General features: G+C 68.8%; 849 protein-coding genes, 8 tRNA genes, 5 pseudogenes and 5 riboswitches (2 of these 867 running past the window's edge). Of the genes and pseudogenes, 307 read left to right on the top strand and 555 right to left on the bottom strand.

Going from position 1 to position 922,746, the window contains the following annotated elements; all coding sequences use genetic code 11:
- The 3 genes in view from OG558_RS33090 to OG558_RS33080 are tightly spaced (at most 13 nt apart) and all read right to left on the bottom strand, a layout consistent with a single transcriptional unit that may run on beyond the window.
- Positions 1-428, bottom strand: partial view of a phosphatase PAP2 family protein gene (locus tag OG558_RS33090; RefSeq protein ID WP_405066489.1) — the 5' portion only. 157 nt of this gene lie to the left of the window's left edge; 428 of the gene's 585 nt are visible here — the first part of the coding sequence; its start codon is at positions 426-428; the stop codon falls past the left edge of the window.
- A 13-nt stretch (positions 429-441) separates the two neighbouring features.
- A complete protein-coding gene (locus tag OG558_RS33085) occupies positions 442-660 on the bottom strand; it encodes an amphi-Trp domain-containing protein (protein ID WP_328521065.1) in 219 nt (72 codons plus the stop codon).
- Positions 660-1,958, bottom strand: a complete 1,299-nt coding sequence (locus OG558_RS33080; protein WP_405066488.1) for a diacylglycerol/lipid kinase family protein — start codon at positions 1,956-1,958, stop codon at positions 660-662. Before OG558_RS33080 ends, OG558_RS33085 begins: the two co-directional genes overlap by 1 nt.
- Positions 1,959-2,193: 235 nt before the next feature.
- Between OG558_RS33080 and OG558_RS33075 the strand changes: the two genes are divergently transcribed.
- The 3 genes from OG558_RS33075 to OG558_RS33065 all read left to right on the top strand — a co-directional run bounded on the left by OG558_RS33075 (position 2,194) and on the right by OG558_RS33065 (position 7,913).
- The gene (locus tag OG558_RS33075; protein WP_405066487.1) at positions 2,194-4,548 is read left to right on the top strand and encodes an arylsulfatase; all 2,355 of its coding nucleotides are present in this window, start codon (positions 2,194-2,196) and stop codon (positions 4,546-4,548) included.
- Positions 4,549-4,697: 149 nt separating this feature from the next.
- Positions 4,698-6,194 carry a DUF2252 domain-containing protein gene (locus tag OG558_RS33070; RefSeq protein WP_405066486.1) on the top strand — a complete coding sequence of 499 codons (1,497 nt, stop codon included), beginning with the start codon at positions 4,698-4,700 and terminating at the stop codon, positions 6,192-6,194.
- Positions 6,195-6,209: 15 nt separating this feature from the next.
- Positions 6,210-7,913, top strand: a complete 1,704-nt coding sequence (locus OG558_RS33065) for a SulP family inorganic anion transporter (RefSeq protein WP_405066485.1) — start codon at positions 6,210-6,212, stop codon at positions 7,911-7,913.
- On the opposite strand, the gene OG558_RS33060 is transcribed toward OG558_RS33065, so the two are convergent.
- The 3 genes from OG558_RS33060 to OG558_RS33050 all read right to left on the bottom strand — a co-directional run bounded on the left by OG558_RS33060 (position 7,891) and on the right by OG558_RS33050 (position 9,493).
- A complete protein-coding gene (locus OG558_RS33060) occupies positions 7,891-8,373 on the bottom strand; it encodes a hypothetical protein (RefSeq protein WP_405066484.1) in 483 nt (160 codons plus the stop codon). The genes OG558_RS33065 and OG558_RS33060 overlap by 23 nt on opposite strands.
- A 121-nt stretch (positions 8,374-8,494) precedes the next feature.
- Positions 8,495-8,974: a hypothetical protein gene (locus OG558_RS33055; protein WP_405066483.1), complete on the bottom strand. Its 480-nt coding sequence runs from the start codon at positions 8,972-8,974 to the stop codon at positions 8,495-8,497.
- A 15-nt stretch (positions 8,975-8,989) separates the two neighbouring features.
- A complete protein-coding gene (locus OG558_RS33050) occupies positions 8,990-9,493 on the bottom strand; it encodes a DUF1269 domain-containing protein (RefSeq protein ID WP_405066482.1) in 504 nt (167 codons plus the stop codon).
- A gap of 222 nt (positions 9,494-9,715) precedes the next feature.
- Between OG558_RS33050 and OG558_RS33045 the strand changes: the two genes are divergently transcribed.
- A complete protein-coding gene (locus OG558_RS33045) occupies positions 9,716-10,015 on the top strand; it encodes a hypothetical protein (RefSeq protein ID WP_329477577.1) in 300 nt (99 codons plus the stop codon).
- Positions 10,016-10,067: 52 nt separating this feature from the next.
- Here the strand turns inward: OG558_RS33045 and OG558_RS33040 are convergent, their stop codons facing one another.
- Positions 10,068-11,336 (bottom strand): cation:proton antiporter, encoded by a 1,269-nt coding sequence (locus OG558_RS33040; RefSeq protein ID WP_405066481.1) that lies wholly within the window; start codon positions 11,334-11,336, stop codon positions 10,068-10,070.
- Positions 11,337-11,507: 171 nt separating this feature from the next.
- Here OG558_RS33040 and OG558_RS33035 point away from each other — a divergent pair, with 171 nt between their 5' ends.
- Entirely contained in the window at positions 11,508-13,859 is a 2,352-nt protein-coding gene (locus OG558_RS33035; protein WP_329477579.1) for an arylsulfatase, read from the top strand.
- A 346-nt stretch (positions 13,860-14,205) separates the two neighbouring features.
- Positions 14,206-14,691: a hypothetical protein gene (locus OG558_RS33030; protein ID WP_405066480.1), complete on the top strand. Its 486-nt coding sequence runs from the start codon at positions 14,206-14,208 to the stop codon at positions 14,689-14,691.
- Positions 14,692-14,700: 9 nt separating this feature from the next.
- Here the strand turns inward: OG558_RS33030 and OG558_RS33025 are convergent, their stop codons facing one another.
- The 5 genes from OG558_RS33025 to OG558_RS33005 all read right to left on the bottom strand — a co-directional run bounded on the left by OG558_RS33025 (position 14,701) and on the right by OG558_RS33005 (position 18,767).
- Entirely contained in the window at positions 14,701-15,417 is a 717-nt protein-coding gene (locus tag OG558_RS33025) for a neutral zinc metallopeptidase (RefSeq protein ID WP_405066479.1), read from the bottom strand.
- Complete coding sequence (locus OG558_RS33020) at positions 15,404-15,838, bottom strand: hypothetical protein (protein ID WP_405066478.1); 435 nt, start codon at positions 15,836-15,838, stop codon at positions 15,404-15,406. Before OG558_RS33020 ends, OG558_RS33025 begins: the two co-directional genes overlap by 14 nt.
- Positions 15,839-15,971: 133 nt before the next feature.
- Positions 15,972-16,622, bottom strand: a complete 651-nt coding sequence (locus tag OG558_RS33015) for a hypothetical protein (protein ID WP_405066477.1) — start codon at positions 16,620-16,622, stop codon at positions 15,972-15,974.
- The gene (locus OG558_RS33010; protein WP_405066476.1) at positions 16,606-17,430 is read right to left on the bottom strand and encodes a hypothetical protein; all 825 of its coding nucleotides are present in this window, start codon (positions 17,428-17,430) and stop codon (positions 16,606-16,608) included. The genes OG558_RS33015 and OG558_RS33010 overlap by 17 nt, the downstream gene beginning before the upstream one ends.
- A gap of 32 nt (positions 17,431-17,462) precedes the next feature.
- Positions 17,463-18,767 carry a hypothetical protein gene (locus OG558_RS33005; RefSeq protein ID WP_405066475.1) on the bottom strand — a complete coding sequence of 435 codons (1,305 nt, stop codon included), beginning with the start codon at positions 18,765-18,767 and terminating at the stop codon, positions 17,463-17,465.
- Positions 18,768-19,016: 249 nt separating this feature from the next.
- Here OG558_RS33005 and OG558_RS33000 point away from each other — a divergent pair, with 249 nt between their 5' ends.
- From OG558_RS33000 to OG558_RS32980, 5 genes are all read left to right on the top strand, one after another.
- A complete protein-coding gene (locus OG558_RS33000) occupies positions 19,017-19,943 on the top strand; it encodes an HAD family hydrolase (protein WP_405066474.1) in 927 nt (308 codons plus the stop codon).
- A gap of 286 nt (positions 19,944-20,229) precedes the next feature.
- On the top strand, positions 20,230-20,592 hold the full coding sequence (locus OG558_RS32995) for a hypothetical protein (RefSeq protein ID WP_405066473.1): 363 nt from the start codon (positions 20,230-20,232) through the stop codon (positions 20,590-20,592).
- Positions 20,593-20,679: 87 nt separating this feature from the next.
- Positions 20,680-21,078 (top strand): hypothetical protein, encoded by a 399-nt coding sequence (locus OG558_RS32990; RefSeq protein ID WP_405066472.1) that lies wholly within the window; start codon positions 20,680-20,682, stop codon positions 21,076-21,078.
- Positions 21,079-21,240: 162 nt separating this feature from the next.
- Positions 21,241-21,918, top strand: a complete 678-nt coding sequence (locus OG558_RS32985; protein WP_329477597.1) for a hypothetical protein — start codon at positions 21,241-21,243, stop codon at positions 21,916-21,918.
- A gap of 48 nt (positions 21,919-21,966) precedes the next feature.
- Entirely contained in the window at positions 21,967-23,436 is a 1,470-nt protein-coding gene (locus OG558_RS32980) for a glycoside hydrolase family 3 protein (RefSeq protein ID WP_405066471.1), read from the top strand.
- Positions 23,437-23,441: 5 nt separating this feature from the next.
- Here the strand turns inward: OG558_RS32980 and OG558_RS32975 are convergent, their stop codons facing one another.
- On the bottom strand, positions 23,442-24,104 hold the full coding sequence (locus OG558_RS32975) for a hypothetical protein (RefSeq protein WP_405066470.1): 663 nt from the start codon (positions 24,102-24,104) through the stop codon (positions 23,442-23,444).
- A gap of 84 nt (positions 24,105-24,188) precedes the next feature.
- Here OG558_RS32975 and OG558_RS32970 point away from each other — a divergent pair, with 84 nt between their 5' ends.
- Positions 24,189-24,656, top strand: a complete 468-nt coding sequence (locus tag OG558_RS32970; protein ID WP_405066469.1) for a MarR family winged helix-turn-helix transcriptional regulator — start codon at positions 24,189-24,191, stop codon at positions 24,654-24,656.
- A 155-nt stretch (positions 24,657-24,811) separates the two neighbouring features.
- Positions 24,812-25,393, top strand: coding sequence for a dihydrofolate reductase family protein (locus OG558_RS32965; RefSeq protein WP_329477612.1), 582 nt, complete (start codon positions 24,812-24,814; stop codon positions 25,391-25,393).
- 60 nt (positions 25,394-25,453) lie between these two features.
- On the opposite strand, the gene OG558_RS32960 is transcribed toward OG558_RS32965, so the two are convergent.
- Complete coding sequence (locus tag OG558_RS32960) at positions 25,454-27,565, bottom strand: AAA family ATPase (protein WP_405066468.1); 2,112 nt, start codon at positions 27,563-27,565, stop codon at positions 25,454-25,456.
- A 180-nt stretch (positions 27,566-27,745) separates the two neighbouring features.
- On the opposite strand from OG558_RS32960, the gene OG558_RS32955 reads away from it, so the two are divergent.
- Positions 27,746-29,167: an FAD-dependent oxidoreductase gene (locus OG558_RS32955; protein WP_405066467.1), complete on the top strand. Its 1,422-nt coding sequence runs from the start codon at positions 27,746-27,748 to the stop codon at positions 29,165-29,167.
- Positions 29,168-29,187: 20 nt separating this feature from the next.
- Entirely contained in the window at positions 29,188-30,027 is an 840-nt protein-coding gene (locus tag OG558_RS32950; RefSeq protein WP_405066466.1) for an alpha/beta fold hydrolase, read from the top strand.
- Positions 30,028-30,031: 4 nt separating this feature from the next.
- Here the strand turns inward: OG558_RS32950 and OG558_RS32945 are convergent, their stop codons facing one another.
- From OG558_RS32945 to OG558_RS32910, 8 genes are all read right to left on the bottom strand, one after another.
- The gene (locus OG558_RS32945) at positions 30,032-31,168 is read right to left on the bottom strand and encodes an XdhC family protein (RefSeq protein ID WP_405066465.1); all 1,137 of its coding nucleotides are present in this window, start codon (positions 31,166-31,168) and stop codon (positions 30,032-30,034) included.
- A 6-nt stretch (positions 31,169-31,174) separates the two neighbouring features.
- A complete protein-coding gene (locus OG558_RS32940) occupies positions 31,175-31,651 on the bottom strand; it encodes a (2Fe-2S)-binding protein (RefSeq protein WP_405066464.1) in 477 nt (158 codons plus the stop codon).
- 7 nt (positions 31,652-31,658) lie between these two features.
- On the bottom strand, positions 31,659-33,983 hold the full coding sequence (locus OG558_RS32935; protein WP_405066463.1) for a molybdopterin cofactor-binding domain-containing protein: 2,325 nt from the start codon (positions 33,981-33,983) through the stop codon (positions 31,659-31,661).
- Between the two features lie 122 nt (positions 33,984-34,105).
- Positions 34,106-35,350 carry a PucR family transcriptional regulator gene (locus OG558_RS32930; protein WP_405066462.1) on the bottom strand — a complete coding sequence of 415 codons (1,245 nt, stop codon included), beginning with the start codon at positions 35,348-35,350 and terminating at the stop codon, positions 34,106-34,108.
- A gap of 86 nt (positions 35,351-35,436) precedes the next feature.
- The gene (locus OG558_RS32925; RefSeq protein WP_405066461.1) at positions 35,437-36,012 is read right to left on the bottom strand and encodes a PH domain-containing protein; all 576 of its coding nucleotides are present in this window, start codon (positions 36,010-36,012) and stop codon (positions 35,437-35,439) included.
- Between the two features lie 96 nt (positions 36,013-36,108).
- Positions 36,109-37,326: a serine hydrolase domain-containing protein gene (locus OG558_RS32920; protein ID WP_405066460.1), complete on the bottom strand. Its 1,218-nt coding sequence runs from the start codon at positions 37,324-37,326 to the stop codon at positions 36,109-36,111.
- Positions 37,327-37,497: 171 nt separating this feature from the next.
- Entirely contained in the window at positions 37,498-38,751 is a 1,254-nt protein-coding gene (locus OG558_RS32915) for an NAD(P)/FAD-dependent oxidoreductase (protein WP_405066459.1), read from the bottom strand.
- A gap of 13 nt (positions 38,752-38,764) precedes the next feature.
- Positions 38,765-39,748 carry an ornithine cyclodeaminase family protein gene (locus OG558_RS32910; RefSeq protein ID WP_405066458.1) on the bottom strand — a complete coding sequence of 328 codons (984 nt, stop codon included), beginning with the start codon at positions 39,746-39,748 and terminating at the stop codon, positions 38,765-38,767.
- A 170-nt stretch (positions 39,749-39,918) separates the two neighbouring features.
- Here OG558_RS32910 and OG558_RS32905 point away from each other — a divergent pair, with 170 nt between their 5' ends.
- Positions 39,919-40,803, top strand: a complete 885-nt coding sequence (locus OG558_RS32905; RefSeq protein WP_405066457.1) for a proline racemase family protein — start codon at positions 39,919-39,921, stop codon at positions 40,801-40,803.
- On the opposite strand, the gene OG558_RS32900 is transcribed toward OG558_RS32905, so the two are convergent.
- Both OG558_RS32900 and OG558_RS32895 read right to left on the bottom strand, forming a co-directional pair.
- On the bottom strand, positions 40,804-42,054 hold the full coding sequence (locus tag OG558_RS32900; RefSeq protein WP_405066456.1) for a PucR family transcriptional regulator: 1,251 nt from the start codon (positions 42,052-42,054) through the stop codon (positions 40,804-40,806).
- Between the two features lie 68 nt (positions 42,055-42,122).
- Positions 42,123-42,803: a pyridoxamine 5'-phosphate oxidase family protein gene (locus OG558_RS32895; protein ID WP_405066455.1), complete on the bottom strand. Its 681-nt coding sequence runs from the start codon at positions 42,801-42,803 to the stop codon at positions 42,123-42,125.
- A gap of 226 nt (positions 42,804-43,029) precedes the next feature.
- Between OG558_RS32895 and OG558_RS32890 the strand changes: the two genes are divergently transcribed.
- Complete coding sequence (locus tag OG558_RS32890) at positions 43,030-43,794, top strand: pyrroline-5-carboxylate reductase family protein (RefSeq protein WP_405066454.1); 765 nt, start codon at positions 43,030-43,032, stop codon at positions 43,792-43,794.
- Position 43,795: 1 nt separating this feature from the next.
- Here the strand turns inward: OG558_RS32890 and OG558_RS32885 are convergent, their stop codons facing one another.
- From OG558_RS32885 to OG558_RS32855, 7 genes are read right to left on the bottom strand one after another with little or no spacing between them, the layout of a single operon-like run.
- Positions 43,796-45,610 (bottom strand): MOSC domain-containing protein, encoded by a 1,815-nt coding sequence (locus OG558_RS32885; RefSeq protein ID WP_405066453.1) that lies wholly within the window; start codon positions 45,608-45,610, stop codon positions 43,796-43,798.
- Positions 45,607-46,389: an enoyl-CoA hydratase-related protein gene (locus OG558_RS32880; RefSeq protein WP_329477648.1), complete on the bottom strand. Its 783-nt coding sequence runs from the start codon at positions 46,387-46,389 to the stop codon at positions 45,607-45,609. Before OG558_RS32880 ends, OG558_RS32885 begins: the two co-directional genes overlap by 4 nt.
- A 12-nt stretch (positions 46,390-46,401) precedes the next feature.
- Positions 46,402-48,246 carry a CocE/NonD family hydrolase gene (locus OG558_RS32875; protein ID WP_405066452.1) on the bottom strand — a complete coding sequence of 615 codons (1,845 nt, stop codon included), beginning with the start codon at positions 48,244-48,246 and terminating at the stop codon, positions 46,402-46,404.
- Complete coding sequence (locus OG558_RS32870) at positions 48,243-49,289, bottom strand: dipeptidase (RefSeq protein WP_405066451.1); 1,047 nt, start codon at positions 49,287-49,289, stop codon at positions 48,243-48,245. Before OG558_RS32870 ends, OG558_RS32875 begins: the two co-directional genes overlap by 4 nt.
- 13 nt (positions 49,290-49,302) lie before the next feature.
- Positions 49,303-50,496 carry an acyl-CoA dehydrogenase family protein gene (locus tag OG558_RS32865; protein WP_405066450.1) on the bottom strand — a complete coding sequence of 398 codons (1,194 nt, stop codon included), beginning with the start codon at positions 50,494-50,496 and terminating at the stop codon, positions 49,303-49,305.
- Positions 50,497-50,521: 25 nt separating this feature from the next.
- Positions 50,522-52,087: an AMP-binding protein gene (locus OG558_RS32860; RefSeq protein WP_405066449.1), complete on the bottom strand. Its 1,566-nt coding sequence runs from the start codon at positions 52,085-52,087 to the stop codon at positions 50,522-50,524.
- Entirely contained in the window at positions 52,084-52,779 is a 696-nt protein-coding gene (locus OG558_RS32855) for a TetR/AcrR family transcriptional regulator C-terminal domain-containing protein (RefSeq protein ID WP_329477658.1), read from the bottom strand. The genes OG558_RS32860 and OG558_RS32855 overlap by 4 nt, the downstream gene beginning before the upstream one ends.
- 138 nt (positions 52,780-52,917) lie before the next feature.
- On the opposite strand from OG558_RS32855, the gene OG558_RS32850 reads away from it, so the two are divergent.
- Positions 52,918-54,156: an amidohydrolase family protein gene (locus OG558_RS32850; protein WP_405066448.1), complete on the top strand. Its 1,239-nt coding sequence runs from the start codon at positions 52,918-52,920 to the stop codon at positions 54,154-54,156.
- A 24-nt stretch (positions 54,157-54,180) separates the two neighbouring features.
- Here the strand turns inward: OG558_RS32850 and OG558_RS32845 are convergent, their stop codons facing one another.
- The 7 genes from OG558_RS32845 to OG558_RS32815 are packed head-to-tail and all read right to left on the bottom strand — an operon-like array spanning position 54,181 to position 62,512.
- Positions 54,181-55,353, bottom strand: coding sequence for an acetyl-CoA acetyltransferase (locus OG558_RS32845; protein ID WP_405066447.1), 1,173 nt, complete (start codon positions 55,351-55,353; stop codon positions 54,181-54,183).
- A gap of 8 nt (positions 55,354-55,361) precedes the next feature.
- Positions 55,362-56,753: a hypothetical protein gene (locus OG558_RS32840; protein WP_405066446.1), complete on the bottom strand. Its 1,392-nt coding sequence runs from the start codon at positions 56,751-56,753 to the stop codon at positions 55,362-55,364.
- A complete protein-coding gene (locus tag OG558_RS32835; protein WP_405066445.1) occupies positions 56,754-57,914 on the bottom strand; it encodes a dipeptidase in 1,161 nt (386 codons plus the stop codon). It abuts the gene before it with no gap.
- 35 nt (positions 57,915-57,949) lie between these two features.
- Positions 57,950-59,293 (bottom strand): serine hydrolase domain-containing protein, encoded by a 1,344-nt coding sequence (locus tag OG558_RS32830; protein WP_405066444.1) that lies wholly within the window; start codon positions 59,291-59,293, stop codon positions 57,950-57,952.
- A gap of 13 nt (positions 59,294-59,306) precedes the next feature.
- The gene (locus OG558_RS32825; RefSeq protein WP_405066443.1) at positions 59,307-60,548 is read right to left on the bottom strand and encodes a serine hydrolase domain-containing protein; all 1,242 of its coding nucleotides are present in this window, start codon (positions 60,546-60,548) and stop codon (positions 59,307-59,309) included.
- Between the two features lie 52 nt (positions 60,549-60,600).
- The gene (locus tag OG558_RS32820; protein ID WP_405066442.1) at positions 60,601-61,938 is read right to left on the bottom strand and encodes an ABC transporter substrate-binding protein; all 1,338 of its coding nucleotides are present in this window, start codon (positions 61,936-61,938) and stop codon (positions 60,601-60,603) included.
- 46 nt (positions 61,939-61,984) lie between these two features.
- Entirely contained in the window at positions 61,985-62,512 is a 528-nt protein-coding gene (locus tag OG558_RS32815) for a hypothetical protein (RefSeq protein WP_405066441.1), read from the bottom strand.
- Positions 62,513-62,639: 127 nt separating this feature from the next.
- Here OG558_RS32815 and OG558_RS32810 point away from each other — a divergent pair, with 127 nt between their 5' ends.
- A complete protein-coding gene (locus OG558_RS32810; protein ID WP_405066440.1) occupies positions 62,640-63,473 on the top strand; it encodes an SDR family oxidoreductase in 834 nt (277 codons plus the stop codon).
- Positions 63,474-63,485: 12 nt separating this feature from the next.
- Here the strand turns inward: OG558_RS32810 and OG558_RS32805 are convergent, their stop codons facing one another.
- The 3 genes from OG558_RS32805 to OG558_RS32795 are packed head-to-tail and all read right to left on the bottom strand — an operon-like array spanning position 63,486 to position 69,109.
- A complete protein-coding gene (locus tag OG558_RS32805; protein ID WP_405066439.1) occupies positions 63,486-66,404 on the bottom strand; it encodes an ABC transporter permease subunit in 2,919 nt (972 codons plus the stop codon).
- Positions 66,401-68,611: an ATP-binding protein gene (locus OG558_RS32800; RefSeq protein WP_405066438.1), complete on the bottom strand. Its 2,211-nt coding sequence runs from the start codon at positions 68,609-68,611 to the stop codon at positions 66,401-66,403. The genes OG558_RS32805 and OG558_RS32800 overlap by 4 nt, the downstream gene beginning before the upstream one ends.
- Positions 68,612-69,109 (bottom strand): hypothetical protein, encoded by a 498-nt coding sequence (locus OG558_RS32795; RefSeq protein ID WP_405066437.1) that lies wholly within the window; start codon positions 69,107-69,109, stop codon positions 68,612-68,614. It lies immediately after the preceding gene.
- Positions 69,110-69,397: 288 nt separating this feature from the next.
- On the opposite strand from OG558_RS32795, the gene OG558_RS32790 reads away from it, so the two are divergent.
- Genes OG558_RS32790 through OG558_RS32760 form a run of 7 tightly spaced genes read left to right on the top strand, consistent with a single transcriptional unit; the run spans position 69,398 to position 78,625 of the window.
- Entirely contained in the window at positions 69,398-71,476 is a 2,079-nt protein-coding gene (locus OG558_RS32790; protein ID WP_405066436.1) for a hydantoinase/oxoprolinase family protein, read from the top strand.
- Entirely contained in the window at positions 71,473-73,188 is a 1,716-nt protein-coding gene (locus OG558_RS32785) for a hydantoinase B/oxoprolinase family protein (protein WP_405066435.1), read from the top strand. Before OG558_RS32790 ends, OG558_RS32785 begins: the two co-directional genes overlap by 4 nt.
- 35 nt (positions 73,189-73,223) lie before the next feature.
- The gene (locus OG558_RS32780) at positions 73,224-74,552 is read left to right on the top strand and encodes an MFS transporter (RefSeq protein WP_405066434.1); all 1,329 of its coding nucleotides are present in this window, start codon (positions 73,224-73,226) and stop codon (positions 74,550-74,552) included.
- Positions 74,549-75,103: a cysteine hydrolase family protein gene (locus OG558_RS32775; RefSeq protein ID WP_405066433.1), complete on the top strand. Its 555-nt coding sequence runs from the start codon at positions 74,549-74,551 to the stop codon at positions 75,101-75,103. Before OG558_RS32780 ends, OG558_RS32775 begins: the two co-directional genes overlap by 4 nt.
- Positions 75,100-76,284, top strand: coding sequence for a glycine C-acetyltransferase (locus tag OG558_RS32770; protein ID WP_405066432.1), 1,185 nt, complete (start codon positions 75,100-75,102; stop codon positions 76,282-76,284). Before OG558_RS32775 ends, OG558_RS32770 begins: the two co-directional genes overlap by 4 nt.
- Positions 76,281-77,075, top strand: coding sequence for an SDR family NAD(P)-dependent oxidoreductase (locus OG558_RS32765; protein WP_405066431.1), 795 nt, complete (start codon positions 76,281-76,283; stop codon positions 77,073-77,075). Before OG558_RS32770 ends, OG558_RS32765 begins: the two co-directional genes overlap by 4 nt.
- 53 nt (positions 77,076-77,128) lie before the next feature.
- Positions 77,129-78,625 carry a CoA-acylating methylmalonate-semialdehyde dehydrogenase gene (locus OG558_RS32760; protein ID WP_405066430.1) on the top strand — a complete coding sequence of 499 codons (1,497 nt, stop codon included), beginning with the start codon at positions 77,129-77,131 and terminating at the stop codon, positions 78,623-78,625.
- 64 nt (positions 78,626-78,689) lie between these two features.
- Here OG558_RS32760 and OG558_RS32755 read toward each other — a convergent pair whose 3' ends face one another.
- The gene (locus OG558_RS32755) at positions 78,690-79,460 is read right to left on the bottom strand and encodes a GntR family transcriptional regulator (protein WP_405066429.1); all 771 of its coding nucleotides are present in this window, start codon (positions 79,458-79,460) and stop codon (positions 78,690-78,692) included.
- 158 nt (positions 79,461-79,618) lie between these two features.
- Between OG558_RS32755 and OG558_RS32750 the strand changes: the two genes are divergently transcribed.
- Entirely contained in the window at positions 79,619-80,740 is a 1,122-nt protein-coding gene (locus OG558_RS32750) for a pyridoxal phosphate-dependent aminotransferase (protein WP_405066428.1), read from the top strand.
- A 52-nt stretch (positions 80,741-80,792) separates the two neighbouring features.
- Entirely contained in the window at positions 80,793-81,155 is a 363-nt protein-coding gene (locus tag OG558_RS32745) for a hypothetical protein (protein ID WP_405066427.1), read from the top strand.
- A gap of 335 nt (positions 81,156-81,490) precedes the next feature.
- Here the strand turns inward: OG558_RS32745 and OG558_RS32740 are convergent, their stop codons facing one another.
- A complete protein-coding gene (locus OG558_RS32740; RefSeq protein ID WP_405066426.1) occupies positions 81,491-81,964 on the bottom strand; it encodes a DUF1269 domain-containing protein in 474 nt (157 codons plus the stop codon).
- A gap of 270 nt (positions 81,965-82,234) precedes the next feature.
- Here OG558_RS32740 and OG558_RS32735 point away from each other — a divergent pair, with 270 nt between their 5' ends.
- The 3 genes from OG558_RS32735 (at position 82,235) to OG558_RS32725 (ending at position 85,038) form a co-directional block, all read left to right on the top strand.
- The gene (locus OG558_RS32735) at positions 82,235-82,576 is read left to right on the top strand and encodes a hypothetical protein (RefSeq protein WP_405066425.1); all 342 of its coding nucleotides are present in this window, start codon (positions 82,235-82,237) and stop codon (positions 82,574-82,576) included.
- 270 nt (positions 82,577-82,846) lie between these two features.
- On the top strand, positions 82,847-83,278 hold the full coding sequence (locus tag OG558_RS32730) for a MarR family transcriptional regulator (RefSeq protein ID WP_329477707.1): 432 nt from the start codon (positions 82,847-82,849) through the stop codon (positions 83,276-83,278).
- Positions 83,279-83,310: 32 nt separating this feature from the next.
- Positions 83,311-85,038, top strand: coding sequence for an MFS transporter (locus OG558_RS32725; RefSeq protein ID WP_405066424.1), 1,728 nt, complete (start codon positions 83,311-83,313; stop codon positions 85,036-85,038).
- Between the two features lie 124 nt (positions 85,039-85,162).
- Here OG558_RS32725 and OG558_RS32720 read toward each other — a convergent pair whose 3' ends face one another.
- From OG558_RS32720 to OG558_RS32675, 10 genes are all read right to left on the bottom strand, one after another.
- A complete protein-coding gene (locus OG558_RS32720; RefSeq protein ID WP_405066423.1) occupies positions 85,163-85,654 on the bottom strand; it encodes an RNHCP domain-containing protein in 492 nt (163 codons plus the stop codon).
- Between the two features lie 68 nt (positions 85,655-85,722).
- Positions 85,723-86,778, bottom strand: coding sequence for a Gfo/Idh/MocA family oxidoreductase (locus OG558_RS32715; RefSeq protein ID WP_329477713.1), 1,056 nt, complete (start codon positions 86,776-86,778; stop codon positions 85,723-85,725).
- A 93-nt stretch (positions 86,779-86,871) separates the two neighbouring features.
- Positions 86,872-87,960 carry a mandelate racemase/muconate lactonizing enzyme family protein gene (locus OG558_RS32710; protein WP_405066422.1) on the bottom strand — a complete coding sequence of 363 codons (1,089 nt, stop codon included), beginning with the start codon at positions 87,958-87,960 and terminating at the stop codon, positions 86,872-86,874.
- Positions 87,957-89,066: an amidohydrolase family protein gene (locus OG558_RS32705; protein ID WP_405066421.1), complete on the bottom strand. Its 1,110-nt coding sequence runs from the start codon at positions 89,064-89,066 to the stop codon at positions 87,957-87,959. The genes OG558_RS32710 and OG558_RS32705 overlap by 4 nt, the downstream gene beginning before the upstream one ends.
- Positions 89,067-89,074: 8 nt before the next feature.
- Positions 89,075-90,169 (bottom strand): amidohydrolase family protein, encoded by a 1,095-nt coding sequence (locus OG558_RS32700; RefSeq protein WP_405066420.1) that lies wholly within the window; start codon positions 90,167-90,169, stop codon positions 89,075-89,077.
- A gap of 31 nt (positions 90,170-90,200) precedes the next feature.
- A complete protein-coding gene (locus OG558_RS32695; protein WP_405066419.1) occupies positions 90,201-91,151 on the bottom strand; it encodes a PDR/VanB family oxidoreductase in 951 nt (316 codons plus the stop codon).
- A 22-nt stretch (positions 91,152-91,173) separates the two neighbouring features.
- Positions 91,174-91,620 (bottom strand): Rieske (2Fe-2S) protein, encoded by a 447-nt coding sequence (locus tag OG558_RS32690; protein WP_405066418.1) that lies wholly within the window; start codon positions 91,618-91,620, stop codon positions 91,174-91,176.
- Between the two features lie 23 nt (positions 91,621-91,643).
- Positions 91,644-92,564 (bottom strand): carbohydrate ABC transporter permease, encoded by a 921-nt coding sequence (locus tag OG558_RS32685; protein WP_405066417.1) that lies wholly within the window; start codon positions 92,562-92,564, stop codon positions 91,644-91,646.
- Positions 92,561-93,502, bottom strand: coding sequence for a carbohydrate ABC transporter permease (locus tag OG558_RS32680; protein WP_405066416.1), 942 nt, complete (start codon positions 93,500-93,502; stop codon positions 92,561-92,563). The genes OG558_RS32685 and OG558_RS32680 overlap by 4 nt, the downstream gene beginning before the upstream one ends.
- Entirely contained in the window at positions 93,499-94,902 is a 1,404-nt protein-coding gene (locus tag OG558_RS32675; RefSeq protein ID WP_405066415.1) for an extracellular solute-binding protein, read from the bottom strand. Before OG558_RS32675 ends, OG558_RS32680 begins: the two co-directional genes overlap by 4 nt.
- Before the next feature lie 276 nt (positions 94,903-95,178).
- On the opposite strand from OG558_RS32675, the gene OG558_RS32670 reads away from it, so the two are divergent.
- Complete coding sequence (locus tag OG558_RS32670; RefSeq protein WP_405066414.1) at positions 95,179-95,934, top strand: IclR family transcriptional regulator; 756 nt, start codon at positions 95,179-95,181, stop codon at positions 95,932-95,934.
- Between the two features lie 24 nt (positions 95,935-95,958).
- Here the strand turns inward: OG558_RS32670 and OG558_RS32665 are convergent, their stop codons facing one another.
- Positions 95,959-96,432 carry a phosphotransferase gene (locus OG558_RS32665; protein ID WP_405066413.1) on the bottom strand — a complete coding sequence of 158 codons (474 nt, stop codon included), beginning with the start codon at positions 96,430-96,432 and terminating at the stop codon, positions 95,959-95,961.
- Between the two features lie 360 nt (positions 96,433-96,792).
- Between OG558_RS32665 and fes the strand changes: the two genes are divergently transcribed.
- A complete protein-coding gene (gene fes, locus OG558_RS32660) occupies positions 96,793-98,031 on the top strand; it encodes an enterochelin esterase (RefSeq protein WP_405066412.1) in 1,239 nt (412 codons plus the stop codon).
- A gap of 377 nt (positions 98,032-98,408) precedes the next feature.
- On the opposite strand, the gene OG558_RS32655 is transcribed toward fes, so the two are convergent.
- Positions 98,409-98,909: a DUF2461 family protein gene (locus OG558_RS32655; protein WP_405066411.1), complete on the bottom strand. Its 501-nt coding sequence runs from the start codon at positions 98,907-98,909 to the stop codon at positions 98,409-98,411.
- A gap of 696 nt (positions 98,910-99,605) precedes the next feature.
- Complete coding sequence (locus tag OG558_RS32650) at positions 99,606-100,934, bottom strand: hypothetical protein (RefSeq protein ID WP_405066410.1); 1,329 nt, start codon at positions 100,932-100,934, stop codon at positions 99,606-99,608.
- On the opposite strand from OG558_RS32650, the gene OG558_RS32645 reads away from it, so the two are divergent.
- Positions 100,901-102,772 carry a M4 family metallopeptidase gene (locus tag OG558_RS32645; RefSeq protein ID WP_405066409.1) on the top strand — a complete coding sequence of 624 codons (1,872 nt, stop codon included), beginning with the start codon at positions 100,901-100,903 and terminating at the stop codon, positions 102,770-102,772. The two genes, OG558_RS32650 and OG558_RS32645, sit on opposite strands and share 34 nt — an antisense overlap.
- A gap of 222 nt (positions 102,773-102,994) precedes the next feature.
- On the opposite strand, the gene OG558_RS32640 is transcribed toward OG558_RS32645, so the two are convergent.
- Positions 102,995-103,801: a hypothetical protein gene (locus OG558_RS32640; RefSeq protein ID WP_405066408.1), complete on the bottom strand. Its 807-nt coding sequence runs from the start codon at positions 103,799-103,801 to the stop codon at positions 102,995-102,997.
- 164 nt (positions 103,802-103,965) lie between these two features.
- Here OG558_RS32640 and OG558_RS32635 point away from each other — a divergent pair, with 164 nt between their 5' ends.
- Positions 103,966-104,748, top strand: coding sequence for an alpha/beta fold hydrolase (locus tag OG558_RS32635; RefSeq protein WP_405066407.1), 783 nt, complete (start codon positions 103,966-103,968; stop codon positions 104,746-104,748).
- A 109-nt stretch (positions 104,749-104,857) separates the two neighbouring features.
- Here OG558_RS32635 and OG558_RS32630 read toward each other — a convergent pair whose 3' ends face one another.
- The 21 genes from OG558_RS32630 to OG558_RS32530 all read right to left on the bottom strand — a co-directional run bounded on the left by OG558_RS32630 (position 104,858) and on the right by OG558_RS32530 (position 129,218).
- Positions 104,858-105,748, bottom strand: a complete 891-nt coding sequence (locus tag OG558_RS32630; RefSeq protein ID WP_405066406.1) for a phosphotransferase family protein — start codon at positions 105,746-105,748, stop codon at positions 104,858-104,860.
- Entirely contained in the window at positions 105,745-106,371 is a 627-nt protein-coding gene (locus OG558_RS32625) for a hypothetical protein (RefSeq protein WP_405066405.1), read from the bottom strand. Before OG558_RS32625 ends, OG558_RS32630 begins: the two co-directional genes overlap by 4 nt.
- A gap of 1,153 nt (positions 106,372-107,524) precedes the next feature.
- A complete protein-coding gene (locus OG558_RS32620; RefSeq protein ID WP_405066404.1) occupies positions 107,525-110,713 on the bottom strand; it encodes a lantibiotic dehydratase in 3,189 nt (1,062 codons plus the stop codon).
- Positions 110,710-112,002: a lanthionine synthetase C family protein gene (locus OG558_RS32615; RefSeq protein WP_405066403.1), complete on the bottom strand. Its 1,293-nt coding sequence runs from the start codon at positions 112,000-112,002 to the stop codon at positions 110,710-110,712. The genes OG558_RS32620 and OG558_RS32615 overlap by 4 nt, the downstream gene beginning before the upstream one ends.
- On the bottom strand, positions 111,999-112,343 hold the full coding sequence (locus tag OG558_RS32610) for a hypothetical protein (protein WP_405066402.1): 345 nt from the start codon (positions 112,341-112,343) through the stop codon (positions 111,999-112,001). Before OG558_RS32610 ends, OG558_RS32615 begins: the two co-directional genes overlap by 4 nt.
- A complete protein-coding gene (locus OG558_RS32605) occupies positions 112,327-113,973 on the bottom strand; it encodes a tail fiber domain-containing protein (protein WP_405066401.1) in 1,647 nt (548 codons plus the stop codon). The genes OG558_RS32610 and OG558_RS32605 overlap by 17 nt, the downstream gene beginning before the upstream one ends.
- Before the next feature lie 32 nt (positions 113,974-114,005).
- Positions 114,006-114,257, bottom strand: coding sequence for a hypothetical protein (locus OG558_RS32600; RefSeq protein WP_405066400.1), 252 nt, complete (start codon positions 114,255-114,257; stop codon positions 114,006-114,008).
- A gap of 1 nt (position 114,258) precedes the next feature.
- Entirely contained in the window at positions 114,259-115,965 is a 1,707-nt protein-coding gene (locus OG558_RS32595; RefSeq protein WP_405066399.1) for a hypothetical protein, read from the bottom strand.
- Between the two features lie 28 nt (positions 115,966-115,993).
- Entirely contained in the window at positions 115,994-117,694 is a 1,701-nt protein-coding gene (locus OG558_RS32590) for a phage tail protein (RefSeq protein ID WP_405066398.1), read from the bottom strand.
- A gap of 29 nt (positions 117,695-117,723) precedes the next feature.
- Positions 117,724-119,919 (bottom strand): baseplate J/gp47 family protein, encoded by a 2,196-nt coding sequence (locus OG558_RS32585; protein WP_405066397.1) that lies wholly within the window; start codon positions 119,917-119,919, stop codon positions 117,724-117,726.
- Entirely contained in the window at positions 119,919-120,308 is a 390-nt protein-coding gene (locus OG558_RS32580) for a GPW/gp25 family protein (protein ID WP_405066396.1), read from the bottom strand. Before OG558_RS32580 ends, OG558_RS32585 begins: the two co-directional genes overlap by 1 nt.
- Positions 120,305-120,667: a hypothetical protein gene (locus OG558_RS32575; RefSeq protein ID WP_405066395.1), complete on the bottom strand. Its 363-nt coding sequence runs from the start codon at positions 120,665-120,667 to the stop codon at positions 120,305-120,307. Before OG558_RS32575 ends, OG558_RS32580 begins: the two co-directional genes overlap by 4 nt.
- A 19-nt stretch (positions 120,668-120,686) precedes the next feature.
- On the bottom strand, positions 120,687-122,270 hold the full coding sequence (locus tag OG558_RS32570; RefSeq protein WP_405066394.1) for a phage baseplate assembly protein V: 1,584 nt from the start codon (positions 122,268-122,270) through the stop codon (positions 120,687-120,689).
- On the bottom strand, positions 122,267-123,046 hold the full coding sequence (locus OG558_RS32565; RefSeq protein WP_405066393.1) for a LysM peptidoglycan-binding domain-containing protein: 780 nt from the start codon (positions 123,044-123,046) through the stop codon (positions 122,267-122,269). The genes OG558_RS32570 and OG558_RS32565 overlap by 4 nt, the downstream gene beginning before the upstream one ends.
- 1 nt (position 123,047) lies before the next feature.
- Positions 123,048-123,983: a DUF4157 domain-containing protein gene (locus OG558_RS32560; RefSeq protein ID WP_405066392.1), complete on the bottom strand. Its 936-nt coding sequence runs from the start codon at positions 123,981-123,983 to the stop codon at positions 123,048-123,050.
- Positions 123,984-124,005: 22 nt separating this feature from the next.
- Positions 124,006-124,140, bottom strand: a complete 135-nt coding sequence (locus OG558_RS32555; RefSeq protein ID WP_405072246.1) for a DUF6760 family protein — start codon at positions 124,138-124,140, stop codon at positions 124,006-124,008.
- 11 nt (positions 124,141-124,151) lie between these two features.
- A complete protein-coding gene (locus tag OG558_RS32550) occupies positions 124,152-124,526 on the bottom strand; it encodes a hypothetical protein (protein ID WP_405066391.1) in 375 nt (124 codons plus the stop codon).
- Positions 124,523-124,963 carry a phage tail protein gene (locus tag OG558_RS32545; RefSeq protein WP_405066390.1) on the bottom strand — a complete coding sequence of 147 codons (441 nt, stop codon included), beginning with the start codon at positions 124,961-124,963 and terminating at the stop codon, positions 124,523-124,525. Before OG558_RS32545 ends, OG558_RS32550 begins: the two co-directional genes overlap by 4 nt.
- Positions 124,964-125,026: 63 nt before the next feature.
- A complete protein-coding gene (locus OG558_RS32540) occupies positions 125,027-126,172 on the bottom strand; it encodes a phage tail sheath family protein (protein WP_405066389.1) in 1,146 nt (381 codons plus the stop codon).
- A 55-nt stretch (positions 126,173-126,227) separates the two neighbouring features.
- Positions 126,228-127,052, bottom strand: coding sequence for a DUF4255 domain-containing protein (locus tag OG558_RS32535; RefSeq protein WP_405066388.1), 825 nt, complete (start codon positions 127,050-127,052; stop codon positions 126,228-126,230).
- 6 nt (positions 127,053-127,058) lie between these two features.
- On the bottom strand, positions 127,059-129,218 hold the full coding sequence (locus OG558_RS32530; RefSeq protein ID WP_405066387.1) for an ATP-binding protein: 2,160 nt from the start codon (positions 129,216-129,218) through the stop codon (positions 127,059-127,061).
- 244 nt (positions 129,219-129,462) lie between these two features.
- Here OG558_RS32530 and OG558_RS32525 point away from each other — a divergent pair, with 244 nt between their 5' ends.
- Complete coding sequence (locus tag OG558_RS32525) at positions 129,463-133,002, top strand: DUF4157 domain-containing protein (RefSeq protein WP_405066386.1); 3,540 nt, start codon at positions 129,463-129,465, stop codon at positions 133,000-133,002.
- A 437-nt stretch (positions 133,003-133,439) separates the two neighbouring features.
- On the opposite strand, the gene OG558_RS32520 is transcribed toward OG558_RS32525, so the two are convergent.
- A complete protein-coding gene (locus tag OG558_RS32520) occupies positions 133,440-134,756 on the bottom strand; it encodes an acyl-CoA dehydrogenase family protein (RefSeq protein WP_405066385.1) in 1,317 nt (438 codons plus the stop codon).
- 101 nt (positions 134,757-134,857) lie between these two features.
- Here OG558_RS32520 and OG558_RS32515 point away from each other — a divergent pair, with 101 nt between their 5' ends.
- The 5 genes from OG558_RS32515 to OG558_RS32495 are packed head-to-tail and all read left to right on the top strand — an operon-like array spanning position 134,858 to position 139,433.
- The gene (locus OG558_RS32515; protein ID WP_329477947.1) at positions 134,858-135,604 is read left to right on the top strand and encodes a TetR/AcrR family transcriptional regulator; all 747 of its coding nucleotides are present in this window, start codon (positions 134,858-134,860) and stop codon (positions 135,602-135,604) included.
- A complete protein-coding gene (locus OG558_RS32510) occupies positions 135,601-136,878 on the top strand; it encodes an acetyl-CoA C-acetyltransferase (protein WP_405066384.1) in 1,278 nt (425 codons plus the stop codon). The genes OG558_RS32515 and OG558_RS32510 overlap by 4 nt, the downstream gene beginning before the upstream one ends.
- A gap of 8 nt (positions 136,879-136,886) precedes the next feature.
- Complete coding sequence (locus OG558_RS32505; protein WP_405066383.1) at positions 136,887-138,233, top strand: 3-oxoacyl-ACP reductase; 1,347 nt, start codon at positions 136,887-136,889, stop codon at positions 138,231-138,233.
- Between the two features lies 1 nt (position 138,234).
- Positions 138,235-139,092 (top strand): MaoC/PaaZ C-terminal domain-containing protein, encoded by an 858-nt coding sequence (locus tag OG558_RS32500; RefSeq protein ID WP_405066382.1) that lies wholly within the window; start codon positions 138,235-138,237, stop codon positions 139,090-139,092.
- 56 nt (positions 139,093-139,148) lie between these two features.
- Positions 139,149-139,433: a hypothetical protein gene (locus OG558_RS32495; protein ID WP_405066381.1), complete on the top strand. Its 285-nt coding sequence runs from the start codon at positions 139,149-139,151 to the stop codon at positions 139,431-139,433.
- Here OG558_RS32495 and thrS (OG558_RS32490) read toward each other — a convergent pair.
- The 3 genes from thrS (OG558_RS32490) to OG558_RS32480 all read right to left on the bottom strand — a co-directional run bounded on the left by thrS (OG558_RS32490) (position 139,375) and on the right by OG558_RS32480 (position 142,773).
- On the bottom strand, positions 139,375-140,652 hold the full coding sequence (gene thrS, locus OG558_RS32490) for a threonine--tRNA ligase (protein ID WP_405066380.1): 1,278 nt from the start codon (positions 140,650-140,652) through the stop codon (positions 139,375-139,377). The genes OG558_RS32495 and thrS (OG558_RS32490) overlap by 59 nt on opposite strands.
- Before the next feature lie 170 nt (positions 140,653-140,822).
- Positions 140,823-141,668: an acyl-CoA thioesterase II gene (locus OG558_RS32485; RefSeq protein WP_329477959.1), complete on the bottom strand. Its 846-nt coding sequence runs from the start codon at positions 141,666-141,668 to the stop codon at positions 140,823-140,825.
- Positions 141,669-141,858: 190 nt separating this feature from the next.
- Positions 141,859-142,773, bottom strand: a complete 915-nt coding sequence (locus OG558_RS32480; RefSeq protein WP_329477961.1) for a PAC2 family protein — start codon at positions 142,771-142,773, stop codon at positions 141,859-141,861.
- Positions 142,774-142,946: 173 nt separating this feature from the next.
- Between OG558_RS32480 and OG558_RS32475 the strand changes: the two genes are divergently transcribed.
- From OG558_RS32475 to OG558_RS32465, 3 genes are all read left to right on the top strand, one after another.
- Entirely contained in the window at positions 142,947-143,963 is a 1,017-nt protein-coding gene (locus OG558_RS32475) for a hydroxyacid dehydrogenase (RefSeq protein WP_405066379.1), read from the top strand.
- A gap of 115 nt (positions 143,964-144,078) precedes the next feature.
- Positions 144,079-145,986, top strand: a complete 1,908-nt coding sequence (locus OG558_RS32470; protein ID WP_405066378.1) for a DUF2264 domain-containing protein — start codon at positions 144,079-144,081, stop codon at positions 145,984-145,986.
- A gap of 50 nt (positions 145,987-146,036) precedes the next feature.
- Complete coding sequence (locus OG558_RS32465) at positions 146,037-146,564, top strand: ferritin (protein ID WP_329477967.1); 528 nt, start codon at positions 146,037-146,039, stop codon at positions 146,562-146,564.
- 4 nt (positions 146,565-146,568) lie between these two features.
- Here the strand turns inward: OG558_RS32465 and OG558_RS32460 are convergent, their stop codons facing one another.
- Positions 146,569-148,449, bottom strand: a complete 1,881-nt coding sequence (locus tag OG558_RS32460; protein ID WP_405066377.1) for a DUF2207 domain-containing protein — start codon at positions 148,447-148,449, stop codon at positions 146,569-146,571.
- Positions 148,450-148,594: 145 nt separating this feature from the next.
- Here OG558_RS32460 and OG558_RS32455 point away from each other — a divergent pair, with 145 nt between their 5' ends.
- Complete coding sequence (locus OG558_RS32455; RefSeq protein WP_405066376.1) at positions 148,595-150,727, top strand: elongation factor G-like protein EF-G2; 2,133 nt, start codon at positions 148,595-148,597, stop codon at positions 150,725-150,727.
- A 15-nt stretch (positions 150,728-150,742) separates the two neighbouring features.
- On the opposite strand, the gene OG558_RS32450 is transcribed toward OG558_RS32455, so the two are convergent.
- The 3 genes from OG558_RS32450 to OG558_RS32440 are packed head-to-tail and all read right to left on the bottom strand — an operon-like array spanning position 150,743 to position 153,320.
- Positions 150,743-152,002 carry a tetratricopeptide repeat protein gene (locus tag OG558_RS32450; RefSeq protein WP_405066375.1) on the bottom strand — a complete coding sequence of 420 codons (1,260 nt, stop codon included), beginning with the start codon at positions 152,000-152,002 and terminating at the stop codon, positions 150,743-150,745.
- A complete protein-coding gene (locus tag OG558_RS32445) occupies positions 151,999-152,874 on the bottom strand; it encodes a tetratricopeptide repeat protein (protein WP_405066374.1) in 876 nt (291 codons plus the stop codon). The genes OG558_RS32450 and OG558_RS32445 overlap by 4 nt, the downstream gene beginning before the upstream one ends.
- Entirely contained in the window at positions 152,871-153,320 is a 450-nt protein-coding gene (locus OG558_RS32440; protein ID WP_405066373.1) for a hypothetical protein, read from the bottom strand. Before OG558_RS32440 ends, OG558_RS32445 begins: the two co-directional genes overlap by 4 nt.
- Before the next feature lie 111 nt (positions 153,321-153,431).
- On the opposite strand from OG558_RS32440, the gene OG558_RS32435 reads away from it, so the two are divergent.
- The 4 genes from OG558_RS32435 to OG558_RS32420 are packed head-to-tail and all read left to right on the top strand — an operon-like array spanning position 153,432 to position 155,954.
- Complete coding sequence (locus OG558_RS32435) at positions 153,432-153,836, top strand: HIT family protein (protein ID WP_405066372.1); 405 nt, start codon at positions 153,432-153,434, stop codon at positions 153,834-153,836.
- A 60-nt stretch (positions 153,837-153,896) separates the two neighbouring features.
- Positions 153,897-155,099: an MFS transporter gene (locus OG558_RS32430; protein ID WP_405066371.1), complete on the top strand. Its 1,203-nt coding sequence runs from the start codon at positions 153,897-153,899 to the stop codon at positions 155,097-155,099.
- 4 nt (positions 155,100-155,103) lie between these two features.
- Positions 155,104-155,724: an RNA polymerase sigma factor gene (locus OG558_RS32425; protein ID WP_405066370.1), complete on the top strand. Its 621-nt coding sequence runs from the start codon at positions 155,104-155,106 to the stop codon at positions 155,722-155,724.
- Positions 155,721-155,954, top strand: coding sequence for an anti-sigma factor family protein (locus OG558_RS32420; protein ID WP_405066369.1), 234 nt, complete (start codon positions 155,721-155,723; stop codon positions 155,952-155,954). The genes OG558_RS32425 and OG558_RS32420 overlap by 4 nt, the downstream gene beginning before the upstream one ends.
- A 45-nt stretch (positions 155,955-155,999) precedes the next feature.
- Here the strand turns inward: OG558_RS32420 and OG558_RS32415 are convergent, their stop codons facing one another.
- The 3 genes from OG558_RS32415 to pgsA (OG558_RS32405) are packed head-to-tail and all read right to left on the bottom strand — an operon-like array spanning position 156,000 to position 158,648.
- Positions 156,000-157,100 carry a glycosyltransferase family 4 protein gene (locus tag OG558_RS32415; RefSeq protein ID WP_405066368.1) on the bottom strand — a complete coding sequence of 367 codons (1,101 nt, stop codon included), beginning with the start codon at positions 157,098-157,100 and terminating at the stop codon, positions 156,000-156,002.
- 10 nt (positions 157,101-157,110) lie between these two features.
- Positions 157,111-157,980 (bottom strand): phosphatidylinositol mannoside acyltransferase, encoded by an 870-nt coding sequence (locus tag OG558_RS32410; protein WP_405066367.1) that lies wholly within the window; start codon positions 157,978-157,980, stop codon positions 157,111-157,113.
- Between the two features lie 2 nt (positions 157,981-157,982).
- Entirely contained in the window at positions 157,983-158,648 is a 666-nt protein-coding gene (gene pgsA, locus OG558_RS32405) for a phosphatidylinositol phosphate synthase (RefSeq protein ID WP_405066366.1), read from the bottom strand.
- 114 nt (positions 158,649-158,762) lie between these two features.
- On the opposite strand from pgsA (OG558_RS32405), the gene OG558_RS32400 reads away from it, so the two are divergent.
- The gene (locus OG558_RS32400) at positions 158,763-159,722 is read left to right on the top strand and encodes a hypothetical protein (protein WP_405066365.1); all 960 of its coding nucleotides are present in this window, start codon (positions 158,763-158,765) and stop codon (positions 159,720-159,722) included.
- A 112-nt stretch (positions 159,723-159,834) separates the two neighbouring features.
- Here the strand turns inward: OG558_RS32400 and OG558_RS32395 are convergent, their stop codons facing one another.
- Positions 159,835-160,440 carry an HIT family protein gene (locus OG558_RS32395; RefSeq protein ID WP_405066364.1) on the bottom strand — a complete coding sequence of 202 codons (606 nt, stop codon included), beginning with the start codon at positions 160,438-160,440 and terminating at the stop codon, positions 159,835-159,837.
- Positions 160,437-162,458: a threonine--tRNA ligase gene (gene thrS, locus OG558_RS32390; protein ID WP_405066363.1), complete on the bottom strand. Its 2,022-nt coding sequence runs from the start codon at positions 162,456-162,458 to the stop codon at positions 160,437-160,439. The genes OG558_RS32395 and thrS (OG558_RS32390) overlap by 4 nt, the downstream gene beginning before the upstream one ends.
- Before the next feature lie 175 nt (positions 162,459-162,633).
- On the opposite strand from thrS (OG558_RS32390), the gene OG558_RS32385 reads away from it, so the two are divergent.
- From OG558_RS32385 to OG558_RS32375, 3 genes are read left to right on the top strand one after another with little or no spacing between them, the layout of a single operon-like run.
- Complete coding sequence (locus tag OG558_RS32385) at positions 162,634-163,551, top strand: ABC transporter ATP-binding protein (protein WP_405066362.1); 918 nt, start codon at positions 162,634-162,636, stop codon at positions 163,549-163,551.
- A complete protein-coding gene (locus OG558_RS32380) occupies positions 163,548-164,195 on the top strand; it encodes a DedA family protein (protein WP_405066361.1) in 648 nt (215 codons plus the stop codon). The genes OG558_RS32385 and OG558_RS32380 overlap by 4 nt, the downstream gene beginning before the upstream one ends.
- Complete coding sequence (locus OG558_RS32375; RefSeq protein WP_405066360.1) at positions 164,192-164,944, top strand: ABC transporter permease; 753 nt, start codon at positions 164,192-164,194, stop codon at positions 164,942-164,944. Before OG558_RS32380 ends, OG558_RS32375 begins: the two co-directional genes overlap by 4 nt.
- Here the strand turns inward: OG558_RS32375 and OG558_RS32370 are convergent.
- The gene (locus OG558_RS32370; protein ID WP_405066359.1) at positions 164,903-165,586 is read right to left on the bottom strand and encodes an FMN-dependent NADH-azoreductase; all 684 of its coding nucleotides are present in this window, start codon (positions 165,584-165,586) and stop codon (positions 164,903-164,905) included. The two genes, OG558_RS32375 and OG558_RS32370, sit on opposite strands and share 42 nt — an antisense overlap.
- Positions 165,587-165,649: 63 nt before the next feature.
- On the opposite strand from OG558_RS32370, the gene OG558_RS32365 reads away from it, so the two are divergent.
- Complete coding sequence (locus OG558_RS32365) at positions 165,650-166,525, top strand: sigma-70 family RNA polymerase sigma factor (protein WP_405066358.1); 876 nt, start codon at positions 165,650-165,652, stop codon at positions 166,523-166,525.
- Here OG558_RS32365 and OG558_RS32360 read toward each other — a convergent pair.
- The 4 genes from OG558_RS32360 to OG558_RS32345 all read right to left on the bottom strand — a co-directional run bounded on the left by OG558_RS32360 (position 166,509) and on the right by OG558_RS32345 (position 171,529).
- Positions 166,509-168,014 carry an AAA family ATPase gene (locus tag OG558_RS32360; RefSeq protein WP_405066357.1) on the bottom strand — a complete coding sequence of 502 codons (1,506 nt, stop codon included), beginning with the start codon at positions 168,012-168,014 and terminating at the stop codon, positions 166,509-166,511. The genes OG558_RS32365 and OG558_RS32360 overlap by 17 nt on opposite strands.
- A 151-nt stretch (positions 168,015-168,165) precedes the next feature.
- Positions 168,166-168,831, bottom strand: coding sequence for a response regulator (locus OG558_RS32355; RefSeq protein ID WP_405066356.1), 666 nt, complete (start codon positions 168,829-168,831; stop codon positions 168,166-168,168).
- Positions 168,828-170,396: a sensor histidine kinase gene (locus OG558_RS32350; protein WP_405066355.1), complete on the bottom strand. Its 1,569-nt coding sequence runs from the start codon at positions 170,394-170,396 to the stop codon at positions 168,828-168,830. The genes OG558_RS32355 and OG558_RS32350 overlap by 4 nt, the downstream gene beginning before the upstream one ends.
- A 47-nt stretch (positions 170,397-170,443) precedes the next feature.
- Positions 170,444-171,529, bottom strand: coding sequence for a GntR family transcriptional regulator (locus tag OG558_RS32345; protein WP_405066354.1), 1,086 nt, complete (start codon positions 171,527-171,529; stop codon positions 170,444-170,446).
- Positions 171,530-171,606: 77 nt separating this feature from the next.
- Between OG558_RS32345 and OG558_RS32340 the strand changes: the two genes are divergently transcribed.
- The 4 genes from OG558_RS32340 (at position 171,607) to OG558_RS32325 (ending at position 174,171) form a co-directional block, all read left to right on the top strand.
- Positions 171,607-171,804 (top strand): SDR family NAD(P)-dependent oxidoreductase, encoded by a 198-nt coding sequence (locus tag OG558_RS32340; RefSeq protein ID WP_405066353.1) that lies wholly within the window; start codon positions 171,607-171,609, stop codon positions 171,802-171,804.
- Entirely contained in the window at positions 171,783-172,004 is a 222-nt protein-coding gene (locus OG558_RS32335) for a hypothetical protein (protein WP_405066352.1), read from the top strand. The genes OG558_RS32340 and OG558_RS32335 overlap by 22 nt, the downstream gene beginning before the upstream one ends.
- Before the next feature lie 79 nt (positions 172,005-172,083).
- Positions 172,084-173,544, top strand: coding sequence for an ArnT family glycosyltransferase (locus OG558_RS32330; RefSeq protein WP_405066351.1), 1,461 nt, complete (start codon positions 172,084-172,086; stop codon positions 173,542-173,544).
- Between the two features lie 18 nt (positions 173,545-173,562).
- Complete coding sequence (locus OG558_RS32325; RefSeq protein ID WP_405066350.1) at positions 173,563-174,171, top strand: formylglycine-generating enzyme family protein; 609 nt, start codon at positions 173,563-173,565, stop codon at positions 174,169-174,171.
- 581 nt (positions 174,172-174,752) lie between these two features.
- On the opposite strand, the gene OG558_RS32320 is transcribed toward OG558_RS32325, so the two are convergent.
- From OG558_RS32320 to OG558_RS32310, 3 genes are all read right to left on the bottom strand, one after another.
- A tRNA-Val gene (locus OG558_RS32320) sits at positions 174,753-174,824 on the bottom strand.
- Between the two features lie 39 nt (positions 174,825-174,863).
- Positions 174,864-174,934: transfer RNA gene (locus OG558_RS32315), tRNA-Cys, on the bottom strand.
- A gap of 32 nt (positions 174,935-174,966) precedes the next feature.
- Positions 174,967-175,039, bottom strand: a tRNA-Gly gene (locus OG558_RS32310).
- Positions 175,040-175,214: 175 nt separating this feature from the next.
- Between OG558_RS32310 and OG558_RS32305 the strand changes: the two genes are divergently transcribed.
- Entirely contained in the window at positions 175,215-176,033 is an 819-nt protein-coding gene (locus OG558_RS32305; RefSeq protein ID WP_405066349.1) for an aminotransferase class IV, read from the top strand.
- Between the two features lie 80 nt (positions 176,034-176,113).
- On the opposite strand, the gene OG558_RS32300 is transcribed toward OG558_RS32305, so the two are convergent.
- Positions 176,114-176,680, bottom strand: a complete 567-nt coding sequence (locus tag OG558_RS32300; RefSeq protein ID WP_405066348.1) for a CGNR zinc finger domain-containing protein — start codon at positions 176,678-176,680, stop codon at positions 176,114-176,116.
- 125 nt (positions 176,681-176,805) lie between these two features.
- Between OG558_RS32300 and OG558_RS32295 the strand changes: the two genes are divergently transcribed.
- Positions 176,806-176,877, top strand: a tRNA-Val gene (locus OG558_RS32295).
- Positions 176,878-177,450: 573 nt separating this feature from the next.
- Here OG558_RS32295 and OG558_RS32290 read toward each other — a convergent pair.
- Positions 177,451-178,707 carry an MFS transporter gene (locus tag OG558_RS32290; RefSeq protein WP_405066347.1) on the bottom strand — a complete coding sequence of 419 codons (1,257 nt, stop codon included), beginning with the start codon at positions 178,705-178,707 and terminating at the stop codon, positions 177,451-177,453.
- Between the two features lie 49 nt (positions 178,708-178,756).
- Between OG558_RS32290 and OG558_RS32285 the strand changes: the two genes are divergently transcribed.
- Together OG558_RS32285 and OG558_RS32280 are read left to right on the top strand one after the other, a co-directional pair.
- A complete protein-coding gene (locus OG558_RS32285; RefSeq protein WP_405066346.1) occupies positions 178,757-178,954 on the top strand; it encodes a hypothetical protein in 198 nt (65 codons plus the stop codon).
- 36 nt (positions 178,955-178,990) lie between these two features.
- Entirely contained in the window at positions 178,991-179,308 is a 318-nt protein-coding gene (locus OG558_RS32280) for an ArsR/SmtB family transcription factor (RefSeq protein WP_405066345.1), read from the top strand.
- 163 nt (positions 179,309-179,471) lie between these two features.
- Here OG558_RS32280 and OG558_RS32275 read toward each other — a convergent pair whose 3' ends face one another.
- The 3 genes from OG558_RS32275 to OG558_RS32265 all read right to left on the bottom strand — a co-directional run bounded on the left by OG558_RS32275 (position 179,472) and on the right by OG558_RS32265 (position 182,259).
- Positions 179,472-179,894, bottom strand: coding sequence for a hypothetical protein (locus tag OG558_RS32275; RefSeq protein WP_405066344.1), 423 nt, complete (start codon positions 179,892-179,894; stop codon positions 179,472-179,474).
- 308 nt (positions 179,895-180,202) lie between these two features.
- A complete protein-coding gene (locus OG558_RS32270) occupies positions 180,203-180,979 on the bottom strand; it encodes a hypothetical protein (RefSeq protein ID WP_405066343.1) in 777 nt (258 codons plus the stop codon).
- Positions 180,980-181,005: 26 nt separating this feature from the next.
- Positions 181,006-182,259 carry an FAD-dependent monooxygenase gene (locus tag OG558_RS32265; RefSeq protein WP_405066342.1) on the bottom strand — a complete coding sequence of 418 codons (1,254 nt, stop codon included), beginning with the start codon at positions 182,257-182,259 and terminating at the stop codon, positions 181,006-181,008.
- Between the two features lie 80 nt (positions 182,260-182,339).
- Here OG558_RS32265 and OG558_RS32260 point away from each other — a divergent pair, with 80 nt between their 5' ends.
- Positions 182,340-182,930 (top strand): TetR/AcrR family transcriptional regulator, encoded by a 591-nt coding sequence (locus OG558_RS32260; protein WP_405066341.1) that lies wholly within the window; start codon positions 182,340-182,342, stop codon positions 182,928-182,930.
- On the opposite strand, the gene OG558_RS32255 is transcribed toward OG558_RS32260, so the two are convergent.
- Entirely contained in the window at positions 182,897-183,199 is a 303-nt protein-coding gene (locus OG558_RS32255) for a hypothetical protein (protein WP_405066340.1), read from the bottom strand. The genes OG558_RS32260 and OG558_RS32255 overlap by 34 nt on opposite strands.
- 4 nt (positions 183,200-183,203) lie before the next feature.
- Positions 183,204-184,121: a cyclase family protein gene (locus tag OG558_RS32250; protein WP_405066339.1), complete on the bottom strand. Its 918-nt coding sequence runs from the start codon at positions 184,119-184,121 to the stop codon at positions 183,204-183,206.
- A gap of 70 nt (positions 184,122-184,191) precedes the next feature.
- Between OG558_RS32250 and OG558_RS32245 the strand changes: the two genes are divergently transcribed.
- Positions 184,192-185,142 carry a LysR family transcriptional regulator gene (locus tag OG558_RS32245; RefSeq protein ID WP_405066338.1) on the top strand — a complete coding sequence of 317 codons (951 nt, stop codon included), beginning with the start codon at positions 184,192-184,194 and terminating at the stop codon, positions 185,140-185,142.
- Positions 185,143-185,177: 35 nt separating this feature from the next.
- Here OG558_RS32245 and OG558_RS32240 read toward each other — a convergent pair whose 3' ends face one another.
- The gene (locus OG558_RS32240; RefSeq protein ID WP_405066337.1) at positions 185,178-186,152 is read right to left on the bottom strand and encodes an alpha/beta hydrolase; all 975 of its coding nucleotides are present in this window, start codon (positions 186,150-186,152) and stop codon (positions 185,178-185,180) included.
- A 229-nt stretch (positions 186,153-186,381) separates the two neighbouring features.
- Positions 186,382-187,518 (bottom strand): PucR family transcriptional regulator, encoded by a 1,137-nt coding sequence (locus OG558_RS32235; RefSeq protein ID WP_405066336.1) that lies wholly within the window; start codon positions 187,516-187,518, stop codon positions 186,382-186,384.
- Positions 187,519-187,647: 129 nt separating this feature from the next.
- On the opposite strand from OG558_RS32235, the gene OG558_RS32230 reads away from it, so the two are divergent.
- Positions 187,648-188,130, top strand: a complete 483-nt coding sequence (locus tag OG558_RS32230) for a nuclear transport factor 2 family protein (RefSeq protein WP_405066335.1) — start codon at positions 187,648-187,650, stop codon at positions 188,128-188,130.
- A 33-nt stretch (positions 188,131-188,163) separates the two neighbouring features.
- On the opposite strand, the gene OG558_RS32225 is transcribed toward OG558_RS32230, so the two are convergent.
- Positions 188,164-188,613 (bottom strand): pyridoxamine 5'-phosphate oxidase family protein, encoded by a 450-nt coding sequence (locus OG558_RS32225; RefSeq protein ID WP_405066334.1) that lies wholly within the window; start codon positions 188,611-188,613, stop codon positions 188,164-188,166.
- A gap of 39 nt (positions 188,614-188,652) precedes the next feature.
- Here OG558_RS32225 and OG558_RS32220 point away from each other — a divergent pair, with 39 nt between their 5' ends.
- The 4 genes from OG558_RS32220 to OG558_RS32205 all read left to right on the top strand — a co-directional run bounded on the left by OG558_RS32220 (position 188,653) and on the right by OG558_RS32205 (position 190,061).
- On the top strand, positions 188,653-189,588 hold the full coding sequence (locus OG558_RS32220) for a sigma-70 family RNA polymerase sigma factor (RefSeq protein WP_405066333.1): 936 nt from the start codon (positions 188,653-188,655) through the stop codon (positions 189,586-189,588).
- 186 nt (positions 189,589-189,774) lie between these two features.
- Positions 189,775-189,847, top strand: a tRNA-Gly gene (locus OG558_RS32215).
- 32 nt (positions 189,848-189,879) lie between these two features.
- Positions 189,880-189,950, top strand: a tRNA-Cys gene (locus OG558_RS32210).
- Positions 189,951-189,989: 39 nt separating this feature from the next.
- Positions 189,990-190,061 (top strand) — tRNA-Val (locus OG558_RS32205).
- An 85-nt stretch (positions 190,062-190,146) separates the two neighbouring features.
- Here OG558_RS32205 and OG558_RS32200 read toward each other — a convergent pair.
- The 4 genes from OG558_RS32200 to OG558_RS32185 form a co-directional block, all read right to left on the bottom strand.
- Positions 190,147-190,995, bottom strand: coding sequence for a DMT family transporter (locus OG558_RS32200; protein ID WP_405066332.1), 849 nt, complete (start codon positions 190,993-190,995; stop codon positions 190,147-190,149).
- A gap of 176 nt (positions 190,996-191,171) precedes the next feature.
- Entirely contained in the window at positions 191,172-191,915 is a 744-nt protein-coding gene (locus OG558_RS32195; protein ID WP_405066331.1) for an SDR family NAD(P)-dependent oxidoreductase, read from the bottom strand.
- A 31-nt stretch (positions 191,916-191,946) separates the two neighbouring features.
- Entirely contained in the window at positions 191,947-193,014 is a 1,068-nt protein-coding gene (gene rsgA / locus OG558_RS32190; protein ID WP_405066330.1) for a ribosome small subunit-dependent GTPase A, read from the bottom strand.
- A gap of 151 nt (positions 193,015-193,165) precedes the next feature.
- On the bottom strand, positions 193,166-194,464 hold the full coding sequence (locus OG558_RS32185) for a YihY/virulence factor BrkB family protein (protein WP_405066329.1): 1,299 nt from the start codon (positions 194,462-194,464) through the stop codon (positions 193,166-193,168).
- 18 nt (positions 194,465-194,482) lie between these two features.
- Here OG558_RS32185 and OG558_RS32180 point away from each other — a divergent pair, with 18 nt between their 5' ends.
- Both OG558_RS32180 and OG558_RS32175 read left to right on the top strand, forming a co-directional pair.
- On the top strand, positions 194,483-196,108 hold the full coding sequence (locus OG558_RS32180) for an acyl-CoA dehydrogenase family protein (RefSeq protein WP_405066328.1): 1,626 nt from the start codon (positions 194,483-194,485) through the stop codon (positions 196,106-196,108).
- 86 nt (positions 196,109-196,194) lie between these two features.
- Positions 196,195-196,274: riboswitch (ZMP/ZTP riboswitch) on the top strand.
- Positions 196,275-196,302: 28 nt separating this feature from the next.
- Positions 196,303-197,751 carry a glycine hydroxymethyltransferase gene (locus OG558_RS32175; RefSeq protein ID WP_329478057.1) on the top strand — a complete coding sequence of 483 codons (1,449 nt, stop codon included), beginning with the start codon at positions 196,303-196,305 and terminating at the stop codon, positions 197,749-197,751.
- Here the strand turns inward: OG558_RS32175 and OG558_RS32170 are convergent.
- The gene (locus OG558_RS32170) at positions 197,744-199,297 is read right to left on the bottom strand and encodes a DHA2 family efflux MFS transporter permease subunit (RefSeq protein ID WP_405066327.1); all 1,554 of its coding nucleotides are present in this window, start codon (positions 199,295-199,297) and stop codon (positions 197,744-197,746) included. The two genes, OG558_RS32175 and OG558_RS32170, sit on opposite strands and share 8 nt — an antisense overlap.
- A gap of 61 nt (positions 199,298-199,358) precedes the next feature.
- Here OG558_RS32170 and OG558_RS32165 point away from each other — a divergent pair, with 61 nt between their 5' ends.
- Positions 199,359-199,829, top strand: a complete 471-nt coding sequence (locus OG558_RS32165) for a GbsR/MarR family transcriptional regulator (protein ID WP_405066326.1) — start codon at positions 199,359-199,361, stop codon at positions 199,827-199,829.
- Positions 199,830-199,835: 6 nt separating this feature from the next.
- Here the strand turns inward: OG558_RS32165 and OG558_RS32160 are convergent, their stop codons facing one another.
- The 3 genes from OG558_RS32160 to OG558_RS32150 form a co-directional block, all read right to left on the bottom strand.
- Positions 199,836-201,005, bottom strand: a complete 1,170-nt coding sequence (locus tag OG558_RS32160; RefSeq protein WP_405066325.1) for an amidase — start codon at positions 201,003-201,005, stop codon at positions 199,836-199,838.
- A gap of 305 nt (positions 201,006-201,310) precedes the next feature.
- Positions 201,311-202,525 (bottom strand): MFS transporter, encoded by a 1,215-nt coding sequence (locus OG558_RS32155; protein WP_405066324.1) that lies wholly within the window; start codon positions 202,523-202,525, stop codon positions 201,311-201,313.
- Positions 202,522-203,088, bottom strand: coding sequence for an ArsR/SmtB family transcription factor (locus OG558_RS32150; protein ID WP_405066323.1), 567 nt, complete (start codon positions 203,086-203,088; stop codon positions 202,522-202,524). Before OG558_RS32150 ends, OG558_RS32155 begins: the two co-directional genes overlap by 4 nt.
- Positions 203,089-203,499: 411 nt before the next feature.
- Here OG558_RS32150 and OG558_RS32145 point away from each other — a divergent pair, with 411 nt between their 5' ends.
- From OG558_RS32145 to OG558_RS32120, 6 genes are read left to right on the top strand one after another with little or no spacing between them, the layout of a single operon-like run.
- Positions 203,500-205,194, top strand: coding sequence for a nitrite/sulfite reductase (locus OG558_RS32145; protein WP_405066322.1), 1,695 nt, complete (start codon positions 203,500-203,502; stop codon positions 205,192-205,194).
- Complete coding sequence (locus tag OG558_RS32140; RefSeq protein ID WP_166665480.1) at positions 205,191-205,340, top strand: hypothetical protein; 150 nt, start codon at positions 205,191-205,193, stop codon at positions 205,338-205,340. The genes OG558_RS32145 and OG558_RS32140 overlap by 4 nt, the downstream gene beginning before the upstream one ends.
- The gene (locus OG558_RS32135; RefSeq protein WP_405066321.1) at positions 205,337-206,023 is read left to right on the top strand and encodes a phosphoadenylyl-sulfate reductase; all 687 of its coding nucleotides are present in this window, start codon (positions 205,337-205,339) and stop codon (positions 206,021-206,023) included. The genes OG558_RS32140 and OG558_RS32135 overlap by 4 nt, the downstream gene beginning before the upstream one ends.
- Positions 206,020-206,934 (top strand): sulfate adenylyltransferase subunit CysD, encoded by a 915-nt coding sequence (cysD, locus tag OG558_RS32130; RefSeq protein WP_405066320.1) that lies wholly within the window; start codon positions 206,020-206,022, stop codon positions 206,932-206,934. The genes OG558_RS32135 and cysD overlap by 4 nt, the downstream gene beginning before the upstream one ends.
- Positions 206,934-208,220, top strand: coding sequence for a sulfate adenylyltransferase subunit 1 (locus tag OG558_RS32125; RefSeq protein ID WP_405066319.1), 1,287 nt, complete (start codon positions 206,934-206,936; stop codon positions 208,218-208,220). Before cysD ends, OG558_RS32125 begins: the two co-directional genes overlap by 1 nt.
- Entirely contained in the window at positions 208,217-209,011 is a 795-nt protein-coding gene (locus tag OG558_RS32120; RefSeq protein WP_405066318.1) for a sirohydrochlorin chelatase, read from the top strand. The genes OG558_RS32125 and OG558_RS32120 overlap by 4 nt, the downstream gene beginning before the upstream one ends.
- Here OG558_RS32120 and solA read toward each other — a convergent pair.
- Positions 209,008-210,132, bottom strand: coding sequence for an N-methyl-L-tryptophan oxidase (gene solA, locus OG558_RS32115; RefSeq protein ID WP_405066317.1), 1,125 nt, complete (start codon positions 210,130-210,132; stop codon positions 209,008-209,010). The two genes, OG558_RS32120 and solA, sit on opposite strands and share 4 nt — an antisense overlap.
- A gap of 82 nt (positions 210,133-210,214) precedes the next feature.
- Between solA and OG558_RS32110 the strand changes: the two genes are divergently transcribed.
- Both OG558_RS32110 and OG558_RS32105 read left to right on the top strand, forming a co-directional pair.
- Positions 210,215-210,442, top strand: coding sequence for a ribbon-helix-helix protein, CopG family (locus OG558_RS32110; protein ID WP_405066316.1), 228 nt, complete (start codon positions 210,215-210,217; stop codon positions 210,440-210,442).
- Positions 210,442-211,530 carry a Clp protease N-terminal domain-containing protein gene (locus OG558_RS32105; RefSeq protein WP_405066315.1) on the top strand — a complete coding sequence of 363 codons (1,089 nt, stop codon included), beginning with the start codon at positions 210,442-210,444 and terminating at the stop codon, positions 211,528-211,530. Before OG558_RS32110 ends, OG558_RS32105 begins: the two co-directional genes overlap by 1 nt.
- Positions 211,531-211,562: 32 nt before the next feature.
- On the opposite strand, the gene OG558_RS32100 is transcribed toward OG558_RS32105, so the two are convergent.
- Both OG558_RS32100 and zapE read right to left on the bottom strand, forming a co-directional pair.
- Positions 211,563-212,432 (bottom strand): polyphosphate kinase 2 family protein, encoded by an 870-nt coding sequence (locus OG558_RS32100; RefSeq protein ID WP_405066314.1) that lies wholly within the window; start codon positions 212,430-212,432, stop codon positions 211,563-211,565.
- Positions 212,433-212,483: 51 nt separating this feature from the next.
- On the bottom strand, positions 212,484-213,539 hold the full coding sequence (zapE, locus tag OG558_RS32095) for a cell division protein ZapE (RefSeq protein WP_405066313.1): 1,056 nt from the start codon (positions 213,537-213,539) through the stop codon (positions 212,484-212,486).
- Between the two features lie 130 nt (positions 213,540-213,669).
- Here zapE and OG558_RS32090 point away from each other — a divergent pair, with 130 nt between their 5' ends.
- From OG558_RS32090 to OG558_RS32065, 6 genes are all read left to right on the top strand, one after another.
- The gene (locus tag OG558_RS32090; RefSeq protein WP_405066312.1) at positions 213,670-214,983 is read left to right on the top strand and encodes an ABC transporter substrate-binding protein; all 1,314 of its coding nucleotides are present in this window, start codon (positions 213,670-213,672) and stop codon (positions 214,981-214,983) included.
- Between the two features lie 4 nt (positions 214,984-214,987).
- On the top strand, positions 214,988-215,962 hold the full coding sequence (locus tag OG558_RS32085; protein ID WP_405066311.1) for a carbohydrate ABC transporter permease: 975 nt from the start codon (positions 214,988-214,990) through the stop codon (positions 215,960-215,962).
- A complete protein-coding gene (locus tag OG558_RS32080) occupies positions 215,959-216,798 on the top strand; it encodes a carbohydrate ABC transporter permease (protein ID WP_405066310.1) in 840 nt (279 codons plus the stop codon). Before OG558_RS32085 ends, OG558_RS32080 begins: the two co-directional genes overlap by 4 nt.
- Positions 216,799-216,816: 18 nt before the next feature.
- Positions 216,817-217,596, top strand: coding sequence for a VOC family protein (locus tag OG558_RS32075; RefSeq protein WP_405066309.1), 780 nt, complete (start codon positions 216,817-216,819; stop codon positions 217,594-217,596).
- Entirely contained in the window at positions 217,593-218,525 is a 933-nt protein-coding gene (locus OG558_RS32070; RefSeq protein ID WP_405066308.1) for an aldo/keto reductase, read from the top strand. Before OG558_RS32075 ends, OG558_RS32070 begins: the two co-directional genes overlap by 4 nt.
- 105 nt (positions 218,526-218,630) lie before the next feature.
- A complete protein-coding gene (locus tag OG558_RS32065; RefSeq protein ID WP_405066307.1) occupies positions 218,631-219,977 on the top strand; it encodes a GH1 family beta-glucosidase in 1,347 nt (448 codons plus the stop codon).
- Between the two features lie 883 nt (positions 219,978-220,860).
- On the opposite strand, the gene OG558_RS32060 is transcribed toward OG558_RS32065, so the two are convergent.
- Positions 220,861-222,081: an ROK family protein gene (locus OG558_RS32060; RefSeq protein ID WP_405066306.1), complete on the bottom strand. Its 1,221-nt coding sequence runs from the start codon at positions 222,079-222,081 to the stop codon at positions 220,861-220,863.
- A gap of 92 nt (positions 222,082-222,173) precedes the next feature.
- On the opposite strand from OG558_RS32060, the gene OG558_RS32055 reads away from it, so the two are divergent.
- Positions 222,174-223,148: a zinc-binding dehydrogenase gene (locus OG558_RS32055; protein ID WP_405066305.1), complete on the top strand. Its 975-nt coding sequence runs from the start codon at positions 222,174-222,176 to the stop codon at positions 223,146-223,148.
- A gap of 15 nt (positions 223,149-223,163) precedes the next feature.
- On the opposite strand, the gene OG558_RS32050 is transcribed toward OG558_RS32055, so the two are convergent.
- Both OG558_RS32050 and OG558_RS32045 read right to left on the bottom strand, forming a co-directional pair.
- A complete protein-coding gene (locus tag OG558_RS32050; protein WP_405066304.1) occupies positions 223,164-223,298 on the bottom strand; it encodes a hypothetical protein in 135 nt (44 codons plus the stop codon).
- A 41-nt stretch (positions 223,299-223,339) separates the two neighbouring features.
- Positions 223,340-224,248: an AraC family transcriptional regulator gene (locus tag OG558_RS32045; RefSeq protein WP_405066303.1), complete on the bottom strand. Its 909-nt coding sequence runs from the start codon at positions 224,246-224,248 to the stop codon at positions 223,340-223,342.
- Between the two features lie 131 nt (positions 224,249-224,379).
- On the opposite strand from OG558_RS32045, the gene OG558_RS32040 reads away from it, so the two are divergent.
- The gene (locus OG558_RS32040; protein WP_405066302.1) at positions 224,380-225,141 is read left to right on the top strand and encodes a phytanoyl-CoA dioxygenase family protein; all 762 of its coding nucleotides are present in this window, start codon (positions 224,380-224,382) and stop codon (positions 225,139-225,141) included.
- Here OG558_RS32040 and OG558_RS32035 read toward each other — a convergent pair whose 3' ends face one another.
- The 5 genes from OG558_RS32035 to OG558_RS32015 all read right to left on the bottom strand — a co-directional run bounded on the left by OG558_RS32035 (position 225,142) and on the right by OG558_RS32015 (position 227,617).
- Complete coding sequence (locus OG558_RS32035) at positions 225,142-225,477, bottom strand: YnfA family protein (RefSeq protein WP_405066301.1); 336 nt, start codon at positions 225,475-225,477, stop codon at positions 225,142-225,144.
- Positions 225,474-225,896: a MerR family transcriptional regulator gene (locus OG558_RS32030; RefSeq protein WP_405066300.1), complete on the bottom strand. Its 423-nt coding sequence runs from the start codon at positions 225,894-225,896 to the stop codon at positions 225,474-225,476. The genes OG558_RS32035 and OG558_RS32030 overlap by 4 nt, the downstream gene beginning before the upstream one ends.
- Positions 225,893-226,207, bottom strand: coding sequence for a hypothetical protein (locus OG558_RS32025; RefSeq protein ID WP_405066299.1), 315 nt, complete (start codon positions 226,205-226,207; stop codon positions 225,893-225,895). The genes OG558_RS32030 and OG558_RS32025 overlap by 4 nt, the downstream gene beginning before the upstream one ends.
- A gap of 41 nt (positions 226,208-226,248) precedes the next feature.
- Entirely contained in the window at positions 226,249-226,815 is a 567-nt protein-coding gene (locus OG558_RS32020) for an FHA domain-containing protein (RefSeq protein WP_405066298.1), read from the bottom strand.
- A gap of 67 nt (positions 226,816-226,882) precedes the next feature.
- Positions 226,883-227,617, bottom strand: a complete 735-nt coding sequence (locus OG558_RS32015) for a hypothetical protein (protein ID WP_405066297.1) — start codon at positions 227,615-227,617, stop codon at positions 226,883-226,885.
- An 87-nt stretch (positions 227,618-227,704) separates the two neighbouring features.
- Here OG558_RS32015 and OG558_RS32010 point away from each other — a divergent pair, with 87 nt between their 5' ends.
- The 3 genes from OG558_RS32010 to OG558_RS32000 are packed head-to-tail and all read left to right on the top strand — an operon-like array spanning position 227,705 to position 230,131.
- The gene (locus tag OG558_RS32010) at positions 227,705-228,781 is read left to right on the top strand and encodes an ATP-dependent DNA ligase (RefSeq protein ID WP_328521266.1); all 1,077 of its coding nucleotides are present in this window, start codon (positions 227,705-227,707) and stop codon (positions 228,779-228,781) included.
- A gap of 15 nt (positions 228,782-228,796) precedes the next feature.
- On the top strand, positions 228,797-229,561 hold the full coding sequence (gene uppS, locus OG558_RS32005) for a polyprenyl diphosphate synthase (RefSeq protein ID WP_405066296.1): 765 nt from the start codon (positions 228,797-228,799) through the stop codon (positions 229,559-229,561).
- Positions 229,562-229,585: 24 nt separating this feature from the next.
- Positions 229,586-230,131, top strand: a complete 546-nt coding sequence (locus OG558_RS32000; RefSeq protein ID WP_405066295.1) for a hypothetical protein — start codon at positions 229,586-229,588, stop codon at positions 230,129-230,131.
- A gap of 2 nt (positions 230,132-230,133) precedes the next feature.
- Here the strand turns inward: OG558_RS32000 and OG558_RS31995 are convergent, their stop codons facing one another.
- Positions 230,134-232,020: an ABC transporter ATP-binding protein gene (locus OG558_RS31995; RefSeq protein WP_405066294.1), complete on the bottom strand. Its 1,887-nt coding sequence runs from the start codon at positions 232,018-232,020 to the stop codon at positions 230,134-230,136.
- A gap of 167 nt (positions 232,021-232,187) precedes the next feature.
- Between OG558_RS31995 and OG558_RS31990 the strand changes: the two genes are divergently transcribed.
- Genes OG558_RS31990 through OG558_RS31980 form a run of 3 tightly spaced genes read left to right on the top strand, consistent with a single transcriptional unit; the run spans position 232,188 to position 233,409 of the window.
- Positions 232,188-232,616 (top strand): SRPBCC domain-containing protein, encoded by a 429-nt coding sequence (locus OG558_RS31990; protein WP_329478131.1) that lies wholly within the window; start codon positions 232,188-232,190, stop codon positions 232,614-232,616.
- A complete protein-coding gene (locus OG558_RS31985) occupies positions 232,613-232,942 on the top strand; it encodes an ArsR/SmtB family transcription factor (protein ID WP_405066293.1) in 330 nt (109 codons plus the stop codon). The genes OG558_RS31990 and OG558_RS31985 overlap by 4 nt, the downstream gene beginning before the upstream one ends.
- A gap of 20 nt (positions 232,943-232,962) precedes the next feature.
- Positions 232,963-233,409: an SRPBCC domain-containing protein gene (locus tag OG558_RS31980; protein ID WP_405066292.1), complete on the top strand. Its 447-nt coding sequence runs from the start codon at positions 232,963-232,965 to the stop codon at positions 233,407-233,409.
- Positions 233,410-233,412: 3 nt separating this feature from the next.
- On the opposite strand, the gene OG558_RS31975 is transcribed toward OG558_RS31980, so the two are convergent.
- Positions 233,413-234,183 carry an enoyl-CoA hydratase/isomerase family protein gene (locus OG558_RS31975; protein ID WP_405066291.1) on the bottom strand — a complete coding sequence of 257 codons (771 nt, stop codon included), beginning with the start codon at positions 234,181-234,183 and terminating at the stop codon, positions 233,413-233,415.
- 25 nt (positions 234,184-234,208) lie between these two features.
- Positions 234,209-235,807 carry a ribosomal protection-like ABC-F family protein gene (gene abc-f, locus OG558_RS31970; protein WP_405066290.1) on the bottom strand — a complete coding sequence of 533 codons (1,599 nt, stop codon included), beginning with the start codon at positions 235,805-235,807 and terminating at the stop codon, positions 234,209-234,211.
- Positions 235,808-236,210: 403 nt separating this feature from the next.
- On the opposite strand from abc-f, the gene OG558_RS31965 reads away from it, so the two are divergent.
- Positions 236,211-237,110, top strand: a complete 900-nt coding sequence (locus OG558_RS31965) for a neutral zinc metallopeptidase (RefSeq protein ID WP_405066289.1) — start codon at positions 236,211-236,213, stop codon at positions 237,108-237,110.
- Between the two features lie 1,431 nt (positions 237,111-238,541).
- Here OG558_RS31965 and OG558_RS31960 read toward each other — a convergent pair.
- The 13 genes from OG558_RS31960 to OG558_RS31900 all read right to left on the bottom strand — a co-directional run bounded on the left by OG558_RS31960 (position 238,542) and on the right by OG558_RS31900 (position 250,418).
- Positions 238,542-241,556, bottom strand: a complete 3,015-nt coding sequence (locus OG558_RS31960) for a hypothetical protein (RefSeq protein ID WP_405066288.1) — start codon at positions 241,554-241,556, stop codon at positions 238,542-238,544.
- A gap of 21 nt (positions 241,557-241,577) precedes the next feature.
- A complete protein-coding gene (locus OG558_RS31955; RefSeq protein WP_329478145.1) occupies positions 241,578-242,525 on the bottom strand; it encodes a hypothetical protein in 948 nt (315 codons plus the stop codon).
- A gap of 109 nt (positions 242,526-242,634) precedes the next feature.
- Entirely contained in the window at positions 242,635-243,282 is a 648-nt protein-coding gene (locus OG558_RS31950; protein ID WP_405066287.1) for a hypothetical protein, read from the bottom strand.
- 20 nt (positions 243,283-243,302) lie between these two features.
- Positions 243,303-244,046: a TadE/TadG family type IV pilus assembly protein gene (locus OG558_RS31945; RefSeq protein ID WP_405066286.1), complete on the bottom strand. Its 744-nt coding sequence runs from the start codon at positions 244,044-244,046 to the stop codon at positions 243,303-243,305.
- A complete protein-coding gene (locus OG558_RS31940; protein WP_329478151.1) occupies positions 244,033-244,494 on the bottom strand; it encodes a TadE/TadG family type IV pilus assembly protein in 462 nt (153 codons plus the stop codon). Before OG558_RS31940 ends, OG558_RS31945 begins: the two co-directional genes overlap by 14 nt.
- A gap of 8 nt (positions 244,495-244,502) precedes the next feature.
- Positions 244,503-244,919: a TadE family protein gene (locus OG558_RS31935; RefSeq protein ID WP_405066285.1), complete on the bottom strand. Its 417-nt coding sequence runs from the start codon at positions 244,917-244,919 to the stop codon at positions 244,503-244,505.
- A 7-nt stretch (positions 244,920-244,926) separates the two neighbouring features.
- Complete coding sequence (locus OG558_RS31930; RefSeq protein WP_328521282.1) at positions 244,927-245,145, bottom strand: hypothetical protein; 219 nt, start codon at positions 245,143-245,145, stop codon at positions 244,927-244,929.
- An 80-nt stretch (positions 245,146-245,225) separates the two neighbouring features.
- Positions 245,226-246,146, bottom strand: a complete 921-nt coding sequence (locus OG558_RS31925; protein WP_329478155.1) for a type II secretion system F family protein — start codon at positions 246,144-246,146, stop codon at positions 245,226-245,228.
- Entirely contained in the window at positions 246,143-247,048 is a 906-nt protein-coding gene (locus tag OG558_RS31920) for a type II secretion system F family protein (protein ID WP_405066284.1), read from the bottom strand. The genes OG558_RS31925 and OG558_RS31920 overlap by 4 nt, the downstream gene beginning before the upstream one ends.
- A gap of 4 nt (positions 247,049-247,052) precedes the next feature.
- Positions 247,053-248,369 carry a CpaF family protein gene (locus OG558_RS31915; protein ID WP_405066283.1) on the bottom strand — a complete coding sequence of 439 codons (1,317 nt, stop codon included), beginning with the start codon at positions 248,367-248,369 and terminating at the stop codon, positions 247,053-247,055.
- Entirely contained in the window at positions 248,360-249,163 is an 804-nt protein-coding gene (locus tag OG558_RS31910; protein WP_405066282.1) for a hypothetical protein, read from the bottom strand. The genes OG558_RS31915 and OG558_RS31910 overlap by 10 nt, the downstream gene beginning before the upstream one ends.
- Positions 249,163-249,903 carry a hypothetical protein gene (locus OG558_RS31905; RefSeq protein WP_405066281.1) on the bottom strand — a complete coding sequence of 247 codons (741 nt, stop codon included), beginning with the start codon at positions 249,901-249,903 and terminating at the stop codon, positions 249,163-249,165. The genes OG558_RS31910 and OG558_RS31905 overlap by 1 nt, the downstream gene beginning before the upstream one ends.
- 53 nt (positions 249,904-249,956) lie before the next feature.
- Positions 249,957-250,418 carry a hypothetical protein gene (locus OG558_RS31900; protein WP_405066280.1) on the bottom strand — a complete coding sequence of 154 codons (462 nt, stop codon included), beginning with the start codon at positions 250,416-250,418 and terminating at the stop codon, positions 249,957-249,959.
- A gap of 169 nt (positions 250,419-250,587) precedes the next feature.
- On the opposite strand from OG558_RS31900, the gene OG558_RS31895 reads away from it, so the two are divergent.
- Genes OG558_RS31895 through OG558_RS31885 form a run of 3 tightly spaced genes read left to right on the top strand, consistent with a single transcriptional unit; the run spans position 250,588 to position 258,796 of the window.
- Positions 250,588-257,667, top strand: a complete 7,080-nt coding sequence (locus OG558_RS31895) for a hypothetical protein (protein WP_405066279.1) — start codon at positions 250,588-250,590, stop codon at positions 257,665-257,667.
- A gap of 4 nt (positions 257,668-257,671) precedes the next feature.
- Positions 257,672-258,232: a hypothetical protein gene (locus OG558_RS31890; RefSeq protein WP_405066278.1), complete on the top strand. Its 561-nt coding sequence runs from the start codon at positions 257,672-257,674 to the stop codon at positions 258,230-258,232.
- 3 nt (positions 258,233-258,235) lie between these two features.
- Entirely contained in the window at positions 258,236-258,796 is a 561-nt protein-coding gene (locus OG558_RS31885) for a hypothetical protein (RefSeq protein WP_405066277.1), read from the top strand.
- On the opposite strand, the gene OG558_RS31880 is transcribed toward OG558_RS31885, so the two are convergent.
- The 9 genes from OG558_RS31880 to OG558_RS31840 are packed head-to-tail and all read right to left on the bottom strand — an operon-like array spanning position 258,778 to position 265,943.
- Complete coding sequence (locus OG558_RS31880; protein WP_405066276.1) at positions 258,778-259,401, bottom strand: acVLRF1 family peptidyl-tRNA hydrolase; 624 nt, start codon at positions 259,399-259,401, stop codon at positions 258,778-258,780. The genes OG558_RS31885 and OG558_RS31880 overlap by 19 nt on opposite strands.
- On the bottom strand, positions 259,398-259,784 hold the full coding sequence (locus OG558_RS31875; RefSeq protein ID WP_328521293.1) for a metal-sulfur cluster assembly factor: 387 nt from the start codon (positions 259,782-259,784) through the stop codon (positions 259,398-259,400). Before OG558_RS31875 ends, OG558_RS31880 begins: the two co-directional genes overlap by 4 nt.
- Positions 259,777-260,235, bottom strand: coding sequence for a Fe-S cluster assembly sulfur transfer protein SufU (gene sufU / locus OG558_RS31870; protein ID WP_328521294.1), 459 nt, complete (start codon positions 260,233-260,235; stop codon positions 259,777-259,779). The genes OG558_RS31875 and sufU overlap by 8 nt, the downstream gene beginning before the upstream one ends.
- Before the next feature lie 31 nt (positions 260,236-260,266).
- The gene (locus tag OG558_RS31865; protein WP_405066275.1) at positions 260,267-261,523 is read right to left on the bottom strand and encodes a cysteine desulfurase; all 1,257 of its coding nucleotides are present in this window, start codon (positions 261,521-261,523) and stop codon (positions 260,267-260,269) included.
- On the bottom strand, positions 261,520-262,281 hold the full coding sequence (gene sufC, locus OG558_RS31860) for a Fe-S cluster assembly ATPase SufC (RefSeq protein WP_328521296.1): 762 nt from the start codon (positions 262,279-262,281) through the stop codon (positions 261,520-261,522). The genes OG558_RS31865 and sufC overlap by 4 nt, the downstream gene beginning before the upstream one ends.
- 38 nt (positions 262,282-262,319) lie before the next feature.
- Positions 262,320-262,655: a non-heme iron oxygenase ferredoxin subunit gene (locus tag OG558_RS31855; protein WP_405066274.1), complete on the bottom strand. Its 336-nt coding sequence runs from the start codon at positions 262,653-262,655 to the stop codon at positions 262,320-262,322.
- Positions 262,652-263,854 carry a Fe-S cluster assembly protein SufD gene (gene sufD, locus OG558_RS31850; RefSeq protein ID WP_405066273.1) on the bottom strand — a complete coding sequence of 401 codons (1,203 nt, stop codon included), beginning with the start codon at positions 263,852-263,854 and terminating at the stop codon, positions 262,652-262,654. Before sufD ends, OG558_RS31855 begins: the two co-directional genes overlap by 4 nt.
- Positions 263,854-265,266 (bottom strand): Fe-S cluster assembly protein SufB, encoded by a 1,413-nt coding sequence (gene sufB / locus OG558_RS31845; RefSeq protein WP_405066272.1) that lies wholly within the window; start codon positions 265,264-265,266, stop codon positions 263,854-263,856. The genes sufD and sufB overlap by 1 nt, the downstream gene beginning before the upstream one ends.
- Positions 265,263-265,943, bottom strand: a complete 681-nt coding sequence (locus OG558_RS31840; RefSeq protein ID WP_405072244.1) for a helix-turn-helix transcriptional regulator — start codon at positions 265,941-265,943, stop codon at positions 265,263-265,265. The genes sufB and OG558_RS31840 overlap by 4 nt, the downstream gene beginning before the upstream one ends.
- A gap of 235 nt (positions 265,944-266,178) precedes the next feature.
- Between OG558_RS31840 and OG558_RS31835 the strand changes: the two genes are divergently transcribed.
- From OG558_RS31835 to OG558_RS31825, 3 genes are read left to right on the top strand one after another with little or no spacing between them, the layout of a single operon-like run.
- Positions 266,179-266,898: an ABC transporter ATP-binding protein gene (locus OG558_RS31835; RefSeq protein ID WP_405066271.1), complete on the top strand. Its 720-nt coding sequence runs from the start codon at positions 266,179-266,181 to the stop codon at positions 266,896-266,898.
- Positions 266,898-267,680 carry an ABC transporter permease gene (locus OG558_RS31830; RefSeq protein WP_329478188.1) on the top strand — a complete coding sequence of 261 codons (783 nt, stop codon included), beginning with the start codon at positions 266,898-266,900 and terminating at the stop codon, positions 267,678-267,680. The genes OG558_RS31835 and OG558_RS31830 overlap by 1 nt, the downstream gene beginning before the upstream one ends.
- A 19-nt stretch (positions 267,681-267,699) precedes the next feature.
- Positions 267,700-268,626, top strand: coding sequence for a COX15/CtaA family protein (locus OG558_RS31825; RefSeq protein ID WP_329478191.1), 927 nt, complete (start codon positions 267,700-267,702; stop codon positions 268,624-268,626).
- A gap of 26 nt (positions 268,627-268,652) precedes the next feature.
- Here the strand turns inward: OG558_RS31825 and OG558_RS31820 are convergent, their stop codons facing one another.
- Both OG558_RS31820 and OG558_RS31815 read right to left on the bottom strand, forming a co-directional pair.
- On the bottom strand, positions 268,653-269,747 hold the full coding sequence (locus OG558_RS31820; protein ID WP_405066270.1) for a ScyD/ScyE family protein: 1,095 nt from the start codon (positions 269,745-269,747) through the stop codon (positions 268,653-268,655).
- Between the two features lie 1,000 nt (positions 269,748-270,747).
- Complete coding sequence (locus OG558_RS31815; protein WP_405066269.1) at positions 270,748-271,713, bottom strand: heme o synthase; 966 nt, start codon at positions 271,711-271,713, stop codon at positions 270,748-270,750.
- Between the two features lie 304 nt (positions 271,714-272,017).
- Between OG558_RS31815 and tkt the strand changes: the two genes are divergently transcribed.
- From tkt to OG558_RS31770, 9 genes are all read left to right on the top strand, one after another.
- Positions 272,018-274,189: a transketolase gene (gene tkt, locus OG558_RS31810; protein ID WP_405066268.1), complete on the top strand. Its 2,172-nt coding sequence runs from the start codon at positions 272,018-272,020 to the stop codon at positions 274,187-274,189.
- Positions 274,190-274,225: 36 nt separating this feature from the next.
- Complete coding sequence (gene tal, locus OG558_RS31805) at positions 274,226-275,335, top strand: transaldolase (RefSeq protein WP_329478197.1); 1,110 nt, start codon at positions 274,226-274,228, stop codon at positions 275,333-275,335.
- On the top strand, positions 275,332-276,915 hold the full coding sequence (locus OG558_RS31800) for a glucose-6-phosphate isomerase (protein ID WP_405066267.1): 1,584 nt from the start codon (positions 275,332-275,334) through the stop codon (positions 276,913-276,915). Before tal ends, OG558_RS31800 begins: the two co-directional genes overlap by 4 nt.
- A 22-nt stretch (positions 276,916-276,937) precedes the next feature.
- Entirely contained in the window at positions 276,938-278,485 is a 1,548-nt protein-coding gene (gene zwf, locus OG558_RS31795; protein WP_405066266.1) for a glucose-6-phosphate dehydrogenase, read from the top strand.
- 43 nt (positions 278,486-278,528) lie between these two features.
- Positions 278,529-279,692: a glucose-6-phosphate dehydrogenase assembly protein OpcA gene (locus tag OG558_RS31790; RefSeq protein ID WP_405066265.1), complete on the top strand. Its 1,164-nt coding sequence runs from the start codon at positions 278,529-278,531 to the stop codon at positions 279,690-279,692.
- Entirely contained in the window at positions 279,689-280,465 is a 777-nt protein-coding gene (gene pgl, locus OG558_RS31785; RefSeq protein ID WP_405066264.1) for a 6-phosphogluconolactonase, read from the top strand. The genes OG558_RS31790 and pgl overlap by 4 nt, the downstream gene beginning before the upstream one ends.
- Positions 280,466-280,531: 66 nt before the next feature.
- Complete coding sequence (locus OG558_RS31780) at positions 280,532-281,341, top strand: isocitrate lyase/phosphoenolpyruvate mutase family protein (RefSeq protein ID WP_405066263.1); 810 nt, start codon at positions 280,532-280,534, stop codon at positions 281,339-281,341.
- Between the two features lie 63 nt (positions 281,342-281,404).
- Entirely contained in the window at positions 281,405-281,983 is a 579-nt protein-coding gene (locus OG558_RS31775) for a hypothetical protein (RefSeq protein ID WP_405066262.1), read from the top strand.
- Positions 281,984-282,083: 100 nt separating this feature from the next.
- A complete protein-coding gene (locus tag OG558_RS31770; RefSeq protein WP_405066261.1) occupies positions 282,084-282,491 on the top strand; it encodes an SRPBCC domain-containing protein in 408 nt (135 codons plus the stop codon).
- Here OG558_RS31770 and OG558_RS31765 read toward each other — a convergent pair.
- On the bottom strand, positions 282,481-283,941 hold the full coding sequence (locus OG558_RS31765; protein ID WP_405066260.1) for an AAA family ATPase: 1,461 nt from the start codon (positions 283,939-283,941) through the stop codon (positions 282,481-282,483). The two genes, OG558_RS31770 and OG558_RS31765, sit on opposite strands and share 11 nt — an antisense overlap.
- A 46-nt stretch (positions 283,942-283,987) precedes the next feature.
- Here OG558_RS31765 and OG558_RS31760 point away from each other — a divergent pair, with 46 nt between their 5' ends.
- Positions 283,988-284,800: an LLM class F420-dependent oxidoreductase gene (locus OG558_RS31760; RefSeq protein ID WP_405066259.1), complete on the top strand. Its 813-nt coding sequence runs from the start codon at positions 283,988-283,990 to the stop codon at positions 284,798-284,800.
- 77 nt (positions 284,801-284,877) lie between these two features.
- A complete protein-coding gene (gene def, locus OG558_RS31755; RefSeq protein WP_329478218.1) occupies positions 284,878-285,483 on the top strand; it encodes a peptide deformylase in 606 nt (201 codons plus the stop codon).
- 4 nt (positions 285,484-285,487) lie between these two features.
- Here the strand turns inward: def and OG558_RS31750 are convergent, their stop codons facing one another.
- From OG558_RS31750 to cobT, 5 genes are read right to left on the bottom strand one after another with little or no spacing between them, the layout of a single operon-like run.
- Positions 285,488-286,042 carry an AAA family ATPase gene (locus OG558_RS31750; RefSeq protein WP_405066258.1) on the bottom strand — a complete coding sequence of 185 codons (555 nt, stop codon included), beginning with the start codon at positions 286,040-286,042 and terminating at the stop codon, positions 285,488-285,490.
- Positions 286,021-286,548 carry a GNAT family N-acetyltransferase gene (locus OG558_RS31745; protein ID WP_405066257.1) on the bottom strand — a complete coding sequence of 176 codons (528 nt, stop codon included), beginning with the start codon at positions 286,546-286,548 and terminating at the stop codon, positions 286,021-286,023. The genes OG558_RS31750 and OG558_RS31745 overlap by 22 nt, the downstream gene beginning before the upstream one ends.
- An 8-nt stretch (positions 286,549-286,556) precedes the next feature.
- Positions 286,557-287,366 carry a TrmH family RNA methyltransferase gene (locus OG558_RS31740; RefSeq protein WP_405066256.1) on the bottom strand — a complete coding sequence of 270 codons (810 nt, stop codon included), beginning with the start codon at positions 287,364-287,366 and terminating at the stop codon, positions 286,557-286,559.
- The gene (gene cobA, locus OG558_RS31735) at positions 287,363-288,604 is read right to left on the bottom strand and encodes a uroporphyrinogen-III C-methyltransferase (protein ID WP_405066255.1); all 1,242 of its coding nucleotides are present in this window, start codon (positions 288,602-288,604) and stop codon (positions 287,363-287,365) included. The genes OG558_RS31740 and cobA overlap by 4 nt, the downstream gene beginning before the upstream one ends.
- Entirely contained in the window at positions 288,601-289,641 is a 1,041-nt protein-coding gene (gene cobT, locus OG558_RS31730) for a nicotinate-nucleotide--dimethylbenzimidazole phosphoribosyltransferase (protein ID WP_405066254.1), read from the bottom strand. The genes cobA and cobT overlap by 4 nt, the downstream gene beginning before the upstream one ends.
- Before the next feature lie 132 nt (positions 289,642-289,773).
- Here cobT and OG558_RS31725 point away from each other — a divergent pair, with 132 nt between their 5' ends.
- Positions 289,774-290,304, top strand: a complete 531-nt coding sequence (locus tag OG558_RS31725; RefSeq protein WP_405066253.1) for a YbhB/YbcL family Raf kinase inhibitor-like protein — start codon at positions 289,774-289,776, stop codon at positions 290,302-290,304.
- A 20-nt stretch (positions 290,305-290,324) separates the two neighbouring features.
- Here OG558_RS31725 and OG558_RS31720 read toward each other — a convergent pair whose 3' ends face one another.
- Positions 290,325-291,110 (bottom strand): class I SAM-dependent methyltransferase, encoded by a 786-nt coding sequence (locus OG558_RS31720; protein WP_405066252.1) that lies wholly within the window; start codon positions 291,108-291,110, stop codon positions 290,325-290,327.
- A 127-nt stretch (positions 291,111-291,237) separates the two neighbouring features.
- On the opposite strand from OG558_RS31720, the gene OG558_RS31715 reads away from it, so the two are divergent.
- Positions 291,238-292,158, top strand: a complete 921-nt coding sequence (locus tag OG558_RS31715) for a LysR family transcriptional regulator (protein WP_405066251.1) — start codon at positions 291,238-291,240, stop codon at positions 292,156-292,158.
- On the opposite strand, the gene OG558_RS31710 is transcribed toward OG558_RS31715, so the two are convergent.
- The 9 genes from OG558_RS31710 to OG558_RS31670 all read right to left on the bottom strand — a co-directional run bounded on the left by OG558_RS31710 (position 292,145) and on the right by OG558_RS31670 (position 303,760).
- Complete coding sequence (locus OG558_RS31710; protein ID WP_405066250.1) at positions 292,145-292,735, bottom strand: class I SAM-dependent methyltransferase; 591 nt, start codon at positions 292,733-292,735, stop codon at positions 292,145-292,147. The genes OG558_RS31715 and OG558_RS31710 overlap by 14 nt on opposite strands.
- A 133-nt stretch (positions 292,736-292,868) precedes the next feature.
- The gene (locus OG558_RS31705) at positions 292,869-294,299 is read right to left on the bottom strand and encodes a serine hydrolase domain-containing protein (protein ID WP_405066249.1); all 1,431 of its coding nucleotides are present in this window, start codon (positions 294,297-294,299) and stop codon (positions 292,869-292,871) included.
- Positions 294,300-294,402: 103 nt separating this feature from the next.
- Complete coding sequence (locus OG558_RS31700; protein ID WP_405066248.1) at positions 294,403-294,960, bottom strand: GNAT family N-acetyltransferase; 558 nt, start codon at positions 294,958-294,960, stop codon at positions 294,403-294,405.
- 800 nt (positions 294,961-295,760) lie between these two features.
- Positions 295,761-296,975, bottom strand: coding sequence for a M20 family metallopeptidase (locus tag OG558_RS31695; RefSeq protein ID WP_405066247.1), 1,215 nt, complete (start codon positions 296,973-296,975; stop codon positions 295,761-295,763).
- A 102-nt stretch (positions 296,976-297,077) separates the two neighbouring features.
- Positions 297,078-297,962, bottom strand: coding sequence for a carbohydrate ABC transporter permease (locus OG558_RS31690; RefSeq protein ID WP_405066246.1), 885 nt, complete (start codon positions 297,960-297,962; stop codon positions 297,078-297,080).
- Positions 297,962-298,924 (bottom strand): carbohydrate ABC transporter permease, encoded by a 963-nt coding sequence (locus tag OG558_RS31685; RefSeq protein ID WP_405066245.1) that lies wholly within the window; start codon positions 298,922-298,924, stop codon positions 297,962-297,964. The genes OG558_RS31690 and OG558_RS31685 overlap by 1 nt, the downstream gene beginning before the upstream one ends.
- Positions 298,921-300,207 carry an ABC transporter substrate-binding protein gene (locus OG558_RS31680; protein WP_405066244.1) on the bottom strand — a complete coding sequence of 429 codons (1,287 nt, stop codon included), beginning with the start codon at positions 300,205-300,207 and terminating at the stop codon, positions 298,921-298,923. The genes OG558_RS31685 and OG558_RS31680 overlap by 4 nt, the downstream gene beginning before the upstream one ends.
- Positions 300,208-300,407: 200 nt before the next feature.
- Complete coding sequence (locus OG558_RS31675; protein WP_405066243.1) at positions 300,408-302,543, bottom strand: 3-hydroxyacyl-CoA dehydrogenase NAD-binding domain-containing protein; 2,136 nt, start codon at positions 302,541-302,543, stop codon at positions 300,408-300,410.
- Positions 302,540-303,760 (bottom strand): acetyl-CoA C-acetyltransferase, encoded by a 1,221-nt coding sequence (locus tag OG558_RS31670; protein ID WP_405066242.1) that lies wholly within the window; start codon positions 303,758-303,760, stop codon positions 302,540-302,542. Before OG558_RS31670 ends, OG558_RS31675 begins: the two co-directional genes overlap by 4 nt.
- A gap of 84 nt (positions 303,761-303,844) precedes the next feature.
- Between OG558_RS31670 and OG558_RS31665 the strand changes: the two genes are divergently transcribed.
- Complete coding sequence (locus OG558_RS31665) at positions 303,845-304,579, top strand: MerR family transcriptional regulator (protein WP_329478253.1); 735 nt, start codon at positions 303,845-303,847, stop codon at positions 304,577-304,579.
- A 23-nt stretch (positions 304,580-304,602) separates the two neighbouring features.
- Here the strand turns inward: OG558_RS31665 and OG558_RS31660 are convergent, their stop codons facing one another.
- The 8 genes from OG558_RS31660 to OG558_RS31625 form a co-directional block, all read right to left on the bottom strand.
- Positions 304,603-304,830, bottom strand: a complete 228-nt coding sequence (locus OG558_RS31660; RefSeq protein WP_329478256.1) for a hypothetical protein — start codon at positions 304,828-304,830, stop codon at positions 304,603-304,605.
- Between the two features lie 112 nt (positions 304,831-304,942).
- Positions 304,943-306,169, bottom strand: a complete 1,227-nt coding sequence (locus OG558_RS31655; protein ID WP_405066241.1) for a sugar ABC transporter permease — start codon at positions 306,167-306,169, stop codon at positions 304,943-304,945.
- Positions 306,166-306,933: an ATP-binding cassette domain-containing protein gene (locus OG558_RS31650; protein WP_405066240.1), complete on the bottom strand. Its 768-nt coding sequence runs from the start codon at positions 306,931-306,933 to the stop codon at positions 306,166-306,168. Before OG558_RS31650 ends, OG558_RS31655 begins: the two co-directional genes overlap by 4 nt.
- Positions 306,933-307,991, bottom strand: coding sequence for a sugar ABC transporter substrate-binding protein (locus OG558_RS31645; RefSeq protein ID WP_405066239.1), 1,059 nt, complete (start codon positions 307,989-307,991; stop codon positions 306,933-306,935). The genes OG558_RS31650 and OG558_RS31645 overlap by 1 nt, the downstream gene beginning before the upstream one ends.
- 284 nt (positions 307,992-308,275) lie before the next feature.
- A complete protein-coding gene (locus tag OG558_RS31640) occupies positions 308,276-308,551 on the bottom strand; it encodes an acylphosphatase (RefSeq protein WP_405066238.1) in 276 nt (91 codons plus the stop codon).
- A gap of 7 nt (positions 308,552-308,558) precedes the next feature.
- Entirely contained in the window at positions 308,559-308,825 is a 267-nt protein-coding gene (locus tag OG558_RS31635) for a DUF6510 family protein (protein WP_405066237.1), read from the bottom strand.
- Between the two features lie 76 nt (positions 308,826-308,901).
- Positions 308,902-309,654 carry a ferredoxin reductase gene (locus OG558_RS31630; RefSeq protein WP_405066236.1) on the bottom strand — a complete coding sequence of 251 codons (753 nt, stop codon included), beginning with the start codon at positions 309,652-309,654 and terminating at the stop codon, positions 308,902-308,904.
- A complete protein-coding gene (locus OG558_RS31625; RefSeq protein WP_329478270.1) occupies positions 309,624-310,220 on the bottom strand; it encodes a sulfite oxidase-like oxidoreductase in 597 nt (198 codons plus the stop codon). The genes OG558_RS31630 and OG558_RS31625 overlap by 31 nt, the downstream gene beginning before the upstream one ends.
- A gap of 206 nt (positions 310,221-310,426) precedes the next feature.
- Here OG558_RS31625 and OG558_RS31620 point away from each other — a divergent pair, with 206 nt between their 5' ends.
- From OG558_RS31620 to OG558_RS31610, 3 genes are read left to right on the top strand one after another with little or no spacing between them, the layout of a single operon-like run.
- Positions 310,427-310,558, top strand: coding sequence for a hypothetical protein (locus tag OG558_RS31620; RefSeq protein ID WP_405066235.1), 132 nt, complete (start codon positions 310,427-310,429; stop codon positions 310,556-310,558).
- Positions 310,559-310,600: 42 nt separating this feature from the next.
- A complete protein-coding gene (locus OG558_RS31615) occupies positions 310,601-311,464 on the top strand; it encodes an ANTAR domain-containing protein (RefSeq protein ID WP_405066234.1) in 864 nt (287 codons plus the stop codon).
- A gap of 26 nt (positions 311,465-311,490) precedes the next feature.
- Positions 311,491-312,195, top strand: a complete 705-nt coding sequence (locus tag OG558_RS31610; RefSeq protein WP_405066233.1) for a GAF and ANTAR domain-containing protein — start codon at positions 311,491-311,493, stop codon at positions 312,193-312,195.
- Positions 312,196-312,443: 248 nt separating this feature from the next.
- Here OG558_RS31610 and OG558_RS31605 read toward each other — a convergent pair whose 3' ends face one another.
- From OG558_RS31605 to OG558_RS31570, 8 genes are read right to left on the bottom strand one after another with little or no spacing between them, the layout of a single operon-like run.
- Positions 312,444-313,586, bottom strand: coding sequence for an acyl-CoA dehydrogenase family protein (locus OG558_RS31605; protein ID WP_405066232.1), 1,143 nt, complete (start codon positions 313,584-313,586; stop codon positions 312,444-312,446).
- A gap of 13 nt (positions 313,587-313,599) precedes the next feature.
- Positions 313,600-314,721 (bottom strand): CaiB/BaiF CoA transferase family protein, encoded by a 1,122-nt coding sequence (locus OG558_RS31600; RefSeq protein ID WP_405066231.1) that lies wholly within the window; start codon positions 314,719-314,721, stop codon positions 313,600-313,602.
- 34 nt (positions 314,722-314,755) lie between these two features.
- Positions 314,756-315,145 (bottom strand): hypothetical protein, encoded by a 390-nt coding sequence (locus tag OG558_RS31595; RefSeq protein WP_329478282.1) that lies wholly within the window; start codon positions 315,143-315,145, stop codon positions 314,756-314,758.
- Positions 315,142-315,912, bottom strand: coding sequence for an SDR family oxidoreductase (locus OG558_RS31590; RefSeq protein ID WP_405066230.1), 771 nt, complete (start codon positions 315,910-315,912; stop codon positions 315,142-315,144). Before OG558_RS31590 ends, OG558_RS31595 begins: the two co-directional genes overlap by 4 nt.
- 15 nt (positions 315,913-315,927) lie before the next feature.
- Positions 315,928-316,836, bottom strand: coding sequence for an RNA polymerase sigma-70 factor (locus OG558_RS31585; protein WP_405066229.1), 909 nt, complete (start codon positions 316,834-316,836; stop codon positions 315,928-315,930).
- Between the two features lie 4 nt (positions 316,837-316,840).
- Entirely contained in the window at positions 316,841-317,404 is a 564-nt protein-coding gene (locus OG558_RS31580; protein ID WP_405066228.1) for a DinB family protein, read from the bottom strand.
- The gene (locus OG558_RS31575) at positions 317,401-318,852 is read right to left on the bottom strand and encodes a cobyric acid synthase (RefSeq protein ID WP_405066227.1); all 1,452 of its coding nucleotides are present in this window, start codon (positions 318,850-318,852) and stop codon (positions 317,401-317,403) included. Before OG558_RS31575 ends, OG558_RS31580 begins: the two co-directional genes overlap by 4 nt.
- A 9-nt stretch (positions 318,853-318,861) precedes the next feature.
- Complete coding sequence (locus OG558_RS31570) at positions 318,862-320,439, bottom strand: MFS transporter (protein WP_405066226.1); 1,578 nt, start codon at positions 320,437-320,439, stop codon at positions 318,862-318,864.
- A gap of 89 nt (positions 320,440-320,528) precedes the next feature.
- Between OG558_RS31570 and OG558_RS31565 the strand changes: the two genes are divergently transcribed.
- The 5 genes from OG558_RS31565 to OG558_RS31545 all read left to right on the top strand — a co-directional run bounded on the left by OG558_RS31565 (position 320,529) and on the right by OG558_RS31545 (position 325,098).
- Positions 320,529-320,837, top strand: a complete 309-nt coding sequence (locus tag OG558_RS31565) for a GNAT family N-acetyltransferase (RefSeq protein ID WP_405066225.1) — start codon at positions 320,529-320,531, stop codon at positions 320,835-320,837.
- 37 nt (positions 320,838-320,874) lie between these two features.
- Positions 320,875-321,393, top strand: coding sequence for a YbaK/EbsC family protein (locus OG558_RS31560; protein ID WP_405072243.1), 519 nt, complete (start codon positions 320,875-320,877; stop codon positions 321,391-321,393).
- 22 nt (positions 321,394-321,415) lie between these two features.
- Complete coding sequence (locus tag OG558_RS31555; RefSeq protein WP_405066224.1) at positions 321,416-322,972, top strand: LuxR C-terminal-related transcriptional regulator; 1,557 nt, start codon at positions 321,416-321,418, stop codon at positions 322,970-322,972.
- A gap of 78 nt (positions 322,973-323,050) precedes the next feature.
- A complete protein-coding gene (locus OG558_RS31550) occupies positions 323,051-324,148 on the top strand; it encodes a flavin-containing monooxygenase (RefSeq protein ID WP_405066223.1) in 1,098 nt (365 codons plus the stop codon).
- A gap of 125 nt (positions 324,149-324,273) precedes the next feature.
- Complete coding sequence (locus OG558_RS31545) at positions 324,274-325,098, top strand: helix-turn-helix transcriptional regulator (RefSeq protein WP_329484928.1); 825 nt, start codon at positions 324,274-324,276, stop codon at positions 325,096-325,098.
- On the opposite strand, the gene OG558_RS31540 is transcribed toward OG558_RS31545, so the two are convergent.
- Together OG558_RS31540 and OG558_RS31535 are read right to left on the bottom strand one after the other, a co-directional pair.
- Positions 325,099-325,530, bottom strand: coding sequence for an organic hydroperoxide resistance protein (locus OG558_RS31540; RefSeq protein ID WP_329478304.1), 432 nt, complete (start codon positions 325,528-325,530; stop codon positions 325,099-325,101). It abuts the gene before it with no gap.
- Positions 325,531-325,548: 18 nt separating this feature from the next.
- Complete coding sequence (locus tag OG558_RS31535; RefSeq protein WP_329478306.1) at positions 325,549-326,502, bottom strand: zinc-binding dehydrogenase; 954 nt, start codon at positions 326,500-326,502, stop codon at positions 325,549-325,551.
- 50 nt (positions 326,503-326,552) lie between these two features.
- Between OG558_RS31535 and OG558_RS31530 the strand changes: the two genes are divergently transcribed.
- Positions 326,553-327,203, top strand: a complete 651-nt coding sequence (locus OG558_RS31530; RefSeq protein WP_405066222.1) for a TetR/AcrR family transcriptional regulator — start codon at positions 326,553-326,555, stop codon at positions 327,201-327,203.
- On the opposite strand, the gene OG558_RS31525 is transcribed toward OG558_RS31530, so the two are convergent.
- The 4 genes from OG558_RS31525 to OG558_RS31510 form a co-directional block, all read right to left on the bottom strand.
- Positions 327,187-327,933, bottom strand: coding sequence for a sulfite exporter TauE/SafE family protein (locus OG558_RS31525; RefSeq protein WP_329478310.1), 747 nt, complete (start codon positions 327,931-327,933; stop codon positions 327,187-327,189). The genes OG558_RS31530 and OG558_RS31525 overlap by 17 nt on opposite strands.
- 172 nt (positions 327,934-328,105) lie before the next feature.
- A complete protein-coding gene (locus OG558_RS31520; RefSeq protein ID WP_405066221.1) occupies positions 328,106-329,272 on the bottom strand; it encodes an SPFH domain-containing protein in 1,167 nt (388 codons plus the stop codon).
- 404 nt (positions 329,273-329,676) lie between these two features.
- Positions 329,677-330,216 (bottom strand): NfeD family protein, encoded by a 540-nt coding sequence (locus OG558_RS31515; protein ID WP_329478315.1) that lies wholly within the window; start codon positions 330,214-330,216, stop codon positions 329,677-329,679.
- Positions 330,217-330,288: 72 nt separating this feature from the next.
- Complete coding sequence (locus OG558_RS31510) at positions 330,289-331,071, bottom strand: ABC transporter ATP-binding protein (RefSeq protein WP_329478317.1); 783 nt, start codon at positions 331,069-331,071, stop codon at positions 330,289-330,291.
- An 87-nt stretch (positions 331,072-331,158) separates the two neighbouring features.
- Here OG558_RS31510 and OG558_RS31505 point away from each other — a divergent pair, with 87 nt between their 5' ends.
- The 5 genes from OG558_RS31505 (at position 331,159) to cphA (ending at position 338,140) form a co-directional block, all read left to right on the top strand.
- Positions 331,159-331,893 carry a hypothetical protein gene (locus OG558_RS31505; RefSeq protein WP_405066220.1) on the top strand — a complete coding sequence of 245 codons (735 nt, stop codon included), beginning with the start codon at positions 331,159-331,161 and terminating at the stop codon, positions 331,891-331,893.
- Between the two features lie 53 nt (positions 331,894-331,946).
- Positions 331,947-333,164 carry a phosphoserine phosphatase SerB gene (gene serB / locus OG558_RS31500; protein ID WP_405066219.1) on the top strand — a complete coding sequence of 406 codons (1,218 nt, stop codon included), beginning with the start codon at positions 331,947-331,949 and terminating at the stop codon, positions 333,162-333,164.
- Between the two features lie 57 nt (positions 333,165-333,221).
- Positions 333,222-334,115, top strand: a complete 894-nt coding sequence (locus tag OG558_RS31495) for a GNAT family N-acetyltransferase (protein WP_405066218.1) — start codon at positions 333,222-333,224, stop codon at positions 334,113-334,115.
- 159 nt (positions 334,116-334,274) lie between these two features.
- The gene (locus OG558_RS31490; protein ID WP_405066217.1) at positions 334,275-335,339 is read left to right on the top strand and encodes a cyanophycinase; all 1,065 of its coding nucleotides are present in this window, start codon (positions 334,275-334,277) and stop codon (positions 335,337-335,339) included.
- Positions 335,339-338,140, top strand: a complete 2,802-nt coding sequence (cphA, locus tag OG558_RS31485) for a cyanophycin synthetase (protein ID WP_405066216.1) — start codon at positions 335,339-335,341, stop codon at positions 338,138-338,140. The genes OG558_RS31490 and cphA overlap by 1 nt, the downstream gene beginning before the upstream one ends.
- 13 nt (positions 338,141-338,153) lie before the next feature.
- Here cphA and OG558_RS31480 read toward each other — a convergent pair whose 3' ends face one another.
- The 5 genes from OG558_RS31480 to OG558_RS31460 all read right to left on the bottom strand — a co-directional run bounded on the left by OG558_RS31480 (position 338,154) and on the right by OG558_RS31460 (position 342,555).
- Positions 338,154-339,005, bottom strand: a complete 852-nt coding sequence (locus OG558_RS31480; protein ID WP_405066215.1) for a hypothetical protein — start codon at positions 339,003-339,005, stop codon at positions 338,154-338,156.
- Between the two features lie 37 nt (positions 339,006-339,042).
- Complete coding sequence (locus OG558_RS31475) at positions 339,043-340,728, bottom strand: Mur ligase family protein (protein WP_405066214.1); 1,686 nt, start codon at positions 340,726-340,728, stop codon at positions 339,043-339,045.
- Between the two features lie 3 nt (positions 340,729-340,731).
- Positions 340,732-341,502: an enoyl-ACP reductase FabI gene (fabI, locus tag OG558_RS31470; RefSeq protein ID WP_329478334.1), complete on the bottom strand. Its 771-nt coding sequence runs from the start codon at positions 341,500-341,502 to the stop codon at positions 340,732-340,734.
- A gap of 29 nt (positions 341,503-341,531) precedes the next feature.
- Positions 341,532-342,236, bottom strand: coding sequence for a 3-oxoacyl-[acyl-carrier-protein] reductase (gene fabG, locus OG558_RS31465; RefSeq protein ID WP_328521371.1), 705 nt, complete (start codon positions 342,234-342,236; stop codon positions 341,532-341,534).
- A gap of 106 nt (positions 342,237-342,342) precedes the next feature.
- A complete protein-coding gene (locus tag OG558_RS31460; RefSeq protein ID WP_405066213.1) occupies positions 342,343-342,555 on the bottom strand; it encodes a dodecin in 213 nt (70 codons plus the stop codon).
- A 74-nt stretch (positions 342,556-342,629) separates the two neighbouring features.
- Here OG558_RS31460 and OG558_RS31455 point away from each other — a divergent pair, with 74 nt between their 5' ends.
- The gene (locus OG558_RS31455) at positions 342,630-342,989 is read left to right on the top strand and encodes a DUF3099 domain-containing protein (protein WP_329478336.1); all 360 of its coding nucleotides are present in this window, start codon (positions 342,630-342,632) and stop codon (positions 342,987-342,989) included.
- 198 nt (positions 342,990-343,187) lie between these two features.
- Positions 343,188-343,391, top strand: a complete 204-nt coding sequence (locus tag OG558_RS31450) for a hypothetical protein (RefSeq protein ID WP_329478339.1) — start codon at positions 343,188-343,190, stop codon at positions 343,389-343,391.
- A 48-nt stretch (positions 343,392-343,439) separates the two neighbouring features.
- Here OG558_RS31450 and moaA read toward each other — a convergent pair whose 3' ends face one another.
- Entirely contained in the window at positions 343,440-344,459 is a 1,020-nt protein-coding gene (gene moaA, locus OG558_RS31445) for a GTP 3',8-cyclase MoaA (protein WP_405066212.1), read from the bottom strand.
- A 69-nt stretch (positions 344,460-344,528) separates the two neighbouring features.
- On the opposite strand from moaA, the gene OG558_RS31440 reads away from it, so the two are divergent.
- The 3 genes from OG558_RS31440 (at position 344,529) to OG558_RS31430 (ending at position 347,914) form a co-directional block, all read left to right on the top strand.
- The gene (locus OG558_RS31440) at positions 344,529-345,317 is read left to right on the top strand and encodes an SURF1 family protein (protein ID WP_405066211.1); all 789 of its coding nucleotides are present in this window, start codon (positions 344,529-344,531) and stop codon (positions 345,315-345,317) included.
- Positions 345,250-347,088 carry a glycoside hydrolase family 15 protein gene (locus OG558_RS31435; RefSeq protein WP_405066210.1) on the top strand — a complete coding sequence of 613 codons (1,839 nt, stop codon included), beginning with the start codon at positions 345,250-345,252 and terminating at the stop codon, positions 347,086-347,088. The genes OG558_RS31440 and OG558_RS31435 overlap by 68 nt, the downstream gene beginning before the upstream one ends.
- 70 nt (positions 347,089-347,158) lie before the next feature.
- Positions 347,159-347,914 carry an SDR family oxidoreductase gene (locus OG558_RS31430; RefSeq protein ID WP_405066209.1) on the top strand — a complete coding sequence of 252 codons (756 nt, stop codon included), beginning with the start codon at positions 347,159-347,161 and terminating at the stop codon, positions 347,912-347,914.
- Positions 347,915-347,917: 3 nt separating this feature from the next.
- Here the strand turns inward: OG558_RS31430 and OG558_RS31425 are convergent, their stop codons facing one another.
- The gene (locus OG558_RS31425) at positions 347,918-348,391 is read right to left on the bottom strand and encodes a carboxymuconolactone decarboxylase family protein (protein WP_405066208.1); all 474 of its coding nucleotides are present in this window, start codon (positions 348,389-348,391) and stop codon (positions 347,918-347,920) included.
- Between the two features lie 80 nt (positions 348,392-348,471).
- Positions 348,472-349,563, bottom strand: coding sequence for a DNA polymerase domain-containing protein (locus OG558_RS31420; protein ID WP_405066207.1), 1,092 nt, complete (start codon positions 349,561-349,563; stop codon positions 348,472-348,474).
- Positions 349,564-349,731: 168 nt separating this feature from the next.
- On the opposite strand from OG558_RS31420, the gene OG558_RS31415 reads away from it, so the two are divergent.
- The 7 genes from OG558_RS31415 to OG558_RS31385 all read left to right on the top strand — a co-directional run bounded on the left by OG558_RS31415 (position 349,732) and on the right by OG558_RS31385 (position 358,877).
- Positions 349,732-350,193 (top strand): hypothetical protein, encoded by a 462-nt coding sequence (locus OG558_RS31415; protein ID WP_405066206.1) that lies wholly within the window; start codon positions 349,732-349,734, stop codon positions 350,191-350,193.
- A gap of 70 nt (positions 350,194-350,263) precedes the next feature.
- A complete protein-coding gene (locus OG558_RS31410; RefSeq protein ID WP_405072241.1) occupies positions 350,264-350,527 on the top strand; it encodes a M4 family metallopeptidase in 264 nt (87 codons plus the stop codon).
- 222 nt (positions 350,528-350,749) lie between these two features.
- Complete coding sequence (locus OG558_RS31405) at positions 350,750-352,453, top strand: FAD-dependent oxidoreductase (RefSeq protein ID WP_405066205.1); 1,704 nt, start codon at positions 350,750-350,752, stop codon at positions 352,451-352,453.
- Complete coding sequence (locus OG558_RS31400; RefSeq protein ID WP_329478360.1) at positions 352,446-353,828, top strand: adenylate/guanylate cyclase domain-containing protein; 1,383 nt, start codon at positions 352,446-352,448, stop codon at positions 353,826-353,828. Before OG558_RS31405 ends, OG558_RS31400 begins: the two co-directional genes overlap by 8 nt.
- Before the next feature lie 82 nt (positions 353,829-353,910).
- On the top strand, positions 353,911-356,301 hold the full coding sequence (locus tag OG558_RS31395) for a lamin tail domain-containing protein (protein WP_405066204.1): 2,391 nt from the start codon (positions 353,911-353,913) through the stop codon (positions 356,299-356,301).
- A gap of 67 nt (positions 356,302-356,368) precedes the next feature.
- On the top strand, positions 356,369-356,785 hold the full coding sequence (gene msrB / locus OG558_RS31390) for a peptide-methionine (R)-S-oxide reductase MsrB (RefSeq protein WP_405066203.1): 417 nt from the start codon (positions 356,369-356,371) through the stop codon (positions 356,783-356,785).
- Positions 356,786-356,828: 43 nt separating this feature from the next.
- A complete protein-coding gene (locus OG558_RS31385) occupies positions 356,829-358,877 on the top strand; it encodes an AAA family ATPase (protein ID WP_405066202.1) in 2,049 nt (682 codons plus the stop codon).
- Between the two features lie 5 nt (positions 358,878-358,882).
- Here the strand turns inward: OG558_RS31385 and OG558_RS31380 are convergent, their stop codons facing one another.
- From OG558_RS31380 to hemE, 5 genes are read right to left on the bottom strand one after another with little or no spacing between them, the layout of a single operon-like run.
- On the bottom strand, positions 358,883-359,260 hold the full coding sequence (locus tag OG558_RS31380) for a VOC family protein (protein ID WP_405066201.1): 378 nt from the start codon (positions 359,258-359,260) through the stop codon (positions 358,883-358,885).
- A 4-nt stretch (positions 359,261-359,264) separates the two neighbouring features.
- Positions 359,265-359,963, bottom strand: a complete 699-nt coding sequence (gene hemQ / locus OG558_RS31375; RefSeq protein WP_329478368.1) for a hydrogen peroxide-dependent heme synthase — start codon at positions 359,961-359,963, stop codon at positions 359,265-359,267.
- Positions 359,960-361,360, bottom strand: coding sequence for a protoporphyrinogen oxidase (hemG, locus tag OG558_RS31370; protein WP_405072240.1), 1,401 nt, complete (start codon positions 361,358-361,360; stop codon positions 359,960-359,962). The genes hemQ and hemG overlap by 4 nt, the downstream gene beginning before the upstream one ends.
- A gap of 5 nt (positions 361,361-361,365) precedes the next feature.
- Complete coding sequence (locus OG558_RS31365) at positions 361,366-361,872, bottom strand: GNAT family N-acetyltransferase (RefSeq protein WP_405066200.1); 507 nt, start codon at positions 361,870-361,872, stop codon at positions 361,366-361,368.
- Positions 361,859-362,923 carry a uroporphyrinogen decarboxylase gene (gene hemE / locus OG558_RS31360; protein WP_405072239.1) on the bottom strand — a complete coding sequence of 355 codons (1,065 nt, stop codon included), beginning with the start codon at positions 362,921-362,923 and terminating at the stop codon, positions 361,859-361,861. The genes OG558_RS31365 and hemE overlap by 14 nt, the downstream gene beginning before the upstream one ends.
- 228 nt (positions 362,924-363,151) lie before the next feature.
- Here hemE and OG558_RS31355 point away from each other — a divergent pair, with 228 nt between their 5' ends.
- Both OG558_RS31355 and OG558_RS31350 read left to right on the top strand, forming a co-directional pair.
- Positions 363,152-363,754: a DUF3000 domain-containing protein gene (locus OG558_RS31355; RefSeq protein WP_329478374.1), complete on the top strand. Its 603-nt coding sequence runs from the start codon at positions 363,152-363,154 to the stop codon at positions 363,752-363,754.
- Positions 363,751-365,019 (top strand): ribonuclease D, encoded by a 1,269-nt coding sequence (locus OG558_RS31350; RefSeq protein ID WP_405066199.1) that lies wholly within the window; start codon positions 363,751-363,753, stop codon positions 365,017-365,019. The genes OG558_RS31355 and OG558_RS31350 overlap by 4 nt, the downstream gene beginning before the upstream one ends.
- Here the strand turns inward: OG558_RS31350 and OG558_RS31345 are convergent, their stop codons facing one another.
- The 6 genes from OG558_RS31345 to OG558_RS31320 form a co-directional block, all read right to left on the bottom strand.
- A complete protein-coding gene (locus OG558_RS31345) occupies positions 365,020-365,505 on the bottom strand; it encodes a VOC family protein (protein WP_405066198.1) in 486 nt (161 codons plus the stop codon).
- Between the two features lie 57 nt (positions 365,506-365,562).
- Positions 365,563-366,801 carry an MFS transporter gene (locus OG558_RS31340; protein WP_405066197.1) on the bottom strand — a complete coding sequence of 413 codons (1,239 nt, stop codon included), beginning with the start codon at positions 366,799-366,801 and terminating at the stop codon, positions 365,563-365,565.
- A complete protein-coding gene (locus tag OG558_RS31335; RefSeq protein WP_405072238.1) occupies positions 366,798-367,328 on the bottom strand; it encodes a winged helix-turn-helix domain-containing protein in 531 nt (176 codons plus the stop codon). Before OG558_RS31335 ends, OG558_RS31340 begins: the two co-directional genes overlap by 4 nt.
- Before the next feature lie 154 nt (positions 367,329-367,482).
- Positions 367,483-367,971 (bottom strand): glutathione peroxidase, encoded by a 489-nt coding sequence (locus OG558_RS31330; RefSeq protein ID WP_405066196.1) that lies wholly within the window; start codon positions 367,969-367,971, stop codon positions 367,483-367,485.
- Complete coding sequence (locus OG558_RS31325) at positions 367,968-368,612, bottom strand: dienelactone hydrolase family protein (RefSeq protein WP_405066195.1); 645 nt, start codon at positions 368,610-368,612, stop codon at positions 367,968-367,970. The genes OG558_RS31330 and OG558_RS31325 overlap by 4 nt, the downstream gene beginning before the upstream one ends.
- A gap of 54 nt (positions 368,613-368,666) precedes the next feature.
- A complete protein-coding gene (locus tag OG558_RS31320) occupies positions 368,667-369,347 on the bottom strand; it encodes a hypothetical protein (RefSeq protein ID WP_405066194.1) in 681 nt (226 codons plus the stop codon).
- Positions 369,348-369,475: 128 nt separating this feature from the next.
- Here OG558_RS31320 and OG558_RS31315 point away from each other — a divergent pair, with 128 nt between their 5' ends.
- The 4 genes from OG558_RS31315 (at position 369,476) to OG558_RS31300 (ending at position 373,535) form a co-directional block, all read left to right on the top strand.
- Positions 369,476-369,772 (top strand): hypothetical protein, encoded by a 297-nt coding sequence (locus tag OG558_RS31315; protein ID WP_405066193.1) that lies wholly within the window; start codon positions 369,476-369,478, stop codon positions 369,770-369,772.
- A 10-nt stretch (positions 369,773-369,782) separates the two neighbouring features.
- Complete coding sequence (locus OG558_RS31310; RefSeq protein ID WP_405066192.1) at positions 369,783-370,130, top strand: hypothetical protein; 348 nt, start codon at positions 369,783-369,785, stop codon at positions 370,128-370,130.
- An 88-nt stretch (positions 370,131-370,218) separates the two neighbouring features.
- The gene (locus OG558_RS31305; RefSeq protein ID WP_405066191.1) at positions 370,219-371,418 is read left to right on the top strand and encodes a thiolase family protein; all 1,200 of its coding nucleotides are present in this window, start codon (positions 370,219-370,221) and stop codon (positions 371,416-371,418) included.
- On the top strand, positions 371,415-373,535 hold the full coding sequence (locus OG558_RS31300) for a 3-hydroxyacyl-CoA dehydrogenase NAD-binding domain-containing protein (protein ID WP_405066190.1): 2,121 nt from the start codon (positions 371,415-371,417) through the stop codon (positions 373,533-373,535). Before OG558_RS31305 ends, OG558_RS31300 begins: the two co-directional genes overlap by 4 nt.
- A 39-nt stretch (positions 373,536-373,574) precedes the next feature.
- Here the strand turns inward: OG558_RS31300 and OG558_RS31295 are convergent, their stop codons facing one another.
- The 5 genes from OG558_RS31295 to dxs form a co-directional block, all read right to left on the bottom strand.
- Entirely contained in the window at positions 373,575-374,885 is a 1,311-nt protein-coding gene (locus OG558_RS31295) for a hypothetical protein (protein ID WP_405066189.1), read from the bottom strand.
- A gap of 60 nt (positions 374,886-374,945) precedes the next feature.
- Entirely contained in the window at positions 374,946-376,427 is a 1,482-nt protein-coding gene (locus tag OG558_RS31290; protein ID WP_405066188.1) for an APC family permease, read from the bottom strand.
- 69 nt (positions 376,428-376,496) lie between these two features.
- Positions 376,497-377,864: a hypothetical protein gene (locus tag OG558_RS31285; RefSeq protein ID WP_405066187.1), complete on the bottom strand. Its 1,368-nt coding sequence runs from the start codon at positions 377,862-377,864 to the stop codon at positions 376,497-376,499.
- 65 nt (positions 377,865-377,929) lie between these two features.
- Positions 377,930-379,279, bottom strand: a complete 1,350-nt coding sequence (locus OG558_RS31280; protein WP_405066186.1) for a hypothetical protein — start codon at positions 379,277-379,279, stop codon at positions 377,930-377,932.
- On the bottom strand, positions 379,272-381,164 hold the full coding sequence (gene dxs, locus OG558_RS31275) for a 1-deoxy-D-xylulose-5-phosphate synthase (protein ID WP_405066185.1): 1,893 nt from the start codon (positions 381,162-381,164) through the stop codon (positions 379,272-379,274). The genes OG558_RS31280 and dxs overlap by 8 nt, the downstream gene beginning before the upstream one ends.
- 147 nt (positions 381,165-381,311) lie before the next feature.
- On the opposite strand from dxs, the gene OG558_RS31270 reads away from it, so the two are divergent.
- Both OG558_RS31270 and OG558_RS31265 read left to right on the top strand, forming a co-directional pair.
- Positions 381,312-381,824, top strand: coding sequence for a DUF402 domain-containing protein (locus OG558_RS31270; protein ID WP_329478410.1), 513 nt, complete (start codon positions 381,312-381,314; stop codon positions 381,822-381,824).
- Between the two features lie 197 nt (positions 381,825-382,021).
- Entirely contained in the window at positions 382,022-382,516 is a 495-nt protein-coding gene (locus OG558_RS31265; RefSeq protein ID WP_405066184.1) for a DUF402 domain-containing protein, read from the top strand.
- Here OG558_RS31265 and OG558_RS31260 read toward each other — a convergent pair.
- Positions 382,495-384,009, bottom strand: a complete 1,515-nt coding sequence (locus OG558_RS31260) for a CocE/NonD family hydrolase (protein ID WP_405066183.1) — start codon at positions 384,007-384,009, stop codon at positions 382,495-382,497. The two genes, OG558_RS31265 and OG558_RS31260, sit on opposite strands and share 22 nt — an antisense overlap.
- 132 nt (positions 384,010-384,141) lie before the next feature.
- Between OG558_RS31260 and OG558_RS31255 the strand changes: the two genes are divergently transcribed.
- Positions 384,142-386,043: a Na+/H+ antiporter gene (locus OG558_RS31255; protein ID WP_405066182.1), complete on the top strand. Its 1,902-nt coding sequence runs from the start codon at positions 384,142-384,144 to the stop codon at positions 386,041-386,043.
- A 12-nt stretch (positions 386,044-386,055) separates the two neighbouring features.
- Positions 386,056-386,472 carry an HIT family protein gene (locus OG558_RS31250; protein WP_405066181.1) on the top strand — a complete coding sequence of 139 codons (417 nt, stop codon included), beginning with the start codon at positions 386,056-386,058 and terminating at the stop codon, positions 386,470-386,472.
- Here OG558_RS31250 and OG558_RS31245 read toward each other — a convergent pair.
- The 6 genes from OG558_RS31245 to OG558_RS31220 all read right to left on the bottom strand — a co-directional run bounded on the left by OG558_RS31245 (position 386,469) and on the right by OG558_RS31220 (position 398,975).
- The gene (locus OG558_RS31245; RefSeq protein ID WP_405066180.1) at positions 386,469-387,038 is read right to left on the bottom strand and encodes a HEAT repeat domain-containing protein; all 570 of its coding nucleotides are present in this window, start codon (positions 387,036-387,038) and stop codon (positions 386,469-386,471) included. The two genes, OG558_RS31250 and OG558_RS31245, sit on opposite strands and share 4 nt — an antisense overlap.
- Positions 387,039-387,082: 44 nt before the next feature.
- Entirely contained in the window at positions 387,083-389,857 is a 2,775-nt protein-coding gene (gene acnA, locus OG558_RS31240) for an aconitate hydratase AcnA (RefSeq protein WP_405066179.1), read from the bottom strand.
- A gap of 272 nt (positions 389,858-390,129) precedes the next feature.
- Entirely contained in the window at positions 390,130-391,062 is a 933-nt protein-coding gene (locus OG558_RS31235; protein ID WP_405066178.1) for an LLM class F420-dependent oxidoreductase, read from the bottom strand.
- Between the two features lie 10 nt (positions 391,063-391,072).
- Complete coding sequence (locus OG558_RS31230; RefSeq protein WP_405066177.1) at positions 391,073-395,596, bottom strand: hypothetical protein; 4,524 nt, start codon at positions 395,594-395,596, stop codon at positions 391,073-391,075.
- A 143-nt stretch (positions 395,597-395,739) separates the two neighbouring features.
- Entirely contained in the window at positions 395,740-396,948 is a 1,209-nt protein-coding gene (locus OG558_RS31225) for a class I SAM-dependent RNA methyltransferase (RefSeq protein ID WP_405066176.1), read from the bottom strand.
- On the bottom strand, positions 396,945-398,975 hold the full coding sequence (locus OG558_RS31220; RefSeq protein WP_405066175.1) for an APC family permease: 2,031 nt from the start codon (positions 398,973-398,975) through the stop codon (positions 396,945-396,947). The genes OG558_RS31225 and OG558_RS31220 overlap by 4 nt, the downstream gene beginning before the upstream one ends.
- Positions 398,976-399,067: 92 nt before the next feature.
- Between OG558_RS31220 and OG558_RS31215 the strand changes: the two genes are divergently transcribed.
- Positions 399,068-399,730 (top strand): potassium channel family protein, encoded by a 663-nt coding sequence (locus OG558_RS31215; protein WP_405066174.1) that lies wholly within the window; start codon positions 399,068-399,070, stop codon positions 399,728-399,730.
- Positions 399,730-400,407: a TrkA family potassium uptake protein gene (locus tag OG558_RS31210; protein ID WP_329478431.1), complete on the top strand. Its 678-nt coding sequence runs from the start codon at positions 399,730-399,732 to the stop codon at positions 400,405-400,407. The genes OG558_RS31215 and OG558_RS31210 overlap by 1 nt, the downstream gene beginning before the upstream one ends.
- A gap of 6 nt (positions 400,408-400,413) precedes the next feature.
- Here OG558_RS31210 and OG558_RS31205 read toward each other — a convergent pair whose 3' ends face one another.
- The 4 genes from OG558_RS31205 to dut all read right to left on the bottom strand — a co-directional run bounded on the left by OG558_RS31205 (position 400,414) and on the right by dut (position 402,807).
- A complete protein-coding gene (locus tag OG558_RS31205; RefSeq protein ID WP_405066173.1) occupies positions 400,414-401,226 on the bottom strand; it encodes a DUF3159 domain-containing protein in 813 nt (270 codons plus the stop codon).
- Entirely contained in the window at positions 401,219-401,608 is a 390-nt protein-coding gene (locus tag OG558_RS31200; protein WP_405066172.1) for an OB-fold nucleic acid binding domain-containing protein, read from the bottom strand. Before OG558_RS31200 ends, OG558_RS31205 begins: the two co-directional genes overlap by 8 nt.
- 18 nt (positions 401,609-401,626) lie before the next feature.
- Positions 401,627-402,277 (bottom strand): DUF3710 domain-containing protein, encoded by a 651-nt coding sequence (locus tag OG558_RS31195; protein WP_405066171.1) that lies wholly within the window; start codon positions 402,275-402,277, stop codon positions 401,627-401,629.
- Between the two features lie 77 nt (positions 402,278-402,354).
- Positions 402,355-402,807 (bottom strand): dUTP diphosphatase, encoded by a 453-nt coding sequence (gene dut, locus OG558_RS31190; RefSeq protein WP_329478440.1) that lies wholly within the window; start codon positions 402,805-402,807, stop codon positions 402,355-402,357.
- A gap of 53 nt (positions 402,808-402,860) precedes the next feature.
- Here dut and OG558_RS31185 point away from each other — a divergent pair, with 53 nt between their 5' ends.
- Both OG558_RS31185 and OG558_RS31180 read left to right on the top strand, forming a co-directional pair.
- A complete protein-coding gene (locus OG558_RS31185) occupies positions 402,861-403,316 on the top strand; it encodes a DUF3093 domain-containing protein (RefSeq protein WP_405066170.1) in 456 nt (151 codons plus the stop codon).
- A 29-nt stretch (positions 403,317-403,345) separates the two neighbouring features.
- Entirely contained in the window at positions 403,346-403,672 is a 327-nt protein-coding gene (locus OG558_RS31180) for a DUF4235 domain-containing protein (RefSeq protein ID WP_405066169.1), read from the top strand.
- Positions 403,673-403,748: 76 nt separating this feature from the next.
- Here OG558_RS31180 and OG558_RS31175 read toward each other — a convergent pair whose 3' ends face one another.
- From OG558_RS31175 to OG558_RS31165, 3 genes are all read right to left on the bottom strand, one after another.
- Positions 403,749-404,048 (bottom strand): DUF4193 domain-containing protein, encoded by a 300-nt coding sequence (locus tag OG558_RS31175; protein ID WP_130379292.1) that lies wholly within the window; start codon positions 404,046-404,048, stop codon positions 403,749-403,751.
- 295 nt (positions 404,049-404,343) lie between these two features.
- Positions 404,344-405,144: an inositol monophosphatase family protein gene (locus OG558_RS31170; protein WP_329478447.1), complete on the bottom strand. Its 801-nt coding sequence runs from the start codon at positions 405,142-405,144 to the stop codon at positions 404,344-404,346.
- On the bottom strand, positions 405,141-406,220 hold the full coding sequence (locus OG558_RS31165; protein ID WP_405066168.1) for a ferrochelatase: 1,080 nt from the start codon (positions 406,218-406,220) through the stop codon (positions 405,141-405,143). Before OG558_RS31165 ends, OG558_RS31170 begins: the two co-directional genes overlap by 4 nt.
- 48 nt (positions 406,221-406,268) lie before the next feature.
- Between OG558_RS31165 and OG558_RS31160 the strand changes: the two genes are divergently transcribed.
- Positions 406,269-407,468, top strand: a complete 1,200-nt coding sequence (locus OG558_RS31160; RefSeq protein ID WP_329478451.1) for an MFS transporter — start codon at positions 406,269-406,271, stop codon at positions 407,466-407,468.
- Positions 407,469-407,507: 39 nt separating this feature from the next.
- Positions 407,508-408,236 carry a MerR family transcriptional regulator gene (locus tag OG558_RS31155; RefSeq protein ID WP_405066167.1) on the top strand — a complete coding sequence of 243 codons (729 nt, stop codon included), beginning with the start codon at positions 407,508-407,510 and terminating at the stop codon, positions 408,234-408,236.
- Here the strand turns inward: OG558_RS31155 and OG558_RS31150 are convergent.
- Positions 408,219-408,836 carry a trimeric intracellular cation channel family protein gene (locus OG558_RS31150; RefSeq protein WP_405066166.1) on the bottom strand — a complete coding sequence of 206 codons (618 nt, stop codon included), beginning with the start codon at positions 408,834-408,836 and terminating at the stop codon, positions 408,219-408,221. The two genes, OG558_RS31155 and OG558_RS31150, sit on opposite strands and share 18 nt — an antisense overlap.
- Positions 408,837-408,893: 57 nt before the next feature.
- Between OG558_RS31150 and OG558_RS31145 the strand changes: the two genes are divergently transcribed.
- From OG558_RS31145 to OG558_RS31135, 3 genes are all read left to right on the top strand, one after another.
- A complete protein-coding gene (locus OG558_RS31145) occupies positions 408,894-409,898 on the top strand; it encodes a phosphotransferase family protein (RefSeq protein WP_405066165.1) in 1,005 nt (334 codons plus the stop codon).
- A gap of 17 nt (positions 409,899-409,915) precedes the next feature.
- Positions 409,916-410,743, top strand: coding sequence for a formate dehydrogenase accessory sulfurtransferase FdhD (fdhD, locus tag OG558_RS31140; protein ID WP_405066164.1), 828 nt, complete (start codon positions 409,916-409,918; stop codon positions 410,741-410,743).
- Between the two features lie 108 nt (positions 410,744-410,851).
- A complete protein-coding gene (locus OG558_RS31135) occupies positions 410,852-411,127 on the top strand; it encodes a hypothetical protein (RefSeq protein WP_405066163.1) in 276 nt (91 codons plus the stop codon).
- A gap of 32 nt (positions 411,128-411,159) precedes the next feature.
- On the opposite strand, the gene OG558_RS31130 is transcribed toward OG558_RS31135, so the two are convergent.
- On the bottom strand, positions 411,160-414,111 hold the full coding sequence (locus tag OG558_RS31130) for an AAA family ATPase (protein WP_405066162.1): 2,952 nt from the start codon (positions 414,109-414,111) through the stop codon (positions 411,160-411,162).
- A gap of 166 nt (positions 414,112-414,277) precedes the next feature.
- On the opposite strand from OG558_RS31130, the gene OG558_RS31125 reads away from it, so the two are divergent.
- Positions 414,278-414,553 carry a hypothetical protein gene (locus tag OG558_RS31125; protein ID WP_405066161.1) on the top strand — a complete coding sequence of 92 codons (276 nt, stop codon included), beginning with the start codon at positions 414,278-414,280 and terminating at the stop codon, positions 414,551-414,553.
- Positions 414,554-414,583: 30 nt separating this feature from the next.
- Here the strand turns inward: OG558_RS31125 and OG558_RS31120 are convergent, their stop codons facing one another.
- The 4 genes from OG558_RS31120 to OG558_RS31105 are packed head-to-tail and all read right to left on the bottom strand — an operon-like array spanning position 414,584 to position 421,459.
- Positions 414,584-415,288 (bottom strand): LuxR C-terminal-related transcriptional regulator, encoded by a 705-nt coding sequence (locus OG558_RS31120; protein ID WP_405066160.1) that lies wholly within the window; start codon positions 415,286-415,288, stop codon positions 414,584-414,586.
- Complete coding sequence (locus OG558_RS31115) at positions 415,278-417,539, bottom strand: ATP-binding protein (RefSeq protein WP_405066159.1); 2,262 nt, start codon at positions 417,537-417,539, stop codon at positions 415,278-415,280. Before OG558_RS31115 ends, OG558_RS31120 begins: the two co-directional genes overlap by 11 nt.
- A gap of 42 nt (positions 417,540-417,581) precedes the next feature.
- The gene (locus OG558_RS31110) at positions 417,582-420,332 is read right to left on the bottom strand and encodes an AAA family ATPase (protein ID WP_405066158.1); all 2,751 of its coding nucleotides are present in this window, start codon (positions 420,330-420,332) and stop codon (positions 417,582-417,584) included.
- On the bottom strand, positions 420,329-421,459 hold the full coding sequence (locus OG558_RS31105; RefSeq protein ID WP_405066157.1) for an exonuclease SbcCD subunit D: 1,131 nt from the start codon (positions 421,457-421,459) through the stop codon (positions 420,329-420,331). The genes OG558_RS31110 and OG558_RS31105 overlap by 4 nt, the downstream gene beginning before the upstream one ends.
- Positions 421,460-421,591: 132 nt before the next feature.
- On the opposite strand from OG558_RS31105, the gene OG558_RS31100 reads away from it, so the two are divergent.
- On the top strand, positions 421,592-422,149 hold the full coding sequence (locus OG558_RS31100; RefSeq protein ID WP_405066156.1) for a GNAT family N-acetyltransferase: 558 nt from the start codon (positions 421,592-421,594) through the stop codon (positions 422,147-422,149).
- A complete protein-coding gene (locus OG558_RS31095) occupies positions 422,142-422,639 on the top strand; it encodes an HAD family acid phosphatase (RefSeq protein ID WP_405066155.1) in 498 nt (165 codons plus the stop codon). Before OG558_RS31100 ends, OG558_RS31095 begins: the two co-directional genes overlap by 8 nt.
- A 4-nt stretch (positions 422,640-422,643) precedes the next feature.
- On the opposite strand, the gene OG558_RS31090 is transcribed toward OG558_RS31095, so the two are convergent.
- From OG558_RS31090 to OG558_RS31070, 5 genes are read right to left on the bottom strand one after another with little or no spacing between them, the layout of a single operon-like run.
- Entirely contained in the window at positions 422,644-424,326 is a 1,683-nt protein-coding gene (locus tag OG558_RS31090; RefSeq protein WP_405066154.1) for an ABC transporter substrate-binding protein, read from the bottom strand.
- Positions 424,323-425,321: an ABC transporter ATP-binding protein gene (locus tag OG558_RS31085; RefSeq protein ID WP_405066153.1), complete on the bottom strand. Its 999-nt coding sequence runs from the start codon at positions 425,319-425,321 to the stop codon at positions 424,323-424,325. Before OG558_RS31085 ends, OG558_RS31090 begins: the two co-directional genes overlap by 4 nt.
- Positions 425,318-426,316 carry an ABC transporter ATP-binding protein gene (locus tag OG558_RS31080; protein WP_405066152.1) on the bottom strand — a complete coding sequence of 333 codons (999 nt, stop codon included), beginning with the start codon at positions 426,314-426,316 and terminating at the stop codon, positions 425,318-425,320. The genes OG558_RS31085 and OG558_RS31080 overlap by 4 nt, the downstream gene beginning before the upstream one ends.
- On the bottom strand, positions 426,309-427,307 hold the full coding sequence (locus OG558_RS31075; RefSeq protein ID WP_329478481.1) for an ABC transporter permease: 999 nt from the start codon (positions 427,305-427,307) through the stop codon (positions 426,309-426,311). Before OG558_RS31075 ends, OG558_RS31080 begins: the two co-directional genes overlap by 8 nt.
- 1 nt (position 427,308) lies before the next feature.
- Complete coding sequence (locus OG558_RS31070) at positions 427,309-428,238, bottom strand: ABC transporter permease (protein ID WP_329478483.1); 930 nt, start codon at positions 428,236-428,238, stop codon at positions 427,309-427,311.
- 145 nt (positions 428,239-428,383) lie between these two features.
- On the opposite strand from OG558_RS31070, the gene OG558_RS31065 reads away from it, so the two are divergent.
- The 3 genes from OG558_RS31065 to OG558_RS31055 are packed head-to-tail and all read left to right on the top strand — an operon-like array spanning position 428,384 to position 430,630.
- Positions 428,384-429,256, top strand: a complete 873-nt coding sequence (locus OG558_RS31065) for an alpha/beta fold hydrolase (protein ID WP_405066151.1) — start codon at positions 428,384-428,386, stop codon at positions 429,254-429,256.
- Entirely contained in the window at positions 429,253-429,963 is a 711-nt protein-coding gene (locus OG558_RS31060; protein ID WP_405066150.1) for a nucleotidyltransferase domain-containing protein, read from the top strand. Before OG558_RS31065 ends, OG558_RS31060 begins: the two co-directional genes overlap by 4 nt.
- Before the next feature lies 1 nt (position 429,964).
- Positions 429,965-430,630 (top strand): nucleotidyltransferase domain-containing protein, encoded by a 666-nt coding sequence (locus OG558_RS31055; protein WP_405066149.1) that lies wholly within the window; start codon positions 429,965-429,967, stop codon positions 430,628-430,630.
- Positions 430,631-430,756: 126 nt separating this feature from the next.
- On the opposite strand, the gene OG558_RS31050 is transcribed toward OG558_RS31055, so the two are convergent.
- From OG558_RS31050 to OG558_RS31035, 4 genes are all read right to left on the bottom strand, one after another.
- Positions 430,757-432,838: a hypothetical protein gene (locus tag OG558_RS31050; protein ID WP_405066148.1), complete on the bottom strand. Its 2,082-nt coding sequence runs from the start codon at positions 432,836-432,838 to the stop codon at positions 430,757-430,759.
- Positions 432,839-433,045: 207 nt separating this feature from the next.
- Positions 433,046-433,714, bottom strand: coding sequence for a hypothetical protein (locus tag OG558_RS31045; protein WP_405066147.1), 669 nt, complete (start codon positions 433,712-433,714; stop codon positions 433,046-433,048).
- Positions 433,715-433,763: 49 nt separating this feature from the next.
- Entirely contained in the window at positions 433,764-434,432 is a 669-nt protein-coding gene (locus tag OG558_RS31040; RefSeq protein WP_405066146.1) for a hypothetical protein, read from the bottom strand.
- Positions 434,429-434,938: an RNA polymerase sigma factor gene (locus tag OG558_RS31035; protein WP_405066145.1), complete on the bottom strand. Its 510-nt coding sequence runs from the start codon at positions 434,936-434,938 to the stop codon at positions 434,429-434,431. Before OG558_RS31035 ends, OG558_RS31040 begins: the two co-directional genes overlap by 4 nt.
- 113 nt (positions 434,939-435,051) lie before the next feature.
- Here OG558_RS31035 and OG558_RS31030 point away from each other — a divergent pair, with 113 nt between their 5' ends.
- Together OG558_RS31030 and OG558_RS31025 are read left to right on the top strand one after the other, a co-directional pair.
- Complete coding sequence (locus OG558_RS31030; RefSeq protein ID WP_405066144.1) at positions 435,052-436,563, top strand: TldD/PmbA family protein; 1,512 nt, start codon at positions 435,052-435,054, stop codon at positions 436,561-436,563.
- Positions 436,560-437,969, top strand: coding sequence for a metallopeptidase TldD-related protein (locus OG558_RS31025; protein WP_405066143.1), 1,410 nt, complete (start codon positions 436,560-436,562; stop codon positions 437,967-437,969). The genes OG558_RS31030 and OG558_RS31025 overlap by 4 nt, the downstream gene beginning before the upstream one ends.
- Positions 437,970-438,018: 49 nt before the next feature.
- Here the strand turns inward: OG558_RS31025 and OG558_RS31020 are convergent, their stop codons facing one another.
- Positions 438,019-438,435: a DUF805 domain-containing protein gene (locus OG558_RS31020; protein ID WP_405066142.1), complete on the bottom strand. Its 417-nt coding sequence runs from the start codon at positions 438,433-438,435 to the stop codon at positions 438,019-438,021.
- Between the two features lie 163 nt (positions 438,436-438,598).
- Positions 438,599-439,261 (bottom strand): class I SAM-dependent methyltransferase, encoded by a 663-nt coding sequence (locus OG558_RS31015; RefSeq protein ID WP_405066141.1) that lies wholly within the window; start codon positions 439,259-439,261, stop codon positions 438,599-438,601.
- Positions 439,262-439,395: 134 nt separating this feature from the next.
- Between OG558_RS31015 and OG558_RS31010 the strand changes: the two genes are divergently transcribed.
- The 3 genes from OG558_RS31010 to OG558_RS31000 all read left to right on the top strand — a co-directional run bounded on the left by OG558_RS31010 (position 439,396) and on the right by OG558_RS31000 (position 443,102).
- Positions 439,396-440,733 carry a DUF2157 domain-containing protein gene (locus tag OG558_RS31010; RefSeq protein WP_405066140.1) on the top strand — a complete coding sequence of 446 codons (1,338 nt, stop codon included), beginning with the start codon at positions 439,396-439,398 and terminating at the stop codon, positions 440,731-440,733.
- The gene (locus OG558_RS31005; RefSeq protein ID WP_405066139.1) at positions 440,682-441,485 is read left to right on the top strand and encodes an SCO7613 C-terminal domain-containing membrane protein; all 804 of its coding nucleotides are present in this window, start codon (positions 440,682-440,684) and stop codon (positions 441,483-441,485) included. The genes OG558_RS31010 and OG558_RS31005 overlap by 52 nt, the downstream gene beginning before the upstream one ends.
- Before the next feature lie 75 nt (positions 441,486-441,560).
- Positions 441,561-443,102, top strand: coding sequence for a carbohydrate kinase family protein (locus OG558_RS31000; RefSeq protein ID WP_405066138.1), 1,542 nt, complete (start codon positions 441,561-441,563; stop codon positions 443,100-443,102).
- On the opposite strand, the gene OG558_RS30995 is transcribed toward OG558_RS31000, so the two are convergent.
- The gene (locus tag OG558_RS30995; RefSeq protein ID WP_405066137.1) at positions 443,099-444,064 is read right to left on the bottom strand and encodes a hypothetical protein; all 966 of its coding nucleotides are present in this window, start codon (positions 444,062-444,064) and stop codon (positions 443,099-443,101) included. The genes OG558_RS31000 and OG558_RS30995 overlap by 4 nt on opposite strands.
- 364 nt (positions 444,065-444,428) lie before the next feature.
- Here OG558_RS30995 and OG558_RS30990 point away from each other — a divergent pair, with 364 nt between their 5' ends.
- Together OG558_RS30990 and OG558_RS30985 are read left to right on the top strand one after the other, a co-directional pair.
- Positions 444,429-444,584: a hypothetical protein gene (locus OG558_RS30990; protein ID WP_328521459.1), complete on the top strand. Its 156-nt coding sequence runs from the start codon at positions 444,429-444,431 to the stop codon at positions 444,582-444,584.
- A 76-nt stretch (positions 444,585-444,660) separates the two neighbouring features.
- Positions 444,661-446,055 carry an amidase gene (locus OG558_RS30985; RefSeq protein ID WP_405066136.1) on the top strand — a complete coding sequence of 465 codons (1,395 nt, stop codon included), beginning with the start codon at positions 444,661-444,663 and terminating at the stop codon, positions 446,053-446,055.
- Between the two features lie 3 nt (positions 446,056-446,058).
- Here OG558_RS30985 and OG558_RS30980 read toward each other — a convergent pair whose 3' ends face one another.
- The 7 genes from OG558_RS30980 to OG558_RS30950 all read right to left on the bottom strand — a co-directional run bounded on the left by OG558_RS30980 (position 446,059) and on the right by OG558_RS30950 (position 454,898).
- Complete coding sequence (locus OG558_RS30980; RefSeq protein ID WP_405066135.1) at positions 446,059-446,835, bottom strand: hypothetical protein; 777 nt, start codon at positions 446,833-446,835, stop codon at positions 446,059-446,061.
- A 268-nt stretch (positions 446,836-447,103) separates the two neighbouring features.
- Positions 447,104-448,144, bottom strand: a complete 1,041-nt coding sequence (locus OG558_RS30975) for a hypothetical protein (protein ID WP_405066134.1) — start codon at positions 448,142-448,144, stop codon at positions 447,104-447,106.
- 84 nt (positions 448,145-448,228) lie between these two features.
- Positions 448,229-449,953 (bottom strand): IucA/IucC family protein, encoded by a 1,725-nt coding sequence (locus OG558_RS30970; protein ID WP_405066133.1) that lies wholly within the window; start codon positions 449,951-449,953, stop codon positions 448,229-448,231.
- Entirely contained in the window at positions 449,950-451,212 is a 1,263-nt protein-coding gene (locus OG558_RS30965) for a lysine N(6)-hydroxylase/L-ornithine N(5)-oxygenase family protein (RefSeq protein WP_405066132.1), read from the bottom strand. Before OG558_RS30965 ends, OG558_RS30970 begins: the two co-directional genes overlap by 4 nt.
- A gap of 1 nt (position 451,213) precedes the next feature.
- Positions 451,214-451,738 (bottom strand): GNAT family N-acetyltransferase, encoded by a 525-nt coding sequence (locus tag OG558_RS30960; RefSeq protein WP_405066131.1) that lies wholly within the window; start codon positions 451,736-451,738, stop codon positions 451,214-451,216.
- 17 nt (positions 451,739-451,755) lie between these two features.
- Positions 451,756-453,375 (bottom strand): IucA/IucC family protein, encoded by a 1,620-nt coding sequence (locus tag OG558_RS30955; protein ID WP_405066130.1) that lies wholly within the window; start codon positions 453,373-453,375, stop codon positions 451,756-451,758.
- The gene (locus OG558_RS30950; RefSeq protein ID WP_405066129.1) at positions 453,372-454,898 is read right to left on the bottom strand and encodes a pyridoxal phosphate-dependent decarboxylase family protein; all 1,527 of its coding nucleotides are present in this window, start codon (positions 454,896-454,898) and stop codon (positions 453,372-453,374) included. The genes OG558_RS30955 and OG558_RS30950 overlap by 4 nt, the downstream gene beginning before the upstream one ends.
- Before the next feature lie 177 nt (positions 454,899-455,075).
- Between OG558_RS30950 and OG558_RS30945 the strand changes: the two genes are divergently transcribed.
- Positions 455,076-455,843, top strand: a complete 768-nt coding sequence (locus OG558_RS30945; protein ID WP_405066128.1) for a hypothetical protein — start codon at positions 455,076-455,078, stop codon at positions 455,841-455,843.
- Here the strand turns inward: OG558_RS30945 and OG558_RS30940 are convergent.
- The 11 genes from OG558_RS30940 to OG558_RS30890 all read right to left on the bottom strand — a co-directional run bounded on the left by OG558_RS30940 (position 455,817) and on the right by OG558_RS30890 (position 466,516).
- Positions 455,817-457,139 (bottom strand): serine hydrolase domain-containing protein, encoded by a 1,323-nt coding sequence (locus OG558_RS30940; RefSeq protein ID WP_405066127.1) that lies wholly within the window; start codon positions 457,137-457,139, stop codon positions 455,817-455,819. The genes OG558_RS30945 and OG558_RS30940 overlap by 27 nt on opposite strands.
- Before the next feature lie 508 nt (positions 457,140-457,647).
- Positions 457,648-460,488: an aminomethyl-transferring glycine dehydrogenase gene (gcvP, locus tag OG558_RS30935; protein ID WP_405066126.1), complete on the bottom strand. Its 2,841-nt coding sequence runs from the start codon at positions 460,486-460,488 to the stop codon at positions 457,648-457,650.
- Between the two features lie 82 nt (positions 460,489-460,570).
- Positions 460,571-460,660, bottom strand: a riboswitch (glycine riboswitch).
- Between the two features lie 124 nt (positions 460,661-460,784).
- Positions 460,785-461,399 (bottom strand): MerR family transcriptional regulator, encoded by a 615-nt coding sequence (locus OG558_RS30930; protein ID WP_328521475.1) that lies wholly within the window; start codon positions 461,397-461,399, stop codon positions 460,785-460,787.
- A gap of 188 nt (positions 461,400-461,587) precedes the next feature.
- On the bottom strand, positions 461,588-462,082 hold the full coding sequence (locus OG558_RS30925) for a bifunctional nuclease family protein (RefSeq protein ID WP_329476130.1): 495 nt from the start codon (positions 462,080-462,082) through the stop codon (positions 461,588-461,590).
- Between the two features lie 53 nt (positions 462,083-462,135).
- Positions 462,136-462,831: a MerR family transcriptional regulator gene (locus tag OG558_RS30920; protein WP_405066125.1), complete on the bottom strand. Its 696-nt coding sequence runs from the start codon at positions 462,829-462,831 to the stop codon at positions 462,136-462,138.
- Entirely contained in the window at positions 462,818-463,354 is a 537-nt protein-coding gene (locus OG558_RS30915) for an FHA domain-containing protein (RefSeq protein WP_329476128.1), read from the bottom strand. Before OG558_RS30915 ends, OG558_RS30920 begins: the two co-directional genes overlap by 14 nt.
- A 146-nt stretch (positions 463,355-463,500) precedes the next feature.
- A complete protein-coding gene (gene gcvH, locus OG558_RS30910) occupies positions 463,501-463,905 on the bottom strand; it encodes a glycine cleavage system protein GcvH (RefSeq protein ID WP_328521479.1) in 405 nt (134 codons plus the stop codon).
- Positions 463,906-463,914: 9 nt separating this feature from the next.
- On the bottom strand, positions 463,915-464,748 hold the full coding sequence (locus OG558_RS30905) for a DUF881 domain-containing protein (protein WP_405066124.1): 834 nt from the start codon (positions 464,746-464,748) through the stop codon (positions 463,915-463,917).
- A gap of 1 nt (position 464,749) precedes the next feature.
- Positions 464,750-465,082, bottom strand: a complete 333-nt coding sequence (locus OG558_RS30900; RefSeq protein ID WP_131352136.1) for a small basic family protein — start codon at positions 465,080-465,082, stop codon at positions 464,750-464,752.
- Positions 465,079-465,915: a DUF881 domain-containing protein gene (locus OG558_RS30895; protein ID WP_405066123.1), complete on the bottom strand. Its 837-nt coding sequence runs from the start codon at positions 465,913-465,915 to the stop codon at positions 465,079-465,081. Before OG558_RS30895 ends, OG558_RS30900 begins: the two co-directional genes overlap by 4 nt.
- A gap of 4 nt (positions 465,916-465,919) precedes the next feature.
- Positions 465,920-466,516 carry a CDP-alcohol phosphatidyltransferase family protein gene (locus OG558_RS30890; protein ID WP_329476125.1) on the bottom strand — a complete coding sequence of 199 codons (597 nt, stop codon included), beginning with the start codon at positions 466,514-466,516 and terminating at the stop codon, positions 465,920-465,922.
- 204 nt (positions 466,517-466,720) lie between these two features.
- On the opposite strand from OG558_RS30890, the gene OG558_RS30885 reads away from it, so the two are divergent.
- Together OG558_RS30885 and OG558_RS30880 are read left to right on the top strand one after the other, a co-directional pair.
- Complete coding sequence (locus OG558_RS30885; protein ID WP_329476124.1) at positions 466,721-467,089, top strand: YciI family protein; 369 nt, start codon at positions 466,721-466,723, stop codon at positions 467,087-467,089.
- A complete protein-coding gene (locus tag OG558_RS30880; protein ID WP_405066122.1) occupies positions 467,089-468,273 on the top strand; it encodes an RNA polymerase sigma factor in 1,185 nt (394 codons plus the stop codon). The genes OG558_RS30885 and OG558_RS30880 overlap by 1 nt, the downstream gene beginning before the upstream one ends.
- Here OG558_RS30880 and OG558_RS30875 read toward each other — a convergent pair.
- From OG558_RS30875 to OG558_RS30860, 4 genes are all read right to left on the bottom strand, one after another.
- Positions 468,270-469,037, bottom strand: coding sequence for a class I SAM-dependent methyltransferase (locus tag OG558_RS30875; protein WP_405066121.1), 768 nt, complete (start codon positions 469,035-469,037; stop codon positions 468,270-468,272). The genes OG558_RS30880 and OG558_RS30875 overlap by 4 nt on opposite strands.
- 36 nt (positions 469,038-469,073) lie before the next feature.
- Positions 469,074-470,810 carry a phosphatidylglycerol lysyltransferase domain-containing protein gene (locus tag OG558_RS30870; RefSeq protein WP_405066120.1) on the bottom strand — a complete coding sequence of 579 codons (1,737 nt, stop codon included), beginning with the start codon at positions 470,808-470,810 and terminating at the stop codon, positions 469,074-469,076.
- A 436-nt stretch (positions 470,811-471,246) separates the two neighbouring features.
- Positions 471,247-472,845 (bottom strand): DNA polymerase Y family protein, encoded by a 1,599-nt coding sequence (locus tag OG558_RS30865; RefSeq protein WP_405066119.1) that lies wholly within the window; start codon positions 472,843-472,845, stop codon positions 471,247-471,249.
- Positions 472,845-473,756 (bottom strand): hypothetical protein, encoded by a 912-nt coding sequence (locus OG558_RS30860; protein ID WP_405066118.1) that lies wholly within the window; start codon positions 473,754-473,756, stop codon positions 472,845-472,847. Before OG558_RS30860 ends, OG558_RS30865 begins: the two co-directional genes overlap by 1 nt.
- A 64-nt stretch (positions 473,757-473,820) precedes the next feature.
- On the opposite strand from OG558_RS30860, the gene OG558_RS30855 reads away from it, so the two are divergent.
- Together OG558_RS30855 and OG558_RS30850 are read left to right on the top strand one after the other, a co-directional pair.
- Entirely contained in the window at positions 473,821-474,285 is a 465-nt protein-coding gene (locus OG558_RS30855; RefSeq protein ID WP_405066117.1) for a PPOX class F420-dependent oxidoreductase, read from the top strand.
- On the top strand, positions 474,275-475,033 hold the full coding sequence (locus OG558_RS30850; RefSeq protein WP_405066116.1) for a PIG-L deacetylase family protein: 759 nt from the start codon (positions 474,275-474,277) through the stop codon (positions 475,031-475,033). Before OG558_RS30855 ends, OG558_RS30850 begins: the two co-directional genes overlap by 11 nt.
- Here OG558_RS30850 and OG558_RS30845 read toward each other — a convergent pair.
- From OG558_RS30845 to OG558_RS30790, 12 genes are all read right to left on the bottom strand, one after another.
- Positions 474,996-475,688: a GntR family transcriptional regulator gene (locus OG558_RS30845; RefSeq protein ID WP_328521491.1), complete on the bottom strand. Its 693-nt coding sequence runs from the start codon at positions 475,686-475,688 to the stop codon at positions 474,996-474,998. The two genes, OG558_RS30850 and OG558_RS30845, sit on opposite strands and share 38 nt — an antisense overlap.
- Positions 475,689-475,841: 153 nt before the next feature.
- Complete coding sequence (locus tag OG558_RS30840) at positions 475,842-476,780, bottom strand: alcohol dehydrogenase catalytic domain-containing protein (RefSeq protein ID WP_405066115.1); 939 nt, start codon at positions 476,778-476,780, stop codon at positions 475,842-475,844.
- 141 nt (positions 476,781-476,921) lie between these two features.
- On the bottom strand, positions 476,922-477,821 hold the full coding sequence (locus tag OG558_RS30835; protein ID WP_405066114.1) for an amidohydrolase family protein: 900 nt from the start codon (positions 477,819-477,821) through the stop codon (positions 476,922-476,924).
- A gap of 1 nt (position 477,822) precedes the next feature.
- Positions 477,823-478,212, bottom strand: a complete 390-nt coding sequence (locus OG558_RS30830) for a cupin domain-containing protein (protein WP_405066113.1) — start codon at positions 478,210-478,212, stop codon at positions 477,823-477,825.
- Positions 478,209-479,768, bottom strand: coding sequence for an FAD-dependent monooxygenase (locus tag OG558_RS30825; RefSeq protein WP_405066112.1), 1,560 nt, complete (start codon positions 479,766-479,768; stop codon positions 478,209-478,211). Before OG558_RS30825 ends, OG558_RS30830 begins: the two co-directional genes overlap by 4 nt.
- 3 nt (positions 479,769-479,771) lie before the next feature.
- A complete protein-coding gene (locus tag OG558_RS30820) occupies positions 479,772-480,500 on the bottom strand; it encodes an SDR family NAD(P)-dependent oxidoreductase (protein ID WP_405066111.1) in 729 nt (242 codons plus the stop codon).
- Positions 480,497-481,225, bottom strand: coding sequence for a GntR family transcriptional regulator (locus OG558_RS30815; RefSeq protein WP_405066110.1), 729 nt, complete (start codon positions 481,223-481,225; stop codon positions 480,497-480,499). The genes OG558_RS30820 and OG558_RS30815 overlap by 4 nt, the downstream gene beginning before the upstream one ends.
- Positions 481,226-481,385: 160 nt before the next feature.
- Positions 481,386-481,781 (bottom strand): RidA family protein, encoded by a 396-nt coding sequence (locus OG558_RS30810; RefSeq protein ID WP_405066109.1) that lies wholly within the window; start codon positions 481,779-481,781, stop codon positions 481,386-481,388.
- Positions 481,781-482,869 (bottom strand): Ldh family oxidoreductase, encoded by a 1,089-nt coding sequence (locus tag OG558_RS30805; RefSeq protein ID WP_405066108.1) that lies wholly within the window; start codon positions 482,867-482,869, stop codon positions 481,781-481,783. Before OG558_RS30805 ends, OG558_RS30810 begins: the two co-directional genes overlap by 1 nt.
- 118 nt (positions 482,870-482,987) lie before the next feature.
- Positions 482,988-483,767 carry an ABC transporter permease gene (locus tag OG558_RS30800; protein ID WP_405066107.1) on the bottom strand — a complete coding sequence of 260 codons (780 nt, stop codon included), beginning with the start codon at positions 483,765-483,767 and terminating at the stop codon, positions 482,988-482,990.
- The gene (locus tag OG558_RS30795) at positions 483,764-484,576 is read right to left on the bottom strand and encodes an ABC transporter ATP-binding protein (RefSeq protein WP_405066106.1); all 813 of its coding nucleotides are present in this window, start codon (positions 484,574-484,576) and stop codon (positions 483,764-483,766) included. Before OG558_RS30795 ends, OG558_RS30800 begins: the two co-directional genes overlap by 4 nt.
- 11 nt (positions 484,577-484,587) lie before the next feature.
- A complete protein-coding gene (locus OG558_RS30790; RefSeq protein WP_405066105.1) occupies positions 484,588-485,613 on the bottom strand; it encodes an ABC transporter substrate-binding protein in 1,026 nt (341 codons plus the stop codon).
- A 377-nt stretch (positions 485,614-485,990) separates the two neighbouring features.
- Between OG558_RS30790 and OG558_RS30785 the strand changes: the two genes are divergently transcribed.
- Positions 485,991-487,352, top strand: a complete 1,362-nt coding sequence (locus OG558_RS30785) for a sensor histidine kinase (protein WP_405066104.1) — start codon at positions 485,991-485,993, stop codon at positions 487,350-487,352.
- A gap of 1 nt (position 487,353) precedes the next feature.
- Positions 487,354-488,010, top strand: a complete 657-nt coding sequence (locus OG558_RS30780; RefSeq protein ID WP_405066103.1) for a response regulator — start codon at positions 487,354-487,356, stop codon at positions 488,008-488,010.
- 27 nt (positions 488,011-488,037) lie between these two features.
- Here OG558_RS30780 and OG558_RS30775 read toward each other — a convergent pair whose 3' ends face one another.
- Positions 488,038-488,589: a MarR family winged helix-turn-helix transcriptional regulator gene (locus OG558_RS30775; protein ID WP_405066102.1), complete on the bottom strand. Its 552-nt coding sequence runs from the start codon at positions 488,587-488,589 to the stop codon at positions 488,038-488,040.
- 117 nt (positions 488,590-488,706) lie between these two features.
- Here OG558_RS30775 and OG558_RS30770 point away from each other — a divergent pair, with 117 nt between their 5' ends.
- Positions 488,707-489,369, top strand: coding sequence for an FMN-dependent NADH-azoreductase (locus OG558_RS30770; protein WP_405066101.1), 663 nt, complete (start codon positions 488,707-488,709; stop codon positions 489,367-489,369).
- A 40-nt stretch (positions 489,370-489,409) separates the two neighbouring features.
- Here OG558_RS30770 and OG558_RS30765 read toward each other — a convergent pair whose 3' ends face one another.
- From OG558_RS30765 to OG558_RS30725, 9 genes are all read right to left on the bottom strand, one after another.
- Positions 489,410-490,243 (bottom strand): putative RNA methyltransferase, encoded by an 834-nt coding sequence (locus OG558_RS30765; RefSeq protein ID WP_405066100.1) that lies wholly within the window; start codon positions 490,241-490,243, stop codon positions 489,410-489,412.
- A gap of 12 nt (positions 490,244-490,255) precedes the next feature.
- Positions 490,256-491,110 (bottom strand): ABC transporter permease, encoded by an 855-nt coding sequence (locus OG558_RS30760; RefSeq protein ID WP_405066099.1) that lies wholly within the window; start codon positions 491,108-491,110, stop codon positions 490,256-490,258.
- Complete coding sequence (locus OG558_RS30755) at positions 491,097-492,023, bottom strand: ATP-binding cassette domain-containing protein (RefSeq protein WP_405066098.1); 927 nt, start codon at positions 492,021-492,023, stop codon at positions 491,097-491,099. The genes OG558_RS30760 and OG558_RS30755 overlap by 14 nt, the downstream gene beginning before the upstream one ends.
- Before the next feature lie 140 nt (positions 492,024-492,163).
- The gene (locus OG558_RS30750) at positions 492,164-493,282 is read right to left on the bottom strand and encodes a LolA family protein (protein WP_405066097.1); all 1,119 of its coding nucleotides are present in this window, start codon (positions 493,280-493,282) and stop codon (positions 492,164-492,166) included.
- Positions 493,283-493,418: 136 nt separating this feature from the next.
- The gene (locus OG558_RS30745) at positions 493,419-494,021 is read right to left on the bottom strand and encodes a hypothetical protein (RefSeq protein ID WP_405066096.1); all 603 of its coding nucleotides are present in this window, start codon (positions 494,019-494,021) and stop codon (positions 493,419-493,421) included.
- On the bottom strand, positions 494,018-495,418 hold the full coding sequence (bluB, locus tag OG558_RS30740; RefSeq protein ID WP_405066095.1) for a 5,6-dimethylbenzimidazole synthase: 1,401 nt from the start codon (positions 495,416-495,418) through the stop codon (positions 494,018-494,020). The genes OG558_RS30745 and bluB overlap by 4 nt, the downstream gene beginning before the upstream one ends.
- Positions 495,415-496,767 (bottom strand): cobyrinate a,c-diamide synthase, encoded by a 1,353-nt coding sequence (locus OG558_RS30735; protein ID WP_405066094.1) that lies wholly within the window; start codon positions 496,765-496,767, stop codon positions 495,415-495,417. The genes bluB and OG558_RS30735 overlap by 4 nt, the downstream gene beginning before the upstream one ends.
- 25 nt (positions 496,768-496,792) lie before the next feature.
- The gene (gene cobO / locus OG558_RS30730; RefSeq protein ID WP_405066093.1) at positions 496,793-497,407 is read right to left on the bottom strand and encodes a cob(I)yrinic acid a,c-diamide adenosyltransferase; all 615 of its coding nucleotides are present in this window, start codon (positions 497,405-497,407) and stop codon (positions 496,793-496,795) included.
- A 1-nt stretch (position 497,408) separates the two neighbouring features.
- Positions 497,409-499,502, bottom strand: a complete 2,094-nt coding sequence (locus tag OG558_RS30725; RefSeq protein WP_405066092.1) for a putative cobaltochelatase — start codon at positions 499,500-499,502, stop codon at positions 497,409-497,411.
- Between the two features lie 92 nt (positions 499,503-499,594).
- Positions 499,595-499,688: riboswitch (cobalamin riboswitch) on the bottom strand.
- 340 nt (positions 499,689-500,028) lie between these two features.
- Here OG558_RS30725 and OG558_RS30720 point away from each other — a divergent pair.
- Positions 500,029-502,968, top strand: coding sequence for an AAA family ATPase (locus tag OG558_RS30720; protein ID WP_405066091.1), 2,940 nt, complete (start codon positions 500,029-500,031; stop codon positions 502,966-502,968).
- Here OG558_RS30720 and OG558_RS30715 read toward each other — a convergent pair.
- The 4 genes from OG558_RS30715 to OG558_RS30700 all read right to left on the bottom strand — a co-directional run bounded on the left by OG558_RS30715 (position 502,962) and on the right by OG558_RS30700 (position 505,267).
- Positions 502,962-503,234 carry a hypothetical protein gene (locus OG558_RS30715; protein WP_405066090.1) on the bottom strand — a complete coding sequence of 91 codons (273 nt, stop codon included), beginning with the start codon at positions 503,232-503,234 and terminating at the stop codon, positions 502,962-502,964. The two genes, OG558_RS30720 and OG558_RS30715, sit on opposite strands and share 7 nt — an antisense overlap.
- 133 nt (positions 503,235-503,367) lie before the next feature.
- Positions 503,368-504,012 carry an LLM class flavin-dependent oxidoreductase gene (locus OG558_RS30710; RefSeq protein WP_405066089.1) on the bottom strand — a complete coding sequence of 215 codons (645 nt, stop codon included), beginning with the start codon at positions 504,010-504,012 and terminating at the stop codon, positions 503,368-503,370.
- Entirely contained in the window at positions 504,009-504,236 is a 228-nt protein-coding gene (locus OG558_RS30705) for a hypothetical protein (protein WP_405066088.1), read from the bottom strand. Before OG558_RS30705 ends, OG558_RS30710 begins: the two co-directional genes overlap by 4 nt.
- Before the next feature lie 11 nt (positions 504,237-504,247).
- Complete coding sequence (locus OG558_RS30700; protein WP_405066087.1) at positions 504,248-505,267, bottom strand: aldo/keto reductase; 1,020 nt, start codon at positions 505,265-505,267, stop codon at positions 504,248-504,250.
- Positions 505,268-505,368: 101 nt separating this feature from the next.
- On the opposite strand from OG558_RS30700, the gene OG558_RS30695 reads away from it, so the two are divergent.
- Positions 505,369-505,950, top strand: a complete 582-nt coding sequence (locus OG558_RS30695; protein WP_405066086.1) for a TetR/AcrR family transcriptional regulator — start codon at positions 505,369-505,371, stop codon at positions 505,948-505,950.
- A 106-nt stretch (positions 505,951-506,056) separates the two neighbouring features.
- On the top strand, positions 506,057-508,969 hold the full coding sequence (locus OG558_RS30690) for an AAA family ATPase (RefSeq protein ID WP_405066085.1): 2,913 nt from the start codon (positions 506,057-506,059) through the stop codon (positions 508,967-508,969).
- Between the two features lie 6 nt (positions 508,970-508,975).
- Here OG558_RS30690 and OG558_RS30685 read toward each other — a convergent pair whose 3' ends face one another.
- From OG558_RS30685 to OG558_RS30660, 6 genes are all read right to left on the bottom strand, one after another.
- The gene (locus OG558_RS30685) at positions 508,976-509,833 is read right to left on the bottom strand and encodes an alpha/beta fold hydrolase (RefSeq protein ID WP_405066084.1); all 858 of its coding nucleotides are present in this window, start codon (positions 509,831-509,833) and stop codon (positions 508,976-508,978) included.
- Entirely contained in the window at positions 509,830-510,597 is a 768-nt protein-coding gene (surE, locus tag OG558_RS30680) for a 5'/3'-nucleotidase SurE (RefSeq protein WP_405066083.1), read from the bottom strand. The genes OG558_RS30685 and surE overlap by 4 nt, the downstream gene beginning before the upstream one ends.
- A 22-nt stretch (positions 510,598-510,619) precedes the next feature.
- Entirely contained in the window at positions 510,620-514,327 is a 3,708-nt protein-coding gene (gene cobN / locus OG558_RS30675; RefSeq protein ID WP_405066082.1) for a cobaltochelatase subunit CobN, read from the bottom strand.
- 35 nt (positions 514,328-514,362) lie between these two features.
- A riboswitch (cobalamin riboswitch) is annotated at positions 514,363-514,519 on the bottom strand.
- A gap of 70 nt (positions 514,520-514,589) precedes the next feature.
- On the bottom strand, positions 514,590-515,567 hold the full coding sequence (locus tag OG558_RS30670) for a DUF3500 domain-containing protein (protein WP_405066081.1): 978 nt from the start codon (positions 515,565-515,567) through the stop codon (positions 514,590-514,592).
- A complete protein-coding gene (locus OG558_RS30665; RefSeq protein ID WP_329476083.1) occupies positions 515,558-516,238 on the bottom strand; it encodes a phosphoglycerate mutase family protein in 681 nt (226 codons plus the stop codon). Before OG558_RS30665 ends, OG558_RS30670 begins: the two co-directional genes overlap by 10 nt.
- The gene (locus OG558_RS30660) at positions 516,229-517,158 is read right to left on the bottom strand and encodes a cobalamin biosynthesis protein (protein WP_405066080.1); all 930 of its coding nucleotides are present in this window, start codon (positions 517,156-517,158) and stop codon (positions 516,229-516,231) included. The genes OG558_RS30665 and OG558_RS30660 overlap by 10 nt, the downstream gene beginning before the upstream one ends.
- 42 nt (positions 517,159-517,200) lie before the next feature.
- Between OG558_RS30660 and OG558_RS30655 the strand changes: the two genes are divergently transcribed.
- From OG558_RS30655 to OG558_RS30625, 7 genes are all read left to right on the top strand, one after another.
- Positions 517,201-518,004 (top strand): serine hydrolase, encoded by an 804-nt coding sequence (locus tag OG558_RS30655; protein ID WP_405066079.1) that lies wholly within the window; start codon positions 517,201-517,203, stop codon positions 518,002-518,004.
- A complete protein-coding gene (locus tag OG558_RS30650) occupies positions 518,001-519,065 on the top strand; it encodes a mandelate racemase/muconate lactonizing enzyme family protein (RefSeq protein ID WP_405066078.1) in 1,065 nt (354 codons plus the stop codon). Before OG558_RS30655 ends, OG558_RS30650 begins: the two co-directional genes overlap by 4 nt.
- On the top strand, positions 519,062-519,928 hold the full coding sequence (locus OG558_RS30645; protein WP_405066077.1) for an NlpC/P60 family protein: 867 nt from the start codon (positions 519,062-519,064) through the stop codon (positions 519,926-519,928). Before OG558_RS30650 ends, OG558_RS30645 begins: the two co-directional genes overlap by 4 nt.
- A gap of 22 nt (positions 519,929-519,950) precedes the next feature.
- Positions 519,951-521,234: an ADP-ribosylglycohydrolase family protein gene (locus tag OG558_RS30640; protein ID WP_405066076.1), complete on the top strand. Its 1,284-nt coding sequence runs from the start codon at positions 519,951-519,953 to the stop codon at positions 521,232-521,234.
- 29 nt (positions 521,235-521,263) lie between these two features.
- A complete protein-coding gene (locus OG558_RS30635; RefSeq protein ID WP_405066075.1) occupies positions 521,264-522,055 on the top strand; it encodes a class I SAM-dependent methyltransferase in 792 nt (263 codons plus the stop codon).
- The gene (locus tag OG558_RS30630) at positions 522,052-522,315 is read left to right on the top strand and encodes a hypothetical protein (protein WP_405066074.1); all 264 of its coding nucleotides are present in this window, start codon (positions 522,052-522,054) and stop codon (positions 522,313-522,315) included. Before OG558_RS30635 ends, OG558_RS30630 begins: the two co-directional genes overlap by 4 nt.
- 64 nt (positions 522,316-522,379) lie before the next feature.
- Entirely contained in the window at positions 522,380-522,796 is a 417-nt protein-coding gene (locus OG558_RS30625) for a pentapeptide repeat-containing protein (RefSeq protein ID WP_405072237.1), read from the top strand.
- A gap of 469 nt (positions 522,797-523,265) precedes the next feature.
- On the opposite strand, the pseudogene OG558_RS30620 reads toward OG558_RS30625, so the two are convergent.
- The 4 genes and pseudogenes from OG558_RS30620 to OG558_RS30605 all read right to left on the bottom strand — a co-directional run.
- Positions 523,266-523,364, bottom strand: a pseudogene (locus tag OG558_RS30620) (lytic murein transglycosylase); the annotation flags it as partial.
- Positions 523,365-524,422: 1,058 nt separating this feature from the next.
- On the bottom strand, positions 524,423-525,529 hold the full coding sequence (locus tag OG558_RS30615; RefSeq protein WP_405066073.1) for a TerC family protein: 1,107 nt from the start codon (positions 525,527-525,529) through the stop codon (positions 524,423-524,425).
- Between the two features lie 251 nt (positions 525,530-525,780).
- Complete coding sequence (locus OG558_RS30610) at positions 525,781-526,140, bottom strand: MmcQ/YjbR family DNA-binding protein (RefSeq protein WP_405066072.1); 360 nt, start codon at positions 526,138-526,140, stop codon at positions 525,781-525,783.
- 12 nt (positions 526,141-526,152) lie between these two features.
- Positions 526,153-526,521, bottom strand: a complete 369-nt coding sequence (locus OG558_RS30605) for a VOC family protein (RefSeq protein WP_405066071.1) — start codon at positions 526,519-526,521, stop codon at positions 526,153-526,155.
- 67 nt (positions 526,522-526,588) lie between these two features.
- On the opposite strand from OG558_RS30605, the gene OG558_RS30600 reads away from it, so the two are divergent.
- On the top strand, positions 526,589-527,518 hold the full coding sequence (locus tag OG558_RS30600; protein WP_405066070.1) for a nitrilase-related carbon-nitrogen hydrolase: 930 nt from the start codon (positions 526,589-526,591) through the stop codon (positions 527,516-527,518).
- A gap of 8 nt (positions 527,519-527,526) precedes the next feature.
- Here the strand turns inward: OG558_RS30600 and uvrB are convergent, their stop codons facing one another.
- From uvrB to coaE, 6 genes are all read right to left on the bottom strand, one after another.
- A complete protein-coding gene (gene uvrB / locus OG558_RS30595; protein ID WP_405066069.1) occupies positions 527,527-529,632 on the bottom strand; it encodes an excinuclease ABC subunit UvrB in 2,106 nt (701 codons plus the stop codon).
- A 1,257-nt stretch (positions 529,633-530,889) separates the two neighbouring features.
- Positions 530,890-531,684 (bottom strand): hypothetical protein, encoded by a 795-nt coding sequence (locus OG558_RS30590; protein ID WP_405066068.1) that lies wholly within the window; start codon positions 531,682-531,684, stop codon positions 530,890-530,892.
- 34 nt (positions 531,685-531,718) lie between these two features.
- On the bottom strand, positions 531,719-532,609 hold the full coding sequence (locus OG558_RS30585) for a hypothetical protein (protein ID WP_405066067.1): 891 nt from the start codon (positions 532,607-532,609) through the stop codon (positions 531,719-531,721).
- Positions 532,606-533,664, bottom strand: a complete 1,059-nt coding sequence (locus tag OG558_RS30580) for a hypothetical protein (protein WP_405066066.1) — start codon at positions 533,662-533,664, stop codon at positions 532,606-532,608. The genes OG558_RS30585 and OG558_RS30580 overlap by 4 nt, the downstream gene beginning before the upstream one ends.
- Complete coding sequence (locus OG558_RS30575) at positions 533,661-534,866, bottom strand: zinc ribbon domain-containing protein (RefSeq protein WP_329476066.1); 1,206 nt, start codon at positions 534,864-534,866, stop codon at positions 533,661-533,663. The genes OG558_RS30580 and OG558_RS30575 overlap by 4 nt, the downstream gene beginning before the upstream one ends.
- A 137-nt stretch (positions 534,867-535,003) precedes the next feature.
- Complete coding sequence (coaE, locus tag OG558_RS30570) at positions 535,004-535,621, bottom strand: dephospho-CoA kinase (RefSeq protein WP_405066065.1); 618 nt, start codon at positions 535,619-535,621, stop codon at positions 535,004-535,006.
- Between the two features lie 102 nt (positions 535,622-535,723).
- Between coaE and OG558_RS30565 the strand changes: the two genes are divergently transcribed.
- Positions 535,724-536,317, top strand: a complete 594-nt coding sequence (locus OG558_RS30565; RefSeq protein ID WP_405066064.1) for a hypothetical protein — start codon at positions 535,724-535,726, stop codon at positions 536,315-536,317.
- 76 nt (positions 536,318-536,393) lie between these two features.
- Here OG558_RS30565 and rpsA read toward each other — a convergent pair whose 3' ends face one another.
- Together rpsA and OG558_RS30555 are read right to left on the bottom strand one after the other, a co-directional pair.
- Complete coding sequence (gene rpsA / locus OG558_RS30560) at positions 536,394-537,872, bottom strand: 30S ribosomal protein S1 (RefSeq protein ID WP_405066063.1); 1,479 nt, start codon at positions 537,870-537,872, stop codon at positions 536,394-536,396.
- 252 nt (positions 537,873-538,124) lie between these two features.
- Positions 538,125-539,015, bottom strand: coding sequence for a phosphotransferase family protein (locus tag OG558_RS30555; protein ID WP_405066062.1), 891 nt, complete (start codon positions 539,013-539,015; stop codon positions 538,125-538,127).
- Between the two features lie 25 nt (positions 539,016-539,040).
- On the opposite strand from OG558_RS30555, the gene OG558_RS30550 reads away from it, so the two are divergent.
- A complete protein-coding gene (locus OG558_RS30550) occupies positions 539,041-539,832 on the top strand; it encodes a class I SAM-dependent methyltransferase (protein ID WP_405066061.1) in 792 nt (263 codons plus the stop codon).
- 1 nt (position 539,833) lies between these two features.
- Here the strand turns inward: OG558_RS30550 and OG558_RS30545 are convergent, their stop codons facing one another.
- Positions 539,834-540,910 carry a DUF3068 domain-containing protein gene (locus OG558_RS30545; RefSeq protein WP_329476060.1) on the bottom strand — a complete coding sequence of 359 codons (1,077 nt, stop codon included), beginning with the start codon at positions 540,908-540,910 and terminating at the stop codon, positions 539,834-539,836.
- 100 nt (positions 540,911-541,010) lie between these two features.
- Between OG558_RS30545 and OG558_RS30540 the strand changes: the two genes are divergently transcribed.
- Complete coding sequence (locus OG558_RS30540) at positions 541,011-542,771, top strand: hypothetical protein (RefSeq protein WP_405066060.1); 1,761 nt, start codon at positions 541,011-541,013, stop codon at positions 542,769-542,771.
- A gap of 35 nt (positions 542,772-542,806) precedes the next feature.
- Here the strand turns inward: OG558_RS30540 and OG558_RS30535 are convergent, their stop codons facing one another.
- On the bottom strand, positions 542,807-543,799 hold the full coding sequence (locus tag OG558_RS30535) for an RNA-guided endonuclease InsQ/TnpB family protein (RefSeq protein WP_405066059.1): 993 nt from the start codon (positions 543,797-543,799) through the stop codon (positions 542,807-542,809).
- 104 nt (positions 543,800-543,903) lie between these two features.
- On the opposite strand from OG558_RS30535, the gene OG558_RS30530 reads away from it, so the two are divergent.
- Positions 543,904-545,127, top strand: coding sequence for an acyltransferase family protein (locus OG558_RS30530; protein WP_405066058.1), 1,224 nt, complete (start codon positions 543,904-543,906; stop codon positions 545,125-545,127).
- A 1,952-nt stretch (positions 545,128-547,079) separates the two neighbouring features.
- Here OG558_RS30530 and OG558_RS30525 read toward each other — a convergent pair.
- Positions 547,080-549,089, bottom strand: a pseudogene (locus OG558_RS30525) (DUF3367 domain-containing protein); the annotation flags it as partial.
- The gene (locus tag OG558_RS30520) at positions 549,086-549,832 is read right to left on the bottom strand and encodes a class I SAM-dependent methyltransferase (protein WP_405072236.1); all 747 of its coding nucleotides are present in this window, start codon (positions 549,830-549,832) and stop codon (positions 549,086-549,088) included. The gene OG558_RS30520 and the pseudogene OG558_RS30525, both read right to left, overlap by 4 nt.
- Before the next feature lie 117 nt (positions 549,833-549,949).
- Here OG558_RS30520 and OG558_RS30515 point away from each other — a divergent pair, with 117 nt between their 5' ends.
- Positions 549,950-551,134, top strand: a complete 1,185-nt coding sequence (locus tag OG558_RS30515) for a glycosyltransferase family 4 protein (protein WP_405066057.1) — start codon at positions 549,950-549,952, stop codon at positions 551,132-551,134.
- Here OG558_RS30515 and OG558_RS30510 read toward each other — a convergent pair.
- Together OG558_RS30510 and OG558_RS30505 are read right to left on the bottom strand one after the other, a co-directional pair.
- A pseudogene (locus OG558_RS30510) lies at positions 551,097-551,186 on the bottom strand (DUF2613 domain-containing protein); the annotation flags it as partial. The gene OG558_RS30515 and the pseudogene OG558_RS30510 overlap by 38 nt on opposite strands.
- Positions 551,174-552,871 carry a hypothetical protein gene (locus OG558_RS30505; protein WP_405066056.1) on the bottom strand — a complete coding sequence of 566 codons (1,698 nt, stop codon included), beginning with the start codon at positions 552,869-552,871 and terminating at the stop codon, positions 551,174-551,176. The pseudogene OG558_RS30510 and the gene OG558_RS30505, both read right to left, overlap by 13 nt.
- A gap of 37 nt (positions 552,872-552,908) precedes the next feature.
- On the opposite strand from OG558_RS30505, the gene OG558_RS30500 reads away from it, so the two are divergent.
- Positions 552,909-554,162, top strand: a complete 1,254-nt coding sequence (locus OG558_RS30500; protein WP_329476055.1) for a polysaccharide biosynthesis protein — start codon at positions 552,909-552,911, stop codon at positions 554,160-554,162.
- A gap of 1 nt (position 554,163) precedes the next feature.
- Here the strand turns inward: OG558_RS30500 and OG558_RS30495 are convergent, their stop codons facing one another.
- The 3 genes from OG558_RS30495 to OG558_RS30485 all read right to left on the bottom strand — a co-directional run bounded on the left by OG558_RS30495 (position 554,164) and on the right by OG558_RS30485 (position 557,969).
- The gene (locus OG558_RS30495) at positions 554,164-555,153 is read right to left on the bottom strand and encodes an ABC transporter permease (RefSeq protein ID WP_405066055.1); all 990 of its coding nucleotides are present in this window, start codon (positions 555,151-555,153) and stop codon (positions 554,164-554,166) included.
- A 126-nt stretch (positions 555,154-555,279) separates the two neighbouring features.
- Positions 555,280-556,218, bottom strand: a complete 939-nt coding sequence (locus OG558_RS30490) for a carbohydrate ABC transporter permease (protein ID WP_405066054.1) — start codon at positions 556,216-556,218, stop codon at positions 555,280-555,282.
- Complete coding sequence (locus OG558_RS30485) at positions 556,215-557,969, bottom strand: hypothetical protein (protein WP_405066053.1); 1,755 nt, start codon at positions 557,967-557,969, stop codon at positions 556,215-556,217. Before OG558_RS30485 ends, OG558_RS30490 begins: the two co-directional genes overlap by 4 nt.
- 243 nt (positions 557,970-558,212) lie before the next feature.
- On the opposite strand from OG558_RS30485, the gene OG558_RS30480 reads away from it, so the two are divergent.
- Positions 558,213-558,692: an NUDIX hydrolase gene (locus tag OG558_RS30480; RefSeq protein WP_405066052.1), complete on the top strand. Its 480-nt coding sequence runs from the start codon at positions 558,213-558,215 to the stop codon at positions 558,690-558,692.
- A gap of 948 nt (positions 558,693-559,640) precedes the next feature.
- Here OG558_RS30480 and polA read toward each other — a convergent pair.
- Positions 559,641-562,343: a DNA polymerase I gene (gene polA, locus OG558_RS30475; RefSeq protein ID WP_329484902.1), complete on the bottom strand. Its 2,703-nt coding sequence runs from the start codon at positions 562,341-562,343 to the stop codon at positions 559,641-559,643.
- Between the two features lie 119 nt (positions 562,344-562,462).
- Here polA and OG558_RS30470 point away from each other — a divergent pair, with 119 nt between their 5' ends.
- On the top strand, positions 562,463-562,882 hold the full coding sequence (locus OG558_RS30470) for a hotdog fold thioesterase (protein WP_405066051.1): 420 nt from the start codon (positions 562,463-562,465) through the stop codon (positions 562,880-562,882).
- Here OG558_RS30470 and OG558_RS30465 read toward each other — a convergent pair.
- Complete coding sequence (locus OG558_RS30465; protein WP_405066050.1) at positions 562,845-563,486, bottom strand: GNAT family N-acetyltransferase; 642 nt, start codon at positions 563,484-563,486, stop codon at positions 562,845-562,847. The two genes, OG558_RS30470 and OG558_RS30465, sit on opposite strands and share 38 nt — an antisense overlap.
- Before the next feature lie 127 nt (positions 563,487-563,613).
- On the opposite strand from OG558_RS30465, the gene OG558_RS30460 reads away from it, so the two are divergent.
- Positions 563,614-564,354 (top strand): DUF554 domain-containing protein, encoded by a 741-nt coding sequence (locus tag OG558_RS30460; RefSeq protein WP_405066049.1) that lies wholly within the window; start codon positions 563,614-563,616, stop codon positions 564,352-564,354.
- Positions 564,355-564,398: 44 nt separating this feature from the next.
- On the opposite strand, the gene OG558_RS30455 is transcribed toward OG558_RS30460, so the two are convergent.
- From OG558_RS30455 to OG558_RS30410, 10 genes and pseudogenes are all read right to left on the bottom strand, one after another.
- Positions 564,399-565,115, bottom strand: coding sequence for an ABC transporter ATP-binding protein (locus tag OG558_RS30455; protein WP_405066048.1), 717 nt, complete (start codon positions 565,113-565,115; stop codon positions 564,399-564,401).
- A gap of 115 nt (positions 565,116-565,230) precedes the next feature.
- Positions 565,231-566,112, bottom strand: a complete 882-nt coding sequence (locus OG558_RS30450; RefSeq protein WP_405066047.1) for an ABC transporter ATP-binding protein — start codon at positions 566,110-566,112, stop codon at positions 565,231-565,233.
- The gene (locus OG558_RS30445; RefSeq protein WP_329476045.1) at positions 566,109-567,821 is read right to left on the bottom strand and encodes an ABC transporter permease subunit; all 1,713 of its coding nucleotides are present in this window, start codon (positions 567,819-567,821) and stop codon (positions 566,109-566,111) included. Before OG558_RS30445 ends, OG558_RS30450 begins: the two co-directional genes overlap by 4 nt.
- Positions 567,818-568,738: a branched-chain amino acid ABC transporter permease gene (locus tag OG558_RS30440; RefSeq protein WP_405072235.1), complete on the bottom strand. Its 921-nt coding sequence runs from the start codon at positions 568,736-568,738 to the stop codon at positions 567,818-567,820. The genes OG558_RS30445 and OG558_RS30440 overlap by 4 nt, the downstream gene beginning before the upstream one ends.
- A 42-nt stretch (positions 568,739-568,780) precedes the next feature.
- Positions 568,781-569,134 (bottom strand): annotated as a pseudogene (locus OG558_RS30435) (branched-chain amino acid ABC transporter permease); the annotation flags it as partial.
- Between the two features lie 84 nt (positions 569,135-569,218).
- Positions 569,219-570,460: a branched-chain amino acid ABC transporter substrate-binding protein gene (locus OG558_RS30430; protein WP_329476043.1), complete on the bottom strand. Its 1,242-nt coding sequence runs from the start codon at positions 570,458-570,460 to the stop codon at positions 569,219-569,221.
- Between the two features lie 178 nt (positions 570,461-570,638).
- Positions 570,639-571,229, bottom strand: a complete 591-nt coding sequence (locus tag OG558_RS30425) for an ANTAR domain-containing response regulator (RefSeq protein ID WP_405066046.1) — start codon at positions 571,227-571,229, stop codon at positions 570,639-570,641.
- 15 nt (positions 571,230-571,244) lie between these two features.
- Complete coding sequence (locus OG558_RS30420) at positions 571,245-571,559, bottom strand: hypothetical protein (RefSeq protein WP_405066045.1); 315 nt, start codon at positions 571,557-571,559, stop codon at positions 571,245-571,247.
- A gap of 129 nt (positions 571,560-571,688) precedes the next feature.
- A complete protein-coding gene (locus OG558_RS30415) occupies positions 571,689-571,814 on the bottom strand; it encodes a hypothetical protein (RefSeq protein WP_405066044.1) in 126 nt (41 codons plus the stop codon).
- A gap of 234 nt (positions 571,815-572,048) precedes the next feature.
- Positions 572,049-572,132 (bottom strand) — tRNA-Leu (locus OG558_RS30410).
- A gap of 218 nt (positions 572,133-572,350) precedes the next feature.
- On the opposite strand from OG558_RS30410, the gene OG558_RS30405 reads away from it, so the two are divergent.
- Positions 572,351-572,707, top strand: a complete 357-nt coding sequence (locus OG558_RS30405) for a VOC family protein (RefSeq protein ID WP_405066043.1) — start codon at positions 572,351-572,353, stop codon at positions 572,705-572,707.
- Between the two features lie 45 nt (positions 572,708-572,752).
- Here OG558_RS30405 and pyk read toward each other — a convergent pair whose 3' ends face one another.
- From pyk to gltB, 4 genes are all read right to left on the bottom strand, one after another.
- Positions 572,753-574,204: a pyruvate kinase gene (pyk, locus tag OG558_RS30400; RefSeq protein ID WP_329476039.1), complete on the bottom strand. Its 1,452-nt coding sequence runs from the start codon at positions 574,202-574,204 to the stop codon at positions 572,753-572,755.
- 99 nt (positions 574,205-574,303) lie between these two features.
- Positions 574,304-575,854 carry a metallophosphoesterase gene (locus OG558_RS30395; RefSeq protein ID WP_329476038.1) on the bottom strand — a complete coding sequence of 517 codons (1,551 nt, stop codon included), beginning with the start codon at positions 575,852-575,854 and terminating at the stop codon, positions 574,304-574,306.
- An 82-nt stretch (positions 575,855-575,936) separates the two neighbouring features.
- The gene (locus OG558_RS30390) at positions 575,937-577,403 is read right to left on the bottom strand and encodes a glutamate synthase subunit beta (protein ID WP_405066042.1); all 1,467 of its coding nucleotides are present in this window, start codon (positions 577,401-577,403) and stop codon (positions 575,937-575,939) included.
- A complete protein-coding gene (gene gltB / locus OG558_RS30385) occupies positions 577,403-581,926 on the bottom strand; it encodes a glutamate synthase large subunit (protein ID WP_405066041.1) in 4,524 nt (1,507 codons plus the stop codon). Before gltB ends, OG558_RS30390 begins: the two co-directional genes overlap by 1 nt.
- Before the next feature lie 248 nt (positions 581,927-582,174).
- Here gltB and OG558_RS30380 point away from each other — a divergent pair, with 248 nt between their 5' ends.
- Entirely contained in the window at positions 582,175-582,999 is an 825-nt protein-coding gene (locus OG558_RS30380; protein ID WP_405066040.1) for a phosphotransferase, read from the top strand.
- 446 nt (positions 583,000-583,445) lie between these two features.
- Here the strand turns inward: OG558_RS30380 and OG558_RS30375 are convergent, their stop codons facing one another.
- On the bottom strand, positions 583,446-584,264 hold the full coding sequence (locus OG558_RS30375) for a hypothetical protein (protein WP_405066039.1): 819 nt from the start codon (positions 584,262-584,264) through the stop codon (positions 583,446-583,448).
- 56 nt (positions 584,265-584,320) lie between these two features.
- Between OG558_RS30375 and OG558_RS30370 the strand changes: the two genes are divergently transcribed.
- Positions 584,321-585,370, top strand: a complete 1,050-nt coding sequence (locus tag OG558_RS30370) for a 1-aminocyclopropane-1-carboxylate deaminase (RefSeq protein ID WP_405066038.1) — start codon at positions 584,321-584,323, stop codon at positions 585,368-585,370.
- Here the strand turns inward: OG558_RS30370 and OG558_RS30365 are convergent.
- From OG558_RS30365 to hisI, 12 genes are all read right to left on the bottom strand, one after another.
- Positions 585,331-586,056 carry a VIT1/CCC1 transporter family protein gene (locus tag OG558_RS30365; protein WP_329476032.1) on the bottom strand — a complete coding sequence of 242 codons (726 nt, stop codon included), beginning with the start codon at positions 586,054-586,056 and terminating at the stop codon, positions 585,331-585,333. The genes OG558_RS30370 and OG558_RS30365 overlap by 40 nt on opposite strands.
- Positions 586,049-587,170 (bottom strand): prolipoprotein diacylglyceryl transferase, encoded by a 1,122-nt coding sequence (gene lgt / locus OG558_RS30360; protein ID WP_405066037.1) that lies wholly within the window; start codon positions 587,168-587,170, stop codon positions 586,049-586,051. Before lgt ends, OG558_RS30365 begins: the two co-directional genes overlap by 8 nt.
- A gap of 72 nt (positions 587,171-587,242) precedes the next feature.
- A complete protein-coding gene (locus OG558_RS30355; RefSeq protein WP_405066036.1) occupies positions 587,243-587,950 on the bottom strand; it encodes a thioredoxin domain-containing protein in 708 nt (235 codons plus the stop codon).
- Entirely contained in the window at positions 587,947-588,423 is a 477-nt protein-coding gene (locus OG558_RS30350; protein WP_329476029.1) for a MauE/DoxX family redox-associated membrane protein, read from the bottom strand. Before OG558_RS30350 ends, OG558_RS30355 begins: the two co-directional genes overlap by 4 nt.
- A complete protein-coding gene (locus OG558_RS30345) occupies positions 588,420-589,079 on the bottom strand; it encodes an SCO family protein (protein ID WP_405066035.1) in 660 nt (219 codons plus the stop codon). The genes OG558_RS30350 and OG558_RS30345 overlap by 4 nt, the downstream gene beginning before the upstream one ends.
- A gap of 6 nt (positions 589,080-589,085) precedes the next feature.
- Positions 589,086-589,910: a tryptophan synthase subunit alpha gene (trpA, locus tag OG558_RS30340; RefSeq protein ID WP_405066034.1), complete on the bottom strand. Its 825-nt coding sequence runs from the start codon at positions 589,908-589,910 to the stop codon at positions 589,086-589,088.
- Complete coding sequence (gene trpB / locus OG558_RS30335) at positions 589,903-591,114, bottom strand: tryptophan synthase subunit beta (RefSeq protein ID WP_405066033.1); 1,212 nt, start codon at positions 591,112-591,114, stop codon at positions 589,903-589,905. The genes trpA and trpB overlap by 8 nt, the downstream gene beginning before the upstream one ends.
- 74 nt (positions 591,115-591,188) lie before the next feature.
- Positions 591,189-591,995: an indole-3-glycerol phosphate synthase TrpC gene (trpC, locus tag OG558_RS30330; RefSeq protein WP_328521588.1), complete on the bottom strand. Its 807-nt coding sequence runs from the start codon at positions 591,993-591,995 to the stop codon at positions 591,189-591,191.
- A 13-nt stretch (positions 591,996-592,008) separates the two neighbouring features.
- Complete coding sequence (locus OG558_RS30325) at positions 592,009-592,266, bottom strand: HGxxPAAW family protein (protein WP_329476026.1); 258 nt, start codon at positions 592,264-592,266, stop codon at positions 592,009-592,011.
- A gap of 56 nt (positions 592,267-592,322) precedes the next feature.
- Positions 592,323-592,853 (bottom strand): Trp biosynthesis-associated membrane protein, encoded by a 531-nt coding sequence (locus OG558_RS30320; RefSeq protein WP_405066032.1) that lies wholly within the window; start codon positions 592,851-592,853, stop codon positions 592,323-592,325.
- Positions 592,850-594,343, bottom strand: a complete 1,494-nt coding sequence (locus OG558_RS30315) for an anthranilate synthase component I (RefSeq protein ID WP_405066031.1) — start codon at positions 594,341-594,343, stop codon at positions 592,850-592,852. The genes OG558_RS30320 and OG558_RS30315 overlap by 4 nt, the downstream gene beginning before the upstream one ends.
- Before the next feature lie 118 nt (positions 594,344-594,461).
- On the bottom strand, positions 594,462-594,791 hold the full coding sequence (gene hisI, locus OG558_RS30310; protein WP_329476023.1) for a phosphoribosyl-AMP cyclohydrolase: 330 nt from the start codon (positions 594,789-594,791) through the stop codon (positions 594,462-594,464).
- An 89-nt stretch (positions 594,792-594,880) separates the two neighbouring features.
- On the opposite strand from hisI, the gene OG558_RS30305 reads away from it, so the two are divergent.
- Complete coding sequence (locus tag OG558_RS30305; RefSeq protein ID WP_405066030.1) at positions 594,881-595,990, top strand: dipeptidase; 1,110 nt, start codon at positions 594,881-594,883, stop codon at positions 595,988-595,990.
- 84 nt (positions 595,991-596,074) lie between these two features.
- On the opposite strand, the gene OG558_RS30300 is transcribed toward OG558_RS30305, so the two are convergent.
- Entirely contained in the window at positions 596,075-596,941 is an 867-nt protein-coding gene (locus tag OG558_RS30300; protein WP_405066029.1) for a GNAT family N-acetyltransferase, read from the bottom strand.
- Positions 596,942-597,113: 172 nt separating this feature from the next.
- Here OG558_RS30300 and OG558_RS30295 point away from each other — a divergent pair, with 172 nt between their 5' ends.
- Both OG558_RS30295 and OG558_RS30290 read left to right on the top strand, forming a co-directional pair.
- Positions 597,114-598,124: a hypothetical protein gene (locus OG558_RS30295; protein ID WP_405066028.1), complete on the top strand. Its 1,011-nt coding sequence runs from the start codon at positions 597,114-597,116 to the stop codon at positions 598,122-598,124.
- 129 nt (positions 598,125-598,253) lie between these two features.
- The gene (locus OG558_RS30290; RefSeq protein WP_328521596.1) at positions 598,254-598,562 is read left to right on the top strand and encodes a Fe-S cluster assembly protein HesB; all 309 of its coding nucleotides are present in this window, start codon (positions 598,254-598,256) and stop codon (positions 598,560-598,562) included.
- A gap of 244 nt (positions 598,563-598,806) precedes the next feature.
- Here OG558_RS30290 and OG558_RS30285 read toward each other — a convergent pair whose 3' ends face one another.
- Together OG558_RS30285 and OG558_RS30280 are read right to left on the bottom strand one after the other, a co-directional pair.
- A complete protein-coding gene (locus tag OG558_RS30285; protein ID WP_329476019.1) occupies positions 598,807-600,603 on the bottom strand; it encodes an ABC transporter ATP-binding protein in 1,797 nt (598 codons plus the stop codon).
- The gene (locus OG558_RS30280) at positions 600,600-602,447 is read right to left on the bottom strand and encodes an ABC transporter ATP-binding protein (RefSeq protein ID WP_405066027.1); all 1,848 of its coding nucleotides are present in this window, start codon (positions 602,445-602,447) and stop codon (positions 600,600-600,602) included. Before OG558_RS30280 ends, OG558_RS30285 begins: the two co-directional genes overlap by 4 nt.
- Before the next feature lie 99 nt (positions 602,448-602,546).
- Here OG558_RS30280 and OG558_RS30275 point away from each other — a divergent pair, with 99 nt between their 5' ends.
- Entirely contained in the window at positions 602,547-603,188 is a 642-nt protein-coding gene (locus OG558_RS30275; RefSeq protein WP_329476017.1) for a TIGR03085 family metal-binding protein, read from the top strand.
- On the opposite strand, the gene OG558_RS30270 is transcribed toward OG558_RS30275, so the two are convergent.
- The 4 genes from OG558_RS30270 to OG558_RS30255 form a co-directional block, all read right to left on the bottom strand.
- Complete coding sequence (locus tag OG558_RS30270) at positions 603,174-603,770, bottom strand: DedA family protein (protein WP_405066026.1); 597 nt, start codon at positions 603,768-603,770, stop codon at positions 603,174-603,176. The genes OG558_RS30275 and OG558_RS30270 overlap by 15 nt on opposite strands.
- Positions 603,767-604,531: an MBL fold metallo-hydrolase gene (locus OG558_RS30265; protein ID WP_405066025.1), complete on the bottom strand. Its 765-nt coding sequence runs from the start codon at positions 604,529-604,531 to the stop codon at positions 603,767-603,769. Before OG558_RS30265 ends, OG558_RS30270 begins: the two co-directional genes overlap by 4 nt.
- A gap of 3 nt (positions 604,532-604,534) precedes the next feature.
- On the bottom strand, positions 604,535-606,655 hold the full coding sequence (locus OG558_RS30260) for an alkaline phosphatase family protein (protein ID WP_405066024.1): 2,121 nt from the start codon (positions 606,653-606,655) through the stop codon (positions 604,535-604,537).
- A 203-nt stretch (positions 606,656-606,858) separates the two neighbouring features.
- Positions 606,859-606,987, bottom strand: a complete 129-nt coding sequence (locus tag OG558_RS30255; protein WP_405066023.1) for a hypothetical protein — start codon at positions 606,985-606,987, stop codon at positions 606,859-606,861.
- 275 nt (positions 606,988-607,262) lie between these two features.
- Here OG558_RS30255 and dacB point away from each other — a divergent pair, with 275 nt between their 5' ends.
- From dacB to OG558_RS30240, 3 genes are read left to right on the top strand one after another with little or no spacing between them, the layout of a single operon-like run.
- Positions 607,263-608,834 carry a D-alanyl-D-alanine carboxypeptidase/D-alanyl-D-alanine-endopeptidase gene (dacB, locus tag OG558_RS30250; protein ID WP_405066022.1) on the top strand — a complete coding sequence of 524 codons (1,572 nt, stop codon included), beginning with the start codon at positions 607,263-607,265 and terminating at the stop codon, positions 608,832-608,834.
- A 45-nt stretch (positions 608,835-608,879) separates the two neighbouring features.
- Positions 608,880-609,833 carry a GNAT family N-acetyltransferase gene (locus tag OG558_RS30245; RefSeq protein ID WP_405066021.1) on the top strand — a complete coding sequence of 318 codons (954 nt, stop codon included), beginning with the start codon at positions 608,880-608,882 and terminating at the stop codon, positions 609,831-609,833.
- Complete coding sequence (locus OG558_RS30240) at positions 609,830-610,777, top strand: GNAT family N-acetyltransferase (RefSeq protein WP_405066020.1); 948 nt, start codon at positions 609,830-609,832, stop codon at positions 610,775-610,777. Before OG558_RS30245 ends, OG558_RS30240 begins: the two co-directional genes overlap by 4 nt.
- On the opposite strand, the gene OG558_RS30235 is transcribed toward OG558_RS30240, so the two are convergent.
- Positions 610,767-611,366 (bottom strand): hypothetical protein, encoded by a 600-nt coding sequence (locus OG558_RS30235; protein ID WP_405066019.1) that lies wholly within the window; start codon positions 611,364-611,366, stop codon positions 610,767-610,769. The two genes, OG558_RS30240 and OG558_RS30235, sit on opposite strands and share 11 nt — an antisense overlap.
- On the bottom strand, positions 611,359-611,859 hold the full coding sequence (locus tag OG558_RS30230) for an RNA polymerase sigma factor (RefSeq protein WP_405066018.1): 501 nt from the start codon (positions 611,857-611,859) through the stop codon (positions 611,359-611,361). Before OG558_RS30230 ends, OG558_RS30235 begins: the two co-directional genes overlap by 8 nt.
- Positions 611,860-611,983: 124 nt before the next feature.
- Between OG558_RS30230 and OG558_RS30225 the strand changes: the two genes are divergently transcribed.
- Complete coding sequence (locus OG558_RS30225) at positions 611,984-612,571, top strand: winged helix-turn-helix domain-containing protein (protein ID WP_329476007.1); 588 nt, start codon at positions 611,984-611,986, stop codon at positions 612,569-612,571.
- A gap of 22 nt (positions 612,572-612,593) precedes the next feature.
- Complete coding sequence (locus OG558_RS30220) at positions 612,594-613,850, top strand: MFS transporter (protein WP_329476006.1); 1,257 nt, start codon at positions 612,594-612,596, stop codon at positions 613,848-613,850.
- Here the strand turns inward: OG558_RS30220 and OG558_RS30215 are convergent.
- From OG558_RS30215 to hisF, 4 genes are all read right to left on the bottom strand, one after another.
- Positions 613,847-615,454, bottom strand: coding sequence for an MDR family MFS transporter (locus OG558_RS30215; protein ID WP_405066017.1), 1,608 nt, complete (start codon positions 615,452-615,454; stop codon positions 613,847-613,849). The genes OG558_RS30220 and OG558_RS30215 overlap by 4 nt on opposite strands.
- A complete protein-coding gene (locus OG558_RS30210; RefSeq protein WP_329476004.1) occupies positions 615,454-615,960 on the bottom strand; it encodes a MarR family transcriptional regulator in 507 nt (168 codons plus the stop codon). The genes OG558_RS30215 and OG558_RS30210 overlap by 1 nt, the downstream gene beginning before the upstream one ends.
- Positions 615,961-616,117: 157 nt before the next feature.
- Positions 616,118-616,600 carry a MarR family winged helix-turn-helix transcriptional regulator gene (locus OG558_RS30205; protein WP_329476003.1) on the bottom strand — a complete coding sequence of 161 codons (483 nt, stop codon included), beginning with the start codon at positions 616,598-616,600 and terminating at the stop codon, positions 616,118-616,120.
- The gene (gene hisF / locus OG558_RS30200) at positions 616,597-617,358 is read right to left on the bottom strand and encodes an imidazole glycerol phosphate synthase subunit HisF (protein ID WP_405066016.1); all 762 of its coding nucleotides are present in this window, start codon (positions 617,356-617,358) and stop codon (positions 616,597-616,599) included. The genes OG558_RS30205 and hisF overlap by 4 nt, the downstream gene beginning before the upstream one ends.
- Positions 617,359-617,467: 109 nt before the next feature.
- Here hisF and OG558_RS30195 point away from each other — a divergent pair, with 109 nt between their 5' ends.
- Positions 617,468-618,661 carry an SGNH/GDSL hydrolase family protein gene (locus OG558_RS30195; protein ID WP_405066015.1) on the top strand — a complete coding sequence of 398 codons (1,194 nt, stop codon included), beginning with the start codon at positions 617,468-617,470 and terminating at the stop codon, positions 618,659-618,661.
- A gap of 58 nt (positions 618,662-618,719) precedes the next feature.
- On the opposite strand, the gene OG558_RS30190 is transcribed toward OG558_RS30195, so the two are convergent.
- The 5 genes from OG558_RS30190 to priA are packed head-to-tail and all read right to left on the bottom strand — an operon-like array spanning position 618,720 to position 625,511.
- Positions 618,720-619,652 carry a lysophospholipid acyltransferase family protein gene (locus OG558_RS30190; protein WP_405066014.1) on the bottom strand — a complete coding sequence of 311 codons (933 nt, stop codon included), beginning with the start codon at positions 619,650-619,652 and terminating at the stop codon, positions 618,720-618,722.
- Entirely contained in the window at positions 619,652-621,232 is a 1,581-nt protein-coding gene (locus OG558_RS30185) for a lactate racemase domain-containing protein (RefSeq protein WP_329475999.1), read from the bottom strand. The genes OG558_RS30190 and OG558_RS30185 overlap by 1 nt, the downstream gene beginning before the upstream one ends.
- A gap of 33 nt (positions 621,233-621,265) precedes the next feature.
- Positions 621,266-622,462: a zinc-binding dehydrogenase gene (locus tag OG558_RS30180; protein ID WP_405072234.1), complete on the bottom strand. Its 1,197-nt coding sequence runs from the start codon at positions 622,460-622,462 to the stop codon at positions 621,266-621,268.
- On the bottom strand, positions 622,462-624,777 hold the full coding sequence (locus tag OG558_RS30175) for an HAD-IB family hydrolase (RefSeq protein WP_405066013.1): 2,316 nt from the start codon (positions 624,775-624,777) through the stop codon (positions 622,462-622,464). The genes OG558_RS30180 and OG558_RS30175 overlap by 1 nt, the downstream gene beginning before the upstream one ends.
- Positions 624,774-625,511, bottom strand: coding sequence for a bifunctional 1-(5-phosphoribosyl)-5-((5-phosphoribosylamino)methylideneamino)imidazole-4-carboxamide isomerase/phosphoribosylanthranilate isomerase PriA (gene priA, locus OG558_RS30170; RefSeq protein ID WP_405066012.1), 738 nt, complete (start codon positions 625,509-625,511; stop codon positions 624,774-624,776). Before priA ends, OG558_RS30175 begins: the two co-directional genes overlap by 4 nt.
- A gap of 123 nt (positions 625,512-625,634) precedes the next feature.
- On the opposite strand from priA, the gene OG558_RS30165 reads away from it, so the two are divergent.
- On the top strand, positions 625,635-626,750 hold the full coding sequence (locus OG558_RS30165; protein WP_405066011.1) for a cytochrome P450: 1,116 nt from the start codon (positions 625,635-625,637) through the stop codon (positions 626,748-626,750).
- Here OG558_RS30165 and OG558_RS30160 read toward each other — a convergent pair.
- The 5 genes from OG558_RS30160 to OG558_RS30140 are packed head-to-tail and all read right to left on the bottom strand — an operon-like array spanning position 626,728 to position 631,103.
- Positions 626,728-627,486: an SDR family NAD(P)-dependent oxidoreductase gene (locus OG558_RS30160; RefSeq protein ID WP_405066010.1), complete on the bottom strand. Its 759-nt coding sequence runs from the start codon at positions 627,484-627,486 to the stop codon at positions 626,728-626,730. The two genes, OG558_RS30165 and OG558_RS30160, sit on opposite strands and share 23 nt — an antisense overlap.
- Positions 627,483-628,724, bottom strand: coding sequence for a class I SAM-dependent methyltransferase (locus tag OG558_RS30155; RefSeq protein WP_405066009.1), 1,242 nt, complete (start codon positions 628,722-628,724; stop codon positions 627,483-627,485). Before OG558_RS30155 ends, OG558_RS30160 begins: the two co-directional genes overlap by 4 nt.
- On the bottom strand, positions 628,721-629,473 hold the full coding sequence (locus tag OG558_RS30150; RefSeq protein ID WP_405066008.1) for a DUF1365 domain-containing protein: 753 nt from the start codon (positions 629,471-629,473) through the stop codon (positions 628,721-628,723). Before OG558_RS30150 ends, OG558_RS30155 begins: the two co-directional genes overlap by 4 nt.
- A complete protein-coding gene (locus OG558_RS30145) occupies positions 629,470-630,735 on the bottom strand; it encodes an NAD(P)/FAD-dependent oxidoreductase (RefSeq protein ID WP_405066007.1) in 1,266 nt (421 codons plus the stop codon). Before OG558_RS30145 ends, OG558_RS30150 begins: the two co-directional genes overlap by 4 nt.
- Positions 630,732-631,103, bottom strand: a complete 372-nt coding sequence (locus OG558_RS30140) for a hypothetical protein (protein ID WP_405066006.1) — start codon at positions 631,101-631,103, stop codon at positions 630,732-630,734. Before OG558_RS30140 ends, OG558_RS30145 begins: the two co-directional genes overlap by 4 nt.
- Positions 631,104-631,201: 98 nt before the next feature.
- On the opposite strand from OG558_RS30140, the gene OG558_RS30135 reads away from it, so the two are divergent.
- Positions 631,202-632,113, top strand: a complete 912-nt coding sequence (locus OG558_RS30135) for a MerR family transcriptional regulator (protein WP_405066005.1) — start codon at positions 631,202-631,204, stop codon at positions 632,111-632,113.
- On the opposite strand, the gene OG558_RS30130 is transcribed toward OG558_RS30135, so the two are convergent.
- Positions 632,094-632,858 carry a class I SAM-dependent methyltransferase gene (locus tag OG558_RS30130; RefSeq protein WP_405066004.1) on the bottom strand — a complete coding sequence of 255 codons (765 nt, stop codon included), beginning with the start codon at positions 632,856-632,858 and terminating at the stop codon, positions 632,094-632,096. The genes OG558_RS30135 and OG558_RS30130 overlap by 20 nt on opposite strands.
- A gap of 46 nt (positions 632,859-632,904) precedes the next feature.
- Here OG558_RS30130 and OG558_RS30125 point away from each other — a divergent pair, with 46 nt between their 5' ends.
- Complete coding sequence (locus tag OG558_RS30125; RefSeq protein ID WP_329475987.1) at positions 632,905-633,393, top strand: GAF domain-containing protein; 489 nt, start codon at positions 632,905-632,907, stop codon at positions 633,391-633,393.
- A gap of 3 nt (positions 633,394-633,396) precedes the next feature.
- On the opposite strand, the gene OG558_RS30120 is transcribed toward OG558_RS30125, so the two are convergent.
- The gene (locus tag OG558_RS30120) at positions 633,397-634,173 is read right to left on the bottom strand and encodes a sulfite exporter TauE/SafE family protein (RefSeq protein ID WP_405066003.1); all 777 of its coding nucleotides are present in this window, start codon (positions 634,171-634,173) and stop codon (positions 633,397-633,399) included.
- Positions 634,174-634,279: 106 nt separating this feature from the next.
- On the opposite strand from OG558_RS30120, the gene OG558_RS30115 reads away from it, so the two are divergent.
- Positions 634,280-635,080, top strand: a complete 801-nt coding sequence (locus OG558_RS30115) for a hypothetical protein (RefSeq protein WP_405066002.1) — start codon at positions 634,280-634,282, stop codon at positions 635,078-635,080.
- A 304-nt stretch (positions 635,081-635,384) separates the two neighbouring features.
- On the opposite strand, the gene OG558_RS30110 is transcribed toward OG558_RS30115, so the two are convergent.
- The 11 genes from OG558_RS30110 to OG558_RS30060 form a co-directional block, all read right to left on the bottom strand.
- Entirely contained in the window at positions 635,385-637,148 is a 1,764-nt protein-coding gene (locus tag OG558_RS30110) for a proline--tRNA ligase (protein WP_405066001.1), read from the bottom strand.
- Between the two features lie 97 nt (positions 637,149-637,245).
- On the bottom strand, positions 637,246-637,623 hold the full coding sequence (locus OG558_RS30105; protein WP_405066000.1) for a DoxX family protein: 378 nt from the start codon (positions 637,621-637,623) through the stop codon (positions 637,246-637,248).
- 24 nt (positions 637,624-637,647) lie between these two features.
- Positions 637,648-638,472 carry a GNAT family N-acetyltransferase gene (locus OG558_RS30100; protein ID WP_405065999.1) on the bottom strand — a complete coding sequence of 275 codons (825 nt, stop codon included), beginning with the start codon at positions 638,470-638,472 and terminating at the stop codon, positions 637,648-637,650.
- Positions 638,473-638,520: 48 nt separating this feature from the next.
- Positions 638,521-639,774 (bottom strand): MFS transporter, encoded by a 1,254-nt coding sequence (locus OG558_RS30095; protein WP_405065998.1) that lies wholly within the window; start codon positions 639,772-639,774, stop codon positions 638,521-638,523.
- A gap of 17 nt (positions 639,775-639,791) precedes the next feature.
- A complete protein-coding gene (locus OG558_RS30090) occupies positions 639,792-640,274 on the bottom strand; it encodes a GNAT family N-acetyltransferase (RefSeq protein ID WP_405065997.1) in 483 nt (160 codons plus the stop codon).
- Positions 640,271-640,915, bottom strand: coding sequence for a VOC family protein (locus OG558_RS30085; RefSeq protein ID WP_405065996.1), 645 nt, complete (start codon positions 640,913-640,915; stop codon positions 640,271-640,273). Before OG558_RS30085 ends, OG558_RS30090 begins: the two co-directional genes overlap by 4 nt.
- Complete coding sequence (locus OG558_RS30080; protein WP_405065995.1) at positions 640,912-641,064, bottom strand: ribbon-helix-helix protein, CopG family; 153 nt, start codon at positions 641,062-641,064, stop codon at positions 640,912-640,914. The genes OG558_RS30085 and OG558_RS30080 overlap by 4 nt, the downstream gene beginning before the upstream one ends.
- Positions 641,065-641,141: 77 nt before the next feature.
- The gene (gene trxA / locus OG558_RS30075) at positions 641,142-641,477 is read right to left on the bottom strand and encodes a thioredoxin (protein ID WP_329475978.1); all 336 of its coding nucleotides are present in this window, start codon (positions 641,475-641,477) and stop codon (positions 641,142-641,144) included.
- The gene (locus OG558_RS30070) at positions 641,474-641,842 is read right to left on the bottom strand and encodes a MerR family transcriptional regulator (protein ID WP_405065994.1); all 369 of its coding nucleotides are present in this window, start codon (positions 641,840-641,842) and stop codon (positions 641,474-641,476) included. Before OG558_RS30070 ends, trxA begins: the two co-directional genes overlap by 4 nt.
- 65 nt (positions 641,843-641,907) lie before the next feature.
- Positions 641,908-643,518, bottom strand: a complete 1,611-nt coding sequence (locus tag OG558_RS30065; protein WP_405065993.1) for a thiamine pyrophosphate-binding protein — start codon at positions 643,516-643,518, stop codon at positions 641,908-641,910.
- A complete protein-coding gene (locus OG558_RS30060; RefSeq protein WP_405065992.1) occupies positions 643,515-644,300 on the bottom strand; it encodes a cyclase family protein in 786 nt (261 codons plus the stop codon). The genes OG558_RS30065 and OG558_RS30060 overlap by 4 nt, the downstream gene beginning before the upstream one ends.
- Positions 644,301-644,374: 74 nt before the next feature.
- Here OG558_RS30060 and OG558_RS30055 point away from each other — a divergent pair, with 74 nt between their 5' ends.
- Positions 644,375-644,881, top strand: coding sequence for an NUDIX domain-containing protein (locus OG558_RS30055; RefSeq protein ID WP_405065991.1), 507 nt, complete (start codon positions 644,375-644,377; stop codon positions 644,879-644,881).
- Here OG558_RS30055 and OG558_RS30050 read toward each other — a convergent pair.
- From OG558_RS30050 to OG558_RS30025, 6 genes are read right to left on the bottom strand one after another with little or no spacing between them, the layout of a single operon-like run.
- Entirely contained in the window at positions 644,862-645,410 is a 549-nt protein-coding gene (locus OG558_RS30050; protein ID WP_405065990.1) for a nucleosidase, read from the bottom strand. The two genes, OG558_RS30055 and OG558_RS30050, sit on opposite strands and share 20 nt — an antisense overlap.
- Positions 645,403-645,618, bottom strand: a complete 216-nt coding sequence (locus OG558_RS30045; protein ID WP_405065989.1) for a hypothetical protein — start codon at positions 645,616-645,618, stop codon at positions 645,403-645,405. The genes OG558_RS30050 and OG558_RS30045 overlap by 8 nt, the downstream gene beginning before the upstream one ends.
- Before the next feature lie 40 nt (positions 645,619-645,658).
- Positions 645,659-646,810 (bottom strand): flavodoxin-dependent (E)-4-hydroxy-3-methylbut-2-enyl-diphosphate synthase, encoded by a 1,152-nt coding sequence (ispG, locus tag OG558_RS30040; RefSeq protein ID WP_329475971.1) that lies wholly within the window; start codon positions 646,808-646,810, stop codon positions 645,659-645,661.
- Positions 646,811-646,834: 24 nt separating this feature from the next.
- Complete coding sequence (locus OG558_RS30035) at positions 646,835-648,145, bottom strand: M50 family metallopeptidase (RefSeq protein WP_405065988.1); 1,311 nt, start codon at positions 648,143-648,145, stop codon at positions 646,835-646,837.
- Positions 648,142-649,353: a 1-deoxy-D-xylulose-5-phosphate reductoisomerase gene (gene dxr / locus OG558_RS30030; RefSeq protein ID WP_405065987.1), complete on the bottom strand. Its 1,212-nt coding sequence runs from the start codon at positions 649,351-649,353 to the stop codon at positions 648,142-648,144. The genes OG558_RS30035 and dxr overlap by 4 nt, the downstream gene beginning before the upstream one ends.
- Positions 649,354-649,399: 46 nt before the next feature.
- Positions 649,400-650,236 (bottom strand): FHA domain-containing protein, encoded by an 837-nt coding sequence (locus tag OG558_RS30025; RefSeq protein ID WP_405072233.1) that lies wholly within the window; start codon positions 650,234-650,236, stop codon positions 649,400-649,402.
- An 86-nt stretch (positions 650,237-650,322) separates the two neighbouring features.
- On the opposite strand from OG558_RS30025, the gene OG558_RS30020 reads away from it, so the two are divergent.
- The 5 genes from OG558_RS30020 to OG558_RS30000 all read left to right on the top strand — a co-directional run bounded on the left by OG558_RS30020 (position 650,323) and on the right by OG558_RS30000 (position 653,648).
- A complete protein-coding gene (locus OG558_RS30020) occupies positions 650,323-651,078 on the top strand; it encodes a type 1 glutamine amidotransferase (protein WP_405065986.1) in 756 nt (251 codons plus the stop codon).
- A complete protein-coding gene (locus OG558_RS30015) occupies positions 651,075-651,653 on the top strand; it encodes a DUF1707 domain-containing protein (protein WP_405065985.1) in 579 nt (192 codons plus the stop codon). Before OG558_RS30020 ends, OG558_RS30015 begins: the two co-directional genes overlap by 4 nt.
- Before the next feature lie 31 nt (positions 651,654-651,684).
- Entirely contained in the window at positions 651,685-652,848 is a 1,164-nt protein-coding gene (locus OG558_RS30010) for an acyl-CoA dehydrogenase family protein (RefSeq protein WP_405065984.1), read from the top strand.
- A gap of 78 nt (positions 652,849-652,926) precedes the next feature.
- Positions 652,927-653,223, top strand: a complete 297-nt coding sequence (locus OG558_RS30005; RefSeq protein ID WP_329475965.1) for a DUF6458 family protein — start codon at positions 652,927-652,929, stop codon at positions 653,221-653,223.
- Between the two features lie 41 nt (positions 653,224-653,264).
- Complete coding sequence (locus OG558_RS30000; RefSeq protein WP_329475964.1) at positions 653,265-653,648, top strand: nuclear transport factor 2 family protein; 384 nt, start codon at positions 653,265-653,267, stop codon at positions 653,646-653,648.
- Here OG558_RS30000 and rny read toward each other — a convergent pair.
- Together rny and OG558_RS29990 are read right to left on the bottom strand one after the other, a co-directional pair.
- Positions 653,629-655,320 (bottom strand): ribonuclease Y, encoded by a 1,692-nt coding sequence (gene rny / locus OG558_RS29995; RefSeq protein ID WP_405065983.1) that lies wholly within the window; start codon positions 655,318-655,320, stop codon positions 653,629-653,631. The two genes, OG558_RS30000 and rny, sit on opposite strands and share 20 nt — an antisense overlap.
- Before the next feature lie 775 nt (positions 655,321-656,095).
- The gene (locus OG558_RS29990) at positions 656,096-656,554 is read right to left on the bottom strand and encodes an antitoxin (RefSeq protein WP_405065982.1); all 459 of its coding nucleotides are present in this window, start codon (positions 656,552-656,554) and stop codon (positions 656,096-656,098) included.
- A gap of 357 nt (positions 656,555-656,911) precedes the next feature.
- Here OG558_RS29990 and OG558_RS29985 point away from each other — a divergent pair, with 357 nt between their 5' ends.
- Entirely contained in the window at positions 656,912-657,667 is a 756-nt protein-coding gene (locus OG558_RS29985) for an alpha/beta hydrolase (RefSeq protein WP_405065981.1), read from the top strand.
- Here OG558_RS29985 and OG558_RS29980 read toward each other — a convergent pair.
- The 5 genes from OG558_RS29980 to recA all read right to left on the bottom strand — a co-directional run bounded on the left by OG558_RS29980 (position 657,664) and on the right by recA (position 662,706).
- Positions 657,664-658,062, bottom strand: a complete 399-nt coding sequence (locus OG558_RS29980) for an MmcQ/YjbR family DNA-binding protein (protein ID WP_405065980.1) — start codon at positions 658,060-658,062, stop codon at positions 657,664-657,666. The two genes, OG558_RS29985 and OG558_RS29980, sit on opposite strands and share 4 nt — an antisense overlap.
- Before the next feature lie 487 nt (positions 658,063-658,549).
- Positions 658,550-659,332, bottom strand: a complete 783-nt coding sequence (locus OG558_RS29975; protein ID WP_405065979.1) for an IS630 family transposase — start codon at positions 659,330-659,332, stop codon at positions 658,550-658,552.
- Positions 659,221-659,679: a helix-turn-helix domain-containing protein gene (locus tag OG558_RS29970; protein ID WP_405064857.1), complete on the bottom strand. Its 459-nt coding sequence runs from the start codon at positions 659,677-659,679 to the stop codon at positions 659,221-659,223. Before OG558_RS29970 ends, OG558_RS29975 begins: the two co-directional genes overlap by 112 nt.
- A 155-nt stretch (positions 659,680-659,834) precedes the next feature.
- Positions 659,835-661,643 (bottom strand): regulatory protein RecX, encoded by a 1,809-nt coding sequence (locus tag OG558_RS29965; RefSeq protein ID WP_405065978.1) that lies wholly within the window; start codon positions 661,641-661,643, stop codon positions 659,835-659,837.
- Positions 661,630-662,706, bottom strand: a complete 1,077-nt coding sequence (gene recA, locus OG558_RS29960) for a recombinase RecA (protein ID WP_329475957.1) — start codon at positions 662,704-662,706, stop codon at positions 661,630-661,632. The genes OG558_RS29965 and recA overlap by 14 nt, the downstream gene beginning before the upstream one ends.
- A gap of 249 nt (positions 662,707-662,955) precedes the next feature.
- Here recA and OG558_RS29955 point away from each other — a divergent pair, with 249 nt between their 5' ends.
- The 3 genes from OG558_RS29955 (at position 662,956) to OG558_RS29945 (ending at position 666,622) form a co-directional block, all read left to right on the top strand.
- Positions 662,956-663,747, top strand: coding sequence for a hypothetical protein (locus tag OG558_RS29955; protein ID WP_405065977.1), 792 nt, complete (start codon positions 662,956-662,958; stop codon positions 663,745-663,747).
- 42 nt (positions 663,748-663,789) lie between these two features.
- Entirely contained in the window at positions 663,790-664,350 is a 561-nt protein-coding gene (locus OG558_RS29950) for a GrpB family protein (protein WP_329475955.1), read from the top strand.
- A gap of 157 nt (positions 664,351-664,507) precedes the next feature.
- Positions 664,508-666,622: an MMPL family transporter gene (locus OG558_RS29945; RefSeq protein WP_405065976.1), complete on the top strand. Its 2,115-nt coding sequence runs from the start codon at positions 664,508-664,510 to the stop codon at positions 666,620-666,622.
- A gap of 10 nt (positions 666,623-666,632) precedes the next feature.
- On the opposite strand, the gene OG558_RS29940 is transcribed toward OG558_RS29945, so the two are convergent.
- On the bottom strand, positions 666,633-666,827 hold the full coding sequence (locus OG558_RS29940; protein ID WP_328521670.1) for a DUF3046 domain-containing protein: 195 nt from the start codon (positions 666,825-666,827) through the stop codon (positions 666,633-666,635).
- Positions 666,824-667,969 carry an LppM family (lipo)protein gene (locus tag OG558_RS29935; protein ID WP_405065975.1) on the bottom strand — a complete coding sequence of 382 codons (1,146 nt, stop codon included), beginning with the start codon at positions 667,967-667,969 and terminating at the stop codon, positions 666,824-666,826. Before OG558_RS29935 ends, OG558_RS29940 begins: the two co-directional genes overlap by 4 nt.
- A gap of 108 nt (positions 667,970-668,077) precedes the next feature.
- Here OG558_RS29935 and OG558_RS29930 point away from each other — a divergent pair, with 108 nt between their 5' ends.
- From OG558_RS29930 to OG558_RS29920, 3 genes are all read left to right on the top strand, one after another.
- A complete protein-coding gene (locus OG558_RS29930; protein WP_405065974.1) occupies positions 668,078-672,673 on the top strand; it encodes an ATP-dependent helicase in 4,596 nt (1,531 codons plus the stop codon).
- Positions 672,674-672,788: 115 nt separating this feature from the next.
- A complete protein-coding gene (locus OG558_RS29925) occupies positions 672,789-673,574 on the top strand; it encodes a DNA-formamidopyrimidine glycosylase family protein (RefSeq protein ID WP_329475950.1) in 786 nt (261 codons plus the stop codon).
- 105 nt (positions 673,575-673,679) lie between these two features.
- Entirely contained in the window at positions 673,680-674,132 is a 453-nt protein-coding gene (locus tag OG558_RS29920; RefSeq protein ID WP_405065973.1) for a DUF4262 domain-containing protein, read from the top strand.
- Positions 674,133-674,235: 103 nt separating this feature from the next.
- On the opposite strand, the gene OG558_RS29915 is transcribed toward OG558_RS29920, so the two are convergent.
- Positions 674,236-675,171: a LysR family transcriptional regulator gene (locus OG558_RS29915; protein ID WP_405065972.1), complete on the bottom strand. Its 936-nt coding sequence runs from the start codon at positions 675,169-675,171 to the stop codon at positions 674,236-674,238.
- A 70-nt stretch (positions 675,172-675,241) separates the two neighbouring features.
- Here OG558_RS29915 and dapA (OG558_RS29910) point away from each other — a divergent pair, with 70 nt between their 5' ends.
- Positions 675,242-676,162 carry a 4-hydroxy-tetrahydrodipicolinate synthase gene (dapA, locus tag OG558_RS29910; RefSeq protein ID WP_405065971.1) on the top strand — a complete coding sequence of 307 codons (921 nt, stop codon included), beginning with the start codon at positions 675,242-675,244 and terminating at the stop codon, positions 676,160-676,162.
- Between the two features lie 95 nt (positions 676,163-676,257).
- Here dapA (OG558_RS29910) and OG558_RS29905 read toward each other — a convergent pair whose 3' ends face one another.
- From OG558_RS29905 to OG558_RS29865, 9 genes are all read right to left on the bottom strand, one after another.
- Positions 676,258-676,548, bottom strand: coding sequence for a helix-turn-helix transcriptional regulator (locus tag OG558_RS29905; protein WP_328521677.1), 291 nt, complete (start codon positions 676,546-676,548; stop codon positions 676,258-676,260).
- Positions 676,549-676,711: 163 nt separating this feature from the next.
- A complete protein-coding gene (locus tag OG558_RS29900; RefSeq protein WP_405065970.1) occupies positions 676,712-677,212 on the bottom strand; it encodes a CinA family protein in 501 nt (166 codons plus the stop codon).
- 87 nt (positions 677,213-677,299) lie between these two features.
- Complete coding sequence (gene pgsA / locus OG558_RS29895; RefSeq protein ID WP_329475945.1) at positions 677,300-677,923, bottom strand: CDP-diacylglycerol--glycerol-3-phosphate 3-phosphatidyltransferase; 624 nt, start codon at positions 677,921-677,923, stop codon at positions 677,300-677,302.
- Positions 677,920-679,620: a MiaB/RimO family radical SAM methylthiotransferase gene (locus OG558_RS29890; protein ID WP_405065969.1), complete on the bottom strand. Its 1,701-nt coding sequence runs from the start codon at positions 679,618-679,620 to the stop codon at positions 677,920-677,922. The genes pgsA (OG558_RS29895) and OG558_RS29890 overlap by 4 nt, the downstream gene beginning before the upstream one ends.
- An 83-nt stretch (positions 679,621-679,703) precedes the next feature.
- Positions 679,704-680,456 carry a helix-turn-helix domain-containing protein gene (locus OG558_RS29885; protein ID WP_405065968.1) on the bottom strand — a complete coding sequence of 251 codons (753 nt, stop codon included), beginning with the start codon at positions 680,454-680,456 and terminating at the stop codon, positions 679,704-679,706.
- A 118-nt stretch (positions 680,457-680,574) separates the two neighbouring features.
- Positions 680,575-681,141, bottom strand: a complete 567-nt coding sequence (locus tag OG558_RS29880; protein WP_329475942.1) for a hypothetical protein — start codon at positions 681,139-681,141, stop codon at positions 680,575-680,577.
- A 3-nt stretch (positions 681,142-681,144) separates the two neighbouring features.
- Positions 681,145-683,778, bottom strand: coding sequence for a DNA translocase FtsK 4TM domain-containing protein (locus OG558_RS29875; protein WP_405065967.1), 2,634 nt, complete (start codon positions 683,776-683,778; stop codon positions 681,145-681,147).
- Positions 683,779-683,905: 127 nt separating this feature from the next.
- Positions 683,906-684,436 (bottom strand): DinB family protein, encoded by a 531-nt coding sequence (locus OG558_RS29870; protein ID WP_405065966.1) that lies wholly within the window; start codon positions 684,434-684,436, stop codon positions 683,906-683,908.
- A 40-nt stretch (positions 684,437-684,476) separates the two neighbouring features.
- Positions 684,477-684,845 (bottom strand): VOC family protein, encoded by a 369-nt coding sequence (locus OG558_RS29865; protein WP_328521685.1) that lies wholly within the window; start codon positions 684,843-684,845, stop codon positions 684,477-684,479.
- A gap of 96 nt (positions 684,846-684,941) precedes the next feature.
- Positions 684,942-685,055: riboswitch (SAM riboswitch) on the top strand.
- Positions 685,056-685,070: 15 nt separating this feature from the next.
- Between OG558_RS29865 and OG558_RS29860 the strand changes: the two genes are divergently transcribed.
- Positions 685,071-686,435 carry an aminotransferase class V-fold PLP-dependent enzyme gene (locus tag OG558_RS29860; RefSeq protein ID WP_405065965.1) on the top strand — a complete coding sequence of 455 codons (1,365 nt, stop codon included), beginning with the start codon at positions 685,071-685,073 and terminating at the stop codon, positions 686,433-686,435.
- Between the two features lie 16 nt (positions 686,436-686,451).
- Here the strand turns inward: OG558_RS29860 and OG558_RS29855 are convergent, their stop codons facing one another.
- Both OG558_RS29855 and OG558_RS29850 read right to left on the bottom strand, forming a co-directional pair.
- Complete coding sequence (locus OG558_RS29855; protein WP_405065964.1) at positions 686,452-688,509, bottom strand: prolyl oligopeptidase family protein; 2,058 nt, start codon at positions 688,507-688,509, stop codon at positions 686,452-686,454.
- A 116-nt stretch (positions 688,510-688,625) separates the two neighbouring features.
- Positions 688,626-690,152: an alkaline phosphatase D family protein gene (locus OG558_RS29850; RefSeq protein ID WP_405065963.1), complete on the bottom strand. Its 1,527-nt coding sequence runs from the start codon at positions 690,150-690,152 to the stop codon at positions 688,626-688,628.
- A gap of 218 nt (positions 690,153-690,370) precedes the next feature.
- On the opposite strand from OG558_RS29850, the gene OG558_RS29845 reads away from it, so the two are divergent.
- Together OG558_RS29845 and OG558_RS29840 are read left to right on the top strand one after the other, a co-directional pair.
- Positions 690,371-691,450, top strand: a complete 1,080-nt coding sequence (locus tag OG558_RS29845; RefSeq protein WP_405065962.1) for a fatty acid desaturase family protein — start codon at positions 690,371-690,373, stop codon at positions 691,448-691,450.
- A gap of 55 nt (positions 691,451-691,505) precedes the next feature.
- On the top strand, positions 691,506-692,591 hold the full coding sequence (locus OG558_RS29840; protein ID WP_405065961.1) for a fatty acid desaturase family protein: 1,086 nt from the start codon (positions 691,506-691,508) through the stop codon (positions 692,589-692,591).
- Here OG558_RS29840 and OG558_RS29835 read toward each other — a convergent pair.
- The 4 genes from OG558_RS29835 to OG558_RS29820 all read right to left on the bottom strand — a co-directional run bounded on the left by OG558_RS29835 (position 692,568) and on the right by OG558_RS29820 (position 697,377).
- Positions 692,568-693,581 (bottom strand): LacI family DNA-binding transcriptional regulator, encoded by a 1,014-nt coding sequence (locus OG558_RS29835; protein ID WP_405065960.1) that lies wholly within the window; start codon positions 693,579-693,581, stop codon positions 692,568-692,570. The genes OG558_RS29840 and OG558_RS29835 overlap by 24 nt on opposite strands.
- 204 nt (positions 693,582-693,785) lie before the next feature.
- Positions 693,786-695,480 carry a ribonuclease J gene (locus OG558_RS29830; protein WP_329475932.1) on the bottom strand — a complete coding sequence of 565 codons (1,695 nt, stop codon included), beginning with the start codon at positions 695,478-695,480 and terminating at the stop codon, positions 693,786-693,788.
- A complete protein-coding gene (gene dapA, locus OG558_RS29825) occupies positions 695,477-696,391 on the bottom strand; it encodes a 4-hydroxy-tetrahydrodipicolinate synthase (protein WP_405065959.1) in 915 nt (304 codons plus the stop codon). The genes OG558_RS29830 and dapA (OG558_RS29825) overlap by 4 nt, the downstream gene beginning before the upstream one ends.
- 197 nt (positions 696,392-696,588) lie before the next feature.
- On the bottom strand, positions 696,589-697,377 hold the full coding sequence (locus tag OG558_RS29820; protein WP_405065958.1) for a metal-dependent hydrolase: 789 nt from the start codon (positions 697,375-697,377) through the stop codon (positions 696,589-696,591).
- Positions 697,378-697,502: 125 nt separating this feature from the next.
- Between OG558_RS29820 and argG the strand changes: the two genes are divergently transcribed.
- Complete coding sequence (argG, locus tag OG558_RS29815; RefSeq protein ID WP_405065957.1) at positions 697,503-698,936, top strand: argininosuccinate synthase; 1,434 nt, start codon at positions 697,503-697,505, stop codon at positions 698,934-698,936.
- A 46-nt stretch (positions 698,937-698,982) separates the two neighbouring features.
- On the opposite strand, the gene paaE is transcribed toward argG, so the two are convergent.
- The 5 genes from paaE to paaA are packed head-to-tail and all read right to left on the bottom strand — an operon-like array spanning position 698,983 to position 702,531.
- Positions 698,983-700,068, bottom strand: a complete 1,086-nt coding sequence (paaE, locus tag OG558_RS29810; RefSeq protein WP_329475927.1) for a 1,2-phenylacetyl-CoA epoxidase subunit PaaE — start codon at positions 700,066-700,068, stop codon at positions 698,983-698,985.
- The gene (paaD, locus tag OG558_RS29805) at positions 700,069-700,599 is read right to left on the bottom strand and encodes a 1,2-phenylacetyl-CoA epoxidase subunit PaaD (protein ID WP_405065956.1); all 531 of its coding nucleotides are present in this window, start codon (positions 700,597-700,599) and stop codon (positions 700,069-700,071) included.
- Positions 700,593-701,333, bottom strand: coding sequence for a 1,2-phenylacetyl-CoA epoxidase subunit PaaC (gene paaC / locus OG558_RS29800; protein ID WP_405065955.1), 741 nt, complete (start codon positions 701,331-701,333; stop codon positions 700,593-700,595). Before paaC ends, paaD begins: the two co-directional genes overlap by 7 nt.
- Positions 701,330-701,608: a 1,2-phenylacetyl-CoA epoxidase subunit PaaB gene (gene paaB, locus OG558_RS29795; RefSeq protein ID WP_131351625.1), complete on the bottom strand. Its 279-nt coding sequence runs from the start codon at positions 701,606-701,608 to the stop codon at positions 701,330-701,332. Before paaB ends, paaC begins: the two co-directional genes overlap by 4 nt.
- On the bottom strand, positions 701,605-702,531 hold the full coding sequence (gene paaA / locus OG558_RS29790; RefSeq protein WP_405065954.1) for a 1,2-phenylacetyl-CoA epoxidase subunit PaaA: 927 nt from the start codon (positions 702,529-702,531) through the stop codon (positions 701,605-701,607). Before paaA ends, paaB begins: the two co-directional genes overlap by 4 nt.
- A 175-nt stretch (positions 702,532-702,706) precedes the next feature.
- Here paaA and OG558_RS29785 point away from each other — a divergent pair, with 175 nt between their 5' ends.
- A complete protein-coding gene (locus OG558_RS29785; protein WP_405065953.1) occupies positions 702,707-703,888 on the top strand; it encodes a DUF418 domain-containing protein in 1,182 nt (393 codons plus the stop codon).
- A 111-nt stretch (positions 703,889-703,999) separates the two neighbouring features.
- Entirely contained in the window at positions 704,000-704,605 is a 606-nt protein-coding gene (locus OG558_RS29780; protein ID WP_405065952.1) for a GNAT family N-acetyltransferase, read from the top strand.
- Here OG558_RS29780 and OG558_RS29775 read toward each other — a convergent pair.
- Positions 704,594-705,565, bottom strand: a complete 972-nt coding sequence (locus OG558_RS29775; RefSeq protein WP_405065951.1) for a GlxA family transcriptional regulator — start codon at positions 705,563-705,565, stop codon at positions 704,594-704,596. The genes OG558_RS29780 and OG558_RS29775 overlap by 12 nt on opposite strands.
- A gap of 53 nt (positions 705,566-705,618) precedes the next feature.
- On the opposite strand from OG558_RS29775, the gene OG558_RS29770 reads away from it, so the two are divergent.
- Both OG558_RS29770 and OG558_RS29765 read left to right on the top strand, forming a co-directional pair.
- The gene (locus OG558_RS29770; RefSeq protein WP_405065950.1) at positions 705,619-706,005 is read left to right on the top strand and encodes a cupin domain-containing protein; all 387 of its coding nucleotides are present in this window, start codon (positions 705,619-705,621) and stop codon (positions 706,003-706,005) included.
- Positions 706,006-706,231: 226 nt separating this feature from the next.
- The gene (locus OG558_RS29765) at positions 706,232-708,013 is read left to right on the top strand and encodes an alpha/beta hydrolase (RefSeq protein ID WP_405065949.1); all 1,782 of its coding nucleotides are present in this window, start codon (positions 706,232-706,234) and stop codon (positions 708,011-708,013) included.
- Between the two features lie 504 nt (positions 708,014-708,517).
- Here the strand turns inward: OG558_RS29765 and OG558_RS29760 are convergent.
- The 12 genes from OG558_RS29760 to OG558_RS29705 form a co-directional block, all read right to left on the bottom strand.
- Complete coding sequence (locus OG558_RS29760; RefSeq protein ID WP_405065948.1) at positions 708,518-711,031, bottom strand: ATP-binding protein; 2,514 nt, start codon at positions 711,029-711,031, stop codon at positions 708,518-708,520.
- Between the two features lie 131 nt (positions 711,032-711,162).
- Complete coding sequence (locus OG558_RS29755) at positions 711,163-711,609, bottom strand: hypothetical protein (RefSeq protein WP_405065947.1); 447 nt, start codon at positions 711,607-711,609, stop codon at positions 711,163-711,165.
- Between the two features lie 36 nt (positions 711,610-711,645).
- Entirely contained in the window at positions 711,646-712,392 is a 747-nt protein-coding gene (gene dapB / locus OG558_RS29750; protein ID WP_405065946.1) for a 4-hydroxy-tetrahydrodipicolinate reductase, read from the bottom strand.
- Between the two features lie 69 nt (positions 712,393-712,461).
- Positions 712,462-714,294: a hypothetical protein gene (locus OG558_RS29745; RefSeq protein ID WP_405065945.1), complete on the bottom strand. Its 1,833-nt coding sequence runs from the start codon at positions 714,292-714,294 to the stop codon at positions 712,462-712,464.
- Between the two features lie 18 nt (positions 714,295-714,312).
- A complete protein-coding gene (locus OG558_RS29740; protein ID WP_329475915.1) occupies positions 714,313-715,326 on the bottom strand; it encodes a dipeptide ABC transporter ATP-binding protein in 1,014 nt (337 codons plus the stop codon).
- On the bottom strand, positions 715,326-716,327 hold the full coding sequence (locus OG558_RS29735) for an ABC transporter ATP-binding protein (RefSeq protein ID WP_405065944.1): 1,002 nt from the start codon (positions 716,325-716,327) through the stop codon (positions 715,326-715,328). The genes OG558_RS29740 and OG558_RS29735 overlap by 1 nt, the downstream gene beginning before the upstream one ends.
- A 115-nt stretch (positions 716,328-716,442) precedes the next feature.
- Positions 716,443-717,339, bottom strand: coding sequence for an ABC transporter permease (locus OG558_RS29730; RefSeq protein ID WP_405065943.1), 897 nt, complete (start codon positions 717,337-717,339; stop codon positions 716,443-716,445).
- Positions 717,332-718,258 (bottom strand): ABC transporter permease, encoded by a 927-nt coding sequence (locus OG558_RS29725; protein ID WP_405065942.1) that lies wholly within the window; start codon positions 718,256-718,258, stop codon positions 717,332-717,334. Before OG558_RS29725 ends, OG558_RS29730 begins: the two co-directional genes overlap by 8 nt.
- Positions 718,255-719,835 carry an ABC transporter substrate-binding protein gene (locus OG558_RS29720; RefSeq protein WP_405065941.1) on the bottom strand — a complete coding sequence of 527 codons (1,581 nt, stop codon included), beginning with the start codon at positions 719,833-719,835 and terminating at the stop codon, positions 718,255-718,257. Before OG558_RS29720 ends, OG558_RS29725 begins: the two co-directional genes overlap by 4 nt.
- Positions 719,836-720,133: 298 nt before the next feature.
- Positions 720,134-720,490 carry a hypothetical protein gene (locus OG558_RS29715; RefSeq protein WP_405065940.1) on the bottom strand — a complete coding sequence of 119 codons (357 nt, stop codon included), beginning with the start codon at positions 720,488-720,490 and terminating at the stop codon, positions 720,134-720,136.
- A 192-nt stretch (positions 720,491-720,682) separates the two neighbouring features.
- Positions 720,683-722,065, bottom strand: a complete 1,383-nt coding sequence (locus OG558_RS29710; RefSeq protein ID WP_405065939.1) for an FAD-binding oxidoreductase — start codon at positions 722,063-722,065, stop codon at positions 720,683-720,685.
- A gap of 159 nt (positions 722,066-722,224) precedes the next feature.
- Complete coding sequence (locus tag OG558_RS29705; RefSeq protein WP_405065938.1) at positions 722,225-722,863, bottom strand: TetR/AcrR family transcriptional regulator; 639 nt, start codon at positions 722,861-722,863, stop codon at positions 722,225-722,227.
- Between the two features lie 102 nt (positions 722,864-722,965).
- Here OG558_RS29705 and OG558_RS29700 point away from each other — a divergent pair, with 102 nt between their 5' ends.
- Complete coding sequence (locus OG558_RS29700) at positions 722,966-723,622, top strand: hypothetical protein (protein ID WP_405065937.1); 657 nt, start codon at positions 722,966-722,968, stop codon at positions 723,620-723,622.
- 2 nt (positions 723,623-723,624) lie between these two features.
- Positions 723,625-724,845 carry a cytochrome P450 gene (locus OG558_RS29695; protein WP_405065936.1) on the top strand — a complete coding sequence of 407 codons (1,221 nt, stop codon included), beginning with the start codon at positions 723,625-723,627 and terminating at the stop codon, positions 724,843-724,845.
- Here the strand turns inward: OG558_RS29695 and OG558_RS29690 are convergent.
- The 4 genes from OG558_RS29690 to OG558_RS29675 form a co-directional block, all read right to left on the bottom strand.
- Positions 724,835-726,148 carry a M16 family metallopeptidase gene (locus OG558_RS29690; protein ID WP_405065935.1) on the bottom strand — a complete coding sequence of 438 codons (1,314 nt, stop codon included), beginning with the start codon at positions 726,146-726,148 and terminating at the stop codon, positions 724,835-724,837. The two genes, OG558_RS29695 and OG558_RS29690, sit on opposite strands and share 11 nt — an antisense overlap.
- The gene (locus tag OG558_RS29685) at positions 726,145-728,367 is read right to left on the bottom strand and encodes a polyribonucleotide nucleotidyltransferase (protein WP_405065934.1); all 2,223 of its coding nucleotides are present in this window, start codon (positions 728,365-728,367) and stop codon (positions 726,145-726,147) included. The genes OG558_RS29690 and OG558_RS29685 overlap by 4 nt, the downstream gene beginning before the upstream one ends.
- Positions 728,368-728,649: 282 nt before the next feature.
- Complete coding sequence (rpsO, locus tag OG558_RS29680; protein WP_328521718.1) at positions 728,650-728,922, bottom strand: 30S ribosomal protein S15; 273 nt, start codon at positions 728,920-728,922, stop codon at positions 728,650-728,652.
- Positions 728,923-729,039: 117 nt separating this feature from the next.
- A complete protein-coding gene (locus OG558_RS29675) occupies positions 729,040-730,002 on the bottom strand; it encodes a bifunctional riboflavin kinase/FAD synthetase (RefSeq protein WP_405065933.1) in 963 nt (320 codons plus the stop codon).
- Between the two features lie 119 nt (positions 730,003-730,121).
- On the opposite strand from OG558_RS29675, the gene OG558_RS29670 reads away from it, so the two are divergent.
- Positions 730,122-731,126, top strand: coding sequence for an SGNH/GDSL hydrolase family protein (locus OG558_RS29670; RefSeq protein ID WP_405065932.1), 1,005 nt, complete (start codon positions 730,122-730,124; stop codon positions 731,124-731,126).
- Positions 731,127-731,192: 66 nt separating this feature from the next.
- Here OG558_RS29670 and OG558_RS29665 read toward each other — a convergent pair whose 3' ends face one another.
- The 11 genes from OG558_RS29665 to rimP form a co-directional block, all read right to left on the bottom strand.
- On the bottom strand, positions 731,193-732,071 hold the full coding sequence (locus OG558_RS29665; RefSeq protein ID WP_405065931.1) for an NAD-dependent protein deacetylase: 879 nt from the start codon (positions 732,069-732,071) through the stop codon (positions 731,193-731,195).
- Between the two features lie 28 nt (positions 732,072-732,099).
- A complete protein-coding gene (locus OG558_RS29660; protein ID WP_329484898.1) occupies positions 732,100-732,774 on the bottom strand; it encodes a response regulator in 675 nt (224 codons plus the stop codon).
- Positions 732,774-734,201, bottom strand: a complete 1,428-nt coding sequence (locus OG558_RS29655) for an ATP-binding protein (RefSeq protein ID WP_405065930.1) — start codon at positions 734,199-734,201, stop codon at positions 732,774-732,776. Before OG558_RS29655 ends, OG558_RS29660 begins: the two co-directional genes overlap by 1 nt.
- Before the next feature lie 55 nt (positions 734,202-734,256).
- Positions 734,257-736,248, bottom strand: coding sequence for an APC family permease (locus OG558_RS29650; protein WP_405065929.1), 1,992 nt, complete (start codon positions 736,246-736,248; stop codon positions 734,257-734,259).
- A gap of 97 nt (positions 736,249-736,345) precedes the next feature.
- Positions 736,346-736,552: a hypothetical protein gene (locus tag OG558_RS29645; RefSeq protein WP_405065928.1), complete on the bottom strand. Its 207-nt coding sequence runs from the start codon at positions 736,550-736,552 to the stop codon at positions 736,346-736,348.
- 140 nt (positions 736,553-736,692) lie between these two features.
- Positions 736,693-737,601 carry a tRNA pseudouridine(55) synthase TruB gene (gene truB, locus OG558_RS29640; RefSeq protein WP_405072232.1) on the bottom strand — a complete coding sequence of 303 codons (909 nt, stop codon included), beginning with the start codon at positions 737,599-737,601 and terminating at the stop codon, positions 736,693-736,695.
- Positions 737,602-737,627: 26 nt separating this feature from the next.
- Positions 737,628-738,062, bottom strand: a complete 435-nt coding sequence (gene rbfA, locus OG558_RS29635; RefSeq protein ID WP_329475899.1) for a 30S ribosome-binding factor RbfA — start codon at positions 738,060-738,062, stop codon at positions 737,628-737,630.
- A gap of 98 nt (positions 738,063-738,160) precedes the next feature.
- Positions 738,161-741,304, bottom strand: a complete 3,144-nt coding sequence (infB, locus tag OG558_RS29630) for a translation initiation factor IF-2 (protein WP_405065927.1) — start codon at positions 741,302-741,304, stop codon at positions 738,161-738,163.
- Positions 741,305-741,416: 112 nt separating this feature from the next.
- A complete protein-coding gene (locus OG558_RS29625) occupies positions 741,417-741,752 on the bottom strand; it encodes a YlxR family protein (RefSeq protein WP_405065926.1) in 336 nt (111 codons plus the stop codon).
- A gap of 52 nt (positions 741,753-741,804) precedes the next feature.
- The gene (nusA, locus tag OG558_RS29620) at positions 741,805-742,797 is read right to left on the bottom strand and encodes a transcription termination factor NusA (RefSeq protein ID WP_329475897.1); all 993 of its coding nucleotides are present in this window, start codon (positions 742,795-742,797) and stop codon (positions 741,805-741,807) included.
- Position 742,798: 1 nt separating this feature from the next.
- Positions 742,799-743,320, bottom strand: coding sequence for a ribosome maturation factor RimP (gene rimP, locus OG558_RS29615; RefSeq protein WP_405065925.1), 522 nt, complete (start codon positions 743,318-743,320; stop codon positions 742,799-742,801).
- A gap of 153 nt (positions 743,321-743,473) precedes the next feature.
- Here rimP and OG558_RS29610 point away from each other — a divergent pair, with 153 nt between their 5' ends.
- Genes OG558_RS29610 through OG558_RS29600 form a run of 3 tightly spaced genes read left to right on the top strand, consistent with a single transcriptional unit; the run spans position 743,474 to position 744,826 of the window.
- Positions 743,474-744,022, top strand: a complete 549-nt coding sequence (locus OG558_RS29610) for a cell division protein FtsK (protein WP_405065924.1) — start codon at positions 743,474-743,476, stop codon at positions 744,020-744,022.
- On the top strand, positions 744,019-744,429 hold the full coding sequence (locus OG558_RS29605) for a ferritin-like domain-containing protein (protein WP_405065923.1): 411 nt from the start codon (positions 744,019-744,021) through the stop codon (positions 744,427-744,429). The genes OG558_RS29610 and OG558_RS29605 overlap by 4 nt, the downstream gene beginning before the upstream one ends.
- A 1-nt stretch (position 744,430) precedes the next feature.
- A complete protein-coding gene (locus OG558_RS29600) occupies positions 744,431-744,826 on the top strand; it encodes a YchJ family protein (protein ID WP_405065922.1) in 396 nt (131 codons plus the stop codon).
- A gap of 19 nt (positions 744,827-744,845) precedes the next feature.
- Here the strand turns inward: OG558_RS29600 and OG558_RS29595 are convergent, their stop codons facing one another.
- On the bottom strand, positions 744,846-746,024 hold the full coding sequence (locus OG558_RS29595) for an ROK family protein (protein WP_405065921.1): 1,179 nt from the start codon (positions 746,022-746,024) through the stop codon (positions 744,846-744,848).
- Between the two features lie 121 nt (positions 746,025-746,145).
- Here OG558_RS29595 and OG558_RS29590 point away from each other — a divergent pair, with 121 nt between their 5' ends.
- The 4 genes from OG558_RS29590 (at position 746,146) to OG558_RS29575 (ending at position 750,777) form a co-directional block, all read left to right on the top strand.
- The gene (locus OG558_RS29590) at positions 746,146-747,066 is read left to right on the top strand and encodes a carbohydrate ABC transporter permease (RefSeq protein WP_405065920.1); all 921 of its coding nucleotides are present in this window, start codon (positions 746,146-746,148) and stop codon (positions 747,064-747,066) included.
- Between the two features lie 9 nt (positions 747,067-747,075).
- Positions 747,076-748,032, top strand: coding sequence for a carbohydrate ABC transporter permease (locus OG558_RS29585; RefSeq protein WP_329475889.1), 957 nt, complete (start codon positions 747,076-747,078; stop codon positions 748,030-748,032).
- 10 nt (positions 748,033-748,042) lie between these two features.
- Positions 748,043-749,425, top strand: a complete 1,383-nt coding sequence (locus OG558_RS29580; RefSeq protein ID WP_405065919.1) for an ABC transporter substrate-binding protein — start codon at positions 748,043-748,045, stop codon at positions 749,423-749,425.
- Positions 749,426-749,583: 158 nt separating this feature from the next.
- Positions 749,584-750,777, top strand: coding sequence for a cation:proton antiporter (locus tag OG558_RS29575; RefSeq protein WP_405065918.1), 1,194 nt, complete (start codon positions 749,584-749,586; stop codon positions 750,775-750,777).
- 11 nt (positions 750,778-750,788) lie between these two features.
- Here the strand turns inward: OG558_RS29575 and OG558_RS29570 are convergent, their stop codons facing one another.
- From OG558_RS29570 to hisD, 13 genes are all read right to left on the bottom strand, one after another.
- On the bottom strand, positions 750,789-752,684 hold the full coding sequence (locus OG558_RS29570; RefSeq protein WP_405065917.1) for a glycoside hydrolase family 15 protein: 1,896 nt from the start codon (positions 752,682-752,684) through the stop codon (positions 750,789-750,791).
- A 138-nt stretch (positions 752,685-752,822) separates the two neighbouring features.
- Positions 752,823-754,199 carry a glucose-6-phosphate dehydrogenase (NADP(+)) gene (locus tag OG558_RS29565; protein ID WP_405065916.1) on the bottom strand — a complete coding sequence of 459 codons (1,377 nt, stop codon included), beginning with the start codon at positions 754,197-754,199 and terminating at the stop codon, positions 752,823-752,825.
- Positions 754,200-754,233: 34 nt separating this feature from the next.
- On the bottom strand, positions 754,234-755,811 hold the full coding sequence (locus OG558_RS29560; RefSeq protein WP_405065915.1) for a GMC oxidoreductase: 1,578 nt from the start codon (positions 755,809-755,811) through the stop codon (positions 754,234-754,236).
- 57 nt (positions 755,812-755,868) lie between these two features.
- Entirely contained in the window at positions 755,869-756,852 is a 984-nt protein-coding gene (gene cydB / locus OG558_RS29555) for a cytochrome d ubiquinol oxidase subunit II (RefSeq protein ID WP_405065914.1), read from the bottom strand.
- Positions 756,853-756,873: 21 nt separating this feature from the next.
- Positions 756,874-758,271: a cytochrome ubiquinol oxidase subunit I gene (locus OG558_RS29550; protein WP_405065913.1), complete on the bottom strand. Its 1,398-nt coding sequence runs from the start codon at positions 758,269-758,271 to the stop codon at positions 756,874-756,876.
- A 71-nt stretch (positions 758,272-758,342) separates the two neighbouring features.
- Positions 758,343-760,055, bottom strand: coding sequence for a thiol reductant ABC exporter subunit CydC (cydC, locus tag OG558_RS29545; protein WP_405065912.1), 1,713 nt, complete (start codon positions 760,053-760,055; stop codon positions 758,343-758,345).
- Positions 760,052-761,713, bottom strand: a complete 1,662-nt coding sequence (gene cydD / locus OG558_RS29540; RefSeq protein WP_405065911.1) for a thiol reductant ABC exporter subunit CydD — start codon at positions 761,711-761,713, stop codon at positions 760,052-760,054. The genes cydC and cydD overlap by 4 nt, the downstream gene beginning before the upstream one ends.
- Positions 761,700-762,992: a DUF2254 domain-containing protein gene (locus OG558_RS29535; protein ID WP_405065910.1), complete on the bottom strand. Its 1,293-nt coding sequence runs from the start codon at positions 762,990-762,992 to the stop codon at positions 761,700-761,702. The genes cydD and OG558_RS29535 overlap by 14 nt, the downstream gene beginning before the upstream one ends.
- Before the next feature lie 17 nt (positions 762,993-763,009).
- Positions 763,010-764,401, bottom strand: a complete 1,392-nt coding sequence (locus tag OG558_RS29530; RefSeq protein ID WP_405065909.1) for a glutamate decarboxylase — start codon at positions 764,399-764,401, stop codon at positions 763,010-763,012.
- Between the two features lie 119 nt (positions 764,402-764,520).
- Positions 764,521-765,162 carry an imidazole glycerol phosphate synthase subunit HisH gene (gene hisH, locus OG558_RS29525; protein WP_405065908.1) on the bottom strand — a complete coding sequence of 214 codons (642 nt, stop codon included), beginning with the start codon at positions 765,160-765,162 and terminating at the stop codon, positions 764,521-764,523.
- Complete coding sequence (gene hisB, locus OG558_RS29520) at positions 765,159-765,758, bottom strand: imidazoleglycerol-phosphate dehydratase HisB (RefSeq protein ID WP_329475876.1); 600 nt, start codon at positions 765,756-765,758, stop codon at positions 765,159-765,161. The genes hisH and hisB overlap by 4 nt, the downstream gene beginning before the upstream one ends.
- Entirely contained in the window at positions 765,755-766,873 is a 1,119-nt protein-coding gene (locus OG558_RS29515) for a histidinol-phosphate transaminase (RefSeq protein WP_405065907.1), read from the bottom strand. The genes hisB and OG558_RS29515 overlap by 4 nt, the downstream gene beginning before the upstream one ends.
- Positions 766,873-768,210, bottom strand: a complete 1,338-nt coding sequence (hisD, locus tag OG558_RS29510; protein WP_405065906.1) for a histidinol dehydrogenase — start codon at positions 768,208-768,210, stop codon at positions 766,873-766,875. Before hisD ends, OG558_RS29515 begins: the two co-directional genes overlap by 1 nt.
- A 101-nt stretch (positions 768,211-768,311) precedes the next feature.
- Here hisD and OG558_RS29505 point away from each other — a divergent pair, with 101 nt between their 5' ends.
- The 3 genes from OG558_RS29505 (at position 768,312) to OG558_RS29495 (ending at position 769,606) form a co-directional block, all read left to right on the top strand.
- Entirely contained in the window at positions 768,312-768,983 is a 672-nt protein-coding gene (locus OG558_RS29505) for an LON peptidase substrate-binding domain-containing protein (RefSeq protein WP_329475873.1), read from the top strand.
- 81 nt (positions 768,984-769,064) lie between these two features.
- Entirely contained in the window at positions 769,065-769,301 is a 237-nt protein-coding gene (locus OG558_RS29500; RefSeq protein ID WP_329475872.1) for a YlcI/YnfO family protein, read from the top strand.
- Positions 769,301-769,606: a type II toxin-antitoxin system PemK/MazF family toxin gene (locus tag OG558_RS29495; RefSeq protein ID WP_405065905.1), complete on the top strand. Its 306-nt coding sequence runs from the start codon at positions 769,301-769,303 to the stop codon at positions 769,604-769,606. The genes OG558_RS29500 and OG558_RS29495 overlap by 1 nt, the downstream gene beginning before the upstream one ends.
- 1,356 nt (positions 769,607-770,962) lie before the next feature.
- Here the strand turns inward: OG558_RS29495 and ilvD are convergent.
- Entirely contained in the window at positions 770,963-772,813 is a 1,851-nt protein-coding gene (gene ilvD / locus OG558_RS29490; RefSeq protein ID WP_405065904.1) for a dihydroxy-acid dehydratase, read from the bottom strand.
- A gap of 123 nt (positions 772,814-772,936) precedes the next feature.
- On the opposite strand from ilvD, the gene OG558_RS29485 reads away from it, so the two are divergent.
- From OG558_RS29485 to OG558_RS29470, 4 genes are all read left to right on the top strand, one after another.
- Complete coding sequence (locus OG558_RS29485; protein ID WP_405065903.1) at positions 772,937-773,776, top strand: helix-turn-helix domain-containing protein; 840 nt, start codon at positions 772,937-772,939, stop codon at positions 773,774-773,776.
- Between the two features lie 5 nt (positions 773,777-773,781).
- Entirely contained in the window at positions 773,782-774,201 is a 420-nt protein-coding gene (locus OG558_RS29480) for a VOC family protein (protein WP_405065902.1), read from the top strand.
- A gap of 58 nt (positions 774,202-774,259) precedes the next feature.
- Positions 774,260-776,095, top strand: coding sequence for a DNA helicase RecQ (gene recQ / locus OG558_RS29475; protein ID WP_405065901.1), 1,836 nt, complete (start codon positions 774,260-774,262; stop codon positions 776,093-776,095).
- A 97-nt stretch (positions 776,096-776,192) separates the two neighbouring features.
- Positions 776,193-776,774 (top strand): dihydrofolate reductase family protein, encoded by a 582-nt coding sequence (locus OG558_RS29470; protein ID WP_405065900.1) that lies wholly within the window; start codon positions 776,193-776,195, stop codon positions 776,772-776,774.
- 17 nt (positions 776,775-776,791) lie between these two features.
- On the opposite strand, the gene OG558_RS29465 is transcribed toward OG558_RS29470, so the two are convergent.
- Both OG558_RS29465 and OG558_RS29460 read right to left on the bottom strand, forming a co-directional pair.
- Positions 776,792-777,949, bottom strand: a complete 1,158-nt coding sequence (locus OG558_RS29465) for a serine hydrolase domain-containing protein (RefSeq protein WP_405065899.1) — start codon at positions 777,947-777,949, stop codon at positions 776,792-776,794.
- A gap of 25 nt (positions 777,950-777,974) precedes the next feature.
- Positions 777,975-778,856, bottom strand: a complete 882-nt coding sequence (locus tag OG558_RS29460) for a LysR family transcriptional regulator (RefSeq protein ID WP_405065898.1) — start codon at positions 778,854-778,856, stop codon at positions 777,975-777,977.
- Positions 778,857-778,957: 101 nt separating this feature from the next.
- Between OG558_RS29460 and OG558_RS29455 the strand changes: the two genes are divergently transcribed.
- Both OG558_RS29455 and OG558_RS29450 read left to right on the top strand, forming a co-directional pair.
- On the top strand, positions 778,958-779,677 hold the full coding sequence (locus OG558_RS29455) for an SDR family oxidoreductase (RefSeq protein WP_405065897.1): 720 nt from the start codon (positions 778,958-778,960) through the stop codon (positions 779,675-779,677).
- Positions 779,678-779,694: 17 nt separating this feature from the next.
- The gene (locus OG558_RS29450; RefSeq protein ID WP_405065896.1) at positions 779,695-780,462 is read left to right on the top strand and encodes an SDR family NAD(P)-dependent oxidoreductase; all 768 of its coding nucleotides are present in this window, start codon (positions 779,695-779,697) and stop codon (positions 780,460-780,462) included.
- Here OG558_RS29450 and OG558_RS29445 read toward each other — a convergent pair.
- The 11 genes from OG558_RS29445 to OG558_RS29395 form a co-directional block, all read right to left on the bottom strand.
- Entirely contained in the window at positions 780,453-780,824 is a 372-nt protein-coding gene (locus OG558_RS29445) for a VOC family protein (protein WP_405065895.1), read from the bottom strand. The genes OG558_RS29450 and OG558_RS29445 overlap by 10 nt on opposite strands.
- A gap of 87 nt (positions 780,825-780,911) precedes the next feature.
- Positions 780,912-782,756 (bottom strand): DUF3352 domain-containing protein, encoded by a 1,845-nt coding sequence (locus OG558_RS29440; RefSeq protein WP_405065894.1) that lies wholly within the window; start codon positions 782,754-782,756, stop codon positions 780,912-780,914.
- A gap of 46 nt (positions 782,757-782,802) precedes the next feature.
- Positions 782,803-783,444: a hypothetical protein gene (locus tag OG558_RS29435; RefSeq protein ID WP_405065893.1), complete on the bottom strand. Its 642-nt coding sequence runs from the start codon at positions 783,442-783,444 to the stop codon at positions 782,803-782,805.
- A 175-nt stretch (positions 783,445-783,619) separates the two neighbouring features.
- Positions 783,620-787,168, bottom strand: a complete 3,549-nt coding sequence (gene dnaE / locus OG558_RS29430; protein ID WP_329475856.1) for a DNA polymerase III subunit alpha — start codon at positions 787,166-787,168, stop codon at positions 783,620-783,622.
- A 273-nt stretch (positions 787,169-787,441) separates the two neighbouring features.
- Complete coding sequence (locus OG558_RS29425; protein WP_405065892.1) at positions 787,442-789,100, bottom strand: glycoside hydrolase family 13 protein; 1,659 nt, start codon at positions 789,098-789,100, stop codon at positions 787,442-787,444.
- Positions 789,101-789,226: 126 nt separating this feature from the next.
- Positions 789,227-791,539 carry an ATP-binding protein gene (locus OG558_RS29420; RefSeq protein ID WP_405065891.1) on the bottom strand — a complete coding sequence of 771 codons (2,313 nt, stop codon included), beginning with the start codon at positions 791,537-791,539 and terminating at the stop codon, positions 789,227-789,229.
- A gap of 54 nt (positions 791,540-791,593) precedes the next feature.
- On the bottom strand, positions 791,594-792,211 hold the full coding sequence (locus OG558_RS29415) for a Type 1 glutamine amidotransferase-like domain-containing protein (RefSeq protein ID WP_405065890.1): 618 nt from the start codon (positions 792,209-792,211) through the stop codon (positions 791,594-791,596).
- On the bottom strand, positions 792,208-793,116 hold the full coding sequence (locus tag OG558_RS29410) for an RluA family pseudouridine synthase (protein WP_329484892.1): 909 nt from the start codon (positions 793,114-793,116) through the stop codon (positions 792,208-792,210). Before OG558_RS29410 ends, OG558_RS29415 begins: the two co-directional genes overlap by 4 nt.
- A 14-nt stretch (positions 793,117-793,130) precedes the next feature.
- Positions 793,131-793,814 carry a signal peptidase II gene (gene lspA / locus OG558_RS29405; protein WP_405065889.1) on the bottom strand — a complete coding sequence of 228 codons (684 nt, stop codon included), beginning with the start codon at positions 793,812-793,814 and terminating at the stop codon, positions 793,131-793,133.
- Positions 793,787-794,476 (bottom strand): TraR/DksA family transcriptional regulator, encoded by a 690-nt coding sequence (locus OG558_RS29400; protein WP_329475851.1) that lies wholly within the window; start codon positions 794,474-794,476, stop codon positions 793,787-793,789. Before OG558_RS29400 ends, lspA begins: the two co-directional genes overlap by 28 nt.
- A gap of 181 nt (positions 794,477-794,657) precedes the next feature.
- Entirely contained in the window at positions 794,658-794,933 is a 276-nt protein-coding gene (locus tag OG558_RS29395) for a DUF167 domain-containing protein (RefSeq protein WP_405065888.1), read from the bottom strand.
- A 276-nt stretch (positions 794,934-795,209) separates the two neighbouring features.
- On the opposite strand from OG558_RS29395, the gene ileS reads away from it, so the two are divergent.
- The gene (gene ileS / locus OG558_RS29390) at positions 795,210-798,362 is read left to right on the top strand and encodes an isoleucine--tRNA ligase (protein ID WP_405065887.1); all 3,153 of its coding nucleotides are present in this window, start codon (positions 795,210-795,212) and stop codon (positions 798,360-798,362) included.
- Between the two features lie 817 nt (positions 798,363-799,179).
- Here the strand turns inward: ileS and OG558_RS29385 are convergent.
- The 6 genes from OG558_RS29385 to OG558_RS29360 form a co-directional block, all read right to left on the bottom strand.
- Positions 799,180-799,938, bottom strand: coding sequence for a DivIVA domain-containing protein (locus OG558_RS29385; protein ID WP_328521776.1), 759 nt, complete (start codon positions 799,936-799,938; stop codon positions 799,180-799,182).
- A gap of 246 nt (positions 799,939-800,184) precedes the next feature.
- Positions 800,185-800,490, bottom strand: a complete 306-nt coding sequence (locus OG558_RS29380; RefSeq protein WP_329475847.1) for a YggT family protein — start codon at positions 800,488-800,490, stop codon at positions 800,185-800,187.
- Between the two features lie 38 nt (positions 800,491-800,528).
- A complete protein-coding gene (locus OG558_RS29375; protein ID WP_329475846.1) occupies positions 800,529-801,095 on the bottom strand; it encodes a cell division protein SepF in 567 nt (188 codons plus the stop codon).
- Positions 801,096-801,165: 70 nt separating this feature from the next.
- Positions 801,166-801,879, bottom strand: coding sequence for a YggS family pyridoxal phosphate-dependent enzyme (locus tag OG558_RS29370; protein ID WP_405065886.1), 714 nt, complete (start codon positions 801,877-801,879; stop codon positions 801,166-801,168).
- Positions 801,876-802,613, bottom strand: a complete 738-nt coding sequence (gene pgeF, locus OG558_RS29365) for a peptidoglycan editing factor PgeF (RefSeq protein WP_405065885.1) — start codon at positions 802,611-802,613, stop codon at positions 801,876-801,878. Before pgeF ends, OG558_RS29370 begins: the two co-directional genes overlap by 4 nt.
- Before the next feature lie 9 nt (positions 802,614-802,622).
- On the bottom strand, positions 802,623-803,606 hold the full coding sequence (locus tag OG558_RS29360) for a S41 family peptidase (RefSeq protein ID WP_405065884.1): 984 nt from the start codon (positions 803,604-803,606) through the stop codon (positions 802,623-802,625).
- A gap of 57 nt (positions 803,607-803,663) precedes the next feature.
- Here OG558_RS29360 and OG558_RS29355 point away from each other — a divergent pair, with 57 nt between their 5' ends.
- Positions 803,664-804,185 carry an ArsR/SmtB family transcription factor gene (locus OG558_RS29355; RefSeq protein ID WP_405065883.1) on the top strand — a complete coding sequence of 174 codons (522 nt, stop codon included), beginning with the start codon at positions 803,664-803,666 and terminating at the stop codon, positions 804,183-804,185.
- A gap of 442 nt (positions 804,186-804,627) precedes the next feature.
- Here OG558_RS29355 and ftsZ read toward each other — a convergent pair.
- The 13 genes and pseudogenes from ftsZ to mraZ all read right to left on the bottom strand — a co-directional run.
- Positions 804,628-805,911 (bottom strand): annotated as a pseudogene (gene ftsZ / locus OG558_RS29350) (cell division protein FtsZ); the annotation flags it as partial.
- Positions 805,912-806,113: 202 nt separating this feature from the next.
- A complete protein-coding gene (locus tag OG558_RS29345; RefSeq protein ID WP_405065882.1) occupies positions 806,114-806,854 on the bottom strand; it encodes a cell division protein FtsQ/DivIB in 741 nt (246 codons plus the stop codon).
- 18 nt (positions 806,855-806,872) lie between these two features.
- On the bottom strand, positions 806,873-808,333 hold the full coding sequence (murC, locus tag OG558_RS29340) for a UDP-N-acetylmuramate--L-alanine ligase (protein WP_405065881.1): 1,461 nt from the start codon (positions 808,331-808,333) through the stop codon (positions 806,873-806,875).
- Positions 808,330-809,418, bottom strand: a complete 1,089-nt coding sequence (murG, locus tag OG558_RS29335; protein WP_328521784.1) for an undecaprenyldiphospho-muramoylpentapeptide beta-N-acetylglucosaminyltransferase — start codon at positions 809,416-809,418, stop codon at positions 808,330-808,332. Before murG ends, murC begins: the two co-directional genes overlap by 4 nt.
- Positions 809,419-809,447: 29 nt before the next feature.
- Entirely contained in the window at positions 809,448-810,686 is a 1,239-nt protein-coding gene (ftsW, locus tag OG558_RS29330; protein WP_405065880.1) for a putative lipid II flippase FtsW, read from the bottom strand.
- A 15-nt stretch (positions 810,687-810,701) separates the two neighbouring features.
- The gene (gene murD, locus OG558_RS29325; RefSeq protein WP_405065879.1) at positions 810,702-812,141 is read right to left on the bottom strand and encodes a UDP-N-acetylmuramoyl-L-alanine--D-glutamate ligase; all 1,440 of its coding nucleotides are present in this window, start codon (positions 812,139-812,141) and stop codon (positions 810,702-810,704) included.
- 118 nt (positions 812,142-812,259) lie between these two features.
- Positions 812,260-813,309 (bottom strand): phospho-N-acetylmuramoyl-pentapeptide-transferase, encoded by a 1,050-nt coding sequence (gene mraY, locus OG558_RS29320; RefSeq protein WP_405072231.1) that lies wholly within the window; start codon positions 813,307-813,309, stop codon positions 812,260-812,262.
- A 29-nt stretch (positions 813,310-813,338) separates the two neighbouring features.
- A complete protein-coding gene (gene murF, locus OG558_RS29315; protein WP_405065878.1) occupies positions 813,339-814,733 on the bottom strand; it encodes a UDP-N-acetylmuramoyl-tripeptide--D-alanyl-D-alanine ligase in 1,395 nt (464 codons plus the stop codon).
- The gene (locus OG558_RS29310) at positions 814,730-816,256 is read right to left on the bottom strand and encodes a UDP-N-acetylmuramoyl-L-alanyl-D-glutamate--2,6-diaminopimelate ligase (protein ID WP_405065877.1); all 1,527 of its coding nucleotides are present in this window, start codon (positions 816,254-816,256) and stop codon (positions 814,730-814,732) included. The genes murF and OG558_RS29310 overlap by 4 nt, the downstream gene beginning before the upstream one ends.
- A gap of 50 nt (positions 816,257-816,306) precedes the next feature.
- Positions 816,307-818,088 carry a peptidoglycan D,D-transpeptidase FtsI family protein gene (locus OG558_RS29305; RefSeq protein ID WP_405065876.1) on the bottom strand — a complete coding sequence of 594 codons (1,782 nt, stop codon included), beginning with the start codon at positions 818,086-818,088 and terminating at the stop codon, positions 816,307-816,309.
- A gap of 466 nt (positions 818,089-818,554) precedes the next feature.
- Entirely contained in the window at positions 818,555-819,229 is a 675-nt protein-coding gene (locus tag OG558_RS29300; RefSeq protein ID WP_405065875.1) for a hypothetical protein, read from the bottom strand.
- Positions 819,229-820,194, bottom strand: coding sequence for a 16S rRNA (cytosine(1402)-N(4))-methyltransferase RsmH (gene rsmH / locus OG558_RS29295; protein ID WP_405065874.1), 966 nt, complete (start codon positions 820,192-820,194; stop codon positions 819,229-819,231). Before rsmH ends, OG558_RS29300 begins: the two co-directional genes overlap by 1 nt.
- 245 nt (positions 820,195-820,439) lie before the next feature.
- Entirely contained in the window at positions 820,440-820,871 is a 432-nt protein-coding gene (gene mraZ / locus OG558_RS29290; RefSeq protein WP_132144096.1) for a division/cell wall cluster transcriptional repressor MraZ, read from the bottom strand.
- A gap of 648 nt (positions 820,872-821,519) precedes the next feature.
- Between mraZ and OG558_RS29285 the strand changes: the two genes are divergently transcribed.
- The 3 genes from OG558_RS29285 to OG558_RS29275 all read left to right on the top strand — a co-directional run bounded on the left by OG558_RS29285 (position 821,520) and on the right by OG558_RS29275 (position 826,281).
- Positions 821,520-822,458 (top strand): AAA family ATPase, encoded by a 939-nt coding sequence (locus OG558_RS29285; RefSeq protein ID WP_405072230.1) that lies wholly within the window; start codon positions 821,520-821,522, stop codon positions 822,456-822,458.
- A gap of 3 nt (positions 822,459-822,461) precedes the next feature.
- Positions 822,462-823,748 (top strand): DUF58 domain-containing protein, encoded by a 1,287-nt coding sequence (locus OG558_RS29280; protein WP_329475831.1) that lies wholly within the window; start codon positions 822,462-822,464, stop codon positions 823,746-823,748.
- A 172-nt stretch (positions 823,749-823,920) separates the two neighbouring features.
- The gene (locus tag OG558_RS29275; RefSeq protein ID WP_405065873.1) at positions 823,921-826,281 is read left to right on the top strand and encodes a transglutaminaseTgpA domain-containing protein; all 2,361 of its coding nucleotides are present in this window, start codon (positions 823,921-823,923) and stop codon (positions 826,279-826,281) included.
- 150 nt (positions 826,282-826,431) lie between these two features.
- Here the strand turns inward: OG558_RS29275 and OG558_RS29270 are convergent, their stop codons facing one another.
- The 8 genes from OG558_RS29270 to OG558_RS29235 form a co-directional block, all read right to left on the bottom strand.
- Positions 826,432-826,845 (bottom strand): DUF3040 domain-containing protein, encoded by a 414-nt coding sequence (locus OG558_RS29270; protein ID WP_329475829.1) that lies wholly within the window; start codon positions 826,843-826,845, stop codon positions 826,432-826,434.
- A gap of 217 nt (positions 826,846-827,062) precedes the next feature.
- Positions 827,063-827,809, bottom strand: coding sequence for a methyltransferase domain-containing protein (locus OG558_RS29265; RefSeq protein ID WP_405065872.1), 747 nt, complete (start codon positions 827,807-827,809; stop codon positions 827,063-827,065).
- A gap of 90 nt (positions 827,810-827,899) precedes the next feature.
- Complete coding sequence (locus OG558_RS29260) at positions 827,900-828,742, bottom strand: ABC transporter permease (RefSeq protein ID WP_405065871.1); 843 nt, start codon at positions 828,740-828,742, stop codon at positions 827,900-827,902.
- The gene (locus OG558_RS29255; RefSeq protein ID WP_405065870.1) at positions 828,739-829,554 is read right to left on the bottom strand and encodes an ABC transporter permease; all 816 of its coding nucleotides are present in this window, start codon (positions 829,552-829,554) and stop codon (positions 828,739-828,741) included. The genes OG558_RS29260 and OG558_RS29255 overlap by 4 nt, the downstream gene beginning before the upstream one ends.
- On the bottom strand, positions 829,551-830,585 hold the full coding sequence (locus OG558_RS29250; protein ID WP_405065869.1) for an ATP-binding cassette domain-containing protein: 1,035 nt from the start codon (positions 830,583-830,585) through the stop codon (positions 829,551-829,553). The genes OG558_RS29255 and OG558_RS29250 overlap by 4 nt, the downstream gene beginning before the upstream one ends.
- Positions 830,586-830,735: 150 nt before the next feature.
- Complete coding sequence (locus OG558_RS29245; protein WP_405065868.1) at positions 830,736-831,947, bottom strand: DUF480 domain-containing protein; 1,212 nt, start codon at positions 831,945-831,947, stop codon at positions 830,736-830,738.
- 438 nt (positions 831,948-832,385) lie between these two features.
- A complete protein-coding gene (locus OG558_RS29240) occupies positions 832,386-832,859 on the bottom strand; it encodes an SAV_6107 family HEPN domain-containing protein (RefSeq protein ID WP_405065867.1) in 474 nt (157 codons plus the stop codon).
- On the bottom strand, positions 832,856-833,422 hold the full coding sequence (locus tag OG558_RS29235) for a DUF6504 family protein (protein WP_405065866.1): 567 nt from the start codon (positions 833,420-833,422) through the stop codon (positions 832,856-832,858). The genes OG558_RS29240 and OG558_RS29235 overlap by 4 nt, the downstream gene beginning before the upstream one ends.
- A 349-nt stretch (positions 833,423-833,771) precedes the next feature.
- Between OG558_RS29235 and OG558_RS29230 the strand changes: the two genes are divergently transcribed.
- Both OG558_RS29230 and OG558_RS29225 read left to right on the top strand, forming a co-directional pair.
- Positions 833,772-834,317 carry a DM13 domain-containing protein gene (locus OG558_RS29230; protein ID WP_405065865.1) on the top strand — a complete coding sequence of 182 codons (546 nt, stop codon included), beginning with the start codon at positions 833,772-833,774 and terminating at the stop codon, positions 834,315-834,317.
- A 10-nt stretch (positions 834,318-834,327) separates the two neighbouring features.
- Entirely contained in the window at positions 834,328-834,798 is a 471-nt protein-coding gene (locus OG558_RS29225) for a YbaK/EbsC family protein (protein WP_405065864.1), read from the top strand.
- Here the strand turns inward: OG558_RS29225 and OG558_RS29220 are convergent.
- Both OG558_RS29220 and OG558_RS29215 read right to left on the bottom strand, forming a co-directional pair.
- The gene (locus tag OG558_RS29220; protein WP_405065863.1) at positions 834,791-835,522 is read right to left on the bottom strand and encodes a hypothetical protein; all 732 of its coding nucleotides are present in this window, start codon (positions 835,520-835,522) and stop codon (positions 834,791-834,793) included. The genes OG558_RS29225 and OG558_RS29220 overlap by 8 nt on opposite strands.
- Before the next feature lie 10 nt (positions 835,523-835,532).
- Positions 835,533-837,455, bottom strand: a complete 1,923-nt coding sequence (locus tag OG558_RS29215) for an N-acetylmuramoyl-L-alanine amidase (RefSeq protein ID WP_405065862.1) — start codon at positions 837,453-837,455, stop codon at positions 835,533-835,535.
- A gap of 172 nt (positions 837,456-837,627) precedes the next feature.
- On the opposite strand from OG558_RS29215, the gene OG558_RS29210 reads away from it, so the two are divergent.
- From OG558_RS29210 to OG558_RS29195, 4 genes are all read left to right on the top strand, one after another.
- The gene (locus OG558_RS29210; protein WP_329475817.1) at positions 837,628-838,239 is read left to right on the top strand and encodes a DUF4126 domain-containing protein; all 612 of its coding nucleotides are present in this window, start codon (positions 837,628-837,630) and stop codon (positions 838,237-838,239) included.
- Positions 838,239-839,546 (top strand): phytoene desaturase family protein, encoded by a 1,308-nt coding sequence (locus tag OG558_RS29205; RefSeq protein ID WP_405065861.1) that lies wholly within the window; start codon positions 838,239-838,241, stop codon positions 839,544-839,546. Before OG558_RS29210 ends, OG558_RS29205 begins: the two co-directional genes overlap by 1 nt.
- Positions 839,547-839,636: 90 nt before the next feature.
- A complete protein-coding gene (locus OG558_RS29200; protein WP_405065860.1) occupies positions 839,637-841,838 on the top strand; it encodes a HelD family protein in 2,202 nt (733 codons plus the stop codon).
- Positions 841,839-841,948: 110 nt separating this feature from the next.
- A protein-coding gene (locus tag OG558_RS29195) for an IS5 family transposase (RefSeq protein ID WP_405065859.1) occupies positions 841,949-842,840 on the top strand; the annotation gives its coding sequence in 2 pieces (ribosomal slippage) (positions 841,949-842,304 and positions 842,303-842,840; 894 coding nt in all).
- An 11-nt stretch (positions 842,841-842,851) separates the two neighbouring features.
- On the opposite strand, the gene OG558_RS29190 is transcribed toward OG558_RS29195, so the two are convergent.
- Together OG558_RS29190 and metF are read right to left on the bottom strand one after the other, a co-directional pair.
- Positions 842,852-843,382 carry a histidine phosphatase family protein gene (locus OG558_RS29190; RefSeq protein ID WP_329475814.1) on the bottom strand — a complete coding sequence of 177 codons (531 nt, stop codon included), beginning with the start codon at positions 843,380-843,382 and terminating at the stop codon, positions 842,852-842,854.
- A 4-nt stretch (positions 843,383-843,386) separates the two neighbouring features.
- A complete protein-coding gene (gene metF / locus OG558_RS29185; protein WP_405065858.1) occupies positions 843,387-844,304 on the bottom strand; it encodes a methylenetetrahydrofolate reductase [NAD(P)H] in 918 nt (305 codons plus the stop codon).
- Between the two features lie 57 nt (positions 844,305-844,361).
- Between metF and OG558_RS29180 the strand changes: the two genes are divergently transcribed.
- Positions 844,362-845,432 (top strand): polyprenyl synthetase family protein, encoded by a 1,071-nt coding sequence (locus OG558_RS29180; protein ID WP_405065857.1) that lies wholly within the window; start codon positions 844,362-844,364, stop codon positions 845,430-845,432.
- A 1,059-nt stretch (positions 845,433-846,491) separates the two neighbouring features.
- Here the strand turns inward: OG558_RS29180 and OG558_RS29175 are convergent.
- The gene (locus OG558_RS29175) at positions 846,492-846,911 is read right to left on the bottom strand and encodes a helix-turn-helix domain-containing protein (RefSeq protein WP_405065856.1); all 420 of its coding nucleotides are present in this window, start codon (positions 846,909-846,911) and stop codon (positions 846,492-846,494) included.
- Between the two features lie 76 nt (positions 846,912-846,987).
- Here OG558_RS29175 and OG558_RS29170 point away from each other — a divergent pair, with 76 nt between their 5' ends.
- Entirely contained in the window at positions 846,988-847,344 is a 357-nt protein-coding gene (locus tag OG558_RS29170) for a DUF4180 domain-containing protein (protein WP_405065855.1), read from the top strand.
- On the opposite strand, the gene OG558_RS29165 is transcribed toward OG558_RS29170, so the two are convergent.
- From OG558_RS29165 to thiE, 3 genes are read right to left on the bottom strand one after another with little or no spacing between them, the layout of a single operon-like run.
- Positions 847,327-847,761 (bottom strand): barstar family protein, encoded by a 435-nt coding sequence (locus OG558_RS29165; RefSeq protein ID WP_405065854.1) that lies wholly within the window; start codon positions 847,759-847,761, stop codon positions 847,327-847,329. The genes OG558_RS29170 and OG558_RS29165 overlap by 18 nt on opposite strands.
- Positions 847,758-848,186: a ribonuclease domain-containing protein gene (locus OG558_RS29160; RefSeq protein WP_405065853.1), complete on the bottom strand. Its 429-nt coding sequence runs from the start codon at positions 848,184-848,186 to the stop codon at positions 847,758-847,760. The genes OG558_RS29165 and OG558_RS29160 overlap by 4 nt, the downstream gene beginning before the upstream one ends.
- The gene (gene thiE / locus OG558_RS29155; RefSeq protein WP_405065852.1) at positions 848,183-848,830 is read right to left on the bottom strand and encodes a thiamine phosphate synthase; all 648 of its coding nucleotides are present in this window, start codon (positions 848,828-848,830) and stop codon (positions 848,183-848,185) included. The genes OG558_RS29160 and thiE overlap by 4 nt, the downstream gene beginning before the upstream one ends.
- A 164-nt stretch (positions 848,831-848,994) precedes the next feature.
- On the opposite strand from thiE, the gene thiO reads away from it, so the two are divergent.
- From thiO to OG558_RS29130, 5 genes are all read left to right on the top strand, one after another.
- Positions 848,995-850,143: a glycine oxidase ThiO gene (gene thiO, locus OG558_RS29150; RefSeq protein ID WP_405065851.1), complete on the top strand. Its 1,149-nt coding sequence runs from the start codon at positions 848,995-848,997 to the stop codon at positions 850,141-850,143.
- Between the two features lie 167 nt (positions 850,144-850,310).
- Positions 850,311-851,267 carry a LysM peptidoglycan-binding domain-containing protein gene (locus tag OG558_RS29145; protein ID WP_405065850.1) on the top strand — a complete coding sequence of 319 codons (957 nt, stop codon included), beginning with the start codon at positions 850,311-850,313 and terminating at the stop codon, positions 851,265-851,267.
- 73 nt (positions 851,268-851,340) lie between these two features.
- Complete coding sequence (gene pknB, locus OG558_RS29140) at positions 851,341-853,290, top strand: Stk1 family PASTA domain-containing Ser/Thr kinase (RefSeq protein ID WP_405065849.1); 1,950 nt, start codon at positions 851,341-851,343, stop codon at positions 853,288-853,290.
- A 43-nt stretch (positions 853,291-853,333) separates the two neighbouring features.
- On the top strand, positions 853,334-854,215 hold the full coding sequence (locus tag OG558_RS29135; protein ID WP_329475803.1) for a DMT family transporter: 882 nt from the start codon (positions 853,334-853,336) through the stop codon (positions 854,213-854,215).
- 17 nt (positions 854,216-854,232) lie between these two features.
- The gene (locus tag OG558_RS29130) at positions 854,233-855,444 is read left to right on the top strand and encodes a glucoamylase (RefSeq protein WP_329475802.1); all 1,212 of its coding nucleotides are present in this window, start codon (positions 854,233-854,235) and stop codon (positions 855,442-855,444) included.
- On the opposite strand, the gene OG558_RS29125 is transcribed toward OG558_RS29130, so the two are convergent.
- Positions 855,441-856,511 (bottom strand): glycoside hydrolase family 172 protein, encoded by a 1,071-nt coding sequence (locus tag OG558_RS29125; protein ID WP_405065848.1) that lies wholly within the window; start codon positions 856,509-856,511, stop codon positions 855,441-855,443. The genes OG558_RS29130 and OG558_RS29125 overlap by 4 nt on opposite strands.
- A gap of 155 nt (positions 856,512-856,666) precedes the next feature.
- On the opposite strand from OG558_RS29125, the gene OG558_RS29120 reads away from it, so the two are divergent.
- Positions 856,667-856,870, top strand: coding sequence for a hypothetical protein (locus tag OG558_RS29120; RefSeq protein WP_405065847.1), 204 nt, complete (start codon positions 856,667-856,669; stop codon positions 856,868-856,870).
- A 199-nt stretch (positions 856,871-857,069) separates the two neighbouring features.
- Here OG558_RS29120 and OG558_RS29115 read toward each other — a convergent pair whose 3' ends face one another.
- The 9 genes from OG558_RS29115 to OG558_RS29075 form a co-directional block, all read right to left on the bottom strand.
- Positions 857,070-857,597 (bottom strand): hypothetical protein, encoded by a 528-nt coding sequence (locus OG558_RS29115; RefSeq protein WP_405065846.1) that lies wholly within the window; start codon positions 857,595-857,597, stop codon positions 857,070-857,072.
- Between the two features lie 66 nt (positions 857,598-857,663).
- Positions 857,664-858,785, bottom strand: a complete 1,122-nt coding sequence (locus OG558_RS29110) for a Gfo/Idh/MocA family protein (RefSeq protein WP_405065845.1) — start codon at positions 858,783-858,785, stop codon at positions 857,664-857,666.
- A gap of 83 nt (positions 858,786-858,868) precedes the next feature.
- A complete protein-coding gene (locus tag OG558_RS29105; RefSeq protein WP_405065844.1) occupies positions 858,869-859,135 on the bottom strand; it encodes a hypothetical protein in 267 nt (88 codons plus the stop codon).
- 9 nt (positions 859,136-859,144) lie between these two features.
- A complete protein-coding gene (locus tag OG558_RS29100) occupies positions 859,145-859,447 on the bottom strand; it encodes a flavodoxin family protein (protein ID WP_405065843.1) in 303 nt (100 codons plus the stop codon).
- 102 nt (positions 859,448-859,549) lie between these two features.
- Positions 859,550-860,419, bottom strand: coding sequence for an SDR family oxidoreductase (locus OG558_RS29095; protein WP_405065842.1), 870 nt, complete (start codon positions 860,417-860,419; stop codon positions 859,550-859,552).
- 102 nt (positions 860,420-860,521) lie between these two features.
- Entirely contained in the window at positions 860,522-861,004 is a 483-nt protein-coding gene (locus OG558_RS29090; protein ID WP_405065841.1) for a MarR family winged helix-turn-helix transcriptional regulator, read from the bottom strand.
- Positions 861,005-861,062: 58 nt separating this feature from the next.
- Positions 861,063-861,680 carry a zinc-binding dehydrogenase gene (locus OG558_RS29085; RefSeq protein ID WP_405065840.1) on the bottom strand — a complete coding sequence of 206 codons (618 nt, stop codon included), beginning with the start codon at positions 861,678-861,680 and terminating at the stop codon, positions 861,063-861,065.
- A 59-nt stretch (positions 861,681-861,739) separates the two neighbouring features.
- Positions 861,740-862,078, bottom strand: a complete 339-nt coding sequence (locus OG558_RS29080) for an alcohol dehydrogenase catalytic domain-containing protein (RefSeq protein ID WP_405065839.1) — start codon at positions 862,076-862,078, stop codon at positions 861,740-861,742.
- A gap of 36 nt (positions 862,079-862,114) precedes the next feature.
- On the bottom strand, positions 862,115-862,486 hold the full coding sequence (locus OG558_RS29075) for a MerR family transcriptional regulator (RefSeq protein WP_405065838.1): 372 nt from the start codon (positions 862,484-862,486) through the stop codon (positions 862,115-862,117).
- A gap of 182 nt (positions 862,487-862,668) precedes the next feature.
- Here OG558_RS29075 and OG558_RS29070 point away from each other — a divergent pair, with 182 nt between their 5' ends.
- The gene (locus OG558_RS29070) at positions 862,669-862,920 is read left to right on the top strand and encodes a hypothetical protein (protein WP_405065837.1); all 252 of its coding nucleotides are present in this window, start codon (positions 862,669-862,671) and stop codon (positions 862,918-862,920) included.
- Positions 862,921-862,980: 60 nt separating this feature from the next.
- On the opposite strand, the gene OG558_RS29065 is transcribed toward OG558_RS29070, so the two are convergent.
- From OG558_RS29065 to OG558_RS29055, 3 genes are all read right to left on the bottom strand, one after another.
- On the bottom strand, positions 862,981-863,958 hold the full coding sequence (locus OG558_RS29065; RefSeq protein WP_329475791.1) for a ribose-phosphate pyrophosphokinase: 978 nt from the start codon (positions 863,956-863,958) through the stop codon (positions 862,981-862,983).
- Between the two features lie 72 nt (positions 863,959-864,030).
- A complete protein-coding gene (locus OG558_RS29060; RefSeq protein ID WP_405065836.1) occupies positions 864,031-865,053 on the bottom strand; it encodes a threonine aldolase family protein in 1,023 nt (340 codons plus the stop codon).
- The gene (locus OG558_RS29055) at positions 865,050-866,423 is read right to left on the bottom strand and encodes a class II 3-deoxy-7-phosphoheptulonate synthase (RefSeq protein ID WP_405065835.1); all 1,374 of its coding nucleotides are present in this window, start codon (positions 866,421-866,423) and stop codon (positions 865,050-865,052) included. The genes OG558_RS29060 and OG558_RS29055 overlap by 4 nt, the downstream gene beginning before the upstream one ends.
- A 199-nt stretch (positions 866,424-866,622) precedes the next feature.
- On the opposite strand from OG558_RS29055, the gene OG558_RS29050 reads away from it, so the two are divergent.
- Complete coding sequence (locus OG558_RS29050) at positions 866,623-867,606, top strand: type IV toxin-antitoxin system AbiEi family antitoxin domain-containing protein (protein ID WP_405065834.1); 984 nt, start codon at positions 866,623-866,625, stop codon at positions 867,604-867,606.
- Between the two features lie 65 nt (positions 867,607-867,671).
- On the opposite strand, the gene OG558_RS29045 is transcribed toward OG558_RS29050, so the two are convergent.
- Together OG558_RS29045 and OG558_RS29040 are read right to left on the bottom strand one after the other, a co-directional pair.
- On the bottom strand, positions 867,672-868,064 hold the full coding sequence (locus OG558_RS29045) for a DUF2237 domain-containing protein (RefSeq protein ID WP_329475786.1): 393 nt from the start codon (positions 868,062-868,064) through the stop codon (positions 867,672-867,674).
- 35 nt (positions 868,065-868,099) lie between these two features.
- The gene (locus OG558_RS29040; RefSeq protein WP_405065833.1) at positions 868,100-868,882 is read right to left on the bottom strand and encodes a lysophospholipid acyltransferase family protein; all 783 of its coding nucleotides are present in this window, start codon (positions 868,880-868,882) and stop codon (positions 868,100-868,102) included.
- Positions 868,883-869,155: 273 nt separating this feature from the next.
- Between OG558_RS29040 and OG558_RS29035 the strand changes: the two genes are divergently transcribed.
- From OG558_RS29035 to OG558_RS29005, 7 genes are all read left to right on the top strand, one after another.
- Complete coding sequence (locus tag OG558_RS29035; RefSeq protein WP_405065832.1) at positions 869,156-869,926, top strand: alpha/beta hydrolase; 771 nt, start codon at positions 869,156-869,158, stop codon at positions 869,924-869,926.
- Complete coding sequence (locus tag OG558_RS29030; protein ID WP_405065831.1) at positions 869,919-870,704, top strand: hypothetical protein; 786 nt, start codon at positions 869,919-869,921, stop codon at positions 870,702-870,704. Before OG558_RS29035 ends, OG558_RS29030 begins: the two co-directional genes overlap by 8 nt.
- Before the next feature lie 50 nt (positions 870,705-870,754).
- The gene (locus OG558_RS29025) at positions 870,755-871,984 is read left to right on the top strand and encodes a TIGR00300 family protein (RefSeq protein ID WP_405065830.1); all 1,230 of its coding nucleotides are present in this window, start codon (positions 870,755-870,757) and stop codon (positions 871,982-871,984) included.
- Between the two features lie 11 nt (positions 871,985-871,995).
- A complete protein-coding gene (locus OG558_RS29020; protein WP_329475781.1) occupies positions 871,996-872,418 on the top strand; it encodes a nuclear transport factor 2 family protein in 423 nt (140 codons plus the stop codon).
- A 22-nt stretch (positions 872,419-872,440) separates the two neighbouring features.
- Complete coding sequence (locus tag OG558_RS29015; RefSeq protein ID WP_405065829.1) at positions 872,441-873,190, top strand: enoyl-CoA hydratase-related protein; 750 nt, start codon at positions 872,441-872,443, stop codon at positions 873,188-873,190.
- A gap of 72 nt (positions 873,191-873,262) precedes the next feature.
- Positions 873,263-873,853 carry a FadR/GntR family transcriptional regulator gene (locus OG558_RS29010; protein ID WP_405065828.1) on the top strand — a complete coding sequence of 197 codons (591 nt, stop codon included), beginning with the start codon at positions 873,263-873,265 and terminating at the stop codon, positions 873,851-873,853.
- A gap of 41 nt (positions 873,854-873,894) precedes the next feature.
- Positions 873,895-874,638 carry a phytanoyl-CoA dioxygenase family protein gene (locus OG558_RS29005; protein ID WP_405065827.1) on the top strand — a complete coding sequence of 248 codons (744 nt, stop codon included), beginning with the start codon at positions 873,895-873,897 and terminating at the stop codon, positions 874,636-874,638.
- A 101-nt stretch (positions 874,639-874,739) separates the two neighbouring features.
- Here OG558_RS29005 and OG558_RS29000 read toward each other — a convergent pair whose 3' ends face one another.
- The 7 genes from OG558_RS29000 to OG558_RS28970 form a co-directional block, all read right to left on the bottom strand.
- Positions 874,740-875,480: an endonuclease/exonuclease/phosphatase family protein gene (locus OG558_RS29000; protein ID WP_405065826.1), complete on the bottom strand. Its 741-nt coding sequence runs from the start codon at positions 875,478-875,480 to the stop codon at positions 874,740-874,742.
- A complete protein-coding gene (locus OG558_RS28995) occupies positions 875,477-876,619 on the bottom strand; it encodes an ROK family glucokinase (RefSeq protein WP_405065825.1) in 1,143 nt (380 codons plus the stop codon). Before OG558_RS28995 ends, OG558_RS29000 begins: the two co-directional genes overlap by 4 nt.
- A gap of 64 nt (positions 876,620-876,683) precedes the next feature.
- Positions 876,684-877,658, bottom strand: coding sequence for an ROK family glucokinase (locus tag OG558_RS28990; protein ID WP_405065824.1), 975 nt, complete (start codon positions 877,656-877,658; stop codon positions 876,684-876,686).
- Positions 877,649-878,050 (bottom strand): hypothetical protein, encoded by a 402-nt coding sequence (locus tag OG558_RS28985; protein ID WP_405065823.1) that lies wholly within the window; start codon positions 878,048-878,050, stop codon positions 877,649-877,651. The genes OG558_RS28990 and OG558_RS28985 overlap by 10 nt, the downstream gene beginning before the upstream one ends.
- Positions 878,047-879,360 carry an ArsA family ATPase gene (locus tag OG558_RS28980; protein WP_329475773.1) on the bottom strand — a complete coding sequence of 438 codons (1,314 nt, stop codon included), beginning with the start codon at positions 879,358-879,360 and terminating at the stop codon, positions 878,047-878,049. Before OG558_RS28980 ends, OG558_RS28985 begins: the two co-directional genes overlap by 4 nt.
- 6 nt (positions 879,361-879,366) lie before the next feature.
- Complete coding sequence (locus OG558_RS28975) at positions 879,367-879,798, bottom strand: SRPBCC family protein (protein ID WP_329475772.1); 432 nt, start codon at positions 879,796-879,798, stop codon at positions 879,367-879,369.
- An 11-nt stretch (positions 879,799-879,809) separates the two neighbouring features.
- The gene (locus tag OG558_RS28970) at positions 879,810-880,277 is read right to left on the bottom strand and encodes a hypothetical protein (RefSeq protein WP_405065822.1); all 468 of its coding nucleotides are present in this window, start codon (positions 880,275-880,277) and stop codon (positions 879,810-879,812) included.
- Positions 880,278-880,381: 104 nt separating this feature from the next.
- Here OG558_RS28970 and OG558_RS28965 point away from each other — a divergent pair, with 104 nt between their 5' ends.
- The 6 genes from OG558_RS28965 to OG558_RS28940 all read left to right on the top strand — a co-directional run bounded on the left by OG558_RS28965 (position 880,382) and on the right by OG558_RS28940 (position 886,554).
- The gene (locus OG558_RS28965; protein ID WP_405065821.1) at positions 880,382-882,169 is read left to right on the top strand and encodes an AMP-dependent synthetase/ligase; all 1,788 of its coding nucleotides are present in this window, start codon (positions 880,382-880,384) and stop codon (positions 882,167-882,169) included.
- A gap of 32 nt (positions 882,170-882,201) precedes the next feature.
- Positions 882,202-882,642, top strand: coding sequence for an STAS domain-containing protein (locus OG558_RS28960; protein ID WP_405065820.1), 441 nt, complete (start codon positions 882,202-882,204; stop codon positions 882,640-882,642).
- A gap of 102 nt (positions 882,643-882,744) precedes the next feature.
- A complete protein-coding gene (locus tag OG558_RS28955) occupies positions 882,745-883,680 on the top strand; it encodes an ABC transporter ATP-binding protein (protein WP_405065819.1) in 936 nt (311 codons plus the stop codon).
- A gap of 236 nt (positions 883,681-883,916) precedes the next feature.
- Positions 883,917-884,681: an ABC transporter permease gene (locus OG558_RS28950; protein ID WP_405065818.1), complete on the top strand. Its 765-nt coding sequence runs from the start codon at positions 883,917-883,919 to the stop codon at positions 884,679-884,681.
- Positions 884,682-884,693: 12 nt separating this feature from the next.
- Positions 884,694-885,929: a sensor histidine kinase gene (locus OG558_RS28945; protein ID WP_405065817.1), complete on the top strand. Its 1,236-nt coding sequence runs from the start codon at positions 884,694-884,696 to the stop codon at positions 885,927-885,929.
- Positions 885,922-886,554 (top strand): response regulator transcription factor, encoded by a 633-nt coding sequence (locus OG558_RS28940; RefSeq protein WP_329475765.1) that lies wholly within the window; start codon positions 885,922-885,924, stop codon positions 886,552-886,554. The genes OG558_RS28945 and OG558_RS28940 overlap by 8 nt, the downstream gene beginning before the upstream one ends.
- On the opposite strand, the gene OG558_RS28935 is transcribed toward OG558_RS28940, so the two are convergent.
- From OG558_RS28935 to OG558_RS28920, 4 genes are read right to left on the bottom strand one after another with little or no spacing between them, the layout of a single operon-like run.
- On the bottom strand, positions 886,555-887,436 hold the full coding sequence (locus OG558_RS28935; protein ID WP_405065816.1) for a carbohydrate ABC transporter permease: 882 nt from the start codon (positions 887,434-887,436) through the stop codon (positions 886,555-886,557). It abuts the gene before it with no gap.
- Positions 887,433-888,479 carry a sugar ABC transporter permease gene (locus tag OG558_RS28930; RefSeq protein WP_329475763.1) on the bottom strand — a complete coding sequence of 349 codons (1,047 nt, stop codon included), beginning with the start codon at positions 888,477-888,479 and terminating at the stop codon, positions 887,433-887,435. Before OG558_RS28930 ends, OG558_RS28935 begins: the two co-directional genes overlap by 4 nt.
- 8 nt (positions 888,480-888,487) lie before the next feature.
- Positions 888,488-889,747: an extracellular solute-binding protein gene (locus OG558_RS28925; protein ID WP_405065815.1), complete on the bottom strand. Its 1,260-nt coding sequence runs from the start codon at positions 889,745-889,747 to the stop codon at positions 888,488-888,490.
- The gene (locus tag OG558_RS28920) at positions 889,744-890,985 is read right to left on the bottom strand and encodes a hypothetical protein (RefSeq protein ID WP_405065814.1); all 1,242 of its coding nucleotides are present in this window, start codon (positions 890,983-890,985) and stop codon (positions 889,744-889,746) included. The genes OG558_RS28925 and OG558_RS28920 overlap by 4 nt, the downstream gene beginning before the upstream one ends.
- A gap of 102 nt (positions 890,986-891,087) precedes the next feature.
- Between OG558_RS28920 and OG558_RS28915 the strand changes: the two genes are divergently transcribed.
- Together OG558_RS28915 and OG558_RS28910 are read left to right on the top strand one after the other, a co-directional pair.
- Positions 891,088-892,809, top strand: coding sequence for a glycoside hydrolase family 36 protein (locus tag OG558_RS28915; protein ID WP_405065813.1), 1,722 nt, complete (start codon positions 891,088-891,090; stop codon positions 892,807-892,809).
- A gap of 14 nt (positions 892,810-892,823) precedes the next feature.
- Entirely contained in the window at positions 892,824-893,825 is a 1,002-nt protein-coding gene (locus OG558_RS28910; RefSeq protein ID WP_405065812.1) for a LacI family DNA-binding transcriptional regulator, read from the top strand.
- On the opposite strand, the gene OG558_RS28905 is transcribed toward OG558_RS28910, so the two are convergent.
- A complete protein-coding gene (locus OG558_RS28905) occupies positions 893,774-895,003 on the bottom strand; it encodes an MFS transporter (protein ID WP_405065811.1) in 1,230 nt (409 codons plus the stop codon). The genes OG558_RS28910 and OG558_RS28905 overlap by 52 nt on opposite strands.
- Before the next feature lie 67 nt (positions 895,004-895,070).
- Here OG558_RS28905 and OG558_RS28900 point away from each other — a divergent pair, with 67 nt between their 5' ends.
- Genes OG558_RS28900 through OG558_RS28890 form a run of 3 tightly spaced genes read left to right on the top strand, consistent with a single transcriptional unit; the run spans position 895,071 to position 897,787 of the window.
- On the top strand, positions 895,071-896,048 hold the full coding sequence (locus tag OG558_RS28900; protein WP_405065810.1) for a DUF5937 family protein: 978 nt from the start codon (positions 895,071-895,073) through the stop codon (positions 896,046-896,048).
- Positions 896,049-896,074: 26 nt separating this feature from the next.
- Positions 896,075-896,749 carry a hypothetical protein gene (locus OG558_RS28895; protein WP_405065809.1) on the top strand — a complete coding sequence of 225 codons (675 nt, stop codon included), beginning with the start codon at positions 896,075-896,077 and terminating at the stop codon, positions 896,747-896,749.
- A 45-nt stretch (positions 896,750-896,794) separates the two neighbouring features.
- On the top strand, positions 896,795-897,787 hold the full coding sequence (locus OG558_RS28890) for an EamA family transporter (RefSeq protein ID WP_405065808.1): 993 nt from the start codon (positions 896,795-896,797) through the stop codon (positions 897,785-897,787).
- Positions 897,788-898,662: 875 nt separating this feature from the next.
- Here the strand turns inward: OG558_RS28890 and OG558_RS28885 are convergent.
- From OG558_RS28885 to OG558_RS28855, 7 genes are all read right to left on the bottom strand, one after another.
- Positions 898,663-899,814 (bottom strand): alanine--tRNA ligase-related protein, encoded by a 1,152-nt coding sequence (locus OG558_RS28885; protein ID WP_405065807.1) that lies wholly within the window; start codon positions 899,812-899,814, stop codon positions 898,663-898,665.
- Positions 899,815-900,010: 196 nt separating this feature from the next.
- The gene (locus OG558_RS28880) at positions 900,011-901,129 is read right to left on the bottom strand and encodes a glycosyltransferase family 4 protein (protein ID WP_405065806.1); all 1,119 of its coding nucleotides are present in this window, start codon (positions 901,127-901,129) and stop codon (positions 900,011-900,013) included.
- Positions 901,126-902,370, bottom strand: a complete 1,245-nt coding sequence (locus tag OG558_RS28875) for a M48 family metallopeptidase (RefSeq protein ID WP_405065805.1) — start codon at positions 902,368-902,370, stop codon at positions 901,126-901,128. The genes OG558_RS28880 and OG558_RS28875 overlap by 4 nt, the downstream gene beginning before the upstream one ends.
- Positions 902,363-903,814, bottom strand: coding sequence for a hypothetical protein (locus OG558_RS28870; RefSeq protein WP_405065804.1), 1,452 nt, complete (start codon positions 903,812-903,814; stop codon positions 902,363-902,365). Before OG558_RS28870 ends, OG558_RS28875 begins: the two co-directional genes overlap by 8 nt.
- A 142-nt stretch (positions 903,815-903,956) precedes the next feature.
- Positions 903,957-905,006: an NlpC/P60 family protein gene (locus OG558_RS28865; RefSeq protein WP_329475749.1), complete on the bottom strand. Its 1,050-nt coding sequence runs from the start codon at positions 905,004-905,006 to the stop codon at positions 903,957-903,959.
- A 215-nt stretch (positions 905,007-905,221) separates the two neighbouring features.
- Positions 905,222-905,497 carry a hypothetical protein gene (locus OG558_RS28860; RefSeq protein WP_329475748.1) on the bottom strand — a complete coding sequence of 92 codons (276 nt, stop codon included), beginning with the start codon at positions 905,495-905,497 and terminating at the stop codon, positions 905,222-905,224.
- Positions 905,498-905,579: 82 nt separating this feature from the next.
- Entirely contained in the window at positions 905,580-906,887 is a 1,308-nt protein-coding gene (locus tag OG558_RS28855) for an NYN domain-containing protein (protein WP_405065803.1), read from the bottom strand.
- Positions 906,888-907,061: 174 nt separating this feature from the next.
- Here OG558_RS28855 and OG558_RS28850 point away from each other — a divergent pair, with 174 nt between their 5' ends.
- The gene (locus OG558_RS28850) at positions 907,062-908,855 is read left to right on the top strand and encodes a DEDD exonuclease domain-containing protein (protein WP_329475746.1); all 1,794 of its coding nucleotides are present in this window, start codon (positions 907,062-907,064) and stop codon (positions 908,853-908,855) included.
- Positions 908,856-908,862: 7 nt separating this feature from the next.
- Here the strand turns inward: OG558_RS28850 and OG558_RS28845 are convergent, their stop codons facing one another.
- Complete coding sequence (locus tag OG558_RS28845; protein WP_329475745.1) at positions 908,863-909,276, bottom strand: hypothetical protein; 414 nt, start codon at positions 909,274-909,276, stop codon at positions 908,863-908,865.
- 121 nt (positions 909,277-909,397) lie between these two features.
- On the opposite strand from OG558_RS28845, the gene OG558_RS28840 reads away from it, so the two are divergent.
- The 4 genes from OG558_RS28840 (at position 909,398) to OG558_RS28825 (ending at position 915,842) form a co-directional block, all read left to right on the top strand.
- Complete coding sequence (locus tag OG558_RS28840; RefSeq protein ID WP_405065802.1) at positions 909,398-910,198, top strand: helix-turn-helix domain-containing protein; 801 nt, start codon at positions 909,398-909,400, stop codon at positions 910,196-910,198.
- A gap of 87 nt (positions 910,199-910,285) precedes the next feature.
- A complete protein-coding gene (locus tag OG558_RS28835) occupies positions 910,286-910,573 on the top strand; it encodes an Lrp/AsnC family transcriptional regulator (RefSeq protein ID WP_405065801.1) in 288 nt (95 codons plus the stop codon).
- A 51-nt stretch (positions 910,574-910,624) separates the two neighbouring features.
- Complete coding sequence (locus OG558_RS28830) at positions 910,625-913,879, top strand: hypothetical protein (protein ID WP_405065800.1); 3,255 nt, start codon at positions 910,625-910,627, stop codon at positions 913,877-913,879.
- Positions 913,880-915,155: 1,276 nt separating this feature from the next.
- Complete coding sequence (locus OG558_RS28825; protein ID WP_405072229.1) at positions 915,156-915,842, top strand: hypothetical protein; 687 nt, start codon at positions 915,156-915,158, stop codon at positions 915,840-915,842.
- 33 nt (positions 915,843-915,875) lie between these two features.
- Here the strand turns inward: OG558_RS28825 and trpD are convergent, their stop codons facing one another.
- The 3 genes from trpD to OG558_RS28810 are packed head-to-tail and all read right to left on the bottom strand — an operon-like array spanning position 915,876 to position 918,315.
- Entirely contained in the window at positions 915,876-916,925 is a 1,050-nt protein-coding gene (gene trpD, locus OG558_RS28820; protein ID WP_405065799.1) for an anthranilate phosphoribosyltransferase, read from the bottom strand.
- A gap of 6 nt (positions 916,926-916,931) precedes the next feature.
- Positions 916,932-917,351, bottom strand: coding sequence for a hypothetical protein (locus OG558_RS28815; protein WP_328521886.1), 420 nt, complete (start codon positions 917,349-917,351; stop codon positions 916,932-916,934).
- A gap of 46 nt (positions 917,352-917,397) precedes the next feature.
- Positions 917,398-918,315, bottom strand: a complete 918-nt coding sequence (locus OG558_RS28810) for a cytochrome c oxidase assembly protein (protein WP_405065798.1) — start codon at positions 918,313-918,315, stop codon at positions 917,398-917,400.
- Positions 918,316-918,397: 82 nt separating this feature from the next.
- Here OG558_RS28810 and OG558_RS28805 point away from each other — a divergent pair, with 82 nt between their 5' ends.
- Genes OG558_RS28805 through OG558_RS28790 form a run of 4 tightly spaced genes read left to right on the top strand, consistent with a single transcriptional unit; the run spans position 918,398 to position 922,636 of the window.
- Complete coding sequence (locus tag OG558_RS28805; RefSeq protein ID WP_405065797.1) at positions 918,398-919,060, top strand: heme-copper oxidase subunit III; 663 nt, start codon at positions 918,398-918,400, stop codon at positions 919,058-919,060.
- A complete protein-coding gene (locus tag OG558_RS28800; protein ID WP_405065796.1) occupies positions 919,057-919,923 on the top strand; it encodes a c-type cytochrome in 867 nt (288 codons plus the stop codon). Before OG558_RS28805 ends, OG558_RS28800 begins: the two co-directional genes overlap by 4 nt.
- Positions 919,920-920,972 carry a Rieske 2Fe-2S domain-containing protein gene (locus OG558_RS28795; RefSeq protein ID WP_329475736.1) on the top strand — a complete coding sequence of 351 codons (1,053 nt, stop codon included), beginning with the start codon at positions 919,920-919,922 and terminating at the stop codon, positions 920,970-920,972. Before OG558_RS28800 ends, OG558_RS28795 begins: the two co-directional genes overlap by 4 nt.
- Before the next feature lie 5 nt (positions 920,973-920,977).
- Positions 920,978-922,636: a cytochrome bc complex cytochrome b subunit gene (locus OG558_RS28790; RefSeq protein ID WP_405065795.1), complete on the top strand. Its 1,659-nt coding sequence runs from the start codon at positions 920,978-920,980 to the stop codon at positions 922,634-922,636.
- 48 nt (positions 922,637-922,684) lie between these two features.
- Here the strand turns inward: OG558_RS28790 and OG558_RS28785 are convergent, their stop codons facing one another.
- Positions 922,685-922,746, bottom strand: the final stretch of a protein-coding gene (locus tag OG558_RS28785) for a MarR family winged helix-turn-helix transcriptional regulator (RefSeq protein ID WP_405065794.1). Its footprint extends 403 nt past the window's final position; the window shows 62 of its 465 coding nt (coding positions 404-465); the start codon falls outside the window, past its right edge; the stop codon is at positions 922,685-922,687.

Genomic DNA, 922,746 nt, shown 5'->3' with positions numbered 1-922,746 from the left:
GCCGCCGCACCGCGCAGTGCCGGCCGAAGCGTGGGCACGACCTCCCCGACGGCGACGGCGAAGGCCGCCGCGGACGCGGAGTGTCCGGACGGAAAGGATCCCGACGAGGGCATACGCACCCAGCGCTGCACGGGGACACCGAGGCCGACCCGGTCGGGCCGGTGGCGTTCACCGACCATCTTCTTGAGTGGCTGGTTCACCAGCAACGACGCCGCCCCGATCGCCCCGAGCCCCGCGACCGCGGCCCGCCGGCCCTGCGGGCCGCCGAACAGCGCGAGGGCGCCGGCCACCAGGAACCATGGCTTGGAGAAGTTGGCGAAGTCGGACACCCGTCGTAGCGGCTCGTCCAGGACGGGCGTCGACAGTTCTGCCACCGACCGGTACAGCGCGCGGTCGTAGGCAGAGAGCCGGTGCGATGAGCCGATCACGCAACGGTTTCCGTCACCATGTGAGCTCGACCTCGAGCTCACTCCCGTCGTCCCCGAGCTCGAACTCGAGCTTCAGGAACACCTCGTCCGGAACGTGCACCCTGACTCGCAGGCCGCCTCGGTCGAACTCGACATCGTTCTCCTTGGTGAGGCTGTCGGCAAGAGCGCGCAATCGGGCCGCGGCGGCCTCCCGGCTCATCGGCTCCTTCTCGTGGATCTCGATCAGATCCATTACGGCCTCCCAGGGGTTGAGCTTGCCGAGTGCCGGTCGCGGCCCAGAGCGATGCGCACCAGCGCGGCCAGGCCGTCGCGGAGGCCCTCGGGAAGCATCGCCGACGGCGATGCGCCCGGGTGCTGGGGCGCGATACGGACCCGGAGAACTCCGGGCCGGATCTGAAAGCGCAGCGGCGCGTCGAAGATGAGCGCCTCGCCGTCGACGCCGGCCGGCAGTGGCCGATCGGCATCGACCTGGAAGGACGGAGTCGTCCACTCGCGCATAGGACGCTGAAGGCGGCGTTGACCTTCATCCGCGGGCGCGCCCATGACGGTGATGCCGAGCAGACCGTCGTCGATGCGCGGGCGGGTGCCGGAACCGACCGCACGACCGAGGCGGTAGCGGTTGTTCGAGACGAGCACGGCGGCTCCCCCGCGGTGTTCCTGCCCTTCCGGCCCCGCCCAGCGCATATCGAGGTCGCTGCCACCGGCGCCGAGGGCGTCGGGCACGGTGTCGAGCAGAGTGCGGATCTTCGCCGCGCGGTAGCCGGTGCGCTGGACGGCTTCGGCGTACACGCCGAGCGACACGTTGTTGACGAACACCCGCCCGTTGACCTCCGCGAGATCCACCAAGCGCTCGCCGCCGTTGACGAAGGCGTCCAGCGCACCGACCACGTCGTCACGGTCGACCCCGAGGTCGAGCGCGAAGTGGTTGCGGGTGCCGGCCGGCACGCACGCGTAGGGCAGCGAGAGTTCGGCGGCGACCGCGGCGACGACCGCCTGTGAGCCGTCCCCACCGGCCATCGCGAGTCCGTCCGCGCCCCGCGCGACCGCGCCGCGGACCAGGGTCTCGAGATCGTCCCCGCGCTTCAGCTCGATCGGCTCGATCCCGCGGTCACGCGCTTCCTTGGCGACTGCGAAGCGTTCTGCCTTCCCGCCACCGGATTTCGGGTTGTAGAACAGCACCGGATGCTGCGGTGCCGGCGCGGATGGGAGATCCACGCGGGAGGTGAAGCTGGCCCGGGTGGCTGCCAGAGTGACCAGCAGTCCCACGATGAGCAGAAGGTCGCGGCCGAAGTCCCCACCCAGGACAATGACGAGCAGCGCACCGACGAGCGCCAGACCGGCCACGTACAACCCAGCCGTGCGCGCGATCCCTCGCCGCAGTACGCCGTAACAAGCCGCTACGACCGCAATCACCACGCACGCCAGGAAGATGAGGCCGCGCGGAAACTCATTCACGGCGTTCACGACACCGAACACCAGCGTCGCGGCCCCCACCACCAACGCGACCACCGCCGCAATCCGCCGCCTCACGAATTCCACCCCATCGGCCAGCCCTCAGAATCTCCGGTTCAGCGCCGAGCCCCGACACCACGGCCATCCTGTCCGGCCCCGACCCTCGAGGGCATCCCACAGCCCGGATGATCTACCCGCCCGTTTGCCACGTGGGGATACCGGTTCATCCGTGGCGGGTGGCGACTCGAATTCGGGCTCGATCGAGGCTGTCTTGAGGCCGACTGCTGTCAGCAATCAATGAGGAGTGGACGTTATGCCTGTGCCGTTCCGAGGAACGATCAATGTCGATATCCGCGACTCCGTAGCGGATTGGACGCCGTTCGAGCCGGCGAAGGCCCCGGACGGTGCGCCGAACGTCGTCTACATCGTCCTGGACGACGTCGGCTTCTCGGCAATGAGCTGCTACGGCGGCCCGATCGAGACGCCCAACATCGACGCGATCGCCTCGCGCGGGGTGCGCTTCACCCAGTGGCACACGACGGCGCTGTGCTCGCCGACCCGGTCGTGTCTGCTCACCGGCCGTAACCACACCCGCAACAGCATGGCCTGCATCACCGAGGCAGCGATCGGATTCCCGAACGCCAGCGGCACGATCCCACCGGAGAACGGGATGCTGCCGGAGATCCTCGGCGAGCGTGGCTGGAACACGTACATGGTGGGCAAGTGGCATCTGTGCCCGACCGACGAGATGAACCTCGCGGCCACGCGCCGGAACTGGCCGAGCGGCCGCGGCTTCGAACGCTGGTACGGGTTCCTCGGGGCCGAGACGAACCAGTGGTACCCCGACCTGGTCTATGACAACCACCCGGTCGATCAGCCGCGCTCGCCCGAGGAGGGCTACCACCTGACCGACGACCTCACCGACAAGGCGATCGAGTTCATCAGGGACGCCAAGGCGATCGCTCCGGAGAAGCCATTCCTGCTGTACTACGCACCCGGCGCCTGCCACGCGCCCCACCACGCGCCGAAGGACTGGATCGACAAGTTCGCCGGGCGCTTCGACCAGGGGTACGAGGCGATGCGGCAGGAGACCCTGGCCCGCCAGAAGAAGCTCGGTGTGGTTCCGGCCGACACCGAACTGCCCGCACTGAATCCGATCGGCACACCCGAGACTCGCAGCGGCCCGGATGATTTGCCGTTCCCGACGCTGGATTACACCCGTCCGTGGGACACACTGAACGCCGACGAGCGGCATCTGTTCGCCCGGATGGCCGAGGTGTACGCCGGATTCCTCGCGCACGCCGACCACCACATCGGCCGGTTGCTCACCTACCTGGAGCAGACCGACCAGCTGGACAACACGATGATCGTCGTCGTGTCCGACAACGGTGCGAGCGGCGAAGGCGGCCCGAACGGCTCGGTCAACGAAATGAAGTTCGCCAACGGGATCGCCGACGACCTCGCGGAGAACCTCGCCAAGCTGGACGACCTCGGTGGCACGAAGACCTACAACCACTACCCCAACGGCTGGGCGATGGCGTTCAACACGCCGTTCAAGATGTGGAAGCGCTACGAGTTCAACGGCGGTACGGCGGACCCCTGCATCATCTCGTGGCCGGCGGGTGCGACAGCCCGCGGCGAGATCCATCACCAGTACCACCACGCGATCGACATCGTCCCGACCATCCTCGACGTCCTCGGCGTCGACGCCCCGGAGACGATCAAGGGACACACCCAGAGCCCCATCGACGGGATCAGCATGCGGGCCAGCGTCGACGACGCGTCAGCCGACTCCGGACGGAGGACACAGTTCTACTCGATGCTGGGGTCCCGCTCGATCTATCACCAGGGCTGGAAGGCGGTCACCACCCACCCGACCGTGTCGGGCTGGGCGCACTTCAACGCCGACGAATGGGAGCTTTACCACGTCGAGGTCGACCGGTCGGAGATCAAGAATCTCGCGGCGGAGCAGCCGGAGAAGCTGCGCGAACTGGTGAACATCTGGTTCGCGGAGGCGGGCGCGAACGACGCCTTCCCGCTCGACGACCGCTCACCACTGGAGATCCTCGGTACCCCCCGGCCGCAGCTGAGCGCACCGAAGGATCGGTACGTCTACTACCCCGACACCGCCGCGGTCTCGGAGTGGCAGGCGGTCAACACCCGCAACCGCTCGTTCTCGATCGGCGCCCTGGTCGACATCCCGGCACCAGGAGCCGAAGGCGTGCTGTTCGCGATGGGCGCCAGGTTCGGTGGCCACGCGCTGTACGTGAAGAACAACCGGCTGCACTACGTGAACAGTTTCGTCGGCGCGCTCGAGCAGCAGATCGTCGCGACGAAAGACATCCCGACCGGCGAGAACCTGATCCTGTCGGCCTCGTTCGACAAGGAAGGGATGGACCCCGACGCCGCAACCGGCACACTCTCGCTCTACTACGGGGACGAGAAGGTCGGTGAGGGACACATCAAGACTCAGCTCGGTGCCTTCGCCATCGCAGGTTCAGGTCTGTACGTCGGCAGGCACAACGGTGAGCCGATCACCGACGACTACCCGGGCGAGCCGCCCCACACCTTCACCGGCGGCACGATCAACCGGGTGGCAGTCGACGTCAGCGGCGACCCGTACCTGGATCTTGAACGCGAGGCCGCTCTGATGCTGATGCGCGAGTAGAAGTTCCACATCCGACGAGGATTCACCGAGGCCCGGCCCCGCCGGGCCACGGTGACGTTCCGGCAGCCGGAGCCTGATCGTCCCTCAGGGGTGATGCGGCGACCAGAGTCCTGCTGAATCGTCGGCAACGGAGAGAAAGGCGGCCGATCATGGCGACGAAGGTTCAACATCTGACTCTGGACGAGCGGTATGCGCGCGGTCTCGAGGCTCGCACCCGAGCGATGCCGGACAGTCACGCAGGGTGGATGCCCGCCGCGGACCGGCCGGATCCGGTGGCACTCATCGAGGAGCAGAACCTACGGCGTGATGCCGATCTGGTCCCGGTACGGCATGGCCGGATGATGGCCTCGCCGTTCACGTTCTACCGCGGTGCGGCCAAGATCATGGCCGTGGACCTTGCCGAGACACCCACGTCCGGCCTCGAGGTCCAGTTGTGTGGCGACGCCCATCTGTCGAACTTCGGCGTCTTCGCCTCGCCGGAGCGAAATCTGGTGTTCGACATCAACGACTTCGACGAGACCCTCCCCGGCCCGTTCGAGTACGACGTCAAACGGCTGGCCGCGAGTTTCATGGTGGCGGCACAGAACAACGGGTACTCGGAGGCGGACGGTCGTGCGATCACGAAGGCCTGTGTCACCTCCTACCGGGAGACTATGGCCGAGTTCGCCGCTCAGAAAACCCTCGACGTGTGGTACGCCCACATTTCCGAGGACGAGATCAACCAGTCGGTGAATGCCCTCCTGGCCGGAGTCGACAGTAAGGGCAAGGGATCCAAGAAGGGTAAGGGCAAGAACAAGACCGCCGGCGCGGACGGCATGGACGAGATGACGCCGAAGCAGGTGAAAGAGGCCCACAAGCGCTTTACGAAGAATGCGCTGAAGGCCCACTCCCGCAACAGCAATCAGGCGCTGTCCAAGCTCGGCGAGGAGGTCGACGGCCGCTATCGCATCGCCAGCGTCCCGCCGGTGATCGTTCCCGCGCGCGAACTCCACGCGACGTACGGACTCGAGCCCGGAGTTCTCGAGGACGTCGTCCTCGACTTGTTCCGGGACTACCGCTCCACCCTTCGGCCCGACGTTCGGCAACTGCTCGAGCGCTTCGAGATCATCGACTGGGCCCGGAAGGTCGTCGGCGTCGGCAGCGTCGGAACGCGAGCGTTCGTCGTCCTGCTGCAGGGCCGTGACCGCGGCGATCCGCTGTTCCTCCAGGTCAAGGAGGCGACCAGGTCGGTTCTCGAAGGAACGTTGCGCAAGAGTGCGTTCAGGCAGCCGGGCGAGCGGGTGGTCCAGGGCCAGCGATTGATGCAGGCCAGCAGCGACATCTTCCTCGGCTGGTCCAAAGGGGTTCAGGCCGACCGCTACTTCTACTGGCGCCAGCTGCGCGACATGAAGGGCTCAGCGCTCGTGGAGATGATGTTGCCCGCGGTGATGACCTTCTACGCCCGCACGTGCGGATGGACCCTGGCCCGTGCTCACGCACGATCGGGTGACGCGGTGTCCATCGCTGCCTACCTGGGCGACAACGATGCCTTCGACAAGTCGATCACCGACTTCTCCGAACGCTACGCAGCCCAGAACGACCAGGACTTCGCAGACTTCACCAAAGCCATCAGCTCGAACCGAATCGAAGCCATCCAGAACGTCTGACCACCGCAGGACGACATGAGGCTGATCCCAGAGTCGCTGCGTGGATACCAGCGGCCCTGGCTGGCGCGCGACGTCATCGCCGGCCTGACCCTGTCGGCGGTGGCGATTCCCGAGGTGATGGGTTACACGTCCATCGCCGGTACGCCGATCGTGACCGGGCTCTACACGGTCATCTTCCCCACCCTGCTCTTCGCGCTGCTGGGCTCTTCGCGGCTGCTCGTGGTGGGGGCGGACTCGGCCACCGCCGCGGTGCTCGCCGCGGGTCTGACCGGTCTGGGCATCGCCGGCGTCACACCCGGATCGCCCGAGTGGCTTGCGCTCGCCAGCCTCACGGCGCTGGTCTGCGGCGGTCTGCTGATCGTGGCGCGGCTGCTGCGGCTGGGCTTCATCGGAGACTTCCTGAGCACGTCCGTGCTGATCGGGTTCCTCACCGGCGTCGGCATCCAGGTGCTGTCCGGCCAGATTCCGGACCTGCTCGGCATCTCGAAGGGCAAGGGAATCTGGTTCGAACAGCAATGGCACTGGATCAGCTCGCTGTCCTCGATCCAGCTCGCCACGTTCGCTTTCGGGCTCAGCACGATCGCGATCATCCTGATCTTCAAGCGTTTCATCCCGGTCGTCCCGGGTGCCATCGTCGCCGTCGTACTGCTGACCGCCATCTCCGCGCTGACCGATGCACAGGCGCACGGCGTCGCCGTGGTCGGCGCCGTCCAGGGCGGCTTCCCACCGATCGGCCTGCCGTCGGGCATCTCCTGGCCGGACGTGACCAAGGTGCTGCCGACCGCGTTGTCGTGCTTCGTGCTCATCATCGCCCAGAGCGCCGCCACCTCCCGCAGCTTCGCGTTCCGGCACGGCGACGCGGTCGACATCAACCGGGACATCGTGGGGCTCAGCGGCGCCAACCTCGCCGCCGGGCTCAGCGGCACCTTCGTGGTCAACGGCAGCCCGACCAAGACGCAGATCCTCGACGAGCAGAAAGGGCGCACCCAGCTCGCCAACATGACGATGTCGGCCGTCGTACTGCTGTTCACGCTCTTCTTCACCGGGCTGCTGGTGGACATGCCCAAGGCGGTGCTCGGCGGGATCGTCTTCCTCATCGGCGTCAGCCTGATCGACATCCCCGGCCTGCAGCGGCTGTGGATCCGGCGCAGGAACGAGTTCGTGGTCGCGGTGATCACCACGGTCACCGTCTTCGCCGTCGGCGTCGAGCAGGGAATCGTCCTCGCCATCGTCCTCTCGATGCTCGACATCATCCGGCGGCAATACAAACCGGGCGACTACGTGATCGGTCAGGACCAGGCCGGCGAGCCGACGTACCTGGCGGCCCGGCCAGGCGTCCAGAGCCTGCCCGGGCTGGTGGTCTTCCGCTACGACGCGGAGCTCTTCTACGCCAACGCCAACCGCTTCGTCGACCATCTGGAGCTGATCATCGCCAACGCTCCAGATCCGGTCCGCTGGGTAGCGCTGGACTGCGGCGCGATCGACGACATCGACTACTCGGCCGGGGTAACCCTGGCGAACCTCGTCAACTACTGCCAGGCTCACCACGCCCGTTTCGTGCTCGTCCGGCCGGACACCCAGCTGCTTGCCACGCTCCGCTCGTACGGGACCTTGGCCGAGATCGGCGAGGGCAACATCTACCGGACCGTCGCCGACACCTTCCGTGCCTATCGAGCCGACCCGGGATCTGCGGCTCTCAACGCTGGAGCGGAGGCGTAGTCCGCTCGGCACCCGACATGTCGGGTGCCGGCTCGCCGCCCCAGGCCTCCACGCCGGTGTCTCCGAGCCGGTCTCGTACGTCGGACCACCGGACGGTGAGCGCGAACAGGATGACGACGTCCAGTGCGATCATCAGCAACGACCAGACCGGGTAGGCACCGATCCAGGCGATCTGCGTCACCGCGTGCAGGCCGACGACGACGATGCCCGCGATCCTGGCCCATGTCTGCACCGCGAGCAGGCCGACGCCGACGGCCATCATGATCAGCCCGGAGATAATCAGGAACCATCCCCAGCCGGTCACGTCCACAATGACGAATTTGTTCCGCGTCACGACCAGACGCTCGTCCGAGAACAGCGCGATGAATCCCTGGAAGATGTTGACCAATCCGACCACCAGGAGCAGCGATCCGGCGAAGACGACCGAGCCGGCCATCACCGCGCCACCTTTCGCAGCCATCGTGGTATCTCCTCTCGTAGCGTCGGCCGCCGCGGAATCGGCGGCGGCTCGCACCTGATGCTGGCCCGCGCGACCCCAGGTTCGCCTCACCCACCACGGATGAGCTGGTGACAGCCGGCGATCAGCCTGCCGGACAGCTCTGTGTCAGCGTGGTGGCGAACGACGTGGCCGCGCTGCCGACTTGCTGGAGCGCCGAGTTGATCTGCGGCGCCTTCTGCCTGAGGTTGTCCGCACTCAGGCCACTCGCCGCGGTCTCCAACTGTGAGAACGCCGCTTTGACACTCTCGACGGCAGGCTGCAGAGCAGCCGATGCCGCGGCTACCGCGACACCCAGGCTGCTCTTGACGTTGGCCATCGCTGTGGTCAGTGCGGTGAGACCGTCCTGCAGGGGCTTCACATTCGCCAGATCCGCCAGCGAGGACTTCAGTGCGGACGCGGCAGCGCAGTCCGCCGTGGACGCACCTGTCGTCGGTGGAGCTACCGTCACTGACGGACTTGACTGGCCCTGCGTCGAGTTGTCACTGCACGCCATCGGTACGACGAGCAGGGCAACGGTCACCAGCGCGGCGACCATCGATCGACGTCCGGCGATTCGCAACACAGCTTCCCCCCTGGCCTACTTGCCGGCCGCCTCTTTGACCTCCGTCGCGCTGTCCGCGTCGACCTCGTTCTTGGTGACCTTGTCCGCGTGCGACAGCGCCTTGTCGACGTCGGCCACCCACACTTCCTCGAACAGCGCCACGATGCCCGAACTGTTCGGCGGCAAGGCGTCTTCGACGTCGGCCTTGATCGCCGCCTTCTCCCGGTGGGACTTGAGAGCACCGATGCCCAGCCCCGCGCCCGCACCGACCGCCGCGCTGGCCAGCAGGCTGGGTGGGAAGATGAGGCCGATCACCGCGCCACCGACCGCGCCCCACTTGGCGCCTTTGCGGGCCGTGTGGAAATCGTCGTCGACGTTGATCTTGCCGTCGGCATCGCGGCTGACGAGGACGAGCCCGTCGACCTTGATCACGTCGTCCGACGCGGCTTGCTTGATCGCGTCCCAATCGCCTCGCGCCGCGTCCGCGTCCATGTAAGCGGCGATGTACAGGTCGACGGGAGCGTTGCTGTCAGATCCCACGGGTCTCTCCTCCTGATCGGGCGACCGCACGCGGTCCGAGGTACATGTCGCCCCGACGATGCCTCCGGTCCCGGCCGGAACACCTCACCCCGGGCGGACTAGCTGCAGCACACCCGGATCAATTCACCCCGCCAGGATGAGGCTCGCCGTCGGCCCGCACGCAACGATCCAAGTCCACCATCGCCGCACTGCGGCGATCAGGCGCGCGCGAGAGGAACGACCATGGGGTGCTTCTTCGCTCTGCTTGCCGGAGTCTTTCCGCGCCTGGCTCTGTTCATCGTGTGGGTGGCGCGCCCCAACCTGGTCGACTCCGCCTTCGACACGTGGATCTGGCCGCTGCTCGGCATCATCTTCCTGCCCTTCGCGACGCTCATGTACGTCATCCTCTACACGGGCGGCGGCCTGAGCGGCGGCGACTGGTTCTGGATCGTCCTGGCCGCCATCCTCGACGTCGTGCACTGGGGCTCCGGCTGGACCCAACGCCGCGCGGCTCCCGGCTACCCGGGCACCGCCCAGGCGTGACCCGGCACCCCATCCTGGCCGACCGACGCGAACGGCCGCTGCACGTCGTCCGCTAGTGGTGGGCGGAGCGTCGTGACCGGGGGGCCGAGCCCGGATCGTCGGCCGCCCGCTCGACGTGGACGTAGCGGCTGCCGAACGGACCGGCCGTGACACCGTGCAGCGCCACACTCAACAGCACGGTCAGCGCGATGACTGCGACGGCGTGCTCGACCACAGAGGCTTCGCCGAGCTGCTCGACCGCCAGCAGCGCGAACACGACCGAGGCCAGGCCGCGCGGCCCGAACCATCCCACGAACAGGACGGTGCTGCGATCCAGCCCGGCTCCGAGCAGAGCCAACGCGACCGGAACCATGCGGACCACAGTCAGACTCAGTACGGCGTACGCGAGCAGCGTGAGGTCGAAGTTGTGCACGGCGATCGGCACCAGCGCCGCTCCGAAGAGGAACCAGACGGCGAGTGCCAGGACCTCACCGAGACGTTCCGGTAGCTCGACGGCGCTGGCCGCGCCGGCATCATCCGCGGAAAGTGCCGCTCCGAAGGCGATGCCGGCCACGAACGCCGCGATGAACCCGTTGCCGCTGAGCGTGACAGCGAGTTCGAAGCTGCCGAGTGCGGCGGCGAGTGTTGCGAGCCGCCCTGCCCCCTTGCTCATCCAGTGCCGTCGGGAGGCAACCATGATGAGTCTGGCGCTCGCTGTTCCGACCGCCAGGCCGATGACGAGACCGATGCCGAGTTCGAGCAGCGCACCGCCGCCGTGGTCGGAGCCGCTGTCGTGACTCCCGATCCCGAGTTCGCCGGCAGCGACGGCCAGCGTGAACGTGACGACCGGCGTGACGATGCCGTCGTTGAGTCCACTCTCCACATTGAGTGCGCGACGCAGCCGCATAGGTATCCGGCGGTCGTTGATCACCTGCGCGCTGAGCGCAGCGTCGGTGGGAGCGAGTGTGGCGCCGACGAAGCCGGCGAGTGCCCAGGTGAAATCGGCGAAGAACCACGCGGCGAAGAGAGAGCCGAGGATCACGGAGAGGGGAAGGCCGACCGCCAGCAGCCGGCCGGGCAGGCGAGCATCTGCCTTCAGCCTCGAGAGGTTGACCCTGGCAGCGTCCGAGAACAGCAGGAGTGCCAGCGACAGCTCCGCGATCCGATGGACAGACGGGGCCTCGACGTCCACCGAAAGCGGACCCCAGTCAGGATTCCCCAAGACGTAGCCGGAGATGGCGAACACCAGCGGACCGGTGATGTTCAGGCGGGCCAGGAGATCCGAGGTCACTGCCCAGGCAAGGACGAGGAGCGCGAGCACCGCGGACGTGCCCTCTGTCACCGCCCCGCCTCCGCCCTGCCGAATCGCGTACAGCTCGGATCTTCCCCACCCTGACAGCTGCCGCCCACCCCCCACCTCATCCCTCAGAGAGGGTTTCGAACGGTCAGCAGGCTGGCATCGTCGGCTGGAGAGTCCGCCCCGTACTGCGTTTTCAAGCGAAAGGGGGCTGTCGTGGCGATCGAGGAGTATCCGTCCGGGACTCCGTTCACCGGTGTGGTGGGACGGACAACCGACGAGTCGAGTCCGGCATGGCCGGCCATCACCCGGGCGAAGGCCGGCAGCCCGAACGTGGTGTTCGTGGTGCTGGACGACACGGGTTTCGGTCACCTGGGCTGCTACGGGAGTCCGATCGAGACACCGAACTTCGACGCGCTGGCCGCCGCCGGGCTGCGGTTCACGAACATGCACACCACGGCGCTGTGTTCGCCGAGCCGGTCCTGCATCGTCACCGGGCGGAACCACCACAGCAACGGCATGGCCGCCATCACCGAACTTGCGACCGGCTTCCCTGGCTACAACGGGGTCATCCCGTTCGAGAACGGGATGCTGTCGGAGATGCTGGTGGAGCAGGGCTACAGCACGTTCATGATCGGCAAGTGGCACCTGACCCCGAGCAATCAGGAGACAGCGACGGGGCCCTACACCCGCTGGCCGCTCGGTCGCGGGTTCGAGCGCTTCTACGGCTTCCTCGGGGGCGACACGAGTCAGTGGTATCCCGACCTCGTGTACGACAACCACCAGATCGAGCCGCCGCGCACGCCGGAGGAGGGATACCACCTCACCGAGGATCTGGTCGACCGGTCGATCGAGTTCATCGCCGACGCCAAGCAGATCGACCCTGGCAAGCCGTTCTACCTGCACCTCTGCTTCGGGGCCACTCACGCGCCACACCATGTGCCGAAGGAGTGGGCCGACAAGTACGCGGGTGCTTTCGACGAGGGCTGGGACGCCTATCGGGAGAAGGTCTTCGCCCGGCAGAAGGAACTCGGCATCATGCCCGCCGACGCGGAGCTGTCCCGGCACGACCCCGACGTACCGGACTGGCCGTCGCAACCACCCGAGGCGCGCAGGCTGTTCAGCCGGATGATGGAGGTGTTCGCGGGCTTCCTCAGCCACACCGACCACCATCTCGGCCGGCTGCTCGACTTCCTGCGTGAACAGGGCGAGCTGGACAACACGATCGTGATGGTGATCTCGGACAACGGGGCGAGTGCCGAGGGCGGCCCGACCGGAACCACGAACGAGGCGCAGTTCTTCAACAACGCTCCGGAGTCACTCGAGGACAGCCTCAAGGTCATCGACGAGATCGGCGGCCCGAAGCACGTCAACCACTATCCCTGGGGCTGGACCTGGGCGGGCAACACCCCGTTCCGGCGCTGGAAGCGGGAGACCTACCGGGGCGGATCCTGCGACCCCTTCATTCTCTCGTGGCCGGCCGGCGTGCAGGCGAAGGGCGAGATCCGCCACCAGTACGCCCACCTCATCGACATGGTGCCGACTGTCCTGGACCTACTCGGCACCCAGCCGCCGCCGACGATCCGCGGAGTCACGCAGTCGCCGCTGCACGGCGTCAGCTTCGCGCACGCCCTCGACGACGCAGCGGCGCCCAGCAAACATCACACCCAGTACTTCGAGATGCTCGGCCACCGTGCCATCGACCACGACGGGTGGCGCGCGGTCTGCCCGTGGCCCGGCCCGTCGTTCGCCGAGGCGGGTGTCGGCTTCGGTCAGCCGATCAGTGCGGCGAGATTGTCTCAGCTCGACAGCGCGGGCTGGGAGCTCTATCACGTGGCGGAGGACCCCGCGGAGACCCACAACCTCGCCGCCGGCGAACGCGATCGGCTGATCGCGTTGATCTCCACCTGGTACGCCGAGGCCGGGAAGCATGGCGTCCTGCCGATCGACGGGAGTGGGTTGGCACGCCTGATCGCAGACAAGCCGTCGATCGCGCCTCCGCGCGATCAGTACACGATCTGGCCGAACACCCAGCCGGTCCCGTTCTTCGCGGGCCCGCGCGTCCTGAACCGGCCGCACAGCATCACGGCCTTCGTCGAGATCCCCGACGGCGGCGCCGAAGGAGTTCTCCTCTGTCAAGGCACCGCGGCCGGCGGCTACTCGCTGTACATGAAGGATCAGCGGCTGCACTACGTCCACAACTACGTCGGCAGGAGCCTTTTCGAGGTGTCGTCACCCGACCCGGTCGCGCCTGGCGAGCACAAGCTCCGCTTCGAGTTCGAGCCGACGGGAAAACCCGACCTGCCCAACGGAAAGGGTGCGCCCGGTCACCTGCAGTTGTACGTCGACGGAAACCTGGTGGCCAGCGCCGATGCGGCCGTGACGACGCCGTTCGTCCTCAATCCCGGTGCACTCACCTGCGGCGCCAACCCCGGCTCCGCGGTGACCCCGGACTACATCAGCCCGTTCAAGTTCACCGGCACCATCCACAAGGCCGTCATCGACCTCAGCGGCGAGCTCATCCACGATCCCGAGCTCGAGTTGCGGGCCCACCTGGCCCGGCAGTAGCTGTGCCGGCCCCCGTTTCACCCCGGACGGAGGAGGCGCGGACCTGCCGGCGAGAGGCATGCTTTGGTCTGAATGAACTCGATGGGGAGTCGAGAACCGGGGCAAAGGAACTGACAACGTGAGTGAGACGACGCGGTCATCAGGCGCCGGGGGGCGTGATTCCGGCGCTCCCCGCAGCAAGGGTCAGAGTGTCCGGACGTGCTGTATCTACGTGGCCACCACAGTCGGGCTCATCTGCGCGATCGCCAGCTGGGGGGTGGGCGGAACCATCATCAGCGCGGTCGTGGTCGGGATGTCGACCGCCGTCGTCGCGTCGTCCATGTGGGGAGCGGACGGGAAGAGCGAGGTGCCCAGGATCCTTCGGGTCACCTTCGCCGGCGCGCTGATCACGCCGGCCGCCGTGGGGCTGATCGCGGTCTTCAAGTTCGCCGGCGTCTTGGTAGTGGTGGCACTCGCAGTGACGACGCCGGCTCTGACAACGAAGTTCCCGGGAAGGCACGCCAAGGGGGATCCTCCCGCCCGTCAGCCGGAGCCGGCAACACCTGCCGTCTCCGCGACGCCATCCGCGGACGGTCCCGCCGACGACGCGGCGCGAGAGCTCGGTTCCCTCGACGATCAGGCCTTGTGCCTGGCCTGGCGCCGGAGTTTCCGCCTGCTGGAGACCGCCCCTTCGGCGGCGATACGCCTGGCCATCGTCGACCAGCGGCAGAAGTACCTCGACGAACTCCAGCGGCGATCTCCGGAGGGGCTCACGGCCTGGCTCGCCTCCGGAGCGCGGGCCTCCGGTAACCCATTTCCGTACGTCGAGGACGCCCGGCGCCGGGCGAGCTGAGTCAACGACTCAGATGCACGCCCCGACGCCGCCTTCCGCGCCGGTGTTGAACGCGGAGGTCCGCTGCTCGGCGTTCCCGTGATCGCTTTCCTTGGTCCAGGGATAGTCGTCGGCGACCGCGGCGAGGGTTTTGGCGATCTCCTCGCTGTCGCCGGGCTCGATCGTGATCAGGCCGTCGTCGGCTGCTCCTTGCAGCGTGGCCCCGGCCAGGCAGTCCGCCTGGAGTTCGGCCGCGACCGAGACCCGGTCGCTGCGCAGCCTCGCCTGGATGGCGTGGCCCCACTCGTGGGCGATGATCAGGTACACCCACGCATCGCCGATCTGGCTGTAGCCGGCCGCCATCAGATCGTCGTCCCAGGCCACGAAGTCACCGGGCCGGCAGTAGACGGCGTTGAACGGCACGGATTCCGGTTCGCCCCCGCACGGCGGTCCATGCGTACCGATGTAGGCCCCGGCAACACGAGGACTCTGGTACGGCTGTCCGGACTGCTCGGTGAAGTGGCGGTGCCAGAACGAGTCCACCGCCTTGACCGCGGTGTCCTGGTCCTCCTTCATCGCCTCCCGGTCGACCGCCGGGACGGTCTGATCCGCCGACGTCGGCGGTGTCTCGGTGGTGGCCCCCTCTGGCAGGGCGGACGTCGGCGCACCGCAGGCGGCTGCGACCATCGCGATCGTCAGCCACCCGAGGACGGTGCGCTTTCTGCGGGTGCCGTCAGGCAGCGACATCGCGACCGTGCGCGGCCAGCGCCCAGATGACGAAGACGTCGATCGCGATGACGGTCAGTGCCCAGAACGGGTAGTACGGGATGAAGGTGAAGTTCGCCAGTGCGCTCAGGATGGCCAGGACGATGCCGACCACCCGGGCCCAGGTCTGGCCCGCGATGACCGCGAAACCGGCCAGCAGCACCAGCAGGCCACCGATCAGGTGGATCCAGCCCCACGCGGTCGCGTCGAACTGGAACATGTAATTGCGGGTGGCCACGTAGAACTCGTTCTCGAACAGTGCCACCAGACCGGAGAAGATCTGGAAGCCTCCGGACATGATCATCATCAGGCCGGCGAACAGGACGAACCCGACCGCCCAGCCGCTGACCTCGTGTTCCTCGCCCGCCGCGTCGTAATGCGATGCCGCTGCACCTTGTGCCACTGTGGTTCACTCCCCTGGTCTCTCGCCGCTACGCGTTGCGTAATCGGACCGCTCCGCCACCGCGGAGTGACACAAGGCTGGCGAACCACGTCAGGTCCGGCATCATCCGCAGCGGACGACTGTCCGACCCTGCTCAGACGTGGAAGCTGACCGGAAAGGTGGCGATCCACGCGATGGCGCCGACCAGGACGAGACAGCCGGCCCCGGCCAGGATCCATCGCAGCCGCGGGTTGGCGATCTTGGTGCTCATCCCGGCGAAGAACAGGACCACGGCGTACAGGACGACGGTGAGCACGTAGTCGCTGGCGATCTGGATGTCCCGTCGTACCTCGGCCGCGGAGCTCTCGGCGGCCGCGTCGAGCCGTGCGGCCTCCTGCCGCGATGCGAGCTGGTACTGCGGCATGGCGAAGGGCGTCGGCGGCGCACCCGGGTTCGTCAACGGGTGGGTCGCCATCCAGGCGTTGAACGCGGGCCGGAACTCCGCGCGGAACCGGTCGGCGTAGAAGGCGGCGACGGCAGCCTCACCCCGGCGGTCCGCATCCGCCCAGGCGATGAACGTGGCGACGTCGACCTGGCTCTGGGCCTGGGACAGGCCTTGGGCCCGGGCAGCGTCGATCCTGATCGCGTTCGTACGGGAGGCCGCCTTGGCCTGCTCGCCGTTCCACCGCGTGGCCTGGTAGCTGCTCCACGAGGTCCCCAGGGCAGCGACCACCAGCAGGACGGTGACCAGCACCTCCTGCGCGGTGCGGCCACGGCTGGGCTTCTCCTCAGCGGCGGTTGCCATGCTCGTCACACGGAGGTGTCACGTCGAGCCCGACCACCTTGAGCTGGGTGTCGATCAGGCCGATGGTTCGCACCATCGCGGTCGGCTGCAACCTGCCCACACCCGCTCCGTGCGGATGGTCGAAGAACACGAGCAGGAGCAGCAGAAGTGTGATGACCACCGTGACGCTGCCCATCAGAACGCCCTGTGTCACCGCGCCCTCGGCCCGGTCGGCGAAGAACAACAGGTACACGAAGATCACCACCGAGATCACCGACAGGACCAGCCACAAGGGCGTCGGGATGATGCCCTCCGCCCCGTGCACCCGGTCGATGCGCGCCTGCTCCCGTTGGGTTGTCTGATCCATCCACCGGTCGTACGCCGACTGCTCGGTCGGCGTTACCGGGTTGACAGCCCGGATCGTCTGGAACATCGCCACACCCCACGGGTTGATGGAGTTCCCGAGCGAACCGGTGTCCTGGGCGTCCCACTCCGGCCCGGCGACGGTCCGCGCGTAGCAGACCAGTTCGCCGGTGAGCTCCGACGCGGTCTTGCCGGGCATGAACTGCGCCGTCTCAACCTGCTGCGCCACGATCGTTGCCTCGGCCTCGGCGCCGGCCCGCGACTGGTCGTACGAGGTGAACGACAAGAAGATGATGAAACCGAGGAGTACCGAGAACCCGGTGGCGAGCACCCCGAAGACGCCGGAGGCGCGGTCACCGTCGGTGAAGTAGCTGCCCTCCGGCGCCCGCCTGCGCACGAGGAGCATCGCCGTGACGGTGACCGCGGTCACGAGGACCGTGATCAGAGCAGCCCAGACGATGTTCATCGAGGCCTGCCCGCCCCCGTTGTCACAGTCTGCTACTTCGCCGTTCCGGGTACAGCTCCGGGCGGCGCGACGGGGCCGGAGGCAACTGGTGTCCGGCCGGCGCCGACCAGGACCTGCAGAACTGCCAGCAACCCGACCACCAGAGCGAGTGACCAGAACAGGCGCGACAGCGAGATGTTGTTGCCCCAGAGCAGGACGACGACGCCCAGCAGCGCGACGACGACGCGCAACCACCGGACGTTGGCCGCGACCCATCGGCCGGCGCCACCGACCGGGCTGTCGGCCAAGGCTCCCCCGATGCCTTCCAGACCGCCGGTCACGCCACCGCGAACGGCGGTGCCGTACCGGTTGGATCCCGCGAACCAGCCGATCACCACGAGGCTCAGACCCAGCCAGAAGAACACTTGCCGGCCGCGATCGAGGTAGGAGAGCAACTGGTCGTAGAAGACCCTGCTCGCCGGACCGAACGTCGTACCGGCCAACGCGTCGATGAACAGCTGCCGCCCGACGGACAGCGCCAGCGCGAGCAGCAGCGCGTTCGCCGCCAGTAGTGCCCCGATGATCACCGTCATCCGCGGACGCCGGCGCGCGAGCACCAGAGCGGCCAGATACAGAGCCGCGACCAGCACGATCAGCCACTGTGCCAGCGGGTTCGCGAAGGCGTAGATCGTCCGGATCTGCTTCAGTTGCGGCGCTTCCATCAACACGATCTGCTTGTCGACGTTGGGGATCGGCACGTTCTGCAGGATCGTGAGTCCCCGGTCGACCAGGCGTTGCTTGACCTGGTCGATGACGTCGGAGAGGTCAAGGACGACCTGATCACCCTGCAGCTGAACAGCGCCGGATTGATCCCCCTTCAATATCCGCTGGAGGGACTGCTGCGCCCGCGTGTTGGCCGCGATCCAGAGGTCGGCGAACTGGTCCGAGGCGAGGAACTCCCGGACCTGTCGGTCGATGAAACTGTTGATCGCAGCGGCGAGCGGACCAACCAGTCGCTGCAGCCGGGGCCGGTCGGTGATGACGCCGGAGAACACCTGGTTGAGGAGTGCCTCGACGTCGACCTCTTTCTGGATCGTGTCGGTGACCTTGGTCGCGATGGCGTCCTGCACCTCTGGCGAGTTCACCAGCGGGCCGACGGTGTTCACGTAGCGGGTAGCGTCGTTCAGCGTGCGTTGTCCCCAGTACGCGATCGCCGCCGGTGTCGTCAGCAGGGCCGCCAGCACCACGCAGATGATCACCGCGGCCGACCGCCCCTTGGACGACCGCTTCGCGGTGGGTGCCTCCTCAGGCACGCTGCGTTCTGGACCAGCTGACAGCGCGGCGTCCGGGTCAGACATGCTGTGCCTCCTCGAGTGTCGGCTGCACGTCGGCGATTCGATCGTCGCTGCCACAGCCGTCCAGGACCTCACCCCGCGCGGATGATGCAGCGAAATCCGACGAGGGACGTTGCGGTGTCGATCGCCTGGGGCATCCCGGAAGTCCTCAGTCTGTGGTCGGCCGGCTGAGCGCGGAATCACCCGGCGGGGGTGAGGCACTCCTGACGAGGCCGCGGCGATCCTTGACCCGGCGTACGAAAGGAGCCGGGGATGCCTGATCCGTTGCCGAGCTGGAACGAGAGCCGGAGCAAGGACGCTATCGTCGACTTCGTACGGCAGGCCCGCGGCGACGGCTCCGGACCGGGATTGGCGATGGCGGACCGGGTGGCGGTCTTCGACAACGACGGCACGTTGTGGTGCGAGAAGCCGATGCCGATCCAGCTCGACTTCTTTCTGCGTCGCCTCGTCGAGATGGCGGAGGCGGACCCCGACCTGCGGGAGCGCCAGCCGTGGAAAGCCGCCCGCGAACGAGACTACGGCTGGTTCAGCAAGGTGATGGATGAGCACTACGCGGGCGACGACACCAACGTCGCAACGGTGGCAGCCGGCGTGCTGGCGGCGTACGGAGGAATCAGCGTCGAGACGTTCGCCGCGAAGGCAGAGGAGTTCCTGCGCGCCGCTCGCCATCCCACCCTCGGTCGCGGCTACCTCGAATGCGCCTACGCGCCGATGGTCGAACTGCTCGCCTACCTGGCCGACAACGGTTTTTCGAACTACATCGTCTCCGGCGGCGGCCGCGACTTCATGCGACCGATCACCGACGAGGTGTACGCCGTACCGAGCGAGCGGGTGATCGGCAGCAGTATTGCGCTCACCTACAAGCCGGACGAGCACGGTGGCACGATCATGCGTGTGGCTGCAGCCGACTACCTCGACGACGGGCCGGAGAAGCCGGTGCGGATCTGGTCGCGGACCGGACGACGACCGGTGCTCGCCGGCGGCAACTCCAACGGCGACGTCCCGATGCTCGAGTACACCCAGCATGGCGACAAGCCCTTCCTGCGGCTGCTGGTGCTTCATGACGACGCCGACCGGGAGTTCGAGTACACGTCCGGCGCCGAGCAAGCCCTCGACCGCGCCTCCGCGGCCGGCTGGACCGTCGTCAGCATGAGAAACGACTGGGCAAAGGTCTTCTAGCAGCACGCATTTCGGCCCTCACCGTATCCGCAACCCGTCGGCGAATATTCCCGCGCCAAGCTGAACCACAGCTGGTAAGGCCGGTCTCGTCATCTACTACTGGGCCAGGGCAGTAGCCCTCCCAGCCGCCCAGATCCAGCAGATGATCGACCAGGTAGTGGTCCCGGAAGAATCCGAAATCCACTGACCCCGCCGCCTCTGCTCGACGTTACCGGTCGCTCACGTGCCCGCTCATCCCCCTTGACGCGCGTGACCGCCCGGTCGATCGTCGAGGACGAGGGCGCTGATGAAGACGAGTGCTGGACCAACCGCCGACGACCGTGTGCTGGTGTACACACGGGTCGTGTCGCTGTGCATCGTGCCGTTCCTGGTCGCGGGATTCGTGATTCTGTACCTGTTCCCTCAGCACACCGCGCGGCTGTGGGCGTGGCCGCTGCACCCGACCATGACCGCCATGGTCCTCGCGTCGGCGTACCTCGGCGGCGCCTACTTCTTCGTCCGGGCAGCCCTCGAGCGACGATGGCACGTCCTCTCGCCCGGCTTCTTGTCAGTCACGCTGTTCGCGACGCTCCTCGGTGTCGCGACGGTGCTGCAGTGGAACAAGTTCACCCATGACAACCCCGCCTTCTGGATCTGGTCCGCCCTCTAGTTCACCGCCCCGCTCCTCGTTCTCGGTGCATGGCTCGCGAATCGGAGGTACGCCGACCCCGCGAGCGGCGACCTGGTCGCTCCAGCTGTGCGTGCCGCCGTCACAGCCATCGGCGTACTCGCGCTGATCCAGGGGGCCGCCATGTTCATCTCGCCCTCGACCTTCCTGGACGTGTGGCCATGGACCCTCACCCCGCTGTCCTGCCGCACCCTGGCAGCCGTGTGCTGCCTGGGCGGCGCCGGAATCGGCATCTGGAGCGACCCCCGCTGGTCGACGCCACGGCGAATGCTCGAGGTCGAGATCCTGATGGTCGGCTCCATCCTGCTCGCCACCCTCCGGGCGCACGACCAACTCGACTCCTCGAAGCCACTCGCATGGCCACTGCTGGTCGGCTTCTCACTCCTCTTCTTCGCCTCGATCATCGTCTGGTCACGCCACAGCCTGCATTCGCGTCGCACGCTGGACCACCCGGCACCGATCGCCTGAAACCTCACCCAGCGAGCGCAGCAATTCGGCGGTCCGTTGCCTGTGGATGCCGCTTCGGCGTAGCTTGACGAACGGGGAGGGGCACATGGTTCGATCACGTGGGTTCGCGTGGCTTGAGGGGCTTCGGCAAGCCTCTCAGCCGGCTGCACAGGCAGTGACGATGTGAACGCCGACGCACCGAGGCTGGAGGCACGATTCTGGCGAAGTCGACGGTCAGCAGCCGTCGCAGGCATCGTGTTTGCGATCCTGCTCCTGGCAGCGTTGACGATGGTCCGCCTCGCACTGTCCGCGGACAGCCTTCAGTCGCTCCAATCCGACGCAGCGCGCCGGAGGCTGATCGGGATCAGCCTCCAGCTCGTGCCGTTTGCCGGAATCGCCTTTCTGTGGTTCATCGGCGTCATTCGTGATCAGCTCGGCGACGTCGAGGACCGGCTGTTCTCCACCGTCTTCCTGGGCAGTGGGCTCCTCTTCCTGGCCATGCTCTTCATTGGCGCCGTCAATGCGTCCAGCATGACGGCAATGCTCGCGGGACCGGACATCAACGCCGACCTCTGGGCGTTCGGCCGCACCAGCACACAGGGGCTCATTTCCGTCTACGCCATGCGCATGGCCGCAGTGTTCACCCTCTCGGTGACTACCGCGGGTCTGCGCACTTCAGCCTTCCCCCGGTGGCTGGTGATCCTCGGATGTCTCGTCGCACTGACGCTGATTGTGGCAGCCGGTGAACACAAGTGGACCCAACTGGTGTTTCCCGTTTGGGTTCTCGTCGTCAGCGTAGTCATCCTCGTCACTCGTCCAACCCGTGAAGTCGCCGCCGAGCAGACGGAGAGCCCGTCATGATGGTGTCACCAGCGGCGCCGTCGAGGGATGAGCCACCGGAGGATGTTTGTGAACTCAGAGCTCGACCGGCTCGCGTACGGCGTACTGTTCCCCGCGCTCGGTCGGCCCAAGCTGCCGAACTGGGTGGGACCGCGGATCGAGGCCGGCCTCGGCGGCTTCGTGATCTTCGGCAAGGACATCGTCGACGGCGACCAGTTCCAGCGGCTGGCTGCGGAGCTGCACGGGCTGCGTGACCACGTGCTGCTGTCGATCGACGAGGAAGGCGGCGACGTCACCCGGCTGGAGAACCACGGCGGATTCTCGATGCCCGGCAACCGGGCGCTCGGCGAGCTGGACGACCTCGAGCTGACCCGCCAGGCAGCCTTCCAGATCGGCCTGTCACTGGTCGAGGCAGGGATCGACTGGGACCTGGCCCCGGCGGTCGACACCGCAGTCAACCCGATGAGCCCGAACGGAATCCGCTGCTTCGGCTCCGACCGCGACGTGGTCAGCCGGCACACCGCTGCCTGGGTGAAAGGCCTGCAGGCAGCCGGCGTCAGCGCCTGCGCCAAGCACTACCCGGGCCACGGTCTCAGCGGTACGGATGCGCACCTCGCGACCCCACTCGTCGACGTCTCCCGCGCTGAGCTGCTGGACAGCTATCTCAATCCATTCCGGGCCGCGATCGCGGCCGGCGTCGACAGCATCATGGTGTCGCACGATCTGGTGCCGCAGGTGGACGACGTACCGTCGACGATCAGCAAGGTGCTCCTCACCGACATCCTCCGCGGACAGCTCGGGTACGACGGGGTGGTGATCACCGACGCCCTGGAGATGTACGGGATCGCCGACGTGGCGCCGTTGGCGGAGGCCGCCGTACGTGCGATCGAGGCCGGGGCTGACGCGCTCTGCCTTGGAGCGTGGGCGTTCCTCGACGACGTGGACGTGGCGGCCGCCGCTCTGGTCGAGGCGGTCGAGAGTGGACGGTTGCCGGTGGAGCGGTTGCGGAGCGCCAACGAGCGACTGGCTCGATTGGGGACGCGCCCGAAGGCAGATGTCGCGCTGCGGGACAACGCGCTCGGTCAGCGGCTCGCGGACCAGGTGGCGGTGACTCACGGGGACCCCGTACTGCGGAGCAACGCCGTACTGATCATCCGGCTGGAACCGACCCACTCCCCCGCCGCCGGCTCGGCGGGCTGGGGTGTCGAGCAACTGCTGCGCGACGCCGGAAAGGTTGTCGAGAGCATCGGTTTGTCGGGGCAGACCTACAACGGACCCGGGATGGCTCGGGCCGGCGTCGGCGAGTTCCGGTCGGAGTACGGCGCGGACAGCCAAGTCGTACTGCTGGTCAGGGGCGCACACCGCTTCGACTGGCAGGAGAAACTCATCGGCGAGTTGCAGACCCAGCACCCCGACCTGATCGTCGTCGACATGGGCGTCCCCGGCACGGACTACTCCGCCTTCGCCGGCTGGATCCAGACCTTCGGCAGCGCCCCAGTCTGCGCCCGGACCGCCGCCCACCGGTTGCTGGGTTCATAACCAGGTCAGTTGGTGTGGGTCGCTACCGCTTGGACCGGCGGGAGGGCGGGCGGCTCGGTCGGGTCGCCGGTTGGGACCATGCGGCGTACTGCCTCCGGCATCGCGCCGACGGTGAAGGCGCGAACGGCCGGCCCGGCGGACACGGTGACGAACGACGCGACGGTCGGCACGTCGGCGGGGAGCGGGATGAGGTGCTCCCCCGCATCGAAGTGGGAGTCGACTACGCGCATCGACGTGCTCGTTGGTTCGGGTGGCGTGAACGACGTGGCCCACCAAGCCTCGACGACCACTCGGGACGGCTCCTTCAGGGTGAGCCGCACCGTCCGCCGAGTCGTGTCATAGGCCACGTCATTGTCGTCCTGGGCGGTCGACATCGCGCCCTCGACCTGGGCCGCGACAAGCCCTGCGATGCCGCCGAGACCCTGCACGAAGGTGACGTGACCGTTGCCCTTGGAGATCTCCTCCCTGAGGTACCGCTTGGTGGCGGGCGGAACCATTCCGCCGAACACGACGACGTCGAACTGCGTGGTGTCGTACGCCGTCAGCACCTCGTCGAACTGGTTGGTCGCGTCGGCGTGGAAGCCCTTGTCCCGCAGGATGCCGGCGGCCTCGAGAATCACGCTCGGGCTCCTGCCGATGATCAGAATGCTGGCGCTTGATGCGTCCATGAGCCGGTCTCCCCGGAGAGATTGAGTGTTGGTGTTGCCAACATAGCAAGTGTTGGCCGCGCCAACAACTGATATCGTCGGCTCATGCCGATGGATCACCCGCCGAGCCGTACTCCCGCCCGCGTCAAGGATCGTCCGACCTGGCTCATCAGCCGGACCTTCGCGCGCTCGTCGGGTCTCCTCGCCGCCGGGTTCGAGTCGCACGGCCGCGGACTTCGCAGCTACCACTACCGCCTGCTGGCCGCGCTCGAGGAGTGGGGACCCGCGAGCCAGGCCGAGCTGGGCCGCGGGACCGGGATCGATCGCAGCGACGTCACGGCGGCTCTGACCGAGCTCGAGTCGCGCCAGCTCGTCGAGCGGACTGTCGACCCCGGGCACAAGCGCCGCAACATCGTCACCATCACGCCGGCGGGAGTCGCCCAACTCCTGGAACTCGACGAGGTCATCGACGACATCCAGGAGCAGGTCCTGGAGCCCCTGACCGCCGCGCAACGCCGTCAGTTCATCGCGTTGATGGCGAAGCTCCTCGCACCCGAGCCGCCCAAAAGCTGAGCGTGCGCCATGACAACCATGACTCCGCCACCCTCACCAGAAACCACCTGGTCGCGAGCTCCTGAGAAGGGAGGCGGTGTCGGATCGGGGCCGCTGTCTTCGTAGCAGGGGTGAGCGGCCGCCGCGAGGGCGCCGCCGTACGCAAGGAGGACATCATGACCGCGACCTACACCTTCGACATCTTCTCCAGCCTCGACGGCTTCGGCTCGTACGACGGCGGCGACTGGGGCGGCTACTGGGGCAAGCAAGGCCCCGAGTTGCTCGAGCATCGCCTTGCCGTGTACGGCGCGGAGCAGCGGATGATCTTCGGAGCCACCACGTATCGGGCCTTCGCGCAGATGCTGGCCTCGAGCACCGCGGAGTCCGAGGTCCGCGACCCTTGGGTCACCCGGATGAGAAGCCTGCCGGCAACGGTGGTGTCGACGACACTCGAAGGACCCCTCGACTGGCCGGACGCGACCGTCGTGAGCGGTGACGCCGTCGACGTCGTCACCCGGCTCAAGGAGGAGTCCGACGTGCCGCTGCGCTCCCACGGCAGCCTGTCCCTGAACCGCGCGCTGATGGCCGCCGGCCTGGTCGACCGCATCCAGGTAACGCTCTTCCCGGTGATCGCCGGTCAGACCGGGGTGCAGCCGATCTTCCAGGGCGCCGCGGACTTCGACCTCGAACTGCTCGAGAGCCGGACCCTCGACGGCCGCACCCAAGAGCTCACCTACCGCCCCACCCTCCACGTGTGAGTCTGGTATTTGCCCATAGCAACTTCCAGGGCGGCTCGGTGAGCTCCGGGCGGTGCGCCCCTACGGGCCATGGACTTCGCGCGCCCACAGCCAGTCGATGATGCGGTCGACGCCCCGGGCGAGCTGGCGGCGGTAGGTGGTGAACGGCAGGCCGAGCACCTCCGCTGCGCGTTCCTGGGTGGCGGCGGGCCGGAGGAAGGTGCGGTCGACAGCCCGGAAGGGTCTGTCGTCACGCGGGTCGGCCCGGAGTGACTCGGCGGCCTCCAGGACGAGGGTACGAAGCGTGTCGGCGGATGAGTCTCCGTGGTCACGGACCAGCCTGGAGCGCAGGAGCGGATTGCCGGCGAGCCGGTCCGGCCGGTGCAGCGACCGCAGGGCGGCACGGACCGCGTGGGCGAATTCGGGCTGCGAGAGCACCAGCTCCGGGTCGGCGCCGGTTGGCGGTCCGGCAGGGGCGCCGATCTCCCGATCGGCCATCAGCTCCAGCCAGTCCAACGGCCCCAGCCGCCGGAAGTCGTGGGCGTACACGGCGTAGTGGTGACCGCCGATGTCGTACTCCGCCTCGTGGGCCCGGTGGTAATCGATGTAGGCGAAGAAGGGCTCCCAGAATGCCGCGTCCTCGAAACACGCAATGAAGTCCCAGGACAGTCCCGGACTGGTGAGCACGTGCTGGACATGCCGTGCGGTGATCACGTTGTTCGACGCCGACGGCTTCTGGTAGGCCTCGCGATCCATGAAGAACCTGGCCGCGTAGACGGTCTCGCCCGGGCGCGGCGGGCCGTGTCGCTGTGCGTACTCCCAGATCGCCGCGGCGGCGGGGTCGGCGGCGAGGTCGGATTCGCCGGCCTGCTCCAGGTTGATCTCCCCGGCGTAGCCGATCGGGTCACCGGCACCGGCCCGGAAGGCCACGAACTTCGCCGCCGGATGCTCCACCCAGTGCGCCACAAGCTCGGCCTGCTCGACTCCCTGGTGCCGCCTGGTCATCGCGAGGATCGGAGCCCGGTCCTCGTCGCGGAGCTCGTCCGGGAACGCCTGGCCGAACGTCTCCCAGTCCCAGAAGCTCCTCATCAGCGGGTTGTTGCGGTGCAGGAAGATGATGTCGGCGGACCACCGGTGCTGTTCCAGGCCCGTCGTACGACGGGCCTGTTCCACCAGGTGCCGCCGTACCCGCCGGTGCAGGTCGGCGTACGACGCACGGTCCCGCCAGCGCAGGTCCGCGTCGAGGACATCCCGCGCCACATCATGCGGGAACACGCCGTACTGGTCCTCCTCGATGAACGACAGACCACGCAGCCAGCCGAACAACTCATGCGCGTCGTCGCCACCGAGCGCAGTGCGCAGCAGGTCTTCCGTGGTGAACCGGGCGTGCGCGCACGCCTCCAACGCTTCCCGGTGCCGTGGGCTGGGGACCCACTCGACGAAGTGCTCGAGCAGCACCCGAACCACGTCCGGCGTCTCCTGCAGGGACAGGCCCGGCGCGAGGGCACCTCGGTGCTGCTCGACGACATCCACCAACAGGGACAGTGCGAGCGGATGACCGTGCGTCATCTCGAGCACCCGTCCATGCAAGTCCTCGGGCACACCCGCGGCGCGCAGGTAGGCGCGCGCGTCGTCGGGTTGCAGGTTGCGCAGGGCAACCACTCGCAGCAGCTCGCCCCAGCCGGGATCGCTGGCCCACTGCGGCGACGGCGGCGTCCGCCCGGCCGCCACGACCAGCGCGTCCGCGGGAAGCGCCGGCAGGAACTCCTCCCGCAGCCAGTTGTCCAGCGGCATCAACTGCTCGTAGGTGTCGATGAAGAGAATCGGGCGCGGGCGCGCGGCGAGGCTCTCCAGTGGTGCTGCTCGGTCCGATACGCCGAGAGCCGCGCCGAGTGCGGCGTAGAACGCGGGCGGCGACGGCTCGATCGTCCGGGCGTCCAGCCGCACCGCCGTGGCATTCGCCTCCTCAGCGGCCTCGGCGAGAGCGCCGAGCAAGGTGGTCTTCCCGATCCCACCCGGACCGTGAACGAACAACACAGCGAAGCCGGACTCGCCCGGCGTCAACGCTGTCCGGAACAGCTCGAGTTCACCGGTCCGCCCCACGAACCGGCGGCGCCGCGCCTGCCGAAGCCGATCGGCAACCGTGATCGCACCGAGCTCTGCCGCCGGCGTCGACTTGCCACGGCTCGTCATGCGCCACCCCCTCCGGCACTCCGAGCACCCTCAGTCCAACCTGCCCCTCGCCCGGCCGGCGGTCAAGACGGACGGACAGCTCGTACGGCGTTCGGACAGCGATTGGACAGTGATTGGTCTGGAAGGTGAGCAGGTCGATGCCGCACGCTGCCCGCACTGAGACAGCTCCGGAGGTGCGACATGGCGGAAATCCTCGTACTGGGCGCCGGCCTGAACGGCCTGGTCACCGCGATGCTCCTGGCCCGCGACGGCCACAGCGTCACGATCCTGGAACGCGACGAGGCCCCGCCCGGCAACGATGCCGAGAACGTCTGGCTCGAGTGGCAACGACCAGGCGTCAACCAGTTCCGCCAGTTGCACTTCATGCTGCCGCGCTGGCGAACGCTGATGCAGCGCGAACTGCCGGCCGTGCTGGATCAGTTGATCGCCTTCGGCGGCTCCCGCCTGAACGTGTTCGACCAACTGCCCGCCACCGTGACCGGCGGCCGGCGCGACGGCGACGAGCGGTTCGAGACGGTGACCGCCCGGCGCCCGGTCCTGGAGGCAGCAGCCGCAACCGTCGCGCAGCGGACCCACGCTGTCTCGATCCGCCGCGGTGTCAAGGTCACCGGATTGCTCACCGGGCCCGCAATCATCGCAGCGGCACCACACGTGACCGGTGTCGTGATCGACGGCGGCGCAGTACTCCGTGCCGATCTCGTCGTCGACGCGACCGGCCGGCGGTCGCCGGTCGGCGCGATGATCGAGTCCGCCGGCGGCCGCCGCCCCCACGAGGAGCGCGAGGATTCGGGATTCGTGTACTACGCCCGCCACTTCCGTTCGACCGACGGGTCCCGTCCCGCGGTCCTTGGCCCACTGCTCCAGCACTTCGACAGCCTGTCGGTCCTGACCCTTCCCGCGGACAACAACACGTGGGGCGTCGGGTTCACCACGTCCGCCCGGGACAAGCAGTTGCGCGGGCTGCGCGACGCCTCTGCCTGGCAGGCCGCGCTGAAGCTCTACCCGACCGCCGCCCAGTGGGGCGAGGCCGACCCGATCACCGACGTCCAGGTGATCTCCGGTATCGAGGACCGCTACCACCGGTACGTTGTCGACGGCGAACCGGTGGTCACCGGGCTCGTCGCGATCGGCGACGCGTGGGCGTGCACCAACCCGTCGCTCGGGCGCGGCGCGTCGATCGGGATGCTGCACGCCTGCGTACTCCGCGATCTGCTCCGCGACGTCGGCCCGGACCAGCCGGAGAAGCTCGTACGCCGGTTCGACGAGATCACCGAGAGCACTGTCACCCCGCTGTACCGGATGACCCTCGCCTTCGATCGGCACCGCCTGAACGAGATCGCCGCCGATGTGGCCGGCGAGACCTACCAGACATCCGACGCGAGCTGGGCGATGACCAAAGCGCTGTACGCGGCGGCGCCCCAAGATCCCGACGTACTGCGTGCCTACGTGTCCGTCGCGTCGATGCTCTGCACTCCCCCGGAGGCACTGGCAGCACCCGGCATGGTCGCCAAGGTCCTCACGCTCGGCGCCAACGCCCCCCAATACCCAACCCCTGGCCCCAACCGCGCAGAACTCCTCGCCACTATCGCCACCGCACGCTGACGCCACTGAAGGAGTTCGCCATGCGCTTGGACATCAACGGAACAATCCTCGAGGTAGCGGACGTCGGCGACGGCGAGCCCGTCCTCCTGCTCCACGGCTGGCCCGACAGCCACGAGGTCTGGCGCCACCAGATCACCGCCCTCGGCGAGGCCGGCTACCGAACCATCGCGCCCGATCTCCGCGGCTTCGGTCAGTCCGACAAACCCGGCACCGTCGCGAGCTACGGAATGATGCAGATGGTCAGTGACCTGATCGGGCTCCTCGACGTCCTCGGGACAGGCCCGGCCCACGTCGTCGGCCACGACTGGGGTGGTGCGATCGGCGCCGTACTCGCGGCACTGTCGCCCGAACGGGTCGCCAGCCTGACCTGCCTGTCGGTCGGCCACCCGGCCGCGTTCGCCGCCGCAGGCTGGGAACAACGCGAGAAGTCCTGGTACATGCTGCTGTTCCAGTTCCCGGGCATCGCCGAACGCTGGCTCGCGGCCGACGACTTCGCCAACCTGCGCAACTGGAGCCGGCACCCGGACATCGACTCCGTCATCGCGCACCTCCGCGACCCCGAGGCCCTCACCGCGAGTCTCGCCGTGTACCGGGCGATCCTGCCACCGGAATCGCTGATCCGGCCTTCGACCGAGCTCCCGCGCATCCAGGCACCGACCATGGGGATCTGGAGCAGCGAAGATCTTGCCATCACCGAAAAGGCGCTGACAGGCACCGCAGCTTTCATCGACGCCCCATGGCGGTACGAGCGGATCAACGGCATCGGCCACTGGGCACAACTCGACGCACCCGGCCAGGTGAACGCCCTGCTGCTCGACTTCCTGACCAGCCTTCCTGCTCCCACAGCGGCGTACTCCTGATCGTCTACGCCACGCCTGCGGCCCATCCCGCGGTTTCGCCGTGGATCCGTCCCGTGGTCGTCGACAGGCGCTGTCCGCTGGCCGAGGATCGTGCTGCGATGATCTCCGCCGCGATGGAGATCGCGGTCTCCTCAGGCGTCCGCGCGCCCAGATCCAAACCGGTGGGTGACGACAGCCGGGCGAACTCTGCGTCAGTCACACCCGCCGCTCGCAACCGGGACAGCCGATCCTCGTGAGTACGGCGCGATCCCATCGCGCCGATGTAGCCGGCGTCGGTGCGCAACGCCACTTCCAGCAACGGCACGTCGAACTTCGGGTCGTGGGTCAGCACACACAACACGCTGCGCCGATCCACCACGCCCTGTTCGAGCGCCTCCGCGAGGAAACGGTGGGGCCAGCACACCACCACCTCGTCCGCCTCGGGGAAGCGCTGCCGAGTGGCGAACACTCCGCGCGCATCACACACCGTCACGTGGTAGCCGAGAAACTTGCCGACCCGAGCCACAGCGGCCGCGAAATCGATCGCGCCGAACACGAACATCCGCGGCGGGGGCGTGAACGCCTGGACGAACACTGCGATCTCGGCACGCTGACACTCCCCCTGCGCGCCGTAGTACCGGATCGCGGTGGCCCCCTGGTCGAGCATGGCCACGGCGTCCTCGACGACGGCGGCGTCCAGGCCCGAGTCACCGAGACTGCCAGTGACTCCGTCCGGCCAGACGATCAACCGCTGCCCCAGGCGCTCTCCGGTCGTGACCACGGTCGCGACAGCGACCGGCCGACCTGAGTCGACCGCGTCGGCAATCGCATCGAACTCGGTGAACGCGGCCAGGTCGACCGGCTGCACCAAGACCTCGATCACTCCCCCACAGGTCAGGCCCACAGCGAAGACATCATCGTCGGAGACGCCGTACCGCCGCACAGTCGGTAGGCCGGTCTTGATGACCTCACGAGCCACCTCGTACACGTCGCCTTCAACACAGCCGCCGGACACGCTGCCTACCACAAGGCCGTCGCCGGACACCGCCATCGCCGCGCCCGGTTGGCGAGGCGCCGAGCGGAACGTGTCGATCACGGTGGCCACGGCGAACGGCGCGCCATCGGCGTACCACTGCCGGAGGTGCGGGAGCAGGTCACGCACGTCGCCTCACATGTTCTCGGCGCCGGCCTTGACGGCGTCGCGGATCCGGGAGTAGGTGCCACACCGGCAGATGTTGCGCAGCTCGTCCAGGTCCGCGTCGGTGATCTCGTGGCCCTCCGCGCGGGCCTGTTTGACCTTGGCCACGGCCGCCATGATCTGGCCGGGCTGGCAGTAGCCGCACTGGGCGACGTCATGGTCGAGCCAGGCCTGCTGCATCGGGTGCAGGTCCTTGCCGACGGTCGCCGGCAGACCCTCGATGGTCGTGATCTCGTCGGCCGGCTCGATGTCCTTGACCTGCACGGAGCACGGGTTGAACGCCTTGCCGTTGATGTGCGAGGTGCAGGACTTGCAGACCTCGAGCGCGCATCCGTACTTCGGGCCGGTGACGCCGAGCAGGTCGCGCAGAACCCACAGGAGACGAACGTTGCCCTCGGCCTCGACGCTGATCTGCTTGCCGTTGAGCTTGAAAGTGTGCGTTGCCATGGCTTCCTCAGAAGGTGTGGTCGAGACCGTCGGTCGGTGACTGCGGGGTGGACGGCTCCAGCGGCAGCGGCTCGAAGCCGAGCGTGCCGTGGTTGATCGGGAAGTACGTCGGCATGGTCCCGGTGGCGCGGGCGTAGGCACACGCGATCGCGGCGAAGGCCGGTGCCACCGCCAGCTCGCCGGCGCCGCTGGGATTGTCACTGGTGTTCGGCATGATGATCACCTGGACGTCCTGCGGCGTGTTCCACTGCCGGGTGTAGAAGTAGTTGTCCCAACTGCCCTCGAGAGGCATGCCGTTCTTGATGTGCAGGCTCGACGTCAGCGCCAGCGCGATGGCGTCCTGCAGGCCACCGATCATCTGGGCTTCCAGCCCGCGGGGGTTGATGCAGAAGCCTGGATCGACCACGATCAGCGCCTTCGTCACCCGCGGGCCGCTCACGCCGTCCGGAATCGGCCTGTTCACCGTCTCCGGCCGGCAGTCGATCTCGACCAGGGTCGCGACCGCGCCGCGGTACTCCGCGTGCAGCCCGACGCCCTGCGCCATGCCTTTCGGCATCGTCTTGCCCCAGTCGCCGACCTCGGCGGCCTTGTTCAGCACCGCCAGCAATCGCTGGTCCTTGAGGAAGTTGCGCCGGAACCGGACCGGGTCCTGGCCCAGCTTCGCGGCGAGCCGATCGACCACGAGTTCCTCGGCACACACCACGTTCGGCGAGTAGATGTTGCGCATGCTGCCGGTGTTGAACTCCAACGGGATCTCGTTCAGCAACTGCGTGGTGACGCCGAAGTTGTACGGCGATGACTGGCTCAGCGCGAAGATCGTCTCGGCGAACGAGAGATTGCCGCCGACCGGCAGGTGTGCCGCGGTCGAGGTGATCATCTCGCCGAGCCCGTGACCGAATTCGGTCTGCACACTGGTGTGCCGCTGCTCGTAGCTGAGCACATTGCCGGCCAGGTAGTTCACTCGCACGCGCGACGTACACATCGGGTGGACGCGTCCCTGCCGGAAGTTGTCCGTGCGCGACCAGGACAATCTGACCGGCTTGCCCATCTTCTGGGAGATCTCCGCCGCCTCGGCGGCCACATCGTGGAACAGGCGCCGGCCGAACGAGCCACCGCCCTGGATCACGTGCACCTTCACCGCGTCGATCGGCAGGCCGAGCCGTTTGGCGATGTCCTCCTGGGCGACGATCGGCACCTTGAGGCTGGCCCAGATCTCCGCGCTGTCCGGGCGAACGTCGGCAATCGCGCAGTCCGGTTCGAGCGGGCTGTTGCTGGCGAAGGCGAAGACGAACTCGGCGTCGATCGTGCTCGACAGCAGCGGCGGCACGGCCATCGGCAGCTGAGCCGCGCGCAGCTTCGCCAGCACCGTGGCATCGGACTCGTCGTCCACCGTCCCCGGGCCCCAGGTCGCGTCGACCACCTGGATGGCGTCGATGCACTGACCGAACGTCTCGCCCCGGATCGCCACGCCGTGGGTGATGGCGACCACGTCGGTGATGCCGGGCATCGCGCGTACGGCGGCGAGATTGTTGACCGCCTTCACCGTGCCGTTGATCGTCGGTGGCCGGGCCACCATCGTCGGCTTGGCGTTCGGGACCTCCAGGTCCAGCCCGAACTGCTTGCGGCCGGTGACGATGTCGAGAGCGTCGACGCGGTTGTGCGGGCGCCCGAGGATGGTGAACTCGGACTGGGGTTTGAGCTCGGCGGACACCGTGATCGTCCGGGAACTGGCCGCGGCCTTGGCCAACGACCCGTACGTCGCCGTCCGTCCGCTCGGCCCACTCACCACACCATCGCGAGTGGTCAGCTTGCCTGCGGCGCACTGTGCGGCGGCCGTTTCCACCAGGCGTTGCCGAGCGATCGCAGCGGCCGTGCGGACCGGGATGTACATGCTGCGCATCGAGTTCGAACCGCCGGTCAGCTGATTCATCAGCAACTCCGGCCGCGCGTCGGCGAGCCCGATGGTGATCTTGTCCATCGGCAGGTCCAGCTCCTCGGCGACCATCATCGCGATCGATGTGGTCACGCCCTGGCCGACCTCTGCCCTGGGTACGGCGAAGAACGCGGTGCCGTCGGTCTTCAGTTCGACCGAGATCAGGCCGGACGTGGGCGCGGCCGCGAGGTTCTGCAGATCGCCGAGGTCGAAGATGTCCTCGGGCTGCGGCAGCGAGGGAACCGCGGCATCCGCCGGCCGGGGGTCGGAGGTGTTGGCGATCCAGCTCACTCCGACCGCCAGGGTCGGCGCGGCGAGAAGGTACCCGAGGACCCGACGGCGCCCCAGCCGGCCGCGCTGCTCTGTTGACTCGTCAGGCGACCGACGGTGTTCGGCCATGAAGATTCCTCCGTGTTCGACCAATGCTGGGAACGCAGTCTGACAGCGCGGAAGCTGCCGCGGCATGGCCAGAACGCCTACGTTTGGCCCAGCCTGACTGTGCACAACGCACAGCGGCGGGATCAGCTGCTCTGCGGCGGAAACAGCCTGATGGCACGGAGCGCGAGGCCAAGATCCAGGTGGTAGGCGGCGTCGGTCAGGTCGCGTCCGGTGATCTGCTGGATCCGGTGGAGCCGGCTGATCACCGTGTTGCGGTGGCAGTGCGCCAACTCCGCCGTACCGCGAACGGAACCGCCTGCCGCCACCCACCTCTCGAGGGTGTCGAGCAGTAGTTCCCGCTCGGACGCGGGCACCTCCATGAGCGGCACCAGCCACGTCTGCACGAGTTGTTCGGCCAGCTCCGGGGCACTGAGCAGCAAGGCTTCTGGGAGCCGCTCGGTCAGCGACGCGACCCCGATCTCGCCAACCGGCAGAGTTCGCCGGGCCAGCGTCGCCTGGCGGTATGCGACGCCGACGTTGGCAAGCCCGGATACCACGCCCGACACGCCGGCAGGCGCGCGTACGGCGGCGCGCAGCGACCGGAGTACTGTGTCCGGAACTTCCGTGCCCAGGGCAAGCAATCCGACGACGGTGTGCACCCGCACCTGCCACGCCGAGCCGACCCGGACGCCGGCCAGCCGCCGTTTGAGCGAAGCGGTCGTGCAGTCGTCGTCGACCAGGTTGTCGATCGCCACCACCGCATAGCGGCCGTTCACCGGGATGTCGAGAACCGTTGCCGCCTCCTGGACGAACGCCCGGTCCTTCCCTCGGCCATGTAGCAAGCCTTGCCAGAGCGTCGATCTGCGTCGCTCGTCGGCACGGACGAGCTGGCGTTCCGCGGCGTGATAGGCGGCCGCGACCTGCGAGGACGTGCTGTCGACGACCTCCCAGACCTTGCTCGCGACATCCAGCAGCGCATCGGAGTCGACCACGCCCTGCGCACGGGCCTCGTCGATCAGCGCCTCCCAGACCAGCCGCCCGCCGAGCCGGAACGAGCGGAGCACGTCGTCCAGCGGCATCCGCTGCTCTGCCCGCCGCCGTCCCGCCGCCCGCGCCGCGTCGAAGTAGTCGTCGGTCGCGGACCGGCCCAGGCAGCGGTCCGCGTCGGCGACCATCTGCACAACCCGGGCGACATTGTCATGACATGACTGCCACAGATCATCCGGCGGAACCGAGTTCACCTCACGGTAGGCAGGGTTCTGCTCGTAGATGGTTCGCACCAGCGCGTCGGTCACCGTATTCAGCTGGAGCAGGACGCTCCCAGCCAATGACTCCGCAGTCCGCGGCGCCACCGGCCGCGCGACGTACCGCCGTGCCACCTCACTCATAGTCGGCACAGCATCGCACACCGTCGCCAAACCTCACACCCCGGACGGGCTCCGGCTGCTGCCGAAGCCCGGCGGCCATGAGACCGCTAGGCCTGATTGGTGACGAGTAGGACGCCGAGCGCTATGAGCAGGACCAGGATCATGCCGAGTACCGTGGGTGCGCGCCGGCTGAGTGATGTGTCCGGCGGTACGAAGCGTGCGGCTGGATCCGTGCTGCGCTCCCACCACCTGACGATCCGCGCGAAATCCCGGTGGAAGTAGAAGTAGGGGTCCATGCTGCTGTGCCGAAGCGCGGGCAGCGAGCGACGCCGCCCGTCCGCGAGGGCGATTCGGACCACCCGGAACGTCCCGTGGTTATTGGTGGTCTCGCGGATGTCGACCCACCGGATCTCCTGCCACGGATGGGTACGACCACGCCGCCCGAAGCCGTGGCAGACGGTGATTCCGGCCGCCCCGACCCTGGTCCAGCTCCGGAGCGCGATGAAGCTGCCGAGGCTGACGAATGCGGCTCCCGCGCCCATCATCCAGCAGGTGACCGCGGGGTTGCCGAGTCGAAAGACGACGGAAGATCCTCCGACGATCAGCCCGAAAGCCAGCACCACAAGGGGCATTCGGGAAAGCTGGCGGTACCGATCCTTCCCGCGGAAGGTGAGTTCCTTCATTGAAAACACATTACAACTACTGCCCTCTGCCTGTTAGTCGTTTACGGATCACACCCGGCAGGAGGTGCGGCGCGCACCTCCTACCGGGCGAGTCCGTCAAGCGAGGCAGGCCTTGACCGCGGCGGCCAGGCTCGACGCGCGCGGTTCGCCGATGCGGAACGACCAGAGGTTCATCACGTAGCCGAAGCCGACACCGGCGTCGGGGTCCGCGAAGCCGATCGATCCGCCGGAGCCCGGGTGACCGAAAGACTTCGGTCCGAGCATCGGCTGCGGCGGGCACGACCGCCAGAACCCGAGCGACATGTAGAAGGAGCGGTCGGCCGGGATGTCCAGGCCCGGCGGGAGCCCGTACATCCGCGTCTTGTCGGTCTGGACCTCGATCGCCCGCTCGACCGTGGCCGGCTCCAGCAGCCGGATGCCGTCGACGTCGCTCACCGTGGCGGCGTACATCCGGGCCACCGACCGCGCGTCGGCGACCATGTTCGCGGCCGGAACCTCGGCCGCCCGCCAGGCACGTTTGGTGAAGTAGTCGGAGGTCGGGTCGAACGCGCCGCCGAGAGTGCCGGCGGCGGCCTGGACCGAGCCCTCGCCCCACACCGAGGTCATCCAGGCGTTGACCGTGTCCGCGTCCAGCCCGGTGGTCTCGATGATCCCTTCGGTCATCTCCTCCAGGGTGAACGGAGCGGCGTACTCGATCGTGGCCACCTTCTCTTCCTGCTCCTCGGGCAACCCGATCCAGGCCTGCAGACCGAGCGGACCGGCCACCTCGTCGGCGAAGAACGTGCCGAGCGACTTGCCCGAGATCCGGCGCACGACCTCACCGACCAGGTAGCCGAAGGTCATGGCGTGGTAGACGTGCTCCGTGCCCGGCTGCCACAGCGGCTTCTGCGCCTCGAGCGCCCGGATCACCGGGTCCCAGGCGTACGCCTCCTCGAGCGTCAACGGTCCGTCGATGACCGGCAGACCGACCTGGTGCGACAGCAGCCAGCGCACCGGGATCTGGTCCTTGCCCGCTGCCCCGAATTCCGGCCAGTACTTGACCACCGGGGCGTCCAGGTCCAGTTCACCGCGCTGCGCCAGCATGTGTGCGCAGATCGCGGTGGCACCCTTCGTCGTGGAGGCGACCTGGGCGATGGTGTCCTCGTTCCACGGCCGCTTGGACGCGCTGTCGGCGAAGCCGCCCCACAGGTCGACGACCGGGCGACCCCCCGCGTAGACGCAGCACGACGCGCCCGCCTCGCCGGGGTTTCCCTCGAAGTTGGCGCGGAACGCGTCCGCGACCTTCCCCCAGCCGTCCTCAACGTGTCCGTGCACGTTCGGTGTGTTCATGCTGCTGTTACCGCCCTTTCGAGAGTTGTTCGGTCTTCCTGGCGACCACGATCGCCAGCCGCCCTGACGCCGAGCAGTCACCGCACTGACACGGCGTCAGCTTGGTGAGGTCGATCGGCGCCCCGGACCTGGCCGGCAAGCTTCTCAACGAACATTTCAGCGACGCGTGATGCGTTCGGGTGCGAAAGGCTTCAGCAGGTCGGCCGCCTGGCCGGTCATGATGAGTTCGGACAGGAAGAAACCAGTCGCCGGCGCCAGGGTGATGCCGGACATCGAGTGCCCGGTGGCCAGGTAGACGTTCTCGAAACCCGGCAGGCGTCCCAGGATCGGCAGGCCGTCGGCGGCGAGCGGCCGCATCCCGACCCACTCGTCGTCGACGGTGCCGTCGGGCCACTCCGCCATGTACTTGCGCGCCCCGACCTGGATGGCGCGTAGGCGGCGCCGGTCCAGGTTCAGATTGAGGCCACTCAGTTCCATCGTTCCGGAAACGCGCACCTTGCCGTCGGAGAACGGCGTGACGACCACCTTGGACTCACCGAAATGGATGGGCCGCAGCGGCTGAATCCGGGGACGGACAGAAAAGCTGTAGCCCTTGCCGGCTTGCATCAAGAGCTTGACACCGAGCATCCGCGCCAGCGGTTCGGTCCAGGCCCCGGCGGCGAGCACCAGGTCGTCGACTTCAAGCCTTCCCGACGAAGAGTGCAATGCGGTCACTCGCCCATTGCGGTGGTCGATCCCGATCACCTCGGTGCCCTCGAGGATCTCTCCCCCGACCTGGACGAGGCCGTCCGCGAATCCACCGGCTATCCGCGCCGGGTCGACGTGCGCCTCGCCCTCGATGACGAACCCGGCGGCTACATCGTCGGAGAGGAACGGTTCAGCCTCGTGAAGCTCGTCTCCGGTCAGGACTGCGTCGGGCAACGGGTACCCGTAGGCGGACAAGACCCTCAGGCGGTCGAGATCACCCTCGAGCGACGCGGCGTTCAGGGCGACCATCAGAATCCCCGCACGCTGGATTCCGAAGTCGATTCCGCGCGCGGTGAGCTCGGAGTACAGGGCATGGGTGCTTTCGCCCAGCTTGGCCGTCGCATGCATTCCGCGCTGGAAGGCTCCGTCGTTGCAGTGCCGCCAGAACTTCCAGGACCAGCGGACGAAGTCCCGGTCCGCTCGCAGGGCGAAGTAGATCGGCGATGCAGGGTCCAGGAGCGACTTCATCGTGTAGCTGACCAGACCCTTCGCGGGTACCGGTCCAGCGAACGAGGGCGCGATCCAGCCGCTGTTGCCCCACGATGCTCCGCTCCCGGTTCGACGGGCCTCGATCACCTGGACTGCCGCGCCCGCCTGAGCGAGGTAGTAGGCAGTGGCCAGGCCGATGGCCCCGCCGCCAACCACGGTCACCTCTTTGGTCACGGTCGTCTGCTTCTCACGAGAAGTCGATGACGATGCCGACGCCCTCACGCTGCGCACGCGCGACGATCGATGCCGCCGCCGCGACGTCCTGGATCGCCAGTCCCAGCGACTCGAACACGGTGATCTGGTCCTTGGCCGTCCGCCCGGCCCGGGCACCGACGAGCAACTCGCCGAGCTCGGGAGGGTCGAACGACTCGGCCAGTGCGCCTTCGGCGAGCGGGATCAGCATGTCGCCGGCATTGGCGAAGGCACCTTCGCGGCTGTCGACGGCGAAGACAGCCGCAGTGCGAACCAGGTTGGAGCAGAGTTCGCGACCGTCCCGGTGAAAGGCGCCGACGGCGTTGAGGTGGGTTCCCGGTGAGATCCAGTCTCCGTCGATCAAGGGGTCCGTGGACGATGTCACGGAGCAGATCAGGTCCGCTCCGTCCACAGCAGACTGCACGGTGCGGCACACCTCGACACTGAAGTCGTGAGATTCAGCCCACCGGACGAACTCGAGCGCCCGTTCCTCGGTACGGTTCCACAAGCGAATCCGTCGGAGTTCGCGGACCTCGGCCATCGCCAGCAGATGGCTCCGCGCCTGGACTCCCGCGCCGATGATGGCGAGATCGCCCGCGTCCGGCGTGGCCAGCAGATCGGTTGCGGCAGCCGAGGTGGCGGCCGTCCGGAGCTCCGTCAGCACACCGCCCTCGAGAAGCGCCAGCAGCACGCCCGTCACGGGATCGAGTAGCGCAACGAATGCCTGAATCACCTCCAGGCCACGGTGCTGGTTCCCAGGAAAGATGGTGAGCACCTTGACCCCGAGACCGCCCGCATCCCCCTGAACCGATGCGGGCTTGAGCCACACGGACCCTTCGAGCGCCGGCGGCTCAAGCACGACCCGAGCAGGCTGAAACACCTCTCCCCTGCCATGCGCCACCATCGTCGAGCGCATCAACTCGACAGCGTCGCTCAGGGGAAACGCCCTGCGTACGTCCGCGGCGGTCAGTACCAGCATCCCGACGTCTCCATCTCGAATCGCCACCGAGCACGACAGCCGGCGGTTGCCCAGCTGACCACGCTATTCGCCCGCCCGCGACGAAGCATTCTCCATTCGTCGCAAGCCGGCGACCCGCTCTCCTCGTTCTGTAGGTCGCGGGTCATCAGGCACCGGCCCAGACTCGGTGCGTGACCGAGTTGACCAGCGCCAAATTCGTTGCCGAGGGCACCAGCGAGGGACAGCCCGTCGCCTGCTACGACTTGACTCTCCCGGAGCATGATGACACCGCCGAGCTCGCAGGGTGGCTGGAACTGATCCGCGTGGACTACTTCGAGACGCGAGGAAGTGACCCGTCAGCGATTGTCGCGGTGGTGGTCGCGCCGTCGACGAGCTTCGTCGACTACGGGCTGCGATTCGTCGCCGCGGCAGGACCGCTCGGTGGATGTGGCGAGGCGACGCTGTTCGCGACGTACGCGTGCACCAATCCGGATGTGTACCCCTCCGTCACGTTCGAGACGTCGGGCGGTCAGATCGTGGGGAGCAACCTCGGGTCCGGGCGGATCGCGATCCAGATGCCGGCAGTGGCGCCCGCATCGGTGGTTCAGCAGGTCGAATACGAGGACGAGTTCCTTCGGATCAGGTCAGTCATGGCCGGCGGCAACCGCTTCGCGGCCGTCAGCGCCGACGACCTCGGTATCCGGCTCGATCAGCCCTCGCTCGATGAGCTCACAGTGACAGGGAGCGACCTACTGCGCTGGCTCCGTCGGCGCGCCAGTACGTCGAGCGAGCAGCAAGCGCCGGACATGCTGCTCATCACCGAACCAGTGGCCGGATCGTCGACCCGCAGCGCCGTCATCTGGGGTGACTCGGTGCTCAACCGTGGTCCTTGTGGAACCGGGACCTGCGTTCGCTACGTCCTCGCCGTCGAAGACGGCGACGTCAGTCCGGGATCGCACCTCGTGCACGAAAGTCCCTTCGGCTATTCCTTCGAGGCGCACTCGATCGCGGTGGGAGCCGACAGCACGACCGACGGGCTGAACATCGTGCTCAGCGGCGTTGTCGAGATGGTGTAATCAAGCCTCTGGATCATCGCCACGAGGATGTCTGACACCGATCAGCCGCGCGATCTTCAGGCCCAGGTGGTACATGAGGCGGTCTTCCCCGTCCGAGAGTCGCGCACCGGTCAGTTCCTCGATGCGTTGGAGTCGGTAGTACAGGGTGGTGCGATGCACGAACAGTTGCTCCGCCGTCGTTTGTACGTCTCCCGCGTTCTCCAGGAACGCCTCGAGGGTGTCGACCAGTTGGGCCCCTTTCGGACCTGATCGGATCAACCGGAGGAGGCCGGGCGGCAGGCATGTCTCGTCGAGTTCACGATCCGGGATCCTGGTGAGCAGTCCATAGACGCCGAGCTCCTCGTGGGACACCACGCGATCCGGGCCGCCCATGCTGCGCGCTACCCGCGCTGCTCGTTGTGCCGTCTCGTACGAGCTGTGCGCGTCGGCCAGATCGCCGGCCAGGGTACCGATTCCGGCGTACGGATCTCTGTCGGGCAGATCCGCCAGGATGCTCGACACCAGATCGCGCGCCAGCGAGACCTTCTCCTTGCCGCCGAACATCGGATCCTTGTCCGACAGCAGCAGGAGCCCATGCTCGCGCCGAACCAGGCAGACGTGCCGGCGATCGCTCAGTCGGCGCCCCGTGCGATCGAGCCAACCACCCAGCACGTCTCGCTCACTGTCCGACAGTCCACGACCGTCGGCATCGAGCGTGACCAGCACGACGCACACCGGCTCGGACGCCACGAAGTAGCCGGCGTCCACGAGCTCGCCGGCGGCGTGCCGACGGGCGGCCGCGTCACCGGCCACCATCAGCTCCTGGGCGAGTTCGCGGGCCTTGCTCCTGCTGAACTCCTCTTCCAGTTGGTCCCGATACAAGGCGACGGCCAACGGGTCGATCGTCTTCAGAACCGTCTCGAGCTCGGTATCGGTGAGCCCGGTCCCGCCCTCGACGATCCAGACGTACCCGAGCAGCGCGCCCTGCCGCCGGATGGGGACCACCAGTCGTTGCTCGGTGCAACCGATTTGCGGATCGAGCGGGGGCCGGAACGGTTTCACCGCGGTCCGTGCGCCGGCCGCCCGCGTCCAGGCCAGGACCTCGGGGCGCACATCGCGTTGCTGGAAGATCGACTGCCGGCGGAGCCGGTCGACCGGACCGTACTCATGGGAGGAGAAGGCCAGCTGGCGCATCCGGGCATCGTCGATCGTCACGTTGCGCTGAATCTTGTGGCCGAGAGCATCAACCAACCGTTGGAGCTCTGACGTCATACCGCTGACGATATCGTCCGCGGGGCGGCGTCGCATCGGACTCCCCTGCCGTCAACCGTGGCTGCGTGTCACACGCCCGTTCGACCCAGGCCCCACGACCGCAGGTACTCGGGGACGGCCGTTCCGGCCGGCACGTGCTCGTCCGCGACCGCCTGACCAGGTACGACGCGCAGCGGGAGCTCACCCGCCCAGACCGGCAGGGCGCGATCCGCTACGGCGTCGTCGCCATCGCCGGTGCGCACCTTGACGGAGCATTCGTCGAGTGGGATGGACACCAGCAGGACACTGGCCAGCTCGGCGTCCGTCAGGGGTCGCAGATCCGGCAATCGGCCCGGGATGAATTTCTCGACGAGCGCCAGCATTCGCTCCAGCTTGGCCTCGGGATCCTCCACCGCCGTACCTGTGCCCAGGACTACGACCGACCGATAGTTCACCGAGTTCTGCAGAACCGAGCGCCCCATCGCAAGGCCGTCGAGAACCGTGGCCTCCACGCAGACCGGCGCGCCGTCAGCGATGAGGTTGAACATCCGGTTCCGGCGTGAGCCGTGGATGAGCAGCGAATCGCCGACTCTCACATGAAGGGTGGGCAACACGTACGGCTGGTCGTCGACGACGACGCCGACATGACACATGAGAGATTCGTCCAGGATCTCGTGGACCCTGTCGAGGTCGTAGGAGGCTCGGGCGGGACGGCGCCGAACCCGGACCCGCGGACTCGCGGGCCCCGCAATCGCATCACTTCTCGACATCTGGGCGGCCTTCCTCACGATCGTCGTACGGCGATCTGGGTCGCGTGACGGACGACCCTCGCAGCAGCGTCGTCCCTGCATCGATCATCGACATCCCGACCCACGAATGCCAACGACAGCGGTCGCAAGTGTGCGGCCGCTTGCTCGGCATCTGTCGGAGTCGACAGCGGCTCGGGCGACCTATGGTTCCAGTGACCGATTCGTTCCGCCTGACAGAGGATTCCCCATGCTCGGCTTCGTTGGTGCAGGAAACATGGCCGGTGCGATCGCGCGCGGGCTCGGTGAGCCGATCTACGCGACAGACAACGGTTCCGGGCGAGCGGCGGCCCTGGTGGCCGAGTTGGGCGGAGAGGTCATGCCCTCCAACGCCGACCTCTTCCGGCGTTCGGACATCGTCTTCCTGGGGCATCGTCCCGACCAGCTGGCGGCGATCGCCGAAGGTATCGACGCCACGGGAAAGCTGGTGATCTCGATGATGGGCCCGACCACCATCGCTCAACTCCAGGACGCCTATCCCGGCGCCACCGTCGTACGGACGATGCCCAACACGCCGGTCGAGGTCCGCAGAGGCGTGGTGGCCGTGGCCGAAGGCGGTGAGCCCGCCGTCGACCTTCTCTCCAGGCTCGGAACGGTCGTGGTTCTGCCCGAGCGCCAGATGGATCTCGCCACGGCGACGGCCGGGGTGATGCCCGCGCTCATCGCCGTCCTTGCGGAGGCAGCGATCGATGCCGCGGTCTGCCACGGTCTTGACTTCGAAACCGCGAGAGACATGTTTCTCGAGACGATGGCCGGCACGGCCGAGCTTCTGATCAAGCGGGACGGCGACACTCTCGCCGTACGCCGAGAGGTCGGCACACCGGGTGAGTCGACGGTCCGTGGGGTCGCTGCCCTCGAACGAAACAACGTCCGTACGGCGTTCATGGACGCCTTCCACGACGTCCTGACCCGCCTGAGCCGTCCCTACCTGGGCGGGTCCGTAGTCGTGGACTGACCTACGACACGTCGTCGGCGAGCGTTCGCCGCCGTAGCACCACACTCCCGGTCGGCACCGCGGAGCAGGCCAGCACCGCGCGCGAACCCGGTGGGAGTGCCGGCTCGATCAGGTACGAGACTTCGCCGCGCACGAGGTCGAGCGTGCAGCTGCCGCAGGCGCCGGACCGGCAGGCGGAGAGCACGGGCACCCCATGTTGCTCGGCCAGCTCGAGCAGCGTGCCATCAGCGTCCGTCCACGTCGCCGCGGTGCCTTCGGGCAGGTAGGTCACCGAGTACGGGCCGGGACCCGGTGCGGGCCGTCGGACCGGCGGATCGGTCGCCGGCGAGACGAATGGGTCGGCATGGATCCGATCCCGGTCCACTCCCGCTGCTTGGAGGGCTGTGGACGCCATGGTCACGAACTCGGTCGAGCCGCACACCAGCGCCTCTGCGTCGACATGGCCTTCGTTGGGCAGGTGCTCGAGGAGGTCGCGCGCGGTGGGACGTCGTGCGGCTGCGTTCGAGGGACGGGTCTCGAAGAGCGCGGCCGTCCCGCCGGACAGCCGAGCGTGCTCGACCACCTGGGGCCACAGCGTCGCGCTCGGCTGACTGGCGTCGACGTGCAGCACGGAGACCGGGCGCCGGTCGGCAGCCGCCACCAGCTGCTGCAACGCCGCAGCCACGGGCGTGATGCCGATGCCGGCACTGACCAGGTACAACGGCCGCTGCTCTCGGGAGAGCGCCGGGACTCCGAACGGACCTGAGACGAGCAGGCGGTCTCCGCCGGCCAGCAACGCGAGGCGCTTCGAGACCTCGCCGCGCAGCCGCACCGAGATCCGAATCCGGTCGTCCTGCCGTCCGGAGACGCTGTAGGCGCGCCAGGTCAGGCCGTCGTTCGCGGTGGGCAGATGCACGCGGATGTGCTGGCCGGCCGCCACCGGCAGACCGAAGGGGTCGCGGAGCCACAAGCTGATCGTCCGGGCGTCCTCGCGAACCGTCTCGAGAACCTGCGCCTCCCGCGGCCACGCCTGCGGCACCTCGCGGCGTTCCCGCAGCCCGTCGACGAGCCGAGCCGGATCCGGCCGGCCACCGGTGACCACCGTCGCGCCGGCGCGAAGCCGGGCGGGCTTCGCTACACGCGCGTACACGCCAAGGTTCGGGTGGCCGACGGCTCGGGCGAGCAGGGAGGGGAACTCGAGGTCCCGCGCTCCGGTCGCCGGGTTCGCGGACGTCGCGCGGCAGCGGGCGGTGGGCCGGATCACCTCGACCTCGCAGTCGCCGAGCCGGACGCGTCGGCCGACCCACGAGAGCTCCGCGAACGCGGGCAGGCCGTCGAGGTAGACGTTGGCGCGGAATCGCCGGGGATCGAGCGTGCATCCGGTGAGCCGCTCGAGGGCGCGGACCGAGGCAAGGTTGATCAGCGAGAGTTCGGCATCGGACAGGTCCCACAAGGCCACCGCATCCGCGTGGACAAGGCGCAGCCCTGGTTCGCCGAACCAGCCGCGCAGGACGGCGTCCTGGTCCTCTTGGGAGTGATCCGAACGCACCGACGGCCCAGCTGGGTGAGCACGGTGGCAGAGCTCGACCGCGCCGGACCCGAGCATCGTCACCGTCACCTGTGTCATGTCGGGATCGCGTGCCACTTGCTTGAAGGCCGATCGTGCCAGCCACTTCGTCCGGGGCGGCATCGGCTGATCGCCGCGCGCGATCGCCAGTGAACGGTCGTGCAGCACGCCGGTGCCAGGCAGGACGTCGACCTCGTCGACCGCAACGCCCACAGCACCCTTGACCGGGTACACCCACAACGAGTCGACGAGTCCGGTCGCCGTACTCACGACCGTCCCAACCGGTCGCTGTAGACCGGCGCCCGGTTCTCGCGGACCGCGGCGATCGCCTCCTTGGCGTCGGCCTCGGCGGCGAGTCGCCCGGTCATCCGTTGCTCGAACTCGTAGCCGGCCTTCAGGTCCATGAACTCGACCGTGTTCAAGGCCTCCTTGGCATGGCGAAGCGCGGCCAGGCTGTGCCGCGTCATCTTCTCGGTCAGTTCGAGCGCGCTGTCGAGTACGTCGTCGTCCGCCACGACCCGCAGTACGGACCCGAACCCGACGAGATCCGCCGCCGGCCACGGCTCGGCCGTGAAGTACATGGCCCGCACGATCGGTTGGGGAATCAGGCGGGCCAGGTGCGCAGCTCCACCCATCACACCGACGCTCACTTCCGGCGTACCGAACCGGGCGCTCTCACCAGCCACGACGACGTCGCACGACGCGGCGATCGCCAGACCGGTCCCGAGCGCCACTCCACGGACGGCGCCGACCACCGGTACCGGACAGTCGTAGATCGAGGCGAAGGCATCGCGGACCAGCCGCATCCGCCCCGCGGAGTTGAGCTCGGTCAGAGTGAGGAACTCCTCGAGCTCGTTCCCCGCGCAGAAGTGCTTGCCGGCGCTGGTGATCACCACCGCCTTCGCACCGGGCAGCGTCTCGTCGAACCGGCCGAAGAGGTCGCGGATCTCCTCGTACATGCTGAGGTTCACCGCGTTGACGGGTGGCCGGTTGAGTGTCACGACGGTGGTCGCGCCACGGTCTTCGGTGCACAGAAACTCGTAGGACATCTACTGCTCCGATCAGCTGGCCGGGCAGACGGGCAGGATGACGTGGGAGGGATGTGACGTATCCCGGTAGATGGTCTGGGTCGCAGGCACCGGATCGCCCGGCGCGCCGCCCAGGTTGGTGTTCCGGTCGAACCGCGGGAAGTCCGCGGAACTGACGTCGATCCGGATCCGGTGGCCGGCCTTGAACCGGTTCGCAACCACCCACATGTCGATCTCCAGCGGGTAGATCACACCGGGCACGAGCGGCTCGGCGCCTCGATCGAGGTCGCGGTACCTCGCCCGCAGCAGGCCGTTCTGCAGCTGGACCGCCCGCCCGTCCGGCCCGACGTCACTCAGCCGTACGGCGAAGTCGGTGTCGACCGCGGACGAGCTCGCGTGGAGCACCGCGCGAAGCTTGCCCACGACATCGACGTCGTGCTCCAGCGGCTCTGTCGAGTATGTGAGGACGTCGCCGCGCTGCTGGACCGCGCTCACATCCACGCTCCCGGGCGGATAGACCCAGGAGACGATGCTGCCGCCCACGGTCGGAGTCGGATCGAGCGGGTCGTAGACGTACTCGTCCACATCCTGCTGCTCCGGCGGAGGCGTGCTGCTGAGCATCCCGTCGGCCCCGAGATAGAAAGGGGTGTCGACGGCTTCGGGCAGCGGCCAGTCGTCCGCGCTCCGCCACTCGTTCGCGCCCATCAGGTAGTAGATGACGCGCGGCCACTCGTCAACGGCGTCGTCCCGAACGGTTTGGTACCAGCGCAGCGTGAAGTCGACGTTGGACCAGTGGTTGTGCTGCAGCTCCGGGTGCTCCCCCATCCGCTCCTTGTAGCCGATCGAGTTGTGGGAGGAGGGAGTGATGATGATCCGGGCTTTGGAGCGCAGCGGTTCGGGGGCGTGCTTGCGCAGCAGCTCGAAGGTGGCCAGCGCGTCGTTGATGAACCAGTCGTACCAACCGGTGCGCAGCAGCGGGATCGCCTGGAACTCGGCGACCTGCCGCGTGGGGTCGACCGACGGCAACGTGTGCCGGTCGAGCGAGATGCCCTGACCGAAAAGGGGCCCGATGTTCTCGGCATCGACGATGGTGACGTGGGCCGACCCCGTGATACCACGGACGAACTCGGCCCGTTCCGCACAGGTCAGCGAGCAGTAGTGCGCCCACAACCAGTCCTGCGCCTCCACCGGCGACAGGTCTTTGATCGCGGGCAACGACTCCGCCAGCTCGGCCAGCATCGGACTGACGAAAGGCTCGTTGAAGAAGCCCGTCGACAACGTCTCGTCCAGCATCATCGGCTCGAGCTGCCAGTGCGGCACCTCGGTCTTCTCCTCGCCGTGGCCGATCGTGTGCGCGAGCGCATTGACCACCATGTGGAGGGACGCGGTCTTGGTACCGACCCCGATCCCGCTGACCTCGGGAACGATCGTGGTCATCTTCGGATGCCGTGCCATCGGCCACTGCACCTGACCGACGTACGAGCCACCGAGGGAGCCGATGAACCCGTCGCACCAGTCCTGCGCGCTGACCCAGTCGACGAAGTCGTAGCCGTCCTGCGGCTCGAACATGTAGAAGTCGTGGTCGTCGGGTTCACTGTCACCCGTACCGCGAAGGTCCTGTACTGCCACGACATAGCCCCGGCGTGCGAACGAGATGAAGGGGGCCACGAGAGCGTCGCCGTCGCGTCCGTACGGCGTACGCACCGCGATCACCGGCGCGGGCAGCCGCGGCGGCAGGTAGAGATCGGTCGCGAGCCGAACGCCGTCCCGCATCGGCACCTGCACCGTTTCGAGCCGGATCTCGGTCACGGCGAACTCGGCCGGCGTCCGGACGTCCTTGCTCCGCAACGCGAACTGGAGATCAGCTGACACGGTCATCTGGCCGGCCGTCCCATCACGTCACGGAGAACGCGCAGCACGTTCTCGCCGAGTACCTTGCGAATGTCTTGCTCCTCGAACCCGCGGCGCACCATCGCCTCGGTGATCTTCGGCAGGTCCGACGGGCGGGAGATCTCGGCGGGCCGGTAGGCCAGGTCGCCGGTCGGCAGCGCCCACTCGCCGAGCCAGCCGCCGTACACGTTCTGGTAGTAGTCGTCGATGAAGTCCGGGCCCAGGCCGACGTGATCGATGCCGGCGACCCCGATGATGTGCTCGATGTGGTCGACGACGCGATCGGCCGTCGGAGCGTCGGCATCGATGAAGAACGGGATGGCCGCCGCGACTCCGACGACTCCGCCGAGCTCGGCGATGGCCTTGAGCTGTTCGTCGCCGAGATTGCGGTGGATGTCGGTGATGCCGAGACAGGCCGAGTGCGTCGCCAGGAACGGCCGGGTCGCCAGCGAGAGGACGTCCTCGACACCGGCGATCCCGAGATGGCTGATGTCGAAGACGATGCCGAGCTCCTCCATCTCGCGGAGCGCGGTGATGCCCTCCGGAGTCAGGCGGCCGCGCGAGGTCTCGTCGAGCCCGCTTCCGTCGGCCAGGAAGGTCCGGCCGAAGTGCGCCATCGAGACCACCCGGACGCCGACCCGCGCCATGGTGCGCACCAGCTCCGGGTCCTGCCCTACGCCATGGGCTCCCTCGAGCGCGATCACCAGGGCCATCCGCCCGGACGAGGTGGCGTCGTCGATGTCCGCGCCGGTCAGGCACAACGCCACGTCGTCGCTGTGCTCCGCGGCGAGCTGATGGATCCGTTCGACGAGCAGCAGCGTCCGGCGCAGCGCTCCTTCGGACTGGAACTGCTCTTCGATACAGATGGGCAGGACCTGTACGTCGACGCCGCCGGCCCGCAGCTCCGGCAGCCAGAACCGGGCGAAGTGATCAGGCTGGTCCCTGCGGTCGAAATGGTCCACCAGGACGATCAGGTCGTTGTGCGTGTCGACGACCACGGCGTCGTCGTGCAGCCAGTGCGGATCTGTCATACGCAACTCCTGCTCAAAGCGATCGGGAGATGAGGTCCTTCATGACCTCGTTGGTTCCGCCGTAGATCTTCTGGGCCCGTGCGTCGGCATACAGACGGGAGATGAGGTACTCGCGCATGTAGCCGTAGCCACCGAACAGCTGCAGGCAACGGTCCATGACGTCGCACTGGTTCTGGGTCAGCCACCATTTCGCCATCGACGCGGTCGTGCGATCGAGGGTGCCGGCGATGAACCGCTCGATGCAGTCGTCCAGGAAGACACGCGAGGTCCGGACCACGGTGGCCAGCTCGGCGAGCTCGAGCTTGACGTGCTGCATGGCGAACAAGGGCGCACCGTAGACGTGGCGGGTCTTGGTGTACGCGATCGTCTCTTCCAGCGCGCGCTCCATGGCCGCTACTGCTGCGACGCCGATGACGAGCCGCTCGCGGGGCAGCTCGCTCATCAGGATGCGGAAGCCCGCACCTTCGTCCCCGAGCAGGTTCCCGGCCGGCACCGCCACGTCGTCGAAGAACAGCTCCGCGGTGTCCAGGGCGCGCTGACCGAGCTTGTCCAGGACACGTCCCCGCCGGAACCCCGGTGCGTCGGCCGTCTCCAGGACGAGCAGGGAGATCCCGTCGCGTCCGGCCGCGGGATCGGTCTTGGCGACGACGATGACGAGATCGCACTGCCCGCCGTTGCTGATGAACGTCTTGGACCCGTTGAGCACATAGTGGTCGCCGGTGCGGACGGCACGGGACTTGATGTTCTTGAGGTCGCTGCCGGCGTCGGGTTCGCTCATCGCGACGGAGCCCATCACCTCACCGGTCGCCATCCCCGGCAGCCAGCGCGCTCGTTGCTCGTCGGTGCCGTACGCCGCCAGGAAGTGGGCGACCACCCCGCTGTGCACCATGTTGCCGAACCCGGTGTCGCCGCAGCGCGCCTGCTCGCTGAACACGACGGCATCGTGGGCGAACGTACCGCCGCCCCCACCGAACTCCGCGGGGACTTCGCAGCACATCAGGCCGAGCGCTCCGGCCTTCCGCCACACCTCGCGGTCCACATGCTTCTGCTGGTCGAAGCGCTCGAAGTGCGGGACCACTTCGTCGGAGAAGAAGCGGCGGGCGACCGCGCCCAGCGCGACGGCCTCGTCGTCCATCCAACGCGGCCGTCCCTCGTGCCCGGGCGGGGCGCCGGCATCGACGGGCCGCCCGGCGGTTTCGGTGCTCATCGGTTCTCCTTCAGGGAAAGGGGGTTCAGTTCACGGCCCGGTCGTGCTCGGCCCAGAACCGCGCCCGCAGTTGCTTCTTGTCGACCTTGCCCAGCGGGGTGAGCGGTACGGCGTCCACGAACTCCAGCCGCTTCGGGGCGTGCACAGGTCCCTTGAGCTCACGGACGAGAGCGATGAGCTCGGCCGGCGTCGCGGTCGCATCGGGGGTTCTGACCACGAAGGCCGTCACCGCCTCGCCCCACTTCGGATCGGGGACACCGATCACGGCCGCGGCCGCGACCTCCGGGTGTGTCACCAACGCGTCCTCGACGTCGCGCGGGTAGACGTTGAACCCGCCGGTGATCAGCATGTCCTTCTTGCGGTCGGTGAGATACAGGAAGTTGTCCTCGTCGAAGCGGCCGACGTCACCGGTGTGCAGCCACCCGTTGCGCAGCGTCTCGGCGGTCACCTCCGGCTGCCGCCAGTACCCGTCCATGAGGAGCGGCCCGCGGACGCAGACCTCCCCCAGTTCACCGACCGCGCAGGGCTGGTCGTCGTCGTCCAGTACGGCGACGTCCAACGCCGGGTGCGGTCTGCCGCAGGAGGCGAGCCGCTCGGGTCGGGCCAGGTCATGGTCTTCCTTCGAGAGCGTGGTGACCGTGTTCGGCGCCTCGCTCTGACCGTAGAACTGGACGAACACGGGCCCGAACACGTCGAGGGCCTGCTCGAGCCGATCGGGTGCCATCGGCGCCGCGCCGTACAGGATCGTCTGCAGGCTGGACAGGTCGACCGAGTGCTCGGCGACGTAGTCGAGCAGCACGTAGATCATGCTCGGAACGAGGAAGGTCGCGGTGATCCGGTGGGTCTGCACGAGCTCGCAGAACTCGGCCGGATCGAAGCCCCTGGTGAGGACGACGGTGCCGCCCTGATGGAACACCGGTGGCACCATGCCGAGGAGCGCATGGGTCAACGGCGTCGAGCCCAGGAACCGTAGGTCGGTCGGCAGCTCCCAGTGCGCGAGGGTGAGGAAGAGGTGGGTGACCAGCGAACGATGGGAGAGCATCACTCCCTTGGGCCGCCCGGTCGTCCCGCCGGTGTACCCGAGCAGAGCGAGGTCGGATTCGCGTGCCAGCGTGGGAATGTCCCCGTCGGAGCCACGGGCCACCAGGACGTCGGCCGCCGATCCCCCGCCGAGCAGGAAGACCTGCGGGCGTGTCTCCAGCTGTGCGGCAAGAGCCGCCGCATGCTCGGCGTACTGCGGCTCGTCGGCGATGATCGCGGTGATGCCCGCGTCGGCGCACACCGTGACGTGGTCCGCCATCGATCCCATCGGATGCAGCGGTGTGTAGTGCGCACCCAGCGACTGAGCGGCGATCAGCGCGGCAAAGGCCTCGGGCCGGTTCGGCGAGAGCAGGGCCAGGCCGTCTCCGGACTTCACCCCGCCGTCCTGCAGGGCGGCCGCGATCCGGGCGATCATCCGCCGCAACTCGTCGTACGACGTCTCACCGCTCGACGTGACGAAGGCGACCCGGTCCGGATACCGCTGGAGCGAGCGCGAGACCAGGTCGACGAAGGTCGGCCGGCGGTAGAGGTCACTCGTCTCCGCGATCACCGCTGACCGGCCCGTCGCCGGATCCGCCGCAGCTCCGCCTCGAAACCGTCGAGGATGGCCCTGACCCCGAACATGTATTGCGCCTCCGGGTCCTCGGAGACCACTTCGCTCAGCCGCCGCATCGGCGAGTCCTCCGGCGTGTCCTCGTGCACGAAGTTGACGTCCACCTCGCGGGCGAACTCCTCGCTGCCGCGGCGGAAGCGCGAGACCTCCCAGGCCATGGCGCCGATGATGTGGTTCCGCAGGGCCATGAACCCGCGGATCGACGAGTCCTCGTCGAACCCGGCCTCGTGCAGCATCGCGATCATGTCGAGCCCGACGGCGGCCGCGCTCGGACCGCGGACGTAGGTCTCGAGGACGATCTCGATCAGCGCCGGATGGCGCAACGCGCACGTCCGCGAGTCGAGCGCGAACTCTTCGAGGCGCACCCGCCAGGACCGCCCGTCCTGGGGAATGGCCGGGATCTCGGACACCGCGAGATCGGCCACGGCGTCGAGCAGCTCCTGCTTGTCGCTCAAGTGCCGGTAGAGCGACATCGGGCTGCCGCCCAGCGCCTCCGCCACCCGGGCCATCGTGACGCCGCTGAGACCGTCGCGGTCCGCGATCTCGAGCGCTGCGGCGACCACCGTCTCCCGGTCGAGCGCCCCGCGCGCCAACCGCGCTGACTTCTGCACCTTGGGCTGTGTCGCCACGGCCTTCCTCCTGTCCGGTCCTGCCTGGATACCTCTTGCACCGCTCTTTGCGTATCAGCATAGTGTATGTGTGTACGTAAGCGAATGGTTCGACCGTCAGGAATCCGTACGCCGCAACGCCGAAGGAGCACCCTGCCCATGACATCCACCCACTGGCTCCACGGCGCCACCCTCATCACAGCGACCGGGCACGACCCCGAACCGGCGGGAATCCTGGTCGACGACGGGAGGATCGCCCAGATCGGCGGATCCGCACCGCGCGAGGCCGAAGTCGTCGACTGCACCGGCCTCACGCTGACCCCGGGCCTGATCGATGCACACGTCCACCTCGGCCTGTCCAGCCCGCTCCTGCAGAGCATCGGGTACGGCATGTCCGTGGCGGAGCTCGCCGCTGACATGTTCGCCAACTGCGCCCAGACACTGCGCGCGGGATTCACCTCGGTCCGGGACTGCGGCGGCATCGACGCCGGCATCGCCAACGTCGTTGCCTCAGGCAAGATCCCGGGACCCAGGATCGTGCAGTGCGGGCCGATCCACTGCCAGACCGGCGGACACGGCCACTACGCTCCCGAATGGGAGCCCACCGAGGTCTGGCGGGGCCAGGAGATTCCCGGTCTGCGGACGATGGCGATGCTGTCGGACGGGCCGGACGAGATGCGCAGGAACGCGCGCGAGTCGTTCCGGCGTGGCGCTCAGTTCCTCAAGCTCTGCGTCACCGGCGGCGTGATCTCCAACCACGACAAGCTCACCGACACCCAGTTCAGCTCGGCGGAGATCGCGGTAGCCGTCGCCGAGGCCGCGGCCCGGGGCACCTACGTCACCGTCCACGCCCACAACGTCGAGGGCATCCGCAACGCCGTCCTGGCCGGCGTGCGGTGCGTCGAGCACGGCACCGGCATCGACGAGGAGACCGCCGCGCTGATGGCCGAGCGCCAGGTCTCCCTTGTGCCCACGCTCGCAGCCGTCGAGGCGCTGATCACGAATGTCGACGGACTCGGCCTGCCCAGCCATTTCGCCGAGCGAGCGATGCGGGTACGCGCGGCCATGGTCGACGGACTCCTCGCGGCCAAGGCCGCCGGCGTCCGGGTCGGACTCGGGTCCGACGTCATCGGCCCCGACCAGACCGGTCGGGGTGCGGAGCTCACCCTGCGCGCCGCGGCCGAATCGCCCATGGAGGCGTTGATCGCGGCCACCCGGGTCAACGCCGGCCTGCTCGGACTCGACAGCGAGATCGGCACCCTCGAGGTGGGGAAGCGGGCGGACATCGTCGCGTTCGCAGGGAACCCGCTGGACGACCCGAAGCTGTTCGCCGATCCGGACAGCGTCGTCCTCGTGCTGCAGAACGGCGTGGTCGCGAAGGACGAACGAGCAGCCTGAGGCTGAGCCCGCCGGCCGGCGGGCTCAGCCCGGCTCGTTGCCGAAGATACCGACGAACGAGATGAACTCGCCGGGGAGTCCACCCATGTTGTGCGTGAGGCCGAGCCGTGGCGACGCCACCTGCCGTAGGCCGGCCTCGCCGCGCAACTGCAGCCACAGCTCGAAGATCATCCGCAGGCCACTCGCGCCGACCGGATGGCCGAACGACTTGAGGCCGCCGTCGGGGTTCACCGCCAGGGTGCCGTCGAGGTCGAAGTCACCGTCGAGGACGTCCCGCCAGGCCCGGCCACGCTCCGAGAAGCCGAGGTCCTCCATCAGGATCATCTCGGTCGGGGTGAAGCAGTCGTGCACCTCCGCCAGCGAGATCTGCTCGCGGGGATCGGTGATCCCGGCGTCGGCGTACGCCGAGGCCGCGGACTGCACCACCTCCGGGAAGGACGCGTGCTGCACGCCCGCGGTCGCGGCGCCGTTGCTCATCCCGGCGTACAGGGACATGCCCTTGAGGTAGATCGGCTTGTCGGTGTACTGGAGCGCATCCTCGGCACGCACGATGAGCGCCGCGGCGGCGCCGTCGGAGACCCCTGAGCAGTCGAACACGCTGAGGTCGCCGGCGATCCTGGGTGCCTTCTCGATCTTCTCCTTCGGCACGACAGAGGTGTACTGAGCGCGCTCCGGGTTCCTGGCTCCGTTGGCGTGATTGCGCCACGCGATGTGGGTGAGCGCCCTGCGGACGTCACCCGGGTCCACGCCGTACGCCCGGCTGTACGCCGCCGGCAGCATCGCATAGGCGGCCGGGTTGCTGACCTCGGTGGCGGTGTTGTCGCCTGGCGGCACGTTCAGCGTCAGGCCGGAGTACCCGCTGTCCTTGATCTTCTCCACGCCGACGGCCATCGCCACGTCGTACACCCCTGCCGCCACCGCGAAGGCCGCGTTGCGGAAGGCGTCGGAGCCACTCGCGCAGAAGTTCTCCACTCGCGTCACCGGGCGTTCGACCTTCAGAGCCTTGGCCAGCGGGAGTCCGGCGTGGCCCGAGGCCACGGTCGAGTACCAGTAGGCCTCGACGTCGTTCTTGCGCAGGCCGGGGACGGACGCGATCGCATCGAGCGCGGCCTCGATCAGCAGGTCGTCGGCCGACTTGTCCCACAGTTCACCGAACCTGGTGCATCCCATCCCGACGATGGCGATACGGTCGCGCATGCTTCCGGTCACTGCGGGCTCCTGTCCTTGGGCCGGGCCTTCCAGAAGTAGTTGGGTACGTCGTCAACGGCGTACGTACGCCGGAAGGTCATCTCGACCTCGGCGCCGTCCGCGACATCGGCCGGTGACGCGTTGGTGAGCTCGAGCAGGAGACGTCCGGTCGTACCGAAGTCGATCAGCGCTGCCAGTGCCGGGGGCGCTGGGCTGTCGGACACCCCGTCGGTCGTCTGCGTCACGATCGTCCCGGTGAGATCAGCGATGCTGAACGGCTTGGTCTGATCAACCGCTCCGCAGGCGCACACCCGCGCGGGCGGCAGGTAGACCTTCCCGCACTCCAGACACTGCGAGCCCGTCAGGCCGAACTTCCATCCGCTATTGCGGTACGCCGGTGGCGGAGCGACCGAGGGCCGTTCGGGACGACGAGCAGGTTCTCGCGCGACCAGGCCTCGCCACGTGAGGTACTGGTGATACCCGATCTCTCTTCCCGCACTGTCCGGCCGCCGATCACCGGCGAACGGGCCGTCCTTCAGCACTCGGAGGAGCAGCGCATCGGCTCCCCCGCCGGCCGAAACCACCAGGATCGTGTCGCCGGCCTTGGCCGTGTCGAGAGCGCTCGCCAGCAGCAGACCTAGGTCCGCCGCTCCGCAGTACCCCGTGTTCTCGCGGTGGGCATCCTGCGCCTCTGAGCCACCTTCGGAACCGATCGAAGCCCTCAGCGAGCTCGCGAGACGCCGGTTCAGCGTGGACACCACGGACGTGGTCGGCGTCTCGGTGTGCCCAGAGCGTTTGCCGATCTCGGTCACGACCTCTTGTACGGCCTGTGCCAGCACGTGGTCGACAAAGCGGTCCTCGCCGATCAGCGCGTAGCTGGTGCCGGGCGTCCGCCACGCATCCATGACCTCTTTCGGCACGGACGCCGATCCGAGGACCTCGGCGATCGCGTCGTCACCGTCACTGTCACCGAAGAGGAAGGCGGCGGCTCCGTCACCGCCGTCGGCCTCCTCAGCGGATCCCGGCCTGCCGGTCCGCAGATCCGCGGCTGCCGCCACGCCTCCGGACTCGGAGGCAGCCTTGAGAGCGCCGAGGCCCGACCGCAGCCCGGTCAGGTCCAGCGCGAAGGCTCGACCGTGCATCCCACTGGCGGCGTGCACGATCAGCGAGCAGGACTTGTCCAGCAGCGGCGAGTTGGTGGTCGCGAAGTACAGGTGATCGGCCTCGCCGACCCCTGCGCCGAGTGCACGGATGGCCGCCACGGCCATGGACACCGCATCCTCGTCGTATCCCGCCACTGTGCGTGCCCCGGAGCCGCGAGGGATGCCTGTCAGGGCAGCGTTGACAGCGCTGCGGGTGAGTCGGTAGTGGGGCAGGTAGGTCGCGTAGGCGAGCAGTCGCTTGGTCATTCAGCCGCAGACCGCCCCCATCACGCGCACGAAGTTCTCGCCGAGCACCTTGGCGATGTCCTCGTCCGACCAGCCACGTCCGACCAGGCCGCGGGTGATGTTCGGGAAGTCCCGGTAGTCGTCGAACCCGGCCAGCTGCTGCGTCGCGACCAGCTTGTCCTCCGGCCGGAAGCCGGTCTCGGCGAAAATCGGCTGGAGGAGATCGCTGAGCATCCACTGGGGCAGCTGCATCGGCCAGTCGGTACCGATGGCGACGTGGTCCACGCCGGCGACGTCGGCGACGTACTCGACATGGTCGAGCATCGCGTTGATCGTGACGGAGGGTCCGGCGCCCAGGAAGAACGGGACGGTCACGATGCCGATCAGACCTCCGGTGGCTGCGAGCGCCCGCAACTCTTCGTCGCTCTTGCCACGCGCGTGGTTGAACACACCTTGCGCCGCGGTGTGGGAGGCGACGACCGGCGCCTCGGACACCTCGCAGGCGTCGAGCGTGGTCATCCGGCCGACGTGACCGGTGTCGACGATGATGCCGAGCTCGTTCATCGCCTTGACGCTGTCGACACCGAACGCCGACAGCCCCGCGTCCGTGCGCTCGGTGGATCCGACGCCGACCGCCGTCATGTTGTTGTAGGTGAGCTGGCACATCCGCAGCCCGGAGTCATGTGCCCAGGCCAGCGCGTCGAGATCGCGCCACGGCCCCAGCATGACCTGTGAACTCATCAGGCCGGCATGGGTGCCGGTCTCGTGCGCACGACGGATGTCACCGGCGGTCAGGGCCTTGGTCAGCCAGGGAAAGTAGTCGAACTGCTTCTGCACGAACGCGAAGCTGCGCTCGCGGATATGGCGGACGTCCGACATCTCCACCTGCCGGTTCCCACAGGTGATGCCGCTGGCGTCCCAGTGGTCCTTCACCTCGTCCATCCGGCCCGCGAACGCACGCCGGATCGGCGCCTCGAGACCATAGGAGAAGGTCCCCAGGGTGTCGTGGGTCTCCTTCAGCCGTGTTTGCAGCTCCTTGTTCATCTCGTCGTCGAACACCCGGTACCCGACCGGGCCCTGGAACAGGACGTCGACGATGACGCACTCGCGATGCAGCCGCGCGGCACGCCCCTCCTGGGCCTCGTCCAACCCGAAGTCGAACGTGCCGAACTGTTCCGTCATCAATATCCTCCAGAGCCTCGTGTGCAGTAGTGATCTCAGCTGTCGCCGATGCGGCGGGTGAGTTGGTCCATCACGAACAGGTACTTCGGGTGACCCGCACCGTCGTCGCCGATGCCGTAGGCGAACGGCGGTTGGCCGGCGTGATCGGCCAGGACCAGGGCCTGTGGGCCGGCCGGCCGGAGCCGGACGACGGGGAACCCGGGCCGGTCTCGCTGCAGAATCTCCTCGGTCCACCTCGGCAGGCATGACAGCGCGTCGCGGTCGTCGGTGATCCGGATCTCGCCACCCCAGCTCCGGTACACGCCGTGGTAGCGGGACGGGTCGGCCGCGGGCCCGGACAGGTCGGGCGAGTCCTGCGGCGGCAGGCCGAACCGCTTCTCCAGGATCGCCTCGGCGAGCTCCTGATGGAACGGCATCGAACCGGCTCCGCCGTTCGCGAACGCGATGTACGCGGTGCCCTGGTCGGGAACGACGGCGACCATCGCGACGCCGCCGTACGAACCGCCGCCGTGCGTGAGTACGACGCGCGACCCGTGCTGCTTGCGTAGCCAACTGAGCCCGCACGAGCCGGTGGCGGGGACCGGGAAGTCGAGGTGATGCGCGGCCATCCGGTCGACCGATTCGTCGGTGAGGAAGCGCGGCCCCTTCGGCAGATGGGTCTGGACGAACGTCAGCGTGTCCTGGACCGTGGTGATGAACGTCGTACCCGCCGGGCCGAGGCACTCGGGCAGGAGGAACCGCTTCGTCGGCACATAGCCGCCTTCACCTGGATAGTGCCCGATCGCCATCCGGTGCAGGATCGCCTCCTTGGCCGTGAACATGCTGCGTTCCAGACCCAGTGGCGCGAACAAGCGGTGCCGCATCGCGTCCGAGAAGCCCTCGCCGGTGACGACCTCGATGATCCGGCCGGCCAGCACGAAGCCGGCGTTGTTGTAGGAGAAGTACTCCCCCGGCTCGAACAACTGGCCCTTGTCGCTCAGCAGGTCGACGAAGTTCGCGATCGCTTCGTCGCCGTCGCCCACGTCGGCGAGGAAGATCGCCGCATCGATGCCGGACGAGTGCGTGGCGAGGTGACGCACGAGCAGGGCATCCGCGACGCCGGGCTCGCCGAGCGCGAAGCCCGGCAGGTAGCGCTTGACCGGCGCCTCGAGGTCGACCAGCCCCTCGTCGACGAGCGACATGAGCAGCGTCGTGGTCCAGACCTTGGTGATCGAGCCGGTCAGGAACAGCGTGTCCGGCGTCATCTCCACGCCGCTGTTCAGATTCGCGATGCCGGCGGCCGCCGCCTCGATCCGGCCGCCTTCGAGGACACCCACCACAGCGCCCGGGATCCCGTGCCGTGCGACCAGTTCTTGCACTGTCTCCTGAAGTTCCGTCATGCGAGGTCTCCCGTCATCCGAGGCACGCCCGGACGGCATCGGTCAGGTTGCGTGCCCGCCGTTCGCCGGCCTGGTAGGACCAGAGGTTCATGACGTAGCCGAAGCCGAGCTCGGCATCGGGGTCGCCGAAGGCGACCGATCCGCCGGAGCCCGGGTGGCCGAACGAGTTCGGCCCGGCCATCGGCAGCGGCGGGCAGGAGCGCCAGAACCCGTGCGACATGTAGAAGGAGCGGTTGGCCGGCAGGTCCAGATCAGCCGGTAGCGAGTGCATCCGGGTCTTGTCGGTCTGGACCTCGATCGCCCGCCCGAGAGTGACCGGATCAAGCAGTCGTACGCCGTCGACGTCGCCCACCGTGGCGGCGTACATCCGTGCCATCGACCGGGCGTCCGTAAGCATGTTCCCGGCCGGGATCTCCGCCGCTCGGTAGGCACGCTGAGCGTTGAGGTCGTCCTTGTACTCGAACGCGCCGCCGAGCACGCCGGCGCGAGCCTGGACCGAGCCCTCGCCCCAGACGGCCTGGATCCACTTGGTGACCGTGTCGGCGTCGAGCCCGGTGTGCTCGATCAACCCGGCGGTCAGGTCCTCCAGGGTCACCGGTCCGGTGTACTCGATCCGAGCCGCTTTCGGCTCCTGCTCCTCGGGCAACCCGATCCAGGCGTTCAGCCCGAGCGGGCCGGCCACCTCGTCGGCGAAGAACGTGCCGGGTGACTTGCCGGAGATCCGGCGTACGAGCTCGCCGACCAGGTAGCCGAACGTGATGCTGTGGTAGACGTGCTCCGTCCCCGGCTCCCACAGCGGCTTCTGCGCCTCGAGCGCACGAATCACGGGATCCCAGGCGTACGCCTCCTCCAGCGTCAACGGCGTATCGATCACCGGCAGGCCGGCCTGGTGCGACAGCAGCCACCGCACCGGGATCTGATCCTTGCCGTTAGCACCGAACTCTGGCCAGTAGTCGACCACCGGCGCGTCCAGGTCGAGCTCACCGCGTTGCGCCAGCATGTGCGCACAGATCGCGGTGGCGCCCTTCGTCGTCGACGCGACGATCGCGATGGTGTCCTCGCTCCACGGCCGGTTCGTCTCACTGTCGGCCAGGCCGCCCCAGACGTCGACGACCGGGCGGCCGCCCACATAGACGCAGCAGGCTGCGCCCACCTCGCCGGGGGTTCCCTCGAAGTTCGCCCGGAACTCGTCCGCGACCTTCCCCCAGCCCTCCTCGACGTGTCCGTGCACTGCTACCTCGCTCGTCGTGGTCATCGTGGTGCTCCGCCTTTCGAGAGTTGTGCCGGCAGTCCGGTCGTCGTGGGCGTCACCCGATCGGCGCCGGCGGAGTCGCGTAGGTGAAGCACTTGCAGCCCAGGTCGTAGCTGGAGACGGCCGTCAGTTCCATGCCGGTGTGGTGGCCGGGCCCGAACTTGGTGGCACCGTTCAGAGTGAGGGCGCTGACGAAGCTCGTGCCGATCTTCTCGATCCCGGGTACGAGCTTCTCGGTCCCGCCCAGGCCACCGCTGTTGATCAGGCCCTGCTCCAGCAGCCGGACCGCGTCGCAGGCCTGGAAGACGGTGATCTGATCCGTGATCTTCTGCACGGCCAGGCCGGCGGTGCGGGCGTTCGCCAGGCAGTCGTTGCGCACCTTGGCCTGGGCCGCGGACGGCGCCGGCGGCTGAGTCACGTCGAGATCGGGGAAGCCGCCGAAGCCGCGCATGTTGGTCAGCTGGTCGACCGGGTAGATCTTCATGCTCCCGGCGCCGCCCTGCGAGTGGAAGAGCAGGTACTGCGGTGACCACTTCTGCGTGTGGGCCCCTTGGGCGAAGTAGTAGACCAGTCCGTTCTCGTACATCGTCAGGAACATGACGCTGTCGATGTCCTCGGACTTGAACTTCAGGGCGAGCGATTGGATCAAGGCGAGGGTCGGACCGTTGTCGGCGTACCCGTGCGCGCACTTGACGCCGGCCTTGACGAGCTCGATGCCGGCCTTGTCGGCGATGGGCTTGAGGGTCGAGTCGTACACGCGATCGTTGTAGGGGCAGTCCTCGATGACCACGCCGACCTTGCTGCCCGACGGCAGGTACTTGGCCGCGATGGCCTTGTTCATGATGCTCTTGACCCGGTCGTCGACGCTCACGGCGTTGGCGGCGATCACGCCCGGGTAGTTCTTGAGGTCGGTCTCGTCACCCACCGGCGACCCCGTCTGGCCCATGAACACGATCGGCACGCCCGCCTTCGACAGGCAGCCGTTGAAGCTGTCGTTGTAGATCAGGCCGTCGTAGACCACGGCCTGCACGTTCTTGTCCTTGGTGAACCGCTGGCAGATCGCCTCGAACGCCGTGTCGTGGTTGGGACTGCTGAAGTCGATGGCTTCGTCGACGATCTCCAGCTTCCGGTCCTTGACACCGCCGCGGGCGTTGATCGCATCGATCATGGCGTGGGCAGCATCGCGGTACGGGCTCACGATCCCGACCCCGTTCCGTGCGGTCTCGGCCCGGGTGTCGGTGATCAGCACCCCGACCTGGATCGGTCCGGAGGTCGTCGGCGTGAAGCCGGAGCCCCCGCCCTGCGGACCTGCACTGCTGCCTTGCACCCCGCCACACGCGGCGAGGAGGACAACGCCGCACACCGCGAGCGCGGCGTTCCGAATACGCATCATGGATCCTGACTCCTTCATCTCAACGCCGGACTCGCGCACGGCGGGGTCAGCCGACCACTCGGGCGGCCAGGTCCTTCAGAATGTCGATCGCGCCGCTTCCGGTGCCGAGGAACGCGGAGAACGAGTACCAGGTGTCGCCGTCCAGCACCTGCACCTCGCTGGGCGACGCGTACGCCTGGTCGCCGAGGTTGACGGACACGGACTTCGGGTACGCCGCCTTGGTCTGCTCGAACAGTTGCGCCACGGTCTGGCCGCTGGATTTGAGCGCGCCGTCGAGGCTGTCCTGGCGCAGCACGGTGATCGAGAACGTCTTGGCCGGCGAGGCATTCGTGCTCGTCCAGACGCACAGGTCGGCACCGGTCTCCTGGTGGGTCGGCACGCCGTCGCCGAAGGCGGTGCCGAACTTCGCCCCCAGCTCGGCCGGCGTCAGCAGCTTGCAGGCGCCCTCGCTCTTGCCGCCGGCCGAGGCGGAAGGGGTGGCCTTCGTGGCCCCGGCCGAATCGTTGCCTCCACACCCTGAAAGCACGAGTGCGAGGACGAGGAGAGCCCCGGGGAGACCGATACGGATCCGCATGGGCGCAACTCCTTCAAGTCGGCGTACGCGATGTCGTACGTACATACACTATGCTGATACGCCTGGGGTGAACGCAAGGCCTCGCGAGCAATCCGCGCCGCGAGAAGCTGCGAATCAGGAGGAGACCATGGATTCCCTCGCAGGGCGCACGGCCTTCATCACCGGCGGAGCACGCGGCATCGGGCTGGCCGTCGCGCGCTCGCTCGCCGGCCGTGGGGTCGCGGTGGCGGTGGCCGACCTCGACGGTCCAGCCCTCGAACAGGCCGAGGCCGAGTTGTCGGCGGTGACGAGCGCGCGCTGCTACCGGCTCGACGTCCGCGATCGGCAGCGGTACGGCGAGATCGCCGACACCGCGGAGGCGGAGCTCGGCCCGGTGAGCATCGTCGTCAACAACGCCGGCGTCCTCGATTCGGTCACGCCGTCGCGGATGGACCACACGATGTGGGACTACGTGATGGGCGTGAACGCGAACGGCGTCTACAACGGCATCCAGGCCTTCGTGCCGCGGATGATCCGGCGCAGGCTCGGCGGCCACGTCGTCAACACCGCCTCGGCGGCCGGTCTCTTCGTCGACAGCCACTCGTTCCTGTACCGGTCGGGATTTCTCTACCATGCTTCGAAGTTCGCGGTCGTCGGCCTGAGCGAATCGTTGCGCGTGGAGTTGGCACCGCACGACATCGGGGTGAGTGTGCTGTGCCCCGGACCGGTCGCCACCGACGGTGTGGAGAACGCCCGGCGCCTGCGTCCGGCGGATGCGCCGGAACACTCCGCCAAGATCGCGGCGATCCTGGACCAGGCCCAGGACATCGTGCGCGATCAGGGCGTCCAGCCGTCCGTCGTGGGCGAACTCGTCGTCGACGCGATCCTTGGCGACCGCCCGTACATCCTCACGGCCGCGGACAACGCCGCCCCGATCCGGGCCCGGATGGAAGCGTTGCTGGACGCGGTGCCGACCGAGTAGACCCGCGCACCCTCATCGGTCGGCCGCGGCCAGTCGCACGTCCGAGCGTTCGATCGCGGTGATGCTGCCGCCGAGATAGGCGTCGACGACCTGCGGGTCGGTCCGCACCACGTCCGGCGTACCTTCGGCGATGATGTTGCCGTCGGCCATCGCGATGATCCGGTCCGAGATCCCCATGATCAAAGGGATGTCGTGCTCGATGATCACGAGCGTCAGGTCGAGCTCGCTCTTCAGCTCGGCGAGCAGGTGACCCAGCGCCTCGGTCTCGCGCTGGGCGACGCCGCTGGACGGTTCGTCGAGCAACAGGCACAAGGGCTGCAACGCCACCAGGCAGGCGATCTCGGTGATCCGGCGGGTGCCGGTCGACAGTTCCTGGATCGCCTTGTCCCGGTAGTGGTCGAGGCCCATCGCGGAGATGAGTGCGCGGGCCTGGCGCTCCTTCGTCCGCTCGCCCAGGGTCACCCCGAGCGTCGACATCACGAAGCTGGTCGGCCGGACTCGCTCGAGTGACAGCATCACGGTCTGTTTCACGGTCATCGTCGGGAACAGCGCGGCATCCTGGAACGACCGGATCAGACCGCGCCGCGCGCGTCCCTCCGGGCCTGCGTTGCTGATGTCCTCACCGTTGAAGAACACCTGGCCGGTCTCCGGTTTCGTGAAGCCGCCGAGCAATTCGAATGTCGTCGTCTTGCCGGCCCCGTTCGGCCCGATCAGTCCGACCGTCTCGCCGGCAGCGACCTCGAACGACACACCGCGCACGGCATGCACGCCGCCGAAGCTCTTGCGCAGGTCGCGCGCTTCGAGCAGTGGCGTGCCCGCCGGGACAACCGCCCGCTTCGAGGCAGCGGTGTCCGATTCGCTGACACGCAGGTCGCTGATCCGGACCCCCTGAGCGGTCGCGCCGGTCTCCCCTGCGTCCTCGCCGGCGTACAGTGGGTCGGGATCGATGCCGTGCCGGCGGGCGATGAACTTCACGATCCAGTCCCGGATCGGCGCGACGACCTGGATCAGACCGCCGGGCTTCCACAGCACCAGGAGCAGCGCCCCGAACTTCGTTGCCGCCAGCCCGATGTTGCCGATGTCCAGCAGTGGCAGGCCGAGGACCCAGGCCGCACCGAGCAGCGGACCACCGAGCGTGGACACGCCACCGAGCACCGTCATGACGACCACGTCGATACTGGCGGACGCCGGGAAGGATCCGGCGCTGATGGTGGACAGCGAATGACCGTACGTCGCGCCGCCGATGCCCGCGATGAACCCGGCGACCATGTAACCCTGGAGCTTGACGAGACTCGCCCGTACGGCGAACGCGCGTGCGTTGTCCTCGTTGTCGCGGATCGCGACGAGCAGGCGGCTGAAGCCACTGCGCCGGATGTTCCACACCAGCACCAGGGCCACCGTGAACAGCACCAGCGCGCAGTAGTAGTACTCGCGGCCGGTGTCGAGCGGACCCTTGAGCGGCCAGCCGACCGGCTTGCCGGGATCCTTGCCATCGCCAAGCATCCACGGCTGCGCGAGCAGCCAGATGGGAGTGGCGAGCGCGAAGCCGAGGGTCGTCACGGTGAGCATCAGACCGCGGATGCGCAACGCGGGCAGGCCGATGACGACCGAGACGAGCCCGGCCGCCAGACCGGCCAGCAGCAGTGCGAGCGGGAAACCACCGGCGCTGGTCGCCACCTTGTAGGAGACGACGGCGCCGATCGCGGCGACGGCGAACTGGCCGAGCGTCAACTGTCCACCGAGGCCGGTCAGGACACTGATCGACAGGCCGACGATCGCGAAGGCGATGATGCCGGTCAGCGTCACCGACTGACCGTTGGAGATGAACACTGGCATCAGCGCGAGTACCGCGATCGTCACGACGGCGAAGACCGGGCCCAGCGCACGCACTGTCCACAGCCTCTGCAGCCGGTCCGGGATCGGGCGCAGGCCCTGCACCGCGGCCCAACTGCCCTTCTCCTCGTCGCGGCCGGTACGCCGGCGCTGCACCAGCAGGGCCACCAGGATGATCACGAACATCGCCACCTCGACCAGCCCCGACTGCGGATAGTTCCACAACAGGATCTGCTCGAGGATGCCCAGACCGATGCCGCTGACCAGGGCGATCGGCAGGCTCTGCATCCGGCCGATGACGGCGGCTGTCAACGCCCGTAGCAGCAACGCGGGACCGAAGCTGTCCGCGCCGACGAAGCCCTGTGTCGGCGCGGTGAGGATCGCGGTGAACGCCGCGAGTGCGCCGGCGATCGCCCACGCCAGTGTCGACATCCGGCTGGCGAAGATGCCGGACATCCGCGCGGCTTCCGGGTTGGCCGCCGCCGCGCGGATCGCCAGGCCGAACCGCGATCGCTTGAGGAACAACGCGATCGCGAGAACGAACAACGGCGACAGGAGCAACATGCCGGAGTACGCCGGTGTCACGCGCAACTGGCCGACGTTGAAGACCGGCAGCCACGTCGGCTGCGGATACAACGGCCCGGACGCGGTGGAGTTGATCAGCGACGCGAAGACGACCAGGAACTGGCCGACGCCCAGCGTCGCGACGATGGACACGATCCGCGGCGCGTTACGGAGCCGTCGTACGACGCCGGCCTCGGCGCCGGCCGCGGTCACCGCGGACACGATCGCCGCCAGCACGAACGCGATCCAGTACGGGATGTGCCACTTCACCGCGGCGACACCGAAGAACGCCGCCCCGAAGGCGCCGATCTGGCCGTGCGCGAAATTGATGATGCGGTTGCTCCGGAAGACCAGCACGATGCCGACCGCCAGCAGACCGTACGTCATTCCGACGATCGTGCCGAGCAGGATGACCGGCATCGGTGTCTCGGCCTTGATGACGCCGTGGCCGGCCAGGATCGCGGAGACGATCTTCGCCACGACGACCGCGACCACGAAGGCCGCGAGGTGGAGGAGCGGCTTCCGCGCCTTCATCGCGCCGCTCCCGCACCCTGGAGGAAGACCGCGCGCAGCAGGTCGTCACGAGCCAGCAGGTCATCGGCACGGCCGTCGAAACGCATCTCGCCCTTTTCCATGAAGTAGGCGTGGTCAACGAGGTTCAGCGCGATGTTCACCGACTGCTCGACCAGCACCACGGCCGTACCGTCGGCGTTGATCCGGCGAACCATCTCGAGGAGCTGACCGACGATCACCGGCGCCAGGCCGAGCGAGAGTTCGTCGATCAGCAGCAGCTTCGGACGCAGCATCAACGCCTTGGACAGCCCGAGCATCTGTTGCTCACCACCCGACAACGTCGATGCGAGCGAGTTGCGGCGTTCGTAGAGCCGCGGGAACGCCTCGAAGCAGGACTCGATCGCGCGCCCGGCCGATCCCCGCTCCTTGGCCATCGTGTAGCCGTAGCTGCGGAGGTTCTCGACGACCGTCATCGGCCCGAAGACCGCGCGGCCACCGGGGATCTGGGTGATGCCCAGCCGCATCCGCCGCTCCGCGTCGAGATACGTGATCTCCTGCCCGCGGTAGCGCACGCTGCCCGCGCTCGGCAGGCAGACGCCGGAGATCACCTTGAGCAGCGTCGACTTGCCGGCGCCGTTCACGCCGAGCAGAGCGACCATCTCCCCGTCGTCGATGGTGAAGTTCGTGTCGAACAGGACCTGCAACTGGCCGTAGGAGAAGTCGACGCCGCGACAGGCCAGCATCGGCAAGCGCCCACCGCTGCGCCTGATCCGGCGGATCTCCTCCTCCTCGACCACCTCGTCGATCATCCGGTCGAGGTCCGCCTCGATGAACCGTCCCGCACTGGCGATGATGAACGCACCGATCACCCCGGGGATCGCGATGGCGACCATCGTGCCGCCGACGCCGTACTGGTCCTGGACGCCACCGAGCAGCAGGGCGCCGACCGAACCGCCGATCGCGACGAAGATCCCGGCGAGCGCCTGCGCGTGCGGCCGCATCTGCGCCGGCACGATCGACAGCATCGAGATGCCGAGCATCGGGTGCAGCAACCCGATACAACCACCGGCGATGCCGAAGCAGATCAGCATCAGCACGAGCACCGGCATCACCCCGCCCAACGCGATGAAGACCACCGCCACGGCCAGGAGCAGACCGGCGGACCGCAGGACTCGCGCCGGCGACTGCCGGAACTGCTTCTCGCCGCGTCCGCCGTAGACGACCAGCGCGACGACACCGATCCCGAAGAAGGCCGAGAAGAACAGACCGCGCTGCCCCGGACCGAGGTTCCACCGGTAGTCCAGGAACACCGAGATGAAGGTCCCGAGCGGGACCGTGAGTACGCCGTACACGGCGAATCCGGCGTACACCCGCCGGTTCGTCGGGATGAGCAGGACCCGGCGGCAGATCTCCCAGAAGCCGAGCGCGACGTCGTCGGCGGACAGCCCGGTCGTTGCCGCCTCATCGTGTACTTCACGCACCTCGGCGCGCAACCGCTCGGTGTCCCACTTCCCGAAGCCCGGGTCGCGCAACCCGATAGCGGCCAGGGCCATCGCGATCGACGCACACCCCAGCGCCAGGAAGACACCACGCCAGGTCAGGCCGACGATCGAGGCGAGCAGACCCACCAGCAGCGGCACGAGCGCCTGGCCGAAGGTCCCGATCGCGCTGTACGCCGACAACGCGCGGACCCGCGTCGACGGCGGGTAACTGTCGACGATCAGCGGCGCATGCAGCGCGTACGCCGACCCGGTGGCAAGGCCGTCGAGACACAGGATGGCGATGAGGCTGACCAACGAGGTCACGAAGCCGGTCGTCAACGTGATGACGCTCCACACGATCCCGGTGCCGACGCAGATCATCGCCCGCCACGCGCGCGCCTGCGACAGGCCCGCGATCGGCAGCGGCGCGATCGCGATCGCGAGTTGGTACAGCGCCCGCGCACCAGCGAGGGCGGCGATCGAGATGCCCAGCGAGCCGCTGATCTCCGGCGTCAGGACCGTGAACGCATAGCTCTGGAAGGAGACCGCCGCCAGCAACAGTCCGAGTGCGATGACCGGGTAGTAGCTCAGGCCATGCTCCCGCACCAGGGTCCGGAAGCTCTCGGTGTCCTTGTCGCCGGTGACGCCCAGCGTGGCGCGGGCCTTGTCGCGCAACGCCGTACTGGTCTGCTCGACCTCCGCGAGCACGGCCTCCTCGGCGGCCCGCGAGTTCCTCGAGTCGGCCATTCAGGCACCGACCTTCCGCGCCCGGAGGTCGAGTTGCCAGGCTGATTCGCCGATGCGATGGCCCGCGGTGTCCATGAGCACGATCGTGATGGTGTGCAACTGCAACTCCTCCTCGCTACCGGGGATGTCGGAGATCACCGGGAGCTCGAGTGACGTCGCCGTCGTCGTGTAGACGTCGTGATCGACGAGGTAGGCCTTGTCCGGGCAGTCCGGCCGCCCTTCGCACAGGGTGTCGCCGTCGGCGACGTCGGCCAGCGTGTGGCGGGGCTCGATCGGCGACTGATCGACGAAGACCGCGAAGTAGCCGGCGTCGCGCGACGGCGGCTCGCTGTCCGGCGCCGCGATCCGGAAGTCCTTCATCGTCCACGTGACGGTGACCGGGGCCTGCACGGTCGACCGGGCTCCGGGGCTGACGAAGTCGAGCCGGTCGTCGACGCGGAAGTCCAGGTCGTCGAGATGGGTGAGTCCACATCCGGCCAGTGCGACGACGGCGGCCATCGCCATCGCACCCCGCGCAAACCATCGTCCGCCAGCCACTGTGCACCTCCGCGTCGGTGACCATCTAGCTTCGTCTTCGGTGATCCGGTGGTGCGCAGTGCCCGCATCGGCGCACTGATGTATGCAGATACACTATGGTGGTACGCAACGGTTCCCGCAAGAGCCGCGGTCGGACCAGGGCGCGCAGCGTCTATCACACGTCTGAAGAAAAACAGCAACTAGGTCTTGCTGATATCTCAACTCGCTCCTACTGTGATTTCAACCGGTCGCCGAGCGAAGGAGATCCCAGTGCCTCCCAGTCCCGATCCGCGCACGCCCGGCTGGCGAGTCGGCGCCGACATCGGCGGCACGTTCACCGATGTCATCGCACTGGGCCCAGCGGGCGAGGTGGTGCCGATCAAGGTCCCGTCCACTCCTCCCGACTTCGGCTCCGGCGTCGTGGCGGCGACCATCGGCGTACTCTCGTCGGCCTCCGCCGAGCCGGAATCCGTGGTCGGCATGCTGCACGGGACAACCGTGGCCACCAATGCGATCCTGGCGATGAACGGTGTCCGCACCGCGGTGGTGACGACGCGCGGTTTCCGCGACGTACTGGAGATCGGGCGCCTGCGACGGCCGGTGCTGTACGACCTGTCGTGGTCCAAGCCCGTGCCGCTCGCGCGACGCCGGCATCGGTACGAACTCGACCAGCGCATCACGGCCGACGGGCGTCTCGAGCCACCGGCCGATGACGAGGAGGTCCGTACGTTGGCCGCGCGGTTGCGAGCGGACGGCATCGAAGCAGTCGCCCTCTGCCTGATCAACTCCTACGTCCGCCCGGACGAGGAGCGCCGAGTCGCCGAACTGCTGCGGGCCGAGCTGCCGGGCGTCTATGTCACAGCATCGGTCGATGTATCCCCGCAGCCGCACGAATTCGAGCGCACGAGCACCGCGACGGTCAACGCGTACGTCGGTCCCGCGGTGCACGGTTACCTCACCCGGCTGGAGGAGGGGCTGCGAGCCGTGAAGGTGAGCGCCCCGCTGATGGTGATGCAGTCCAGCGGAGGACTGCTCGATGCGGCGTCCGTCGCACACCGGCCGGTGCAGATCATCGAGTCCGGGCCGGCGGCCGGGGTCACCGCCGTACAGAAGCTCGCGCAGCTGATCGGATTGTCGACAGTGGTCGCGTTCGACATGGGCGGGACCACGGCGAAGGCGTCCCTGATCGAGCACGGTGAACCGTTCGTGTCGGCCGACTACGAGGTCGGCGGCGGGATGAATGTTGCCCGTGGCATCAGTTCCGGCGCCGGGTATCCGGTGCGGGCGCCATCGATCGACATCGCCGAGGTCGGCTCCGGCGGCGGCAGCATCATCTCCGTCGACGCCGCCGGCGCGCTCCATGTCGGACCGGCCAGCGCCGGGTCGCGGCCCGGCCCGGCCTGCTACGGCCAGGGCGGTGAGCTGCCGACTCTGACCGACGCCAACGTGACGCTGGGCTATCTCAGCCCGCACGACCTCGCCGGTGGCCGGGTGGCGATTCATCCGGAACTGGCAGTGAAGTCGCTGTCGCCGGTCGCCGAGCAGCTCGGTGGCGACGTACCCGGCACGGCGCGCGGGGCGTACCAGGTGGCTGTGTCGAGCATGACGACCGCGGTCAAGGCAGTGACCAGCGAACGTGGCCGTGATCCTCGCGAGGCGACCATGGTCGCCTTCGGTGGCGCCGGCCCGCTCTATGCCGCCGCCCTCGCCAAGGAGCTGGGGATCTCGACCGTCATCGTGCCCGTGTATCCGGGCCTGTTCAGCAGCCTCGGCCTGCTCGTCGCCGACACCGAACGCCACGAGCTCACGCCGTACCGGGAGGAGTTCGCCGAGGTGAGCGCACTCGCCACGGAGTTCGGGCTGCTGGCAACGAAGGTGAGCGCAGACTTGGGACCCGGCGCCGTTGTGGATCGGCTGCTGGACATGCGCTACCACGGCCAGCGCTTCGAGCTCCGTATCCGGGTGCCCGACGGCCACCTCACCGACGACCTGCTCGCCGAGGTACGGGCCCGGTTCCATGCCGAGCACAAACGTACGTACGGCAGGGCCGGCTCGGACGAACTGGTCGAGCTGGTCAATCTCCGGGTCCGCGGCAGGCTGCTGACCGATGTGTCGATCGCCGACGTGCTCGACTCCCCCGTCGTCCGGACTCACGAGCCCACGACCCGCGACTGCCGGTTCGCCGAGACCGTGCGTACGCCGGTGGTGTCGCGCTCCGATCTCGGCACCGAGCCCGTGGACGGTCCGATGATCATCGAGGACATGGACGCCACCACCCTCGTCCCGCCAGGTGCGCGAGTACACCGTGACCGGTTCAACAACATCGTCATCACCTGGAGTCCCGAATGATCCGCGACGCCGTGACCTTCGAGGTCTTCCGCAATGCCGTCACCGGACTCGCCGACGAGATGGCGATCACGATCCTGCGGACGGCGCACTCGCAGCTTGTTGCCTCCAGCATGGATTTCTCCGCCGCGCTGTGCGACGCGCAGGGCCGGGTGATCGCCCAGGCCAACACCCTGCCGCTCCACCTCGGGTCCATTCCGGGCGCGATGGAGGCGATCTTCGACGCGTTCGGCGGCGCCATACGGCCAGGAGATCTCTACCTGCTGAACGACCCGTCCCTGGGCGGCATGCACCTGCCGGACATCTTCGCGGTCGCCCCGGTCTTCGCCGGCGAGGTCCTGCTGGGCTTCTCGGTCACGGTCGTCAACCACACCGACGTCGGCGGGTGGGCGGCCGGTTCGATGGCCGTGCAGTCGACCAGCATCTTCGCCGAAGGTGTGCAGATCCCGCCGTCGCGGCTGATCGACGCCGGCGTCCTGAACGAGACCTTCCTGCAACTGATCCTGCGCAACGTCCGCGAGCCCGAACTGCTGCGCGGGGACCTCGAGTCGCAACTGGCGGCCTGCCACACCGGGGCCGAAGGCCTGCGCGCGCTCGCGGCACGCCACAGTACCGAACGACTCGTCTCCCTCATCGACGAGTTGCTCGACTACTCCGAGACGTTGCTGCGAGCCGCGCTGGCCGAGGCGGTCCCGGGCACCTACGAGTTCACCGACCACATCGACGACGACGGCCTCGGTTCGGACCCGATCCCGATCCGGGTGGTGGCCACGCTGTCCGAGGCCGGGATCGAGCTCGACTTCACCGGTTCCGCGCCGCAGGTCAACTCCGCGCTCAACGCGACGGAGTCCTTCACCCGCTCGGCCGGCTATGCCGCCCTGCAGGGTGTCCTCTCCTCGGACATCCCGGCCAACAGCGGCTTCTACCGGCCGTTCACGTTCGTCATCCCCGAAGCCTCGATCCTGAACGGACAGCGGCCGGCCGCACGCGCTGCCCGTGGCCTCGTGGGCTTCCGGATCGTCGACGCGGTGCTCGGGGCGCTCGCTCCGGTCTTCCCCACCCGGGTGCCCGCCGCCGGAGACGGTGGGCCCAACGGGATCGCGATCGGCATCGTCGAGGCTGACGGCGACTCCACCGTGCTGTGGGATCCGCTGGCCGGAGCCTGGGGCGCGCGGCCCGATCGGGACGGTGTGGACGGGATCAGCGCGCTGGGCTCCAACCTGACGAACACCCCGATCGAGGAACTGGAACGCTCAGGTCACCTCCGCATCGACGGGTACGGCTACCTCCCGGACTCGGGTGGAGCAGGTCGCTGGCGTGGCGGCCTGGCGACGTTCCGGGACATGACGCTGCTGGCACCCGAGGCCACCGTGCAGATCAGGTCGGACCGGCGGATGTTCCTGCCCTACGGGCTGGCCGGCGGCGCGCCGGGGACACCTTCCCTCAACATCCTCGACCCCGACGGTCCGGACGAACGGGTGCTGGCGTCCAAACCGCATTTCGTGATGACAGCAGAAGACCGTCACCGGCATGTGACCGCCGGCGGCGGTGGGCACGGTCCGGCCTTCGAGCGCGCCCCGGAAAGGGTCCTCGAAGACGTCCTCGACGGCAAGGTCACGCACGCGGGGGCCGCCCGGGACTACGGCGTCGTCGTCAGCCAAGACGGCGTCATCGATGCGAGCGCCACGGCCAGGTTGCGCGGCCGGGTGCGCTGAAGCCCCACCCTTCCTTTCCACCGATTGGACCTGCGATGAGTTCGACCGCAGCTACCACCCAGACCTCCGTCGCACCTCAGACCTGGCGCAAAGTCAGCCTCCGGATCACCCCGCTGATCGGCCTCGCGTACGTGGTGAGCTTCACCGACCGCGCGAACCTCGGCTACATCGCCGCACCGATGTCGCGTGACCTGCACCTCACCAAGTCGCAGCTCGGCCTCGCCGCCGGCCTGTTCTTCATCGGCTACGTCCTCGTCGAGGTGCCGAGCAACATGCTGCTGCGCCGGTTCGGCGCACGGATCTGGATCGCCCGGATCATGATCACCTGGGGCCTCGTCACCGCCGCGACGGCGACCGTCGACTCGGAGGCCACGCTGTACGTCGCACGGCTCCTGCTCGGGTTCGCCGAAGCCGGCCTGGGCGCCGGAATCCTGCTCTACATCACGTACTGGTTCCCGCGCCGCCAGCGTTCCTGGGCCCTGTCGCTCTTCATCCTGATGACCCCGGTGTCGGCGATCATCGGCTCCCCCCTGGCCGCCGCGGTGCTCAAGTGGGGAGAGCAGGTGCTCGGTATCACCGGCTGGCGGGCGCTGTTCCTCATCGAGGGCGCGCTGACCGTCGTCGTCAGCATCCTGATCTTCTCGTTCCTGCCGGACCGCCCGAGCGACGCACGCTGGCTCGACGACCGGGAGAAGGCCGGCATCGAGAACACGCTGGCCGCCGAGGCCGCCGAACACCGCGCCAACGGTGCGCTCACCGGGCTGCGCGAGGCGTTGACCAGCGGCCGGGTCTGGGCGATGGCCGTGACGTGGTTTGCGATCGCGTTCGGACTGTATCCGCTGGCGTACTTCCTGCCCACGATGATCGCGTCCATCACGCACAGCATCGGTCCGGCCGGCGATGTCAGCAGCGTGCTGCTGTCGGCGATCCCGTGGGCGGTGTCCGTGGTGGCCCTGCTCACCTGGGCTCACTTCGCCGGCCGCAAGACCGCCGTCACGGCGACGGCCGTACCGTTGGCCTGTGGTGCGGCGGGGCTCGTGCTGGCGACCTTTACCAGCAGCGGCGTCCCGTTCGTCCTCGCGGTCTGCCTGAGTGTCGCCGGGATCATCTCCGCGATGCCCCAGTTCTGGCGGATCCCGGCGATCGGTCTGACCGGCGCGGCCGCCGCCTCCGGGATCGCGCTGATCAACTCCGTCAGCAACCTCAGCGGATTCGTCGGTCCCTACATCACCGGGGCCATCGCGGATGCGACCGGTAGCTTCTCCTACGCACTACTGACCATCGCAATCATCATGCTCACCGCCATGGCTGTCCTGCTGACCACAGGGCGCCGGATCGAGCGGCTGGACGGGAGCCGGTCTTGACCACTGCACTGATCATCGGCGATCTCCAACAGGGGATCACGAGCAACTACCCCTTCGCCCGGCAAGTCGTCCCGCCAGTCACCGACGTGCTGTCACGCGCCCGCGCGGCCGGAGTGCTCGTGGTGTTCGTGCACTTCGCCTTCCGGGCGAACGGGACCGACGTGCCGCCGGACAGTGCCCTGCTGAGATCGTTCTACGAGGCCGGGGACGCCTTCCACGAGGGATCGCCCGGAACCGAGGTCGACCTACCGGTCGCCGACGGGGACGTCGTCGTACTCAAGCGCCGCGCGAGCGCCTTCGCCGGCACAGATCTTGACCTGGTGCTGCGCGCGGCTGGTGTCAACAGTCTCGTGATCGCCGGCGTCGCGACCAGCGCGATGGTGGCCGCGACGTGCTACGACGCCGCCGACCGCGGCTACCAGGTGACCGTACTGCGGGACGGGTGCGCCGACGGCGACCAGGCAATGCACGACTTCTTCATGGACGCGGTCTTCCCCAGCCGCGGATTCGAGGTCGTCGATTCCACCGACTGGAACGGGTTGGACGCGTGAACGCCACGTTGCTGGACCGGCTCCGGACAGACCTCGACGTACGCCGGGAGTCCACCGGGTTGCGCCGCGATCTCGTTGCCTCAGGCATCCAAGGGCCGACCCTGCGCGTCGGCGGGGAGATCCTTGTGAACTTCGCCTCGAACGACTATCTCGGGCTCGCCGCCGACCCGGAGGTGCTCGAATCGGCGCAGCGGGCGCTGCGCGACCTGGGACTCGGGGTCACCGCGGGACGCGTACTGTGCGGCACGCGGGAGATCCACGGCGAGCTCGAGGCGGCCATCGCGGACCTGGTCGGAGCCGAGGACGCAGTGCTGTACAGCTCCTGCTTCGATGCGAACCTCGGCACCTTCGACGCCCTGCTCGGCCGGGACGACGCCGTCTTCAGTGACGCGCTGAACCACGCCAGTCTGATCGACGGCATCCGCTTGACGTCGGCCCGCCGGTACGTCTTCGGCCATGCCGACCTCGACGAGCTCGAACGCCACCTCGCCGCCTGCGCGGATGCCCGCCACCGGCTCATCGTCACCGACGGAGTCTTCAGCATGGACGGCGACATCGCCGCCTTGCCGCAGCTCGCCGAACTCGCGCAGCACTACGACGCGGCGCTCATGGTCGACGACTCCCACGCCACGGGTGTACTTGGCGCCACCGGTGCAGGCACAGCCGAGTACTACGGACTGGACGGCCGCATCGACGTACTGACAGGGACGCTGGGGAAGGCGCTCGGCGGTGGCGCCGGCGGTTTCGTCGCCGGGTCCCATGCTGTCGTGGAGACACTGCGCCAGGTCTCACGCCCGTACATCTTCACCAACGCGATGTCACCGCCCCTGGCCGCCGCGGCACTGACAGCGATCCGGATCGCGCGAGCACACCCCGAGCTTCGGGAACGTCTGGCCGCCAACACGTCCTGGCTCCGGACGGCACTGCAGGATCTCGGGTACGACCTACTGCCCGGTGAGCACCCCATCATCCCGGTGATGCTCCGCGGCGGCTCGCTCGCCCGCGACGTAGCAGCCGCCCTCCGGCGAGATGGTGTCCTCGCCTTCGCCTTGTCACATCCAGTCGTGCCCGCGGGCGAGGAGCGGATCAGAGTGCAGGTCTCGGCATCACACACCACCAACCAACTCGAACTCGCGGCGGCCGCCTTCGGTCGCGCGTACGCCGTCATGGCGGGCGTATGAGCGCCGACGAGGGGCTCCGCGCACCCACCAGCGCGGACAGTGCCGAGCTGGAGGGCCGGGTCGCGATCGTGACCGGCGGTGCGAGCGGCATGGGCCTCGCGACCGTGCATGCACTGGCGCGCCGCGGCGCGACCGTCGCAGTCTTCGATCTCGCCGCGCCTGGCCGCACCGAGCTGGCGTCGATGCTGGATGTGGGGGTGGACCGGGTCCGGTCGGTCGCGGTGGACGTCACGGACAGCGGCCAGGTCGACCGTGCGGTCGCCTCTGTGTTGGCGGAGCAGGCGCGGCTCGACATCCTGGTCAACGCTGCGGGCATCGCACCGCCGACGCCGTTCGAGGACATCACCGAGGACGAGTGGAGCCGCGTGCTCGCGGTCAATGTGAACGGCACATTCCTGTGCTGCCAGCGAGCGCTTCCCGCGATGCGCGACGGCGGCTGGGGGCGGATCGTCAATTTCTCCTCCACCGCCGGTAAGACCATCAGCACCGCCGGCGGCGCGCACTACACGACCGCGAAGCACGGCGTCCTCGGGCTCACCCGGCACCTGGCGAAGGCCTACGGGCCGGTCGGGGTCACGGTGAACGCCGTGTGCCCGGGTCTGATCGACACACCGATGGCGCGCGGCCTGTTGCCCGAAGGGTCGCTCGAGCGCGCGACCGCGTCCTACCCGGTGCCCCGGGTCGGCCTGCCCTGGGAGGTCGCCGAGCTCGTCGCCTTCCTCGCCTCCGACCGGGCCGCCTACATCACGGGCGCGGCCGTCGACATCAACGGCGGTGATCTCATCGTCTGAACCGACGGCGAACCGCAGAACTCCTTGGGAACTCAGCAGAAGGGCGAGCACCAGTGAGCACCATCAAGACCATTCATCACCGCATCGGCGGCCGGAAGACCGTCGGCGAGTCGAGCCGCACCGCCCCGGTGTGGGATCCCGCGACCGGTGAGCGCCAGGCCGAGGTCTACCTGGCCGAAGCCGCCGACGTCGACGCCGCGGTGCGGGCGGCCCGCGCCGCGCTGCCGGGCTGGGCCGAGAGCTCGGTCATGCGCCGCTCGCGGCTGATGTTTGCCTTCCGCAACCTTGTTGAGAAGTACCTCGACGACCTGGCCCGGATCGTCTGCTCCGAGCACGGCAAGGTCCTCGACGACGCCCGGGCCGAGGTCCTGCGCGGCATGGAGGTGGTCGAGTTCGCCTGCGGGATCCCGCAGTTGCTCAAGGGCGAGTACTCCGACCAGGTCTCGACCGATGTCGACCTGTTCTCCTTCCGCCAGCCACTCGGCGTCTGCGCCGGCATCACGCCGTTCAACTTCCCCGCGCTGGTCCCGCTGTGGATGCACCCGATCGCGATCTCGACCGGCAACACGTTCGTCCTCAAGCCCTCCGAGCGCGACCCGTCGGCATCCAACTTCCTCGCCGAGCTGTATGTGGACGCCGGCCTGCCCGACGGCGTCTTCAACGTCGTCCACGGCGACAAAGTCGCGGTCGACGCGATCCTCGACCACCCGGACATCGCCGCGGTGTCGTTCGTCGGCTCGACGCCGATCGCGCAGTACGTGCACGAGCGGGCGACCCGGAACGGCAAGCGGGTGCAGGCACTCGGTGGCGCCAAGAACCATGCCGTCGTACTGCCGGACGCCGATCTCGACCAGGCCGCCGACCACCTGATCGCCGCCGCGTACGGCTCCGCGGGCCAGCGCTGCATGGCGATCTCCGTCGCCGTCGCGGTCGGCGACATCGCCGACCCGCTCGTCGAGTTGGTGGGCAAGAAGGCGCAGGCCGTCAAGGTCGGTCCGGGGCTGGAGGCCGGGGCCGAGATGGGTCCGGTCGTGTCGCCCGAGGCGCTCGAGCGGATCAGGGACTACATCGGCCTCGGCGTCGACGCGGGCGCCGACCTCGTCGTGGACGGGCGCAAACTCGATGTCCAGGGCAACGGTTTCTTCGTCGGCCCGACCGTGTTCGACCACGTCACACCCGCGATGGACGTCTACCGCAACGAGATCTTCGGTCCGGTGCTGGTCGTCGTCCGGGTCGGCACGCTGGAGGAGGCGATCGACCTCGTCAACCGCAACCCCTGGGCCAACGGCACGGCGATCTTCACCGCGAGCGGCCAGGCGGCGCGCACCTTCCAGCGCTCCGTGCAGGTCGGGATGATCGGCGTCAACGTCCCGGTCCCGGTGCCGATGGCGTTCTACTCGTTCGGCGGCTGGAAGGACTCGCTCTTCGGCGACCATCACGTCCACGGCCCCGAGGGCATCGCGTTCTACACCCGTGCGAAGGCCGTCACCACTCGCTGGCCCGAGGAGACGACAGACGGCCCGCGCCTCCACTTCCCCACCGCGGTCTGACCCCTCCAGGCCGCGTCCCGGCACCCGATCCCCCGCGGGTGCCGCAGGTGCCGGCCCGCGCGAGCTACTTCGGGCGGGCCGGCACCGGCATCTCGATGCTGGCCCTGCTGACCGAGGCGCTCTTCGACAGGACCTGGAGGACGTCCTGACGCACGCGCTCGCAGCGCTTGTGCGAGGCGGCCCGGGTGGCGTCGGCGTCCCGGTCGCGCAGTCGCTCGAAGATGGCTTGCAGCTCCCCCGGCGGACTCGCGATGTCGGGCGAGATCAAGGTGGCCATCCGCAGGACCCGCTCCAGCTCGTCGAGCAGGTCCACGATCGCCTTGGCCAGCCGGTTGTTGCCGCTGTAGTTGGCGATGATGGCCTCGAACTCGATCCCGGCCTGCAGCGACTCTTCGAGTCCCACTTCGCCCGCGGCGAGCTCGAAAGACACCTTGGACAGGACTTCGAGCCGCCTGAGCGCCGGCGCCTCGACGCCTCGGCTTGCAGCGGCAGCGGCGGCCTCGCTGCACAGCAGTGTCCGCACCGCACACAGATCATCGGTGTCCTGGAGTGTGATCGGGCTGACGACGTACCCCGCGCGCGGAAGCGCGTTCACGAGTCCGTCCCGCCGCAGCCGCGCGAGTGCCTCCCGGACCGGCGTCTTGCTGATGCGCCATTGCTGCGCGAGCGACGTTTCGGTGAAGCTGCTCCCGGGCGGCAAGGTCAGATCGATGATCTGGCGCCTGATCGCCCGATAGGCCTGGCTGGTGCGGTCGAGGCCGCTCGCTTCGCTACCGACCAGCAGGAGCGCGGGAACGTGAGGCGTTCCCCGGATCACAGAATGGGTATCTGGCACTCCGTCAGCGTACCACCGAGCTGAATTGATACAGCAGCACCAGCGAATGGGCATGTCTTAAGATGTTTATGTTCCTTTTTGATATCTCAATGGGATAAACTCTGCTTGTGCAGCGATCTTGGACTCCCCCCGTGCGCGACCTCCCGACCATGGGTGCGATGAGCGCGCGCGACCGCGCGGCACGAAGCACCCACGACGGCGTGCGGGTCCTCCCGCTCGTGGGCGCCCCGGTGCTTCCCATGCCGGCGCATGTACGGCAGGCGGTCGCGGACGCGATGGACCAGCCCGACCCACGCAACAGCCGTGGCCTCCCCGAGTTGCGGATGGCGATCGCCGCCGAGCTCAGGCGCGACCACGGCCTCCGCGTCGATCCCGACCGTCGCCTGCTCATCACCCACGGAGCGATGCACGGCCTCTCATTCGTCCTGCGAACGATGCTCGCTCCGGGCGACGAGGTCATCGTCCCGACGCCTACCTTCTTCTTCGACGGCCTCATCCGCGAATCCGGCGCGACGCCGGCGTACGTCCCGTCCCTCGAGGGCGATGGCTGGGCGCTCGACCCCGCCAGGCTGGAGGCCGCCATCACGCCACACAGCCGCGCGATCCTCCTGTGCAACCCGAACAACCCGACGGGCTACCTGCCCGACGCCGCGACCATCGCGGCGGTGGTCGACATCGCGGCGCGCCACCGGCTCCTCGTCGTCTCCGACGACTCCTGGCAACACTTCACGTACGACGGTCGCCACTACCAACCCGTAGAGGCCTTCGCCGACCGCTGGCCGCACATCGTCACCATCACCAGTCTCAGCAAGTACTACGCACTAGCGACCTGGCGTCTCGGCTATGTCGTAGCGCCGCCGGCCATCATCGACGCGCTGGAGCGCCGCCTCCAATGGGAGGCGGTGTGTTGCGGCGTGGTTCCACAACGGGCCGCGGTCGCCACCCTGACCGGGCCACGCGACTGGCTCGACCGCGCGCTTTCGACCTACCAGGCCAAGCGGGACCTCGTCTGCGACGGCATCGCGGCGAGCGGCCTCCCCGATCCCGTGCGACCCGCCGCCGGCGCCTTCCTGCTCGCCGACTTCTCTCGCCTCGGCAAGACGCCGGCCGACATCGACCGCACGCTTCTGCGCCACGGCATCGCGACGATCCGCGGCGCCGACATGCACGCCCCCGACACCCACGTCCGCCTCACCTTCGGCTCAAGCAACCAGGTCCTCAACGAGCTGGTCAACGCCCTCACCCAAGCCCACCAAGAATCCGCGACAGTCCGCCCGTAGACGCGCAACGCTTCGCGGCGCACGAGAAGTTCTTCGTCGAGGACGTCCGCGGGTGGACGCAGTCGCGTTTCGACGTCGCACTACCAGCCGAACGTACGGCGTGTTCGGTGTCTCAGCGAGTGGCGAACTGGCGCTAGCTATTGGCCTTCGCCATCCGGACGTCTACGGCGCGATCTTCTCCGCGTCGCCCGGTGGGGGTTACAAGCCCCCCGGCGACATGCAGAGCACGCTACCGCGCACCTACCTCGTCGCAGGCACCGAAGAACCGTTCTTCCAAGAGAACGCGACCCGCTGGGCGGACGCACTCCGCGACGCAGACGCCGACGTCGTCATCACAGAACGGCCCGGATCACACGGCGACCCGTTCTGGCGCGACGAACTCCCGCTGATGGCGGCGTGGGCATTCACACAATGAAGCCACCGCCGTAGGTTGGCCGGCACAGGCCAAGGCCCTGCCGCGCCCGCAGATTCCTCTCATCCACCTCGAGCGGCAGGAGCGGGCAGGCCGCAGTTTGCCCTGCCGACTGGACCTGGATCGTGCCGCCGATGTCGGGCTCGCAGACCCCCGTCTTCCACCGCTACTACGACGCCGAAGGCAAAGTGCCGAACTTCTCCGCCGACGACGATGCAGCCCGCCGGTCGCTCGAGGGCGGTCCCCCGCCTTCCGCTGACCCAGTTGCCCAACGCAACTATCCGGCCGGCCACGGTCCGCGTCGCGGACCGTGGCCGCGATCGGCCCCAGCGGCGCACCTAGGACGCGACAGGCGCGGCCTTGTCGGCTTCGTCGAGATCCTCGTCGGTGACTGTGTGCGACTCCGACGTACCGCCCAGCTCTGTCAGCTTGTCCGACACCGCGGTCGCTTCATCAACCGGCGCCAGCACTCCGACGGCGGCCTTGCCATCGGTGAGCGCGGACCCGAGGCGTTCACGGGCGGCCTTGTCCATTCCGAGCCCCTTGTGGTGCAGCGCACCGACAAGTCCACCACCGACTACTCCGACAGCGAGGCCGACGGGGGTGAACAATGCCAGCGCCAGACCGATCCCCGCTCCCTTGCCAGTGCTGCGTTTGCCGACCTTTTCAGCCTTGACCTCGCCCTTCTCGTTCAGGACCAGAACCCCGATCGCATCATGCTTAGCGAGCCCGGAGTCTTTGAGTGACTGCGCAGCGGAATCCGCCGCGGCCTCGTCCCCGAAAATTGACAACACAACGATCTTGTTTCCCATGGGAATCCCTCGATAGGTGGCCAATCGCAACTGCGACATACTCGTTCTAGTGCGTCGGCCAGACCTACCGCCTCACCCCCGACGGATAGTTGGCTGATCAGCCGCCGCTGCCGGCAGCCACTGTGCGTCGCGAACTCGTCACCGAAGTAATCAACGCCGAGACGCTCGTACGACGTACTGGCCAGGCATCCCCGGACTTGCCGCCGAGACCTTCCGTGAGCGACCGTTCCGGCACATGATGCAATCGAGACCGACGGAAGGACCGGTTCGATGTCCAGCCTGGCGAGCTACACAACTTTGTACGTGACTGCGATCGGGCTGGCCGGGGACTCGGGCCTCGAGAACATCTTCGCGGTGCGGTGGGACGCCGGCGGGCGCGATCCGGAAGAGTCGTCGGCAGCAGACTTCATTCGGTGGCTCGACCATGGCGACGGCCGAGCATTTGTACGACGTACCGACGGCAGTAGAGGCCCCCGGGTTCGCGTCGCCTCCGACCGAGCGAGGCGCTACCTCCGCAGCCGCGACGATGAGGCCTCGCAGCAAGACGAACTGCTTCTCCTGCCGCACTGGAACGCCGGCAAGCACTCCACCAAGCACCTCAGCCGAAGCTAGCCCCGGGCAGTCGTTGGCACCTTCGTCAGTGCTCCAGCGCCCAGCCGATGCGGAGCGGCCGCGGAACGAGTAGTTGCCTCCAGCAACCTCAGCGCCGAAGCTGTGAGGCACAGCGCCGGATGCCTCGACGAGTCGAACGACTGGCGCCGGCCCCCCCCCGGCTGAGTCGGTCGCCCGCTGGAAGTGCCCGGCGTGCGACCTGGGAAGTGAGCTCCGTCTCTCTTTCAGGGTGGCGGTGATTTTCATAAGGAGGTTATGCATAATGGGGTTATGCAATCGGATGCCTCCGGCACTGAGTTGGTCGTGGTGCTCGAACACCTGGTGACGTTCATCCGCCAGGTCTCCACCGCCGGCGACCTCAGCGCGGCAGCCTCGTCCGCCCTGCACCGCCTTGGACGTGACGGACCACTCGGGCTGACGGAGCTGGCTCACGCCCAGCGCGCCTCCCAGCCGGGGATGACGCAGTTGGTCACCCGGATGGAACGCGAGGGCCTGGTGCGCCGCACCGCGAAGAGCGACGACCGCCGCACCGTGCTGGTGGAGGCGACCGAAGCCGGCCTCGAGCTCCTCAGGCGCAGGCGTGCGGAGCGCGCCGAGGCGCTGCAGCACCTGCTCAATCGCCTCGATCCGCAGGATCAGGCCGCTATCGCCGCCGCCCTACCCGCGCTCGCCCGACTCGTCGAGTCGCGGGCATCCGACTGACTGAACACGCCCACCGTGAGGAGAACCTGCAGATGACCGCGTCCCACGGGACAGCTCCGAGCCCGTTCAAGCAGCCGCGTGCCGTCTGGGCCGTGGCGTTCGCCTGTGTCGTCTCGTTCATGGGCATCGGGCTCGTCGATCCGATCCTGCCCGCACTGGCCGGCAGCTTGCACGCCACGCCGAGCCAGGTGTCGCTGCTGTTCACCAGCTACCTGGTCGTGACCGCGGTCGCGATGCTGGTCGTCGGCTGGGTATCCAGCCGCATCGGCGCAAAGCGCACGCTGATCGTCGGACTGATCCTGATCGTCGCGTTCGCCGCGCTCGCCGGCACCTCGAACACCATCGGCGGCATCGTCGGGTTCCGCGCCGGCTGGGGACTGGGCAACGCCCTGTTCATCGCGACCAGCCTCGCCGTCATCGTGGCCTCGGCCAGCGGCGGCTTCGCCGGGGCGATCATCCTGTACGAGACCGCGCTCGGCCTCGGCATCGCGGTCGGGCCACTGCTCGGCGGCGAACTCGGCAGCATCAGCTGGCGCGGGCCGTTCTTCGGCGTCGCGGTGCTGATGTTCATCGCCCTCGTCGCGACCGTCGCGTTCGTCCCGAACCTGCCGAAACCAGAGCGCAAGACATCGCTGGCCGCGCCACTCAAGGCGTTGCGGCACCGCGGCCTGCTGACCATGGGCATCATGGCGCTGCTCTACAACTGGGGATTCTTCACCATGCTCGGCTACGCGCCGTACCCCATGGAACTCAACGCCCACAAGCTCGGCCTGGTCTTCACCGGTTGGGGCCTGCTGGTCGCCGCCTTCAGCGTGTTCTTCGCACCGCGGCTGCAGGCGCGCTTCGGCACCGCGCCGGTGCTCTACGTCAACCTGTTCTGCCTCGGCATCGTCATGGCCGTGATCGCGATCGGCGTGAACACTCCGGCGGCGGTCATCGTCGCGGTCATCGTCAGTGGCGCGTTCATCGGCATCAACAACACGTTGACCACCCAGGCGGTCATGCTCGTCTCGCCGGTGGAGCGGCCGGTCGCCTCCTCGGCGTACGGCTTCGTCCGGTTCATCGGCGGCGGCCTCGCGCCGTTCGCCGCGGGCAAGCTCGCCGACGCCACCAACCTCAGCGTCCCCTTCTACCTCGGCGGCGTCGCCTTCATCCTGGCCATCGTCGTACTCGCCTCCGGCCACAAACTGGTCGCCGCAGCCGAGCAGGGCATGGTCGAGGGCGAGACCGTACGCCCGAGCCTGCATCCCGTCGGCGACACACCGACTGCTGCGTACCGACCGGTCATCGTCGCGGTCGGCGCCACCGACGACGCCGCCGAGATCGTCGACGCGGCGGCCATGATCGCCCGCGACGCCGGTCGCCCCCTGGAGGTCGTCCACGTCCTCGAGACCGCCGTAGTCGAAGAACTGGCCATCGACGCCGAGGACGCCGAGCAGGCACACGCCGCGGTCCTGGACCACCTCGACCGGCTGTTCGCGCAAGGCATCGCCGCCACCGGTCAGGTGCTCACCAGCCTCGGCGACCACGCCGCCGCTGGTCGGGTCCTCGCTCAGCACGCCGACGACGTCGACGCGCGCACGATCGCGGTCGGCCGGTCCCCGCGCGGGCCGGTGGCCCAGTTCGCCGACGGCAGCTTCACCAGCGCATTGACCCACGCCGCGGCCCGCACGGTCGTACTGGTCGAACCCGGCAAAAGCGCCGTACCGGTTGCCAGCCTGATAGCAGCGTCGCCAGGCACTGCACAGCAGAACCCCTAAGGCAGGCAGGCGATGAGACTCCGAGCGACGGTCGGTGTCATTGCCAACGCAACTATTCGGCCGGCCGCGTTCGTCGGGCCCGTGGTCGGCGTCCAAGCCGCCGCCACGGGCCTGACGGCTTCACTCAGGCCTTGGTTTTGCGGGCCCTCGGCTTGCGGGCGGCGGGATGCGAGCCGTTGCCGTTGCTCTCGGGCTCGGGCTCGGCCGCGAATGGGATGAACGGCATGGTCAACGGCAGGGCCGCCAGCCGCATCAGGAGTAGGACATTGTCGTCACCGGCGGTCTTGTTGAGACGGAGGCGCCCACAGTTGGTGCACCTGTGGATGAGGACCCAACGGCCCTCGCCACGGACCGTGACCGCGATCGGCTCCATGCCGCCGGCGCAATCGGCCTTGCGATCACCCGGGACGTTGCGGTCGAGATGGCGCGACCACAGACAGCTCGGGCAATGGTTGCGATGGGTAGTTCCAGGGGCGTCGAGAGAAACCTCTACGCCGCAGTGCTCACAGCTGAACGAACGTGCGAATACCAAACCGAAGAACCTTTCAGAGCGAAGCTGCTGGACAGGACAGACATCGGCTTCCCTCCTTCCGGTCCGCGCCGGCTCATCCGGCACACCGCCTCCAGCAGATCAGCCCGCCTCCACCAGCGTCAATCGATTAACTCCTGAGAACCATCGACGATTCATCCCCGTGCCGCTCCGCGGACGGTCGCCTGTTGCTGGGCTGTCAGGGCCAGGCGCATGGTTTCGAAGGTGTGCTCCTGCGGCGCGGCCGAGGCGGTTCGATCCCGTACGTCGCGAACCAGGTCCGCATAGTAGGTGGTCTCCACCTGCGAGCAGTCGACGTACTGCATACCTTCCTGGTTGACCAAGAACAGATGGTCACCACCATCCCGGCCTGCGATATCGACGTACTTACGCAACTCGATGTAGCCGTCCGTGCCGAGGATCATCAGGCGGCCGTCGCCCCAGGTGGGCAGACCGGCCGGCGTATACCAGTCGACCCGGATGTAGCCCTGGGCGTTGTCGCTGCGCAGCAGGATCTCACCGAAGTCCTGCAGACCGGGCTCGTCGGGGTTGGCGAAGTTCCCCACCGTGCTCGCCACGATCTCGGCCGTCCGTGCGCCGGTGAACCACAGGAACTGGTCGATCTGGTGGGAGGCGATGTCGGTCAGGATCCCGCCGTACCGGTTGTTGTCGTAGAACCAGTCCGGGCGACCCGCCCCACCACCGAGATGACCGCGGTCCCCCACGCGATGCGGCCCGATCCCCAGCGTCTGCACCACGGTCCCGATCCGGCCCTCGCGGACCAGCTCACCGGCCTTGATCACGCTGGGCACCTCGAACCGCTCCGAGAACGTCACCGACCAGAACCGCCCGGTCTGACCGACCGCCTTCTCGATCTCCTCCAACTGATCCAAACTCACACAGCCAGGCTTGTCGGTCATCACGTCCTTGCCGGCCCGCAACGCCGCCACGGCGATCGGCCCCCGCCGATCCGGTACGGCGGCGGTCACGATCAAGTCGATCCCGTCCCGGCCGAGCAACTCGTCCGGACTCTCGACCACCGCAACATCCGGATACCGCTCCCGGACCCGGGCCGCGATCGCAGCCGACGGGTCGTCGGTCGCCATCCCGACGAACTCTGCACCAGCCCCGATCAGGCCCGCGATCTGACCGAAGATGTGCGCGTGATCAAGCCCGACCGCGGCGAACCTGACAGCCTGCGTGGAAGTCACTCGTATTCCTCCCGGCTCGACGAACCTTCGACTGCCACTCACCCTATGCCAGTTTGGCAAGCGCTTGCCAACCCCTGGCGAGCCGTGGACGGGTCAGAGGGACGACACCCTTCGCTCCATCCGCTGCAAGGCGGAGCCGGAAATCTCCACTCCCCAACCAGGTGCGTCGGACAGCACCACCTCGCCGTCCCGCGCGACCGGGAACGGCTCGTAGACCCGCATCGCCGAGGCGTCCTCGATGGTCCACTCGTGGAAGAGGTTGCACGCCGGCATCGCTGTCACCAGATGCGCGGTGAAGATCGCCGTCAGCGATCTCCCCGACGAATGCGGTACGCACGGGAGCCCGGCAAGGTTGGCCAGATCCGCGACCTGCCGGGCGCGCGTGATGCCGCCGATGTAACAGACATCGGGCTGGATGACATCGGCCACGCCGTCCCGCACGATCCGTCCCATGTTCTCGACCGAGAACTCCTGCTCCCCCAGTCCGACCGGGATGTCAAGGGCGGCCGCGACGCTCCTGGTGTTCTCGTACTCCCAGAACGGCACCGGCTCCTCGAAGTGCAGGTAGTCGTGCTCCTCGAGCAGTCGCCCGATCCGGACCGCCTGGCCCGGGGAGTAGGCGCCATTGGCATCCGCGCTGATCTCGATGTCGTCGCCGAGCTCCTTGCGCAGCAAGGGAACCAGCTGCCAGGTCCGGCCGGTACGCGACTCCGCATCGCGACCGTTGCGCTCGCCGATCTTGATCTTCACGGCACGGAAGCCGTGCGCAGCGACGGCGGCGACGATCCGATCGACCTCCTCCGCCGGCGTTGTGTCGCGACGCATGGCCGAACCGTAGACCGGCACCGATGGCCGGAACTTTCCACCGAGCAACTGGTAGACCGGCTCGGACTTCGCCTTGCCCACCAGGTCCCACAGCGCGGTGTCCACGCCGGCCAGTGCCCGGAACAGGAAGCTGCCGAAGTACTTGTACTCGGCCCGTGCGCACTCCTCGGCCAGGGTCGTCACATCGAACGGGTCGCGACCGAGATAGTTCGGCGCGATCAGAGTGTGCAACACCTCCCCCGTGATCCGGGCCTCGGAGTGCGCGGTCTGTCCATACCCCACCAGCCCGTCGTCGGTACGGACGCGGACGATGCAGCCGTGGCCGTCGAACGTCTCGATCGAGATGATCTTGGTCAAAGCGACTCCGCCCTGGCCGGCAGCTTGTAGAAGGCCCGGGCGTTCTCCGTGTAGATGCTGTCCCGCTGGGCCGCGGGCAACCGGACCTGGAAGGCGTGCGCGGGATGGTCGAAGTCCCAGTGCGGATAGTCGGTGGAGAACATCACCTTGTCGGTTCCGCCGAGGTGTGCGAACACCTTGTGCAGGTCGGCCGGCCGATGCGGTTCCTCGATCGGCTGCGTCGTCATCCAGAAGTGCTCGCGCAGGTACTCCGACGGCCTGCGGCGAACGTGCGGAACCTCGGCGCGGAAGCGCTCCCAATGGGTGTCCATCCGCCAGGCCAGGGACGGCAGCCAGCCGAACCCGCCCTCGATCAACGCGATGCGCAGGTTCGGAATCCGCTCGAAGATCCCACTGAAGATCAGGCTCGCCACGTGGGCCTGGAACGCGCCGGACATCCCGGCGTGATCCTCCAGGTAGAAGGACGGCCAACCTGCCGCGCTGATGGGTACGCCTCGAACGCCACCGCCGTAGTGAATGCCGACGGGCAGATCGTGCCGGGCGGCAGCCTCGTACATCTTCCAATAGCGGCGATCGCCAAGCGGTGCGGAACTGCGTGCAACCAGAAGGATCTGCACGAACCCCGGGTGGCCCGCGAGCCGCTCGATCTCGGCGACCGCCTGCTCGCTGTGCTCGGCCGGCACGATCATGCCCGCTCGCAGCCGCGGCTCCGGCTCGAGCCACTCCTTGATCTGCCAGTCGTTGGTCGCCGCCGACAGGGCCGCGGAGAACTCGGGATCCATTTGGCTGCCGGAGGAACTGAGCGGACCGAGGATCCCGAACTCGACATTCAATCCGTCGAGATGTTGTTTCTGCATGAACCCCAGATCGGCACCCGCGGGCAGTCCGGACGGCGGGAAGGCGTCGTACCGGGCCGGCGATCCCTTGGGATACACGTTCCCCGAGTGCTGGCGCGAGCCGAAGGTCTTCAGATGGTTGAGCCAGCGATTCGAGAGGTAGGGATGCAGTGCGCCCGGTGCCATCACGTTGTGGATGTCGCAGTCGATGATCATCTGCTTCGCAGCGGTACGGCGTACGGTCCGCGGCTGCGTCTGTGTCTCAGTCATGTCTCTCCTCATCCCAGCCGGTACGTCGCGTGCGCGTTGCCGGACATGATCTTGGTCTGCAGATCCCCGGAGATCCCCTCGGGCAGCGCGTCGGCGGCGTTCGCGAAGTGCGCATGCGGGTAGTCGGTGGAGAACATCAGCATCTCGTCGCAGAGAAGCTGGTCGATGACCTCGACGAGGAACTCCGGGGTGTCGGGCCGGTCGAGCGGCGCGATGGTCATCCGAACGTGCTCGCGCAGCACCTCCGACGGAGGACGTTCCACCCACGGAACCTCACGTCGCAGGCCCTTCCAGTCCTTGTCGAACCGCCACATCAACGGCGGCAGCCAACTGAAGCCGCCCTCGATCGTCGCGACGGTCAGCTCGGGGAACTCGACGAACACACCTTCGGTGACGAAGCTCAGCAGCTGTGCCTGGAATGCCAGCGGAACATTCACGTAGTCCTCGACGAAGTACGTCGGCCAGCCGACCGGCGTCACCGGGTTGCCGCTGAGCCCGCCGGCCTGGACACCGACGACGAGCCCGGCGTCTCGCGCGGCTTCGTAGATCGGCCAGAATCCGCGCCGGCCGAGTGGCTCACGGCTGCGGGACGGGACGGTCACCTGGACGAACTGACTGTGCTGCGAGGCCCATTCGACCTCCTTGGCCGCGAACGCCGGATTCTGCAGCGGAAGCACAGCCGATCCGCGGAGCCGGGGGTCCTGCTCCAGCCACTCGTGCAACTGCCAGCGATTCAGCGCCCGGGCGAGCGCGGCCGCCAGGTCGTCGTTGTGGATCGAGTCGATGGCGTAAGTGCAGTTGAGGATCGCGTACTGCAGCTCCCACGGGTCGAGCAACTGACTCCGGAGGAGCTCGAGGCTGGACCCGGATGGTCCCTGCTCCGGCCGGGAGCCCTCGAGGAAGACATTCGGCGCGTTGGACGGATAGAGAGTCGAGGCCAGCCCGCCCATCCCGGACTCGGTGATGTAGTCGCGCCACCGCGCCCCGAGGTAGGGGAACAGGCTCTTCAGGCTGTCGAGGTTGATGTGTACGTCGGTGTCGACCAGGTCGAGTCCGGCCCACTGCTGGGGGCGTGCGTAGTTCTCGAGTTGTTGGATGGCCACTTGTGCTCTCACCTTCGTGGTTGTGGGGAACTCACAGGTCGAGGACCAGCCGGGACGAGAGCGCGCGCGAGACGCAGATCATCATCGTGTCGTTCGCGGCGCGTTCGTCGTCGTCGAGAACCGAGTCCCGATGATCCGGAATGCCTTCCAGCACGGTCGTCTGACAGGTGCCGCAGGTTCCCTCTTCGCAGTTGGACAGGACGTAGACACCGGCCTCGTCCACGACCTCGAGGATGGACTTGTCCGGCGGTACGACGAGGACCTCGTCACTGTCGACGAGTTCGATCTCGAAGGACGTGTTGGGAGCGACCTCGGTCAGCGGTCTCGGCGCGAACCGCTCCACCTGAAGGGTCCTGTGCGGCCAGTGCGCGCTCTTCGCCTCGACGGCCGCGATCAGCGGTTCGGGACCACAGCAGTAGATCAACGTCCCGGGCTGTGGTTCGGCGAGAAGCTGATCCAGTTCGATCAAGCCGCGACGATCCTGCGGCCATTCGAGTACGCACTCGGGACCGTAACTCCCGACCTCGTCCCGGTAGGCCATCGATGCCTCGCTGCGACCGCCGTAGACCAGGCGCCACTCGGCGCCCGCTGCGTGCGCGGCGGCAATCATCGGGATGATCGGAGTGATTCCGATGCCGCCGGCGATGAACAGGTACTGCGGGGAATCGTGGAGCGGGAAGTGGTTACGCGGGCCGGTGGCCGTCAGCACGTCACCGGGCTGGACGCGCTCGCACAATGCGGCGGATCCACCTCGACTCTCGGGCTCCCGCAGTACGGCGATGCGCCACTGGCTGCGATCCTCGGGATCGCCACACAGCGAGTACTGCCGAACGAGCCCGGGGCGAACCTGTACGTCGATATGACTCCCCGGGGTCCACGACGGCAGCTCCGAGGAATCGTCTGCGACGAGCACCAGCTCGCTCACGCCGGACGAGACCTGCTGGTGGGACTTCACCCGCAACGGCATGCTCGTTTCGCGCACCAACTCCGCTCCCCCACGGGCGTCAGATATTGACAATGACATAGTCGCGGTCGACCTCGACCTCGTAAGTTTCGCCGGAGTACGGACCGGGTTGGAACCCGGCGGCGGAGAGCTCCGGATTCTTGACCAGTGCCTCACCGGACTCCACCCCGGTCGGATACGCCTTGACCTTGGTCTTCGCGGGGTCGAACCAGGACTGCCCGGTGGCGATCTCGAACTCCCAGCCGTGCCATGGGCAGCGGATGATCTCCCCGCGCATGATGTAGTCGTAGTTCCCGGGCTTGTCCGAACGGACCAGTCCCGAGGTCACGCCCTCACACATCGGTCCGCCGCCGTGCGGGCACTGGTTGCGGATCGCGTAATAGTTGCCCTTGACGTTGAAGACGCCGATCGACCGCTTGGCGATCTCGACCACCTTGCGGTGGCCGGGTGGGATCTCGTCGACCGTCGCCACTACGTACTTCGTCACGTTGTCTCCTTGTCCAGAAGGCATCATTTGATTCCGGTCATCGAGATTCCGCGGCTGAAGTACTTCTGCGCGAAGACGAAGACCAGGACGGTCGGGATGATGGCCAGCGTCGCTCCGGCCATCAGCGGGCCGTACTGGGTGCTGTCCTGCGTCTGGAAGAACGCCAGCCCGACCGGGACGGTGAACTTGTTGACATCACTGAGGTAGACCAACGGGCCGAAGAAGTCGTTCCACACGTTGACGAAGGTCAGCACCGCGAGGGTGGCCAGGGCCGGCTTCGACAACGGCAGGATGATGCTCACGAAGATCCGGAAATGGCTCGCACCGTCGACGAGGGCGGCTTCGTCGTACTCCTTGGGGATGGTCAGGAAGAACTGCCGGAGCAGGAAGGTGCCGAACGTGTTGGCGACGATCGGCGGGATGATCAACGGGAAGTGGGTGTCGATCAGACCGGCCTTGACGTACGCCGAGTACAGCGGCAGCACCATCAGCATGTCCGGGATCATCAGCGAGGCGAGCAACAGCCCGAAGGCGGCGTCCCGCCCGCGGAACTGCAGTCTCGCGAAGCCGTAGGCGCCCAGCGCACAGACGAACAACCGGCCGATGATCACCAGCACCGTGATGTAGGCGCTGTTCCCGAGGAACCGGAGGAAGGGCAGGACGCCGTTGTTGATCAGGTAGGCGTAGTTCTCTCCGGTGAACGGGTGTGGGAGCAGGTGCGGCGTCAGGCTGATCACGTCGCCCGGCTCCTTGAACGAGCTCGACAGCATCCACAGGAACGGGCCGATGGCAACCAACGCCACTATGACGCAGACGACGTACGTCGCCGTCGGTATCACGATCCGGCGCGGCCGACGTCGCTGTTCGACGCCGGTGTCGCCCGGCGGCATCGGCGACCGCGGTGGCGCGAGCTGTTGGGGAGCACGAGTGTCTTCGACCGTCATTGGTAGAACACCCACCTCTTCGAAAGCCGGTTCTGGATCCAGGTGACCGCGAGCAGCACAGCGAAGAGCACGATCGCGAGCGCCGAGGCGTAGCCCATCCGTCGGAGCGTGAAAGCCTCGTACCAGAGGTGGTAGATGTAGACGTACGTGCCGTCGCCCGGTCCGCCGCCCGTCATCACCAGGATGAGCGCGAAGACCTGGAAGGAGCCGATCGTCTGCAGGATCAGCAACAGGAAGATCGTCGGCGTGAGGAACGGCAGCGTCACGTGGACGAAGCGTGAGAATCGGCCGGCCCCGTCGAGGGTGGCAGCCTCGATCAGCGTCTCCGGGACCCCTTGCAGGCCGGCCAGGACGATGATCATGTTGAAGCCCATGTTCGCCCAGATCGCGGTGGCGATCACCGCGGCCATGGCCGATCCGGGTTCACCCAGCCAGTGCGGTCCGGTGATGCCGAACGACGCCAGCACCGCGTTGATGACGCCGTACTGATCGCTGAACACCCACCGGCTGACGACGCCGACGGCGACCAGGGACGTCACGTACGGCAAGAAGATCAGCGCCCGGATGACGGCCATGCCTCGAAGCCGGTTGTTGACCAGCAGGGCCAGGGCGATCCCGATGATGATCCCGACCGGGACGTACCCGACCGTGTAGATGACCGTGTTGATCAAGCTCTTGCCGAACAGCGGATCCTGCCCGGAGAACATCTCCTGGTAGTTGGCCAGGCCCTTGAACGTCGGCGCCGCCAGGCCGTCCCAGTCGGTGAAGCTCGTCACCAGCGTGGGCACGACCGGGATGACGTTGAAGAGCAGCGTCCCGAGCACGACCGGACCGATGAACATCCAGCCGCGGAGGTTGCGGCGCCGCGCTCCGCGGTGTCGCACCTGCCGGTCGGCTGCCTTGCTGTCCGGTGCCTGGATGGTCTGTGCGGCCGTCACTTCGCCGCGACCTTCAGTTCGGGATCGGTGAGCGCTCCTCCCTTCTCGAGCAACTCCTTGCCCTTGGTCCCGTTCCAGCCGCGCTTCTTGATCTCAGCGTTGACCGCGGCCCGGCCACGATTGATGTAGTCGGCCGTGGCGAGCTTGCCGCTCATCAAGTTGTTGGCATTGGTGCCCTCGACGAAGGAGTCGGCGAGCACCGTCCCGATCGGCCCACGTGGGAACGGCACGTCGACCGGGTGGCCCGCGGCGTTGCCCAGCGCTTCGGCCCAGACGTTGGCGGTCTTCGGCCGCGGATGGTCGGTGAACGCGGCGCTCTTCGCCACCTCGGTCAGCGCCGGGACGGCGAATTGCGCCTTGGCCATCACCTCCGACGCCGCCTTGCCGCACAGGGCCTTCATCGCCAGGAAGGCGGCCTGCGGATCCTTCGCGGTCTTCGGGATCACCCAGGTCCGGGCGTAGTTCTTCGTCATGGCGAAGAGCGGCGTCTTGGGCCAGGGCATGACGTCCCAGTCGATGCTCTTGCTGATCTGCGCGCTGATGTCCATGGCCTGCCACGTCATGGCGAGTTTTCCCGCGTTGAACAACGGCAGGTACTCCACGTCGACGGTGGGGGCGTAACCGTCGCGGATGTAGGAGACCTGCTTGTCGATCGCGGCCGCCGTCTCCGGCTTGCCGTACCCGCATTCGGTCTGGTTGTTGTAGAGCGCGGTGTCACCAGCACCGTACGCCGTGGCCTGGACCGTGTTGACGGCGTACTGCAGACCGTAGGTATCGGTCCGGCTGCCGTTCTTCTTCGTCAACGTCTTGACGGCTGCGTCGAACTCGTCCCAGCTCCACGCCTCGGACCACGAGGTCGGCGCCGTGAGCCCGGCATCGGCGAACAACTTCTTGTTGTAGTACAGCGCGTTGGCACTCATACCGGGCGTGATGGAGAACTGGTACCCCTCGACAGCGACCTTGGTCGTGAACGTCGGGCTGTACTTGGTCAGGTCGAACCCGTTGGTGGCGTCCCGCATCATCTTGTCCAACTGCAGGATCTTGCCGTTCGTCGCCAGGTCGTACACCCGGTCGTCGTCGATGCGCTGCAGGTCGGCCGCAGTACCGGACGCGAACTGCAGCATGACGCTCGCCCAGTCGTCTCCAGGGGCGGGCTTCCAGACGATCTTGATCTTGTGCTCGTCGAGGCTCTCCTTCTGAGCAGCCGCGATCATGTCCTTGAACATCTTCTGGGTGGTGGGATCACCGACGGAACTGAAGGTCACCTCGGTCCATCCGGTGGGCGTCCCGGACGCCCCCGATCCGCAGGCGATCAACGAGTTGCCGGCAACGCCGGCGGCGGCCAGTCCAAGGCCTCCTTGGAGTAGTCGGCGGCGGGTGAACAACGAGCCGGAGGTCATGGCGATGGTCTCCCTTGACAGGCGGTTCGCCCGGCACAGGCCCCAGAGTCTGCGCAACAACAGCCATCTACACCGATGTACTACACGGCGCTGACAGCAGCGGGCTGTGGATCTTGGGTGTGCCCCAAGTGTTCGCCTGCCAGACCAGGGTGTCAACACTATGCGGAATGGAACTTCCAATATTCGGAAGTCTGAAGCTCGCCTGCCGGCCCGCTCGGAGGGGGTGGGCGGAGCACTTATGCTTGAGTCCCGATCGGGTCAGAGACAGAGAGCAGGATGGTGGAGAACAGGACGTCGGGAAGTGTCCAATCCGTCGAACGGGCCTTCCACCTTCTCGAGCTACTGGCCGACAGCGGCGATTCGTCGCTGACCGATCTCTCGGCCGCCATCGATGTGCCGGCGCCGACCACGCACCGGTTCCTGAAAACGCTGGTCGCGCTCGGATACGTCCGCAAGCTGCCGAACCGCCATTACGGGCTCGGGCTCAGGATGGCGAGACTGGCGGGCCGGGTCGACTTCGGCCCGATCGTGAAACCGCACCTGGACACGCTCGCCCGGGAGATCGGCGAGTCGGCGAATCTGGCGGTGCTGGAAGGCGACATGGTCGTCTACATCGCCCAGTCCCCCTCCCCGCACGCGATGCGAATGTTCACCGAGGTCGGGCACCGCGCGCACACCCATTCGACGGGGGTCGGCAAGGCGATCCTCGCCGGACTGTCCAACGACCAGGTTGCCCGCATCATGAGCAGGGTCGGGATGCCGGCCGCGACCAAGCACAGCATCACCGACCTGGCGAAGCTCCGCACCGAACTGAACCGGATCCGCCGCACGGGCTACGCGAGGGACAACGGCGAACAGGAGATCGGTGTCGTCTGCTACGCCGTCCGGATCCCCGACGTACCGGTCTCGATGGCGATCTCGGTCTCCGGGCCGGCCTTCCGGATGACGCAGGAACTCGGCAAGGCGGCGGTCCCCCTGCTGATCAGCGAGGCACAGGCGATCTCAGCGGAACTGCTCGGCGCCCTGGACTGACCCGAGCCGTCGGGTGGTGCAGCCTCACATCGCGGCTCTCAGCACGTCGAACTCGCAGCCTGGAGAGTCTGGGTCGAAGCCGTGCTCGACCAACCAGCGGGCCGCCCCCAGGCTTCGCAACGACCACCACGCGCGAATCACCTCGAGGTCGACGTCGGCGGCGCCGTAGCCGGCGACGAGGTCACCAAGGCGCTCCTCGTGTCCGAGCGTCAAGCTGGCGAGGTCAAACATCGCATCGCCCTGGCTCGCCTCGGACCTGTCGATGACGCCGGTGATCTTGTCACCGGCAACGAATACATGGGTGATCTGCAAATCGCCGTGCGCGAAAACCGGTGTCCATGGCCAGAGCGCTGCCTCCGCAATCTCGCGATTGCGCGTGACCAAGTCGGTGGGAAGGACGCCGTTCGTGATGAGCCACTCGCATTCGGCATCGAGGTGCGACGCGATCTCCTCGCGACTCCGACCGGGCCATGGCGGCAGCGGCGCGTCGTGCAGCATCCGTACGGCGGCACCGTGTGGATCCTGAACTCAGGTATGAGGCCGGGCTCCGTTGTCGTGTCCCGCACCCGAGCCGTCCACGCACTCGCCGCTCTTACCCCGCGTGCAGGCTAGGAGCCTTTCGCGCCGGGTGTCGTTGTCGCGTAGCGACAGGGGCATGCGACCGGCGGTCGACCAGTGGGGCTTGCCAGATCGCGAGACGTAGGCAGCCCGAGTCTGTTCCGCCCTCCACGCGCTACCCCCGGCCCGCTTCCAGCTGGGACCGTGAATCCATCGGTCCTGGTACGCGTGACGCCACCGGTTCGACATGTCGTTGGCCCGAGGGTGTCCTACTGTAGGGGGACGGCGAAGGGGTGATGCATGTCCGACCTGCTCGACAGTCCGCGTCTGCAGAAACTTGATTCGGACGGAACCGAGGAATTCTGGGCCGAAGTCGCCGAGCAGGGTGCGCCAATGGTGGAGCCCGTGCTGGATGACGACCGCGATGTCTGGCTGACTTTTCTCTATCGGTCGAGCGAGTTGAATGGCAGCGTCTCGGTGTTCGGCGGCCCAGCAGGATGGGAGGCACCGGGCAACTTGATGCACCACTTGGACGGCACCGACGTCTGGTACCTCACCTGCCGGGTCCGCGCCGATCTGCGCTGCACCTACCGCCTGGCGGTCGATGACGTGGACGGCTCGGCGGCCAAGGCCGAGGATTGGCAGGAACGTACGGCGCACTGGTTCTCCGATCCACTCAACCCGGCAACGTTCTCCTATCCCGAGGACGAATTCCTCGGCACTGACGAGACTGTCGTGTCACTGGTCGAGCTACCGGCCGCGCCCGCGCAGCCGTGGCTGACTCCGCGTGCCCACGGCAACCATGGCGAGCTCGTCCAGCATCTGCACCGTAGTGAGATCCTCGGCAACGAGCGCCGCATCTGGGTCTACACCCCGCCCGGTTATCGACCCGACGACGAGCCGTATCCGCTGCTCGTGCTGTTCGACGGCGACGTCGTAGGCGGCCCAATGCCGTTCCCTACGATCCTGGACAACCTCATCGACGATGGCCGCATCCCGCCGATGGTGGCCGTCCTCGTCGACAGCCTGACCCAGGAAGTCCGCAACCGAGAACTCCCTTGCGGCAGACCATTCCTGGAGTACCTGACCGACGAGCTGCTGCCCTGGGCCCACGAGCAGTACCGGATCACGACCGATCCCGCGCGCACGATCGTGGCCGGTCAGAGCCATGGCGGTCAGGCCGCCGCGTTCGCGGCGCTCAGTCGCCCGGATATCTTCGGCAACGTGATCTCGCAGTCGGGATCGTTCTGGTGGAGCCCCGAGGATGATCACGAACACGAGTGGCTGACCCGCCAGTATGCCGAGTCCGAGCGACAGCCCGTGCGGTTCTACATCGAGGCCGGCCTGCAAGAACGCGGTCAAACCCCCGACCACGGCCCATCCATCCTTGTCGCAAACCGCCACCTTCGAACTATCCTGCGCAGCAAGGGCTACGAAGTGAAGTACACGGAGTTCAACGGCGGCCACGACTACGCCTGCTGGCGCGGCTCGCTCGCCGACGCGCTGACCACCGTTACTGCCCCTTCGTTGACGCAATGACATCCGAGGCCGACCAACCAGGAAAGGGTTCCTGGCGGGCGAAGGCGATTCGTTGATACCGGCAACGTGGAGCCTGGTCCGATAGCGCGCCGCGAGTTCGTAGTACCGGGTGGCTCGCAGCCGTAGGGACGTCGTGCGATCAGAGCGGACTCGGCAAGCTTGCGGCGCTCCTGCATCCCGCGTCCGTCCACCGGGAGGGCAACCCGATACCTCACCACGTCGAGTCGGCGTTCCGCCCCGAAGCTGCATCCTCTCAGCGCCCTGTCTGATGACGCAGCCCGGCGCCGCACGGCCGGAACGTAAACGCTCTCCATGGGCGGTGCGTGGCGGACCATCGCGACGTCACCTGCGACCATTCGTCGAGCCGGCACAACGCGTCACAGTCGCGGCCCGGACACATTCTTGACGAGCCAGCGTGCCAGCGGGCGTAGTTGAGAGAAGGCGGCGAGTACGTGATCTGCCGCGGCGGGAGTGTGAATCCATTCCTCGCAGCCGAGGGCGCGGCTTGCGATGACCGACCTGTGCCGCAGTAGCTTCGCTCGCGGATGGTCGGCGGGATGGACGCGCAGCGGTCGCGTCAGCAGGTCGCCCGTGATCACGAATCCGCCCCGCTCGAGATGCCGCATGATGGCAACCAGGCGCGGCCCGGAACCCGGATCCGCCACCGCGGCGCGATACCGCTCGATCTGCACCGACGGCCCGTACCACCACGCCACCCCGACCTCCAGGCCGTCCAGATCGAACCGGATTCCCAGTTCGATGTTCCGAGCCAGCCGGACGATCGCGTGCTGCCGCTGCCAGGCTTGCACCAGTACATCGCCGTAGCCCCAGACCGCGAAGTCCTCGTACTCCGGATCCGCGTCAGCCACCGCATTCATCAGCTCAACCATCGGTCGGCGAACCAGGTCTTCCCGGTCCCGCCGGCATCGCCGCCTCACATCCGCCGGAGGATCACCGTCAAGCTCCAGCAGCACATCGAACGCAGACCTCGGCCACCCCTCGAAAGCCCCAGTCACATCACGCAGCTTAGCGATCGCATCCGCACGGCCTGGTGCGTGACGCTCGCTGCCAGAGCAACTCGCGAGCCGTCGACACGAATGCCGAACGCCCAGCCAGTGCTGGCGACACAACTCGCCAGGCTGCACATTCGAGTTCGGCAGCCGAGCCGGGGCGCGATTGTTCATTGATCCCGGCTGGCGCGACCACGGGGCAGTCGCCCGCGAGCGCTAGCGAGCCCCTCGCGGGCGACAGCCCGCAGGTCCCCGGCGGCAGCCGGGGGCGGGTGGGAGCACTCGCCGCACGCGCTTCTGCTGGCAGAAGCCATCTGGACTCTCTGCTATCGAGGGAGATCGCGAATATATGTACCGCCGTCGATCAACTCGCGATAAAGGGGCATCACCGCGAAGCGTGGGGGAAATGGCGGACACAAAGTTGGAATCGGAATCGGCTGACGAGATCGGTCGATCTGGTTATCGGGTATGGATTCGTGAACGAGCACTTGCGTCCGCCGGGTGGCTTCGTATCCTCGTCGGCGCGAACTGGTCGGCTGTCATTGTCGCTGGTGATGGCGAGCATCAGTCGTTGGTCACGGTGAGCGTGTCGCCGATCGTTCCCTGGATTCGGGCCGACCCGACCGCGGTTCCCGACGCCTTAACGAGGCTGTCGAGCGGGTCTATCACCCAGTACGCGATCGTCGCGGTCCCGAGTAGGTCGAAACGATCCTTGCGGACCTTGCGGTCGTCGGTCAGTTGGTCGATCGACCCGCCGGCTCCCTTCACGAACAGGACCGCGGCGAAGCGGTCCGCGGCGCCTGCGGTCCCGTGCAGCCCTTCGTGCAACGCCGCGGTCACCAGCGGCGAGCGGGCACTTCCTGACGGGACGACATGGATAGCGGTCCGGAAATCATCAATCCCCTTGATCACGTCCAGCACCTGCTCGGCGTTCCGGGTCTTCTGCACCAGAAGGGCCGCGGCGTGGTCGCGTGCCTTGGTCGCGTTGTCGATCTCCTCCTGTGCCGCCGGCTCTTCCGGGTCCTGTTGATGCTTGCTGAGTACGGTGTCCAGGGCCGACTGCTTGACGGCTGCCTCGGCTTCCGCCTCAGCCTGGTCCGAGTCCGCTCCTGCCTTTTCGTCGAGCAGCAGGCCGCGCTTGTCCATCAACTCCCTGTCCAGCTTGACCACACCGTCTTGAGGCACAGTGCGGAAGTCCGCCAGCATGATGTCGCGGGCACCCACCAGCCGGCCGGCCACGTCGGCAAGGATCACCGGGTCGTCCAGACTCATGGCGTGGCTGGAGACACTTCGGGTCGGAGCGAAGAACGAGATGAGCCCGGGAATCGCCGCCACCACCCCTGCGACAATGGCAGGGGCGATGCCGTCCGGATTCGGCAGCAGGGCGTCGGCGGCGTCGTGCAGCATCTTGAGGCCCTGCTCCACCTCGACATAGACACCGTCGAGCGAAGCGAGATCATCGGCCGAGGTGAGGAGGACCCGGCCGGCGCCCTTAGCCGGTAACGACGCGGCCACCGCATCCGCGAGTGCCTTCGCCGCATTTCCCAGCGCCTTATGGGTGACCCGGGAGCTGAACAGTGACTGATCGCCGGAAACCTTTAGCTCGGGCACGGTGGCTTTCGACAGGTCCGGGATCAATGCGGCCACCCGAGCCTGCTGGGTGTCGAAGTCGGACTTCTGCGCCTCGGCGATCGCCTTGTGGGCCGCGGCTTCCCGTTGCTCGCGGCCGAGAGCGCCGGACGCCTCCGCTTCCTCGCGTTGCGCCTTCGCGGCGTCCACGGCCGCCTTCTGCGCATCCGATTTCGCCTTCTCCGCGTCGGCTTTTGCTTTTGCGGCCTCCGCGAGCGTCTGCTCGAGCTTTGCTTGATCGATCTGTTCCTGGTCGACCGGCATGGTCAACACCCCCCCGGGTCTCCGCGCATCGCGCATTTCAGTATCAGCCTGACCGCCCGGATGGACAATGGCGTAGCCGGCCGATGACAACCCAAGGACCTCAGGACTACCCTTCAGCTCATCGGGGGGCAATTATGGCCGACGGATTTCACCACCTGTCGCGGGGCGCCGAGGATCTGGCCGAGGCACGGCCGCGGATGCTCGAGCTGAACCTCCGGGCAATTGAGTCCGGCGCGGGACGGCTGAACAACGAGTTGGTGGCGCGGCGCTATCTAGACAGCGCCTTGGAGACCGAGCCTGAGCGCCGTGCCTTCCGCGCGCTCCGTGCCTCTGACTCGCCGGCCTGGGTGCCGGCGCTCACCCTGTTGGAAGAACTCAGGTCGCCCTTCGACGAGGGATCGGTCGTCCGCTTTCGCCAGCTGTTCAGAGGCGTGCCGGTGCACGGCGCCCGCGCGATGGTGGAGCTTTCCGGAGATCAGGACCTGGCCCATCTGAACGTCGAAGTCGCCGACGAGGCCGAACTCGCCGAGTCCGCACCGTTCCCGCCGCGGGTACACCCGGAGCTGGCGGTCGACATCGTTGCCAACAGCACCGACGCCCCATTCCCCTGGCCCTTCCAACCTACTGTCCCGGAACTGGGGTTCGTCCACGTCCCTGATCGCGGGTTCGTCCTGTGCTGGCGGGTCACTGACGTGGAGATTTCGAGGCGACCCGACACTGTTGACGAGCACGCCGGCGGCTGGGAGTCCCCGCTGTATCGGCCCGCACGGTTCGACGTGTACGTCGACGCGATCGCCGGCGAAATCGTGCTGCAGCTCTCGCAGTCCAGGGCGGTCGCGCCGGCTTTCGTCCAGCCCGTCGTCTGCACCGGCGACAGCGAGGATCAATCCGACTGCCGCTTCGACGGATCGCAAACCGGCCAGGACTTCCAGATGCTGGACCCGGGCCGAAACACCGTCACCCACGACTTCGCTCTCCAGCCGTACAACCTCCGGCTGCCGCCACCAGGCCTCGGCGCTCCCGTTTCAAGCCCCACACCCGCCTGGGCCGCCACGAACCGAGCCGCGGTCACCGCCACCGTCAACGCACAGATCGTCCACGACTTCCTGGAGAGCCTCCTCCACCGCCAGAGCATTGACGGCCGGCAGATGACCCTGGTCAGCGTGGTCAACTGCGCCCGGTCAAACGGTGCCACAGACTTCCCCCAGGCCTACTGGAATGGCGACCGGATGGTCTATGGACAAAGCTCCACGGGCGGGCAGCTGGTGAGCACGGCCAGGCACCTCGAGGTCGTCGCCCACGAACTGTGCCACGGACTGACCGACCACACCGCCAAGCTGCGCTACCGGGACGAGAGCGGCGCCCTCAACGAATCGATCAGCGACATCCTCGGCGTCATTGTCGCGAATCGCACCAACCGAGGACAGAACACCTCCACCTGGTCCTGGGACATCGGCCCGGGACTTGGACAGAAGGGTGGCCTACTCCGCAACCTGGCAAACCCCAGTCTTGGAGATCCCTCACAACCGCAACACATGAACGACTACGTGTACACGGGCCAGGACAACGGTGGCGTCCACTACAACTCCGGCATCCACAACCGCGCGGCATTCCTGATGCTGACGACGACCATGCCTGACGGTTCGCCGATACTGCCCCCGGACGAGATCGCCAGGATGTACTACTACATCCTGCTTCAGCTCACAGACAATGCGACCTTCGCCGACGCCCGGAAGACGCTCGTCGAAAGCATCACGAACCGACACCAGGTCTTGCCCGACATCGCCGACCGGGTAGCCGCCGTCGAGGCCGCGTACGACTCCGTAGGCATCGTCTGACCACCTGCCCACGACGGTGACTGATGGAGTCAAGATGGGCAGATGATCCACTGGCCAATGGCTCTCAACGGCGCCGGCGGGCTGCCCACCCTGGACAGCCACTCTTCCCGCGAGGGCGGGGCCGATGTCGATCCACCACGTCGAGCCCATCCAGCAGGTTCAGCGCCGCCTCGGCCCCCGGGTGAACTCCCCCTGGTGCGTGCGATCGCGGTTACACGATTTCTAGGACCGTGAGTCGAGGACCGGATCGGGTTCGCGAACGGTCGAGTCACGGGCGTGGATGGCCGCATGGTCGACGTCGCTGTGGGTCACGGTCAGGTAGGCGACGAACACTACAAAGAGCAGCAGCCCGACCAGGGTGACGGGCCCGATACCCCAGCCGACGCCGCCGTCGTGGGTGCCTTTGCCGAGCCAGTCGGCGATCGAGGCGCCGAGCGGTCGGGTCAGTACATACGATGACCAGAAGGCGACAGTGACGTTGAGGCCGAGTTTCCACAGGCCGAGCGGCACTACGATCAGCACGGCGAACAGGAGGATCGACCAGGTGAAGCCGAGGCCGAAGTCGATGGCGGTCGCGTCGCCGACGGCGGTGCCGAGGCCGAAGGTGATCAGGACGACGCCCCAGTAGAACCGCTCGCGCCGGGCGGTGGTGATCGAGTGCACCGAGATCGTGCCCTCGCTTCGCTTCCACCACGTCAGAAGGGCGCAAAGCAGTACGAGGTAAACGATGGAGTCGAACCAGTACGGCGTGCCGAGCGCGACGTGCGGTCCGTCGGCGATCATCGTGCCGAAGAGAGCGACGCCGAGCACGGTGACCCAGTAGCGCGCCGGGCGGTAGGTCTGGGCCTTCAGTTGCAGGTAGAGAGCGGTGAAGAAGCTACCGATCCCGATGACGGCGGCGAGTGGAATGCTGACGGTGCCGAGGTAGTCCGAGGCGGTCTCGCCGATTCCGGTGGTCAGCAGCTTGACCACCCAGAACATGAGGAAGACCGCGGGGACCTTCGGGGCACGGAACACTCGGGTTTGCATGGTCTCGGAGGATAGGCACCACAAGCTGAGAGTCACCTGATAGTGATGCCGACCTCTTGTGAGGACTTTCCCACCACCAGCGACAGCAGCAGTTGGCGCTCGGAAGAGTTCAGTCAACCGGCCGGCGCGCGCGTGTTGCGCTATTGTCCGCAACCATGTTCGGCGTGCGAGGCAGGACGGCCCATCTGGCGTGGTACCGGACCGATGAGGCGGCGCCCGAGGTCGCCTTCCTGCACGGCTTCTCCGACTCTGGGCAGTGCTGGGAGCCACTGATCCGTGCGATGCCCGGGATTCGGGCGCTCGCGATCGATGCGCGCGGGCACGGAGAGTCCGGGCTACCAGAGGAACCTATCCGCTATGCCGCACACCGCGACGATGCTGCCCTCGTGCTGTCGAGCCAGCCCCGTGACGGCGGGATGGTAGTGGTCGGCCACTCGATGGGCGCGATGTCGGCCGCCCACCTCGCCGCGTCGAGGCCGGACCTGGTCCGGGCGGTTGTGCTGGAGGACCCGCCGACTGGAGCGCCGTCCGCTGGCCAACAGGACGAACCGTGGTCCGTGCCGCGTTGGCTCGCGGACCTACGAGCCCTCGACCTGCCGTCACGAATCGCGCGGGGCCGATCCGAGGACCCCGACTGGCCCGATGACGAGCTCGAGCCCTGGGCCGTGTCGAAGGCGCAAGTCGACCCGCACCTGTTCGATCTGCCGTTTCGCGAAGCGGGCCCGCTGACCGACCTGCTGGCCGCGATAGCGTGCCCGGTACTGCTGATCCACGGGGACACTGACCGCGGCTCGCTGATCTCCACCGAGTACGCGGTGCGCTGCGCCCGAGCGGCCGCCGGCGAGTTCCGGGCGGTACACATCGCCAGTGCCGGCCATTCGGTCCACCGCGACAACCGCCGGCAGTACATCGCGGAACTCAGCAGGCTCCTCGACCGATACCGCTGACCGTCGGCGCATCGGGCTCCTGGCGACGCAGCGAAGGAGTCAGTGGAGCGCTCCAAGGACGCAGAGGCTACGGATCAGCCGCGACTCTCTCCTAGACCGGTGCCGACAGCTACTTGTATCGGTGCCACAGTTCGTTGGCGCCCGATCTGAGTGTGGCCAGCCGATGCGCGTGGACCTTGGCGATGTCGGGGCGGTTGCGGAGGTCGGTGATGACGCTCCTCACGAGGACCAACGATCGGATGCGGCTGAGGGTTGCCCAGGAGGGAAGGGTGGTGACGTCGAGGCCGTAGCTGGTAGCCAGAGCTTCGTGGCCTTGGGTGGCGCCGAAGCGTAGAGCGCTGACAGCGGCGACAACCAGGTCGTAGGCGAGGGGGCCGATGCTGGTGCCGTCGAAGTCGCAGAGGACGAAGCGGCCGGTGGGTTCACGTAGGAGGTTGCCGATGTAGGCGTCGCCGTGGAGTAGGCCCATCTGGAGGTCGGGCGTGAGGGCGCGGTAGTCGGCTTCGATGTTGGCCCATTGTTGGGTGAGCCAGGCGTGGTCGTCGGCCGTGAGGCCGTCGGCCAAGGCGAGCCGGCTGCGCGCGCTGCTGAAGGGGTCCCAGGGCTTGAGGCCGGGCATGGGCTCGAGTTTGTGCCAGCCGAGCAAGGGTGCTGCCAACTCGGCGCCGGTCCATGCGGGGTTGCCGCCTTCGAGGAGCTGCCAGATTGTTGCCGAGTAGTTCTCGAACAAGACGGGCTGGATCAGACCTGGCTCGAGCCTGACAGCCGGCGCGTCGTGGAGCTCCAGCCAGGTGGCGATTCGCGCGACGTGGTCGGCTCGCTGACTGGCCAGGTCGCCAGCACCGAATCTGACAACGACGCTCTGGCTTGGAAGCCGGTAGACGGCGTTGTTCGTGTACTTGATCAGCTCCGCTTCGTCTGGCAGAAGACCAGCCTCTTGGCAGATTCCCTTGAGCGCGTGCTTAAGCCGTTGGTCGAGCTCTGGGGACAGGTTCGTCATGCGGTGAGTGCCTTCGGCGCGTTTGTGCGGACGGATTCGAGCTGGTGTAACAAGTCCACCGCGTCGGACTTCCCAGAGTGTTGTGAGGCTGCGGTGCCGATCTCGGCCAGGCGGCTGAGTCCGCGGCCGCTGCGGAGATGCTGCGCTTTATTGATCACGTCACGAGCCACGTCGATGCCGACGTCCAGCTCGTTCGTACGCAGCAGGTTCGTCGACAAGATGATCCGATCGAAGGTCCGGCTTCGGCGCGATCTGTCGGGGCCGGATTCGGTGATCGCTTGCTGCGCGAATGCGACCGCGCGTACGGCGTACTCGCGGGCTTGCGCGTCGTCTTTCGCGTAGGCCGACAGCGAGTTGTACACCAGTGCTTGATGCCCGGTGTAGTCGCCGGGCGTGAAGTACAGCGTCGTCCACGGGGAGACACGGTGCTTGTCTGCACGGCCCATTTCGTGTTCCGCACGAGCGACAGCATCGACGACATGATCGTGCTTACCGAGCATCGCGTAAGCCAATGCTTCGTTGGCGTGCGGCCTGGCGACTTCGGCTGGATCACCCGCATCCTGCGCGGCGAGCTGGCCAAGCTGCAGCATCTTCAACGCCTCCACAGGCTCGGCTTCTTGCATGCTCGCCAGTCTCTCGACGACCCCGGAATCAGTCTCTGACCTGCGCAAACGCCTACCTGATGCGCATGCCGGAGATGGCGCGCGCGATCACCAATCTCTGGATTTCGGACGTGCCTTCGAAGATGGTGTAGATCTCCTCGGTGCTCGCGGGGACCTCGGCTGCGCAGGCTGCGAATCCGCCCTGACCTGCGGATTCGTGTCTCGACGCTTGTCACCAATTGCCGCCGCTTGCCAGCGTCTCACGGAACAGTGACGGAACAGCGGTTCAGCGATCCCATGAGCCAAAGCGTCACGCCTTCACCGCTCGGCTAGCTGGCAGGCTGGCGAGACAGCCCGACAACCCACGCCGGCAGGCCGCGATCGAGGACCATCTCGACGAGGTGATGCAGCACCTTGCCTTCGCGGCCTCGCTGGCCGAACTCGTCGAGCGAGCCGGGGATCGAAGCCTGCCGATATCGCAATCACCGATGCCGACGCCATGGCCACCGACGGCGACGTGACCATTCGCGGAGGCCGTCTGGCTGCCAGTCGCGACATCCATCAAACCGAACCGGATGCGTTCGCCGTCCTGATGGTGTCGTCGTGGCGTCCGCGGCCGCATCGTGTGGCTACGAGGTACGTCAGAACGCCGACACCTCCCCCGATCCCACCCTTGCTGACCACGAGCGATCCAGCACTCGGTCCATTCGAGTCGATCCCATCCAGGCTCCGGGTCCGTTCCACCCATCCCCGAGTCCGTCCCGAGTAGCTCTGAGTGGGTCCCAACCGGCCCGGAGTCCGTCGCTCCAGGGCACCCCAGGTCGCCGACGTCGACCCGGGGTGCGCCTAGCGTCGGTCCGGTCACCAGGACGTGATGAAAGGTGCCACAAGCAATCATTCGGGATCCACCAAGGCACCGTCCCCACGCGGGTGCGGCATCCGACCGGCCACGCTGCGGACGGCAAGATGCTCCAGACCGTCACCTTCCCGGATCCAGGACGTCATCAATATCCGGAGACGAAGCGGACGCCCACGGTGGTGCTCAGAAGGTCGGTGAGCGCGCCATCGAGGGGTTCGTCGACTCCGCTGCGGTGGATCCGAGGGGACGGTGCCTCTGCGCGGTGCGCACTCGAGGTGCGGTTGCGTGATGGTCAAGTCGAAGTGGGTGTACACGTCACGAGGGACTCGTGTGCTTGTGGCTGCTGGTGGGTGGGTAGGCGAGCAGGGAGCGTAGCGTGCGGTCGAGGAGTCCTAGTGTCGTTTGCTCGTCGGCGCGGTCCAGGCCGAGGCGGTTCGCGTGCATGTGCATGATGCTCGCGGCCAATTGTTCTGGTGATTGCGTGCCAACACCGTCCGCCCAGAGAGCACGCAGCGCCGACACCAGCGGCGCCAGCGCCGCCCGTCGCCGCGCGAGGACCTCACCGACCAAGTCCCCGTTTTCACTCCATGGCTCGCCGGCGTCACCCCACGACCCATCGCCTGCTGCGCGCACCAGCGCCCGCATCCGAAGCTTGCGCTCGCGGAACAAATCGCTCGCCTCTCTCGCTGCGCTGGCAAGCCTCTTGGCCCACTCTGATTGCGTGGCGCCGTCATCACCGGCCAACAAAGCCAGCATGTCGGCAGCGCTTACGAGCCCCAGCTCCACCAGATTGAACTCGCTCGAGCGTCTGACCGACCGTGCAATGCCGAGCAGGCCCCGGACGGCCGTGCTGTCCGCACAGGCCATTGCCTCGCACACGGCGGTGGTTTCAGGTCCTCCATATCGCTCGAGTTCGCGCTCGTACGGCAGCACCTGCAGGCATGCCCGGGTTCCGGCCGCGATTGCCTCGCTCCCCCACCGGGTCACTGCGGGGAGAACCCGGTCGATCAGCACACCGGGCTCGCCGTGTATCCGCAGCCGCAGTTGCCGCTGCGGATCGGCGTACCGAAGAAAGAACCAGCCGTCGGCCAGGCCGCGCTCGACCAGCCCGTCGGCCATCTCCCCCAGGGACCCGGCAATCAGTTGATCCTCGGTGCGCCGGGGGCCGTCCAAGGTCAGGTACAGCCACTCTGAGCCCGGTGGACGGCGCCGCTGCTCATTGCTCCAAGTCGCGGCCTTGGGGCTGTGCGAGCCCTCGGCTGGGCGCGGCTGCTCAGACAACGCACGCACCAGCGGAACAACCAACTCCACGAGATGTTCGCCATGGGGCCCTATAAGCCACGCGTCGTCCGGGCCCGGAACTCCTTCGTGCAGAACAAGTGGACGGCGATCTGCTGCGCGAAGCGCCTCCATCAGCTCAGCACGGTGTGTGTCCTCGTCAAGATCCAGAAGCAGTCTGTGGTCGCCCTTGACGAGGTAGACCAGTCGCGGGACGCGCCACCGCCGGCGCCATTCGTCGAGGCGAGCATCGAGCTCCTTCGGCGCGCTCCGATCGGTCGGGAGGTCCGTCGAGCCAAGCCGCCATCGCGCCGGTGACAGCACAACGCGCCCGTGCCGGACCCGCGGCAAGAACGGCATCGCCGTCATCGGCCCCCAGTCGAACGAGGGGAGGTGAGTTCTGCCGTCGGAGGTCAGCTCCATCACGGCGCGGCACACCGGCGGGGCGGCTGCCGGGTTCAGCATGTGCCCGGCGGCGAGAAGCAACGGCCGCTCCGCTTTGTCCCACCACACTCGGAACCGTCCGTCCTCGAGTCCGACCGACAGCTCATCGACCCGCACAACCCGGTCGGGCGGCAGGCTCGGGGGTACGCCGATCGGCAGCTCGTAGCCGCGCACCAGCGGACGTACGGCGACATTCGCCGAACGTGCCGGCAATGGCCGGTACACGAGCTCGGCGACGATCGGCCCGGTTCGAGCGCCGGCGCCGACGGCCGCGTCCTCAGCCCCGGCGCTCTCGGCCAGCAGGTCGTTGGCCGCAGGGCTGAGCAGATCCGCGAATCGGCCGATCCCTCGTCCGGCCGCCTGTGCACCGAGATTCGGTCCGACGAAGAGCAGGTACTCACCATGGTCGAGATCCGCCCGCGTGCGCGCCGAGACGAAGGCGCTCAGCTCCACAGACGACGGCAATTGGCCGGGGTCGGGCTTCCAGGTCGAGAGCTGCTCGAGGAGCCGCTTGTCGAGCACCACTTCGCCACAACCGTCCCGGATCGCGGTCGAGGCAAGGTTGCGCAGTACGTCGGCCCGCCGGTCCTCCACCTCGACCGGCAAGGCGCCGTGCGTGTGTCGAAGGTCGTCTCCCGGCGCGCCCAGACCGAACCTGGGGTCGAGCAGCTCGAGCAGACCGACGCGGCGTTGATCGCCGTACCTCTCGTGGAACGCTGCGCGGTATCCCGCCAGGGGCGCCCAAGTCGGGTTTGGATGCAGGCGGAAGAGAAGGTCGACGGCCTGGCCGGCGTCCGCCGCGATCCGCCGGGTCACGCCGGTTCCGGACAGTGGCAGCGCGGAATCGACCTGCACGAGCTGTCGTCCGGAACCGCTCGGTGCGGGCAGGAGCTGGGCGGCGTCCTTCAACTGCGCTGCAAGCGCTTTGATCCTGCCCGTGGCTGCCTCCGGGTCCGCGTCGTCGACCGCACGGCACGCGCTCGCGGCGGTCGTCAACCGGGCCGACCATTCGACGGCCGTCGGTACGTTGCCGACGCCATCCAGGCCTTTGACGACATGAGCCAGCGGATCCGCGGTCAGAGTCGGCAGCAGTTCCGGCAACAGGAACTGCTGCTCTGCCAACTGTGCGAGCAGACGCTCCACCTTCGCTGGGGTGGCATCGCTCCGCGCCTGGATCCGCCTGGCTAGCTCGTCCCGGGTCACCCCGGCGCGCGCAAGCTTCAGGGCAAGGCGCACCACCGACGTAGCCCGGACCGACACGTCCGGCCCGCGGTGGGCTCCCCCGGTACCGAGGTCGGCCAGGTAGACCCGGCCGTCGCGCTCGAGCGCACACGTGTTGGCGTAGACCCGTAGGCCCGGCCGGCACTTCGGGTCGGCAGCCAGCCGGACGGCCACCTCGGTGAGCCACCCCATGTCAACGCGCGTACGGGTCGGGCGGCGGCCCGGCGCGATGGCGAGGTCAGTGTGGTCCGCCCAGTTGGCCAGGCCCACCGCGGCGAAGCCTCCGAACGGCGTGGGACGAGTGGCGGCCCGGATCAAGTAGCGCCGCAGCGCGGCCTGCGCTGCGCCGGCGGTCAGGCGAACCGCTGGTGCCGCCTCCAGCGCGTCGGCCAGGTCGGGGGATGCCACCGCCACCGCGAAGCGGATCTCGGGGTCAGACCACCAAGCGTCCAGCTCGGCTCCGATCTGCCGAAAGGTCTTGGCAGGTAGCAGCGGAGCCCGGACCGCCAGCCAACTCAATGGCCGGTACAGCGGCTCCGCAGGCTGTGAGTTCGCCGTCATGACAGCAGGAACATCCGGTCCCAGTCCGGACGTTGGTCGCCGTCCGGGCAGACCCCCAGCAGTGCGAGCGCGATCCCCGGTGCGCCGTCCAGCAGACCTGGATGATCGACGAGTACCCCCTCCGGCTCAACGCCGCGCACACCCAGGACCGATGCCGGGTCGAAGCCGGCTACCAGCTCGGCCGCCAGGGTGTCGGCCGTGGCCGTAAGGCACGGGTCGGCTAGGTCCACCGCGAATCGCCGCAGTACTTGCAGTTGGCCGGCCGAGCCGTGACAGAACGTCGGCGTGAACAGCGACCAGCTTGGCCGCGGCCGGGTCGCGACGGCCCGGACCGTACGCGCAGCAAGGCTCTGCCACTCTGCCTCCCCCACGGCCGCGCCTGCCAGCCACAGACTGCGCGCCACCCCGAGAGCGCCGTAACACCAAGCGGCCCGGCCTGGTGCTGACGCGTCCGTGGGCCGGTCGGCAGGGTCGAGTGCGACGGCGTCCGGCCAGTCCGGTTGCTGCGACGCTCCGGTCCGGTGCTCGACCAACCAGCTGGCCGCAACCTCGATCGCCTGCCGCCCCAGCGGCACTCGCAGTCCGGCCAGTAAGCCCAGCGACAGCAGCGCCAGCGGACCCGAGACCCCGTGGGCCATCCCGCAGTTGTAGTGCCCGCGAGGGAACGCCTCTCGAAGCGACCCGGTGGCCAACGCGGCGGGCGTGTGCCAGGCGCGAGGGTCGTCGGTGCTGACCAGCAGCCGGGCCAGGCCAGACAGCGCCAGGATCATGGTCTGGTCATCCACTCCGCCTACCGAACGCCTGTACTGATATCGCGTCAGCAGGTACACACCGACGCCGGTGAGCCCGGATACGAGATCGGCCTCGGCGGCAGCGCAACCCCGTGCCGTGGCCAGTCGCTCCGCCTCCGCCTGGACTCGAGGGGCGAGCACAGCGTCCACGCCCTCGAGCAACCGGAGATAGCGCCGCCGGCCGGCCGCCAGCTGAATCGCCGCGAAACCCACCCCCGCCAACCCGGAGAACAACGAGACGTCGTTTGGCCCCGCCGCGGCCACCGCGACAGAGAGGTGGTGATGGCCCGCCCGGTCCCAGCCGTGACCGGGCTCGCGGCGGTCCAGTTCAGCGCAGAGCAGGGCGATCCCCGCGTGACCTTGGGCCAGGCCCGCCGGCCGCCACGGGAGTACGTCGGCATACCGGGACTGCCGCGCCGCGGCGGCGATCGCCTCGGCCAAGATGGTTGGATCCGCCGCCCGGTCGGCGATCTGCGTCGCAACCACTGACGTCGTCATGGCTGCTGGCAGCCCGAATGGCAGGTGAAGCAGTGCGTCTGTGCCTGGGTCACACAGTCGCAGGTGGCGTGACAGGTCGCCTCGCAAGTCGCCTTACAGGTGTTCGCGCAGGTGGCCTGGCACGTCGCGTGACAGGTGTTGGCGCAGGTGTGGGCACACGTCGCCGGACAGGTGCCGTGACAAGTGGCAGGACACGTCGCGTTGTGCGTATCGCAGGTCTCGCCGGGGATCTCCCGTCCGGTCGGCAGATACAGCTCCAGCCCGCCCTGCGGGTCGAGGTCGCCCCAGGCCAGGTCGAGGTCGAACTCGTCGAGGCCTACGTCCTCATCCTCGGTGAACATCGTCGTTCCCGTTGCCCCGGTGTTCGAGGTCGTCGATCCGGGAGGCGAGAGCGGCGTTCGCCGTCCCTAGTTCGTTCACCGCGCCGACCAGAACGCCGGCCAGCCCGGCGTAGTCGACCGCCATCAGGCCGTCCGGCCCCATCGGGATCACCAACTCAGGAAAGACGTCCACAACTTCCTGGGCCAGTACTCCGGCCTGCCGCCGGGCGGGCGCTCCGGCATCGGAACCACGCGGCGTGAAGGTTACGGCTCGCACCTGCGCCAGGCGATCGACCACGTCGACGAGGTCGACGACGGCTGACTTGAGCCGCAGGTCCGACGGATTGCAGAACGTCACGGCGCAGACGGTGCCGTTCACGTGGACGTCGAAAGCTGGAGCGGAGGTCTTGACCCCCACCTGCCCGGATACGATCACGTTCCGCGAGACCTCGAGATCGGCCGGTTGGGCTCCTCCCACATGCACTGTCTGGGTGTTGTTCCAATTGAGGAACAGGCCGTCCGGACCGTCGTCATTGACTCGTTTGCCGTTCACGTGCCGGGTGGTCAGCGCGCCGTTGGCCCCAGCACCGATGACGGCGTCCGAATGCACGGCCAGACCGTCGAGCACTCCCTGGCCTGCGCTGAGGTTCCCGTCCACTCCGAGATTCGACCGCAGGTGAACCGGACCGCCCACGTCGGCGCCTCCCTGCACGGTCGCGCTGCCGCTGACCGCGAGGTCGCCATCCATCGCGACGTTCGCAGCCATTGCGACATCGCCACCCACGGTGAGATTGCCCGCCGTAGTCAGGTCGCCGATCGCCTCGACCCCGCCGGAGACCGTCAACCCGGAGGCCAGCGCGGTCGCCCCGGAGACGCGCAAGCCCGCTCCGAGATCGACGTCAGCCGCACTCCCGACCACCGACAGCGCCCGGCGCGCGGGCCCGTTCGACAACAGGTTGATGTCCAGTCCGCCGTCCGTACGGGGAGTCAGTTCGACGGTCGGCACCTGTCCGACCGGTAACGCGGTGGTCGAGTCACCGGTCGGAAGACGGAACTCCAGCCGTCCTGCCAGGGACCCGCTGAGGCGCCGCGGGCCGACCTCGAGGGCATCGACCAGACCGCTGCTGTCAAGGCTCACTGCGGCGAGCACGAGTTGGAGCCCGTCGTCGACGTACGTGACGGGATCGACCAGCCTGAGCCAGGGAGCCTGTCGCAGCACGAGCAGCCCGGCGTTCGCCTCCTCCACTTCACGCCAGGTCAGCGTGACCAGGAGTGCACCGGTCAGGCCAGTGGTGTCGACCGTGACCCCGGTAGCTGTGACCGGAACGGTCGGGATGTTCTGCACCCCGCTCGGGCCGACGAGTGGGTCGACGATCGCCGTACCACCTGCGGCCAGCACCACGACCCGCCCCGTCAGGTCGAGGGCTGTGCCAGGCGCGATCGTCACCCCGGCCGCGCCGACCGTCGCCGAGACCTGCAGGCCGGCAGCGACCCCGGAGCCGTGAAATGCCGAATTCCGCGCGTCGTCCGAGGCGAGCAGGTATCCCTCGACGTCCGTGCGGGACTCCGCCTTCGAGGTGAGACCCGTGCGCGGCGTGGGGTTCGGGCCGCTGACATTCCAGTACTGCGTCCGGACCAGTCCTGTGCTCATCGTTCTTCCTCTCACTCTCCCCCGGGGTACGGCTACGAGACGCTCTGGACTTGCGAACCCCGCCGGTCTTCGTCGCCGGCGTGGCCGGGGCCGGAGCCGGCTGTGTCATCGCTGCCGGCGCGCAAGAGTTCCTCGAGCACCTGGATCGCGCCGCTGATCCGCAGCAAGGTCTCCCGCAGCGCCGTCTCCTGCTGCAGCAACTCGCGCAGCCGGCCGTCGCCCACCTGGTATTCCCGCCTCAGTTCGTCCAGGCGTGCCTGGACCTGTTCGTCGGCCACGGTCATCTCATTCCTCCGCGTCGTCGGTAGTCGGGCGCCGGTAGTCGAGCAGACTCCTGTCGGGCGACACACCGAACAGCGACGGATGCAGGTAGCGGCCCACCGCCTCGTCCGGTTTCGCACGCTCGGTCACGATCCGATGGGCTTCGGCCCACATGTCCTGCCGTACGCCGGTGACCAGCCAGCACACCTTGACCTCACCCGGCTCGGAGCGAATCGCGAATCGGTTGTCCGCCACCTCCTCGGCCACCGTCAAGCGAGCCTGTAGGCCGACAGCTGTGAGCTGGTAGGTGAGATCCCGGTTGAGTGCCTCGAAGTACTCCGGCAGCTCGACCCAGGCCAGGCCGTCGACATCGGTGACCGCCGTACCCGTGTAGACGTTGAGCATCTCCGAGGACTCGACGAAGGAATGGGACAGAAACTTCTCCGCGGGTTCGAGCGGATGGTCGATGGTGAAGCCGCCACCCCCCTTGGACAACGTCCCGGTGACCTGTACGTCGCCGTCGAACGTTCCGGCCCACGGGGTCCCGGTCGCCCGGATGCCGATGTTGCCGCTGGCATCGATCCCGACCCCGGGGCGCAAGAACCCCGGGATCCCATGGTTCACGTCGCCGCGGGCCCGTACCGCGATATGCCCGCCAACATCGAGCCGCGCCGACGGCTCGGTGAGTCCGAGACCGAGCCCGACATTTCCGGAGGCGGTACTCATGGCCAGTCCCCACCCCGCCCCGTTCGCGCCGAAGAAGCCCACGTGGGTGGTGTCGCCCATCCCGACGAACGCGCGGTCGGCGTCCTCGTGGAACCAGACCCCGGCCGAGAAGGGGCCGTTGGCCCGCACCCGCATCCGGTGGAACACGTCGAACCCCGTCCCTTCGGAACCGTCCCCGGCCGCGACCGTCAGGGTTCCCGCGACGGTCGTGTCGCCCCCGACGGTGAGCGCCGACGGGACCTTCAATGCGCCGGCCAGCCGGGTGTCCCCGGTGCCGGCGGCGATCGTCAGCGCCTGCACCGGCGCCGGCTCACCAGGCAGGGCGAGCACCAGGTCGCCGCCGGCCGCCGCAGCCAGCGTGGCGACCTGGACCTGGCCCACACCCGCACCGGGCACCGAGGCGGGCGCCCGCAACTCGATGCGCCCGCTGGGTGTGCCCGCCAGTCGCCGCGATCCCGGAACCAGGTTGCCGACAAGCCCGCCGGGCTCGACGGTCAGGCCGGCCAGGACGAGCTGCTGACCGTCGTCCGTGAACCCGTCCACCGGCACCAGCCGAAGCCAGGGCGCGTGCGCGAGCACGAGCAAGCCCGCCTCCACTTCCTCGACCTCTCGCCAGGTCAGCGTCAGCAGCAACGCCCCGAGGTGGGGAGCGGTGTCCAGTTGCACACCATCCGGGCCGACGGCAACGGTCGGGATGTTCTGCACCCCAACCGCCCCCACTGATGGGTCGACCACCGCGAGGCCGCCGGCCGCCAGGGTGACCACCCGGCCCCGCGCGTCGACCGCCGTACCGGTGGAGATCTTGAGCGCGTCCGCGCCGTCGGGCGCGGAGACCTGCAGGCCCGCGCTCACGCCCCAGGTCTGCAGGCCCAACGTGCGGGCCTGGTCGAACGGGAGCAGGTACTCCTCGACATCCGTCCGGCTCTCGGCCCGCGCTGCCGGCCCGGAGATCGGCGTGGGGTTGGGCCCGCTGAGGTTCCAGTACTGCGTTCGCCTCAGCATCATGGGGTCTCCTTGTCCGGTGGCGGTGCGGTCAGAGAATCGAGGTGGTCAGGGTCCACAGCGTGTGGGCCGGCTTCTGCTCGGTGACGATGGCGCTGATGTTCCCCACCGCCTGGTCGAGGACGCGCTTGCGGGCCGCGGTGTCAGCCGGCAGCCGGGAATCGGTGAAGTGGATCGCCACGTCGAACTGGAACGGTCGCACCCTTCCCCAGTAGGGCTCGAGCCCGGACACCTCGGGCTGCCCGGGGTCGCTGACCACCAAGTGGTCGCCGACCGAGGCGAGTCCGGTCGGGTAGACGAACTGCCCGGGTGCCGTGATCCGTAGCAGCGCCGGAGGCTTGGCGCTGACGTCGACGGCATAGATCGCCGCCGGTTCGGCCACCGGGCCGATGAAGGGGTCGGTGGGCGAGGGTGCGAAGGGTTTGAGCCCGACGTCGAGCACGTACAGGGTGCTCCCGACGCCGACCATCCCGGTCGGCGCGATCAACGGGTTGGCCGCGGCGTCAGCGGGCAGCAGAAGCGTCTCGGTCCACGGGGCTGTCCGCCGATCCACCCGGACCACGTTGGCGGGGAACTCCGCGGCAACGCTCGGTTCCTGTTCGCCACCGTCACCGATCAGCAGCGTTCCACTCGACTCCACGACGAGAGACAACGGCTCGACCACCTTCGCGAGCTTGGTGCGCGTCACCGCCAACGGACCGGGCCGCACAGTCAACAGCGTCGGTACGGCGGCCTGCGGAGACCTCCCGCCACGGTCCAGCACCAGCAGATCGCCCGTCGCGGGCTCGACGGTCATCGCGACCATCCAGACCGCCGTACCGGGGACCGAGAGCGTCGTCACCAACGTCGCTTGCACTCCGTCGAAAGGAGCCGGTACGGCGAACAACCGCCCGGTCCGGGTCACGGCGTACAAGGTCTCAGGCGCAGCGGCCAGCGCCGGGCGAACGGCCACCGCCACGACATCCTTGAGCGTGGCCTGGTCCACCGCCAGGGGCTGCGGCCTCGGCGAGACACCCGCCAGGTGGTAGCGACCGGCCGGGTCGAGGTGCCACAACCGGCTCGGCAGCGGCACCGACGCCCCTTCGGGGAGCCCGATGTCCCCGACGAACAGGCTGCCGTCCGTGGCCGCGGTCACGCACCAGGGCCGAGTGAGCCCCTCGGAACGCACCTTCGAGCCGATCACCACCGGGCCTTGCGAGACGAGAGAGCTGACCTCGGACAGCGCGCCGGGCCGTGGGGTCACCACGAGCAGGCGCCCTCCGTCGTCCACGCTCACCCGAGGGCGCGCCTGGCCCACGGCGTACAGCTCGAGATACTGGTTCAAGCCGGCTCGGCGGCCCCGCAGCCGATAGATCTGTGCGATCTCCGCAGTGACCTTGCGTCGCTGGTATTCCGCCCACAGCGGTTGCCCCTGCAGCGTTGGGAACTCCAGCGCTACCCATGAGGCCAGCCAGGGCAAGAACGCGATGGGCGTCGTCCACGGATCGAAGAGCCGATGCAGGTCCGCGATCTCCTCGGTCAGCGCGGAGTGCTCGTGGTCGTTGCCTGGGTGTTCGGCGTCATGGTGTAGCAGCGTGACCGCGTCGGGCAGACCGGTGGCGACTTTCTCGAAGATCCTCAAGGCGGCGCCGAGCCCGAGCCGGACGTCGGACGCCTCACTCGTCGAGGGCGGTGCGTCGTTCGCCCACAGCACCGGCGGCAGATAGTTCAGATAGCTGCTCACGTCGCTCATCTGCCCAGCTCCGCTGTCCGTCATCGCGCTCACGCCTGAACCGGCGTCGTCTTGACCAGCTGAACCGCATCGGCCGCGGCGCAGACCAGCTCGTAGTCGGCCAGCCGGACCGACGCCCCGAACGGCGACAGCGCGAACGGCCGCTCCAGGTCGGGCTTGTAGACCCCGCCTGGACCCACCGGCGGGAAATGGTAGGCGGGAGTGTCCGGACGCACCTGGAGAACACTGATGTAGCCGATGTCCTCGGTCGGCATCAGAGCCTGGAACAAGTCCGACGTGAACACGGGATCGCCGACGTTCCAGCCCTTGCCCTCCGGTCCACCCCGGGTCGGATGCAGGAAGGCCCTGATCCGCTGCCGCGTGTCCGCCTCGATCGTTGCCCGGTCCGCGCCGGCGTCGAGCGCGAACTGCCAGACGATGATCTCGACGTTGACGATCACCGGCAGGTACCGGGGCGCGACGACCTCGAGGCGGGCGGTCAGATCCCGCCGGCTGTCGAGATAGGACTGCACCAGCCGGATCTGGTCCGGGGCGGGCTCCGGCCTGGGGACCTCGAGCCCTCGGTCGGGGACCACGATCAGGTTCGCCGTCCCCGGCGCGCGGACCAACCCGCCGAACTCCCATGGGTCTCCGGCGAGCCATGGCGGCGGCTGCCCCGGTGCGTCGGCGGTGTGCACGCGCGGCGGCAGGCATCGACGGATGACGAGGTCGTTGCTCGCCTCCCGGGCGAGGAACTCGTAGTCGTCCACCGTCACGGCTCGATAGCGGATCCGAAGCTCCTCGGGCGCACGACGCATCGTCTCCTCGATCGGCTCCTCGTCCGCGCCACCCCGCGCGGGCCCCAGATTGCTCACGGCCCGGACCCCGTCAGGCATGGCCACGCTCGGGGTTGTGCCCAGCACACTGACCTGACTCGGCCCGACGTTTCCTCCGGCGCCGGAGTCCACATAGCGGTAGCGGGCGGCTTGGATCCGGCGACCGGCGGGTGGTACCGAGCCGCTGCCGGTACCACTGCGGTCGTCGAAGTTGCCGAAGCGAATCTCGCCGGCCACGGGATCCACCCGGTAGACGTCTCCCGCTCCCGGGGGAAACTCGTCGACGAGGACCCACTCCTCCCAGGTCTCCGGTGTCACGGATTCGACCTGTACGACGAGATCGGCGTACGGCGTGGCGAGTCCCGGCCGGCGGAACAGCGGCCGGTACCGCAAGGGGAACACCTGGAAGGCCTGCCCGGTGCTCACCCCGACCACCTCAGCCGACCGGACGGTGAGTGCTGTCCGCGCGGAAGCGGCGTTGAACAGCAAGCGATCGATACCGACTGTCAGCGCCGGAGCCGCGTCGTCCGGCGCGCTGACACTCAGGCCCATCCAGAACAGTGGCTCCGCGACGGCGTCCGCCCCGGTCGCCGGGAGAACCGAAGTCCATGGCGCCGGCGGACCTTGGCCGGCCGCGCGCTGGGCCGCCCAGTCCGCGGGGATCGACAAGCGCAACGTTCCGTCGTGCCGCAGACCCTCGGTACCGTCGCCGAGCGCGGTCACGAGTGGCCAGTCCAAGGGCTCGAGCGTGCCCTTGGAGTAGGTACAGCTCACTGCCGCCGGCCCGAGCGCCGGAGCCGCCTGGTAGAGGCGCAGGTCGATCGACAACTCGGCCGTGCTGGCCTGGTCGAAGCCGAGGCACAGCTGGACGGTCTCGCCCGGCGGCACATCGAGCAGGTAGCTACCCGTCGGCGGACCGATCAGGGTGGCCGAGTTGTTGCTGTAGGCCCCTGGATCGTCGCCGGCCGAGAACGGCCCGAACGCCAGCGCCGCGGTGAGGGCGGCCGGCAGGACCACGAGATCCTCGTCAGTCTCGAAAGTCACCGGCTGCCCGCCGGGCGGCGCTACCGTCTGGGCCTGTGTCCCGGCGGGGACCACGACCGGTACGGCGGCCCCCGAAGTGAAGGTCAGGTGGGTCCTGGCCGGGCTCGGCGGATCACGGGTGATGCCGAGCAGATTGAGGAACGCGAGGTAGTTCTTCTCCGGGGTCTGGTTCAGCCGGAAGATGATCCCCTCACCCAGCCACGCGAACAGCTCGATCAGGGTGATGCCGAGGTCGCTCGGGTTGTGGTCGGTCCACTGGGGGGCGTACTTCGGGATCAGCGCCCGCATCTCGTCGACGAGGTCCTGCCAGGTCCGGTCGTCGAGGTCCGGCGGGATGATCCGGCCGCGGCGCGATTCCAGCGTCATCAGGCACGCTCCAGGGGGAAGGGGTACACCAACTGGTGCTCCTGCGCAGTCGCCCGCAACTGGTAGCGGATCTCGATCACGAGGATCCCGCGGTCGAGGTCGTTGGTCACCAGGACGTCGAGGACCTCGATCCTCGGTTCCCAGCGGGTCAGTGCGTCACTCACGTAGTAACCGGCGAGGCTGGCCGTGGTCGCGTTGTTCGGCGCGAAGATCAGGCTCTTGAGGTTCGCACCGAATCGGGGACGCATCAGGCGCTCGCCGTACTGCGTGCCGAGGATGATCCGGATCGAGTCCTCGACCTTGGCCACCCCAGCGGCTTCCCCGAGCCCGGTGGCGCCGATCTGCAGCGGAAAGGCCAGCCCCCGGCCGAGCAGCTCCCCGGCCATCATCCACCCACCGCGGCGCGCAACCGAGTCTGATTAGCCACTGCCGCGGCCAACGGTGGTCCGGGCGGCGGGGGCGGCTGACCGCTGGAGAACCCGGCCAGCACGTCGAGCAGCACCGACGTCCCCCCGACTGTCAGCTTGGACGTCTCCCCTGCCGTGACCGACGAGACTTTGGCGCAGTGAACCGTCGAGGTGTTCGGATTGTCGACGACCGTGCAGCCATTGATGGTCTTACCGGCCACGGACGCGAGCAGCACCGGCACCCCGGCCACAGTGAGCCGGGAGCTGCTGTCCGCCGCAACCGTGCCGGAATGGGCACACGTCACGTTGCTGTTCGAGGTCAGGACCGCAGGCGTGCTCATCGGCCGGCTCCGTCCGTCGTCATGTCACGTCCACCCCATCCGTGGCCAGCGTGATGGCAGTGCCTCCGGCTGCTGCCTCCAAGGTGATCTGCCCGGTGGCTTTGATCGAAAGATCTCCCGCGGCGCTGATGGTGAGTGTCCCTTTGCCGGCGTCATCGAAGGTGATCTCGTGGCCGGACCGGCTCTTGAGCACGCGCTTGCTGTTCGTCCCGTCGGCGTTCCCGGCCGGTGGCCGCTGGTTCGCCGTCCATAACGCGCCCAGCACATACGGTTTCGAGAGGTCGCCGTGCTCGAACGCGACGAGCACCTGGTCACCTTTGTCCGGCAGGGCGTAGAACCCGGCGCCGTCACCGGCCATCGGGCGCGCGCAGGGCGCCCAGCCGCTGATGAACGACTTGGGCAGGAGCCCGGGGTACCTCACCTTCACCCGTCCGATCGGCACCTGGGGCAGCGGGTCCAGCAGTTCGTTGTTCTCCTCCACCTCGGCCAGCACGACACCGAAGACGGGCTGAGCGCCGTTCGGTGACGGTTCCTCCAGCAGCTTCTTCCGCAGCATGCCCAGCAAACTGGAATGCCCGCGCGCGCTGATCGAGAAGTCGGTCGAGAACCCGTTCTGGTCGATCCGATGCGTCACCTTGCGCAGCCGGTACGTGCCGCTGAACCGACGGCCGACCCCGGCGATCCGGACGTACTGCCCGGCCGCCAGGTCCGCGATCCCGATGCACGACCCGGTCCCCTCGTACAGCCCCTCCAGCAGGTTCTGCAGGACTGCCTTGGCGACCATCGCCGCCTGGACCGGATTGCCGATCGCCTCGTGCCGGATCCCCTTGCGCACGAACGATGTCAGCAGTTGCATCGCCGAGGAGCCGAGCCGCTCGACCAGGTTCTCGGGATCGACGTCCAGCGCCAGGATGGTGATCGTGAGCGCCTGTGCCAGTTCCTGGCTGTAGACCCGGACTTCTTGTACGCCGGCCAGCCCCGCAGCCGAGATCCGCGGTTTGAAGCTGGACAGATTCTTCCCCCACTGCAGAGTGTGCGCGGCGAACTGCGGACGCGGGAAGTGGAAGTGGAGCCGGTCCCATTCGACGTACACGTCGAAGAAGTACTGGTCGGCGCACGCCTTCAGGAAGGCCATGTCGCTCTCGAGCTTGACCCGGGTCGTGATGAACGGGGCCGGATCCACCACCGGGATCAGAGCGTTCTCGGCTGCGATCTGTGCCGCGACGATGCTGTCGTTGATGGCAGGGTAGCTGCGCGGCTCCGGCTGGGTACGCCGCAGCAGGTACGACTTGTCGTAGCCGGACACGGCGATCGTCGGCGGACCGTCGGCGGGGAAGGACGGCTCGATCGCCGCCACCTCGCCGAGGAACGCCGGCACTAGGTCGTGCCCGTACCCGAGGTGGATCTCGACCGTCTTTCCCAGGTCCAGCAGCGCCGAATCGAGCAGCCGGTTGTCGGGGTTGCGCAGATTCAGCGTGAAGGAGCCGGCCAGATCGAGGTCCGTCTCCACGGTCAGGCTCAGCACCTGGCCGGCGAGGTCGGCCGCCAGCGTCACGCCGGACACTCGCACCTCGAACCGTGGGGCGAAGGGTGGCGCGCTCATGGCGTCCGCCCCGACCCGACGGCCGATGGGATGACAAGGGTCGCCCCGGTCACCAGCGAGAACGGGTCGACGACGCTGTTGGCGCGAGCGATCTCCCGCCACCGCCCGGGATCGCCCAGGTAGGCGCCAGCGATCCCGCTGAGCGTGTCTCCCTGCAGGACGACGTGAACGGCGCCCGAGACGCTCGCGGACAACCTCTCTACCGTGGCAGCGACGCCGGGGATCGCCGAAACCAGCGCGGACGCGGTGGGCGATCCCAGGAAGAGTCCCTGCTGGATCTCGAGCGACATCTCGACGTACTCCTGCAACCGCACCGACATCGTCGAGCGGACGGGGGTGCCGTCGCGGCCGAACATCGTGAATCGCTGGCCCGCGTCGGTCAGCACGCAGCGGAACTGCACCCACCCGAGCGAGAACAGCAACACCGGCGGTGCCAGGGTCTGCGGCTCGGTGTCCAGCAGGCGGACGATCGGCGCAGTGTACGCGCGGACATCCTCACCGGTCTCGTAGGTGTCGAAGAACAACTCCATCGTGAGGACGCGGTTCTTCCCGCGGACGTACTGCAGCGGAGACGCGTTCAGCCCAGGGATGCCGACCTCGGCGAACTGGTTGCCCTGCTCGAGCTTCAGCTCCTCGGGGTTGTACATCACCGGGTGGCCGACACCGGTCGTGGTGTCGATCAGGATCGCCTTGGCCAGCTCGTTGGCGATCGGCCGGTCGACGAGCCGCTTGGTGGTCCGCAGCGAGACCGGCCGTGGTGGTGTCGGTGTCGCCATCTCAGCCTCCTCGTTCGAAGTCGGTGCGCAGCCGGTGCATCACGTCGTCGATCAGGCCCTGGCGAAGTGCCTCGAGGTCGACCGGCTCCGGCGCGGTGTCGTCCGCACGATCCACCTCGGCCCGCATCGGAGTGGCCGCGGCACTCGACGTCGCCGCGGCGACCGGAAGCGGCCGGAGCGTGGACACCTCCGGCGGGCGAGACGCGAGCCTTCCAGCTCGGGACCCTGCCCCGTACGGCGGCGTCGACGTGTGATCGTTGTGCCCGGCACCCAGCGGGTCCCGTCGTGCCAGCCACTCGACCTGCCCGGCTGTCCTCTCCTCGGCGGTGACTCCCGCAGGGCTGGTCCGACGACCCGCGCCGCCCGGCGCCAGCAGGGCGGTGACGTGACTCGCCTCGTGCGCCAGCAGGGCGAAGCCGGCTGGGGTGTCCGGCCGGAACCGCCCGGCGCGCAGATGAACGTCGGCGCCGATCGTCACCGCATCGGCTCGTTGGGACCGCGCAGTGGCATCGGCGGCGGCATCAGCCCGGACCCGGAACTGGTCGGCGCCCGGCCCGGCCACGTTCCGCAGCCGCGCGCGCAGGTCGACCGGCAGTATGCGCTCGGGACTCTCGGGCCGACGTACCGCGGCGGCGGGTTCGGCCGTGGCGTCGGCCGGTTGCGGGCGGCCGGTCAGCGCCGGGTCAGCCGGGAATCGGATCGATCGCGGCGGTCGCGGGGTCATCGCCCGTGGTTCCCCGCTCTCGTCCCGTTCGAACCGCCGCTCCCATGACTGGCTCAGCGACTCGACCCGGGCGAGCACCGGGGCGAACCCGGCCGCCCACGCATAGACCGGCAGGTGACGGCGCCGCAGCAGTTCCCCGACGACGGTGAGCCGCTCGCCGAGCAAGAGCGGCCGCGGAACGTCGTCGTGAACGTCGTCGTCCGGCTGCGTCACTCCGCCACCCCCTCCGGTGTCGTCAGCTCGACTCGAGCTGACCTGTGATCTCTTGCACCCAGCGCATGCGCTGCGCATGGTCCAGGGTCAGCACCTCCGTGAGGGTCCAATGTGCGTGTCGACCGAGAAAGGCTGCCTCCTGGTGGACCCGATCCAGGGGGTAGCCGACTATCCCCCCAGGAGTGGGACCTCCACCTCGTGGACCTCACCGCAGTGCGGGCAGGCGACGGTCAGCACCTGCGGAGTGAGGCCGTTGATGCGGTTGTAGAGGTCCTGCAGGTGCGCCAGATCCTCCGAGAACAAGCCCTCGACGACGCCCGCGTTGATCTCCCGCAGGCTGCCGAGCCGGGTGACCACCCGGGTCAGCAGCAGGATGATCAGGTAGGCCGGCCAGTTCTGAACTCGCGGATCGCGCAAGGGATAGATCTCGTCCGCCGCGGTCGCCAGCCGCATCGTGCCCGCACGATGCAGAGTGCCCTCGGCGTCGACGTACCCCTTGGGGAGCTCGAACGGCACCTCGGTGACCAACGGACTCGCGATCATGCCCGGGTCAGCCCTTCGTGCGCCAGAACCAGAGTCTCGATCAGAATCTCGCTGCCCTTGGCGTTGAACGCCGAGCTCTCCCATTTAGTCGGCCAGGCCCGGGCGAAGTTCCATCGCGTCACCTCGGAACTGTTGCTCAGATCGAAGACGACGATCGAGCCGTTCTTGCGCAGGACCAGGCCCTGCACGATCTGCAGCCGCCACTCCCACAGCTCGGTGGAGGTCGTCGCTCCCCACTTGAGCGAGATATCGGTGTACGTCGTCTTGCCCGGCAACTTGCGCACGGTGACGTTGTCGCCGCCCTCGCGGTTCTCGATCACCTCCGTGGTCGAGCCGAGCCCGGTGCATTCGGTGAAGCTGGCCTGCGCGATCCCGTCGAGCTCGACCAGGAAGTTGAAACTGCGGTACGGATCGACGCGTTGCCCTGTCTGCGGCATCTCCTTGCCTCCCAACCCTGAGTTGCCGGCCCGGCCGAGTCGCGCTCCGCCGGGACCGAGCGGTCAGCCCTCGGTGACCTTCGCCCCGCCGTCCCACAGGCCGATCCGGAGGATGATGTGCTCGGCGGGCCGGGTCACGGCCAGCCCGATCTCTACGTACACCTCGCCCCGGTCGCGCACCGGCGCCGGGTTGATGGACTCGTCGATGGTCACGTAGAACGCGTCCTTCGCGGTCCGCCCGAACAGGCCGCCCGCCTCCCACACCCTGGTCAGGAACTCGGTGATCGAGCGCTCCAGACCTTTCCACAGCGCGATGTTGTTCGGCTCGAAGACAGCCCAGCGCAGTCCCTCGATCAGCGAGTCCTCGATGTAGGACACCAGTCTTCTCACGTTCACGAACCGCCACGGCACGTCAGCGGTCAGGGTGCGTGCCCCCCACACCAGGGGCGGCCCGCCCGGGAACCTGCGCAAGCCGTTGATGTTCTTGTTGTTCAGGAAGCCTTGCTCGATCTCGTTCAGCGTGTAGTCGAGACCGACGGCGCCACGCAACTGCTCGTTCGCCGGCGCCTTGTGCACCCCGACGGTGCTGTCGCAGCGGGCCATCACGCCGGCGATGTGCCCCGACGGCGGGACCGCGATCGGGGCGGCGGTGGCATCGCCGCCGGGATCCGGAATCAGGATCCACGGCCAGTAGAGCCCAGCGAATCCGCTCTCCGACAGCAGTCCGCCGCGCTGGGTCAATAGCGGCCCGTCGGCCTTCAGCGGATTCGTGTCCTGGACGCCGTCCAGGATCGCGAACCGATCGCGCATGTCCTCACAGTGCTTGATCACCTTGTCCTTCTGGGCCGCGGCATCGACCAGGCCGGGCACGCACACGAGCCCGACATCGGGCAGCCTGGTGAGCTCGTCCAGTGCGCCGTCCAGACCGGCCGCGTCCTTCGTCGGTACGACGTACGCCAATGTCCCGCCGTTGTCGAAGAAGCCGCGGACGGCGTACGGCAGGTTCAGACCGGCCTTGTATTCGCCCAGCGCCTCCTTGTACGCGTTCCAGCTCGTCACCGCGACGGGCTTGCCGAGCGCGTTGCCGGTGGGGAGCGTGGCGGTGGTGCCGATCAGGGCGGCCACACTCGTTCCCGCCCCCTCGATCGGGCCCGCGGGAGTGATCTCCTCCAAATGGATCCCGGGTGCCGCTGTCGCATAGTCGACCATCGCTTGTCCTCCGCCTCCCCTTGTCTTCGACCGGTGGAAAGAACTGCTCTAGCTGTCAGGGTCCGGACAGGACCACGGTGTGGGTCTGATGGTCTGCCGCATACGTCACGGTGACTTGTTCGACGGGCTTCGCCGGCGCTTGCACACTCAACGTGTAAACGCCGAAGCCGAGCCCGGGCACGATGAACGTCCCGTCCCTCGCCGAGGTGGTCTGCGCGCCGGTCTCGACCACTGTGACGACGACCGCCGGCACCGGTGTGAGGGCGTGATCGAGCACCCGCCCGGCCAGCGTGGGATCCGGGATGGACGTGCTGGTGATCTGAATACTCTCCACCTGCGGGAGATCCTCGACCTGGTCGAACGGCTCGACGGTCAGGGTGACGGTGACCGAGAAGGCGGGTCGGGGTGCGATCCCGAGAGCGCTCCAGAACTCGCCGTTCGACCGTCCTTCCTGGGTCTGAGCGACGACCGTCGGCAGCGGGTAGAGCTGGGGCGGATTCTTCAGCGAACCACGCAGGAAACGATCGTCCACGATCGGAAACCGGCTCAGCCACCGCAGCGCGAGGCCAAGGAGGTGATGCTCCTCAGCGGCCTTGAGTGCACCGGCTTGGGCCGACCACGCCGTGGTCAGATAGGTGCAGTCCACGCGAAGCGGCGGCATTCGCGAGGTGTACCCGTCGCCGACCCGCTCCATCACCCGTGCCTCGTCGCGCAGCGTCCGATTCTCGGTCACCTCGTGCAGGAACAGGTTCACGGTGGCCTGCGCCGGCTTGTAGTCCTTGTCCGGGGTGTCGAAGCTGACGTCCGCCGCTTGCAGTTCGGCCGGGCCCGCGGCGTCGTCGAGCAGCGCCTTCAAGGTGGCATCCAAGTCCTGGAACACGGCCGCTCACCGCCCTTGGTCCGCGAATGGTTCCGGCGGAAGCCGGCCCATCTTCTGGAACTCGCGCCGGATCGCCCGCAGTACGGTCGCCCTCTCGATGGGCCGGCCCTGCGCGGCAGCCAGATAGGCCGCATGCAGTACGGCGTTCTTGATCCCGGCGCCGGACAACCGGAAGTCGCGGGCCAGCGCGGCGATGTCCACGTCGTCGTCCACCGGGGCTTCCGCGGGGAAGCTGACCCGCCAGATGCCCTCCCGCTGCGTCTCGTCCGGAAAGGGAAAGTCGACGACGAACTGGAGCCGGCGGGTGAACGCCTCGTCGAGGTTCTCGCGCAAGTTGGTGGCCAGGATCGCGATGCCGTCGTACTGTTCCATCCGCTGCAGCAGGTACGACGTCTCGATGTTCGCGTAGCGATCGTGCGCGTCATGAACCTCGGACCGCTTGCCGAACAACGCATCCGCTTCGTCGAACATCAGGATCGCGTCGGCCTCGGCAGCGGCCGAGAAGATCTGCTCGAGGTTCTTCTCGGTCTCGCCGATGTACTTGCTCACCACCGCCGACAGGTCGATCGACAACAGGTCGAGGGCCAGCTCACCGGCGACCACCTCGGCCGCGGTGGTCTTGCCGGTCCCCGGCGGCCCGGTGAACAGCGCGCTGGTTCCCTGGCCGCGCGGCAGCTTCCGGTCGAACCCCCATGCGTGCAGAACCGTCGATCGCAGCCTGACCCGCGAACACAACTCCTCCAGCTGCGTCGTGGTGTCGGGCGGCAGGACGAGGTCGGCCCACGAGCACGCCGGCTCGATCCGGCGGGCCAGCGCCGTGAGCCGGTGGCCGGTCTGCCGACGCGCGGTCGCGAACAGCTGGTTCTCGGTCGGCTGCCCGGTCCCGCCCGCGACCACCACAGCGCTCGCTACGGCCTCGGCGATCCGCGCTGGTCCGAAGGAGAATCGACCGGCCAGCGTATCGACCAGTTCAGGTGACGAGGCGACCCCCGACTGGTCGAGACATCGCGCCCAGGCGGCGCGCCGGGTGGGCAGATCCGGTCGGCCGAACGCCACCTCGAGTAGACCGATCGGTCGGTCTCCGATCGCCGACCATGGCTGGCTGCCCGCGAGCACACTAATGCCGCTGTGCTCGACCAACAACTCGACCAATGTCTCGACAAGGCCCGCCGGGCCGTCCGAGGGGAGCGCGTCGACATCACTGATGAACAACAGTGCGCCCTGCAATTCGGCTTCGCGAAATGCTCGGGTCACAACGGTCGCGGCCTCGCCGTACGCGCTGGGAAGGTACGCCGTGCTCAGGGTCAGCACCGGAAGCCGGAGCTCCCCCGCCAAAGCCTCGGCGGCGGCCCGCCGACCCGAGCCCGCTGGGCCGTGCAGATGGATTCGCAGCGGGTGCCGGCCGTTCGCCGCCCGGGCTGCGTGGAGAACCGCCTGCCGGACCTCCGGCGGCAGCGGTGTCTCCGCCCAGCGGCCCCGCGGCGAAGTCGTGAGCCTGCAATGGGCGGCCAGCTGTCGATCGAGACCATGCTGCAGCAACAGCAGGCTGGTCACTTGCTCGTCGACCACGACCGTCTGCGCCAGCAGCGGCGTGAGCGGGACGCGCTCCTCCCCCGCCAGCCGAAGCAGCAGGCGGTCGAGCAGTGGGGCGTCGGCGGCGAACAAGGCCCGGCGAGCAAGCTTCTCCCCGGCCGAAGAGCTGACCAGGTCGAGTACCAGGTCGACCGTCGGGCGCCGCCGGCTCACATCGTCCTGCAGATAGCCATAGAGGCGCTCGTAGCGAAGATCGGCCTCAGGGGCTAGCGCTATCAGGAGGACGTCGAGTTCGACATCGGTGAGGCCGATGGTGTCGCGCAGCCACGCCCAGCCCTCGTGATGCGCCGCGATGTCCGCCCAGGCCGGCTCGAGCGAGCGGTCCGGCACACCCGCCCGGTGCGCGCACAACGGCTCTCCCAATGGTCGGCTCAGTACGTCGGCGGCCTGATCGTCGCTGATGTAGAGCCCACGGAATGAGTCGTGGCCGGCCGCGCTGCCGAACCTCACGCGAGCCTCGGCGACTGCCGCAGCCAGCAGGCTGTCAAGTCGCTCGAACGGTCGGCGCCAATCCGCGGCCGGCCCGGCCGGCGACGCGGCGAGAGCGCGCAGCGAAGACACGACGTCGCCCATGTGCCACCCCCGGCCCCTACGCGCCGATCGGCGGAGGAGACGAGGCTTCCGCCTGATGTACGCGCCTTATCGACGCTAGGGAGGGGCCGAGTTGGTGTCAAGGCGTCAGGCGGGAACCACACACGGTTTGCCCGCGTCGTGGATCTCCCCGCAGATGCCGGGTCCTCGACCTTGCCCGGACCCTCCGTCGAATTCATCCTGGAGCCGGAGGGAACCACGGCCGAACACTCGGCCTGGAACCTGGGTGGGGCTACGAGTGATCCAGCAGAAGGCAGCGCCGCAGCCGGACCGGGCAACCGAGGGGCAGTCCCGGCAACCGGCGCAGGCGGACGTCGCGCCGCCGCGGGGAATGCACGCGTCGATCCTCGCGATGCAGCGCTCGGTCGGGAACCAGACGGTCACCGACCTCCTGCAGGCAGCCACCCGCCCGCAGCCGGCCGAGAGCCCGCGGCCGGCCGAACGTCACCTCGAGCCGGAAGCAGTCCCCGCAGCGTTCACGGTGGTACGCACCCCACCCCCACCCGACAATCACGAGGAAGAGGCCGATCGCCTGGCCGACGAAATTCCGGCGGAGCCTCTCGACCTGGACTCGGTCCGCGTCCACAGGGACGCCGCATCGGCGTCGGCCGCGGACTCCCTGGACGCCGAGGCGTACACGATCGGCTCGGACATCCACCTCGGTCGTGACGCCCCCGCACTGACGTCCCCCGAAGGGCGTCGCCTGATCGGGCACGAGCTCGTCCACGTACGACAGCAGGCGGCCGGCGCCGCACCGCGCGGAGTCCCGCAGCCGAAGCGCCGGAAGCCGAAGCAACGCAAGGCAGAGAGCTTCCGGATCGTGGTCGACCACGCCATGGGCCCCGACGAGCTCCTCCGGGCCTTCGTGGCGCAGTACTACCGCATCACCGACACCCATGAGCTCAACCGCGTTGTGGCGCGATGGCATTGGACGCCGAATCCGCGCTCGGCGCGAGACAAGGATGTCGCCCAGGGATTCGTGCAGGTCAATGTCTATGACACCGCCCGGACCGAGTTCGACGCACTCGCCGCCAAGGACAAGAAGGCGGTCAACGACGAGACCGACCGAAGGTTCTTCGCCGAGACCGGGCTCGACCCGACGACCAAGCTGAGCGCCGGCCCCGAGGACAAGGAACTGGCCGCACGCTGGCGGGGAATCCGCGCCAACCTGCTGGCCGAACAGGCGCAGGCACGCGCCCTGCTCGCCCTGCCCGAGGACATCAAGAAGGTCCTCTTCGCCGGCGGACGGCAGATCAAACCGGAGGAGTACGAGCAGGCGCTGACGCTCGCCGAGCGGCTGGGGCGGCTGAGCAAGTCCGAACGAGCGCAGTACCTCGCCCAGGTCAACGCGAGTACGGACGACCTCAACGCCCTCTCCAAATCGATCGAGGGGTTCGAGCGGGCCCAGCGGATGCGCGAGTTCGACGCGGAGCAGATCGACGCCGCGGCCGCGGAGATCTTCGGCTTCGAGGATCTCTACGATCTCTACAAGGCAAAGCAGGAAGCCGACCAGCTGGCCGCGATCGCCCCGTACATCGGAGCGACGGTCATGCTGACCTCCCCCGCAGCCTTCGCGACAACCACCCGGTACGCCGAGGCGCAGGAGGCGGCCGACAAGAAGTTCCGCGAGGCCGTCGCCCGCAGCAAGTTCCATACGATCGAGGCTTTCGAGGCGGCCCTCGTCAACTACCAGCGGCGGTTCCGGACCGCCGCCGTCAACCTCGCCCTCGACGTACTCGCGGGCTACGACCACCTGCTCTATGTCGCGAAGCTGAAGTTCCGCGACACCGATGCCGCGAGCAAGCTCGTGACCGCGATCGCCGGGTCGAACGCGGCCGCCGGCTTCCGGGCCGCCGAGAACAAGGAGGCGGCGGCCTCGCTCGCCGAGATGCGGGTGGCCGACGACCTGCCCGGCAGGTCGATGCGTCTCTATCCTGGCGACCCGTTCCAGCTCCGTGCAGAAGGTAAGGCGTTGCGGGCGTCCGCGGAGGAGGCGGTCGTCGAGGCCTCGGGGCACGAGCCGCTGATCGACCCCAACATCATGGGCCGTGGCACCAGCCTGGAGAAGCTGGCCAGGCTGAGTGCGCCGGAGGCGCGGGACTATCTGCTCGAGGTCATCGACGAGCGGCTGCACGACACGGCGCGGGCGCGAGCCGAATTCTACCAGGATCCCGAGCGGATCTTCAGCCTGCCCGATCTCGTGCTCGCCACCATGGAGAACCAAGGGATCGAAGAGAAGACCATCTACGGGCGGATCATTCGTGACCACGTCGCCGACATCCGCAGCGCCCACATCTTCTCCGCCATCGTGCTGGGAATCATCGCGCTCGTGCTCGCCGTACTCGTGCCCGGCGGCGGCTGGCTAGCGGCAGCGGCTCTGGTCGCCAACGCCACCATCAGCTCGGTGCAGGCGATCCAGGCCATCGACGAGTACCGCAGGCAGTCCCGCGACTTTCGGCTCAACTTCATCTCCGACGAGCCATCCCTGCTCTGGGTCGGGGTGGCGGTCGCCGCGGCCGCCCTCGACCTCGGCCTCACTGCCGCCCAGCTTCTCAAGGCATCGGCGAAGGGCCTGGCCGAACTGGAGGGCCCGCTGCGGGAGTTCGCGGCCGCCAAGGACGTCGAAACTGCGGCCAGCAGGCTGGAACAACTCACGGCCCGCATCGACGCCGCGACCGGTCTCGAGGAAGAGCTCAAGACCGCGCTGAAGGCGCGCGCCGCCGCAGAGCTCGGATTCACCCGTGCGCTGGGCAAGACCATGTCCCTGAAGGCCGGAGTCGATCCGACGCCACTGTTCGAGGCGCTCTACTACAGCATCAAGAAGGGCGCGGACACCATCACAAAGCTGCGCAAGGAAGCACAGCTGATGGCCGTCCTCGGTGACATCACCAAGCTGCCCGGCGGGTCGCTCGAGGAGCTCACGCTCGCGTTCCAGCGGGTGAAGAAGGTCATCTCGATCGCCAAGCGCAGGAGCATGGACGAGGCCACGATCCTCAAGTACGTCGACCGGCTGGCCGCAGAGCGGGCAGGCGGCGAGGGCGCGTTCGAAGTGCTCACCAGCGAGATGGGCGCGTGGAGACCAATGACGCCGCAGCAGGCGCGGGCGGATGCGGCGCTGGCCGCGGCGCACACGGAGCTCCTCGACCGGCGCAAGATGCTGCAGGAACTGGAGTTGGAGCTCGAGGCTCGCCCCAAGCGCCCGGACGGTACGCCCGACGTCGAGCGGATGCGGGAGATCGAGGACGACCTGCGCTGGCTCAAGGGTGAGACCAAGCAGACGCGGACCGGCTCACATCGGGTGCCGGGCGCGATCGACGAGGCGCAGAAGGCGTTCGAGAACGCGATGCGGCTCGCCGAGCAGGCGCGGCTGGACCCCAAGATCCTGATGCGACGTGCCTTCGCGGCATCCCCCGAGCGCGCCGCCGTCCTCGATGCCTCGAAGGGCGTGGACCAGGTTGGTGGGCTGCTGCCGCCCGCGTCCGGCATCCATCCCGACCACATCGTGTCACTGCAACGAATGACCGAACTGGAGGGCTTCGAGAAGCTGACCCTCCTCGAGCGCGGGCACTTGGCGACCTTGGAGAAGAACCTCGTTGCCATGGACGCAGCCGCCAACCTGTCCAAGGGCGAACGCTCGTGGTCGTTGTGGAAGCAGGCATCATTCTTCTACCCCGCCGAGACGATCCAAAGGATGGCGGCCCGCGAGGCCGGTCTCCTCACCGAGATCCAGGACTGGATCAAAGGCGTCGTAGCCGGACGCCCCTAACCACCGCTCACCGCGGATCTCGAGCTGGACTCGCATGAGCAGGTTCCTCCGCGGCCGGCATCGTAGCGAGCGTGTTGCGTGGACGGCGCTGTGCTGCGGACCGTAATCGCCGCCTCGCCGACGCACTCATCCCGTCGGCTCGGGCGTCTCGTCGGTCGAGCCGACCGCATGCGCTGTGCACTTGGGCCTCAACGGACCAGGTTCGCCCGATCGCGGCCTGCCCTGACAGTGCTCTCCCCACTCGGCGGCCAGCCTCCGGACCTTCGCGGTGCCCTCCAGCGTGCGGTCCAATGCACCGCGGCCCAGCCACTTGAACATCCGGTCCCAAGCCCAATTGAAATGCTTCTGCGTCGGCGTGGCACCTTCGTGTGGTGTCCAGCCGGACGCCGACTACTGATCCAGACAACCCTGGAATCAGCCTCTGACCTGCGGAAACGTCAGCGGATTCTCATCCCAGAGATCGCGCGGGCGATCACCAAACGCTGGATCTCTGAGGTGCCTTCGAAGATGGTGTAGATCTTGGCGTCTCGGTGCATGCGTTCTACGGGGTACTCGCGGGTGTAGCCGTTGCCGCCGAGGATTTGGATGGCTTCCTCGGTGACGCGTACGGCGACCTCGCCGGCCTTGAGCTTTGCCATCGAGCCTTCGCCGTGGCTGTAGTCGGGGGTTTCGCCGCGCATCAGGCCGGCGGACATGTTGGCGGCGCGCCAGACCAGGAGCCGGGCGGCGTCGATCTCCATCGCCATGTCGGCGAGTTTGAAGGCGATGCCCTGGTTGTCGATGATCGGGCGGCCGAACTGTTCGCGGCTCTTGGCGTAATCCAACGCCACTTCATAAGCAGCCCGCGCGATGCCGATCGCCTGGGCGCCGACGATGTGGCGGGTCATCTCGAAGGTGGCCATCGAGGCGTTGCGGCCCTGCCGGCCCTCAGCAGAGCGGGCGCGAGCGAGGCGCTCGTCCAGCTTCTCTTTGCCACCCAGCACATTGGAGGCCGGGATGCGCACGTTGTCGAAGAAGACGTCCGCGGTGTGCGACGCCCGCAGGCCGTGCTTGCGCAGCTTCGTGCCCTGCTCCAGACCGCGCACTTCGGACTTGGGTACGACGAAAGCCGCCTGCCCCTTGGTTCCAAGAGACGGATCGACCGTCGCGACGACCACGTGGATGTCGGCGATCCCGCCGTTCGTCGCCCACGCCTTCTGTCCGTTGATCACCCACTCATCGGTCCGAGAGTCGTACGTCGCCCGCGTACGGATCGCGGACACGTCCGAGCCCGCCCCGGGCTCCGACGAGCAGAAGGCCGCAACACGGACGTCATCCGGCGTGCCGTAGCACCGAGGCATCCACTGACTCCACTGCTCCGGCGTACCGTTCGAGAAGATCGCCGACGACGCCAGCCCGGTGCCCTTCAGCGACATCCCGATGCCGGCGTCACCCCAGAACAGTTCCTCGTGGACCAGCGGCATCAGCAGCCCGGACGGATCCACGAACAGGTTCACGTTCGCGTCCAGGCCGTACAGACCGATCTTCGCGGCCTCCTGGATCACCGGCCACGGTGTCTCCTCGCGCTCGTCCCACTCGGCGGCTGCGGGGCGGATCACCTCGGCGGCGAAGGTGTGGGCCCAGTCGCGGATCTCGCGCTGTTCGTCGTTCAGAGCGAGCGAGAACGTGCTCCAGCCCGGCTTGGACCGCTCGGCGCCCAGTTCACCGGCGAGCGCCATCACGTCGGCGGCGACAGTCGCCTTGGGGGTGGTCATCAAACATCCTCCGAAGCAGGGGAAGACTCAACAGCCAGATGTTACCCACGAGTGTAACCGTCGTTTGCACCAGGGGGTACCGGTGTGGCTAAGATCGATCCATGAGCTCCGCGCTGCTCGCGATCGGACGCCGCCGGACCACGGCGGAGCGTCGTCGCGACCGGGAGCGGGACATCATCCGGGCGACCCGGGAGCTGTTCGACGAGCGCGGCACGATCGACGCGCAGATCGACGATATCGCCAAGCGGGTCGGCATCAACAAGGCGCTGATCTACCGGCACTTCGCGGGCAAGGAGGAACTGTTCGCGCTCACCCTGGTCGACTACCTGGCCGAGCTGGACGACCGCCTGTCCACAACAGACAACCCGCGCAAGGCACCGCTCAACCGGCTGAAAGCACTGAGCGAGGTCTTCGTCGACTTCTGCCTGGAGTATCCGGCGTTCGCGGACTGCGCGATGAGCCTGCTCCGCCGGACCGGTGAGGAACTGTTCGGCGAGATCACCGAGCCGGTGATGATGAAGCTCGGTACGGCGATGGCCACGGCGCTGGCGCGGATCGCGGCGATCCTCAAGGCCGGGCAGCGGTCAGGTGTGTTCGACGACGTCGACACCGACTACCTGGCCAACCACCTGTACACGCAGACGCTCGGATCGTTGCACATGGCAAGGGTCGGGTTGATCGTGTCGAGCGGCCAGCCGGGGCATCCGGTCGTGCATCATGCCGATATCGCCACCGTCCGGGCGACCGCGATCACCGCCACCCTCGCGACCGCAGTAGGCCGGAAAGCTCTCAACCACAGCAGCCGGGCTCCGAGAAGCAGAACCACCAGAGCAGGAGAGACATCGTGACCGAACCGCGCAAGGTGGCCGTTGTCGCCGGGAACAGGATTCCCTTCGCCCGGCAGGACAAGACCTACCGGCACGCCTCCAACTCCGACATGCTCACCGCCGCGCTCAACGGCCTGGTCGACCGGAGCGGCCTCGGCGGCCAGGAGCTCGGTGAAGTGGTCGCCGGCGCGGTGCTGAAGCACGCCCGCGACTGGAACATGGTCCGGGAGGTGGTCCTCGGCTCGAAGCTCGCCCCGACGACCCCGGCGTACGACATCCAGCAGGCCTGCGGCACCGGACTCGAGGCGGCGATCCTGGTCGCCAACAAGATCGCCCTCGGCCAGATCGAGGCCGGCATCGCGGGTGGTGTCGACACCGCGTCCGACGCGCCGATCGCGGTCAACGACCGCCTCCGCGGCATCCTGCTCGACCTCAACCGGGCCAAGACCTACCCGGATCGCCTTCGGGTCCTCGCGCGCGTCCGCCCGAAGGACGTCGTACCGGAGGTCCCACGCAACGTCGAGCCGCGGACCGGGAAGTCGATGGGCGATCACGCGGCCCTGACCGCGCTCGAGTGGGGCATCACGCGGGCGGCGCAGGACGAGCTCGCGTACCGCTCCCACATGAACCTGGCCAAGAGCTACGACCGCGGCTTCCAGCAGGACCTGATCACGCCGTACCTGGGCCTCGAGAAGGACCAGAACCTCCGCCCCGACACCTCGCTGGAGAAGCTCGCCACACTCAAGACGGTGTACGGCAAGGGCGAGACCGCGACGATGACGGCCGGCAACTCGACCCCGCTCACCGACGGCGCGTCGACCGTACTGCTGGCGACAGACGAGTGGGCCACGAAACACAGCCTCAAGCCCCTCGCCTACCTGACCCACTCGCAGACCGCGGCGGTCGACTACGTGAAGGGTGCCGAGGGGTTGCTGATGGCTCCGGCGTACGCCGTGCCACGCATGCTGGCCAGGGCCGGACTGAGCCTCCAGGACTTCGACTACTACGAGATCCACGAGGCGTTCGCATCCCAGGTGCTCGCCACCTTGAAGGCATGGGAGGATCCGATCTTCTGCAAGGAACGGCTCGGCCTGGACGCGCCGCTCGGTGAGATCGACCGGGACAAGCTGAACGTGAACGGCAGCTCGCTGGCCGCGGGCCACCCGTTCGCGGCGACCGGCGGGCGGATCGTGGCCGCGCTGGCCAAGCAACTGGACGAGAACGGCGGCGGCCGGGGCCTGATCTCGATCTGCGCCGCGGGCGGCCAGGGTGTCGTCGCCATCCTCGAGAAGTAGGAGCTGAGATGACGGATCGCTACCAGACCTTCACCCGGACGCCGCTCGGCCAGACCCTGGTGAAGAACCTGGGTCTGCCCGACCCGGCACCGCTGCCGCGCTGGACCGAGGGTTCGCCGGTGATCGACGGGCCGGTGGTGTTCGGCGCGATCTCCGAGACCGACACCGGTAAGGCGATCCAGGCGCTGCTGCGGGACATCGGAGCCTCCTTCAGTACGGCGACCGAGGGCGTGGCGTCGAGCGAGATCCGGCCGAAGGCGCTGGTCTTCGACGCCACGGGCGCGACGTCGACGGCCGAGCTCACCAGCCTGCAGCGGTTCTTCTCCCCCGTGATCCGCCAGCTGGCGCCGGCCGGGCGAGTGATCGTGGTCGGCCGTACGCCGGAGCTCGCGCAGACCACCGGGCAGCAGATCGCGCAGCGCGCCCTCGAGGGCTTCACGCGAAGCCTCGGCAAGGAGGTCAAGCGCGGCGCCACGGTCAACCTCGTGTACGTCGCTCCGGACGCGCACGAGCAGCTGGATTCGACACTCCGCTTCTTCCTCTCCCCCAAGTCGGCGTACGTCGACGGCCAGGTCGCGCGCGTCGGGACCGGACCGCTGGTCAGCAACGACTCGGCTCGTCCACTGGCCGGCCGCGTCGCGCTGGTGACCGGCGCGGCCCGCGGGATCGGCGCGGCGATCGCCGACACGCTGGCCCGGGACGGCGCGACCGTGATCGGCGTCGACGTACCGCAGAACGCGGACGCCCTGCGCAAGGTGATCTCGAAGATCGGGGGCACCGAGCTCCTCCTCGACGTGACCGCGGTCGACGCACCGCAGCGGATCGGGGCGCACGCACAGGAGCAGCACGGCGGCCTCGACATCGTCGTCCACAACGCCGGCATCACCCGGGACAAGCGGCTGGCCAACATGCGCACCGACGCGTGGGACGCCGTACTCGACGTGAACCTGCGCGCCCCCGAGCGCATCACGAAGCATCTGGTCGAGTCCGGCGCGCTGAGGGACGGCGGCTCGATCGTCGGCGTCGCTTCGATCGCGGGCATCGCCGGCAACAACGGCCAGACGAACTACGCGACCTCGAAGGCCGGCGTGATCGGCTTGGTCCAGGCACTCGCGCCGACGCTGACCGACCGGCAGATCCGGATCAACGCGGTAGCGCCCGGGTTCATCGAGACCGAGATGACCGCGAAGGTCCCGTTCGCGATTCGCGAGGTCGGCCGCCGGATCAACTCGCTGCAGCAGGGCGGGCTGCCGATCGACGTGGCCGAGACGATCGCCTGGTTCGCCGATCCGGCCTCAGCGGGTGTGACCGGCAACGTGGTCCGCGTCTGCGGCCAGAGCATGCTGGGCGCCTGACATGCCGACCCGACGGTACGACGACTCCCCCGGCCTCGGCTCGCTCTACGCGCGGACGGTCAAAGCCACGCTGCGACGGGCCGACTACGAGCCGGACGCGGACGGCCTCACGCTGGAACTCCCCCGCTCCGCGATCGACCAGGACCACTTGTCGGCGTACCGGGATGTCACCGGGTTCCCGGCCGGTCCGGCGCTGCCGGCGACGTACCCTCATGTGCTCGCGTTCCCGCTGCACCTGGACCTCATGTCCGACCCGTCGTTCCCGTACAAGCCGATGGGGATCGTGCACCTGTCCAACACGATCAGCCAGCGGCAGCCGATCCCGATCCACGCGGAGCCGGCGATCCGGGTGCACAGTACGCCGGAACGCCCGCACCCCAAGGGGACCGTGTTCGACGTGGTCAGCGAGGTGCGGGTCGACGGTGAGCTGGTGTGGACCGATCTCACCACGCTGCTCAGTCGCTCGTCCGGGACGGAGTCGGCACACGTCGACCTACTGAAGAACCCCGAGCTGAACCCGACCGCATGGTGGGACCTGCGCGGCAACCTCGGCCGCCGGTACGCCGCCGCGTCCGGCGACCGGAACCCGATCCACCTGTTCAAGCTGACCGCTCAGGCGTTCGGGTTCCCGCGCCAGATCGCGCACGGCATGTGGGCCAAGGCCGCCGCGCTCGCCTCGATCGAGCGCGCCGGGAAGCTGCCGGACACCTTCACCGTCCGCGTCGACTTCCGCAAGCCGCTGCTGCTGCCGTCGCGCGTGCAGTTCGGCTACCAGCAGACCGGCAAGACCACCGACTTCGCCCTGTACGACGAGCAGCACGAGCTCACCCACCTGATCGGCCACCTGCAGGCCCACTGACCCACTCGACTCCGCCTGGAATGTGGAGGACACTCCGAGCCATAGGAGGGGTGGACATGATAGGAGCATTGCTACTCGGCCTGGTCTGCGGTGCCGTGGCCCGGATGCTCGTCCCCAATGATGCCTTCCGGCACATGAGCGGGCCGAAGTCCTGGCTGGTTTCGATCGGACTCGGCCTGCTCGGCGCCTTGCTCGGCTACGTGATCTTCACGCTGGGCCTCGGCATCGGTGACGACGACATCTTCGACTGGGGCGGACTCCTGAGTGCCCTGATCGGGACGATCATCGTGGTACCGGTCGCGACCTGGATCCTGCGCCGGCGCGCACAGAATCCGACCTGAGTGCGGCAGGTTGGCAGTCGTCGCGCAGGTCGTCGAGGACCTTCCCGATGTCCGCCGGGTCGAGCTGCTGACCATCCCGTCGGCGAACGGCGATGAGACCGGCCGCCGCCTCGCGGGCACCGATGACGGCCTGGTACGGCGCCAACCGGTTCTCGCGGATGCGTGCGCCGAGACTGCCCTCGTCCGCATGCGCGATCTCGACCCGCAACCCCCGATCCGACGCCCGCCGGGCGACCTCGGCGGCGACCTTCTCCTCGTCGTCGGAGATCGGGAGTACGACGAGCTGGACCGGCGCGAGCCAGGCCGGGAACGCGCCGCCGTGCACCTCGATCAACTGCGCGACCGCGCGTTCGATACTGCCCACGATCGCGCGGTGCACCATCACCGGACGGTGTTTGTTGCCGTCGGCGCCGACGTACTCGAGGCCGAACCGCTCCGGCTGATGGAAGTCGATCTGCACGGTCGACAGGCTGAACTCGCGGCCGGCCGAATCCTCCATCTGGATGTCGATCTTCGGTCCGTAGAACGCGGCGTCCCCGGGCGAGTCCTCGTAGTCCACGCCGGCGTTGTCGAGAACCTCACGAAGGAGTCGCGCGGCTTCGGCCCAGCTCGCGGCATCACCGACGTACTTGCCGGCCGGGCTGTCGAAGTCGGCGTCTTCAGCGGGCAGTGCCAGGACGTAGCGGGACGGGCTGATCTCCATGTCGCTGTAGGCCTGGTTGATGAGAGCGAGCGCGTTGCCGGCCTCCTCGGCGACCTGGTCGAGGCGGCAGAAGATGTGCGCGTCGTTGAGCTGCATCGCGCGGACCCGGCTCAGGCCGCCGATCGCGCCGGAGAGCTCGGCGCGATACTGGCCGCCGAGCTCGGAGATCCGCAGTGGCAGCTCGCGGTAGCTGTGGGAGCGGGAGCGGTACATCAGCGCGTGGTGTGGACAGATGCTCGGCCGTAGCACCAGTTGCTCGCCGCCCATATCCATCGGCGGGTACATGTCCTCGTGGTACTTGGCCCAGTGGCCGGAGATCTCGTACAGCTCACGCTTGGCGAGCACGGGCGAATAGACCTGCTGGTAGCCGGCTCTTCGTTCCACCTCGGCGATGTAGCTCTCCAAGGCGCGCCGGATCGCGGCACCGGCGGGCAGCCAGCAGGGCAGGCCCGCGCCGATCAGCGGGTCGGAGTCGAACAGGCCGAGTTCACGGCCGATCTTGCGGTGGTCGTACATGGTGTTTCCTCCACGAGTTGGGGGCGAGCAACCCACGGAAGGCACGAAAAAGCCCCGGGGCACTCGCCCCGGGGCTTTGTCAGACAGTCAGGTGTCAGCGCGCCGGGACGAACTCCGGCGTCGTCGTAACTACTGCGCGCTGCAACATGCCTCCACGATATCAGAAGTTGCTACGCGTTCTCGTCCAAGTTCAGGCCTACCGGGCGGATGAGGCCTTCCTGCGCTACTGAGGCGATGAGGCGCCCGTCGACGGTGTAGAGGCGGCCGGTGGCGAACCCGCGCGCACCGGACGCGGACGGGGACGCCTGGTCGTAAAGGAGCCACTCGTCGGCGCGGAACTCGCGATGGAACCAGAGGGCATGGTCCAGCGACGCGGGCTGGATCCGGCGGTCGCCGATCACGATGCCGTGCGGCAGCAAGCTTGCCCCGAGCAACGTCAGATCGCTCGCATAGGCGAGAACGCAAGCGTGCAAGGCAGGATCGTCAGGAAGTTTGCCAGCAGCCCTTATCCAGAACTGGCGGCCGGTGACTCCGGCCAGGCGTACGTCGAGGGCCGCCCACTCCTTGTCCCAGTCGGCGGCCGAGCGGCCCGACCGAGCCTCGAGGACGGTCGCCAGCCGCGGCGCCTCGTCCGGCGGTACGACGTCGTCCGGCATCGGATCCTGGTGGTCGAGACCGGGCTCCGGCCGCTGGAACGACGCCGACATGTAGAAGATCGGCTTCCCGTTCTGCGACGCGACCACGCGCCGGCTGCTGAACGAGCCGCCGTCGCGCGTCGGCTCCGGGCGGTAGACGATCGGTACGGCGGTGTCGCCCGCCCGCAGGAAATAGCCGTGCAGGGAGTGCACGATGCGCTCGGGGTCGACGGTCCGGCTCGCGGCGGCCAGCGCCTGACCGAGCACCTGGCCGCCGAACACCCGTTGCATCGACGTGTCGGGCTGACGCCCGCGGAACAGGTCGACGTCGATCATCTCCAGGTCGAGCAGCTCGACCAGATCCTCCAGCGACTCAGGCATGCCTCATCCTGACAGGCGGGGCCTCGCCCACGAACCGGGGGCCTGGGACAAGAAATAACCTGCCCCAGGCCCCCAGAACCTGTCCGAGCCCCCACCCGGTGTCCCAGCGCTGGGACCGGGCCCAGCCGCGGTGCTCGCTCCGCGGACGAGCGCCGGTCGGCGGACTTGCCGTACTGCCTGGTGGCGAGGGTTATTCGTCGTCGTTGCGGTTGAGTTCGGCCAGGAACTGTTCGACCTCGGCGCCGAGCTCTTCGGCCGACGGGGTGGAGTCGGCCAGGAGGCTCTTGCGGCTCAGGGAGCCGGCGGCTGCGTCGTACTGGGTCTCGAGAGCGTTCACCACCGCGCTCGCGTCCTCCGAGGCCTCGACCTGCTCGTCGACAAGCCGGCCGGTGACGGCGGCCTCGTCGAGGAGGGCCTTGCTAGGGAGGAGCAGGCCTGTCGCCGCGGAGATCGCGTGCACGAGGGCCAGCGCGGCGCCCGGGAACCGGTTCTCGGCCAGGTAGTGCGGCACGTGGACCGCGAAGCCCATCGCGTCCTTGCCGGCCTCGCCCAGGCGCACCTGCAGCATCGTGCCGGCGCTCGCGGGCAGCCGCATCTCGCCGTCCCAGATGTTCGAACGGGTGACCAACTCGGGCCGGGTCGCGTGCGCGGTCAGGCCGAGCGGACGGGTGTGCGGGACGCCCATCGGGATGCCGTGCACGCCGACCGTCAACGTCACGTTGTACTGCTCGATCAGCTGCCGGACGGCGCTGGCGAACCGGTCCCACTGGTTGTCCGGCTCGACACCTTCGAGCAGCAGGAACTCGACACCGGCGTCGTCGGTGAGCAGATGCAGGCTCAGGTGCGGCGGCGTGTAGTCGATGAACCGGTCCTCGGCGAACGTCACCTCAGGCCGCCGGGCCCGGTAGTCGTGCAGGAGATCGATGTCGAACCGCGCGAGCAGCCGGCTGTCCAGCACCTCGAGCAGGTGGTCGGCCGTGACCCGGCCCGCCTGACCCGCGTCCATGAACCCGTCCAGCGAATGCACCAGCACCTTCGGCGTCGCCGCCGGGCCGGTCGCCACCGACTCGTCGACGATCTCGTAGAGGTCGTCCGGTCGCAGCATGGTCGTCTCCTTCACACAGTGGCCAACAGGGCGGGTAGGCTCCTCTATCCTGCCCTCTCACCTGTTAACGCCTGAGATGCGGGCCCACATTCCGGCAGTCCGGAACTTTCAGCATCTTCCAAGATTCGGCACTCGGGAAGACACGTTGGAAAGCGCTTGCTAGGTTGGCTGTCGTGAGCAGCGAACCAGACTCTCCCCTGACCGTCATGCTGGCGATGAGCGACGCGAGCCGGGAGCGTGTCCTGATCCCGCGCGTCCGGCAGCGCCTGGAGACGGCCGCGACCGTCCTCCCGGTCGGTCCTGGGACCAGCTTCCTGGCCGACCCGGCGATCCGGGCCGCGCTGGCGGAGGTCGACGTACTGCTCACCGGTTGGGGCTGCCCGCGGATCGGGCCCGAGGTGCTCGACGCGGCGCCGAAGCTGCAGGCGATCCTGCACGCGGCCGGCTCGGTGAAGGCGATCGTCGACCCGGCCGCGTTCGACCGTGGGATCCAGGTGTCGTCGGCGGCGACCGCGAACGCGTTGCCGGTGGCCGAGTTCACCGTCGCCGCGATCGTGCTCGCCGGGAAGCGGGCGTTCCGGCTGGCCGCGCAGTACCGGATCGAGCGGCGGAAGGCGGACCCGCACGGGATGCCGGGCAACTACGGTACGACGGTCGGCCTGCTGGGCGCGTCGCGGATCGCCAGGATGGTGGCCGAGCGGCTGCGCGGATTCGACCTGCACGTGCTGATCAGCGATCCGTACCTGACCGCGGCCGAGGCGGCCGGGCTCGGCGCGGAGCTGGTCGACAACGACACGCTCTTCCGTCGGAGCGACATCCTCAGCGTGCACGCACCGCTGATCCCGGAGACCGTCGGCCTGGTCGACGCCCGTCTGCTCGGGCTGCTCCGGGACGGTTCGGTCCTGATCAACACCGCCCGCGGCAAGATCATCGACTCCGAAGCCCTGGTCCGCGAATGCGTGTCCGGCCGGATCGACGCCGTCCTCGATGTGACCGATCCCGAGCCGCTGCCGCCCGACTCTCCGCTGCTCGACCTGCCCAACGTCTTCGTCACCCCCCACGTCGCCGGTGCCGTCGGCAACGAAATCGCCCGCCTCGGCGAACTCGCCGTCAGCGAGCTCGAACGCCTCGCCACCGGCCAACCGCTTCTGCACGCCATCAGCGCCACCGAACTCGGGAGACTCGCATGACAGTGCTTTTGGCCGCGCCTCCGGCGCGACGGTCATGGGGCTTCAACTCCCGGCCTTCCCTCGTCGCTCCAGTCGCTTCGCTCCCTCCACTCCTCAGTCCAGACCGGGAGGCCCCATGACACGCCTCGTACTGCCTGACACCGATCGTGTTCTGTCGCGCCAGACGGGATGGAGTCGCGCGCACTGGGAGGCCTTGGCGGATCACCTGCTTGATTCGCTCGTGCCGTACTTCTCCCCCGGCGCGTCGCTGATCGCATTGCCGGGTCGGCCGAGTCGGTCGGGGACGGCGTCTGATGCGTTGGAGGGGTTTGCTCGGTCGTTCATGCTGGCCGCGTTCCGGATCGCCGGCGTGCAGGGCAAGGGCTGCGAAGAGCTGATCGAGCGGTACGCGCGGGGTGTCGCGAACGGAGCGAATCCGGACCACCCCGAGGCGTGGCTGCGGCTCACTCCGCGCTCCCAGCAGATGGTCGAGGCGGCGGCGATCGCGGTCGCGCTGCACGAGACGCGGGAGTGGATCTGGGACCGGCTCGACACCCGTGCGCAGGAACACGTCGCGGAGTGGCTGGGTGGCTTCAACGGCTCGACCACGCACGACAACAACTGGCGGCTGTTCCAGGTCGTGAGTGAGCAGTTCCTCGCGTCGGTCGGAGCGCCGTACTCGCAGGAGGACATCGACAGCGGGCTGGACCGGATCGAGGACTGGTACGTCGGCGACGGCTGGTACTCCGACGGCGACGGGCAGAACTTCGACAACTACATCGGCTGGGCCATGCACCTCTACCCGGCCCTGTGGACCCGGATGGCTGCTGCCACGCCGGGGGCGGCGTACGAGGACCGGTTGAAGCTGTACCGCGAGCGGTTGAGCCTGTTCCTCGAAGACGCGGTGCATCTGGTCGGCAACGACGGCGCACCGATCTACCAGGGCCGCTCACTGACCTACCGGATGGCCGCTGCGACGCCGTACTGGATCGGGGCGCTGCTGGACGCCACTCCCCTGTCGCCCGGGCAGACGCGGCGGCTGTGCTCGGGGATCGCGCGGCACTTCGTGCAGCACGGTGTGCCGGATGAGCGTGGTCTGCTGACACTGGGGTGGTACGACACGTTCCTGCCGACGACACAGCAGTACTCCGGGCCTGGCTCGCCGTACTGGGCCTCGAAGGGTTTCATCGGGCTGGTGTTGCCGCCGGACCACCCGGTGTGGACGGACCCGGAGGACTCGATCCCGCTGGACGACGCGGATCAGGTACGGGCGATGCCGGCGCCGGGGTGGATCGTGCACGCGAGCCGGCACGACCAGATCGTGCAACTGGTCAACCATGGCGCGGACCACGCGCCGGTCGCCGAGCCCAAGGGTGTGGAGCCGGAGGGCGACCCGCACTACAACCGGTTGGCGTACGCGAACCACGCTGGGCCGGAGCTGTCCGACCAAGCACCGCACATCGACAACCTGATCTCGCTGGTCGACGCGGATGGCCGGGCGAGCTCGCGTGGGCGGATCCGGCGGATCGCGGTCAGCGGGCGTACGGCGTCCTCGTGGCACAAGGCGTGGCTCGGCACGGACGGACCGTGGCGGATCGAGACCGCGTCGGTCGTCCACGGCGGCTGGGAGATCCGGTGTGCACTCGTCGAAGGACCGGCCGGAGCGATGGTGCGCAGCGGCGGCTTCGCGGTCGCCGGCGAATCCTTGCCTGAGGCAACCGCTGGAGCGCGGACGGCGTCGGCGCGGAACGACGACGGCTTGCTGACCGCGGTCGTCGGACTGCACGGGTACGACGAAGCCGGTGTGCACCGGGATCTGGGGGCGAACCCGTTCGGTGTGCACTCGGCGACGCCGTACCTGACGGCTGCGCACCGCGGCGATCCGCTGGTGCTGGTGAGCGCCGTACTGCTGACCCGGGATGCGCTCCGGCCGGAAGCGCTTGCCGAGGGCATCGATGTCGCGGTGGACGGGACGTCGGTCCGGATCAGCCTGCCCGGCGGCGGCACCGAGGTGGTCGAACTGGCACAAAATCGAGTCGGTTAGGGGAGGCCCCCAACGATGTGGAATCCGGTCGTGCCCACTAGATTGACGGGATGAGCACGTACGAAAAACTTCTGCAAGAACAGATCCGTAACGAATTCACGGCGTCCCAGCAGTACACGGCGGTGGCTGTCTGGTACGACGATCAGGACCTGCCGCAGCTGGCCAGGCACTTCTACAAGCAGGCGCTGGAAGAACGCAACCACGCGATGATGATGGTGCAATACCTGCTGGACAAGGACATCCGGCCGCAGATCCCGTCGGTCGGCGAGGTGGAGTCGGACTTCAAGACCGCGCTCGAGCCGCTGGAGCTCGCACTGGCGCAGGAGATCACCGTCACCAAGCAGATCGAGACGCTGGCCCGGACCGCGCGGGACGAGAGCAACTACGTCGGCGAGCAGTTCATGCAGTGGTTCCTCAAGGAGCAGGTCGAGGAGGTCGCCACGATGAAGACGCTGGTCAACGTCGCGAAGCGGGCCGGTGACAACCTGTTCAACCTCGAGGACTTCCTGGCTCGCGAGGTGGCCGGCGACGCAGGCAATGACCCGACAGCTCCCCCGGCTGCCGGCGGCGCGGTCTGAGTTCCTACCAGCTGCCGCCGCCTCCGCCGCCCCCGCCACCGCCGGAAGAGCCCCCGCTGAAGCCGGAGGAACTGCCGCCGCCTCCCCCGCTGCTGGCCGGGGCGGGCGGCGGGTCGAAGGTTTGGGCGAGGGTGGAGCCGACCAGGCCGGCGGTCCAGCCGGAGGTGTAGTACGACGGCCCGCTGTACCAGTACGGGTCGGGCGTCAGGCGGCCGGCGGCGACCAGTTGCTCGCAGACCTTCTGCCAGCGGTCGGCCAACTCGAACGCGATCGCCCACGGGAGGTACTTGCTGAAGATGTCCTCCCCCTCCTCGAACCGCAGCTGGTCAGCCTCGGCGGTGGCCAGGTACTTCCGGAACCCGATCAGCTGGTCCGCGACCGCCCGGCCGGCCGGGTTCCGCTGCCCCTTGCCGCGCTTCGCGATCCAGATGCCGACGGCAACGAGTACGGCGACCACCGGAACCACGATCACGATGCCGCGCCCGAGCCCGCCGGTCGCCGCACCGGTGATCGTTCCGGCCAGCCCGGCCCCGAACACCCAGATCGCGATCATCCCCATGCACGCGCAGCCAAAGCCGTTCTTGAAGACCGATCCGCCGCCCGCCCGCGGCATCCGCAGGTACCATCCGCGCTGCTTCACCTGATCCCGCAGCGCCGCGATCATCCCGTCGTGCGCCTGCTCCATCCTGTGGTCACCCACCTTGCCGCGGCGCAACTTGATCTCCGACCCCGGCTGCAGCGACGGGAACAGTCCCGACATCAGCACCTGCTCGTGCGGCGCCGTCGCGACCGCCGGGTTCAGCAGCACGGCCTTCTGCTTCTCCCCCGTGCTCTCGATCCGTATGCCGCCACGCACCGCCATGTCGATCAGCGTTGCGGCTGTCTCCGTGGTGGTCGCCTTCGCGTCGATCAGCAGGCCGCCCTCGGCCACCGGGATCCGCGGCGGCGCGAACGCGACCGGGATCTGGTCCTCGGTCAGGTCGTCCTTCACGGGCTCGGCCGCGACTCCGTTCGGTGGGAACGTGCCAGGCGGCATCCCGGCGAATCGCTGGTCCTTGTTCCCGTTCCGCGAGTACAGCACCGCCACGGCGATCGCGGCCAGGCTCACCGCGCCCGATCCGATCAGCGCGAGCCAGGACAGCCCGTTGCGCTCCATCCAGCTCGGCGGGTCGACCACGATCGGGGCGTCGTTGCTGACCACGCCGGCCTTGATCCCGGCAACGATGGTCATCTGCTCGCCCGGAGCGAGGTTGGCAGCGCCGAAGATCCCCTTGCCGTCGCTCACGGTGTTCAGACAGTCCTGCGTCGAGCCGGCGGTCCCCTGGAAACACTGGGTCTGCTGCACACCTTCCGGCACAGTCACGGTGACGTCGACCCGCTTGAGCTCGGCGTCCCAGGCCGATCCGGTCGCGTCCCAGTAGAGCTCGCTGTGGTCCGCGAAATGCCGGAGTGCGCCGCGGACGTCGTACGTGATCACGTACGTCGCGTCGTACCCGGAGATCGTCTTGTCCGCCGAGCCGATCTTGATCCGCATCGTCTCGTACCGGTCCTGGTTGGACGACGTCGTCTCGGTGCTGAACTCGCTGGACACGCCCGGGCTCGCGGACACCTTGATGTTCGAGACCTCGTACTCCTGGTCCTTCGAATCGTCGTCCTTGTACGGCTCCCGGGTCACCAGGTCGCGGTAGATGCCGTGCCGGCCGGTGCTTCCGAAGGTGTACGCGATGGTCTCCTTCACCTGCAGCACGCCGTCAGGGGTCACGGTGTAGTCGATCGTGAAGTTCTTCACCTCGTCGCCACTGGCGGCCGACGCGGGAAGTGCGAAGCCGGCCAGGGCCAGTGCGGTGACGAGCATGGCGATCGCGGTGAGAAGTGCCCTACGCATGCTGTGACAGTACCGACGGCGGGGGTCCGCCGGTGGGAGGCGGCCCGCGGCGGCCAGCGGCCGACGGGTCAGGCGAATCCGGAACGTGATGGCTCTTGTGCGAAGTGGCCGTTGGGGGAATGGTGGGTGGACCAGGAGGAACGTCATGGCAGACAAGGCGAACACTTCCCAAGGCACCGGAGCCGCGCCCGCTGTGGACAGCCCGGACGCCATCCGCAACGTGGTGCTCGTCGGCCCGTCCGGGTCCGGCAAGACCACTCTCGTCGAGGCCTTGCTGGTGGCCTCCGGCGTCCTGAACAGACCCGGCACCGTCCTGGACGGAACCACGGTGTGCGACTTCGACGACGCCGAGATCCGGCAGCAGCGCTCGGTGGGCCTGTCGCTCGCCTCGCTGCCGCACGACGGCGTCAAGGTGAACCTGATCGACACCCCCGGGTACGCCGATTTCGTCGGCGAACTGCGGGCCGGACTCCGCGCCGCCGACTGCGCGCTGTTCGTGATCTCGGCGAGCGAGGGCGTCGACGAGCCGACCAAGGCGCTGTGGCAGGAGTGCGACCAGGTCGGGATGCCGCGGGCCGTCGTGGTCACCAAGCTCGACCACGCCCGCGCCAACTACCAGAACGCGCTCGCCACCGCGCAGGCCGCGTTCGGCGACAAGGTGCTGCCGCTCTACCTGCCCGCTGGTGACGGGCTGATCGGGCTGCTCTCCCAGACGTACTACGGCTACGCCGGGGGCAAACGCACGACCTCGGCCCCGGAGTCGTCGTACGGCGACCAGATCGAGGAACTGCGCGGCACTCTGATCGAGGGCATCATCGAGGAGTCCGAGGACGAGTCGCTGATGGATCGGTACCTCGAGGGCGAGGAGATCGACCAGAAGGTGCTGATCGACGACCTCGAGCGGGCCGTCGCGCGAGGTTCGTTCTTCCCGGTCATCCCGGTCTGCAGCGCGTCCGGGGTCGGCACGTCCGAGCTGCTCGAGGTCGCGACCAGCGGGTTCCCGTCGCCGCTCGAGCACACGCTGCCCGAGGTGTTCAGCCCGCACGGTGTGGCGCGCAAGGGCCTGACCTGCGACCCGGACGGACCGCTGCTGGCCGAGGTGGTGAAGACGACGTCGGATCCGTACGTCGGCAGGGTCAGCCTGGTGCGGGTGTTCTCCGGCACCATCAGGCCCGACACGACGGTTCACGTGTCGGGCCATTTCACGTCCTTCTTCGGTGCGCAGAACTCGCACACCGATCACGACGAGGACGAGCGGATCGGCTCGCTGTCGTTCCCGCTGGGCAAGGTGCAGCGGCCGGCGCCGGCCGTGGTCGCGGGCGATCTGTGCGCGATCGGGCGGCTGACCAGGGCGGAGACCGGCGACACGCTGTCCGACAAGGCGGATCCACTGCTGCTCAAGCCGTGGACGATGCCCGAGCCGTTGCTGCCGATCGCCGTCCAGGCGCATGCGAAGACCGACGAGGACAAGCTGAGTGGTGGGTTGCAGCGGCTGGCGGCCGAGGACCCGACGCTCCGCATCGAGCAGAACCCGGAGACCCACCAGATCGTGCTCTGGTGCATGGGCGAGGCCCACTCCGACGTCGTACTCGACGCCTTGGCCAACCGGTACGGCGTGACCGTGGACACCGTGGAGTTGCGGGTGCCACTGCGGGAGACATTCGGCGGGAAGGCGAAGGGCCACGGGCGGCACGTCAAGCAGTCCGGTGGCCACGGTCAGTACGCCGTCTGCGACATCGAGGTGGAGCCGCTGCCGCAGGGGTCCGACTTCGAGTTCGTCGACAAGGTGGTCGGCGGCGCGGTGCCGCGGCAGTTCATCCCGAGCGTCGAGAAGGGCGTGCGGGCGCAGATGGAGAAGGGTGTCCACGCCGGGTATCCGATGGTGAACATCCGGGTCACGCTGCTGGACGGGAAGTCGCACAGCGTCGACTCGTCCGACATGGCGTTCCAGATGGCCGGCGGGCTGGCCTTGCGCGAGGCCGCGGCCGCTACCAAGGTGAACCTGCTGGAGCCCGTGGATCTGGTGTCGGTGCTGGTGCCGGACGACCTGGTCGGCACGGTGATGAGCGATCTGTCCGGCCGGCGCGGGCGGCTGCTCGGCACGGACAAGGTCGGCGACGACCGGACCCTGGTGAAGGCCGAGGTACCCCAGGTGGAGATCACCCGCTACACGATCGACCTGCGGTCGCTGTCGCATGGCTCGGCGTCGTTCAGCCGGCAGTTCTCCCGGTACGAGCCGATGCCGGAGTCGGCAGCGGCGAAGGTGAAGTCGACCTGACGACTGTGAGCCGGCTCAGCCCTTGGTGTCGCGGCTGAGCCGGCGGCGGACGTCGCGGGACTTCAGGTACGCGGCGACGTCGTCGTACCGCTCGCTCTGGTTGGCGAACTCGATGTACGAGCGGACGCGGTGCAGCCAGTCGAGTGTCGACGGCTTGACCGTTGGCAGCGCCTCGGTCAGGTGCCGCATCGCGAGCGGCGGCTCGCCACCGCCGGCGAGCGCCTCGTCGATCACCCGGTCCACACCGCACTCGATCAGCGCGCGCAGGTCCGCGCCGCTGAACATCGGCGTCTGACCGGCGAGCGCCTTCAGATCCAGTCCGTCGGCCGGTACCTCCGTCACCAGCACGGACAGGATGTCGGCCCGCGCGGGCTCGTCCGGCGGCGGCACGAAGATCACCCGGTCGAACCGGCCGGGTCGCAACATCGCCTCGTCCACGTCCCAGGGCGCGTTGGTCGCGGCGAGGACGAGCAGGCCTTCGTTCTCGGAGCCGATCGCGTCGAGCTCCTGGAGCAGTACGTCGACCAGCCGGCGGGCCTCGGATCCGCCGTGCTTGTGCCGGGCGAAGGCCAGTGCGTCGAGCTCGTCGAGGAACAGGACGCACGGCGCGATCGCGCGGGCGCGCTCGAAGGCTTCGTGCAGGTTGCGCTCGGAGACGCCGAGGTACGGGTCCATCACGTCCTCGATCCGGACGTTGACGAACGGGAGACCGCACTCCCCCGCGGTCGCCCGCGCCAGCAACGTCTTCCCGCAGCCAGGCGGGCCGTAGAGCATCACGCCGCCGCCCGACTTCCGCCCGTACTTCTCGTACAGCTCCGGGCGGCTCAGCGGCAGGATGACCATCCGGTGGATGACCCGCTTGATCTCCTCCATCCCACCGACCTGGTCGAAGGTTGTGGTCTCCTTCGGCGTCTCCACGTCGTACGGCGTCCCTGCCTCGGGACCGACCTTGATCCGCACCCCGCTGCGCTCCGCGATCATCCCGTCGACCAACTGCTGCAGCCGACCGGTCCCCTCGACCACGCCCTGCAGACGGGCCGCCTCGAGCAAGCTCCGCAGCAGCGCAAGCCGCCCGTTCGCCGCCGCCAACTCGCCGACCGGCACGAACTGATCGTCCGGAAGCCCCTGCTGATCGAGGAGTACGACGTACTGGTCGAGCGCCTCCTCGGTGTCACCGGCAGTCACCAGCGACTCAGCCAGGACGAGCCGCAGCAGGACGTCGTCCGGGTTGGCCTCGACCGCCTTACGCAGCGCGACAATCCGGTCGTTGGTCATGTTCCCCACCTTCGGTTGAGCCAGCGGCGGACGAGGGGTGGGACCACCCAGGAGTACACGCAGAAGCCCAGCCAGATCATCGCGAACGCGAACGACAGCGGTCCCAGACCGGCGATCCGGAGACCGTAGATGATCGCCACCGCGCCGATCCAAACGACCAGCGGGTTGAGCCGCGCGAACGGCCGCAGCGGCAGCATCAACGGATGGTTGATCAGCTTGGCCTGACGAGCAGCAGCACGCAGGTCCGCGTCGCCGGGCTGGGACGCGGCCGCGGAGGCGAGCGAGGTGTACCCGGATCGCGAGTCGCCGGTGAGCATCGACGCCGTACCGTGCAGGGCCCGTGCGTTCGGGTCCTCGGGATCGTGGGACAGGGCCTCGGTGCTGTGGCGGTGCATGTCGCGGTCGTTGCCGAGGGCGAACGCGACCTGCGCGCGAGCGGCGGAGACGGCGGCGCTCTCGGGAGCGTGCGAGGCAGCGCGCTCGACCAGAGCGCTCGCCTTCTCGGCCTGACCGGCAGCGAGGCAGACGCGGGCGTAGCCGATCAGGAGGTCGGGGTCGTTTGGGTCCAGGCTGAGGCCCTGGAGGAAGGCGGCCTCGGCTTCGGGGAGTTGGCCCTCGGAGCGCAACGAGGAGCCCAGGACCTGGAGGAGCGGCGGGAAGGGGCCGTACTGGGCCAGGCCGTCGCGGAGTACGTCGATGGCCTCGGCGTTCCGGTCGAGGGTGTGCAGAGCGGCGCCGCGGAACAGGTACGCCCGGTAATCGAGGGCCGCGTTACCCGTCAGGCCCTGGAGCTCGTCCAGGGTGCGCTCGGGATGGCCGATCTGGAGCCAGTGGCCGGCCATCTGGAGACGGGCCTCGGTCGGTTCGTTCACAAGACCCTCGCAGCGATGAGCAGGATCAGGGCTTCGGCGACGGCGCCGCCGATCGTGGCCGCGGTGCCCGGCCCCCACAGCGACCCGTAGTCGGTGCCGCGGAGCTGGAAGGCGCGGTCCATCGGGCGCTGGAGCCGGAGCTGGGCGAGGCAGGTGAGGATGGCCACGACGCGGATGCCGACACCGAGACCGGACGCGAGGTCGTCGTCGCCGTTCAGCAGGCTGGAAACGGCGATCACGGCCACGAGGCCGCCGGCGCCGATGAGGAGGATGAGGCGGCGCTTGGCCGCGTCCACGCCGAGGCGGCGGGCGTTGAGCGAGGCGATGATCGTCGAGCCGATCACGCCGCCGAAGAAGGCGACGTACGCCTGCGACATCAGCCGGCACGGGCGCACCGACATGTCCACACCGGCGCCGATCGTCGGGCGCAACAGTTCGTCCGGCATGGGGCTCCTCGGCGGGCAGGGTTCGGCTCGCGCAGTGTATAGCCTGAGGCGATTCCGCCCTCCCCGTTCCTCCCGGCCGGGGCCGGCGCGGCGGGGCACTAGCCTGGGGCGATGAGCGAGAACTGTGTCTTCTGCGGGATCGTGGCCGGCACCAGTCCGTCGACGCCGGTGGCCGAGACCGACCGGGCGATCGCCATCATGGACATCAATCCCGCGACGGCCGGTCACCTGCTCGTGATCCCGCGAGCGCACTCGACCGACCTGCGGACGGCGGACGCCGAGGATCTGACCGCGGCGACCCTGCTCGCGCAGTCGCTGGTCGGCCGGGTGATCGAGCGCCTGAACGCCGACGGCGCCAACCTCCTCAGCTGCATCGGCGCGGCCGCGTGGCAGTCGGTCTTCCACACCCACCTGCACGTCATCCCCCGCTACCAGGACGACCCGCTCCAACTCCCCTGGCACCCGACCCCGGGTGACTTCGACCAGATCAACGCCATCGCCGCGAAACTGGTGTAACACTTCCCCACCCCCAAGACACTGCGGGGCTGACCGCACCTAACCAGCCCTGGAGTTGTCATGCTGCAGACAGCAACCGCACCCCGTTCGCGCGTGGGCGCGCGACTCGCGCCGCTCTGGGTCGCCGCCTTCCTGCAAGGGGTGGGCTTCTGGGTGCCGGTCGAGAAGCTGTTCCTCACTGGCATCGGGTTCGATGCGGCATCCATCGGGCTGATGGCCGCCGCGTACGCCGCGATGACGCCACTGGCCGAGGTCGTGTCCGGAGTGCTGGCAGACCGGTGGTCGCGGCGCGGGGTACTGATGGTCGCGGGCGTCGCGCTGGCGGTAAGCGTCTTCATCGGTGCGGTGAGCCAGAACGTGGCGACGTACATCGTGGCGGCGCTCATCCTCGGGATCTACTTCGCCATGTACTCCGGCACCGTCGAGGCGATCGTGTACGACGTGGTGCTCGAGGAGACCGGTGACAGCGCGGAGTACGAGCGCCGGATCGGCCGGGTCCGCTTCGTCGAGAGCATCGCGCTCGTCGGCAGCGCCCTCGCGGGCGGCTGGATCGCCGCAGCCCTCTCGCCCCGAGCGACCTACTTCCTCACCCTCCCGTTCGCACTCCTCTACCTCGTCGCCCTGACCCGGCTGCGTGAACCCAAGCTGCACCAGACCGCCGAGCGCACCGCGCTCCGAGACCACCTCCGAGTCACCTACCGCGCGATCACCAACCGCGGCCGGCTGATCCCGATCGCGGCCGCCACAGTGATGGCCGCGATGATCCTGCAGGCGATGTTCGAGTTCGGCCCGCTGTGGTTGATCACGCTCAAGACCGAGGCCGGGTACTACGGCCCGTTCTGGGCACTCCTGGTCGGCACGCTGGGCATCGGCGGCCTGCTCGCGAACCGGATCCACCTCGAGCGACCGCTTCCGCTCGCGATCGTCGTCCTGACCATGCTCGCGGCCTGCGTGACGATGACCACGAGCCGCAGCCTGGCCGCGCTGACGGCCGCGATGACCGCGCTGACCTTCCTGCTCGTCGTGATCGAAATCCACCTCAGTCGCCTGCTGCACGACGCGGTACCGTCGACGATCCGGACCGGGGTGGCATCCGGGATCAGTGCGGTCTCGTGGATGCTGTTCACGCCGTTCGCGCTCGCGTTCGGTGCCGTGAGCAAGCATGCCGGTGTGTACGTGTCCGGCTGGATGATCACCGCTGCGGTCGCGCTCGGCGGGGCCGCGCTCGTCTGGGTTCAGCGGCATGCTGACGCACTACGCTGAGCCGATGACGGACGACGCCCTCCTGGAGCGGTTGCGCGCCGGGGACGAGGACGCGTTCGGGGCGCTCGTGGACGGGTGGTCCGGCGGGATGCTGCGGCTGGCCCGGTCGTTCGTGTCGACCGAAGAATCGGCCGCGGACGTCGTCCAGGAGACGTGGCTCGCGGTGATCGAGGGCATCGACCGGTTCGAAGGCCGGTCGTCGCTGAAGACCTGGGTCTACCGGATCCTCACCAACACGGCCAAGCGGCGCGGCGTCCGCGAGCACAAGGTCGTCCCGATGAGCAGTGTCGACGACAGCGGCCCGACCGTGGACCCGAGCCGCTTCCGGCCGGCGGGCGATCCCTTCCCCGGTCACTGGTGGGATTTCCCGCCGGCCTGGCCGTCCCCCGAGCAAGGCCTGCTCACCGCCGAGGTTCGCACCCACCTCACCAACGCCCTGGCCGAACTCCCCGAGCGCCAGCGCCTGGTCGTCGTACTGCGAGACGTCGAGGGCTGCCCGTACGACGAAGTCTGTGAACTGCTCGGGATCACGCCGGCCAACCAGCGGGTCTTGTTGCACCGGGCGCGCGCGTTCCTGCGCGGCAAACTGGAGGAGTACTACCGACGGGAAGGTGATGACTCATGAGCGACCTCGAGTGCCGTGAGTTCGTCGAGCAGGTCACGGCGTTCCTCGAGGGCGCCCTGAGCACCGAAGCCGAGCAGGACTTCGTCGACCATCTCGCTCTGTGCGACGGCTGCGAGCGTTACCTCGACCAGATCCGCCAGACGTCGCAGGCACTCACCGACCTGCCCGCCGCCGCTCTGCCGGGTGACGCCCGCAGCGCACTCCTCAATGCGTTCCGCGATCGCCGCTGACCGACCCGAAGAACTCGCGCACGTCCTGCAGCGACTAGCCGAGCGCTACCGCCGCGCGACCAGCTCGTAGACGGACAGCAACTCCGGGAGCAACACCGACCAGTCATAACGCGGTACGGCGCTCAGTCCCGCGGCGCGGAGCTTGTCACGCTCGTCCGGCGAGCTGAGGAGCCTCAGTGTGCGAGTGGTGAGCTCATCCGCGTCGCCTGGCTCGAACAGCTCCCCCAGCCGTCCGCCGTCGAGCACCTGGCGGAAGGCGGCCAGGTCACTCGCCAGCACGGGCGCCCCGGCGGCCATGGCCTCGAGCAGGACGATGCCGAAGCTCTCACCGCCCAGATGCGGCGCGACGTACAGATCCGAACCGGCCAGCATGTCCGCGCGGGCCTCGTCGTCGACAGCGCCCAGGAACAGGACGTTGTCGCGACAGTGCGCCGGCAGCAGGCGGCGGGCCTCGTCGGCCTGACCGGCGCCGGCGACCAGGATCTTCAGTCCGGGACGTTCGGCGACCAGCGCCGGCACAGCCTTCATCAGAACGCCGAGGCCCTTGCGATGCTCGTCCAGCCGGCCGAGGAAGCTGATCGTGCCGTCGGCGCCCAGCCACTCCCGCCGCGGACTGCCCTTGAAGTGAGCGGTGTAGAGCCCGTTCGGGATCACCACGGCCTCGCCGCCGATGTGCTGGACCATCATCGAGCGAGCGTTCTCCGAGACCGCGATCCGGGCGTCGATCTTCTCCAGCGCCGGCCGGAGCAGACCGGCCGCCGCACTCATCGCGCGCGACCGGACCTGCCAGGTGTGGAACGTCGCGACGAACGGCCCCTCCGCCGACCAGAGCGCGATGATCGACGCACTCGGCGTGGTCGGTTCGTGCACATGGACGACGTCGAAGTCACCCTCGGCCAGCCAGCTCTTCACTCGGGCGGCCGTACGCGGCCCGAAGGTGACCCGGGCGACCGACCCGTTGTACGGGACCCCGACCGCCCGGCCGGACGAGACGACGTACGGCGGAGCCGCGTCGGCGTCGTCGACCGGCGCCAGGACCGACACCTCGTGGCCCAGCGCCAGCAGCGCCTCGGCGAGGTCGCGCACGTGGTTCTGCACCCCGCCGGGCGTGCCCAGCGAGTACGGGCACACCACACCGATCCTCACGAAACGATTCTTACTGGTCCAGGAAAATCCTCTGCAGCATGTGCCAGTCCTGCGGATGTGCCGCAATCCCCTGGGCGAACGCGTCCGCGCAGCGCTGCGTCATCGCGGCCATGCCGCCGTCGGGGTCGATGGCGTCGTGGAAGGTGATGACCAGGTCGAGCCCGTCGTAGTGCAGGGTCACCGGGATGACCGGTGCACCCGTCCGCAGGCTCAGCGCGGCCGGACCGGCCGGCATCCGGGACGGACGGTCGAAGAACGTCACCGGGACCCCCCGCTCGGACAGATCCCGGTCGGCCACGAGGCAGACGAATGCGCCCGCGCGCAGGCGTTCCGCGAGTACGCCGATGACGTCCTCATCACCGCCCGTCAGCGGGAGGACCTCCATACCGAGCTTCTTGCGATAGGCGATGAAGCGATCGAACAGCGACTCAGGCTGCAAACGCTCGGCCACGGTCGACACCGGCATCCCGGTCAGGCCCGCCCAGGCGCCCGCGTGGTCGTAGTTCGCGAGGTGCGGCAGCGGGCAGATCACACCGCGCCCGGCGGCGTACGCGTCACGCACCAGCTTCTCGTTGACCGTCCGGACCCGCCCGACGATCTCCTCATCGCTCCACTCCGGCAGCCGGAACGCCTCCTGCCAGTAGCGCAGGTACGACCGCATCCCCGCCCGCGTCAGCGCGTCGAGCTCCGCCTCGGTCGCGTCCGGACGGACCACGGCCAGATTGCCGCGCAACCGCCGTACGCCGCGCCCGTTCCGGCGTACGGCGCGGTCCGCGGCCTGGTGGAACAGCCACGTGACGGTCCGCTCGGGCAGGCGTCGTACCAGCGCCCAGGCGAGCGCGAACGCCAGATCGACCGCCCACTGACGGAGGCCGCCCATCCTCAGCTCTGCGCGTCGGGTTCGGCCGGCGGCGGCGTGTCCAGGCCGGCATTGGCCGGGTCGGCCAGGACCTGCTTGCGGACCCCGAGTATCCGCTGGATCACGGTGATCGTGCTCGCGACGGCGACCGCCCAGAGCACGATCTCCAGCAGGATCGGGAGGTTCAGGACGTCGGAGAAGAAGGCCAGGATCAGGGTGAACACGAGCCGGTCCGCGCGCTCGGCCAGACCGCCGCTCGCCTTCAGTCCGAGGCTCTCGGCCTTGGCCCGCGCGTACGACGTGACCGCGCCCATCACCAGCGCCCACAGCGTCACCGCCGCCATCAGCGTCGAGTCGCCCGCCTGCGAGTTGGCGTAGTACAGCACCAGGCCGCCGTAGATCGCACCGTCGCCGATCCGGTCCAGGGTCGAGTCGAGGAACGAGCCCCACTTCGACGACGTCCCCGACGTCCGGGCCATGTACCCGTCGATCATGTCGGAGAACACGAAACAGGTGATGACCACGACGCCCAGCCAGAGCTGGCCGCGCGGGAAGAAGATCAGCGCGCCGGCGCACACCCCGATGGTGCCCACGAGCGTGACCGCGTCGGCGCTCACGCCGAGCTTGAGCAGGAGGTTGGCGATCGGCGTGATCACCTTGGTCCAGAACTGCCGGAATCTGTTAAGCATGGCGACGCGATCGTAGTCCAGCCGGATCACCATCAGGTGACAAGCCACCCGATTCCGCCTGCGAAAGACCTCGATTCGCGCGATCCTGGAGGCAGTGCGGCAGGAGGTGAGTGGATGCGGGCCGGGAGCCGGAGCGTGCTGGCGGGTGTGCTGGCCGTGCTGATCGCAGCCGGCGGGTGCTCGGTCGCGCGCAAGGCCAACGAGTCCCAGCCGCGGATCAGGCCGCTTCCGACCGTCGTCCCGACGGTCGTCGCTCCCCCGCAGGCCGAAGGCCTGGACGGTACGGCGGGCGCCCCCGGACCACAGGTGTGCACGGCGATCACCGGCACGCTGACCGCGAAACTCCGCCTCCCCGTCACCGCGAAGCCCAACGCCTGGAACGACGGCGGCCTGCCGTCCATGGATCTGTGCACCCTGCTCGTCCAGAACCGCATGGTGACGATCGGCGTCAGCGCGCTCCCGAGCCAGCCCGACACGCTCACCCGCCTCATGCACGGCGCCGCGACCATCCAGGCGCTGCCCGAGCTCGGGCCGCGGGCATTGATCGCCGACTCGCAACTCGCCTTCATCACCGGTGACCGGGCCGTCCGGATCACCCCGGCCGGTGGCATCGACAGCGGTGCTCTGAACGGAATCGACCGGGAGAAGGCTGTCACGATCGCGGTTGCGGCGCGGGACGCCGTACCTCGGAACCTGCGGCCGGCGCGACAGGTGGACGCGGCCTGTCAGCTGTCGAACTCGGCGGCCGAGCGGTTCGTCGGGTTGCGTGTGCAGTTGCGTCGGGACTACCGGGTCAAGGGCGCGTTGACCTGCATCTGGGGGACGTTCGACGCGACTGTGTCGATCGTCGAGGCGTTCGACCAGCCGAGCATCCCAGAGGCGGAGCAGGTGCCGCCGCCCCGGCTCGCCCCGATCGGCCAGCCGGGCTACTACCTGCCCGAAGCGGGCGAACTCGTCTTCCGCCAGGGCCGCCGGGTCGTCCGGGTCACCGCGCTGACCAACCCGCCGCGCGCAGTCTCCCTCGACGCCCTGACCGGCATCGTCGACCCACTGCTGCCCTTGTTCATACGCTGAAATGACCCGCGGCACCCTGTCGACTTCCATCGGAAGAACTTCACCGACCCCAACCTCGCCGGCGAGTGATCCATCGCGTCACCCCGTGTTTGCTGAGGCGGCGATCCGCAGGTCAGGGCTCGGTCGGCCAGGACTTGGCGAGCAGCGCCCGAGTGTCGGGCAGCAACTGCGGCAGGACCTTGGTGTGCGCGATGGCGGGCATGAAGTTGGTGTCACCTTCCCAGCGCGGTACGACGTGCTGGTGCAGGTGGGCCGCGATCCCGGCGCCGGCGATCTGCCCTTGATTCATGCCGATGTTGAAGCCGTGCGCACCCGAGACTGTGCGGACCGCCTGCATCGCTTCACGCGTCAGCGTGGCGACGTCGGTGACCTCTTCGGCGGTCAGCTCGGTGTAGTCGGCCACGTGCCGGTAAGGCACGACCATGAGGTGACCGGGGTTGTACGGGTACAGGTTCAGCACCGCGTACGCCGCCTCACCCCGGTGCACGATCAGCGCCTCGGCGTCCGGCAACCCCGGCAGCCGGCAGAACGGGCACCCCGACCCGGCCTCCGAGCTGGTCGGCTTGTTCTCCCCCTCGATGTACGCCATCCGATGCGGCGTCCACAACCGCAGGAACTCGTCCGGCACCCCGACCCCGTCCCGCAGCACGACCTCGTCCGGCGCGTACGGCGAGTCAGGTACGTCGCTGGAGGACGGGTTGTCGGGGGTTCCCGTCATACTTGGACGCGCTTCTGGACTGCTTCGACGATCTCGGCGACCGCGTCGGCGATCGGTACGCCGTTCTTCTGCGTGCCGTCGCGGTACCGGAACGACACCGACCCGGCGGCCATGTCGTCGTCACCGGCGATCAGCATGAACGGCACCTTGGATTTCTGCGCGTTCCGGATCTTCTTCTGCATCCGGTCGTCGGACGAGTCGACCTCGACCCGGATCCCGAGCGCCTTCAGCTGCGCGGCGACGTCGTACAGGTAGTCCACGTGGCCGTCGGTGATCGGGATGCCGATCACCTGGACCGGCGCCAGCCAGGGCGGGAAGGCGCCGGCGTAGTGCTCGGTCAGCACCGCGACGAACCGCTCGATCGACCCGAACAGCGCACGGTGGATCATCACCGGCCGCTGCCGGGAGCCGTCCGGCGCGGTGTACTCCAGCTCGAACCGCTCCGGCAGGTTGAAGTCCAGCTGGATCGTCGACATCTGCCAGGTCCGGCCGATCGCGTCCTTGGTCTGGACCGAGATCTTCGGGCCGTAGAACGCGGCGCCGCCCGGGTCCGGGACCAGCTCGAGACCGGAGCCCTCGGCAACTTCCCGCAGGGTCTCGGTGGCCTCGTCCCAGACCTCGTCGGACCCGACGAACTTGTCCGGGTTCTTGGTGGAGAGCTCGAGGTAGAAGTCGTCCAGGCCGTAGTCGGCGAGCAGGCCGAGCACGAACGTCAGCAGGTCGCGCAGCTCGTCGCGCATCTGCTCGCGGGTGCAGTAGATGTGCGCGTCGTCCTGGGTGAAGCCGCGGGCGCGGGTCATGCCGTGCACGACGCCGGACTTCTCCAGCCGGTAGACCGTGCCGAACTCGAACAGCCGCAGCGGCAGCTCCCGGTAGGACCGGCCGCGCGCGGCGAAGATCAGGTTGTGCATCGGGCAGTTCATCGGCTTCAGGTAGTAGTCCTGGCCCTGCTTGCGGATCTGCCCGTCAGAGCCGCGCTCCTCGTCCAGGTGCATCGGCGGGTACATGCCGTCGGCGTACCAGTCCAGGTGACCCGAGGTCTCGAACAGCTGGGCCTTGGTGATGTGCGGTGAGTAGACGAACTCGTACCCGTCCTCGACGTGGCGCTGGCGGGAGTAGTCCTCCATCACCTTCCGCAGCACGCCGCCCTTCGGGTGGAACACCGCGAGGCCGGAGCCGATCTCGTCCGGGAAGCTGAACAGGTCGAGCTCACTGCCGAGCTTGCGGTGGTCGCGCTTGGCCGCCTCCTCCAGCCGGGTCAGGTACGCCTTCAGCTCGTCGCGGGACTCCCACGCCGTCCCGTAGATCCGCTGGAGCTGCGGGTTCCGCTCGCTCCCGCGCCAGTACGCCGCGGCCGTCCGCATCAGCTTGAAGTTGCCCAGGTAGCCCGTGGCGGGGACGTGCGGACCACGGCACAGGTCCTTCCAGGCGACCGAGTCGTCGCGCCGGACGTTGTCGTAGATGGTCAGCTCGCCGCCACCCACCTCGACACTCGCGCCCTCGGCGGCGTCGGCCGCGGAGCCCTTGATGCCGATCAGCTCGAGCTTGTAGGGCTCGCTCGCCAGCTCGGCCCGCGCGTCGTCGTCGGAGACCACCCGGCGGCTGAACCGCTGCCGCTCCTTGATGATCTGCTGCATCTTCTTCTCGAGCTTGCCCAGGTCCTCGGGCGTGAACGGCGTGGGCACGTCGAAGTCGTAGTAGAACCCGTTCTCCACCGGCGGGCCGATGCCGAGCTTCGCCTCCGGGAACAGGTCCTGCACGGCCTGCGCGAGCACGTGCGCGGTCGAGTGCCGGATGATCGCCCGGCCGTCCTCGGACGACGCCTTGACCGGCTCGATCTGGTCGCCGTCGGCGACCACCCGGGACAGATCCCGCAGCTCGCCGTTGACGCGGGCGGCGATGGCGGAGCGGTCCTGACCGAAGATCCCGGCGAACAGCTCCCCGATCGTCGTCGTCTCGGTCACACTCCGCTCAGCCTCGCCCTCGACGCCGATCAGATGGACCTTGACTTCCGACACGTTCACTCCTCGGGTACGGCGACCAGCCGGTTTGCCGGTCAGCACAGATGGTATCCACTCCGGCGCCGCGCCCCGACGGCGTATCCACAGGCCCGCGGCACCTGACGAAAGTCGGGGGTCGGCCCAGCCGTTGGTCCGATGTGCCGGGGGTGCCCGGATTCCTAGGTTCTAGAGCGTGATCACCCTCGAAGGACTCACCAAGAGGTACGGCGCCACCCGTGCGGTGGACGCACTCGACCTGACCGTCTCCCCCGGCCGCGTCACCGGCTTCCTCGGCCCGAACGGCGCCGGCAAATCAACCACCATGCGGATGATCCTCGGCCTCGACACCCCGACCGAAGGCACCGCTCTCGTCGACGGCCGCCAGTACGCGGCGTGGCCGGCACCACTGACCAAGGTCGGCGCTCTGCTCGACGCCAAGGCCCTGCACCCGCGGCGGAGCGCACGCAACCACCTGATTGCGATGGCCCGGAGCAACGGCATCCCGGTCAGCCGGGTCGACGAGGTGCTGTCCGTCGTCGGCCTGGACCCGGTCACCCGGAAGCGGGCCGGACAGTTCTCGCTCGGCATGGGCCAGCGCCTCGGTATCGCCGGTGCCCTCCTCGGCGATCCCGAGGTGCTGATATTCGACGAGCCGGTGAACGGCCTTGACCCGGACGGCGTCCGCTGGGTGCGCCAGCTGATGCGCTCGCTCGCGGCGGAGGGCCGGACGGTATTCGTCTCCAGCCATCTGATGAGCGAGATGCAGCTGACCGCCGACCAGCTCGTCGTGATCGGCCGCGGCCGGCTGATCGCCGACGCACCGGTCGCGGAGGTGATCGCCGGCTCGTCCCGGACCACGGTCGCCGTCCGCGTCCCCGATCAGACGCACCGAGCCGTACTGCGCGATCGGCTGACGACCGAGGCCGAGCGGGTCGAGTCCACGGACGACCGCCTGGTCGTCACCGGCGTACCGGCGGAGCGGGTAGGCGATCTGGCTCACGAGCTCGGCGTACGGCTACACGAGCTGCACACCGAGCGGGCCTCGCTGGAGGAGGCGTACATGGAGCTCACCGCGGACAGCGTCCAGTACGGCGTGGCGGTGCCCTCGTGAGTGATCAGCTCCTGCACTTCGCCGACGAGCTGATGTCCTCGTGGTGGATCTACCTCGCGCTGTGGGGTTTCGCCGCGCTGGACGGCTTCTTCCCGGCCATCCCGAGCGAGACGCTGGTCGTCACCGCGGGCGTGTTCGCGGCAGCCAACGGTGAACCCAATCTGTACGCCGTGATCGTGGTCGCGGCGATCGGCGCGTTCGTCGGGGACCATGTGTCCTATGCGCTCGGCCGCGGCGCCGGTGGCCGGCTGCTCGATCGGATGAAGGCTGGTAGCAAACGGCATGCGGCTGTGCTCTGGGCCCGGCGAGCGTTGGCAGAGCGAGGCGGACTGGTCCTCGTGGTCGCCCGGTACGTCCCTGGCGGTCGCACGGCCGTCACTCTGACCATGGGGTCGGTGCGCTATCCCCTGCGGAAGTTCTCGGCGTACGCCGGACTGGCCGCGGCCAGCTGGGGTCTGTACTGCACCTTGGTGGGCTACATCGGCGGTAAGGCCTTCGAGGACAACCCACTGAAGGGCGTGATCCTCGGCATCGGCCTCGCCCTCACGGTGACGGTGATCGTCGAGGTCGTCCGGCACCGCCTGCGCAAACGGAAGCCTCAAGCTCAGGTAGAGCCTCAACTCGTGGAAGCGGGAGAACGATGAACGCAGTGGGGTCGGAGTGGACCAAGTTGTGGACGGTCCGGTCAAGCTGGCTGAATATCGCGGCGGCTGTGCTGCTGACCACGCTCCTCGGCGTGCAGTACGGGTTCGGCCTCGCCTACGACAACACCCATCTCCAGCCGGGTGACCTCGCGGAGAAACAGGCGGTCGGCGATTTCGGCAGCTCGGTCATCCTGATCGTGCAGGTGGTCGTGGCGGCCTTCGCACTGCTGACCGTGACGTCGGAGTACGCGACCGGCAGCATCCGCTCGACGCTCCAGTGGACTCCGGTACGGCGGAACGTCGTGCTGGCGAAGGCGATCGTGCTAGCACCCGTCCTGTTCGTCTACGGACTGTTGATGGCAGGCATCGCGGCCGTGGCGGGCGGGCTGGCCGCGGGCTCCTGGGCTGACTGGAGTGGGCGCGGGTTCGTGGTCGATCTGCTGTCGGTCGGCTTCTACGCAACCGCAGCCGGTCTGTTCACTGCCGGGATCGCGTGGGTGGTCCGCAGTACGGCCGGGACGCTGACCGCGGCATTCCTTCTGCTGCTGGTCGTCCCACTGATGCTCAGCCAGAGCTCTCTGCGCCCGCTGATCTGGATTGGGGCACTCCTGCCGGGCGGTGCCGGCCAGAACTATCTGACCGGCACTACCGACCCGATCTCCCCCACTCTGAGCGCCATAGTGCTCGTCGCGTGGGCTGTCGGGGGTCTAGCGCTTGGCACCCGCGTGCTCAGCCGCCGCGACGCTTGAGATCACCTCTTCGCACGCCGCGGCCAGCGAACGCGCCGCCGACGGACGCTGGTCCGCGAACCGCGGGATCAGGTCGGCCAGAGCGAGCTCGGCACTGATGAAGCGGAGGTTGTCGCCGGGGACTCCGTAGTTGGTGAAGTACGCCCGCAGATAGGGAAACTCGTAATCCCAGCCCTCCCGGCGAGCTCCCGGACCGTAGGCACCGCCACGGCTGCTGATCACGACCACTTCGGTGTCGCTGAGGACCCCGTCGCGGAAGGCACCGGGGAAGGTGATCCGGTCGATCCAAGCCTTCAGTGCGGCCGGAAGCGAGAAGCTGTACATCGGCGCACCGATCAGGATCGTCCGACTCGACACCACCTCGTCGATCAGCGGCTTGGTCAGCGCCCAGGCGTTGGCCTCGGCGGTGCTCTCGATCAGTGTGCCGACCAGCGTGAGCGGTACGACGCCCTGCCGCTCGGACCGCTGGCCGAGCTGGCAGTACGCCGTGTCGATCGGCGGCACCGGGTCCACGGCGAGGTCGCGGTAGCGGTACCCGGCCGAGCCGTGGACAGCCTGCCAGCGGTCCGCGAACAACCGGGTCAGCCGCCGCGTCACCGACTCGTCGGAGCGATTGGCACTGGAATCCAGATGGAGCAACATGGTCACCTTCGTCGGGTCGTGGTCGTCAGACTGGGTGACGGACCGGAGCGGGAAAGGTGACCAGTGATCGGCGACGAACTGACCGAGGCCTTCGAAGCGGAGCGCGGCAAGCTCGAGGCGGTCGCCTACCGGCTGCTCGGCTCGCGGAGTGAGGCCGAGGACGCGGTGCAGGAGGCCTGGATCCGGCTAGATCGAGTCGACGATGTCGAGAACCTCGGCGCCTGGCTCCGGACCGTGGTCACCCGGATCTGCCTCGATGTGCTGCGGGGACGCAAGGTTCGCCCGGAGGATCCCACCGGACCTGAGTTGCTCGAGCAGGCGCCCGCGATCTGGAGCACGCCGGAGGACGAGGCGCTGGTGGCCGACTCGGTCAGCCGGGCGCTGCTCGTCGTCCTGGACACGTTGGCGCCGGCCGAGCGGATCGCGTTCGTGCTGCACGACATGTTCGCCGTACCGTTCGCGCAGATCGCGCCGATCGTCGATCGGACCCCGGTCGCGACCAAGAAGCTCGCCAGCCGGGCTCGTCAGCGGGTCCAGGGCACCCCCGTCGTACCGGCGGCCGAGCTCGCCCGGCAGCGGCGCGTCGTGTCAGCCTTCCTCGACGCAGCCCGGGCCGGTGATCTCGCGGCCGTCCTGGATGTGCTGGACCCCGACGTCGTACGCCGGGTCGACGCAGCCGCCCTGGCACCTGGCATGGCCGCGGAGCTGCGGGGTGCGCGCGCCGTCGCCGAGGGCACGGTCGTCCTCGCGAGTCGCTCTCAACTGGCCGAGGTGGCCCTCGTCGACGGCCAGGTCGGCCTCGTCCTGGCCCCGCACGGGCAGCTGTTCCTGGCCATCGTCTTCACCAGCGAGGCGGACCGGATCACGTCGTACGACGTCATCGCCGATCCGGACCGCCTCAGCCGGTTGAGCCTCGCCGTCCTCAGCGCGGAACGTTGAGGGCGATAGTGATCTGCTCCGACACCTTGGCCGCGAGCTCCAGGCCGGCGCGCCGGGTGGCCGGCTGCAGGGCCGAGTGGTCGAGCGGACCCTCGGCGGCGATGTGCATGTCGGTGGGGATGTCGATCACGGCCGCCGCGCGGGACTCGAAGTACGGGCGGAGCTGCTTCTCGACCTCCTTGTTCACGTCGCCGGGACCGTTGGAGACCGCAATCACCGCACGGCGGATCAGCCGCTGCGCCTCCGGGCCCTGGTTGTCGAGCTCCTCGAGCATCTGCACCGCGGCCGCGCAGGACAGGCTCTTCCACTTGATCGGGATGACGAGGGCGTCGGCCGCCTTCATCGCCTCACGCCAGTTGCTGGAGCCCTCGTTGTTCCCGGTGTCGATCACGAGCACCTTGTAGAAGCGGCTCAACAGCCGGTGGATCTGGTCGAAGTCCTTGGCCTCGATCTGTGCGTACGTCGTGGTCGCGGACGTGAGCACGTCGTACTGACCGGCGACCTGGTGCCGCAGGTACGCCGCGACGTCGCCGAGCCGGGCGTCCGGCTGGGTCAGCATCTGCATCGCCTGGAGCATGTCCGTGACGGTGGACCGTGCGTTCGTGTCGTGCGTGCGCAGGTGCATGTTGCCGCGCAGCTCGTTGTTGTCCCACGCCACGACACCGCCGCCACGGGCCAGACCGAGCGCACCGGCGAGCAGCAGCGTGGTCGGCGTCTTGCCCGAACCACCCTTGGGGTTCGCGACGACGATCGTCACCGGACGGCGGAACGCGGTCGCCGCGGTCGCCCGCGCGATCCGCTCCGACCGCTCGGAGCTGCCCGGACGCAGCTTCAGCACACTCCGTACGCCGCGCTCGGCCGGAGCCTCCCGCGGCAGCGGCAGGGCCTGCATCAGCTCGTCGGTGCGGTAGGACACCTCGCGCTGCTGCGGTGCCTGCTGACCGGGGATGCCCTGCGGGAAGAAGTGCTGAGCGGCCGGAGACAGCTGCTGACCGCCCTGCGCCGGGCCACCGGCGGCGGGAGTGCCAGGAGCGCTGTAGCCGGAGCCTGAGCCGTGGAATGACGCGCCGCCGAAGACCGGGCTGCTCGGGCCTGCGGTTGGCGTCGTACCGGGGTCAGCCTGAGCAGCTGCCCCGCTGGTCTCCTGGTCGTCCGCCGTACTGTCGCCGGCTTCCTCGAGCTCATCGGGCTCGGCTGCTGGTTGGGTCCACGAGGCGGCGGACTCGGCGACGGGCTGCGTCCAGGACGGGGTTGACTGCTGAGGCTCGGGCTGAGTCCACGGCGCAGGTTGGTCGGCGGGCCGGGACCACGAGTCGACCGGGTAGTCCGCCGACAAGGCATCCGGCTTCTCCTCGGTGGCGGGCTCGGGGTCGCCTTCCCGGTTCGGGTCCGGCTGGGTCCAGGAGGGGGTCGGTTGCCACATTCTCCGGACCTCGGCCGCCGCCGCTTCCCGGTCCTTGTGCTGTCCGGAGTTGTGCGAGTCGGTCACGACCTGGATCCCCGATTCTGTCAGTGGGGGCGGTGCCCCTGGAGGCTGCTGGTTCGATTCCGGAGGTGAGGTCTCCGGGAGAGGTCCACTATCCCATGACACGGTGTCCACACAATGTCACGACCCGGAGCGTCGCTCGGCCGTTGACGACTCAAGATGTCACCAATCCCGCCTCGTAGGCGACGATGGCGGCCTGGACCCGGTTCTTCACCGCGAGTCGTAGCAGGACGGCGCTGACATAGGCCTTCACGGTCCCTTCGACCAGGTAGAGCCGCGCGGCGATCTCGGCGTTCGACAGTCCGGCGCCGACCAGGCCGAGCACCTCCAGCTCGCGGGGACTCAGGACGGCCACCTGCTCCTTGGCGGCCGCGGCCCGGGCCATCGCACCGCCGCCGGATCCGGCACTCAGCTCGGCGATCACCCGCTGGGCGACGCGCGGCGACAGATACGCGGCGCCTTCCGCCACCGCCTTCAGGCCGGCGATCAGCTCCCGCGGGTCCCCCGACTTCAACAGGAACCCGCTCGCGCCGTCGCCGAGCGCGCGGGCGATGTACGCGTCCTCAGAGAAGGTCGTGAGCATCACCACCGCGGTCTCGGGCACGGTCCGCCGGATCTCGGCACCGGCCGCCAGTCCGTCCATCCGCGGCATCCGGATGTCGAGTACGGCGACGTCCGGCCGATGCCGCCGTACCGCCTCGATCGCTGCCACGCCGTCGGCTGCCTCCGCAACGACCTCGATCGCGTCATCGGTGCCGAGGATCGCGCGGACGCCGCCCCCCACCATCGCCTCGTCGTCGGCCAGCAGCACCCGGATCATCCGGTCGCCTCCGGGGTCGGTGTGACGGAACCGCTCTGCACCAGGTGCTTGGCGACGAGCGCGCCGTCGGCGAAGCAGAGGCGATAGACATATGTGATGGAGAACGGGGCGTCCGGGCGGTAGTAGCGGCAACTCCAGCCGGCCGGTGGGTGATAGCCCTCCCCCGGCGGGTCGATCATCTCCATCGCGGGTAGCACCCTCTCCACGTCGTCCTCGCGCTGGCCGATCGTCAGTGCGTCGTACTGCGCGGGCCGCAGGATCGAGCTGTAGCCCGCGACGAGGTAGTAGCCGAGGGCAACCACTCCGACGACGGCGCCGAGGATCAGCGGCGCGGCCACCACGGTGATCAGTCCGCGGCGGGCGGACCGTCGTACCGTGGCTCGTTCTTCCGCCGTGTCGGTCGGCTTCTCAGCTTCGGGGCGGCCGCCGGCGCTCGGCATCGTCGCGACCACCTCGAATCCACCACCGGACCGGAGTCCTGCGGTCAGCGTCCCGCCGACCAGCCGCACGCGCTCCCGCAACCCGTCCAGGCCGCGACCGCTTGACGGCACTGCCTGCTGTGGCCGCGTCGCACCGGTATTGACGATGCTTATCTGCACATTGTCCTCGTGGGAGGTCACGGACACAGTCACCGCAGCACCTGGCGCGTGCTTGTTCGCGTTCGTCAACGATTCCTGGACGACGCGGTGGACTGCCCGGTCCACCATCGGTGAGAGCTCACCGATGCCCTCCTCAACCAGTCGCACGTTGAGGCCTGACGCGGCCGCTCGGTCGACCAGTGCGGCCACAGTTTCGTCATGCGGCATGACGGGCGCGTCCGCGTCCCGCAGTACACCGACGATGTCGCCGAGTCGCTCGGTCGCGGTGGCCGCTGCCTCACGCAGCGACGTCGCGGCCCGCCGATGCTCCTCCGGCAGAGTGGGATCGAGCTCCAGCGCGGCGGCCCGCAGCGCGATCAGGCTCAGCTCGTGACCGACCGAATCGTGCATGTCCTCGGCGATCCGGGACCGTTCGCGCAAGCGCTCTTGGTCGATCGCCATCCGCTGCTCGCGTTCGATCCGCTCGGCCCGCTCCCAGCCGGCCGAGGCCAGCAGCGCCTGCTGGGCGCGGTACCGGCCGACCAGCCATGGCAGCACGACCAGCAACAAGGCCAGCAGAAGCATCACCAGCCAGGACAGGATCGACTCCGTGGCCCGGACCTGCCGTCTCATCACCACCGTCAGCGCGAGGCCCCCGAGCAGCGACCAGCTGCACACCATGACGAAGTGCTTCAGCTGCGTCTCGCGCCGGCCGGCCAGATAGCTCAACAGGCTGATCGCCGGGACCAGTGCGATCTGCACACCGTGCGTCGTACCGAGGGCAAAGATCAGAATGAGGATCTGCGCCCAGGCGACCACGGCCAGTGCGGCCAGCGGCCACCTGCACCGACCGAACGCGGCCAGGAGCAGTACGCCGACGCACGCCGCACGCACCCAGTACGGATCACCGCGTGTGCCGCTCTCGGCGAGCACGAGGAAGCTCAGCGCGGCCCACAGGCCGACGTCCCCCAGGCGCCGCCACGTCATGCCGTAGACGCTACACAGTCGCTTGCATGTCGCCGTACTGCCGAAAGTCAGGTGTTGCTGTCGGCATCGACCAGCTCAAAGGGGACCATGGACAGGTTCGGCACCGGCTCCCCGCGCAGCTGGGCGAGCAGCAGGTCGACTGCGCGCCGGCCCATCTCCGCCTGGTTCTGCCGGACATGCAGGTACGGCGGTCCGCCGATGGAGTCGCCTGGTGAGTCGAAACACGCGACCACTCCGTCGCCGCCCAGTGCGCGGTCGACCATCCGGGCCAGGTTGTACTCACAGGCGAAGTACGCCGTCACTTCCGGCAGCCGCTCCCGGAACGCGCGGATCACCTCCATGTCCGCCCGCACACTCTCAGTGGTCGTCGAACCGGGCAGAGTGCTGCGCAGGTCGGTCAGTTCGTAAGCCTGTCCCCTGCCTTCGAACGCCGAGCGGAAACCCTCCAGCCTCTCCTCGATCGACGACGTGTTGACGGGCGGTGGGGAGAGGAAGGCGATGTGACGGTGTCCCTGGTCGAGCAACCGCGCCGTCAGCGCCCGCGCGGCCGCCACGTTGTCGGTGTGCACGGCCGCGACCGGAATTCCGGACAGATGCCGGTCGACGAGGACAACTGGGTAGCCGTCCAGCACCTGTCGGAGCAGGCTGGCGTTGTAGAAGTCGCCGTGGACCGGGAACACGATCAGACCGTCGACACTCGCCACGAGCGAGTCCACGGCCTTCTCCTCGTCGGTCTGCCGCCCGTGGGTTCGCCGTACGACCAGATGGGCGCCGTACTCCGCGCAGCGCTCCTCGATGGCGTTCAGGAGATCCAGACCGTAGGCCTCCGACACGTCCGGCACGATGAGCGCGATCGAACGAGCCTCCTGCCGCGGACCCGGGCGGCCGCGCAGAGGCATCGTGATCCGGCTCAGATCGGGCAGGCGCCGTACGACGAACGTCCCCTTGCCGCGGATGCGTTCGACCAGGCCGGCCTCCCGCAGGACCTCGAGAGCGCGCTTCGACGTGATCCGGCTGACCTCGAACTGCGCTGCGAGCTCCATCTCGGACGGCACGCGGTCACCGGGCCTCAGTGCACCGCGCCGGAGCTGCTCCAGGACGTGGTTGCAGATCCGCTCGTACAGCAATGCCACGCCGCCACCTCACCTGTTGTCCGGTTGACATATCAAATCATCCCCTACTGTCGGTGGGCGGTGGCAGCGTGACTGTCATGCGAATCGATGGGAAACGCGCAGTGGTCACCGGAGGTGCGGTCGGGATCGGCCGCGCCATCGCCCTGCGCCTGGCCGCGGCCGGCGCAGAGGTGGTGGTGACCGACATCGACGTCGCGGGCGGTAGTCGCACGTGTGAGCTGATCGGCTCATCGGCGCGGTTGTGCAGGTCGACATGCGCGACGACGCGGCGGTGACCGACCTGATGGCATGTCAACCGCAGATCCTGGTCAACAACGCCGGCGGCGGGGCCGCTCTTCCGGTGGCTGAACGTGGCCCTGAGTTGGTCCCACTCGAGGTCCTGACGGACGCCGTTGTGCGCTTCGTCGAGGACGAGTCTCTGGCCGGTCGGGTGGTGCTGCTGGATCGCGGTGCGGAGCCACGCTTTCTCGAGTGACATCGATGCCGGAAAAAGTCTGGAGGAGTTCCGGATCAGATCCTGGTGAGGGGACCCGATGGGCTGACAACATTCCGGCATGACCCGCCCAGCAGTGCCTGCCTTCGCAGCTCGTCCCGTGGTGTCCGTCGCGGTCGCCGTCGGGCTCGTGCTGACGGCGCTGTCCGGGCGGTACGGGTTCCACCGCGACGAGCTGTACTTCATGGTCGCCGGCCGCCGGCTGAGTTGGGGGTACGTCGATCAGCCGCCGCTCACGCCCTTGCTGGCGCGGCTCTCGACCTCGGTGTTCGGGGACACGGTGATGGGCCTTCGGGTGCTGTCGACGGTGAGCAGCGTGATCACGATCATCGTGGTGGCGCTGATCGCCCGTGAGTTCGGCAGCGATCGGCGTGGGCAGGTGCTGGCGGCGGTGTGTGCGGCCGTGTCCGGGTTCGTCCTCGGCGTCGGGCATCTCGTGTCGACGGCGACGTACGACCTGCTGGCGTGGATGCTGATCGGACTGTTCGCGGTCAAGCTGCTGCGGACCCGCGACGGGCGGTGGTGGCTCGCGCTCGGGCTGACGGTCGGGATCGCCTTGGAGAACAAGTACCTCGTCGTTCTCCCGGTCGGCGCGTTGCTGGTCGCGTTGCTGATCGTCGGTCCGCGAGAGGTGCTGCGGTCGTGGTGGCTGCTGGCCGGCGTCGCGCTGGCCGGGCTTGCCGCTCTGCCCAACGTGGTGTGGCAGTTCCAGCACGACTGGCCACAGCTCACCGTCGCGGGCGGGATCAGCGAGGACGACGGCACCGAGAACCGGCTCATGTTCATCCCGCTGCAGATTCTGCAACTGTCGCCGTTCCTGGTGCCGATCTGGGTGGCCGGGTTCCTGCGGCTGTGGCGGACTCCGTGGGCCCGGTCCATCGCGTTGGCGTACCCGCTGCTGTGTGTCGTCGTACTGGCGGTCGGCGGGAAGTCGTACTACGCGCTGCCGTTGCTGCTCGTCCTGGTGGCGGCCGGGAGCGAGCCGGCGCTGGGCTGGATCGACCGCCACAGGCCGCTTGCGGTGGTCGGGCTGGTGCTCACCGCTTTGACGTCCGCACTGTTCACTTTGCCGGTGCTTCCGGCGTCGGCGGTGGACTTCGTCATCCCGGTGAACAAGGAGCAAGGCGAGCAGATCGGCTGGCCTTCGATGGCGGCAGCCGTCGCGACGGCGTGGGAGCGAATCCCAGCGGACCAACGGTCGTCGGCCACGATCTTCGCCGGCAACTACGGCGAGGCCGGGGCGTTGCTCCGCTACGGGCCTGCACATGGGCTGCCATCGGCGTACTCGGGACACATGAGCTTCGCCGACTGGGGCCGCCCGCCGGACAGCAACACCGGGCCTGTTCTGCTCGTCGAGATCGAGCGGACGCCGTCGTTCGAGGCGAACTTCCGGGACTGCTCGCAGGTCGGCACGATCGACAACATCGTCTCGAACGACGAGGACGGCACCGCGCTCGTGCTGTGCTCGGCGCCGACCGAGCCGTGGTCCACGCTGTGGCCGAAGCTGAGGAGGTACTACTGACGCACGTACGGTTGGACGATGCTCCCTCTGGTCGACCTCCCGGCGGGCTCCATCGCCCTCCGAGACGACCGCCTCGGCACCCGCTGGCAGGTCTCGCTGGCCGCGTTCCGGCTCGGCCGCTACCCGGTCGTCGGGGCGGACGACGTACCGCTCACCGGCATCAGCTGGTACGACGCCGTTGCCTTGTGCAACAAGTTGTCCGCTGAGGACGGTCTGCCCGCCGCGTATGTGATCGACGGGGAGGAGGTCACGTGGTCGTCGAGCTCGCCCGGGTACCGGCTGCCGACGGAGGCCGAGTGGCAGTACGCGTGCACCGCGGGTGTGCCGGCCTACCGCTACGGGCCTGTCGACGACATCGCCTGGTATTTAGGAAATTCCGACGGTCACCCACATCGTGTCGGGCTCAAAACGTCGAACGACTGGGGTCTGCACGACATGCTCGGCAACGTCTGGGAGTGGTGCTGGGACCTCTACGACCCGGCGACGTACGGCGCGTACCGCATCTTCCGCGGCGCCGGCTTCGACGACCCGGAACGCTCAGTCGGTTCCACCGTCCGGCGCCGCTCCCACCCAACCTTCGCCATCGAGGACCTCGGCCTACGCATCGCCCAATCAATCACACTCTGAGCGGCGACCATCCGTGGGTCACCCGTGCCCTCATCTCGGCCAGCGCCTTCGGCCCGCTTCGCTGTACTCAAGACGCACTCACCCTCGACGCAGGCCGACCCACACCCGCGCTTCCACGACCCGGCGACCGCCCTCGATCTCGTCCCCAGCCCGGCCGCAGCAGCCGCAACCAATCCCAGGCCGCCGATGGCCGCATACCAGCGCAACCACAGCCAACGGTCACACTCCCGGCGCAACCACAGCCGTAGAGCACGCCGCAGCGCGCAACCACCGCCAGCAACCCTTCAGGACCCGGCAGCAGACCGCGACGAGAAACCGGAGCCGACAACTGTCCAAGAGTGGGCCACCAGACCCGGGTGCTATCCAGCGGCGGGCAACCACCGCCGGGAACGTTCAGCGACGGGCAACCCCAGCGCGGAACCGTCCGAGCGGCGATCAACCACAGCAGCCGAGCGAAGCGAAGGCGCAAAGGGGGTGCGGGTGGCGGAGCCCCCGCTCGCGGCGAGCGAAGCGCTGCCGCACAAACGACGAAGGCGACCCGGTCCGCGCTTTCCGCGGACACGAGTCGCCTATCGCCTTCGTGGACGATACTGGGATCGAACCAGTGACCTCTTCCGTGTCAGGGAAGCGCGCTACCGCTGCGCCAATCGTCCAAACAACACCACACAACACACTCTCACGTGACGGTGTCGAGGTGGAGACGGGATTCGAACCCGTGTACACGGCTTTGCAGGCCGTTGCCTCGCCTCTCGGCCACTCCACCAGTGAGAAAGCTGGCCCGCCGAACCCTCTCCGAGCGGACGACCGGGTTCGAACCGGCGACCTCAACCTTGGCAAGGTTGCGCTCTACCAACTGAGCTACGTCCGCATCGCGACCGGGTTTTCGACTCCCCCGGCGCGAGAAGAACACTAGCCCATCTCGCCCGGAGTTCAAAAATCGGGGTCCCTCAACGTCGACGTACCGTCATCGTCCGGTCACCTTCGGACCGCCCGTCGGACCCGGATCGCCTGCGCACTAAGGTGTTCCGCGGAAGGAGCGGCACATGCGTATCTGGCTCAACGGCGCCTTGCAGGACGACGAGGCGACGGTCTCGCCACTGGATCACGGGCTCACCACCGGTGACGGTGTGTTCGAGACGATCAAGATCGTCGACGGGCGTCCGTTCGCGGTGACGAGGCATCTTGAGCGGCTGGTTCGGTCCGCGGTCGGCCTCGGCCTGCCGGAGCCGGACGTGGCCCAGCTCGAGGAGGGCATCGCGGCGGTCGTGAAGGCCGATCCCGACATCCCGTTCGGCCGGCTGCGGATCACGTACACGGGTGGTGTCTCACCGTTGTCGTCCGATCGCGGTACGTCGGGACCGACGATCCTGATCGCGACGCAAGCCATCAAGCGCCCCGGGCCGACGTCGGCGATCGTCACCGTGCCGTGGGTCCGCAACGAGCGCAGCGCGGTCGCCGGCCTGAAGACGACGTCGTACGCCGAGAACGTCCGTGCACTCGCCTACGCGAAGGAACGCGGCGGCAGCGAGGCGATCTTCGCGAACACGATCGGCAACCTGTGCGAGGGCACGGGCTCGAACATCTTCTGCGTGTACGACGGCGAGCTCGTCACGCCGACCTTGGAGTCGGGGGCGCTGGCCGGCGTGACCCGCGCGCTGGTGCTCGAGTGGTTCGGCGGAGTGGAGCGCGATGTACCGCTCGAGCGCCTGCACGACACCGAGGAGGTCTTCCTCACCTCCACCACGCGCGACGTCCAAGCGATCCACCGCGTCGACAACCGCGACCTCCCGGCACCCGGCGCCATCACCGCCCAGGTCACCAAGATCTTCACCGAACGCTCAGCCGAAAACCCCAACCCCTAACGGACGCACTTTCCGGATGATTTCTGCCGCCTGGCGCAGAGAATGTTCCGAAAAGCACGACCCGATGCCCACTTCAGGGGCTACTCGCCGGAGGCTTTGCGGCGTTCGCGGTAGGCGGCTACGTGCAGACGGTTGCCGCAGGTGCGGGCGTCGCAGTACCGCTTGGAACGGTTGCGGGACAGGTCGATCAGGGCGTCATCACAGTCCGGTGCCTCGCAGCGACGGAGGCGTTCGCGTTCGCCGGCGGAGATCACCTGGGCCAGCGCGATCCCGCACTCCACCGTGATCCGGCACGCCAGTGACGCACCGTCCCGCGAGTAGTGGATGTGCCACGGGTGCCCGTCGTGATTCGTCAGCCGCGGCGTCGTCGTACCGCGGGCGACGATCGCGTTGATCATCACCGCTGCCGTCGCGTCGGAATCCGTGGTGAACACCGGCGAGAACAACGGACGCAGGTCGCGGACCTCGGCAAGGTCCTTCTCCGTCAGCGTGTCGACCGCACTGACCTCGCGCTCGTGGACGAACTTCTCCAGCTCCTCGAGCGTCTCCATCGTGTCGACCTGGCTGTTCGGTCCGGGCAGGGTGTTGACGAGCCGGACCAGCGTGCCGAGCGCCTGCTCGGTGTCGTGCGAGAAAGTCACAATCACGTCTCCAACGCGACGGGGTCTCCGTCCTGCAGCAAGAGTAGCCCGGGCCGATTAGATCGTCGCTCCATGATGCGCTAAGGTTTCACCCGCAAGGCACCAGAAAGCAACAACAGCACCAACAGTACGGGCGATTGGCGCAGTGGTAGCGCGCTTCGTTCACACCGAAGAGGTCACTGGTTCGAACCCAGTATCGCCCACGCAGTCGACAGGCGACGTGTGCTCGCGGAAAGCGCGAGCCGCGTCGCCTGCTTCGTGTTGTGCGGCTGCGCTTCGCTTGCCGCGAGCGGGGGCTTCGCCACCCGCACCCCGTTGCGCCTGCGCTTCGCTCGGCTCCCTGGTTGCTCGCCGACGTCGGGTTTGCGCCTGCGCTTCGCTCGGCTCCCTGGTTGCTCGCCGCTGTCGGGTTTGCGCCTGCGCTTCGCTCGGCTCCCTGGTTGCTCGCCGACGTCGGGTTTGCGCCTGCGCTTCGCTCGGCTCCCTGGTTGCTCGCCGCTGTCGGGTTTGCGCCTGCGCTTCGCTCGGCTCCCTGGTTGCTCGCCGCCGCCGGGTTTGCGCCCACGCTGCGCTCGGCTCCGCGATCCCGCCCGCCTAAGCACGCGGGCTCCTGTGGTCGCGCGCTAGATCGAGAACCCGTGGCCCCGCCGCCCTCACCATCTCCGCGCAGCAACTGCGCCACAGATCAACCGACCGGGGCGTCCGGGTTCTGTCGGTGTGGTCCCGAGTTCGATCGGCGTGCGTCGCAGGCGCAGTTGATCATCGGGTCATTGGCATCAAGTGCGGGCGGGAGTGGTGCCGACGGGCGTGTCGCGTTGGTTCCTGCGTGTGGCGGCGTGGTTTGCGACGGCTGCGGTTGCGGTGCCGGTGGCTGCGAAGAGGGTGCCGAGGGCGATCCAGCCTGGTGTGCCGTGGTCGATGGCGGTTGTGGTGACGACGGCGGGGGCGAGCATCAGGGCGAGTGCGTTGCCGGTTTGGCTGAGGCCTTGGTAGGCGCCGGCGCGAGTGGGGTCGGCGAGTTCAAAGGCCATGCCCCAGCCTCCGGCCTCGCCCTGCGTCTCGGCCGCGGAGGAGGCGAGAGCGGCGAGGACCAGGACGGCGATTGCTGCCGCGGCGCCGAGATGGCCTGCTAAGGCGAACAGCAGGCAGGCGGTGAGCAGGAGCAGGCCCGCTCGGCGTACTGACCGCCCGGCGGTGCGCAGGTTCTGCGTGCCGCGGGAGGCACGGACCTGGAAGAGCGCTACGTAGGCGGTGTTGACGATCAGCAGCGCCGAGACCACGACCGTCGGGGCATCGGTGTGGTCTGCCACCCACAGCGGTACCCCGACCGTGGTCAGCCCGAAGTGGATCGCGAGTACGGCGTTGAGGACTGTCGAGGCGACGTAGGTGCGATCCCGCAGCGGTGAGCGCCCGCGTGACGCCCCGGCGGTGCCGGCGGCGTCCATCCGTGCCGCCAGCCCGGCGACCCTGCGCCGCAGACCGATCAGGGGGACCGTGCCAAGGATCGTGATCGCGCCGACGAGGACCACCGTCAGGCGGTAGGCCATGGTGGTGTCGGCCAGCAGAGCCAGTCCCGCGAGCAGGGTGCCGACGCCGATGAAGACGTTCATCACCACCCGCAGTCGGGCGCGGACAGCGACCCGCCCCGGGCCGACGTACCACCGGGCGAGCAACGTCATCTGAGCCGTGCTCATCAGGCCGCGGCTGGCCGAGACACACGCCGCGACCAGCACGAAACTGACGACGTTGCCGGCCAGGGCATAGGCCAGCAGCGAGACGCCGTTCGCGGCCAGCGCCCACTGCTGCAGCCGATCGGCACCCCAGCGGTCGCTCAGCCGACCACCGGCGTACGACGCCACCACGCCGACCCCTCCAGCGGCGGTGAGACCGATCCCGACGACGGCCGCAGACAGCCCGACTCCGCGGGTGAAATTCAGGGCGCTGACGGCGAAGAACATGCCACGCGACAGCGACATCGCGGCCACCGCGCTGGCCAGCGCGCGCTCGAGCGGATCGCGGAGGAGTTCAGACACCCGACAGTTGTCGCACCCGGACCTCCCCCGACACCAGAGATGTAGCGTATTGCTTCATGATCGAGTACGAGCCGCGCACCTGAAGAACGTCACCTACACCGTTGCTCGCGGGCACGACCTCGGCGAAGTACGGTTCGCGATCTCGCCGCTGAACGTGACCCACACGTCCGCCTCGACCACACCGTCCTGCGGGTACGGCTGCGCAGCGACCACTCCTACCGCACCTCGACCGCCGGCCGCGGCCTGACCCCTCACCCCCTCGCTCTTCAGCCGACGCGGATCGGTGCCAATCTCCCCCGACGAACCACCGGACCTCATCTACCCGGCACGCGGCCTCGGCACGCTCTGGGAAACCCAGACGAGCACACCGCCAACCGCCCTGGTAGGCCTGATCGGCCGTGTCCGCGCCCAACTGCTGAGGCTGCTCGAGACGCCGACATCGTCAACCGAACTCGCCGTCCGCCTCAACGTCACAACCACCGCCGCCAACCAGCACCTGCGCGCACTGCGCGCCGCCGGCCTGCTCATCTCGGCCCGGCACGGCCGCTCGGTCCTCTACCGCCGCTCAGACCTCGGCGACCGGCTCGTCCGTGGGATGTAGATCATGTCTTCGGCACGCCTGGGGTTTTCCGACGTCAACTCGAACCCGCGCCGCGAGAGCGGGCCGGACCGACGCGACAGGGCGGTTCGACCCGTTAAGTCTGTACGACCTGGGCGATGACGACGCCGACAACTATGAGCAGAGCTATGGTCACGCCGGGCATCTAGGGCGCCAGCCGGGTTCGCAACGTCAGCCGTGGCTGGAACCGTGCGGCTGGGTCGGTGCTGAACTCCCACCAGGCGACGACTCGCCGGAAGTCCTCGGGAAAGGTCGGCTGTGGGTAGGCGCTGGTGCTCGCGAGCGCAGGCAGCCTGAGACGCCGCCCGTTCGCGAGGGTTATCCGGGCCGCGCGTCCGAGGTGTGCACCGCTGCTTTCCCATACGTCGATCCATCGGATCTCCTGCCAAGGAAAGGTTCGACCACGCCGCCCGATGCCCCAGCAGACGGTGATTCCTTCCGGCCCGACCCTGGTCCAGCTCCGCCGCGCCGCGCCGATGCCGAGACCGACCACAGCGGCCGTCAGGCCCGCCAGCAAGCAGAGTCCCACGACGCCGACGTGACCGATGATCGCACGAACGATCAGCACAAGCCCAACGACTGAAAACACCCGCCAGGAAGGGCGGATTCGGTCCTTCCCTCGGAAGATCAACTCACTCACGGAAAGCACGCTACGCCTGCAGCCAGGGGGCGGTAATTTATTTACAAGTGAGAAGGATCACCGCCGGACGACGCAACCTTTTGGGGCACGTTCCGCCGGATCGGTGCTCGCCGCGACCCGCAACTACTGCGATGGAGCCGAGAGCCAGTTGGCGAGGTCTGCGAAGTCGGTTGCCCGGCGCAATCACGTGGCGGTGACTCAGCACGTCGGCCTCCAGCTCTGAGCCCAGGGCGGCTTCAGGTCAAGTTGGAGTGTGCGGGTGAGACAATTGATGGGGGCGAATGAGCGAGCGAAGTTGGCATCTCATCGACGGCAAGTTCGACAAGCTCATGGCAATTTGCCTGTGCGCACTCGCAATCGAAGACGCGAACCGCGTGGTGTCCGTTCTCCTTGTCGCCTCCCAATCGCAGTCTTTCGGTCGCCTGTTCAGCGAGTTGGCGATTGCTGATACGAATCAAGGACTGTCGCTCATCGGTGGTGCGCGCTGTGGGGAAAGATCTCAAAATTGCGCTGAACCTCTGCTCTACCGCGAGGATTGTTTGCTCGACCGTCTGGCCGTCGACCACGACGATGCTTGCGCCGGTTCCCTCAAGTTGGCTCCGCACCAGCCCCCAGCCCCAGATCTGACCTCGATGGTCACCGCCCGGCCGCCTGTGTTCCAGTCGTGCGAGCTGTTCCTCCCTGGACGGCATCAGCCACACTGCGTTTTCGGAAATCCCAGCCATTTCGGGAGTGACGAATGCACCTTCGACGACAACCGATGTATCCACTGGCAGCGACTGGATGTCTGCCAGGATCATCGGCCGGCGATCAAAGTCTCCGGGCCCAGTACCCATGACATGAATCCCGGCCGCAGCTGCGCGCTTCTCGTGAGCGAATGCATGAGCATCTACGCTGTACCAGAGAAATCCATGCTTTCGGGCGAGTAGCCGGCTCACCGTGGTCTTGCCCGCCGCCGCCGGACCACCCACCCAGAAGATACCCGCGTGCTCGTAGTTCGGTTCTTCATTCATATGGCTCCAGCCTAACCTCAGCGCTTTCAGGTGAGCGGCCGATCCGCTCCGCGAGGCCGACCCGCGTTGGTGATCCGGCGGGCGACGGGGTAGTCGTCGACCGTCATGGAGTTGTAGACGCGCGCGCTCTTGGTGGTGAGACGCAGGAGGGCGCGGCTAGGCCCCGCGGGCAGGGCAGAGATCAGGCGGGCGCCATGAGCCAGTCCCGACACGCCGAGGCGCGACGTAGGGATCAGGGTCTTCGCGGCGCTCAGCGCGACCGCGCGGCTGCCGCGCACGTGCTTCGCCATCGCGCGCTCGTACGCCGGGAAGGCGCGCTCGTGGTCGCCGCCCGCCCGCGCCAGCTCGCCGGCGAGGACGTATGCGCCGACGACGGCCAGGCTGGTACTCCCACCGACGGCCGGGCCTGGGCAGTAGCCCGCGTCGCCAACGAGGGTCACCCGCCCTCGCGACCAGGTGTCCACGCGGACCTGGGTGATCGAGTCGAAGTAGAACGCCGGCGTGCGATCGAGCTCGTCCAGCCAGCGGTCCACGTCGGCGTGAAGGCCGCGGAACGCACCGCGCAGCAAGTCCTTCTGCCGGGGCACGTCGCGGTGGTGGTAGTCGAGCTCGCGCTCGCTGCGAAAGAGGAACAGCGCGCGCGCCTCGTCGAGGTGCCGAGCGCTGTAGATGCCGGCCGTGCGGCCGACGCCGACGTGGATCAGCAGCTCGCCGTCGAGGCTGAAGGTGTTGGGCAGGGTCAGCACCCCGAAGTTGGCCCCGATGAAGTCGCTGAAGCGAGACTCGTCACCGAAGACGAGACGGCGCACGTTGGAGTGCAGCCCGTCCGCGCCGACGACGAGGTCGAAGCGGCGCGGCGCGGCGTTCTCGAAACGCACCTCGCCGTCGGGCGAGATCGCGGTGATCGAGTCGCCGAAGAGATACTCGACGTCGTCGCATGCGGCGTCGTAGTAGATCCCGCTCAGGTCGTCACGCATGATCTCGACGTGCTCGTCCGGCGTGGCGCTGAAGATCTTGGAGAGGTCCACCCGGACGGGACGCCGTACGCCCTCCCGCTTCAGGGTCATCCGGTTCGTGCCGGTGGCCCGCTCACTGACGCGCGCGAGCACGCCCATCTTGTCCGAGATGGCCATCGCGGGCCGGAACAGGTCAACCGAGTGGCCACCGGTCTTGCGCAGAGCCGGCGCGCGCTCGACGACCGTGACGGAGAAGCCGTGCCTGGTGAGCCAGTACGCCAGTACCGGACCGGCGACGCTGGCGCCGGAGATGAGAATTCGCATGCTCATGCCTCCTTACCTAACGATAGGTAGGTACGGTAACACGGCCACCTACCTATCGTTAAGTAAGATAGGCTGGCGACATGACTCGTCCCCCTGGCACCAAGCAGCGAATCCAGGAGGTCGCCCGCGAGCTGTTCGCACAGCAGGGTGTGCAGCGGACCAGCCTGCAGGAGATCGCCGACCGGCTGGGCATCACCAAGCCGTCGCTCTACTACCACTTCTCCTCACGCGAGGAACTGGTCCGCAGCATCGTGCAGCCGATCCTCGACGAGGAAGAGGCCTTCCTCGTGGGCCAGGAGGCGCTGGGCGAGGTCGAGCCCCGCGCCCTGCTGGAGGGCTACTTCGACTTCCATTACCGCCACCGCGCGGAGATGGTGCTCATGCTCAGCGAGCTGACCACGCTCGCCGACCTGGGCCTGATCGACCTCGTACTGGAGTGGCGCCGGCGGCTGGTCAAGCTGCTGCAAGGCCCCGAACCCACGCTGGAGCAGGCGGCCCGGGCCGTGATCGCCTTGGGCGGCCTCCAGGACTGCACCATCCAGTTCGCCGATGTGCCAAAGGACGAGCTCCGCCGGGTGGCCGTGGACGGCGCCTGCGCCGCCCTGGGCATCGAGCCGCGGCGCAGGGCCAAGGCGGCTCATGGTGATACGGGAAGATCCTCTGCGTCGTGACGGTCGGGTGCGGCGACGTCCGCACTCCCCACAGACGTTGAGCGACGGCTCAGCGCCACCATGCCGATCGTGATCCACGCGGCATTGAGCACGGCCGAGGGCCACGCCCGGTGGCAAGCCGAGTTCACGGTGAGCGCCACGGCACCCAGCAGGTTCATCACCTGGAATACCTGCCCGCCTGCCGCGATCCGTTCAGCCGAAGCCAACGCATAGGCGGCCAGCAGCACTCCAGCGCCGGTCCAGCCGACCAAGGCGATGACGGCTTCCATCGGACTAACGGTCCTGGTCCACGACGGCGTACGCACGGACCGGGAATGTCCCCATGCCTTCGATGGCCGGAGGCGCGGCATGGAACCGGAAACCGTACGGCGGCAACTGCTCCAGCCCACGCAGATGCTCCACGATGGGAATTCCGGCATCCAGCAGTGCCGTGTGCGCCGGACGGCTGTCGTCGCCTGCGTCGTCGATGTTCAGCGAATCGATTCCCACCAATGCGGGCCGCTGCGCTGCAAGCCACGCCGCCGCGTCCGCGGTCAGGAAGGGATAGCCGCTCGCATAGCGTTCGGTGCCCCAGTTCCGGTCCCAGCCGGTGTGGATCAGCACAGCTTTCCCCGCGACGTCGTAGGGAAGCAGCACACTCCGCTCGATGGCCCGCTCCCTGCTGCCGAGAACTCGGATCACAACACCGTCGAGATCGGTGAGCCGGGACAGGGACAGGGCTGCTATGTCGGCCCCCTCGGCGAAGCGGTGGAAAGGGCTGTCGAGATATGTGCCGGTATTGGCGACCATCGAGATGCGGCTGATGCTGAACTCGGTGCCGGCCGCATAAATCTCGCGGGACGCCTGCCGCGAAAGGTGATCGCTGATTTCCGGGGCAGGTAGGCCTGGGTAGGTGATCATCCCGTCACGGATGCCGTGACTGAGGTCGACCGTCCGCGGTCCACTTGCCGGCTCGGCCGCCGTACCCCGGGATCCCTTGTGTGGCTCCCGAAGCAACCGCTTGTTGCTGATGGCAACCTTGTCGACCATCAGGAGGCCAAGGTGCCGCACGAACAACTCACCCAGGGCGCCGTCGCTGATGCCGGGACCCGGCACATCCAGCCGGAAGTCCTGGGCCTGGAGACCGCCCCCGTTCGCGAAGGTCACGCCGGCGTCGAACTGCACCCGCCACTCGTCGGTGTTGTCGCTCATGACTCGATGTTCCGTGAAGGAATACTTGATGACAAGCGAGATTATCTGAAGCGTTGCTACAGTGATGCTTATGGAGCTCGATCCCCGCCGCCTCCGGGTGCTGCGCGCGGTAGCGCTGCGGGGTGGCATGGCGGCCGCGGCGCAGCTGCTCCACCTGACCCCGTCCGCGGTCTCCCAGCAGCTTGCACAGCTCGAGCGGGAAGTCGGCCAGCCGCTGATCGATCGCTCTCGCCGGACGGCGAGCCTCACACCGGCCGGCCAACTGCTGGCCGCCCGCGCAGAGCGCATCGAACAGGAACTCACCGAGGCCCGCCGAGAGCTGACCGAGCTGAATGGCAGGCTGAGCGGCCCGGTGACGATTGCGGCGTTCTCCTCGGCGGTCTGCCATCTCGTCGTTCCGGCGCTACGCGAACTGGCGACTACTCATCCCGATCTCGAACCAGAGGTCGTGGAGCTGGAAGGTCTTCCGGCGCTGACCGAGTTGCGCACTGGAGCAATCGACCTGGTGATCGCCGAATACGACGCCGACGACTCAGGGTCGCCTGGCCCACTGCGCGGCCTGTCCGCCGCGCCGGTCGCCGACGACGAGTACTGCATTGTCACGCCGTCGGCGTGGTCGCCTCGTCCCGGCTCGATCAAGGATCTGGCTGCTCGCCCGTGGGTCGCCAGTCCGCCGGACACCGCATGCGGCCGGGCATTGGACAGGATCGCCGGTCAGTACGGATTCACCGCGCACCGCGCCCACACATGCCTGGAGTTCCCCACCGTCCTGGCGCTGGTCGCGGGCGGATTCGGCGCCGCGGTCATTCCGAAGCTGGCCCTCGCGAGCGCGTCGCCCCTGGCGATCGCGTTGCCATCGGTACCGGTCGCGGGCCACCGCCGCATCACTGTCCTGCGGCGCGACCTGCCGGCCGGCCCCGAACCACGGACCCAAGCCCTGGTCGACGCCCTTCAGACAGTCGCGTTCGACCTTGGCCTGACTCCCGTCGCGATGCCGCGCACACCACTGCACCACAGCTGACGGTAAAGGCCGACAGTCGCAGCGACGAGGGTCGGTCAGTCACCGAGGCGGTCCCGGAGGAACTCCAGGATCTCCGCCCGTGCGGGCTTTGCTTGCGGAACCACGCTCGGCATGCTGAGGAACGCGTGCGTTGCGCCGGGGAATTCGGCCAGGCGAGCCGGGGTCCCGGCGTCGCGCAGGCGCTCTGCATACCGACGGCCCTGATCGGAGACCGGGTCGAACGTCGGCACGACCAGAAGTGCTGGAGCCAAACCGCTCAGGTCGTCAGCCTGCAGCGGTGACAGCGGGCGAGGGTCCGTCCCCTCTGGCACAGCGAGACGACAGAACAGTTCCATCTGCGTCCTCGTGAGGGTCGGACTGTCGGCGTAGGTGGTCATCGACGCGTGGTCGTACAGGGCTGGGGTGACGTCGACGGCGGCATTCACCAGGACCTGTGCCCGCAATTGCAGGCCGCACTCCCTGGCCCTGATCGCTGCCAGGGCGGCGATCAGGGCGCCGGTGCTTTCACCGAAGACAGCGGCGCGGGCTGGGTCGATCCCCCACTGCCTGGCCTGCCGCACCACGGTCTGCAGCACGTCCCAGCCATCGTCGGCCGCCGCGGACAGCGGAGTCCCCGAGCTGAGGAGGCGGTGCTCGACAGAGACGACCACCGCTGGCAGCCGCGCGGCGAGGTGGCTGTTCACCCAGTCGCTCTGGACCGCCGTACCGACGAATCCGCCGCCGTGGACGTGGACCACCAACGGGAGGCCGGCGCCGCCGGCCGACGGCCGGTACACCCGGACCCTGAGGTCGCGCCCGGGCAGCGCCATCTCCTGCCACTCGATCACGGCGCCGCGGTCCGGACGGCCGGTGATCACCCGGGCCAGCGGGGACATCCGCTTGCGATTCTCGGCGTCACGAAAGGCGGCGAGTTCCTGGTCGGTCATCGTCAACCAGGACGGTTCCTTGCCTAGGGCATGCATCAGCCGGATGCCCAGCGGCGGCTGCTCGATGTGGGTGCTGTCGCTCATCATTTCCTCCTGCGTTGCTGACGTCCCGGCACCGTCGGACGGCACCAACTGGGTGACCACTGCGCGGGCCGGGGGCAACCAGCTCCATACCGGTCACGAAGCTCCCCCGAAACGGCGGCGTGTGGCCGCGACGCGCGTCATTTGGATGGGACGCCACGACAATGCGCCGTTGGTCCCTCGGTTCGCTACGAACGCCGGTCCAACGCTGGCAGAGCTGGTTCGTAGCCAGCTACGAGGCAGGTGCTCCGTAGAGGACGCACGACAACTCCACGATCGTGTCGGTGTCCTGCAGCGAGCGGCCGGTCAACTCCTCGAAGCGCGACAGCCGGTAGCGCAAGGTATTGACGTGGACATGCAGGGCCGCCGCGCTCTGGGGGATGCTCCGGCCATGGGACAGGTAGCAGCGAAGCGCCTCGATGACCTGGTCGCCGAAAGCACCCGCGCGGTGAAGCGGCTCGAGGTAGCGCATCCGTAGCAGCTCACCCAACTCACCAAGCGTCGGCACGGCGAGCCGCCAGCCCAAGGTCTCCGGGGTGTGCACGCCCTCGCGGTACTGCAGCAGGGCGGCGGCCAGGACATCCTGCGCGCTCCGATAGGACGTGGCGAGCCGGTCCACCGGCGCCGGAACTCCCAGCGCAATGAGCTGACCCGGCACAGGCGTGGGCAGATTCTCCATGATGCCCACCAGCCGATCGCGCGTCGGAGCCATCAGCACACCGTGCCCGTGGTGCTCGGCGAGTGCACGCTGAACCTGTTCGATCCTCTGCTCTTCGCCCGGGCCGGTGCAGAAGGCGCGGTACGTCGTGTCCCGGCGCAGCTGATAGACCGTGTATCCCCTCTCCAGTTGTGCATGGTCGAGGTCGCCCGCGAGTGCGCCTGCCAGCCACTCGTCCCGGCGCCGCTGGTCCGCCATCGCGAGGGCCAGTCCCTGCCGGTGATAGTCGGCCGCAGCCCGCGCCGAGAACGCGTCGCTCAGCCTCCACAACAGTGAGGTCAACGCCACCACATCGGCCCCGTCGACTCCGCACTCCACCGCCAACTCGACCAGACGGCCCTGGATGCTCGCGATCGTGACGCGGAACCCGGCCATGATGTCCTCGATCGGCACACCGGCCCCGAGCCGTTCGACCGTGGCTCTTTCGGCCTCCCAGAACTCGTCCGGAGGAGGCACCTCCCCCGCCCGCAGCGTGCGGCACACCCGCCTGAGGATCCGGTGGACGCTCGCGACGATCTGCTCACGACCGACCGCCTGGTAGCTGGGGATCTCGCTCCGCACCCGCCGCAGGATCGGCTCGACCACTTCATCGTCGCTCTCGAGGGCCGCGATCAGGCGGATCACCTGACTCTCGCGAACCCCTTCGACCATGTCCGCCATCTTGCCTCATCTGCGCGTGCAGCTGACCAGGCTCCGCGTTGCCTGACATTCCGGGTGGCCGTGTCGTCGTAGTGGACGGAAGAACCTGCCAACTAAAGAACAGAGCCTCGGAGGAAACCGATGAATGACCTTCAGGCCACTGCCGACCGCGTCGAGATCGAGGCACTGCGCGGCGAGTTCAGCGACGCGGCGATGATGGGCGACTACGACCGCTTCGCGTCACTGTTCACCCACGACGCCGTGTACCGGATCCCCGACGCCGGCATCGCCCAGACCGGCAGAGACGAGATCCGCGCCGGAACCGAACGACTCGCAGACGCCTGGGAGTACTTCGTCCAGACAACGCATCCAGGCGCGATCAAGCTTGATGGCGACACCGCGTCCGGTCGCGCCTACGTCTCCGAGATCGGACGTCTGCACGACGGCACCTCGATCTACAACTACGCCCTTTTCCACGACCAGTACCGGCGCACTCCGGACGGCTGGAAATTCAGCGAACGCGTCTTCGAAGTCAGGTACTTCGACACCACACCACTGCCCGGCTCACCCCAGGTAGCTTGGGCCGCGACCGACGGCGATCCCTCAGTGGAAGCAACTCAGTAAGCAGAGCTCACTGGGCCGAGGGCTGGTGACCGGCTACACCAGCCAGGAGCTGGATTCCATCAGGACTCGGTCTTTCAGTTCGTTGACTTCGCGCCAGGCTTGGATCTTGGTGGGGGTGGCGCGGAAGTAGAAGTAATTCGCGAGCGGACGCGGGTCGAAGCCGGCCTTCTCGGCGAACGCGTCGCCTTCCGCGTCCGTGAGATCGCCAGCGCGCAGAGTCTCAGTCGTGGCGGTGATGTGGACGACGTCCCGGGTGTGGCCGAGCGTCAGCTGCAGAGTCGGGCTCTTCGCGAGATTGCGGGCGGTCGGGTTGCCTGCCGCGGTGGACAGGAGGAGTGTCTCGCCGTTCCAGAGGAAGGACAGTGGCATCAGGTACGGCGTACCGTCCGGGGAGGCGGTGGCGACCCAGGCGTCGACGTCGTGCTCCAGCCGGCGGAGGGTGTCCTGCTTGCGTTCGGAGAGCGGGCGGGCCGGGTCCGTCATGGTGGGCTCCTCTGGATTCTGGTGTCACATGTGCGGCGGGTGAACCGTCAATCGGATGACGGCGGCGGGCCGGAGAGTGTGACACAGGAGAAGGACGTGGTCGGGATGGGTGAGGACAACTGGCTGGCGACCCAGTTCGAGGAGAACCGGGACCGCCTGCAGGTCGTCGCGTACCGGATCCTAGGCTCCGAGCCCGAAGCCGAGGACGCGGTCCAGGAGGCGTGGATCCGGCTCAGCCGCTCGGACACCGGCTCGATCGACAACCTCGGCGGGTGGCTGACCACGGTGGTCGGCCGGATCTGCCTCGACATGCTGCGGACCCGGCGCCGGCGGCCCGAGCAGCCGGTCGGCGACCAGTCCCCCGCGTTCGCGGACGACGCCGTACCCGATCCCGAACTGGAAGCCGTGCAGGCGGATTCGGTCGGCCTCGCGCTGCTCGTCGTACTCGAGACGCTGACGCCGGCCGAGCGGCTCGCGTTCGTGCTGCACGACATGTTCGCCGTGCCGTACGACGACATCGCGCCGATCCTGGGTAAGTCGCCGACCGCGGTGCGGCAGCTCGCCAGCCGGGCGCGGCGTCGAGTGCAAGGTACGCCGGAACCGTCCGGAACCGACGCGATCCGGCAGAAGGAGATCGTCGGCGCGTTCCTCGCGGCATCACGCAGTGGCGACTTCGAGGCGTTGCTCGAGTTGCTCGACCCCGGCGTCGTCGTGCGGGCCGACTCGGCCGTCGCGGCGCGTGGTGCCGCCGCCATGGCGTCCGGCGCGAGGGCGGTCGCGGCGTCGTTCGCCGGGCGCGCGCAGGCAGCCAGGCTGACGTTGGTCGACGGTCTGGCCGGGCTGGTGTGGTCGCAGTACGGCCAGCCGCAGGTCGTGTTCGTGTTCACGGTCGTCGACGGCCGCATCACCGCGATCGATCTGCGCGGCGACTCGGACTACCTCCGCGATGTCGACCTCGCAGCGCTGGAGAGTTGAGGCCGCGCGGCCCGGCGTGGCAGGTGGACAAACGGCGTCTTGCCGGGTGGGGCTGTTGTGACGGATGAGGTGAGAATCACGCTCGGACTGTCCGCATCGCGACACCCTGGAATCCGGTTTTTGCGTAGGCGAAAAGTGCGCTACTGTTCTGCTCTCGCACCGAGCGGAAACAGTCGCCGGAGCGATGCGGACGTAGCTCAGTTGGTAGAGCGCAACCTTGCCAAGGTTGAGGTCGCCGGTTCGAACCCGGTCGTCCGCTCGGAGAGGGTTCGGCGGGCCAGCTTTCTCACTGGTGGAGTGGCCGAGAGGCGAGGCAACGGCCTGCAAAGCCGTGTACACGGGTTCGAATCCCGTCTCCACCTCGACACCGTCACGTGAGAGTGTGTTGTGTGGTGTTGTTTGGACGATTGGCGCAGCGGTAGCGCGCTTCCCTGACACGGAAGAGGTCACTGGTTCGATCCCAGTATCGTCCACGAAGGCGATAGGCGACTCGTGTCCGCGGAAAGCGCGGACCGGGTCGCCTTCGTCGTTTTGTGCGGCAGCCCCGCGGTCGGGTTGTTACTCCCGTCGTGCGTGTTGGACTACCGCGGCCAGTAGTACGGCGGCGCCCACCAGGCTGAGGGTGGTCAGGTGCTCGTGGAAGAGGAGTAGGCCGAGGGCTGTGGCTACTACGGGTTCGATGAGCGCTATTACTGCGGCGGTGGAGGCGCGGAGCGTGGTGAGGCTGGCGTAGAACAGGGTGTACGCGAGGGCGGTGGGGACGAGGCCGAAGTAGGCGATCAAGGGCCAGCCGGGCGCGGTGGGGATGATGCCGTCGATGGTTGCTAACGGCAAGAGGAGTGCGGCGCCGGCAACGAAGCCCAGGAAGGCGCCGGAGATGGGGTCTGGCTCGTTGCGGTTGAGCAGAGTGGTCAGGGCGTAACCGGCTGCGGACAGAAGTGCGAAGGCGATGCCCAGCAGGGCTGCCGAGCCGGCTCCTGCACTGGGCACGAGGAGGGCCAGGCCGGCTACTGCGGCTAGTAGAGCCGGGGTGATGCGTTCCCGGGCACCTAGGGCGATGAAGAACGGGCCGGCGCCCAAGGCGACGACGGTGGCTACAGCTACCCCGACCTGTGGGATGGCGGCGAAGTAGCCGAGTTGGCAGACGGCGAGGCCGAGGCCGGTCAGTAGGTAGCGGACTGGCGATGCGGCGAGCAGCGGGCGGATCGGGGCTCGGCGGAGAACGAGGCGGGCCAGGGCCAGCCACAGAGCGGCGGCGGCGAGGCGCCAGAAGGACACGGCGGTGGAACCCAGGGCGGCGTGGTCGAACAACAGCGCGCCGGTCGGGCCGCCGGTGCCCCAGGCGATGCCGGCCAGGGTGACGTAGAGGAAGCCGCGCCTGGATGAGGACGCGAGACGGTGATGCATTGCAGACTCCGGGGTGTGTTCGCAAGGTGACGTGGGGCTTCTGCGAACAGCCCGAAGGAGCCCAGGTCGGAGCCTGGGCACTACCGGTCGACCGTCCGCCTAGGCGGCGGTCGGCGGGGTGATGATGCGATGCATGATCAGGACCTTAGCCAGTCCGGGCGCGTCTGCCGACTGAATTACATCCGGAGTTGGGAGGCGCCGTTGAAGTCGAGGACGGTGCCGGTCGCGAACTCGGCTTCCGGGGAGGCGAGATAGAGGATCGCGGCGGCGACCTCCGAAGGGTCGGCTACTCGTTCGAGCGGGCTTTCCAGGCGGCGGCGGTCGTAGCCATCGCCATCCAGGTGTACGGCGGCCATGTCGGTGACCGTCCAGCCGGGGGCGATCGCCGTCACCGCGATCCCCTCTGGCCCGAGCGCCCGGGCCAGGGACTGGGTGAAGGAGACGATCGCTGCCTTCGAGGCGCCGTACGCGGGCTGGTTGGGCTCGCCGCGGAACGCGCCGCGGGAGGAGACGTTGACGATGCGGCCGCCGCGGCTCATGTGGCGGACGGCGCACCAGGTGACGTTCGACGGGCCGACCAGGTTCACGGCCAGAGTGTCGGCCCACGCCTGCTGCCATTCGGCGTATGTCGTCTCGCGGATGCGGTGCGGATGGTAGACGCCGGCGTTGTTGACCAGTACGTCGATGCCGCCCAGAGCGGTCGCCGCGTGGTCGACCATCGTCTGGATCGCGACCGGGTCGGCGAGATCGGCGTGTGCCGGCACGTGTCCGGTCCCCGGCAACTCCTTCAGTACCTGGGCCGCTGCGTCGGCCGATGCGCTGTAGTGCACCGCCACGCGATCCCCCGCGGCGGCGAAGGCCCGCGCCGTCGCCGCACCGATCCCCCGCGAGGCTCCCGTCACCAGTACCGAACGATTCATGCTCCCGATCCTTTCATCACGGGAGCACGGGCTACGGCCGCGGGTTCACGTCCCGGCGGTACGACTTGGAGGCACGCGCCCACTGTTTCTTGGTCTCGGCGCGGAGGCGGAGGTCGTTGCGGCGGGCCATGAACGCGGCCTCGCGCTGCAGCTTCGTCCAGCTCTCGTAGCGACGGACCGGGAGCGTCCCGTCCGCCAAGGCCGCCTGGACCGCGCAGTCTGGCTCTGTGAGGTGCGCGCAGTCCTTGAACTTGCACTGCTCGGCCAGCGCCGTGATGTCCGGGAACGCAGCTGCCAGCCCCTCCCCCGACTCTTGCAGGCCGATTCCCCGCAGCCCTGGCGTGTCTATGACGATCCCACCGGTGGGCAGCACGATCAGCTCGCGCCGCACCGACGTATGCCGTCCCTTGCCGTCGTCACGGATGTCCTGCACATCCAGAAGCTCCACACCGGCCAGTGCGTTCACCAGCGAGGACTTGCCCGCGCCACTCGATCCCAGCAACGCCATAGTCGCGTTGCCGTCCAGCAGCGACCGCACTGCCTCCAAACCGTCGCCAGTGGTCGCACTGCACACCAGTACGTCGGCACCAGGCGCAGCGTTCGCCACGTCCTCGGCAACAGCGTCGGCGTCGCCGACAAGGTCGGCCTTGGTCAGTACGACGACGGGCCGCGCACCGCTCTCCCACGCCAGCGCGAGGAAGCGTTCGATCCGGCCGATGTTCGGCTCGGGATGGAGGCCGACCACGATCGCGATCACGTCGACGTTGGCGGCCAGCACCTGGCCCTTCGACGTACCGCTGACCTCGGCGCGGACGATCGCCGAACGACGAGGCGCCAGGGACTCGAGCGTGATCCGCTCGTCCGGCCAGAACCGCAGTACGGCCCAGTCCCCTGTGCAGGGGCCGGCCTGGGCGTCACCGGCCATCGCCGCGAGGATCGCACCGGACCAGGTCGCGCGGACCGGCCCGTCCTCGGTGAGTACCGTCGCCACGCCCTTGTCGACCCGGGCGACGCGTCCCGGTACGAGCTCATGCGGGACGGACTGCAGGAAGTCGGCCGTGGAACTGTCGAGTCCCAGGGCCTGGAGTGTGGCGGACATGCGGCGAACCTTTCGGAGGGTCCGGCCGCGAGATCAGCTCAGCGGACGGACGGTGTGGGAGACATCGGCCCGGTGGGCCCGATGGAAGCTCATGGCGGTGCCTCCCTTCCAGTCCTGCGGTCCTGATCGAGGACCGCTTGTCGCGATGCCGTCAGCGTAGGTCGTCGCCCTCACGTTGCGCACCGGATTTTCCGACCGAGGCAGGTTTGCGATCCGCCTCGTCGGCAGGGTCCGCCGGCTTCGCGCCGTCCGCACCAGGCACGTCGTCCACGACAGGCACGCCATCCGCACCAGGCAGGGCCGGGGCGGCAGAAGCGGCGGGCGCAGCAGGAACGGCGGGCGCGTCAGAAGCCGCGGGCGCCTCGACGACGCGCGGCCGATGCTCACTGAGCCCCTCGACCTTCCGCGCAATGGCGGTCTCCGGCCGCTCCTCCACCGTCAGCGGGGTCACCGGGTGCTCGTGGTGGTGCCGCTCCGGCTCCGCCTTCATCACCGGCTCGACCTCGCCCTCCTCGGCCTGCTTCTGGTCGGCGAGCTCCACCACCCGCGCCTTGTGCGGCCACAGGCGGTCGACGACGGCATTCAGCGCCGCACCGATCAGTACGGCGATCGCAGTCATGTACAGCCACATCAGTACGGCGATCGGCGCCGCTAGCGGACCGTAGATCGACGTACCGCCGACCGTGCTCTGCAGGATCCACCGCAGCACGAAGCTGCCCAGGATCCAGATCGACAACGCCAGGAACGACCCCGGCAGGTCCGACACCCACGGTGTGCGCAGCGGCACCGACAGGTGGTAGAGGGTGTTCAAGAAGCCCGCGGACAGGATCGTCACGACGGGCCAGTACAGCTGGTTCAGGAAGTCCAGCCGGTGCGGCAGCAGCGCGTCGACCGCGTTCGGGCCGGCCAGCACCAGCGGCAGGACGATCACACCGATGACGAGGGCGGCGCAGTACAGCGAGAACGACAGCGCCCGGGTCCGGACGATGCCGCGCCGGCCGCCCATCCCGTACATGATCGTGATCGTGTCGACGAACACGTTCAGCGCGCGACTGCCGGACCACAGCGCCAGCACGAAACCGATCGAGATCACATCTGGCCGGCCGCCGTTGAGCACCTGGTTCAGGGTCGGCACGATCACGCTCTGCACCGACTCGTCGGTGAGCGCGCGGGCGGCGAGCGTGGCGATCTGCTGCTTGATGTCGGCGATCGTCTCGACTTCGAAGTACTTGCTCGCGATGTAGCCGAGACTTCCGGCCAGCCCGAAGATCAGCGGCGGCAACGAGAGGATCGCGAAGAACGCCCCCTCGGCCGCGAGTCCGGTGACCCGGTAGCGCAGGCAGACCCCGATGGTCTGGGTGATCAGCTTCCAGGTCGTCGCGGGGACATTGCGGACCCATGCCAATGAGAGGGAGCTCCCACCACGGGGTCCTGCCCCTGAACGTGCCATACCGCTTACCGTACTGACATGGCGGACCCATTTGCTGTAATGAACCAGGCTCCTCCGCTGCGGGGGGTGAACTTCTTCACCGACGACACCCCGCTCGGTGACGCTCTGCGTCCGTACGCCGATCTCGCCGGCGACCCGGGTCTGCACCGGATCGGCGCGGTCGCGGGCTCCGAGGAGGCACTCGCGCAGGCCCTCCCGGCCAACCAGCACCCGCCGGTCCTGCGCACCCACGACCGCTACGGGAACCGGATCGACGAGGTCGAGTTCCACCCGTCCTGGCACTGGCTGATGGAGCGTGCGGTCGGGTTCGGGCTGCAGGCCGCGCCGTGGACGAGCGACCGTCCGGCGCCGCATCTGACCCGGGCCGCCGGGTTCTACGTCTGGTCCCAGGTCGAGCCGGGTCACGGCTGCCCGATCTCGATGACGTACGCCGCGGTCCCGGCACTCAAGGCGGACGAGCGGCTCGCGAAGGAGTGGATCCCGCAACTCGCGGCCACGTCGTACGACGTACGCCGGTTGCCCGCGGCCGAGAAGACCGGCGTCCTCGCGGGGATGGGGATGACCGAGAAGCAGGGCGGCTCGGACGTCCGGGCCAACCTCACCACCGCGACGCCGACCGGACCGGACGGTGAATACCAGCTGAACGGTCACAAGTGGTTCTGCTCGGCGCCGCAGGTCGATGTCTTCCTCGTACTCGCGCAGGCGCCGGACGGACTGAGTTGCTTCGTCGTGCCGCGGGTGCTTGCCGATGGCAACCGGAACGCGTTCGCGCTGCAACGGTTGAAGGACAAGCTCGGGAACCGGTCGAACGCGTCCAGCGAGGTCGAGTTCCACGGCACGATCGGCTACCGCCTCGGCGACGAGGGCGCCGGCGTCCGCACCATCATCGAAATGGTTGCCGCCACCCGCCTCGACTGCGTCCTCGGCTCCGCCGCCCTCCAACGACGAGCGCTCGTCGAAGCCAGCTGGCACACCCGCCACCGCTCGGCCTTCGGCGGGCTCCTCGCCGACAAGCCCGCGATGCAGAACGTCCTGGCCGACCTGGCCCTGGAGAGTGAGGCGGCAACCGCGCTGGGGATGCGGCTTGCGGCTGCGGCCGACGCGTCGGTCGGTGGAGACGAGCAGGCCGCAGCGTTCCGGCGGATCGGGCTGCCGTTGGCGAAGTTCTGGGTGTGCAAGCGAACGCCTTTCATGGTGGCGGAGGCGCTGGAGTGCTTGGGTGGTAACGGGTTCGTCGAGGAGTCCGGCCTTCCCCTCCTGTTCCGCGAGTCGCCGCTGAACTCGATCTGGGAAGGATCGGGGAACGTCAATGCGCTCGACGTCCTCCGTGCGCTCAGAAGGCCGGAGTCGCTCGACGCGTGGCTGCTCGAGGTCGGCGCGGCACGGGGTGCGGACGACCGCCTCGATGCCGCCGTGAACGACGTACTGGAAACGCTTGCCGATGTGTCCGAGGCGGAGGCCGGCGCACGCCGCCTCGCCGCCCGGATGGCCGTCTGCCTCCAGGCGTCCCTGCTCGTCCGGCACTCGGCACCCGAGGTCGCCGACGCCTTCGTCGCGTCCAGGCTGGCCGGCGACTGGGCCGGCGTCTTCGGCACCCTCCCCCGCACCACTCCCTTCACCCCGATCCTCGCCCGCGCCCTCTGATCGCGTTGCGTCCGAAGATCCGAGGGTTACAGGCCACGGTTCTTCGGACACAAGCCGCAAGAGAAGGGTGTGTACGCGATAGGGTGAGCGGGTCGCGACTGGCGCGCTGAGGTGGAGAACCACCGGGGAGCGAAGACCGTCGGCACCGTGCGCCTGGGTGCCTTCGACCCACTGCAACCGCAGGAGAGACAACGATGACTCAACCCTTCGATGCCGCCGCCGCATCGGCCGCGTACCGCAACGCGCTCGAGGTGATCGGCGCGGTGGAACCCACGATCGCCGGCGCGATCAAGGCCGAACTGGCCGACCAGCGCTCGTCGCTGAAGCTGATCGCGAGCGAGAACTACGCCTCCCCCGCCACCCTGCTCACGATGGGCAACTGGCTCTCGGACAAGTACGCCGAGGGCACCATCGGGCACCGCTTCTACGCCGGCTGCCAGAACGTCGACACCGTCGAGCAGGCCGCGGCCGACCACGCCGAGGCCCTGTTCGGCGCACCGCACGCCTACGTCCAGCCGCACTCCGGCATCGACGCGAACCTGGTCGCCTTCTGGGCGATCCTGGCCCAGCGGATCGAGTCCCCGGCGCTGGCCGAGGCGGGCGCCAAGCACGTCAACGACTTGTCCGACGAGGACTGGACCAAGCTCCGCAAGGCGCTCGGCGACCAGAAGATGCTCGGCATGTCGCTGGACGCCGGCGGTCACCTGACCCACGGCTTCCGGCCGAACATCTCCGGCAAGATGTTCAACCAGCACTCCTACGGCACCGACCCGGAGACCGGGCTGCTCGACTACGACGAGGTTGCCCGCAAGGCGCGCGAGTTCAAGCCGCTGATCCTGATCGCCGGCTACTCGGCGTACCCACGGAAGGTGAACTTCGCGAAGATGCGCGAGATCGCCGACGAGGTCGGCGCGACGCTGATGGTCGACATGGCCCACTTCGCCGGCCTGGTCGCGGGCAAGGTGTTCACCGGCGACTTCGACCCGATCCCGCACGCGCACGTCACCACGACCACCACGCACAAGTCGCTGCGCGGCCCGCGCGGCGGCATGGTGCTGTGCCAGCCCGAGTACGCCGACTCCGTCGACCGCGGTTGTCCGATGGTGCTGGGTGGTCCGCTGAGCCAGACGATGGCGGCAAAGGCGGTCGCGCTGGCCGAGGCCCGGCAGCCGTCGTTCCAGGTGTACGCGCAGGCGGTCGCCGACAACGCAGTCACGCTGGCCGAGGGCCTGATGAAGCGTGGCGTGAAGCTCGTGACGGACGGCACCGAGAACCACCTCGTGCTGCTCGACGTCTCGTCGTACGGCATCACCGGCCGGCAGGCCGAGTCCGCGCTGCTCGACGCCGGCATCGTGACCAACCGGAACGCCGTACCGCGCGACCCGAACGGCGCCTGGTACACGTCGGGTGTCCGGATCGGCACGCCGGCGCTGACCACCCGTGGTTTCGGCGGCGACGAGTTCGACCGGGTCGCCGAGCTCATCGTCGACGTCATCTCCGCCACGACGCCGACCACGACGTCGGCCGGTGCCCCGTCCAAGGCGAAGTACGTGCTCGCCGATGGCGTTGCGGACAAGACCAAGGCCGCCTCGTCCGAACTGCTCGACAAGCACCCGCTGTACCCGGGCCTCGAGCTCAGCTGACTCGCGCAGCGCCCGCTTCCACACTGTTGGGAGCGGGCGCACGCCGTTGTGGCATCAACACGGCGGCGAGTACGGCGCCTGCGACTGCGATTCCCGCCGACACCCACATGGTGGTGTTGAGACTGGTCATGAACGCGTCCCGGACATCGCTCAGCAGGTCGGCGGAGCCCGACTTGGCCGCAACGGCGAGCCCGCCACCAAGCCCCTTCTCGATCGCATCCGCGGCCTGCGCGGGCAGTCCGGTCGTGTCGACTCCTGCGCGGTAGACCGAGTTCAGCACCGTGCCGAGAACCGCGACACCGACCGTGCCGCCGACCTGGCGGAACGCCTGCAGCAGACCGGATCCGGTCCCGGCCCGCTCCGGGTCGAGCACACCCAACGCCGCGTTCATTGCCTGAGGCATCGAACACCCGAGACCGAAGCCGACCACCACGAACCAGATCGCGGTGTACCCGTACCCGGTGCCGAGCTCCGTGAAGGCCCCGAGCACGAACCCGACGGCCATCACCACGAACCCGGCCATCACCACCAGCCGGGTTCCGGCCTTCTCCTCCACCGGCTCGGCCACCTTCGCGCCGAGCGTCATCCCGCCGATGAACGGCAGCAACTTGAGCCCGGTGTGCAGCGCGTCCGATCCGTTGATGCCTTGGAAGTACTGCGGCATCGTGAACAGCAACCCGAAGATCGCGAACACCGACACCGTGAGCAGCACCGCGCCGCCGGTGAATGTCTTCTCGCGGAACAACCGCAGCTCGATCAACGGCCGCGTGGTCCGCCGCTGCCAGAACAGGAACCCGGCGATCAGTACGACGGCCAGTCCGAGGAACAGCACAGTGACACTATCGGTCCACGACGTCTCGCCGGCCTTGGTCACGCCGTACACCAAGCACGCCAGACCAGCACTGGAGAGCACGATGCCGAGCCAGTCGATGGCCGGTCGCCGCGAGCTTCGGGTCTCTGGGACGAGCAGCGTGACCGCAAGGGCCGCAATCAACGCGATCGGGACGTTCATGAAGAAGATCCACTGCCAGCCGGCGTGGTCGAGCAGCAGTCCGCCGACGATCGGGCCGAGCGGCATACCGATGCTGTTGGCAACGACGAAGAACCCGATCGCTTTCTTCCGGTCCTCCTCGGTGCGGAAGAGCACGGTGATCAGCGACAGCGCCACCGGAACGATCATCGCCGCACCGACGCCCAGGAACGCCCGAGCGGCGATCAGGCCCTCGGCCGAGTCGGCCAGGCCGCAGGCGAGCGAGGCGGCGCCGAACAGGGTGAGCGCGATCGCGATGATCTTGCGCCGCCCGTACCGGTCGCCGAGGAGACCGGCGGGCAACAGGAGGGCCGCGAGGACGAGGTTGTAGCTGTTCGCCATCCACTGCAACTGGCTGGTGGAGGCGTCGAGGTCGGACGCCAGCGTCGGCAGTGCGACGTTGAGCACGGTCGTGTCCAGGCCGAGGACGAGGACGGCGAGGCAGAGCGCGATGAGTACTCCGAAGCGGCGCGCGCCGGTCAGCGTCGGCCGTTCGGCGTGGGAGGTCGAGGTCATGATTCAAATTATCAAAAGTTTGTGATAGTTGCGATATATCAAATTATTGTAAGCTTCAACCATGGCGCAGGAACCGAGCCCGGAAGAGATCAGCCAGTTCGTCGAGCGCTTCGCCGGCGTGCTGGCCAACAGCGGCGTCCCGACGATGTCGGCCCGGGTGATGGGCCGGATGCTGGTCAGCCCGACCGGCACGATGACCGCCGCGGAGTTGGCCGAGTCGCTCAAGATCAGCCAGCCCGCGGTCTCCGGTGCGGTCCGGCAACTGCTCCAGGTGTCGTTCATCTCCCGCGAGCGGCTGCCCGGGTCCCGCAAGGACCACTACCGGATCCGCGACGACGTCTTCGCCGCGATCCTCGAACGCCGCAACGACGCCCTCGGCGAATGGGAGGCCAGCAGCCGCGCCGGCGCCGACCTCTTCGGCCCCGACTCCCCCGTCGGCCACCGCCTCACCGAAGCCGCCGACTTCTTCGCCTTCATCAAGACCGACCTCGACCAGATGATCAAGCACTGGCGGTCGGAGCACCCGCGCTGAGACCCGTCAGCGGATCGGTGGTGGCGGCAGGACAACCTGCATCCGCCGTGCCACCGCGAGCGCGACGTCGTCCGATCCATGCGGCGCCACAACCTGAACACCCACAGGCAATCCGTCCGCCAGACCGGCAGGGACGCTGACCGCGGGGTGCCCGGTCACATTGAAGGTCCAGCACGGGTCGCCGGTGACGATGCTGGACTCGTGCTGGTCGTAGCCGTGCGCAACAGTCAGCGTGGTCGGGGTGATCAGGGCATCCACTTCGGCGAAGAGATCGGCGAGCGCGGTGTTGTTGTTGTCGCGCACCTCGCGAGCCCGGTTCGCCGCGGCCGCTTCCGCACCGCGGCCGGCATCCAGACCCGACAGCACAGGCCACGCCTCATCAGTCGGGAGAAGCTCGAGCGGTACGTCGACCACGGTGACGCCGGCGTGAGTCAGCCGCTCGCGGATCACGTGGTCGACCGCAGGGTCCGCCAGATGACAGCCGAGGGTGGAGCGATACGCAATCCGCCACGAACGATCGTGAACTGTCGGGACCGGCCACGCCGGCAGCGCGGTCGGGTCCAGGCGGTGTGGACCGCTGGCGATGCTCGTCGCCACGATCACGTCGTCGAGATCGGCGCCGATGAAGCCGGCGGTGGTGAGCCCGCCGAGGGCGCGACCGACCGGGCGCGGGATGCGGCCATACGTGCCTTTGAAGCTGACCACTCCGCAGAACGCGGCCGGGATCCGCAGTGAGCCGCCGGAGTCTCCACCAGTTGCCAGCGGTACGACGCCGGCCGCGACCGCCGCCGCACCACCAGCGGTCGAGCCACCTGGCGATCGCGACAAGTCCCACGGGTTGCGGGTGTAGTCCTGGCCGTTCCATCCGAAGGTCTGCGACACCGCGCCGGGTCTGGCGCGCGTCGCCGTACCGATCGGGATCGCGCCGGCCGCCACGAGCCGGCTGATAATCGGCGAGTTGTCCGGCGTCCTTGCCTTGATGAAGAACGGGACACCCGCGAACGGACCGGTGGGCTCGAGTCGTTCGGCTGCTGCGCGGGCGCCAACGACGTCCAACTCGTCGACGAAATGGAGCAGCGGGTCGAGGCGCAGTGCAGCCTCGAGCGCTTGGTCGATCACCTCGAGTGCAGTCCGCTCGCCGGATCGCACCTGAGCGGCGATCGACGCCGCGGTCACGCAGCCCCAGCGACGCGGGGCGCGAGGGTGAACTCGCGTACGTTGTCCCAGTCGACCTGAAGCACCAGGTGAGCTTAGCGTCAGCGGGTCGGTGCGTAGACGGCGATGGCGGCGAAGTCGTCGGCGGGCTCCGAGGCCTGCCAGGACCGTACGTCGTCGACGTACCGCGAGCCGTGGCCGGTGAACACGGAGTGAGTACGTTCCCGGTGATGTTCGCGATCTGGTGATGCGGGCACCGCTCGGCGTTCCGCCCGACGCCGACCATGAACGACACACCCCACGCGTTCGCGCCCCGAGTGCAGACTTCAGCCCCGCAAGCGCGAGGCGGACCACACCATCAGTACTGCGAATGCGGTCCCGAGCAGCGCACAGGCCACGGCGACGTCGGTCAGCGAGATCAGCGCGCCGAACCCGGTCATGGCGATGGGCATCAGGCCGTCGTCGGACAGGCTGACGATGCTCGACGTCCGCCCGAGGAACGCCGGTTCGATGGTCTGCTGGAAGGCGCCGGACAGGAAGGCCGAGGCGAGTCCGGCGGTGAATCCGATCATCGCCATCGCGACGAACACGCCGGCCCGCGGCACCAGCCCGATCATCACGCATCCGGCCGCCTGCACGATGAGCAGCAGCAGTCCGGCACGGGCGGGCAACCGCGGCTTCCAGCGCAGGGCAACCACCGCGCCGACCGCGGCACTGATCCCGGAGCACGCCTGGAACCACCCGAGCGCCGCCGAGCCCCAGCCGTCCAGATGGACACGCTGAACCAGGCCGACGGCCAGCACCGGTCCGACACACAGGTTCAGCCCGAAGAACGCGATGACCAGGGTCCGGGCGATCCGATCGCGCCGGAGGTAACCGAAGCCCGCGGACAGGTCGCGCCGGATCGAGTGCCCACTGGGCGCCGGCCGTGGGAAGCGCGGCCGGACGACGAACGCCAGCGCCACGGCGATGACCCCGAACGAGATCGCATCGGCGACCATTACCGCGACCAGACCGCCCTGCGCGACCAGTAGGCCGCCGAGGGGAGCACCAACGAACACCGCCAGCCGGTTGGCCAACTGCCGGGTTGCGGCCAACCGAACGAGGTCGTCGGAGCGGACCATCCGGCGCGGCAGCGTGCCCGACGCAGGGTTGTAGAGCGCGTCCACGGCGCCGAAAAGGATCGCGACCGTCAGCAGCAGAGCCATCGACACCCCGGCCGCAGCGACGACGAGCGCGGCGGCGACGAGTACGACGATCCGGCCGAGGTTGGCGGCGATCATCGTGCGCCGGGCGTCGAGCCGATCGGCGAGCGCGCCGCCGAACAGCAGGATCAGGGCCCTCGGCAGCGCACCGATGCCCATCACCAGACCGGCACCGGCGGGCGAGGCGACTTGTGCCGCACTCCACGCGAGGCCGACGTACCAGGCCACGTCGCCGGCCTCCGAGACCGCTCCCGACAGGATCCACGCGTGCACCCGGCGATCCCGGCCCAGCGGCGGGATGCCGGTCGTGTCCGCGACCGCCGCGGCGCCGGTCATGGCCGGGCCGGCACGCCGTGCGCGAACACGTACACCGGCACCGCGGACGAGTCGTCCGACGGATCCTCGTAGTACTCCTGGATCAGGTCCCGGATCCGGTCCGACAACTCGGTCAGCCGCTCCGGCGTCAGCGTCAGCCAACTGTCGGTCGCGAACGCAGCCCGGACCCACTCCTCGCCGTACTCGTGCCGGGCCTCGAACCACTGCCGGACCTTGTCCGCGTGGTACGTGACATTCCTCTCCTCGGAAACGGTTGCAATCAGCTCACGGGCCGGTTCGCCGCCCGCGTCAGCGACCGACCAGGTCCACGACGACCGGGCGCTGCGCCACCAGCGCTCCCGGCGATCCTTGGCCAGCTCCGGCGCCTCCTCGATCACTCCGGCGACCGCCAGCACCTTCAGGTGATGACTGATATTGCCGACCAGTTCGCCGGTGCGTCCGGCCAGTTGTGAGGCGGTCGCGGGGCCCTCGACGCCGAGCAGGTCGATCAGCCGTCGGCGCAGCGGATGGTGGATGGCGGCGATCACCGAGGGGTCGGCCGGGCGCCGGTTCGCGGGGGTCATGCGAGCCACCATAAATTGCACAAGAGCTCTTGTACAAGAGTTCTTGTGGAACAGGGTCCGAGCGCGAAGCAATCTCCACCAGACTTGTAGAGATAGCCGTATCGTGAGATCCGGTCTCACGATGCAGGATTGACAGTTGCAATGTCCGGCTCTGGGACTGACGCTTGTGAGCATGCTCGCTGCCCGCTCCACTCACCTCGTAGGTCGGATTCATGTCGACCTCGGGCGGATGCGCAGCGCCATCTGTTGTCCTTCGATGTTCTGACAGCCACCCCGCCGGGCCCGACGACGGCCCCTGATCACCCCCGATCACCGCTGGGTGCGCACCGCGCGGAACGCATCGAATCGACGACGCTTCGATCCCGCCGCCCTCGGTGAGCACCTGTCACGAGGACAAGGACACCCCTCCGGATGACTGGCGTCACGTCTCCTCCTGCTGCTCCCCGTAAGCCCGCCCGCCCGCGCAAGGGCAAAGGCGAGGGCCAGTGGGCGCTCGGCTATCGCGAGCCGTTGAACAAGAACGAAGAGAACAAGAAGAACGACGACGGCCTGAACGTCCGGGCCCGGATCGAGAATGTCTACGCGCACCGCGGCTTCGACTCGATCGACCCGGCCGACCTGCGTGGCCGGTTCCGCTGGTGGGGCCTCTACACCCAGCGCAAGCCCGGCATCGACGGCGGCAAGACGGCGACGCTGGAGCCCGAGGAGCTGGACGACCGCTACTTCATGATGCGGGTCCGGGTCGAGGGCGGCCAGCTCAGCACCGAGCAGCTGCGGGTGATCGCGGAGATCTCCACCGAGTACGCGCGCGACACCGCCGACATCACCGATCGGCAGAACATCCAGCTGCACTGGATCCGGATCGAGGACGTGCCGGCGATCTGGCAGAAGCTGGAGGCTGTCGGGCTCTACACCACCGAGGCCTGCGGCGACGTACCGCGCGTCGTGATCGCCAGCCCGGTCGCCGGGATCGCCGCGGACGAGATCATCGACCCGACCCCGGCCATCGACGACATCGTCGAGAAGTACATCGGCTCGACCGAGTTCTCCAACCTGCCGCGGAAGTTCAAGACCGCGCTCACCGGTCACCCGTCGCACGACGTCGTACCGGAAGTGAACGACATCGCCTTCGTCGGCGTGGTGCACCCCGAGCACGGGCCCGGCTTCGACCTGTGGGTCGGCGGCGGGCTGTCGACGAACCCGATGCTCGCGCAGCGGCTCGGCGCGTGGATCCCGCTCGAAGAGGTGCACGAGGCCTGGTGGGGTGTCACCAGCATCTTCCGCGACTACGGCTACCGGCGGTTGCGGACCCGGGCCCGGCTGAAGTTCCTGGTCGCGGACTGGGGCGTCGAGAAGTTCAGGGAAGTTCTCGAAACGAAGTACCTCAAGCGGAAGCTGATCGACGGACCCGCGCCCGAGGTGCCCTCCGTACAGGGCGATCACATCGGCGTACACAAGCAGAAGGACGGCAAGTACTTCGTCGGCGTCGCGCCGATCGTCGGACGCGTGTCGGGTACGTCGCTCGCCAAGGTCGCCGACGTGGTCGCGGCGCACGGGTCGAACCGGATCCGGACGACAGCGCAGCAGAAGCTGCTCGTGCTCGACGTCGAGGAGGCGCAGGTCGACTCGCTGATCGCCGGCCTCGACGCGCTCGGGTTCCAGGCGAACCCGTCGGCCTGGCGGCGGAACACGATGGCCTGCACCGGCATCGAGTTCTGCAAGCTCGCGATCGTCGAGACCAAGGCGAAGGCGGCCCAGCTGATCGACGAGCTGGAGGAGCGGATCCCGGAGCTCGACGTACCGATCACCGTGAACGTGAACGGCTGCCCGAACTCCTGCGCCCGGATCCAGGTCGCCGACATCGGCCTGAAGGGCCAGTTGGTGATGGATGCCGACGGCAAGCAGGTGCCGGGCTACCAGGTCCACCTCGGCGGCGGGCTCGGGCTGGACGCCGGCTTCGGCCGGAAGCTCCGCGGCCACAAGGTCACCGCGGACGGTCTCGCCGACTATGTGGAGCGTGTCACCCAGAACTATCTGAAGGAACGCAACGCCGGCGAGCGTTTCGCCGAGTGGGTCACCCGTGCTGACGAGGAGGCTTTGCAATGAGTGAGCGTGCTGCGCCGCTGTACTGCCCCTATTGCGGGGACGAGGACCTTCGTCCTTCCGAGGAAGGCCATGGCGCGTGGGAGTGCCGGCCGTGTGCACGGGTGTTCCAGCTGAAGATGATCGGACTGCGGGTGACGGTGGAATGAGCACAGATCTGAAGACGCTCGCCGAAGAGGCGAACGAGCGACTAGCCGACGCCTCGGCGCAGGAACTGCTGGCGTGGGCGCGGGAGACCTTCGGTGACGAGCTGGTGGTGACCGCCTCGATGGCAGACGGGGCACTCCCCCACCTCGCGGCCGAGGCGGCCCCCGGCGTCGACGTCCTGTTCCTCGACACGGGCTACCACTTCGCCGAGACGATCGGCACCCGGGACGCGGTGGCGGCGACGCTGCCGATCAACCTGATCAACGCCCTGCCGAAGCAGACGGTCGAGGAGCAGAACGCCGAGTACGGCGAGAAGCTCTACGAGCGCGAGCCCGACAAGTGCTGCGCGCTCCGCAAGGTCGAGCCGCTCAACCGGTACCTGTCCGGCTACAAGGCCTGGGTCACCGGCATCCGCCGCGAGGAGGCGCCGACCCGGGCGAACACCCCGGTCGTCGAGTACGACGCCAAGCGCGACATGGTCAAGCTCAACCCGCTCGCCCCGTGGACCCAGGAAGACCTGGACACCTACATCGCGGACAACGGCGTACTGGTCAACCTGCTGCAGTACGACGGCTACCCGTCGATCGGCTGCGAGCCGTGCACCCAACGAGTCGCCCCCGGCGAAGATCCGCGCAGCGGCCGCTGGGCCGGCCAGGGCAAGATCGAATGCGGGTTGCACACATGACCGCCGCAGTCGAGACGCCCGTGGTCACTGAGTTGGACGCTCTGGAGAGCGAGTCGATCTTCGTCTTCCGTGAGGTGGCGGCGGAGTTCGAGCGGCCGGTGATCCTGTTCTCCGGCGGCAAGGACTCGATCGTCATGTTGCACCTGGCCCGCAAGGCGTTCGCGCCGGCCGGGGTTCCGTTCGCGCTGCTGCACGTGGACACCGGGCACAACTTCCAGGAGGTGCTGGACTACCGCGACGCGACCGTGAACACGCTCGGCCTGCGGCTCGAGGTGGCCAGCGTCGAGGACTACATCGCGGATGGCCGGCTGCGGGAGCGATCGGACGGGACGCGGAACCCGCTGCAGACGGTCCCGTTGCTCGACGCAATCAACGGGCACCGGTTCGACGCCGTCTTCGGCGGCGGCCGGCGGGACGAGGAGCGGGCCCGGGCGAAGGAGCGGATCTTCAGCCTGCGCGACGAGTTCGGCCAGTGGGACCCGCGGAACCAGCGGCCGGAGCTGTGGTCTCTCTACAACGGCAAGCACCGGCCGGGCGAGCACGTGCGCGTCTTCCCGCTGTCCAACTGGACCGAGCTGGACGTGTGGAACTACATCGAGCGCGAGGGCATCGACCTCCCGAGCATCTACTACGCGCACGAGCGGGACGTGTTCGAGCGCGACGGCATGTTGCTTGCCGTCGGCCCCTACTCGCAGCCTCGCTCGGGTGAGGTGGTCGAGCGCCGGGTGGTTCGCTACCGGACCGTCGGCGACATGTCCTGCACCGGCGCGGTCGCGTCGACCGCTTCGTCCGCGGCCGAGGTGGTCGTCGAGGTCGCGGCCAGCGAGCTGACCGAGCGCGGCGCCACCCGGGCCGACGACCGCGTCAGCGAAGCCGCGATGGAAGACCGCAAGCGAGAGGGGTACTTCTGATGAGCACACTTCTCCGGCTTGCCACCGCGGGATCCGTCGACGACGGTAAATCCACGCTGGTCGGGCGACTGCTGCACGACTGCAAGGCGATCCTGGCCGACCAGATCGCCCACGTGAAGACGGTGTCGGAAGCCCGTGGTGGCGACTTCGACTTCGCCCTGCTCACCGACGGCCTGCGGGCCGAACGCGAGCAGGGCATCACGATCGACGTCGCCTACCGGTACTTCGCCACCGACAAGCGCTCGTTCATCCTGGCCGACTGCCCCGGGCACGTGCAGTACACCCGCAACACGGTCACCGGCGCCTCGACCGCGGATGTGGTGATCATCCTGGTCGACGCACGGCACGGCGTCCTCGAGCAGACCCGGCGGCACCTCGCCGTGGCCGGTCTGCTCCGGGTGCCACACGTCGTCCTCGCGGTGAACAAGGTCGATCTGGTCGGCTACGACGAGACGGTGTTCACCAAGATCGCGAAAGACGTCAACGAGGTCGCCGACCAGCTCGGGATCGCCGACGTCAAGGCCATCCCGGTCTCCGCACTCGTCGGTGACAACGTGGTCGAGCCGTCGACCGAGACATCCTGGTACGACGGACCGACGCTGCTCGAGGTGCTCGAGAACGCGACCGGGCGGATCGACTCCTCCGACCAGCCGCTGCGGTTCCCGGTGCAGTACGTGATCCGGCCGCAGACCGGGGACGAGTACCGCGACTACCGCGGCTACACCGGAACCGTTGCCTCCGGCACCGTAACCGTCGGTGACCCGGTGATCGTGCTGCCGACCGGCCGCCGTACGTCGATCGCCGGCATCGACCGGCCCGTCGTCACGTCGACGAGCACCGCGGTGGTCGAGCGGCCGTCCGCGGTCGCCGGCGAGGCCGTCACCGTTCGGCTGACCGACGACATCGACGTCGCCCGCGGCTCGGTGATCGTCGCCGCGGACGCCTCCCCCGGCACCCGCCGGGAACTGGCCGCCACCGTGTGCTGGCTGTCGGACCGCCCACTGGCCGTGGGCGCCCGGCTGCTGATCAAGCACACCACGACCACCGCCCAGGCGATCGTCACCAAGATCACCGGGGCGCTGGACCTCGACACGCTCGGAGTCATCGACGCCACCGGGCTCGACCTGAACGACATCGGCAAGGTGCAACTCAAGATCGCCGCACCGCTGGCCGCCGACCCGTACTCCAGCAACACCATCACCGGATCGTTCCTGCTGATCGACGCCCACGACGGGTGGACGCTGGCAGCCGGCATGATCGACAACGAAGAAGGGGAACTGCTGTGACTGCTCCAGCGCTCGTGATCCTCGCCCACGGCAGCCGCGACCCGCGCTCGGCCGCCACCGTCCACGCTCTCGTCAAGTGCCTGCGCGACCTGCGTGACGACCTCCGGATCGAAGCCTCCTTCCTCGACCACTGCCCGCCCACGCCGTACCAGAAGCTCGGCAAGCTCGCCGCCGAGGGCGTGGAGGAAGTCGTCATCCTGCCGCTGCTGCTGTCGTCGGCGTTCCACGCCCGGGTCGACATCCCGGCCGTCGTCGACGAGGCACGCACCCGGTTCCCGGCGCTGCGGATCATCGCCTCCGACGTCCTCGGGTACGACGAGTCGCTGCTCGACGTACTGGATCGCCGGATGCGGGCCGAGCTCAAGGACGGCCGGGTGCGGGAGCTGGACGCGCTGGTGCTGGCGTGCGCCGGATCGAGCGACTCGCAGGCGAACGCGAGCGTGACCCGGCTCGCGCGGCTGTGGGGTCAGCGGCACAAGCTGCCGGTGACCGCGGCCTTCACCTGCGCGGCGTCGCCGTCACCGGCCGAGGCCGTGCTGCAGTGGCGGCTCGAGGGCCGGCGTCACGTGGCCGTCGGATCCCTCTTCCTGGCCCCGGGCGTCCTCCCGGACCGTGCCGAGTCAACCGCCCGCCGCGCCGGCGCCGTCGCCATCTCGCGCCCGCTGGGTGTCAGTGCCGAGGTAGCCCGCCTGGTCCTCCTCCGCTACGGCGTAGCCGGCCTGGACCTGCTCACCCTGACCCCGGCCCCGCGCCCGGTCATCGCCCGCCCGGAGCTCGTCCGTACCGCCTAGAACCGCAGCGGATCAACGAAGGAGACGTCGGTGTACGGCGTCTCCTTCGTTGTGATCTGAGCCAGCAGCTCACCCACACCGGCGCAGTGCTTGAAGCCGTGGCCGCTGTCACCGCCCGCGATCACCAGGCGTTCGTCGTACCGGCCGACCAGGAACTGGCCGTCGGGTGAGTCCGTCACCATGCAGGGCATCAGCTTGACCGGCTCGGGATCGAGGTCCGGGAAGGCGTGACTGATCGCCTCCGAGAGCTCGGCGATGTCCTCGCGCGGGTGGATGTAGCGATCGAGTTCGTCCGGATCGACGCCGCGCTCGCGCTCGGCACCGTCGAGGCCGACCTTCACCAGGAAGTCCTCGTCGGACCCGTGTCCCCACAGCCCGCGTCCGTCCGCGAACTCCCAGATGAATGACGGGAAGTTGCTCAGCCGAAAGGCCTCCGACGCCGGATCCTTGGCCTGGAACCAGAACAGCGGCGTACGTCGCGGCGACAGCGGCAGACCTGGAACCAGCTTGCTCAGCCAGGCGCCCGTGGCGACGACGACCTGATCCGCGGTGATGCTGATCGTCGGCGTCCGCACGGTCACCTCGTCGCGGCCGAGGTCGATCGCCGTCACCATCGTGTGCGGGAAGACCGTCGCACCCAGCCGTTGCGCCTCCGCGACGTGCGCGCGGACGGTCGGCTCGGCGTAGCAGATCCCCGCGCCGGAATCCCAGACGGCAACGTCCTCGGCGGCCAGGTCGTACTGCGGGAATCGCTCGACCAGCTCGTCGTGGGTCAGGTCCGTCGTCGGCGCCGCCGCCTCGGCGGCCGCCTGCCGGGCACCCCTGACCGGACTGCTTTTCGGGCCGCCGACGTTGAGAGAGCCGGTCTGACGGACGTAGACCTCGCCGGTCCCCTCCCCCAGCTGAGTCCACAGCTCCAGCGACCTGCGAGCGATCGGCGTCAACCCGGGGTGTTCCATGCAAGCGACCCGGAACAGTCGCGTGGTCCCATGCGACGAACCGAACGGATGCCCGATCCCTTGTCGCTCGATCCCCACCACATTCACCCCACGCGAAGCCAGCCGCCACAACGCCGCCGACCCGAACGCGCCCAGCCCCACCACCACGACATCCGCTCGCATTCCCCCACCCTGCCCCACTCCCAGGCTCACGAGTCCCGGCAGCCCAGGTTCTGGACTGAGATAGCGTGATATCTTGCTATCTATGGTGAAGGACGGGACGAAGAACATCCTGTTGCGGCTTGATCCGGAGTTGGCCGAGCGGCTGCAGACGGTGGCGTCGGTGGAAGGCCGGTCGGTGTCGGATGTCGCGCGAGAGGCGATCACGGCGCTGGTCGATCAGCGGCGGCAGGACACGCGGTTCAGCCGCCTCCTGGAGGAAAACCTGGCCCGCCACGAGGAGTCCCTACGCCGCCTCCGCGGAGACGCCTGATGCGCTACCTCGGCCGGTACGACGTACTCGCGGTGGCGGCTCGCGTGTTGCAGTGCGAGTCGGAGGACGCCGTACGCCGGACGGACCTGGACACGATCGACCGAGTGCTGGCCGATGTCCGGCGTACCCCTGGGATGGCTGAGGCGGCCGGGGTGTTGCTGGCAGGGCTGGTCCGGGAGCGCCCGTTCGACGGGCCTAATCGGGTGGTGGCGGTCGCGGTCGTCCTGCAGTTCACCGCGCTGAACCGGGCTGAGCTGCGGCTCGAGCCGGTGTCGGAAGTGGACGACTTGCTGGATCGGATCACAGCCGGCGCTGCGACCGCACCCGAGGTTGCCGAGTTTGTCCGGGCCCGGCTCGAGCAGGAACCGGTCACGGCCGGCGACCTGCAGGAACATCTGCGGCTCGACCTGGTGCTGGAGGACGCGGTCGCCGAACTGACTGTCGACAACGAGTGGCGGAGGGGAATCCGGATGTTCGAGCGATTCAGTGATCCAGCCAAGCGAGTCGTCGCGCTGGCCCAGGAGGAGGCGCGGAAACTCGGCCATGTCTACATCGGGACCGAGCACCTGCTGCTCGGGCTCATCGAGGAGGGACAGGGCATCGCGGAGCGGGTGCTGGCCGGGTTCGGGATCACGGCTCCAGCGGTCCGTGACCTGATGGTGGAGATCCTCGGCCGTGGGCGCGGGGAGGCCGGGACCATCCCGTTCACGCCGCGGGCGAAGAGCACGTTCGAGCACGCGTGGGACGAGGCCCGGCGGCGGGGCTCCGACCAGCTCGGCACCGAGCATCTGCTGCTCGGCCTGCTGCGCGACGGTGAGGGCGTCGCCGGCCAGATCCTGACCAAGCTCACCTCCGACCCGGACGCCATCCGCCGCAAGGTCGAGGATCGGATCGATCGCCGCCGGCGGTCCGAGTCCGCCGTCGCCGGCATGCTCGCCGACGACGCATCGGGCTGGACCACCTTCGGCCGTCGCCACCATCTCCTGGGCGAGCTCAACCATGTCCTGGACGAGAACGAACGCCTGCACGAGCAGGTGGCTCACCTCCGCAACCTGCTGCGGGAGCACGACATCGATCCGGACGCCTGATCCCTTGGCCGGGCATCAGGCGTCCGCTCAGATCAGGTGGCGGCGAGGCGCTTCTGCTCGGTGACGATGTCGTAGTCGGCGACCGGCCACTCGGGGTCCAGCTCCTTGAGCGTCTCGAGGAGGATCGTGGTGACGGCCCAGTTGCGGTACCACTTGCGGTCGCTCGGGATGACGTACCACGGCGCCTCGGGCGTGTTACAGCGCTCGATCGCCGCATGGTAGGCGTCCATATAGTCCGGCCAGAACTTCCGCTCGTCAACGTCGCCCGGGTTGTACTTCCAGTGCTTGGTCGGATCGTCCAGCCGGGTCTCGAGCCGGGTCCGCTGCTGGTCCGCCGAGATGTGCAGGTAGCACTTCAGGATCGTCGTGCCGTTCGCGGCCAGCTCCGCCTCGAAGTCGTTGATCTGGTCGTAGCGCCGGTCCCACACGTTCGGGGTGACGAGGTTGCGCACCCGAGCGATCAGCACGTCCTCGTAATGCGACCGGTCGAAGATCCCGACGATCCCCTCCTCCGGCAGCGCCTGCTTGATCCGCCACAGGAAGCCGCGTCGCTTCTCGGCCGCCGTCGGCGCCTTGAACGACGTGATCTTCAGGCCCTGCGGATCCATCAGTCCCGCGCCGTGCCGGATCACTCCGCCCTTGCCGGACGTGTCCATCCCCTGCAGGACCAGCAGCACGCTGCGCTGTCCGTCCTTGCGTCCCTCGGCGAACAGCCGCTCCTGCCAGTCGGAGACCTCACTACCGAGGCTCTTCAGCGCAGCCTTGCCGTCAGCCTTGCCCCCACTGAACCCGGGCGTGGCTCGCGTGTCGTACTTCGTCAGGTCCACCGGGCCGGACGGCACTCGCAGCTCAGCGCGCAGTCCACCGTCCTCCGCCTTCTGACCCTTCTTCTGCTTCGCCATTGGCCCATACTGCCTCATCAACCGCTGAGATGAGCGGAGCTGGTGCGGATCTCAGGACGTGGCGTGATCGACCGACTCGCGGGTCAGGGCGATCAAGCGGGACAGCGCGCGGAGGTACTTCTTGCGGTAGCCGCCCTTGAGCATCTCCGGGGAGAACAGCTGGTCCAGTGCTACGCCGCCGGCCAGGAGCGGCAGGTTCCGGTCGTACATGCGGTCGGCCAGGACGACCATCCGGAGGGCGACGTTCTCGTCGGTGAGTGGGCGGATGTCTGTGATCGCGACAGTCTCGACGCCGTCGAGTAGAGCGCCGTACTTGCTCGGGTGCAGTTCGGCCAGGTGGCGGTGCAGGTCGACGAAGTGGTCACAGGACGCGCCGGGGCGGTCGGCCGCGGTCTGCTCGACCCGCTCGTCCGGCCACGGCTCGGGCGCCACCGGAAGGCCGCGATGCCGGTAGTCCGGTCCGTCGATCCGGCGTACGTCGAAATGCGCGGCGAGCGCCTGGATCTCGCGGAGGAAGTCGATCGCCTGGAACCGGCCCTCGCCGAGCTTGTCCGGCAGCGTGTTCGACGTCGCGGCCAACTCGACCCCGGCGGCGACCAGCTGGCCGAGCAGCCGGGAGATCAGCATCGTGTCGCCGGGATCGTCCAGCTCGAACTCGTCGATGCAGATCAGCCGGTACGACGACAACGCCTCGACGGCGGCGCGGAGACCGAGGGCGCCGACGAGGTTGGTGAGCTCGACGAAGGTGCAGTACATCTTCGGTCCGGAGGCTTCGTGCCAGAGTGACGCGAGCAGGTGCGTCTTGCCGACTCCGAACCCGCCGTCGAGATAGATCCCGGGCTTGTCCACCGCCGACTCTCGTGCGCCCGACGACGAACCGCCGCGGCCTCCGCGGAGCCGGGACCACAGCGTCGGCGCCGGGCGCGGGCGGGCCAGCTTCGTCGCGCGTTCCGACAGCACCTCGAGCGCCTCGGCCTGGGAGGGCTCGTCCGGATCCGGGCGGTACGTCGCGAACCGGACGTCGGCGAACCGCGGCGGAGGCACGCACTCCGACAGCAACCGATCCGAACTCACCTCCGGCCACCGCTCGCTCAGCCGAATCACCATGCCCCAACCCTAGGGGCCGGACCGCAGCTCCGGAAAAGTCGGAAAGCGCAGTCCCGGACCTTGACCACTTTCTTACTTTCAGTTAGGAAGTTGATGTGAGGTTCGTGAGGTGAGCGACTAGGAGTCGGCGATGGGCGAACGGCACGTACGGCGGCGGACGGTACTCAAGGGCGCGCTGGGTGGTGGCGCGGCGGCCCTCGGACTGGGGTCCACGCTGGCCGCCTGTGGCGGCAGTGACAGCGGCGGCGGGACCACGAGCGGCGGAAAGGCCGTGGTCCGGATGTGGTCCTGGTACAACGACCAGGAGGACCAGTTCCCGAAGCTGATCGAGAAGTTCCAGGCAGCACACAGCAACATCACGATCGAGAACCGGATCTTCGGCACCCCGGATCAGTACCTGCCCGCGTTGCAGGCCGCGGTGGCCGGTGGCGATGTCCCGGAGATCTTCGCGCCGCACACCCGGGCGCTGACCTACGGCACCGGCGGCATCTCCGCCGACCTGAAGCAGGAGCTCGGCGACGACTTCCTGAAGGACTTCTTCGACTCGGCCAACCAGGAGTACACCCTGGACGGCAAGCAGTACGCGGTCGGCTGGATGGCACAGACGTTCGGCCTGTTCTACAACCCGGACCTGCTGAAGAAGGCCGGCGTCGGCGAGGACGAGATCGAGACCTGGGACGACCTGATCGCGGCGGCGGCGAAGATCAAGGCCACCGGCAAGTTCCCGGTGGCGCTCAGCTGCAACCCGACGACGAGCTCCCTGGACTTCTTCCTTCCGCTCATCACGCAAGTTGCCGACGACCCGACCTTCTACCTCAAGCTCGACCAGCTGAAGGACGGGGCGACGTACGAGGATCCGAAGGTCGTCCAGGCGATCGAGCTGCAGCAGAAGATCGTGAACGGCGGCGTCTTCCAGCCCGGCACCACCGGGACCAGCGGAGACCAGGCGCCGCAGATCTTCTACACCGAGAAGGCCACGATGCTGTTCAACGGCAGCTGGACGCCACAGGGCCTGACCAAGGACGCGACGCCGGCGTTCAACAGGAAGTACAAGGTGATGAAGACCCCGGCCATTGCCTCCGGCAAGCGGCACTGGACCGCGAACCAGGCCGGCGCCGGCTGGGCCGTGTCGGCGAACAGCAAGAACAAGGACGCCGCGCTGGAGTTCCTGAAGTTCATGTACTCCGCCGACCAGTACTCCCCCACCATGAACGAGTCCAACTCGATGCCGGCGACGAAGAGCGCGGCGAGCCGGATCGAGCTGCCGATCATGAAGCAGATGACATCCTGGCTGCTCGACGGCGACGGCTGCCCGCACATCCCGTTCGGCCCCGGCTCCGTGGCGGCCGGCGATCCGCTCGCCAAGATCTTCGACGGCAAGGGAGAACCGGCCGCGGTCGCCAAGGAGATGCAGCAGGCCGTGCAGAACGCCAAGGGCGGCTGATCGGATGGCGACTGTCCTCTCGAGCAAGAACGTCGCTCCGGCCGATCGGCGACCGCTCCCCCGGCGGCCGCCGTACCGGTTCGGTTCGCCGCTGAGGAAATCGCAGCGCATCGCCGGCTACCTGTTCGTGCTGCCGACGTTCGCGCTGTTCCTCGGGTTCGTGCTCTGGCCGATCCTCTACACGGCGTACCTGAGCCTCACCTCCTGGGGCGGCTTCGGTACGCCGAGATTCGTGAACTTCGACAACTACAGCCGGATGCTGAACGACCCGGTGGCCCGGCGAGCCCTGATCATCACGCTGGTGCTGACGGGTGTCACCACGGCAGTGCTCACGTTCCTCGGCCTCGTCATCGCCGTACTGGTCAACGTGGTCTGGTCGAAGGTCGGCATCGTGGTCCGGACCATCCTGTTCATCCCGGGCATCGTGTCGTTCGTGGTGTCCGCAGTGCTGTGGAAGCTGATCTACGACCCGAACATCGGCACGCTCAACCGGTTGCTCGGGGCAATCGGTTTGGACAGCCTGCAGCATCCTTGGCTGGCCGATCAGAAGACGGTGCTGCCGGCCATCGTCGTGGTGACGGTCTGGGGCGGTCTCGGCTTCACCATGCTGATCTACTTCGCCGGTCTGCAGAGTATCGACCCGAACCTCTACGAGGCGGCGGCGATGGACGGCGCCAACACCGTCCAGCAGTTCCGGCACATCACGGTCCCGAGCCTGCGCGTGGTCACCGGTCTGATTGTCAGCCTCGGCCTGCTCAACGGGTTCAAGGCGTTCGACGTGATCTTCGTGATGACCGGCGGCGGGCCGAACCACGCCAGCGAGGTGCTCGGCACCTACCTCTACTCGCTCGCCTTCGGCTCGACGTCGGGCTCGATCCCGCAACTCGGCTACGCCAGCGCGTTCAGCGTCGTGACGATGGTGCTCTGCACGCTGGCCGTCATCGCCCAACTCTGGCTGACGAGGAGGGCGGACCGGTGAGTATCACCAATGCGCAGAAGCCTTGGGTCGGCAGGTCGTTCGCGACCTTCGTGCTGTTGCCGTTCTGCGTGCTGATGGCGTTCCCGTTCGTCTGGATGGTGGTCACGTCGCTACGCGAACAGCACACGATCTTCAACGGACCGATCATCCCGCGGAAGTTCACGGGTACGGCGTACAAGGAAGCCTGGACCTCGATCGAGTTCCCGCTGCATTTCTGGAACAGCGTCTGGATCACGTCCGTCACCGTGATCGGCGTCCTCGTGTTCGCCACGCTCAGCGGGTACGCGTTCGCCAAGCTCGACTTCCCGTTCCGCAACACGCTGTTCGTGCTGCTGCTGACGACCCTGATGATGCCGTCGACGGCGCTGATCATCCCGCTCTACCTCGAGCTCAAATCGCTCGGGCTGCTCGACAGCCAGGCCGGTCTGCTGGTGCTCTACATCTCCGGCTCGGCGCCGTTCGCGATGTTTCTGATGCGGGCGTTCTTCCAGACATTGCCCGACGAGTTGATCGAGGCGGCCCGGGTGGACGGTGGCAGCGAGCTCACCATCTTCCGGCGGGTGATCCTGCCGCTGACCCGGCCCGGGATCGCGACCGTGGTGATCTTCCAGTTCCTCTCCACCTGGAACGAGTTCCTGATCGCCAATACGGTCCTGCGCAACACCGAGTCACTCCCCCTGCAACCCGTGCTGTTCACCCTGATGGGCCAGTACTCCACCAACTGGCCGGCGCTCACCGCCGGCCTCACGCTGTCCGTCGTACCGGTCGTCGTCGTCTACGTCCGGATGCAGCGGCAGTTCGTCGCCGGGATGATGCTCGGCGCGGTCAAGAACTAGCTGACTGGAAGAGGTCTTATGCCGATCAAGAACGTCGTGGTCAACTGCACGGACGTCCAGCGCTCGGTCGAGTACTACACCAAGTTCCTGGAGCTCCGCGTGGTCGGCGAGCCGACGCCGAAGCGCGCCGTCCTGGACGCGGTGACCGCGACGGTCGAGTTACGGGCCGTGGGCAACGGCCGCGATCAGAGCACCTGGTCGCCGGACGATCTGCAGAAGGGCTTCCGCCACATCGGTTTCAAGGTCGACCGGCTCGACGAGCGGGCCGACGTACTCAAGGCCGCCGGGGTGGAGTTCAAGCTGGATCCGCTCGACGCCGAGGGCGAGGTCCGGATCTGCTTCTTCTACGATCCCGACGGCACGCTGCTCGAGATGATCCAGGGCGATCTCCAGTACGCAGCTGTGCTCGACGCCGACGGAGTCGCGCGGGAACGTGCCCTCGGCGTACCGCGGCGGCCGCGGTTGGACCACGTCGCGGTGACGATCGAGGAGCGGGCCGCGACCAGCGACTACTACCACGAGCACTACGGCTTCTCGTTCATCGGCACGATCGAGCAACCACACGACCAGCGCGGCTTCAGCATCGGCTACCTCAAGGGCGGCGACACGGTCCTGGAGGTGTTCACCTACGAGGTGGACAAGACCTTCCGCGAGCCCCAGCTCGACGTCGCCGGCTTCGCGTACGCCGAACTCGCCGGCAACCCCCCGACGGACTTGAATACGGCCACCGCACCTGACGGGACGAGTGTCTACGTCGATCCCGACGGCTTCGCGTTCGCCGTAGGCTCCGAGGCATGAGAGACGACTGGCTGAGGCCCCTCGGTTCCACCGGACTGACCGTGTCCGCCGTCTGCGCCGGCGGCAGCGCGATCGCGGGCATGCCCGCGGTCTTCGGGTACGACGTGACCCGGCAGGAGGCGGTCGACCTCGTCGTGCGGGTATTCGACAGTCCGCTCACCTGGATCGACACCTCCAACGGGTACGGCGACGGCGAGAGCGAACTGCGGATCGGCCAGGCCATCCGCGAGTACGGCGGTCTCCCGGACGGCTTCCTGGTCGCGACGAAGGTCGACGCCCGCGGCCAGGACTACTCCGGCGCCCGGGTGCGCGCGAGTGTTGCCGAGAGCAAGGAGCGGCTCGGGCTCGACGACCTCCCGCTGGTCTATCTGCACGATCCGGAGTTCCACGACTTCGACTCGATGCGCGAGGCCGTCGACACGCTGATGCAACTCCGGGCCGACGGCGAGATCGGGCATGTCGGGCTCGCGGGCGGGAACACCGTCGAGCTGAGCCGCTATCTCGACCTCGGCGGCTTCGAGGTGCTGCTCGTGCACAACCGATGGAGCCTCGTCGACCACTCGGCCGGCGACCTGATCCGCCGGGCGACCGGTGACGGCATCGCGGTGGTCAACGCGGCGATCTACGGCGGCGGGATCCTGGCCAACCCACAGGGCGCCACGAAGTACGCGTACCGCGACGCGCCGGACGCCGTACTGGAAGCCGTCGCCGAGATGGACAAAGCCTGCCACGAGTTCGGGACCGACCTCGCCACCGCCTCGCTCCGGCACTCGGTGGACAACCCGGACATCGCCGGGACCGTGGTCGGCATCAGCAAGCCTTCGCGAGTCGACGCGTTGATCACATCGCTCGAGGCCGACCTCCCAGCTGAGCTCCTTAACCGGTTAGGTAGCCTCCTCCCCCAAGAGCGATACTGGGTTGAAGGTTAGTCGTGTCCGATGGTCCCACGCCTACTGCGCGGCACTCGGCACGGCACCTCGGCGCACCTGCTCGCTACGGCGCGGGACCATCGAACACGACCAAAAGGAGACGACGTGACGAACGGCTTCCCACCGGGCTTCACCTGGGGCGCGGCGACGGCGTCGTACCAGGTGGAAGGCGCGGTCTCCACGGGCGGGCGCGGCCCGAGCATCTGGGACACCTTCGCGCACACGCCCGGCAAGATCTCCGACGGCACCAACGGTGACGTCGCCGTCGACCACTACCACCGGTTCGCCGACGACATCCGACTGCTGGCGGGCCTCGGCCTGACGGCGTACCGGTTCTCGGTCGCCTGGCCGCGGATCGTCCCGGCCGGCTCCGGTGCGACGAACTCCGCCGGACTGGACTTCTACCGGCGGCTCGCCGAAACCTGCCTGGAGAACGGCGTAACGCCGTACGCGACGCTCTACCACTGGGATCTGCCCCAGCCGCTCGAGGACGCGGGTGGCTGGCTCGTGCGGTCCACGGCCGAGCGGTTCCGCGACTATGCGGCTGTCACGCACGACGCGCTGTCGGACGTCATCAAGCATTGGATGACGCTGAACGAGCCATGGTGCTCGGCCTTCCTCGGATACGGGAACGGCGAGCACGCGCCGGGGCGGACCGAGGGTGCTGAGGCGCTGAAGGCTGTGCACCATCTGCTGCTCGGGCACGGGCTGGCGCTCGAGGCGCTCCGGTCGTCAGAGGGCTCGTATGGCATCGCCCTGAACCCGGCGCCGATCCACGCCGCCTCGGACTCGGCCGCGGACCTCGACGCCGCGCGACGGGTGGACGGACTGCGGAACCGGATGTTCCTCGATCCGCTGCTGGCCGGCACGTATCCGGCCGACGTGCTCGAGGACACCGGGCTGACCGAATGGTTCGCCGCGCAGGAGGCCGATCTCGCGGTGATCTCCGCGCCGTTGGACTTCATCGGCGTGAACTACTACTGCCCGACCACGGTAGCCGCGCCGGACGGGCCGATCTCCACGCCCGGTCCGTCGACGCAACCCGGCAGTGAGAATGTCGCTGCCGTCGACACCGGTCTGCCGCGGACCCAGATGGGCTGGCCGATCCAGGCCGCCGGACTGCGCGACATCCTGGTCACGATCAACAAGATGGCGCCGGAGTTGCCGTTGTATGTGACGGAGAACGGATCGGCGTACCCGGACGAACTGACCGCGGACGGGACCGTCGAGGACGACGAGCGGCTGGACTACCTGCAGCAGCACACCGCGGTGTGCCAGGACCTCGTCTCCGAGGGCTTCCCGCTGAAGGGGTACTTCGCCTGGTCGCTGATGGACAACTTCGAATGGGCCTGGGGCTACAGCCGGCGCTTCGGGATCGTGTACGTCGACTACGTCACCCAGCAGCGGACCGTCAAGAAGAGCGGCCTCTGGCTGAAGGACTTCCTGAGCTGAAGCTACCTGCACACCCTCAGCCGGCCAGACGCTCAACTGGCCAGCTCTCGGGGGGTGGGCCACCTCTCGGGGGTGGGCCAGCTCTCGGGGGGTGGGCCACCTCCTGGTGGGTTGGGACAAGGAATAACGTGTCCCAACCCACCAGTACGTGTCCCAGGCCCCGGCAGTTGGTCAGCCGCTGGCCCAACCCCATCCCAGCGGACCACCACCCCCGCCCGCCTGCACGACAGCCCGAGCGCCACGCGCCTCCGCCGACCCGGTCCGCCGACCCGGTTCGCCGAGCTCGTCCGCCGAGCTGGTCCGACGCGGTCCGCCGACCCGGTCCGACGCGGACTGGGGTCCGGGATCGGCCACTTTGTGCACCAGATCCGTACGGCGACTGCCTCGGCGTACGGATCTGGTGCACAAAGACGATCCTCGCCGTCGTCCACAGCTCCGATCCACACCCCGGCCGAGGACGGCGCGGGCGGGGGCACTGCAGGGAACGGACGTGACCACGGCAGGGGGCGGGTCCGGGTCCGTGGCGCGGATCTGTGTCACTCACCAAGCAGACACCGCCCTGGCCGGTCCCGCTCAGACCTGCGCCGGTGATGACCCGACGGTGAGGTTGGTGAGTACCTCAGGTCCGCACCAGCAACGATCCCGCCAGACCGACACCGACACCGACACCGACACCGACACCGACACCGACACCGACTCCGACTCCGCAAGGACCGCTCACCCACGGAAACGACACAGGAGCCGCAATAGCGTGTTGCGGCCCACCAGGTCTTGTCCGAGGGCCCGGCAGCCGGTCGCCATGCGGATGTCACCCAAGGCGCTGGGGGGGTGATCTTCGCGCTCGAGTCCGTCAACGAGACCGCGGCCCGGCTGCTGCGGTTGGCTAGCGGCTGGACTTCTGGTGGGGGGTGAGCTGGCTGTGGAGGACGAGGGAGGCGGCGCCGAGGGCCGCGGCGCTCGGGCCCAGCTTCGAGAGCTCGACCCGGGTCGGGTGCATCGCGCGGACGAACGACAGCCGGTTGATCTCGGCCGACGCGATCCGGACGTAGAGGCCGCCCGCCTCGCTGAAGCCGGGACCCGCGAGGATGATCTGGTCGAGGTCGAGCAGGTTCGTGATCGACAGCAGCGCCTGCGCCAGGTACGTCGCGGACTCCTCGATCAGCCGCACACAGCGCGGGTCGCCGGCGGCCGCGAGCCGGGCGATCTTCGCGAAGTCGGACCGGACCGCCAGCTGCCGGCCGCGCAGGGCGAGCTCGTTCACCAGCGCCTCGTCCTGCTCGGCACGTTTCACCACGGCAGCCGGTGCGGCGAGACTCTCCAGGCACCCGCGGCTGCCACACCAGCACTCCGGGCCGTTCACGTCCAGGACCATGTGGCCGATCTCGCCGACGTTCGACGACGAGCCGCGGTACACGTCGCCGTCGGTGACCAGGCCGAGCCCGAAACCGGCCGCCATGTAGACGGTGGCGAAGTCGTTCACCGACGGGATCCGGCCGGCCCAGAACTCGCCGATCGCGGCGCAGGTCGAGTCGTTCTCCACCACGATCGGGTGGTCGATCGCGGCCCGCAGGGTGTCACGGACGGCGAACGGCTCCCAGGCGTACTTCGACGAGTTCGTCCGCAGCAGCCGTTGGCCTCCCCCGCCCTGGCGACCGGCCAAGGCGACCCCGACGCCGACGAGGGTGGCCGGCTCGATCTCCGCCTTCACGATCAGGTCCTCGAGCTCGGCGGTGATCCGCTTGACCGCTGTGCTGGGCGAGTCCCGGCCGATGCCGCGCGACGACACCTGCTCGATCACCCGTCCACTCATGTCGGTGACGACGTACGTCGTACTCGGCGTGTCGATCGAGATGCCGACGGCGTGCCGCGCACGGGGGTTGAACTGCAGCAGCGTCGCCCGCTTGCCGCCGGTCGGATCGCCGAGGCCGGTCTCGACGATCAGGCCGTCGGCGAGCAACTGCTTGACCACCCGGGAGATGGACGCGCCGGTCAGGCCGGACCGCTCCGCCAGGTCGACCCGGGTGACCGTGCCGCTGGAGCGGATCAGGTCGAGGATCGCGCTGTGCGTCTCCTGCGCGTTCGCACCCTTCAGAATCTTCGCCACGTTACCCTCCCTCGCTCCGCACTTTAATACACAAAGTAAGAAAGTGGGATAGCTTGACCTCAATGTTTGTTGAGGTTCTAGCCTCGGTCGGTGTGAAGGCGATCAGATTGCACGAGTTCGGTCCGGCGGAGAACCTACGGTACGAGGAGGCTCCGGATCCCACCCCCGATCCGGGCATGGTGCTCATTCAGGTGGAGGCGGCCGGTGTCCACCTGGTCGACACGATGATCAGGTCCGGCTCGACCGGCGGTAGCCCGATCCCGGTGCCGGAGCTGCCGACGATCCCCGGCCGCGAGGTCTCCGGGCGCGTCACCGCGGTCGGGCCCGGCGTCGACTCGTCGTGGATCGGCAAACGGGTGGTGGTGCACCTCGGCATGGTCCCCGGCGGGTACGCCGAACTCGCGGTGGCCAAGGTGGAGTCGCTGTACGAACTCCCCGACCACGTCGACGCGGCGCAGGCGGTCGCCGCGATCGGGACCGGCCGGACGACGGCCGGAATCCTGAGCCAGGCCAAGCTGAGCGCGGACGATGTCGTCCTGGTGACGGCGGCCGCGGGCGGGATCGGCAGCTACCTGGTCCAGGCCGGGCGGAACGCGGGTGCAACCGTGATCGGGCTGGCCGGCGGACCCACCAAGGTCGACCTGGTCCGCTCGCTGGGTGCGCAGAACGCGATCGACTACACGGATCCGGAGTGGGCGAGTGCCTTGAAGGCGGAGCTGGGCGATCGGGAGATCACCGTCCTGCTCGACGGGGTCGGCGGCGCGAGCGGCCAGCGGGCCTTCGAGCTACTCGGGGTCGGTGGGCGCGTGCTGATGTTCGGCTGGTCCGGCGGTGGGTCGATCGAGTTCACGCACGAGGATCTGATGGCCCGCCGCCTCACCGCCGGCTGGGCGCTCGGCGCGAAGATGACGTCGCAGCTGCGCGCGCGCGAGGCGGCGGCCCTCGAAGAGACCGTGTCCGGCCGCTGGCACGCGCTCACGACGACGTTCCCGCTCTCCGAAGCGGCGGCGGCCCACCGCGCCTTGGAGACGCGCGCCACCACCGGCAAGGTCGTCCTCATCCCCTGAGACGGGGGCCCCAGCTCAGGAGGTGCGAGGGTCGTGGGCCGGGCGGGCGGCTTCTGCAGGGCCGGCGGGGGTGCCGTAGTCGAGGTCGGGGAACGGGCTCGTCACCTCGATCACGCGGCTCTCGGCGGCTGAGCGCTTGGCGGCGAGCATCACCTCGAGGGAGTGGAAGGCGTGCTCGGGCCGGGTGACGGTCAGCGTACCGTTCTCGATGGATTCGACGAGGTGCCGCAGGCCGTCGGTCCACGGCCAGTTCGGATCGCGTTCGCCGAACTACTCGCCGCCATCCCCAAACCGGGCGTAGTAGCACAGGTACGGCGGTAGTCGCGCGGGGAGACGCCGAAGTGGGACCGGAAGCGGCGGGACAGATGGAACTCGTCGGCGAATCCGAGGGTCCGCGCGATCTCCCGGTGCGTCAGGTCGGTCACCCGCAACAGCGTGGCGGCCGCCTGCAGCCGGCGCGCGCTCCGGAAGGCGGCCGGGGTCTGGCCGACCTGTGCCGTGAACCGGCGCCGGAACGTGTCGTAGCTCAGCCCCGACTCGGCCGCCACGGCCGCCAGGTCCGTGCTCGCGGTGAGATCGTCGGCGAGCCGCCCCATCGCGTCCACGATCTCCATGCTCACGTCGGGAAAGTCGTCGGTGTCGTCGGTGTCGATCAGCCAGTCGGCCAAGGCCAGCAGCTGATGCTCCGCGACCCGGCGAGTCCGTGGCGGCGAGCGCAGTACGGTGCGCAGCGCCTCGATCGACGGCGGCGGCACCGGGTACCGCGGACCGGCGCCGGCCAGCTGGGCGAGCGCGTCGAACAGCGGTCCGGTGAAGACGACGAACAACTCCGTCCACCGCTCCCCCGGATCGGTGTGGTACGTGTGCCGGAACCCGGGTGGCAGGATCGTGTGCGCGCCCGGCCGGAGCCGCTCGTCGCGGCCGTCGGCGTCGCGATAGTTGCCCTCGCCATCGATCAGCACCGACAGCACGTACGCGTCCATCACCCGCAGCGTCGACGACATGATCGGCTCGGCGTCGATCACCTCGCCGGCGAGCACCAGCTGGCCGAGCCTGGTCACCGGACCCTCGGCGATCGTGACGATCGTCCGCTCACTCATGCCGGCAACAGTACCCAGCCCGAAACGCCAAAATGTTCATGCCCGGGTCGCGTGCAGACATTCTCTGTCCAGCGCGGCCGCCCTAGCGTTCTCGGTGGAAGGGACCAGCCGATCGACCGGAGGACCGCACGATGACATCGACCACCGACCTGGTCACGCGCGAGCACCTGGAACAGTTCCGCGACGAGGGCTACTTCGTGCTGGACAGCGTGCTCACCGACGAGCAACTCGAGCTGCTGCGCGGCGGAGCGCAGTACTCGATCGACAAACTCGACGCCGCGATGGATGCCGCCGGCACCGACTCGCTCGGCATCAACCACCGCGGCAAGCGGTACTTCAGCAGCATGATCTACCAGGACCGGCCCGAACTGCGGCAGTTCCTGTTCAGCGACACGATGGCCGAGATCTGCCGGGCGACGCTGGGCGACGAGGCGTACCTGTTCTGGGAGCAGTACGTGATCAAGGCCGGCGACCCGAACACGGCGTTCGCCTGGCACCAGGACTCCGGCTACGTCCACGAGGACCACGAGCCCTACCTGACCTGCTGGATCGCCCTCGACGACGTCACCGAGGAGAACGGCTCGGTCTACCTGCTGCCGTACTCGCGGTCCGGCATCAGGTCGTACATCAAGCACATCAAGGACCCCGAGCTCAACGACATGGTGTGCTACTTCGGCAGCGATCCCGGCATCCCGATGACCGCCCGAGCGGGCTCGATCGTGGTCTTCTCGAGCGTCGTCATCCACCGCAGCGGGCCCAATCTCACCGACCGGAACCGGCGCGTGTACATCGCTCAGTACTCGAAGGAGGTCATCCCGGCCAAGGACGGTACGAGCGCCCACGGGTCGTTCGACCCGTTCCTCGACGGCGGCCGCGTCGTCGCCGAGCGCTGATCAGGAACTGCGCGGCGCGTACATGATGATCACGACGCCGACCAGGCAGATCGCTGCGCCGAGCAGGTCCCAGCGATCGGGGCGGAACTTGTCCACGACCATCCCCCACACGAGCGAGCCGGCCACGAACACACCGCCGTACGCGGCGAGGATGCGGCCGAAGTTCGGATCGGGCTGGAAGGTCGCGACGAAGCCGTAGGCTCCGAGCGCGATCACGCCGCCCGCGATCCACCACACTCCGCGGTGTTCGCGCCAGCCCTGCCAGACCAGCCAGGCGCCGCCGATCTCTGCCAGCGCGGCCAGGACGAACAGCCCGACCGACCGCAGTACGGTCACGAGCGGTCGCCCTGGCCGAGGTCGGTGAACGGGAGCGGGCAGTCCGGGTCGCCCGCGCAGGTCTGCAGATCGTCGCAACCGGCGGCGATCCCGGCGCGCAGGGTCTCGGCGATCACGGTCAGGTCGGCGATCTTCGCTTCCACATCGGCCAGCTTCTGGCGCGCTCGGGCCTGCAGCCCGGCTCCCTCGCCGAGAGCATGCCGATGCCTGGCCGTGTCGAGCAACTCCGAGACCTCCGCGAGCGTGAACCCGAGCCGTTGGGCCGCCTTGATCACCCGCAACGTCGTGACCGCGTCATGCGAGTACATCCGGTGCCCGCCGAGGCTGCGTACCGGTTCGTCGAGCAGCCCGCGGCGTTCGTAGTACCGCAAGGTCTGCAGGTTCACACCGGCCGCGGCCGCAACCTCTCCAGGTCTCACTGCGGCAACCGCTCGCTCAACCCGTCGAGTACGGCGACGTACGCGGGCGGCACGTGGATCCGGAGGCGGATGCGGTCGTCCGGTGCCTCGGTGAAGGTGAAGGTGAAGAACGAACAGCATTCGTTCTCGCGGGCGGTCAGGTCGGTGGCTGTCGCGCGAGAGTCGGCGGCGAGGAGGAGGTCGAGGGTGTGCGGGTCGACGCGGTCGGCGCCGCGGAGATAGTCGGCGAAGAGCTGGTCGAACTCGGCGCGCCGCAGCGGCAACTCGGCGGTCGGAAGGGTGCAAGCGGAAGGGGTCCAGTCGGTGTCCATGGATCGACGGTAAACCTGTACCCAGGTACCGGATGCAAGCCCTACGGCTGATCTGTCCAGGTGAGCACGAACGCGACCGCTCCGAACCGGATGCGGTCGCCGGGACGGACCCGGACCGGCGTGGTGATGCGCGAGCCGTTGACCTCGGTCCCGTTCATCGATCCGAGGTCGCGCACCATCCAGCCGTCGTCAACGTGCCGGAGCTCGGCGTGGCAGCGGGAGACGGAGACGTCGGCCAGGCGCAGGGTCGCGCCAGGACCGCGGCCGATCCGGACGGTCGGCGAGCCGGGGGCCGGCAGCGCGAGTCCGGGCAGCGGCAGGGCCGGCGTACGTCGCGCGACGGCGAACTGTGGAAAGGTGGCGAGCATCGTGTCGACTCTGCGACGCAACTGCCGGATCCAGCCGGGGCGGCGGGGTTCGGCTCGGGGCAGGTCGCGGATCGCGTTGGCGAGCTCACCGCGGCTCTGGGCGCGGAGCACGAAATTCATCCGCCGGATGAAGGTGTCCTGCGACAAACGGCCCGACCCGGCGCCCTCGCGCAGGACGGCCAGGGCGCGGTCCCGCTCGGCGTCCGATGGACGCGTCCCCTCCACCGGCGCCGATGTCATACACCGAATTGTCGGTCCAGGCCGGTTCGGTGTCCAACCTTGGGCCCGGGGGCGGCCGGGCACCCCGTCAGCGGTAGCTCGCCAGGTAGGCGACGTGTGCGTCGCCCTGCGAGAGCCTGACGTTCGAGATTCCGATGGTCAACCGGTGACCGGTTGTGGAGTTGCGGTACGTCACGAACGTCGTACCTGCCGCACCCTCCGTCGAGACGCGGCGCCAGTTCGGACCACCGACGGCCGCGATGTGCGTCAGTGCCTTCTTCACCGCGGGCGTTGCGTAGTACGACATCCACTTCGAGTCGCCACGACCCCAGGCCCGGACCAGGTTGTCGGACCACTGCACCGGGCTCCAGGCGCGTGGTTCACCGATGAAGCGCAGGGTGTACGCCGCGTGCCAGCCACCCGGCCCTCGCAGCTCCGGCGCCGCATTCTGCACGCCCACGGTCAGATTCCCGCCACGGGCGTCGTCGTGGTAGGTCACCAAGATCGTCCCTAGGGCGCCTTCCGCCGAGACCCGGCGCCAGTGGATGCCACCCGGCGACGCCTGCGCGAACAGTGCTCGCACGGTGCTCGCGGTTCCGTAACAGGCCGCCGTCGCACGGTCGCCGCGACCCCAGGCGCGCACCAGGCGGTCGGCGTACGTCACCGGGTCGAGCCGCACGACGGAACCGCGACACGACGTCACCGCCGTCGTCTGAGCGCTCGTCGCGACCGCAGGAGCCGCCGCGCCAGCGAGCACGAGTGGAGCGGTAACGGCCAGCGCCGCCGCCATGACTCCACCCTTACCAAGACCCTTGATCGTCATGATCAACCTCCCGAGTTGGTCAATTCGTCCTCAGCTGTGGGACGCGTCCCGTAGGTGAGGAGTTGGTGCGTGGGTGAGAATGACGGGATGCGACTGCCTGTGATGCCACCGGTCAAGCCGATGCTCGCCAAGCCGGTGAAGGAGATCCCGCGCGGGGAGCTGAGCTACGAGCCCAAGTGGGACGGGTTCCGCTCGATCATCTTCCGCGACGGTGACGAGGTCGAGATCGGCAGCCGGAACGAGAAGCCGATGACCCGGTACTTCCCGGAGCTGGTCGAGGCGGTGAAGGCGAACCTGCCGGAGCGGTGCGCGATCGACGGCGAGATCATCGTGATCGGCGAGTCCGGCGACCGGCTCGACTTCGAGGTGCTGCAGCAACGGATCCACCCGGCCGCGAGCCGGGTGAACATGCTGTCGGAGAAGACCCCGGCCCGGTTCGTCGCGTTCGACCTGCTGGCGCTCGGGGACGACGACTACATGGAGCGCCCGTTCGCGGAACGCCGTACCGCTCTGATCGACGCACTCGCCGGCGTCAAGGCACCGATCCACGTGACGCCTGCGACGACCGATCACGCCACCGCCGGGCAGTGGTTCGAGCAGTTCGAGGGCGCCGGCCTGGACGGGCTGATCGCGAAACCGCTGGACGGCCTTTACCAGCCGGACAAACGGGTCATGTTCAAGGTGAAGCCGGAGCGTACGGCGGACTGCGTGGTGGCCGGGTACCGCATCCACAAGAGCGGGCCTGACCGCATCGGCTCCTTGCTGCTCGGGCTCTACAACGAGGACGGCACGCTGGCCAGCGTCGGCGTGATCGGCGCGTTCCCGCTCGAGCGGCGCAAGGAGCTTTTCGAGGAGATGCAGCCGCTCGTCACGACGTTCGACGACCATCCGTGGGCGTGGGCCAAGCAGGAGGAGGGCGTGCGGACGCCGCGCAACGCTGAAGGCAGCCGCTGGCAGGCGGGCAAGGACCTCTCGTTCACACCGCTGCGCCCGGAGCTGGTGGTCGAGGTCCGCTACGACCACATGGAGGGCATCCGGTTCCGGCACACGGCGCAGTTCGTCCGCTGGCGCCCGGACCGTACGCCGGAGTCGTGCACGTACGAGCAGCTCGAGGAGCCCGTGAAGTTCGACCTCGCCGACGTCCTGTCCAGCGCCCAACGCTGATCCGGCGCTGAATTGATGAAGGCCCTGTATCGCCTGTACGCCGGGATCCTGCGACGTCAGCTGGCCGGCCTGCCGATGCCGCAGCACGTCGCGATCGCCATGGACGGCAACCGCCGCTGGGCACGGGGCGCCGGGTACGACGACGTACGCATCGGCCACCGCTTCGGCGCGGAGCACCTGGAGCTGTTCCTGCAATGGTGCTCGGAGGCCGGGATCCGCTGTGTCACGGCATGGGTCGCGTCCGCCGACAACATGCGGCGACGCGACTCGGCCGAGGTCGACTACCTGATGCACCTGACCGAGACGGTCCTGGCCGACCACGTACGACGCGACCACAACTGGCGGCTGCATGTCGCCGGCCAGCTGGATTTGTTGCCTGATTCAACGGCTCGCGCGCTGAAGGAAGCGGTCGAGGAGACCCGGTACCGCTCAGGGGCGGGCGAACTGACGATCGCGATCGGGTACAGCGGCCGGGGTGAGGTGCTGGACGCCGTCCGGGAACTGCTGGACGAGGCAGCCGCGTCGGGCCGCTCGGCGGCGGAGGTCGCGGGTGCGCTGACCGAGGACGACATCCGGCGGCACCTCTACCTGCCGGACCTGCCGGATCCGGAGCTGGTGATCAGGACCAGCGGCGAGCTGCGGATGTCGGACTTCCTGCTCTGGCAGACGGCGCGGTCGGAGATCGCCTTCTGCGATGTTTACTGGCCCGCGTTTCGGGAGATCGATCTGCTGCGTGCGCTTCGTACCTACGGCCGGCGGCAACTGGAGCGATCCAGCTGACTCCTGGTGGGTACAAGGGGCATCATGGAGGCATACCGACTGGTAGGAACCGGAGGTTGCGAGATGTACGACGTCGTACTGCTCGTCGAACAGGAACTGTCCGAGCCGGACGCCAAGCGCGTCGTCGACCTGCACCAGGACATGCCCGAGCCGGTCAAGTACCACGTGCTCGTGCCGTGCCACAACGCGGAGGCCGGCGTGGAGGCCTCGATCAGCGCCCTCGGTACCGCGGATCTCTACGGGCCGGGGCTCGCCACCCAGCGCCAGGACCTCGCCGAGGCCCAGCAGGCGATCGACACCGAGGCGAAGGGCTGCACCGGGCGGAGCGTCCAGCGGCTGCGCGATCTCGGTCAGAACGCCGAGGGCGGCATCACCCACGAACGGCCGATCGACGCTCTGGTCGCGACCGTGGACCACGTGGACGGGCAGGAGGTCATCATCCTGACTCGCGGGCACATCGTCGCGGAGTTCTTCCACCTCGACTGGACGAACTCGGCCCGCCGCCACCTCGGCGTACCGGTGCTCCATCTGCTGGAGCACGACCAGCAGCCCAAAGAGCCGGCTCCGTAGGATCAGACACCTGCCGCTGTGCCGGTTTCCTTGAACTGCGTGTGATACAGGTCGGCGTACTCGCCACCCGCGGCAAGCAGTTGCTCGTGGGTGCCGCGTTCGACGATGTTGCCGTGGTCAACAACCAGGATCAGGTCGGCGTTCCGCACGGTGGACAGCCGGTGCGCGATCACCAGCGACGTACGTCCCTCCAGCGCGGTGTCGAGCGCCCGCTGGACGGCGACCTCCGACTCGGAGTCCAGATGCGCGGTCGCCTCGTCGAGGACGACGATCTGCGGTGCCTTCAGCAACAACCGGGCGATCGCGAGTCGTTGCCGCTCGCCACCGGACAGCCGGTGACCGCGATCCCCGACCACGGTGTCCAGACCATCGGGCAACGACGACACCAGGTCCCAGATCTGCGCCGCCCGGAGCGCCTCGATCATCTCGTCGTCCGACGCGCCCGGCTTCGCATAGGCCAGGTTCGCGCGGATCGTGTCGTGGAACATGTGCGCGTCCTGCGTCACGTATCCGATGGCACCGTGCAACGACCGCAGCGTGACATCGCGTACGTCGTGGCCGCCGACCCGGACCGCGCCACCGGTCACGTCGTACAGGCGCGCGACCAGGTTCGTGATCGTGGTCTTGCCGGCGCCGGACGGGCCGACCAGGGCAACCATTTGACCGGGGCGGACGGCGAAGCTGACATCCTCGATCACCTGCGCCGACACGCGCTTGTCGAGGACCGCGACCGACTCGAGGCTCGCCAACGACACCTGCTCGGCAGTCGGGTACGAGAACGCGACGTGCTCGAACTCCACGCTCGCCGCGCCCGCCGGCAAGTCCTGCGCGCCGGGGCTGTCCTTGATCATCGGCTCCAGGTCGAGCACCTCGAAGACACGCTCGAACGAGACCAGCGCGGTCATCACATCGACGCGCACGTTGGACAGCGCGGTCAATGGTCCGTACAGGCGGCCGAGCAGCGCGACGAGCGCCAGCAGTGTGCCCACGGTCAGCGCCTGGCGGACCGCGAGGTTGCCGCCGACGCCGTACACCAGGGCCGTCGCGAGAGCCGCGACCAGCGTCAGCGCCGTGAAGAACACCCGGCCGACCATCGCGATCCGGATGCCCAGGTCGCGGACCCGGCCGGCGCGTTCGCCGAAGTCGCGGTCCTCGATCGACGGGTGACCGAACAGCGTGACCAGCAGCGCTCCCCCGACGCTGAACCGCTCGGTCATCGACGTCGACATCTCCGCATTGAGGTTCATCTGCTCGCGGGTCATCGTGGCCAGCCGGCGTCCGAGGACCCGGGCCGGGATCAGGAAGATCGGCAGCATCAGGATCGCCACCACGGTCAGCTGCCAGCTCAGCACCAGCATCGCGCCGACCACGAGGATCAGGCTGATGATGTTCGAGACCACGCCGGACAGCGTCGAGGTGAAGGCCTGCTGGGCGCCGATCACGTCGTTGTTCAACCGCGAGACGAGCGCACCCGTCTGGGTCCGGGTGAAGAACGCGACCGGCATCCGCTGGACATGCGAGAACACCTTGGTGCGCAGGTCGAAGATCAGTCCTTCACCGATCCGCGCCGAGAACCAGCGCTGCATCAGGCCGAGCGCGGCCTCGAGCACCGCGAGGACGGCGACGACCAGAGCGAGCGCGGTCACGAGGGGCGCGTTCCCCTTGCTGATGCCGTCGTCGACGATCTTCTTGAACAGCAACGGTGAGGCGATCACCAGGAAAGCGGAGATGATCACCAGGACCAGGAACAGCGTGATGTACCAGCGGTAGGGCTTGGCGAACCGGACGATCCGGCGCAGCGTGCCCTTCGCGAGCTTCTTCCCGACGACTGACTCGTCCTGGCGGCGCCAACTGGCCGCACCCATGCCCGGGCGCATCATGCCTGACATCCGGTCACCTCCCCACGTCTTCCTCGTGGACCTTCACAACAGTTCAGGTCAGCTCAATCTTCCCGCACGGCACGGACAGATCTTTCCTGCAACCGATGGTTGCGCATCACGGATCCGTGCCCTACAGTCATAGGCAACCAAAGGTTGCGAAAGGAAGGGTGGCTGGGATGGCTAGGAGCATCGAGCGGGAGATTCGGGTGGAGGCTTCGCCGGAGGTCGTCTACGAGGTGGTCAGTTCGCCGGAGCACCTGCGCGAGTGGTGGCCGGACGACGCGGACCTCGAGCCTGTGGCCGGCGCGACCGGGACAGTCTCGTTCGGTGACATGAATGTCGCGCTCACCGTCGTCGAGACCGACCCGCCCCGGCGGTTCTCGTTCCGCTGGGACTACGAGGGCGAGGTCGCTACCGCGGCCAACTCGGTGCTGGTGACGTTCGACCTGATCCCGTCCGACGGTGGCACGCTGCTGCGGTTCGCCGAGACCGGGTACGACGAGGCCGCCAAGCCGGACGAGGTGTACCACGACCACGTCAGCGGTTGGGACTACTTCCTCCCCCGCCTCGCGCCGTACGTAGATCGGCTGGCGGCGAGGCCGTGATCGACGACGAGCTCTGGTCGGCGATCGGAGACCCGACTCGGCGCCGGATGCTCGACCTGCTGCTGGCCGGCAGCGGCGGGACCGCGACCAGCCTCAGCGATCAGCTGCCGGTCACCCGGCAGGCGGTCGCCAAGCACCTCGCCGTCCTCGACCGGGCCGGGCTGGTGCACTCCACCCCGTCCGGACGGGAACGCCGCTACACCGTCGACGAAGCACAGCTCGCCCGGGCTGTCGCGCAAATGGCATCCGTCAGCGAGGCCTGGGACGGCCGGCTGCAGCGGATCAAGCGCATCGCCGAGACCATCCAGCGCAAGCACACCAACTGATATCAGAAAGAGGAATCGACATGGTAGACATCCTGCACCGCATCGGCATCACGGCGTCCCCCGAGGACGTCACCACCGCCCTCACCACGATCCCCGGACTCGCGGGCTGGTGGACCGACGACACGCAAGGCGACGAATCGGTCGGCGGCGTGCTCCGATTCCAGTTCCCCGTGGCCGGCGGCGGGTTCGACATGAAGGTATTGGACGTCGAGCCGGGCAAGCTCGTCCGCTGGGAGGTCGTCGACGGCCCCGAGGAGTGGATGGGTACGCACGTCAGCTTCGAGCTGAGCACGGCCGACGAGTACACGATCGTCCTGTTCCGGCACGAGGGCTGGAAGGAGCCGGTCGAGTTCATGTACCACTGCAGCACCAAGTGGGGCTCGTACCTGCTGAGCCTGAAGAAGTACGTCGAAACCGGTCAGGGCGATCCCGCTCCGCGCGACGTCCAGATCAGCAACTGGCACTAGGTCTCACCCGAGGGCGGCCAGGAGCTCCTTCAACCGGCGCTCCTGGGCCTCCCGCTCGGCCTTCAGCTGCTCTTGATACGAGCGATCCGCGGCACCGAGGAGCAACGCCTTGGTCTCGCGGATCGCTCCGGGGAGCGGGCCGAGCAGTGCGTCGGTGAGATCCTTCACCGTCCCGGCAAGCTCCTCGGCCGGTACGACGATGTTCGCCAGGCCGAGCTCTTTCGCCTCGGCCGCCTCGACCCAGCGCGTGGTCGCGCAGATCTCCAGCGCGCGGGAGTAGCCGACCAACTGGACCAATGGCTGGGTGCCACCCAGGTCGGGGACGAGGCCGAGCGCTGGCTCACGCATGCTGAAGCGGGCATCCGGGGTGACGACGCGAAGATCGCAGGCCAGGGCCAGCTGGAAGCCGGCGCCGACGGCGTGCCCCTGGACCGCGGCGATACTCACGATCTCCGGCCGCCGCAACCACGAGAACCCGGCCTGGAACCCGGCGATGAGCTCGTACACCTCGGCGGTCGGCTTCGCCCCGAGGCTCAGCAGCGGCTCCTCGCCCAACTCGTTCTCGCCAATGATGAGCCGCCGATCGAGACCTGCCGAGAACGACGGCCCCTCCCCCGACACGACGACCACGCGGACTTCGGGTGACAGCGCCGTACCGAACTCGGCCAAGGCCCGCCACATCGCCGGCGTCTGCGCGTTGCGCACCTCCGGCCGGTCCAGCACAACCCGCGCGACCGGCCCGTCCACCGTGAACCGCAGTCCCAGATCCGTCATGAGCCGAACATTACTGCGGAGTAGGTCAGGCGAGCGACACCAGGTCGGCGTAGTCGTTCGTCCAGAGGTCCTCGACGCCGTCCGGCAGGAGCAGCACCCGCTCCGGCTCGAGCGCCTCGACCGCGCCCTCGTCGTGGGTGACCAGGACGATCGCACCGGCGTACGAGCGAATCGCGTTGAGCACCTCGGCCCGCGACGCCGGGTCCAGGTTGTTGGTCGGCTCGTCGAGCAGCAGGACGTTCGCCGCCGAGACGACCAGGGTCGCCAGCGCGAGGCGCGTCTTCTCGCCACCCGACAGCACCGAGGCCGGCTTGTCCGAGTCGTCGCCGGTGAACAGGAACGAGCCGAGCACGCTTCGGGCCTGCGTCTCGTTCAGATCCGGGGCGGCGGACTTCATGTTCTCGAGCACGGTCCGGTTGACGTCCAGCGTCTCGTGCTCCTGCGCGTAGTACCCGAGCTTGAGCCCGTGCCCGTCGATCACCTCGCCGGTGTCCGACTTCTCGATCCCGGCCAGCACCCGCAGCAATGTGGTCTTCCCCGCGCCGTTCAACCCGAGCACGACCACCCGCGAGCCCTTGTCGATCGCCAGGTCCACGTCGGTGAAGATCTCCAGCGAGCCGTACGACTTCGACAGTTCGCGCGCCATCAGCGGCGTCTTGCCGCACGGCGCCGGCGTCGGGAACGAGATCTTCGCGACCCGGTCCTGCTTGCGCTCGTCCTCGAGCGAGGACATCAACCGCTCGGCCCGCCGCAGCATCTGCTGGGCCGCGGCCGCCTTGGTCGCCTTGGCGCGCATCTTGTTCGCCTGGTCGACCAGCTGGGTCGCCTTCTTCTCCGCGTTCGCCCGCTCGCGCTTGCGGCGCCGCTCGTCGGTCTCGCGCTGCGTCAGGTACGCCTTCCAGCCGACGTTGTAGACGTCGATCTCGGCCCGGTTCGCGTCCAGGTGGAAGACCCGGGTGACGGTCTCCTCGAGCAGGTTCACATCGTGGCTGATCATGATCACGCCACCGGCGTACGACTTGAGGAAGTCGCGCAGCCAGACGATCGAGTCGGCGTCCAGGTGGTTGGTCGGCTCGTCCAGCAGCAGCGTCTCCGCCTGGGCGAACAGGATCCGGGCCAGCTCGACGCGCCGGCGCTGACCACCGGACAGCGTGCCCAGCGGCTGACCGAGGACGCGGTCGGGCAGGCCGAGGTTCGCCGCGATGCGGGCCGCCTCGGACTCGGCGGCGTACCCACCGGCGGCGTGCAGGTCCGCCTCGGCCCGCTCGTACCGCCGCATGCCCTTCGCGCGGGTCTTGTCGTCCGCGCTGGCCATCGACTTCTCGGCGCTCCGCAGCCGCCGTACGACGTCGTCGAGGCCGCGGGCGGACAGGATCCGGTCCCGCGCGAGTACGTCGAGATCGCCGGTGCGCGGGTCCTGCGGCAGGTAGCCGATCTCACCGGACGACGTGACCGAGCCGCTCGCCGGGAGGCCCTCACCGGCGAGGATCTTGGTCAGCGTCGTCTTGCCGGCGCCGTTGCGGCCGACGAGCCCCACCTTGTCGCCCGGCCCGACCCGGAACGAGGCGGGGGCGAGGAGCTGACGGGCGCCGACGCGGACCTCGAGATTGGAGACATTGATCATCGCGGTGGCAGGCGTCCTTGGGTCGAGGAGTCGGTCTGTGGCGGGTCGAAAGCACTGCGTCACGACACGGCAGAATCCCCCGCACCGAGGTCTAGTCTAAGTGCTGTGAAATTCAACCCGGACGCGGAGGCAGCGAGTTGAGGCTCACGCTTCGGCGAGACCCCTCCGGTCGTCTCCCGGCGCGCGCTGACCGCCCGTCCGGCCGCGATGTCGACTGCCGCCACGTTCACATCCGGGCGTTTCCACCTGTGCCGGGCATGCCTGCTGTGGGGCAGTTGGGTACAGGTGGAACACAGACATGCCACCTACCCAATCAGCCGGGACCGACAGTCCCCGATCTCGGAAGGAGGGAGTCGCGGTCGCTCCCCGTCCTGAACGATGGGGATTCCCCGCGACGCCCCAGGTGAAATTCAACCCGGACGCGGATCTCGACACCAGCAGTGTCGAGGACACCCGCGGTAGTGGCGGACGCGGCGGCGGCCTGCCCGGCGGAATGATCCCGGTCGGCGGCGGCATCGGCGGCATCATCCTGCTGGTCGTCATCCTGCTACTCAGCGGCGGCCTGCCCGGCAGCGACAGCGGCGACCAACCGGCGGTCCAGAACACTGCGGCCGGCAACCTCGACTCCTGCAAGAAGGGCTCGGACCTGCAGCAGAACTCGGACTGCCGGTTCGTCTTCTACCAGAACTCGATCCAGAGCTTCTGGGCCGCGGAGCTGCCCCGGCGCGGGAAGAAGTACATCCCGGCGCCGATGCGGGTGTTCGACGGCTCGGTCAGCACCGGCTGCGGGCCGGCGACCAGCGCGGTCGGACCGTTCTACTGCCCGCCGGACAAGCGGGTGTACCTGGACATCGGGTTCTTCAAGACCCTGCAGACGGACCTGGGCGCGCGCGGCGGCGAGTTCGCCGAGGCGTACGTCGTCGCCCACGAGTACGGCCACCACATCCAGAACCTCTACGGCATCCTCGACCGGATCAAGAGCCGCAACGGGCCGACCTCGGACTCGGTCCGGTCCGAGCTGCAGGCCGACTGCCTGGCCGGCATCTGGACGAACCACGCCACCACGGTCCCCAACAAGAGCGGCCAGCCGCTCATCACGGAGCTCACCGAGGACGACATCGCGCGCGGCCTCGACGCCGCCGCGTCCGTCGGCGACGACCGCATCCAGGAGAAGACCCAGGGCCAAGTCACCCCGGAGAGCTTCAGCCACGGCACCGCCGCGCAGCGGATGAAGTGGTTCAAGACCGGCATGGACTCGGGCGACATGACCGCCTGCGACACCTGGTCCGCCAACCCGCTCTGACCGTCCGCCGACTATCACCCCTCCCGTCCCGTCCGGCATTTGACGGGATATCCGGCTCTTCTGACGTATCCGTGGGTGGTTCGTTCGTCTCCTTGGCGTCTCGGCGGTCGGCCGTGTTGTGTCGGTTCCCGCCGGGGTGGGGAGGATCTCGTCCCGGATCCCGGATCGGGTGGGAGATCCTCCCCAGCCTGCCCCGGCCGGCTCGCGGGTCGTGGCCTGGGCGGACGTGGGGCACTCACTAAACCCGGTCGTCAGCCGCCGAGTGCTCGGGGCCGAGCGGGGCCTGTCTGGCATCGCCCTGTTTGGTGAGTGCTGCAGGTCCGGTCAGCGACGCGGCATCGCCCACCCCGCCACCGCCGCGGGCGGGTGCAGGCGGACTTCCAGGCCATCACAATCACCGAGACACTGCGATCGTCCGTGGGAGGCCATCGTCGTCGCCTCGTTGTGATGGCCTGGCGATCCGCTCGACGGCACGGGCAACACCCACCGACCCAACTGAAGCGCCGGATCTCCCATCCCGTTGCGGGTTCTCCCCTGGTGCACGAGGGGAGAACCCACAACGGCAGCGGATAACCCCCAACTACCCCCTTCTCTCCACAGATCAAGGCGGGAGAAGTGGCAACTTCAGGGGATATCCGGTTCTTGTGCTTGCTGTGCGGGTGAGGTGACGGGCCTTGAACTGGTGCACGCGGTCGCCTGGTTGAGATCTGTGGCCATGAGGAAGGCGAGTTTGGTGCTCGGGGCAGCGGTGTGCTGGGTGTGCTAGCCGGTGATGTGGTGGCTGGCCGGTTGCGGTAGGTCATCGGTGAGACCACCGGCCAGACAGGTTTGCCGGGCTCGCGGTGAGGTTTGGCGGGCCCATGGAATGGCACGCTCAGGACCTGTCCGCGCGGACACACAGCGCGGGGCGGGGACCGGGGCGCCGGTGGGCTGGGGTCGGTGGGTCGGGACGGGTTGTGGTGGGTTGGGGCCGGTGGGCTGGGACGGGTCGTGGTGGGTTGGGGCCGGGTGGGTCGGGGCGGGTTGTGGTGGGTTGGGGCCGGGTGGGTCGGGACGGGTTGTGTGGTGGGTTGCGGCCGGTGGGCTGGGACGGGTCGTGGTGGGTTGGGACATGGAATTGCCTGTCTCGACCCACCAGAACCTGTCCCAGGTCACCAGAGGTGGACCGATCCGCAGGGGAACGAGCCCGCTGGAGCCGCCCGGCACAGCATCGGCCCACCCTCCACCTTGCCCACCCCGAACATCGCCCCTATCCCGACCAGCACACCCGGCCGACGATCACCCAGACCTGAGCAGAGGAGCCGGTTACCCCTCCAATGCGGCAGGCACACGGTGTTGGTGACGGAGGAGGACTGACATGCGTGCGTGAGGCTGGTACGACGAACCGCCCGTACCCGGTGTGGATCCGGGGTACGGGCGGTTTCGGGTGGGTCAGGCGACTGCGGCTGGGCGGTGGTAGCCCGGGAGGAGTTCGTCGACCAGGGCGTCGGTCTCGGCTTCGGGGCCGCGGGGGCCGCCGTGCTTGGCGAGGGCGGCGTACAGCTGGCCGGCGACGTTGGTGACGTCGGCGGCGGTGCCGAAGTGCGAGGCCAGGCGGAGCGTGGCTCGCCACAGTTCCTCGGAGGCCGGCGAGAAGCTGAGGCCGGTCTGGAGTGCGGTGCGGGCCAGGTTGCCGTCGTTGTGGTTCAGCGCCGACTCCGCCAGCCGCAGGGCCGCGTCGACCACGGACTCCACCATCCGCCGCTCGATCCCCGAGGCGGCAAGCCACGAATAGCGACCCGCTGGCAGGTTGGACCAGGCCGGGCCGTGCACCAGGCTCAGCGCCGTCGACAGCGGCCCGCGCGGGTCGTCCATCATCGTCGCCTGCTTGGCCAGCGTGCGGAACACGTCCCAGTCGACCCGGACGATGCTGCGGTTCAGCATCCAGCGGCCGGACTCGTCGGCGTACATCGCGTCCATGCCGACCCAGCGACGGGTGTGGTCGAGCGCGGCGTCGCGCAGTTCGTCGCTGATGCCGCGCGGCCAGATCGCACCGGCCAGCACGTTCGGGTGGACGCCGTAGTCCTGGCTGGCCAGGAACGCGATGATCTCGGTCGACAGCTGGATCCGGCCGTCGTCGATGGTGCCGCGGGCATCCACCTCGACCGGCCCGAGCAGGTCGACCTCGACCGGTGCGGGCTGGCTGAGGTCGGTGCCGGAGAACTCGTACGCCGGCATGTCCTGCTCGGCCCGGCGCTTGTCCCGCGAGTCCGACTCGGCCGCGTCGAACAGCGCGACCAGGTTGGCGAACTGCTGCGGGTCGATGCTGTGGGCATCGACCTCGAGACCGAGCAGCCGGCAGACCGCCTGGTTCTTCTCGTCCACCACGAACCGCCACGGCGAGTTCATCACGTCGCCGACCACGACCACCGCGATGCTCCGCTGCTGATCCGCGGCGAGCCGGTTCAGCTGGTCCTGCTCCTCGGGTGACGGCGGCGCGGACACGAAGATGATCTCCGCGCCCCACAGCACCGGGTCCGGGTACGCCATCCGCGCGTCGGCGACCGAGCTCAGGTCACGCCGCGCACAGGCCTGCACCTGGGCGTCGGTACGGTTAGCCACCTCGGCGATCGCGTCGTCGAGCCGGACCCAGTAGCTCAGCCGGCTCGGCGCCAGCGACGACAGGTCGTCGCCGAACCCGACCATGCTGATGTGTGCGCCTTCGGACCACAGGTTCGTCGCCAGCTCGACCGCGAGTGAGCCGACCACGTCCCGGGACGGGTTGTTCACCCCGCCGAAGCTGACGATGCCGTTCGCGGTGTCGAGGTCGACCAGCACGGTCGCGCCATCGGCGTTCTGGCCGATCGTGACCAGGGTCGGGTACGGCGCGGGCGCAGTGACGTCACCAGTCGGCGCGTAGCCGCGACGCAGCGTCCAGCGGGTGCCTTCGGCAATCGCCTGCCACGGACCGGGCGGTGCGGACGGCGCCTCGTACGGGTCGAGCACGAGCGTCAGTGCCCGGTCCGTCACCAGTGCGGCAACGACCTTCGGCATCGGACGCTGAGCCTGCGTCATGTCGGCGCCGAGCTTCCGCAGCGCGTTGTCGACGAACTGCGCGGTCGGGATGTCGGAGGCCAGCCGCAGACCGACCTCGGTCTGCCGATGGCCGGCCGCCTTCGGGCCCGGACCCAGCGCCCAGCCGCGGCGCCGCTTCAGCGCCAGCGCCAGGCCGGCCGCGAGCAACGTCGCGCCGAAGCCGTAGATGCCGGCATCGGTCAGACTGAACCCGCCGTCCGTCGTGACCGGCGTTGCCTCGGGCACCTGAGTGCCACCGGCGGCCGGGTCGCCCGGCTCGGACTCCGACGTACCAGGACCGTGCGGGCCGACCGTGATGCCGGGCTCCCCCGGCTTGACGGTCTTCGCGCCCGGGTCGTTCTTCGCGTTGCCGATGGTGATCGTCGAACCGGACTCGGCGCCTTGCTCGGACCAGCGGCTGCCCGTTCCGGGCGTCGTCTTCGTTTCTGAGCCGCTGGTCACCTTGCTGCCGGTGGTGGTCTTGGACCCGGTCGTCGTCTTGGTGCCCGTGGTCACCTTCGAGCCCGTGGGGAGCTTGGTGTTGCTGTGGTCCTCGATGTTCACCCGGACCGTATGCACACCCGGGCCCTTAGCGTCACCGGGCAGGCGGACCTGCCAGCCCGGCAGGATCAGGTCCGGGTTGGTGAGGCGACGGCCGTCGGGCTGCAGCTTGTTCTTGTTGAGGTCGTAGATCTCCTTGTACCGCCGGCCTTCGCCCAGGTACCGCTCGGCGATGTCCCACAGGCAGTCGTAGTTCCGGCCCTGTGGCGGGCGGACCTCGGTGTACTTGATGACCTGACCGTTGTGGTCGTGGTTCGTTCGTACGCCGGTGTGCGTGGTCGTCTTGGCCTGGTTACCACTGAGCACAGTGCTGCGAGCCTCGGTCTGGCGGAACTGCGCCGTCGACCCCTGCTCGCCGCCCTGCGTCACGGTGACCGAGGTCGGCGTCGCGACGCTTGTCGTTACTGCGCTGGCGACCGGCAGGCTGACGCCGGCTCCCGCGGCGATGAGTACGACGGTCCCGATCAGCCGGCGGGCCATGGTCTGCGAACCGCCGCCGAACGGGATCCGTGGCGACAGGCCGTGCCCGCGGATCTCCGCGACCGCCTCCGCGATCAGGCAGATCACGAAGTGCAGCCAGGCCACCCAGATGAAGAACGCGATGATGCCGAGGACGGTCTCGATGCTCAACTCGCTGAACAGCATGCTGCTGCTCGGCATCTTGTCCGGCCACGGCGTGCCGAAGAACCGCAGCAGGACGTACGGGACCCCGCCGACGATCGCCAGGATCGCGAGCAGCGCGACGAACCCCTTCAGCCGGTCCGCCCCCGGACTGCCCGACCCTCGCTGCGGTAACCGCGCCGCCCGCACCGGTTCATTCGTCCTGACCATCACGCCTCCATACCCCCACCGTTAACCACCGATAGCCTGAACTTCCTGCACAGGCAACCGCTGCACCGCATGCACATCAGCCTTGCCGATCGAGATCCAGCCGGAGTGCTGGCCGACCCAGTACGAGACCTCCCAGGTAATGGTCAGCTTCACCGTGTACATGCCGTCCGGCTGGTTCGCACTAGACCGCGTGTACACGTGCTTGCACGGGTTGATCTGGTGCTCGGGGTCCTGCGACTGGTCGTATCCGTCCGGGTCGTCCAACGGCGTCACACCGACCGGGCACGTGAACGTACCGGTGTTGTCACCTGGGTCGATCACGATCTGGACGACCATGCCGCGCATCGTGAGGTTGTGTCTCTGGTCGAAGTACCCGCTGGTCAACTCCTTCGGATCCACTGTCCGCCCGTCGGTCTTGCCTGCCATCGAGCTCTCGGGGGTCAGCGTGAAGTACGCGGGCACGTTCACCCGCGGCGTGTACGTCGGCATGATCTGCAGCGCCGGATCCGGGTACGTGCTCTTGAAGGGCCACCAGAAGTCCTTCATGTAGTCCGGGAACGGGCACTGGGCGCGCTCGGCCGCGTCGACCGCGACATAGGCCCGCTCCAGGTGCGCGTGCGGCCCACCGTTGTAGCTGTCCAGCTTGTAGCCGGTGATCGTGATCCGCATGACCCAGCTCTTGCCCTCCGGCGCCTGCGGCAGGCGGATCCCGTCAGGAATGTCGAAGTCGCGGCACGGGATGAACGGCCGGCCGGCGAGTCGCTCGCGCCAGGTCGGCGGCGGTGTCCCACCGACGTACGCCAGGCCGGAGCTGCAGTACGCGCCGAAGCCGATCGAGTTGACGTACATGCTGCAGACCTTGTTGCCGGTCTGGATGGTGTCCGCGGTGGCCGTCGTGGCCGGGACCGCCATCAGCAGCGCGAGCACGGCGCTCAGAACGAGCAGTCCGCGGCCCACTCGGTTGTGCATCCTCACTCCCCAGACTCGGCTACCCGGCAGATTATCTTCGACCAGGGGCATCATGCCCGTTGCTCACTGACCCGTCACCTATTCGGAATGTGAATCCTCGCGTTCTGCTCTAGGCCGGATAATGCACGCCTGAGCAGCTGACGCCGGTCGACGGAGCCAGCCGGTACGGCAGCCAGCCACGTCCCGTCCGGACCATGTCGATGACCTGAGGCGTTCCCTTCGGCGTGACCTCGATCCAGTTCTTCGCCTTGAGATCCCAGTACTGCGTGGTCTGCGACCGGCATGTCTTCACCCGGACGATGCCCTCCGGCTGGTTCTGCACGCCCATCACGACCACGCTGCCCGGTGGGCGCATCACCCAGCCGTTGCGTTGGGCATCGAAGATCGCCTGTGACACGTCGGCGTACCAGAAGGACGGGAAGGACTTCTTCAGCACGGTGTCGTCCTTCGACACCAGGGCCTGGAAGTACAGCGGATAGCTGCTCACGAGGCCTTGGACGGCGGCATTCGACGCGAAGTTCCCGGCCTGGACGATGACTTGCGCCTTCGGCTGCGAGGTGGGCTTGGCTGTCGAGGCCGTCTGCGACGGTTCGGTGGTGGGCTCGCTCGTCCCGGTGGACGGGGTGCTCGAGGTTGTCGTGCCGGAGTCGCCGCCGGCCGGCACTGGTAGACCGCCGTCGTTGGAGTCCTTGCTGCCACAGGCGGAGAGCAGCAGAACGCCGGCCAGCGCCGCGGCGGGGAGAGCGAACCTACGCACGGATGACATTCCTTCGGTCTCTAGCGGCTTGGCGGGGTGGAGGTGGGTGGCGTCCCGGGCGGCGGACTCCCGGGCGGAGAGGACGACGGGTCCGGCGTCGGCGTCACGTTCGGCGTGCACGTAGCCGGGAACGGGAACGGCGTCAATGTCCAGATCGGGGTCGGTGAGCCGACGGTCCAGGTCGGGCAGGGGAAGTCGATGGTCGGTGGCACCGCGGTGGTGATGGGTGCGCCGGGGTCGTCCGGGGTCCGGTTGACCACGATCGAAGGGATCGTCGGGCTGTCGTCGGCCTTCTTGATGCCCTGCTCGGCGTGGGCCTGGCCGGTGCCGACGGCTTTGAGGCTCTGTTTGCCGATGAGGCCCAGGAACGTCGTCTTGTTGGCGATGTCGACCTGGATGTCGACCTGCTCGTCGGTCAGGGTGGTCGGGCCGCAGGAGGTGACGGTGGAGTCGTTGGACTTCACCTGGGCGCAGAAGCCGTTGATCGCGATGGCCGCCTTGGTGGTGTCGATCTTGGCTTCGGCGTTGTTCAGCTGGATCGCCGCGGCACCGACGCGGGCCGCCTCCTGGGCGTAGCCGACGGCGCGGGAGCGGGCGCCGAGCTGGCGGCCGCCGTCGATCACCAGGCCGGCCAGGGTGAAGATCATCACCGCGAGGATCGCCACCGCGGGGCTCAGGGCACCCCGGCCGACCGCGATCCGATGGTTGCCGGGGGCATCGATCCGGAAGAACTCCAGGATCCGGTGCCGATCAGGAGCCGTCACCGCGCACCCCCCGGTACGGATCGAGCGACGAGGTGAATCGCTTGGTGATGGTGGTGTCGCCGCCGAGGCCGAGCAGCCCGAGGTCGCGGTAGTTGATCGTGCAGCTCACCTCGACGGACAGCGGCGCCCCGGCGGTGAACCCGGTGGTGATGCTGCCGGACGCGGTTTCCTTGCAGGACTTGACTGCCTGGCCCATCGCATCGCTGACGGCCCGGTCGACCCGCGCCTGGGCATCGGTCAATGAGCGTGCCTGGCTCGCGGAGCGGGCGCCGTCGCGGGCGGCACCCTCCAGCAGCGAAGAAGTCTGGAAGTAGCGGCCGCAGGCGAGCAGGAACATGAACAGCACCAGCAGGACCGGCGCCAGAACCGCCAGCTCGAGCGCCAGTGCGCCGCGTTCGCGCCGCCGTCCGACCATGCGGCGGCAGCGGATCCCCAGTCTCCGCGTCATCTCCTGGCTCACTTGTCGTCGGCCTCGAACTGCTCGATCGGGCCGGTGGCGGTGCGGCTCACCTTCAGCGTCAGGCCGGGGACGAGCGAGACCGTCTCACCGGTGACGGTGAAGGAGACCATGCCTTCGGGATTGTTGTACGACGGTGGCGCGACACTCGCATGCTGCAGTGACGTCCCACCGACCTGTTGCGCGTACGACTCGATGTCGGCCCGGACCTTCTCCCCCACACCCGTCGTGTAGACCGGCGGCTGGACCAGCCGCAGCCGGGAAACCCCTTCCTGTGCGGCGTTCAGCGCCACCGACCGCCCGTACAGCCAAAGCGCGGTCTGGATGCTCATGAAGATCAGCGCGAGGATCGCGGGCGCCAGGATCGCCAGCTCGAGCGAACTGACGCCGCGCTCCGAGCGGGGGCGGAAACGCATGATCGGGTCAGCCTTGGTCGATCTCGCCGGTCCGCTTGGTGATGACGCGCTTGACGACCACGCCGATCGCCAGCGCGGCGGCGACCAGGATCGCCGAGATGATCGCCCATTCCAGGGCGGAGGCGCCGAGATCGGTCCGGCCCTGGCGTGCCCGGGCTCGTTGAGCGTGGGCACGCGCCATCGCGTAACCAGCCATCGCCCGCCAGAACTGTAGTTCCGAGATCATCCGTTAGCCTTCCGAATCGTGAGGCCGAAGCAGGCCTCAGTATGCCCTCTACGACGGACAACTTCGTCCGTTGGATCCCACTAGCTCCCGAGGATCGCCGCGCCGGCCGGAAAGGCCAGGAACAGGAAGAACGCCGCGATCATGACGAGCTGCGCGACCAGCATCGACTGGGAGCGCTCACCCGCCTTGCCTTCCACGTCGGCCAGCTCCTTGCGTCGCAGGGACGCGGCCCGGGCCAGCAGCGATGCGCGGATCTTCGCGCCCTCGTCACCGGCCAGCGCCAGGGCGGACGCGAGGTCGCGCAGTTCCTCGACGCCGAGATCCTCGCCCAGGCGGGCCATCGCGTCCCACGGCGTGATGCCGATCAGCCGCGCGTTCGCGAGGGCCTGCCGGATCCGGGCCATCGCCCAGTGGTCGCCGATGGTGGACGCGGTCATCAGCGCCTCGGGCAGGCCGCGGCCGCCGGCCAGGTTCATCGCGACCAGGTCGAGGAAGCTGCCGACCACGTGCCGGAAGTCGCGGCGCCGTTTCTCCGCCTCCTGCCGCAACGCCAGGTCAGGTAGGAAGAACGCCAGGGCCATCGCGGCCAGCGTCACGATCGCCGGGCTGGCGCCGGGCGCACTGAGACCGATCGCCCCGAACAGGAACAGCACGAGCGGGATGAAGATCATCGCCCCGAGCGCGAAGAACACCTTGGTCGCGAGCATCGCCGCGAACGGCTGGTTCATCACCGCGAGGTCGCGGCGGAGCTTCCCGAACGCCCAGCCGCGAGCGTTCGCCTCGAGCTCCAGCCGCCGCCCGAGCGTCTCGCGAGCCCGGTCGACGCCGCCGAGCACCCGCTCGCCGGCCGCACTGGTGGTCGCGCCACTGGTGTATCCGCCCCGGCCGGCGTCGATCCGGGCAATGGTGGACAGCACGTTGGTTGCCGGCTTGATGAACATCCGGACCACCAGGTACACGCCGAGGCCGACGAGACCGCCGGCGATGAAGGCCCACGTCATCCGCCCACCACCTCCATCCGCTGGTCACCGGACCGGTTGCCCCGCTGGGCGTTGTCGCTCCTGATCAGGAACCGCTCGGGCACCTCGATCTTGGCGAGCCGGCGCAGCCAGATCAGCCCGAGCGCGTACAGCGCGATCACGACGGCCAGCACGACCTGCCCGATGAAGCTCGTGTACGGCTGCATGTACGTCGGATTGAACAGCACCAGGCTGGCCGCCATGATCAGCGTGATCGCGACCACCACCTGCACGCTGCGCCGCGTCGATCGGCGTTCCGCCGCGACCTTCCGCCGTACGTCGAGCTCCTCGCGGGCCGAGTCCGCCAGAGCACTGAGCACCTCGCGCAGACCGGGTCCGCGCAGCCGGGCGTTGAGTACGAGGGCCGCGACGATCAGGTCGGCGGACGGGTCGTTCAGGTCGTCGGCGAACCGCATCAATGCCGAGGGCAACGGTTCGCGGATGCGCAACCGGTCGACCAGCAGGTTCAGGCCGGGCTTGATCGCCGGGGCCGCGTTCACCGCGGTCGCCGGGATCGCCTGCTCCAGGCCGACCGCGCCGGCGATCGTGTCGCGCAGCGCCTCGGTCCAGGTGGCCAGTGCGTCCAGGCGCTCGATCGCGCGACGTTCCTCACCGGTGCCGCCGAAGAAGCGGTCCGCCATCGCCGCCAACAGGCCGAGGGCCACCGCCAGGACCAACCAGCGGGTTACGACCAGGACGATCAGACCGACGCCGATCCCGACGCCGAACCGGATCAGGTTCTTCCGGCTCTCGGCGTTGCCGCGGCGGAACACCGAGGGGGTCTCCTCCCGCGGCTCGGTGCCGCGGATCGCGACGATCAGCAGCAGTACGGCGCCGCCGACGACCGCGCCGCAGAGCAGGGCGAGCAGCGTCCTGTCGTTCATCGCGTCACGCCCACGTTCCGTGCACGAGGGGCTGGTACCCGAAGTGCTCGAGCTCGTCCATGCAGGCGATCGGCGCGTGCGCCGCGGCCCGGCCGTCCGGTCCGAGCGCGAACACCTCGCCGGACAGCACCCTGCCGTCCCAGCCGGTCACCTCCCGGATGCTCTCGACGTACCGGCTCAGGCCGCCGCCGTGCTGATAGTCGTTGTGCTTGCGGACGAACAGGACGAAGTCGAGCGCGCCGGCGATCAGCATCTGGGTGGCGTCCATCGGCAGCCGCTCCGTCGCCTGGATCGCGTAGGTGCTGATCCGGTTGAACACCTCCATCGAGCTGTTCGAGTGGATCGTCGACAGCGAGCCGTCGTTGCCCTGGCTCATCGCGTTCAGCATCGTCACGATCTCGTCACCCAGCACCTCACCCACGATCACTCGCGAGGGGTTCATCCGCAGCGAGCGGCGGACCAGGTCGGCCATGCTGACCTCGCCGACGCCCTCGGAGTTCGGCAGCCGCTCCTCGAACGCGACCACGTTCGGGTGCAGGTCCTTGAACTCGCCGAGGCCCAGCTCGAGCGACCGCTCGACCGTGATCAGCCGCTCGGACGGACCGATCTCGTTGGCCAGCGCCCGCAGCAGCGTGGTCTTCCCGGAGTTCGTCGCACCCGCGATCATGATGTTCTTCCGCGCCGCGACCGCGGCCCGCAGGAACGAGCCGACGTCGTCGGACATCGTGCCGTTGGCCACCAGGTCGCGAAGAAACACCCGGCCCAGTCGCGCGCGCCGGATGGACACCGCGGGACGCGACGTGACACCCATGACCGCCGACAACCGGGAGCCGTCGGGCAACCGCAGGTCGAGCTGCGGGTTGGCGGAGTCGAACGGCCGGCTGGTCAGGCCGGCGTGGGCGGCCAGCACCTGGATCAGCTCGACCAGCTCGTCGTCGCTCTCGGCGACCGCTCCCAGCATCTCCTCGCGGCCGTCGCCGTACTGGACGAAGACCTGGTCGCAGCCGTTGATGTCGATGTTCTCGACCTCGGGGTCGTCGATCAGCGGCTGCAGCCGGCCGACGCCGAACAGCGCCGAGTGGATCGCGCCGGCGATCTGCGCGTCGTCGTCCGGAGTCGGCGGCGTCCGGCCGTCGGCGAGTTCGTAGCGGGCGTGGTCCTCGAGCACCTGGACGATCAGCGAACGGGCGTACTCGCGCTCGTCCTCGGCGCTCATCGGCGGTACGCCGTTCACCTGGTCGCGGCGGCGTTGTTCGTTCAGCCGCTCGGCGACCTGGACCCGCAACTTGCGGACAAGCTCCTGATCAGCGCTCACTGCCATTCCCCCTGCGGCGGGAAGGCGGCCTGGGCCATGTCGAAGTCCTGCTGCGGTGGCGCCGCGACGAGTGCGGCCATCTCTGCGGTGATATCGGTCGCGGACCGGATCAGCGGCGTCTTGTCGAGCCGGCCGTGACCACGCCCGTCGAAGAACGCCGCACCGGCCGGGTCGTACGCCAGATGCCACCGGTGCCGAACGGGCACGGACATCGCGTCCAGCACGGTCCACACCTGCTTGACCCCGTCGCGCCGCTTCGGGTCGGCCACCACGACCACGCCGAGCTGTGCGTCGACATGGTGCACCAGTGAGGACAGTCGCTCCCGCAGGTGCGCGACCGACGACCCGGTCGCCGTACACACGAGTACGACGAGCCGCGCGGACTGGATGACGGGAAGCTGCGGCGACGATGCGCCGATCCGGCCACAGTCGGCCAGTACGTCGCCGTTCTGCATCTGGTTGAACGAGACGCCGAGCGGATGCCACAGTCCGCCCATGCCACCGACCTGCTCAGGTGAACGGACGCCGAGCAGTACGTCGAGACCACCGTCGAGCTGCTGGCTGTGCGCGAGGATCACCTCGTCGCCCAGGCCCTTCCGGCTCGCGGCGGCCAGGCTGACCAGGCCACGGTCGGAGTTGAGCGCCGCACCACCCGGTGCGGTCATCCGGATCGCCACATCGCTGCCGGCCGGGTCGCACTCGGCCAGCAGCACCTGCCGCGGCCAGAGCGCGCCGAAGACGAGACTGGCAGTCGTCACCCCGGGCGAGCCCTTCGCGCTCGCCAATGCCACCAGTGCCATCAATTGGTCCCGTCGGTCCGCGAGACGTCGGGCCTGGTCCCCGGCGCGAGCTTCACCAGCACCAGGGTCTTCGCCGCGGCGGCAGCGGCCACCGGCATCGACTGGTCGGTCGGGATCAGCACTGTCACGTTCAAGGTCGTGCTGGCGCTCGTCTTCGGGTCCGTGACGGCACCCGCGGTCGAGGTGATCTCGGCGGCCTTGACCAGCGTGGTCGGGATCCCCGAGTCGCCGGTGGCCGCCGGGACCCGGATCACCGACACCATGTCGCCGACGTCGAGTCCGTCCGACGGCGCGCGGCCCGCCTCGAGGCTGACACCGACCAGTGCACCGTCGGCCGGGATGGGCTTGGCGCCGTCCTTGGTGAAGTTGTCCGGCGTGACGAACTGGTCCTTGTAGAGCCAGGTCGTGGTGTAGCGGCCGAGGTACTTGTTCGCCTCCGACCACGGGATCAGGCCGCCGGTCGCACCGGCGAGGTCGCCACGGGACAGGTCCTTGGGCTCGATCCGGTGGCCGGGCGCGAGCTTGTCGGGGGCGATCGCGACGAAGTCGGACCGGTTGCCGCTGTTCAGCGCGATCAGGGCGGACCCGGCGGCGCCGAGCAGGATCAGGATGACCGCGAGCGCGGCCAGGGCCGGACGGCGCTCCCGTCTGCCCGGGAGGCGGGTCGCGCCACCGCCCGCCGATCGGCCCGCTCCGCGGGTGCCTTGGGAGGGTGTGCGCGTGGAGGACGAGAGACTCACGCGCCCTACCGTAATGGCAGCGAGGTGCCATCCGGGCCGCCAGGTCGGTGCCGTTACCGGCTCGCGACCCGGTCCCGTTCCGCAGTCGTCAGCAGGTCGGTGAAGGCGCCCGGTCCGCCGTACAACTGGTCTAGATAGCTGTACAGCCCGTGCAGCGCCAGACCCAGCTCCCGCTGCCATGCGTCAGCGCTTTCCAGCTCGGCCGCGAGCGCCCGCCCCTCGGTCAGCGTGACGGCCGCGTTCACCGGCTGCACCAGCCGCTCCCCGTCCCGATCCGGTACGGCGCTCCGCCCGTGAATCCGGCGTACGGCGCCGGCCAGCGCGGACCGCTCCGACCCGGTGAACACCCGGTCGAATCCGGCCCCGCCGTGGAGCTCGTCGAGATAGTCACACAGAGCGAGGAAGAGCTCGACACCGTCGTACTCCGGGCCTTCGGCCGCGACGTGCCGCAACTGGGCAACCACGTTCCGCGCCTCGGGCACGCTCCACTCCGATGAACCCAACCGGTCGTCCATGCGCGTGATCCTAGGGGGCCGACGGGCGTAAATCGTTAACAGTTCGGGTGTTCCGAGTAGCTGGCGAGTAACCGAAAGTTTGCTAGATTCCGGAAGCAGACGTCTTGGTGACAACTGGTGAGCACCGAGGCACCTACGGGAGGGGGTGGGTCGGCTGACGACACCCACGATGGCCGCCCCTGAGCCGGCGGTCCGGGCCCGAACGGCCATCGGAACCGCCCTCGGCATCGTCTATCCGGCGGCAGTGCCGCTGAGTGACGGCCGGGTCTGGCTGACCAGCCGGCAGGACGTCCTGCCGGCGTACGTCGTCCGGGCGCTGGAGGCACAACTCAGCCGCCGGGCCGCGGACCATTCTCACGACGACCGGTTGCTGGCCGAGGCTGTCGGCGTACTCGGCGCCGAGGTCGCCCGCGTCCGCGGCGAATCGCCCGCGGCCGGAGCGACGGCAGCGCTGGATCGGTTCCTCCATGTCCCCGGTTTGGACCAATCGCGGCGGACCGAGGCCGAGGCGATGCTCCGGGTCGCGCTCCGAAGCGCGGCGCCGGACTCCCCGGAAGCCGCCGCTCGACTCGAGCGCCTACCGGGTACGTCGAAGCCGGTCGCGACGTCCGAGGTCGTGTCGGCATCGCAGCAGATCAGCCGCGACGCTCGGCTGCTCGCCGTGACGGCACCCGCCCGCTCCTCTCCCGGACGCCATCGTCCCCTGGTCGGCACCAACCATCGCCGGCCGTCGCGTCGCCAGACGCTGACCCGAGCGATCCGCGGCACCGGCCTGGTGACAGGTGCCGCGGGAGACCCGGAGCAGAACCGGCGCACCGCGCTGAATGTCCTGGAGACCATGACTCAGGACGAGCTCGGCTCGTCCCTCACCGCCAAGCCGGCCGTCGATCCGCAGGCCGAGCTGGCCGTGGTGAGGATGACGGCGAGCGACGTACCTCAGCATGTCCGGGTCGAGGTGCTCCCCACGGTCGGCGGCCTGGTGGCGCAGGGCCGGCTCCGCTCGGGTACGGCGAACGACCCGCACGTACTGCGGATCGCGCCCGGCCTCGCCGACACGCAGTACCGGCACATCTGGGCGCACCAGCTCTCCCTGCTGACGCAGCAACTCGCGGCCGCGAAGGCCGAGCGGCCGACCGGGATCCTCGGCCGGCTGCGGTCGGCCTTCGGCCACGAGGGGCGGGATCGCCGTGTCCGGGCCGACAACGCCGCGTACCAACTGCTGACGCAGGATTGGCGGCAAGCGCGGGCCGAGACGCTCGCGAACGGACGGCCCACCGGTCCGCGCAGCGTCGCGGAGCGCGAGCAGGACATCCAGGGCCTGGCGAAGGCGATCGGACGCCGGAGCGGCACCGAGCCCGCACTCCCCTGGGCGGTCAACGCGATCGCCACCGCCGACGCATCCGAGACCGGCCTCGCCGCCGCTCGCGCCGAGGCGGACGCCACGCCCGCGCGGCACACGCCGGGCCACCTCCGCCGGCAGGTCGTCGCGCAGATCACGACGCTGGAAGCCGCGGTCGGGGACCTGGAGGGCAAGGCACGGACCAAGACGCTCAGTGCCGCCGCGGCGATCACCGAGGCCGATCAGAACAAGCGCGACGCTCAGAACGAGGAGACCGGGAAGGATCTCGGCGCGCCCGAGCGGGCCCGCAAGCTGCGCGTCGCGGCCGTTGCGGCCGGCAACAAAGCGCGGCGGCACACCGAGATCGCCGGGGCGTACGGACGGGCGGCGACCGACGCCCGGCAGGCGCTGGCCGGCTATCAGGCCCTGCTGAGCGAGCTCGACGCGAACGGTTCGCGGACCCGGATCGCCGAGCTGGCCCGGCAAGCCGGGGAACGCGTCGAGGTCTACGAGAGCAGCGTCGATCAGGCGACGCCGGTCAAGGATCTGCTGGAGACCGGCGTACCGACCGGCAAGCCGCTGACCGTGCCGCTCGACGAGATCAACCAGGTGCTCGCCAAGTACGACTGTCGTGAGCGGCTCGGGTCCGACGCGCCGATCCCGATGCCTGGCGCCGAGTACCGCCGGCTGCTCTCCCCCGACGGCATGGTGTTCACCGTCGGCGGCAGTCCGGACGACGACGTCACCCGGATCACGCAGGTTCGGCTCCGGATGAAACCGCGCGACGTGACCGAGGTGGTCGATCGCGACTACGACCTGGCCGAGCAGATGTCGGGCACCCTCGGCGAGGGCGGCCAGAGCTTCGCCACCACCAGCACCCACGCGTCGAACGCCACGGTCGGTGTCAACGTCCAGCCGTTCCTCGCCATGGCCGCACCCGGGACGCCCCTGCACGTCGCGTCCCAGCTACTCTCGCCGCGCGGCGAGGTCTCCACGGGCCGCACGCTGGCCGAGACCAGTGGCGCCACCGCCCACCACCAGTCCGGTTGGGTCGACGTCAACCGGGGCGAGTCCCTGCTCTACGAGTGGTCCGGCGAGTGGGAGATCGAGGTCCGCAACTCACCCACCGAGCCTTGGTCTCCGGTGGAGCCGGCCGACGCGGGCCTGCAGTTGACGTGGGTGTCGAGCGCCTACACCGTCAAGCCACCGGCTGACACGGTGTCGCTGGCGGAGCTCGACCGCGGCGCGGAGTGCACGACGGAGTTCCCGCGGCACACCGTCACCAGGATCAGCGGTCCACAGCGCCTCAACGACCGCATGGTCGCCCATGCCAAGCGGAAGTACGGCGGGATCGACCGCGTCACCTACGACCACATCAGCGGACTGATCACCCAGGACTCGCACCGCCTGCTCAGAGAGGCCACCGCCCCCGGCGGTATCACCAGGCCGATCCCGTCCGGCGGCGAGACGGAGTACGAGCTCACCCTCGAGGTGGAACCGGTCTGGAGCACTGCCGAGCTGAGCGGTGAGTCCAGCTCCGAGATGTGGCAGGAAGAGGTTCTGGTCGACTTCGCCGGAGTCAACGCGAGTCAGTCCTACGGCACGTCGCTGACCGGCACGGCCTCGCTGGCCTTCCCGGGCAAGGCGGTGGCCGGCCAGCCGGTCCCCGGCTTCCTGCCGAGCCCGAAGGCCTTGAACGATGTCGGTGGATCCGGCGCGGACCTCTCGCCCAGCGTCTCGGTCGGTCGCACCGTCTCACGCCAAGGCGGGCAGGCGGTCAGCTCGACCTCGATCACCCCGGCCGTGCACCGCAACCAGGGCCCCACCCAGGGGGTCATCGTCGACCTGAGGGTCAAGGCGACCCTGCGCAAGGTCAACGACCGCAAGTCCGAGCCGATCGTCATCACGGACACCTGGAAGGCACGGCTGCGCGTCCCGGAGAACGACCTGCTGCGGGCGGGTGGACGCGCGGACAAGAACGCCGTACGGCGGGAGCCCGACGGCGCGATGCGGTTCGACCAGGACGACCGGGTGCTGCTGCGCGGCGACCCCGAGCCGCCGACCGGACCGCGGACTCTGCCGCCGTGGCTCGGTCGCGGCGAGAACCAGCTGCGCGGCCCGGGGAAAGCACTGCCGCAGAACCTCCGCGGTGCCGAGGAGACCCAGCGGCAGGCGCTGCTGAAGCTGAGTGCGATGGGTCTGGTGCCACCGCTGGACTCCAGGCTCAAGCCGCGCCAGGACAAGATGCCGAGGGATCCGCTGCGCCGGGCCAGTCAGTTGGCCAACTACGACCGGATCACCCAGCAGATCGCCGCGCCCCGGATCGAGGCCGGGCTGAACCAGGCGTGTCAGGGTGGCCTGATCGTGGTCCTCGACGACCACCGCACCGGCCGGGCGCCGCACTACCGCAACTTCCGGTTGTCCGTCACCCAGGACTTCGACGACGTCCAGGGGCGCGGCACCAGTACGACGGAGAACATCGTCCGGCTCGGCATCAGTTCGCGCGCCACCGGGCGGACGTCCGGACGATCGAAGGCAGTCCCGATCTCGGGTGGGGTCGGCGCCAAATCCGGTCCGGCGCCGGGTGTCCGGGGCTGGGCCGGCCGGCTCGGCATCAAGCTGAGCCGCAACGCGCTCGGCCGGAGCTTCAGCTGGACGGTCGGCCGGCGGGTGCAGCGGGTCACGCTGAACGAGAGCAGCGCGGAAACCGATCGGCTCAGGCAAGGCGCCCGGATCACCTTCGCCGAGGTCACCGACAAGGGCGACTCCGAGCCGCTGGCCGACGTCCGCGGAAGCTTCGAGGTCGAGTACGACAGTGCGCTGTCCCGGGCCGAGGCGCCGGTGTTCGAGGCGGACCCGAAGGCACCGAGCGCGCTCGCCGTTCGGCAGGCGATCCCGGTCGCGGTGGATGCGGGCAACCCGGCCGACCGGATCTTCTCGGCCGTCAGCACGATCCGTACGGACTCCAGCGCCTTCCAGCAGCTGCACACGTTCCTCTCCCCCGACAGCCTGGTCGCGAACCGGGACTGGATGAACGGCAGCTACGAGCTGCCCATGGTCGTCATCCCGGCACCGGCGAACCCGGCCCAGGCCCTCGAGGACCGGACCCTGCTGCCGCAACAGCTCCAGATCGTCATCCGCGGCGAGGCCACCGCCCTCACGTTCGCCGCGATCAGTGAGCAGACCACGGTCGACATCAACTTCACGATGACCGACGTCGGCCTGACATCCGGTACGTCGCACTCCGGTGGGCTGAGTGTCGACGGAGGCGGCGGACTGACCGAGGCCGACGGCTCCGGCTGGTCGGGTGGGGCCACGATCGGGCGGACCGGCGGGAGGTCGCAGTCCACCTCGAACAGCCAGACCTCGGGTGAGGAACGCCTGCTGGTCAACGGCGGCACGCACTACGAGTTCCTCGAGCGGTACAAGCTGGTCGCGGACATCGTCCAGGACGGGCGCGTCATCCAGACCGTGCCGCTGGAGGACGCCCTGGCGCAGAAGGCGATGGCCGAACGCCGTGCCCTGGAGCTCTACGCGGGCCGGAAGCTCGACCTGCCGTTGCCGGTCGTGGCCGACGCCGCCGAGCGATACCTGGAGGGCGAGCTCGAGCTCGATCCGCGGACCGCGGCCGGTTTCGTCCGTCGCTACCGGCAGGAGAAGGCCGGTGTGACCACGGGCCTCGCGGCAACGCACACCGACGAACGCCTGACCGAGAAGGTGGTGCGGCAGACCAAGGTGCCGATGCCGCACGCACCGACGCCGAGCGAGCGGCTGGAGACCGCGGCTGAACGGGTCGAGCAGCTGGCCGATCAGCCCCGGATCGTGCACCTGTCCGGCGCGTACGACGCCAGCCTGGCGTCGAGCCAGCTCGAGTCGATCACCCCCGAGGGCAAGCCGGACGACGAGGTCGAGCTCCTCGCGCTGATCAACCAGCAGATCGAGGAGGTCGCGCCCGGCCTACAGCAGGCCAGTCCCCTGCTCGGCGCCGAGCTGAAGGCCGATCTGAGTCCGGACAGCTACCAGGGCCACCTGGAGGACATGCTCGGTCCGCGCGGGTACGTCGGCTCGATCGAGGTCCCGGTCGAGGGGCGGGAGCTACCCGACGTACTGCTCGTCCGGGTCCGGGCGCACTTCGAGGGTGAGATCACCATCGACGGCACTCCGGAAGCGGCCGACGGTACGCCGGAGATCCCCAAGGTCGCGGCGGGCAGCATCAACCAGGCCTATGACTACGCCCAGCGGGACCGGTCCACCGGCCGCACGACGACGTACTCCGGCACAGTCCAGGCCGCCGACGCCAACAGTGCGGGCGGAAGCATGTCGGGCAGTGTCGGGACCGACCGGACCCGGACGCACACGGCCGGCAGCGGCGAGCAGAACACCACGCTGGATCGCACCGGTCACTTCGACGTGGCCAAGGTGAACCGGAAGATCGTCTTCACCACCGAGGTCGTCCGGTTGCACAACGCGGGTGCGGCGACGATGGCGAGCCTGCGGTGGAAGCTCGAGCGGAACACGCCGGGCGAGGTCACCACCGTGTCCCAGCAGCGGCAACTGCGCGCGGACCTGACCGCGCTGGTCCCCCGCGGGCTGATCACCGACGGCCCGGCCGCCGTGGCTCAGCGGTCGCCGGACGAGCGCCTGCCGGAGCACCGCATGTTCGAACTCCCCGAGAGCGCGTCGGTCGAGCGGGCCGCGCCGTACCTGAAGGGCGAGCCGGAGTCCGATCGCCTGTTCGACGAGGTCGGGGCCTTCCTCAGCCGCCCCGGCGTCCTCGGTGAGGCGGGTTTCGCGGAGCACAAGGCGATGGTCGGGGCGCAGTTGCAGCCGACCGCGCTGAAGGCCAAGTTCGAGCGGCTGACCAGTGCCCAGGGCCTCCACCTGGTGCCGATGGCGGCGCGCGGCAACGGCCGCACCACGGTCGCCGTCGCGATCAACGCCACGCCGATCGGCTGGGTGCTCGAGGACGACGGAGTGGACGGACAGTCCGGCAAGGTCCGCCGGCGGCAGGAGGCCACCCGGTCCTCGAGCACCGGCAACCACGCCACCCCGGTCACGGTGACCGGCGGGTTCGACGCCGGCATCGTCGCGGTCACCGGCTCGGTCGGAGAGCAGGTGAAGGAACAGTCCTCCGATGCCCACGGCACGCGGCTGGAGGCCACCAAGATCGAGGAAGGCAAGCTCGTCACGGTCCGGATCCCGGTCGTGTACGACGTCACCGTCCGGCACACCACCGACAAGGGCCGCGGTACGCCGCAGACCACACGGACGACCCAGCTGCGGGACGTGGCCCACGGCGAGTACTACGTGAAGATGCTGCGGCACGAGTACCTGGAGGGGCTCCGGCAGATGGAGGAGGGCGCCTCGATGGACGCCGTCCTGGCCGGTGCGCGGCTGGAGGCGGTGCCGCCCGACCTGGGCCGACCGGACCTGGAGGCGACAGAGTACGTCGAAGGCCCGTCGGGACCGGTCCACCAGCCGTACCAACCGCTGCTGCAGGCGCTGGCGAAAGCCAAGGCCGAGCGGAGGACAGTGGTGCTGGCGATGCGGGAGAAGGACGGCACCGAGCGCGTCTACGAGGCTTTCCACGACGGGAAGATGCGGTGTGCCGGCGACGGTGGCTTCGCCTCGGCCTTCGCCACGTTGCATCGCGACGTGGTGCGGATGGCAGAGGGCCGGGTCGACCTGCGCAAGCTCTACAACACCTCGTCCCCGGACGGCAGCTTCAGCGCCAAGGTGGCCGCCGAACTGGAGAAGAGCGGGGTGCCGGCCAGTGTGCTCAAGGGTCTCGACTACGCCACCACCGCGCGCGAGTTCGCAGCGTCGCCGAGCAAGGGCGGGAAGCATTCGGCGGCGTCCGGCCGGACCATCGCACCGAGCGGCCACGGGCCGTCTCTGTCGGGCCCGTGACCGCATGATGGTTCTCGACGACGAGAGGGACGGCATGGCGTTCGCAGTGGCACGCACCCGGGATGAGGCGCAGCTGTATCTGGAGCTGCACCCGTGCCCCGACTGCGGTTCGATCGAGACGCCCTGGGAGCACAGCCTGATCGAGGCCGACGGCGAGCTCGCGATCAGCTACGCCGGAACCTGCCCCGAGTGTACGGCCGAGCGCGAGTACCTGTTCGGTCTGCCCGCGCGGGAGACCAGGGTGAACGGCTGGCCGACGTTCGGCGGACCGGAGCCGTCGGAGCTGCTGGATGCCGGACAGTGGATGGCTGTGGCCGATCGTGCCGCCGCGGCGGTCCCCACCGAGCCGGTCGAGGCGGGTAGGGTGCTGGCCGTCGCGCGGGCCGCCGTGGACGAGGTGGTCAAGTTCGTGCCGGCCGGGCAGGACGCCGTACCGCAGGACGAGTTCTGGACGCCCGAGGGCCGGGCGGTCCGGGACGCCGAGCCGGGCCGGTTCCGGCTGGACCGGTTGCTGGTGGTTCGCGACACGTACCACGATCTGGTCCGAGAGACAGGAGCGAGATAACCGATGCTGACCGCAAGGACCCTGGCCGAGGCGCAGATCTACGTGAGCCTGACGACGGCGGCGGATCTGGAGGTGCCGGCGAGCGAGCCCGCCCCGCTGCAGCCCGGGGAGAACCTGCTCGAAGGAGCGGACGGCTGGACGCTCCGGTCGACGGCCGGTGAACTGCTCATCCCGTTCGACTCCGAGAACGCGTCCCGGACGGTCGGCGCCCGGTTCGGCCTGGGCGTCTCACAGCTGGTCGACGCGGCGCAGTGGGCCGTGGTGGCCGCGACCTTCGCGCGGCGGGCGCTGGAGGCCGATATGGCCTACACCGGCGCGCCCGACCAGGATCGTACCGTCGTCGAACTCAACTGGGAGTTTGCGGCGGACGCGGTCCGCGAGGCGCTCAAGTTCGTGCCTGAGGGAGCCAATGAGGCGCCGGACGCGGCGGTGTGGTCGGAGTTCGGGCGGCAGGCCCGGGCGGAGAACCGGCACCTGGTGACGCGCGCCAAGCTGGAAGACGACCTGGAGTACTACCGCGGAACGCTGGAGGACTTCCGCGCGCTCTACGACGGATCCTCCTGAGTCACCTCGATCCGGATCGCCCGGGCGTCCACTCCCGCCTGCTCGAGCACCTTCTGCTTCGGATCCGGTACGCCGAGGAACGGCGGCCGCACCAGTCCGGGCAGGTCCTTCAACCGTGGATCCTCGAGCACGGTGTCGATGGCGCGCCGGTCTCCCCCGCACACCAGCGCCTCCAGCTTCGCCGGGGCCAGGATGCGTACGGCGACCTCGGTCGCGGCCGCGAAGGCTTCCCGCGCCTGGTTGTCGCGGCGCCGCGCGTACCGCTGCTGCGACCAGCCGCCGGCCTTGGTCGTCCCCTGCACATGCCGCGAGCCGACCTTGGAGTCGAGAAGCTTGCCGCCGGCAAACACGCCGGCGCCGTAACCACCGCGCCGCACCAGCAGCACACCGAGCCGCTGGTCCCCGAGCACGTGCGCGATCAACCCCGCGCGAGTGAGCTCACTCAACGGCGCGAACGGCACCGTCACGACCGCAAGCGAGCCGTCCGCCGCGGAGACCGTGACGCTCGTCGGCGTCACGTCGTACGAGACCTCGCCGTGGCGGTCACCGAAGCCGGCCAGCCACCTGTCCAGCCGCTCCGGCGCCACCGTAACGATGCGGCTCACACGTTGAAGCCGAGCGCCCTGAGCTGGTCGCGACCGTCGTCGGTGATCTTCTCCGGACCCCACGGCGGCATCCAGACCCAGTTGATCCGGAAGTCGTTCACCAGGCCGTCGAGCGCCATCCTGGTCTGGTCCTCGATCACGTCGGTCAGCGGGCAGGCCGCAGACGTCAGCGTCATGTCGATGATCGCCGTACTGGTGTCGTCGACCGTGATGCCGTAGATCAGGCCCAGGTCGACCACGTTGATGCCGAGCTCGGGGTCGACGACGTCCTTCAGTGCCTCGGTGACGTCCTCTTCCTTGGCCGGACTGGTGCCGGGCTGAGCGGCCGCCGCTTCCAGGTCGACCTCGGGCAGCTCGATCTTCTCGTCCGTCTGGTCAGGCATTGCTCACTCCTTCTTTCGCGGCCAGAGCCTGGGCGGTCGCGTCCCGCCAGGCCGACCAGCCCAGCAGCGCACACTTCACCCGGGCCGGGAACTGCGCGACGCCCGCGAACGCGACGCCGTCCTCCAGAACCTCTTCGTCCGGTTCGGCATTCCCCCGGCTCTGCATCAGTTCGAGGAACTTCTCGTACGTCGCCATGCCTTCGGCGACCGGTTTGCCGATGACGAGATCCGACATCACCGACGTCGCCGCCTGGCTGATCGAACAGCCGACACTCTCGTGCGTCACACCCTTCACGGTGTCGCCGTCGAGCTCGACCCGGAGGGTGACCTCGTCCCCGCAGGACGGGTTCACGTGGTGCACCTCCACGTCGTACGGGTCCGCCAGGCCCGCGTGGTGCGGGCTGCGGTAGTGGTCCAGGATGATCTCCTGGTACAGCGCGTCCAGCTGCATGGAAAGTCAGGCCACCTTGCTGTATCTGATGTCAAGCACGCTTGAAGAAAGAGCGGACGAAGCCGAGGCCGTCGACCAGCGCCTCGATCTCGTCCGGAGTCGTGTAAAGGTAGAACGACGCCCGCGTCGAGGACTGGACGCCGAACCGCTCGTGCACCGGCCGCGCACAATGGTGCCCGGCCCGTACCGCGATCCCGCGCGTGTCCAGCACGGTCGCCACGTCGTGCGGATGAACGCCCTCGACCTCGAAGCTGATCGCGCCGCCGTGGTCGGCCGCGTCGGTCGGCCCGAGGATCGTCACGCCCGGGACCGTCTTCAGCCCCTCGAGCGCGTACTCGACGATCGCGTGCTCGTGCGCCGCGATCTTGTCCATCCCGATCCCGGACAGGTAGTCGACCGCCGCACCGAGCCCGACCGCCTGCGCGATCGGCGGCGTACCGGCCTCGAACCGGGCCGGCGGAGCGGCGTACGTCGAACCCGTCATCCGCACGACCTCGATCATCTCACCGCCACCAAGGAACGGCGGCAATGCGGCGAGCAGGTCGTACCGTCCCCAGAGCACGCCGACGCCGGTCGGGCCGACGACCTTGTGGCCGGTGAAGGCCAGCAGGTCGGCGCCGAGCGTCGAGACGTCGACCGGGAACTGCGGCACCGCCTGCGACGCGTCCACCACCACGGTCGCGCCGACCGCGTGCGCCTTGGCGGCGATGTCGGTGATCGGGTTGATCGTGCCGAGTGCGTTCGACACCCAGGTCAGTGCCACGACCTTAGTCTGCGGAGTGAGCAGCTCGTCGATGTTGCTGAGGTCGAGCCGGCCCTCCTCGGTGACACCGAACCACTTCAGCGTCGCGCCGGTCCGCTCGCACGCGAGCTGCCACGGGACGATGTTGCTGTGGTGCTCCATCTCGGAGATGACCACGACATCGCCCGGCTTCAGCGAGGCGCCGAGTGTGTGCGCGGCCAGATTGAGCGCCTCGGAGGCGTTCTTGGTGAAAACGATCTCGTCCCGTGACGGCGCTCCGATGAAGGCGGCCACCTTGTCCCGGCCGCTCTCGTACGCCGCGGTCGCCTCGGCACCGAGCTGGTGCATGGCCCGGGCGACGTTCGCGTTGTGCTTGAGGTAGTGGTCCTCGATGGCCTGCACGACCTGGCGAGGCTTCTGCGAGGAGTTCGCCGAGTCCAGGTAGACCAGCGGGAAACCGCCCGCGAGCTCGCGGGACAGGATCGGGAAGTCCGCCCGGACCGACTGCAGGTCCAGGGGACTGCTGAACGTCCGGGCGGTGGTCACTTCGCGCCGGCCTTCAGGAAGCGCTCGTAGCCGTTAGCCTCGAGCTCCTCGGCGAGCTCCGGTCCGCCCTCTTCGGCGACCCGGCCGTCGACGAACACGTGCACGAAGTCCGGCTTGATGTAGCGCAGGATCCGCGTGTAGTGGGTGATCAGCAGGACGCCCTTGTCACCCTTCTCCGCGAACCGGTTCACGCCGGTGGAGACGATCTTCAGCGCGTCGATGTCGAGGCCGGAGTCGGTCTCGTCGAGGATCGCGATCTTCGGGTCGAGCAGCTCCAGCTGGACGATCTCGTGCCGCTTCTTCTCACCACCGGAGAAGCCCTCGTTGACGTTGCGGGTACCGAAGTCGGCATCCATGTCCAGGTCGGCGAGCGCCTTGTTGACGTCCTTCACCCAGGTGCGCAGCTTCGGCGCCTCGCCGTCGATCGCGGTCTTCGCCGTCCGCAGGAAGTTCGCCACCGACACCCCTGGCACCTCGACCGGGTACTGCATGGCCAGGAACAGGCCGGCCCGGGCGCGCTCGTCGACCTTCATGGCGAGGACGTCCTCGCCATCGAGGGTGACGGTGCCGCTGGTGATGTTGTACTTCGGGTGGCCGGCGATCGAGTACGCCAGCGTGGACTTGCCGGAACCGTTCGGGCCCATGATCGCGTGCGTCTGACCACCGCTGATGGTCAGGTTGACGCCGCGCAGGATCTGCTTCGGGCCGCTCTCGGTGTCGACCGACACGTGCAGGTCGCGGATCTCGAGTGTCGCCATGAGGTCTCTTCTATCTCCGTCTGGGTTACAGGGATGCGTTAACTAGCGCTGTTCAGGGGGTTCTTCACGTCGACCATCAGATCGTCGCCGTCCAGCCGGACCGGATACACCGGGACCGGGTCGTACGCCGGCAGGCTGGTCGGCTCGCCGGTGCGCAGGTCGAAGCGGGAGCCGTGCAGCCAGCATTCGATCTCGCACTCGCCGACATCGCCCTCGGACAGCTGGATCTGCGCGTGCGAGCACTCGTCCCGCACCGCGAAGAACTGTCCCTCGCTCTTCACCACCGCGACCTCGACACCGCCGACCTCGACCGGGATGACTCCTTCCTCCGGTACGTCGGCGGCGGCGCAGGCGCGCTCGAAGCTGTCGCTCACTGCCCGACGACCGCCTCGGCCGATGCGCTCAACTCCGCGGCCCGCGCCAGCTTCTCCTCGATCACGTCGTGCAGGTGCTCGGCGACCTCGGGAACGCCGATCTTGCCGATGATGTCGTTGAAGAAGCCGGACACCACCAGCCGCCGGGCCGCGTCCTCGGGGATGCCGCGGGCCTGCAGGTAGAACAGCTGCTCGTCGTCGAACCGGCCGGTCGCCGACGCGTGGCCGGCGCCCTCGATCTCACCGGTCTCGATCTCCAGGTTCGGCACCGAGTCGGCGCGGGCGCCGTCGGTCAGGACCAGGTTCCGGTTCAGCTCGAAGGTGTTGGTGCCTTCGGCCGCGGCGCGGATCAGGACGTCGCCGATCCACACCGAGCGGGCGTGGTCACCGGCCAGCGCGCCCTTGTAGATCACGTTGCTCTTGCAGTTGGCGGCCTCGTGGTCGACGAAGAGCCGGTTCTCGTGGTGCTGGCCCGACTCGGCGAAGTACACGCCGAGGAGTTCCGCGTCGCCGCCTGGCCCGGCGTACCGGACGTTGGTGGCGATCCGGACGATCTTGCCGCCGAGGGTGACGACGACGTGGTGGAGCTTCGCGTCCCGCCCGACCAGCGCGTCGTGCTGGGCCAGGTGGATCGACTCGTGGTCGCCCTGCTGGATGCTGACCACGCGCAGCTCGGCGCCGTCGCCGGTGACGATCTCGACGTTGCTGCCGAGCTCACCGGCGCCGGTGTGATCGATGATCACGATCGCGCGGCTGTGCCGGCCGGCTTCGACGATCAGATGGGTGAAGCCGCGCGCACCGAGGCTCGCGACGTTCACGTGCACCGGCTCGGTCAGCTCGGCCTCGACCGGGATCCGCACCGCGAACGCCGCGCCGGCCTGGTTCCAGGCGATGGCGGCCGACCGGTCCTGCGGCTTGCCGACCCGCAGCGAGTCGGCGGCGACCGTGTCGAACACGACACCCTCGGGTCCGCTCGCGTCGATCTTCGGGGTCTCGCTGCCGGCCGCGTCGTCGAACAGTGCCTTGAGCTGCTTGACCGGGGTGAAGCGCCACTCCTCCTCGCGACCGTTCGGCACCGCGAAGTCGGCCACGTCGTACGACGTCGGCCGCTCACTGCGGGCCTGCAACGGGACCGGGGAGCCCGGCCCGTGGGAGTGCGCCCGGTTGCCGGTGGCGACCAGGGTTTCAGCGGCGGACATCAGCCGACGGCCCCTTCCATCTGCAGCTCGATGAGCCGGTTGAGTTCCAGCGCGTACTCCATCGGGAGCTCGCGGGCGATCGGCTCGATGAAGCCGCGGACGATCATCGCCATCGCCTCGTCCTCCGCCATGCCCCGGCTCATCAGGTAGAAGAGCTGGTCGTCGCTGACCTTGGACACGGTCGCCTCGTGCCCCATCGCCACGTCGTCCTCGCGGACGTCGACGTACGGGTAGGTGTCGGAACGGCTGATCGTGTCGATCAGCAGCGCGTCACAGCGCACCGTGGACTTGCTGTGGTGGCTGCCCGGCGCGACCTCGACGAGGCCGCGGTACGACGTCCGGCCGCCGCCGCGGGCCACCGACTTCGAGATGATCGAGCTGGACGTGTACGGCGCGTTGTGCACCATCTTGGAGCCGGCGTCCTGGTGCTGGCCCTCGCCCGCGAACGCGACCGACAGGGTCTCGCCCTTGGCGTGCTCACCCATCAGGTAGACGGCCGGGTACTTCATCGTCACCTTGGAGCCGATGTTGCCGTCGATCCACTCCATCGTCGCGCCCTCTTCGCAGGTGGCGCGCTTGGTGACCAGGTTGTAGACGTTGTTCGACCAGTTCTGGATCGTCGTGTAGCGGCAGCGGGCGCCCTTCTTCACGATGATCTCGACCACCGCGGAGTGCAGCGAGTCCGACTTGTAGATCGGCGCCGTACAGCCCTCGACGTAGTGCACGTAGGCGTCCTCGTCGACGATGATCAGCGTCCGCTCGAACTGGCCCATGTTCTCGGTGTTGATCCGGAAGTAGGCCTGCAGCGGGATGTCCACCTTGACGCCCTTGGGCACGTAGATGAACGAGCCGCCGGACCAGACCGCCGTGTTCAACGAGGCGAACTTGTTGTCGCCGACCGGGATGACGGAGCCGAAGTACTCCTTGAAGATCTCCGGGTGCTCGCGCAGGCCGGTGTCGGTGTCCAGGAAGATGACGCCCTGGGCCTCCAGGTCCTCGCGGATCTGGTGGTAGACGACCTCGGACTCGTACTGCGCGGCGACGCCGGCGACCAGGCGCTGCTTCTCCGCCTCGGGGATGCCGAGCTTGTCGTAGGTGTTCTTGATGTCCGCGGGCAGCTCGTCCCAGCTCGTCGCCTGCTTCTCGGTGGAGCTGACGAAGTACTTGATGTTGTCGAAGTCGATCCCGGACAGATCGGCACCCCACGACGGCATCGGCTTGCGGTCGAAGAGCTTCAGGCCCTTCAGCCGCAGGTCCAGCATCCACTCCGGCTCGTTCTTCAGCGTCGAGATGCCCCGCACCACGTCCGTACTGAGGCCCCGCTTCGCGACGGAACCGGCGGCGTCACTGTCGGACCAGCCGAACTTGTACGTGCCGAGCCCTTCGAGCTCAGGGTGAGCGGTTTGCGTCATCGTGCAGTCCTCGCAGATTCGCCGTCGGATACAGGGGCAGTAGCCGGCTGGGGGCCGGGGATATGTGTGGTGCAGACACCGTCGCCGTGGGCGATGGTGGCCAATCTCTGGACGTGCTTGCCGAGCAACCGGGAGAACACCTCGGTCTCGGCTTCGCACAACTGGGGGAACTGCTCGGCCACGTGCGCGACCGGGCAGTGGTGCTGGCAGAGCTGGGCGCCGTGCCCGGCCTCCGCCGTGGAGGCGGCGTACCCGTCCGCTGTCAGCGCCCGGGCCAGCGCCTCCGTCTTGTCGCTCTCCGGAGCGGCGTCGACCAGCTCCCGGTATTTCTGCTCCACCTCGGCGACCCGGCGCCGGGCGAACTCCGCGACCGCCTGCTCACCGCCGGCCTCGGCGATGAACCGCATCGCCGTGGCCGCCAGGTCGTCGTACGCCTGGTGGAACGCGTGCCGGCCGGTGTCGGTCAGCACGAAGACCTTCGCGGGGCGGCCGCGGCCACGCGGGCCGTAGACACGCTCCTCGCGGGATTCGACCAGGCCCTCGTCGAGCAGATGGTCGAGGTGCCGGCGGACCGCCGCCGGGGTCAGCTCCAGGCGCTCGGCGAGCACCGCGGCGCTGGACGGACCGTGAGTCAGGATCGAGCGGGCGACCCGGTCCCGGGTGGACTCGTCCCGCATCACACCGGCAACAGCACCGGCGCCGGAGGGCGCGTGGCCACCCGTCGCAGGATTGGTCGCAGGAGTTTTCACAACATCAGTGTCGCGTAATTCCCCGGACCCTTCAAATAAGGCTCACCTAACCGGTTCGCGCCGCTCCGCGGGCGGCGGAGCCCTGCCGTGACCAGCGTCACGCCGCTCGCCACCACCCCCAGCCCGGGCCGAGGGCCCGACAGCCCAGTCCTAGACTGCTGCCGTGCCTGTTGCGGTGGAGATCGACAACCTCGTCGTGCGGTACGGCGAGAAGGCCGCGGTCGACGGTCTCAGTCTCACCGTAACCGGCGGCACGGTGACGTCCGTGCTCGGCCCCAACGGCGCCGGCAAGACCACGACCGTGGAGAGTTGTGAGGGTTTCCGGCGGCCGGATTCCGGCCGGGTCCGGGTGCTCGGGCTGGACCCGATCGCGGACCACGACGAACTGATGCCGCGGATCGGCGTGATGCTCCAGGAGGGCGGCGCCTGGTCCGGGGTCCGGGCGCTCGAGATGCTCCGGTACGTCGCCACCCTGCACACCCATCCACTGGACATCCCCGCGCTGGCCGAGCGACTCGACCTGGGCAGCTGCGGGCGGACGCCGTACCGGCGGTTGTCGGGTGGGCAGAAGCAGCGGCTGTCGTTCGCGCTCGCGATCGTGGGGCGGCCGGAGATCGCGTTCCTGGACGAGCCGACCACCGGGCTGGACCCGCACGGACGGCGCGAGATCTGGCAGTTGATCCGCGATCTGCGGAACGACGGCGTGACCGTCGTACTCACGACACATGCGATGGACGAGGCCGAGCAGTTGTCGGACCACGTCCACGTCGTGTCCGCCGGCAAGGTGATCGCGTCCGGCACGCCGGACTCACTCACCGAACATCACACGAAATCGCTCGAGGATGTCTTCCTCGAACTGACGGCACCGAAGCGGGAGAGCTGATGAGCGCCGCGACCTATGCCCCGCGGCCAGGTGGCGCCCCGTGGCCCCGCAAGGTGCTCGCGCACGCCCGGATGGAGTTCAAGCTGCTCATCCGCAACGGCGAGCAGTTGTTGCTGGCCTTGGTGATCCCGCTGGGCCTGCTCCTGCTGCTGGGCGGCACCGAACTCGGTGACCGACTCCCCCTCGGCGACGGTCCGGCCATCGACCAGGCCGTGCCACGGGTGCTCGCACTGGCGGTGCTCTCGACGTCCTTCACGTCACTGGCGATCGCGACCGGCTTCGAGCGGCGGTACGGCGTGATCAAGCGGCTGGGCGCCTCACCGCTGTCCCGCACCGGTTTGCTCGCCGGGAAGATCGGCGCGGTGCTGGTGGTCGAGGCGATCCAGCTCGCGGTACTCATCGGGACCGGCTTCGCCCTCGGCTGGGACCCGACGGGTGGGTTCAACGCAGTGTTCGGTGTGATCCTGATGGTCCTGTGCGGTACGGCGGCCTTCGCGTCGCTCGGGCTGCTATTGGCCGGCGTACTGCGCGCCGAAGCCACGCTGGCCGCGGCGAACCTGCTGTACCTGCTGCTGCTGGTGGGTGGCGCGATCCTCACGCCGGTCGACGAGTATCCGGCCGGCATGCAGGGCGTCGTACGTCTGTTGCCGAGTGCCGCCCTGGCCAACGGGCTGGCGAACTCGACCGTCGAAGGTGTGATCCCATGGGCTGCGGCGCTGTCACTCGCGCTCTGGGCCGGGGTGCTGGGTTACCTGGTCTCCCGAACCTTCCGATGGGACTGACCTTTAGAGTGTGCCGGTGATGAGCACGGAGACGCCGGCCCAAGAGACCGAGCCAGTCAGCGGATTCTGGCGACTGGTTCCCGAACCGAGCCTGGACGTCGTCCGGCGCTGGGGCTGGGCCTCGGTGGTGGCGAACATCGGCATCGTGGTCACCGGTGGTCTGGTCCGGTTGACCGGCTCCGGCCTCGGCTGCCCCACCTGGCCGCAGTGCACCGACCAGTCGTACGTGCCGCACAGCGCGCTCGGCATCCACGGCGCGATCGAGTTCGGCAACCGGATGCTCGGGTTCGTGGTCGCGGTGATCGCGATCTGCACCTGGCTCGTGGTGATGCGGTACCGCCCGATCCGCCGGGACCTGCGCCGGCTCGCCACGGCGGCCGCGCTCGGCGTCCCGCTGCAGGCCGTGATCGGCGGCATCAGCGTGCTGACCGGCCTGAACCCGTGGATCGTGTCCGCGCACTTCCTGGTCTCGCCGGTGATCATCACCCTGACGGTGTCGATGGTGCGCCGGTCCCGGACCAGTCCCTACCCGCACACTCCCCCGGTGGTCCGCGCCCTCGCGACCGCCTGTGTCGTGGCGGTCTGGCTGACCGTTGCCCTCGGCACCTTGGTCACCGGCGCGGGTCCGCACTCGGGCGATCCTGACACCGGGCGGAACGGGTTCAACGAGGAGCTGATCAGCCAGCTGCACGCCGACGTCGTGTTCGGCCTGCTCGGAATCACGATCGCACTGGTGATCGCCACCCGCGTGACGGCGACCTCGAGAACGCTGCGCAAGCTGGCCGCCTGGCTGCTCGCGATGGAACTACTCCAGGGCGCCGTCGGCTTCACGCAGTACTTCACCGGCCTCCCCTGGGGCCTGGTCCTGGTCCACATGTTCTTCGCCGGCCTACTTGTCGCCCTGGTAACAGCCGTGTACGCCGAACGCGGCACGCCCGCGACGTAGCTCACGCCGCGGGCGTACCACTCACTTCAGTACTTCACCTTGTAGACGGCTCCAGGCCCGAAGACCGGTGCGGAGACGTACAGGCCGCCCCACCGGTTGAAGGCCGCGCCGCCTGGCAGGTTCAGCTGGCCGCGGACCAGTTCCCGCTTGTAGCCGGCCCTGTGGTGCTTGCCCGGGTACTGCAGGAACAGAGCGCCGATCGTCGAGCCGCCGGACTCGAAAGCGAGCCAGCTGTCGCGCGCCAGCTCCACCACCGCGAGCGTGCCGTGCGGCCCGCCGGCCAGGTCGACGATCGACGTGTAGCCGTCGGCGTACCGCTGGCAGTTGCCCTTGTTCGGCTTGACCGGGTCACAGACCGCGCCGATCGAACCCGGCTTGATCCGCCAGATCTCCGAGGTCCCTGGTGTGGCGGGGAAGCCGCGGAGCTCACCGACGTACCAGTAGCCGTCGGACCCGACGGTCACCGACGTTGCCACGGCCTCGGCGACGAACGGCGTTCCGGCCGGCGGTGCGTCCGGCCCGAGACCAGCAGGCACCTTCACCGTGCGCGGCTTCAGCCGTGCGACCGTCTTCGTCTTGCCGTTCGGCCAGACCCGGAGCAGATCGTTGTTCGCGGCATCGGACACCAGGACGGTGCCGTCGTTCAGCGCCGCGACACCGAACGGGTTGGACTCCGTCGGCGAGTCGGCTTGGTTGTACGGGTCCGGGTCCGTCGCCTGGTACGCCGCGATGTCCTTGACCTTCACCGGTGACTTGCCGGGCCGCAACCGGTACAGCGTCGAACCGCCCGGCACCGGTGGCTGTCCGGGCTCCCCGCCCGCACCGGTCAGGGCATACGTCACGCCCCGCTTGCTGGTGTCGATCGCCGGCGCCAAGCCGCCCGCCCCCGGCACGGTGCCGAGCTTCCAGGTCTTGTGCCCGTCAGTCGCGTAGACCGAACCGTCGGTCACGCTGTAGATGACCTTGTTCCCGAACGTCGAGACGCCGCGCGGGCCGTTCAGGCCCGTTGCCACCGGCTTCAAACTCGAATGGCTGCTACCGGCGTCGGCCTGTCCGGCCACCAGCACGGACCCGGCGAGTGCCAGTGCTGCGACTGCGGCAATGCGTGTTCGAACCCCCATGTCTTCCCCTTCATCTGTGTCCCCCCAGGCGTGGAACCCCCTCCACAGACCGCCCTATCGGAACATCAGATAACGATGAGGTCAACGGGAGGACTCCACGCAGCCGACCACACACGCGCCGCAAACCCCTTACGAACAACGCAGTGTCGCCGCGACTCCACCCTCGGTGCACCGCCATTCGATGCCCGAAGCAACCACCCTGCCCGTTCGGGCGCACCTTCCTCGCCGCACACTCACCCCCAAGGCCGTCGGAGGTGCTGGGGTCGGGCGGGCTGTCCGCGATGCTGCGGATCGGGCGTAGATCGCTCGTCGAGTGGTGAACCAAAGTGGCGGCTCGGCCACCAAGTCGTTGACCACGGCGGTGGTTCCGTTGCCCGCTCGTGGACCCGGGCGGCGGCTTCGGTTGCCGACTCGTGGACCCGGGCGGCGGCTTCGGTTGTCGAGTCGTGGATCGTGGTTGTCGACACGCCAGGTTTCTCGGCCTGGATCCACGACTCGGTGGCTGATCCGGGTGGGCGTTCCGCGAAATGGACGACTGTGTCCGCCTGGTGGGATGCGGGGTCGAATGGGTGCGGTCGGGTACGCCTGGTGGGATGAGGGGGTCGAAGGGGGGCAGTTGACGGGGGGGCGGGGACAGGAAACGGGGACCAGGGACAGGGAATAACTTGTCCAAGCCCCCGACGAGGTGTGCCAGCCCCCGACCGGATCACCGTAACCAGCGCACCACAGCCCTTCCGAAGGCGGACCCGGACCCCAGCCGTTCCGCAGGCCGATCCCGACCCAGCACCGCCGAGGGCCAAACCCGGCCACAGCACCTCCGAGGGCGAACCCGCCCCCAGCACCGCCGAAGGCAAAGGGAACGACAACTCCCGGGCGCCAACGCGAACCACAGCACCTGAAGGCCAAACCGGCCACAGCATCTGAAGGCCGACCCGACCACAGCACCTGAAGACCGACCCGACCACGGGACCCGGCGACCGGCGTATCGGAGTCGTTCTGCTCAGTGCAGCAAGGGATCGACGGCCGCGGCGATGAACAGCAGCGCCAGGTAGATGTTGGAGAAGTGGAACAACCGCATCGGCCGCAGCGCGGCTCCTTCGGCGCCGGTGTGGGCGCGGAGCAGCAACGCGCGGGCCTCGCGCAGGAACACCACACCCAGCGCGATCGCCGCCAGCGGGTAGACGAATCCGGTGTCCGCGACGGGCCACAGCGCGAGCGAGGTGATCACCATGATCACCGAGTACGCCATGATCTGCCGGGCGGTCGCGACCGGGGTGGCGACTACAGGCAGCATCGGTACGTCGACCGATGCGTAGTCCTCGCGGTAGCGCATCGCCAGCGACCAGGTGTGCGGCGGCGTCCAGAAGAACACCACGAGGAACAGCACGACCGGGGTCCAGGCCAGCTCGTTGGTGACCGCGGTCCAGCCGATCAGGGTCGGGAAGCAGCCCGCGATGCCGCCCCAGACGATGTTCTGCACGGTCCGGCGCTTGAGCACCATCGTGTAGCCGAACACGTAGAAGAGATTCGCCGCGAGCGCCAGGCCGGACGACAGCCAGTTGACGAAGAACCCGAGCTCGAGCGTGGCCAGGACGCCGAGCACGATGCCGAACACCGTCGCCGAGCGCGGGCTGACCGCGTGCCGCGGCAGCGGCCGGCGCCGGGTCCGGCGCATCTGCTCGTCGATGTCCCGGTCGAGCACGCAGTTGATCGTGTTGGCGCTGCCGGAGGCGAGGATGCCGCCGACCAGGGTGGCCGCGACGACCTCCAGACCCGGCACTCCGCCGGCGGCCAGGAACATCACCGGCACGGTCGTGATCAGCAGCAGCTCGATGATGCGAGGCTTGGTCAGACCGACGTACGTCTTCACCACGTCGCGCACCGACGGACTCACCACAGCAGGAGCGTCCACCAGCGGCGTCGGGTACGACGTCGTCGCGGCTGGACGCGGGTCGACGGCCGTCACGAACACCTCGAACTCAGTGGGTTGACGCCGGAGGTCCGGCGCTGACGATTCGACAGTCTACGACGGCCCGTAGGAGTGACTCGCCACCCCCCTGGGCGAGTCATCGGTGTGACCTGGCAGACGTCGGGAACAAGCACCACCCCGGCCGGGTTCGGAGTCTATGGAAGGCGCCGGACGCCTAGGCGAGTAGGCTCGCTCACGGTGACGCGCGGGGGCGCGATCGTGACCGGCCGGTAGGTCGCGGAGCGATCCCCTCGACGCTGACCAGACGTGTTTCGCAGCCATCGAGAGGAGCGCCGCCGGCGTGACGGAGAAGACCAGCCCCAAGCTTGAATGGACCGAGCTCGACCAGCGCGCGGTCGACACCGTGCGGGTGCTCGCGATGGACGCGGTCGAGAAGGTCGGCAACGGCCACCCCGGTACGGCGATGAGCCTGGCACCGGCGGCGTACCTGCTGTTCCAGAAGGTGATGCGGCACAATCCCGCCGACCCGCACTGGGCCGGCCGCGACCGGTTCGTGCTCTCGGCCGGTCACTCCAGCCTCACCCTCTACATCCAGCTGTACCTGGCCGGCTTCGGCCTCGAACTGGACGACCTGAAGTCACTGCGGACCTGGGGCAGCAAGACTCCGGGCCACCCGGAGTACTCCCACACCCCCGGCGTCGAGACCACGACCGGCCCGCTCGGCCAGGGCGTCGGCAACGCGGTCGGCATGGCGATGGCGGCCCGCCGCGAGCGCGGTCTGCTGGAGCCGGATGCGGCCCGCGGCGCGGGCGTGTTCGACCACCACATCTACGTGATCGCGTCGGATGGTGACCTCGAGGAAGGTGTCTCCGGTGAGGCGTCCTCGCTGGCCGGTCACCAGCAGCTCGGCAACCTGACGGTGATCTACGACGCCAACAAGATCTCGATCGAGGACGACACCAACATCGCGTTCTCCGAGGACGTGGCGGCCCGCTACGCGGCGTACGGCTGGCACGTGCAGGACGTGGACTGGACCAATGGCGGCACCGGCTACGAGGAGAACGTCCAAGCCCTGTACGACGCGATCGAGGCGGCCAACGCGGTCACCGACAAGCCGAGCTTCATCCGGTTGCACACGATCATCGGCTGGCCGGCCCCGACCAAGCAGAACACCGGGAAGATCCACGGCTCGGCCCTCGGCGCGGACGAGGTCGCCGCCACCAAGAAGGTGCTCGGGTGGGACCCGGAGCAGACCTTCCAGGTCGCCGACGACGTGATCGCCTACACCCGCAAGGCGCTCGAACGCGGCAAGGCGCTGCAGGACGACTGGGACGTGAAGTACGACGCCTGGCGCACGGCCACCCCGGAGCGCGCGGCGCTGCTCGACCGCCTGCGGAAGCGTGAGCTGCCGGCCGGCTGGAAGGACGCGCTGCCGAGCTGGGACGCCGACGCCAAGGGCGTTGCCACCCGCGCCGCGTCTGGTGACGTGCTCACCAAGCTGTCGCCGGAGCTGCCCGAGCTGTGGGGCGGTTCGGCCGACCTGGCCGGCTCGAACAACACCACCCCGAAGGGCGAGCCGTCGTTCATCCCGGCCGAGCACGCCACCAAGGAGTTCCAGGGCAACGAGTACGGCCGGGTGCTGCACTTCGGCATCCGCGAGCACGCCATGGGCTCGGTGCTGAACGGCATCACCCTGCACGGCCTGACCCGCCCGTACGGCGGCACGTTCCTGGTCTTCAGCGACTACATGCGCCCGGCGGTCCGGTTGGCCGCGCTGATGAAGCTGCCGGTCACCTACGTGTGGACGCACGACTCGATCGGCCTCGGCGAGGACGGCCCGACCCACCAGCCGGTCGAGCACCTGGCCGCACTGCGGGCGATCCCCGGCCTGGACGTCGTACGGCCCGGTGACGCGAACGAGACGGCGGCCGCGTGGGCCGTGATCCTCGAGCACACCGACCGCCCGGCCGGCCTGGCGCTGACCCGGCAGAACGTGCCGACTTTCCCCCGTGGCACCGACGGCTTCGCCACCACGGAGGACGTGAAGAAGGGCGGCTACACGCTGCTCGACACCGACGGCACGCCGGACGTGGTTCTGATCGGGACCGGCTCCGAGCTGCAGCTGGCCGTCGAGGCCCGCGACACGCTGGCGGCCGAGGGCATCAAGGCGCGCGTGGTCTCGATGGTCTCCCGCGAGTGGTTCGACGAGCAGGACGACGCGTACCGCGAGTCCGTCATCCCGGCGGCGGTCCGGGCCCGGGTGTCGGTCGAGGCCGGCATCGCCCAGTGCTGGCACGACATCGTCGGCGACGCCGGCCGCACAGTCAGCCTGGAGCACTACGGCGCGTCCGCCGCCTACCAGACGCTGTACGACGAGTTCGGCATCACCGCCGGCGCCGTCGTACAGGCAGCCAAGGACAGCATCGCCGCGGCCGCCGGGATCAGCGGCCCGGGCGTGCCGCCCAAGCGAGCCGCCGCCGGGCCGGTCGGACCCGCCGACGCCGGCAACTGACGACACCCACAACAGAAGATTCGGAAGGCTCCGGACATGAACGATCGCTTGAAAGCACTCACCGACGCGGGTGTCTCCATCTGGCTCGACGACCTCTCCCGCGAACGACTGACCAGCGGCAGCCTGGCAGCCCTGATCCATGACAAGCACGTGGTCGGCGTGACCACGAACCCGACCATCTTCGCCAAGGCCATCTCGGACGCCGACGCGTACGCCGAGAAGATCTCCCGGCTGGCCGCACAGGGCATCTCCACCGACGAGGCGATCCGGGTGATCACCACCGAGGACGTCCGCGACGCCGCCGATGTGTTCAAGCCGGCGTACGACGACAGCGAGGGCCAGGACGGCCGGGTCTCGATCGAGGTCGAGCCGACGCTGGCGCACGACACCGAGAAGACGAACCGGCAGGCCAAGGAACTGTGGGAGGCCGTCGGCCGGGAGAACATCTTCGTCAAGATCCCGGCCACCAAGGAGGGACTGCCCGCGATCACCGCGACGCTGGCCGCCGGGATCAGCGTGAACGTGACGCTGATCTTCTCCCTCGACCGCTACAAGGCGGTCGTGGACGCGTTCCTGACCGGCCTGGAGCAGGCGATCGAGAACGGCCACGACGTGACCAAGCTGGCCAGCGTCGCGTCGTTCTTCGTCAGCCGGGTCGACACCGAGGTGGACAAGCGGCTGGACGCCATCGGCACCGACGAGGCGTTGGCCCTGAAGGGCAAGGCCGCGATCGCCAACGCCCGGCTCGCGTTCGAGGTGTACGAGGAGATCTTCGACACCGACCGCTGGCGCGAGATCGAGACCGCCGGCGCGAAGCCGCAGCGTCCGCTGTGGGCGTCAACCGGCACCAAGGACCCGTCGTACTCCCCCACCCTGTACGTCGACAACCTGGTCACCAGCGGTGTCGTCAACACGATGCCTGAGGCAACCATCAAGGCGGTCGAGGAGCACAGCGAGTTCTCCGGTGACACGGTCCGCGGCGACTACGCGGCCGACCGCAAGGTGATCGACGACCTGGAGAAGCTGGGCATCTCGTACGACGAGGTCGTCCAGGTGCTCGAGGACGAGGGCGTGGCCAAGTTCGACGCGTCCTGGTCGGACCTGCAGGACACCGTCACCGCGGCGCTGAAGGCGGCCGCCAAGTGAGCGCTCCGTCGGTCAGCACGCAGAACGGCGACTGGGCCGAGGTCGTCGGCAAACTGGTCGCTGCGAAGATCGCGTCCCGGATCGCCGCGAAGGACGCGACGATCTGGGGCCCGGAGGCCGAGTCCGAGGCCTCGATCCGGCTCGGCTGGGTCGACCTGCACGAGACCTCCCGCCCGCTGCTGGCCGAGATCGAGGCGCTGCAGGCGGACCTGCGGTCCGAGGGTCTGGACCGGATCGTGCTGTCCGGCATGGGCGGTTCGTCGCTGGCCCCCGAGGTGATCACCCGGACAGCCGGCGTCGAGCTTGTCGTCCTGGACTCGACCGACCCGAGTGTGGTCGGGCGTGCGCTGGCGGGCGATCTGTCGAAGACAGTCATCGTGGTGTCCAGCAAGTCCGGTGGGACGGTCGAGACGGACAGCCACCGGCGGACGTTCGTCAAGGCGTTCACGGACGCGGGCATCGACGCCGCGTCCCGGGTCGTCGTGGTGACGGACCCGGGGTCGCCGTTCGAGAAGTTGTCGGCCGACGAGGGCTACCGCAAGACGTTCCTGGCCGACCCGAACATCGGCGGCCGGTACAGCGCGCTGACCGCGTTCGGGCTGGTGCCGTCCGGCCTGGCCGGTGCGGACATCGCCGAGCTGCTCGACCAGGCCGCCGAGGCGGCTCCCGAGCTCCAGGCCGACTCCACGGACAACCCGGCCCTGTGGCTGGGCGCCGTACTCGCGGCCAGCGCCGGGCGGGACAAGGCGATCATCACGGCCGACGGCTCGGACATCGTCGGCTTCCCGGACTGGGCGGAGCAGCTGATCGCCGAGAGCACCGGCAAGAACGGCACCGGCGTACTCCCGGTAGCGGTCGAGTTCGGCGCTCCGGAGCTGCGTAGCGAGGCGGCGGACCTGACCAACGCGCTGCTCGCGGAGAAGGCGACCAGCGGTGTGCCGACGGCGCTGACCTCGGGCACGCTCGGTGGGCAGTTCCTGCTCTGGGAGATGGCGACGGCGGTGGCCGGCTACCTGTTGGGCATCAACCCGTTCGACCAGCCCGACGTCGAGAGCGCGAAGAAGGCTGCGCGTGGCCTGCTCGACGCACAGCCCGAGCCGGAGGCAGCGGCCTTCACCGAGGGTGCCGTCGAGGTGCGTGGTTCCGAGGGCCTGCTGGACGGTGTGGACTCGCTGCAAGGCGCGGTCGACGCGCTGCTGGGCAAGCTCGATGCCAAGGGCTACCTTGCCGTCATGGCGTACCTGGACTCCGAGCGCGACGGCTATCTGGCCGCGATTCGCCCGGCGCTGGCGTCCCGCACGGGCCGTCCGGTCACCTTCGGCTGGGGTCCGCGGTTCCTGCACTCGACCGGCCAGTACCACAAGGGTGGCCACCCGGAGGGCGTGTTCCTGCAGATCACCGCGGCGCACCCGACCGACGTGGAGATCCCCGACCGTCCGTTCACGTTCGGCACGCTGATCTCGGCCCAGGCGGCCGGTGACGCGAACGTTCTGGCCGACCGCGGCCGTCCGGTACTCCGGCTCCACTTGACCGACCCGGCAAACGGCGTACAACAGCTCCTGTCCCTGTTCGGCAACTAGACAACTCGGAGGGAAGCGGCTGATGACCGCTGAGCTCGACGACGGGCCCGGCCCGGTGAACCCGCTGCGGGATCCGCAGGACCGGCGGCTCCCCCGGATCGCCGGGCCGTGCAGCCTGGTGATCTTCGGAGTCACCGGCGACCTGGCCCGCAAGAAGCTGATGCCGGCGGTCTACGACCTGGCGAACCGGGGGCTGCTGCCACCCGGTTTCGCCCTGGTCGGGTTCGCCCGCCGCGACTACACCAACCAGGACTTCGCCCAGATCGTGCACGACTCGGTGAAGGAGCACGCCCGGACTCCCTTCCGCGAGGAGGTCTGGCAGCAGCTCGCCGAGGGCTTCCGGTTCGTCCCGGGTGACCTGACCGACGACGAGGCGTTCAAGCGGCTGCGGGAGACCGTGGACGAGCTGGACGTCACCCGCGGGACCGGTGGCAACCACGCGTTCTACCTGTCCATCCCGCCGGGGCTGTTCCCGGAGGTCGTGCGGCAACTGTCCGAGCACGGGCTGACCGACGAGGTCCCCGGTTCGTGGCGGCGGGTGGTGATCGAGAAGCCGTTCGGCCACGACCTGAAGAGCGCGCGCGAGCTGAACCGCGTGGTCGAGTCGGTGTTCCCGCCGGAGTCGGTGTTCCGGATCGACCACTACCTGGGCAAGGAAACCGTCCAGAACATGCTGGCGCTGCGATTCGCCAACGCGATGTTCGAACCGGTCTGGAACAGCCACTACGTCGACCACGTCCAGATCACCATGGCCGAGGACATCGGCATCGGCGGCCGGGCCGGGTACTACGACGGCATCGGCGCAGCCCGGGACGTGATCCAGAACCACCTGCTCCAACTGCTCGCGTTGGTCGCGATGGAGGAGCCGGTCAGCTTCGACGCCTGGTCGCTGCGCCAGGAGAAGAAGAAGGTGCTCGCCGCGGTGCAACTGCCGGAGCGCCTCGACCTGCACTCCGCCCGTGGTCAGTACGCGGCCGGCTGGGCCGGAGGCCTGAAGGTGAAGGGCTACCTGCAGGAGGACGGCATCCCCGCGTCCTCCGCGACGGAGACCTTCGCGGCGCTGCGAGTCGACGTGGACACCCGCCGATGGGCGGGAGTGCCGTTCTACCTGCGCACAGGCAAGCGGCTGGGCCGCCGGGTCACCGAGGTCGCGGTGATGTTCAAGCGGGCGCCGCATCTGCCGTTCAGCAAGACGGAGACCGAGGAGCTCGGCCAGAACGCCCTGGTCCTGCGGATCCAGCCGGACGAGGGCATCACGATGCGCTTCGGCGCCAAGGTGCCCGGGACCGCGATGGAGATCCGCGACGTGAACATGGACTTCCAGTACGGCGGTTCGTTCACGGAGTCCTCGCCCGAGGCGTACGAGCGGCTGATCCTCGACGTCCTGCTCGGCGACCCGCCGCTGTTCCCGCAGCACACCGAGGTCGAGCTGGGCTGGAAGATCCTCGACCCCGTGATCAACTACTGGGCCGAGCACGGCAAGCCGGAGCAGTACGCGTCCGGCGACTGGGGCCCGGACTCGGCGCACGAGATGCTCGCCCGCGACGGACGCGCCTGGAGGCGGCCGTGACATCGATCTGGGGGACGACCCCCAGACCCCCGAAAGGACTCCAGTGATCATCGACCTCACCGACACCACGTCGAGCGAGATCGCGTCGGCGCTGCTGAGGGCCCGCCGGAACGCGGGCTCGCCGGCCATGGGCATGGTCGGCACGATCGTGGTGGTCGTCGACGAGGCGTCCCACCACGACGCGATGAAGGCCGCGAACGAGGCCGGCCGCGAACACCCGTCCCGGGTCCTGGTCGCGATCCTGCGGCCGGGCCGCGGTGCCTCCGGCCTGGACGCCGAGGTTCGGGTGGGCGAGGGCATTCCGGGTGAGGCGGTGCTGCTCCGGCTGCACGGTGAGCTGGCGAAGGTCCCGGAGTCCGTGGTCACGCCGCTCTTGCTGCCCGACTCCCCTGTCATCGTCTGGTGGCCGGGCGGCGGACCGAAGGTTCCGGCCGACGACCCGCTGGGCCGCCTCGGCCGGCGCCGGGTGAGCGACGCGGCCGCGACTCGCCGGGCATCCGTCGACTTCGCCGCTCGGGCCGAGGGCTACGAGCCTGGGGACACGGACTTCGCGTGGACCCGGCTGACGCCGTGGCGGGCGCTGATGGCGGCTGCCCTGGATCAGTACCCGACCAAGGTGACGGGTGCGGAGGTGGTGTCGGCGAAGGGCAACCCGAGTGCGGACCTGATGGCCGCGTGGCTGCAGTGCCGGCTCGGCGTCCCGGTCGAGCAGCGGAACTCGCGCGGCCCGGGTGTGACCGCCGTACGCATGTTCACGCCGTCGGGGCCGATCGCGCTGACGCGGCCGGATGGCGCGGTGGCGACGTTCAGCATCCCCGGGCAGCCGGATCGGCCGGTGGCGCTGAAGCGCCGTACGACGTCCGAGCTGTTGAGCGAGGAGTTGCGGCGACTCGACCCGGACGACGTGTACGCGAAGACGCTGGCGTGCATGGTCAAGCGGGAGAAGATGCCCGAAGCCGAGAAGAAGGTCGATGCGGCCGACCGGCGCTCGGTGCAGACGGCGGTGTCGAACGCCGCAGCCCGTACGGCGGGCGCCACCACGGCCCCGGCCAAGAAGACGGCCGCCGCTACGCGGAAGTCGGCTGCCGCGCAGAAGGCCGCCGCGGCGAAGAACGCGGCCGGGCGGAAGACTGCTGCCAAGAAGACCGCGACCAAGAAGACCGCTGCGAAGAAGGCTGCGGGCAAGACAGCGGCGAGGCGCTCATGACTGATGCATCCGCTCCCGGCCGGGTGGTCGACCCGGAGCTGTTGATCCATCGTGACGCCACGGCGTTGGCGCACGCGGTTGCGGCGCGGTTCGTGACGGCGCTGGTCGATGCCCAGAGCAACGGCAGGGTCGCGCAGGTGGTGCTGACCGGCGGTCGCGTCGCGGCCGCGGTGTACCGCGCCGTCGCCGAGTGGCCGACCGGCGCGAGCATCGACTGGCAGCGGGTCGAGTTCTGGTGGGGTGACGAGCGGTTCCTGCCGCCCGGCGACCCCGAGCGCAACGAGACCCAGGCTCGCGAAGCCCTCCTCGCCCACGTGGACGTCGACCCGGCTCGCGTCCACCCCATGCCCGCCGACACCGGGCAATCGCCCGAGGCAGCCGCCGAGGCGTACGCCAGCGAACTCGCCGCCACGATCTCGGCGTTGCACGACGCCAAAGGTCGCGCCGTACCGGCGTTCGACGTACTGATGCTCGGTGTCGGGCCGGACGGGCACGTGGCATCGTTGTTCCCGGGCTACCCGCAGCTGGCCATCACCGACGTGTCGGCGGTCGCGGTGCACGACTCCCCCAAGCCCCCGCCGACCCGGGTCTCGCTCACGCTCCCGGCCCTGAACCGCTCCCGCGAGGTCTGGTTCGTCGTCTCCGGCGACGACAAGGCCGATGCGGTGGCCGATGCCCTGAAAGAAACCAGCACCCTTCCTGCCTCGGCGCCCAAGGGCCGCAACCGCACGCTCTGGCTCCTCGACGAAGCCGCCGCGTCACACATCGAGTAGTCCGCCCCGGCCCCGCGGGCAAGACTTCGGCCGGTGCCGAAGCATCGGTCTGGCAGGATCGCGGTCATGACCTTCCGTGAGCTGCACACCGAGTTCTTCGTGATGCCGAATGCCTGGGATGCCGGGACCGCGGTGATCCTTGCCGCGGCCGGCTTCCCGGCGATCGCGACCACGAGCGCCGGTATCGCGTTCTCGCTCGCGAAGGGTGATCACACGCTGCCCGATGGCGCACCGTCGGTGTCCCGCGAGGTCATGTTCGAGCGGATCCGCGAGATCGCCGCTGCGAGCGACGTACCGGTGAACGGGGATCTCGAGGACGGGTACGGCGCCGAGCCTGAGCGGGTTGCCGAGACGATCGCGCTCGCTCGCGAGGCGGGGCTGGCCGGCGGGAACATCGAGGACTACGACGGACGCGAGCTGTACGACGCCGAGCTCGCGGTGGAGCGCATCGTCGCGGCCCGCGAGGCGGCCGGCGCGGACTTCGTGCTCACGGCCCGGACCGACGGACAGTTGCTGCGTACGCCGACCTCCCTGACCGACTCGATCGAGCGCGCCAACCGCTTCCGCGCGGCTGGTGCCGACTGCCTCTACGTGCCCGGCGTGAGCGACCTGGACACGATCCGCACCTTGGTGACGGAGATCGACGGCCCGCTCAACGTCGTCGTCGGCCTCGGTACGTCGACCCTGACCGTTGCCGACCTGCAGTCCGCCGGCGTCATCCGGATCAGCCTCGGCGGCAGTATCGCCCGCGCCGCCCTCGGCTTCATCCGCCGCAGCGCCGAGGAGCTGGCCACGAAGGGCACGATCACCTTCGCCGCCGACCAGATCCCGCAAGCCGAGCTCAACCAGCTCTTCGGGAGCCGACCACCGCGCTGACACCGAGCAGTTGCCGGCCGACGTCTCCCGGGAGCACTCTCGGTTCACGGGGTGGGGGCAACGATGGTGACGGACAGACTGCGCCGGCTGGCGATCGTTCACGGGATCGTCGGCCTCGCGACCTGCCTGTGTCTCATCGTGTTCTACCTCGGCGCCGACGCGTTCGGCTCCATCAACGACGTGGGCAACGCGGCGCTCGGGCTGCTCAGCGCCGGGCTTGCTTGGCGGTTCCAGCAGTCGGCCGCGAAGGTCCGGCCCGTCTTCGTCGGCATCGCGGCTCTCGGCGCCGTGATCACGGTCGTCGGCTCGATCCTGATCCTGACCGACGCCACCGGATTCTTCTTCGCGGGGTTGGTGTCGGCGACCGGGTTCGCGCTGATCGGGGTCTGGCTCGTCGCCGCCAGCCGGAGACTCACCGACGACCCGTGGCCGCAGCGCCTGCAACGATCCGGCCTGGTCGCCGGCGCCGTGATGCTGCTCGGTTTCGTCAGCGTGCCCGGCATCATCCTGGGTCTCGACGACATGAGCACCGCGCCCGGCTGGACCTACGTCGGCGGCCTCAGCTGGGCGGGCACCTACCTGCTCTTCCCGGCCTGGAGCCTCCGCCTCGGTCGCCCGATCTCAATGCCCAGGGAGGACTGACCCGAACGCGGCTTACGCCGACTGCATCCCGACCGAAAACAAACCGTAAACGGGTCGCGGCACAGTGCTGGAGTCAGCCCGATTCCAGGAGGTCAAACTCATGTTCACCCTCACCCAGACCATCGACGCAGCGCCCGCCCAGGTCGCCCGCGCCTTCACCGAGCCCGAGCCGTTCGCCGCCTGGTTCCTCGCCGAGGGCTTCACCACTCCCGCCGACCGCGTCTCCATCGACGCCCGCCCCGGCGGACTCATCTCGGCCGTCTTCGTCGGCGACGGGGACGTCGAGGTGCCCTTCACCCTGCGCTTCGGCGAGGTCGACCTGCCGCGGAGCGTCGTACTCCACTTCGACGAGCCGGCAGAGGAGATCACGGTCCAGCTGACGGATCTCGGCGACGACCGGACCCGGCTCGACTACCGGAGCATGGGCCTGCCCGCCGACCAGGAGACCACGATCAAGCCCGGTGTCGCGACGATGCTCGGGCACATGGCGTCGTACTTCAGCCGATGAGCCCCTTGTAGACGCCGGGCATCGGTCCAGGTGCCGGTCCCGGCGAGTAGTCCGGCGCGTCGCCGTCGGCCGCACCGAGCAGCCGCCGGGTCAGCGCATCGCGGGACGACAGCAGCTCGGCCACCGCGGTCCGCAGCTCAGCGGGTCCCGCGGTCTCCCCTGACTCCGCGGCCAGCAGGACGGTCCGTCGTACCAGCTCCTTCATGAAGGACGCCGTCGTACCCTCCGTCTGCCCGACGACTTCCTCGATCACGTCGGCAGCCAGCTGAAGCCGCGGTCCGTAGAGACTCAACAGCCGCGCACGACCCTCGGCATCGGGCAGCGGCACCTCGACCGCGAGGTCGACCCGGCCCGGACGCTGCATCAGGGCAGGCTCGAGCAGGTCGGCACGGTTGGTCGTCAGCAGGAACGCGACGTCCGCGTCCTCGGCCAGTCCGTCCATCTCGTTGAGGACCTGGAAGAGCAGCGGGTTCCCCATCCCGTGCGAGTAGTCGCGCGCCTCGGCCACCAGGTCACAGTCCTCGAGTACGACGAGCGCCGGCTGCAGCATCCGCGCCAGCGAACACGCCTGCGAGATGAACCCGATGCTCGTCCCCGCCAGCAGTACGACGGTGAACCCGGGCAACCTGGACAGCAAGTACCGCACAGTGTGGGTCTTGCCCGTCCCCGGCGGCCCGTAGAGCAGCACGCCTCGGCGCAGGTGCTGGCCGGCCGACAACAGCTTCTCCCGGTGCTCCGCGATGCCGACGACCTCACGCTCGACCCGCTCCAGCACGCCATCCGGCAGTACGACGTCCGCCCGCGTGATCCCGGGACGCGGATGCAACCGGAACGGCCCCACCCCCTGACCGAACTCGTGTCCCTCGAACGACACCACCTTGCCGCGGAACACGTTGTGCGCGCGGATCAGGTCCGGCAGCGCACCGAGGAACCGATCCCCCGCCTCCTTCACCACCGCGAGGACCTCGAGCTCGACGCTCATCCGCCCGTACTGCGGGTTCGCCGCGCGCAACAGCGCGACGTACCGGTCCTCGCCCTGGACGCCGAGGTAGAACCCGAACGCGACGCAGTCCATCTCCTCGTCGACGTCGATCTGCACCCGCTGGTAGTCGACCGCGCCGATCCCGAACCGGTCGTACTCCGCCAGCTCGAGCAGCTCGCCGAGCGAGTGGTGACCGCGGTTCGACCCGGCCAGCCCGAGCACCTCGAACTCGTCGAACCACGCCTCGATCCCGCGCTGCACGTTCGGCAGGTCGTACGACGGGAAGCTCGACGACACCACCGGCACCTGCTCGGGGTCGACACCGAGATGCGCGCGCAACCGGTCCCGCAGGCTCTCCCGGCCCGTCCGCCCGCCGGCCTGCTGCATCCGCTCCAGGAACCGCGTGAACAGCCGCGCGAACTCGTCGATCTCGGTCCCGTCCGGCATCGCGCCGTACCCCCTTGTCATGGACCTATCCGGAGGGTCCTCCGCAACGCCGGATAGGATCACCACCATGACAGATTCCAAGTCCACCGACCGTCCGTACGCCGCCTTCCCGGTACGGATCGGCCTGCAGATCCAGCCCCAGCACGCCCAGTACGCCGACATCCGGCGGACCGTTGCCGCGGCCGAGGAGATCGGCGTCGACGTGGTGTTCAACTGGGACCACTTCTATCCGCTGTCCGGTGAGCCCGAGGGCCTGCACTTCGAGTGCTGGACCATGCTGGCCGCCTGGGCCGAGGCGACCGAGCGGGTCGAGATCGGCGCCCTGGTCACCTGCAACTCCTACCGCAACCCCGACCTGCTGGCCGACATGGCCCGCACGGTCGACCACATCAGCGAGGGCCGGCTGATCTTCGGCATCGGCTCCGGCTGGTTCGAGAAGGACTACGACGAGTACGGCTACGAGTTCGGTACGGCGGGCGGCCGGCTGGACGCGCTCGGCGAGGCGCTGCCGCGGATCGAGCAGCGCTGGACCAAGCTCAACCCGAGGCCGACCCGGGACATCCCGGTGCTGATCGGCGGCGGGGGCGAGAAGAAGACGCTGAAGCTGGTCGCCCAGCACGCGCACATCTGGCACGGCTTCGGCGACGCCGAGACGATCGCGCACAAGCACGCCGTCCTCGACGAGCACTGCAAGACGATCGGCCGCGACCCCGGCGAGATCGAGCGCTCGACGGCCGTCGGCACCAAGACCCCCGAAGCGGTCGGCAAGCCCCTCCTCGACGTCGGCACCCGCCTGTTCACCGTGCACGCCTCCGGCCCGGACTACGACCTCGGCCTCCTCCGCGACTGGGTCGCCTGGCGTGACGACCTGAAGAAGTAAGACGCTTGCGTCCGAAGAACTGTGGCCCAGAGCCCACGGTTCTTCGGACGCAACGGGGTCTGGGTAGGATTTCGGGCATGTCTACGTTGCCTGAGGGCGGTTCGGTGCTGGCTATCACCCGGTGGGGTGAGGACGTGATGCACCGGGTCAACCGGCCGGTGACCGAGTTCGGGGACGAGCTGCAGAAGCTGGTCGCCGACATGGTCGCGACGATGAACGCGGCCGAGGGCGTCGGCCTGGCCGCGAACCAGGTCGGCGTGGACCTGCAGCTGTTCGTGTTCGACTGCCCGGACAAGGACGGCAACCGGGTCCAGGGGGTCGTCTGCAACCCGGTGATCGAGCTCCCCGAGGGCAAGGACCGCCGCCTGGACGAGAGCGACGAGGGTTGCCTGTCCCTGCCGGGCGCGTTCACCAAGTGCGCCCGCCCCGACTTCGCCCGGGTCACCGGCGTCGACCAGCACGGCGAACCTGTCAGCTTCGAGGGCGACGGCCTGCTCGCCCGCTGCCTCCAGCACGAGACCGACCACACCCAGGGCACCGTCTTCGGCGACCGCCTGTCCCGCAAGTACCGCAAGCGCCTCTTCGCCGAAGCCGAAGAACTGGCTCCTGACTACCCCTCGGACTGGCCGGTCACCCCGATGATCGAACACGAGAACGCCCACGAGGACAGCACCGCCACCTGACGGTCTACCAGCGGGCCTTCTCGAGGTCGGCGAGGATCGCGCCGGCGGTCTGCTCCGGGGTCTGGCCGGTCGTGTCCAGCCACAGACCCCGGCGCGGAATGTCCTCCAGGCCTGCCTGCAGGGCGCGGACGCCGTCCTCCAGCGAGGGGCCCCAGTCGCGGTAGCTGTTGTTGCCGCCTCGACCGATCTCGCGCTCGACGATCGACCGCACCGACGGGATCAGGACGACGAGATGCGTGTCCACGCCCCGCAGCCGGGCGAACCACTTCTCGACGTGCTCGCCCAGGATGATGTCGCTGCAGACGAAGTCGAATCCGGCGTCCGCGTAGTGCTGCGCCACCAGCGCGGTCGCGTCGTACCGCAGCTCCAGCTGCCGGACCGCCTCCGCCGACGGCTCCGGCGTCATCTGTTCGGCGCCGGCGACGACCCCGCGGTAGAACACATCCCCATCCAGCGTCGCCGCCGGCGGCCCGAGTCGCGCGGCCACCATCGGCGCCACCGTCGACTTCCCCGCCGCCTGCATCCCCGTGACAAGCACTACCTTCGGGCTGCGGTCCATGCCTCCGCCGTGAGTGAGTAGATGGTCGCGCCGAACTCGACGCCGTCCTCCGCCAGCACCGCCTCGTGGTCGAAGCTCATCCCGAGCCGGCGCATGACCGCGATGCTACGGACGTTCGGCGTATCGGTCACCGCAATAATGCGCGGCAGCCCCAGCGTGGTGAAGCCGTGCTCCATCCACGAGGCCGCGGCCTCGGTCGCGTAACCGTGTCCCCAGTACTCGCGGGCGAGCCGCCAGCCGATCTCGAGGTCGTCGGGATACCACTGTTCACGGGTGAGGCCGGCCGCGCCGAGGAACGCTCCGTCCGTACGACGCTCGACCGCGAGGAACCCGAATCCGTCGGCGGCGTACCGCGCGTTGACCGCCGACGCGATCCGGTCACACTCGTCCCGGCTCAGCGGCTCCCCGAGGTACTCGGTCACCGCCGGGTCCGCGTTCAGCGCGGCCCACGGCTCCAGGTCCTCTTCGCGAAACGGGCGCAGTACAAGGCGTTCCGTCGTACGCATGACTCCCCCTACGGTCGCGTGGCGTAGAACGCGACTGCTGCTGAGGATGCCACATTGAGGGAGTCGACGCCGCCGGCCATCGGGATGCGTACGGTCAGGTCTGCCTTGTCGAGCACGTGCGGCTTGAGGCCGTGCCCTTCGGTGCCGAAGATCAGCGCGAGCCGTTCGTCGTGGCGTGCGGCGAGGTCGTCGAGCGTGATCGAGTCGTCGGTGAGCGCGAACGCGGCGGCGACGTACCCGCTGTCCTGGAGCAGCTCGAGATCGCCGGGCCAGGTGTCGAGCCGGGTCCACGGGACCTGGAAGACCGCGCCCATGGAGACCTTGATCGAGCGCCGGTACAGCGGATCCGCGCAGGTCGGGGTGACGAGGACGAGCTCGACGCCCATCGCCGCGGCGGCCCGGAAGCCGGCGCCCACGTTGGTGTGATCCACGATGTCGTCGAAGATCGCGATCCGCCGGGGTGCGTCCCGGAGGAGTTCGGTCAGTGGCCGGGCGGCGCGACGCCGGTACGACGCGAGCGCGCCACGGTGCACGTGGAATCCGGTGACCTGCTCGGCCAGCTCCTCGGAGACGACAAACACCGGCTTGTCCGGCCATTTCGCCAGCACCTCGTGCAGGGACTCCAGCCAGCGCGGCGCGAGCAGGAACGAGCGCGGCTCGTACCCGGCGTCTGCGGCGCGCCGGATCACTTTGTCGCCCTCGGCAATGAACAGGCCGTGCTCCTCCTCGAGCAGGCGCCGCAGGTTCACCTCCCGCAGCTGAACATAGTCCGCCAGCCGCGGATCCGCCGGATCATCCAGCGGCACCAGCGAACTCACGCCGGCCCCGGCCCGTCGTCGCCGTGCCCATCGCGCGCTTGCGCGGCCACCTCCACAACGTTGCCGATGACAACGATAGCGGGTGCGCCGACGCCGGCCTCGGCCATCGCGGCGGCGATCCCGGCCAGGTCGGACGTCACCATCCGCTGCCCCGGAAGGGTGCCGTCGGCAATCGCCGCGGCGGGCGTCGCCTTCGGCCGGCCGGCGGCGATCAGCCGCTCGGTGATCGCCGGCAGATTCTCGACCGCCATCAGCAGGACGAGCGTCCCGCTCAACTGGGCGAGCGCGTCCCAGTTGATCAGCGAATCCGGATGCGACGGCGGAATATGCCCCGAGACCACGGTGAACTCATGCGTCACGCCGCGATGCGTGACCGGGATCCCGGACACCGCCGGCACCGAGATCGAGCTCGTGATCCCCGGCACCACCGACCACGGCACCCCGGCCTCGGCGCAGGCGAGCGCCTCCTCGAAGCCGCGGCCGAACACGTACGGATCGCCGCCCTTCAGCCGGACGACGACCTTCCCCTGGCGACCGCGATCGACCAGGATCCGGTTGATCTCCTCCTGCTGAGCCGCCCGTCCACGCGGAAGCTTCGCCGCGTCGAACAGCTCGACATCGGGGTGCAGCTCATCCAGCAACTGCTGCGGCGCAAGCCGATCCGCCACGACCACGTCGGCCTCGGCCAGCAACCGCCGGCCGCGGACGGTGATCAGATCCGGATCGCCCGGTCCGCCGCCGACGAGATACACCCCCGGTTTCTTGTCCTGGGTGCGCGCTCCGAGCTGCCCCGTCCGCAGGCCTTCCAGGATCGCGTCGCGGACCTCGGCCGAGCGCCGGTGATCGCCGCCACCGAGTACGCCGATGGTCACCTGGTCATGCTGCCCGGACGCGGGGGTCCACGCGGTCGCGCGGGACCGGTCGTCGGAGCGGACACAGAAGATTCGCCGTTCGTCGGCGTCCGCCGAGATCCGGTCGTTCACCGCGGCGTCGTCCGTCGCCACCACGACGTACCAGGCACTGTCGAGGTCGCCGTCCGCGTAGCCCCGCTCGATCCACGTCAGCGACGGGTTGTTCAGCAGGCCCTCGATCGTCGGCGTGATCGACGGCGAGATGAGGTCGATCTTCGCGCCCGATTCCAGCAGGCGTGGAAGCCGCCGCTGGGCGACACCGCCGCCTCCGACGACGACAACGCGCCGCCCCTCGAGGACCAGACCAGACAGGTATTGGCTCGTCACGAGTCGATTCCCGCGGACTCGAACGTCGCCATCTCGTCCAGCGCTCGTACCGCACAGGTCAGGATCGGGTACGCAAGGACCGCGCCGGTCCCCTCACCGAGCCGAAGATCGAGGTCGACCAACGGCTGCAGGCCGAGCGTCTTCAGCGCGACCGCGTGTCCCGGCTCGGCGGACCGGTGCCCGGCGACGCAGTAGTCGATCACCGCCGGGTGGAAGGCCTGCGCGACGAGCGCGGCGGCTCCCGCGATCACGCCGTCCAGGATCACCGGCACCTTGTTGGCCGCGCCGCCGAGGATGTACCCGGCCAGGGCCGCATGCTCGAGGCCGCCGTACGCCTGGAGTGCCTTGAGCGGGTCGGTCGCCGGTACGTCGTGCAACTGCAAAGCGGACCGCACGATCGCGGTCTTGTGGGCCAGCGTGGCGTCGTCGATGCCGGTACCGCGGCCGGTGACCACGTCGGCGGTCGAGCCGGTGAACGTGGCGATCAGGGCGGCGCTCGCGGTGGTGTTCGCGATCCCCATGTCACCGGTGAGCAGACACCGGTAGCCGTCCTTGACCAGTGAGTCCGCCAGGTCGAAGCCGACCGCGATCGCGGCCCTGGTCTCGTCCTCGGTCAGGGCGTCGGTCGTGGACAGGTCGCGGGTGCCGGGGCGCACCTTCGCGTGGATGATGTCCAGCTCGTCGACGGGCGTCGCCACGCCGACGTCGACCACGCGGACGTCGACCCGGTTGTTCGCTGCGAACGCGTTCACCGCGGCACCGCCGGCGGCGAAGTTCGCCAGCATCGCGGCGGTCACCTCCTGCGGCCACGGCGACACACCCTGCGCGTGGACGCCGTGGTCCGCGGCGAACACGGTCACCACGGCGGGCGCGGGGATCGCGGGCGGGCACGTGCCGGTCATCCCGGCGACTTGGACGGACAGGTCCTCGAGGATGCCGAGGGATCCAGCCGGTTTCGTCAGGATCGTCTGCCGCTCGGCGGCAGCCCGCATCGCCTCGGGATCCGCCGGAACGATCCGCTCCAGATACTCCTCCACCACGTCCTCCGCTCACGTCTGCCGTCGTACCGCTCCGATCTTCGCATCCCCGCGCGCGCCCCGGGACGGACCGGTGAGATGTGGACAGTAATGTCGGAATCACCACACTCGCGAGATCCCGGAGGATCACCGATGTCGCTCGATCGTCCAGTCGCCCCGGACCCGTACGAACTCCTGCCGAAGTGCGGAGCGTTCACCGTCACCAGCACCGATGTCACCGACGGTCAGCAGTTGCCCGACGCCCATGCGTTCGCCGGCGGAAACACCTCGCCGCAGCTCAGCTGGTCCGGATTCCCCGCCGAGACCAAGGCCTTCGTGGTCACCTGCTATGACCCCGACGCCCCGACACCGTCCGGCTTCTGGCACTGGATCCTGGTCAATCTGCCGGCCACGGTGACGGAGCTCCCGGCCGGCGCCGGTGCGACGGAGCGCCTCGACAACGGCGCCTTCCACGTCCGCAACGACTTCGGCACCAAGAACTTCGGCGGCGCCGCTCCGCCGCCCAACGACCAGGTCCACCGCTACTACTTTGTCGTCCACGCCATCGACGTAGAAGCCCTCGACGTGGACTCCGGCGCCACCCCCGCCGTCGTCTCCTTCAACCTGGCCTTCCACACCCTCGCCCGAGCCATCCTCACCCCGACCTACCAGATCCCGGCCTGATTGCCCAGCCGGCCCGGATACTACGGGCGGCGTGCGGTGACGATCCAAGCGCGAGAGTCGAACCACACGCCGTCCGCGGTTTGACGGCTGGCGAGGCTGGCACGCAGTCGGTCGAGGGCCTGTTCGGCACGCGCGGGGCCGAGCTCGGCGAGCAGGTCCCTTGTCAGCCAAAGGCTTCGTATGGCGTCGCACGCGGCGTCCGCGTCAGGGCCGTAGTACACGGGTTCACGGACGTCGATCGCCTGTACGTCGGTGAACCCAGTGCCGGTCAGGAGACGCTCCACGGCCGCGGGGTCAGCGAGCGAGAACGGTCCGCCTCCGGTGTCCGACGCCGTCCGTCCGGTGGCGAGCGTACGACGGACCACGGCGTCCCACTCCTGGTGCCTTCTGTCCTGCCAGACCAGCTGCACCAGCCGTGCCCCCGGACGCAACGCGCGGGCGATGTTGGTGAACGCGGCCTCCGGGTCACTGAAGAACATCGTGCCGAAACGACTGATACCGAGGGAGAAGCTCTCCGCCGGAAAGAGATGTGTCTGAGCATCTGCCCGCTCGAAGCGGACATTCAGCAGGCCCTCCTGCTCGCTGAGTCGGCGGGCAGCCGCCAACCTCTCGGCGGAGACGTCGACGCCGAGCGCACTCCCGGAGACCGCGCTCTTGGCCGCCGCCCGGGTGGTGAGCCCGCTACCGCATCCGATGTCGAGCACGTGGTCATCGGGTCTGACATCCATCGCCGCCAGTAGCCGCGGGTGATACCGACTCAGCTCGGCGTCGTAGTCGAACTGCCCGCGTTGCGCTTCGGCCGTCATGGTCGCTTCCCCTTCGTCGTTCCCCAGCTCACGGCAACGACGCTAGGCCGGGCTCAGCATCGTGAAAAGCGATAGTCCTCGATCGACCCCATCGCGAACCACGATCATCCGGCGTACGCTCGCCTCCGTGTCCGACGTTGAACTCCGGCATGTCGCCACCCTCGCCGCCGTCGCCGACGAGGGCTCGTTCGGTCGGGCTGCCACCCGGCTCGGCTACACCCAGTCGACGGTGAGCCAGCACATCGCCGCGCTGGAGAAGGCCGTCGGCGGCGCGGTGTTCGACCGCCCCGGCGGCCCGAAGCCGGTGCGGATCACCCCGCTCGGCACGGTCGTGTTGTCCCACGGTCGCGACCTGCTGGCCAGGAGCCAAGCCATGACCGCCGCACTCGACCGGTTCAAAGCCGGCGAGGGACGCATCGACATCGGCACCTTCCAAAGCGTCTCCAACGTGCTCCTCCCCCACGTCGTCCGCCAACTGCGCGAGGAACATCCCGGCTGCGACATCCGCCTGTTCGAGGACGAATCCGATCCGCCACCGGTCGACAAGGTGGACCTGATGTTCTTCGACGGCCGCGTCGCCGGCGACATCGAACACCTCAGACTGCTCGACGACCCGTACGTCCTGGTCGCCCCACGTGGCGCCTTCCCAGAAGGCCCGGTCCAGCTCACCAGCCTCCACCGCGCCCCCATGGTTGCCTGGCCACCCACCTGCGACCAGCCCCGTGTGGAACAGTTGTTCGCCACCAACGACGTACATCCCCACATCGTGTTCCGGGCCGCAGGCAACGAAGCCGTACTGGCAATGGTCCGATCCGGCCTCGGCTCCGCCGTACTCCCCCGCCTGGTCCTGACCACCCCCGACCCGGCCCTGTCCATCCATGACCTACTCCCCGCCCCACCCCGCCGCGAGATCTACCTCCTCTGGCCCTCCGGCCGCACCCAATCCCCCCTCACCAAACGAACCATAGAAATAGCCACCGACCTCGCCTCCCACTTCCAATCCCACCTCACCCAGCAAGTGCCAATGCCTGACGTCACGTCCGGTTGATTGTTGCCAGCCAGGCTGGGGCGCCGTTGTTGTGGTAGCGCGTTTCGAGCTTGGTGTTTTCGAGCGTGGCAATGTGCCAGCCGGTGTTGGGGTTGAAGGCTGCTGTCAGGTCTTCGCGGGTGACGGGGTGAGGGCCGGTGTCGGGGCCTTCGTTGCTGAAGCAGAGGACGTAGAGGGTTCCGTCGGGTTTGGTGACCGAGGCCAGGCCGGCGACGTACGGCGGGCGCTCGTCGGCGTCGAACGAATGGAACAGGCCGCAGTCCAGAACGGTGTCGAACGTGCGTCCCAAGCGATCCAGGTGGAGTGCGTCGGCTGTGGTGAAGTCGGCTTTGATGCCCCGGCCGACGGCCTTCTGGCGGGCTAAGGCCAAGGCGGTTTCGGCAACGTCGACGCCTACGACCGACGCACCCAGCGAGGCGATGTGCAGGGCGTTCTCGCCACTACCGCAGCCTGCATCGAGGACCGAACCGGTGAACGCACCTTCGGCGGCCAGTCGCATCACCGCAGGCTGAGCGCCGCCGAAATCCCACGGCGCAGGACCATCGTGGTACGACGCATCCCAAGGCTCGCCAGTCATCCGCTCATGACTCGTCGGCCGCCGCCCACCGAACGGATCGCCGGTTCCTGATAGCTCCGACAACGTCGTCCCCTTCCTGCCCAGACAGGCTAGACCAGCGCCTGGTGACGAGACATCCCGTAGCCAACATCACCTACGAGACGTCAGGCCTTGTCATCAGCGGCGACCGCAAATGCAACGCCAGACTGGGGCTGGTCAGGGGCACGATGTTCCACGTCGCCACCGCTGTCCCCGCGTCGGCGTCGACCACCAGCCGGACCCGGTGCGGGGTGGTGATGACGTAAAGCTCTGCGACGAACGTGTTTCCCCGCCACGCGCCGGCCGCGACCACAGGGCGGCCGAGCGGCGAGCTTTCCCGCCACTCGCCGTGGCCGACCTCGACCCTGAGGGATGCCCCGAAGCGCAGGAGCCATCCACCGTCCACGGGATCGACGATCACCGTGGTTCCGTCGGGCAGAGCCGAATTCTCGGCGGAGGCGTCGAATCTCGCCGTGAGCGAACGATCCGGAACGGCCGAACCCAACACCGGTGCGAATGACAGCCGCCGCAGCCGATCGGCGAGGATCTCGTCCTCCCGGGTGCTTCCCGCCTGGTCCATGCCCGGCAGCAGACACTCCCATATTGTGTCGAGAATTGCCTGTGCCTGCGTAGTGGCGCCGGTCACGGCGACCACGAGATCGTGCGACGGGACGACCACGCACAGCTGGCCGAAGGAGCCGTCACCGTGGTAACCGTGACGCGAGATCCAGAACTGATAACCGTAACCGCACAGGTAGTCGGCGTCCCCCGATCCGCCCTCGAACGGCAGGGTGCCGATGTGCCGTCTGGTTGCAAGCTCCACCCATTCGTGCGGGACGAGCCGCCGGTCGCCCCAAAGGCCCTTGCGAAGCAGCAGTTCACCGAAGGCGGCGACGGCCTCGGTCGTGAGGTGCAGTCCGTGGAATCCGAAGGCGGCACCGCTCGCCACCCGGTCCCATTCGGCGTGGTCGACGCCCATCGGCCGGAAGAGGCGCTCGTCGAGTAGCTCCGGGAGGCCGCGGCCCGTGACTCGCTCGACCATCCTCGCCAGGATGAAGGTGGTCGGATTGTCGTAGGCGTGCCGTGTTCCCTCGGCCTCGGGAAACGGTACGCGCAGGAAGCCCTTGACCAGGTCGCCCGGTTCCAGTTGCCAGGCCTCGGTCAGGCTGTCCGTGCGATGTCCGGTCGTCATGGACAGCAGGTGGTGAACGGTGAGACGGCGCCCCTGCTCCGAGATGTCGGCCGGCACGTGGTCAGGCAACACATCCACCACTCGATCGTCCAGCGAGAGCAGCCCGTCGGCGATGGCGAGCCCCACGGCGATCGAGGTGAACGACTTGGTCAGCGAGTAGAGAAGGTGCGGGCGCTCGGCCGAGTACGGCGTCCAGCAGCCTTCCGCCACGACGTGACCGTGGCGTACGACCATGATGGAGTGACACTCGACGGATCGTGCTTCGAGCCGGTCCAGCAGCGCGGTGATCGAGCGCGACGACATCCCCGAGGCGGTCGGTGTCGACCGCGGCAGTACGACGCGCTGAGAAGGCATCCAGGCACCCTAACAAGACCGCGGAATCGAGGTACGGGACATTATATGAGACATCCAACGCCCGCCGGCATGCCAGGTAGCGAAGGACTCAACGGCCAACCGGTCATCCTGGCTGCTCGGATCCAGCCTCGAGCTCGCGCTTGAGCAGTGAACCGATCCACGCGTCGACGCGCTGACCGCGATGGACCAATCGTTGGCGCAACTGCCCCTCCATGAAGAACCCGACCTTCTGCGCAACTCGCCGCGAGGCGTCATTGCCTACCTCCGCACGCCACTCGATGAGCTCCAGCTGCCGCTGCGCGAACGCCCACCGGCACACGGCCCGCACAGCCAACGGCGCGACACCACGCCCGCGAGCACCCGGCGCAACCCAGTAGCCGACCTCAGCCGAGGCATTCGCGTTCATCCCCAGCCCAACCCGCCCCAGCCGCTCCCCCGTCTCCGCATCCTCGGCCAGGAACTCCGCCCGCTCCCCGCTGGCCACCTTCTCGATAGCCAAGCACTCAACGAAGAACCGCGCATGCTCCATGAGGTACGGCGAAGGCAACTGCACGAACTGCTGCAACGCCGGGTCCTGAGAAACCTCGAACACCCACCCAACATCCGCCACAGTGAACGGCCGCAAGGTAAGCCACCCAGCCCTGATGCTCCCGTTGTTCACAACCCAACATTCTCACCCCACCAGGGCACCAACCCGCCGACAAAGTCCAGCCCCACCTGGCACGCAAAGCACCGCGGCGAGGGCCTGGCCGGGTGCCCATGATCGACGCGCCCGCGCCGATGTCGCTGCCGACTCCTCTCGGAGCCTCGGGCACGTTCTGGGGGCCTGGGACAAGAAATAGCGGCTCTTCTGCTGGATGTGGGGGCGAGGTGAGCCAGGCTGGCCGGTGTGCAGCTCGACAGGTGGTGTCGGTCCAGGGTGCTGGCCGGGCGAGGCGTTCACGCCTGGCGCCGCCGGCCCGGCAGGGCCCGGGCCGTACACCTCCTGTCGAGCTGCCCACCCCTCCCGCAAACCACCGTCCCACGGCACGTCCGCCCGGACCGTGAGCTCCAGATGCCGTGCCCGCAACACACTCCCGGGCTGCGACCGTCCGCACCCGACCAGCCGGCATCGGCGGGCAAGCGCCGTGACTGGACGGGGTCGTCTTGCCGGCGGTGGGACCGTTACCGGTCCCGGGCATGGGACACCGTCTGGGCGCCTCGGACAGGCTGTGCCGTGTCCGAGGTCCCCACTGCCTGTCCGAGGTCGGACCTGCACGACTGGGGCCGCGAGCTCTAGTCGAGGCGAAGGATGGTCTCCTCGATCTCGGCACCTCGCGCATTCGCGTAGGAGACTCGGTGTCGGCAACGTGGCAGCCGCCTCCGACACTGTCTGGCACCTGAAGACACCCCGGCGACGTACGGCGGGCGCTCGTCGGCGTCGAGCCGGTCGGGCCGACCGTCGGGTTCGTTTCGACGGGTCTAATCGGCCAGCGCGAACAGGCGGGTCGCGAGCCAACCTGCCATCGCGCGTACTCCCAGTGCGATTGCGCGTTCGTCGGCAGCAAAAGTCGGGGTGTGCACGATGCCGCTCAGTCCGGCCGCCGGGTTCGCCACGCCGACGAAGAACATCGCCCCGCGAACCCTGTTGAGGAAGTAGGCGAAATCCTCACCGTTGAAAGGAAACGGTGCATGCAGCACCGTCGCTGCGTCGGCTCCGAAAGTCGTACGAAAGTACTGCGCTGCCGACTCGCTGAGGTCCACAGAACAGACCATGGCGGGGAACGGCGCCTCCCGGAAAGTCAGGTGGTTCAGTCCCTCGGCCCCGCAAACGTCCTGCACGAGATCCATCACCCGTTCCCGGATCCCGGGGTACGAGTCGTCAGGCCACGCTTTGATCCAGCCATGCGTGGTCACCTGTGCGCGGGTCTCATCCCTGCTGATCCACGCGCCGGCGAATACGAAGCGAGCCAGCGGGCCGTCTTCCACTTGCAGGTCAGCCAGCAACTGTTCATGTTGCTCCGGCGTAGCCGGCGGCCTGACCGTGGACCAGGAGGCGATCCGAGCGGCGATCTCCTCCGCCTTGTCTGCCGCCTCCGGCCCAGAAAGTTCCAGGTCGAAGTTGTCGTGCCCCGGCAGTCCGCCGCCCGGCATCACCGCGAAGGTGCCGACGGGGATGTGCGCACAATGCAGTGCGTAGATCTCGTCGGGCTCGGCCAGTTCGAGGCCGCGTGCATCGAGCATCGCCTTCGCGCCAGTGAGGGCTTCTTCGGCCGGCTGGAAGTAGAACACGACCCGCCCGCTCAATTGGTCCCGCACCCGGGCCAGGGTTCGCGCGACACCGATTCCGATGGCCGTGTGGACGTCGTGCCCGCACAGGTGCCCTGCTCCGTCGACCTGTGACCTGAACTCGGACTCAAAGGCTTCGTCCATGGCCACCGCGTCCATGTCCGCGCGGTACCCGATCGTCGCTCCCGGCTCAGCGCAGTCGAGGATGCCGACCACACCATGCCCGCCGACTCCCGTCGAGACCTCCAGCCCAGCCGCTCGCAACTGGTCGGCTACGAGCGCCGCGGTTCTCACCTCGCTGCCGGCCAGTTCCGGGTGCCGGTGGATCGCCCGGCGCACGTCGATCAGGTCGCGGTCAAGCGACGGGACAACCTCGTCGATCAGACTGATGATGCTCTCAGACTGCACCACCGTAGATTAGGCCATCGCTCCTCCAGCACCAGCCCCGGTTGTGGGGTGGCGGGCCGGCGGGGAGCCTGGTGGACTCCCCGCCGGAGCTTTCCAGACGTTTCAGTCTTTGATGCCGGATTGGGTTACGCCTTGGATCAGGTAGCGCTGGAGGAAGGCGAAGATCAGGATCAGCGGCAGGATCGAGACCGCTACCGCCATGAAGAGTTCGTGGATGTTGATGGTTTGGGCGGTGACGAAGGTGGACATCGCGACCTGGACCGTCCACGAGGAGGAGTCCTGCCCGATCACCAGCGGCCACAGGAACGAGTTCCAGTTGGCGATGAAGGTGATCGCGGCGATGGCGGCGAAGAACGGCAGGGAGTTCGGTACGACGATCCGCCAGAAGACACCGAAATAGCCGGCACCGTCCACCCGGGCCGCCTCCTCCAGTTCCTTCGGGAAGCCCAGGAAGTACTGACGGAACAAGAACGCCGCGAACCCGCTGAACAACGTCGGAATGATCAGACCACGCAACGACGAGACCCATCCGAGCGACGACACCACGATGAAGCTCGGGATGAACGTCACCGCGGCCGGGATCATCAGTGTCGCGACGATCGCGTAGAAGATCTTGTCCGCGTGCCGGTACGGGATACGCGCCAGCCCGTACCCCGCCATCGATGCCAACAGCAACTGTCCCCCGGTCCCGAGCACAGCGACGACGGCGGAGTTGTACAGCGCCCGCGCCATCGGCACCTCGGTGTCGTTGAACAGCTCGCTGATGTTGCTCCACTGAAGGTGTGAAGGGAACAGCGTCCAGTCAGGCGCTGTGATGTCTGCTTCGGTGGACAACGCGTTGCGCAGAATCAGGTAGAACGGGATCAGGAACAGCACCACCGCGATGAACAGCGCGATCCAGCGCAGCACCGTCCCGACCCGGCCCATGACGCTCTGGCTGAAGCCGATCGGCTGTGGGGTTCCCGTCGTACGCTCGGCGACAGCCATCAGTCACCTGCCTTTCCGAAGCCGAGGATCCGGCCCTGCACGAGGGTCACGATCATGATGATGACCGCCAGGATGAGCGCGCCGGCGGAGCCGTGGCCGAGGTCCTGGATCGTCCCCAACGAGATCCCGTACAGGTAGACCAGCGGCGGCCGCGCGTAGTTCACGTTGCCGATCAGGTTGTAGAACTCGTCGAACGCCTGGTACGCCGCGATCAGGTTGAGGATCAGTACGGCGACCGACGTCGCCCGCAGTTGCGGCAACGTGATGTAGCGGAACACCTGCCACCCGGGCTTCGCCCCATCGACGTACGCCGCCTCGTACAGTGTCGGCGAGATCCGTTGCAGTCCGGCGATGAACAGGATCATGTAGAACCCGAGCTGCAGCCACAGCCGCACGGTGACCAACGGAAGCCAGTACCACGGCGGATCGACCGTCGACAGCCACGCGATCCCGTCGATGCCGAACCAGCCCAGGATCGTGTTCGCCAAACCGAACCGGACCCCGTTGAAGATCGACAACCGCCAGATCAGCGACGCGACCACATACGAGCACGCGGTCGGCAGGAAGAACACCGACCGGAAGAAAGCCCGCGCGATCTTCACCTGGTTGACCAGCAACGCCAGCGCCAGCGACAGGACAAACGTCAGCGGCACGATGAACACCGCGAAGATCGTGAACGTGCCGAGGCTGGACAAGAAGTTGTGGTCGGTGAGCATGTCGATGTAGTTCCGGAGCCCGACGAACTTCGACGGCGTCGCCGTGTTGTAGGCCTCGAAGAAGCTGAGGATCAGGCTCCAGATGATCGGCAGGTAGGAGAAGATCAGCAGGCCGAGCACGAAGGGGCCGACGAACACCCAGAACCACAAGGTGTTCCCGGCGATCCCCTTGCGCCGCCGGGTCCCCCGCCGTTCACCAGTGACGGCGGGGTCCACAGCCCGGGCGGTTTTGACCGGAGCGCTCATCCGAACAACCGGGACAGCTCGGCGTTGACGGTCTTCTCGGCTTTGCTGATCTCGGCGGCGGGGTCGGCTCCCTTCTTGATGACGTTGGTGAGCATGTCCGTGAAGGCCGTGTTCATCTTCGGGGTCCAGGCCGGGTTGTCGGTGTGCCCGAAGTCCTGGTTCAGCTTGACAGTGTCGGCCGCGACGCCGCTCTGCAGCTTGGACGCCTTGGCGGCGAGGCTCTTCCGCGGCGGGATGTGGAAGCCGTAGTTCAGCGACCAGTCCTCCTGGAAGTCCGCCTTGTCGAGCCACAGCCACTTCACGTACTTCTTCGCCGCGTCGATGTTCGCGCTCTTCGCGGACACGAACTCGGTCCAGCCGCCGGAGTACACGGCCGGCTTGCTCTGCGCGTCGAGCTTCGGGAACGGGATCACGCCGATGTCGTCACCCAATGCCTTCTGCATCCCGGGCACCGCCCACATGCCGATCCACTGCATCGCGACCAGGCCCTGGTTGATCGCGCTCGGATCCCACCAGTCCGTCGGCGCGCCGAGCAGGATGCTCTTGCTCGCATACAACTCGTGCAGCTTCCCGAAGGCCTGGGCCGCGCGGGCGTCGGTGAAGCCGGGCTTGTTGTCGTCGGTCAGGTAGGAGCCACCCGACGACCAAAGCGCCGGCCCACCCATGGCGTTGCCGCCGTCGTTGCCGACGAACATGCCCTTCACCTTGTTCGTGGTCAGTTCCTTGGACGCGGCAATCAGGTCGTCGATGGTCTCCGGCGGCTTGATGCCGGCCTTGTCCAGCAGTGACTTGCGGTAGTAGATGACCTGCGGGTCGATGATCATCCGGATGCCGTAGATCTTGCCGTCGACCGTGTTGGTGGCCAGGTCGCCGGGCAGGAAGTCGTCCTTGACGTCGGCCATGATGTCGTCCAGCGGCACGACCTGATTGCTCTTCACCATGCCGATGTTGAGCTGGCTCTCGAACACGTCCGGGCCCTTGCTGGACAGCAGACCGGAGGAGAGCTTGGCGCCGTAGTCACCCGGCGTCCACTGCACGGCGACGTTCGCGTCGGTGTAGGCCTTGGCGTACTTCGCCGCCGCCTGCTGGGTGCCGGCTTCGCCGTACTGGTGGTACCACTGGGCCAGATTGACCTTCGCTCCGCCTCCACTGGCGCCTGACGAGGCCGGCCGGCCGGTATTACCTCCGCAGGCCGCGGTGAACGCGGCGAGGGCGGCCAGACCACCGGTCCGCTTGAGCAGGTCCCGCCGGGTCAGACCGGCGTTCGGAACATGAGCAGGCATGAATTCCACCTTCCCGGGGAGCAACGCCGCAGGGGTACGGCGCCAGGTGTTCAGACTTCGGCCCGAAGGTACCGGCACCGTCAAGTCAATCGTTGTAGAAGTGCCAGCACCATGACGCAAAAGCGCGCCCGGCGCAAGACCGGGCGCGCTGTTATTTGTTCGATTCTGTGGAGTTTGCTTGAGTTGATACCGCTCCGTGATCAGCCGAAGATCTCGCCGGCCGCCGCCTTGCGCAGCAGAGACGCCGGCGGCTCGAAACGACGGCCGTACGACGCTGCCAGTGCATGGGACCGCTCCACGAAAGCCTTCAATCCGTAGGCGTTGACGTACTGCAACGCGCCCCCGTGCAGCGGCGGAAAACCGATTCCGAAGATCGAGCCGATGTTCGCGTCGGCGACGGAGCGTAGTACTCCTTCGTCGAGGCATTTGACGGTCTCGAGCGACATCGCGAAGATCATCCGCTCCTGCAGATCGATCGGCGGCACCTCGGCGTCATGCGCGAAGTGCTCCCACAGTCCTGGCCACAAGCGTTTCGGCCCGTCGGCCGGATAGTCGTAGAACCCCGCACCGGCAGCCTTCCCGCGGCGGTCGAACTCGTTCACGAGCCGATCCGTCACCGCCATCCCCGGGTGGTCGTCGAACGCGCCCGCACTGTCGCCCGCCGCCTTGGCCGCGTCGCGGATCTTCTGTGGGAGCGTCAGCGTGACCTCGTCCAGCATCGCCAGCGGCGGCGCCGGGAAGCCCGCCTGGGTCGCGGCGCGCTCGATCGTCACCGGATCGATGCCTTCGGCGACCATCGCCGCGCCTTCCATCACCAACGTGCCGAACACGCGCGAGGTGAAGAAGCCCCGGCTGTCGTTGACCACGATCGGCGTCTTCTTGAGCTGCCGGACCACGTCGTACGCCTTGGCGATCGTGCGGTCCGCGGTCTTCTCCCCCACGATCAGTTCGACCAGCGGCATCCGGTCGACCGGCGAGAAGAAGTGCATGCCGACGAAGTCGTCCGGCCGGTCGATGCCGTCGGCGAGCGAGGTGATCGGCAGAGTCGAGGTGTTCGAGCAGAGCAGCGCATCCGGCTCGACCACACCGGCGATCTCGGCGAACACCTTCTGCTTGAGCTCCTCGCTCTCGAACACCGCCTCGATCACCAGGTCGCAGCCGGCCAGGTCGTTCGGATCCGCGGTCGGCGTGATCCGGCTGAGGAAGGCTTCCACGTCGGCAGCGGAAAGACGCCCCTTCTGCACCTGCTTCGCGAGCAGCTTCTCGGAGTACGACTTGCCCTTCGAAGCCGCGTCGAGCGAGACGTCCTTGAGTACGACCTCGATGCCCACCTTCGCGCACACGTACGCGATCCCCGCGCCCATCATCCCGGCTCCGAGGACACCGACCTTCCGCGCGGAGTAGCGAGGTACGCCGCTCGGCCGGGAAGCGCCGGCGTTGATCGCCTGCAGGTCGAAGAAGAACGCCTGGATCATGTTCTTCGCGATCTGCCCGGTCGCCAGCGAGACGAAGTACCGCGACTCGATCCGCGACGCCGTGGCGAAGTCGACCTGGCTGCCCTCGACCGCCGCGCTCATGATCGCCCGCGGCGCCGGGTACGGCGCGCCCTTCAACTGCTTGCGCAGGTTCGCCGGGAACGCCGGCAGGAACGCGGCCAGCTTCGGCGAGGCCGGCGTACCGCCGGGGATCTTGTAGCCGTCCCGATCCCACGGCTGCTTCGCGTCCCCGTCGTACGACGAGATCCACCGGCGCGCCGCGTCGAGCAACTCGTCGGCCGGCACCACCTCGTCGACGATGCCCACGCTCAGAGCGTGCGCGGGCTTCATCCGCTGGCCCTGCAGCAGGACCTTCATCAGCGCGTCCTGCAGACCGAGCATCCGGACCGTGCGGGTCACCCCACCGCCGCCGGGCAGGAGACCGAGTGTCACCTCCGGTACGCCGATCTCGATCCGGTTGTCGTCGGCAACGATCCGGTGGTGGCACGCGAGCGCGATCTCGAGGCCGCCGCCCAGAGCGGAGCCGTTGATCGCGGCAACGACCGGGACGCCCAGCGTCTCCAGTGCCCGGAGCTGCCGCTTCACTTCCTCCACCGTCTCGAACACCTCGGCAGCCTGCGAGGGCTGGATCTGCGACAGCATCTGGAGGTTGCCGCCGGCGAAGAAGGTGGACTTCGCACTGGTGATCACGACACCGCGCAGGGAGTCCTTCTCGGCCCGCAGGCGCTCGACCACCGAGCCCATCGCCGCGAGGTACGCCTCGTTCATCGTGTTCGCCGACGCGCCGGGGTCGTCCATCGTCAGCGTGACGATGCCCTCGTCAAGGTCCCAGGAGATCATGCCGCAAGCCTCTCGATGATCGTCGCGACGCCCATCCCGCCGCCGACGCACAGGGTGGCCAGTCCGTACCGGAGCTCGCGCCGCTCCAGTTCGTCCAGCAGGGTTCCGATCAGCATCGCGCCGGTCGCGCCGAGCGGGTGCCCGAGCGCGATCGCGCCGCCATTCACGTTCACCTTCTCGTGCGGTACGCCGAGATCGGCCATGAAATGCAGGACGGCGGCTGCGAACGCCTCGTTCATCTCGAACAGGTCGATGTCGCCGGCCTCGAGCCCGGCCTTGGCCAGCGCCTTCCGGGCGGCCGGTGCCGGTCCGGTCAGCATGATGGTCGGGTCCGCGCCGCTCACCGCGGCCGCGACCACCCGGCCGCGGGGCGCCTGGCCGAGCGCGTCGCCGGCCTTCTCGTTGCCGATGGCAACCAGGGCGGCGCCGTCGACGATCCCGGACGAGTTGCCCGCGTGGTGGACGTGCTCGATCCGCTCGACGGTCAGGTACTTCTCCAGCGCGACCGCGTCGAACCCGCCGTGCTCCCCGATCGCCGCGAACGACGCGGGCAGCCCGGCCAGCGTCTCGACCGTCGTACCCGGCCGGACGAGCTGGTCATGGTCGAGGATCTGCAGGCCGTTGCGGTCGTTCACCGGCACCACCGAGCGGGCGAAGTACCCGTTGGCCCAGGCCTTCGCGGCGCGTGCGTGCGACTCGGCGGCGTACGTGTCGACGTCCGTGCGGGAGAAGCCGTCGAGGGTCGCGATCAGGTCCGCGCTGATGCCCTGCGGGATGAAGTTGGTCTGCAGCGCGGTCTCCGGGTCCATCGCCCAGGCACCGCCGTCGGAGGCCATCGGCACCCGCGACATCGACTCGACGCCGCCCGCGAGGATGAAGTCCTCCCAGCCCGAGCGGACCCGCTGGGCCGCCTGGTTCACGGCTTCCAGGCCGGAGGCGCAGAACCGGTTCAACTGCACGCCACCGGTCGTCTCCGGATAGCCCGCGGCGAGGACCGCGGTCCGGGCGATGTCCATGCCCTGGTCGCCGATCGGCGTCACGACACCCAGGACGACGTCGTCGATGACGGCCGGATCCAGGTCGGGATGGCGGTTCCGCAGTTCGTGCAGGAGGCCGGTGATCAGCTGGATCGGCTTGACCTCGTACAGCGCGCCGGTCGGTTTGCCCTTGCCGCGGGGCGTGCGGATCGCGTCGTACAGGAAGGCTTCGCTACTCATGATGATCCCGTCGGTCGAGTCGTCTCCCAGATTGTGACAGTTGTGGTGTCACGATCGTCAAGGAGGGTCGTTATGATCTGCGCCATGTCGGAAGTCGCGGGGGATGCGACCCTCACCGTCGACGAGTTGTCGGCGCGGGTCGGAATGACGGTACGGACATTGCGGTTCTACGCCGGGCGCGGGCTGATCCCGCCGCCGATCCGGCGCGGGCGGGTGGGGTACTACGGACCGGAACACATCGCCCGGCTCGACCTGGTACGTGAGCTGCAGGCTCATGGGTTCACGCTGTCCGCGATCGAGGGCTACCTGGAGCGCATCCCCACCGACGCGACTCCGCAGGACATCGCGCTGCATCGCACGCTGCTGACGCCGTGGATGCGGGACCTGCCCGAGACCCTCGATCGCGCCGCGCTGGTACGCCGTACCGGACGCGAACTGTCCGACGACGACATCGAGATGCTGGTCGCGCTCGGCGTAGTCGAACCGACGCCGGACGAGGACGTCTTCCAGGTCGCGACCGCCCACCTGAGCCTCGGGGTCGAGTTGCTCGACCTGGACCTACCGGTCGAGGCGGTGCAGGACGCGGGGCGGATCTTCACCGAGCACGGCCGGGCGATCGCCGAGGAACTCACCGAGGTGTTCCGGAGCAAGGTCTGGCCGCACTACCGGGATTCGGGTGGACCGCCGGAGCACATCCAGCACCTGGTCGAGCGGTTCAAGCCGGTCACGATCCAGGGCCTCGTGCTCGCCTACGAACGCGCCGTCGGCGAGACCCAGCGCGACACCATCCGCCGCACCCAAAACAAGCAGCGCCGCTGACAGACCGCGCCATCGTTCCGCTGTCAGGGCTCGCCGGCATCTTCGTCGCGGTCGGCTCGCTGATCCAGTTCGTAGCGCAGCCGCCGCCGGTAGATCGCCAGCCGGAGATTGAGGACCCTCGGCTCGCCGGGTGGTTGCCTGCTGAGGGTGACGAGATTCTCGACGGCGGCCAGCGCCTCCGTCAGTTCCCCAGGTTTCCACGCGTCCAACCGGTCAGAACGCGCCAGGCGCTCGAGATACTGCGAAGTCATCGCGGCCCACCAACCCTCGCGAAGAAATGGCACATTCAGCGCCTGGGTCCAGGGCACACGTACGTTCGCACCATACTGCCGGTATCCCCCGCGACACCAGGCCCGCGTCCGCTCAGGCGCGGCCGTGCGTCGTGCGGCTGCGGCGGGCCAGTGAGTCGACCCCGACCGCCAGGAGCAGCACCACTCCGGTGACGAAGAAGCGGTACGACGAGTCGAGGCTGAGCAGCGTCAGTCCGCTCGAGATCGACTGGATGACGAGCATGCCCAGCACAGCGGCGAACGCCGTACCCCGGCCGCCGAACAGGCTGGTGCCACCGATCACGGCGGCCGCGATCGCGTTCAGGTTGACGTCACCGCCGCCACTCGCCTGGTTGGCCGCGGCCAGCCTCGCGGCACCCAGCACTCCGCCGAACGCGGCAAGCGTCGTACAGATCGCGAGGACGGACGCATAGACGAGCCGCACATTGATGCCGGCCCGGCGCGCCGCCTCGACGTTGCCACCGACCGCATAGACCGCCTTGCCCCACTTGGTCGACGTCAGCGCGTAGTGCAGCACCAGAGCGAGGACCACGAACAGCACGAACATCCAACCGATCCCCCGCGTCCGGTTCAGGTACCAGGCCACGAAGCCGAGCCCCACCGCGAGTACGCCACTTCGCACCAGCAGGAACCGCATCGACCTGGCAGACAGATTCGCCGTACGGCGCTTGGCCGCATGGAGGAAGCCGACGACGAAGAGCCCGGCCGCGGCGAGCAGCACGAACACGTAGGACAACCAGGCCGGGACGAAGTTCAACTGGGCGAACTCGACCAGCCCGGAGTCGAACGGCAGGTTCACCGACCCGATCGCCCCGAGTGCCTTCAGTTGCAGGCCGAGGAACGACAACAGCCCGGCCAGCGTGATCACGAACGTCGGGATGCCGACCCGGTTGAAGATCTCGGCGTACAGCAGCCCGATCGCGCATCCCGTGACGAGCGCCAGCAGGACCGCGAGCCAGGCCGGCCAGCCTTCCTTCACGACCAGGATCGCCATGATCGCCGCCGACAGCCCGCTGATCGACCCGACGGACAGGTCGATCTGGCCGACCAGCAGCACGCAGACGATCCCGAGCGCGATGATGCCGACCGGGACGCACTCCATCAGGAGGTTCACGAGGTTCGTGCTGGACAGGAAGATCGGGTTCAGGATCTGCAGCACCACGCAGATCACCAGCAGCCCGGCGACGACCGGCACCATGCCGAGCTCGCCGGCCCGGACCCGATCCACCAACTCGGTCGCCGACTCGCGCAGGCCGGTCGCCTGCCGGAGCCGCTCGTCCGTCAGATCCGCTGCGGTCACTGGCCTGCTCCTTCAACTCGGGCGGCGCGCTGGGAGACCACGTTGTCCCGAGCACCCGTGATCGCGGCAACGATCTCCTCCGACGACGTGCGCCGGGCGTCGAACACGCCACTGTTCCGGCCGAGACGCAGTACGACGACCTGGTCGGCAACCGCGCGTACGTCGGCCATGTTGTGGCTGATCATGATCACGCCGTGGCCGTTCTGGCGGAGCCGGTCGATCAGGTTCAGCACCTCGGCGGTCTGCGCGACGCCGAGGGCCGCGGTCGGCTCGTCGAGGATGATGATCTTCGGGTCGCCGAGCAGCGAGCGGGCGATCGCGACCGTCTGCCGTTGACCACCGGACAGCGCGGCGACCGGAAGCCGCACGGTCGGGAGCTTCGCGGACAACTGCCGGAGCAACTCCCAGGACCGGACCTCCATCGCCACGTCGTCGAGCCGGAACGGGCCGACCTCCTGGCCGAGGAAGAGGTTCTCGATCACGTTGAGGTTCTCGCAGAGGGCGAGGTCCTGGAAGACGGTCGCGATGCCGAGCCGGTGTGCCGCGGCCGGGCCCGGGATCGTCACCTCGTGGCCGTCGAAGACGATCGTGCCGCCGTCCGGGGCGTGCACCCCGGACAGCACCTTGACCAGCGTCGACTTGCCGGCGCCGTTGTCACCGACGATCGCGACCACCTGACCGGCGTCGACGGTGAGCTCGACGTCGGTCAGGGCCGCCACGGCACCGAAGCTCTTGCTGATGCCGGAGAGCTGCAGCGTCGCCATCAGCTCAGGCCCAGCTCCGTGCAGGCCGCCTTGTACTCCGCCGTGCAGACGTCGGCGATCTTCACCGCGAACCCGGGCTGCTTGAGGATCTCGGCGATGTTCTCCCGGGTCACCACGGTCGGCGTGAACAGCTCGGACGGGGTGTCGAACAGGGTCGTCTTGCCGGCCGGTTTGTTGCCCTGGGCAAACTCATGCGCGACGGTGGCGGCCGCATCGGCGACGATCTTGATCGGCTTGGAGATGGTGTTGTACTGATCGCCGGAGACCACCCGTTGCAGCGCGGCGAGCTCGGCGTCGTTGCCGGTCACCGGCGGGACGGTCTTGGTGCCGGCCGCCTTGAACGCGGCGATGGTGGCGCCACCGGTCCCGTCGTTCGCGGCGACCACGCCGGCGATCTGGTTCGGGAACCGGGTGATCTGGCCGCCCACCCATTCCTGTGCCTTCGGCGGCGCCCAGCCCGGGGTGTCGAACTCGGCCAGCAGTTTGTAGCCACTGGGATCGACCGCGCTGTGGATGCCCTTCTTGATCAGGCCGGCCGCGGCGTCGGTCGGCGAGCCGTTGACCTGCAGGATGCCGCCGGTCGCCTTGGTCGCCTTCAGGTCGTCGACCAGCGACTGGGCGATCATCCGGCCGATCTTCTCGTTGTCGAACGAGATGTAGTAGTCGGCCTTCTTCGCCGGAATCGGCCGGTCGTAGGCGATCACCGGTACGCCCTGGCCCTGCGCGGCCTGGACGATGGACGCGGCCGCGGCGGAGTCGACCGGGTCGATCACGATCGCCTTCACGCCCTGGGCGAGCATCGAGTTCGCCTGCTGCTGTTGCTTGGCCGGGTCGGCCGCGGCGTTCTGGTACAGCACCGTGCAGCCGCCGCAGAGCTCCTTCATCTTCGCGGTGAACAGCGGCGCGTCGAACAGTTCGTACCGGGTCGAGGCGATATCGGGCATCAGGAAGGCGATCTTCGCGTCCGAACTGCCACCACCCGCGTCGGCGCCGGATCCACACGCCGCCGGCGCCAGCGCCATCAGCCCCGCCACCGCCAACACCCCGAAGCGCTTCATGCGAATCACCTCTCATGAATTCCTGTTAATTTCCCACTGGCTCGTGATACAGAACCTCAGGTGTGTGCGCGCTGTCAAGGTCCCGACACGCAAAGGAACCCCGCCAGCTGCGTGACTCGGGTGTGGGCACCGCCGCCGGATGATTTCTTCCAAGCGGCCAGGTGCGGGGTTCAGCCCTGATCTGGTCCCTTCACCCCGCGTATGCCGTGGGGAGAAGGGTGCAGCTGCGAGGTTCTCCCCTCAAATCGACCCCGTGCGGAAGCCGAATGCGGTAACGAGAGGCACTAGCTCCAGCGAGTGATGACGAAGGTGGTGTGGCCGCTGGGCTGCTCGTCCACGACGTCGACCCGCGCGACCCGGGCGTACGACGGTCCGCGCCGAACCCAGTCGAGCATGCGCTGGACGCAGTTCTCGGGGCCCTCGAAGAGGGCTTCGACCGTGCCATCCGGCCGGTTCCGGACCCAGCCGGCAACTCCGGCCCGCTGGGCCTCCTGGCGGCAACTGTCCCGGAAGAACACGCCTTGGACGTGCCCGTGCACCACCGCGCGACGGCAGATCATCCAAGTCCTACGAGTTGGGGACGCGGAGGTAGGTCAGACCGCGGAGGTCGAGATAGGTGTCGTTGGGCGTGGAGACCACGCGAAGCAGTACGGCGTCGCAGCCGGAGCAGCGGGCGACCAGCCCGGGGGCGTCGACGTACAGGCGGGACTCGGCGAACACCGCGGTCTGCCCACAGCCGTCGCACCGGGTGATCGCCGACGTCACGTCCATGGCGAACACCTGACTCAACGCACCGGCCGCGGCGTTGCCGTCGAGGTAAGTAGGCTCACTCATCCGCGTCCTCGCTTCGCTCCGGGCGCGGATGAGGCACCAAGCACGCTGTACTTGATGGTGAACTCGCTTCGCTCTTTCACTGCTGGTCTCCTGTCGGTCCGAACCGCTCTGTTCTCACCCGGGCCGGGTCGTGCCCGGCCTCGACCAGCAGGTCAGCCACCGCCTCCACGAACGGTGTCGGCCCGCACACGTACGTCGTCGCCGCGTCCTCCGGCCGGAACGCCAGCCCCTCGATCAGCTTGGCGTCGATCCGCCCGACCCGTGGCTCCCCCGCCGGCGCCTCGCGCGTGTAGACGAGTCGTACGTCGACATCGTCCGAGGCGGCCAGCTCCTTCAGGTCGGCCACGTAGATCACCGAGGCAGGACGCCGGACCGAATAGAGCAGCCGGACCTGCGTCGTACTGTCCGCGGCGGCGTGGGCGCGCATCATCGCGCGCAGCGGGACGATGCCCGATCCGCCGCCGATCAGCTGGACCGGACCGTCCTGCTCGGGCTTCCAGACGAACCACCCGCCGACCGGACCGCGGATCTCCAGCGGGTCGCCGACCTTCACCACGTCGACCAGGTACGGCGATACCTCGCCGTCGGGCACCTGCTCGACGGTCAGCTCGATCTTGTCACCGGTCCACGCCGAGGCGATCGAGTACGAGCGCGAGGCGCGGTAGCCGTCCGGTGCGGTCAGCCGGACGTCCAGGTGCTGCCCGGCGAGGTGCCCGGGCCAATCCGGTACGTCGAGCACCAGCGTCCGTGCGGTCGCGGTCTCACGTCGTACGTCGGCGACCGTGGCCACCTGCCAGGTCAGTCGCCGGCGTATCGCTGTTCTTTCCATGGGTCTCCGTACTCGTGGTAGCCGGCCGTCTCCCAGAAGCCGAGGTCCTCGGTGTCGGACAGGACCAGGCCGCGCACCCACTTCGCGCTCTTCCAGAAGTACAGGTGTGGCACGAGCAGGCGGGCCGGGCCACCGTGCTCGGGGTCCAGCGGCTCACCGTCGTACTCGTAGGCGATCCAGGCCTGACCGTCGAGCAGGTCGTCCATCGGCAGGTTGGTCGTGTACCCGCCGTAACTGGTCGCTAGGGCGAAGTCCGCGCCGGTCTCGACATCCGCGAGCAGGGTGTCGAGCGAGACGCCCTTCCAGTCCGTCTGCAGCTTCGACCACCGGGTCACGCAGTGGATGTCCTTGGTGATCTCCTCGGCCGGCAACGCGAGCAGCGCGGCCCAGTCCCACCGGTACTTCTCCCCGCTCTCGGTGGTGACCGTGAACTCCCAATGCTCGGTCTGGATATGGGGCGTCGGTCCGGCCGACAGCACGGGGAAGTCCCGCGTCAGGTACTGCCCCGGCGGCAGCTCCGATCCACCCCGCCGACGACCGGTGAAGCCAGGCGACACGATGCCCATGACGACCTCCCTCAACATCCCTGAAGGCAGTCAATCACGGCACTCCTGGAACTCCCACCACTTCGGCGACGATTTTCATCCCGCTGCGGCCCGACCCGCGCGAGCACAGCGCGCCGGGCCGAAGATCGGACTAGAATCACAGGTCTGTGACGCTGCCCCGGACCTCGGTAGCCTCGCGCGTCGCCACAAGTCCGGGAGGTGCCCTGATGAGCGAGTGGTACGGCCTACGCCCGGCTGGCGTGAGCGAGCGGACCGCGCCGAGACGACCCGACGAGCGGACGGCGCCGGAGCCTGAAGTGGAGGTGCCGCCGAGCGACGAACCGGTGGCGCAGGAGTGAGGGTCGCGGGACCGGGTACAGGGCGATCCTGACAGATGGTTGGTGGCGCACGTCGCGATGAACAGCGGTTCGGCAATCCTGCCGCTAGAGTGGACCATCCGCCCGGCGGCGGCTCGAGTGTGGGCGGAATGGGTGGATCACGACCGCAGTGCCAGAGTGTGGGGGACGATCAGAGCCGTTGCCGACGGTAATAGCGCATCCCCGACGTTGTTGCACGCGGTGACGGCCTGTGCTGAGGCCTTGTCCGCTATCGGTGCCGGGTTGGCGATCACCGGTGACGGCGGGGTCCTGGAACCGCTGCTGGCCAGCGATCCCGAGGCCGGCGAACTCGAGGAACTGCAGTTCGCCCTCGGCGAAGGTCCCGGCCGTGACGCGATCCGCGCCGACGCGCCGGTGCTGGAGTCTGACCTGGCCGGCATGGCCGCCGGGCAGCGGTGGCCGGCATTCGCGGCGGCGGGTGCCGAGCGGGGCGTGCGGGGAACCTTCGCCTTTCCCGTCGGCGCCGGAGCCGCGAAGGTCGGCGTGCTGAGTGTCTACCGGCGACAGGCCGGGCCGCTGCGATCCGGTCAGCTGGCCGACGCGCTGGTGTTCGCCGACGCCGTGTTCGTCCTCACCCTGGACCATCGTCGTGGACTCAGCGCCGACCTGGACGCGATGATCGAGGTCGCGTTCACCGCTCGGCGTGCCGAGGTGCACCAAGCCGCCGGACGGATCGCGGCCCAGCAGAGCATCAGCGTCACCGACGCGTTCGCGCGCCTGCGCGCACATGCCTACAGCAGCGGTCTGTCGCTGCAAGAGGTCGCCATCGAGGTCATGGCCGACCGCCTCCGCCTGGAGGACGACCAGAACGGCGCCGCCGAGCTGCGCCCTGAACATGCCGAGACGGAAGAGGAGGAGGACTCATGAGCGCCTCTGACCGTAGAGTGCGGGAAGTGTTCATCGAACTGTCGGACACTCTCGTCGACGATTTCGACATCATCGAATTCCTGGACCGCCTCGCGGCCCGGTGCAGCGAGTTGCTGGGGGTCACGGCCTGCGGCATCCTGCTCGCCGACCATCACGGCGTACTGAATCTCGTCGCGGCATCCAGCGAACAGGCGCGCCTGGTCGAGCTGGCCCAGTTGCAGAATCTCGAAGGCCCGTGCCTGGACGCGTTCACCACCGGCCGTCCGGTCCAGCACGCCGATCTGCGGGAGGCCCGCAGCACGTGGCCCCGCTTCACCAAGGCGGCCGTCGGCGCCGGGTTTCTGTCGGTGCAGGCGATGCCTATGCGGCTGCGCGACACCGTCCTGGGCGCGGTGAATCTGTTCAGCAGGTCCACCGGGACGCTGGACGCGGACACGATCACCCTCGGGCAGGCGCTGGCCGACGCCGCCACCATCGGCATCGTGCACCAGCGCGCCCTGGCCCGCCAGGAGATCGTCACCGAGCAACTGCAGACTGCCCTCAACAGCCGGATCCTGATCGAGCAGGCCAAGGGGTTCCTGACCCACAGCCTGTCCGTCGACGTCGACGAGGCGTTCGCCATCATGCGGGCCTATGCCCGCGCCAACAACCGCCGGTTGACGGATGTCGCCGACGATGTCGTGCAGGGCCGCCTCACGATGCCCAGGCTCCAGTCCGCCAAACCCGAGTAGACAGCCCCGGCTGTCGCTACATCTGGCGCCGTACCGGTTTGGTGGCTACGCTGAGCGAGCCTGTTCAGGTACGCCCCAGACCCTGGCGCCGGATGTGTCGCGCCCCTGGGAGGGGTTGGCGTGGCGCTGTGTCAATCAGCTTCGCACGCGTTTCACCGCTCGGTTGATCGATCAGGCGCGGCCCCCGTTGCAGCGGGCGGGCCCATGGCGGACTACCTGCCGGCTCCTCACCGGCAGGTAGCCGTCGACTACACGCCCATGGTGCGGCCGATGATTTCTTTCATGATCTCGGTGGTGCCGCCGTAGATGGTCTGGATGCGGGTATCGAGGTAGGCCTTGGCGATGGGGTACTCGGTCATGAAGCCGTAGCCGCCGTGGAGTTGCAGGCAACGGTCGACGACCTTCTGCTGGAGCTCGGTGGTCCACCATTTCGCCATCGCCGCCTCGGCCACGGTCAGCGTGCCGGCGTTCAGCTCCTGGATGCAGCGGTCGACGAAGACCCGGGCGATCTGAGTCTCGGTGGCCAGCTCGGCCAGGACGAAGCGGCTGTTCTGGAACGAGCCGATCGCCCGGCCGAAGGCCTTGCGGTCCTTCACGTAGCGCAGCGTGTCCGCGAGGACGTTCTCGCAGGCCGCGGCCGCGACGACGGCGATGGTCAGACGCTCCTGGGGCAGCTTCTCCATCAGGTAGATGAAACCGTTGCCCTCCTCACCGAGCAGGTTCCCGACCGGGACCCGGACGTTGTCGAAGAACAGCTCGGCGGTGTCCTGCGCCTTCAGGCCGATCTTGTCCAGGTTGCGGCCGCGCTCGAAACCTGGCATCCCCCGCTCGACCACCAGCAGCGAGATCCCCTGCGCACCGGCCGCCGGATCGGTCTTGGCGACGACGATGACGAAGTCCGCGAGAATGCCGTTGGAGATGAACGTCTTCTGGCCGTTCAGCACGTAGTGATCACCATCGCGCCGGGCCGTGGTCTGGATGCCCTGCAGGTCGCTGCCGGCGCCGGGCTCGGTCATCGCGATCGCGGTGATCGTCTCCCCCGCGCAGAACGCGGGCAACCAGCGCGCCTTCTGCTCGTCGGTCGCATAGTCGAGCAGGTACGCCGAGTTGATGTCGGTGTGGATCGTGAAGCCGACCCCACTCGCGCGGGCCCGGGTCAGTTCCTCGATCAGCACGGTGTTGAACCGGAAGTCGCGGACCCCGCCGCCGCCGTACTCCGCGGGCATCATGAAGCCGAGCAGGCCGGCCTGACCGGCCGCCGTCCACAGCTCGCGCGGCACGATGCCGGCCGCCTCCCAGCTGTCGTGGTGCGGCACGATCTCCTTGTCGCAGAAGGCCCGCACGGTCTCCCGGAAGGCGTCGTGATCGGCATCGAACAGCTGTCGTTCCACAGGGCGGTTCCTCTCAGTTCTGGATTGCGGCACCGGTTTCGAGCAGGTCGTCGACATCTGCGATGCCCCAGTCGGTGAGGGCTTCACGGGTGTGCTGCCCGGGTCGCGCGGGCGGTCGGCCCAGGCTGGTCGGCGTACGGTCGAAGCGAGGTGCCGGCGCGGCCTGGCGGACGCCGTCGTGGTCCACAAAGGTGCCTCGAGCAACGAGATGCGGATGGTCGGCGGCGAGCGGGAGGATGGGCGTGACACAGGCGTCGGAGCCGTCGAACACCGCGGTCCACTCGGCCTGGGTGCGTTGCCGGAAGGTCTCCGTCAGCACCTTCCGGAGGTCGGGCCAGTGCGCCGGATCGTTACGATCCGGCGCGGTGATGCCGAGCTTCTCGATCAGCTCGGCATAGAACTGCGGTTCCAGCGCGCCGACCGCGACGTGCTTACCGTCCGCCGTCTCGTACACGTCGTAGAACGGCGCGCCCGTGTCGAGCAGGTTCGTGCCGCGCTCCTGCTGCCACGTCCCGGCCGCGAGTGCGCCCAGCAGCATCGTGGTCAGGTGCGCCGAACCATCGACGATCGCGGCGTCGACCACCTGACCGCGACCACTGCGCTGGGCGTCGTGCAGGGCCGCGAGTACGCCGATCACCAGATAGAGCGAGCCGCCGGCGAAGTCACCGAGCAGGTTGGCCGGGACCTGCGGCGGACCGCCGGCCCGGCCGATCAGGTGCAGCGCGCCGGACAACGCGAGGTAGTCGATATCGTGCCCGGCCGTCTGCGCGAGTGGACCGTCCTGACCCCAGCCCGTCATCCGGCCGTAGACGAGCCGCGGGTTGATCGCCTGGCAGTCGTCCGGTCCGACCCCGAGCCGCTCGGCAACCCCTGGCCGGAACCCTTCGACGAGTACGTCGGCTTGGGCGGCAAGGCGCCGTACGACGTCGATCGCCGCGGGGTTCTTGAGGTCCAGGGCGGCGCTGCGGCGGCCGCGGTTGACCAGCTCGAACTCCGGCGGGCCGAAGGAGATGCCGCCACCGGGGCGGTCGATCCGGAGCACGTCGGCGCCGAGCTCGGCGAGCATCATGCACGCGAACGGCGCCGGACCGAGGCCGGCCAGCTCGACCACCTTCACGCCCTCGAGTGGACCCATGCCCGCCATTGTGACAGTAGTACTGTCACGGTCGTCAAGTCAGCTTCCGGGCTCCCACCAGGGCGGAGAGCGGAACCAGCACGCTGAGCGCGAGCGCGACGGCGAGCGCGATCGACCAGCCCGGCTCCTCGCCCTCCAGATGGCCGAGGTGGAAGACCAGGTGCGGAGCCGCGTAGGCGAGGTAGGCCACGAGCGCGACCACGACGAGGAAACGGTCGAAGCGGATCGCCGCGGCGGCGAGGACGATGCCGAGACCGAGGGTGGCTCCGCCGAAGTCGTGGAACAGATGATCGCTGTACGGCGGGGTCCAATCGACTGTCGGCACGTGGTCGTAGAACGTCTTCGGGACGACCGTGAGCCACAGGCCGAGGATCACCTCGAAGGCGGCGAAGATCACCAGGACCGTCCGGATGTAGGTCCTCATGACTTCGCCCCGAGGTAGTCCTCGAAAGTGATCCGACCGTACGGCGCTCCGTCGACGAGAGCGCCGCCGCACGCAAAGGCACGGTAGGCCTTGCCCGGCACGCGGATCGGGACGACCCGCCGGCGGATGGCCGGTGACGAGGGCGTCGTCCGCGCCGACAACCACGCGCGCGCCAGGTCCGGCGTCGGGCGCCGATCCGGCCCGCCGATGTCGGGAGCCCGGCCTTCGACCGGGGGTTCATCGACCAGTTCGGTGAGGCGGACGGCGACGTCCTCGACGGCGATCGGCTGGAGGGTGACCGCCGGAGCGAGCAGTGCCGGAAGGAATCGCTGGGCTGTGAAGATCCGGTCGAGCAGGTTGTGGAACTGGGTCGCTCGCTGGATCGTGTACGGCGCGCCAGAGGCCGCGATGAGGCGCTCGACCGCCAGTTTGGTGCGGTAGTACGGCATCGGGATGCGGTCGATGCCGGTGATCGACATCAGCACGAGGTGTGTCGTCCGAGGTAGGACGGCGAGCAGGTTGCGAGCGTGCTGGACGTCGCGACGCCCGAGGCTCGTGGCCAGGTGCACGACCGTGCCGACATCCTCGACCGCGGCCGGCAGGCCCACGCCGGTGGTGAGGTCGCCGGTCACCCACTCCGGACCCGCGGTCCGGCCGACGGACGCGCGGCGGCTGAGGATTCGGACTTGGTGGCCGGTCGCCACCAAGTGGTCGACGGTCGGGCGCCCGAGCGCTCCGGTGCCGCCGGTGACGAGGATGGAGGTCATCTGGTGTCCTTTCGGTCACCAGCTCAGATCCGGTAGCCCACCGATTCGTGACAGCTGGGCGGCGGCGAAGGCGAGCTTGTCCGGGTTCATCACGAAGCGCAGGTCGGTCACACCGTCCGGTCCGGCGTCGACGAAGCAGATCGCCACAACCCCCTCGGGCCCGACGGCAATCAGTGCGGGCCGGCCGTTCGCCTCGGCCAGGTGCGGCTCGATCCCGGCCCCGAAGCGCTGGAGCGTGCCGATCAGGTAGCGGGCGACGCGATCCCGGCCGGCGACCGGGTTCCGGGCCGCGGTGACCTTGCCGCCGCCGTCCGCCGTGGACACCACGTCCGCGGCGAGCATTCGCTCCAGCTCCTCGATCTCACCGAGGCGCGCCGCCGCGAGGAACCGCTCGACAAGCTTCCGCCAGCCGGCCCGGTCGACAGGCTGATCCCGTCGCGGCTCGGCCGTCAGTCGTTTGCCCGCACGCGATGCGAGTTGGCGCGCGTTGGCCTCGGTGGTGCCGATCAGCTCGGCGACCTCGCGGTGGCTGTAGGCGAACGCCTCGCGCAGGACGTACGCCGCCCGCTCGGCCGGTGTGAGCCGTTCGAGCAACAACAGCAGCGCGAACGACACGGACTCGCGCTCCGCGACGACCTCCAGCGGCCCGAGCGCGTCGAACTCCGCACGCCCGGTCAGCACCGGCTCCGGCAACCACTCCCCCACATACGTCTCCCGCCGTACCCGGGCCGAGGTCAGTTGCTTCATGGACAGGTTCGTGACCACCTTCGCCAGGTAGGCGGCCGGGTCGCGCACGGTCGAACGGTCGGCGCCCTGCCATCGCAGCCAGGCGTCCTGCACGATCTCCTCGGCGTCGGTGGCCGTTCCCAGCATCCGGTAGGCGATCCCGAACAACCGTCCCCGCAGGCGCTCGAAGTCATCCACGCCGTCAGTCTGTCAGGAAGGTCTCCGCCGCCCGCTGGATCTTGGTGTAGTACTCCGACCAGCCGGCCTCGTCGAGCATGCCCGCGTCCGGGCCACCCTGACCGTCGATCAGCTCCCGCACGATGTCCGCGTGGCCGGCGTGATGCGCGGTCTCGTCGACAACCCGGACCAGCAACGCGCCGAACGTCGTACCTCGCTCACCCTCGGGCCAGTGTGGAACCTCAGCCGGCGTGTCGAGCCCGAGCTCGGCGATCGACCGATCGCTGTGTGCGCATGCCTCGCGGTAGAGGTCGGTGATGTAGTCCGTCGACTCGGAAGGCAGCACCCACATATCGGCGCCCGCCCAGATCGAGAGGTCTTCCTCCCACGGCAGCACCTTCGCCGGCGGCCGGCCGACGCTCGTCCCGAGGTACACGTACTCGATGCCGACCAGATGCTTGACCAACCCCAGCAGGTTGGTCCCGGACGGCACCAACGGCCGGCGCCGGTCGTACTCACTCAGTCCGTCGAGTTTCGCGAGCAGCAGCGCGCGGGTCGCCTGGAGATAGTTGTGCAGATCGGACTTCATGGGGCTCCCGGCGGGACGAACGGAACCGGCGGCGGACCCTCCTCGATCAACCGCATCAGCGCCGTGGTGTCGGCGTACTCCTCGATCATGTCGGCCAGGCGGTCCAACCGGGCCGCACGCAACGCGGCGAAGGAAACCGTACCGTCGGGCGCGGGTTTGCCGGTCAGCCGGGCGACCTCGCCGAGGAACCCGTGCCGGGTGGGGTCGTCGTCGAGGAGGCCGTGCCAAATGGTGCCCCAGGTGTTGCCGGCGCGGCAGCCACCCGGGAAGGCCGTCGCGTCGCCGGTGACCGTCACCACGCCGTGGTGGATCTCGTACGCCGTGGGCGCCGGACGGGCCAGCGTCTTCTCCGCCCGGAAAGTCGTTGCGACGGGCAACAAGCCGAGGCCGGTGTGATCGCCACCGCCCTCGACTGAATCGGGATCGGAGATCGCACCACCAAGAGCCTGGTAGCCGCCGCAGATGCCGAGCACCGGTCGCCCGGCGGCGACTCGGGTCGCCACGGCATCGGCCAGGCCGTGCGACTGCAGCCACTCCAGATCGGAGACGGTCGCCCGCGAGCCGGGCAGGACGACGAGATCCGCGTCGCGGACCTCCGCGGGGCTGGTGGTGAAGAAGACGCTGTTGGTCGGTTCGACCGCCAGCGCGTCCAGATCGGTGAAGTTGCTGATCCGGGGGAACCTGACCACGGCCACCGTGAGCAGGTCGGCCGGTGAGCTTCGCCGGACGGGGATGTCCAGCGCGTCCTCCGAGTCCAGCCAGAGCTCGGGCAGCCACGGGAGGACGCCGTACGTCGGGCGGCCGGTGACCGCGGTGAGCATGTCGATCCCGGGCTGCACGAGCGAGACATCGCCACGGAACTTGTTCACCAGGAAGCCGCTGATCAGCCCCTGGTCGGCGGCGTCCAGCAACGCGACCGTGCCGAACATCGACGCGAACACTCCCCCGCGATCGATGTCCCCGACCACGATCACCGGAGCCTTGCTGTGCTGCGCGAGCCCCATGTTGACGTAGTCGGACCGGCGCAGGTTGATCTCCGTCGGACTGCCGGCGCCCTCGCTGATCACCACGTCGTACCTCGACGCCAGGTCGTCGTACGCCGCGAAGGCAGCCTTGGCGAGCTCGGCCCGCTCGGTCAGGAACCCGCGGGCCGACAGCTCCCCCCACGGCTTCCCGATCAGGACGACGTGACTGCGGTGATCGCTGCCCGGTTTCAGCAGGACCGGGTTCATCGCGGCCTCCGGCTCGGCGCCGGCTGCGACGGCCTGGATCCACTGCGCCCGGCCGATCTCGGCGCCGTCGGCACAGACCATCGAGTTGTTCGACATGTTCTGCGCCTTGTACGGCGCCGCCCGGACGCCCTGCCGGGCCAGCCACCGGCACAACCCCGTCACCACGGTCGTCTTGCCCGCGTCGGACGTCGTACCGGCGATCAGCAGTGAACCCACGCAGTGATCTTAGGGTTCGCGGGTACGACGGCCCTGCTCCGCCTCCGGCTTGACCGGAGTGATGCGGCGGCCCTGGACGTCGGTGCTCGGCAGTCTCGGCCGGGCGCCCTGGGCCCTGGTCCCACCGGTGTCGCGGGCCGACAGCGGCTTGGCGACGTTCTCCAGGGACTGGCCTTCCGCGTCCACGCCGAAGATCCAGGCGATGACGCCGCCGGCCAGCATGACGACGGCGCCGATGATGTAACCGACGGTCAGCGGGCCCCTGGCCGGGTTGTCGCCCGAACCGATCAGCGAGGCGAACAGGAACGGCGCGATCACACCACCGGCCAGCTGCGAGATCGCGAAGAAGAACGAGATCGCCTGCCCGCGCAGCTCGATCGGGAAGATCTCACTCACCGTCAGGTACGCCGACGACGCGCCGGCCGAGGCGAAGAAGAACACCACGCACCACAACCCGGTCAGCGTCGCGGCGTTCAGCGCACCGGAGTTGAACAGCAGCGCGGTGATGAACAGCACCACGGCCGCGACCGAGTACGTGCCGAGGATCATCTTCCGCCGGCCGATGGTGTCGAAGAAGTGGCCGAGCAGCAGCGGTCCGGCCAGGTTGCCGATCGCGAACGGGAAGAAGTACAGCGCGATGCTGGAGTCGTTCAGCCCGAAGTACGACTTCAGCACGAGCGCGTAGGTGAAGAAGATCGCGTTGTAGAGGAACGCCTGGGTGACCATCATCGAGAAGCCGAGGAAGGACCGGCGACGATAGTCGCGCAGCATCACCCGGGCGATCTCGCGGTACGTCACCGGCGGGTAGTCGACCAGGTTGATCGCCTCGTCGTCGCTCACCTCCCGCAGCTCGCCGCCCTGGCGCCGGACCCTCGCCTCGATGTCGTCGACGGTGCGCTCGGCCTCCTCGACCCGGCCGTGGGTCATCAGCCAGCGCGGGCTCTCCGGGATGTGCCGGCGCAGGTAGATGATCATCAGGCCCATCACCGGGCCGATCAGGAAGCACAGCCGCCAGCCCCACTCGATCGGGACGATGTCGGTGTTCAGGAACACCAGGCCGACCGCGGAGCCGATCAGCGCGCCGGCCCAGTAGGTGCCGTTCACACCGATGTCGACCCGGCCGCGGTAGCGCGACGGGATCAGTTCGTCGATCGCCGAGTTGATCGCGGCGTACTCACCGCCGATGCCCATGCCCGCGATGAAGCGGAAGGTCAGCAGCGACAAGAGGTTCCACGACAGGCCGGCCAGCCCGGAGGCGACCAGGTAGACCATCAGCGTGATGATGAACAGGCTGCGCCGGCCCCACTTGTCGGTGAGCCGGCCGAAGACCAGCGCGCCGACCACCTCGCCGGCCAGGTAGATCGAGGCCATCAGGCCGACCTCGGCCGTGGTCAGGTGCAGGGTCTGCGGCTCCTTGAGCACGTTGCCGACCAGCGAGACCAGCTGGATCTCCAGGCCGTCCAGGATCCAGGACACGCCCAGACCGACGACGATCATCCAGTGGAACCGGGTCCAGGGCAGCCGGTCCATCCGGGCCGGCACAAGACTCGGTATCGCTCGGCCTTCTTCCAACGCGTGCTCGCTCATCCCTGCTCCTTCCGCGGCTCGGTCCTTCGACCCCGTACCCCGGGAGTCACGAATCTCAAACCCACAGTGAGACTGGCTAGAGTTGCGGCATGGAGAACGAGATCAAGGTGGTCGACGCCAAGGAGCGCAGCCGGTACGAGGCGCTGGACGCCGACGGCAGCCTGATGGGCTTCGTCGACTACCGGCTGCACCCGGGTGTGATCAGCTTCCTGCACGCCGAGACCCTGCCCGACTTCCGCGGCCGCGGCGTGGCCGGCCGGATCGCGACGAAGTCGCTCGACGACGCCCGCGCCCTCGGCCTGCGGGTCAAGCCGGCCTGCCCGTTCTACCAGGACTATCTCGAGCAGCACCCCGAGTACGCCGACCTGGTCAAGCGCCCAGGTGAGGAGTCGCAGTGACCGTGCTTTTGGCCGGGCCTCCGGCACCGGCGTGGTCATGATGGGCAAGCTGGAGTGGCGGCCGACCGCCGACGTACCGGGGTTGCTCGCGGCACCAGTGCGTGCGGCGCTGGGTGAGATTCCGGCGTACGCCGCCGCGATCGACCCCGGTCTGGCCGACACCGCCGCCTTCTGCGCGGAGTACGACGTACCGATGGCCGCGTCGGCGAACTGCGTGATCGTGCTCGGCAAGCGGGCGGGTGAGGCGACGTACGCCGCCGTCCTGGTGCTGGCCACCGACCGGGCGGACGTGAACGGGGTGATCCGCAAGCACCTCGGGGTGCGGAAGATCTCCTTCGCCGCGCAGGACGACGCGGTCGCCTCGACCGGCATGGAGTACGGCGGAATCACGCCGATCGGACTGCCCGCGGACTGGCCGGTCCTGGTGGACGAGGCGGTCGCGCAGGCCGGGCCGGTGGTGATCGGCAGTGGCATCCGCGGCTCCAAGCTGCTGCTCGACGGCGCCGAGCTGGCGAAGTTGCCAACGGCAACCGTGCTGGACCTGGCCCAGCACTGATGGTGGACCGGGGCGGGGTGCGATGGAGCAGTACGACTGGCCCGCGGAGTACGCGGAGCTGACCGCCGCCGACCAGCGCGGTCAGCTCCCGCCGGAGGACCTGGACCGGCTGGCCGTTGCCGCCTTCGTCCTCGGTCACGACGACGAGGTCGCGGGCTACCGCGAGCGGGCCCACGCGGAGCACCTCGCGCGCGGGGACGTGCTGCGGGCGGTCCGGAGCGCCTTCTGGCTCGGGTTCCATCTGCAGCAGCACGGCGAGCTGGCCCGGGCGGCCGGCTGGCGGGCCCGGATCGGGCGCCTGGTCCCCGACGACAACAGCGAACTGTCCGGCCTGCTCCTGATGGCCGATGCCGCCCTGCTGATGAACACCGGCGACCCGGCCGCCGGACTCGCCCTGTTCGACCGATGCATCCCCCTGGCCGTGGATCCGAACACGATTGCGCTGGGCACCCTCGGGCGCGGCAACTGCCTGGGGATGCTGGGCCGCCATGCCGAAGCCCTCACCGCGCTCGACGAGGCGATGGTGACCGTCACCGGCAGCGGCGTCGGGCCCGAGGTCGCCGGCATGGCCTACTGCTCGGTGATCGACGTCTGCCTGCGGATGTACGACGTACGCCGGGCACAGGAGTGGACACAGGCGCTCACCGGCTGGTGCGACGAGCAGTCCGGCCTGGTTCCCTATCGCGGAGTGTGTCTCGTGCATCGTGCGCAGATCCTGCAGTTGCGTGGCGCGTGGTCCGAAGCGGCAGGGGCTGCGGAGGACGCATGTCGCCGGCTGTCTCCTGGTGCGGTCGGAACCGCGTGGTACCGGCTGGCCGAAGTGGAACGTCATCGCGGTCGCTACGCGGCGGCGGAACGTGCCTACCAAGCGGCGGGCAGCGATGGCGCTGAAGTGCAGCCCGGACTGTCCCGCTTGCGAGCCGCGCAGGGTAACCACGGCGCGGCGATCGCGGGGCTCGAACGCGCCTTGGCGGAGGATCCACTCTCGCAGAACCGTCCGGTGCTGCTCGCGGCCAGAGTCGAGGTGGCGATCGAGTGTGGCGACCGCGAGACCGCCCGGACGGCGGCTTCCGAGCTGGGCGAGTTCGCCCGCGCGGATTCGCCGTACCTCCAGGCCTTGGCGGCGTACTCGGAGGGCGCGGCGCGGATCGCGTGCGGCGACCCGCGCGGCGCGATCCCAGCCCTGCGGCGGGCATGGTCGCTGTGGCAGCAACTCGAGATGCCGTACGAAGGTGCGCGCACCCGGCTCCTGGTCGGGCGGGCCTGCCGCGCGCTCGGTGACGTCGATGCCGAGCAGATGGAGATCGACAGCGCGCGGTCGGTGTTCGAGCGACTCGGTGCGGTAGCCGACCTGGCCGCGCTCGACCAGTCGGATCGGACCGGTGGTCTCAGCCCGCGCGAGCTCGAGGTGCTGCGGTTGCTTGCCACCGGCGCTACGAATCGCGCGGTCGCCGACCAGCTGTTCCTCAGTGAGCGGACTGTCGCCCGTCACGTCAGCAACATCTTCGGCAAGCTCGGTGTCGCCAGCCGGGCCGCTGCGACGGCGTACGCGTATGAGCACGGCCTGGTGGCTGGGTAGAAATGACCACGCCGCTCGGCGCGGAGATGGCGTGGTCGGTCGATGTGGCGGCAGGGTCCGGAGTCCTACGGTGCTGTCATGAACAGTGTCGGGACTGTGGTGATCGGAGCCGGACAGGCCGGCCTGGTGATGGGCTACTACCTGCGCAAGGCGGGCGAGGATTTCGTCGTACTCGATGCCGACGAGCGAGTCGGTGACTGCTGGCGGAAGCGGTACGACTCGCTGCGGCTGTTCAGCCGGCCGCGGTACGCCAGCCTGCCCGGGCTGCGGATCGGCACGCGGGACTGCCCGACGCGCGACGAGATGGCCGACTATCTGGAGCGGTACGCCGTTCACCACGAGCTGCCGGTCCGGACCGGCGTACGGGTGACGCGGCTGTCCCGCGACGATCAGGGCTTCGTGATCGAGACCAGTGACGGCACCTGGCACGCCGATCAGGTCGTCGTCGCGGCCGGCATGCATACGAAGGAACGACGGCCGACGTTCGCGGGTGAGCTCGATCCCACGATCCGGCAGCTGCACTCGCTGGAGTACCGGAACCCGGAGCAACTCGCGGACGGGACGGTTCTCGTGGTCGGCGCTGCCAACTCCGGGACCGACATCGCCCTCGAGGCGGTGAAGACTCATCGCACCCTGCTCGCCGGGCGCCACCCGGGTCAGGTGCCGGTCGACATCGACTCGACCACCGGGCGCCTGTTCACGCCGCTGGTGATGTTCCTCTTCAAGTACGTCTTCACCCGTGCGCGGTCGGTCGGACGGAAGGCGATCACGAACGCGGAGCAGAACGGTCTCCCGCTGACCCGGAACAAGCTGGCACACCTCGATGCGGCCGGCATCACCCGGCTCGGCCGGATCGCGGGCGTCCGTGAGGGCTTGCCGGTGACGGCGGACGGCGACGTACTCGAGGACGTCACAACGGTGGTGTGGTGCACCGGTTCCGTTCCGGACCACAGCTGGATCGACCTGCCGGTGTGCTCCGACGACGGCCGGCCGCGGCACGTGCGCGGGGTTTCGCCGGACGAGCCGGGGCTGCTGTTCCTCGGGCTGGACTTCCAGTACGCGATCGCGTCATCGACCATCCAGGGCGTCGATCGGGACGCCCGCTACCTGGTCCGGCGGATCCGCGATCTCGCTCGGCGGAGCGCCGACCGGCCAGTTGCCGTGGACAGGCGGTAGCATCGCGGGCTGAAATGGGTGAGTGGACGGGTGCGGGCGTTTCTACCGGCCCCGAGCGAAGCGAGGGTGTGGGTGAACTCTTGACGGTGAGTGGTGGCGACGGCGGTCCGACCGCGCTCAGGATCATGCTCGGCGGACAGCTGCGGCGGATGCGCGAGCAGGCCGGGATCAGTCGCGCCGACGCGGGCTGGCAGATCCGCGCCTCCGAGTCCAAGGTGAGCCGGATGGAGCTCGGCCGGGTCGGGTTCAAGGAACGCGATGTCAGCGACCTGCTCGAGCTCTACGGGATGGCCGACGACGAGGAACGCTACCGGCTGATGGAGCTGGCCCGGGCCGCGAACAACCCGGGCTGGTGGTCCCGGTACGGCGACGTGATGCCGAGCTGGTTCACCAACTACGTCGGCCTCGAGGTCGCGGCGACGCTGATCCGGACCTACGAGGTGATGTTCGTCCCCGGCCTGCTGCAGACCGAGGAGTACGCGCGGGCCGTCGTCCAGCTCGGCAAGTCGTACCTGCCGAGTGCCGAGGTCGATCAGCGGGTCGCGCTACGGGTGACCCGGCAGCAGATCCTGACCCGGCCGAACCCGGCCCGCCTGTGGGTGGTCATCGACGAGTCGGTGCTGCATCGTCCGGTCGGTGGCGAGGACGTCCTGCGGGCCCAGATCGAGCACCTGCTCAAGTGGGCCGCGCAGCCGAACATCACGTTGCAGGTGATGCCGTTCAGCAGCATCGGGTATCCGGGCGCTGGTGGCGCGTTCAGCATCCTGCGGTTCCCCGAGGGCGACCTGCCGGACGTCGTCTACATCGAGCACGCGGCGAGTGCGCTGTACCTGGACAAGCTCGACGAGGTCGACGAGTACGTCGCGATCATGGAGGGGCTCACGATCGCGGCCGCACCCGTCTCGGCGACCGAGGGCCTGCTCAAAGAGGCCCTGGCGCGGATGGACTGATCACTCGACCTCGAGGTCGACCTTGATGTTGCCTCGGGTGGCGTTGGAGTACGGGCAGACCTCGTGGGCCTTGGCGACGAGCTCCTCGGCGACCGCACGCTCGACGCCGGGCAGGCTGACCACCAGCGCGACCTCCAGGCCGTAGCCGGCGCCGCCGTTGATCGGGCCGATGCCCACCTCGGCGGTGACGGTCGAGCCGTCGGCGTCCTGGCGGGCCTTCCGGGCGACCAGCTTCAGCGCGCTGTGGAAGCAGGCCGCGTAGCCGGCCGCGAACAGCTGCTCCGGGTTGGTGCCCTGACCGTTGCCACCCATCTCGACCGGCGGCGCGACGGTGACGTCGAGCTTCCCGTCGTTCGTCGCGACCTTGCCGTCGCGGCCGCCGTGGGCGGTGGCGTGAGCGGTGTACAGAACCTTCTCTACTGCGATCGTCATGTGTTGGTTCTCCAGCTTTCAGTGGGAGGGGTCGAGCACGAGCTTGCCGACCGTGCGGCGAGCTCGCAGGTCCTGGTGGGCGGTGGCGATGTCGGACAGCGCGTACTCGCCGCCGATGATCGGGCGGAGCTTGCCGGCCGCGGTCAGATCGAACAGTTCGGCCAGCGGGTCGCCCAGCGACGCGGGGTTGGCGAAGCAGTCGGCCAGCCAGAAGCCGGCGATCGTCTTCGAGCCCTTCATCAACCGGCTCGGGTCGATCGGCGCGGCGGACTCACGGGACGCGGCGCCGAAGGTGACCAGCCGGCCGAACCGGGCCAGCGCGGCGAACGACTCGTCGAACGTCCAGCCACCGACCATCTCCAGCACGATGTCGACATGCTTGCCGCCGTTCGCCTCGATGATGCGGTCCTTCAGGCCGTCCGGCGTACCGTCGATCGCGGCGTCGGCGCCGAGCTCGAGCACCTGCTTGCGCTTCTCGTCCGACGACGCGGTCGCGATCACGCGGCCGGCGCCCCACAACTTGGCGAGCTGTACGGCGAGCGAGCCGACCCCGCCGGCACCCGCGTGCACCAGGACGGACTCACCGGGCTGGAGATGCGTGGAGGTCTTGAGCAGGTGCCAGGCCGTGGTGCCCTGTAGCACGAGGGCGAGCGCCTGACCGTCGGTGACACCTTCGGGGACGTCCCAGACGTACGGCGCGTGCGCGACAGCCTTCTCGGCGTACCCACCGGATCCGACCAGGGCGACCACGCGGCGGCCGTCCTCGGTATGACCGACCACCTCACCACCCGGGATCAGCGGGAGCTCCGTCTTCGAGAGGTAGCTGTTCTCGACCTGATGCGTGTCGGCGTAGTTGATGCCGGCGCGATCGACAGTGATCAGGACCTGGCCGTCACCGGCGACCGGCTCCGCGACGTCGCTGACCTTCAGGACCTCGGGTCCGCCGAACTCGGTGATCTGAATCGCTCGCATACACCGTACTATACACTGTACGTTAGGAGCGTCGAAGGGAGATGGATCACATGGCGCGGACACCGCGCAACACGCTCAGCGCCGACCTCATCGTGCGCACCGCGCTCGAGCTGATGGAGGGCAAAGGCACGGACGCGCTCAGCCTTCGCGGCGTCGCCGCGGAGCTCGGGGTGGGCCCGATGGCGCTCTACACCTACTTCCGCAACAAGGACGACCTGTATGACGCCGTGCGTGATCACCTGATGGGGCTGCTGCCCGCCGTACCGCAGGATGCGTCGTGGCCCGACCAGGTCCGCGCGGTCTGCCGGTCGCTGCGGCTGCTGATGCTGCGGCATCCTTGCCTTGCGCAACTACTTGCGGGACGGCCGTTGAGCGGGCACGAGACCGCCCGGGTGGCCGAGGGGCTGCTCGGCGTACTGCGCGCCGCCGGGTTCGACCCGCAGACGGCGGCGCGGACGCACACCACGCTGTTCACCTATGTGCTCGGGGCAACGTCCTGGGAGATCCAGATGGCCGCCGAGCGCCGGGACCCGGACAGTTGGCGGCGGCTGCGGACGACGATGGAGTCGCTGTCGGCGCGCGAGTTCCCGTCGGTGGTCGAGCTCGCGCCGGAGCTGGCGCGGACGACCGGTGGCGACGAGCAGTTCGATTACGGGCTGGATCTGCTGCTGGCGGGGTTACAGGTCAGAAGACCAGCGTGACGATGGCGAGGATGCCGATGCAGACGATCAGTGCGCGCAACGCGATCGGCGGCAGCCTGCGGCCGTAGCGGGCACCGACGAAGCCGCCGATGGTCGAGCCGACCGCGATCAGCCCGGCGGCCAGCCAGTCGACATCCCCGACGATGATGAACAGGATCGCGGCCACCGAGTTCACGACCGTGGCGAGAACGTTCTTCAGGCCGTTCATCCGCTGCAGGTTCGGGTCCAGGCCGAGGCCGAGGATCGCCATCAGCAGGACGCCTTGCGCGGCACCGAAGTACCCGCCGTAGACGCCGGTCGCGAACACCGCCGGGATCACCCACCAGGCACCCCGGTGCACGTGCGTCGGCACGCTGATCCACCGTGAGAGCAAGGGCTGGAACGCGACCAGCAGGCAGCCGAGCAGGATCAGGACCGGTACGACGGCGTGGAACGCGGAGTCGGGCAGGGTCAGCAACAGCACCGCGCCGAGGATGCCGCCGAGCAGGGAGGCCGGGATCAGCCGGATCATGCGGCCGCGTTGCCCCTGGAGTTCGCGCCGGTAGCCGATCGCGCCGGCGGCCGTGCCCGGGGCGAGGCCGATGGTGTTGCTGACGTTCGCCAGCACCGGTGGGATGCCGACGGCAAGCAACGCGGGGAAGGTCAGCAGCGTGCCCGATCCCACCACGGCGTTGATCGTGCCTGCGCCCATCCCCGCCACGAAGACGAACAGCGCCTCGAACCATGTCATCGCTGCCCGACTTTACGCACCTGACCGCACCGCCCGCTCACCAGTCCGTCCGTTGAACAAACAAGCTTCGATCGTTACACCCCCGACCGGCCTCCGGCCCGAAGGTGGCGACAGCAGAAAGCCTTCCCAGGATGGGCCTGGGAAGGCGTTCTGCTGTCGAACTGTCTGCCGGTCAGCGTTGCGGGGGCTCGGCGGCCGGGGGCTCCTGGGTGGGCGTGACCGACGGCGGGGGGACGGACGGGGTGACCGGGATCTGGCCGCGGTTGCCGACGGCGGCGTTCTCGGCGGCGGCGATCGCCTCGCGGACCGCGTTGTCGGCCTCGGCCACCGCCGCGGCCGGCGCACCGGTCGTCGCCCCGGTGCTGTCCAGCTCCGGCACCTCGCCGTTGGAGAGCTCCGGCGCCTGCCACGTGCCCTCGGCCTTCGCCGGGATGCCCGCCACCTGGCCGACCGCACTGCCCAGACCCTTGAGCGCGTCGCCGATCTCGCTCGGCACGATCCACAGCTTGTTCGCGTCGCCCTGGGCGATCGACGGCAGCATCTGCAGGTACTGGTACGCGAGCAGACCCTGGTCCGGCTTGCCGGCGTGGATCGCGTTGAAGACCGTGGTGATGGCCTGCGCCTCACCCTGCGCCTTCAGGATCCGCGCCTGCCGCTCGGCCTCGGCTCGCAGGATCCGGGACTGCTTGTCACCTTCGGCGGTGAGGATCGCGGACTGCTTCTGGCCCTCGGCGGACAGGACCGCGGACTGCCGCATACCTTCCGCGGTGAGGATCGCGGCGCGCTTGTCCCGGTCGGCGCGCATCTGCTTCTCCATCGAGTCCTGGATCGACGGCGGCGGGTCGATCGAGCGCAGCTCGACCCGGTTGACCCGGATGCCCCACTTTCCGGTCGCCTCGTCCAGCACGTAACGGAGCTTCTCGTTGATCTCCTCACGGCTGGTCAGCGTCTGCTCCAGGTCCATGCCACCGATGATGTTTCGCAGCGTGGTCATGGTCAGCTGCTCGATCGCCTGGATGTAGTTGGAGATCTCGTACGTCGCCCGGACCGGATCGTTCACCTGGAAGTAGATGACCGAGTCGATCGACACCATCAGGTTGTCCTCGGTGATGACGCCCTGGGGCGGGAACGCGACGACCTGCTCGCGCATGTCGATGGTGTAGCGGACCTTGTCGACGTACGGCGTCAACAGGTTCAGGCCCGGCTGCAGACCGGTCCTGAACTTGCCGAACCGCTCGACGATCCCGACGGTCTGCTGCTGCACCACCCGGACGGACTTAACCAGTGTGACGATCACCAGCAAGGCGACCAATGCCAACACTATGAGGAACGCGGTCACTTGACCCTCCACTCGAACGAACCCTCAGGACGGACAGTCTTTCCTATCGACGGTCCACCTGGCGTCCCGGTTCCCGGCGCGTCGGCTGCCTGATCGTGCAGGTACTCTGCCGTCCCTCAATTCGACAGTACTGCGCTGTGCAATTGGCCGGGCCTTCGGCGTGCAATTGGCCGGGCCTTCGGCGCCGGCGTGCTCATGGGGCTTTGTCTCCCGGCCTTCCCTCGTCGCTCCAGTCGCTGTGTCGGATGCCACGCCTCCGGCGCGGCAGGTCATGGGGCCTGGCTCCCGGTCTTCCCTCGTCTCTCCGGTCGCTTCGCTCCCTGCGTTCCTCAGTCCAGACCGGGGCCCCATGACCGGGCTCCCCGCGCTCCTCAGTCCAGGCCGGGAGGCCCCATGAGCCTGGGTCAGCTCTGGGGCGGGTCGGTGGGATTCGGGTTCGGAGCCGGATTGTCGGTCGGCTCGGGGCTGTTGAGCTCGTGGTGCAGCGGCTCGCCGACCGGGTACACGATCGCGGTCGGGCCGTCGATCGACATCACTTCGACCCGCGTCCCGGGCTCGATCGTCGACACCTCGTCGTACGGGCGGGCCGTCCAGAGCTCGCCGTTCAGCCGGACCGAGCCGCCGCCGTCGGGATGGATCTCCTTGACCACGGTCCCGGTGCGCCCGATCACATGGGCGGATCCGGTCTTCAGCTCGGTGCCGTTATGAAGCTTGCGGACGATCATCGGCCGGATGGCACCGAGCATCGCCGCGGCGGTGATCAACCCGACGACGATCTGCAGCCACAACAGTCCCGGCAAGAACGCCGCCACCCCGGCGGCCGCGAGCGCACCGGCGGCCAGCATCAGCAGGGTGAAGTCGAGCGAGGCCAACTCAGCCAGGCCGAGGACGGCGGCGATCATCAGCCATGCCGCCCACATGTTGTCCCGCAGCCATTCCATCATTTACCAAGCCTATCCGCGTTGGGGCCTCCAAGCAGATGTTTGGACGCGTCAGCCGGGGTGCGGGATCCCGGGTCAGAGGGCGCGGGCTGTGTAGCGGCCGTCCTCCTGCTTCAGGGAGAGGGCCAGGTCGAAGGTGTCGCTCAGGGTCTCGGCCGTCAGGGCCTGGTCCATCGGGCCGGCTGCGACGATGCGGCCCTCCTTCAGCAGCAGCGCGTGGGTGAAGCCCGGTGGGATCTCCTCCACGTGGTGGGTGACCAGCACCATCGCCGGCGCGCCGACCGCGGTCGCGATCGAGCTGAGCGAACGGACCAGTTGCTCCCGTCCGGTCAGGTCGAGGCCGGCCGCGGGCTCGTCCATCAGCATCAGTTCGGGGTCGGTCATCAGGGCTCGGGCGATCTGGACCCGCTTCCGCTCCCCCTCGGACAGCGTGCCGAACGTGCGGTCGGCGAGGTGCGCGATGCCGAGTTCGGCCAGCAACTCCTTGGCCCGCTGGTGGTCCAGTTCGTCGTACTCCTCGCGCCAGCGGCCGAGTACGGCGTACGACGCGGAGACCACGACATCCGAGACACGCTCGCTCCTGGGCAACCGGTCGGCCAATGCGGCACTGGTCAGTCCGATGCGGGGCCGCAACTCGAACACATCGACGGCACCGAGCACTTCACCGAGCAGTCCGGCGACACCGGCGGTCGGATGGATCTGGGCGGCCAGGATCTGCAGCAGGGTCGTCTTGCCGGCGCCGTTCGGCCCGATCACCACCCACCGATCGGCCTCGTCGACGGTCCAGTCGATCCCGTCGAGCAGAAGCGCGCCACCGCGAACGATCGACACCCCGGCCAGCTCCACCACTGCAGTCATGCTCAAAACCTACGGGGTGCCCACGTGCGATCGTCGCGCACCCTGCCGGAGTCGTCCGGACGGACTGGTGGTGGGAGACTGTCGGGCGTGCTGACCACCTCCGCCTCGGTCCGGTTCACCGTGTGGACGAACGCGATGCTGACCGGCGCCTGCGATCCCGACACCGCCGCACAGAAGATCCTCGGCGACGACGTCGGTCATCACGTCGCGGGTCTGGCCGGGCATCCGGAGCCGGCCACCCTGCCGGTCGCGCTGAACCTGTTGCGCGCCGCAGGAGCAACCCAAGCCCACCTCGCGCTGCCCGTCCCGGGTGATCCGATCGGCCTGGCCGGCCCACCGCCCTTCAACGAGGCCGCGCTCGAAACCGGCGAGGCCGTCGTACTCACGGGCGCCGACCTCGGACTGGTTCCGGCGTACGTCGGGCCGGCGGTGCAATGGTCCGTGATGCCGGCGGCGAGCCCGCTGCCGGCCGATCTCGGCGAGGCGGATCGCGGTCTGCGGATGGCGTTGATCGACGCGGCCGAGTCACTGGCGGCGCTCGATGTCGCGCGCTGGAAACCGGAGGTCGCGGACGCGCTGATCGACATCCGCCGGATCGGCAGCGGCCGGAACGACGATCTCGCACCTGGCTACCAGCCGCGTGCGGTGAAGGCGGCCGCCACCGCACGGCGCTGCCTGGCGATCGCCGACGCCGCACTCGAGGACGACGGCGCCGCGGTCACCGGAGCCGAGGCCGAGGCGCGCCGTCGCGCCCTCCTCGACCTCGCCGCCGCGGCGCGTCGCGCTCTGGTCGCGGCCTGCGATCCGCCTGTTCATGCCTGAGATCTGGACCGGACAGCGCAACGTCGTCCGATATGGGTAGCGTTCGTGCTGCCATGACTGGACAGGGTGAGGACGAGAAGCTGGCCGCCGAGCGGCCGACCGTGCTGGTGACGTTGACCGGCACCGACCGGCCGGGGCTGACCTCCGCCGTACTGTCGACGATCGCCACCCGTGGGCTCGAGGTGATCGACGCCGAGCAGGTGGTCCTCCGGGGCCGGCTGGTGCTCGGGGTCCTGCTGTCCGCACCGCGCGACTACAAGGCCCTGAAGGAAGAGCTCAAGGCGCTGGCGAGCGTCCTGGACGTCGAGATCTCGGTGAAGAAGGGTCTCGGCGACAACGAGCCACGGCGCAAGGGCCGCAGCCAGGTGACGGTGATCGGGCGTCCGCTGTCCGCCGCCGGCCTCGCCGCGATCGCCGGCCGGATCGCCGACACCGGAGCGAACATCGACCGGATCAGCCGGATGGCGCGCTACCCCGTGACCGCGATGGAGTTCGCCGTCTCCGGTGCCGATCCGGAAGCGCTCCGGACCGTCCTCGCCCTGGAGGGTGTCCGGCAGGGCCTCGACGTCGCCGTCCAGGACGGCGGCCTGTACCGCCGGGCCAAGCGGCTGATCGTGATGGACGTCGACTCGACGCTGATCCAGGGCGAGGTCATCGAGATGCTCGCCGGGCACGCAGGCCGGCAGGACGAGGTGGCCGCGGTCACCGAACAGGCGATGCGCGGCGAGCTCGACTTCGCCGAGTCGCTCCGGCATCGGGTCGCCCGGCTGGAAGGTCTGCCGGTGTCGGCGCTGGACGAGGTGTACGACGCGATCGAGCTGGCACCCGGGGCCCGGACGCTGGTGCGGACGCTGAAGCGGCTCGGGTACCAGTTCGCGATCGTCAGCGGCGGGTTCAGCCAGATCACCGACAAGCTGGCCGCCGAGCTCGGCATCGACTACGCCAAGGCGAACGAGCTGGAGATCGCCGACGGCAAGCTCACCGGTCGCGTCGTCGGCGAGATCGTCGACCGGGCCGGCAAGGCGAGGGCGCTCCGCCAGTTCGCCGAACGCTCCGGTACGCCGCTGACCCAGACGGTCGCGATCGGCGACGGGGCCAACGACCTCGACATGCTCGCCGTCGCCGGCCTCGGCGTCGCTTTCAACGCCAAACCCGTCGTCCGCGCGGCCGCCGACACCCACCTGAGCGTCCCCTACCTGGACACGATCCTCTACCTGCTCGGCATCAGCCGCGAGGAAGTCGACGCCGCGGACGCCGACAACCCGGCCTGATTGCAACAACGCGCAAAAACGCCGCGCATCCCGGCCGCGGTGCGGGAAGATCGAGGCATGGTGCCACCTGGATTCTCCAGTCGTCCCGCAACTGTCGACGACGCGGACGCGATCTACCAGCTCGTCGCGGCAGCCGAGATCGAGTGGCACGGGCGGGCCGAGGCGGTGCCGGATCAGGTCGTAGCGGACCTTCGGCGGCCGGAGCTGCGACTCGAGCAGGACACCCTCCTCGTCCACGCACCTGATGGTGAACTGGCCGGCTGGGCCTGGGTGCATCTGGGCAAACGCGCCCAGATCGAGGTGCATCCGTCGTACCACGGGCTCGGGATCGGGACGGCGCTGCTCGACTGGGCCGAGCAGCAGTCGCGGGAGACCGGCAGCGAGTGGCTGGCGCAGGCGGTCGACGACCAGGACAAGGCCGGCACCGTCCTGCTGCGATCGCGGGGGTACGACGTACTCGCCACCAACTGGTTGCTCGAGCGTCCGCTGGACACAACGGTGCTGCGAGACCTGCCCGAAGGGCTGACGCTCACGCCGTACAACGAGACGCAGGCCCGCGCTGTCCACGAGCTCATCGAGGACGCGTTCTCCGGCATCCGGTCGCGGCGGAAGTCGTACGACGAGTGGGCCCGGCTGACCGTTGAGCGGTCGAGCTTCCGGCCCAATGCCTCGACCCTCGCGTACGCCGGTGACGAGCTCGTCGGTGTCGTGATCGCCCTCGACCTGCCGGACACGAACGAGGGGTACGTCGAGCAGCTCGCCGTCCGCGCAGATCACCGGAACAAGGGGATCGCCCGGGCGATGCTCGACGACACCTGTGCCGAGTTCCACCGGCTCGGCCGCCGGACCTGCATCCTCTGGACCCACTCGGGCACCGGAGCCCTCGGCATGTACGAACACCTCGGCATGCGCGTCCGCCGCAGTACGACGGTCTACCGCACCACCATCTGATCCGGCTTCTGATCCGTTCCGCGACGAGCTGGTGACACTTCGAAGTGAGAGCGCGCTCTCATAGCCTCATCGATCCCTCAACTGGTTCATCTTCGCCCACCGACCCCCACGGCTGACCGGATTGCGGCCTCAGCCGGGGGGAGCACCTATTCTTCGGCTATGTCTGATGTGCAGGGTGGGCCTGGGGCTCTGTTCGCTATTGGTGGCGCCGAGGACAAGCTGAAGAAGCGGATGGTGCTGCAGGAGTTCGTCGAGGCGGCGGGTGGGGCGAAGGCGCGGATCGTGGTGGTGCCGACAGCGTCCGCGCTCGGGCCGGACGTGATCGACGTGTATCGCGCCCTGTTCGCCGCCCTCGGGGCCGCGAGTGTGGTCGGCGTACGTCCGGAGAATCGGGAGGACGCCGACGACCCGGCGTTCCTCGAGCCGCTGGACGACGCCACCGGGATCTTCATGACCGGCGGCAACCAGCTCAAGCTCGCCGGAGTCGTCACCGGTACGGCGTTCGGCCGCGCGGTCACCGCCGCCCACCAGCGCGGTGCCGCGGTCGGCGGTACGTCGGCCGGCGCGAGCATCCTGGCCGAGCACATGATCGCGTTCGGCCGGTCCGGGGCCACCCCGCGGCAGCGGATGAGTCAGCTGGCCGGCGGCCTCGGCCTGGTCCAGGGCGCGATCGTCGACCAGCACTTCGCCCAGCGGAACCGGTACGGCCGGCTGCTGTCGCTGGTCGCCCAGTCCCCCGGCCTGCTCGGCATCGGCGTGGACGAGGACACCGCGGCCGTCGTCCGCGGCTCGCACCTCGAGGTCGTCGGCCGTGGCGCGGTGACGATCTTCGACGGGAGCCGGATCACGTCCAACGCCCACTACGCCAAGCGATCCGAGCCGATCCTGGCGTCCGGCGTCGTACTGCACGTCCTGCCCGCGACCGCGACGTTCGACCTGCAGGACCGGGTCCTGTTGTCGTACGGCCCGCAGCCGCCGGCCGCGGAGATCGCCGAGCTCGAGGCAGCCGAGGCGGACCTGCGCAAGTTGGCCAAGGAGATCGCCGCCGAGGGAGTGTCACCCAGCTACTACGAGGAGCACAAGCGGCGAGCAGGGCGTCGTACGGCGAAGACCACCAGACCGGCCGCCGCCGGGGAATCCAGACCGGAGGCGACCGAGCCGATCACGGCCGGCGCCGAACTCAGCCACCCCGACACCCCGCAACCAGACAGTGAGCTGCATTGATGGCCGTACCAGCTGAGACCACCGGCGCCCCCGCCCCCGACCTGAAGATCATCGAGACCCGTGTCTACCGCGGGCCGAACGTTTGGAGCTACGAGCCGGCTATCCATCTTGTGGTCGACCTGGGATCGCTGGAGAGCTTCCCGTCGAACACCATCCCGGGCTTCACCGAGAAGCTCCTCGAGTACCTGCCCCGGCTCGACCAGCACCACTGCTCGCGCGGCCGTCGCGGCGGTTTCATCGAGCGGCTGCACGAAGGCACCTGGCTCGGCCACATCGCCGAGCACGTCGCGCTGCAACTCCAGCAGGAGGCCGGCCACGACATGCGCCGCGGCAAGACCCGCCAGGTCAAGGGCGTGCCCGGCCGCTACAACGTCGTCTATTCGTACGCCGACGAGGGTGTCGGACTGGCCGCCGGTGAGCTGGCGATCCGGTTCGTGAACTACCTGGTTCAACCGACCCCGGACTTCGACTTCACCACCGAGCTGGAGAAGTTCATCAAGCAGGCCGAGCGGAGCGCGTTCGGCCCCTCGACCCAGGCGATCGTGGACGAGGCGGTCTCCCGCGACATCCCGTGGATCCGGCTGAACAAGGCCAGCCTGGTCCAGCTCGGCCAGGGCGTGCACGCGAAGCGGATCCGGGCCACGATGACGTCCGAGACCGGATCGATCGCGGTCGACGTCGCCAGCGACAAGGACCTGACCACCCGCCTGCTGGCGTCGGCCGGCCTGCCCGTGCCGCGGTCGGAATCGGTACGCACGGTCGACGAAGCAGTCATCGTCGCGGGCAAGATCGGCTACCCCGTGGTGTGCAAGCCGCTCGACGGCAACCACGGCCGTGGCGTCTGCCTGAACCTGCAGAATGCGGACGAGCTCCGGGAGGCATTCCCGATCGCGGCAGAGCAGTCCCGGCGCGGCTCGGTGATCGTGGAGAACTTCGTCACCGGCAAGGACTACCGCTGCCTGATCATCAACGGCCGGATGGAGGCAATCGCCGAACGCGTGCCCGCACACGTGGTCGGCGACGGGGTCCACACCGTGGCCGAGCTGGTCGACATCACCAACGCCGACCCGCGGCGCGGTGTCGGCCACGAGAAGATCCTGACCCGGATCACGGTGAACGCGGCCGCCCGGGAGCTGGTCCGCAGCCAGGGCTTCGAGCTGGACGACGTACCGCCCGAAGACGTGATGGTGAAGCTGACGCTGACCGGCAACATGTCCACCGGCGGCATCTCGATCGACCGGACCTGGGAGGCGCATCCGGAGAACATCGAGATCGCCGAGGAGGCGGCCCGGATGATCGGGCTCGACATCGCCGGCATCGACTTCATCTGCCCGGACATCACCCAGCCGGTGCGCGAGACCGGCGGCGCGATCTGCGAGGTGAACGCGGCACCGGGCTTCCGGATGCACACGAACCCGACGATCGGCGAACCGCAGTACATCGCCAAGCCCGTCGTCGACATGCTGTTCCCGGCGGGCGCGACCAGCCGGATCCCGATCGTCGCGGTGACCGGGACGAACGGGAAGACCACCACCGCGCGAATGATCAGCCATGTCTTCAAGGGCATCGGCCGCAAGGTCGGGATGACGTCGACCGACGGCATCGTGATCGACGAGCGGCTGGTGATCCGGCAGGACGCGTCCGGGCCGAAGTCCGCCCGGATGGTGCTGCAGAACCCGCGGGTCGACTTCGCCGTCTTCGAGGTCGCGCGGGGCGGGATCCTGCGCGAAGGGCTCGGGTACGAGCGCAACGACGTGGCGGTCGTCCTCAACATCCAGCCGGATCACCTCGGCATGCGCGGGATCGACACCCTCGAGCAACTCGCCGACGTGAAGGCGGTGCTCGTCGAGGCGGTGCCGCGGACCGGATACGCCGTACTGAACGCGGACGACCCGTTGGTGCGCAAGATGCGGCGGCGGTGCTCCGGCCAGGTGGTGTGGTTCAGCATGGCCGAGCCGGGCAGCGAGGTGCGCGAGTACATCGAGGGGCACTGCCGGCGGGGTGGCCGCGCGGTTGTCCTGGAGCGCTCGGATCTCGGCGACATGATCGTGGTCAAGCACGGCCGGCGGTCGATGCAGCTGGCGTGGACACACTTGCTCCCGGCAACATTCGGTGGCCGGGCGATGATGAACGTGCAGAACGCGATGGCGGCCGCGGCCGCGGCGTTCGCGGCCGGCGCGCCGTTGCACGACATCCGGCAGGGCCTGCGGACGTTCAGTACGTCGTACTATCTGTCACCCGGGCGGTTGAACGAGATCGACGTCGACGGGCGGACCGTGATCGTCGACTACTGCCACAACGCGCCGGCGATGCGGATGCTCGGCGACTTCGTCGACCGGCTGGGCGAGAGTCTGAGCGCGTCGTCCGAGCTCGGCCGGCCGTCGCGGATCGGGGTGATCGCGACCGCGGGTGACCGCCGCGACGACGACATCCGCGAACTGGGTGAGGTCGCCGCCGGGCACTTCGACGTCGTCATCATCCGTGAGGACGCTCGATTGCGCGGCCGCAAGCGCGGCGAGGCCGCTGCGCTGATCGAGGCCGGCGTCCGGTCCGCGATGGAGAAAGGCGCCCGCTGCCGTCAGGTCGAGACCGTCCTGGACGAACTCACCGCGGTCCGGCATGCGCTCAGCCGCTCCAATCCCGGCGACCTCGTCATCCTGTGCGTCGACCAGCATCAGACCGTGCTGACCGAACTCGAGTCCGTCTCCCACCTCGCCCAGGCCGGCGCCCGGTCCGGCGACGAAGGCGGCGACCCCGACTACCTACAGCCCGGTGACGCGCACGACGTACCAGTGGAGTGACCGGATGGGCCGGCTAGATGACCGGGTCTCGTCTCGGGAGGAGCCGGCGTCTGGGCTCCTCCTGGTCGATCCAGTCGAGGTCGTCCGAGAGTACGGCGTCGTTGGACTTGTGGGCGTACGCATCCGGCGGGGGTGGCGGCGGCGGGAGCGCGCGGAGTTTGAGGGCGACCATCGGGATCGCGAGCAGGACGGCGACGACCAGCCAGGGCCAGTACCCGCGGAGCAGTGGCTCGAAGGACTGGAAGAACGCCTCGGTGGCGGCGTCGCCGACCGCGTCCATCGGCTTGCCGCTCGAGTTGCTGATCACCTGGACCGCGTCCACGACTCCGAATGACGCCAGGTAGAGCGCCGTCAGCGGCAACCAGAAGGATGCCGATCGCCACCCGCGCCGCCAGCAGGCCGCGTACAGGAGCACAGCGAGACCGGCCGCGATGAGCAGGCCGTTCAGCTGCCAGACCCAGCGCCACTCGGTCAACTGCTCGGCGGGACGCATCGCGTACCAGGCGACCGGAAGCGCGAGCGCGAACGCCGCGACCACCGAGCTTCTGGAGCCCAGGGCACCGAAGAACGCACCGACGGCGCTTGCCACCAGCAACGTGATCACCAGCGACCGGTCCGACCAGCTGTTCCCGGTCAGCCACCACATGCCCCCGGCAACGATCAGGACCACCGGCACGGCGGCGCGCACCCGCGCGATCAGGAGCCCGGCCAGGACGCCGCCGGCGAATCCGCCCAGCACCAGCAGATCGATCCGCGGCGGCACGAACAGCGTCGTACCGCCCGGCAATCCCTTCAGGTACGTCGCGGAGAACCCGGCCACGAACCAGGCGATCACCGCGGACGGAATCGACCACAGGTAACGCATGACACCCCGTTCCCCGCCCCAACCGCGGCGGACGGGGCTAGTGCTGGGCTCTCTCGACCTTGCTCTTCAAGATCTCCGGTGTGTCGACGGTAGCTCCCTGAGACCGCAACCACGCGTCAAGACTCGCCCGATCCTGCAGAGACATCACCGCGACCACATCCCCGGGCTTCGCTTCCGCGACCAAAGCCTGCGCCGCTTCGAGCTCGGTCGGGTACGCCGGTACGTCGTCCACCCCGACCGACGCGGCGCCCTCGCGGAACACCGTCTCGAGCTCGGTCGGCGGCCGGCCCCGCAGGTACTCGGTCTTGTGGCCGATCATCACCCGGTCCGCTCCGCGTGCGCCGATGGCACCCAGTGCCGCGACCATGTCGTCGGCCCGGTCCCCCGGCGAACCGAGGGCCAGCAGCAACCGTCCGCTCTCCGGCCGGACGCCGTTCATGATCTCGAGCAGTGCCTCCAGCCCGGCCTCGTTGTGGGCGAGGTCGATCACGACGGTGAAGTCGCGCAGCGAGTACATGTTCATCCGGCCCGGGTTGTTCTCGTTCGGCGCGAACGTGCTCAGCCCCTCGATCACCGCCGCCCGCGGCAGGCCGAGCCCGAGCGCCGCCGAGGCCGCGGCCAGCGCGTTCTCGACGTTGTAGTGCGACAGCCCGGACAGCGTCATCGGTACGTCGACGACCTTCAGCAACGGCTCGGGGTCGCTGGCCTGGTCGAGCACCGTGATGAATCCGTCCAGGACGGTCGTCGCCCGGCCGCCCTCGTCCAGCACGGTCCGGATCGACGGCGAGTCGGCATCGCGCGAGAACACCCAGCACTTGGCCGGCGAACCGAGCCGCATCGCGAACGTCCGCGGGTCGTCGCCGTTCACCACGCACCAGCCGCGCGGCCGGGTGATGTGGGTGATGACCGCCTTCACCTCGGCCAACTGGTCGACCGTGTCGATGCCGCCGAGGCCGAGGTGGTCCGCGGTGACGTTCGTGACGACCGAGACGTCGTTCGAGATCACGCCGACGCCGCGGCGCAAAATACCGCCACGGGCCGTCTCGGTGACCGCGAGCTGGATCCCCGGCTGGGACAGCACCTGACCGGCGCCACTCGGTCCGGAGTAGTCGCCGTACTTGACCAGCTCGCCGTCGAAGTAGACGCCGTCGGTGCTGGACCAGCCGACGTGCAGGCCGGCCGCGCGGCCGATGTGCGCGATCATCCGCGACGTCGTGGTCTTGCCGTTCGTCCCGGTCACCGCGACCACGGGCACCTTCGGGCGCAGGGTCGGCGGCGGGTTGCCGGGTGGTTCGTTCCGGACCCGCTCGCCGACGGTCGTGATCAGGTCGGTCAGGTCGTCGGCGCCGAACGCGTCCAGCACCTCGACGATCGCCGTCCCGAGCGCCCGCGCACGGTTCTCGTGGGCCCACGGGAACGCCACGACCAGGCGCCGTACGTCGGACTCCGGGCGGACCCGGACGCCGATCCGGCCGATCCCGGCTTCGCGGGCGATCCGCCGTACGACGTGACCGGCGACGCGGATCGCGAACCGCTGCCGGAACCCGGACCCGATCCGGCCGGGCCGGGTGGTGCCGAGACCGATCGCCTGTCCGTAGGCCTTCGCAGCCGGGGCCGGGGCGTCGACGAGGGCCGACACGTCGAGCGTGAGCTTGACGGCCGCACGGCTGAAGTAGAGGTTGGCACCGTCCAGGACCCGGAGCTCAACCAGCGATGTGGCCAACTCCTACGCTCCCATCGCGTGGTAGCCGCCGTCGACGTGCACGATCTCGCCGGTGGTCGCGGGGAAGAAGTCGCTCAGCAACGCGACGATGGTCCGGCCGGTGGGCTCCAGGTCGGTCGGGTCCCAGCCCAGCGGGGCGCGGTCCAGCCACGGTTCCTCGAACTTCTCGAAGCCCGGGATCGCCTTCGCGGCCAGGGTCTTCAGCGGACCGGCCGAGACCAGGTTGCAGCGGATGCCCAGGGCGCCGAGGTCGCGGGCCAGGTACCGGCTCGTCGACTCGAGCGCGGCCTTGGCCACGCCCATCCAGTCGTACCCGGGCCAGGCGACAGTGGCGTCGAAGGTCAGCCCGACGACGCTGCCGCCCCGGCTCATCAGCGGCGCACAGGTGATCGCCAGCGACTTGAGCGAGTACGCCGACACGTGCACGGCCTGGGCCACGTCGTCCCACGGGCCGTCGAGGAACTTGCCGCCGAGGATGGTCTCCGGGTTGCCGTAGGCGATCGAGTGCACGACCCCGTCGAGGCCGTCGACGTGCTCGCGGACGGCATCCGGCAGCGCGGCCAGATGGTCCGGATTCGTGACGTCGAGCTCGAGCACCGGAGGCTCGACCGGGAGGCGTTTGGCGATCCGTTTGGTGATGCTCAGCGCGCGGCCGAAGTTGGAGATGAGCACGGTGGCGCCTTGCTCCTGCGCCACTTTGGCGGTCGCGAAGCCGATCGAGGAGTCGAGCGTGACGCCCGCGACCAGGATGCGCTTGCCGTCGAGGATGCCCACCGGCGTCCCTTTCTAGAAATGGTGTGTTGTCAGTTGCCCATGCCGATGCCGCCGTCGACCGGGATCACCGCGCCGGTGATGTATCCGGCCTCCTCGGACGACAGCCAGCGGACCGCCTGCGCGATCTCCTCGGTCCGGCCGAACCGGCCGAGCGGGATCTGGCTCAGGTACTGCTTCTGGGTCTCCTCCGGCAGGACCGCGGTCATGTCGGTCTCGACGAAGCCGGGAGCGACCACGTTCGCGGTGATGCCGCGGCTGCCGAGCTCGCGGGCGATCGAGCGGGCCATCCCGATCAGACCGGACTTGCTGGCGGCGTAGTTCACCTGGCCGGGCGAGCCGAGCATGCCGACCACCGAGGAGATGAAGACGATCCGGCCCTTGCGCAGCCGCAGCATCCCTTTCGCCGCCCGGCGGGCGACCCGGAACGAGCCGGTGAGGTTGGTCTGTACGACGGCGTCCCAGTCGTCGTCCGACATCCGCAGCAGCAGCGTGTCGCGGGTGATGCCGGCGTTGGCCACCAGCACCTCGACCGGGCCTTGCTGCTCCTGGATCGCGTCGAACGCCGCGTCCACCTGCTCCTGGTCCGTGATGTCGCACTTGACCCCGAAGAAACCCTCCGGCGGCGGGCTGCTGTTGTACGTCACGGCGACCTGGTCACCGGCCTCGCGGAACGCGGTCGCGATCGCCAGCCCGATCCCCCGGTTGCCACCGGTCACCAACACAGACCTGCTCACAAGCCCTCCTCACTCGGCACCAGTGGAGGAACGCTATCGCCCGCCGCCCGCGCGTCCGGACGGCGGGTGCCCTCGCTCGTGCGCCGAGCGAAGCGGGGCGTGCTTTTCAGGAGTCCTCGAGCCGGAACCCGACCTTCATGGTCACCTGGTAGTGATCGATCTGGTTGTCCTCGATGTGGCCGCGGATCTCGGTGACCTCGAACCAGTCGAGGTGCCGCAGGGTATCGCCGGCCCGGCTGATTCCGTTGGTGATCGCCTGGTTCAGGCCTTCCTTGGACGTGCCCACGATCTCGGTCACGCGGTAGGTGCGGTCGGTCATGAGACGTACCTCTCCATCCTGGCCGCGCCGGGGCGAGCGACGCGGCGTACCGTTGTCCTTGTTGAGGAGGATAGATGTCGAGACGCCGTGAGCGGACCGGCGAGACCGTCATCTCCGTGACGAGTGCGCAGCCGGGCCGGTCCAAGGATCTGGACAGCCGGATCGCGCGCTACGCATGGATGATGTCGATCCGGATCGTCTGCTTCGTGCTCGCCGTGGTCACCCCGTCGCCGTGGCGCTGGATGTTCATCGTCGCGGCCGTGTTCCTGCCCTACATCGCGGTCGTGCTGGCGAACACCCAACGGACCACCACGGTGTCCGACGCGCTGCCGTTCGTGGCGCCCGCGCGACCCGCGATCGACTCGCATCCGGCGGCCGTCACACCACCGGATCCGGCTCCCGATCCGGAGCCCGCGATCGACACCGAAAAGTGATCTGTGCCGGGACTGGAAACTTTGGCGGGATCCGTGTCAGAATCTCCCGCGTGCTCTGAAGTTCACGGATGAAATTCAGGGACTTGATGCGGCGTCGGACGGCTCCCCCCGTGGCTGTCCGACGTCGCTTCATTTCGTCCAGGCTATTGATAATTGAGTGGTCAGGAACAATTGCCCGCACAGGAATGGGTGTCGCCGATGACTGACGAGGCACCCCCATCGGTCTGCTCCGCCAGGGGATGCGGGCAGCCGGCCACCTGGGCGCTGCTGTGGAACAACCCGAAGATCCACACGCCCGACCGGCGCAAGACCTGGCTGGCCTGCGACGAACACAAGGACAGCTTGTCCGACTTCCTGGCCCGCCGGTCATTCCTGCGCGAGGTCGAGCCTTTCTCCGGCTAAAGACCCACACCCGAAAAAGCACATTTCCGGATTGGGCCGGTATGGCGGTCAGCCGCCGATCGCGGACATCGGCCGGGTGGGTTGCAGGAAGCTCGGGTCGTTGATGCCGTGGCCGGGGAGTTTGTCGCGCATCGCGCGCCGCCAGCGATCGGCCAGTTCGGCGTCGTCCGCACCCGCCCGCAGCGCCGTCCGCAGGTCCGACTCGGTCCGGGCGAACAGGCAGTCGCGCACCTGACCGTCGGCGGTCAGGCGGACCCGGTCGCAGTCACCACAGAACGGCCGCGTCACCGACGCGATGATGCCGACGGTCTGCGGCCCGCCACGCACCAGGAACGACTCCGCCGGCGCACTCCCCCGGGCCGACGGGTCGGTCGGCGTCAGACCGAACCGGTCGTCGAGCAGTTCGTGGATCTCGTCCGCGGTGACCATGGTCGCACGGTCCCAGCCGTGCTGAGCGTCCAGTGGCATCTGCTCGATGAAGCGCAGTTCGTAGCCGCGTTCCAAGCAGTACTCGAGCAACTCGGGCGCCTCTTGGTCGTTCACGCCGCGCATCAGGACGGCGTTCACCTTCACGGGTGTCAGCCCGGCTGCGTGTGCCGCCTCGAGTCCGGCCAGCACGTCCTTGAGGCGGTCCCGCCGGGCGAGCTCGACGAAGGTGTCCGCCCGAATCGTGTCGAGGCTCACATTCACCCGGTCCAGACCGGCGTCCTTGAGGGCTTGGGCCTGCCGGGCGAGGCCGATCCCGTTCGTCGTCAGCGACACCTCGGGCCGTGGCGTCAGCTCCGTCGTACGCGCGACGATGCCGACCAGGCCGCGGCGGAGCAGGGGCTCACCACCGGTGAAGCGGATCTCGCGCACGCCGAGGCGGGTCACCGCGATCGCGACCAGGCGGACGATCTCGTCGTCGGTGAGCAGGTCGGGCTTGGCGAGCCAGTCCAGGCCTTCCTCGGGCATGCAGTAGCTACAGCGCAGATTGCAACGGTCCGTGAGCGACACGCGCAGGTCGGTGGCGAGCCGGCCGAACCGGTCCGCCAGACCCACCTGGGTCACCTCTTCCGTGGCCGTCATGCCTTCAGCCTACGTGCCGGGCGCGAGTTGTTTCAGGTGATGGCTTAAGTTCGAGATGTGGGTCGCTTGATGAATGTCCGCTGGATCGCCGCCGCGCTGGCGGTCCTCGTGCTCGCCGCGGTGTGCGTCCAGCTCGGCCGCTGGCAGTTGCACCGGCTCGACGAGCGCAAGGCCCGCAACGACGTCACCCGGGCCAATCTGAAGGCTCCGCCGGCGCCGCTCGACCAGGTCGTCGGCCGGCAGGGCGTGATCGGCGACCAGCACGCGTGGCGGACGGTCGTCGTCACCGGCACGTTCGACGCATCGAAGCAGATCGTGATGCGGTACCGCAATGTCAGCGACCGGCCCGGGTTCGAGATCGTCACCCCGCTGATGCTCACCGACGGCAAGGGGGTCCTGGTCGATCGAGGCTTCCTGGCCCGCCAGGGCGCCGAGCTCGCTCCGCTGCAGATTCCCGCCGTACCGACCGGCGAGGTGACCATCACCGGCCGGCTGCAGCGCAGCGAGCGCGGCGGCAACACCAACGGCGGGACGCCGGACGACGGTACGGCGCGACTGATCAACGGACCGGACTTCGCCAAGGCCCTCGGCCTGAACCTGTACGACGGCTACATCACCGTGGACAAGCAGGAACCGGCCAACGACCCGGCGTTCGGCGCGTTCCCGGGACCGGAGATCGACGACGGGCCACACTTCTTCTACGCGCTGCAGTGGTTCTTCTTCGCGCTGCTGGCGCTCGGTGGACTGGTCTACTTCTCCAGACAGGAAGTACGCGGTGAACGATCAGCGGGTGAGAGCGCGGCGGCCGCATCGCCGGAATCGTCCCGACCCGAAGCACGTACCGGAGCGGCGGATTGAGGACTACGCGCTGATCGGTGACCTGCAGACCGCCGCACTGGTGTCGAAGCAGGGCTCGATCGACTGGCTGTGTTTCCCGCGGTTCGACTCCGAGGCCTGTTTCGCGGCGCTGCTCGGCACCGACGAGAACGGCCACTGGCGGGTCGCCCCCCGCGACGCCGACGCGGTCAGCAGCCGGCACTACCGCGACGACACGCTGATCCTCGAGACCGAGTGGTCCACCGCGACCGGGTCGGTCCGGGTGATCGACTTCATGCCACCACGCGACGCCGCGCCCGACGTCGTACGGATCGTCGAAGGCATCAGCGGGACCGTGGAGATGCGGTCCGAACTGCGGCTGCGGTTCGACTACGGTGAAGTGGTGCCGTGGGTGCGGAACCTCAACGGCCAGGTGGTCGCAATCGCCGGTCCGGACGCGGTGTCGTTGCGGTCCGACATCCATCAGTACGGGCGCGACTTCGCGACGTACGCGGATTTCCGGGTCTCGGCCGGGGACCGGGCCTGGTTCGTGCTCACCTGGCATCCGTCGCACCACCCGGTGCCCGAGCCGACCGACGCCCTCGCGGCGCTCGAGCCGACCGCGACGTACTGGACCGAGTGGATCGCTCGCAGCAAGGGCGCGAACGAGTTCGGCGAGGAGGTCACCCGCTCGATCCTCACGCTCAAGGCGCTCACCTACGGCCCGTCCGGCGGGATCGTGGCGGCGCCGACCACCTCGCTACCCGAGGCGCTGGGTGGGCAGCGCAACTGGGACTACCGGTTCTGCTGGTTGCGCGACGCAACGATGACGCTGGCGGCGATGCTGCGGTCCGGTTACAGCGAGGAAGCCCACGCCTGGCGGGACTGGCTGCTCCGGGCGATCGCCGGATCGCCGGCCGACCTGCAGATCATGTACGGCGTGACCGGGGAACGGCGGCTGCGGGAGTTCGAGGCGGACTGGCTGCCCGGGTTCGCCGCGTCGGCGCCCGTACGGATCGGGAACGCGGCCGCGGACCAGTTGCAGATCGACGTGTACGGCGAGGTGATGGACGTCCTCGCACTGGCCCGCGAGACGCAGATCGGGGCGAGCGACGAAGCGTGGGCCGTCCAACGCGGGCTGATGCGGCACCTCTCCGAGATCTGGAACCAGCCGGACGAGGGCATCTGGGAGGTCCGCGGCGGCCGGCAGCACTTCACCCACTCGAAGGTGATGGCCTGGGTCGCGTTCGACCGGGCCGCGCGGGCGGTCGAGCGGTTCGGGCTGGGCGGACCGGCCAAGCAGTGGCGGGCGATGGCGGAGGAGATCCACCGGGACGTGTGTGAGAAGGCGTTCGACCCGGACCGGAACACCTTTACCCAGGCCTACGGCAGCAAGGCGCTGGATGCCGCCGTACTGCTGATCCCGCAGGTCGGCTTCCTGCCGCCCAGCGATCCGCGGGTGGCCGGGACGGTCGACGCGGTGCAGCGGGAGCTGGCCGCCGACGGGTTCGTCCGGCGGTATCTGACCGAGCACACCGACGACGGGCTGCCCGACGACGAGGGCGTGTTCCTGATCTGCTCGTTCTGGCTGGCCGACGCGCTGGCGATGGTCGGCCGGGTCGGCGAGGCCCGCGACCTGTACGACCGTCTCGTTGCCCTGCGCAACGATGTGGGGCTGCTCGCGGAGGAGTACGACCCGGCCACCGGCCGGATGCTCGGGAACTTCCCGCAGGCCTTCTCGCATCTGGGGCTGGTCAACACCGCCTGGCATCTGACCACCGCCGAGTCGCCGCTGCGCCGGTCGGCGTACTAGGCACCGGTTCTTGCCGGAGGCCACGAACCGTCGAGGTGCGCGACGGGGGGTGGTGAGGCAGGATGGTGACGTGGACCTCGGACTGCGCGACCGCACCTACATCGTCACCGGAGCCAGCGCCGGACTCGGCTTCGCCACCGCGAAAGCCCTCGCCGGCGAAGGCGCCCGGCTGGTGATCTCCAGCCGCAACGAGGAGTCGATCGCCCGCGCCGCGGCCGAGCTCGGCGAGAACGTCGTTGGCATCCCCGTCGACAACGCCGATCCGGAGAGCGCCGAGCGGCTGGCCGCGACCGCGATCGCCAAGTGGGGCGCGTTGCACGGCGCCCTGATCAGTGTCGGCGGCCCCCGGCCGGGCACGGCCCTGGACACCGACGAGGAGGACTGGCGGGCGGCGTTCGACAGCGTTTTCCTCGGCGGCCTGCGGATCGCCCGCTCGGTCGCCCGCGCGGGTTCGGAGGGTACGTCGATCGCCTTCGTGCTGTCGTCGTCGGTGAAGTCCCCGATCAGCGGCCTGGCCATCTCGAACGGTCTGCGCCCCGGTCTCGCGATGGTGGCCAAGACCCTCGCCGACGAGCTGGGCCCGAACGGGACCCGCGTGAACGGCCTGATGCCCGGCCGGATTGCGACCGACCGGCTGAAGGAGCTCGACGCCAAGGGTGGCGACCCGGAGGCGGCCCGGCGCGCCTCCGAGAAGACCATCCCCTTGCGTCGCTACGGCGACCCCGACGAGTTCGGCCGCGTCGCCGCCTTCATCCTCTCCCCCGCCGCCTCCTACATCACCGGAACCATCCTCCCCATCGACGGCGGAGCCCTCCGAGCCCTGTAGGGCTCAGCCCCACTGGCCGGGGACGTAGTCACCGGCCGGCTGCTGGGTGATGACGTTGAGGCGGTTCCAGGTGTTCATGCTCGCGATGGTGGCGATGAGGGCCGCAAGCTGCTCCTCGTTGTAATGCTTGGCCGCATTGGCCCACACCTCGTCGCTGACTCCCGGTGCGGCGTCGGCGAGCCGGGTGCCCTCCTCCGCCAGCGCGAGTGCGGCGCGCTCGGCCTCGGTGAAGACCGTCGCCTCCCGCCAGGCCACGACCAGGTTGAGGCGCACCGAGGTCTCCCCGCGCTCGATCGCGTCCTTGGTGTGCATGTCGATGCAGACCGCGCAGCCGTTGATCTGGCTGATGCGCAACGCCATCAACTCGAGCGTGTCGATCGGCACACCGGCCGACCTCGCAACCAGGCTTCCCGCGTTGACATGCTTGATGAACTTCATCGCGACCGAGTTGGTGAACAGATCCAAACGGGCGTCCATAGTGGTGTCTTCTCCTTAGGGGATGAGTTGTTGACACCACTCCGACGAGACAGCCCCGCAAGGTGTGAGTTCGGCTGGGGTCAGTCCTGCGCGATCCGGTTGCCCTGCTCGTCCCAGTGCTCGGCAACCTTCTTGCTCGGCTGGACGCGGGGCGGCTCGCCCGGCATCTTCGGGTAGTCGGGTGGGAAGTTCAGCTCTCCGCCAGGGAGTTCCTCCCACAGGCGGAGCAGCGGATCGAGCGGGTATGCCGTCTCGTCCATGTCCGCCCACGGATCGCCGTCGGCGAGGTAGTCCGGAACCGTGTGCAGGTTGAAGGCACGCGGGTCGTCCACCTCGGCAAGCCGGTCCCAGCTCATCGGCGTGCTGACCGGCGCACCCGGCCGCGGTCGCAGCGACCAGGCGCCCGCGACCGTACGGTCGCGGAGGTTCTGGTTGAAGTCCAGGAAGATCGAGGCCTCGCCGCGTTCCTCCTTCCACCAGGCCGTCGTCACACCGTCGTCGCGCCGCTCGAGCTCGCGGCCGAGGCCGATCGCGGCGTGCCGGACCTGGTCGAAGGTCCACTCCGGCCGGATCCGCACGTAGATGTGGATCCCCCGGTTGCCACTGGTCTTCGGATATCCCCGGATGCCCAGTTCCTCGAGAAGTTCACGGGCGACGCCGGCCACCCTGCGGGCATCGGCGAAGGTGGCGCCGGGCTGTGGATCGAGATCGAGGCGCAGCTCGTCGGGGTGGTCGAGATCGCCGCTGCGCACCGCCCACGGGTGGAAGGTCAGCGTGCCCATCTGGGCGGCCCACACCGCAGCGGCAGGCTCGGTCAGGCACAGCTCGTCGATCGGGCGGTCGTTCGGCGTCAGTACGCGGCAGGTCTGGAGCCAATCGGGAGCACCCTTGGGAAGGCGCTTCGAGTAGAAGCCGTCCCCGGTCTGACGACCGATCGAGTCCACCGACAGAGTCATCCCCTCGCGCCACCCACCGGGCCAGCGTTCCAGGGCGACCGGACGGTCACCGGACGCTCGCATGAACGCAGGAGCCACACCGATGAAGTACTCGCAGACCTGCAGCTTCGTGACCTCCGGAGCCCAGTCGGTCGCCTCGTAAACAACCCGATCCGGGCTGGAGACCCGCACCTCGCGGTCTCCCACGGTGACCACCAACCCTGTGCTCTTCGCCATGCCGCGACGTTATCGCCCCGCACCGACCAAGTCCCGGAATTGCCCGGGAGCGTGCGCGAAAGTCAACTTTTCCCAACCTCCGGCCACCGTGGGTGACCGGGCGGTAACGTTCCTGCACCCTCGTTCCTGGGGCGTGAGGCCCCGGGACCCTGATGAAGGAGCGCGAGGATGAACAGATCCGCCCTGTTCGCCGCTGCCACCGCAGTGGCGACCACCACCGCCCTCGGTCTGTCCAGTGCCACCACCGCTACGGGTTCACCGACGGCAGACCCCGTCCCCGGTCCGGCCATGACAGCAACCACAGCCGTTGCCCGGGCCAAGACCGCGATCGGCGACCATCTCGCCGTACTGCGCGCCACCGGCGCCGATGCGTTCACCGTCAAGGACGTCATCGTCGACCCGGACGGGTCCAGCCATGTCCGGATGGATCGCACCATCGGCGGGCTGCCGGTCCTCGGTGGTGACGTCGTCGTGCACCAGGCCGAGGACGGCACCTTCGAGGGCGCCAGCCTGACGCTGAGCCGCAGCGCCGACGTGAGCCGGACCCCGAAGGTCAGCGTCGCGACGGCGACGGCGACGTCGAAGGCTTTGGCCAAGGGCCTGAAGGCCGAGGGCAACCCGCGCTGGTGATCGAGGCCCGCAAGGGTGCGCCGCGGCTGGCCTATCTCGTCACCACAGTCGGCACGCAGCCGGACGGTACCTGCTGGCCGAGGGCAGCGGCGCCAAGACGATCGGCGGCCTCCCGCACAACTCGCCGACCTGCAACGGCTCGACGGTCTCCGGCATCGGCCACGACAAGCTCGGCAAGATCTGGTACCGCGCATTGACCACGTACATGACCAGCGGTACAACGTACGCCCAGGCCCGGACCGCGACACTCAACGCGGCCACCGATCTGTACGGCGCGAACAGCACAGAAAGGGCCGCGGTCGCCGCCACCTGGTCCGCCGTCAGCGTGAACTGAGTCGTTGAGGTCATGGGGCCTCCCGGCCTGGACTGAAGGAGCGGCGAAGCGACTGGAGCGACGAGGGAAGGCCGGGAGGCAAGGCCCCATGACCCGCCGCTCCGGAGGCGCGGCAATCAAGTACAGACCGGTGAACAAACGCTTTGTCCATTGCCCTCCGCCTGCGGCGGACCTACCGTCACAAGCATGGGTGGGGTGCCCGGGGGCAATTCCAGAGTGGGTGTGGCCAGGTTTCGAGAGGCCAGGCCACTACTACTCGTCGTCGACGCTGACCCGGAGCGTCTGGAGCGGTCGGAAACCGAACTGCAGCGGGGTTTCGGCGTCGACTTCAGAGTGCGCGGAGAGCTGACCGTCGCTGCCGCGATCAGGTCCCTACAGCAAGCGCACGAGTCGGAACAGCGAGTCGCCGTCGTCCTGGTCGACCACGCGCTCGCCGACGCCGAGCGGGCCGAGATTCTCGCGGCGGCCCGCACGCTGCATCCGGACGCGCGCCGGGCGTTGCTGATCGAGTGGGGCGCCTGGGCGGACCGTGCGACGGCGTCGGCGATCCTCTCGGCGATGTCGGTCGGCGACATCAACTACTACGTGCTGAAGCCGTGGATCATGCGCGACGAACTGTTCCACCGGACGATCGCCGAGTTCGTCCAGGAATGGTCGCGCAACGAAGTCGCGAACCTGCGGGAAGTGGTCGTGATCGCTTCCGACCACTCGGTCCGGGCCCAGGCGGTGCGCAACCTGCTCGCACGAAACGGCATCCCGAGCGCCTTCCGGCCGAGTGGTTCGGCGCTGGCGAACGACGCACTGGAGTTCATCGGGGAGCCGGATCCCGGTGACGGTGTGCTGGTCTGGATGCCGGCGGTCGGCGACACCGTGTTGCACGATCCGACCGACGTGGAGATCGCCGAGGCGTGGGGGGTGCCGACGACGCTGGCTCCCGGCGAGGAGCCGTCGTTCGATGTGCTGGTGATCGGGGCCGGTCCAGGTGGCTTGGCGGCGGCCGTCTACGCGTCGTCCGAGGGTTTGCGCACGTTGGTGGTGGAGCGGGAGTCGATCGGCGGGCAGGCCGGGTCCACGTCGCTGATCCGCAACTATCTGGGGTTCTCCCGGGGTATTCGTGGCTCGGAGCTGGCCCAGCGCGGATACCAGCAGGCGTGGGTGTTCGGCGTGCACTTCATGCTGATGCGGACGGTCGAGCGGGTTGAGAAGCGTGACGACCGTTTCGTCGCCGTGATCGGGGACGTCGGTGAGGTGACCGCACGGGCCGTCGTGCTCGCGGCGGGCGTGTCGTATCGGAGGCTTGGCGTACCGTCGCTGGAGAAGCTGATGGGGACCGGTGTGTACTACGGCGCCAATGTCTCGGAGGTCCATGGATTGAAGGGTCTCGACGCCTGCGTGGTCGGTGGCGGGAACTCGGCCGGGCAGGCGGTCGTGGATCTGGCTCGGTACTGCCGGCACGTCACGTTGGTGATCCGCGGTAAGGATCTGGCCGCGGGCATGTCGCAGTACCTGATCGACGTGATCCAGGCCGCGACGAACGTGACCGTGCGGGTGTCCACCGAGGTCGTCGACGGCGGCGGCGACAGATGGCTGCGGAAGATCACGCTCCGGGATCGCGAGACCGGCGCCGAGGAGACGCTGGCTGTCGACGGACTGTTCGTGATGATCGGTGCTGTGCCTGGCACGGATTGGCTACCGGGGGAGGTGGGCCGGGACCGGCGTGGCTTCGTCCTGACCGGCACGGATGCCGGCGTCGATCCGCACTGGCACGAGGCCCGGCCGCCGCAGCCCTACGAGACGACCGTCCCGGGGCTGTTCGCGATCGGCGACGTACGCAGCGAGTCGGTGAAGCGGGTGGCGTCCGCGGTCGGCGAGGGTTCTGTGGTGGTGTCGCAGATCCACACTCATCTGAGGGTCTCAGATGCCTGAGCGGCGGTTCGTCTACACCCCGGCGATGGTCGCGCTGACCGCTCTGGTGCTGCTGATACCGCTGGCTGGATTGGCCCTGCTGCTGAATGTGCCTCAGCTCAACGTGCATTGGGAGCACCATCCGGCGCACTTCTGGCTCGTGCTCCTCGCTGCCGGGCTGAGCGCCGTACTCGCGTACGTGACGGGTGCGGCGGCGCTTCGGCGGGGCGATCCCCGGGTTCTGTTCATCTCGCTGGCGTTTCTGTCCGCGGCAGGGTTTCTCGGATTGCACGCCTTGGCGACGCCGAAGGTGCTGCTCGACACACCGAACGCCGGCTTCACGCTCGCGACGCCGGTGGGTGTTGCGCTCGGCTCGGTGTTCGCGGTCTTGTCCAGCCTGAACTTCTCCGGGGACCGGGTGGCGTCCGCGATGCGCTGGGGGCGGTGGCTGCGGGCCGGCCTGCTGACGCTGATGGCGCTGTGGGCCGCGGCCTCTGTGCTGCGGTTGCCGCCGCTTCAGGCCAGGTCGATGCCGGAGGTTGCCGACGGCATCCTTACCGCCCTCGCCATCCCGGCCGTGCTGCTCTACGGCATCGCCGCGGCGCGTTTCCTGCGGCTGTGGTGGGAGCACCCGTCGCTGATGGTGCTGTCGATGATCTCCGCCTATGTGCTGCTCGGTGAGGCGATGATCGCGCTGGTGTTCGCGCAGAACTGGGAGCTGGCGTGGTGGGAATGGCATGTGCTGCTGCTCGCCGCGTTCGTCCTGGTTCTGGTCGGGGTCCGGATCCAGTGGTACGAGGAGCGGTTCGCGGATCTCTATGTCGAGGACACCGTGTCGGGGCAGCGCGAGTTGAGTGTGCTGTTCGCGGACCTCCAGGGGTTCACCACCTTCTCGGAGAACCACGACTCGGCCGAGGTGACGGCCATGCTCAACACGTACTTCCAGGTCGTCGTACCTCCCGTCGTACGGCGCCATGGCGGCGAGGTGGACCGGATCATCGGGGACGCGCTGATGGTGACCTTCAACAAGCACGGAAACCAGCCGGACCACGCGGCCCGGGCCGCCGCAGCGGGGCTGGCGCTGCAGGAGGCGGCGATCGCGGTCCAGGCGGCGCACCCCAACTGGCCACGGTTCCGGGTTGGCATCAACAGCGGGACCGCCACGGTCAGCCTGCTCGGCACCGAGGGCGGCCGGACGCACACGGTCATCGGCGACACGGTCAACGTCGCGTCCCGGATCGAGGGCAAGGCTCCCGGCGGTGGTGTGGCCATCGGGCCGGCCACCAAGGCACTCCTGCCGGACGCGGTCACCGAGTCGCTGGGGCTGCTCAGACTCAAGGGCAAGGCCGAGCCGATGGAGGTCCATCACCTGCTGGCGATGCACTCCGGCGAATGATCACCCGTGCCTTCCGGGCGCGCACCGGCTGTTCACGTGTTGGACCTTGGCGGCGACTGGTCCGGGTGTGAGAATCCGGCTCATGTCTGCCCAGAACCGATCACGGCGCCGCCTGGGCGCCCTCGTGATCACCTCGTGTCTCGCCTTGTCGGCCGCCGGAGTGCTGCTGGCCGCACCCTCGAACGCCGCCTCCCCCGATGTGGTCATCACCGAGGTGTACGGCGGTGGAGGCAACAGCGGCGCGCCGTACACGAACGACTTCGTCGAGCTGACCAACAACGGCAGCTCCGCGGTCGACGTGAGCGGCTGGTCGGTCCAGTACGCGTCGTCGACCGGCGCCACCTGGCAGGTGACCAAGCTGACGGGCAGCATCGCCCCCGGTGCGGCGTACCTGGTCCAGGAAGGCGCCGGCGCCGGGAACGGCGCGCCGATGCCTACCCCGGACGTCTCGGGCACCATCGCGATGTCCGCGAGCGCGGGCAAGGTCGCGCTGGTCACCAACCAGACCGCGCTGGCCTGTGGCTCCGTGTGCCACGCCGATCCGGCGGTTCGGGATTACGTGGGCTTCGGCTCCGCGGCGACCGACTCCGAGACCGCACCGACGGGCACGCTTTCGAACACGAGCTCGGCCGCGCGCATCGACCCGACGAAGGACACCGACAACAACGGTGCGGACTTCGCCGTCGGCAACCCGTCGCCGGGCACGCTGACCTCGACCCCGACCGAACCGCCTGTCGACGCGAAGATCCACGACATCCAGGGCGCCGCGCACCGGTCGCCGCTCGAGGGCAAGGTGGCCGCCAACGTCACCGGTGTGGTGACCGCGAAGACCGGCAACGGGTTCTGGTTCCAGGACCCGCAGCCGGACACCGACCCCGCGACCAGCGAGGGCCTGTTCGTCTTCACCAGCTCCGCGCCGACGGTCTCCGTCGGTGCCGCCGTGACGGTGCAGGGCTCGGTTGCCGAGTTCCGCCCCGGCGGCTCGGGCGGAGTCACGAACCTGACCACCACCGAGCTCACCAACCCGACGATCACGGTCACCGGCACGGCCGCCGTACCGGCTCCGACGATCGTCGGCCCGGGTGGCCGCGTCCCGCCGTCGACCGTGATCGACGACGACTCGGCCGGTGACGTCGAGACCACCAGCACGGCGTTCGACCCCGCCAACGACGGCCTCGACTTCTGGGAGTCGCTGGAAGGTATGTGGCTGGGTATCAACGAGCCCCAGGTCACCGGTCCGACCAGTTCGTTCCGTGAGCTGTCCGTCGTACCGGCCGGATCCGGAGTGCGGACCGTGCGCGGCGGCATCCTGTTGCAGAAGACCGACAGCAACCCCGAGCGCGTCCTGCTCGACGACGTGCTGACGCCGATCCCGGACGCGAAGACCGGCGACAAGCTGGCCGGTGTGGTGACGGGCGTCCTGGACTACTCGTTCGGGAACTTCAAGTTCCTGCCGACGGTGACGCCGACCGTGATCGATGGTGGCGTGACGCGCGAGACGACCAAGGCGTCCTCGCCGGTGCAGGTGTCGGTGGCGACCTTCAACGTGGAGAACCTGGACCCGTCCGACGGTCCGGCCAAGTTCGACGGGTTGGCCCAGGCGGTGGTGAACAACCTGGCGTCTCCGGACATCCTCGGTCTCGAGGAAGTGCAGGACAACGACGGTGCCACCAACTCCGGCACCACCGCGGCGAACCTGACCCTCGACACGCTCGTCGCCGCGATCCAGCGCGCGGGTGGACCGACCTACACCTACCGCCAGATCGACCCGGTGAACAACCAGGAGGGTGGCGAGCCGGGCGGCAACATCCGGGTCGCGTTCATGTACCGCACGGACAAGCAGGTGAAGTTCGTCGACCGCCCGGGTGGCGGTTCGACGGTCGCGACCACGATCACCACCGACCGGGCGGGCCGGCCGCACCTAAGCTCGTCGCCGGGCCGGGTCGACCCGGCCAACCCGGCCTGGGCCGCGACGCGGGTCCCGCTGGCCGGTGAGTTCACCTGGCACGGGCAGAGCCTGTTCGTGGTGGTCAACCACTTCAGCTCCAAGGGTGGCGACGACCCGCTGTGGGGCCGGTTCCAGCCGCCGGTGCAGGTGACCGCGGAGAAGCGGCACCAGCAGGCTCAGGCGGTCCGTGGGTTCGTGGACCAGATCCTCGCGAAGGACAAGGGCGCGAACGTGGTCGTGCTCGGTGACCTGAACGACTTCGACTGGTCCGAGACCGCGGACATCCTGGTCGGCGCCCGCAAGACCGCGCTGATCGACATGCCGCGGACCCTGCCGCTGACGGAGCGCTACAGCTACGTGTTCGAGGGCAACAGCCAGATCCTCGACCAGATCCTGATCTCCAAGAACCTGCAGCCCGCCTCGTCGTACGACGTGGTGCACATGAACGCGGAGTTCCCGGACCAGATCAGCGACCACGACCCCCAGGTGGTGCGGCTCACCCCACTGCCGTCCTGGGTGCGCTGACCTCACGGGAGTCTTACGTCGGTCGCCCGGGCGGGGTTTTCCTTGCCCGGGCGCCGATACTGGAGTCGTGACAGATGACACCAAGCAGTACGCCGTAACCAAGTCCGACGCGGAGTGGAAGGCGCAGCTCTCCCCCGCCGAATTCCAGGTACTGCGCAAGGCCGGGACCGAGCGGCCGTACACCGGTGAGTACACCGACACGAAGACCGTCGGCGTGTACAAGTGCCGGGCCTGCGACGCGGAACTGTTCCGCAGCGAGAACAAGTTCGACTCGCACTGCGGCTGGCCGTCCTTCTTCGCCCCGCTGGCCGAGGACCGGGTCCAGTACATCGAGGACAGCGCCCTCGGCATGAAGCGCGTCGAGGTCCGCTGCGCCAACTGCGGCTCTCACCTCGGCCACGTCTTCGAAGGCGAGGGCTACGAGACCCCGACCGACCTCCGCTACTGCATCAACAGCATCAGCCTCACCCTGCAACCCGCCTGAAGCTGGCGGGCCGTCGGCCGCTGACACACTAAAGTTGGCCAGCGTGGCTGACGACTTGGGACCTCGCGTTCTCGATGCTCTTGGGGCCGACCAGCCTTGGGAGGTGCCGGACGATTGGCTGGCCGGTGTGCGTGACCGGCTGCGGGCGTGGGGTGAGGATCCGGGCACATTGCGGCCGGTCGCCTTCCCGGAGTTCGTCGAAGGAACGCCGGCCGCGGTGTGGTTCACCCACCAGGTCGCCCCACTCCTGACCGGCTGGATCCCGGTGCTCCACGGCGAGTACGCCGACATCTCCGCCGTACTGACCCGGGACTTCCACCGGTCGCCGGTCCGGTACGGCGGGGCCGGTCACCTGATCCGGGTCGCGGACGCCGACTGGCCGCTGCAGCTGGTGTCCGGCGCTCGCGGTTTCCGCGAAGACGCTCGCCGGCAGGCGCTGCAGCTGTCCCGGGACGTCGTGAGCCTCTTCGTCGACGCGCCCCCGATGGCGAGCCGCGCCCGGGCCCTGACCAGCGCGTTCGATCGGGTGCTCTGGGACCGCGATCTCACCCGCATGCACACCGCCGCCGACTACGAGACGATCGCTCAGTTCTGGCGGACCGCCGTACTCAGCCATGACCAGCGGTTGGTGCTCCCGGAGCTGGCGGGCACCGCGTCTGCCCTGTACTACTCGCTCAGCACGCTCCGGGACACGCACGCCAAGCTCGTGATGGAAGTCCCCGACGACGAAGCCGGAGACTTCGCGCAGCTGCTGGCCCGGATGATTCTGGCTACCGGGCTCGACGGCCTGCCCCCGGCCGTCGGCCAGATCCTGGGCGGCGCCGGCTGGGACGTCGTGAACGCCCTCGCCGACCTCAAGGCCGGCTTCGACGCGCACACCTGGCTGGCCGCCAACACCGACTGGCTGGCCCGCGCGGTGCGCCGCGACCAGCAGGGGCTCGCGCGGTCCTGGGCTGCGGCGGCTACCCGGGTCTCGGTCCATCTGGCCGACGTACTCGCGGGGGCACCGTGGCCGGAGCTGCAGGTGCCGGACCTAAGCGCCTTCTTCCGTGAACCCCGGCAGGACGCCGTTTCCAGTACGCCGAACCCGCCGGCTCCGGTGCGCGAGGCCGAACCGGAGCAGCAGCCTGCCGTCGAGCCCGGGGTCGAACCCGTCGTCGAGGTCGAGCCCCAGCCCGCCCAAGTTGCCGAGGTCCGGGCGGAGCCGGAGATGCTGGCCGTGCCGGAGCCGGTGGACTACACCGACAACCCGATGGCCGAGCTGGACGCGCTGATCGGGCTGGACTCGATCAAGGACGCGGTCCGCCGGATGGTGGCCGAGGTCAAGACCAACCTGCGCCGCAAGGAGCTCGGTCTGCCGAGTCACGAGCGGGCCCGGCACATGGTGTTCGTCGGCAAGCCCGGCACCGCCAAGACCACGATCGCCCGGTTGCTCAGCCGGGTCTACAAGCAGCTCGGCGTACTCGAGAAGGGCCACGTGGTCGAGGTCGACCGGTCCGACCTGGTCGGTTCCAGCGTCGGCACCACCGCGCCGCTGACCGCGGCGAAGTTCCGCGAGGCGCTCGGCGGGGTGCTGTTCGTCGACGAGGCCTACACGCTGGTCCCGGAGAACAGCCCGGGTGACTTCGGCCTCGAGGCCGTGGCCACCATCCTCAAGTTGATGGAGGACCATCGCGACGAGTGCATCGTGATCGTCGCCGGATACCACCGCGAGATGCAGCGGTTCATGGAGTCCAACACCGGGCTGGCGTCGCGGTTTCCCAAGCTGTTGTCCTTCAGCGAGTACGACACCAACCAGCTCGTCGCCATCTTCGAGCTGCAGGCCCGGCTGAACGGCATGATCTACACCGGCGACGTGCTGGATGCGCTCCGCGCGGTCATCCCGCCGGCTCCCCGGGCCCACAACTTCGGCAACGGCCGGTTCATCCGGAACGTGCTCGAAGAGGCCATCTCCAACCAGGCCACCCGGCTGTCGGCGTACGACCCGGACAGCCTGACCGAGCGCGATCTGCGCGAGCTGCTCCCGGAGGACATCAAGCCCCCGACGTCGATGCGCGCCGAGGACTACCTCTTCCAGAAGCCGGGGACCTGAGTCGCCTAGATCGGTGTGGCGAGGGCGACCGGATTGCCCTCGGGGTCGGCGATGTAGGCCTGGCGCTCGCCCCAGGGCATGGTCGCCGGCTCCTGCAGGACCCTGTGCCCTGCGGCCCGGAACGACTCCACCTCGGCGTCGACGTCGTCGACGTACACGAAGAGCTCGAAACGGGGCGCCGCACCGACCGTGATGCCCAGCTGGGCCTCGGGCCAGCTCGCGTCCGAGAGGCCCAGTGAGGAATCGCCGCGTTCGAGGCCGACGTAGTGCGGGTCACCCTCCAGCGGGAACTGGTACGTCGGCTCGTAGCCGAGCAGCGCGTAGAAGTCGACGGACCGGCGCACGTTGCTCACGTAGAGCACCGGGAACGCTTTGCGGTGCACCGGCTTACGCCAGGTTGGCGACCAGCTCGCCGAGCTCGGTCCGCTTGCCCGTGTAGAACGGGACCTCCTCGCGGACGTGCCGCCGCGCCGTCGAGGCCCGCAGGTCACGCATCAGGTCGACCATCCGGTGCAGCTCGTCGGCCTCGAACGCCAGCATCCACTCGTAGTCCCCGAGCGCGAACGACGCCACCGTGTTCGCCCGCACGTCCGGGTAGGTGCGCGCCATCTTGCCGTGCTCGGCCAGCATGAACCGCCGCTCCTCGTCCGGCAGCAGGTACCACTCGTACGACCGCACGAACGGGTACACGCAGACGTACGCCCGCGGCTCCTCGTCGGCCAGGAACGCCGGGATGTGGCTCTTGTTGAACTCGGCCGGCCGGTGCAGCGCGAACTGCGACCAGATCGGCGCCAGGTGCCGCCCGAGCCGCGACCGCCGCAGCGCGTGGTACGCCTTCTGCAGCGCGTCCGACGTCGGCGCGTGCCACCAGATCATGAAGTCGGCGTCCGCCCGGAATCCTTCGACGTCGTACATTCCGCGGATCACCACGTCGTCGTCGGCCCGCAGTTTCGCCAGCAGATCAGACAGCTCAGCGGTCAGCTCGTCCCGGTCCGCATCACCCAGCGGCGTCTCCACCTTGAAGACCGACCACAGGGTGTACCGGATCACATTGTTGAGTTCGCGAGCTTTCGGCTTCTCTGTCACGGAGCCATTGTCCCCACTGTCGCCAAGTGAGCCTGCACCCGGGTGGCTGCTTTAGCACCTGACGCCACACAGGCAGCGATCCCCACACCCCGGTACGCCGCTCCGCAGACAGCCAGCCCGGGCTCCGCCGCCACGGCCGCCTCCACCCGGTCAACGCGGTCCAGATGCCCCACGGCGTACTGCGGAAGCCCACCACCCCACCGGGTCACCAGGGACCCGACCACAGGCGCGTGCAACCCGATCGCACGCCCGAGGTCCGCGGCGGCCAGTGCGACCAGCTCCTCATCGGACCGCTGCAGCACGTACTCCTCACCGAGCCGCCCGACCGAGGCACGCAGTACGGCCAGCTCGCCTCCGGCCTCCCCCGACCACTCCCACTTGGCGTGTGAGTACGTCGACGCCTTGATCGTCCGCCCTTCCACCGACGGCACGAGGAACCCGGACCCGGTGGCTCCGGCCGGCCAGTCCTGCTTCCGGACCGCCAGCGTCACGATCGCCATGCTGGCGTACTCGATCGTCGCCAGCTCGGTCGATGCCGCAGGCACCAGGTCCGCCAGCATCCGGGCCGCGGGGGTCGCCGGTACGGCGATGATCACGGCGTCCGCCTCGATCAGAGTCGGGGCCGGGACCGGCCCGGCCTCCAGCGCGTAACCGGCCGGCGTCCGCGTAATCCGCCGTACGGCGAGCTTGCGCCGGATCTCGACACCACGAGCCGTCAGATCCTTCTCCAGCGCCTCGATGATCCGGTTGATCCCGCCCACGACGCCCGCGAACACCGGCTGGCCGGCCCGACGCTGCCCCGCCTCCCGAAGCTCGGCGGTCGCCGCGAGCAGGCTCGGCGCGGTCCGCAGCTTCGCGTAGAGCTCTGGCACCGCGGCCGCCAGCGAGATCTCCTCGGCCCTGCCGGCATACACCCCGCCCAGCAGCGGATCGATCAGCTTGTCCGTCACCGCCGACCCCATCCGGTCGGCGACAAATCGCCCGATCGCAACGTCCTCGGTCAGCGCCGGCGCCGGCAACTCCGCCTCATGTGCCACCGCCTCGGCCGCAGCTGAGCCGAGTACGTCGACAGTCGCCGCCGGATCGATCGGGACACCCATGATGGTCGGCGGGATCGCCCGGATCCGGTCACCGACCCACAGCCCGGCGGAGGTCGTGGCCGGATGCACCAGGTCGTCGCCGAGCCCGATCGCGCGGATCAGGTCGACCGCCTCCGGCCGCCGGGCCAGCACCGACTCGGCGCCCAGATCGACCGGCACACCCTCGACCTGATCACCCGCGAGCTTGCCCCCGAGCCGCGGCGACCCCTCGAGCACGGTGATCTGTGGAGGATTCGGCCCGGTCGCCAGCGCATACGCAGCCGCCAGCCCGCTGATCCCGCCACCAACCACAACCACCCGGCTCAAGCTTCCTCCAGCATCAATTCGTACCTCGTCCCTGGTCCCAGGTCCGTGTTCGACTTGCCGATCGGCCGGAAGCCTGCCCGCGTCAAGATCGCCTGCGACGCGGGGTTGCGGTCCGATGCCCCCGCCCACAGCCTCGTGAGCCTGTACTCCGACGCAGCGAGCTCGATGACCGCGCGCACCGCGGCCGTGGCGAGTCCCTTGCCGCCGGCCTTCTCCGCGATCCGATAGCCGAGCTCAGCCGACCCGTTCTCGAGGTCGACCAGGTTCACCCTGCCGACCACCGCACCGGACTTGTCCACCAGGACGTGGAACTGGCAGACCCCGGCCTCCTGCTCGGCCAGGCGGGCCGCGTGAATGGCCTCGAAGGACGTGAAGTAGTCGTCACCGCGGTCCCACACCCACGCGGCGAAGTACTCGCGGTTCTCCAGCTCGAACGCGAGGACGGCGTCGGCGTGCGCGGCGGTGAGACGCTCCAGCGTCACCTCGTGGTCAGGCAGGTACACGGGCGGACTTCGCTTGGACGTACTTGGCGATGCGCGTCAGGACCTCGGGGTCGGCGTCCGGCGGGACGCCGTGGCCGAGGTTGAAGATGTGCCCGGGAGCCGCCTGCCCCTCGGCGAGGATCCGGTCGATCTCGGGCTCGAGGGCGTGCCATCCCGCGAAGAGCAGGGCCGGGTCCAGGTTGCCCTGCACCGGCTTCGGACCGGCGCCGGCCGCGGTGATCCGCCGTACCGCCTCGTCCAGCGGCACGCGCCAGTCGACCCCGACGACGTCGGCGCCGGCCGCGCTCATCAGGCCGAGCAGCTCGCCCGTGTTCACCCCGAAGTGGATCCGGGGTACGCCGTACGACGCGAGCGCGTCGAAGACCTTCGCGGAGTGCGGCAGGACGAACCGCTCGTAGTCACGCGGTGACAGCGCGCCCGCCCAGGAGTCGAACAGCTGGATCGCGGACGCGCCCGCCTCGACCTGCACCGAGAGGTACGCGATCGCGACGTCGGCCAGCCGGTCCGCCAACGCGTGCCACAGCGACGAGTCGCCGTACATGAGCGCCTTGGTCTTGACGTGGTCCTTGCTCGGCCCACCTTCGACCAGGTACGACGCGACCGTGAACGGAGCGCCCGCGAAGCCGATCAGCGGGGTGCCGCCGAGCTCTGAGACGAGTTGCTTCACCGAGTCGGTGATGTAGGGCACGTCCGCCGGGGTGACCGGGCGGACGGTCTCCAGGCCGGCCAGGTCCCGGACCGGGTCGGCGACCACCGGGCCCACGCCCGGCTTGATCTCGATGTCGAAGCCGACCGACTTCAGCGGGAGCACGATGTCGGAGTAGAAGACCGCCGCGTCGACGCCGTAACGGCGTACCGGCTGCAGCGTTATCTCGACGACGAGGTCAGGACGCATACAGGACTCGAGCATCGTGGTCCCCTCGCGGGCCGCGCGATACTCGGGCAGCGCGCGGCCGGCCTGCCGCATGAACCAGACCGGGGTGTGTGGTGCCGGCTCGCCCCGGGCAGCGAGCAGGAAGGAAGAACGGGCGGTCGACGAATTGTCTGTCAGGGGCACAGAGCGATGATCCCACGCTGTCGTCGACGCCCTCACAGGGCGGTCATGGGGCCTGCCGGACTGGACTGAGGAGCGCAGGGAGCGAAGCGACTGGAGCGACGAGGGAAGGCCGGGAGCCAAGGCCCCATGACCACGCCGCGCCGGAGGCGCGGCCGATGGCACGGCCTGTTACCGGCGCGTCGAGACCAGCGTCGGTGAGTAATCAGTCGTAGGCTGCCAAGCATGGGTGCCCGCAAGCAGGTCGACGCGCCACCCGCCGAGTTCGCCGAGGCCGTGACGCAACTACGCGGTGCCCGGTTCCGGCCCGAGGTATTCGTCGAGGAGATGCCCGCGCCGCAGCGGATCGCTCCGCACGCGGCCGCGGTCAGCGCCGACGTGACGGTCGACGGTGACGATGTCGCCACCGGCCGCCTCGTCATCCTCTACGACCCGGACGGGAACGACGCCTGGCAGTCGACCTTCCGCTGTGTCGCGTACGTGCGCGCCGCCGTCGAGCCGGAGATGGTGACCGACGCGCTGCTCGGCGGCGTGGGCTGGACCTGGCTGATGGAGGCGCTGGCCGACCGGGGCGCCGACTTCCTGGCCCCGAGCGGTACCGTCACCAGGGTGGTATCGGAAAGCTTCGGCGGCATGGCCGACGACGACGCGACGGCGGAGATCGAGATCCGCGCGTCCTGGAGCCCGGTGCCGGGACCTGGAGGCGTAGTGGACGTGACTCGGCACGCCGAGGCGTGGGGCGAGGTGCTCTGCACGGCGGCCGGCCTGCCGCCGGTGCCGCCGGGGGTGGTCGCGATGCCGACCCGGCGCGGACAGCGGGGCCGATGAGCCCAGCCGAGACCCAGCAGCCGACGCCCGTCCCGGACGACCCGACCGCGCACCTGCCGCTGCTCGAGCTCCGTGATGGGCTGTCGGACGTCATCGACACCGAACCCGCACTGACCGAGGTGGTCGACGCGTTCCGGAACGGCACCGGCCCGGTCGCCGTCGACGCCGAACGCGCGTCCGGCTACCGCTACTCACACCGCGCGTATCTGGTCCAGCTGCGCCGCGAGGGCGCCGGCTCCGCACTGATCGACCCGATCCCGTTCGGCGACCTGTCCGCGCTCGGTGACGCGATCGTCGACAGCGAGTGGATCATCCATGCCGCCAACCAGGATCTGGCCTGCCTGGCCGAGGTCGGGATGGTGCCGCGGAAGGTGTTCGACACCGAGCTGGCCGGCCGCCTGCTCGGATACCCGAAGGTCGGCCTGGCCTCACTCGTGAGCGAAGTCCTCGGCTACCGGATGCGCAAAGAGCACTCCGCCGCCGACTGGTCGACCCGTCCGCTGCCCGCACCCTGGCTGGTGTACGCCGCCTTGGACGTGGAGATGCTGATCGAGTTGCGCGACGCGATCGAGCAGGAGCTGCGTCGCGAGGGCAAGTGGGAGTGGGCCGACCAGGAGTTCGCCGCGATCCTCGAGGCGCCGCCCAGAGAACCTAAGCCCGACCCGTGGCGCCGCACGTCCGGCATGCACCGGGTCCGCAATCGCCGGAGTCTGGCCGTCGTACGGGCGTTGTGGGAGGCCCGCGACCAGATCGCCGAGTCGGCGGACATCTCCCCCGGCCGGATCCTGCCGGACGCGGCGATCGTCGAGGCCGCGTCCGCGATGCCGGCGGACCGGGACACGCTGCAGAAGCTGACCGCCTTCAAGGGCCGCGGCGCACACCGCCACATGCGGACCTGGTGGGAGGCGGTCGACCACGCGCGCCGGCTCCCCGACTCCGAGCTCCCCAAGCAAGGACCCCGGTACGACGGTCCGCCGCCGGCGCGGGCCTGGGCCGACCGGGACCCGGATGCGGCGGCCCGATTGTCCGCCGCGCGGGCCGCGGTCGGGGAGATCGCCGAAGCCCACCGGCTGCCGACCGAGAACCTGCTCTCCCCCGACACGATCCGGCGGCTGGCCTGGTCGCCACCGCCCGACCTGAGCCTCGACGTGGTGACGACCTTCCTGGGTGAGCATCACGCCCGCGGCTGGCAGATCGCCCTCACCGGGGAGGCCCTGACCGACGCGATGTCCTCCGAGGCCGCGCCCGCCAAACCGCTGGACTGATCAGCCGACCGGTCGGACCAGCGAGCTCTGCACGTAGTCCAGCGCCTTGGTGAACTTCTCGTCCCCGAACCGGCGACCCAGCTCCGCCTCGTCGACGACCTCGATGCGGGTCTGCAGCCAGTACAGGTTGCCGAACGGGTCGTGTACCCGCGCGACGATGTCGCCCCAGAACAGATGCGTCGGCTCGGTCAGCACGGTGCCGCCGGCCGCGACCGCCTGCTTCAGGGCCCTCTCCACGTCCGGCACATAGAGCCGCAGGAACGCCGGCGTCGGCGGCCAGTCCGGCTTGTCGAACATCATCACCACCGAGTCGCCGATCCGCATCTCCGCGTGCCCGATGTTCCCGTGCTCGTCGACCACCCGCCCACCGAGATCCTCGGCGCCGAACGCGGCGGCCAGGAACTCCATCAGCCCGGCGGTGTCGTGCCCGATGATCCACGGGGTCACCGTGTGGTACCCCTCGGGGATCGGCGGGACAGTCGTCATGATTCCTGCTCCTTCGCGGTCGGTTGACCCCAACCGTAGAAGCAGTACAGGACACCTTTAGTCCTCTATTCCTTCCAGGCTCAAGGCGTCCTCCTGCCGGTCGCCGCTCGTCAGGTCGCCGCGGATCTCAGCGGGCAAGGTGAGGACGATCTGGAGTACACCGAGCAGGATCACCGTCGCGATGATGGCGAAGATCTGGCGGTAGCTGAGCAGGCTGACGAGCAGGCTGCCGAGAGCCAGCGAGATGGCCTGCGGGGTGGAAATGAGCACCTCGACCGCGGTCGACACCCGGCCGATCAGATGGCCCGGCGAGCGCCGCTGCATCAGCGTCGTGAACGCGACGAAGGTCCACGGCAGCCCGAGACCGCAGATGCCTGCGCCGACGAGGACCAGGGCGATGGTGGGCGCGGCGGCGCAGACGACAGTGGCGACAGCGAGTGCGGTCAGGCCGACGGCACAGGTCGCGATTTCACCGAGACGGCGTACGGCCCAGCTCGCGGTGAGGCCGCCGATGACCGCACCGACGCCCTGGCAGGTCACGAAGACGCCCGAGAACGTCGCTGGCTTGTCGAACGCGTCCATCAGCGCGTAGATCGACGACTCGAAGAAACCGATGACCAGGATGGAGATCGCGAGCCCGGCGACGACGTGGCGGAGCACCCGGTCGCCGGCCAGGAAGCGGACACCACCGAGGAGGTCCTCCCGGAAAGTGCTCTTGACCGGCGCCGGGGCCTCGGTCACCTTGATCGTCGCGATCAGCAGCCCGGCGACGGCGAACGTCGCCGCGTCGACGACCGCCACCAGCCAGCCGCCCGCGGTCGCGAAGATCGCCGCCCCGACCAGCGGCCCGAACAGCCGATAGCCCTCCTTGATCGTGGCAAGGCTGGCGTTGGCGTTGACGAGGAGGTCTTCGGGAAGCAGTTCCTTGAGCAGCCCGTTGACCGCGGCGGGCAGGACGACGAACGAGACGCCGTACAGGAAGGCGACCACCCAGATCAGCCAGACGTCGTTCTCGTCCCGCACGAACACGAGTGGGAGCACCGCGGCCGCGCTGGCGAAGTTCCCCCAGACGAGGATCGACTTGCGGGGCAGCCGGTCGACCCAGACACCGAGCAGCGGAGCGCCGAGTGCCGGCAGCACCATGAAGAAGAAGGTCAGCCCGGCGAGCGCGTTGGAGCCGGTGAGCGTCTTCACCCACATGCTCAGCACCAGCAGCATCACCGAGTCGCCGAGCATCGACGTGCTCAGCCCGCCGAAGAGGCGAGGGAAGCCGGGCTGCGCGAACAACTTCCTCATGCCGGCTCGACCCCCGGGAAGTACGTCGGTATGCCCCACGCGACGAACTCGCAGAGCCGCGAGCCGGGTGGTCGCCGCTGCGGTTCGGTCAATCGCTCCACATAGCGGTCGAGCACCGCAGTGATCGCGTCGTTCATCTCCTTGAGCTCGTCCGCGGTCAGCCAGGCGACCATCTCGTTGCTGGTCTGCGCCTTGCGCCATTCCTCGGTCTCCTCCGGGGCGCGCTGCTGGAACTCGCGCAGCCGGTCCATCGCACGGCTCATCACCACCTCGGACAGGGCCTGCGCTGCCCGCCGCTCCTGGATCGACCCCGACGCGTGCTCGTCGTCCCAACCGAATCCGAGCCCTGGCACCTGCCACGGTCGCTGCCGGCCCGTTCCGCCCCCGGCCTCCTCCACGAACCCGTGCTGCGCCAGTTTGCGCAGGTGCCACGAGCAATTGGCCGGCGTTTCGTCGAGCCGGTCGGCCAGTTCGGTCGCGGTCAGTGGTCCGCTGATCGACAGCAGTTCGACGATCGCCATCCGCACAGGGTGCGCAAGGGCGTTGAGCTCACGTGGGTCGCTGAGATGGCGATGCGGGGTCGGCACCCATCGAAAGTACTCTTTCGAAAGAAGTGTTGCAATAGAATCTGGACAAATAGAACGCCCGCCGCGACGACGCGGCGGGCGGGTGAGCAGGGAACTAGTTCGGGAGCTGGGTCTCGATCGCGGTGACGATCTCGTCGGACTCCGGCTCGGTGCGCGGCCGGAAGCGGGCCGCGACCGTGCCTTCCGGGCCGATCAGGAACTTCTCGAAGTTCCACTGGATGTCGCCGGCCTCGCCGGTGGCGTCCGGGGTCAGGGTGAGCTCGGAGTAGAGCGGGTGGCGGCCGTCGCCGTTCACCTCGAGCTTGTCCAGCATCGGGAAGCTCACGCCGTACGTCGTCGAGCAGAAGGTCTCGATCTCCTCCGCCGTCCCCGGCTCCTGCCCGCCGAACTGGTTGCACGGGGCACCGAGCACGGTGAAGCCACGGGAGGCGTACTTCTTCTGCAGGTTCTCCAGGCCCTCGTACTGCGGCGTCAGGCCACACTTCGACGCGACGTTCACGACGAGGACGGCCTTGCCCTTGTACTCGCCGAGCGAGGTCGATGCACCGGAAAGAGTCGTCAGCGGGATGTCGTAGAGGCTCATGCTTGTCCTTGGGAGGTTGGGAGGTGACGGGCAAGGAAGTCGACGGTACGCCGCCACGCCAGCTCGGAAGCGTCCGCGTGGTGGAAGGCCGGCATGGGATTGTCGAACGCGTGACCGGCCTCGGCGTACCGATGGATCTCGGCATCGCCCAGCGCGGGGATGACCGCGTCGGCCTTGAGATAGGTATCCGCGTCGCCGAAGTGGTGCAGGCTGGTCGCGGTCACCTTCGGCGCAAGGTCGATCAGCTGCGGCAGCGAGGAGCCGTAGTAGCTGATCAGCACGTCCGGCGACGATGCCGCGGCGACGTTGAATCCGAGCCCACCACCGAAGCAGAAGCCGACGACCCCGGTGCCCTTGCCGCGGGCACGCAGGTAGTCCAGCGCGGCGACCGAGTCCGTGACGGCCTGGCCCCAGTCGAGCCGCTGCACGATGCCCATGGCGCGCTGCAGCAACTCGGGGTCGGACTCGTCCAAGGACGTGTCGTCAAGCCGCCAGTAGATCTCGGGCGCGATCACGTAGTACCCGAGCGCGGCCAGATCCGAAGCGCGCTGCTTGATGTAGTCGGAGACCCCGAAGATCTCCTGGAGGAGCAGCAGCCCCGGCGTGTCATCGCCAGTGGAACCCCACTCGTGGACTGGCATCAATCCTGTACCGGTATCGATCTCCAAAGTCACACAGTGAAGCCTACTGGTCGCCTACCGAACTTCCACGCGCTGTTCGCGGACGGGCATCTCTTGCACGGGCAGCGGTGCGGGTGCCGGCATCCACGCCTTGCACTCCGCGATCGCCGCGGTGAGCAGGTTGTAGAGGCGTTCGTCCGGGTTCGGCACGCAGGCCTGCGAGATCCCTTCGACCGCGCACGACACCGCACGTGGTGCGGTCCGGCGCGCGAAGTCCGGCGTACCCCGGTGGGCCCGCGAGGTGAAGGACCGCGCCCACTTGGTCGCGGACGGCACCGCCTCCAGCACCGCGAGCGAGTCCGGCTCGAGGTCGTCCAGCGGACGCCTGTCCAGCGCGGCCAGGTGCTTCTCCCCCACCAGCAACGCGACGGCCAGGATGTACTGACGCTCCTGCGAGACCACCGGCAACGCGTGCTGGATGCAGCGCGCGGTCACCCGTGCTACGACGTGCGGGTCGTCGGGCGTCAGGCCGATCACCGACGGGATCAGCGGAGCCAGCCGCGACCGGCCGCTGTCCGTCGTGCAGTCGTTGACGTCCCGGGCCACGCCCGCCAGCAGCGGGTGCGTGCAGGCCGGGTGATCCGACCAGGGCTCCCCCGCCAGGTACGACGCGAACTCCATGAAGCATGCGCCCTTGCGCGGGTTGCGGTGCTTGCCCCGGCTCAGCACCGGTACGGCGAGATCAAGGTTGTTCATAGAACGGCTCCCCATAGCTACCTGGCACCAGCATGCGCCGATTCGACGCCGTGCGCCACGGGTTACGAGATCTGGCAGCCGACGAAGCCGCAGCCTACGGTTGGACGACCGAACCGAGGGGGGAACCAATGTCCGGTGGAGGGGCGACGCAGTCACGCGGTGACTACATCCGGGACGTCGTGCTGGACCAGGTCCAACAGGAGGGCATGCGGCTCACCGACGAGGCGGTCGACTACTTACAGTCGATCATCGACGACGGTCTGAGCGAGGACGCGGCGGCGGCCGAGGACGGGGCCCGCTCGCTCGCCCGGACGATCGTCGCCGGCGCCGGCGAGGTCGGCGGCCTGCACGAGGGCGACGTGATGGACGCGAGCACGCTGCGGTCGATCCGGCGCTGGTTCTGCCCGATGTCGCCGTGGTGCTGAGGGCCGCCTGATGGACGACCGACTGGCGAAGGCCTTCGACTTTTCACAGGACGCCGCGAAGCAGCTCATCACCTTGTCCACCGCGATCGTGGCGCTGACGATCACCTTCTACAAGGACTTCGCAACCGGCGCCGGTCAGCTGTCGAAGGTGCTGATGGCGATCGGCTGGGGACTCTTCCTGCTCTCGATCGTTTTCGGTGTCATGCATCTGTTCCAGCTGACCGGCGCGCTGGCTCCGAAGGACGACGCGCCGCTGAAACTGCACCACTTGGCCGCGGACATCTCGCTCGGCGCCCAGCAGGTGTTCTTCGTCGTCGGCCTGTTCTTCACCGTGCTGGCGGCCGTCCTGGCCCTGTGAGCAGCCGCACAGGCGGGGGTGCTTGGGGAGTTCTGTTACCGACGGGTAGCATCGGGTCAGCTTTCCCGACCCCCAGAGGAGGGCCCTCGTGCCCCGTGAGATCCGCGATGTCGTGTTCGTCGACGGCGTTCGCACCCCGTTCGGCAAGGCCAAGGGCCAGTACGCCGAGACGCGCGCCGACGACCTGGTGATCAAGTGCATCCGGGAGCTGCTGCGGCGGAACCCGGAGCTCCCGCCGGAGCGGGTGGACGAGGTCGCGATCGCGGCCACCACGCAGATCGGCGACCAGGGCCTGACCATCGGCCGGACCGCGGCCCTGCTGGCCGGCCTGCCGAACACCACTCCTGGCTACGCGATCGACCGGATGTGCGCCGGTGCGATGACCGCCGTCACCACCACCGCGGCCGGCATCGCCTTCGGCGCGTACGACGTGGTCGTGGCCGGCGGCGTCGAGCACATGGGCCGGCACCCGATGGGCGAGGGCGTGGACCCGAACCCGCGGATCATCTCCGAGAAGCTGGTCGACACCTCCGCCTTGGTAATGGGGTCGACCGCGGAGAACCTGCACGACCGCTTCCCCAGCATCACCAAGCAGCGCGCCGACGCCTTCGCGGCGGCCTCACAGGAGCGGGCGGCCAAGGCGTACGCCAACGACCTCATCCAGCCGGACCTGGTTCCGATCGCGACCAGGTCGGCCGAGCAGGGCTGGGGCTACGCCAGCACCGACGAGCCGATGCGTCCGGGCACCACGGTCGAGGACCTCGCCACGCTGAAGACGCCGTTCCGTCCGCACGGTCGCGTCACTGCGGGCAACTCCGCCGGCATCAACGACGGCGCCACCGCCTGCGTACTCGCGTCCGCGGAAGCCGCCGCCGAGCTCGGACTGACGCCGAAGATGAAGCTGGTCTCGTACAGCTTCGCCGGCGTCGAGCCCGAGGTGATGGGTGTCGGCCCGATCCCCGCGACCGAGAAGGCGCTCAAGCTGGCCGGGCTGACGATCGAGGACATCCAGGCCTTCGAGGTGAACGAGGCGTTCGCCGTCCAGGTGCTCGCGTTCCTGGAGCACTACGGCATCGCCGACGACGACCCACGGGTCAACCCGTACGGCGGCGCGATCGCCTACGGCCACCCACTGGCGTCCTCCGGCGTCCGGCTGATGAACCAGCTGGCCAAGCAGTTCGAGCAGCGCCCCGAGGTCCGCTACGGCCTGACCACCATGTGCGTCGGCCTGGGCATGGGTGGAACGGTCATCTGGGAGAACCCCAATTGGGAAGGTGCGGCCGCATGAGCCTGCAGGAACTGATCGACTCGGCTGTCGCGCTCTCGGACGACGAGCTCGTCACGCTCGCGCACTCGCGGGACGTCGTGCTGCCGAACAAAGCGGGCACGATGGCTCTCATCACGCTCGACAACGGGCACGACCACACCAAGCCGAACACCTTCGGACCGAAGGGCCTGGCCTCGCTGAACACCGCGATCGACGCGGCGCTGGCCCGGGACGAGGTCGTCGCGATCGGCGTCACCGGCAAGCCGTTCATCCTGGCCGCGGGCGCCGACCTGACCGGCATACCGAAGCTGATCGATCGCGAGCAGGCGCTGAACCTGGGCCGCATCGGCCACGGTGTGATGCGCAAGCTGATCGACGGCGGCAGGCCCAGCTTCGCGTTCGTCAACGGCGTCGCGCTGGGTGGCGGGCTCGAGGTCGCGCTGCACGCGACGTACCGGACCGTCTCCGCCGCGGCCGGGATGCTCGCGACGCCCGAGGTGTTCCTCGGCCTCATCCCCGGCTGGGGCGGCAACTTCCTGCTGCCGAACCTGATCGGCGCCGACAAGGCCGTCAAGGTCGTGGTCGAGAACGCCCTGAACCAGAACAAGATGCTCAGCGGCCCGGAGGCCGTGCAGTTCGGCATCGGCGACGTCCTGCTGGACTCGGCCGACTTCCTGGAGCAGTCGCTGATCTGGGCGAGCAAGGTACTCACCGGCTCGGTGGTCGTCGAGCGGCCGGAGATCGACCGGGGCGAGGCCTGGGACGCAGCCGTTGCCCGAGGCAAGGGGTTCGCCGATCTCAAGGTCAGCGGTGCGGCCCCGGCGCCGTACCGGGCGCTCGACCTGATCGCGGCGGCGAAGGACTGTGACAAGTGGGACCGCGACTCCGCCTTTGCGGCCGAGGACGAGGCGCTCGCCGATCTGATCATGAGCGAGGAGCTGCGCAGCGGCCTGTACGCCTTCGATCTGGTGAACAAGCGGGCCAAGCGGCCGGCCGGTGCGCCGGACAAGTCGCTCGCCCGCCCGGTCAGCAAGGTCGGCGTCGTCGGCGCGGGCCTGATGGCGGGCCAGCTGGCGTTGTTGTTCGTACGGCGCCTCGAGGTTCCCGTCGTGCTCACGGACCTGGACCAGGAGCGGGTCGACCGCGGGGTCGGGTACGTGCACGGTGAGATCGACAAGCTGCTCGGCAAGGGCCGGATCCGGCCGGACAAGGCGAACCAGCTCAAGGCGCTCGTCACCGGCTCGGTGGACCGGGCCGTGTTCGCGGACGCGGACTTCGTGATCGAGGCCGTGTTCGAGGAACTGCAGCTGAAGAAGACGATCTTCGCCGACCTGGAGAAGATCATCCGGCCGAATGCGATCCTGGCCACGAACACGTCGTCCCTGTCGGTGACGGAGCTGGCCGCGGACCTCGAGCACCCGGAGCGGGTCGTCGGGTTCCACTTCTTCAACCCGGTCGCGGTGCTGCCGCTACTCGAGATCATCCGGGCCGACCGGACCGACGACGCGTCGCTGGCGACCGCGTTCGCGGTCGGCAAGACGCTGAAGAAGTCGTGCGTGCTGGTGAAGGACGCGCCGGCGTTCGTGGTGAACCGGCTGCTGACGCGCTTCCTCGGCGAGGTCAGCGCGGCGGTCGACGAGGGTACGCCGATCCCCGCGGCGGACAAGGCGTTGTCGGCGCTGGGGTTGCCGATGCCGCCGTTCGTGCTGCTGCAGCTGGTCGGCCTGCCGGTCGCGCTGCACGTGGCCGAGACGATGAACCGCACTTACCCGGAGCGGTTCGCGGTGTCGGCGAACCTGGCGAAGGTCGTTGCTGTAGGCAAGAGTTCGTTCTACCTGTGGCCAGAGGGCAAGCCGGTCGTCGACCCCGAGGTCGAGGCGCTGGTCACGGTCGGCGACAAGCCGTCGACGCCCGAGGAGCTCCGCACCCGAGTGCTGGCCGCGCTGGCCGAGGAGATCAAGATCATGCTCGACGAAGGCGTGGTCGCCGAAGCCCAGGACATCGACCTCTGCCTCCTCCTCGGCGCCGGCTGGCCCTTCCACCTCGGCGGCATCACCCCGTACCTCGACCGCACCGGCATCTCCGAAAAGGTCAACGGCATCCGCTTCCTCCCGAAGGGAATCGCCAGCCTCGCGTGAAACAGCCCCGCCCCCGAGCGAAGCGCGGGGGCGGGGCTCTCAGCCTTTGAACTTCTTGACGGCGGCAACCAACTGCTCGGGTGTCTTGCCGGTGTGTTCCTTGATGATGCTGGTGTAGCTGGCCTCGTTGGTGCTGTGGACGGCGAGGTCCGCGTACAGGGACGCCACCCCCTTCTCCCCCAGCTTCGACTGCAGGTACGCCGTGATCCACCAGCTCTGCCCGTACGACCGATCACCGTCCGCGTCGAACTCCGCCGGACCAGGCAGCACCTTCATCCCCGGCAGATACTTGGTCCGCACCGTCTTCCGGTAGGGATCGACCGTCCAGTGCGGGTCGTCCTCGATCGACGCACAACGGACGTACTCCGCGAGCCCCTCGACCAACCAGATCGGCGTGTTGTTCCCGATCGGCACCGTCGCGACGTGCGTCATCTCATGCACCAGCAGGTCTTCGTCGAGCTGTTTGCGGACGGCCGGGTTCACCACGATCCGGCTGCTCACCGGCGTCGTCGTCTTCGGTCCGATCGGCTCACCGTCGTACAAGGTGACCGCCTTCGCGGCGATGGTCCAGCCGGAGCCCGACCCAGAGGTCCACAGCAGCGCCATCACCCGCGGCTCGGCCATCGCGACCACCATCACCGCGCCGTTCCACGGTCGCGGCCAATGCCGCCGTACGGCGTCGACCGAGCCCTGCGACACCTTCGCGATCTTCCGGCCCAGCGCCGGTTCGCGCTTGTCGACCACGACGACGACCTTGCCGCGCCGGACGACCGCGACCTCCTGGTAGTCCCACGGCTGTCGATGCCCGTCCGCGCTCAGCTCACCGTCGATCGCGCCGTCCTCGACCAGGATCCACGCGCCTGCTCGCCGTACGAAGGCGTAGCCGAGATCCGTCTGCACGGGCTTCGCGTCCAGGCCGGTCAGCTGATACCGCATCATCACCCGGGTGGTGAACACGCCCGGCCCGTACTTCGTCGTCAGCTCCGGCGACTCACGCTCGTCCGCGGCGAAGTACGTCAGTTTGGTGAACCCGAACTTCCGCAGGTTCGTGAACAGCAGCCGCTGCCGCGCCACCAACTGCGGCTGCTTCGGATCGACCGCGGCGAGGAAACGCCGCAGATCACCCTTGAGGACCGCGGTGGCCCGCACTGCCAGAACGACGTCGACCTGGCCCTTCCGGGCCTTCTTCTGCGCGTCGTCGAGCAGGCCCGGCGTCGCGGTCGCCTCGACCGCCGCCACGGCACTGCTGTCGGGCGACGAGCCGTGCTGGACGCGGACAGCCACGACACCCGCGGTCGCGGCGAGCGCCAGCGCGGCGACACCTGCGAGCAGGCGCCTCGGGTGCTTCATGCGGTCCCCCTCGGATGGTCGGCTGATCCTACCGGGTCGCCGACCATCCGAGCGGGACGGTCAGGCCTTCGTGACCTCGCCGGTGCGCTCCTCGATGCCGACGCGGCTCCTGCGGTAGCCGTAGAGGGCGTAGACGACGAAGCCGAGCACCATCCAGATCGCGAACCGCAGCCAGGTCTCCAGCGACAGGTTCAGCATCAGGTAGATGCAGATGAGCGCCGCCAGGATCGGGACCACCGGGTTGCCCGGCACGGTGAAGGAGCGCTTGATGTCCGGCCGGCTCTTGCGCAGCAGCGGTACGGCGATCGACACCAGGGTGAACGCGGCCAGGGTGCCGATGTTCACCATCTCCTCCAGCTTCCCGATCGGGGTGAGACCGGCGACGATCGCGACGATGACGCCGATCGCGATGGTCAGCCGGTACGGCGTCCCCCACTTCGCGTGCGTCTTGCCGAGCTGACGCGGCATCAGGTGGTCACGGCTCATCGCGAACACCACGCGAGCCGCGCCGATCATCAGCGTCAGCACCACCGTGGTCAGACCTGCCACCGCACCCGCCGAGATGAGGGTCGCGAAGCTGTCCCGGCCGACCGACCGGAACGCCTCGGCCAGCGCCGCCTCACCGTTGATGTCGGTGTACTTCACCATGCCGGTGATGACGATGCAGACCAGCACGTAGAGCACCGTGCAGATCGCCAGCGAGCCGATGATGCCGCGGGGCAGGTCGCGCTGCGGGTTCTTCGCCTCTTCGGCGGTGGTCGCGACCACGTCGAACCCGATGAACGCGAAGAACACCAGCGAGGCGCCGGACACCAGGCCCATCACGCCGAACGTCGACGGGGTGAACCCGAACATCGCCTGGAACAGCGGGGTGGTGATGGTGACGTCGCCGTTGGGGGCCGGCACGCTCGGCGGGATGAACGGCGACAGGTTCGAGCCCTTGATGTAGAACAGGCCGGCGATGATCACGAACAGCACCACGAACAGCTTGATCGCGACCAGCACCAGGTTGACCCGCAGCGACTCCTTGATGCCGATCGTCGCGAGCGTGGCCAGCACGGCGACGAGCAGCATCGCCAGCACGTTCACATGACTGTCGGGCCCGATCGACGACGGCCAGCCCAACCCGATCTGCTCGAGGAACAAGGCGGCGTACGTCGACCAGCCCTGGGCGACGACGCTTGCTCCGAGCATCAGTTCGAGCAGCAGGTCCCAGCCGATGATCCAGGCGAAGATCTCACCGAGCGAGAAGTACGAGAAGGTGTACGCCGATCCCGACACCGGGACGGTGGACGAGAACTCGGCGTAGCACAACGCGGCCAGCGCACAACAGACCGCGGCGAGCACGAACGACAACGCGATGCCCGGTCCGGCGTACGCCTTCGCCGCGCGGCCGGTCAGCGTGAAGATACCGGCGCCGATGATCACACCGATGCCGAAGACGGTCAGATCGATCGCGGTCAGACGTTTCTTGAGCTGGTACTCCGGTTCGTCGGTGTCAGCGATGGACTGCTCGATCGTCTTCTTCCGAACAAGACTCATCTGCGCCTCCTCGACGTGGACGGAACCATTCGAGATTGCCTGTCTGACCGCTTGAGGTCAAACCGCCACTCAGCGTTGCGGCGTGTACGTCCGCAGAGAGGTCCACAACGTCGCCTCGGTGAGGCCGGTGCGGCTGAGCAGGATCCGGTCGCGGGCCGCCTGGTCGGTGCCGTTCATCGCCATGTCCTCGTACAGCTCCTCGACGTGGTCGAGTCCGATCCGCCGCACCAGGTAGCGCACCGCGAGCCAGCTGACGCCGTACACGTCGGCGGAGTTCTGGTAGAAGCCGGCGTCGCTCGGCAGCGAGGTCAGGGTCGGCAATGCGTCGTCGATGACCTCCTGCTCCCACTTGGCGACCTCACCCGGCCCGCTGATCGCCTCGATCCCGCGCCAGGACACGTCCTCGGCCGCGCCCTCGGCCAGCCAGAGCGGTTCGTACCCGCCGAGGTCGGCGGTGGCGACATGGGTGATCTCGTGCGACAGCAGGATCTCGTCGACGCGGTCGCGCTCGTTCGGATTGATCGCGATGTAGGCACCGGCGACCGTGCCGTCGGCGGTGTCCTGACCGGGCAGCGACGAGAAGGTCGAGCCCGAACTCGCGGCCGACTCGATGTCCTCGTCGGCGAATCGAGCGTCGCGGACCTCGGTCTCGTCGAGTGCGATCACGAAGACCGAGCCACGCCACTTCCGCGGCCAGTACGCCGACACCTCGGTCAGCCCCTCGGTCGCCGCGGCCGCGATCGCCCGGCCGCGTTCGGTGTCGCCCTTCTCCACCGCGACCAGCACCCGCGGCGCGCGCTGCACGTCGATCGGGCCCAGGTCCCAGGCCTCCTGGTGCGCGCCCGGGCCCAGGTCGTTGTCCAGGTCGTCGTCATCGGTGATCACCCATCGGCCGGCCCGGCTGACGAACGTGTAGCCGAGCTCGGTCGTCACCGGGGCGAGGTCGACCTGCGGGATCTGGTAGCGCATCAGCACCCGGACCAGGTACGTCGTACGCCCGTGCGCCCGGAGCACCGACGGGTTGAACCGCTCCTCGGCCTGGCTGTAGCCGAGCTCGGTGAAGCCGATCTCGACCAGGTTCGCGAACAGCACCGCCTGCGCGGCGCGCAGCTTCGTGTTGGCTGGATCGATGTCGGCCAGGAAGAGCGCCTGGTTTCGGGTCTGCACGGCCTGGGCGCGGCGCAGCAGAATGGTGTCGACGGCCACCCGGCGGGCGGTGATCGCGGCCGCGGTGCGCGACGTCGTGGGGCTCTGGCTCGGCCCTGGCGTCTGGGTCGCGACGACCCGGGCGCGGGCGTCCTCGTGCCGCTCTTCAACGGTGTAGGCCACGCCGCCGGAGACCAGCGCCACCGCCGCCAGCAACCCCAGCCAGCGGCGGGGTCCAGCAGGCGGAGCCTGAGCGCTCGGCGGTCCGGCGCCAGGCGTGGTCGCATTCACTTCGGGTCGATCCCCTCCGAGTACCCGTCAGTCGCAGCCCGGCTACCCTACTTGACCCAGACGGTTCAGGCAGCCGCAGCGGCCTTCAGGGCCTGGAACAGGCCGGCTTCGGTCATGCCGACGTGTTCCAGCATGATCCGGTCCCGATCGGCCTGCGTAGTGCCGAGGGCTGCCATCTCCCGGTAGAGCGTGCCGACCTCGGTCCCACCGAACCGGGTGAAGAGGTAGTCGAGGGCCAGCCAGGACAGCGGGTACGAACTGTCGGACTGCTGGAAGAAGGTCGCATCGGCGGGCAGGCTCTTCGCCTTCGCCAGGTACTTCGTCCGCACGTCCTGCCGGTACTTCCCGATTGCCAACGGCTGCGCACCGTCCATCGGCAGGAACTCGACGTACGTCGCCGCCCCCTCGACCAGCCACCGTGGGGCATACGGCCCGTACGGCGCCGTCGCGACATGGGTGAACTCGTGCGCCAGCGTCCGCGCGTCGACCTTGCCACGGTTGCGCGGGTTGATCACGACGTACGAATCGGCCCGCTGCCCCTCTGTGGTCACCTCGCCGGGCAACGTGCGGTAGACCCACGTCGCCATCGCGATCGCGTCCTCGGCGTTCTTCGGCTGGGTGTAGTCGGCGCCGCGCACGATCTTGTCGTCGAGCCCGATCACCACGCCGGAGCCGTTCCAGCCGCCCGGCCAGCTCTTGCTGACCGCCGTCACCGCGCTGCTCGCCATCCCGACAAGCTTGGTCGCGAGCTTGTCCTGGCCCTTCTCGACTACCACGAGGACCCGCGGCGCGCGCTTCACCAGCACCTCGCCGGTGTCCCAGGCCTCCTGGTGCGAGCCGCGCGGCAGCCGCTCGTCCAGGTCGGTGTCGGACACCAGCATCCAGTCGCCGGTCGGCCGTTCGGTGAACGTGTAGCCGAGCATCGCGCGGACCGGGACCATGTCGATGCCCCGGATCTGGTAGGTCATCGCGATCGCGACGAGGTACGTCGACGGGCCGTACTTCTTGGTGATCGCGTCGTCGAACTGCTGGGACAGCTGCTGATAGGTCAGTTTCGCGAAACCGAACTGACGGAGGTTCGTGAACAGGGTCCGCTGCCGGGCGACCAGGTTCTTGTTGCCCGGGTCGACGTCGGCCAGGAAGTCCTTCTGGTTGTCGGTGAGCACGGCCTGCGAGCGCTTCTTCAGCACCTTGTCCACGGCCGCGGCCCGGGCCGCCAGATCGATGTCCGGCGTAGTGGCGCTGGCGGCTTCGGAACCGTCCGTGCGCCCGCTGGAGTGGTGCAGGGCCAGGCCGCCGGCAACCGCGACGGCGACGAGGGCCAGGGAGAGCAACAGCGGCCAGGCGCGGGTGCGGCGGCGAGCTGCTGCGTGACGGCTCCGCGGTGGTGCGGGGTGCCGCCCTGACTCAGGCACTGCCCTGACGGCCGCTGGCCGGATCGGGCTCGCTGAGCGGCTCGCCCGGATGCTGGGCGATCAGCTCGGTGATCTCCCGCGCCAGCTCCTGCCCGGTCAGCCCGATCTCCTGCAGTACGGCGGGACGCTTGGCGTGCTCGAGGAACTTCTGCGGGATGCCGAAATCGCGGACCGGCGTCGCCACGCCCTCGTCGCGCAACGCCTGGGCGATCATCGACCCACAGCCACCGGCCCGGCCGTTGTCCTCGATCGTGACCACGAGCTTGAAGTCCGCGGCCAGCTCGACCAGCTTCGCGTCGACCGGCTTGACCCAGCGCGGGTCCACCACGGTGACGCCGAAGCCGTGCGCCTCGAGCCGCTGCGCGACGTCCATCGCGGTGACCGCCATCGCGCCGATGCCGACCAGGAGTACGTCGGTCCCGGACCGCTGCAGCACGTCCGTCTCGCCGAGCCTGTCGATCGCGTCGATGTCCGGGAACACCTCGCCCTTGGCAAAGCGCAGTACCGTCGGCGCGTCCTTCACCTCGACCGCCTCGTTGAGCAGCTCCTCCAGGCGCTTGCCGTCACGGGGCGCCGCAAGCCGCAGCCCGGGGACGACCTGCAGGATCGACATGTCCCACATGCCGTTGTGGCTCGGGCCGTCGTCACCGGTGATCCCCGCGCGGTCGAGCACGAACGTGACGCCGAGCTTGTGCAGCGCGACGTCCATGAGCACCTGGTCGAAGGCCCGGTTCAGGAAGGTCGAGTAGAGGCCGACGACCGGGTGCAGACCGCCCAGCGCGAGACCGGCGGCGCTCGTCACCGCGTGCTGCTCGGCGATGCCGACGTCGAAGATCCGGTCCGGAAACTCGGCCGCGAACGCGGCCAGGCCGGTCGGGTGCAGCATCGCCGCGGTGATCGCGACCACGTCCGGGCGGCGGTGACCGATCCGGATCATCTCGTCAGCGAACACATCCGTCCAGCCGCGCGGCTTGTTGACCGGGCGGACCTGGTGGAAGTTGTCCTCCTCGTCCTCCTCGGCGGCGGCGTACCCGAACCCCTTCTGGGTCACCGCGTGCACGATCACCGGACCGCCGAACGCCTTCGCGCTCCGCAGCGCCTCCTCGATCGCTTCGCGATCGTGGCCGGCGACGGGACCGACGTACTTGAGGCCGAGATCCTCGAACATGCCCTGCGGGGCGAGCATGTCCTTCAGGCCCTTCTTCACCCCGTGCAGCACCTCGTACATCGGCGGGCCGACGTACGGCGTCCGGGCCAGGTTCCTCTTGATCAGGTCGAGGACCTTCTCGTACCGCGGGTTGGTGCGCAGGCTGGTCAGGTGGGTGGCCAGGCCCCCGACGGTGTCGCTGTAGGAGCGGCCGTTGTCGTTGACGATGATGACCAGCTTGAGGTCCTTGGCGGCGGCGATGTTGTTCAGCGCCTCCCAGGCCATGCCGCCGGTCAGGCCGCCGTCGCCGATCAGCGCGACCACGTGCCGGTCCTCCTTGCGCAACCGGTAGGCCTTGGCCAGGCCGTCGGCGTATGAAAGGGCGGTCGAGGCGTGGCTGTTCTCGATGATGTCGTGCTCGGACTCGGCCTGGTTCGGGTACCCGGACAGGCCGCCCTGCTGACGGAGAGTGTCGAATTTCGGCGCCCGGCCGGTGACCAGCTTGTGCACATACGCCTGGTGACCGACGTCGAAGACGAGCCGGTCGTGCGGCGATTCGAACACGCGGTGCATCGCCAGGGTGATCTCGACCATCCCGAGGTTGGGGCCGAGGTGGCCCCCGGTCCGGGACACGGTCTCGACCAGGACCTCGCGGATCTCCGCCGCGAGATCGGTGAGCTGCTGATCGGACAGCTTCTTGAGGTCCGCCGGCCCTCCGACCGTCTCCAGCACGCGCATCGAGTTCCTCCCCGCGGTCGTCCTCGGACGCTTGAGTCTATTCACCCCGCGCCCGGTTTCCGAACTCGGCAACTCCGACCGGGCCTATCTCACACTCCAAGACGTCTCCTCGGGCAGGATGGTTCGGCTTTCACCTAGAGTGATCGCATGGAGCTGGTGAGGACGCTGTTCCGCAAGTACGACGGACAGCCGCATCGCCTGGTGGAAGCCGTCCGGCTCGGCGAGGACGAGCACGGCCTGTGGGTCGGCTCCCTCCCCGGCACCAAGGGCCAGCGCGCCGACGGCAGCTGGACCACCATCGACCACCACCGCGTCCGCCTCTTCCCGCACGGCCAATGGTGGAGTGCCCTCTTCAACGACACCCCCCACCAGACCGCCATCTACTGCGACATCACCATGCCCGCCGAGTTCGGCGTCGACTCCGTCACCACCGTCGACCTCGACCTCGACATCCGCCTGATGCGAGACGGCTCGGTCCGCGTCATGGACGAGGACGAGTTCCACCACCACCAGGTCCTCTACCACTACCCACCCCAGGTCATCGCCACCGCCCAGGCCACCTGCGACTACCTGGCCACCCACATCACCACCACAGAGCCCTTCACCACCGCCTACCGGCCCTACCTCCAGCAGATCCGCTCGCTGACCCCCACCGGATAAGGCCCCCCTACACCGGCGAGGGTCAGCGAGAACCTAGGACGCGCAGCTGTTCCTCCCCAGATGGTCGCCCCTTCATCCTGGCGGTCGGCGCCGGTCGCGGGCCAGAGAATTGCAGCAACCTGCAACTTCCGTAACGCCCGCCCGTCCGGCGGGCGGTCCGCGGCCGGGCGCACCGGTGGCGGGATAAGTTGTCCGGCATGCGTGATGTTCGGGTGGTGTATCGGAAGTACGACGAGAAGCTGCACTGGCATCAGTGGATGCGGTATCTCGGGGAGGACGCGTTCGGGGTGTGGTTGGGGGCGCCGGCGAACTCGGTGTCGCAGCGGGGGGATGAGCCGGTGGTGACGCAGGAACAGGCTCATGTGCAGTTGTTCCCGCGGGACCAGTGGTTCACAGCGATCTTCAACGACGAGCCGCGTCGGACGGAGATCTACTGCGACGTGACGACGCCGGTGGAGTTCTCCGAGGACGTGGTCACGATGATCGATCTCGATCTGGACGTGGTGAAGCGGCGGGACGGGACGATCTATGTCGACGACGAGGACGAGTTCGCCGAACACCAGGTCAAGTACGGATATCCGGCCGACGTGATCGCGACGGCGCAGGAGACGTGCGACTGGCTGGTCGGTGCGGTGGCGAACGAGGAGCCGTTCCTGACCGTCTACAAGACTTATCTCGACAAGATCCGATAGGTCAGCGTCGGGTTCTTCAACAGCAGCGCGCCGGGGAGCGGGCCGCGTTGGCCGGCGTACATGTCGGCGACCGGGGTGACGGTCAGGTAGAGATTCTTGCCGGCCGGGACGTCGACGGCGATCGCGGGCAGTTCGATCGTGCGCTCGACGCCCCTCGCGACGTGCTTCTCCCGCAGCGGCATCGTGTTGTTCTGCACGACCCTCGCGGTCAGCGGGTTGGTGCCGACGCTGAGGGCGAAGAAGGCTCCCGAGTCCGGTACGAGCGTGTAGACCTTCGCGGAGAGCCGAGGAGTTCCCGCGACGGTCAGAGGCCCGGTCGCGATTTTCAGGCTGAGTGGCAGTCCGGCGCCGGTCGGGACGAGGATCTTGCCCAGTGCCTGGCGTGTGTTCGGCGCCAGATTCCGTTGCGTCAGGCAACGACCGTCCGCGGTGGACAGGTGATACACGCCGAAGCCGGACAGCCCGGTCGCCCTCCCCAGCAGCTTCGCGGTCATGAAGCGCACCGCCAGGGCCGAGAAGTTCGGCGAGCCCAGCGCGATCGAGCACGGATCCCCCGGCGTCGCGAATCCCGGCGGTACGACGCTCGGCAGCGTGTGACCGCCGTTGTACCCGACGAAGATCGACCGCGCCCGGGCCCGGGCGGTCAGCGCATGGTCGAAGTTCGCCAGCCCCTGGTTGAGGTTGAACAGGTTGTCCGAGATCCCCTGCCCGAACAGCACCGGGATATCCAGCTTGCGGCCCTGCGACACGTGCCACGCCGGCCCGTTGCGCGCGAAGAACGCATCAAGATCGCGCCCAGCCTTCCCTGCCGGCCAACCGCCGGTCGCGATCAACTGCACGAACGCCGCCGACACCGCGGGCGGCAGGTGGGTGCCGCCGGCGGCGAAGAGGATCGAGAGCCAGAGCGTCCGCGCAGCCTCCTCCGGCGCGAGACTCTGCTTGAGATCCCACCAGGTGATCTCGGGCGCGAGCGCGTCGAACCGGGTCCGCCCGCTGTCCCGCAACTCGGTGAACGCACCGGCGAACTGGTACCCGCCACCGTAAGACCCGCCGATCGCCCCAATCAGCGGATCACCCGGCCGTTGCTTCGTCACCCAGTCCAGACCGGCGACGAAGTCGACGAGCTTCACCACGTCGCGGCCCTCATAGTCCGGGCTCATCACGTGCGCGACGCCGGTGCTCTCGCCGAAGCTGCGCTGGTCGAAGCTCAGTACGCCGAAGCCGGCGTCGAGCCAGGCCTGGAACGCGGCCGGGTCCTTGGTCCGGCTGCCGGCCCAGCCATGACTGTGGAAGATCAGTGGCACGGTGTGTGCGGCCGAGGCGCCGGCGGGCTCGAACAGCGAATAACAGATCCGGACCGGTGTCGTCGTACCGGGCTCCGGCACCGAGGCGACACAGCCGTTGGTGACCGTGACGGCGGCCGCGGCAGGGACCGCGAGCGACGAGCCGAGAACGACAAGCGCACAAACCAGTGAGACGACGCGACGACGCATCAGTCACCCCCAGTGATCGACAGATCCCGCTGCGCACACGCTAGACGACCGCGACCGCACTGACCAGATCCCGGCTCAGCCGAGGGCGAACCGAGCGGCCGAAACCGGGCCGACGCTGCGACACTGTGCAGCGTGCATATCGCGATCGAGGTCGTAGCCCTCGTCGCCGTGGTCGCGGCCGGGGCCGCACTGGCCCGGCGGCTCGGGATCTCGGCTCCCCTGCTGCTCGTGGTCATCGGGATCGCCGCGTCGTACCTCCCGTTCGTCCCCCGGGTCGAGCTCGCCCCCGAGGTCGTCCTGGTCGGCTTCCTGCCGCCGCTGCTGTACTCGGCGGCGATCAAGACCAGCCTGGTCGACTTCTCCAAACACCGCCGGTCGATCGGGCTGCTGTCGGTCGGGCTGGTCGTGTTCACCGCGCTCGGCGTCGGCGTGGTCGCGTGGTGGCTGCTCGGCGTCGTGGCCGGGTCGCTGGGCCACGAACCGCTGCCGTTGTGGGCCGCCTTCGCGATCGGCGCCGTGGTCGCGCCGCCGGACGCCGTCGCCGCGACCGCGATCGCCAGGCGGGTCGGACTCCCGCGCCGCGTGGTCACCATCCTCGAGGGCGAGAGCCTGGTCAACGACGCGACCGCACTGGTCTGTCTGCGTACGGCGCTCGCGGCCGCAGTGGTCACGCCGACCGTCCTGCACGTCGGCCTGGACTTCGTCCGCGCGGCCGGTGGCGGGGTCGTGATCGGTCTGGCCGTGGCGTTCGTGCTGGCCAAGGTCCGCCGCCGGTTCACCGACCCGGTGCTCGACACCACGCTCAGCCTGACCGCGCCGTTCATCGCCTATGTCGCCGCGGAAGAGATCCATGCGTCCGGCGTCCTCGCCGTGGTCGTCACCGGCCTGTTGCTCGGGCACAAGTCGCCGATCATCCAGTCGGCCAAGTCGCGGATGTCGGAGCGGACCAACTGGCGGACCTTCCAGTTCCTGCTCGAGAACACCGTCTTCCTGCTGATCGGCCTGCAGACCCGGTGGATCCTCGACGACCTCGCGATGAGCCCGCTGCCGGGCTGGCTGATCGCGGCCGCGACCACCGCGGTATTCCTGGCGGTAGTGCTGCTCCGGCCGATCTGGCTGATCCCGTCCACGATCGTGTCCCGGCGCGTCCTCGGCCCGTCCCGGCCGGGACCGGTGTCGTGGCAGGCGCTGATCGTCGTGTCATGGGCCGGGATGCGCGGCGTCGTCACCCTGGCCGCCGTCTTCACCCTCCCCGACGACACCCCGGATCGCGAAGTACTGGTCTTCATCGCGCTCGCCGTGACCGCGGGCACGCTGCTCGTCCAGGGCTCGACCCTGCCCTGGCTGGTACGGCGGCTCCGGCTGCCCGGCCCGGATCCGGCGGAGGATGCGCTGCAGGAGGCCGCCGTACTGCAAGGTGCGCACCGCGCCGCCGAGGAGAAGCTGCAGGAGATCGTCACGCCGGACGACCCGCCCGAGGTGGTCAACCTGCTCCGGCAGCGTGGTGAGGCCCGGGCGCAGGCCGCGTGGGAGCGGCTCGGGCGGCCGGAGAGCGAGTACGAGACGCCGAGCGAGGCCTATCGCCGGCTGCGGATCGCCATGCTCGAGGCCGAGCGGGGACACATCCTGAAGGTCCGCGACGCCGGCCTCGTCGCCGACGAGGTGCTGCAGCGGGCGCAGATCGCCCTTGACATCGAGGAGTCCATCCTGGACCGCGACGAGGACGACGACGTGGGCGGCCGGTCCGAGGACCTGCGGGTCAAGACCTCACCGGGCGGTGCCTGCAAGCACCTCGAACAAGCTCCTTTGGTGGTCGCGCCGAACACACCCGAGGGGTGCGAGGAGTGCCTGGCGATCGGCAGCTCCTGGGTCCACCTGCGTCTCTGCCTCGGCTGCGGTCACGTCGGCTGCTGCGACTCGTCGCCGATGAAGCACGCCAGCAAGCATTACGACGAGACCGAACACCCGGTGATGCGCAGCTTCGAACCAGGCGAGAATTGGCGCTGGTGCTTCGTAGACGAGAAGCTCGGCTAAGGTCATGACCTGATGGCCGACTGTCTCTTCTGTTCCATCATCGCCGGTACGACGCCGGCGCAGATCGTGCTGGAAACACCGGACGTCGTGGGATTCCTCGACGTACGGCCGGTGTTCAAGGGGCACACGCTGATCGTGCCGCGCGAGCACGTGCCGACGCTGGTCGAGCTGCCGGACGCGTTGCTGGTGCCGTTCTTCGGGGCGGCGCGGTCGGTCGCGGATGCCGTGCGTACGGCGTTCGACGCGCAGGGCTCGTTCGTTGCCGTGAACAACATCGTGTCGCAGTCCGTCCCGCATCTCCACGTGCACGTGGTGCCACGGACGAAGGGCGACGGACTGCGCGGCTTCTTCTGGCCCCGCACCAAGTACGCCGACGACGCCGAAGCAGCTGAGTATGCCGGTAAACTCCGCGCCGCTCTGTCGAGCTAAGCGCGCCGTTCGAAGGTGCGGTCCAGCCGTTTCTCCAAGCGGGCCAGGGCATTCTCGGCTGCCACGCGGACGGTGAGGTCCGGGTCCTCGAGGAGATCTTGCAGAGCCTCGGCGTGCTCGGCCTCGCCCGCGGCGCCGACAGCGCGGGCGGCCGTCGCACGGACTCTGGGCAGCTCGTGCTGAAGATCGGGTAGCAGGGCGTCGACGAGCTGACCGAGCTCCCGCTGCGCGGTCAGCCGAGCGACGTGCTCTCGCACCCGCCAGGCGGGATCCCTCGCGGCCACCCGCAGCGCGTCGACGACGTCATCGCGCCAGACGTAGAGGAAGACGCGGGCGGCCCACACCCTGATCCAGTAGTAGTTCACCGGGTCGACCGGCGCGGACCAGCCACCTGGTTTCGGGTTGCCCGTGATCGCCACCAGCTTCGGCAGGTCGGCGCCGTACGCGTCCTCCCCCGAGATCTCTCCGGTGAGGAACGCGACGCACCAGTCGATCACGGCGTCATCGCCGTGCTTGGCGCACGCCGCGCGCACAACCTCGCGCGGCGCCTCGCGTTCCTTGCCCATGCCGACCAGTAAAGCGCCGACCACCGACAACTACTGCGCCCGTGTCAGCCCGCGAGGAGCGAACGGAGCACGTACTGCAGGATGCCGCCGTTGCGGTAGTAGTCGGCCTCGCCGGGGGTGTCGATCCGGACGACCGCGTCGAACTCCTTCTCGCCGCCGTCGGGCGAGGTGACCTTGACGTGGACGGTGCTCGGGATCGAGCCCTCGTTGAGCGCGGTGACGCCGGTGATGTCGAACGTCTCCTCGCCGGTCAGGCCGAGCGACTCCGCGGTCTCACCCTCCGGGTACTGCAGGGGCAGCACGCCCATGCCGATCAGATTCGACCGGTGGATGCGCTCGAAGGACTCGGTGATCACGGCCTTCGCCCCGAGCAGCGCCGTACCCTTGGCGGCCCAGTCGCGCGACGAACCCGAGCCGTACTCCTTGCCGGCCAGGATCACCAGCGGCGTGCCGGCCTCGGCGTACGACTGCGCGGCCTCGTAGATCGACGTGACGGGCGCGTCGTCCTGGGTGAAGTCGCGGGTGAAGCCGCCCTCGGTGCCCGGCGCGATCTGGTTGCGCAGCCGGATGTTCGCGAACGTGCCGCGGATCATCACCTCGTGGTTGCCCCGGCGCGAGCCGTACGAGTTGAAGTCCTTGCGGTCCACGCCGTGGTCGGCCAGATACTTGCCGGCCGGGCTGTCGGCCTTGATCGAACCGGCCGGGGAGATGTGGTCGGTGGTGACCGAGTCGCCCAGCTTGGCCAGCACCCGGGCGCTGGCGATGTCGGTCACCGGCGACGGGTCCTTGGCCATCCCGTCGAAGTACGGAGGCTTGCGCACGTACGTCGACTCGGCGTCCCAGGCGAACGTCTTGCCCTCGGGCGTCGGCAGCGACTGCCAGCGCTCGTCACCGGCGAAGACATCGGCGTAGTCCTTGGTGAACATCTCCTTGCTGATCGAGGAGGCGATCACCTTCTCGACCTCGTCCGCGGCCGGCCAGATGTCCTTCAAGAACACGTCGTTGCCGTCGGTGTCCTGGCCCAGGGCATCGGTCTCGAAGTCGAAGTCCATCGTCCCGGCCAGCGCGTAGGCGATCACCAGCGGCGGCGAGGCGAGGTAGTTCATCTTCACGTCCGGGTTGATCCGGCCCTCGAAGTTGCGGTTGCCGGACAGCACCGAGACGACCGCCAGGTCGGCCTCCTGCACGCCGGCCGAGACGGCCTCGGGCAGCGGGCCCGAGTTCCCGATGCAGGTGGTACAGCCGTAGCCGACCAGGTGGAAGCCGAGCTTCTCCAGGTACGGCGTGACGCCGGCCTTCTCGTAGTAGTCGGTGACGACCTTCGACCCGGGTGCCAGCGACGTCTTCACCCACGGCTTCGAAGCCAGGCCCTTGTCGACCGCGTTCTTGGCCAGCAGCGCGGCGGCGAGCATGACCGACGGGTTCGAGGTGTTGGTGCAGGAGGTGATGCTGGCGATCACGACGTGGCCGTGGTCGAGCTCGGTCTCCGCGCCGTTCATGGTGATCTTGGTCTTCTTCGACGGCCGGCCGGGACCGCCGTGCGGGACATGCGGCTCGTCGTTCACGTCGCCGTGACCGTTCGGCGCGTCGCTGGCCGGGAAGCTCCCGGTCTCCGACGGGTCGACGTCGAGCTCCTCGGTCGCGTAGTCGGTCAGCGCACCGCGGAAGGCCTCCTTGGCCTCGGTCAGCGCGACCCGGTCCTGCGGCCGCTTCGGGCCGGCGATCGACGGTACGACGGTCGACAGGTCGAGCTCGAGGTACTCGGAGAACCGCGGCTCGACCGACTGGTCGTGCCACAGGCCCTGCTCCTTGGCGTACGCCTCGACGAGCGCGACGTCCTGGTCGCTGCGGCCGGTCAGCCGCAGGTACTCCAGGGTGACGTCGTCGATCGGGAAGATCGCGCAGGTGGAGCCGAACTCCGGGCTCATGTTGCCGATCGTGGCCCGGTTCGCCAGCGGCACGGCAGCGACGCCCTCGCCGTAGAACTCGACGAACTTGCCGACCACGCCGTGCTTGCGCAGCTGCTGGGTGATCGTGAGTACGACGTCGGTCGCGGTGGCGCCGGCCGGCACCGAGCCGGTCAGCTTGAAGCCGACGACCTTGGGGATCAGCATCGACACGGGCTGGCCGAGCATGGCCGCCTCGGCCTCGATGCCGCCGACGCCCCAGCCGAGCACGCCGAGACCGTTCACCATCGTGGTGTGACTGTCGGTGCCGACACAGGTGTCGGGGTAAGCGATGCCGTCGCGGACCATGACCGTCCGCGCGAGGTGCTCGATGTTCACCTGGTGGACGATGCCGGTGCCCGGCGGGACGACCTTGAAGTCGTCGAACGCGGTCTGGCCCCAGCGAAGGAACTGGTACCGCTCGCCGTTGCGCTGGTACTCGAACTCGACGTTGCGCTCGAACGCGTCTGGGCGGCCGAAGACGTCGGTGATGACCGAGTGGTCGATGACCAGCTCGGCCGGAGCGAGCGGGTTGATCTTGGTGGGGTCGCCGCCGAGCTCCGCGACCGCCTCGCGCATCGTGGCCAGGTCGACGACACACGGCACACCGGTGAAGTCCTGCATGATCACCCGGGCCGGGGTGAACTGGATCTCCGTGTCGGGCGCCGCGTTCGCGTCCCAGTTGCCGAGCTTGGTGATGTGCTCGGGGGTGATGTTCGCGCCGTCCTCGGTGCGCAGCAGGTTCTCCAGCAGGACCTTCAAGGAGTACGGCAGCGTGTCCGCACCCTCGATGCCCGCCAACCTGAAGATCTCGTACGACTGACCGTTGACCTCGAGTGCACCCTTGGCACCGAAGCTGTCGACGCTCGCCATCAACCTGCTCCTCTGTCCAGTCCAGTTCCGCTGAGCCCATCCTGCCGAGCACGCCGCCCGGCCGCGAGATCAGGCTCCCCTAACCTCGCCCCAAAACTCTCTCGACATCAAGATACACGACATCGAGCCACCAGCGCGCCCGTCCCGAGATCACCCTGCCGGCGCCCCCCAGTCGGAACAGCGCCGGCGCTATCCCGACCTGGGAGGTTTTTTGCGCGTTCCTTGGAGGGTTTCTGCCCGATCCGGGCTGGAAACCCTCCACGAATCCCCGGTCAGGACACCTGTGGGAGGACCTCGGACGCGATGAGGTCGAGGTGGTCGAGGTCCTGGAGGTCCATGATCTGGACGTACTGGCGTTGGGAGCCGACGGCGGCGAACTGGCCGAGGCGGTCGACGACCTCGGCGGGGGTGCCGGCGATGGCGTTGGCCTTGAGGTCTTCGACATCGCGGCCGATCGCGGCGGCGCGCTGCTTGACCTGGGCGTCGTCCTTGCCGACCACGACGGTGTGCGCAGTGGAGAGGTCGAGGGTCTTCGGGTCGCGGCCGATCTCGTCGCAGGCGGCTTGGACGCGCTTGAAGAGCGTGTCGGTCAGCTCGACGGAGCGGAAGCCGGCGTTGAACTCACTCGCGAACTTGGCCGCGAGAGACGGCGTACGCTTCTTGCCCCCGCCCCCGACGATGACCGGCGGGTGCGGCTGCTGGACCGGCTTCGGCAGCGCCGGGGAATCGGTCAGCTGGTAGTGCTCGCCCTGGAAGTTGTACCTCTCCCCCACCGGCGTGTCCCACAGGCCGGTGATCAGCTCGAGCTGCTCGGTCAGCAGGTCGAACCGGCCCGGCGTGTCCGGGAAGTCCAGGCCGTACGCCTTGTGCTCCGTCTCGTACCAGCCGGCGCCGAGCCCGAGCTCCGCACGGCCACCGCTCATCTGGTCGACCTGGGCGACGGTGATCGCCAGGACACCCGGGTTGCGGAAGGTGGCCGAGCTGACCAGCGTGCCGAGCTTGATCCGGCTCGTCTCGCGGGCGAGGCCGGCCAGCGTGATCCAGGCGTCGGTCGGTCCGGGCAGGCCGTCGTTCTCGCCCATCACGAGGTAGTGGTCCGACCGGAAGAACGCGTCGAAGCCGTTCTCCTCGGTCTTGCGTGCCACGGCGAGCAGATCGTCGTACGAGGCACCTTGCTGAGGTTCGGTGAAGATCCTGAGAAGCATGGCGCCCACGCTATCTCGCGGTGGTGTACAGCTTCTCCAGGTATGACGGCTGCCATTGCGGACCGCGGTTGTAGAGGCGGCGTACCAGACCGTGTACGTCGAGGCGCGGCTCGATCGGGTTGTCCCACCAGTCCGGGACCCGGTCGTACCACCGGTCGATCCGCAAGGTCCGGCCGGCCACGTCGATGCGGGCGAACAACCAACCGCCCACGTCGCTCTGCGCCTCGATCTGCCAAAGGTCGCCGAGCAGACCGCTCAGCTTGTCCATGGCGAACTCCGGGTCGTCCACATCCGGCGGCTCCAGGTCGAACCGGTACGACGGGGCGCTCGGGTCCAGCACCTGAATCTGGATGGTGAACCCGGACGGCACGATCGCGGTCCTCGCCCGGCACCACGCATGCAGCGCCTTCACAGCGTCCGACTCCTGCGGCCGTGGCCGGGGCCGCTCGACCTCGGAGCGCATAGCCTCCTCGATCGACCCCGGCGGCGGGGCGATCCGGGGCCCGTCCGCCCCCACCAGCCCCAACCCGGGAATAGACATCCGAGCCACAACATCCGCAGCCGACTCCCCACGCACCCCGTGCGGCGCGCCGTTCCGCTCATCCCCGTTGTGCCGATCGGCCTCCGTCGCCTCGTCCGCGAACCCGTTCACCGCCGGGAAGGATCCGGTCGGCCAGTCACCACCGATCACGGGCACAAAGCCAGTCGGCTCGTCATCCTCATCCGCCGCAAACCCAGCCGACACCTCGGCGCCCGCGTGCTCCGCTGCCTCCGAATCCTCTGCCCAGCCGTCCTGCGCCACATCCGTCGTGCGCTCGGGGTGACTTGCCGCGTCATACTCCCGCGACGACTCCTGCTCGCCGCCGTCGACCCATTCGCCGTCCGCCACCCGCGTCGTGCGCTCGAGGTGACTCGCCGCGTCATCCTCCCGCGACGAATCCTGCTCGCGGCCGTCCACCCATCCGCCGTCCGCCACCCGCGTCGTGCGCTCAAGGTGACTTGCCGCGTCATACTCCGGCGACGACTCCTGCTCGCCGCCGTCCACCCATTCGCCGTGCGCCACGTGCGTGGTGCGCTCCGGCTGGTGCGTCGAGTCCTGCTGCGGCGAGTGCGGGTCGGCGTCCGGCCATTGCCCGTGCGCTACGTGGGTGGTGGGTTCTGGGCGTGGGGTTGGATCTGGCTCTGGGGATGGCTCTGGGTCCGGCCAGGGGGCTGGCTCGGGCTCGGGGCGTGGTCCTGGCTCGGGCTCGGGTTGTGGGACTGGTTCTGGGTCTGGCCAGGGCTGAGGATCCGGGTTCGGGTTTGGTTGAGGGTCGGGGCCCGGGATCGGGTCCGGGTTCGGGCCGGGGATCGGATGTGGGTGCGGCTCCGGCCCTGGGATGGGTGACGGGTCCGGGCCAGGGGTGGGTGTGGGGTATGGGTCGGGGGCTGGGGTCGGTTCGGGGCTCGGTGGGGTGGGCTCGGGCCAGGGGGCTGGGTGGGGCTCGGGTTGAGGCCAGGGCTCCGGGTGCGGTTGGGGCTGGGGCCATGGCTGGGGTTGAGGGTGAGGCTCGACCTGAGCTTTAGCCGTCGAAGCCGGTAGGTCGTAGCCCTGCTCCTCGTCCTCGTCGCCCACCACGTTGGACCGGAGCCTCGGGCGCCCACCGCCCGCCAACCCGTCTCCGGCTGCCCGGTAGGTCTCGTCAGCTGCCCCGGATGCTTGCTGCTCCTCCGCTGCCGCGCGTGCTTGATACTCGTCCGCTGCCACGGGTGCTTCATGTGCCTGCGCTGCCGCAGATGGTCGATGTGTCTCCGCTGCCGCGGGACCCTGATGTGCCTCCGCTGCTGCAAGTGCCTGATGCTCGTCGACTGCCGCAGGTGCTTCATGCGCCCGAGCTGGCGCAGACGTTTGATGTGCCGCCGCTGCTGCGGGAGCTTGGTACGCCTCCGCGGCTGTGGGCGCTTGAGGCTGCTGCGCTGCTGTATGTGCTTGACGCTCATCCGCAGCTGGCTCGGTGGAGTCGGCCGGCACTGCGGGGATCTCGGCGGTCTCGTCGTCGGCGTAGTCGGCTTCCGCGGACGGATCCGAGAAACGCGCGGCTGGGGCGGCGGAGTCGGTGGTCCTGGCCGAGAAACGGGCGTCCGGATCGGATTCAGCTGCCGGGTCTGCCTGCGGGGCCGAGAAGGGTGAGGCGGAAGCGGACGGGGCCGAGAGGCGGTCGCCTGCGGCGGACTGGGCTGCAAGGTCGGTCTGACGGCCTGCCGGAGTGCCGGGCGCCGTCGAAGGGTCGCCTAGGCGCGCAGCGGGCTGCGCGTCAGTCTCCGTCGGACGGGCGGCCGCAGCGCCGGGTGCTGAGGACGGGTCGCCTAGGCGACCGGCGAGCTGTGCCTCGGTCTTTGTCGGACGAGCGACCGTAGTGCCGGGCGCTGTTGACGGGTCGTTCGGGTGGGCGGCGGGGGGCGTGGGGTGGTCTGTCGGGTGGCCGGTGTCGGGGTGGGTGGGTGCAGTGGTCGTGGGCTCCGGGTGTGGGACCGGGGCGAACGGGGATGGGCCGGTGAAGGAGGACGGTTCTTCTTCGGCTGGGTCTGTGTCCAGGACAGCGGCGATCTCGGCGGTGGGGGCGTCGTCGTCTTCGAGATCGGCGGCAGCTGATGTCGGGGCGAATGGCGAGTCGGCCGGCGCTGAGTCAGCTGATCCGCTGAGGGCGGACGGCGAACCAGCCGATGGCGAATCCGCTGGCGAGATGAAGGGGGTATCGGCCGTGGGGGCGTCGGCTGGGTGAGGCGGGGCGAACGGGGACCCGGCCGACGCGGGACTGGCGGGGGCGAACGCGGACTCGGCCGACGGGCGTTCGGGTGATTGGAGGAAGGGGGTGTCGGCCGTGGGGGCGTCGGCTGGGCGAGGCGGGGCGAACGGGGACCCGGCCGACGCGGGATTGGCGGGGGCGAACGGAGACTCCGCCGACGGGCGCTCGGCCGATTGCAGGAAGGGGGTATCAGCCGTGGGGGCGTCGGCGGGGTGGGTCGGGGCGAACGGGGATCCGGCCGGAGCGGGATTGCCGGGGGCGAACGGAGACTCCGCCGGCGGGTGCTCGGCCGGTTGGAGGAACGGGGTGTCGGCCGTGGGGGCGTCGAAGGGTGAGGGGGTTGGCGGAGAGTTCGGGGGTGGGGTGTTGGGGCGGTGGGCGGTGGGGTCTTCTACCCATTCGCCGTTGATCCAGGCGCCGCCTACCCAGTCTCGGTGGGGGTCGGTGGGGGGCTCGTCCGCGAAAGGGGTGTATTCACTGGTGGCTTCTTGCTCGGACCAGGCCGGTTGTTCGGCGGTTTCCCAGTCTTGTTCGTCGGCGGCGGGGGTGTCTTGGTGGCCGGCCGCGGCGGGGGCGTCGGCGAAGAGGCTGGCGTAGAAGTCGTCGCCCTCATGGACGCCGCCGCCGACGCGCGGCGGCTCGGAGGATGGGAGGGGCGAGTCGTACGCCGAACGCATGGGGAGCCCGCTACCTGCCATACCGTCAGGCAGGTAGGTGCCGGGCGCGGGACCACCCTGGAGAGGGACGTCGGGCAGGTAAGCGCCCGCCTCGCTCGGGAAGTCGGCGTCGGTGGCGTCGTCGTGTTTGCGGCGGCGGAGCCAGCCTTGTTTCTTGGCCGTGACGCCGTACTCCTCATGAGGGGCGGGCGCCTCGTCACGGTCAGGAGCCTCGTCACGGGCGGCGGGCGCCTCGTCGTGGGAAGCCGGCGTCATCCGGAGCGGCGGATCGTCGATCGGCTGGCCCGTGAACGGGCTGATGCCGGGTGGGACGACGAACGACTCTTCCTCGTCGTCGTCCGGCCGGCCGTCGGATGCTCCAATCACGACATCCTCAACGACCGAGACCTCGGCTGTGTCAGGTTCGTCGGGGAAACTTTCCGGTACCGCAAAGTTCCGGGTGAAGTCCTCCCCCGCGAGCACCCCGGCCGGCAGGTCGGGCTGCACCGGCGACCGCGGGTCGATCTCGAAGCGATCGAAGAAGGACTGCAAGGCGCCGGCGGTGACACCCGAAGCACCCACGCTCCGGATCAGCTGCACCCCGAAGGGCCGCAGTTCGTCGAGCCCGCCGAGGTAGTCGGCCCACCCGGCGACCCACTCGATCATCTCGTCGGCGGCCGCCTCGTCCGAGGTGACCCACTGGCCGATCGGCGCGAACCCGTCCTCCACCGGCTGCCACGGGTCCCCCGGGTACGACGCCCGCGCCCACGTCCCGTTGAACGCGCCGTACACGAATCCCAGCTCGCCCGCAGCCATCCGCTGCCGCACCTCGGGCTGCCCGATCCAGTCCGGCGACCCGGCCAACAGGTCAGTGCCCGCGGTCTGGCTGTGCTGCGTGTGGAACCCGAACAGCACCGCCCGCCCGTCCTCGAGCCGCAGCATCCGCAGCACCGACGCGGTCTCGTCCTGATGGTGATACCCGTCGGCGTCGGCGTACCACCGCCGGTCGAAGCCCGTGGCATGGGCGACCGCGGCGAGTGCGGTCCAGCGGGCGCGCAGCTCCTCCGGGTCGTCCAGGTCAACGAGCGGCATCAGGTCTCCAGCGCATGGGAATCCAGGGCCAGAACGCTACCCGAGCCCTCCACCGGCCGCGACTTCCCGGTCATGGGGCCTCCCGGCCTGGACTGAGGAGCGGAGGGAGCGAAGCGACTGGAGCGACGAGGGAAGGGCGGGAGTCACAGCCCCATGCCCCGCCGCGCCGGAGGCGTGGCATCAGTACTGTCCACAGGCTCGAGTATGGCGACGCACTCGATGTGATGCGTCATCCCGAACAGGTCGAACGCCCGCAGCGACGCGATCCCGTACCCGAGCCGCCCGAACGTCTTCAGATCCCGCGCCAGCGCCGCCGGGTCACACGCCACATACGCCACTCGTCGCGGTCCCAGCGCCGCGATCCGCCGTACGACGTCCTTCCCTGCCCCCGTCCGCGGTGGGTCCAGCACGACCAGATCGACATGCTCCAGCCCCTTCCCGGCGGCCGTGTTCAGCACCCGGTCCACATCGCCGGTCTCGAGCGTCACGTCCGGCAGGTCATGCAGATTCCGCCGCGCGTTCCGTACGGCGTCCTTGTCCCCTTCGATCGCCAGCACCGGGCACCCGGCCTCAGCCAGAAACGCCGCAAACAGCCCAACGCCGGAGTAGAGGTCCAGCGCCGTCTCCCCCGCCATCGGCTCGAGCCCGCTCATGACAGCGTCCACCAGCGTCGACGGAGCCGCCGGGTGCACCTGCCAGAACCCACCGGCCTCCACCCGGAACCGCCGGCCCCGAACCACCTCGACAACCCGCCCACCGGGCACCTCGTCCGTCTGTACGGCGGTCTTGCCCTCGGACGACACCACAGCCTGCACGGACGACGTACCGGGCCACCGATCACTCAGTACGTCGGGAGTCCCCGGGTGAGCGATCAGACACCGGTCGATCGGGACCAGGTCGTGCGAGCGGTGCGCGTACATCCCCGGTCGCCCGTCGACCACGGCGTACCGCATCCGGGTCCGCCAGCCGAGGCCGTCGTCGCCTGGGGACTCCATCACGATCGTGCGCTCGATGCCGCCGATGCGCCGGAGGGTGTCCGACACCACGGTCGCCTTCAGCCGTCGCTGCTCCACGATGTTGGCGTGCTGGAAGTCACAGCCGCCACACAGTCCGGGCCCGGCGTACGGGCAGGGCGGCTCGATCCGTTGCGGTGACGGCGTCAGTACCTGGACGGCGTCCGCCCGCAGGTACTTCGCGTTCTGCTCGGTGATGCGGGCGTGGACCAGCTCACCCGGCAACGCGTGCCGGACGAACACCACCTGCCCCTCGTGCCGGGCCACACAGTGTCCTCCGTGCGCGACTGGGCCTACTTCCAGCTCGACTACCGTCCCGACGATGTCCTCGTCTGTCACCGATCTCCTGACGCCTTGCGGGCCCCACGCCGTACCTGGCCGGCCACCCGTTCCACTCGATCCTGCCGCTCCTCCGCGTCATGCGCCGAGATCAGCTGGTAAGGAACCGACGTAACCATGACACCAGGTGTGAACAAGAGCCGCCCCTTGAGCCGCAGGGCGCTCTGGTTGTGCAGGATGTGCTCCCACCAGTGGCCGACGACGTACTCCGGGATGTAGACCATCACCACGTCCCGCGGCGACTGCCGCCGGATGTCGCGTACGTACTGCAGGATCGGCCGGGTGATCTCGCGGTACGGCGAGGCCAGCCGCTTCAGCGGGATGGGGATCCCCCGGCGATCCCAGTCGGCTTGGAGTGCCTCCGACTCGTCCCGGTCGACGTCGACTGTGACCGCCTCGAGCGTGTACGGCCGGGCCGCCTTCGCGAAGGCCAGCGCCCGGAGGGTCGGTTTGTGCAGCTTGGACACCAGCACGATCGCGTGCACCCGGGACGGCAGCATGAGCGGCTCGTCACCCTCGACCGCCATCTGCTTGCCAACCGTGTCGTAGTGCCGGTGGATGCCCTTCATCAGCATGAACAGCACCGCCATCGCGATGATCGCGATGTACGCGCCGAGCAGGAACTTGGTGATCAGCACGATGACCAGCACAATGCCGGTCAGCGTCAGGCCGATCGTGTTGATCACCCGGGACCGCTTCATCCGGGCCCGCTGGCCCGGGTCCTGCTCGTCGCGCAGCAGCCGGGTCCAATGCCGGACCATGCCGGTCTGGCTGATCGTGAAGGACACGAACACACCGACGATGTAGAGCTGGATCAGCCGGGTCACCTCGGCGTTGAAGGCGACGATCAGCACGATCGCGAAGCCGGCCAGGATGATGATGCCGTTGCTGAACGCGAGCCGGTCGCCGCGGGTGTGCAGCTGGCGCGGCAGGTAGCCGTCCCGGGCCAGGATCGAGGCGAGCACCGGGAAGCCGTTGAAGGCGGTGTTCGCGGCCAGCGCCAGGATCACGCCGGTCGCCGCCGCGACCAGGTAGAAGCCTGGTGAGAAGTGGTCGAAGATCCCCTTCGCCAACTGCCCGATGATCGGGTCCTGGTGGTATTCCTCCCCGACCGGCACCCCGTTCAGGGTCAGCTGGGTGGCCGGGTTCTCGGCGAAGCGCACCTTCATCACATTGGCCAGCGCAACCACGCTGACCACCATCGCGATCGAGATGGAGCCGAGCAAGGCCAGCGTGGTCGCCGCGTTCTTGCTCTTCGGCTTCTTGAAGGCGGGCACGCCGTTGCTGATCGCCTCGACACCGGTCAGCGCCGCACAGCCGGACGAGAACGCCCGCAGGACCAGGAACGCCATCGCCAGCCCGCTCGCACCGTGCGCGAACTGACCCTCGGCGATGAGACCCAGGTTCGAGCTGGCCGCGTCCGGCAAGGTGCCGAACAGCAGCCGGCCGAAGCCCCAGGCCGCCATCCCGAGGATGGTGACCATGAAGATGTACGTCGGGATCGCGAAGGCGGCACCTGATTCGCGCACGCCGCGCAGGTTCATCGTGGTCAGGAAGAGCACAGCGATCACGGCCGCCTGGGCCTGGTGTCCCTCCAGCGCCGGTATCGCCGACGCGGCGTACTGCGCGGCCGACGAGATCGACACAGCGACGGTGAGCACGTAGTCGACCATCAGCGCGCTGGCCACGGTGAGGCCGGCGGTCGGACCGAGGTTCTCGTTGGCGACCTCGTAGTCGCCGCCGCCCGAGGGGTACGCGTGGACGTTCTGCCGGTAGGACAGCACCACCACGACCAGGACCACCGCCACAGCCAGTGAGATCTTCCACGAGATCGTCAGCGCCGCCAGGCCGGCGATCGACAGCGTCAGGAAGATCTCGTCAGGGGCGTAGGCCACCGACGACAGTGCGTCGCTGGCGAACACCGGGAGGGCGATGCGCTTGGGCAGCAGGGTCTCACCCAGTTGGGTGCTGCGCAGTTTGCGGCCGAGCAGGAGCCGTTTGCCGATGTCGCCTAGAGCGGGAGTCACACCGGTGATGTTAGAGGGGCGTGAGAGCCGGTGTAGCGTCTATCCCTGCCGAACCGATGCCAGCGGCCCCACGGGCAGGGAGTGATCACGGAGTGCACGTCGTCATCATGGGCTGCGGCCGCGTCGGGTCGACGCTGGCGCGGGGCCTGGAGAAGCGGGGCCATACGGTCGCGATCATCGACCAGTCGGCCGACGCCTTCCGCCGGCTGAGCCCGAACTTCACCGGCCGCACCATCGTCGGGATGGGCTTCGACCGCGAGGTGCTGATCGAGGCCGGGATCGAGGAGGCGGAGGCGTTCGCCGCCGTCTCGAACGGCGACAACTCCAACATCCTGGCCGCCCGGGTGGCCCGGGAGAACTTCGGGATCAGCAACGTGGTGGCCCGGATCTACGACCCCGGTCGCGCCGAGGTGTACCAGCGGCTCGGCATCCCGACCGTCGGCACCGTGCGCTGGACCGTCGACCAGATGATGCGCCGGCTGCTGCCGGAAGGCTCCGAGCCGGAGTGGCGTGACCCGTCCGCGACGGTCCGGCTGGCCGAGGTGCACGTGCACACCGAGTGGGTCGGCCGGCTCGCGTTCGACATCGAGAGGGCCACCGGCGCCCGCGTCGCGTTCCTGACCAGGCTGGGCGAGGGACTGCTCCCCCGCGCCGACACGGTCATCCAGGAGGGTGACCTGGTCCACGTCGTGATGCTGGAGCGGGATGTCGCGGCGATCGAGTCCCAACTCGGCACCAAGCCTGAGGAGCTGTGATGCGGGTAGCCATCGCCGGAGCCGGGAACGTCGGTCGGTCGATCGCCGCCGAGTTGCTGGAGAACGGCCACGAGGTCCTGCTGATCGACAAGGACCCGCGGGCGATCAAGGCCGAGTCGGTGCCGCGGGCCGAGTGGCTGCTGGCCGACGCGTGCGAGCTGTCCTCCCTGGAGGAGGCCGCCCTGCAGCGTTGCCAGGTGGCGATCGCCAGCACCGGTGACGACAAGGTGAACCTGGTCGTCTCGCTGCTCGCCAAGACCGAGTTCGGCGTTCCCCGGACCGTTGCCCGGGTCAACCATCCGCGCAACGAGTGGATGTTCAACGAGGCCTGGGGTGTCGACGTGTCGGTGTCCACCCCGCGGATCATGTCCGCGCTGGTGGAGGAGGCGGTCTCGGTCGGCGACCTGGTCCGGCTGTTCACCTTCCGCCAGGGCGACGCGAACCTGGTCGAGCTGACCCTGCCCGAGGACTCCCCGATGATCGGTCAGCGGGTCGGCGACATCGACTGGCCTCTGGACACCGCGCTGGTGGTCATCCTGCGCGAGGGCCGCGTCCTGCGGCCGGACCCCGAAGGCACGCTCGAGCTCAACGACGAACTGCTGTTCGTCGCCGCGGACGAGACCGAGGAGCAGCTCGAGGACATGCTCTCCCCGCACCACCGCCACGCGGCCGAGTAAGACCTCTTACTTCTTGTTGCCCCGGAGCAGGTGGGTCACGTGGTCACGCGCCTCGTCCCACTTCTCCGGCGGCAGTGAGCCGCGCAGTACGGCGTACGCGAGCCAGAGCGCGAGCGCGTAGAACGGGAGCCCGAGGCCGATCTTCGCGATGCCGAGCGCGTTCAGGCTGCCGGTGAAGTACAGCGGCACCTGGACGATCAGCCGGACCGCGAAGAGGCCGACGAACACCAGAGTGGCCCGGGAGAAACCCCTCAGCATCGCGGGGTCCTTGCGCCAGGCCGTGCCGGTCTGGGTGATCACGCCGTACAGCACGCCGAACAGCGGCCAGCGGACGAGCACGGTGATCAGGTACAGAGCGCCGTACCCCAGGTTCGTCAGCAGGCCGGGGACGTAGACGTCCTTGGCGTTGCCGGTGCGGTTCGCGACCCAGGCGGAGATCAGGACGCCGACGAAACCGCCGAAGACGTTGCGAAGCGGCTGCCGGCGGATGAGACGCAGTAGGGCGACCGCGGCACCGCACGCGACCGCGACGATCAGCGCGACCTGCAGGTTGTGGTCGGTGGCCGCGTAGACGATCAGGAACGCGATCCACGGCAGCCCGATGTCGAGCAGCGCACCCCAGCCGCCGAGCGCATGGAAGAAGTCCTTGTCGGTGCTCGGCGCATGCTTGACCGGCTCGTCGTCCGGCTTCTCCTCGCCGGCAACCGGCTGATCCGTCAGCTCGGACTCGGCGGCCTCGAGCTCGGGGCGCAGGATCTCGACCAGCTTCTCTTCCAGGTTCTCTCCGACCTGGTCGCGGCGCGACGTCGGCTCAGCCATGGGCGGCCGTCGGGCGGAGTTCGTAGCGCGGGTTGAACATCACCCGGTCGCCGTCGACGACACCGATCCGCCCGGAGGCGATCAGTTCCGAGCCGGGATGGATCCCGGCGATCTTGCGCCGGCCGAGCCAGATCAGCTTGACCGTGCCGGTGCCGTCGTACAACTCGCCCTCCAAGGCCGGTACGCCGCCGCGTGGGCTGAACGTGATCGTGCGCAGCGTGCCGTACAGCGTGACCATTTCGCGGTCGTGGCAGCCGGTGATCGACCGCGCACCACAGTCGTGCGCGAAGTCCTGGAGGACCTCGGCGTCCTGCTGATCGCGGTCTCCGGCCAGCCCGCGGAAGGCACGCCGCCACAGCCCCGCGGGTTTCTCACTACCCATGCGATCGAGTGTAGTCCGTCAGGCCTCTTCGTCAGGAGCCGGCTGAGCGCCCGGCGGCAGCTGCAACGGCAGCGACTCGCGGACGGCCATCGGCTCGGCGCCGCGGACCACGATGACGTTGCGCAGCGTCTCCTCCATCGGTGCCGCGGCATCCGGCTCGACTGCGGCCCGGCCGAGCACCGTCGCCCGGAGCAGCCAGCGCGGACCGTCCACGCCGACGACCCGCGAGGTCTGGCTGAAGATCTGTCCATCCGGGTCCTCGACCGGCACGACCAGCACGAGCTCGGTGCCGAACGTGCCCTCGGTCTCGGTCGCCGTACCGCCCATCCGGCTGGCCTCGGCGGCGATCTCGCGCCGGACCTCGGTCCAGATACCGGTCTTCTTCGGCGCCGCGAACGCCCGCAGCTCGAGCGCGGAGTCCTCCAGCACCAGCAGGATCGCCTGCACCTGGCCGGTCTGCTCGTCGACCTGCAGCCGAAGCTCCATCCCCGGCATGCCGGTGATCACCAGGGCGCCCAGGTCGATCCGGTCCTCCGCCTCCAGGACCGACGGGTCGACCTCGCTGGAGTCGAACGGACCCTCGGCGCGAGGTTCCGCCGTCTCCTCGACGGCTGCGTCCGTCTCGGTCGTCTCGGGGTCTTCGTTCTTGGCCTTGCGGCGGAAGATCATTCTGTTTCCTTATGGTGTCGGTACAAACCCGCCGTAGTTTCGCGCATCCGTCAGGTCAACAGGTGGACCTGCTCCGCTCAGCGTGTCACATCACCGAAGCCGCCGGTCGAACCGTGTCCGCCTTCGCCGCGGGCCGAACCGGGGAGCGAGGTCACCTCGACGAACCGCGCCTTCTCCACCGGCTGGATGATCAGCTGTGCGATCCGGTCGCCACGCCGCAGCGTCACCTCGGCGCGCGGGTCGAGGTTGATCAGACACACCTTGATCTCGCCACGGTAGCCCGCATCCACAGTGCCAGGTGCGTTCACGAGCGTCACCCCGTGCTTCGCGGCCAATCCGGAGCGCGGGTGCACGAAGGCGGCGTACCCGTCCTGCAGGGCGATGGCGATCCCGGTGCCGACCAGGCCACGCTCGCCGGGCTTGAGAGTGATGTCGCTCGTCGCCACCAGGTCCGCGCCGGCATCGCCGGGATGCGCGTACGACGGGAGCGGGAGGTCGGGGTCGAGTCGCTGGATGAGAACCTCGGTCACGAGAGGCGACCTTACCGATGAGCCTGCACCGCCCCCGTGCCAGGCTGGTCCTTGTGGGTACCTATCGCGAGAAGCTGAGCGTGCCGGTGTCGTGGTGGATCATCGCCGTCATCGCGACAGTCACGCTCTTCGTCATCACCTATGTACCGGTCGGGTCGTTCGGCGGCGTCTTCGTCGGCGTCACCGCCGCGGTCCTGCTGGTGCTCTTCTTCCTCCAGTACGGCGCCGCGCGGGTCGAGGTGGACGGCGAGCGGCTCCGGGCCGGCCGGGCCGTGATCGAACGGGCGCACCTGGGCACGGTCGAGGCACTGACCGGCGACGACGCGCGGCGCGCGTTCGGACGGGAGTGCGACCCGAAGGCATACCTGCTGCTGCGCCCGTATGTGCGGAGCGCCGTCCGGGTCCAGATCACCGATCCGCGCGACCCGGCGCCGTACTGGGTGATCGCCACGCGGCACCCGGACCGCTTGGCGGCAGCCCTGAGGGGCAACAGCGTGGCAAGATCCTGACTGTCGGGGACTTGCGTTAGGAGGCTGCTGTGGTCGGAGCGAAGATCGGCTGGAAGCTGGTGCTGACCGCGTTCACGCTGGTGGTGGGACTGGTCGCGAACAAGGCCGTCCGAACGGCCTGGAAGCTCGGCTCGGGCGGGAAGCCGCCGAAGGCCGGCGAGGGCGGGTACGCCGAGGTGGTCAGCTGGGCGGTGGCGAGTGGTGCCGCCGCGGCGGCGGCCAAGCTGTTCGCGGAGCGGCGGGCGGCGCAGTACTGGCTGAAGTCGACGGGCTACGCGCCGCCGGGGTATGAGCAGGACACGACCAAGGGCCTGGTCAAGGACACGGACACCGGCCTGGTGAAGAAGCAGGACTGACTCGAGACAGCGCGGGACCGTCCCCGAGGATCTGGGGACGGTCCCGTGCTGGTCGAGCCGAAGAAGGGCGCTGGTGTCAGGCTGCGCAGTCGCGGCAGATCAGCTGCCCGTTCTTCGTTTCCGCGAGCTGACTGCGGTGGTGAACCAGGAAGCAGCTCGAACAGGTGAATTCGTCGGCCTGGCGCGGGAGGACCCGCACCGCGAGCTCTTCGTGGCTCAGGTCGGCGCCGGGCAGCTCGAAGCTCTCCGCGGCCTCGGCCTCGTCCTCGTCGACCTTGCCGGAGTTCTTGTCGTGACGGCGAGTCTTCAGTTCCTCGATCGACTCTTCGGAAGCGTCCTCGTCCGTCTTGCGCGGGGCGTCGTAATCAGTCGCCATGGTGTTTCCCTGCCCTCTTCGTACCCGTGGTGTTGCCTGCTGAGCCCTTGAACGGGTAAAGCGGCCGAGAAATTCCGCGCGTGAGCACCACGCTGAACCTTCGTCCCCCGAAACCCTTGACAGCCAGGCCGGGACCGGCAACAACCGTTCCCGAGGACGGGATTGTGCCCTATGAAGGGCCCTACGCGCGCGTTGGGGTCCAGGTTCTGACCCGCGTGTCGCAAAAATGTCATGACCGAACACGAGAATGCTCGTTAATGCTCAGTACTGCGCAGAAACGAGCATTCAGAGACCGCTACGCACGCAAGGGGTCCGCGGCGGCGAGCAGGTCGTGGAGCGGCCCGAACAGCGCCGGACTGGCCGCGATCGACATCTCCGGTGAGACCGGGGCACCGTTCAGCCCGCCCGTGGTCGCGCCGGCCTCGGCCGCGATCAGCGCACCCGCTCCGTAGTCCCACGGATTCAGACCGCGTTCGAAGACGGCGTCCAGCCGGCCGCAGGCGACGTAGCACAGGTCGATCGCGCCGACCCCGATCCGGCGGATGTCGCGGACCTTGGTGATCAGGTGCTGGATCACGTCGGCCTGGACCTGCCGGCGGGCCGGGTCGTACCCGAACCCGGTCCCGACCAGGGCGGTGCTCAGCTCGGTGCATCCCGACACCCGGATCGGCTGACCGTCCGCGAACGCGCCACCGCCCTTGGTCGCGGTGAACACCTCGCCCCGGGGTGCGTCCACGACCACACCGGCGACCGTCTCCCCGTCGTACTCGACCGCGATCGAGACGGCGTACGTCGGGAGGTCGTAGAGGTAGTTGACCGTGCCGTCGATCGGGTCGACCACCCAGCGGACGCCGCTGGTGCCGGCCACGTCGTCGCCCTCCTCACCGAGGAACGAGTCGTCCGGGCGGGCCTTCAGGACCCGGGCCCGGATCAGCTCCTCGGACTCGCGGTCGACCGCGGTGACGACGTCGGTGACGGTGCTCTTGGTGTCGGCGACCGTGATCGTGCCGCGGCGGCGTTCGACGATCAGCCGGGCCGCCTCCTCCGCCACCTCCACGGCCAGCTTGAGCAGGTCCTGGGGGCTTTCGGCTGTCATACGGCTTCCTTAGAAGTAGGACGGCGCAAAGGTGGGCAGCAGTCGTGGCGGCAGTCGTCCCAGCCCGGGCCGAGCTTGCCGACGCACGGGCGGGCCGGTTGCTCACCGCGCTCGGCCGCGGCCCGCTCGACGACCAGGTCGCGCAGCATCGTGACGAACCGCGGGTCCGTCCCGGGCGTCGCGGCCCGGGCCATCGGCAGGCCCAGCTTCTCGGCCGTCCGGGCGGCCTCGGTGTCGAGGTCGTAGATGACCTCCATGTGGTCGCTCACGAACCCGATCGGTACGACGGCGACGCCCGGCACACCCTCGGCCGAGAGGGTCTCCAGGTGGTCGTTCACGTCCGGCTCGAGCCACGGCATCTGCGGCGGTCCGGACCGCGAGCAGTAGACCAGGTCGGTCCGCCGGGTCCGGCCGGTACGGCGCTCGAGCTCGGCGCTGATCTCCGCGGCCACGTCCAGGTGCCAGTCGACGTACCCGTTGCCGTCCGGGCCGCTGGTCGCGTTCATCGCGGCCGGGATCGAGTGCGTCACGTAGGCGATCGCGGACCCCTCGGGCAGCCGGCTCAGCGCCTCGGCGGTCGACTCGACGAACGAGCCGACGAAGCCGGGGTGGTTCGCGTAGTGCCGGAGCTTGTCGATCCGCGGCGCGTCCGGGACCTCACGGGCCGCGTCCTCGAGGTTCTCCCGGTACTGCCGGCAGCCGGAGTACGACGGGTAGGCGGCGGTCACGATCACCACCGCGCGACGGATCCCGTCGGCGGCCATCTCGCGCAGCGTGTCGGTCAGGTACGGCGCCCAGTTGCGGTTGCCCCAGTAGATCGGCAGGTCCAGGCCGATCTCGTCGAACGACTCCCGCAGCGCCTTCAGCAGCGCGCGGTTCTGGTCGTTGATCGGGCTCTTCCCGCCGAACGCGTAGTAGTGCTCCCCGACGTCCTTCAACCGCTCGTCCGGGATGCCGCGGCCGCGCGTCACGTTCTGCAGGAAGGGCAACACGTCCGCGGGCTTCTCGGGACCACCGAAGGACAGCAGGAGGACGGCGTCGTACGGCGCGGCGGCGGGCGACTGGGGCAGCGGCATATTCCGAGTTTCTCAGACCGGCAACAGTTAGGGTGTTGCCGGTCCCTCATGCTCAAGCCCTACGTCCACCTCATGCGCCGTCCCGGTGCCAGTGCGTTCTTCACTGCCGGGATCCTCGGGCGTATGCCGATCTCGATGATCGGCCTCGGCATCGTCATCCTGATCGCGCGCGAGAGCGGCTCGTACGGCCTGGCCGGCGCGGTGTCCGGCGTCGCGGTGATCGCCGGCGCGCTGACCGGCCCGATCCAGGGCCGGCTGGTCGACCGCTTCGGCCAGCGGACGCTGCTGCTGATCGGTTCGGTCCTCTGCACGATCGCTCTCGCGGCACTCCTCGTCGCAGTGCGTGCCGACGCACCCGTCTGGGTGCTGTACGCGGTATCGTTCGTTGCCGGTGGCACCCGTCCGCAGGTCGGCTCGTTCGTCCGCGCCCGCTGGACCCATCTACTCGGCCGCGGGCGGGCTCTGCAGACCGCGTTCGCCCTCGAGGCGGTCGGCGACGAGGTCGTCTTCATCGTCGGTCCGGTCCTCGTCACCACGCTCGCCACCCAGATCAGCCCGTACGCCGCCCTGGCCGCCGCGGCGGTGTTGGGACTGGCCGGCGGGATCTGGCTGGCATCGCTGCGTGCCTCCGACCCGCCCGGACGAGGTAAGTCCGATGGTGCCGAGCAGGCGCCACTCCCCTGGCTCTCGCTGATGCTGCTCAGCCTGGTCGGTCTCGGGCTCGGCGCGACTCTCGGTGGCGTCGAGGTAGTGACGATCGCGTTCACCACCGAGAAGGGTCAGGCCGAGCTGTCCGGCGTCGTACTGGCCGTGTGGGCGTTCGGCAGCCTGCTGGCCGGTCTCTGGTACGGCTCGGTCCACTGGCGCGCCCCGGTCGAGCGGCGGCTGCTGTTCGGCACGATCCTGCTCGCCGTCAGCCTGGCCCCGCTCCCCTGGGTCAACAGCGTGCTGCTCGTCGGTGTGGTGCTGTTCTTCTGCGGCTTCACTATCGCGCCCACGATGGTCGCCCTCACCGCCTGCGTCGAGGAGTGGGTCCCGCCCCAGCGCCTCACCGAGGCGATCACCTGGACCGTCACCGGCATCCTCCTGGGGGTAGCCCCGGGCAACGCCGCCTCCGGCCACGCAGTAGACGTTTGGGGCCCCTCCACCGCCTACTGGGTCCCCTTCTCCATCGGCATCGTCTGCGCCCTGGTCGCCGCCCTCGCCACTACCTTCGCCCGCCCCAAGACTCGCTTCGCCCACAATTAGGCTTGTATCTCCTCTTACGGGAGATGTGAGGGTGTCGGCATGGATCACTCGATCGGTGAGTTGGCGCGGCTCGGTGGCGTGACGGTGAAGACCGTGCGGTACTACTCCGACCACGGGCTGCTGCCATCACGGCGTACTGCTGCGGGCCACCGTCGGTACGACGCCGACGCGGTCGCGCGGCTCGAGCTCATCCGGACGTTGCGTTCCCTTGGCATCGATCTGCCGACGGTGCGGGCCGTGCTGGAGCGCGAGCGGACGCTGGCCGACGTACTGACCGCGCACGCCGAGGCCGTCGCGCTGCAGATCCAGACGCTGCGGCTCCAGCAGGCGGTGCTGTCGGTGGCCGCCCATCGTCACTCGACCCCGGAGGAGCTCGACCTCATGCATGAACTGACTGCCCAGTCCGAGCGGGAACGCCGTACGTTGATCGCGGACTTCCTCACCTCGACGCTCGGCGACGACCCCGCCTTCGCGGCGATCCGGCAGAACCTGACGCCGGTGCTCCCCGACGACGCCGACGCACGGCAGGTCGAGGCGTGGCTGGAGCTGGCCGCGCTGGTCCAGGACGACGACTTCCGGGCCGCGGTACGACGGATGGCCGTCGGCTACCGTGCTCTGGTCGCGGACGGCCCACTGCGGCACGATCCGGAGTTCCGCGGCCGGTTGATCGAGCTTCGTCGTACCGAGGCCGGCCCGCGCTGGCCGCGGTATCTGGAATTGCTTGCCGTCGTCAACGGCTGGGCCGCGCCGTCACGGATTGCGGGGTAGCGGCGCGTTCCAGCCGCGGCGGATCGCGATCAGCCGGATACCGAAGCACGTCACCGCCGCGGCGATCGGCACCCACAGGGCGTCGTACTTCAGCGCTGCGGCGACGACCACGATGCCGGAGCCGAGGAAGGCCGGCGTGGCGTAGATCTCCGCACGGAGCACGACCGGAACCCGGCCGCTGAGGATGTCGCGGATCACACCGCCGCCAATGCCGGAGATCGTGCCGATCAGGGCGGCCGCGAGCGGCGACAGGTCGTAGTCGACGGCCTTCAGCGCGCCGATCACGCAGAACAGGGCGAGACCGGCCGCGTCGAAGATGTTCACCTGCCGCTCCAGCCGGCCGATGCCGGGATGCAGGAAGAACGTGAGCAGCCCGGCCACGACCGGCGCCACCAGGTACCGCCAGTCCTGCAGCGCCGCGGGCGGCGTCGCACCGAGCAGCACGTCCCGGATGAAGCCGCCGCCGAGCCCGGTGACGAGCGCGAGCACCAGGATGCCGAACACGTCGAGCTTCTTGCGTACGCCGACCAGCGCGCCAGTGATCCCGAACACAAAGATGCCAACCAGATCAAGCACCTGCAGAACCACGGATCCACTCACACCCCGCACGCTAAACCACGCGCGCCTACCGGCCTGTGCGCTCTATCGTCGGTGGACATGAGCGGAGCGCCCGACGTCGACTACACCGCAACCTCGCTGCGTCCGGAGTGGAACACGCTCCCGCCCGCCCTGCACGAATCCCTAGCCGTTGCCCTAGGCACCGAGATCACCGCGGCCGCTCCCCCGGTCGGCTCTGGCTTCACCGGCGGCTTCGCGGCCCCGATCCAGCTGGCCGACGGCCGCCGCGTCTTCGTGAAGGCCGCCGACGACACCATGCACGCGTACCACGCCTACCAACGCGAAGCCGAGGTAGTCCCCCAGCTGCCCTCCGCGATCCACGTCCCCGCCATCATCACCACCGCCCACGCTGTCGATGGACCCCCTCCCGCGGAAGGCAGGCGGCGGTGGTTTGCGGTGGTGTCCGAGTGGGTGGAGGGGCGGATGCCGGGGGCGCCGTGGACGGGAGACGACTTCGCGGTGGTGACCGCGATGTGTGAGCGGATCGCGGTGGCGATGGAGCCGAGTCCGTTGGAGGGGTTGCACGCCTTCATCCAGGATCTGGACGGGGACGAGTCGCCGCTGCAGGTCCCGGGGCAGATCGTCGCGGGTGAGCGGCCGTTGCCGGAGCGGTTGCAGCCGTGGGTGCCCAGGATCCTGCCTGAGCTGGCGGACCTGGTGCAGCTGGCACCGGAGGCGTTCGCGGGAGAGGCGGCGACGCACGGCGACCTGCGGCCCGACAACCTCCTGCTCGACGCGACCGGCACCTGCTGGACCGTCGACTGGAACTGGCTGGCGCTCGGCCCACGCTGGATGGACTGGGTCGGACTGCTTCCGGTCGCCCAGCACCAAGGCATCGACACAGCCGCCGCCATCCACAGCAGCCCGCTGACGGCCGACGTACCTCCCGAACACCTCGACTGCTTCGCCGGCGTGATCGCGGCGTACATGATGAGGAACGCCGACGCTCCCCCGCCACTCGGGTGTACGCCGGCGCTGCGTGAGCATCAGCGGTTCTACGCCTGGACCTTCCTCGACTGGCTCGCCGTACGCCGCGGCTGGTGAGCGCCTACGGTGGGAGTATGACGAAAGGCCCCACCACCAGGTTCAAGGTCGAGGTGCTGGACGGCGACCGGACGTCCCGGCGTGAGGATGTCGTCGTCACCGAGGAGCCGCTGGAGCTGCGGCTGGAGTGGCCGGGCCGGCCGCCCGAGCCGCTGGTGGTGACGATGCGGACGCCGGGTTCCGACTTCGAGCTGGCGGCCGGGTTCTGCCTCGGCGAGGGGTTCGCGGTCCGGCCGGACGCGATCCGGACCGTTGCCTACTGCACCGACGTGAAGCTGACCCGGGACCAGCAGTTCAACACCGTTACGGTCACCTTCGACGGACCCCCGGACCGCGAACCACCCCAGCGGTACGGCGTCACGTCGGCCGCGTGCGGTGTCTGCGGCCAGCAGAGCCTCGACGAACTCGCCGAGCGCGAGTACGAGCCGGTCGACCCGGTCGAGGTATCGGTCGACGTCGTACGCCGCCTGCCCGATCTGCTCCGGGATGCCCAGCCGACCTTCAGTCGCACCGGCGGCCTGCATGCGGCCGGCCTGTTCACCACGGACGGCCGCAAGATCGTGGTGAAGGAGGACGTCGGCCGCCACAACGCCGTCGACAAGGTCGTCGGCTGGACCGTCCTCAACCACCACAGCTGCAAGGGCCTGGTGCTCGCCGTCAGCGGCCGCGCCGGCTACGAGATCATCCAAAAAGCAGCCGCGGCAGGCATCGGCATGATCGTCGCCGTCGGCGCTCCCTCGAGCCTCGCGGTCGACCTCGCCCGCCGCTTCAACATCACCCTCGCCGGCTTCACCCGAGGCGACCGCTGCGTCGTCTACAGCTCCCCCGAGCGCATCCTCCGGTGAGCACGTAAGGAGGTGATCCCCAGATCTAAGGGGGTATGCCCAATGTGTGAGTCCTCCTGCCGCCGCATCGTGAAGGCAGACGGCGATGATCGCCGTGAGGGAGGAATCATGAAGCACAGCTACACCCTCGCCGCGCTGCCGGTGCTGGTCGTGGGATCGATCGTCGCCGGCTCGTCCCAGGCATCGGCACGACCGATCGACCCGGACGCCGGCTACCACGACGCCGTCGTGGTCGTCGAGCAGCCGGGACCGACCAAGCAGATCCCGGTCGACGACCCGCTGACCGAAGCGCTCCAGGTGAGTGCCGGAGCCCTGGGTGGCGCTGGTCTGGCCGTGGCCGGCCTCTGGATGTACCGGCGTCGCCATCCGCTCGCAGTTCACTGACGCGCGGGCTCGGGGGGCGGCCCTGGCGGAGGTCAGCCGCCAGGACCGCCGAGCCGCGTCGCCAGGGCAGCAGCCGCCATCCGGCTCGCCGTACCGGTCTTCCGCAGGATGTTGGAGACGTGAGCACTCGCGGTCTTGTCGCTGATGACGAGTTCCTTCGCGATCTCGCCGTTCGAGCGGCCGGCGACCAGCAAGGCCAGGACCTCTCGCTCCCGCGCGGTCAGCGTCGCCAACGGAGTGGCCGCCTGCTCTTGTACGACGAGAGGCTCCGGCTCACGGAGGCTGACACGCGAACGCAGCGCGAGTGATTCGACCTCGTCCTGCAACGGCTTCGCACCCAGCTCGACGGCGGTCCGATAGGCACTCCGCAGTAGGGCACCAACGCTGACCGGACGCCGACCGGCGGCCGCTGCCGCTTCCGCACAGCGCCACTGCGAGATCGCCCGATACCATGGCACGCCGGCCGCATCGCACGCCTCGGCAGCGCGTTGCCATCGCTCAGCCTGATCCAGGTCATCGCGGCACCGGGCGAGCTCAGCCCGGACCAGGGCCTGGTTCATCAAGTGGAACACCCTGTCCGGACCGGTCGTGAAGGACTCCCAGGGCCACCCGTTCACCACCTCCTCGGCGGCGGCCACTGCGGCAGCGACGCCGTCGGAGTCGCCGGCGTCTCGGGCGGCGAGGGCGAGGTCGGCGGCGGTGTGGACGTAGTGCACCAGCAGGGTGTCGTCGTCCTCGTCCGGAGCGGCGCCCGGGCGGGTGAGCCTAGACCGCAGCCAGTCGAGCGCCTCCTGCGGCTTGCCTTCGGCCGCGAGCACCTCGCTGCCGCCGATGGCGAGGGCAGCTCGAATTCCGATGAAGGTCGTGGAGATCAGTTCGCGGGCCCGGTCGAGATGCTGCCTCGCCTCGGGCACCCGGCCCTGGCGGACAGCCAGCGACGCGGCCGCGAGCCGGATGGCGGCTCCGGCGATGCTGTGACTGCGAGCGGCCAGTGCGGGCCGGAGCAGGTCGTCACACGCCTGCCACCGGCCGCACTCCAGCAATCCGTCAGCTGCCATGAAGGCCAGGAAGTAGGCAAACGGATCCGGGCCAGGCGCCAGCAGTTCGGCCTGGCCGCGCAGGGCTATCTCGATCGCGTCCTTCCGGCGCCCGAGAGTCTGCAGCGCGTTGACCTGCCAGACGAAGGCATTCAGCAGATCGAGCATCGACCCGCACGAGCGTGCCAGCGGCTCGGCCCGCTGTGCATCGGCCAAGGCAAGCAGGGGCGATTCGTCGAGAATCACACTCGATCGTTCGGCGAATGCTTCCGCGAGGGCCCGCTCTGATCCGGCCCGGCCGGCGATCCGTACTGCTTCGTCCGCATGAGCGATGGCTCCGGGCTTACCGCTCCAGCTCTCGGCCGACCCGAGGGCGGACAGTGCCCGCGCCCGCTCAGCGCTGGCCGGGAAGGGAGCTGTGAGGTCGAGCGCAACATAGATGTCTGCCAGAACGGCTTCGATCGGCTCCGTCCGGTGCCAGCGCAGGATGCTCCGTTCGACGAGCAAGTTCGCCGCGATCAGCGGGTCGCGTTCGCGATCCACCAGACTCAGGCTGGTGTTGAGCTGCTCCAGGGCAGCATCGTTCCGGCCGACTCGCAGGCACACCTCGCTCGTCTGGAGCGCGAGAGTGATCCGATCGACCGGGCCACGGACATCCGGCGGGACCTGGTCCCACAGGGCACACAGTCGCTCCAGCTGAATGGCCTGCTCCGCAGGTGCCCTCAGCCTGGCTGCGTACTCAGCGGCCTTGAGTGACCAACGGTACGTGTCTCCGACCCGGCCGGCTTGCTGGCTGTGCACCGCCAGATCGGCAGCGGCTGCTTCCACCGGGACGGACCGCGCCTCCAACTCCCGGAGGAAGGTGGCATGAATCAGTGCGGCCTTGTCGCGCGGCAAAGCGTCGTACAGAACCTCGGCGAGCACGGGGTGGCGGAACCAGGGGAGGTCGACCGAGCCAGACCGGAGGACGCCGTGCTGCTGGGCTTCACTCACACAGCCGGACAGCGTGGCGGCATCGACTCCATGCTTCGAGGCCACCGCGGCCAAGAGGGGCAACGGGGTTGGACGCCCACCGACCGCGAGTACCCGGACCAGCTGACGCGCCGGCCCGGACAGGCGGTGCCACGCAGCGAGAAGTGCATCACGGAGTGCTTCCGGAACCGTGGCCGGAAGAATGGACTCTGCCCCGGACAGCTGCCCGGCGAGCAACTCGGTCAGATAGGGGTTGCCATCCGATCTCGCCTGCACCTGAGTCACCAGGTCGATGTCCACAGGCCGCCCGAACAAGTGCGCCAGTTGTACTCCGGTCGCATCCGGGCCGAGCCGGTCGAGGTGGATCTCGTCGAAGGCCGGCGTACGTCGCATGTCCGCCAGCCAACTGTGGAGTGGATGACCATCGCCGAGATCCTCGTCGCGGCACGTGGCCAACAGCGTCAGCCGCTGGCCGTGGAAGCAGGTGATCAGATACGAGAGGACGTCCAGCGAAGACATGTCCGCCCAGTGCAGGTCGTCGATGACCACGACCACGGGATGGCGCTGCGCGATGCGGTCGAGGACCAGGTCGATCAACGGGATCAGCCGAACCGTCGCCGACACCCGGGTGGTACCCAGTGTCGGCAGCAATGTGCTCAGCTCGTCAGCACCGGCCAGAACCTGCTCCCGTTCCGCCTGGTCGGCCTCGGCCAGCCAGTCCTGCAGAATGCCGATGATCGGCGCGTACGGGAGCGATGCGCCACCGAAGTGCACGCACGAACCCCACAAGACCAGCAGTCCCGGACCGTCGCAGACGTCTCGAACCAATCGGGTCTTGCCGACTCCAGCCTCGCCGCGGACAACCACCGCCCGCGGTTGCCCCACACCGCCGCCCCGCACCACCTGGGCAAGCAGATCCGCCTCGGCATCCCGCCCGGCGAGCCGACCACCAAGCCGCACCCCCACGGCCCTCATCACTTCAGTCTCCACCCGCGCCGTCACCACCGCCAGGCAGGCGCGACCGCTCGCCGATCTGAGGGGCTGGGGACCCGGATCTGAGTGGGCATACCCGATGTGCCACTCCCCCTCCCGCCAGGACGGTGGAAGTAGACGGCGATTGTCGTCGTCCAGGGAGGAAGTCATGAAATACCGCTACAGCATCCTCGCCCTACCGGTCCTGGTGTGCGGGGCAGTCGTTGCCGGATCGGACCAGGCCTCGGCGCATCCGACCGATCCCGACGCCCGCCACAACAGGCCGGCCGTCGTCCAGTCAGACCCGCCCGAACGAGTGCTGGTAGGGGTGGACGACACCGTCGCCGAGATTCTGCAGACGGGAGCCGGAGCCCTCGGCGGAGCGACCCTGACCATGACCGGTCTCTGGCTCTACCGCCGTCGTCATCCACTCGCAGCCCACTAATCGGGCGCATCCGGGTGGTCCTGGTGAGTGTCAGGCACCAGGACCACCAAGCCGCTCCGCCAGCGCCGCGGCCTCGAACCGAGTCGTCGTCCCGGTCTTCCGCAGGATGCTGGAGACGTGGACGCTCACCGTCTTGTCGCTGATCACGAGATCCTTCGCGATCTCGCCGTTCGACCGGCCGGTCACCAGGAAGGCAAGGATCTCGCGTTCCCGCGGCGTCAACGCCGATAGGACCGTGTCCTCCTGCTCCGGTACGACAATCGGCGCCGTCTCCCGGAGGTTGATCCGTACCCGCCGGGCCAGTGACTCGATCCTGCGCCGCAGGGGCTCCGCGCCCAGCTCGTCGGCGCTACGACGCGCCTGCCGGAGCATTTCGCCGACATCGACCGGCGGCTGTCCCGCAGCGATCGCGGCCTCGGCGTACCGCCATCGCGACACTGCCCCATGCCACGGCGCCCCGGCCGCTTCGCAGGCGTCGATGGCGCGGTCCCAGCGGTCCACCTGCTCCGAGTCGTCGCGGCAGCGCGCCACTTCGGCGTGGAACAGGGCGCACCTCATCGACCGGGCGGCCGAATCGACACCCCGGGTGAAGGGCTCCCACGGCCGCGCGTCGAGGACGTCGTGGAGGCCGGCGACGGCCCGCGCGGCACCTGCCGGGTCGCTCGCGTCGCGCGCAGCCTGTGCGAGCTCGGCGGCCGCGTTGGCGTAGTGCACCAGGAGGTCGTCATCCTGCACGATGGGAGGGATGCCCGGCTGGGTCAGCCTGGCGCGCACCCAGTCGACGGCTTCCCTGCGGCTTGCCTTCGGCGATCAGTACTTCGGCGCCGGAGGCGGCCAGCTCCCAGCGGATCCCGGGGAAGTTCTCGGCGACCAACTCCAGGGCCCTATCGAGATGCTGCCTGCCTTCCCCGGGCCGCCCGCAGCGCACCGCCAGTGGCGCTGCAGCCAGCCTGATCCCGGCACCGGGGATGTTCGGGCACCGGACGGCCAGTGCGGACCGCAACACTGCCCGGCATTCCTGCCACCGTCCCGACTCCAGCAGACCCTCGGCTCCGAGGGACGCGAGCATGTATCCGAACAGGTCCCGGCCAGGTGTCACGAAATCGGTGTAGCCGCGCAGCGCCACGTCCGTTGCTTCAGTCCAGCGTCCGAGGAATCGCAACGTGTACACCTGCCAAGCAACCGCCAGCATCCACTCGAGCATCGCGTCACTGGAAAGTGCCAGCTGTTCGGCTTCCCGCGCATCGGCTAGCGCGCGTTCGGGTGAACTGCTGGAGAGCGCAGCGCAGCGATTGGCGAGAGTGGACGCGAGCACCCTGTCCGAGCCGCAGCCGCGGGCGATCCGGACGGCCTCGTCCGCATGCGCAGCCGCGACCGGGAGACCCTGCCAGTTCTCGGCCCTGGCAAGAGTTCCCAGCGCCCTGGCCCGCTCGGCGCTGCCTGGGTAGCGGATCGTCAGGTCGAGGGCCTCGTGGATGTCCGCCAGGAAGGCCTCGATCGGTTCGGTCCGGTGCCAGCGCAGGGTGCCGCGATCGAGGAGGATGCCCGCAGCCAGGAGCGGTTCCTGCCCGCGGTCGATCAGCTCGAGCGCTTGGCTGAGCAGGTCGACGGCCCTGTCGATCCGTCCGACCCTCGAGCAGACCGCGCTCGCCCGGACGTACAGCGCCGTACGGTCGGCAGCGGTGCCGCGGAGGTCCGGTGAGACCTGCTCCCACATGTCGCACAGCCGCTCCAGCTGGATGGCCTGTTCGGCCGGGGCACGCAGATCGGCCGCGTATTCGGCGGCGAGTAGCGACCACTTGTAGGCGTCGTCAAGCCGGCCGGCTTGCTGACTGTGGACAGCGAGGTCAGCCGCCACCGCCTCCGCCGATCCCGATAGTGCTTCGAGCTCTTCGAGATAGCTGGCATGGATGCGAGGCCTCTCACTCGGCGACAAACCGTCGTACAGAACCTCGGCCAGCAGCGGATGACGGAACCAGCACGGGTCTGCCGTGCCCGTCGCCAGAACACCGCGCTCCTGGGCCTCGGTCACGCAGCCGGCCAGGCGGTCGGTGTCGAAGTCGTGACGGGAAGCGACCGCGGACAGGACGTCGAGAGTGGTCGGGCGTCCACCGACGGCGAGCACCTGGACAAGCTGACGAGCCTGCTCCGAGAGCCGATGCCAGGCGGCGAGGAGGGCATCCCGGAGGCCCTCAGGCACCGTGGCCGGCAGGACGGCCTCGGCTCCAGACAGGTCGTCCACGAGCAACTCCGTGAGGTACGGGTTGCCGTCAGACCGTGCCTGGACCTGGGTGACGAGGTCGATGTCGGGAGCCCGGCCCAGCAGGTCCTCCAGCTGTACCCCGGTGTCGGTAGGCTCGAGCCGTTCGAGATGGATCTCCTCGAACGACGGCATACGCCGCATATCGGCCAGCCAGCCGTGCAGCGGATGGCCTGCACCGCGGTCCTCGTCGCGACACGCGCCCAGCACCGTCAAGTGCTGTCCGCGGAACCCGGTGATGAGGTAGGCGAGGACGTCCAGAGAGGCCACGTCCGCCCAGTGCAGATCGTCGACGACCACGACGGTGCGATGCCGGTCCGCGATCCGGTTGAGCACCAGGTCGACCACGGGAACGAGCCGTCCGGTCAACGCGCCGCGCGAACCTCCGATGCCGGGCAACAGGGTGCCGAGTTCGTCGGCGTTCGCGAGTACCTCGGCCTGTTCGGCCGGGCCGGCGGAGGCGAGCCAGTCCTGCAGGATGCCGATGATCGGAGCGTACGGAACAGACGCCCCGCCGAAATGCACACAGGAACCCCACAACACCAGGAGATCCGGATCGGCGCAGACCTCCCGGATCAAGCGGGTCTTGCCGACTCCGGCCTCGCCGTGGACGACCCACGCCGCCGGGCGCCCGGCCGCGCCGTCCGCCAGGACCCGGCCGAGCAGATCCTGCTCGGCGCCCCGCCCGACGAGCCGACGATCAGGCTGTGTCCACCCGCCCCTCACCGCCTCAGTTTCCACCCGCCGCCGGGCGGTCGCCAGCAGGGGTCAGGCGTCCAGCTTGATGAAGGTGGCTTTGGGGACGTATTCGTAGCGGTCGGGCATGCAGGTCAGGATGATGATCTGGCCGTGGTCGCCGGCGCGGCCGAGGAGGGCGCCCATGTCGCGGAGGCGGGCCTTGTCGGACCAGCCGAGGGCGTCGTCGAAGATCACCGGCACGCTGCCTTCGCCGGTGCTGACCAGATGACTGATCGCGAGCCGGGTGATGATCGCGAGCTGCTCCTGAGCGCCCGTCGACAACGCCTCCACCGGCAGCCGCACGCCGTCCATCTCCCGCTCGGCCACCGCGAGGTCGTCGTCCAGCCAGACCTTGAACGACGGCCCGTACACACTCCGGCCGAGCGACTCGATCCGGCTCTGCAGCGGTTCGGAGTACTTCGTCTGTGCCTCGGCCCGATGCCGGCTCAGCGTCTCGTGCACCCGCCGGGCCGCCTCCGCGCGCCGCCGCAGACTGTCGTGCTCCGCGCGTACGGCGGCCAACTCCAGGTCGGCCACATCGCGCCGGGTCGCCAATCCGTCCCGGCCCGACTGCTCCAGCCGGCCCTCGGTCGTCCGCAAGGCGTCGCGCAACGTGTCCCGCTCATCCTGCAGCCGCTTCGCCACCGCCAACGCATCCGCCAGCTCACCTGCGACCCGATCGGCCCCGGCCGCGTCCACCTGCTCCTGTACGGCGGTCAGCTCCTCGAGCACCGCCTCGACCTCAGCCGTCGCCTCGCCCTCAGCGGCGGACACCGCCTCGTCATCGAGCACAGCCCGAGCCGCCTCCAACGCCTCGACCGCGGCGGCCAACCGCTCCCCCGCGAGCTCCGACCGCGCCCGGGCCTGCTGTGCCTCGGACCGATCCTCGTCGGCCGCCTTCCGCGCCTGCGCCGCCGCGAACTCCGCGTCCGCGAGTATCCGCTCGACCTCGGCCAACCCGTCCCGCGCGTCCTCCAGCGCCCGCTGCGCACCGGCCAGATCCCCAGGCGCCGGAGCCGGCACCTCGAAGTCGTCGAACAGCGTGTCGTGCGGCGACGCGAACTCCTCGAACAGCGACATCTGCCCCGGCACGCCCTCGACCGCGGGCTGCTTCCCGCCGGCCTCGTCGGCTTCGTCCTCGTCACCGAGCCGCGCCGTCAGGACCGCGATCCGCTCTCCCGGATCCCCACCGGCTGTCAGCGACTTCTCGGTCCGGCGAGCCTCGTGCAACTCGGCGGACGCGGTGTCGGCCTTGCGCAACAGCTCCCGCGCGGCCGCGACATCCTTCACGCCCGCCTTCTTCAGCAGGTCCTTCTCGCGCCGTACGGCGTCGTCCACCCGCGACCGCAGCGTCGCCGCCTCGCCGCCGGCCCGCACGGTCACCTTGACGTGCCCCGGTACGCCGACGACCAGTTCACCGGAGACCAGCACCTCGGCCGCTTCGTCGAAGCCCAGCTCGGAAGGCACGTCGCCGTCCAGCCCGGTCCCCGACAACTCGACCGGCTCCGCGCCAAGCCGCCGTACCAGAACCTCCGGTACGCCGGCCGCCAGCGCGGCCCGGGCCTCGACGACCGCGGCCCGCGCGTCCTCCAACGCCGCGACCAGCCCGTCGTCGACCTTGATCCGGTCCAGGATCGTCCCGGCCGCGGCGATCCGGGCGCGGACGTCGACCAGCTCGGCCTGCTGCCCGAGCAGCCGGTCGAGCTCGGCGCGGTCCATCAGCTCCGAGACCCGGCGCTCCGCCTCCTGCACATCGGTACGCCGGAGGTCCTTGAGCTCGATCACCTCGGCCAGCGCGGCCTCGGCCGCCTGCACGGTCTCCGCGGCGGTCTTGGCGACGAGGTCGGCATCGGCCCGGCGCCCGGCCAGTTCGGCATCGGTTTTCGTGAACCGCTCGACCTCGTCGAGCAGGCGTTCGCGCTCGACCCGGGTCCGGGTGTGGTTCTCCAGCCGGGCCTGCGCGGTCTCGGCGCGGTGCCGGACCGAGTCGCGGCGGAGCAGGATCTCGTCGGTCGCCTTCTTGCGTTCGCGCAGCTCCTCGACCGACTTCAAGTGATCGAGCGAACGGTTGTCGACATCGGACAGGTCGAGTGTCAGACGCTCGGCGCGGCGGATGTCCTGCTGGACCTCCTCCATCGCCTTCAACGCCTGAGCCGCGGCCAGCTCGGCCGCGGACACGGCCCGCTCGGACTTCGCGAAGTCACCGGTCGGACGACCACCACGCGTCCAGTACCGCAGGTATTCGTGCTCGACCGCTGACACGAGCGGCATCGACGCACCGTCGACCGGCGTCCCCGATTCGGCGGTCACCGCGGTGATCAACGGCTCGGCGTCGGCCGGCGTTGGCAGCACCAACGACTGGCCCTGGCTGACCATCAGGGTCTGCCACAACACCGGGTCGACGTGCTGGTGGAACAGCTGCTCGGCCTCGTTGTGGGCCTCACGGCCGGTCCACAACTGGCGTCGGCCGTCAGGCTCGACGATGGTCAGCTCGGTCGAGCGGTTCTTCAGCCAGCGTTTGGTGTAGATGAGCTCGCGGCCGCCGAGCGTCAGCTCGACCGTGACCTCCGGGCCGACGTCCTGGCCGACCGGCTGGATGTCGCGGATCCGGGTCGACTTGGAGTCGTCGGGCAGGTCGAAGACCAGTCCGAACGCCTCGACCAGGCTGGACTTGCCGACCTCGTTGTCGCCGACCACCACGGTGGTGCCGAGAGCGGGGAGCCGGACGGTACGGTCCTTGACGCCGCGGAAGTCCCGCAGCGCCAAGCTGTGCAGCCTCATCCCGCGTCCCGCGCCAATCTGTGCATCAACGACAGCGCTGCACCCGCACCCTCGTCGCCACCGGCCAGCGCCTGCCGCAACTCCTCCATCGCAGCCCGCGCCGGTCCGCTCAACTGCAACGCATCGAGATCCGCCGCGTCCGGCGCCGGCCGCACGGTCCAGAACTTCGCCCACCGCTCGACACTCGCGAACACCTCGCCCTGCGCGTCGATGATCGAATCGAGCCGGCTCAGCAGTGGCAGCGGCAGCGAGCCGTCGCCGGCGAGCCGGACATAGGTCCGCTCCTTCTCCGGCAGCTCCGCGAACCAGTCCTCGAGCGCCTGCAGCGACTCCTCGTCGAACAACTCGACTCGATGGTCGACCATGTGCCACGCGCCCACCCGCACCGGCTCGACCTCGATCTCACCACCGCCGACGGTCACCTTGAGCACGTTGCCCGGGGCGTCCTCCTCGGGCGAGGTGACCTCCTGCGTCCCGGAGAACCAGATCCGATCGGTCACGCGCGTCGTCGAGTGCCGGTCGCCGAGACCGACGTACTGCACCCGTCCGTCGGCGACCGCGGCCTCCAGCGCGGCCTGATCGATCGTCGGTACGTCGGACATACCGCCGGAGAGACTGGTCAGCTGACCGTGCGCCAGCAGGATCCTCGTCGCACCAGGCTCGGTCGGCGTCAGCTCGGCGTACCCGGGCGCGGCCGGGTCGGACATCGGCCGGCGGGATCGCCAGGGCGCGCCGACGATCTCCACACCCGGCACGATCTCGAGAGGCCGGCTATCGGTCAGAACGGTCACGTGCGAGGGCGCGTGCGCCTGCCATTGACTCGAGGTCCACAGCGAGCCGGGCTCGAGCGCGTCGTGGTTGCCGGGCAGCAGCACGACCGGGACCGGGATCCGCTTCAGCGCTTCACACGCCCGCAGGATGGTCTGCCGCTCGACCTGGTTGTGCTCGAACACGTCCCCGGTGACGACCACGAACGCCGCCCCGGTGGCCGCCGCGACCTCGCCGATCCGCGCGACAGCGTCCAGCCGCGCCTGACCCCACCGGGCCTGGCCGTCCGGCCCCAGGAACCGGCGCATCATCCCCAGCTGCCAGTCCGAACTGTGCAGAAACGTGATCGACTCATCCATCGCGCTGAGAACGCTAACCTGCCCCGCCGACAACCGCCCAACCAACACACCCACCACCCCCACACCGCCCACACTCCGGACACCCGTCCCAGCCGACCTTGGGTGCTCAAGGTGGGGTGAGAGAGTCGCGGAGTGGACGTGTATCTGGAGACGGAGCGGCTCACGCTGCGGCGGTTCGGCGAAACGGACGTTGACCTGCTGACCGCGCTTGACTCGGATCCCGAGGTGATGCGATTCCTGACCGGGCAGCCGACACCGCGGAGGGAGATCGAGAACCTCGTACTCCCGGAGATCCTGAAGGTGTACGACGAGCATCCGGAGCTCGGCACGTTTGCCGCCGAGCAGAAGGTCGACGGCGCGTTCATCGGGTGGTTCGGCATGCAGCCGACGGCCGAACCGAAGACGGTGGGCGTCGGCTACCGGCTGAATCGGATCGCCTGGGGCAAGGGCTACGCGACCGAGGGCACCAGAGCGCTGATCGACAAGGCGTTCGCCGAACTCGGGATGGAGCGGGTGGTCGCGGACACGATGGCGGTCAACCACCGATCCCGCGCGGTGATGCGGCGGTCCGGGCTGCGGTTCGCCCGGCTGTACCACGAGCACTTCGACGATCCGCTGCCCGGGACCGAGTTCGGCGAGGTCGAGTACGCCGTCGACCGGCGGGCCTGGGAAGCTGGACGACGTGCCTGACGACCGACAGCCGTACGCCGTACTGGACATCGACGCGACCTTGTCCGACACCAGCGAGCGGATCCACTTCCTGGCGAAGCGGCCGAAGGACTGGGACTCGTTCTTCGCGCAGGCGAAGGAGGACGCGGTCCTGGACGAAGGCCTGGCGGTCGCGACCACGCTGGCGGCCGACCACGAGATCGTCTACCTGACCGGCCGGCCCGAGCGGCTGCGGCGCGACACGCTGAAGTGGCTGAAGGACAACGGCTTCCCGGACGGCACGGTCTACATGCGCGGCAACACCGACCGCCGTCCGTCGGTGGTGATGAAGCTCGGCCGGCTCAAGCGCCTGGCCGAGGACCGTCCGGTCGCCGTCCTGGTCGACGACGACGTGAAGGTGTGCGCGGCCGCGGAGAAGGCCGGCTACACGGTGATGAGGGCCGACTGGGGACTCGATGCCGAGACCCAGCCGACCCTCTTCGACGCTCAGGAGTCCGAAGGACGGACCTGAGGCCTTACTTGCTCAGACCCACGATCAACTGGTTCGGGTACGGCGGGTAGGCGGACAGGTAGAAGTTCTGCACCTTCGACCCGTGCAGGAACGCGTTGCGCGCGTAGATCAGCGGCACGACCGGCGAGTCCTGCATGATCTGCTTGTCCACCGCGCCCCACATCCCGGCGGCCTTGCCCAGGTCCGACTCGGCCGTCGCCGCCGCGATCGCGGAGTCGACCGCCGGGTTCGAGTAGCGGGAGATGTTGTACCCGCCGTTGCCGATCTCCGACGACGCGAACAGCGGCTGGATGTTGCCGATCGCGCTCGGGAAGTCCGGCAGCCAGCTGGACACGGTCAGGTCGAAGTCCGGCTTGTTCCCGGTGATCAGGTCGGTCAGCGGCTCGGTGTCGAGCGGCTTGATGGTGACCGTGATCCCGGCCCGCTTCAGGCCCTGCTGGATCGCCTGCGCCACCGGGAGGCCGGTCGCGGTCGTGTTGTCGGCGACCAGCACCAGGTTGAGGTTGCTGACGCCGGCGGCCGCGAGCATCTGCTTGGCCTTCTCCGGGTCACCCTGCGGGGGCGCCGGGAACAGGTCGAACTTGTTGAAGCCGTCGATGCCCGGCGTGATCAGGGTCGTGGCGAGCTCACCGCCGTACTCCGGACCGCCCTCGGCGACCTGGACGGCCTGCTTGTCGACGGCGAACTGGATCGCCTTGCGGACCTCGGGGTTGGCGAGCGCGGGGCGCTTCATGTTCATCGCCAGGTACTCCAGGGCGCCCGACGGCGATGTGGCCACGCGGGCCTTGACGGCCGGATTGCCGGTGACCGTCGGGATCAGTGCGGCCGGCACGGAGGTGCCGGTGGTGGCCGCGAACTTGTCGTCGCCGGCGTCGGCGATCAGGCGCTGGTTCACCACGTCGGGCTGCAGGCCCATGTCGAACTCGATGGAGTCCGGCAGACCGGTGCGAGCCTGGTCGGTCGACTTGTCCCAGCCCGGGTTGCGCTCCAGCTCGAGCTTCGAGCCGGGGGCGTACGACTTCACCTGGTACGGACCGCTGGCGACCGGCTTCTCACCGTAGTGCGCCGGGTCGGTGTCGGCCTTCTTCGGCACCGGCGAGAACGCCGGCATGCTGACGATCCACGGCCAGTCGCCGAACGGCTTGTTCAGCTTGAAGACGAGCGTGGTGTCGTCCGGCGTCTGGACCGAGGCCAGGTCGCCACCCTTGTAGGGGCCGGTGTACTTGTCCCCGCCGACCAGCAGCGACTTGTGGTAGCCGAGGCCACCGGACAGCTCCGGCGCGAACGACCGCTCGATGCCGTACTTGATGTCGGCGGCAACGATCGGCGACCCGTCGGCGTACTTGAGGCCCGGCTTGAGCTTGTAGGTCCAGGTCTTGCCGCCGTCGCTGACCTGACCGGTGTCGGTGGCCAGGTCGGGAACCAGTTGCGCCGCTTTGCCCTGCTCGGTCTTCCACGAGGTCAGGCCGCGCAGCACCAGGTGGATCGTGCTGATCCCCAGGTTCTGGCTCTTGGCCGGGTCGAGGTTGATCTCCTTGCTCGTGGTGAGCACGTGCCAGGTGCCGCCCTGCTCCGCGGCCGCGGTGCTGCCGCCACTGGGGGCGGACTTGTCGTTGGCGTTGCAGGCGGCCGCCGCCAGCACCAACGCGGCCGCTACCGCGACCGCTCGGGTTATATGTTTCATCATGTCCTCTCAGGAGGTGGGGGCTCAGGGAAGTAGCAGGCGGCCCGGTGTTCGGTGCTGCCCTGGACGGGCTCGAGCACCGGTCGTCGGGTGGCGCACACGTCCTCCGCCTTGTAACAGCGGGTCCGGAACGGGCAGCCCGACGGAGGCGCGATCGGCGTCGGGACGTCGCCGGTCAGCACGATCCGGTCCCGCTCGACGCCCGGCTCGGGCACCGGGACCGCGGACAGCAAGGCCTTCGTGTAGGGATGGGCCGGCGCCGAGTACACCTGGTCGGCCGGACCTTCCTCGACGATCGTGCCGAGGTACATGACGGCCAGCCGGCTCGCTACCTGGCGTACGACGGCCAGGTCGTGGGCGACCAGCACGTAGGACAGGCCGAGCTCGTCGCGAAGGTCGGCGAGCAGGTTCAGCACCTGGGCCTGCACCGACACGTCGAGGGCGGACACCGGCTCGTCGCAGACCAGCAGATCGGGCTTCACGGACAACGCCCGCGCGATCCCGATCCGCTGCCGCTGACCGCCGGAGAACTCGTGCGGATAGCGGTCGAGGTGCTCCTCGGACAGCCCGACCTGATGCAGCAACTCGACGAGCTGCGCCCTGGTCGGCCGGATCCCTTGGGCGCGGAACGGCGTACTCAGGATGGTGCCGACCGACTGCCGCGGGTTCAGCGACGCCTGCGGGTCCTGGAACACCATCTGGATCTTGCGCCGGACCGGCCGGAGCTTGCGGCCGCGGACCTTGGTGACGTCCGCACCGCCGATCTCGACGGTGCCCTGGGTCGGGTCCAGGAGCCGGGTCGCCACTCGGGCCAGTGTGGACTTGCCGGAGCCGGACTCGCCGACCAGACCGACCGTCTCGCCCTTGCGTACGACGAAGTTCACCCCGTCGACGGCCTTGACTGCCTGGGCCTTGCGCCACGGCACGCCGCGGAGACCGAAGTACTTCTTGACGTTCTTGAGGTGGAGCAGCTCGTCACTCACGTGCTGTGTCGTCATGATATGGCCTCAGGCCGCCGACCCAGATGGCAGGCGGCTTCGTGATCGCCCTCGCCGGGTCGCGGCGTGAGCTCGGGCCGCTCGGTGATGCAGCGTTCGCCAACCAGGTGGGTGTAGGCGCACCGCGGCTGGAACGGGCACCCGGTCTTGATCGAGCCGGGCGACGGCGGGGTGCCGGGGATCGTGGTCAGCCGCGGCTGCGGCGGTACGTCGACTCGCGGCATGGCACCGAGCAGACCCAGGCTGTACGGATGCGCGGCCCGGAAGAACAGGTCGCGGACCGTGCCCCGCTCGGCCGCGCGACCGGCGTACATGACCAGAACGTCGTCGGCGACCTCCGCGACCACTCCGAGGTCGTGCGAGATCAGGACGAGCGCAGTACCGAACTCCTTCTGGACGTCGTCCAGGAGGCGCATGATCTGTGCCTGCACGGTCACATCGAGTGCGGTCGTCGGCTCGTCCGCGATCAGCACCCTCGGGTCGTTCACCAGAGCCATAGCAATCACGACCCGCTGCCGCATTCCCCCGGAGAACTCGTGCGGATAACTGTCCGCCCGCCGGGCGGCGTCCGGGATGCCGACCTTGTCCAGCATCTCGACCGCTCGCCGGTTGGCCACCTTCTTCGACACGTCGTGGTGCAGCCGGTACGCCTCGGCGACCTGCCAGCCGACGCTGTAGTACGGGTTCAGCGCGGACAGCGCGTCCTGGAACACGAGCGCGATGTCGTTGCCGCGGATCTTGCGGAGGTCGTCGTTCGGGAGGCCGATCAGCTCCCGGCCGTCCAGCAGCACCTCGCCGGTGATGGCGGCGTTCGACGGCAGCAGGCCCATGACCGCGGCGGAGCTGACGCTCTTGCCGGAGCCGGACTCGCCGACGATCGCGAGCGTCTCGCCGGGCGCGACCGAGAAGTCGATGCCGTCGACGGCCGGGACGAGACCGCCCTCGGTCGTGAACGTGACGTGCAGGTCGTGCACTTCCAGCACCGGCTCAGCCATGGCTCACCCTCGGGTCGAGCACACCGTGCACCACGTCCACCACCAGATTCGCCAGGATGATCAGGAAGGCCGCGAACAGCGTCACGCCGACGACAACGGCCACGTCCAACTGGGCGACCGAGCTGATCAGCAGCTCGCCGAGGCCCTGCATGCTGAACACCTTCTCGGTGACGATCGCGCCGCCGAGCAGGGCACCGAGGTCCAGACCGAACAGCGTCACGATCGGCACGAGTATGCCGCGCAACCCGTGCGTCACGACCACGCGTGCTTGGCCCGCGCCCTTCGCCCGGGCGGTGGTGATGTAGTCGAGGTTCATTTCCTCGAGCATCTGCGCACGGGTGAGCCGGACGTACGCCGCCGCCTGCAGGGTGGCGAGGACGATCCACGGCGTGATCAGGTGCCAGGCCCAGTCGACCGGGCTCTCGGTGAACGGGACGTAACCGTTGACCGGGACCATGTTCAGCCAGAACCCGAAGACCAGGATCGCCAGCAGCCCGAGCAGGAACGATGGCATCGACACTCCGATCAGCGCGAAGCCGATCGACAGCCGGTCGAGCAGCCGGCCGCGGTTGAGGGCGGCGACCACGCCGAGTGACACCCCGACGAGCAGCCACAGCACGGCAGCGCCGAGGGCGAGCGACGCGGTGACCGGCAGCCGGTCGAGGATCAGCGTGGTGACCGGACGGGCCAGCGGGAACGAGTACCCGAAACACGGTGCGTCGCAGTGCACGACCGCCGTACCTTCGCCGTACGTCCGGCCGGCGAAGATGCCCTTGAGGAAGCTCAAGTACTGCTGAAGGGTGCTCTGGTCGAGCTGCATGAAGTGCCGGGCCTGCTCGAGACGGTCCGGCGTACAGGGCTTGCCACAGGCCAGGCGGGCCGGGTCGGCCGGGATCGCGTAGAAGACCAGGTAGACGGCCAGGCTGAGCGCGAGCATCACGAGCAACGCCGCGAACAGCCGGCGGAGGACGAACCAGGTGACGCCGGCCATCTCAGCGCTCCCTCCGCAGCCGGACGTCGAACGCGTCGCGGACGCCGTCGCCGAGCAGTGTGAAGCCGAGGACGGCGAGGAACAGCGCGAACCCCGGGAACACCAGGAACCACGGGTCCGCGCCGGTGTAGACCCAGGCGATCGAATCGGAGATGGACCGGCCGAGGCTCGGTGTCGGCGGTGGTACGCCGACGCCGAGGAAGGACAGTGCGGCCTCGGCCGTGATGTAGCCGGGGATGGCCAGCGTCGCGATCACCAGCACCGGGCCGAGCAGGTTCGGGAGCAGCTCACGAGTGATCACATGCCATCCCGTCGAGCCGACGCTACGGGCCGCCTCGACGAACTCGCGGGCGACCAGGGACTTGGACTGGTTGCGGATCAGCCGGGCCAGGCCGGCCCAGCCGAACACGCTGAGCACCAGGATCAGCAGCAGCCAGCGCGGGAAGGCGGCCGGGACAATGATGCCCAGGGCAATCATGAAGACGAGCTGTGGGAAACCGAACAGGAAGTCCAGCACCCGGGACACGATCGAGTCGTACCAGCCGCCGAAGTAGGCCGCGCTGATGCCGACCAGCGTGCCGACCACCGTGGTGATCGCCGTGACCACGATCGCGATGAACAGCGAGGTGCGCAGTCCGAGGACCACGATCGCGAACAGATCGCGGCCGGTGAGCGGCTCCACGCCGAACCAATGGTCGGCGCTCACCCCGCCGAGCGCGCCTTTCGGGGCGTTGCCGCGGGCCGGATCGAGCAGGTCGATGTGGTACGTGTAAGCGTCCTGCCCGGATAGCTTGACCAGCAACGGCGCTGCGGCCGCGACCAGGATCAGCACGGCGACGAGCACGAAGCCCACCCGCGCACTGCGATCCCGCCGTACCCGGCGCAACGCCTGCCGGGTCGGCGAAACGGTCCCGGCGACCGAGGAACTCACAAGCACTCCCGACAGGTTCGATTCACGCAGCCGACAAACGCTAGGCCGCATCCTCCCACCACCTCAGTCCCATCCCGAATCCTGAGAATCCCACCTCACGAACTCCACATTCGGATAGCTGGTCTGGCTCGGTTACCCTCCGCACGTGGACAGCGAGGTGCGAGTCGGTGACCGAGTGGTGCGGTACTCCGTCTATGGCTCTGTGGATGGATCGCCGGCGATGTCGTTCGGGGGTTCGCCCAGCACTCGGTGGAAACGGCCGGACGCCGTCCGGGCGATCTCGCAGTCGGGGTTATGGATGGTGATCCCGGACCGCCCCGGGTACGGCGGCTCCACGCGGCAACCAGGTCGCACAGTCGCTTCAGTAGTCGAAGACGCTCGTGCGCTGGCCGACTCGCTCGGCTGGGACCGCTTCGCCGTCACCGGTGGATCCGGCCGCGGCCCGCACGCCCTGGCCTGCGCCGCCCTACTTCCCGACCGCGTGACCAGGTGTGCCGTGACTGGCAGCAACGCACCACCAATCGTCGACGACCCCGAGCCAACCGACGACGACGACGCTGCCGACCCCCGCCGCAACCGCACCTCCTGGCTCGCGGCCCGCGGCGAACACCACCTCCGGCCGCTGCTCGAGGACACCGCCCGGCGGATCATGGCGGGCATCGAGGCCGGCGGACCCGAGATCCCGCCCGACCCGCACTCCCCCGGCCCGTCCGCCCCGCCCGCGCGTGACGACCCGTCGGCGATGGCACGTCTCACCGCCACCTTCGTCACCAGCCATGACGGCTGGGTCGACGACCACGTCGCCTTCGCTCGTGACTGGGGATTCCTTTTAGGTGACCTCCGCGTGCCGGTGAGCATTTGGTACGGCTCTGCCGACGAGCGCGCCGCCAAGTACGCCGACATCCTGGCCAGCGAGATCCCCCACGCAGAGCGCATCCCCTACACCGGCGGCCACATCCCGCCGCCGGCCGCCTACCGTGACCTCTTGCGCTGGGTGGGCGGGAGACTGGGGGGATGAGTCCGGTGGATGTTGCGCGGCGGCTTGTGGAGGAAGAGTTTCCGGGTGCTCGGGCGGCGTGGCTTGGGGGCAGTGTGGTGCGGGGCGATGCGTCGCCTACGTCCGACCTGGACATCACCGTGCTGCTCGACGGGCCGCCGGCGCCGATGCGGAAGTCGCTCGTGTACGGCGGGTGGCCGGTGGAGTTGTTCGTGCACACCGAGAAGTCGCTGGCGTACTTCTCCGGCAAGGACCAGGAACGGCGCCAGCCCACGATGATGCGGCTCGTCGGCGAGTCCGTCGTACTGCTGGACACCGATGGGTCCGGTGTGCGCCTCCAAGAGAGCTGCCGCGCGGAGGTGGCGGCCGGGCCTACCCCACTCAACACCGCAGAGCTCGACCTCCTCCGCTACACGATCACCAACCTGCTGGACGACCTGTCCGACGCCTCCGGTGACGAACGCACCGCCATCGCCTCGGTCCTCTGGCAAGACGCCGCTCGCTTGTTGCTGACCGGAGCCCGCCACTGGTCCGGCACCGGCAAGGGCCTCCTGCGAGAAGTCGTCGCCTACGACTCCACGCATGACACCGACCACGCCCGGGCTCTGATGCAGGGCGTCAGGGCCGACGACGACAGCCTGGTCGAGGAGGTCGACCGCATCCTCGCTGTGTACGGCGGCAGACTCTTCGCCGGCTTCGAGCTGGCCGCGACTCCTGAGTCCGGCTGACTTGCTGGCCGAACCAGCCAGGTTCGATGTTGAACCCGATGCCTGGGATGCATGGGATCCGCAGGCCATCGCCGAGTTGCTCGGTGGGATCCGTGCGCGCTGGTTCGTGGTGGGTGGGTGGGCGCTGGACCTGTTCCACGGGCGGCAGACCCGCGAGCACGAGGATCTGGAGATCGCGACGCCGATGTGGGACTTCGACCTGATCCGCGAGCGGTCGGCGGGTGCTGGCCGGGCTGAGCGAGGTGACCGAGGCGACGCGGGCGGTGGTTACGAGTTCTTCGTCGCGGGCCGAGAGGGCATCTGGCCCGTCGACGGCGCCGGCCCGGCGTGCTTCGAGTATCAGCAAACGATGGTTCGCGATCCGTCGTCCGGGAAACGGCGGGCCGATGTGATGCGGATTCCCGACGACGGTGCCAACTGGATCTGTTCGCCCGACCGCAGCATCCATTGTCCGTACGACGATGCGGTCGCGGTCACGCCGGACGGCGTACCGTACTTGCGCCCGGAGAAGGTGCTGCTGTTCAAGGGCCTGCAGACCCGGCCGAAGGATCAGGCGGACTTCGAGGCCGCCGCTCCGTTCCTGAGCACGGAGTCTCGGAGGTGGCTGGCCGCCGCCCTTGCCCACGCGAAGGGCGACGACCGTGCGTGGATCCCAGCACTCACCTGAGGATCGCACTCGGCGTCACGGAGTACGACGCACCGAACCGGCATCGACCACGTCCGCGGACTGTTCGCCGCCGGATGGTGTACCTGGGATGCCGAGCCGTACTCAGCACGTCGACTGGATTCTCGATCAGCACGATGGCCGGCTGTCTGGATCGGCGTGCACCCGGTGGGTGCCGGTGGGGTCGACGTGGAATGTGAAGCCGTGGGGTGTAGTCCATTCCAGAGTCTGGTGGTCGAGGCGGCGGACGGTCCATCCGTGGGCGTGAGTCTTGACCCGGTGACCGAAGCGGCCGAGGGGCGCGAGGTTCAGGGTGCTGGTCTGACCCGGTGGGCCGAGCGGGTCGTAGGGCTGGATGTGGTCCAGGTCCATGCCGCGGTGGGTCTCTTGGGTGCCGAACGGGAACAACTCGACCGGGTGGGTGAGTTTGACGCGTTCGCGGATCCGGTCGGGGATCTCGTAGGCGTCGACACTGACGGCATCGTTGAGGTCGATGACCGGCTTCACGGTGTACGGGCCGTGGCCGATGAGGTCGGCCAACTGGTCGGCGAGCAGCGGCCCGATGTGTTCGGCGCGCAGGACGCCGGTGCCGGTGGCCAGGGTGTGGTCGGTGAGGTGAACGTAGATCTGGGTCTGGCCCGGACGCACCCGTCCGCCGGCACGGTCGGGACTACCGTCGCGGTCGGCGCCGGCTCGGGTGGCGTGGGTGGTGTAGGCGTCGTGCTTGATCTGGGCCAGGCGGGCGTGCAGGGCGCGGCGGGCGGCGGCGTTCAGTGGTTCGCCGTCGTCGGGGTCGAGGTGTAGGCCGGGGTCGGAGGGGTCGAAGGGTTCGATCGGCACGGTGTCGGGGGTGTCGAGGGGGTCGGGCAGGGCGCTGCTACTCGGGTGGGGTGCGTCGCGGTCGGCCTCGTCGTCCGGGCCGGGCTCGTCGCGGATGCCGGTCCGGTTGCCGGTCCGGTCCTCATCACCCCACCGCGATGCCGAGCCCGCGCCGGGCATCCCGCTCGCCCCCGCGGGAGCGATGCCGTGGCCCGAGTCGACCTGGTGGTCGGTACGAGCCCGGGCCAGGTCGGTGGTGGTCGCGTGAGGACGGTCGTCGTCACCGGCCTCTGGGCACCCGGCGCCCCGGTGGCTCGCACCCGGACGGCTCGTGCTCACCGGCCCCGCGGCGTCCGGGGTCGTCGTGTCCGACCCCGCGGAGTCCGGGGCCGTCGTGTCCGACCCCGCGGAGTCCGGGGCCGTCGTGTCCGACCCCGCGGAGTCCGGGGCCGTCGTGTCCGACCCCGCGGAGTCCGGGGCCGTCGTGTCCGACCCCGCGGAGTCCGGGGCCGTCGTGTCCGACCCCGCGGAGTCCGGGGCCGTCGTGTCCGACCCCGCGGAGTCCGGGGCCGTGGTGCCCGGGGCTGGGGTGTCTTGTGCTGGGGTGGTGAGGTGGTGGTTGCGGGCCTGGGTGAGGAGTTCTTGGGTGTAGCGGGGGTCGGCGATGATCCCGACCGCGTCCGCGCGGCGATGCTGGACCGGGCGGGTGTCGCCGAAGGTCTTCAACGCCTCGGCGATCGCGTCGAGGGTCGCCTTGGTCCGGATCACTGCACCGGCGGCGGCCTTGATGTACATGGTCTTGGTGCCGTGCTCATCCGCGCGGCCGACGAACACACCCCGTTCGCGGGCCTTCTCGGCGGCCTCGGCCCGCGCCAAATCGGCATCGGCGTGCATCTTCGCGGCCTTCACGATCTTGTCCAACCGGTACGGGGTGATCGAATCGATCAGGGGTGCGATCCGCTGGTCGACATAGGCAGCGGCGTCCGCGGACAGCTTCACGCAGTCGGCCACGATCCGGCACGCCTTCCACGCGGTCGCCTCACCGGCCAGGACCCGCGCCCAGGTGAACGGGAACCGGTGCCGCAACGCCAACGCCTGCCCCAGGTAGTCCGCGGCGACCCGGGGTGAGATCCCCAGCACCACCGCGAACTCCGCGACCGCGAACTCCAAGACCTCCGGACACCCGTCACCACCCAAAACCACCGCCCGTTCCCGGCCGTCGCAGCCACGGCGGCCCGGCCGGGCCGGGCACGCGTCAGGGTGAAAGCGATCGGCATAGACCAAGGCGACCTCCAGGACCCGGACATCGGCCCGGACACCGACGGCACGCCACTCGACGGCCGACTCCAGCAGGTCGGCCGTCGACAGCATCGCCAGATCTCCTTCGAACATGTGTTCGATAGTACGCACTGCCGCTGGGCCGCTGCAAATCGACGAAACCCCGAAACCCCTTATCCACAAGGGAAAACATCACACAACGATCGACCGAGGAAAGATGTACTCTCAAGCGGAGGCGGCCAGGGCCGGGAGTACGTCGCATACGAGCTTCCGCGTCCTCCTTGGTGTAGTTGCCGCTGATCTGGCCACGCAGGACAACCGTCATTCCGCCTCGATGAGGTCCCAGCGGCGTTTGGGGAGGAGGCGGACGGCGAGGACTGCTGCTGCGGCACCCACGAGGAAGCCGGGGATCGTCCAGCGCCAGCCGGTGAACGTTCCGGGGGACGCGGCTTGGGCTGTTGCCGGCCGCTGTGCAGCGGCGGACGGTTGCTCCGCTGAGGGCTCAGAAGCCGGCGCCGGAAGGTAATCGAGGGTGGTCGGGCCTCCGTCGAAGGTTTGGCCGTGCAGGAGCTTGAGTGCGTCGAGGAGCTTGATGAGAGCGGCGCCGTCGGTGGCGAGGTGCCACGTCGGCGTCTCAGGCATGCTGCCGGTCGTCAGCGACTCGGTGGTCGCGATCCACGGTCCACCGGGTGCGTCGGGGTAGATGATGTCGATCCGCCAGACCGACATGTCGTGGATCAGCCACGTCGCCCGGACGAAGTGACCCGACGCATGCTCCTCGACGTTGCCCGCACTCCCCGCGCTGGTCGACCCGCCGTTCTCGGTCACCCGTTGGAGTTCGCCGTACGCCGGATCCTCGTAGCCGACGGCAACCACATGCGGTGGCGCGCTGAGGATGACGCTGGTCGGGCCGCCCGCGTGCGCGGGGGTGGCGCCGAGAGCGGCGACGGCGAGCAGGGTGGCGAGCAATGCGAGCGTACGGCGGACCATGGCGGCTCTCCCTGAAGACGAGGACTCACCCCGGATACACCGCCGCCGGCTAGGAGGTTCCGCTCGCCAGCTCGACGGCTTTGGCCTCCTGGACCCCTTCGAGGCGGAAGGTGACTCCGTCGTGCACCCAGACCAGCGTGGGGCCGGCGACGCGTACGACCCGCTCCGCGCCGTTCGCGTCCTCCAGCACGAGCTCATGCGGCGTCTTGAACCAGTAGCCGTCGATCCCAGGCACATATTCAAGGCTCGCGTAGTACTTCTTGATGTACCTCATCGACATCTGCGCCTGGAACTGCTCCAGCCGAACGCCGTCCCAGCTCATCGCCACGAATCCCTTCGACGCCTCGACACCGACCGGAGCGCCCAGGTCCTTCGGCTTCGCAAGCTTGAAACCGGCGACTCGCTCGGCCTCGTCCAGCGACAGGTGCCCTGGCACTCCAGGCACCGGTGGTGCGGTGCTCGGTCCGGTGCCGACCGGCTGGGCCTGCACTCCCCCGATGTTCAGCCACTCCGCGACGGTCGCGCGTACTGGCGATGTCAGCGCCGCACCGGCAACCAGCACGAGCAATCCGGCCACGAACGCGCGCCAGCGGTCCCGCAGTCGCCTCCGCACGGGCAGATCGGCCACGCGGGACAGCACTGCGGCGGTCAGGTCCTCAGCCACCGGAGGTACGACGGCAGAACGTCCGAGGACTCGCAGTTCCTCGTCCAAGTTCATCGCTGCACCTCCTTGTCGGGTAGTGAGTCCCGCAGACGCCCCAGTGCGCGGTGCAGCCGGGACTTGACCGTTCCGCGCGGCCAGCCGAGCACTACCGCCGTCTCCTGCTCGTCCAGGTCCAACAGATAGCGGCAGGTCACCACGAGCCGCATCGGGTCGGGCAGCGCGCGTACTGCGGCCAGCAGCTCGGTCCGCCGTTCCAGCGACACCGCCTCATCCGCTGGATCCAGTACGACGTCCAGCGGCGCGGCCAGCCCCTCACGACGAGACCGGCGGCCGCGGGACCGCACTGCATTGCGTGTCTCGTTCGCGACGATCCGCAGCAGCCACGGACGGAACGCCGACCCGGGCCGGAAGCCCCCGAGCGCCCGATACGCCTTGACGAACGCCTCCTGGACTACGTCGTCCGCATCCGCGCCTGCTCCGAGGAACACCGCCGTACGCTTCGCCACCGAGGCATGCCGCAGCACCAACTCGCCGTACGCGGCCGATTCCCCACCACGCACCCGAGCCAGAATCTCCGCCTCGTCAGCCTGACTGATCGCGCCTCCTGGTCAACTTCCTGACATTGTGACTACACCGCGGGTGATCGCCGGGTTCCCGTGTATAGGGTCGGGTTGTGCCTGAAGTCGATGCGACCTTCCTCGCCCTTCCCCGTCACGAGCTCGCCGAGGCCGCGCTGCAGCGTGCCCGCGACCTCGGTGCCACCTTCGCCGAGTTCCGCCTGGAGCGGATCCGGTCCGAGTCGATCGCCCTGCGCGACAGCGTGCTGGAGAGCGCCACGGACGACGAGGACCTCGGCCTCGCAGTGCGCGTGATCCATGACGGCACCTGGGGGTTCGCCGCTGGTGTCGCGCTCACCGAGGACGAGGCGGTCCAGGTCGCCGAGCAGGCGGTGAACATGGCCCAGGTGTCCCGGCCGATCAACGCCGAGCCGATCGAGCTCGCCGACGAGCCGGTGTACGACGACGTCACCTGGGTGTCGTCGTACGAGATCGACCCGTTCAGCGTCCCGCGGGCCGAGAAGGTCGCGTTGCTCACCGACTACAGCGACCGGCTGCTGAAGGCCGAGGGTGTCGCGCACGTGAGCGTCCACGTCGCCACCGTCCACGAGGGCAAGTTCTACGCGAACTCCGAAGGGACGTCCTTCACCCAGCAGCGGGTCCGGATCGGCCCGGACATCACCGCCCACGCCGTCCAGGCCGACCGGTTCGACTCGATGTCCAGCGTCGCGCCGCCGGCCGGCCGCGGCTGGGAGTACATGACCGGCACGGGGTGGAACTGGGACGAGGAGCTCGCCCAGATCCCCGGCTGGCTGGCCGAGAAGATGGCCGCGCCGAGCGTCGAGGCCGGCACCTACGACCTGGTCATCGACCCGACCAACCTCTGGCTCACCATCCACGAGTCGATCGGCCACGCCACCGAGCTGGACCGCGCTCTCGGCTACGAGGCGAACTACGCCGGCACCAGCTTCGCGACCACGGACAAGCTCGGCACGCTGAAGTACGGCTCGCCGGTCATGCACGTCACCGGCGACCGCACGGCCGAGCACGGCCTGTCCACGGTCGGCTACGACGACGAGGGTGTCGCCGGACAGCAGTGGGACCTGGTCAAGGACGGCGTACTGGTCGGATACCAGGTCGACCGCCGGATGGCGAAGGTCAACGAGGACCTGCTCGGTACGCCGCGCTCCAACGGCTGTGCGTACGCCGACTCGTCCGGCCACATCCCGATCCAGCGGATGGCCAACGTCTCCCTGCAGCCCGCCGCGGACGGCCCGTCCACCGAGGAGCTGATCAGCCGGGTCAAGAACGGCATCTACATCGTCGGCGACAAGTCCTGGTCGATCGACATGCAGCGGTACAACTTCCAGTTCACCGGGCAGCGGTTCTACAAGATCACCGACGGCAAGCTCGACGGCCAGCTGCGCGACGTGGCCTACCAGGCGACCACCACCGACTTCTGGGGGTCCATGGAGGCGGTCGGCGGCCCGCAGACGCACGTCCTCGGTGGGGCGCTGAACTGCGGCAAGGCCCAGCCCGCGCAGTCCGGTGCAGTCAGTCATGGTTGCCCGTCCGCCTTGTTCCGCAGCGTCCGCATTCTCAACACCACGCAGGAGGCCGGCCGGTGACGACCGCCATTCAGCTCACCCCGCAGGACACGATCGAGCGGGGCCTCGCCCTGGCCGCGGCCGAGGGCGCCGACGGCTGTGTCGTCATCGTCGCGGAGACCTCCAGCGCCAACCTGCGCTGGGCGAACAACACCCTCACCACCAACGGCGCGATGCGCGGCACCAGCGTGACCGTGATCGCCACGGTCGGTGCCGGCGAGGGTACGGCGGCCGGGGTGGTCGGCCGCTCGTCGGTCACGGAGGCGTCGCTGCGCGAGGTCGTCTCGGCCGCCGTCGCGACCGCCCGCGCGTCCAGCCCGGCCGAGGACGCCCGCCCACTCGTCGACGGCACCGCCGACGCGGACTGGGACGCGGAGGCGGAGGAAACATCGGTCAACGTCTACTCGAAGTTCGCTCCCGCTCTCGGTGAGACGCTGCAGCGGGCGACCAAGGAGGGCCGCTGGCTCTACGGGTTCGCCGACCACGAGGTCGTCACCCTGTACGTCGGTTCGTCCGCCGGACTGCGATTGCGTCAGGCGCTCCCCCGCGGGCACGTCACCGCGACCGGCAAGTCGGGTGACCTGAGCCAGTCGGCCTGGGTCGGTGCGGCCACCCGCGACTTCGCCGACATCGACGCGCTGGCGCTCGACGCCGAGCTCACCCGCCGGCTGGGCTGGGCGACGCGGACCGTCTCGGTCGAGCCGGGCCGGCATGCGACCGTGCTCCCGCCGGCCGCCGTCGCGGACCTGATGACGTACCTGTACTGGCAGCTGGACGGGCGCGAGGCCGTCGAGGGACGCACCGTCTTCTCCAAGCCGGCGGGCGGCACGCGGCTCGGTGACACGCTGTCGTCGCAGCCGGTGCACCTGGTGTCGGACCCGCAGTTGCCCGGTCTCGAAACCTTCCCGTTCGCGGTAGCCCGGTCATCCGGCGGATCCTCGAGCGTCTTCGACAACGGGCTGACGCTGACCGCGACGGACTGGATCCGCGACGGCAAGCTCGAGCACCTGATGACCAGCCGGCACACAGCCGCGCTGATCGAGGCTCCGGCCGCGACACCGGCGATCGACAACTACGTGCTGTCCGTCGACGGCGCCTCCGGATCGACCGACGACCTGGTCGCCGGGCTCGAGCACGGACTGTTGCTGACCTGCCTGTGGTACATCCGGATGGTCGACCCGCAGACGTCGCTGCTCACCGGACTGACCCGCGATGGGGTCTACCTGGTCGAGAACGGCGAGGTGACCGGTGCCGTGAACAACTTCCGCTTCAACGAGAGCCCGGTCGACCTGCTCGCCCGTTTCACCACCGCGGGGGCCACGGTCCCGTCGTTCTCGCGGGAGTGGGGCGACTACTTCTCCCGGACAGCGACGCCGCCGCTGCTGGTCCCGGACTTCAACATGTCGAGCGTCAGCCAGGCCAGCTGAGACGCGAACGCCCCGCGAGTAGCTCGCGGGGCGTTCTGCGTGTCTGGTGTCAGACAGTCGGGTAGCCCGGCTCGGCAGGGCCGGCACCCGGCTGGCCGAAGCGCTCGGCCGCCTTCGGGTCCGGACCGTACTGGTTGTCACCGGCCCCACCCTCCTGGGCTGCCAGCACGATGAACCAGATCCAGCCGATGCAGGGGATCAGGTTGATCAGGATCCACCAGCCGCTGCGGTTGGTGTCGTGCATGCGCCGGATCGCCACACCGATCGTCGGCAGCAGCACCGCAAGGCTGTAGAGCGACGAGAGGACGCCGCCGCCGTTGGCGTAGTCGGTGCCGATGATCCTGTCCACCAAGCCCAAGATCAGCGAGGCGATGATGCTGAAGAGCACGAAAAACCAGTACTCTTTGCGCCGGGCCCGGCCACTGAACACGGCGTACTTCTTGAGAACGTCGATGTACCACTGCATTGCTGATTCTCCGTTGGTCGAAGGTGAGACGCGGACAGAGCCTGTCGGAACTGGTCGGGTTCGTCAATGCAGGTTTTCGCTTTGGTGACCACACCGCAATCTCCCGCGCCGGGGCTAGAGCCAACTTCACCTTTTCGGAATCGGCCGTCAGCTAGAGCCGGCTTCAGCTCGCCGGCTTGGTCAGCGTGACGCGCCACAGCCGCCGCCGGCCTTCGTCGTACGGCGTCGCGTCGCCGAACTCCCACTGATCGGCCAGCTCGGCCACCAACTGCTCGTCGAAGAACCGCCCGACGAAACCGTCGTGCACGGACAGGCCGCCGTCCAGTTGCTGCCAATTCCCCGAACACGGGTCCGCCACCGACCACACGGCGTACACGAAAAGTCCGCCAGGACAGAGCACACGGTGGATCTCGGCGACCAGGGATCGCAGTTCGGCCCGGGAGAACGCCATGTTCAGCAGGAGATTCGCGAACACCGCGTTGACCGTGGCGTCGGCGGGCGGCAGCGGATCGCGGACGTCGTGCAGCGCGGCCGTGACGCGGTCGTCCAGGCCCTCACGCTGCGCTTCCAGGCGCAGCTGGTCGAGGGCCGACTCGCTGAAGTCGGTCGCGTGCACGCTGAAACCCTGTCTGGCCAGGAAAAGCGCGTCGCGACCATGCCCGGCGCCGAGCTCGAGCACGTCATCGATGCCTGCGGCACCGAACGCCTCGGCCGTCCATTGCGCGGCGGCCGACGGCTCCGATCCGTGCAGTTGCGGATGGTGTGCGTACGCCGTCTGCCAACGTTCCTGCTGAGCTCTCGCGAGCTCGACGTGTCCAGTCTTCATGTTGCTCCCCGTGTTCGTCACGCCGGTCTGGACGACCGGCAGACCGCAGCAGCCTACGTCACAAGTTGAGTAGACGTACTCACGCAGGCATCCGTTCCTCATCGGGATAGTGAAGTGAGCCTCAGGAGGACGCGATGCCGACCGCCGCAATCACCTGCCCGACGTGCCACACTCCGCTGCAGCTCAACATCGAGCCCGTGCAGCCTGTGCAACCCGCTCCGCAGCCTCAGTTCCCGGCGCCTCCGCCCGTGTACGCGCCGCCCCCGGCGGCGTATCCGGCACCTCCGCCCGCGCGTCCAGCGCCTCCGCCCCGGGCAGTCGCCACTCCGAAACCCGCACCGGTCGCAGCTCGAACGACCAAGCCCACCCACAAGGCGCGACACCTGAGTCCACAGGGCACTTTGCTGAGCCTCGGCGTACTGCTGCTCCTCGCGGCCGGTGTCACCTTCCTGGCCGTCAACTGGGACAGCCTTCCCGTCTCCCTGCAGGCCGGCATCATCGGCTCCCTGGCCACCCTCGCCTTCGCGGGCTCCGTCCCCGCCAGCCGCCACTCCCTGGCCGGCACCGCCGAGGCCCTCGCGATTCTCGGCTGCGGCCTGCTCACGGTCGATCTGTACGGCGTCCGCGCCCTGAGCCTCGGCTCACTGGATGGCATCGACTGGTTCACCTACAGCGCGATCGTCTTCGGAGCCCTTGCCCTGATCAACCTCCTGATGACGCGGATGGCACCGAAGGTCGTCACGTACGGTGTCACCACCATCATCGCCGGTCAGCTTCCGCTGGCGCTGGTCCTGGTCGACCGCACCAGCCTCCCGGTGCTGCTCGCCGCTCTCCTGGCCCAGGTGGTCGTCACGCTGATCCTGTCGGCCAAGGGCACCCCGATCGTCCGTCGTACCGGCGCGATCACCTCGGCCGTGGTCTTCTGCGGCATCCTGCTCGCCGGCATGACCCGAACCTTCGTCGGCCTGCTCGCGACGTACTCCGACGACGCCTACCCCGACATCATCGGCCCGGTCCCCACGCACGCGGAGCTGCTGAAGACGATCGCGACGACCGCCGTCGTCTGTCTCGCCGCCGCTACCGGCCTGGTCATCCTCCGCAAGCGCCCGCTGCCTGCCTCGGTCCAGTGGGGACTCGGCGAGGCCGTGTGCACCGCCGCGGCTGGGTTCGCCGTCGCCACCTGCCTCCCGCAGATCCCCGGACCTGGCCGCTGGCTACCACCGGCGTCCTCACCGTCCTGGGGATCACGAAGATCGTGCTGGCCCGTCGAACCGGCAAGCTCGCCCTCATCCTGCACGTCGCCATCATCACCGTCGCCGCGGTCGACCTCCTCTTCTGCCTGGCGCGGGACGACATCCGGCAACTCGGTTTCCTCGCCGCGATCGTCGCCGTACTGGCCGTCTTCGCCGCTGTGCGCAAGGTGGTCGACGCGGTCCCGGCCGCGGGAGTCGCCTCGCTTGCCGCGCAGATAGCGATCCTGCTGTTCGCCGGCGACGAGTACATCGGTCTCTGGGCCGCCGCGGTCAGCCTCGCGCTCGTCGGCGCGGCCGGCATCGGACTCGCCTGCCGGTACGTCGGTCAGCCGCTGGAACGGGTGTTGATGAGTACTGCGGCGCTGGCTGTCCTGCTCGCGCAACTCACGGCCCTGATGGTGACCGCCACCGAGACGGCGACCGGTGTCGTACTGACCATCGCGGCGGCACCATTGATTGCCTATGGCATGAATCCGGCCCGGCGGATCGGACTACTGGTCGCCGGCCTGCTGCTGATCATCGCCAACACAGCCTTCGTCGTCGCGTCCGGCGCAACCACGGTCGAGTGGTTCACGATCCCGCCGGCGGTCGTCATGCTCGCGATCGGCGTACTGGCCTGGCGCAACGAATCCAGCTGGGTCTACCTCGGCCCCGGCCTGCTGATCGGACTGGTTCCTTCCGCCTTGCTTGCCGATAGCAACGATAACTGGATCCGGGTGACCCTGGTCGTCGCCGCCGCACTCGCGGTCATCATGGTGGGTGTCTACGGCGGCCTCCAGGCCCCCTTCGTCATCGGCGCCGCGGTCCTCGCCAAGATCGGCGTCTGGCAGTTCCTCGAGGTCGCCCCGCTGATCCCCCGCTGGATCACCCTCGGCGCCGCCGGCGCCATCCTCCTCACCGTCGGCGCCACCTACGAGCGCCGCCTCACCCAGGCCAAACAGGCCGCCCGGTGGGTCACCGCCCTGCGGTGACGCGCGCGCTCGGTTTCCCGGATGGCCTGCTGGTCCGCATACTTGGTTCGAGGAGAATCACGACCCGGGGGCCGGATGACGAACCGCAGCGACAAGCAGACCGCGGATGTGCTGCTGCTTGCCAGCGTGCTCGAAAAACTCCGCACCCATGACGGCCTCACCACCGCTCGACTGCACGCCGGCCGGTCCGGCATCGCGGCACCGCTGATGGAGCTCGCGGCCACCCGCCGGTTCGCCTCGGTCCATGAGCTCGACCCTGCGTCGGCCGCGTTCGACCTGGTCGCCACCTGCGTCGGCGACGACCTGAACGGCACCCAGCAGATCGTCGCCGACGCGATCCTGGCCCTCGGCCTGCATACAGACACCTACACACGCGCCGGGATCGAGGAGCGCATCACCCTCGCGCTCTACAGCACCTCCCTGGGCCGCCGCCGCGAGACCCTCCTCAACCACTGGCACCGCCTCCACCAGGCCCTCGGCCACCAGCCCGGCGAAGCCCCCAGCGACCGAGCTCTCCGCGGCACAACCGAGCCCACCGTACTCCGGGAACTCGCCAACCAACTCATCCGCCGGGACATCTACTCCGTCGGCTCGAAGACCGTCGCGATGCTCGACGCCGCCCCGACCGCCGACACTCCACGGAAAGGCCGCGTGATCGTCGTCGGCGGCGCGGTCATGGACGCGACGTTCCGCATCAAGGCGCTGCCGGCTCCCGAGACGTCGAGTGAGGCGTACGGCTTCGACCTCTCCCCCGGCGGCAAGGCGCTGACTCAGGCGGTCGCGGTTGCTCGGCTCGGTCTGCACACCTCCCTGATCGCTGCGGTCACCGACGACCGCTTCGGCGAGGAGATCCTGCAGCACCTGCGCGACGAGGGTGTCGACACGTCCCTGGTCAAACGCGTCCGCGGCCGCCGTACGCCGTTCACCGGCGTCTTCGAACGAGAGCTCGGCGACAGCATCGCGGTCAACTGGCGCAACCAGGCCGAGGTGTTCCTGGAGCCCGAGGACATGGACGAGCGGTACGACCACCTGGCCGGCTGCGACGCGTTGCTGATGACTTTCGAGGTCCCGCGGGACACGATGCAGCAAACGCTCGCATTGGCCCATCGCACCCCAGCCAGTCGGCCACTGGTGATCGTGACGCCGGGACAGCCGTACGTCGACGAACGCATCTCGCGGGATGCCTTCCCGCGGATCGACTACCTGGTGGCCCACCCCTGGGAGCTCGGCCACTTCGCGTCGCAGGGCCTCAGCCCGTTCGACCCGGACCCAGTCGCGCGGAACCTGCTCGCCTTCGGAGTGGAGACCCTCTGCCTGCTGGTCAACGGCGGATGCACGGTCTACTCCGGCCCTGCCCACGAGGTGCTCAGCGTGCCGATCATCCCGTCGATCTACAAGGAGTCGGCCGCCTCGCGTGACGCGTTCTGCGCGGCGCTGGCGGCCAGGCTGATCGACAACGACCGGAAGTTCACCGGCGAGGTGGCGCTGTGGGCGGCCGCCGCGATGTCCTGCGCGTCCGCCGACTTCCCGCTGTCCAACTCGATGCCCGACCGCAAGCGCATCGACGCGCTGCTGTCCCGCTCGCCGTTCACGGTGACCGGCGGTGGTCTGGGCTAGCGCCGGAGGCGGCGCTGGTTCTCGAGCGGGACGGGCTCGGTGATGCCGCGGAGGCGGCAGCAGTAGATCACCGAGTCCAGCAGCTTGGCGCGGCTTTGCTCGAAGCGGCCGCCGGGGTTGGCGCGACGCAGTTCGGCCAGGTTTGCGCCGCCGTACCGGGTCCGGAGCTGGCGCGGGCTGGCGTAGATGCCGTCCACATACAGATACGGCCGCGCCTCGATCGACATCCACTGCTGCCAGTTGGCGGCCCGGTAGCTGGATCCGACGAATCCGAGATTCGGGTCGACCGCGGTGGTCAGCAGTTGTACGCCGGGAATCTCGCGCCGGATCACCTGCCGGACTTTCGACAGCAGATACGAGATCGCATTCACCGGAGCGACGTCGAACGAATACACCCGGGACACGTCCCAGGCCGCGCCGAGCGGTACGCCGAACTGCGCCTGCAACTGCTTGCCGACCCGCATCCATTCCAACGGGGAAACACTGCAGAGCGTCACCGGCAGCTTGTTCACCGGGTCCACGAGCGCGAAGTTCACCGAGCCCGCACGGGCGCTGCGCAGGTAATGCAGACGACTGAAGATCTGGTCGGCATCGGTACTCCCTAGCCGCACGAAACGCAAATCGGCGAGCTCGTACTTGTCTTTCGGAATGAGGTCTTCTATCGCCTGCTGATCGCGCTGCAGACGGGCCGCGTTGCGATTCAGCTCGGCAATCACCGCATTGCGCCCGATGGTCCCGTTCGGCCGCGCCAGCCGGGGCAGATGCAGCAGCGTGCGCACGCTCAGCGCGCGGCTCGGGACGTCGTGTCGCTGCACGGCGTCGAGCAGCAGGTCGGCGAACCCCGGCGCATGCCTTCGGCAATCGTCGAGCGAGAGCCTGGCTGCCGGGGAGTGGACGACTGCTGGAACTGGAGGCGGTGGGACGTCCGCCTTAGCCGCCGGGCCGGCGGCGCTGATCACCACACCCGAAATGCTAGCGGACGGCTGCCATGTCCTCGCAACTTCCCAACCAGACGAGTTTTGGCGGCGTGTTGTGCCACTTCCTGCCAGTTGGCAGGCCGGGTCTGCCAACTGGCGCAAAGCGATACCGGGAAAGCCGCCAGCGTATCAACGCCGCCTGCCAAAGCCTTGGTGCGCGTCGGCGCGAGGTTGCCAAAATCATGTCCGGACAAAGAAAGTCGTGCCAATCTATCTGGATTGACAACCGATTGTCGCGGCGTTCACTGAAAGCGTAACCAGTAACGCCGAGCCGCCGCCCAACTCTAACCAGTGAGCGGCGAAAGACAAGAACTCAAGGGAAGTGAATCGAAGGAAAAGAGGAAACGCCATGCCTCCCAACGAATTCGTCGCGACCGTTGTCGTGCTGGCCAGTGCGGTGCTCTTGATCTCCTTCTGGAAACAGATTCTGTTCATTCTGCTCTTCGGGGTGGTCATGGTCTTCTGCTTCGGCCTGTACAACGTCGCCACCGCCATGGGGCACTGACCGCAGCATCCCCGCAGTACCCCTCGACACCCGCCCGGGACTCCCCCGGGCGGGTATTTTCCGTAGGCTCGCAGACGTGAGTGACTCCGCCGCGGATCTCAGCCTGACCGAGGTGCTCCCGTTATTGGGGCAGCGCAAACTCTCCGCGCGTGAACTCGTCGAGGATTGCCTGCGCCGGATCGAGTTGTCCGAATCATCGGTTCGCGCATTCGTCACCCGCACTCCCGACCTCGCGCTGGAAGCGGCCGACCGCGCCGACCAGGCCCGGGTGAAGGGCGAGCCGGTCGGCCCACTGGCCGGCGTACCCGTCGCGGTGAAGGACGTGTTCCTCACCAAGGGCGTGCTCACCACCGCGGGCAGCCAGGTCCTCGCCAACTACGTCCCGGCCGAGAACGCCGCCGTCTGGGAGCGCCTGTCGGCGGCCGGCGCCGGGTTGCTCGGCAAGACCACGACCCACGAGTTCGCCTACGGTACGGCGTCGACACCGACGGCCAACCCGTGGGACGTACGCCGTACGCCTGGTGGGTCGTCCGGCGGATCAGCGGCCGCGCTCGCCGGCCGGATGGTCCCGATTGCCACCGGCACGGACACCGGCGGCTCGCTCCGCATCCCGGCCGCCGCGTGCGGCGTCTGCACCCTCCGCAGCGCCCGCGGCCGCATCTCCCGGTACGGCGTGATCCCGCTGAGTCCGTCGTTCGACGTGGCGGGTCCGATGGCTCGGCGGATGCTCGACATCTCGATCCTGATGCACGTGCTGGCCGGACACGACCCGCGCGACCCGGCGACACGGAACGAGCCGATCCCGTCGTACCCGCTCGAGCCGCCGACCGATCTGAGCGGCATACGCATCGGTCTGCCGACCAAGATGTCCTGGCAGCAGGTCGACGATCGAATCGCTGCGGTCTGCCGGGACGCACTCGACCTATTGGTCGCCCGCGGCGCTCAGCTGGTCGAGATCGGCAACCCCCCGAACGCCAAGACGGTCCTCGAGAAGTCCACCGGCGTCTTCGACACGATCAACGAGAGCGAAGCCCACCAGATCCACGACGCCCTGGTCCCCCACAGCCACCTCTACACACCCCAGGTCCGCGAACGCGTCCGCAAAGGCGAACGCATCAGCCCCGAACGCTACGCCGAAGCCCTGCGCCTGAGAGATCAGTGGACCCACGACTGGCGCGAGATCATGACCACCCACCGTCTCGACGCCATCGCCCACCCCACCATCGACGCCGCCCCGCCCCTGATCGACCACACCCGCCCACCCAAAGGCCCCCGCATCCGCCTCTCCGTCCCCTGGTCCATCGCCGACTTCCCCGCTCTCAACGTCCCCGCCGGCTTCGACATCCGAGGCCTCCCCGTAGGCCTCTCCCTAGCCACCATTCCCGAACGCGAAGCCAACCTCCTAGCCCTAGGCATCCGCATAGACGAAGACCTCCACCTCTGGCGCCACGGCCCCCCAACCGGCGTTTAGGTTCTACTTCGGCGAACTCAACACCGCCCCACTCGCCAACAGCCCTGCCCCCACCAGCGCCGCCGCGATCCGCACCTCCAACGACGTCCCCGAGCCAAGGATCATCGGCATCGAAACCAGCACGGCCCCCGTACTGGCCACCATCCACCGCCGCAACAGCCGAGTTCTCGATCGCGTGACCAGCAAAGGCAGCCGAACATTCGCCGCGACTGTCCTCGCGCCGTTCTTCTCACTCGCCAGGCTGATCGTGACCAGCGAGGACGTGTCGTAGTTCTGACCGGCAGGATGCAACCAGAACTCGATGGAGTCGTACCTCAGCGCGACCCGGTATTCCTTGTCGGACGCAACTCGCAAGTTGGTACCGTCCGTCCGGCACGTCAGCTTGAACTCCGCATCCGGGTGGTGCTTCTCCGCGAAGATGTACGTCGTGATCCGCAACGACCCATCGTCCACCGTCGTGATCCTGCCCTCGGAGTCGAACACCAGCTCGCGCCGCGTGGTCTCCACCGGCGCAACTCTGAGGAAGTAGGAGTCCTGGAACGTCGGGTGGAGCGTCAGGAGTCGCGCAACGCTGAGCCAACGCTTCGGAGCGTCCTCAAGGACTTCGTCCGGCATCGCCGGGAAGGTCGAGGTAGCAGAGTAGAACCTGCCTCGTGCGTTCCTCTTCATCTGACCGATGACACCGCGGCTCATCTCGACGAGCTCGTCGAAGGTCCGCGGGTAGAGGTCGAGATTCGGATAGCCGCGAACGCGCAGCTGGAAGATGACCATATCGGCCACCAACTCGACCCTCGCAACCCGTCGCATAACGCACCGGCAACACGAACGCTCCTGCTGCCGATCGGCACCCACGACCCCGAGCACAGCAGGCAACCCTTTGACCTGCTGATCCCGCACCGCATCCTGCAACGCCGGCGAAACCCACCGCCTACGATAACGAAACTGAATGATGGCATCTCTAGGCAGCGCCAGAGCGGTCTGGATGTCCTCGGAGTAACGCCGCCGATCATCTGACGAGAGAAGCAACAACCGTTCATTGAGCCTGCTCCTACTTCGGCGAACTGAGTACTGCGCCGCTCAAAGCCAACAGGCCCGCACCCGCCAACGCGACCCCGATTCGGACCTGCAATGGCGACTCCGGCCCGAGAATCGACGGCAACGCCACCAGTACCGCCCCAGCACATGCCACAGCCCATCGGCGGAACACCCGTGACTTCGACCGAGTCACCACCAGAGGCAGCCGAACATGAGCCGGGATGGCCAGCGTCTCGGCCTTGTCGCTCGCCAGGCTGATCGTCACCCGCGAATAGATGTTGTAGCTCTGGGCGGCCAAGTGCAGCCAGAATTCGACCAGATCGTACTTCACCGCGACGTGGTAGACGTCCTCCGAGGCGACTCGCACATTGGTGCCGTCAGTCGCGCAGGTCAACTTGAACTCAGCGTCCGGCGCGTATTCCTTGCCGTAGATGTTTGTGACGATCCGCAGCGACAGACCGTCGACCGTTTGGAGCCGGCCAGTTGCGTCGAATCGCACATCCTTGCCGCGTTGGGTCTCGACCGCGGCCACACGAAGGAAGTACGAGTTCTCGAAGCTGGGATGGAGTGCCAGTCGTCGCGCCGCGGTGATCCAGCGGTCGGCGGCGTCCGCGCCGACCTCCTCGGGTAACTGCGCGGGGTCCGATGTTGCTGAGTAAAGCGCGCCCTCGGGAGTGACTGGGAGCCGGCTGATCAATTCCCGGCTCCTCGCGACGATGCCGGGCAGCGACAGTTGGTACTGGCGCAGATCGACGTAGCCGCCTACACGCAACTGGAAGACGAACCAGTCGGCGATGTAGTCCGCCATTGCGACGGTGGCATGGCGGATCGGCAGAACGAACGGCTCGCTATCCGTTACGGTGCTGTGGAAGCCGAGCACGGCAGGAAGCGAATTGGCTTTGCGGCTCAGCACCGCCCGCCGCAACGGAGGTGCCACCCAACGCAGTGGATAGCGAAACTGGACGACCGCGCCGTGCGGTGCGGCCAGTACCGTTTGGACGTCTTCGGCGTAGCGCCGACGGCCGTCCGACGAGAGAAGCAACAGGCTCTCCATCGATCCCCCTCCTGGTGCACAGGCCCCCGGCCTCAGCTCATTTCTACCCAGGAGTGCACGGCCTGATACCCGGGACGCTGATGTCTACCAAGGACGTTCGGGCGGAATGGGAAGCACCTTCGACAACGGATTGGGGATTCGGCCGGTGGTGGGGATGGGTGGGCGGGTGTCTAGGTCTTTGTAGCCGAGGGTGAGGCGGTAGGCGTTCAAGGGGTAGCGGGCGAAGGTTTCGGCGGTTAGAGCGGTGGCCTCGAGGCGGTCGGCGTATTCGGGGTGGGTGGTGGTGTAGAGGTCTATTTCGCCTCGGGCCAAGCCCCAGAACGTGTCTTCGGGGATGAGGTTGAGGTCGGATAGGGGGTTCAGGACGCCTAGGAGGAGGGCGTCTACCAGGTATTGGCGGAGGATGTGCCAGGGCTTGCGGGGCAGGACTCGGTGGTGGGAGTCGGGTTCGGGGCCTCGGGCATCTACGGGCGTGGTGGAGATGTTGATGTCGTCTACCAGGTCTTTGATGACCAGGCGGGCGGGGAGGCTGTTGGGGTTGGTGATGATGGCCAGGTTTTCGCCGTGGGGGTTCACGGTGATGCCGTAGTGGTGCATCAGGTGGAGTAGCGGGCGTAAGAGGGTGGCTAGTAGGTGGCTGAGCCAGGTTTGCGGGTCTGTGCCGGCTCGGGTGATCAGCTCAAGGGCTAGGCCGGGGTGGAGGACTGCGGCCAGGGGCCAGACGGATTCGCCGGGGCGGAGGCGGGGGTCGATGGGGTCGCGCCAGATGCAGCCGAGGGTTTCGGTCCATTGGTAGGGGATGCCGGGAGCCGTCGAGAGTTGGGGGTGGCGGACGGCGACGGAGGCGACTTCGCCGAGGAGTTCGGTGCCAAGGCGAATGAAGACCTCGTCGCGGGACCAGAGGCCGCGGAGCCATTGCGTGATCATGGGGGCCGCGAGGGTGCAGTGTTCGGGGATGCCGCGGTAGACCGAGGTGTTGAGGATCTTCAGGGGAAGCTTGACCTGGTAACGCGCGGGGTTGGCGATGTTGACCATCGTGCGGATCGACTGGGTCGGCAGATACTCGTCCGGCCCCTCCCCGAGTACGACGATCTCGCCCGTGGCGAGCTCACGGGCCCACTGCGTGCGTAAGACGTGATCCAGCTGCCAGGGGTGACACGGAAGCCACACATACGAATCCGGATCGACCAACTGGGCGCGGAAAGTCTCCAGAACCGACGGACCGAGCTCTCGACCGACGACCGAGTGCTCTGACAGGTCGGGGGTGCCGCGGAACTCTGCTAGGCCGCGTCGGACAGCCAGCCACACCAACCGCAGCGGCGTGCGCGCTTCGGGCGTGTAGCGCAGGCTGTCCGAGGCAGAGAACCCCAGCCGGCCTTTGTTGGCCACCAGCAACGGATGCCCGGTCAGATGTCCTTCCAGCCGGCTGTGATGCAGTTCCAACAGCTCAGCAGGCGCGACTGCGGTAGAAGCCATTCGTACGTCGGCCGCCAGCGTGCTGGTCAACTCCGCAACATAGCCGGCCACTGTGGACCCGTCGAGTCCGAGTACGCCGGCTGCCTCGACGAAGAACTGGATCGGGTCGGTAGCGACCTCGCTCTCGTCATTTCCCAGGATGCCCGCAGTGGTACGACGGATCGAGTCAGCCGCCACCCGCCAGCTGCCGAAGGCACCACGTGTCGCCTCAAAGATGTACGACACACCGCCGAGGTCCAGTCGATTGTCGACCGGCTGCAGCAGGTTCTCCTTGCAGAACTGGGAGATCAGCTTCGCCAGCAGCTCTGACGAACAGCGGCTCCACTCACTCATCCGGGGATGGCGAACGTCGTGAAGGCAGTGGACTTCGGCAGCCGGAACACCTCACGCCCGGCCACGCTGTTCAGGATGGTCGCGTTCCGGATCGCCCCGATGCCAAGGTCCGGCGCGGCGACACCATGGCTGTGCAGATCCGCGTTCGCCACGAAGATCCGGCCGGCCAACTCGTCGTCCGCGAAAACGCTGTGGTCCCGGTTGATCATCCACCGGCCCGCGGCGTCACGTCGTACCCGATCCTCCAGAGAGGTCATGAACGGCAGCGCCCGATTGCGATAGCCGGTGGCCGCAACTACAGCATCGCAAGTGTGCTGGAAGGTCTTGCCGCTGTCCGCGTGGTACATGGTCAGCTCGATGCCGTCAGCATGTGCAACAGCGGACACCACGGCCACACCGCACTGCAGGTCGACCGGTGCGCCGTTCAGATCGCGCTGGTAGAGCACATCGTGGATGTCGTCGAGCGTGTCCGACGAGATGCCCTTGTAGTGCCGCCACTGCTCCTTGACCAGCTTGTCGCGCGTCGACTCGTCCAGTGCGTGGAAGTAGTCGACGTACGACGGCGTCGTCATTTCGAGCACCAGCTTCGAGTAGTCCAGCGGTGTGAAGGCCGGGGTCCGGGTCATCCAGGACACCGCGGGACCGTTCGCACGCAGCAGGTCGAGTGCGCACTCAGCGCCGGACTGGCCCGATCCAACGACGGTCACCCGGCCGGTCTTCAACAAGTCCTCGCGCCGGAACAGGTAGTCCGCGGAGTGCAGGAAGCGCTCTGAAGGCAGGCCGGCCAACGCAGCAGGCACAGACGGCTCGGTGCCGACGCCAACGACCAGATGCCGGGCTTCGAACGTCTCCAGCGCGTCGCCCCGCTCGACCGTCAACTCGAAGAACGAACCGTTCCAGGACGCCGAGCGCACGTGGTGACCGAAATGGAGCGAGTCCAACTGCGCCGCACACCACCGCAGGTACGTCTCGTACTCGCGTCGCGTCGGGTGGAATTTCTCCCGCACGTAGAACTGGTACATCCGGTCGTTGTCGTTCAGGAACGACAGAAACGACAGGTGATGAGCCGGCTCGACCAACGACACCAGGTCCGCGAGGAACGACACCTGCAGCATCGCGTCGTCGAACATCAGCCCGCGATGCCAGGTGAACTCCGGCCGGCTGTCCAGGACGGCCAGGCGTACGTCGTCCACACCGTCGGCCAGCGCGGCCAGTCCGAGGTTGAACGGACCACAGCCGATCGCGATCACGTCGTACATGTCATGCCTCCACGGTCCGGGTGCGGACCATCAGTTGTGCTGTCTTCTCGGGCAGCTGCAGCTCCCCTTGCTGGACGAAGCCCGCTGCGACGAAAGCGCGGACGGATGGTGTGTTCTCGATGTCCGGCTCGGCCACGACGTGTTGACAGGCCGGATCGGCGCGGAGCAACGCATCGGCGAGCGCACGCAGCAACTGGCGCCCGAGGCCGCGACCGACGCGGGTCACGTCCCCGATGGCCACGTGCACACCCCAGTCGTGCTCCGAAGCGTCGTAGTACTCCGCCAGCCGGTCGTGCCGGACGCGGTAGAGCTCGACGTACCCGAAGTCCTCCGCGTCGAGCGCGGCCACGCACGGGACCGAGTGCTCCCCCGCCGCCTGCCGGGCGATCTCCTCCGTCCAGCGCTCCACCGACCAGTCCTGCTGCCACCACCGCTGGATGTGCGGCTGCGCCATCCACACCGCGATCCTGGCGGCGTCCTCGGCCCCGGCCGGCCGGAGGTCGAACCCGTTGTCCAGGTGGAGCATCGGCCCGATGTCACACCTCATCGCAGCGGGTTCGGAATGTCGAGGTAGACCGACTGCGCATCCAGCGGAGCGACGACCTCGTCGATGCCGCGCAGCCGGGTCATCATGTTGGCCTTGCACGGCAGCGTCTCCGCCTCGAGCCAGCGCCGGGCCAGCCGATCACCATCCGGGCCGGCTGACTTCAGCAGGGGCAGCGCCTGCGTCAGCCGATCGCGCACCACACCAAGCAGTTCAGCCTCGTCCGCGAGCCCGTCCACCGCCAGACAGCCGACAACAGCCAGCGCCTGGTTGTGCAGCAGGTAGTAGGTCAGTCGATCGTCGACAATCGGATCATCGACCACAGCCAGCGTGGAGTCGCGCAGCCCGGTCACAGCCAACAGACCACGCAGGTACGACGAAGCCAGGTAGTAGCCCTGGTTGTCGCGATAGGCGCCACCCGTGATCCGGCCGGCCTCGTCCAATCGGACCAGTGTGTTCTGCTGATGTGCTTCGAGTCCGATCCCTGTTTCGGCGTACAGATGCAGCATCGGGATCAGCACGTTGTCGATGTACGACGCCACCCAGCCGGCCGGGTCCTCAGCGGCGTACTCGCTCAGCCGGCTCACCCGACCAGGCCTTGGCGCGACCAAACCGGCCAAACATGCATAACTGTTGACGTCTGTTGGCACTTCTCGTACAGCAACGTCAAGACCAGTCAATGTTGGTCCACCTTCGTCAAGAGCGATCCAGGCTGGGTCGCGGACGATGGTGAAGCGCGGGTGCGCGGTCGCCGTGCCGGCGTTGTAGGCCGCGTCCAGCAGCCGGTTGATCTCCAGCCCGCGCCGCAGCTCGGTCGAGGTCGACTCCCGCCGGGAGTTGGTGATGCGCAGGCCGAGCGACACCTTCAGCATCACCGGCAGGTCCGGGTGGAAGACGGTCCGCAGACTCGACGTCGGGTACCACTGCGCGCCCTGCGGACCGAGAGCCTTCACCCGGCCGGCCTTGACCAGCGAAGCCACCCGCGGGCGCTCCAGCAACGACGCCGCCTGCCAGGGGTGCGCTGGGATCAGCACCCGACCGGACGACGCAGTGATACCGGCCAGCGCGCCCATCAACTGCACAGCGTCCAGTCCCTGCAGTGAGGGCGCGCCAGCCACCTGATCCGACGACACCAGCTCAGCGTCGGCCTCGAACCAGTGCACAGCGAAGCGGCCACCGAGCTCCGGCGAGTACGCCGCCAGCTCGTCACCGCTCAATCCGTCCCGGCTCTTCGGCGCGGGGTGATTCAGATGCCCGAGCAGCAACGCCTGCTCGAACTCGAGGAAGCGACCAGGACCCCGCTCACCGTCGGCCCGGTCCCAGAACAGCTCGACGTTGCGCACCGACTCGGCGGTCCGCGCCGCCAGGTCGTCGATCTCCGCCGGATCCGCGTCCGCGGACAGCAGCCGCACCAGATCCTCCGGGGCCGGTTCCATACCATCGACGTGTACGTCGGTGAACTGGTGCAGGCCGGTCCTGGACGCATGCTCGACCCGCGCCGTCACAGTCGAGTCCCCCACCGGCAATGTCAACAACCCGATCGCGACGGGCACACCCGTCTCCCGCGTGTAGCACCGCAGTATCGCGTTGAGGTGGGCAGCAATCGCAGTAGATCTCACGCCGCTCCCTCGCCATCCAGATTCCGTCCCCGCCGCGCCGCCCCGGTCGGGTCCGCCAGCACGTCGAGGCCGGTGGCCACGACCTGATCGAGCAGGTCCTCGATGTCCGCCGCGGTGGCGTTCGGATTCAGCAGCGTCAGCTTCAACGCGACCACCGCCGGGCGGCCGCGGCCGGCCGGGATCTTGGTCCGGCCGATCAGCACCCGCCCGGACGTCAGCAACCGGCGCCGGACCTCACCCTGGAGGGCATCCGCAGCCGCTGCCTCCAGCCCCTTCCCGGCGACCCGGAACAGCACCGTGGTCAGGGTCACCGGCGCCAGCAGCTCAAGGTTGCTGTCGGCAACGACCCGGGCCGCGGCGGCGTGCGCGAGCTCGTGGCAGGTGTCGAGCATTGTGCCCAGTCCGGCCCGCCCGTACGCCGTCAGCGTGGTGGCGACTTTCACCGCATCCGGACGGCGGGTGGTCTGCAGGCTGCGGCCGAGCAAACCGTCCAGCCCGGAGTCGATGTCGTCGGCCGGGTTCAGGTAGTCGACCGAGCGGCCGAGAGCGGAGAAGCGATTCCGGTCGGCCACCAGCAGCACGCTGGTCGCGGCCGGCTGCCAGCCGATCTTGTGCAGGTCGAGCGTGACGGAGTCCGCCTGCGACAGGTCAGCCAGCAAGGGTGCAAGCCGCTCGGAGAACAGCGCGCCGAACCCGTACGCCGCGTCCACGTGCACCCAGACGCCGTACCGCCGGGCCAGTTCCGCGATCGGCGCGATCGGGTCGACCGAGCCGAAGTCCGTCGTACCGGCGGTCGCGATCACCGCGATCGGCGTCCGGCCGGGCTTGGCCAACTCGGCCGCGAGTACGTCGGTGCGCATCCGGAACTCCTCGTCGGAGGCGATCGTGATCGCGGCCTCCTCCCCGAGCCCGAGCGCGGCACAAGCTCGCTGAACCGAGAAGTGGGCGAGCTCGGAGCAGCACACGACCGGGTGATCCAGTCCCCGCAGGCCGTTCCGCCGTACGTCGAGGCCGACCGTAGTGGCAGCGTTGTCACGGGCGATCAGTACGGCGAGCAGGTTGGAGATCGACCCGCCGGGTGTCAGGACGCCGTCCGCTTCCGGACCGAACCCGGCCAGGCCGGCGAGCGCCTTCACCACCCACTGCTCGATCGCGAGCGTCGCGGGACCGGAGTCGTAGGTGTCCATCGAGGCGTTGCTCGCCGACGCCAGCGCGTCCGCGTCGACCGCGACCTGCAGCACCGGCGGCTGCAGGTGCGCCGCCGCGTGCGGGTGGCTCAGGTCGATCCCGTTCTCCTCGAGCAGTCCCACGATCAGGTCGAGCGCCGCGGACTCACCGACGCCGGTCGACGGGACCCGCGGCTCGCCGAGGACTTCCGCCGTACGCCGCAGCACCTCGGCCGGCGAGCCGTGCGGCAACGGCCCCCGGTCGCGATCGGACACCGTCGAAGCGAGCGGCCACGCGGAGGCGAACGGGTTGCGCACAGGCGAGAGCAACGCGGTCAGACGCGCAGGATGCGGCACCAGATCTCCCGGGAAGTTGTCGAGTAAGGTAACCCTTACTAAGGCAGGCCTAACTTTTGTCCCGAGTCACTCATCGTGTCAACTCGGCCACCCGCGGAGTGGCGAGCCTCTCACCCGTTCAGGCCTGGTTCAGCCCACCCGACGCAGGCTGAGCCGTGGACGAAAGGAGCACAGCTCATGATCGGCTGGACGAAAACCGGGGTCTTGCTCGCAGTCACCGCACTGCTTGCCGGTGCCACTCCCCTCACAAGCTCCGCGCACGCGGAGCACCACCACCCGTCGGCGTGCCCGCTACCGGTGTTCGGACCAGGCAGCCGGTACCACCCCGAGATCGACCCCGGCGACTTCTCCCCGAACGTGACCAACCCGTGGTTCCCGCTCAAACCCGGACGCACGCTGGTCTCGACCGGCGTCAAGGATGGCGAGAAGGCTCTCGATCTGTTCGCCGCAACGTCCCGGACCAGAGTGATCGCGGGAGTCCGGACCCGCGTCGTCGAGGATCGCCTCTACCTGAACAACGTCCTCGAGGAGCGCACCAGCGACTACTACGCGCAGGACCGCTGCGGCAACGTCTGGTATTTCGGCGAGGACACCGCCGAACTGGACAGCCGCGGCCGCGTCGTCAGCCGTGAAGGCAGCTTCCACGCGGGCATCGACGGCGCCCAACCCGGCGTCTTCATGCAGGCCCACCCTCAACTCGGCCGCAAGTTCCGCCAGGAGTGGTACGCCGGCCACGCCGAAGACGTCTTCTGGCTCATCGCCCGCAACACCACGGTGACCGTCCCCCGCGGCACCTTCCACCACGCCCTCCGCACCGCCGAGACGACCGCCCTCGAACCAGACGTCCTCGACAACAAGTACTACGTCAAAGACATCGGCCAGGTCGCCGAACTGTCCGTCCGAGGCCCGACAGAACAACTACGCCTGGTGGAGATCATCTCCTAGGCCGTACGGCGTTCTGGTGAGGACAAACGTGGCGACATTGAGGTGGGTGATGCGGCTGCCTTCGCGGATGACGTGGAGTTTTTCGCCGGCCAGATAGCCGTCGCGGCCCTGGTAGAGGTCGGGGCCCAGTGGGGAGAAGCGGGTGGTGAGGCCACCGGAGAGTTGGAGGATGCCGGCGGAGACGGACATGGTGACGGGCGTGTTGCCCCAGTACCAGTTGCCGAGGAGGTCCGCGCCCTGGGCGAGTGGGGGCTCGGGGAGCCACTCCAGCGGAAGGCTGGGCTCGTAGGTGACCAGCGTCCCGATCAATTCGGGTGGGAGCGAGGCAACGCGACCGAACGTCGCGTTCCCGAGGGTGACGGCGCCGACGCGGCGGACGCGGTCGACGAACAGGCCGGCCAGGAAGCCGGGCATCGAGCCGGTGTGGCCGACCAGCAGATGCGGGTTGTCGGCGATCAGGCGCAGGCCCAGGCCGTACGACGCGGTCAGGCCTTCCCGTGGATCCGCGGCGACCGGCGCCGCCATCTCGTCGACCGTGTCCCGATTCAGCACCTCGTAGAGCGGATCGATCCAGAAGTTCGCGTATGTCGCCAGATCCTCGATCGTGCTCCACAACTGCCCGGCCGGCGCCATCGCACCCGCGTCGTACGCCGGCTCGTCCATCAACTGACCGCTGAACGGGTGCACGGAGAACCCTTGCGCGGACGAGCCCGTCGGGAAGTACGTCGTACGACGCATCTCCAGCGGATCGAGGATGCGCTCCTGCACGAGGTCGAACCAGGCGGCGTTCCGCAATCGCGCGACGATCTCGCCGAGAAGTCCGTAGCCGAGGTTCGAGTAGTGGTGCCGGCGGTCGGCCGGGCCGACCGCCTGGGACTCGTCCATCGCCGCGGTCAACTGGTCGAACGTGACGCCCGGGTTCCGCTCCCACCACGGCCCCTCGGGCTCGGCGTTCATCCCACCGCTGTGCGCGAGCAGCTGCCGGACCGTCCGATCACCGAACGCGATCCCCGGCAGATGCTTGCCCACGGCATCGTTCAGCGAGAGCAGCCCGTCGTCCCGGCACTGCATCACCAGAACAGCCGTCAGCGTCTTCGTGATCGAGCCGATCCGGTACTGCACGTCCGGCCCCGGCACACCACCGTCCGCGGTGGCGAACTGCCCCCGCGACCCGGTCCACACCAGCGAACCGTCCCGGACCACTCCGGCATTGATCGAAGGCAACTTCCATTCGCTCTGCGCTGTCGCGATCTCGGCGTACAGAGCAGCGGCAGTGTCAGGACGAACAGAAGTCACTCAGCGGCCTCCACCAGCGAGCAGGTCGATCAACACCTCGCCATACTAGTGCCGCATCAAAGCAAGGTCGGGGAGGTAGTCCGGCGTCACCACCATCCCGAAGCCGGCCCGGCGGCCAGGTTCTGGGTTCACCCCTGACCTGGTCCCTCCACCCCAGGTATGCGGTAGGTAGAAGGGTGCAGCTGCGAGGTTCTCCCCCGAAATTGCCCCGGGCGGAAGCCAAGTGCGGTAACGGTCGCAGGAGAAGTTCGTGATCGAGTGCAGACTGTTGTGACTGATGACTTGGGAGCCGTGATGGATACCTGGTTCGAGAGCGACGCGGGCGTGGCGCTGGCATTTGTCAGGGAACGACTGAACGCGGACTTCGACGGCACCGGCCTGCCGGAGATCGACTTCCGTATCGACTCGGGCACCTGCACCGGGCGATCGAGGCGGCAGCACTGCGGATCCGGTAGCCCGGCAGACATGTCGCGACCTCGCGCGCACATCTGCCGGGGTTGTCGAACGCCTACTCGAACGCCTCCGGGGCTGGGCAGGAGCAGATGAGGTTGCGGTCGCCGTAGGCGCCGTCGATGCGGCGGACGGGGGGCCAGTACTTCGAGGCGCGGTCGACGGAGCGGGGGAACGCGGCCTCCTCGCGAGTGTAGGCGTGCTCCCACTTGTCGTTGATGACCGACTCGGCGGTGTGCGGCGCGTTCACCAGCGGGTTGTCGCCGGCCGGCCACTCCCCCGCGGCGACCCGGTCGATCTCGTGCCGGATCGCGATCATCGCGTCGCAGAACCGGTCCAGCTCGCCGAGGTCCTCGGACTCGGTCGGCTCGACCATCAGCGTGCCCGCGACCGGGAACGACATGGTCGGCGCGTGGAAGCCGTAGTCGATCAGCCGCTTCGCGACGTCGTCGACGCTGATCCCGGTCTCCTTGGTCATCGGCCGCAGGTCCAGGATGCACTCGTGCGCGACCAGGTCGTTCTCGCCGGTGTAGAGCACCGGGAAGGCACCCTCGAGCCGCTTCGCCACGTAGTTCGCGGTCAGTACGGCGGCCTTCGTGGCAGCCGTCAGACCCTCGGCACCCATCATCCGGATGTACGCCCACGAGATCGCGAGCACACCCGCCGAACCGAACGGCGCCGCGCTGATCGGGCCGACCCCGGACTCCGGACCGGCCTGGTCCAGCAGCGGGTGGTTCGGCAGGTACGGCGCCAGGTGCGCGGCGACCGCCACCGGGCCGACACCCGGACCACCGCCGCCATGCGGGATGCAGAACGTCTTGTGCAGGTTCAAGTGGCTGACGTCGCCGCCGAACTCACCGGGCTTGGCGAGACCGAGCAATGCGTTCAGGTTTGCGCCGTCGACGTACACCTGGCCGCCGTGCTCGTGGACGATCCGGCAGACCTCGGTGACGCTCTCCTCGTACACGCCGTGCGTGGACGGGTAGGTGATCATGATCGCCGCCAGCTTGGCCGCGTGCTCAGAAGCCTTCGCCCGCAGGTCGTCCAGGTCGATCGTGCCGTCGTCGTTGCCCTTGACAACGACCACCTTCATGCCGGCCATCACCGCGGAGGCGGCGTTGGTGCCGTGCGCGCTGGCCGGGATCAGGCACACGGTGCGATCGAGATCGCCCCGCCCGTGGTGGTACCCGCGGATCGCGAGCAGCCCCGCCAGCTCACCCTGCGAGCCCGCGTTCGGCTGGATCGAGACCTTCGCGTACCCGGTCACCTCGGCCAGCCAGCGCTCCAGCTGACCGATCAGCACCGCGTACCCGGCCGCGTCCTCGATCGGCGCGAACGGATGCAGGTCGGCGAACTCCGGCCAGGTGACCGGCTCCATCTCGGTGGTCGCGTTCAGCTTCATCGTGCAGGACCCGAGCGGGATCATCCCGCGGTCCAGCGCGTAGTCCTTGTCGGACAGCTTGCGCAGGTACCGCAGCATGGCGGTCTCGGACTGGTGCGTGTTGAACACCGGGTGCGTCAGGTAGTCCGTGGTCCGCGGCACGGCAACTGCGGCCGCGTCCAGCGAACCGTCGTACCGCACGCCGAAGGACTGGCAGACCCGGGTCAGCGTGGCGACGTCGGTCTTCTCGTCGCAGGAGATGCCGACGTGGTCCGCGTCGACCAGCCGGAGCCAGATGCCGTTCTGCCGGGCGGCGTCGACCACATCCGCGGCCTGACCGGGGACCCGGGCGAGCACGGTGTCGAAGAAGTCGTCGTGCACGACCTCCACACCACCCGCACGCAACGACGCGGCCAACCGGCCGGCGTAGTCGTGGACGCGCTCCGCGATCGCCTTCAGACCGTCCGGCCCGTGGTAGACGGCGTACATCGACGCGACCACGGCCAGCAGGACCTGCGCCGTACAGATGTTGGAGGTCGCCTTCTCACGGCGGATGTGCTGCTCGCGAGTCTGCAGTGCCAGCCGGTACGCCGGTGCGCCGTCAGAGTCGACGGAGACACCGACGAGACGGCCGGGCAACGACCGCTCGAGGCCGGACCGGACGGACATGAAACCGGCGTGCGGACCGCCGTAGAACAGTGGTACGCCGAAGCGCTGCGAGGATCCGATCACGATGTCGGCGCCGGCCTCACCCGGTGCCTCGAGCAACGTCAGCGCGAGCAGGTCGGAGGCGACCGCGACCAGCGTGTCGCGCTCGTGCGCGGCAGCGATCAGCGGCTTCAGGTCGCGGACGACACCGCCGGAGCCCGGGTACTGCACCAGGAAGCCGAAGAAGTCACCGTCCGGCAGACCGTCGGTGGTGTCGGCGACCACGACCTCGATGCCGAGCGCCGCGGCCCGGGTCCGCACCACGGCGATGGTCTGGGCGAAGCAGTCGGCGTCGACCAGGAAGCGGTCGGACTTGCTCTTCTTGTTCGACCGGTGGGCCAGCGTCATCGCCTCGGCGGCCGCGGTGCCCTCGTCCAGCAGCGACGCGTTCGCGGTTGGCAGTCCGGTCAGGTCGGACACGACGGTCTGGAAGTTCAGCAGCGCCTCGAGCCGGCCCTGGGAGATCTCCGGCTGGTACGGCGTGTAGGCCGTGTACCAGGCCGGGTTCTCGACCAGGCGCCGGACGATGACCGACGGGGTGAAGGTGCCGTAGTACCCCTGGCCGATCATCGAGGTGGCGACGGTGTTGCGGGCCGCCAGCTGGCGGAGCTCGGTCAGCGCGTCGACCTCGGAGGCCGGCTCGGGCAGCCGGAGCGCCTCGGCTGACCGGATCGACGCCGGCACCGCGGCATCCACCAGCGCGTCGACGTCGTCGTACCCGAGGAGTTGGACCATGCGGGCGATCTCGTCCGGACGCGGCCCGATGTGCCGGTCGGCGAACGTCGCCGAGAGTTGGGGTGAGTTGTTCATCTAGAGGCTCCGTTGCTGACAGTGCTTCCGGTCGCCTCCCCCTCTGTCACGCCCAGCTCACGCAGGGGCGCTCCAGAGTCGCCTGTGGCACTCGGTCCATGGGCCTGAGAGGTTCCGGGGAGGAATTGCCCCTTCGGCGCCCGGTTGCACGGGTCTCTCCCGAGTGCTGTGTACGGCTGAACCGAGGCTACCAGGAATCCTCGAACAGTTCGGGCAGGAGCCGTCGTGCGGCCGGCCGGCCGGACTGGAACTCCCCCGCCGTGCCGTGCGCGTAGAGGCGCACGGGATGAGACAGGTCAGCCGGTCATGCGAGCCCGGCGGCGGGCCGCGAGCTCGTCGTTGGCGTGGCTGTCGCCGTCGTCGTGACCGTCGGCACGCTCGGTCGGCAGCTCGGACAGCGAACCCTCGACCTCACGCCAGACACCACCGAGGGCGATACCGAAGACGCCCTGACCGCCGGCGAGCAGATCGATCACCTCGTCCGGCGAGGTGCACATGTACACCGAGGCGCCGTCGCTCATCAGCGTGATCTGGGTCAGGTCGTCGATGCCGCGCTTGCTCAGGTGGGCGATCGCGGTCCGGATCTGCTGCAGTGAGATGCCGGCGTCGAGGAGCCGCTTGATCACCTTCAGCAACAGGACGTCACGGAAGCCGTAGAGCCGTTGCGTGCCGGAGCCGGTCGCCGGGCGGACGGACGGGGAGACCAGGCCGGTGCGGGCCCAGTAGTCGAGCTGACGGTAGGTGATCCCGGCCGCGGCGCATGCCGTCGGACCGCGGAACCCGACATCCTCCGGCATCGGCCGCAGGTCGTCGTCGAAGAGCAGACCCTGGACGCCGGCGGCAGCGGCCGCCTCGGCGTGTGCGTCGGACGTCGACTGCGCCGTCAGATCCGTGTCGCCGGTGCGTGTCACGCCTGAGCCTCCCTGGGTACCGACTGGAACGGGTCACATCCGTGGAGTGACAACACCCCACGACTCCTTCAAGGTAAGCCGCCGACCAGGGAGGGTCAACGACAACCGCACCGAGCCGGGAGCGTGTCGCGGCCGTCGTACGAATCGTTACCTATCTGGTCTTGTACCACCGCAGTGAACTGAACTGGTCAACTCTTGTCGAAATCCTCGGGTGTCACCTGGTCGAGGAACTCGCGGAAGCGCTCGACCTCCTCTTCCTCCACCACCTCGTCGGGATCGTCGGTCTCACTCTCCGGAACCGGGATGCCGGCCTCGGCCAGGATCTCCTCGGTGCAGAACACCGGGGTCCCGGTGCGCAGCGCCAGCGCGATCGAGTCCGACGGTCGCGCCGAGATCTCGGTCTTGTCGTCGAACACCAGGATCGCCTCGAAGATGCCGTCGGTCAGGTTCACGATCCGGACCTGGCTGAGGGTGTGCCCGAGCACCCGGATGGTCTCCGCGAACAGGTCGTGCGTCAGCGGCCGCGGCGGCTCCATCCCCTGCTGGGCGAAAGCGATCGCACTCGCCTCGGCCGCGCCGATCCAGATCGGCAGGTACCGCTCCCCGCCAACCTCTCGCAGCAGCACGATCGGCTGACTCGAGGGCATCTCCACCCGGACTCCGACCACGTCGACTTCGCGCACCCCTTCAGCCTACTCCGCAGGGAAGCCCCGGGTAGGCCCGCGGGGTGCCCCGGTTACCTGGGCAGGCGGGAACGGACCAGCGCCGCGTGCAGGCGGACGGCGAGCGCGGCCAGTTCCTCGGTCTGTTCGGTACGGCGGGGGCCGGTCACCTGCTCGATCAGGCCGGCCTCCCGATCGGCCGCCGTCCGGAACGGGCGCAGGTGCCGCGGCTCGATCCCGTACGGCGCGAAGTCCGCGGCCAGCCGTGCGATCACGATCGCGTCCCCGTCGTAGTGGTTGCCACGGGCCACCACCAGGCCATGGCCCTCCAGCTCGCCGAGCAGCTCGGTGGAGATCCCCGCGGCGGCGCGGAGCTCCTCCCGGGTCAGCTTCAGATCGATGCCCGCAGCACCGAAGTCGTCAGCGACCGGCAGCCCCGGTGGCTCCGGCAACGAGCTCGGCGCGACCGGTGGACCGCCGGCCGCCGGGCGCAGGCCGCGATCGATCGCGCCGAGATGTTCCTTGATCACCTTCAGCGGCAGGTACTGGTCACGTTGCGCGGTCAGCACGTAGCGCAGCCGCTCGACGTCGGCCGCGCTGAACTTCCGGTAGCCCGAGGCGGTCCGGGCCGGCGTCACCAGTCCCTCGGCCTCGAGGAACCGGATCTTGGAGATCGTGACGTCGGCGAACTCGGCCTGCAGCAGCTGCAGCACCTCACCGATGCCGCGGCCTTCAGCGGGGCCCTCGACGGAAGGCTCAGGCTTGGCCACTGGCGTAGTACACCAAGCGGTACTTGCCGATCTGGACCTCGTCGCCGCTGGTCAGCTGGACCTCGTCGATCCGGTCCCGGTTCACGTAGGTGCCGTTCAGGCTGCCCACGTCGCGGACCTTCACGCCGTACGGGTCGCGGCGGAACTCCGCGTGCCGGCGCGAGACCGTGACGTCGTCGAGGAAGATGTCGCTGTCCGGGTGCCGGCCGGCGGTGACCACGTCGACGTCGAGCAGGAACCGGCTGCCCGCGTTCGGCCCGCGCTGGACGATCAGCAGGGCGGATCCGGCCGGCAGGGCGCCGACCGCGGCCTCGTCCTCCACCGACAGCGGCTCGCCGGTGCGCTCGGGCTCGGGCTCGGCGCCGATCGGGGTCAGCATCGCGGTGTCGGTGACACCGTTGGTCGCCGGCGCGGCCGCCGGGGCTGCCGCCGGGCGGTCCGCGCCAGGAAGCATCGCTCCGCACTGCGAGCAGAACCGGCTGCCGTCGGAGTTCTCGTGCCCGCACTGGTTGCAGAACGGCATGCTGTGATCCTCCCGATCGCCGGCGGTCCGGCGACGTTTTCGATAGACCCCGTATGAACAAGTGTGGACGCAGATTCGCGGACCTCAACCCTCGACCAGCGGTTGAGGTCCGGACAACGTACCAGGCGCGGCCAAGCCGCTGCCGGTCAGCTCTGGTCGAGCTGTCCCTGGTAGGTCTCGGCGTCCATCAGCGCCGCTACCTCGGCGGCGTCCTCGACCTCGATGTCGAGCAGCCAGCCCTCGCCGTACGGGTCGCTGTTGACCAGGTCGGGCTGGTCGGCGAGCGCCTCGTTGACGGCGGTCACGGTGCCGTTGACCGGCGCGAACAGGTCGCTCACGCTCTTGGTCGACTCCAGCTCGCCACACGCGTCGCCGGCCCGCACCGCGCTGCCGATCTCGGGCAGCTGCACGTACACGATGTCACCGAGCGCATCCTGTGCGAAGTCGGTGATGCCGACCCGCACCGGCGCCTCGCCGTCGGCCTTGACCCACTCGTGCTCGGCCGTGTACTTCAGGTCTTCGGGGTACACCTCGGTCCTCTTTCTTTGCATCGGACACAGCTACTTGGTCGGGCTGGGTGCCGGGCGAGCGTAGCGATGCTCCTCCGGCGCGTGCAAGGCGGTGATCTGGAGCGTCGGAACCTCGGTCACCTCGGCGGTTCCGCCCACCTGCGGACCGGTCACCTCACTGACCAGGCCGCCCGGGAAGTTGGCCGCCTCGGACAGGTTGTGCGACTCCCCGATCGCCTCGACAACGTACGGCGAATTCAGCTTCTGACCGTCGATCCGGATCCCCGGCGCGTCGTCGACTAAGTCGGTACTGGCGACGACCCGGACCGAACCGTTGATCTGGATCGCCTCGGCGCCGGCGTCGCGGAGTTCCTCGATCGCGTCCAGCAGGTTGCTCGAGGTCATCTTGCCGTCGGGGTCGTTCAGTGTGATCCGGACGCCGGGCCCCTGCGCGGGCAGCGTGCCGGCCAGGATGCCGAGCACCCGGACCTGCGCCTCGGCCTGCTCGCGCGCGGTCTGGGCCTTGTCCGCGCTGGAGGACAGCGAGTTCTTCCGCGCCTCCAGCTCGGCGATCTCGCTCTCCAGCCGGCGGGTGTTCTGGCCTAGGCCGTCGAGGATCGCGATCAGGTCCTCGCGGCGGGCGTTCTGGTAGCCGTCGTCGGCCCGGTTCACCCGCACCTGGACGACGGCCACGCAGGCGACCAGCGCGAGCACGACGGCGACGATCGCCTGCCCCCGGGACGGCTTGAACCCGGCCCGCAGCCGCCGCAGCGCCAGGTTCGGCGTCCGGGGCTTGGGCATCGGCGTCGGCGTCTCGGGCTGCGGCCGGTCGGCCGGATCGGCGGCTGCCGGATCAGGCGTTGGCTCGGGTTTGTCGTCGCTCATGTCAGGCCCTGAAGATGTGCCGGCGGATGGCGGCCATGTTCGTGAAGATGCGGATGCCGAGGACGACCACCACACCGGTGGACAGCTGTGAGCCGACGCCCAGCTGGTCACCGAGGTAGACGATCAGCGCGGCGATCAGGACGTTCGACACGAACGAGACGACGAACACCTTGTCGTCGAAGATCCCGTCCAGGAACGCCCGCAGCGCCCCGAACACCGCGTCGAGGGCGGCGACGACGGCGATCGGCAGGTACGGCTGGGCCCACTCCGGGACGTCGGGCGCGACCAGCAGGCCGATCACGACACCGATCACCAGTCCGAGTACGGCGATCATCTGGGTCCCACCTTCGCGTAGCGCAACGCGATGGTCGCATCGGCCGGCACCAGCAAGGAATCCTCCGTCGTGGTCGTCATCCGGACACCGAAGTTGCTGACCAGATACTGCACCCATTGGCCGCCCGAGCTCTGCGCGAAGCGGGCCGGCATCGTCGCGGTGTCCCCGATCGCGAGCACCGTGTACGGCGGGGTCAGCGAGCTGTAGTCCACCGTGATCGCACTGCCCGCACCCCGGATCGCGGTCAGCGAGGTGAGCCGGTGATCGTTCACCGAGATCGCCTCCGCACCCGCGGTCCACAGGCCGTTGACCAGCTGCTGCAGGTCGACGTCGAGCAGGCGGCCCTCCTTGGCGTCGGCGTTCTTCGCGTCGTCGATCACCGCCTTGATCCCGGGCCCGGTGGCCGCGACCGCGCCGGTCTGCAGCTCCAGCGTGTCCAACTGCTGCTGCAGCGTCGCACCCGAGCTGGTGTTGCTCAGTCCACTCGCCTGCAACCGCCGTACCTCGTCGGCCAGTTGCGTCTGGTGGGTGCGCATGCCGTTCAGCCGGGTGTTGGCCTGATTGATCCGGGTGATCAGCTCCTTGCGCTCCTTCTCCGCCTCGGGCGCGCCGCGGTAGTTCTGCGAGGCCGCGATCGCGAGCAGGAAGCCGAGCACGAGGGTGGCCACCACCAGCATCACCCGGTGCCGGGACCGCAGCGACTTGCCGCCCTTGTTCGGGCGGGTCCGGGCTGCGACGGCGTACCCCTCGTCCAGCGGGTGCGCCATCAGGTTGTTCAGCAGCGACATCGACGCGTCGACGCGCCGAGGCTTCGGTGGGGATTGCTGAGTCACGGGTCTACCCGGCCGGATGGTTGATCGGTTTCACCGTCTGGACGAGGTGGCGCAGCTGGACGAAGTACAGGACGCCGGCCCAGTAGTACAGCCCGGTCCCCCAGATCGCGAACGCCCAGCCGAACACCCGCGCGAGCAGGTTGAGGGTGCTGTCGCCGTCACCGAGCAGGAGCAGCGGGAACGCGTACAGCAGGCAGAACGTGGCCGACTTGCCGAGGAAGTGCACCGGCAGCGCGTTGAAGCCGCGGCGGTGCAGGGCCGGCAGGGTGAAGAGGAGCAGCAGGTCCCGCAGCGGGAGCGCGATCGCCAGCCACCACGGGATGATGTCACGCAGCGCCAGGCCGATCACGGTCGCGAAGATGTAGAGCCGGTCCGCGACCGGGTCGAGCATCTGGCCCAGCCGGCTGGTCTGGTTCATCCGGCGGGCGATCTGGCCGTCGGCCCAGTCGGTGAACCCGGAGATGGCCAGCACGAGCAGCGCCCAGCCGTCCTCCTCCGGACCGAGGATCAGCCACAGGAACAGCGGCACTCCCAGCAACCGGAGGAAGCTGAGCGCGTTCGGGATCGTGAGCACCCGGTCGGACACTTCCACCTCCGGCACGCGATCCCTCCCTCTCTCACCCTGATACCGGTCGTAACTGTACTTGGGCACCTCGACAGGTTTACGCCCGGCCATCCCGGGGCAGGCCGGGCCTTCCCCTGCTACCTGAACGCGGCGGACCCCTTCCCGCTACGCCCGCGATGAACCGGTGACCCGATCGATACGCAAGGGTGATGCTTACGCTGTTGAACGGGAGGGGTGGAGATGAAGTTCCTGGTCCTGATCTACGGCAACCCTGAGTCCCGGGCGGTCTGGGACTCCCTGACCGACGAGCAGAAGAAGGAGGGCATGGCCGGGTACGCCGCGCTGCACGAGGCACTCGACGCGCGCGGAGAGCTGGTCGCCTCGGAATCGCTGGACGACCCCGGCCTGACCAAGCAGGTGCTCGTCCGGGACGGCCGGCCGATGACCACCGACGGCCCGTTCGCCGAGGTCAAGGAGCAGTTGGCCGGGTTCTACCTGCTCGACTGCGACTCCATGGATCGTGCCGTCGAGATCGTCGCGCAGATCCCGGAGGCGCCGTTCAGCATCGTCGAAGTACGCCCGGTTCGCGACCTGTCGGCGTACACCTGATGCAGATCGAGGAGCAGCTGCGGGAGCAGGCGCCGCAGGTGCTGAGCGCGCTGGTCCGCCGGTACGGCGACTTCGACGCGTGCGAGGACGCCGTCCAGGAGGCGCTGCTATCCGCGTCCCTGCAGTGGCCGGGTGACGGCGTACCGGACAATCCGCGCGGGTGGCTGATCACGGTCGCGTCGCGGCGGCGGATCGAGGTGCTGCGCACCGAGGCGGCACGGCAGCGGCGGGAGGAAGCGATCGCCGCCGCTCCGGAACCGGAGCCCGCGTCGTCGGTCGACGATTCGCTGACGTTGCTGATGCTGTGTTGTCACCCGTCACTCAGTCCGCAGTCGCAGGTCGCGCTCACCTTGCGGGCCGTCGGCGGCCTGACCACGAGCGAGATCGCCCGGGCATTTCTGGTGCCGGAGGCAACGATCGGGCAGCGGATCAGCCGGGCCAAGGCCAAGCTGCAGGGTGCCCGGTTCGCGTTGCCGCCGGCGTCCGAGCAGTCCGAGCGGCTGGCCGCCGCACTGCATGTGCTGTATCTGATCTTCAACGAGGGCTACACCGCGTCGTCTGGCTCGTCACTGCATCGGGTCGAGCTGAGCGCGGAGGCGATCCGACTGACCAGGCAGCTGCACTCCGCACTGCCGCACGAAGGTGAGGTCGCGGGCCTGCTGGCACTGATGCTGCTGACCGACGCGCGCCGGCCCGCGCGGACGACGGCCGACGGCGCGCTGGTGCCGCTGCCGGAGCAGGACCGGACGCGGTGGGACGCTCAGGCGATCTCCGAGGGCACCGAGTTGATCGCGTCGACGCTGCAGTCGGCACCGGTCGGTCCGTACCAGCTGCAGGCCGCGATCGCCGCGGTCCACGACGAGGCGAAGCGCGCCGAGGACACCGACTGGCGCGAGATCCTGATGCTGTACGAACTCCTCGAGTCGACCGCGCCAGGCCCGATGGTGACGCTCAACCGGATCGTCGCGGTCGCCATGGTGCACGGTCCGGCGGCCGGGCTCGCGCTGCTCGACGACGCCGATCCCGCGTTGAAGGATCATCACCGGCTGGCCGCCGTACGCGCGCATCTGCTCGAACTGTCCGGCGACCGGCCGGCCGCTCGGTCGGCGTACCAGCTGGCGGCGCGGTTGACGCAGAGCGTCCCCGAGCGGCGCTACCTGCAGACCCGCGCCGACGCCCTCTAGGCGACCCGCGGCCGGCCCCAGCTCAGCTCGGCGACGATCTGCAGCTCCAGTAGGCCGTCCTGCGCGTACGGCGACACCGCGCGCTCGATCGACGTGTCGAAGGTCACTGCCTCGTCGGCGGGCATCAGATCGCGGGCCAGGCTCGAGGTCGAGTGGAACTGCTCGATGTAGTCGTCGACCCGCTGGTGGTACGTGACCGGCGCGGTCCTCGTCGTACCGGTCAGGTCGAGCAGCCCGCGCTCGCGGATCGCGTCGACGACGCTGAACTTCGGGTCGTGGTTCTGTTTACGTGAGTGGCGCTCGAGGACCGGCACGATGTCGTCCCACCACGGTTCGTCCACTGCCCCGTGCTCGATCACGACGAGCTGGGCGTTGGGGGTCAGGTGCGGGACGATCCGGGCGAACGTCTCCTCCCAGGGCATCCAGTGAATGCTCGCGCCGGCGGTGACGAGCGCGTACGGCCCGGTCAGCTCGGCGGTCTCGATGCTGCTGACCTGCCAACTGATGTTCGCCTGATCCCCGCCAGGTCGTTGCCGGCCCGCGTCGACCATCGCTTGGGAGAAGTCGATCGCGTCGACGCGCTCCACCCGGGCCGCGAGCGGGCGGGCGATCGCACCTTCCCCGGCGCCGATGTCGAGCACGCGCCGCGGCTCGTCGGTGATCAGCCCTTCGAGCCGCTCGAAAACCTCATCCGGGTACGGCGGCCGGTGCTGGTACGCCTCCGCCACGGCCTCGTGCTTGAACGTCGCCGCAAGATCTGTCATGCGCTCCAACCTAGTCCGGACGGGGGGCTGGCAGCTCTATCCGTGGAGGGCGTGGGATTGCCCGGCGTCATGCACGTCGTTCACTGCGAGCCCGGACCTGCGCTGGTGCGGCCAGCGGACGAAGGATTCGGCTTGCAGCGTGGCCGAAGCGATCCGGGGCAGATCACGGGCCCGTGGGTAGCAGACGAACCGCGGCGTCCAGGCCGGGCCGTACTTCGCGTTGGCCCGGTACAAGGACTCGATCTGCCAGAACCGGCTCAGCCAGAGCAGCATCCGGTACCACAACCGCAGACCCGGACCGGCTCCGGCAAGACCGCCGCGCTCGAACACCTCACGGAAGACCGCGAAATTCAGCGACACCCGCGCGATCCCCAGGTCCGGGGCACTTCGCACCAGTTCGTTGACCATGAACTCGATCACCCCGTTCCCGGCGCTCGGCGACCTGACCATCAGGTCCAGCGACAGCCCGTCCTCGTTCCACGGCACGAGACTCAAGACGGCGACGAGATCCGCGGACGCGTCGCGACAGCTGACCACCACCGCGTCGCCGTCGCGTGGATCGCCGAACCGCCCGAGCGCCATCGAGAAACCGCGTTCCGCCTGACCCGCCCGCCACCTGGCCACCTGCCGGGACAACTCCGCCACTTCGGTCCGGTCGACGTCGCGCAGCCGGCGAACCTGTGCCACATTGCCCCGCCGTTCGGCTCGCCGTACCGCCTGACGGACACCGCGCATCGAGCGGCCGGCCAAGCTGAAGGAGGCGACGTCGAGAACCGCCTCGTCCCCGAGTTGGATGGCCGCCAGCCCGTGTGCGCGGTAGCTCGGCACTGCGCGTTCGCTGGCTCCCACGACGCCCGGGGTCCACGCATAGCCGCGCGCCTCGGCCAGCCAGGCACTGATCGCACCCGGCCACCCGGCTGGGTCGCCCAGCGGGTCTCCGCCGGCCAACGAGACTCCAGCGACAACGCGGTACGCGATCGCCGCCGTACCGGTGGGATCGAAGATCAGGGACTTGTCGTCGCGAAGCGCGAAGTAGGCCAACGAGTCGTTGCGGTGCCCGGCCAGCAACGAGCGCAGCCGTTCGCCCTCGGCGTCGACCTGATGCTTGGGCGCGCGGGCAGTCCGCAACGCCACGAGCACAGTCGCCACCGCGACGACCACACCGAGGAGCAGGAGCGTGGTCTCGAGCCGCTGCCGCGTCTGCGCCGATTCGAACTGTGCCGGACCACTGATTCCGAGGAAGCCGAGCCAAACCTCGCTGAACAGCTTCGGCGCCGAAAGGCGCTCCACCGCGTCGGGGTCGGCGAGGAGGGAGGCGGCACCCACGGTCGTCGCCAGCACGAACGACGTCAGGCAGGTCGCCAGTACGGTGCGCCGGCTGCCCGGATCGGGGCGGCCGGTGAAGGCCGCGTGGGTGCTGAGCAACACCACGATGACCACGACGGCGGCTATCGACTCCCCGATCGAGTGAGCCAATCCGTTGAGAACGAGCAGGCCGGCTGTGGTGGCCAGGGCTCCGATCCAAGCCCGGCGCTTGCGGCGGGCGAGGCCTCGGGACAACAGGACCAGTACAACGCCGAGCGGTACGGCTGCACCAGCTGTCTGGGGTACGAGCACCGGCAGCACGTCGGTCAACGCCTCCAAGCGCGGCCGAAGCGGCGGACTGACCGCGTCGAGCACGCCGACAACACCCAGCAGGCCGACCAGAGCGGCCGTCCAAGGAGCCCAGCGTGCTGGATCGCGTCGCTCTCGCACGACGTTTCCGGACTTCACGGCCCCGCCTCCCAGCTCTCCCGTCCAGGATTGCCGGAGCGGTGAGGACCGTGGAAGGGACGGACGTCCCGGGCTCTCCCGGCGATGGTCCCGGATCGCTCAGCCCCATTGCGTCGCGCCCGCGCCCGCGGCGCCCGGGCCCTCGAGGCCTATCCCATGCTCACCCAGCCCGGCAGAACCATCACCTGGGGGTGAACTGCATGTCGGCCCCCATCAAGCCTTCGAAGAAGCCGGCTTCCACCAGATAACCCACCCCACCCTCCGCCGCACCGTCATGCGCATCGACTTCCCCACCCCCTGACCACCCCACCAAGCAGCCGGCGCGACCGCGTCCCGAAGCCCGCTCGCCGAGTCGCGGATATCGGCTACGGAAAGGCGGATCCATCAACCACCACCCACGAGTCGGCGCCGAAACCCGGCAGGGTGGCCCAGGACCTCAGTCGTAGGTGGCTTGGGCTTGCCAGGTTGTTTGGTGGAGGGTGAAGAGCCAGGCGCGGGTGTCGGCGGTGTGGAACTGGAAGCGGGCCTGGCGGGATTCGGCACTCGGGTCCCACCAGCGTTCGTCGGTCAGCCAGGGGCCGGCCCAGGCGGTGATCGGGTGGATCTTGTTGCTGTCGGCAACCTGTGGGGCCGGGGCCAGGCAGAAGGCGGTGGGGACGCCGGAGAGTTCGCCGCGGGCGCTGACCGAGACCTGAGTGCCGTCCTCGGCGAACACCTTCGCCTGCAGAGGCTGGGGAAAGATCGTCGTCGGTGCGAGGGTCGGCCAGCGGACGGGGTCACTCGAACTGATCGCCCCGGGCCACGGCTGGTCCGGCGGCCGGGCCGGCACCGGAGGATCGCCCCACGGGACCAGCGTCTGCCGCTCCGCGAACCCCCGGCCGCCGCCGATCACCACCGACGCGACCGCACCATGACCGAGCATGCTCTGCACCCGCGACAACGCCCGGTGGATCCGCTCGTCCGGCCCACCGCCCCACAACCCGTCGACATGCGCACCGACCGGATCCGCCTGGTCGGGGACGAGCCGGAGCCGTACGACGGGTGACGTCAGCTCACTCGTCGCCGTCCCACTCCCCTGCAACTGCCAGCGGACCCGGTCCACCACGTCGGCCGCGGTGAACCAGCGTGGATGCAACCACTCCCGCTCGTGGATCCGCCCGGACTCGGTGCCGATCTCGACCCGGAGCGTCGTACACACGAGGCTGAGCTCGGTCAGCCGGGCGATCATTTCGTCGGCGACCGACCGGACCGCGAAGGCGACCTGGTCGACCCGGTCCACGGCCGGCTCGAAGTCGAGGGTGCGGGTGAGCTCCGGCGGGATCTCCCGGCCCACCACCGGGCGATCGTCGTACCCACGGGCCAGCCGGTGGGCGAAGGCGCCGGTCGGGCCGAACCTGGTCAGCACCTCGGTGCGGGGCAGTTGCGCGAACGCACCCAGCGACCGCAGCCCGAGCCGGCGGAGCAGGTCCGTGAGGGTGGGTTGCTCGAGGACGTCGACAGTGAGCGGCGCGAGGAACTCCGGGGACTCCCCCGGCGGCACCACCAGAACCCGCGCCCGCACCGAACTCGCCCGCGCCGCCTGCTCGGCGGCGAACGGACCGTCGGCGATCCCGACCCGGCCGCCGAAGACGTCGAACGTCTCGAGCCGGTCGAGCAGCTTCTCCGCGGCCACCGACTCACTGCCGTAGAACCGGGCCGGCCCCCGCGCCTTCAACGCGCACATGCCCGGGCGGATCACCTGGATGCCGGGCGTGAGCGCCTCCAGACACGCGATCACCGGGTCGAACGCGCGGGCGTCGATCACCGGGTCGTACTTGAGCACGACGAGCTCCGGGCACCGCGACTGCGCGTCCCGGGCCCGTTGACCGCGGCGGACGCCCTCGGCCCGCGCGGCGGCGGAGGTGGCGAGCACCTTGCCCTTCTCCAGTACGGCGATCGGCTCGTCGGGCGACCGGCCCGTCGCCACCGCGGCCGCGGTCACCGGCCAGTCCGGCACCCAGATCACCATCGTGCGGGTGAGACCTCCGTCGCCCATCAGCCCACCGCCTCCTCCTGCCAGCGTCGTGCCTCGTCATGGACGATCTCGGCGGAGCGGATGGTGCCGTCCGGGCCGGGGAGCCAGAGCTGGTGCCGACGGCGTACGGCGGCTCTCCGGCCGGTCACCACGACCGTCGCCTGCCGGGCGGTGAGCAGACCTTCCCCGTCGCCGAGACCGGTCCAGGTGTTGCTCTCCACCTCCAGCCGGGCCTCGCTTCCCGGCCAGGACCCGTACGCGATCAGCAACGCTCCCCGCGTCCGCAGCCGAGCGGCCAGCCGGGACGCCTCCCCCGGCGTCACCTCACCGGGCGGCCGGACGACCACCACGGTCAGCGCGTCGACCAGCGCCGCGACGACGTTGAGCCAGTCGTGCCCGGGGTCGGGCACCAGCACGAGACGCTCGAGGTCGACCCCCAGCCCGCGCGCCGCCTCCGCGCCGAACGACGGCAGTCCGACGACCCCGCACCACGCCCCCTCCGCGGACGGACCGGCCATCAACGCCATCACCAACGCGGCCGAACCCCGCACCGAGTACGCCGAGCCGCCGCGCAGGCCGGCCCCCGCGAGCAACTCGGAAACAGCCGGCAGCGTGGGCAACTCCCGATCCACCCCGGCGGTGTCCAGAGCCTGCTGCATCCGGGTCTCGGTGACCCGGGTGTCGAAGCCGGTGATCGAGGCCAGGCGAGCCGTGGGAGGGGTGGGGGCCTCGAGGGTGGCGGGGTCCGGATCGAGGTCGTGCCTCGAGTCGGGGTCGAAGCTCGCGACCGAGGCGAGACGAGCGGGAGAATCCGGAGAGTCGGTGACAGGGGCATCCTGGGCTTTGCCGGCCTGCACCTGGGCAAGGAGCATCCGGGCCCGGTCGAGCGCTGTGACCCGGCCCGCTTGCTCGGCTGTCGAAGTCCCCGTCATAACTCCATGTTCGAACACCTGTTCGAACATGTCAATCCGGTCGCCGGACCCATAGGGTGGAGGCATGCCGAGGACTATTGCCACCAACACCAAGGTCGACCTCGAGGGACTGCTGGAGTTCGTCCGGCCCCGTCACCACATGCTGCTGATCACCACCCGGGCGGACGGTACGCCGCAGGCGTCGCCGGTGTCGGGTGGTGTCGACCCCGAGGGCCGCATCGTCATCTCGTCGTACCCAGAGCGGGCCAAGAGCACCAACGTGAAGCGCGCTGGGCGGGCCGGCGTCCTCGTGCTGTCGGACGACTGGAACGGCGCGTGGGTCCAGGTGGACGGCAGCGGCGAGGTCATCGAGCTGCCGGACGCGGTGGAGCCCCTGGTCGACTATTACCGCTCGATCTCCGGCGAGCACCCGGACTGGGACGAGTACCGCGAGGCCATGCGGACCCAGGGCAAGTGCCTGATCCGCATCACCCCGGACCGCTGGAGCCCGGTCGCCACCGGCGGCTTCCCGGGCCGCCTTGCCGACTGACGTGCGTACGGCGCTCGTCGTCCACGCCCACCCGGACGACGAGGCGTTCGCCACCGGCGCCGCGACCTGGGTGCTGCACGACGCCGGCTGGCGGGTCGTCCTGCGCGTTGCCACGCAGGGATGGCAAGGCACTGCGGACCACCTCCCCGCGTCGTGCGCGCTGCTCGGGATCGACGAGTGGGGCTGGCTCAGCGACGCGGACCGGTGGATCGACGACGGAGGGGTCAACGGACCCCGCACACTGGCCCGCGCCGAGCCCGGTGCGGTCGCGGAGGAGATCGAGCGGGCCATCGACGAGCTCTCGCCGCAACTGCTGCTGACCGTCGGCAGTGACGGCCTCACCGGACACCCGGACCACATTGCGATCTCACAAGCCGTCCGACTCGCACTGAAGGACCGGCCGTGCCGGGCGCTGGGCACACGGCTGCGAGCCCAGGACGTCCGTGCGGGTGAGCGACTCGTGCGGGAGCTGTTGCCGGGTGAGTCGATCGGGTCAGGCCGTGTCACCGGATGCGACGACGGCACACCGCTGGAGGAGATCTCCGGTGTACCGGAGCTGCGCCGGCGCCAAGCACTCGACCAGTACTACGACGGCCTCGGGACTCAGTCGCTCCCCGACCTCGTCACGACGTACGGCGGTCGCGGGGATGGAGTGCTGCTGAGGGCGGTGTTCGACGCGTCCGGCTGGCAGCAGGACCGGTTCGAGGTGCTCACGGCTTGGCGGAGCGGCGCTCCATCGTCTCCGTGATGCGCTGCATGGCGCCTTCGAGGTGTTCGCGCAGAGCTGCCTCCGCGCCCTCCTCGTCGTGCGCGACGCAGGCGTCGAGGATGGCCTGGTGCTCGCGCCGGGTCTGTTCGATCCGCGCCTTGGTCTGCCGGGAGCCGAACCGGTAGCGCTCACTGTTCTGCCAGACCGGCTCGATCGCCCGTGGCAGCCAGCGCGAGCCGCCGGCCCGGTAGATGGCGAAGTGGAACTCGGTGTGCGCCTGCCGGGACGCGATGTTGTCGCCGAGCTTCGACAGCCGGACATGCTCGGCCAGTGCGGCCCGGGCGAGGGTCGCGTCCGACTCGGCGAACCGGGTCGCGGCCGCCCGGACCGCGAGCGACTCCAGCGCCAGCCGGGTCGCGTGGGTGTCGCGCAGATCCTCGATCGACAGCTCGCGCACCCAGGCGCCCTTGTGCGGAACGATCTCGACCAGCCCGAGCGCCGCCATCCGCCGCAGTCCTTCCCGGATCGGCATCTGGCTCATGTCGAGGCGCTTCGCGAGCTCCTCCAGCCGGAGCGGCGTACCGCTGGGAAGTTCGCCGGACAGAATGAGCTCGTGCAGCTCGGCGGCGGCTTCCTCGGCGAGAGTACGACGGCCGGTCGGTCCCCCAGGTGTGAGCTCGAGTCGTCGGGTCATCGGTTGCGGGCTGCCTCTCTCCTTCATTGCATACAACTCTGGGAGGTAACCGTAGCCGCCCCTCGGGGTATCACGGGCACTCCGGCGACAGATTGCCCAGGGGAGGCTCTGACAACCCTGTGTGGTCTAGGCCAGCCAGCCCGCAGAGGGCAGTCAGCTCAGCGCCGTCAGGTCCAGCAAAACCCGTCCTGCTTGCGGATCCAGCACCTCACCGACACGGTCCGCGGGCAGCAGTTCGAACTCCGGTCGCCACTGCGCCGTCGCGACATCCGCGAGCGCCTGAGCGACCGCACCGGGCTCGAGGTTGGTCCGCTGCAGATTCACCGGCAGCACTCGCAGGTCCCGGCCGATCAGCTGATGCAGATCGATCGTGGCGAACTCACCGGCGTGGTAACCCAGTACGGCGACCCGTCCGCCCGGACTGATGTGCCCCAGCACCCCACTGGTCACCGGACCACCCACAGTGTCGATGGCGGCGTCACACCAGGACAGCTCGCGACCGACCTGCCCCAGCGAGTCCACCCGGACGATCTGGTCGACCAATCCGGCCGCGGACTCGACGGACTCACCGGTCCACGCCAGTCCGATCACCTTGGCCGCCCCGGCCGACCGGGCCACCGCGGCACACAGCCGACCGAGCAGACTCGTGATTCCGGTGACCACCACTGTCTCGCGCTCGGCTACCTCGGCAACACGTCGTACTGCGGTATGGGCCGTCAGCACAGGTGTCAACAACGCGACAGCGGCCGTCGGCTCCAGACCCGACGGCAGACGATGTACGGCGGCATCCGGTACGACGGCGTACCGGCCCCACAGACCGGGCCTGGTCACACCGACACCGTCGCCCCGAACCACCACCGCAGTGCCGGCCTCGAACACGCCAGAGCTGACAACGACTCCGGCTCCCTCTGAGCCCGGCGTGAACGGCGTACTGGGCTGCTTGCCCGCCAGCACCGACCTGTCCTGCTGGGTCACCGCGGCCAGCCGCATCTCCACCAGCGTCTCGCCCGTCTCGGCGACGAGCTCGATCTCCTCGGCCTTCAACTGCTCTCCAGGCCCGTGACTCCGCACTACGATCCCCCGCAAGCTCATCCACGTCCTCGCTTCGCTCCGGGCGCGGATGAGGCGCAATGCACGCTGTGCTCGATGATGATCTCGCTTCGCTCGATCATGCCTCTTCCCCGTTCACAATTTGATATCTGATCACACCTAGGCGCTGCCGAAAGCGTTGTCTCACGAGGCGACAACCTCCTTCGCCAGCGGCCTGGTCAGTTCCCCGGCCGCGCCGGATCGCGCGGCCGACACCACGTCACTGCCCATCGGGAACGGCCAGTCGCTCCCGGCCAGCACCCGCTCGGCCCCGAACGTCTTCGTCAGCAGCTCCAGTACGGCGTCGTCGTGCACGAGATCGTCGACGTAGAACCGGCGCAGCGCCTCCGCCACCGACAGGGACAGCGGATCGATCCCCGGCCGGCCCTGATCGATGCCGCGCTGCCACCGTCCGGCCAGCGTCGCCGTCACACCACCCCCATGGCACAGGCAGAACCGGATCCCCGGAAACCGCCCCGGCACATCCGCGAAGACCAGCGACGCCGCGGCCACCCCGGTCTCGTACGGATTCCCCAACAGATTCGACAAGTAGAACGAATCGAGCCGCTTGTCGTCACTGGGACCCGGATGAACAAGAGTGAACGCCTCCAGCTCGTGCAGCACCCGCCACACCGGCTCCAGTCCCGCGTAGCTCGGCGTACCGAGGGCGAAGCCGCTGAAGACACCTTCACCGGCCAGGGCCGCGGCCACGGCCGGTGCGGACGGATCGAGCAGTGGCAGCTGGCCGAGGACGCGCAGCTGGGGTGTGACGAGCTCCCGAAGGCCCTGGTTCACCAGCTCGGCCCACTCCACGCCGGCGTCGTACCGGAACAAAGCCGGCGGAACGGACACCACAGCACCGTCCAACTCCTGGTCGGCGATCCACTGCAGCAGTGCAGCCGGGTCAGCCAGGCGCCCCAACGGCAGCCGCTGCGCGTCGACCACCAGTTGGCCGCTGTCGATCGACAGACCGAACTCACCGCGGTGCGCCGCCGTCAGCACTGTCGGCGGAATCAGGTGCGTGTGGACGTCCCAGCCGGCCATGTCAGCGGGCGTCCTCGTCGTTGTCGTAGAACTCCGGCCGCTCCGGGTAGTGCGGGCCGTCGTACACCTCCAGCAGGATGGAGGTCTCCTCGGCGAGCGTCGGCCCGTGCGCGCACCCCTTGGGGTTCCAGTAGAAGCTGCCCTTGGTCAGCGTCGTCCCGGTCGGCAGGTACACGTACCGCCCGGACAGGCAGAACATGAACTGGTTCGACGCGTGCTTGTGCTCCGACGGGATCCCCGACCCCTGCTCGAACCGCACCAGCGCGATCGACGCCTCGGTCTCCGGATCGCGCCACAGCATCTTGTGTGACAGCCCGGCGAGTGACTTCTCCACCCACTCCAGGTCCTCTGTCTGCAGCAAAACCTCTCGCAGCGGCTCGTCGAAGGTCATGGGGCCTCCCGGCCGGTGGTCCGGGTGTAGAGCTCCTCGGCCACACCGGCGCTCAGCGGAGCCACGGCAGCGATGTGTCCATCCGGCCGAACCAGTACGACGCTCTCCGGCGGCACACCGTACCTGTTCGTGGCAACGCTGCCCGGATCGAACAGAGCGCGGTCCCGCAGGCCGGAGTCGTGCGGTGCGTCCCACCGGGAGACGGCGTAGTGCTTCAACGCCGGCGAGTCGTTCAACGGGATGTCCGGACGCCGCCGTACGTCGGTGAAGTACAGCGCGACGAACGAGTCCCGGCACAGGTCGTGGATCGTGGTCCGGCCGGTCGGACTCTGCAGGACCAGGTCAGGGGCCCGGTCACCCGCTCGGACAGCCGGAGGTTCGGCGCTGGTCGCGACCATCGACCAGTCGCCCACACCGTCAACGTCGAGCCGGACACTCAGCAGCGTGCGGTTGTACGCCGTCGCCCAAGCACCCGTGTCCTCGGTGACGGCACCACGCTGCTGGGCCATGTACTTGCGCGCGGCCTCGGCCATCTCACCCGAGCCCTCGATCGCCACCGGCCGCTGCTCCTGCTCGTACCCGTCCAGCAGCGAGGGCTCCGCCCAGCCACGCAGCACCCACGCCAGGCGCCACGGCAGGTTCGACGCGTCCAGCGCACCCGTGTTGAGGCCCAGCGCCCACATCGGCGTAATCAGGTGCGCCGCGTCGCCCATCAGGAACACCTTGCGGTCCTTGGTCCACTGCTCGGCGACCCGGTGGTGCACGTTGTAGACCACCGAGCCCATCAGCTCGATCCGGTCCACCTCGCCGATGAACTGCTTCACCTTCACCAGCAGGTCCTCGTCGTCCGGCGGCTCTGCCCCGGCAGCGAGCGGGAACAGGAAGCGCCAGTTGTCGGGCTGCCGGATCAGCACCATCCACTCGGACCGGTCCGCGAAGTACGCGAGATAGGGGTAGTCGCGCGCGTTGCTGACGTCCAGATCCACCAGGACGTCGATCAGCATGTACCGCTCGGGCAGGGTCTCCCCCACCACCTTCACACCGAGCGCGTCGCGGATCTTGCTCCGGCCACCGTCACATGCGAGCAGATGCGAGGCCTCGATGTCCCGCGGCCCGTCCGGCGTCTCCACCTGCAGCACTACCCGGTCGTCCAGGACGTCGAACGACAGCAGGCGGTGCCGGGTCAGCACCGGCTGCTCCAGCGCCGCCGCGAGGATCGGCTCCATCTTCTGCTGCGGCAGGTTGATCACGAACGGGAACTGCGTGTCGTTGACCAGCTCGGCCAGCTGCACCGACGCCCGGGGCGTGTTGGTGGCCCGGTCGATGTCACCGATCTCGTCGATCCGCAGTGCGGCCGCCAGGATCCCGTCGACGACGCCGTACCGGTTCCAGATCTCCAGTGTCCGGCTGAGCGTCGTACCGGCCTTGGTGTCCGAGGACAGGACGGCGTCCTCCTCGAGCAGCACGTACGGTACGCCGTAGTGCGCCAGGCCGAGGGCCGTGGTGAGGCCGATCGGTCCGGCACCGACTACCGCGACGGGAAGCTGATCAGTCACTCATCACTCCGCAAACCTCGTGAGCTTGGCAAAGGCACGTTCCCGGGTCAGCACCGACCCGGTCATCGCGGCCGCGTCGGACAGCAGGAACAGCAACGGCCCGACCACGTCCTCGGGGTCGCCGATACCTATGGTGTCGTGCCAGTGCTCCCGGTCCGCACCCGCGTTCGCAGTACGGAACTGCTCGGTGTCGATGACGCCCGGCGCGACCACGTTCACGCGGACCCGGTGCTGAACCACCTCGGCGGCCAGTGTCTTGGCGAAGGCGATCAGTGCGGCCTTGCTCGACGCGTACGCCGCCGCACCGGCGTACCCGGTGACAGCCATGCCCGACGTGAACACGACCACCGATCCCGACCGCCGCGCCACCATGTGCAGTACGACGGACTGGCACGTCCACACCACTCCGTCGAGGTTCACCTGCAGAGTCCTGGTCCACTCGGCCGGGTCCATCTCCAGCACCGGCGACCGAGGCTGGACAGCCGCTCCGGCGACTAGTCCGTCGATCCGGCCGTAGCGGTCGACGACAGCCGAGACACCCGCCTGCAACGAGGACCGGTCCGCCACGTCGACCTCGACGTACTCGACCGCAGCGTCGGCCGGCTTCACGACGTCGAAGACCACCGCCGTGCCCCCGGCGGCGTTCACGGCCGCGGCCAGCGCCGCACCGATGCCCTGCGCACCACCGGTGATCACGACGACCTCACCTGTCGCGTCGAAGCTCACCTTCATGACGTCTCCTTCTGCTTCGACGTCTCGTGCTGCTTCCCCTCGGCCCGACTCGTCATAGTCTCGGTGATCCGCTGGAATGCGCCGGCGAGGTGGTTGCGCAAGGCCTGCTCGGCCCCGTCCGAGTCGCGCGCGAGACAGGCGTCCAGGATGGCCTGGTGCTCCTGCCGGTTCCGCTCGATCAGGAAGGCGGTTGGCCGGCTGCCGAACCGGTACCGCTCGCTGTTCTGCCAGACCGGCTCGATCGCTCGCGGCAACCACTGCGACCCGCTCGCCCGGTAGATGGCGAAGTGGAAGTCCGCATGCGCCTGCCGGGCACCCGCCGAGTCGTTCGCCCGGGAGAGCTGGAGGTGATCGGCCAGTGCGGCCGCCGCCTTCTCGAAGTCGTCACTGGTGAACCGCCCCGCGGCGGCACGGACTGCCAGCGACTCCAGGGCCAGCCGGGTCTCGTGGGTGTCGCGCAGGTCCTCCAGCGACAGATCGCGCACCCATGCACCGCGGTGCGGGATGATCTCGACCAGTCCGAGCGCCTCGAGTCGGCGGAGTCCTTCCCGGACCGGCATCTGGCTCATCTCCAGCCGATTCGCCAGCTCCACCAGGCGCAACGGCGTACCGCTGGGAAGCTCACCGGACAGAATCAGCTGGTGCAACTCGGCCGCGGCGTGCTCCGCGAGCGTACGACGCCCGCCCTTGCCCCCACCTGGAAGCAACTCCAACGGCCCGCTCATCTCAGGTCCACTCGACGCCACGCACGTACATCACCCCCGGTCATGGGGCCTCCCGCCCTGGACTGAGGAGCGCAGGGAGCGAAGCGACTGGAGCGACGAGGGAAGGGCGGGAGCAAAGCCCCATGACCGCGCCGAGCCGGAGGCGAGGCCAAAAACACCGTCACGAGATCACCGCGATTGCGTTGATCTCGATCAGGTAGTCAGGGTGCGCGAGCTTGCTGACCTCGACCATGGTCGAGGCCGGCAGCGGTTCGGCGAAGTACTGCGCCCGGATCTCGTGGATCTTGGCGAAGTCCTCCATGTTGCGCACGTACACATCCACCCGGCAGACGTCCGCGAGTGTGCCACCGGCCGCCTGAACCGCGGCCCGCACGTTCTCACACACCTGCCGGGTCTGCTCCCGGATGTCGCCGACGCCGGCGATGCCGCCGTCCGGGCGGCGCGCGGTCATCCCGGAGACGAACACCAACCGCCCGGTCGCCTCGATCGTGGTCGCCTGCGAGAACACCCCGTTCGGGGTGTGCAGCGCGGTCGTCGAAACCTGTGTCTTCGCCATCAGCTTAGTAACCCTCCCGCCGGAACGACGGCACCGACCACCCGCGCGGCCGCCAGCAGCCCGTCGAGCCCCGACCTCTCGATCAGTACGCCGTGCCGCCGCTGATGTGCTGCCCGGTCCGCCTCGATCTCCCCCGGCAGATGCAGCCGGTTCACCCCCGGCGCCGTCGCACTGCCCCGGACCCGCGCGGCCAGCCCGGACGAGCGCCGCCGGAAGCTCTCCACGCCGCCCATCAGCTCCGGGTCGATGGCCAGGAACAGGTGGGCACAGTCGTTCGGCCGGTCCGGCTCCCGGTACAGCGGCCGGACCTGGTCGCCCCAGCCGCCGCCGCTCAGCACGCCGGTCAGTACGTCGATCATCAGCGCCAGCCCGAAGCCCTTGTGACCGGCGGCCGGCAGCAACATCCCGAGCACGGCCTCGTCGGGGTCCGAGGTCGGGATCCCCGACGGGTCGGTCGCCCAGGTGTCCGGGATCGGCCGGCCGGCCGACGCCGCCAGCCGGATCTTGCCCAGGGCAACGGCCGACAGGGCCATGTCGAGCACGATCTCCACGCCGGCCGACGTCGGCACCGCGATCGCCAGCGGGTTGTTGCCGACGATCCGCTCGGCCCCGCCCGGGGCCGGCATCAACGGCGTGGTGTTGGACATTGCGATACCGATACACCCGGCCTGACCGGCCTGCATGGCCCAGCGGCTGGCCGCACCGAAGTGATGTGCGTTGCGGACCGACACCAGGCCGATGCCGAACTGACCGGCCCGTTCGATCGCGTGCCCCATCGCCTGCGGGCTGGACAGTTGCCCCATGCCGCCGCGCGCGTCCACGACCATCGCGGCGCCGGCGTCGTACAGGATGTCCAGCTCGCGTTCGCGGGTGACGCCGCCGGCGTTCAGGCGCTCGACGTACATCGGGACGAGCATGACGCCGTGCGAGCTCACGCCGCGCAGGTCGGCCTCGACCAGCGCGGCGGCGATCTTCGCCGAGTCGGCCGGGTCGAAGCCGAGCGCACTGAACACCGCCGAGACAGTCGCTTCCAGCCACGCAGGCCGGACCAGAACGCGCGGATCCGCGTCGGAGGCTTGAGCGGTCATCGGGCCTCCCGGCCTGGACTGAGGAGCGCAGGGAGCGCAGCGACCGGAGCGACGAGGGAAGGCCGGGAGCCAAGGCCCGATGACCACGCCGGCGCCGAAGGCCCGGCCAAAAGCACGGTCATCGGGCCTCCTGCGCCCACGGGAGCAAGAGGTGCTCGAGCAGGACCAGGCTGTAGAACAAGACGATGCTCATGATGCTCAGCAGGGTGATCGCGGCGAATGCCAGCGTGGTGTCGGCACTCGCGCCGGACTGCTGGATCACGTAGCCGAGACCGCGGGTGGCGCCGACGAACTCGGCGATCACCGAACCGATCACCGCCAGCGAGATCGCCACCTTCAAGCCGGTGAAGATCTGCGGCATCGCGTAGCGCAGCCGCAGCTTGAAGAACTCCTGGGCCCGGCTCGCGTTCAGCGACCGGAGCAACTCGACCAGTTCCACCGGCGTCGACTTCATCCCCTGCGCGGTCGAGATGACCACCGGGAAGAAGCACATCAGCAGCACCATCACGACCTTGGGCAACTGCCCGAAGCCCATCCAGACCACCAGCAGCGGCGCGACCGCGATCTTCGGGATCGCGTTCACCATCAGCAGCAGCGGGTAGACCAGGCGCTCGAGGACCGCCGAGCGGACGATCACGATCGCGATCGGCACACCGATCACGATCGCCAGGACGAAGCCCTCGATCGTCTCCAGCAACGAGACCCCGGTCTCCTTCAGCAGGTACACCGGCTGCTCGGAGAACTTGCTGATCACATCACCCGGGCCGGGCAGCAGGAACGGCTCGATCGAGAACACGATCGTGGCCAGCCACCACAGCGCGATCGCGCCGATCAGGCCGATGATCGGAAGGACGACGGCGGCGGCCGGTGAACCGGTCAGCCAGGAGCGCTTGCTCATCGCTGCCGCGCCTCGTCGACCGGGCGCTGCGCGGTCTTCTCGGCCAGCAGTCCGTGCAGCCGGACACTGATCTGCGCCACCTCGGTCAGGTGTGCGTCCTGGCCGAGACTGCGCGGCCGCGGGATGTCGATGTCGACGACCTCACGCATCCGGCCCGGCCGCGGCGTCAGCACGACGACCCGGTCGGCCAGCACGATGGCCTCCTCGATCGAGTGGGTGACGAACACGATGGTGGTGGACAGCTCCATCTTGATCCGCTGCAGTTCCTCGGACAGCTCGGTCCGGGTCAGCGCGTCGAGCGCGGAGAACGGCTCGTCCATCAGCATCACCTGCGGGTCGCGGATCAGCGACCGGCACAGCGACACGCGCTGCTGCATGCCGCCGGACAGCTCGTGCGGCAGCCGCCGCTCGAACCCCTGCAGGCCGACCATCTCGAGCAACTCGTGGGCCCGGTCCCGGTACGCCGCCCGGCCCCGGGACTCCCGCCGGTCGCCGGCGCCCCCGTCGATCTCGATCGGGAGCATCACGTTGGACAGCACCGACCGCCACGGCAGCAGGGCCGGGCGCTGGAACATGAACGAGACGTCCCGGCGCGGCCCGGTGACGGGCTCGCCCGCCACCTGGACCGCACCGGACGTCGGGGAGATGAGTCCCGCGATCAGCCGGAGCAGGGTGGACTTGCCACACCCGGACCGGCCGATCAGCGTGACGAACTCGCCGTCGCGGACGTGCAGGTCGATCTTCTCGAGAGCCGTGACCTGGCCCTCGCGTCCGTCGAAGACCTGCCCGACACCGTCCAGCTGGATCATCGACAGGATTCTCAGGCCTTCGGAGCGAGGCTGACGGTGACCACGTCGTCCGGAGTCACCGAGCCGGGCTGCGGAATCGCCTTCGCGTTCTCGAGCAGTTTGATGATCGTCTTCACCCGGTCCACATCGACCTCACCGAGCGGGCCCTTGAAGTCACTCGGCTTGGTGTAGTCCTTCATGATGGTCAGCTCTTTGGTGGCGACCTCGAGATCGGTGTTCGGCACGTACTTCTTCAGGATCGCGGCGGACCCGGCCGGGTCGTCGACGGTGTCCTGCAGGCCCTTGAGCAGCGCACCGGTGAACTTCTTCACCTGGTCCGGGTGGTCCTTGGCCAGGTCGGACCGGGTGATGATCGCATTGCCGTAGAGGTCCGGCAGAGCCTTGCCGTACGACAGCGTGATGGCCTTGCGGTGCTTCGGGTCGGCCTTCTCGATCAGCGGCTGGCCGACCACGAACTGGCCGATGCCGTCGACCTTCTTGGTGGCGAGCAGGTTCGGCAGCGCCGGCGGCGGCGACGGGATGAACTTGACCGAGTTCGGGTCGATGCCGACCGCGTTGGCGTAGACCGGGAACATCACCGTGTTGGTCGAGCCCGGCTGGTCGCCGATCTGCTTGCCGACCAGGTCCTTCGGCGTGTTGATGCCGTAGCCCTCGAGCGACATGATCGCGGCCATCGACCGCTGGTGGATCATCCCGACCGTGGTGACCGGCAGCTTCTGCTTGCCCAGGGTGATGACGACCGCGGTGAAGTCGCCGATGCCGTAGTCGGCCTGGCCGCCGGCGACCAGCTTCATCACGTCGACCGTGCCGGAGCCCGGGTTGATCGTGACGTCGAAGCCGGCGTCCTTGAAGTAGCCCTTGTCCAGGGCCACATAGGCGTAGGCCTCCCGGCCGAAGGTGTTGAACGAGGTCAGGTAGCTGACCTTCGTCAGGCCGCTGTCCGCTGCCTTGTTCTTGTCGTCACCGTTGTTACAAGCACTGACCAGGGCGAGCCCCAGGACCGCCACCAGTGCGATGACGGAACGCCTCAACCTCATATCGACCTCTCTCGTTCCGATATTTGATCAAACATCAAATATGGAAAGGTGGTCAATCGGCCCTCCGGGGACTTCACGGTGATTTCACATCCACCGCGCCGATCCTCGCCGAGCCTACCGGCCACCTGTCCTGGAGCCGCTCCCCATACCTGTCCGTGGTCGGACCGGCATCCCGCCCCGACCACAGACCGTACCCGTCCGGACAGCAGATCGCGACGTCCACCGGCTCCGAACCCGTCCCTACCCCGTCAAATTTGCGTTAACCCTCACTTCCGGGCGACTCAGGCCACCCTCCGAGGGGCGCCGGATCCAGAGGGTTCCCCGCGATCCCTCCGGGGAGGGAGGTGGCCGGAGACGGGATTTGACACGATGAGGGGGTGACGGACGGACTGGTGCGTGGGTCGGCGCGTCCCGCGCGCGAGCCGGGTCGCCGGTCGTCGCCGCTGCGCCGCTGGGCGTCGTACGCCGGACACGCGGTGACCAGCCTGGTCCGGACGTCGACGTACCTGCGCTGGGTCTATCTGCTGCTCGGCGCCGCGCTGGTCCTGGCGTTCATCCTGGTGGACAGTGCTCTCGGCTCGGTGGTCGAGGATCTCCAGCTGCCGAATGTTGCCGCCGGCATCGTCCTCGCGATCCTGGTGGCCGGGCCGCCGCTCGTGCTCGGCATGCTGCCGGCGGTTCGCGAGGTCGAGGGCATCGCGGTCGAGTCGCTGCTCGACGTGCGGTTCGAGGAGCGCCCGCTCGGTCCGGCGCGGACCGGAGCCCAACGACGGCGTACGGCGGTCTGGTTCTGCCTGCACCTGGTCGCCGGCGGTGTCGTCGGCATCCTCAGCACGATCGTGTTCGGGGTCGGCGCGATGTGGCTCGCGGCGCCGTTCCGCTCCCCCGGCCCGCACGACATCGTCCCTGGGATGTCGTACGACATCAGCGGCACCTGGACCGACATCTGGTTGCCGGCGGCCGCGCTCGCCGGGATCGTCGTGCTGTTCATGCTGTCCGCCGCGGTCGGCGCGCTGCTCGCCCACCTGGCGCCGCGCGTCCTCGGCCCGACCGCCGCGGAGCGGATCGAGCTGCTCGAGCGGCAGACCGCAACCCTTGCCGAGCGCAACCGTCTGGCCAGGGAGCTGCACGACAGCGTCGGGCACGCCCTGAGTCTGGTCACCATCCAGGCCGCCGCCGCGCGCCGGGTGCTGGCGACCGATCCGGAGTTCGCCGAGACCGCGCTGGCCGCGATGGAGGCGTCCGCCCGGGCCGCGCTGGCCGACCTCGACCACGTCCTCGGCCTGCTCCGGGACGACCGGCGGCCGGGTTCCCGGACCCGTCCCCAGGCGACACTCGGCGAGCTCGACCGGCTGGTCGACGCGACCAGGGCCGGCGGGATCACGGTCGAGCTCGAACGCTCCGGCGATCTCGACCAGCTGCCGGCGGCGCTGTCCCGGGAGGCGTACCGGATCATCCAGGAGGGCCTGACCAACGCGATCCGGCACGCCGGTCACCCTGCCGATGCGCTCAGCGTGGACCTGTCGATCCGGCTCGACGCCACCGGACTGCGGCTGGTCGTGACGAACCCCGTCAGCGGGCCGGTCGACGGTCCGGCGGACCACGCGGGCGGCGGCCGTGGACTGGCCGGCATCCGTGAAAGGGTCGCCGTACTGCGCGGGACCGTGGATGCCGGCCTGACCGGAGACAGCTGGCGGCTCGCGGTCACGTTGCCGGTCAGCGTGACGACGAAGGGATGACATGAACGTGTCGGTGGTCGTGGTCGACGACGAGCCGCTGATCCGCAGCGGGCTGCGCGCCATCATCAACGCCGAGCCCGACCTGACGGTCGTCGGTGAGGCCGGTGACGGCGCGGAGGTGCTCCCGGTGGTCCGCCGGACCGGCCCCGACGTCGTGCTGATGGACGTCCGGATGCCGGCCGTGGACGGCATCCAGGCGACCCGGTTGCTGCTGGAGAACCTCGACCCGGCGCCGCGCGTCCTGGTTGTCACGACGTTCGAGAACGACGACTACGTGTACGACGCACTCCGCGCCGGCGCGTCCGGATTCCTGCTCAAGCGGACGCCGCCGGACGACATCATCGCCGCGATCCGCACGGTCGCCGGGAGCGAGTCGCTGTTGTTCCCTGAAGCGATCCGGGCCCTCGCGCTGGCGCACGTGGGCACGCACGCATCCCGGCCGACCGGCCTGGACGAGTACCAGCTGACCGATCGCGAGCAGGAGGTGCTGCGGTTGATGGCCCGCGGCCTGTCGAACGCGGAGATCGCCGAGGAGCTGATCCTCGGACTGCAGACGGTCAAGACGCATGTCGCCAACGTCCTGGCCAAGCTGAACGCCCGGGACCGCACGCAGGCCGTCATCCGCGCGTACGAGTCAGGCTTCGTACCGCTGCAGTGAGTCGGCCTGGGTGTCGGCTGGGTCGGCCTAGGTGTCGGCCAGGTCGACGGAGTCGTCGGCCAGGACGCACGCGTTGTGCAGCGGGTCGATCGCGTCGGCCCTCATCGCCACCCGCTGCAGGAGCAGGCGGAAGCTGGAGCGCTCCGACTCGTCGAGGATGCCGAGCACCTCCTGCTCTGCGGTGGCCAGGCGACGCTCGAGGTCGCAGAGCGTCTCCAAGCCCTGCTCGGTCGGCACGATCAGCCGCGCCCGCCGGTCGGCCGGATCGGCCTGGCGCTGCACCAGACTCGCCTTCTCCAGGTCGTCCAGCAGGTAGGTCATCACCGTCCGGTCCACGCCGAGCAGCGCGGCCAGATCCAGCTGGCGCTTGGGGCCCTCGGAGTTCGTGGTCGCCAGGACCTGGTAACCCCGCGGCCCGCCCGGTATGTCGTCCAGCGCGGCGGCCGCCGCCTTCGCGTACCGCCGGAACACCACGCCCAGCGCCCAACCGAGGTCGGACTCCACGGGCGCGCCGCTGGCGGTCCCGGGCTCGGCCTCTCGGGTGGCCCGGGTCGCGACCTCGGGCGAAGAACTGCTCACGTTCCCATCGTACGTGGTGTATGCCACTCGGAATACGATCTGACTTGAATATGTTCTGCTTCACAGACTATCTTCAGAACAGCCTAACCCCTCTCACACTCCGATGGAGATATGCACATGAGCACCTTGCTACGCGTCGACGCGAGCATCCGCGTGGACGGATCGGTCAGCCGCGCCCTGGCGGACAGCGCGGAGGCCGCCTGGAAGGCGGAGCACCCGGACGGCGTCGTGGTCCGGCGCGACCTCGGGCTGCACCCACTGCCCGCGACCGCCTGGCCGGCCCTGGCCGGAGCCATGCTGGGCCAGGAGTCCGCTGCCGACAGCATGCCGGCGGCGGAGGCGAAGGCCCTCGCCGAGGAACTCGCGGCCGAGGTCAAGAACGCCGACGCGATCCTGCTCGCCGTACCGCTGTACAACTACGGCATCGCACAGCACGTGAAGACCTGGATCGACCTGTTGCTGATCGACCAGGAACTGGTCCGCGGCCCCAGCCCGACGGCCGGCCGCCCGGTCATCTTCACGCTGGCTCGCGGTGGCGGCTACAGCCCCGGCACCCCGAGGCACGGCTGGGACCACGCCACGCCGTACCTGGAGCGCGTCTTCGGCGACATCCTCGGCATGAACATCCGCACCGCCGCCGCCGAGTTCACCCTGGCCCCGGTCACCCCGGGCATGGAGGAGCTCATCGACGCCTCCAAGGTCTCCGAGTCGGCGGCCCACGTCACCGCCGAGGAACACGGCACCGTGGTAGGCCGCGAGCTCGTCGGCAAGGCCGCCTGACAGGTGTCGGACTCCCGCCATGTGAGTGGCGGGAGTCCACCTAGACGGGCCGCCAGGTCGACAGCGTGACCGACAGCGTGACGATCGCCGGTTCCGGCAGTACGGCGAGCCGCCCAGTGAGCTCCCGGTAGTTCACGTGCCGCGCGCTCGGCGTCATCAGCACCAACTGCTCGACCGCTGTTCGATCGAGCCGCATCGTCTCCTCGATCACCTCGCTGCCGGACCGGACGAACACCCCGGCGAACGACTCCTGCAGCCGGCGCTCCTTCTCCTGGTCCACCGTCACGAGCCCCAGTACGCCGACCAGCTCGGCAAGGTGCTGCTGATTCGGTGTGACCACCAGCAGTGTGCCGTCAGGCGCGAGTACCCGGGCCATCTCGGCGGCGTTGCGCGGGGCGAACACGTTCAGCATCAGCTGGGCCGAGTCGTCCAGCAGTGGCAGCTCCTGCCAGGCGTCGCACACCACCGACCCGATCCGCGGATCCGCCCTTGCCGCGCGACGAGCGGCGTACCGCGAGACGTCCAAGGCGACCCCGCGCCGGCCGGTTGCGGTGCCGAGGACGCCGGCCAGGTAGTAGGCGGTGCCGGCGCCGACTTCCACCACCAGGTCGTCGTCACGCAGACCCGCGGCTGCCAGGATCAGCGCGTCCCGGATCGGCGCATAGTGGCCGCTGCCGAGGAAGACGGTCCGCGCGCCGATCATCCCGGCCGAGTCGCCGTCGATACCGGTGGATGCCGAGGGCAACAAGTTGAGGTAGCCCTGCTTGGCCAGGTCGTAGGCGTGGCCGCGCGGGCAGTGCGCGGTCCGGTCGGTCAGGGCGAGGGCGTCGCCGCAGACGGGACAGCGCAGTACCGCTACCAGGTCGGCTTCCACCGGCCCAGCCTCTCAGGTGACGTCGCGGCTGGTGATCCGGGCCCAGGCGGCGGTGTAGAAGACAGCCAGATACCCGGCCTGCAGCAGCAGGTTGAGGCCGATGTCATGCCAGTACGGCGGATCTCGCAACAGGTCGGCGAACGACGACCAGCGGTACATCAGCAACCACGGATGGATCACGTGGATCTGCGGGATCGCGGTCATGATGCCGAGCACGATGAACGTGCCGAACGTGGCGGCCATCGCGGCCAGCGGGGTCGACGTCAACGACGACACGAACAGTCCGATCCCGGCGAGTCCGAGCAGTGACAGCGAGATCACCACGGCGATCCCCAGCGCGCGGAGCAGGCCGTCACCGAGCGAGACCGTCGTACCGGAGAGCAGGAGTACGTCGCCGACCGGGAACAGTACGAATCCGACGATCAGGCCGGAGACCCAGATCGTCATTGTCGCGGCCAGGCAGAACACGGCGAGCGCGACCATCTTGGCCGCGAGCAACCGGGAGCGCCCGGCCGGCGCGGTCAACATGACCCGCAGGGTGCCGAGGCTGGACTCGCCCGCGAGCGACTCGCCCGAGATGACCGTCACGGCGGTCGGCAGGAAGAACGGCAGCGACAGCCCGAGACTCGCGACGATCAGGAACAGGCCGTTGCCCGCGACCTGGCCGAGGAAGCCCTCGGTGCCGCCCTCGGAGCCGGAGAGCTTGATCGCGATCCCGATCAGCAGCGGGACGGCCGCGAGGACACCGAGGCCGACCTGGGTGCGGGCCCGCCCGAAGACGAGCCGCAACTCTGAGCGGAACAGGCCGAGGGTATGGCGGCCGGCGGACACCGGCCCAGCGACGGCCACTGCACTACTCGGCGACATCGAAGCCCTCCCCGGTGAGTGCGACGAAGGCATCTTCCAGGCTGGGGCGCTCCAGCCCGAAGCCGTGGATGCGGACGTCGGCGGCGACCAGCGCGGCGGCGAACTTCTCGATCGGCAGTTCGCCGGGGTCGCCTTCGACGGTCTCGGCAGTGGTCTTGAGGTCGGTGACACCCAGGCCCTGGAGTGTGTCGGCTGCCTGGCCCAGGTCCGGCGTACGGACGATCAGGCGGGGCCGGAGTTCAGAGCGGAGGTCGGCGACGGTGGACTGGCGGACCAGGCGACCGCGACTCATCACGGCGGCGTGGGTGCAGACCTGCTCGACCTCGGCCAGCAGGTGGGTCGAGGTGAAGACCGTGGTGCCGTCGGCGGCGAGCTCGCGGATCAGGTGCCGGACCTCGCGGGTGCCCTGGGGGTCGAGACCGTTGGTCGGCTCGTCCAGGACGAGGAGTTCGCGGCGCTGCATCAGCGCGACCGCGATGGCCAGGCGCTGCTTCATGCCGAGTGAGTACGCGCGGAGCTTCTTGCCGGCCGCGTTCGAGAGGCCGACTCGTTCGAGCGCCTCACCCGCGCGGGCCTTGCGGGTCCGGGGGTCGGCGGTGCGGTCGGCGGCGTCGAACCTGAGCAGGTTGGCCTGCCCGGTCCAGAACGGGTAGAACGCGGGGCCTTCGACCAGCGCTCCGACGCGTGGGAGGACCCTGAGGTGCGCCTTCGGCATCGGCTCACCGAGCAGCTCGACCGAGCCGGACGTGGGAGCGATCAGGCCGAGCAGCATCCGGATCGTTGTCGTCTTCCCCGACCCGTTCGGCCCGAGAAACCCGAACACACTCCCCGCGGGCACCTCGAGATCAACCGCATCCACCGCCACCTGGCCCCCGCGGAACCGCTTCGTCAAGCCCCGAGTCACCACGGGCATCCCAGCCACCTGCGTCGCCGACGCCGGGGGTGGGTTGGCGGGGCGGGGGGTGCTCGACGCCGTCTCGGGCGTTTGGGATGGAGGTGCCCCCTCCGCTGCGTGAGGTGACGGCGGAGGGGGCGGGGTCGGTGTGCTCACGGTTAGCGGGGTGCCTTGGCTGCGGCGGCCTGCAGGGTGTCGGGGGTGACCAGGCCGACGAAGACGCGACCGTCGTCGGTGATCAGCACGCTCACCATCTTGCTGGTGAGGACCTTGCCCGTACCCCACGAGCCCTGGACGGTCGGCGCCTTGGCCAGCAGCTGGTCCAGCGCTGCGTTCCCGGTGGTGGCCGTCACGCCGCGCACCATCGCGACGCTCTCCCAGCCCGTACCGATCACGGTCGGCCCGCCCGACTTCGCCGTACCAGGCTTGCCCGGCTTCTCGCCCTTCGGGCCGATCGCCTTCGGCGGCGTGCCCTGCTTCGGGATCTCGCCCGCCGCGGGCGCCTTCTCCGTCACCTTCACACCCGGCGGCGGGGTGAACGCGAACGTGCTGGCAGGCGGTACGTCGAACGACACCGAGGAGAACCCGAGCTGGACGGCCGGGTTGTTCCCGGTCCGCGGCATCACGGTCACCTCGAGCGGGACCCACGTCTTCGAGTCGACCGCCAGCGTGACCGAGCCGACGGTCGTCTTGTCCGTCTTCGGCACCAGGCGCAACTTGTACGCGTCCCGGCCGGCGACCTTCTCCGTGCCGCTCACGTCAACCGTGGTGGTCGGGTCGATCGCGTCCAGGAACTGCTTGGCCACCGCCTGCGGGTTGTAGTCCTGCGGCGTGGCCTTCTCCGGCTTCGACGTGCGCGCCGGGACAGTCAGCTTCACAGCCTCACGCTTCGACGAGTCGTACGCCCAGGCCGACGTGCCATCCGTCGTCCACATCCGCTCGGCCATGTTGTCGAGCACCGAGACCCGAGCCTTGTCCGGGCTCGCGAACGCAACCCGGGCTGTGTGCTCGCCGTTCAGCAGGTCGAGGATCTGGTTGCTGCCGCCATCGTGCATCCCGGGGAGCGAGGGCAGGCCGAGATCCGTGGCGGAGCGGACGGTGCCGCTCAGGCCGTCCACCTTCGCGGTCTGCACGTTGGCGAGCAGATCCTGCGCGGTGATCCCGGGCAGCTTGGGCGAGGCATCGGCGACAACGGGCCCGAGTGCCCCCACACCTGCCACCACGGCGACTGTCGCGACCGGAACCAACCACCGTCGACTGCGCTGCGCTACACCCATGGCTCAAGACTCGCACCGGCGCAGGCCGGAACCAAGGGTCTCAGGGTCAGTTCACCCAAAAGAGTGAGCCCGGCGTAAGACCGTGGTAGTACACCGCACTCAGGTTTCCCTCAGCCGGCTCGCCGTACGGCGTGAATCAGCGGCCCTGGAGAGCGTCGAGGGCGACTGTCATCGCAGCGGCGACGCGGAAATCCAGGCGCTGGTCCTGGACGGTGACGTGGTAACGATCCCGGACCGAGATCTTCCGCTCGACCGACAAGACCGTTTGCCCGGTGCCCCGATCGGTGAAGTCGAAGTGGAAGATGAACGGCAGCGGGATCTCTCCGACGAACGGGACGAACTCCCAGACCCGGCGGACGATCGCGACGGTCGGGTTGCGCTCCGTGCCGTCCGCGTCCACGCCGGCGCCGCTCAGTTGCCAGCTGGACCGGAACAGGCTTTTGCCGAACTCTTTCTTGAACCACCCGATCTGCTGACCGTTCGCGTCGAACACGTCGTAGCCGGAGCCGAGGTCGATCGTCTTGCGGGCCTTGAACGAGAACACCGGCTGGGACTTGGTGCCGTCGGCGTAGAAGGTGACCTGTTCCTTGAACGCCATCCGCTTCTGCTGCGCGAACGCCAGCATCGGGCCGTCGCTCCCGTCCGGGTTGGCGGCGATCAGCTCGTACTTGTTGGCCATCATGGTGACCCGCTGCTTCATCGAGAACGCGGGCACGTACATGGTCGACTCCGGTGTCATGGCGAGGAGTGTGCCATCCCACCCGGCTCATCGACACAGCTCACGCCACAGGCCAAGGCACCCACTCGCAGTCCGCGAGCCAGCGCGTCCGCCTCCGCTGACTGCCCTGCCGCCCGTACGACGATCTCCCCGACCCCCTGCATCGCCAGATCCCGTGCAATCTCGACTCCGAGCTCGACCGCCTCCACCGGCGTCCGCGCCGGTCGCCACAGCACCCCGAAGTCGGCTGCCGGTTTCTCAGCTCGCAGTACGACGACCAACGCATCGGACTGCTTCAGGTCTGTCGCCGGATCGCCGCCCACGATCACGGTGATTCGCTGACCGCCTGGAACTGGTACGGCGTTCTGCCCGGCCTGCAACGCATCGTCGACAATCGACGCGCGCCGGCCCCATTCCTCGTGGTGAACCGCCCAGGCGAGCGGCCGGCGCGCGGCCCAGCCCGTACGCACCAGCTCGGGCGCGGCGGCGAACTCCTCCACGTGCCCGACACACAGATAACCGACAAGCTCAATGTGAGCCGGAAGGTTCAGCACCGCCGCGACCTCATCCGGCGCGAAGAACGAGACCCAGCCGACGCCAAGCCCTTCGGCGCGCGCGGCCAGCCACAGGTTCTGGATTGCGATCGCGGCGGAGAACCACGTCGTCCGCGGATCCGCGTGCCGCCCCAGCACATGCCGCCCACCCCGGCCCGGGTCGCAGGTCACCGCAATGTTCAACGGGGTATCGAGAATCGCCTCGATCTTCAGCCCGTCGAAGGCCCCGCGCCGATCGGCCGGCAACGACGCCGCGAACGCATCCCGCTGAGCCGTCGCCAGCTCATGCACCTTCCGCCGAGTAGCTAAATCCCTGATCAACAGAAAGTCCCAAGGCTGACTCAACCCCACGCTGGGCGCCCGATGCCCCGCCTCCAGCACCCGCAACAGCACCTCATCATCAACCGGCAGATCCAAGAACCCCCGCCGCACATCCCGCCGCTCAGCAATCACCCGATGCACCACCGCCCGCTCCTCAGCCAGGTAGCCAGGAGCCGGCGGCGCTTCTGGCAGTCGGCCGACAGCTGCAGTCGCCTGTGCGGAGCGGCGCTTGGTGACCACGAGCTCTGCTCCGGTCGCAAGGACGGCCGCCTCCGCGACACTTGGGACGCCTGTCAGGTGCTCGACCGCTTGGCTCGGCGTCGGGACCGGGTGGCGTGCCAGCTCTTCAGGTGCGGCGGTTTGGAGTTCGGCGCCGAGTGATGCCGTCAGGCGTTGTAGTCCAGGCTCGGTTTCACGTCCGGCCACCGTGACCACGTAGCGCACTGTCCCCGCGCCTGCTTCGGCCAGCGCACCCGCAACCAGGTCGCGGAGTTCCTGATAGGGGGTGCCGGCGCGGAGGCCTACTCCTACGACGAGGTTCATTTCTCCAGGCCCGTGTGGACGCGGGCCGCGGCGACGAAGCGGGCTGGGATGTCCGGGGTCGCCGTCCAGTGCAGATGCAGGTACGACGCGTGCAGCCGGGGCAACGCGATCCCCTCGACGCCACCCGGCAGGTACCAGGCCGGATCCACCTCGGCGTCGAACTCGATCGCCGTACGGTGGAACTCGTGGCCCCGAACGCGGCGGCCCTCGTCGAGGAACGCGGTGGTTGTGGCGGCGATCGCCGTCCGGTAGCCGAGGGTCAGACGGCTCGTCATCCGGCCGGCGGCGGGCAGGACGCCGGTCATCGGGTGGCCGTCGAGCTCACGGCAGAGGTACAGCAGCCCGGCGCACTCGGCGATCACCGGGAGCCCGGCCGCCACCTCGGTGGCGACCTGGCGGCGGAGGCCCTCGTTGGCGGACAGCGCCTCGGCATGCAGTTCGGGGAAACCACCGCCGAGGTAGAGCGCTGCAGTTGCCTCAGGCAATGGATCGGACAACGGGTCGAAGGTAACCACTTCGGCGCCGGCGGCGACGAGCAACTCGGTGGTCTCGGTGTAGTGGAACGAGAAGACCGGACCGCTGGCAACGGCAATCACCGGACACCCGTCCTCGGTCGGAGTCACCTCGGCGGCCGGATCCCACGGCTGGACGACGACCGGCGCCGCGGCTCGGGCAGCGGTGACGAAGGCGTCCAGGTCGACCCCTTGGCGGACCAGTTCCGCCGCCGCCTCGACCGCGTCGGCCGCCTGCTCCCGTTGCTCACCGGCCGGGACGAGACCGAGGTGCCGGCTCGGCACGGTCAGGCGGGTATCGCGCCGAAGGACACCGAGCACCGGTACGCCGGTCGGCGCGACGCCGGCGCGGACCTCGGCCTCGTGCCGGTCCGAGCCAACCTTGTTCAGGATCACGCCGACGATCCGCACCTCGGTGTCGAAGGCAACGAAACCCTGGACGACGGCACCGACACTGCGTCCGGCCGCCGACGCGTCCACGACCAGTACGACGGGTGCCTGAAGCAACTTCGCGACGTGGGCGGTGGACGCATACCCCTCGGTCCCGAGGGCACCGTCGTACAGGCCCATCACACCCTCGACGACGGCGAGGTCCGCACCGATGGCCCCGTGCACGAACAGGGGTGCGACCCGCTCCTCCCCCGACAGCATCGGATCGAGATTCCGCCCCGGTCGCCCGGTGGCGACCGCGTGGAACCCGGGATCGATGTAGTCGGGCCCGACCTTGAACCCCGCCACCGTGTGCCCGGCCTGCCGCAGCGCCGCCATCAGCCCGACGGCAACGGTCGTCTTCCCCGCCCCCGAAGACGGCGCCGCCACCACCACCCGCGGGATCACGCGCCCTCCCCTCGCGACCGTGCGCTCACCACTCGATGCCCTTCTGGCCCTTCTGGCCGGCGTCCATTGGGTGCTTGATCTTCGTCATCTCGGTCACCAGGTCGGCGGCTTCGAGCAGCCGCGGATCAGCGTTGCGGCCGGTGATGACGACGTACTGGTGGCCCGGTCGGTTCACCAGCGTGTCGACCACCTCGTCGACGTCGACCCAGCCCCACTTCATCGGGTACGTGAACTCGTCCAGGACGTAGAGGTCGTGCGTCTCCGCGGCGATCCGGCGCTGGATCTCCCGCCAGCCTTCGAGCGCGTCGGCGGCGTGGTCTTCGTCGGTTCCGGCCTTGCGCGACCAGCTCCACCCCTCGCCCATCTTGTGCCACTCGACCGGGCCGCCCTCACCGGTTGCCGCGTGCAACTGCCCGAGAGCCTTGAAGGCGCTCTCTTCGCCGACCTTCCATTTCGCGCTCTTCACGAACTGGAACACGCCGATGTTCCAGCCCTGGTTCCAGCCGCGCAGCGCCATCCCGAAGGCCGCCGTCGACTTTCCCTTCATCTCGCCGGTGTGCACCATCAGCAGCGGGCGGTTCCGGCGTTGCCGGGTGGTCAGGCCGTCCGCCGGGACGACCGTCGGCTGTCCCTTCGGCATCTCAGGCCGCCTTCCGCTCGGTGACGGTGCGGATGAGGTTGCCTGCGGCAACTTCCCCGAGGTCGAGGTACTCCGCGCCCAGGTCCGCGGCGAGTTCCCCGGCCAGGCCGAGCCGGACCCCACGATGCGGTTCGCAGTCGACCACGACGGTGGCGATCCCCTGCTGAGCAAGCCATCCGGCGGCCTGCCTCGCCCGGGCGAAGGCTTGGTCTCCGTGGGTCGCGCGGCCGTCGGTGACAAGCACGAGCAGAGGCCGACGTCGCGGGTCGCGGATCGCGGCGATCCGTAGTACCTCCGCTGCCTGGAGCAGACCTTCGGCGAGGGGTGTGCGTCCACCGGTCGGTAGCGACTCGAGACGTCGTACGGCGGTCTCGACGCTGCCGGTGGGCGGCAACGCAACCGTGGCCGCGGCGCCGGCGAACGTGACGAGGCCGACGGTGTCGCGACGCTGGTACGCGTCGAGCAGTAGCGAGACGATCGCGGTCTTCACCGCCCCCATCCGCTGCTTCGTCCCCATCGACCCCGAGGCGTCAACACAGAACAGAACAAGGTTGCCCTCGCGCCCTTCCCGCACGGCGAGCCGCACATCCGAGGGTCGTACGGCGAGCCCGGCGCCGGCGCGACCCCGAGCGTGCTGATGCGGGGCGGCGGACCGGATGGTCGCCAGCAGATGCGGACGCCCAGCCTCCCGACCGATGCGGGCGCGATCACCCACCACGCGCCCGACCTCGGTGATCGCCCGGGACCGCCGCCCGGCGACACCGGCGCCTGCGGCCTGCACGCTGAGCAGTCGCGCCTTGTAGGGCTCGGAGCTTCCGGCCACCTCGCCGACCGGCGCCGGACGGCCACCCGCCTTGCCGGCATCCGCGCCGTCCTCCCGGCTCGCACCGGGGGCCGGGGAGTCCGAGTCGGCGCCGGACTCAGCACCGCCCGGGGCGGCCGAGTCCGGATCCGCCCGGCCCGCGTCGGATTGGTTCGCGTCCGACCGGTCTGCGTCGGCCGGGCTGCCGTCGTCTGCGGGGTCCGCTCCCCCACCCGGGCCATCCGGGTCGTCGTCGGGGTCGGGTGGTGGGGTGCTGTCCTGGATAGCTTGTTCTAGTTGGTCCTCGTCGAGGCCGGGGGCGTCGAAGGGGTTCCGGCGGCGGCGGTGGGGCAGGGCGAGTTTGGCGGCGGCGCGGACGTCGTCGACCTCGACGACGGTGCGGCCGGACCAGGCCGCGTGGGCGACCGCCGTACGCGCGGTGACCAGGTCGGCGCGCATGCCGTCGACGTCGAAGGACGCGCAGATCTCGGCGATCTGGCGGAGCGCGGCGTCGGTCAGGACGACCTCGGTGATCAGGTCGCGCGCCTTGACGATGCGCTCGGCGAGCTCCCGCTGCGGTCCGTCGTGCCGCGCAACGAAGCCCGCCGGATCAGCCTCGTACGCGAGCCGCGCGCGCATCACCTCCACACGCACGGCAGGATCGCGGCTGGCGACGACGTCGACGGTCAGGCCGAAGCGATCGAGCAACTGCGGTCGGAGCTCGCCCTCCTCCGGGTTCATCGTGCCGACCAGAACGAAGCGCGCCGGGTGCGTGACGGACACCCCGTCACGCTCGACGGTCGCGCGGCCCATCGCGGCGGCGTCGAGCAGTACGTCGACCAGGTGATCATGCAGAAGGTTGACCTCGTCGACATACAGAAGTCCACGGTGCGCGGCGGCAAGCAGACCAGGTTCGTACGCCGTGATGCCCTCGGCGAGCGCCTTCTCCAGATGCAGCGACCCGAGCACCCGATCCTCGGTCGCGCCGACGGGCAACTCGACCAGCCGGGCAGACCGGTTGAGGGCCTCCGTGCTGTCGTGCGGTCCGTCGGGGCAGGTGTCGTCAGGGTGTTCGGGGTCGCACGAGAACCGACAGCCCGGTACGACGTCCACAGGCGGGAGGATCTCGGTCAACGCGCGGACCGCGGTCGACTTCGCCGTACCCTTCTCGCCCCGGATCAGCACCCCGCCGATCGCCGGCGAGATGGCTGCCAGGATCAGGGCGAGCTGAAGGTCGTCCATTCCGACCACGGCGGTGAACGGGAATCCGGTGGACGGTGAGGCTGGCCGCATCGGCGGTGGGTCCCTTCGTCGAGCGGGTATCCACGCCCGCCACGGCTGGTACGCCGTACCGCGGTGACCGCGGCCCGGCGGACGGACGCGGATGTCCTGGCTCCCGGGCCGCGTCGACTTCGATCAGGCCCGGTCACAGTGGCGGGACCGCCCCGGACTCCCGGCCTCAGCCGGTCACCGGTGTTCCTCCACAACCGTCGGCCCGATCATGGCACACCCCGCCCACCCGGCAACCACCACGGTCACGTGGCAACCCCCACGTCGACACGAGCCTCGCGAAGTGCATCGGCCAACGGAGCGTGCGGCTCGCGGTCGGTGACGCGTGCCGAAGGACGGGTAGTAGTCCGCCGAGCGCCCCGTCGCCGCCGCCCTGCACGCGGGGACGCCAGGGCTGGGGCTGACCACTACCCGTCCGTCGGTACACCGGCAGCCCGAGAGGCCCTGGTCGAAGCCGTTTGCGTACGGGCGGTAGTCGACCAGGTCGAGGGCTCCCGTCGGCCTGCCTCAAGGTGTTGACTGGGGACGCATGGGGGGTCTGCGGCCCGATCATCGCTTCGCCGGACGCGCAGCCGAACAACGGTTCCTCGGCGATGTGCTGCTCGATGCCGTGGCCGGCGTACCGCACGCGATCGTCATCCACGGCGAAGCCGGCATCGGCAAGACCCGCCTTGCCCGTGAGGTCTGCGGCGATTCGCAGCTGAACGTGCTCTGGGGATCGAGCGTGCACTTCGGTGGCGCATCGGTCCCGTTCGCCCCGATCGCCGGCGCCTTGCAGGACTGGCTGAGCCGAGCTGATGCCGACGAGAGGGCCGACACTCTCGCCGGGACAGACGGGCTGAGTGCCTTACTGCCCTCGCTCGGCGTCAGCGGCGGCGTCGACAGCACGAGGCTTCCGATGCTCGTCGACCTCGTGCTCAACCGGATCGCAGTACGCCGGCCGACAGTGGTGGTCGTCGACGATCTGCAATGGGCCGACGTCGCCTCGCTGGACGCGATGGCCTATCTGATCGCCGGATTCCGCTCCCAGCCGTTGGTGCTCCTGGCCACGTGCAGGACGGAGGAACGCGGCGAAGGGCATCCGCTCCACTCCTGGCTGGCCGACATGCGCCGGATGCCCTTCTTCGGCGAGCTCCGGTTGGATCCGCTGGACCTGGACGGCACCAGCAGCGAGATCGAAGGACTGCTCGGCCAGGGGCCCGACATCGAACTCGCCGCCGAGGTCCTGGCCAGATCGGACGGCAACCCCTACCTCGTCGAACTGATGGTCAGCGGTCTGTCCGGCGCCGAGCGCACTCTTCCGGCCACTGTTCCCGCTGCGCTCCGCGAAGCCCTCCTCGCCGCCTGGCACAGCCTGTCGGACCAGGCCCGCTTGGTGACCAGAATCCTCGCCGTCGGCGGCCGACCGATCTCCTCGGCCGTACTGACCGAGGTCGCCGCCGGCCACGGACTCGAGGCGAGCTCGATCGCCCCCTGTCTGGCGGAAGCCCACGACCGCGGTGTCGTGGAAACCGCACCCGACGGAACCCCCTGGTTCCGGCACCCACTGCTGGCCGACGTCTTGTACGACGGCCTGTCACCCGACCAAGCCGCGGAGCTCCATACCGACTACATCCGCGTCCTCGAATCGCGGCCCACCGAGATCGAGGCTGCGGACCTCGCGATCCACAACGAAAGAGCCGGAAACCTCGACGCGACCTACCACTGGTCCCTCGTGGCAGCCGATCACGCAGAAGGCCTGCGAGCCCCAACGGAGGAGGCAATCCAACTCCGCCGCGCGTGCGCTCTCTGGGAAACGGTGTCACCGACCATCCGCGGCGGGCGCGACGAGAGGATCGCCCTGTTACGCCGAACGAGCGCAGTCTGCGAGCGGGCAGGCTGGCCCGAGGTTTCAGTCACGCTCCTCACGGAGGCGCTGAGTTTGGTGAACAGGAAACAGCAGCCGTTGCTGGCCAGTAATCTGCTGGTCTTGAGGGCCAACTGCCGCTGGCAATCGACGGCGCCGGCGATGGCCGACCTGGAAGAGTTCCTCGAAGCGATCGAGCTGACGACGGACTTCCCTGAGAGTGCAGAACGTGCCGTCGCGTTCGCCGAGCTAGCTGAGACCGAGTCTCTGCACGGTCTGCCGCATGCCGCTATCCACGCGGAGGAAGCCGTCCGGATCGGCCACCTGTCAGGCTCGACACAGGCCGTTGGGCGAGCGCTCTGCGCCCGCGCATCCGTGTTGGAGACTTCCGCACCGTTGGCCTCGCTCGCCGAGGCTGAGCTGTCACTACGGATGGCGACCGCATGCGGAGATACCAACACCGCCAACGACGCCGCCATCATGCGTTTCAATGCCCTGCACGAGCTCGGCCGGTGGGCTGACGCAGCCGAGGTCACCCGCGCGGCGTACTTCAGCACCGTCGCCGACGGCGCCGGCTCCTGGGCATACTTCCTCGCCGGCATCGCCGCACTCGAGTTCATCGATCTCGGCCGCTGGGACGAGTGCCGGGCACTGCTGCGGTCCGCGTTGGCAGGACGATCCGCCGGGATCCCCGGAGCAGCTGTCAGGCTGGCTGCGAGCAGGCTGAGCGTGAGGTCAGGCAGGACCGAAGAGGCACGACAGCACTTCGATCGGGCGTTGGAGTTGATCTCCGACGACTTCAACCCGCTCCGCCCCACCGTCGCCTACGCCGGCATCGAGCTGATGATCGCCGAAGAGACGGCTGCGGACGCCGTGGCCTGGGCACGCCCACGGCTGACAGCTCAGGATCATGCTCCCGGTCCCTGGGACGACGAGGCGCTTCCGGTGTATGCCCAGGCGGCGGCCGAGGCAGCTCGCGTCGCCCGGGATCGCGGTGATCCTGCCGGGATGGCCGCGGCGGTGGAGGCGCTGGACGGTGTCATCGACGACTGGCCGCGGGAGCCGTTCGTCGACGGAATGGGTGGGCCGGACGTCCAGGCGATGAATCAGGCGCTCTGGGCGGCCGAGATCAGCCGCTGCCGGGATACTCCGGATCAGCCCGAGCGTTGGCGCCGGGCCGTGGAGACCTGCGGTGTCGCGGGATGTCGTTGGCACCAGGCTGTTGCCCAGTGGCGGTGCGCCGAGGCCGAGCTGGTCACTGGCTGGACCTCGCCGGAGGCGCGCGATTTGCTGCGTCAAGCACACGGATGCGCGGTCGAGCTCGGCGCCAAACCCTTGCAGACCGAGGTCGAAGGGCTGGCCCGGAGGTCGAGGATCAATCTTCACGAGCCGGCTCCGGTCGTGCCGGTGGTCGATGACCCGGTCCTGGCAGGACTCACTGGGCGGGAGCGGGAGGTACTGGCTTTCCTGGTGGCTGGACGGTCCAACGGTGAGATCGCGAAGGAGCTCTTCATCAGTGACAAGACGGTCAGCGTCCATGTCTCGAACATCCTTCGGAAGACCGGCACCACGAGCCGGGTGGCAGCCGCCGCTCTGGCTGAGCGACGGCTGCCGGATCAGTGAACGCTGATCGGATGGCGGCGCCGGTAAGCCCAGAGGCCTACCACGGCGATGCCGGCGCCGCCGAGGGCGGCTGCGCCTGTTTGCAGGGCTTCGGCGACGGTGTCGTCGACCTCGACGCTCGGGCCTGGCACGTAGACGACTCCGACGCGTTCGCCGTGGGCGCCTGGCTCGGGGTCGACGTCGGTGGCCGAGGCTTGAGATGCGCCGGCCAGTACGGCGCCGCACGTCAGGACAGGCACGGCCACGAGGGTGTAGATGTGCTTCATAACTCCTCCTCACGGCGTGGATCGCCGTCTGCATCCACCGTGCGCTGAGCGCTGGGACGGCCACATCAGGCGCCCTCCCTTAGATCCGCGCCGCACCCCCTTAGGTTGGGCGGATGGTGATGGTGAGCTGTGTCTAACCCGGCGAAGTGGCGATGAGCTTCTCGGTGACCCATTGGGCGACGTCGGGCGGATAGGGAGCCGACAGTCCGAGAACGATGTGGCCGAACCCGGCGTCGATTGCTTCGCCGATCGCCTTCTGGGTGGCGCTGGGCTCGTCGTAGGAGATCTGCAGGTGGATCGAGCGGGTGATCGAGGCGGGGTCGCGGCCGATCTCGGCGCAGTAGCGGTCCAGCAGTGCACTGCGGCGTACGGCGTCGTCGATGTCGCCTCCGGGGATGTTCCACAGGTCGGCGTGCTCGGCGACCACGCGGAGCACGGCGGACGAGCGTCCGCCGATGAGGATCGGCGGGTGCGGGCGCTGAACGGGCTTCGGGTTGCCGAACGCTCCGGTCAGGCGGACGTAGCTGCCCTCGAAGTCGAACGGCTCAGCCTCGGTCCACAACCGCCGGATGACTGTCAACGCTTCGGCGAGATTCCCCACCGAGTGTGCGAAGTCGTCGTACGGCAGGCCGTGCGCCTCGTACTCGCGCCGGGCCAACGGGTGACTCGGCCGCGAACCCGCGCCGATGCCGAAGTCGAGCCGCCCGCCGGAGACGATGTCGACGGTCGTGGCGATCTTGGCCAGCATCGCCGGCGGCCGGAAGCGGTTGCTGGTCACGAGCAGGCCGAGGCGCAGTCGTCGGTCTGTGCGGCAAGCGCCGACAGCAGCGTCCAGCCTTCGTACGTCGGTCCGTCCGGGTCACCGCCGATCGGCATGAGGTGATCGAACAACCACGCGTGCTCGATCTCCGGGATGGCGTCCGCCTCGCGCCACACCCGCAGTACGTCGTGATAGTCGACCTGCATCGGCGCGGTCATGATCCCGAAACTGGGTTGCGACATAGCTTGTCCTTTCACCGGCGCCGCAGCGACGGCTCGAGCAGCGCCGGTGGTGTGTCGAACTTCTCGTGCGGCGCAAGGTCGATGCCGGGGGCAACGATGACGTCGATCGCGTCGAGGACGTCAGGACTGAGGACGGTGTCGGCAGCGGCGAGTTGCGCGTGCAGGTGATCCAACGTCCGTGGGCCGATGAGGGCGCTGGTGACGGCCGGGTGGGCGGTGACGAAGCCGAGAGCCAACTGGATCAGCGTCAGGCCGGCCTCGTCGGCCACCTTCGCCAACTGCTCGACCGCATCGAGCCTGGCGTGGTTGTACGGAAGCGTGGTATCGAAGCGTTCCGGCGCGAAGACCGAGCGGCTGGTGCTGATCTCCTGGCCCGCGCGGACCGCACCCGACAGCCAGCCCGATGCCAGCGGACTCCACGCCAGCACCCCGAGACCGTACTCCTCGGTCACGGGCAGGACGTGGGCCTCGATTCCGCGCTGCAGGATCGAGTAGCTGGGCTGCTCGGTGACGTAGCGGCCGAGGTGGTGCTCGCGGGCAGCCCACTGGGCCTGCACGATCCGGTACGCCGGGAACGTCGAGGAGCCGAACGAGCGGATCTTCCCCGCGCGTTGCAGGTCGGTCAGCGCCGACAGCGTCTCCTCGTCGCTGGTGCTCGGGTCCCACCGGTGGATCTGGTAGAGGTCGACGTGATCGACGCCGAGCCGGCGCAGGCTGTCGTCGAGCGCGGTGACCAGCCAGCGGCGCGAGCTGCCCTGGTGGTTGCGCTCGTCACCCATCGGCATGGTCGCCTTGGTGGCCAGTACGAGGTCGTCGCGGCGGCCGGCGATCGCCTTGCCGACCAGCTCCTCGGACTCGCCCTGGCCGTACATGTCGGCGGTGTCGATCAGGTTGATGCCGGCCTCGAGAGCGGCGTCGACGATCGCGGTGGCTTCGTCCTGGCTGGTACGGCCGATCGCGCCGAAGTTCATCGCGCCGAGCGCGAGGGTGCTGACCTGTACGCCGGTGCGGCCCAAGGTGCGGTACTGCATAACGGTGCTCCTCCTGGCATGATGGGCGAATACGGAACGATGTTCCGTTACCCAACATACGGAACGACGTTCCGCTTAGCAAGGTGGGAGGCAGCGAGAGCATGGCCGACGACGGATCAGCGCAGCCTGCTCAGCGGAAGCGGGCCGACGCCCGGCGGAACGAGAAGACACTGCTGGACGCCGCCGCAGCGGCCTTCGTCGACTCCGGCGTCGATGCGCCCGTCCGCGACATCGCCGCCCGGGCCCGCGTCGGCGTGGCCACGATCTACCGCCACTTCCCGACCCGGGCCGACCTCATCATCGCCGTCTACCGGCACCAGGTCGAAGCGTGCGCCGAGGCGGGTCCGGCGCTGCTGGCGGACAGCACGTCACCGCACGCCGCCCTGGCAAGTTGGATCGACCTCTTCGTCGACTTCCTCGTCACCAAGCACGGTCTCGCCGAGGCCCTCCAGTCCGACGATGCCGCCTTCCAGACGCTGCACACTTATTTCCTCGACCGCCTTGTGCCCGTGTGCGCCAAGCTGCTCGAGGCGGCCGCCGCGGCCGGCAAGATCCGCGCCGACGTGGACGCCTACGAACTGATGCGAGGCGTCGGCAACCTCTGCATCGGCGCCGAGAACAACGTCCGGTACGACGCCCGCCGCATGGTCGGCCTCCTCATCGCCGGACTGCGGCTCACCTAGGAGCGTTCCAGAGATACGTGTCCACCTTCGCGGGTCGAACGCTTGATCACGGCCCACTTCGCCGAAGGGTCCCGCCAAGGCGCTGCAGGGTGTTCACTGAGTACCCATGGGGGGTCTGCAGCCCGATCGTCGCTTCGCCGGACGCGCTGCCGAACAACAGTTCCTCGGCGACGCGCTGCGACACGCCGTTTCCGGCGGTCCGCACGCGATCGCCATCCATGGCGAAGCCGGAATCGGCAAGACTCGACTGACCCGGGAAGTCTGCAGAGCCTCAGAGTTGAACGTGCTCTGGGGATCCTGCGTGCACTTCGGTGGCGCGTCGGTCCCGTTCGCCCCGTTCGCCGGTGCGCTACAGGACTGGCTCAGCCACGCGGATGCTGACGAAACCGCCGAGGTCTTCGCCGGCGCCGAAGGCCTGAGCGCCTTGTTGCCCTCACTCGGCCGCAGCGACAGCGAACCTGGCAAGAGTTCTCCGAGACTGCCGGTGCTGGTTGATCTTGTGCTGAATCGGATCGCGGAACGGCGGCCGACCGTGGTGGTCATCGATGACCTGCAATGGGCGGACGTCGCGTCGCTTGACGTGCTGGCCTACTTGATTGCCGGGTTCCGGGGGCAGCGTCTGGTGGTGATAGCGACCTGCCGGACCGAGGAACGGCCCGAGGGGCATCCGCTGCACGCGTGGCTGGCGGATATGCGCCGGATGCCGTTGTTCAGTGAGGTTCGGCTGGAGCCGCTCGACCTGGAGGCCGCCGCCCACCAGATCCAGGGATTGCTGGGCAGACCGCCCGACATCGAGCTCGTCAGCGAGGTTCTGACCAGGTCGGACGGCAACCCCTACCTCATCGAGCTGATGGTCCGCGGTCTGTCCGGTGCCGAGCACAGCTTGCCTGCAACGGTCCCGGCGGCCCTCCGCGACGCCTTGCTTGCGGCATGGCACAGCATGTCCGAGCAGGCCAGGCTGGTCACCAGAATCCTCGCGGTCGGCGGCCGGCCGACGTCATCCGCCGTACTGACCGAGGTCGCGACCGGCCACGGACCCGAGACCATCGCTTCTCTGTCGGAGGCGCAGGACCGCGGCGTCGTGCACACCGATGGCGGCAGCTGGTGGTTCCGCCATCCGCTGCTGGCCGAGGTCTTGTACGACGGCCTACCGCCCGGACAAGCCGCGGCCCTCCATGCCGACTACCTCCGCGTCCTCGAAGCGCGACCAGGTGAGGCGACCGCCGCTGATCTGGCAGTCCACAACGAAAAGGCCGGCAACATCGACGCGACGTACCGCTGGTCGCTGATCGCGGCCGATCAAGCAGCGCAGCTCCGAGCACCCGCCGAGGAGGCGATCCAACTCCGCCGGGCGTGCGCGCTCTGGGAGACGGTGTCACCGACCATCCGGGGCGGGCGGAACGAGAGAATCAGCCTGTTGCGACGGACGAGCTCGATCTGCCGCCGGGCAGGCCTGCCGGAGGTGGTGGTGACACTCCTCACGGAGGCGTTGAGCCTGGTGAACAAGGAGCAGGAACCCTTGCTGGCCAGCGATCTGCTCATCAAATGGGCTGATGCTCGCTGGCAAGTGGATACGCCCGGGGAGGCAGACCTCGACGACATCCTCGAGGCGATCACGCTCACCGAGGAGTACCCGGACAGCGTGGAGCGTGCTGTTGCGTTCGCCGAGCTTGCCGAGACGGAGACCATGTACGGCATGCCGGACGCCGGGGTCCACGCGGAAGAATCCGTCCGCGTCGCGCGCAGGTCCGGCTCGACGCAGGCCCTCGGACGAGCCCTCTGCGCCAGCGCCGCTGTGTCGGACCGCAGTGCGCCGGTGGCCGCGCTCGCCGACGCCGATTTGGCGGAGAGGCTGGGTCGGTCGTGCGGGGATCTCGACACCGCTACCGGGGCCGCGATCTGGCGCTTCGACGCTCTGCGAGCGCTCGGCCGGCGGACCGAGGCCGCCGATGTCACTGTCGCGGCGTACCAGGACTCAGTCACCGGCGGTGCCGGCACCTGGGCCTACTTCCTCGCCTTCCAGGCCTCCGATCTGTTGATCGACCTCGGCCGCTGGGAGGAGTGCCGGGCCTTGCTGCGGTCGGCGTTGGCCGCACGCTGTACCGGCATCCCGGGAGCGGGTGTCAGGTTGTCCGCGAGCCTGCTGGCGGTGCGGTCCGGGCGGACCGAGGAGGCACGGCAGCACTTCGATCGGGCGTTGGAGCTGGTCTCCGAGGACTTCAACCCGCTCCGCCCGCCCATGACCCGCACCGGTATCGAGCTGATGATCGCCGAAGGCCGAGCCGCTGAGGCTCTCGCCTGGGCACGCCCACGGCTGTCCGTTCCGGATCTTCCCGAGCCGGACGATGACGAGGTGCTTCTGGCCTATGTCCGAGTAGCAGCCGAGGCCGCCCTGAACGGCGGGGATCACAACCCTGCGGAGATGGTCGACAAGGTCCTCGATGACTGGCCGTGGGAACCTTTCACCGTCCCCTTGGACGGCGCTGACGCCCAAGCGATGTCTCGATCGCTCCTCGCGGCCGAGCTCGCTCGCTACCGGAACAGCGCGGATCAACCCGAGCGCTGGCGGGAGGCCGTGGAGACCTCCGGTGCGGCGGGAAGTCGTTGGTATCAGGCGATGGCGCAGTGGCGGTGCGCCGAGGCGGGGCTGGCGAGTGGGTGGACTCCGTGGAGTGCGCGTGAGCTTCTGCGTCAGGCCTATCGTGGCGCCGTCGAGCTCGGAGCCAAGCCCATACAGGTCGCGATCGAAGCGTTGGCGCGGCGATCGAGGATCGATCTGCAGGAGCCGGTTCCGGTGGTGCCGGCGGCCGATGACCCGGTCCTGGCGGGGCTTACCGGACGGGTGCGGGAGGTGCTGGCGTTTCTGGTGGCCGGGCGGTCGAACGGGGAGATCGCCAAAGAGCTGTTCATCAGTGACAAGACGGTCAGCGTGCATGTCTCGAACATTCTTCGGAAGACGGGTACGACGAGCCGGGTGGCAGCCGCCGCCCTGGCTGAGCGACGGCTACCGGATCGCTGAGCGCGGTTACTGGGGTGTCGCCAGGACGAAGGAACGGACCAGGGCGGCGTACTTGTCTGGTTCTTCGAAGTGGGGGAAGTGGCCGGATCGTTCGAAGGTGATGACGCGGCCGGTCGGGACGTTGTCGCGGTAGGCCCGGACCGAGACCGGATCGGTCTCGAGGTCGTCGATGCCCTCGATCAGCAAGCTCGGTTGGGTGAGCTCGGACAGCCGCTCGAGCTTGGAGTTGTAGAGCTCGGGCAGCGTCACCCCGTGGCTGTTCCCGTATCCCCACATCTCGTCCGTGAAGCCGGACTCTTCACCGAGGCGGACGAACTCGGGCCGCCGGGACGGATCGTGGAACGACAGGTCCTGGAAGCGGTCGCCGAGTCCGAAGGCGAGTTCGTAGGTCTTGTCGTCCGCGGTCAGCCGGCGGTCGACGGACGCCAACTCCCGGCAGGCAGCCGCCCGATCGGCATCTCCGAGCTCGTCGTACAGGCGCGCGAAGATCGGCAGCCGGTAGCGGTCGTTCGCGTCGAAGTCCCAGCACGGGCAGTCGAAGATGACGGCACTCACCGCCGAAGGGTGCCGGATCGCGTACTCGACGGCGTAGTTGCCGCCGGCCGAGTGCCCGAGGATCGCCCACCGCTCGATCCCGAGGCGTTCGCGCAACTCCTCGAAGTCCGCGATGAGCACGTCCAGGTTGAGCGGATCGCCGGGCGCCAGCGGTCCGGATCGCAGGACACCGCGCTGGTCCGGGGCGATCAGGTGGAGGTCCCGGGCCAGCAGATCGGCCTGGCAGCGCTGGAAGTGATAGCCGCCGCCGTGGCCGTGGATGAAGAGCAGCGGTGGCCCCGCGCCGTACTCGGCGACGAAGAGCTTCATCGGTACAGGCGTTTGGCGAGGGCGGTGGCGGCCGCGTCGTCCTTGACCTCGCGGATGCCGACGATCGGGGTGACCGTGACGAAGCCGGCGGCCAGCAGGGCCTCGTCCGAGTCGGCGACCGGGTTCGGCAGTGGCGGTTCGAGCACGATCATCGGCTCGCCGGTCGGGGCAGTCGTGCCGATGATGCGGGAGCGTTTGATCGGCGCCAGTGAAGCGTGGCGGACGCCCGCGAGTTGGTCGAGGGGGCGGTCGGGGACGTTGATGGTGAGGACCGTGCCCGTGGGTTCGGAGAGGATCCAGGTGAGGGCCTCGGCGGCCACGGTGGCCGCGGTCGGCCAGTGGCCGGGATCCTCGGAGTCGATGCTGATGGCAACAGCCGACAATCCGTGCCCGGCCGCGGTGAGCGCCGCGGCGACGGTGCCGGAGTGGAGGATCGGTACGCCGATGTTGTGGCCGCGGTTGATCCCCGACAAGACCACATCCGGTGCCCCGCCGAACGCCCCGACGGACGCCAGCGTCACTGCGAGTGCCGGCGTACCGCCGATTCCGTTGAAGGTGACGCCGGACTCCTCGTCGGAGGCAGTGTGGATCGGGCGGCCGACCATGCCAGCGCGGGCCGAGCCGACACCGCTCTCATCGTGCAGCGGTGCGACCACGAGTACGTCGTACCCGAGCTCGGCGATCGCCGGGGCGAGCGCCCGGATCCCCGGAGCCTGGTAACCGTCGTCGTTGGTGATCAGGACTCTGAGCTGTTCGGGCGCCATGCCACTACCCAATCACACAGCCTCAGCCTCGATCCTCGATGTCACCTTCCGTCTCAAGGACCGCACTGCGCAGCGTCTCGAGGGCCTCGTCGGTCGGAGCCGACCACAGACCGCGCTGCGCCGCCTCGAGCAGCCGCTCCGCGATCCCGTGCCGCGCCCACGGGTTCGACTTCCGGAAGAATTCGGCCATCTCGGGATCGGCGACGTACTCGGTGGTCAGCGTCTCGTACATCCAGTTGTCCACCACGCCCGCGGTCGCGTCGTACCCGAAGAGGTAGTCCACCGTCGCGGCCATCTCGAAGGCGCCCTTGTACCCGTGCCGCCGCATCGCCGCCATCCACCGCGGGTTCACCACCCGGGCCCGGAAGACCCGCTTCGTCTCCTCCTCCAGCGTCCGCGTCCGAACCTGCGCCGGTACGGCGGAATCCCCCACGTAAGCCTTCGGATTGGATCCGGTCAGGTGGCGGACCATCGCGATCATGCCGCCGTGGTACTGGAAGTAGTCGTCGGAGTCCATGATGTCGTGCTCACGAGTGTCGGCGTTCTTCGCCGCCACCTGGATCCGGGCGTACGCGCGTTCCATCGAGCCGCGCGCCTCGGCCCCGTCAAGATCCTTGCCGTACGCGTACCCGCCCCAGACCGCGTACACCTCGGCCAGCTCGGCGTCGGTGCGCCAGTTCCGCGCGTCCACGAGCGGCAGCAGTCCGGCGCCGTACGAGCCGGGCTTGGAGCCGAAGACCCGTGCGGTGGCGGAACGTACGTCGTTGCCCGCAGCAACATCGGCGTCGACGTGCGCGCGCAGGTAGTTGCCGGCCGCATCCTCATCCAGGGCGGCGACCGTCCGCACGGCCTCGTCGAGCAAGGCGACCACGTGCGGGAACGCGTCCCGGAAGAAGCCGGAGATCCGGATCGTCACGTCGATCCGCGGCCGGCCGAGGTCCTCAAGACCGACCAACTCGAAGCCGGTGACGCGCCGCGACGCCTCGTCCCAGACCGGGCGGCAGCCGAGCAGCCACAACACCTCGGCGAGATCGTCGCCCTGGGTACGCATGGCCGACGTACCCCAGATGGTCAGGCCGACCGATCGCGGCCACTCCCCTGTCTCGGCCTGGTGCCGGGCGAGGAGCGAGTCGGCCAGCGCGACGCCGACGTCCCACGCGTTGCGGCTCGGGATCGCCTTCGGGTCGACGGCGTAGAAGTTGCGGCCGGTCGGCAGCACGTTGACCAGACCACGCGTCGGCGAGCCCGACGGTCCGGCCTCGACGAAGCGGCCGTCCAGCGCGCGAAGGACGTTGGTCAGCTCGTCACCAGTCCGTGCGAGCCGCGGCACGACCTCCTCGGCGGCGAAGGTAAGGGACGACTCGACCTGAGCCGACGACCGCCCGAGCACCTCGGTCACGACGACCGGGACCTTCGCGGCGTCCCAGCTCAGGGTCTCCATCGCCACGACGAGCTTGCGCGCGACCGCCTCGAGCAGATCCACTCCATCGGCGCCGCTCACCGCCGGCAGATCGGCCAGCGTTGCGAGGTCGGCCAGGTCCGCGGCTCGTCCCGGGTTCGCGAGCAGCTCGGCCTCGTCCACGCCGAACGTCTCCCCCAGCGCGGTCCGCAGACCGGGGATCGAGTACGAACCACCCCACAGCTGACGAGCCCGCAGTACGGCGAGCACCAGGTTGACCCGCGCCTCGCCGGCCGGCGCACCGCCGAGGATGTGCAGCCCGTCGCGGATCTGTACGTCCTTGATCTCGCACAGATACCCGTCGAGATGCAGGACGAACTCGTCGAACTCCGCGTCGTCCGGCTTCTCGTCCGTGTGCAGATCATGGTGCAGCTGCGCCGCCTGGATCAGCGTCCAGATCTGCGCCCGCAGGGTCGGCACCTTCTCCGGATCCAGCGCCGACACGGTCGCGTACTCGTCGAGCAGGTACTCCAGCTTCGCCATGTCGCCGTACGTCTCGGCCCGGGCCATCGGCGGCACCAGGTGGTCGACGACGGTCGCGTGCGCGCGCCGCTTGGCCTGCGTCCCCTCGCCGGGGTCATTGACGATGAACGGGTAGACCATCGGCAGATTCCCCAGGACGGCGTCCGGCGCACAGTCGGCCGCCATCCCGATCCCCTTGCCCGGCAGCCATTCGAGCGTCCCGTGCTTGCCCAGGTGGACGACGGCGTGCGCGCCGAAGCCGCCCTCCTCGGCCGGGGCCTCGAGCCAGCGGTACGCCGCCAGGTAGTGATGCGACGGGGCCATGTCCGGATCGTGGTAGATCGCCACCGGGCTCTCGCCGAAGCCACGCGGCGGCTGGATCATCAGCACGACGTTCCCGAAACGCAACGCGGCCAGGGCCACCGCGGGCTCGTCGCCGGACGTGTCGACGTACAGCTGGCCCGGCGCCTCGCCCCACGCCTCGGTCATTGCCGCACGCAACGATTCCGGCACTCGCCCGAACCACTGCTCGTAGATGCTGAGCGGGACCTTCGCGACGGCGTTCGCCAACTGCTCGTCGGTCAGCCAGTCGACGTCGTGGCCACCCGCGGCGATGAGCCGATGGATCAACCCGTCGGCGCCGTCCGGCCCCTGGAGCTCACTGAGATCGAGGTCGCCGAGGTCGTACCCGGCGTCTTGGAGTTGACCGAGCAGGACCACGGCCGACGCCGGTGTGTCGAGACCGACCGCGTTCCCGATCCGCGCGTGCTTGGTCGGGTACGACGACAACACGAGAGCCAGCCGTTTGTCGTGAGCCGGTACGTGGCGGAGGCGGGCGTGCGCGACCGCGATCCCGGCCAGCCGGGCGCACCGCTCCGGGTCCGGCGCGTATCGGGCCAGCCCGTCGGCGTCGTACGACTTGAAGGAGAACGGGATCGTGATCAGTCGCCCGTCGAACTCCGGGATCGCGACCTGAGTGGCGGCGTCGAGCGGGCTGACCGCGGCGTCACTGGCCAGCCACTGCTCACGGGTCGACGTCAGCGCGAGGCCCTGGATCAGCGGGATGTCGAGCGAGGCGAGCGCCCCGGCATCCCAGGAGTCGTCGGAACCGCCGGCGCTCGCGTTGGCCGCGACGGATCCCCCCGCGGCGAGCAGAGTCGTCACCAGGACGTCACACTTGCGCAGCAGGTCGAACAGTCCGGCATTCTCGGACGACGTCGCATCCAGTCCACGCAGGGTCCCGCAGTACACGGGCAGCGGCTGCGCACCCGCCGCCTCGACCGCAGCGGCCAGTGTGTCGACGAACGCGGTGTTCCCGGAGATTTCGTGCGCGCGGTAGTAGACGATCCCGACCACCGGCCGGTCGTCCTCGACGTACGTCCCGCGGACTCCGTACGCCGGGAGTGCGCGCGACGGCTCGAATTCGTCGCCGGTCAGGAGCAGTGTGTCGCGCAGGAAGGCGGCCAGGTTGCGCAGGTTCTCGGAACCGCCCTCCCGGAGGTAGGCGAGCGCCTCGGTCACCGCGCCGGCAGGCACGGTCGACAGCGACATCAGCTCGGCGTCGGGTGCGGCCTCACCGCTGACCACGACGGCCGGCTTGCCGGACGCGATGACCGCGTCGAGACCTTCCTCCCAGGCGCGGCGTCCGCCGAGCAGACGGACCACCACGACCTCGGCGGCGGCGAGCAACGGCGCCAGGCCGTCGAGGTCGAGCCGGGCCGGGTTCGCGACCGTCCAGCCGGCGGCCGCCTCGGCGGCGGCGAGCAGGTCGGTGTCGGCGGTGGAGAGCAGCAACAGGTTCGCGGGCACGCGTAACCGGTCCTTCCTCGGGGTGTCCACGCCCCGACCGGAGGTACGACGGCGGCAGTTCCTGACTCCCCCTCGGGTGCGAGGGATTCACAGTGGCGGGACCGTCCCGGACTCACACCGGGTTCCTGCTGATGCCGTCGATTGACTCCGTGACTCTATCGGACGGCGTGGACCGCCAGGCCATCACAATCGGCGCGACCGGGCGCACGTGAGCGACGCGACACCTTGCGGGCGGCAGTTGTGATGGCCTGGCGGTCCGGCCTCAGCGATGCATTGCGTAGTGGGCGGCGAGGAGGTCGGTGGCCCAGTCGTTGCGGAGGTCTCGCCAGACGGAGTGGATGTGGTTGGCGTTGTCCTGGGTGTTGTCGTACTCGGCGAGGAAGGTGGGGCCGGCGATCGAGTAGTAGTGCCGGTGGCCGACGCCGGGTTCGGTCTCGCCGGCCCACGCGAAGGTGAGGCGTTCGATGCCTTGGTCGGTGATGTCCTGCCAGGTCTGCAGCCCGATCGGTCCGGCGGCGCGGCCGACGTACTGGCCGATGAGGAGGCTCAGGAGTTGCCGTTGCTCCGGTGTCATGTCGCCGTACGCGAGCCCGCGGTGCAGCAGGGATGCGTCGGCGACCGGATCGTGCCGGGTCAGGATGTCGTCCGGCGCCGCGTCGGAGACCAGCGCGACGGACAGCTGGGCCGGCTCGAGCGCGTGCAGGAGCTGGAAGCCGAGGTCCTGCTCCGCGGCGAGGAACCGTCGCCCGGCGTGCGGGCCGGTGCGGACCTCCGCCGGGTTCGAGCCGAAGAACTGCGGGGTGAACGAGATGGCGCCGTCGACGAGCGTGACGTGCAGCGCGAGATGGTGACCGTTCAGCCGCCACGCCCACGGCCCGGCCCCGGCCGGGTCTCCGAGCACGCGGAGGTAGTAGCGATCGCCGACCGTCGAACCGGCCCAGCCGCCGACCTCCGCGACCTCCATCGGATCAGCGAGGCCGCGGACGATGATCTCGGCCGCCATCACCCCGCGGAAATCGGCCAGACCGCGCTCGCTGTAGACGAGCCCGAGCAGGCGCACGACGAGAGCCTCCTGCGCCGCCGACAGCTCGTGCAGCGGCAGGCCCGGAACGGCACCGGGCAGATACGTCCATTGGTGGTGATCCGGCGTGTCGAACGCCGCCGTGATCTTGTCGAGCTGGGCGGACGAAAGACTCGCCAGCAGCTCGAGGACCGCTTCCCGGGTCTGTTCTACAACCATGCCGATCGCTCCCGTTCCGTCGGTTCGTGATGCGTCCACTGTTCGAACGGCCGGTCCAGCTTGTACTGGAAATCCGGCTGCCGCAGCAGGACGCGTGTTTCGGCGTTGTGCGGGTTACGTAGCGTCTCGAAGAACCGCACCGACCAGTGGAACCAGCGCATGCAGAACAACCGCATGGTCAGCCCGTGCGACACCAGCAGCACGTTGCGCGGAACCCCCGGGGTCTCGAAGTCGCGGTGCATCGTCTCCAGGAACGACGACACCCGGTCGTACACGTCCGCGCCCGACTCACCGTCCGTGAACCGGTAGAAGAAGTGCCCGTACCGGTTCCGCAGCTCCTTCTGCTGCTCGATGTCCGCGGTGTCCTGGTAGTTGGCCCAGTCCTGCTCCCGCAGCCGCGGCTCCTCGCGGGCGAGGCCGATCAGATCGTCCAGGCCGAGTGAGTCCAGCGTCTGCAGGGCTCGCAGGTACGGCGAGACGTACACGCGGACAGGCTCGTCCTCGAACAGCTCCCGCAGCTCCTTCCCCGCCTTGGCCGACTGCTCGTGCCCATGCGGCGTGAGCGGGATCGCGTGGTCGGGGACGCGCTCGAAGATCGTCTTGTCCAGGTTGGCCTCGGACTCGCCGTGCCGGATCAGCGCGATCCGCAACGGCCGCCGACTCAGATCCATCGTGTCCCTTTCCGCCGTACTGCCAGCATTGCGGCGACCCCCGCCGCCGCGACTCCGACGCGCCGGGCAAGCGCGGCGGTACGGCGTACGTCGGCAACCGCCGGCGTGGGTCCGTTGCCCAGCGTGCCACGGTCCTCCTGATACGACCCGTAGCTGTTGGTCCCGCCGAGCGTCAGATCGAGGGCTCCGGCGAACGCAGCCTCGACCGGTCCGGCGTTCGGACTCGGATGCTTGGGCGCGTCCCGCCGCCACACGGTCACCGCTTGCCGCGGCCGCCCCGCCGCGAGTCCGGTGAGCAACGCGCACACCCGAGCGGGCAGCAGATTGAGTACGTCGTCCAGCCGCGCCGATGCCCACCCGAAGTTGAGGTACTTCGCCGACTTGTAGCCGACCATCGCATCCAGCGTGTTGGCCGCGCGGTAACCGAGCAGCCCGGGTACGCCGAGCACGCCGCCCCACAGCAGCGGCGCGACACAGGCGTCGGACGTGTTCTCGGCGATCGACTCCACGGTCGCGCGAGCGAGTTCATCGGCTTCCAGGTCGGTCGCGTCGCGGGCGCAGAGATGGCTGAGGCGGTCTCGCGCGGCCGGGATGTCCTTCTCCTCGAGCAACCCGGCCATCACCTCGGCCTCACGCTCCAGGCTGCGCGCGCCGAGCACTGTCCAGGTCGCGGCCGCGGTGACGATCGTGTGGACAATTGGACGATTCCGGGTGAGCCGTTCGGCGATGACTCCGGCGGCGGTCGCCGTACCGACCAGGACGGTCGCGTACGCCGTACCCGCCGCGCGCGAGTCGTCGTACCAGCGAGACTCGAGCCGGGCGGCGGCCTGGCCGAAGCCGGCGACCGGGTGGAAGCGGCGCGGGTCGCCGAGGACACGGTCGGCGGCGAACCCGAGGAGGATGCCGAGAGCCCTGGACACCCTCGGCAGTCTGCCAGGTGGGGTTGTGATTGGGTGATCCGCATGGGAATCGCGGAGCTGCTCCGAGAGGTCGACGGGAGCGGGGAGTTCGGGGTCTGGCTCGGACGGCTGGACGGCGTACCGGTGTTCGAGCACGCGGCGGAGCGGACGCATTACGCGGCCAGCACGATGAAGCTGCCGGTGGCGATGGCGATGCTGCGGAAGATCGAGGCGGGTGAGCTGACGCTCGACCAGCCGGTGACCGTGCACAACGACTTCGCGTCCGCGGCCGGCGGGCGGTTCGGGGTGAATCCGGACGAGGACGAGGCGCCCGCGACCTGGACGAAGCTGGGTACGCCGGTGCCGCTCGGCTGGCTGGCGAGCGAGATGATCACCCGCTCCAGCAACCTGGCGACCGACCTCGTGCTCGAGCAGGTCGGCGTCGACGCCGCCCACGCGGTGCTCGCGGAGTACGGACCGGGGGACAGCGCGATCCGGCGCGGGATCGACGACGCCGCCGCTCAGCGGGCCGGGATCAGCAACACGATGAGCCCGGCCGGACTCGCCGGCGTACTGGTTGCGGTCGGCAACCAGAAGGACGACTACCTGCGGGACCTCCTGGCCGGCAACCAGTGGAACGGCGAGATCCCGGCCCTGCTGCCGACCGGCACGCGGGTCGAGCACAAGAACGGCTGGGACACCCGGATCCGGCACGACGGCGGCATCGTCCGGCCCCCGGATGCGGACCCGTTCGTGCTGGTCGTGTGTACGACGTCCGACCTGCCGGACTCCGAGGCGCAGAACCTGATCGCCGCGATCGCCCTCGAAGCCTGGAATCACCGGCACGACCTGGAGGCGATCCGGTGAAGATCACGACGCACCTGGTGTCGGCGCCGCTGCACACGCCCTTCGTGACGGCTCTGCGAACGGCGACGCACGCTGACTCGTTGCTGGTCGAGATCAGCGACGGTGAGCTGAGCGGCTGGGGCGAGGCCCCGCAGGTCTGGAAGGTGACCGGCGACTCGCTCGCCGGCGCCCAAGCCTGCGTCGAGGGCCCGATCACCACCGCACTTGACGGTCTCGGCCCGGACGATCTGACCGAGGCACTGCGCCGCGTGCAGAACGCCGCCGCCGGCAACTTCGGCGCCAAGATGGCCGTCGACGTCGCCCTGCACGACCTGGCCGCGCGCCGTCGCGGTCAGACGCTGCACGGGTTCCTCGGGTCGACGGTCGACGTCGTACGCACCGATGTGACGCTGTCCGTGGGTGACGCCGAGGCGCTGGCGACCGCCGGACGAGCCCGGGTCGCGGACGGTTTCGACGTACTCAAGGTCAAGGTCGGCACCGACGCCAAGGCCGACGTCGAGCGGGTCCGGCGGGTCCGCGAGGCGATCGGCCCGGGGCCGACACTCCGGTTGGACGCCAACCAGGGCTGGTCGCGACGCGACGCGGTCACCGCGATCCGTGCGCTGGAGGACGCGGGCTGCGCCATCGAGCTCGTGGAGCAGCCCGTCGTGGCGGCCGACCTCGACGGGATGGCGTGGGTGACCGATCGGGTCGGTACGCCGATCCTCGCCGACGAGTCGGTGTACGGCGTACGCGATCTGGTGGCCGTGATCCGGCAGGGCGCCGCGGACCTGGTCAACGTGAAGCTGGCCAAGTGCGGCGGGCTCGGCCCGGCGCGGACACTGCTCGAGCTGGCGCGGGAACACGGTCTGGGCATGATCGTCGGCTCGATGATGGAGAGCCATGTCGGCGTCGGTGCGGCGGCCGCGCTGGTGTCTGCGCACCCGACGACGGCGGTCAACGACCTGGACGCGGCGTGGTGGCTTCGCGAGGCTCCGGTGGCCGGCGGCATTCGTTATGAAGGCTCGCTGATCCACCTGCCTGCGGCTCCTGGGCTCGGCGTGACAGGCTTGACCGTATGAAGCTAGTCGCCGCCAAAGTCCCGGTCAGTACCGTGTGGACTTCGCCGGATGCGCCGCGTGACATCGACGCTCCGGCAACCGCCGCCCGGCCCGACGTGGCCGCCTGGGCCAAGTCCATGGACACCGAGATCCGCCTCGGCCTGCACGGCCGGACCCTGACCCAGCTGTTGTTCGCCGAGCCCGTGCTGGTCCGCTCCGAACGCGACGGCTGGTCCGAGATCGTCGCTCCGTGGCAGCCGTCCTCCCAGGACGAGCTGGGCTACCCGGGCTGGGTCCCGTCGAGCCACCTGGGTGAGTTGCCGGGCAGCGCCTCGGCTCCGGTCGCGATCGCCGTACCGACGGCATCGCTGACCGCCGAGCCTGGCGGTGCCGCGCTGACCGAGCTGTCGTTCGGGACCGTGCTGGCGTCGATCGAGCACGCGGACGGGTACACGCGGGTCGCCACTCCGGATGACGGGTCCGGCTGGCTGGCGGACGACGTACTGCGGTCTGTCGAGGACCCGGCGACTCCGGAGGACCGGCTCCGGCTGGGGTCGATGTTCCTCGGCCTCGAATACCTGTGGGGTGGTACGTCCGCGTACGGACTGGACTGCTCTGGTCTGATCCACACGGTCGGGCGCGTCCTCGGCCTGCGGACGCCGCGGGACGCCCACGACCAGGCCGCCGCGATGGAAGACATCCCTGTCGACGAGGCTCGGCCCGGCGACCTCTACTTCTTCGGCCGCCCTGGCCAGCAGGTCCATCACGTCGGCTTCGTCTCCGCCGAAGGCATGCTGCACGCCTCCGAGACAGGGAAGAAGCTCGAGAACGCACCCCTGACCGACGACCGCCGAGCCACGTTGGTCACTGCCGCACGCTTCTGACCGCCACTTCGGAGGAGATGTTGTGCACAACGCGTTGGATCCGCGCGACCTGGTTCCGGACGAGGCCGAGCAGCTGGTCAGCGCGGGCTGTCCCGCCGCGGACCTGCTGGCTCGAGCCCGGCAGGCTGCCGCTGACGACGACCTGACCGCGCTCGCCGCGGTGGAGACCGAGCTCGCCGCCCTCGAGCGGCCGGCGGACTGGCCGTACGACGAACCGCCGGCAGCACCCGTGGAGTTGCCACTGGCACCGGTCGACGAGGACACGCTGGCGAACCGGATCAGCGGCGCGTGGCTCGGGCGCTGTATCGGCAACACCATGGGGAAACCGGTGGAGGGTCTGTCCCGGGCGGACGTGCAGACCTACCTGCGAGCCGCCGATGCGTGGCCGTTGACCGGATTCGTGCCGTATCTGGAGACACCACCCGACGGGCTCCGCCCGCACCCGTCAGCCGGCGAGGCGTCGGACGGGCGGTTCGACGCGATCCCGCGCGACGACGACATCGACTGGACCATGCTCGGGCTCCACCTGCTGGAGACGTACGGCCGCGGGCTGACGACCGACGACGTCGCCCGCGAGTGGCTGGACCGGATGCCGTTCACCCAGACCTACACGGCCGAGCGCGTCGCCTACCGCAACCTTGTCGCGGGGCTCCGGCCGCCGCTGACGGCTACGGTCCGCAACCCTTACCGGGAGTGGATCGGCGCCCTGATCCGCGTCGACACCTATGGCTACGCGAACCCGGGCGACCCCGCCGAGGCCGCCCGGCTCGCGCTGGTCGACGCGTCGTTGTCCCACACGGCCAACGGCGTGTACGGCGCACAGTGGGCCGCCGCCCTGGTCGCCCAAGCACTCGTCGCCGATTCGGCCGCGGACGCGCTGCGCGTCGCCGTCGAGGTCGTCCCGCCGAACTCGCGGCTGGCCGTCAGCCAGCGTGCCGTCCTCGGGCTGCGCACCGACGGCGCCAGCGCTGAGCAAGCCCTCGACTGGGTCGACTCGGCCCTCGACTACAACTGGGTCCACACGCTCAACAACGCGGCGATCATCAGCATCGCCTTGCTCTGGGGCGACGGCGACTACCGCCGTACTCTCGGCCTGTCAGTCTCCGCCGGCCGGGACACCGACTCCAACGCCGCCACCGTCGGCAGCACCTTCGGCGCCCTCCACGGCGCGTCCGCCGTCCCCGCCGACCTGGCAGCCCAAGGCAATCGCATCGTCCGCAGCGCCGTCCGAGGATTCGACCGCATCACCATCGACGAACTGACCACCCGGACCCTCGCCGTACGCCAGGCCCTCTCGCAGAGCTGATCAGCACGCTTCGCGCCTACGCTGGCTGGATGGAGGGGAAGCGGGCTGACGAGATCGCCGTGAATCGGGCGCTGTGGGCGGTGGTCAACGAGCGCTTCACCGGTCCGGCGGCGGAGGGGCTGTGGTCCAGGCCGGAGATGGTGTGGGGGTTGTTCGGGGTGCCGGAGCAGCGACTCGGCGTGCTCGGGGAGGTCGACGGTCTCGACGTACTCGAGTTGGCCTGCGGTACGGCGTACTGCTCGGCCTGGCTCACCCGGTCCGGCGCCAGCGTGGTCGCCGTGGATCTGTCGGCTGAACAGCTCCGGACGGCTCGCGCGCTGCAGCGCCGTAACGGACCCACGTTCCCGCTGGTGCAGGCGGATGCTGAGCACGTGCCGCTCGCGACCGCCTCCTTCGACCTCGTCGTCAGCGAACACGGCGCCGCCGCGTGGTGCGACCCGGAACGCTGGCTCGCCGAGGCGGCCCGAGTACTGCGGCCCGGTGGACGACTCGTGTTCCTCACCAACAGCCTGCTGTCCGCACTCTGTGTGCCAGAGGACGAGGGCGTCGCCACCGCCAGCCTCCACCGCGGACAGCGCACCGCCTACCACATTCGCTGGCCGGGCGGCGGCGCTGAGTTCCACCCCTCGCACGGCGACTGGATCCGCCTCCTGCGCCGCTTCGGCTTCAGTGTCGAAGCCCTGCACGAGCTCTACGCCCCACCGGACGCACCCGACCACCCGTACTACGAGATCGTCAGCACCGCCTGGGCCTCGCAGTGGCCCGCCGAAGAACTCTGGGTGGCCCGGCTCACCGCGGCGGCAGCCATCCGCAACGGATGAGGTCCCCACCGCTGATCCCGCCGAGAATCGACAGCGAGCGGGAGGGGTTCAGCATGTGGTACGTGTTCATTTTCTCGGGGCTGGCGATCCTCTGCGTGGTCGTTGTTCTGATCCGCAACGCCCGCACGAAGGCCGCCGAAGACACAGCGTCACCGAGCGGCACCGACCACCACCACACGGACACCGAGCAGGACCGTGCTCGCCGCGAGCGCAAGCGCCGCCGCGCCCAGTCGAAGGCGGACCGCCGCAAGCGCCATTGAGTAGCTCAGCGCCCGGGCCTGGCCGGCGTACGCGGGGAGCTTGGGACCTTGCACACGTGCTGCGGTGTGCACCGTTCCCGGTTCTTGTCGTCCCGGGCCAGGGGCGGTTCCGTCGACTCGGCGGGGCAGGTCCCGGGGCGCTGATCAGGTTGCGGGGTGCCGGCTTGCGGGGTGCGGGCTTTGGGGGTGCCGACTTGCGGGGTGCCGGCTTGCGGGGTGCCGGCTTGCGGGGTGCCGGCTTTGGGGGTGCCGGCTTGCGGGGTGCGGGCTTGGGGGCAGGCGGGTCGGGCAAGGGCCTGGCCGACTACTTGGCGCATCGCCGGGGCCCAGCCGACCGCGGCTGTCGTCGGCTTCCGCTCCAGGGTGGGTTCGGCGGACGGTGCCGCCGTGGGTGATCCAGTCCCGGCCGACCCGGCCTCAGACGCCCGCGGCTGAGACGGCTTCGGCTCGGACGGTCTGGGCTCGGATGGCTTCGGGTTGATGGTCGGCCGGGAGGTGGTCGCGGGCAGTTTGGGGGCGGCGGTCTTGCTGGGCCGGGGGGCTAGCGGGTTCGGCTGGGTGAGCGGCGGGGTCGTCGTCCGCGGGCGGGTCACCGGGCGTGGTGGCGCCGCAGGTTCGGTCCGATGCGTCGGGGCGGGCTTGGCGAGCACCGTGTCCCCCGGCGGCGCGGCGGTCGGCCAGGAGCCAACCGCTGGCGGCGCGTCGGTGGGCCAGGGGCGTAGCGCCGGCGGCGCGGTGGTCGGCCACGGGCGTAGCGCCAGCGGTGTGTCGGTCTCGTCGGGGAGGAGTTCGCCGGTGGACGGCAGCCCGATTACTCGGCCGGTCTGGTACATCCGGGCCATCGCGAGCACTAGCCGGACGTAGGAGTCGGCGTTGTTGTAGCGCCGTACAGCCTGGGCTGCACGGGCCCGGTCGCGCAGGTTCGACGTACCGGTGCAGAGATACTGGGCGGCGCCTTGCGCGGCGTCGAACATGTTGTTCGGGTCGGCGAACCCGTCGCCGTTGCCGTCCGCGTTCACCGCGCGCCAGGTCGACGGGATGAACTGCATCGGTCCGACCGCGCGGTCGTACACGGCGTCACCGTCGAGCGCGCCGCCGTCGGAGTCGCGGATCAGCGCGACGTTCGGCCGGCCGTCGAGCGGGATGCCGCGGATCCGCCGGGTCGCCGAGCCGTCGTCGCGCAACTGTGCGCCACCGAACCGCCCGTGGTCGGACTCCACTCGTCCGATCGCGGCGAGCAACGTCCACGGCACTCCGCAGCCGGGATCGCTGACGGCCAACCGCGCCTCGGCTTGCTTGTACGCCCGCACGGCGACGTCGGGGATCTCGCTCTCGCCGAGCGTCTTGATCACCGGCGCACCGGAGAGCACCATCTGCACGAGTTTCGCCACCCGGCCAGGCCCGACTGGGACCGCGACCAGCTGCTCCGGCTTGACGAACTCGTTCAGCACCTCGTCATCGATGAACGGATCGGCCGCTGACGCCTCCGCGGCCCCGGCCGCGTCGTACAGGCCGGCCGCGTCGTACCGGCCGGCCGGCTCGGACCCGCCGGCCGGCGGGCGGTCGGGAAGCTGCGCTGTCGCCAGCGCGGCGAGGGTGACCACCGCGGCGACCGAACCCGCCAGCTGCCAGCGACTCTGGGCTGCCGGCCGGCCGCGGCGACGCCGTCCCCGGTCTCGGCCGGGTCGCTGGATGAGCTTGTGCAGTCCGGGCACGCGCATGATCTCGATCCCTCCGCCAGTCCGCCGTCGGAAGAGCGGACTCCGCCTTCTCCAGCGGTTCGGGGCAGACCACATCCCGGATCGGTCCGTCCACACCAGATCGCTGGTACGACGGACGGTGTGCGGGTGAGCGCTCGGGTGCCTCGCAAAGAACGACGAGGTCGTTGCCGCACTGGCTTCCGCACGGGGGTCGGAGAACCTCCCAGCTGGACCGTTCCCCCCCGCATACCTGGCGTGAAGGGTCCAGATCAGGGGCGAACCCCGCACCTGGCCGCCGGGCCGGATTCGGGGGCACTGCGGATTACCTCCGCAGCCCTGTTTGACGCGGCACTGACACAGAGGCGTGGCCCCGGACCGAAAGTCCAGGGCGACGTGGGTAGATCAGATCAGGACTTCTTGGCGTCCGACTCGTGGGGCTCCGGCGGGCGGATCGCGTCGAGTTCGGCTTTGGTTTTCGGGTCGAGCTCGGGCTCCGACGGGGCGGGCGAGGCTTCCGGGGTGATCGCCGTACCGTCGGCCTCGGCCTCCAGCGTGCGGGACTTGCGGAGGCTGGCGACGGTGGTGATGCCGAGGGTGATGATGATGAAGCCGAGGGAGAACCAGATCGGGATCTCGGGGGCCCAGTCGATGTGGTGGCCGCCGTTGATGAACGGGAGTTCGTTGACGTGCATCGCGTGCAGGACCAGCTTCACGCCGATGAAGGCGAGCACGACCGACAGGCCGATCGACAGGTAGACCAGGCGCTTCAGCAGATCGCCGAGCAGGAAGTACAGCTGCCGCAGGCCCATCAGCGCGAACACGTTCGCGGCGAAGACCAGGAACGGTTCCTGGGTCAGGCCGTAGATCGCCGGGATCGAGTCGAGCGCGAACAGCAGGTCGGTGGTACCGAGCGCGATGATCACGATCGCCATCGGGGTGACGAGTCGCTTGCCGTTCTTCAGGATGGTGAGCTTGACACCGTTGTACTCGTCGGTGGCGTTCAGCCGCTTCTTGGCGAACCGGATGACCGCGTTCTCCTTGAAGTCCTCGTCGTCGTTCTCCCCCTGCCTGGCCAGGTGGATCGCGGTGTAGACCAGGAACGCGCCGAACAGGTAGAAGATCCAGGAGAACTCGTTGATCGCGGCCGCGCCGACCGCGATGAAGATGCCGCGGAAGACCAGCGCCAGGATGATGCCGATCAGCAGCGCGGTCTGCTGGTATTTCCTCGGCACCCCGAACCTGGCCATGATGATCAGGAAGATGAACAGGTTGTCGACACTCAGGCTGTACTCGGTCAGCCAGCCGGCGAAGAACTCCCCCGCGTAGTTGCCGCCGGAGAACACCCAGACCCCGAGGCCGAAGAGCACCGCCAGACCGATGTAGAACGCGATCGCGGTGGCCGACTCACGGGTGGTCGGCTCGTGCGGGCGGCGGCCGATGATGAAGACGTCGAAGGCCAGCAACGCGAGCAGCACGCCGACAGTGATGTACCAAACGTAGTCAGCAACGTGCACAGAAAACCTCCGGAGCTCAGACGAAACAGGACTCCGAAGGTCTCTTCCGCCGGACTCACCGAGTGAGCCTGGCCGGGGGCACCGGGCGCGGGACACAAGCCCTTGACCGTGATGACGATGCCACCGCGAAGGAATACTCCCCTTCTCCACGACCATTCTGACGGGTGGACGTACGAGTCTCCAAATCCGGGACACCGTGTCCGGCTGTCGAAATGATCACAGCCGGTTCGGGGAATAGTCGCGCCGAGTGATCAGTTGTCGACTTTCGGACGCCTGCTCTTCGGCAACTTGGCCACGATCGTCTCGTACGACGCGTCGATCAGCTCGAGGATCTCATCGTCGGGGACGCTGCCGCCGAGGCGCACCGTGTTCCACCCCGAGCGCCCGATGTACGCCATCTTGCTGACGTCGCCGGGATAGGTGTCGACCAGTTCGTCCGCCTCGTCCCGGTTGGCGCCGCACTTCAGCCCGACCCCCTCGCCGCCACCGAGGAACGCGAAGATCTTGTCCCCGACCTTCGCGACGACATCCCCCTCCCACGGCTCGTCCTGCCAGGCACCCGGCTTGCCCAGGCAGTGCGCGAGGATGTCGTCCCCACTCAGCCTCGCCATCGCGTGCACCTCTCAGCTGTGGGAGACGACCTCGACGTTGTTGCTGTCGGGGTCGCGCATGAAGACCGCGTAGTAGCCGGCGTGGTACTCCGGCCATTCGCGAGGCTCGTGCAGGATCTCGGCCCCGAGCTCCCGGACCGCGCGATACACGGTGTCGACGGTCGCACGGTTGGGGGCCGTGAACGCCAGGTGGATCTCCCGCTGAGCTCCCCCGGTGGTCGTCTTCCCCAGCCAGAACTTCGGTACGCCGTCCTGCCCGGACAGCCCGAGGACGTCGCCGAACTCCATCGACACGCTGATGCCGAGCGGCGTCAGGACCGTCTCGTAGAAGCGACGGCTCGCGTCCACGTCGTCGCATTGCAAGGACAGGTGGTCGAACATGGTTCCTCCCCTGGTGGCTCTGAGAGGCACAGTAGACCCCGTCGAGGACAGAACTACGCTGCTCGGCATGACTTCCGTTGTTGTCGCCGCAGTACAGGCGGGTTCCACCCTGTTCGACACGCCCGCGACCCTGGCCAAGGCCGAGCGGTACGTGCGCGAGGCCGCCGCGGCCGGCGCCCGGCTGATCGTGCTGCCCGAGGCGTTCCTCGGCGGCTATCCGAAGGGCCTCGACTTCGGCGTGACGGTCGGCTCCCGGTCACCCGAAGGACGTGACGTCTTCCGGCGCTACCGCGAGGCCGCCGTTCAGCTGTCCGGTCCGGAGATCGCCCGGCTGGCGGACCTCGCGGCGGAACTCGGCGTTCACCTCGTCGCCGGCGTGATCGAGCGCGATGGCGGGACGCTCTACTGCACCGCCGTGTTCGTCGATCCGCGGCACGGGCTGGTGGCGCACCACCGCAAGCTGATGCCGACCGCGGCGGAGCGCTTCCTCTGGGGTCAGGGCGACGGCTCGACGATGCCGGCGGTGCACACCGAATTCGGTGTGCTCGGCGCGGCGATCTGCTGGGAGAACTACATGCCGCTCTTCCGCCAGGCCATGTACGCGAAGGGCGTCGAGATCTGGTGCGCGCCGACGGTGGACGATCGCGATCAGTGGCAGGCGACCATGCGGCACGTCGCACTCGAGGGCCGCTGCTTCGTGATCGGCGCGAACCAGTACCTCACCCGCGCCGACCTGCCCGACGACGTCCACCCGATCCAGGGCGACGCGCCGGCGACCGTCCTGATCGACGGCGGCAGCGTGATCGTCTCCCCGCTCGGCGAGATCCTCGCCGGCCCGTTGCGGGGCGGCGAGGGTGTCCTCGTGGCCGAGCTCGATCTCGGCGACCTGGATCGGAGCAAGTTCGACTTCGATGCCGTCGGCCACTACTCGCGGCCGGACGTGTTCACCCTGTTCGCCGACGAGTCGCCGCAGCACACCGTCGTACCCAACCAGTAGCCTGCCTGCTACTTCATCCCCGCGTTCGTCATCTGGCGGAGCTCCTTCTTGAGCTCGGAGATCTCGTCGCGGTAGCGGGCCGCGACCTCGAACTGCAGCTCGGCCGCCGCGTTGTGCATCTGGTCGGTGAGCTGCTGGATGAGGTCGGCCAGGTCAGACGACGGCAGGCCGCCGGCCAGCTCCTTGGCCTTCTCCCCCGCCTTCGCCTTGCCGCCGCCCGGCACCGGCGCCTTGCCGCGCGACTGCGTCCGCCCCGAACCGAGCAGCTCGGCGGTGTCGGCGTCCTCGCGGGCGAGCATGTCGGTGATGTCGGCGATCTTCTTCCGCAGCGGCTGCGGGTCGACGCCATGCTCCTCGTTGTACGCGATCTGCTTGGCGCGGCGCCGGTTCGTCTCGTCGATCGCCATTTCCATCGACGGGGTGATCTTGTCGGCGTACATGAACACCTGGCCGGACACGTTCCGGGCGGCGCGGCCGATGGTCTGGATCAGCGACCGGCCCGACCGCAGGAAGCCTTCCTTGTCCGCGTCCAGGATCGCGACCAGCGAGACCTCCGGCAGGTCGAGACCCTCACGCAGCAGGTTGATGCCGACGAGTACGTCGTACTCGCCCATCCGCAACTCGCGGAGCAGCTCGACCCGGCGCAGGGTGTCCACCTCGCTGTGCAGATACCTGGTCCGGATGCCCATCTCCAGCAGGTAGTCGGTCAGGTCCTCCGACATCTTCTTCGTCAGCGTGGTGACCAGGACCCGCTCGTTCCGCTCGACGCGGCCACGGATCTCGTGGATCAGGTCGTCGATCTGGCCCTTGGTCGGCTTCACGATCACCTCGGGGTCGACCAGACCGGTCGGCCGGATCAGCTGCTCGACGTACCCGTCCGACTTGTCCTGCTCGTACTGCCCCGGGGTCGCAGACAGGTAGACCGTCTGGCCGATCCGCTCCAGGAACTCCTCCCAGCGCAGCGGCCGGTTGTCCATCGCCGACGGCAGCCGGAACCCGTGCTCGACCAGCGTCCGCTTCCGGGACATGTCGCCCTCGTACATGCCGCCGATCTGCGGCACGGTCACGTGCGACTCGTCGATGACCAGCAGGAAGTCCTCGGGGAAGTAGTCCAGCAGGCAGTGCGGCGCCGTACCGGCCTCGCGTCCGTCGGTGTGCCGCGAGTAGTTCTCGATACCGGAGCAGGTGCCGATCTGACGCATCATCTCGATGTCGTACGTCGTCCGCATCCGCAGCCGCTGGGCTTCCAGCAACTGGCCACCGCGCTCGAGCTCGGCCAGCCGCTCCTCCAGCTCGGCCTCGATCGAGGTGATCGCGCGCTCCATCCGCTCCGGCGCGGTCACGTAGTGCGTCGCGGCGCCGATGTAGACCTCGTCCTCCTCGCTGATCACCTCACCGGTCAGCGGGTGCAGCGTCATCACCCGCTCGATCTCGTCGCCGAAGAACTCCACCCGGACGGCGAGCTCCTGGTAGACCGGGAAGACCTCGAGCGTGTCGCCGCGGACCCGGAACGTGCCCCGGGTGCCGGCCAGGTCGTTCCGCGCGTACTGCACCCCGACGAGCTTGCGGAGCAGGCCGTCGCGGTCCATCTCGGTGCCGACCTTCACGTGGATCATGCGGTTCAGGTACTCGTCGGCGGAGCCCAGGCCGTAGATGCAGGAGACGGTCGCGACCACGACCACGTCGCGGCGGGTCAGCAGCGACCAGGTGGCCGAGTGCCGCAGCCGCTCGACCTCCTCGTTGATCGAGGAGTCCTTCTCGATGTAGGTGTCCGTCTGCGGGACGTACGCCTCCGGCTGGTAGTAGTCGTAGTAGGAGACGAAGTACTCGACCGCGTTCTGCGGGAAGAAGTGCCGCAACTCGTTCGCGAACTGGGCGGCGAGCGTCTTGTTCGGCTGGAGGATCAGCATCGGGCGCTGGATCTTCTCGGCCAGCCAGGCGATCGTCGCCGTCTTACCCGTGCCGGTCGCGCCCAGCAGGACGACGTCCTGCTCGCCGGCGTTGATCCGCCGCTCGAGGTCCGCGATCGCGGCCGGCTGGTCACCGGCCGGATCGAAATCGGACACCACCTTCAGCGGGGCGACCATACGCTGGAGATCCGAGACCTGTCTCATGCCCCCAACCGTACGACCCGCCGCCGACAATTTCCCGTCCCCGCCCCTCTGCCCCGGTCTCGTCGGTCGTCCGGCGGTTCGGCACCTCGCTCAGGCGGTAGGCGGCCGGCTTGCGCATTTGGTGGGTTGACGTCCCATGTGGTGGGTTGCCGTACCGGATTCCGGGGCGCCAACCCACCATCTCGGACGTCAACCCACCAAAGGGGACGCTCGGGACATGTCCGCGCCGACACACAGCACCGGGCGGGGACCGGAACCGATGGGCTGGGGCCGGTGAGCTGGAACCGGTGAGCTGAAACCGGTGAGCTGAAACCGGTGAGCTGAAACCGGTGAGCTGAAACCGGTGAGCTGGAACCGGTGGGCTGGGGCCGGTGAGCTGGAACCGGTGAGCTGAAACCGGTGAGCTGAAACCGGTGAGCTGAAACCGGTGAGCTGAAACCGGTGAGCTGGAACCGGTGGGCTGGGGCCGGTGAGCTGGAAGCGGTGAGTTGGGGCCGGTGGGTTGGGGCCGGTCGTGGTGGGGTGGGACACCTCCCCGGGGGCGTGAACACGAAATAACGTGTGCCGGCCCACCACGTCTTGTCCGAGGCCCCGGCAGTTGGCTAGCGACTGGCCCAACCCCATCCCAGCGGACACCACCCGCCAGCGGACACCACCCGCCCAGCTTTACAGCAGCCCGGCTGCACAGCAGCCCGGCTGCCACACCTCGTCCGGGCCGATCACTTTGTGCACCAGATCCGTACGGCGACCGCCTCGGCGTACGGATCCGGTGCACAAAGACGACCCCCGCCGTCGACCACAGCTCCGATCCACCCCGGCCGAGGACGGCGCCGGCGGGCGCAGCGCACCGAACCGACGTCACCACCACGGGACGGTTCGGATCCGTGGCGCGGATCTGGGCCACTCACCAAGCAGACACCGCCCCGACCGGTCACGCTCCAACCTGCACCCGTGATGACGCGGCAGTGGGGTTGGTGAGTGCCTCAGGTCCGCACCAGCAACGATCCGGGCCCACCGGCCTCGAACACCGCCAGGACCAATCGCCCACGGAAACGACACAAGAGCCGAAACAACCTGTCGCAGCCCACCACGACCTGTCCCAGCCCACCAGACGTGGACCGATCCGCGGGGAACAAGCCCGCCACAACCGCCCGGCCCAGCCTCGACACACCCTCCACGCTGCCCATCCCGGACATCGCCCGCTATCCCGACCAGCACACCCCGCCGACGACCACCCACATCGAGCAGGAGAGCAGGTCAGAAGCTCTTTACCACCGAATTGTTCATGTACATCAGCTCGTTGACGCGCCGCTTGTAGACGCGGGTCTCGAGGGCTGCGTCGGTGGCGGTGACGCGGTCGAACTGGTCCTGGTAGGCGGTGACGAAGCCCTGCATCGCGATCTTCTTGCCGTTCTTGGCCACCCACACCCCGGTGTACGACAGCGCGTAGCAGGCCTTGACCGCCGGGGTGGCCGGCTTGCACGCCACGCCCTTACCGATCCGGACGCCCTGCATGCCGTTCGACTCGATGTCGACCAGGTGCTCGGCGAACCCCTTCGCGTCGTACAACTCGGTCTGCCGGACCCAGTAGTACCCGTCGATCAGGCCGCGCGCGTTGAACTGCTGCAGGATGTAGTTCTTCCCGCCCTTGGACTTGTCCCAGTCCGGCAGCCAGCCCTTGGCCGGGGTGAACCAGACGCCCCAGCCGACCTCGACGCCGGTGTCGTTCGGACCCTTGGAGTCGTTGGGTGTGGGCGTGGGCGACGGCGTGTACAGCGTGCCGACGGGATCCGGGGTCTGCTGGGAGACCGGGCCCGCGTCCTTGCCACCGCCGGTCACCAGCAGGACCACGCCGACCGCGACGAGTACGACGGCGAGGACGGCGCAGCCCATGATGATCCACTGGTTCCGGCTCGACTTGCGCGGCCGATCCTGCGGCCGGCTCGGCCCCGGACCCCAGCCACCAGGACCCGGAGCACCTGGTCCGGGTCCCCAGCCGCCAGGAGCGGGGGCGGGCGGCGGTCCCGGGGGCGGCCCGTACTGCTGACTCATAGCTGATCCTCGCGGTGTGTCTCTGGTTTCGTCATCACAGGCTGTCGAGCACGGACTTCTTCATCGTCGCGGCGTCGGCCTCGGCCTTCGGGGCGAAGTCGACCCGGGTCCGGAAGTCCAGCGCGGTGACCACCTTGTCCTTGCGCCGGTACGCCTCGACGTAGCCCTGGACCCTCACGTCCGCGCCGGTCTTGTCCTTCGCGGTGGAGGTGTAGCTGATCGCGACGCACTCCTCCAAGACGTCCTTCGGGCACGGCAGGTTCCGCACGTTGCCCAGCTGGGCGATCTCGTTCTCGGTCTCGCCCTCGACGATGCCGAGCACGTACGCCTGCGCGGTCACGTTCTCCTTCTGCCGGACCCAGAAGAACGCCCGCGGATCGCCGTTCGGTGCATAGGTGACCAGCTCCTTGCCGCGGGTCTCCTTCTCCAGCAGGCTCCAGCCCTCCACCGGTAGGACGGAGACGCCGAAGCCGACCGCGATCGCGTTGGCCGGCGGCTGGTACGACGTCGTCGGCGTACTCGCGGTCGGCGCCGGGGACTGGCTCGGAGTGGGGTCCGCGGCCTTGTCGTCGCCACCGGACAGCAGGACCAGCGCGACCGCGACCAGCACGACCACGATCAGGCCGGCGCCGATCGGGATCAGCAGCGGCGGGAACCGTGGCCCCTTCTTCTCCGGCGGCGGCCGTCGCAGCGACGGCGGCCCGACCTTGTCACCCCACGCCGAACTCGTCTCCGTCGCCGGTCCGGGTCCCGGCCCGGCGGTGTCCGGGTCACCCCACGGCGACGGCGGCGGTGGCACCTCCAGGTTCCACGGTGACGGCGGCAGAGCCGGTTCAGTCGGCTCTGCCGCGTCGTCCACGTCCGGACCGGGCTGGTTGACCCAGGGGTTGCCCGTTCCGGAACCCTTGTCGCGCTTTCCGCTCACTGGCTCTTGACGACCGACTGCAGCATCGCCGTCGAGTCCGGCTGGATCGTGGACACCTTGTCCTTGCGCCCGTACACCCGGATGATCGTGATCACGCCGTCGTTGCGCTCGATCACACCGACGAACCCGACCACCGGCAAGCTGCCGTTCTGGGAGCTGGAGACCGCGTCGAAGCTCTGGGTGGTGACGACCTTGACGTCGGTCTTGTCGTCAGGACCCGGCTTGCTCTCCTTCGGCTGGCCCGTCTTGACCGAGGACAGGTCCTTGGTCTCGGCGGTCAGCAGCTGCGGGAGCACGGTCGCGGTGTTCTCGTCGGCCTCCGCCTTCCAAGCGTTCACCATGAAGTAGGCCTCGCCCTGCTTGAGCAGGTAGACGCCGGTGAACTTGTCCAGGCTCTTGCGGATGTAACCGGGCTGGGGCTTCACGAAGACGCCCTCGGCGACCTCGATGCCCTCGTCGACGTTGACGGTCGGCTGGGTGCTCTGGCTGGTCGTCGGCTGCGGGTCCGGCTCGGCCTTCTTGTCGTCGCCACCGCTGAAGATGAGGGCGAGGACGACACCGATCACCGCGACGACGGCGAACGCGCCGCCGGCGATGAACAGGATCTTGTTACCGCCCTTGCCGCGCGGGGACCGGCCGCCGTACTGACCCCACTGCTGCCGGCCGCCGCCGTACTGCTGCTGCTGACCCTGGTAGCCCTTCTGCTGCGCGTACTGCTGCTGGCCGGGGTATTGCTGCTGGCTCGGGTACGGCGGCTGCTGACCGGGGAAGGTCTGCTGACCCGGCTGACCTTGGTACTGCGGTTGGCCCGGCTGCTGGCCGTATCCCGGGGGTGCCTGCGGCGGGCGCCCGTACCCAGGCTGAGCCTGCGGCGGCTGCTGCCCGTACCCCGGCTGCCCTTGCGGTTGGCCCTGCGGTTGACCATAGCCCGGCTGACCCTGCGGCCGGCCCGGTTGCTGGCCGTAACCCGGCTGGCCCGGCTGACCTTGCTGCCCCGGCTGGCCGCCGTACGGCTGCTGACCGCCCGGCCCGTAGGGCGGTTGCTGGTTGCTCATGCCTGCGTCTCCCCAGTCGTCGCTTCGTAGCCACTCGCACCTGCCATGGCCGCCAGGCCGCGGGCGGACTTCGGCACGGAGCGAACCGAGTTGCCGCACGCGGAGCAGAAGTCGGAGTGCGGGAGCAGCGGCATCTCACAACGCGAGCAGAAGGCCAGGTCGCCCGACGCGTGGTTGGAGCCACCGCGGGCAGCGGACTCCAGGGCCGCCTCGAGCAGACCCTTGTGCAGCACGGTCCGCACCCGGATGATCAGCGCGCCGAGCAGCAACAGACCCCAGACCACACCGAGGATCGCGCCGATGGTCGAGCCGTGGCCGCCGACGAAGCCGAGCAGGTAGACACCGCCCTGGAACAGCGCGTTGACCGCGATCGCCTGCAGCACCGCGAACACCCAGCGCGGCGTGAAGCCGTCGTATCCCTCGCCCAGGCCGGAGAACTCCGCACCCGCGAGGCCGGTCGCCGATCCGTAGATCAGCGGCTTGATGAAGCCGTGCAGCACCACGATCGAGATCCATGTCCCGGCACTGCTGCCCGGACCGGCGAAGCCGCCGCTGATCCAGCCCCAGTGCAGCACCAGCGTCTCGAAGCACGCGTAACCGACACCGGCCACCACGCCGAACGTGAAGCCGTCCATCAGGTCGTCGTACCGCGGCCGGGAGGCCAGGTAGAGCGGGCCGATCTGGCGGATCAGCTCCGACACCACCGGCACCAGCAGGAGGAGGATCAGCAGGTCGCGCCCGGACGGGCCGGCGTGGTTGCCGCCGATCGTGTCCAGGGAGAGCGCGAGCTTGTCCGACCAGAGCCAGGTGAACACCGCGGCCAGGACGCCGGTCAGCACGAACGCCGCCGCGACGACCGGGATCGGCTCGTCCTCCCAGAGGTTCACGTCGTACAGGTAGAGGATGTAGACGATCGGAATGGCGAACGCCGCGATCATGATCGCCACCGGCAACGCGCCGAGCGCGGCCGTCACGACGGTCAGCAGCAGGGCGATGCCCAGCGCGACCTTGTACGTGTAGGGCTGTTTACCCGAGCCCTGCGGCATGATCGTGGACACCAGCTTGAACGACGCGACCGGCTCATCGGGCCTGGCGGCGTACGCCTTCTTCCGCTCCGCGTCCCCGGAGCGCACGTCGCTGCCACAGTGATGGCAGAAGTGCGACACCTCGGGGACGTCAGAGTTGCAGCGCGGACAAACCACGCCATCCTCCCAACCTCGGACATCATTCCGGACCGGCGCGGGCCGCGCCGTCGGTGGTCACGGCCCGATCACCCCGGGCCGAACCGGGACAGATTCTCGTACAGCTGGTCCCGGGATCATCATTTACCGCGCGAGGGTCACCTTTTCGTGTCCGGACCGTGGCCTGCGCGCTGTTCGAGGGTGGCCCACACCTCGTCGATCCGGCGATCCAGGTCGGTGAGCGTGCCGGAGTTCTCGACCACCAGGTCCGCCGCCGCGAGCCGGTCCGCGCGCGACGCCTGGCTGGCGACCCGTCGCTTCGCTTCCTCGTCAGTCATTCCACGCTGTGCGGTCAGCCGTTCGAGCTGTACGTCGACCGGCGCGTCGACCACGAGGACGAGGTCGAACCGATCCACCTGACCGGTCTCGACCAGCAACGGGATGTCGTGCACGACGATCGCGGCGACCGGCGACTGCGCCTCGATCTCGGCGGCCCGGGCGCGAACCCGCGGATGGACGATCGCCTCGAGCCGCCGCCGCGCCGACTCGTCACCGAACACGATCCGCCCGAGCGCCGGCCGATCCAGCTCGCCCGCGGCGGTCAGTACGTCGTTCCCGAACGCCTCCACCACCTCGGCGAGCCCATCGGTCCCCTTGGCGACCGCCTCGCGCGCGAGTACGTCGGAGTCGATCACCACCGCCCCACGAGCGGCCAGCCGCGACGACACAGCGCTCTTCCCGGACCCGATCCCACCAGTCAGTCCCACTCTCAGCACGCCAGCACCTTAGTCACACCCTGCCTAACATGGCTTATGGGGTGGTTTCGATTGGGGTGGTTTCGACGGACGGCCGCACTCGATCTGCGGCAGGTTCGATCGATGGCCGAAGAGGACGTGATCCAGTTCGGTGAGGAGCTCGCGCGCTTCGGCGAGGTCCGGGCCGGCGAACTCGACGCCGAGACGCGGCAGGACTACCAGACTGCGCTCGATGCCTACGAGTCCGCGCGGCGGATGGTCGACAAGCTGACGTCGGCCGAGTCGGTCAGCACCGTGGTCGACACCCTCACCGCCGGCCGGTACGCGCTGGCGTGCGCCCGGGCCCGGGTCACGGGCGCTCCCCTGCCGGAGCGGCGTACGCCGTGCTTCTTCAACCCACAGCACGGACCGTCGAGCACAGATGTCGTCTGGACGCCGGCCAGCGGACCGACCCGCCGAGTGCCGGCCTGTGCGCAGGACGCGGCCCGCATCCGGGCCGGCGAGGACCTACCGGTCCGAATGGTCCGGTACGGCGAGGTGCAGGTGCCGGCGTGGGAGGCAGGCGCGCCGAACGAGCCGTACAAGGTCGGTTTCTTCTCCGCGAGCCCGGCCCGGGCGCAGGTGATCGAACTGAGGAGCCAGTTGAAGGGCGAGGGCCGCGGACGCTGGGGCATCGACTTCGGCAAGCGGAAGAGGCCCCGCCTCCCCTACGACTGACCCACCCGCGGACAGGCGAGACCCCCGCATCCAGTACGGGGATGCGGGGGTCTCGGGCCTTACTTGCCGGTCAGGATCAGCCCTGGCCGGTCAGCTTCTCGCGGAGGGCCTGCAGCGCCTCGTCGGAAGCGAGTGCGCCCTCGACGGGAGCGTCGTCCTTCGGAGCCGCGGCGGAGGAGTACGTCGACGCCTCGCCGGCCTCGACGTCCGCCGTCTTGGCGTCCTCGATCTGCTTCTTGTGGGCCTCCCAGCGCGCGTGGGCCTCGGCGTACTGCCGCTCCCACTCCTCACGCTGCTTGTCGAAGCCCTCGAGCCACTCGCCGGTCTCCGGGTCGAAGCCCTCGGGGTAGACGTAGTTGCCCTGGTCGTCGTACGTCGCGGTCATGCCGTACAGCGTCGGGTCGAAGTCGTCCGAGACCGGGTCGAGACCCTCGTTGGCCTGCTTCAGGGACAGCGAGATCCGGCGACGCTCGAGGTCGATGTCGATGATCTTGACCATCGTGTCGTCGTTCACCTGGACGACCTGCTCCGGGATCTCGACGTGCCGCTCGGCCAGCTCGGAGATGTGCACCAGACCCTCGATGCCCTCCTCCACGCGGACGAACGCACCGAACGGAACCAGCTTGGTGACCTTGCCGGGCACGATCTGGCCCATCTGGTGGGTCCGGGCGAACTGCTGCCACGGGTCTTCCTGGGTCGCCTTCAGCGACAGCGAGACACGCTCGCGGTCCATGTCGACGTCCAGCACCTCGACGGTGACCTCCTGGCCGACCTCGACCACCTCGGTCGGGTGGTCGATGTGCTTCCAGGACAGCTCGGACACGTGCACCAGACCGTCGACGCCGCCGAGGTCCACGAACGCACCGAAGTTGACGATCGAGGACACGACGCCCTTGCGGATCTGGCCCTTCTGGAGCTGGGTGAGGAAGTTCATCCGCACCTCGGACTGCGTCTGCTCCAGCCACGCCCGGCGGGACAGGACCACGTTGTTGCGGTTCTTGTCCAGCTCGATGATCTTGGCCTCGATCTCCTGGCCGACGTACGGCTGGAGGTCGCGGACCCGGCGCATCTCGACCAGGGAGGCCGGCAGGAAGCCGCGCAGGCCGATGTCCAGGATGAGACCACCCTTGACGACCTCGATGACGGTTCCGGTGACGACGCCGTCCTCTTCCTTGATCTTCTCGATCGTGCCCCAGGCCTTCTCGTACTGGGCGCGCTTCTTCGAGAGGATCAGACGGCCTTCCTTGTCCTCCTTCTGGAGAACCAGGGCCTCGACGTGATCGCCGACGTTGACGACCTCGTTCGGGTCGACGTCGTGCTTGATCGACAGCTCGCGGGAGGGGATGACGCCTTCGGTCTTGTAACCGATGTCGAGCAGGACCTCGTCCCGGTCGACCTTGACGATGGTGCCCTCGACGATGTCGCCGTCGTTGAAGTACTTGATGGTCTGATCGATCGCCGCGAGGAAGTCTTCCTCCGACCCGATGTCATTGACCGCTACCTGCGGGGTGCTGCGTACTGCGGGGTCGAGAGGTGCCTCGATGCTGGCCGTCATGTGGTGGGTTGCTCCGTGGACTGGTGGTGTTGTGCGGTCGCGTCATGAACCGTTGGATCGCATCAAACCGCTGGATTGCCTGAAGAGAGCACAGATTCACCACCGACTGCTGCGAGCACGAGCCTGCTCCGTCCGAGGTCGCGCGGGCCCATAGCGCACCTGACAGAATACCGGTCTTGACGAAGGCAGCACAACCTGGGGCACCCGGTGCCTACCGGCCGCCCGCCGAGGTCTCCCGACGTGCCATCCATCTCAATGTACGACGTCCAGGGCGGGTCGTCCTCCGGAGAGGGTACTCGTGTCCGCCATTCGAGCCACCAGGTCGTGCGCGGCGGCCGCGACCTCGTGCTCGGTCGACCGCGCGGCGAGGTCCAGCAGCGCCCACAGATCGGCCGCCCGGCCCAGGTCCACCAGCGGCTCGCCGAGCGCCGGCCCGCTCCCCCGCAGCACGCTCAGCACCGCCCCGGCCAGCACCGGGTCCACGCAGAACCGGAAAAGGTTTCCCAGATCCGTGTACGGCGACCCCGCGTGGGCGAACTCCCAGTCGATCAGGCCGGTGATCCGCGCGGTCGCCGGGTCCACCAGCAGGTTCTTCGGATTGAAATCGCTGTGCACCAGGCAGACCCGGTCCACCCCGTCGGCCAGCACGTCCTCAGCCTCGGCGATCACGCCGGCGAACCGCTCGGACTGCTCCGGGCTCAGCCCCAGGTCGAGGCCCGCGACGTACCGCTCCAGGTCGCCCATCCCGAACGGCTCGATCGCCAGCTCGCCGTCACGAAACATCCCGAAGGTGAGGAACGGCATCCCACTCAGCCGCACCAGCAGCTCACCCAGCTGCTCCCCGACCGTCCGGCGCTCGTCCTCCCCCGCCGTCTCCAGATAGAGCTGCAGGTTCACCCCCGGCAGCCGCTCGGTCAGCAGATAGGGCGGGTCCTCGGAGGATCCCTCGCGCTTGGTGTCCAGTACTCGCGGAACAGGCAACAGCCCGCGGACGAGCTGGAGGAGCGCCGCGTCCACAGCAGCCCGCCCAGGGTCCTTCACATACAACTTCAGTACGGCGTCCTCGCCGCCGGCGCTGACCGCATACGTCTGACCGCCGTACCCGCCCGTCAGGGGGACCGCACTGGCCGCGAAGTCGCTCATACAGCCGAACACTAGAGTTTCCTCCGTGACCGGGCCGGTGCGGGTGGAGTTGACCGAGGCGGAGACCTCCCGGGCCAGCCGGGCCTACTGGAACTCGGCGGCCGGCGAGTATCTCGCCGAACACGGCGACTTCCTCGGCGACGACCGCTTCATCTGGTGTCCCGAGGGGGTCGACGAGGAGCACGCCCAACTGCTCGGCCCGGTTCGGGGCCGGCGCATCCTCGAGGTCGGCTGCGGCGCCGCGCAGTGCTCGCGGTGGCTGGTCAAGCAGGGCGCGGACGTCGTTGCGTTCGACATCTCGGTGGAGCAACTCCGGATCGCGCGAGAGCTCGACGCCCGCACCGGCACCGTCGTCCGGACTGTCGCGGCCGACGCGACCGCGATCCCGTACCGCGACGCCACCTTCGACATCGTCTGCTCGGCGTTCGGCGCGCTACCGTTCGTCGCCGACGCCGGGACCGCGTTACGCGACATCGCCCGGACGCTGAAGCCGGGCGGCCTGCTCGTGTTCTCGGTGACCCATCCGTTCCGCTGGACCATGCCGGACGACCCGACGCCCGCCGGCCTGCGGATCACCCATTCGTACTTCGACCGGACGCCGTACGTGGAGGTCGACGCCGCGGGTACGCCGGTGTACGCCGAACACCACCGGACGAGCGGCGACTGGATCCGCGAACTCACCGACGCCGGGTTCGTCGTCGGTGAGCTGCTCGAGCCCGAGTGGCCGGCCGGGCACGACCTGGTCTGGGGCGGCTGGGGACCAGACCGCGGCCGCCTGGTCCCAGGCACCGCGATCTGGTCCGCGCACAAGCAGTAGGTCAGTCCGCCTCGGTCCGGCGACGCGTCTGCAGGAAGCCGACGGCCCCCAGCAACAGCAGTCCGAGGATGAGCGACAGCAACGGCACCCAGAAGCCGATCAGGTGCAGCTGTGCCGCCTTCGACTGGTAGCCGCCCTCGTCGACCCCGTTCTCGGTCGCGCCCTTCACATTCTTCTTCACCGTCGCGTCGTCGTACGCGATGGTGACTTGTGTCGCGGTCAGCTTGTCCTCACCGTCGTACGCGATGGTGGCGAGCTGCTTCTCCTCGCCCTTGATGATCGCTCCGGTGATCGGCTCGATCCACAAGGTCCGGGTGTTCTTGTACGTCCGCTGGACTGCGACCGAGTCCTTGCTGAAGTCGTCGACCAGACTGCCCGGCACGAGCAGCGGCTTGGCCAGCGGCACCTCCTGCTTCGGGATCTCCTGCTCGAAGACGTAGACCTTGAGCCCGTCCAGCTTGGTCTCCTTCTTGTACTGGATCGGGAACGCCTTGCGCAGCGTGGTGTCCCAGAAGGAGTACGTCTTCTTCTCGGTGCCGAACGGGAACTTCAGCACCAGACCCTCGTGTCCCTTGAACAGCGGGCTCTTCGGGTCGGGCTTGAGCCGGTCCGCCTTCTCCAGCGTGGTCGAGATGTACTCGCCGCTGTCGTCGCCACCCGACGGGTTCCAGCGCACCGCCTCACCGGTGCGCGCGTCCAGGACGACGCGTTCCTGGACGAAGCTCAGCGGCATCAGACCGGTGAGCGACGCGTCGTCGGGGAACTTGTAGTTCTTGGAGTCGTCCGTCACCACGGCCGTGTCGAACACGACCACCTTGCGATTCAGTGCCTTGCTGATCTTGTCGGCCGCAACCACGTCACCGCGGACCGTCCGCCGGGCTTCCAGCTCGACGCCCTTCTTCTCCTTCAGGTCCGCGACGCTGAAGATGGTGGCGTCCGGACCGGCCGACACCGTATGTGCGATCTGGCCCGCAGGCGCGACCGCCAGCGTTGGATACGCATAGAACCTGGCCAGCGCCGCAACGCCGACGAAGAACACCCCGAGCCCGATCAACACCGCACGACTGCGTGTCCCCACTGCATCCCCTCCCGGTCTGTCCGCGGGACGCTACCAGCGGGTAGCCAGCTTGAACAGACGATGCGGGTGGGAATTTCGAACTGTCATATAGTCGCGCCGCATGAGGGGGAACCGGACACTGCCGGCGCCACCACAGACATCGGTGCTCCGCGGTGTCGTGGTGGCGATCGCGGTGCTGCAGTCGACGGTCCTCGGTCTGCTCGCCCGCCGGGGTTCGTGGCTGAGCGACGACCTCGACTTCCTCGTCCAGGGCGGTCGCGGCTTCGCGCCCGCCGAGCTGCTGACACCGGTGAACGACCACATCGCGCCCGGGCTGCGCCTCGTCTACGCGATCTTCGCCGAGGTCGCTCCACTGAACCATGGCTTCACCATCGGCTGGCGGGTGCTGATGCAGGCGCTCGCGATCACCCTGATGGGTCTGCTCCTCCAGCGCATCCTGGGCTCGAACTGGTGGGTGGTCATCGGCACGATCTTCTACGCGATCACCCCACTCAGCATGCCGTCGTTCATGTCGCTGTCGAGTGGTGTGAACAACCTGTCCGCGCACGTCTTCGGCCTGTTGTTGCTGCACGCAACCATCGACTGGCACGACGGCCATCGCCGGCGGGCCGTTGCCTACGGCCCATTGTCGCTGCTGATCTCAGTGGCCTGCTGGGAGAAGTCCGCCCTGATCCTGGTCACGGCCGTTGCCCTGGCACTCTATCTGCGCACCGACCCGCTCCGCGACTGGCTCCGCGGCTGGTGGCGGTACGCCGCCGCTCTCACCGTGCCGATCATTGCCTTCGGCATCCTCTACCTGACGCACGGCAGTCCGTCGAGCGGCCGGCTGCCCGGCGCCGGCAAGCTGCTCGAGCTCACGGCGCGCGGCTTCGGCGTGCCGCTGTCCGCACTGGTCGGCGGCCCTTGGACCTGGGCCGGCACCGGGCAGTCGATGAGCGTCGCCACGCCTCCCGTCGCGGCGTTCGCGCTCGGTGGGCTGGTCGCCATTGTGCTGCTCGCGACCGCGTGGCGGCGGGGCCGGCGTGCGCTGCTGCTGTGGGCCTCGGTCGCCGTCTACGTTCTGGTGACCGTGCTCCTCGTGTCCTACGGACGCTTCCGTGGGTTCGGCTCGATCTTCACCGTGCACTACCACTACTGGTCCGATGTCTCGATCCCACTCGCATTGGCTGTGGTGCTGTCGCTTCGGACGGTCCAGCTGCGGCTGGCTGTCGTACCCGTCGCCTGTCTGGTCGTCGGCGTGGTCGTGTCGGACGCCGGATTCGCCCGGGAGTGGGGGAACAACCCGGCAAAGGCGTACTTCGCGACCGTCACCGCGGAGCTGGATCGGGCCGGACCGAACGTGAATCTCTGGGACACCCCGATGCCGCCCTCGATCGCCACTGCGCTGATGGCAGACATCCGGCTGTCGCCTGTGCTGAGGATGGCCAGGATCCCGTTCCAGTTGCAGGCACCGACCAGTGAGCCACTGCTGGTCGACGACACCGGGCACCTCCGCCAGTCGCAGCTCGCGGTCTGGTCACGCGGTGCACCGACGTCGCAGGCCAACTCCTTCTGCAACCTGCTGGTGCGTGGCACCGATCCGGTGACCGTACCGCTGGTGCCCACCCAGCCCGGAGTCGCGACCGCGGCGTGGTTCGTCAAGGCGGCGTACTTCTCCAACCGCGAGAACACCGTGGCGATCGAACTGCTGGACGCCGACGGCAACGTCGCGGCGCTCCCTGCGGCCGACTGGCCCGCTGGAGCCGGGAACCTGTACTTCGGCCCGTCGCCCCGGATCACCGCCACGCAACTGCGGCTACGCTCCTCCGATCCCGCGACCAACCTGTGCGTCGAGAACCTCGAGATCGGAATTCCCAGTTGACGTCCTCCCGCGCTGTAGGGCGGGGATTCCAACCACTATCCGGAGGTAGCGAGTTGAGGTTCACGCGTCGACGAGACCCTTTCGGGCGCCTCTCGGCGTGCGCTGACGGCCCGTCCGGCCGCGATGTTCACTGCGGCGTTCACGTCCGCGTTCGCCTGATACCCGCAGGCGACACACCGGAACACCGCTTGACTCTCGCGGTTCTCCGGTGCGCAATGCCCACAGACGCTACAGGTCTGCGACGTGTACGCAGGATTCACTTTCTCGACCCGTCCCTTGGCCTTGTGCTCCAGACGACGTACCAAGGCGCCCCAGCCGGCATACAGCTTCGCAATCGCAGCCTTCACCCGCTGACGACGACTGGAACCGCGATGGCACCGGGCGAGGCGGCGTTGCAGGTGCTTCAGTCGCACCTGCTCACGGTCCGACAGGCCCGGACACGACAGCAGCTCACCCGTCGACAGGGCCGCCGACACGGTGACGCCACGGTCGACGCCGACGATCTCGCCCGTGCCCGGCGAGCGGATTGGCTCCGGGATGACGGCGAATGCGAGGTGCCAGCGACCGGCCCGGTCACGGGTGATGCGGTACGACTTCGCGTCGGGGACGGCACGGGACAGCCGGAACCGGACCCAGCCGACCTTCGGCACGTTCACCGCGGCCCACTTGCGGCTCAGCTTCACAAACCGGGATGCTTGCGGGCCGACGATCCGGAATCCTTCGTGCAGCCCGACCTTGCGCCAGGTCGGCCGCCCGTGGGTCGCAGCGTAGTAGTTCTTGGCGGCTTGGTCGAAGTCTCGCAGCGCCTGCTGCTGGACCGTCTGCGACCCGGCCCGCGGCCAGACGAAGGCGGCTCGTGCCTCAGTGAGTTGGCGGGCCTGCTCGACGTACCCCGGCGTCGGGCCTTGGTCGCGAGTCCACATCGACCACTGCTCCAGCGCCAGATTCCACACGTACCGGGCATGCTTGCACTGCTCCAGCAACGCGGCTTGCTGCGCGGGAGTCGGGTACATCCGGAACCGGGACACGCCACCTACCCAATCAGCCGGGACCGACAGTCCCCGATCTCCGAAGGGAGGCAGTCGCGGTTCCACCCCACCCTCGAGGACGGGGTTTCGCTGCGACCAAGCCAATGACACGGACCAGATTCCCGGCGTTGGACGGGTTGCGGGCTGTCGGTGCGCTTGCCGTGCTGACCACCCATGTCGGGTTTCACACCGGGACCTCGCTGAACGGGCCGTTCGCCGGGATCCTTGCCCGGTTGGACATCGGGGTGGCGATCTTCTTCGCGATCTCCGGGTTCCTGCTCTACCGGCCGCACGCGGTGGCGTGGTTCGAGGGGACGCTGCCGCCGCTCACACTGCCCTACCTGCGCAACCGCGCACTGCGGATCCTGCCGGCGCTCTGGCTGGCGGTAGTGCTAGCCGTCGTCCTCGTACCGCACAAGGACGGCGTGACCTGGGCGACGTACCTCCAGCACGCCACACTGACGCAGGTCTACTTCGACGGGCCGGCCGCGGACGGACTCACGCAGCTGTGGAGTCTGGCGACCGAGGTGGCGTTCTACCTTCTCCTGCCAGGGCTGGCGAAACTGCTGACCGGGTACGAGCGTCCCACTCGACGCAGCGTGCGCTGGCGACTCGTCGTACTCGGTGTGCTGATCGTTCTCGGACCGGTCTGGATGGCCGCTGTGAACGCGACCGGTCACCCGCAGGCGGGCCTCTGGCTACCCGGGTACGTCGGCTGGTTCGCCGTCGGGATGGGGTTCGCCCTGTGGCAGGTGGCTCGCAGCAGCGGCCGGCTGGGGCCGTCCGCGCTCGACACGCTCACCAAGGTCCCAGGGACGGTCTGGGGTGTCGGTGCAGCGCTGCTGCTCATCGCTGCGAGCCCGGTCGCCGGTCCGTACAACCTGTCCGCGTCCACACCAGGCCAGGCATTCGTGAAGGCCATCCTCTACACGGGCATCGCAGCGTGCGTTCTCTTTCCGGCACTGACCCCGACCACCCGCATCGCCGGCGTCCTCGGCGGGAGAGTCGGTCACATCGCCGGAGACATCTCGTACGGCGTCTTCGCGTACCACCTGATTGTGCTGAGTCTGGTCGAGCGGATCAGCGGCTACAACCTGTTCAGCGGCAAGTTCGCCCTGCTCTTCTTCCCAACACTCGTCATCTCGGCCGCCGTCGCCGCAGCGAGCTACTACGGGATGGAGCGGCCCATCATGCGCCTTGGCAGGCGAGACAAGTCGTACGACGTCTCACCGGTGAACGTGGACAACAGGGCCAGCGCACATCCGAACAAGATCGACGACTGGACGACTGCCGAGGTCACTCCGGCATCTCCGTTCGGCCAGGGCTGAACGGCCGCCACCAGAGTCCCCAGCGTCACCACAGCCGCGACCACGACAAGCACCACCCGCTTCGGCAGGAACCACGAACAGACGGCAGCAACCGCAACGGCAGCCAGGCCGATCCACCCGGACATCACCGTGCCCGCGACCGCACCGAGGGCCAAAGCGACCCATGGCCCGACATTGCGGCCTTCGCGCAGGCGATGCCCCGAATGCCTTGACCGACGCCGGAAGAACACGGCCATGGCGATCACCGACAGCAGTGCGAGTAGTCCGACCAGCAGACCGCCGCGGTACGTGCGATCCGGCATGAAGCGAGCTGTCACCACCTGCTCGGGCCCGGCCGGCAGCACCCAGCCCTGCTGCCAGCCGCCGATGCGGATCGGCGTCAGCTTGTGACCAGTGCCGTCGTACGCCTCCCAGCCGTCGTTGTAGTTCTGGGCGACGGTCAGCACGGACTGCTCGTCCGCCGCCGGCACCTCGGCGGTCAGTTCGGCAGGGTTCGGCCGCCAGACGTCCACGTCCTGCACCGGCGTGACGGACACGTCGCTGAATCCTGCCTTGGTCAGCGTGGTCTCGATAGGCACGAAGCCTCCACCGGCCAGGACATCCACGGCATGGCGTCCTGCCTGCAGCGGAACCGCGGAGTCCTTTCCACATGTGCTGAACGCGACCGGGCGTCGCTGCAGCAGGTCCCGCACCGTCGCCTTGAGCTGTGTGTCCGCCGGTACGCCGTCAACGCGCACCCCCGGCCCATAGCCGCAGTACGCCCCGGTCTGGCTGTTCAGGTCGAGTGCCTTGCGCAGATCGTCGGCGCCGAGCACTCGCACCTCGGCGACGCCTACCGGCGCGGTCTGTGCCAACCCGGTAGCCGAGTCGAAGTCCACCATCGGTCTGGTCTCGGCGAAGTCCACTTCGACCGTCCGCGCCTTCCGCTCGGCGAACCGAACGTAGCCCTCGGAGTCCACTGTGCTCCGGGTCGGCGCACCACCGTCGAACCGCAGCAGCACCTCGGTCGGCTGAGAGGCCGTCAGGTACGGATCGGTCAGGAACTGCAGCCCACTCAGCTCCCTTGCCGCAGGCAACCTCAGGGTCAGGCTCGGAGCCGGGTCGCTCGGGTCCGCTACCCAGCCGGTCCCGAGATCGCGATCGACGGCAGCGCCCGGTCGCCCCTCTGGGGCCGTCACGGCTCGGGACGATGCAGACGCGGTGATGGCACCGGGCACCACGAGCATGCCTTCGAGAGTCGCGCCGTCCTTCGGCAGTGCGGTCCCGTGCAACTGGTACGACGCCGCCTGCGGCAGCTCGACACTGCGCAAGAGGCCGGTCGGCTCCTCGGAGTCCTTCGCCACGCTCTGCCGGCACAGTGGCCGGGTGTCCACGTGAAGGCAGGCAGACCGCCCGATCTGCTCGTTCCTGAACACCAGTGCGCTCGGCTGCCGGTCAGTGGCCGGCACGCTGAGCCGACTGACCGCCTGCATGCCCGGCAGGGTCACCTCCGCGATCGACACACCACGCGGGTTCTTGCCGTCGGTCACACCGACACTCAGCCGCAACCGCTTCGTCTGACCCGGTGGGGTTGGGATGCTCTGCGCATCGCCCGACCCCGAGACCACTGACGTCAGCGATCCGGCGTCCGTGTCCACCTGCAACGTCCGGACCGGCTCGGTCGTGGGTGGCGCCAGCGAGAACTGGACCTTCAGCCCGTCGACCGTGCGCGGCGAGTCGAAGGTCAGCTCCAGCCATTCCCCACTGCTCCGGCCGAACGTCCCCGAGATCCAGCGACTGGACGGATCGCCGTCTACTGCGGCGAACGGCCCATTGCCCGGCCCGGTCCGCAATGTGGCGTCCGCATCCGATGCCGACGAGGACGCCCGTACGTCGGCAATGCCGCCACCCCACGTCCTGGTCGTACTCGGAGTTGCGGTGCCGTCGTCGTACCCGAGGGTGCGGCGGTGTTGCCGGCTCCCCTCGGCCGCGGTGAGCACGGGCGAGTAGTTCTCGGCCGGACGGCCGACCGACACCTCACGACGTTGCATGCCGTCGGTCGGGATCAGCGGGAGTCCGTCGAGTCGCCCGGCGGCGTCGGAGCTGGTCACCGCGTCACGGTCACCGCCGAGTGCCGTCAACACCGCCGGTACGTCCTCAGCCGCGCCGCGGACTTCCACCAGTCGCGACTCCGGGACCAGCCGGCCCGCACTCGTGTCACCGACGTCGTAGATCTCCACGCTCGGGTACGGCAGCCGCATGTGGCCGTCGAGCGTCACGCCGGGCTGCTCGATGGTGCTGCCGGTGGGCGGGCCGAAGGACGCGACCCGCTTGATGCCCGACTCGGCCAGGCTCTCGTGCACGGCCAGGGTCGGCGTCACCTGCGCGTCGTACCTGAGGTCGTTGCGCACCACGACGTACCTGACGCCCGCACGCGCGAGGGCTTGCCGCAGTGTCTGGTCGCCGACGCCGGACCCCAGCCGGCGCTCCACCTCGTCGAGCCATCGCGTCGTCCCGGCAGACCCCAGTGGTACGGCGTCTCGCACAGCCATGGGTCGCTTCAGCAAGGCCTGGAACGGCTCGTCCTTCGTCGAGCCCCAGGTGAAGTCCGCGAAGGATGCGGCCGGCACCACGAGGACGCTGCCCGGCGCGGACTGGTTGTCGAGCCAGGACGCGGCTTCCCGCCAGTGCGCCGGGATAGCGTCGTACCCCTCGCTCCTGGGCAGCTGACCGAAGATGGCCGGCGTTGCGACCGACACGACCAGACAGGCCACCAGCACCGGTACGACGCGACGGTGGATGCGATGCGATACCGCCCACTCGGCGAGGCGGCTCAGGGAATGCGCTGCGGCGAGGGTGAGTGGCAATCGGACGACCAGCTCGAACTTGTGCGTGTTGCGAAGCGCTGCGAGCGGTCCGTCGAGCAGCTCCTGCAACTGCGGCGCCCAGGGTGAGCCGGCCGCACCGGCGTGGCCGAGCGTCACCAGCAGGAGTCCTGCCACGAGGGAGAGCTGCAGGAACCCGCGGTTCTTCAGCGAGCCCATCGCGAGGCCCGCAAGGCCTAGCAGGGCGATGGCTGCGGTGGTGAGGATCAGCATCGGCTGCGTGACGTACAGCCAGCCGGCCGGCCAGCTCGGTCCACCACCGCCGGACAGGAAGTTGAGCCACTGCGACGTACCGCGGAAAGACTCGAACACACTCGCCATGCCGGTCGTCACCCGGGCGTTCTCGATCCAGTCGAGGAACGGCGGGCTGTACCGGCCGAGCAGCATCAGCGGCACGAGCCACCAGATCGACACCGCCACCACACAGCCGAGCCAGCCGACCGCCACCTTCAGCGTCGACCGGTCCAGCCGCCGCGTCATCAGCCAGATCGCCGGCAGTACGAGCGTGGCACCGGTCGCGACGGCGTTGACTCCCCCGACCAGTGCGAACGCCACGGCCGACCAGCCGACCCGCCACCAGCCCGAGCGGGCGCGCGGGGTGACGAGTGGCAGCAACACCCACGGAGCCATCGCGATCGGCCACACCTCGATCGAGGTGATCGACAGCTCGCCGAGCATGCGAGGGCTCAGTGCGTAGAGCAGCGCCACGGTAAAGCGCGTCCACGGCACGCCGTACTGCAGGGCGTTGCACAGCTTCCAGACACCGAGGAACGCGACGCACAGGACCAAGGACCACCACAGGCGTTGGGTGATCCAGTCCGGCACCGACAGCGAGTCGAGGAGCCAGTGGAACGGGCCTATCGGCAGCAGGTAGCCGTAGGCCTGGTTCTGCAGCTGACCGAAGGCACCCTGTGGATCCCACAGGTGCAGTGCCCGAACGAGGAAGCCGCCGGGTCCGGCGGTCAGGTCGAGCTTGGTGTCGGGCACGATCTTGCCGGGTGCCTGATGGAAGCACAGGGCGATCAGGACCAGACAGCCCAGCACGAGCCTCGCTCGCCAGACCGCCTGCTCCGAACTGCCCGCCTTGAGTCTCCTCATCGGCGCCGGAGGACCAGGACGAGATTCCAGGTCACGACCTCCCGCACACCGGGCACCGCGAGTACGCCGTACGCCCAGCGGGGGTGATATCTCGGCACCGCCGCAACGAGGTCCGCTGCCTGGCAGGAGCGAGCCCACCGCAGTCCCGCGGCCACTGTGATCGGGAACAGCGACGCACCGAACCGGTTCTTCGGCGGATGCCCCTGTCGGCGCTCGTAGCGACTGGCAGCGCGGTGTCCGCCGAGGTAATGCCACGGCGCGGTCTCGTGGCCGCCGTGCGGTCCCCACCAGCCGGTGTAGGACAGGAAGACCGTCCCACCGGGCCGAGTGACTCGGACCAACTCGTCAGCCATCAGCCATGGGTCGGGCACGTGCTCGAGCACGTTGGACGAGAAGCAGATGTCGACTGCGGCGTCAGCAACCGGCAGTGCCATACCGCTGCCGAGCACAGTGCCCGGTGTGGGCTCGCCGCGCCCGCTCAGCTCGCCGAGGTCGGAGTCGATCGCGTAGTACGTCGCTCCAGCCCGGCGGAACGCGTCGGCGAAGTACCCGGGCCCGCCACCGACGTCGAGCAGCAGTGCGCCGGGCAGCTCGGCGTACTGCCGGACCTGCCCGACCGAATCTGCAGCAAGTGTTTCGTAGAAGCGATCCGGGTCCGACTGCTCGACTCCGAACGCCCGGAACAGCCGGACCGCACGGCCGAGATCGGCCGTCCACTCCGGGCTTTCCGTCGCGTTCGTCATCAGTTGCACAGGCGGGACATTAACGGATCTCGCGAGGTCTGGCGGACATCGTTACTCCTTGGTAACGTCCCCGCCCATTACCTCGGGGGAGGTGACCGGAGGGGTGGGGCTGACCAGGTGCGTGCGCAGAGCGTGCTGTTGCTGAATTGGCGGGACACGACGAACCCGGAAGGTGGAGGTTCGGAGCGCTATGTGGAGGAGGTGGCGAGAGGCCTTGCAGCACTGGGCTGGTCGGTGACCGTGCTGTGCGCGGCGTACCCGGGGAGCCCCCGCGAAGCCCGTCGCCACGACGTCCGGTACGTGTATCGAGGCTCCAAGGTCACGGTGTACCTACGCGGTCTCGTGCACACCTTGCTGCACCAACCGGACCGCGTTGTCGACGTGCAGAACGGACTCCCATTCTTTACCCGTCTCGTACGTCGCAGTGTCGTCGTACTCGTCCATCACGTGCACCAGGAGCAGTGGCAGGTCGTGTACCCGGGCTGGCGCGGCCGGCTCGGCTGGTGGCTCGAATCGCGGGTAGCACCACGGTTGTACGACGACTGCCCTTACGTGACCGTGTCGTCGGCCTCCCGCGACGAGCTCACCGGACTCGGCGTCAGCGACATCACGGTGATCCACAACGGCACCGATCCGGCGCCGCCACGCCAGCGCCCGCAATCGACAGTGCCAACGGTCGTTTGCGTCGGACGGATCGTTCCGCACAAGCAACTCGAGCACGCGGTCGACGCGATCGCCGAAGCACGCAAGGTCCTTCCCGATGCACGGCTGATCGTTGTCGGCTCAGGTTGGTGGGAGGACTCGCTCCGTGCGTACGTCGACGAGCGTGGTCTGCGGGACGCGGTCGAGTTCCGCGGCCATGTGAGTGAGGACGACAAGCACGCGGCGTACGACGAGGCCTGGGTGCTCGCACTGCCAAGCCTCAAAGAGGGTTGGGGTCTGGTCGTCGGTGAGGCCGCGGGTCACGGCGTACCGACGGTGGCCTACCGCAGTGCGGGCGGCCCGACAGAGTCCGTCCACGACGAAACGTCGGGTGTGCTGGTGGACAGCCCGCAGCACTTCGCCGGCGCGATCACCGCGCTGCTGCAGGACGACGCACTGCGGCAGCGGTTGTCGGAAGGGGCGTCGGCCAGTGCGGGCAAGTTCACTTGGTGTGCGGCCGCACTGGCCTTCGACCGACTGCTGACGCCTACTTCACCCCGTAGCCGACGATCGGGTCGTCCGCCTGCCCCTGCGTCTGGCCGGGCGGCGGCGCCGGGTCGTCCTTCACCGACTGAACCACCCCGACAACCGTCGTGGTAGCGACTGCCAGTCCGGCGAGTACGGCGATGGCCGCACCGATCAGTGATCCCATGGAACGTGTCCCCTCCCGGTCAAGTGAACCGAAGAGTAACAACGCCTCGCCAGAGAAACCAGAGCGGCGATCAAGGTCGCCGCGGCAGCCGCCCAGGCAGCCAGTACGACGACGATCCGCCAGGGCGCGTGGTGTTGCGGCACGGGCGTTCCCGCGAGCCGGTAGACGGTCACGGTCGGACCGGAGAACTCCTCCTTGAGCCCGTGCAACAGCGTTGTCGGGATCGGACCGCCCGCCTCGCGATCGACCACGATCCAGCCCACACCGTGCTGCAGCAGAACGTCAGTCGGATCCGACCCGTCCCGCACGCCGGCCCGGATCGCGGTTGCCACGTCGGCCGCCTGTGCATCCTCGCCGGCCAGGCGGTGCCCGCCGACGATCAGTTCGTCGGGCGCGATCGAAGGCTGCGCGAAGTAGCGGGGCATCGGGTCGAGCACCGGACGGCGGCTGTTCCACACCGGTGCCCGATAGGACTCGTAGGGCCAAGGAATGAAGCGGCCGGCGACCGCGTGCTGTGCCTGCTGCCAGTCCGACGGATACTCCGAGACCCTCAGGCCGGCTCCCCCGGCCAACGCAGGCAGAGCAGCGATCGGCAGCAGCACCGCAGTGACTCCCACGACACGCTGCATGCGGACGTGGCGGAGTACAGCTGTCACCGCAACACCGAAGCCGACGGACTCGAGCAGGATCAGTGGTGGCAGATAGCGCTGCCCGTCGCGGAACAGGCCGGCTCCTGGCACGTGCGCAACGACCTGGGCGAACGCACCCGGTGCGACCACGCCGGCCAGCCCGATGAGCAGAGCGACCACGGCTGCCGTCACCAGTGCGCCGACTACGCGTTCTTGTCGCCACCACAGCACTACGCCGGCCACCGACAGGACCAGCATCGCGACTGCAAAGATGGTCGGCAGTAGGTCGCCTCGATTGCCGGGGACAACGTTTGCGTTCCACACGCCACCGAGCGTGAGGAGTGTGGGCAGCACTCCCCCATAGCCCTCGTCACGTGCCGCGAATGCAGTCACCGAGGCTGGGTCGCTGGTTGCACCTCCGCCATGGACGAGACCCGCCACCAGCCACGGTGCATTGACGAGCAGTGCTGCGCCCAGCGGCCAGATCTTCGGAGCCCGTGGCGGCCAAAGCAGGATCAGCCCCGCCATCAGCAGTCCGGTGACTCCACCCGATGCCGTCAGCGCACACCCGGCCGACGCCAGCACGAATCCGGGCCACCCGTGTCCCCGGCGTAGTCGTAGCGCCGACCGCACCAGCCACGGCAGGGCGGCGTACCCGAGGAGGAGGGCCCACGCACCGAGCCGCAGCCGCTCGGCGACGAACGGGTTCCACAGGTAGAGCGTGGCGGCCGCAGCGCCCGGCAGCGCGCCACCCAGCCGGACCTCTCGCCACAGAGCGGCCATGCCGAGGCCGGAGAGTAATGGGATGGCCACGAGGACGAGCTTGTTGACCAGTACGCCGCCGACCACGTCGAGCAGGGCCACGACGACATCCGACGGGACCGCGCGCGGCATGGCCGTTGTGACACCGAAGAGGTCAAGCCGTACCGTGAGGTCCGGCACGAACACCATGTCGTAGCCGACCACGAAGCCTGGAGCGAGTAGCGGAGCAGTGATCAGCAGGGTGAGCAGGACAGGCCACAACCACGGCAGGACGCGCTTGGCACGTTCTGACATGACCACCTCCCCACCCAATGCCCTGAGGCAGTAGAGCATGAGTTCAGACACCACTCCGGAGCAAGAGCCCAGACGGTTGGCATTCCTGCGCAGTGCCACGGTCGTTGCCGTCGGCATGGCCATCATGAACGTAGCCGCCTACGGTTTCACGCTGATCGGGACGCACACGCTGGTGCCCGAGCAGTTCGGCGCCATGACCGCGCTGCTCGGCCTGCTGCTGATCGGCAACGTCGCCTCACTCGGTCTGCAGGCTACCGGTGCCCGCCGCCTCGCCACTCACAGCGGGGACAGCGCCGCGGGCTTGGCCGACACCATGCTCAAGGCGGGTCGCCGTGCGGCTGTCGGACTCACCGCGGTGTGTCTGGTGGCGACGCCCCTGTTCATGTGGATGTTGCACATCGACTCCGTGGTCGCGGTCCTGCTGCTCGCTCCCACACTCGGCTTCCTGACGCTGATGGGCTCACAGCTCGGTGTCCTCCAAGGCAGCCAGCGCTGGACCGAGTTGGCGGCCGTCTACACCGCTGTCGGCGTCGGCCGCCTCGTGCTCGGTGGTGGTGCGCTGCTCGTACACCCATCCCTCGACTCGGCGATGATCGGTCTCGCTCTCGGCGCCGCCGTACCTCCGCTGCTGGGCGGCTTCCTGCTCCGGGGATCGGCCGGCGCCACCGCCGCGGAGATGAAGGCGGTACTGCGGGAGACGATGCACGGCACGCACACCCTGCTGGCGTTCTTCGCGATCGCCAACGCGGACGTGCTGTTCGCGCGTGCGTTGCTCGACGGCAGGGACAGCGGGTACTACGCGGCCGGGCTGATCGTGTCGAAGGCCTGTCTGTTCCTGCCGCAGTTCGTCATCGTTATCGTGTTCCCGTCACTCGCCAGCTCCCCCGGCGACACCCGGCGGCTACGCCAGGCGATCGCCGCCGTTGCCGGGCTCGGCGTCTGCGCCGTCATCGGCACCCTCGTGCTACCCGACCTGATCGTCGCGATCATCGGCGGCGAGGAGAAGTACGCGCCACTCGGTCCGTACACCTGGCTGTTCGCGGTCTCCGGCTCGGCATACGCCGTACTGCAACTGGTCGTGTACGCGGCGATCGCGCAGCAGGAGAAGCGTGCCGCCGTGGTGATCTGGGTCGGCCTCGCCGTACTCGCGGTCGCGGCCGGGATCGTGCTCGGCACCGGCATCGCCACCGGGCTCAACGGCGTGAAGGTGCTGGTCGCGATGACCAGCACCTGCGCGCTGCTGCTGTCGGCCGTCCTGGCGACAGGACTCCATCGCCAGGCCAGCACCTGACTCACCAGAGGCTGGACTTGGCGAAGCGGCGGGCGAAGGTGTTCGCCAGCACCAGCAGCACCAGTCCGATGACGGAGCGGAACAACCCGATTGCCGTCGCATAGCTGAACTGCGGCACCGCCGAGGCCAGACCGATCTTGTAGACGTAGGTGTCGATCACTTCCGCGGTGTCGAGGTTGAGGTTGTTCTGCATCAGCAGCACCTTCTCGAACCCGACCGACAGGATCGAGCCGATGTTCAGGATCAGCAGGATCACCGCCACCGGCACGATCGCCGGCAGGTCGATGTGCCACATCCGCCGCACCCGGGATGCCCCGTCGACAATCGCCGCCTCGTGCAGTTCCGGCGGCACGCTGGTCAGCGCGGCCAGATAGATGATCGCGGCGAACCCCATCGTCTGCCACGCCCCCGACCACACATAGATGTGCCGGAACATCCCGGAGTCGCCCATGATGTCGACCGGCCCGAAGCCGAACAGCCCGAGGAACTTGTTCGCCACCCCGGTGTTCGGGTTCGTCAGTACGACGACCAGCCCGACCACGACCACCGTGGAGATGAAGTGCGGCGCGTAGGTGATGAGCTGCGCCGACCGGCTGAACCACTTCTTCCGGATCGTGTTCAGGCAGAGCGCGAGGATGATCGGCAGCGGGAACGTGGCCACCAGTTCGTAGACGTGCAGGTACACGGTGTTCTTGATCAGCCGCCAGAACTGGTACGACTCCACGAACCGGTGGAAGTGCTTCGTCCCGACCCACGGGCTGCCCCAGATCCCGGACACCACGTTGTAGTCCTTGAACGCGATGATCACGCCGTACATCGGCCAGTAGGCGAAGACCGCCAGCCAGATCAGCGGCAGCGCCAGCATCGCGTACAGCTGCCAGTTCCGGCGCATCCGCAACCCCAGCCCGACCGCGGACCTCGCCGTACGCGTGCGCTTGTGAGCCGCCGTCCGGACCGCGGAACGTGCTTCGGTTGACGTCGAGGTGGTCATGGGGCCTCCCGGCCTGGACTGAGGAGTGCAGGGAGCGAAGCGACTGGAACGACGAGGGAAGGCCGGGAGCCAAGGCCCCATGACCACGCCGGCGCCGAAGGCCCGGCCAAAAGCACAGTCATGCGCTCAACCCTTCAGAGAGCCGATCATGGCTCCCTTGACGAAGTGCTTCTGGACGAAGGGGTAGACCAGCAGCGGCGGGATCATCCCGATCACGATCAGCGAGTACTTCAGCTGCTGCTGCAGCTCCTTCAGCTGGATCAGCTTGCTGGTGTCGGGCATCTGGGACGGGTCGATCTTCGACTGGATCAGGATCTGCCGCAGGATCACCTGCAACGGGAACAGGTGCTCGTTGGTCAGATAGATCAGCGCGTTGAAGAACGAGTTCCACTGCCCGACCGCGTAGAAGAGCAGGTTCACCGCGATGATCGGCTTGCTCAGCGGCAGCACGATCCGCCAGAAGAACCCGAAGTCGCTGCAGCCGTCCACCTTCCCGGCCTCGACCAGCTCCTCCGGGATCGTCACCATGAAGTAGGTCCGGGTGATGATCACGTTCCAGACCGCCAGCGCGGCCGGCAGGATGATCGCCCACCGGGTGTTCAGCAGGCCGAGCTTGTCCACCACCAGGTACGTCGGGATCAGCCCGCCGCTGAACATCATCGTGAACACGAACGCCGCCATGATCAGGCCCTTGCCCGGCAGCCCTTTCCGCGACAGCGGGTACGCCGCCAGCAGCGTGAGAACCGTGGCAACCACAGCCCCGACGACCGCGTAGTACACGGAGTTGCCGAAGCCACTGACGATCGAGTCGTAGTCGAAGATCGCCTTGTACGCGTCCAGGGTGAACCCGACCGGCCACAGCCAGACCTCACCGGAGGCCACCTTCTTGGTGTTGCTGACCGAGGCGCTGAGCACATAGATCAACGGGTAGAGGACGGCGAGGCAGAACAGTCCGAGCGCGGTGTAGATGCAGGCCGACGCGATCTTGTCGCCACGGGTGTCCTGGATCGACGCCCCCACCGCGAGCCGCCGCTCGTCCGGCGGCAGCGTGCCGGCCGCGCTCATGCGTTGTAGGTCTCGTAGGCGGCCTGCTGGAGGTCCAGGTACGGCTTGACGCCGATCTTGCCGACCCGGTCCTTGAAGTCGTTCCAGGCGCCGTCGTCGTTCGGGTCGAGCTGCCCGGTGACGAATCGCGCGAACGATTGGTTGACCTCGGTCTCCAGGTTCGTCGTCAGCTCCGACTCCTGCGCGGCCTGGTCCTGGTCCAGGGTGACCGGCGGGAACTGCATCTCCTGCGGCTGCTTGTACGGGAAGTAGTTGTCGACGGTCTGCTGGTAGAGCGGCTTCTCGAAGGTCAGGTCGGCGGGGTTCACCCGCTCGGCGAGCCGGAAGTCCTGGGACCGGTACATCGTGTTGTCCTGGCTCCAGCTGATGTTCTTCTCGGTGTTCCAGGTCGCCGAGAACCCGTACACGGCCTGCTTGCCGTTGATCCCGAGGTCGCCCTTCTTGGCCCACTCGAACTTCGGGCCGCCGTACCCGCGCAGGATCGCCTCCAGCTCCATCTGCGCGTCGGCCCACTGGACCAGCAACTCCGGCTTGGCGCACTTCTTGGTGATCACGAGCTTGGCCACCTCGACACCCACGCCGAGATAGTTCCAGGCGGCGTACCGGACCTTGTTCGGTCCCTCCAGCGGCGGGATGGCCAGGTACTTGCGCCAGCGTGCGTTCGGGTCCTTCTGGTCGATGTCGAGGAAGCCGCCCCAGTAGTAGGACCGGGCGCCGCCGATGATCGGCTTGCCCGGCGCCTTGCCGTACCGGTCCATCTGGTCCTGGTCGGCGGTGAACACGTCCTTGTTGATCAGGCCCTCGGCGTACAGGCCGTGGATGTACTTCAGGCCGTCGCGCCACTCGTCCTTGTCGAAGGTGACGTCGACCTTGCCGTCGTTGACGACCAGCCACGGGTCGCCGGGGTTGTAGAGGAAGGAGTTCATGAAGAACGTGTCGAGCGGCGCGTCCTTGTAGCCGGCGAACGGGATGGTCCGGCCGTTGCCGCCGAGGTCGGCCTTCTTGAAGGCGCGCAGCACCTCGCGGAACTCGTCGGTGGTCTTCGGGACGTCCAGGCCGACCTGCTTGATCCAGTCGGTGTTGAGGAACGTCCGGCTGTTGCTGGCCCGGCAGTGGTAGCAGTCGTTGATGTTCGGGAACGAGTAGATCTTCTTGTCCGGCGCCTGCACCAGCTTGCGGGTGTCCGGGTAGTCCTTCATCGCCTGCTGCAGGTTCAGCGCGTACCCGTCGATGTACTGGCCGACGTCGGTGAACAGTCCCTGCTGGCCGTACAGGTACAGCTGGGAGCGGGTGAAGTGCACACCCATGAACGCGTCCGGGATGTCGCCGGCCGCGATCATCGCGTTCACCTTGGTCATGATGTCGTCGTCGGTCCCGCCGACCTGGTTCCACTCGATGTGGATGTTGGTCTTCTGCTCCAGCCACTTGGTGAAGGCGTTGGTCTTCCAGTCGCCGATCGTCACGTCCTGCGGTACGACGATCTTGAAGGTGACCTTCTCGCTGGTGATCGGCTTCAGCTCCCGGGCGACCGGTCCGACGTAGCCCTCCGGGTACTGCACCGTGGTCAGCTTCGGGCCGAGGGTGACGCTGGGCGCGGCCTGGCCGGCGCCGGCAGCAGCACCGCCGGCACTGCTCGAACTACTGCAGGCACTGAGCAGACCGCCGCCGGCTGTCGCGGCGGTCAGTCCGAGTGCCCCCGCGATGAGTGATCGACGGCTGAGTCCGGTGCTCCGGGCATCGAAGTTCGGCATGGGTTCCTCCTAGGCGGCGGGGTCGGAACGACACGAAATATCCGAGAGCAATATCCGATAGGATCTCGGATCTTGCCGGGAGGATGACATAGAAAAGGACGGTGCGGAAGACCTCGACGGCGACCGATCGGAATCAGTCGCTCACTGTCCGCATCTTGCGTGCAACCGCTTTCCGTTTGCTGTCCATCGGACATCTTTCTTGCGGAAAGTAAGTCCGGGCAGCGGCTCGATAGGGTGCTGCGCATGACGACCCCGAAGTTCATCCTCGAACTGCGCGAGAAGATCGGGCATGACCTGCTCTGGCTCACCGGCATCACGGGTGTGGTCCTGAACGACCGCGCGGAGATCCTGCTCGTCCGGCGCGCCGACAACGGGCGCTGGAGCCTGGTCGCCGGCATCCTCGAACCGGGCGAGCAGCCGGCCCACGGCCTGGCCCGCGAGATCCACGAGGAGACCGCGGTCGACGTCGCCGTCGAGCGCCTGGTCAGCGTCACGGCACTGCCGCCGGCCAGCTACCCCAACGGCGACCAGGTCCAGTACCTCGAGCTCTGCTTCCGCTGCCGCCCGCTACGCGGCGAGCCCCGCGTCAACGACGACGAGTCCCTCGAGGTCCGCTGGTGGCCGTTGGCCGACCTGCCCCCGCTCACCTCCCGCGAGCACGAGTTGATCGCCAACGCCCTCTCCCCCAACCCGCTGCCGCTACTACCGGGAGTCGGGGGCTGAGACACCTCCCGGCTGCCTGAGACACGAAACAACGGCTGTCCTGCCGTTACTGTGGGTCCCCCCGGGGACCAGCCCATCCCAGCGGATACCACTACGCCAGCCCGGTCGCTGGCCGCCGCCACTCCACCCGCCCGGCTGCCCGACAGCCCCGCCTCGCTACCCCGCCCGACAGCCCCGCCTCGCTACCCCGCGCGGCTGGCTTGGTCGGTCACTTTGTGCACCAGATCCGTACGGCGCCGGCCCTCCGGGTACGGATCTGGTGCACAAAGTCGATCTCTGCTGTGGCCGAAACCGGTTCGGCCAGGGTCCGTGCTCGATGCCGCGGTGCTGGCACACTCACTAAGCAGACGCGGTCCTGCCCCGGTCACGCTCCGATCCGCGCCGGCGGTGAACTGACGATCGGGTTGGTGAGTGTCTCAGGTCCGCACCCGCGCCGATCCCCGCAAACAGCGGCGTTGACACCGCCAAGATCGGGCAACCACAGAGACGCCACAACAGCCCGGACAACGCCTCGGCTCGGGGGGGTTCTCCCCTCGTAAAGGAAGAGAAGCGGCACGCGTTCGGATATCGGCTCCACCCTCCGGAGCGCCGTTTGACGGGCAGCGGTCGGGTCCACTGCGGGCGTCGCGGCGGGCGTGGAGCGGCCTGGACGACGCACGGGCCGGCCGCGCGGACACCAGGACGGGGCCTCGGACAACTCATGCCCTGTCCCAGGTCCCGACACCTTGTCCCAGGCCCCGACACTTTTGCCCTAGCCCCCTGCTCCGGCCCGAAATCCCCGCCCACCGGCTCGGTGCTTGATCGGTGCACAAAGCCCGGCGGGGCCGAGACCCACAGGAACGACAGGAGAGCCGAAATAGCCTGCCTCGGCACACCAGTTCCTGTTTACGCCCCCGGCAACTGTCCTGCGGGGGGCATGCGTACCTCCGGGCTGGAGGAGGCCGCCCGCTAGTGCGCGGCCTCGTGCCAGGTGCGGCCGATGCCGACGGAGACGTCGAGGGGGACGGTCATCTCGACGGCGTGGCCCATGTCGCGGCGGACCAGTTCCTCGAGCGCCTCGCGCTCGCCGGGGGCGATCTCGAAGACGAGCTCGTCGTGGACCTGCAGGAGCATCCGCGACTTCAGGCCGGACTCGCGCAGTGAGGCGTCGACCTTCAGCATCGCCATCTTGATCACGTCCGCGGCCGAGCCCTGGATCGGGGCGTTCAGCGCCATCCGCTCGGCCATCTCACGGCGCTGACGGTTGTCGCTGGTGAGGTCCGGCAGGTACCGCCGACGGCCCAGGATCGTCTCGGTGTACCCGCTCTTGCCGGCGTCGATGACGATCGACCGCAGGTAGTCCCGGACGCCGCCGAACCGCTCGAAGTACTCGTCCATCAGACCGCGCGCCTCGTCCACGCCGATCTTCAGCTGCTGGCTCAGCCCGTACGCCGACAGGCCGTACGCGAGCCCGTAGTTCATCGCCTTGATCTTGGCCCGCATCTCCTGCGTCACCTCGGACGGCTCGACCGAGAAGACCCGCGACGCCGTCACCGAGTGGAAGTCCATGCCCGAGTTGAACGCCGAGATCAGCCCCTCGTCCTCGGACACGTGCGCCATGATCCGCATCTCGATCTGGCTGTAGTCCGCCGACATCAGCGCCTCGTTGCCCTCGCCGACGATGAACGCCTGCCGGATCCGGCGGCCCTCCTCGGTCCGGATCGGGATGTTCTGCAGGTTCGGGTCGGTCGAGCTGAGCCGTCCGGTCGCCGCGATGGTCTGGTTGAACGTGGTGTGAATCCGGGCGTCCTTCGGGCTGATCGTCTTCAGCAGCCCCTCGACGGTCTGCCGCAGCCGGGTCGCGTCGCGGTGTGCGAGCAGGTAGGCCAGGAACGGGTGCTCGGTCTTCTCGAACAGCGCCTGCAGCGAGTCCGCGTCGGTGGTGTATCCCGTCTTGGTCCGCTTGGTCTTCGGCATCTGCAGCTCGTCGAACAGCACCACCTGCAGCTGCTTCGGCGACCCGAGATTGATCTCCTTGCCGATCACCTCGTACGCCGCCGTCGCGGCCTCCCGGACTCCGGTGGCGAACCGCTCCTCGAGCTCCTCCAGATACGGCCGGTCGACCGCGATCCCGTCGCGCTCCATCCCGGCGATCACGTCGATCAGCGGCAACTCGACGTCCGCGAGCAGCGCCGTACCGGCCTGCTTCTCGAGCTCGGCGTCCAGCGTGTCGGCCAGGTCGGCGATCGCCCGGGCACGCAGCATCGTGTGGTCCGCGGCCGGGCCGCCCTCGATGTCGTCGAAGCTGAGCTGACCGTTCTCCGCCTCCTCGTTGCGCAGCTCGCGCTTGAGGTAGCGCACGGTCAGGTCGGCCAGGTCGTACGAGCGCTGATCCGGGCGGGCCAGATACGCGCTCAGCTGGGTGTCCGAGCTAAGGCCGGCCAGCGTCCAGCCACGCTCGAGGAAACCGAGCAGCGGGCCCTTCGCGTCGTGCAGCGCCTTCGGCTGCTTCGGGTCGGCGAGCCAGGCCTGCCAGGCCGCGTCGTCGTCCGGCGTCAGTGCGATCGGGTCGAACCAGGCCGCCGCGCCGGAGGTGTTCGCCAGCGCCAGGCCGGTGATCTCGCCGGTGCCGCGGCCCCAGCTGCCCTGCACCGCCACGCCGACGCGCTCGCCGGCGCTGACGTGCTCCTTGAGCCAGCCGGCCACCTCGCCCGGCTTGAGCTGCACACCGTCCAACTCGAATCCGTGGTCGACGGTCGCGTCGACCTCCTCGTGCTCGGCGACCAGCCGCTCGCGCAGCACCCGGAACTCCAGGCTGTCGAACAGCGTGTGCACCTTGTCCCGGTCCCACGGCGTGCGGACCAGGTCGTCGACCGTGACGTCCAGGGTCAGGTCGCGGACCAGCTCGTTGATCTGCCGGTTCCGGATCACGTCGGCGAGGTGCTCACGCAGCGACTCGCCGGCCTTGCCCTTGATCTCGTTGACCCGGTCAACCACGTCGTTCAGCGAGCCGAACTGGTTCAGCCACTTGGCCGCGGTCTTCGGCCCGACCCCGGGCACACCGGGCAGGTTGTCGCTCTGCTCCCCCACCAGCGCCGCGAGATCCGGGTAGAGCCGCGGGGTCACGCCGTACTTGTCCTCGACCGCCGCCGGGTCCATCCGGGCGATCTCGGACACGCCACGCTTCGGGTACAGCACCGTGACGTCGTCGCTGACCAGCTGGAACGCGTCCCGGTCACCGCTGCTGATCAGCACCTCGAAGCCCTGCTCGGCGGCCTGTGTGGCGAGGGTGGCGATGACGTCGTCGGCCTCCCAGCCGTCGATCTCGGTGGTCGGGATCCGGAGCGCCTCCAACACCTCCTTGACCAGCGAGACCTGTCCCTTGAACTCGTCCGGCGACTTCGACCGGCCCGCCTTGTACTCCGCGTACTGCTCGGAGCGGAAGGTCTTGCGGGACACGTCGAACGCGACGCAGATGTGCGTCGGCTGCTCGTCGCGGAGCATGTTGATCAGCATCGAGGTGAACCCGTACACCGCGTTGGTGTGCTGCCCGGTGGTGGTGGAGAAGTTCTCCACCGGGAGCGCGTAGAACGCCCGGTACGCCAGCGAGTGCCCGTCCAGCAGCAGGATGCGCGGGCGGCCGGCGCCGGCCTGCGGGGTGTCCTTGGTCATCGTCGAGGTGTCGGTTTCTGGAGCCACACACCGACTCTAGTGGTTCCCACGGACACTTTTCCTTCCCCGCCCCTCCGCCCCGGACAGGCAGTTCCCGCACACCCGCGTAGTCTGCCTCTGTGACTGATCGAATAGACCTCGGGCCGGGCATGGGCATGGAGGGCACCCTGCTGCAGCTGATGGGAATCGTTGTCAGCGAAGCAACCCCGGACAGGGTGGTGGCGACGATGCCGGTCAAGGGAAACACCCAGCCGTACGGACTGCTGCACGGCGGCGCTTCCTGCGTACTGGCGGAAAGCCTCGGCTCCATCGGATCCGCGCTGCACGCGGCCGGCTACGGCAAGGTCGCGGTCGGTGTCGACATCAACGCCACCCACCACCGCGCGGTCCGCGAAGGGACCGTGACCGGGGTCGCCACTCCGATCTACCTCGGCCGGACCACGACGTCGTACGAAGTGGTCATCACCGACGACCGCGCCAAGCGGGTCTGCACCGCGCGGATCACGTGCCAGCTGATTCAGGCTCCGCCGGGTAGCTGACGTCGGCGCCCAGCGTCGGCCCGTCGACCGGCAGCGGGCGGCCGAGCTGGGCACGGCGGGCGATCGCGGACCGTCGCGACGACAGCAGGGCGAGCAGGTTCGGCGCGTGCTCGGCGGCGAGCCGGCGGCGCACCGTGTGGGTGGTCGCGAACCGCAGTACGCCGGCCTGTCCGAGACCCAACCGGGCGAGGAACCGGTTCGCCTCGCGGGCGATCGCGGGCGCGACCACGGCCAGGTGTGCACAGCACTCGTACTCGGCCCAGGCGACCGCTTCCGCGATCAGCGCCTTGCCGAGTCCGTGCCGACGGGCGGCGTCGCTGACGTGCAGGTACTCGATCGCGACCGTCTGGTCATCGTGTAGCGGCGTGACCGGGGTCCGGCGCAGGTAGGCCATGCCGTGCACCTCCCCGTCCAGCTCGCCCACCAGCAGCCGGCCGAACGGATCGTCCAGGTGCTTGCTGACGGCAACCTCGACGGCGGCCGCGGACGGCGTCGCGGGCAACCGGGACGGATGCGCGCCGGCGCCGGCCAGCTCGCGCCACAACGCGACGAGGGCATCGGCGTCACCCGGCCGGGCGTCCCGCACCTCGATGGCTGCTGCCACAGCGACCTCCTGGTCTGGTCCACCCCCGAGGTGAACGGAGACGGCGGTTACGCTCGTCCTCGCGCAACAGTAGGCCCTCGGAGGTCACTTGCAAAAGCAGCGCCGCACGGGGTGATCGGAGACAGTTTTGTTCATCGGAATCGGCACCTTGGTGAACGTCGCGACGGTGCTCGTCGGGTCGGTACTCGGCGTACTCATCGGCCACCGCCTGAGTCACCGGACCCGCGATCTGGTCACCGATGCGATCGGCCTGGTCACGCTGGTGATCGCGATCTCGGGGGCCCTCGCGGTCAGCGATCACGTCCTCAGTGACGCCGTCGGCGACAGCGCTCCGGTACTGATCGTGCTCGGCGCGATGCTGATCGGCGGGATCGCCGGTTCGCTGCTGCGGATCGAGCTGCGGCTGGAGGGTTTCGGCGGGTGGATCCAGCAGCGGTTCGACCGGGGTGAGGGGCAGAGCACCTTCGTCGAGGGTTTCGTCTCGGCGTCGATGGTGTTCTGTGTCGGGCCGCTGACGTTCCTGGGGTCCTTGTCCGACGGGCTGGGCCGCGGCGCGGATCAGTTGTACCTGAAGGCGGTTCTGGATGGTTTCACCTCGATCGCGTTCGCCGCGTCGTTCGGCTGGGGCGTGGCCGCGTCCGCGCTGGTGGTGCTGGTCGTCCAGGGCTCGGTGACCGCGGTCGGAGCCGTACTGGGCGACGTACTCCCGGAGGCGCACGTGACCGCACTGGGGGCCACTGGTGGGGTGATGCTGATCGGTGTCGCACTGCGACTGCTGAAGCTCAAGCAGGTCGCGGTGGCCGATCTGCTCCCGGCGCTGATCGTTGCTCCCCTGCTTGTGCAGCTGCTTGTGGTCATCCGCGACTGAGCCCCCTGGCGCTGTGTCACACCAGGGGGCTCAGAGCAACGGAGTCAGTCCTCGCCGAGGTAGGCCTTGCGGACCTCGTCGTTGACCAGCAGGTCGCGGCCGGAGCCGGACAGCACGATCTTGCCGACCTCCAGCACGTAGCCGAAGTCGGCCCGCTTCAGCGCCGCCTGCGCGTTCTGCTCCACCAGCAGGATCGTGGTGCCCTGCTGCTGCAGTTCGGTGACCGTCGACATGATCCGCTTCATCATGATCGGCGACAGCCCCATCGACGGCTCGTCCAGCATCAGCAGCTTCGGCCGGCTCATCATCGCCCGGCCCATCGCCAGCATCTGCTGCTCACCACCGGAGAACGTCCCGGCCGGCTGCTTGCGCCGCTCCCCCAGGATCGGGAACAGGTCGTACGCCGCGTCCAGATCGGTGCGCACCCCCGCCGGGTCCTTCCGGGCGAACGCGCCGAGCAGCAGGTTCTCCTCGACCGACAGCCGGGGGAAGATCCGCCGCCCTTCCGGCGAGTGCGCCAGCCCGCGCGCCACGATGTCGTGCGCCGCCACCTGCTCGATCCGCTCACCCTGGAACAGGATCTCGCCCGACGTCGGCCGGAGCAGGCCCGAGATCGTCCGCAGCGTGGTGGTCTTGCCGGCGCCGTTGGTGCCGATCAGCGACACCACCTGCCCCTGCTCCACGCTGAAGCTGATCTTCTTCACCGCGACGATCTTGCCGTAGGCAACTTCCAGGTCGCGGACCTCGAGCATCGCGGTCATGGGGCCTCCCGGTCTGGACTGAGGAGTGGAGGGAGCGAAGCGACTGGAGCGACGAGGGAAGACCGGGAGCAAAAGCCCCATGACCCGCCGCGCCGGAGGCGTGGCATCAATACCGTCACGGCTTCTCCCCCTCACCGTCGACGACATCCTGCGGCGGCTGCGGTACGACGTCCTCGGCCTCGTCCTCGTCGTCCTGCTCGCCGGTGCCGATGTAGGCCTCGATCACCCGCGGGTCGGACTGCACCTCCTGCGGCGTGCCCTCGATCAGCGCCTCGCCGCGGACCAGGCAGAGCACCCGGTCGCAGAGGTTGAAGATGAACCGCATGTCGTGCTCGATCACCACGACCGACAGGCCCGAGTCCCGGATCTTGAAGATCAGGTCACTGGCCTGCCGCGTCTCCAGCGGGTTCATACCGGCCGTTGGCTCGTCCAGCAGGACGAGCTTCGGGTCGGTGGCCAGCGCTCGCGCGATCTCGAGCCGGCGCTGGTCGCCGTACGGCATGTTCCGGGCCAGGTGGTCGGTGGACTTGCCGAGGCCGACGAAGTCGAGGAGCTCCTGGGCCCGGGCGATGGTGGCAGCCTCCTCGCGGCGGAACTTCGGCCCCCGCAGGACCGAGGTGAGCGCGCCCGAGCTGGTCCGGCAGTACCGGCCGACCATCACGTTCTCCAGCGCGGTCATGTTGGCGAACAGCCGGATGTTCTGGAACGTCCGCGCCATCCCGGCCTTGACGACCGCCCGCGGCTTCGGCGGCAGCGGCGTACCGGCGAACCGGACCTGGCCGCTGGTCGGCTTGTAGAGGCCGGTGAGGCAGTTGAAGAAGGTCGTCTTGCCGGCCCCGTTCGGGCCGATCAGGCCGACGATCTCACCTTCGCGAACAGTCAGGTTGACGTCGTTGACCGCCAGCAGACCACCGAACCGCATGGTCACGCCGGTGGCTTCCAGCACCGCGGCGCCGGACGCCCGGGCCGGTGCCGGGGTCGTTTCGGTGACGGTCATTTCGCCTCCTCGACGAACAGGTGCTCTTCGTCGATCTCGACGGCCAGCTGCTCGTCCTCTTCGTGGAACTCCAACTGGCGGCGTCTGTTCGCGACCAGACCCTCCGGGCGGAACCGCATCATCAGCACCAGCAGCAGGCCGAACAGCAGCAGCCGGTACTCCGAGAAGAACCGCAGCTTCTCCGGCAGCAGCTTCAGGATCGTTGCCCCCAGCAACACACCGGCGATGGTGCCCATACCGCCGAGCACGATCGCGGCGAGCAGGAACGCCGACTCCAGGAAGATGAACTGGTCCGGGCTGACCGCGCCGTCCTGATGGGCCTTGATGGTGCCGGCCAGGCCGGCCAGGAAGGCACCGGTCGCGAACGCGAGCAGCTTCAGCCCGAACGTGTTCACGCCCATCGCCTCAGCCGCCTTCTCGTCCTCCCGGATCGCCACCCAGCCACGGCCGATCCGGCTGTTGTTCAGCCGCGAGAAGACGAGGATGACGAAGCCGGTCAGCACCAGCAGCAGGAAGTAGTAGTTCGAGAACCGGCCCAGCTCGATCCCCGCGACCGTGTGCACGTCGCCGAAATTGAAGCCGCCGATCTCCAGGTCCGGGATGCCGGGGACACCGTTCGGGCCGTTGGTCAGGTTCGGGCCGTTGTTGCCGTCCAGGTTGAACATCGAGAACCGGAAGATCTCACCGAAGCCGAGGGTCACGATGGCGAGGTAGTCACCCGAGACCCGCAGTGTCGGCGTGCCGATGATCAGACCCAGGGTCGCCGCGACACTGGCGCCGATCAGCATCACGACCAGGAACGGAGGCTTCCACCCGATGGTCGCGAACGCCGACGTCGACATGGTGGCGGCCACGTAGGCGCCGCATCCGAGGAACGCGATGTACCCGAGGTCGAGCAGGCCGGCCAGACCGACCACGATGTTCAGGCCCATCGCGGTCGCCGCGAAGACCAGCACCTGGGTGGCGATCGACATGTTCGCGTCCGAGCCACCCTGGGTGAACGGGAACAGGAACGCGACCACGACCGCCGACAGCGTCAGCACCTTGCGCTGCCGCTGCGAGGCATGGCCGACCCAGGACATTGCCCCGGTCCGGAACAGTACGGCCACGACCGCGGCGATGAACACCAGGCAAAGGATGAACGACCAGGCGTCCTCCAACCCGAGCGCGTACGCCGCGAGGAACAGCACGCCGGCCATCAGCAGCGCGATCGCGAGGATCTCGACCCAGGCCGGCAGCTTGGCCTGGCTCATGTCGCGCAACTGCCGCAACGGCAGCATCCAGGCGCTGACCAGGATCAGCACGGCACCGACGAACGAGATGTACGCGCCGGGGTTCACGTTGATTAAGCCGTCGGAGTCGACCGAGATCGCGATCAGGACCAGCAGCATGTACAGCGTCAGAGTGAAGCCCAGTGCCCGGAGACCGGCCGTGGCGTCGAGCCACACGCCCAGCTTCGTCAGCGGGCCCTTCTCGGCCAGCAGCAGGACCAGCGCGAGCAAGGCGAGGATGATCGCCAGGATCTGCAGGCCACCCGGGTAGAAGTTGATCGACAGGTCGCCCAGGATCGTGCTGTCGTAGCTCCACGACAGGAACGAGCCCACGACGACCAGCACCACACCGGCCAGGCCCAACGGCCAGGCGAACCGGTTGGCGTGCGGCTGAGCCGTAGTCCCTGGCTCCGCCGGAGGCGTCTTCACATCGGTCATGCCCGGTCCACCACCCTCGCGCCGAGCAGGCCCTGCGGCCTGAACACCAATACCAGAATCAGGATCACGAAGGCCCAGACGTCCTTCCAGGTGCTACCACCGAACTGGCCCGGAATGTACTGCGTCGCCATCGCCTCGATGACACCGAGCACCAGACCACCGACGACGGCGCCGTAGATGTTGCCGATACCACCGAGGACGGCGGCGGTGAACGCCTTCAGACCTGCAAGGAAGCCCATCCGGAAGTCGATGTTGTTGTTCTGCAGGCCCTGCGACACACCCGCGATAGCCGCGAGTACGGCGCCGAGTGCGAACGCGACCACGATGATCCGGTCCACGTTGATACCCATCAGCCGGGCTGTGTCCGGGTCCTGCGACACGGCCTGCATACCGCGGCCGAGCCGGGTCCGGTTGATGAAGAACCACAGCAGGATGGCGCAGATCGCCAGCGCGCCCATGGTGAAGATCGCGGACCGCTGGATCGTCACGCCGCCGATCTCGATCGCCGTTCCGGTCACCACATCGATCTGCGGGAACGGGATACGCTGCTTGGCGCTCGGCCAGGTGATGCTGTTGATGAGCTTCTCGAAGAGCACCCAGCCCACCACCGCGGCGACGGCTGCGGTGGCCGCGGACGCCGCGATCGCCGGGATCTTGATCTCCGTGCGCGCCCTCCGTCGTGCGGCCAGACCGGCCAGCCAGCCGATCGCCGTGCCGACGATCGCGCCCACGATGACCACGCCCACCACCAGCACGGCGGTCAGGTCGTTGTTGATCTGCCGTACCACTGCCCAGACGGCGACGGGGCCGACCACGGCGCCGATCAGCGCGGCACGGTCGTACCACTTGGTCACCGGGTGGTTCAGCTCGGCCTTCGACACCCGCGTGCCGACGTAGTAGCCGATGCCCAGCGCCATGCCGGCGAAGGCGAACAACGTCCAGCCCGGGCGCTCGTAGAACAGCCGGACGAACTCCTGCAGGAAGACCGAGATGCCGATCGCGGTGATCAGCGGTGCGAGTCGTGGCGCGTTCCGCAGGGGACGGTACGCGACACGTTCCATCGCCACGGCCGTGCCGACCGAGGCGAAGATGGCGCCAATGATCATGATCGGCAGGATCCAGAGGTTGGTCTTGCCGTCGAAGAACAACAGGTACGTCGTCAGTGCGCCGAACGCACCGATCATGAAGACCTCGCCGTGGGCGAAGTTGATCAGCTGCACGATGCCGTAGACGACGGTGTAACCGACCGCGATCAGGGCGTACAGCGACCCCAGGGTGAGCCCGTTCACGAGTTGCTGGAAGAACTGGTCCACGTCGACCTCCCATCTACCTCAGCTATGACACACCACGGGGGTGGGAGGATCGCTCCCACCCCCGTGGTATGAGGTCGACTCCGGTTACTTGGCCTCGAACGCCTTGGTCTCGACGGTGGCCCACTTGCCGCCGGCGACCTTGTACACGGTGAGCACCTTCGACGTGGTGTCGCCGTACTGGTCGAAGGCGACCTTGCCGGTCACTCCGTCGAAGGAAACCTTGCTCATGGCATCGACCGTGGCCTGGCGGGCCGACTCGGCGTCGCTGGCGTCCTTCAGCGAGGTCTTCAGCGCGTTGATGATCGAGTTGGCCGCGTCGAAGGAGTAACCGCCGTACGCCGCGTACGGGTCCTTGTAGCCCTGCGCGTTGTAGTCGGCGACGAACTTCTTCGCCGAGTCCAGCGTGTCCACCGGCGCGCCGACCGAGGTGGCCAGGTCGTTGTCGCTGGTCTTACCGGCCAGGGTGATGTACTTCGGGTCGTAGATGCCGTCGCCGCCCATCAGCGGGACGTTCAGACCGGCGGCCTTCATCTGCTGCGAGAGCGGACCGGCCTGCGGGTACTCACCACCGTAGTAGATCGCCTGCGGGCCGGACGGCTTGATCGAGGAGATCACGGCCTGGTAGTTCGAGTCGTCCGGGTTGATGGTCTGGGCCGCGACGACCTGACCACCCAGCTTCTTGAACTCCTCGGTGAAGGTGCCGACCAGGCCCTGGCCGTACGCCTTCTTGTCGTGGATCGTGGCGACCTTGGTGATCTTCGCCGTCTCGTACAGGTAACGAGCCGCGAACGGACCCTGGACCGCGTCGGTGGTGCAGGTGCGGAAGTACGTCGGGTACGGCCGCTTCGGGTCGGTCTGCCAGTTGGCGCCCTGGGTCAGGCCCGGGCCGGTGTTGGCCGGCGAGACCTGGACGATCTTTGCCGCGGCGAGGACCGGCTGGACCTGCTGGCTGACGCTGGTGTTCAGCGTGCCGACCACGCCGATCACGTCCTTGTCACCGGCCAGCGCGGTCGCGGCGTTCTTACCCGGGTCGGGCTTCGCCTCGTCGTCCTTCGGCACGACCTCGAGCTTCCAGCCCGGAATCGCGTTGGAGTCGTTGGCCTGCTTCACGGCCAGCTCGACCGAGTGCTGGATGCCCAGGCCCAGCGCCGACAAGTCTCCCGACAAAGGCGCGATCACGCCGATCTTGGCAGTTTTCGTCGAACCTCCGGAGTTCCCCCCGGAGTCGTTGCCACTGCGTGAGCCGCAGGCAGTCAGGGCCAACGACGCAACGATCAGCGACGCGCCGACCCTTACTACGGAACGCTGGTGCACTGTTCCTCCCATGTCTGGATAGTCCGGAGATCCCGGACCCCCGCGTTTCCCGCGAGCACCCGCAGGTTAGACCTCAGCAAGCTCTCCCGGCGATGTGACGGAGCGTGTGTTGTGAGGTCGTTACAGCGGTAAGCAGTGTGAGGATCAGTGATTGCTGTACACCCGCTCACGCCTGTGAGCGGAGAGTGATTCAGTCGCTACCGCCAGCCTCGTCAACAACCAACTCCGCGACCTGACGCATGGAAACTCTTTTATCCATGGCGGTTTTCTGGATCCACCGGAACGAGTCCGGCTCGGACAGGCCGAACTTCGTCTGCAGGATCGATTTGGCCCGGTCGACCAGCTTGCGGGTCTCCAGCCGCTCGGCCAGGTCAGCGACCTCACGCTCCAACTCGGCGAGCTCGACGTACCGGGAGGCGGCGATCTCGATCGCGGGCAGCAGGTCGGCCTTGGAGAACGGTTTCACCAGGTACGCCATGGCGCCGGCGTCGCGGGCCCGCTCGACCAGCTCGCGCTGCGAGAACGCGGTCAGCATCAGCACCGGGGCGATCCGGTCGCCGGCGATCTTCTCCGCCGCGCTCAGGCCGTCCAGCTTCGGCATCTTCACGTCGAGGATGACCAGATCCGGCCGATGCTCGGTCGCCAGCCGGATGGCCTCTTCCCCATCCCCCGCCTGCCCGACGACGTCGTACCCCTCCTCGGCCAGCATCTCGGCCAGATCCATCCGGATCAAAGCCTCATCCTCAGCGATCACCACACGCTTAGCAGTCACAACTGACACCTTATCGACCCGGAGTCAGCTCTTCGGACCCACGAAGGCATCCAGCGCGGCGACCCCCTCCTTCCGGCTCACCGCGATGGCGTTGTGTCGCGGTCTCCGCCACGAAATCCCCAGCAGATCCAGCGCGTCAGTCAGGATCCCGATGATGTCTTCGGACTCGTTCGAGAACATGTACCGCACGTAGTAGTACCGCCTGCCGTCCGGCTTACTCGCCCAGTTCACGAACCGGCACCCATCCGAGTGAAACAGTCCTCGCAGCAATTGTTCGGGGTACTTGGCAACGATCTCCCGCTGCCAGTCCGCCAGCTCGATCTTCCGCAAATGCTTCAACCCAGGGCCATGCTGCGGAAACAGACAGGGCCAGTGCTTCCACCGCGCCTCGATCCGGATCATGCCTTGCCCATTCCGTAGGCACGGGCCCGCGGTCGGCTTCACCAACCTGATCGTGGCCGCGATCTCCTAGTTCAGCTGCGGATACTTCTGATCGTTGGCGATCTGCAGACAGAAGACCCCACGCCGCGCTTTCGCGATATGCCCGTCACCGAGATACCACCCCAGCAGCAGCGCGTACGCCGTCTCGTCCAACCCGGCACCATCACACCGTGGACACGGCGTCCCCTGAAATCCTGTCCCTCGCGGTAGCCCCCGCCGCTGATAGAGCCGCCGCCATCGCCGGATCGTCTTGATCGCCACGCCATGAGTCTCGGCGTTCACCCGATCGCTTACGCCGTGGTCCGACATCCGCAACGCGGAATCCACCGTCTCCTGCGACCTGATGTGCCCCATGCCTCATGGTCACGCGGGCGACCGACAAATTCGTGCCGGGTGTGGGACTTGAACCCACACGCCCTTGCGGGCAATGGTGTTTGAGACCATAGCGTCTGCCGATTCCGCCAACCCGGCGAGGTTGCAGGAGCAACTGTATCCGTTCAGGGGCCTGCTTCGCTCATCGGGCCCCGTGGATCGCGGGAGTGTTGTGGACGTCAGATCCGCCACAGTGCGTGATCGATTGCCGGGGCGGGACAACAGGCCTGTCCCGTCCACCTCCTCCCCTGTGCCCGAACGGGAAGCTCGCGCCTGCCCGTCGTACCGTGAGTGGGGTGGAGTGAGAGGAGTACGGCGTGTTTGTTGGGGCTCATGTGATTTTGTACAGCGGGGATGCGGAGGCTGATCGGGGGTTCATTGCGGAGGTGCTGGGGTTTCCGCATGTGGATACCGGGGGCGGGTGGTTGATCTTTCGGTTGCCGCCGGCGGAGGTCGCGGTCCACCCGAGTGATGGGGACGAGCGGCACGAGTTCTATCTGATGTGCGAGGACATCGAGGCGCTGTTCGACAAGCTGGCCGCTGCCGGGGTCGAGGTCTCGCGTGACATCAGCGAGGAACGCTGGGGCCGGCTCGCCAGCATCCCGCTGCCCAGCGGCGCGCGCCTGCCCGTGTACCAGCCACTGCACCCGGTCGCCTACAACCTGCAGGAATGACGCGAGGCGGACAGCCGACTCGGCTGTCCGCCTCACCTCAGGTGGTTACGGGTTCGGACTGCGGTAGGCCGGGGCAATGCCTTCGATCGCGTCGCCCATGCGGTGGACCCGGAGGGCGTTGGTGGAGCCAGGGATGCTGGGTGGGGAGCCGGCGACGATGACGACCAGGTCGCCCTTCTGGAGTTTGCCGAGCTCGAGCAGCCGCTGGTCGACCTGGCGGACCATCTCGTCGGTGTGGTCGACGGTGGGGACGATGTGCGTCTCGATGCCCCACACCACGCTGAGCCAGGCGCTGACCGACGGGACCGGGGTGAACGCGAGCAGCGGGACCTCGGTGCGGTAGCGGGCCAGCCGGAGCGCGGTGTCGCCGGACTGGGTGAAGGCGATCAGGTACTTCGCCTCCAGCCGCTCGGCCACGTCCGCGGCGGCCCGCGCGATCACGCCGCCCTTGGTCCGCGGCTCCCACTCGATCGACTGGACCCGGCTGAGGCCGTGCTCCTCGGTCGACTCCACGATCCGGGACATCGTCTTGACGGTCTCGATCGGGAACCGGCCGACGCTGGTCTCACCGGACAGCATCACGGCGTCGGCACCGTCCAGTACGGCGTTCGCGACGTCGGACGCCTCGGCCCGGGTCGGCCGCGGCGCGGAGATCATCGACTCCAGCATCTGGGTGGCGACGATCACCGGCTTCGCGTTCAGCCGGGCCTGGTCGATGATCAGCTTCTGCACCAGCGGGACCTCCTCGAGCGGAAGCTCCACGCCGAGGTCGCCGCGGGCCACCATGAACCCGTCGAAGGCGTCGATGATCTCGTCCAGGTTGGCGACCGCCTGCGGCTTCTCGATCTTGGCGACAACGGGGATCCGCAAACCCTCCTCGTCCATGATCTTGTGCACCAGCTGGATGTCGGCGGCGTCGCGCACGAACGACAGCGCGATCATGTCGGCCGGCAGGTGCAGCGCCCAGCGCAGGTCCTCGGCGTCCTTCTCCGACATCGCCGGCACGCTGACCGCGACACCCGGCAGGTTGATGCCCTTGTGGTTCGACACCGGGCCGCCGACGGTGACGCGGCAGACCACGTCGGTCAAGGTCACCTCCTCGGCGACCAGCGCGATCCGGCCGTCGTCGATCAGCAGTTGGTCGCCCGGCTTCACGTCGCCCGGCAGGCCGTCGTACGTCGTACCGCAGATGGTCGCGTCACCAGGCACCTCCCGGGTGGTGATGGTGAAGCGTTCGCCGTAGGTCAGCGTGGCCTTGCCCTCGGCGAACTCGGCCAGCCGGATCTTCGGGCCCTGCAGGTCGACGAGGATGCCGACGTTGTGGCCGGTCTCCGCCGCTGCGGTACGGATCCGCTGATAGATGCGTTCATGCTCGGCATGGGCACCGTGGCTGAGGTTCAGCCTCGCGACGTCCATACCGGCTTCGACGAGTTCCAGGATGCGCTCGGGGGCGGCCGTAGCCGGGCCAAGCGTACAAACGATCTTTGCGCGACGCACGTCACAAAACCCTACTCCTACAAACCACTACACCCGGTGGTCCGCCCCCCTTACTGGACCGTCAACAGGTGATGACAACCGGAGACGAAGCCTGAATCGTCAAGAAGGCAAGGGTGTGTAGGCGCCAACTGTGATGTCGCCGGTCAGTTCGGCGGTGACCGTCTGGAGGCCGATCGGCTGACCCTTCTGGTACGTGATGAGGGTGACCTCACCTGGCCGGCGCAGCGTGTAGCCGAGGGCGAAGGCGTACGCCGCTCCCCCGGTCGTGCCGTTCGTGTACGTCGTGACCGGGCGGTCGTCGACGACCTTGCTCTCGGGGCCGACCTGCCGGTGCAGGTGACCCGACAGCAGCAGGGTCGCGCAGCCCCGGGCGGCGGTGTCGGCGAACGACGACGGGTCGTGGACCACGAACGTCGAGATGCGCTTGTCCTCGGGCTGCTCGCAGGCGATGTCCGCCAGCCGCTTCGACTGCTCGGAGGTGGTCTCGTCGCCGGGCTGGTCCGCACTGCCCAGGCCGGTCTTGGTCGGATCGCTGTCACCGAGGAACCGGATGCCCTCGACCTCGACCGGCTTGCTGTCGAGCACCGTGAAACCGTTCTTGCGCATGGCGTTCTCGACGTGTCCACCGGCGTCGTGGTTGCCCGCGACGGCGACCACTTTGAAGTCCTTGAAGTGCTGGCGCAACGAGTTGATGCTGAACACCTCCCAGGACTGACCCGACGAGGTGTCGTCCCCGGCGTCGATCAGGATCTTCGCACCGGCCGCCTTCGCCACCTCGGCCGCGAAGCCGTCGATGCCGATGTTGTCGTGCCGGTCGCTGACCTGGATCGCGACCTTCTGGCCCTCGCCGGGCTGATGGATCTCGTCGGCGACGTCCCCGACGCGGTCCTTCAGCTGACCGTAGAACCGGGTGGATCGCTGGTACGTCTCGACCGCCGTACGGATCACCCCCACCCCACCCGTGGTGGAGAACCCGGACGCGACCTCGACCCCCTGCAGCTGTTTGTCCAGGGGGATCTCCGGCAGCAGCTGGGCGAGCGGGCGCCACTCGGTCGGCGGAACGTCGGCCGGCCGCATCCGCGCCGGGCCGAAGATCGACGCGATCGTGATCAGCATCGCGACCAGGACGACGATCGCGCGGTGCTCGACGCGTCGTTCGTGCCGGTGCACCAGGTGCCACAGCTCGCGGCGGCGCCGGGCGCCGATCACCGCCCAGACGGTCGCCACCACCACGACCACGAGCAGACCGGAACCGGCACCGGCCAGCCCGTCGTCGACCGCCATGGCCTGCACCACCTGCTGGATCCGCGCGATCTCACCGTCGGGCTGCGAGGCGATCAGGGCGTCGCGGTTGATCAGGTCGGTCAGGTTGTCGGCGTCGGTCTCCTGGACGTCGATGTTCACGCCGAGCCCGAGCGGGTTGTGGGCGGCGATCCGCAACCGGGGCAGCACGGCACCGAGGTCGACGGTGGCGTGCCCGTCGAAGGTCGGCGAGACGGTTGCCGCATGGGCGCCGATCGTGACCCGCTCGGAATCGTTGGCGAACGCGAACAGACCGATCGCGACCGAGGTGACCAGCCAGAGCGCGGTCAGTGCGGCCCACGGCGCGATCGCACGGAGCCGAGCCTTGGTCACCAGGCGCGTAGCCACCCTCTCAACCTATCGGGACGCCCCACCTTGGGCACCGACCAACCACTTTTCGTGACGAATCGTGGTTGGCGGGTGCACAAGGTCAGACCGCCAGCGGGCGGGCGGTTGGGGGGATGGGGGTGGGGAGGGTGGACGAACCGGTTAGGTGGGTGTCTACGCCGCTGGCGCAGGAGCGGCCTTCGGCGATGGCCCAGACGATCAGGGACTGGCCGCGGCCGGCGTCGCCGCAGGCGAAGACGCCCTCGACCGAGGTCTGGTAGGTCTTGTCCCGCTTCACGTTGCCACGCTCGTCGAGCTCGACGCCGAGCTGCTCCAGGAAGCCCTCGCGCTCCGGACCGAGGAAGCCCATCGCGAGCAGTACCAGCTGCGCCGGGATGGTCCGCTCGGTGCCCTCGACCGGGACGAACCTGCCGTCCTTGAACTCGACCTCGACCAGGTTCAGCCCGGAGACGTTGCCCTCGGCATCGGCCTCGAAGTTGACGGTCGAGACCGAGTAGACCCGCTCGCCACCCTCCTCGTGCGCCGAGGCGACCCGGTAGATCATCGGGTACGTCGGCCATGGCTGCCCGGCCGGCCGGTCGTCGCCTGGGCGCGGCATGATCTCCAGTTGGGTGACCGAGCGAGCACCCTGCCGGTGCGCCGTACCCAGACAGTCCGCGCCGGTATCGCCGCCACCGATGATCACCACGTCCTTGCCGGTGGCAACGATCTGCTCCTCGACCAGCTTGCCGAGCGAGGCCCGGTTGGACTGCGGCAGGTACTCCATCGCCTGGTGGATGCCGCCGTGCTCGCGGCCCGGCACCGGCAGGTCGCGGGCCGCGGTGGCCCCGGTCGCGATGACGACTGCGTCGTACCGCTGCTTGAGCTGGGTCCCGGTCACGTCCACGCCGACGTTCACGCCGGAGCGGAAGACCGTGCCCTCCTCCTTCATCTGCTGGATCCGGCGGTCGACCTGTTCCTTTTCCATCTTGAACTCGGGGATCCCGTACCGCAGCAGACCACCCGGGGCGTCCGCCCGCTCGTACACCGCGACGGTGTGGCCCGCGCGGGTCAACTGCTGGGCGGCGGCCAGGCCGGCCGGGCCGGAACCGACGACCGCGATCGTCTTGCCGGTCAGCCATTCCGGCGGCTGCGGCTTGACGTCACCGGACTCCCAGGCCTTGTCGATGATCGCGACCTCGACGTTCTTGATCGTGACCGGTTCCTGGTTGATGCCGAGCACGCAGGCCGGCTCACACGGCGCCGGGCAGAGCCGGCCGGTGAACTCCGGGAAGTTGTTGGTCGCGTGCAGCCGCTCGATCGCGCCGGTCCAGTCGTCGCGCCAGACCAGGTCGTTCCACTCCGGGATCAGGTTGCCCAACGGGCAGCCGTTGTGGCAGAACGGGATGCCGCAATCCATGCAGCGACCGGCCTGCTTGGTGATGATCGGCAGCAGCGCCTTGCCGGGCCCACCGGGGTAGACCTCTTTCCAGTCCTGCACCCGCTCGTTCACCGGGCGCCGCTCGGCGACCTCACGCCGGGTGGTCAGGAATCCCTTCGGGTCAGCCATCAGATGGCCTCCATCATCGCTCGCGTGGTGGCGTCCTCGTCCAGCCCGTCGCGCTCGGCGGCCGCCTTGGCCGCCAGCACCCGGGCGTAGTCGCGGGGCATCACCGTGGTGATCCTGGCGGCGGCCGCGGGCCAGTCGGCGAGCAGCTTGGCCGCCCGTTCCGATCCGGTCTCCTCGAAGTGCCTGCGGACCAGGTCGTGCAGCAGTTCGGACTCGTCCGTGGTGACCGGGTGCAGATCCACCAGCTCCGGGTTCACCAGGGCGTGGTCCAGATCGATCACGTGGGCCACGCCGCCCGACATGCCCGCCGCGAAGTTCCGGCCGACGGCGCCGAGTACGACGACGCGCCCACCGGTCATGTACTCGCAGGCGTGGTCGCCGACCGATTCGACGACCGCGGTGGCGCCGGAGTTCCGGACACAGAACCGTTGCCCCACGCCACCACTGATGAAGAACTCGCCGGACGTCGCGCCGTAGCCGATGACGTTACCGGCGATGATCTGGTCGGCCGCGTCGAACCGCGCGTGCCGATCCGGCCGGATCACCACCCGGCCACCGGACAGGCCCTTGCCGACGTAGTCGTTGGCGTCACCCTCGAGCCGCAGCGTGACACCGCGCGGGACGAAGGCGGCGAACGAGTTGCCGGCCGACCCGGTGAAGGTCAGGTCGATGGTGCCGTCGGCCAGGCCGGCCGCGCGGTACCGCTTGGTGATCTCGTGACCGAGCATCGTCCCGACGGTCCGGTTGACGTTGCGGATCGCCAGCTGCGCCCGGACGGGTTCGCCGCTGTCCAAGGCCGGCTGGCAGATCCGGATCAGCTCGTTGTCGAGTGCCTTGTCCAGGCCGTGGTCCTGCCCGACCACCTGGTGCCGCGACGCGCCCTCGGGCAGCGCAGGCACGTGCAGGATCGGCGACAGGTCGAGCCCGTCGGCCTTCCAGTGGTCGACCGCGCGCTGGATGTCCAGCACCTCGGCATGCCCGATCGCCTCGTCCAGGGACCGGAAACCCAGCTCGGCCAGGTACTCACGGACTTCCTCGGCGATGAACTCGAAGAAGTTCACCACGAACTCGGGCTTGCCGGAGAACCGCTCGCGCAGTACCGGGTTCTGCGTCGCGACGCCGACCGGGCAGGTGTCCAGGTGGCAGACCCGCATCATGATGCAGCCCGACACCACCAGCGGCGCGGTGGCGAAGCCGTACTCCTCCGCGCCGAGCAGCGCCGCGATGACCACGTCCCGGCCCGTCTTCAACTGACCATCGGTCTGGACGACGATCCGGTCGCGCAACCCGTTGAGCAGCAGGGTTTGCTGGGTCTCGGCCAGCCCGAGCTCCCACGGACCACCAGCGTGCTTCAGCGAGGTCAGCGGCGCCGCACCCGTGCCACCGTCGTGACCGGAGATCAGTACGACGTCCGCGTGCGCCTTGCTGACCCCCGCGGCGATCGTGCCGACGCCGACCTCGGAGACGAGCTTCACGTGGATGCGCGCCCGCGGGTTCGCGTTCTTCAGATCGTGGATCAGCTGGGCCAGGTCCTCGATCGAGTAGATGTCGTGGTGCGGCGGCGGCGAGATCAGGCCGACACCCGGCGTCGAGTGCCGGGTGCTCGCCACCCACGGGTAGACCTTGTTGCCGGGCAGCTGACCGCCCTCGCCCGGCTTGGCTCCCTGCGCCATCTTGATCTGGATGTCGTCGGAGTTCGTCAGGTACTCCGCGGTGACGCCGAACCGTCCGGACGCCACCTGCTTGATCGAGCTCCGCCGGGCCGGGTCGTGCAGGCGGTCGGAGTCCTCACCGCCCTCACCGGTGTTCGACTTGCCGCCGAGCCGGTTCATCGCGATCGCCAGCGTGGTATGCGCCTCGGCGCTGATCGAGCCGTAGCTCATCGCGCCGGTGGAGAACCGCTTGACGATCGCGCTGACCGGCTCCACCTCGTCGACCGAGATCGGCTCCCGGTCGGAGTTGAAGCCGAACAGGCCGCGCAGCGTCATCAGGCGCTCGGACTGCTCGTCCACGCGGGACGTGTACTGCTTGAAGATGTCGTAGCGCCCGGTCCGGGTGCTGTGCTGCAGCCGGAACACCGTGTCCGGGTCGAACAGGTGCGGCTCACCCTCACGGCGCCACTGGTACTCGCCACCGATCTCCAGCTTGCGGTGCGCGGGCAGGATGCCGTCCGCCGGGTACGCGCGCAGATGCCGGCGGCGCACCTCCTCGGCGATGGTGTCGAGCCCGATGCCGCCAAGCTTGGACGACGTGCCGGTGAAGTAGGTGTCGACCAGCTCCGGGGACAGACCGTTCGCCTCGAAGATCTGGGCGCCGGTGTACGACGCGACCGTCGAGACACCCATCTTCGACATGACCTTGAGCACGCCCTTGCCGAGCGACTTCACCACGTTCCGGACGGCCTGCTCGGGCTCGACGCCCGGCAGATAGGTACCGCGCCGACAGAGGTCCTCGACCGCTTCCAGCGCGAGATACGGGTTGATCGCGGCCGCGCCGTACCCCATCAGGAGGGCGACGTGGTGGACCTCGCGGACGTCGCCGGCCTCGACGACCAGACCGACCTGCGTGCGGGTCTTCTCCCTCACCAGATGGTGATGAACCGCGGCGGTCAGCAGCAGCGACGGGATCGGGGCGCTGTCGGCGTTCGAGTGCCGGTCGGACAGCACCAGGATCCGGGCCCCGCCCCTGATCGCCTCGTCGGCCTCGGCGCAGATCTCGTCGAGCCGTGCCTTCAGCGCCTCGCCGCCGCCCTCGACGTCGTACACGCCGCGCAGGACCGTGGTGGCCAGGCCCGGCATGTCGCCGTCCAGGTTGATGTGGCGGAGCTTCGCGAGCTCGTCGTTGGTGATCACCGGGAACGGGATCACCACCTGACGGCAGGACGCCGGGCTCGGGCTGAGCAGGTTCGCCTCCGGGCCGAGGCTCGACGACAGCGAGGTGACGAGCTCTTCGCGGATCGCGTCCAGCGGCGGGTTGGTGACCTGCGCGAACAGCTGGGCGAAGTAGTCGAACAGCAGCCGCGGCCGGTCACTCAGTACGGCGATCGGCGTGTCGGTGCCCATCGAGCCGATCGGCTCGGCGCCGGCCCTCGCCATCGGGGTGAGGATGACGCGGAGCTCTTCCTCGGTATACCCGAACACTTGCTGGCGGCGTGTCACCGACGCGTGGCTGTGGACGACGTGCTCGCGCTCGTGCAGGTCCTCGAACCGGATCAGGCCGGCGTGCAGCCATTCGTCGTACGGGTGCTCGGTGGCGAGCGCGTTCTTCACCTCGGAGTCGGTGATGATCCGGTGCGCCTCGACGTCGACCAGGAAGATCCGTCCGGGCTCGAGCCGGCCCTTCTCGGTCACGGTCGCGGGGTCGATGTCGAGGACGCCGGCCTCGGACGCGAGTACGACGAGACCGTCCTCGGTGACCCAGTAGCGCGACGGCCGGAGACCGTTGCGGTCCAGGACCGCGCCGACCTTGGTGCCGTCGGAGAAGACGACCGACGCCGGGCCGTCCCACGGCTCCATCAGCGTCGAGTGGAACTCGTAGAACGCGCGCCGCTTGGGATCCATCGTGGTGGCGTTCTCCCACGCCTCCGGGATCATCATCAGCATCGCGTGCGGGAGCGAACGGCCGCCCAGGTGCAGCAGCTCCAGGACCTCGTCGAACGAGGCCGAGTCCGACGCGCTCGGCGTACAGATCGGGTAGAGCTGCTCGAGGTCGCCGGGGATCAGGTCGCTGCTGAGGAGCGCCTCACGGGCGCGCATCCAGTTGCGGTTGCCCTGCACGGTGTTGATCTCGCCGTTGTGGGCGATGTACCGGTACGGATGGGCCAGCGGCCAGGACGGGAACGTGTTGGTGGAGAACCGCGAGTGCACGACACCGATCGCGGAGGCGAAGTCGGGATCGGTCAGCTCGGGAAAGAACTTGTCCAGCTGGTCGGTGGTCAGCATCCCCTTGTAGGTGATGGTCCGGCCGGAGAGCGACGGGAAGTAGGTCTCGGTCTCCTTCTCGGCCCGCTTCCGCAGCCGGAACGCCATCCGCTCCAGTGCCAGGCCGAGCACCCGGCCGGCCTTCGCGGCGACGAACAACTGCTTGAAGGTCGGCATCACCGAGCGTGCGGTCGCGCCGAGCAGGTCCGGGTCGGTCGGGACGTCCCGCCAACCCAGGACTTCCAGGTTCTCCTCGGCGGCCAGCTCCTCGATCCGGTCTGTTGCCTTTGCGGCGTCGTCAGGGTCGGCCGGGAGGAACGCGATGCCGGTGGCGTAACCGCGCTGCACCGGCAGCTCGAACTCGCACACCTTGCGGTAGAACGCGTCCGGGATCTGGATCAGGATGCCGGCGCCGTCGCCGGAGTCCGGTTCGGCGCCGGACGCGCCGCGGTGCTCGAGGTTGCGCAGGGCGGTCAAAGCCTTGGCCACGATGTCGTGGCTCGGTTCACCGGTCAGGGTCGCGACGAAGGCGACACCACAAGCGTCGTGCTCGTGCTGTCCGTCGTACAAACCCTCGCTCGGGAATGGGGGGCGACCAAACATTCAGGGGCTCCCGTCGTCCTACGGTCAACAACTGGCCGCGGGACAACATTGGCCCAAGCCGGGTGTCCCGAGACTACCTCATGACGCTCGACAGATGGACAGCCATTCCACCGTCACAACGCCCTCATAACCCTCAGTAGGCACGCGCTCACTGCCAGCCTCCATCATCCCCGCCAACCGCCCACACAACCACCCACAGCACCTGAAATTCACCTGCTGAGACCGCCCGTCCCTGATAAGCCACAGCCATGTCCTGGCACCCCTCCCCCGACTGGCAAGCCCTCACGTCCGGCACCGGACAAGCCACCGGCGGGGTCTGGCTCACACCCGACCAACAGGTCGTCAAACGCCTCGTCCCCGGCGTCACCGACCCACGCCACCACGCCTACTGGGAACGCCAGGCCTTGGTCGCCGAATCCGGCATCGTCGCGGCCACTCCAGGCCTCCGCGCACCGGCGTGTCTGGGCGTCGAACGCGACCCATCCGGCATCACGCTGCGGATGGCGTTCGTACCCCCGGTCGCGTCGACACCAGTAGCTCTGGCTGCCGCTCTGGGCCGCTTCGCACGCTCCCCGACGCCAGCGCCCGCCTGGGCCGCTCGGGACGTACTCCGAGACCGCCTGACGACCGTAGAGCGGCGCGGTGGGTGGAGTGCGTTGGCGCGCGCCGGGCTCAGCTCGGCGGCGACGGACGCCCTGTGGCGGCGGCGAGACGCAGCGCTGGCGGTCCTGGACGACCTGCCGCGAGTCCCCACCCACGGTGACGCACACCCCGTGAACCTGCTCGGCCGCGACGGCGACGACGTACTGGCCATCGACTGGGAGCAGTTCGGCCACGGCCCGGCCGGCTTCGACCTCGGCTACCTACTGCTGGCCTTGGACACGCCACTCGATCAACTACTGGCAGCTCACGGCGGCGACCTGGACGCCGTTCGACGAGGTGCGGTGCTGGTGGCGGCGTACACCGGCTTGTCGCGTGCGGCCTGGGCACTCGGCCAGCCAGACCCCAACGATCACGTCGAGCGGCTCGTCAGGCTCTCCCCGGTGGTCGAAGAGGCAGTCGCGTATGCCTGAGCAGTCCGGAAAGGGCATAACGACAGGAGGTAGTCGATCCAGCGCAAGACCCGGACAGGTGTTCAGGCGGGGACCGCCCCTGGGCCGGCGGCGTCGAACCGACTACCTCCTGTCGTTACGGCCCTTCGGCACAACCGACGCATCCGTCCACCAGCTGAACACGCGGCGCCGAGCCCGCGGACATCCTCTGGGGACCGCGGACAGAAATAGCGGCTGTCCTGCGGTTTCCATGGGTGGCCCGGGGGCCAACCCCACCCCGGCGGACACCACTGCGCCAGCCCCGGCCGCTGGTCGCCGCCACTCGACCCGCCCGGCTGCCCGACAGCCCCGCCTCCCTACCCCGCCCCGGCTGCCTCGGTCGGTCACTTTGTGCACCAGATCCGTACGGCCCCGGCCCAGCGGGTACGGAACTGGTGCACAAAGTCGATCTCTCCTAGGCCGAAACCTCACCCAGGCGTGAGGCCGGCGGTCCGCCCGGCCGCGTGCCACGCCCGGTAGAAGGCGTCGTAGCTGGGATAGCGGGTGGTGGTGGCTTCCTGAAGTACGGCGTACTGGGCGTCGGTGCCGCGGAAGGCGGTCCGGTCCAGGCTGGCGTCGGAGAGGAAGACGAGGGCAGCGCGGGCGAGGACGTAGGCGGTGGTGCGGGTGTCGATGGGGGCGCCCAGGGAGTGTTGTTCGGGGGCCATCAAGCGGGTCGAGCCGAACATGCGGCCCATCGTGTTGCGGAAGGGGCCTCGATGGTAGGTGTCCAGATCGATGACGGTGAGTTGGTGGGCGTCGAAGTCGTAGAGAAGGGCGCCGTCGTAGAAGTCGCCTTCGACCCAGCCGGCCGCGTCGAGCCGAGCATGGAGGTCGTAGAGAGCATCCAGGGCGGCGAGGATCTCCGGCACCGGCAAGGCCTTGAAGCGTTGATGGGCGCTGGCAGGGTCGTCGCGGTTGGTGCCGAGGTGTTCGCCGATGCGCCAGTCGTAGACGAGGAGCGGGCCGGCTGGGGACTCGATGACGGCGTGGAGGGCTGGGAGGGCCGGGTGTACGACGGACTCCGCAAGGGCGGCGGCGTTGCGCAACAACGCGACCCGGCCGTCGAAGTCGAGGTACGGCGCGGAGTCCGCGGGATCGCCCGCGGTCTTCACGAAGTACGTCCGGGTGGCGGTTCGGACGCCGTACGAGATGTTGCCGGAGTCCTGGGTGGTGAAGCGGGTGAAGATGGTGCCCAGGTGATTGAGGTATGTGGCTGGGAGTACGTCGATCTCGCCGGGGAACATCTGGGGGACGCTAGTCACGACGACGCCGGACGGCGACCGAGTTTTGGGAGGAACGTATGGCGCTGGGTGACTTTCCGCGGTATCCGCTCACGTTCGGGCCGAGTCCGGTCCATCCGCTCGATCGGCTGAGTTCGCACCTTGGTGGGGCTCGGATCTGGGCCAAACGGGAGGACTGCAATTCGGGGCTCGCCTACGGCGGGAACAAGACCCGGAAATTGGAGTACCTGATTCCGGATGCGCTGGCGCACGGTGCGGACACGTTGGTGTCGATCGGGGGTTATCAGTCCAACCACACCCGGCAGGTCGCGGCCGTCGCGGCGAAGGTCGGGTTGAAGGCCGTGCTGGTGCAGGAGAACTGGGTCGACTGGCCGGACGCGCTCAACGACCGGGTCGGGAACATCCTGCTCAGCCGGATCATGGGCGCCGAGGTCCGGCTCGATCCGGCCGGGTTCGGGATCGGCTTCAAGGACAGCTGGAAGGAGGCGCTGGCCGACGTCGAGGCGCGCGGAGGTACGCCGTACGCGATCCCGGCAGGTGCTTCGGACCACCGGCTCGGTGGACTCGGATTCGCGAACTGGGCGGTCGAGGTCGAGCAGCAGGAGCGGGAGCTCGGGGTCTTCTTCGACACGATCATCGTGTGTGCGGTGACCGGCTCGACGCAGGCGGGGATGATCGCCGGGTTCGCCGGCCAGGACCGGCCGCGGCGGGTGATCGGGATCGACGCGAGCGCGAAGCTGCGGGAGACCCGCGACCAGGTCGAGCGGATCGCCCGCGCCACCGCCGAGCTGATCGAGCTCGGCCGCGACCTGCGCGACGACGAGATCACCGTGCTCGAAGGCTGGGCCGGCGACCGGTACGGGATCCCGGTGCAATCCACGCTGGACGCGATCCGGCTCACCGGTCAGCTCGAAGGGATGATCATCGACCCGGTCTACGAGGGGAAGTCGATGGCCGGCCTGATCGACCTGATCCGGAACGGCGACATCCCCAAGGACGCCAACGTCCTCTACGCCCACCTGGGCGGCCAGCCCGCGCTCAACGCCTACAGCGGGCTGTTCACGCACAGTCAGCCGATGCCGGGTCCGACCAACGTCCCGACGCCGTAGGTGAGTGCTGCGGCCAGACCACCGAGGAGGAGTTGGCGGAAACCGGAGTACCACCAGGACCGGCTGGTCACGCGGGAGACGATCGCACCGCAGACGAAGAGCGCGGTCAGCGACATGATCAGGGCCGGTACGACGCTGCCCGCGCCGAGCAGGTACGGCAGCAGCGGGATGAACGCGCCGACCGCGAAGCAGATGAACGACGACGCGGCCGCGATGACCGGGTTCGGCAGGTCGTTGGGGTCGATGCCGAGTTCTTCGCGGACGTGTTCCTGGAGGGCCTGGTCGGGGTCGGTGTGGAACTGTTTCGCGACCTTGCTGGCCAGGTCCGGGTCGAGGCCCTTGGCGCGGTAGGTCTCGGCGAGCTCGATCTCCTCGTCGATCGGGTGCCGCTGGATCTCCTTGCGCTCTTTCTCGATCTCGGCCCGGGCGAGCTCGCGCTGCGAGGCGACGGAGGTGTACTCCCCCGCCGCCATCGAGAACGCGCCCGCGGCCAGGCCGGCCAGCCCGGCGAGCACGATCACACTCGAGCCGGACGCCGTACCGCCGTCCATGCCGGCGATCAGGGCGAAGTTCGAGACCAGGCCGTCCATCGCGCCGAACACGGCCGGGCGCAGCCAGCCGCCGTTCACATCACGATGAGTGTGATCTCCGTGATGCTCGGCAGAAACCTCGGGAACCTCAGTCACGAGACCCATCTGATTCGGAACCGTTGGTCGCGTCAACCTTCGGCTTGTCTGCTGGGGTCGCCTCGGCAGCCGGTCCTCCGGCCGGCTCTCCCGAGGCGGAGGTGGAATCGCCGGAGCCCGTCCCAGCGGGCTTCGCGGAGCTCGCCTCCGGCGTCGGCGCGTCGGCGGCCGCGTCCTCCCCAGTGCCGGCTTCCGGTGTCGCCGCGTCGGCTTCGTCGGAGTCGGTGCCGGTTTCCGGCTTCTCGCTGTCAGTGGGCTTGCCGGCGGAGGGGCCGGTGGAGATGTCTTCCTGGCCGGGGTACTTGCGGGCGCTGATGATGAAGGCGGCTACGGCGAGGACGAACAGGATGATGGCGGTCCACACGTTCAGCCGGAGGCCGAGGAAATGGTTGACCGTGTCGATGCGCAGGTTCTCGATCCACACGCGGCCCGCGGTGTAGCCGGCCACGTAGAGGAAGAACGCCCGGCCGTGGCCCAGCTTGAAGCGGCGGTCGACCAGGATGACCAGCGCGACCACGCCGAGGTTCCAGATCGCTTCGTACAGGAACGTCGGGTGGAAGGTGGCGAAGTCGGCGTACCCGTCCGGGCGGTGCTCGGGCGAGATCTCCAGGCCCCATGGCTTGGTCGTCGGCTTGCCGAACAGCTCCTGGTTGAAGTAGTTGCCGAACCGGCCGAACACCTGCGCCAGCGCGATCCCCGGCGCCATCGCGTCCGCGACCGCCAGGAACGGCACCTTGGCCCGCCGGCAGGCGATCCAGGCGCCGAGCGCACCGAAGCCGACTGCGCCCCAGACGCCGAGCCCGCCGTGCCAGATCTTCAGCGCGTCGATCGGGTGCCGGCCCTCGCCGAAGTACAGCTCGGCGTCGGTGACGACGTGGTAGATCCGGGCGCCGACCAGCCCGAACGGGATGGCCCAGAACATGATGTCGGCGAGCACGGTCGGTGAGCCGCCGCGGGCGACCCAGCGGTGGCGGCCGAGCCAGTAGCCGGCGAAGATACCGGCCAGGATGCACAGCGCGTACGCGCGGATCGGCAGGCCGGCGATGTGCCAGACACCCTGGCTCGGGCTGGGAATGAACGCCGGAACCATCACGGCGGGAATCAGACTAGACATGGCAAAGGGGAACGCTACTCGACCGGCCAGGGCACGACCAGAAACTCATGGTCACGATGGGGACTCGGTGCGTCAGCTCGCGATGTCATCGACGGCCTTCTGCAAGCCGTCGGCGGTCAGCTGGTTGGCTTCCAGCTGCTTGTCGTTGACGTAGACCGTCGGCGTCCCGGTCACGCCGCGGTCGTCCGCGGCCTTCGACACCGTGTCGAGCCAGCCGCCGTAGGTGTTGTCCCGCACGGCCTGCTGGAACTTCGCGTCACCGATACCGAGCTGGCTGCCCAGGTCGAGCAGCTGGTCCGTGGTCCACGACTTGCTGAAGTCGCCGTACATCTCGTCGGCGTAGCTGAGCGCCTTGCCGTTCGCGGCCGCGGCGGCGAAGGCGTTGGCCAGCCGGGGCGAGGCGTCCGGGTTGACGAAGGCGAGCGGCCAGTAGGTCAGCGTCGCCGAACCGTCCTGGACGAGTTTGTCGACTACTCCACCGGTCGACTCCTCGAACTCCGCGCAGTGCGGGCAACGGAAGTCGAGGTAGATGTCGATGTGCACCTTGGCGTCGGCGTTGCCGACGGTGACGCCCTTGCCGGACGCGCCCGGGCCGGTGATCACCGTGGGCTCGGGTTTGCCGTTCGAGCTGACCTCGACCTTGGAGTGCCCGCGCCAGTACTGCACGCCGACGCCGCCCGCGAGGGCCAGCACCAGCACGATCACCACGATGATCCCGGGCGAGATCCGCCGCTTCGGCGGCTGCAGCAGCGGATTCGCGGGGGCCTTGGTGTTGCTCACGACGCAATGACTCCTTGCGGTTCGGGTTCCAGGGCGAACTTGCTGGTGGGGTTCAACCACAGCCAGGCCGCCAGCAGCAGCAGGCCGACGTCCCGCAGGATCTCCTGCAGGTACTTCGTCTGACCGGGGGCGACCTGGCCACCGCCGCCGAAGCAGCCGCAGTCGATCGCCAGGCCGCGCGCCCAGGCGGACGCCACCGCGGCGATGAACACGACCAGGAAAACACCCGCGGCGGCCGCGGCGGCGCGGACACCGAAACCGACGATCAACAGCAATCCGATCGCGATCTCCAGGAACGGCAGCCCCCAGCCGACGGGCGCCGCCAGCGACGCCGGCAGCAGCTCGTACGCGCGGACCGCCTGGGCCGCCGTCTCGGGATCGGTCACCTTCAACGCGCCCGCCACCAGCATCACGCCGCCGAGCAGGAGCCGCGCTCCCAGCGAGACCCATTCGAACCAGGGTCGACGATTCACTGGTTGTCCTCCACCAGCTTCCCGAAGTCGTGGGCCAGGTCGCCGATGGCGGCGTTCGACAACCAGAGCACGTTCGCCTTGTCGTTCTTGCCGAAGCCGATCACCTGCGCACCGTGACCGACCTCGTACCCGCCGGAGGGCAGCTTCTGCATCCCTTCCACCGGTACGCCGACGGCCTTCGCGATGTCCTTGATCGACGTCAGCGAACCGGTCAGCCCGACGAACGACGGGTCGAACCGGTCCAGGTACTTGCGAATCACCGGGCCGGTGTCACGGGCCGGGTCGGTGGTGACGAACAGCAGTTGCACCTGGTCCCGCACCGGCTGGTCCAGCTTGGTCAGCGCGGACGCCACATCGGCCATCACGGTCGGGCACACGTCCGGGCAGTTCGTGTAGCCGAAGAACACCAGCGTGACCGGCTTCTTGGTCGAGGTGACCAAGTTGAACGGGTTCCCGCCGGTGTCGGTCAGCGTGGCCGCCGGCAACGAGTACGGCCGGTCCAGCGTCGCCCCGCGCAGACCGTTCGGATCCTGCGTGGTGCGGATGATCGCACCACCGGGGTTGTCCGCCTTCTCCTTGTCGCCGCCACTGCAGCCCGCGAGGGCGAGCAGAGCCACCGCGGCCAGTAGAAGTGCCGCGTTCCTGGTTCGACTCACGGCGTACTAACGACTCGCGGCGGCGCTGGGTTCCCTGCGGACGCCTTCGGACAGGGCTTCCGCGAGCGCGCGGACCCCGGCCGGGCCGCCGTCCTCGAGCGCCTTGACGAGGGCCGCGCCGACGATCGCCGCGTCCGCGAACGCCGCCACACCGGCCGCCTGGTCGGCGTTCGAGATTCCGAGGCCGACGCCGACCGGCAGGCCGGTGACCGCCTTCGTCCGCGCCACCAGTGGCGCCGCCAGCTCCGACGGCTTGTCCCGAGCACCGGTGACACCCATCACAGCGGTCGCGTAGACGAAGCCGCGGCAGGCGGCCGTGGTCATCCGGATCCGCTCGTCGGTCGACGACGGTGAGACCAGGAACACCTTGTCCAGGTCGTTCTTGTCCGCGGCCGCGATCCACTCCGCACCCTCGTCCGGGATCAGGTCGGGCGTGATCAGGCCCGCTCCCCCGACGCCGGCGAAGTCCGCGGCGAACCGGTCCACGCCGTACCGCTCGACCGGGTTCCAGTACGTCATCACGAGCACCGGGACATCGGAGTACGCCGCGACCTTCTCGATCGTGCTCAGCACGTCGCGGGTCCGCAGCCCGCCGGCCCGGGCCACCTCGGTGGCGCGCTGGATGGTGACGCCGTCCATCACCGGGTCGCTGTACGGGAGGCCGACCTCGACCACGTCGACGCCGCCGTCGATCATCGCCTTGATCCCGTCCACACCACCGTCGTACGTCGGGAAGCCGGCCGGCAGGTAGCCGACCAGGGCGCCGCGGCCCTCGTCGTTGGCCTTCCGGATCGCGGCGCCGGCCTTGCCCAGAGCAACCAGATCACTCACCGGTGGCCTCTTTCTCGCCGAGGCCGAACCAGGTGGCGGCCGTGTCCATGTCCTTGTCCCCGCGACCGGACAGGTTCACCAAAATGGTTGCCTCCGGCCCCAACTCCGTCGCGATGTCGAGCGCGCCGGCGACCGCGTGCGCGGACTCGATCGCCGGGATGATGCCCTCGGTCCGGGACAGCAGCTTGAACGCCTCCATCGCCTCGGCGTCCGTGATCGGCCGGTACGACGCCCGCCCGGTCTCGGCCAGCCATGCGTGCTCCGGCCCGACCCCGGGATAGTCCAGCCCGGCCGAGATCGAGTGCGACTCGATCGTCTGCCCGTCCTCGTCCTGCAACAGGAACGACCGCGCACCATGCAGTACGCCGACCTGCCCGGCGGTGATCGTGGCCGCGTGCCGGCCGGTCTCGAACCCGTCGCCACCCGGCTCGATGCCGTACAGCTTCACGCTCGCGTCCGGGATGAACGCGGTGAACAGGCCGATCGCGTTCGACCCGCCGCCCACGGACGCCACCGCGGCGTCGGGGAGCTTGCCGAGCAACTCGAGCGACTGCTCCCTGGCCTCGTCGCCGATACCGCGGACGAAGTCGCGCACCATGGCGGGGAACGGGTGCGAGCCGGCCGCCGTACCCAGGATGTAGTGCGTCTTGTCCACGCTGGCGACCCAGTCGCGCAGGGCCTCGTTGATCGCGTCCTTCAGCGTCCGGCTGCCGGTCTTCACCGAGATGACCTCGGCGCCGAGCAGCTGCATCCGGGCCACGTTCAGCGCCTGCCGCCGGGTGTCGACCTCACCCATGTAGACCACACACTCGAGGTCCAGGTAGGCGCACGCGGTCGCGGTCGCGACGCCGTGCTGGCCGGCGCCGGTCTCGGCGATCACCCGGGTCTTGCCCATCCGCTTGGTCAGCAGGGCCTGGCCGATCGCGTTCCGGATCTTGTGCGCACCGGTGTGGTTCAGGTCCTCGCGCTTCAGCAGGATCCGGGCGCCGGCCGCGTCGGACAGCCGGGTCGCGTCGTACAGCAGGCTCGGGGCGCCGATGTACTCGTGCAGCATCCGCTCGAACTCACCGGTGAACTCCGGGTCGGCCATGGCTTCGCGCCACGCCGTGGTGAGCTCGTCGAGTGGCGCGATCAGCGCCTCCGGCATGAACCTGCCGCCGAAACGGCCGAAGTGCCCGAGCTGGTCGGGCAGCACACTACTCATCCGACAAACCTTCCAAAACCCGGCTCTACAGCGCGGGAGAGTGTCCGTCCCGGTGCCGTTTGGACCGGCCGGGTCTAGTGCCGCTGCTGGATGGCGGGATGCGATCCGGCGGCGACGAGGTCGGCGACCGAGGCGCGGGGATCGCGGCCGGTCACCAGGGTTTCACCGACGAGGACGACATCGGCCCCGGCGCGCGCGAACTCGATTACATCATGCGGGCCGCGAACGCCGGACTCCGCCACCCGGACCAGGTTCGACGGGATCGTCGGCGCGACCCGGGCGAAGGTGTCCCGGTCGACCTCGAGAGTCTTCAGGTTCCGGTTGTTCACGCCGATCAGCTGAGCGCCGGCATCCACCGCACGCCGGGTCTCCTCCTCGTCGTGCACCTCGACCAGCGGGCACAGGCCGATCGAGTGCGCGCGCTCGATCAGTGAGACCAGGGCCTCCTGCTCCAGCGCCGCGGCGATCAGCAGCACCATGTCGGCGCCGGCCGCACGGGCCTCCCAGAGCTGGTACGACGAGACGATGAAGTCCTTCCGCAGGACCGGGACGTCGACCCGGCCGCGCACCGCGCGCAGGTCGTCCAGGCTGCCGTTGAACCGGCGCCGCTCGGTCAGTACCGAGATCGCCGCCGCGCCGCCCTCCTCGTACTCCCCGGCCAGCGCGGCCGGGTCGGTGATCTCGGCCAGCTCGCCCTTGGACGGGCTGGATCGCTTCACTTCGGCGATGATCGCGATCCCGTCACCGCGGAACACCGGCATCGGGTCCTTGGCGTCGGGCTTGCGCTGGGCTTCCTGCTTCAGGTCGTCCAGGCTGACCCGCGCCTGGCGCTCCGCGAGGTCCTCCCGGACCCCCGCGAGAATGTCGTCAAGCACAGTCATGTCCGTCCGCCCCTCAGTGGTCGCCGTCGGCCGGGACCCCGAACCCCAGCAGTTGCATGACCTTGCCGGTCAGCGCACCCAGCACAGCGATGGCGACCGCGATCCAGAACAGCACCCAGTTCGGACCGAGCACCATCGCGATAGCGCCGACCGTGAACGCGATCAGCACGATGGTCACCGCGGTCCACGCCGCCGGGCTGTTGCCGTGCAGGTCGTGGGGAGCCTCCTCGCTCACCCGCGTCGCTACTTGATCGGCCGTCGTATTGTCCATGGTTGGCGCCACTCCTCGTTGTCGTCCCGTCCTATTGTGGCGGTAGGCCGCCGCGGTCAGAGAGTCGGGTCCTCCCCGGCGTCGATCGCCTTCCACTGATCGGCCGGTGCGGCGGCCGGATCACGCTCGTAGCGCGCCGTCGCGCGACGCCAGCGATGGGCTGTCAGCAAGGCGATCAGACCCGTCGCGACCAGCGCCACGCCCCCGGCCAGGGCGAACCAGGGTGCCGGACCGCCGGACAGCGTGACGTGGTCAGTGACCGCCTGACTGAGCTCCGGCCGGATCCTGCTCAGCTCACTCACGTCGGGCCGCACCTGCAGCGCGACGGCGATCGCGGCAACGCCCATCAACAGCACTAGCGCACCCAGCACCCGACGCAATGCTGTACCTGCGAGTTTCGTAACGACGATCGCGACCACCGACGCGAGTGCCAGCGTCACCGGTGCCTTCGTGACGGTGTATCCGCTGAAGTCCACACTCGGACGCCCGCTCCCCGGGTGCGCCGTAGACCACGTCAGGTACGCCGACAACCCGAGCAGGACCAGCGCCACGACGGCGAGGAGATCGACGAGTCGCTGCGGCTTCATACGTCGCTGAACGTTCCCGCGACCGCGATCGCGTTCAGGACGGCGGCCGCCTTGGTCCGGCACTCGGCGTCCTCGGCGGCCGGGTCGGAGTCGGCGACGATGCCCGCGCCGGCTTGCACGTACGCCGTGGAGCCGCGCAACACCGCGGTCCGGATGGCGATCGCGGTGTCCACGTCACCGGCGAAGTCCAGGTAGCCGACGACACCGCCGTACACACCGCGCCGGGTCACCTCGAGCTTGTCGATGATCTCCATCGCCCGCGGCTTCGGCGCACCGGACAGCGTCCCGGCCGGGAACGCCGCGGTGAGCGCGTCGAACGCGGTCTTGCCGGCCGCCAGCTGCCCGGTGACGGTCGATTCCAGGTGCATCACGTGGCTGTAGCGGCGGACGTCCATGAAGTCGACCACCTCCACGGTGCCGGGCGCGCAGACCCGGCCGACATCGTTGCGGCCGAGGTCGACGAGCATCAGGTGCTCGGCGCGCTCCTTGGCGTCGGCGCGCAGCTCCTCCTCCAGCGCGTGGTCCTCCTCCGGCGTAGCGCCGCGGCGGCGGGTGCCGGCGATCGGGTGCAGGATCACCTTGTTGTCGGTGACCTTGACCAGCGCCTCGGGACTCGATCCGACGATGTCGAAGCCGTCCAGGCGGACCAGGTACATGTACGGGCTCGGGTTCGAGCGGCGCAGCACCCGGTAGATGTCGAGCGCGGACGCCGTGGTCTGCAGCTCGAACCGCTGCGACACGACGATCTGGAACGCCTCGCCGGCGCGGATCTCCTCCTTGGCGTGCTCGACCGCCTCCCGGTACTCCGCGCTGGACCGCTGCCGGTGGGGATCCGGCACCGCGGTCCGGTCTGCGCGCACGACGTACGACGGGGTCGGCTGCGCCAGATCCGCCTCCATCGCGTCGAGGCGGCGTACGGCGTCCGCGTAGGCCTCGTCGACACGCTCGTCGGAGTCGTCCCAGTTGACCGCGTTCGCGATCAGCCAGATCTCGCCGGTCTCGTGATCGAGGGCGGCCAGGTCGGTGGCGAACAGGAACGTGAGCTCGGGCAGGCCGAGGTCGTCGGTCGTTGTGTCGGGCAACCGTTCGAGCCGGCGGACCGCGTCGTACCCGAGGAAGCCGACCATACCGCCGGTCAGTGGCGGCAGGTCGGGCAGCCGGGGCGTGTGCAGGATCTCCAGCGTCTCGCGCAGCGCCTTCAGCGGGTCACCGGTCTGCGGCAGGCCGACCGGCGGCTTGCCGGTCCAGATCGCCTCGCCGTCGCGCTCGGTCAGCGTCGCCGCGCTGCGCACGCCGATGAACGAGTAGCGCGACCAGACGCCGCCGTTCTCCGCGGACTCCAGTAGGAAGGTCCCTTCGCGCTCGGCAGCGAGCTTGCCATAGACACCGATCGGCGTCTCCGCATCGGCCAGCAGCCGCCGCGTCACCGGGATGACCCGACGGTCCTTGGCATAGTCGCGGAAGGTCTCGATGGCCGGGTTCGTGGTCATGGGGCCTCCCGGCCTGGACTGAGGAGCGCAGGGAGCGCAGCGACTGGAGCGACGAGGGAAGGCCGGGAGGTAGAGCCCCATGACCCCGCCGGCGCCGAAGGCCCGGCCAAAAGCACTGTCATGCCTTGACCTCGATCTGGCCGTGCTCGAAGCAGGTGCGGGTGCCGGTGTGGCAGGCTGGGCCTTCCTGGTCGACGAGGACGAGCAAGGTGTCGGCGTCGCAGTCGACGAGGATCTGCTTGACGTGCTGACGATGGCCGCTGGTCTCGCCCTTGACCCAGTACTCCTGCCGGCTGCGGGACCAGAACGTGCTCCGCCCGGTCGCCGCGGTCCGGCGGACCGCCTCGGCGTTCATCCAGCCCACCATCAGGACCTCACGCGTGTCGTATTGCTGCACCACTGCTGGGATCAGCCCGGCCGCGTCGAAGGTCAGCTCGTCAATGCTCACCCGCCCATTGTCGCCGATCACCAGGAGCACTCCGAACACGGTGCCTCGCGATGAACACGCGTAGTGGGACGGGCTGACAGTATGAGGGCATGACGACGAGTGAGGCACGCGTCCAGGAACTGCTGACCGAGCACCCGGTGATCGACGGCCACAACGACCTGCCGATCGCGTTCTACGAGCTGTGCGGGTACGACCTGGACGCCCACGACCTGAGCGGCTCGGTGCCGTCCCTGCACACGGACCTGCCGCGGTTGCGGACCGGACACGTCGGCGCGCAGTTCTGGTCCCTGTGGGTCCCACAGGACGAGCACTCGGTACGGCGCACGTTCGAGCAGGTCGACTTCGTTCATCGGCTCGTGGAGCGGTTCCCGGCCTGGCTCCAGCTCGCATCGACCGCCGATGACGTCGACGCCGCGATCAAGGCCGGGCGGGTCGCCTCGCTGATGGGGATGGAGGGCGGCCACTCGATCGGTGAGTCGCTCGGGGTGCTGCGGGTCATGCGGGAACTGGGCGTGCGCTACATGACGCTCACGCACAACAACAACGTGTCCTGGGCGGACTCCGCGACCGACGAGCCGGTGCTCGGCGGGCTGAACGAGTTCGGCGAGGAGGTCGTCCGGGAGATGAACCGGATCGGCATGCTTGTCGACCTCTCGCACGTCTCCGCGGACACCATGCGGCACGCGTTGCGGGTGACCAGCGCGCCGGCGATCTTCAGCCACTCGTCGGCCCGCGCGATCTGCGACGTACCGCGGAACGCGCCGGACGACGTGCTCGAGACCCTGGCCGGCAACGACGGCGTCTGCATGGTGACCTTCGTCCCGTACTTCGTCTCCCAGGCGTACGTCGACTGGGTCAAGGGAGCCAAGGAGGCGCAGCCGGACCTGAACCCGATGAACCCGGCCGACCAGGCGAAGCTGGCGGAGTCGTACGACGTGCCGAAGCCCGAGGTCACCCTGGACGACGTGGTCGAGCACGTCGACCACGTCCGCGGTATCGCCGGCGTCGACCACATCGGCCTCGGCGGCGACTACGACGGCTGCCCCGAATTCCCCACCGGCCTCGCGGACGTCGCGTCGTACCCGGCCCTCTTCGAGGCCCTCGCCGACCGCGGCTGGAACGACACCGAACTGGCAAAACTTGCCAGCGGCAACATCCTCCGCGTCCTCCGCGCCGCCGACGACGCAGCCGCCGTCTAGACCGTGTCCGGTGATCCCGCGCCGTAGCGAGCCGAGGTGCCGTGCCGAGTGCCGCGCAGTAGGCGGGGGATCACCGGACACGGCCTAAGCGTCCCGGTAGAGGTCTCTGGTCTCGGGCAGCCGCTCGAAGCCGGCCGCTTCGTAGGTGGCGATCGCGCCGACGTTGAAGCCCGGCGTGCACACGACCGCGCTGCACGAACCCAGCTCCTGCAGAGCTCGCGCTGCCGCGACGGTGATCGCCGTGCCGTAGCCGCGCCCGCGGTGCAGTCGATGCACGCCCATCGGCTCGATCAGCCCCGGCTTGCCCTCCCCCGCGGACCACACGGTCACGGCCGCCACGGACTCACCCAGCTGGTTGCGGCCCACGAGACAGCGCGCGTCGGCGTACGGCTCGCCGTCGGCCATCGCGTGCCACCGGGCGTCGGTGAACGTCGACCCGTCGAACGACGCCCGCTGGACGGCGGTCCGCTCGTGCGCCTGCTCGGCACCGATGACGTCGACCCGCAGGCCGGGGTCCGGCACGGGCTCGCTCAGGTCGCGCCGCAGCGGCACCCACGGGTCCGCCGTCATCCAGCCGTCCTTGGAGAGCAGGTCCTGGACGAGCGCTCCCATCGGCGCCTCCACGTACACCTTGCCCTCGATCAGTACGCCGGCCTCCGGCGCAGACACGTCCTCGACCAGGCGCTGCGCGAGCTCCTCGTCACGCTGAGCCTCCGGCGCGATCGCGACCCGCAGCAACTCCGGATCGTCGAGCAGGCCGACCGCAATAATCTCGCCGCCCCGGCTCCAGGTCCTGGTCGCGGCCGCCGTCGCCTCGTCACCGAACCGCCAGAACCACCCCAAGTCCCCCGGATGCAGCTGCACCGGACCCTCGTCGCACTGCCACTCCCGCAGCGCCCGCACAACCTCGCCCAATCCATCGATCCCCAGAGTCCCCAACACAATCGCCATCCCCCGATCACACACCACCCCACCGACACCCCGCATGCGACTTTCCGGCGACCTTGAGCACCGATCAACCAGAAACCCCGGCGAAATCCGGTTGGCCCGTGCCCAAGGTCGTTGTCCACAGGTTCGTGATTGTGGGGTGCGAGAGGGGATGGTGGGGCGGCAGGGTGAGGGAATGGATCGGCTTGACACTGTCGCCCGCGAGCACCTGCTGGTGCTGGCGCGCACTCCGCGGCGCCGGCAGGAGCTGCACGACCTCGGCCTGGGTGACCCCGATCTTCGACGGCTCGTCCGGCGAGGCCACCTGAGGCACCACCACGGGCACTACATCGACGGGCGCATCGACGACCAGGTCGCGGTGATCGCCTGTGCTCGGGCGGCGTATCCAGGGTCGATCATCAGTCATTTCAGTGCCGCTCGGCTGGCCGGGCTCAGCCTCTGGATCGACCGCGGCCGCTCGTCCGCTCCGCCGATCGAAGCCACGTGGCTCACCCGCCCACCGACGGCTCAGCGCAATCAGCGGCGTCCGGATATCGTCGTACGACGGGCTGGTGTGACAACTGTGGACGTGTCACGCCACGTCTGGCTCCCGGTCACCGGCATCGCGAGAACCGTTGTCGATCTCGCCAGGGAGTTGCCCCTCCGCGAAGCGATCGTCACAGTCGACCACGCCCTGCGGACGGGTACGGCGACCCGCGATGAGCTAGTGGCTGTTGCCGACCGGCAGCAACGCTGGCCCGGAATCCTGCGAGCGCGGTCTGCGATCGACCTCGGCAACGCGAGATCGGAGTCCGCACTGGAGTCCATAGCGCGGGCGGTGTTCGTTGCGGCGGGGTTGCCTACGCCGGTGCTCCAGGCACAGTTCTTCGACGGATTCAGCTGGATGCCCGAACGGGTCGACTTCTGGTGGCCGCAGTTCCGGACGGTGGGAGAAGCCGATGGACTAGCGAAGTACGAAGCCGACAGTGCGGAGGAGCGGAGACAGAGGATGCGCAGGAGCCACCGCCGTGACCAACGCCTCAGTGATCGAGGTGTCGAGCTCGTTCATTTCGGCTGGGAAGACGTCATCACTCCCCGATCCGACCTCGTCGCTCGTCTCCGAGCGGCCTTTGCCCGAGGCGCGTCCCGCCCCACCGACCACCCCACCTGGCGCCTCGCCCCCGTCGCTCGCGCCCACGTCGCCTGACCTTGGGCACGGGCCGACCGCGCTGGGCGTGAATTCGTGGTTGGTCCGTGCTCAAGGAGTCGGCGGTGTTTGGGGTTTGGGTGAGGGGGCACGGGGCGGGTTCAGTGTTGACCGACGGATGGAGTGGTTGTGCTTACCCTGACTGAGAACGCGACGCTGGTGATCAAGAGCATCACCGGGGTCGAAGGCGCGCCGGAGGGGGCCGGAGTGCGGATCTCGCAGGAGAACCCGGCGGATCCGGCGCTCGCGGTGACGACGACGGAAGCGCCGCGGCCCGGTGACCAGGTGGTCGAGGAAGCCGGAGCGCGGGTGTTCCTGGAGCAGAACGCGGCGAACGCGCTCGACGACAAGATTCTGGACGCGGCGGTCGACGACAAGGGCGGGGTCGAGTTCCTGCTGGTACCGCAGCCTGGTGCCGGCACTGCGCCGACCGCCTGACAGGTGAGACCGCGAACGGCCGGGACCCTCGCCTCCCTGAGGTCCCGGCCGTCGCGCTATGTGTAGACGGCCCGACGTCGCGCACGTCCAGACGAGCCCAGCTGCCGCGCACGGCCAAGACCATCCCGCCCGTCCAGACGGCCCCAGCCCATCGCGCCGGTCTAAACGGTCCCAGCCGTCGTTGCCCGTCCAGACGAGCCCGCCCATCGCGCCCGTCCAGAAGAGCCCGGCCGTCGCGCGGGTCCTAGACGGCGCTTCGTTGGGCGATCCAGCTGTCGTGGAGGCGGGTGTAGACGCCGCCGGCGTCAACCAGGTCCGCGTGCGGGCCCCGCTCGACGATCTCGCCGTTGTCGAAGACCAGTACCTCGTCGGCCGCCTCTGCGGTCGACAATCGGTGCGCGATGGTGACCGACGTACGCCCGGACATCAGTCGCTCCAGCGCTGCGTTGACCCGCACCTCGGTGCCGGGGTCGACGGCCGATGTCGCCTCGTCGAGCACGAGCAGATCGGGGTCGGCGATGTTCGCCCGCACCAGCGCGACCAGCTGACGCTCACCCGCGGACAGCGACTCGCCCCGCTGGCCGACCGGCGACTGCAGACCGTCCGGCAGCGACTCCAGCCAGTCGGTCAGCCCAAGCGACTGGAACGCATCGAGTAACTGCTCGTCCGTCACCTCCGGACGCCCGAACCGCACGTTCTCGGCCAGTGGCGCGTCGAACAGGTACCCGTCCTGCGGCACCATCACCACCCGCTCCCGCAGCGACTCGAACGAGATCTCCCGCGCGTCCACCCCGTCCAACCGGACCTCGCCCGCGGTCGGATCCATCAACCGGGTGAGCAGTTTCGCGAACGTCGTCTTGCCGGACCCGGTCTCACCCACCACCGCGACCCGCCGGTGCGGCTCGATCCGTACGTCGACATCGCGCAAGACGAGCTCACCTTCCGGGTACGCGAAGTCCACATCCGCGAAGTCCACCGTGATCGGACCGCGCGGCTGCTTCACCCCCGTCTCACCCGGGTCGACCACATCGGCCGGGGTCGCGATCACCCCGAGCACCCGACGCCACCCGGCGAACGCACTCTGCGCGTCGGTCAGCACCTGGGTCGCGATCTGCACCGGATCCGAGAACAGCGCGACCAGGAACATGAACGCGAGGAGCTCCCCCAACGTCGCCTGCTTGTCGACACCCAGCAGCACACCGACCGACAGCACACCGGCGTTGGCCAGGCCCGCCGCCAGACCGCCGATCGAGAACGTCAGACCGGTGAGCGCCTGCGCCCTGGTCGCAGTCCGCCGGTAGTCCTCGATCGAGGCGTCGATGCGGTCCTGGGTCCGCTTCTCGACCGCGTACGCGCGGACCACCTGTGCGCCGACCACGGGCTCCGAGATCGCGGACAGCATCTCGCCGACCTTCGCCCGGACCACACCGTAGGCCTTGGACATCGCGCGCTGCAGGTACTTCAGGCTGGCGAACAGCGGGATGAAGCACCCCAGCACGACCAGGGCCAGCTGCCAGGAGTAGAAGAACATCACCACGGTCGCGAGCAGCATCTGCCCGATGCTGACCAGGAAGATGAACCCACCGAACTGCAGGAACTGCGACACCGTGTCCACGTCCGACGTCACCCGGCTGACCAGCGCACCGCGCCGCTCCGTGCTCTGCGTCAGGACCGGCAGGTCGTGCACGTGCCGGAACGCCTTGATCCGCATCGTCGCGAGCCCGTGCTCGGAGTTGATCGCGAGCCGCACGGTGGTCAGGTACGACGCTCCCGCCGTGACCACGATGCCCAGCGTGCAGACCAGGCACATCCACGCGACGTACGAGATGTCCGGCCCGCCCGCACCGGACAGGCCCTTGTCGATCGTCTGCTGAACCGCGATCGGTACGACGATCCGCCCGGCCGTCATGGTCAGCGCGAGGATCCCGGTGACCCACCAGCCGTTGGCCAGCTCGGGCGAGACCTTCAGCCCCTGCCGCAACGTGTCCAAGCCACTCGCGTCGTCGGCATGGTCGAGCCGACTTGCTTCCGCCCCGCTCACGCGGATGCTCCTTCCGAGTCCAGATCGTCGAGCTCGGCGGCCAGGTCTGCCTCTTCCTGGCGGCGCTCCGCGTCCTTCTCGTAGGCGTCGACCAGGTTGCGGTAGGCAGCCGACGTCTCCTGCAGGTCGGTGTGCGTCCCCTGCGCCGCGATCCGGCCCTCGTCGAGGAACAGCACCTCGTCGGCGAGCGAGATCGTCGCCTTCCGGTAGGCGATCACGAGCACGGTCGTCGCGGCTTCGGCACCCTGCACCGCGGACCGCAGCCCGGCCAGGATCCGCGCCTCGACCTGCGGGTCCACCGCGCTGGTCGCGTCGTCCAGGATCAGCAGCCGAGGTCGCCGTACCAGCGCCCGAGCCAGGGCGATGCGTTGCCGCTGGCCACCGGACAGCGTCGTACCGCGCTCGCCGACCTTGGTGTCCAGACCATGCGGCAGCCCCTTCACGAAGCCGTCGCCCTGGGCGATCCGCAAAGCGTCCCAGACGTCCTCGTCGCTGTAGTCGCCGCCGAGCGTGATGTTGCCGCGGATCGTGTCGTCGAACAGGAACGCGGTCTGCGCCACCAGCGCGACCGAGCCGGCCAGCTGGTCCCGGGCCAGGTCGCGCAGATCGACGCCGTCGAGCTTGATCGCACCCTCCTCCGGGTCGATCAGCCGGGTCAGCAGCGTGGTCATCGTGGACTTCCCGGAACCGGTCGGTCCGACCATCGCGACGGTCCGGCCGGGCTCGATGACGAAGTCCACGCCGGCCAGTACGTCGCGCTCCGGCAGGTACCCGAACCGTACGTCGGCCACCTGCAACCGGGCCGCCTTCGCCGACGTCAGCACGGCGTCGCCGTACTCCATCCCGCCCTCGGCGGTGAGCACTCGCTGGATGCGATCCCACCCGACGACCGAGCGCGGCAACTCGCCGAGCACCCAGCCGAGCGCACGGATCGGAAACCCGATCAGCGTGAACAGGAACGCGACCTGGACCACGTCACCCGCATCGGCGCCGCCGGAGCTGACCCGGTAGACACCGACCAGCAGCACCCCGAGCACCCCCAGCCGGGGCAGGCCGTCGATCACCGGATCGAACATGCCGCGGGCCTTGTTCACCGCGATGTTCGCGTCCCGGAGCGCGTACGTCGGGGCGCGGAAGCGCTCGGTCTCGGCGGACTCACGGCCCAGCGTCTTCACCACGAGCGCACCGTCGAACGACTCGTGCGCGACCTCGGAAACATCCGCGCGCAACTGCTGCGCCCGGGTGGCGAGCGGCTGCAGGTAGCGCTGGAAGATCACGTTCGCCAGGAACACCAGCGGGAACACCAGGCAGCCGACCAGCGCGAGCCAGACGTCGGCCGCGAACATCGCCACGGTCGCGAACCCCAGCATCGCCAGCACCCCGATGGCCATCGGCAGCGGAGCGATCACGAACCAGGTCGACTCAACGTCCGCGTTGGCGTTCGAGAGCAGCATGCCGGTCGAGTGCTGGTGGTGCCACTCGAGCGGAAGCTTCAGGTACTGCCGGGTGACCCGGCGGCGGTACGTCGCCTGCAGCCGGAACTGCATCACACCGGCGCCGAGCCGACGCCCGACCACGCCGATCGCGTTCAGGATCGCGATCCCGATGAACAACCCGATCAGCGAGGCGATCGCGGCGAAGGTGGTCTCACCGCTCTCGAAGGCCGGCCGGAGCACGTGGTCGGTGGCCCAGCCGAGCGCCAAGCCGCCGGCCACCGTCATCGCGCCGTACAGCATGGCGGCCAGCACGGACAGCGCGAAGATGCGCGGCTCCTCCCAGATCGCCACCCGCAGAACCGCGAGCCCTCTCCGGGTGACGCTGCCCTTGTCGGGGACCTTCGGCATGGGCAAGACGCTCTCCAGGACAGTCAGGTGCGAACACCGGGCATAGGCATGACAACGATTGACATTCTGCCATTGGGAGCCGACAACTACGATCGAGTTGTGACCGACTACAGCCGGGTAGAACGACTCGCTCTGTGTGATCTGTTCGACCAGTTGGGGCCTGACCAGCCCACGCTGTGTGAAGGGTGGTCGACGTACGATCTCGCCGTCCATCTGTATGTCCGGGAAGCGGATCCGATGGCCGGGCCGGGGATCATGATCGCGGCGCTGGCGGAGACCACCCAGCGGCGGATGAAGCGGGCCAAGGAGCGCTACAGCTTCACCGAGGTGGTCGACAAGGTCCGTAACGGGCCGCCGCCGATCTCGATCTACGCGTTCCCCAAGTTCGGTCACCAGCTGAACACGACCGAGTACTTCGTGCACCACGAGGACGTCCGCCGGGCACAGCCGACGTACGACATTCGCACACTGCCGGCCGATCAGGAGGCGGGACTGTGGAAGTCGATCCGGCTCGGCGCGAAGACGCTGACCCGAAAGGCGCCCAGTGGCCTGGTGCTCCGGCTCCCGGACGGGACGACGTCCGTCGCGAAGCGGCCGACCGAGCTGGGGTCGGTGACCATCACCGGCGCGCCGGCCGAGCTGGTCCTGTTCTGCATGGGCCGCCAGCAGGTGGCCGACGTGAAGCTGGACGGCGACGCGGAGACGGTCGAGCGGCTCCGCAGCGCCTCATTCGGAGTCTGACTTCGCGGCGGCCCACTTGCGCCGGGCCCGCTGGACCAGGCTGCTGAGCACGGTCACGAGCACGACGAGCACGATCGCCGCCAGCACGCCCTGCCACGGCTCGTCGAAAAGCGCGTACCCGAGCAGCCCGATGGCCATGTAGACCGCGGCCCACAGCGACGACGCGGCCAGGTCGACCAGCGCGAACCGCTCCCACGGGTACCCGGCCAGGCCGGCCGCGAGCAGCACCGGCACCCGGCCGCCCGGGATCAGCCGGGAGGTCAGCAGCACGCTGATCTCGTGCGCGTCCAGCCGGACCCGCAGTGCGTCGAGCGAGGCATTGTCGCGCAGCCACCCGACCCGCTTGGCCAGCCGTTCACCGCCGAACCGGCAGCCGGCATACACGATCAGGTCGCCGGCATACGCGCCGGCCATACCGGCGATCAGTACGCCGCCCAGCCCGATCGGATTGTTGTGCAACGCGAGTACGGCGCCCGCCGAGACGGCCGCGCCGGTCGGGAGCACCGGCAGGACCGCGCCGACCAGCACCGCCCCGGCCAGCGCGATGAGATACCACAGATCGAACCGCGTGTCCCCACTCACGCGTCGACCTCGGTCGACTCGCCGGGCGCCAGGACCTCCACCGACACCTCGGGAGCCACCTCGCTCATCGCGGTCTTGAACTTGTCTCCCGGTGGCAGGAACAGGTCCGGCTTCAACCAGTCGCACCCGATCGGCCAGAACGTCCCGAAATGGATCGGGATCGCGCTCCGGGCGCCGACCAGGCGAACCGCTTCCGCCGCACGGACCGGATCCAGGTGTCCCGGACCGAGCGACGGCCCCCAGCCACCGACCGGTACCAGGGCCAGGTCGACCGGTCCGGCTTCCGTCGCCAAGTCGTCGTACAGGTCGGTGTCGCCGGCGAACCACACGCTGGGCGAACCTTCGACCCGGTATCCCAGGGCCGGTCCCTCGTACGACGACCACGGCAGCCGGCGCCCGTCGTGCAGGGCGGTGACCGCGGTGATGTCGAGCGACCCGATCCGGATCTGGTTGCCCGGGGCAACTTCGATGCAGCGGTCCGAGAACGCGGCGCCGCTGTCCTGGTGGATCAGCTTGGCCGCGCCCCGGGGCACCACCAGCGCGGCGTCCGGCGCGACCAGCGGCAGCGAGCTGAGGTGCAGGTGGTCGGCGTGCATATGCGAGACCAGTACGGCGTCACACTGGCCGGCCTCGGGCAGCGGAGCCGGTCCGCGCCGCCGGCGCACATGCGCGATCCGCGAGGTCAGCACCGGGTCGGTCAGGAGCCGCGTGCCGTTGGCCTCGATGGTGGTGGTGGCGTGCCCCCACCAGGTGATTCGCACGCTTCAGGCCTCCACACTCGACTCGACCGATTCCCGCAGGTCCTTGCGCTGACCGAGCTTCTCCAGCCAGCTGATCAGCAGTTCGTGGACCGCGTCGGAGCCTACGGGAGGCTCCTTCAGGACCCAACGACTCGGGTGCACCAGCACCGCCTCGGTCTGCCAGCCGCCGATGCCGCCGTGGCACCCGACCAGCTCCTCGAACGCCGCCACCTCGTGGGTGTAGTCGTCCAGCCGGCTGACCACCACGATGTCGCCGTTGTGTGGCATCTCGGCCTGCCGCAGCATCGACGCCGGCGCGAACGGCCCGTACGGCGCCAGTGGGTCGTCCCCCTCGATCCGGCCGGACCGCAACACCCGGACCCCGGCCCGCCCGATCGCGACCGGTCCCTCGGCCAGCGAGTCGACCACGATGAACCCGACCCCTGGGTGCGTCGCCAGACCGTTGACCAATTTCGGGTGCAGCAGCTCGATCTCCTCGAGCGGCACCCTGCCCGGGGTAGTCGCGAGGTAGATCAGCGCGAGGTTGCCCGAAGCGGTGACCACGACCTGCTCGTCGGCGGCGACCGGCGGCTCGCAGTCCTTCGGGCCGAGCTCGACCTCACCGCTCCTGGCCTTGCCATGCAGCGCTCTGCGGGTGACGGTTCCGGCCACGCTCCGGCGCAGCGACAGCTCGGTCAGGAACGCGTTCACCGGACCCCAGCCCTCGGACCTCCCGACCGCCGCGACCGGCTGCTTGGTGGTATCGACCAGGTCGTCGACGACCTGGGTGAGCGTCCGGCCGTACCGCTGCAGGAAGGTCGAGCCCTGGCTCTGGCCGTGGTCGGACAGGACCACGATCTCGTACGAGTGCGGCAGGATGTCGATGATCCGCTGCAGTGCGCCGAGCACCCGGTCCAGACCTTCCAGCGTCTGCATCGACTCCGGCCGGGTCGGGCCGGCGTGGTGCGCGACCTCGTCGTAGTCGACGAAGTCGCAGTAGATCACCGGGGTGCCCTTGACCAGTTCGTCGGTGATCAGCGAGACGTTGAGGTCGCGGAGCAGGACGTTGCTGATCGCACGCAGGAAGATGTAGGACCCACCGCGCTTGACCCGTGGGACCAGGTGCCGCACCCGCTGCCGCCGGGCTTGGTGCAGCTCCTTCACCATCTCGGCGACGCACAGGATCAGACCGCGGGCCGCACCCTGCGGACTGGAGAAGAACCGGACATACCCGCGGCTCCGGCTGTCCGGCAGACCGGCCCGGCTGAACACGAGTTCGCACTTGTCCGCGTCCCCGGACCAGTTGTTGCTGATGCTGACCCCGCCGTCGGCCAGCAGCCCCCGCCCGGTCGACATCCGCGTCTCGATCTCGGCGGCGTCCCGGCCCCGGTTGGTCACCATCACCCGGCCGGTGTCCTTCTCGTACCACCGGAACGCGGGGATCTGCCCGGAGCCGCCGTGCAGGATGCCGGCCTGACTGGCCGGGGTGGTCGCCGGTACGCCGGTGTGCCAGCCGACCATCGAGTGCCTGCCGTCCCGGATCCAGCCGCCGAGGTTGGGCAGGTTCCCGGCCAGCACCATCCAGTTCAGCAGCGGCTCGGACAGCCCGTCGATCTGGATGATCAGCATCCCGGTCTTCGGGGCCGCCTCGATCTTCCGGGCCCGCCGGTGCACGACCCGCATCACCTCGGCGACGTACGCGTCGTCGGTGCCGGCGTACGCGACCCAGCCGACGAACGCGCTCACCGTCGACATCCAGATCGCAACCAGCAGCGGCGCCTCGACGCCGCCGTGCAGAGTCACGCCCGGATCCACGGTGATGCCGAGGTAGACGACGCCGAACTGCGACAGCAGTCCCCCGACGAGGACGCCGATCGAGCCGATCAGGATCGCGACCCCGGCCAGCACCCAGCGCATCAGCATCGAGAAGACCGCCAGCAGCACGACCAGCCGCACGATCGGCAGCCGGCCGTCACTGCTGATCTGCGGCAGCGTCCAGAACACGATGATCAGCGAGATCAGCGAGGCCAGACCACCGAGCAGCATCGCCTGGAGACCCCGGCCGGTCCGGCGCAGGTCCAGCCAGATCGGCCGCGGGCGTCTCCGCCGCCGGTCGCCGGACATCTGTTCTGGTGGTTTCGTCATCGCCCGCTTCATGCTCCCCGTCGGTCCCGCTGTGCTCTACGAGGGTACGAGGCGCGCCGCAGGGCCGTGGCACCACGCCACGCGCCGGACGGGTGGTTCCCGGGTCAGGACCGGGGTCACGCGGGGTGATCCCCTGACCCGGCAGCCTCATTGCAACTCGAGGTAGTCGACCTCCCTCCCACCCACCGCCGCCGAAGGCGGCGCTACTGAACTTCGAGGTAGCCGACCTCCGTGTACAGATCACCCTTCGTCAGGCGGATCGTGTTCCACCCGGCGTTGAGCGTCACCGGGACCGAGCTCTGCTGCCAGCTGGTGACCGGGTAACTGCCCACGCCTTGACTGTTGCCGTTGACAACGAGTCCGTGGCTGGCGGTCGCGCCCGAGCCGTTCGCGTACCCGACGTGCAGCGTGTAACCACCCGCGACCGGCGCGAAGACCGAAGTTCTCCACCCAGGAGTCGGCGTAGTCGGGCGGGTACCTGTGCGGAGAACTTTTCCATCGATTCACCTGAAGAGCGAGAGGTCAATCGCGCTGATCACTGGACCCGGGGCGATCCGGGGTGGAGACTCCCGCTAGTTGATTTCCGCCTGGGTTGAGGGAGTTTCTCGTGAAGTATTTACCGAGAGTGTCGGGGCGCGCGATGGTCGCCTCCGTCGCCGCAGTAGCGGCGGCCGTCGGTGGGGTGGTCTCCCAGTCGGCCGGAGCGCCGACCGCCGTCCAAGGGACGGCGCTGCAACAGCGGCTGGACAGCCTGCTGAACGACAGCCGGTACGACGGCTCGCAGGTCGCGCTGGTGGTCCGCGACGCGACGACCGGCGAGACGTTGTACGACCGGAACGGCGCCCAGCGGATGCTGCCCGCGTCGAACACCAAGCTCTTCACGTCGACGGCCGCGATGCACGTCCTCGGCCCGTCGTACCGCTTCCACACGGATGTGCTGGCCACCGCGCCCGTCCTCGGCGGCAAGCTGCGCGGCAACCTGTACCTCAAGGGGTACGGCGATCCGACCGCACTGGAGTCCGATTACGTCGGACTGGCCAAGCAGCTGAGCGCGGCCGGCGTACGCCGCGTCGACGGTGACCTGATCGCCGACGACACGTACTTCGACCACGTCCGGCTCGGTGACAGCTGGGCCTGGGACGACGAGCCGTTCTACTACAACGCCCAGATCTCGGCCCTCACGCTCGCCCCGAACACCGACTACGACTCGGGTACGGCGATCGTCGAGAGCCGGCCCGGAGCGGCGGCCGGTACACCGGTGAAGCTCTCCCTGGTCCCGGCGAACGGCGTCATCAAGCTGATCAACACCGCGACGACCGGCGCGGCCGGGTCGTCCAATACGCTGAACATCGAGCGCGATCACGGCACCAACATCGTCCGGGTGACCGGTTCGGTCCCGCTCGGCGCCTCGGTGGGTCAGGAATGGGTGACGGTGTGGGAGCCGGAGCTCTACGCGGCCGACGTGTTCCGGCGCGCACTGGCATCCCAGGGCATCCAGGTCAGCGGCCGGATCGAGAACGCCGCCACTCCCTCGACCGCCAAGCAGCTGGCCCGGGACGAGTCGATGACGGTCGGCGAACTGATGACGCCGTTCCTCAAGCTGTCCAACAACATGCACGCCGAGACGCTGGTCAAGGCGATGGGCGCGGTCGTCGAGGCCGATGGCAGCTGGTCGGCCGGACTGGGCGTCGTCACCGACTACGCGAAGAGCATCGGCGTCGACACCAGCCGGATCCGGCTCTCGGACGGCTCCGGCCTGTCCCGCAAGGTGAATGTCACCGCCGACAGCGTCACCGACGTACTGATCGGCGCCAAGAAGGAGCCGTGGTGGCAGCAGTGGTACGACGCGCTGCCGATCGCCGGCAACCCGGAACGCTTCGTCGGCGGGACACTGCGCAGCCGGATGCTCAACACCCCGGCGGCCAACAACCTGCACGGCAAGACCGGCTCGCTGACCGGTGTGACGGCGCTGTCGGGTTATGTCAGCACCAAGGACGGCCGCAAGCTGGTCTTCTCGATGCTCAGCAACAACTACCTGGTCAGCCCGCGTTCGATCGAGGACGCGGTCGGCGTCACGCTGGCCTCCTGGTCGGACCAGGCCGCTCCGGCCGCAGTCTCGCCCAACAGCCTCAAGACCGCCCAGACCACCTGTGACCTGGAGTGGGACAAGGCTTGCTGAGCTAATCCGTTCGACAGTACGGCGGTCGTTCACCACGATGGGTGAATGACCGCCGTCCTGCCGGATACCCATACCGTTCGCCCACCGACGAAGGACGACGCGGAGGCGGTCTTCGACCTGGTGTCCGCCTACAACACGGCCGTGATCGGCTTCGCCGACTACACCCTCGACGACATGGTCGACCAGCTCACCGACCCCGGGTTCGAGCCCGAGACGGACGCCTGGCTGGTCTTCGACGGCGACCGGCTCGCCGGCTTCGGCATGGTCTCCGGCCGCGGCGACCACCGCCACCTCGATCTGGACGCCTACACCACCGACCCGGTGGTCTGGAGCTACCTCCTCGACCGGATCACGCGCCGGGCCGGCGAGTTCGCCACTCAGTACGGACACTCGTCGGTGCAGCTCGACGCGGTCGCCTATCGCGCCGACGGGGCCCGCCGGGACCGTCTGACGGACGACGGTTTCGCGCCGGCTACGACGTACCACCGGATGCGGATCGACCATGACGGGCCGGTCGCCATGCCCGAGGTCCCGGCCGGCGTCACAGTGCGTCGGGGGGCTCCGGACGAAGACAGTCAGCGGGCGGCGCACGCCGTACTGACGAAGACCTTCGAGGGGCAGTTCGGGTTCACGCCACGGTCGTTCGAGGAGTGGCAGGTGGCGCACGAGAGCCAGTCGACGTTCGACTGGTCGATGACGACGCTGCTCGAGGTCGACGGCCGGGCAGTCGCGCTGCGCGAGTGCACGGACCAGTTCGTCGAGGACGAGAACTGCGGCTACATCGGCCGGTTGGGCGTCCTCGAGGAAGCCCGCGGGAAGGGGCTGGCGACGTTCCTGCTGCGCGACCAGTTCGCCCTGGACGCCGCGGCCGGGCGGACCGGCACGATCCTGCATGTCGACACCAACAACCCCACGCCGGCGCTCGGCCTCTACCTCTCGGTCGGCATGCGGGCCGAGCTGGTGATGGACGTCCTCCGGCTCGAGGTCGACGCGGTATGACTCTGCCCGCCGGCCACACCGCCCGGCCGATGCGGCTGGCCGACGCCGCTACGATCGCCGCGCACTCCGGCGACTACACGCGAGCCCTGCTCGGCTTTGCGCAGCACAGCCCCGAGGACGTCGCGAACTATCTGGGCGACCCCGGTTTCCACCCCACGACGGACGGATGGGTCGTGCTCGACCCAGACGGCCGCTTCGCCGGATCCGCGACTGCCATGTCTTCCGGCGACGGGTCGCGAGTGAACGTCGAAGCGCTCAGTGAGACCCCCGCGGTCGTGGAGTGGCTGCTTGATCGGGCCGCGCGCCGGGCCGTCGACGTCGCGCAAGCCGCTGGACGAACCGACGTGCTGATGAGCGTCGCGGTCATCCGGCAGGACGAGTTCCTGCGAGGAATCGTCGCCGCCCAGGGGTTCGAGATCGGTACGTCGGTGCATCGCATGCGCATCACCTTCGACAGCCCGGTCCCGCCACCCGCGTCGCCGGACGGTGCAGTGGTACGGCGCGGGGCCTTCGACGAACCGAGTCGCCGGGCGGCGCACGCCGTACTGATCGAGGCTTTCAGGGGGCAGCCGTCGGCGTTGCCGCGGCCGTTCGAGGAGTGGGCGGCGTCGCGGGAGAGCCGATCGACCTTCGACTGGTCTCAGCTGACCACGGTTGAACTCGACGGGCAGGCGGTCGCTGTGACCGAGTGCAACGACAACTTCGTCAGCACCGACAACTGCGGGTACATCGGGCGGCTGGCCGTGGTCCCGTCGGCTCGCGGTCGCGGCCTGGCCAAGTTCCTGCTGCATGACGCCTTTGCGGTCGACGCCGCCGCCGGACGATCCGGCACGATCCTGCACGTGGACAGCAGCAACCCCACGCCGGCGGTCGCGCTCTACACCGGGGTCGGCATGCGGCCCGACCTGATCAGCGACATCTGGCGCCGGACCATCACGGTCTGAGGACGACTCGCTGACCGGTGCTGCCGGCGTACACCGTGCGGCCGTCGAGCGGACTCCGCAGCCTGATCCGCAGCGTGGTCGGCGCCCTGCTCCGCTGGGCGCACAGATGGCCTTCGTTCTGATCCGGTCCGACGCCGTACCGGTACGCCGCGACCCGGATCGACTGGTCGTCCTGGGACAGGATCCGGACGATGGTGTTCGGCGCGCACGGCTCGATTGCGATCTCGTCGGGCGCGACGTTCACGATGAGCACCGATGCGTCAGGATCCGGGGTGACCGCTGTCACCGCGATCTCGCCACGCAGCAACAGCCGGATGGAACCGATCCTGAACTGCTGCGGCGGCGGACCGTCGTCCAGCGCCGTCGGCGCCGGCACCGTGGGCGTCGGCTCCGGGGTGACCGGTTCACGCAGTGCCCGCGGAACCCCGATGCCCGCAATGATGCCGGCCACGACCACGACCGCCGCGACTGCAGCGGACACGACGTACTTTCGCCGGCGCCGCTCCCGGACGGCCTGCTCGACGTACTCGAACGGCGGCGCCTCGTCCGGTGTCTGTTTGTCGACGTACTCGACCAGAGGGCTACGCATTCTCGGACACCTCCAGCACCGGACCGAGTGCATGCCGGGCTCGGGCCAGCCGGGACTTCACCGTTCCCGGTGGGACTTGCAGTTCCTCTGCGATCTGCTCCACCGGCAGATCCATGACGTGATGCAGTACGACGACCGCCCGCTGATCCGGCGTGATCCGGGCCAGCGCGGCCGCCACGTCGAGGGCGTCGCCATCCGGTCCCCGAACCGTTCCGGGCCGGCCGGTGAGCTTGGACAGCGCCCGGTGCGCGACCTGCTGCCGGCGCAGCCGGCTGATCAGCGTCCGGACCGCGACGGCTCGGACCCAGGCCTCCGGATCGTCGTACCGGCGGATCGAGTCCCAGCGGGCGAGGAGCTTCACGTACGCGTCCTGGGCGACCTCCTCGGCATCGGCCCGCGATCCCCCGATCGACACCAGCACGCCGATCAGCCGCGGCCAGGTCCGCAGGTACAGCGCGGCCACGTCCGACACCAGCTCAGGGTCGTCCGGCACCCGGCACCACCTCCCCACCGCTCATTACACGGCTAACACGCGCGACCTGCCAGTCCGGTTCCGTCCGCCGGGGAGAAAGTCTCCGGGGTTGCCCTCCGGAGATCTGAGAGATTACTCTCGAAACATGTCTCTCAGAAATCCGTACGGCGATTTCGAGATCACCGACCCACAGGCCATGCGGGCGCTGGCGCATCCGGTCCGGCTCGCCGCGCTCAGCTACCTGCAGAAGAACGGCCCGGCCACCGCCACGCAGTTGTCCGAGCACGTCGGTGCCTCGCCGTCGGTCACCAGTTGGCACCTGCGGCATCTGGCGACTTTCGGCCTGGTGGTCGACGGCCCACCACCGAGTGGGTCGGACCGGCGGCAGCGGTGGTGGAACGCGGTCGCCCGTGGGTTCCGGTACGCGATGCCGGACACCCCGGAGGGCACCGAGGCGGGGCGCCTGCTGCGGACCGAGATGATGAACCAGGCGCTCGAATCCGCCCAGCACTGGATCGCCGAGACCGAGCCCGTCCTCGATCCCGAGTGGAGCCGGCTGGCCGGATCCGCGAACACCCTCCTGGTCCTCACGCCGGCGGAGGCCGAGGCGATCGAGTCCGCGATCGAGCAACTGCTCGCGCCGTACGTCCAGCGCCGCGACGCCGGCGACACACCGGCCGGCGCGCAGCCGGTCCGCTACCTCCGCATGTCATTGCCCGAAGCAACCACCTGACCCGGATCCTGGGGGGATTACTGTGCGGACACTCTCCGCCACCAGCCTGTGGCGCGACCGACGATTCCGGACCTTCTGGTCCGCGCAGACAGTGTCCGAGTTCGGCGACCGGATCACCGAGCTCGCCCTGCCGCTGATCGCGGTCACCGTGCTCGACGCCTCCCCCAGCCAGGTCGGCTTCCTGACCGCCGCGGTCTGGCTGCCGAACCTGGCCAGCCTCTTCATCGGATCCTGGGTCGACCAGCGCCGGGACAAACGGCCGTTGATGATCGCCGCCGACCTGGCCCGGACGATCCTGCTGCTCACGCTTCCGGCGGCGTACTGGCTGGACCTGCTCACGCTCGGCCAGCTCTACGCGATCGCGATCCTGACCGGTACGGCGCACGTCGTGTTCAACACCGCCTACGCGTCGTTCTTCGTCCGGCTGGTCGACCGGGACCACTTCCTCGAGGCGAACAGCAAGCTGTCCGTGACCCGATCCATCTCGTTCATGGGCGGTCCGGCGGTCGGTGGTGTGCTCGTGCAGTGGCTGAGCGCGCCGGTCGCGATCGTCGTGGACGCGCTGTCCTTCGTGTTCTCGGCGGTCCAGATCAGCCGGCTCGACATCCCACCGGGCGAGGCCGACGAGGCATCGGAGCCGCTGCTCAGCCGAGCCCGGGCCGGCATGCGCTATGTGCTCAAGCACCCGTATCTGCGGGGCAGCCTCGGCTGTGCGACCACGGTCAACTTCTTCAACATGATGGGAATGGCACTGCTGGTGCTGTTCGCGAGCCGCACCCTGGGGCTGTCCGCCGGCACGATCGGTCTCGCCTTCGGCATCGGCGCTTCCGGCGGACTCCTCGGCGCGATCGCCGCCGGGCCGTTGACCCGGGTCTTCGGGGCCGGCCGGGTGATCGCGGCCGGAGCGATCGTGTTCCCCGGCGCCATGGCGTTGGTGGTCCTCGCCCAGGGGCCGGTCTGGGTTCGCGCCGCCGCGCTGGCCGCAGGCGAGTTCGTCGCGTCCTTCGCCGTGATGTGTTTCGACGTACCGCTGAACTCGTTGCAGGCCGCGGTGATCCACGACCACATGCGCAGCCGCGTCGCGGGCGCCTTCAGCAGTATCAACTACGGCGTCAGGCCGCTCGGCGCGGTCGTCGGAGGATTCCTCGGCACCTGGATCGGTGTTCGCGAAACCCTTCTCGTCTCCGCGGCCGGCGGCCTGTTGTCCGTGCTCTGGCTGGTCCGTTCACCGATCATCCGCACCCGCGACCTGACCGGTCTGCAACCACCTGAGCTTTAGTCGTGCACGCTGCTGTCGACCAGGTCCTCGATCTCGTCGACCTTGGCGACGGTGCGCCGCAGCGGGACCTCCTTGATGAAGAACACGGCCACCAGGCTGACCAGGGCACACGCGGCCGCGATCAGGAAGACCCGTCCGGTGGCGTCGCCGTACGACTGACGCACCAGCTCGGCCAGCTGCGGCGGCAGGTGGTTGACGTCCAGCAGGCTCGTGCCGCCGGATCCACCCCCCTGCAGCTTCCGCGCCGCCTCGGCACCGCCCGGTCCGGCCAGCAGACCCTGGATGATCAGGTCCTTGACCCGCGCCGCGAGTACGGCGCCCAGCACCGCCACGCCGACCGCACCACCGAGGCTGCGGAAGAACGAGACCGTGGCACTCGACGCGCCGATCTCTCGGACGTCGACCGTGTTCTGTACGGCGAGGACCAGATTCTGCATGGTCATACCCATGCCGAGCCCCATCGCCAGCATGCCGATACCGGTGTACCAGTACGGCGTGGTGTGGTCGATCGTGCCGAGCAGGACCAGGCCGATGACCAGCAGGATGGCACCACTGACCAGGTACCGCTTCCACTTGCCGTAGCGGGTGATCATCTGCCCCGAGCCGATCGACCCGAGGAACGAGCCGAGCATCATCGGGATCGTCAGCAGGCCGGCCTCGGTCGGGCTGTAGCCACGGGCGATCTGGAAGTACTGACCGAGGAACAGCGCGCTGCCGAACATCGCGACGCCGACCGCTACGCTCGCCACGATCGCCAGCGCGGTGGTGCGCTGCTTGACGACCTTCAGCGGAACCAGCGGCTCCGGGCTCCGGCTCTCGACCAGTACGGCGAGGAGGCCGAACAGGAGCGTGCCACCGACGAACAGGGCCGACTGCCAGGAGATCCAGGCGAAGTCCGAGCCGGCGAAGCTGACCCAGAGCAGCGGCAGGCTCGCGGCCACGGCGATCAGGATCGCGCCGAGGTAGTCGATCCGGACCTCACGCTTGAAGGTCGGCAGGTGCAGGTACTTCTGCAGGATCACCAGGCTGATCACGGCCAGCGGGACGCAGACGTAGAAGCACCAGCGCCAGCCCAGCCAGGAGGTGTCGACGATGACGCCGCCGATGAGCGGGCCGCTCACGGTCGCGACCGCGATCACCGCACCCATGTAGCCGGAGTACCGGCCGCGGTTGCGGGGCGGGATCGCCGCGCCGATGATGGCCTGCGCCAGCGCCATCAGACCGCCCATCGCGAGGCCCTGCAGGACGCGGGCACCGATCAGGAACGGCACGTTGTGGGACAGGCCGGCCAGAGCGGAGCCGACCACGAACAGGGAGATCGCCAGCTGCACCAGCAGCTTCTTGTTGATCAGATCGGCGAGCTTGCCCCAGATCGGGGTGGACACCGTGGTGGCCAGCAGGCTCGCGGTCAGCACCCAGGTGTACTGCGTCTGAGTGCCTTCGAGGTCGGCGATGATCGTCGGCAGAGCGTTGCTGACGATCGTCGAGCTCAGCATCGCCGTGAACAGCGCGGCGAGCAGGCCGATCAGGATCTCGAGGATCTCGCGATGGGTGAGTTCCGGTGCAGCGGGCAGACGCTGCTGCCGGGTCTCCGTGACAGTCATCAGTCTCCAGTCGATTGGGTGCGCCTCACGACCTGACTGGCCTCGGTGATGGCGTGCGCGATCCGCTGCATGGTGTCCGCAGCGGCCAGCAGCGCGTCGTCGTCGAGGTCCGCCAGGGCGGCACGAAGATGCTGGGTGTAGGACGAGTAGAGGGACTCCAACTGGGCCCTTCCGCGCGGCGCCAGGCAGACCAGCCCGACCCGGGCATCGGCCGGGTCCGGTCGACGGCTCACCAGTCCGTCGGCCTCCAGGGCGGTCAGTTGCCGGCTCACCACCGACGCGTCGACGCCGAGCTTGGCGGCGATCTCGCCACCACGCTGCTCGCCGTCGCGCAGCAGGACCTTGAGCACACTCGCGTCGGAACGGCGCAGACCGCCGTCGGGCATCAGGTGCCGATGTTCGATACAGCGCACGGCCCGCACCAATGAGCTGACACCTTCGAGCAGCTCCTGGGCCGACGCGTCCCGCTCTACCCCCGGGACAAGGGGTTGCTGAGCTAGTTGCATAACCCAACTATATGCCGAGTTAGTTGGTTTCCACAACCATCTACGCAGGCTGTGGACAACTACTGACTGTGCGTGAATGCCGCCTGCACGTCCGAGGGCACCCGCGCGATCGCCTGCGGCGCCTGGCTGAACGGCACCACCTGACGGTCCGGACCGCTCAACCCAGGTCGGTGTTGAGGCGGGCCAGGAGGCGTCCGAGGTCGGCGAGGTCGGTGGGGTTCCAGCGGGTGAGGATCGCGCGGAACTCGGTCTGGCGCTGGGCGCGCATCGCGTCGAAGCGCTCGGCGCCGGTGGTGGTGAGGCGGAGCAGCCGCGCGCGGCCGTCGTCGGGGTCGCCGACCCGTTCGATCAGGCCCAGGTTCTCGAGTTGGGTGATGCCCCGGCTGACCGTGGACTTGTCCAGGCCGAGGACCTGGGCGACGTCCGACGCACGGACCCCGGCGCCACCGCTCGCCGTACCGAGCTCGATCTGGGAGATCAGCGCGTAGCCGGCCGCGTCCATCTCGGGGTGCACCCGGCGGGCGAGCCGCAGCGAGGCAGACCGGGATCGGCGGAACAGGGCGGACAGTTGCTGCTCGATGTCCGCGACCAGTTGCTCGCCGTGCTCCGATCGTCCGGTGTCCGGCATCTGCACACTCACCGGACCACGATCCCGGCGTCGCGCAACGCCTTCTTGACGTCCGCGATCCGGAAGTCCCCGAAGTGGAACACACTGGCGGCGAGTACGGCGTCCGCCCCCGCCTCGACCGCGGGCGGGAAGTGCTCCGGCGCCCCCGCTCCACCGCTGGCGATCAGCGGTACGTCGACTACCTCGCGGACCGCCCGGATCAGTTCGAGGTCGAAGCCCTGCTTGGTGCCGTCGGCGTCCATCGAGTTCAGCAGGATCTCCCCTGCGCCCAGCTCACACCCGCGCTGAGCCCACTCGATCGCGTCCAGTCCGGCCGACCGGCGGCCGCCGTGGGTGGTCACCTCGAACCCGCTCGGCTGCCCCGCGGAACGCCGTACGTCGAGGGACAGCACCAGCACCTGGTTGCCGAAACGGTGGGCGATCTCCCGGATGACTTCCGGCCGGGCGATCGCGCCGGTGTTGATGCCGACCTTGTCCGCACCGGCCCGCAGCAGCCGGTCCACGTCCGCCGCTTCGCGGACCCCGCCGCCCACGGTGAGCGGGATGAACACCTGCTCGGCGGTCCGCCCGACCACGTCGTACGTCGTCTCGCGCGAGCCCGAGGACGCGGTGATGTCGAGGAAGGTGAGCTCGTCGGCGCCCTCCGCGTCGTACACCTGGGCCATCTCGACCGGGTCCCCGGCGTCCCGCAGGCCGGTGAAGTTCACACCCTTGACCACCCGCCCGGCATCGACGTCCAGACAAGGGATCACGCGCACGGCAAGAGTCACGCGGAAAGGGTACCGACTCGAACCTCGCAAACCTGGTCTTCCCCGAAATCTAGTTGCATTGCAACTAGACGCCCTGCAACTATCGGATCTTTCCTACGAGAGGACCACGATGCGCACCACCCTGATCGCCACGCTCGCCTTGACCGCCGCGGCGCTCGTCACGTCGCCGGCGCAAGCCATGCCTCGCGATCCCACCTGGTCGGCTGCCTGGGCGACGGCGATGCAACGTCCAACCTCGGCGACCGGCAACTGGAGCACGGCCGGCTTCGATCACCAGACGATCCGGCAGACGATCCGGCTCAGCACGGGCGGCCGGAGCGTTCGGATCCGGCTCTCGAACCAGGACGGCACCAAGCCGCTCCACCTCACCGGCCTGACACTCGGCGAACGGCACCTGACGGCGACCTTCCACGGCTCACGGCGGACCACCATCGCGACCGGCCGGACGATCACCTCGGACCCGCTGAACCTCGCGACCACCGCCGGTGAACAACTCACGATCTCGCTGTACGTCGACGGCGCCACCGGGCCGGCCACCTTCCACGAGGACGGCCTCACCACGACGTACGCGGCCGACGGCAACCATCTGTACGACGACGCGGCCGGTGGCGAGACCAGTCACTCGGTCTACTACCTCACCGGCGTCGACGTGACCGACGTGACCGACGCGACCGGCACTGTCGTCACGTTCGGCGACTCGATCACCAACGGACACAACTCGACCGTCGGTGCCGATCACCGCTACTCCGACGCATTGGCACAGCGGCTCCGGACACGTCGGCTCGGCGTGGCCAACGTCGGTATCACCGGCAACCTGCTGCTCAGCGAGTTGCCCTGCTTCGGCGCGCAGGGCGTGTCCAGGTTCGATCGCGACGCCCTGGGGCAGCCAGGGGTTCGCACAGTGATCGTGGAGGAAGGCGAGAACGACATCTGGGACAGCGAGCACAACTTCGGCTGCGGGGTCACTCCGAGGGTCACCGCGGAGCAACTCATCGGCGGTTACCGCCGCATGATCGCGGCTGCGCACGCGCACGGTGTGCGGATCGTCGGCGGCACGATCACGCCGTTCAAGGCCGACTACATGGAACCGGCCGAGTTCGCCCGGGCGGAGGCCATCCGCGACCAGGTCAACCACTGGATCCGCACCTCTGGCCAGTACGACGCGGTCGCCGATTTCGCCCTGGCCGTCGGTGACCCGGCGGACGAGCAGCGGCTCGACCCCGCGTACGACTCCGGCGATCACCTGCACCCGAACGACGCCGGCTACGCGGCGCTGGCCGCTGTCGCCGCCGGCACCATCTGACCGTTGCGTCCGAAGATCTGGGGCTGATAGCCCACAGATCTTCGGACGTAACGAGGTTCTACTTCCAGGCGCGGTGGTTGGTGCGGGCCGGCTTGATCGGGGCGGTGGATTCCCAGACGCGGCGCCAGCGGGCGGCGTCGGGACCGGACTGGGACGGGGACTGCCCGGCTGCGACGCGACGGCGGGACTCGTACCAGGTGGTCGACTCCTCGTCGAGGAGGGCCGAGACCGCGGCGGAGATCTTCGGCGCGAACTCGCGCGCGCTCTCCCCCTCGGCCGGGTGCAGCGGATCGCCGTACCGGACCGCGACCGCCGGGCGGCCGGGGATCGGCCAGCCGCGGCCACGGGGCATCGCGGCGAACGAACCCTTGATGCCGACCGGGATCACCGGCACACCGTGCTCGACGGCGAGGTACGCCGCACCCATCCGGAACCGCTCCATCCAGCCGTCGGGCGAGCGCGTCCCCTCCGGGAAGACGACGACGTTCCAGCCGTCCGCGAGCAGGTCGCCCGGGGTCGAGCTGAGCTTGCCGCCGCGACGCTCGATCGGGAACGTGTTGAACACGATCGCCGACGCGGTCGCCCGCCACCAGGTGTCGAAGAAGTAGTCCGCTGCCGCGGCCACCGCGGTCTTGCGACGCATGCCGTCCGGCAGCGTGCACAGCAGCAACGGAGTGTCCAGGTGCGACGAGTGGTTCGCCACGATCAGCGCCGGGCCGTTGAGCTTCAACAGCGAGTCGAGCCCGCTCACCTGCGGGTTCACCTCGAAGCGCAGCACCGAGTTGAGCGCGCCCTTCTGCAGCACCTCGCGGACCGCGATCGCCGCCGGCGTCCGGGCCCACTTCGTCGGGAAGACCGAGGTCTCCTTCGGGATCACGTACGGCTCGGCCGACCGCGGCACCTGCGGCCGCCGGCCCCACCGCCAGCCGCGCGCGACCTGCTTCACGTCACGCGCGGTGTCCCGGCTGAACTTCACCAGGCCGGTACCCATCAGCGCACGTCCGCGAGCAGGTGCGGCGGGTTGTGCAGGTAGGTGATCGACGGCGACCGGCCGACCGAGTGGCTGACCATCTCGAGCGCGTCCTGGAGCGTCGACGCGGACCGGAAGCCCATCCGCTCGACGGTCTTGCGGTTCGCGCCGACCCAGACGATGTCGCCGCAGTGGTCGAGCGCGTGCGAGATCCAGTACCACATGTAGAACGGGTGCACGCCGTGGTATGCGTACGACGTCCGGTACAGGTGGATGTACCACGGGTCCTCGGCGTACTGCTTCTCGAACTTCGCCTCGATCGTCGCCGGGTCGGTGCTCTCCGAGAGCACCTCCTCGAAGAAGTCGACGTACGACGGGTGGTGCAGCTGGCTGAACTCGTACGGCACCGGGTGGTAGAGGATGACGGCGCCGTCCTTGCGGACCACGGGGTTGCCCCGGTACGAGTTGAAGTAGTAGCCCAGGCCCATGCAGGCGGCCAGGATCGGGTTCATCACCGAGTTCACGTTGTACGGGCCGACGAACGGCACGCCCATGATCGCGACGTCGGACTGGCCCTGCACCTCGACCAGGTGCTGGCGGTGCACGTTCGCGATGGTCTTCTCGTGCACCGGCTCGATCGCGCCGGCGTGGATCCCGGTCAGCCCGTAGTTCGACCGGACGTCGGTGAAGATCCGGTGCCGCAGCTTGTTCGGCGCCGCCGCGAGCGCGCGCTTGGTGCCGAGCATCGAGGCCTGGTCCTTGATCGACCACTCCCACTCGCGCTTCTGCAGGAACTCCAGCGGACCACCGAAGATGTCGTTGTTCAGCGTCGTCTCGATCTGGAACACCTTGACGTGCTGGGTCAGCACCTCACCCATCCGCCAGGCGGAGTGGTGCATCTTCGAGGCCTTGTGGTCCATGAACGAACGGGAGTGGATCATCGTGTGGCTGTTGTGGTGGTGCTTCAGCGACTTGTACGACGCCAGCCCGATCGACGTCGACTTGTGGCCGCCGTCCATCGCCACCAGATTCACGTTCACGTAGACCAGCAGGTCGGACTCGGCCGCCCGCTTGGAGATCTCGACGTCCTCGCCGTGCTTGGTCTGGCCCAGGTGGGTCAGGTTCGCGGTGTCCTCGGCGTCGAAGTTGTAGAGCTTGCCGTCGGGGAAGAACGACCGGAAGACCCGCTCGCCGACGATGTCGCGCAACTCGTTCGGGGTGAGCCGGCGGTGCAGCGCGTTCGCCGAGATCAGCTCGACGTCGTCGACGCCCGCGTCGGCGGCCAGCGTCAGGACGGCCTCGATGACGCGCTGGCGGATGTCCGGCTTCTTCATCGGCGGCAGCGGCAGCGAGATGTCGTCGAAGGCGATGGTCAGCCGCATCCCCGCGTGCAGCAACTCCGGCAGCGGCTCGGAGTCGATCGGGTTCAGCAGCGCGTTCTGGATCGCCTCCTCGACGTCCCGGACCGGCGGCAGCGCCTCCGGCGGGTACACCACCCGGGTGCCGAGCGGGAACCGCTCCAGCAGGAAGCCCTCACCGTTGTGCACGAGCAGCGGCGGCGTCCGGTCGTCAACCTCAAGCACAAACCCTGGCCGAGACATGTCAGAACCTCTCTCGTCGTACGTTCGGCGCCCTCATGAGGCCCTCACATCGAATGCGACCTTGACCGTGCCGAGTCGGCCGGCCGAATGCGCGTGGTCGATCGCCTCGCGCCAGCGGTACAGCGGGTAGCGGGCCCCGACGATCCCGTCCAGCGGGGCCCGGCCGGCCAGGTCGAGCGCGGTCTCGAACGCCGGGCGGCCGTTCGGTTCCTCCCGCGCGGACGCATAGGTGCCGGTCACCTCGAGCTCGCGGAACCACACCGGCGACAGGTCGGCGCCGCTGGCCGGCATCCCGGACAGGACCACCCGGCCGCCGGCCTTGGTGACCCGCAGCACGGTGTCGATCGAGTCCTTGCTGCCGACCGCGTCGACCGCGACGTCCACACCACCGAGCAGGAATTCGCCCGCCCCGAAGTCCGGCTTCAGCCGGAACGCGCCGGTCGACCGCCGGACGCCGCGGAACACCTCGTCGGGCGCGACCACGTCGCTGGCACCGAACGCCCGCGCCAGCTCACGCTGCCTCGCGTGCTTGGCGACCACCGTGATCCGGCCGGCCTGGGTCAGCTCCCGCAAGGCGAGCGTGGCGAACAGCCCGACCGCACCGGCACCACTGACGAGCACCGACTGCCCCGGCTCGACCTTGGCCCGCAGCGCGGCATGCACCGCACCGGCCAACGGCTCGACCAGCACGGCCCGCTCGTCGGACATCCCGTCCGGTACGGCGTACAGCTGGCTGCGGTGCGCGATCATCACGTTGCCCCAGCCGCCACCGGTGTCGTGGCAGAACCCGGTCTGCAGACCCGGCGCCACGTGGCCGACGGTGATCCGGTCGCACCGGTTGGTGTTGCCGGACGCGCAGCCCGCACACGGCTCGACACCACGGGCGGCGCAGGTCAGGACGGAGTCCATCACGACGCGGGTGCCCTTCGGCAGATCCTCGCAGTCGTCGAGCAGTTCTCCGACGATCTCGTGGCCGGGCACGAACGGCATCGACACGACCGCGGAGAAGTACAGCTTGGTCGCCCCGGTCACCATGCCGAGGTCGGAGCCACAGATGCCGGACAGGATCGGGCGGATCCGCGCCCAGCCCTCCCGCTCGGCCTTCGGCTCGTTGATCGTGACAAGACGCAGCGGCGCGGCCGGACCGGTCAGGATGCCGGGGATGCGGCCGCCGACCGCCTTGGCCGCCAGGAACTTGGCCGGCGACCGGTACATCTCGAGCGCGAGCATCATCGGGCGTTCACCCCAGGGAGCTCCAGTCGGGACGAAGTGGATGGAGTCTTCCAGTCGACGATCTGCCAGCGCGCGGCCCGGGCGGCCCGGAACAGCGACACGTCCGGCGAGACCGCGACCGGATTGCCGACGGTCGTCAGCATCGGCAGGTCCGAATGGCTGTCGGCGTAGGCGTAGGACTTGGACAGGTCGATGTTCGTACCGCGGGCGCGGTGCTTGATCCACGCGGCCCGGGACTCACCGACCAGCGGCGGCCCGGACAGGAAGCCGGTGCAGCGGCCGCGGTCGTCAACCGCCAGCTCGGCCGCGACGATCTCGTCGAACAGCGGCTCGAGTGGCCGGGTCAGCGGCCGGATCGCGCCGGTGATCAGGATCGTCTTGTGCCCGGCCGCGCGGTGCTCGCGGATCCGTCGTACGGCAGCGCCGCTCAGCCGTTCCAGCACGTGCTCGGCGAGGATCTCGTCGACGATCCGGTTCAGCTCCTCCAGATCGGCGCCCTCGTAGCGGCGGTAGATCGTGCGGAGGAACGTGCCCCGGTCCTTGCGCTCGGCCGAGATGAGCTTCGGCAGCCGGCGCAGCATCGAGCCGATCTCGCCGACCCGCTGGTGACTGTCGAGCTCGGGCAGCCGCATCCACAGATAGGTCTCGATCACGTTCGACGACAGCAGCGTGCCGTCCATGTCGAACGCGGCGATCACCTCTGCGTCTGTGTTGCTACCAGCCGGCTCGTCGATTTTCTTGAGCACCCCGGCGGACTCGGCCAGCGCCTTGTTCCGCTTCTTGCGTACGACGTCCAGCCGGCGGAGCGAGTCGGTGACACTCGGGCAGTGCACCTCTTGCAGGTAGTGCTGCCAGTCGACGATCGAGGTGTCGCACCAGAACTTCTCCTGGTCGTCGCCTTCGAGCGCGTTGTGCAGGGCGAGCACGTTGTCGTCGATGAACTGGAGCTCCGCCTGGGCATACTCGGAGTACAGATCCATGTAGCGGCGGAGGAAGTCGAGCCGGCGCTTCTGCACATCGAGCTCGCGGGCGTACTTCCGGGTCCGCTCGCCGCGCGGGACGCGGGTGATCACGGCGTCGGCCAGCTTGTGCGCGCGTTCGCCATACCGGAGCATCGACTCGACCGAGTCGCCGCCGGGGAACTTCCACACCGGCAGCCGGACCGCGCCGCGCTCACCCAGGTCGAACGGGTGCTTGGAGAAGTACGCGCGGACTCCGGCGTACAGCTGTTCGAAGGTCAGCGGGTTCCGCGCGCCGGAGCTGACGTGGTAGTACTCCGGCTTCGACAGCTCCGGCTCGGTCGCCATCACCGCGCAGATCGCGCCGACGACGTGGTCGACCGGGATGATCTCGACCACGGAGTCCGGGCTGGCCGGGAACTCGGGCAGCTCGCCGCGGCCGTAGGCCAGGATCAGCGGCTCGGCCATCTTGAAGCCCTCGATCCAGCCCGGGTGCGGGCTCTGCACCGCGGACTCGATGATGGCCGGCCGGACGATCGAGGTCGGCAGCTTCGACGAGAACTCCTCGACCACGCGCTCGCCGAGCGCCTTGGTGAACGTGTAGCAGTCGGTCCAGCCGAGGCTGCGGGCCCGCTCCGTGCCGGTCTCGACCAGCTTCTTCGCGACCCACTCGGTACGGCGGCGCTCGGTGTCGGCCGCGGCCGTCAGGTGACCGGCGCGACGGTGCAGCTTCTCGGCGTCCTTGCGGAACTTGCCCAGCATCGGCGCGGACCGGGACTGCTCCTCGATCCGGGACTTCATCGCCATCCCGGCCTCGGCCTCGGCCCGCCAGTCGACGGTGTGCTCGACCGACGCCTCGGGAATCGCGCCCCGGCGCCGTCCGGCGGTGTACGCGGTGGAGATGTGCACGTAATGAATACGACGGCCGGTCCCTGCGCGGCTTTCATCGATGCGCTCGAGCAGGCTCTTGGTGCCGAGCACGTTGGTCGTGAACGCCTCGTGGATCGGCGGGTCGAAGCTGACGTCGCCGGCACAGTGCACGACGATGTCGAGATCCGTCGGCAGCTCCGGTACGTCGGACAGGTCGCCGTCGATCACCTGGATCCGGGCCGCGGACAGCGCCTCGGCGTCGGCGTGCTCGGTGCCCTCGCCGTAGAACGGCTTGAAGATGTCCTTCTTCAGCAGCTGCGCCATCCGGTCGGTGCCGGTGAGCGAGCCCTTCGGGCGGATGATCGCGACCACGGTGGTGCCCGGCAGGTCGCCGATGATCCGATGCAGCAAGGCCTCACCGACGAACCCGGTGACGCCGGTGACCAGGACCTTCTTGTCCTTGAGCTTGTCGGCCAGACTCACTTCTCGCCTCCACGCGTGAGCTCGAGTGCCTCGGTCAGGGTGAACGCACCGGCGTACAGAGCCTTACCCACGATGACGCCTTCGACGCCGTCCGGGACCAGTGTGCTCAGCGCCTTCAGGTCGTCCAGGCTGGAGACGCCGCCGGAGGCGACGATGGGCTTCGCAGCGCGCGCGCACAGATCGCGGTACAGGTCCAGGTTCGGGCCCTGGAGCATGCCGTCCTTGGTGACGTCGGTGACCACGTACCGCTCGCAGCCGGCCGCTTCCAGCCGCTCGAGCACCTCGTACAGGTCGCCGCCTTCCTTGGTCCAGCCGCGGGCCGCCAAGGTCCGGCCGCGGACGTCGAGCCCGATCGCGACCCGGTCGCCGTACTGCCGGATGATCCGGTCGCACCACTGCGGGTCCTCGAGCGCGGCGGTGCCGATGTTGACCCGGCGCGCCCCGGTCGCGAGCGCCGCCTCGAGCGAGTCGTCGTCGCGGATGCCACCGGAGAGCTCGACCTGGACATCCAGCTTGCCGGTCACCTCGGCGAGCAGTTCACGGTTGCTGCCCCGGCCGAACGCCGCGTCCAGGTCGACCAGGTGGATCCACTCCGCACCCGCGTCCTGCCACGCCATCGCAGCGGCCAGCGGATCGCCGTACGACGTCTCGCTGCCGGCCTCGCCCTGCACCAACCGGACCGCCTGACCGTCCGCCACATCCACGGCAGGCAGCAGCACCAGGTTCTCAGACATGGCCCACACCCTAGAGGGCGTTCCTCCGGGATCCGTAACCCGGAGGCCCGCTGAGTCGTTGAGATCCAATCTGTCTCAGCAATACCAGTCTACTCGCTGGTCTCATCGATCTAGGGTGGCTGCGTGGTCACCCTGGAGGAACTCGAGACAGATCCGCACCCGGCCCTCGCCGCGCTCCGGCCGGTGGGGTGGGTGGAGGCGCTCGGCGGGTGGGTGGTGTCCTCGCGCGGGCTGGCTCTCCAGGTTCTGCGTGATCCGGAGACCTTCACCGTTGACGACCCGCGGTTCTCGACCGCGCAGGTGGTCGGGCCCTCGATGCTGTCGTTGGACGGCGCCGCGCACGCCGCGCACCGCGAGCCTTTCGATCCGCCGTTCGGTCTCGCCGAGACGCGCCACCGCTTCACCACCTTCGTGCAACAGACCGTGGACGAACTGCTCGCGGCCGTCCAGCCCGCCGGCGCCGACCTTCGGACAGCTCTTGCCGGGCCGTTGTCCGTTGCGGTGGTCGCGTACTCGCTCGGGTTGCCGCCGGCCTCGGCCTCGACGGTGCTGGGCTGGTACACCGCGATCTCCGACTCGGTCTCCGGTGTCTCGGCCGGACGGCCGGTCACCGCCGAGGGCGCCGCCGCCTTCGCGGAGTTGCACAAACACGTTGCCTCAGGCATCGACTCGTCCGACTCGCTGGTCGCGGCGGCGGCGCAGGCCGGACTCGGTGTGGACGAGGTGGTGGCGAACGCCGCCGTACTGATGTTCGGCGGGATCGAGACCACCGAGGGCATGATCACGAACGCGCTGTGGCATCTGCTGACGCACCAGGATCAGCTGGATCTTGTGCTCGCCGACCGCTCGTTGCTGCCCAACGCGATCGAGGAGTCGCTCCGCCTCGAACCGGCCGCGGCCGTGGTCGACCGCTACGCCACCCGCGATGTCGACCTGGCCGGTGAGTCCATCCGACAGGGCGACTTCGTCACCGTGTCGCTCGCCGGCGCCGGCCGCGACCCGGCGGTCTTCGAGGCGCCCGACGAGTTCGACGTACGGCGGTCCAACGCGCGACGCCATCTCGCCTTCGCCAGCGGACCGCACATCTGCCTCGGGATGCACCTGACCCGCCTGGAGACTCTGACCGCGGTTGACGCCGTACTGCGGCTGCCCGGCCTGCGACTCGCAGCTGGGTCACCACCACCGCGGGGTCTCGTCTTCCGCAAGCCGTCCGCTCTCAACGTGCTGTGGGACGTCTGACCCGCTGCATCGCGGTCGCCCAGAGGCGGACCGGAAGCAGGCGGGCGATCTTCATCAGCACGGCCATCGGCAGCGGGAAGACGATCTCGGCCCGGCCCCGTTCGAGTCCGTCGCAGATCGCCCGGGCGGCGTGATCCGCTTCGATGATGAACGGCATCGGGAAGGAGTTCCCGGCGGTCAGTTCGGTCTTGACGAACCCGGGACAGACCGTGACGACATCGACTCCCAGTCCGGCGACCGCGATCCGCAACGCTTCCAGCAGGTTGATCTGCGCAGCCTTGGTGGCGCCGTACGCCTCGGCCCCGGCCAGGCCGCGATATCCCGCCACGGACGACACCCCGACGAACCCGCCACGGCCACGCTCGAGCATAGGTGGCAGCACCGCGCCGAGAACGTTGTTCAGGCCGAGCAGGTTGACCTCAATGTGCCGGGCAAAGAGGTCCCGGTTCCAGGCTGCAGCGTCCAGTTGCTCCCAGACGCCGGCGCTGAACACGACCAGGTCCGGCGCACCGATGAGGCCGGCGACCTCCTTGGCGGCCACGTCGACCGCGATCCGATCGGTCACATCGAGCGGAACGGCGGACATCCGGTCGCCGGCGACATCCTTGAGCTGATCGGGCCGCCGAGCCGAGATCGCCACTCGCGCGCCCCGAACGACCAGCTCGGCAGCCAAGGCGGCACCAATTCCGCTGGAGGCGCCGATCACCCAGACCGCCCGGCCCGCGAGGGCGCTCATCGCGATCCCCGGGCCAGCTGCAGCTGACCGACATCGAGATAGCCCGACGCGAAGCCGGCCTCGCAGTAGGCCAGATAGAACTCCCACGTCCGACGGAAGCTCTCGTCGAACCCGAACCGCCGGAGCTGTGGCCACTGCTCCTCGAAGCGTCGCCGCCAGCGCCGTAGCGTCTCCGCGTAGTGCGGACCGAACCGACCATCGGCGACGATCCGGAGCCCAGTGTTCACCGCCAGGCTCTCCTCGATCGCCCGCCGAGACGGAATCAGACCGCCCGGGAAGATGTACTTCTGGATCCAGCTGAACGAGTTGCGCGTCGCCAGCATCCGGTCGTGGTCCATCAGGATCGCCTGCAACGCGATCGTGCCACCAGGAGCCAGCAGGCGGTCGAGTGCGGCGAAGTACGTCGGCCAGTACTCCTCGCCCACGGCCTCGATCATCTCCACGCTGACGATCGCGTCGAACTCACCCCGCACCGACCGGTAGTCCTGCAGCCGCAGCTCAATTCGATCGCCGAGACCGGCGTCGGCCACCCACTTCGTCGCGAGGTCGAGCTGCTCGCTGGACAAGGTCACGCCGGTGACCAGTGCACCCCGGCGTGCGGCCGCGATCGCGAGTGCGCCCCAACCGGTGCCGATCTCGAGCAGCCGGGTGCCGTCGGTCACTCCGGCCAGATCGAGGATCCGGTCGATCTTGCGACGCTGGGCCGACTCCAGACTCTGAGCGCCGTACGGCGGCTGTCCGTCGAACACCGCGCAGCTGTAGCTCATCGTCGGGTCGAGGAATCGGGCGAAGAGCTCGTTGCTCAGGTCGTAGTGCGCACTGACGTTGGCGCGTGCCCCGGAGAGCGAGTTGCGCAACCGGCGGGGAACGCGCTGGTCCACGAGACCGCGCAGCCGGGTCAGCGGGCGGGGCAGCAGCGCGGTGAGCCGGGCCGCGAACGGCGTCAGCAACTCACCGAGATCGGTGCCCTCGGCAACGGTCCAGTCGCCGGCCGTGTAGGCCTCGCCCAGACCGATCTTCGGGTTGCGCCCGAGCCGGTCGAAGAACGCGACGGGCCGGACGATCCGCAGGGCCGGATCGTCCGGGCCGCCGCCACCCCGGACGGTGCCGTCCGGGTAGAGCGCCCGTACCGGCACGCCCGCCAGGACCCGGTCCACCAGGGCTCGGGTGAGCCAGGCCCGGGGACGTAGCGGGCCTGGCCGATTGTGGATGCGCGGCGAGGTGATGATCGAGGTCATCGGACTCCTTCCGGTGGTTGGTGAACTGGTCGGGACAGCACCGGCAGGCCGCGGAGCCACAGCCAGATCCCATGCGCGCGGATCAGGATCGAGGCGCGCTGCGGCATCGCCGGCAGGACGAGTGCGGTCTTGGCCACGGCCATGGCCGTCGCCGGGCGGATCCGGCCGCCGAAGCCGGCCGCGAAGACCGGTCGGTCGCCACGGTTCAATGTGATCGAGATTGACAGGCGCTCCGGCGACACCGCGAACCGGAAGGCGTAGCGGCCGGAGACGTCGTTGAACGGCGACACGAAGAACTCCTTGCCGACTTCCGCCGTACCGTCGGCCTCGGGGCGGAGCAGGTACGCGTGCCGCTCGCCGTACGTGTTGTGCACCTCCGCCACCACGCATCGGAGCGCGCCGTCGGCGGCGAAGCACCAGAACACGGTGAGCGGGTCGAAGACATAGCCGAGAACCCTGGCGTTCGCGAGCATGACGACGCGGTCGCCGGATCCGAGTACGACGCCTTGGTGGGCCAGGTAGCGCTCGACAGCGGGCTTGATTCCGGCGGATCCGCTGCCCAGGTGGTCACGTGCGTCGAACGTGGCGAGCGGCCGCAACCAGGGTGGAAGCTGGGGCAACTCGTCAAGGTCGACGAGCCACAGGTACGCACGGTGCCGGAACTCGTGCCGGACCGGGATTCGGCGCCGGTGCCAGACATGTCCGACGACGAGCGCCGGGAGCGTCGGCAGATCGCTCAGTGTCGTCACCACTCGACTCCGAACGCGGCGGCGGCTGCGACGCCCGAGCGGCAGCCGTCCTCGTGGAAGCCCCACCCGTGGTACGCGCCCGCAAACGTGGTGCGATCGGTGTTCAGGGTTGGGAGCCGTGACTGGGCGGCGACCGCGGTCGCGTCGTAGACCGGATGGCGGTAGTCCATCACCGCGAGCACCGCGGCCGGATCGATCCGCTCCCGGGCGTTCAGCGTGACCAGGAACTGGGATTCGGTGTCCAGACCTTGCAGCCGGTTCATCCAGTAGGTCACCACCGGTGGCCGATCGTCGGAGGTGGTGCGGAAGTTCCACGCCGCCCGGGCCCTCGGCGTCCGTGGCAACAGCGACGCGTCGGTGTGCAGCACTGTTTCGTTGCGCGAGTACTCGAAGGCGGAGAGGACCTCCTTCTCGGCCGGATCCGCATCGGTCAGCAACTCGAGCGCGGTGTCGGCGTGGGTCGCGACGGCCACCCGGTCGAAGCACGCCGTCTCACCGGCGGCGTCCGTCACCCGTACGTCGTCGACGCCACGAACGATGCCCCGAACCGGCCTGCCCGCACGGACCGACTCGAGCCGGTCGGCGATTGCGTCCACATAGGTCCGCGAACCACCCACGACCGTGGACCATTGCGGCGAGTCCCGGAAGGACAACATGCCGTGCCGCTCGAGGAAGCGGAACAAGTAGCGGGCCGGATACTGCAGCGACGACTGTGCACCGGTCGACCAGACACACGACACCAGCGGTACGGCGTACAGCCGCCGGAACCGGGGTGAGAAGCCCTCCGAGTCCAGGAAGTCGCCAAGGCTGGTCAGGTCCACATCACTGGTCGAGGCCAGGAACGCAGCCGCCCGCCGATGGAACCGGCCGACCTGGCCGAGGACACCGAGGAACCGGGGATCGGCGACCCGGCGACGCTGGGCGAAGACCCCGCCGGCTCCGAGACCTCCGGCGTACTCGAGGCCAGTGGCCGGATCGCTGATGCTCATGCTCATCTCGGTCGGCCGGGTTGCGATGCCGAGCTCTCCGAACAGCTTGCGGAGCTTGGGGTAGGTGCGGTCGTTGTGCACGATGAAGCCCGTATCGACCGCCAGTGGAGCGCCGGCAGCGTCGCGGACGACCTGGGTGTTCGCATGGCCGCCGAGCCGGGGCTCGGCCTCGAACAAGGTGACCGAGTGCGACCGCGACAGCAGGTACGCCGCAGTGAGGCCGGAGACCCCGGCTCCGACGACCGCGACCGTCGGCTGGGTGGTGCGGGTCATCGGCGGTCCCGCGCAGCCGCGAGCGAGGACGCGCACAGCAGTCCCCAACCGGCAGCGATGCCGGCCACCTTGGCCCGTGATCGTGGTGGTCCGGCCAGGCCGAACCCGGCCACATCGGTGAGGTCGCACGCGACCCGGGCGACGATCGCCGCCTGCAGCGGGCGACCCGCCGGGGCCAGCAGCATCGTCGCGCCCGACAACAGATCCCGGACCCCGATCACCGTGCCGAGCACCCGCCCGGACCGGCCGATCGGCAGGCCGTCCGCCAGATCCGTGGCCCGGATCAGCGAGTCCGGGCGGGCTGCTGTGTAGGCGCCGTACCCGAGGGTGAGCAGTCCTAGGAAACGGGGCAGGAGCTGAGCTCTCATCGGGTGGCCTTCCATGCTGTCTAGGTTCTGTCTAGGAATACTAGAGCAATCAGGCCAACTCTGTCTAATGTCCGTCTAAGGAATGTAGAGTGTCTGCCATGGATTCCGCGGACGCGCCCGGATTGCTCCGGATCGGAGAGCTGAGCCGCCGGGTCGGCGTCAGCGACCACGTCCTGCGCGCGTGGGAGAACCGGTATGGGTTGCTCTCCCCGGTGCGGTCCGCCGGCGGCTTCCGGCTGTACTCCGAGAACGACGAGCGCCGGGTACGACGGATGCAGGCCGAGCTGGCCAACGGGCTGTCAGCCGCTCAGGCGGCCCGGGTGGCCTTGGCCGGCGAGCTGCCGGTGGGCGTAGCTGACCGCGCGGTCCACGAAGTGCCGCCCGTTGACGGCGCCGCGGCGGCATTCGGTGTCGCGCTGGACGCGATGGACGAGCCGGGCGCACAGGGCGCGCTGGACCAGCTGCTGAACGAGTTCACCGTCGAGACCGTGCTCCGTGACGTCGTGATCCCCTACCTGCACGACCTGGGCGAGCGCGTCGCGCAGGGCGTCGTCGGGATCGGTCAGGAGCACTTCGCGAGCCACGTGATCCGCGGCCGGCTCGCCGGGCTGGCTCGAGGCTGGGGTGGTGGGCGCGGCCCACACGCCGTACTGGCGTGCCCGCCCGAGGAGCACCACGACCTGGCGCTGATGGTGTTCGGCATCGTGCTGGCGCGCAACGGCTGGCGGATCGGCTATCTGGGCGCGAACACCCCGATTGCCGACGTACTCCGGATCGCCGAGGACACCACACCCGAACTGGTCGTCCTCGCCGCCACCGTCCCCGAACGCCTCACGCCGATCGTCGGCGAGCTGCGCCGACTGGCGTCGGCCGCACCACTCGCGCTGGCCGGGGCCGGTGCGAGTCAGGCGATCGCCGACGAGACCGGGGCCTGGCTGCTCGCCGGCGATCCGGTCAGCGAGGCGCTCCGAGTGACGGGCGCCTCTGACCTCACCGACCGGGGCGCGTGAGGACCAGCATCGCGGCGGAGTAGACGGGCACGAGGCGATCCGGGTCGCGCTCCACGTCGACCGCGAAACGCTCGAAGCCGGGCGCGATCTCGTCCTCCGGCAGGTGCTCGAACGTCGAGAGCGCCCGCAGCTTGAGCCGCTCGTACGCCGCGCGGAACGTGCGTGGTTCCTCGGTCGTCACCCAGACCGGCTCATCGTCCGGGACGAGCCCGGCCTGTCGCGCGAGCTGTTGGGACTGCTCGACGGTGAGATACATGCCGGCATCGACCGCGCGGGCGGACGGGAAGTAGTCGTACCAGAACAGGTCCGGCATCAGGTTGGCGAACTGGCTGCGCAGGAACGCCACTCCCCCGGGCCGCAGCACGCGGTGCACCTCCTGGAGCGCCTTGAGCTGGTCCGGAAAGTGATGGAAGGACAGGAACATCAGCACCCCGTCGACCGATGCCTCAGGCAACGGAATGTCCTCGGCGCTGCCCTTCAGGTAGGTGACTGCGGAGTGCGCGGCGGCCCTCTCCGCCGTCTCCCGCATCCGGTCCGACGGCTCCACGCCGTACACCGGACCGTGGAACTCGTCGGCCAGTCCAGGGGTGAAGCGGCCGCTGCCGCTGCCGAGGTCGAGGATCCGCAAGGGGCGTTGCTCAGGGAAGTGCGCCGCGAGTGCAGCGGTCCACCGTCGCACTTCTTCGGGGGCCATCCCCCGGCCGGCGACGTACACACTGCCCATCCGACCGTCGTAGTCGACCATGACGCCGACTCTATCGCCCGGCGCGGATGAGCCGCAGAATGGCGGCATGACGGAGCTGCTGGCTGGACTGGACGCGGCGCAGACCCTCGGCGAGGTCGGCGAGGTCGTGCGCGTCGAGGCGCGCCGCCGGACCGGAGCACAGGGCGCGACCTTCGTCCTCCGCGAGAACGACCGCTGCTTCTACGCCGACGAGGACGCGATCGCGCCCCTGTGGAAGGGACAGCGCTTCCCGATCGCCACCTGCATCAGCGGCTGGGCCATGCTCCACGACGAGACCGCCGTCGTCCCCGACATCTCCGTCGACGACCGCATCCCCCTCGAGGCCTACCTCCCCACGTTCGTCCGCAGCCTCGTGATGGTCCCGGTCGGCTCGCCCACCCCGGTCGCCGCCATCGGCGCCTACTGGTCCCGCCACTACCACGCCACTCCCGCCGAGATCGCCGCTCTGCAGGCCCTGGCCACCCAGACCTCCATCGCCATCCACCGGATCGGCCTCGACAACGCCCCCTGGGCTCCCACCTTCACCAAGCACTAGGAGTCAGCCGTGGAAGACGTCGTAGGCCAGGCGGAGGATGAGGGCTGACACGACGACCAGGAAGATGACGCGGACGAAGCGGCTGCCGCGGGCTACGGCGGTGCGGGCGCCGAGGAGGCCGCCGAGCATGTTGGCGGTACCCATGATCAGGCCGAGGAGCCAGAGCGGGGAACCGTGCAGCGCGAAGATGATGATCGCGCCGAGGTTGGTGGCGACGTTGGCGATCTTCGCCTTGGCGCTCGCCTGGAGGAAGTTGTAGCCGAGGAAGCCGACCAGCGCGAAGATCAGGAACGAACCCGTGCCCGGACCGACGGCGCCGTCGTAGAAGCCGATCAGTACGCCGATCCCACTCGCGGCGACGTAGTGGTCACGGCCGTCGAAGCGGAGCGCGGTCCGTGCGCCCAGTGACGGCTTGAGCGCGGTGTAGATCGCGACGCCGATCAGCAGCACCAGCACGATCGGCTTGAACCATGACATCGGGATCTTCGTCGCCACCAGCGCCCCGGCCGCGGCTCCCAGTCCGGCCAGGATCGCCATCGGTACGACGGTCTTCTTGTCGGGCCGTACTTTCACGCCGAACGTGACCGCGCTGGTCGCCGTACCGCACAAGGACGAGATCTTGTTGGTCGACAGGATCTGCGCCGGCGACGCGTTCGGCAGTCCGAGCAGCATCGCGGGTAGTTGCAGCAACCCGCCTCCGCCGACCACCGCGTCGATCCAGCCGGCCGCGAAGGCCGCGATCACCAGGAAAACCAGGGTCCACAACGAAACATCAGGCACGGCGGGAAGTCCTCACGCACCGATGATCAGGTAAGCCCATAGTTTGGCTCAACCCTTACACCGGGGAATGAGAGACAAACCACGTCCGCGATGCCACAGTGGGCAGATGGCGTCCTCGATCCTGCCACCTGAGGGCGAAACCCTCGCCACCGGTTGGGAACCGGAGCTCGCGGCGGCCGACTCACTCGTCCGGCAAGCCGTCCTCGCGCACGCCTCCTGGGCGATCGACGCGCCCCGCCGCGCCGGCCAACCCTGGTACGACGGTGACACCTGGGCCGGCGGGATCCTCGGCGACCGCGGCCCCCTCACGAACTGGGTCGTCCCGAAGCAACCCGTCGACCCGGCGGAGGTGATCACCGAGGCCGCGCGGGAACTGCCGAACAATGTGCCGTACCTTTTCGTCAGTGCCTGGCCGACGCGCGATCTACGCGAGCACGGCCTCGCCCTGGCCGGTCACCCACCATTGATGATCCACCTCCCGGCGCTTCCGACCACTCCCCCGGCCACAGATCTCGAGATCCGTCGGGTCACCGACGCCGCCGGCCTGGCCGACGCCGAACGCGTCCTGGTCGAGGGCTACCCACTCCCCGAGCTCCAGCCGTTCCAGCCCGGCGCCGTGTACGACGTCTCGTTCCTCGAGGGCTCCGCGGTCTGGGTCGGCTACGACGGCGACGTACCCCTGGCAACGTCGACAGCCCACCACGCGGCCGGCCTCACCGTCGTCGAGAACGTCGCTGTCATGCCCGCCGCGCGCGGCCGCGGCGCCGGCGCAGCCATCACTTGGGCAGCCACCACCCACCATCCCGACCACCCCGCCGCCCTGATCGCCTCAGACAATGGCCAGCCCGTCTACCAACGCCTCAACTACCTCCGCCTAGAACGCTGGACCGTCTGGGTCAGGCCCTAACCCACCAACCCCACCCGCTCCCAGCTGGACTGCGGCCAGCTCGACGTAATCAGCCGCCCGGGCGACGTGGTGGTGGGGAAAGAATTCGTCGCCAGATGCAAACCTATCTCCCAACCGACCTCTCGGGGCCGGGCTGCCTCGGCCCTGGATGTTGTAGAAGCCGACCGAGGGAAGCTTCCGGGACCGAGGACGTGCCGCCACATAGGCGCCGAGATCGCGAGTACGGCGAATCGCTGCGGACAGGCGACACGCGAGACGTGGTGCAGGTCGGCCCCCACTCGCGGGGAGTGGGGGCCGATGGCGGTTAGCCGCGGACCGTGGCGACCAGGTGGTCGACGACGTCGGCTACTGGGATGTCGGTGCGAGTGCCGGTGCGGCGGTCCTTGACCTCGATGGTGCCGTCGGCGAGACCCTTGCCGACCACGGCGATGGTGGGGACGCCGAGCAGCTCGGCGTCCTTGAACTTCACGCCCGGGGAGACCTTCTCGCGGTCGTCGTAGATGACGGACAGGCCGCGGGACTCGAGCTCGGCGGCCAGTGCGGCGGCCTTCTCGAACAGCTCAGCATCCTTGCCGGTGGCAACGAGGTGGACGTCGGCGGGGGCGATCTCGCGCGGCCAGATCAGGCCGAGCTCGTCGTGGTTGCCCTCGGCGATCGCGGCCACCGCGCGGGTGACGCCGACACCGTACGAGCCCATGGTGACCGTGACGAGCTTGCCGTTCTGGTCGAGCACCTTGAGGTCCAGGGCCTCGGCGTACTTCTTGCCGAGCTGGAAGATGTGGCCCATCTCGATCCCGCGCGCGCTCGACAGCGGACCCGAACCGTCCGGCGCCTCGTCGCCGTCGCGCACCTCCGCGGCCTGGATCGTGCCGTCGGCGGTGAAGTCGCGGCCGTGCACCAGGTTCATCACGTGGAAGCCGGGCTTGTCCGCACCCGTCACCCACGCCGACCCCTCGCCGACCCGGGGGTCGAGCAGGTAGCGGATGCCCGATGTGTTCTCGGACCCGAGCACACCCGGCCCGATGTAGCCCTTCGCGAGGGAGGGGTGCTTCTCGAAGTCAGACTCCTCGAAGGCCACGACCTCGGCCGGCTCCACCTGCGCGCCGAGCCGCTTCTCGTCGATCGCCCGGTCCCCCGGTACGCCGATCGCCAGCGGCGCACGCGTGCCGTCCGGGTTCACCAGCATGACGAGCACGTTCTTCAACGTGTCGGCGGCGGTCCACTCCCGCCCGTCGGTCCGGGCGTGTTTCGCGTTCATCGCGTCCACCAGCGTGTCGATGGTGGGCGTGTCCGGAGTGTCGACGACCTCCGCGGCAGGCACGGCCGACGCGTCGACCGGCTCGGCCTGCGGGACCACGACTGCCTCGACGTTGGCGGCGTACCCACCGGGCGAGCGGACGAAGGTGTCCTCACCGTTCTCCGCGATCGCGAGGAACTCCTCCGAACGCGAGCCACCCATCGCACCGGACATCGCCTTGACGATCACGTAGTCGAAGCCGAGCCGGTCGAAGATGTTGATGTACGCCTTGCGGTGCAGCTCGTACGACGCCGCGAGGCCGTCGTCGTCGACGTCGAACGAGTACGAGTCCTTCATCACGAACTCGCGCCCGCGCAGCACGCCGGCGCGCGGCCGCGCCTCGTCGCGGTACTTGTTCTGGATCTGGTAGATCGACAGCGGCAGGTCCTTGTACGACGAGTAGAGATCCTTCACGACCAGCGTGAACATCTCCTCGTGCGTCGGCCCGAGCAGCATGTCGGCGCCCTTGCGATCCTTCAGCCGGAAGATGTTCGGCCCGTACTCGGTCCAGCGGCCGGTCGCCTCGTAGGGCTCGCGGGGCAGCAGCGCCGGGAACACCAGCTCCTGCGCGCCGATCGCGTCCATCTCCTCGCGCACGATCCGCTCGACGTTCCGCAGCACTCGCAGCCCCAGCGGCAGCCAGGTGTAGATGCCGGGCGCGGCCCGCCGGATGTACCCGGCGCGGACGAGCAGTTTGTGGCTCGGGACCTCCGCGTCCGCCGGGTCCTCGCGAAGGGTGCGGAGGAACAGCGACGACATACGCAGAATCACGGGAGTCTCCAAGCGTGCAACGGGTCAGGAATACAACAACGGACGGGACAGAGAATATCGGCCCGGCGGTAATGCTCTCACCACGTTATCCACAGGCTCACGCCGCCCGGTCCTCGCGGGCGGCCTTCAGCGCCCAGCGGATCAGCGGCAGCTGCAGCGGCAACCGGGCCCAAGCGATCGCTTGAGCCGGCCGGGATCCCTTGCGCTGCAGGTCGGCGGCCATCTGCACATTCGCCGGGAGGATCGCCACCAGCAGCCCGGCGCTGGCCAAGCCGGCCACCCGTCGCGTGCGCGGGTGGAGTAGCCCGGCCGCGCACGCCAGTTCCGCCACTCCGGATGCGTAGACGAGTTCCTTCTTCCGGGGCAATGCCCGCGGCACGATCTGCTCGAACGGCCGCGGCTTCAGGAAATGCAGCGTGCCGAGAACGCCGAACAGAACGGCGAGGCCGGTGGTGGTCTTGCTCCGAGACGCCATGCGCCGGAGCTTACTCGCGGGTAGTCAGAAAAGAATCGTCGCGAACGTCTCGATCGTCCGGAACCCGACCCGCTCGTACGCCGCCCGCGCCGGCAGGTTGAACGCATTGACGTACAGCGTCACCACCGGCGCGATCTGCCGGGCCAGCTCGACCACCGCCGCCATCCCCGGCGCGGCGAATCCCTGCCCGCGGAACTCCGGATCCACCCAGACGCCTTGGATCTGGCAGACCCCGCTACCGACCGACCCGACCTCGGCCTTGAACACGACGCGCCCGTTCTCGATCCGGGCGAACGCACGCCCGGCCCGGATCAGCTCGGCCACCCGCGACCGGTAGAACGTCCCGTCCGGCCCGGTCTGCGGCGGTACGCCGACCTCCTCGGTGTACATCGCGACACAGGCCGGGTAAAGGATCGGCAGTTCGACCGGCTCGACCGCGCGGACCAAGGGATCGGGCGCGATCACCGGCGGGCCCTCGATCACCATGAACGGCTGGTTGTCGCGCACCTCGCGGGCCGGTCCCCAGTGCGGTTCGAGGATGCTCCACAACTGCTCGACCGCGCGGGCCTGGCCGAGGATCTGGAAACAGTTCCGCCCCCGGCGCATCGCGTACGCCGCGAACGCGCGCAACGCGGCGTCGTCCGCGCCGACCGGCACCATGTTGCCGCCCGCGTGACACAAGGCCTCCAGCGCGCCCTTCTCGACGTACCCCCAGACCTCCGCACCCCGGCGCGGATCGAGTCCCGACGCCTGCACGAGGCTGTCGACGAACACGTTCACGACCGGATCGCGGGCGATGACCGCGCGCGCCGCCGCGAGGTCACGAGGACCGAGAACCCGTACGCCCACGCGCAGAACCTAGCGGATGTTCAGCAGTTCGGCATGCAAGGGGCCGGATCAGACCGCCGCCGGATCGTGTGTCGCCGCGATCCGGCGCAGCGGCGATGTCCACGCGACCACCACCCCGATGAAGATGGTCAGGCCCATCAGCACCATGCCGCTCCGGATCCCGACCGCCCTGCCCAGCACGCCGCCGACCACCGCGCCGAACGTCCAGCCCACACCCCACGACAGCATCCGCCCGGCCGTATTGACGCGGCCTAGCAGGTGCTCCGGCGTCACCTGCTGCCGATAGGACACGGCGTTGACGATGACCAGGACGTACGCCGAACCCCACACCAGCAACGCGATCGCGGCCGTGACCCAGTCCTGCGACAGCGGCGTGAGGACCCCGAGGAGCGCCGAGACCGGCAGCGCGTAGAGCGTGATCGCCGCCGGCGAGAACCGTTTCAGCAACCGCGGCAACCCGAGCGCGGCGATCAGCCCACCGATCCCCCACGTGCCCCACACGAGTCCGAACCGGAGTCCCGACGTACCCACGTGCAGGACCCGGTCGCACCAGACCACGATCAGCGCCATGAATCCGCCGCCGCCGAACGACTGCACGCTGCCGACGATCGTCATCGTCCGGACGCCCGGATGCCGGATCAGGTAGCGGAGTCCCTCGGCGATGTCGGCGAAGACCACTCGCGGCCGGAGCGGCGGCAGTCCTTCCCGCCGCTCGGACATCGCTCGCACGATCCCGCGCACCGCCAGTGCGGACGCGACGAAGCTCAACGCGTCGACGGTGAGCAGGGTGGCCGGGTTCAGTACCGCGAGGATCAGCCCGGTCAGCGGCGGGACGAACAACTCGATCAGGCTCGAGGCCGTCCACACCGCCGAGTTCGCCTGCGCGACGCGGGCTCGGCCGACCAGGACCGGCAGGGCGCCGAAGTTCGCACCGTCGAAGAAGGTGTAGACGCCCTGCACGGTGAACGCCACCACCAGCACCTGGACGACGGTCAGTACGCCGAACAGGTGCGCGACCGGGATCGACCCGACCAGGACCGCGTTGACCAGATCCGCGGTCACCATCGTCCGGCGCCGGTTCCAGCGATCAGCGAGCGCACCGGCGAACAGCCCGGCCAGGAGGTACGGCGCTGCCTCGAGAGCGGTCACCAAGGCCGTTAGAACGGTCGAACCGCTCAACCGGTAGACCAGCACCGGCAGCGCGATCGCGGTCACCATCGATCCGGTGATCGACAGCGCCCGGGCCAGCCAGTACCGCCGGAAGTCCGGATCGTCGCGCAGGCGCGGCGCAGTAGTCGTCATGGCGGAATCTTGCAACCTCACGTCGGCTGGAGGTCAATGACCATCCACATCAGGTCGACGCCGAGATCCCGGTCCGGGGTTGCCCGCGCCTCGGTGAACCCGTGGGCCCGGTAGAAGCCGATCGCCTTCTCGTTGGTGACCAGGACGTCCAGCAGCAGTTCCGTCGCACCTTCGGGAAGCGCGGCGATCGCGGCGTCGAGCAGTGCCGTGCCGATCCCCTTGCCCTGGTGCTCGGGCAGCACGTACAGCTTCCACATCACCCACGAGTCGCCCTCGCGTCCGAGGCCGACCATCCCGACCAGGTCGTCGCCTTCCGCCGCGACCAGGGTGATCCCGTTGCGGATCCCCCACTCGACCACCTCCGGCGACCACCACTGCGCGATTCCGTCGGTGATGAACTCATCGGACGCCAGACCGGCGTACGCGACCGGCCAGGTCGTCACCCCGATCTGCCGCACCGCGTCGACCTCGGCGAGTTCGGCCTTCCGGATCTCGATCATCCGTGCACGACCAGGAGTTGCCCGTCCGGATCCACGATCTCCAGCATTTCTCCAGTCTGCGTCACCTGGTGGCCGCTGAGTCGCCGCCGTACGTCGTCCAGGTCTTCGGTGGTGGACAGATCCAGGCGTACGGCGTACTCCGCGTCGGCCGGCCCGAAGCGCAGGGTCGCGTCGGCACCGAGCAGTTCGAGCACCTGCAGCCAGGCCGCCGGAACCACGCCGGTCAGGTACGGCGTGACCGACCAGCGATCGTCCGGCCGGGACTCGTGCAGCTTGTAGCCGTACAGATCCTTGCTGCGCTCGTCGATCCAGAGCTCGACTCCACCCGGCCCGGTGATCGACAGGACCCGGCCGTACGCCTCGTCCCAGATCGTCGCGTCGGCGAAGCCCGCCGCTTCCAGCCTGTCCTTGAGTTCGTCGATCTCGTCGGCCTCGAAGGTGAAGCTGGTCTGCCCCGGCCGGCCGCCCATCGCACTGCCCGCGGCGTCGTGCAACGCGACCATCCCGCGACCGGTCAGCATGTCCACCCACCCGCCGCGCTCGGACTCGATCCGGGACCGCAGCCCCAGTGCCTCCAGGAACGCGCGCATCGCGTCCACATCCGCCGTGAACCGCAGCGGCCGGATCAGTACGTCGTTCATCCGCGGGCCTCCCCGTGCTTGTCCAGGTACTCGGTCAGGGCCTGCTCCACCAGCGCCGACAGACTCGCCGCCTCGTCGACCGCCTTGTGCTTGACCCGCCGCACCAACTCCGGCGGCAGATACACGTTGAACTGCACTTTCTCGGCCATGGCTATATTGCTAGCATCCTAGACAGCTAACCGTCAACAAGCTGACGGAGTTTGCTGGTCTCCGTCAGCTTGACGACTCAGACTGCGGCGAGAAGGGCGTCGTCGATCTCCTTGAGCAGCTTGTGCTTCGGGCGAGCGCCGACGACGGACCAGATCACCTCGCCCCGGCGGAACAGCATCAGCGTCGGTAGCGCCATTACCCGGTAGTTGGCCGAGATCGCCGGGTTCTCGTCGGCGTTCAGCTTCAGCACGGTCAGCTGGTCCTCGCGCTCGGCACCGATCTGGGCGAGCACCGGCGCGATCTGGTGGCACGGCGGGCACCACTGGGCCCAGAAGTCCACCAGCACCGGCTTGTCGGAGCGCAGTACCAGCTCGTCGAAGGTCGCCTCGTCAACGGTCCGCAGGTCACTCATCGTTGGTTCATCCTCCAGCTCTCGGCATCGGTCAGGAGGTCGGTCAGCCGGGCCCGCAGGTCGGTGAGCTCCGCGATCCGGCGATCCACGTCGGCGATCCGGCTCCGGTACGCCGTCAGCGAGGCCGGGCAGACGTCCGCCCGCTCGTTGCCGGCCCGCAGGCACTCGATGAACGGGTACGTCTGCTCCGCGGTCAGCCCGAGGCTCAGCAGCGCCTTCACTTCGCGGACGACGACCACGTCGTCCGCCTCGTACGACCGGTAGCCGTTGGGCTCCCGCCGCGGCTTGAGCAGCCCCTGCGACTCGTAGTACCGCACTGCCTTGACCGTCACACCGGCCTCGGCCGCCAGATCACTGATCCGCATTCCGCCTCCTTCACCCAACGCTAAACCTTGCCCCCAGGGTCAAGGTCAAGCCAGGATAGCCGGGGTCAATGGCCGCGGAACGCCTCTTCCAGCCACCAGGACGGATGGTCCGCGACGACCTTCGCGTCGACGAGCATCGGCGCCGACCGCGGTCCGTTCAGCCAGTCCGTGACCGCCGCGAGGTCGCCGGTGGTGCGTACGGTCGCGGCCTCGAAGCCGTAGCCCCGGCCGATCGCGGCGAGGTCGGTCGGCGGGAACGTCACCGTGTCCAACGGGTGCCCGCCCGGACCGAAGTGGTGCACCTCGGCGCCGTACGCGTCGTCGTTGTACACGACGACCAGCATCGGCAGGCCGAGCCGGCGTACGGTGTCGAGATCCGCGGCGCTCATCAGCGCACCGCCATCGCCGAGTGCGGCGACGGGCAGCCGGTCCGGCTGCGCCAGCGCGGCACCGATCGCGGTGGCAAGCCCCAGCCCGACCGACTGGAACGCTTGGGTGAAGCAGAGGCCGTTCTCGTCCGGCACCGACAGGTAGGCGCTCGGGTAGCCCATGAAGTTGCCGGAGTCGACGGCGACCACGCGTTCGGCCGGAAGGAGGTCGTCGAGCGCGATACTCAGCGTCCGTGGGTCGATCCGCTCCGCCGTGCTCGTGTCGTCGTACGGGACGTCCCGCCAGCGCACGCTCCCAAGCCCGGCCGTGCGCCAGCCCACCTGCTGCTCGCCGAATGCCTCGCGCACCGTGGTGGCGGTGAGCCCGACGTCGCCGGTGACGCCGAGCTGGATCTCGCGGTGGACGCCGAGCGCCGACGCGTCGTCGTCGACCTGTACCACCGTCGCGTCGGGTCCGATCAGCTGACCGTGCCGCATCGTCCACATGTTCAGCGCGCATCCCCATCCGACGATGAGGTCGGCGCCGCGGATCAGCTCGGCGGTCCGTGGCGAGGCGAAGCCTCCCGAGATCCCGAGCGACCATGGGTTGCCGCGGAACAGACCGTGCGCGACGGCCGAGGTCGCGAGCAGCGCGCCACAGCGTTCCGCCAGCAATTCGAGGGCTTGCCGACGTCCACGGGACCCACGACCGGCGACGAACACCGGTCGCTCCGCACGCCGCAGCAGGTCGGTCAGCGCGGCGACCTCGGTGGCGTCCGGCACGACGGCATCCCGCGAAGGCGGTGGCGCGACCGTCGGTGCCGCAGTCTCCAACGCCTGCACGGGAAGCGGAACGTTCAGCAGCACCGTACGACGCTCCCGAACGGCCGTCGCCACGGCGTCCAGGGCCTCCGCCACCGCGGTCTCCGCCGAGGTGACCCGGACCGGCACCGCACCCACCGAACGGGCGAGCGCCTCCTGGTCGACGTAGAAGTTCGACCGCGGCTCGGTCACCTCCGCTGCCACCACGATCATCGGCGTCCGGCTCTTCGCCGCCTCCGCGATCCCGGTCATCGCGTTCGTCAGGCCGCAGCCCTGATGGACCGAGACCGCGGCGACCGTCCCGCTCATCCGCGCGTACGCGTCTGCCATCGTGGCCGCGCCGCCCTCGTGCCGCGCGGCGACGAACCGCGCGCCGCCGGCCACCATCGCATTCGTCAGATGGAAGTTGCCCGACCCGATCACGCCGAAGACCTGGCGGACGCCCGCGGCCGCCAACGCCCGGCCGACGGCGACCGCGACGTTCACCGGCGTTCGACCAGCGCGAGCACTCGTGCGGGAGCGCCGGAGCCGCCGACGATCGGCAACGGTCCGGCGATGACGACGGCGCCGGTCGGCGGCAGCTTCGCGAGGTTCTGCAGCTGCGTCAACCCGTACTTGTCACTGCCCATCAAATAGGAGTGGCACGGGAACGGCGGGTCGAACGAGTGCGCCTTCCCGGCGTCGGTCCCGACGGTTTCGACGCCGAGGCCGAGGACGGGCGATTCCTGGGCGACCCAGCGTGCGCATTCCGGCGACAGGCCCGGCGTGTGCGGCCCGGCCTCGTCGGCGTTGAGGAACGCCTCCTGCGAGTGTGACCGCGCGGCCCACCCGGTGCGCACGAACAGCCAGCCACCGGCGGGCAACGGTACGTTCTCCGCCTCCCAGGCCTTGAGGTGGTCGACCTCGACGAGGAAGTCGGGGTTCTTCTCGACCTCGGCGGTGAAGTCGAGCACGACCACCGGCGCGATGAGCCGGCCGGCCGGGACCGACGCCACGTCGGCGAGGTCCTTGCCGGTGACCCAGTGGTTCGGTGCGTCGAAGTGCGTGCCGGTGTGCTCGCCACTGGTGAAGTTGTTCCAGTACCACGCCGGCCCGCGGTCGTCGTACCTGCTGATCTCCTCCAGCGCGAACGGCGCCGTCTGCCCGAACTCCGGCGGCAGCTGGATCACCGGCGTCGAGGCGGACAGCGGGGACGTCAGGTCCACCACCTCGATCGACCCGTCGGCGAGTGCTGCGACGAGTACCGACAAGGGCGACGAGCCGGGCATGCGGACCTCCAGGGGAGTGGCGTACGAGACCCTGACACCGACCTTGGCCCCAAGGCCAAGTCAGCATAGACCGCATGCTTCTAGGGACCTTTCGTTCACCCGAACTCCCGCCTGGCGGACGGCTGGTCGAGCGGACCGCGGTCCGGGGTGTGCTCTTCCGCGGGCGGGAGTTGCTGCTGCTGTCGTCGCGCCACGGCGACTACAAGTTCCCCGGCGGCGGTGTCGAGCCCGGCGAGTCGTTCGCGTCGGCGCTGCGCCGCGAGTTCCGCGAGGAGTGCGGGTACGCCGACGTGGTGGTCGGCGCCGAACTCGGCACGACCCGCGAAGAGGTGCCGGCGGCGGAGCCGGAGTACGACGTCTTCGGCATGACCTCGCACTACTTCGCCTGCTCCGGTGGATCGCCGGTCGGCGGCCAGCAACTCGAGGACTACGAGGCCGACCTGGAGCTCACCCCGTGCTGGGTAACGGTCGACGAGGCCCTGACCGCCAACCACGCCGTGCTGGCGGGCGGCGTCGGTGTCATGCGCTGGCTCGCACGCGAGACCGCCGTACTCGACTGGCTCAGTCGACGTACGCGCTGACCCACTCCCCCAGCACCTTCGCACTGGCATCCACCAGGGCCGGCCAGTCAAGCGCCGCCTCGTCGGCCGAGTCGGACACATGCTTGACGACCCGCACCGGCACGCCGTACTCCCGGCACGCGTAGACGACGCCGTACGCCTCCATGTCGACGAGCTGCGCCCGCTCCGCAAGCCGCGCCCGTACGACGGGATCCGTGACGAACACGTCCCCCGACGCCAGCACCGTCCCGTCCCCACCCTCGACGTGCAACTCCTCCTGCGGATCCAGCCCGATCCCCCGAATCGCCTCGGCATTCAGATCGTGATTGATCACCGTGCTCGGCAGGTACACCCCAGACAGCCCGTCAACCAGAGCTCCCGTCGTACCCACGTTCAGCACAACCAGCTCCGATGTGTCCCGCCCCGCCAGCATCCGCGACGTGGCCACCGCCGCAGCGGTCTTCCCGACCCCGGTGATCACCACAGGAACGCCTTCCGGCATGTACCGCGCCTCACCAGCCACAGCACTGACCACGACAAACTCAGTCACCAGCGAAACCCTCAGCTTCGCGGGCCTTCGAACGGCGTGCGTCCTCCGCCAATCGGCTCAGATCGCGGCCACCGCCGTACCTCCAGCCGTCGGCCGATCCGCTGAAGTCCCAGTCCACCGTGTCGAACGCAGCGACGATCTGCTGCGCTCGCCGGCGGCGTTCCAACTCGTCCGCGCGGTCGGTGCTTTGCCGATCGGCATGAGTCATCTGCAGCTCCGAGGGTACGGCGTCGTGCGGGCTGTGCAACTCAGCCGACGGTGACGGTCGGGTCGCCGGATTCGGCGGATTCGCCCATTTGTTCGGCGATGCGCATGGCTTCTTCGATGAGGGTTTCTACGATGGCGGCTTCGGGGACGGTCTTGATGACCTCGCCCTTGACGAAGATCTGGCCCTTGCCATTGCCGGAGGCTACGCCGAGGTCGGCCTCGCGGGCCTCGCCCGGGCCGTTGACGACGCAGCCCATCACAGCGACGCGGAGCGGGACCTCCATGCCTTCGAGGCCGGCAGTGACCTGCTCGGCGAGCGTGTAGACGTCCACCTGGGCGCGGCCGCAGGACGGGCAGGAGACGATCTCGAGCTTGCGCTCACGCAGGTTCAGCGACTGCAGGATCTGCAGGCCGACCTTGACCTCCTCGACCGGCGGCGCGGACAGCGACACCCGGATCGTGTCGCCGATCCCCTTCGACAGCAGCGCGCCGAACGCGACCGACGACTTGATCGTGCCCTGGAACGCCGGCCCGGCCTCGGTCACGCCGAGGTGCAGCGGCCAGTCGCCCCGCTCGGACAGCAGTTCGTACGCGCGGACCATGACGACCGGGTCGTTGTGCTTGACCGAGATCTTGAAGTCGTGGAAGTCGTGCTCCTCGAACAGCGAGGCCTCCCAGACGGCGGACTCGACCAGCGCCTCCGGCGTCGCCTTGCCATACTTCTGCAACAGCCGCGGGTCCAGCGAGCCGGCGTTGACGCCGATCCGGAGCGACGTGCCGTGGTCCTTCGCGGCCTGCGCGATCTCCTTCACCTGGTCGTCGAACTTGCGGATGTTGCCGGGGTTCACCCGGACGGCCGCACAGCCCGCCTCGATCGCGGCGAAGACGTAGCTCGGCTGGAAGTGGATGTCGGCGATCACCGGGATCTGCGAGTGCTGAGCGATCTCCCGGAGCGCGTCCGCGTCCTCCTGCCGCGGACAGGCGACCCGCACGATGTCACAACCGGCGGCGGTCAGCTCGGCGATCTGCTGCAGCGTCCTGTTGACGTCGTTCGTCGGTGTCGTCGTCATCGACTGCACCGAGACCGGCGCGTCCCCACCGACCAGCACCTTGCCCACCTTGATCTGGCGGGTCTTGCGGCGTGGCGCCAGGGTCGGCGGCGGCAGCGCGGGCATGCCCAGGTTGATGCTCATGAGTCCTTAACCGTTGGTGTGAGGTCAGCCGTTGAAGAGCTTGATCGGGTTCACGATGTCGGCGATGACGAGCAGCACGCCCATCACCACGATCACGCTGGCCGCGACGTACGCGATCGGCAGCAGCTTGGCCACGTCGACGTAGCCGGGGTCGGGCCGGTGCAGCAGCTTGGCGAAGCCGCGCCGGATGCCCTCCCAGATCGCGCCGATCATGTGCCCGCCGTCCAGCGGCAGCAGCGGGATGAAGTTGAACAGGGCCAGGAACAGGTTCAGCGAGGCGAGCAGCGAGACCAGGAACGCGATCCGCTCACCGCCGGTCAGCGACTGGTTCGACGCGATCTCGCCGGCCACCCGGCTGGCGCCGACCACACTCATCGGGCTGTTCTCGTCGCGGGTGCCGCCGACGATCGACTTGGCCACGCCGACCAGCTTCTCCGGGAAGTTGCCGATCGCCTTCACCGTCGCCACGCTCAGCTCGCCCATCTTGCTGACCACGAAGCCGAAGTTCTGCCGCTCCAGCTTCATCTCCGGCGAGACGCCGAGGAACCCGACCGAGACGATCTTGTCCGACCCGGCCTGGTCGGGAATCTGGTTGACGATCGTCTTCGTCTGCAGGGTCTGCTGCTGACCGTTGCGCTCGACAACGATCACGGCCGGCTTGTCGGTGTTCGCCCGGATCAGCGGGGTGAGCTGGTCCCAGCTGGTGATCTGGGTGCCGTTGAACGAGACGATCTTGTCGCCGACCTGGAACCCGGCCGTCTTGGCCGGCGAGACCTGGTCCCCCGGCTCGCACTTGCGGTCGGCGGTCGCCTGCGAGGCCGGGATCACGCAGTCGGTGACCGTGGCCACGCTCGTCTGCGCGACGTTGGCGCCGTACAGCATGAACAGGCCGCCGAACAGCACGAAGGCGATGACGATGTTGACCATCGGCCCGGACGCCATCACGATCAGCTTCTTCCACCACACCTTCTGGTAGAAGAGCCGGCCGTCGTCCTCGGGCGCGACCGTCTCGTACTCCGCCGACCGCGCGTTCTCGACCATCGACTGGATCGGCCCGGTGTTGGCCTTGCGGACCTTCGTCGGGTCCTGGCCCTTCGACGGCGGCATCATGCCGATGATCCGGACGAAGCCGCCGGCCGGGATCAGCTTGAAGCCGTACTCGGTCTCACCGCGCTTGGTGGACCACACCGTGCGGCCGAAGCCGACGAAGAACTGCGTCACCTTCATCCCGAAGGCCTTGGCGGGCACCATGTGGCCCATCTCGTGCAGCGCGACCGAGATCAGAATTCCGGCCACGAACAGCACGATGCCGACGAGGGTGAGAAGCGCGCTCATGCCTGGTTGGTCTCCTGTACGGCGGTCAGTTCGCGGGCCCGGGCGCGGGCCCAGCCGTCCGCGGCGAGTACGTCGTCGATGGACAGTTCCTCATACGAGGGTACGTCGTGTTCGGTCACCACCCGGGCCACGGTGTCGACGATCGCCAGGAAGGGCAGCCGCCCGTCCCGGAACGCCTGCACGCAGACCTCGTTCGCGGCGTTCAACACGGCCGGGGCAGTGCCGCCTCGGGTGCCGGCCTCACGGGCGAGCTGGACCGCCGGGAACGCCTCGTTGTCCAGCGGTTCGAATTCCCAGGTGCTCGCCGTGGTCCAGTCACAAGCCGGCGCGACGTCCGGAATCCGGTCAGGCCAGCCGAGCGCGAGCCCGATCGGCAACCGCATGTCGGGCGGCGAGGCCTGGACCATGGTCGAGCCGTCCACGAACTCGACCATCGAGTGCACGATCGACTGCGGGTGCACCACCACCTCGATCCGGCTCATCGGGAGCCCGTAGAGCAGGTGCGCCTCGATCACCTCGAGGCCCTTGTTCACCAGGTTGGCCGAGTTGATCGTGATCACCGGACCCATGTCCCAGGTCGGGTGGTTCATCGCCTGCGCCGGGGTGACGTCGGCCATCTCGGCCCGGGTCCGGCCCCGGAACGGACCGCCGCTCGCGGTCACCAACAGGCGCCGTACCTCGTCGGCCGTCCCACCGCGCAGGCACTGAGCGATCGCGCTGTGCTCGGAGTCGACCGGCACGATCTGCCCGGGCTTGACCCGGCGGGTGACCAGCGGTCCGCCGATCACCAGCGACTCCTTGTTGGCGAGCGCGAGCGTCGTCCCCGCGTCCAGTGCGGTCAGCGTCGGCTGGAGCCCGACCGAGCCGGTGATCGCGTTGAGAACCACGTCACACGGCATCGCCGCGAGCTCACTGGAGGCGTCCGGGCCGGTGATGATCTTGGGGATCTTGAACTCGCCCTGCGCGTACCCCTTGCGCTGTGCCTCGGCGTAGAACGCGAGCTGCAGGTCCTGGGCCACCGTGGCCTTCGCCACCGCGACCACCTCGACGCCGAACTCCAGCGCCTGCTCCGCCAGCAGCGCCACGTTGTCGCCGCCCGCCGAGAGGGCGAGGACGCGGAACCGGTCGCGGTTACGGCCGATCAGCTCCAGCGCCTGGGTGCCGACCGAGCCGGTCGAGCCGAGGATGACGACGGTTCGCGGGTTCACGGCGCCATTGTCCCAGGTGTGCACCCATGGTGACGATCCGGTGCGTTCACGCGAGGTAGAGGCGCAGCGGGAGGCTCCCGAGGCGGATCTCGGCGCCGTCGCCGACCATCGCTGCCTCGACCGGTACGCCGTTTACCCGAGTCCCGTTGGTCGAGCCGAGGTCGCGCACCTCGTAGGTCGACGCGTCGATCCGGAGCAGCTCGGCGTGGTGTCTGCTCACCTCCGGATGGTCCAGGATCAGATCGCAGTCCGGCGCCCGCCCGATCCGCACCAGGTCCAGGAGGGGTACGACGTCCCCGTCCGCTCCCACGAGCACCGGCTGTGGCCCGGACTCCAGCGCCGACACGATCTCACCCACGCCGGCGGTGTGGATCGCCAGCGAGACGATCAGGTCGTCGCCCTTGTCCACATGCAGGTTGTGCTGAGCGCCGTACCCGACCAGCAGGTTGTCGTACTCGTCGATGACCACAGCGGACACGTGGTAGTAGCCGGGAGGCAGCTGCGCGTACGCCGCTCCGCCCAGAGCCGTGGTGAGCACCACAGCGTCGTACTCGCGGTGGCTGACATCAGTGATCGTGATCAGCAGCGGGTTGTTGGCGGTGAGATGTGCCTCGGCCCCACTGTCGCCCGGAGTGAACTCGACTGTCAGCAGCGGCGCCGGCCGGGCCTCCTCGAGCCCGACTACCCGGTCAACGGCAGGGACTGTCCCAGTGGGGATGGACAGCGGGGCGTACTGACCGTGAGACCGCACGAGCAGGTTCAGCCGCGGTCCCAGCGAGCTGTCCTTGCTGCGTGCCAGCAGGAACGCACTCACCATGCCTTTGCCGAAGACGAAGGCAACGTCGCCCACCACGGCCCGCACGAATCCACTGATCGGCTCCATCGTCACCCCCGGCACATCAGTATCCCGGAACGACGAGCCCGGTACGGCGGAACGCGGTGTGCCGCCGTGGTTTAGCGTTGGCGACTGTGTCTGACGCTGCCACCCACCCGACGACAGTGTTGATCATCGAGAACGATCCCGGGAGCGGTCCGGGCCGGTTGCTCGACTGGCTCGAGGAGCGGAGCCTCTCAGCGGTCGTCGTCCGCGCGTGGGACGGCGAGCCGATCCCGGTGAGCACCGACGGCCATGCCGCCCTGATCCTGCTCGGCGGCGGGATGCTGCCAGACGCAGACGACGCCTCTCCCTGGCTGGCCGCCGAGCGCGAGTTGCTGCGCGCGACGACAGAGCAGGACCGGGTGCCGGTGCTCGGCATCTGTCTGGGCGCGCAACTGCTGGCGCACACGTTCGGTGGTGAGGTACTGGGCAAGCACGGCCTTCCGGAGAAGGGCGTCACCGAGTTGACCCTGCTGCCCGGTGCCGAGGACGATCCGTTGCTCGCCGGCCTGCGGGCGAAGGTGCGGGCGATCGAGAGTCATCAGGATCAGATCACCCGGCTGCCGACCGATGCGGTGCTGCTGATGTCCAGCGAACGCTGCCCGCATCAGATGCTGCGGATCGGCCGCAGCTGGGGTGTCCAGTTCCATCCCGAGGTCAGTGCCGACCGAGTGCGGCGCTGGAGCGTCGACACGCTGCGCTCGTTGGGCTTCAGCCCGGAGGACGTGATCGCGGAGGCCGAGCGGTACGACGCCGAGCTGGAGCAGATCTGGTCCGGAGTGTTCGGCCGCTTCCTGGACCTCGCCGGACCTCGGGAACCTGCCGCGGCGCTACCTTTGGGGGCATGAGTCTGGAGCAGCCGCCGCCCGGTCATCGGGCGTCTGACAACGACCGCGAGCGCGCCGCCGCCGTGGTCCAGGAAGCACACAGCGACGGGCGGTTGGACTTCGAGGAGCTGGACGAGCGGCTGACCCAGATCTACTCGGCGAAGACACAGCTCGAACTGCGGAACGCGACGGCCGATCTGGTGCCGGTGCGGTCCGGCAACAACCGGGCCGAGATCGTCATCAAGGCGACGCACAGCTCGCAGAAGCGGGAGGGCGCCTGGCATGTGCCGGAGCGCGTGGTGACGCAGGCGAGGCACTCGTCGGTGCGGCTCGACTTCACCGACGCGGTAGTCCAGTGGCCGGAGGTCCAGGTGGCCGCCGACATCCAGCACAGCTCGATCGTGATGATCGTCCCGCAGGGCTGGTCGGTCACCATCGACGACGTCGACCTGCATGGCAGCTCGACCAAGAACAAGGCGACCGCGTCCGCCCCGAACGGCGTCCACCTCTACGTCACCGGCCGCGCGCGCCACAGCTCGGTGACGGTCCGGCATCCGCGGAAGCGGCACTGGTGGTGGCCCTGGTACCGGAAGTGATCCGGGAGCCCGTTGCGGCTAGCGTTCAGGCATGACCGTTTCGCTGGATCTCGTCGACGTCGACTCGCTGCTGACCGAGGAGGAGGTCGACGTCCGGGCGGCCGCGCGGCGGTTCGCGGACGAGCGGTTGCGGCCGTCGTTGCCGGAGTGGTTCGAGTCGGCGTCGATTCCGGCGCGCGAACTGGCGAAGGAGCTGGGAGCGCTCGGGTTCCTCGGGATGCACCTGACCGGCTACGGGTGTGCCGGCCTCGGACCGGTCGCCTACGGGTTGGCGTGCCTGGAGATCGAGGCGGCGGACTCCGGGATGCGGTCGCTGGTGTCGGTGCAGGGGTCGCTGGCGATGTACGCGATCTGGAAGTACGGCAGCGAGGAGCAGAAGACCGAGTGGCTGCCGCGGATGTCCGCCGGTGAGGCGATCGGCTGCTTCGGGCTGACCGAGCCCGACTTCGGCTCGAACCCGGCCGGGATGCGCACCAACGCCCGCCGCGACGGCGACGACTGGGTGCTGAACGGCTCGAAGATGTGGATCACCAACGGTTCGGTGGCCGATGTCGCGGTGGTCTGGGCCCGGACGGACGACGGCGTGCGCGGCTTCGTCGTACCGACCTCGACGCCTGGGTTCTCGGCGCCGGAGATCACCCGGAAGATGTCGCTGCGGGCGTCGGTGACGTCGGAGTTGGTGCTCGAGGACGTCCGGCTGCCGGCGTCGGCTCAGCTGCCGGAAGCGCGCGGACTGTCCGGCCCATTGGGCTGCCTGAACGAGGCCCGTTTCGGCATCATCTTCGGCGCGATGGGCGCGGCCCGGGACTGCCTGGAGACGGCGGTCGCGTACGCCGGTGAGCGCATCGTGTTCGACAAGCCGCTGTCGGCGTACCAACTGACACAGGCGAAGTTCGCGGACATGGCTGTCGAACTCAACAAGGGCACCCTGCTCGCCGTACACCTCGGCCGGCTGAAGGAGAAGGGCACGCTGCGCCCGGAACAAGTCTCCGTCGGCAAGCTCAACAACGTCCGCGAGGCGATCGCGATCGCGCGCGAATGCCGCACCATCCTGGCCGCGAACGGCATCAGCGGCGAGTACCCGATCATGCGGCACGCGAACAACCTCGAATCCGTCCTCACCTACGAAGGCACCTCCGAGGTCCACCAGCTCGTGATCGGCCAGGCGCTCACCGGCCAGGCCGCCTTCCGCTGACGGCTCGCGCATGATGCTCCCCCGGTCTGGGCACCGGGGGTGGGATCAGCTACTGCGAGTGTTCGGGAAGGAGCAGGTATGCGGATCGGGGCCGGAATCGCACTCATCGTGGCAGGGGCCATCATCGCCTTCGCCGTCCGCGACACGTCCGACACGCTGAACCTGACCGCCCTGGGGATCATCATCATGCTGGGTGGCGGCGCCGGAATCTGGTTGTCCTACCGCCTCGCCAACCGGCGCCGGCGCAGCGAAACGGCTGTCATCGACCCGGAGGTGGAGAAGCAGTACCGCACCGAGCCGCCGCATCAGGTCGCCGACCAGCCCATCGACGTGACTCCCACCCATCTGCGCGGGGACGACAGAGGCTTACGGTAGGGCTTCAAGCCTGCCTGAAGAATCGCGCGGAGGGTGGCTTCATGGACCGCAATCGGGAAGTACTCGAACGCTTGTGGCCTACGGACGACAAGCTCGCGCTGTCGGCCGAGGCGGAACACGAGCTGCGTGCTGACGACTACGTGCTGGAGATGCCGCAGTCCGGCGAGCGCATCGTCGGGCGAGACCGGATGCGGGCCATGCAGCAGGAGTATCCGGCGCCGCCGTCGATCCAGATCCTGCGCATCACCGGCGAAGGCGACCACTTCGTCGTCCTCGGCCGATCGGACTACGGCGGCGACATCTACTACGTCGCGAACGTCGTCGAGTTCCGCGACGGCCGGATCGCGCGCGAGACCCGCATCTACGGCGCCCCGTTCGAGGCGCCGGCCTGGAGAGCGAAGTACGCTACTTCGCCACCTCAGTAGCGCGGGACTCGCGGACCACAGTCACGCGGATCTGGCCAGGGTAGGTGAGCTCCTCCTCGACCTGCTTGGCGATGTCGCGCGCCATCACCTGGGCAGCGATGTCGTCGACCGCGTCCGGCAGCACCATCACCCGGATCTCCCGGCCGGCCTGCATCGCGAACACCTTCTCCACGCCGTCGTGGTGCATCGCGATCTCTTCCAGCCGTTCGAGCCGCTGCACGTACGCCTCCAGCGACTCGCGCCGCGCACCCGGCCGGCCACCGCTGACAGCGTCCGCGGCCTGCGTCAGCACCGCCTCGACCGTGCGTACCTCGACCTCGTTGTGGTGCGCCTCGATGCAATGCACGACGTCGTCGTTCTCGCCGTACTTGCGGGCCAGCTCAGCGCCCACGATCGCGTGACTGCCCTCGGACTCGTGCGTCAGCGCCTTCCCGATGTCGTGCAGGAACGCACCGCGCTTGCAGAGCTTCGGATCCAGCCCGAGCTCGGCCGCCATCATCCCGGCGATGTGCGCGGACTCGATCAGATGCTTGAGCACGTTCTGCCCGTACGACGTCCGGTAGCGCAGCAGACCCATCGTCCGGACCAGCTCCGGATGCAGGTCGGTGATGCCGACCTCCGCCATCGCGTCCTCGGCGGCCCGCTCGCACAGCTCGGCCACTTCGCCCCTGCTGCGTTCGTAGATCTCCTCGATCCGGCTCGGGTGGATCCGGCCGTCGAGTACCAGCGAGTCCAGAGTCAGTCGCGCGGTCTCCCGCCGTACCGGATCGAAGCAGGACAGCAGCACCGCTTCGGGGGTGTCGTCGATGATCAGGTTCACGCCGGTGGTCTGCTCGAACGACCGGATGTTGCGGCCCTCGCGGCCGATGATCCGGCCCTTCATGTCGTCGCTCGGCAGGTGCACGACCGACACGACGGACTCGCTGGTCTGCTCGGACGCGAGCCGCTGCACCGCGCCGGTGATGATCTTGCGTGCCTTCACCTCGCCCTCGTCGAGTGCCTGCCGCTCGATGTCGCGGACGATCGTGTGCGCGTGCCGCTTCGCCTCGGCCTCGATCGACGCGACCAGTTCGGCCCGCGCCTGCTCGGTGGTGAGGTTCGCGACGCCTTCCAGGATCCGGCGGCGCTCGTCCTCGAGATCCTTGATCTCGACCTTGCGCTGGTCGAGTACGGCCAGTTGCGCGGTCAGCTCGGCCTGCCGTTCCTCGATCGAGCGGTGCTGCTCGTCGAGCCGCTCCTCGCGCTCGGTCAGCCGGTGATCACGACGCTCCATCTCCAGGCGCTGCTCGCGCAGATCGTCCCGGATCGACTGGGCTTCGGCCTCGGCTTCGCGCCGTACGTCGGATGCCCGCTGCTCGGCCTCTCGCCGTACCTCCAGGGATCGGTCCTCGGCGGCGCGGCGGATTTCCTCGGCGCGCTGCTCGGCCGACTCCGCGCGAACCCGCAGTACGGCAGCCTCTTCCTCGGCCTGGCGCCGGACGAGCTCCGCCGCGGACTTGGCGCCGGCGGCGACATGGGCGGCCTCGAGTTGGGCGCTGGCGGCGGCCGCGGAACTGTCGGCGGCTTTACGGCGGGAGAGGGTGAAGCCGATCCAGGCCAGCAATCCGGCGATCAGCAGTCCGATCAGGGTCAGCCCGAGGGACGTCGCTGTTGGCAAGGCCGCGAGTGACATCGGCGTCTCCCCCTCTCCTTCGAGTTCCGCCCAGGCGGAACTTTGGCGTCGGTCGAAGGGACTCGCCACTCGTACGGTCGAAGATACGGCTGAACGCACCACCGGCCTCCGGCGGTGCCTTGTCCTTCCGTTACGGCGCCACCGCCCACAACGCTGATGCGTTCGGTGCGAGGCTGCGCAGTGTTCGCGCCGTCCGTTACCGATCGTGGCCGCTGCCGGAGCTTTGTCTGGGTATGCGTCACCCAGGATCGCTGCTCATGGCCGCTTCCACCGCCGGATCCGTCCGCCGCGGTGCCGTCTATCCGACGGCGCTGCGAGCCGCCGTCGTCCTTCCTTCAGCTCGGTCGAGCGTTTCGTGTCGTTTTCTGCGGCCGGTCAGCCGGATCAACCGGCCCGCCGGTGCCTATATCCGCCACCGTCAGGTGGAGTGATCCCTTCCTGATTCCGAGGCTAGGCGTGCCCTACCACGCGGTCAAGACGGACACTCGCAGCCCGGCCACCGATCACCGCGAGCACGAAGGCCACTCTTCCCCGTCATCGCCGTCACAAGACCACTAATCGCATTGGTCTACTCCACAACAAGCCGCTCCAGGCGCGGCAGCCCGGGGCGACCTGTTGGAGTCGGCCGAAGGTTTCGGCGGCCGGTTCCGGACTCTGGCGGTCGTCCCGGATTCTCGAGCCTGGCCCGGATTCTGTCCCGAGGTCGGCGCGGCTTCTGGACGTCGGCTCGGACTCTGTTCTCGAGGCCGTCCCGGCTCCTGGAGGTCGGCTCGGGCTACGGGCGCGGGCCGGGCAGTTCGCCCTCGGACTCCAGCGGCGGTTCGGTGCCGGCGGTTCCGGCGTCGGTCTGGCCGGTCGCGGTGCTGCCCGTACCTGCGCCTTCCGTGCCTGAGCCGACCGAACTGTCCGGCTGGGACGCCGGGTCGGGAACTTCCCCGCCGACGACCTCGGCTTCCGGCGCGCCGCCACCACCGGGGGACGCGACACCACCCGCACCGGCTTCACTCGCCTGGTCCGCGGTGGACGGCGCTTCGGCGGAGGTGCCCTCGGACGCATGGGAATCCACGAGGCCGCCGACCTTCTGCTGCACAGCGTCGACCTTCTCCGCGTACTTCCCGCCGGTCTGCTTGTCGACCAGGTCTCCGGCCTTCTCGACGCCGGCCTTGATCTTGTCCGGGTTCTGCTTGACGACATTCCGGAGCCAGTTCTTCGCCTGTTCCTGGAAATCGTTCATTGCACCCTCCGCGGTGTTCAGGGGCGGATCGACGGAAAATCCCCAGCCTACGGACCGGCCAAAACACCGGCCCTACTTCGGATAACACACCGTCACACCGCACCCGTCAACGCCCCTCGCCGCTCGCACCCCCTCCGATTGCCCTCACTCTCCGTCGTTACGCGCCCCTGACGTCCTCCCGCGGTGGAAAAGCGCTGGGCCAGATGACGCCCTGACTGCTAACGTCTCGGCCGTCCGTGACACAACGCGAGGAGGTGAGGCCCCCATGGGCGCTCTCTTCGTTTTCACGGTTGGGCGACAGCTGTAGTCATCGCCGGGAGCGCCTCGACCAACTGGCACTCCCGAAAGGCAACAGCCATGCATTTCACCGCGAAGACATCGTCGAACGGTGTCGTCGAACGCAACTTCACGCTGGGCGACGTACCCGGCGTCCTCTGGTCACCCGCAGCCGGCGTCGCCGGTGCGCCTCTGGTCCTGATGGGTCACCCGGGCGGCCTGCACAAGAAGACACCGGGACTCGTGGCCCGTGCTCACCACTACGTGACCACCTGCGGTTTCACCGTCGCCGCCATCGACGCACCTGGACACGGCGACCGACCGCGTAACGCGCAGGACGAAGAGTGGGTCGCCGCACTCCAGAATGCTCGGGCGGCCGGCGAGCCGATGGGCCTGATCATTGCCGAGTACAACATCTCATTGGCCGAGCGCCACGTCCCGGAATGGCAGGCCACCCTGGACGCCCTCCAGTCACTGCCCGAGATCGGGCCCGAGGCACCGATCGGCTACGGCGGTATGACGTTGGCGAGCGCGATCGGGCTTCCGTTGATGGCGATCGAACCCCGGATCACCGCCGCGGTCGTCGGAGGGGTCTTCGTGTACGACGCTCTCACCGAGGCGGCGCGTCAGATCACCATCCCGGTCCAGTTCCTGCTCCCGTGGGACGACGAGGAGATCCACCGCCAGACCGATCTCGACTTGTTCGACGCGTTCGCCTCGAAGGAGAAGACGCTCCACGCCAACACCGGCAGCCACCATCACGTGCCGTGGTTCGAGGTCGAAGACTCGGCCCGCTTCTACCTTCGCCACCTCGGTGCGGATCGACCTGCTGACTAGGTCGCGTTGGCGTCGAGGTGCGCTTTCGCCAACGCCGGCGGCGCGAAGAGCAGCCACCCGTCGAGTAGTGCCTCGCTCAAGGCAGGCTCCGAGACCTGGTCCAGCTCGATGAGTACGGCGGCGTAGTTGTCGAAGTGCGGGATCGTGAAGAACCCGTCGGCAGCCCGAGCGGCGAGCAATGCTTCCTTCTCGCCGAGATCCTCCACGCGGACCGCGAGGATCGGGCCGTCCGGCGGGGTCTCGTCGCCGAAGCGCTTCAGATCGGCCTTGCTGAACGGGCGCTCCCACGCGAAGCCCTTGCCGCCGACCGCCCAGGTGCGGTTGCCGTGCCGCGTCGTCTGCTCGGTCTCCGGCAGCGCCGCGACCAGTCGCTCCACGTCATCCAGGGTCGCCATGCCGGCCACGCTACTCCGCCGGCCAGACCCTCGACTTGAACAAAAGGAGGTATCCCACCGACTTCTCACCGACACGACGCGACCTTCTCGCCGACATGAGGCGAGCTTCTCGCCGACATGACGTGAACTTCTCGCCGACATGAGGCGTGCTTCTCGTAGGCATGAGGCGAGCTTCTCGCAGGCATGACGTGAACTTCTCGCTGGCATGACGCGGCCGGCTGCGCGGTGGCGTGACCAGACGATGGGGCGATCGCCTGGTCACGCTCGCTCGTCAGAGGCGGTGGCGGGTGCCGCGCTCTTGGTGGGGAACGACCTGCGCTGACCCCCGGAAGGTCGGGGCCGGCAGCTGGACGTCTCGTAGGTAGCCAGGTTCAGCCGCGAGCCGGTCTCCGGGAGCAGCGGCGGCTTCCGTCACCGACTCTTCGCCCGGAAGGTGTCTCTCATCCGGCACCTGCTCCAACGTTGCCGAACTAGTAGATCGTCGCAGCTAATTGTTTGGGTATAGGTGGCGGAGTTTGGTGCGTGCGTCTTCGGTGGTGAATTGCCAGTCGACCTGACGCTGGGTGGTGTTGGTGGCTTGCTGCCAGACGGCGAGTTCGGTGTTCAGGAGGGTGAGGTCGTCGAGCCGGCGGTCGAGACATTGGCGGGTGAGCGCGGACAGTTCGATCTCGGCGATGTTGAGCCAGGAGCCGTGTTTCGGGGTGTGGTGGATCTCGAGGCGCTGCGCCAACGCGAACGCCTTGGCCGGATCGAACGCCTCATAGAGCGATCCGATGGTGTGGGTGTTGAGGTTGTCCATCACCAGCACCACCTTCTCGGCGTCGGGGTAGTCGAGGGTGAGTAGCCGTTCGGTCTGGTGGGCCCAGTCGGTCCTGGTCCGCTGTGGCTGGGCGTCGACGCGCCGCCAGCCGGCCAGCGGCTCGACCCAGCAGAAGATCGAGCAGGTGCCGCGGCGGACGTACTCGCTGTCTTCCTTCAGATCCTGTCCCGGTGCGGCGGGGATCGGGTCGCGGGCGTGACCCAGCAGCTGGTAGGGCTTCTCGTCCATGCACACCACCGGACGCGCCGGGTCGAAGCGGCGGGCGTAGACCGCGAGAACGTCTTCCATCGCGGCAGCGAACGGCGCGTTCGCCGTGGGTGGGATGGTCCAGCACTTCTTCAGATGAGGACGCAGCCTCGTTTTTTTAACACCCGCCCGATCGTGGAGTGATCCAGGTCCGGAATGTCCTCGACCAGCGCGACATGCCTTTCCAGCAACCGCAGCGACCACCGGGCATAGCCCTGCGGTGGCTGCGAGCACGCCAGCGCGATCAGCCTCGCCTCGACCTCGCCGGTCACCGGCGAGGGCACCGGCGGATGCTCACGCTGCTTGCGCGAGATCGTGGCGTCCACATCCCCGCCGGTCTCAGCGAACCGCTTGGCGACCAGCCGCAGCATCTCGGCCGAGACACCGACCCGGGCCGCGAGCACCTCCTGGGTATCGACCTCGCCCACCGAGGTATCCAGCGCAAGCAGCACCCGCGCCCGCCTGATCACCGCGGCCGGATGCACCCCCGTCGTGGTCACCCGAACCAGCCAGTCACGATCCGCCTCGGTCAACACCACCGGACGCTTCATCAGCGAAGGCACGACAACAGTCCTGTCTGGCAGAGGGGAAGGAAGATCTGCCGGACCCAAACCTCCCAACCACACCCCCAGAACTAAGCAGCGACACGCTACTAGTTTCCAAGCACAACCTATTGCGCAGGTGAACGGATTCAGCCCTCCCGCGGTCAGTCCGGCTCCAGCCCAGACGGATCCAGCAACGGGAGCTCCTCATGGCTGGCGTCCAACTCCTGCTTCACGATCGTCATCGCAAGGCCGCCGGGGTACCCCTTGCGCCCGAGCATCCCGAGCAGACGACGCATCGCAACCTGCCGATCAAGCGAACGCATAGACCGCAACTTCCGCCGAACCAGAACGCGAGCCGTCTCTTCCTCCTGTTGGGGATCGAGCTCATCCAGCGCGTCCCGCGCCAGTTCGTCATCCACACCCCGCCGGCGCAGCTCCTGAGCCAGCGCGCGCTTCCCCAAACCCCGCCCCCGATGCCGCGACTCAACCCACGCGTTGGCAAACGCAGCATCATCGATCAACCCGACGTCGGTAAACCGATCCAGCACCTCCTCGGCCACCTCATCCGGAATCTCCCGCTCCGCCAAGAGATCCGCCAACTCAGCCCGAGTCCGCGGCTGCCCCGTCAACTTGTCCAGCAAGATCCCCCGAGCCAGCACCCCCGGATCCTGCACCCCATCCAACTCCGGATCCGCCGCCCCCTCAGGCCCATCAGCCCCACGTCGACTCCCCCGGCCGCCTCCAAAGCCCCGCCGCCCCACCGTCCGCCGCTGCCTTCGCTCCCCGCCCCCCGAACCCGCCCCCGCGCGACCACGCTCGTCAGCAGGGTCTCCGGAGCGCGTACGCACGGCCTCTGCATCCCGATTAGCCCCAGCACGCGGCGCATCGCCGGCGTTGGCGCGCCCCGCCGCGCGGGTATCCGCCACAGCACCAGCGGGGTCTTGCCCGGCGCCGAACTCATCGTCTCCGGTGCCCCAGGCACCAGACTTGCCTCCGGCGGCGGTGGCAGGTGCCCGACGTCCGACGGCACCGGTGTCGGCCGAAGGTCCGGCAACTTCGTCGGCCGAACCGTCTTCTGAGTCGCCCCACGGATCGGCGCCCCCTGCCTCGGAACCACGACCACGAGACCTGCTCGGCGACTCGTCGAAGGACGCGGTGTCGTCCGGATCTGCCCATGGATCAACGAGCTTCGCATCGGAGCCACGGCCACGCGCCTGGCTCAGCGATTCACCCGCGGACGCGGTCTCGTCATCTGCGCGGGAATCCGGGCGCCGCGTGGATCGGGGCGCGCGTCGGGTGTGGCTGGGTAGGTCGCCGTCGGGCGCGGTGTCGTCTGAATCTGCCCATGGGTCTAGCGGGCGCGAACCGCGGGCGCGCGTCGGCAACTCGTCCTCGGTTGCGAAGGCCTGTGCAGCTGCCCGGGAGTCGGCCTTGCGTGCCGCGGCTTCAGCAACCTCGTCGTTCTCGGCGATTCGACGGATCGAGCCGGCCCGGCGTCGGGGCGAGCCCGGCCCCGGAAAGTCGTCGTCAGCCGAGACGTCGTCCGGATCGGCCCACGGATCAACAGCCCCCGCACCCGACCTACCGCCGCGGGTACGACGCCCCTCGCCGACAGTGCCACCGTCGCAAGAAGCACCACCGACGCGAGAACCACCCGTGCCAGAAGCGCCGCCGGCGCGAGAGCCACCGACGCGCGAAGAGCCGCCGACGCGAGAACCGCCGTCACCAGCCGAATCGCCGTCACGCGCGGAGGTATGTGCAGCCTGGTCGCGACCGTGTTGGGCGGAACCTCGGTTGGGTTGTGGGAAGGTGCCGGAGGGCCCTGTAGATGCGGCCGTGCCCTCAGCCAGGAGCTTTCGCGCCAGGGCAAGGCGTTCTTCGTGGGGTAGGGACAGGGCCGCGGGGGCAGCGTCGTCGGCTGGGGGCTGGGGGACGCCGCCGCCCGCGGGGGGTCGATCAGAAGTCGACATCGACCTCGGCCGTGGCGGCCTCGTCAGCCGGCTGGTCCAGTGTCGGGCCGATGCCCATCTTCTCCTTGATCTTCTTCTCCAGCTCGTTGGCCAGATCGGGGTTGTCGCGCAGGAAGTTCCGCGCGTTCTCCCGGCCCTGGCCGAGCTGGTCGCTCTCGTAGGTGAACCAGGCGCCGGCCTTGCGGACGAAGCCCTGCTCCACGCCGAGGTCGAGCAGGCTGCCCTCGCGGCTGATGCCCTGGCCGTAGATGATGTCGAACTCGGCCTGCTTGAACGGCGGAGCCACCTTGTTCTTCACGACCTTGATGCGGGTCCGGTTGCCGACCACGTCGGAACCGTCCTTCAGCGACTCGATCCGGCGCACGTCCAGCCGCACCGAGGCGTAGAACTTCAGCGCCTTACCACCGGTCGTGGTCTCCGGGGAGCCGAACATGACGCCGATCTTCTCGCGTAGCTGGTTGATGAAGATCACAGTCGTGTTGGTCCCGCTGACCGCACCGGTCATCTTCCGCAGCGCCTGGCTCATCAGCCGGGCCTGCAGACCGACGTGGCTGTCACCCATCTCGCCCTCGATCTCGGCGCGCGGCACCAGCGCGGCCACCGAGTCGATCACGACGATGTCGACCGCGCCGGAGCGAACCAGCATGTCGGCGATCTCCAGCGCCTGCTCACCCGAGTCTGGCTGCGAGACCAGCAGCGCGTCGGTGTCGACGCCCAGCTTGCGCGCATAATCCGGGTCGAGCGCGTGCTCGGCGTCGATGAAGGCGGCGATGCCGCCGGCGCTCTGGGCGTTCGCCACCGCGTGCAGGGCGACCGTCGTCTTACCGGAGGATTCCGGACCGTAGATCTCCACCACGCGACCGCGCGGCAGACCGCCGATCCCGAGCGCGATGTCGAGCGCGATCGAACCAGTCGGGATGACCTCGATCGGCGCGCGGCCCTGCTCGCCCAGACGCATCACCGCACCCTTGCCGCACTGCCGCTCGATCTGCGTCAGCGCGGTCGCCAGCGCCTTCTCGCGATCCGCCGCCGCGCGCTCCGCACTCGCCGCTGCACCAGCCATATGACTGCCACCTGACCCATCTGATATTCGGGGCCGCTGTCCCAGCCGCCCGGAGAAACTTCGTGTCGCCAGAGAAGGTAAACGTCTCGTCGGACAGTTTTCGCCGCCACTTCGAATCTGTGGACAACTCGGCCGCCCGGCGCACCTTCAGGACACCAAACTATCCCGAACACGTGTTCGAATCGCAACTGACACGCCGAAGCTGTCCCGGCAACCATCCTGGACCGCCGGCTCCCTACCCTGGCGGGCGTGGCAGACCGTCCCGACGTCCCCGACTCCGCCGTCGTCCTCGCCCTCAGCCGGGTCGAGTTCGGCATCGATTCGGTCCTCGACGCACTTCGTACCCAGGACCCGTTCGGCATCCGCAGCATCCTGGCCGACTACTCCGCCCAGGAGCAACCCAACCTGGCCGAGAGGGGCCTGATCCTGGCGGTCGACCAGTTACTGAGGATGAGAGTGCCCGGGCATGCCGAGTGGCCGACGCTGCCGCTGGCCAAGCGCTGCGACTGGTGGGTCGAGCGACTCGGCGGGTTCGCGGCCGTCGTCGCCGGTCTCCCCCGGATCACCGGTGCGGCCGCCGACCGGCTGCCGGTCAAGGACACCCTCGGCGCGGCTGTCCAGGCGATGGTGATCGGTGCGGTCTGCCGCGAGTACGGCGTCGAGGCGCATGCCGACCGTACGGCGGTGATCGCACGGGTACTGACGGACCGTCCGATCACTCCGGACGACGTACTCAAGTACGACGACCCGACAGCGGCGGGCCAGGATGTCGCGAAGCAACTGGGGCTCGGCGATGAGTCCGAGGAGGCAGGACTGCGCATGGGCGTCCGGATGGTGTGGCGGATCAGCAAGCTCTTCGGTGGGCTCGGTGAGGTCTTCGAGGACCGCCCGCGCGGCAGCATCGGTGCCCGGCTCGTCGGCAAGCTTCCCGGGGTCGGCGTGGTCGGCGGATTCTTCGACGAGCGCAAGGGCATCCGCAAGGCGGCGTACGAGACCGCGGAGTTGCTCAGCAGCAGTGCGTTCCGGGTCAAGCCGTTCTGACAAACACTGGGGCCACGGCTGCGGTCCTGGGATGATCTCGGCATGACTGGGATCGTGATCGCACAACCGGACGACAGCTGGCCGGCGCAGTACGAGAAGATCGCGCACGCGGTCGGCGGACTGCTCGGCGAGTTGGCACAGCGGATCGACCACATCGGATCGACCTCAGTCCCTGGCCTGCCCGCCAAGGACATCCTCGACATGCAGGTGACGGTCGGGACGGAGCCGGAGCTCGACGACGTGGCCGAGCGGATGGTGGCAGCGGACTGGGAGCTCCGCCCGCCCCGACGGGACCATCCCGTCCCCGGGCTGCCCGCCGACGACCTGCAGTGGGTGAAGCGCATGCTGCGCGAGCCGATGTACCGGCGGCGGGTAAACCTGCACGTCCGAGTCGCCGGTCGTGCGAACCAGCGGTACGCACTGCTCTTCCGCGACTATCTGCGCAGTCATCCGGAGACAGCACAGGCGTACGGCGCCTTCAAGCGCCAGGCCGCTGCGCTGCAGGTCGACGTCGCGGACTACACCGACTTGAAGGACCCGGTCTGCGACCTGATCTACCTGCCCGCCGAAGAGTGGGCCGCGCGTACCGGCTGGACCACTTGAGTGACCTGATGCCCGAGTGGGCAGCAGGACGCACGGTGAGCGCAGTACTACTGCGCGGTCGTTGACCCCGGTCTGCTGCACCCAGCAGGCTGGGTGCAGGGACGTCGTGGTCGGCCCGGCGTGCGGGCGGGTGTCCCTCTCAGGGGGCGTGGTTCGGGTGGCCGGAGCAGGACGGCTGGCGGCGTTGCCGTGCGGCAAGGTGTCCAAGTGGATCGTACTGGCGCTGTGGATCGTCGCCGTGGCGGTGTGCTTCAGCCCGGCGGGCAAGCTGACCGGTGCGCAGGAGAACGACGCTGTCTCCTGGCTGCCCGGCAACGCAGAGTCCACCAAGGTCTTGAAGGAGTCCGCGCAGTTCTCGTCCCCGGATGAGATCCCGGCGGTGCTGGTGTACGAGCGCTCTTCCGGTATCACTCCCGCCGATCAGCAGGCAGTGGCACGCCAGGTCACGCAGTACGGCGGTCTGCCCGACGTCGACCGTGATGTCATCGGGCCGATCCCGTCCGAGGATCGCAAGGCACTACAGGTCCTCGTCCCGATCAACGCCGGGTCTGGCGGCTGGGAGACGATCGGTGCGCGCGCCGACGACATCAGGCGCATCGCCGCGGATCGTCCGGACGGACTGTCGTTCCACGTGACCGGGCCGGGCGGCTTCTCGGCCGACTCGCAGGAGGCCTTCGCAGGTATCGACGGCAAACTCCTGTACTCCGCTGCCGCCGTAGTGATCGTCATCCTGCTGCTGACGTACCGCAGCCCGGTGCTCTGGATGCTGCCACTGCTGTCCGCAGGCGTCGCACTCTTCGCCGCACAGGCGGTGATCTACGCCTTGGCGACCCAAGCGAACCTGACCGTCAATGCCCAGAGCGCAGGCATCCTCACAGTCCTGGTGTTCGGTGCTGGGACGGACTATGCCCTGCTTCTGATAGCTCGCTACCGTGAAGAACTCAGGAGGCATGAGGACAGACATGAGGCGATGGCGTTCGCGCTGCACCGGTCAGGTCCGGCCATCATCGCCTCCGGTTCCACCGTGGTGGCAGGCATGCTCTGTCTGCTGTTCGCGTCGATGAACTCCACGCGCGGGCTCGGTCCGGTCGCAGCGGTCGGCATCGTGATCGCACTGATCGCCATGCTGACCCTGCTGCCCGCACTGCTCGTCATCTGTGGTCGCTGGGTGTTCTGGCCGCTGCGTCCGACGTACGGATCGGATGACCACACCGAGACGAGTGTCTGGGGTCGCATCGGCCGGCGGATCGCCGTACGTCCACGAGTCACCTGGATCACCACATCCCTCATCCTGGCCATCGCCGCACTCGGCACCTTGACACTCAACGCCAACGGCCTGTCCAACGCGGAGTCGTTCGTCGGTACGCCGGACTCCGTGGTCGGTGAGAAGGTCGTGGCAGCCCACTTCCCAGCGGGCGCCGGCAATCCACTGGTCGTAGTGAGCAAGGCCGACAAGGCCGCCGAGGTCCGTACCGCGATGTCCTCGACGCAAGGTATCGCCGCAGTGGCGCAACCGCGGGTCGGCGGCGGACTGGCGTACCTCGAGGGGACGATGACCGACGCGGCAGACTCGCAGGCGGCGAAGACCACCGTGGATCGCGTACGGGCGTCGGTGCACGCGGTGCCGGGCGCCGACGCGCTGGCCGGTGGTGGTGCGGCGATCCTGCTCGACACACAGCGAGCGGCCGATCACGACAACAAGGTGATCATCCCGATCGTGCTCCTGGTGGTGCTGGCGATCCTCGCACTGTTGCTGCGGGCACTGGTCGCGCCGCTGATGCTGGTGGCAACTGTCGTGCTGTCGTTCGGCGCGGCGCTCGGGATCAGCTCACTGGTGTTCAAGGCGCTCGGCTTCGAGGGGGCCGACACCTCGCTGCCGTTGTTCGTCTTCGTGTTCTTGGTTGCCTTGGGCATCGACTACAACATCTTCCTGATGACGCGCGTGCACGAGGAGTCGAAGGTGCACGGCACCCGGCGCGGGGCGCTGATCGGCGTGGCCGCGACCGGTGGCGTGATCACCTCGGCGGGCCTGGTGCTGGCGGGAACGTTCGCGGTGCTGGCGACGCTGCCGGTGGTCGCGTTCGCGGAGATCGGGATCGCGGTCGCGCTCGGCGTACTGCTCGACACCATCATCGTCCGCTCCGTGCTGGTCACGGCCCTGAACCTGGACATCGGCCGGCACCTGTGGTGGCCGAGCCAGTTGGCCAACAAGCGCGATCCCGAGCCGGCCGACAGCGTGCCCGAGAGCGAGTCGGCACTCACCAGCACCTAGCAGGTGCGGGTCAGCGTTCGCTGGGTGGGAGTTGGAGGTGGGCCCAGACGGCGCGCCAAACGGTCTTGGCGTGTTCGCCGTCGGCCAGAGCCTCGACGACCGTGCGGCCGCCGAGCCCCTGGACGACCTGGGTCTCGGCCCAGGTCCGTGCATACGCGGTACCGAGATGGCGATCCATCCGGTCCCAGAACTCCGTCAGTCTCATGCCTGCCCGTTGTCGTCCTTCGGTGGCGGTCCCCAGCCTCCCTGCTGGGGCGGCTGCTGGCCGTACGGCGATCCCTGCTGCGGTTGACCAGGCGGCTGTCCCTGGCCCGGCTGCTGTCCCCAACCACCCTGACCCTGCTGCGGCGGCTGTCCTTGCTGCCCCGGCGGCTGCTGTCCTTGCGGACCCCATTGCCCCTGCCCCGGTTGGCCCTGATGCGGCTGAGGCTGCCCAGGGTACTGCGGCTGTCCAGGCTGCCCCGGATACGGCGGTTGCCCCGGTCCAGGCTGACCTTGACCAGGTTGGCCCGGCCCCGGCTGACCCGGGTACTGGCCGGGCTGACCGCCGTACTGTCCGGGTTGACCGCCGTACTGCCCAGGCTGCCCGGGGTACTGACCGCCCGGACCGTATCCAGGCTGCTGCCCGTAGCCCGGCTGACCCGGGTACGGCCCCGGCTGTCCGCCGTACTGCCCCGGGTACTGACCGTAGGGCCCGTAGCCCTGCTGGGCCTTGGCCTTGCGACGACGCAGTACGAGGAAGAGGACCGCGCCGATCACGAGCAGCACCAGCACGACGATGAGGATGATCGCCCAGGTCGGGAAGCCGCCGCCGGCCTCGGACGTCAGCGAGACCTTGCCGAGCTTGTCGAGGCTGTCGTACGTCGCGGTCCGGCCGTCGATCTTCGCACCGTCGTCGTGCTCGAGGATCTTGCCCGGCATGGTGATCTTGAAGTTCACCTCCGGCTGGCTGCCGGACGGGACCTGGCCGAGGCTCGAGTCCTTGACCGAGACCATGACCTTGTCGCCGTCCTTGCGGAAGCTCACCCCGTCCCCGCTCGAGCTGCCCATCTTGTCGAACGGAACGCTCTCGAACGTGCAGGTCGACCCGACGTACTTGTCGTTGTCGTACGGCGTGCAGGTGACGCCCTCGGTCGTGGTCTGCTTGATCGCGTCGTCGATCCGCTTCCGGATCGTGTCGAGCGACTGGCCGCTGGCCTGTAGCAGCTGCTTGTCGACGCCGATCGTCATGTTGCCCGAGACCGTCTCGTTCGAACCGACCTTGAGATCGGCGTCGAGCTGCACGCACCCGGTCAAAGCGACCAGGCAGGCCACAACGAGGAGCGCTGCGCGTACGCGGTTGATCATGGCGCCGATCATTCCAGACGAGGGGGACAAGATCGGCATCGGACGGAAAGCGCCTGTTCACAGCGGGCGATGAACGGGTGGTGAAAACTGTCGGCGGGACCCGGCAAGATGGGCGATGTGAAGAAAACCAGCGCGTTGAGCCGGTTCTCGCCCGCGACCCGGGCGTGGTTCGGCGACGTCTTCGAGGCGGCCACCCCGGCCCAGCTCGAGGCGTGGGACGCCATCACCGCGGGCCGGGATGCGCTGGTGGTCGCCCCGACCGGCTCGGGCAAGACACTGGCTGCCTTCCTCTGGGCGCTCGACCGGCTGGCCACGACTCCCCCACCCGACGATCCGAAGCTGCGCTGCCGCGTGCTGTACGTGTCGCCGCTGAAGGCCCTCGCGGTCGACGTCGAGCGGAACCTGCGGGCCCCGCTGATCGGGATCCGGGAGACCGCTCGACGGCTGGGCGAGGCGCCTCTCGACATCGAGGTTGCGGTGCGATCGGGCGACACGCCGGCCGGCGAGCGACGACGGTTCGCCTCGCGGCCGTCCGACGTACTCATCACCACTCCTGAGTCCTTGTTCCTCCTGCTGACGTCGCAGGGCCGGGAGTCGCTGCGCGGTGTCGAGACCGTCATCGTCGACGAGGTGCACGCGGTCGCGGGGACGAAGCGCGGCGCACATCTGGCGCTGACGCTCGAGCGGCTCGACTCGCTGCTGCCGAAGCCGGCGCAGCGGATCGGACTGTCCGCGACGGTGCGGCCGGTCGAGGAGGTGGCGCGCTTCCTGGGTGGCGAGCGGCCGGTGACGGTCGTGCAGCCGAAGTTCGCCAAGCAGTGGGAGCTGAGCGTCGTCGTGCCGGTCGAGGACATGGCCGAGCTGGCGTCCACCGAGCTCGAGACCTCCGGATCCGCCGCGGGACCGCCGCAGCACGCCTCCATCTGGCCGCATGTCGAGGAGCAGGTCTTCGACCTGATCGGCCAGCACAACTCGACCATTGTCTTCGCGAACTCGCGCCGCCTGGCCGAGCGCCTCACCGCCCGGCTGAACGAGATCGCCGCCGAGCGGGCCGAGCTCGAGCTGGCCGACCAGGGTTCGCCGGCCCAGGTGATGGCCCAGTCGGGTGCGTCGCTCGCGGCGCCGCCGTTGATCGCGCGGGCGCACCACGGTTCGGTCAGCAAGGAGCAGCGGGCGCTGATCGAGGCCGATCTGAAGTCCGGCCGGCTGCCGTGCGTGGTGGCGACGAGCAGCCTCGAGCTCGGCATCGACATGGGTGCGGTCGATCTGGTCATCCAGGTCGAAGCGCCGCCGTCGGTCGCCAGCGGCCTGCAGCGTGTCGGTCGCGCCGGTCACCAGGTCGGGGCGGTGTCGCGTGGCGTCCTGTTCCCCAAGTTCCGTGGCGATCTGATCGACACGGCCGTTGTTGTGCAGCGGATGCGCGACGGGCTGATCGAGAGCCTGCACATCCCGGCGAACCCGCTCGATGTGCTGGCGCAGCAGATCGTGTCGATCGTTGCCCTGGACACCGTTGACGTCGACGAGCTGTTCGCCTTGGTACGACGCTGTGCGCCCTTCGCGACGTTGCCACGATCGGCGTACGACGGGGTCCTCGACATGCTCTCGGGCCGGTACCCGTCGGACGAGTTCGCGGAGTTGCGCCCGCGCATCGTGTTCGACCGGGTCAGCGGCGAGATCTCGGGGCGGCCGGGCGCGCAGCGACTCGCAGTCACCAGCGGCGGGACGATTCCGGATCGCGGGCTGTTCGGCGTCTTCCTGGTCGGCGAGTCGACCAACCACCGCGTCGGCGAGCTCGACGAGGAGATGGTGTACGAGTCGCGGGTCGGCGACGTGTTCACCTTGGGAGCGTCGAGCTGGCGGATCGAGGACATCACCCACGATCGTGTGCTGGTCTCCCCCGCGCCCGGGCAGCCGGGGCGCTTGCCGTTCTGGAAGGGCGACGCAGTCGGGCGGCCGGCTGAGCTGGGTGCGGCCACCGGTGCGTTCGTTCGGAAGATGGCAGCATTGCCGGCAGCCAAGGCGATCGAGCGAGCGCGGACTGCCGGCCTGGACGAGTACGCCGCCAACAACCTGGTGTCGTATCTCGCCGAGCAGCGGGATGCGACCAGCCGAGTGCCCGATGACGTGACCATCGTGGTCGAGCGGTTCCGCGACGAGCTCGGCGACTGGCGGGTCTGCGTGCATTCGCCGTACGGCGGTCAGGTGCATGGACCCTGGGCGCTGGCGATCGCGGCGCGGCTGCGCGAGCGGTACGGGATGGATGCGCAGTCGGTCTCGGGTGACGACGGGATCGTGCTGCGGCTGCCGGAGACGGACGAGTTGCCGCCCGGTGCGGAGCTGGTGCTGTTCGATCCCGCGGAGATCGAGGACTTGGTCACCGCTGAGGTCGGCGGATCGGCGTTGTTCGCCGCGCGCTTCCGGGAGTGCGCGGCCCGCGCGTTGCTGCTGCCGCGGCGGAATCCGGGGCGGCGGTCGCCACTCTGGCAGCAGCGTCAGCGGTCGGCGCAACTGCTGTCGGTGGCTAGCAAGTACGGGTCGTTCCCGATCGTGCTGGAGACCTTGCGCGAGGTGTTGCAGGACGTCTACGACCTGCCCGCGTTGAAGGATCTGCTCACCGGAATCAGCGAACGACGGATCTCGGTCGTCGAGGTGGAGACGCCGGAGGCTTCGCCGTTCGCGAAGTCGTTGCTGTTCGGCTATGTGGGCGCGTTCATGTACGAGGGCGACAGTCCGCTCGCGGAGAAACGTGCGGCCGCGCTCGCGCTGGATCAGAGCTTGCTCGCAGAGCTGCTCGGGCGGACCGAGCTGCGCGAGCTCCTCGACGCCGAGGTCGTGCTGCGGACCGAGGCCGAGCTCCAACGGCTCGCCGAGGACCGGCGAGCTCGTGATGCGGAGGGGCTGTTCGACGTGCTGCGGATGGTCGGTCCGCTGTCGTTGTCCGAAGCGTCGCAGCGTTGTGTCGACGGGTCGGACGCGGAGTCTTGGCTGACCTCGTTGGCCACGGCTCGTCGGGTCGTACGGGTTCGGATCGCCGGTGAGCACCGGTGGGCAGTGGTTGAGGATGTGGCCCGGTTGCGTGATGCGCTCGGCGTACCGCTCCCACCTGGGGTCGCGGAAGCACACGCGGAGCCGGTCGCCGATCCGCTTGGAGACCTGGTCTCCCGCTACGCGCGAACGCACGGGCCTTTCCGGGCTATAGACCTGGCGACGCATCTGGGGATCGGCGTTGCTGTCGTCACCGAGGCGTTGCGGCGGTTGGGTGCGGCGGGGCGGGTCGTCGAGGGCGAGTTCCTGCCCGGCGGGATTGCTCTCGAGTGGTGCGACAGCGAGATCTTGCGCTTGCTCCGGCGGCGGTCTCTGGCGGCGCTGCGCAAGGAGGTCGAGCCGGTCGATCCATCCGCGCTCGCCCGCTTCCTGCCCGCTTGGCAAGGCATCACGAGCAGCCGCGGCCGTGGGTACGACGTACTCCTCGGCGCGGTCGAGCAGTTGGCCGGATGTGCGGTGCCGGCGTCAGCGCTGGAGTCGATCGTGCTGCCGTCGCGGGTGCCGGGGTATCAGCCGTCGATGCTGGACGAGCTGACAGCGACTGGTGAAGTGGTGTGGGCGGGTTCGGGATCGTTGCCGGGGACAGATGGGTGGGTGTCCCTCCATCTCGCGGACAACTGCGATCTGACCTTGCCCGACCCCGATCCTGCCCTCGAGCTCGGAGAGACGCATCAGGCCGTGCTCGACGCGTTGTCGGGCGGTGGCGCGTTCTTCTTCCGGCAGTTGAGCGACGTTGTCGGGGCGGCCTCGGGAGTGGTGAACGACGAGACGCTGGTCGGGGTGTTGTGGGATCTCGTCTGGGCTGGTCACCTGACCAACGACACACTCGCTCCGGTGCGCTCGCTCGTGGGCGCGGGTCGCGGTAGTCATCGAACTCGCCGTACGACGCCTCGCGCGCGGCCTGGACGCCCGACGCGGCCGGGCCGACCAGCAATGCCGTTACGCAGTGGGCCACCGTCAGCGGGTGGGCGATGGTCGTTGCTTCCGGCCCGTAGTGCCGATGCGACACGGCGGGCGCATGCCGCGGCGGAGACACTGCTGGATCGATACGGCATCGTCACGCGAGGGTCGGTGATGACCGAGCGGACGCCCGGTGGGTTTGCTGCCGTCTACAAGGTGCTGAGCGCGTTCGAGGAGTCGGGGCGATGCCGGCGCGGATACTTCGTGGCCGGGCTCGGTGCCGCACAGTTCGCCCTACCCGGTGCGGTGGATCGGCTGCGCGCATTGGCTGAGCTACCCGGGTCTGCCGCCGGTGGTCCGGGACGCAGCCGGCGTGACGAGGAGCTGACTGTGCGGGCCGTCGTACTCGCTGCGTCCGATCCCGCGAACCCATACGGCGCAGCCCTACCGTGGCCCGAGCGCGAAAGCGCCGGCGGGCACAGACCCGGGCGGAAGGCCGGGGCATTGATCGTGATGGTGGACGGGCAGCTGATCGTGTACGTCGAACGCGGCGGCCGGACGGTCCTCAGCTTCACCGAGGACGCAGACCTCCTCCAGCCTGCAGTCGACGCGCTCGCGCTGTCCATCCGAGACGGCCAACTCGGCAAGCTCAGCGTGGAGACAGCCGACGGCGAACAGGTCCGCCACACAGCCTTCGGCGACGCCCTCGCCAAAGCGGGCTTCCACGCAACCCCCCGAGGCCTACGCCTTCGAGCCTGAAACCCACCCCATTGCCCGGCACTTGCGAATCACCTCTCCAGGCCACGGACCCATGGCCGCGAGCACGACACTCAGGCGATCGGCGATGCTGGTGAGATGGCTGGGGTGATCGGGAATGCCTGAGGGAGATACCGTCTGGCGGGCCTGCAAGCGGCTGAATCAGGCGCTCGGCGGGCAGGAGCTGACCCGGACAGACTTCCGCGTGCCGTCACTGGCGACGACTGACCTCAGCGGTCGCACGGTGCTGGAGGTCGTTGCACGCGGCAAGCACCTGCTCATGCGCCTCTCCGGTGGAGTAACAGTGCACAGTCACTTCAGGATGGACGGGAGCTGGCATCTGTACCGCCCCGGAGAGCGATGGCATGGCGGACCTGATCACCAGATCCGCGCCGTACTGGAGACCGCCTCCTGGACGGCCGTCGGCTACCGACTGCCGGTGCTCGACCTCGTCGCGACGGACGCCGAGGAGACAGTCGTCGGTCACCTCGGGCCGGATCTTCTGTCGCCGTCGTTCGACCGCGCCGTCGCGATCGCCAACGTCGAGGCCGACCCGAAGCGAACCATCAGCGAGGCGCTGCTCGACCAGCGGAACCTGGCCGGCATCGGCAACTTCTATCGCACCGAGGTCTGCTTCCTGCTCGGCCTCCACCCATGGCGACCGGTGTCCGCGGTCGACGTACCCGCGGCGGTCGACCTCAGCCGGCGACTGATGAAGGCCAATGTCCGCAACGGCACCCAGGTGAGCACCGGCGTCGACCGACCCGGCCAGCGATCCTGGGTCTTCGAACGCGCCGGCAAACCCTGCCGCCGCTGCGGTACGACGATCCTGACCGCCTCGCTCGGCGAACCACCCCGGGACCGGATCACGTACTGGTGCCCGGCCTGCCAGCCCGAGAACTGACCTGTGGACAACGCCATCACCGGGACGCGACACGGATATCTTCTCTGACGCATCGAACATTTGTTCGAACGAGAGGAGAGGTTGATGTGCGACAGGTGCGGTGGCTTGACCAACGAGCAGTACTCGCGGCAGATCGAACGGAACATCCAGACCTACGGCTGGACGATGCAGTACGTCGAGGGCGACGGCGCCCGCAATCCCGGCTTCGGATACAGCCTCGGACTGAGCCTGTACCGCCACCCGGAGATCATCGTCTTCGATCCCGATCCAGCCTGGGCCTACCTAGGCCTCAAACCCTTGGCCTGGGCAGTGATGGACGGCTCTGTCTTCGACGAAGGCGACGACCTCTCGGCATTCTTCCCACCACCAGAAACCGCCGAGCTCGTCCGGTTCCCGGACTCGGCAACCCACCTCTTCACCGCCAACCACATGTTCCGCGACCCAGACGAGTCTCCCCTCCCGGCCCTTCAACTCCTCTGGCCCCACCGCGTCACCCTCATCCAACCAAGCACCAGCCACCCCACCCCCAAGCGAGACGCCAATGACGACAGGCGCTAATGGCCGACCAGTTCCCGTTCAGCGAGGGCCCGGGTGAGGCCGGGTGGTGCGCTTGGTGACGGCAACCGCTCGGGACGTGCACCAGCGGTTGGAGCCATCACTGCTAGACGTGCCGCAAGGTCGTGCCCATGGATATGGCGCCCGTAGAGGTGGTGCTCGTGGATGTCGAGCTCGGAGGTGCGATGGCTGCGTGTAGGGCTGTGCGGGCGGCCGAGATGGCTGGGTGGGTGGCGGTGCCGCGGCGGAAGGCCAGGTGGGTTCTACGTCGGATGGAGAGGGGCGTCAGTACGACGGCGACGGGTGGCGCGGCGGCGCCCAGGTCGGGGACGAAGGCGACGCCTTGGCCGGCCGCCACCAGCGCGAGCACTGCGCCGAAGTCGTCGGCGTGATGGCGGATGCGGGGCGTGAATCCTACGGCCTCGCAGGCCCGGATGGTCAGGGAGTGGCAGAGGGTCCCTGGGGTGCCGGCGATCCATGGGGAATCACGCCGGTCGGTCAATGGTCCGGTCGTCAGGGCAGCCAGGTGGACGGTTTCTTCGAGCAGTGATTCTGTCTGCAAACCGGGATCGGAGGCGATTGGGACGTAGTCGTATTCCTGAAGCAGGGCGACGTCGAGGCTTTCATCGCGGAGGGCATCGGGCATCGACGCCGGATCGAGTTCGGTGACCATGAGGTCGAGGCCCGGATGGTCGGTGCTGAGGGCGACGACGGCTGGCGTCAGGATGGTCGGGACAGCAGTCGGGAAGACGCCGATACGCACGGTTCCGGTGAGTGCGGTTGCGGTTGATGCCAGGTCAGCGGCGGCCTCCTGCAGGATCGCGAGGATCGACTCGGTGCGCTCGACGAGGACGCGTGCGGCTGGGGTCAGCGTGACTCGCCGGCCGGTCCGTTCGAGTAGCGGTACGCCGGTCTCGCGTTCGAGGGCGGTGAGCTGTTGTGACACCGCCGACGGCGAGTAAGTCAACGCCTCGGCAACGGCGGCGATCGTTCCGCGGTGGGCCAACTCGCGGAGGAGCCGGAGTCTGCGTACGTCGAGCATCAGCTCAGCTTACGCTCGACGACAGAAACGCGAACTGGATCTGCAGAGCGGAATGCGTGATCGTCGAGGCATGTCGCTCTCTGGTCTCTTCGTTCCGCTCGTCACGCCGTTCACCGCCGCAGATGAACTCGCCTCCGATTCGCTGGAGGCACTCGCCCATGCCGTCCTCGATGACGGAGCGGCCGGGATCGTTGCCTTGGGCACGACTGCCGAACCGGCGACGCTGACATCCGCGGAGCGGCGCAAGGTGGTCGATATCTGCGCCAACGTGTGCGTGGAGCGCGGCGCAGACGTGATTCTCGGCGCCGGGTCGAACTCGACCTCCGGCTCGATTGACTCGCTCGCCGCGATCGATCCGCGCGTCACCGCTGCTCTGACGGTTGTCCCCTACTACACCCGCCCGTCCGAGGATGGCGTCGTCGAGCATTTCCGGCGACTTGCGGCTGCCAGTCCGGTGCCATTGCTCGTGTACAACGTTCCCTACCGCACAGGTAGGCCGTTGGGCGCGGATGCCCTCGGGCGGCTCGCTCGGATCCCCAACGTTGCCGGGTTCAAGCACGCAGTCGGGGGGATCGACGATGCGACTGTCGAGTTCATGAGCAGCGCGCCGGAGGATGTCGCGGTTCTAGCCGGCGACGACCTGTACGTCGGACCCCTGCTGGCACTCGGGGCACACGGGGCGATCCTGGCCTGCGCCAATGTGGCGACGCGGGCGTACGCAGACCTCCTCGCCGCTTGGCGCGACGGGCCGCTCGAACACGCGCGTGAGCTTGGCAACCGGCTCGTTCCGCTGGCCCGCGCGCTCTTCGCCGAGCCCAATCCTGCGGTGATCAAGTCCGTACTGGCGGCTCGCGGCCGGATTCCCAGCCCAGACGTGCGCCTGCCGCTCCTTCCGTCCAGCCCGGCAGCAACGGCAGCCGCTCTCGCATGCTGCGAGACCTTGGACACGCGCGCCGAGCATGCTCTCGAGCCGGCGATCCGACACCGCTAACGCAGAAGACCCGGGCCGGCGCGGCGAACAGCCTTAAGCCTGGTCAGGCGGCGGAGGCGATGATGTCGGGCTGTGGAGGCGGTGGGCCTGGGCCGTTAGGCGGCGGAGGCTACTACCTCGGGCTCGATGGTGGGGTGGGTCAGGACCAGGGCCTCTTCGCGGGCCAGGTCTTCGCTGACTTCGGCGAAGACGGTGGACAGCGGGACGTCCAGGGCCATGCAGATAGCGGCCAGGAGTTCGCTGGAGGCTTCCTTTTGGCCGCGTTCCACCTCGGAGAGGTAGCCCAAGCTGACGCGGGCGTCGGCGGATACCTCGCGGAGCGTGCGCCCCTGGCGCAGCCGCTTACGCCGCAGGACGTCGCCCAGCAGGCCACGAACCAGCACCATGAGGTTTCTCCCTTCCGCCTGTCCGGTCGTTTCTACTCGCACGGTAGCTCGACCGTAGGAACCAACGGTACCCGTTGCTGGGTCACTACTCCTCGCAATGTCCACCTTCGGTGCGCCGCGCCTGTCTGTCCTACCTGTCCCCATGGTGGTCTCAACACCTCGATCAGTCGAGTTCTTCCGCCACAAGAGTTGCTCCGAGTTCAAGAACGGCCTGCACACTTGCTCGGCGTACCGCTGCCCGGTCACCGGTCAGTTGCAACTTCCGCACCTGTACAGAGCCCGGTCCGGCCGCTGCGACGTACACCGTCCCGGCCTCGATCCCCGCCTGCGGGTCCGGTCCGGCCACACCGGTCGTGGCAAGGCCATAGGTGGCCTCCAGCCGCTCCCGTACGCCGGCGGCGAGGGCAGCGGCCGTATCTGGGTGGACCGGCCCCACGGCAGCCAGAAGGTCCTCAGGAACGCCCGCAAGCTTGGCCTTCAGGTCAGTCGCATACACGACAACTCCACCGCGATAGACCGCCGACACGCCCGGCACATCCGTCAGCGCGCCTCCAACCAGTCCGCCGGTCAGCGACTCAGCTGTGGCAAGCGTCTCCCCACGATCCTTCAACAGCCCCACCAAGCGCGCGAGTACCACCTCGAGCTCCGCGTCCCCACCGGCCACCTGTCACCTCCACCAGTTCCCCAACAGATCTCAGCAACCCCACCAGACTTCCCGACTGACCCCGGACGTCGACACGCCGGGCCGGGGTCACGGGAGGGGGCGTTTCGCGGCGGCGCGGAGGCGGAGTGCTCGGCCCACGTAGTCGATGCCGGTGACGATCGTGACGATGACGGCGGCGGCCATGAACGCGACGGCGGTCCAGTGGAGGGGCGCGAACGACTGCCACGGGAGGAGATAGAGGCCGAGCGCGATCGCCTGGAGCACGGTCTTCAGCTTGCCGCCGCGGCTGGCCGGCATCACGCCGTGCCGGATCACCCAGAAACGCAGTGCCGTCACACCCCACTCGCGGACCAGCACCACGACGGTGACCCACCACGGGAGTTCACCGAGATACGACAGACCGATGAAGGCGGCGCCGGTGAGCGCCTTGTCGGCGATCGGGTCGGCGATCTTGCCGAAGTTCGTGACCAGGTTCCAGCGGCGGGCGATGTCGCCGTCGAAGCGGTCGGTGACGATCGCGACGACGAACGTAGCGGTGGCGAGCAGGCGGTTGCCGTCGCCGTCGCCGCCGTCGCGAAGCAGCAGCCAGACGAACAGCGGGACCAGGAGCAGCCGCAGGACCGTGAGCGCGTTCGGCACGTTCCACACGCTGGGGGCGTGGAGCGGACCGGAGGATGCGTGCGACGCCGGGTTCGTCGGCGAGTTGGTCACGCGGTCAGGTTAACTGCCGGACGGCCGTCGCGGGTGCTCACGAGTGCCGCGAACTCGGCAATCAGGTCGACTCCGTCGCTCCCGACCACCTTCGCGGACACCAGATCGCCGACCCGGACGCCCGCCGGCAGACCCGTGACCGTCGTCGAGCCGTCCACCTCCGGTCCCTGATGAGCGGCCCGCCCCTCCCCCGTACGCCCGGCTTCGTCGCCTGAGGTGGAGCTGTCGGCGGAGAACTCGGTGCCGGTTGCGGTCTTGGTGTCTACGGAGGGGGTGGGGTCGAGGGATTCGACGAGGACTTCGAGGAGTTCGCCGGTACGGGACTCGGCTCGGGCTGAGGTGAGGTCTTCGGCAAGCCGGGTGACGCGGTCGAGGCGGGCGGCGATGGTGTCCTCGTCGAGTTTGCCGTCGTACGTCTCGGCTTCGGTGCCGTCCTCGTCGGAGTAGCCGAAGACGCCGATCGCGTCGAGGCCGGCGCGGGAGAGGAAGTCGCACAGGACGTCGACGTCGTCCTCGGTCTCGCCCGGGAAGCCGACGATGACGTTGCTGCGGATACCGGCCGTCGGGGCAGCCGCGCGGACCTGGGCGATGAGCTCGAGGAAACGCTCCGAGTCACCGAAGCGGCGCATCCGGCGCAGGAGTGGACCGGAGGCGTGCTGGAAGGACAGGTCGAAGTACGGGACGACGCCGGGGGTCGAGGTCATCGCGGTGACCAGCGTCGGGCGCATCTCCGCCGGCTGCAGGTACGAGACGCGCACGCGGGTGATGCCGGGGACCGCGGCGATCTCGCCGACCAGGGTCTCGAGCAGGCGCAGGTCGCCGAGGTCCTTGCCGTACGAGGTGGAGTTCTCAGACACGAGGAAGAGCTCGCGTACGCCGTTCTCCGCCAGCCACTCGGCTTCGCGGAGGACCTCGGCGGGGCGGCGCGAGACGAACGCACCGCGGAACATCGGGATCGCACAGAACGCGCAGCGGCGGTCGCAGCCGGACGCGAGCTTGAGCGGAGCCATCGGGCCGCCGTCGAGGCGGCGGCGCATGACGCGCGGGCCGCTCGCCGGGGCGGAGGTGAGGTCGGGGGCCTCGATCTTCAGCTCTTCGGGCCGACCGGTGGCGAAGCGGCCCTTCAGGGCGGGCCCGTCAACCGAGGCGTCGTCAGCGGCAGACGCCTCGCGCGCCGGCCTCAGCTGGTCGGGGATGTGGCCGGCGTCCTGGACGCGGGTCGGGTCGCCGTGGCCGGGGATGGCTATGCCTGTGGTGGAGGCTCGGTCGGCGGGGGCCAGCGGGAGGAGTTTGCGGCGGTCGCGCGGGACGTGGGCCTGGTGCTTGGTGCCGGCCAGGATCGAGCGGAGGCGGTCGGAGATGTCCGCGTAGTCGTCGAAGCTGAGGACCGCGTCGGTCTCCGGGAGCGCTTCGGCGAGCTGGTCGCCGTACCGTTCGGCCAGGCAGCCGACCGCGACGACGGCCTGGGTGCGGCCGGAGTCCTTGTAGTCGGCGGCGGCGAGCAGCGTGTCGACCGAGTCCTTCTTCGCGGCCTCGACGAACCCGCAGGTGTTCACCACCACGGTGTCCGCCTCGGCGGCGTCCTCGACCAGCCGGAACCCGCCGGCTTCGAGCCGGCCGGCCAGTTCCTCGGAGTCGACATCGTTGCGGGCACAGCCCAGCGTGACCAGGGCGACGGTGGTGGGTGGCGTAGTCATCCCCCCGAGTATGACGCGCCGCGCAGCCCGGCACCTAACTCAGGACCACGCTCCGCGACCTGAAGACCCCGAGCGGCGAGAGGTCAATTCGACGGGTACTTGGTGAGGGTGCCGTCGGGGTGGGCGGTGAAGCGGTACAGCTTGGTGGATTGGCGTTGGCCGTTGAGGGTGACGATGAGGTTGGCCGGGATGCCGACGGTGATGCGGATGTCCCCGGTCGTGGTGACGGACTGAGCGATCCCGGGGTTGAGGTGCCCCTGGAAGAGGCGCTTGCCCTTCTTGTCGCGGACCGTCAGGTAGGTGCCGTCCCCCTTCGCAGTGAGGGTGAGCTCGGTCTTCAGCACCGGTGGCTTCTTGGACGGCGTCCGCGTGGGACGGACGGTCGGCGTCGGCTTGGGCGTGGGAGTCGTGACGGTCGCGGCGGTGGTCGCGGTCTTGGAGGCGTTGGCCTCGATGTCGCTGGGGAGGGTGAAGAGGCGGACCATCCCCCAGCCCATCAGGCTCACCAGGATCGCGCCGACCACGAGCGCCCACCGCGGCCGGGCCGGATGCAGGGTCGGGCCTTTGACTGCGGCGCGTTCCTCGCGGCGAGCCTTCTCCTCCTCGACGGCGTGTTCGGCGTCGAAGGCGGCGAGCAGTGGTGCGGGATCAGCCTTGACCACCCGGGCGATCGAGCGGATATGGCCGCGGGCGTAGAAGTTCCCGCCACAGCGGGAGAAGTCGTCGGCCTCCATGGCGACGAGCAGCCCGGTTCTGATCCGGGTGGCGGCGCTCAACTGCTCGATCGACATGTCGGCCCGTTCCCGGGCCGCCGTGAGCTCGCTGCCGATGCTCACGTCCCCACCATCCTCTCCATCGCCCGGCGTATCTCCGCGGTCCGTCGACATCGCCATGCCGACAACCGGATCGTCGACATCAAGTCAACGGCCTTGGTGCGACGGGGTCACGGACGTATCAGAGTTGTTCCCTGACCGGACATCTGGCATTCGCCAGCATGTGCAGTGCCTGTACCACTTCCCCGTTCGACGGCCGAGCCGTCAACCCGAACGGTACCGCGAGCGAGGAGCCGGTCAGTCGACGGTTCGCATCAGTCGTCTTGCGAGTCGAACTCGGCATCACTCCCAGCACCGGTCCAGGATCCAGCAAATGAACGGCAATCCGGCCGTCGTCCAGCAGGTGGCGGCGCTGCAGCACCGTCACCTCGTCGATGTCCTCCCAGCGCGTCCCGATCCATTCGTGGCCGATCCGCAACCGGATGCCGACCTCGTCGGCCACCAGCATGTCCCCGACCGTCAACGCCCGCGCACAGACCACAGCCAGTACGGCGAACCCCGCCGCCGCGAACCATCGCAGGATGCCGGTGGGACTGGTGGATGCGGAAGTGGCGAAGCCCACCGCGACCAGCAAAGCCCCGAGGGCGAGCCCGCCGTGCACCTTCTGCGAGGCGCGGACGGTGAACGGCACCGGCTTGGGGTCGAGGTCGAAATGGTCCTGCCTGGGCAGTGCACTCGCGGCGGTCACGGGTCACTCTCCTCGGAGGGTGGTGATGAAGTCCTCTAGATCGTCCGGTTTGACCAGGACGTCCCTGGCCTTCGAGCCCTCACTGGGACCGACGACGCCGCGGCTCTCCAGGATGTCCATCAGCCGGCCGGCCTTCGCGAAGCCGACCCGGAGCTTGCGCTGCAGCATCGAGGTGGAGCCGAACTGCGTCGACACGATCAGCTCCGCGGCCTGCACGACCAGGTCGAGGTCGTCGCCGATCTCGTCGTCGAGATCCTTGCTCGGCCCGGCGACGGCGGTGACGTCCTCGCGGTACGTCGGCTCCAGTTGGGTCTTGCAGTGCTCGACGACGCCGTGGATCTCGGACTCCGTCACCCACGCACCCTGGATCCGCATCGGCTTGCTCGCGCCCATCGGCAGGAATAGGCCGTCACCCTGGCCGACCAGCTTCTCCGCACCCGGCTGGTCCAGGATGACCCGGCTGTCGGCCAGCGACGAGGTCGCGAACGCCAGTCGCGACGGCACGTTCGCCTTGATCAGACCGGTCACGACGTCCACCGACGGCCGCTGGGTGGCGAGCACCAGGTGGATGCCGGCCGCCCGGGCCAGCTGGGTGATCCGGACGATCGAGTCCTCGACATCGCGCGGGGCGACCATCATCAGGTCGGCGAGCTCGTCGACGATCACCAGCAGATAGGGGTACGCCGAGAGCACGCGCTCGCTGCCCGGCGGCGGCTTCACCTTGCCCGCGCGGACCGCCTTGTTGAAGTCGTCGACATGCCGGTAGCCGAACGCGGCCAGGTCGTCGTACCGCATGTCCATCTCGCGGACGACCCACTGCAGCGCCTCGGCCGCCTTCTTGGCGTTGGTGATGATCGGCGTGATCAGGTGCGGAATGCCCTCGTAGTGGTTCAGCTCGACCCGCTTGGGGTCGACCAGGATCATCCGCACCTCGTCCGGCGTGGCCCGCATCAGGACCGAGGTGATCAGCGAGTTGACGAACACCGACTTACCCGAGCCGGTCGCACCCGCGACCAGCAGGTGTGGCATCTTCGCCATGTTCGCGACCACGAAGCCGCCCTCGACGTCCTTGCCGAGGCCGGCCACCATCGGGTGGTGGTCGTTGCGCGCGGTCGCCGACCGGATCACGTCGCCGAGGCTGACGATCTCCTTGTCGGTGTTGGGGATCTCGATGCCGATCGCGGACTTGCCCGGGATCGGCGACAGGATCCGCACGTCGGCCGACGCGACCGCGTAGGCGATGTTCTTGCTCAGGGCGGTGACCTTCTCGACCTTCACCGCCGAGCCGAGCTCGACCTCGTAGCGGGTGACTGTCGGGCCGCGCGTGTAGCCGGTGATCTGGGCGTCGATGCCGAACTGCTCGAACACCTCGGTCAGCCGGTCGACCACCGCGTCGGACGCCTTGGTCCGGGCCTTGTGGACCGAACCCGGCTTGAGCATCTGACCGTCGGGCAGCGTGTACGTGATGTCGCCGGAGAGGCTGAGCTGCTCGACCCGCTGCGGGATCGGCGTGTGCGGAGGCGGCTCGGGCGGCGCTTCCGGCTTGCTGGGACCACCGCCGGCCCCGACGGCGATGCCGAGCCCCGGAGCCCCGGCCGCAGCGGCCGCATCACCGTCGACGTCGTACGCGTCCTCCTCAGGAACCGGAGCCGCCTTGGCCTTGCGGCCTCGCTTGGAGATCTCACGTCCCTCGAGCACCGGCGAGTCGTACGGCTTGATGGTCGGCTCGCCGTCCTCCTCCTGCGCGGCCTTGGCCCGGCGCTCCTTGCGGGTCAGCCGCACGGTGTCGTCGGTCGGCGCGGCCACGACGGACGGTGCGTCCTCCGGCAGCGCCGTACGCCCCATCAGTACGTCGAACGCCGCACGGAACCGCAGTGGGATCGCGTAGACCGGAGTGCCCGTGACGACGAGGGCACCGAAGATCGACAGCAGCACCAGCAGCGGTGCGGCGACGTACTGCGTCAACAGGTCCGACAGCAGGGACGAGACGACGTACCCGATCGCGCCGCCGGCGTCCCGCAACGAACCGTCGGCCGGGTTGCTCGGACGGGGCAGACCGTTGGCGATGTGGACCAGGCCGAGTACGCCGAGGGAGATGGCGGTCCAGCCGATCACCTGACGTCCGGCCGGGCCGTTGCGGTCCGGGTGACGCAGAGTGCGGATCGCGACGAACAGCAGCATCAGCGGGACGGCCCAGCCGAGCATGCCGACGCTGCCGCCGACGACGGTCCGGATGCCGTTGCCGACCGCGCCCGGGAGGTCCCACCAGATCGCGGCGGCCACGACGACCGCCAGGCCGATCAGGAACAGGCCGGCGCCGTCACGACGGTGCTCAGGGTCGAGTTCGCGGGCGCCGTGACCGATGCCGCGCACCATGCTGCCGATCAGATGCGCGATGCCGAGCCAGACTTTCACCACGCCGCGACCGAGAACGATCATGGCGGCCGCGAACGGGCCAGGTCCGCTGTTCTTGGGCGTGCTGGTCCGCGCGGCGGAGGATCCACCGCGCTTCGCGCTCTGCCCACGCTTCTGGGCGCCTGACGGCCGGGAGCGTCCACCAGCAGCCGAACGAGCCGAACTCGGCCGTTTGGCTGCCGACTTCTGCGCCCGCGCCGGGGAAGACGTGCGGGTCGCCATATCTAGCAGGCTACCCCGATTACCTCTCGAGTCCCACGTGTCACACGCCGATTACGCTGCCCCATACATAACGTCACAGCGCCGCCGCAACCGGGCTGCAGCCACAGACCGAGAGCAAGCGGTCGCTTCACGCCCCGGTGGTGCCGTCGAGTTGTTCGCGCAGCAGGTCGGCGTGACCGCAGTGGCGGCCGTACTCGCCGATCATGTGGATGTAGATCATCCGGAGCGTCGACTCGGTCCCGCTGAAGGTGAAGCGATCGTCGAGCGACCGCCCGGCCGCAGCCTCGTCCGACAGCTTCCACTCCGCGATCAGGCCTTCGCACGCCGCCTGTGCCTCAGCCGGATCGATGCGCTCGAAATCGGCGTCCTTGCCCAGCTCGGGAGCGAACAGGGGCTCAGCCGGCGACTCCGCCGCGAAGTGGATGCGGAACCAGATACGCTCCACCTTGGTGAGATGCCGGATGAGGCCGAGCAAGGAAAGGTTGGACGGCGGCGACGGCCGCTCGGCCAGCTGCTCGGCCGTCAGACCGGCGCACTTGTACAGCAGAGTGGTCCGGTAGAAATCCAGGTAGCCCCGCAGCAGTTCGGCCTCGGGTGCAGTCAGCGAGCCGTCCGGCCGCTCGACCGCTGGCGCCGTCCACGCCCTAGTCAACGTCATGCCGCCATCCAACACGCCCCGGTCGCGCGGGGCGAATCGATTACGGATTGACCGGCGGCGCCCAGCCGGGTCGCGGGATGAGACAGAACGGGTGACCGGCCGGATCCTCGTACACAGTGGCCGAGAGCTTGCGAGCGCCGAGCGCCAGGACCGCCGACCCGGCCGCGTCGAGGTCGTCGACCATGACGTCGAGGTGCATCTGCTGAGGACGTGTGGGGTCCGGCCACTGCGGGCGCTGGTGGCCGAGCGCACGCTGGAAGGCGAGACCTGACGTGTGGTCGTTGTCGGCGACCACCACCCAGCCGTCGCTCTCGTACGTGATGGGCTTGCCGAGCAGCGCCGAGTAAAAGCGCGCGAGCTCCAGCGGTTCCGGGCAGTCGATCGCCAGGTGATGCAGCCGTCCGATCATGGCAACAGTCTGCACGTCTCAGGATGTGTTTGGGAATCCCGGAATGTGAGATTGCCACTGGCGTGGACTGAGGGCTGTTCGTTACCGTTCTCGGCAGGTCATGAGTGCCAGCGCCAAGCCCCGGCTCGCTGGCCGGCAACCCTCCTCCGCGGTGGGGTGCCCCGGGTGAAGACCAGGCCGTGCGGATACGCCGCTCGGCAAGTGCGGACTTCCTGGAGCAGCAGCATGTCGATTCTCTCCATCCTCGAACCGGCCAGCGCGAGTACGCCGCGGCCGACGGTCACCCGGCTCGTCACCGGCAGCATCCCCACCACGGTCGGCTCGGACCTACTGGTCCCGCTGGCCGACGGCCGAGTCACCGACTACGCGAACTTCGACCACGGAGCCAGTGCGCCGTGTCTGGAGTCCGTCCGGGCCAGCGTCGAGGCGGCGCTGCCGTCGTACGCGTCGGTGCACCGCGGCAACGGCTATGCGTCCCGCATCACCACCCAATGGTACGAGCGCGCTCGCGCCGAGGTGCACGCGTTCGTCGGAGCCCGTGCCGACGACCAGGTGATCTTCACCCGCCAGACCACGGACGCGCTGAACCTGCTCGCCCAGGCCGTCCCGGCGGACGCGACCGTGATCGTCTTCGAGTCCGAGCACCACGCCGCGCTCCTGCCCTGGCCGGCCGAGCGCACCGTCCGCCTGACGGCGCCCGCCTCCCCCAGTGAAGCGGTGACCAACGTCGCCGACGCTCTGCGCACCGCGCCGGAGGGTCCGCGGCTGGTGGTCGTGACCGGCGCCTCCAACGTGACAGGTGAGATCTTCCCGATCGCGGAGATCGCCGCGGTCGCCAAGGCGCACGGTGCGCGGGTCTGCCTCGACGCCGCGCAGCTCGCACCGCACCGGCCGGTCGACATCGCCGCACTCGACGTCGACTGGGTCGCACTGTCCGGACACAAGCTCTACGCGCCGTACGGCGCCGGTGCGCTGATCGGCCGCGCCGACTGGCTCGACGCCGCCGACCCGTACCTGTACGGCGGTGGCGCGACGACCGCGGTCACCGGCGACACCGTGGTCTGGGCGACCGGCCCGGCGCGGCACGAGGGCGGCTCCCCCAACGTCATCGGCGCGATCGCCCTCGCCTCGGCGTGTGCCGCGATCAGCAAGCACCGCGACGCGATCGAGCAGCACGAGCGCAGTCTGCTCGCCCGCCTCCGGACCGGCCTGGCTCAGCTCCCCGGCGTCACGACGTACTCGATCTTCGGCGAGGACGCGGACCGCGTCGGCACTGTCTGCTTCACAGTTGCCGGTCTGAGCTCGACGCTCGTGTCAGCGGCACTGAGCGCCGAGTACGGCATCGGTGTCCGGGACGGCAAGTTCTGTGCGCACCCGCTCGTCGGTCACCTGCTCGCGGACTCCCCCGAGCACGGCACCGCGGTCCGGGCGAGCCTCGGCCTCGGTACGACGCGTGAGCACGTGGACCGGCTCGTCAACGCCGTACGGACGCTGGCCGCCGGTGGACCGCGGTCGGAGTACGAGGACACCGCGCACGGCTGTCAGCCCACCGACGACCCGCGGGACCTCCAAGCTCCTCGCATCTGGTAACGAACGCCGGCCCCTCCTACTGCTCAGGAGGTACAAGGCCTACATGGTGAGCAGCGAACGCCAGTAGGTCCGCCCATTCCGCCGCGACCATGGCGGCGGGTTTCCCGAAGCCGTGACCGGTGTTGACCTCGACGCGGGTCAAGACCGGTCCCGGACCGGACTGAGCATGCTGCAGCTCGGCGATGAACTTGTGACTGTGCAACGGCACCACCCGGTCGTCGTGATCGCCCGTGACCACGAGCGTCGCCGGGTACGACGTCCCGTCGCGCAACTGATGCAGTGGTGAGTAAGCCAGCAAATCCTCGAACTCCGACGCATCGTCCGGATGGCCGAAGTCAGAGGCCCACGCTGCGCCCACTGTGAACAAGTGGAACCGCAACATGTCCATGACGCCCACACCGGGCAGCGCGACCGCGAACAGGTCCGGTCGCTGTGTCATGGCCGCTCCCACGAGCAGACCGCCGTTGCTGCGACCGTGGATCGCGAGCTGCGCAGGCGTGGTCACCCCGGTGTCCCGCAGGTGCTCGGCGACCGCGATGAAGTCGTCGAAGACGTTCTGCTTGTTCTTGAGCCGTCCCGCGTCGTGCCAGTCGCTGCCGTACTCACCGCCGCCCCGCAGGTTCGCGATCACCAGCACTCCGCCGGCCGCGAGCCATGCCGGCCAGCCCGGCTTGTAGTCGGCCAGGATCGGGATGCGGAAGCCGCCGTACCCGTAGAGCAGCGTCGGGCGTGGGGCTGATGTGTCCAGGTCGGAGCGAGTGATCAGGAAGTACGGCACCTCGCGGCCCGGCTCGACGCGTCGCGTCACGGTGACCGACGGGGACGTGAATCCACCTGAGCCACGGACGAGCTCCGGCAACGCACGGACGACGCCCGACGACGTCGAGACGACGTACGACACCGTGGGATCGGTTGTGGTCGACAGGCCGATGAAGAGCTCGTCGTACTCGGGGCTGGCATCGAAGCCCACCACTCCCCCGCCCGGTACGTCGATGGCCCGCGCATCGGACCCGTCGAGCGCGAAGAGCGTCAACGCCGGTTGTGCGTCGACCAGCGTCAGGGTGGCCAGTCCGGCGGCAGTGCCGCGAACCGCCTGCAGTGTGGCCTCGCCTTCCGGGATCAGGTCGACGAACTCACCGTCCAGCGAAGCGAGCACGACACGACCACGGGAGGCGTCACGATCGGTCCGCAATACCAGCTGGTCGCCGGACATCCGCACGAACGCGATCTCATCGGCGAAGGAGTCCACCACCTTCACCGGCTCGCCGAAACCGTCGGACGTGATCGGAAAGACCCAGAGCCGAGCTCCGGGGTCGGTGCCCTCGGTGATGTGGACGACGAGGTAGCGATCGTCCTCCGACACCTCCGGCGTGATGAAGTAGCGGTCCTGGTCCGGGAAGCTCAGCACGAGCTCGTCATCCGACTGCGGCGTGCCGACCTTGTGCAGCATCAGACGCCCACCGGTGAGCGTCTTCGTTTCGGTCCCCTCACTGCGACCACTCGCCGGGTAGTGCAGATAGAGGTACGCCGAACTGTCGGGGAGCCACGTGGCTTCGCAGAACTTCGCCCCCGTGACCACGTCGTCCACAGGCGTGCCGGTGGCGATGTCGAGCAGCCGGAACGTCGTCCAGTCGCTGCCGCTCTCGTTGACGCCGTACGCGAGGTACTTGCCGTCCGGACTCACAGTGAACGAGCCCAGCGAGTCAGTGCCGTCGGCAGACAGCGTGTTGGGGTCGATCAGGACCCGGCCGCCGGCGAGCAGCGCGTCGAGGGACTCGGCGACGTACACGACATCCTGGGCCTGCGTGCCGTCGTTGCGGCCGACGAGGTACCAGCCGGCCTTCTTCGCCGGCACGCCGGCGCGTGGGCGCGCCAGGACCGCCGCCATGGTGGTCTGGAACCACTCGCGCTCCGGATAGCCGGAGAGCTCGGCCTGGGTGAACTCGTTCTGCCTGCGGACCCAGTCCCGGGTGTCGGGTGCGTCAGGGTCTTCCAGCCAGCGGTACGGGTCGGCGATCTCCTGCCCATGCAGCGTGTCGACCACATCGTCGCGGCGGCTCTCCGGATAGCTCATGCGGACAAACCTAACCGGACAGGACAACCTTCAGCCGCGGATGAGCGTCGTACTCACCTGCTCCGGTGGGCGGCATCCCGCGCAGGCGCCGGAGCCAGGTGAGTACGACGGGCCCCTCAGTGGTGGGCCGGGGTGATGTCCTTGGTCCAGAGGACCGTGCCGAACAGGTTGCGCAACGAGACCGTGAGGACTCCGGTGCGTGGGTCGATCGTGGTGTGGCCGAAGAACTGGTTACCGCTCGCCGGTGACTGGCTCGCGAAGTCCGCGGCCTTCGAGAACACGACCTGCGGGCCGAATGTGTCGTCCAGCGCGTTCGGCCCGAACGTACCGGCGTTGATCGGGCCGGCCACGATCTCCCAGAACGGGTCGAAGTCGGTGAACGCCGCACGGGACGGGTCGTAGTGATGGGCGGCCGCGTAGTGCACGTCGGCGGTCAGCCAGATCGCGTTGCGGACCTTGCGCTTCTTGAACTGGCTCAGCACCCAGGCGATCTCGTGCTCGCGACCACCCGGCGCACCGGCGACGCCGTTGGCGACGGCCTCGATCAGGTCGCCGTCCGGGACCAGCAGGCCGAGCGGCATGTCGCTGGCGATCACCTTCCAGGTCGCCTTCGACGCGGCCACCTCGCGGACCAGCCAGGCGGCCTGCTCGGCACCGAGCATCGCGACCGGGCCGGCGGTGGCGGGCGTCGGGTTGGCGCCGCGGTAGGTCCGCATGTCCAGGCAGAAGACATCGAGCAGCGGGCCGTAGCCGACCTTGCGGTAGATCCGGTCCCGGCCCGCGACGTGCTCCATTGGCAGGTACTCGAGGAAGGCCTTCTTCGCCCGGGACGCGAGGACGTCGACGCGCTTCTCGGTGTAGCGGTCGTCGGTGAGGATCTCCCCCGGGTACCAGTTGTTCAGCGTCTCGTGGTCGTCCCACTGCGCGACCAGCGGCACGTCGGCGTACAGGTCGCGGACGTTGTGGTCGAGCAGGTTGTACTTGTACCGGCCGCGGTACTCGGCCAGGGTCTCAGCGACCTTGGCGACCTCGTCGGTCACCAGGTTCTTCCAGATGGTGCCGTCGGCAACTTTCAGCTCGGCCGCGATCGGGCCGTCGGCGTAGATGTTGTCGCCGGAGTGCAGGAAGAAGTCAGGGCGGGTGTCGTGCATGGCCTTGTACGCGATCATGCCGCCGAGGTCCGGATTGATGCCGTAGCCCTGACCCGCGGTGTCGCCGGTGAACACGAAGGACACCGGCCGGTTGCGGCCCGGCGTACTGAACGAACCGTCGAGGGTCTCGCCGACGCGGCCATGGGCGTCCTCGAAGCCGATCCGGTAGTCGTAGCGCTGGCCGGGACGCAGGCCACGCAGCGGAAGCCGCGCGGTGAAGTCGTCGGCGGCACTGGTGACCGGACCGCGCAGCCGGATCGACTTGTCGAAGCGACCGTTGCTGGTCAGCTGGACGACCAGCCGGCCGGGGCGGTCCGTGCGGGACCAGACGACGGCCGACTGCGGGGTCACGTCGGCGCTGGCGATGCCGGATGGCAGGGCGGGTCGATCACGGCGAATGACAGCGGGGACCGCGGTCGCAACCCCTGGTACTGCGAGGGTGGCGCCGGCGACGGTGGATGCGGCCAGGAGCTGGCGGCGGCTCAAGTTCATGAGCCGAAAATGCGCTCCGCTGATGACAGTCAGATGACGGCCGGGCGAACTGGACGCCAAATCACCGGCAGCGCCGGACAGCCGGCCGCGGTCACCGGACGCCGGCTTGCTTGTGGCTACTGGGCGTGGTTCCGTTGGGGGTACCAGCCACCTTCTCGTACCCGCTGCCCTGGACCCGGTAGCGCATCGACCGATGCACTCCGGAGCGGGGCATTTCCATGTCACAGCTTGTCGCGGACGAACATGATCCGCCACGGCCTCAGCAGCGGTACACGAACCTCTACACCGACCTCCTGACGACCGTCCGCGAGCTCGGACTACTCAAGCGGCGGCGCGGGTACTACTTCACCCGGATCGGCCTGGTGCTGGCCGCCTTCGCGGCGGTCTGGGTCGGTGTCGGCCTGCTCGGCAACTCCTGGTTCCAGCTCCTGATGGCGGGTGCCCTGGCGCTGGTGCTGACGCAGGTCGCCTTTCTCAGCCACGACAGCGCGCACCGGCAGATCTTCGACTCCGCCGCCTGGAACGACTGGACCGCTCGCCTGCTGGCCGGTGGACTGGTCGGGATGAGCGCCGCGTGGTGGCGGTCGAAGCACAGCCGTCACCATGGGGCGCCGAACCAACTGGGAAAGGATCCGGACATCGCGATCGGGGTCGTCGCGTTCACCCCCGAGCACGTTGCCAAGCGCAGCGGCTTCCAGGCGTGGCTGACCCGCCGCCAAGGCTGGCTGTTCTTCCCGTTGCTGACCCTGGAAGGCTTGAGCCTCTACGTCTCGAGCATCCGCCACCTGTTGCGCCGGGGAGCGACCTCGGTCGAGCGCATCGAGGCCGCGATCGTGGTGGGCCGGATCGGCGCCTATCTGGCCGTGCTGTTCATCCTGCTGCCGATCGGCAAGGCCGGCGCGTTCCTCGGCTTGCAGCTCGCCGTCTTCGGGGTCTGCCTCGGCGGTTCGTTCGCCCCGAACCACAAGGGCATGCCCCTGGTGCCGAGGACCATGAAGCTGGACTTCCTGCGGCGCCAGGTGCTGATGTCCCGCAACGTCCGCGGCGGGGTGATGGTCGACTTCGCCATGGGCGGCCTGAACTACCAGATCGAGCACCACCTGTTCCCGAGCATGCCCCGGCCGACGCTCAAGGCGGTCCGGCCGATCGTCCGCGAGTACTGCGCCCTGCATGAGGTGAAGTACACCGAGGTCGGCTTCTTCGCGTCGTACAAGATCGTTGTCGACTACCTGAACAACGTCGGGCTGCGGGCGCGCGACCCGTTCCAGTGCCCACTCGTCGCGCAGAACCGGAACTGATGCACTTTGCCCAGCCGACCTGACCGGTCCACCTCTCCGCACGCCTGGCGTCACGATGATTCTTGATGATGACGGCGTGGGCGCCCAGCAGCGGTACGTCAGCCTGTACACGGATCTCCTCCAGACTGTGCGGGAGCTCGGCCTGCTGCGGCGGCGCCAGGGCTACTACCTCACCCGGATCAGCGTGGTCCTGACGGCGTTGGTGGCCGTCGCCGTCGGCGTGGTCCTGCTCGGCGACTCCTGGTTCCAGCTGGTGCTGGCCGTTGCGCTCGCACTCGTCCTCGTGCAGGTCGCGTTCCTCAGCCATGACAGCGCGCATCGGCAGGTCTTCGACTCCGCGGCTCGCAACGACTGGACGGCACGCATCCTCGCGGGCGCGATCGCCGGCATGAGTGTGACCTGGTGGCGGACGAAGCATTCCAGGCACCACCACGCGCCGAACCAGGTCGACAAGGATCCCGACGTCCAGCTCGAGGCCATCGCCTTCACCCCGGATGCGGTCGCGAAGCGCGGACGACTCGGTCAGTGGTTCGCCGCGCGCCAGGGCTGGCTCTTCTTTCCACTGCTGACGCTGGAAGGGCTCGGCCTGCACGCGTCGAGCCTGCGGCACCTGCTGCGCCGGGACGCGAGCCGGCTGGAACGCATCGACGCCGCGGTCGTGGTCACGAGGCTCGCCGGCTATGTAGCCGCGCTCTATCTGCTGCTGCCGGCCGGGAAAGCCAGTGCCTTCCTCGGCCTGCAGCTCGCGGTGTTCGGCGTCTGCCTCGGTGCCGCGTTCGCGCCGAACCACAAGGGCATGCCGCTCGTACCGGCCGGCATGCGGCTCGACTTCCTCCGCCGCCAGGTGCTGATGTCACGCAACATCCGCGGTGGCGTCCTGGTCGACTTCGCGATGGGCGGCCTGAACTACCAGATCGAGCACCACCTGTTCCCGAGCATGCCCCGGCCGACGCTCCGGCAGGTGCAGCCGATCGTCCGCGAGTACTGCGTTCTGCACGGCGTGAAATACACCGAGGTCGGCCTGTTCACGTCGTACAAGATCGTCGTCGACTACCTCAACAATGTCGGCCTGCACGCCCGGGACCCGTTCCAGTGCCCACTGGCGGCGGAGCTGCGCTCAGGCCGGCGGGATCTCGCCTGATCCGCGGATGGTGAGCTTCACCGGCACGCGGACCGTCCGGCCGGGGCGATGCGGCTCCGGGAGACGCTCGGTCATCAGCTGGATCGCCGTCCGGGCCATCACGTCGGCCGACTGCGCGACCGCGGTCAGGCCGGGGCTGAGCAGGTCGCCGAGGGCGAGGTCGTCGAAGGAGACCAGCGCGACCCGATCCCGCCGGCCCGCGAGACCGCGGAGGACCTCGGCGGTGGTCATGTTGTTTGCCGACAGCAACGCCGTCGCCGGCTCCGGACGATCCAGTACGGCGGACAGCGTGATGCCGATGCCCTCGGTGGTCGGCTCGGACAGGTGGACCAGGTCCTCGTCCACGTCGATGCGGTGCCGGGCCATCGCGGCCCGGTAGGCGACCACGCGCTCGCGGGCGGTGAAGATCCGCTCGTCGTCACCGAGGTACGCGATCCGCCGGTGCCCCTGCCGGACCAGGTGGTCGATCGCCTGGTCGATCCCGCCGGCGTTGTCCGCGAGTACGGCGTCGGCCTCGATCCCGTGGGCCGGCCGGTCGATCGTGACCACGGCCATCCCGGCGTCGACGTGCGGCGCGAGGTAGTCCTGGGTCTCCCCGATCGGCGCCATGATCAGCGCGTCCGGCCGGCGGGCGACGAACTCCAGGCAGACCTCCCGCTCGCGCTCCGGGTCCTCGTCGGTGAGCCCGATCATCACGACCGAGCCCGACGACCGGGCCCACAGCTCGACCGCGCGGCCGAGCGAGGCGAAGAACGGGTCGCCGATGTCGCGGATCACCACCGCGATCGTCCCGGTCTTGCCGCGGCGCAGCATCCGGGCGCTCTCGTTCGGGGTGTAGTTGAGCTCCTTGATCGCGGCCTGGACCTTGGCGGTCAGCTCCGGGCTGACGTTCGGCTCCTCGTTCACCACCCGGGAGACGGTCTTCAGCGCGACCCCCGCCCGGGCCGCGACCTCCTTCATCGTGGGCCGGCGCTGGCCCGTCCCGTTCACCCCGCTAATGCTCATCGCCGGCCCACTCTCCCCTGTGTCTCAGTGCCTCGTGCGCTCTGTAGCTTGAACGATAGCGGTGTCCAGGTGCGTGCATCGCGGTGCTGGAGAAGTGCCCTCGATGCCGAGCATCGTGGGTGTTTCCCCAGTGCCGTGAGGTGCGTGCCTGGGCGCCGCTAGCGTCAAGTTACAGAGCGCACGAGGCACTTAGCTCTCCACGACGACCGGGATGATCATCGGGCGGCGGCGGTGGGTGTCGCTGACCCACTTGCCGACCACCCGGCGGATCACCTGCTGCAGCTGGTACATGTCGTCCACGCCGCTGCCGATCGCCTTCTCGATCTCCGCCTCGATCTTCGGCTTGAGGTCGTCGAAGACGGTGTCGTCCTCGGCGAACCCGCGTGCCTGGATCTCCGGCCCGGCGGTCAGTTTGCCGGTGACAGAGTCCATCACGGCGATGACCGAGATGAAACCCTCGTCGCCGAGAATCCGGCGATCCTTCAGCGAGGTCTCGGTGATGTCGCCGACGGTCGAGCCGTCGACGAACACGTACCCGCAGTCCACCTTGCCGGCCACCACGGCCTGCCGGTCGATCAGGTCGACCACCACACCGTCCTCGACGACGACCACGTTCTTGGCCGGTACGCCGGTCTGGACGGCCAGCTCCGCGTTCGCGTGCAGGTGCCGGATCTCGCCGTGCACGGGCATCACGTTGCGCGGCTTGACGATGTTGTAGCAGTACAGCAGTTCGCCCGCGCTGGCGTGTCCGGAGACGTGCACGAGCGCGTTGCCCTTGTGGATCACGTTCGCCCCGTGCCGGGTCAGCCCGTTGATCACCCGGTACACCGAGTTCTCGTTGCCCGGGATCAAGGACGAAGCGAGTACGACGGTGTCGCCCGGCTGGATCTGGACGACGTGATGGTCGTTGGCCGCGATCCGGGACAGCGCCGACATCGGCTCACCCTGCGAACCGGTCGACACCAGCACGACCTGCTCCGGCGGGTAGTTGTCCAGCTCGCGCATGTCGATCAGCGTGTCGCCGGGCACCGTCAGGAAGCCGAGATCACGGGCCACACCCATGTTGCGGACCATCGAGCGGCCGACGTACGCGACCTTGCGGCGGTGCTTCACCGCGGCGTCCATCACCTGCTGCACCCGGTGCACGTGCGAGGCGAAGCAGGCGACGATGATGCGCTGGTTCCTCGCGTTGGTGAAGACCCGGTCCAGCACCGGAGCGATGTCGCGCTCGTTGGTGGTGAAGCCGGGCACCTCGGAGTTGGTGGAGTCGACCATGAACAGGTCGACGCCCTCCTCGCCGAGCCGGGCGAACGCGCGCAGGTCGGTGAGCCGGTTGTCCAGCGGCAACTGGTCCATCTTGAAGTCGCCGGTGTGCAGCACTGTGCCGGCCGGCGTCTTGATCGCCACCGCGAGCGCGTCCGGGATCGAGTGGTTGACCGCGACGAACTCGCAGACGAACGGCCCGATCTGAAGCTTCTCGCCCTCGACCACGGTCTGCTGCGGCACGTTGCGGTGCCGGTGCTCCTTCAGCTTGCCCTCGAGCAGCGCGAGCGTGAGCTGCGAGCCGATCACGGGGATGTCGCCCCGCTCACGCAGCAGGTAGGGCAACCCGCCGATGTGGTCCTCGTGGCCGTGCGTCAGGACCACCGCGACGACGTCGTCGAGGCGGTCCCGGATCGGCTGGAAGTCCGGCAGGATCAGGTCCACGCCGGGCTGGTTCTCGTCGGGGAACAGTACGCCGCAGTCCACGATCAGCAGCTTGCCGTCGTACTCGAACACCGTCATGTTGCGGCCGACCTCGCCGAGGCCGCCGAGCGGGATCACCCGCAAAGCGCCCGGAGCGAGTGGTCCGGGCGCGTCGAGATCTGGATGAGGATGGCTCATGCAATCAGTCCTACCGTCTTGAGGTCGGTGGTGAGCCAGTCCACTTGTTCGGCGGTCGCCTCAACCAGCGGCAACCGGAGTGTCGCGTGCTCGATGACGCCGGCCAGCTTGAGCGCGGCCTTCACCATGATGGCGCCCTGGGTCCTGGTCATGATCGTCTCGACGGCGGGCACCAGCCGTCGGTCGATCTCCTGTGCGGTGGCGAGGTCGCCGGCCACCACGGCGTCGATCAGTTGCCGGTACTCCGGGCTCGCGACGTGCGCGACGACACTGGCGATGCCGACCGCGCCGATCGCCAGCGAGGCGAGATTCAGCTCGTCGGCACCGCAGTAGTAGAACAGATCGGTGTTCGCCAGCACCTTGGTGGTCCCGGCGAGGTCGCCCTTGGCGTCCTTCACCGCGACGATCCGCGGGTGCTCGGCGAGCGCGATCAGAGTCTCGCTCTTGATCTCCACGCCGGCCCGGCCGGGGATGTCGTACAGGATGTTCGGCAGGCCGGTGGCGTCGGCGACCGCGGTGAAGTGCGCGCGCAGCCCGTCCTGCGGAGGCTTGTTGTAGTACGGCGTGACGACGAGGAGCGCATCGGCTCCGGCGGCCTCGGCCTGCTTCGCGCACTCGATCGTGTGCGCGGTGTTGTTCGTCCCGACACCGGCGATCACCTTGGCGCGGTCCCCGACCGCCGCCAGCACCGCCTGCACCAGCTGGACCTTCTCCTGGTCCGAGGTGGTCGGCGCCTCGCCTGTGGTCCCGTTGATGATGAGGGCATCGTTACCGCGGTCCACCAAATAGGTCGCGACCTTCTGCGCGGCGTCGAGATCGAGCGCGCCATCAGGCCGGAACGGGGTGATCATCGCCGTCGTCAGGCGGCCGAAAGGCGGCGCTGGCGTGGCGGAGGAAGCTGGCGAGGACATGGGGCTCAGATTACCGCTCCGCAGCCTCGGAGAAATGAGTAGGCCTGATGGCTGTCCGCTCGGGGGTCCGGGCAGCCACCAGGCTCACTCGTCCTATCGGGCCTGCCCCGGCAGTCGTTACAGCTTCCACGAAAAAAATCCGGAAAAACTTCTGCGAGTACTTTCCGTAGCAGAACCGCTCCGCAGCGTCGATCATTTCAGCGCGCCAGCCAGATCGAGGTTGCGTCGAAAACGTGCTGGACCGCCCGCAGTCCGCCAGGAAGCAGCAGTACGCCGGCCGCCAGCAGGAGCGGCGCGATCACCAGGCGCTCGACCCAGCTACCGGTGCTGAAGCGGAGGAGACGCGGGAGCCGGATCTCGTACCAGGTCTCGCCGCGGATCGGCAGCGGCCAGAGCCACGGGCAGCCGGAGCGAGTGAGACTGTCACCGAGACAGTGGACGAACATGCCGAGGCCGACCGCCATCCCGATCCAGCCGCCGATCTCCGACAATCCGGCCTGTACGGCGTCGGCCGTCGTCGTACCGGGCAGCGCCGTACCGAAGACCGACCAGGCCGAGGCGCCGAGGACCGCGAGGACGATCCAGTCGCCGAGTACGTCGGCGGCCAGCACCAGACCGGTGACGGCGACAGCGAGGACCGCCCACTTACCCCGGTCGCCGAGGCCGGCCGTGAGTACGCCGAGCAGGATCGCGGCGGCCAGTGTGTGGGTGGCATGGCGATGCCTCCCCGTACTGTCCTCGTCGCGTGGACCCTTGGTGAGGTCGTAGAGGACGCCGGAGAAGGCGCGGATGAGACCGGACATCAGCCGGGTGATCGGTCCGAGCAGCCGGGAAGCGCTCGCGCCCGGGTGATCGAGGTCAGGCAGCAGTGCGTAGCCGGCTGTCGCGGCGGCGAACGGCACCACCTCGGCCACCGACATCAGCCCGATCAGCGGCGCCACCACCAGCCCGGCGCACCACCCCGACAAGGCATGCGACCGCCCCATCACCGTGCCTCACACTCCCCTCACCCTGGAACGGCTCATCCTTTCAACCGTGGTCCGGTCCTCCAGGGAGGCTCGCCCGGCGCCGTCGTTTTGCATAATCATGCAGAGGGGTGCATACTTTTCCTGTGTCCAAGGTGCTTACGTCATTGCCGGTTGGTGAGCGGGTCGGGATCGCGTTCTCGGGTGGTCTCGACACGTCGGTCGCGGTCGCGTGGATGCGCGACAGGGGGGCGGTGCCCTGCACGTACACCGCCGATCTCGGTCAGTACGACGAGCCCGACATCGCGTCCGTCCCGGGACGAGCCACGGCGTACGGCGCCGCGATCACCCGCCTGGTCGACTGCCGGGCGGCGCTGGTCGAGGAGGGGCTGGCCGCACTGGCTTGCGGTGCGTTCCACATCCGGTCCGGCGGGCGGACGTACTTCAACACCACCCCGATCGGGCGGGCCGTGACCGGCACGCTGCTGGTCCGGGCGATGCTCGACGACGACGTCCAGATCTGGGGCGACGGGTCGACCTTCAAGGGCAACGACATCGAGCGGTTCTACCGGTACGGCCTGCTGGCCAACCCGCACCTGCGGATCTACAAGCCGTGGCTCGACGCGGACTTCGTCTCCGAGCTCGGCGGCCGCAAGGAGATGTCCGAGTGGCTGGTCACCCACGGCCTGCCGTACCGGGACAGCACCGAGAAGGCCTACTCCACCGACGCCAACATCTGGGGCGCCACCCACGAGGCGAAGACGCTGGAGCATCTCGACACGGGCGTCGAGACCGTCGACCCGATCATGGGCGTCGCGCACTGGGATCCGGCCGTCGAGGTCCCGGCCGAGGACGTCACGATCGCGTTCGAGCAGGGCCGGCCGGTGACGATCAACGGCAAGGAGTTCGGCTCCGGGGTCGACCTGGTGCTGGAGGCGAACGCGATCGGCGGCCGGCACGGGCTGGGCATGTCGGACCAGATCGAGAACCGGGTCATCGAGGCCAAGAGCCGCGGGATCTACGAGGCGCCGGGGATGGCGCTGCTGCACGCGGCGTACGAGCGGCTCGTCAACGCGATCCACAACGAGGACACGCTGGCCAGCTACCACAACGAGGGCCGGAAGCTCGGCCGGCTGATGTACGAAGGCCGCTGGCTGGACCCGCAGTCGCTGATGCTGCGGGAGTCCCTGCAGCGCTGGGTCGGTACGGCGGTGACCGGTGAGGTCACGCTGCGGCTGCGGCGGGGCGAGGACTACTCGATCCTCGACACCACCGGTCCGGCGCTCAGCTACCACCCGGACAAGTTGTCGATGGAGCGGGTCGAGGACTCCGCGTTCGGCCCGGTCGACCGGATCGGCCAGCTGACCATGCGCAACCTGGACATCGCCGACTCCCGCGCCAAGCTCGAGCAGTACGCCGGCCTGGGCATGTTCGGCAGCCATAACCCGGCGCTCGCGTCCTCCACCGACCTGATCGGCGCGATGCCGACCGGCGGCGCCGATGCGATCGCGTCCCGCGGCGAGGCCACCGAGGAGGACGAGCTCCTCGACCGGGCCGCGATGGAGTCCGGCACGGACTGATCCGCCCTGAACCCAGCGACCGGCCTTCAGGGGAGGCCGGTCGCTGTCAGGCGTCGTAGTCCAGCGTCACCTTGGGCGTGGTCGGGTGCGACTGGCACGTCAGCACATAGCCGGCCCGGATCTCGTCGGGTTCGAGCGCCCAGTTCGTGTCCATCCGGACCGAGCCGTCGAGCACCTTCGCGCGACACGTGCCGCACACGCCGCCCTTGCAGGCGAACGGGGCGTCGGAGCGAACCGCCAGCGTCGCGTCGAGGACGGCCTTCGAGTGCTCGCCGAGCGAGAAGGTCGAACGGCGACCGTCGAGGATGACGGTCACCTCGGCGGCGTCCTCGTCCACGACCGTCTCCTCGACCGGAGCCGTCGGGGCCTCGTCGCCGACATGGAAGAGCTCGGCATGCACGTGCTCACGCGCCACGCCCTCCCCCAGCAGCAACTCCTGCGCACCGACGACCATCGCGTACGGCCCGCACAGGAACCACTCGTCCACACTGTCCAACGGCAGGATCGTCGCGAACATCCGCCGCAGCCGCTCCGCGTCGATCCGTCCACTGAACAGCTCGACCTCGGTCGACTCCCGCGACAACACGTGCACCAGGTGGAGCCGCTCGGCGTATCGGTCCTTCAGATCGGCCAGCTCGTCGGCGAACATCACCGACCCGGCGGTCCGATTGCCGTAGAGCAGCGTCACGCGTGCGCCTGGCTCGGTAGCGAGGATCGTCGCGACCAGCGACAGCACCGGCGTGATCCCGCTGCCCGCGGCAACGAACGCGTAGTGCTTCACGTTCGCCGGGTCGAGCGTCGTACCGAACCGGCCGAGCGGGGTCATGACCTCCAGCTCGTCGCCGACCTTCAGCTCATGCGCCGCGTACGCCGAGAACTCGCCGCCAGGGATCCGTTTCACACCGATCCGCAGGACGCCCGACCCGGCGGGCGAGCAGATCGAGTAGCTCCGCCGTACCTCGTCCCCGGCACGACGGATCGTCAGGTGCTGGCCCGCGGTGAACTCGTACTCCCCCACCAGGTCGGCCGGCACCGTGAACGTGATCGCCACCGAGTCGTCCGTGATGGCCTCGATCGCGGCCACCTTCAACGGGTGAAAGACCGCCCGGCGCCGGGCCACTGTCGTCGTCATCTAGATCGCCTTGAAGTGGTCGAAAGGCTCCCGGCACGCGTTACAGCGCCAGAGGGACTTGCAGGAGGTCGAGCCGAAGCGGCTGAGCTCTGTGGTGTCGGGCGACCCGCACAACGGGCACCGAATCGTCAACGACAGAAGGACGGGCCCACCAACGGCGCGACGACCAGTTGGTGGGGCGATGCCGTACTCGGTCAGCTTGGCCTTGCCGGCCTCACTCATCCACTCCGTCGTCCATGCCGGCGACAGGACGGTCTCGACCCGCCCGTCGACGTGCAGAGCTTGCAGTGTCAGCTCGACCTCGTGCCGGATCAGATCCATCGCCGGACAGCCGGAGTACGTCGGTGTGATCGTCACGACGACCTCATCGCCTTCGTGCCGCACCCCGCGCAACACACCGAGGTCCGCAATCGTCAGCACCGGCACCTCTGGGTCCAGCACCTCACCGACCGCTTCCCAGATCCTTGCGTCCGAAGAAGTGTGGCCTATCGCCCTCACATCTTCGGACGCAACGGGCTTGTCGGTCACCATGTCGCCCCCGGGTGCGAGCGAGCCACATGCTGCAACTCCGCGAGCAGATACCCCAGGTGCTCGGTGTGACGCCCCTGACGGCCACCACTGTGCTGGTACGACGCCTCTGGCCGGCTGCACGTGGATTCGTCGATCACTGCCATCACTCGACGCGTCCACTCGTCCTGCAGGGTCGACGGGTCCACTGCGACCGCGAGACGTCGTACCAGGTCGTCGGACTCGAACATCTCGGCGGTGTAGGGCCAGACCGCTTCCAGAGCGGCCTGCATGCGGCTATGGCTCTCGTCGGTGCCGTCGCCGAGGCGCAGCACCCACTGGGTCGCGTGGTCGACGTGGTAGGCGACCTCTTTGACTGCTTTGCCGGCAACGCCGGACAGCGTCTCGTCGGCGGACGTCTGGAGCTCGTCGTACAAGAGATGCTGATAGGTCGCGAAGTACAGCAACTGTGCCATCGTGTGGGCGAAGTCACCGGTCGGCAGCTCGCACAGCTGCAGGTTGAGGAAGTCGCGCTCGTCCCGGAAGTAGGCGAGATCGTCCTCCGACCGGCCGGCTCCTTCGAGTGACCCGGCGTACTGCAGCAGCGACCGCGCCTGGCCCAGCTGGTCCAGCCCGATGTTGCCGAGGGCAACGTCCTCCTCGAGCTGCGGGGCGGCCGCGATCCACTCGGCGGTGCGCTGCGCGGAGATCAGCGCGTCGTCGCCGAGGCGGAGCGTGTACACGAACAGGTCGTTCACAGGTGCTCGACGCCTTCCGGGACCTGGTAGAAGGTCGGGTGCCGGTAGACCTTGTCGCCGGCCGGGTCGAAGAACTCGTCCTTCTCGTCCGGGCTGGACGCGGTGATGTCCGCGGCCCGAACCACCCAGATCGACACGCCTTCCTGACGGCGGGTGTAGACGTCACGCGCGTTCCGCAGCGCCATGGTCGCGTCCGGCGCGTGCAGGCTGCCGACGTGCGTGTGCGACAGACCACGACGGGACCGCACGAACACCTCCCACAGAGGCTCGATCATGCTGCACTCTCCTTGCGAGCGGCCTGCTTCGCCGCATAAACGGCCGCGGCCTCACGGACCCACGCACCGTCTTCGTGCGCCTTGACCCGATGCGCGAGCCGCTGCTTGTTGCACGGGCCGTTGCCCTTCACCACGTCGTACAACTCGGTGTAGTCCGGCTCGGTGAAGCGGTAGTGCCCGGACTCCTCGTCGTACGACAGGCCGTCGTCGGGCACGCGCAGTCCGAGGACGTCGGCCTGCGGGACGGTCATGTCGACGAAGCGCTGACGGAGCTCGTCGTTGCTGTGCCGTTTGATCCCCCACGCCATCGACTGCTCCGAGTGCGTGGACGCGGAGTCGGGCGGACCGAACATCATCAGCGACGGCCACCACCAGCGGTCGAGGGCGTCCTGGGCCATCGCCTTCTGCGCCTGGGTGCCGTTGCACAGCGTGTACAGGATTTCGAACCCCTGCCGCTGGTGGAACGACTCCTCCTTGCAGACCCGGACCATCGCCCGCGCGTACGGCCCGTAGGAGCAGCGGCAGAGCGGGACCTGGTTGACGATTGCGGCGCCGTCGACCAGCCAGCCGATCGCGCCGATGTCGGCCCAGGTCAGGGTCGGGTAGTTGAAGATGCTGGAGTACTTCTGCTTCCCGCTGTGCAGCAGGTCGAGCAGGTCCGCGCGATCCACGCCGAGCGTCTCGGCCGCGGCGTACAGGTAGAGCCCGTGGCCGGCCTCGTCCTGCACCTTCGCCATCAGGATCGCCTTGCGGCGCAGCGACGGCGCGCGGCTGATCCAGTTGCCTTCCGGCTGCATGCCGATGATCTCGGAGTGCGCGTGCTGCGCGATCTGCCGGATCAGGGTCTTGCGGTACCCCGCCGGCATCGCGTCCCGCGGCTCGATCCGGCCGTCGGCGTCGATGGTCGCCTGGAAGCTGTCCATACCGGCAGCATAGCCGAGATGTGACACTTTTTCTCCAAACCAACAACAAGTGTCACAAAGTCGGACGGGGTGGTGGTAGGTCCACCCCGTGAAGTGGTGGCAGTGCGCTGGGTCCGCGCCAGGCGCACCGGGAGTATTCAGTTCAAGGCTTATACAGTTTTGGAAAGGACTCCCCGTGACCACGCAGACCCTCCCGGCCGTCGATCATCGCGGACCGGTCACCGGTACGGAACGTGCGCTCGCACCCGACCTGATCCGCGGTGCGATGCTGCTGCTGATCGGCCTGGCCAACAGCGCCAACTTCGCCTTCGCCGGCCAGCCCGGCGTCGAAGGCTCACCGCACGGCCTCGAGCGCGTGCTGAACTTCGTCAAGCTCACCTTCGTGGACGCCCGGGCCTACCCGGTGTTCGCGGTGATGTTCGGCTACGGCCTGGTCCAGCTGGCCCGGCGGCAGCGCTCCGCCGGCGCGACCCCCGGCGCGGTCCGGCGGATTCTGCTCAAGCGCAACGGCTGGCTGATCGCCTTCGGCCTGGTCCACGCGACCCTGCTGTACTTCGGGGACTTCCTCGGCGCCTACGGCATTGTCGGCATCATCTGCACGCTGTTCCTGCTCAACCGCGGCGACAAGTTCCACCGGATCATCCTCGGCATCTGGGCCTTGGAGACCGTCTACGTCCTGGTCATCGCCGCCCAGGCACTCACCGCCGTCAACAGCTCGGGGCCTGCACACCCGCTCACCAACGACCCGAATCCGTCGCTCGCTGCCCCGTCGTACGGCGCCAGCGTGATCGATCGGCTGCACGAGTACCCACTGCACACCGCGAGCGTGGTCGGCTTCATCATGGTCGTCTGGCTGGGCATCTGGGCCGCCCGCCGGCAGATCCTGGAGAACCCGGGTGCACACCGCAAGCTGCTGTCCTGGGTCGCCGCTGTCGGCCTGGGGATCACGATCCTGGGCGGTCTGCCGCTCGCCCTGGTCGGTGCCGGCTGGTTGCACGTCGACGAGACCGCGGTCGACTCGCTGAGCTATCTGTCCCACGTCAGCGGGATGTTCGGTGGACCCGGCTACATCGCCTTGTTCGGTCTGCTGGTCTCGCGCATCACCACGCCGTCGCTGCCGGTCTGCGCGGTCTCGGCCCTGGGTCAGCGATCGCTGTCCGGCTATCTGTTCCAGTCGGTCTCGTGGATGGTGCTGCTGGCACCCTTCACGTTGGACCTTCGCTTCGGGAGTACGGCGTACACCGCGGCCCTGATCGCCATCGGTGTGTGGGTGGCGTCGGTGGCCGGCGCGTACGCGATGAGCAAGCGTTCCTACCGCGGTCCCGCCGAAACCCTCCTCCGCCGCCTCGTCTACTGACCCCACCTTGAGCATCCACCAACCACCTTCCGCGGCGGATTTTGGTTGGTGGGTGCTCAAGGTCGTCTCCCAGCGGCGGGAGGCGGAGGCGGGTTTGGGAGGATGGCGGGTATGAGTGACTTCGGCGTGCCGGAACCCGCCAACCTGTCGGACCTCTCCGGTGAGAGCCCGGTGGCCGAGACGAGTGTGCGGCTGGCGCTTCCGGCCGAGGCGAACGAGATCGGCGAGATCCAGGTCGCCGCGTGGCGGACGGCGTACGCCGGTCTGCTGCCGATGGATGTCCTCGCCGATCTCAACCCGGCGCAGTTCGCGGCGCAGTGGCGGGCCGCGTTGCTCGCGCCGGGCGAGGCGCGCAACCGGGTGATGGTCGCGCTGGCCGGCCGCACCTTGGTCGGCTTCGCCGCGATCACGCCGTCCGACGACCCGGACGCCGACCCGCGCCGGGACGCGTTGATCGCCGAACTCGCGGTCAAGCCGGAGGCCACCCGCGCCGGACATGGTTCGCGGCTGCTGAACGCGGTCGTCGACACCATCCGCGCCGACGGGTTCAGCCGCGTGACGGTGTGGGTCAACTCCACCGACGACGTCCTCCGCGCCTTCTACACCGAGGCCGGCTGGGCCCCCGACGGCGCGCATCGTGAACTCGACCTGTACGGCGATGAGTCGGTGCGCATCAAGCAGATCCGCCTCCACACCGACCCGGGTTCAGCTGACTGACCGCAGCGCGAAGCGCCGGCGATAGTCGCTGGGCGTCAGGCCGGTGGTGCGTTTCAGCTGGATCCTGAGGTTGGCCGCCGTACCGAGGCCGCAGATCCTCGCGATCGTCTCCAGCCTGACCTCGCCGCGTTCGAGCAGCCGGCAGGCGAAGGCCACCCGCTCACCGGTCAGCCAGGCGAGTGGCGTCGTACCCAGCTCGGCCTGGAACCGGCGATGCAGGGTCGCTTGACTGACCGCGGCGTACGTCGCGATGTCCGCGACCGTCAGCGGACTGCCGAGCCGCTCCCGCGCCCACTCGAGCAGCGGCGCCAGTGAGGTGTCCGCGACCACCGGCACCGGCTGGTCGATGAACTGGCGCTGACCGCCGTCGCGATGCGCCGTGAACACCAACCGCCGGCTCACCGCGTTCGCGATCTCGGCGCCGTGGTCGCGGCGGATCAGATGCAGGCCGAGGTCGAGCGCCGCCGCACTGCCGGCCGCGGTCAGAACGTTGCCGTCGTCAACGAACAGGACGTCCGGCAGCAACTCCACCTGCGGATACGACCGCCGGAAGGTGTCAGCCCATCGCCAATGTGTCGTAGCCCGGCGTCCGTCCAGCACCCCGGCCGCGGCCAGCGTGAACGACCCTGTGCAGAAACTCACCAACCGCGCTCCCCGCCGCGCGGCCCGCCGTACGACGTCCAGTACGACGTCCGACGGTGGCACCTCGGGATCGGGACGATTCGGCACGATCACCGTGTCGGCGCGATCCGCCTGATCGAGGCCGGCGACCCCGGTCAGCGTGAAGAAGCCGGAATGCATGCGGATCTCGGGCTCCGGCGTACAGAGGCTGAGCTGGTACCAGTCCCGGTCCAGCTCGGGCCGGCGCAGGCCGAACAGCTCGGTGGCGACGCCGAGCTCGAACGGGTTCGAACCGTGGTCCACGATCACGGCGACGTGGTGCGAGGATTCTTTCGGCATCTGCCATTTCTAGCACTCACTCATCTCCGGCGCATCCGGGAAGACTGGGCCACATGAGCCACGAACCAGTTGATCTGCACGCTGTCCTGAAGACCTTCGACGACCTCTGGAGCCCGCGGATCGCCGCGCGGATCAACGACTACGACGTCCGCGTCACCAAGGTGGCGGGCTCGTACATCTGGCACGTGCACGACAGCACCGACGAGTTCTTCCTGGTCCTCGACGGCGACCTGAGCATCGCCGTCCGCGACCCGGACGAACGCGTCGTCACCCTCTCCCCCGGCCAGGTCTTCGTCGTCCCCCGCGGCATCTACCACCGCCCCTTCTCCGACGCCGGCGCCTCCATCGTCGTCATCGAACCCGCCGGCATCCCCACCACCGGCGACCACCACGACCCTCTCCCGGACCACATCTCCACCCACACCGGCCTCGAGATCTGACCACCACCGCCCATAGCATCCGGCGGATTGGCGACCGGCCGGGGGTGGTGCTCGACCGGCGTCGGCGGGCATGACAGATTGCGACGGTCCGATTACGCAAGGCATCCGCTGGAGTCTGCATGAAGTACCTCACCCTGGCCGTGGGTCTAGGGCTGCTCCGATCATCACCCGCCGTCGCGAGCAGGTGCTCGATGGAGTGCATCGGCGTGCTGGAGAGGAGGTTTCGATGCGGAGCATCGTGACCTTCTCGCCAGTGCGCCGAGGCGCCCATCGAGCGCCGCGCAGTAGGCGGGTGATGATCGGGGCAGCCCTCGGGCTGTCCGCTGCTGTTGTTCTCGTCGTGCCGGAGTCTGGTGCGACCGCCTCGATGCAAACCGCGACGGTGGTCGACCGGGCGCATCCGGTGGCCAACAAGTACTTGAAGCAGAGACCGGTGTGGACTCAGTGCGGCGACAAAGAGCTGCGCACGTACTGCGCCAAGATCACGGCACCGCGCGACTGGGCGAACCAGTACTCCGGCAACGACATCCAGATCGCGGTCAGCAAGGTCGCACCGGCCAAGGGCAAACCGAGCCGGGTCATCTTCGGGAACCCTGGCGGTCCGGGTGGCGCCGGCCTCGGGATGGCGCCGTACCTGGCGAGCCAGGCACCGCTCGCGAAGGACCACCTCGCGGTCGGGTTCGACCCGCGGGGCACCGGTGACAGCACCGACGTGACCTGCGAGGGCGCGCCCGGCTACTCGATGGACGCGCGCGACCGGGATCCGTGGAACCTCGACCTGATCGCCGAGGCGTCGGCGATGACGCAGCCGTACTGCGACCGCCAGTCGCGCGGTCTGCTCCCGTACGTGACCACCGCGCAGACCGTGCAGGACATGGACCTGATCCGGCGACTGCTCGGCTTCGACACGATCGACTACCTCGGCTACTCGGGCGGCACCTGGCTCGGGGCGTACTACCAGACCTACTTCCCCGAGCACGTCGGGCGCTTCGTGCTGGACTCGAACACCGACTTCACCCAGCCCTGGATCAACACCTTCGTCGCGCAGCCGCCGGCGTTCGAGCGCCGGTTCCGCGAGGACTTCGCGACCTGGGCGGCGAAGTACGACGGTGAGCTGCACCTGGGCACCTCACCCGGAGCCGTCATCCGGACCTACGAGCGGCTACGCGCGGCACTGAAGAAGCAACCGGCTGTCGAGGAGTTCCTGGACGGTTCGGTCAAGGTCGGCTACGACCAGAACACTCTGGACTCGATCATTTCCGGGGATTTGTATACAAAAATCGACTTCTATTCGCTGGCGCTCGACCTGGCATTTCTCCGCGACCTTTCCGCGGCCCAGACAAAGGGCGGAGCCCGGGCCGCGCAACGCCAGGTGGACGCATTGTCGCCCGCCCGGCAGCACGAACTGGTCCAGCGCGCCAACCGTGGCGTCGTCGGGCTCCCTCCGCTGGGCCGGATGATCGGGGACGACGGCGAGAGCGCGACCTTCACGGCGATCACCTGCAATGACACGCCCTGGCCGCAAGGCCGCGAATACGGCCAACAGTTGGCCGGCCGCCTCGGTCCGAAGAACCCACTCCTCGGCTGGACGATGACCGAGAACCCCTGCTTCTACTGGGATCGCCCCAACCTGACCATGCCGACGCCGACCGGCAAAGGCCTACCTACAACGCTGATGGTGCAATCGGTGCACGATCCGGCGACCAACTACTCGCTGGCCGTCGCCGCCCACAACAGGTACGCCGGATCGCGCCTGCTCACCGTCACCCGCGAGGGCGACCACGGCGTGTACGGCGGCGTGAACAAGTGCGCGGACAAGATCGTCAACGCCTTCCTCACCACCGGGAAGGCGCCGGCCAAGGACGTCAGCTGCACCGGCGAGGGCATCCCCGCCCCGTCGGCCCCGGCACCGGAGCTCGAGGAGAGCGGCGAGCAGGGGTACGCCGAGAGCGCGCCACTGCGCCGGATCGCGGGATTCACCAAAGCCGTCTCGGGATATCTCCACTGATCCGAGCGAACGCTTGAATCGCAGGAAAGGATTGTCCGGCGCGGACGGAAAACGCAGTCAATTTCTGCCCGATTTCCCTACGCTCGGACAGACCGTGATCACCGTCGGCGAAATCCGGACCACGCTTTCGTTGTCAGGACAAATTTGTCAGGGCGATGTCAGGGTAACGTCCCTGTGCGACAGAGCGTGATTTCGACAACCTTGAGTCAGCGCGGAGGAACCAGGCGTCGACCGGGAGGGCTCGACGGCAGGTCTCCATCGCCGACGTGGCTTCGGCCGGCTGTGGGGTGGGGGGACTGCCTGGGGGGTCAGACAGAGACACAGCCGGCCGGGCCACGCACACGGCGTCATTCGCCCGCGCTCCCAAAAACCCTCGCGGGGTGCCGTCGATCCCCCAGGTCGTGGTGCTCCGCGAGGCACAAGGTCGGGGGGCTCGATCACCAGACCCGACCTACGCCGATCAGCAGCCCTGGTGGACTGCTGATCGGTTTTGTTTGCCCGGCGTCAGAGCCGCCCGGTGTGATTCGGGTTGTGGCTCGAGGCCGGTGGCGGGTAGCCGTCGGCGACCGCGGCCAGTGGGGCCGCCCGACCGGCCGACCAGGCGGTCCGGAAGGCCCGCCGCTCCAGAGACTCCTCGATCGCCGCCCGAGTGGCCTGATAGTCCGGCTTCTCGATCTCCGGCACCGGTGCGCCGATGACCTCGCGGACACCATCCGCCGCACCCAGCAGGAACGCGGCGTAGTCGCCGCGGCCGCGTTGCTGGGCGACCGCCGCGAGCTCCTCGAGCACACTGGCCGACCGCCACCGATCACCCAGATCGCGATGCTCGGCCAGGCTCTCGTCCAGCAGGTGTACTGCGCGCTCCGTCAGGCCGCGGCGTCGTTCCACGATGCCCAGCTGGTTGAGCGACCAGGCGACACCCTCGCGGTACCCGAGCCGCTGAGACAACGCCAGGCTCTCCTGCAGCAGGTCCTCGGCCTCGACCAGCTCACCGCTGTACTGCGCGATGGCGCCGAGGCTGATCAGCGACCAGGCCAGCCCCTCGCCGTCACGGATGACCCGGAAGGTGTCCCGTGCGCGCCGGCACCGCCGCGCACCCACCTCGAGGTCGCCGCGCAACCAGGCCACAAATCCCAGGTGGTTGTGCGCCCAGGCCATCCCGGACCGGTCGCCGAGACTCTCGAAGAGGTCGAAACTCTCGCAGTGCAGGTCCTCCGCGGCCGAGTAGTCGCCCCGCTCCCGGGCTACTCCCCCGAGCCGCTGCAGGACGAGCGCCGTACCGGCTGCGTCGTCCTGCTCCTTGTACTGCACCAGGGCGGTCTCCAGCCGGACGGTCGCGGGCTCGTACTCGCACTGCAGGAACGCAAGCATGCCCGCGCCCAGATTCGCCTTCGCGCAGGCAGGAGCCAGCCCGCCCAGCTCTTTGGCCGGCACCGAGTCCGCGAGAGTCAGGGAACGTTCCAGCCACTGGCTGCCCTCGGCGTAGTGCCCGCGCAGGTAGCAGAACAGCCACAGGCCGCCGCACAACCGCAGCGCCTCGCTGACCGACCGCGTCCGCAGGGCCCACGCCATGGCGGAGCGGAGGTTGTCCAGCTCGTCGTCCAGCCGCTCGAGCCAGTCGGCCTGGTTCGGACCGCGCAGGTGGCCCTCGGCCTCCTCGGCGAGGCTGATGTAGTACTGCGCGTGCCGCCTGGCCGCCTCCTCCGTCCAGCCGGCCCCCGCCAACCGGTCGGCGGCGAACTCACGAATCACCGCGAGCATGTAGTACCGCGCCATCCCGCGCCGCCGCGTCACCCGGATCAGCGACTTGTCCACCAGCCGCCCGGTGAGGTCGAGCGCCTCGGCCCGCTCCAACGGCCCTGGTGAAGCCTTCCCCGACATGACGGTCGCGGCCGCGTTCAGCGTCCAGCCGCCGACGAACACCGACAGCTGCGCGAACACGTCCCGCTCCGCCGGTGTGAGCAGGTCATGGCTCCACTCGATCGCGCCGGACATGGACTGCTGCCGCGGCGACGCCGTCCGCGAGCCGCCGGCCAGGATGCCGAACGACGTCTCCAGCTCGCTCGCCAGCTCCTCGATGGTCATCACGTTGGTCCGCGCCGCGGCCAGCTCGATCGCGAGCGGCATGCCCTCGAGCCGCCGGACGACGCGCGCGACCTGGTCGATCTGCCCGGCCGGATCGTAGCCGCGGGCGATCGCGCGCTCCACGAACAACCGGACCGCGGCCGACGACTCCAGCTGATGCTCGTCGTGCGGCAGGGCCAGCGCAGGTACGACGTACACGCTCTCGCCGGGGACACGCAGGAGCTCGCGGCTGGACGCGAGGACCGACAGGTTCGGGCAGTACTCCAAGAGGGCGGCGCAGATCTGGCCGACGGTCGCGACGACGTGCGAGCAGTTGTCGAAGACCAGCAGCATGTGGCTGCGGCCGATCTGCTCGGCGATCTCCTCGACCAGCCGGGTGCTCTCCACCAGGTGCAGGCCGGTGGAGGCAGCGACGGCCGGTACGACGGCGGCCGGGTCGCTCAGCGCGGCCAGTGGCACCCAGCAGACGCCGTCCTGGAAGCTGTCGGTGAGTTCGTTGGCCAGCGCCATGGTCAGGCGGGTCTTGCCCACGCCACCGGGCCCGGTGAGGGTCAGCAGGCGGGTGATGCGCTGGCCGAGCAAGCGTCTGGTGGCGGTGAGCTCGGTGGTGCGGCCGATCAGCTGGTTCGGCGGGGCGGGTGGCTGGCGCATCGGCGGCCGACTGGTCTCGGTCTCCCGGCGCGCGGACGCGGTGAGCTGTGACCGGTCCGGATCCTCTAGCCGCAGAGCGTCCGCGAGCAGGCGCAGCGTGTGTGCTCGCGGCGCGCGCCGACGTCCCCGCTCCAAAGCCGCGATCGCGTCGACACTCAAGCCGGCCAGCTCCGCCAGTCCCTCCTGCGACAGCCCGGCCTCAAGCCGGTGCCGGCGCAGCAGGCCGCCGAATCCTGCCCCCTGCACGTCGTCCGAGCCGCGGCCAGACCCGTCTGATGGCACAGGACGGCTCCACCCAGTCTCCGACCTGCACGTGGCGGTTGCCACGCACGTCTTGAAAGTATCCCGTTTCACACCTGGTTGTCAGTTACCGCCCTGTCGTTCACAGCGAACTCCCAGGTAACTAACGGCCTTCAGCGCACCGCTTGGTCGTGGTGAGCGATCGCTGTGCGCATCGTCGCTCGGGCCCGTTTCCGGTCACCCGCGGCGTCGTACGCAGTGGACAGGCGGAACCACACCCGCCAGTCGTCGGGCGCCGCTTCCGCCTCTTCCTTGTACTTCAGGAACGCGGCGTCCGCGGCGGCCCGGTCGATCCGTCCGGACGGCCGGCGCGGCAGATCGTCGACCGGCAGGCCACCGTCCGTCTCGAGTTCGCCGGCGAGGGCTTCGGTCCGGCGGCCGAACTGCAGTTCGCGCCAGACCAGGTAGATCCCGAGCAACGGGATGACCAGGACCGCGATCCCGAGCCCGATCGCCACCGGGTCGCCGGTCCCGATCAGCAACACCCCACGCCAGCCGAGCAGTACGGCGTACGCGACGAACACCACCGCGATCACGATCGCCGCACGCTTCGCGCTCACCTCAGTGTCATTTCTTTCCCCGCCCCACCGCCCCGGTCAGGCGAGATCCATGAAGTGCTCGAGGCCGACCGTCAGCCCGGGCGTGCCGAGGATCCGCCGGACCCCGAGCAGGACGCCGGCCATGAACGAGACCCGGGCCATCGAGTCGTGCCGGATCGTCAGCGTCTCCCCCTCGTCACCGAACAGGACTTCCTGGTGCGCGACCAGACCGCGCAGCCGGACCCCGTGCACCCGGATCCCGTCCACATCCGCTCCCCGCGCGCCGTCCAGCGCAGTCGTGGTCGCGTCGGGGATCGGCCCGGCCCCGGCGTCCCGGCGGGCGGCGGCGATCAGTTCCGCCGTACGGCGTGCCGTGCCCGACGGAGCGTCCACCTTGTCCGGGTGGTGCAACTCGACGATCTCGACGGACTCGTAGTACCGGGCGGCCTTGGCGGCGAACTGCATCATCAGGACCGCGCCGATCGAGAAGTTCGGCGCGATCAGTACGCCGGTGCCCGGACTGGCATCGAGCTGCGAGCGCAGCGTGGCCAGCCGATCGTCGTCGAACCCGGTGGTCCCGACGACCGCGTGGATGCCGTGCTCGATGCACCAGGCCAGGTTGTCCATCACAACCTCGGGCCGGGTGAAGTCGACCACCACCTGCGCACCGGCCTTGGTCAGCTCCTCGAGCTCATCCCCCTGGTCGAGCCGTGCGACCAGCTCGCAGTCGTCGGCCTCCTCGACCGCGAGGCACGTCTGAGCGCCCATCCTGCCCTTGGCTCCCAGCACACCGACCTTGATCATGCGCACCCTTCCGGTTGGAATCGAGGGCACCAGGATCTCATCCGCTCCCCTCTGGTCCGGTCCGGGTGGTCAGGGTTTCTGCGCGGCTCGCTCGGCGCGCGGGACGTAGACCTGCAGCTTGATCGTGTCCTTCGCGGGCGCGAGCAACGTGTAGTCCGCCTGGAAGTCCAGCCCGCAGGCGCGCAGGGCGGTGACCTCGACGTCGGAGATGGGACGGTTGAGGATGATGATCGGCGGGCGGCTCGCTCCCCAGGGCGGGCCGTTCCGGCAGACCTCCTCGATCCCGGCCGCGGTCCTGGACCGTTCCTTCGGCGCGACCCAGGCCTCGCCGAGCGGCTTCCCCTGCAGCATCAGGACGATCCCGGCCATCTTGTCGAACGCCAGGATCGGCCGCCCGGCCGGCTGGAGATACGCCCGGAGCTCGGTCGCCAGCTTGGAGTAGTTGCGCTCGGCCAGCGGCTCGACGTAGAGACCCTTCAACGCCGGCAGGGAGGCCGCCGCGGTCAGCTGTGTGTGCCCGACCGACCGATAGGGGTACTGGAACAGCCCGGTGTAGGCGATGGACGCGACCGCCACCAGCGACGCAACGGCCACGATCCCGACAGTCGCCCGCGCGACGATCGGCGTCGCCCAGATCCCGGTCACGACCGCGATCATCACCGCGGCCCAGGCGGCGAACGCGTTGAAGCCGATCGTGTAGAGCGGGTTGTTCGTGCCGAACGCCTGCACCATCGGCAGCACGACCAGCAGCCCGAGGACGACCCATCCCCGCGCGTTCTCGCGGCTCAGCACGGACCGGTCCGTCAGCCGGAGCCGGCCGGCGACCACAGCGGCGACGGCCGTCACCAGCGCGACGAGTACGGCGGCCAGGAGCGTCACCGTGTACCGCGACGTGTGCCCGGACCCACCCACCGCGGCACCATCGGCGACCACCCGCCGTACCGACAGAGCGAACGCGACGAGCACGAGCACCCCGGCGGCGATGCGCAGCCAACGCCATCGGGCGATCACCGCGACGGCGGCTGCGACCAGCAGGATCCCGTGGTCGCGGAGGGTCCGTCCGAGCAGGTTGAGACCGGTCGACCAGTAGACGTGCAACAGGGCGGCCGGCGAGTACGACGTGTCCGCGATGAACCTGTTCACGGTCATGATCCCCGGCACCGCGACGTTCAGCCGGACCACGAACAACTGCACCACGAGCGCCGCCACCGCGAGCCCGGCCAGCGCGAGACCGATACCGCGGGCAACGGCCCGCAAGCCCTGGCCGGCCAGAACGACCAGGGCGGCGACCACGATGAGCCCGATCACCACCACCGAGGTCCACTTCGCCAGCACCATCGCACCGATGACAAGACCGGCCACGACCAGCACCCAGAACGGCACCGGGCGCCCTCGATCGACCGCCGTCGCCATCCACAACACGCACGAGACCAGCGTCAGCGCACCGAGCAGGACCACATCGTTGTAGCCGGGCGACTGCGGCAGCCAGCTGTAACACATGCCACCGGCGGCCAGAATGACCGCCATCCCGGCCAGCTCCCACAGCTTCGTCGGCGCCGCGCCCGGCCGCCGGCCTCGCAACCAGCGCATGAAGCTGTACCCGAAGATCAGATGCACGACGACCACGGTCAGCAGCCGGAACAGCCGCAACCGGACGATGTCGTACCCGAGCCACTCGAAGACCGGGCCGTACAGGTACTGCACTCCGGTCAGCGCCAGCGGATTGCTGTTCCACCATCGGTAGGACAACAGGTAGTAGCCCTCGTCGGTGATGTCGAAGCCTTCGTTGGCGGCCCGGCCCGCGGTCAGGATCCACCACCCCGCGAGCCCACCGGCAACCACGATGACCCCGGCCAGCAGCGCGAACTGCCTGCTCCTCGGGGTCATCGGTAGTGCACTCACGGCCGCCACCCTAGGCCATTACTCCACAGATACCCCTTGGGCCGGGGTGTAGGCGGCCTGGGCGTCTTCGGCGAAATGGCAGGAGACGGTCTGCCCGGAGGGGATCTCGCGGAGCTGCGGTTCCTCGCTGCTGCAGCGGGCTTCCGCGCGCAGACAGCGGGTGTGGAACCGGCAGCCGGACGGCGGCATCACCGGCGACGGTGGGTCACCGGCCAGCACGATCCGCTTCCTGCCCTGCCGGGCCAGTCCGGGCTCGGCGGACAGTAGCGCCTGCGTGTACGGATGCGCGGGGACGTCGTACACCTGCTGGTGCTCGCCCAGCTCGGCGACCTTGCCCAGGTACATCACCGCGACCCGGTCCGAGACGTGCCGGACCACGGAGAGGTCGTGCGCGACGAAGATGATGCTGAGACCAAGCTCACGCTGCAGGCGCATCAACAGGTTCACCACCTGCGCCTGCACGGACAGGTCCAGTGCGGACACCGGCTCGTCGCAGAGCAGTACGTCCGGGTTCAGTGCGATCGCCCGGGCGATCCCGATCCGCTGCCGCTGGCCGCCCGAGAACTGGTGCGGGAACTTGGTCTCGTCCTCGGCCCGCAACCCGACAAGTTCGAGCAGTTCACGCACCCGGGACCGGACGTCGACACGCTTCGCCACGTCCGGGTGGACCTCCAGCGGCTCGGCCACGATCTCGCCGACGCGCATCCGCGGGTTCAGGCTCGAGTACGGGTCCTGGAACACCACCTGCACGTTGCGCCGCCAGCGCCGCAAATCGCGCGCCCTCAGCTTGCTGACGTCGACCCCGCCGTAGAAGAGCTGACCCGACGTCGGCTTCTCCAGCGCGGCAAGCAGCCGGACCAGCGTGGACTTCCCGCAGCCCGACTCGCCGACGATGCCGAGCGACTCGCCCCTGCGGAGTGTCAGGTCGACGCCGTCGACCGCACGAACCAGTGTCTTGGTCCCGAAGCTCAACGCCGGACTGATGTCGTAGTGCTTCACCAGATCGGTTGCCACCAGCAACTCGTCGGCCATCACACCGCCTCTCGTTCCGCGATCGACGTACGGCGGATGCACGCGGCATCCCGGCCAGGGGCGACGGTGAGCAGCGGGGGCACCTCACGCGCGCAATCGTCGATCGCGTGCGGGCACCGGGGCCGGAACGCGCAGCCGGACGGGATCGCCCGCAACGACGGCGGCGTACCGGGGATGGTCGGCAGCTCCTGGCCTTTCAGGTCCGCCGACGGCATCGAGCCCAGAAGCCCTTCCGTATAAGGATGAACGGGATACTCCAGGGCCTCCGCGGTGGACGCTCGCTCGACCACATGCCCGGCGTACATCACCACCACGTTGTCCGCGACGTCCGACACCACGCCGAGGTCGTGGGTGATCAGGACGACGCCCATCTCGCGTTCGGCCTGCAGTTCCGCGATGAGCTCCAGGATCTGTGCCTGGACGGTGACGTCGAGCGCCGTGGTCGGCTCGTCCGCGATCAGTACGTCGGGATCGAGCGCGAGCGCCATCGCGAGCATCACCCGCTGCCGCATGCCGCCGGAGAACTCGTGCGGGTAGTCGCCCACCCGCTTCGCCGCGGCCGGGATCCGGACCTGGTCGAGCATGTCCGCGGCCTGCCTGAGCGCGGCCTTCTTCGACATGCCGCGGTGCACGCGGTAGCACTCGGCGATCTGGGTGCCGACAGACTGCACCGGGTTCAGCGCCGACAGCGAGTCCTGGAACACCATGGTGATCCGGTCGCCGACGATCTTGCGCCGTTCCTTCACGGTCATCCCGATCAGGTCCACGCCGCGGTACTCCGCCGTACCGGAGACGATCCGGCCCGGCGGCATCTCGAGGATCCCGGTCAGCGCCTGGGTCGACACGCTCTTCCCCGACCCGGACTCGCCCAGGATCGCCAGCGTCTCGCCGGCCCGGACCTGCCAGGACACCCCGTCGACCGCACGCACCGGCCCGCGCGGGGTGTCGAACTCGACGCTGAGGTCCTCGACCTTCAGCAATACTTCACCATGTCTGGTCATCGGGCCTCCCGGTCTGGACTGAGGAGTGCAGGGAGCGAAGCGACCGGAGCGACGAGGGAAGACCGGGAGACAAAGCCCGATGACCCACCGAGCCGGAGGCGAGGAATGTGCACAGTCACCTCAGCAACTTGGGATCGAGGGCGTCGCGGATCGAGTCGCCGATGATCATGAACGAGATCGTCATCGTCGAGATGAACAACGCCGGCCAGATGAACAGGTGCGGGGTGTCCCGGTACGACGCCGCGACGCCGAATTGCGAACCCCACGAGATCGATGGCGGTTGCAGCCCGACCCCGAGGAACGTCAGCGCGGCCTCGAGGCCGACCATGCCGCCGATGCCGAGCGTAGTCATCGCCAGCAGCGGCGCCATCGCGTTCGGGAACACGTGTTTGCGGAGGATCCGCACCGGGGGTACGCCGATCGACCGAGCCGCCAGCACGTACTCGCGGTTGCGGACCGAGAACACCGTGGCCCGCATCAGCCGCATCCCGCCCGGCCAGCCGATCAGCAGGATCACGCCGACGATGATCCAGATGCTGCGGTTCGGCACCGAGTTCAGGATCACGATCAGCACCACGATGCCCGGCACCGCGAACAGTACGTCGGCGGTCCGCGAGATCAGCGCGTCGACGAAGCCCGGGAAGTACCCGGCCAGCAACCCGAACGAGCCGGCCAGGATGAAGACCCCGAAACTCGCGCAGATGCTGACCAGGACCGACGGACGGGCGCCGTAGATCACGTTGGCGAAGTAGTCGCAGCCCTGGATGTCGAAACCGAACAGGTGTCCCGGGCTTCGGCCCTGCCGGCTCTTGGTCAGCTCGCAGAACCGCGGATCGATGGGCGTGAAGAGCTTCGGCACCGCGGCCATCAGGAAGAACAACAGCAGGAGCAGGCTGCAGACGACGAACTGCGGCTTGCGCAGCAGCGCGCGCAGCAGTTCCCGGTTCGACAGCGTGCGGCCGTCGCCGAGCTCCTGTGCCTCGGCGCCGACGACCGCCTGGATCTCAGACATTGCGCACCCTCGGGTCCAGGACGCCGTACAGCACGTCGACCAGCAGGTTGATCACGATGAACGAGATGAAGGCGAGGGTCGACAGCAGCACCACGACGCCACCCTCCTTCAGCTTGATCGCCTGGAACATGAACTGACCGAGCCCGGGCAGGTTGAAGATGCTCTCGGTGATGATCGCGCCGCCGAACATGCCGGCCAGGTCGATCCCGATGAAGGTCACCACCGGGAGCAGCGCGTTCGGCAGGATGTGTGACCACAGCACCCGCTGCTCCCCCATCCCCTTCGCCCGCGCGGTCTTCACGAAGTCGGCGTTCACCGTCTCCACGATCGACGTCCGCATCAGCCGGGCGAGACCGGCGAACCCGAGCACGCCGATCACCAGCGCGGGCAACAGGTACGAGCGCGGGAACCCTTCCAGCACACCCGACACCGGGAACCACTTCAGCTCGACGCCGAACAGGTACTGCGCGGCGAAGTACGCCACCAGTCCGGGCACCGCGAGCAGCACCAACGTTGCCAGCAGCAATGACTTGTCGATCAGCCCGTTGCGCTTGAAGCCGGCGTAGACGCCGAAGAACAGCCCCAGTGTCCACTGGAACGCGTTCGCCAGCAGGGTCAGCTTCAGCGTGACCGGGATCCGCAGCCGGAGCTGATCGGCGATGTCCGCGCCCGCGAACGTCGTACCGAAGTGGCCGGTGAGGATGTCCTTCATGCTCAGCAGGTACTGGATGATGAAGGGATCGTCGAGGTGGAACTGGGCCCGCTTGGCCGCCAGCACGGCCGCCGGGATGGGCTTGTCGCCGGCCAGTTCCCGCAGGGGGTCTCCGGGCATCGCGAAGACGAGCGCGAAGACCCCCAGCGTGACGATCAGCCCGATCGGGACGGCCGCCAGCGCGCGGCGCAGGACGAACCGGATCACTTGAACGTCGCGTAGAGCGCCGACACCCCGACGTACTTCGACACCCGGGGCTCGATCTTGTCCGAGTGCAGATAGGCGTTCGACTTGGTGTACAGCGGGATCAGCGGCATGTCCTCGAGCGCGATGTCCTCGGCCTGCTGGTAGAGCTTGATCGCCTTGTCCTGGTCCGGCTCGGCGTCGCCCTTGGCCAGCACGGCGTCCAGCGCCGGGTTGTTGTAGCCGGCGAAGTTCGCGTCACCGTTGGACTTGAACATCGGGGTCAGGTAGTCCTCGATCGACGGGTAGTCGTGTCCCCAGCCGCCGAACCGCAGGCCGTCCAGCTTGCGGGAGTCGGCCAGCTCGGTGATCTCCGAACCCTGCTTGCCGGTGTACTTCACCTGCAGGCCGAGGTTCTGCCGGAGCATGTTGCCGATCGCCTCGGCGAAGATCTGACCGGTCGCGGACGTGGTGCTGTAGCTGATGTTGACCGTGCCGGAGAAGCCGCCCGCCTCCTGCAGCAGCTGCTTGGCCTTGGTGGCGTCGAAGTCGCAGTACTTGCAGGCGTTGTCGCGGTAGCCGGCGATGTCCGGCGCGATCAGGCCCTTGGCCGGGTCGGACAGGCCGACCAGGTCGGCGAACGCCTTGCGGTCGATCGCCTCCGAGAACGCGTGCCGCAGCTTCGGGTTCTTGTAGCGCGCGTCCCAGGCCGGGAAGACCAGGTAGTTCGCGCCGGAGCTGACGCTGGTCACCCACTTGTCCGGCGCGTCGGTCTTGAAGCTCTGCACCTTGGTCGACGGCACGTCGGTGAAGTCCACGTTGCCGGCCAGGAACTCGTTGTACGCCGTGTCCGCGTTCGGGATGAACCGGTAGGTGATCGAGTCCGCCTCGGGCGCGTTCGGGCCCTTGTAGCCGTCCCACTTGGCCAGCTTGATGTCGTCACCGGCGTTCCAGTCGGCGGCCAGCTTGTACGGGCCGTTGCCGATCGGCTTGCGCTTGTAGGCGTCCGGGTTCTTCCGCACCTCCTCCGGCAGCGGGGCCAGGCCGAGGTACTGCAGGGTCAGGCCGAACTGCGAGAACGGCACCTTGAGCTTGACCGTGAAGGTCAGGTCGTCGACCTGCTTGAGGCCGCTCAGCGTCTTCACCGCGGTCGGCTTCGGAGTGGCGCCGTCCGGGGTCGGCGGGTTCAGCGCCTCGTACCCCTCGACCTTGGAGAAGAAGCCGTTGTTCTTCCAGGCGTTCGAGCCCTCGGCGGTCATGTTCCAGCTGTCCACGTAGTCCTTCGCGGTCAGCGGCTGGCCGTTCTGGAAGGTGTTGCCGGGCTTCAGCTTGATCGTCCAGGTCTGGCTGGTCTTGTCCGGTGTGACCGAGTCGGCCATCACGTTCTCGAGCTTGCCCGAGTTCGGATCGGTGGTCACCAGCGGGGCGAACATCGCCATCGCAACCTGGATGCCCGGACTGCCGTTCTCGTTCAGCGGGTTGATGTACTCCAGCGGGTCGGCAGCGATCGCGATGATCTCACTCTTCGCACCACTGGCGGAGCCACCACTGGACTTCCCATCTCCACAAGAGGCGAGCACCAGTGCGAGACCGAGTGCCACCCCCACAACCCCAGTCAGACGTCGCACAGTCAAACCAACTTCCTCGGCGGGAGGGCCGTTAAGCGGGCGGATCAAGCGTCATGGTGGCTGGTCGAAACTGCGCATGTCAACGTTGTCAGGCACAAAACGGCGGCGCGTAACTCAGGTGTTACTTTCCCAAGACCTCAGACGACCAGCCAGCCATCACGGAGGACCGCCCCACCTTAATCACATAACCTCCCTGAGTCATCAGACGTCAGGTCAGATCTCACCCAATAGTCTTTGTGCACACAAATGCGCACTCAGGCCGTTGTCCTCATCACATCGTCGACTGCGGTGAGTGTCCGGTCCCCTGCAAGCTGTGCCGGGACGACCCGTCTGCCGATTCGTGGTGTGTCGCGAACAGCCGTGCGAACCGCCCGTCAGGCTGTGCCATCAGCTCCGGATACGTCCCGCACTGCACCACCGAACCGTCGTCGATGACGTAGATCCGGTCCATCGCGCGCAACGTCCAGGCCCGGTGCGACACGACGATCGTGATCCGGGTGTCCTTGGTACGGCGTAAGCCGGCGAAGATCTCGCGCTCCGCCTCGGCGTCGATGGCCGAGGTCGGTTCGTCCAGGATCCAGACGCCCGCGTTCCGGAGCAGGATCCGGGCGAGCGCCAGCCACTGCATTGCGGAGCGGAGCGAGCACGGTGATCTTCCTTCGCGGACGGCAGGCCAAACCGCGCTGGGGTCGATCCAGCGCGGTGCGGCACGTCGGGCCGTCAAATGCGTGCCATCCGTAGAACAGGCCCAGCCCGTTCAGCGAGGGATCCAGGGGCAGATCACGTGGTGACGCGACACAACTCCTGGCAGATTACCGCGTCAGCTGGGCGGGATGTTCTGGTTCAGGTGGAACAGGTTGCCCGGGTCGTACTTCCGCTTCAGCTCCGTCAACCGGTCGTACGTCGAGGCGCCGTACGCGGTCCGGATGCGGTCGGTGCCCTCGTCGGTGAGGAAGTTGACGTACACCCCGGACTGGTGCGGCTCGATCGCCCGCCACGAGTCCCGCACCCACTCCCGTTGCTCCTCGAACCCCTCCGGGCCGAGCGTCGCCCCGACGAAGTTGAACGTGTGCCCGCTCGATCGCCCGCCGAACGCCGTACTGTCCTCAGGCACTCGGGAGATCGCGCCGCCGAGGTGGAAGATCGGGTACGCCGTGTACGGCGAATCGATCGCCAAACCGCGCTCGGCCGCGATGTCGATCACGTCGTCGGTCAACTCGCCGACGTCGCACGCGCGCATGTAGTACCACCGGCCATGCGGGAAGCTCGGATCGAACATCGACTGCAGGGCGAGGTACGGCGTCGCCGTGCACGTGTCCAGCAACGGCGGTGCGAACGCCTTGAGCGGCGCCACCACCTGCTCGCCTTCCTCGACCGGTCCGGCGTAGCTGACGACGACCGCCACCACCGGTCGGCCGTGCAGCTCGGCCGGAATCGTCGGCAGGGCCGGGAGCCAGCGATGGATCACCGCGGTGGTCAGCTCGTCCGGGACGTCGGTGATCCAGTCCCGGTAGAAGCGCATCCACTCCGGCGACTGCTCCATCGGCCACGCCACCAGGCCGCCGTACACGATCGGTCCGACCGGATGCAGCCGGAACTCGAACTCGGTCACGATGCCGAAGTTTCCACCACCGCCGCGGATACCCCAGAACAGATCGGCGTTCACGTCCTCGCTCGCGATCACCAGCTCACCCTCGGCGGTGACCACGTCGACCGAGATCAGGTTGTCGATGCTCAGTCCGTACTTGCGCATCAGCCAGCCGATCCCGCCGCCCAGTGTGAGGCCGGCCAGACCGGTATGCGTGACGATGCCGGACGGCGTCGCCAGGCCGAACGCCTGCGTCTCCCGATCGAGCTCACCCAGCAGCACACCCGCCTGCGCGCGGGCGGTACGTCGTACCGGATCGACCCGGATGCCCTTCAGCGCAGCGAGATCGATCAGGATCCCGCCGTCGCAGGTCGAGTGCCCCGGGAAGCTGTGACCCCCGCCGCGGACCGCAACCGGCAGACCGGTACGGCGGGCGAACGCCAGCGCGCTCCGGATATCGGCGACTCCGGTGCAGCGGGCGATCACCGCGGGCCGCCGGTCGATCGACCCGTTCCAGACCGCACGTTGTTCGTCGTAGGACGGGTCGCCCGGATGGATCAGCTCCCCGCGGAAGTCATCGCCGAGCGCCTGAATCTCCGGAGTCATCGTGCTCATGACCTACTCCCCCCTCCCCCAGGCCCCCTTTCACCGGCCAGTTTGCTCCTGCCGGTGAGGACTGTCGAGGTGATCGGGACCCGGAGGTCTTTCGGTCAGGATCTTGACAGCCGACGGAACACAGAAGCCCCGCGAGATCACCCGGGCATTTCATGACGTCTAGCCCTCGCGGCTCGGGAGTAGCTGGCTGATCAGGGCGTCGGCTGTCCAGTGCTCCCATCGGCTGGGACTCCAGCCGCGGCGCTTCGTCAGGTAGTGGTACATCTCCGGGCTCTGCAGGGCGAGCGCGATGTCGATGGCCATCGCCGGGTCGACGCCCTCGCGGAGCGGGCCTTTGGCCGCAAGGGCGGTGATGAGCCGTTCCATCACCGTCGCCCGCTGGGCGTTGTTGGTCTCCCAGAGCTCGGCGATCTCGGGGTCGGCCGAGGCGGCGCTGGAGACGACTTGCAGCACGGGTGCGACGCGCTCGTAGATCTCCCGGGCGAGGCGGGCCTGCGCGCGGAGCTGATGCTCCGGATCGGGGTCGTCGATCGCGGCCAGCACTCCGGGCCGCTCGAGAGTCGGAACGGGTTCCTCGTCGCCGGCCACGGCGATGTCGAGGATCTCGCTGAGCAGAGCGCGCTTGGTGCCGAAGGTGAAGTACAGCGTCTGTACCGCCATGCCGGCCGCGGCGGCGACGGCCTGCATCGAGGTCGCGGCATACCCCCGCTCGGTGAACAGGCCCAGCGCCGCCGCCCGCATCCGGTACCGATTCGCGCGCGCCTTGTCCACCCGCCGGGTGGCCTGACCGGGGTTCATGCCCACAGCCTAACAGTTGACTAGAGTTCGCCACCAGTGATCCACTAGAGCAACACTCTAGTGAATTCCCCACGAGGCATCCGTGAACGGAGACCTGCACCGATGACCGAGACACTTCCGCACACCGGCGCCACGCGTCGCCAACTCCGCACCGCCGCCCGGCTGACCGCGCTGATCGGCGGGCCGGTGTTCTGGCTTGGCACGCTGCTGCATCCCGCCCGGGACGGCTGGAGCATCGCGGCCGCCGGCGAGCGCTACGGACTCACCCACGACATCCAGGCGGCCGGCCTGCTCTTGCAGGTCGTCTGCCTGGCCAGCGTCATTGCCCTGGGCAACCAGATCACCCGCTGGCGGGACCTCAGTGCCTGGTACGGCGCCCTGGTCGGCACGCTGCTGTGGTTCGCGCTGATCATCTTCGACGGCTCGCACAATCCGGTCCGAGCGGAGTACCACCCGAGCGTGGTCCACCAGGCGTCCGACCTCGATACGCCGGCCGCGCTGATCGTCTTCCCGGCACTACTGGTGTTCCCGCTCGGCTACGTTTGGCTCGCCCGCACCCTTGGCCGACACGGCTTGCGGTTGGCCGGGCTGCTGCTCGCCGTAGGCGCCGTCGCGTACACGCTCGGCGGCTTGTTCATCTTCACCTCCGGACCAGGCTTCGGCCTGATCCAGATCTTCGAAGTAGCCGGCGCGACCTTGTACGCCACCGGCTACATCCTCCTCGGTCGCGCCGCCACCGACCTCCACCAGGTCCGCTGACGATGGCCTCCTCCCCCGACGAGAGCGCGGCGGCGATCATCCAGGCCTTGGTGTCACCGGCAGGGCGAGCCGATCCATTCCCGTTGTACGCCGCAGCGCACCGGAACGGCGCGGTCCAGGCCATCACCGACACCGTCTTCCTCGTGGTCGGCTACGCGGCGGTCAACCAAGTGCTTCGAAACCCTGGATTCGCCTTGCCGAGCGATCCTACGGATGCGGGCGACGCTGCTGCGCTGCGCTTGATGAACCGGTCGATTCTGCGGACCAACCCTCCGGACCACGGTCGCATGCGCTCGTTGATCTCCCAGGTCTTCACGCCACGGCGAGTCGGCGCGCTGCAGCCGACGGTCGTGGCCGCTGTGGACACCCTGCTCGAAGCGCTCGCCGACTCCGGAGCGGACGGCCGGACGGTCGATTTCATGGACCGGTTCGCCTTCCAACTGCCGGTCACCGTGATCTGCGAACTGCTCGGGATCCCGATGGCCGACCACCACCAGTTCCGCCCGCTGGCGTCCGCGTTGACCGCGGCGCTGGAACTTACGGGCGACGTGGACGGTCCGGCCGACGAAGCCGCCCGCGAACTGGGAAAGTACTTCACTCACCTGATCGGCGAACGCCGGACGACGCCGGGCGACGACCTCGTCAGCGCCCTGGTGGCTGCCCGCGACGCGGACGACGCCCGCCTGTCCGACGAGGAGTTGCTCGCCAACCTGATCCTGCTGCTGGTCGCCGGCTTCGAGACGACAACCGACCTCCTCGGCAACGGGCTGACGATCCTGCTCGACCGTCCGGACCTCGCCGTGGCGGTGCGCTCCGGCCAGATCACGACAGCGGCCTTCATCGAAGAGGCCTTGCGCTACGAGTCTCCTGTGCAGGTGACGACCCGGGTGGCAAGCGCCGACGGCCTCGTTGTCGAGGACGTCGGCATCCCAGCCGGCAGCGACCTGATTCTGTTGCTCGGGGCAGCCAACCGCGACCCGGCCCGGTATCCGCGCCCCGACCGGTTCGATCCCACCCGCGCCGACAACAAGCCACTCAGCTTCGGCGCCGGCCAACACATCTGCATCGGCAACAACCTCGCCCGGCTCGAAGCATCCGTGGCCTTCCCCCGCCTCCTCGACCGCTTTCCCGGCCTCTCCGCTGATCCCGGCCGGCAGCCCGTACGCCGCGACAGGCTCGTGCTGCGCGGCTATCAGACGCTGCCGATCCGGGTCAGAGCGTGAAAGCGGTGCTGTCTTCGTCGTACGGGCCCATCAAGGTCAGGGCCGGGGTGCCGGCGTACAGCTCGGCGGCCAACTGGCTGACGTCGTCGAGGGTGACGGCATCGATGCGGTGGAGGATGTCGTCGACGGTGGGGAGCTCGCCGTACACGAGTTCCGCCTTGGCGATGCGGGTCATCTTCGCGCCGGCGTCCTCCAGGCCCATCACGACCGAGCCACGCATCTGGCCCTTCCCGCGGAGCAGCTCGTCCGGGGTGATGTTGCCGTTGGCAATCACCTCGAGTTCGGCGCGGACCACGTCGAGGACCTCGCCGGCCTTCTTCGGCAGGCAGCCGGCGTACACGCCGACCATGCCGGAGTCGGCGTACGCCGAGCCGAACGTGAAGACCGAGTACGCCAGGCCGCGCTTCTCCCGGACCTCCTGGAACAGTCGGGACGACATCCCGCCGCCGACGATCCCGTGCAGTACGCCGGCGACGTACCGGCGCTCGTCGTTCCGCATCAGGCCCGGCATCCCGAGCACCAGGTGCGCCTGCTCGACATCACGATGGTGAACGCGCACTCCGCCGTACGTCGGAACTGGCTCGGCGGCACCTAGTCGGACCGGGGCGGGCTCGGCCTCCGTGGTCACCCAGTGCCGCTCGAACGCCTTGCGGACCAGGCGGACGACGTCCGCGTGGTCGACGTTCCCGGCGACCGAGACGACGATGTCGGAGGGCTTGTACCGGCGCCGGTACCAGCCCACGACCTGCTCGCGGGTCAGCCCGGCCACGGAATCGGGCGAACCGGTGATGGAGCGACCCAGCGGGGACATGCCCCAGAGCTGCTCTGCGAAGAGGTCGTGGATGTGGTCCGACGTCTCGTCGGCGTGCATCGCGATCTCCTCGTCGATGACGTCGCGCTCACTCTCCACGTCCGCAGCCGTCAGCGTGGCGGAGGTGATCATGTCGCAGATGACGTCGACCGCGAGCGGCAGGTCGGAGTCGAGCACCCGCGCGTAGTAGCAGGTGTACTCCTTGCCGGTGAACGCGTTCATCTCGCCGCCGACCGCGTCGATCGCGGCGGAGATCTCGAGCGCGTCGCGGCGCTCGGTGCCCTTGAACAACAGGTGTTCGAGGAAGTGCGTCGCGCCGGCGAGGTGGTCCGGTTCGTCCCGGGACCCCACGCCGACCCAGACGCCGAAGGTGACCGAGCGGAAGCCCGGCACGGACTGGGAGACAACCCGAAGCCCGGAGGGCAGGACGGTCCGTTTCACCGGACCGCCCGCCTCCGGGCTCAGCAGGGTGCTGGTGATGGCTCGCGTCACTCGGCGGAGTCAGCCACCTTCTCGTCGGCCTTCTTGTCGCCCTCACCCTCGATGACCGGGATCAGCGACAGCTTGCCGCGGTCGTCGATCTCGGCGATCTCGACCTGCAGCTTCTGACCGACCGACAGGACGTCCTCGACCGCCTCGACCCGCTTGCCGCCGGCCAGCGGACGCAGCTTGCTGATGTGCAGCAGACCGTCCTTGCCCGGCAGCAGGCTGATGAACGCACCGAAGTTGGTCGTCTTCACGACCGTGCCCAGGTAGCGCTCGCCCTTCTCCGGCATGGTCGGGTTCGCGATCGCGTTGATCGCGGCCCGGGCCGCCTCGGCGCTCGGACCGTCGGTCGCGCCGATGTAGACGGTGCCGTCGTCCTCGATCGAGATGTCGGCGCCGGTGTCCTCGGTGATCTGGTTGATCATCTTGCCCTTCGGGCCGATGACCTCGCCGATCTTGTCGACCGGGACCTTCACCGAGATGACCCGCGGCGCGAACTCGCTCATCTCACCCGGCGCGTCGATGGCCTTGGCCATCACGTCCAGGATCGTCAGCCGCGCGTCCTTGGCCTGCGTCAGCGCACCGGCCAGCACGCTGGCCGGGATGCCGTCCAGCTTGGTGTCCAGCTGCAGGGCGGTGACGAAGTCCTTGGTGCCGGCGACCTTGAAGTCCATGTCGCCGAACGCGTCCTCGGCGCCGAGGATGTCGGTCAGCGCGACGAACTCCTCCTTGCCGTCGACCTCACCGGAGATCAGACCCATCGCGATACCGGCGACCGGGGCCTTCAGCGGCACACCGGCGGACAGCAGCGACAGCGTCGAGGCACAGACCGAACCCATCGAGGTCGACCCGTTCGAACCGAGCGCCTCGGACACCTGACGCAGCGCGTACGGGAAGTCCTCGCGCGACGGCAGCACGGGCACCAGGGCCCGCTCGGCCAGCGCGCCGTGACCGATCTCGCGACGCTTCGGCGAACCCACCCGGCCGGTCTCACCGGTCGAGTACGGCGGGAAGTTGTAGTTGTGCATGTAGCGCTTGCGGGTCTCCGGGGACAGCGTGTCCAGCTGCTGCTCCATCCGCAGCATGTTCAGCGTGGTGACGCCCAGGATCTGGGTCTCGCCGCGCTCGAACAGCGCCGAACCGTGCACCCGCGGCAGCACCCGCACCTGGGCCTTGAGCGGCCGGATGTCGGTCAGCCCGCGGCCGTCGATGCGGATCTTGTCCTTCAGCACCCGCTGCCGGACCAGCTTCTTGGTCAGCGACCGGAACGCCGCGGACAGCTCCTTCTCGCGGCCCTCGAAGTCGGCGGCCAGCTTGTCCACCGTGGCGGCCTTGACCGCGTCGGTGGCGTCCTCACGCTCGTGCTTGCCGGCGATGGTCAGCGCCTGCGCCAGCTCCTCGCTCGCGGCGGTCTCGACCGCGGCGAACGCGTCGTCCTGGTAGTCCGGGAAGACGGGGAACTCGCCGGTCGGCTTCGCGGCCCGCGCGGCCAGGTCGGCCTGCGCCTCGACCAGCGTCTTGATGAACGCCTTGGAGGCCTCGAGGCCCTGGGCCACGATCTCCTCGGTCGGCGCCTGGACACCGGACGCGACCTTCTCGAAGGTGGTCGGGGTCGACTCGGCCTCGACCATCATGATCGCGACGTCACCGGTCTCGGTCACCCGGCCGGCCACCACCATGTCGAAGACCGCGTCCTCGAGCTCGGTGTGGGTCGGGAACGCCACCCACTGGCCCTCGATCAGCGCGACGCGGACGCCGCCGATCGGGCCGGAGAACGGCAGGCCGGCCAGCTGGGTCGACATCGACGCGGCGTTGATCGCGAGAACGTCGTACAGCTTGTCCGGGTTCAGCGCCAGGACCGTGATGACGACCTGGATCTCGTTGCGCAGGCCGGACACGAACGACGGCCGCAGCGGGCGGTCGATCAGCCGGCAGGTCAGGATGGCCTCCTCGGACGGGCGGCCCTCCCGGCGGAAGAACGAGCCGGGGATCCGGCCCGCGGCGTACATCCGCTCCTCGACGTCCACCGTCAACGGGAAGAAGTCGAACTGGTCCTTGGGCTTCTTGCTGGCCGTGGTGGCCGACAGCACCATCGTGTCGCCGTCGAGGTAGGCGGCGGCGGAGCCGGCGGCCTGCTGGGCCAGACGGCCCGTCTCGAAGCGGATGGTACGGGTGCCGAAGCTGCCGTTGTCGATGACGGCTTCAGCGAAATCTGCGCCCTCCATGGGCACGCTTGTGGATCCCGACACGGGATACCCCTCTCTAGCAGTGTGACGACTGCGAGGCGCGAGCTTCCGGGGTGCCGGTCTTCGATCGAGGCCCGCGGAAACTGTGTTGAATTTCCGAAAGCCACTACCGAGGACCGGTCGTCCTCCCGCCACGCGCTTCGCGTCGCCTCGTTCGTCTTGCGTGCTTCTGTATTCAGTTATGACCCGCGCCCGTGATTCAGCACTGGCGCGGATACGCCAGGAGCGGCCACCCGAGCTCGGGGGCCGCTCCTCGCGACGTCATCGGCGAAGGCCGAGCCGCTCGATCAGGGACCGGTAGCGGTTGATGTCCTTCTTCGCCAGGTAGTTCAGCAGCCGGCGGCGCTGACCGACGAGCAGCAGCAGGCCACGACGGCTGTGGTGGTCGTGCTTGTGCTCCTTCAGGTGCTCGGTGAGCTCCGCGATGCGGTGCGTGAGGAGCGCGACCTGGACCTCGGGGGAACCGGTGTCGCCCTCGGTCAGGGCGTACTCGCCGATGATCTTCTTCTTCGCCTCAGGATTGGCTGACGACACGTGCGATCCTCTCGATGTCCGTTGCGCGGCGCACCGGGGCTTGGGTCACCCGGGCACTCTCGATCCGCGGCCGTTCAGACGGCAGCGCCCAGAGTATCAGTCCGTGGACGCGTCACCCTAATTCTGGGTAAGGATCCGGCGCGCTCCGTCGACATCGGCTTTCATCTGGACCAGCAGCTCGTCGCTGGTCTCGAACCGGATCTGGCTGCCCCGCAACCGGGCCACGAAATCCACCGCGATCCGGGCGCCGTACAGCTCCAGGTCGTCGCGATCGAGCACGTACGACTCCACCCGCCGGTCCACGCCGTCGAAGGTGGGGTTGCTGCCGACACTGATCGCGGCGGGCAGCGGTTCGTCGTACGACGGAGCGCCCGGAGCCGGCTCGAGCACGGTCAGCCAGCCCGCGTACACACCGTCGAGCGGGATCGCGGCCGTCGCGTCGGCGGGGATGTTCGCGGTCGGGTAGCCGAGCTCCCGGCCGCGCTTGTCGCCCTCGACGACCACTCCGGTGACCCGCAACGGCCGCCCGAGCGCCTCCGCGGCGGCCTCGACGTCACCCTCGGCGATGCGCTCCCGGATGTACGTCGACGACCACGGCTGCGCGTCCCCCGACAGGCTCAGACCCTCAACCTGGAAACCGTCCTTGGCGCCGGCCGCGACCAGCGTGTCCACGTGCCCGGCGGCCTTGTGACCGAACCGGAAGTTCTCCCCGACCACGACGGCCTTGGCGTGCAGAGTGCCGACCAGGACCCGCTCGATGAACTCCTCCGGCGACCAGCCCGACACGTCCTTCGTGAACGGGAGGATCAGCACCGCGTCGGCGCCGTACCCGGTCAGCAGCCCGGCCCGCTCCTCGGGGCGGCTGAGCATCGCCGGCGCCCGGTCGGGCCGCAGCACCACCATCGGGTGCGGGTCGAAGGTCAGCGCGACCACCGGCAGGCCACCCAGCTCGGCGGCCCGCGCCCTGGCGTGCGCGAGTACCTCCTGATGCCCCCGATGTACGCCGTCGAAGTTGCCGATCGTGACGACCGTCGGCCCGAGATCCGGGCTCACCTGGTCCAATCCGTGCCAGACACGCATGACAGCAGGATTCCATGTCACCACCGGATTCCGTGCAGCAGGTCCACGATCACCCCTTGTGATCGATCGGTGACTCAACTTAGGGTGGGCCCGCACCGCCGAACTCTGGGGAGGGTCCCGTGAAGCTACGCCGCCTGGTCGCCTCCTGCGCGTCCCTGGTTCTCCTCGGCGCGCTGCCGGTCGCTCAGGCGGACGCCACGCCCGCGTTCCGGAACTACGTGGCGCTCGGCGATTCGTACACATCCGCGCCGCTCGTCCCCTTGCCGGACCTGTTGTCGCTCGGGTGCGTGCGCTCGTACAGCAACTACCCGAAGATGCTGGCGGCCGCACTGCGGGTTCGCCACTTCACCGACGTGAGCTGCGGTGGCGCCGACACCACGAACATGACGCAGCCGCAGAGCACACCGCTCGGGACGGCCGCGCCGCAGTTCGACGCGCTGACTCCGGACACAGACCTGGTCACGCTCGGGATCGGCGGCAACGACTTCGGGGTGTTCGGCGACATCGTCGGCACGTGTCCCGGGCTGCGCGCCTCCGACCCGACCGGCGCACCGTGCAAGGCACACTTCACGGTCGACGGCGTGGACACGCTGAAGGCTCGCCTCGCCCAGACGCAGGTCCGGATCACGGCCGTTGTCCAGGGCATCAAACAAAGGTCGCCGAAGGCAACGATCCTGCTGGTCGGCTACCCGAAGATCGCGCCGGAGCACGGGACCTGCCCGGCGATCCTGCCGTTCACCGACGGGGACTACGGCTACCTGTACTCGATCGAGCAGGCGCTCAACTCGGCAGTGTCCACAGCCGCCGCCGCGACGGGAGCGACGTACGTCGACACCTTCGGCCCCTCGACCGGACACGACGCCTGCGCGCCGGACGGCCAGGCGTGGATCCAGGGCAAGGACATCAACCTGCTCCGCGCGCTGAACTACCACCCGCGCTACGAAGGCCAGGCCGGCGTCGCGTCCCTTACGTACAAGACGTTGGTCGGCGCACCAGCGGTCGTCACCGCCGCGGAACAGTCGGAGTGGGCCGCGCACGCTCGAGTGCTGGCCCGCCAGGCCGCTGCCTCCCCTCAGGCCCTCGAGGCTTCCCTGAACCGCCTACGGACCAGCGCGCAACGCTGACCCTTTCCAATCCGTACGGCGGACCCCGGGCCGAGCCACCTCACGCGTGGCCCGGCCCGGTGGTGTTCACAGCCGCTGCGTGAGTTCGGTGAGCGCTTGGCCCAAGGGGAGGTTGACGCGCTGAGCGGCGTACGGGTCGCCGCGGGTCAGGCCTTGATTGATGATGAGGACCGGCGTGCCGGATTTGGCCGCGTGCCGGACGAAACGAAAGCCGGACATGACGGTGAGCGACGAGCCGAGGACGAGGACGGCGTTCGCGTCGTCGATCAGCCGGTAGCAGCGCTCGACCCGGGACCTCGGCACGTTCTCGCCGAAGAACACCACGTCGGGCTTGAGTACGCCGCCGCAGACGGTGCACGGGACGACGGTGAATGTCCGGACGATGGAGTCCGGCAGGTCCACGTCACCGTCCGGGTTGATCCGGGTCGCCTCCCCTTCGAAGTCCGGGTTCGCGGCGCGCAGGCGACGGTCGAGGGCTTCGCGGGCCGACGTCGTACCGCAGTTCAGGCAGATGACGCGGTCGAGGTTGCCGTGCAGCTCGATCACGTCGCGGGCACCGGCCGCCTGGTGCAGGCCGTCCACGTTCTGGGTGATCACGCCGCTGAGGTAGCCGCGAGCCTGCAGGGCCGCGACCGCCCGATGCCCGTCGTTCGGCTCCGCGCGGGCGATCGTGCGCCAGCCGAGGTGGCTGCGCGCCCAGTACCGTTGCCGACCTGATTCGCTCGCCGCGAAGTCGCCGTACGTCATCGGCGTATGCGTCCGCAGACTGCCCGTCTCACCGCGGTAGTCCGGAATCCCCGACTCGGTCGAGATCCCCGCCCCACTCAGTACGACGACTCCCCCGCCGTTCACGACATCCGCAAGAGCTCCGACATCCGTCGTACCAGGCTGCAACGCCAGAACCTCGGGACCGGGAGCCCAGCTGAGTGTCGGACGGGAACGCACGCTCCCAGCGTACCGAGCCGGACACGCCCTAGGGCTGGAAGCGGTAGCCCATGCCGGGTTCGGTGATGAGATGGACGGGGCGGGAGGCGTCGAGCTCGAGCTTGCGGCGGAGCTGGGCCATGTAGACGCGGAGATAGTTGGTCTCGGACTCGTAGCCGGGTCCCCAGACATCCCGCAGCAGCTGTTTCTGGCTGATGAGCTTGCCGGGGTTGCGGACCAGGATCTCCAGCAGGCTCCACTCGGTTGGGGTCAGGCGTACGTCGCCCTCGGCCGTGATCACGCGTTTGGCGGCGAGGTCGATGGTGAATGCCTCCGTCCGGACGACCACCTGGCTCCCGGCGTCCACTGCCGTGCGCCGGAGCGCGGCCCGGATCCGGGCGAGCAACTCATCCATGCCGAAGGGTTTCGTGACGTAGTCGTCGGCGCCGGCGTCCAGGGCGGCGACCTTGTCCGCCTGGGTGTCGCGAGCGGACAGCACGATGATCGGGGCCGAGCACCAGCCGCGCAGACCGCCGACCACCTCGACCCCGTTGAGGTCCGGCAGGCCGAGGTCGAGGATGACCAGATCGGGTGGACGCCGGGCCGCCGCGGCGAGCGCGGTCGTCCCGTCGGCCGCGGTCTCGACGTCGTACTGGCGGGCCCGCAGGTTGATCGCCAGCGCTCGCAGCAGTTGCCGGTCGTCGTCGACGATCAGGACGCTGATCAAGGCGCCACCGGCAGAGTCACAGTCATCGTCAATCCTCCGCCAGGGGTCTCGGACGGCAGCACGGTTCCCGCCATCGCCTCGCTGAAGCCACGGGCGATCGCGAGCCCCAGGCCGGCACCGCCGTCGGACCGATTGTCGCCGAGCCGCTGGAACGGCGTGAAGATACGCTCCCGGTCCTCCTCCGGTACACCGGGCCCGGTGTCGACCACGTGCACCCGTACGGCGTTCTCGTCGTACGATGACTCGACCCGGACCGGGACCCCGGCCGGGGCGAACCGCTGGGCATTGTCGACCAGGTTGGCGATCACCCGCTCGAGCAACCCCGCGTCGGCAAGCACGAGCGGCAGGTCGTACGGGACGTCGACGGTAACGATGTCCGCCGGTACGCCGACCAGCGCCTTGGCGACGACCTCCTCCAGCACGACGGGCCGCAGGTCGACCGACAGGGCGCCCGCCTGCAACCGGCTCATCGCCAGCAGGTTCGCGATCAGGTCGTCGAGCCGGTCGGCCGACTCCTCGATGGTCTCCAGCAGTTCGCTCTGCTCGTCCGGACTCCAGGTCACATCGCGCTGCCGGAGGCTGGAGACCGCGGCCTTGATGCCGGCCAGCGGTGTCCTCAGGTCGTGTCCAACTGCGGCCAGCAAGGCGGCCCGCAACCGATCGACCTCCGCGAGTTGCCGAGCCTGGGCCGCCTCGCCGGCCAACTGCTGGTCCTCCCAGGCCCGCGCAGCCGCACCTGCCAGCCGGGTCAGCAGCTTCCGGTCCTCGGCGAACAGCTCGGGGCCTTCGGCAACCAACCGTAGTCCGTCCCGGGCGGGGGCCGAGATCACGGGACTGCCGCGCAGGGGCGCGCCGGCCACCGCGACCACGTGTTCGATCTCGCCGCGGCGCTCGAGCAGTGCGACCGACACCATCCCGAAGGTCTCCCGGACCTCTTCGAGGACCGCGGTGAGCGAGTCGCCGGTCACGGGTTCGGCCGCGAGGCGGGACAGGACGTCAGCCTCGCTCCGGCTGCGGGCGGCCGCGACCCGGTGCCGCATGGCCACATCGACCGTCACGCTGACCGTCACCGCGACCAGGACGAACACGAACAGGGCGATGATGCTGTCCTGCTGTTCGACCGCGAGGGTGTGATACGGCGTGGTGAAGAAGAAGTTGGCGAGCAGCACGGCAGCCAGGGCCGCCGCGACCGCGGGGACCAGGCCGCCGGTCACCGCGATCAGAACGACGACGAGGAGATACAGCAGGAGGATGCTCTCGAGCGCGAGGCTGTCGCGCACCGGGACGAGCGCGACCGTCAGGGCCGGCAGACCGGCGAGAACGAGGACCAAGCCGGTCCAGAGCCGCCGCCACCGACCGTGCCCGGACCTCCGGGCAGGCGCGACGCCGGCAGCCCCTCGTCCGGGCGGCCTCGTGTTGTCCACGGCACCACTGTGACACGGTGCCGCTGTCCCGTGGCGGACCGCGTCAGCCGGTCGGTCAGACGGGCTCCTCGACCCTGGGTGTCGTCGTCCCGGCGACCGCGGTCGTGTCCGCGGGCGGCACCCGGCGTGCCTCGAGGACCTCCGCGGAACCGAGCTGCCAGGGCACGTTGATGACCATCACGCCAGGCTGGAAGAGCAGGCGTGCTTTCAGGCGCAGTGCGCTCTGGTTGTGCAGGAACGCCTCCCACCAGTGTCCGACGACGTACTCCGGAATGAAGACTGCAACCAGGTCTCGTGGACTGTTCCGTCGTACGTCCCGGACGTAGCTCAGCACCGGACCGGTCACATCCCGGTACGGCGAGTGGAGGACCTTCAACGGCACCGGGATGTCCCGCTCGCCCCATTCCTTCAACAGCAGGTCCGCCGCGTCCGGGTCCGTGCTCACCGTGACCGCGGTCAGCGACGTCGGGCGCGTCGCGCGGGCATAGGCAAGCGCGCGCAACGTCGGTGTGTGCAGCTTGGAGACCAGCACGATCGCGAACACCCGCGGCGGCAGGACGACACCGCCCGGCCTCGGCCGCAGTTCGGCGTCCACCCGGTCGTAGTGCTTCCGGATGCCCTTCATCAGCAGGAACAGGGCAGGCATCGCCAGTACCACGATCCAGGCTCCGTGGGTGAACTTGGTGATCAGGACGACGACCAGGACCACCGCGGTGAAGACCGCGCCGAACCCGTTGATCGCCCGGGATCGATGCATCGAGGCCCCGGCCCCGGACGACTCCCGCAGCAGGCGGGTCCAGTGCACGACCATTCCGGTCTGGCTCAGCGTGAACGATACGAACACACCGATGATATACAGCTGGATCAGCCGGGTCGTGCTGGCGTCGAAGACCCAGATCAGCACACCGGCCAGCGCGGACAGGATGACGATGCCGTTGCTGAACACCAGCCGGTCGCCGCGCCGGGAGAACTGCCGCGGCAGGAACCCATCGTGCCCTAGCAACGAGGCCAGGATCGGGAACCCGTTGTAGGCGGTGTTCGCGGCCAGGACCAGGATCGCCGCGGTGAACGCCTGAACCGCGAAGAACCCGATCGACTGATACCCGCCGAACACCGAACCGGCGACCTGCGCGATCACCGTGCGCTGCTCGTACCCGTCCGGCGTACCGGTGAGCCGGCCCGGATCGGCGGCGACGTGGACGTCGGACACCATCGCCAGCGCGGTGATGCCGACGAACATCGCGATCGTCACCGCGCCCATGATCGTCAGCGTCGCCGCCGCGTTCCGGCTCTTCGGCGGCTTGAAGTTCGGCACCCCGTTGCTGACCGCCTCGACTCCGGTGAGCGCCGTACATCCGGATGCGAACGCACGCATCGCGAGCAGCACGACGGCCAGCCCGGTCAGGTGGTTCCCGGCCTCGATGCCGTACGGCGCGGATTCGGCCCGCGGTGGGTCGCCGGCGAGGATCCGGACGAACCCGACCGCGATCATCGTCAGCACGACCGCGATGAACCCGTACGTCGGGATCGCGAACGCCGTACCGGACTCCTTGACGCCGCGCAGGTTCGCCAGCGCGAGAATCGCGATCATACCGATCGACACCGCCACCGCGTGCGGCCCGAGCGCCGGAAGCGCGGAGACGATGTTCTGGACCCCGGCCGCGACCGACACGGCGACTGTCAGCACATAGTCGACGAGCAACGCACTGGCCGCGACCAGTGAGGCGTTCTGACCGAGATTCGCCCGGCTCACCGCATACGCGCCGCCACCGCTGGGGTAGGCGTAACACGTCTGTCGGTACGACGCGACGACCACGGCGAGCAGCGCGAGGACGACGGCGGCGATCCACGGCGTGAGGTGCAGCAGCGTCAACCCGCCCAGGCTGAGCATGAGCAGGATCTCCTCGGTCGCATAGGCGTTCGAGGAGAGCGGGTCGCTGCAGAACACCGGCAGAGCCAGCTTCTTCGGCAGCAAGGTCTCACCCAACCGCTCACTCCGCAGCGGCCGCCCCACCAGGAATCTCTTCGGCAGCTCTAACAACTTCACAACACCAGCCAACCGCCCCGCCGGGCACCGTCGCCCCGGTCTTGACACCCCCTTGACGGCCGGTGCACCGATCTTGATGCCGCCTTAACGCGCCATGTCAATCGAGGCGTGGGGGGCGGCCGGCCTTCAGGCGACGCTCGGCGGCCGCGCGGGCGGTGGTCGGATCCATGGAGGACCAGTCGGCGTCGATCCCCCAGACCGCCTCCCACACGAAGAACCCGTCCCACCCGTGCTCCTCAGCCAAAGCAGCCAACTCAGCAGCCGCCCGCGCATCCCCAGAAGCCATCACGAACCCGTATCTCATCTCCCGACGGTAGAACCCACCACCGACAACGCGGGCCGACCCCGAGCAACTGTCGGGACCTGGGACAGGAAATGGGGGGCTGGGACCTGATATTTACTGTCTCAGGGCCCGGTTGGGTGTGCCAGGTCCCCAGAGTGGGGCTAGCTGACGAAGACCGCGGTGGGTTTGGCGACCGGCCCGTGCGGTTCGTAGAGGGCGAGGAAGGTGCCGGTCGGGTCGAACATCGCGGTCTGCCCGGGCTGGAGTTTGAGACCGGACAGTGGGCGCCCGGTGCGGATGGCGGCGGACTGGTCGGCGTCGGCGTCGTACCGCGGGAAGGTGCCGGCGGCAACATCCGCGATCGGCAGCCAGGCGAAGTCCTGCGCCAGCGACTCGAGTGTGTGCGCCGCCGCCAGGTCGAACGCGCCGACCCGGGTACGACGCAACGCGGTCAGGTGACCGCCGACGCCGAGCTCGGCGCCGAGATCACGAGCCAGGGCACGAATGTAGGTGCCGCTGGAACAGTCGACCGAGACGTCGACATCGATCCCGTCCGGCCCCGGGCGTACGTCGAGAATGTCGTACCGCGAGACCGTCACCGCGCGAGCCTTCAGCGCGACCTCCTCGCCGGCCCGGACGCGTTCGTACGCGCGCCGCCCGTCGACCTTGATCGCCGAGACCTTCGACGGCACCTGCGAGATCTCACCGCGGAAACCGGCCACCGCGGACTCGATCGCCTCGGCCGTGATCCCGTCGACCGGGGCCGTGGTCAGCACAGAGCCTTCGGCGTCGTCGGTGGTCGTGGTCGCGCCGAGCCGGATCGTCGCGTCGTACGACTTGTCGGCGAGCTGAAGGTGACCGAGCAGCCGGGTCGCCCGGTTGAGGCCGACGACCAGCACACCCGTCGCCATCGGGTCGAGCGTGCCGGCGTGCCCGACCTTGCGGGTGCCGGCGAGCCGGCGGACCCGGGCGACGACGGTGTGCGAGGTCAGCCCCGCCGGCTTGTCCACGACGACGATCCCGTCGGACGACGAGGTGAAGTCACTGGACGGGATGCCGTTCGGGGACATGATGTCGATGCCGGTCAACGCAGCACTCAGTCCTGGTCCTCGTCGTCGTCCTTGTGCTTGTACGGGTCCGCGTCGCCGGCCGGCTTGGCACCCGCGGCGGCCTTGGCCACCTCGGCGTCGGCCTCGCGGGCCTTCGCCAGCAGGTCCTCGATCTGCCCGGCGGTCTCCGGAACGGCGTCCAGGAAGAACGCGACACTCGGCGAGTGCCGCAGACCCAGCGCCTTGCCGACCTCGCTGCGAATCAGGCCACGGGCCGACTCCAGGGCGGCTGCGGTCGACGCCCGCGCCTGCTCGTCGCCGTACACGGTGTAGAAGACGCTGGCCTCGCGCAGGTCACCGGTCAGCCGGGCGTCCGTCACGGTGACGAAACCCAGCCGGGGGTCCTTGACGCGGCGCTCGAGCAGTTCGGCGACGAGCACCTGGATCCGGTCGGCCAGCTGCTTCGCCCTTGCTTCACCCATCAGGGCTCACTCCCTCATTCATGAGAACGTCCGGAGAGACGAAGACCGTCTCTCCGGACGTTACTCCCAGGCGATCCGGGCGGATCACCCTTGCTGTGTCAGTTGCGCGGCTTCTCGCGGAGCTCGAACGACTCGACGATGTCACCGATCTTGATGTCGTTGTAGCCGTTGACGGTCAGACCACACTCGAAGCCCTCGCGGACCTCGGACGCGTCGTCCTTGAACCTCTTCAGCGACGACAACTCGGTGTTGTCGACCACCACCGCGCCGTCCCGGATCAACCGGACCTTGGCGTTGCGGCGGATCAGCCCACTGGTCACCCAGCAACCCGCGATGTTGCCCACCTTCGAGGAGCGGAAGATCTCGCGGATCTCCGCCTGGCCGAGGGTGACCTCCTCGTAGATCGGCTTGAGCATGCCCTTCAGGGCCGCCTCGATGTCGTCGATCGCCGCGTAGATGACCGAGTAGTACCGGACATCGACGCCCTCGCGCTCGGCCAGGTCACCGGCCTTGCCCGCCGGCCGCACGTTGAAGCCGATGATGACGGCGTTCGACGCGATGGCCAGGTTGACGTCGTTCTCGTTGATCGCACCGACACCGCGGTCGATGACGCGGAGGTTGACCTCGTCGCCGACCTCGATCCGGACCAGGGCGTCTTCCAGTGCCTCGACCGAACCGGACACGTCGCCCTTGAGGATGAGCAGCAGTTCCTGCGTCTCGCCCTTCTCCATCGAGGCCATGAAGTCCTCGAGGGTCCGGCGCGCACGACGCTTGGCGTTGGCTGCCGCCCGGGCGCGAGCTTCGCGCTTCTCGGCGATCTGCCGTGCCATCCGGTCGTCGTCGACGACCAGGAACTTGTCACCCGCACCCGGTACGGCGGTCAGACCGAGCACCAGCACCGGACGCGACGGCGTGGCCTCCTCGACCGGGTCGCCGTGCTCGTCGAGCATGGCCCGGACCCGGCCGTACGCCGGTCCCGCGACCATCGAGTCGCCGACCCGCAGCGTGCCGCGCTGCACCAGCACGGTCGCCACCGGACCACGGCCCTTGTCCAGGTTGGCCTCGATCGCGATGCCCTGGGCCGGCATGTTCGGGTTGGCCCGCAGGTCCAGCGCCGCGTCCGCGGTCAGGACCACGGACTCCAGCAACCCGTCGATGTTGATCCGGGACTTCGCCGAGACGTCGACGAACATCGTGTCGCCGCCGTACTCCTCGGGCACCAGGCCGTACTCGGTCAGCTGACCGCGCACCTTGGCCGGGTCCGCACTCGGGACGTCGATCTTGTTCACCGCGACCACGATCGGGACGTTCGCCGCCCGGGCGTGGTTCAGCGCCTCGATCGTCTGCGGCATCACGCCGTCGTCGGCCGCGACCACCAGGATGACGATGTCTGTGGCCTGCGCACCACGGGCACGCATGGCGGTGAACGCCTCGTGACCCGGGGTGTCGACGAAGGTGATGGCCCGCTGCTCGCCGTCCACCTCGGTCGTCACCTGGTACGCACCGATGTGCTGGGTGATGCCACCGGCTTCCTTGGCCACGACGTTGGCTTCGCGGACCGCGTCGAGCAGCTTCGTCTTACCGTGGTCGACGTGACCCATCACGGTCACCACCGGCGGCCGCTTGACCAGGTCGTCCTCGTCGCCCTCGTCGGAGCCGAAGTCGATGTCGAACGACTGCAGCAGCTCGCGGTCCTCGTCTTCGGGGGACACGACCTGGACGTCGTAGTTCAGCTCGGTGCCGAGCAGTTCCAGGACTTCCTCGTTGACCGACTGGGTCGCGGTCACCATCTCACCGAGGTGGAACAGCACCTGCACCAGCGACGCCGGGTCGACGCCGACCTTCTCGGCGAAGTCCGTCAGCGACGCACCGCGGGCGAGGCGCACGACCTCGCCGTCACCGTGCCGGACGCGAACGCCGCCGACCGCCGGCGCCTGCATGTTGTCGAACTCCTGGCGCTTCGCCCGCTTCGACTTGCGGCCACGGCGCGCCGGACCGCCCGGACGCCCGAAGGCACCCTGCGTCCCGCCACGACCACGGTTGCCCGCACCCGGACGGCCACCGCCGCCACCGGGCGGGCCGCTCGGGCCGCCGCCGCCGGGACGGAAGCCACCGCCGCCGCCGCCACCGCCGCCACCGCGCGGACCGGCACCCGGTCCACCGGAACCGCCACCGGGACGGCCACGGCCACCAGCGCCGCCGCCACCACCGCCGCCGCCCGGACCGGACGGACGACCGGTGAACGTGCCGGCCGAGGACTTCGGCATCATCGCCGGGTTGGGGCGCGGCGCACCGGGCACACCACTCGGACGCGGCCGGTCGTTGCTGCGACCACGGTCGTCACCACGGGACTGCGGCGGACGCGGCGCCATCCCGGCCGGGCTCGCACCCTGACCGGAACGCTCACCCTGACCACCCTGGCCGGGGCGCGCTCCACCGCGCTGCATGCCCTGGGTCGAGCTGAACGGGTTGTTGCCCGGACGCGGCGCACCCGGACGGGGCCCACCGCCCTGGCCACCCGGACGCGGCGCACCGGGGCGCGGGGCGCCGGGACGGGGCGCATTGCCCTGGCCACCAGGCCGCGGCGCACCCGGACGCGGACCGGATCCCGGCCCACCCGGACGCGGACCCGGCCGGGTCGACTGCTCGGCGGCCGGACGCTGCTGTGCCGGAGCGGCCGGCTGAGCGGCTGCCGGGCTGGGCGCCGGCGCTGCCGGGGTGGCCTTGGCGGCCGGTGCCTCGAACGACGGCGCCGCCGGGGTCTCGGCCTTGGCCGCCGGAGCGACCTCGGCGGGAGCGGTCTCCTGCCGCGGCGCGGGCTTCGGGCCCGGACGCGGCCCCGGCTTCACGCCTGGGGTCGGAACCGACTTCACCGGAGCCGGAGCGGACTCCACCTTCTCGGCCACCTCCGCCTTGGGGTTTGCTGCGACCGGCGCCGGGGTCGCCTCAGCGGCCGGCGCGGGGCGCTCGGCCGGGGCCGGCTGGGTTTTCTTTGCCGGCTCGGCAGGCGCGACCGGTGCGGTCGCCTGCGGCGCGGCAGACGTGCTCGCGGCGGCCTTCTTGGCCGCGCGCTTCTTCGGCGGGTTCTTCTCGAAATCCTCCGCCAACCGCCGGACGACAGGTGCCTCGATCGTCGAGGATGCCGACCGGACGAACTCGCCCATGTCGTTCAGTCTGGTCAGAACGACCTTGCTGGTAACTCCGAGCTCCTTCGCGAGCTCGTAGACCCGGACCTTTGCCACTACTCTCCCTCTGGTCCGAGCCTGGGCGCGGACCGTTAGTTGACGTACGTGCTCATCGCTTTGCACTCATCGGTAGACACTCATCGAGTGGTCATGAGTCGATGACCCGCCTTCAGTTCGTCGCGACGGTCGTCGCGGGCGGCCGGGTGGCCGCACTTTCGGTACTGCTTTCGGTACTGCGCTGTGCGACATGTTCCCGCACGAGCGCCAGATCAAGCGGACCGGGGACCTTGAAGGCCCGCGGAACCGCTTTACGCCGCTCGGCGAGGTCGAGGCACGCGGCCACCGGGTGCAGATGCGCCCCGCGGCCAGGCGCCCGACGATCGGGATCCGGGAGAACACGTCCTCCGGACACCGTCATCCGCAGCAGGTCAGCCGGACTGGACCGCTTCCGGCACCCGATACAGGTGCGCTCCCGGGACTTGCCAGGGCGCGCGTCTGCAGTCACTTGGTACGTGATCCTCAGGGTGTGGTTGCGACTCAGTCGACCGACCGAGAGATCAGTCTACCTTCTCGTCCTCACGAGTCACATCCGTATCCGGCCGGATGTCGATCCGCCACCCGGTCAGCCGGGCGGCCAGGCGGGCGTTCTGCCCTTCCTTGCCGATCGCGAGCGAGAGCTGGTAGTCGGGGACGACGACCCGCGCGGCACGTGCCGCGGCGTCGACCACCTCGACAGATGTAACCTGCGCCGGGGACAGCGCATTCCCGACGAAGGTGGCCGGATCGTCGCTGTGGTCGATGATGTCGATCTTCTCGCCGTGCAACTCGTGCATGATGTTGCGCACCCGCTGGCCCATCGGCCCGATGCACGCGCCCTTCCCGTTCACCGACGGGTTCAGCGTCCGGACGGCGATCTTGGTCCGGTGACCGGCCTCCCGCGCGATCGCGGTGATCTCGACCGTGCCGTCCGCGATCTCCGGGACCTCGAGCGCGAACAGCTTCTTGACCAGGTTCGGGTGGGTCCGGCTGACCGTGATCTGTGGGCCCTTGAAGCCCTTCCGGACGCCCACGACGTACACCCGCAGCCGGGAGCCGTGCTCGTACTTCTCCCCCGGCACCTGCTCCGGCGCCGGCAGCACCGCCTCGATCTTGCCGAGGTCGACCATCACCGAGCGCGGGTCGCGCCCCTGCTGGACGACTCCGGAGACGATGTCGCCCTCCTTGCCGGAGAACTCGCCGTACCGGACCTCGTCCTCGGCGTCGCGCAGCCGCTGCAGGATGATCTGCTTGGCCGTGGTGGCCGCGATCCGGCCGAAGTCGGCCGGGGTGTCGTCGTACTCGCGCGCCACGGTGCCGTCCTCGGCGAGCTCGCGGGCGAACACGGTGACGTGCCCGGTCTTGCGGTCCAGCTCGACGCGAGCGTGCTGCTGAGCGCCCTCGGTCCGGTGGTACGCGACCAGGAGGGCCGCCTCGATCGCCTCGACGACGACCTCGAGGGCGATGTCCTTCTCCCGCTCCAGTGACCGCAGCACGGCCATGTCGATGTCCATGTCAGTTCTCCTCCACCGTGCCGTCGGCAGGTGTTTCTGATTCGTCGTTGCCGGCGGGCCGGTTGAATTCGATCTGGATCTTGGCCTTCTCGACGTCGGCGTACGCCACCGTCTGCCGCTTGCCGTCCACGTCCAGCTCGGCCGCCTCCTCGGAGGCGGACTTGATCCGGCCGGTCAGCTTGCCGCCCGCGGTCAGCGTGACCGCGACCAGCCGGCTGACGTTGCGCCGCCAGTGCCGGGGCAGGGTGAGCGGCCGGTCGACGCCGGGGCTGGAGACCTCCAGCGTGTAGGCGCCGTCGCCCATGATGTCGTCGGCGTCCAGTGCCTTGGAGATCGCCCGGGTCACGTCGGCGACGTCGTCCAGGCTGATGCCGCCGTCGCGGTCGACGAGCACGCGCAGCAACCGGCGGCGGCCGGCCGGAGAGATCTCCGCGGCCTCCAGGTCGCAGCCGAACTGATCGACGATCGGCCGCAGGAAGTTCTCGAGGCTCGTGGTGTCCGTGTGGTCAGTCCTTCGGCTCACAGGTTGACCTGCCTCTCTCTCCAGTTGTGCACCCGTTCCACCCCCGGCGGTCCGGCCGAGGGCAGTAGCCCACCATATCCGGCCGGTCGCAGTGCTCAGGTCACCGGCTCGTCCCAGACCGGTCACCGGCGCGTCACCAGGTATCGTTCCGCCGTGCCGATCGAACCCCGCCGCGTGTCCCGCCGCAGCCTCCTGGTGAGTGCGGCCCTGGTGCCCGGAGCCGTCACACTGGCCGGCTGCAAGGACGATCCGGCCGGGAGTACGCCGGGCGCCGTCAACCCCTCGTCGTCCGATGGGCGCGCCCAGGAGACGCCGACCGCCGACCCCGCGGTCGTCGCCGCACTCAGCACGGCGGCGACCCAGGTGACTCTATTATCCCTCGCGTTCGCGGGGACAAGCCGGAAGTTCCCGGCGCTGCGGACCCAGCTCGCGGCCGGCGCGAAGTACCACGCCAGTCACCTGGCCAAGCTCAAGGAAACCGCCGGGGTCACGGCCGCCGCTGGCAAGGCACCGGCCGTCGCGGGGACGTCGTCGGCCGCCCTCACCGCCCTGGCCAGACAGGAGAAGGCCGCCGCGATCGCCCACGCCGCCGCGGCAGCCAAGGTGTCCGGCGCCCCGGCCCGCCTGCTGGCGATGATCGCCGCCGCCGAGACCCAACTGGCGACAACCCTGACCCCGAAGAAAAAGGCGACCGCCCCATGACCCAGTTGGAAGCTCTGCAGGCCGCGCTCGCCGGGGAACATGCCGCCATGTACGGCGTGGGCGTGGCCGGCGGGAAGCTGAGTGGCGCCCGCTTCAAGGCCGCCACGGACTCCTATGAGCAGCACCGCGACAACCGCGACCATCTGAGCGCCCTGGTCGTCGCCGCCGGTGAGACTCCGGTCGCCGCGGAACCGGCGTACGACCTGCCTCAGGCGGTCTCGAACGCGGCCACCGCCGCCGCTCTCATCCTGCTGATCGAGCGGCGAGTGGCAGCCGTGTACGGCGACCTGGTCGAGGCGGCCGAGCAGCCGGCCGTCCGGGCCTTCGCCATCGAGAGCCTGCTCGCCGCCGCGAGCGCCCAGGTTGCCTGGGGCGGCGCTCCGGTGGCCTTCCCCGGCGCGGTGTGAGATGGCCAGGTCCTGTCCGTGTGGGCTCGACGCGACCTATGACGACTGCTGTGGCCGCCTGCACCAAGGCCGTACGTCGGCCAACACAGCCGAGCAACTGATGCGCTCGCGCTACTCGGCCTTCGTCGTCGGCGACGTGCCGTACCTGCTGCGCAGCTGGCACTCCTCGACGCGCCCGGTCGACCTCCAGCTGGATCCGGACCTCGTCTGGACCGGTCTCGAGATCCTGAACACCACCGATGGAAGCCCGTTTCACACCGAAGGAACTGTCGAGTTCCGCGCGCACTACGCACTCGACGGCCGCCCGGGCCACCAGCAGGAGAACAGCCACTTCACCCGCGAGAACGGCACTTGGGTGTACGTCGACGCTCTCTCCGGCGGCGCCACAGGCCGATGATGCCGGTGTTGTAGGTGTTCTAGGCGCCTAGGACGTGCTGGATGCCTGCTACCGCGGCGCCTCGAGCCCAGTCGGTGAAGGTGAGCGGGGTGGTGAGGACGTCGAGCGTGCAGCGCTGGGTCTCCAACGGCCCCGGGCGCAGCCGATCCGCGATCGTCTCCTGCAGAGCCGGCGAGTCGGTGAAGGCGGCGACGTCCTCGCCACCCAGCACGATGCAGGTCGTCTGGAGCGCCCCGGCGAACGACGCCACGACGTGTCCGAGTGCCCGGGCGGCGTCGTCGAGCCGACGGGTGGCGGCCGGGTCGCCGCCGGATCGGGCCCGGACGAGGTCGTGCAGGGTGACCGGGTGCTTGGCAGCCGCCGAGGCGTTGCGCTCGAGATCCTCCCGGTTGAGGTAGGCCGCGACACATCCCCGGTGGCCGAGGCCGCAGCTGGGCCCGCTGCTGTCGACGGGTGCGTGCGCCAGCAGATGACCGTTGTCGATCAGTTCCTCGACGGCGACGCCGTCCCGGACGACGCCCACGCCGAGACCGGCGCCGACGGTGACGATGCCGAAGGTCGAGTGGGTGCGGCCGGCCCCGAACCACAGTTGGTCGCGAGCCAGCGCGGTGACGTCGTTGGTGACGATGACCGGCAGACCGGTCCGGTCCCGCAGCGGTCCGCCGAGATCCACATCGCGCCAGCCCAGGAAGGTCCCCTCCCGGACGACCGAACGGTCCGCGATCACCCCGCCGACGGACACCCCGATGCCGTTCACGGTCGGCACCTTCGGAGCGAGCCTGTTCGCCAGCTGCGCGATGAGCTTGACGGTGGCCGCAACCGGCACGACACCGCCCTCCTCGGGCCTGGGCAAGGCCGCCCTCGTCGTGGCTTTGACCTCGCCGAACAGGTCGCAGACGACGCCGTAGGCGGTGTCGCCGGTGAGCTTGACGCCGACGACGTGCCGGGCACTGGGCACCGCGGTCAGGATCTGGCGCGGTCGGCCGATCGCTGCCGCGGGCTCGAGGTCCTCGGTGGCCATGCCGCCGAGGATGAGGGCGCGGGCCAACCGGGACATCGAAGCGTAGGAGAGGTTGAGCCGGTCGCCGAGGTCACCACGGGTCGCCGGCCCGTGGACCAGCAGCTGGCGGGTGACGGCGAGCTCTCCCGCGGTCAGGCCCCGCTCACCGGCTGGTCGTTCCGATGTGCCAGTCACCATCCGCCCAGTTTACAAATCGACACCACGTGACCCTTGTCACATCGGCCATCCTGGCTTATTTTCAATCTGACTGTAAATAGCCCTGGACCCCGGCGCTCAGTCCCCGGGCGAAGGAGAGCTAATGGTCACCACGACCTCGATCCGGCCGGCGAAGGCCGGTCGCGCCAGGAACGGTCCGCGCGACGACACCCGTCTGGCGCTGCTGTTCATCCTTCCCGCACTGATCGGCTTCGGAGTCTTCCTGGTCTGGCCGACCCTGCGCGGGATCTACCTCAGCTTCACGAAGTTCAACCTGCTCACGCCACCGGAGTTCAACGGTCTGGACAACTACGTCCGGATGATCCACGACCCGGTGTTCTGGAACGCGTTGAAGGTGACGCTCTACTACGTCATCCTGAACATCGGCTTCCAGACGGTTATCGCCCTGGTGATCGCAGTCATGATGCAGCGCCTGACCCAGCGGACCTGGCTGCGCGGCATCGTGCTCACGCCGTTCCTCGTCTCGAACGTGGTGGCCGCGATGGTCTTCCTCTGGATCCTGGACTACCAGCTCGGCATCGCGAACAACATCATCGCCGCGATCGGCCTGGACCGGATCCCGTTCCTGTCCGACAGCGCCTGGGTCATCCCGACGATCGCCTTCATCAATGTCTGGCGGCATGTCGGCTACACCGCGCTGCTGATCTTCGCCGGTCTGCAGATGATCCCCGAGACCGTCTACGAGGCGGGCCGCATCGACGGCGCGAGCGAAGTCCGGATGTTCCGCAGCATCACAGTGCCGCTGCTGCGCCCGATCCTCTCACTGGTCCTGATCATCACGGTGGTCGGCTCGTTCCAGGTCTTCGACACAGTGGCGATCGCGACGCACGGTGGACCGGTCGATTCCTCCCGGGTGCTGCAGTACTACATCTACGACGTCGCGTTCGGTCGCTTCCAGTTCGGCTATGCGTCGGCCATGTCGGTGGCGCTGCTCGTCGTCCTGGTGATCGTGACGTTCGTCCAATACCGGCTCACCCGCGCCGAGTCCTCCGACCTGGCCTGAGGAGCGACCATGACCACCGACACCACCCCGAAGGTCGCCGCCGCGCCGCCCACAGTTGTCAGGGAACGCGCGGCCACCCCGAGCGAGCCACACCGGTTCAGCGCCGGTCGCGCACTCGCCTGGACGTTCATGATCCTGGTGATCCTCGTCAGCCTGTTCCCGTTCTACTGGATGCTGCGTACGGCGCTGTCCAGCAACAACGCCCTCTACTCGGGTTCCGGCAGCCTGCTACCGGTGCAGACCTCGGCCGGCGGCTTCGAGCGGGTCTTCGGCCTGCAGACCGGGCAGGAGGCCATCGATGCCGGTGGCGCCGGGCAGGCGCTCAACTTCTGGCGCTACCTGTTCAACTCCGTCGTCGTCGCCACGCTCATCACTGCCGGGCAGGTGTTCTTCTCCGCGATGGCGGCGTACGCGTTCGCGCGGCTGCAATGGAAGCACCGTGAGAAGTTCTTCGCGTTCTTCCTGGGCGGCCTGATGATTCCGGCGATCTTCACGCTGCTGCCGAACTTCGTGCTGCTCAAGCAACTCGGTCTGGTGGACACCCTGATCGGGATCGCCCTGCCGACCATGTTCATGACGCCGTTCGCGGTGTTCTTCCTGCGCCAGTTCTTCCTCGGGATCTCCCGCGAGGTGGAGGAGGCCGCGCTGATGGACGGCGCTTCCAAGGTCAGGGTGTTCTTCCGGCTCATCCTGCCGATGTCGGTGGCCCCGATCACGACGCTGGCGATCCTGACCTACATGGCGGCCTGGAACGAGTACTTCTGGGCGCTGATGGTCAGCTACACCGACAGGTCGCGCGTCCTCACCGTCGCGCTCGGCGTCTTCAAGTCCCAGACGCCGCAGACCGGCCCCGACTGGTCCGGCCTGATGGCCGCCACCCTCGTCGCCGCCCTGCCGATGCTCGTGCTCTTCATGCTCTTCGCGAAGCGCATCGTCAACTCCATCGGCTTCAGCGGGATCAAGTGAGGAGCCCGGCATGATCACCTTCCGGCAACGGATCCGCACCGCCGCGGTCGCTCTGCTCACCGCCGCGGCCTTGACCGCCTGCAGTAGTACAACCGGTAGCAGCGCGAACGGCACCATCGAGTACTGGCTGTGGGACTCGGCCCAGCAGCCGGGCTACCAGAAGTGCGCCGACGCGTTCGCCAAGGCCAATCCCGGCCTGAAGATCCACATCTCGCAGTACGGCTGGGACGCCTACTGGTCCAAGCTCACCGCCGGCTTCATCGCCGATACCGCACCCGATGTCTTCACCGACCACCTGTCGAAGTTCGCCCAGTACGTCGATCTGAAGGTCCTCCGCCCCCTCGACGACCTCGGCCCGACCAGTGGAATCAAGGACGGCGACTACCAGCAGGGCCTGGCGGAACTGTGGAAGGGCCAGGACGGCAAGCGGTACGGCGCACCCAAGGACTGGGACACGATCGCGATCTTCTATGACGGCGCCGCACTCAAGGCGGCCGGCGTGGATCCCGCCGAGTTGGAGAACCTCACCTGGAACCCCCAGGACGGCGGCACGTTCGAGAAGCTCGTCGCGCATCTCACCATCGACGAGAAGGGCGTCCGCGGCGACGAGCCGGGCTTCGACAAGTCGCACGTCAAGACGCATGGCCTCGCCTCCGAAGGCTCCGGCGGCGGTGGCTGGGGCCAGACACAGTGGTCGGCGTTCGCCGGCAGCGCGGGCTGGCAGGCGACCGACAAGAACCCGTGGGGCACCAAGTTCAACCTGGACCAGCCGGCCCTGCAGGACACGCTGAGCTGGTACTTCGGCATGGTGCAGAAGGGCTACATGCCCAGCTACGAGGAGATCGGCGGCGCGAACGCGATCGGCACCGACAAGCAGATCCAGTCCGGTACGGCGGCCATGGGCCTCAGCGGGTCGTGGATGATCTCCAGCTTCACCAAACTCACCGACTCCGCCGGCAAGAAGCTGGACATCGGGCTGGCGCCGACCCCGATCGGGCCGAGCGGCAAGCGGGCGTCGATGTTCAACGGCCTGGCCGACTCGGTCACCACGCTGTCGAAGCAGCCCGAGAACGCCGCGAAGTGGGTCGCGTTCCTGTCCGGCGCGGAGTGCCAGAACATCATCGGCCAGTCCGGCGTCGTCTTCCCGGCCCGGCCGGCCGGCACCCAACTGGCGATCGCCTACAACAAGTCCGAGCGCAAACTCGACGTCACCCCGTTCACCCGGCAGGTCGTCGACAAGACGACGTTCCTGTTCCCGGTGACGACGAACGCCGCCGACATCGCGGCGCTGATGGCACCACGCTTCGACGCCGTCTACATCGGCAGCTCGCCCGTCAGCTCGTTGACGAAGCTCAACACGCAACTCGACGAGCTGTTCAAGGTCGCCCAGTAGCGCAAGGCCGGGTGGACCGCGTGGCTCCACCCGGCCGGCCGGCGCCGATCGACCCGTCCGACGTCCAGCCACGTCACGGGTAGTGACAGGTCGTGCCGGGTGAGGATCGTCCGGACCGGGTGAGGTTTCCGGTACGTACGGGCAGTGAGGCTGGTGGGATGAACACTGACCTCGATCGGGGACTGACCAGCCTGTTCGTCGTCGCGCTGGTGGCCGCCCTGACACCTGTGCTCGTCGGGTTGCTCAGCCGGTTGCGGATCCCCCAGGTCGTGGTGCTCATTGTCGGCGGCGTGGTGGTCGGGCCGCAGGTTCTCAATCTGGCCGACCCGGGCAGCATCGTCCTGCTCTCGAACGTCGGTCTGGGGTTCCTGTTCCTGCTGGCGGGCTACGAGCTCGACTTGGCGGTCTTCCGGCAGCGGGCCGGCAAGCTTGCCATCGTCGGGTGGCTGGTCACTGTGGCGCTGGCCGTTGCGGTCGTCGGGGCGCTCGCGGCGCTGGGCGTCGTAGACGCGTTCGTGCCGGTCGCGCTCGGTCTGACGACGACGGCGCTCGGAACGCTGTTACCGATCCTGCGGGACAACAACATGCTGCGCGGGTCGTTCAGCTCCTACGTCCTGGCCGCCGGGGCGGTCGGGGAGTTCCTGCCTGTCGTGGCCATCGCGATCTTCCTCGGGTCGCACGGCCGGTTCATCGGGCTCATCTCACTGGTCGCGGTGGGCGTCCTCGGGCTCCTGCTCAGTCTGGCGCCCAGACTGAGTCGTGGCGGCCGGATCGCGCAGATCCTGTCGGAGGGACAGGACGCGACCTCGCAGACGACGCTGCGGTGGACGGTCGCGATGTTGCTGCTCCTGCTCGTCATCGCCGCCGACTTCGGGCTCGACGTCGTCCTGGGGGCCTTCGTGGCGGGAGTCGTCCTGCATCGGTGGGCGCCCGGGAACGTCGAGGGACTGGACCGCAAGCTCGATGCCGTCGGCTACGGCTTCTTCATTCCCATCTTCTTCGTGTCCTCAGGGATGAGTCTCGACCTGGACTCGATCATCAAGGCACCTGGGCGGCTGTTCCTGTTCTTCCTCCTGCTGCTCGTCGTGCGCGGGCTGCCGACGCTGGCGGTGTACCGAACCGCGCTGCCCCGACAGCGACGGTTCGAACTCGTCTTCGTGGTGTCGACGGCGTTGCCGCTGCTCGTCGCGCTCAGTGCGATCGGACTCGAGACTGGCGAGATGCTGCCCGAGAACGCGGCCGCGCTGGTGGGCGCGGGCGTCTTGTCGGTGCTGGTGTACCCGGCGATCGCCGTCGCCATCGACCGCCGGCTCGCCCGCACCCAGGACGAGACCGGCGAACCCCTGCCTTAGCTGTCCGCCGCTCAGGTCGCCGCCGCGTCCGCCGCGCTGCGCGCGGCCGGAATGCCTACCATGGCGTACCGGCGGTTGGACCTCGCGCGATCCAGCGCGGCGTCGAGCGTGATGGCCGCGTCGATCAGAGCCAGGTGCGTGAAAGCCTGCGGGAAGTTGCCGAGTTGCTGACCGGTCCGGCCGATCTCCTCGGAGAACAGACCCACGTGATTGGCGTAGGTGAGCATCTTCTCGAAGATCAGTCGTGCCTCGTCGAGGCGGCCCGCCCGGGCCAGGGCGTCGACATAATTGAACGTACACAGCGAGAACGTGCCCTCGTCACCGGCCAGCCCGTCCGGTGAGGCGGCCGGGTCATAGCGGTAGACGAGGCTGTCGACCACCAGCTCGGCCTCCATCGCGTCCAGCGTCGACAACCACATCGGATCGGTGGGCCCGATCGCGCCGACTGTTGCCATGCGCAACATCGACGAGTCCAGCACGGTGTCGCCGTAGTGCTGCACGAACGCCCCGAGCTTCTCGTTCCAACCACGCTGCAGGACCTGGTTGTGGATCGCGTCCCGGGTCGTCACCCACTGGCCCACCGAGCCCGGCAGGCCCCGCTCGGTGGCCAGCCGGATGGCCCGGTCGAAGGCTACCCAGCTCATCACCCGGCCATAGGTGAAGTCCTTCTGCCCGCCGCGGGTCTCCCAGATCCCCTCCCCCGGCAGGTCCCAGTTCTCGCTCAGCCAGTCGACGATGCCTCGCAGGGCGGCCCACGTCTGGAGGTCGACGTCGATCCCGTGCTGGTCGGCGAAGTAGATGCTGTCCAGCGCTTCACCGTAGATGTCCATCTGCCGCTGCTCCGAGGCACCGTTGCCGATCCGTACCGGCCGGGAGCCGCAATAGCCCTCCAGGTGCTCGAGGGTCTCCTCGGTCAGATCGGACGACCCGTCCACGCGGTACATGATGTTCAGCGGGCCGCCTTTCCCGCCGGCCTTCTCCTGAACGCGGTCACGCAACCAGCCGCAGAAGTCCGCCGCCTCCTCGGTGAATCCGAGGCCGAGCAGCGCGTAGACGGAGAACGACGCATCCCGCACCCAGGTGTAGCGGTAGTCCCAGTTGCGCTCGCCGCCGAGCTGCTCGGGCAACCCGGCCGTCGGAGCCGCGACCAGTGCTCCGGTAGGCGCGTACGTCATCAGCTTGAGCGTGATCGCCGACCGCTGCAGCATCTCCCGCCACCGGCCGGTGTACGTCGACTGCGACAACCAGTCGCGCCAGAACGCGGTCGCGTCGTCGAACATCGCGGTGAACTCCGCGACCCGGATCTCCCGCGGTGGTCCTTCGGCCGCCGACTCCAGCACCAGCCCCCGGGTCTGCCCGGCCGACATCTCGTAGTCGATGTGGATGTCGCCGCCGTCGAGCCGTACCTGCGCCAGCCGCTCGTCACCCGGCTCACGGACCGCGTGCAGCGTCAGGCTCAGGTCCTCCGTCACGAAGACCGCCCCGGGCCCGATCACCTGCGTCTCGTGCTCCTTGCGGCCGTAGTCGAACCGGGGCGCGATGTCGACCTCGAAGGCGATCCGGCCCCGCACGCACCGCATCACCCGCAGGATCCGGTGGTTCGCGGTGGGCTGCTTGCCGGCCGGCGGCATGAAGTCGACGACCTCGCCGACGCCGTCCTCGGTCAGGAAGCGGGTGATGAGGATGGCGGTGTCCGGGAGGTACAGCTGCCGGCTGGTCACGCCTTCGCCGGTCGCCCGCACCCGGAAATAGCCGCCGCGTTCCTGGTCGAGCAGCGCCGCGAAGACGCTCGGCGAATCGAACCGTGGACAGCAGAACCAGTCGATGGACCCGTCCGTGGTCACCAGCGCAGCGGTCTGCAGGTCGCCGATCAACCCGTGGTCGGCGATGAGTGGGTAGTCAGTCATGAGGGGTCGTCTCCGGTTCGGTTGTGATACAGGTCGACGCCACCGGGCACGACCTGCTGCATCGTGAAGGCACGTTCGCGCTCCGATCGGTCCCCGGCGCCGCTGCTGGTTCGCTCGCTCATCGATCGGCCCCCTGGATCATCCGGCCGGGTCATGCCAGCTCGCGCCGGGCGGCAGCAGGGCGTCGGCCTCCTTCGGCCCCCAGCTGCTCTTGGCGTACGGAACGACGGGGACGACGTCACCGAGCACGGGCTCGACCACTCGCCAGGCCGCCTCGACCGTGTCCTGCGCAGCGAAGAGCGACTGCCGGCCGAGGAGCGCCGCCCCGATCAGCCGGTCGTACGGTCGCTGGTCGGATCCAGGCACCTCGGCGAAGGTGAGGTGCTCGGGCTGCGCGGTCCAGCCGGCGCCGGGCTTCTTGCCGCACAGGATGAGCCCGACCTCGCTCTCCGGCCAGATCCGGAACCGCATCTCGTTCGCGGCGCCGGAATCCCCCAGCCCGAAGATGTCCTGCGGTGGGCGGTGGAAGCGGATCATCACCTCGGTCGCGGTGACCGGCAGGCATTTCCCGGCCCGAATCGCGATCGGTACGCCGGCCCAGCGCCAGGTGTCGAGAGCGAGCCGGATCGCGACGTACGTCTCGGTCCGCGACGTGGGATCGACACCGGCGACGTCCAGGTAACCGTCGTACTGCCCGCACACCGTGTCGGCGGCGGTGAGCGGTCGTAGTGACTTGATCACCGCGGACTTCTGCGCCCGCCAGGTCGCGTCGTCGAACTGGCCCGGCGGATCGGCCGTCACGCACGCGAGCACCTGCAGCATGTGGTTCTGGAGAACATCGCGGATCGCCCCGGTGCGGTCGTAGAAACTGCCGCGGTCGGATACGTCGAAGTTCTCCGCCATGGTGATCTGGATGCTCGCCACATGGTCGCGGTTGAGCAGCGGTTCGACCACCGAGTTGGCGAAACGCGCGAACAGCACGTTCTCCAGCGGGTCCAGGCCGAGCCAGTGGTCCACCCGGTAGATGGCGTCCTCGGGGAAGACCTTGTTCATCGTCGCGTTGAGCTCCTGGGCGCCGGCGAGGTCGGTGCCGAACGGCTTCTCGACCATCACCCGGGCCCCGTCGGCCTTGCCCGCACCCGCGATGCCCTCGGCGATCCGGCCGAACAGCGGCGGCGGCACCTCGAGGTAGAACAGGGCTCGTTTCCCGGCGCCGATCTCGTCGGCCATCGCGGCGTACGTCGCGGCGTCGTCGAGGTCGCCGTCGATGTAGCGCAGGAGGCGGAGCATGCCGGCTGCCGCTGGGGTGTCCGGGTCGATCCCGTTGGCCCGTAACGACGCTGTCGCGTACGCGCGGAACTGGTCGAGTCCCCAGCCGCTCTTGGCCACCCCGATGATCGGTACGTCGAGCACACCCCGATCGACCAGCCCGACCAGGGCGGGGAAGGTCTCGAGCTTCGCGAGATCACCGGTCGCGCCGAAGATGACCAGTGCGTCCATGTCGGCGGTTGGCATGGTGGTTCTCCTAGTCACTCCGGGTCGGCTGGGCTCAGCCGAGCCGGTCGAGGATGTGGTCGCCGACCCGCAGCGCGTTCGCGATCGCGGTCAGCGAAGGGTTCACGGCACCGATGCTCGGGAAGAAGCTGGTATCGACGACGTAGAGGTTGTCGACGTCGTGCGCCTTGCAGTTCACGTCCAGGGCCGAGCTCTGTGGGTCGTCTCCGAACCGCACTGTGCCCGCCTGGTGCGCGGTGGCGCCGATCGGCATCCCCTTGTGCAGGTAGATGCTGTGGTCGAGCAGCCGGTGCTCGTGCATCCCGAGCTCGCCGAGCATGGCCTCCAGCTTGTGCTTGAGCCGGTTGACGCCCTCGATGTTGTTCTTCTCGTCGAGAGCGAGCTGGATCGACCCGTCCTCGCGGACGGTGACCCGGTTGTCCGGCTTCGGCAGGTCCTCACCACACAACCAGAAGTCGACCGCGTGGTGCGCGATCGTCTCGAACGGCATGTTCGGTGAGACCTTGCCGGCCCAGCGCGGTGCGCCACTGCGGACCTGCTCGGCATCGGACTTGCCCAGCATCTGGATCCCACCGAGCGGGTAGTCCCAGTCGTCGGCACCGAGGTACCAGTCGTTCATCGCGAGGGTCTTCTGGAACAGGGTCGGGTTCGGCTCCTTCGACACCGCCATCAACGCGAGATTGTTGTGTCGCAGGTAGTGGCGGCCGACGACGTCCGAACTGTTCGCGAGACCCCGCGGATGGCGGTCGTTCGCCGACTTCAGCAGCAGTACGGCGGAATTGACCGCGCCGCAGGCGACAACCACGAGGTCCGCGCTGAACTGGACGGTCGACCCGTCGACCTCGGTCACGACCTGCGAGACGGATCGTCCGGTCGGGTCGGTCTCCAGCCGCACCACGTGGGCGTTCGTCACCATCGAGACGTTCTCGTGCTTCAGCGCCGGGTCGACGCAGATCACCTGCGCATCCGACTTCGCCTGCATCACGCACGGGAACCCGTCCACCCTGTCGCACCGGATGCAGGCACTGTCCCGGGTCGCCCGGCCCTGCGCGTCCTGGATGAGATCGACGCCGATCGGCAGATGGAACGGATGCAGCCCCTGCTTCTCCAGGTCGTCACTCAACTGCTGGATGCGCGGCTCGTGCTCGACCGGCGTGAACCGGTACGGCGCACTGGCCGCACCTTCGGTGGGGTCCTCGCCGTGGCGGCCGTGAACCCGATAGAGATGCTCGGCCTCGGTGTAGTTCGGCTCGAGATCCTCGTACCGCAGCGGCCAGGCCGGCGAGACGCCGTCGTGGTGCCGCAGTTCGCCGAAGTCCTGCGGCCGCAACCGGAACAGGGCGGCGCCGTAGAACTTGGTGTTGCCGCCCACGTAGTAGTTGGTCTCCGGCGGGAACTCGTGGCCGTGCTCGTCGTACCAGAACTCCGGTGCGCGGTACCGGCCTTGGACGAACACCGCCGTGGAGTCCCAGTTCTCGCGTTCTCGCGGCAGATAGTCCCCGCGTTCGAGGAGCAGGATCCGCTTACCGGACGGTGCCAGCCGATGGGCCAGTGTGCCGCCTCCCGCTCCGGTGCCGATGATGACCACGTCGTAGTGCTGACCGTCCGCCATGTCTCCAGCCTTCGACGGGTACAGGCCGGATGCCTCATCCCGGTTGGATGACGTGACCTAGGTGCTCAAGCGGTGACGGAACACGAAGTACGACCAGGCCTGGTAGAGCAGCACCAGCGGGAGGAACACCGCGGCGACCACGCTCATCACCGTCAGCGCATAGTTGCCCGAAGCCGCGTTGTGCACGGTGAGGCTGTTCGCGGGGTCAGTGCTGGACACCAGAACCTGGGGGTAGAGGGCGGCGAACAGTCCCGCCACGGAACAGACCGTCACCGCAGCCGACAGCAGGAAAGCGAACCCGTCGCGTTCCTGGTGCACGGCCCAGATAGAGACGACCAGTGCTGCCGGGGCGACCACCAGGACCACGACCGGTCCCCAGCCGTGGTCTGCGACGATCAGGATCCAGACAGCGAAGGCCGTGACCACCACGAGTCCGGCCCAGCCGATCCATCGAGCGGCGCGGTGCGCCCGCTTGCGCGGCTCACCGGTTGTCCTGATACCGAGGAACGTCGCCCCGTTCAGGAGGCAGAGCACCACCATCGTCAGCCCTGTCCACAGGCCGAACGGCGTGAAGAGGTCCCAGAACGTGCCGGTGAACTCGCCGTTCGCGTCGATCGGCAGACCGGCCACCAGATCGCCGAGCGCGATCCCGAGCACGAGCGGAGCCAGCAGGCTGCCGGTTGTCAGCGTCCCGCTCCACAGCCGGCGCCAACCGGGCTGGTCGACCTTGCCGCGGAACTCGAAGGACACGCCGCGGATGATCAGCGCCACCAGCAGCAGCACGACGGCGAGGTAGCTCGCCGAGAACCAGGTGGCGTACCAGTCGGGGAAGGCGGCGAAGATCGCCGCACCGCCGACGATCAGCCACACCTCGTTGCCGTCCCAGAACGGACCGATGGTGTTGATGGCCACCCGGCGTTCCAGGCTCGTCCGGCCGACCACCCGGTGCAGCATCCCGACCCCGAAATCGAAGCCCTCCAGGACGAAGAAGCCCGTCCACAGGATCGCGATGATCACGAACCACAGCTCGGGTAGTCCCACACCCGCCTCCCGGGTCAGTCGCTAGTAGGTGATCGCCGGTGTCCGGGGATCACCCGAGGGCTCGTCGTCGGCGTGCTCGAGCTCGAGACCGCGCCGTGCGTAGCGCAGCATCAGGAAGAGGTAGACGATCCCGAGCAGCACGTAGACGGCGACCAGCACCCCGACGCTGATCGCGAGCTCGGTCGTGCTGACCGAGGTGGACACGCCGTCCGCGGTCTTCATCAGCCCCTGGACGAGCCACGGCTGGCGCCCGTTCTCGGTCAGCATCCAGCCGGCCGTGTTCATCAGGAACGGCGCCAGCACCGCCCACGTCGCCACGGCGAGGAAGACCCGCGACGCCGTGAGTTTCTTGCGGTACAGCAGCCAGGCGCCCCAGAGGGCCAGCAGCGTGATCAGGCTGCCGAGGTAGGCCATCACCCGCATCGACCAGTACTGGATGAACACGTTCGGCACGTAGTTGCCGGCGCCGTACTGCTGGACGTCGGCCGCCTGCAGTTCGCTGAGACCTTCCACCTCGCCGTTCCAGGTGCCGGTGGCGAGCAGGGACAGCAGATGGGGTACTTCGAGCAGCTGGGTCGGGGTCTCGTCGTTCCTGCCGCCGCCGACCTGAAACAGCGAGAACGAGCAGGGCTGACAGGTCTCCCACTGTGCCTCGGCGGCCGCGATCTTCATCGGCTGGTACTTCGCCTCGATCACACCCAGCTGGCTGCCGACCGCCAGCGCCAGGATCGAGACCGGGACCAGGACGACGATCGCGAGTTTCGCCGAGCGCCGGAAAAGCCCGCCGTGCTCGGTGCGCCGGAGTTGCCACGCGGACACTGCCAGCATCAGCACGGCCCCGGTCACCAGCGAGGCCAGGATCACGTGGATGAAGCCCCAGAGGAACACCGGGTTCGTGAACAGGTCCCCGATCGAGCTGAGCTCGGGCCGCCCGGTCCGGGCGTTGGTCGTGTAGCCGACCGGGTGCTGCATCCACGAGTTCGCGGCCATGATGAACGCGGCCGAGAGCGACGCCCCGACCGCGACCAGCCAGATCGTGGCGAGATGGATCCGCCGGGGCAGCACGTTCCAGCCGAAGAGCCACAACCCCAGGAACGTCGACTCCAGGAAGAACGCCGCCAGCCCTTCCATCGCCAGCGGCGCGCCGAAGACGTCGCCGACGAACCGCGAGTAGGCCGACCAGTTCATGCCGAACTGGAACTCCTGCACCAGCCCGGTGACGACGCCGACGGCGATGTTGATCAGCAGCAGGGTCCCGAAGAACCGGGTCAGCCGCTTGTGCTCCTCCTGGCCGGATCGGTACCACTGGGTGTGCAGTACGGCCACCAGGAAGGCCAGCCCGATCGTCACGGGCACGAACACGAAGTGGTAGATGCTGGTGGTCGCGAACTGGATGCGTGCCAGGTCGGTCGGGTCCATCTCAGGCCTTCGCCCTCGTCGGAAGCGTACGTCGTCTCCCGCAGACTCGCCCCGGAGTCACGGTCCGCGCATCATTCCGACCGGATGAAATGCGCCTGCTCCTCGGCCCACAGCCGCGCGTACGCCCCGCCGGCCGCGACCAGATCCGCGTGCGTGCCCGTCTCCAGCACTCGGCCGGCGTGCAGCACCAAGATCCGGTTGGCAGCCTGCAGGCCGCACAGCCGGTGAGTGATCAGCAACGTGCTGCGTTCGGCGGCCGCGGCCAGCAGGGTGGCGGTCAGCACGTCGGCCGCCGAGGTGTCGAGGTGCTCGGTCGGCTCGTCGAGGATGAGCACCGGGAAGTCCGCCAGCAGGGCGCGCGCAACGACGAGCCGCTGTCGCTGGCCGCCGGAGAGCCGGGCGCCGTGCTCACCGACCTCGGTCTCCAGGGCCCTGGGCAGGGCGTCGACCCAGTCCAGCAGACCGACCGCTGCCAAGACGTCCCGCAGCTCCGCCTCGGTCGCGTCCGGTCGCGCCAGCCGGAGGTTGTCCCCGATCGTGCGGTCGAAGACGTGTGCGTCCTGGCCGGCCACCCCGACGACCCGCCGGACGGCGTCGGGGTCCAGGTCGGCGACGCAGATCCCGTTCAGGGTGGCCGAACCGGACTCGAGATCGAGGAACCGCAGCAGGACGGCGGCCAGCGTGGACTTCCCGGCCCCACTGGGTCCGACCACCGCGACGATCTCCCCAGGAGCCAGGTCCAGGTCGATCCCGTCGAGCGCAAGCGGTCCGAACCCGTAGCGAGCGCGCACATCGCGCAGCCGGATCGAGTACGGCGCGGCCGGCATCGGTGCCGGATCACCGGGTTCGCCTACCGGGTCATCGGCCGCCAGGAGCACGTCGACCCGGTCGCGGGAACGCCGTACCCGCTCGTGGATCGCGAAGGCCTGCGGCAGTCCGGTGACCAACTCGAAGGCGGTCAAGGACATCAGAACGACGACGGTGAGTAGGACGCCGCGGAGCGTGCCGTCGTCCACCGCGACGATCCCGGCCACAACCACGCCCCAGACGCACAGGCCCGCGAGCATCGTCGTGAGCCCCGAGCCGGTGCCTGCGGTTCGAGCAGCCGCGCCGGCCACCCTGGTCAGCTCGGCATCGGCTCGTCCGGCCCGGCCCAGCTGCGCGTTCGCGGCACCGTACGCGATGAGATCGGGCGCTCCCTGGACGAGGTCGACCACCGCGGTCGACAGTTCACCGCGGGTCTCCGCCCGGCGCGCCTCGGACCGCCGGACCAGATACCGGGCCAGGAGCGGAACGACCGTCGCGCAGAGCAGCGCGGCGGCCACGACCAGGATGCCCGCGACCGGCACCAGGGACCCGACCAGTCCGGCCGTCAACCCGGTTGCGGCGGCGAAGACGACGTACGGCGGGACCACCCGCAGCATCTGGTCCTGCAGCGAGTCGACGTCGTCGACGAAACGAGCCAGCAGGTCGCCGCTCCGGAAGGACGGCAGGCCTGCAGGGGCGAGACGCTCGAGCCTGCGGTAGACCCGCATCCGTACGTCGGCCAGCGCCCGGAACGCCGCATCGTGCCCGACCAGGCGCTCGGCGTACCGCAGCAGCGCGCGACTGATCCCGAAGAACCGCACTCCGACCACGGCGAGCCCCAGCGCGGCCATGTTGGGCTGCTCGGAGGCGCGCGTTACCAGCCAGCCGGCGGTCGCCGACAGGCCGAGGCCGGCGGCGGCGCCACCCGCGCCGAGCAGGGTGGCTGCGGCCAGCCGGGTGGTCACTCCGGAAATCATCGGTGTCCCACCGCGGCCGCCCGTTCCAGCTGGATCTCCCGGTCCGCCAAAGCGACCAGAGCCGGCCGGTGTGCGGCGATCAGTGCAGTACGTCCGGCAGTCAGCCGGTCGACGGCATCCAGGACCGACGCCTCGGTCTCTCCGTCCAAGGTGGCCGTTGGCTCGTCCAGCAGGAGTAACGGTGCATCCATCAAGAACGCCCGCGCCAGAGCGACGCGCTGCCGCTCACCTGCCGACAGACCGGCGCCCCGCTCGCCCAGCGGTGTCGCGAGTCCGTGCGGCAGCCGGCGGACCACCTCGGCAAGCCCCGCGTCGTGAACCGCTCGCAGGAGGTCTTCCTCGGGAGCGTCCGGCCTGCCGAGCCTGATGTTGTCGGCCAGACTCGCTGCCAGCAGGTAGGGCCGTTGCGGGACCCATGCCACGTTCCGGCGCCAGACGTCGAGATCGAGCCCACCGAGGTCCTCCCCGCAGACCGTCACTCGGCCTGAGTCCACGGCGACGAAGCCCAGGAGCACGTTGATCATGGTCGACTTGCCGCAGCCGCTCGGCCCGGTCAAGGCCACCACTTCCCCCGCGCCGACGGACAGACTCACCCGGTCGAGCACAGGTTCGGCCCGGTCCGGATAGCTCACACAAACCTGGTCCACCCGCAGTTCCACCAACGGGCAGTCCGGGAATGCAGCGCCCGGACGGACCTCCGGAAGTGGGCTGTCCAGCACGGTGAACACCTGGTCCGCGGCAGCCACCCCATCCGCACTGGCGTGAAAGCTCGCCCCCAGGGTGCGCAGCGGGAGGTAGGCCTCAGGAGCGAGGATGAGCACGAACAGACCGGTGGACAGGTCCAGGCCGCCGCTGACCAGCCTGATGCCGACCGCGACCGCGACCACTGCCACGGACAACGACGCGAGCAGCTCCAGCACCAGAGACGACAGGAAGGCCACGCGCAACGTGCCCATCGTCTCCGCGCGGAAGTCGTCCGTCGTACGGCGGACCAGGTCTGCCTGAGCGCGCGCCCGCCCGAACACCTTGAGCGTCGTCAGTCCGGCGACGCTGTCGAGAAAGTGGCCGCCCAGACGCTGCAGGGCGACGAGACGCTTGGCCGCGTGGGTCCGGGCGCCTGCGCCGACGACGGCCATCAGCAGCGGGATCAGGGGAACCGTAACGGCGATGATCGCCGCCGTCACGATGTCCTGGGTCACGGCCGCGGTGATGACAGCAGTAGGAATGACGACCGCCAGCACCAACTGCGGTAGGTAGCGGGTGAAGTAGCCGTCGAGAGCATCGAGACCGCGGGTGCCGAGGGACTCGAGCTCGGCGGTGCGGTGCCGGGTGAGCCACGCCGGACCGAGGGCGACAACGTGCCGCAGCAGGCTCATCCGCAGCTCCGCCTTGGCCTGGGTGCCGGACCGGTGCGCCATCAGCTCGGCCCACCAGGCGAGTACGGCGCGGCCGATGACGACGCCGAGCAGGACGAGCAGCGGCCCGCGCAACTCGTGGACGCTCGCGCGGTCCTGGAACGAGGCGGAGAGCAGCTCGGCCAGCAGCCAGGCTTGCGCGACGACCACGGCCGCGGTCGCGATCCCGAGCGCGGAAGACCACAGCAGCAACGCCCGGACGGCCCGCGTCCGCGCGATCAGTCTCCGATCAACCGCGGGCATCGGAGGTCTCACCGGACCGGGTGGCACCAAGGCCCTGCCGGTCGCTCATCCGCGCCAGCGCCCGCTCGACCGGGTCGGCAAACGCCGCGTCGGTCGCCCGGTCCAGCGAGTCGAGTTGAGACTGCACGACGGCCCGGCGTGCGAGCGGGACCCCGTCTCGCAGATCCTCGAGCATGGCCCGCAACCGGCGGCAGATCTGCGGCGAGACAGCGCCGTACTGGCGGATCTCGGTCACGCCGATGTCGAGGTACTCCGACCAGCTACGGGTCCGGACGACGAGGCGGACCTGCCCGTCGGCGTCGAGCGCGGTTCCCCGGAAGGCTCGATCGGAGGAGCCGATCCCGAGCAGCAGATCGTCGATGTGGTTGAGCACCTGGGTCGCCGTGGTGGGATCGTTGACCGCCGGCGACAGCGCCCGGATGGCGATGTCGACCATGATGCGCAGGGCGAAGGCCGGGTCCTGGTCGATCGTGCGCTCATGGCCCAGCGAGACCATCCCGCGCAATCGCCGCAGATCGGTCTCGCTCGCCGTTCCATGAACCTCCATCAGCACGCTCCCCGCGGTGACGAAGTCACCGATGGTGTGCGGTATGACGCAGACCTGGCCGCGAGCCGCCGCGAACCGGACGAGGTCCGCGATGTCGACATCCTGGATGGCGCCCGAGCGGGGCGCCAGGATCCGTGCGTCAGGCTCACCCCGTCCGGCCCCTCGGTCACCGTTCCCGGCGGATGCGACGAGGCCGTCCTCCTCGGCTTCGATCGCCAGACCGGCCTCGGCCATCGCCGCCGCGACCGCGACCGGCCGCAAGGCATGTACGAACCGGTCGAAATAAAGCAGCAGGAGGACCAGGTCGATGCTGACGGCCAGCCCGACCAGGGAGACGCCCAGATCAGGCACGGAGTCGGCCTCCACATGGCGCAACAACGCGAAGGCAAAGGTGAACGTGGCCGTGAAGGCCGCCAGGACGAACTTCTGCAGCCGGTCTCGGTACCACAACCGCATGAAGCGCGGCGACAGCGTGCCGGTCGCCATCTGCACGACGAGTACGCCGATCGTGACCACGAACCCGATCAGCCCGACCATCGCGGCCGCAGCGGCCGACAGCACGCTGTTCGCGGTGGCCGCGGAGTACGACCACGACGGTGGCAGGTCGATCAGGCCCTCGACCCACAGATCGACCCCGGACAGCGCCACGCCGGCCACCCCGCCGAGCAGCGGCACCACCCAGAGGCTCTGCCGAACGAACTGGCGCGCCCGGAACGCTCCCGCCAAGGACATCACCGGTCGCTGTCCGGTCAGTGATGGAACCCGGCCGGCTCCTCCTCCTGCGGCATCGGAGTTTCCAGCCCGTCGAGCCAGTCGACCGCGATCCGCACGTCCCGCAGGAACAGGTCGGCCATGTCGTGACTGAATCCGTTCCGCACGACCACCCGCAGGACGACCAGATCCTCCCGGTTCGGCGGCATCGAGTACGCCGGCACCAGCCAGCCCCGTTCGCGCAGCTTCCGCGAGACGTCGTACGCCGTGTACTTCGTGATGCCGTCGGCCACCCGGAACGCAAACACCGGCAGGTCCCGTCCGTCCGAGACCAGCTCGAACTCGGGCATCGCCTTGATCGCGTCACTGAGGTGTACGGCGACGTCCTGGCACGTCTGCTGGATCCGCTGGTAACCGTCCCGGCCGAGTCGCACGAACTGGAAGTACTGCAGCAGCACCTGCGCGCCGGGCCGGGAGAAGTTCAGCGCGAACGTCGGCATGTTGCCGCCCAGGTAGTTCACCTTGAAGACGAGCTCCTCGGGCAGGTTCTCGGTGTGCCGCCACAGCACCCAGCCGACGCCCGGATAGACGAGCCCGTACTTGTGACCGGAGGCCTGGATCGACGCCACGCGCGGCAACCGGAAGTCCCACACCAGGTCGGGCTGGATGAAGGGAGCGACGAAGCCACCGGACGCCGCGTCGACATGCACCGGCACGTTCAGTCCGGTCCGCTCCTCCAGTTCGTCCAGCGCGGCGCAGATCTGCGCGACGGGCTCGTAACTGCCTTCCATCGTCGAACCGAGGATGGCGACCACACCGATGGTGTTCTCGTCCACGAACCGCAGGGCCCGATCGGCCGTCAGGTAGAGGTCGTCGCCCTCCAGCGGCACGTACCTCGGCTCGACATCCCAGTACTCGGCGAACTTCTCCCACACGACCTGGACGTTCTGGCCCATCACGAGGTTGGGCCGGTCGAAGGGTTTGCCCGCGGCCCGGCGCGCGTGCTGCCAGCGCCGCTTGAGTGCGAGGCCGCCCAGCATGCAGCCCTCGGAACTGCCCGTCGTCGACGTCCCGATCGCGTCGGCGGTGTCCGGCGCGTTCCACAGGTCGGCGAGCATGCGCACGCACCGGGCCTCGATCTCCGCCGTCTGCGGGTACTCGTCCTTGTCGACCATGTTCTTGTCGACCGTCTCGGCGTACAGCCGGTCCGCCTCGTCGTTCATCCACGTGGTCACGAACGTGGCCAGGTTGAACCGGGCGTTGCCGTCCAGCATCACCTCGTCCCGGACGAGCTGGTACGCCGACTGCGGCAGCATCTCGTCATCCGGCATTCGGTCCTTGGGAACCGCCAGCACGGTGTCCCTCGTGAACCGTGGCATGACGGCCATGTCGCCGGTCGCGGTTTTCGTCGTGCTGCTGATCCCGGTCATCGCCGATCACCCCTCGGTCGCGGCGACACGAGTTGCCGCCGCAATCCATCCCACACCCGGGCACCCGGGACGTCGTCACCCGCTCCGCATGAGGCAGACGTCGTCGGTCCGCGCGGCGATCAGAGTGCGCGGACCCAGTTGGCCAGGAGTTCGGCGCCGGCGTCTCCGGACTTCTCGGGGTGGAACTGGGTCGCACTGAGCGGACCGTTCTCGACCGCGGCGACGAACCGGTCTCCGGCGTACGACGTCCAGGTGACGGCCGGTGTCACCGAGTCGCGCGTGTCCCGGAGCTCCCACGCGCGGACACCGTAGGAGTGGACGAAGTAGAACCGCTCCTTCTCGATCCCCTGGAACAACGACGTCGCGGCAGGGACATCGACCGTGTTCCACCCCATGTGCGGGACCGGCTCGCCGTTCGCGGGCTGCAACCGCTCGACCACCCCCGGCCACTGGTCGCAGCCCTCGGTCTCGACGCCGTGCTCGATGCCGCGCGCGAACAGGATCTGCATGCCGACGCAGATACCGAGCACCGGGCGGCCACCGCTCAGCCGCCGGTCGACGATCACGTCACCACGGACCGCCTTGAGGCCGGTCATGCAGGCCTCGAAGGCGCCGACGCCGGGGACCAGCAGACCGTCGGCGTTCAGCGCCTCGTTGTAGTCGGACGTGACCGTGACGTCCGCTCCGACCCGTTGCAGCGCGCGCTCCCCCGACCGGATGTTGCCCGATCCGTAGTCGAGTAGCACGACCTTCTTGCTCACAGAGCGCCCTTGGTCGAGGGGATCCCCGGCTGCCGCGGATCCAGCTCGGCGGCCGCCCGCAGCGCCCGGGCGAAGGCCTTGAACTGGGCCTCGACGATGTGGTGCGGGTCGCGGCCGGAGAGCACCCGGATGTGGATGCAGATCGCGGCGTTGAACGCGAGCGTCTCGAACACGTGCTGGGTCAGTGAGCCGGCGTAGTCGCCGCCGATGATCGCGTACACCTGACCGTCCGGCTCGCCGGTGTGCACGCAGTACGGGCGCCCCGACAGGTCGACCGTGCAGTGCACGAGCGCCTCGTCCAGCGGCACGGTCGCGTCGCCGAACCGGCGGATCCCGCGCTTGTCACCCAACGCCTCACGCAGCGCCTGGCCGATGCCGATCGCGGTGTCCTCGACGGTGTGATGCGCGTCGATCTCGAGGTCGCCGACCGTGTTCACGTGCAGGTCGAGCAGCGCGTGCTTGGCCAGCGCGTTGAGCATGTGGTCGTAGAACCCGACGCCGGTGGAGATGTCGGCGCGGCCCTCGCCGTCGATGTTCAACTCGACCAGGACCTTCGACTCGCTGGTCTCCCGATCGATCCGCGCTGTCCGGGTCATGTCAACCTTCCCATGTCTGTCTTCAGGACGCGCTCGAGCGAAGCGCGGAAAGCGGCCATCTCCTCGCTGGTGCCGATCGAGACCCGCAGCCAGCCGTCCGGTCCGGTCTCGCGGATCAGTACGCCGTCGTCCAGCAGCGACTGCCAGACCGCGTGCCGATCGGCGAACGTGCCGAACAGCACGAAGTTCGCGTCCGAGTCGACCGCGCGCAGGCCCAGCGACCGCAGCCAGTCGACCGTCTCATCCCGCTCGATCCGCAACTGCTCGACCCGGCCGAGCAGTTCGTCGGAGTGCCGCAGCGCCGCCCGCGCGACCGCCTGCGTCACCGCGGACAGATGGTACGGCAGCCGGACGATCCGCAGCGCGTCCACCAACTGCTTGCTCGCGGCAAGGTATCCGACCCGGCCGCCGGCCAGCGCGAACGCCTTCGACATCGTCCGCGCCACCGCGAGATTCGGGTACGACGGCAACAGTGTCACCGCACTCGGAGTCCCGGTCCGCCGGAATTCGGCGTACGCCTCGTCGACCACGAGGACGGATCCCATCGCGGCGGTCCGGGCGGCGATCGCCTCGACCACGTCGATCGGCAGCGCCGTACCGGTCGGGTTGTTCGGCGAGGCGAGCAGGACGACGGACGGGTGATGCCGGGAGATCGCGGCCAGTGCCTTGCTCTGGTCGAGCGTGAAGTCCTCGGCCCGGCGGCCGGTGACCCAGGCCGTGTTCGTGTCCCGGGCGTACTCCGGGTACATCGAGTACGTCGGCGCGAAGGAGAGCGCCGTCCGCCCGGGGCCGCCGAAGGCCTGCAGGATGTGCAGCATGACCTCGTTGGACCCGTTGGCCGCCCACACCTGCTCGGCGGTCAGCTGCGCGCCGGACTCCTGGCCCAGGTAGGCCGCGAGATCCGCGCGGAGGTCGAGGAACTCGCGGTCCGGGTAGCGGTTCATGCCGCGGGCGGCCACGGTGACCGCCGCGGCGATGTCGGCGACGGTCTCCTCGCTCGGCGGATACGGGTTCTCGTTGACGTTGAGCAGGATCGGGACGTCGAGTTGCGGGGCGCCGTACGGCTCGAAGCTCTTCAGCTCGTCGCGGATCGGCAGCCCGTCGAAGCGGCCCATCAGTTCGCCCCGGGGAAGCGCACCGACACCGCGGCGCCGTGGGCGGGCAGGTCCTCGGCGTGGGCCAGCGCGACCACGTGGCCGGCGACCTCCTGCAGCGCGTCGCGCGAGTAGTTGATGACGTGCACCGCCTTCAGGAAGCTGCGGACCGACAGGCCGGACGAGTGGCAGGCGCACCCGGCGGTCGGCAGAACGTGGTTGGACCCCGCGCAGTAGTCGCCGAGGGAGACCGGCGACCAGCCGCCGACGAAGATCGCGCCGGCGTTGGTGATCAGGCCGGCCCGCTCCTCGGCGTCCGCGGTCTGGATCTCCAGGTGCTCGGCGGCGTACGCGTCCACGACGGCCGTGCCCTGCTCCAGGTCGTCGACCAGTACGACGGCCGACTGCTGACCTGTCAACGCTTCGGTGACGCGGTCGTGGTGCTTGGTGCGCGCCACTTGCTGCGGCAGCTCAGCCTCGACTGCGGCCGCCAGGGCTTCTGACGGCGTGACCAGCACGCTGGCGGCCATCGGGTCGTGCTCGGCCTGGCTGATCAGGTCGGCGGCGACGTGCTGGGCGTCGGCGGTGTCGTCGGCGAGGATCGCGATCTCGGTCGGGCCCGCCTCGGAGTCGATGCCGACCTCACCGAGCAGGAACCGCTTGGCCGCGACCACGTAGATGTTGCCGGGGCCGGTGATCAGGTTGACCTTGCGGCAGCCCGTGACACCAGCACCGAAGCCGTACGCGAACCCGGCGATCGCCTGCGCGCCACCCATCGCGTACACCTCCTCGATCCCGAGCAGCGCACACACCGCCAACACAGTCGGGTGCGGCAGACCGCCGTACTCCTTCTGTGGTGGGGATGCGACGGCAAGCGACGGCACACCGGCAACCTGGGCGGGTACGACGTTCATCACGACGCTGGACGCCAGTGGCGCCCGACCACCGGGAACGTACAGGCCGACGCGCTGGACCGGGACGAAGCGTTGCGTGACCCGGCCGCCGGGCGCGGGCTCGGAGGCGATGTCGGGGGTGAGCTCGTCCTGGCTGACCTCGCGGACCCGGCGGATCGACTCCTCGAAGGCCGATCGCACCTCGGGGTCGAGCTCCTCCAGCGCCGTCTTCAGCGCGTCGGCCGGGACCCGGATGTCCTCGACCCGGACATGGTCGAACCTCTCGCCGTACTCCCTGATCGCCTCGAGTCCACGATGGCGGACGTCCAGGCAGATCGGTCGGACGACGTCGAGGGCCTTCTCGACGTCGAACACGGCTCGGGGGACGAGGGCGTTCACTTCGGCTTGGAGGTCGGACACCTCTCCGGCCGCCACTCGGCCCCGCAGGTCGACGCGGCGAATCATGGCCTCAGTCTAGTGGTGGCGACCTGCCGAGTTTGCGCCGTATCCACAAGGTGGCAGTCACGAGGCGTGATCAGGACGCGGCATGGCCTAGGCTCGTTGGTATGGACTCCCGCCTACCGCTGCTCACTGTCGAGACGGTGATCTTCCCCGGGCTGGTGCTCCCCATTCCGGTGACCGACGTCCAGGGCCGCGCGGTGGTCCGCGACCTGGTCGAGAACGGTGGCGAACTGGTCTGCGGCGCCCTCGCCGTCCGGGACGGGTACGAGCTGGGTGAGCGGGTGTTCCGGTCGTTGTACGGGACCGGCTGCGCGGCGACGATCTCGGAGATCAGCCTGGACCCGGACGACGACGGCCCGGTGGAGATCACGCTGACCGGCAACCGGCGGTTCAAGGTGGCCGAGCTGGACGGCGGCGGTGACTATCTGGTCGCCGACGTCGAGTGGCTGGACGAGGACCTCGGCGACGATCCGCTGGGTACGGCGACGATCGCCATGGCCCGCTTCCGCCGGTACGCCGAGGCCGTCACCGAGATCAGCCGGCCGGGCCTGCACATTGGTGAGCTGCCCGACGACCCGAGCACGCTGTCGTTCCTGATGTCGGCTGCGATGACGCTGCTCACCCCCGACCGCCAGAAACTCCTCGAAGCCACCGACACCACATCCCGCCTGGTCCAGCTGGTCGGCCTCCTCGACAGCGAGCTCGCCGCGATCGCGGCCCTCCCCTCGCTGCCCGCGACGGACCTCATCAACTGGTCGACGATGTCCCCGAACTGACGCTCGCCTCCGTCGCCAGGTCGATGGCCGCGCCGGCAGACGGCGCTACCGATGTGAATCCCAGAGCGGTATGGTGTTGGTATGAGCAAGCAGATCACTGTGCGGTTGCCGGACGAGCTGGTCGACTTCATGGACCAGCTCGTGGCCACCGACAAGGCGACGAGCCGGGCGTCCGTGGTCGCCCGGGCGATGGAGCGCGAGCGCCGGCGCGAGCTCGCCGCCCGCGACCTCGCCATCCTGACCGAGCACGGCGACTATCCGGATCTCGAGGGCCTCGCCCCCGCGGCCGCCGGCACTGTGCTCACTGACCTCGACTGATGCGTCCGCTCCACATCGCCCGGCTGGACAAGCCGAGGCCGGTCGTGGTCCTGACCCGGGAGCTGATCCGCCCACGTCTCACCAACGTGACGGTCGCCCCGATCACCAGCACCATCCGCGGTCTGTCCACCGAGGTCCTGGTCGGCCCGGACAACGGCCTCGATCACCCGAGCGCCATCTCCTGCGACAACATCCAGACCATCCAGAAGGCCCAACTCGGCCGCCTGATCGGCTACCTCCACCCCGACCAGGAACCAGCCCTCGCCGAAGCCATTGCCTTGGCCTTCGACCTCGAAACCCTCTGACCTACCCAGCACCGCGCCCGGTCGCCGCCGCGGCCATTTCTTGGGATATCCGCACGTGTTGTGCCTTCTCTGCTCGTACAAGAGGGGAGAAGGCTGCACACGAAGGGATATCGCCTCGTGCTCGATGTGTGGGTGATCGTCGGCCGGGCGGGCTGGTCGGAATCGGGGGCGATGTCGGGTGTGGGCAGGGTGGAGGGTGTGGCGAGGCTGGGCCGGGCGGTTCCGGCGGGCTTGTTGTGCGCGGATCGGTTCACGTCTGGTGACCTGGGACAGGTCGTCGCGGGCCGAGACAGGCAATAACGTGTCCCAACCCGCCAGTACGTGTCCCAGGCCCCGGCAGTTGGTCAGCCGCTGGCCCAACCCCATCCCAGGGGACCACCACCCCGCCGGCTGCACGACAGCCCGGCGCCACGCGTCCCCGCCGACCCGGTCCGCCGACCCGGTCCGCCGACCTAGTCCGCCGACCCGGTCCGCCGACCTGGTCCGCCGACCGCGGTCCGCCGACCTGGTCCAACGCGGTCCGCCGACCCGGTCCGACGCGGACTGGGGGTCCGGGATCGCGGTCACTTTGTGCACCAGATCCGTACGGCGACTGCCTCGGCGTACGGATCTGGTGCACAAAGACGATCCTCGCCGTCGAACGGCTCGAACGGGCGCCGCACCGAGTGGTGCTGTCGAGTTGCAGCTCGGCGCTCGGCGGACCAAGTGGTGCGGACGAGTTGCTCGGTCTGGTCAGTGCGTTGGTCGTCCACAGCTCCGATCCACCCCGGGCCGAGGACGGCGCCGGGTAAGGGACTGGATGGCACGGACCCGACCAGGGCACGGAGGTTGGCCGGGTCCGTGGCGCGGATCTGTGTCACTCACCAAGCAGACACCGCCCTGGCCGGTCCCGCTCAGACCTGCGCCGGCGATGACCCGACGGTGGGATTGGTGAGTGCCTCAGGTCCGCACCAGCAACCATCCCGCCAGACCGACACCGACACCGCAAGGACCGCTCACCCACGGAAACGACACAAGAGCCGCAATTCCTTGTCCCAACCCACGGTGCTCCCGGCCCCACCCCACCGCCGGCCCTACCCCACCGGCCCCAGCCCGGCGGTTCCGGTCCCCGCCCGGGTGCTGTGTGTCGGCGCGGACATGTCCCGAGCGTCCCCTTTGGTGGGTTGACGTCCGAGATGGCGGGTTGGCGCCCCGGAATCCGGTACGGCAACCCACCACATGGGACGTCAACCCACCAAATGCCCACGCCGGCCGCCTCCCACCTGGACGAATCGCCGGACGACGACCGCGACCACCCACACATCAAGCCGAAGAGCCGGATAACCCATCGAATGGACGGCCGAGGGGGTTTGGGCGTCAGCCGAGCTTGGAGACGTCGCGTACGGCGCCCTTGTCGGCGCTGGTCGCCATCGCGGCGTACGCCCGGAGGGCCTGGGAGACCTTGCGGTCGCGGGCGCGAGGGGCGTAGACACCGCCGAGGGCCTCGCGACGGGCGGTCAGCTCGGACTCGTCGACCAGCAGTTCGATGGAGCGACCGGGGATGTCGATGCGGATCTGGTCGCCGTCCTGGACGAGTGCGATCGTGCCGCCGGACGCGGCCTCGGGTGAGGCGTGACCGATCGAGAGGCCCGACGTACCGCCGGAGAAGCGGCCGTCGGTGACCAGTGCGCACACCTTGCCCAGACCGCGGCCCTTCAGGAACGACGTCGGGTACAGCATCTCCTGCATACCCGGCCCGCCCTTCGGGCCCTCGTACCGGATCACCACGACGTCACCCGGCTGGACCTGCTTGGCCAGGATCTTCTCGACGGCTTCCTCCTGCGACTCGCACACCACCGCAGGACCCTGGAACGTCCAGATCGACTCGTCCACGCCGGCCGTCTTCACCACGCAGCCGTCGACGGCCAAATTGCCCTTCAGTACGGCGAGCCCGCCGTCCTTGGAGTACGCGTGCTCCAGATCGCGGATGCAGCCGCCAGCCGCGTCCGTGTCCAGCGTCTCCCACTGCTCCGACTGCGAGAACGCGGTGGCCGACCGCTTGCAGCCCGGCGCCGCGTGCCACAGCTCGACGGCGTCCGGCGACGGCGAGCCGCCGCGCAGATCCCACGTCTTCAGCCACTCGTCGATCGAGTCGCTGTGCACGGTGTGGATGTTCTCGTTCAGCAGTCCGGCCCGGTGCAGTTCACCGAGGATCGCCGGGATGCCGCCGGCCCGGTGCACGTCCTCCATGTAGTACGTCCCGCCCGGTGCGACGTTCGGCGCGACCTTCGCCAGGCACGGCACCCGGCGCGACACCGCGTTGATGTCGTCCAGGTCGAACTCGACCTCCGCCTCCTGCGCGGCCGCGAGCAGGTGCAGGATCGTGTTCGTCGATCCGCCCATCGCGATGTCCAGCGCCATCGCGTTCCCGAACGCCTCGCGGGAGGCGATGTTGCGCGGCAGCACGGTCGCGTCGTCGTTGTCGTAGTACCGCTTGGTGATCTGTACGACGGTCTCGCCGGCCTTCTCGTACAGCGCCTTGCGCGCGGTGTGGGTGGCCAGCACCGAGCCGTTGCCCGGCAGCGACAGGCCGATCGCCTCGGTCAGGCAGTTCATCGAGTTCGCGGTGAACATGCCCGAGCACGAGCCGCAGGTCGGGCAGGCGTTCTCCTCGATCCGCAGGATGTCGGCGTCGGAGACGTTCTCGTTGACGGCCTCGGACATCGCGTCGATCAGGTCGAGCTTGCGGACGGTGCCGTCGACCAGCGTGGCCCGGCCGGCCTCCATCGGGCCGCCGGAGACGAACACGGTCGGGATGTTCAGCCGGAGTGCGGCGTTCAGCATGCCCGGGGTGATCTTGTCGCAGTTCGAGATGCACACCAGCGCGTCGGCGCAGTGCGCCTCGACCATGTACTCGACCGAGTCGGCGATCAGATCCCGCGACGGCAGGCTGTAGAGCATGCCGCCGTGACCCATCGCGATCCCGTCGTCGACGGCGATCGTGTTGAACTCGCGCGCGATCCCGCCGGCCGCGTGGATCGCCTCGGACACGATCCGGCCGACCGGCGCGAGGTGGGTGTGGCCCGGGACGAACTCGGTGAAGCTGTTCGCCACCGCGATGATCGGCTTGCCGAAGTCCTCGCGGGCTACCCCGGAGGCCTGCATGAGCGCGCGGGCGCCTGCCATGTTGCGGCCGTGGGTGACAGTACGGGACCTCAGAGCGGGCACGACGACATCTCCTTGCTACGTGGACGACTTGTCTGATGTTGCCACGCCCGTCCGGATGGCGGTACGCGGGTCCCGGATTCTGGAGCGGGTGATTCTGTCCACGGCCGCATCTAGCCTGAGGACATGGCGGGCTTGGAGCACCACACGCGACCGGTGCACCCGGCCCTGCGCCCGTACGTCGGCGATCTCAGCGGCTATGCGTACGACGGTGATCCGCCGGCCCTCCATCGCGGACTCCCGTCGCGGCACCTGACGCTCGTGATCACCCTGGACGAGCCGCTCGGCGTCGCCTGGCCCGGCTCACCCGTCGAGAAGTTCGATGCGCTCGTCGGGGGTCTGCACTCGACCGCTGTCCACGTCGGTGCGACACCCAGCCGGGCCGGTGTGCAGCTGTCACTCACCCCGGCCGCCGCCCGGGTCCTGCTCGGCCTGCCGCCGGTCGAGCTCGCGTCCACAGTGGTCGGGCTCGACGACGTACTCGGGCGGCCGGCTGGCGTGCTCATCGACCAACTGCGGGAGGCGCCGAGCTGGGATGCGCGCTTCGATCTGCTCGAGGGACTGTTCCTCGAGCGATGGGCCGGCGACGCCCCCAAGGTGCGGCCGGAGCTCGGCTGGGCCTGGCAGCGACTGTGCGAGCGTGGCGGGGCGATCGCCGTACAGGAACTCGCGGCCGAGGTCGGCTGGAGCCGGCGGCACCTGACGGATCGGTTCACCGCGGAGTTCGGGCTGGCGCCGAAGGTGGCCGCGCGGGTGCTGCGGTTCGAGCGCACGGTCGGCCGGTTGCGACGGCGGCCGGACACCCGGCTCGCCGACCTGTCCGCCCATTTCGGGTACGCCGACCAGGCGCATCTGACCCGGGAGTTCCGGGCGATCGCCGGCTGCTCACCGCGGCAGTGGATGGTCGAGGAACTCCCAAACGTTCAAGACTTCGTCCCGGCCTGGGCCGCAGAGTCGGAGGCATGAACAGCATGACTGAACAGAAAGCAGTGATCGGGGTCTGGCCTGGACTCCACTACCGAGACGGTCAGGCCGCGCTGAAGTTCCTCACCGAGGGACTCGGCTTCACCCTCATCGCGTCGTACCCCGGCGTGGCCGAGGGATCGGTCGCGCACTCCGAGCTGACCTGGCCGTTCGGTGGCGGCATCATGATGGGTTCGGCGGATGCCAAGTCCGAGCCGGACGAGTTCACCGCGCTGGCGGACCGGACGCAGTCGATCTATCTCGTCCACAACGACCCGGACAGCCTGATCGGCCGCGTGATCGGCGCCGGCGCGGTCGTCGTCCGCGGGCTGAAGGACGAGGACTACGGCTCGCGCGGCTTCACCGTCAAGGACCACGAGGGCAATCTATGGAGCGTCGGGACGTATCGCGGCGAAGTCGCGCAGTAATCCACAGGTTTGCCTTCCGCACCCAGCATCGCCGGGGCGTTCTCACTAGACTCGCGGCGTGACCGAGACAACCGGGCTGCCCGTTTCCGAAGCTGTCGATGTGCTGCGCCGGGTCTTCGGGTACGACGCCTTCCGCGGTGAGCAGGCCGAGATCATCGACACGGTCGTCGCCGGCGGCGACGCGCTGGTGCTGATGCCGACCGGCGGCGGGAAGTCACTGTGCTACCAGATTCCGGCGCTGGTTCGATCCGGTGTCGGCGTGGTGATCTCGCCACTGATCGCGTTGATGCAGGACCAGGTCGACGCGTTGACGGCGCTCGGTGTCCGGGCCGGGTTTCTGAACTCCACACAGGACTTCGAGCAGCGGCGCGAGGTCGAGCAGGCATTCCTGGCCGGCGAGCTGGATCTGCTCTACCTCGCTCCCGAGCGGCTCCGGGTCGAGGCGACGGTCCGACTGCTCGACCAGGGCAAGATCGCGCTGTTCGCGATCGACGAGGCGCACTGTGTCTCGCAGTGGGGCCACGACTTCCGGCCCGACTATCTGATGCTGTCCGAGTTGCACGAGCGATGGCCCGACGTACCGCGGATCGCGCTGACCGCGACGGCGACCGAGGCGACGCACCAGGAGATCGCGACCCGGCTGAAGCTGGGCGACGCGAAGCACTTCGTCGCGAGCTTCGACCGGCCGAACATCCAGTACCGGATCGTCGCGAAGGACAACCCGCAGCGGCAACTGCTCGACCTGCTGCGGACCGAGCACGCCGGGGACGCGGGCATCGTCTATTGCCTGTCCCGCAACAGCGTCGAGAAGACAGCGGCCTTCCTCACGCAGAACGGGATCGAAGCCCTGCCGTACCACGCCGGACTGGACAGCCGGACCCGCGCGGCCAACCAGGCCCGGTTCCTCCGCGAGGACGGCTTGGTGGTGGTCGCGACGATCGCGTTCGGGATGGGGATCGACAAGCCCGACGTACGGTTCGTCGCGCATCTCGATCTGCCGAAGTCGGTCGAGGGCTACTACCAGGAGACCGGCCGCGCCGGGCGGGACGGGCTGCCGTCGACGGCATGGCTTGCCTATGGACTGCAGGATGTCGTCCAGCAGCGGAAGATGATCGACACGTCCGAAGGTGATCTCGCGCATCGTCGCCGGCTCAGCGCACACCTCGACGCGATGCTCGCGTTGTGCGAGACCGTGCAGTGCCGCCGGTCGCAACTGCTCGCGTACTTCGGTCAGCACGGCGACACGTGTGGGAACTGCGACACCTGCCTGACGCCGCCGGAGTCGTGGGACGGGACGATCGCGGCGCAGAAGTTGCTGTCGACGGTGTATCGGCTGCAGCACGAGCGCGGCCAGAAGTTCGGCGCCGGTCAGCTGATCGACATCCTGCTCGGCAAGGAGACGGAGAAGGTCAAGCAGTTCCGGCACGATCAGCTGTCCGTGTTCGGGATCGGGACCGAGCTCAAGGACACCGAGTGGCGCGGCGTGATCCGGCAACTGCTGGCGCTGCGACTGCTCACGGTGGAAGGCGACTACGGCACGCTCGTGCTCACCGAGGAGAGCGGCGAGGTTCTCGGGCGGCGCCGCGAGGTGATGATGCGGCGCGAGCCCGAGCGAACGCGGTCGAAGTCGAGGTCCTCCAGTGCGAAGAAGGCCGCGGCCGACCTGGCTCCCGAGGCCGCACCAGTCTTCGAGCGGTTGCGGGCGTGGCGTGCCGGTGTCGCCAAGGAGCAGGGCGTTCCGGCGTACGTGATCTTCCACGACGCGACGCTGCGGCAGATCGCCACCGACCTCCCCGGCTCGTTGGCCGAGCTCGGCACCATCAGCGGCATCGGTGAGAACAAACTGGCCAAGTACGGCGAGGGCGTCCTGGAGGCACTCGCCGAGCCGGAGTGAAATCCGTCGCGGGTGATGTCGAGTCTGCTCCGGCGCCTTCGACGCGAGGGTAGGAAGCGCGGGCAGGCCGTGCTTCACGGAGTGAAGGAGCAGGCTGATGGCTGCATCGGTGTTGCTGATGTCGATGTCCGTCGACGGGTACATCGCCGGTCCGAACGACGCCCCGGGGAATCCGGGCGGCGACGGCTTCCTGCGGTTGCACGAGTGGTACAAGACCGCGGACGGCGACTTCGGCCGCCCGGAAGGGCCGGCCGAAGTCATCTGGGACGAACTGCACGCGACCGGCGCAGTGCTGGTCGGGCGGCGGACCGCGGAGCAGGTCGACTACTACGGTGGTGATCACCACGGCGTGCCGATCTTCGTGCTCAGTCACCAGCCGGCGCCCTCCGCGGCCGAGAAGTACCCGACGGTGAAGTTCGTGACCGACGGGATCGAGATCGCGATGGCGCAGGCGAAGGCCGCGGCCGGGGACAAGGACGTCCTGGTCCACGGCGCGTACACGGCGCAGAAGGCCCTCGAGGCCGGCGTACTGGACGAGCTCCAGATCGACCAGGTCCCGGTCCTGTTCGGCCGCGGCCTCCGGCTGTTCGACGTACTACCCGCGCAGATCGAGCTGGACGTCGTGCGGGTGATCGACACCCCGACGGCCACTCACCTCCGCTACCGCATCCGCCGCTGAGCACCGCCCTCCCCTGTTCAGTTGAGCAGGGGCTGGAGGGCCTTGGTCAGCTCGGCCATCGCGTGGTCGACGTTCCTGTTGCCGTCGGCAAGGAGCACGCTGACGGAGACCTTCTTCGCCGGGATCACGATCAGGAGGCTGGTGTGGTCCGGGGAGTCACCGCTATGACCGTACGCCGTACCGATGCCGAACAGTTCCGAGAACCGCATCGTCCCCAGTCCGTACTCCCCCTCGCCCTTGGTCATTTCGCTGACGACGCCCGCGGGCAGCACGCGACCGCCGTACAGCTGGTATCCCCACCGCGCGACCGTCGGCGCGTCGGCCGCGAGCCCCCCGTTCGCCGACGAGAGGCTGGCGAACGCGCGGCACGGAAGGTAACCGTCGTTCGCCGGGCCACAGAACTCACTGTCGTCGACCACCACGGGTGGTTGCGGCTTCTCGCCGTCCTGGAAGGCGGCGTGCCGCAGTCCGGCCGGAGCGGCCAGGTCACGCCGGAGCACGGTGGCAAGCGGCTGTCCGGTGACCTTCTCGATGAGCATGCCGAGCAGCACATAGTTGGGATTGCTGTAGCTGAACGGGCTGTTCGGCCGGCCGACCGGCGCTGTGTGGTAGGACAGCGCCTCCTCAGCCGTCCGGTGCTTGCTCGGAGCCGCCTCGATCGCCTTGGTCAGCTGCGCGTAGTCGCCTGGCAGGTAGTCCTGCACACCTGACGTCATCGACAGGTGCTGCCGTACGGTCGCGTTGTTAGCGGTCAGCCGGTGTTTCACGTACGTCGAGAGCGGCTTGTCCAGATCGACCTTCCCAGCCTTGGCGAGCAGCATCACCTCCGCCGCGACGAACGTCTTCGTGATACTTGCGACCCCCATGCTCGTCGCCGGCTTCAACGGGTTACCGCGGACATCCACTCCAGCCGCACCGGACCAGTTCCATCGATCGGTCATGACCGCGGCGGTCGCACCGCGGGACCCCGACGGGTCATCCGGGAACGCGACGATCTTCGCCAGCGCGTCCTGGAGCACCTTGGCCTTCGCCGGCTCGAGCGGCGCCGTCGCCGGGTCGGGGAAGCTGACTGTCGCGGGCGTACTCGATGCCGGATCGGCGCTCGGCTCCTGTCCTCCACCCGAGCACCCCACCAAGGCCAGGACGACCAGCGCCGCGACCGCGGACCTCCCCATCTTCCGATGGTCTCACCACCAGAGCTCAGTCGTCCTGCCGCGGTGTCCAGTCGACGGTGGTGGCGAGGTCGGCGAAGTCGTAGAGCAGGCGGGAGCGGCGGGAAGCGATCCAGGCGAGGGCGACCTTGTTGGTGGCGAGCTCGCTTACCGGTACGACGGCGACGTCGGGTCGCTGGTAGTAACTGGCCACTGACAACGGGATGATCGAGACGCCACGCCCCGCCGCGACATGCTCGAGTTTCTCCTCGACGCTGCGATACGCCGTGACCGGCTTCGGCCGGCCGCGACGCAGTTCGACCGCGATGTCACGCCATTCCGGTACGGCGTCCGGATCCTGCAGCAGGTGTTCGTCCGCGAGATCGGTGATCTCGATCATCGGCTTGCCGGCCAGCCGGTGGTCCGATGGGAGCATCGCGACCCGGGGCTCCTCGAACAACGGGCGGATGCTCAGCCCCTGCTGGTCGATCGGCAGGCGCACGATGCTGACGTCCGCGCGGCCATCGTGCAGGACGTCCACCTGGTCGTCCCAGGTCGTCCGGATCACCTCGACCTCGACGCCGGGATGCGCGGCGGTGAAGGCCCGAACGACCTGTGTCACGGTGACGCCGGGCATGAAGCCGACGGTGAACGTCTTCGGTCCCCGCGCCGCCTGAGCCACCCGCCGGCGTACGGCCTCGGCCGAGGCGAGCAAGGGCCGGGCGTCGTCGAGCAACTGACGACCCGCTGGAGTCAGCTCGGTGGATCGCTTGGTGCGGACGAACAACTGGGCCCTGAGCTCGTCCTCGAGCGCGCGGATCTGCCGGGACACCACCGGCTGGGCGATGTGCAACCGCTCCGCCGCCCGGCCGAAGTGCAGTTCCTCGGCGACAGCGACGAAGTACCTGAGCTTGCGGAGGTCAACGTCCACAATACCTTCAGGGTATTACAGACGTCCGAAGAGGTCTTGGACCCGGCCCGCCGGGCACGCGCATCGTGGAAGGGCAACCCCCACCACGAAAGGCAGTTCCCATGACTTTGCAGGATCAACGCGTCGTCCTTCTCGGCGGTACGTCGGGGATCGGACTCGCGACCGCCCAACTCGCGGCCGGCCAGGGCGCGACCGCGATCGTTGCCTCTAGCAACCCCGAATCCGTCAAGCGCGCGCTGGACACCCTTCCCGCGACCGCATCCGGCGAGGCGGTCGACCTCACTGACGCCGCGGCGGTCAAGGCGTTCTTCGACGGCCTCGACGCGTTCGACCACCTCGTCTACACCGCGGGTGAGTCGCTCACTCTCCTCGACGTCGCATCGATGGACCTGGCCCAGGCTCGCAAGGCGTTCGAGCTCCGCTACTTCGGCGCCCTCGGTGCGGTCAGCGCTGCCGCGTCGAAGATCCGCCCGGGTGGTTCCGTCGTACTGACGAGCGGTGCCGCAGGCGACCGTCCGAACCCGGGCTGGTCGGTGGCGGCCAGCATCTGTGGGGCGGTCGACTCCCTCGTCCGCGCACTCGCCGTGGAGCTGGCACCGCTGCGCGTCAACGCGGTCAAGCCCGGCGTGGTCCGCTCGCCACTGTGGTCGAACATGCCCGTCGAGGACCAGCAAACGCTGTACGACGAGACGTCGCGGCTGCTGCCGGTCGGCCGGGTCGGCGAGGTCACGGACATCGCCGAGGCCTACGTCTACCTGATGAACCAGGGCTACGCGACGGGCACGATCCTCACGGTCGACGGCGGCCACGTCCTCGTCTGACACGGCAGACTGAAGACATGGCACGCATTCTCGTCACCGGATCCGCCGACGGCCTGGGGCACCTGGCTGCCTCCGAGCTCATCGATCAAGGGCACGACGTCGTACTCCATGCCCGCAACCAGGCCCGGGCCGCCGACGCCACCGCCGCACTGCCCAAGGTCTCGGGCGTGCTGATCGGCGATCTCGCGAGTATCGCGGAGACGCGCGGGCTGGCCCGGCAGGCGAACGAGTCAGGGCGGTTCGACGTGGTGATCCACAACGCGGCCGTCGGCTACCAGGAAGCGCGGATCGAGACGGTCGACGGGCTCGAGCACGTGTTCGCGGTCAACGCCTTGGCGCCGTACGTGCTGACCGCCCTGATCGATCGGCCGGACCGGCTGGTCTATCTGAGCTCCGGCATGCACGAGGGTGGTGACGTCGTACTCGATGATTTGCAGTGGACCCGGCGGCGATGGCGTGGGGCGCAGGCGTACTCGGACTCGAAGCTGTACGACGTGATCCTGGCCTTCGCGGCAGCCCGGCTGTGGCCCGAGGTCCGATCGAATGCTGTGGATCCGGGGTGGGTCCCGACCAAGATGGGTGGCCGGGGTGCGCCCGGTGACCTGAGCCAAGGTCACTTGACGCAGGTCTGGCTGGCCACCGCGCCGAGCACACCGAGCGGCGGGTACTACTACCACCTGCAGCCTCACCGGACGCACCCGGCCGCCTCGGATCCCGAGGTGCAGGCGGCCTTCCTGGACGCCTGCGCCTCGCTGACGGGGATCACGATGCCGGGTCATTCCTGAGACACGTAGAGCCTGTTCCCGTCCTGGTCGCGGAGGCTGAACATCGGCGGAACACCCGGCCATTCGAGTAGTTCGCCGGTGTCGATCCCTTCGGCGAGGAAGTGCTTGTGCGCCGCCGGCGCGTCCGGGCTCGACAGCCGGATGCCGGTGTCCACGCCGGCCGGATTCTCCTCCGAGGCCGGCACCAGGGCGATGCTCGTGGCCGCACCGGCCGGCGCGACCACGATCCACCGGCCGCCGAACTGCGGCAGCGGTGCGTCCATCAACAGCTCGAACCCCAGCGTCTCGGTGTAGAACGTGACCGCCCGATCCTGATCGGTGACCGGTACGCCGACGGTCCGAATGCCAGTGAAGTGGTTCATCGTGGTTCTCCTCCTGGGTGAAAAGGTGCTTTCACCCAGGAGGTAGAAGCCGTCCGGCCGATTTCGACATCACCGGCCGAAGAAGTCCTACTTCGCGACGACTCGCAGGGAGAACTCCGCCTGGCCGTCGCCCGTGGAGCGGGCCACGAAACCGCCGGAGCGGAGGGCGGCCAGATCCTTGTCGGAGCTGAACCGCGGGCTGAGCGAGCCGGCCGCCTCGAAGTCGACGTACCCGACCGTCACCGCGCCCTTGGTGTCGGGCAGGGCCTGCTTGAAGTTCTCGGACTGGCCGAGGTTGCCGCCCTTGAGCACCTGCTCGGCGTAGTCCTTGTCGGTGGCGAGGACGAGCGTGTCGTCGTCCTTGGCCGTCTCGATCGGGACGTTGGCCGAACTCCGCTCGTGCAGCAGGGTGGTCAGCTTCTCCACCACCGGCTCGGCCTTGGCCGGGTCGGTCTCCATCCGGGCCGCGATCTTCGGGCCGTTCGCGCTGTCCTTGTCGATCGCGACCGCGAGGTTCTTGCCCAGCAGGCTCTTCAGGTCGTCCGGCAGCGTCAGGCCGGTCTCCTCGCTGATCTGCTCGGTGAGCTGCTTGATGTTGCCGTTGGACGCCTTGTCCATCTGCTGCCACATCGTGTCGACCAGGTTCTCGCCGCCCGACACCGCGACCGCGCCGGCCGTGCTGTCCGGCAGCTTGGTGATCAGGTCACCGGCGTCGGCCGAGTTCACCTTGATGCTCTTGTCGCCCTGCGCGATGCCCTTCAGTTCGACGTACGACGCGTCGAACCGCAGCGCGGCGGCCATGCTCGCGTCGCCGATCCCGCCGAGCGCCGCGGAGTCGACCTTGCCGGAGATCGAGGCGATGCCCTTCATGTCGGCCCAGGCGGACATGAAGCCCTGCTCTCCGAGCTTGTCCATGTCCGAGCTGAACTTGGCGTTCTTGTCCAGCGGGTTGTCCTTGGCGGTGGCGACGGCCTTGTCGACGGTGGTCTGGTCGTCGCCGAGCAGCACGTAGCCGTTGCTGAACGCGCGACCCGGCTTCTTGTCCTCGTTCGCCATCAGCTTGTCGAGGCCCTTGGTGGCCTCGCCCTCGTTCTTCACCTGGACCGCGAGGACGACGACCGGGTCGTCCTTGCCGTCGGCGGGCGGGAGCGCGGCGATGCCGGCGCGTTCACCGAGCCACGGCTTGATGTCCTTGTCGTAGTCGACATCGGCCAGGTCGTTGCCTGCGTACTTCTTGATCTGCTCGAACAGCTTCTGCCGGAGGTCGTCCTTCTCACCGGTCAGGCCGAGCTTGTCCTTGACCGACGGGAACTTCAGCAGGAAGCGGATCGCGGCGACCTTCTGGCCGGCCGACGGGTTCAGGTCGACCCGGGCGTAGGCGACGGCGGTGCCCGGCAGCACGGCGGACGGCTGGTCGCCGCCCTTGAGCTTGCCGTAGGCAAAGATTCCGCCACCCGCGACGACGAGCACCATGGCCAGCGCCGCGATCAGCGGGATCACCTTGCCGCGCTTCTTCTTCGGCTCCGGTTGCCACTGCGGCTGCCCGTATCCAGGCCCCTGCGGCAGCTGCCCACCAACGTGCAACTGCTCGTACGACGCCTGCCCACCGGCCGGTCCGTACGGCGCCTGACCCGGCTGCCCGTACTGCGGCGCACCCTGGCCGTACTGCGGACCGCCCTGGCCGTACTGCGGTCCACCGGGCGGCTGCTGCGGTCCGCCGTACGGCTGACCCTGCTGCGGCTGACCCTGCTGCGCCGGGCGCTGCTGGTAAGCGGGCTGCTGCGGGCCGGGCTGCGGCGGGTACTGCTGCCGACCGGGCTGGGGCCACAGGTTCTGGCCTTGACCCTGCGGCGGGCCAGACGGGTTCTGGGGGTTCTGCGGATCGCCGGCACCCGGGTACTGCGGGGTGGGCGGGGTGTTCTGGTCGGACATATGCTCCCTCGCTGGCCGGTGGCCTCACCCACCGGACTGGCAAAGGCTATTGCACCGGTGGTGCAGGCTCTGACGCGGCAGGTTGCGATGTGGTTGCAACCGGCTCGCTGCGCCAGGTGGTGGCAGCGAGGATGGCGCAGGCCAGCGCGGCACCGATCAGCCAGGCCGCGGCGGGAGTCCAGGTGTGCAGTTCGAGCGGCGCCGAGATCAGATCACCGGGCTTGGCCGCCTGCAGCCGCGGCTGCAGCGGATCGTGGCCGAGCAGCATGCCGACACCCCAGCAGATGCCGGAGCCCAGGCACGCGCCGAGCGTCACGATCGCGACCGACCACGGTCCGTAGTTCCGCAGCCACCAGAAGAGCGCCCCACCGAGCACGAGCGCGACCAGGAACCCGATCGCGGTGAACGTGCCATCCGGACCGAAGATCCGGGTCATCTGCTCCTCCCCCAGCGCTCCACCGTTCTCGTCCACGGTGTACTGCGCCAGCGGCGAGAACTGCTGCCACGCCCACCCGGCCACCACACCGGCGGCCAGGAACACCACGACGGTCACCACGATCGCCTTCGCCCACGGCATCTCCGGCTCCGGCGGCTGCGGCGTACCAAAGGGCCCACCTGCAGGTGGGGGTGCATACGGCGAAGGCTGCCCGGGCTGCTGTGGCAACGACGGCTGCACTGGTTGACTCACCTCGACAGTGTGGCCCATGCCCGGTAGCCGCACCCCACCGACCCGCTCCGGCGCGCCTGCGCGCTTTCCCTCGGACCCAAGTTCTAGTCGCGTCGGCGCTCGGGCCGTTCCAGGAGCACCTCAGGCACCACTCCGGCCACCCTCGCTCAACTCTCCCGCCTTTCGGTCATGATCCTCAGCTGGCCAGGCAGGAGGGGCCGAGGAGCGCCTTCAGATCCGCCATCAGCGAGGCGGTCGGCGTGACTCTGAACTGATCGCCGATCCGTAGCACCGTCGTCTTCTGCCGACCTTGCAGCCGGAGGTGCACCTCGGTCATTCCCGGGTGTGACCGCAACACATCACGGAGACCATCTGCCACCGGTTGAGTGCACCGGTTCTCCGCCATCGTGATCACCACCGGACCGCTCGGGCCCTCGGTCAGGTCCGGCACGATCACCTCGGAGCCGCTCAGCTCGACCCGGTCCTCGCGACGACGCAGCCGCCCCTTCATCAAGATGATCGCGTCGTTGCTCAGCAGGTGCGCGTGCAGCTGGTACGCCGAGGAGAACATCATCACCTCGATCGAACCCTCGAGGTCCTCGATGGTGACGATCGCGTAGATGTCGCCGCGCTTGTTCACCTTCCGCTGGACTGCGGTGACCAGGCCGCCGATCGTCACCTGGGTGCCGTCCGGCCGGTCCTCGTCGGCGAGCAGCTGACCGATCGTGCAGTCGCTGCCGTTGGTGAGCACGTGCTCGACGCCGAACAGCGGGTGATCGGACACGTAGAGACCGAGCATGTCGCGCTCGTGCGCGAGCTTGGTCGCCTTGTCCCACTCCTCGATCTCGGGGACGGTGACGGTGAGCCGGCTGTTGCCTTCGCCCTCGTCGGCGTCGTCGCCCATCGAGAACAGGTCGAACTGGCCGTGCGCCTCGTTCCGCTTCAGGTCGATCGCTTCGTCGACGGCCTGCTCGTGCACCGCGACGACCGCGCGCCGGGCGTGGTTCATCGAGTCAAACGAGCCGGCCTTCGCCAGCGACTCGATCACCCGCTTGTTGCAGACCGGCAGCGACACCTTGTCGATGAAGTCGACGAAGTCGGTGAACCGGCCCTTCTCCTCGCGGGCCGCGACGATCTCGGCTACCACGTTCACGCCGACGTTGCGGATCGCGGACAGGCCGAACCGGATGTCGGTGCCGACCGGGGTGAAGTTCGAGTCCGACTCGTTGACGTCGGGCGGCAGCACCTTGATGCCCATCCGGCGGCACTCGTTCAGATAGATGGCCATCTTGTCCTTGTCGTCCTTCACGGACGTCAGGACGGCGGCCATGTACTCCGCCGGATAGTTGGCCTTCAGGTACGCCGTCCAGTACGAAACCAGACCGTACGCCGCGGAGTGTGCCTTGTTGAACGCGTAGTCGGAGAACGGGACCAGCACGTCCCACAGCGCCTTGATCGACGCGGCGCTGAAGCCGTTCTCCTTCATCCCGGCCTCGAAGCCGACGTACTCGGCGTCGAGCACTTCCTTCTTCTTCTTGCCCATCGCCTTGCGGAGCAGATCCGCCTTGCCCAGGCTGTAGCCGGCCAGCTCCTGGGCGATTTTCAGCACCTGCTCCTGGTACACGATCAGGCCGTACGTCGGGCCGAGGATCGGCGTCAGCGCCTCTTCCAGCTCCGGGTGCAGGTAGGTGATCTCCTGCTGCCCGTTCTTCCGCAGCGCATAGTTGGTGTGGGAGTTCGCGCCCATCGGGCCGGGCCGGTAGAGCGCGCCGACGGCCGAGATGTCCTCGAAGCCGTCCGGCTTCATGAGTCGCAGCAAGGCCCGCATCGGGCCGCCGTCGAACTGGAACACACCGAGTGTGTCGCCGCGACCGAGCAGCTCGAAGGTCGGAGCGTCGTCCAGGCTCTTGGCCAGCACGTCCAGGTCCAGCGTGATACCGCGGCTGGCCTCGACGTTCTTGATCGCGTCGTCCATGATCGTCAGGTTGCGCAGGCCCAGGAAGTCCATCTTGACCAGGCCGAGCGTCTCGCAGCTCGGGTAGTCGAACTGGGTGATGATCTGGCCGTCCTGCTCGCGGCGCATGATCGGGATCAGGTCGATCAGCGGCTCGCTGGACATGATCACGCCGGCCGCGTGCACTCCCCACTGGCGCTTCAGGTTCTCCAGGCCGCGGGCGGTGTCGACGATCTTGCGGACGTCCTGGTCGGACTCGTACAGCTGCCGGAACTCGCCCGCCTCGGAGTACCGCTTGTGCTGCGGGTCGAAGATGCCGGACAGCGGCACGTCCTTGCCCATCACCGCGGGGGGCATCGCCTTGGTGATCCGGTCGCCCATCGCGAACGGGTAGTCCAGCACCCGGCCGGCGTCCTTGATCGCCTGCTTGGCCTTGATCGTGCCGTAGGTGACGATCATCGCGACCCGGTCGTCGCCGTACTTCTCGGTGACGTAGCGGATCACCTCGGGGCGGCGGCGGTCGTCGAAGTCGATGTCGAAGTCGGGCATCGACATCCGCTCCGGGTTCAGGAAGCGCTCGAAGATCAGGCCGTGCTGGAGCGGGTCGAGGTCGGTGATCCGCATCGCGTACGCGCACATCGAACCGGCGCCGGAACCACGGCCCGGACCAACCCGGATGCCGTGCTCCTTGGCCCAGTTGATGAAGTCCGCGACGACCAGGAAGTAGCCCGCGTAGCCCTTCGAGGTGATGACCTCGATCTCGTACTCCGCCTGCTTGCGGACGTGGTCCGGGACGCCGCCGGGATAGCGCTTGTGCAGGCCGGTCTCGACCTCGGCGACGAACCAGGACTCCTCGTTGTGCCCGTCCGGGCAGGGGAACCGCGGCATGAACCGGCCCTCGCCCTCGGTGAAGCTGACGTCGCACTGCTCGGCGATCAGCAGCGTGTTGTCACACGCCTCCGGAAGGTCCCGGAACAATTCGCGCATCTGTTCCGGCGCCTTGAGGTAGAACTCCTGGCCGTCGAACTTGAACCGGTTCGGATCCGACAGGGTCGATGCGGACTGAACGCACAGCAACGCGGCATGCGCGGGGGCGTCCTCCTGGTGCGTGTAGTGCAGGTCGTTGGTCGCGACCAGCGGCAGGTTGAGGTCCTTGGCGAGTCGGAGCAGGTCCTCCTGCGTCCGCCGCTCGATGTCGATACCGTGATCCATCACTTCGCAGTAGAAATTCTCCGCGCCGAAGATGTCCCGAAACTCGGCGGCTGCCGCGACGGCCTCCTTGTATTGGCCAAGTCGCAGCCGGGTTTGCACCTCCCCGCCGACGCACCCGGTCGTCGCGATCAGACCCTGGCCGTAAGTCTGCAGCAGCTCCCGATCCATCCGAGGTTTGAAGTAGTAGCCCTCGAGGCTGGCCAGCGAGGCCATCCTGAAGAGGTTGTGCATGCCCCCGGTGTTCTTCGCGAGCAGGGTCATGTGTGTGTAGGAGCCACCGCCCGACACATCCTCGCTGCTGTTGTTACTGGCGTCCCCCCACTTGACTCTGCGCCGCTCGGTGCGGTGGGTTCCTGGCGTGAGGTACGCCTCGCAGCCGATGATCGGCTTGACGTCGTACTTCCGCGCGGTCCGCCAGAACTCGTACGCGCCGAAGACGAACCCGTGGTCCGTCGTCGCCAGCGCCGGCATGCCCTTCTCGGCTGCGGCTTTGAACAGCTCGTCGATCCGCGCGGCACCGTCCAGCATGGAGTACTCGGTGTGGTTGTGCAGGTGCACGAAGCTGTCGCTGGACGCCATTCGACGCGGACCTCCCAGGGCGTGTGTGAGCGGGACTGAGCCAGCCTAAACGGCGCCATGGACAGTCTCTCAACCGCCGCTCCGGCCAGTCCCACGGCCGCCCGATATCCGGTCGTGGACCAGACCACGATCACACCAGTTGCCGTGCCCCGCCGGCCGCGGCAACTGGCCGGCGAGGCAGGCCCTCCATCCGCCCCAGCCGGAGGGATTCGGAGCGGATGGATCGGCCGACCTGGCGCCGAGCAGGGGTCTCAGGACGCCAGGTCAGCCGGCTTAGGTACCGTCTGGCAGGAGGGTCCAGACGGCACTGTTCGGGGGAAGCTTCTCGCCCGCTTCGGTGTCGCTGGCGATCAGCACTACGCCCTCGACCGGGTTGCAGACCGGTCGGGACGAACAGTTCACAACGCACGCGAGTCCGTCGCCGCGAGTGAACGCGAGTACGCCGGGCTCCGTCGGCAGCCATCGGAAGTCGCCGAAGGCGAGCGCCGGGATCCGGTGCCGCAGAGCCAGCGCCTCGCGATAGAGATGCAGCATCGAGTCACCACTGCCCAGCAACAGGTCCGCCGCGTGCTCCGCGAACCAGTCCGGCTGCGGAAGCCACGTCGTACCCCGAGTGCCGTCCGGTGAGAACCCGAAGGAGTCGTGTGCTGCTGTCCACGGTAGCGGTACCCGACAACCGTCCCGCCCGCGTCGCACGCCGCCACTGCGGTGGAACATCGGATCGGTCAGCAGATGCTCCGGCAGATCCGTGACCTCGGGCAGTCCCAGCTCCTCACCTTGATAGAGGTACGACGATCCCGGCAGGGCCAGCATCAGCAGCGCCGCCGCACGCGCCCGGGCCAGGCCGAGGTCGAGATCGCCGGGTCCGGCACCCGGTGCTCCGCCGGCGTACCGGGTGACGGACCTCGGCATGTCGTGGTTGTTCAGCACCCAGGCGACGGAAGATCCGGACCCGGCGATCGTCCCGAGCCCCCGGTCGATCACGTCATGCAGCGCCTGGTCGTCCCACTCGGCGCGGAGGAACTCGAAGAAGAAGGTCTGATGCAGCTCGTCCGGGCGCTGGTACTGCGCGAGCTGATCGGTGTCCAGGAGGCCGACCTCGCCGACCAGGACCCGCTCACGGCCGGTCCGCCGGGAGTATTCCTCCGCGATCGCTCGCCAACTGCGCCACACCTCGTGCACCTCGGGCTGGTTCCAGGCGTGCGGGTTGACCGGATCGCCGGTGAGTTCGTCGTGCTCGGCGTGCTCGTGGTCGGGCAGCCCCTCGGCCTTGTGCAGTCCGTGGGCGACGTCGATCCGCAGCCCGTCCACGCCGCGGTCGAGCCAGAAGCGCAGGACCTCCTCGAAGTACGACGAGACGTCCGGGTGCCGCCAGTTGAAGTCCGGCTGCTCGGCCGCGAACGTGTGCAGGAACCACTGGGTGTCTGACGCCCGCTGCCACGCGGACCCACCGAAGATCGACCGCCAATTGTTGGGTGGCAACTCGCCGTACTCACCTCGCCCGTCGGCGAAGTGGAAATGGGCCCGCTCCGGACTGCCCGGGCCGGCCGCGAGCGCCGCGCGGAACCAGGGATGCTCGATCGAGCAATGGTTCGGTACCACGTCGACGAGCACCTTCAGGTCGAGCCGGTGGGCGTCCCGGATCAGCCGGTCGAACGACTCGAGCGTCCCGTACTCCGGATGGACGCCGCGGTAGTCGGAGACGTCGTACCCGTGGTCGTGCTGCGGCGACGGATAGAACGGGTTGAGCCAGAGCGCGTCGACGCCGAGGCTGCGCAGGTACGGCAACCGGGCGCGGACGCCGTCGAGGTCGCCGATGCCGTCACCGTCGGAGTCGGCGAAGCTGCGGACGTAGACCTGGTAGACGACCGCGGTCTGCCACCAGTCGCGGGCGCTGCCCGGCAGGGGTGGGCAGCACACTTCGGCTGACATCGGGGTACCTCGGCAACGTGGGGGGAGGGGCAACGTTGTCAGCCACGATCCCGGCCGGACGGCGTACGGACATCGGGACACCTACGGATATCGCTACGTACGTCGTGCGAGTCCAACGTGGAAACGTTACCGATCGGGGTGCTCGGCGACCCAGCGGCCGACCTGGGCCCGGGAGCTGAAGCCGAGCTTGCTGAGGATGTGCTCGACGTGCGTCTCGACGGTCCGCTGGGAGATGACGAGGCGGGCGGCGATCTCCCGGTTGCTCAGCCCCTCGCCGACCAGGCCCGCGATCTCGTGCTCGCGCCGCGTCAGCCGGCCGGCCATCCCCGGCTTCGTGGCGGTCTCGCGTTCCTCCCCCAGCGCCAGCGCGACGGCCTGGTCGAACGAGTACGCGGCACCTTGCGCGAAGGCCCCGTCGAAGACCTCGTCGCCGACCACTGCGCGGATCCGCTGGGCGGTCGACTCGTCGAACTGACTGTACGGCGTCGTCTCGTCGACGTGCGCGCCGCTGGACCGCCAGACCGCGCGGGACGCGCCCGCCAGCCGGGCCGCCCGCTCGTCCGGCGCGGTCGACCCGGCGCACCACGACAGTGCCTGGACGCAGAAGCCGATCCCGGTGCGGTCGTTCATCGGCAGCCACAGCCGGATCGCCTCGCGGAACGCACGCGTGGCCGGCTCGAACTGGTCGTGGTCGCGCCACCGGACGATGCCGGTGCTCCACAGCGCGTAGGCCTTCGACGAGGCCGCGCTTCGGGACTCGGCCAGCTCGTAGGCCTGCCGGCTGAACTCCTCGACCCGCGGATCGCCGAGGAAGAAGGTTGCCGCGGACAACAAGATCAGCAGGTCGAACTCGCCCAGCTCGTCCTGGACCGCACGATAGCTCGCCAGGCCGCGCTCCAGCCGGGCGACGGCACCGGTGAGATCACCTTGGTAGATCAGCGCCTGCCCCTCCACCTCGGCGATCCGGGCCCGCAACTGCTCGTCGTCGTACCGCTCGGCGAGCTCCGCGCACTCGGCCAGCAGCCGGGTCGACTGCTCGGCCTCGCCCAGGAACATCGAGAGGTAGGCACCGGCCCAGATCCCCTTCGCCCTGGTCGGGGTCTGCTCCGGCGCGGCGTCGATCGCCAAGCTGAGGTAGCGATGCCCTTCGCGGAGGAACCCGGCGAACCAGAAGTTCCACAGCGGTGCCGCAATCTCCAGGGCGGCCGCGCCTTCACCCGGCTCGCTCAGGCAGAAATCGAGGGCGACCCGGAGGTTCTCGTGCTCGCGCCGCATCCGGATGTACCAGTCGGCCTGCCGCGGGCTGAAGCAGTCCGCCTCCCAGCGAGCCGCCAGCGTCCGGTAGTAGTCGCGGTGCCGGCGCTCGAACTCGCGGGTCTGGCCGGCGTCGGCCAGCCGTCGGCCGCCGTAGTGACACATGGTGCTGAGGATGTCGTACCAGGCGACGGCGTGGTCGGTGGCCACCGTGCGCATGATGACCGACTTGTTCACCAGGCCGGCAATCAGGTCGAGCACGTCGTCCCGCGGGACACCGTCGCCTGAGCAGATCTCCTCCACTGCTTCCAGGTCGAATCCGCCGGCGAAGACCGACAACCGCTCCCACAGCATCCGCTCCGCCGGGGAACACAGGTCGTAACTCCAGCCGATGGCTGCCTCCAGCGCCTGCTGCCTGGCCGGCCCGGCCGGTCGCCCGCCGGTCAGCAACCGGAAGCGGTCCTGGAGCCGGTCGATGATCTGCGCGAGCGACAGCGTCCGCATCCAGACCGCCGCCAGCTCGAGAGCCAGTGGTACGCCGTCCAACCGCCGGCACAGCTCGATCACTTGAGCCCGGTTGGTCTCATCGATCACGAACTCGGGCATCACCGCGCGGACGCGATCCGCGAAGAGAATCAAGGCCTCGTACTGGTCGGCGTCGGCGGCCGGCACCTCGGCCGTCGGCGTCGACAACGGTGGCACGGACAGGACCTGCTCACCTTCGACACCGAGCACGTGCCGGCTGGTGACCAGGATCCGCAGGTGCGGTGCCGCCGCCAGCAGCTTGCTCACCAGTACGGCGCACGCCTCGGCCAGGTGCTCACAGTTGTCGAGCACCAACAGCAGGTGCTTGTCCTCCAAGTACTCCGCCAGGTCGGCCGTCGGGTTGGCCGACACCTGGCTGAGCTCCAGCGTCCCGGCCAGAGTGTGTCCGAGCAGGGCAGGATCCTGCAGGGCGCCGAGTTCCACGAACCAGACTCCGTCGGGGAACGTCCGTCGTACCTCTGCCGCCATCCGGAGCGCGAGGCGGGTCTTGCCGACTCCTCCTGAACCGGTCAGCGTGAGCAGACGGCTACTCGACAGCAACCGCCTCGTTTCCGCCAGCGCACGACGCCGCCCCACGAAGCTCGTCAGCTCAGCCGGCAACCGGCCACGAGTCGGCGCCGCGGGCTTCGACTCAGCCATGCCTCAGCCTAGGCCGGATCCGCGCGCTTGAGACCGGCTCGAGGTCGCGGCCGTTCAGACGAGTTCGCGGTCGTCGCCGTTGACGAGGAGAGCCTGACCGTCCCGCAGCGGCAGATACGGTACGCCGGTGCGGTCGTAGAGGTCGGCGACCTTCGCGAGGAGTTCGGTCTCGGGGTGCCCGGGTGAGTCGAGGTGCGGGACGATCGCATGGTCGAGGACGCCGAGGCCGTCCCAGATCACCTCACCGTCGACCGCGCCGGCGTCGTCACACAGCTCGAGTCCGCGCAGGCTGGGCGCCAGAACACACGGTCCGGCGCTGTAGCCGGCGTACACGAGCCGCTCGGTGCGGATCAGCTCGGGGAGAATCTGATCGGCGCCTGAGCGTGCCATGGCTGCTCGGAGGACGAAGACGTTGCCGCCGCGGACCCAGACACCGTCGTAGCGCGAGAGCTCCGCACGGAGGTCGGTCGGCTGGCGGAGGTCGACTTCCTCCGCGCGCAGGCCCAAGGCAGTCAGCCAGGTGATCTCGTCCGCGACCTTCGCCCGGCGTACGCCGGGATCCTCGGTGTCGATCGAGTTGCAGACGACCGCGACCCGGCCGTTCGGTGGGAGGAGCGCGACGAGGCGGTCGGGGTGGTCGCCGAGGCGGAAGGAGGACAGGTAGAGCTTCATTGCGCGTCGACGAGCAGATCCAGCGCGTGGTCGAGGTCGTCCGGGTACTTCGAGGTGAACTCGACGTACTCGCCGGTGCCGGGGTGGGTGAAGCCGAGGCGCATGGCGTGCAGCCACTGGCGGGTGAGTTGGAGACGCTCGGCGAGGACCGGGTCGGCGCCGTACGTGAGGTCGCCGCAGCACGGGTGACCGATCGCGGACATGTGTACCCGGATCTGGTGCGTGCGGCCGGTCTCCAGCGTGATCTCCAGCAGCGTGGCGAACCGGAACGCCTCGAGCGTCTCGTAGTGCGTGACGCTCGGCTTGCCGCCGGCCACGACGCCGAACTTGTAGTCGTGGTGCGGGTGCCGGTCGATCGGCGCGTCCACCGTGCCGGTGAACGGGTCGGGATGCCCTTGGACCAGCGCGTGGTAGATCTTCTTGACCGTGCGCTCCTTGAAGGCGCGCTTGAGCACCGTGTACGCGTACTCGGTCTTCGCGACGACCATCAGCCCGGACGTGCCGACGTCGAGCCGGTGCACGATGCCCTTACGCTCGGCCGCGCCGCTGGTGGAGATGTTGAAGCCTGCGCCGGCCAGATGGCCGATCACCGTCGGGCCGGTCCACCCCGGTGACGGGTGCGCGGCGACCCCGACCGGTTTGTCGACCACCACGATCTCGTCGTCGTCGTACACGATCCGGAGGTTGTCCACAGTCTCCGGTACGACGGTCACCTCGCCGGGCGGAGGTGGTAGCTCCACGTCGAGCAGTACGCCGGCCGACACCCGGGACGACTTGGGTGCCGGGGCGCCGTCGACCTGGACCAGACCGGACTCGATCAGCTCCGCGGCCTTGGTCCGGGACACACCGAACAGCCGCGACAGCGCCGCGTCCAACCGCTCGCCCGCGAGTCCGTCCGGCACCATCACGGTCCGCGAACTCACTTGCGCTGCTCCCGGGTGCCGTCGAGCTTGACCCCACGCAGGGTCTGGATCACCAGCAGGATCGCGGCCGACGTGACCGCCATGTCCGCGACGTTGAAGATCGCCCAGTGCGGGGTCTGCAGGAAGTCGACCACGTGCCCGTGGAACGGTGAGGGCTCGCGGAAGATCCGGTCCATGATGTTCCCGACCGCGCCTCCGAACAGCAGCCCGAACGCCACCGCCCAGCCCGCCGACCCCAGCCGCCGGGACAGGTAGACGACCCCGACCGCCACAGTGATCTGCACGGCACTGATGTACGGCGTGTAGCCCGACCCGAGACTGAAGGCGGCGCCGGAGTTCCGGATCAGGTTGAACTTGAGCAAGCTCCCGACCACGTTCACCGGCTCACCCGGCGTCAGATGCGCCAAGGCCAGAGCCTTCGTCAGCTGGTCCAGGAGCAGGATCAGCAATCCGACCCCGCCGAACAGCGCGGTCCACTTCCAGGACTTCCGCCCCGCCTCGCCGCCATCGCCGGCGGGCTCGGCGGGCGAGCCGGCGGTTGCGTCACCGGCCCCGGCATCGGGGGGTGAGGACGACGGAGAACCGGCCGACTGTGCGTCGGCCGGCTCCGGTGGCTCTGCGTCCCCCGCCTGACGGGACGAGACGGGTTCCTTCAGCGGCGTTCTTCGCGTTCTTTGCATGACACGCACAGTGTCGCACGGGGGAACGCCTGCAACCGACCCTTGCCGATCGCGTTGCCGCAGCTCTCGCACACGCCGTACGTGCCGTCGTCGATCTTCGCCAGGGCGCGCTCGATCTGGTCGAGCATGTCCCGGGCGTTGTTCGCCAGCGACATCTCGTGGTCGCGCTCCAGCGTGGTGGAGCCGACGTCGGCCTGGTCGTTCCCGGCGCCGTCACCACCGTCCCGGAGCAGTCCGACGATCTCCTGCTCGGCGTCGTGGATTTCCTTCCTCAGGTGCACCACGTCGGCTTCCAGCTCGCCGCGGAGCTCGGCCAGCTCGGCCGCGGTCCACGGGGTCTCGCCGGACTTCACCGTGAGGGTCTCTGCCTTGTGTGCTGCGGACTTGGCCGGCGCCGTTGCCGGAGTCCTGTTCTCGTTCGTCTTCATGGCCACCCTCTTCGTCGGAGCATGCTTGGCAGGGGTCTTCTTGGCCGGAGCCTTCTTGGCCGCGGCGGTCGATGTCGACTTCTTCGCCGCGGAAGTCTTCGTGGCCGGCGAGGTCTTCGCCGGTGCCTTCTTGCGGGCCGTGGTCGTGGCCGGCTCGGTCGTCTTCTTCGCGGCACTCTTCTTGGCCGCGGCAGTGCGTTGGGGGGCGGTCTTCTTGGGAGCCGATGTAGCCATGGTCAGCTACCCCCTGCCTTCGTCGGTGACTGAAGCGGACTGGTCGCAAGACACTAGGCCACGTGTTCACCACGTGCCAGTCCGACGCGCAGACCGTGGGGATACGGTAGTCGGTTCTTCAAGCCCACTCGATGTTCCGCGCGTCACAGCGAAACTGACAGAAATTCGGTTATCCCCTGGCTCAGCCGAGCAGTTGTTTCAATCTCGGCCGGATGTCGCTCTCCTCCCCCTCCACCTCGACCACCTTGTCCCGGCTGGTCGCTCCCCGCACCAACGTCACCCCAGAGCGTCGTACGCCGAACGCGGTAGCAACTGCCTGCAGGACAGCCTTCGTCGCCTGTCCCTCCACCGCACGGGCTGCCACCGCGACCACCAGGGCCGGACCAGACGGTCCGTCGTACCGGCCCCCGACCGCGGTCCGTGAAGCTCCCGGCCGCACCCGCAGGAGAATTCTCATCCCTGAATTCCTACCTGACCACCGATTAACGATTCGTAGTTGCCTGGTACTACGCCGTACACTGACAACCGCGATCCGCAAGGCAGTGATGGGGCAATCACCCCTGAGCCGCCGGAAGAACAGTCCGCAAGGACCTATTAGAACCGGCAGCGTGTCGTAAAGGAAGTGGGTGACCACACTCTGGGTCACCAAGGAGGGTGGTACCGCGCGGTAGCAGGCGACACGCCTGGTGCTTCGTCCCTCGTCAGCAGTCACTGGCGACGAAGGACACGGACGATGGCGGCAGACACCCCGGAAACTCCCTGGCGGCAGGTCCCGGCCCAGGTTGACTTCCCCGCGCTCGAGCGAGAGATGCTCACCCTCTGGGACGAGCACGACACCTTCGCCAAGAGCCTCGAACAGTCCGCCGGCGGACAGCCGTGGACGTTCTTCGAGGGTCCCCCGACCGCGAACGGGATGCCCGGCACCCATCACATCGAGGCGCGCGTCTTCAAGGACGTCTTCCCGCGCTACCGGACCATGAAGGGCTTCTGGGTCGAGCGCAAGGCCGGCTGGGACTGCCACGGTCTGCCGGTCGAGGTCGCGGTGGAGAAGGAACTCGGCTTCAACGGCAAGAACGACATCGAGGCGTACGGCATCGCCGAGTTCAACGCCAAGTGCCGTGCGTCGGTGCTGCGGCATGTGGACGCGTTCAACGAGCTCACCGTCCGGATGGGCTACTGGGTCGACCTCGAGCACCCGTACCGGACCATGGACCCCGAGTACGTCCAGTCCGTCTGGTGGTCGCTCAAGCAGGTGCACGACAAGGGCCTGCTGGTCGAGGACTACCGCATCACGCCGTACTGCCCCCGCTGCGGCACCGGTCTGTCCGACCACGAGCTCGCGCAGGGCTACGAGACTGTCGTCGACCCCTCGGTCTATGTCCGCTTCCCGCTGACCTCCGGTCCACTGGCCGGCAAGGCGTCACTGCTGGTCTGGACGACGACTCCATGGACACTCGTGTCAAACACTGCGGTCGCAGTGCACCCAGACGTCCAGTACGTCGTCGCCACCGACGGCAACGAGTCCCTGGTGGTGGCCGAGCCGCTACTGGACAAGCTGGGCGAGGGCTGGACGGTGACCGGTCAGTACGGCGGTCGCGAGATGGAGCGGTGGACATACCAGCGGCCGTTCGAGCTGGTGGAGTTCCCCGAGCCGGCGCACTACGTCGTACTGGCTGAGTACGTGACCACCGAGGACGGCACCGGTCTGGTGCACCAGTCCCCCGCGTTCGGCGCGGACGACCTCGCGGTGAGCCGCGCCTACAACCTGCCGGTCGTCAACCCGGTGGACGCGAGCGGTCACTTCAACGCCGACGTCCCGCTGGTCGGCGGGCAGTTCTTCAAGAAGGCCGACGAGGATCTGGTCAAGGACCTCGCCGCGCGCGGCATCCTGTTCAAGCACGTGCCGTACGAGCACCCGTACCCGCACTGCTGGCGCTGCCACACCCCGGTCATGTACTACGCCCTCCCGTCCTGGTACATCCGCACCACGCAGGTGAAGGACGCCCTGCTCCGGGAGAACGAGAAGACCAACTGGTACCCGGACTCGGTCAAGTGGGGCCGGTACGGCGACTGGCTGCGGAACAACATCGACTGGGCCGTCTCCCGCTCGCGCTACTGGGGTACGCCGCTGCCGATCTGGCGCTGCGAGGACGACCACCAGGTGTGCGTCGGCTCGCTGGCCGAGCTCGGTGAACTGGCCGGACGGGACCTGAGCGAGACCGATCCGCATCGGCCGTACGTCGACGACATCACCTTCGACTGCCCGACCTGTGGCGCCGAGGCTCGCCGGGTGCCCGAGGTGATCGACGCCTGGTACGACTCGGGTGCGATGCCGTTCGCGCAATGGGGCTACCCGTGGGCCGAGGGGTCGAAGGAGAAGTTCGAGCAGACGTACCCCGCCGACTTCATCTCCGAGGCGATCGACCAGACCCGTGGCTGGTTCTACACGCTGATGGCGATCGGCACGCTGGTCTTCGACGAGTCGTCGTACCGCAACGTCGTCTGCCTCGGCCACATCCTGGCCGAGGACGGCCGGAAGATGTCCAAGCACCTGGGCAACATCCTCGAGCCGATCCCGCTGATGGACGACCACAGCGCGGACGCGGTGCGCTGGTTCATGGCCGCGTCCGGCTCGCCCTGGAAGGCACGCGGCATCGGGCCGAACGTGCTGAACGAGATCGTCCGGAAGGTGCTGCTCACCTACTGGAACACGGTCGCGTTCCACGCCCTGTACGCGCGGCTGGCCGACTGGTCCCCCACGGACGCCCCGGCGGTCGCCGAGCGCTCGGTGCTGGACCGCTGGCTGGTGAGCGAGACCCACCGGCTGGTCCGGGACACCGACGAGGCGTACGCGGCGTTCGACACACAGCGGCTCGGTCTGCTGATCAACTCGTTCGTCGACGTGCTCTCGAACTGGTACGTACGCCGTTCCCGCCGCCGGTTCTGGTCCGGTGACGCCGGCGCACTGGCGACGCTGCACGAGACGCTCGACGTGCTCACCCGGGTGATGGCGCCGCTGATGCCGTTCGTCACCGAGCGGGTCTGGCAGGACGTGTTCCGCCCGGTCACGCCCGGCCTGCCGGAGTCGGTGCACCTGGCCGCGTTCCCGACGTACGACGAGACGCTGATCGACGACGTCCTCGCGCAGCACGTGTCGATGGCCAAGCGGGTCGTCGAGCTCGGCCGGTCGGCGCGGGCGGAGGCGAAGGTGCGCACGCGCCAGCCGCTGTCCCGGGCGCTCGTCGGATCGGCCGCGATCGCGGACCTGTCCCCCGAGCTGCTCCGGGAGATCGCCGACGAGCTCAACGTGGGCGCGGTGGAACCGCTGTCCTCGGCGGGTGCGGATCTGGTCGAGTTCTCCGCGAAGGGCAACTTCCGCGAGCTCGGCAAGCGGTTCGCGAAGCAGACGCCGGTGGTCGCCGCCGCGATCGCCGCGGCCGACGCCGCCGCCCTGGCCGCCTCCTTCAAGGAGTCGGGTAAGGCGACGGTCGTCGTCGATGGCGAGAACGTCGAGGTGGGCGAGGCCGACGTACTGCTGTCGGAGCGGCCGAAGGAAGGCTGGTCCGTGGTGAACGAGCAGGGCGAGACCGTCGCCCTCGACCTCGAGGTGACCCCGGAGCTCAAGCAGGCCGGCCTGGCCCGCGAGGTGGTCCGGACGTTGCAGGAGGCCCGGAAGAACGCCGGCCTCGAGGTGTCGGACCGGATCAAGGTCTGGCTGACCTCGACCGACGCCGACCTGACCGATGCCCTCGGCAAGCACGCCGACGAGATCGCCCGCGAGGTGCTCGCCGTCGAGCTGGCCCAGTCGGCACCGTCGGAGTCCGCGGACGTTGCCACCGGCACCGAAGAGGACCTGCAGCTCACCTACTGGCTGACCAAGGCCTGACCACCCCAGCCACCCACCTGCCCGTCCGCCCTTTCCGTCCGATGGGTCAGCCCACCAGACGGTGGGTTGGCCCACCGGAATCAGGTGGGCCAACCCACCCGCAGATGGGTCAGCCCACCGGACAGGGACGGTGAACCGGGCGAGGCTATGTCTTGTCCATACACCCCGGACAGGTGGCTTCCTGACTGATGGGCGGGGTCAGGGTTGCTCGTCGGACGACGGATCCACCGCACGTGCGCGAGCCTCGGACACGACAGCGGGACCCGGGACAGCTGACCAGCTGTCCCAACTCCCCAGGAGATGTCCGCACTCCCGCGCGCAGATCCCGCTGCGCCACCACCCCGGACCGAGAACCCCCACCCCGCCACCCGCGCGGACACCGAGTCGTGGATTCCGCATCAGGACTGCCGCGCCCCGAGCATCGGGTAGCAGGTGCTGGAGCAGCTTGGCTCCATGTCCCCACTGTGGGGAACTTTTCAGTCACCCACAGCACATTTAGTTCCCCAAACCGAGCAACAGCACCCCGGGGACCCGGAAACCGGCCACCCGAGCACCATCAGCCGAGCACCGGCGGCGTGATCCGTCTCCTACCGCGGGGGAAGATTCCAATCACCCACGGCATACGTTCCTACGGCTGACGCCGTACCGGCTGCGGCCCGTGTGCGTCGAAACGCTCAGCGGCCGCAAAAGATCCTCTCGTCTGGCCCTGGGCCTCGCACTGACACCGTGTCACCGGTACGAGACGGTGTGTCAAAAGGGCCCGGACATGACGAAGAGGCGGTGCTGCCGGAAAGCACCGCCTCTCGTCGCGAGGTTTTTAGACGCCGTGACCGTGCGCCTGCGCGCGAGCCTCCGGGCGGAAGCCGTTGCGCGGGCTGAGCGTGTCGTCGCCGTTGCCCAGCGCCTTGAGCTGCTCGGTGAAGTAGGTCTTCAGCCGGCTGCGGTACTCGCGCTCGTAGGCGTGCAGGTCGTCGATCGTCCGCTCGAGCTGGCCCTTCTGCTTCTCCAGCGTGCCGAGCATCTGGGCCCGGCGCTCGGCGATCTCGCCGTCCAGCTTCTCGGCGCGGGCGCGAGCCTCACCGGTCATCCGGTCGGCCTTGCCGCGCGCCTCGTTCTCCAGCCGCTCGGCCTTGGCGCGGGCCTCGCCGATGATCTTGTCGGCGGTGTCCTTCGCCTCCTGGACCAGGTCGTCGGAGTGCTTGGTGGCCATCTCCAGCAGCCGCACAGCGGAGCTGGAGGCGTCCCCGACGGTTCCTGCTGCCGCAGCAGCCCCCGCGGCCGCTACAGCGGGCACCACGGGTGGCTTCTCCTCCGGCTTCTCGACCACGACCGGGGGCTTGGGCTGTTGCACGACGGGCGGCAGCGCGGCGGTCTGGTCGACCGGCCGCTCCTGGCCGGCGCCCGCGCGCTGAGCCGCCGCGAGCTTGGCCCGCAGCTCCTCGTTCTCGGCGAGAAGTCGCTCGAGCTCGGCTTCGACCTCGTCGAGGAAGGAGTCGACCTCTGTGACGTCGTAGCCCTCCCGTAGTCGGACGGGCGTGAATTGCTTCGAGCGGACGTCATCCGGCGTCAGCGGCATCTTTCACCTCGTTTGTCTGTGTCTTGGCGGAGTCCCCGTGGCCTACACCATCGGCGACTCAGTAGATCACGTTATCGCTTCGTTGTGTTCTAACGGAATCCGGGCGGGCGAAACAGCCCATTCCGCGGAACGCCAGCAACGAACCGGCCCCGTTTCTGCGTGGTTGTACCTACCCTGTCCCCGGCGTCCTCACCCTCGGACTCGGTGGATGATCCACCGGTTCCCTGTGGTCTGCGCCGCACTGGATCACAGTGAGCGCAGGGCCGTCGAGTTGATCGACATCGCCACGGAGACGATGACGAACAGCATCAGCATGGACAGGTCGATCCGCACCCCGCCGGCCCCGATCGGGGGCAGGATCCGCCGCAGCGGCTTCAGGAGCGGATCGGTGACCGAGTAGATCAGTTCGAAGAACAGCAGCAGGGGGCCCTTCGGGTGCCACTGCGGCGCGAACATGACGATCAGACTGAGTACGAACCGCGCCACCAGCACGAGGAAGAAGGCGAGCAGCACCCAGCTGAGAACACTGAGGACGAGCGCTAGAGCAACCATGTCGTCAATGAGTGTAGAAGACGGCGGAAGGGAGCGGGTCAGCTCTGGTTGTAGAACCCGTCCGCCGCGATCTTCTCCTTCTCCTCGGCGGCCACTGTCACGTTCGGCGGGCAGACCAGGAACACCTTGGTGGTGATCCGCTCGATCGACCCACGGCAGCAGAAGATCAGCCCGGCCGCGAAGTCGACCAGTCGCTTGGCGTCGGCGTGATCCATCTCGGTCAGGTTCATGATGACGGGCGTGCCGTCGCGGAAGTGCTCACCGATGACACGCGCCTCGTTGTAGCTGCGCGGGTGCACGGTGGTGATGCGAGCCAACTCGGTAACCTCCGGGGATGGTGCGACACCACGTCGTTCTGGAAACTTGCTGACCGTCGCGCCCTGCTCCTCGCGGCCTGGGTGAACGTGAGACTCGGCCCGCGGTTCGCGGACGTCCCGGTTCTCCCGGCCGGCGGGGACCGGCTCGGTCTCGTGGGACTCCCCGTCGACGGCTTCGTCGTCGTACTCGTCGAGGTCGTCGTACTCGTCGTCGTACCGCGCGTTGTAGCGCTCCCCGTCCTCGACCAAGCCGAGGTAGACACCCATCTTGCGCAGCGCGCCGCTCATGGCCCTCCAGCCCCTCGATCCGGTTCGGCGACAACGGTGAGCAGGAAGCAAAACCTGCTCGATGTCGACACTAACCCGAGGGGGTACGCGTTCCGAGTAAGGCGCGCCCGAGCCGGACGTGTGTCGCTCCCTGCCTGATCGCGGCGTCCAGGTCGGCCGTCATCCCGGCCGAGATCCAGTCGGCGCCGGGGTGTTCGGAGCGTAGCCGGGACGCTACCTCGCGCAGGCCGGCGAAGGCTTCGTCAGGGTCCGCGCCTAGTGGCGCGACCGCCATCACTCCCCCGAGCTCGAGCCCGTCCGCCGACGCCACCTCACCGGCGAGATCCAGTACGGCGTCCGGCTCGACGCCACCGCGGGCGGCACCGGTCGCGGCGTCCGCGGATCCGTACGACGCGAGACTCACCTGAAGGAGACAGCGAAGGGTCTTCTCTTCGGCGACCGCGGCCTTGGACAGCGCGGCCACCAGCGACAACCGGTCGACGGAGTGCACAGCCGACGCGAAGCGGACGACCGAGCGGGCCTTCTTCGACTGCAGCTGACCGACGAAGTGCCAGGTGAGGTCCGGGCAGTCCGGGGCCTTCGCCTTGAGCTCCTGCTCACGGTTCTCGCCGACGTCACGGACGCCGAGGTCCGCCAGCGCCCGTACATCGCTGACTGGGAAGGTTTTGGTGATCGCGACAAGGGTGACCTCGTCCGGAGACCTCCCGGCCGCCTGACAGGCCTTCTCGATCCGCTCCCGGGCGTGGTGGAGATTCGCCCGCAGCTCGTCCGCGCGCGTCGTCACGCCGTGGTCACCGCGCCCAGCTTGACCAGGCCGGCCATCCGGCCACTGACGGGGCCTTCCCGCCGGTACGAGTACAGGGTCTCCGACTCGATCGTGCACGCCGTCGCGTCGACCACCTCGACGCCCAGCTCGTCCAGTTGTGCGCGGACCCCGGCCGCCACGTCGATGGCCGGCGTACCCCAGCTGGTCTCCGCGTACGACGCCGGCACCCGCTCGACGACCTCGTTCCGCATCTCCGCCGGCACCTCGTAGCAGTTCCCACAGGCATACGGCCCGAGTACGGCGGTGATCCGCGTGGCACCTAGCTCCCGCATCGCCTCCACAGTCGCCGGTACGACGCCGACGTACATGCCCTTGCGACCGGAGTGAGCCGCACCGATCACGCCGTCGCCTGCGAGCAACACCGGAAGACAGTCGGCGGCGCGAACACACAGCACCACATCGTCGCGCGTGGTGACGACACCATCGGCCTTCGGCATCGGCTGCATCGGAAGCTCGTCGTCCGGCCGCACGACAGACACGTCGCGTCCATGGACCTGGCTGACCCGCACGACACCCTCCGGCCGGACTCCGAACTCGGCCGCGATCAGCCGGAAGTTCGCCGTCACCGCCTCGGCATCGTCGCCGACCGCGCTGCCGAGATTCAGTTCGCCGTACGGCGCTTGGCTCGTGCCGCCGAAGCGGTCGGTGAAGGCGAAGCGGACGTCGTCGAGAACCTCGTCGTAGCCGAACACGACTGAAGGTTACCCAGCGACGACCTGTGCTCCCAGCACTGTCCGAGCCTCGTCGGTCACAGTGTTCCGCTCCGGATCCGATGGCAGGCCGAGGACGTGCTCGGCAGCCCGGCGGTAGGCCTCGGCGAAGGCCTGGTCCGCGGGTACCTCGACGTCCGGCGTCACGCCGGTTCCTTCCCAGTTGGTCCCGGAGACAGGGTTCATCGCACGCTGCACCGAGATCGTCGCCTCGAGCTGCTCGTGCAGCTTGAACCCACGCCGTGGATGCGCACCGCCACCCGTCCGCTCGCCGACGATCACCGCTCGCCCGAGCTGCTGCAGGTTGTACGACAGTTCCTCCGCGCCGGAGAACGTCACCGAACTGGTCAGCACCCAGATCGGCTTGGAGCCACCGAACCGCGGACCCGGCACGTACGGCGACGTCCAGAACTGCCGCGTGGTCCCGTCGGCCGGAGTGACCAGATCGTTCAGATGGACCGCGTCGTCGGCATCGACCAGATGACTGCAGACGAAGGCGACCTGGTCGGGTGACCCGCCCAGGCAGCGACGCAGGTCGAGCAGCAGCGCGTCGGTCGACGCGAGCAGGGTCATCGCCGCGGTCACGGCCGGGCCGGCGTGGGTAGGGGCGTACAGCAACGGCCGGATCTCCAGGAGCCCGATGTTGCCGTCCAGGCGTTCGACCCGCGCCATCCCACCGGCGTCGAGAGCGGCCCGGCGGCGCCAGTGGGCCTCCTCGGCGATCGGGTCGGCCTCGTCCGGCAGCCCGTCGCGGTGGAACCTCAGCCGCAGATGCTTGTCGTGGTTGCCGACCTGCAGGTCGTCGGTGACCCGCTCGGCCAGCCGCTCGGGCTCCCGGAGCTCGTCGTACCGGCCGTCGGCGGTGGCGGCGGCGAGCCGGTCGGCCACCTCCCGACCGGTCTCGGGAAAGACGTAGTGCTCGGCGACGAGCGCGCCCAGCCGGCCGACGACGGCGCGGATCTCTTCGGTCTGCATGGGCAGGAGTGAAGCATGCGGCTTGACAAAGCGTCAAGAGATATTGACGCTTGATTCATGAGCGAGATCTCCGACCGGCTCGAGGTGTCGACGGCCGCGCAGTTCAAGGCGCTCGGGCACCCGCTGCGGCACCGCCTGCTGTTCGCGCTCGGGCAGGAGGCGGCCACGATCAGCCAGCTGGCCGTCGCGCTCGGCACGGCGAAAGGCAACGTCGCCCATCACCTGGGTGTGCTGCGCGAGGCCGGCATGGTGCACGTGGCCGAGACCCGGCAGGTGCGCGGCGGGACCGAGCAGTACTACCGGCGATCGGCGCGGAAGTTCGACTTCGTCGGTGAGGGCGCGCGGGCGAACAACACGGTCGTCCTGCAGGCGATCGCGGCCGAGCTCGAGACCGACGACGCCGACCCGCTGGTGCTGTTGCGGAACGTCCGGCTGACCGCGGACCAAGCCGCGGAACTGGCCGCGACGCTGGAGCGGATGGTCGATGAACTCACCGACGCCGGCCCCGGCGAGTCCCGGTACGGCGTCGTCGTCTCGGTCTACCGCCCGCGTCAGCCCCAGCCATCTGCCGGGTCCTGACGCAGGGAATCGGGGGCCGAGACAGGTTATTCCTTGTCTCAGACCACCAGGACCTGTCCACGGCCCCCGCTTGTCGCCGTACGCCGAGGTCGCGCGAGGCGGGACCTGGAGACGGGTGGCCGGACCTGGTGGCCGGTTATTTGAGGAAGTCTGGGATGTCGAGGTCTTCTTCGGGGTCCGGCTTGCGGGCCGGGCGGGTCGGGGTGGGCTGGGACGAACCGTTGCCCGACGTCGACGCGGCGCCCGACCCCGGCGTCGCGCCCGAGGTGCTGGGGCCGTGGGTCGGCCAGGAGTGCTGGGTCCCCGGCGCGGTCGGAGAGGCCGGGGTGTGCGGCGCCGACTGCGGCGACTGCTGCCCCGACTGGACCGTGCGGACCGGGTCGCCGGGCTGAGGGCGGGCCGAGTTGGTCGTGCCCGCGCCCGGACGGCCCTCGGTCGGAGCCGGCACCGGGACGGTGTCGTCGGTTTGTGCCGGCGGGTTCGTGAACTGACCCGCCTGCCCGTTCGAGGAGCCCGCGGTGCCTTGACCGCCCGCGGCCTGGCCGTCCCCTGGCTGACCAGCGCCCGGCTGTCCACCGGCGAACTGGCCACCCGTCGACTGCCCACCATCTGCGGTTCCGGCCCCTGGCTGGCTCGCCGGGGGCTGACCGGCCTGCTGGCCGGCCGGAGCCGATGGGTTGTTCGTGCCCGACATCGGCGCCGAGTAGCTCTGCGACTCCGACGACGGCCGAGAGGTCTGCGGGCGGGCGGTGCTCATCGCCTGCTCGCGCCGCTTCGGCATCCCGCCGTCGAACCCGGCCGCGATCACGGTGACCCGCACCTCGTCGCCGAGGGCGTCGTCGATGACCGCGCCGAAGATGATGTTCGCGTCGGAGTGCGCGGACTCCGAGACCAGCTGGGCCGCCTCGTTGATCTCGAACAGCCCCAGGTCGGAGCCGCCGGCGATCGACAGCAGCACGCCGTGCGCACCCTCGATGCTTGCCTCGAGCAACGGCGAGGAGATGGCCGCCTCGGCCGCCGCGACCGCGCGGTCCTCGCCGCGGGACGAGCCGATGCCCATCAGCGCGGAGCCGGCGTTCGACATGACCGCCTTGACGTCGGCGAAGTCCACGTTGATCAGGCCGGGCGTGGTGATCAGGTCGGTGATGCCGGAGACACCTTGCAGCAGCACCTGGTCGGCCTGCTTGAACGCGTCCAGCACCGACACGGCGCGGTCGGAGATCGTCAGCAGGCGGTCGTTCGGGATGACGATCAGGGTGTCGACTTCTTCACGGAGGGCGGCGATACCGTCCTCTGCCTGGGTCGCACGCCGTTTGCCCTCGAACGAGAACGGCCGGGTCACCACACCGATCGTCAGCGCACCGAGCGAGCGCGCGATGCGGGAGACCACCGGCGCGCCACCGGTACCGGTGCCGCCACCCTCGCCCGCGGTGACGAAGACCATGTCGGCGCCCTTGAGCGCCTCCTCGATCTCCTCCGCGTGGTCCTCGGCGGCCTTCTGGCCGATCGCCGGGTTCGCGCCGGCGCCGAGGCCCCGGGTCTCCTCCCGGCCGATGTCGAGCTTGACGTCCGCGTCGCTCATCAACAGCGCTTGCGCGTCGGTGTTGATGGCGATGAACTCAACGCCCTTCAGACCGTGCTCGATCATCCGGTTGACGGCGTTCACGCCGCCTCCGCCGATGCCGACGACCTTGATGAGTGCCAGGTAGTTCTGCGGTGCCGCCACGTCCGCGCCTCTCGCCTCGTTCTGTTCCCGTTGTGGCCGGTTGGCCCCTGTTCCAGCGAAAAGTTCCAGCGAAAAGACTGAACCTCAAGTGGATGCTTAGACTTATGTCAACTTTAGATTACGACGCACGCTACGGGACGGCTTCGGGCAATGTCCACGCGCCTCGCCGGGCGCCCCGTGATGTGCTCTGTGATGTGATCCGTCATCGCTTTTCCCCTTTGGTGACAGGGAGATCGGGCGCCGAGACGTCGTACACCTTGGCCTTGCGTTTCATCAGCACGCTGAGTACCTCGGCCTTTCGCTCGCTGTCATCGGAACTGCCCCAAACGACCTTCACCCCGGAGGCGAGGTTGAGAGTGATCGAGTCCGGCGACAGCGCCGAGATCGACCCGACCTGGGTCCGCAACGTGTCCGGCAGGGCCGCCGAAACCGTCACCAGCGAACGGATCGTGACGTCGCGCCGGGTGCCGGTCACCTTCGCCTCCGGCAGTCCGGCCGGCCGGTCCGGCACCGTCTTGAACGTCGTTCCGGTCGCGTCGACCAGTTCGAACCGCGAGCCGTCGGTGACCACGACCACCGGCACCCGTTCGGTGACGACGATCACGATCTTGTTCGGCCAGGCGCGGGTCACCTGCGCGTCCTCGACCGCCGGGATCGTCCGCACCCGGTCCGCGATCGACCGCAGGTCGACCTGCGCCAGCGGTGTGCCGATCGGTGCCGCCGCCGCCTGCTCGATCGTTGCCACCGGCACCGTGTCCGCACCGCTCACCCGGACCCCGGCGACCGCGAACGCGGACGAGTAGTAGAACAACCAGACGATCAGCGCGGCCAGGACGAGCAGAGCTCCGCCGATCGCCCACGGCAACCAGCTACGCCAGCGCACCAGCCGTTGCCGGCGCGCGAACCGCTGTTGTGCCCGAGCCAGATCAACGCTCTGGCTCATCCAGTCAACCTCACCCTTTTACTCCACCACAGGAGCGAGGACCTCGGCCGCAGACTCGCGGGCGGCAGCGCGTTCGGCCAGCAAACCAACGACTTCCGGGCCGATCAGGGTCACGTCGCCCGCGCCCAGCGTCACCACCAGGTCACCTGGCTCGGCGAGATCCGCGACCAGCTGAGGTACGGCGGACCACGACGGCTCGAACCGCACCTGATCCGGCTTCAGCGGCACATGGTTCGCGATCAGGGCGCCGGTGACACCCGGCTCCGGATCCTCACGGGCGGCGAAGACGTCCATCACGACGACCTCGTCGGCCAGCGCGAGCGCCTCGGAGAACTCCGTGGCGAAGATCCTGGTCCGGCTGAACAGGTGCGGCTGGAAGCACGCGACCACGCGCCCCTCCCCGGCCACCTGCCGGGCCGCGGTCAGGTCGACGGCGAGCTCGGTCGGGTGGTGGGCGTACGAGTCGAACACCCGCACGCCGTCCTCCAGGCCCTTGAACTCGAACCGCCGGCCGGTGCCGGTGAACGACTCCAGCCCCTCGGCCAGGTCGGCCGCGGAGAACCCGAGCCCGAGACCGACCGTCAACGCGGCCGACGCGTTCAGCGCGTTGTGCTTGCCCGCCTGCTGCAACTGCACCATCGGCAGCCTTCGCCCGCGGTACACCGGCACGAACGACTGCGTCGCCCCGGTCGCGGTGATCTCGGTGACCCGCAGATCCGCGTCGTCGGACTCGCCGTACGTCCGTACGTCGATGCCGCGCGCGCCGGCGAAATCGGCCAGCCTCCGCGCGCCGGCGTCGTCGTAACAGATGACCATGAAGCCGCCCGGGAGGACCCGGTCGCAGAACTGCTCGAAGGCGAGCCGGTAGCTGGCCTCGTCGCCGTAGTTGTCCAGGTGGTCCGGCTCGACCGATGTGACGATCGACACCTCGGGCGTGTAGGTCAGGAACGACTTGTCCGACTCGTCCGCCTCGGCGACGAACAGGTCACCGGTGCCGTCGTGGGCGTTCGAGCCCGACTCGTTCAGGTTGCCGCCGATCGCGTACGACGGATCGGCCGCGCAGTGCTGCAGCGCCACGGTCAGCATCGACGTCGTGGTCGTCTTGCCGTGCGTACCGGCGACCGCGAGGGTCCGGTGGCCGACCATCACCGAGGCGAGTGCCGCGGCCCGCGGCAGGATCGGGATCCCGGCGGCCCGGGCGGCGATCACCTCGGGGTTGGTCTCGCGGATCGCGGTCGACACCACCACGGTGTCGGCGTCGGCGACGTGCTCGGCGGCGTGACCGACCCAGCAGGTGGCGCCGAGCGCCCGCAGCGCGGCCAGCACCTTGCCGTCCTTGGCGTCGGAGCCGGACACCTCGATGCCGCGGGACGCCATGATCCGCGCGATACCGGACATCCCGGCGCCGCCGATACCGACGAAGTGGACCTTGCCCAGCTTCTCCGCGGGCAGCGTCGTGTGAGGAGCGGTGACGATCACGAAGCAGACCTCACCACATCCAGGATGATCCGCGCCAATCGCTCGTCGGCATCCGTACGGATCAGGCCTTTCGCCGCTGTGGACATGGCTGTCAGACGCGCCGAGTCGTGCAGAAGTTGCGGAACGGTGGCACGAACCCAGTCCGGCGACACCGTCGCGTTGTCCACCAGCAGGCCGCCGCCCGCATCCACCACGGGCTTGGCGTTCAGCGCTTGCTCACCGTTACCGTGCGGAAGCGGAACGTAGATTGCGGGCAGACCGACGCCGGACACCTCGGTGACCGTGTTCGCGCCCGAGCGGCAGACCGCGAGATCCGCGGCCGCGTAGGCCAGGTCCATCCGGTCGATGTACGACAGAACGGCGTACGGAAGGGGTCCGGTCTGCGGGACCTCGAGCGTGTTCTTCGGGCCGATCGCGTGCAGGACCTGGATGCCGGCCGCCTGCAGGTCCGCGGCGGCACCGGCGAACGCCTCGTTCAGCCGCTGCGCACCCTGTGAGCCGCCCGTCACGAACAGCGTGGGCGCATCCGGGTCCAGCCCGAAGAACCGCCGCGCCTCGGCCCGCAGCGCGGCCCGGTCCAGCGTGGAGATCGCGCGCCGGATGGGCAGGCCGACGTACTCGGCGTGCGGCAGATCGGTGCCGGGGAACGACGTCTTGACGTGCTGCGTGCAGTAGCGGGCGGCGAACTTGTTCGCGATCCCCGGTACGGCGTTGCCCTCGTGCACCACGATCGGCGTCTTCCGCCGCCAGGCCGCGACGTAAGCGGGGGTGGAGACGTAACCGCCGAAGCCGACCAGGACGTCGGCCTTCGCCTCGTCCAGCGCCTTGCGGGCCGCACCGACCGAGGCCAGCATCTTCCCCGGTACGGCGAGCAGCGCGGGCGTGGGCCGGCGCGGCAGCGGCACCGGCGGGATCAGCTCGAGCCGGTAGCCGGCCTCCGGGACCACGCGGGTCTCGAGCCCACGCTCGGTGCCGAGCGCGAGGATCTCGATGGTCGGATCGAGCCGCCGCAACGCGTCCGCGGTGGCGATCAGGGGTGAGGTGTGGCCGGCGCTTCCGCCTCCGGCCAGGACGATGCTGGGCACAGCTTTCAACGCTCCCGCGTGTTCTCTCGTCAATGCGTGCGCGACGGCAGCCACCCGAACCGCGGCCGCCTGGTCTCCTTCAGGGCAGCCTGCGCGCCGGGCTCGGCCTTCGCGAAGGACAGCAGCATGCCGATCGCGATCAGCGTCGGCAGCAGTGCGGAACCACCGTACGACAATAGCGGGAGCGGGATACCCACGATGGGTAGGAGTCCGATCACGGCGCCCAGGTTGACCAGGGTCTGCGCCATGATCCAGATGGTGATCCCGGCCGCCGCGTAGCGGACGAACGGCTCGGTGTTCCGGGTCGCGATCCGCACCCCGGCGTAGGCCAGCGTGAGGAACAGGGCGAGCACGGTGAGCGACCCGACCAGGCCGAGCTCCTCACCGATCACGGAGAAGATGAAGTCGGTGTGCGCCTCCGGCAGGTTGCCCCACTTCTGCCGGCTGTTGCCGATCCCGACGCCCCACCAGCCACCCGTCGACAGTGCGTAGAACGAGTGGTACGCCTGCCACCCGACCGCGGTCGGGTCGGCGAACGGGTCGAGGAAGGACGTGACCCGCTCCATCCGGTACTTCTCCGCGTTGACGAAGTACGTCGCGACCGCGCCGACCACTGCGATCGTGGCGACGAACAACCGCGTCGGTGCGCCGACGATCCAGATCATGCCGATCATCACGGCCATCAGGACGAGCGCCGTACCCAGGTCGTGCTGGCCGACGACGAGTGCGATCACCAGACCACAGACCGGGACCATCGGGACCAGCAGGTGCTTCCACTGGGTGAGCAGCTTCTCCTTGCGCGCGTACAAATCCGCGCACCACATCACCAGCGCCAGCTTGGCGAACTCACTCGGCTGGATCTGCAGCGGTCCACCGAGGTTCAGCCAGTTGGTGTTGCCGTTCACGCCGACGCCGAGACCGGGGATGTAGGTCAGCACAAGCAGGAAGATCGAGCCGAGCAGAGCGACGTACGAGAGCATGCGGAAGTGCCGCGGCGTCATCCGGGAGGCGACGTACGCCATCGGCAGGCCGACGCCGACCCAGATCAGCTGGCGGATGAAGATCGTGTAGCTGTTTCCGTTCGTGCGCAGCGACAGCACGCTGGACGCCGACAGCACCATCAGCAGCCCGAGCACCAGCAACAGTCCGGTCGCGCCGAGCAGGATGTGGTACGACGTCAGCGGCCGGTCCAGCACGTCCTTGATGGCTGCCAGCCAGGGCCGCTCGTCGCTCTTCTTCTGATCCGGCTGATCAGCGATCGATGTCACTCGATCACCCCCGGATCAGTTGTCGCCCAGCCGACGTACGGCTTCGGCGAAGGCGTCCCCGCGGGCTCCGTAGTTGGCGAACATGTCCCAGGATGCGCAGCCGGGCGCGAGCAGCACGGTGTCACCCACCTGTGCGAGCTTCGCCGCCTCCCCCACCACGATCTCCATGGCTCCAGTGTCGGTTGCCTCGATCACGATCCTCGGGACATCCGGTGCGTGTCGCTCGAGAGCTTCCGCGATCACGGCCTTGTCCTGACCGAGCAGTACGACGGCACGCAAACGTTCCCGGGCCGCGATCACCAGCTCGTCGAACGTCGCACCCTTGGCCTGACCACCGGCGATCCACACCACGTGCTCGTACGCGAGCAGCGACGCCTGGGCGGCATGCGGGTTGGTCGCCTTCGAGTCGTCGACATAGTTGACCCCGGCAACGTCCGCGACGTGCGCGATCCGGTGCTTGTCCGGCCTGAACCCACGCAGCCCGTCCCGGACCGCCGTCGCCGGTACGCCGAACGCCCGGGCCAGCGCGGCCGCGGCCAGCGCGTTCGCCACGTTGTGCGGCGCGGGCGGATTGACGTCGTCGATCGTGGCCAGCTCCAGCGCCGACGTCGCTCGCTGCTCGACGAACGCGCGGTCCACCAGCAAGTCGTCGACCAGGCCGACCATCGACAGTCCCGGCGTACCGAGCGTGAAGCCGATCGCGCGGCAGCCCTCGATCACGTCCGCGTCCATCACCAGCTGCTCGGTGGCCGGGTCGGCGGCGTTGTACACGCACGCGACCTGGCAGTTCTCGTAGATCCGCCCCTTGTCCTTGGCGTAGGCGTCCATCGAGCCGTGCCAGTCGACATGGTCCGGCGCGAGATTCAGTACGGCGGCCGAGTGCGCGGACATCGAGTGTGTGAAGTGCAACTGGTAGCTGGACAGCTCGACCGCGATCACGTCGTACGGCTCGGGGTCCATCACGGCCTCGAGCAGCGGCAATCCGACGTTGCCCGCAGCAACAGCTCGGTGACCCGCGGCGGTCAGCATCGCGGTCAGCATCTGCACTGTCGTGGTCTTGCCATTGGTGCCGGTGAGGCACAACCAGGGCGCGGCGTTCGCCGGGTCGCGCAGCCGCCAGGCCAGCTCGATCTCACTCCAGATCGGCACCTCCCGCTCGGCCGCCTGAGCGAGCAGCGGCGCGTGCGGCGGTACGCCAGGCGACGTCACGACGACATCGACTTCCTTGGGGAGTTCCGCCGTACTGCCGGGACCGAGGGTGACCTTGGCGCCGAGGACCTCCAGGATCTGCGCCTTCTCGCGCAAGCCCTCGTTGTCCCGGTCGTCGAGTACGGCGACGTGCTCAGCGCCGGCCTGGAGCAGCGAGTCGGCACACGCGTAGCCCGCTGTGCCGAAGCCCAGAACGACGAACCGGGTCGTCGCCCAGCCGTCATCGATGCGTGTTCGCAGTGTCACGGGGCCTCCCGCCCTGGACTGAGGAGCGCAGGGAGCGAAGCGACTGAAGCGACGAGGGAAGGGCGGGAGCCAAGGCCCCGTGACCCGCCGTGCCGGAGGCGCGGCAATTCAACACAGCTCATGAGGCCACCCACTCCGCGTAGAAGATCCCGAGACCGATCACCACGCACAGGCCCTGGATGATCCAGAACCGGATCACCACGTTCACCTGCTCCCAGCCGAGCATCTCGAAGTGGTGCTGCAACGGCGCCATCCGGAAGATCCGTTTGCCGACACCGGTGGTTCGCTTGGTGACCTTGAAGTAGCTGACCTGCAGGATCACCGAGGCGGTGATGATGACGAACAGACCGCCGAGCAGCAGCACCAGCAACTCGGTCCGGGTCATCACCGCCATGCCGGCCAGTGCGCCACCCAGCGACAGCGAACCCGTGTCACCCATGAAGATCTTGGCCGGCGAGGCGTTCCACCACAGGAAGCCGAACAGCGCACCTGTCAACGCGGCGGCGACAACTGCGAGGTCATGCGGATCCCGGACCTCGTAACACTTCGCGCCGACGCCCTGCGCGGTCGCGCAGCTCTGGTTGAACTGCCAGATGCAGATCAGCGTGTAGGCGCCGAACACCATCATCGAGGCGCCGGTGGCCAGACCGTCCAGACCGTCGGCGAGGTTGACGCCGTTCGACATCCCGGCGATCAGCAGCAGGATCCAGATCACCACGAGGATCACCGGCAGCTCCAGCCAGCCGATGTCGCGGATGAACGAGATGAACGGCGATGCCGGCCGCTGGCCGCGCTCGTCCGGGAACTGCAGCGCGAGGACCGCGAACACCACCGCGACCATCGTCTGACCGGCCAGTTTCGCCTTGCTGCGCAGGCCGAGGCTGCGCTGCCGGAAGATCTTGATGAAGTCGTCCAGGAAGCCGACCGCGCCCATCCCGGCGAACAGGAACAGCACCAGCAGCGCCGAGGCGGTCGGCGGGGTCATCGTGAACAGCTTTGCCGCGAAGTACCCGATGATGGTGGCGAGGATGAAGACTGTGCCGCCCATGGTCGGCGTACCGCGCTTGGTGTGGTGCGAAGTCGGGCCGTCGTCGCGAATCTCCTGGCCGTAGCCGCGCCGGGCCAGCAGAGTGATCGCCCAGCGCGTGCCGAGCAGTGTCAGCACCATCGAGACGGCACCGCCGAACAGGATCGAGATCACTGCGCGTCCTCCCCGATCAGCGCGTCCGCGAGACTGCGGAGCTTCGACCCCTTCGAGGACTTCACCAGTACGACGTCACCCGCGTGCAGCTCGGATCGCAGCAGCTCGAGCGCTTCCGGGATGCTGTCGACGTAGGCCGACTCGTTGCCCCAGGAGCCTTCCAGCGAGGCACCGAGATGAATGGGTTTCGCCCCCGCTCCGACCACGAGCAGCCGGTTCACGTCGAGTCGCACCACCAGCCGCCCGATCGCGTCGTGCTCGTCGGCTGACGCGTCGCCCAACTCGAGCATCTCGCCGAGCACCGCCCAGGTCCGCGCCCCGCGCGAGCGGCCGATCGCGACCAGTGCCTTCAGTGCGGCGCGGGTCGAGTCCGGATTGGCGTTGAAGGCATCGTTGATGATCGTGACGCCGTCCGGGCGCTCGGTCAGCTCCATCCGTGCCGCGGACACCCGCGTGGCGGCGTTGAGGCCGTCCGCGAGTTGCTCGGGGGTCATACCGACCGCCGACCCGACGGCAGCGGCGGCCAGCGCGTTCGACACGTAGTGCTCGCCGATGAACTGCAGCTGGATGTCGCTGCTGAAGTCACCGATGCGCAGGGTGAACGCGGGCTGTCCCTCGGCGTCGAGCTTCACGCCCTCCGCCCGGATGTCGGCCTCGGGTGCCTCGCCGAAGGTCAGCACCCGTTCCCGCGTCCGGCTTCGCATCGCGGCGACGCGATGGTCGTCGGCGTTGAGCACCGCGGTACCGCCGGCGGTCACGGCATCGATCATTTCGCCCTTGGCGACGGCGATGTTGTCCTGGGATCCGAACTCGCCGATGTGTGAAGTACCGACGTTCAGCACCAGCCCGATCTTCGGCGGCGTGATCCCGGCCAGGTAGGTGATGTCGCCCTGGTGCCGCGCGCCCATCTCGGCGACGAGGTACTTCGTGCGCTCCGTCGCCTGCAGCGCGGTGAGCGGGTGCCCGATCTCGTTGTTGAACGAACCCTCCGGCACCACGGCCTCGCCGTGCGAGCGGATCAGCTGCCCGATCAGGTCCTTGGTGCTGGTTTTCCCCGACGAGCCGGTCAGCGCGATCACGGTCAGGTCGGGAAGGCGGCTGACCACCAGGCGGGCCAGCGCTCCGAGCGCGGCCTGCGGGTCGGCGACGACGATGCAGGGACTGCCCTCGACCGGCCGGGCCGTCAGTGACGCCGTGACGCCTGCGGCGGTCGCCGTACCGACGTAGTCGTGCCCGTCGACGTTCTCGCCCGGCAGGGCGACGAACAGCCCACCGGGGCCGGCGGCTCGCGAGTCGATCACCACCGCGCCGTCCACGACGTCCGACGGGGCGACCCCCGCGAGCTCGCCGTTCACAGCGTCGGCGATCTCGCCGCAACTGACAGGGATCACCGGTCTGCCTCCAACAGCTCACGCACGGTTTCGCGGTCGTCGAACGGGTGGATCACACCGCCGACGTCCTGGCCTGTCTCATGGCCCTTGCCCAGTACGACGACCGTGTCGCCCGGCCCGGCCAGCGAGATCGCGCTCGCGATGGCCTGCCGGCGGTCGCCGATCTCCTGCAGGTCTACGCCCGGGACCGCCGCGCGGGCGCCGGCCAGCGCGGCGGCGCGGATCGCCGCCGGGTCCTCGCTGCGCGGGTTGTCGTCGGTGACGATCACGACGTCCGCCGTCCGCGCCGCCGCGGCACCCATCGCCGGGCGCTTGCCGGGATCACGGTCACCGCCGCAGCCCACGATCGCGAACAGCCGGCCCTTCGTCGCACTCCGCGCGGCCTGCAGCGCCAGCTCGACCGCGTCCGGCGTATGCGCGTAGTCGACGATGACCGCCAGGCCGTCCTCGCGGGTGAACGCCTCCATCCGCCCCGGGACGGTCGCGGTCCGCAGCCCGGCCGCGATCGCCTCGGCGGGTACGTCGAGTTGCCGCAGCATCACGGTCGCGAGCAGCGCGTTCGCCACATTGAAGTCTCCGGGCAGCGCGATCTCGACGGTCAGCGCCTCGTTCGGCCCCTGGATGTCGAGCACAGTGGTGCCGTGCTCCGACTGATGCCGGCCGGCCACCGTCCAGTCGGCGTCGCCCTTGGTGGAGACGGTAACGACAGGTACGACGGTCTGCGCGGCGAGCCGGCGCCCGTACTCGTCATCGATCGTCACCACGGCCACATCACACCGCTCCGGGGTGAACAGCGAGGCCTTCGCCGCGAAGTACTCCTCGAACGTGCGGTGGAAGTCCAGATGGTCTTGCGTCAGGTTGGTGAACCCCGCGACCGCGAAGCGAGCCCCGTCGACCCGGCCCATCGCCAGCGCGTGGCTCGACACCTCCATCGCACACCACGCGACCGCCTGCTCCCGCATCACGGCGAACAGCGCCTGCAGGTCGGTGGCCTCCGGAGTGGTCCGGACGCTCTTCACCACCTCGTCGCCGATCCGGGTCTGGATCGTCCCGATCAACGCTGTCCGGCCGAGCTCACGCAGTACGGCGTCCAAGAGGAAGCTGGTCGTGGTCTTGCCGTTGGTCCCGGTCACTCCGAGCAGGCGCAGCTCACTGGTCGGCTCCCCGTAGATCCGAGCCGCGACCGCACCGAGCACGTCCCGCGGCCTGGCGACCACGAGCACCGGGCGACCGGTTGCCGCGGCCCGCTCCTCGCCCGTCGGGTCCGTGAGTACGGCGACAGCGCCGGACTGCCGCGCTTTCGCGACGAACTCCGCACCATGCGTGACGGCTCCGGGCAGAGCGGCGTACAGGTCGCCGGGGAGGACAGACCGGGAGTCGAGCGTGACGCCGGTGACGTCGGCGGCCGGACCGGTCGGAACCGCAGCTCCGGCGATCCGGGCGACGTCGGCAAGGCTGACCGGCACGACATGTCGTGGCCTGATCGCTGCGACGGCGCCGCCTGCGGCGGTAGGGGTGGACACGGGCCCTGAGGCTACCGCTCCGGACCCTGTGACTCCTACCTGACCCTGCGTCACCAGGTGACGGGAACGTCGGGCTGCTTCGCCCCCGACGGCGGGACGACGTACTTCTGCAGCGCGTAGCTCATCACGTCTCGGAACACCGGTCCTCCTTGGAAGCCACCACCCCGAGCACCCAGGGGATCGTGCAGTACGACGTACGTAACGAACCGTGGGTTGTCGGCGGGAGCGAATCCGGCGAAAGACGTCGCCCATTTGCCGTACTTACCGGTCTTCGGGTCGACCTGCTGCGCCGTCCCGGTCTTGCCGGCCACCAGGTAGCCGTCGATCGCCGCCTGCGGCGCGGTGCCCTTCTTCGCGGTCACCGCCTCCATCATCGTGGCGACCTCCTTGGCGGCCTTCTCGCTCACCACCCGGTGCGGCGCCGGCGTCTGGTTCGGTACGACGGTGCCGTTCGCGTCGATGTAGTTGCGGACCAGCTTCGGCGGGACGTAGACGCCCCCGTTGGCGACCGCGTTCACAGCGGCGGTCATCTGGACCGCGTTCACCGACAGGCCCTGACCGAACGCGACGTTCGACCGGGTCAGCTCGGGCCACTCGTCGCCCGATTTCATCAGGCCGTTGCTCTCGCCGGGGAAGTTCAGCCCGGTCGGCTCGCCGAAGCCGAAGTCGTGCAGGTACTTCACGAACTGCGGGATCCGCATCTGCTGCGCGGCCATGATCGTGCCGACGTTCGACGACTTCGCGACCACGCCGGCGATGGTCAGGTTGAGCGGGCCGTGGTCCCAGTGGTCCTTGATCGTCCGCCGCTGCACCTCGATGCTGCCGGGAACCCGGAGCTTGGTGTTCAGGTCGATCAGCCCGGCGTCGGCGAGGGCGGCCATCGTGACCACCTTCTGCACGCTGCCGGGCTCGTAGGTGCGCTCCAGCGCGGGGTTGTTCAGGTCGGCCGACTTGTACTTCCCGTTCGGGTCGAAGGACGGGTAGTTGGCCATCGCCAGGATCTCGCCGGACTTCACGTCCATCGTGATCACCGTGCCGGAGGTGGCGTGGTACTGCTCGACCGCCTGCTGGATCCGCTTCTCCGCGAAGAACTGAAGGTCCGTGTCCAGGGTTAGCTGCACGCTGACGCCGGGCTTCGGCTCCTCGACCGTGTGATTCGCGTTCGGGATCTTGTTGCCCCGGGTGTCGACCTCGTACATCGCCCTGCCGTCATGGCCGGACAGCTTGTCGTTCAGGCCGTACTCGAGCCCTGACAGGCCCTTGCCGTCAGCGCCGACGACGCCGACCACGGTCGCGGCGACGCTGCCGTTGGGGTGGCTGCGGATCGGGTCGTCCTCGGTGTAGAGGCCGGCCAGGAGCGGAGCCTGCTGCTCCTTGGCCTTGCCCTTGTTCTGCTCGGCGATGTCCGCGTTGCGGGTCTTGATCTCGGCCTCGATCGCGTTCCAGGTCTGGGGGGTGACCTGATGCGCGAGGACCGCGAAGCGGCCTTTGCCGGTCATCGCGGCGATCAGCTTGGCCGACGTCGTACTCGTCAGCTTCGGCGCCAGGATCGCGGCGAGCTGGTCGGCGACCGGCTTCGTCTGGGTCGGGTCGGCGGTGATCGCGACCGCGTCCTCGGACACCGCCAGCTCGACACCGTTACGGTCCTCGATCGACCCGCGCGACGCGTGCAGGATGTTCCCCTGGGTGTTCTCCTTCGTGGCCGCCGCCGCGTAGCTGTCCGGGTCCACGCCCTGCAGCAGCACCAACCGCCCGGCGAACAGCGACAGCACGAACGCCATCACCCCGAACGTCATCCGCAACCGCAACCCCGACCGCCCCAGCTTCAGCATCCGCGGCGGCTTCCTGGCCTTCCGCCGCTGTGGAGGCCGCCTGCTCTGCGGCCGCTTCCGCGGCGGGCTCTTCTTGGCCGCAGCCTTCTTGGTGGGCGCTCTCCCGGCTCCGTCAGGAGCACGGCGAGGCGCAGGCCGACCGGCGGCCGCCTTCGGCGCCTGCTTGCCCCCCGCGCGCTTGCGCGGCGCAGCCGCGCGCCCCGCACCATCGGGCGCAGGGCGCTTCCGCCCACTCGTGGCCCTTCCTTCCCCGCCCGCGGCGGGGCGGCGCGGAGCGCCACCCTCCTGCTCCTCGCGGGCCTGGCGGAGGAGTCTTTCCCGGGTGGATTCGGGACGCTGGGGGGTGGTTCGGGTGCTGTCTGTAGTGGCGGACGGACGGGACGGAGCCTTGCGGGCCGGGTTGCCCCGGCCCGGTTGAGTGCCGCGCTTGCGCGGCGGCTCGCTGCCCCGTCGGTCCGTCATCCGATCATCCCCCGGTGGTCGTGGTGCCCTGCGCTCCCGTCGTACCGGCGCGCGGCTTGTTCGTCGTGGCGGGCGGCTTGTTTCCCGTCGCCGTACCTGTCCGTGCTGTCGTCGTCCCCGGCTTCACCGTGCCCGCCGGCGGCTTGACCACAGGTGGCTTGACCACGGGCGGCTTGACGACCGGCGGTTTGACAGGTGGCTTCGCGACCGGCGGCTTCACCGGCGGCTTGGTCGCGGTGCCCGTCGGCGTCCCCGGACCGAACATCGCCGTACCCGTGCCGGCCTTTCCTTCCGCCGGCACCCCGAGCACCCGCCCGTCGGACAGCCGCAGGAAGACCGGGTTCGGGTTCGGCACCATGCCCATCCGCAGCGCCCGGTCGGCCAGGTTCTGCGGCGACTCGAGCGTCCGGACCTGCTTCTCCAGACCTTCCTGCTGATCGCGCAGCTGGTCGGCCTGGCTGTTCAGCTTGGTGATCTCGAACGTCCCGCTCTGCAACTCCGTGTTGAGCAGCAGCAGGCCGACCAGGCCGGCCGCCAGCAGCGACACCACGAAGATGACGAACGGCATCCGCGGCGGCCGGAACGGCGCGCCATAGACCACCCGCAGCTTCGGCTCCGAGCGCTTGGCCGGAGCGGCCGGCGTGACCCGCGCCTTCTGCGGGCTGAAGACAGTACTCATCAGGCCACCATCCCCTTCTCCCGGATGCGTTCGGCCGCCCGCACGCGAGCGGAGGCAGCCCGCGGGTTCGCCGCGACCTCCTCTTCGGTCGGTCGTTCGGCCCCGCGGGTCAGCAGCTTCAGATACGGCTCGTGCCCGGCCGGAATCACCGGCAGGTCGTCCGGCACGTCGCTCTTCGTCGCGGCCGCGAACGTCTGCTTGGTGATCCGGTCCTCGAGCGACTGGTAGCTCATCACCACGATGCGGCCGTGCAGCGCCAGCGCCGCGAGTGCGGCCGGCAGGGCTCGACGCAGGACCTCGAGCTCGCCGTTCACCTCGATCCGCAGCGCCTGGAACGTCCGCTTCGCCGGGTGTCCGCCAGTACGGCGGGCCGCCTGCGGGATCGCGTTACGAACGAGCTCGGACAGTCGCGCGCTGGTGGTGAACGGCTCGGTCTCGCGCTCCCGCACGATCCGGTCCGCGATCCGCCGGGCGAACTTCTCCTCGCCGTACTGGAACAGGATCCGGGCCAGGTCGGCCGCGCTGTAGGTGTTGACGATGTCGGCCGCCGTGGTCGGGCCGGTGCTGTCCATCCGCATGTCCAGCGGCGCGTCCTGCGCGTACGCGAAGCCGCGCTCGGCCTCGTCCAGTTGCATCGAGGAGACGCCGAGGTCGAACAGGATCCCGTCGATCGCCGGCACGTCGAGGTCGGAGAGTACGCGCGGGAGTTCGTCGTACACCGCGTGGACGAGGGTGATCCGCTCCTGGTACGGCGTCAGCCGGTCACCGGCCAGCCGCAGCGCGGCCGGGTCGCGGTCGAGCCCGATCAGCCGGGCGTCCGGGAACTGCCGCAGGAAGGCTTCGGAGTGACCGCCGAGACCGAGGGTCGCGTCGACGAGGACGGCACCGGGATGCGCGAGTGCCGGCGCCAGGAGCGCGACCACGCGCTCCAGCATCACCGGCACATGCCGCTCCGCAGCGTCCATCCTCGACCCTTCCGTCGCCGCGGGAGCGACCCTGCCCCCGCAGGTTCTGTGGTGTTGCGGTGCCGATCAGTGGTGAGCCGTGCGGAGACGACTCCGTCCGGTCAGATCGCGGGTTCGCCTTCCGGGGAAGTACCTCGGGGTCTTGGCGCCGGGGAAGTGGCGCCAACACATGAGGTCGGAAGTCGGACCCGTGATCTCACCGGACGGCCGGTGTGCTCGCGATGCCGCTTGCCCACTGTTCAGCTTCAGAAGATGCCGGGCAGTACCTCCTCGGAGAGGTCGGCGAATGCCTGCTCCTGCTCCGCGGAGTACCTGTTCCAGTTCTCCGTGTTCCAGATCTCCACCCTGTTCATCGCCCCGATGACGACGCAGTCACGATCCAGTCCCGCGTAATCGCGCAGCATCGGCGGAATGGTGACCCGGCCCTGCTTGTCCGGCACCTCGTTGGAGGCCCCGGCGAACAGCATCCGCAGATAGTCCCGCGCACCCTTGTTGGTGATCGGCGCCTGCTTCAACTGTTCGGTCAGCTGAACGAACTCGCGCTCCGGCCACACGGACAGCGACCGCTCCTGCCCACGCGTGATCACCAGGCCGTCAGCCAGTTCGTCCCGGAACTTCGCCGGCAGGAACAGCCGTCCTTTGTCGTCGAGCTTGGGGAAGTGAGTTCCGAGGAACACGCTCCACCTCCCCGTTGCGGACTCTCCGTCTCAGGCGAGCTGTTTCCACCACTTGGGTTCCACTGCGCTCCACCTTACTCCACTTTGCACCACCGTCAACCAACTTCCGCCCCAATCGCTCCCCGTGCCGCCTGATTCCGGCGCGACTCCACCGCGTGTCGCTGCCGCCTCGATCGCCCAGATCCACGCTCACCCCCTCCACTTCACTCCCCACCCCGCTTCACTCCCCACCCCGCTCCACTCCACTCCCCTCCACTCGCTCCCCGGCCGACCTTGCGCACGCACCAACCAGATTCCGGTGGTCAGAATGGTTGGTGGATGCTCAAAGTGGGGGTCGGGCGCCGGGTGGGTGAACTTTTGGGGGGTGCGGGCCGTGAACCTTGCAGGCGTTCGGTACGTCGTACGCCCCACGCACTGCTTTCTCCGCCCGTACGCTTGGAGGGACGCCAAATCTCGAAACCAGAGACCGACCCGCCGTGAGGGCGTGTGCCGATGAACACCGAAACGCCAGGTAACGAAACCCCCGCTGCTCTAGGCCCGACCCCTACAGCGGGTGAGAATGTGTCGGCCGTCAATGAATGGGGAGGACTCAGGGTGAGCACCACCGCGACCAGCTCGGCGTTGGCAGGAGCCGGGGATTTCGACGAGCTGTCCGAGGTGGCGGGACGTGTCCGCCGGGCGATGGAGCAGGTGATCGAGGGCAAGCCCGACGTGGTCGAGGTCGCCATCACCGTGCTGCTCGCCGAGGGACACCTGCTGATCGAGGACGTGCCTGGCGTCGGCAAGACGATGCTGGCCAAGGCGCTGGCCAAGTCGATCGACTGCACCGTGCGCCGGATCCAGTTCACGCCGGACCTGCTGCCGTCGGACATCACCGGCGTCTCGGTCTTCAACCAGGAAATTCGCGACTTCGAGTTCAAGCCGGGCGCGGTGTTCGCGAACATCGTGGTCGGTGACGAGATCAACCGCGCCTCGCCGAAGACCCAGGCCGCGCTGCTGGAGTCGATGGAGGAGCGCCAGGTCACCGTCGACACCACGACGTACCAGCTCGAGGCGCCGTTCATGGTCATCGCGACCCAGAACCCGATCGAGATGGAAGGCACCTACCCGCTGCCCGAGGCGCAGCGCGACCGCTTCATGGCCCGCGTCGCGATGGGCTACCCGGAGCCGGCCGCGGAGCTGCGGATGCTCGACGGGCACGCGGCCGACGATCCCCTGCTCACGCTGCAGCCCGTCACCGACGGTCAGCAGATCCTGCGCCTCGTGAAGACAGTGCAGTCGGTGCACGTGTCGGAGTCGGTCAAGGAGTACGCCATCGCCCTCGTGGGTGCGACCCGCCGGTCGCAGGAGCTCCGGCTCGGGGCCAGCCCACGGTCGACGCTGCACCTGATCCGGGCCGCGCGCGCGGCCGCGGCGCTCGATGCCCGGGAGTTCGTCCTGCCGGACGACATCCAGGAGCTCGCGGTGCCGGTGCTGGCGCACCGGGTCCTTCCAGCGGCTGAGGCGCATCTCGGTGGGCGCGGTGCAGCCGACATCATCTCCGGGCTGGTGGCCACCGTGCCGCTGCCCCGCACGCGTCGGGACTGAGACATGCGGCAGGCACTGCGCGGACTGACCACCAGGGGGCGGGCATTCCTCGCTGCCGGTATCACCGCTTCGCTGTGCGCGCTCCTGCTCGGGCAGAAGGACCTGTTGCGGGTCGGCGTCCTGCTGGTCGCCCTGCCGGTCGTGGCGGCGCTCGTCGTCGGCCGGACCAGGCTGCGCCTGCAGGTACGGCGCAGCCTCGCGCCGGACCAGGTCCCGGTAGGGACGCAGGCGACGGTCGAGCTTGCGCTGAGCAACCAAGGCCGGATGCCCGCCGGTCTGCTGCTGCTCGAGGACCGCATTCCTTATGTCCTGGGCCACCGGCCACGGTTCGTGGTGGACCGCGTCAGCCCGAACTGGCGTCGTACCGTCACGTACCCGGTCAAGTCCGACGTCCGTGGGCTGTTCCAGGTCGGGCCGCTGATGCTGACCGTGGCCGACCCGTTCGGGCTGGTCGAGACCAGCCGGACGTTCACCCGCAGCCAGCACCTGCTGGTCACGCCGCGGGTCTACCGACTGCCCGAGATCCGGTTGGGCGCCGACCGGGCCGGTTCGGGCGAGAACCGGCCGCGGGCGATCGCGTCGGCCGGTGAGGAGGATGCGACCGTCCGCGAGTACCGCGACGGCGACGACCTGCGCCGGGTGCACTGGCGATCGACGGCCCGCCGCGGCGAGCTGATGGTCCGGCGCGAGGAGCAGCCCTGGCAGAGCCGGTGCACGATGTTCCTGGACGCGCGGACGATCTCGCACCACGGGCACGGACCGTCGTCCAGCCTCGAGTGGGCGGTCAGCGCGGCCGCCTCGATCGGCACCGACCGGATCCGCCGCGGCTACGTCACCACCATGCTCGGTGGGCCGACGACCCTGGCGGCGATCGCCCGTCGCACGTCGGCCGCCGTCCATCAGCCGTTGACCGCGCAGCAGTTGCTGACCGAGTGCGCGACAGTCGAGGAACACCGGTACGCCGAGGTCGGTCCGCTGCTGACCGTCGACCGGCACGCGCAGGAGCCCAGCCTGGTGATCGCGATCGTCGGCGCGTGCAGCTCCGACGACGTCGTCGCCCTGAACCGGTGGCGGACCAGCCAGGCGACCGGGGTCGCGCTGCTGCTGGACGCGGCCAGCTGGGCGGTCGGCGCCGAGGCGACGGAGAAGGCGGCCCGCCTGAGCGCGGCCACCGCCGCCACCGAGAACGAACTGCGCCGGAACGGCTGGCGGGTCGTCAAGGTCCAGCGCGGAGATCACCTACCCACCGTGTGGTCCACCCTCGGACTGCGGAGCGGAAGGATCGCATGACTCTACTTGTGGCCGCGCCTCCGGCGCGGCGGGTCATGGGGCCTTGGCTCCCGGCCTTCCCTCGTCGCTCCAGTCGCTTCGCTCCCTGCGCTCCTCAGTCCAGGCCGGGAGGCCCCATGGCCGGGTTCATGGCCGGGCGTCCGGCGCCGGCGCGGTCAGGGGGCTTTGGCTCATGACCGGTCACGCCAGGATCTCTCTCGCTGCTTGGGGAGCGACCGTACTGGGGTCGCTGGTGCTCACGCCGGTGTTCTCCGGGCCGTTCCTGTTCATCAGTGCGCTGCTGTGCGCCGTGATCACCGGCGTCGGCGTCCTGTTGCAGAACCTGCGCACCCCGCGGGCCGTCGTACCGCTGGTCCAGTTCGTGGTGCTGGTCGAACTGCTCTCGATCTTCTTCCTGAAGGACACGCTGAAGTTCGGGCTGATCCCGTGGAAGGCGACCGCGCTCGAGTTCAACCAGCAGATGGTCAACGCGATGGACTCGATCAACCGGTTCAGCGCGCCGCTGCCGCCGGACTCGCATCTGACCCTGTTCGCGGTCTCGGTGATCTCGGCGACCGGGTTGCTCATCCACATCATCGCCGTACAGCTCCGGCAGGCCGCGTGGGCCGGGTTGCTGTTGCTGATCATGTACACGGTGCCGGCCGCGACCGTGCACGGCGGACTGCCGGCGCTGCTGTTCATCCCGCCGGCGGTCGGCTACATCCTGCTGCTGTCCGCGGAGGGCCGGAGCAGGCTGAGCCGCTGGGGCCGCCGCATCTCCGGGGTGTCGCACCTGGATGCGGCCGAGCCCGTCGAGGCGTCCGCGCTCGGCCAGGCCGGCCGCCGGATCGGCCTGTCGGTGGTCGCGCTGGCCGCCCTGCTGCCGGCGTTGCTGCCGGCCCTGCCGGAAGGTGTCATCGGCAACGGTCTGGCCGGCGCCGGACCGGGGAGCGGGTTCGGCACGTCGATCTCGTCGACCGACCCGATGCTCGACATGGCCAAGAACCTGAAGCAAGGCGACAACGTGGTCGCGCTCACGTACAGGGGCGGCCCGTCCGGCGGGACGTACCTTCGGCTGACCGCGCTCGACCTCTTCGACGGCAACACCTGGCGGATATCGCCCCGGGAGGACGGCCACAAGATCAACGGCGACCTGACTCCGCCGCCGGGCTACATCGGCGACCTGTCCAAGGTCCCGGAGACGAAGATGGAGATCGACGTCACCCGGAACTTCCGGTCCCAGTTCGTGCCGGTCCCCTACCCGCTGCACTCGATCTCCCTGAAGCGGGACTGGCGGTACGACGCCGGCGCCCTCGACATCGTCTCCGCGGGCGGGCAGGTGATCGCCGGCAAGAAGTACAGCGCGACGTCGTACGACCTGCAGCCGACGCCGGATCAGCTGTCCAGCGCGGTCTTCACCGGCCAGCCGGACCAGTACACCAGCGCCGTCCCGCAGCGCACCCCGACAGAGATCAAGACGCTGACCGACAAGATCATTGCCGGTGCCAACGGCAACAAGTTCGAGGCGGCGGTGCTGCTGCAGCAGTGGTTCCGCAGCGGCGGCGGCTTCACCTACAGCACCGAGAACGCCCGCGGCAGCGGGATGAAGGCGATCAGCGATTTCCTGCTGGAGAACAAGTCCGGGTACTGCGAGCAGTTCGCGACCGGGATGGCGCTGATGGCACGCATCGCGGGCATCCCGTCCCGGGTCGGCATCGGCTTCCTGCCCGGTCAGTCCGGCAAGGACGGTCAGTACACGGTCCGGATGCACGACATGCACGCCTGGCCGGAGCTGTACTTCCAGGGCACCGGCTGGGTTCGCTTCGAGCCGACCCCGGCCGCGCGGGTGGCCACCACCCCGAACTGGACGGTCGCCCCCAGCCCGGATCCGACTAACCCGTCGACCGCACCGAGCACCGCACCGAGCTCGCCCGGCGCGACCGGCGACCCCGGCGATATCAGCCGACGGAACCTCGACCCCAACCTGCCGGCCGACAGCGGCATCCCGACCCTGAACAGCGGCAACTGGTGGACCAAGGGCGGGGGCCGTGCGGTCGGGATCGGCGCCGGGGTGATCCTGCTGATTTCTATCCCCTGGATGATCCGCAGCCTGACCCGGCGGCGGCGGTTCGCCCGGGAGCCGGGCCGCGCCTCGGCCGAGGGCTTGTGGGCCGAGATCCGGGACACCTCCCGCGACCTCGGGCTGGACTGGTCCGACGTGTCCACGCCACGACAGACGGGTGAGTGGCTCGTCTCGCAGCTGCCCGCCGAGACGAAGCCCGACGCACTCCGGCTGGCGCGCGGCATCGAGGCGCTCCGGTACGCCGGGGACGCGAATCCAACTGTGGACCTCACGTCGGAGGCGGCCGCCGTACGCAAGGCTCTCTGGAGTCGGGCTCCCCGTCGTCGCCGCTGGCGGGCGCGCCTGCTGCCGCCGTCCTGGCGCTGGTACCTGAACCGGGGCAGCACCGAGGCCTCCGACCTCCTGGACGAGTTCGATCTCCTCCTGGCCCGCCTCCGGTCCCTGGTCCTCCCCCGCCGCCACGCCAACTGAGCACCACAGGGGCCGTGTACTCCACCCGGAGTACACGGCCCTTCGCATGCTCTGCCGCCGGTTCAGGAGGCAAAAAACAACCACACCCGTCCCACCAGGGCACGGGTGTGGTTCGTCGACTGGGTCGCGCTCAGGCGGCGCGTCGCGCTGTCAGAGGTCTTCGTCGCGGCGGCGGCGCCAGCGATCTTCCATCCGCTCCATGAAGCTGCCGGACGAGTCGTGCCGGGTCCGGTGCTTCTTGGCCGGCGGCGGCGGGATGTCGTCGGTGTCCCCGGCGTTGCTGATCCGCTTCATGCTGAGCGCGGCGATGTAGAGGCAGGCGACCATCATCACGAAGCCCACGACTCCGATGATGGTGTTGGGAACGATCGCGCCGGTCATCAGCACCGCGATGCCCAGCACAAATCCGACGCCGGCAAGAACTGCCCGGCGCTTGTAGTACAAGCGCACATTGGTCCCTCGCATGGCGGAAACGAACTTCGGGTCTTCCGCAGCGAGGGCGCGTTCGAGCTGCTCGAACTGGCGCTGCTCTTCTTCCGAGAGGGGCACCGTCGATCCCTCCATGATGAGCGCGATCTCGATAGGCCGCCTTCAGTCTAGGCCGCGCGTGCCCCACACGAAACCCTGACCGCCTGTCCAGCGCGTCACGGTCCGGCAACTGCCCCTACGACACGAGCTCCAAACCCGCGCTCGATGGCATGTCGCTCACAGTTCGCTCACAGCTTCGCGACCGCGGGAAAGCCCCTCCCGCCGCAGGTCACCCGGCGGTCACCGTCCGTGGTCAGCGGGTGGCGAGGATGTGGAGCTGGGTGGCGAGGGCGCGGAAGGCCGGGTGCTGGCTGGCGGCGCGCTCGAGCTCGGCGAGGGACTCGGCGGCCCCCGGTTCGGAGTCGACGAAGGCGGACGGGACGAGATCGGCGAACGTGCGTACGCCGTGCACCGTGTGCACCATGAAGCCGGCGTCGGCGAGTTGCGCCGTGATCCCGGCCTCGTCGAACCGCCGCGGCATCGGATCGGTCGGACCCCAGCGCCCGTCCGGGTCCTGCAACGCCACGCGTGCTTCGGCGAGGTGACCGGCTAGCGCGCGGGCCAGCACGACAGCGTTGCGCTGGGCAACAAGCAGACTCAGTACGCCGCCCTCCCGCAGTACCGAAGCCATCGCCTGCAACGCCTGAACGGGGTCGTCGACGACCTCGAGCACGCCATGGCACAGGACGGCGTCCGCACTCGACTCACCGGCCAGTCCAGGGAGCTCGGCCGCGTCCCCTTGGACGCCACGGACCAGTTCGCTCACACCCTCATCACTGGCACGCCGCTCCAGCGACGCAAGCGCGTCCGGGCTCGGGTCGACGACCGTCACCCGGTGCCCTTCGACAGCCAGTGGCACCGCGAACCCGCCGGTGCCGCCCCCGAGGTCGACGATGTCCAGCCCGGCTCCCGGATCGGTCCGCGCCCGTCCCGCCAGCGCCACCCGCAAAGCCTCGCCTACCAGCGCGGTCCGCACACCCCGCCGCCGCCGATCCACCATCCACAACCCTCCAGCCGGTCCCCCAACGCCCACCCCACCGGGCCACACCCTACTTCCACCCCGCATCCCACTCCCGACCCGCACCAGGCCCTAGGAACTTGCGCTGGCGTACGAGCGCAACCCGCGGCGCCACAGCATCCGGACGAGCGTCACCGCGACCACCGACAGCGCGATCCCGCCGGCCACCGGCGCCCAGCCGAGGTCGCCCGCCAGCGCCTGGACCGGGAACGTCGTCGCGAACGCCACCGGGAACGCGAAGGTCAGGAACGTCCGCACCACCGCCGGGAAGAACACCAGCGGATACCGGCCCGCTTCGACCAGGTTCAGGTAGATGGCTCCGATCGGGTTCACCGACTGCAGCCAGAACGCGAGGAACGACATCGCACTCCACACGGACGCGAGCAGCACCACCCCACAGGCCGCGAGTACGAGCGCCTGCAGGATCTGCCCCACATCCGGACTGGTGCCCGACTGCACGAGCCCGATCACCAGAACGACGATGCCGCTCGCGACGTTGCTGAGCTCCGCGACGTTGATCCACCGCAGCGTCAGGTAGAACTGGCTCGACACCGGACGCAGCAGCACCGCGTCGAGCTCGCCCTCGGTGATGTAGGCCGTCATCCGGTCCAGGTTGGGCGCGACGAACGCCGCCATCAGGCCAGTGATGATCTGGTACATGCCGACGAGCGTGATCACCTCGGCCCGCGACCAGCCGTGCATCTCCTGGGTGAAGCCGAACAGCAACAGGATCGGCACGATGCCGAGCCCGAGCTGGACGAGCCCCACCAGCAAGGTGGTGACGAAGTGCGCGCGATAGTGCGTCTCGCGGACCGCTGCCTGGGTGAGGAACCGCCGCCACAGCCGAAGGTGGCGCAGCTGCTTGTGCAGCCAGTTGCGGTCGAGCGGCGGCCGGTCGTCGACGTACGTGCTCATGCGCCCACCGCCGAGTATGCGCGGATCCCGGCCGCCCAGACGAGGCGCGCAACCGTTGCGAACCCGAGCACGTACGCGAACTGAACGCGCAAGCCCACCAGGAGGTCCTGGCCGGACAGGTCGCCGGCGACGATCTCGACCGGGAACGACACCGTGTACCTGAACGGCTGGTTGTCGATGAAGCCGCGCGACCAGTCCGGCATCAGCGCGAGCGGTACCACGGACCCGGACAGCACACTCGCGATGATCAACCGGGCCTGGGCCAGCGCGGACACGTCGTCCATCCAGAACGCGAGCGCCGCGATCAGGATGTCGATCGTGAACACCAAGATCGCCCCGAGCACGATGCTGACCCCGAACAGCGCCCAGCGGTCCGGGCCGGCCGGGATGTTCATCGAGTCGCGGAAGATCCACCACAGCACGCCGATCATCGGCACCAGCGCGAACAGCTTCAGGAACTTCTCCGACAAGTTGTTGGCGATGAAGCCCAGCAGCAACGACGCCGGACGCACCATCCAACGGGAGAGTTTGCCGAGCCTGATGTCGTTGGCCAGGAAGCCCGTCATCCACGACGACGTCGCCATCGTGACGAAGCTGAGCAGCACGAAGTACGTCGTCACGTACCGCTCGTCGATCGGAAGTTGCGCCCCGTTCGCGATCGCCGTGCGCCAGATGAGCAGCGAGATGATCGGCACGCAGACGTTGGCCGCCATGAAGATGATCCACGCGCCGCGGTAGATGGACTGCTGGGCGATCTCCGCCGCGGTCATCCGGCGCAGGACCCGGAGGTTCCGCAGGAGCGTGGCCGTCACGCGTCCCCCAGCGTGCTGCGGCGCAGAAAGAGGTCGCGCATGATGTCCTCGACGTCGGCGTCCGCGACATCGAGGTCGACCAGTGGACCGAGCCGCGTCAGCTGCTCCAGTACGTCGCCGGCCCGCTCGCGATCCACCTCGAGCCTGATCAGCTGGCCGGAGCTGTCGACCGCGGTCACGCCCTCGAGACCGGCGAGGCGGCCGCCGTCGACGGTCGTCGCGTACGTCGCCTGCACGAGCTTGCGCGGGCGCGCCGTGTGCACGAGTTCGTCGAGGCCCCCGTCGTACTGCAGGCCGCCGTGGTCGATGATCATCACCCGCGAGCAGAGTGCCTCGATGTCGTCCATGTCGTGGCTGGTGACGAGGATCGTGGTGCCGCGGACCTGGTTGACCTCGGCAAGGAACGTCCGCACCCGCGCCTTCGCGACCACGTCGAGGCCGATCGTCGGCTCGTCCAGGAACAGGATCTCCGGCCCGTGCACGAGGGCCGCCATCAGCTCGAGCTTCATCCGCTCGCCGAGGGAGACCTTGCGAACCTGGACGTTCAGCAGGTCCTCGACATCGAGCAGCTCGGCCAGCTCGGCGACGTTGCGGTCGAACTCCTTCGTCGTGAGGCCGTACATGTCTTTGTGCAGCAGGAGACTCTCCATCGCGGGGACGTCCCACCAGAGCATGGTCTTCTGCCCCATCACGAGCGCGATCCGGCGCAGGTAGTCGTGCTTGCGGTCCGACGGGGCGAAGCCGAGGACCTCGAGCTCGCCGGAGGTGACGTACAGGAGGCCGGAGAGCATCTTCAGCGTGGTGGTCTTGCCGGCGCCGTTCGGGCCGAGCAGCCCGACGACCTCGCCGCGATCGATGCTGAACGTGATCTTGTCGACGGCGAGCCGGGTCTCGTACGTCCGCCGGACGAGGCTCTTGATCGCCCCGCCGAGGCCGGCCTGCTGCTTGTGGAACGTGTAGGTCTTGGTGAGGTCGGTCGCCGCGATCACCGGTGGCTGCGGCGAGGGGACCTGTTGGGATGCGTGCGTCACGGATGAGCACCGCTTTCGAGAGTCGGTTGGTGCGTCGGACCGGGCAACGTCAGCGCAGAGCGCGCGAAGCCCTCTGGTCCTTCCGACATACGGCTGCCAGGAGAAACGCTAAGGCAGGCCGGAAAGCGATGTCCACCGCATTTCGCGGGGTCAGGAGGCGGTGCGGCCGATGACGTACAGGCGCCGGGTCGTCTCCTCCCGGGCGGCGATCGGACCGCGGAGGTACCACTCGACATCGACGAGACCGGCGGACTCGACGACGCCGACCACGAACGCCGGGTCGTGCAGGACGACGTCGAGGTCGACCTCGTGGCCGAACCACTGGTCGACGTGGCGGACCTCTGCTCCGGCGTGCAGGGCGAGGACGAGCAGGCCGCCGGGATCGAGCGGGCGCACGAGGGCCGCGATCGCGTCGGGGAGTTCGGCGGCCGCCAGGTGGATCAGGGAGTACCAGCCGAGGACGGCCGCCCATCCGGAGCTGGTCGGTGGGCGACCCAACCGCCGCAGGTCGCCTTCCTGATAATTCCGGTCCGGGAAGCGTCGGCGGGCCTCGGCCACCATCGCCGAGGAGAAGTCGACGCCCGTGGCATCGGCGCCATGCTCGGCCAGGTACGCGGTGATGTGTCCGGGGCCTGAGCCGACCTCCACCACCGGGCGTCCGCCGGCGTCGGCGATCACCCGGTTGAGCAGCCAGGTCTCGAACGACAGCCCGGCCAGCTCGTCAGCCAGGCGGTCGGCGTACGTCTCGGCGACGGCGTCGTACGACGAACGCACCCGAGCGTCCCGCGCCTCGGCTCCTTCGGCGATCACCACGTCCCGGTCGACCGTCTCCGCGACGACCGGCTCGGCCTGCCCCGGCACCGGCCCGAGGAGATGGATCCACCGGCGGTCGTGCTGGCCGGGGCGCAGGTCGAGCTCGCGGACCAAGAGCTCGGGGCGTTCCGCCATCCGGCGCAGGCAGACCTCGACCTCGGAGCGGTCGGCGAACCCGTGGAGTCGCTCGGTGCGGGTACGCAGCTCACCGGGCGTCTGTGCGCCGCGAAGGAGCAACACCGTGAGCAGCGCTCGCTCGTCGGTCTCGAGCCCGAGCCGCTCGTCGAGGATCTGGTGGTACTTCAGCGTGCGCCGGCCGGTGTCGACCCAGACGATCCGCACCAGCTCCCGGTCCCTGAGCGACCGCGCGGTTCGCTCCACCGTCGCCTGGTCGTAGTCGACGACAGGCTCTCGATTACTCGTCTGGTTGCAGGCCGTCCGCAGGGCGTTCGCGGTGAGAGGGTACGACGCCGGCACCGTCGTTTGCTTCTCCAGCAGACTCCCGAGCACACGCTGATCTTCGGCCTCGAGAACAGGAAGTTCACTCACGCCCAAGACCCTAAAGCCTCCCCCATCCCATTCCCCCCACCGCAGCCCGCAGCCGCCCGGGTTGAGGGGCGGGTCAGCCGGGTTGGGGGTCTGCGGCTCGGAGAGTCACCCACCCCATTCCACCCACCGCAGCCTCCGGGCTGTTAGCCGGGTTGGGGGGTGTCTGGGGCTGGGAGGGTTATTGGTTCGAAGGCGGTGCCGTTGCAGTGGGGGCACGGAGTGCCGGCTTGGGTGCCGGCGCCGGCGCAGTGGGTGCAGAGGCCGTCGTGCCAGGACTCTCCGGTCAGGGAGTGGTGGGGGCGCGGGTAGTGCGTGTCGGGCAGGTAGCACTCGATGCCGGTGATGGCGTGCACTCGGCCGCACAGGTCTACGCCCATGCCTCGGTCCAGACGGCTGCGTCGTTCGATCACGTTCGGGGTCTCCTGCGTCGCCGGCTGGTCAGCTGGCTTGCATCCAGGGTTGGGTGAGGACGGACTGGGGATCGGTGGTCGCCGTCAGGGCGGGGGTCGTGGAGAGGCGGAGGCTGGCTTCCACCTGGGTGTAGAAGGTGTCCACGGCACGAACCAGGTCGTCGGCCTCGCGAGTGCTGACGGCGCGCTCGAGACCCGCCTCGGCGGCGGCACGCTGGGCAGCGCCGGCGGCGAAGAACGTGGCCCACTCGCCGAACTCCGGAGCGACCTCGGCCAGCAGCACCCAGGCGTTCCGCTGGACCCGGCGACGAGGGCCCGAGCGGACCGGACGGGCGCGGACGGCGAGGACCGCGGCCGCGACCCGGAGCGCCGCGACGTGGGCGCTCGAGTAGCGGATCAGGTGGTCGTTCGTCTCCACTGCCTCAGCCAGCGCGGCACGCGCGCGAGACAACTCCCGGCTCGCCGACCCTGCGGCCGCCGGGGAAACCGGTGAAACAGTCATCGGTCCGTCACCCTCTCCAGTTGCCAGCGGCCGGAGTCCGGGTCGTGCGCGAGATCGAACAGCTCCCGCCGACCGTGCCGGCCGCACCCCGCCTCTACCCGGTACACCGCCCGCCGCGGGCCCCAGTCCGCATCCAGTACGCCGACTGCCGCCGGACTCCCGGACAGTCCGCGAGCCGGCTCCCCGCCGGCCGCATCCGCACCGCTGTTCCCAGTGACGCTCCCGGCGGCAGCGAATGCGCCATCGCTACCGCCGGGAGCGAGCGCGGCCAGGCAGTCGGCGAGAGAACGGGGACTCGCCGACGCCACCGCGCCGCTCATGTGGTGGCGCGTCGCTGCGCCACCCGTGTCGGTGCGCTCGGCGTGAGCCCAGTGGTCGGCGCGCCCGTCGTACGTCAGGCCGGTGCCGATGATGCCGCGCTCCCACCATGCGGCGGTCTCGGTCCAGTGGGACTGGACGGAGCAGACTCGCCAGAGGCGGCCACGCCAGAGGAACTGGTCCGGGGTCTCGGTGTCGTCCACAACCACCGAGTGCACCTCGACGGCCTCGTCGAACTCCCACATGCTCAATCGCCTCCTGTGAACGAACCGCTGCCCCTGATCGGGCCCTGGGCCCTGGTCGGAGGCCCGGCGGGCCGGCACGGGGTGGGGGTCGAGGTCCACCCCGGTGCCCGGCCCGCCGGGACCACCGGTTTCCGATGCGGCCGCAACTCCGCACCGGAGCCGTCCAGCTGTCCGGCTCACCCCCGCCCGGCCTCCCGACGAAACCGGGTCAGAGGTAATCGAACATCTGTTCGAACACTGGAAGCGTAGCGTCGCCCGCCGACAATCGTCAACGGCCCGTAAGCCCGGCGCGCCACCGCACGCCCGCTCCGGCCGCCAGACTGGGAGCGAGCCGACGAAGGGGACGACAGTGCGGAAACGGGCAGCAGGAATCACCGCGGCGGCCGTTGCCGTCGTGGCAGCGGCGGTCGCGTTGCCGCTCTTCCAGCCGTGGAAGCTCGTCACCGACAAGGTCGTCGACGAGGCGCTCCCCGGCACTGCTCCGATCTCCACGCACTCATCGTCGACGACGCCACCGACAGTTTCGGCGCGACGGCCGTCGACCAGGCCCGGACCGGTCACACTGCTGACCGGAAAGCTGATCACGCACGAACACGAGACGTCCGGCACAGTCGCCGTACTCGAACTGCCCGACGGGTCTCGCGTGCTCCGGCTGGAGAACCTCAGCACCTCCGACGGCCCCGACCTCAAGGTTTGGCTCAGTGACGCGAAAGTGGCCAAAGGCGGCTGGCACGTGTTCGACGACGGCCGCTATCGCAGCCTGGGCAGCCTGAAGGGCAACCACGGCAACCAGAACTACCCCATCCCCACCGACCTGAGGCTCGAGGACTTCCGCAGCGTCGCGATCTGGTGTGATCGGTTCAACGTGTCGTTCGGTGCCGCAGAGCTCGCATAGAGTTCCGGAGGTGAGCAGTCATCCCAACGTGCAGAAGGTGGCCGACGCCCTGCGGGCGGCCGGCGCCACCGGTGAGATCGTGATCCTCGACGAGGCGGTGCCGACGGCGGCGGCCGCGGCGGCCGAGCTCGGGTGTGAGGTCGGCGCGATCGCCAACAGCCTGATCTTCGACGGCGACGGCACCCCGGTACTGATCCTGACGTCCGGCGCGCACCGGGTCGACACGGCGAAGGTCGCCGCCGAGTTCGGGATCGGCAAGCTACGCCGCGCGACCCCGGAGTTCGTCAAGGAGCACACCGGTCAGTCGATCGGCGGCGTCGCCCCGGTCGGCCACCCGGGCCAGGTCCCGACGTACGTCGACACCGCCCTCGAGCAGTACGACGTGGTCTGGGCAGCCGCCGGGATCCCCCACTCGGTCTTCCCCACCACGTACGCCGAACTCCTCACCCTCACCAACGGCACCCCGATCACCGTCAACTGATCACCTGCGGGATCGTCGTACTCACGAACCGCCGGGTCAGCACCGCCCGGCGGTGCCGCCACCACGGGGCCAAGCGGCGCGATGGGCCGTAGCGTCGGCGAGTGATATCGGAGACCACAGCGGCGGGGGCGTGCAGGGACGGCAGCACGTCGAGGGCGGCGCGCTTGGTGATCAGCTCCCCCGTCGTCAGCGTGACGTGGGCGCGGGCGATCGTCAGCAGGCTGAGGTCGACCCAGATGTCGGCGTACCACGGGGTCCGCTTGCTGGTCACCGGGAACCAGAAGTCCCGCAGATCGCGCCGGACGAAGGCGGCGAGCTCCGCGTCGCTGGTTGCCGGTAGCAACGACAACGGCGGTGGGCCGAACAGCGAGAGGTTGCTCAGGGCAAGTTCCCGGCGGGTCACCGGCGTCACCGGGCGGTCGAAGTAGCGGCCCTGGGCGAACGTGGCGTGCCGGACGGCGGGGTCGGCCAGCTCCGCCGCGACCAGGTAGGAGCAATGCAGCTTGGCGGCCAGTGGTGCGGCACGGATCAGCCGTCGGTGCACGTCCTCGATCGCGGCCGGCGGTGGCGACGAGACGACGGCGACGACATCGAGGTTGCTACGGCCGAGCTGGAAGTCGCCGAGGGCCAGCGAGCCGTGGAGCCAGACAGCCTCGACGGCCGCGACTTCGCGGATCGACGTGACGAAGCCGTCCAGCAGACGCTGGACGGCTTCGTCGATCACAGGACCCAATCTAGACGGCTGGGCGGATGTCCACGTCGGCGGCGCGGACGTAAGCCATCCGGTGCCCGAACCAGATCTGGTAGTACCGGTCCGTGCCGAGCACCTGCACGTGGTCGGTCGGCGGCTGACCCGCGAACGTCACGGCCCGGTAGTAGTCCGTCTCGATGTTCGCATCACCCACCGGGTAGGCCTGGCCGGCGCCGATCGTGTACTGCAGCGGCGTGACCGTCTGGTACGGAATGCCCGCCGGGTACGCCGCCTGCTCCGGGTACGCACGTCCGTACACCGGCACCGAGGCCATGCCCGCCTTCGGCTTCACCACGAGACCCGGCTTCGCGAACGCATCCGGAGCTGACGCCGGGCTCTTGAACCACCCGAGCCCACCGAGGTACCAGACCGCGACCCAGTCGCCCTGCCGTTGCGCCACGACGTACTGGGAGCCGGCGGCGGCCCGGGAGCCCATGTCGGACACGTCAGTGGTGCCAGCCGAACCGTCCGGATGCAGCCCGATGTCCTTGACCAGCGGAGCGTTGTCGTCAGGCGACTGACGCAGGTAGACGAAGTTCGTGGCCTGCGGCGTGCACGGGGTGCCCGGAGCGTCGCAGTTGCTGACCACCTGCACGTTGCCCTGGAAGCCTGGCTTGATGGTGACGATCGAGCCGGCCTTCACCGGGAACACGGAGTGCCCGTAGATCGGAGCGCCCAGCAGGTCGAAGTAGTGCTCCCAGTCCCAGTAGGGTCCCGGGTCCCAGTGCATGCCGCGAACCGTCGACGGGACCGTGCCCGGCACCTGGTCGTGGCCGATGATGTGAGCGCGGTCGAGCGGGATGTTGTTCTTCGCGGCCAGGTAGCTCACGAGCTTGGCCGAGTTGCGGTAGAGCGCCTCGGTGAACCAGGTCGCACCCTGCGGCGCGAAGCCCTCGTGCTCGATGCCGATGCTGTGCATGTTCACGTACCAGTTGCCGGCGTGCCAGGCGACGTCGTTCGCCTTGACGTGCTGCCAGGTGTGGCCGTCGGACGAGCGCATCGTGTACTGCCAGCTCACGTAGGTCGGGTCCTGCACCAGGTTGAGCACACCCTGCCAGGTGCCTTCGGTGTCGTGGATGACGATGTAGTCGATCTTGCCGGTCTTCGGCCGGTTCGCCAGGTCATGGTTGCCGTAGTCCCCAGCAGTTCCGAACTCCGAGTACGGGGCCGGCAGCCACTCGCACCCGAGCGACGGCGGGCACTCCACTCCGGAGTTCGCCGGCTTCGTGCCCGCGGGCAGTGTCAGCTTGTTGACCTGTGCCTTGTCCGGCGTGACAGCGACGGCAGGCATCACGACCTGCTGCCCGGTGTTCGTCGTCCGGGCGGCACCGTGGGCCATGATCGAGTAGACGTCGTCGGCGAAGCCGGACGCAGCCACCCGGTCCCCGGCTTCCGCGTACGACGCCACTGCGCCGTACCACTCGGCCGGAGAGGTGTTAGCGCCGACAGGCAGACCGAGGGATCGCTGGTACGACGCCAGCAGTGCGGCACCACCGTTGATGTTGGCGGTGGCGTCGGTGCGCAGCGCGGCCGGGTCCAGACCAGTCAGGTCGGAGGCCTTGTAGAGCGTCCGCAACGACGAGGCCTTGGCGACCTTCTGCTTGCCGGACAGGTCCGCGACCACGCTGGGGTCGAGAGCGGTGAGGTGCATCGGGCCGTAGCCACCCGACGTGCTCGGTGCGCCCCGGTGGTCGTCCCACCGCGACTCCGAGTACGACACGGCCAGCAGGACGGACTCCGGTACGCCATATTTCGCAGCGGCCGCGCTGTACGCCGAGGCCTCGACGGCGGCGGGTGCCGGCGGCGGCGCAGCGGCCGCGGGTGGACCTCCGGACGACACGCCGGTCAAGGTGATGGGCAGCGCTACCGCAGCCAGTGCGGCGAGAATCTTCGGACGACGCAGCATGTTGTTCTCCTGAACCCAAGGGCGGGTGCCGGTCACACAGACTGGCAGCCTAGTCACTGTGGGTCGAGGCGAGCCGGATGTCAACGGTTAACCAAAACTCACCTCGAAGGGTTCGATACTGACGAAAACATGCCGCCGGCGAAACGGCGACTGAGGGTTACGGAGCACGACGATGGAAGCGTTGCCGTTGGCGTTCACGACGGGCTGGGCCAGTGGCATCAATGCCTATGCCTGCGTGCTGATTCTCGGCCTGCTCGGCCGGTTCGCCGGTGCCGACGACGTCCCGGAGGCACTGACCAGCAACGCCGTTCTGATCGCAGCGGGTGTTCTCTTCGCGTTCGAGTTCGTCGCCGACAAAATTCCGTACGTCGACTCCGCCTGGGACGCGATCTCGACGGTGATCCGGCCGACCATCGGCGCGATCCTGGCCGCCCTGCTCGCCGGTGAGGCGACCACGCTGCACCAGGCCGTCATCGCGACCACCGGCGGACTGGTCGCCCTGCTCTCGCACTCGGTGAAGTCGAGTCTGCGGCTAGCGATCAACACCTCCCCCGAGCCGGCGACCAACATCGCCGCGTCGTCCGCCGAGGACATCACCGTCGTCGGCGTGGTGTCGCTGGCCGCGTTCCACCCGGAGGCCGCACTCATCATCGCCGGCATCCTGCTGTTCCTCGGCCTGATGGGGGTGTACTTCGCGTTCCGCTTCATCCGGCGCGGGTACCTCCGGTTCAAGGCGTGGCGGGAGAAACGGCGCGAACTGGCGACGGGGAGCAGTGCCGTCTGATGGGGACCGTGATCGTCATCGGGTCCGGTCTGGCCGGTCTCGCCAGTGCAGTCCGGTTGGCCAAGCTCGGCCACCAGGTCACCGTCTGCGAACGGGACGAACACCTCGGCGGGGCGCTGGGCCGGGTCGAAGCGGATGGCTTCACCTGGGACGCCGGAGCAGCCAGTACGACGCTCCCGGCCGCACTCCGGGACCTGTTCCGCAAGAGCGGCCGCCCGATCGAGAGTCTGCTCCAACTGGAGCCGGTGACCGAGCCCCGGCGGCACATGTTCGCCGACGGCTCGGTGCTGGACCTGCCGATCAACGACCGCGGCTCGCAGCAGGAGGCCTGGACGGGCCTGGCCGGCGAGCAGGTGGCCGAGCAATGGACCGCACTGGTCGACGGCTATGGCGAGACGTGGCAGATCCTCCGGAAGACCTCGCTCGAGCCACCCCTGCAGGACAAGCTGCCGCTGAAGAGCATCCGGGCCCTCAAACCCTGGCAGTCGCTGGAGAAGGTCGCGCAGCACGAGCTGAGTGACGACAGAGCCCGTGCGGTGCTGCGCCACTTCGCAGCGCAAGGTGGATCGGACGCGAAGCTCACGCCGGGGTACGTCGGCGTCTGGTCGTACCTGGAACGCACCTTCGGCCGCTGGACGATCGAGGGCGGTTTCGGCGCGTTGGCGGACGGACTGGTGCAGCGGGCGAGCGAGCGGAAGATCACCGTGCGCACCAACGCCGAGGTGGTCGCCGTCATCACGGCCGGCGGCACTGTGACCGGCGTACGGCTGGCTGATGGGACGGAGCTGCCGGCGGACATCGTGGTGAGCGACATCGACCCGCGTGAGCTCTACGGACAACTGGTCGACGACCTGACGGCCAAGAAGGTGCGCAAGAGGATCCTGTCGACGCACCAGGCGCAGGCGGCGTACGTCGTCCACCTGGGACTGAAGGATCCGGTGCCGACCCTGCCGTTCGAGACCGTCCTGCACGGTACGCCGACAGTCGTCGTACGAACGGGTGGTCAGGCGCCGGTCGGGCACCAGGCGTGGTCCGTCCTGGTCCACGGCTACCCGACGGACGACGTACTCGACCTGCTGATCGCGCGTGGGCTGCACATCCGGGAGAACGTGGTGTCGCGGCAGACGTCGCCGTCATGGTGGGCCGGTGTGGCCTGGGAGGGGTACAAGACGGCCCGCCGGCGCGCGGCCAACGTGTCTCCGGTCAAGGGGCTGTACTGCGTCGGGGCGGGCGCTCACCCGGGGTCCGGGGTACCGGCCACGACGCTCGGCGCCGCGATTGTGGCCGACGCCATCGGAAAGGCCTGAGACCGGTCTGGGGTTGAGATACCCAGCGCACTAAGATTGACGGTTCCTGTTCCATGTCGGGGTAGGTGCCCGGCAGTAGAGAGGACCTCGGTGGATCAAACCCCCACGTCGGCCGATCACGAGAACGTCGAGCCGGCTGAGCTGGCGGCTGAGCAACAACATGTCGACCGGGTGTACGACCGGGTTGCGGAGGCTGCCCGCTCCGCGTCACGGATCGCGGTCGAAGGGCACCAGCGCGCGCAGGCGCAGAACGTCGGCCGTGTCCGCGAGGAGGAGCAGACCGGGCTGTACGAGCGCGACGTACTCGTGTTCGCCGCGGCCCGCCGGATCGCCGAACTGGACGCCGAGCACGAGGGCCTGGTCTTCGGCCGGCTCGACTCCGACCACGGTGACGACCAGCCGGCCGCCGAGACCGCCGCGGATCTCGACAAGCTGTACGTCGGCCGGATCGGTGTCCGGGACGCGGAGTACGAACCGCTGGTGATCGACTGGCGTGCACCGGCGGCCGAGCCGTTCTACCGCGCCACCTCGACGGACCGGCTGAAGGTCGTCCGCCGGCGCGTCCTGCGGAACAAGGGCCCCCGCATCGTCGGGCTCGAGGACGACCTGCTCGCGCCGGAGCGTGCGCCCGAGGACCTGCCCGTGATGGGCGAGGGCGCGCTGATGGCGTCCCTGTCGCGCGCCCGCGGTCATACGATGCGCGACATCGTCGCCACCATCCAGGCCGAGCAGGACAAAGCCATCCGGGCGCCGGCGCGGGGTGTGACCGTCATCGGCGGTGGGCCGGGCACCGGCAAGACGGTGGTCGCTCTGCACCGAGCGGCGTACCTGCTCTACAGCGACCGCAGGCGGTTCGAGCGGGGCGGCGTACTGGTCGTCGGACCGTCCGCTGCGTTCATGGCCTACATCGAGCGTGTCCTGCCGAGCCTCGGTGAGAACACCGTCTCGCTGCGGGCAGTGGGCGAGCTCGTGGACGGCGTCAAGGCCACTGCGGTCGACGAGGCCGACGTGGCCGCGATCAAGGGTTCGCTGCGTATGCGCGGCGTACTGGCGCGTGCTGCCCGCGACCGAGTGCCGACGGCCCCGGCCACTCTCCGGGTGTTCATCGGCGGTGCCACGGTGGAGCTGGACGCCAACCAGCTCGACAACGTACGGCGGAACGCACTGCGCCGGACGCCACGCAACAAGGCCGCCACTGAGGCTCGTAAGGCTCTGGTGGCTGCGCTCTGGCAGCGGTTCCCGGACGACTTGCGTACCGGGGTCTATGGCGACCGGGAGGCGTTCGGCGACCGAGTGGTCGACACCCCTGCTTTCAGGACGTTCTTCAGCCAGTGGTGGCCCGTGCTGACGCCGGAGGCGGTGCTGCGCTGGCTCGGTGACCCACGGCGTCTGCAGCGCTGGGCCCGGAACGAGCTCACCCCCCGAGAGGTCGACGCACTCGCCCGTGCGATCCGCAGCACGGACCAGTTCACGATTGCCGACGTAGCGCTTCTGGACGAACTGAGCACGCTCCTGGGCCGTGCACCGGTCAACGAGGCCAAGGACGACGAGTTCGACTGGCTGGAAGGTCTGAGCGACGGCGTCAACGAGGTGCTGACCACGTCCGAGCGTCGTGCCCGGGCCGCCGCCCGGGAGGCCGACGAGCCGGACGAGTACGCGCACGTGCTGGTGGACGAGGCACAGGACCTGTCCCCGATGCAGTGGCGCATGGTGACCCGGCGCGGTCCGCAGGCGAGCTGGACGATCGTCGGCGACCCGGCGCAGAGCTCGTGGCCCGATCCGGACGAGGCGCGGGCGGCGATGGACTCGATGCTGTCGCACCTGCAACGGCACGCGTTCCGGCTGTCCACCAACTACCGGAACTCGGCCGAGATTTACGCGTTCGCCGGCGAGGTGATCCGCCGTACGCTCCCGGACGCCGATCTGCCGAACGCGGTCCGCAGCACCGGTGTCGACCCCGAGCACCGGATCGTCGACGACGGCAAGGTCGCCGAGGCCGCGGGTGACGCCGCGGTCGAGCTGCTCCAGCTCGTCGAGGGCACGGTCGGCGTAATCGTGCCGCCGAAGCTGCGGCCCGTCGTCGACCCGGTCCTCGCCGAGCTCGGTGACCCGCGCGTCGTCGCGGTCAGCCCGCTGGAGTCCAAGGGCCTCGAGTACGACGCGGTCGTGGTGGTCGAGCCCGACCGCATCGTCAGCGACACGCTGGGCGGCGTCCGCGCGTTGTACGTCGTCCTGACCCGAGCGACTCAGCGCCTGATCACGGTCAACAGCACAACCAACTGGTTGCCCTGATCGCTTACGTCCGAAGATGTGTGTGCTGTAGACCTCACATCTTCGGACGTAACGATGCGTCTAGGGCGTGTCTCCTAAATGGTGGCTGGTTGGTCGGTGATGCTGGTGGGATGTCGCGTCTGGCTGTGTTGAGCGATGCCCAGTGGGCGAGGATCGAGCCGTTGCTGCCGTCGTCGGTTGGTCAGCGGGGGCGGCCGTTTCGTGATCACCGGCAGGTGGTCGAGGGCATCATGTTCCGTTTCCGGACTGGTGTTGCGTGGCGGGATCTGCCGGCGGCGTTCGGGCCGTGGCAGACGGTCTGGAAGCGGCACCGCAGGTTCAGCGCCGATGGCACCTGGGACCGGATCCATGCGCGGCTGCTGGCCGAGGCGGACGCGGCCGGCGAGGTCGATTGGAACGTGTCGGTGGACTCGACGATCAATCGTGCGCATCAGCACGCGACGAACCTGCCGCGTGCTCTGGGTGGCACAGGGGGAACGATCGAACTACAAGAATCCGCGCGGTGAACCGCCTGATCACGCGATCGGGCGCTCGCGCGGTGGCCTGAGCACGAAGATCCACCACGCCAGCGACGGCAGGGGCCGGCCGCTGGCGATCCTGGTGGGTCCGGGCCAGGGCCATGACTCACCGATGTTTCCGTACCTGCTCGCCGCGATCGCGGTGCCACGGATCGGGCCGGGTCGGGCCCGCACCCGGCCCGACCGGGTCCTGGGCGACAAGGCCTATTCGTCGCGCGCGAACCGCGCCCTGCTGCGGGCCCGCGGGGTCGTCGCGGTCATCCCCGAACCCGCCGACCAGCAGACCAACCGCAAACGGCGCGGCCGCGACGGCGGCCGACCGGTCGGCTTCGACGCCGAGACCTACAAGGGCCGCAACGTGGTCGAACGATCCTTCAACACCCTCAAGCAATGGCGCGGCCTGGCCACCCGCTACGACAAACTCGCCCTCACCTACCGCGGAGGCGCCGTTCTCTGCGCGATCGTCAGCTGGCTACGCCAATAAGGAGACACGCCCTAGCCGCGAGGTACGACGTACGACACGAGGTCGGCCTCGTTCGCGGCGAGGTCGGGCCAGCGGCAGGTGAGGTGCAGGACGGCGAGACCCGTGGTCGGGTACTTCCGGCTGAGCTCGGTGCGCTCCGGGCTGGTGCCATCCAGGGCGAGCTCGTCGGCGAGCCACGGGATGCCAGGCCCGTGGCCGACCATAATCACCGTGCGGGCCTCGGTCGGAGCCTCCCGGACGACGTCGAGGAGCTCGTCGGCGTCGGCGCTGTAGATGCGGCGGTCGTACCAGACGTCGGTCGCGGTCGCCCCGCTCTCGACGGCGTACTTCCAGGTCTCCCGGGTGCGCTTGGACGGCGAGCACAGGACCAGGTCGGCTTCGATGCCCTGGGCAACCAGATAGCGCCCGGCGGCCTGCGCGTCGGCGCGGCCGCGGTCGGACAGCGGGCGCTCGAAGTCCGGCATCGACTCGGGCGGAACCGACTTGGAGTGCCGGAGCAGGACGAGCGTGCGATCGATCAACAGATCCGACGGGTCAGCCATCGAGTCAGGATACGACGGATGAGCGGAGGTTCAGGAAGACCTGACGGGTCGCGGTGGACCTGTTCAAGGTGATGAAGTGAATGCCTGGAGCTCCCCCGGCCAGCAAGGCCTCGCACAGCTCGGTCGCGATCTCGATGCCGACCTCCCGGACCGCGGCCGGTTCGTCCTCGACCGCGAGCAACCGGTCGGTGACCGCGGTCGGCAGCGCCATCCCGGTCAGCTCCGCCATCCGCTGGATCTGCTTCATGTTGGTGACCGGCATGATGCCCGGCAGCACCGGCATGTCACAGCCCAGCTCAGCCGCCCGGTCGACCAGCCGGAAGTAGTCGTCGGCCCCGAAGAACATCTGCGTGATCGCGTAGTCGGCCCCGGCCCCGGCCTTCGCCGCGAGCACCTGCGCGTCCGCCTCCAGCGATGCTGCCTCCGGATGCTTGTCCGGGAACGCCGCGACACCCACACAGAAATCGCCCAGCGACCGGATCAGCTCGACCAGCTCGACCGCGTGGTTCAGTCCCTCTGGGTGCGCGACCCACGGCTGGTTCGGACCGCCCGGCGGGTCGCCGCGCAGCGCCAGCATGTTGCGCACACCGGCACCCGCGTATGCGCCGATCACCGACCGCAGCTCGTCTCGCGAGTGCGCGACACAGGTCAGATGGCCGAGCGGTGTGAGCGAGGTGTCCTGTGCGACCCGCTCCGTGACCCGGATCGTGCCGTCGCGCGTGGTCCCGCCGGCGCCGTACGTGATCGAGACGAAGGTCGGCCGCAGCTGCTCGATCTCGCGGATCGAGCGCCACAGCACCTCCTCGGCCTCGGGCGTCTTCGGTGGGAAGAATTCGAACGAGAACGAACGACTCCCCGAGGACAGGAGCTCGCGGATCGTCGGCGTGCCGCCGGGAAGCGTCGAGGGAAGTCCGTTCGCCATGGCGACAGGTTACCCGCGGTGTCTACCGCCGCGCGTGTACCGACTACGCTCCGAGACGTGTATGGCGATGTGGACATCCCGGCCGAGGTCCAGCGGGCGCTGACCGACTTCCTCGACCTGCAGGAGCAGCGACTGGCCGCGATCGGCCCGGAGCTGACCGAGCAGGTCCAGGCGGCGCGCGACGCAACCAGCGGCGGCAAGCGACTCCGCCCGTCCTTCTGCTACTGGGGTTTCCGGGCCGCCGGTGGTGATCCGGCGCAGCCGATCCTGACGGCCGCGGCCAGCCTGGAGATGCTGCACGTCAGCGCCCTGGTGCACGACGACGTGATGGACTCCTCCGACGTACGGCGAGGTGCACCGGCTGCCCATCGCCGGTTCGAGGCGTTGCAACGGGCCCGGTCGGAGGCGTCCGGTCGCGGTGGCGATCCGGTCGGCTTCGGGGTCGGCGCGGCCATCCTGCTCGGCGATCTGTGCCTGATCTGGGCCGACGAGCTCTTGCACACGTCAGGCTTCGACGCGGCCGCGCTGGCGCGGGCGGCGCGGTTCTTCGACGCGGTCCGGGTCGAGGTGACCGCCGGGCAGTACCTCGATCTCGTCGCGCAGGCGAGCGGTGAGTCCGACATGGACCTGGCCTTGCGGGTCCTGCGCTACAAGTCGGCGACGTACACGGTCGAGCGCCCGCTGCACGTCGGCGCCGCGCTGGCCGGTGCGGACCAGCGGTTGATCGAGTCGTTGTCGGCGTACGGACTGCCGGTCGGTGAGGCGTTCCAGTTGCGCGATGATCTGCTCGGGGTGTTCGGCGATCCGGCGCTGACCGGGAAGCCGGCCGGCGACGATCTGCGCGAGGGCAAGCGGACCGTGCTGGTCGCGTACGCGGTGGATCACGCGTCGGAGGTCCAGCTGGCCGAGTTCGACCGGTTGTTCGGACGGCCCGACCTGGACGACGACGAGATCCAGCTGCTGCGCGAGATCCTGCAGGACTCCCGGGCCGTGCAGGCCTGCGAGGACCTGATCACCGAACGCACCGAGGACGCCCTCGACGCACTCGACCGCGCTCCTCTGGCCGACGACACCGCCCGCAAGGCACTGGCCGACCTCGCGATCGCCGCCACGTCCCGCCTGCTCTGACCCGACCGCTGCCGGTCCCCTCCGCAGCAACTTGAGGGGAGATCCCTTGAAGTTGCCCCTTCTCCCGCCTTGATATGAGCAGAGCAGGGGATAGTTGAGGGGATATCCGGCTCTTCTGCTCGAGGTGTGGGTGGCCGGCCGGCCATGTCCTCGTCGGCGGGCGGACCCGGGTCCGGTGACTTGAGACAGCCCTGGTGCGCGGGGGTCAGAAATGCCAGGTCCCCGCGTACCCCGTCTGGTCGAGGCTCTCGGCCGGCGGCGCCCGACCCCGGTCGTCCAGGCCCGACCTCGGACAGGCAGTGGGGACCTCGGACACGGCACAGCCTGTCCGAGGCGCCCAAACGGTGTCCCAGCCCCGGGACCGGTAACAGTCCCACCACCGGCAAGACGAACCCGTCCAGTCACCGCACATGCCCGCCGGTGCCGGCTGATCGGGGTGCGGACGGTCGCAGCCCGGGAGTGCGGACGGCGGCTTGCGGAGTGCGGACGGCGGCTTGCGGAGTGCGGACGGCGGCTTGCGGGGAGTGCGGACGGAGGCTGAGGGTGTGCAGCTCGACAGGACGTCTCCACCCCGGCCCCTGCCGGGCCGGCGGGGCCAGGCGTGAATACCTCGCCCGACCAGCACCCTGGACCGACACCACCTGTCGAGCTGCACACCGGCCAGCCTGGCTCACCTCGCCCACACATCCAGCAGAAGAGCCGGATATCCCTCAAATGCCGGAGGGGCGGTCGGGGTCGGGTGGAGCCGGCTACGGGACGGTCGGGGTCGGGTGGAGCCGGCTACGGGACGGTCGGGGTCGGGTGGAGCCGGCTACGGGACGGTCGGGGTCGGGTGGAGCCGGCTACGGGACGGTCGGGGTCGGGTGGAGCCGGCTACGGGACGGTCGGGGTCGGGTGGAGCCGGCTACGGGACGGTCGGGGTCGGGTGGAGCCGGCTACGGGACGGTCGGGGTCGGGTGGAGCCGGCTACGGGACGGTCGGGGTCGGGTGGAGCCGGCTACGGGACGGTCGGGGTCGGGTGGAGCCGGCTACGGGGCGGTCGGGGTCGGGTGGAGTCGGCTACGGGGCGGTCATCAGGTTGATCAGCCGGAGGAGCTCGGCGGTCGGCGCGAGATCGCCGAGGATGATCACCTTCAGTACGGCGCGCTCCTCGTCGTACACGGTCTCGACGCGGAGCCGGCCGATCCCGCTCTGATTGAGGGATCCGACCACGTGCGTGCTGATCCGGTCGGCGCCGGCCCGATCGATCGCGTCGATGTGCACGATGCTCGACGCCTCCACGTGCCGCTTCGTCTCGTCCACCTCGAGGGCGGCCGCGGTCGTGCCGGTGAAGGCCTCCAGGTCCTCGCGGGTGATCCGGTACTGCTTCCCGATCCGGACGGCCTTCAACCGGCCGTCGCGCACGTAGTTCCGGATCGTGCGGACGTGCAGCCCGAGCCGGTTGGCCACCTGCTCGACCGAGTACAGCTCCTGAGGCATGTTCATCAGACTACGGCAGGTTCCTTAGAATTCCCTATAAATAGCAAGATAGGGATCTTTTAGGTACTTTAGACGAATGATCGACGAGCTGAGTGGGGTGCGGGTGTTCGTGAGTGACGTGCGGGTGGGCGACGATCGCGACGCGGTCCAGCTCATCGCGCGGGCGCACTACGAGCACCAGGCCGAATGGGTCGCGTTCACACCGGAGCAACTGGGTGACGACTTCTTCGAACTGCGCACCGGCCGGGCGGGCGCGATCGCGCAGAAGTTCGTGGACTACCGGATGGGCCTGGCCGTGGTCGGCGACATCGCGGGCCGGACTGCGGCCAGCACGTCGCTGGCGGACTGGGTGCGGGAGAGCAACCGCGGGCGGAGCCTGTGGTTCGTGCCGGACCTGGACGCGCTGGCCGCGCGGCTACACGGTGGGCAGTGAGCTCAGCAGGGCCGGGGTCTTCGCATCGGCCGGCTGGTGGATGAGGACGCGGAGCTGACCGGAGTTCGTGATGTCCTCGGTGAAGATCTGCAGAGCCACGTCGACGGTGTCGTGGTCGTGGTCGAGCAGGTGCTGCAGACCGGCCCAGAAGACGATCTCCGGCTCGCCGGTGGACCGGTCGCTGAGTGAGTCGGCGAGGGCGTCCCAGTTCCGGCCGAACCAGCGTGGCAGGTCGAACGCGGTCGCGCAGAGGTCGAGGAACCCCGCCTTGTCGTGGATCTCGCCGGTGTCCAGCAGGACGAAGTCCCACCCCGCCGCCATGACGTCACGACGTACCTGCTCCGGCGTCCGATCCGACCGCCAGCGGTAGACCCCGGGACGCAGTCCGTCAGCCAGCAACGTGCGCAGGTCGGTCATGAGGTCCCCCCGTCTTCCGTGATTCGGCGGAAGGATTTGTAGTGGTCGTCGGAGTAGTAACGCTGACCACCGGTGCCGGTCACGATCCGGCGGGCACCACGGTCCTTCTCGCCCGGTGTCGTCACGGTGTACTCGTGGTAGTAGCCGCGGTCGTGCTTCGGCAGGAGCTTCTCGAGGTTGCCGAAGACCACGCCGTCTCGGCTGTACGGATACGGTCCGCCCTGGTCGATCAGCTCGAGCGTGGCCTGCGCCTCCTTCGGCAGGTCCGCTACCGCGACGATCTTCAGGCCGCTCTCCGGGTCGGTGCTGCCCGACGCCGACGGCTTGGCGGCAGCACAGCCGAACAGGGACGCCGCCAGGGTGATCACCAGCATCGCGATCACCACGATCGCGACGATCCGCGCGGTCTTCGGGTTGTTGATCACCCGGCGTCCCGCAACCGCCGGCTGAACTCCGCGGCCGCCGCGCCCGGGTCGTCCGCGGCGGTGATCGCGCGGACGACGACCACTCGGGTGGCACCGGACTCGAGGACCTGGTCCAGCCGATCGAGATCGATGCCACCGATCGCGAACCACGGCTTCGCCTGCGGACGGCTGGCGGCGTACGAGACCAGCTCGAGACCGGCGGCCTGCCGGCCGGGCTTGGTCGGGGTCTCCCAGGTGGGGCCGACACAGAAGTAGTCGGAGCCCTGCTCGGTCACGGCGGCATTCACCTGGCTGAACGTATGCGTGGAGCGTCCGACGATCGGCTCCGCACCGATGATCGCTCGAGCCGCGTGCACCGGCAGATCCCGCTGGCCCAGATGCAGTACGTCGGCTCCCGCGGCGAAAGCGATGTCCGCCCGGTCGTTGACCGCCAGCAGCTTGCCGTGCCGCTTGCAGGCGTCCGCGAACACCTCAAGGGCCGCCAGCTCGTCCGCAGCCTCCATCTCCTTCTGGCGCAACTGCACGATGTCCACGCCACCGGCCAGTGCGGCATCCAGGAACTGCTCGAGATCGCCCTGCTTCTCACGCGCATCCGTGCACAGGTAGAGACGCGCGTCGGCCAGTCGGTCGCTGTGGTCAGTCACACCCCAAAGCCTGCCATGACCCGCCAGACGTAGGCTTACGGCATGCCTGTGTTCATGGCCGGGCCTCCGGCGCCGGCGCGGTCATGGGGCTTTGACTCCCGGTCTTCCCTCGTCGCTCCGGTCGCTGCGCTCCCTGCGCTCCTCAGTCCAGACCGGGACGCCCCATGACCGAGCACACGTCCGATGTGGTGGTGATCGGCGCCGGGCTGATCGGTCTGGCGACTGCCTGGCGGCTGGCCGCAGACGGTATGCAGGTGACGGTATGCGACCCGACGCCGGGCGCCCAGACCTCCGCGGTCGCCGCCGGCATGCTCGCCCCGGTCACCGAGGTGGAGTACGGCGAGGACGACCTGCTGGCCCTCAACCTGGCCGGTGTCAACGCCTGGCCGGCGTTCGCGGCCGAACTGGAGGAGCTGACCGGACTGTCGGCAGGTCTGCACCAGACCGGCACACTGTCCGTCGCGTACGACGTCGACGACGCAGCCGCGTTGCGCCGGCTCGCCGACTACCAGCGGCGGCTCGGGCTCGAGGTCGAGGAGCTGTCCGGTCGCGATGCGCGTCGACGCGAGCCCCTGCTCGCAGCGGGCGTCTCCGGTGGCGTCTGGGTCCCAGGCGACCACTCCGTCGACAACAGGCAAGCAGTCGAGGCACTCCGCCGCGCTATCGACCTCTCCAGCGTTCTGCTCATCCGCCAGCGGGTAGCCCGCGTGATCACCTCCGGTACGACGGCTGTCGGCGTACAGCTGGACAACGGGGACACTGTGCATGCCGGGCACGTGATCGCCGCGACCGGTCCTTGGTCGTCGCAGTTGGAAGGCATTCCGGATGAGCTGCGGCCGCCCGTGCGGCCAGTGAAGGGTGAGGTGCTGCGGCTGCGGGTGCCTGAGGCGTACCGGCCCGCACTGCGGCACACCGTACGCGCGACGGCGCGAGGCTTCTCGGTTTACCTGGTGCCGCGGCCGGGTGGCGAGCTGGTCGTTGGTGCGACCACCTCTGAGCTCGGCTACGACACCCGCGTGCTCGCCGGTGGCGTGTTCGCCTTGCTGCGGGACGCCCGGACCGTGTTGCCGATCATCGACGAACTGGAGCTGGTGGAGACGATCGCCGGACTTCGGCCCGCCACACCGGACAACGCACCGATCCTGGGGCCGTCCGGTCTGGATCGGTTGCTGTGGGCAACTGGGCACTACCGCAACGGCGTCCTGCTCACTCCGATCACCGCGCAGATCATCGCCGACACAGTCCGCACCGGAGTCCTGCCAGAGCTCGGGAAACCCTTCTTGGGCAGCCGGTTCGGCCAGTCCGGCCACTGAGGCCTCCCGGTTGCCCTGAGCAACGGGAAGCTTGTGAACCACAACCATGTAGTTCAGCCTTGAATTGTAACCATTGAGTTACAGGCGTAACAAGCACCCCATGCACCCCTGTTGTCACATCAGCATCAGCACTTACGGTCAAGTGACGTTCACACGGGGAGATGGATATGCGAAGCGTCGTACGAATACTGACCGGAATCGCAGTACCGGTGCTGACCGCGGCCGTGATCACCGCCGGCTCACCGGGCTTCGGCGCCTACAAGGTGAAGGATGGCGACACCCTCAGCCACATCGCCAGTCGCTACGGCACCAGCGTCAAGACACTGGTCGCGCTGAACAACCTGCCCGGCAACGGCAACGCGATCTACGCCGGTGAGGTGCTGAAGATCCCCGGCAAGGGCAGCACGACCGCGGCGCGTCCGGCCAAGCGATCCCAGCTCGGCCGGGTCACGTATATCGTCAAACCAGGCGACACCATCTCGAAGATCGCCAAGCACTACAAGTGCTCCCAGGCAAACCTGCTGGCCGCCAACAAACTACGGTCGAGCGACCGCATCTACGCCGGCAAGCCGCTGCAGGTCCCGGTCAAGATCCGGCCGAAGGCCAAAGCGCCGGCGAAGAACAAGAGCAACACCTTCGCCGGCCGCACGTACGCCGACCACATCGTCGCGCGCGCCAACCGCAACCGCGCGATCCTGAAGAACCGCAAGCTGCCGACCCGCTCCCAGCTCCGCAGCCTGATCGTCAACACCTCGAAGCGGTACGGCGTCGACCCGGAGCTCGCGCTGGCGGTGAGCTGGCAGGAGTCCGGCTGGAAGCAGCGGGTGGTCTCCCCCGCCAACGCGGTCGGCGCGATGCAGGTGATCCCGTCGACCGGCAAGTTCGCCTCGAGCATCGCCGGCCGCGAACTGGACCTGCTCAGGCCGCAGGACAACGTCACCGCCGGAGTGGTGCTGCTGGACCGGCTGACCGGCGCCGCGCGGCTCGATATCGCGGTCGCGGGCTACTACCAGGGCCTCGGCGGCGTGAGGAAGAACGGGATGTACCCGGACACGAAGCTGTATGTGAAGAACGTGCTCCGGATCAAGGCCCAGCTCGAACGCGGGTGGGATCCCCTGCGGTGAGCCTGGCGCTGTCACGCTGCGCCGTTATCTACACTCTCTGAGCAGAACGGTTTGGAGAGGCGGCTCACCGCAAGTGACGGACGACGTGGGGACGCAGGTCAGCGACCGCCTTGTCGGGCGGGTGCTCGACGGACGGTACCGCGTCGGCGCGCGCGTCGCCAAGGGCGGCATGGCCACTGTCTACCAGGCTCTCGACATGCGGCTGGACCGGACCGTCGCGCTCAAGGTGATGCACGACGGGCTCGGCGACGACGCCCAGTTCGCCCGCCGGTTCGTGGCCGAGGCCCGGGCCGCTGCCCGTCTCTCGCACCCGAATGTGGTGGCCGTCTTCGACCAGGGTGACGACGACGGGACCCTGTTCCTGGCCATGGAATACGTTCCCGGTCGCACACTGCGGGACGTGATCCGCGACCAGGCGCCACTCTCCCCCGCCCGCGCGCTGGATCTGCTCGCCCCGATCCTGTCCGCGCTCTCGGCCGCCCACGATGCCGGCATCGTGCACCGCGACATCAAGCCCGAGAACGTGCTGATGTCCGACAAGGGCACAGTGAAGGTCGCCGACTTCGGTCTGGCCCGTGCGGTCAGCGCGACTGGCAACACCGCGACCCAAGGTCTCCTCATGGGCACGGTGTCGTATCTGGCGCCGGAGCTCGTCACCGACGGTAGTGCGGACGCCCGCTCGGACGTGTACTCGGCGGGCATCCTGCTGTACGAGATGCTCACGGGCAACAAGCCGCACTCCGGTGACACCCCGATCCAGGTCGCTTACGCGCACGTCCACGCCGACGTGCCCGCGCCGTCGCTGGAGCAGCCGGGCATCCCGCCGTACGTCGATGCACTCGTGCAGCGCGCGACGGCCCGGGACCGGGATCTGCGGCCGGCCGACGCGCGGGTGTTCAGTCGTCAGGTGCACCGCGTCCGCAGTGCGCTCGAGGAAGGGGTGCCGGACGACCCTGAGCTCACCGGCGACCTGACCGTGCCGATCCAGCAGATCCGCCAGGACAGCGGGTACGACGACGGTTACACGCGCGGAGTGCCTGAGTCGACCGACCAGAACGTCCTGCGTCACGACACGATCGTCGTACCGGTGGAGAAGGGCCGGCCGACCGGCACTCCGATGCAAGCGCCCCTGCAGCAACGCAGAGGGCGCGGACCGATTGCGCTGATCCTCATCCTGGTCGCCGCCATCGCCATCGGCACCGCGGCCTGGTATTACGGCATCCACCGCTACACCTCCACGCCGGACCTGGTGAACATGGTCCCCGCGGCCGCGGCCACCAAGGCCGAGCAGTCCGGCCTGCGGACCACTGTGGACAACCAGGACTTCTCCGAGGACGTGCGCAAGGGTGACGTGATGCGGACCGACCCCGCCCCGGGTGACCGGATCCGCAAGAACGGTGAGATCGGTCTCACCGTCTCCAAGGGCCCCGAGCGGTACCGCGTGCCGCAGCTGGTCGGGCTGCAGCTGGACGCCGCTCAGCAGGCGCTCGCCCCGATCAAGCTGAACACCGGGCAGATCAACGGGGTGTACAGCGAGACCGTGCCGAACGGCCGCGTGATCGCGATCAGCCCGAAGTTCAACACCGTCGTGAAGCCGGGCGACGCGATCAACTTCGCGGTCAGCAAGGGCAAGAAGCCGATCAACGTGCCGGACTGGACCGGGAAGAGCTACCGGGACGCGAACAAGGCCCTGCGCAAGCTCGGTTTCCTCGTCGGCCGCACCGAGCAGTACGACGAGAAGGTGCCCGAGGGCAACGTGATCACCCAGACGCCCAACAGCGGCACGCTGTTCGCCAAGGACAAGGTCCAGATGGTGGTGTCGAAGGGCCCGCCGCTGGTGGACGTGCCGAATGTCAAGCGGAAGAGCACCGCCGAGGCGCAGCAGATCCTCACCGGCGCGGGCTTCGTCGTGAAGGTGGAGAAGGCGCCGTTCAACCTCGGCCTGAACATCGTCGCGGCGCAGAACCCCGGCGCGGGTAAGAAGGCCCAGCCGGGCACCACTGTCACCATTACAGTGCTGTAGCTCGTTTTGGTGCTTACCCCGGGCGTCTGATGAGATGTCCGGCGTGAATCACCCGCGGATCGCCGTACTCGCCCTGCTCGCGGTGGCGGCGGCGTGGGGATCCACGTTCTTCCTGACCAAGGATCTGCTCACCAGGATGGACGTCGCCGACTACCTGGCGTTGCGATTCCTGATCGCCTCGGTCGCGCTCGTCCTGGTCCACCCGCCGGCGATCTCCCGGTTGAGCCGCCTCGACCGCGGCCGGGCCATTGCCCTCGGGATCACCTACGGCATCGCGCAGCTGGTCCAGACCGAGGGCCTGCGGCACACCTCGGCCAGCGTGTCCGGCTTCGTCACCGGCATGTACGTCGTCTTCACCCCGCTGCTGGCCGCGGTCATCCTGCGCCACAAGATCGGCCGCTGGGCCTGGGTCGCCGTGATCCTCGCCACGGTCGGCCTCGGCGTCCTGTCGCTGAACGGCTTCAGCATGGGCACCGGCGAGCTGCTCACGCTCGCGTCGGCCGGCCTGTACGCCCTGCACATCATCGGGCTCGGCGCCTGGTCCACACCCCAGAACGCCTTCGGCCTGTCGTCCCTCCAGATGATCGTGATCACCTGCGTCTGTGCCATCGGCGCGCTGCCCGGCGGCTTCACCGTCCCGAGCACCGGCGGCGACTGGGTCAGTGTGATCTACATGGCACTGATCGCAGGCGCGCTCGCACTGATCGTGCAAACCTGGGCGCAGGCACATCTCAACCCGACACGGGCGGCGATCGCGATGACAATGGAACCGGTGTTCGCGTCGGCCTTCGCAGTCCTGTTCGGGTCCGAGAGCGTCACCTGGAGGATGCTGGTCGGTGGCGCCCTGGTGCTGTCGGCGATGTATCTGGTGGAGCTCGCACCGCGGCGCAAGATCGAGGCCGAGGTGCAGCACCTCGCACAATAGGCGGGTCAGGAGGGGCGATGCGGCAGGGGAATGAGGGGCGGGGCTTTGCGGCCGTCGTCATCATCGTGCTGCTCGCGTTCCTGGCCGCGGGGACAGCGAGCAACCTGGTCCGCAATCCGCAACCGCGGCTGGTCGCCGACGGAGTCCCGGGCCGTACGGCGCCCCACACGACCTCGTCGCTGGGCGGTGGCGGCGAACAGTACGGCGATCTGATCCGTCACGCTCTGTCCGACCTCGACGCCCTCACCCTGCCGAGCGGCGCGACTCTCGCGGGCTGGGACGGGCCGTGGCGCTACGTCTGGCCGAGGGACGCGTCGTTCGTCGCCGCGGCCCGCTGCTCGATCGGCCAGTACGACGAAGCCTTCAAGGTGCTGTCCTTTCTCAACGGCGTCCGGCCGCGGACCGGGCGCTGGGAAGCCCGCTACACCGAGACCGGCGGCCTGATCGGCGACGGCCGCGAACCCCAGCTGGACGGCTCCGGATGGGTGCTCTGGGCAACATGGTTCTGCCGGGGCGGTAGCAGGTACTGGGAGCTGGTCCGCGAGTCGGCCGAGCAGATCGTCGCCGAGCTCAACGCGGACGGCCTGCCCGGTCCGTCGGCCGACTACTGGGAACGACCCGAGTCGCAGGTGACCCTGGGCACGGTCGCGCCGCTGCTGGCCGGCCTTCGCTGCGCGGTCCTGATCGCCACCGAGCAGCACCGCCCGGACGAGGCCACCCGGTGGCGCGCCGCGCTCGACAAGTTGTCCAAGGCAACTGATCGGGCCTTCGGGCCGGACTATCCACGCACTCCGGGCCGCGCGACGAGCTTCGTCGAGCCGGGCGTCGACCCCGTCCAGCTCGGCGGTGGCGCCGACGCGATCATCACCGTCCTGGGGCCGCCGTTCGCGCCGGCCCGGGAGGCCGTGTCCACGGCGATCGACCGGGCGCGCGCCGTACTGACGCAGCCCAATGGTGGTGTGACACCTGGTGAGGACTGGCGGGCGGACGGGGTTTCCTGGACACCGCAGACGGCGCTGTTCGCGCTGAGCGCGGCGGCTCGCGGAGACGACACGACAGCCGATGCGTTGCTGACCTGGCTCGACCGGCACCGCACCAGCACCGGCGCCCTGCCGGAGAAGGTCAACCGTGATCTGCAACCGGCCGGCGAGGCTCCGCTCAGCTGGACCGCGGCCCTCGTGGTCCTCGCCGGCACGGCGCTGCAGAACGCGCTGCCGACTCCCGGTTAGCAGATCTCCATCACGTCGTGCGTCGGCGCGTCCGGTCGCGCCGTACTGATCCTGGCCGAGTAGAAGAACGCGGTCGACGCGATGTCGTCCCGCAGCGGGAGGTAGCGGCCGCCAGAGCGCCAGCCCAGCGCCTGGACGTCGGCACGAAGCTTCTCCTTGAAGCGGATCGGGTCAGGTAGGTGGAAGCGATACATGCCGAACCGCTGCTGGCTCGCGTACTGCCCGTCCGGCCGGATCACCTGCGGCATGCCGAGGTACGGCGTACTGAACTCGGTGTAGCCACCCAGGTGAGGGACGTCGAAGTTCCACGCGCCACCGAAGTAGTCCTCGGTCCCGGTACCGCAGATGGTCGGGAACTCGTCGTCGCCGTCGAGGTAGAACTTCACCTCGCCCTCACCCCACCAGCCGCTGCTGTTGACGCCCCACGCGAGGTAGGTGCCGACGTAGTGCCCCGGACCCTCGACGCCGTCCAGCAGGGTGTGGACGGTCTTGTCCGGCAGCGGGTTGCTCCGGCGCCACTGCGCGTGCAGGTACGCCGATTTGTCCGGTACGGCGCCCAGCCAGTAGTCGACCTGAAAGTAGACGACGACCTTCTCGTCGTGGGTGTTCTCGAGGGTCAGCGTGGCCCGCTCGGTGAACGGCATCTCCCAGTAGCTGTTGAAGCCGCCGTTCGGGTTCACCGCGACGGGCAGCGAGTTCACCTGGGCGAACTTGCCCCAGCCGGAGCAGAAGAAGTCGCCGACGGGAGTCTCGATCGCCGGCGACTGGTCGCCGTCCCAGTGCGCCCGCAGCACCAGCCGCCGCCAGTTGTCAACGTGCGTGGTCAGCCAGATGTGGGTGATGCAGCCGGACCCGGCGATGTCGGCCAGTGTGGCGGTCTCGCCCGGACCGATCTCGATCGACGGCGAGACCTTCCAGCCCTGACCCAGATCCCGGGCCGCGTGGGCGCCGGTCCCCTCGGTCCGCCGCCCACCCTGGCCCGGCTCGCCGGTCGGGTTCTCCGCACTGATGGAGCGCGACTCGACGTCGGCGAGCGCGCTGATGCCGGACAGATTCCCAAGAGTCATACCCGCGACCCTAAGACGGCCGTGGGTCGACAAGAAATCGATTGCCCGCCAACTGGAATAGGCTGTGCTTCGCGACACGGGATGGCGGACGACCCGGATCGGGCGCCGAACGGGCGGATCCTGCGGAACGAGCCGCCGTCGGTGCTCGAGTACGAATGGGCCGGCGAGATCTTGACCTGGGAGATCACCGGAACGGCGGAGGGAAGCCGGCTCGTGTTCACCTGTCCGAGCCGGACGCCGCCGGACCGGCCGCCGCCGGGTGGGAAGCCGGGCTCGTGGTCGTCGAGGCCCAACTGGAAGGCACGCCGATCACCTGGAACCCACTGGACCGCGCCGAGGACCTCGCCCGCCGGACCTAACCGCGCACCAAGGAAAGGAACAGCCGGGGCCAGCCGCGTGCCTAAACCACCGGGCGGCGGGAGCCGCGTGCCTGAGGGCAGCCGGGACGTAGTCGCGTGCCTAAGGACAGGACGTATATCTGTGCTGTGCTGCCGTCCTCCGCCTGGGAGCCGGTCGGCGATGGCCGCTCGACCGACTACCTCCTGTCTTCGGTGCAGCTCAGCAGGCGCGGACCTCGGCGTCGAGGCCGTTGACAAAGGAGACGCACGCCCGCGGGCGGCCCTGGTCGGGCTTGGCGCGGACGATGAGCGGGAACGCGTCCGCGCCACGGACCTGCGGGCTCTTCTCCGTCTTGAGCGAGCCGACGGCACCACCGCGGGCTTCGGCCGCGGCCTTCACGTCGGCGACCGTGACGGCGCTGCGAGCGTCCTTCATGGCCGCGTTCTTCGCGTCGGTCGCGACCGCGAGCGCGAAGTCGATCTCCGGCGGCGTCGCCCAGGTTGTCGTCGTGACCGGGAAGACCAGGCCGAACATCAGCAAGCCGATCGCGGTGATGACCAGCCGGAACTGCCGGCTCTGATCGGTGAGCAGCAGCGCGGTGCAGCACAGCGCGAGGAACAAGGTGAGCCCGCGCAGAATCCAGTGCCGATCGAGTCTGCTGTCCACCGCCAGCGCCGCACCGAGGGCGATCGCCACACAGAGAACCGCGGCGAGAAGGGCACGGACGCGCGGCGACACGGATTGCATGCCGCAGACGATAACGCCCCACCGCAGTACCGGGCTCGTGGAGCGTCTCGTGACGCCGCGCATCTGTCAGAAGGAGGTCGTGAGATCCTGCGTCCGACCGGTCGCGGAGGCTCGGTACGCGGACTCGATGATGTCGATCACATGGCGCGCGTGTTCGGCGGTGACGATCGAGGGCTTGTCTTCACGGACCCAGTCGACCAGCTGCATGACGTCCTCATATACATGTTGCTCCTCGATCTCGCGATGCACGCCGGTCACGTGCGGAAGCAGAGCCTGGTTGCCCGTCCCGCGGGGCGAGAGCTCGGAGGGGTTGCGGTTGGGGAAGTCGAACGGCTCGCCGTTGAGCAGCAGTCCGTCGATCGTCCCGGTCGTTCCGTAGTACGCACCGCCGAAGCCGCCCCGCATCAGTCCCGCGGCGGTCCCGGTCGCGACGCAGAAGAGGTTGTCGCCGAAGTCGATCAGCACGATGGTGTTGTCGTCGGCGTCCGTCTGGACGTCCACTCCTCCGCTGGTGCGCACGGGAACCCGTACGCCGGACATCGCCGTCACTCGCTTGGCCGGGCCGAGGATCCCGGTCACGGCGTGCAGCGCGTACACCGTCATGTCGTACATCGGTCCGCCCCCGGGCTTGCGGAAGTACCACGACGGATCGATGTTCGTCAGTACGTCGTTGCCGCTCCGCACGGACTCGTCCTCGTGATAGGTACCGAACGCCGCGCCGCAGCTCACCCAGGACAGCGTGCCGATGGCGCCCTCGGCGATCAGCTCGCGGGTCCGGACGTGATGGGGGCGCAGCATCTCCCCCGGCGAGGCGACGATCCGCAGGTCGTTGGCGGCCGCGAGATCGATGAGTTCGGTCGCCTCGGCGACCGTGATCGTCATGGTCTTGTTGAAGTGCACGTGCTTCCCGGCCTGCAACGCGAGCTTGCCCTGCTCGTAGTGCAAACCAATCGGCGAGGCGATCGTGACAGCGTCGACATCCCCACGAGCCAGCAGGTCCTCATACTCCGTAAACCCCTGCTCGACCCCAAACTTCTCAGCCGCCGCATCCGCCCGCCCCGGCACCGGATCGCACACCGCAGCAAGCGTCACCCGCCCCGCAAGATCCGCCTGCCCCAGATGCGGAAGAATCCCCCGCACCGAAATACTCCCCGCCCCGACCACACCCATCCGCACCGTGTCCGCCATGCACCTGATCCTCCCACGCGGCGCCACGCCCGGCCCCTCCGTCGCCGCGCCGCCCCACGCTGCCTTCCGCAGGGAGCAGGCGCCTAGCTGGCTACCGGCTGCGTCGCGGCCACGCCGGCGAAGAGGTCGCGGGCGCGGTCAGCAGCCCCCTGGTCGGTCAGCACCTCCCCCGGACGGTTGCCATAGGCAAGTAGCTCGCCACCCCAGTGCATGCCCAGGTAATCCGAGATCAGCCGCAGTGTTCCGAGCATCGGTTCGACCTCGGCCGGATCCTTCGCCGTGTGGGCGCAGATCGCCCACAGCGTCTTGCCCCGCATCCGGGCCCGGAAGTCCACTCCCGGCACTCGCATCCAGCCCGATCAGTGGTCGAAGTACTCCTTCACTGCCGCCGACACGGTGAACCAGTACAGCGGCGACGCGATCACCAGGTCGGTCGCATCCAGCGTTGCCTCCAGCAACCGCCGATGATCACCGCAAGGGATCGGATACACACCATCACCGTCGTGCCGGATGTCACGGAACGGCTCGAGGTCAAGGTCGCTCAGCCGCAGCCAGGTCTGGCCGACCTCGGCCGGCAGGTGTTCCGCCGCGGACCGCGCCAGCGCCTCGGTATTGCCACCGGGACGCGTCGTCCCCTCGAGAAACAGGAAGCTGCGGCCCACCGGCTCACTCCTAATCTATGCACATGCAACTGTTGCACAAGCTTACAGAGGGCGTAAGCCATCTGTCACCCCTCGGCCTTGCACACCGGCGCCGGCGAGGGGTTAGCGGAGTCTGGCGGCGGCTGCGCGTAAGCCGTCCAGGAGGGGCGTGGTGGGTCGGCCGATCAGGTGGCGCAATCGGTCGGTCGCCTCCGCCGAGACGCCGGCCGCGACATCCGCATCCAACTGGACAAGGAAGTCGATGGTCGGGCCGTCGACGCCGCTCGCCCTGAGCACCTCGGCGTGTTCGGCCGGCGAGAGGTCCTGGTACGTCACCGGCGTACCGAGCACGTCCGCGACTGTCGCGGCGAGTTCGGGATAGGTCCAGGACGTGTCGCCGGTCAACTCGTAGGCCACGTTCTCGTGTCCGGCACTCGAGAGGACGACAGCGGCCGCCTCGGCGTAGTCGACGTGATCGGCGCTGGCCACCTTGCCGTCGCGCACACTGCCGATGATCGCTCCGGTGGTGCGGGCGGGCTCGAGGAACGGCACGTAGTTCTGGTGATACGAGTTGTTGCGCAGGATCGTGTACGTCAGGCCGGACTCACGGATCATCAACTCGGTGGCCTTGTGCTCGGCCACGATCGCGGTCTCACTCGTGTCCGCGTGTGGTGCGCTGGTGTAGACGATGCGGGACACCCCGGCCTGCTGGGCGGCCCGGATCACGTTCTCGTGCTGGGCCATCCGCTTGCCGAACTCGTTTCCGGAGATCAGCAACAGGACGTCGACGCCGGCGACGGCGGCATCGACCGCCGCGCGGTCGTCGTGGTCGGCGATGCGGGTCTGGACGGACTTCTCCAGCACTACCGGTACCTTGTCCGGGTTCCGCGCGATCGCCACGACGTGTTCGGCCGAGGTCCGGGCGAGCAACTGGTCGACGACCAGCCTTCCGAGCAGTCCGGTGGCACCCGTGACCGCAATGAGATCCGACATGATGCTTTCCCTCCACAGCTTGCTACCGACAACAATTCGTACTACGAACCATAATGGTTCGTAGTACGAACTGCAAATGTCCGGCAGGAAGGGTCCCCGGCATCAGGTCTGCGTCGCGGCACCGCCCGTCTCGTCCAACTCCAGGAAGACAGCGGGAGCCTCGTTGTCGAGTACGACGCGGCCCAACAGGCCCGCGAGGGCGTGCCGCTCGCCGGCACTCAGGCCCGCAGGCAGTTTGTCGATGCGCCGGCAGGTCTCCGCGTAGAACTCCTCCGCGACCACGTGGCCGCGCGGCGTCAGGGCGACTCGCACCGCCCGGGTGTCCCGCGGATCGGGCTCGCGCCGTACCAAACCGTTGCGCTCCGTGCGATCCACCAATCCGGTCATGCTCGACTTGGCCAGCCCCAGCATCATGCCCAGCGCGCTCATGCCGTACGGCTCGGCCATCAGCACACAGAGCAACTGCCCCTGCTGCGGCGTCAATCCACGCTCCCGGCTCGCCTGTGCGTAGACCGCATTCACCAGGAACGCCGAGCGAACCAGCCCGGCGACTACCCCGATCCGACCGTCATCATGCTTAGCCACGCTGCCACGCTAGCACTCGTTTCCCAGCTAATTCGTGACACGAACTATCCGGCTCCGGTCAGCTCCACGGGTCGAGGGCGAGCTTGCCGGAGGTTTGGCCGGCGCCGAGGCTCCGGAGGATCGCCGGGCCGTCGGCCAAAGGATGAATCCGGGGAGTGCCCGGGCGATACACACCTTGGGCGATGAGAGCGTTGATCTCGTCGAGCAGAGCCCGGTAGAGGGCGGGCGCGGCGGTGGCCAGTACGCCGATATGCAGGCCTTTCACCTGGACCTGATGGGTGAACACCAAGTCGTGCGTGGTCAGGCCGGCGTCCCCGGAGGCAGCCCCGAGTACGACGACTCGCCCGGTGAAGGGCTTGGTGACCGACAGGCTGACCTCGAACGTAGCCCGCCCGACAGACTCGAGGACCAGGTCGACGCCGCCTGTCAGTTGGGTGATCCGCTCAGCAAGGTCGGGCCGTGCGCTGTCCAGGACCTCGTCGGCCCCGAGCAGGCGGACAGCGTGATGCTTCGCCGGCGACGCCGTGGCAATGACGCGCGCACCATAGTGACGGGCGAGGCGTACGGCGGCCTGCCCGACTCCGCCGGCCGCCGCATGGATGAGCACCGTGTCACCTGTCCTGATCTCGCCCAGTGGCCGCAGTGCGGCCAGAGCGGTCGTCCAGTTCAGGACCATGCCGAGAGACTCCGCGTCGCTCCAGCCGGACGGGACGGGAAGCACTCCTGCGGCCGGCATCACCATGTACGCGGCGAAGGCCCCAAGGCCGACTCCGATGACGTGAGTACCAAGCGGGAGCGCACCTTCGACATCAGGTCCGACGCGACGATTTCGCCCGCCGCTTCGAAGCCCGCGACGTACGGCGCCTGCGGTCCGCCCGCATAGGTTCCATACGTCTGCATGACGTCCGCGAAGTTGACTCCGGCGGCGCCAACACGAATCAGGTACTCGCCCGTGCCTGGGGTGGGGACGCCCTGGTCGGTCCTGAGGAGCAGATCCTCCGGCCCACGCTGCGACCGCTGAAGCAGTGCCGGCATCGTCGTGCGGACGGCGTCTTGCTGGTCATTCATCGTCATGAGCCCGAAGCTACGAGCCTCACACTGATGTCAGGGTCAAGTCGATCGGGCGGTACGGCGGGCTTCGAGCAGGAAGGCATCGAGGGCCGACTGCTGGGCACCCAGGACTGCGATGCGTGCGGCGAGCCGATCGCGATAGCTCTGCACCTCGTCGAGGAACTCCGTCCGCAGCAGCTCGGCGCTCGCGCCGGGTGCGTCCATGAGCCGCGGCAGAACGTCCTTGATCAGTCGCACGGGCAGCCCGGACTCCAGCAGCGAGCGGATGACCTGGACACGCGTAATCGTGGACCGGCAGTAGTCGCGATACCCGTTACTGCACCGACCGGGGACGATCAGCCCTTCCTCTTCATAGAACCGCAACGACCTCGGGCTCACGCCACTGCTCCGGGCGGCTTCACCGATCTTCACAGTCGCATCCAACGCGCACAGTTCAGGCGAGATTCCACCCATTGCCCGACTGCGAACCCTTCGTGATTCCCGCAGCGGATCAGCGATGACGCCGATCCGCCGCGAGGTCGGCAGCGCCAGGATCGAGGGGAGTCCGCGCGATCTGCGGGCGACGAAGTATTCGTAACAGGAGGTTCAGCCCGATGCAGTTTCAGGCTGACGTCCTCGGCTCCCACGTGGTCGCTCCGGCCGCGGCCGAGATCACCGCCACCGGCGCCGCGTACGCCGCGGGGCTTGCGACCGGGTTCTGGTCGGGGCTGGACGAGCTGCGTGCGAACTACACCATCACGCACGGCTGGGAACCGCACATGAGTGCGGACGAACGGACGCGCGGCGTCGCCGCCTGGCGCATCGGCGTGGAGCGGACCCTGGACCTGGCCGGAAAAACGGGCTGAGGAATCGAGTCCGCTCGACCGCGGACGCCGACCGGTCGGTCGCGCGTGGGTCGGACCCTGTTAGAACGGGAGTTTGGGTTGGGGTGGGGCGTGGGTGGGGTCTACGCCGTCGAAGAGACTGCTGACGGATTCGCCCTCGTGGATGCGCTTGATGGCCTCGGCGAACAGGCCGGCGACCGAGCTGACCTGGAGTTCGGGGAAGCCGGCCGGGCGCGGCACGGTGTCAGTGCTGATCACCTCGGTGATCGACGGGTGCGATCGCAGCCGCTCGACTGCGGCGCCGGCGAACAGGCCGTGGGTGCAGGCGACGGCCGCCTGCGTGCAGCCGCGGTCCTTCAGTCGGTCCAGGAGTTCGATGATCGAGCCGCCCGTGGCGATCTCGTCGTCGAGGATGATCGCCCGCTTGCCGGCCACGTCCCCGACGATCGCGTCGATCACGACGCGGTCGTCGGCCAGGCGCTGCTTGCTGCCCGCCGCGACCGGGAGGCCGAGCAGCCGGGCGAACAGCGTCGCCGTCTTCGCGTTGCCCAGGTCCGGGCTGACGACGACGGTGTCGGTCAGATCGTGGTCGCGGAAGTGGTCCGCGAGTACGCCGATCGCCGTCAGGTGATCGACTGGGACCGAGAAGAAGCCGTGCACCTGGGGCGCGTGCAGGGCCATGGTCAAGACGCGGTCGACGCCGGCCGTCACCAGCAGGTCGGCGACCAGTCGGCCGCCGATCGAGATCCTGGAGGAGTCCTTCTTGTCCGACCGCGCGTACGCATAGTGCGGCATCACGGCGGTGATCTGCTGGGCCGACGCACCGCGCGCGGCGTCGATCATCAGCAGCAGCTCCATCAGGTGCTCCTGCGTCGGCGGCACCAGCGGTTGCACGATGTAGACGTCCCGCTGCCGGCAGTTCTCCTGGAGTTGCACCTGCAGACAGTCGTTGCTGAAACGATGGATTTCCACCGGTGCGAGCGGTACGCCGAGATCGGCACAGATCCGCTCCGCCAAACCAGTGTGGGCACTTCCGCTGAACACGACGATCTCTCGCACGGCTCTCCCCGAACGCTGCGACCACGACACCTGCACCCTATCTCGGGGCTCGGCTGATCGAGACCTCGGTGCTCAACTGACCAGGCGGGCGAGGGTTTCCGCGGCGGCGCGGCAGTCTTCGGTCGATGCGTCGAGGTGGGTTACCACGCGGAGGTGAGTGGGGCCGACGCCGCTGACCAACAGACCTGCGGAGCGGGCGGACTCGACCACTTGAGGCACGGGTGTGCCGGTGGCGGAGAGGTCGGCCACGACGATGTTGGTTTCCACCTGGTCGGGTTTGACCGAGCCGGGGGCGGCGTCGGCCAGGGTTTCCGCGATCAGGCGGGCGTTGGCGTGGTCTTCGGCGAGGCGCTCCACGTTGTGCTCGAGGGCGTAGAGGCCGGCGGCGGCCAGGACGCCCGCCTGTCGCCAGCCGGCGCCCAGGCGCTTACGCCAGACACGCGCCTCACGGATCAGCTCAGTCGAGCCGACCAGGACCGAGCCGACGGGCGCACCGAGGCCCTTGGAGAGGCAGACGCTCACGGCGGCAGCGCGAGAGGCGTACGCCGAGGCCGGGACACCGGCGGCCACGGACGCATTCCACAGCCGGGCGCCGTCCAGGTGGAGCGGCAGGCCGCGGGCGTCCAGTTCGTCGGCGAGAGCGTCGTACTGATGCTGGATGGCCCCACCACCGAAGTTGTGGGTGTTCTCGACCGAGACCGCCGAGGTGGTGACGAAGTACGGGCCGAGGTCCGGAGCGATCAGCGCGCGGATCTGCTCGAGGTCGATCTGTCCCGCCGGCGCTGACCACGTCCGCGTGGTGACCCCGCTGACGGCCGCGTGCGCGCCGAGCTCGGCGCGAACGATGTGCGCACTCGCTTCACACAGCACCTCGCCACCGCGAGGCACCAGCGCCCGTACGCCGAGCATGTTCGCGAGCGTCCCCGTCACGGTGAACAGCCCGGCCTCATGCCCGAGCAGCCCGGCGACTGTCTCCTCGAGCCGGTTGATCGTCGGGTCCTCGCCGTACACGTCGTCCCCGAGCGGTGCGGACGTCATCGCGGCCAGCATCCCCGCCGACGGGCGGGTGACCGTGTCGGACCGCAGATCGATCATGCCCGCACGCCACGCAGCCGCTCGGCGACCAGGAAGGCCAGCTCCAGCGACTGGTGCCGATTCAGTCGCGGGTCGCAGGCGGTCTCGTACCGATTCACGAGATCCTCCGCGACCAGCTCCTCGCCACCGCCGAGACACTCGGTCACGTCGTCCCCGGTGAGCTCCATGTGCACGCCGCCCGGCCAGGTGCCGACCTGCTCGTGGGCGTCGAAGAACCCCTGCACCTCGTCCATGACGTCGTCGAAGTTGCGGGTCTTGTACCCGTTCGGCGTCTCGTACGTGTTCCCGTGCATCGGGTCGCACACCCACGCGATCGGCGAACCGTGGTCCCGGACGGCCTCCAGCAGCGGCGGCAGCGCCGCGCGGATCTTGCCCGCGCCCATCCGGGTGATGAACGTGAGCCGGCCCTCGATCCCCTTCGGGTTCAGCTTGTCGATCAGGGTCCGGATGTACTCCGGCGTCGTGGTCGGCCCGATCTTCACGCCCAGCGGATTCGTCAGCGAGGCCAGGAACTCGACGTGTGCGCCGTCCAGCTGCCGCGTCCGCTCCCCCACCCACAGGAGGTGCCCGGAGACGTCGTACGGCTGCTCGGTGCGCGAATCGATCCGGGTCAGCGCGTGCTCGTACTCGAGGATCAGCGCCTCGTGTGACGCGTAGAAGTCGACGGTCCGGAACTCGTCCGAGGTTGCGCCGCAGGCCCGCATGAAGGCGAGGGCCCGCTCGATCTCGGACGCCAGCTGCTCGTAGCGCCGCCCGACCGGCGACGACTTCACGAAGTCGGTGTTCCACGCGTGCACCTGGTGCAGATCGGCGTACCCACCGGTGGTGAACGCGCGAGTCAGGTTCAGCGTCGCGGCGGCCGCGTTGTAGACGCCCCGTAGGCGCTGCGGATCCGGGATCCGCGCCTCGGGGGTGAACTCGAGTCCGTTGACGGCATCCCCGCGGTACGTCGGCAGCGTGACACCGTCCCGCGTCTCCAGGCCCGAGCTCCGCGGCTTGGCGTACTGACCCGCGATCCGGCCGACCTTCACGACCGGCACGCTCGCGGCGTACTGGAGTACGACGGACATCTGCAGCAGCACCCGCAGCTTGGCCCGGATGTTCTCCGCCGTCACACCTTCGAAGGTCTCCGCGCAATCGCCGCCCTGGAGGATGAACGCCTCGCCGCGCGTGACCGCCCCGATCTTCGTGGTCAGGTCGTCGCACTCACCCGCGAACACCAACGGCGGCAGCTTCCGCAGCTCGCCGATCACCTGATCCAGCACCCCCGCATCCGGCCACTCCGGCTGCTGCAGCGGCTTCAACGCCCGCAACTCGTCCAGACTCGGAACCCCCGGCACTTCCCCCGCCGTCAACGTCGCAAATTGCATGCGCTCAGCCTAAGCCAGCCCCACCACCCCCTCCGTAACCCGTCTCACCACCCCACGACGCGGAGTGGGGAGGATCTCCCTCCCGATCTAGGAGGGAAATACCCCCTGAGCGCCGCAAAGCCCACCAAGGTCCGGCGAGGCTGTCCACAGGGGGCAAGTCATCGTCCAACCGGCCAGGTGTCGCGGGCATGTTGTCGGTGTGGAGGGATTACAACAGGCGGACGACGAGCTGGTGCGGCGGTTCGTCGAGCTGCGCGGTCGGCAGCAGGGTGCTTTCAGCCGCGCCCAAGCGGTAGCGAGCGGGATCGACGACAGCACGCTGGCGCGGCGATGCCGGAATCGGCAGATCCGGCGAATCCATCAAGGCGTCTACGTGGACTTCACCGGCCCCTTGCCGTGGGCGACCAGGGCGTGGGCCGCTTGGCTGGCGTGCGGCCCGGAAGCCGCTTTGACCGGTGAGACCGCGTTGCGATGGCACGGGCTCAGCGGCGACTGGGACGATCGGACGATCCAGCTCGCGGTTCCTCAGAGCCGCAAGCTGGAGCGTCGGTCCGGCATCCGGATCACCCGTCACCAGGACTTCCCTTCGTGGCTCCAGGACGGGCGCGAGCCGAGCGTGGTTCGACTGGAGGTGGCGGTGCTGACCGCGGCTGCCGGTCGTCTCGCTCCGGATCGACGGGCGGCGCTTGTTCTCGACGTCTGCCGGCAACGGCGTACGACTCCGGACCGTTTGCTCGCCGAGTTGGCCCGCCTCCCGCGACTCCGTGGGCGGGCAACGCTGCTGCAGGTCCTCTCGGACGCCGCGTCCGGTGTGCAGTCGTTCCTCGAGCAGACCTACTTGATCCGCGTCGAGCGTGCCCACGGTCTGCCAGCTGCCAACCGGCAAGTCCGCGCGACCTACGGCAAGCAGGTCAACTACCGCGACGTCGAGTACGTTCCGTACGACGTGATCGCCGAGGTCGACGGTCGCACCGGTCATGCTGACGCCATGTCGACCTGGCGGGACATGCGCCGGGACAACACCGCGATGCTCCAAGGCAAGATCACGCTCCGCTTCGGGTACCAGCTGGTTTCCGACCCCTGTGCCGCCGCCGGCCAGATCGCCGCGGCGCTCACCCTCCGCGGCTGGCCCGGCGTCCTCGCCCCGTGCTCGCCGATCTGCTCCGCTCGTGGAGGCTTTTGAGCACCTCGTGGAGGGTTTCTGGCGCTATTCGGTGAAAACCCTCCTACGACTGGAAAGCCCGGAGATCAGGTGAGGGAGCCGGGGTCTGCGGGGACGTCGACGGCGTGTTCGCGGAGGACTGACAGGGGGATGGTGTCCAGAGAGCGGGCGTGGGACGACGCCAGTACGACGGGGGCCGCGGCGCCGGCGTGGTATGCCTGCAGCCAGCGGACCGCGACCACGCACCAGCGATCACCCGGCTTCAGACCCGGGAAGCCGAACTCCGGACGCGGGGTGACCAGGTCGTTTCCGACCGACGTCTGATGGGCGAGGAACTCCGCCGTCATCACGGCGCAGACCGTGTGACTCCCGAGATCCTCCGGGCCACTCGTGCAGCAGCCGTCCCGGTAGAAGCCGGTGACCGGCTCGGTCCCACACTCCTCCAGCGGTTCGCCGAGGACGTTCAGGTCGCTGTCCATGGCGACATCCTGACCCGGACGGGCGGCAAAGACCGTCAGCTGGCCTTGGTGTCGCGGAGGCGAACGTGCTCGTCGATCGATTCGCCGGCCTTGATCAGTTCCTTGGCCTTGTCGGCGTACATGTCGACGTACTCCTGGCCGGACAGCTCCATCAGCGCGTACATGATCTCGTCGGTGACCGAGCGGAGCACGAACCGGTCCCGCTCCATGCCCTCGTAGCGGGAGAAGTCCAGCGGCTTGCCGATCGCCACGCCCGGGCGGACCAGCCGGGGAATCCGGCGGCCGGGCTTACGGATCAGCCACTGCGGCCAGATCGTGCCCGGCGGCTGCAGCTTCTCGGTGTCGATCATCGCGACCGGGATCACCGGTACACCGGCCACGATCGCCATCCGGGCGACGCCGGTCTTGCCCTTGTAGAGCCGGCCGTCGGGCGAGCGGGTGCCCTCGGGGTAGATCCCGAACAGCTCGCCCTTCTTCAGGATGTCCAGGCCGGTGTTCAGCGCGGCCAGCGAGGCGCGCCCGCCGGAGCGGTCGATCGGAATCTGGCCCACCGACCGGAAGAAGGTCGCGACCAGCTTCCCCTTCAGCCCGGGCGCGGTGAAGTACTCCGACTTGGCCGGGAAGACGATCTGCCGGGGGACGGCGACCGGGAGGAAGATCGAGTCGCAGAACGCCAGGTGGTTGGAGACCAGCAACGCCGGACCCTCGGACGGGATGTTCTCCAGTCCGGTCACCTTGGGGCGGAAGAGCAGCTTCACCAACGGTGCGACCAGGAACCGTCTGAGGAACAGGTACAGCATCGCCTTCACCTCCGTCACTCGTCCGTCACGTCACACTCGGCCCAGTACCCAGTGTCCGCCCGCGGCGACAGTTGCGACAGCGCCGGCGCCCACCGTCGGTGCAGGACATTACGTTCCAGCTTCCCCCACAGGCAATGTCACCGCCAGGAATCCAGGTGTTGCTCACCGTGTTGTCACCTGGATGCAGACTGGACGCAGCCCAGATGCGACCATGGGCTGGCGCACAGATCCAGCCGTGACCCCGGCCGTGATCTGGCCGCCTGTGAGGACCCTGACCGGCGAGGAGTCGACGTGCCAGTGCAAGGCCACGCGGAGGAATACCGCAGTCCCGGGACCGGGGAGAACGCCGCCGTCGGAGTCCTCCTCAGTCACGGATTCACCGGGTCACCGAAGTCGATGCGTCCGTTCGCCGAACACCTGGCCGCCGAGGGGTACGGCGTCGCCGTGCCACGCCTGCCCGGTCACGGGACCACCTGGCAGGAGATGAACAAGACCGGCTGGCCGGACTGGTACGCCGTCCTGGACAACGAGCTGGAGCGGTTGCGCAAGGAGCACGACCAGGTGTTCCTGGCCGGACTGTCGATGGGCGGCTGCCTGGTCCTGCGGCTGGCCGAGGAGCACGGCGCGGACATTTCCGGTCTGGTCCTGATCAACCCGTCGGTGCGGACCGACGACAAGCGGTTGGTGCTGCTGCCGGTGCTGTCCCGGCTGGTGCCGTCGTTCCCGGGCATCTCGAACGACATCAAGAAGCCGGGTGCCGACGAGGGCGCGTACGACCGGATGCCGTTGCGCGCGCTGCACTCGCTGTCCCAGCTCTGGCAGCTCACCCGGGACGATCTCGCGAAGGTGACGCAGCCGGTGCTGCTGTTCCGCAGTACTGTCGATCATGTGGTGGAACCGAGCTCGGGGCGGACGGTGCTGTCCTCGATCTCGTCCCGCGACGTGACCGAGACCCTGCTCGAGGACAGCTATCACGTGGCAACTCTGGACAACGACGCTCCGCGGATCTTCGCCGATTCCGCGGCCTTCATCCACCGGTTGAGCGGTCGCAGCGATGCGTGACAACGGACTGACGGCGGCGCAGTACAGCTCACTCGGCGGTATCGACCCACTCGTCGCCGAGCCGGTGCTGGCCGCCCTGGCCGACGCCGGCATCGCCGCGTACTGCGGATCTCCCGGCGAGGCGCGGACCACGGAGACGTCCGAGGTCGACGCCCGGACGCCGGACTCCGCCGACGAGCCGCGGGCCGAGGCGGAGGCGACCGACAAGCCCGAAGCCCCGGCCAAGGCCGAGGAACCGGCGGCGGTGCCGGCCGGGTTCGAGGAGATCTTCGTCGACGCCGACGCGGTGGACCGGGCCCGGCCGGTGATCGAGCGGAGCACCGAGGACGCCGAGTGGGCGTCGCTGGTCGAGCAGTTCAGCGCACCGTCCGCACCCGGGCACGACAGCGGGGACACCGCGGTGCCGCGGTGGCCGGCCAGTGAGGACGTCGACGAGAAGTACGAGCCGCTGATCGACGTACCGGCGAGTCTGACCTTCGAGGACAAGGCCGCGGACGAGGACGAGGAGCCGGCGAAGAAGGCCGACGACCCGCACGACCACTTCGTCCCGCCGGAGCCGCCGCGCGGTCCGCGGCTGGACTGGATCAGCCGGCTCGCCTGGCTCGGCCTGATCGGCGGCCCGTTGCTGCTGATCGCGGCCGCGGTGCTCGACTTCGGCACCGGCCGGATCACGACGCTCGCAGTGGTCGGTTTCGTCGGCGGCTTCCTCACCCTGGTCATCCGGATGAAGGATCGGTTGCCACCAGATGACACGCCCGACGACGGGGCGGTCGTCTGAGTTAGAGTGCGGATCGTCGGACAATCCGACGACTTCCGAGGGAGGTACCCGTGCAGGTCACCGAGACCGTCGAGATCACCGGCCACCTGATGGACACCGGGCTGCTGTCCCGGGTCCTCGACGACATCCGCGGGTACGGCGGTGAATACACGCTGGACAAGTTCGACCTCGGCTACGACAAGGACGACCCGTCCACGGTCCGGATGACGGTCGGCGCCGAGGACGAGGAAGCCCTCCAGCGGCTGCTGATGCGGATCCAGACCAAGGGCGCGAACCTGGTCAACCCGGGCGAGCCGGAGATCACCGAGGTGACCCAGGACGGCGTCTTCCCGGACGGCTTCTACTCGACCACCAACCTGCCGACCAGCGTCCGGCTGCACGGCCACTGGGTCCAGGTGCGGAACCCGGAGATGGACTGCGGCCTGCTGGTCGAGGGGGATGACGTCCGCACCATCCCGATGTCGGAGGTGCTGGGCGGCATGCGAATCATCACCAGCGCCCAGGGCGTCCGGGTCACGCCCCCGCTCGCCGAGACCCCCGAGGGCGGATTCGGCTTCATGGAGTCGGACGTCTCCAGCGAGAAGCCCCAGCGGGTCCTGGTCCGCCAGGTCGCCGACGGGATGCGCGAGGCGAAGGCGAACGGCGAGAAGGTGCTCTGGGTCGGCGGCCCCGGCATCGTCCACACCGGCGCGGCACCGGCCATGGTCGCGCTGGTCGAGGCCGGTTTCGTCGACGTCCTCTTCGCCGGGAACGCACTCGCCACGCACGACATCGAGTCGTCGCTCTACGGCACGTCGCTGGGCGTCGACCTGGACCGGGGCCGCGGGGTCGAGCACGGTCACGAGCACCACATCCGGGCGATCAACACGATCCGCAAGGCGGGTTCGATCGCGGCCGCGGTCGACCAGGGGGTGCTCACCTCGGGCGTGATGCACGCGCTGGTGAAGATGGGCAAGAAGTTCGTCCTGGTCGGATCCGTGCGCGACGACGGCCCACTGCCCGACGTGTACACCGACGTGCTCGAGGGCCAGCGCGCGATGCGCGCCGAGCTGCCCGGCGTCGGCTACTGCCTGATGGCCGCGACGATGCTACATTCCGTTGCCACTGGCAACATCTTGCCGGCGTCCATCCCGCTGACCTGTGTGGACATCAACCCGGCCACGGTGACCAAGCTGGCCGACCGTGGTTCGTCGCACGCCCACGGCATCGTCACCGACGTCGGCCTCTTCGTCGAACACCTGGCCCGCGAACTGTCCCCGACGTACGCCGAGGTCAAGTAGACTGCCTGGCGATGTCACAGAGCTTCGAGGCCTTCCTGATCCGGTTCGAGGAGGCCAACACGGCCTTCGTCAATGGCGATGCCTCGTTGTGGCTGCCGTTGGTGTCGCGGAGCGAGCAGAGCTCGATCTTCGGTGGGTTCGGGGGCCAGGAGGTCGGCTGGTCGCAGATCGGGCCGCGGTACGCGTGGGCCGCCTCGCAGTTCCGGCCGAGTGGCGCGAAGGTCGAGTTCGAGTACCTCGAGAAGCACGTCGGCTCCGATACCGCCTACACCGTCGCGATCGAACGCTGCACCGTCCGGCATCTGAGCCAGCCCGAGGCGGTCCCGCACGTGCTGCGGGCCACGATGGTCTTCCGCGCCGAGGACGGTGAGTGGAAGATCGCTCACCGGCACGCCGATCCGCTCAGCCCTACCGCGTCGCCGTCGGGACCCTGACCGGGTGGTGTTGGATGTGGGCATGACCGAGCTCGTGCAGCTGGATGTGACCGACGGCGTGGCCACGATCACGCTGGACTCCCCGCACAACAAGAACGCGCTCTCCCAGCAGCTCACCGGCGAGCTCCTGGAGCGGCTGGACAGCGCCGGGACCGACGAACTGGTCCGGGTGATCGTGATCCGCTCGGCGCTGGACGTGTTCTGCTCCGGCGCCGATCTGTCCGAGGCGACCACGGTCGGCATGGGTGTCGGCGCGCAGCGGATGGTCGACGTACAGCGCGCGATCGTCGCCAACCCCAAGCCGGTGGTGGCGCGGGTTGCCGGGCCGGTGCGCGCGGGCGGGATCGGGATCGTCGCGGCGGCCGACATCAGCATCGCCGGCGAGAGCGCCACGTTCGCGTTGACCGAGGTCCGGCTGGGGCTGGCCGCGGCGACGATCTCGCTGACCGTGCTCCCCCGGCTGACCGACCGCGCGGCGTCGTACACCTTCCTCACCGGCAACGGCTTCGACGGGACCGAGGCGGCGCGCCTCGGTCTCGTCACCCGCGCGGTGCCCGACGGGGAGCTGGACGTCACGGTCGACGCGGTCGTGCAGTCGCTCCTGAAGGGCGCCCCGCAGGGCCTCCGGGAGAGCAAGAAGCTGCTCAACCGCGAGCTCGTCGCCGACATCGATGCCCGCGGCAAGGACCTCGCCGGGCTCTCCGCCGACCTGTTCGGCTCCCCCGCGGCTCAGGAAGCGATGCTCGCCTTCCTGAACCGCAAGCGAGGCTAGCCGCTACTTCGGCACCTTGTCGTAGGCGGTCTGCTGGATCTCCAGGTAGCGCTTCTGGCCGAGGCCCTCGGGGTGTCCAGGAACCCTTTGCGGGAAGGGGTTCGGGCACTGTCGGTGATGGGCGTGCTGGAGACCCGGCAGGGCGACGGGACCTATGTCACCTCGCACGACTCGTCGTTGCTGCTGGCACCGATGGGGTTCGTCGTGGATCTGCAGGACCACAGCGGCGCGCACCATCTGCACGCCGTACGGCGGCTGCTCGAGACCGAGGCGGCCGCGCTGGCGGCGCGGCTGATCGGCCCGGAGGACCTCACCGCGGCGGACCAGATGCTGCTCCGGATCGAGGCCGAGCTCGCGAAGGACGAACCGAACCACGAGACCGTGATCGACAACGACATGGCCTTCCACCAGATCATCGCGCGCGCATCCGGCAACCCGGTCCTCGCGGCGTTGATCGAGGCGCTCGGTGGGCGCACCACCCGGGACCGCCTGTGGCGCTCGATCAGTCAGCAGGGCGCCGACGAGACCACCCACGCCGAGCACCGCTCCATCCTGGCGGCTCTCACCGCCCACGACCCCGACCGCGCCCGCGCCCGGATGGCCGCGCATCTGTTCGCGGTCGAGGACTACTTGCACGAGCGACCGCCGGAGCCGGCGCAGTAATTCGTTTGCCGCTGCAGGAGGCCACTGGTGGACTGGCTGGCATGCCGGACATCACCGAGGGGCAGCGGGCGCAGTTTCGGGAGCAGGGGTACGTCGTTGTCCCGGCGGTGCTGACCGACGACGAGGTCGCGGTGGGACGGCAGGTCGTCGCGCGGATGCTGGAGTGCGAGCCGCCTACGGGAGTCGGGGCGCACTTTCTGTGGCCGCGGTTCGACGGTGGGCATCCGTTGCTCGAGCTGTATCGGTCGGCCGGGATCGCGGAGCTGGCCGGGCAGTTCCTGCGGGCGGATCTCGACGTACAGGAGCCGGACTTCGCGCAGGTCGCGACGACGATTCCGCCCTGGCCGCATCGGCCGGGTGGGCCGCACGTCGACGGGATCACGCCCTGTCTCGACGACGGCACGCCGGGGACGTTCAGCATGCTCGCCGGACTGTGGCTGACCGGCCATGACGAGCCCGACCGCGGCAACCTCTATATCTGGCCCGGCACGCATCTCCGGCTCGGCGCCTACCTCGCCGAGCACGGCGCTGACGCCCTCACTCGCCTCAACGAGATGAACCCCGGGCCCTATCCGAAGATCCCCCTCGGCGACCCCATCCAGGCCACGGGCCCGGCCGGCAGCGTCCTCTTCGCCCACTACCTGCTGGCACACAACATCGGCGGCCACTCCGGCGCGGCAGACGACGTACGCCGCGAAACCCTCTACTACCGCCTCCAGGCCACCAACCACCGCGCCAACTGGCGTGACGCCGTCACCAACCCCCTCCTGGAGTTCCGCTCCTGAGCTCGACTTTGTGCACGAGATCCGTACGGCGGAAGCGGTCGACTGCGGATCCGGTGCACAAAGTGGCGCGCCCGAGTCGCCGGGCGGGTGGGTCGCGGCGGCTAGGCGGTGAGCTCGATGAGTTGCGGGAGGTGGTCGGAGGCGGCGGCCAGGTCTTCGCGGGTGGCCGGGGTGGGCAGGATGCGGCCGGTCAGGGCTGGTGAGAGGTGGGCGCCGTCGATGCGTTTGTGGGGGTTCGTGGAGCTGAAGGTGGGGCCGGCGTCGGCGCCGAGATCGGTGAGGCCCTCCTCGGCGAGGCGTTTCCAGACCGGGCCGTCGGGTTCCTCGTTGAGGTCGCCGGCCAGCAGGTAGGGCAGGTTGAAGGAGCGGCAGCCCTTCAGGACCTGTTCGAGTTCGTGCCGGCGGCCGCGGATGTGCAGGCCGAGGTGGCAGACGACCAGGGCGAGCCGGGTCGAGCCGAGCGCGACGTGACCACCGACGGCGCCGCCGGGCAGTTGGGTGGCGATGAAGTTCAGCCGCCGGCGGACGAACGGCCGCCAGATCCGCCAGTGCAGCGGTTCGGTCAGATCGGTGCCGTCGGCAACCAGGATCGCGTTGCGGGCCGAGCCGGCGACGTATCGCATCCCGAAGCTCGCCGCCATCGCCCGCCGCTTCCGCCGGGTCCCCCACCAGGTCGGCGCCTCCTGCACCAGCATCACGTCCGGCGCGCACGCCCTCACCACCCGCGAGAGCGCCGTACGGTCGTCACCCCACCGATGCACGTTGTACGACAGCACCCGCAGCACCGCCGTACCACCGACAGGACCCAGCTTCGAGCAGTCGTCGGTGGGCTCGTGACTCATGCCTCGGGGTCGCCGTTCAGGTCGGCGTGGTGCAGGTCGGCGTCGGCGGCCGCGGCGCGCATTCCGGTACGACGGCCGGCGGACTTGCGAGCGGCTCGTTCGAGGCGGGTGGAGCGGCTGCGGGCGGCGGCTGTCTTCGCGGTGACGGCGGTCGTCTTGACGCGGACCCGGCGCAGCCAGGTCGCCTCTTCCCGGGCCAGGTCGGCCGCGCCGACGAGGCCGGCCTCCGGGCCGAGGACGGCGCGCACGATCCGCGCCTCCGGGCGGAACCCACGACCGGTCAGCGTCCGCTTGAACGCGTCCCGCGCCGGCGCCAGCAGCAACTCACCCGCGTCCGACACGCCGCCACCGATCACGAAGGTGCCGGGGTCGAGCGCGGCGGCCAGGTTGGCGAGCCCGATGCCGAGCCAGCGGCCGACGTCCTCGAGCAGCTCCACCGCGACCGGGTCGCCGTCCTTGGCCAGCTCGGTCACCATCGGGCCGTTGATCTTGCTCGGATCGCCACCGGCCGCGCGGAGCAGGTTGTGCGCCACCGGTGACCCGGACAGCGCCAGCTCGCGCGCCTCGCGCGTCAGCGCATTGCCGGACGCGTACTGCTCCCAGCAGCCGCGGTTGCCGCACTCGCAGCGATGACCACCCGGCACGACCTGCATGTGCCCGAACTCACCGGCGATGCCGAACTTCCCGCGCTGCAACGAGCCGTCGTTCAGGATCGCGCCACCGATACCGGTCCCGAGCGTCACGCAGACCAGGTGGCTCTCGCCCTGACCGCCGCCGAACCGCCACTCCGACCACGCGGCCGCGTTGGCGTCGTTCTCGACCACGACCGGCAGACCGAGCCGGCGTTCGACGGCGTCCCGCAGCGGCTCGTGCCGCCAGGCGAGGTGCGGTGCGAACAGCACCGACGACCGCGTCCCGTCGACGAATCCGGCCGCGCCGATACCGACGGCGATCACGTCGTGCCGGGACTCCAGATCGTGGACGATCTCCGCGATCGCGTCCTCGGTCTCCTTCGGGTCCGTCGTCGGCGTGTCCCGCCGTACCCGGTCCAGGATGTTGGCCTCGGGGTCGACCACCCCGGCGGCGACCTTGGTCCCGCCGATGTCGATCCCGATCGTCAAAGCCTGCGTCAGAGCCACTGCACGACCCTCCTCGCCGTACCCCCAGCCCCCGCCGGACTACCTCCAGTATCCCGTGTCCCGGTCATGACCGGGATTTCTCCGGAACGGGGGCCGGGTGGCGGGCCAGGTCGGCGGCGCCGATCAGGCCCGCGTCGTTGCCCAGCTCGGCCACGCTGAACGTCGGGTGCGGACGGTTCGCCTTGGCCGGGAGGACCTTCTCGAAAGCCGTCTCGGCAGACGTCAGCAGCAGCTCCTTCGCCGCGCTCACGCCACCGCCGACGACGATCAGCGTCGGGTCGAACAGGGTCGCGAGACTCGCCAGCCCCTCGCCCAGCCACCGTCCGAGCTCCTCCAGCAGCTCCACCGCGCACGGATCGCCCGCGGCCGCCGCCTTGGTGATCATCGGCCCGGTCAGCTCGGCCGGGTCGGAGATCCCGCACACGCTCAGCATCTGCATCGCGCTCAGCGAACCCGACTCCGCCTGCGCCCGGCCCTCCCGCACCAGCGCCCGCCCGGACGCGTACTGCTCCAGGCATCCCCGCGCCCCACACCCACACCGATGCCCACCGGGTACGACGCGCATGTGCCCGAGCTCGGCCGCGACACCATGGGCGCCGCGCAGCAGCTCGCCGCTGTGCACGACCCCACCGCCGATCCCGGTGCCGACCGTGATGCACACCATGTCCTGGACGTTCTTCGCGGCGCCGAAGGCGAACTCGCCCCAGGCCGCGGCGTTCGCGTCGTTCTCGACCACCACGGGGATCTTCAGCGTGTCCGCGACCCGGGCGCCGAGCGGCTCGTTCCGCCAGGCCAGGTTCGGCGCGAACAGCACGGTCGACCGGTCCGACGAGACGAACCCGGCGGCGCCGATCCCGACCGCCTCCACGTCGTGCCCGGCCATCAGCTCGGCGGCTGCGTCGCAGATCGCCGCGGCGGTGCCGTCGACCGAGTCCGCCGGGGTGTCGCGATTCGCGCGGGCACCGATCACCCCGTCCGATCCGACCAGGCCGGCCGCGATCTTCGTTCCGCCGACATCGATGCCGATGGTCAGTCCCATGGTTCGGGGTCCTCACTCACGTCGATCCGGTCCACCCGGGACCGGACCGGCTCCTCCTGAGCGGTACGCGACATTGCGTCCGCCTGCGCCTGCCGGGCAGCCTCCGCGCCCGCCTCCAGCAACGATCGCACCGACCCGAGCACGTGCGCGGCCGCCGACGACAGCTGCTCGATCGTCTCCGGGCTGGTGTTCCGTACCTTGCGAATCAGCTGGCACACCGGACACCACTGACACTCGGGGCCGGCGTGGTGCTCGTGCGTTTCCTGCTCGTCGTCCGCGGGTGCGGGCTCGGCGCGCGTCGTACCACCGGGACCGGCGGCGGCCTGTTGGAGTACGGCGAACAGCTTGGCCGCCTCCTCGGCGACGGATCCGATCGGCTCCTTACTACTCACCGGCCCTCCCCGATCGCGGCCTCGTGGGCGAGCCGCGCGTGGAACTCGGCCGTCAGCCCTTGCGCCAACTCCTGCGCGGACTCGAGCGGACCGCTCCCGCTCGGCAGCTCGGTAGTCACCGGTCGCGCCGTCTCGCGCGGCGCGAACCGCACCTGCAGGCGACCGTCGTCCAGCCGCGCGCCCGCGACCACTCCGCGGGCCAGTGCCGCCGGCAACGGCAGCACGCGCCGGTACGACCCGACGGTGATGATCAGCTCGTCACCGTGGCGCGCCAGCTCCAGCTCGTTCGCGGAGGCCAGCGGCAACGGCATCGTCAGCGTGTAGGTCCGGCCGTCGGTGTCGATGTGCCGATCCACCCACAGCGACGTCTCATCCGTCGCACGGGCGAACGGGTCGTCCCCGCCGTACATCTCCACTGCGAACGCGGCGAGCTCCTCCACGCCGACCGGCTCACAGGCCCGGTACGGCGACTCCCAGATCGGCAGCGGCCGGAACGAGTCCGCCACGTCCTCGAGGATGCCGCGCTGCGCCGCGACCCACTGCCGCCGCCAGTTGTCGGCGCCCGCGGCCGGGAAGACCCGGTTCGCGACCACGCCGTCCACGCGGTAGCCGTACAGCGACAGGGTCGTCAGCGATCTCCGCGCCTCGGCCACCACGACGGCCTCAGGCGTCAGCACCAGCCGCACCGACGCGTCCGGTCCAGCCAGGAGCGTGCGGATGTCCGACAGGTCGCTCTGCAGCCGCCGCAGCGCGTCGAAGACGGTGTCGTCCGGCATCGGGATCCCCGACGCACGACTGAGGAACGGCCGGAAGGTCCGCATCACCTTGCGCTCGGCGTTGAAGATGCGGTCCATGTACCAGTTGAGTGCCTCCGGCAACGCGAGCAGCCGGAGCGTCTCCGCGGTCGGCGCGCAGTCCACCACGATCACGTCCCAGCGCCCGGACCGGACGTGGTCACGCACCTCGAGCAGCGCGAGCACCTCCTCGGCGCCCGGCAGCACAGTCAGCTCCTCGGCCTCGATCGGGTCCACCCCGACCATGTGCAGCACCGACCGCAGGTACGCCTGGATGTCACCCCAGGACCGCTCGAAGCGGCGCTGCGCGTCGATCTGCTGGACGAACAGCAGGTCGTCGATCTCGGTCGGCTCGAGACCGACCTCGGAGTCGAACGCGTCCGACAGCGAATGCGCGGCGTCGGTCGACAGCACCAGCGTGCGCAGCCCACGCAACGCGGCGAGCGTGGCCGTGCCCGCGGCGGAGGTCGTCTTGCCGACGCCGCCCTTACCCGTGTACAGCAGAACCCGAGTCACTCTGGATCAGGACTCGACGCGCTTCTTGAGGCCCTTGAGGGCCGTGTCGATGATGACCTTCTCGGCCTTGCGCTTCAGCATGCCGATCATCGGGATCGCCACGTCGACAGCCAGCCGGTACGTCACCTCGGTGCCCTCCGCTCCCAGGTCGCGCAACACATACGCGCCGTCCATCCCCTTCACCATCTTGGCCCGCACCAGCGTCCAGGTCACCTCGTTGCGGGACCAGACATAGTCCAGCGTGTACTCGTCCGAGATCGCGCCGGCGTCGACCTTGAACCTGACCTGCTTCGGCCGACCCGCCTCGTCGGTGGACAGCACCTCGGTCTCCCGCATCGAGTCGGCCCATTCCGGGTACGCCTCGAAGTCCGCGATCACCGCCATGATCTCTTTGGGAGTCGCGTTCACCACGATGGTCGAGGTGGTCTGTTCCGCCATTGATACACCTCTTAACTGCCGCTGGTGGTGCGTGAACTGTCGGGACGAGTCGTGCCGGGACCGCCGGTGTCGGCGTCCTCCCCGGAGACTATCGCGGGATCGTATCCGGGACGGCGCTCGCCCGCGGCGCGGCCCGCTTCGGCCTCGTCCTTGAACCGCCACAGGTGCTCCCGGTACGACGCGACGTACCGCTCCTTCAGCCTGGCGAGCGCCTGACCGCGGACCGGTTTCGCCGGATCGACGCGCAGGTACCAGTGCACGACGACCCCGTCGCGAACCGGCTCCAGCCACCACTCCGCCGTACCGACGGCGGCGCCGGTGACGGCCCAGCGGACGCCCTCCGGGCCGCGCCGCTCGGACGGGGTCAGGGTGAGGTCCGGCCACCACTCGCGCCAGAGGGTGTCCGAACCGAGCCGCTCGGCGACGTAGGCTGGATCAGCAACGACCAAGTCGTCGCAACTGATGTCGAGCGTGGGCATGGATAGAACCTAGTTCCTGGGTCACATAAATCTGGCTACTTGTGGGTAGGTGACTGTACCGTGCGCCGGACGTCGACAATTCGTGACCGACTGAGGAGACGCGGATGCGTGAGTACACCGTTCCTGCTGTGACCGAGCCACTCACCGGGAGCCTGAGCGACCCGGTGTGGGCGAACGCGTCCTCTCATCCCGACACCGCGATCTTCAGCCGGCGGGCCGAAGGCGGCTGGCTGGACGTGTCCGCGGCCGAGTTCGCCCGGCAGGTGACCGGCGTCGCCAAGGGCCTGATCGCGGCCGGCGTGAAGCACGGCGAGCGGGTCGCCCTGCTCAGCGCGACCCGCTACGAGTGGACCCTGATCGACTACGCGATCTGGAGCATCGGCGCGGTCACGGTGCCGATCTACGAGACCTCGTCGGCGTCGCAGATCCAGTGGATCCTGACCGACTCCGAGGCGGTCGTGGCGATCGCCGAGAACGCCGCCCACGGCGCGGTGGTCGAGTCCGCCCGCGCCGAGGCGCCGTCCCTGCAGGAGATCTGGCAGATCGAGGCGGGCGCGGTCGAGGAGCTGACCGTCCTCGGGCAGGAGATCTCCGACGCCGAGTTCGACAAGCGCCGGACCGCGGTCACGGCGGACGATCTCGCGACGCTCATCTACACCTCCGGTACGACGGGACGCCCGAAGGGCTGCAAGATCAGCCACTCGAACTTCCTCGCCGAGCTCGGCCAGGCGGTGAAGGTGCTGGACGACCTGTTCGACGTCAACGGCGCGAGCACGCTGCTGTTCCTGCCGCTGGCGCACGTGTTCGCCCGGATCATCCAGGTCGGCTGCGTGATGATGCGGGTCAAGGTCGGCCACAGCTCGGACGTGAAGAACCTGGTCGCCGATCTCGGCGCGTTCAAGCCGACCTTCATCCTGAGCGTCCCGCGGGTGTTCGAGAAGGTGTTCAACTCCGCCAGCCAGAAGGCACACGCCGACGGCAAGGGCAAGATCTTCGACGCCGCCGCGGACACCGCGACCGCGTACTCGCAGGCGCTGGACAAGGGCGGCGCGTCGTTCGTGCTGAAGGCCAAGCACGCACTGTTCGACCGGCTCGTCTACTCCAAGCTCCGCACTGTGCTCGGCGGCAACGTCGCGTACGCCGTCTCCGGCGGCGCGCCACTCGGTGACCGGCTCGGCCACTTCTTCCGCGGCATCGGCGTACCGGTGCTGGAGGGCTACGGCCTGACCGAGACCACCGCCGCGGTGTCGGTGAACCTGCCCGCCGACATCCGCGTCGGCACCGTGGGCCGGCCGCTTCCTGGTGTCACGGTCGGCGTCGCGGAGGACGGCGAGCTGCTGTTCAAGGGCGGCCAGGTGATGCAGGGCTACTGGAAGAACGACGAGGCCACGGCGGCCGCGATCGACGCGGACGGCTGGTTCCACACCGGCGACCTGGGCGAGTTCGACGTCGACGGGTTCATCAAGATCACCGGCCGGAAGAAGGAGATCCTGGTCACCGCCGGCGGCAAGAACGTCGCGCCGGCCGTGCTCGAGGACCAGATCCGCCTGCACCCGCTGGTCAGCCAGTGCATGGTGGTCGGCGACGCCAAGCCGTTCATCGCCGCGCTGATCACGATCGACCCGGAGACTGTGGTCCCCTGGGCCACCGAGCGCGGCAAGCCCACCGACGTCGCCTCGCTGACCGACGACGCGGACCTGATCGCCGAGATCCAGAAGGCCGTCACCGAGGCCAACGGGTCGGTCTCCCACGCCGAAGAGATCAAGAAGTTCTCCATCCTCCCGACCGACTGGACCCAGGAGTCCGGCGAGCTGTCGCTGAAGCTCTCGCTGCGCCGCCACATCGTGATGAAGAACCACGAGGCGGACGTCGAGGCCCTGTACGCCAAGTAGGCGGGGGTTTGCCGGCGGGTACCGGGGACGACATGAAGTCTCGACACGATGCAGGCCACCGTCGTGGCTCGGCCCCACGGGTGGTCGGATCCATAGCTCCGCCGACGAACATCAGCGGCCCCTTCGTCTTCAGCTGGAGCGCGGTCGGAGAGTGCGCGGTCGTCCGCGTCGCCGGTCAGGTCGACGTCGCCACCGCACCGGCGTTCCGGACCGAGCTCGGGCACGTGATCACCACCAAGCTGTCCAAGCTCGTCGTCGACCTGCGCCGCGTCACGGCGATGGAGGCGGCCGGCCTTCACGTCCTCGTCGACGCCCACGATCTGGCCGTCCAGCACGGCGGCTGGCTGCGCGCGTCCGGAGCCGGGCAGTGGCTGGCCGACCTGATCCGGGCCGCGGGACTCGACCGGCCGCTCGACCACTACCCGACCCTCGCGGACGCGCTGCCCGCGCACCGCCCAGTCCCACTGACTTAGGTACGGCGAGGACGTCGTACTGCGGGATCAGCCGATCGGGTGATGACCGGTCGAGCCTGATGGGCGATTCGGGCGGGGTGGTCTCTCCGCGAGAGTCGTCGTATGACCTTGGAGAGTGTGCGGACGACGGCCCGAGGGCCTGTTGTCGAAGTCAGTGAGCTGCGGAAGTCCTATGGCGGCCGGAGTGTCGTCGACGGTGTGTCGTTCGCCGTCGAGGAGGGCGAGATCTTCGGGATCCTCGGCCCGAACGGCGCCGGCAAGACCACCACGGTCGAGTGCGTCGAGGGACTGCGCGTCCCCGACGGCGGCCGGGTCCGGGTCGCCGGTCTCGACCCGATCGCCGACCACGCGGCCGTCACCCAGGTCCTCGGCGCCCAGCTCCAGGAGAGCGAGCTGCAGGCCAAGCTCACCGTCCGCGAGGCGCTCGAGCTGTACGCCGCCCTGTACCCGAACCCGGCCGACTGGCGCCCACTCGCCGAACGCCTCGGCCTCGTCGCCCAGCTGAACACCCGGTTCGGTGTCCTCAGCGGCGGCCAGAAGCAGCGCCTGTTCATCGCCCTCGCCCTGATCGGCAACCCCCGCGTGGTCGTCCTCGACGAACTGACGACCGGGCTCGACCCGCGCGCCCGCCGCGACACCTGGGAGGTCGTCGAGGACGTCCGCGCGCGGGGCGTCACCGTCCTCCTGGTCACGCACTTCATGGAGGAGGCGCAGCGGCTGTGTGACCGGATCGCCCTGATCGACAAGGGCCGGATCACCGCGCTCGACACCCCCCGCGGACTGATCAGCCGTACGGCGGGGTCCACCATCATCTCGTTCACTCCGTCGGCAGCGCTCGACGACGAGGAGCTGGCCGCGCTGCCGGCGCTCGCATCCGTCGAGCACAAGGAGGGCCGGATCACGCTGGCCGGGTCCGACGACACCGTCACCGCGGTGCTCTCGCTCCTCGCCCGGCACCGCATCACGGCCCACCAGCTCCGCGTCACCGACGCCACGCTGGACGACGCATTCCTCGACCTCACCGGAGCCAACTCATGACAGTACTTTTGGCCGCGCCTCCGGCACGGCGGGTCATGGGGCTTTTCCTCCCGCCCTTCCCTCGTCGCTCCAGTCGCGGTGCATATCGCCACGCCTCCGGCGCGGCAGGTCATGGGGCTGGTACTCCCGCTCTTCCCTCGTCGCTCCAGTCGCTTCGCTCCTTCCGCTCCTCAGTCGAGATCGGGAGGCCCCATGACCGGGCTCCCTCCGCTCCTCAGTCCAGGCCGGGAGGCCCCATGAGCACGACAGCACCGACGCGTACCAACCCCGGCCGGGCCGTTCTCCGGGCGGAGTCCCGGCTCTTCCGGCGCGAGCCCGGCAACCTCTTCTGGATCCTGGGATTCCCGCCGCTGCTGCTGGTGATCCTGGGCAGCATCCCGTCGTTCCGGAAGGCCGACCCAGGCCTCGGCGGCCTCCGGCTGATCGACGTGTACGTCCCCATCCTCGTCCTGGTCGCGCTGATCGTGACCGGCCTGCAGGCGATGCCACCCGTCCTCACCGGCTATCGCGAGCGCGGCATCCTGCGCCGGATGTCGGCGACTCCGGTCCGCCCGTCCGCGCTGTTGTCGGCGCAGATGGGTCTGAACGGCGCAGCGGCTCTGGTGTCGGCGCTGGCCTGCATGGCGATCGGCCGGCTCGCGTTCGACGTACGGCTGCCGCAGCAGGCGTTCGGCTACGCGCTGGCGCTGCTGCTCACGGCCGCCGCTGCCTTGGCCCTGGGAGCCCTGGTGTCAGCGCTCGCCCGGACGGCGCGGATCGCGACCGCGATCGGCACCGCGGTGTTCTTCCCGAGCTTGTTCTGCGCGGGTATGTGGCTGCCCGTGCGAGCGATGCCGCATCTCCTTGCCCACATCGTCGTACTCACTCCCTTCGGCGCCGCGGCCCGCGCCCTCGACCAGGCGTCGACCGGCCACTGGCCGGCCTGGTCGCACCTCGGGGTCCTCGCCGCGTGGGCTGTCCTTCTGTCGGCCGCGGCTACTCGCTGGTTCCGGTGGGAGTAGGAGACTGAGCAGGTGACGACTGCGGACACGGACCTCGACCGGCGGCGGGATCTGTACCTCAAGGGGATGCCGTACGGGCTGCTCGGCGTCGCCACGCTCCTGTCGGCCGCCACGGCCGGGCTGATCATGCCGACCGCCGCGATCCGGATCGCGGCCGCGGGGCTGGTCGTGGCTGCGCTCGTGTTCCAGTTGTGGTGGAGCTGGATCTCCCGCACCCGCCCAGGACCGAACTGGATCTCGGCGGCGTACTACACCGTCCGCTGGGCGATCGGCTTCGCCCTGACCGTGCTGAATCCGTTCTTCGCGTTCTATGCCGTCGCCGGGTACTTCGACACCGACGAACTGATCCCCGCACAGCGCTGGAAGCGGCTCGCCCTGTTCGCCTGCTCCATCCCGGTGGCGGGGGCCCAGACCAGCGGCATCCCGGTCGAGGACTCGACGAAGTGGATCGTGTTCGCCGGCCTGCTGCTGGCCAACAACGTCCTGCTGACCGTCGTCCGGCACTTCGCCGACCAGGAGGAGGAACGGTCCCGGGCCCGGGCGGCCACCATCGCCGAACTCCAGCAGGCCCACGAGGAGAACGCCGCTCTGCAGGCCCAGCTCCTGATCCAGGCCAGGGAAGCGGGCATCGCCGACGAACGCCGGCGGCTGGCCGCCGAGATCCACGACACCATCGCCCAGGGATTGACCGGCATCATCGCCCAGCTTCAGGTCGTCGCGAAGACCGCCGACCCGGCGGCCGCGCGAGAGCACGTGAACCGGGCCACCGACCTGGCCCGGCACAGCCTGGGCGAGGCCCGCCGCTCCGTGCAGAACCTCGCTCCGGTCGGCCTGTCGTACGACGGGCTCCCCGAGGCGATGCGCAAGACGGTCGACCAGTGGGCGGAGCGAACCGGCGTACGCGCGGAGTTCACCCTCACGGGTCCGGCGCAGCATCTGCACGGAGAGGTGTCGGCGACCCTCCTGCGGATCACGCAGGAGGCGTTGGCGAACGTGGCCAAGCACGCGGCCGCTACTCGTGTCGGGGTCACACTCAGCTACATGGACGACGAGGTCACCTTGGACATCCGCGACGACGGGAAAGGATTCGGTCCGATGACGCTGCCCACCCGCACCGGTACCGGCGGCTTCGGCCTGGACGGCATGCGTGCCCGCGCCGAGCGCATCGCCGGCTCGCTCACAGTGGAGTCCGAGCCGGGCTCAGGTACGGCGGTGTCGGCTCGCGTACCGTTGGTGCTCCATGGCTGAGATCTCGCTCCTCCTCGTCGACGACCACCCAGTGGTCCGGAACGGTCTGCGCGGCATGTTCGAGGCGGAGCCCGGCTTCACCGTGCTCGCCGAGGCGTCCAACGGCGTGGAGGCGGTGGCACTGGCCGCCGAGCTCGACCCGGACGTGATCCTGATGGACCTGCGCATGCCCGGAGGCGGCGGACTGGACGCCATCACCGAACTGACCCGCCGCGGCGCCCGGGCGAAGGTCCTGGTCCTCACCACGTGGGACACCGACACCGACACACTGCCCGCGATCGAGGCGGGCGCGACCGGCTACCTGCTGAAGGACGCGCCGCAGGACGAGCTGTTCACCGGGGTCCGCGAAGCGGCAGCAGGACGCACAGTGCTCTCCCCTGCCGTCGCCTCTCGGCTGGTCTCCGCCGTCCGTACGCCGGCGGCGACTCCGCTGGCCGCCCGTGAACGCCAGGTCCTCGCACTGGTTGCCAAAGGCACCTCCAATCGCGAGATCGCCCGCGAGCTCTTCATCAGCGAGGCGACGGTGAAGACCCACCTCAGTCACCTGTTCACCAAGCTCGGTGTGACCGACCGCGCGGCGGCGGTGGCCAAGGGCTACGAACTCGGCATCCTCGGTCAGGACTGATCACCGGCCTCCGGTGAATGTGATGCCGTTCGTGATCTGCTTCTGAGCGACGAAGAAGACCACCAGGCAAGGGAGCGTGATCAGCACGGAGGTTGCCATCAGCAACGGTGTGTCGGTGCCGTTGACGGACTGGAAGCCGGCCAGCGCGAGCGGGAGGGTCTTCCACTGGTCGGAGTTGATATAGATGGCCGGCCCGAGGAAGTTGTTCCAGTAGCCCATGAACAACAGGATCGACACCGCGACCACGGCCGGCCGGGCCAGCGGCAGGTAGACCAGCAGGAAGGTCCGGAACCAGCCGCACCCGTCGACGACCGCGGCGTCGGCCAGCTCCGACGGCATCCGGGCGAAGAACTGCCGGAACAAGAAGATGTAGAACGGCGACCCGAAGAACGCCGGCAGGATCAGCGGGTAGAGCGTGTCGATCATGCCGAGGTTGTTGAACAGCATGAACTGCGGCACCATCGTCACCTCTCCCGGCAGCAGCATCGTCGCCAGCACGACGGCGAATACCACCCCGGAGAACCGCACCCGCAACCGCGCGAACGCGAACCCGGCCAGCGAGCACGAGAACACGGTCCCGACGATCGGGATGAACGTCGTCAGCACCGAGTTCAGCGCGTACCGCCAGAACGGGAACGACGTGATCGCCCCGGTGTAGTTGTCCCACAGGAACTCGTGCGGCCACACACTGGCTCCGGAACCGCCCACTCCGGCCAGGGATCGCAGCGATGTCGCGAGCATCCACAGGAACGGATAGACGAACACCAGCGATCCGAGGGCGAGGACGACGTACAGGACGGCGGTGAGGGATACGTTCCGGCGCCAGAACGGACGATCGGTGCGGACCGCCACCGCGGGACGTGCTTCGGCCAGGGCCGTCATCGGGTCCTCCTCTTGCGGCGACCGGACAGATCGGACTCGTAGTAAACGGCGAACGCGCTGCCTCGGGCCGTCACCAGGGTGAGCGCGAGGATGACGACGAACAGGATCCAGGCGAGTGCGGACGCGTAGCCCATCCGGAAGTTCTGGAAGGCGTTGTCGTACAGGTAGTAGACGAAGAACAGCAGCGAGTCCTTCGGGCCGCCCTTCGCGACGAAGCCCTGGGTGAAGATCTGCAGGGCGCCGATGATCCCGGTCAGCGCGTTGAACAGGATGATCGGCGACATCTGCGGCAGCGTCACGTGCCAGAAGATCCGGACCGGGCCGGCGCCGTCCAGCGCGGCCGCCTCGTAGAGGTTCGTCGGCACGTCCTTCAGCCCGGCCAGGTAGATCACCATCGCCCCGCCGACCGTCCACAGGCTCATCAGGATCACGGTCGGCAGCGCCCAGGACGGATCGTTGAACCACCCAGGCCCGTCGATCCCGACCTTGCCGAGTACGTCGTTCGCCAAGCCGTACTGGGGATTGAACACCCACAGGAACAGCACCATCTGGGCCACGCCGGACACCAGGCTCGGCAGGTACCAGACGGTCCGGAAGAACCGCATCCCGGGCAGCTCGGTGTTCAGCAGCAGGGCCACCAGGAACGCCAGGACGGCCTGCAGCGGCACGCTGATCACGGCGTACAGCAGGGTCACCTTGAGCGCCTGCCCGACCCGCGGGTCCTGGAACGCCTCGGTGTAGTTGGCCAGACCGACGAACTTCGGCGGCGTGATCAGGTCCCACGAGGTCAGGCTGACGTACAGCGAGGACACCATCGGCCCGACCGTGAAGAGGCAGAAGCCGATCAGCCACGGCGAGACGAACAGCCAGAACGCGATCGTCTTGTCGGCCCGCGGCCACTTCCGCCGCGCCCCGTACGCCGCCAGTCCGATGACGGCGTACAGGACGATCAGCAGGAGCAGGAACGGGACCAGCGGCACGAGTACGGTGGGGACGCCCCAGGATTCGGCGAGTCCCCGGATCCAGCCAATGGTCGGGTTCACGGGCTACCTCACTGCTTGAGCGACTGGGTGCACTTGGCGGCCAGCTGCGGCAGGATCTTGGCGACGTCGTCCTTGCCGGTACCGAGCGGGGTGTAGCTCGTCATGCCCTTCTCCGCGTCACCGGAGATCTGCGCCTCCTTGGCGACCGACGGGCCGACGATGCCGCTCTTCAGCGCGGTGGTGAACGCGGCCAGGTTGCGATCGGCCGGCAGCACCTTCTCGAGCGTCGGCGTCGACGCCGCGATGATCGGTACGCCGAGCGCCGTCTTGCCCTGGATCAGCTGGTCCTGAGCGACCTGCTGCGTGCTGGCGAACTCGACGAACTTCTTCGCTGTCTCGAGTTGCTTGCCGGACGCGTTCTTCGCGATCCCGAGCCCGTCCACCTCCATCGGGAATCCCTTGCCGGGCACCGGGACCAGGGTCCAGTTCGGCTTGCTGATCTTGGCGAAGTCGGCGACCGTCCAGGGACCGAAGTCGCTGAAGGTGGCCAGCCGTCCGGCCGCGAACCACTGCGCCTGGTCCTGGCCCTGGATGTCCACCGAGGTCGGCGCGGAGCGGTCCTTCTGCAGGTCGACGACGTACTGCGCGGTCTGCACGCCGGTCTCGTCGCCGAACGTGCACTCGGTCCCGTCGGCGTTGTAGTAGCCACCACCGGCGGCCGTCAGCCAGCCGCGGTACCAAAGGTTGCTCGAGCCGTAGACGCGCGCCTTGCCGTCGCCGTGCGACAGCTTCGCGGCGATCGTCTTGAACTCGTCCAGCGTCAGCGGGGTCGTTGCGCTAGGCAACGGCACGCCGGCCGCCCTGAACGCGTCGGTGTTGACCGCCATCACCTTGGGCTTCGCGGCGAACGGCATCGCGTAGTACTTGCCCTGGAACTGCAGCGCGGACGAGATGTTCGGCTGCACGTACTTGCCGGGGTCAACGGTCTGCTCGGCGAAGCTCGGCGCGAAGCCGGCCAGGCTGGTGTTGCTGATCTCCATCACGGTCGACTGGGTGCCGGCCGCGATCGATGTCTGCAGCTTCTGCTCGTAGTCGGCCTGGATCCAGTTCGTGGTCACCTTCGTGCCGGGGTTGGCCTTCTCGAAGGCCGCGGCGATCGCCTTGAGCGACGCGGCCTCGGAATTCGTTCCCCAGAAGGAGAAGCTGATGGTGGCGGAGTCCCCGGAGGTGTTGCCGGCGTTGTTGCCGGCGGGCTGGTTGCCGGTGGCGCAGCCTGCCGCCAGCAGGACGGCGGCGACCACAGGGATGAGGCGGTTGGGTTGCTTCATGAGGGGTCCTTCGGCTGGGTGCTGACCCGGGCGGTCCGACCGGGTTCGAGGATGCGGATGGTGCTTCCTGGGCCGACCGTCACCGTCAGCGGCCCCGGTCCGCTGTGCACGGTGACTTCGGTCGTGTGCCGGCCTTCCTGGCTGATCCGGAGATCCCAGCCGCCGACCCGGACGTGGTCGGCGGTCAGCCGGCCGATCTCGGCCGGCAGATGGGATTCGATGGTCAACGTCGCCGACGCCGCGTCCGGCCGCAGCCCGAGCAGTCCGGCGACGAGGTGCTCGACGACGGTGAAGGAGATCTCCGGGTAGTCGTCCCGGCTGTCGATGAGATGCTTCGTCCAGCGCCAGGCGGATTCGTCGCGACCGTGCTTGAAGAACACGGCCGGGAGGTAGCTGAACGACTCGATGTTCAACGGCGGGTGAGACTCCATCCGGGCTTCGATGTAGTCGAGGAGCCGCTCGTTGCGTTCCCCGGTGCCGCTGAGCCCGAACAGCGGGACCAGGTCGTGCGACTCCAGGCCCCACCCGTAGTCGAACCCGTCCTTGGTCCGCCCCCGAGCGAACTGGTCGCCGTTCCACCAGTCGTTCAGGTACGTCGCCTGGATCCGCTCGGCCTCGGCGTCCCGGCCGAGCTTGCGGAGTACGGCGTACTGGAGTGCCATGCCGTCGCCCGCGACGATGAGCGGCGCCTCCCGCTCGTTGTAGGTGGCGGTGCCGAGGAAGATGTCGCCGGTCCCACCTGCCTCGGGGACGCCGTCGCCGTCGGCGTCATGGGCCTCGATGAACTCGCCGACGCTGTGCCGGTAGTACGCCGCCAGGTCGGGGTCGTCGAGCCATCGGCGGTCGCCGGTCCAGTCGTACTGTTCCAGCGCCCGGAAGCTGAGGTCGAACACCGCGGGGATCTCCCGGACGAAGTGCTCGTCGTGGTGGTAGTCGAGCGCGGCGATCCGCCCGTCGAAGTGGAACGCCCAGATCGGGAACCACTTCCGGGCCGGCGTCGCCGAACGCGCGAAGTGCCGGAACATCGCGAAGTTCTCCGCGTCCAGCCCGAGCAGATGCGCACCGGTGGCCTGGTGGCAGACGTCGCGCGAGTAGAACATCGGCCGGGACGGATAGCCGGCCCAGTACGACGGCAGGTTGCCGGGCTCGGCGTCCGTCTGGACCCAGTCCAGCGCCCGCTTGCGAGCCCAGGCGAAGGCGTCCTCGACGAGCGGGTTGTCGGAGCTCACAGCCAGCACGGGCACTCCTCGATGAATCCGATATTAGCGCTAAAACTAGAGACCTGGACCAATTCGGTCAATACCTTCTGGCGATCTGGTTTTACCGCTATAGTCCCCAACGTGACGACTTTCGAGATCCGCTCGCCCGACGGCCGCACACACCGCACCGGCACGATCGACGGCACCGCCACGGTGACCGAGCGGCCGGCCGTCGAGCCGGGTGTGCTGCGGTACGACGTGGCCGTCGACGGCCCGGTGACGCTGCGGTGGACCTGGCCGGCCGAGACCGCGGTGACACTGTGGCGCGCCACGCAGGGCTCGCGTCGCGAGCTGCCGATCGACTGGGGTTCGCACCGCGATGTCCGGTCGGTCCGCTCCGCGCCGGTCGCGGCCCTCGTCGACGCACAGGACCGCAGCTTGTCGACAATCTCCTTGTCGGCAAGTGTCCGCGGCTGTGACTTCGCCGTCGGTGTGAACGAGGAGACCGCCGAGCAGCTGATCGAGCTCACCGTGGACGACGTCGAAGCCCGGCGCTTCACCCTGCGGATCGACCTTCGTGAGCTGCACTTCGCCGAGGCGCTCCGGGGCGTGACCGCGGAGTGGACTACCGAGCTCGGCGACCGGATCGCGCCCGTGCCGTCGGTGGCGCGGGAGGCGATGTACTCCACCTGGTACAGCGACCACCAGCACGTCTCCGCCGAGTCCGTCGAACGGCACGCCCGCGCGGGAGCGTCGTACGGCTGTACTGCGGTGATCGTCGACGACGGCTGGCAGACCGACGACACCGCCCGCGGGTACGCGTACTGCGGTGACTGGGAGCCGACCAGCCGGACGTTCCCCGACATGGCCTCGCACGTACGCCGGGTGCACGAGCTCGGATTGCGTTACGTGCTCTGGATCGCGCCGCCGCTGATCGGCGTGCACTCGAAGTCCTGGGATCGGTTGAAGGATCGCATTCTCGGCTTCGCGGACGGTGAGGTCACAGCGGTGCTGGATCCGCGCTACCCCGAGGTGCGCGAGCACCTCCTGGAGAGCTGCATCCGGCCGGTGCGGGACTGGGGTGCCGACGGGCTCAAGATCGACTTCATCGACTCGTGGGCATGGTCTTCCCCGCCGCGGGCGCCGGATGCCGATTGCACCTCCGTCGACGAGGGTGTCGAGTCGCTGCTGCAGGCGATCACCACCGAGTTGCGGAAGTTGCGGCCGGACGTGCTGATCGAGTTCCGGCAGGACTACGTGAACCCGCGGCTGTGGCAGTTCGGCACGTTCCTGCGCGCCGGGGACTGCGCGATGGACCCGGTGGAGAACCGGGTGCGCACGATCGACAGCCGCTTGCTGGCCGGGGATCGCGCGGTGCACTCGGACATGCTGATGTGGCACCCGTCGGCGTCCGCGGAGAACGTCGCGCAGCAGTTCATCGGTGCGATGTTCAGTACGCCGCAGGTGTCGATGGAGCTGGATGCGATGTCGCCCGAGCACGAGCGCGTGGTCCGGTACTGGCTCGGCTTTCTGAGTGATCACGCCGACGTGTTGCTGGACGGCGTACTGGTGCCTTCGCGGCCGGATGCTCGGTACACGCAGGTCCGGGCTGTCGGTGCGGAGACTGTGGTGGCCGTTTTCACCAACCCTGTGGTGCGGGTGACGGACACCGATCGGTCGATCGTGCTGGTGAACGGCGGTGCTTCGAGCCGGATCATCGTGGAAGATGCCGGACCTGGGCCGGTCGACCTCGTAGTGTCGGATTGCTCGGGCACGGAGGTGCATCGCGGGCGGACGACACCGCCGGAGGTGTGGGCGATCGACGTACCGATCGCCGGGGTGACCCGGATCGAACGGGTCTGACAGAGGGGGCTGGATTGACGCAACAGAAGCCGCGGCGGACGACCGTCGCGGATGTGGCCCGGCGGGCCGGGGTATCGGCGATGACGGTGTCGAACGTACTGAACGCGCCGCACCGGGTGGCCGAGCCGACGGTCCGGACCGTGCGCGCCGCGATCGAGGAGCTCGGGTACACCCCGAACCACGCGGCCCGGGCGTTGTCATCCGGCCGCAGCCAGGTGATCGGGTTGCCGCTCTACCTCGAGGACGACGCGTTCAGCGAGCAGAACCCGGGCCTGGGTGGGTTCCTGCACGGTCTGCTCGGTGGCCTGGTGAAGGCGGCAGCGGTGTCCGGGTACGGCGTGCACGTCACGACGCCGACCGAGGGGGCGACGGAGATCGCGCTGTACGAGAAGCTGATCGCCGCCCGGCAGGTCGACGCGATCGTCGTTCTGGAGACGATGCCGCGGGACGAGCGGATCGAGTTCCTCAGCCAGCGGCGGTTCCCGTTCGTCGCGTTCGGGCGGACCGGGCCGCAGCATCGGCAGTGCTGGGTCGACGTGGACAACGAGACCTCGATGGCGGGGATCGCGCAGCACCTGCGGTCGACCGGACGCTCGCGCGCGGTCTACCTGGCGACCGACAGCGCCTTGCCCTGGGTGCATCAGCGCCAGGCCGGGTTCCTACAGGAATTCCCGTCGGCGCTCGTGCGATCGTTCCGGTCGCTCGAGGCAGTCGCGTCGTACGTCGAGGAAGCCGATCAGCCGGATGTCTTCGTGGCGGACAACGACGCGTACGCCGTGGTCGCGATGCGGGCGTTGCAGCGGCGCGGGTTCACGGTCGGCGAGGATGTCGCGGTCACCGGGTTCAACGACTTCCCGTTCGCGAGCATGCTCGACACGCCACTGACAACAGCGCGGATCCCGTTGCGGGACATCGCATCGTGCCTGTTCGACCGCGCGCTCCAGGAGATCAGCGGCGACGTCGATCAGCCCGGCCGGCTGGTCACCGCTCCCCTGGTAGTCCGCTCGAGTGCCTGACGGGCGATCAGGAGTGTGGTCGCCGTACCGAGGATGCCGGCCGCGGCGATGGTGAGGTTCGGGGCGAGGAAGGTGCCGACGACGCCGGCCAGGGCGATGCTGACGCCTTGGATCGCCATCAGGCCACTGGTCTGGACGGTGAAGAGCCGGCCGCGGTACGACGGATCGACCGCCTGCAGGATGAGTGGGTCGACGCCCTGGTTGAACGCGTAACCTGCGCCCGAGACCGCGAGCAGGACGGCCGCGACCGGGATGGACGGGGTGAGGACGAAGGCGATCGCCGGGAGCTGCGTCATCAGCAGGAGTGGAACGACGAGCCGTCGCCGCGTGGAAGGGGGAAACCGCGCGGCGACGAACTCGCCGAGTACTGTGCCGGTCGCGTAACCGGTGAAGAGCGCACCGGCGGCCGCCGCGACCGTTCCGGCCTGGGCTGTGTAGGCGACCGCCAGACCGTCGGGGACCGAGGAGAACGCCGGCGCCACCCAGGTCAGCAGGATCAGACGGCGAAGCCGTTTGGTGGTGAACAGGTAGCGCAGCCCTGCCCAGGAGTCACGGACCGTATTGCGCCGACGCTCACCGGCCGGGGTGTACGGCGTACCCACGCCGATCAGCACGGCGGACGCGACGAACGACACCACGTCGAGCGCGAGCAACCAGGTGGGCCCGATCGCCGCCACCGCGACCGCCCCCAGCGCGAACCCGGTCAGCACCGTCACCTGACTGATTGCCCGAAGCAACGACCTCCCGATCGGGAACAGGTCACCGGGCAGCAGGTGCGCGAGACTCGCGGCCCGCGCGCCGGCGAAGACCGGCGCGATGATCCCGGTCGCCAGCAACAGCCCGAGCAGCGCCGCCACCGGAAGTCCGGGGATCAGCATGACGCCGATCCACAGCCCACTGAGCAGGTCACAGCCGACCAGCACCCGCCGTGCCGGGAACCGGTCCGCGATCGACGAGAGCAGGATTCCACCCAGCGCGTACGGCAGGAACGAACACACCAGCACCAGGGCCGAAAGCAACGGCGACCCGGTCCGCTCGAACACCAGAATCGACAACGCGACCTGGGCGGCCACCGTCCCGAGCATCGACACCGTGTGGGCGAGGAAGATGGCGGGCATGCCGGGAACGCGCAGGACGCCTCGATAGCCGGGGTTGGGTGTCACAACAGTCGCGCTCACGTCGCGAGCGTGCCCGACCGCGACGGCGCCGGCGTAGAGTTTTGGTTGTGACCGAAAGTTCGTTGCGATGACGGTACTGCGCTTCACCCAGGGCGACGCGTTGCGCTGCCGGTTCGGGGCGTCGCCGTTGTGGGAGACGATGTCGGCGGTGCGAGTGCTGAACGGCTCGAAGCATCAGCCGCTGTACGCGGGCTGGGTGGAGACGAAGCGCGGAGCCGCGGCCGGACTCGATCTTCGCGGCGTGAAGGCGTTGCAGCCCCGCGTCGGGTTCACGCCGGACTTCCTGACTCCACCGCCGAAGGCTTCGCGGGCCAAGTTCACGACCGAGATCGCCCGGGTCCGCAGTACGCCGCTCGAGCGGGTGCGGACCGAGCTGATCCGCTCACGCGACGAGCTCAGCAACCCCGCCGCACCGGCGATCAACCGGATGCTGCAGGACCTCGCCGGCACCCGGGAACGACTCGCGGACGAGATCGAGAGCGCGTGGATCACCTTGATCCAGCCCGACTGGCCACTCATCAGCCGCGTCCTCGAGGACGACATCGCGTACCGCGGTCAGCAGCTCACCGACGGCGGCTTGGCCGCGCTCTTCGACGACCTGCACCCGACGCTCACCTGGGAGGACGACCGCCTGATCGCCACCCGGTATCGCTCGGAAGACCGTGATCTCACCGGACAGGGCCTGCTCCTCGCCCCCGGCGTCTTCGCATGGCCCTACCTCGTCATCGTCGTCGACCCGAGCTACCAACCCACTCTGGTCTACCCAGCCCGCGGCGCAGCCCGTCTCTGGTCCGATGCACCCGCTCCCCCGGATCCCCTGGCCCGCCTCCTCGGCCGCACCCGCGCAACCCTCTTGGTCGCACTCGACCCACCGGCAACCACCAGCGCGCTCTCCACTCAATACGGATTGGCCTTGGCCACGGTCGCCGAACACCTCTCCGCCCTGTACGACGCGGGTCTCGCCACTCGGCGTCGTACGGGACATCAGGTGCACTATCGCCGTACGGAGGTCGGACAAGCCGTCATCGACGCCTCCGTCGGTTAACCAGGTTTCGGGGTCAGAATGCTGGGGTGAACAAGGAGCCGAAACCCGCTGCCGGACCGAGCAGTCGTCATACGCGGCGGTGGCCGGCGTCGCTGGCGGTGTTAGCGGTGCTGATCCTGCAACTGCTCGTGCCGACGCAGATCAATCTGCTGCCGCAATGGCTCATGCCCATCATCGGTGCGCTGCTCCTGCTGCCGCTGGTGTGGACGAACCCGTTCCACCTTCGCCGGGACGAGCCCTGGCTGCGCTGGGTGGAACTCGTGCTGGTCGCGATCCTGGTCCTCGTCAACGCGCTGTACCTGGCCGGCCTGATCGCCTTCCTCAACTCCGGCGAGGCGACCAACGGCAAAGTGCTGGTGAAGGGCGCTGTGGTGATCTGGGTGACGAACTTCGTCGCCTTCGCGGTCTGGTACTGGGAGATCGACCGCGGTGGCCCGTTCGCGCGGGCGCCCGAACACGAGCGCCAGATGGAGCGGGCGGACCTGCTGTTCCCGCAGATGACGGTCGACCTTCCCGGGTGGGAACACTGGCTGCCCGGGTTCACCGACTACCTGTTCGTCTCGTTCACGGCCGCGACCGCGTTCAGCCCGACCGACACGATGCCACTGAGCGCGCGGACGAAGACACTGATGGGGATCCAGTCGTCGATCGCGCTCCTCACCCTCGCGGTGATCGCGGCCCGCGCGATCAACGTCCTCTGAGATCTGTCTCGACAGGGATGTAATGGGCATGAGACTGTTATGCCCATGTACAGCACGAAGTCGGTGGGGTTGGGGTTCGCGGTGTTCTCCGCGATCACATTCGGTGGGTCGGGGCCGTTCGCCAAGGCCCTGATCGGGGCCGGTTTCACGCCTGAGCAGGCGGCCTGGTTACGCATCCTCGGCGCCGCCGCGCTGCTTGTCCCGCTCGTGCTGATCTTCCGTGGTGCGGCGGGACTCCGAGCGGCCCGATCGTCCTGGAAGTCCCTCGTGCTGTACGGGCTGACCGGGATCGCCGGGTGCCAGACCCTGTTCTTCATCGCGGCCAGCCGGTTGCCGGTAGGCGTCGCGCTGATGCTGGAGTTCTCCGGACCGGTGCTGGTGGTCGCGTGGCTGAAGTTCGGCCAGAAGGTCGCCGTACCGCGGTCCGCCGCACTCGGTGTCGGCATCGCGCTGATCGGTCTCGCCACGGTGGTCGAGATCTGGTCCGGGCTGCAGCTCGACGCGGTCGGCCTGCTCGCCGGACTCGGTGCGGCCGCGTGCCAGGCGACGTACTTCATCCTGATCGACAAGCTGACGGGTGCCGCGGATCCGCTGGTGATGACCGCGGCCGGGAGTGTGGTCGGTGCCGTGCTGCTGACCTTGATCTCCGCGCCCTGGGGCATCCCGTGGCACACGCTGGTCGACACCATCGCGATCGGCCACCGGCACGCTCCCGGTTGGGTGCTGGCCGGCTGGCTGATCGTGGTCAGCACGGTCGTCGCCTACCTGGCCGGTGCCGCCGCGATCCAGCGGCTGTCGGCCGCCATCGGCGGAGCAGTCGCGTACGTCGAGGTCGTCGCGGCGAGCATCTTCGCGCTGATCCTGCTCGGCGAGACGTTGAGCACCAACCAGATCATCGGCGGCGCGATCGTCCTGGTCGGGGCGTTCGTGGCCCAATCGTCGGTCGGGAAGGTCGTGCCTCCGGAGATCCCGGACTCCGATCCTGATTCCGACACCCCGGACCCCCGCACCGCCGACCTCGACCCGGCCCGCATCTGACCACCCGCCCCTCCTCCATTTGAGGGGTTATCAACTCGAGTTGCGCCTTCTCCCCTGGTGTACGGGCGGAGAAGGCACAGCGGGAGGGGATAACCGGGTCTCCTGCTCAATGTGTGAATGGTGGCCGGCGTGCCGCGTCCTCGGCGGAGGCCGGATCCGTTGACCTGAGACAGCTTGTGGTGGGCGGGGATCTGCAATGTCAGGTCCCCGCCCACCATGTCCTGTGTGAGGCCCCCGGGCGACGGCGGGATCAGTGCGACCTCGGACAGGTGCCAGGGACCGCGGACAGGGCACAACCTGTCCGACGACCCCAGCTGGTGTCCCAGGTCCCGCAGATCCGCACCGATCCCACCGTCAACCCCTCGAACCCGCCCCGGCTCTCGCTCCGCCGTGTCCCGCCCGGCTCCCGCTCCGCCGTGTCCCGCCCGGCTCCCGCTCCGCCCGGCTCCCGCTCCGCCCGTGCCCCACCCGGCTCCCGCTCCGCCCGTGCCTCACCCGGCTCCCGCTCCGCCGTGCCCCGCGGTGCGATCGGTTCGGTGCGGTCGCAGGCTGATGGGGGGCAACTGGAGGCTGGGACGTGCAAGGTCCATTAGGAGGTGTCGGCCCCAGCCCCGGCCGGGCCAGCCGATCTCAGGCGTGAACGCCTCGCCCGACCGGCACCCTGGACCGACACCACCTGTCGAGCTGCACACCGACCAGCCTGGCTCACCTCGCCCACACATCCAGCAGAACAGCCGGACAACCCCTCCAACTGTGCCTTCTCCCCTCGCACCCCCGGGGAGAAGGCACCGCTTCAGGGGATATCCGGATAACCCCTCAAATCACCCCACATCTCAAATCACCCACACATCGAGCGGAAGAGCCCTGAAATGGCGTTATCGCAGCGAGTCGACGAGCTCCCGGGGCAACCCGTGGGTCTCGTGCAGGTACTCGTAGTCGGTGTCGTCGAGGGACTTGTGGAACCGCTCGTGGCTGAGCACCTTGCGGCCGCGATCGAGCAGGTTGCTGAACCGGATCTCCTCGTCGATCAGGATCCGGCGGACGAGCGTGACCGTCTCGCCCTGGTGGAAGTGGTTCAGCGTGTGCTCGAACAGCTCCAGCGGCAGGTCCGACAGCGACCGGGACTCGTCGTCGCGCCACAGGATGGTCAGCACCCGGCGAATCAGTCGACGCAGCACGTAGCCACGGCCGGTGTTCGACGGGTGCACGCCGTCGCCGACGATCACGATGCTCGAGCGCAGGTGGTCGATGACGATCCGCTGCGACTCCTCGTCCAACTGCCACAGCTTCGGGACGATCCGCAGCCACGGCTCGAACAACGACGTCTCGTACACCGAGTCCTTGCCCTCCAGCAGCATGGTGAGCCGCTCGAGGCCGAGACCGGTGTCGATGTTCTGCTGCTGCAGCGGTTCGAGCGAGCCGTCGTCGAGCCGGCGGTAGCGCATCATCACGTGGTTCCACACCTCGACCCAGCGCTTGTCGGTGCTCGGCGTACCCTCCGGCTCGCCGTCACCGGTCCAGACGAACATCTCCGAGTCCGGGCCGCACGGACCGGTCGGGCCGTTCGACCACCAGTTGTCCTCGGTGGTCCGCTCGATCGGCACCCCCAGCTCCTGCCAGGTCGTGAGTGACTCCTCGTCCAGCGGCACCTGTTCGTCGCCGCCGAACACGGTCACGTACAGCTTCCCGGGGTCGATGCCGAAGCCGCCGGTCAGCAGCTCGTAGCCCCAGTGCAGCGTCTGGCTGCTCCCGTAGTCCCCGAGCGACCACGAGCCCAGCATCTCGAACACGGTCAGGTGGGTCGGATCCCCCACCTCGTCGAGATCGGTCGTGCGCAAGCATCGCTGGATGCCCACGAGTCTGCGCCCCAGGGGATGGGGTTCCCCTTCCAGGTACGGCGTCAGTGGATGCATCCCCGAGGTCGTGAAGAGCACCGGATCACCGAGCCGCGGGATGAGCGTGGAACCCGTCGTCGGGATGTGACCGCGGTCGAGGAAGAAGTCGATGAAAGTCCTGCTGATGGTCATGGTTCTGGTCCTTGTCTTTCACATGACCGGAAACCAGACCACCGGGCCTCAGAAACAACAAAACCGGCGAACCGTTTCCGGTCGCCGGTGGAGTTGGAAGATGTCAGGCAGCGGCAGCCGGAGAGCACGAAGCTCGTACGGCTGCGATAAGTCGGCCCATCTGCTGCATGTCGGCCAGGGTACACGATTCGCCGACCTAGATGTCCAGGAGTTTCCTGAGTTCTGTGCCGGTGTGGGGCCAGGTCCAGGCGTGTTGGACCCACTCGCGGCCGGCGGCGCCCATGGCTTGGGCCCGGGCGGGGTCGGTGAGGAGCTCGGCGATGCGTACGCCGGTGGGCGCGGGGTTGTAGGGGTCGACGAGGTAGCCGGTCTCGCCGTGGCGGACGGTGTCGGGGGCACCGCCGGAGTCGCCGACCACGACCGGCTTCCCGGTCGCCGACGCCTCCAGCGTGACGATCCCGAGTGCCTCCGGCTCGAGGCCGAACCGCAGGGTCCGGCACGGCATCGCGAACACATCCGCGGCATCGACGTACGGCGGAATGTCCGCCCACGGCACCGGCCCGGTGAACACCACCGACGCCCGCACCCCCACCGACGCCGCCAGCTCCTCGAGCCGTTCGCGATCAGGACCGCCGCCGACCAGGAGCAGGATCGCCGACGGTACGGCGGCCAGGACCCGCGGCCACGCGCGGATCAGCGTGTCCTGCCCCTTCCGCGGAATCAGCCGCGACACACACGCCACTACCGGCACACCCTCGAGGCCGAGACCCTTACGGACCTGCTCTCCCCCGCAACCCGGGAAGAAGCGATCCGTGTCGACCCCGGGCGTCAGCCGCCGCATCCGTCGTACGGCGGCCGGCGACAGTGCCGGCGCGATCTGAGCCTCGCACCACGACGACACCGTCGTCATCGTGTCCGCCGCGTCACCGATCCGCCGCAACGCCCACCGCGCACCTGGTACGCCGGCCCACCAGGTCTCGTGCCCGTGCGTCAACGCGACGATCCGCTTCGCCCCGGCCCGCCGCAGCGCCGGGCCCATCAGCCCGAGCGGCGCGGCCGCACCGAACAGCACCCGGTCCGCGTCGTACTCGCGCAGCAGCCGGACGGCGCGCTTCGTGATCCGGGCCGTCGGCAACAACATCGTCGTCCGGTCCCGAACCACCGGGAACGGAAGGCTCTCGTCGTACGCCGTATCGCCGGGCTCGTGCGACGTGTAGACGACAGGCTCGGGAAGCTCGTCGCACAAGGATCGGACGAACGTCTCGATCCCGCCCTGGCGCGGCGGGAAGTCGTTGGTGACGACGAGCACCGTCATCGCGGCACCAGCGGCGGGACAGGCGTGCCGTACTCGGACGCCCAGGCCCGGCCCATCGCGATCCGCTCCGGCGCGGTCGGGTGGGTGGCGAACAGCCAGTACCGCCAGCGGCTTGGGTCCAGCCCGGAGATGTTGGTCACGGCCAGGTCGTGCTGCATCGCGACGAAGTCCTTCGGGTCGTTCGTCAGGTGGAGCGAGTGGTAGTCGGCGCGGGCCTCGATCCGGCGGCTGACCAGGTTCTGCACCGGGGAGGCGAGCGTCGTACCGGCGACTATCAGCGCCAGCAGCAGTGCGGTCCGGCGCGGGTCGGCCATCCGGGCCCCGAGCAACAATCGCAGCAACGTCACCGCGAACGCCGCGCCCAGGACGCCGATGATCGTGCCGTGCAGTACGTCGTTCTCCGCGGCGTGACCCAGCTCGTGCGCGACCACGAGCCGGACCTGCGCGGGTGGCGTGTCCTTCAGCAGCGTGTCGTAGACGACCAGCCGACGGGTCGAACCGAAGCCGGAAACATAGGCGTTCACGGCGGTCGTGCGCTTCGACGCGTCCGCGACCAGCACGTCCTTGACCGGTACGCCGTCCTGCGCCGCCAGCTGCATGAACTGGTCACGCAAGGCGCCGGCCGGCATCGACGTGAAGTGGTTGAACCGCGGCTCGACCAGCACCGGATAGGCGAACGACACTCCGAGCACCAGCACCGCGGCAGCGATTGCCGCAGGCAACCACCACGCGCTGCGCCAGCGTTTGGCCAGGCCGATCAGGACGAGCGCGATCACCGCGAGTCCGAGCGACATCAGCAGCCAGTTGACGGCGCGGTCACGCGTCCACAACCCCCAGTCCTGCACCGACAGCCCGTACTTGCGGGTGATCCGCTCGGCCATCACATCAGTCGGAACCGTGATCAGGCTGGTGAGCAGTCCCAGTCCGAGGACGAGCAGCGGTACGGCGACGTACCAGCGCCGGATGCGGATGGCGTCGTACAGGCGAGGGCCGAGCGGGCTGAAGCCGATCGCGAGCGGGACCAGGATCGCGAGCACCCACGAGGTTGTTGACCACGGCAACAACTCGTGGCGGAACGCGTTCTGGCGGGCGATCTCCGCGGCGGTGAAGTCGAGGCTCGCGTCCGGTCTGGGCAGGTCGATCAGGTGCCAGGGCGTGGTGACGACGATCGTCAGGATCAGCGCCACTGCGAGGACGCCCGCGGCCGCACGTGGTGCCCACCGTGCGACCGGCTCAGACACCGGCGAGCCTCTTGAGGTACTGCTGCCATTCGGCGACGAACTCCGCCTCGGTCATCCCCAGCACCGACTTGAACGCGTCCGCCAGACCGCTCGTGGTCTTCGACGCGTGCACCGCCCGGTAGAACTTCACCAACTTGCTCTGCCCCTCCCGCTCGGAGATGAGCCGGCACGCGAGCCAGGCCGACTCGTACGCCTGGGGCAGCTCGGTCGCCGATGCCGCGAACGCCTCCGGCGCCGGGAGGGTGGCCGGCACCTTGCCGGCCCGGATCGCCTTGAACAGTTCCTTCGCCGCCGACTCGTCCTGCACGGGTACGGCGGTGAACGCGACGTAGTCGGCGAACCCCTCGGCCAGCCACAACGGCACCGGCGAGGCCGTCGCGGTCGAGGCGACGTGGGTGGTCTCGTGGGTCAGCACGATCCGGCGGCCCTGTTTACCGAGCTCCTCGAACAACTTCGGATTCGCCACGATCCGCACCGGGGCACCGGCCTCGGGCGTGTCCAGCTCGGCCATCGTGACGGCGGCGATCTGGGTGTACGTGTTGGGCTGGGCGCCGAGGACGGATTCCATCTGCGCCTGCTTGGCCGGCAGGTAGACGATCACCTTCTGCCGCCAGCCCTTGCCCCACACCTTGGTGACGGACTCGACCGCCTTGTCCGCGACGGACACGTAACTCTTCGCGTCCGCCTCCGAGCCGAGACTGATCACCAGGCTGTGGGCGCCCTTGGCCACATCGATCGGGCCGAGCGCCCAGATCGGCCGGCGCTGACCGGCCACGAACCGCTCCGAGAACGAGGCGGCGTACGTCGCTCCGTCACGCGTGACGAACGTGACCGGGAGGGTCTCCCGGGCCGGTTTGGCGTCGAACCCGGCGAGCTGCCAGGACACCTCGACCTGAGCCAGCCAGGCCTGACTGCCGCCGAGCTCGCTCTTGCGGTCCGGAGTGAGCGCGCCGGCGTCGTCGCTCACGTACCGTAACTGGAACGTGCCGATCGGCAGCGTGCTCAGGTTGGCGAAGATCGTCCGCGCACTGGCCCGGAACTCGGCGGCCTTCGGGTCGATGGTGTCCAGGAACTCGGTGCGGTTGTCGTTCTCGACCGCGTCGGTCATCTTCTGCAGCACGGCCTCGCCCGCGACGGCCCGCCGTACCCCTTCGGCGGCCTCGTCCGGGGTGCTGGAGGTCTGCGGTGGGTGCGTGCCAGAGGCGTTCGGGTCGGCCGGCGCGTCGGCGATCTGGCGGAGTCCGGCGTACCCGGCTCCGGCGACCAGGCAGACGGCCAGGCCGAGAGCGACCTTCTTCGCGATCGGGGCGAACGACGGCGGGATCCCGCGACCACGCAGCGCTGGGCCGTCCACAGCCGACGCCCGGTCATCACTTCGCTCCGGACGGTCACCGGCCGGAGGCACCGCCGGGAGAGGCACTGTGTCGCCCTGTTCGTCGATCACCTCGGCCCCTCGCTGCTCACCTGCCCCAGTCAGGCGGGACACTACGTGCCTCCTCCGACACTACGGCACTCGAATGATCGTGAAACGAATCGGCTCCGGGGGTCGTGCCCCCCGGAGCCGGTGAGTATGTCAAGGACGCAGGTCAGCCCGGGCGGACCGCGGTGTTGTAGGGCATCTCGTCCATCGGGGCGATCTCGACCGACTTGCCCGGACGCGGGGCGTGCACGATCCGGCCGTTGCCGATGTACATCGCGACGTGGCTGATCGGCGAGTAGTAGAAGATCAGGTCGCCCGGCATCAACTGGTCCTTGCTGACCCGGCGGCCCTCGCCGGCCTGCGCCTTCGACGAGTGCGACAGCGAGACACCGGCCTTGGCCCAGGCGTACATCATCAGGCCCGAGCAGTCGTAGGAGCTGGGACCGTCGGCACCCCAGACGTACGGGTCGCCGAGCTGCGACAGCGCGGCCGACACCGCGGTGCCGGCGCGGCCGCTGACCGGCACCGGCAGGTTGTCCATCCGGTCGCCGGAGCGGGTCGGCCGCTCCTTGCGTGCCTTCTCGGCCGCGTCGGCATTCTCCTGCGCGATCCGCTTCCGGTCGGAGTCGCTGAGCTTGTCGAGCACCTTCTGCGCGGCGTCGAGGTTGGTCTGGAGCTGCTTCTTCAGGGTGTCCTGCTGAGCCTGCACGGCCTGCAGCGCGGACAGTTCGGTCTGCTCACTGGCCTGCAGATCGGTCAGCTTGCCCTCGGCCTGCTGGTAGCGGCGCAGCGCGGTGTCCTGCTGGCCCGCGAAGGCCTGGGCGGTCGACGCCTGGCTGAGGAACTGGTCGGGGTTCGGCGACAGCAGCAACTGAGCCGTCGTCGACATCCCGGAGGTCTGGTACCCGGCGACCGCGAGGGATCCGATCTGCCGCTTCACCGTGTCGACCTGGCCCTGCTGCTTGGCGATGGCGGCCTTCAGGGCGTTCACCCGGGCGGTCGAGGCGCTGATCTGCCCACGCAGGTCGTTGGCCGACTCACCGGCGACCTCGGCCTTGTGCTGCAGTGCGGCGACCTGCGCCTTCGCCTGCGCCAGAGTGGGCTGCGGATCAGCGTCCGCGGCTCCCTGGATGAAGATCACGCCCGCGACGACGGCGGTGCTGGTGATGGCGGCGAGGGCGATTCCCTTGGTGCGGTTGATGCGTCCGGTGGACACAGCCCGGTCGGTCCCTTCCTCTGCTCGCGCCGTCCCCGTCAACCACGCCGGCTGTGGATATCTCACCCACAGGTGCCGACTGGTTACTCCCTCGGCTTACCGCTGCCCGGCCGGTCTGATCAACCGGCGCCCTGAGGCAACGAGACGTAACAGTAGTGACCGTTTCGTGACCAGTGCAATTCGCCCCTCGGGTTTGATCCAAAATTAACGCAGGATCATCCCGACCCAACGGCCGTTTCACCTTCACCTGCAGGGCTTTCGGCAGCAGTGTCGGGGTCGACACTGCTGACAGCGTGAACGAGGCGGAGCGGTGGCACCAGACCCGACTCGGCCAGGGCGTCCAGAGCGGCCTTCTCGTCGTCGTCGATCCGCAAGCTGCCGGACCGTCCGGCGGCGCCGGCCCGTTCGGTAGCGAAGCCGAGCACCACCGTGACCACGCAGTCCTGACAGCCCGGACCCTTCATCACGCACGCGTCGCAGTCGATCAGCACAACGTCCTCCAAAGTGGGGAAGCACCCGGACTTGCATCCGGCTGAGAAGGACGCTAGAGAAGGCCGCCGACAGTTTTCGTGGTCAGGCGCGAGCGATGCGTGCGATCAGACTGGCCGCGGAGAGTGAGCGGGCGCCGAGGTTGATGATGCTTTCGGCAACCTCGCGGTCGGTGGAGACGACGACGACCGGGCGCCCCGGGGGCTCGGCGCGGACCAGTTGCCGGATCACCTCATCGGCGATCACCCCGGCCGGGCTGAAGCGCACGCGCACACCACGGGGCGGATTCAGCTGCACCGGACCGGACAGCTCCGCACCGTCGAAGACGACTGTGACTTCGATCCTGCGTTGGGCGACCAACGCACCCAACGCCGTCACCAACCGCTGACGCTGCGAATGCAATGGTGAGTTGGGCCACGCGGTCTTCGTCACGTTGTAGCCGTCGATGATCAGATGCACCTGAGGCAACGACAACAGCTCGTCGAACAACGCCGGATCGTCCTCAGGCGCGGTCCGCCCGACCGGGGCGGCGTCAGGCTCTCTCCCGGCCACTGTGTCGGCCGGCCTGAGCTCTCCCCCGGGCGGCAACGCCAGTTCGCGCCGCAGTCCACTCGCTGCCTCGAGCACCGTGTCCAGCAGCAGGCGTGTCCGGGTCGACGCGAGTTCGCGTTCCTGTCCCGCCGTACGACGGGCCGCGTGTTCGACCGCTTCCAGTTCGGTGATGCGGGCGCGGAGTTTGCGCAGCTCACGCTCCACCTCGGCGCGGGCGGCGTCGACGCGCTCGTCGGCTGTCTCGGCTTGCGTCGTCCGGAGCTCGAGATCGCTCTGCAGTCCGCTGATGCGCTGACGCGCCTCGTTCAGTTTGCGGCGGAGCGTGACGTTCTCGGCCTTGAGCTCGTTGACCTGTTCACGAAGCCGTTCGCGGACCTGGCGGGTCTCGGTCCGGGCCTGATCGAGCTGGTCGGAGAGCCTGCTGACGACCTCGCCGTCGACCTGCGGCGTGTCGACCGGCACCTGGGCGGCCGCGGCGACGCGCTGCTCCCAGTCGTCCGGGCGGAGCAGGTAGGCCAGCGCCGCGACCTCGATCGGATCCGCGGTCGGAACGGGGATGCCCTCGGCCACGGCATCGCCGAGCTCCGGGTGCTCACGCCGTACCTGGAAGGCCGCGAGCCGGCGGAAGTGGTCGTCGGTCTCGAGGATGGGGCCGAGCACGGACGCCGACAATTTCGCGCGCCGGGCCGGCGCGAAACTGGCGAACCGCCGCAACGGGGCCGGGATGTCGGACGCGGGAAGCTGGCCGAGGGCGTGCGCGGCCAGAGTGAGAACCCGTTGCCGGACCGGCTCGGGCAAAGTCGTAGCGGCGGAGCTCGCGGCGGTGCCTGCCTCAGTCACCGGTCCGCAGTCCGGCCGGAATGCTGGCCTGGCTCAGCCAGTGATGCAGACCACAGCGGGCGGGCACGAAGCCCGGAATCGCGGTGATCGCCTGTGTACGCATACAGAGAGCCTAGTCGACTCCTGCGCGTGTCACCTGCGGAATTGTCGGTGGTGGCTCTTAGCGTCGTGGACATGACCAGCCCCGTGCGCGCGCCGGCTCCGGAACCGCTGATGCCGATCCGCGGTGTCCAGCCGAGTTTCGACGACCTGGGTACGCCGCTGCGCGACGTCACGTTCTGCGTCGTCGACCTGGAGACCACGGGCGGCGCGCCGGGTGAGTCGGGGATCACCGAGATCGGTGCGGTGAAGGTGCGGGCCGGTGAGCTGATCGGCGAGTTCCAGACGCTGGTGAACCCATCGGACCCGATCCCGCCGTTCATCGCCGTACTGACCGGCATCACCAACTCGATGGTTGCCTTGTCACCGCGGATCGAGTCTGTGCTGCCGGCCTTCCTCGAGTTCGCCCAGGGGTGCGTGATGGTGGCGCACAACGCGCCGTTCGACATGGGTTTCCTGAAGCACGAGAGCCTCGTGCACGGGTACGACTGGCCGGACTTCGCCGTCGTCGACACCGCGCTGCTGGCGCGCCGGGTGATCACGCCCGACGAGGCGCCGAACTGCAAACTCGGCACGCTGGCCAAGCTCTTCCGGACCACCACGACGCCGAACCACCGCGCCCTGTCGGATGCCCGTGCGACCGTCGACGTGCTGCATGGGCTGTTCGAACGCGTCGGCTCGCTCGGGGTGCAGACGCTGGAGGACCTGCAGACGTTCTCGTCCCGGGTCGCGCCGGCCGTGCGCGCGAAGCGGCACCTGGCCGAAACGTTGCCGCACGCACCGGGTGTGTATCTGTTCACCGACGATCGCGGCGAGGTGCTGTACGTCGGCAAGTCGAAGGACCTGCGGACCCGGGTCCGGTCGTACTTCACCGCCTCCGAGACCCGCAACCGGATCGGCGAGATGGTCGGCATCGCGACCGGCGTCCGCGGGATCGAGTGCGGGACGTCGCTCGAGGCCGAGATCCGCGAACTGCGGCTGATCGCGGAGCACAAGCCGCGGTACAACCGGCGGTCGAAGTTCCCGGAGCGGCAACACTGGCTGAAGGTCACCGTCGAACCGTTTCCCCGCTTGTCGCTGGTGAAACAGGTGCGCGACGACGACGCCGGGTACCTCGGCCCGTTCAGCTCGCGGAAGACGGCCGAGCGGGCGATGGCCGCGCTGCACGAGGCGTTCCCGATCCGGCAGTGCACCGCGCGGATGTCGCGGCACCCGCAGTTGTCGCCGTGCGTCCTGGCCGAGATGGGCCGCTGCGTGGCGCCGTGCGACGGACGCATCTCGATGGATTCGTACGGCGAGTTCGTGACGGCGCTGCGGATGGCGCTGACCGTGGATCCGACGCCCGTGGTCGAGGCGGTGGACCGGCGGATCGACGTACTGTCGGCAGACGAGCGGTTCGAGGATGCCGCCGTCCATCGGGATCGGCTGAGTGCTTTCGTGCGCAGCTCGGCGCGGATGCAGCGGATGGCGTCGGTGACCGGATGCGCCGAGATCTGCGCGGCCCGGCGGACCGACGACGGCGGCTGGGAGCTGCACGTGATCCGCCGCGGCCGGCTCGCGGCGGCCGGGATCAGCCCCCGCGGGACGGATCCGCGCAAGTACCTGGACATGCTCCGCGCGTCCGCCGAGACCGTGCTGCCCGGCATCGGCCCGGTCGCCTCGGCCTCGCCGGAGGAGATCGAGCTGGTCCTGCGCTGGCTCGATCAGCCCGGCATCCGCCTGGTCGAGATGGACGGCACCTGGACCTGCCCGGTCAGCGGCGCCGGCCGCCATCTCACCCGCCTCGACAACGCCCACTCCGACGTCCACCACCACCCGACCGAGCGCCGGCGCCACCTGCGCCCGCTCGGTCCGGCGCGGGTCGGCTAGGCCGTGTCTAAGCCTCGATGAACTGGTAGTCGGTGCGGATCCTGCCGTCGGGTGCGAGCAGGAGGAGATCGATGCCTACCGCAAGCACCTCTCCGCCGCCGGCCGGCACCATCTCCCAGCGCAGCTTCACCATGTCCTGCAAGGCCGCGGCCTCACCGTGCGGCCGGAACACGAACTGTCCTGGCGCGACGAACTCGTCGTACGCCCGTGTCACCCGCCGTACGAGTTCCTCGTGCCCGCGGGCCTCCAGCGTCGCGGTGACGCCGATCTCCTCGGCCCGCTTGACGATCTCCTCCGGCGGTTCGAGCAGATGCAGGCCGTCCTCGGTCCACAGCTCCTGGATTGCCTTCCGCCGGGTTTCCGTGTCGGGTTCGTTCCACACCGCGACGTACCGCTCGGCCAATTCCTGCGCGTCGGACAAGACATCCTCCTCGAGTCCGGGCGACCCTCGCCGCCCTGCCTCAGAGCTTGCCGAGAGCGCCGTACCTCGGACAATTCCCTGCTGGGTATGGATTGTCGGTGCGATGCGCTAAACAGAGAACATGTTGACCTCGCCGCACCCCTCCGACCTGTCGAACGGCCTCCGGCTGTGGCGGAACCGTCGGCGGGTGAGTCAACTGGAGCTCGCGCTCCGAGCCGGCACGACACAGCGCCACGTGAGCTTCATCGAGAGCGGCCGCTCGGTCCCCGGCCGCGACATGGTCATCCGCCTCGCCGAGTCGCTCCAGGTCCCGCTCCGTGACCGCAACGCGCTGCTCCTGGCCGGCGGCTACGCCCCGGCGTACGACGAGACGCCGTACGACGGACCGGGGCTCGGGGCGATCCGGACGGCGCTGACCGGGATCCTCGAGGGGCATCGACCGTACCCCGCGGTGGTCGTCGATCGACGCGGCGACCTGGTGCTGGCGAACCGTGCCTTCCACGCGCTGACGACGGGCGTCTCAGCCCACCTCCTCACGCCGCCCGTCAACATCCCCCGCCTCCTCCTGGACCCCTCCGGACTGGCCCCCCGCATCGTCAACTTCGCCCAATGGTCCTGGCACGTGATCGACGCCCTGACCCGCGAAGCCGCGCAGAACCCGACGCCCGAGTCCGACGCCCTGATCCAGGACCTGACCGCCCTGATCCCACCGCGCCCAGAGCCGGCGCCCGGGCACCTGGGCTTCGCGGTCCCGCTCTGTCTCCGCTCCGAGTACGGCGACCTGCGACTGATCACGACCCTCACCCGCTTCGGCACAGCGGTAGACGTCACGGTCGCCGAACTCCGCATGGAAGCGTTCCTCCCGGCAGACGATCAAACCACCAAGGCCCTCCGAGCCCTGGACCCCACCCACCCCGCCTGACCGGCTCGTCGTACCTCGGAGCGCGAGTTGGGGAGTGGTCCGCACTATGCTTCAGCGGGTTGGGGTGTGATTCGAGGAGAGGACGGCATGGTCACCGCGATCGTGTTCATCAAGGCCGACGTCGCACGGATCCCGGAGGTCGCCGAGCAGGTGGCGGCGATCGAGGGCGTCAGCGAGGTGTACTCCGTCACCGGCGGGCTCGACCTGATCGCGATGGTCCGGGTCGCCCACCACGACGACCTGGCCACCGTCATCCCGGACCGCGTGAACCGCGTGCCCGGTGTGCTCAGCACCGAGACGCACATCGCGTTCCGCGCGTACTCGACGCACGACCTGGATGCAGCCTTCAGCCTGGGCCAGGAGGACGGTGTCTGAGGGCTGGGAAACCACGGCCTCGCTGACACGACCTGAAGTTACGGTGAACGCATGAGCAACCCTCCCGAGGGCTGGTACCCGGACCCCACCGGCCAGCCGAACACCATCCGCTGGTGGAACGGGAAGCAATGGACCAACCGCACCCAGCAAGAAGACCTCGCCGCGACGGGCCCGGCAGACCCGAAGCCCGCCGAGCCCACTACGGCCACCGCCGAGCCCGTCAACGCACAGACCGGCTCCCCGCAGCAGCAGCCAGCCGTGGTCCGGCCCGGCCCGTGGCAGCAGTCCGACGGTGAGGCGCGGTCCGAGGGTTCGCAGGAGTCAGGCGACACCGCGGACTCGGGTTGGTGGCAACAACAAGCCACGTCCCAGCTATGGGCCAACGCCGAGCCAACCCAGTCGACTGGTGGGCCGCACCTGTCCGCGGTCGGACAGCCCGAGAACACCACCGGCCCAGCCGGCACCGACGCCGCCGCTGACGAGCATCCTGAAACTGACGAGGACGGCCTGACCCCGTTCGAACGCGCTCGCGCAACCTGGAACGCACCCGTCATCGCCCCCGCCCCACCCGAACACTGGACCCAACGCGAAGCCGTCCCCCTCGACGACCTCGCCGAGACAACCAGCCAAGACCAGCCGAAGTCCTGGACCCTGAAACTCGCCCCACCCCCCGTCGACCACGACCCAACCGACACACCAGCCGCTGAGCCCACCCCCAACGCAACCGGCACCGCCGCAGCCAAAGCAGCCGACGCAAGCGACGCGGTCGCCGGAGACAACGGACCCAGCGAAGGCAACGCAGCCACAGGACCCGCCGCAGCCGGCGGAACCGCCGCAGATGGCCTCACCGCAGTTGGCGGCACTGCCGCACGCAATGGTCTCACCGCGGTTGGAGGCACGGCGGCCAAGGCCGGACCTGCTGTCGGCGGCGCGGACACCTCCGACGGGGCGAGCGCAGAGTCGGCGGCACACGGCTGGTCAGACGCGAGCTGGACCGGCGCCCCGAACGCGGGCCAGCAGCCGCAGCAGGCCTCACAGCCCGACGGCCAGCAACCGTGGGCCGCGCAGCACGACGCCGACGAGCCCACGCAGATCCAGCCCACCTGGGGCGCACAGCACGATCCGCAGACCTCGCAGCCGACAGACCACACCCAGCCATGGGGACCTGACGAAGGAAGCGACGACCCCACCCAGGTGCAGCCAGCCTGGAACACCCAACCCGACCAGGACCACCAGACCTGGGCCGCGCAGCAGACCAACCAACCAAATGGTTGGAGCGCCCAACAGTCCGGCGAGGACACCGACCGGGCACAGCGCTGGGGCGCCCAGGAGACTGGCCAGCCCAACCAGTCCCAGGGCTGGAACGCGCAACCGACCGGCGAAGGCACCCGCCAGACCGAGGGCTGGAGCACGCAGGAGGGCGCCGAGCAGGCCGGTCAAAGTCAGGGCTGGGCCGCAGAGCAGAACGGCGTAGGCGCGGGCGATGCTCCGGCGTGGGGCGCGCAGCAGACCGGTGGGCAAGACGAAGGCTGGGGCACGCAGGAAGCCGGACAGCAGGCTGGCCAAGCGCAGAGTTGGGGCGCCGAGCAAACCGGTTATGACGACCAGGGCCAAGCCCGGGGAGCGCAGCCGACCGGCGATGACGCCGCCCAAGGCCAGCCGTGGGGAGCTCAGCAGAGCGGCGAGAGTGAGCAGGGCCAGGCATGGACAGCTCAGCAAAACGAGGCGCAGGGCAACCAAGCGCAGGGCTGGGGAGCTCAGCAGAGCGCGCAGGGTGAGCAGGGCCAGGGCTGGGGAGCTCAGCAGAGCGTGGTGCAGGGCGACCAGGCGCAAGGGTGGGCGGCTCAGCAGGGTGGGGATGGCTCGGGGCAGGCTGGTGATTGGGCGCATGAGCAGGCTGGGACCGACCCGTGGCAGCCGACTTCGGATGGCGGCGGCTGGGGTGTGGGTGACCAAGGCGGCCAGGGGGCTGGTGCGCCGTGGGGTGGAGACGAACAGCAGGCAACTGGCAACGGTCAGAATGCGCAGCAGACGGGCGAGGCTTGGAGTGCGCAGCAGGCGAGCGGCGAGTCCTGGGGTATCGGCCAGCAAGACAACGGCCAAAGCTCCGGCGGCGAGACGGAGGCTTGGGGTGCGCAGCAGGCCAGCAATGAGAACTGGGGTAGTAGCCAGCCCAGCAACGACCAGTGGTCGGCCGGCGGGGAGTCCTGGGGTGGCGGACCGAACGGCGGCCTAGGCTCGGGTGGCGGGCAGGCGGGTGCTGCGGCTTGGGGTGGGCAGCAGGGCGGTGGTGAGGGTTGGGGTGGCAAGCAGATTGGCAGCCTGAACTCGGGCAGTCAGCAGCAGGCGGCGTGGAGTGGTGAGCAGCAGAACGGGGCTGCGGCGTGGGGGGCGCAGCAGGCGGTTGGTGGTGGGCAGCAGAGCGGGGCTGCGGCTTGGGGGGCGCAGCAGGCGGTTGGTGGGCAGGAGACTGCTCCTCGGGCTTGGGGGGAAGAGGATGAGGCCTGGGGTGGCGGGCAGCAGGAGCTGAGCTCGGGTGGGGCTGGGCGTGGGGGGAAGCGGGAGAAGAAGGGCAAGGGGGATGGTGGCGGGCCTTCGGGGATGAAGGTGCCGTTGATCATCGGCGCGGCGGTTGCGCTGGTGATGTTGGTGAGTGCGGCGGTGTTTCTGATCGTCAACCCGGGCGGCGACAAGAAGGCAGGACCGGACACCACCGGTACGCCGACCGCACAGCCGACCGGCAGTCAGCCGACGAACGAGAGCAGCACCAAGCCAGGGCAGTCGAAGAACCCGAAGCTGCACGAAGGCGCGCGCATCTCGTCCGACGCGATCTCGTTCCCCCGTCGTACGCCGCCGTGGTCGGACCGCAAGCGGTTGGTGCCGCAGTTGCTCGACTCCAGCGGGCAGTACGTCGTACTGCAGGAGAAGTTCGACGGCACGAACGACTGGTACGCCGACATCTTCGTCGGCGCGCTGGGGACCGGCTCGGGCTTCAACGGCGACCCGAAAGCGACCGCGGCGGCGCTGTCGATCCAGCTGCGGACCTCCATGTACGGGGACATTCCGGTGACGTTCAAGACGGTGGCCAACGGTGCGGTGAAGCGTTCGGACAAGTCGGGCTGGTTCTTCCAGCAGACGGTGACCGCGAAGTCGGCCAAGGTGACCGCTCGAGTGCTTACCCTGACTGTGGCCGTTTTCGACCTCGGTGACGGCACTGCAGTCGCGTACATCAGCGACATCCCCAACACCCGGCCGGATCTGAGGGCGGCCGAGAGTCAGGCCTACAAGGGAATCAACGTTGGCTGAGAACGAAAACCAGACCCCACAACCGCCCCAGCGGCCGCCCGCCCGCCACAGTGCGCCCGCACATGGCTCCGGCGACACCCCGCAGTACGGCGACCAACCACAGGCCCACGCGCCGACCCCGCCCCCCGCGGACCCGTCGGCTCGAGGCCTCGTGCCACCCTCCGGCGATCCACTAGCCGGCACACCCCAAGCCCCACCCATACCAAACTCGCACTCGGCGGTGTCGGGGCAGTCCGCGGTGTCGGGGCAGTCCGCAGTGTCCGGGCGGTCTGCGGTGTCCGGGCGGTCTGCGGTGTCTGCGCAGTCCGGGGCTGATGCGTTGGGTGGCGGGTCGTCCGATCCGTTGTTCGGGCAGTCGCCCGCGCCGGCGCCGCCGCCACCTCCCCCGCCGGCAGAGTCCGCCCGCGGCGGGCAGGCGCCTGTCGGTATGCCGCAGCCCACACAGCAGCGGGGTCCGCAGCAGCCTTACCAGCAGCGCCCCGGGCAGCAACCTCCAGCGGCGCGACAACACTCGGCCCCGCAACACGCGGCACCTCAGCAGCCGCCTGCCCAGCAACACTGGACCCAGCAACAGCCTTGGCCACAGCAGCAGGCCGGTCCACAGCAATCGGGCGCCCAGCAGGCCGGTCCGCAACAGCGTGGCGGATGGCAAGCCGGGCCGGGGCAGGCTGGCGGCCAGCAGCCCCGGTCGCAACAGCAGAATCCCCAGCAAACGGGTGCACAGCAGGCCGGCCCGCAGCACGCCGGTCCGCGGCAGCCAAACGCACAGCAGCCTGGTCGGCAACACCAGAGTCCCCAGCAAGCAGGCACCCAGCAGGCCGGTGCGCAGCAGGCGGGTGGGCAGCAGGCGGGTGGGCAGCAGATGTGGGGACTGGAGCAGCCTCCGTCGCGGCACGGTGGGCAGCAGCCGCTCGGGCAACAGCCGGCTGGCTACCAGCAGCAAGGTGGCTGGCAGCCCGGGCAGCCTCAGCACGCGCAGACACCACCCGGCCGGCCGCAGGTGGGGCCGCCTCAGCCAGGGCAGCCTCCGTACGGAGGGCCACAGGCTGCCCGGCAGCCCGGCCACCCGGCACACGGGCAGCAGGGCGGGCAAGCGGCGTACGGGCAGTTGGCTGGTGGGCCGTCGCATGGTCGGCACGCCGGGCAGGCGGCGTACGGGCAGCAGGGTGGGCAGGAGGCGCACGGACCGGCTGAGTATGGGGTGACCGGGCCTGCGGGGCGCGGCGGAAAGGCACCGATGGATCCTGGGACCAGGGCTCGGTTGGTGGGGGCGTTGGTGTTGGTACTGGCGGCGTTGGCGACCACTGGGTTGAGTGTCGGGTGGATCTGGAACAAGGCGGACGCGGTCAGCCCCGTCGCGTTGCCGTCCGGGAATCAGGCGCCGATCGAGACGGTCAGTCCGTCGGTGAAGCCGTCCGAGACGCCCACGCCGTTCGGCAAGGTACTCGGCACCGAGATGCTTGCCGCTAACAACGACACGATGCCGATCATGAGTTCGGCCTGGACCAACTACGACGAGCAGACCGGTCTGTGGGGCGGCGCGGCGATCTGGTTCATCGTGCACAAGAACTACGACGGCAAGGACCACGACTGGGGTAACTACGCGGCATTCGGGCAACTGGCTCCCGACATCCCGTACAAGAACACGGCGGCCGGCCTGAAGGAGGCCGCGGTGCAGGCGGGGTCGCGGGCGATCATCGGCCTGTACTCCAAGGACGTCAAGATCCTGCCCGGCACCACCCACAAGGCGATCACGGTCGGCGGCCATCCCGGCCATGAGCTCGTCGCCAAGGTCGTGGTGAACGAGGCCGGCGTCAAGGAGACCTTCTCGACCGTGATGATCGCGGTGATCGACCGCGGCAACGGCACAGCGGACGTGGCCGTCGCCGACATCGCCGGGTCCACGCCGGCCTGGCAGAAGGTCTGGCGCTTCAAGGTCAGCCAGATCAAGATCAACGCATAACGTGCAAAGGACCGGCGGGGACTCCCCCGCCGGTCAGCCGCGCACCTCGGCGCAGGCCGCGATCCACCGATCCAGGGTCTCCTTCGCCGCACCGGAGTCGATCGCCTCCGCGGCACGATCCATCCCAGTACGGATCCGGCTGGTGATGTCCCCCGGCAACGGCTCATAAGCCGCCAGCGCCGCCCCGGCGTTGAGCAGTACGACGTCCCGCACCGCCCCCGGCTCACCGTCGACCAGCGCCCGGACGACCTTCGCGTTGTACGACGCATCCGCACCCCGCAACGCGTCCGCGACGACCGGCTCGATTCCGAGTTCCCGCGGATCCACCGTGAACGGCCCATCCACCGACCCGCCGCCGACGACCCACACCTGCGACGTCGTCCGCGTGGTCAGTTCGTCGAGCCCGTCGTCACCATGGAAGACCAGCGCATCAATCCCACGCCGCGCCAGCACGCCGGCGATCAGCCCGGCGATCCGCTGGTCCGCAACGCCGACCGCCTGCGCGGACGGATCACCCGGGTTCGCCAGCGGTCCAAGCAGGTTGAACGTCGTCGGTACGCCGAGCTCACGCCGAGGTACGGCGGCATGCCGCAACGCCGGGTGGAACGCGGAAGCGAAACAGAAGGTGATCCCGGCCCGCTCCCCCACCTCGGCGACCTGCGCGGCGGTGAGGTCGAGCGGAATACCCAGCTCCTCGAGTACGTCGGCCGCACCGCACGCCGACGAAGCCGCACGGTTGCCGTGCTTGACCACCTTGGCGCCCGCACCCGCGGCGACGATCGCCGCCATCGTGCTGATGTTCACGGTGTGGGCTTGGTCACCGCCGGTGCCGACCACGTCCAGCGTCCGGCCCGGCACCGAGACCTTGCCGGCGAACTCGCGCATCGTCGCGACCAGGCCCTCGACCTCGGTCACGGTCTCGCCCTTGGAACGCAGCGCGATCACGAAGCCGGCGAGCTGCGCCGGCGACGCCGCGCCGGACAGGATCTGCTCCATCGCCCACGCGGTGGCGGATGCCTCCAGGTCCTCACGCCGCAACAACGGGTTGAGAACCTGCGGCCAGGTGTAATCCGACTCGGCCATCGTCCGTCAGGCAGTGGTGGCGGGCAGCGTGGCCAGCCGCTGCCGGAGCAGGTCCGCGGTGACCTCGGCCAGCCGGAGCGGGTCGATCGGGTGCGAGACCGCGCCCTCGGCCCGCGACCAGGTCGCCAGCCACGCGTCCTGCGGGCGGCCGGTGATGACGAGCAGCGGCGGGCACTGGAAGATCTCGTCCTTCAGCTGCCGGGCGATGCCCATGCCACCGGCCGGCACGGCTTCGCCGTCCAGGATGGCCAGGTCGATCCCGCCCTTGTCCATGGTCTTGATCACTGCCGGCTCCGTCGCGCACTCGACGTACTCGAGCTCGGGCAGATCGGCCGCCGGCCGCTTGCCCAGGGCCAGCCGGACGGACTCCCGCGTCGTACGGTCGTCGCTGTAGACCAGCACCTTCAGCGGACGCTCTGAACTCATCGATCCATCCCAAGCTGTGTTCTAAGAAGACTGGACACCGCGAATGCTACCGGGGTGGCTGCGCGGCCCGGCGAGCCTGTTCCTCCAACCGGTCCAGCCGGCGATCCTCGCGGCGCGCCTCGCGTTGCGACTCGCGCACCCATTGGACGAACAGTACGGCGAAGAACACCACGCCGATGAGGTCACCGGAGCCCCAGAGCAGGCCGCCGGCGATGTACTGGTCGCGCAACGGCGACGGCGGCCAGGAGCGGCCGAAACTCGTGTACCAGTCCTCGGCGATCAGCTTGTTCGCGGACATGATCGTGATGCCGAGGAACGCGTGGAACGGCAGTGTGAGGAATATCAACAGCAGCCGGAACGGGTAGATCACGCGCCCCGGCACCGGGTCGATCCCGAGCAGCGGCCAGAAGAAGAGCGAGCCGACCAGGATGAAGTGCACATGCAGCAGATCGTGCAACACGGTCGAGTGCAGGGTGGCGTCGTACCAGCCGCTGAAATAGAGCGCCCAGGGGCTCAGCACGAACAGCGTGAAGCCGACCAGCGGGAAGCAGAGCACCTTCGCGAGCCGTGAATGCAACACGGAGAGCAACCACTTCCGGGGACGCTGTGGAAGCGTCCGCAACGCCAGCGTGATCGGCGCGCCGAGCGCCAGCGTCAGCGGGGTCAGCATCGACAGGATCATGTGCTGGACCATGTGCACGCTGATCAGCACCGTGTCATAGGTCCCCAGCGCCGATTGGGTCGCGATCAGGGCACTTCCGAGCCCGACGCCGACGAACGAGAACGTGCGGCCCCGGGACCACTTGTCACCCCGCTTGCGCAGCTTGTGGACGCCGTACAGGTAGAGCCCGCCGAGGATCACGATCACGCCGAGTAACACCGGTTCGAAGGTCCATGCCGTCAGCAACCGCAGCGGCGTGAACGGCTCGATCTGGTCGCCGGGCGTGGCGTGGAGGGGAAGCACGCTTCAACAGTAAGAACAACGAGTTGACGACATGCATGGGGGTGGTCGTGGCGGTTGATACCCGGACCGACATAATGACGGCGTGGCCACTGCAACCGCGCTCCCAGCGTCTCGTGAACACGGACACCACGACCGTCCCAGCATGGTCAGTGTCGGCACGATCGTCTGGCTCTCGAGCGAACTGATGTTCTTCGCCGCCCTGTTCGCGGCGTACTTCACGATCCGGTCGGTGACGACCGCTTCCGCCGTGCCCGGTCAGGAGACGCTCTGGGACTTCTCGACCTCGCACCTGAACGTCACGTTCGCCTCGGTGAACACGTTCATCCTGGTCGCGTCGTCGTTCACCTGCCAGGCCGGTGTGTTCGCCGCCGAGCACGGCAAGGTGGGCCGGACCGGCGCGCTGGCGAATCCGCGCAACTGGGGTATGCGTGAGTGGTTCATCCTCACGTACCTGATGGGCGCGACCTTCATCGCCGGCCAGGTCACCGAGTACGCGACCCTGGTCCACGAGGGCCTGACGATCTCGTCGTCGCCGTACGGATCGGTCTTCTATCTGGCCACCGGGTTCCACGGTCTGCACGTGACCGGCGGACTCATCGCTTTCGTGTTCGTCCTGGCCAGGACGTACATGGCTCGTAAGTTCACCCACGAACAGGCGGTCTCGGCGATCGTCGTGTCCTACTACTGGCACTTCGTCGACGTGGTCTGGATCGCCCTGTTCGCGACCATCTACCTGCTCAAATGAGTGAGAAGAGACTTTCCTTGTCACCGGCGCGCTTCCTCTCCGCACGTCGACGGCACCGGTCAGCCGGCCTCGTCGTGCTCCTGTTCGGCCTCTTGGCAGTGGGTTCGGCGTACGCCGCCTTCGCCCCTGACAACGCGGTCGCGGACAACTCGCCCCAGTCCCAGCAGATCGAGGAGGGCAAGAAGCTCTTCGCGGTCGGTTGCGCCAGCTGCCACGGCCTGAACGCCGAGGGCGGCACCAACGGCGAGGGCAAGATGGCCGGCCCGTCGCTGATCGGCGTCGGCGCGGCCGCGGTCGACTTCCAGGTCGGCACCGGCCGGATGCCCGCGATGCAGACCGGCTCGCAGGTCCCGCGCAAGACGCCGTCCTACACCGAGGCGGAGATCGAGGCGCTGGCCGCGTACGTCGCCTCGCTCGCCCCCGGCCCGGCGGTCCCGGGGCAGGAGTCGTACGACGTCAGCAAGGCGACCGACGAGCAGATCGTCCGCGGTGGGGAACTGTTCCGCACCAACTGCACGGCCTGCCACAACTTCGCCGGTCGCGGTGGCGCACTGCCGAACGGCAAGTACGCGCCGTCGCTGATGGGCGTCAGTGAGAAGCACATCTACGAGGCGATGCTGACCGGCCCGCAGCAGATGCCGGTCTTCTCCGACCAGGTGATGACGCCGCAGGACAAGCGCGACATCATCGCGTATGTGAAGTCGCTGCAGGAGCAGAAGGACCCGGGTGGCTTCGGTCTCGGCCGGCTCGGCCCGGTCTCGGAGGGTCTGTGGGGCTGGCTGGTCGGAATCGGCCTGCTGGTCTGTGTAGCGGTCTGGATCGGCGCCAAGGGCGTCAAGGCCAAGGGAGCGAAGGCCGAATGAGTCACGACGAGAACCTTCCCGCCGTGAAGGCGGACGAGGAGCACAGCCAGGTACAGGTGGCGGAGCCGATCCCGGACCCGGGCATCGAGCCGCACGAGTACCGGATCACCGACATCGACCCGAAGGCGGCCGACCGGGTCGAGCGCCAGGTGTCGACCATGTTCACCCTGGCCGCCCTGCTCGCGCTCGGCTCGTGTGTGGCGTACTTCGCCATCCCGCGGGACGGCCGGATCGTCTTCGGCCCGCTGTCCGGCAACGCCAACAACATGACGATCGGCCTGTGCCTGGGGCTGGCGCTGTTCCTGATCGGCGCCGGCGCGATCCAGTGGGCCAAGAAGCTGATGGTCGACGAGGAGATCTCCGAGGACCGGCACCCGGCGAACTCGTCGCCGGAGCAGATCGCCGAGATCACCGAGGCGTTCAAGCAGGGTGCCGCGGAGTCCGGTTTCGGCCGGCGCAAGATGATCCGCCGCTCGCTGATCGCCGCGATGGCCCTGCTCGGCCTGCCGGCCATCGTGCTGCTGCGCGACCTGGGTCCGCTGCCCGGCCGCAGCCTGTACAACACGATCTGGGCGAAGGGCGTCCGGGTCGTCAACGACGTCACGGGCCGCCCGATCAGGCCGTCGGACATGGTCATCGGCCAGCTGGTCAACGGGATCCCGTCCAACCTCCTGGAGCTGCAGGAGGTTAGCGCGGTCGCGTACCAGAACCAGCGGGCGAAGTCCGCGGTGATCATGGTCCGGATCAGGCCGAGCGAGATCCAGACCCCACCCGGGCGGGAGAACTGGGGTGTCGACGGCATCCTGTGCTACTCCAAGATCTGCACCCACGTCGGCTGCCCGATCTCGCTGTACGAGCAGACCACCCACCACGTGCTCTGCCCGTGCCACCAGTCGACGTTCGACCTGGCCGACGGCGCCAAGGTCGTCTTCGGTCCCGCCGCCCGTCCGCTGCCTCAGCTACCCTTGGCAGTTGACAGTGAGGGCTACCTGGTTGCGCAGAGCGGCTTCCTGGAGCCGGTCGGCCCGAGCTTCTTCGAACGAGGGTGACTGCAGTGTCAGACAAAGAGTTCCCCGGACCGGTCAAGTATCTCGACGATCGCCTCGGGATCGGCAAGATCGGCCGGAAGAACCTGCGCAAGGTCTTCCCGGACCACTGGTCGTTCATGCTCGGCGAGATCGCGCTGTACAGCTTCATCATCCTGATCCTGACCGGCATCTTCCTGACCTTCTGGTTCAAGCCGTCGATGGCCGAGGTCGAGTACCAGGGCTCGTACAGCCTGCTCAAGGGCCTGCACATGTCCGACGCCTACGCGTCGACGCTGAACATCTCGTTCGACGTCCGCGGCGGCCTGCTGATGCGGCAGATCCACCACTGGGCCGCGGTGCTGTTCATCGCCGCGATGATGGTGCACCTGCTCCGCATCTTCTTCACCGGCGCGTTCCGCAAGCCGCGCGAGCTCAACTGGGTGATCGGCTTCACGATGCTGTTCCTCGGCATCATCGAGGGCTTCATCGGGTACGGCCTGCCGGACGACCTGCTGTCCGGCACCGGTCTGCGGATCACCCAGGGCATGATCCAGGCGTCCCCGGTGATCGGCACGTATCTGAGTTTCTTCATCTTCGGTGGCGAGTTCCCGGGCGACCAGATGGTGTCCCGGTTCTTCACCGTGCACGTGCTGCTGATACCGGGGTTGATCCTCGCCCTCGTCACGGTCCACCTGTTCCTGGTCGTGTACCACAAGCACACGCAGTACGCGGGTCCCGGCCGGACCAACAACAACGTGGTCGGCTACCCGCTGATGCCGGTGTACATGGCCAAGGCCGGCGGCTTCTTCTTCGTCGTCTTCGGCATCACCGCGCTGATGGGCGCCCTGCTGCAGATCAACCCGGTCTGGCTGTACGGCCCGTACAACCCGTCAGAAGTGACAGCGGGATCCCAGCCGGACTGGTACATGGGCTGGCTGGAAGGCTCGGTGCGAATAATGCCCGGCTTCGAGTCGCATTTCTGGGGCATCACACTCAGCTGGAACCTGATCATCCCGGCCCTGCTGGTACCCCCTGCCTTCGTCACCCTGGTCGCGCTCTATCCGTTCATCGAAGGCTGGATCACGGGTGACAAGCGCGAGCACCACCTGCTGGACCGGCCGCGCAACATGCCGACCCGGACCGGTATCGGCGCCGCCTTCATCACCTTCTACGCCCTGCTCTGGATCGGTGGTGGCAACGACCTGATCGCCACCCACTTCGGAGTGTCGCTGAACCACGTGACCTGGTTCCTCCGGTTCGCGGTGTTCCTCGGCCCGGTGCTGGCGTTCTGGGTGACCCGGCGGATCGCGATCTCGCTGCAGCGCGCCGACAACGACCGGCTGCTGCACGGCCTGGAGACCGGTGTGATCGTCCGCTCCCCCGAGGGCAAGTACACCGAGCGGCACGAGCCGATCGGCACCTACGAGTCGTACACCCTCACCGCCCGGGACCGGCTGCTGCCGCTCGACATCGGTCCGGAGACCGATGACAACGGCGTCCGCGCCCCGCGCCGGGCCCTGAACAAGCTCCGCGCCCAGCTGTCCCGGTTCTACTTCGCCGACGCGGTGCAGAAGCCGACCCGGGAGGAGCTCGAGGAGGGTCACGAGCACGCTCACGACTCCGACGAGATCCACGACCTGAGCGAGACGGAGACCTACCGCGAGGTCACCAGCGACCGCTCCTGACGTCGTACCGAACGACAAGGCCTCGGCATCACGCCGGGGCCTTTTCGTTTATCCGAGCACCTCGGAGACCGCGGTCAGGTAGTCCTTGACCAGCGCTTGGTCGCCGGGGG

Origin of the sequence: Kribbella sp. NBC_01510 (assembly GCF_045040325.1) — a bacterium.
GTDB lineage: Bacteria > Actinomycetota > Actinomycetes > Propionibacteriales > Kribbellaceae > Kribbella.
Note: the sequence above shows the minus strand (reverse complement) of the source record. Positions and strands in the feature narration are given on the sequence as shown.

Coding starts and splice junctions, on each gene's coding strand:
- OG558_RS29260 (WP_405065871.1), bottom strand. CDS start 828,742: ATGAGCACGTACGTCGACGACCGGCCGCCGCTCGACCGCAACTGGCTG.
- OG558_RS31545 (WP_329484928.1), top strand. CDS start 324,274: ATGCTCGGCGGACAGCTGCGGCGGATGCGCGAGCAGGCCGGGATCAGT.
- OG558_RS30720 (WP_405066091.1), top strand. CDS start 500,029: ATGGGGGGTCTGCGGCCCGATCATCGCTTCGCCGGACGCGCAGCCGAA.
- OG558_RS29860 (WP_405065965.1), top strand. CDS start 685,071: ATGTCGATTCTCTCCATCCTCGAACCGGCCAGCGCGAGTACGCCGCGG.
- OG558_RS32020 (WP_405066298.1), bottom strand. CDS start 226,815: ATGACATCGGCGCCGGTGGAGGGGACGCGTCCATCGGACGCCGAGCGG.
- OG558_RS30815 (WP_405066110.1), bottom strand. CDS start 481,225: ATGAGCGGGCCGTTGGAGTTGCTTCCAGGTGGGGGCAAGGGCGGGCGT.
- thiO (WP_405065851.1), top strand. CDS start 848,995: ATGACCGAGCACACGTCCGATGTGGTGGTGATCGGCGCCGGGCTGATC.
- OG558_RS31530 (WP_405066222.1), top strand. CDS start 326,553: ATGGCGCGGACACCGCGCAACACGCTCAGCGCCGACCTCATCGTGCGC.
- polA (WP_329484902.1), bottom strand. CDS start 562,343: ATGACCAAGGACACCCCGCAGGCCGGCGCCGGCCGCCCGCGCATCCTG.
- OG558_RS31680 (WP_405066244.1), bottom strand. CDS start 300,207: ATGCCTGCTCATGTTCCGAACGCCGGTCTGACCCGGCGGGACCTGCTC.
- OG558_RS32075 (WP_405066309.1), top strand. CDS start 216,817: ATGCCGATCAAGAACGTCGTGGTCAACTGCACGGACGTCCAGCGCTCG.
- OG558_RS30665 (WP_329476083.1), bottom strand. CDS start 516,238: ATGGATCTGAGTCGGCGGCCGTTGCGGATCGCGCTGATCCGGCACGGC.
- OG558_RS30160 (WP_405066010.1), bottom strand. CDS start 627,486: ATGAGCGCCCTCGCGGGCCGGGCGGTCTGGGTGATCGGCGCCTCCAGC.
- OG558_RS30380 (WP_405066040.1), top strand. CDS start 582,175: ATGTCCTGGCACCCCTCCCCCGACTGGCAAGCCCTCACGTCCGGCACC.
- OG558_RS30185 (WP_329475999.1), bottom strand. CDS start 621,232: ATGTCTCGGCCAGGGTTTGTGCTTGAGGTTGACGACCGGACGCCGCCG.
- OG558_RS28830 (WP_405065800.1), top strand. CDS start 910,625: ATGAGCAACCCTCCCGAGGGCTGGTACCCGGACCCCACCGGCCAGCCG.
- OG558_RS29820 (WP_405065958.1), bottom strand. CDS start 697,377: ATGGGGCGGTCGCATGCCTTGTCGGGGTGGTGCGCCGGGCTGGTGGTG.
- OG558_RS28890 (WP_405065808.1), top strand. CDS start 896,795: ATGTACAGCACGAAGTCGGTGGGGTTGGGGTTCGCGGTGTTCTCCGCG.
- OG558_RS32830 (WP_405066444.1), bottom strand. CDS start 59,293: ATGACGGAACTTCAGGAGACAGTGCAAGAACTGGTCGCACGGCACGGG.
- dapA (WP_405065971.1), top strand. CDS start 675,242: ATGTCGCTCTCTGGTCTCTTCGTTCCGCTCGTCACGCCGTTCACCGCC.
- OG558_RS31710 (WP_405066250.1), bottom strand. CDS start 292,735: ATGACTGGCGAGCCTTGGGATGCGTCGTACCACGATGGTCCTGCGCCG.
- OG558_RS32255 (WP_405066340.1), bottom strand. CDS start 183,199: ATGGAAGCCGTCATCGCCTTGGTCGGCTGGACCGGCGCTGGAGTGCTG.
- OG558_RS29850 (WP_405065963.1), bottom strand. CDS start 690,152: ATGAACTTGAGCCGCCGCCAGCTCCTGGCCGCATCCACCGTCGCCGGC.
- OG558_RS29125 (WP_405065848.1), bottom strand. CDS start 856,511: ATGACTCTTGGGAATCTGTCCGGCATCAGCGCGCTCGCCGACGTCGAG.
- OG558_RS32430 (WP_405066371.1), top strand. CDS start 153,897: ATGCTGCAGACAGCAACCGCACCCCGTTCGCGCGTGGGCGCGCGACTC.
- OG558_RS31645 (WP_405066239.1), bottom strand. CDS start 307,991: ATGAAGCGCTTCGGGGTGTTGGCGGTGGCGGGGCTGATGGCGCTGGCG.
- OG558_RS28960 (WP_405065820.1), top strand. CDS start 882,202: ATGAAGTCTCGACACGATGCAGGCCACCGTCGTGGCTCGGCCCCACGG.
- OG558_RS32355 (WP_405066356.1), bottom strand. CDS start 168,831: ATGATCCGGGTGCTGCTGGCCGACGACGAGGCGATGGTGGGGGGCGGC.
- OG558_RS32965 (WP_329477612.1), top strand. CDS start 24,812: ATGACCGCGACCTACACCTTCGACATCTTCTCCAGCCTCGACGGCTTC.
- OG558_RS32125 (WP_405066319.1), top strand. CDS start 206,934: ATGAGCACACTTCTCCGGCTTGCCACCGCGGGATCCGTCGACGACGGT.
- OG558_RS30635 (WP_405066075.1), top strand. CDS start 521,264: ATGGAGGGGAAGCGGGCTGACGAGATCGCCGTGAATCGGGCGCTGTGG.
- cobO (WP_405066093.1), bottom strand. CDS start 497,407: ATGCCGAAGGGACAGCCGACGGTCGTCCCGGCGGACGGCCTGACCACC.
- OG558_RS32665 (WP_405066413.1), bottom strand. CDS start 96,432: ATGCTGCACGACGCGCCGCTGCCGCCATGGCCCGGTCGGAGTCGCGAG.
- OG558_RS32870 (WP_405066451.1), bottom strand. CDS start 49,289: ATGACAGATCCGCACTGGCTGCACGACGACGCCGTGGTCGTCGACACG.
- OG558_RS32100 (WP_405066314.1), bottom strand. CDS start 212,432: ATGGCGAAGCAGAAGAAGGGTCAGAAGGCGGAGGACGGTGGACTGCGC.
- OG558_RS31170 (WP_329478447.1), bottom strand. CDS start 405,144: ATGACAGCCGAAAGCCCCCAGGACCTGCTCAAGCTGGCCGTGGAGGTG.
- OG558_RS31685 (WP_405066245.1), bottom strand. CDS start 298,924: ATGAGCGCTCCGGTCAAAACCGCCCGGGCTGTGGACCCCGCCGTCACT.
- OG558_RS32090 (WP_405066312.1), top strand. CDS start 213,670: ATGGGCGAACGGCACGTACGGCGGCGGACGGTACTCAAGGGCGCGCTG.
- OG558_RS29190 (WP_329475814.1), bottom strand. CDS start 843,382: ATGGCTGACCCGTCGGATCTGTTGATCGATCGCACGCTCGTCCTGCTC.
- ispG (WP_329475971.1), bottom strand. CDS start 646,810: ATGAGCATCAACCTGGGCATGCCCGCGCTGCCGCCGCCGACCCTGGCG.
- mraY (WP_405072231.1), bottom strand. CDS start 813,309: ATGGTGCTGACACTGCTCGGCACGCGCTGGGCGATCACTCTGCTGGCC.
- OG558_RS31000 (WP_405066138.1), top strand. CDS start 441,561: ATGACGAACCGCAGCGACAAGCAGACCGCGGATGTGCTGCTGCTTGCC.
- OG558_RS31300 (WP_405066190.1), top strand. CDS start 371,415: ATGAGCCTGCAGGAACTGATCGACTCGGCTGTCGCGCTCTCGGACGAC.
- OG558_RS31040 (WP_405066146.1), bottom strand. CDS start 434,432: ATGAACTTGGACGAGGAACTGCGAGTCCTCGGACGTTCTGCCGTCGTA.
- rpsA (WP_405066063.1), bottom strand. CDS start 537,872: ATGACGGCCAGCATCGAGGCACCTCTCGACCCCGCAGTACGCAGCACC.
- OG558_RS28955 (WP_405065819.1), top strand. CDS start 882,745: ATGACCTTGGAGAGTGTGCGGACGACGGCCCGAGGGCCTGTTGTCGAA.
- OG558_RS30485 (WP_405066053.1), bottom strand. CDS start 557,969: ATGCCGAACTTCGATGCCCGGAGCACCGGACTCAGCCGTCGATCACTC.
- OG558_RS31840 (WP_405072244.1), bottom strand. CDS start 265,943: ATGCGGGACGAGTCCACCCGGGACCGGGTCGCCCGCTCGATCCTGACT.
- OG558_RS31910 (WP_405066282.1), bottom strand. CDS start 249,163: ATGGCACTGGTGGCATTGGCGAGCGCGAAGGGCTCGCCCGGGGTGACG.
- OG558_RS30715 (WP_405066090.1), bottom strand. CDS start 503,234: ATGAAGCACATCTACACCCTCGTGGCCGTGCCTGTCCTGACGTGCGGC.
- OG558_RS32040 (WP_405066302.1), top strand. CDS start 224,380: ATGACATCGACCACCGACCTGGTCACGCGCGAGCACCTGGAACAGTTC.
- OG558_RS31775 (WP_405066262.1), top strand. CDS start 281,405: ATGGTGACGGACAGACTGCGCCGGCTGGCGATCGTTCACGGGATCGTC.
- OG558_RS31980 (WP_405066292.1), top strand. CDS start 232,963: ATGGTAGACATCCTGCACCGCATCGGCATCACGGCGTCCCCCGAGGAC.
- OG558_RS32235 (WP_405066336.1), bottom strand. CDS start 187,518: ATGGTCGAAGGGGTTCGCGAGAGTCAGGTGATCCGCCTGATCGCGGCC.
- OG558_RS30320 (WP_405066032.1), bottom strand. CDS start 592,853: ATGAAGCCGCAGCGACTCGTCGATCTCCTCGCCGTCGTGGCGCTGGTC.
- OG558_RS30565 (WP_405066064.1), top strand. CDS start 535,724: ATGGCCGAAGAGGACGTGATCCAGTTCGGTGAGGAGCTCGCGCGCTTC.
- lspA (WP_405065889.1), bottom strand. CDS start 793,814: ATGCAAAGAACGCGAAGAACGCCGCTGAAGGAACCCGTCTCGTCCCGT.
- OG558_RS32620 (WP_405066404.1), bottom strand. CDS start 110,713: ATGACGGCGAACTCACAGCCTGCGGAGCCGCTGTACCGGCCATTGAGT.
- OG558_RS32650 (WP_405066410.1), bottom strand. CDS start 100,934: ATGCCGGTCGACCAGGAACAGATCGATCAAGCAAAGCTCGAGCAGACG.
- OG558_RS32730 (WP_329477707.1), top strand. CDS start 82,847: ATGCAATCGGATGCCTCCGGCACTGAGTTGGTCGTGGTGCTCGAACAC.
- OG558_RS30080 (WP_405065995.1), bottom strand. CDS start 641,064: ATGGCCGAGAAAGTGCAGTTCAACGTGTATCTGCCGCCGGAGTTGGTG.
- OG558_RS31560 (WP_405072243.1), top strand. CDS start 320,875: ATGATGGGCAAGCTGGAGTGGCGGCCGACCGCCGACGTACCGGGGTTG.
- priA (WP_405066012.1), bottom strand. CDS start 625,511: ATGTCTGAGAACCTGGTGCTGCTGCCTGCCGTGGATGTGGCGGACGGT.
- OG558_RS30010 (WP_405065984.1), top strand. CDS start 651,685: ATGACCGTTTCGCTGGATCTCGTCGACGTCGACTCGCTGCTGACCGAG.
- OG558_RS31885 (WP_405066277.1), top strand. CDS start 258,236: ATGCTGACCGCAAGGACCCTGGCCGAGGCGCAGATCTACGTGAGCCTG.
- OG558_RS31075 (WP_329478481.1), bottom strand. CDS start 427,307: ATGGCCGGCGTCACCTGGTTCGTCCTCCGCCGGCTGTTCGCGGCGTTG.
- OG558_RS32000 (WP_405066295.1), top strand. CDS start 229,586: ATGGAGGCATACCGACTGGTAGGAACCGGAGGTTGCGAGATGTACGAC.
- OG558_RS32105 (WP_405066315.1), top strand. CDS start 210,442: ATGCGCTACCTCGGCCGGTACGACGTACTCGCGGTGGCGGCTCGCGTG.
- OG558_RS32045 (WP_405066303.1), bottom strand. CDS start 224,248: ATGAGTGAGCGGACGATCGTCACGATCGCCGAGGGTCCGGTGACCAGG.
- OG558_RS32330 (WP_405066351.1), top strand. CDS start 172,084: ATGACCCGCCCAGCAGTGCCTGCCTTCGCAGCTCGTCCCGTGGTGTCC.
- uppS (WP_405066296.1), top strand. CDS start 228,797: ATGAAGGCCCTGTATCGCCTGTACGCCGGGATCCTGCGACGTCAGCTG.
- OG558_RS30540 (WP_405066060.1), top strand. CDS start 541,011: ATGAGGGGGAACCGGACACTGCCGGCGCCACCACAGACATCGGTGCTC.
- OG558_RS29575 (WP_405065918.1), top strand. CDS start 749,584: ATGAACACTGACCTCGATCGGGGACTGACCAGCCTGTTCGTCGTCGCG.
- OG558_RS31625 (WP_329478270.1), bottom strand. CDS start 310,220: ATGGGCATCGTGTCGCCTGGCTTCACCGGTCGTCGGCGGGGTGGATCG.
- OG558_RS31555 (WP_405066224.1), top strand. CDS start 321,416: ATGGAGCAGTACGACTGGCCCGCGGAGTACGCGGAGCTGACCGCCGCC.
- OG558_RS29115 (WP_405065846.1), bottom strand. CDS start 857,597: ATGCAATCCGTGTCGCCGCGCGTCCGTGCCCTTCTCGCCGCGGTTCTC.
- metF (WP_405065858.1), bottom strand. CDS start 844,304: ATGGCGAACGGACTTCCCTCGACGCTTCCCGGCGGCACGCCGACGATC.
- OG558_RS32505 (WP_405066383.1), top strand. CDS start 136,887: ATGACGGATCGCTACCAGACCTTCACCCGGACGCCGCTCGGCCAGACC.
- OG558_RS29770 (WP_405065950.1), top strand. CDS start 705,619: ATGAGCCACGAACCAGTTGATCTGCACGCTGTCCTGAAGACCTTCGAC.
- OG558_RS29970 (WP_405064857.1), bottom strand. CDS start 659,679: ATGAAGCGTCCGGTGGTGTTGACCGAGGCGGATCGTGACTGGCTGGTT.
- OG558_RS30135 (WP_405066005.1), top strand. CDS start 631,202: ATGGATTCCGCGGACGCGCCCGGATTGCTCCGGATCGGAGAGCTGAGC.
- OG558_RS31975 (WP_405066291.1), bottom strand. CDS start 234,183: ATGACGGATCTGGGACTGCGGTTCACGGTGGACGGGCCGGTCGCGCGG.
- OG558_RS31770 (WP_405066261.1), top strand. CDS start 282,084: ATGTTCACCCTCACCCAGACCATCGACGCAGCGCCCGCCCAGGTCGCC.
- truB (WP_405072232.1), bottom strand. CDS start 737,601: ATGTCCCCGAACGGCATCCCGTCCAGTGACTTCACCTCGTCGTCCGAC.
- OG558_RS32865 (WP_405066450.1), bottom strand. CDS start 50,496: ATGAGCACCGAAACCGCCGGGCGGCCCGTCGATGCCGGCGCCCCGCCC.
- moaA (WP_405066212.1), bottom strand. CDS start 344,459: ATGACGGCCACGGAAGAGGTGACCCAGGTGGGTCTGGCGGACCGGTTC.
- OG558_RS32995 (WP_405066473.1), top strand. CDS start 20,230: ATGAAGACGAGTGCTGGACCAACCGCCGACGACCGTGTGCTGGTGTAC.
- OG558_RS29445 (WP_405065895.1), bottom strand. CDS start 780,824: ATGAACCACTTCACTGGCATTCGGACCGTCGGCGTACCGGTCACCGAT.
- OG558_RS32950 (WP_405066466.1), top strand. CDS start 29,188: ATGCGCTTGGACATCAACGGAACAATCCTCGAGGTAGCGGACGTCGGC.
- OG558_RS32580 (WP_405066396.1), bottom strand. CDS start 120,308: ATGATGGCCGGGGAGCTGCTCGGCCGGGGGCTGGCCTTTCCGCTGCAG.
- OG558_RS31920 (WP_405066284.1), bottom strand. CDS start 247,048: ATGAACGACAGGACGCTGCTCGCCCTGCTCTGCGGCGCGGTCGTCGGC.
- OG558_RS30600 (WP_405066070.1), top strand. CDS start 526,589: ATGACTTCCGTTGTTGTCGCCGCAGTACAGGCGGGTTCCACCCTGTTC.
- OG558_RS29865 (WP_328521685.1), bottom strand. CDS start 684,845: ATGATCGGACGGCTGCATCACCTGGCGATCGACTGCCCGGAACCGCTG.
- OG558_RS32610 (WP_405066402.1), bottom strand. CDS start 112,343: ATGTTCACCGAGGATGAGGACGTAGGCCTCGACGAGTTCGACCTCGAC.
- OG558_RS31355 (WP_329478374.1), top strand. CDS start 363,152: ATGGGTGCCCGCAAGCAGGTCGACGCGCCACCCGCCGAGTTCGCCGAG.
- OG558_RS29940 (WP_328521670.1), bottom strand. CDS start 666,827: ATGAGACTGACGGAGTTCTGGGACCGGATGGATCGCCATCTCGGTACC.
- OG558_RS30115 (WP_405066002.1), top strand. CDS start 634,280: ATGGCGTCCTCGATCCTGCCACCTGAGGGCGAAACCCTCGCCACCGGT.
- OG558_RS31340 (WP_405066197.1), bottom strand. CDS start 366,801: ATGAGGAAGTTGTTCGCGCAGCCCGGCTTCCCTCGCCTCTTCGGCGGG.
- OG558_RS32245 (WP_405066338.1), top strand. CDS start 184,192: ATGGAGCTCGATCCCCGCCGCCTCCGGGTGCTGCGCGCGGTAGCGCTG.
- serB (WP_405066219.1), top strand. CDS start 331,947: ATGACTGGACAGGGTGAGGACGAGAAGCTGGCCGCCGAGCGGCCGACC.
- OG558_RS31420 (WP_405066207.1), bottom strand. CDS start 349,563: ATGGCGAAGAGCACAGGGTTGGTGGTCACCGTGGGAGACCGCGAGGTG.
- OG558_RS31925 (WP_329478155.1), bottom strand. CDS start 246,146: ATGACGTGGGCCTTCATCGCCGGCGGTCTCGTCGGCCTCGGCGTGTAC.
- OG558_RS33070 (WP_405066486.1), top strand. CDS start 4,698: ATGGCGACGAAGGTTCAACATCTGACTCTGGACGAGCGGTATGCGCGC.
- OG558_RS30580 (WP_405066066.1), bottom strand. CDS start 533,664: ATGAGCAACCAGCAACCGCCCTACGGGCCGGGCGGTCAGCAGCCGTAC.
- OG558_RS31690 (WP_405066246.1), bottom strand. CDS start 297,962: ATGGCTGTCGCCGAGCGTACGACGGGAACCCCACAGCCGATCGGCTTC.
- OG558_RS30750 (WP_405066097.1), bottom strand. CDS start 493,282: ATGGGTGTAGCGCAGCGCAGTCGACGGTGGTTGGTTCCGGTCGCGACA.
- OG558_RS31570 (WP_405066226.1), bottom strand. CDS start 320,439: ATGAGCGAGCACGCGTTGGAAGAAGGCCGAGCGATACCGAGTCTTGTG.
- OG558_RS31630 (WP_405066236.1), bottom strand. CDS start 309,654: ATGGAAAGAACAGCGATACGCCGGCGACTGACCTGGCAGGTGGCCACG.
- OG558_RS31415 (WP_405066206.1), top strand. CDS start 349,732: ATGAACAGATCCGCCCTGTTCGCCGCTGCCACCGCAGTGGCGACCACC.
- OG558_RS32930 (WP_405066462.1), bottom strand. CDS start 35,350: ATGAGTGAGGTGGCACGGCGGTACGTCGCGCGGCCGGTGGCGCCGCGG.
- OG558_RS32520 (WP_405066385.1), bottom strand. CDS start 134,756: ATGACCACCCCCAAGGCGACTGTCGCCGCCGACGTGATGGCGCTCGCC.
- OG558_RS29505 (WP_329475873.1), top strand. CDS start 768,312: ATGGACTCCCGCCTACCGCTGCTCACTGTCGAGACGGTGATCTTCCCC.
- abc-f (WP_405066290.1), bottom strand. CDS start 235,807: ATGATCAATGTCTCCAATCTCGAGGTCCGCGTCGGCGCCCGTCAGCTC.
- OG558_RS30090 (WP_405065997.1), bottom strand. CDS start 640,274: ATGATCGAGATCCGGAAGGCCGAACTCGCCGAGGTCGACGCGGTGCGG.
- OG558_RS31820 (WP_405066270.1), bottom strand. CDS start 269,747: ATGGGGGTTCGAACACGCATTGCCGCAGTCGCAGCACTGGCACTCGCC.
- OG558_RS31425 (WP_405066208.1), bottom strand. CDS start 348,391: ATGGACGCCCGTTTGGATCTGTTCACCAACTCGGTCGCGATGAAGTTC.
- OG558_RS31935 (WP_405066285.1), bottom strand. CDS start 244,919: ATGCGTTTCCGCCCCCGCTCGGAGCGCGGCGTCAGTTCGCTCGAGCTG.
- OG558_RS29705 (WP_405065938.1), bottom strand. CDS start 722,863: ATGAACCCCGGTCAGGCCACCCGGCGGGTGGACAAGGCGCGCGCGAAT.
- OG558_RS30990 (WP_328521459.1), top strand. CDS start 444,429: ATGCCTCCCAACGAATTCGTCGCGACCGTTGTCGTGCTGGCCAGTGCG.
- OG558_RS31460 (WP_405066213.1), bottom strand. CDS start 342,555: ATGACCGACCGCACCTACCGCGTGACCGAGATCGTGGGCACGTCCAAG.
- OG558_RS32780 (WP_405066434.1), top strand. CDS start 73,224: ATGAGTTCGACCGCAGCTACCACCCAGACCTCCGTCGCACCTCAGACC.
- OG558_RS30195 (WP_405066015.1), top strand. CDS start 617,468: ATGCGCACCACCCTGATCGCCACGCTCGCCTTGACCGCCGCGGCGCTC.
- OG558_RS32230 (WP_405066335.1), top strand. CDS start 187,648: ATGAATGACCTTCAGGCCACTGCCGACCGCGTCGAGATCGAGGCACTG.
- OG558_RS30445 (WP_329476045.1), bottom strand. CDS start 567,821: ATGACCGATGTGAAGACGCCTCCGGCGGAGCCAGGGACTACGGCTCAG.
- OG558_RS29085 (WP_405065840.1), bottom strand. CDS start 861,680: ATGGTCCTGAACTGGACGACCGCTCTGGCCGCACTGCGGCCACTGGGC.
- OG558_RS32805 (WP_405066439.1), bottom strand. CDS start 66,404: ATGAAGGCGCGGAAGCCGCTCCTCCACCTCGCGGCCTTCGTGGTCGCG.
- OG558_RS32170 (WP_405066327.1), bottom strand. CDS start 199,297: ATGACCTCGACCTCCCACGCCGAACGGCCGACGCTGACCGGCGCGCGC.
- OG558_RS29450 (WP_405065896.1), top strand. CDS start 779,695: ATGGCACGCATTCTCGTCACCGGATCCGCCGACGGCCTGGGGCACCTG.
- OG558_RS30455 (WP_405066048.1), bottom strand. CDS start 565,115: ATGACCGCGATGCTCGAGGTCCGCGACCTGGAAGTTGCCTACGGCAAG.
- OG558_RS28935 (WP_405065816.1), bottom strand. CDS start 887,436: ATGACGGCCCTGGCCGAAGCACGTCCCGCGGTGGCGGTCCGCACCGAT.
- OG558_RS32200 (WP_405066332.1), bottom strand. CDS start 190,995: ATGCATCACCGTCTCGCGTCCTCATCCAGGCGCGGCTTCCTCTACGTC.
- OG558_RS28850 (WP_329475746.1), top strand. CDS start 907,062: ATGACCAGCCCCGTGCGCGCGCCGGCTCCGGAACCGCTGATGCCGATC.
- OG558_RS30845 (WP_328521491.1), bottom strand. CDS start 475,688: ATGACCCGACGACTCGAGCTCACACCTGGGGGACCGACCGGCCGTCGT.
- OG558_RS30480 (WP_405066052.1), top strand. CDS start 558,213: ATGACGACCCCGAAGTTCATCCTCGAACTGCGCGAGAAGATCGGGCAT.
- OG558_RS29105 (WP_405065844.1), bottom strand. CDS start 859,135: ATGCGAGTGCCGGGAGTGGACTTCCGGGCCCGGATGCGGGGCAAGACG.
- OG558_RS30025 (WP_405072233.1), bottom strand. CDS start 650,236: ATGGAGCCGATCAGTGGATTCGTGCGGGCCGTGGTGGGCGACGTTGCC.
- OG558_RS29495 (WP_405065905.1), top strand. CDS start 769,301: ATGCGTCCGCTCCACATCGCCCGGCTGGACAAGCCGAGGCCGGTCGTG.
- OG558_RS30005 (WP_329475965.1), top strand. CDS start 652,927: ATGCGGATCGGGGCCGGAATCGCACTCATCGTGGCAGGGGCCATCATC.
- OG558_RS32260 (WP_405066341.1), top strand. CDS start 182,340: ATGACTCGTCCCCCTGGCACCAAGCAGCGAATCCAGGAGGTCGCCCGC.
- OG558_RS32135 (WP_405066321.1), top strand. CDS start 205,337: ATGAGCACAGATCTGAAGACGCTCGCCGAAGAGGCGAACGAGCGACTA.
- dapB (WP_405065946.1), bottom strand. CDS start 712,392: ATGATCAAGGTCGGTGTGCTGGGAGCCAAGGGCAGGATGGGCGCTCAG.
- OG558_RS30130 (WP_405066004.1), bottom strand. CDS start 632,858: ATGGTCGACTACGACGGTCGGATGGGCAGTGTGTACGTCGCCGGCCGG.
- OG558_RS30975 (WP_405066134.1), bottom strand. CDS start 448,144: ATGGAGAGCCTGTTGCTTCTCTCGTCGGACGGCCGTCGGCGCTACGCC.
- OG558_RS30860 (WP_405066118.1), bottom strand. CDS start 473,756: ATGACGGGGACTTCGACAGCCGAGCAAGCGGGCCGGGTCACAGCGCTC.
- OG558_RS31050 (WP_405066148.1), bottom strand. CDS start 432,838: ATGTTCGAAGGAGATCTGGCGATGCTGTCGACGGCCGACCTGCTGGAG.
- OG558_RS30970 (WP_405066133.1), bottom strand. CDS start 449,953: ATGAGTGAGTGGAGCCGCTGTTCGTCAGAGCTGCTGGCGAAGCTGATC.
- OG558_RS32845 (WP_405066447.1), bottom strand. CDS start 55,353: ATGCGCGACCGTATCGCCATCGTCGGGATGGGATGCACCAGGTTCGGT.
- bluB (WP_405066095.1), bottom strand. CDS start 495,418: ATGAACCTCGTCGTAGGAGTAGGCCTCCGCGCCGGCACCCCCTATCAG.
- OG558_RS31345 (WP_405066198.1), bottom strand. CDS start 365,505: ATGACGACTGTCCCGCCGATCCCCGAGGGGTACCACACGGTGACCCCG.
- OG558_RS29215 (WP_405065862.1), bottom strand. CDS start 837,455: ATGCTGCGTCGTCCGAAGATTCTCGCCGCACTGGCTGCGGTAGCGCTG.
- OG558_RS31940 (WP_329478151.1), bottom strand. CDS start 244,494: ATGACGCGGAGACTGGGGATCCGCTGCCGCCGCATGGTCGGACGGCGG.
- OG558_RS28880 (WP_405065806.1), bottom strand. CDS start 901,129: ATGACGGTGCTCGTCGTCACCAACGACTTCCCGCCGCGCCAGGGCGGG.
- OG558_RS33075 (WP_405066487.1), top strand. CDS start 2,194: ATGCCTGTGCCGTTCCGAGGAACGATCAATGTCGATATCCGCGACTCC.
- OG558_RS31230 (WP_405066177.1), bottom strand. CDS start 395,596: ATGCCGCTCGTTGACCTGGACGACCCGGAGGAGCTGCGCGCCCGCTGG.
- OG558_RS32395 (WP_405066364.1), bottom strand. CDS start 160,440: ATGACGGGAACCCCCGACAACCCGTCCTCCAGCGACGTACCTGACTCG.
- OG558_RS32460 (WP_405066377.1), bottom strand. CDS start 148,449: ATGCGTAGGGCACTTCTCACCGCGATCGCCATGCTCGTCACCGCACTG.
- OG558_RS29980 (WP_405065980.1), bottom strand. CDS start 658,062: ATGGCGACCCTGGATGACGTGGAGCGACTGGTCGCGGCGCTGCCGGAG.
- OG558_RS30190 (WP_405066014.1), bottom strand. CDS start 619,652: ATGGGTACCGGCCTGGTGAAGTTCAGCCGGGACACCGCGCGTGACGTG.
- OG558_RS32565 (WP_405066393.1), bottom strand. CDS start 123,046: ATGGCGACACCGACACCACCACGGCCGGTCTCGCTGCGGACCACCAAG.
- OG558_RS29470 (WP_405065900.1), top strand. CDS start 776,193: ATGGCTGCATCGGTGTTGCTGATGTCGATGTCCGTCGACGGGTACATC.
- OG558_RS29840 (WP_405065961.1), top strand. CDS start 691,506: ATGATTCTTGATGATGACGGCGTGGGCGCCCAGCAGCGGTACGTCAGC.
- trpC (WP_328521588.1), bottom strand. CDS start 591,995: ATGACTGTGCTTGACGACATTCTCGCGGGGGTCCGGGAGGACCTCGCG.
- OG558_RS32765 (WP_405066431.1), top strand. CDS start 76,281: ATGAGCGCCGACGAGGGGCTCCGCGCACCCACCAGCGCGGACAGTGCC.
- OG558_RS32590 (WP_405066398.1), bottom strand. CDS start 117,694: ATGAGCGACGTGAGCAGCTATCTGAACTATCTGCCGCCGGTGCTGTGG.
- OG558_RS29440 (WP_405065894.1), bottom strand. CDS start 782,756: ATGTCCGACCAGAACACCCCGCCCACCCCGCAGTACCCGGGTGCCGGC.
- OG558_RS31270 (WP_329478410.1), top strand. CDS start 381,312: ATGGAGCTGGTGAGGACGCTGTTCCGCAAGTACGACGGACAGCCGCAT.
- cydC (WP_405065912.1), bottom strand. CDS start 760,055: ATGATTTCCGGAGTGACCACCCGGCTGGCCGCAGCCACCCTGCTCGGC.
- OG558_RS30555 (WP_405066062.1), bottom strand. CDS start 539,015: ATGAGCGACTTCGCGGCCAGTGCGGTCCCCCTGACGGGCGGGTACGGC.
- OG558_RS30760 (WP_405066099.1), bottom strand. CDS start 491,110: ATGTCGCCGAGTAGTGCAGTGGCCGTCGCTGGGCCGGTGTCCGCCGGC.
- OG558_RS30655 (WP_405066079.1), top strand. CDS start 517,201: ATGGGAATCGCGGAGCTGCTCCGAGAGGTCGACGGGAGCGGGGAGTTC.
- cysD (WP_405066320.1), top strand. CDS start 206,020: ATGACCGCCGCAGTCGAGACGCCCGTGGTCACTGAGTTGGACGCTCTG.
- OG558_RS33025 (WP_405066479.1), bottom strand. CDS start 15,417: ATGTCGCTGCCTGACGGCACCCGCAGAAAGCGCACCGTCCTCGGGTGG.
- sufB (WP_405066272.1), bottom strand. CDS start 265,266: ATGACGCAAACCGCTCACCCTGAGCTCGAAGGGCTCGGCACGTACAAG.
- OG558_RS32735 (WP_405066425.1), top strand. CDS start 82,235: ATGTCCAGCCTGGCGAGCTACACAACTTTGTACGTGACTGCGATCGGG.
- OG558_RS31580 (WP_405066228.1), bottom strand. CDS start 317,404: ATGAAGTCCGATCTGCACAACTATCTCCAGGCGACCCGCGCGCTGCTG.
- OG558_RS31195 (WP_405066171.1), bottom strand. CDS start 402,277: ATGATCTTCCGCCGCAAGGCCAAGAACGAAGACCCCGAGACGACCGAG.
- pgl (WP_405066264.1), top strand. CDS start 279,689: ATGACTGATGCATCCGCTCCCGGCCGGGTGGTCGACCCGGAGCTGTTG.
- OG558_RS29385 (WP_328521776.1), bottom strand. CDS start 799,938: ATGCCGCTGACGCCGGATGACGTCCGCTCGAAGCAATTCACGCCCGTC.
- OG558_RS30885 (WP_329476124.1), top strand. CDS start 466,721: ATGAAGTTCCTGGTCCTGATCTACGGCAACCCTGAGTCCCGGGCGGTC.
- OG558_RS31320 (WP_405066194.1), bottom strand. CDS start 369,347: ATGAACAACCTTGATCTCGCCGTACCGGTGCTGAGCCGGGGCAAGCAC.
- OG558_RS31960 (WP_405066288.1), bottom strand. CDS start 241,556: ATGGTCAGGACGAATGAACCGGTGCGGGCGGCGCGGTTACCGCAGCGA.
- OG558_RS31105 (WP_405066157.1), bottom strand. CDS start 421,459: ATGGATGAGTCGATCACGTTTCTGCACAGTTCGGACTGGCAGCTGGGG.
- OG558_RS31125 (WP_405066161.1), top strand. CDS start 414,278: ATGAAATACCGCTACAGCATCCTCGCCCTACCGGTCCTGGTGTGCGGG.
- OG558_RS32150 (WP_405066323.1), bottom strand. CDS start 203,088: ATGACCCCCGCGAACCGGCGCCCGGCCGACCCCTCGGTGATCGCCGCC.
- def (WP_329478218.1), top strand. CDS start 284,878: ATGTCTACGTTGCCTGAGGGCGGTTCGGTGCTGGCTATCACCCGGTGG.
- OG558_RS32640 (WP_405066408.1), bottom strand. CDS start 103,801: ATGCAAACCCGAGTGTTCCGTGCCCCGAAGGTCCCCGCGGTCTTCCTC.
- OG558_RS31395 (WP_405066204.1), top strand. CDS start 353,911: ATGTCTGCCCAGAACCGATCACGGCGCCGCCTGGGCGCCCTCGTGATC.
- OG558_RS30835 (WP_405066114.1), bottom strand. CDS start 477,821: ATGGCCGGCTGGGACGTCCACACGCACCTGATTCCGCCGACAGTGCTG.
- OG558_RS30235 (WP_405066019.1), bottom strand. CDS start 611,366: ATGCGTAGCCCTCTGGTCGAGTACGTCGACAAACAGACACCGGACGAG.
- OG558_RS32010 (WP_328521266.1), top strand. CDS start 227,705: ATGCGACTGCCTGTGATGCCACCGGTCAAGCCGATGCTCGCCAAGCCG.
- OG558_RS29000 (WP_405065826.1), bottom strand. CDS start 875,480: ATGAGTCACGAGCCCACCGACGACTGCTCGAAGCTGGGTCCTGTCGGT.
- OG558_RS29700 (WP_405065937.1), top strand. CDS start 722,966: ATGACCGAGACACTTCCGCACACCGGCGCCACGCGTCGCCAACTCCGC.
- OG558_RS29410 (WP_329484892.1), bottom strand. CDS start 793,116: ATGGTGCCGGACGGACTCGCGGGCGAGCGGTTGGACGCGGCGCTGTCG.
- rny (WP_405065983.1), bottom strand. CDS start 655,320: ATGTCACTCGCGGCCTTGCCAACAGCGACGTCCCTCGGGCTGACCCTG.
- pgsA (WP_405066366.1), bottom strand. CDS start 158,648: ATGCTTAACAGATTCCGGCAGTTCTGGACCAAGGTGATCACGCCGATC.
- OG558_RS32155 (WP_405066324.1), bottom strand. CDS start 202,525: ATGACCGGCGCCGCGGCGGTCGCGGACACGACCGGCATCCCGCCGCTG.
- OG558_RS31830 (WP_329478188.1), top strand. CDS start 266,898: ATGAGCGCCGCGACCTATGCCCCGCGGCCAGGTGGCGCCCCGTGGCCC.
- OG558_RS31515 (WP_329478315.1), bottom strand. CDS start 330,216: ATGATGGAATGGCTGCGGGACAACATGTGGGCGGCATGGCTGATGATC.
- OG558_RS33005 (WP_405066475.1), bottom strand. CDS start 18,767: ATGTCTGACCCGGACGCCGCGCTGTCAGCTGGTCCAGAACGCAGCGTG.
- thrS (WP_405066380.1), bottom strand. CDS start 140,652: ATGTACGACCACCGCAAGATCGGCCGTGAACTCGGCCTGTTCGACTCC.
- OG558_RS29480 (WP_405065902.1), top strand. CDS start 773,782: ATGACTGAACAGAAAGCAGTGATCGGGGTCTGGCCTGGACTCCACTAC.
- OG558_RS29270 (WP_329475829.1), bottom strand. CDS start 826,845: ATGGAGGGATCGACGGTGCCCCTCTCGGAAGAAGAGCAGCGCCAGTTC.
- OG558_RS31765 (WP_405066260.1), bottom strand. CDS start 283,941: ATGACAAGGGGGTACGGCGCGATGCCGGACGGGACCGAGATCGACGAG.
- OG558_RS30905 (WP_405066124.1), bottom strand. CDS start 464,748: ATGAGCGACGACAAACCCGAGCCAACGCCTGATCCGGCAGCCGCCGAT.
- OG558_RS31750 (WP_405066258.1), bottom strand. CDS start 286,042: ATGGACCGCAGCCCGAAGGTAGTGCTTGTCACGGGGATGCAGGCGGCG.
- OG558_RS33060 (WP_405066484.1), bottom strand. CDS start 8,373: ATGGCTGCGAAAGGTGGCGCGGTGATGGCCGGCTCGGTCGTCTTCGCC.
- dapA (WP_405065959.1), bottom strand. CDS start 696,391: ATGTCCTCGCCAGCTTCCTCCGCCACGCCAGCGCCGCCTTTCGGCCGC.
- OG558_RS30440 (WP_405072235.1), bottom strand. CDS start 568,738: ATGGCGCTGGGCATCGGCTACTACGTCGGCACGCGGGTGTCGAAGGCC.
- OG558_RS31660 (WP_329478256.1), bottom strand. CDS start 304,830: ATGACTTCGCAGTATCTCGAGCGCCTGGCGCGTTCTGACCGGTTGGAC.
- dxs (WP_405066185.1), bottom strand. CDS start 381,164: ATGCGCGTGCTGGAGACGGTCGGAGGGCCGGCGGACCTCAAGAAGCTG.
- OG558_RS29300 (WP_405065875.1), bottom strand. CDS start 819,229: ATGAGTACTGTCTTCAGCCCGCAGAAGGCGCGGGTCACGCCGGCCGCT.
- OG558_RS32825 (WP_405066443.1), bottom strand. CDS start 60,548: ATGACCACGACGAGCGAGGTAGCAGTGCACGGACACGTCGAGGAGGGC.
- OG558_RS33085 (WP_328521065.1), bottom strand. CDS start 660: ATGGATCTGATCGAGATCCACGAGAAGGAGCCGATGAGCCGGGAGGCC.
- cphA (WP_405066216.1), top strand. CDS start 335,339: ATGGCCGTACCAGCTGAGACCACCGGCGCCCCCGCCCCCGACCTGAAG.
- OG558_RS32670 (WP_405066414.1), top strand. CDS start 95,179: ATGGTGGAGAACAGGACGTCGGGAAGTGTCCAATCCGTCGAACGGGCC.
- OG558_RS30505 (WP_405066056.1), bottom strand. CDS start 552,871: ATGTCAGAACGTGCCAAGCGCGTCCTGCCGTGGTTGTGGCCTGTCCTG.
- OG558_RS30700 (WP_405066087.1), bottom strand. CDS start 505,267: ATGCAGTACCGCACCTTGGGCCGCACCGGCGTACAGGTCAGCACCCTC.
- dnaE (WP_329475856.1), bottom strand. CDS start 787,168: ATGGCGTCCAGCGACAGCTTCGTGCACCTGCACAACCACACCGAGTAC.
- OG558_RS29145 (WP_405065850.1), top strand. CDS start 850,311: ATGCGAAGCGTCGTACGAATACTGACCGGAATCGCAGTACCGGTGCTG.
- OG558_RS31665 (WP_329478253.1), top strand. CDS start 303,845: ATGTCGGAAGTCGCGGGGGATGCGACCCTCACCGTCGACGAGTTGTCG.
- OG558_RS29950 (WP_329475955.1), top strand. CDS start 663,790: ATGACTGGGATCGTGATCGCACAACCGGACGACAGCTGGCCGGCGCAG.
- OG558_RS31400 (WP_329478360.1), top strand. CDS start 352,446: ATGCCTGAGCGGCGGTTCGTCTACACCCCGGCGATGGTCGCGCTGACC.
- OG558_RS31440 (WP_405066211.1), top strand. CDS start 344,529: ATGAATGTCCGCTGGATCGCCGCCGCGCTGGCGGTCCTCGTGCTCGCC.
- OG558_RS31210 (WP_329478431.1), top strand. CDS start 399,730: ATGCGGGTAGCCATCGCCGGAGCCGGGAACGTCGGTCGGTCGATCGCC.
- OG558_RS32705 (WP_405066421.1), bottom strand. CDS start 89,066: ATGACTGAGACACAGACGCAGCCGCGGACCGTACGCCGTACCGCTGCG.
- OG558_RS29210 (WP_329475817.1), top strand. CDS start 837,628: ATGGAAGCGTTGCCGTTGGCGTTCACGACGGGCTGGGCCAGTGGCATC.
- OG558_RS32600 (WP_405066400.1), bottom strand. CDS start 114,257: ATGACCGTGGCCGACGAACAGGTCCAGGCACGCCTGGACGAACTGAGG.
- OG558_RS30305 (WP_405066030.1), top strand. CDS start 594,881: ATGACGACGAGTGAGGCACGCGTCCAGGAACTGCTGACCGAGCACCCG.
- OG558_RS29060 (WP_405065836.1), bottom strand. CDS start 865,053: ATGATCGATCTGCGGTCCGACACGGTCACCCGCCCGTCGGCGGGGATG.
- OG558_RS32340 (WP_405066353.1), top strand. CDS start 171,607: ATGCGAATCGATGGGAAACGCGCAGTGGTCACCGGAGGTGCGGTCGGG.
- OG558_RS32145 (WP_405066322.1), top strand. CDS start 203,500: ATGACTGGCGTCACGTCTCCTCCTGCTGCTCCCCGTAAGCCCGCCCGC.
- uvrB (WP_405066069.1), bottom strand. CDS start 529,632: ATGAGACAGGTCTCGGATCTCCAGCGTATGGTCGCCCCGCTGAAGGTG.
- OG558_RS29695 (WP_405065936.1), top strand. CDS start 723,625: ATGGCCTCCTCCCCCGACGAGAGCGCGGCGGCGATCATCCAGGCCTTG.
- OG558_RS29550 (WP_405065913.1), bottom strand. CDS start 758,271: ATGGACCCGACCGACCTGGCACGCATCCAGTTCGCGACCACCAGCATC.
- gltB (WP_405066041.1), bottom strand. CDS start 581,926: ATGTTTGGTCGCCCCCCATTCCCGAGCGAGGGTTTGTACGACGGACAG.
- OG558_RS30755 (WP_405066098.1), bottom strand. CDS start 492,023: ATGCCCGTGGTGACTCGGGGCTTGACGAAGCGGTTCCGCGGGGGCCAG.
- OG558_RS29395 (WP_405065888.1), bottom strand. CDS start 794,933: ATGAGAATTCTCCTGCGGGTGCGGCCGGGAGCTTCACGGACCGCGGTC.
- OG558_RS30875 (WP_405066121.1), bottom strand. CDS start 469,037: ATGACAGATCTTGCGGCGACGTTCAAGCACGAGGCCGTGGCGGAGGCG.
- OG558_RS29965 (WP_405065978.1), bottom strand. CDS start 661,643: ATGTCGACTTCTGATCGACCCCCCGCGGGCGGCGGCGTCCCCCAGCCC.
- OG558_RS32615 (WP_405066403.1), bottom strand. CDS start 112,002: ATGACGACGTCAGTGGTTGCGACGCAGATCGCCGACCGGGCGGCGGAT.
- OG558_RS29535 (WP_405065910.1), bottom strand. CDS start 762,992: ATGTCCTTGGCGGGAGCGTTCCGGGCGCGCCAGTTCGTTCGGCAGAGC.
- OG558_RS31315 (WP_405066193.1), top strand. CDS start 369,476: ATGTCCGGTGGAGGGGCGACGCAGTCACGCGGTGACTACATCCGGGAC.
- OG558_RS31310 (WP_405066192.1), top strand. CDS start 369,783: ATGGACGACCGACTGGCGAAGGCCTTCGACTTTTCACAGGACGCCGCG.
- OG558_RS29465 (WP_405065899.1), bottom strand. CDS start 777,949: ATGGGGAGGTCCGCGGTCGCGGCGCTGGTCGTCCTGGCCTTGGTGGGG.
- acnA (WP_405066179.1), bottom strand. CDS start 389,857: ATGGCGAGCGTCGACAGCTTCGGTGCCAAGGGTGCACTCGAGGTCAAC.
- OG558_RS32810 (WP_405066440.1), top strand. CDS start 62,640: ATGGATTCCCTCGCAGGGCGCACGGCCTTCATCACCGGCGGAGCACGC.
- OG558_RS30375 (WP_405066039.1), bottom strand. CDS start 584,264: ATGTTCCCCGGCGAGATCGACGTACTCCCAGCCACATACCTCAATCAC.
- OG558_RS31130 (WP_405066162.1), bottom strand. CDS start 414,111: ATGAGGGCCGTGGGGGTGCGGCTTGGTGGTCGGCTCGCCGGGCGGGAT.
- OG558_RS30085 (WP_405065996.1), bottom strand. CDS start 640,915: ATGAACGACGTACTGATCCGGCCGCTGCGGTTCACGGCGGATGTGGAC.
- OG558_RS29560 (WP_405065915.1), bottom strand. CDS start 755,811: ATGGCGGACGGTCAGCACTACGACGTGGTCATCATCGGCACCGGAGCG.
- OG558_RS29425 (WP_405065892.1), bottom strand. CDS start 789,100: ATGTCAGCCGAAGTGTGCTGCCCACCCCTGCCGGGCAGCGCCCGCGAC.
- OG558_RS30280 (WP_405066027.1), bottom strand. CDS start 602,447: ATGCCGAAGGTCCCCGACAAGGGCAGCGTCACCCGGAGAGGGCTCGCG.
- OG558_RS29985 (WP_405065981.1), top strand. CDS start 656,912: ATGCATTTCACCGCGAAGACATCGTCGAACGGTGTCGTCGAACGCAAC.
- OG558_RS28900 (WP_405065810.1), top strand. CDS start 895,071: ATGACGGTACTGCGCTTCACCCAGGGCGACGCGTTGCGCTGCCGGTTC.
- OG558_RS29915 (WP_405065972.1), bottom strand. CDS start 675,171: ATGCTCGACGTACGCAGACTCCGGCTCCTCCGCGAGTTGGCCCACCGC.
- OG558_RS30965 (WP_405066132.1), bottom strand. CDS start 451,212: ATGTACGACGTGATCGCGATCGGCTGTGGTCCGTTCAACCTCGGACTG.
- OG558_RS28815 (WP_328521886.1), bottom strand. CDS start 917,351: ATGAGTTCAGAGCGTCCGCTGAAGGTGCTGGTCTACAGCGACGACCGT.
- OG558_RS33000 (WP_405066474.1), top strand. CDS start 19,017: ATGCCTGATCCGTTGCCGAGCTGGAACGAGAGCCGGAGCAAGGACGCT.
- OG558_RS30810 (WP_405066109.1), bottom strand. CDS start 481,781: ATGGCGAAGACACAGGTTTCGACGACCGCGCTGCACACCCCGAACGGG.
- OG558_RS30820 (WP_405066111.1), bottom strand. CDS start 480,500: ATGAAGGTGAGCTTCGACGCGACAGGTGAGGTCGTCGTGATCACCGGT.
- OG558_RS31995 (WP_405066294.1), bottom strand. CDS start 232,020: ATGTCAGGCATGATGCGCCCGGGCATGGGTGCGGCCAGTTGGCGCCGC.
- OG558_RS31045 (WP_405066147.1), bottom strand. CDS start 433,714: ATGGTCCGCCGTACGCTCGCATTGCTCGCCACCCTGCTCGCCGTCGCC.
- OG558_RS30055 (WP_405065991.1), top strand. CDS start 644,375: ATGCTTCTAGGGACCTTTCGTTCACCCGAACTCCCGCCTGGCGGACGG.
- OG558_RS31350 (WP_405066199.1), top strand. CDS start 363,751: ATGAGCCCAGCCGAGACCCAGCAGCCGACGCCCGTCCCGGACGACCCG.
- OG558_RS29600 (WP_405065922.1), top strand. CDS start 744,431: ATGGCCAGGTCCTGTCCGTGTGGGCTCGACGCGACCTATGACGACTGC.
- OG558_RS30095 (WP_405065998.1), bottom strand. CDS start 639,774: ATGACGACTACTGCGCCGCGCCTGCGCGACGATCCGGACTTCCGGCGG.
- OG558_RS29055 (WP_405065835.1), bottom strand. CDS start 866,423: ATGCAATTTGCGACGTTGACGGCGGGGGAAGTGCCGGGGGTTCCGAGT.
- OG558_RS30105 (WP_405066000.1), bottom strand. CDS start 637,623: ATGGCGTCTCGGAGCAAGACCACCACCGGCCTCGCCGTTCTGTTCGGC.
- OG558_RS30035 (WP_405065988.1), bottom strand. CDS start 648,145: ATGAGCGCGCTTCTCACCCTCGTCGGCATCGTGCTGTTCGTGGCCGGA.
- OG558_RS32450 (WP_405066375.1), bottom strand. CDS start 152,002: ATGACCAACGACCGGATTGTCGCGCTGCGTAAGGCGGTCGAGGCCAAC.
- OG558_RS29775 (WP_405065951.1), bottom strand. CDS start 705,565: ATGCCGAAAGAATCCTCGCACCACGTCGCCGTGATCGTGGACCACGGT.
- rbfA (WP_329475899.1), bottom strand. CDS start 738,062: ATGGGTGAAGCAAGGGCGAAGCAGCTGGCCGACCGGATCCAGGTGCTC.
- OG558_RS29375 (WP_329475846.1), bottom strand. CDS start 801,095: ATGAGCGGCGCGCTGCGCAAGATGGGTGTCTACCTCGGCTTGGTCGAG.
- OG558_RS31890 (WP_405066278.1), top strand. CDS start 257,672: ATGATGGTTCTCGACGACGAGAGGGACGGCATGGCGTTCGCAGTGGCA.
- OG558_RS29685 (WP_405065934.1), bottom strand. CDS start 728,367: ATGGAGGGCGCAGATTTCGCTGAAGCCGTCATCGACAACGGCAGCTTC.
- OG558_RS33065 (WP_405066485.1), top strand. CDS start 6,210: ATGAGGCTGATCCCAGAGTCGCTGCGTGGATACCAGCGGCCCTGGCTG.
- OG558_RS30880 (WP_405066122.1), top strand. CDS start 467,089: ATGCAGATCGAGGAGCAGCTGCGGGAGCAGGCGCCGCAGGTGCTGAGC.
- OG558_RS31490 (WP_405066217.1), top strand. CDS start 334,275: ATGTCTGATGTGCAGGGTGGGCCTGGGGCTCTGTTCGCTATTGGTGGC.
- OG558_RS29570 (WP_405065917.1), bottom strand. CDS start 752,684: ATGACTGACTACCCACTCATCGCCGACCACGGGTTGATCGGCGACCTG.
- OG558_RS29530 (WP_405065909.1), bottom strand. CDS start 764,401: ATGACCGGGATCAGCAGCACGACGAAAACCGCGACCGGCGACATGGCC.
- OG558_RS31550 (WP_405066223.1), top strand. CDS start 323,051: ATGAACAGTGTCGGGACTGTGGTGATCGGAGCCGGACAGGCCGGCCTG.
- OG558_RS32225 (WP_405066334.1), bottom strand. CDS start 188,613: ATGACGGACCCGGCCCGCCCGCTCTCCGAACGCAAGCAGGACACCCTC.
- OG558_RS32175 (WP_329478057.1), top strand. CDS start 196,303: ATGACTCAACCCTTCGATGCCGCCGCCGCATCGGCCGCGTACCGCAAC.
- OG558_RS29590 (WP_405065920.1), top strand. CDS start 746,146: ATGGTCACCACGACCTCGATCCGGCCGGCGAAGGCCGGTCGCGCCAGG.
- OG558_RS30240 (WP_405066020.1), top strand. CDS start 609,830: ATGACTCTGCCCGCCGGCCACACCGCCCGGCCGATGCGGCTGGCCGAC.
- OG558_RS32850 (WP_405066448.1), top strand. CDS start 52,918: ATGACATCCACCCACTGGCTCCACGGCGCCACCCTCATCACAGCGACC.
- OG558_RS32795 (WP_405066437.1), bottom strand. CDS start 69,109: ATGGCCGCCGTCGTCGCACTGGCCGGATGTGGACTCACCCATCTCGAC.
- OG558_RS29645 (WP_405065928.1), bottom strand. CDS start 736,552: ATGAGATACGGGTTCGTGATGGCTTCTGGGGATGCGCGGGCGGCTGCT.
- OG558_RS30960 (WP_405066131.1), bottom strand. CDS start 451,738: ATGCTCCACCTGGACAACGGGTTCGACCTCCGGCCGGCCGGGGCCGAG.
- OG558_RS30800 (WP_405066107.1), bottom strand. CDS start 483,767: ATGAGCAAGCGCTCCTGGCTGACCGGTTCACCGGCCGCCGCCGTCGTC.
- OG558_RS32015 (WP_405066297.1), bottom strand. CDS start 227,617: ATGACGATCAAGGGTCTTGGTAAGGGTGGAGTCATGGCGGCGGCGCTG.
- OG558_RS29515 (WP_405065907.1), bottom strand. CDS start 766,873: ATGGGCCGCTTCGACGGGCTGCCGATCCGCGACGAGCTGAAGAGCTTC.
- OG558_RS31955 (WP_329478145.1), bottom strand. CDS start 242,525: ATGCACAACCGAGTGGGCCGCGGACTGCTCGTTCTGAGCGCCGTGCTC.
- OG558_RS30300 (WP_405066029.1), bottom strand. CDS start 596,941: ATGGCGATTGTGTTGGGGACTCTGGGGATCGATGGATTGGGCGAGGTT.
- OG558_RS29020 (WP_329475781.1), top strand. CDS start 871,996: ATGTCACAGAGCTTCGAGGCCTTCCTGATCCGGTTCGAGGAGGCCAAC.
- OG558_RS31510 (WP_329478317.1), bottom strand. CDS start 331,071: ATGACTGCAGTGGTGGAGCTGGCCGGGGTGTCGATCGTTCGCGGTGGC.
- OG558_RS31020 (WP_405066142.1), bottom strand. CDS start 438,435: ATGCAGTGGTACATCGACGTTCTCAAGAAGTACGCCGTGTTCAGTGGC.
- OG558_RS30915 (WP_329476128.1), bottom strand. CDS start 463,354: ATGCCGTTCTGCAACCAGTGCGGGCACGAGAACTCCGACGGCAGCCGG.
- OG558_RS29240 (WP_405065867.1), bottom strand. CDS start 832,859: ATGACTGTTTCACCGGTTTCCCCGGCGGCCGCAGGGTCGGCGAGCCGG.
- OG558_RS30690 (WP_405066085.1), top strand. CDS start 506,057: ATGGGGGGTCTGCAGCCCGATCGTCGCTTCGCCGGACGCGCTGCCGAA.
- OG558_RS29605 (WP_405065923.1), top strand. CDS start 744,019: ATGACCCAGTTGGAAGCTCTGCAGGCCGCGCTCGCCGGGGAACATGCC.
- OG558_RS32375 (WP_405066360.1), top strand. CDS start 164,192: ATGAACGCAGTGGGGTCGGAGTGGACCAAGTTGTGGACGGTCCGGTCA.
- OG558_RS30070 (WP_405065994.1), bottom strand. CDS start 641,842: ATGCGGATCAGTGATCTGGCGGCCGAGGCCGGTGTGACGGTCAAGGCA.
- OG558_RS30295 (WP_405066028.1), top strand. CDS start 597,114: ATGGATCGGCTTGACACTGTCGCCCGCGAGCACCTGCTGGTGCTGGCG.
- OG558_RS32495 (WP_405066381.1), top strand. CDS start 139,149: ATGATAGGAGCATTGCTACTCGGCCTGGTCTGCGGTGCCGTGGCCCGG.
- OG558_RS30500 (WP_329476055.1), top strand. CDS start 552,909: ATGAGTTCAGACACCACTCCGGAGCAAGAGCCCAGACGGTTGGCATTC.
- trpD (WP_405065799.1), bottom strand. CDS start 916,925: ATGGCCGAGTCGGATTACACCTGGCCGCAGGTTCTCAACCCGTTGTTG.
- OG558_RS31720 (WP_405066252.1), bottom strand. CDS start 291,110: ATGACGGCCGAAGCGCAACGCGGGCAGTTCGACTACGACGCCGAGCTG.
- OG558_RS31495 (WP_405066218.1), top strand. CDS start 333,222: ATGGTGCCACCTGGATTCTCCAGTCGTCCCGCAACTGTCGACGACGCG.
- OG558_RS32910 (WP_405066458.1), bottom strand. CDS start 39,748: ATGCTGGTACTGACCGCCGCGGACGTACGCAGGGCGTTTCCCCTGAGC.
- OG558_RS30210 (WP_329476004.1), bottom strand. CDS start 615,960: ATGCAACTAGCTCAGCAACCCCTTGTCCCGGGGGTAGAGCGGGACGCG.
- OG558_RS31325 (WP_405066195.1), bottom strand. CDS start 368,612: ATGCCAGTCCACGAGTGGGGTTCCACTGGCGATGACACGCCGGGGCTG.
- OG558_RS29735 (WP_405065944.1), bottom strand. CDS start 716,327: ATGACCAGACATGGTGAAGTATTGCTGAAGGTCGAGGACCTCAGCGTC.
- OG558_RS32085 (WP_405066311.1), top strand. CDS start 214,988: ATGGCGACTGTCCTCTCGAGCAAGAACGTCGCTCCGGCCGATCGGCGA.
- OG558_RS30180 (WP_405072234.1), bottom strand. CDS start 622,462: ATGCTCGCGCTCGAGATGTACCGGTCGCCGGCCAAGTTCCTGGCGGCC.
- fes (WP_405066412.1), top strand. CDS start 96,793: ATGTCCGACCTGCTCGACAGTCCGCGTCTGCAGAAACTTGATTCGGAC.
- OG558_RS30900 (WP_131352136.1), bottom strand. CDS start 465,082: ATGATCGCCGTACTCGGACTGGTGATCGGTGTCGTGATCGGCCTGCTG.
- OG558_RS31725 (WP_405066253.1), top strand. CDS start 289,774: ATGTCGCTCGATCGTCCAGTCGCCCCGGACCCGTACGAACTCCTGCCG.
- OG558_RS30705 (WP_405066088.1), bottom strand. CDS start 504,236: ATGTCGCAACCCAGTTTCGGGATCATGACCGCGCCGATGCAGGTCGAC.
- OG558_RS31600 (WP_405066231.1), bottom strand. CDS start 314,721: ATGGGTCCACTCGAGGGCGTGAAGGTGGTCGAGCTGGCCGGCCTCGGT.
- OG558_RS30390 (WP_405066042.1), bottom strand. CDS start 577,403: ATGGCTGACCCGAAGGGATTCCTGACCACCCGGCGTGAGGTCGCCGAG.
- OG558_RS30610 (WP_405066072.1), bottom strand. CDS start 526,140: ATGGCGAGGCTGAGTGGGGACGACATCCTCGCGCACTGCCTGGGCAAG.
- OG558_RS30530 (WP_405066058.1), top strand. CDS start 543,904: ATGACACGGACCAGATTCCCGGCGTTGGACGGGTTGCGGGCTGTCGGT.
- OG558_RS28975 (WP_329475772.1), bottom strand. CDS start 879,798: ATGGCGGAACAGACCACCTCGACCATCGTGGTGAACGCGACTCCCAAA.
- OG558_RS30125 (WP_329475987.1), top strand. CDS start 632,905: ATGACGGAGCTGCTGGCTGGACTGGACGCGGCGCAGACCCTCGGCGAG.
- OG558_RS31080 (WP_405066152.1), bottom strand. CDS start 426,316: ATGGCTGAGCCGGTGCTGGAAGTGCACGACCTGCACGTCACGTTCACG.
- OG558_RS32165 (WP_405066326.1), top strand. CDS start 199,359: ATGGCGCAGGAACCGAGCCCGGAAGAGATCAGCCAGTTCGTCGAGCGC.
- OG558_RS29080 (WP_405065839.1), bottom strand. CDS start 862,078: ATGACGATGAATGACCAGCAAGACGCCGTCCGCACGACGATGCCGGCA.
- OG558_RS32455 (WP_405066376.1), top strand. CDS start 148,595: ATGGCAGACAAGGCGAACACTTCCCAAGGCACCGGAGCCGCGCCCGCT.
- OG558_RS32485 (WP_329477959.1), bottom strand. CDS start 141,668: ATGCCTGAGTCGCTGGAGGATCTGGTCGAGCTGCTCGACCTGGAGATG.
- OG558_RS29280 (WP_329475831.1), top strand. CDS start 822,462: ATGCGGCAGGCACTGCGCGGACTGACCACCAGGGGGCGGGCATTCCTC.
- OG558_RS28885 (WP_405065807.1), bottom strand. CDS start 899,814: ATGACCATCAGCAGGACTTTCATCGACTTCTTCCTCGACCGCGGTCAC.
- OG558_RS32325 (WP_405066350.1), top strand. CDS start 173,563: ATGCTCCCTCTGGTCGACCTCCCGGCGGGCTCCATCGCCCTCCGAGAC.
- OG558_RS29830 (WP_329475932.1), bottom strand. CDS start 695,480: ATGAGCCATCCTCATCCAGATCTCGACGCGCCCGGACCACTCGCTCCG.
- OG558_RS31265 (WP_405066184.1), top strand. CDS start 382,022: ATGCGTGATGTTCGGGTGGTGTATCGGAAGTACGACGAGAAGCTGCAC.
- recA (WP_329475957.1), bottom strand. CDS start 662,706: ATGGCTGGTGCAGCGGCGAGTGCGGAGCGCGCGGCGGCGGATCGCGAG.
- OG558_RS31915 (WP_405066283.1), bottom strand. CDS start 248,369: ATGGCAGTGAGCGCTGATCAGGAGCTTGTCCGCAAGTTGCGGGTCCAG.
- OG558_RS32725 (WP_405066424.1), top strand. CDS start 83,311: ATGACCGCGTCCCACGGGACAGCTCCGAGCCCGTTCAAGCAGCCGCGT.
- OG558_RS29355 (WP_405065883.1), top strand. CDS start 803,664: ATGAGCGAGATCTCCGACCGGCTCGAGGTGTCGACGGCCGCGCAGTTC.
- OG558_RS32895 (WP_405066455.1), bottom strand. CDS start 42,803: ATGTCGAGAAGTGATGCGATTGCGGGGCCCGCGAGTCCGCGGGTCCGG.
- OG558_RS29045 (WP_329475786.1), bottom strand. CDS start 868,064: ATGGACAGCGACCTGAACGTCCTCGGCGAACCGCTGGAGGAGTGTGGG.
- OG558_RS31250 (WP_405066181.1), top strand. CDS start 386,056: ATGGCCGACTGTCTCTTCTGTTCCATCATCGCCGGTACGACGCCGGCG.
- OG558_RS30060 (WP_405065992.1), bottom strand. CDS start 644,300: ATGCCCGGCTCGTCGCCCTTGTCGGTACTCGTCGCAGCACTCGCCGAC.
- trpB (WP_405066033.1), bottom strand. CDS start 591,114: ATGAGTAGTGTGCTGCCCGACCAGCTCGGGCACTTCGGCCGTTTCGGC.
- OG558_RS32940 (WP_405066464.1), bottom strand. CDS start 31,651: ATGGCAACGCACACTTTCAAGCTCAACGGCAAGCAGATCAGCGTCGAG.
- OG558_RS30725 (WP_405066092.1), bottom strand. CDS start 499,502: ATGCGGCCAGCCTCACCGTCCACCGGATTCCCGTTCACCGCCGTGGTC.
- paaD (WP_405065956.1), bottom strand. CDS start 700,599: ATGGTGACCGACAAGCCCGTTGCGTCCGAAGATGTGAGGGCGATAGGC.
- OG558_RS29360 (WP_405065884.1), bottom strand. CDS start 803,606: ATGCAGACCGAAGAGATCCGCGCCGTCGTCGGCCGGCTGGGCGCGCTC.
- OG558_RS31450 (WP_329478339.1), top strand. CDS start 343,188: ATGACTGACGAGGCACCCCCATCGGTCTGCTCCGCCAGGGGATGCGGG.
- OG558_RS29855 (WP_405065964.1), bottom strand. CDS start 688,509: ATGAGCTATCCGGAGAGCCGCCGCGACGATGTGGTCGACACGCTGCAT.
- OG558_RS31875 (WP_328521293.1), bottom strand. CDS start 259,784: ATGCCTGACCAGACGGACGAGAAGATCGAGCTGCCCGAGGTCGACCTG.
- OG558_RS31260 (WP_405066183.1), bottom strand. CDS start 384,009: ATGCGTCGTCGCGTCGTCTCACTGGTTTGTGCGCTTGTCGTTCTCGGC.
- OG558_RS30145 (WP_405066007.1), bottom strand. CDS start 630,735: ATGACCCGCACCACCCAGCCGACGGTCGCGGTCGTCGGAGCCGGGGTC.
- solA (WP_405066317.1), bottom strand. CDS start 210,132: ATGCGAGCGGATGTCGTGGTGGTGGGGCTGGGCGCGTTCGGGTCGGCG.
- OG558_RS29565 (WP_405065916.1), bottom strand. CDS start 754,199: ATGCCAACCGCCGACATGGACGCACTGGTCATCTTCGGCGCGACCGGT.
- OG558_RS31060 (WP_405066150.1), top strand. CDS start 429,253: ATGAGTCCGGTGGATGTTGCGCGGCGGCTTGTGGAGGAAGAGTTTCCG.
- OG558_RS30695 (WP_405066086.1), top strand. CDS start 505,369: ATGGCCGACGACGGATCAGCGCAGCCTGCTCAGCGGAAGCGGGCCGAC.
- OG558_RS32890 (WP_405066454.1), top strand. CDS start 43,030: ATGCTCGGCTTCGTTGGTGCAGGAAACATGGCCGGTGCGATCGCGCGC.
- OG558_RS30315 (WP_405066031.1), bottom strand. CDS start 594,343: ATGACCACGAACCCGGCCATCGAGACCTTCCGCGACTATGCCAAGGAC.
- OG558_RS31330 (WP_405066196.1), bottom strand. CDS start 367,971: ATGAGCCTCTACGACATCCCGCTGACGACTCTTTCCGGTGCATCGACC.
- OG558_RS32025 (WP_405066299.1), bottom strand. CDS start 226,207: ATGGACACCGACTGGACCCCTTCCGCTTGCACCCTTCCGACCGCCGAG.
- OG558_RS31670 (WP_405066242.1), bottom strand. CDS start 303,760: ATGAGTAGCGAAGCCTTCCTGTACGACGCGATCCGCACGCCCCGCGGC.
- OG558_RS32240 (WP_405066337.1), bottom strand. CDS start 186,152: ATGAGCGACAGCACCCACATCGAGCAGCCGCCGCTGGGCATCCGGCTG.
- OG558_RS31595 (WP_329478282.1), bottom strand. CDS start 315,145: ATGAGGACCTACATCCGGACGGTCCTGGTGATCTTCGCCGCCTTCGAG.
- OG558_RS32530 (WP_405066387.1), bottom strand. CDS start 129,218: ATGGGCGACGTCGTGTCTTCGCTGCGCGCTCTCGCCGCGTCGCCGGCC.
- OG558_RS32740 (WP_405066426.1), bottom strand. CDS start 81,964: ATGGGAAACAAGATCGTTGTGTTGTCAATTTTCGGGGACGAGGCCGCG.
- OG558_RS32470 (WP_405066378.1), top strand. CDS start 144,079: ATGACACGCCTCGTACTGCCTGACACCGATCGTGTTCTGTCGCGCCAG.
- OG558_RS30015 (WP_405065985.1), top strand. CDS start 651,075: ATGAGTCTGGAGCAGCCGCCGCCCGGTCATCGGGCGTCTGACAACGAC.
- OG558_RS31590 (WP_405066230.1), bottom strand. CDS start 315,912: ATGACCTCCATCCTCGTCACCGGCGGCACCGGAGCGCTCGGGCGCCCG.
- OG558_RS30865 (WP_405066119.1), bottom strand. CDS start 472,845: ATGGGCGACGGAGGTCTCACCCGCACGATGGTGATCTGGGTGCCGGAC.
- OG558_RS29455 (WP_405065897.1), top strand. CDS start 778,958: ATGACTTTGCAGGATCAACGCGTCGTCCTTCTCGGCGGTACGTCGGGG.
- OG558_RS31620 (WP_405066235.1), top strand. CDS start 310,427: ATGAGCGAGTGGTACGGCCTACGCCCGGCTGGCGTGAGCGAGCGGACC.
- OG558_RS30450 (WP_405066047.1), bottom strand. CDS start 566,112: ATGACCGTCACCGAAACGACCCCGGCACCGGCCCGGGCGTCCGGCGCC.
- OG558_RS30495 (WP_405066055.1), bottom strand. CDS start 555,153: ATGACCACCTCGACGTCAACCGAAGCACGTTCCGCGGTCCGGACGGCG.
- OG558_RS32110 (WP_405066316.1), top strand. CDS start 210,215: ATGGTGAAGGACGGGACGAAGAACATCCTGTTGCGGCTTGATCCGGAG.
- OG558_RS31480 (WP_405066215.1), bottom strand. CDS start 339,005: ATGCGTTACCTGTGGTCGATTCCGTCCGCGGTGATCGCCTGGTTCGTG.
- OG558_RS29170 (WP_405065855.1), top strand. CDS start 846,988: ATGATCGACGAGCTGAGTGGGGTGCGGGTGTTCGTGAGTGACGTGCGG.
- OG558_RS32960 (WP_405066468.1), bottom strand. CDS start 27,565: ATGACGAGCCGTGGCAAGTCGACGCCGGCGGCAGAGCTCGGTGCGATC.
- OG558_RS29305 (WP_405065876.1), bottom strand. CDS start 818,088: ATGCTGAAGCTGGGGCGGTCGGGGTTGCGGTTGCGGATGACGTTCGGG.
- OG558_RS29715 (WP_405065940.1), bottom strand. CDS start 720,490: ATGCAGTGGCTGGCGCTCGCCCGGATCCTGCTCCGGAACGCGGGCGTC.
- OG558_RS31650 (WP_405066240.1), bottom strand. CDS start 306,933: ATGGCGACGCTGCAGCTCTCCGGCATCAGCAAGAGCTTCGGTGCCGTG.
- OG558_RS31705 (WP_405066249.1), bottom strand. CDS start 294,299: ATGCCTTCTCAGCGCGTCGTACTGCCGCGGTCGACACCGACCGCCTCG.
- OG558_RS31015 (WP_405066141.1), bottom strand. CDS start 439,261: ATGAAGACTGGACACGTCGAGCTCGCGAGAGCTCAGCAGGAACGTTGG.
- OG558_RS29935 (WP_405065975.1), bottom strand. CDS start 667,969: ATGATCAACCGCGTACGCGCAGCGCTCCTCGTTGTGGCCTGCCTGGTC.
- OG558_RS32800 (WP_405066438.1), bottom strand. CDS start 68,611: ATGGCCGACTCGAGGAACTCGCGGGCCGCCGAGGAGGCCGTGCTCGCG.
- sufD (WP_405066273.1), bottom strand. CDS start 263,854: ATGTCCGCCGCTGAAACCCTGGTCGCCACCGGCAACCGGGCGCACTCC.
- OG558_RS29345 (WP_405065882.1), bottom strand. CDS start 806,854: ATGAGCCAGAGCGTTGATCTGGCTCGGGCACAACAGCGGTTCGCGCGC.
- hisD (WP_405065906.1), bottom strand. CDS start 768,210: ATGATTCGCCGCGTCGACCTGCGGGGCCGAGTGGCGGCCGGAGAGGTG.
- OG558_RS32350 (WP_405066355.1), bottom strand. CDS start 170,396: ATGACGTGGCGGCGCCTGGGGGACGTCGGCCTGTGGGCCGCGCTGAGC.
- OG558_RS32500 (WP_405066382.1), top strand. CDS start 138,235: ATGCCGACCCGACGGTACGACGACTCCCCCGGCCTCGGCTCGCTCTAC.
- OG558_RS31205 (WP_405066173.1), bottom strand. CDS start 401,226: ATGGCTGAGCCGACGTCGCGCCGCGACCAGGTCGGAGAGAACCTGGAA.
- OG558_RS30780 (WP_405066103.1), top strand. CDS start 487,354: ATGAACGTGTCGGTGGTCGTGGTCGACGACGAGCCGCTGATCCGCAGC.
- OG558_RS29740 (WP_329475915.1), bottom strand. CDS start 715,326: ATGGCCGACGAGTTGCTGGTGGCAACCGATCTGGTGAAGCACTACGAC.
- OG558_RS29420 (WP_405065891.1), bottom strand. CDS start 791,539: ATGGCTGAGTCGAAGCCCGCGGCGCCGACTCGTGGCCGGTTGCCGGCT.
- OG558_RS32440 (WP_405066373.1), bottom strand. CDS start 153,320: ATGCCGGACGAACTGTTGCGCCCGACGATCGGCGCCGGTGTGGACATG.
- OG558_RS32975 (WP_405066470.1), bottom strand. CDS start 24,104: ATGGACGCATCAAGCGCCAGCATTCTGATCATCGGCAGGAGCCCGAGC.
- OG558_RS30590 (WP_405066068.1), bottom strand. CDS start 531,684: ATGAGTCAGCAGTACGGGCCGCCCCCGGGACCGCCGCCCGCCCCCGCT.
- OG558_RS29580 (WP_405065919.1), top strand. CDS start 748,043: ATGATCACCTTCCGGCAACGGATCCGCACCGCCGCGGTCGCTCTGCTC.
- zapE (WP_405066313.1), bottom strand. CDS start 213,539: ATGGTGATTCGGCTGAGCGAGCGGTGGCCGGAGGTGAGTTCGGATCGG.
- OG558_RS31565 (WP_405066225.1), top strand. CDS start 320,529: ATGGAGAACGAGATCAAGGTGGTCGACGCCAAGGAGCGCAGCCGGTAC.
- OG558_RS32630 (WP_405066406.1), bottom strand. CDS start 105,748: ATGACGAACCTGTCCCCAGAGCTCGACCAACGGCTTAAGCACGCGCTC.
- OG558_RS32880 (WP_329477648.1), bottom strand. CDS start 46,389: ATGTCCTACGAGTTTCTGTGCACCGAAGACCGTGGCGCGACCACCGTC.
- OG558_RS31895 (WP_405066279.1), top strand. CDS start 250,588: ATGGCCGCCCCTGAGCCGGCGGTCCGGGCCCGAACGGCCATCGGAACC.
- OG558_RS31760 (WP_405066259.1), top strand. CDS start 283,988: ATGACAGATTCCAAGTCCACCGACCGTCCGTACGCCGCCTTCCCGGTA.
- OG558_RS32925 (WP_405066461.1), bottom strand. CDS start 36,012: ATGAAGGAACTCACCTTCCGCGGGAAGGATCGGTACCGCCAGCTTTCC.
- rsgA (WP_405066330.1), bottom strand. CDS start 193,014: ATGTCCGCCACACTCCAGGCCCTGGGACTCGACAGTTCCACGGCCGAC.
- OG558_RS31535 (WP_329478306.1), bottom strand. CDS start 326,502: ATGCGAGCGATTCAGATCACCGAGTTCGGCGGACCCGAGGTCCTGAAG.
- OG558_RS29275 (WP_405065873.1), top strand. CDS start 823,921: ATGACCGGTCACGCCAGGATCTCTCTCGCTGCTTGGGGAGCGACCGTA.
- OG558_RS30245 (WP_405066021.1), top strand. CDS start 608,880: ATGACCGCCGTCCTGCCGGATACCCATACCGTTCGCCCACCGACGAAG.
- OG558_RS31640 (WP_405066238.1), bottom strand. CDS start 308,551: ATGATCTGCCGTCGCGCGGTGGTGCACGGGCACGTCCAAGGCGTGTTC.
- OG558_RS29870 (WP_405065966.1), bottom strand. CDS start 684,436: ATGACGTTGACTAGGGCGTGGACGGCGCCAGCGGTCGAGCGGCCGGAC.
- OG558_RS31085 (WP_405066153.1), bottom strand. CDS start 425,321: ATGACGACACAGCACGTGAGTGACGAGCTGCTCCACCTCAAGAACGTC.
- OG558_RS32955 (WP_405066467.1), top strand. CDS start 27,746: ATGGCGGAAATCCTCGTACTGGGCGCCGGCCTGAACGGCCTGGTCACC.
- OG558_RS32595 (WP_405066399.1), bottom strand. CDS start 115,965: ATGATGCTGAGGCGAACGCAGTACTGGAACCTCAGCGGGCCCAACCCC.
- OG558_RS31295 (WP_405066189.1), bottom strand. CDS start 374,885: ATGAAGCACCCGAGGCGCCTGCTCGCAGGTGTCGCCGCGCTGGCGCTC.
- OG558_RS30000 (WP_329475964.1), top strand. CDS start 653,265: ATGGACCGCAATCGGGAAGTACTCGAACGCTTGTGGCCTACGGACGAC.
- OG558_RS31135 (WP_405066163.1), top strand. CDS start 410,852: ATGAAGCACAGCTACACCCTCGCCGCGCTGCCGGTGCTGGTCGTGGGA.
- OG558_RS29585 (WP_329475889.1), top strand. CDS start 747,076: ATGACCACCGACACCACCCCGAAGGTCGCCGCCGCGCCGCCCACAGTT.
- OG558_RS32435 (WP_405066372.1), top strand. CDS start 153,432: ATGAGCGAGAACTGTGTCTTCTGCGGGATCGTGGCCGGCACCAGTCCG.
- OG558_RS28970 (WP_405065822.1), bottom strand. CDS start 880,277: ATGCCCACGCTCGACATCAGTTGCGACGACTTGGTCGTTGCTGATCCA.
- OG558_RS31155 (WP_405066167.1), top strand. CDS start 407,508: ATGGATCACTCGATCGGTGAGTTGGCGCGGCTCGGTGGCGTGACGGTG.
- OG558_RS33045 (WP_329477577.1), top strand. CDS start 9,716: ATGGGGTGCTTCTTCGCTCTGCTTGCCGGAGTCTTTCCGCGCCTGGCT.
- OG558_RS28925 (WP_405065815.1), bottom strand. CDS start 889,747: ATGAAGCAACCCAACCGCCTCATCCCTGTGGTCGCCGCCGTCCTGCTG.
- OG558_RS31540 (WP_329478304.1), bottom strand. CDS start 325,530: ATGACGATCGCAGTAGAGAAGGTTCTGTACACCGCTCACGCCACCGCC.
- OG558_RS30325 (WP_329476026.1), bottom strand. CDS start 592,266: ATGGACAATACGACGGCCGATCAAGTAGCGACGCGGGTGAGCGAGGAG.
- OG558_RS32685 (WP_405066417.1), bottom strand. CDS start 92,564: ATGACGGTCGAAGACACTCGTGCTCCCCAACAGCTCGCGCCACCGCGG.
- OG558_RS31165 (WP_405066168.1), bottom strand. CDS start 406,220: ATGCCGCTGCCCCAGTCGCCCGCCGCCGCGCCGTACGACGCCGTCCTC.
- OG558_RS31110 (WP_405066158.1), bottom strand. CDS start 420,332: ATGAGGCTGCACAGCTTGGCGCTGCGGGACTTCCGCGGCGTCAAGGAC.
- OG558_RS32420 (WP_405066369.1), top strand. CDS start 155,721: ATGAGCGACCTCGAGTGCCGTGAGTTCGTCGAGCAGGTCACGGCGTTC.
- OG558_RS32875 (WP_405066452.1), bottom strand. CDS start 48,246: ATGACCGTGTCAGCTGATCTCCAGTTCGCGTTGCGGAGCAAGGACGTC.
- OG558_RS29595 (WP_405065921.1), bottom strand. CDS start 746,024: ATGGTGACTGGCACATCGGAACGACCAGCCGGTGAGCGGGGCCTGACC.
- OG558_RS29875 (WP_405065967.1), bottom strand. CDS start 683,778: ATGGCGACCCGCACGTCTTCCCCGGCGCGGGCGCAGAAGTCGGCAGCC.
- OG558_RS31825 (WP_329478191.1), top strand. CDS start 267,700: ATGAGCACGGAGACGCCGGCCCAAGAGACCGAGCCAGTCAGCGGATTC.
- OG558_RS28835 (WP_405065801.1), top strand. CDS start 910,286: ATGGTCACCGCGATCGTGTTCATCAAGGCCGACGTCGCACGGATCCCG.
- OG558_RS29015 (WP_405065829.1), top strand. CDS start 872,441: ATGACCGAGCTCGTGCAGCTGGATGTGACCGACGGCGTGGCCACGATC.
- OG558_RS32785 (WP_405066435.1), top strand. CDS start 71,473: ATGATCCGCGACGCCGTGACCTTCGAGGTCTTCCGCAATGCCGTCACC.
- OG558_RS29130 (WP_329475802.1), top strand. CDS start 854,233: ATGCGGCAGGGGAATGAGGGGCGGGGCTTTGCGGCCGTCGTCATCATC.
- OG558_RS31175 (WP_130379292.1), bottom strand. CDS start 404,048: ATGGCGACTGATTACGACGCCCCGCGCAAGACGGACGAGGACGCTTCC.
- OG558_RS33010 (WP_405066476.1), bottom strand. CDS start 17,430: ATGAACATCGTCTGGGCTGCTCTGATCACGGTCCTCGTGACCGCGGTC.
- OG558_RS29005 (WP_405065827.1), top strand. CDS start 873,895: ATGCCGGACATCACCGAGGGGCAGCGGGCGCAGTTTCGGGAGCAGGGG.
- OG558_RS29990 (WP_405065982.1), bottom strand. CDS start 656,554: ATGAACGATTTCCAGGAACAGGCGAAGAACTGGCTCCGGAATGTCGTC.
- OG558_RS32270 (WP_405066343.1), bottom strand. CDS start 180,979: ATGAATGAAGAACCGAACTACGAGCACGCGGGTATCTTCTGGGTGGGT.
- OG558_RS32820 (WP_405066442.1), bottom strand. CDS start 61,938: ATGATGCGTATTCGGAACGCCGCGCTCGCGGTGTGCGGCGTTGTCCTC.
- OG558_RS32900 (WP_405066456.1), bottom strand. CDS start 42,054: ATGACGTCAGAGCTCCAACGGTTGGTTGATGCTCTCGGCCACAAGATT.
- OG558_RS31145 (WP_405066165.1), top strand. CDS start 408,894: ATGAGCGGAGCGCCCGACGTCGACTACACCGCAACCTCGCTGCGTCCG.
- OG558_RS30370 (WP_405066038.1), top strand. CDS start 584,321: ATGGCGCTGGGTGACTTTCCGCGGTATCCGCTCACGTTCGGGCCGAGT.
- paaB (WP_131351625.1), bottom strand. CDS start 701,608: ATGATCGAGCCTCTGTGGGAGGTGTTCGTGCGGTCCCGTCGTGGTCTG.
- OG558_RS32465 (WP_329477967.1), top strand. CDS start 146,037: ATGAGCACGTACGAAAAACTTCTGCAAGAACAGATCCGTAACGAATTC.
- OG558_RS29415 (WP_405065890.1), bottom strand. CDS start 792,211: ATGAAGCTCTACCTGTCCTCCTTCCGCCTCGGCGACCACCCCGACCGC.
- nusA (WP_329475897.1), bottom strand. CDS start 742,797: ATGGACATCGACATGGCCGTGCTGCGGTCACTGGAGCGGGAGAAGGAC.
- OG558_RS32935 (WP_405066463.1), bottom strand. CDS start 33,983: ATGGCCGAACACCGTCGGTCGCCTGACGAGTCAACAGAGCAGCGCGGC.
- OG558_RS30645 (WP_405066077.1), top strand. CDS start 519,062: ATGAAGCTAGTCGCCGCCAAAGTCCCGGTCAGTACCGTGTGGACTTCG.
- OG558_RS30140 (WP_405066006.1), bottom strand. CDS start 631,103: ATGAGAGCTCAGCTCCTGCCCCGTTTCCTAGGACTGCTCACCCTCGGG.
- OG558_RS31090 (WP_405066154.1), bottom strand. CDS start 424,326: ATGATGAAACATATAACCCGAGCGGTCGCGGTAGCGGCCGCGTTGGTG.
- OG558_RS31200 (WP_405066172.1), bottom strand. CDS start 401,608: ATGGGTAGTGAGAAACCCGCGGGGCTGTGGCGGCGTGCCTTCCGCGGG.
- OG558_RS29675 (WP_405065933.1), bottom strand. CDS start 730,002: ATGCGTGTCTGGCACGGATTGGACCAGGTGAGCCCGGATCTCGGGCCG.
- OG558_RS29400 (WP_329475851.1), bottom strand. CDS start 794,476: ATGGCTACATCGGCTCCCAAGAAGACCGCCCCCCAACGCACTGCCGCG.
- OG558_RS30430 (WP_329476043.1), bottom strand. CDS start 570,460: ATGGGAGGAACAGTGCACCAGCGTTCCGTAGTAAGGGTCGGCGCGTCG.
- OG558_RS29485 (WP_405065903.1), top strand. CDS start 772,937: ATGGCGGGCTTGGAGCACCACACGCGACCGGTGCACCCGGCCCTGCGC.
- OG558_RS30685 (WP_405066084.1), bottom strand. CDS start 509,833: ATGAAGCTCTTCGTCGCCGAGTACGGCGCGGGGCCACCGCTGCTCTTC.
- OG558_RS32585 (WP_405066397.1), bottom strand. CDS start 119,919: ATGACGCTGGAATCGCGCCGCGGCCGGATCATCCCGCCGGACCTCGAC.
- OG558_RS32070 (WP_405066308.1), top strand. CDS start 217,593: ATGAGAGACGACTGGCTGAGGCCCCTCGGTTCCACCGGACTGACCGTG.
- OG558_RS29205 (WP_405065861.1), top strand. CDS start 838,239: ATGGGGACCGTGATCGTCATCGGGTCCGGTCTGGCCGGTCTCGCCAGT.
- OG558_RS31635 (WP_405066237.1), bottom strand. CDS start 308,825: ATGAGTGAGCCTACTTACCTCGACGGCAACGCCGCGGCCGGTGCGTTG.
- OG558_RS29175 (WP_405065856.1), bottom strand. CDS start 846,911: ATGCCTCAGGAGCTGTACTCGGTCGAGCAGGTGGCCAACCGGCTCGGG.
- OG558_RS30770 (WP_405066101.1), top strand. CDS start 488,707: ATGAGCACCTTGCTACGCGTCGACGCGAGCATCCGCGTGGACGGATCG.
- OG558_RS28990 (WP_405065824.1), bottom strand. CDS start 877,658: ATGGGACTGACCATCGGCATCGATGTCGGCGGAACGAAGATCGCGGCC.
- paaA (WP_405065954.1), bottom strand. CDS start 702,531: ATGGACAGCTTCCAGGCGACCATCGACGCCGACGGCCGGATCGAGCCG.
- OG558_RS32835 (WP_405066445.1), bottom strand. CDS start 57,914: ATGACGGAACAGTTCGGCACGTTCGACTTCGGGTTGGACGAGGCCCAG.
- OG558_RS29765 (WP_405065949.1), top strand. CDS start 706,232: ATGCGGAGCATCGTGACCTTCTCGCCAGTGCGCCGAGGCGCCCATCGA.
- OG558_RS29890 (WP_405065969.1), bottom strand. CDS start 679,620: ATGACTACGCCACCCACCACCGTCGCCCTGGTCACGCTGGGCTGTGCC.
- trxA (WP_329475978.1), bottom strand. CDS start 641,477: ATGAGTGACCTGCGGACCGTTGACGAGGCGACCTTCGACGAGCTGGTA.
- OG558_RS30605 (WP_405066071.1), bottom strand. CDS start 526,521: ATGTTCGACCACCTGTCCTTGCAATGCGACGACGTGGACGCGAGCCGT.
- OG558_RS31245 (WP_405066180.1), bottom strand. CDS start 387,038: ATGGGCAAGGAACGCGAGGCGCCGCGCGAGGTTGTGCGCGCGGCGTGC.
- OG558_RS29030 (WP_405065831.1), top strand. CDS start 869,919: ATGCGTGACAACGGACTGACGGCGGCGCAGTACAGCTCACTCGGCGGT.
- OG558_RS32750 (WP_405066428.1), top strand. CDS start 79,619: ATGAGCGCGCGCGACCGCGCGGCACGAAGCACCCACGACGGCGTGCGG.
- zwf (WP_405066266.1), top strand. CDS start 276,938: ATGACCGCTGAGCTCGACGACGGGCCCGGCCCGGTGAACCCGCTGCGG.
- OG558_RS30855 (WP_405066117.1), top strand. CDS start 473,821: ATGCCGAGGACTATTGCCACCAACACCAAGGTCGACCTCGAGGGACTG.
- OG558_RS29380 (WP_329475847.1), bottom strand. CDS start 800,490: ATGGTTGCTCTAGCGCTCGTCCTCAGTGTTCTCAGCTGGGTGCTGCTC.
- OG558_RS32570 (WP_405066394.1), bottom strand. CDS start 122,270: ATGAGCGCGCCACCCTTCGCCCCACGGTTCGAGGTGCGAGTGTCCGGC.
- surE (WP_405066083.1), bottom strand. CDS start 510,597: ATGGCGCCCGAACAGCTCAGAGTCCTGATCACCAACGACGACGGTTAC.
- OG558_RS32550 (WP_405066391.1), bottom strand. CDS start 124,526: ATGATCGCGAGTCCGTTGGTCACCGAGGTGCCGTTCGAGCTCCCCAAG.
- OG558_RS29235 (WP_405065866.1), bottom strand. CDS start 833,422: ATGTGGGAGTTCGACGAGGCCGTCGAGGTGCACTCGGTGGTTGTGGAC.
- OG558_RS32605 (WP_405066401.1), bottom strand. CDS start 113,973: ATGAGCACAGGACTGGTCCGGACGCAGTACTGGAATGTCAGCGGCCCG.
- gcvH (WP_328521479.1), bottom strand. CDS start 463,905: ATGCAAAGAAAGAGGACCGAGGTGTACCCCGAAGACCTGAAGTACACG.
- OG558_RS32545 (WP_405066390.1), bottom strand. CDS start 124,963: ATGCCGCAGACAGGGCAACGCGTCGATCCGTACCGCAGTTTCAACTTC.
- OG558_RS32400 (WP_405066365.1), top strand. CDS start 158,763: ATGCGGGCCGGGAGCCGGAGCGTGCTGGCGGGTGTGCTGGCCGTGCTG.
- OG558_RS32515 (WP_329477947.1), top strand. CDS start 134,858: ATGAGCTCCGCGCTGCTCGCGATCGGACGCCGCCGGACCACGGCGGAG.
- OG558_RS30805 (WP_405066108.1), bottom strand. CDS start 482,869: ATGACCGCTCAAGCCTCCGACGCGGATCCGCGCGTTCTGGTCCGGCCT.
- OG558_RS30045 (WP_405065989.1), bottom strand. CDS start 645,618: ATGACTCATGCCGATCGGCAAAGCACCGACCGCGCGGACGAGTTGGAA.
- paaE (WP_329475927.1), bottom strand. CDS start 700,068: ATGACGACGACAGTGGCCCGGCGCCGGGCGGTCTTTCACCCGTTGAAG.
- OG558_RS30790 (WP_405066105.1), bottom strand. CDS start 485,613: ATGAGGTTGAGGCGTTCCGTCATCGCACTGGTGGCGGTCCTGGGGCTC.
- OG558_RS30215 (WP_405066017.1), bottom strand. CDS start 615,454: ATGACTGTCACGGAGACCCGGCAGCAGCGTCTGCCCGCTGCACCGGAA.
- OG558_RS30795 (WP_405066106.1), bottom strand. CDS start 484,576: ATGATCCAGCTGGACGGTGTCGGGCAGGTCTTCGACGGACGCGAGGGC.
- OG558_RS32655 (WP_405066411.1), bottom strand. CDS start 98,909: ATGAATGCGGTGGCTGACGCGGATCCGGAGTACGAGGACTTCGCGGTC.
- OG558_RS33015 (WP_405066477.1), bottom strand. CDS start 16,622: ATGGCAACCGCCGCTGAGGAGAAGCCCAGCCGTGGCCGCACCGCGCAG.
- OG558_RS31290 (WP_405066188.1), bottom strand. CDS start 376,427: ATGAGTCTTGTTCGGAAGAAGACGATCGAGCAGTCCATCGCTGACACC.
- OG558_RS32410 (WP_405066367.1), bottom strand. CDS start 157,980: ATGGGCGGCCTCCGTCAGTGGGCGGTCGATCTGGCGTTCGCGCTCGCC.
- OG558_RS32335 (WP_405066352.1), top strand. CDS start 171,783: ATGCGCGACGACGCGGCGGTGACCGACCTGATGGCATGTCAACCGCAG.
- OG558_RS32180 (WP_405066328.1), top strand. CDS start 194,483: ATGGCGGACCCATTTGCTGTAATGAACCAGGCTCCTCCGCTGCGGGGG.
- OG558_RS31675 (WP_405066243.1), bottom strand. CDS start 302,543: ATGATCTCCTGGGACCTTGACGAGGGCATCGTCACGCTGACGATGGAC.
- OG558_RS32195 (WP_405066331.1), bottom strand. CDS start 191,915: ATGAATCGTTCGGTACTGGTGACGGGAGCCTCGCGGGGGATCGGTGCG.
- OG558_RS29780 (WP_405065952.1), top strand. CDS start 704,000: ATGAGTGACTTCGGCGTGCCGGAACCCGCCAACCTGTCGGACCTCTCC.
- OG558_RS32480 (WP_329477961.1), bottom strand. CDS start 142,773: ATGCTGCGACCGGACGACCTCTACGAGATCGTCGACGAGTCGGTGGCG.
- OG558_RS32305 (WP_405066349.1), top strand. CDS start 175,215: ATGCGTATCTGGCTCAACGGCGCCTTGCAGGACGACGAGGCGACGGTC.
- OG558_RS32575 (WP_405066395.1), bottom strand. CDS start 120,667: ATGAGCACGCCTGCGGTCCTGACCTCGAACAGCAACGTGACGTGTGCC.
- OG558_RS28950 (WP_405065818.1), top strand. CDS start 883,917: ATGAGCACGACAGCACCGACGCGTACCAACCCCGGCCGGGCCGTTCTC.
- OG558_RS32970 (WP_405066469.1), top strand. CDS start 24,189: ATGCCGATGGATCACCCGCCGAGCCGTACTCCCGCCCGCGTCAAGGAT.
- OG558_RS30260 (WP_405066024.1), bottom strand. CDS start 606,655: ATGACGAAACCACCAGAACAGATGTCCGGCGACCGGCGGCGGAGACGC.
- OG558_RS31525 (WP_329478310.1), bottom strand. CDS start 327,933: ATGACATGGTTCGAGGCGCTGTTCGTCTTCGTGGCGGGGATGGGCGCA.
- OG558_RS30225 (WP_329476007.1), top strand. CDS start 611,984: ATGTCTCTCAGAAATCCGTACGGCGATTTCGAGATCACCGACCCACAG.
- OG558_RS32540 (WP_405066389.1), bottom strand. CDS start 126,172: ATGGTCGACTATGCGACAGCGGCACCCGGGATCCATTTGGAGGAGATC.
- tal (WP_329478197.1), top strand. CDS start 274,226: ATGAACGATCGCTTGAAAGCACTCACCGACGCGGGTGTCTCCATCTGG.
- OG558_RS31930 (WP_328521282.1), bottom strand. CDS start 245,145: ATGATCTCGGAACTACAGTTCTGGCGGGCGATGGCTGGTTACGCGATG.
- OG558_RS31780 (WP_405066263.1), top strand. CDS start 280,532: ATGACCTTCCGTGAGCTGCACACCGAGTTCTTCGTGATGCCGAATGCC.
- OG558_RS31745 (WP_405066257.1), bottom strand. CDS start 286,548: ATGCGTACGACGGAACGCCTTGTACTGCGCCCGTTTCGCGAAGAGGAC.
- OG558_RS31990 (WP_329478131.1), top strand. CDS start 232,188: ATGGCTAGGAGCATCGAGCGGGAGATTCGGGTGGAGGCTTCGCCGGAG.
- OG558_RS29095 (WP_405065842.1), bottom strand. CDS start 860,419: ATGTCGGATCTCATTGCGGTCACGGGTGCCACCGGACTGCTCGGAAGG.
- OG558_RS30830 (WP_405066113.1), bottom strand. CDS start 478,212: ATGACCTTCGACGAGCCGCTGCGAGAGGTTTTGCTGCAGACAGAGGAC.
- OG558_RS30670 (WP_405066081.1), bottom strand. CDS start 515,567: ATGGTTGTAGAACAGACCCGGGAAGCGGTCCTCGAGCTGCTGGCGAGT.
- OG558_RS32265 (WP_405066342.1), bottom strand. CDS start 182,259: ATGCGAATTCTCATCTCCGGCGCCAGCGTCGCCGGTCCGGTACTGGCG.
- sufU (WP_328521294.1), bottom strand. CDS start 260,235: ATGCAGCTGGACGCGCTGTACCAGGAGATCATCCTGGACCACTACCGC.
- OG558_RS32675 (WP_405066415.1), bottom strand. CDS start 94,902: ATGACCTCCGGCTCGTTGTTCACCCGCCGCCGACTACTCCAAGGAGGC.
- OG558_RS30945 (WP_405066128.1), top strand. CDS start 455,076: ATGATCGGCTGGACGAAAACCGGGGTCTTGCTCGCAGTCACCGCACTG.
- OG558_RS32425 (WP_405066370.1), top strand. CDS start 155,104: ATGACGGACGACGCCCTCCTGGAGCGGTTGCGCGCCGGGGACGAGGAC.
- OG558_RS29710 (WP_405065939.1), bottom strand. CDS start 722,065: ATGAGCACGATGACTCCGGAGATTCAGGCGCTCGGCGATGACTTCCGC.
- OG558_RS29110 (WP_405065845.1), bottom strand. CDS start 858,785: ATGGCGGACACGGTGCGGATGGGTGTGGTCGGGGCGGGGAGTATTTCG.
- OG558_RS32625 (WP_405066405.1), bottom strand. CDS start 106,371: ATGCAAGAAGCCGAGCCTGTGGAGGCGTTGAAGATGCTGCAGCTTGGC.
- OG558_RS29845 (WP_405065962.1), top strand. CDS start 690,371: ATGTCACAGCTTGTCGCGGACGAACATGATCCGCCACGGCCTCAGCAG.
- OG558_RS30840 (WP_405066115.1), bottom strand. CDS start 476,780: ATGAGCTTGCGGGGGATCGTAGTGCGGAGTCACGGGCCTGGAGAGCAG.
- gcvP (WP_405066126.1), bottom strand. CDS start 460,488: ATGAACAACTCACCCCAACTCTCGGCGACGTTCGCCGACCGGCACATC.
- OG558_RS28965 (WP_405065821.1), top strand. CDS start 880,382: ATGCGTGAGTACACCGTTCCTGCTGTGACCGAGCCACTCACCGGGAGC.
- OG558_RS28940 (WP_329475765.1), top strand. CDS start 885,922: ATGGCTGAGATCTCGCTCCTCCTCGTCGACGACCACCCAGTGGTCCGG.
- lgt (WP_405066037.1), bottom strand. CDS start 587,170: ATGTCTAGTCTGATTCCCGCCGTGATGGTTCCGGCGTTCATTCCCAGC.
- ileS (WP_405065887.1), top strand. CDS start 795,210: ATGGCGGCAGACACCCCGGAAACTCCCTGGCGGCAGGTCCCGGCCCAG.
- OG558_RS31455 (WP_329478336.1), top strand. CDS start 342,630: ATGTCGAGACGCCGTGAGCGGACCGGCGAGACCGTCATCTCCGTGACG.
- OG558_RS28840 (WP_405065802.1), top strand. CDS start 909,398: ATGTTGACCTCGCCGCACCCCTCCGACCTGTCGAACGGCCTCCGGCTG.
- OG558_RS32370 (WP_405066359.1), bottom strand. CDS start 165,586: ATGTTGCTCCATCTGGATTCCAGTGCCAATCGCTCCGACGAGTCGGTG.
- OG558_RS29500 (WP_329475872.1), top strand. CDS start 769,065: ATGAGCAAGCAGATCACTGTGCGGTTGCCGGACGAGCTGGTCGACTTC.
- OG558_RS29070 (WP_405065837.1), top strand. CDS start 862,669: ATGCAGTTTCAGGCTGACGTCCTCGGCTCCCACGTGGTCGCTCCGGCC.
- rsmH (WP_405065874.1), bottom strand. CDS start 820,194: ATGGACGCTGCGGAGCGGCATGTGCCGGTGATGCTGGAGCGCGTGGTC.
- OG558_RS29265 (WP_405065872.1), bottom strand. CDS start 827,809: ATGGTGGATCGGCGGCGGCGGGGTGTGCGGACCGCGCTGGTAGGCGAG.
- OG558_RS32050 (WP_405066304.1), bottom strand. CDS start 223,298: ATGCTCGCCGCCAAGCGCTCAGCCGCCGAGAGCCGCGTGATCGAGGTG.
- OG558_RS31235 (WP_405066178.1), bottom strand. CDS start 391,062: ATGCTTCTCAGGATCTTCACCGAACCTCAGCAAGGTGCCTCGTACGAC.
- OG558_RS30745 (WP_405066096.1), bottom strand. CDS start 494,021: ATGACACCGGAGTCGACCATGTACGTGCCCGCGTTCTCGATGAAGCAG.
- sufC (WP_328521296.1), bottom strand. CDS start 262,281: ATGGCGACACTCGAGATCCGCGACCTGCACGTGTCGGTCGACACCGAG.
- OG558_RS32185 (WP_405066329.1), bottom strand. CDS start 194,464: ATGGCACGTTCAGGGGCAGGACCCCGTGGTGGGAGCTCCCTCTCATTG.
- OG558_RS29930 (WP_405065974.1), top strand. CDS start 668,078: ATGGGCGATGTGAAGAAAACCAGCGCGTTGAGCCGGTTCTCGCCCGCG.
- OG558_RS30155 (WP_405066009.1), bottom strand. CDS start 628,724: ATGACCTCGATCATCACCTCGCCGCGCATCCACAATCGGCCAGGCCCG.
- OG558_RS29925 (WP_329475950.1), top strand. CDS start 672,789: ATGCCTGAGGGAGATACCGTCTGGCGGGCCTGCAAGCGGCTGAATCAG.
- OG558_RS29165 (WP_405065854.1), bottom strand. CDS start 847,761: ATGACCGACCTGCGCACGTTGCTGGCTGACGGACTGCGTCCCGGGGTC.
- OG558_RS32815 (WP_405066441.1), bottom strand. CDS start 62,512: ATGCGGATCCGTATCGGTCTCCCCGGGGCTCTCCTCGTCCTCGCACTC.
- OG558_RS31160 (WP_329478451.1), top strand. CDS start 406,269: ATGCTCAAGCCCTACGTCCACCTCATGCGCCGTCCCGGTGCCAGTGCG.
- OG558_RS31900 (WP_405066280.1), bottom strand. CDS start 250,418: ATGGACGACCGGTTGGGTTCATCGGAGTGGAGCGTGCCCGAGGCGCGG.
- OG558_RS28800 (WP_405065796.1), top strand. CDS start 919,057: ATGAGTGAGAAGAGACTTTCCTTGTCACCGGCGCGCTTCCTCTCCGCA.
- OG558_RS32140 (WP_166665480.1), top strand. CDS start 205,191: ATGAGTGAGCGTGCTGCGCCGCTGTACTGCCCCTATTGCGGGGACGAG.
- OG558_RS28795 (WP_329475736.1), top strand. CDS start 919,920: ATGAGTCACGACGAGAACCTTCCCGCCGTGAAGGCGGACGAGGAGCAC.
- OG558_RS30630 (WP_405066074.1), top strand. CDS start 522,052: ATGAGGTCCCCACCGCTGATCCCGCCGAGAATCGACAGCGAGCGGGAG.
- fdhD (WP_405066164.1), top strand. CDS start 409,916: ATGACGAAAGGCCCCACCACCAGGTTCAAGGTCGAGGTGCTGGACGGC.
- OG558_RS29730 (WP_405065943.1), bottom strand. CDS start 717,339: ATGTCTGAGATCCAGGCGGTCGTCGGCGCCGAGGCACAGGAGCTCGGC.
- cydD (WP_405065911.1), bottom strand. CDS start 761,713: ATGCCCGCGGTTGATCGGAGACTGATCGCGCGGACGCGGGCCGTCCGG.
- OG558_RS29120 (WP_405065847.1), top strand. CDS start 856,667: ATGGGCCGGCGAGATCTTGACCTGGGAGATCACCGGAACGGCGGAGGG.
- hisB (WP_329475876.1), bottom strand. CDS start 765,758: ATGACCCGGACAGCGCGGATCGATCGGGAGACCAGCGAGTCGAAGGTC.
- OG558_RS30520 (WP_405072236.1), bottom strand. CDS start 549,832: ATGACGAACGCGACGGAAAGCCCGGAGTGGACGGCCGATCTCGGCCGT.
- OG558_RS29905 (WP_328521677.1), bottom strand. CDS start 676,548: ATGGTGCTGGTTCGTGGCCTGCTGGGCGACGTCCTGCGGCGTAAGCGG.
- OG558_RS31010 (WP_405066140.1), top strand. CDS start 439,396: ATGCCGACCGCCGCAATCACCTGCCCGACGTGCCACACTCCGCTGCAG.
- OG558_RS30490 (WP_405066054.1), bottom strand. CDS start 556,218: ATGAGCGCGGCCGGCACGCTGCCGCCGGACGAGCGGCGGCTCGCGGTG.
- OG558_RS32840 (WP_405066446.1), bottom strand. CDS start 56,753: ATGACCAAGCGACTGCTCGCCTACGCGACCTACCTGCCCCACTACCGA.
- OG558_RS32250 (WP_405066339.1), bottom strand. CDS start 184,121: ATGAGCGACAACACCGACGAGTGGCGGGTGCAGTTCGACGCCGGCGTG.